823 protein-coding genes, 9 tRNA genes, 1 pseudogene and 7 riboswitches (1 of these 840 only partly in view) are annotated in these 918,573 nt (G+C 67.7%); of the genes and pseudogenes, 477 read left to right on the top strand and 356 right to left on the bottom strand.

Going from position 1 to position 918,573, the window contains the following annotated elements; all coding sequences use genetic code 11:
* Window positions 1-113: 113 nt before the first annotated feature.
* From mctP to ACZ50J_RS05310, 3 genes are all read right to left on the bottom strand, one after another.
* A complete protein-coding gene (gene mctP / locus ACZ50J_RS05300; protein WP_464300226.1) occupies window positions 114-1,832 on the bottom strand; it encodes a monocarboxylate uptake permease MctP in 1,719 nt (572 codons plus the stop codon).
* A 2-nt stretch (window positions 1,833-1,834) separates the two neighbouring features.
* On the bottom strand, window positions 1,835-2,107 hold the full coding sequence (locus tag ACZ50J_RS05305; RefSeq protein WP_464300227.1) for a DUF3311 domain-containing protein: 273 nt from the start codon (window positions 2,105-2,107) through the stop codon (window positions 1,835-1,837).
* A gap of 221 nt (window positions 2,108-2,328) precedes the next feature.
* Window positions 2,329-2,649, bottom strand: coding sequence for a putative quinol monooxygenase (locus tag ACZ50J_RS05310; RefSeq protein WP_464301315.1), 321 nt, complete (start codon window positions 2,647-2,649; stop codon window positions 2,329-2,331).
* A gap of 187 nt (window positions 2,650-2,836) precedes the next feature.
* Between ACZ50J_RS05310 and ACZ50J_RS05315 the strand changes: the two genes are divergently transcribed.
* The 4 genes from ACZ50J_RS05315 to ACZ50J_RS05330 all read left to right on the top strand — a co-directional run bounded on the left by ACZ50J_RS05315 (window position 2,837) and on the right by ACZ50J_RS05330 (window position 8,752).
* Complete coding sequence (locus ACZ50J_RS05315) at window positions 2,837-3,622, top strand: IclR family transcriptional regulator (RefSeq protein WP_464300228.1); 786 nt, start codon at window positions 2,837-2,839, stop codon at window positions 3,620-3,622.
* Between the two features lie 139 nt (window positions 3,623-3,761).
* On the top strand, window positions 3,762-4,259 hold the full coding sequence (locus ACZ50J_RS05320) for a hypothetical protein (protein ID WP_464300229.1): 498 nt from the start codon (window positions 3,762-3,764) through the stop codon (window positions 4,257-4,259).
* A 7-nt stretch (window positions 4,260-4,266) separates the two neighbouring features.
* Entirely contained in the window at window positions 4,267-5,847 is a 1,581-nt protein-coding gene (locus ACZ50J_RS05325) for a GMC family oxidoreductase (RefSeq protein ID WP_464300230.1), read from the top strand.
* A gap of 130 nt (window positions 5,848-5,977) precedes the next feature.
* Window positions 5,978-8,752, top strand: a complete 2,775-nt coding sequence (locus tag ACZ50J_RS05330) for an FAD-binding and (Fe-S)-binding domain-containing protein (protein WP_464301316.1) — start codon at window positions 5,978-5,980, stop codon at window positions 8,750-8,752.
* Between the two features lie 370 nt (window positions 8,753-9,122).
* Here ACZ50J_RS05330 and ACZ50J_RS05335 read toward each other — a convergent pair whose 3' ends face one another.
* Window positions 9,123-9,593 carry a DUF2231 domain-containing protein gene (locus ACZ50J_RS05335; RefSeq protein ID WP_464300231.1) on the bottom strand — a complete coding sequence of 157 codons (471 nt, stop codon included), beginning with the start codon at window positions 9,591-9,593 and terminating at the stop codon, window positions 9,123-9,125.
* An 80-nt stretch (window positions 9,594-9,673) separates the two neighbouring features.
* On the opposite strand from ACZ50J_RS05335, the gene ACZ50J_RS05340 reads away from it, so the two are divergent.
* From ACZ50J_RS05340 to ACZ50J_RS05350, 3 genes are all read left to right on the top strand, one after another.
* Window positions 9,674-10,183, top strand: coding sequence for a sigma-70 family RNA polymerase sigma factor (locus tag ACZ50J_RS05340; protein WP_464300232.1), 510 nt, complete (start codon window positions 9,674-9,676; stop codon window positions 10,181-10,183).
* Complete coding sequence (locus ACZ50J_RS05345) at window positions 10,180-10,863, top strand: anti-sigma factor family protein (protein ID WP_464300233.1); 684 nt, start codon at window positions 10,180-10,182, stop codon at window positions 10,861-10,863. Before ACZ50J_RS05340 ends, ACZ50J_RS05345 begins: the two co-directional genes overlap by 4 nt.
* Window positions 10,864-10,924: 61 nt before the next feature.
* Window positions 10,925-11,485 (top strand): COG4315 family predicted lipoprotein, encoded by a 561-nt coding sequence (locus tag ACZ50J_RS05350; RefSeq protein ID WP_464300234.1) that lies wholly within the window; start codon window positions 10,925-10,927, stop codon window positions 11,483-11,485.
* A 224-nt stretch (window positions 11,486-11,709) separates the two neighbouring features.
* On the opposite strand, the gene sodN is transcribed toward ACZ50J_RS05350, so the two are convergent.
* The 7 genes from sodN to ACZ50J_RS05385 form a co-directional block, all read right to left on the bottom strand.
* Window positions 11,710-12,114, bottom strand: a complete 405-nt coding sequence (gene sodN, locus ACZ50J_RS05355; protein ID WP_464300235.1) for a superoxide dismutase, Ni — start codon at window positions 12,112-12,114, stop codon at window positions 11,710-11,712.
* Between the two features lie 193 nt (window positions 12,115-12,307).
* Window positions 12,308-12,736: a VOC family protein gene (locus ACZ50J_RS05360; protein ID WP_464300236.1), complete on the bottom strand. Its 429-nt coding sequence runs from the start codon at window positions 12,734-12,736 to the stop codon at window positions 12,308-12,310.
* Window positions 12,737-12,827: 91 nt separating this feature from the next.
* On the bottom strand, window positions 12,828-13,130 hold the full coding sequence (locus ACZ50J_RS05365) for a S24 family peptidase (RefSeq protein ID WP_464300237.1): 303 nt from the start codon (window positions 13,128-13,130) through the stop codon (window positions 12,828-12,830).
* Window positions 13,127-13,960: an amino acid ABC transporter ATP-binding protein gene (locus tag ACZ50J_RS05370; protein ID WP_464300238.1), complete on the bottom strand. Its 834-nt coding sequence runs from the start codon at window positions 13,958-13,960 to the stop codon at window positions 13,127-13,129. The genes ACZ50J_RS05365 and ACZ50J_RS05370 overlap by 4 nt, the downstream gene beginning before the upstream one ends.
* Window positions 13,957-14,910, bottom strand: coding sequence for an amino acid ABC transporter permease (locus tag ACZ50J_RS05375; RefSeq protein ID WP_464300239.1), 954 nt, complete (start codon window positions 14,908-14,910; stop codon window positions 13,957-13,959). The genes ACZ50J_RS05370 and ACZ50J_RS05375 overlap by 4 nt, the downstream gene beginning before the upstream one ends.
* Entirely contained in the window at window positions 14,903-15,811 is a 909-nt protein-coding gene (locus ACZ50J_RS05380; protein ID WP_464300240.1) for an ABC transporter substrate-binding protein, read from the bottom strand. Before ACZ50J_RS05380 ends, ACZ50J_RS05375 begins: the two co-directional genes overlap by 8 nt.
* 139 nt (window positions 15,812-15,950) lie before the next feature.
* Window positions 15,951-16,943 carry a response regulator transcription factor gene (locus ACZ50J_RS05385; protein WP_464300241.1) on the bottom strand — a complete coding sequence of 331 codons (993 nt, stop codon included), beginning with the start codon at window positions 16,941-16,943 and terminating at the stop codon, window positions 15,951-15,953.
* A gap of 316 nt (window positions 16,944-17,259) precedes the next feature.
* Between ACZ50J_RS05385 and ACZ50J_RS05390 the strand changes: the two genes are divergently transcribed.
* Entirely contained in the window at window positions 17,260-18,201 is a 942-nt protein-coding gene (locus tag ACZ50J_RS05390; RefSeq protein ID WP_464300242.1) for a peptidoglycan-binding domain-containing protein, read from the top strand.
* Window positions 18,202-18,270: 69 nt separating this feature from the next.
* Window positions 18,271-19,383 carry a peptidoglycan-binding domain-containing protein gene (locus ACZ50J_RS05395; RefSeq protein WP_464300243.1) on the top strand — a complete coding sequence of 371 codons (1,113 nt, stop codon included), beginning with the start codon at window positions 18,271-18,273 and terminating at the stop codon, window positions 19,381-19,383.
* A gap of 62 nt (window positions 19,384-19,445) precedes the next feature.
* Here ACZ50J_RS05395 and ACZ50J_RS05400 read toward each other — a convergent pair whose 3' ends face one another.
* Both ACZ50J_RS05400 and ACZ50J_RS05405 read right to left on the bottom strand, forming a co-directional pair.
* A complete protein-coding gene (locus ACZ50J_RS05400) occupies window positions 19,446-20,942 on the bottom strand; it encodes a signal peptidase I (protein ID WP_464300244.1) in 1,497 nt (498 codons plus the stop codon).
* An 88-nt stretch (window positions 20,943-21,030) separates the two neighbouring features.
* Window positions 21,031-21,639, bottom strand: a complete 609-nt coding sequence (locus ACZ50J_RS05405) for a hypothetical protein (protein ID WP_464300245.1) — start codon at window positions 21,637-21,639, stop codon at window positions 21,031-21,033.
* A 240-nt stretch (window positions 21,640-21,879) separates the two neighbouring features.
* Between ACZ50J_RS05405 and ACZ50J_RS05410 the strand changes: the two genes are divergently transcribed.
* A complete protein-coding gene (locus ACZ50J_RS05410; RefSeq protein ID WP_464300246.1) occupies window positions 21,880-22,326 on the top strand; it encodes a MarR family winged helix-turn-helix transcriptional regulator in 447 nt (148 codons plus the stop codon).
* Between the two features lie 6 nt (window positions 22,327-22,332).
* Here the strand turns inward: ACZ50J_RS05410 and ACZ50J_RS05415 are convergent, their stop codons facing one another.
* Together ACZ50J_RS05415 and rfbA are read right to left on the bottom strand one after the other, a co-directional pair.
* Complete coding sequence (locus ACZ50J_RS05415; protein WP_464300247.1) at window positions 22,333-22,929, bottom strand: dTDP-4-dehydrorhamnose 3,5-epimerase family protein; 597 nt, start codon at window positions 22,927-22,929, stop codon at window positions 22,333-22,335.
* Window positions 22,929-23,801: a glucose-1-phosphate thymidylyltransferase RfbA gene (gene rfbA, locus ACZ50J_RS05420; protein WP_464300248.1), complete on the bottom strand. Its 873-nt coding sequence runs from the start codon at window positions 23,799-23,801 to the stop codon at window positions 22,929-22,931. The genes ACZ50J_RS05415 and rfbA overlap by 1 nt, the downstream gene beginning before the upstream one ends.
* Window positions 23,802-23,949: 148 nt before the next feature.
* Here rfbA and ACZ50J_RS05425 point away from each other — a divergent pair, with 148 nt between their 5' ends.
* The 6 genes from ACZ50J_RS05425 to ACZ50J_RS05450 are packed head-to-tail and all read left to right on the top strand — an operon-like array spanning window position 23,950 to window position 29,679.
* Window positions 23,950-24,795 carry a hypothetical protein gene (locus ACZ50J_RS05425; RefSeq protein ID WP_464300249.1) on the top strand — a complete coding sequence of 282 codons (846 nt, stop codon included), beginning with the start codon at window positions 23,950-23,952 and terminating at the stop codon, window positions 24,793-24,795.
* Between the two features lie 19 nt (window positions 24,796-24,814).
* A complete protein-coding gene (locus ACZ50J_RS05430; RefSeq protein WP_464300250.1) occupies window positions 24,815-26,377 on the top strand; it encodes an acyl-CoA ligase (AMP-forming), exosortase A system-associated in 1,563 nt (520 codons plus the stop codon).
* The gene (locus tag ACZ50J_RS05435) at window positions 26,374-27,657 is read left to right on the top strand and encodes a pyridoxal-dependent decarboxylase, exosortase A system-associated (protein WP_464300251.1); all 1,284 of its coding nucleotides are present in this window, start codon (window positions 26,374-26,376) and stop codon (window positions 27,655-27,657) included. The genes ACZ50J_RS05430 and ACZ50J_RS05435 overlap by 4 nt, the downstream gene beginning before the upstream one ends.
* Complete coding sequence (locus tag ACZ50J_RS05440) at window positions 27,650-27,913, top strand: acyl carrier protein (RefSeq protein WP_464300252.1); 264 nt, start codon at window positions 27,650-27,652, stop codon at window positions 27,911-27,913. Before ACZ50J_RS05435 ends, ACZ50J_RS05440 begins: the two co-directional genes overlap by 8 nt.
* A gap of 12 nt (window positions 27,914-27,925) precedes the next feature.
* On the top strand, window positions 27,926-28,804 hold the full coding sequence (locus ACZ50J_RS05445) for a hypothetical protein (protein ID WP_464300253.1): 879 nt from the start codon (window positions 27,926-27,928) through the stop codon (window positions 28,802-28,804).
* Complete coding sequence (locus ACZ50J_RS05450) at window positions 28,801-29,679, top strand: hypothetical protein (RefSeq protein WP_464300254.1); 879 nt, start codon at window positions 28,801-28,803, stop codon at window positions 29,677-29,679. The genes ACZ50J_RS05445 and ACZ50J_RS05450 overlap by 4 nt, the downstream gene beginning before the upstream one ends.
* Before the next feature lie 37 nt (window positions 29,680-29,716).
* Here ACZ50J_RS05450 and ACZ50J_RS05455 read toward each other — a convergent pair whose 3' ends face one another.
* Window positions 29,717-30,823, bottom strand: a complete 1,107-nt coding sequence (locus tag ACZ50J_RS05455) for an NAD(P)/FAD-dependent oxidoreductase (RefSeq protein ID WP_464300255.1) — start codon at window positions 30,821-30,823, stop codon at window positions 29,717-29,719.
* 255 nt (window positions 30,824-31,078) lie between these two features.
* On the opposite strand from ACZ50J_RS05455, the gene ACZ50J_RS05460 reads away from it, so the two are divergent.
* The 4 genes from ACZ50J_RS05460 to ACZ50J_RS05475 are packed head-to-tail and all read left to right on the top strand — an operon-like array spanning window position 31,079 to window position 35,146.
* The gene (locus ACZ50J_RS05460) at window positions 31,079-32,398 is read left to right on the top strand and encodes a nucleotide sugar dehydrogenase (RefSeq protein WP_464300256.1); all 1,320 of its coding nucleotides are present in this window, start codon (window positions 31,079-31,081) and stop codon (window positions 32,396-32,398) included.
* The gene (locus ACZ50J_RS05465) at window positions 32,395-33,606 is read left to right on the top strand and encodes a glycosyltransferase family 4 protein (protein WP_464300257.1); all 1,212 of its coding nucleotides are present in this window, start codon (window positions 32,395-32,397) and stop codon (window positions 33,604-33,606) included. Before ACZ50J_RS05460 ends, ACZ50J_RS05465 begins: the two co-directional genes overlap by 4 nt.
* Window positions 33,603-34,460: a glycosyltransferase family 2 protein gene (locus tag ACZ50J_RS05470; RefSeq protein WP_464300258.1), complete on the top strand. Its 858-nt coding sequence runs from the start codon at window positions 33,603-33,605 to the stop codon at window positions 34,458-34,460. The genes ACZ50J_RS05465 and ACZ50J_RS05470 overlap by 4 nt, the downstream gene beginning before the upstream one ends.
* Window positions 34,457-35,146 carry a polysaccharide deacetylase family protein gene (locus ACZ50J_RS05475; RefSeq protein WP_464300259.1) on the top strand — a complete coding sequence of 230 codons (690 nt, stop codon included), beginning with the start codon at window positions 34,457-34,459 and terminating at the stop codon, window positions 35,144-35,146. The genes ACZ50J_RS05470 and ACZ50J_RS05475 overlap by 4 nt, the downstream gene beginning before the upstream one ends.
* Window positions 35,147-35,163: 17 nt before the next feature.
* Here ACZ50J_RS05475 and ACZ50J_RS05480 read toward each other — a convergent pair whose 3' ends face one another.
* The gene (locus tag ACZ50J_RS05480; RefSeq protein WP_464300260.1) at window positions 35,164-35,814 is read right to left on the bottom strand and encodes a flavin reductase family protein; all 651 of its coding nucleotides are present in this window, start codon (window positions 35,812-35,814) and stop codon (window positions 35,164-35,166) included.
* 41 nt (window positions 35,815-35,855) lie between these two features.
* On the opposite strand from ACZ50J_RS05480, the gene ACZ50J_RS05485 reads away from it, so the two are divergent.
* A complete protein-coding gene (locus ACZ50J_RS05485; protein WP_464300261.1) occupies window positions 35,856-37,106 on the top strand; it encodes a heparan-alpha-glucosaminide N-acetyltransferase domain-containing protein in 1,251 nt (416 codons plus the stop codon).
* On the opposite strand, the gene ACZ50J_RS05490 is transcribed toward ACZ50J_RS05485, so the two are convergent.
* Window positions 37,091-38,119 (bottom strand): endonuclease/exonuclease/phosphatase family protein, encoded by a 1,029-nt coding sequence (locus ACZ50J_RS05490; protein WP_464300262.1) that lies wholly within the window; start codon window positions 38,117-38,119, stop codon window positions 37,091-37,093. The genes ACZ50J_RS05485 and ACZ50J_RS05490 overlap by 16 nt on opposite strands.
* Window positions 38,120-38,370: 251 nt before the next feature.
* Between ACZ50J_RS05490 and ACZ50J_RS05495 the strand changes: the two genes are divergently transcribed.
* A complete protein-coding gene (locus ACZ50J_RS05495) occupies window positions 38,371-39,903 on the top strand; it encodes an oligosaccharide flippase family protein (protein WP_464300263.1) in 1,533 nt (510 codons plus the stop codon).
* Here ACZ50J_RS05495 and ACZ50J_RS05500 read toward each other — a convergent pair.
* Together ACZ50J_RS05500 and ACZ50J_RS05505 are read right to left on the bottom strand one after the other, a co-directional pair.
* Window positions 39,900-41,657 carry a hypothetical protein gene (locus ACZ50J_RS05500; protein ID WP_464300264.1) on the bottom strand — a complete coding sequence of 586 codons (1,758 nt, stop codon included), beginning with the start codon at window positions 41,655-41,657 and terminating at the stop codon, window positions 39,900-39,902. The genes ACZ50J_RS05495 and ACZ50J_RS05500 overlap by 4 nt on opposite strands.
* A 107-nt stretch (window positions 41,658-41,764) precedes the next feature.
* A complete protein-coding gene (locus tag ACZ50J_RS05505; protein WP_464300265.1) occupies window positions 41,765-42,292 on the bottom strand; it encodes a hypothetical protein in 528 nt (175 codons plus the stop codon).
* Between the two features lie 247 nt (window positions 42,293-42,539).
* Between ACZ50J_RS05505 and ACZ50J_RS05510 the strand changes: the two genes are divergently transcribed.
* The 4 genes from ACZ50J_RS05510 to ACZ50J_RS05525 are packed head-to-tail and all read left to right on the top strand — an operon-like array spanning window position 42,540 to window position 46,750.
* Window positions 42,540-43,367 (top strand): hypothetical protein, encoded by an 828-nt coding sequence (locus tag ACZ50J_RS05510; protein ID WP_464300266.1) that lies wholly within the window; start codon window positions 42,540-42,542, stop codon window positions 43,365-43,367.
* 21 nt (window positions 43,368-43,388) lie between these two features.
* The gene (locus tag ACZ50J_RS05515) at window positions 43,389-44,744 is read left to right on the top strand and encodes an O-antigen ligase family protein (RefSeq protein ID WP_464300267.1); all 1,356 of its coding nucleotides are present in this window, start codon (window positions 43,389-43,391) and stop codon (window positions 44,742-44,744) included.
* Window positions 44,737-45,801: a glycosyltransferase family 2 protein gene (locus ACZ50J_RS05520; RefSeq protein ID WP_464300268.1), complete on the top strand. Its 1,065-nt coding sequence runs from the start codon at window positions 44,737-44,739 to the stop codon at window positions 45,799-45,801. The genes ACZ50J_RS05515 and ACZ50J_RS05520 overlap by 8 nt, the downstream gene beginning before the upstream one ends.
* Window position 45,802: 1 nt before the next feature.
* Window positions 45,803-46,750, top strand: a complete 948-nt coding sequence (locus ACZ50J_RS05525; RefSeq protein ID WP_464300269.1) for a DUF6492 family protein — start codon at window positions 45,803-45,805, stop codon at window positions 46,748-46,750.
* Between the two features lie 19 nt (window positions 46,751-46,769).
* On the opposite strand, the gene ACZ50J_RS05530 is transcribed toward ACZ50J_RS05525, so the two are convergent.
* Genes ACZ50J_RS05530 through ACZ50J_RS05565 form a run of 8 tightly spaced genes read right to left on the bottom strand, consistent with a single transcriptional unit; the run spans window position 46,770 to window position 57,237 of the window.
* Window positions 46,770-49,337, bottom strand: a complete 2,568-nt coding sequence (locus tag ACZ50J_RS05530; RefSeq protein ID WP_464300270.1) for a methyltransferase domain-containing protein — start codon at window positions 49,335-49,337, stop codon at window positions 46,770-46,772.
* Window positions 49,334-51,790 (bottom strand): glycosyl hydrolase 2 galactose-binding domain-containing protein, encoded by a 2,457-nt coding sequence (locus ACZ50J_RS05535; protein ID WP_464300271.1) that lies wholly within the window; start codon window positions 51,788-51,790, stop codon window positions 49,334-49,336. The genes ACZ50J_RS05530 and ACZ50J_RS05535 overlap by 4 nt, the downstream gene beginning before the upstream one ends.
* Window positions 51,787-52,809, bottom strand: coding sequence for a DUF1839 family protein (locus tag ACZ50J_RS05540; protein ID WP_464300272.1), 1,023 nt, complete (start codon window positions 52,807-52,809; stop codon window positions 51,787-51,789). The genes ACZ50J_RS05535 and ACZ50J_RS05540 overlap by 4 nt, the downstream gene beginning before the upstream one ends.
* Window positions 52,806-53,741, bottom strand: coding sequence for an amino acid--[acyl-carrier-protein] ligase (locus ACZ50J_RS05545; RefSeq protein WP_464300273.1), 936 nt, complete (start codon window positions 53,739-53,741; stop codon window positions 52,806-52,808). The genes ACZ50J_RS05540 and ACZ50J_RS05545 overlap by 4 nt, the downstream gene beginning before the upstream one ends.
* 5 nt (window positions 53,742-53,746) lie before the next feature.
* Window positions 53,747-54,928 carry an acyl-CoA dehydrogenase family protein gene (locus tag ACZ50J_RS05550; RefSeq protein ID WP_464300274.1) on the bottom strand — a complete coding sequence of 394 codons (1,182 nt, stop codon included), beginning with the start codon at window positions 54,926-54,928 and terminating at the stop codon, window positions 53,747-53,749.
* 14 nt (window positions 54,929-54,942) lie between these two features.
* Window positions 54,943-55,197 (bottom strand): acyl carrier protein, encoded by a 255-nt coding sequence (locus ACZ50J_RS05555; protein WP_464300275.1) that lies wholly within the window; start codon window positions 55,195-55,197, stop codon window positions 54,943-54,945.
* Window positions 55,198-55,207: 10 nt separating this feature from the next.
* On the bottom strand, window positions 55,208-55,699 hold the full coding sequence (locus ACZ50J_RS05560; RefSeq protein ID WP_464300276.1) for a holo-ACP synthase: 492 nt from the start codon (window positions 55,697-55,699) through the stop codon (window positions 55,208-55,210).
* Window positions 55,699-57,237, bottom strand: a complete 1,539-nt coding sequence (locus ACZ50J_RS05565) for a sugar transferase (RefSeq protein WP_464300277.1) — start codon at window positions 57,235-57,237, stop codon at window positions 55,699-55,701. Before ACZ50J_RS05565 ends, ACZ50J_RS05560 begins: the two co-directional genes overlap by 1 nt.
* A 486-nt stretch (window positions 57,238-57,723) precedes the next feature.
* Here ACZ50J_RS05565 and ACZ50J_RS05570 point away from each other — a divergent pair, with 486 nt between their 5' ends.
* A complete protein-coding gene (locus ACZ50J_RS05570) occupies window positions 57,724-58,749 on the top strand; it encodes a hypothetical protein (RefSeq protein ID WP_464300278.1) in 1,026 nt (341 codons plus the stop codon).
* The gene (locus tag ACZ50J_RS05575) at window positions 58,746-60,293 is read left to right on the top strand and encodes a hypothetical protein (protein WP_464300279.1); all 1,548 of its coding nucleotides are present in this window, start codon (window positions 58,746-58,748) and stop codon (window positions 60,291-60,293) included. Before ACZ50J_RS05570 ends, ACZ50J_RS05575 begins: the two co-directional genes overlap by 4 nt.
* 50 nt (window positions 60,294-60,343) lie before the next feature.
* Here ACZ50J_RS05575 and ACZ50J_RS05580 read toward each other — a convergent pair whose 3' ends face one another.
* From ACZ50J_RS05580 to ACZ50J_RS05595, 4 genes are all read right to left on the bottom strand, one after another.
* Window positions 60,344-60,997, bottom strand: a complete 654-nt coding sequence (locus ACZ50J_RS05580) for an LGFP repeat-containing protein (RefSeq protein ID WP_464301317.1) — start codon at window positions 60,995-60,997, stop codon at window positions 60,344-60,346.
* The gene (locus ACZ50J_RS05585) at window positions 60,997-61,374 is read right to left on the bottom strand and encodes a hypothetical protein (protein WP_464300280.1); all 378 of its coding nucleotides are present in this window, start codon (window positions 61,372-61,374) and stop codon (window positions 60,997-60,999) included. The genes ACZ50J_RS05580 and ACZ50J_RS05585 overlap by 1 nt, the downstream gene beginning before the upstream one ends.
* Window positions 61,375-61,397: 23 nt before the next feature.
* Entirely contained in the window at window positions 61,398-62,432 is a 1,035-nt protein-coding gene (locus ACZ50J_RS05590; RefSeq protein WP_464300281.1) for an LGFP repeat-containing protein, read from the bottom strand.
* 115 nt (window positions 62,433-62,547) lie between these two features.
* On the bottom strand, window positions 62,548-63,450 hold the full coding sequence (locus ACZ50J_RS05595) for a cutinase family protein (RefSeq protein WP_464300282.1): 903 nt from the start codon (window positions 63,448-63,450) through the stop codon (window positions 62,548-62,550).
* A gap of 289 nt (window positions 63,451-63,739) precedes the next feature.
* Between ACZ50J_RS05595 and rfbB the strand changes: the two genes are divergently transcribed.
* The 9 genes from rfbB to ACZ50J_RS05640 all read left to right on the top strand — a co-directional run bounded on the left by rfbB (window position 63,740) and on the right by ACZ50J_RS05640 (window position 73,329).
* Window positions 63,740-64,741 (top strand): dTDP-glucose 4,6-dehydratase, encoded by a 1,002-nt coding sequence (gene rfbB / locus ACZ50J_RS05600; protein WP_464300283.1) that lies wholly within the window; start codon window positions 63,740-63,742, stop codon window positions 64,739-64,741.
* The gene (rfbD, locus tag ACZ50J_RS05605) at window positions 64,741-65,568 is read left to right on the top strand and encodes a dTDP-4-dehydrorhamnose reductase (RefSeq protein ID WP_464300284.1); all 828 of its coding nucleotides are present in this window, start codon (window positions 64,741-64,743) and stop codon (window positions 65,566-65,568) included. The genes rfbB and rfbD overlap by 1 nt, the downstream gene beginning before the upstream one ends.
* A gap of 11 nt (window positions 65,569-65,579) precedes the next feature.
* The gene (locus tag ACZ50J_RS05610; RefSeq protein WP_464300285.1) at window positions 65,580-66,722 is read left to right on the top strand and encodes a DUF1972 domain-containing protein; all 1,143 of its coding nucleotides are present in this window, start codon (window positions 65,580-65,582) and stop codon (window positions 66,720-66,722) included.
* Window positions 66,679-67,593, top strand: coding sequence for a glycosyltransferase (locus tag ACZ50J_RS05615; protein ID WP_464300286.1), 915 nt, complete (start codon window positions 66,679-66,681; stop codon window positions 67,591-67,593). Before ACZ50J_RS05610 ends, ACZ50J_RS05615 begins: the two co-directional genes overlap by 44 nt.
* Before the next feature lie 110 nt (window positions 67,594-67,703).
* A complete protein-coding gene (locus ACZ50J_RS05620) occupies window positions 67,704-68,642 on the top strand; it encodes a hypothetical protein (RefSeq protein WP_464300287.1) in 939 nt (312 codons plus the stop codon).
* A gap of 1 nt (window position 68,643) precedes the next feature.
* Entirely contained in the window at window positions 68,644-69,978 is a 1,335-nt protein-coding gene (locus ACZ50J_RS05625; protein WP_464300288.1) for an O-antigen ligase family protein, read from the top strand.
* Complete coding sequence (locus tag ACZ50J_RS05630; protein ID WP_464300289.1) at window positions 69,975-71,456, top strand: lipopolysaccharide biosynthesis protein; 1,482 nt, start codon at window positions 69,975-69,977, stop codon at window positions 71,454-71,456. Before ACZ50J_RS05625 ends, ACZ50J_RS05630 begins: the two co-directional genes overlap by 4 nt.
* A gap of 2 nt (window positions 71,457-71,458) precedes the next feature.
* Window positions 71,459-72,262, top strand: a complete 804-nt coding sequence (locus ACZ50J_RS05635; RefSeq protein ID WP_464300290.1) for a polysaccharide pyruvyl transferase family protein — start codon at window positions 71,459-71,461, stop codon at window positions 72,260-72,262.
* Complete coding sequence (locus ACZ50J_RS05640; protein ID WP_464300291.1) at window positions 72,235-73,329, top strand: glycosyltransferase; 1,095 nt, start codon at window positions 72,235-72,237, stop codon at window positions 73,327-73,329. The genes ACZ50J_RS05635 and ACZ50J_RS05640 overlap by 28 nt, the downstream gene beginning before the upstream one ends.
* Here the strand turns inward: ACZ50J_RS05640 and ACZ50J_RS05645 are convergent.
* From ACZ50J_RS05645 to ACZ50J_RS05655, 3 genes are read right to left on the bottom strand one after another with little or no spacing between them, the layout of a single operon-like run.
* Entirely contained in the window at window positions 73,293-73,982 is a 690-nt protein-coding gene (locus tag ACZ50J_RS05645) for a class I SAM-dependent methyltransferase (RefSeq protein WP_464300292.1), read from the bottom strand. The genes ACZ50J_RS05640 and ACZ50J_RS05645 overlap by 37 nt on opposite strands.
* 58 nt (window positions 73,983-74,040) lie before the next feature.
* On the bottom strand, window positions 74,041-74,709 hold the full coding sequence (locus ACZ50J_RS05650; protein ID WP_464300293.1) for a GDSL-type esterase/lipase family protein: 669 nt from the start codon (window positions 74,707-74,709) through the stop codon (window positions 74,041-74,043).
* 2 nt (window positions 74,710-74,711) lie between these two features.
* On the bottom strand, window positions 74,712-74,888 hold the full coding sequence (locus ACZ50J_RS05655) for a DUF6104 family protein (RefSeq protein WP_464301318.1): 177 nt from the start codon (window positions 74,886-74,888) through the stop codon (window positions 74,712-74,714).
* Window positions 74,889-75,089: 201 nt separating this feature from the next.
* Here ACZ50J_RS05655 and ACZ50J_RS05660 point away from each other — a divergent pair, with 201 nt between their 5' ends.
* The 5 genes from ACZ50J_RS05660 to ACZ50J_RS05680 all read left to right on the top strand — a co-directional run bounded on the left by ACZ50J_RS05660 (window position 75,090) and on the right by ACZ50J_RS05680 (window position 80,894).
* Entirely contained in the window at window positions 75,090-76,478 is a 1,389-nt protein-coding gene (locus ACZ50J_RS05660; protein ID WP_464300294.1) for a flavin monoamine oxidase family protein, read from the top strand.
* A 398-nt stretch (window positions 76,479-76,876) separates the two neighbouring features.
* Window positions 76,877-78,064: a polyamine ABC transporter substrate-binding protein gene (locus tag ACZ50J_RS05665; protein ID WP_464300295.1), complete on the top strand. Its 1,188-nt coding sequence runs from the start codon at window positions 76,877-76,879 to the stop codon at window positions 78,062-78,064.
* The gene (locus ACZ50J_RS05670; RefSeq protein ID WP_464300296.1) at window positions 78,045-79,178 is read left to right on the top strand and encodes an ABC transporter ATP-binding protein; all 1,134 of its coding nucleotides are present in this window, start codon (window positions 78,045-78,047) and stop codon (window positions 79,176-79,178) included. The genes ACZ50J_RS05665 and ACZ50J_RS05670 overlap by 20 nt, the downstream gene beginning before the upstream one ends.
* A complete protein-coding gene (locus tag ACZ50J_RS05675; protein ID WP_464300297.1) occupies window positions 79,178-80,023 on the top strand; it encodes an ABC transporter permease in 846 nt (281 codons plus the stop codon). Before ACZ50J_RS05670 ends, ACZ50J_RS05675 begins: the two co-directional genes overlap by 1 nt.
* Before the next feature lie 58 nt (window positions 80,024-80,081).
* Window positions 80,082-80,894, top strand: a complete 813-nt coding sequence (locus tag ACZ50J_RS05680) for an ABC transporter permease (protein WP_464300298.1) — start codon at window positions 80,082-80,084, stop codon at window positions 80,892-80,894.
* Between the two features lie 183 nt (window positions 80,895-81,077).
* On the opposite strand, the gene ACZ50J_RS05685 is transcribed toward ACZ50J_RS05680, so the two are convergent.
* The 3 genes from ACZ50J_RS05685 to ACZ50J_RS05695 all read right to left on the bottom strand — a co-directional run bounded on the left by ACZ50J_RS05685 (window position 81,078) and on the right by ACZ50J_RS05695 (window position 87,794).
* A complete protein-coding gene (locus ACZ50J_RS05685) occupies window positions 81,078-84,920 on the bottom strand; it encodes a multifunctional oxoglutarate decarboxylase/oxoglutarate dehydrogenase thiamine pyrophosphate-binding subunit/dihydrolipoyllysine-residue succinyltransferase subunit (RefSeq protein ID WP_464300299.1) in 3,843 nt (1,280 codons plus the stop codon).
* A 197-nt stretch (window positions 84,921-85,117) separates the two neighbouring features.
* Entirely contained in the window at window positions 85,118-86,425 is a 1,308-nt protein-coding gene (locus tag ACZ50J_RS05690) for a PqqD family peptide modification chaperone (protein ID WP_464300300.1), read from the bottom strand.
* Window positions 86,426-86,429: 4 nt separating this feature from the next.
* Window positions 86,430-87,794 (bottom strand): sugar transferase, encoded by a 1,365-nt coding sequence (locus ACZ50J_RS05695; protein WP_464300301.1) that lies wholly within the window; start codon window positions 87,792-87,794, stop codon window positions 86,430-86,432.
* Window positions 87,795-88,101: 307 nt separating this feature from the next.
* On the opposite strand from ACZ50J_RS05695, the gene ACZ50J_RS05700 reads away from it, so the two are divergent.
* The 7 genes from ACZ50J_RS05700 (at window position 88,102) to ACZ50J_RS05730 (ending at window position 94,580) form a co-directional block, all read left to right on the top strand.
* On the top strand, window positions 88,102-88,941 hold the full coding sequence (locus ACZ50J_RS05700) for a DUF4097 family beta strand repeat-containing protein (RefSeq protein WP_464300302.1): 840 nt from the start codon (window positions 88,102-88,104) through the stop codon (window positions 88,939-88,941).
* A 64-nt stretch (window positions 88,942-89,005) separates the two neighbouring features.
* Entirely contained in the window at window positions 89,006-89,581 is a 576-nt protein-coding gene (locus tag ACZ50J_RS05705; protein ID WP_464300303.1) for a PadR family transcriptional regulator, read from the top strand.
* Between the two features lie 112 nt (window positions 89,582-89,693).
* On the top strand, window positions 89,694-91,016 hold the full coding sequence (locus tag ACZ50J_RS05710) for a hemolysin family protein (protein WP_464301319.1): 1,323 nt from the start codon (window positions 89,694-89,696) through the stop codon (window positions 91,014-91,016).
* On the top strand, window positions 91,013-92,041 hold the full coding sequence (locus ACZ50J_RS05715; protein ID WP_464300304.1) for a hemolysin family protein: 1,029 nt from the start codon (window positions 91,013-91,015) through the stop codon (window positions 92,039-92,041). Before ACZ50J_RS05710 ends, ACZ50J_RS05715 begins: the two co-directional genes overlap by 4 nt.
* Before the next feature lie 372 nt (window positions 92,042-92,413).
* Window positions 92,414-92,827, top strand: a complete 414-nt coding sequence (locus ACZ50J_RS05720) for a VOC family protein (RefSeq protein WP_464300305.1) — start codon at window positions 92,414-92,416, stop codon at window positions 92,825-92,827.
* 33 nt (window positions 92,828-92,860) lie between these two features.
* Entirely contained in the window at window positions 92,861-94,048 is a 1,188-nt protein-coding gene (locus ACZ50J_RS05725; RefSeq protein ID WP_464300306.1) for an amidohydrolase, read from the top strand.
* A 43-nt stretch (window positions 94,049-94,091) separates the two neighbouring features.
* On the top strand, window positions 94,092-94,580 hold the full coding sequence (locus tag ACZ50J_RS05730) for a nucleoside deaminase (protein ID WP_464300307.1): 489 nt from the start codon (window positions 94,092-94,094) through the stop codon (window positions 94,578-94,580).
* Between the two features lie 3 nt (window positions 94,581-94,583).
* Here ACZ50J_RS05730 and ACZ50J_RS05735 read toward each other — a convergent pair whose 3' ends face one another.
* Genes ACZ50J_RS05735 through ACZ50J_RS05745 form a run of 3 tightly spaced genes read right to left on the bottom strand, consistent with a single transcriptional unit; the run spans window position 94,584 to window position 97,058 of the window.
* Window positions 94,584-95,246: a GntR family transcriptional regulator gene (locus tag ACZ50J_RS05735; RefSeq protein WP_464300308.1), complete on the bottom strand. Its 663-nt coding sequence runs from the start codon at window positions 95,244-95,246 to the stop codon at window positions 94,584-94,586.
* Window positions 95,247-95,274: 28 nt separating this feature from the next.
* Window positions 95,275-96,057 carry a sugar phosphate isomerase/epimerase family protein gene (locus ACZ50J_RS05740; RefSeq protein ID WP_464300309.1) on the bottom strand — a complete coding sequence of 261 codons (783 nt, stop codon included), beginning with the start codon at window positions 96,055-96,057 and terminating at the stop codon, window positions 95,275-95,277.
* 35 nt (window positions 96,058-96,092) lie between these two features.
* Window positions 96,093-97,058, bottom strand: coding sequence for an NAD(P)/FAD-dependent oxidoreductase (locus ACZ50J_RS05745; RefSeq protein WP_464300310.1), 966 nt, complete (start codon window positions 97,056-97,058; stop codon window positions 96,093-96,095).
* A 67-nt stretch (window positions 97,059-97,125) separates the two neighbouring features.
* Between ACZ50J_RS05745 and ACZ50J_RS05750 the strand changes: the two genes are divergently transcribed.
* Window positions 97,126-97,722, top strand: a complete 597-nt coding sequence (locus tag ACZ50J_RS05750; RefSeq protein WP_464300311.1) for a helix-turn-helix domain-containing protein — start codon at window positions 97,126-97,128, stop codon at window positions 97,720-97,722.
* A gap of 205 nt (window positions 97,723-97,927) precedes the next feature.
* Here ACZ50J_RS05750 and ACZ50J_RS05755 read toward each other — a convergent pair.
* Window positions 97,928-97,999: transfer RNA gene (locus tag ACZ50J_RS05755), tRNA-Arg, on the bottom strand.
* A 130-nt stretch (window positions 98,000-98,129) separates the two neighbouring features.
* Here ACZ50J_RS05755 and lysA point away from each other — a divergent pair.
* The 5 genes from lysA to rho all read left to right on the top strand — a co-directional run bounded on the left by lysA (window position 98,130) and on the right by rho (window position 105,051).
* Complete coding sequence (gene lysA / locus ACZ50J_RS05760) at window positions 98,130-99,485, top strand: diaminopimelate decarboxylase (RefSeq protein ID WP_464300312.1); 1,356 nt, start codon at window positions 98,130-98,132, stop codon at window positions 99,483-99,485.
* A gap of 8 nt (window positions 99,486-99,493) precedes the next feature.
* On the top strand, window positions 99,494-100,783 hold the full coding sequence (locus ACZ50J_RS05765; RefSeq protein ID WP_464300313.1) for a homoserine dehydrogenase: 1,290 nt from the start codon (window positions 99,494-99,496) through the stop codon (window positions 100,781-100,783).
* Window positions 100,784-100,785: 2 nt separating this feature from the next.
* Window positions 100,786-101,874, top strand: coding sequence for a threonine synthase (thrC, locus tag ACZ50J_RS05770; protein WP_464300314.1), 1,089 nt, complete (start codon window positions 100,786-100,788; stop codon window positions 101,872-101,874).
* Between the two features lie 15 nt (window positions 101,875-101,889).
* Complete coding sequence (thrB, locus tag ACZ50J_RS05775) at window positions 101,890-102,831, top strand: homoserine kinase (protein ID WP_464300315.1); 942 nt, start codon at window positions 101,890-101,892, stop codon at window positions 102,829-102,831.
* 216 nt (window positions 102,832-103,047) lie between these two features.
* The gene (gene rho, locus ACZ50J_RS05780) at window positions 103,048-105,051 is read left to right on the top strand and encodes a transcription termination factor Rho (protein WP_464300316.1); all 2,004 of its coding nucleotides are present in this window, start codon (window positions 103,048-103,050) and stop codon (window positions 105,049-105,051) included.
* Between the two features lie 190 nt (window positions 105,052-105,241).
* On the opposite strand, the gene ACZ50J_RS05785 is transcribed toward rho, so the two are convergent.
* Window positions 105,242-107,167, bottom strand: a complete 1,926-nt coding sequence (locus ACZ50J_RS05785) for an N-acetylmuramoyl-L-alanine amidase (RefSeq protein ID WP_464300317.1) — start codon at window positions 107,165-107,167, stop codon at window positions 105,242-105,244.
* 192 nt (window positions 107,168-107,359) lie between these two features.
* A complete protein-coding gene (locus tag ACZ50J_RS05790) occupies window positions 107,360-109,279 on the bottom strand; it encodes an N-acetylmuramoyl-L-alanine amidase (RefSeq protein ID WP_464300318.1) in 1,920 nt (639 codons plus the stop codon).
* 349 nt (window positions 109,280-109,628) lie between these two features.
* Between ACZ50J_RS05790 and rpmE the strand changes: the two genes are divergently transcribed.
* The 3 genes from rpmE to prmC all read left to right on the top strand — a co-directional run bounded on the left by rpmE (window position 109,629) and on the right by prmC (window position 111,958).
* On the top strand, window positions 109,629-109,844 hold the full coding sequence (gene rpmE / locus ACZ50J_RS05795) for a 50S ribosomal protein L31 (RefSeq protein ID WP_464300319.1): 216 nt from the start codon (window positions 109,629-109,631) through the stop codon (window positions 109,842-109,844).
* Between the two features lie 156 nt (window positions 109,845-110,000).
* Window positions 110,001-111,098 carry a peptide chain release factor 1 gene (prfA, locus tag ACZ50J_RS05800; RefSeq protein ID WP_464300320.1) on the top strand — a complete coding sequence of 366 codons (1,098 nt, stop codon included), beginning with the start codon at window positions 110,001-110,003 and terminating at the stop codon, window positions 111,096-111,098.
* Window positions 111,095-111,958, top strand: coding sequence for a peptide chain release factor N(5)-glutamine methyltransferase (gene prmC / locus ACZ50J_RS05805; RefSeq protein ID WP_464300321.1), 864 nt, complete (start codon window positions 111,095-111,097; stop codon window positions 111,956-111,958). Before prfA ends, prmC begins: the two co-directional genes overlap by 4 nt.
* Before the next feature lie 42 nt (window positions 111,959-112,000).
* Here prmC and ACZ50J_RS05810 read toward each other — a convergent pair whose 3' ends face one another.
* Window positions 112,001-112,561, bottom strand: coding sequence for a pentapeptide repeat-containing protein (locus ACZ50J_RS05810; RefSeq protein ID WP_464300322.1), 561 nt, complete (start codon window positions 112,559-112,561; stop codon window positions 112,001-112,003).
* A gap of 75 nt (window positions 112,562-112,636) precedes the next feature.
* On the opposite strand from ACZ50J_RS05810, the gene ACZ50J_RS05815 reads away from it, so the two are divergent.
* The 13 genes from ACZ50J_RS05815 (at window position 112,637) to atpD (ending at window position 124,328) form a co-directional block, all read left to right on the top strand.
* Entirely contained in the window at window positions 112,637-112,999 is a 363-nt protein-coding gene (locus tag ACZ50J_RS05815; RefSeq protein WP_464300323.1) for a VOC family protein, read from the top strand.
* 81 nt (window positions 113,000-113,080) lie between these two features.
* A complete protein-coding gene (locus tag ACZ50J_RS05820; RefSeq protein WP_464300324.1) occupies window positions 113,081-113,944 on the top strand; it encodes an L-threonylcarbamoyladenylate synthase in 864 nt (287 codons plus the stop codon).
* A 10-nt stretch (window positions 113,945-113,954) separates the two neighbouring features.
* Window positions 113,955-115,229, top strand: a complete 1,275-nt coding sequence (locus tag ACZ50J_RS05825) for a serine hydroxymethyltransferase (protein ID WP_464300325.1) — start codon at window positions 113,955-113,957, stop codon at window positions 115,227-115,229.
* A 183-nt stretch (window positions 115,230-115,412) separates the two neighbouring features.
* A complete protein-coding gene (locus tag ACZ50J_RS05830) occupies window positions 115,413-116,498 on the top strand; it encodes a glycosyltransferase family 4 protein (protein WP_464300326.1) in 1,086 nt (361 codons plus the stop codon).
* Window positions 116,499-116,698: 200 nt separating this feature from the next.
* Window positions 116,699-117,160 carry a hypothetical protein gene (locus ACZ50J_RS05835; protein ID WP_464300327.1) on the top strand — a complete coding sequence of 154 codons (462 nt, stop codon included), beginning with the start codon at window positions 116,699-116,701 and terminating at the stop codon, window positions 117,158-117,160.
* An 11-nt stretch (window positions 117,161-117,171) separates the two neighbouring features.
* Entirely contained in the window at window positions 117,172-117,459 is a 288-nt protein-coding gene (locus ACZ50J_RS05840) for a hypothetical protein (protein ID WP_464300328.1), read from the top strand.
* A gap of 113 nt (window positions 117,460-117,572) precedes the next feature.
* On the top strand, window positions 117,573-118,367 hold the full coding sequence (atpB, locus tag ACZ50J_RS05845) for a F0F1 ATP synthase subunit A (RefSeq protein ID WP_464300329.1): 795 nt from the start codon (window positions 117,573-117,575) through the stop codon (window positions 118,365-118,367).
* A gap of 113 nt (window positions 118,368-118,480) precedes the next feature.
* Window positions 118,481-118,690 (top strand): ATP synthase F0 subunit C, encoded by a 210-nt coding sequence (gene atpE / locus ACZ50J_RS05850; RefSeq protein ID WP_440282678.1) that lies wholly within the window; start codon window positions 118,481-118,483, stop codon window positions 118,688-118,690.
* A 49-nt stretch (window positions 118,691-118,739) separates the two neighbouring features.
* Window positions 118,740-119,336 (top strand): F0F1 ATP synthase subunit B, encoded by a 597-nt coding sequence (locus ACZ50J_RS05855; protein ID WP_464300330.1) that lies wholly within the window; start codon window positions 118,740-118,742, stop codon window positions 119,334-119,336.
* Complete coding sequence (locus ACZ50J_RS05860; protein WP_464300331.1) at window positions 119,336-120,148, top strand: F0F1 ATP synthase subunit delta; 813 nt, start codon at window positions 119,336-119,338, stop codon at window positions 120,146-120,148. The genes ACZ50J_RS05855 and ACZ50J_RS05860 overlap by 1 nt, the downstream gene beginning before the upstream one ends.
* Window positions 120,149-120,223: 75 nt before the next feature.
* Entirely contained in the window at window positions 120,224-121,861 is a 1,638-nt protein-coding gene (atpA, locus tag ACZ50J_RS05865; protein WP_464300332.1) for a F0F1 ATP synthase subunit alpha, read from the top strand.
* Between the two features lie 47 nt (window positions 121,862-121,908).
* A complete protein-coding gene (locus tag ACZ50J_RS05870; RefSeq protein WP_464300333.1) occupies window positions 121,909-122,823 on the top strand; it encodes a F0F1 ATP synthase subunit gamma in 915 nt (304 codons plus the stop codon).
* A gap of 23 nt (window positions 122,824-122,846) precedes the next feature.
* Window positions 122,847-124,328: a F0F1 ATP synthase subunit beta gene (atpD, locus tag ACZ50J_RS05875; RefSeq protein WP_464300334.1), complete on the top strand. Its 1,482-nt coding sequence runs from the start codon at window positions 122,847-122,849 to the stop codon at window positions 124,326-124,328.
* 76 nt (window positions 124,329-124,404) lie between these two features.
* Here atpD and ACZ50J_RS05880 read toward each other — a convergent pair whose 3' ends face one another.
* Window positions 124,405-125,361, bottom strand: coding sequence for a GlxA family transcriptional regulator (locus ACZ50J_RS05880; protein WP_464300335.1), 957 nt, complete (start codon window positions 125,359-125,361; stop codon window positions 124,405-124,407).
* Between the two features lie 71 nt (window positions 125,362-125,432).
* On the opposite strand from ACZ50J_RS05880, the gene ACZ50J_RS05885 reads away from it, so the two are divergent.
* From ACZ50J_RS05885 to ACZ50J_RS05895, 3 genes are read left to right on the top strand one after another with little or no spacing between them, the layout of a single operon-like run.
* The gene (locus ACZ50J_RS05885) at window positions 125,433-126,488 is read left to right on the top strand and encodes a saccharopine dehydrogenase family protein (protein WP_464300336.1); all 1,056 of its coding nucleotides are present in this window, start codon (window positions 125,433-125,435) and stop codon (window positions 126,486-126,488) included.
* A gap of 49 nt (window positions 126,489-126,537) precedes the next feature.
* The gene (locus tag ACZ50J_RS05890; RefSeq protein ID WP_464300337.1) at window positions 126,538-127,863 is read left to right on the top strand and encodes a uracil-xanthine permease family protein; all 1,326 of its coding nucleotides are present in this window, start codon (window positions 126,538-126,540) and stop codon (window positions 127,861-127,863) included.
* Between the two features lie 35 nt (window positions 127,864-127,898).
* Window positions 127,899-128,567, top strand: a complete 669-nt coding sequence (locus tag ACZ50J_RS05895; RefSeq protein WP_464300338.1) for a YdeI/OmpD-associated family protein — start codon at window positions 127,899-127,901, stop codon at window positions 128,565-128,567.
* A 3-nt stretch (window positions 128,568-128,570) separates the two neighbouring features.
* Here the strand turns inward: ACZ50J_RS05895 and ACZ50J_RS05900 are convergent, their stop codons facing one another.
* Entirely contained in the window at window positions 128,571-129,410 is an 840-nt protein-coding gene (locus ACZ50J_RS05900; RefSeq protein WP_464300339.1) for a hypothetical protein, read from the bottom strand.
* Between the two features lie 25 nt (window positions 129,411-129,435).
* The gene (locus ACZ50J_RS05905; protein WP_464300340.1) at window positions 129,436-131,670 is read right to left on the bottom strand and encodes an acyltransferase family protein; all 2,235 of its coding nucleotides are present in this window, start codon (window positions 131,668-131,670) and stop codon (window positions 129,436-129,438) included.
* A 316-nt stretch (window positions 131,671-131,986) separates the two neighbouring features.
* Here ACZ50J_RS05905 and poxB point away from each other — a divergent pair, with 316 nt between their 5' ends.
* Together poxB and asnB are read left to right on the top strand one after the other, a co-directional pair.
* On the top strand, window positions 131,987-133,711 hold the full coding sequence (gene poxB, locus ACZ50J_RS05910; RefSeq protein ID WP_464300341.1) for a ubiquinone-dependent pyruvate dehydrogenase: 1,725 nt from the start codon (window positions 131,987-131,989) through the stop codon (window positions 133,709-133,711).
* Window positions 133,712-133,801: 90 nt separating this feature from the next.
* On the top strand, window positions 133,802-136,447 hold the full coding sequence (asnB, locus tag ACZ50J_RS05915) for an asparagine synthase (glutamine-hydrolyzing) (protein ID WP_464300342.1): 2,646 nt from the start codon (window positions 133,802-133,804) through the stop codon (window positions 136,445-136,447).
* Between the two features lies 1 nt (window position 136,448).
* On the opposite strand, the gene ACZ50J_RS05920 is transcribed toward asnB, so the two are convergent.
* The gene (locus ACZ50J_RS05920) at window positions 136,449-137,225 is read right to left on the bottom strand and encodes a TerC family protein (protein ID WP_464300343.1); all 777 of its coding nucleotides are present in this window, start codon (window positions 137,223-137,225) and stop codon (window positions 136,449-136,451) included.
* 176 nt (window positions 137,226-137,401) lie between these two features.
* Here ACZ50J_RS05920 and ACZ50J_RS05925 point away from each other — a divergent pair, with 176 nt between their 5' ends.
* The gene (locus tag ACZ50J_RS05925; RefSeq protein ID WP_464300344.1) at window positions 137,402-137,671 is read left to right on the top strand and encodes a F0F1 ATP synthase subunit epsilon; all 270 of its coding nucleotides are present in this window, start codon (window positions 137,402-137,404) and stop codon (window positions 137,669-137,671) included.
* Between the two features lie 10 nt (window positions 137,672-137,681).
* The gene (locus ACZ50J_RS05930; protein WP_464300345.1) at window positions 137,682-138,110 is read left to right on the top strand and encodes a DUF2550 family protein; all 429 of its coding nucleotides are present in this window, start codon (window positions 137,682-137,684) and stop codon (window positions 138,108-138,110) included.
* A 306-nt stretch (window positions 138,111-138,416) separates the two neighbouring features.
* Here ACZ50J_RS05930 and ACZ50J_RS05935 read toward each other — a convergent pair whose 3' ends face one another.
* Window positions 138,417-139,040, bottom strand: coding sequence for a cob(I)yrinic acid a,c-diamide adenosyltransferase (locus ACZ50J_RS05935; RefSeq protein WP_464300346.1), 624 nt, complete (start codon window positions 139,038-139,040; stop codon window positions 138,417-138,419).
* A 197-nt stretch (window positions 139,041-139,237) separates the two neighbouring features.
* On the opposite strand from ACZ50J_RS05935, the gene ACZ50J_RS05940 reads away from it, so the two are divergent.
* Complete coding sequence (locus tag ACZ50J_RS05940; protein ID WP_464300347.1) at window positions 139,238-139,594, top strand: STAS domain-containing protein; 357 nt, start codon at window positions 139,238-139,240, stop codon at window positions 139,592-139,594.
* A 5-nt stretch (window positions 139,595-139,599) separates the two neighbouring features.
* Here ACZ50J_RS05940 and ACZ50J_RS05945 read toward each other — a convergent pair whose 3' ends face one another.
* Window positions 139,600-141,141, bottom strand: coding sequence for a gamma-glutamyltransferase (locus ACZ50J_RS05945; protein ID WP_464300348.1), 1,542 nt, complete (start codon window positions 141,139-141,141; stop codon window positions 139,600-139,602).
* A gap of 13 nt (window positions 141,142-141,154) precedes the next feature.
* A complete protein-coding gene (gene nucS, locus ACZ50J_RS05950) occupies window positions 141,155-141,850 on the bottom strand; it encodes an endonuclease NucS (protein ID WP_464300349.1) in 696 nt (231 codons plus the stop codon).
* 89 nt (window positions 141,851-141,939) lie between these two features.
* Between nucS and ACZ50J_RS05955 the strand changes: the two genes are divergently transcribed.
* From ACZ50J_RS05955 to ACZ50J_RS05985, 7 genes are all read left to right on the top strand, one after another.
* Complete coding sequence (locus ACZ50J_RS05955) at window positions 141,940-143,610, top strand: 3-hydroxybutyryl-CoA dehydrogenase (RefSeq protein WP_464300350.1); 1,671 nt, start codon at window positions 141,940-141,942, stop codon at window positions 143,608-143,610.
* A 13-nt stretch (window positions 143,611-143,623) separates the two neighbouring features.
* Window positions 143,624-143,938 carry a hypothetical protein gene (locus tag ACZ50J_RS05960; protein WP_464300351.1) on the top strand — a complete coding sequence of 105 codons (315 nt, stop codon included), beginning with the start codon at window positions 143,624-143,626 and terminating at the stop codon, window positions 143,936-143,938.
* Between the two features lie 127 nt (window positions 143,939-144,065).
* Complete coding sequence (locus ACZ50J_RS05965; RefSeq protein WP_464300352.1) at window positions 144,066-144,485, top strand: hypothetical protein; 420 nt, start codon at window positions 144,066-144,068, stop codon at window positions 144,483-144,485.
* A gap of 64 nt (window positions 144,486-144,549) precedes the next feature.
* Complete coding sequence (locus ACZ50J_RS05970) at window positions 144,550-145,782, top strand: acetyl-CoA C-acetyltransferase (RefSeq protein WP_464300353.1); 1,233 nt, start codon at window positions 144,550-144,552, stop codon at window positions 145,780-145,782.
* Window positions 145,783-145,910: 128 nt separating this feature from the next.
* Window positions 145,911-147,617: an NAD(P)/FAD-dependent oxidoreductase gene (locus tag ACZ50J_RS05975; protein WP_464300354.1), complete on the top strand. Its 1,707-nt coding sequence runs from the start codon at window positions 145,911-145,913 to the stop codon at window positions 147,615-147,617.
* Between the two features lie 23 nt (window positions 147,618-147,640).
* Complete coding sequence (locus ACZ50J_RS05980; protein ID WP_464300355.1) at window positions 147,641-147,949, top strand: MTH1187 family thiamine-binding protein; 309 nt, start codon at window positions 147,641-147,643, stop codon at window positions 147,947-147,949.
* Complete coding sequence (locus ACZ50J_RS05985) at window positions 147,946-148,488, top strand: GNAT family N-acetyltransferase (RefSeq protein ID WP_464300356.1); 543 nt, start codon at window positions 147,946-147,948, stop codon at window positions 148,486-148,488. The genes ACZ50J_RS05980 and ACZ50J_RS05985 overlap by 4 nt, the downstream gene beginning before the upstream one ends.
* A gap of 95 nt (window positions 148,489-148,583) precedes the next feature.
* On the opposite strand, the gene ACZ50J_RS05990 is transcribed toward ACZ50J_RS05985, so the two are convergent.
* The 3 genes from ACZ50J_RS05990 to ACZ50J_RS06000 all read right to left on the bottom strand — a co-directional run bounded on the left by ACZ50J_RS05990 (window position 148,584) and on the right by ACZ50J_RS06000 (window position 152,326).
* On the bottom strand, window positions 148,584-149,630 hold the full coding sequence (locus ACZ50J_RS05990) for a substrate-binding domain-containing protein (RefSeq protein ID WP_464300357.1): 1,047 nt from the start codon (window positions 149,628-149,630) through the stop codon (window positions 148,584-148,586).
* Between the two features lies 1 nt (window position 149,631).
* Window positions 149,632-150,666: an ABC transporter permease gene (locus tag ACZ50J_RS05995; RefSeq protein ID WP_464300358.1), complete on the bottom strand. Its 1,035-nt coding sequence runs from the start codon at window positions 150,664-150,666 to the stop codon at window positions 149,632-149,634.
* Between the two features lie 70 nt (window positions 150,667-150,736).
* Window positions 150,737-152,326 carry a sugar ABC transporter ATP-binding protein gene (locus tag ACZ50J_RS06000; RefSeq protein ID WP_464300359.1) on the bottom strand — a complete coding sequence of 530 codons (1,590 nt, stop codon included), beginning with the start codon at window positions 152,324-152,326 and terminating at the stop codon, window positions 150,737-150,739.
* Between the two features lie 219 nt (window positions 152,327-152,545).
* Here ACZ50J_RS06000 and ACZ50J_RS06005 point away from each other — a divergent pair, with 219 nt between their 5' ends.
* On the top strand, window positions 152,546-153,484 hold the full coding sequence (locus ACZ50J_RS06005; RefSeq protein WP_464300360.1) for a co-chaperone YbbN: 939 nt from the start codon (window positions 152,546-152,548) through the stop codon (window positions 153,482-153,484).
* A gap of 205 nt (window positions 153,485-153,689) precedes the next feature.
* Here the strand turns inward: ACZ50J_RS06005 and ACZ50J_RS06010 are convergent, their stop codons facing one another.
* Window positions 153,690-154,634, bottom strand: a complete 945-nt coding sequence (locus tag ACZ50J_RS06010) for an aldo/keto reductase (RefSeq protein WP_464301320.1) — start codon at window positions 154,632-154,634, stop codon at window positions 153,690-153,692.
* A gap of 85 nt (window positions 154,635-154,719) precedes the next feature.
* Here ACZ50J_RS06010 and ACZ50J_RS06015 point away from each other — a divergent pair, with 85 nt between their 5' ends.
* On the top strand, window positions 154,720-155,463 hold the full coding sequence (locus ACZ50J_RS06015) for an esterase family protein (RefSeq protein ID WP_464300361.1): 744 nt from the start codon (window positions 154,720-154,722) through the stop codon (window positions 155,461-155,463).
* Window positions 155,464-155,490: 27 nt separating this feature from the next.
* Window positions 155,491-156,729: an ATP-grasp domain-containing protein gene (locus ACZ50J_RS06020; RefSeq protein WP_464300362.1), complete on the top strand. Its 1,239-nt coding sequence runs from the start codon at window positions 155,491-155,493 to the stop codon at window positions 156,727-156,729.
* A 3-nt stretch (window positions 156,730-156,732) separates the two neighbouring features.
* On the opposite strand, the gene ACZ50J_RS06025 is transcribed toward ACZ50J_RS06020, so the two are convergent.
* Genes ACZ50J_RS06025 through pgm form a run of 3 tightly spaced genes read right to left on the bottom strand, consistent with a single transcriptional unit; the run spans window position 156,733 to window position 159,542 of the window.
* The gene (locus ACZ50J_RS06025) at window positions 156,733-157,281 is read right to left on the bottom strand and encodes a P-loop NTPase family protein (protein ID WP_464300363.1); all 549 of its coding nucleotides are present in this window, start codon (window positions 157,279-157,281) and stop codon (window positions 156,733-156,735) included.
* The gene (locus ACZ50J_RS06030) at window positions 157,278-157,898 is read right to left on the bottom strand and encodes a nucleoside/nucleotide kinase family protein (RefSeq protein ID WP_464300364.1); all 621 of its coding nucleotides are present in this window, start codon (window positions 157,896-157,898) and stop codon (window positions 157,278-157,280) included. Before ACZ50J_RS06030 ends, ACZ50J_RS06025 begins: the two co-directional genes overlap by 4 nt.
* Before the next feature lie 3 nt (window positions 157,899-157,901).
* On the bottom strand, window positions 157,902-159,542 hold the full coding sequence (pgm, locus tag ACZ50J_RS06035; RefSeq protein WP_464300365.1) for a phosphoglucomutase (alpha-D-glucose-1,6-bisphosphate-dependent): 1,641 nt from the start codon (window positions 159,540-159,542) through the stop codon (window positions 157,902-157,904).
* A 142-nt stretch (window positions 159,543-159,684) separates the two neighbouring features.
* Between pgm and ACZ50J_RS06040 the strand changes: the two genes are divergently transcribed.
* Complete coding sequence (locus tag ACZ50J_RS06040; protein ID WP_464300366.1) at window positions 159,685-161,619, top strand: S53 family peptidase; 1,935 nt, start codon at window positions 159,685-159,687, stop codon at window positions 161,617-161,619.
* A 6-nt stretch (window positions 161,620-161,625) separates the two neighbouring features.
* Here ACZ50J_RS06040 and ACZ50J_RS06045 read toward each other — a convergent pair whose 3' ends face one another.
* From ACZ50J_RS06045 to ACZ50J_RS06060, 4 genes are read right to left on the bottom strand one after another with little or no spacing between them, the layout of a single operon-like run.
* Window positions 161,626-162,135 carry a DUF2268 domain-containing putative Zn-dependent protease gene (locus ACZ50J_RS06045; RefSeq protein WP_464300367.1) on the bottom strand — a complete coding sequence of 170 codons (510 nt, stop codon included), beginning with the start codon at window positions 162,133-162,135 and terminating at the stop codon, window positions 161,626-161,628.
* Between the two features lie 11 nt (window positions 162,136-162,146).
* Entirely contained in the window at window positions 162,147-165,875 is a 3,729-nt protein-coding gene (gene glgB / locus ACZ50J_RS06050; RefSeq protein ID WP_464300368.1) for a 1,4-alpha-glucan branching protein GlgB, read from the bottom strand.
* Between the two features lie 3 nt (window positions 165,876-165,878).
* The gene (treS, locus tag ACZ50J_RS06055) at window positions 165,879-167,600 is read right to left on the bottom strand and encodes a maltose alpha-D-glucosyltransferase (RefSeq protein ID WP_464300369.1); all 1,722 of its coding nucleotides are present in this window, start codon (window positions 167,598-167,600) and stop codon (window positions 165,879-165,881) included.
* A gap of 6 nt (window positions 167,601-167,606) precedes the next feature.
* Window positions 167,607-169,592, bottom strand: a complete 1,986-nt coding sequence (locus ACZ50J_RS06060) for an alpha-1,4-glucan--maltose-1-phosphate maltosyltransferase (RefSeq protein WP_464300370.1) — start codon at window positions 169,590-169,592, stop codon at window positions 167,607-167,609.
* Window positions 169,593-169,781: 189 nt separating this feature from the next.
* Between ACZ50J_RS06060 and glgP the strand changes: the two genes are divergently transcribed.
* Window positions 169,782-172,376: an alpha-glucan family phosphorylase gene (gene glgP, locus ACZ50J_RS06065; protein WP_464300371.1), complete on the top strand. Its 2,595-nt coding sequence runs from the start codon at window positions 169,782-169,784 to the stop codon at window positions 172,374-172,376.
* Window positions 172,377-172,594: 218 nt separating this feature from the next.
* Here glgP and ACZ50J_RS06070 read toward each other — a convergent pair whose 3' ends face one another.
* Window positions 172,595-174,151 carry an FMN-binding glutamate synthase family protein gene (locus tag ACZ50J_RS06070; protein WP_464300372.1) on the bottom strand — a complete coding sequence of 519 codons (1,557 nt, stop codon included), beginning with the start codon at window positions 174,149-174,151 and terminating at the stop codon, window positions 172,595-172,597.
* 108 nt (window positions 174,152-174,259) lie between these two features.
* Between ACZ50J_RS06070 and ACZ50J_RS06075 the strand changes: the two genes are divergently transcribed.
* Together ACZ50J_RS06075 and ACZ50J_RS06080 are read left to right on the top strand one after the other, a co-directional pair.
* Window positions 174,260-174,622, top strand: coding sequence for a hypothetical protein (locus ACZ50J_RS06075; RefSeq protein ID WP_464300373.1), 363 nt, complete (start codon window positions 174,260-174,262; stop codon window positions 174,620-174,622).
* A 41-nt stretch (window positions 174,623-174,663) separates the two neighbouring features.
* Entirely contained in the window at window positions 174,664-175,053 is a 390-nt protein-coding gene (locus ACZ50J_RS06080) for a hypothetical protein (protein WP_464300374.1), read from the top strand.
* On the opposite strand, the gene ACZ50J_RS06085 is transcribed toward ACZ50J_RS06080, so the two are convergent.
* The gene (locus ACZ50J_RS06085; RefSeq protein ID WP_464300375.1) at window positions 175,044-175,649 is read right to left on the bottom strand and encodes a TetR/AcrR family transcriptional regulator; all 606 of its coding nucleotides are present in this window, start codon (window positions 175,647-175,649) and stop codon (window positions 175,044-175,046) included. The two genes, ACZ50J_RS06080 and ACZ50J_RS06085, sit on opposite strands and share 10 nt — an antisense overlap.
* Before the next feature lie 104 nt (window positions 175,650-175,753).
* Between ACZ50J_RS06085 and ACZ50J_RS06090 the strand changes: the two genes are divergently transcribed.
* The 7 genes from ACZ50J_RS06090 (at window position 175,754) to ACZ50J_RS06120 (ending at window position 184,386) form a co-directional block, all read left to right on the top strand.
* On the top strand, window positions 175,754-176,674 hold the full coding sequence (locus ACZ50J_RS06090; RefSeq protein WP_464300376.1) for a DUF3995 domain-containing protein: 921 nt from the start codon (window positions 175,754-175,756) through the stop codon (window positions 176,672-176,674).
* 94 nt (window positions 176,675-176,768) lie between these two features.
* A complete protein-coding gene (locus tag ACZ50J_RS06095; RefSeq protein WP_464300377.1) occupies window positions 176,769-177,785 on the top strand; it encodes a LacI family DNA-binding transcriptional regulator in 1,017 nt (338 codons plus the stop codon).
* A 120-nt stretch (window positions 177,786-177,905) separates the two neighbouring features.
* A complete protein-coding gene (locus tag ACZ50J_RS06100; protein WP_464300378.1) occupies window positions 177,906-179,222 on the top strand; it encodes an ABC transporter substrate-binding protein in 1,317 nt (438 codons plus the stop codon).
* A complete protein-coding gene (locus tag ACZ50J_RS06105; RefSeq protein WP_464300379.1) occupies window positions 179,222-180,211 on the top strand; it encodes a carbohydrate ABC transporter permease in 990 nt (329 codons plus the stop codon). The genes ACZ50J_RS06100 and ACZ50J_RS06105 overlap by 1 nt, the downstream gene beginning before the upstream one ends.
* Window positions 180,204-181,046, top strand: a complete 843-nt coding sequence (locus ACZ50J_RS06110) for a carbohydrate ABC transporter permease (RefSeq protein WP_464300380.1) — start codon at window positions 180,204-180,206, stop codon at window positions 181,044-181,046. Before ACZ50J_RS06105 ends, ACZ50J_RS06110 begins: the two co-directional genes overlap by 8 nt.
* A complete protein-coding gene (locus tag ACZ50J_RS06115; RefSeq protein WP_464300381.1) occupies window positions 181,043-183,016 on the top strand; it encodes a cellulase family glycosylhydrolase in 1,974 nt (657 codons plus the stop codon). The genes ACZ50J_RS06110 and ACZ50J_RS06115 overlap by 4 nt, the downstream gene beginning before the upstream one ends.
* Window positions 183,013-184,386, top strand: a complete 1,374-nt coding sequence (locus ACZ50J_RS06120; protein WP_464300382.1) for a GH1 family beta-glucosidase — start codon at window positions 183,013-183,015, stop codon at window positions 184,384-184,386. The genes ACZ50J_RS06115 and ACZ50J_RS06120 overlap by 4 nt, the downstream gene beginning before the upstream one ends.
* Before the next feature lie 50 nt (window positions 184,387-184,436).
* Here ACZ50J_RS06120 and glgX (ACZ50J_RS06125) read toward each other — a convergent pair whose 3' ends face one another.
* The gene (gene glgX, locus ACZ50J_RS06125) at window positions 184,437-186,578 is read right to left on the bottom strand and encodes a glycogen debranching protein GlgX (RefSeq protein ID WP_464300383.1); all 2,142 of its coding nucleotides are present in this window, start codon (window positions 186,576-186,578) and stop codon (window positions 184,437-184,439) included.
* 106 nt (window positions 186,579-186,684) lie between these two features.
* Between glgX (ACZ50J_RS06125) and ACZ50J_RS06130 the strand changes: the two genes are divergently transcribed.
* The 4 genes from ACZ50J_RS06130 (at window position 186,685) to ACZ50J_RS06145 (ending at window position 189,791) form a co-directional block, all read left to right on the top strand.
* Complete coding sequence (locus tag ACZ50J_RS06130; protein ID WP_464300384.1) at window positions 186,685-187,230, top strand: hypothetical protein; 546 nt, start codon at window positions 186,685-186,687, stop codon at window positions 187,228-187,230.
* A gap of 124 nt (window positions 187,231-187,354) precedes the next feature.
* Entirely contained in the window at window positions 187,355-187,723 is a 369-nt protein-coding gene (locus tag ACZ50J_RS06135) for a hypothetical protein (protein ID WP_464300385.1), read from the top strand.
* Between the two features lie 204 nt (window positions 187,724-187,927).
* The gene (locus tag ACZ50J_RS06140) at window positions 187,928-188,713 is read left to right on the top strand and encodes an electron transfer flavoprotein subunit beta/FixA family protein (RefSeq protein WP_464300386.1); all 786 of its coding nucleotides are present in this window, start codon (window positions 187,928-187,930) and stop codon (window positions 188,711-188,713) included.
* A gap of 121 nt (window positions 188,714-188,834) precedes the next feature.
* Window positions 188,835-189,791 carry an electron transfer flavoprotein subunit alpha/FixB family protein gene (locus ACZ50J_RS06145; protein WP_464300387.1) on the top strand — a complete coding sequence of 319 codons (957 nt, stop codon included), beginning with the start codon at window positions 188,835-188,837 and terminating at the stop codon, window positions 189,789-189,791.
* Between the two features lie 60 nt (window positions 189,792-189,851).
* Here the strand turns inward: ACZ50J_RS06145 and ACZ50J_RS06150 are convergent, their stop codons facing one another.
* Complete coding sequence (locus tag ACZ50J_RS06150) at window positions 189,852-190,622, bottom strand: hypothetical protein (RefSeq protein ID WP_464300388.1); 771 nt, start codon at window positions 190,620-190,622, stop codon at window positions 189,852-189,854.
* Between ACZ50J_RS06150 and ACZ50J_RS06155 the strand changes: the two genes are divergently transcribed.
* The 7 genes from ACZ50J_RS06155 to ACZ50J_RS06185 all read left to right on the top strand — a co-directional run bounded on the left by ACZ50J_RS06155 (window position 190,612) and on the right by ACZ50J_RS06185 (window position 198,268).
* Window positions 190,612-191,013, top strand: a complete 402-nt coding sequence (locus tag ACZ50J_RS06155; protein WP_464300389.1) for a hypothetical protein — start codon at window positions 190,612-190,614, stop codon at window positions 191,011-191,013. The two genes, ACZ50J_RS06150 and ACZ50J_RS06155, sit on opposite strands and share 11 nt — an antisense overlap.
* The gene (locus ACZ50J_RS06160) at window positions 191,010-192,212 is read left to right on the top strand and encodes a cysteine desulfurase family protein (protein WP_464300390.1); all 1,203 of its coding nucleotides are present in this window, start codon (window positions 191,010-191,012) and stop codon (window positions 192,210-192,212) included. Before ACZ50J_RS06155 ends, ACZ50J_RS06160 begins: the two co-directional genes overlap by 4 nt.
* Window positions 192,212-193,288: a tRNA 2-thiouridine(34) synthase MnmA gene (gene mnmA / locus ACZ50J_RS06165; protein WP_464300391.1), complete on the top strand. Its 1,077-nt coding sequence runs from the start codon at window positions 192,212-192,214 to the stop codon at window positions 193,286-193,288. Before ACZ50J_RS06160 ends, mnmA begins: the two co-directional genes overlap by 1 nt.
* 144 nt (window positions 193,289-193,432) lie before the next feature.
* On the top strand, window positions 193,433-194,383 hold the full coding sequence (locus ACZ50J_RS06170) for a septum formation family protein (protein WP_464300392.1): 951 nt from the start codon (window positions 193,433-193,435) through the stop codon (window positions 194,381-194,383).
* Between the two features lie 62 nt (window positions 194,384-194,445).
* A complete protein-coding gene (locus ACZ50J_RS06175) occupies window positions 194,446-195,444 on the top strand; it encodes a uroporphyrinogen decarboxylase/cobalamine-independent methonine synthase family protein (protein ID WP_464300393.1) in 999 nt (332 codons plus the stop codon).
* 157 nt (window positions 195,445-195,601) lie between these two features.
* The gene (gene ligA, locus ACZ50J_RS06180) at window positions 195,602-197,707 is read left to right on the top strand and encodes an NAD-dependent DNA ligase LigA (RefSeq protein WP_464300394.1); all 2,106 of its coding nucleotides are present in this window, start codon (window positions 195,602-195,604) and stop codon (window positions 197,705-197,707) included.
* A gap of 93 nt (window positions 197,708-197,800) precedes the next feature.
* The gene (locus ACZ50J_RS06185) at window positions 197,801-198,268 is read left to right on the top strand and encodes a mycothiol transferase (RefSeq protein WP_464300395.1); all 468 of its coding nucleotides are present in this window, start codon (window positions 197,801-197,803) and stop codon (window positions 198,266-198,268) included.
* Window positions 198,269-198,272: 4 nt separating this feature from the next.
* Here ACZ50J_RS06185 and ACZ50J_RS06190 read toward each other — a convergent pair whose 3' ends face one another.
* From ACZ50J_RS06190 to ACZ50J_RS06200, 3 genes are all read right to left on the bottom strand, one after another.
* Window positions 198,273-198,821: a YdeI/OmpD-associated family protein gene (locus ACZ50J_RS06190; RefSeq protein WP_464300396.1), complete on the bottom strand. Its 549-nt coding sequence runs from the start codon at window positions 198,819-198,821 to the stop codon at window positions 198,273-198,275.
* Between the two features lie 213 nt (window positions 198,822-199,034).
* Window positions 199,035-199,820, bottom strand: a complete 786-nt coding sequence (locus tag ACZ50J_RS06195; protein ID WP_464300397.1) for a class I SAM-dependent methyltransferase — start codon at window positions 199,818-199,820, stop codon at window positions 199,035-199,037.
* 3 nt (window positions 199,821-199,823) lie between these two features.
* Window positions 199,824-200,498, bottom strand: a complete 675-nt coding sequence (locus tag ACZ50J_RS06200) for a cytidylate kinase-like family protein (RefSeq protein ID WP_464300398.1) — start codon at window positions 200,496-200,498, stop codon at window positions 199,824-199,826.
* A gap of 148 nt (window positions 200,499-200,646) precedes the next feature.
* On the opposite strand from ACZ50J_RS06200, the gene gatC reads away from it, so the two are divergent.
* The 6 genes from gatC (at window position 200,647) to ilvD (ending at window position 207,783) form a co-directional block, all read left to right on the top strand.
* The gene (gene gatC, locus ACZ50J_RS06205; protein ID WP_464300399.1) at window positions 200,647-200,943 is read left to right on the top strand and encodes an Asp-tRNA(Asn)/Glu-tRNA(Gln) amidotransferase subunit GatC; all 297 of its coding nucleotides are present in this window, start codon (window positions 200,647-200,649) and stop codon (window positions 200,941-200,943) included.
* A gap of 11 nt (window positions 200,944-200,954) precedes the next feature.
* Window positions 200,955-202,472 (top strand): Asp-tRNA(Asn)/Glu-tRNA(Gln) amidotransferase subunit GatA, encoded by a 1,518-nt coding sequence (gatA, locus tag ACZ50J_RS06210; RefSeq protein WP_464300400.1) that lies wholly within the window; start codon window positions 200,955-200,957, stop codon window positions 202,470-202,472.
* Window positions 202,472-203,983 carry an Asp-tRNA(Asn)/Glu-tRNA(Gln) amidotransferase subunit GatB gene (gene gatB, locus ACZ50J_RS06215; RefSeq protein WP_464300401.1) on the top strand — a complete coding sequence of 504 codons (1,512 nt, stop codon included), beginning with the start codon at window positions 202,472-202,474 and terminating at the stop codon, window positions 203,981-203,983. Before gatA ends, gatB begins: the two co-directional genes overlap by 1 nt.
* Before the next feature lie 432 nt (window positions 203,984-204,415).
* Complete coding sequence (locus ACZ50J_RS06220) at window positions 204,416-205,345, top strand: 2-hydroxyacid dehydrogenase (RefSeq protein WP_464300402.1); 930 nt, start codon at window positions 204,416-204,418, stop codon at window positions 205,343-205,345.
* 13 nt (window positions 205,346-205,358) lie between these two features.
* Window positions 205,359-205,883 carry a SixA phosphatase family protein gene (locus tag ACZ50J_RS06225; protein WP_464300403.1) on the top strand — a complete coding sequence of 175 codons (525 nt, stop codon included), beginning with the start codon at window positions 205,359-205,361 and terminating at the stop codon, window positions 205,881-205,883.
* A gap of 46 nt (window positions 205,884-205,929) precedes the next feature.
* Window positions 205,930-207,783, top strand: coding sequence for a dihydroxy-acid dehydratase (gene ilvD, locus ACZ50J_RS06230; protein ID WP_464300404.1), 1,854 nt, complete (start codon window positions 205,930-205,932; stop codon window positions 207,781-207,783).
* 21 nt (window positions 207,784-207,804) lie between these two features.
* Here the strand turns inward: ilvD and ACZ50J_RS06235 are convergent, their stop codons facing one another.
* The gene (locus tag ACZ50J_RS06235) at window positions 207,805-208,578 is read right to left on the bottom strand and encodes an SDR family NAD(P)-dependent oxidoreductase (protein WP_464300405.1); all 774 of its coding nucleotides are present in this window, start codon (window positions 208,576-208,578) and stop codon (window positions 207,805-207,807) included.
* Between the two features lie 33 nt (window positions 208,579-208,611).
* The gene (locus ACZ50J_RS06240) at window positions 208,612-209,073 is read right to left on the bottom strand and encodes a GNAT family N-acetyltransferase (RefSeq protein WP_464300406.1); all 462 of its coding nucleotides are present in this window, start codon (window positions 209,071-209,073) and stop codon (window positions 208,612-208,614) included.
* Window positions 209,074-209,387: 314 nt separating this feature from the next.
* On the opposite strand from ACZ50J_RS06240, the gene ACZ50J_RS06245 reads away from it, so the two are divergent.
* The 9 genes from ACZ50J_RS06245 (at window position 209,388) to ACZ50J_RS06285 (ending at window position 218,420) form a co-directional block, all read left to right on the top strand.
* A complete protein-coding gene (locus tag ACZ50J_RS06245) occupies window positions 209,388-210,293 on the top strand; it encodes a transporter substrate-binding domain-containing protein (protein WP_464300407.1) in 906 nt (301 codons plus the stop codon).
* A gap of 37 nt (window positions 210,294-210,330) precedes the next feature.
* Window positions 210,331-211,086 carry an amino acid ABC transporter permease gene (locus ACZ50J_RS06250; protein WP_464300408.1) on the top strand — a complete coding sequence of 252 codons (756 nt, stop codon included), beginning with the start codon at window positions 210,331-210,333 and terminating at the stop codon, window positions 211,084-211,086.
* On the top strand, window positions 211,083-211,769 hold the full coding sequence (locus ACZ50J_RS06255) for an amino acid ABC transporter permease (RefSeq protein ID WP_464300409.1): 687 nt from the start codon (window positions 211,083-211,085) through the stop codon (window positions 211,767-211,769). Before ACZ50J_RS06250 ends, ACZ50J_RS06255 begins: the two co-directional genes overlap by 4 nt.
* A gap of 1 nt (window position 211,770) precedes the next feature.
* On the top strand, window positions 211,771-212,598 hold the full coding sequence (gene ehuA, locus ACZ50J_RS06260) for an ectoine/hydroxyectoine ABC transporter ATP-binding protein EhuA (RefSeq protein ID WP_464301321.1): 828 nt from the start codon (window positions 211,771-211,773) through the stop codon (window positions 212,596-212,598).
* Window positions 212,599-212,927: 329 nt separating this feature from the next.
* Window positions 212,928-214,766: an acetolactate synthase large subunit gene (locus ACZ50J_RS06265; RefSeq protein ID WP_464300410.1), complete on the top strand. Its 1,839-nt coding sequence runs from the start codon at window positions 212,928-212,930 to the stop codon at window positions 214,764-214,766.
* The gene (gene ilvN, locus ACZ50J_RS06270) at window positions 214,766-215,278 is read left to right on the top strand and encodes an acetolactate synthase small subunit (RefSeq protein WP_464300411.1); all 513 of its coding nucleotides are present in this window, start codon (window positions 214,766-214,768) and stop codon (window positions 215,276-215,278) included. The genes ACZ50J_RS06265 and ilvN overlap by 1 nt, the downstream gene beginning before the upstream one ends.
* Before the next feature lie 106 nt (window positions 215,279-215,384).
* A complete protein-coding gene (gene ilvC, locus ACZ50J_RS06275) occupies window positions 215,385-216,419 on the top strand; it encodes a ketol-acid reductoisomerase (protein ID WP_464300412.1) in 1,035 nt (344 codons plus the stop codon).
* Window positions 216,420-216,576: 157 nt separating this feature from the next.
* The gene (locus ACZ50J_RS06280; protein ID WP_464300413.1) at window positions 216,577-217,605 is read left to right on the top strand and encodes an ATP-binding cassette domain-containing protein; all 1,029 of its coding nucleotides are present in this window, start codon (window positions 216,577-216,579) and stop codon (window positions 217,603-217,605) included.
* Window positions 217,602-218,420: an ABC transporter permease gene (locus ACZ50J_RS06285; protein WP_464300414.1), complete on the top strand. Its 819-nt coding sequence runs from the start codon at window positions 217,602-217,604 to the stop codon at window positions 218,418-218,420. The genes ACZ50J_RS06280 and ACZ50J_RS06285 overlap by 4 nt, the downstream gene beginning before the upstream one ends.
* Here ACZ50J_RS06285 and ACZ50J_RS06290 read toward each other — a convergent pair.
* The gene (locus ACZ50J_RS06290) at window positions 218,411-221,644 is read right to left on the bottom strand and encodes a BTAD domain-containing putative transcriptional regulator (protein WP_464300415.1); all 3,234 of its coding nucleotides are present in this window, start codon (window positions 221,642-221,644) and stop codon (window positions 218,411-218,413) included. The genes ACZ50J_RS06285 and ACZ50J_RS06290 overlap by 10 nt on opposite strands.
* Before the next feature lie 568 nt (window positions 221,645-222,212).
* On the opposite strand from ACZ50J_RS06290, the gene ACZ50J_RS06295 reads away from it, so the two are divergent.
* From ACZ50J_RS06295 to ACZ50J_RS06305, 3 genes are all read left to right on the top strand, one after another.
* Window positions 222,213-223,268: a 3-isopropylmalate dehydrogenase gene (locus ACZ50J_RS06295; RefSeq protein WP_464300416.1), complete on the top strand. Its 1,056-nt coding sequence runs from the start codon at window positions 222,213-222,215 to the stop codon at window positions 223,266-223,268.
* A gap of 112 nt (window positions 223,269-223,380) precedes the next feature.
* Complete coding sequence (locus ACZ50J_RS06300; protein WP_464300417.1) at window positions 223,381-224,481, top strand: branched-chain amino acid aminotransferase; 1,101 nt, start codon at window positions 223,381-223,383, stop codon at window positions 224,479-224,481.
* 23 nt (window positions 224,482-224,504) lie between these two features.
* On the top strand, window positions 224,505-225,347 hold the full coding sequence (locus tag ACZ50J_RS06305) for an HAD family hydrolase (protein ID WP_464300418.1): 843 nt from the start codon (window positions 224,505-224,507) through the stop codon (window positions 225,345-225,347).
* Between the two features lie 13 nt (window positions 225,348-225,360).
* Here ACZ50J_RS06305 and ACZ50J_RS06310 read toward each other — a convergent pair whose 3' ends face one another.
* Entirely contained in the window at window positions 225,361-225,618 is a 258-nt protein-coding gene (locus ACZ50J_RS06310; RefSeq protein WP_464300419.1) for a hypothetical protein, read from the bottom strand.
* Between the two features lie 175 nt (window positions 225,619-225,793).
* On the opposite strand from ACZ50J_RS06310, the gene ACZ50J_RS06315 reads away from it, so the two are divergent.
* On the top strand, window positions 225,794-227,215 hold the full coding sequence (locus tag ACZ50J_RS06315) for an RNA polymerase sigma factor (RefSeq protein WP_464300420.1): 1,422 nt from the start codon (window positions 225,794-225,796) through the stop codon (window positions 227,213-227,215).
* A 328-nt stretch (window positions 227,216-227,543) separates the two neighbouring features.
* Window positions 227,544-229,145, top strand: coding sequence for a citramalate synthase (cimA, locus tag ACZ50J_RS06320; protein ID WP_464300421.1), 1,602 nt, complete (start codon window positions 227,544-227,546; stop codon window positions 229,143-229,145).
* Here cimA and ACZ50J_RS06325 read toward each other — a convergent pair.
* On the bottom strand, window positions 229,117-229,992 hold the full coding sequence (locus tag ACZ50J_RS06325; RefSeq protein WP_464300422.1) for a 3-methyladenine DNA glycosylase: 876 nt from the start codon (window positions 229,990-229,992) through the stop codon (window positions 229,117-229,119). The genes cimA and ACZ50J_RS06325 overlap by 29 nt on opposite strands.
* Window positions 229,993-230,088: 96 nt before the next feature.
* On the opposite strand from ACZ50J_RS06325, the gene ACZ50J_RS06330 reads away from it, so the two are divergent.
* The 4 genes from ACZ50J_RS06330 (at window position 230,089) to ACZ50J_RS06345 (ending at window position 233,635) form a co-directional block, all read left to right on the top strand.
* A complete protein-coding gene (locus ACZ50J_RS06330; protein ID WP_464300423.1) occupies window positions 230,089-230,964 on the top strand; it encodes an SGNH/GDSL hydrolase family protein in 876 nt (291 codons plus the stop codon).
* Window positions 230,965-231,076: 112 nt separating this feature from the next.
* On the top strand, window positions 231,077-231,859 hold the full coding sequence (locus ACZ50J_RS06335; protein ID WP_464300424.1) for a fumarylacetoacetate hydrolase family protein: 783 nt from the start codon (window positions 231,077-231,079) through the stop codon (window positions 231,857-231,859).
* 91 nt (window positions 231,860-231,950) lie between these two features.
* Window positions 231,951-232,856: a glutamate racemase gene (gene murI, locus ACZ50J_RS06340; RefSeq protein WP_464301322.1), complete on the top strand. Its 906-nt coding sequence runs from the start codon at window positions 231,951-231,953 to the stop codon at window positions 232,854-232,856.
* Window positions 232,853-233,635, top strand: coding sequence for an MBL fold metallo-hydrolase (locus ACZ50J_RS06345; protein WP_464300425.1), 783 nt, complete (start codon window positions 232,853-232,855; stop codon window positions 233,633-233,635). Before murI ends, ACZ50J_RS06345 begins: the two co-directional genes overlap by 4 nt.
* Here the strand turns inward: ACZ50J_RS06345 and ACZ50J_RS06350 are convergent.
* Genes ACZ50J_RS06350 through ACZ50J_RS06365 form a run of 4 tightly spaced genes read right to left on the bottom strand, consistent with a single transcriptional unit; the run spans window position 233,621 to window position 237,631 of the window.
* Window positions 233,621-233,977: a GatB/YqeY domain-containing protein gene (locus ACZ50J_RS06350; protein WP_464300426.1), complete on the bottom strand. Its 357-nt coding sequence runs from the start codon at window positions 233,975-233,977 to the stop codon at window positions 233,621-233,623. The two genes, ACZ50J_RS06345 and ACZ50J_RS06350, sit on opposite strands and share 15 nt — an antisense overlap.
* Window positions 233,974-235,173, bottom strand: a complete 1,200-nt coding sequence (locus ACZ50J_RS06355; RefSeq protein ID WP_464300427.1) for a TFIIB-type zinc ribbon-containing protein — start codon at window positions 235,171-235,173, stop codon at window positions 233,974-233,976. The genes ACZ50J_RS06350 and ACZ50J_RS06355 overlap by 4 nt, the downstream gene beginning before the upstream one ends.
* A 10-nt stretch (window positions 235,174-235,183) precedes the next feature.
* A complete protein-coding gene (locus tag ACZ50J_RS06360; protein ID WP_464300428.1) occupies window positions 235,184-236,359 on the bottom strand; it encodes an SPFH domain-containing protein in 1,176 nt (391 codons plus the stop codon).
* Window positions 236,360-236,368: 9 nt separating this feature from the next.
* A complete protein-coding gene (locus ACZ50J_RS06365; protein WP_464300429.1) occupies window positions 236,369-237,631 on the bottom strand; it encodes an MFS transporter in 1,263 nt (420 codons plus the stop codon).
* Between the two features lie 68 nt (window positions 237,632-237,699).
* On the opposite strand from ACZ50J_RS06365, the gene ACZ50J_RS06370 reads away from it, so the two are divergent.
* The 6 genes from ACZ50J_RS06370 (at window position 237,700) to ACZ50J_RS06395 (ending at window position 242,564) form a co-directional block, all read left to right on the top strand.
* On the top strand, window positions 237,700-238,206 hold the full coding sequence (locus ACZ50J_RS06370; RefSeq protein WP_464300430.1) for a MarR family winged helix-turn-helix transcriptional regulator: 507 nt from the start codon (window positions 237,700-237,702) through the stop codon (window positions 238,204-238,206).
* A gap of 64 nt (window positions 238,207-238,270) precedes the next feature.
* Window positions 238,271-239,026: a ribonuclease PH gene (gene rph / locus ACZ50J_RS06375; RefSeq protein WP_464300431.1), complete on the top strand. Its 756-nt coding sequence runs from the start codon at window positions 238,271-238,273 to the stop codon at window positions 239,024-239,026.
* Between the two features lies 1 nt (window position 239,027).
* Window positions 239,028-239,648 carry an RdgB/HAM1 family non-canonical purine NTP pyrophosphatase gene (gene rdgB, locus ACZ50J_RS06380; protein ID WP_464300432.1) on the top strand — a complete coding sequence of 207 codons (621 nt, stop codon included), beginning with the start codon at window positions 239,028-239,030 and terminating at the stop codon, window positions 239,646-239,648.
* Between the two features lie 32 nt (window positions 239,649-239,680).
* Window positions 239,681-241,288, top strand: coding sequence for a molybdopterin-dependent oxidoreductase (locus ACZ50J_RS06385; RefSeq protein ID WP_464300433.1), 1,608 nt, complete (start codon window positions 239,681-239,683; stop codon window positions 241,286-241,288).
* Between the two features lie 12 nt (window positions 241,289-241,300).
* A complete protein-coding gene (locus tag ACZ50J_RS06390; protein WP_464300434.1) occupies window positions 241,301-241,819 on the top strand; it encodes a GNAT family N-acetyltransferase in 519 nt (172 codons plus the stop codon).
* Between the two features lie 49 nt (window positions 241,820-241,868).
* Window positions 241,869-242,564, top strand: coding sequence for a VOC family protein (locus tag ACZ50J_RS06395; protein WP_464300435.1), 696 nt, complete (start codon window positions 241,869-241,871; stop codon window positions 242,562-242,564).
* Between the two features lie 91 nt (window positions 242,565-242,655).
* On the opposite strand, the gene ACZ50J_RS06400 is transcribed toward ACZ50J_RS06395, so the two are convergent.
* Window positions 242,656-243,138 (bottom strand): MarR family winged helix-turn-helix transcriptional regulator, encoded by a 483-nt coding sequence (locus ACZ50J_RS06400; RefSeq protein WP_464300436.1) that lies wholly within the window; start codon window positions 243,136-243,138, stop codon window positions 242,656-242,658.
* Window positions 243,139-243,160: 22 nt separating this feature from the next.
* On the opposite strand from ACZ50J_RS06400, the gene ACZ50J_RS06405 reads away from it, so the two are divergent.
* The gene (locus tag ACZ50J_RS06405; RefSeq protein WP_464300437.1) at window positions 243,161-243,532 is read left to right on the top strand and encodes a cupin domain-containing protein; all 372 of its coding nucleotides are present in this window, start codon (window positions 243,161-243,163) and stop codon (window positions 243,530-243,532) included.
* 17 nt (window positions 243,533-243,549) lie between these two features.
* Here ACZ50J_RS06405 and ACZ50J_RS06410 read toward each other — a convergent pair whose 3' ends face one another.
* The gene (locus ACZ50J_RS06410) at window positions 243,550-244,434 is read right to left on the bottom strand and encodes a GNAT family N-acetyltransferase (protein WP_464300438.1); all 885 of its coding nucleotides are present in this window, start codon (window positions 244,432-244,434) and stop codon (window positions 243,550-243,552) included.
* Between the two features lie 67 nt (window positions 244,435-244,501).
* On the opposite strand from ACZ50J_RS06410, the gene ACZ50J_RS06415 reads away from it, so the two are divergent.
* Complete coding sequence (locus ACZ50J_RS06415; RefSeq protein WP_464300439.1) at window positions 244,502-245,371, top strand: alpha/beta fold hydrolase; 870 nt, start codon at window positions 244,502-244,504, stop codon at window positions 245,369-245,371.
* A 75-nt stretch (window positions 245,372-245,446) separates the two neighbouring features.
* Here the strand turns inward: ACZ50J_RS06415 and ACZ50J_RS06420 are convergent.
* From ACZ50J_RS06420 to bcp, 4 genes are all read right to left on the bottom strand, one after another.
* A tRNA-Leu gene (locus tag ACZ50J_RS06420) sits at window positions 245,447-245,521 on the bottom strand.
* Window positions 245,522-246,208: 687 nt separating this feature from the next.
* The gene (locus ACZ50J_RS06425) at window positions 246,209-246,481 is read right to left on the bottom strand and encodes a DUF4242 domain-containing protein (protein ID WP_464300440.1); all 273 of its coding nucleotides are present in this window, start codon (window positions 246,479-246,481) and stop codon (window positions 246,209-246,211) included.
* A gap of 87 nt (window positions 246,482-246,568) precedes the next feature.
* Window positions 246,569-247,177, bottom strand: coding sequence for a class I SAM-dependent DNA methyltransferase (locus tag ACZ50J_RS06430; protein ID WP_464300441.1), 609 nt, complete (start codon window positions 247,175-247,177; stop codon window positions 246,569-246,571).
* Window positions 247,174-247,641, bottom strand: a complete 468-nt coding sequence (bcp, locus tag ACZ50J_RS06435) for a thioredoxin-dependent thiol peroxidase (RefSeq protein WP_464300442.1) — start codon at window positions 247,639-247,641, stop codon at window positions 247,174-247,176. The genes ACZ50J_RS06430 and bcp overlap by 4 nt, the downstream gene beginning before the upstream one ends.
* Before the next feature lie 185 nt (window positions 247,642-247,826).
* On the opposite strand from bcp, the gene ACZ50J_RS06440 reads away from it, so the two are divergent.
* Both ACZ50J_RS06440 and ACZ50J_RS06445 read left to right on the top strand, forming a co-directional pair.
* Window positions 247,827-248,111, top strand: a complete 285-nt coding sequence (locus ACZ50J_RS06440) for a DUF3618 domain-containing protein (RefSeq protein ID WP_382401528.1) — start codon at window positions 247,827-247,829, stop codon at window positions 248,109-248,111.
* Window positions 248,112-248,139: 28 nt separating this feature from the next.
* Window positions 248,140-248,436, top strand: coding sequence for a GroES family chaperonin (locus ACZ50J_RS06445; protein WP_464301323.1), 297 nt, complete (start codon window positions 248,140-248,142; stop codon window positions 248,434-248,436).
* A 46-nt stretch (window positions 248,437-248,482) separates the two neighbouring features.
* Here ACZ50J_RS06445 and ACZ50J_RS06450 read toward each other — a convergent pair whose 3' ends face one another.
* The 3 genes from ACZ50J_RS06450 to ACZ50J_RS06460 form a co-directional block, all read right to left on the bottom strand.
* Complete coding sequence (locus ACZ50J_RS06450; protein ID WP_464300443.1) at window positions 248,483-249,676, bottom strand: glycine C-acetyltransferase; 1,194 nt, start codon at window positions 249,674-249,676, stop codon at window positions 248,483-248,485.
* A 3-nt stretch (window positions 249,677-249,679) separates the two neighbouring features.
* The gene (tdh, locus tag ACZ50J_RS06455; RefSeq protein ID WP_464300444.1) at window positions 249,680-250,717 is read right to left on the bottom strand and encodes an L-threonine 3-dehydrogenase; all 1,038 of its coding nucleotides are present in this window, start codon (window positions 250,715-250,717) and stop codon (window positions 249,680-249,682) included.
* 93 nt (window positions 250,718-250,810) lie between these two features.
* Window positions 250,811-250,886: transfer RNA gene (locus tag ACZ50J_RS06460), tRNA-Lys, on the bottom strand.
* Between the two features lie 206 nt (window positions 250,887-251,092).
* Between ACZ50J_RS06460 and ACZ50J_RS06465 the strand changes: the two genes are divergently transcribed.
* From ACZ50J_RS06465 to ACZ50J_RS06480, 4 genes are all read left to right on the top strand, one after another.
* Window positions 251,093-252,826, top strand: a complete 1,734-nt coding sequence (locus ACZ50J_RS06465) for a YihY/virulence factor BrkB family protein (RefSeq protein WP_464300445.1) — start codon at window positions 251,093-251,095, stop codon at window positions 252,824-252,826.
* Window positions 252,827-252,961: 135 nt separating this feature from the next.
* Window positions 252,962-253,378 (top strand): BatC protein, encoded by a 417-nt coding sequence (locus ACZ50J_RS06470; RefSeq protein WP_464300446.1) that lies wholly within the window; start codon window positions 252,962-252,964, stop codon window positions 253,376-253,378.
* Entirely contained in the window at window positions 253,375-254,577 is a 1,203-nt protein-coding gene (locus ACZ50J_RS06475) for a cupin domain-containing protein (protein WP_464300447.1), read from the top strand. Before ACZ50J_RS06470 ends, ACZ50J_RS06475 begins: the two co-directional genes overlap by 4 nt.
* A complete protein-coding gene (locus tag ACZ50J_RS06480; protein ID WP_464300448.1) occupies window positions 254,574-255,485 on the top strand; it encodes a sucrase ferredoxin in 912 nt (303 codons plus the stop codon). The genes ACZ50J_RS06475 and ACZ50J_RS06480 overlap by 4 nt, the downstream gene beginning before the upstream one ends.
* A 12-nt stretch (window positions 255,486-255,497) precedes the next feature.
* On the opposite strand, the gene ACZ50J_RS06485 is transcribed toward ACZ50J_RS06480, so the two are convergent.
* On the bottom strand, window positions 255,498-256,190 hold the full coding sequence (locus ACZ50J_RS06485; protein ID WP_464300449.1) for a potassium channel family protein: 693 nt from the start codon (window positions 256,188-256,190) through the stop codon (window positions 255,498-255,500).
* A gap of 255 nt (window positions 256,191-256,445) precedes the next feature.
* Here ACZ50J_RS06485 and ACZ50J_RS06490 point away from each other — a divergent pair, with 255 nt between their 5' ends.
* Window positions 256,446-257,108, top strand: a complete 663-nt coding sequence (locus ACZ50J_RS06490) for a hypothetical protein (protein ID WP_464300450.1) — start codon at window positions 256,446-256,448, stop codon at window positions 257,106-257,108.
* Window positions 257,109-257,246: 138 nt separating this feature from the next.
* Here the strand turns inward: ACZ50J_RS06490 and ACZ50J_RS06495 are convergent.
* Window positions 257,247-257,322, bottom strand: a tRNA-His gene (locus ACZ50J_RS06495).
* A gap of 78 nt (window positions 257,323-257,400) precedes the next feature.
* Entirely contained in the window at window positions 257,401-258,018 is a 618-nt protein-coding gene (gene orn, locus ACZ50J_RS06500) for an oligoribonuclease (protein ID WP_464300451.1), read from the bottom strand.
* Between the two features lie 92 nt (window positions 258,019-258,110).
* On the opposite strand from orn, the gene ACZ50J_RS06505 reads away from it, so the two are divergent.
* From ACZ50J_RS06505 to ettA, 7 genes are all read left to right on the top strand, one after another.
* Window positions 258,111-259,265, top strand: a complete 1,155-nt coding sequence (locus ACZ50J_RS06505; RefSeq protein ID WP_464300452.1) for a PrsW family intramembrane metalloprotease — start codon at window positions 258,111-258,113, stop codon at window positions 259,263-259,265.
* Window positions 259,266-259,276: 11 nt separating this feature from the next.
* Entirely contained in the window at window positions 259,277-259,957 is a 681-nt protein-coding gene (locus ACZ50J_RS06510) for a phosphoribosyltransferase (RefSeq protein WP_464300453.1), read from the top strand.
* A gap of 29 nt (window positions 259,958-259,986) precedes the next feature.
* Window positions 259,987-260,060 (top strand) — tRNA-Arg (locus tag ACZ50J_RS06515).
* Between the two features lie 79 nt (window positions 260,061-260,139).
* On the top strand, window positions 260,140-261,885 hold the full coding sequence (locus ACZ50J_RS06520; protein WP_464300454.1) for an ABC transporter: 1,746 nt from the start codon (window positions 260,140-260,142) through the stop codon (window positions 261,883-261,885).
* On the top strand, window positions 261,882-263,501 hold the full coding sequence (locus ACZ50J_RS06525; protein WP_464300455.1) for a YfjP family GTPase: 1,620 nt from the start codon (window positions 261,882-261,884) through the stop codon (window positions 263,499-263,501). The genes ACZ50J_RS06520 and ACZ50J_RS06525 overlap by 4 nt, the downstream gene beginning before the upstream one ends.
* 148 nt (window positions 263,502-263,649) lie before the next feature.
* Window positions 263,650-264,267 (top strand): single-stranded DNA-binding protein, encoded by a 618-nt coding sequence (locus ACZ50J_RS06530; protein ID WP_464300456.1) that lies wholly within the window; start codon window positions 263,650-263,652, stop codon window positions 264,265-264,267.
* A gap of 70 nt (window positions 264,268-264,337) precedes the next feature.
* The gene (gene ettA / locus ACZ50J_RS06535; RefSeq protein WP_464300457.1) at window positions 264,338-266,020 is read left to right on the top strand and encodes an energy-dependent translational throttle protein EttA; all 1,683 of its coding nucleotides are present in this window, start codon (window positions 264,338-264,340) and stop codon (window positions 266,018-266,020) included.
* A gap of 192 nt (window positions 266,021-266,212) precedes the next feature.
* Here ettA and ACZ50J_RS06540 read toward each other — a convergent pair whose 3' ends face one another.
* The 3 genes from ACZ50J_RS06540 to ACZ50J_RS06550 all read right to left on the bottom strand — a co-directional run bounded on the left by ACZ50J_RS06540 (window position 266,213) and on the right by ACZ50J_RS06550 (window position 268,657).
* A complete protein-coding gene (locus ACZ50J_RS06540; RefSeq protein ID WP_464300458.1) occupies window positions 266,213-266,608 on the bottom strand; it encodes a VOC family protein in 396 nt (131 codons plus the stop codon).
* A 114-nt stretch (window positions 266,609-266,722) separates the two neighbouring features.
* A complete protein-coding gene (locus tag ACZ50J_RS06545) occupies window positions 266,723-267,322 on the bottom strand; it encodes a GNAT family N-acetyltransferase (RefSeq protein WP_464300459.1) in 600 nt (199 codons plus the stop codon).
* A gap of 27 nt (window positions 267,323-267,349) precedes the next feature.
* Window positions 267,350-268,657, bottom strand: coding sequence for a YncE family protein (locus tag ACZ50J_RS06550; protein WP_464300460.1), 1,308 nt, complete (start codon window positions 268,655-268,657; stop codon window positions 267,350-267,352).
* A gap of 144 nt (window positions 268,658-268,801) precedes the next feature.
* Between ACZ50J_RS06550 and ACZ50J_RS06555 the strand changes: the two genes are divergently transcribed.
* On the top strand, window positions 268,802-269,731 hold the full coding sequence (locus ACZ50J_RS06555) for an NADP-dependent oxidoreductase (RefSeq protein ID WP_464300461.1): 930 nt from the start codon (window positions 268,802-268,804) through the stop codon (window positions 269,729-269,731).
* Here the strand turns inward: ACZ50J_RS06555 and ACZ50J_RS06560 are convergent.
* Window positions 269,718-270,515 carry a class I SAM-dependent methyltransferase gene (locus ACZ50J_RS06560; protein WP_464300462.1) on the bottom strand — a complete coding sequence of 266 codons (798 nt, stop codon included), beginning with the start codon at window positions 270,513-270,515 and terminating at the stop codon, window positions 269,718-269,720. The two genes, ACZ50J_RS06555 and ACZ50J_RS06560, sit on opposite strands and share 14 nt — an antisense overlap.
* 4 nt (window positions 270,516-270,519) lie before the next feature.
* The gene (locus ACZ50J_RS06565) at window positions 270,520-271,473 is read right to left on the bottom strand and encodes an acyl-CoA thioesterase (protein ID WP_464300463.1); all 954 of its coding nucleotides are present in this window, start codon (window positions 271,471-271,473) and stop codon (window positions 270,520-270,522) included.
* Between the two features lie 37 nt (window positions 271,474-271,510).
* Here ACZ50J_RS06565 and ACZ50J_RS06570 point away from each other — a divergent pair, with 37 nt between their 5' ends.
* Both ACZ50J_RS06570 and ACZ50J_RS06575 read left to right on the top strand, forming a co-directional pair.
* A complete protein-coding gene (locus ACZ50J_RS06570; protein ID WP_464300464.1) occupies window positions 271,511-271,981 on the top strand; it encodes an acyl-CoA thioesterase in 471 nt (156 codons plus the stop codon).
* Window positions 271,978-272,610, top strand: coding sequence for a DUF8185 domain-containing protein (locus tag ACZ50J_RS06575; RefSeq protein WP_464300465.1), 633 nt, complete (start codon window positions 271,978-271,980; stop codon window positions 272,608-272,610). Before ACZ50J_RS06570 ends, ACZ50J_RS06575 begins: the two co-directional genes overlap by 4 nt.
* A gap of 65 nt (window positions 272,611-272,675) precedes the next feature.
* Here ACZ50J_RS06575 and ACZ50J_RS06580 read toward each other — a convergent pair whose 3' ends face one another.
* The 5 genes from ACZ50J_RS06580 to ACZ50J_RS06600 all read right to left on the bottom strand — a co-directional run bounded on the left by ACZ50J_RS06580 (window position 272,676) and on the right by ACZ50J_RS06600 (window position 277,378).
* On the bottom strand, window positions 272,676-274,400 hold the full coding sequence (locus ACZ50J_RS06580; protein WP_464300466.1) for a glycoside hydrolase family 13 protein: 1,725 nt from the start codon (window positions 274,398-274,400) through the stop codon (window positions 272,676-272,678).
* Window positions 274,401-274,461: 61 nt separating this feature from the next.
* Window positions 274,462-275,529, bottom strand: a complete 1,068-nt coding sequence (locus tag ACZ50J_RS06585) for a hypothetical protein (RefSeq protein WP_464300467.1) — start codon at window positions 275,527-275,529, stop codon at window positions 274,462-274,464.
* Window positions 275,526-276,035: a SigE family RNA polymerase sigma factor gene (locus tag ACZ50J_RS06590; protein ID WP_464300468.1), complete on the bottom strand. Its 510-nt coding sequence runs from the start codon at window positions 276,033-276,035 to the stop codon at window positions 275,526-275,528. Before ACZ50J_RS06590 ends, ACZ50J_RS06585 begins: the two co-directional genes overlap by 4 nt.
* Before the next feature lie 50 nt (window positions 276,036-276,085).
* Window positions 276,086-276,460: a globin gene (locus ACZ50J_RS06595; protein WP_464300469.1), complete on the bottom strand. Its 375-nt coding sequence runs from the start codon at window positions 276,458-276,460 to the stop codon at window positions 276,086-276,088.
* Window positions 276,461-276,472: 12 nt separating this feature from the next.
* Window positions 276,473-277,378 carry a mechanosensitive ion channel family protein gene (locus tag ACZ50J_RS06600; protein ID WP_464300470.1) on the bottom strand — a complete coding sequence of 302 codons (906 nt, stop codon included), beginning with the start codon at window positions 277,376-277,378 and terminating at the stop codon, window positions 276,473-276,475.
* A gap of 60 nt (window positions 277,379-277,438) precedes the next feature.
* Here ACZ50J_RS06600 and malQ point away from each other — a divergent pair, with 60 nt between their 5' ends.
* Window positions 277,439-279,565, top strand: a complete 2,127-nt coding sequence (gene malQ, locus ACZ50J_RS06605; RefSeq protein ID WP_464300471.1) for a 4-alpha-glucanotransferase — start codon at window positions 277,439-277,441, stop codon at window positions 279,563-279,565.
* Window positions 279,566-279,635: 70 nt separating this feature from the next.
* Here the strand turns inward: malQ and ACZ50J_RS06610 are convergent, their stop codons facing one another.
* A complete protein-coding gene (locus tag ACZ50J_RS06610) occupies window positions 279,636-280,235 on the bottom strand; it encodes a TetR/AcrR family transcriptional regulator (protein ID WP_464300472.1) in 600 nt (199 codons plus the stop codon).
* A gap of 38 nt (window positions 280,236-280,273) precedes the next feature.
* On the opposite strand from ACZ50J_RS06610, the gene ACZ50J_RS06615 reads away from it, so the two are divergent.
* Complete coding sequence (locus ACZ50J_RS06615; RefSeq protein ID WP_464300473.1) at window positions 280,274-280,912, top strand: nitroreductase/quinone reductase family protein; 639 nt, start codon at window positions 280,274-280,276, stop codon at window positions 280,910-280,912.
* Between the two features lie 4 nt (window positions 280,913-280,916).
* Here ACZ50J_RS06615 and pepN read toward each other — a convergent pair whose 3' ends face one another.
* Window positions 280,917-283,523 carry an aminopeptidase N gene (gene pepN, locus ACZ50J_RS06620; RefSeq protein WP_464300474.1) on the bottom strand — a complete coding sequence of 869 codons (2,607 nt, stop codon included), beginning with the start codon at window positions 283,521-283,523 and terminating at the stop codon, window positions 280,917-280,919.
* Window positions 283,524-283,665: 142 nt separating this feature from the next.
* On the opposite strand from pepN, the gene ACZ50J_RS06625 reads away from it, so the two are divergent.
* The 3 genes from ACZ50J_RS06625 to ACZ50J_RS06635 all read left to right on the top strand — a co-directional run bounded on the left by ACZ50J_RS06625 (window position 283,666) and on the right by ACZ50J_RS06635 (window position 285,967).
* Complete coding sequence (locus ACZ50J_RS06625; protein WP_464300475.1) at window positions 283,666-284,304, top strand: mycothiol-dependent nitroreductase Rv2466c family protein; 639 nt, start codon at window positions 283,666-283,668, stop codon at window positions 284,302-284,304.
* A gap of 13 nt (window positions 284,305-284,317) precedes the next feature.
* A complete protein-coding gene (locus ACZ50J_RS06630; protein WP_464300476.1) occupies window positions 284,318-284,785 on the top strand; it encodes a ribose-5-phosphate isomerase in 468 nt (155 codons plus the stop codon).
* 93 nt (window positions 284,786-284,878) lie between these two features.
* Window positions 284,879-285,967: a PP2C family protein-serine/threonine phosphatase gene (locus tag ACZ50J_RS06635; protein ID WP_464300477.1), complete on the top strand. Its 1,089-nt coding sequence runs from the start codon at window positions 284,879-284,881 to the stop codon at window positions 285,965-285,967.
* A gap of 83 nt (window positions 285,968-286,050) precedes the next feature.
* Here the strand turns inward: ACZ50J_RS06635 and ACZ50J_RS06640 are convergent, their stop codons facing one another.
* Together ACZ50J_RS06640 and ACZ50J_RS06645 are read right to left on the bottom strand one after the other, a co-directional pair.
* Window positions 286,051-286,230 carry an antitoxin gene (locus ACZ50J_RS06640; protein ID WP_464300478.1) on the bottom strand — a complete coding sequence of 60 codons (180 nt, stop codon included), beginning with the start codon at window positions 286,228-286,230 and terminating at the stop codon, window positions 286,051-286,053.
* A 365-nt stretch (window positions 286,231-286,595) separates the two neighbouring features.
* A tRNA-Gly gene (locus ACZ50J_RS06645) sits at window positions 286,596-286,666 on the bottom strand.
* 115 nt (window positions 286,667-286,781) lie between these two features.
* On the opposite strand from ACZ50J_RS06645, the gene ACZ50J_RS06650 reads away from it, so the two are divergent.
* The 5 genes from ACZ50J_RS06650 to clpX all read left to right on the top strand — a co-directional run bounded on the left by ACZ50J_RS06650 (window position 286,782) and on the right by clpX (window position 291,392).
* A tRNA-Pro gene (locus ACZ50J_RS06650) sits at window positions 286,782-286,855 on the top strand.
* Window positions 286,856-286,950: 95 nt separating this feature from the next.
* Entirely contained in the window at window positions 286,951-288,315 is a 1,365-nt protein-coding gene (gene tig / locus ACZ50J_RS06655; RefSeq protein ID WP_464300479.1) for a trigger factor, read from the top strand.
* A 238-nt stretch (window positions 288,316-288,553) separates the two neighbouring features.
* The gene (locus tag ACZ50J_RS06660; RefSeq protein WP_464301324.1) at window positions 288,554-289,141 is read left to right on the top strand and encodes an ATP-dependent Clp protease proteolytic subunit; all 588 of its coding nucleotides are present in this window, start codon (window positions 288,554-288,556) and stop codon (window positions 289,139-289,141) included.
* Entirely contained in the window at window positions 289,138-289,806 is a 669-nt protein-coding gene (locus ACZ50J_RS06665; RefSeq protein ID WP_464300480.1) for an ATP-dependent Clp protease proteolytic subunit, read from the top strand. Before ACZ50J_RS06660 ends, ACZ50J_RS06665 begins: the two co-directional genes overlap by 4 nt.
* Window positions 289,807-290,102: 296 nt before the next feature.
* Window positions 290,103-291,392 carry an ATP-dependent Clp protease ATP-binding subunit ClpX gene (clpX, locus tag ACZ50J_RS06670; protein WP_464300481.1) on the top strand — a complete coding sequence of 430 codons (1,290 nt, stop codon included), beginning with the start codon at window positions 290,103-290,105 and terminating at the stop codon, window positions 291,390-291,392.
* Window positions 291,393-291,418: 26 nt separating this feature from the next.
* Here the strand turns inward: clpX and ACZ50J_RS06675 are convergent, their stop codons facing one another.
* From ACZ50J_RS06675 to valS, 6 genes are all read right to left on the bottom strand, one after another.
* Window positions 291,419-291,976 carry a hypothetical protein gene (locus tag ACZ50J_RS06675; RefSeq protein ID WP_464300482.1) on the bottom strand — a complete coding sequence of 186 codons (558 nt, stop codon included), beginning with the start codon at window positions 291,974-291,976 and terminating at the stop codon, window positions 291,419-291,421.
* Window positions 291,973-293,283 carry a DUF58 domain-containing protein gene (locus ACZ50J_RS06680; protein WP_464300483.1) on the bottom strand — a complete coding sequence of 437 codons (1,311 nt, stop codon included), beginning with the start codon at window positions 293,281-293,283 and terminating at the stop codon, window positions 291,973-291,975. The genes ACZ50J_RS06675 and ACZ50J_RS06680 overlap by 4 nt, the downstream gene beginning before the upstream one ends.
* Window positions 293,284-293,290: 7 nt before the next feature.
* Window positions 293,291-294,271, bottom strand: a complete 981-nt coding sequence (locus ACZ50J_RS06685) for an AAA family ATPase (protein ID WP_464300484.1) — start codon at window positions 294,269-294,271, stop codon at window positions 293,291-293,293.
* A complete protein-coding gene (locus tag ACZ50J_RS06690) occupies window positions 294,268-294,810 on the bottom strand; it encodes a hypothetical protein (RefSeq protein WP_464300485.1) in 543 nt (180 codons plus the stop codon). Before ACZ50J_RS06690 ends, ACZ50J_RS06685 begins: the two co-directional genes overlap by 4 nt.
* Window positions 294,807-295,493 carry a DUF4129 domain-containing protein gene (locus ACZ50J_RS06695; RefSeq protein ID WP_464300486.1) on the bottom strand — a complete coding sequence of 229 codons (687 nt, stop codon included), beginning with the start codon at window positions 295,491-295,493 and terminating at the stop codon, window positions 294,807-294,809. The genes ACZ50J_RS06690 and ACZ50J_RS06695 overlap by 4 nt, the downstream gene beginning before the upstream one ends.
* A 184-nt stretch (window positions 295,494-295,677) precedes the next feature.
* The gene (valS, locus tag ACZ50J_RS06700; RefSeq protein WP_464300487.1) at window positions 295,678-298,320 is read right to left on the bottom strand and encodes a valine--tRNA ligase; all 2,643 of its coding nucleotides are present in this window, start codon (window positions 298,318-298,320) and stop codon (window positions 295,678-295,680) included.
* A 256-nt stretch (window positions 298,321-298,576) separates the two neighbouring features.
* On the opposite strand from valS, the gene ACZ50J_RS06705 reads away from it, so the two are divergent.
* Entirely contained in the window at window positions 298,577-299,164 is a 588-nt protein-coding gene (locus tag ACZ50J_RS06705; protein ID WP_464300488.1) for a T6SS immunity protein Tdi1 domain-containing protein, read from the top strand.
* A gap of 127 nt (window positions 299,165-299,291) precedes the next feature.
* Here ACZ50J_RS06705 and ACZ50J_RS06710 read toward each other — a convergent pair whose 3' ends face one another.
* Window positions 299,292-301,136, bottom strand: coding sequence for an NAD(P)-binding domain-containing protein (locus ACZ50J_RS06710; RefSeq protein WP_464300489.1), 1,845 nt, complete (start codon window positions 301,134-301,136; stop codon window positions 299,292-299,294).
* Between the two features lie 193 nt (window positions 301,137-301,329).
* Between ACZ50J_RS06710 and ACZ50J_RS06715 the strand changes: the two genes are divergently transcribed.
* Complete coding sequence (locus ACZ50J_RS06715) at window positions 301,330-302,505, top strand: sigma-54-dependent transcriptional regulator family protein (RefSeq protein WP_464300490.1); 1,176 nt, start codon at window positions 301,330-301,332, stop codon at window positions 302,503-302,505.
* A 29-nt stretch (window positions 302,506-302,534) separates the two neighbouring features.
* Here ACZ50J_RS06715 and ACZ50J_RS06720 read toward each other — a convergent pair whose 3' ends face one another.
* On the bottom strand, window positions 302,535-302,702 hold the full coding sequence (locus tag ACZ50J_RS06720) for a hypothetical protein (protein ID WP_464300491.1): 168 nt from the start codon (window positions 302,700-302,702) through the stop codon (window positions 302,535-302,537).
* A 210-nt stretch (window positions 302,703-302,912) separates the two neighbouring features.
* Here ACZ50J_RS06720 and ileS point away from each other — a divergent pair, with 210 nt between their 5' ends.
* The 8 genes from ileS to ACZ50J_RS06760 all read left to right on the top strand — a co-directional run bounded on the left by ileS (window position 302,913) and on the right by ACZ50J_RS06760 (window position 312,550).
* Entirely contained in the window at window positions 302,913-306,350 is a 3,438-nt protein-coding gene (gene ileS, locus ACZ50J_RS06725) for an isoleucine--tRNA ligase (RefSeq protein WP_464300492.1), read from the top strand.
* Window positions 306,351-306,352: 2 nt separating this feature from the next.
* Window positions 306,353-306,886: an N-acetyltransferase family protein gene (locus tag ACZ50J_RS06730; protein ID WP_464300493.1), complete on the top strand. Its 534-nt coding sequence runs from the start codon at window positions 306,353-306,355 to the stop codon at window positions 306,884-306,886.
* Window positions 306,879-308,270, top strand: coding sequence for a bifunctional folylpolyglutamate synthase/dihydrofolate synthase (locus ACZ50J_RS06735; protein ID WP_464300494.1), 1,392 nt, complete (start codon window positions 306,879-306,881; stop codon window positions 308,268-308,270). The genes ACZ50J_RS06730 and ACZ50J_RS06735 overlap by 8 nt, the downstream gene beginning before the upstream one ends.
* 3 nt (window positions 308,271-308,273) lie before the next feature.
* Window positions 308,274-308,666: a DUF4233 domain-containing protein gene (locus ACZ50J_RS06740; RefSeq protein WP_464300495.1), complete on the top strand. Its 393-nt coding sequence runs from the start codon at window positions 308,274-308,276 to the stop codon at window positions 308,664-308,666.
* Window positions 308,663-309,502, top strand: a complete 840-nt coding sequence (locus tag ACZ50J_RS06745) for an undecaprenyl-diphosphate phosphatase (RefSeq protein WP_464300496.1) — start codon at window positions 308,663-308,665, stop codon at window positions 309,500-309,502. The genes ACZ50J_RS06740 and ACZ50J_RS06745 overlap by 4 nt, the downstream gene beginning before the upstream one ends.
* A gap of 85 nt (window positions 309,503-309,587) precedes the next feature.
* Complete coding sequence (locus ACZ50J_RS06750) at window positions 309,588-310,646, top strand: hypothetical protein (RefSeq protein ID WP_464300497.1); 1,059 nt, start codon at window positions 309,588-309,590, stop codon at window positions 310,644-310,646.
* Window positions 310,628-311,044: a nucleoside-diphosphate kinase gene (gene ndk / locus ACZ50J_RS06755; protein ID WP_464300498.1), complete on the top strand. Its 417-nt coding sequence runs from the start codon at window positions 310,628-310,630 to the stop codon at window positions 311,042-311,044. Before ACZ50J_RS06750 ends, ndk begins: the two co-directional genes overlap by 19 nt.
* 267 nt (window positions 311,045-311,311) lie before the next feature.
* Window positions 311,312-312,550: a prenyltransferase/squalene oxidase repeat-containing protein gene (locus ACZ50J_RS06760; RefSeq protein WP_464300499.1), complete on the top strand. Its 1,239-nt coding sequence runs from the start codon at window positions 311,312-311,314 to the stop codon at window positions 312,548-312,550.
* A gap of 75 nt (window positions 312,551-312,625) precedes the next feature.
* Here the strand turns inward: ACZ50J_RS06760 and ACZ50J_RS06765 are convergent, their stop codons facing one another.
* Window positions 312,626-313,138: a MarR family winged helix-turn-helix transcriptional regulator gene (locus ACZ50J_RS06765; RefSeq protein ID WP_464300500.1), complete on the bottom strand. Its 513-nt coding sequence runs from the start codon at window positions 313,136-313,138 to the stop codon at window positions 312,626-312,628.
* A 189-nt stretch (window positions 313,139-313,327) separates the two neighbouring features.
* Here ACZ50J_RS06765 and rpsO point away from each other — a divergent pair, with 189 nt between their 5' ends.
* Together rpsO and ACZ50J_RS06775 are read left to right on the top strand one after the other, a co-directional pair.
* Window positions 313,328-313,597: a 30S ribosomal protein S15 gene (gene rpsO / locus ACZ50J_RS06770; RefSeq protein ID WP_464300501.1), complete on the top strand. Its 270-nt coding sequence runs from the start codon at window positions 313,328-313,330 to the stop codon at window positions 313,595-313,597.
* Window positions 313,598-313,782: 185 nt separating this feature from the next.
* Window positions 313,783-316,203: a polyribonucleotide nucleotidyltransferase gene (locus tag ACZ50J_RS06775; RefSeq protein ID WP_464300502.1), complete on the top strand. Its 2,421-nt coding sequence runs from the start codon at window positions 313,783-313,785 to the stop codon at window positions 316,201-316,203.
* 125 nt (window positions 316,204-316,328) lie between these two features.
* On the opposite strand, the gene ACZ50J_RS06780 is transcribed toward ACZ50J_RS06775, so the two are convergent.
* Complete coding sequence (locus ACZ50J_RS06780; protein ID WP_464300503.1) at window positions 316,329-317,690, bottom strand: DUF5956 family protein; 1,362 nt, start codon at window positions 317,688-317,690, stop codon at window positions 316,329-316,331.
* Between ACZ50J_RS06780 and ACZ50J_RS06785 the strand changes: the two genes are divergently transcribed.
* The gene (locus ACZ50J_RS06785) at window positions 317,689-317,823 is read left to right on the top strand and encodes a hypothetical protein (RefSeq protein ID WP_464300504.1); all 135 of its coding nucleotides are present in this window, start codon (window positions 317,689-317,691) and stop codon (window positions 317,821-317,823) included. The two genes, ACZ50J_RS06780 and ACZ50J_RS06785, sit on opposite strands and share 2 nt — an antisense overlap.
* 59 nt (window positions 317,824-317,882) lie before the next feature.
* On the opposite strand, the gene ACZ50J_RS06790 is transcribed toward ACZ50J_RS06785, so the two are convergent.
* The 4 genes from ACZ50J_RS06790 to ACZ50J_RS06805 are packed head-to-tail and all read right to left on the bottom strand — an operon-like array spanning window position 317,883 to window position 323,577.
* Window positions 317,883-319,583 (bottom strand): ABC transporter family substrate-binding protein, encoded by a 1,701-nt coding sequence (locus ACZ50J_RS06790; RefSeq protein ID WP_464300505.1) that lies wholly within the window; start codon window positions 319,581-319,583, stop codon window positions 317,883-317,885.
* A gap of 43 nt (window positions 319,584-319,626) precedes the next feature.
* The gene (locus ACZ50J_RS06795) at window positions 319,627-321,690 is read right to left on the bottom strand and encodes a dipeptide ABC transporter ATP-binding protein (RefSeq protein WP_464300506.1); all 2,064 of its coding nucleotides are present in this window, start codon (window positions 321,688-321,690) and stop codon (window positions 319,627-319,629) included.
* A complete protein-coding gene (locus ACZ50J_RS06800) occupies window positions 321,687-322,592 on the bottom strand; it encodes an ABC transporter permease (RefSeq protein ID WP_464300507.1) in 906 nt (301 codons plus the stop codon). The genes ACZ50J_RS06795 and ACZ50J_RS06800 overlap by 4 nt, the downstream gene beginning before the upstream one ends.
* A 1-nt stretch (window position 322,593) precedes the next feature.
* Window positions 322,594-323,577, bottom strand: coding sequence for an ABC transporter permease (locus ACZ50J_RS06805; protein ID WP_464300508.1), 984 nt, complete (start codon window positions 323,575-323,577; stop codon window positions 322,594-322,596).
* A gap of 166 nt (window positions 323,578-323,743) precedes the next feature.
* Here ACZ50J_RS06805 and ACZ50J_RS06810 point away from each other — a divergent pair, with 166 nt between their 5' ends.
* Window positions 323,744-324,760: a methyltransferase domain-containing protein gene (locus tag ACZ50J_RS06810; protein WP_464300509.1), complete on the top strand. Its 1,017-nt coding sequence runs from the start codon at window positions 323,744-323,746 to the stop codon at window positions 324,758-324,760.
* Between the two features lie 149 nt (window positions 324,761-324,909).
* Window positions 324,910-324,978 (top strand): annotated as a pseudogene (locus ACZ50J_RS06815) (hypothetical protein); the annotation flags it as partial.
* On the opposite strand, the gene ACZ50J_RS06820 reads toward ACZ50J_RS06815, so the two are convergent.
* Window positions 324,964-325,119 (bottom strand): hypothetical protein, encoded by a 156-nt coding sequence (locus tag ACZ50J_RS06820; protein WP_464300510.1) that lies wholly within the window; start codon window positions 325,117-325,119, stop codon window positions 324,964-324,966. The pseudogene ACZ50J_RS06815 and the gene ACZ50J_RS06820 sit on opposite strands and share 15 nt — an antisense overlap.
* Window positions 325,120-325,177: 58 nt before the next feature.
* On the opposite strand from ACZ50J_RS06820, the gene ACZ50J_RS06825 reads away from it, so the two are divergent.
* Both ACZ50J_RS06825 and ACZ50J_RS06830 read left to right on the top strand, forming a co-directional pair.
* Window positions 325,178-325,660 carry a DinB family protein gene (locus ACZ50J_RS06825; protein WP_464300511.1) on the top strand — a complete coding sequence of 161 codons (483 nt, stop codon included), beginning with the start codon at window positions 325,178-325,180 and terminating at the stop codon, window positions 325,658-325,660.
* A gap of 105 nt (window positions 325,661-325,765) precedes the next feature.
* Window positions 325,766-326,548 carry a class I SAM-dependent methyltransferase gene (locus ACZ50J_RS06830; protein WP_464300512.1) on the top strand — a complete coding sequence of 261 codons (783 nt, stop codon included), beginning with the start codon at window positions 325,766-325,768 and terminating at the stop codon, window positions 326,546-326,548.
* Here the strand turns inward: ACZ50J_RS06830 and ACZ50J_RS06835 are convergent.
* The 3 genes from ACZ50J_RS06835 to ACZ50J_RS06845 are packed head-to-tail and all read right to left on the bottom strand — an operon-like array spanning window position 326,527 to window position 329,572.
* Window positions 326,527-327,723 carry a lanthionine synthetase LanC family protein gene (locus tag ACZ50J_RS06835; protein WP_464300513.1) on the bottom strand — a complete coding sequence of 399 codons (1,197 nt, stop codon included), beginning with the start codon at window positions 327,721-327,723 and terminating at the stop codon, window positions 326,527-326,529. The genes ACZ50J_RS06830 and ACZ50J_RS06835 overlap by 22 nt on opposite strands.
* Window positions 327,720-328,382, bottom strand: a complete 663-nt coding sequence (locus tag ACZ50J_RS06840; RefSeq protein ID WP_464300514.1) for a response regulator — start codon at window positions 328,380-328,382, stop codon at window positions 327,720-327,722. Before ACZ50J_RS06840 ends, ACZ50J_RS06835 begins: the two co-directional genes overlap by 4 nt.
* The gene (locus ACZ50J_RS06845) at window positions 328,379-329,572 is read right to left on the bottom strand and encodes a sensor histidine kinase (RefSeq protein ID WP_464300515.1); all 1,194 of its coding nucleotides are present in this window, start codon (window positions 329,570-329,572) and stop codon (window positions 328,379-328,381) included. The genes ACZ50J_RS06840 and ACZ50J_RS06845 overlap by 4 nt, the downstream gene beginning before the upstream one ends.
* Window positions 329,573-329,683: 111 nt before the next feature.
* Here ACZ50J_RS06845 and ACZ50J_RS06850 point away from each other — a divergent pair, with 111 nt between their 5' ends.
* Together ACZ50J_RS06850 and ACZ50J_RS06855 are read left to right on the top strand one after the other, a co-directional pair.
* Window positions 329,684-330,574: an ABC transporter ATP-binding protein gene (locus ACZ50J_RS06850; protein WP_464300516.1), complete on the top strand. Its 891-nt coding sequence runs from the start codon at window positions 329,684-329,686 to the stop codon at window positions 330,572-330,574.
* Window positions 330,571-331,428, top strand: coding sequence for an ABC transporter permease (locus ACZ50J_RS06855; RefSeq protein ID WP_464300517.1), 858 nt, complete (start codon window positions 330,571-330,573; stop codon window positions 331,426-331,428). The genes ACZ50J_RS06850 and ACZ50J_RS06855 overlap by 4 nt, the downstream gene beginning before the upstream one ends.
* Before the next feature lie 5 nt (window positions 331,429-331,433).
* Here the strand turns inward: ACZ50J_RS06855 and ACZ50J_RS06860 are convergent, their stop codons facing one another.
* Together ACZ50J_RS06860 and ACZ50J_RS06865 are read right to left on the bottom strand one after the other, a co-directional pair.
* A complete protein-coding gene (locus tag ACZ50J_RS06860) occupies window positions 331,434-332,906 on the bottom strand; it encodes a gamma-aminobutyraldehyde dehydrogenase (protein WP_464300518.1) in 1,473 nt (490 codons plus the stop codon).
* Window positions 332,907-332,974: 68 nt separating this feature from the next.
* Window positions 332,975-334,315 (bottom strand): aminotransferase-like domain-containing protein, encoded by a 1,341-nt coding sequence (locus tag ACZ50J_RS06865; protein WP_464300519.1) that lies wholly within the window; start codon window positions 334,313-334,315, stop codon window positions 332,975-332,977.
* Window positions 334,316-334,375: 60 nt separating this feature from the next.
* On the opposite strand from ACZ50J_RS06865, the gene ACZ50J_RS06870 reads away from it, so the two are divergent.
* Genes ACZ50J_RS06870 through ACZ50J_RS06885 form a run of 4 tightly spaced genes read left to right on the top strand, consistent with a single transcriptional unit; the run spans window position 334,376 to window position 340,095 of the window.
* Window positions 334,376-335,866, top strand: a complete 1,491-nt coding sequence (locus tag ACZ50J_RS06870; protein ID WP_464300520.1) for a CoA-acylating methylmalonate-semialdehyde dehydrogenase — start codon at window positions 334,376-334,378, stop codon at window positions 335,864-335,866.
* The gene (locus tag ACZ50J_RS06875; RefSeq protein WP_464300521.1) at window positions 335,853-337,217 is read left to right on the top strand and encodes an aminotransferase class III-fold pyridoxal phosphate-dependent enzyme; all 1,365 of its coding nucleotides are present in this window, start codon (window positions 335,853-335,855) and stop codon (window positions 337,215-337,217) included. The genes ACZ50J_RS06870 and ACZ50J_RS06875 overlap by 14 nt, the downstream gene beginning before the upstream one ends.
* Window positions 337,217-338,596, top strand: coding sequence for an NAD(P)/FAD-dependent oxidoreductase (locus ACZ50J_RS06880; RefSeq protein WP_464300522.1), 1,380 nt, complete (start codon window positions 337,217-337,219; stop codon window positions 338,594-338,596). The genes ACZ50J_RS06875 and ACZ50J_RS06880 overlap by 1 nt, the downstream gene beginning before the upstream one ends.
* The gene (locus ACZ50J_RS06885) at window positions 338,593-340,095 is read left to right on the top strand and encodes an APC family permease (RefSeq protein ID WP_464300523.1); all 1,503 of its coding nucleotides are present in this window, start codon (window positions 338,593-338,595) and stop codon (window positions 340,093-340,095) included. Before ACZ50J_RS06880 ends, ACZ50J_RS06885 begins: the two co-directional genes overlap by 4 nt.
* Window positions 340,096-340,117: 22 nt before the next feature.
* Here the strand turns inward: ACZ50J_RS06885 and ACZ50J_RS06890 are convergent, their stop codons facing one another.
* Genes ACZ50J_RS06890 through ACZ50J_RS06900 form a run of 3 tightly spaced genes read right to left on the bottom strand, consistent with a single transcriptional unit; the run spans window position 340,118 to window position 343,601 of the window.
* Complete coding sequence (locus ACZ50J_RS06890) at window positions 340,118-340,777, bottom strand: HD domain-containing protein (protein WP_464300524.1); 660 nt, start codon at window positions 340,775-340,777, stop codon at window positions 340,118-340,120.
* A gap of 3 nt (window positions 340,778-340,780) precedes the next feature.
* Window positions 340,781-341,800, bottom strand: a complete 1,020-nt coding sequence (locus tag ACZ50J_RS06895; protein WP_464300525.1) for a cytochrome c oxidase assembly protein — start codon at window positions 341,798-341,800, stop codon at window positions 340,781-340,783.
* Window positions 341,801-341,810: 10 nt separating this feature from the next.
* Window positions 341,811-343,601 (bottom strand): MFS transporter, encoded by a 1,791-nt coding sequence (locus ACZ50J_RS06900; protein WP_464300526.1) that lies wholly within the window; start codon window positions 343,599-343,601, stop codon window positions 341,811-341,813.
* A gap of 181 nt (window positions 343,602-343,782) precedes the next feature.
* Here ACZ50J_RS06900 and dapB point away from each other — a divergent pair, with 181 nt between their 5' ends.
* From dapB to ACZ50J_RS06915, 3 genes are all read left to right on the top strand, one after another.
* On the top strand, window positions 343,783-344,532 hold the full coding sequence (gene dapB / locus ACZ50J_RS06905; protein ID WP_464300527.1) for a 4-hydroxy-tetrahydrodipicolinate reductase: 750 nt from the start codon (window positions 343,783-343,785) through the stop codon (window positions 344,530-344,532).
* Window positions 344,533-344,627: 95 nt separating this feature from the next.
* On the top strand, window positions 344,628-345,260 hold the full coding sequence (locus ACZ50J_RS06910; RefSeq protein WP_464300528.1) for a DedA family protein: 633 nt from the start codon (window positions 344,628-344,630) through the stop codon (window positions 345,258-345,260).
* Between the two features lie 12 nt (window positions 345,261-345,272).
* Entirely contained in the window at window positions 345,273-346,025 is a 753-nt protein-coding gene (locus ACZ50J_RS06915; RefSeq protein ID WP_464300529.1) for a type 1 glutamine amidotransferase, read from the top strand.
* A gap of 6 nt (window positions 346,026-346,031) precedes the next feature.
* On the opposite strand, the gene ACZ50J_RS06920 is transcribed toward ACZ50J_RS06915, so the two are convergent.
* The 4 genes from ACZ50J_RS06920 to ACZ50J_RS06935 are packed head-to-tail and all read right to left on the bottom strand — an operon-like array spanning window position 346,032 to window position 348,500.
* Window positions 346,032-346,823: a tyrosine-protein phosphatase gene (locus tag ACZ50J_RS06920; RefSeq protein WP_464300530.1), complete on the bottom strand. Its 792-nt coding sequence runs from the start codon at window positions 346,821-346,823 to the stop codon at window positions 346,032-346,034.
* Window positions 346,824-346,841: 18 nt separating this feature from the next.
* Complete coding sequence (locus ACZ50J_RS06925; RefSeq protein WP_464300531.1) at window positions 346,842-347,156, bottom strand: AzlD domain-containing protein; 315 nt, start codon at window positions 347,154-347,156, stop codon at window positions 346,842-346,844.
* A gap of 4 nt (window positions 347,157-347,160) precedes the next feature.
* Complete coding sequence (locus ACZ50J_RS06930; protein WP_464300532.1) at window positions 347,161-347,889, bottom strand: AzlC family ABC transporter permease; 729 nt, start codon at window positions 347,887-347,889, stop codon at window positions 347,161-347,163.
* Window positions 347,886-348,500 (bottom strand): N-acetyltransferase family protein, encoded by a 615-nt coding sequence (locus ACZ50J_RS06935; RefSeq protein WP_464300533.1) that lies wholly within the window; start codon window positions 348,498-348,500, stop codon window positions 347,886-347,888. Before ACZ50J_RS06935 ends, ACZ50J_RS06930 begins: the two co-directional genes overlap by 4 nt.
* Window positions 348,501-348,584: 84 nt before the next feature.
* On the opposite strand from ACZ50J_RS06935, the gene ACZ50J_RS06940 reads away from it, so the two are divergent.
* Window positions 348,585-349,394: an FAD-binding oxidoreductase gene (locus tag ACZ50J_RS06940; protein ID WP_464300534.1), complete on the top strand. Its 810-nt coding sequence runs from the start codon at window positions 348,585-348,587 to the stop codon at window positions 349,392-349,394.
* Window positions 349,395-349,411: 17 nt separating this feature from the next.
* Here ACZ50J_RS06940 and ACZ50J_RS06945 read toward each other — a convergent pair whose 3' ends face one another.
* Together ACZ50J_RS06945 and ACZ50J_RS06950 are read right to left on the bottom strand one after the other, a co-directional pair.
* A complete protein-coding gene (locus tag ACZ50J_RS06945) occupies window positions 349,412-350,362 on the bottom strand; it encodes a dihydrofolate reductase (protein WP_464300535.1) in 951 nt (316 codons plus the stop codon).
* A gap of 52 nt (window positions 350,363-350,414) precedes the next feature.
* Window positions 350,415-351,227: a thymidylate synthase gene (locus ACZ50J_RS06950; protein ID WP_464300536.1), complete on the bottom strand. Its 813-nt coding sequence runs from the start codon at window positions 351,225-351,227 to the stop codon at window positions 350,415-350,417.
* A 328-nt stretch (window positions 351,228-351,555) separates the two neighbouring features.
* On the opposite strand from ACZ50J_RS06950, the gene dapA reads away from it, so the two are divergent.
* Window positions 351,556-352,452: a 4-hydroxy-tetrahydrodipicolinate synthase gene (gene dapA / locus ACZ50J_RS06955; RefSeq protein ID WP_464300537.1), complete on the top strand. Its 897-nt coding sequence runs from the start codon at window positions 351,556-351,558 to the stop codon at window positions 352,450-352,452.
* Window positions 352,449-354,134 (top strand): ribonuclease J, encoded by a 1,686-nt coding sequence (locus tag ACZ50J_RS06960; RefSeq protein WP_464300538.1) that lies wholly within the window; start codon window positions 352,449-352,451, stop codon window positions 354,132-354,134. Before dapA ends, ACZ50J_RS06960 begins: the two co-directional genes overlap by 4 nt.
* An 81-nt stretch (window positions 354,135-354,215) precedes the next feature.
* Here the strand turns inward: ACZ50J_RS06960 and ACZ50J_RS06965 are convergent, their stop codons facing one another.
* A complete protein-coding gene (locus ACZ50J_RS06965; RefSeq protein WP_464300539.1) occupies window positions 354,216-355,217 on the bottom strand; it encodes a phosphotransferase in 1,002 nt (333 codons plus the stop codon).
* Between the two features lie 100 nt (window positions 355,218-355,317).
* Entirely contained in the window at window positions 355,318-356,040 is a 723-nt protein-coding gene (locus tag ACZ50J_RS06970) for a transglycosylase family protein (RefSeq protein WP_464300540.1), read from the bottom strand.
* 4 nt (window positions 356,041-356,044) lie between these two features.
* Window positions 356,045-356,186, bottom strand: a riboswitch (cyclic di-AMP (ydaO/yuaA leader).
* Between the two features lie 298 nt (window positions 356,187-356,484).
* On the opposite strand from ACZ50J_RS06970, the gene ACZ50J_RS06975 reads away from it, so the two are divergent.
* Window positions 356,485-357,498 carry an endonuclease/exonuclease/phosphatase family protein gene (locus ACZ50J_RS06975; RefSeq protein ID WP_464300541.1) on the top strand — a complete coding sequence of 338 codons (1,014 nt, stop codon included), beginning with the start codon at window positions 356,485-356,487 and terminating at the stop codon, window positions 357,496-357,498.
* Here ACZ50J_RS06975 and ACZ50J_RS06980 read toward each other — a convergent pair.
* Window positions 357,476-358,864, bottom strand: coding sequence for an aminotransferase class V-fold PLP-dependent enzyme (locus ACZ50J_RS06980; protein WP_464300542.1), 1,389 nt, complete (start codon window positions 358,862-358,864; stop codon window positions 357,476-357,478). The genes ACZ50J_RS06975 and ACZ50J_RS06980 overlap by 23 nt on opposite strands.
* A gap of 48 nt (window positions 358,865-358,912) precedes the next feature.
* Window positions 358,913-359,025, bottom strand: a riboswitch (SAM riboswitch).
* A 348-nt stretch (window positions 359,026-359,373) separates the two neighbouring features.
* Between ACZ50J_RS06980 and ACZ50J_RS06985 the strand changes: the two genes are divergently transcribed.
* A complete protein-coding gene (locus tag ACZ50J_RS06985; RefSeq protein ID WP_464301325.1) occupies window positions 359,374-361,911 on the top strand; it encodes an FtsK/SpoIIIE family DNA translocase in 2,538 nt (845 codons plus the stop codon).
* 79 nt (window positions 361,912-361,990) lie between these two features.
* Window positions 361,991-362,785: a hypothetical protein gene (locus ACZ50J_RS06990; RefSeq protein ID WP_464300543.1), complete on the top strand. Its 795-nt coding sequence runs from the start codon at window positions 361,991-361,993 to the stop codon at window positions 362,783-362,785.
* A gap of 10 nt (window positions 362,786-362,795) precedes the next feature.
* Here ACZ50J_RS06990 and ACZ50J_RS06995 read toward each other — a convergent pair whose 3' ends face one another.
* Genes ACZ50J_RS06995 through kdpF form a run of 6 tightly spaced genes read right to left on the bottom strand, consistent with a single transcriptional unit; the run spans window position 362,796 to window position 370,417 of the window.
* The gene (locus tag ACZ50J_RS06995; RefSeq protein WP_464300544.1) at window positions 362,796-363,473 is read right to left on the bottom strand and encodes a response regulator; all 678 of its coding nucleotides are present in this window, start codon (window positions 363,471-363,473) and stop codon (window positions 362,796-362,798) included.
* The gene (locus ACZ50J_RS07000; protein WP_464300545.1) at window positions 363,470-365,980 is read right to left on the bottom strand and encodes an ATP-binding protein; all 2,511 of its coding nucleotides are present in this window, start codon (window positions 365,978-365,980) and stop codon (window positions 363,470-363,472) included. The genes ACZ50J_RS06995 and ACZ50J_RS07000 overlap by 4 nt, the downstream gene beginning before the upstream one ends.
* A gap of 44 nt (window positions 365,981-366,024) precedes the next feature.
* Window positions 366,025-366,618 (bottom strand): potassium-transporting ATPase subunit KdpC, encoded by a 594-nt coding sequence (gene kdpC / locus ACZ50J_RS07005; protein ID WP_464300546.1) that lies wholly within the window; start codon window positions 366,616-366,618, stop codon window positions 366,025-366,027.
* Window positions 366,619-366,624: 6 nt separating this feature from the next.
* The gene (gene kdpB / locus ACZ50J_RS07010) at window positions 366,625-368,631 is read right to left on the bottom strand and encodes a potassium-transporting ATPase subunit KdpB (RefSeq protein ID WP_464300547.1); all 2,007 of its coding nucleotides are present in this window, start codon (window positions 368,629-368,631) and stop codon (window positions 366,625-366,627) included.
* Between the two features lie 53 nt (window positions 368,632-368,684).
* Window positions 368,685-370,331 (bottom strand): potassium-transporting ATPase subunit KdpA, encoded by a 1,647-nt coding sequence (gene kdpA, locus ACZ50J_RS07015; RefSeq protein WP_464300548.1) that lies wholly within the window; start codon window positions 370,329-370,331, stop codon window positions 368,685-368,687.
* Window positions 370,331-370,417, bottom strand: a complete 87-nt coding sequence (kdpF, locus tag ACZ50J_RS07020; protein ID WP_382404858.1) for a K(+)-transporting ATPase subunit F — start codon at window positions 370,415-370,417, stop codon at window positions 370,331-370,333. The genes kdpA and kdpF overlap by 1 nt, the downstream gene beginning before the upstream one ends.
* 385 nt (window positions 370,418-370,802) lie before the next feature.
* On the opposite strand from kdpF, the gene ACZ50J_RS07025 reads away from it, so the two are divergent.
* Window positions 370,803-371,783 carry a hypothetical protein gene (locus tag ACZ50J_RS07025; RefSeq protein WP_464300549.1) on the top strand — a complete coding sequence of 327 codons (981 nt, stop codon included), beginning with the start codon at window positions 370,803-370,805 and terminating at the stop codon, window positions 371,781-371,783.
* Window positions 371,784-372,023: 240 nt separating this feature from the next.
* Here ACZ50J_RS07025 and ACZ50J_RS07030 read toward each other — a convergent pair whose 3' ends face one another.
* A complete protein-coding gene (locus ACZ50J_RS07030) occupies window positions 372,024-373,223 on the bottom strand; it encodes a dipeptidase (RefSeq protein WP_464300550.1) in 1,200 nt (399 codons plus the stop codon).
* Between the two features lie 99 nt (window positions 373,224-373,322).
* Between ACZ50J_RS07030 and rimO the strand changes: the two genes are divergently transcribed.
* The 4 genes from rimO (at window position 373,323) to ACZ50J_RS07050 (ending at window position 376,513) form a co-directional block, all read left to right on the top strand.
* Window positions 373,323-374,783, top strand: coding sequence for a 30S ribosomal protein S12 methylthiotransferase RimO (rimO, locus tag ACZ50J_RS07035; RefSeq protein WP_464300551.1), 1,461 nt, complete (start codon window positions 373,323-373,325; stop codon window positions 374,781-374,783).
* Window positions 374,780-375,598, top strand: a complete 819-nt coding sequence (gene pgsA, locus ACZ50J_RS07040; protein ID WP_464300552.1) for a CDP-diacylglycerol--glycerol-3-phosphate 3-phosphatidyltransferase — start codon at window positions 374,780-374,782, stop codon at window positions 375,596-375,598. The genes rimO and pgsA overlap by 4 nt, the downstream gene beginning before the upstream one ends.
* 4 nt (window positions 375,599-375,602) lie before the next feature.
* On the top strand, window positions 375,603-376,112 hold the full coding sequence (locus ACZ50J_RS07045; protein ID WP_464300553.1) for a CinA family protein: 510 nt from the start codon (window positions 375,603-375,605) through the stop codon (window positions 376,110-376,112).
* A gap of 101 nt (window positions 376,113-376,213) precedes the next feature.
* The gene (locus ACZ50J_RS07050; RefSeq protein ID WP_464300554.1) at window positions 376,214-376,513 is read left to right on the top strand and encodes a helix-turn-helix domain-containing protein; all 300 of its coding nucleotides are present in this window, start codon (window positions 376,214-376,216) and stop codon (window positions 376,511-376,513) included.
* A gap of 1 nt (window position 376,514) precedes the next feature.
* On the opposite strand, the gene ACZ50J_RS07055 is transcribed toward ACZ50J_RS07050, so the two are convergent.
* Window positions 376,515-377,288, bottom strand: a complete 774-nt coding sequence (locus tag ACZ50J_RS07055; RefSeq protein WP_464300555.1) for a DNA-formamidopyrimidine glycosylase family protein — start codon at window positions 377,286-377,288, stop codon at window positions 376,515-376,517.
* 76 nt (window positions 377,289-377,364) lie between these two features.
* On the opposite strand from ACZ50J_RS07055, the gene ACZ50J_RS07060 reads away from it, so the two are divergent.
* The 4 genes from ACZ50J_RS07060 (at window position 377,365) to ACZ50J_RS07075 (ending at window position 381,183) form a co-directional block, all read left to right on the top strand.
* Window positions 377,365-378,504, top strand: coding sequence for a sensor histidine kinase (locus ACZ50J_RS07060; protein WP_464300556.1), 1,140 nt, complete (start codon window positions 377,365-377,367; stop codon window positions 378,502-378,504).
* The gene (locus ACZ50J_RS07065; protein ID WP_464300557.1) at window positions 378,501-379,199 is read left to right on the top strand and encodes a response regulator; all 699 of its coding nucleotides are present in this window, start codon (window positions 378,501-378,503) and stop codon (window positions 379,197-379,199) included. Before ACZ50J_RS07060 ends, ACZ50J_RS07065 begins: the two co-directional genes overlap by 4 nt.
* A 140-nt stretch (window positions 379,200-379,339) precedes the next feature.
* A complete protein-coding gene (locus ACZ50J_RS07070) occupies window positions 379,340-380,278 on the top strand; it encodes an ABC transporter ATP-binding protein (protein WP_464300558.1) in 939 nt (312 codons plus the stop codon).
* A complete protein-coding gene (locus tag ACZ50J_RS07075; RefSeq protein ID WP_464300559.1) occupies window positions 380,275-381,183 on the top strand; it encodes a hypothetical protein in 909 nt (302 codons plus the stop codon). Before ACZ50J_RS07070 ends, ACZ50J_RS07075 begins: the two co-directional genes overlap by 4 nt.
* A gap of 1 nt (window position 381,184) precedes the next feature.
* On the opposite strand, the gene ACZ50J_RS07080 is transcribed toward ACZ50J_RS07075, so the two are convergent.
* The 4 genes from ACZ50J_RS07080 to ACZ50J_RS07095 form a co-directional block, all read right to left on the bottom strand.
* On the bottom strand, window positions 381,185-385,873 hold the full coding sequence (locus ACZ50J_RS07080) for an ATP-dependent helicase (protein ID WP_464300560.1): 4,689 nt from the start codon (window positions 385,871-385,873) through the stop codon (window positions 381,185-381,187).
* A gap of 494 nt (window positions 385,874-386,367) precedes the next feature.
* Window positions 386,368-386,973 carry a carboxymuconolactone decarboxylase family protein gene (locus ACZ50J_RS07085; RefSeq protein ID WP_464300561.1) on the bottom strand — a complete coding sequence of 202 codons (606 nt, stop codon included), beginning with the start codon at window positions 386,971-386,973 and terminating at the stop codon, window positions 386,368-386,370.
* On the bottom strand, window positions 386,970-387,833 hold the full coding sequence (locus tag ACZ50J_RS07090; RefSeq protein WP_464300562.1) for an SDR family NAD(P)-dependent oxidoreductase: 864 nt from the start codon (window positions 387,831-387,833) through the stop codon (window positions 386,970-386,972). The genes ACZ50J_RS07085 and ACZ50J_RS07090 overlap by 4 nt, the downstream gene beginning before the upstream one ends.
* Window positions 387,834-387,989: 156 nt before the next feature.
* Window positions 387,990-388,946 (bottom strand): nitrilase-related carbon-nitrogen hydrolase, encoded by a 957-nt coding sequence (locus ACZ50J_RS07095; RefSeq protein WP_464300563.1) that lies wholly within the window; start codon window positions 388,944-388,946, stop codon window positions 387,990-387,992.
* 49 nt (window positions 388,947-388,995) lie between these two features.
* Between ACZ50J_RS07095 and ACZ50J_RS07100 the strand changes: the two genes are divergently transcribed.
* The gene (locus ACZ50J_RS07100; protein ID WP_464300564.1) at window positions 388,996-389,229 is read left to right on the top strand and encodes a DUF3046 domain-containing protein; all 234 of its coding nucleotides are present in this window, start codon (window positions 388,996-388,998) and stop codon (window positions 389,227-389,229) included.
* Window positions 389,230-389,350: 121 nt separating this feature from the next.
* Here ACZ50J_RS07100 and ACZ50J_RS07105 read toward each other — a convergent pair whose 3' ends face one another.
* From ACZ50J_RS07105 to ACZ50J_RS07120, 4 genes are all read right to left on the bottom strand, one after another.
* Window positions 389,351-390,895: an AbgT family transporter gene (locus ACZ50J_RS07105; RefSeq protein WP_464300565.1), complete on the bottom strand. Its 1,545-nt coding sequence runs from the start codon at window positions 390,893-390,895 to the stop codon at window positions 389,351-389,353.
* Window positions 390,892-391,881 carry a CE1 family esterase gene (locus ACZ50J_RS07110; protein WP_464300566.1) on the bottom strand — a complete coding sequence of 330 codons (990 nt, stop codon included), beginning with the start codon at window positions 391,879-391,881 and terminating at the stop codon, window positions 390,892-390,894. The genes ACZ50J_RS07105 and ACZ50J_RS07110 overlap by 4 nt, the downstream gene beginning before the upstream one ends.
* 93 nt (window positions 391,882-391,974) lie before the next feature.
* On the bottom strand, window positions 391,975-392,742 hold the full coding sequence (locus ACZ50J_RS07115; protein WP_464300567.1) for a creatininase family protein: 768 nt from the start codon (window positions 392,740-392,742) through the stop codon (window positions 391,975-391,977).
* On the bottom strand, window positions 392,739-393,410 hold the full coding sequence (locus ACZ50J_RS07120; protein ID WP_464300568.1) for a FadR/GntR family transcriptional regulator: 672 nt from the start codon (window positions 393,408-393,410) through the stop codon (window positions 392,739-392,741). Before ACZ50J_RS07120 ends, ACZ50J_RS07115 begins: the two co-directional genes overlap by 4 nt.
* 153 nt (window positions 393,411-393,563) lie before the next feature.
* On the opposite strand from ACZ50J_RS07120, the gene ACZ50J_RS07125 reads away from it, so the two are divergent.
* From ACZ50J_RS07125 to miaB, 10 genes are all read left to right on the top strand, one after another.
* Window positions 393,564-394,361, top strand: a complete 798-nt coding sequence (locus tag ACZ50J_RS07125; RefSeq protein WP_464300569.1) for an AraC family transcriptional regulator — start codon at window positions 393,564-393,566, stop codon at window positions 394,359-394,361.
* A 52-nt stretch (window positions 394,362-394,413) separates the two neighbouring features.
* Window positions 394,414-394,857, top strand: a complete 444-nt coding sequence (locus tag ACZ50J_RS07130; RefSeq protein ID WP_464300570.1) for a DUF2000 family protein — start codon at window positions 394,414-394,416, stop codon at window positions 394,855-394,857.
* Window positions 394,858-395,107: 250 nt separating this feature from the next.
* Window positions 395,108-396,181 (top strand): recombinase RecA, encoded by a 1,074-nt coding sequence (recA, locus tag ACZ50J_RS07135; RefSeq protein WP_464301326.1) that lies wholly within the window; start codon window positions 395,108-395,110, stop codon window positions 396,179-396,181.
* A 130-nt stretch (window positions 396,182-396,311) separates the two neighbouring features.
* Window positions 396,312-397,028, top strand: coding sequence for a regulatory protein RecX (locus ACZ50J_RS07140; protein WP_464300571.1), 717 nt, complete (start codon window positions 396,312-396,314; stop codon window positions 397,026-397,028).
* Between the two features lie 52 nt (window positions 397,029-397,080).
* A complete protein-coding gene (locus ACZ50J_RS07145) occupies window positions 397,081-397,635 on the top strand; it encodes a helix-turn-helix domain-containing protein (RefSeq protein WP_464300572.1) in 555 nt (184 codons plus the stop codon).
* 4 nt (window positions 397,636-397,639) lie between these two features.
* Window positions 397,640-398,245: a LysE family translocator gene (locus tag ACZ50J_RS07150; RefSeq protein WP_464300573.1), complete on the top strand. Its 606-nt coding sequence runs from the start codon at window positions 397,640-397,642 to the stop codon at window positions 398,243-398,245.
* A gap of 22 nt (window positions 398,246-398,267) precedes the next feature.
* Window positions 398,268-399,635, top strand: a complete 1,368-nt coding sequence (locus tag ACZ50J_RS07155; RefSeq protein WP_464300574.1) for an FAD-binding oxidoreductase — start codon at window positions 398,268-398,270, stop codon at window positions 399,633-399,635.
* Between the two features lie 76 nt (window positions 399,636-399,711).
* On the top strand, window positions 399,712-400,311 hold the full coding sequence (locus ACZ50J_RS07160) for a hypothetical protein (protein ID WP_464300575.1): 600 nt from the start codon (window positions 399,712-399,714) through the stop codon (window positions 400,309-400,311).
* Entirely contained in the window at window positions 400,275-400,871 is a 597-nt protein-coding gene (locus tag ACZ50J_RS07165) for a hypothetical protein (RefSeq protein WP_464300576.1), read from the top strand. Before ACZ50J_RS07160 ends, ACZ50J_RS07165 begins: the two co-directional genes overlap by 37 nt.
* A 56-nt stretch (window positions 400,872-400,927) precedes the next feature.
* Window positions 400,928-402,457 carry a tRNA (N6-isopentenyl adenosine(37)-C2)-methylthiotransferase MiaB gene (gene miaB, locus ACZ50J_RS07170; protein WP_464300577.1) on the top strand — a complete coding sequence of 510 codons (1,530 nt, stop codon included), beginning with the start codon at window positions 400,928-400,930 and terminating at the stop codon, window positions 402,455-402,457.
* Window positions 402,458-402,549: 92 nt separating this feature from the next.
* Here miaB and ACZ50J_RS07175 read toward each other — a convergent pair whose 3' ends face one another.
* Window positions 402,550-403,419, bottom strand: coding sequence for a LysR family transcriptional regulator (locus ACZ50J_RS07175; protein WP_464300578.1), 870 nt, complete (start codon window positions 403,417-403,419; stop codon window positions 402,550-402,552).
* 83 nt (window positions 403,420-403,502) lie between these two features.
* On the opposite strand from ACZ50J_RS07175, the gene ACZ50J_RS07180 reads away from it, so the two are divergent.
* Together ACZ50J_RS07180 and trpS are read left to right on the top strand one after the other, a co-directional pair.
* Window positions 403,503-404,894, top strand: coding sequence for an MFS transporter (locus tag ACZ50J_RS07180; protein WP_464300579.1), 1,392 nt, complete (start codon window positions 403,503-403,505; stop codon window positions 404,892-404,894).
* Entirely contained in the window at window positions 404,891-405,985 is a 1,095-nt protein-coding gene (gene trpS / locus ACZ50J_RS07185) for a tryptophan--tRNA ligase (RefSeq protein ID WP_464300580.1), read from the top strand. Before ACZ50J_RS07180 ends, trpS begins: the two co-directional genes overlap by 4 nt.
* Before the next feature lie 30 nt (window positions 405,986-406,015).
* On the opposite strand, the gene ACZ50J_RS07190 is transcribed toward trpS, so the two are convergent.
* A complete protein-coding gene (locus ACZ50J_RS07190) occupies window positions 406,016-406,504 on the bottom strand; it encodes a hypothetical protein (RefSeq protein WP_464300581.1) in 489 nt (162 codons plus the stop codon).
* Between the two features lie 96 nt (window positions 406,505-406,600).
* Between ACZ50J_RS07190 and ACZ50J_RS07195 the strand changes: the two genes are divergently transcribed.
* Together ACZ50J_RS07195 and ACZ50J_RS07200 are read left to right on the top strand one after the other, a co-directional pair.
* Entirely contained in the window at window positions 406,601-406,855 is a 255-nt protein-coding gene (locus ACZ50J_RS07195; protein WP_464300582.1) for a type II toxin-antitoxin system Phd/YefM family antitoxin, read from the top strand.
* Window positions 406,852-407,277, top strand: a complete 426-nt coding sequence (locus ACZ50J_RS07200) for a type II toxin-antitoxin system VapC family toxin (protein WP_464300583.1) — start codon at window positions 406,852-406,854, stop codon at window positions 407,275-407,277. Before ACZ50J_RS07195 ends, ACZ50J_RS07200 begins: the two co-directional genes overlap by 4 nt.
* A gap of 87 nt (window positions 407,278-407,364) precedes the next feature.
* Here the strand turns inward: ACZ50J_RS07200 and ACZ50J_RS07205 are convergent, their stop codons facing one another.
* From ACZ50J_RS07205 to ACZ50J_RS07230, 6 genes are all read right to left on the bottom strand, one after another.
* On the bottom strand, window positions 407,365-408,534 hold the full coding sequence (locus tag ACZ50J_RS07205; protein WP_464300584.1) for an RtcB family protein: 1,170 nt from the start codon (window positions 408,532-408,534) through the stop codon (window positions 407,365-407,367).
* Between the two features lie 73 nt (window positions 408,535-408,607).
* Window positions 408,608-409,420 carry a class I SAM-dependent methyltransferase gene (locus ACZ50J_RS07210; RefSeq protein ID WP_464300585.1) on the bottom strand — a complete coding sequence of 271 codons (813 nt, stop codon included), beginning with the start codon at window positions 409,418-409,420 and terminating at the stop codon, window positions 408,608-408,610.
* Window positions 409,421-409,472: 52 nt separating this feature from the next.
* Window positions 409,473-409,760 (bottom strand): hypothetical protein, encoded by a 288-nt coding sequence (locus ACZ50J_RS07215; RefSeq protein ID WP_464300586.1) that lies wholly within the window; start codon window positions 409,758-409,760, stop codon window positions 409,473-409,475.
* A 172-nt stretch (window positions 409,761-409,932) separates the two neighbouring features.
* On the bottom strand, window positions 409,933-411,954 hold the full coding sequence (locus ACZ50J_RS07220) for a S53 family peptidase (protein WP_464300587.1): 2,022 nt from the start codon (window positions 411,952-411,954) through the stop codon (window positions 409,933-409,935).
* Window positions 411,955-412,131: 177 nt separating this feature from the next.
* On the bottom strand, window positions 412,132-412,260 hold the full coding sequence (locus ACZ50J_RS07225; RefSeq protein WP_464300588.1) for a hypothetical protein: 129 nt from the start codon (window positions 412,258-412,260) through the stop codon (window positions 412,132-412,134).
* A 38-nt stretch (window positions 412,261-412,298) separates the two neighbouring features.
* Window positions 412,299-413,243: an acyltransferase domain-containing protein gene (locus ACZ50J_RS07230; RefSeq protein ID WP_464300589.1), complete on the bottom strand. Its 945-nt coding sequence runs from the start codon at window positions 413,241-413,243 to the stop codon at window positions 412,299-412,301.
* A gap of 39 nt (window positions 413,244-413,282) precedes the next feature.
* Between ACZ50J_RS07230 and miaA the strand changes: the two genes are divergently transcribed.
* Both miaA and dapF read left to right on the top strand, forming a co-directional pair.
* Complete coding sequence (miaA, locus tag ACZ50J_RS07235) at window positions 413,283-414,212, top strand: tRNA (adenosine(37)-N6)-dimethylallyltransferase MiaA (protein ID WP_464300590.1); 930 nt, start codon at window positions 413,283-413,285, stop codon at window positions 414,210-414,212.
* A 43-nt stretch (window positions 414,213-414,255) separates the two neighbouring features.
* The gene (dapF, locus tag ACZ50J_RS07240; protein ID WP_464300591.1) at window positions 414,256-415,119 is read left to right on the top strand and encodes a diaminopimelate epimerase; all 864 of its coding nucleotides are present in this window, start codon (window positions 414,256-414,258) and stop codon (window positions 415,117-415,119) included.
* Window positions 415,120-415,125: 6 nt separating this feature from the next.
* Here dapF and ACZ50J_RS07245 read toward each other — a convergent pair whose 3' ends face one another.
* The gene (locus tag ACZ50J_RS07245) at window positions 415,126-415,761 is read right to left on the bottom strand and encodes a class I SAM-dependent methyltransferase (RefSeq protein WP_464300592.1); all 636 of its coding nucleotides are present in this window, start codon (window positions 415,759-415,761) and stop codon (window positions 415,126-415,128) included.
* A gap of 147 nt (window positions 415,762-415,908) precedes the next feature.
* Here ACZ50J_RS07245 and hflX point away from each other — a divergent pair, with 147 nt between their 5' ends.
* The 3 genes from hflX to ACZ50J_RS07260 all read left to right on the top strand — a co-directional run bounded on the left by hflX (window position 415,909) and on the right by ACZ50J_RS07260 (window position 422,589).
* Entirely contained in the window at window positions 415,909-417,387 is a 1,479-nt protein-coding gene (hflX, locus tag ACZ50J_RS07250) for a GTPase HflX (RefSeq protein ID WP_464300593.1), read from the top strand.
* A gap of 110 nt (window positions 417,388-417,497) precedes the next feature.
* Window positions 417,498-420,209, top strand: coding sequence for an MGH1-like glycoside hydrolase domain-containing protein (locus tag ACZ50J_RS07255; RefSeq protein ID WP_464300594.1), 2,712 nt, complete (start codon window positions 417,498-417,500; stop codon window positions 420,207-420,209).
* Window positions 420,210-420,324: 115 nt separating this feature from the next.
* Entirely contained in the window at window positions 420,325-422,589 is a 2,265-nt protein-coding gene (locus tag ACZ50J_RS07260; protein WP_464300595.1) for an ATP-dependent DNA helicase, read from the top strand.
* Between the two features lies 1 nt (window position 422,590).
* Here the strand turns inward: ACZ50J_RS07260 and ACZ50J_RS07265 are convergent, their stop codons facing one another.
* The gene (locus ACZ50J_RS07265) at window positions 422,591-423,673 is read right to left on the bottom strand and encodes an ABC transporter substrate-binding protein (protein WP_464300596.1); all 1,083 of its coding nucleotides are present in this window, start codon (window positions 423,671-423,673) and stop codon (window positions 422,591-422,593) included.
* A gap of 177 nt (window positions 423,674-423,850) precedes the next feature.
* Between ACZ50J_RS07265 and ACZ50J_RS07270 the strand changes: the two genes are divergently transcribed.
* From ACZ50J_RS07270 to ACZ50J_RS07280, 3 genes are read left to right on the top strand one after another with little or no spacing between them, the layout of a single operon-like run.
* Window positions 423,851-424,915 (top strand): FecCD family ABC transporter permease, encoded by a 1,065-nt coding sequence (locus ACZ50J_RS07270; protein WP_464300597.1) that lies wholly within the window; start codon window positions 423,851-423,853, stop codon window positions 424,913-424,915.
* A complete protein-coding gene (locus tag ACZ50J_RS07275; RefSeq protein WP_464300598.1) occupies window positions 424,912-425,997 on the top strand; it encodes a FecCD family ABC transporter permease in 1,086 nt (361 codons plus the stop codon). The genes ACZ50J_RS07270 and ACZ50J_RS07275 overlap by 4 nt, the downstream gene beginning before the upstream one ends.
* Window positions 425,994-426,845 (top strand): ABC transporter ATP-binding protein, encoded by an 852-nt coding sequence (locus ACZ50J_RS07280; protein WP_464300599.1) that lies wholly within the window; start codon window positions 425,994-425,996, stop codon window positions 426,843-426,845. The genes ACZ50J_RS07275 and ACZ50J_RS07280 overlap by 4 nt, the downstream gene beginning before the upstream one ends.
* Before the next feature lie 63 nt (window positions 426,846-426,908).
* On the opposite strand, the gene purU is transcribed toward ACZ50J_RS07280, so the two are convergent.
* On the bottom strand, window positions 426,909-427,751 hold the full coding sequence (purU, locus tag ACZ50J_RS07285; RefSeq protein ID WP_464300600.1) for a formyltetrahydrofolate deformylase: 843 nt from the start codon (window positions 427,749-427,751) through the stop codon (window positions 426,909-426,911).
* A 77-nt stretch (window positions 427,752-427,828) separates the two neighbouring features.
* Here purU and holA point away from each other — a divergent pair, with 77 nt between their 5' ends.
* The 6 genes from holA to ACZ50J_RS07315 all read left to right on the top strand — a co-directional run bounded on the left by holA (window position 427,829) and on the right by ACZ50J_RS07315 (window position 436,984).
* Window positions 427,829-428,785, top strand: a complete 957-nt coding sequence (gene holA, locus ACZ50J_RS07290; protein WP_464300601.1) for a DNA polymerase III subunit delta — start codon at window positions 427,829-427,831, stop codon at window positions 428,783-428,785.
* Window positions 428,786-429,017: 232 nt separating this feature from the next.
* Complete coding sequence (gene rpsT, locus ACZ50J_RS07295; protein WP_464300602.1) at window positions 429,018-429,284, top strand: 30S ribosomal protein S20; 267 nt, start codon at window positions 429,018-429,020, stop codon at window positions 429,282-429,284.
* A gap of 280 nt (window positions 429,285-429,564) precedes the next feature.
* On the top strand, window positions 429,565-432,438 hold the full coding sequence (leuS, locus tag ACZ50J_RS07300) for a leucine--tRNA ligase (RefSeq protein ID WP_464300603.1): 2,874 nt from the start codon (window positions 429,565-429,567) through the stop codon (window positions 432,436-432,438).
* 4 nt (window positions 432,439-432,442) lie between these two features.
* The gene (locus tag ACZ50J_RS07305; protein WP_464300604.1) at window positions 432,443-433,339 is read left to right on the top strand and encodes a DegV family protein; all 897 of its coding nucleotides are present in this window, start codon (window positions 432,443-432,445) and stop codon (window positions 433,337-433,339) included.
* 207 nt (window positions 433,340-433,546) lie between these two features.
* A complete protein-coding gene (locus tag ACZ50J_RS07310; RefSeq protein WP_464300605.1) occupies window positions 433,547-434,524 on the top strand; it encodes a ComEA family DNA-binding protein in 978 nt (325 codons plus the stop codon).
* 6 nt (window positions 434,525-434,530) lie between these two features.
* On the top strand, window positions 434,531-436,984 hold the full coding sequence (locus tag ACZ50J_RS07315; protein WP_464300606.1) for a ComEC/Rec2 family competence protein: 2,454 nt from the start codon (window positions 434,531-434,533) through the stop codon (window positions 436,982-436,984).
* Window positions 436,985-437,015: 31 nt separating this feature from the next.
* Here the strand turns inward: ACZ50J_RS07315 and ACZ50J_RS07320 are convergent, their stop codons facing one another.
* Entirely contained in the window at window positions 437,016-437,936 is a 921-nt protein-coding gene (locus tag ACZ50J_RS07320) for a LysR family transcriptional regulator (RefSeq protein WP_464300607.1), read from the bottom strand.
* 143 nt (window positions 437,937-438,079) lie between these two features.
* Between ACZ50J_RS07320 and ACZ50J_RS07325 the strand changes: the two genes are divergently transcribed.
* Window positions 438,080-438,934, top strand: a complete 855-nt coding sequence (locus tag ACZ50J_RS07325; RefSeq protein ID WP_464300608.1) for an NAD-dependent protein deacetylase — start codon at window positions 438,080-438,082, stop codon at window positions 438,932-438,934.
* Here the strand turns inward: ACZ50J_RS07325 and lexA are convergent, their stop codons facing one another.
* On the bottom strand, window positions 438,935-439,651 hold the full coding sequence (lexA, locus tag ACZ50J_RS07330) for a transcriptional repressor LexA (protein ID WP_464300609.1): 717 nt from the start codon (window positions 439,649-439,651) through the stop codon (window positions 438,935-438,937).
* 284 nt (window positions 439,652-439,935) lie between these two features.
* Between lexA and ACZ50J_RS07335 the strand changes: the two genes are divergently transcribed.
* From ACZ50J_RS07335 to ACZ50J_RS07350, 4 genes are all read left to right on the top strand, one after another.
* Entirely contained in the window at window positions 439,936-440,337 is a 402-nt protein-coding gene (locus ACZ50J_RS07335; protein WP_464300610.1) for a LysM peptidoglycan-binding domain-containing protein, read from the top strand.
* 271 nt (window positions 440,338-440,608) lie between these two features.
* Complete coding sequence (gene nrdR / locus ACZ50J_RS07340; RefSeq protein ID WP_464301327.1) at window positions 440,609-441,097, top strand: transcriptional regulator NrdR; 489 nt, start codon at window positions 440,609-440,611, stop codon at window positions 441,095-441,097.
* A 117-nt stretch (window positions 441,098-441,214) separates the two neighbouring features.
* A complete protein-coding gene (locus tag ACZ50J_RS07345; RefSeq protein ID WP_464300611.1) occupies window positions 441,215-444,142 on the top strand; it encodes a vitamin B12-dependent ribonucleotide reductase in 2,928 nt (975 codons plus the stop codon).
* A 190-nt stretch (window positions 444,143-444,332) separates the two neighbouring features.
* Window positions 444,333-445,385 carry a LacI family DNA-binding transcriptional regulator gene (locus ACZ50J_RS07350; protein WP_464300612.1) on the top strand — a complete coding sequence of 351 codons (1,053 nt, stop codon included), beginning with the start codon at window positions 444,333-444,335 and terminating at the stop codon, window positions 445,383-445,385.
* A 9-nt stretch (window positions 445,386-445,394) separates the two neighbouring features.
* Here ACZ50J_RS07350 and ACZ50J_RS07355 read toward each other — a convergent pair whose 3' ends face one another.
* From ACZ50J_RS07355 to ACZ50J_RS07365, 3 genes are read right to left on the bottom strand one after another with little or no spacing between them, the layout of a single operon-like run.
* Window positions 445,395-446,291: a carbohydrate ABC transporter permease gene (locus ACZ50J_RS07355; protein WP_464300613.1), complete on the bottom strand. Its 897-nt coding sequence runs from the start codon at window positions 446,289-446,291 to the stop codon at window positions 445,395-445,397.
* The gene (locus ACZ50J_RS07360) at window positions 446,281-447,207 is read right to left on the bottom strand and encodes a carbohydrate ABC transporter permease (protein ID WP_464300614.1); all 927 of its coding nucleotides are present in this window, start codon (window positions 447,205-447,207) and stop codon (window positions 446,281-446,283) included. Before ACZ50J_RS07360 ends, ACZ50J_RS07355 begins: the two co-directional genes overlap by 11 nt.
* The gene (locus tag ACZ50J_RS07365) at window positions 447,204-448,550 is read right to left on the bottom strand and encodes an ABC transporter substrate-binding protein (RefSeq protein WP_464300615.1); all 1,347 of its coding nucleotides are present in this window, start codon (window positions 448,548-448,550) and stop codon (window positions 447,204-447,206) included. Before ACZ50J_RS07365 ends, ACZ50J_RS07360 begins: the two co-directional genes overlap by 4 nt.
* 219 nt (window positions 448,551-448,769) lie before the next feature.
* On the opposite strand from ACZ50J_RS07365, the gene ACZ50J_RS07370 reads away from it, so the two are divergent.
* From ACZ50J_RS07370 to serA, 11 genes are all read left to right on the top strand, one after another.
* On the top strand, window positions 448,770-450,098 hold the full coding sequence (locus ACZ50J_RS07370) for an ABC transporter substrate-binding protein (RefSeq protein WP_464300616.1): 1,329 nt from the start codon (window positions 448,770-448,772) through the stop codon (window positions 450,096-450,098).
* Window positions 450,095-451,009, top strand: a complete 915-nt coding sequence (locus tag ACZ50J_RS07375; RefSeq protein WP_464300617.1) for a carbohydrate ABC transporter permease — start codon at window positions 450,095-450,097, stop codon at window positions 451,007-451,009. The genes ACZ50J_RS07370 and ACZ50J_RS07375 overlap by 4 nt, the downstream gene beginning before the upstream one ends.
* Entirely contained in the window at window positions 451,006-451,896 is an 891-nt protein-coding gene (locus ACZ50J_RS07380) for a carbohydrate ABC transporter permease (RefSeq protein WP_464300618.1), read from the top strand. Before ACZ50J_RS07375 ends, ACZ50J_RS07380 begins: the two co-directional genes overlap by 4 nt.
* Window positions 451,893-452,606: a hypothetical protein gene (locus ACZ50J_RS07385; protein ID WP_464300619.1), complete on the top strand. Its 714-nt coding sequence runs from the start codon at window positions 451,893-451,895 to the stop codon at window positions 452,604-452,606. Before ACZ50J_RS07380 ends, ACZ50J_RS07385 begins: the two co-directional genes overlap by 4 nt.
* Complete coding sequence (locus ACZ50J_RS07390; protein WP_464300620.1) at window positions 452,603-453,694, top strand: glycoside hydrolase family 172 protein; 1,092 nt, start codon at window positions 452,603-452,605, stop codon at window positions 453,692-453,694. The genes ACZ50J_RS07385 and ACZ50J_RS07390 overlap by 4 nt, the downstream gene beginning before the upstream one ends.
* Window positions 453,691-454,857 (top strand): DUF4185 domain-containing protein, encoded by a 1,167-nt coding sequence (locus ACZ50J_RS07395; RefSeq protein ID WP_464300621.1) that lies wholly within the window; start codon window positions 453,691-453,693, stop codon window positions 454,855-454,857. The genes ACZ50J_RS07390 and ACZ50J_RS07395 overlap by 4 nt, the downstream gene beginning before the upstream one ends.
* Complete coding sequence (locus ACZ50J_RS07400; RefSeq protein ID WP_464300622.1) at window positions 454,854-457,313, top strand: GH116 family glycosyl-hydrolase; 2,460 nt, start codon at window positions 454,854-454,856, stop codon at window positions 457,311-457,313. The genes ACZ50J_RS07395 and ACZ50J_RS07400 overlap by 4 nt, the downstream gene beginning before the upstream one ends.
* A complete protein-coding gene (locus ACZ50J_RS07405; RefSeq protein WP_464300623.1) occupies window positions 457,306-458,826 on the top strand; it encodes an FGGY-family carbohydrate kinase in 1,521 nt (506 codons plus the stop codon). The genes ACZ50J_RS07400 and ACZ50J_RS07405 overlap by 8 nt, the downstream gene beginning before the upstream one ends.
* The gene (locus ACZ50J_RS07410) at window positions 458,813-460,447 is read left to right on the top strand and encodes a fucose isomerase (protein WP_464300624.1); all 1,635 of its coding nucleotides are present in this window, start codon (window positions 458,813-458,815) and stop codon (window positions 460,445-460,447) included. Before ACZ50J_RS07405 ends, ACZ50J_RS07410 begins: the two co-directional genes overlap by 14 nt.
* Window positions 460,448-460,626: 179 nt before the next feature.
* The gene (locus ACZ50J_RS07415) at window positions 460,627-461,409 is read left to right on the top strand and encodes a polysaccharide deacetylase family protein (protein ID WP_464300625.1); all 783 of its coding nucleotides are present in this window, start codon (window positions 460,627-460,629) and stop codon (window positions 461,407-461,409) included.
* Window positions 461,410-461,521: 112 nt separating this feature from the next.
* The gene (gene serA / locus ACZ50J_RS07420; protein ID WP_464300626.1) at window positions 461,522-462,718 is read left to right on the top strand and encodes a phosphoglycerate dehydrogenase; all 1,197 of its coding nucleotides are present in this window, start codon (window positions 461,522-461,524) and stop codon (window positions 462,716-462,718) included.
* Here the strand turns inward: serA and ACZ50J_RS07425 are convergent.
* Window positions 462,698-463,873: a MalY/PatB family protein gene (locus ACZ50J_RS07425; protein ID WP_464300627.1), complete on the bottom strand. Its 1,176-nt coding sequence runs from the start codon at window positions 463,871-463,873 to the stop codon at window positions 462,698-462,700. The genes serA and ACZ50J_RS07425 overlap by 21 nt on opposite strands.
* Window positions 463,863-464,504 (bottom strand): DUF6891 domain-containing protein, encoded by a 642-nt coding sequence (locus ACZ50J_RS07430; protein ID WP_464300628.1) that lies wholly within the window; start codon window positions 464,502-464,504, stop codon window positions 463,863-463,865. The genes ACZ50J_RS07425 and ACZ50J_RS07430 overlap by 11 nt, the downstream gene beginning before the upstream one ends.
* 133 nt (window positions 464,505-464,637) lie before the next feature.
* Here ACZ50J_RS07430 and ACZ50J_RS07435 point away from each other — a divergent pair, with 133 nt between their 5' ends.
* The 6 genes from ACZ50J_RS07435 (at window position 464,638) to ACZ50J_RS07460 (ending at window position 473,539) form a co-directional block, all read left to right on the top strand.
* On the top strand, window positions 464,638-467,736 hold the full coding sequence (locus ACZ50J_RS07435; RefSeq protein ID WP_464300629.1) for an McrB family protein: 3,099 nt from the start codon (window positions 464,638-464,640) through the stop codon (window positions 467,734-467,736).
* Between the two features lie 7 nt (window positions 467,737-467,743).
* Window positions 467,744-468,946, top strand: a complete 1,203-nt coding sequence (locus ACZ50J_RS07440; RefSeq protein ID WP_464300630.1) for an McrC family protein — start codon at window positions 467,744-467,746, stop codon at window positions 468,944-468,946.
* 37 nt (window positions 468,947-468,983) lie between these two features.
* Window positions 468,984-469,520, top strand: a complete 537-nt coding sequence (locus ACZ50J_RS07445; protein ID WP_464300631.1) for a hypothetical protein — start codon at window positions 468,984-468,986, stop codon at window positions 469,518-469,520.
* A gap of 62 nt (window positions 469,521-469,582) precedes the next feature.
* A complete protein-coding gene (locus ACZ50J_RS07450; RefSeq protein ID WP_464300632.1) occupies window positions 469,583-470,326 on the top strand; it encodes a DUF4352 domain-containing protein in 744 nt (247 codons plus the stop codon).
* On the top strand, window positions 470,314-471,573 hold the full coding sequence (locus ACZ50J_RS07455; RefSeq protein WP_464300633.1) for a DUF445 domain-containing protein: 1,260 nt from the start codon (window positions 470,314-470,316) through the stop codon (window positions 471,571-471,573). Before ACZ50J_RS07450 ends, ACZ50J_RS07455 begins: the two co-directional genes overlap by 13 nt.
* 283 nt (window positions 471,574-471,856) lie before the next feature.
* Complete coding sequence (locus ACZ50J_RS07460) at window positions 471,857-473,539, top strand: class I SAM-dependent methyltransferase (protein WP_464300634.1); 1,683 nt, start codon at window positions 471,857-471,859, stop codon at window positions 473,537-473,539.
* A gap of 83 nt (window positions 473,540-473,622) precedes the next feature.
* On the opposite strand, the gene ACZ50J_RS07465 is transcribed toward ACZ50J_RS07460, so the two are convergent.
* The 3 genes from ACZ50J_RS07465 to ACZ50J_RS07475 form a co-directional block, all read right to left on the bottom strand.
* Window positions 473,623-474,117 (bottom strand): discoidin domain-containing protein, encoded by a 495-nt coding sequence (locus tag ACZ50J_RS07465; protein ID WP_464300635.1) that lies wholly within the window; start codon window positions 474,115-474,117, stop codon window positions 473,623-473,625.
* Window positions 474,118-474,333: 216 nt separating this feature from the next.
* Window positions 474,334-475,770: an HNH endonuclease signature motif containing protein gene (locus tag ACZ50J_RS07470; RefSeq protein ID WP_464300636.1), complete on the bottom strand. Its 1,437-nt coding sequence runs from the start codon at window positions 475,768-475,770 to the stop codon at window positions 474,334-474,336.
* A gap of 8 nt (window positions 475,771-475,778) precedes the next feature.
* The gene (locus tag ACZ50J_RS07475) at window positions 475,779-476,297 is read right to left on the bottom strand and encodes a DoxX family protein (protein ID WP_464300637.1); all 519 of its coding nucleotides are present in this window, start codon (window positions 476,295-476,297) and stop codon (window positions 475,779-475,781) included.
* 96 nt (window positions 476,298-476,393) lie between these two features.
* Between ACZ50J_RS07475 and ACZ50J_RS07480 the strand changes: the two genes are divergently transcribed.
* Entirely contained in the window at window positions 476,394-476,993 is a 600-nt protein-coding gene (locus tag ACZ50J_RS07480) for a TetR/AcrR family transcriptional regulator (protein WP_464300638.1), read from the top strand.
* Window positions 476,986-477,477, top strand: coding sequence for an N-acetyltransferase family protein (locus tag ACZ50J_RS07485; RefSeq protein WP_464300639.1), 492 nt, complete (start codon window positions 476,986-476,988; stop codon window positions 477,475-477,477). Before ACZ50J_RS07480 ends, ACZ50J_RS07485 begins: the two co-directional genes overlap by 8 nt.
* Here the strand turns inward: ACZ50J_RS07485 and ACZ50J_RS07490 are convergent.
* Genes ACZ50J_RS07490 through ACZ50J_RS07500 form a run of 3 tightly spaced genes read right to left on the bottom strand, consistent with a single transcriptional unit; the run spans window position 477,428 to window position 478,968 of the window.
* On the bottom strand, window positions 477,428-478,198 hold the full coding sequence (locus ACZ50J_RS07490; protein ID WP_464300640.1) for a hypothetical protein: 771 nt from the start codon (window positions 478,196-478,198) through the stop codon (window positions 477,428-477,430). The two genes, ACZ50J_RS07485 and ACZ50J_RS07490, sit on opposite strands and share 50 nt — an antisense overlap.
* Entirely contained in the window at window positions 478,195-478,359 is a 165-nt protein-coding gene (locus ACZ50J_RS07495) for a ribbon-helix-helix domain-containing protein (RefSeq protein ID WP_464300641.1), read from the bottom strand. The genes ACZ50J_RS07490 and ACZ50J_RS07495 overlap by 4 nt, the downstream gene beginning before the upstream one ends.
* Before the next feature lie 60 nt (window positions 478,360-478,419).
* Window positions 478,420-478,968, bottom strand: coding sequence for an N-acetyltransferase family protein (locus tag ACZ50J_RS07500; RefSeq protein ID WP_464300642.1), 549 nt, complete (start codon window positions 478,966-478,968; stop codon window positions 478,420-478,422).
* A 128-nt stretch (window positions 478,969-479,096) separates the two neighbouring features.
* Window positions 479,097-479,215: riboswitch (SAM riboswitch) on the top strand.
* A gap of 76 nt (window positions 479,216-479,291) precedes the next feature.
* Here ACZ50J_RS07500 and ACZ50J_RS07505 point away from each other — a divergent pair.
* The 4 genes from ACZ50J_RS07505 (at window position 479,292) to ACZ50J_RS07520 (ending at window position 486,762) form a co-directional block, all read left to right on the top strand.
* Window positions 479,292-480,614, top strand: a complete 1,323-nt coding sequence (locus ACZ50J_RS07505; protein WP_464300643.1) for a bifunctional o-acetylhomoserine/o-acetylserine sulfhydrylase — start codon at window positions 479,292-479,294, stop codon at window positions 480,612-480,614.
* Between the two features lie 273 nt (window positions 480,615-480,887).
* On the top strand, window positions 480,888-481,745 hold the full coding sequence (locus tag ACZ50J_RS07510; protein WP_464300644.1) for a serine protein kinase RIO: 858 nt from the start codon (window positions 480,888-480,890) through the stop codon (window positions 481,743-481,745).
* A gap of 70 nt (window positions 481,746-481,815) precedes the next feature.
* A complete protein-coding gene (gene hrpA, locus ACZ50J_RS07515; protein WP_464300645.1) occupies window positions 481,816-485,730 on the top strand; it encodes an ATP-dependent RNA helicase HrpA in 3,915 nt (1,304 codons plus the stop codon).
* A gap of 75 nt (window positions 485,731-485,805) precedes the next feature.
* On the top strand, window positions 485,806-486,762 hold the full coding sequence (locus tag ACZ50J_RS07520) for a PAC2 family protein (protein WP_464300646.1): 957 nt from the start codon (window positions 485,806-485,808) through the stop codon (window positions 486,760-486,762).
* A gap of 51 nt (window positions 486,763-486,813) precedes the next feature.
* Here the strand turns inward: ACZ50J_RS07520 and ACZ50J_RS07525 are convergent, their stop codons facing one another.
* The 5 genes from ACZ50J_RS07525 to ACZ50J_RS07545 all read right to left on the bottom strand — a co-directional run bounded on the left by ACZ50J_RS07525 (window position 486,814) and on the right by ACZ50J_RS07545 (window position 495,329).
* Window positions 486,814-488,490 (bottom strand): DNA polymerase, encoded by a 1,677-nt coding sequence (locus tag ACZ50J_RS07525; RefSeq protein ID WP_464300647.1) that lies wholly within the window; start codon window positions 488,488-488,490, stop codon window positions 486,814-486,816.
* Between the two features lie 71 nt (window positions 488,491-488,561).
* A complete protein-coding gene (locus tag ACZ50J_RS07530) occupies window positions 488,562-492,173 on the bottom strand; it encodes a TIM-barrel domain-containing protein (RefSeq protein ID WP_464300648.1) in 3,612 nt (1,203 codons plus the stop codon).
* Window positions 492,174-492,320: 147 nt separating this feature from the next.
* Window positions 492,321-493,955: a hypothetical protein gene (locus tag ACZ50J_RS07535; protein WP_464300649.1), complete on the bottom strand. Its 1,635-nt coding sequence runs from the start codon at window positions 493,953-493,955 to the stop codon at window positions 492,321-492,323.
* 55 nt (window positions 493,956-494,010) lie between these two features.
* Window positions 494,011-494,442 (bottom strand): SufE family protein, encoded by a 432-nt coding sequence (locus tag ACZ50J_RS07540; RefSeq protein ID WP_464300650.1) that lies wholly within the window; start codon window positions 494,440-494,442, stop codon window positions 494,011-494,013.
* Window positions 494,439-495,329, bottom strand: coding sequence for a sulfurtransferase (locus ACZ50J_RS07545; protein WP_464300651.1), 891 nt, complete (start codon window positions 495,327-495,329; stop codon window positions 494,439-494,441). Before ACZ50J_RS07545 ends, ACZ50J_RS07540 begins: the two co-directional genes overlap by 4 nt.
* A 74-nt stretch (window positions 495,330-495,403) precedes the next feature.
* Here ACZ50J_RS07545 and ACZ50J_RS07550 point away from each other — a divergent pair, with 74 nt between their 5' ends.
* The 6 genes from ACZ50J_RS07550 to ACZ50J_RS07575 all read left to right on the top strand — a co-directional run bounded on the left by ACZ50J_RS07550 (window position 495,404) and on the right by ACZ50J_RS07575 (window position 501,313).
* Complete coding sequence (locus ACZ50J_RS07550) at window positions 495,404-496,099, top strand: EcsC family protein (protein ID WP_464300652.1); 696 nt, start codon at window positions 495,404-495,406, stop codon at window positions 496,097-496,099.
* A 2-nt stretch (window positions 496,100-496,101) separates the two neighbouring features.
* Window positions 496,102-496,470, top strand: coding sequence for a YkvA family protein (locus ACZ50J_RS07555; protein ID WP_464300653.1), 369 nt, complete (start codon window positions 496,102-496,104; stop codon window positions 496,468-496,470).
* Window positions 496,471-496,559: 89 nt separating this feature from the next.
* A complete protein-coding gene (locus ACZ50J_RS07560) occupies window positions 496,560-497,606 on the top strand; it encodes a DUF4192 domain-containing protein (RefSeq protein ID WP_464300654.1) in 1,047 nt (348 codons plus the stop codon).
* A gap of 95 nt (window positions 497,607-497,701) precedes the next feature.
* A riboswitch (SAM riboswitch) is annotated at window positions 497,702-497,861 on the top strand.
* Window positions 497,862-497,896: 35 nt separating this feature from the next.
* A complete protein-coding gene (gene metX / locus ACZ50J_RS07565; protein ID WP_464300655.1) occupies window positions 497,897-499,063 on the top strand; it encodes a homoserine O-acetyltransferase MetX in 1,167 nt (388 codons plus the stop codon).
* A gap of 90 nt (window positions 499,064-499,153) precedes the next feature.
* The gene (locus ACZ50J_RS07570) at window positions 499,154-499,534 is read left to right on the top strand and encodes a universal stress protein (RefSeq protein ID WP_464300656.1); all 381 of its coding nucleotides are present in this window, start codon (window positions 499,154-499,156) and stop codon (window positions 499,532-499,534) included.
* Window positions 499,535-499,825: 291 nt separating this feature from the next.
* Window positions 499,826-501,313 carry an RNA polymerase sigma factor gene (locus ACZ50J_RS07575; RefSeq protein WP_464301328.1) on the top strand — a complete coding sequence of 496 codons (1,488 nt, stop codon included), beginning with the start codon at window positions 499,826-499,828 and terminating at the stop codon, window positions 501,311-501,313.
* A 187-nt stretch (window positions 501,314-501,500) separates the two neighbouring features.
* Here the strand turns inward: ACZ50J_RS07575 and ACZ50J_RS07580 are convergent, their stop codons facing one another.
* Genes ACZ50J_RS07580 through ACZ50J_RS07590 form a run of 3 tightly spaced genes read right to left on the bottom strand, consistent with a single transcriptional unit; the run spans window position 501,501 to window position 506,079 of the window.
* Window positions 501,501-503,801: a transglutaminase TgpA family protein gene (locus ACZ50J_RS07580; RefSeq protein ID WP_464300657.1), complete on the bottom strand. Its 2,301-nt coding sequence runs from the start codon at window positions 503,799-503,801 to the stop codon at window positions 501,501-501,503.
* Window positions 503,798-505,066: a DUF58 domain-containing protein gene (locus ACZ50J_RS07585; RefSeq protein WP_464300658.1), complete on the bottom strand. Its 1,269-nt coding sequence runs from the start codon at window positions 505,064-505,066 to the stop codon at window positions 503,798-503,800. Before ACZ50J_RS07585 ends, ACZ50J_RS07580 begins: the two co-directional genes overlap by 4 nt.
* Entirely contained in the window at window positions 505,066-506,079 is a 1,014-nt protein-coding gene (locus tag ACZ50J_RS07590; RefSeq protein ID WP_464300659.1) for an AAA family ATPase, read from the bottom strand. Before ACZ50J_RS07590 ends, ACZ50J_RS07585 begins: the two co-directional genes overlap by 1 nt.
* 385 nt (window positions 506,080-506,464) lie before the next feature.
* Between ACZ50J_RS07590 and mraZ the strand changes: the two genes are divergently transcribed.
* From mraZ to murC, 10 genes are all read left to right on the top strand, one after another.
* On the top strand, window positions 506,465-506,899 hold the full coding sequence (gene mraZ, locus ACZ50J_RS07595; protein ID WP_464300660.1) for a division/cell wall cluster transcriptional repressor MraZ: 435 nt from the start codon (window positions 506,465-506,467) through the stop codon (window positions 506,897-506,899).
* A 163-nt stretch (window positions 506,900-507,062) separates the two neighbouring features.
* Entirely contained in the window at window positions 507,063-508,091 is a 1,029-nt protein-coding gene (gene rsmH, locus ACZ50J_RS07600) for a 16S rRNA (cytosine(1402)-N(4))-methyltransferase RsmH (RefSeq protein ID WP_464300661.1), read from the top strand.
* The gene (ftsL, locus tag ACZ50J_RS07605) at window positions 508,088-508,795 is read left to right on the top strand and encodes a cell division protein FtsL (protein WP_464300662.1); all 708 of its coding nucleotides are present in this window, start codon (window positions 508,088-508,090) and stop codon (window positions 508,793-508,795) included. Before rsmH ends, ftsL begins: the two co-directional genes overlap by 4 nt.
* A 21-nt stretch (window positions 508,796-508,816) precedes the next feature.
* Window positions 508,817-510,865 carry a peptidoglycan D,D-transpeptidase FtsI family protein gene (locus ACZ50J_RS07610; RefSeq protein WP_464300663.1) on the top strand — a complete coding sequence of 683 codons (2,049 nt, stop codon included), beginning with the start codon at window positions 508,817-508,819 and terminating at the stop codon, window positions 510,863-510,865.
* Between the two features lie 6 nt (window positions 510,866-510,871).
* Window positions 510,872-512,281 (top strand): UDP-N-acetylmuramoyl-tripeptide--D-alanyl-D-alanine ligase, encoded by a 1,410-nt coding sequence (locus ACZ50J_RS07615; protein WP_464300664.1) that lies wholly within the window; start codon window positions 510,872-510,874, stop codon window positions 512,279-512,281.
* A gap of 63 nt (window positions 512,282-512,344) precedes the next feature.
* A complete protein-coding gene (gene mraY, locus ACZ50J_RS07620; protein WP_464300665.1) occupies window positions 512,345-513,424 on the top strand; it encodes a phospho-N-acetylmuramoyl-pentapeptide-transferase in 1,080 nt (359 codons plus the stop codon).
* Window positions 513,417-514,895, top strand: coding sequence for a UDP-N-acetylmuramoyl-L-alanine--D-glutamate ligase (gene murD / locus ACZ50J_RS07625; RefSeq protein WP_464300666.1), 1,479 nt, complete (start codon window positions 513,417-513,419; stop codon window positions 514,893-514,895). Before mraY ends, murD begins: the two co-directional genes overlap by 8 nt.
* Complete coding sequence (gene ftsW / locus ACZ50J_RS07630; protein WP_464300667.1) at window positions 514,892-516,133, top strand: putative lipid II flippase FtsW; 1,242 nt, start codon at window positions 514,892-514,894, stop codon at window positions 516,131-516,133. Before murD ends, ftsW begins: the two co-directional genes overlap by 4 nt.
* 126 nt (window positions 516,134-516,259) lie before the next feature.
* Complete coding sequence (murG, locus tag ACZ50J_RS07635; RefSeq protein ID WP_464300668.1) at window positions 516,260-517,372, top strand: undecaprenyldiphospho-muramoylpentapeptide beta-N-acetylglucosaminyltransferase; 1,113 nt, start codon at window positions 516,260-516,262, stop codon at window positions 517,370-517,372.
* 125 nt (window positions 517,373-517,497) lie between these two features.
* Window positions 517,498-518,943: a UDP-N-acetylmuramate--L-alanine ligase gene (gene murC, locus ACZ50J_RS07640; RefSeq protein WP_464300669.1), complete on the top strand. Its 1,446-nt coding sequence runs from the start codon at window positions 517,498-517,500 to the stop codon at window positions 518,941-518,943.
* A 75-nt stretch (window positions 518,944-519,018) separates the two neighbouring features.
* Here the strand turns inward: murC and ACZ50J_RS07645 are convergent, their stop codons facing one another.
* The gene (locus tag ACZ50J_RS07645) at window positions 519,019-519,663 is read right to left on the bottom strand and encodes a helix-turn-helix domain-containing protein (RefSeq protein ID WP_464300670.1); all 645 of its coding nucleotides are present in this window, start codon (window positions 519,661-519,663) and stop codon (window positions 519,019-519,021) included.
* 58 nt (window positions 519,664-519,721) lie between these two features.
* On the opposite strand from ACZ50J_RS07645, the gene ACZ50J_RS07650 reads away from it, so the two are divergent.
* From ACZ50J_RS07650 to ACZ50J_RS07660, 3 genes are all read left to right on the top strand, one after another.
* On the top strand, window positions 519,722-520,318 hold the full coding sequence (locus ACZ50J_RS07650; protein WP_464300671.1) for a LuxR C-terminal-related transcriptional regulator: 597 nt from the start codon (window positions 519,722-519,724) through the stop codon (window positions 520,316-520,318).
* 209 nt (window positions 520,319-520,527) lie between these two features.
* A complete protein-coding gene (locus ACZ50J_RS07655; protein WP_464300672.1) occupies window positions 520,528-521,142 on the top strand; it encodes a hypothetical protein in 615 nt (204 codons plus the stop codon).
* 211 nt (window positions 521,143-521,353) lie between these two features.
* Entirely contained in the window at window positions 521,354-521,845 is a 492-nt protein-coding gene (locus ACZ50J_RS07660) for a hypothetical protein (protein WP_464300673.1), read from the top strand.
* Between the two features lie 78 nt (window positions 521,846-521,923).
* On the opposite strand, the gene ACZ50J_RS07665 is transcribed toward ACZ50J_RS07660, so the two are convergent.
* Window positions 521,924-522,928 (bottom strand): TlpA family protein disulfide reductase, encoded by a 1,005-nt coding sequence (locus ACZ50J_RS07665; RefSeq protein WP_464300674.1) that lies wholly within the window; start codon window positions 522,926-522,928, stop codon window positions 521,924-521,926.
* Window positions 522,929-523,261: 333 nt separating this feature from the next.
* Here ACZ50J_RS07665 and ftsZ point away from each other — a divergent pair, with 333 nt between their 5' ends.
* The 9 genes from ftsZ to ACZ50J_RS07710 all read left to right on the top strand — a co-directional run bounded on the left by ftsZ (window position 523,262) and on the right by ACZ50J_RS07710 (window position 531,315).
* Entirely contained in the window at window positions 523,262-524,608 is a 1,347-nt protein-coding gene (gene ftsZ / locus ACZ50J_RS07670) for a cell division protein FtsZ (RefSeq protein WP_464300675.1), read from the top strand.
* Between the two features lie 91 nt (window positions 524,609-524,699).
* Window positions 524,700-525,437: a peptidoglycan editing factor PgeF gene (gene pgeF / locus ACZ50J_RS07675; protein WP_464301329.1), complete on the top strand. Its 738-nt coding sequence runs from the start codon at window positions 524,700-524,702 to the stop codon at window positions 525,435-525,437.
* Window positions 525,434-526,153, top strand: a complete 720-nt coding sequence (locus tag ACZ50J_RS07680; RefSeq protein WP_464300676.1) for a YggS family pyridoxal phosphate-dependent enzyme — start codon at window positions 525,434-525,436, stop codon at window positions 526,151-526,153. Before pgeF ends, ACZ50J_RS07680 begins: the two co-directional genes overlap by 4 nt.
* 65 nt (window positions 526,154-526,218) lie before the next feature.
* The gene (locus tag ACZ50J_RS07685) at window positions 526,219-526,722 is read left to right on the top strand and encodes a cell division protein SepF (protein WP_464300677.1); all 504 of its coding nucleotides are present in this window, start codon (window positions 526,219-526,221) and stop codon (window positions 526,720-526,722) included.
* A 257-nt stretch (window positions 526,723-526,979) separates the two neighbouring features.
* A complete protein-coding gene (locus ACZ50J_RS07690) occupies window positions 526,980-527,258 on the top strand; it encodes a YggT family protein (RefSeq protein ID WP_325547945.1) in 279 nt (92 codons plus the stop codon).
* Between the two features lie 91 nt (window positions 527,259-527,349).
* On the top strand, window positions 527,350-528,543 hold the full coding sequence (locus ACZ50J_RS07695) for a DivIVA domain-containing protein (RefSeq protein ID WP_464300678.1): 1,194 nt from the start codon (window positions 527,350-527,352) through the stop codon (window positions 528,541-528,543).
* A gap of 294 nt (window positions 528,544-528,837) precedes the next feature.
* A complete protein-coding gene (locus ACZ50J_RS07700) occupies window positions 528,838-529,818 on the top strand; it encodes a TraR/DksA family transcriptional regulator (RefSeq protein WP_464300679.1) in 981 nt (326 codons plus the stop codon).
* On the top strand, window positions 529,782-530,390 hold the full coding sequence (lspA, locus tag ACZ50J_RS07705) for a signal peptidase II (RefSeq protein ID WP_464300680.1): 609 nt from the start codon (window positions 529,782-529,784) through the stop codon (window positions 530,388-530,390). Before ACZ50J_RS07700 ends, lspA begins: the two co-directional genes overlap by 37 nt.
* Window positions 530,383-531,315: an RluA family pseudouridine synthase gene (locus ACZ50J_RS07710; protein ID WP_464300681.1), complete on the top strand. Its 933-nt coding sequence runs from the start codon at window positions 530,383-530,385 to the stop codon at window positions 531,313-531,315. Before lspA ends, ACZ50J_RS07710 begins: the two co-directional genes overlap by 8 nt.
* A gap of 209 nt (window positions 531,316-531,524) precedes the next feature.
* Here ACZ50J_RS07710 and ACZ50J_RS07715 read toward each other — a convergent pair whose 3' ends face one another.
* Complete coding sequence (locus ACZ50J_RS07715) at window positions 531,525-532,172, bottom strand: hypothetical protein (RefSeq protein ID WP_464300682.1); 648 nt, start codon at window positions 532,170-532,172, stop codon at window positions 531,525-531,527.
* Window positions 532,173-532,459: 287 nt separating this feature from the next.
* Between ACZ50J_RS07715 and dnaE the strand changes: the two genes are divergently transcribed.
* The 5 genes from dnaE to ACZ50J_RS07740 all read left to right on the top strand — a co-directional run bounded on the left by dnaE (window position 532,460) and on the right by ACZ50J_RS07740 (window position 541,472).
* On the top strand, window positions 532,460-536,026 hold the full coding sequence (gene dnaE / locus ACZ50J_RS07720) for a DNA polymerase III subunit alpha (RefSeq protein ID WP_464300683.1): 3,567 nt from the start codon (window positions 532,460-532,462) through the stop codon (window positions 536,024-536,026).
* 92 nt (window positions 536,027-536,118) lie between these two features.
* Window positions 536,119-537,441, top strand: a complete 1,323-nt coding sequence (locus ACZ50J_RS07725; RefSeq protein ID WP_464300684.1) for an ABC transporter substrate-binding protein — start codon at window positions 536,119-536,121, stop codon at window positions 537,439-537,441.
* Window positions 537,434-538,393 (top strand): carbohydrate ABC transporter permease, encoded by a 960-nt coding sequence (locus ACZ50J_RS07730; RefSeq protein WP_464300685.1) that lies wholly within the window; start codon window positions 537,434-537,436, stop codon window positions 538,391-538,393. Before ACZ50J_RS07725 ends, ACZ50J_RS07730 begins: the two co-directional genes overlap by 8 nt.
* The gene (locus ACZ50J_RS07735) at window positions 538,390-539,223 is read left to right on the top strand and encodes a carbohydrate ABC transporter permease (RefSeq protein WP_464300686.1); all 834 of its coding nucleotides are present in this window, start codon (window positions 538,390-538,392) and stop codon (window positions 539,221-539,223) included. Before ACZ50J_RS07730 ends, ACZ50J_RS07735 begins: the two co-directional genes overlap by 4 nt.
* Before the next feature lie 125 nt (window positions 539,224-539,348).
* Window positions 539,349-541,472, top strand: a complete 2,124-nt coding sequence (locus tag ACZ50J_RS07740; protein WP_464300687.1) for a S9 family peptidase — start codon at window positions 539,349-539,351, stop codon at window positions 541,470-541,472.
* Between the two features lie 175 nt (window positions 541,473-541,647).
* Here ACZ50J_RS07740 and ACZ50J_RS07745 read toward each other — a convergent pair whose 3' ends face one another.
* From ACZ50J_RS07745 to ACZ50J_RS07770, 6 genes are all read right to left on the bottom strand, one after another.
* Window positions 541,648-542,478, bottom strand: coding sequence for a universal stress protein (locus ACZ50J_RS07745; protein WP_464300688.1), 831 nt, complete (start codon window positions 542,476-542,478; stop codon window positions 541,648-541,650).
* A gap of 174 nt (window positions 542,479-542,652) precedes the next feature.
* Window positions 542,653-543,066: an HIT family protein gene (locus tag ACZ50J_RS07750; protein WP_464300689.1), complete on the bottom strand. Its 414-nt coding sequence runs from the start codon at window positions 543,064-543,066 to the stop codon at window positions 542,653-542,655.
* A gap of 14 nt (window positions 543,067-543,080) precedes the next feature.
* On the bottom strand, window positions 543,081-543,545 hold the full coding sequence (locus ACZ50J_RS07755; RefSeq protein WP_464300690.1) for an SRPBCC family protein: 465 nt from the start codon (window positions 543,543-543,545) through the stop codon (window positions 543,081-543,083).
* A gap of 54 nt (window positions 543,546-543,599) precedes the next feature.
* Window positions 543,600-543,872: a DUF4031 domain-containing protein gene (locus tag ACZ50J_RS07760; RefSeq protein ID WP_464300691.1), complete on the bottom strand. Its 273-nt coding sequence runs from the start codon at window positions 543,870-543,872 to the stop codon at window positions 543,600-543,602.
* Window positions 543,869-544,189, bottom strand: a complete 321-nt coding sequence (locus ACZ50J_RS07765) for a hypothetical protein (RefSeq protein WP_464300692.1) — start codon at window positions 544,187-544,189, stop codon at window positions 543,869-543,871. Before ACZ50J_RS07765 ends, ACZ50J_RS07760 begins: the two co-directional genes overlap by 4 nt.
* The gene (locus tag ACZ50J_RS07770) at window positions 544,186-544,401 is read right to left on the bottom strand and encodes a hypothetical protein (RefSeq protein ID WP_464300693.1); all 216 of its coding nucleotides are present in this window, start codon (window positions 544,399-544,401) and stop codon (window positions 544,186-544,188) included. Before ACZ50J_RS07770 ends, ACZ50J_RS07765 begins: the two co-directional genes overlap by 4 nt.
* A gap of 56 nt (window positions 544,402-544,457) precedes the next feature.
* Here ACZ50J_RS07770 and ACZ50J_RS07775 point away from each other — a divergent pair, with 56 nt between their 5' ends.
* From ACZ50J_RS07775 to ACZ50J_RS07800, 6 genes are all read left to right on the top strand, one after another.
* The gene (locus ACZ50J_RS07775) at window positions 544,458-544,940 is read left to right on the top strand and encodes a MarR family winged helix-turn-helix transcriptional regulator (RefSeq protein WP_464300694.1); all 483 of its coding nucleotides are present in this window, start codon (window positions 544,458-544,460) and stop codon (window positions 544,938-544,940) included.
* Between the two features lie 102 nt (window positions 544,941-545,042).
* Window positions 545,043-547,826 (top strand): phosphoenolpyruvate carboxylase, encoded by a 2,784-nt coding sequence (ppc, locus tag ACZ50J_RS07780; protein ID WP_464300695.1) that lies wholly within the window; start codon window positions 545,043-545,045, stop codon window positions 547,824-547,826.
* 640 nt (window positions 547,827-548,466) lie between these two features.
* A complete protein-coding gene (locus ACZ50J_RS07785; protein ID WP_464300696.1) occupies window positions 548,467-549,108 on the top strand; it encodes an ABC transporter permease in 642 nt (213 codons plus the stop codon).
* The gene (locus ACZ50J_RS07790; RefSeq protein ID WP_464300697.1) at window positions 549,108-550,373 is read left to right on the top strand and encodes an ABC transporter ATP-binding protein; all 1,266 of its coding nucleotides are present in this window, start codon (window positions 549,108-549,110) and stop codon (window positions 550,371-550,373) included. Before ACZ50J_RS07785 ends, ACZ50J_RS07790 begins: the two co-directional genes overlap by 1 nt.
* Window positions 550,370-551,182: an ABC transporter permease gene (locus tag ACZ50J_RS07795; RefSeq protein WP_464300698.1), complete on the top strand. Its 813-nt coding sequence runs from the start codon at window positions 550,370-550,372 to the stop codon at window positions 551,180-551,182. Before ACZ50J_RS07790 ends, ACZ50J_RS07795 begins: the two co-directional genes overlap by 4 nt.
* The gene (locus tag ACZ50J_RS07800) at window positions 551,182-552,198 is read left to right on the top strand and encodes a glycine betaine ABC transporter substrate-binding protein (protein WP_464300699.1); all 1,017 of its coding nucleotides are present in this window, start codon (window positions 551,182-551,184) and stop codon (window positions 552,196-552,198) included. Before ACZ50J_RS07795 ends, ACZ50J_RS07800 begins: the two co-directional genes overlap by 1 nt.
* 259 nt (window positions 552,199-552,457) lie before the next feature.
* Here ACZ50J_RS07800 and ACZ50J_RS07805 read toward each other — a convergent pair whose 3' ends face one another.
* From ACZ50J_RS07805 to drmD, 8 genes are all read right to left on the bottom strand, one after another.
* The gene (locus tag ACZ50J_RS07805) at window positions 552,458-553,828 is read right to left on the bottom strand and encodes a glutamate decarboxylase (protein WP_464300700.1); all 1,371 of its coding nucleotides are present in this window, start codon (window positions 553,826-553,828) and stop codon (window positions 552,458-552,460) included.
* Between the two features lie 189 nt (window positions 553,829-554,017).
* On the bottom strand, window positions 554,018-554,167 hold the full coding sequence (locus ACZ50J_RS07810; RefSeq protein WP_464300701.1) for a YccF domain-containing protein: 150 nt from the start codon (window positions 554,165-554,167) through the stop codon (window positions 554,018-554,020).
* Between the two features lie 116 nt (window positions 554,168-554,283).
* Window positions 554,284-555,486 (bottom strand): Shedu anti-phage system protein SduA domain-containing protein, encoded by a 1,203-nt coding sequence (locus ACZ50J_RS07815; protein WP_464300702.1) that lies wholly within the window; start codon window positions 555,484-555,486, stop codon window positions 554,284-554,286.
* A 55-nt stretch (window positions 555,487-555,541) separates the two neighbouring features.
* Window positions 555,542-556,261: a DISARM system phospholipase D-like protein DrmC gene (gene drmC / locus ACZ50J_RS07820; RefSeq protein ID WP_464300703.1), complete on the bottom strand. Its 720-nt coding sequence runs from the start codon at window positions 556,259-556,261 to the stop codon at window positions 555,542-555,544.
* A gap of 10 nt (window positions 556,262-556,271) precedes the next feature.
* Window positions 556,272-558,320: a DrmB family protein gene (gene drmB, locus ACZ50J_RS07825; protein WP_464300704.1), complete on the bottom strand. Its 2,049-nt coding sequence runs from the start codon at window positions 558,318-558,320 to the stop codon at window positions 556,272-556,274.
* Between the two features lie 5 nt (window positions 558,321-558,325).
* Window positions 558,326-562,081, bottom strand: a complete 3,756-nt coding sequence (gene drmA / locus ACZ50J_RS07830; RefSeq protein ID WP_464300705.1) for a DISARM system helicase DrmA — start codon at window positions 562,079-562,081, stop codon at window positions 558,326-558,328.
* Window positions 562,078-566,136, bottom strand: a complete 4,059-nt coding sequence (locus ACZ50J_RS07835; RefSeq protein ID WP_464300706.1) for an Eco57I restriction-modification methylase domain-containing protein — start codon at window positions 566,134-566,136, stop codon at window positions 562,078-562,080. Before ACZ50J_RS07835 ends, drmA begins: the two co-directional genes overlap by 4 nt.
* A complete protein-coding gene (drmD, locus tag ACZ50J_RS07840; RefSeq protein ID WP_464300707.1) occupies window positions 566,133-569,312 on the bottom strand; it encodes a DISARM system SNF2-like helicase DrmD in 3,180 nt (1,059 codons plus the stop codon). The genes ACZ50J_RS07835 and drmD overlap by 4 nt, the downstream gene beginning before the upstream one ends.
* Before the next feature lie 145 nt (window positions 569,313-569,457).
* Between drmD and ACZ50J_RS07845 the strand changes: the two genes are divergently transcribed.
* Together ACZ50J_RS07845 and ACZ50J_RS07850 are read left to right on the top strand one after the other, a co-directional pair.
* On the top strand, window positions 569,458-570,555 hold the full coding sequence (locus ACZ50J_RS07845) for an ImmA/IrrE family metallo-endopeptidase (protein ID WP_464300708.1): 1,098 nt from the start codon (window positions 569,458-569,460) through the stop codon (window positions 570,553-570,555).
* Window positions 570,556-570,558: 3 nt separating this feature from the next.
* Entirely contained in the window at window positions 570,559-571,089 is a 531-nt protein-coding gene (locus ACZ50J_RS07850; protein ID WP_464300709.1) for a hypothetical protein, read from the top strand.
* 5 nt (window positions 571,090-571,094) lie between these two features.
* On the opposite strand, the gene ACZ50J_RS07855 is transcribed toward ACZ50J_RS07850, so the two are convergent.
* The 6 genes from ACZ50J_RS07855 to ACZ50J_RS07880 all read right to left on the bottom strand — a co-directional run bounded on the left by ACZ50J_RS07855 (window position 571,095) and on the right by ACZ50J_RS07880 (window position 578,390).
* Window positions 571,095-572,069 (bottom strand): GTP pyrophosphokinase, encoded by a 975-nt coding sequence (locus ACZ50J_RS07855; RefSeq protein ID WP_464300710.1) that lies wholly within the window; start codon window positions 572,067-572,069, stop codon window positions 571,095-571,097.
* A 296-nt stretch (window positions 572,070-572,365) separates the two neighbouring features.
* Complete coding sequence (locus ACZ50J_RS07860) at window positions 572,366-574,015, bottom strand: carboxylesterase/lipase family protein (protein WP_464300711.1); 1,650 nt, start codon at window positions 574,013-574,015, stop codon at window positions 572,366-572,368.
* Between the two features lie 323 nt (window positions 574,016-574,338).
* Window positions 574,339-574,740 (bottom strand): VOC family protein, encoded by a 402-nt coding sequence (locus ACZ50J_RS07865; protein WP_464300712.1) that lies wholly within the window; start codon window positions 574,738-574,740, stop codon window positions 574,339-574,341.
* Between the two features lie 369 nt (window positions 574,741-575,109).
* Window positions 575,110-576,591: an aminopeptidase P family protein gene (locus ACZ50J_RS07870; RefSeq protein ID WP_464300713.1), complete on the bottom strand. Its 1,482-nt coding sequence runs from the start codon at window positions 576,589-576,591 to the stop codon at window positions 575,110-575,112.
* A gap of 31 nt (window positions 576,592-576,622) precedes the next feature.
* A complete protein-coding gene (locus ACZ50J_RS07875) occupies window positions 576,623-577,252 on the bottom strand; it encodes a maleylpyruvate isomerase N-terminal domain-containing protein (protein WP_464300714.1) in 630 nt (209 codons plus the stop codon).
* Window positions 577,253-577,292: 40 nt separating this feature from the next.
* The gene (locus ACZ50J_RS07880; protein WP_464300715.1) at window positions 577,293-578,390 is read right to left on the bottom strand and encodes a zinc-binding dehydrogenase; all 1,098 of its coding nucleotides are present in this window, start codon (window positions 578,388-578,390) and stop codon (window positions 577,293-577,295) included.
* A 70-nt stretch (window positions 578,391-578,460) separates the two neighbouring features.
* Between ACZ50J_RS07880 and ACZ50J_RS07885 the strand changes: the two genes are divergently transcribed.
* The 3 genes from ACZ50J_RS07885 to ACZ50J_RS07895 all read left to right on the top strand — a co-directional run bounded on the left by ACZ50J_RS07885 (window position 578,461) and on the right by ACZ50J_RS07895 (window position 582,029).
* On the top strand, window positions 578,461-579,768 hold the full coding sequence (locus ACZ50J_RS07885) for a sensor histidine kinase (RefSeq protein WP_464300716.1): 1,308 nt from the start codon (window positions 578,461-578,463) through the stop codon (window positions 579,766-579,768).
* Window positions 579,765-580,418, top strand: coding sequence for a response regulator (locus tag ACZ50J_RS07890; protein ID WP_464300717.1), 654 nt, complete (start codon window positions 579,765-579,767; stop codon window positions 580,416-580,418). The genes ACZ50J_RS07885 and ACZ50J_RS07890 overlap by 4 nt, the downstream gene beginning before the upstream one ends.
* Before the next feature lie 186 nt (window positions 580,419-580,604).
* Window positions 580,605-582,029 (top strand): amino acid permease, encoded by a 1,425-nt coding sequence (locus ACZ50J_RS07895; protein WP_464300718.1) that lies wholly within the window; start codon window positions 580,605-580,607, stop codon window positions 582,027-582,029.
* 24 nt (window positions 582,030-582,053) lie between these two features.
* Here ACZ50J_RS07895 and ACZ50J_RS07900 read toward each other — a convergent pair whose 3' ends face one another.
* From ACZ50J_RS07900 to ACZ50J_RS07920, 5 genes are all read right to left on the bottom strand, one after another.
* Window positions 582,054-582,866 (bottom strand): alpha/beta fold hydrolase, encoded by an 813-nt coding sequence (locus tag ACZ50J_RS07900; RefSeq protein ID WP_464300719.1) that lies wholly within the window; start codon window positions 582,864-582,866, stop codon window positions 582,054-582,056.
* A gap of 37 nt (window positions 582,867-582,903) precedes the next feature.
* Window positions 582,904-583,383 carry a DUF6328 family protein gene (locus tag ACZ50J_RS07905; RefSeq protein WP_464300720.1) on the bottom strand — a complete coding sequence of 160 codons (480 nt, stop codon included), beginning with the start codon at window positions 583,381-583,383 and terminating at the stop codon, window positions 582,904-582,906.
* Window positions 583,384-583,413: 30 nt separating this feature from the next.
* On the bottom strand, window positions 583,414-583,848 hold the full coding sequence (locus ACZ50J_RS07910; RefSeq protein WP_464300721.1) for an SRPBCC family protein: 435 nt from the start codon (window positions 583,846-583,848) through the stop codon (window positions 583,414-583,416).
* A gap of 2 nt (window positions 583,849-583,850) precedes the next feature.
* Window positions 583,851-584,180 (bottom strand): ArsR/SmtB family transcription factor, encoded by a 330-nt coding sequence (locus ACZ50J_RS07915; protein ID WP_464300722.1) that lies wholly within the window; start codon window positions 584,178-584,180, stop codon window positions 583,851-583,853.
* Window positions 584,181-584,241: 61 nt separating this feature from the next.
* The gene (locus tag ACZ50J_RS07920; protein ID WP_464300723.1) at window positions 584,242-584,850 is read right to left on the bottom strand and encodes a TetR/AcrR family transcriptional regulator; all 609 of its coding nucleotides are present in this window, start codon (window positions 584,848-584,850) and stop codon (window positions 584,242-584,244) included.
* 72 nt (window positions 584,851-584,922) lie between these two features.
* On the opposite strand from ACZ50J_RS07920, the gene ACZ50J_RS07925 reads away from it, so the two are divergent.
* The 5 genes from ACZ50J_RS07925 to ACZ50J_RS07945 all read left to right on the top strand — a co-directional run bounded on the left by ACZ50J_RS07925 (window position 584,923) and on the right by ACZ50J_RS07945 (window position 590,473).
* Complete coding sequence (locus ACZ50J_RS07925) at window positions 584,923-585,600, top strand: alpha/beta fold hydrolase (protein WP_464300724.1); 678 nt, start codon at window positions 584,923-584,925, stop codon at window positions 585,598-585,600.
* 116 nt (window positions 585,601-585,716) lie between these two features.
* Complete coding sequence (locus ACZ50J_RS07930; protein ID WP_464300725.1) at window positions 585,717-586,112, top strand: hypothetical protein; 396 nt, start codon at window positions 585,717-585,719, stop codon at window positions 586,110-586,112.
* Window positions 586,113-587,078, top strand: coding sequence for an HNH endonuclease (locus tag ACZ50J_RS07935; RefSeq protein WP_464300726.1), 966 nt, complete (start codon window positions 586,113-586,115; stop codon window positions 587,076-587,078).
* Between the two features lie 42 nt (window positions 587,079-587,120).
* Complete coding sequence (locus ACZ50J_RS07940) at window positions 587,121-587,918, top strand: HNH endonuclease family protein (protein WP_464300727.1); 798 nt, start codon at window positions 587,121-587,123, stop codon at window positions 587,916-587,918.
* Window positions 587,919-588,109: 191 nt separating this feature from the next.
* Window positions 588,110-590,473 carry a xanthine dehydrogenase family protein molybdopterin-binding subunit gene (locus tag ACZ50J_RS07945; RefSeq protein ID WP_464300728.1) on the top strand — a complete coding sequence of 788 codons (2,364 nt, stop codon included), beginning with the start codon at window positions 588,110-588,112 and terminating at the stop codon, window positions 590,471-590,473.
* A gap of 103 nt (window positions 590,474-590,576) precedes the next feature.
* Here the strand turns inward: ACZ50J_RS07945 and ACZ50J_RS07950 are convergent, their stop codons facing one another.
* Both ACZ50J_RS07950 and ACZ50J_RS07955 read right to left on the bottom strand, forming a co-directional pair.
* Window positions 590,577-590,987 (bottom strand): hypothetical protein, encoded by a 411-nt coding sequence (locus tag ACZ50J_RS07950; protein WP_464300729.1) that lies wholly within the window; start codon window positions 590,985-590,987, stop codon window positions 590,577-590,579.
* A 43-nt stretch (window positions 590,988-591,030) separates the two neighbouring features.
* Window positions 591,031-592,605 carry an HD domain-containing phosphohydrolase gene (locus tag ACZ50J_RS07955; RefSeq protein WP_464300730.1) on the bottom strand — a complete coding sequence of 525 codons (1,575 nt, stop codon included), beginning with the start codon at window positions 592,603-592,605 and terminating at the stop codon, window positions 591,031-591,033.
* A gap of 86 nt (window positions 592,606-592,691) precedes the next feature.
* Between ACZ50J_RS07955 and ACZ50J_RS07960 the strand changes: the two genes are divergently transcribed.
* The 3 genes from ACZ50J_RS07960 (at window position 592,692) to ACZ50J_RS07970 (ending at window position 595,101) form a co-directional block, all read left to right on the top strand.
* A complete protein-coding gene (locus tag ACZ50J_RS07960; protein WP_464300731.1) occupies window positions 592,692-593,393 on the top strand; it encodes a dienelactone hydrolase family protein in 702 nt (233 codons plus the stop codon).
* A complete protein-coding gene (locus ACZ50J_RS07965) occupies window positions 593,390-593,746 on the top strand; it encodes a hypothetical protein (RefSeq protein ID WP_464300732.1) in 357 nt (118 codons plus the stop codon). The genes ACZ50J_RS07960 and ACZ50J_RS07965 overlap by 4 nt, the downstream gene beginning before the upstream one ends.
* 158 nt (window positions 593,747-593,904) lie before the next feature.
* On the top strand, window positions 593,905-595,101 hold the full coding sequence (locus ACZ50J_RS07970) for a L,D-transpeptidase (protein WP_464300733.1): 1,197 nt from the start codon (window positions 593,905-593,907) through the stop codon (window positions 595,099-595,101).
* Window positions 595,102-595,123: 22 nt separating this feature from the next.
* Here ACZ50J_RS07970 and ACZ50J_RS07975 read toward each other — a convergent pair whose 3' ends face one another.
* From ACZ50J_RS07975 to ACZ50J_RS07985, 3 genes are all read right to left on the bottom strand, one after another.
* On the bottom strand, window positions 595,124-596,029 hold the full coding sequence (locus ACZ50J_RS07975) for a DUF4262 domain-containing protein (RefSeq protein ID WP_464300734.1): 906 nt from the start codon (window positions 596,027-596,029) through the stop codon (window positions 595,124-595,126).
* Window positions 596,030-596,112: 83 nt separating this feature from the next.
* Window positions 596,113-596,844 (bottom strand): MBL fold metallo-hydrolase, encoded by a 732-nt coding sequence (locus ACZ50J_RS07980; RefSeq protein ID WP_464300735.1) that lies wholly within the window; start codon window positions 596,842-596,844, stop codon window positions 596,113-596,115.
* Window positions 596,845-596,921: 77 nt separating this feature from the next.
* Window positions 596,922-600,020, bottom strand: coding sequence for an alpha-N-acetylglucosaminidase TIM-barrel domain-containing protein (locus ACZ50J_RS07985; RefSeq protein WP_464300736.1), 3,099 nt, complete (start codon window positions 600,018-600,020; stop codon window positions 596,922-596,924).
* Window positions 600,021-600,199: 179 nt separating this feature from the next.
* Between ACZ50J_RS07985 and ACZ50J_RS07990 the strand changes: the two genes are divergently transcribed.
* Entirely contained in the window at window positions 600,200-601,474 is a 1,275-nt protein-coding gene (locus tag ACZ50J_RS07990) for an ROK family transcriptional regulator (RefSeq protein WP_464300737.1), read from the top strand.
* Window positions 601,475-601,683: 209 nt separating this feature from the next.
* Here ACZ50J_RS07990 and glnA read toward each other — a convergent pair whose 3' ends face one another.
* Window positions 601,684-603,108: a type I glutamate--ammonia ligase gene (gene glnA, locus ACZ50J_RS07995; protein ID WP_464300738.1), complete on the bottom strand. Its 1,425-nt coding sequence runs from the start codon at window positions 603,106-603,108 to the stop codon at window positions 601,684-601,686.
* 284 nt (window positions 603,109-603,392) lie between these two features.
* Between glnA and ACZ50J_RS08000 the strand changes: the two genes are divergently transcribed.
* Window positions 603,393-603,842, top strand: a complete 450-nt coding sequence (locus ACZ50J_RS08000) for an RDD family protein (RefSeq protein WP_464300739.1) — start codon at window positions 603,393-603,395, stop codon at window positions 603,840-603,842.
* Between the two features lie 33 nt (window positions 603,843-603,875).
* On the opposite strand, the gene ACZ50J_RS08005 is transcribed toward ACZ50J_RS08000, so the two are convergent.
* The 5 genes from ACZ50J_RS08005 to ACZ50J_RS08025 all read right to left on the bottom strand — a co-directional run bounded on the left by ACZ50J_RS08005 (window position 603,876) and on the right by ACZ50J_RS08025 (window position 608,123).
* Window positions 603,876-604,637: a DUF4191 domain-containing protein gene (locus tag ACZ50J_RS08005; RefSeq protein WP_464300740.1), complete on the bottom strand. Its 762-nt coding sequence runs from the start codon at window positions 604,635-604,637 to the stop codon at window positions 603,876-603,878.
* Between the two features lie 54 nt (window positions 604,638-604,691).
* The gene (gene lipA, locus ACZ50J_RS08010) at window positions 604,692-605,714 is read right to left on the bottom strand and encodes a lipoyl synthase (RefSeq protein WP_464300741.1); all 1,023 of its coding nucleotides are present in this window, start codon (window positions 605,712-605,714) and stop codon (window positions 604,692-604,694) included.
* 146 nt (window positions 605,715-605,860) lie between these two features.
* Window positions 605,861-606,463, bottom strand: a complete 603-nt coding sequence (locus ACZ50J_RS08015) for a flavin reductase family protein (protein ID WP_464300742.1) — start codon at window positions 606,461-606,463, stop codon at window positions 605,861-605,863.
* A gap of 278 nt (window positions 606,464-606,741) precedes the next feature.
* Window positions 606,742-607,653, bottom strand: coding sequence for a slipin family protein (locus ACZ50J_RS08020; RefSeq protein WP_464300743.1), 912 nt, complete (start codon window positions 607,651-607,653; stop codon window positions 606,742-606,744).
* Entirely contained in the window at window positions 607,626-608,123 is a 498-nt protein-coding gene (locus ACZ50J_RS08025) for an NfeD family protein (RefSeq protein WP_464300744.1), read from the bottom strand. The genes ACZ50J_RS08020 and ACZ50J_RS08025 overlap by 28 nt, the downstream gene beginning before the upstream one ends.
* 142 nt (window positions 608,124-608,265) lie before the next feature.
* On the opposite strand from ACZ50J_RS08025, the gene map reads away from it, so the two are divergent.
* From map to ACZ50J_RS08055, 6 genes are all read left to right on the top strand, one after another.
* Window positions 608,266-609,045 carry a type I methionyl aminopeptidase gene (map, locus tag ACZ50J_RS08030; protein ID WP_464300745.1) on the top strand — a complete coding sequence of 260 codons (780 nt, stop codon included), beginning with the start codon at window positions 608,266-608,268 and terminating at the stop codon, window positions 609,043-609,045.
* On the top strand, window positions 609,042-609,605 hold the full coding sequence (locus ACZ50J_RS08035; RefSeq protein ID WP_464300746.1) for a GNAT family N-acetyltransferase: 564 nt from the start codon (window positions 609,042-609,044) through the stop codon (window positions 609,603-609,605). The genes map and ACZ50J_RS08035 overlap by 4 nt, the downstream gene beginning before the upstream one ends.
* Before the next feature lie 200 nt (window positions 609,606-609,805).
* Window positions 609,806-613,453: a chromosome segregation protein SMC gene (gene smc, locus ACZ50J_RS08040; RefSeq protein ID WP_464300747.1), complete on the top strand. Its 3,648-nt coding sequence runs from the start codon at window positions 609,806-609,808 to the stop codon at window positions 613,451-613,453.
* 91 nt (window positions 613,454-613,544) lie between these two features.
* The gene (locus ACZ50J_RS08045) at window positions 613,545-614,684 is read left to right on the top strand and encodes an LLM class flavin-dependent oxidoreductase (RefSeq protein WP_464300748.1); all 1,140 of its coding nucleotides are present in this window, start codon (window positions 613,545-613,547) and stop codon (window positions 614,682-614,684) included.
* Window positions 614,685-614,761: 77 nt separating this feature from the next.
* Entirely contained in the window at window positions 614,762-615,403 is a 642-nt protein-coding gene (locus ACZ50J_RS08050; RefSeq protein ID WP_464300749.1) for a CE1759 family FMN reductase, read from the top strand.
* 22 nt (window positions 615,404-615,425) lie between these two features.
* Window positions 615,426-615,872: a DUF2752 domain-containing protein gene (locus ACZ50J_RS08055; RefSeq protein WP_464300750.1), complete on the top strand. Its 447-nt coding sequence runs from the start codon at window positions 615,426-615,428 to the stop codon at window positions 615,870-615,872.
* Between the two features lie 58 nt (window positions 615,873-615,930).
* Here the strand turns inward: ACZ50J_RS08055 and ACZ50J_RS08060 are convergent, their stop codons facing one another.
* A complete protein-coding gene (locus ACZ50J_RS08060) occupies window positions 615,931-616,386 on the bottom strand; it encodes a hypothetical protein (protein WP_464300751.1) in 456 nt (151 codons plus the stop codon).
* 234 nt (window positions 616,387-616,620) lie between these two features.
* On the opposite strand from ACZ50J_RS08060, the gene ACZ50J_RS08065 reads away from it, so the two are divergent.
* Complete coding sequence (locus ACZ50J_RS08065) at window positions 616,621-616,803, top strand: hypothetical protein (protein WP_464300752.1); 183 nt, start codon at window positions 616,621-616,623, stop codon at window positions 616,801-616,803.
* Window positions 616,804-616,893: 90 nt separating this feature from the next.
* The gene (ftsY, locus tag ACZ50J_RS08070) at window positions 616,894-618,273 is read left to right on the top strand and encodes a signal recognition particle-docking protein FtsY (protein WP_464300753.1); all 1,380 of its coding nucleotides are present in this window, start codon (window positions 616,894-616,896) and stop codon (window positions 618,271-618,273) included.
* Between the two features lie 96 nt (window positions 618,274-618,369).
* On the opposite strand, the gene ACZ50J_RS08075 is transcribed toward ftsY, so the two are convergent.
* Window positions 618,370-619,299: an oxygenase MpaB family protein gene (locus tag ACZ50J_RS08075; RefSeq protein WP_464300754.1), complete on the bottom strand. Its 930-nt coding sequence runs from the start codon at window positions 619,297-619,299 to the stop codon at window positions 618,370-618,372.
* A gap of 217 nt (window positions 619,300-619,516) precedes the next feature.
* On the opposite strand from ACZ50J_RS08075, the gene ACZ50J_RS08080 reads away from it, so the two are divergent.
* The 4 genes from ACZ50J_RS08080 to ffh all read left to right on the top strand — a co-directional run bounded on the left by ACZ50J_RS08080 (window position 619,517) and on the right by ffh (window position 625,486).
* A complete protein-coding gene (locus tag ACZ50J_RS08080) occupies window positions 619,517-620,911 on the top strand; it encodes an ammonium transporter (RefSeq protein ID WP_464300755.1) in 1,395 nt (464 codons plus the stop codon).
* Entirely contained in the window at window positions 620,908-621,246 is a 339-nt protein-coding gene (locus ACZ50J_RS08085; protein WP_464300756.1) for a P-II family nitrogen regulator, read from the top strand. Before ACZ50J_RS08080 ends, ACZ50J_RS08085 begins: the two co-directional genes overlap by 4 nt.
* A gap of 143 nt (window positions 621,247-621,389) precedes the next feature.
* Window positions 621,390-623,750, top strand: coding sequence for a [protein-PII] uridylyltransferase (locus tag ACZ50J_RS08090; RefSeq protein WP_464300757.1), 2,361 nt, complete (start codon window positions 621,390-621,392; stop codon window positions 623,748-623,750).
* 119 nt (window positions 623,751-623,869) lie between these two features.
* Window positions 623,870-625,486, top strand: coding sequence for a signal recognition particle protein (ffh, locus tag ACZ50J_RS08095; protein ID WP_464300758.1), 1,617 nt, complete (start codon window positions 623,870-623,872; stop codon window positions 625,484-625,486).
* Between the two features lie 89 nt (window positions 625,487-625,575).
* Here the strand turns inward: ffh and ACZ50J_RS08100 are convergent, their stop codons facing one another.
* Genes ACZ50J_RS08100 through ACZ50J_RS08110 form a run of 3 tightly spaced genes read right to left on the bottom strand, consistent with a single transcriptional unit; the run spans window position 625,576 to window position 630,048 of the window.
* Window positions 625,576-627,069 (bottom strand): sigma factor-like helix-turn-helix DNA-binding protein, encoded by a 1,494-nt coding sequence (locus ACZ50J_RS08100; protein ID WP_464300759.1) that lies wholly within the window; start codon window positions 627,067-627,069, stop codon window positions 625,576-625,578.
* Between the two features lie 37 nt (window positions 627,070-627,106).
* Entirely contained in the window at window positions 627,107-628,567 is a 1,461-nt protein-coding gene (locus tag ACZ50J_RS08105; protein WP_464300760.1) for an RNA polymerase sigma factor, read from the bottom strand.
* A gap of 38 nt (window positions 628,568-628,605) precedes the next feature.
* Complete coding sequence (locus tag ACZ50J_RS08110; RefSeq protein ID WP_464300761.1) at window positions 628,606-630,048, bottom strand: sigma factor-like helix-turn-helix DNA-binding protein; 1,443 nt, start codon at window positions 630,046-630,048, stop codon at window positions 628,606-628,608.
* A gap of 114 nt (window positions 630,049-630,162) precedes the next feature.
* Between ACZ50J_RS08110 and ACZ50J_RS08115 the strand changes: the two genes are divergently transcribed.
* The 6 genes from ACZ50J_RS08115 (at window position 630,163) to ACZ50J_RS08140 (ending at window position 636,756) form a co-directional block, all read left to right on the top strand.
* Complete coding sequence (locus ACZ50J_RS08115) at window positions 630,163-630,438, top strand: ArsR/SmtB family transcription factor (protein WP_464300762.1); 276 nt, start codon at window positions 630,163-630,165, stop codon at window positions 630,436-630,438.
* 170 nt (window positions 630,439-630,608) lie between these two features.
* Window positions 630,609-631,796 (top strand): hypothetical protein, encoded by a 1,188-nt coding sequence (locus ACZ50J_RS08120; protein WP_464300763.1) that lies wholly within the window; start codon window positions 630,609-630,611, stop codon window positions 631,794-631,796.
* Window positions 631,797-631,821: 25 nt separating this feature from the next.
* Complete coding sequence (locus ACZ50J_RS08125) at window positions 631,822-633,144, top strand: SpoIID/LytB domain-containing protein (protein ID WP_464300764.1); 1,323 nt, start codon at window positions 631,822-631,824, stop codon at window positions 633,142-633,144.
* Window positions 633,145-633,354: 210 nt separating this feature from the next.
* Window positions 633,355-634,377: an NlpC/P60 family protein gene (locus ACZ50J_RS08130; RefSeq protein ID WP_464300765.1), complete on the top strand. Its 1,023-nt coding sequence runs from the start codon at window positions 633,355-633,357 to the stop codon at window positions 634,375-634,377.
* Window positions 634,378-634,451: 74 nt separating this feature from the next.
* Entirely contained in the window at window positions 634,452-635,537 is a 1,086-nt protein-coding gene (locus ACZ50J_RS08135; protein ID WP_464301330.1) for an amidohydrolase family protein, read from the top strand.
* Window positions 635,538-635,586: 49 nt separating this feature from the next.
* Window positions 635,587-636,756, top strand: a complete 1,170-nt coding sequence (locus tag ACZ50J_RS08140) for a GNAT family N-acetyltransferase (RefSeq protein ID WP_464300766.1) — start codon at window positions 635,587-635,589, stop codon at window positions 636,754-636,756.
* Here the strand turns inward: ACZ50J_RS08140 and ACZ50J_RS08145 are convergent.
* Complete coding sequence (locus tag ACZ50J_RS08145; RefSeq protein WP_464300767.1) at window positions 636,753-637,787, bottom strand: agmatine deiminase family protein; 1,035 nt, start codon at window positions 637,785-637,787, stop codon at window positions 636,753-636,755. The genes ACZ50J_RS08140 and ACZ50J_RS08145 overlap by 4 nt on opposite strands.
* A gap of 136 nt (window positions 637,788-637,923) precedes the next feature.
* Here ACZ50J_RS08145 and ACZ50J_RS08150 point away from each other — a divergent pair, with 136 nt between their 5' ends.
* From ACZ50J_RS08150 to ACZ50J_RS08160, 3 genes are all read left to right on the top strand, one after another.
* A complete protein-coding gene (locus ACZ50J_RS08150) occupies window positions 637,924-639,441 on the top strand; it encodes an MFS transporter (RefSeq protein WP_464300768.1) in 1,518 nt (505 codons plus the stop codon).
* Window positions 639,428-640,072, top strand: a complete 645-nt coding sequence (locus ACZ50J_RS08155; protein WP_464300769.1) for a TetR/AcrR family transcriptional regulator — start codon at window positions 639,428-639,430, stop codon at window positions 640,070-640,072. The genes ACZ50J_RS08150 and ACZ50J_RS08155 overlap by 14 nt, the downstream gene beginning before the upstream one ends.
* Before the next feature lie 112 nt (window positions 640,073-640,184).
* Window positions 640,185-641,855, top strand: a complete 1,671-nt coding sequence (locus ACZ50J_RS08160) for a cation:proton antiporter (RefSeq protein WP_464300770.1) — start codon at window positions 640,185-640,187, stop codon at window positions 641,853-641,855.
* Window positions 641,856-641,902: 47 nt separating this feature from the next.
* Here the strand turns inward: ACZ50J_RS08160 and aceB are convergent, their stop codons facing one another.
* The gene (gene aceB / locus ACZ50J_RS08165; RefSeq protein ID WP_464300771.1) at window positions 641,903-643,597 is read right to left on the bottom strand and encodes a malate synthase A; all 1,695 of its coding nucleotides are present in this window, start codon (window positions 643,595-643,597) and stop codon (window positions 641,903-641,905) included.
* 192 nt (window positions 643,598-643,789) lie between these two features.
* Complete coding sequence (gene aceA, locus ACZ50J_RS08170) at window positions 643,790-645,082, bottom strand: isocitrate lyase (protein ID WP_464300772.1); 1,293 nt, start codon at window positions 645,080-645,082, stop codon at window positions 643,790-643,792.
* Between the two features lie 178 nt (window positions 645,083-645,260).
* On the opposite strand from aceA, the gene ACZ50J_RS08175 reads away from it, so the two are divergent.
* A complete protein-coding gene (locus ACZ50J_RS08175; RefSeq protein ID WP_464300773.1) occupies window positions 645,261-646,778 on the top strand; it encodes a helix-turn-helix domain-containing protein in 1,518 nt (505 codons plus the stop codon).
* Between the two features lie 36 nt (window positions 646,779-646,814).
* Here ACZ50J_RS08175 and ACZ50J_RS08180 read toward each other — a convergent pair whose 3' ends face one another.
* The 4 genes from ACZ50J_RS08180 to ACZ50J_RS08195 form a co-directional block, all read right to left on the bottom strand.
* A complete protein-coding gene (locus ACZ50J_RS08180) occupies window positions 646,815-650,336 on the bottom strand; it encodes an ATP-binding cassette domain-containing protein (protein ID WP_464300774.1) in 3,522 nt (1,173 codons plus the stop codon).
* Window positions 650,337-650,523: 187 nt separating this feature from the next.
* Complete coding sequence (locus tag ACZ50J_RS08185; RefSeq protein ID WP_464300775.1) at window positions 650,524-651,465, bottom strand: glycine betaine ABC transporter substrate-binding protein; 942 nt, start codon at window positions 651,463-651,465, stop codon at window positions 650,524-650,526.
* A 57-nt stretch (window positions 651,466-651,522) separates the two neighbouring features.
* Complete coding sequence (locus tag ACZ50J_RS08190; RefSeq protein ID WP_464300776.1) at window positions 651,523-652,440, bottom strand: ABC transporter permease; 918 nt, start codon at window positions 652,438-652,440, stop codon at window positions 651,523-651,525.
* Window positions 652,437-653,735: a quaternary amine ABC transporter ATP-binding protein gene (locus ACZ50J_RS08195; protein ID WP_464300777.1), complete on the bottom strand. Its 1,299-nt coding sequence runs from the start codon at window positions 653,733-653,735 to the stop codon at window positions 652,437-652,439. Before ACZ50J_RS08195 ends, ACZ50J_RS08190 begins: the two co-directional genes overlap by 4 nt.
* Window positions 653,736-654,114: 379 nt before the next feature.
* Between ACZ50J_RS08195 and ACZ50J_RS08200 the strand changes: the two genes are divergently transcribed.
* From ACZ50J_RS08200 to ACZ50J_RS08215, 4 genes are all read left to right on the top strand, one after another.
* Window positions 654,115-655,290 carry a serpin family protein gene (locus tag ACZ50J_RS08200; RefSeq protein WP_464300778.1) on the top strand — a complete coding sequence of 392 codons (1,176 nt, stop codon included), beginning with the start codon at window positions 654,115-654,117 and terminating at the stop codon, window positions 655,288-655,290.
* 122 nt (window positions 655,291-655,412) lie between these two features.
* Window positions 655,413-656,150: a 30S ribosomal protein S16 gene (gene rpsP / locus ACZ50J_RS08205; RefSeq protein ID WP_464300779.1), complete on the top strand. Its 738-nt coding sequence runs from the start codon at window positions 655,413-655,415 to the stop codon at window positions 656,148-656,150.
* 4 nt (window positions 656,151-656,154) lie between these two features.
* Window positions 656,155-656,391 carry an RNA-binding protein gene (locus ACZ50J_RS08210; protein WP_325549904.1) on the top strand — a complete coding sequence of 79 codons (237 nt, stop codon included), beginning with the start codon at window positions 656,155-656,157 and terminating at the stop codon, window positions 656,389-656,391.
* A 170-nt stretch (window positions 656,392-656,561) separates the two neighbouring features.
* On the top strand, window positions 656,562-657,353 hold the full coding sequence (locus ACZ50J_RS08215; protein ID WP_464300780.1) for a DeoR/GlpR family DNA-binding transcription regulator: 792 nt from the start codon (window positions 656,562-656,564) through the stop codon (window positions 657,351-657,353).
* Window positions 657,354-657,395: 42 nt separating this feature from the next.
* Here the strand turns inward: ACZ50J_RS08215 and ACZ50J_RS08220 are convergent, their stop codons facing one another.
* From ACZ50J_RS08220 to ACZ50J_RS08235, 4 genes are all read right to left on the bottom strand, one after another.
* On the bottom strand, window positions 657,396-658,232 hold the full coding sequence (locus ACZ50J_RS08220) for a class II fructose-bisphosphate aldolase (RefSeq protein ID WP_464300781.1): 837 nt from the start codon (window positions 658,230-658,232) through the stop codon (window positions 657,396-657,398).
* A gap of 108 nt (window positions 658,233-658,340) precedes the next feature.
* Window positions 658,341-659,270 carry a 1-phosphofructokinase family hexose kinase gene (locus ACZ50J_RS08225; RefSeq protein WP_464300782.1) on the bottom strand — a complete coding sequence of 310 codons (930 nt, stop codon included), beginning with the start codon at window positions 659,268-659,270 and terminating at the stop codon, window positions 658,341-658,343.
* Entirely contained in the window at window positions 659,267-660,190 is a 924-nt protein-coding gene (locus ACZ50J_RS08230; RefSeq protein ID WP_464300783.1) for an ROK family protein, read from the bottom strand. Before ACZ50J_RS08230 ends, ACZ50J_RS08225 begins: the two co-directional genes overlap by 4 nt.
* Entirely contained in the window at window positions 660,187-661,071 is an 885-nt protein-coding gene (locus ACZ50J_RS08235; RefSeq protein ID WP_464300784.1) for an SIS domain-containing protein, read from the bottom strand. Before ACZ50J_RS08235 ends, ACZ50J_RS08230 begins: the two co-directional genes overlap by 4 nt.
* 177 nt (window positions 661,072-661,248) lie before the next feature.
* On the opposite strand from ACZ50J_RS08235, the gene nagA reads away from it, so the two are divergent.
* The 3 genes from nagA to trmD are packed head-to-tail and all read left to right on the top strand — an operon-like array spanning window position 661,249 to window position 664,063.
* Window positions 661,249-662,364 (top strand): N-acetylglucosamine-6-phosphate deacetylase, encoded by a 1,116-nt coding sequence (nagA, locus tag ACZ50J_RS08240; protein ID WP_464300785.1) that lies wholly within the window; start codon window positions 661,249-661,251, stop codon window positions 662,362-662,364.
* 5 nt (window positions 662,365-662,369) lie between these two features.
* Entirely contained in the window at window positions 662,370-662,882 is a 513-nt protein-coding gene (gene rimM, locus ACZ50J_RS08245; protein WP_464300786.1) for a ribosome maturation factor RimM, read from the top strand.
* 2 nt (window positions 662,883-662,884) lie between these two features.
* Window positions 662,885-664,063, top strand: coding sequence for a tRNA (guanosine(37)-N1)-methyltransferase TrmD (gene trmD / locus ACZ50J_RS08250; RefSeq protein WP_464300787.1), 1,179 nt, complete (start codon window positions 662,885-662,887; stop codon window positions 664,061-664,063).
* An 8-nt stretch (window positions 664,064-664,071) separates the two neighbouring features.
* On the opposite strand, the gene ACZ50J_RS08255 is transcribed toward trmD, so the two are convergent.
* The gene (locus tag ACZ50J_RS08255; protein WP_464300788.1) at window positions 664,072-665,973 is read right to left on the bottom strand and encodes a DUF5107 domain-containing protein; all 1,902 of its coding nucleotides are present in this window, start codon (window positions 665,971-665,973) and stop codon (window positions 664,072-664,074) included.
* A gap of 211 nt (window positions 665,974-666,184) precedes the next feature.
* On the opposite strand from ACZ50J_RS08255, the gene ngcE reads away from it, so the two are divergent.
* From ngcE to ACZ50J_RS08325, 14 genes are all read left to right on the top strand, one after another.
* Window positions 666,185-667,612: an N-acetylglucosamine/diacetylchitobiose ABC transporter substrate-binding protein gene (gene ngcE / locus ACZ50J_RS08260; RefSeq protein ID WP_464300789.1), complete on the top strand. Its 1,428-nt coding sequence runs from the start codon at window positions 666,185-666,187 to the stop codon at window positions 667,610-667,612.
* Window positions 667,609-668,595, top strand: a complete 987-nt coding sequence (locus ACZ50J_RS08265; protein ID WP_464300790.1) for a carbohydrate ABC transporter permease — start codon at window positions 667,609-667,611, stop codon at window positions 668,593-668,595. Before ngcE ends, ACZ50J_RS08265 begins: the two co-directional genes overlap by 4 nt.
* A 14-nt stretch (window positions 668,596-668,609) precedes the next feature.
* Window positions 668,610-669,536 carry a carbohydrate ABC transporter permease gene (locus ACZ50J_RS08270; protein ID WP_464301331.1) on the top strand — a complete coding sequence of 309 codons (927 nt, stop codon included), beginning with the start codon at window positions 668,610-668,612 and terminating at the stop codon, window positions 669,534-669,536.
* A gap of 200 nt (window positions 669,537-669,736) precedes the next feature.
* Window positions 669,737-670,099, top strand: coding sequence for a 50S ribosomal protein L19 (gene rplS, locus ACZ50J_RS08275; protein ID WP_464300791.1), 363 nt, complete (start codon window positions 669,737-669,739; stop codon window positions 670,097-670,099).
* A gap of 17 nt (window positions 670,100-670,116) precedes the next feature.
* Window positions 670,117-670,800: a signal peptidase I gene (gene lepB, locus ACZ50J_RS08280; RefSeq protein WP_464300792.1), complete on the top strand. Its 684-nt coding sequence runs from the start codon at window positions 670,117-670,119 to the stop codon at window positions 670,798-670,800.
* A complete protein-coding gene (gene lepB / locus ACZ50J_RS08285; RefSeq protein WP_464300793.1) occupies window positions 670,797-671,708 on the top strand; it encodes a signal peptidase I in 912 nt (303 codons plus the stop codon). Before lepB (ACZ50J_RS08280) ends, lepB (ACZ50J_RS08285) begins: the two co-directional genes overlap by 4 nt.
* A gap of 138 nt (window positions 671,709-671,846) precedes the next feature.
* Entirely contained in the window at window positions 671,847-672,689 is an 843-nt protein-coding gene (gene lepB / locus ACZ50J_RS08290; protein WP_464300794.1) for a signal peptidase I, read from the top strand.
* Window positions 672,686-673,492 (top strand): ribonuclease HII, encoded by an 807-nt coding sequence (locus tag ACZ50J_RS08295; protein WP_464300795.1) that lies wholly within the window; start codon window positions 672,686-672,688, stop codon window positions 673,490-673,492. The genes lepB (ACZ50J_RS08290) and ACZ50J_RS08295 overlap by 4 nt, the downstream gene beginning before the upstream one ends.
* Window positions 673,489-673,794, top strand: coding sequence for a DUF2469 domain-containing protein (locus tag ACZ50J_RS08300; protein ID WP_464300796.1), 306 nt, complete (start codon window positions 673,489-673,491; stop codon window positions 673,792-673,794). The genes ACZ50J_RS08295 and ACZ50J_RS08300 overlap by 4 nt, the downstream gene beginning before the upstream one ends.
* A gap of 127 nt (window positions 673,795-673,921) precedes the next feature.
* On the top strand, window positions 673,922-674,335 hold the full coding sequence (locus ACZ50J_RS08305) for a YraN family protein (RefSeq protein ID WP_464300797.1): 414 nt from the start codon (window positions 673,922-673,924) through the stop codon (window positions 674,333-674,335).
* Complete coding sequence (locus ACZ50J_RS08310) at window positions 674,332-675,864, top strand: YifB family Mg chelatase-like AAA ATPase (protein ID WP_464300798.1); 1,533 nt, start codon at window positions 674,332-674,334, stop codon at window positions 675,862-675,864. Before ACZ50J_RS08305 ends, ACZ50J_RS08310 begins: the two co-directional genes overlap by 4 nt.
* Before the next feature lie 34 nt (window positions 675,865-675,898).
* Entirely contained in the window at window positions 675,899-677,047 is a 1,149-nt protein-coding gene (dprA, locus tag ACZ50J_RS08315) for a DNA-processing protein DprA (protein WP_464300799.1), read from the top strand.
* Between the two features lie 75 nt (window positions 677,048-677,122).
* Window positions 677,123-678,046: a tyrosine recombinase XerC gene (locus ACZ50J_RS08320; RefSeq protein ID WP_464300800.1), complete on the top strand. Its 924-nt coding sequence runs from the start codon at window positions 677,123-677,125 to the stop codon at window positions 678,044-678,046.
* A 116-nt stretch (window positions 678,047-678,162) separates the two neighbouring features.
* Window positions 678,163-679,032: a DUF3152 domain-containing protein gene (locus ACZ50J_RS08325; RefSeq protein WP_464300801.1), complete on the top strand. Its 870-nt coding sequence runs from the start codon at window positions 678,163-678,165 to the stop codon at window positions 679,030-679,032.
* A 47-nt stretch (window positions 679,033-679,079) separates the two neighbouring features.
* Here the strand turns inward: ACZ50J_RS08325 and ACZ50J_RS08330 are convergent, their stop codons facing one another.
* Window positions 679,080-679,574, bottom strand: coding sequence for a M23 family metallopeptidase (locus ACZ50J_RS08330; protein WP_464300802.1), 495 nt, complete (start codon window positions 679,572-679,574; stop codon window positions 679,080-679,082).
* 87 nt (window positions 679,575-679,661) lie between these two features.
* Window positions 679,662-680,852, bottom strand: a complete 1,191-nt coding sequence (locus ACZ50J_RS08335) for a pyridoxal phosphate-dependent aminotransferase (protein ID WP_464300803.1) — start codon at window positions 680,850-680,852, stop codon at window positions 679,662-679,664.
* A 289-nt stretch (window positions 680,853-681,141) separates the two neighbouring features.
* On the opposite strand from ACZ50J_RS08335, the gene rpsB reads away from it, so the two are divergent.
* Both rpsB and tsf read left to right on the top strand, forming a co-directional pair.
* Window positions 681,142-682,008 (top strand): 30S ribosomal protein S2, encoded by an 867-nt coding sequence (gene rpsB / locus ACZ50J_RS08340; protein WP_464300804.1) that lies wholly within the window; start codon window positions 681,142-681,144, stop codon window positions 682,006-682,008.
* A gap of 128 nt (window positions 682,009-682,136) precedes the next feature.
* Window positions 682,137-682,964, top strand: coding sequence for a translation elongation factor Ts (gene tsf / locus ACZ50J_RS08345; protein ID WP_464300805.1), 828 nt, complete (start codon window positions 682,137-682,139; stop codon window positions 682,962-682,964).
* Window positions 682,965-683,097: 133 nt separating this feature from the next.
* Here tsf and ACZ50J_RS08350 read toward each other — a convergent pair whose 3' ends face one another.
* The gene (locus tag ACZ50J_RS08350; protein ID WP_464300806.1) at window positions 683,098-684,309 is read right to left on the bottom strand and encodes a glycoside hydrolase 5 family protein; all 1,212 of its coding nucleotides are present in this window, start codon (window positions 684,307-684,309) and stop codon (window positions 683,098-683,100) included.
* Between the two features lie 35 nt (window positions 684,310-684,344).
* Window positions 684,345-685,841, bottom strand: a complete 1,497-nt coding sequence (locus ACZ50J_RS08355; protein WP_464300807.1) for a hypothetical protein — start codon at window positions 685,839-685,841, stop codon at window positions 684,345-684,347.
* 129 nt (window positions 685,842-685,970) lie between these two features.
* On the opposite strand from ACZ50J_RS08355, the gene ACZ50J_RS08360 reads away from it, so the two are divergent.
* From ACZ50J_RS08360 to acs, 6 genes are all read left to right on the top strand, one after another.
* Entirely contained in the window at window positions 685,971-687,167 is a 1,197-nt protein-coding gene (locus ACZ50J_RS08360) for a sensor histidine kinase (RefSeq protein WP_464300808.1), read from the top strand.
* Between the two features lie 10 nt (window positions 687,168-687,177).
* Window positions 687,178-687,921: a LytR/AlgR family response regulator transcription factor gene (locus ACZ50J_RS08365; protein ID WP_464300809.1), complete on the top strand. Its 744-nt coding sequence runs from the start codon at window positions 687,178-687,180 to the stop codon at window positions 687,919-687,921.
* Window positions 687,918-688,292: a hypothetical protein gene (locus tag ACZ50J_RS08370; protein ID WP_464300810.1), complete on the top strand. Its 375-nt coding sequence runs from the start codon at window positions 687,918-687,920 to the stop codon at window positions 688,290-688,292. Before ACZ50J_RS08365 ends, ACZ50J_RS08370 begins: the two co-directional genes overlap by 4 nt.
* Entirely contained in the window at window positions 688,289-689,848 is a 1,560-nt protein-coding gene (locus tag ACZ50J_RS08375; RefSeq protein ID WP_464300811.1) for a sodium/solute symporter, read from the top strand. Before ACZ50J_RS08370 ends, ACZ50J_RS08375 begins: the two co-directional genes overlap by 4 nt.
* A gap of 128 nt (window positions 689,849-689,976) precedes the next feature.
* Window positions 689,977-690,579 carry an acetate uptake transporter gene (locus ACZ50J_RS08380; protein ID WP_464300812.1) on the top strand — a complete coding sequence of 201 codons (603 nt, stop codon included), beginning with the start codon at window positions 689,977-689,979 and terminating at the stop codon, window positions 690,577-690,579.
* A gap of 141 nt (window positions 690,580-690,720) precedes the next feature.
* Window positions 690,721-692,700: an acetate--CoA ligase gene (acs, locus tag ACZ50J_RS08385; protein WP_464300813.1), complete on the top strand. Its 1,980-nt coding sequence runs from the start codon at window positions 690,721-690,723 to the stop codon at window positions 692,698-692,700.
* A gap of 54 nt (window positions 692,701-692,754) precedes the next feature.
* Here the strand turns inward: acs and ACZ50J_RS08390 are convergent, their stop codons facing one another.
* Entirely contained in the window at window positions 692,755-695,766 is a 3,012-nt protein-coding gene (locus tag ACZ50J_RS08390; protein WP_464300814.1) for an alpha-mannosidase, read from the bottom strand.
* Between the two features lie 237 nt (window positions 695,767-696,003).
* Between ACZ50J_RS08390 and pyrH the strand changes: the two genes are divergently transcribed.
* The 5 genes from pyrH (at window position 696,004) to ACZ50J_RS08415 (ending at window position 700,318) form a co-directional block, all read left to right on the top strand.
* Window positions 696,004-696,735 carry a UMP kinase gene (gene pyrH, locus ACZ50J_RS08395; RefSeq protein ID WP_464300815.1) on the top strand — a complete coding sequence of 244 codons (732 nt, stop codon included), beginning with the start codon at window positions 696,004-696,006 and terminating at the stop codon, window positions 696,733-696,735.
* A 78-nt stretch (window positions 696,736-696,813) separates the two neighbouring features.
* The gene (gene frr, locus ACZ50J_RS08400) at window positions 696,814-697,380 is read left to right on the top strand and encodes a ribosome recycling factor (protein ID WP_464300816.1); all 567 of its coding nucleotides are present in this window, start codon (window positions 696,814-696,816) and stop codon (window positions 697,378-697,380) included.
* Window positions 697,381-697,402: 22 nt separating this feature from the next.
* Window positions 697,403-698,302 (top strand): phosphatidate cytidylyltransferase, encoded by a 900-nt coding sequence (locus ACZ50J_RS08405; protein WP_464300817.1) that lies wholly within the window; start codon window positions 697,403-697,405, stop codon window positions 698,300-698,302.
* 1 nt (window position 698,303) lies between these two features.
* Window positions 698,304-699,467: a dual-specificity RNA methyltransferase RlmN gene (gene rlmN, locus ACZ50J_RS08410; protein WP_464300818.1), complete on the top strand. Its 1,164-nt coding sequence runs from the start codon at window positions 698,304-698,306 to the stop codon at window positions 699,465-699,467.
* A gap of 17 nt (window positions 699,468-699,484) precedes the next feature.
* Window positions 699,485-700,318, top strand: coding sequence for a phosphatase PAP2 family protein (locus tag ACZ50J_RS08415; protein ID WP_464300819.1), 834 nt, complete (start codon window positions 699,485-699,487; stop codon window positions 700,316-700,318).
* Here the strand turns inward: ACZ50J_RS08415 and ACZ50J_RS08420 are convergent.
* Together ACZ50J_RS08420 and ACZ50J_RS08425 are read right to left on the bottom strand one after the other, a co-directional pair.
* Window positions 700,305-701,312 carry a helix-turn-helix transcriptional regulator gene (locus tag ACZ50J_RS08420; RefSeq protein WP_464300820.1) on the bottom strand — a complete coding sequence of 336 codons (1,008 nt, stop codon included), beginning with the start codon at window positions 701,310-701,312 and terminating at the stop codon, window positions 700,305-700,307. The two genes, ACZ50J_RS08415 and ACZ50J_RS08420, sit on opposite strands and share 14 nt — an antisense overlap.
* Complete coding sequence (locus ACZ50J_RS08425; RefSeq protein WP_464300821.1) at window positions 701,309-702,460, bottom strand: LOG family protein; 1,152 nt, start codon at window positions 702,458-702,460, stop codon at window positions 701,309-701,311. The genes ACZ50J_RS08420 and ACZ50J_RS08425 overlap by 4 nt, the downstream gene beginning before the upstream one ends.
* A gap of 169 nt (window positions 702,461-702,629) precedes the next feature.
* On the opposite strand from ACZ50J_RS08425, the gene ACZ50J_RS08430 reads away from it, so the two are divergent.
* The 3 genes from ACZ50J_RS08430 to ACZ50J_RS08440 all read left to right on the top strand — a co-directional run bounded on the left by ACZ50J_RS08430 (window position 702,630) and on the right by ACZ50J_RS08440 (window position 705,467).
* A complete protein-coding gene (locus tag ACZ50J_RS08430; protein ID WP_464300822.1) occupies window positions 702,630-703,100 on the top strand; it encodes a hypothetical protein in 471 nt (156 codons plus the stop codon).
* Between the two features lie 544 nt (window positions 703,101-703,644).
* Window positions 703,645-704,805 carry an AAA family ATPase gene (locus ACZ50J_RS08435; RefSeq protein WP_464300823.1) on the top strand — a complete coding sequence of 387 codons (1,161 nt, stop codon included), beginning with the start codon at window positions 703,645-703,647 and terminating at the stop codon, window positions 704,803-704,805.
* Window positions 704,806-704,834: 29 nt separating this feature from the next.
* Window positions 704,835-705,467, top strand: coding sequence for an SIMPL domain-containing protein (locus ACZ50J_RS08440; protein ID WP_464300824.1), 633 nt, complete (start codon window positions 704,835-704,837; stop codon window positions 705,465-705,467).
* Between the two features lies 1 nt (window position 705,468).
* On the opposite strand, the gene ACZ50J_RS08445 is transcribed toward ACZ50J_RS08440, so the two are convergent.
* A complete protein-coding gene (locus ACZ50J_RS08445; RefSeq protein WP_464300825.1) occupies window positions 705,469-706,101 on the bottom strand; it encodes a histidine phosphatase family protein in 633 nt (210 codons plus the stop codon).
* A gap of 137 nt (window positions 706,102-706,238) precedes the next feature.
* Here ACZ50J_RS08445 and ACZ50J_RS08450 point away from each other — a divergent pair, with 137 nt between their 5' ends.
* Window positions 706,239-706,973: an alpha/beta fold hydrolase gene (locus ACZ50J_RS08450; RefSeq protein WP_464300826.1), complete on the top strand. Its 735-nt coding sequence runs from the start codon at window positions 706,239-706,241 to the stop codon at window positions 706,971-706,973.
* Here ACZ50J_RS08450 and ACZ50J_RS08455 read toward each other — a convergent pair.
* The 5 genes from ACZ50J_RS08455 to ACZ50J_RS08475 form a co-directional block, all read right to left on the bottom strand.
* Complete coding sequence (locus ACZ50J_RS08455; RefSeq protein WP_464300827.1) at window positions 706,955-708,049, bottom strand: winged helix DNA-binding domain-containing protein; 1,095 nt, start codon at window positions 708,047-708,049, stop codon at window positions 706,955-706,957. The genes ACZ50J_RS08450 and ACZ50J_RS08455 overlap by 19 nt on opposite strands.
* A 52-nt stretch (window positions 708,050-708,101) precedes the next feature.
* Window positions 708,102-709,337, bottom strand: coding sequence for a saccharopine dehydrogenase family protein (locus ACZ50J_RS08460; protein WP_464300828.1), 1,236 nt, complete (start codon window positions 709,335-709,337; stop codon window positions 708,102-708,104).
* Window positions 709,338-709,371: 34 nt separating this feature from the next.
* Entirely contained in the window at window positions 709,372-710,211 is an 840-nt protein-coding gene (locus ACZ50J_RS08465) for a hypothetical protein (RefSeq protein WP_464300829.1), read from the bottom strand.
* A gap of 132 nt (window positions 710,212-710,343) precedes the next feature.
* Window positions 710,344-711,768, bottom strand: a complete 1,425-nt coding sequence (locus tag ACZ50J_RS08470; RefSeq protein WP_464300830.1) for an aspartate aminotransferase family protein — start codon at window positions 711,766-711,768, stop codon at window positions 710,344-710,346.
* Window positions 711,765-712,241 (bottom strand): Lrp/AsnC family transcriptional regulator, encoded by a 477-nt coding sequence (locus ACZ50J_RS08475; protein WP_464300831.1) that lies wholly within the window; start codon window positions 712,239-712,241, stop codon window positions 711,765-711,767. Before ACZ50J_RS08475 ends, ACZ50J_RS08470 begins: the two co-directional genes overlap by 4 nt.
* 88 nt (window positions 712,242-712,329) lie before the next feature.
* Between ACZ50J_RS08475 and ACZ50J_RS08480 the strand changes: the two genes are divergently transcribed.
* Complete coding sequence (locus ACZ50J_RS08480) at window positions 712,330-713,703, top strand: L-serine ammonia-lyase (protein ID WP_464300832.1); 1,374 nt, start codon at window positions 712,330-712,332, stop codon at window positions 713,701-713,703.
* Between the two features lie 189 nt (window positions 713,704-713,892).
* Window positions 713,893-715,341: a gamma-aminobutyraldehyde dehydrogenase gene (locus tag ACZ50J_RS08485; RefSeq protein ID WP_464300833.1), complete on the top strand. Its 1,449-nt coding sequence runs from the start codon at window positions 713,893-713,895 to the stop codon at window positions 715,339-715,341.
* A 194-nt stretch (window positions 715,342-715,535) separates the two neighbouring features.
* Here ACZ50J_RS08485 and ACZ50J_RS08490 read toward each other — a convergent pair whose 3' ends face one another.
* From ACZ50J_RS08490 to ACZ50J_RS08505, 4 genes are read right to left on the bottom strand one after another with little or no spacing between them, the layout of a single operon-like run.
* Complete coding sequence (locus ACZ50J_RS08490) at window positions 715,536-716,567, bottom strand: C40 family peptidase (RefSeq protein ID WP_464300834.1); 1,032 nt, start codon at window positions 716,565-716,567, stop codon at window positions 715,536-715,538.
* A gap of 51 nt (window positions 716,568-716,618) precedes the next feature.
* Window positions 716,619-716,996 (bottom strand): fluoride efflux transporter CrcB, encoded by a 378-nt coding sequence (crcB, locus tag ACZ50J_RS08495; RefSeq protein WP_464300835.1) that lies wholly within the window; start codon window positions 716,994-716,996, stop codon window positions 716,619-716,621.
* Complete coding sequence (locus ACZ50J_RS08500) at window positions 716,993-717,436, bottom strand: fluoride efflux transporter FluC (protein ID WP_464300836.1); 444 nt, start codon at window positions 717,434-717,436, stop codon at window positions 716,993-716,995. The genes crcB and ACZ50J_RS08500 overlap by 4 nt, the downstream gene beginning before the upstream one ends.
* Window positions 717,427-717,969 carry a universal stress protein gene (locus ACZ50J_RS08505; RefSeq protein ID WP_464300837.1) on the bottom strand — a complete coding sequence of 181 codons (543 nt, stop codon included), beginning with the start codon at window positions 717,967-717,969 and terminating at the stop codon, window positions 717,427-717,429. The genes ACZ50J_RS08500 and ACZ50J_RS08505 overlap by 10 nt, the downstream gene beginning before the upstream one ends.
* Before the next feature lie 50 nt (window positions 717,970-718,019).
* Window positions 718,020-718,092, bottom strand: a riboswitch (Fluoride riboswitch).
* Window positions 718,093-718,177: 85 nt separating this feature from the next.
* Here ACZ50J_RS08505 and lipB point away from each other — a divergent pair.
* From lipB to ACZ50J_RS08520, 3 genes are all read left to right on the top strand, one after another.
* Complete coding sequence (lipB, locus tag ACZ50J_RS08510) at window positions 718,178-718,813, top strand: lipoyl(octanoyl) transferase LipB (protein ID WP_464300838.1); 636 nt, start codon at window positions 718,178-718,180, stop codon at window positions 718,811-718,813.
* A 76-nt stretch (window positions 718,814-718,889) separates the two neighbouring features.
* Complete coding sequence (locus tag ACZ50J_RS08515; protein ID WP_464300839.1) at window positions 718,890-721,259, top strand: GNAT family N-acetyltransferase; 2,370 nt, start codon at window positions 718,890-718,892, stop codon at window positions 721,257-721,259.
* Between the two features lie 79 nt (window positions 721,260-721,338).
* On the top strand, window positions 721,339-722,499 hold the full coding sequence (locus ACZ50J_RS08520) for a citrate/2-methylcitrate synthase (RefSeq protein WP_464300840.1): 1,161 nt from the start codon (window positions 721,339-721,341) through the stop codon (window positions 722,497-722,499).
* On the opposite strand, the gene ACZ50J_RS08525 is transcribed toward ACZ50J_RS08520, so the two are convergent.
* Window positions 722,457-723,620 (bottom strand): citrate synthase, encoded by a 1,164-nt coding sequence (locus ACZ50J_RS08525; RefSeq protein WP_464300841.1) that lies wholly within the window; start codon window positions 723,618-723,620, stop codon window positions 722,457-722,459. The two genes, ACZ50J_RS08520 and ACZ50J_RS08525, sit on opposite strands and share 43 nt — an antisense overlap.
* Window positions 723,621-723,679: 59 nt before the next feature.
* Window positions 723,680-724,261, bottom strand: a complete 582-nt coding sequence (locus tag ACZ50J_RS08530) for a PPOX class F420-dependent oxidoreductase (protein ID WP_464300842.1) — start codon at window positions 724,259-724,261, stop codon at window positions 723,680-723,682.
* Window positions 724,262-724,283: 22 nt separating this feature from the next.
* Here ACZ50J_RS08530 and ACZ50J_RS08535 point away from each other — a divergent pair, with 22 nt between their 5' ends.
* Entirely contained in the window at window positions 724,284-725,864 is a 1,581-nt protein-coding gene (locus ACZ50J_RS08535; RefSeq protein WP_464300843.1) for a serine/threonine-protein kinase, read from the top strand.
* A gap of 19 nt (window positions 725,865-725,883) precedes the next feature.
* Entirely contained in the window at window positions 725,884-726,939 is a 1,056-nt protein-coding gene (locus ACZ50J_RS08540) for an acetamidase/formamidase family protein (RefSeq protein WP_464300844.1), read from the top strand.
* 8 nt (window positions 726,940-726,947) lie between these two features.
* Here the strand turns inward: ACZ50J_RS08540 and ACZ50J_RS08545 are convergent, their stop codons facing one another.
* The 3 genes from ACZ50J_RS08545 to lpdA all read right to left on the bottom strand — a co-directional run bounded on the left by ACZ50J_RS08545 (window position 726,948) and on the right by lpdA (window position 731,288).
* Window positions 726,948-727,847, bottom strand: a complete 900-nt coding sequence (locus ACZ50J_RS08545) for a TIGR01777 family oxidoreductase (RefSeq protein ID WP_464300845.1) — start codon at window positions 727,845-727,847, stop codon at window positions 726,948-726,950.
* A 138-nt stretch (window positions 727,848-727,985) separates the two neighbouring features.
* Window positions 727,986-729,770, bottom strand: a complete 1,785-nt coding sequence (gene sucB, locus ACZ50J_RS08550; RefSeq protein ID WP_464300846.1) for a 2-oxoglutarate dehydrogenase, E2 component, dihydrolipoamide succinyltransferase — start codon at window positions 729,768-729,770, stop codon at window positions 727,986-727,988.
* 135 nt (window positions 729,771-729,905) lie between these two features.
* Entirely contained in the window at window positions 729,906-731,288 is a 1,383-nt protein-coding gene (lpdA, locus tag ACZ50J_RS08555) for a dihydrolipoyl dehydrogenase (RefSeq protein ID WP_464300847.1), read from the bottom strand.
* Between the two features lie 214 nt (window positions 731,289-731,502).
* On the opposite strand from lpdA, the gene ACZ50J_RS08560 reads away from it, so the two are divergent.
* On the top strand, window positions 731,503-731,682 hold the full coding sequence (locus tag ACZ50J_RS08560) for a DUF5302 domain-containing protein (protein ID WP_325550863.1): 180 nt from the start codon (window positions 731,503-731,505) through the stop codon (window positions 731,680-731,682).
* A 78-nt stretch (window positions 731,683-731,760) separates the two neighbouring features.
* Here ACZ50J_RS08560 and ACZ50J_RS08565 read toward each other — a convergent pair whose 3' ends face one another.
* Window positions 731,761-733,263 carry a leucyl aminopeptidase gene (locus tag ACZ50J_RS08565; protein WP_464300848.1) on the bottom strand — a complete coding sequence of 501 codons (1,503 nt, stop codon included), beginning with the start codon at window positions 733,261-733,263 and terminating at the stop codon, window positions 731,761-731,763.
* Between the two features lie 178 nt (window positions 733,264-733,441).
* Here ACZ50J_RS08565 and gcvT point away from each other — a divergent pair, with 178 nt between their 5' ends.
* Window positions 733,442-734,545, top strand: a complete 1,104-nt coding sequence (gcvT, locus tag ACZ50J_RS08570; protein WP_464300849.1) for a glycine cleavage system aminomethyltransferase GcvT — start codon at window positions 733,442-733,444, stop codon at window positions 734,543-734,545.
* Window positions 734,546-734,599: 54 nt separating this feature from the next.
* On the opposite strand, the gene ACZ50J_RS08575 is transcribed toward gcvT, so the two are convergent.
* From ACZ50J_RS08575 to ACZ50J_RS08585, 3 genes are all read right to left on the bottom strand, one after another.
* Window positions 734,600-735,166, bottom strand: a complete 567-nt coding sequence (locus ACZ50J_RS08575; protein WP_464300850.1) for a DUF937 domain-containing protein — start codon at window positions 735,164-735,166, stop codon at window positions 734,600-734,602.
* A 97-nt stretch (window positions 735,167-735,263) separates the two neighbouring features.
* Window positions 735,264-735,935 (bottom strand): response regulator, encoded by a 672-nt coding sequence (locus tag ACZ50J_RS08580; protein WP_464300851.1) that lies wholly within the window; start codon window positions 735,933-735,935, stop codon window positions 735,264-735,266.
* On the bottom strand, window positions 735,922-737,118 hold the full coding sequence (locus ACZ50J_RS08585; protein ID WP_464300852.1) for a sensor histidine kinase: 1,197 nt from the start codon (window positions 737,116-737,118) through the stop codon (window positions 735,922-735,924). The genes ACZ50J_RS08580 and ACZ50J_RS08585 overlap by 14 nt, the downstream gene beginning before the upstream one ends.
* A 133-nt stretch (window positions 737,119-737,251) precedes the next feature.
* On the opposite strand from ACZ50J_RS08585, the gene ACZ50J_RS08590 reads away from it, so the two are divergent.
* The 3 genes from ACZ50J_RS08590 to ACZ50J_RS08600 all read left to right on the top strand — a co-directional run bounded on the left by ACZ50J_RS08590 (window position 737,252) and on the right by ACZ50J_RS08600 (window position 739,346).
* Window positions 737,252-738,151, top strand: coding sequence for an ABC transporter ATP-binding protein (locus ACZ50J_RS08590; RefSeq protein ID WP_464300853.1), 900 nt, complete (start codon window positions 737,252-737,254; stop codon window positions 738,149-738,151).
* Window positions 738,148-738,957 (top strand): ABC transporter permease, encoded by an 810-nt coding sequence (locus tag ACZ50J_RS08595; protein ID WP_464300854.1) that lies wholly within the window; start codon window positions 738,148-738,150, stop codon window positions 738,955-738,957. The genes ACZ50J_RS08590 and ACZ50J_RS08595 overlap by 4 nt, the downstream gene beginning before the upstream one ends.
* Before the next feature lie 173 nt (window positions 738,958-739,130).
* Window positions 739,131-739,346, top strand: coding sequence for a hypothetical protein (locus ACZ50J_RS08600; protein WP_464300855.1), 216 nt, complete (start codon window positions 739,131-739,133; stop codon window positions 739,344-739,346).
* A gap of 42 nt (window positions 739,347-739,388) precedes the next feature.
* Here the strand turns inward: ACZ50J_RS08600 and ACZ50J_RS08605 are convergent, their stop codons facing one another.
* A complete protein-coding gene (locus ACZ50J_RS08605) occupies window positions 739,389-739,994 on the bottom strand; it encodes a DUF3043 domain-containing protein (RefSeq protein WP_464300856.1) in 606 nt (201 codons plus the stop codon).
* Between the two features lie 65 nt (window positions 739,995-740,059).
* On the opposite strand from ACZ50J_RS08605, the gene ACZ50J_RS08610 reads away from it, so the two are divergent.
* Genes ACZ50J_RS08610 through ACZ50J_RS08620 form a run of 3 tightly spaced genes read left to right on the top strand, consistent with a single transcriptional unit; the run spans window position 740,060 to window position 743,391 of the window.
* Window positions 740,060-741,433: a M20/M25/M40 family metallo-hydrolase gene (locus ACZ50J_RS08610; RefSeq protein ID WP_464300857.1), complete on the top strand. Its 1,374-nt coding sequence runs from the start codon at window positions 740,060-740,062 to the stop codon at window positions 741,431-741,433.
* Entirely contained in the window at window positions 741,430-742,308 is an 879-nt protein-coding gene (locus ACZ50J_RS08615) for a nucleotidyltransferase domain-containing protein (protein WP_464300858.1), read from the top strand. Before ACZ50J_RS08610 ends, ACZ50J_RS08615 begins: the two co-directional genes overlap by 4 nt.
* Before the next feature lie 48 nt (window positions 742,309-742,356).
* Window positions 742,357-743,391 carry a glutathione S-transferase family protein gene (locus tag ACZ50J_RS08620; protein WP_464300859.1) on the top strand — a complete coding sequence of 345 codons (1,035 nt, stop codon included), beginning with the start codon at window positions 742,357-742,359 and terminating at the stop codon, window positions 743,389-743,391.
* Here the strand turns inward: ACZ50J_RS08620 and ACZ50J_RS08625 are convergent.
* Entirely contained in the window at window positions 743,376-744,449 is a 1,074-nt protein-coding gene (locus ACZ50J_RS08625) for a DUF2330 domain-containing protein (RefSeq protein WP_464300860.1), read from the bottom strand. The genes ACZ50J_RS08620 and ACZ50J_RS08625 overlap by 16 nt on opposite strands.
* A gap of 74 nt (window positions 744,450-744,523) precedes the next feature.
* Here ACZ50J_RS08625 and ACZ50J_RS08630 point away from each other — a divergent pair, with 74 nt between their 5' ends.
* The 5 genes from ACZ50J_RS08630 (at window position 744,524) to erpA (ending at window position 748,212) form a co-directional block, all read left to right on the top strand.
* Complete coding sequence (locus tag ACZ50J_RS08630; RefSeq protein WP_464300861.1) at window positions 744,524-745,486, top strand: nucleoside hydrolase; 963 nt, start codon at window positions 744,524-744,526, stop codon at window positions 745,484-745,486.
* 48 nt (window positions 745,487-745,534) lie between these two features.
* Window positions 745,535-746,236 (top strand): M50 family metallopeptidase, encoded by a 702-nt coding sequence (locus tag ACZ50J_RS08635; protein ID WP_464300862.1) that lies wholly within the window; start codon window positions 745,535-745,537, stop codon window positions 746,234-746,236.
* Window positions 746,237-746,306: 70 nt separating this feature from the next.
* Window positions 746,307-746,654 (top strand): hypothetical protein, encoded by a 348-nt coding sequence (locus ACZ50J_RS08640; RefSeq protein ID WP_464300863.1) that lies wholly within the window; start codon window positions 746,307-746,309, stop codon window positions 746,652-746,654.
* 62 nt (window positions 746,655-746,716) lie between these two features.
* Window positions 746,717-747,751 (top strand): glycerate kinase, encoded by a 1,035-nt coding sequence (locus ACZ50J_RS08645; protein ID WP_464300864.1) that lies wholly within the window; start codon window positions 746,717-746,719, stop codon window positions 747,749-747,751.
* 98 nt (window positions 747,752-747,849) lie between these two features.
* Window positions 747,850-748,212, top strand: a complete 363-nt coding sequence (gene erpA / locus ACZ50J_RS08650; protein ID WP_325550838.1) for an iron-sulfur cluster insertion protein ErpA — start codon at window positions 747,850-747,852, stop codon at window positions 748,210-748,212.
* 309 nt (window positions 748,213-748,521) lie between these two features.
* Here the strand turns inward: erpA and ACZ50J_RS08655 are convergent, their stop codons facing one another.
* The gene (locus tag ACZ50J_RS08655; RefSeq protein WP_464300865.1) at window positions 748,522-749,832 is read right to left on the bottom strand and encodes a M20/M25/M40 family metallo-hydrolase; all 1,311 of its coding nucleotides are present in this window, start codon (window positions 749,830-749,832) and stop codon (window positions 748,522-748,524) included.
* 103 nt (window positions 749,833-749,935) lie between these two features.
* Here ACZ50J_RS08655 and ACZ50J_RS08660 point away from each other — a divergent pair, with 103 nt between their 5' ends.
* The 5 genes from ACZ50J_RS08660 to ACZ50J_RS08680 all read left to right on the top strand — a co-directional run bounded on the left by ACZ50J_RS08660 (window position 749,936) and on the right by ACZ50J_RS08680 (window position 755,007).
* The gene (locus tag ACZ50J_RS08660; protein WP_464300866.1) at window positions 749,936-750,922 is read left to right on the top strand and encodes a carbohydrate kinase family protein; all 987 of its coding nucleotides are present in this window, start codon (window positions 749,936-749,938) and stop codon (window positions 750,920-750,922) included.
* 24 nt (window positions 750,923-750,946) lie between these two features.
* Window positions 750,947-751,705, top strand: a complete 759-nt coding sequence (gene aat, locus ACZ50J_RS08665; RefSeq protein WP_464300867.1) for a leucyl/phenylalanyl-tRNA--protein transferase — start codon at window positions 750,947-750,949, stop codon at window positions 751,703-751,705.
* 175 nt (window positions 751,706-751,880) lie between these two features.
* The gene (ctaC, locus tag ACZ50J_RS08670; protein WP_464300868.1) at window positions 751,881-752,822 is read left to right on the top strand and encodes an aa3-type cytochrome oxidase subunit II; all 942 of its coding nucleotides are present in this window, start codon (window positions 751,881-751,883) and stop codon (window positions 752,820-752,822) included.
* Complete coding sequence (gene ctaD, locus ACZ50J_RS08675; protein ID WP_464300869.1) at window positions 752,822-754,597, top strand: aa3-type cytochrome oxidase subunit I; 1,776 nt, start codon at window positions 752,822-752,824, stop codon at window positions 754,595-754,597. The genes ctaC and ctaD overlap by 1 nt, the downstream gene beginning before the upstream one ends.
* A gap of 8 nt (window positions 754,598-754,605) precedes the next feature.
* On the top strand, window positions 754,606-755,007 hold the full coding sequence (locus ACZ50J_RS08680) for a cytochrome c oxidase subunit 4 (protein WP_464300870.1): 402 nt from the start codon (window positions 754,606-754,608) through the stop codon (window positions 755,005-755,007).
* 93 nt (window positions 755,008-755,100) lie between these two features.
* Here the strand turns inward: ACZ50J_RS08680 and ACZ50J_RS08685 are convergent, their stop codons facing one another.
* The 4 genes from ACZ50J_RS08685 to ACZ50J_RS08700 form a co-directional block, all read right to left on the bottom strand.
* Window positions 755,101-755,499: a nuclear transport factor 2 family protein gene (locus ACZ50J_RS08685; protein WP_464300871.1), complete on the bottom strand. Its 399-nt coding sequence runs from the start codon at window positions 755,497-755,499 to the stop codon at window positions 755,101-755,103.
* An 88-nt stretch (window positions 755,500-755,587) separates the two neighbouring features.
* A complete protein-coding gene (locus ACZ50J_RS08690; protein ID WP_464300872.1) occupies window positions 755,588-755,893 on the bottom strand; it encodes a hypothetical protein in 306 nt (101 codons plus the stop codon).
* Window positions 755,894-755,980: 87 nt separating this feature from the next.
* Complete coding sequence (locus ACZ50J_RS08695) at window positions 755,981-756,766, bottom strand: DUF899 domain-containing protein (RefSeq protein WP_464300873.1); 786 nt, start codon at window positions 756,764-756,766, stop codon at window positions 755,981-755,983.
* Between the two features lie 158 nt (window positions 756,767-756,924).
* Window positions 756,925-757,665 carry an META domain-containing protein gene (locus ACZ50J_RS08700; protein WP_464300874.1) on the bottom strand — a complete coding sequence of 247 codons (741 nt, stop codon included), beginning with the start codon at window positions 757,663-757,665 and terminating at the stop codon, window positions 756,925-756,927.
* 521 nt (window positions 757,666-758,186) lie between these two features.
* Here ACZ50J_RS08700 and ACZ50J_RS08705 point away from each other — a divergent pair.
* Window positions 758,187-759,605, top strand: coding sequence for a S53 family peptidase (locus ACZ50J_RS08705; protein ID WP_464300875.1), 1,419 nt, complete (start codon window positions 758,187-758,189; stop codon window positions 759,603-759,605).
* Window positions 759,606-759,754: 149 nt separating this feature from the next.
* On the opposite strand, the gene ACZ50J_RS08710 is transcribed toward ACZ50J_RS08705, so the two are convergent.
* The 5 genes from ACZ50J_RS08710 to ctaE form a co-directional block, all read right to left on the bottom strand.
* The gene (locus ACZ50J_RS08710) at window positions 759,755-760,102 is read right to left on the bottom strand and encodes a metallopeptidase family protein (RefSeq protein WP_464300876.1); all 348 of its coding nucleotides are present in this window, start codon (window positions 760,100-760,102) and stop codon (window positions 759,755-759,757) included.
* Window positions 760,103-760,262: 160 nt separating this feature from the next.
* Complete coding sequence (gene qcrB, locus ACZ50J_RS08715) at window positions 760,263-762,065, bottom strand: cytochrome bc1 complex cytochrome b subunit (RefSeq protein ID WP_464300877.1); 1,803 nt, start codon at window positions 762,063-762,065, stop codon at window positions 760,263-760,265.
* Window positions 762,065-763,165, bottom strand: a complete 1,101-nt coding sequence (gene qcrA / locus ACZ50J_RS08720) for a cytochrome bc1 complex Rieske iron-sulfur subunit (protein WP_464300878.1) — start codon at window positions 763,163-763,165, stop codon at window positions 762,065-762,067. The genes qcrB and qcrA overlap by 1 nt, the downstream gene beginning before the upstream one ends.
* Before the next feature lie 53 nt (window positions 763,166-763,218).
* On the bottom strand, window positions 763,219-763,998 hold the full coding sequence (qcrC, locus tag ACZ50J_RS08725) for a cytochrome bc1 complex diheme cytochrome c subunit (RefSeq protein ID WP_464300879.1): 780 nt from the start codon (window positions 763,996-763,998) through the stop codon (window positions 763,219-763,221).
* Window positions 763,999-764,053: 55 nt separating this feature from the next.
* Window positions 764,054-764,716, bottom strand: a complete 663-nt coding sequence (ctaE, locus tag ACZ50J_RS08730) for an aa3-type cytochrome oxidase subunit III (protein WP_464300880.1) — start codon at window positions 764,714-764,716, stop codon at window positions 764,054-764,056.
* Window positions 764,717-764,977: 261 nt separating this feature from the next.
* Here ctaE and ACZ50J_RS08735 point away from each other — a divergent pair, with 261 nt between their 5' ends.
* Both ACZ50J_RS08735 and trpD read left to right on the top strand, forming a co-directional pair.
* Window positions 764,978-765,418 (top strand): response regulator transcription factor, encoded by a 441-nt coding sequence (locus tag ACZ50J_RS08735; RefSeq protein WP_464300881.1) that lies wholly within the window; start codon window positions 764,978-764,980, stop codon window positions 765,416-765,418.
* A 14-nt stretch (window positions 765,419-765,432) separates the two neighbouring features.
* The gene (gene trpD / locus ACZ50J_RS08740) at window positions 765,433-766,500 is read left to right on the top strand and encodes an anthranilate phosphoribosyltransferase (RefSeq protein WP_464300882.1); all 1,068 of its coding nucleotides are present in this window, start codon (window positions 765,433-765,435) and stop codon (window positions 766,498-766,500) included.
* Between the two features lie 9 nt (window positions 766,501-766,509).
* On the opposite strand, the gene ACZ50J_RS08745 is transcribed toward trpD, so the two are convergent.
* The 3 genes from ACZ50J_RS08745 to ACZ50J_RS08755 form a co-directional block, all read right to left on the bottom strand.
* Entirely contained in the window at window positions 766,510-766,791 is a 282-nt protein-coding gene (locus tag ACZ50J_RS08745; RefSeq protein WP_464300883.1) for an Lrp/AsnC family transcriptional regulator, read from the bottom strand.
* A 54-nt stretch (window positions 766,792-766,845) separates the two neighbouring features.
* Complete coding sequence (locus ACZ50J_RS08750) at window positions 766,846-768,627, bottom strand: DEDD exonuclease domain-containing protein (protein WP_464300884.1); 1,782 nt, start codon at window positions 768,625-768,627, stop codon at window positions 766,846-766,848.
* 149 nt (window positions 768,628-768,776) lie between these two features.
* Complete coding sequence (locus tag ACZ50J_RS08755; RefSeq protein WP_464300885.1) at window positions 768,777-769,373, bottom strand: LysE/ArgO family amino acid transporter; 597 nt, start codon at window positions 769,371-769,373, stop codon at window positions 768,777-768,779.
* Between the two features lie 73 nt (window positions 769,374-769,446).
* On the opposite strand from ACZ50J_RS08755, the gene ACZ50J_RS08760 reads away from it, so the two are divergent.
* Genes ACZ50J_RS08760 through ACZ50J_RS08795 form a run of 8 tightly spaced genes read left to right on the top strand, consistent with a single transcriptional unit; the run spans window position 769,447 to window position 775,222 of the window.
* On the top strand, window positions 769,447-770,346 hold the full coding sequence (locus ACZ50J_RS08760) for a LysR family transcriptional regulator ArgP (RefSeq protein ID WP_464300886.1): 900 nt from the start codon (window positions 769,447-769,449) through the stop codon (window positions 770,344-770,346).
* Window positions 770,347-770,376: 30 nt separating this feature from the next.
* Window positions 770,377-770,595 (top strand): hypothetical protein, encoded by a 219-nt coding sequence (locus ACZ50J_RS08765; protein ID WP_464300887.1) that lies wholly within the window; start codon window positions 770,377-770,379, stop codon window positions 770,593-770,595.
* Window positions 770,592-771,473 (top strand): hypothetical protein, encoded by an 882-nt coding sequence (locus ACZ50J_RS08770; RefSeq protein ID WP_464300888.1) that lies wholly within the window; start codon window positions 770,592-770,594, stop codon window positions 771,471-771,473. Before ACZ50J_RS08765 ends, ACZ50J_RS08770 begins: the two co-directional genes overlap by 4 nt.
* Window positions 771,474-771,521: 48 nt before the next feature.
* Window positions 771,522-771,965: an SRPBCC family protein gene (locus tag ACZ50J_RS08775; protein WP_464300889.1), complete on the top strand. Its 444-nt coding sequence runs from the start codon at window positions 771,522-771,524 to the stop codon at window positions 771,963-771,965.
* Complete coding sequence (locus tag ACZ50J_RS08780; RefSeq protein ID WP_464300890.1) at window positions 771,965-772,936, top strand: hypothetical protein; 972 nt, start codon at window positions 771,965-771,967, stop codon at window positions 772,934-772,936. The genes ACZ50J_RS08775 and ACZ50J_RS08780 overlap by 1 nt, the downstream gene beginning before the upstream one ends.
* A gap of 1 nt (window position 772,937) precedes the next feature.
* A complete protein-coding gene (locus ACZ50J_RS08785) occupies window positions 772,938-773,444 on the top strand; it encodes a hypothetical protein (protein ID WP_464300891.1) in 507 nt (168 codons plus the stop codon).
* 57 nt (window positions 773,445-773,501) lie between these two features.
* Window positions 773,502-774,509 carry an ROK family glucokinase gene (locus tag ACZ50J_RS08790; protein ID WP_464300892.1) on the top strand — a complete coding sequence of 336 codons (1,008 nt, stop codon included), beginning with the start codon at window positions 773,502-773,504 and terminating at the stop codon, window positions 774,507-774,509.
* Window positions 774,506-775,222 carry an endonuclease/exonuclease/phosphatase family protein gene (locus ACZ50J_RS08795; protein WP_464300893.1) on the top strand — a complete coding sequence of 239 codons (717 nt, stop codon included), beginning with the start codon at window positions 774,506-774,508 and terminating at the stop codon, window positions 775,220-775,222. Before ACZ50J_RS08790 ends, ACZ50J_RS08795 begins: the two co-directional genes overlap by 4 nt.
* Window positions 775,223-775,243: 21 nt before the next feature.
* Here ACZ50J_RS08795 and ACZ50J_RS08800 read toward each other — a convergent pair whose 3' ends face one another.
* Complete coding sequence (locus tag ACZ50J_RS08800; RefSeq protein ID WP_464300894.1) at window positions 775,244-775,813, bottom strand: hypothetical protein; 570 nt, start codon at window positions 775,811-775,813, stop codon at window positions 775,244-775,246.
* Between the two features lie 10 nt (window positions 775,814-775,823).
* A complete protein-coding gene (locus tag ACZ50J_RS08805) occupies window positions 775,824-776,576 on the bottom strand; it encodes an alpha/beta hydrolase (protein ID WP_464300895.1) in 753 nt (250 codons plus the stop codon).
* 162 nt (window positions 776,577-776,738) lie between these two features.
* Between ACZ50J_RS08805 and ACZ50J_RS08810 the strand changes: the two genes are divergently transcribed.
* Complete coding sequence (locus ACZ50J_RS08810; protein WP_464300896.1) at window positions 776,739-777,611, top strand: lysophospholipid acyltransferase family protein; 873 nt, start codon at window positions 776,739-776,741, stop codon at window positions 777,609-777,611.
* Window positions 777,612-777,659: 48 nt separating this feature from the next.
* Window positions 777,660-779,048 (top strand): class II 3-deoxy-7-phosphoheptulonate synthase, encoded by a 1,389-nt coding sequence (locus ACZ50J_RS08815; RefSeq protein ID WP_464300897.1) that lies wholly within the window; start codon window positions 777,660-777,662, stop codon window positions 779,046-779,048.
* A gap of 67 nt (window positions 779,049-779,115) precedes the next feature.
* Here ACZ50J_RS08815 and ACZ50J_RS08820 read toward each other — a convergent pair whose 3' ends face one another.
* The 3 genes from ACZ50J_RS08820 to ACZ50J_RS08830 all read right to left on the bottom strand — a co-directional run bounded on the left by ACZ50J_RS08820 (window position 779,116) and on the right by ACZ50J_RS08830 (window position 784,378).
* Window positions 779,116-781,521, bottom strand: a complete 2,406-nt coding sequence (locus ACZ50J_RS08820) for an FUSC family protein (protein WP_464300898.1) — start codon at window positions 781,519-781,521, stop codon at window positions 779,116-779,118.
* A gap of 96 nt (window positions 781,522-781,617) precedes the next feature.
* Entirely contained in the window at window positions 781,618-783,483 is a 1,866-nt protein-coding gene (gene pknB, locus ACZ50J_RS08825) for a Stk1 family PASTA domain-containing Ser/Thr kinase (RefSeq protein WP_464300899.1), read from the bottom strand.
* A 58-nt stretch (window positions 783,484-783,541) separates the two neighbouring features.
* On the bottom strand, window positions 783,542-784,378 hold the full coding sequence (locus tag ACZ50J_RS08830) for a lytic transglycosylase domain-containing protein (protein WP_464300900.1): 837 nt from the start codon (window positions 784,376-784,378) through the stop codon (window positions 783,542-783,544).
* A gap of 238 nt (window positions 784,379-784,616) precedes the next feature.
* Between ACZ50J_RS08830 and ACZ50J_RS08835 the strand changes: the two genes are divergently transcribed.
* The 3 genes from ACZ50J_RS08835 to ACZ50J_RS08845 are packed head-to-tail and all read left to right on the top strand — an operon-like array spanning window position 784,617 to window position 785,668.
* The gene (locus ACZ50J_RS08835) at window positions 784,617-784,988 is read left to right on the top strand and encodes an Rv2175c family DNA-binding protein (protein ID WP_464300901.1); all 372 of its coding nucleotides are present in this window, start codon (window positions 784,617-784,619) and stop codon (window positions 784,986-784,988) included.
* A 24-nt stretch (window positions 784,989-785,012) separates the two neighbouring features.
* Entirely contained in the window at window positions 785,013-785,333 is a 321-nt protein-coding gene (locus ACZ50J_RS08840) for a lycopene cyclase domain-containing protein (protein ID WP_464300902.1), read from the top strand.
* Window positions 785,330-785,668: a lycopene cyclase domain-containing protein gene (locus ACZ50J_RS08845; RefSeq protein ID WP_464300903.1), complete on the top strand. Its 339-nt coding sequence runs from the start codon at window positions 785,330-785,332 to the stop codon at window positions 785,666-785,668. The genes ACZ50J_RS08840 and ACZ50J_RS08845 overlap by 4 nt, the downstream gene beginning before the upstream one ends.
* On the opposite strand, the gene ACZ50J_RS08850 is transcribed toward ACZ50J_RS08845, so the two are convergent.
* The 3 genes from ACZ50J_RS08850 to ACZ50J_RS08860 are packed head-to-tail and all read right to left on the bottom strand — an operon-like array spanning window position 785,610 to window position 789,065.
* Entirely contained in the window at window positions 785,610-786,506 is an 897-nt protein-coding gene (locus ACZ50J_RS08850; RefSeq protein ID WP_464300904.1) for a phytoene/squalene synthase family protein, read from the bottom strand. The two genes, ACZ50J_RS08845 and ACZ50J_RS08850, sit on opposite strands and share 59 nt — an antisense overlap.
* Entirely contained in the window at window positions 786,499-787,989 is a 1,491-nt protein-coding gene (locus ACZ50J_RS08855) for a phytoene desaturase family protein (RefSeq protein ID WP_464300905.1), read from the bottom strand. The genes ACZ50J_RS08850 and ACZ50J_RS08855 overlap by 8 nt, the downstream gene beginning before the upstream one ends.
* The gene (locus tag ACZ50J_RS08860; RefSeq protein ID WP_464300906.1) at window positions 787,986-789,065 is read right to left on the bottom strand and encodes a polyprenyl synthetase family protein; all 1,080 of its coding nucleotides are present in this window, start codon (window positions 789,063-789,065) and stop codon (window positions 787,986-787,988) included. Before ACZ50J_RS08860 ends, ACZ50J_RS08855 begins: the two co-directional genes overlap by 4 nt.
* A 67-nt stretch (window positions 789,066-789,132) precedes the next feature.
* On the opposite strand from ACZ50J_RS08860, the gene ACZ50J_RS08865 reads away from it, so the two are divergent.
* The 3 genes from ACZ50J_RS08865 to ACZ50J_RS08875 all read left to right on the top strand — a co-directional run bounded on the left by ACZ50J_RS08865 (window position 789,133) and on the right by ACZ50J_RS08875 (window position 791,241).
* A complete protein-coding gene (locus ACZ50J_RS08865; protein WP_464300907.1) occupies window positions 789,133-790,050 on the top strand; it encodes a methylenetetrahydrofolate reductase in 918 nt (305 codons plus the stop codon).
* 89 nt (window positions 790,051-790,139) lie between these two features.
* A complete protein-coding gene (locus ACZ50J_RS08870) occupies window positions 790,140-790,583 on the top strand; it encodes an SAV_6107 family HEPN domain-containing protein (RefSeq protein WP_464300908.1) in 444 nt (147 codons plus the stop codon).
* A gap of 262 nt (window positions 790,584-790,845) precedes the next feature.
* On the top strand, window positions 790,846-791,241 hold the full coding sequence (locus ACZ50J_RS08875; protein ID WP_464300909.1) for a DUF3040 domain-containing protein: 396 nt from the start codon (window positions 790,846-790,848) through the stop codon (window positions 791,239-791,241).
* Between the two features lie 16 nt (window positions 791,242-791,257).
* Here the strand turns inward: ACZ50J_RS08875 and ACZ50J_RS08880 are convergent, their stop codons facing one another.
* The 3 genes from ACZ50J_RS08880 to ACZ50J_RS08890 all read right to left on the bottom strand — a co-directional run bounded on the left by ACZ50J_RS08880 (window position 791,258) and on the right by ACZ50J_RS08890 (window position 793,511).
* Window positions 791,258-791,737 carry a DUF456 domain-containing protein gene (locus tag ACZ50J_RS08880; RefSeq protein WP_464300910.1) on the bottom strand — a complete coding sequence of 160 codons (480 nt, stop codon included), beginning with the start codon at window positions 791,735-791,737 and terminating at the stop codon, window positions 791,258-791,260.
* Window positions 791,738-791,814: 77 nt separating this feature from the next.
* Complete coding sequence (locus tag ACZ50J_RS08885; protein ID WP_464300911.1) at window positions 791,815-792,033, bottom strand: DUF7455 domain-containing protein; 219 nt, start codon at window positions 792,031-792,033, stop codon at window positions 791,815-791,817.
* Between the two features lie 215 nt (window positions 792,034-792,248).
* On the bottom strand, window positions 792,249-793,511 hold the full coding sequence (locus tag ACZ50J_RS08890) for an MFS transporter (protein ID WP_464300912.1): 1,263 nt from the start codon (window positions 793,509-793,511) through the stop codon (window positions 792,249-792,251).
* 230 nt (window positions 793,512-793,741) lie between these two features.
* Between ACZ50J_RS08890 and ACZ50J_RS08895 the strand changes: the two genes are divergently transcribed.
* The gene (locus ACZ50J_RS08895) at window positions 793,742-795,865 is read left to right on the top strand and encodes a DNA gyrase/topoisomerase IV subunit B (protein WP_464300913.1); all 2,124 of its coding nucleotides are present in this window, start codon (window positions 793,742-793,744) and stop codon (window positions 795,863-795,865) included.
* Window positions 795,866-795,897: 32 nt separating this feature from the next.
* On the opposite strand, the gene ACZ50J_RS08900 is transcribed toward ACZ50J_RS08895, so the two are convergent.
* A complete protein-coding gene (locus ACZ50J_RS08900; protein WP_464300914.1) occupies window positions 795,898-797,052 on the bottom strand; it encodes a zinc-dependent alcohol dehydrogenase in 1,155 nt (384 codons plus the stop codon).
* Between the two features lie 70 nt (window positions 797,053-797,122).
* Between ACZ50J_RS08900 and ACZ50J_RS08905 the strand changes: the two genes are divergently transcribed.
* A complete protein-coding gene (locus tag ACZ50J_RS08905) occupies window positions 797,123-798,400 on the top strand; it encodes a hydroxyacid-oxoacid transhydrogenase (protein ID WP_464300915.1) in 1,278 nt (425 codons plus the stop codon).
* A 33-nt stretch (window positions 798,401-798,433) separates the two neighbouring features.
* Window positions 798,434-798,832, top strand: coding sequence for an MmcQ/YjbR family DNA-binding protein (locus tag ACZ50J_RS08910; RefSeq protein WP_464300916.1), 399 nt, complete (start codon window positions 798,434-798,436; stop codon window positions 798,830-798,832).
* Window positions 798,833-798,882: 50 nt separating this feature from the next.
* Here the strand turns inward: ACZ50J_RS08910 and guaD are convergent, their stop codons facing one another.
* The 10 genes from guaD to ACZ50J_RS08960 form a co-directional block, all read right to left on the bottom strand.
* Entirely contained in the window at window positions 798,883-800,175 is a 1,293-nt protein-coding gene (gene guaD / locus ACZ50J_RS08915; protein WP_464300917.1) for a guanine deaminase, read from the bottom strand.
* Window positions 800,172-800,990, bottom strand: coding sequence for a xanthine dehydrogenase accessory protein XdhC (gene xdhC / locus ACZ50J_RS08920; protein WP_464301332.1), 819 nt, complete (start codon window positions 800,988-800,990; stop codon window positions 800,172-800,174). Before xdhC ends, guaD begins: the two co-directional genes overlap by 4 nt.
* Window position 800,991: 1 nt before the next feature.
* The gene (xdhB, locus tag ACZ50J_RS08925; protein WP_464300918.1) at window positions 800,992-803,508 is read right to left on the bottom strand and encodes a xanthine dehydrogenase molybdopterin binding subunit; all 2,517 of its coding nucleotides are present in this window, start codon (window positions 803,506-803,508) and stop codon (window positions 800,992-800,994) included.
* Window positions 803,505-804,989, bottom strand: coding sequence for a xanthine dehydrogenase small subunit (locus ACZ50J_RS08930; RefSeq protein ID WP_464300919.1), 1,485 nt, complete (start codon window positions 804,987-804,989; stop codon window positions 803,505-803,507). Before ACZ50J_RS08930 ends, xdhB begins: the two co-directional genes overlap by 4 nt.
* Window positions 804,990-805,183: 194 nt before the next feature.
* On the bottom strand, window positions 805,184-806,557 hold the full coding sequence (locus ACZ50J_RS08935; RefSeq protein WP_464300920.1) for an 8-oxoguanine deaminase: 1,374 nt from the start codon (window positions 806,555-806,557) through the stop codon (window positions 805,184-805,186).
* On the bottom strand, window positions 806,554-808,539 hold the full coding sequence (uraD, locus tag ACZ50J_RS08940) for a 2-oxo-4-hydroxy-4-carboxy-5-ureidoimidazoline decarboxylase (RefSeq protein ID WP_464300921.1): 1,986 nt from the start codon (window positions 808,537-808,539) through the stop codon (window positions 806,554-806,556). The genes ACZ50J_RS08935 and uraD overlap by 4 nt, the downstream gene beginning before the upstream one ends.
* 290 nt (window positions 808,540-808,829) lie before the next feature.
* Window positions 808,830-809,210: a helix-turn-helix domain-containing protein gene (locus tag ACZ50J_RS08945; RefSeq protein ID WP_464300922.1), complete on the bottom strand. Its 381-nt coding sequence runs from the start codon at window positions 809,208-809,210 to the stop codon at window positions 808,830-808,832.
* Window positions 809,203-809,481 (bottom strand): thiamine-binding protein, encoded by a 279-nt coding sequence (locus ACZ50J_RS08950; protein ID WP_464300923.1) that lies wholly within the window; start codon window positions 809,479-809,481, stop codon window positions 809,203-809,205. Before ACZ50J_RS08950 ends, ACZ50J_RS08945 begins: the two co-directional genes overlap by 8 nt.
* 3 nt (window positions 809,482-809,484) lie before the next feature.
* Window positions 809,485-810,114, bottom strand: a complete 630-nt coding sequence (locus ACZ50J_RS08955) for a DJ-1/PfpI family protein (RefSeq protein WP_464300924.1) — start codon at window positions 810,112-810,114, stop codon at window positions 809,485-809,487.
* Window positions 810,111-810,692, bottom strand: coding sequence for an HhH-GPD-type base excision DNA repair protein (locus tag ACZ50J_RS08960; protein WP_464300925.1), 582 nt, complete (start codon window positions 810,690-810,692; stop codon window positions 810,111-810,113). The genes ACZ50J_RS08955 and ACZ50J_RS08960 overlap by 4 nt, the downstream gene beginning before the upstream one ends.
* A 72-nt stretch (window positions 810,693-810,764) precedes the next feature.
* Here ACZ50J_RS08960 and ACZ50J_RS08965 point away from each other — a divergent pair, with 72 nt between their 5' ends.
* The 3 genes from ACZ50J_RS08965 to ACZ50J_RS08975 all read left to right on the top strand — a co-directional run bounded on the left by ACZ50J_RS08965 (window position 810,765) and on the right by ACZ50J_RS08975 (window position 812,980).
* A complete protein-coding gene (locus ACZ50J_RS08965; protein WP_464300926.1) occupies window positions 810,765-811,328 on the top strand; it encodes a DinB family protein in 564 nt (187 codons plus the stop codon).
* Window positions 811,325-811,816, top strand: coding sequence for an N-acetyltransferase family protein (locus tag ACZ50J_RS08970; protein ID WP_464300927.1), 492 nt, complete (start codon window positions 811,325-811,327; stop codon window positions 811,814-811,816). The genes ACZ50J_RS08965 and ACZ50J_RS08970 overlap by 4 nt, the downstream gene beginning before the upstream one ends.
* A gap of 96 nt (window positions 811,817-811,912) precedes the next feature.
* Entirely contained in the window at window positions 811,913-812,980 is a 1,068-nt protein-coding gene (locus tag ACZ50J_RS08975; protein ID WP_464300928.1) for a class I SAM-dependent methyltransferase, read from the top strand.
* Between the two features lie 15 nt (window positions 812,981-812,995).
* On the opposite strand, the gene ACZ50J_RS08980 is transcribed toward ACZ50J_RS08975, so the two are convergent.
* Entirely contained in the window at window positions 812,996-813,949 is a 954-nt protein-coding gene (locus ACZ50J_RS08980; RefSeq protein WP_464300929.1) for a sucrase ferredoxin, read from the bottom strand.
* Window positions 813,950-814,034: 85 nt separating this feature from the next.
* Window positions 814,035-815,291 (bottom strand): MFS transporter, encoded by a 1,257-nt coding sequence (locus ACZ50J_RS08985; protein WP_464300930.1) that lies wholly within the window; start codon window positions 815,289-815,291, stop codon window positions 814,035-814,037.
* A gap of 127 nt (window positions 815,292-815,418) precedes the next feature.
* On the opposite strand from ACZ50J_RS08985, the gene ACZ50J_RS08990 reads away from it, so the two are divergent.
* Window positions 815,419-816,291, top strand: coding sequence for a LysR family transcriptional regulator (locus tag ACZ50J_RS08990; RefSeq protein WP_464300931.1), 873 nt, complete (start codon window positions 815,419-815,421; stop codon window positions 816,289-816,291).
* Between the two features lie 43 nt (window positions 816,292-816,334).
* Here the strand turns inward: ACZ50J_RS08990 and ACZ50J_RS08995 are convergent, their stop codons facing one another.
* Both ACZ50J_RS08995 and ACZ50J_RS09000 read right to left on the bottom strand, forming a co-directional pair.
* On the bottom strand, window positions 816,335-818,797 hold the full coding sequence (locus ACZ50J_RS08995) for a DNA gyrase/topoisomerase IV subunit A (RefSeq protein ID WP_464300932.1): 2,463 nt from the start codon (window positions 818,795-818,797) through the stop codon (window positions 816,335-816,337).
* 319 nt (window positions 818,798-819,116) lie between these two features.
* Complete coding sequence (locus ACZ50J_RS09000; RefSeq protein WP_464300933.1) at window positions 819,117-819,923, bottom strand: LLM class F420-dependent oxidoreductase; 807 nt, start codon at window positions 819,921-819,923, stop codon at window positions 819,117-819,119.
* Between ACZ50J_RS09000 and ACZ50J_RS09005 the strand changes: the two genes are divergently transcribed.
* Window positions 819,922-821,025, top strand: a complete 1,104-nt coding sequence (locus ACZ50J_RS09005; protein ID WP_464300934.1) for an alpha-hydroxy acid oxidase — start codon at window positions 819,922-819,924, stop codon at window positions 821,023-821,025. The genes ACZ50J_RS09000 and ACZ50J_RS09005 overlap by 2 nt on opposite strands.
* Window positions 821,026-821,027: 2 nt before the next feature.
* Here ACZ50J_RS09005 and ACZ50J_RS09010 read toward each other — a convergent pair whose 3' ends face one another.
* Complete coding sequence (locus ACZ50J_RS09010) at window positions 821,028-821,639, bottom strand: nitroreductase family protein (protein ID WP_464300935.1); 612 nt, start codon at window positions 821,637-821,639, stop codon at window positions 821,028-821,030.
* Between the two features lie 187 nt (window positions 821,640-821,826).
* On the opposite strand from ACZ50J_RS09010, the gene ACZ50J_RS09015 reads away from it, so the two are divergent.
* From ACZ50J_RS09015 to ACZ50J_RS09045, 7 genes are all read left to right on the top strand, one after another.
* Window positions 821,827-822,333, top strand: a complete 507-nt coding sequence (locus ACZ50J_RS09015) for an RNA polymerase sigma factor (protein ID WP_464300936.1) — start codon at window positions 821,827-821,829, stop codon at window positions 822,331-822,333.
* A complete protein-coding gene (locus tag ACZ50J_RS09020) occupies window positions 822,330-823,841 on the top strand; it encodes a hypothetical protein (protein ID WP_464300937.1) in 1,512 nt (503 codons plus the stop codon). The genes ACZ50J_RS09015 and ACZ50J_RS09020 overlap by 4 nt, the downstream gene beginning before the upstream one ends.
* Window positions 823,842-823,866: 25 nt before the next feature.
* Window positions 823,867-826,566 (top strand): bifunctional acetate--CoA ligase family protein/GNAT family N-acetyltransferase, encoded by a 2,700-nt coding sequence (locus ACZ50J_RS09025; protein WP_464300938.1) that lies wholly within the window; start codon window positions 823,867-823,869, stop codon window positions 826,564-826,566.
* 86 nt (window positions 826,567-826,652) lie between these two features.
* Entirely contained in the window at window positions 826,653-827,261 is a 609-nt protein-coding gene (locus ACZ50J_RS09030; RefSeq protein ID WP_464300939.1) for a DUF5998 family protein, read from the top strand.
* Between the two features lie 7 nt (window positions 827,262-827,268).
* On the top strand, window positions 827,269-828,420 hold the full coding sequence (locus ACZ50J_RS09035) for an alkaline phosphatase family protein (RefSeq protein WP_464300940.1): 1,152 nt from the start codon (window positions 827,269-827,271) through the stop codon (window positions 828,418-828,420).
* Window positions 828,421-828,456: 36 nt separating this feature from the next.
* Window positions 828,457-829,161 (top strand): thymidine kinase, encoded by a 705-nt coding sequence (locus tag ACZ50J_RS09040; protein ID WP_464300941.1) that lies wholly within the window; start codon window positions 828,457-828,459, stop codon window positions 829,159-829,161.
* Window positions 829,162-829,198: 37 nt separating this feature from the next.
* Window positions 829,199-831,151 (top strand): MFS transporter, encoded by a 1,953-nt coding sequence (locus ACZ50J_RS09045; protein ID WP_464300942.1) that lies wholly within the window; start codon window positions 829,199-829,201, stop codon window positions 831,149-831,151.
* A gap of 15 nt (window positions 831,152-831,166) precedes the next feature.
* On the opposite strand, the gene sepH is transcribed toward ACZ50J_RS09045, so the two are convergent.
* Window positions 831,167-832,636 carry a septation protein SepH gene (gene sepH / locus ACZ50J_RS09050; RefSeq protein ID WP_464300943.1) on the bottom strand — a complete coding sequence of 490 codons (1,470 nt, stop codon included), beginning with the start codon at window positions 832,634-832,636 and terminating at the stop codon, window positions 831,167-831,169.
* A 214-nt stretch (window positions 832,637-832,850) separates the two neighbouring features.
* Here sepH and ACZ50J_RS09055 point away from each other — a divergent pair, with 214 nt between their 5' ends.
* The 6 genes from ACZ50J_RS09055 (at window position 832,851) to ACZ50J_RS09080 (ending at window position 837,393) form a co-directional block, all read left to right on the top strand.
* On the top strand, window positions 832,851-834,071 hold the full coding sequence (locus ACZ50J_RS09055) for a ferrochelatase (RefSeq protein WP_464300944.1): 1,221 nt from the start codon (window positions 832,851-832,853) through the stop codon (window positions 834,069-834,071).
* Window positions 834,071-834,913, top strand: a complete 843-nt coding sequence (locus ACZ50J_RS09060; protein WP_464300945.1) for an inositol monophosphatase family protein — start codon at window positions 834,071-834,073, stop codon at window positions 834,911-834,913. Before ACZ50J_RS09055 ends, ACZ50J_RS09060 begins: the two co-directional genes overlap by 1 nt.
* A gap of 185 nt (window positions 834,914-835,098) precedes the next feature.
* Window positions 835,099-835,398, top strand: a complete 300-nt coding sequence (locus ACZ50J_RS09065; RefSeq protein ID WP_464300946.1) for a DUF4193 domain-containing protein — start codon at window positions 835,099-835,101, stop codon at window positions 835,396-835,398.
* Between the two features lie 3 nt (window positions 835,399-835,401).
* Complete coding sequence (gene dut / locus ACZ50J_RS09070; RefSeq protein ID WP_464300947.1) at window positions 835,402-835,854, top strand: dUTP diphosphatase; 453 nt, start codon at window positions 835,402-835,404, stop codon at window positions 835,852-835,854.
* Between the two features lie 65 nt (window positions 835,855-835,919).
* Window positions 835,920-836,807, top strand: coding sequence for a DUF3710 domain-containing protein (locus ACZ50J_RS09075; RefSeq protein WP_464300948.1), 888 nt, complete (start codon window positions 835,920-835,922; stop codon window positions 836,805-836,807).
* Between the two features lie 214 nt (window positions 836,808-837,021).
* Complete coding sequence (locus tag ACZ50J_RS09080; protein ID WP_464300949.1) at window positions 837,022-837,393, top strand: OB-fold nucleic acid binding domain-containing protein; 372 nt, start codon at window positions 837,022-837,024, stop codon at window positions 837,391-837,393.
* 185 nt (window positions 837,394-837,578) lie between these two features.
* Here the strand turns inward: ACZ50J_RS09080 and ACZ50J_RS09085 are convergent, their stop codons facing one another.
* Both ACZ50J_RS09085 and ACZ50J_RS09090 read right to left on the bottom strand, forming a co-directional pair.
* Window positions 837,579-838,277 carry a potassium channel family protein gene (locus ACZ50J_RS09085; protein WP_464300950.1) on the bottom strand — a complete coding sequence of 233 codons (699 nt, stop codon included), beginning with the start codon at window positions 838,275-838,277 and terminating at the stop codon, window positions 837,579-837,581.
* A 37-nt stretch (window positions 838,278-838,314) separates the two neighbouring features.
* Window positions 838,315-838,977 (bottom strand): potassium channel family protein, encoded by a 663-nt coding sequence (locus ACZ50J_RS09090; protein WP_464300951.1) that lies wholly within the window; start codon window positions 838,975-838,977, stop codon window positions 838,315-838,317.
* A 131-nt stretch (window positions 838,978-839,108) separates the two neighbouring features.
* Between ACZ50J_RS09090 and ACZ50J_RS09095 the strand changes: the two genes are divergently transcribed.
* Genes ACZ50J_RS09095 through ACZ50J_RS09115 form a run of 5 tightly spaced genes read left to right on the top strand, consistent with a single transcriptional unit; the run spans window position 839,109 to window position 844,692 of the window.
* Complete coding sequence (locus ACZ50J_RS09095) at window positions 839,109-841,112, top strand: APC family permease (protein ID WP_464300952.1); 2,004 nt, start codon at window positions 839,109-839,111, stop codon at window positions 841,110-841,112.
* A 10-nt stretch (window positions 841,113-841,122) separates the two neighbouring features.
* The gene (locus tag ACZ50J_RS09100; protein WP_464300953.1) at window positions 841,123-842,442 is read left to right on the top strand and encodes a class I SAM-dependent RNA methyltransferase; all 1,320 of its coding nucleotides are present in this window, start codon (window positions 841,123-841,125) and stop codon (window positions 842,440-842,442) included.
* A gap of 27 nt (window positions 842,443-842,469) precedes the next feature.
* A complete protein-coding gene (locus ACZ50J_RS09105) occupies window positions 842,470-843,225 on the top strand; it encodes a GNAT family N-acetyltransferase (protein WP_464300954.1) in 756 nt (251 codons plus the stop codon).
* A 42-nt stretch (window positions 843,226-843,267) separates the two neighbouring features.
* Window positions 843,268-843,807 carry a TIGR03086 family metal-binding protein gene (locus tag ACZ50J_RS09110; protein ID WP_464300955.1) on the top strand — a complete coding sequence of 180 codons (540 nt, stop codon included), beginning with the start codon at window positions 843,268-843,270 and terminating at the stop codon, window positions 843,805-843,807.
* A gap of 39 nt (window positions 843,808-843,846) precedes the next feature.
* A complete protein-coding gene (locus ACZ50J_RS09115; RefSeq protein WP_464300956.1) occupies window positions 843,847-844,692 on the top strand; it encodes an LLM class flavin-dependent oxidoreductase in 846 nt (281 codons plus the stop codon).
* On the opposite strand, the gene ACZ50J_RS09120 is transcribed toward ACZ50J_RS09115, so the two are convergent.
* Window positions 844,668-846,002, bottom strand: coding sequence for a hypothetical protein (locus ACZ50J_RS09120; RefSeq protein ID WP_464300957.1), 1,335 nt, complete (start codon window positions 846,000-846,002; stop codon window positions 844,668-844,670). The two genes, ACZ50J_RS09115 and ACZ50J_RS09120, sit on opposite strands and share 25 nt — an antisense overlap.
* A gap of 251 nt (window positions 846,003-846,253) precedes the next feature.
* Here ACZ50J_RS09120 and acnA point away from each other — a divergent pair, with 251 nt between their 5' ends.
* Window positions 846,254-848,932, top strand: a complete 2,679-nt coding sequence (gene acnA, locus ACZ50J_RS09125; protein WP_464300958.1) for an aconitate hydratase AcnA — start codon at window positions 846,254-846,256, stop codon at window positions 848,930-848,932.
* Window positions 848,933-849,199: 267 nt separating this feature from the next.
* Window positions 849,200-850,552: a peptidase C39 family protein gene (locus tag ACZ50J_RS09130; RefSeq protein WP_464300959.1), complete on the top strand. Its 1,353-nt coding sequence runs from the start codon at window positions 849,200-849,202 to the stop codon at window positions 850,550-850,552.
* 87 nt (window positions 850,553-850,639) lie between these two features.
* Here ACZ50J_RS09130 and ACZ50J_RS09135 read toward each other — a convergent pair whose 3' ends face one another.
* From ACZ50J_RS09135 to ACZ50J_RS09145, 3 genes are all read right to left on the bottom strand, one after another.
* Window positions 850,640-851,326 carry an energy-coupling factor transporter transmembrane component T family protein gene (locus tag ACZ50J_RS09135; protein ID WP_464300960.1) on the bottom strand — a complete coding sequence of 229 codons (687 nt, stop codon included), beginning with the start codon at window positions 851,324-851,326 and terminating at the stop codon, window positions 850,640-850,642.
* A gap of 8 nt (window positions 851,327-851,334) precedes the next feature.
* A complete protein-coding gene (locus ACZ50J_RS09140; protein ID WP_464300961.1) occupies window positions 851,335-852,759 on the bottom strand; it encodes an ABC transporter ATP-binding protein in 1,425 nt (474 codons plus the stop codon).
* Window positions 852,756-853,385, bottom strand: a complete 630-nt coding sequence (locus ACZ50J_RS09145) for an ECF transporter S component (RefSeq protein WP_464300962.1) — start codon at window positions 853,383-853,385, stop codon at window positions 852,756-852,758. The genes ACZ50J_RS09140 and ACZ50J_RS09145 overlap by 4 nt, the downstream gene beginning before the upstream one ends.
* Window positions 853,376-853,479: riboswitch (TPP riboswitch) on the bottom strand. (Overlaps the previous gene by 10 nt.)
* 132 nt (window positions 853,480-853,611) lie before the next feature.
* On the opposite strand from ACZ50J_RS09145, the gene dxs reads away from it, so the two are divergent.
* On the top strand, window positions 853,612-855,489 hold the full coding sequence (gene dxs / locus ACZ50J_RS09150) for a 1-deoxy-D-xylulose-5-phosphate synthase (RefSeq protein ID WP_464300963.1): 1,878 nt from the start codon (window positions 853,612-853,614) through the stop codon (window positions 855,487-855,489).
* Window positions 855,490-855,526: 37 nt separating this feature from the next.
* The gene (locus tag ACZ50J_RS09155; RefSeq protein WP_464300964.1) at window positions 855,527-856,519 is read left to right on the top strand and encodes a phosphotransferase; all 993 of its coding nucleotides are present in this window, start codon (window positions 855,527-855,529) and stop codon (window positions 856,517-856,519) included.
* Here the strand turns inward: ACZ50J_RS09155 and ACZ50J_RS09160 are convergent.
* The gene (locus ACZ50J_RS09160; RefSeq protein WP_464300965.1) at window positions 856,476-857,537 is read right to left on the bottom strand and encodes an FUSC family protein; all 1,062 of its coding nucleotides are present in this window, start codon (window positions 857,535-857,537) and stop codon (window positions 856,476-856,478) included. The genes ACZ50J_RS09155 and ACZ50J_RS09160 overlap by 44 nt on opposite strands.
* 124 nt (window positions 857,538-857,661) lie before the next feature.
* On the opposite strand from ACZ50J_RS09160, the gene ACZ50J_RS09165 reads away from it, so the two are divergent.
* Entirely contained in the window at window positions 857,662-858,234 is a 573-nt protein-coding gene (locus ACZ50J_RS09165) for a hypothetical protein (protein ID WP_464300966.1), read from the top strand.
* Between the two features lie 194 nt (window positions 858,235-858,428).
* Window positions 858,429-859,946: a DEAD/DEAH box helicase gene (locus tag ACZ50J_RS09170; RefSeq protein WP_464300967.1), complete on the top strand. Its 1,518-nt coding sequence runs from the start codon at window positions 858,429-858,431 to the stop codon at window positions 859,944-859,946.
* Between the two features lie 62 nt (window positions 859,947-860,008).
* On the opposite strand, the gene ACZ50J_RS09175 is transcribed toward ACZ50J_RS09170, so the two are convergent.
* From ACZ50J_RS09175 to ACZ50J_RS09200, 6 genes are all read right to left on the bottom strand, one after another.
* Complete coding sequence (locus ACZ50J_RS09175; RefSeq protein WP_464300968.1) at window positions 860,009-860,794, bottom strand: glycerophosphodiester phosphodiesterase; 786 nt, start codon at window positions 860,792-860,794, stop codon at window positions 860,009-860,011.
* Window positions 860,795-860,899: 105 nt separating this feature from the next.
* Window positions 860,900-862,432, bottom strand: coding sequence for a helix-turn-helix domain-containing protein (locus ACZ50J_RS09180; RefSeq protein ID WP_464300969.1), 1,533 nt, complete (start codon window positions 862,430-862,432; stop codon window positions 860,900-860,902).
* 156 nt (window positions 862,433-862,588) lie between these two features.
* Complete coding sequence (locus ACZ50J_RS09185) at window positions 862,589-864,700, bottom strand: 3-hydroxyacyl-CoA dehydrogenase NAD-binding domain-containing protein (RefSeq protein ID WP_464300970.1); 2,112 nt, start codon at window positions 864,698-864,700, stop codon at window positions 862,589-862,591.
* A complete protein-coding gene (locus ACZ50J_RS09190; protein WP_464300971.1) occupies window positions 864,700-865,938 on the bottom strand; it encodes a thiolase family protein in 1,239 nt (412 codons plus the stop codon). Before ACZ50J_RS09190 ends, ACZ50J_RS09185 begins: the two co-directional genes overlap by 1 nt.
* A gap of 54 nt (window positions 865,939-865,992) precedes the next feature.
* Window positions 865,993-867,279 carry an HRDC domain-containing protein gene (locus tag ACZ50J_RS09195; RefSeq protein WP_464300972.1) on the bottom strand — a complete coding sequence of 429 codons (1,287 nt, stop codon included), beginning with the start codon at window positions 867,277-867,279 and terminating at the stop codon, window positions 865,993-865,995.
* The gene (locus ACZ50J_RS09200; RefSeq protein WP_464300973.1) at window positions 867,276-867,863 is read right to left on the bottom strand and encodes a DUF3000 domain-containing protein; all 588 of its coding nucleotides are present in this window, start codon (window positions 867,861-867,863) and stop codon (window positions 867,276-867,278) included. Before ACZ50J_RS09200 ends, ACZ50J_RS09195 begins: the two co-directional genes overlap by 4 nt.
* 93 nt (window positions 867,864-867,956) lie before the next feature.
* Here ACZ50J_RS09200 and ACZ50J_RS09205 point away from each other — a divergent pair, with 93 nt between their 5' ends.
* On the top strand, window positions 867,957-868,796 hold the full coding sequence (locus tag ACZ50J_RS09205) for an EamA family transporter (RefSeq protein WP_464300974.1): 840 nt from the start codon (window positions 867,957-867,959) through the stop codon (window positions 868,794-868,796).
* 78 nt (window positions 868,797-868,874) lie between these two features.
* The gene (hemE, locus tag ACZ50J_RS09210; RefSeq protein ID WP_464301333.1) at window positions 868,875-869,927 is read left to right on the top strand and encodes a uroporphyrinogen decarboxylase; all 1,053 of its coding nucleotides are present in this window, start codon (window positions 868,875-868,877) and stop codon (window positions 869,925-869,927) included.
* Here the strand turns inward: hemE and yczE are convergent.
* Complete coding sequence (yczE, locus tag ACZ50J_RS09215; RefSeq protein ID WP_464300975.1) at window positions 869,842-870,591, bottom strand: membrane protein YczE; 750 nt, start codon at window positions 870,589-870,591, stop codon at window positions 869,842-869,844. The genes hemE and yczE overlap by 86 nt on opposite strands.
* A gap of 97 nt (window positions 870,592-870,688) precedes the next feature.
* On the opposite strand from yczE, the gene yczR reads away from it, so the two are divergent.
* The 5 genes from yczR (at window position 870,689) to hemQ (ending at window position 875,497) form a co-directional block, all read left to right on the top strand.
* Window positions 870,689-872,110, top strand: a complete 1,422-nt coding sequence (yczR, locus tag ACZ50J_RS09220) for a MocR-like transcription factor YczR (protein WP_464300976.1) — start codon at window positions 870,689-870,691, stop codon at window positions 872,108-872,110.
* A gap of 87 nt (window positions 872,111-872,197) precedes the next feature.
* A complete protein-coding gene (locus tag ACZ50J_RS09225; RefSeq protein ID WP_464300977.1) occupies window positions 872,198-872,806 on the top strand; it encodes a C39 family peptidase in 609 nt (202 codons plus the stop codon).
* Window positions 872,807-872,854: 48 nt separating this feature from the next.
* Complete coding sequence (locus tag ACZ50J_RS09230) at window positions 872,855-873,316, top strand: VOC family protein (protein ID WP_464300978.1); 462 nt, start codon at window positions 872,855-872,857, stop codon at window positions 873,314-873,316.
* Between the two features lie 65 nt (window positions 873,317-873,381).
* Window positions 873,382-874,764: a protoporphyrinogen oxidase gene (gene hemG, locus ACZ50J_RS09235; RefSeq protein WP_464300979.1), complete on the top strand. Its 1,383-nt coding sequence runs from the start codon at window positions 873,382-873,384 to the stop codon at window positions 874,762-874,764.
* Window positions 874,765-874,786: 22 nt separating this feature from the next.
* Complete coding sequence (gene hemQ, locus ACZ50J_RS09240) at window positions 874,787-875,497, top strand: hydrogen peroxide-dependent heme synthase (RefSeq protein WP_464300980.1); 711 nt, start codon at window positions 874,787-874,789, stop codon at window positions 875,495-875,497.
* 220 nt (window positions 875,498-875,717) lie between these two features.
* Here hemQ and ACZ50J_RS09245 read toward each other — a convergent pair whose 3' ends face one another.
* The 3 genes from ACZ50J_RS09245 to ACZ50J_RS09255 all read right to left on the bottom strand — a co-directional run bounded on the left by ACZ50J_RS09245 (window position 875,718) and on the right by ACZ50J_RS09255 (window position 880,233).
* On the bottom strand, window positions 875,718-877,151 hold the full coding sequence (locus tag ACZ50J_RS09245; protein ID WP_464300981.1) for an amino acid permease: 1,434 nt from the start codon (window positions 877,149-877,151) through the stop codon (window positions 875,718-875,720).
* 87 nt (window positions 877,152-877,238) lie between these two features.
* Window positions 877,239-877,664 carry a peptide-methionine (R)-S-oxide reductase MsrB gene (msrB, locus tag ACZ50J_RS09250; RefSeq protein WP_464300982.1) on the bottom strand — a complete coding sequence of 142 codons (426 nt, stop codon included), beginning with the start codon at window positions 877,662-877,664 and terminating at the stop codon, window positions 877,239-877,241.
* Between the two features lie 166 nt (window positions 877,665-877,830).
* Window positions 877,831-880,233: a lamin tail domain-containing protein gene (locus ACZ50J_RS09255; RefSeq protein WP_464300983.1), complete on the bottom strand. Its 2,403-nt coding sequence runs from the start codon at window positions 880,231-880,233 to the stop codon at window positions 877,831-877,833.
* Window positions 880,234-880,422: 189 nt separating this feature from the next.
* Here ACZ50J_RS09255 and ACZ50J_RS09260 point away from each other — a divergent pair, with 189 nt between their 5' ends.
* Together ACZ50J_RS09260 and ACZ50J_RS09265 are read left to right on the top strand one after the other, a co-directional pair.
* Complete coding sequence (locus ACZ50J_RS09260; protein WP_464300984.1) at window positions 880,423-880,917, top strand: YxiG-like protein; 495 nt, start codon at window positions 880,423-880,425, stop codon at window positions 880,915-880,917.
* A gap of 9 nt (window positions 880,918-880,926) precedes the next feature.
* Entirely contained in the window at window positions 880,927-882,003 is a 1,077-nt protein-coding gene (locus tag ACZ50J_RS09265; protein WP_464300985.1) for a DNA polymerase domain-containing protein, read from the top strand.
* On the opposite strand, the gene sfnG is transcribed toward ACZ50J_RS09265, so the two are convergent.
* The 3 genes from sfnG to ACZ50J_RS09280 form a co-directional block, all read right to left on the bottom strand.
* On the bottom strand, window positions 882,004-883,083 hold the full coding sequence (gene sfnG / locus ACZ50J_RS09270; protein WP_464300986.1) for a dimethylsulfone monooxygenase SfnG: 1,080 nt from the start codon (window positions 883,081-883,083) through the stop codon (window positions 882,004-882,006).
* Window positions 883,080-883,589, bottom strand: a complete 510-nt coding sequence (locus tag ACZ50J_RS09275) for a flavin reductase family protein (RefSeq protein WP_464300987.1) — start codon at window positions 883,587-883,589, stop codon at window positions 883,080-883,082. Before ACZ50J_RS09275 ends, sfnG begins: the two co-directional genes overlap by 4 nt.
* 6 nt (window positions 883,590-883,595) lie before the next feature.
* A riboswitch (SAM riboswitch) is annotated at window positions 883,596-883,685 on the bottom strand.
* 66 nt (window positions 883,686-883,751) lie between these two features.
* On the bottom strand, window positions 883,752-884,813 hold the full coding sequence (locus ACZ50J_RS09280) for an ATP-dependent DNA ligase (RefSeq protein WP_464300988.1): 1,062 nt from the start codon (window positions 884,811-884,813) through the stop codon (window positions 883,752-883,754).
* Between the two features lie 36 nt (window positions 884,814-884,849).
* Here ACZ50J_RS09280 and ACZ50J_RS09285 point away from each other — a divergent pair, with 36 nt between their 5' ends.
* Entirely contained in the window at window positions 884,850-886,001 is a 1,152-nt protein-coding gene (locus ACZ50J_RS09285) for an alpha/beta hydrolase family protein (RefSeq protein ID WP_464300989.1), read from the top strand.
* Window positions 886,002-886,071: 70 nt separating this feature from the next.
* Window positions 886,072-886,956: a polyphosphate kinase 2 family protein gene (locus ACZ50J_RS09290; protein WP_464300990.1), complete on the top strand. Its 885-nt coding sequence runs from the start codon at window positions 886,072-886,074 to the stop codon at window positions 886,954-886,956.
* Window positions 886,957-886,977: 21 nt separating this feature from the next.
* On the opposite strand, the gene glgX (ACZ50J_RS09295) is transcribed toward ACZ50J_RS09290, so the two are convergent.
* Window positions 886,978-889,095, bottom strand: coding sequence for a glycogen debranching protein GlgX (glgX, locus tag ACZ50J_RS09295; protein WP_464300991.1), 2,118 nt, complete (start codon window positions 889,093-889,095; stop codon window positions 886,978-886,980).
* Window positions 889,096-889,231: 136 nt separating this feature from the next.
* Between glgX (ACZ50J_RS09295) and ACZ50J_RS09300 the strand changes: the two genes are divergently transcribed.
* From ACZ50J_RS09300 to ACZ50J_RS09335, 8 genes are all read left to right on the top strand, one after another.
* A complete protein-coding gene (locus ACZ50J_RS09300) occupies window positions 889,232-890,290 on the top strand; it encodes a YihY/virulence factor BrkB family protein (RefSeq protein ID WP_464300992.1) in 1,059 nt (352 codons plus the stop codon).
* Window positions 890,291-890,332: 42 nt separating this feature from the next.
* Window positions 890,333-890,405, top strand: a tRNA-Gly gene (locus tag ACZ50J_RS09305).
* Window positions 890,406-890,456: 51 nt separating this feature from the next.
* A tRNA-Cys gene (locus tag ACZ50J_RS09310) sits at window positions 890,457-890,527 on the top strand.
* A gap of 106 nt (window positions 890,528-890,633) precedes the next feature.
* Window positions 890,634-891,752 carry a tyrosine-type recombinase/integrase gene (locus tag ACZ50J_RS09315; RefSeq protein ID WP_464300993.1) on the top strand — a complete coding sequence of 373 codons (1,119 nt, stop codon included), beginning with the start codon at window positions 890,634-890,636 and terminating at the stop codon, window positions 891,750-891,752.
* A 31-nt stretch (window positions 891,753-891,783) separates the two neighbouring features.
* Complete coding sequence (locus ACZ50J_RS09320; protein WP_464300994.1) at window positions 891,784-892,254, top strand: hypothetical protein; 471 nt, start codon at window positions 891,784-891,786, stop codon at window positions 892,252-892,254.
* Between the two features lie 371 nt (window positions 892,255-892,625).
* On the top strand, window positions 892,626-894,233 hold the full coding sequence (locus tag ACZ50J_RS09325; protein ID WP_464300995.1) for a TROVE domain-containing protein: 1,608 nt from the start codon (window positions 892,626-892,628) through the stop codon (window positions 894,231-894,233).
* The gene (locus ACZ50J_RS09330) at window positions 894,223-894,438 is read left to right on the top strand and encodes a hypothetical protein (RefSeq protein ID WP_464300996.1); all 216 of its coding nucleotides are present in this window, start codon (window positions 894,223-894,225) and stop codon (window positions 894,436-894,438) included. Before ACZ50J_RS09325 ends, ACZ50J_RS09330 begins: the two co-directional genes overlap by 11 nt.
* Entirely contained in the window at window positions 894,435-894,809 is a 375-nt protein-coding gene (locus ACZ50J_RS09335) for a DUF6221 family protein (protein ID WP_464300997.1), read from the top strand. Before ACZ50J_RS09330 ends, ACZ50J_RS09335 begins: the two co-directional genes overlap by 4 nt.
* 182 nt (window positions 894,810-894,991) lie before the next feature.
* On the opposite strand, the gene ACZ50J_RS09340 is transcribed toward ACZ50J_RS09335, so the two are convergent.
* The 25 genes from ACZ50J_RS09340 to ACZ50J_RS09460 all read right to left on the bottom strand — a co-directional run.
* Complete coding sequence (locus tag ACZ50J_RS09340; protein ID WP_464300998.1) at window positions 894,992-895,276, bottom strand: hypothetical protein; 285 nt, start codon at window positions 895,274-895,276, stop codon at window positions 894,992-894,994.
* Window positions 895,277-895,357: 81 nt separating this feature from the next.
* On the bottom strand, window positions 895,358-895,627 hold the full coding sequence (locus ACZ50J_RS09345; protein ID WP_464300999.1) for a holin: 270 nt from the start codon (window positions 895,625-895,627) through the stop codon (window positions 895,358-895,360).
* Window positions 895,624-896,727 (bottom strand): peptidoglycan-binding protein, encoded by a 1,104-nt coding sequence (locus ACZ50J_RS09350; RefSeq protein WP_464301000.1) that lies wholly within the window; start codon window positions 896,725-896,727, stop codon window positions 895,624-895,626. The genes ACZ50J_RS09345 and ACZ50J_RS09350 overlap by 4 nt, the downstream gene beginning before the upstream one ends.
* Window positions 896,728-896,794: 67 nt before the next feature.
* The gene (locus tag ACZ50J_RS09355; RefSeq protein WP_464301001.1) at window positions 896,795-897,847 is read right to left on the bottom strand and encodes a hypothetical protein; all 1,053 of its coding nucleotides are present in this window, start codon (window positions 897,845-897,847) and stop codon (window positions 896,795-896,797) included.
* Window positions 897,837-898,103, bottom strand: coding sequence for a hypothetical protein (locus ACZ50J_RS09360; RefSeq protein WP_464301002.1), 267 nt, complete (start codon window positions 898,101-898,103; stop codon window positions 897,837-897,839). The genes ACZ50J_RS09355 and ACZ50J_RS09360 overlap by 11 nt, the downstream gene beginning before the upstream one ends.
* A gap of 4 nt (window positions 898,104-898,107) precedes the next feature.
* Window positions 898,108-898,530 (bottom strand): hypothetical protein, encoded by a 423-nt coding sequence (locus ACZ50J_RS09365; protein ID WP_464301003.1) that lies wholly within the window; start codon window positions 898,528-898,530, stop codon window positions 898,108-898,110.
* 2 nt (window positions 898,531-898,532) lie between these two features.
* Complete coding sequence (locus ACZ50J_RS09370) at window positions 898,533-898,799, bottom strand: hypothetical protein (protein ID WP_464301004.1); 267 nt, start codon at window positions 898,797-898,799, stop codon at window positions 898,533-898,535.
* 10 nt (window positions 898,800-898,809) lie between these two features.
* Window positions 898,810-902,340 carry a carbohydrate binding domain-containing protein gene (locus ACZ50J_RS09375; protein WP_464301005.1) on the bottom strand — a complete coding sequence of 1,177 codons (3,531 nt, stop codon included), beginning with the start codon at window positions 902,338-902,340 and terminating at the stop codon, window positions 898,810-898,812.
* Window positions 902,333-903,508: a hypothetical protein gene (locus tag ACZ50J_RS09380; RefSeq protein WP_464301006.1), complete on the bottom strand. Its 1,176-nt coding sequence runs from the start codon at window positions 903,506-903,508 to the stop codon at window positions 902,333-902,335. Before ACZ50J_RS09380 ends, ACZ50J_RS09375 begins: the two co-directional genes overlap by 8 nt.
* Entirely contained in the window at window positions 903,508-904,482 is a 975-nt protein-coding gene (locus ACZ50J_RS09385; protein ID WP_464301007.1) for a hypothetical protein, read from the bottom strand. Before ACZ50J_RS09385 ends, ACZ50J_RS09380 begins: the two co-directional genes overlap by 1 nt.
* 68 nt (window positions 904,483-904,550) lie before the next feature.
* Window positions 904,551-905,465 (bottom strand): hypothetical protein, encoded by a 915-nt coding sequence (locus ACZ50J_RS09390; protein WP_464301008.1) that lies wholly within the window; start codon window positions 905,463-905,465, stop codon window positions 904,551-904,553.
* Window positions 905,462-910,822, bottom strand: a complete 5,361-nt coding sequence (locus ACZ50J_RS09395; protein ID WP_464301009.1) for an NlpC/P60 family protein — start codon at window positions 910,820-910,822, stop codon at window positions 905,462-905,464. Before ACZ50J_RS09395 ends, ACZ50J_RS09390 begins: the two co-directional genes overlap by 4 nt.
* Window positions 910,823-910,839: 17 nt before the next feature.
* Entirely contained in the window at window positions 910,840-911,382 is a 543-nt protein-coding gene (locus ACZ50J_RS09400) for a hypothetical protein (protein ID WP_464301010.1), read from the bottom strand.
* Complete coding sequence (locus ACZ50J_RS09405) at window positions 911,379-911,699, bottom strand: hypothetical protein (protein ID WP_464301011.1); 321 nt, start codon at window positions 911,697-911,699, stop codon at window positions 911,379-911,381. The genes ACZ50J_RS09400 and ACZ50J_RS09405 overlap by 4 nt, the downstream gene beginning before the upstream one ends.
* Before the next feature lie 103 nt (window positions 911,700-911,802).
* On the bottom strand, window positions 911,803-912,567 hold the full coding sequence (locus tag ACZ50J_RS09410) for a phage tail tube protein (RefSeq protein WP_464301012.1): 765 nt from the start codon (window positions 912,565-912,567) through the stop codon (window positions 911,803-911,805).
* Window positions 912,568-912,657: 90 nt separating this feature from the next.
* The gene (locus ACZ50J_RS09415) at window positions 912,658-913,077 is read right to left on the bottom strand and encodes a hypothetical protein (RefSeq protein WP_464301013.1); all 420 of its coding nucleotides are present in this window, start codon (window positions 913,075-913,077) and stop codon (window positions 912,658-912,660) included.
* A complete protein-coding gene (locus tag ACZ50J_RS09420) occupies window positions 913,070-913,396 on the bottom strand; it encodes a hypothetical protein (RefSeq protein WP_464301014.1) in 327 nt (108 codons plus the stop codon). The genes ACZ50J_RS09415 and ACZ50J_RS09420 overlap by 8 nt, the downstream gene beginning before the upstream one ends.
* Window positions 913,396-913,737, bottom strand: a complete 342-nt coding sequence (locus ACZ50J_RS09425; RefSeq protein ID WP_464301015.1) for a hypothetical protein — start codon at window positions 913,735-913,737, stop codon at window positions 913,396-913,398. The genes ACZ50J_RS09420 and ACZ50J_RS09425 overlap by 1 nt, the downstream gene beginning before the upstream one ends.
* Entirely contained in the window at window positions 913,737-914,195 is a 459-nt protein-coding gene (locus ACZ50J_RS09430; RefSeq protein ID WP_464301016.1) for a hypothetical protein, read from the bottom strand. Before ACZ50J_RS09430 ends, ACZ50J_RS09425 begins: the two co-directional genes overlap by 1 nt.
* Before the next feature lie 20 nt (window positions 914,196-914,215).
* Window positions 914,216-914,698 carry a hypothetical protein gene (locus ACZ50J_RS09435; protein WP_464301017.1) on the bottom strand — a complete coding sequence of 161 codons (483 nt, stop codon included), beginning with the start codon at window positions 914,696-914,698 and terminating at the stop codon, window positions 914,216-914,218.
* A 3-nt stretch (window positions 914,699-914,701) separates the two neighbouring features.
* Window positions 914,702-915,757, bottom strand: coding sequence for a major capsid protein (locus ACZ50J_RS09440; protein WP_464301018.1), 1,056 nt, complete (start codon window positions 915,755-915,757; stop codon window positions 914,702-914,704).
* Between the two features lie 17 nt (window positions 915,758-915,774).
* On the bottom strand, window positions 915,775-916,152 hold the full coding sequence (locus ACZ50J_RS09445; protein WP_464301019.1) for a hypothetical protein: 378 nt from the start codon (window positions 916,150-916,152) through the stop codon (window positions 915,775-915,777).
* Window positions 916,153-916,197: 45 nt separating this feature from the next.
* Entirely contained in the window at window positions 916,198-916,932 is a 735-nt protein-coding gene (locus ACZ50J_RS09450; RefSeq protein ID WP_464301020.1) for a hypothetical protein, read from the bottom strand.
* Between the two features lie 57 nt (window positions 916,933-916,989).
* Window positions 916,990-917,910, bottom strand: a complete 921-nt coding sequence (locus ACZ50J_RS09455) for a VG15 protein (protein ID WP_464301021.1) — start codon at window positions 917,908-917,910, stop codon at window positions 916,990-916,992.
* A protein-coding gene (locus ACZ50J_RS09460; protein WP_464301022.1) for a hypothetical protein crosses the window boundary here: on the bottom strand, window positions 917,879-918,573 show its 3' portion. Its footprint extends 679 nt past the window's final position; 695 of the gene's 1,374 nt are visible here — the last part of the coding sequence; its start codon lies off the right edge, out of view; it ends in the stop codon at window positions 917,879-917,881. Before ACZ50J_RS09460 ends, ACZ50J_RS09455 begins: the two co-directional genes overlap by 32 nt.

Consider the following 918,573-nt stretch of genomic DNA (forward strand, 5'->3'; position numbering starts at 1 on the left):
TTCCCCACGAACCTTCGTGGGAGCGCAGCCGGCCCGCCATACGACGAACGCCGACGGCGTGAACGGATCGCCAGGATCCACTCACGCCGTCGGCGCTTCTCGGTGCGTGACCGTCAGGCAGGGTCCGGCTTGGCCCTGCCTACGGTGTCGCTGGTTGCCAGGTCGGTCGGGTCGTAGTCCGCATCCACCCGCGGATCGCCCGATTCGACGAAGTAGTCCGCGACGGCCGTCTCGTCCCGTCCGGCGGGCACCTTCAGCGCCCGCAGGATGAGCGTCAGCACGACGGCGATGACGACATTGAGGATCACCGCGGTGAAGCCGATGTAGCCGAGCTCACCGATGACCGGGATCTTCGAGTTCGACCCACCGAAGTGGTGCGTGGCCGGACTCGCGACGTCATACGCCTTCCAGGTGCCGTAGACCATCGCGACTGCCCAACCGACGAGCAGCGCCCACTTGTGCAGCCACCGGGTGTAGAGACCGATGACGATCGCCGGGAACGTCTGCAGGATCCAGATGCCACCGAGCAACTGCAGGTTGATGGCGTTCTGCTTGTCCATCGCGAGCACGAAGACCAACGCGAAGATCTTCACGACCAGCGACGCGAGCTTGGAGACCTTGGCCTCCTCCTGCACCGTGGCGTTGGGACGGATCCACTCCTTGTAGATGTTCCGGGTGAAGGTGTTCGCCGCTGCGATGGACATGATCGCTGCTGGCACGAGGGCGCCGATCGCTATGGCTGCGAACGCAACTCCCGCGAACCAGCTCGGGAACTGGTCCTCGAACAGCTGCGGCACGACGAGCTGGGGGTTCGGCTTGCCGTTGAGCCCGATCGGCTTGGTGCCGGCCGCGATCGCCACCCAACCCAGCAGGGCGAGTAGCGCCAGCACGAACGAGTACGCCGGCAGGATCGAGGCGTTCTTGCGAATCGTGTTGCGGCTCTTGGAGGACAGCACGGCTGTGATCGAGTGCGGGTACATGAACAGTGCCATCGCCGACCCGAATGCCAGTGTCACGTAAGCCCATTGGGCCTTCGGGCCGACCAGGTCGGCGAACGGTGCGCTCGGCGGGTTCGTCGCCGGGGGCTTCACCTCGGTCTTGGCGTGGGCGGCACTGAAGATGTGGTCCCATCCGCCGATCTTGCTCGGCAGGTAGATCACCGCGACGATGATCACCAGGTAGATCAGGATGTCCTTGACGAACGCGATGATTGCCGGCGCGCGCAAGCCACTGGTGTAGGTGTATGCCGCCAGGACGACGAACGCCACGAACAACGGGGCGTCGTTGGCGAACCAGTTGCCCTTGCCGCCGACGCCGGCGACCTCGAGGACGGCCTGAATACCGACCAACTGCAACGCGATGTAGGGCAGCGTCGCGACGAATCCGGTGATCGACATGGCGAGCGACAGCTCGCGCGAGCCGTACCGGCCGCGGATGAAGTCGCCCGCCGTGACGTAGCCGTGACGGTGACTGACCGACCACAGGCGCGACATGAAGAAGAAGATCATCGGGTAGACGATGATCGTGTAGGGGACCGCGAAGAAGCCGCCGACGGCTCCTGCGCTGAACATCGCCGCCGGCACGGCGACGAACGTGTATGCCGTGTAGAGGTCACCGCCCAGCAGGAACCAGGTGATCCAGGTGCCGAAGCTGCGGCCGCCCAGCCCCCATTCGTCGAGGGACTCCATCGACGACGCCTTGCGCCAGCGCGCGGCCATGAAGCCCATGACGGTGACGATGAGGAAGACGACGATCAGGACGGTGAGCGCGACACCGTTGACCCCACCGCCGGGATGCGACGGATTTGCTGTGGTCGGAAGGAGATTCGTCATACTCACTCACCACCCTTCTCGGCAGCCTCGAACGGCACGTGCGGCCGTGCCTTCTTGACGAGCACGTAGGCGATCGAGGTGCACAGGGCGCAGAAGAAGACGAGCGCCATCTGGTACCAGATGAAGAATGGGAACGAGCCGAGGTGCGGGCTGTACTTGGAGTACCAGCCGACCGGCACGAGCGCCAGCATGGGCAGGAGGAGGACGAGGCCGGCCAGGACCTGCAGACGGCGGTCGGCCGGTGGAGCTTTGTCGGGGTGCTTGTGTTGTGTCATCCAGTGCAACCTCGGAGTCGGGGTGACGTTGCTAACCGGAAAAAGCTACCGCCGAGACCACTGTTGCGGGTGGGATTTGCCCGATCCATACCCGGCCGCACCCGACGAGAGACGAAGGGTGCACACCGAGGTGGCAGACGAGAGACGAAGGGTGCACACCGAGGTGGCCGAGGAGTTTGCGAGGGACGAGCAAACGTCTCGACGTCCCGCTCGGGCCGTGCTCAGTCGATCTTGAACTCGCCGAGCTCGTCCCAGTGGTCGCCCTCCATCTGCACGTTGCGCACCCGCGGGGTCTCCTGGACGTACTGCGGCAATTCGCGTTGCGCGGTCTTGAAGTGCTCCGACGTCACATGCGCCTCGGCGGCGTCATCCTTGAACGCTTCGATCAGCACGTACTCGTTCGGGTCCTCAATACTGCGTGACCAGTCGAAGAACAGGTTGCCCGGCTCGGCGCGCGTGGCATCGGTGAACGACTTCGACAGCTCGATCCATCCCTCGGCGTACTCCGGCTTCACTTTCCACTTCACGCAGATGAAGATCATCTCGGTCTCCTCGCAGGCTCGGGTTCGTATGGCGTGCTCCATGGCACCGCGTCGCGCGGTGCCGCACGCGGCCCACTGTGGCATGGCAAGCACGGTGACGGGGAGGGCGCTTCTCACAGCGTGACAACCGCTGCGGACCGCGCGGATCACTCGGCGCGAGCGACACCCGGCGACGTACAGTCGAAGGATGAGTCTGGTCGACGAGGGCGCTCCCGCCCGCGGCGGCTCGGTCCGTCGGACACTGCAGATCCTCGAGCTGGTCGCTGCCCGCGGTGGCGCCACCGCGAAGGAGATCGCGGACGCGACGGAGCTGCCGTTGCCGACGGTCTACCGGTTGCTGCGTGAGTTGCTCGACTCCGAATACCTGGTGCACATCCGCACCGAGAAGCGTTTCGAACTCGGCTACAAGTTGCACGAACTGGCCCTCAGCCTGCACCAGCAGATCGGCGTGCCGCGCGCGGTCGGCAGCGAGATCGCGGCCCTGCACCATCGGATGGGTACGGCGGCGTACTTCGCGATCCACCGTGGCTCGCAGATCGTCGTCGTGCACACCGTGGACTCGCCGAGCGCGCCGCGGTTGAAGCCGATCGGTTTCGGGTTCCACGAGGCGGCCCACGCCACCGCGCTCGGCAAGATCCTGCTCGCCGACATGGACGACGAGCAGCGCGAGAGACACCTCGATCCGGAGCCGATGCCACGTTTCGGGCCCGGCACGCTGACGACCCGCGCCGAGCTCTGGCAGCAACTCGCCGACGTCGCCGACCGCGGAATCGCTTGGGAGGTGGAGGAATTCCAGGCCGGCGCCATGTGCTGCGCGGCTGCGGTGCGTAGCGGCTCCGGGCGGGTCGTCGGGTCGGTCGCGGTCTCCGGGCCGAAGGAGCGCATCGCGCGCCGGCGTGACGAGATCGAGCACGAGCTGCGGTGTTCGGCATCCGCCGTGAGCCGGTACTACCGGTCCGGCCGCACCTCCTGACCCGTCGGTCGAGTGCCGGAGGAGCGGAGCGGGGGAGGTGTATCGAGACCACGGGTGGTCTTATCGCCTCGCGAGAACGATGCTTGGGGACGCCTTCGCGGGGTATCTACTGTGAGCGCCATCACACTTGGAGGTGGCGATGGCAACGCAGCCGAACATCGACGAGACCGCGCTGGACGCGACGGACCGCACCAATCTGGTCAAACTGCTGCGTACGGCATACCCGCACGCGCAGTTCCCCGACGGTCCGTACGAACGGACGGCCGACAAGATCCTTGAGCAGGTGCACGAATCCGTCTGGCATTGCACGCTGTTGAGCAACGGTTTGCGAAGTCTGGATCTCGCTGCCGGCGGATCCTTCAGTGAGCTCGAGGACCCGGCCGCAGCGGGCGTCCTGGCGAAGATCGCCGACGCGGAGTTCTTCCGCTTCATCCGCGGTGTCGCCGTACCGATCCTGTATGACGACCACGAGGCGTGGGCGGCGCTCGGCTACGAGGGTGAGTCGTTCTCCCAGGGCGGGTACCTGAACCGTGGTTTCGACGACCTCGACTGGTTGCCCGACCCGCGCATCGAGGAGTACGACTCGCCCGGCGAATTCGTCGAAGTGGCAGATCATGACCAGTTGAAGGAAGCGTGAGTCAGTCATGAGCGAGCGCAGTGGATTTCAAGTCGCGCATGACGAGGGCGCCGTTGTCATCGTCGGGTCCGGCGCCGGCGGCGGCACACTGGCGTACGAGCTCACGGCACGGGGCATCCCGTGCGTGGTGCTGGAGGCGGGTCCGTTCCTGAAGCCCGATGACTACGAGAACGACGAATGGGCCGCCTTCAATCAGATGGCCTGGCTGGACAAGCGGACGACGTCCGGATCGTGGCGCGTGGCAACGGACTTCGCGAATCTGCCGGCGTGGATCGTCAAGGCGGTCGGCGGCTCCACGACGCACTGGTCGGGCGCGACGCCACGCTTCAAGGACTACGAGTTCAAGATCAAGAGCTACTACGGCGGGGTGCAGGGCGCGAACCTGCTCGACTGGCCCATCACGCTCGCCGAGTTGGCGCCGTACTACGACGCGGCGGAGCAGGCGATGGGTTCGACGCACCGGCACGGCCGCCCGCCGCTCCCGGCGAACAACAACTACAAGGTGTTCGCCAACGGAGCAGAGTCCGTCGGCTACAAGTTCTACGCGACCGGTCCGTACGCCACCAACGCCGAGCCGTATGACGGCCGCCCCGCCTCGATCCAGGACGGTTTCAACTTCCAGGGCGACAAGAACACCTCGAAGTGGTCGACGGCCGTCCGCGAGATCCCGCGTGCACTCGCCACCGGCAAGCTGGACCTGCGCACCGAGAGTCATGCCGTGCAGATCACCCACGACACCGCGGGCCGTGCCAACGGTGTCCTCTACCTCGACAAGGATGGGAACCTGCACCGGCAGAACGCGAAAGTCGTGTGTGTGGCAGGCAATTCGATCGAGACACCTCGACTGCTGTTGATGAGCGCGTCCTCGCTGCACCCTGACGGCCTGGCGAACTCGTCCGGGCAGGTGGGGCGCAACTACCTGCGGCATACGACGGGTTCGGTCTATGCCAAGTTCGACAAGCCGGTGCGGATGTACCGCGGCGAGACGATGGCCGGGATTATCGCGGACGAGGCGCGCCTCGACACCTCGCGCGGATTCGCCGGCGGCTACTACTTGGAGACGTTGTCGCTGGGACCGGCGTTCATGGGCGCCTTCGTCGAACCCGGTGGATGGGGCGCGGACTTCACCGCGCTGATCGACAACTACGCCAACACCGCGGGCATGTGGATCGTCGGCGAGGATCTGCCGCAGGAGAGCAACCGCGTCACGCTCAACACGGCCGAGCAGGACCAGTGGGGTCTGCCCGTGCCCAACGTGCACTTCGACGATCACCCCAACGATGTGGCGATGCGCGAACACGCATACTCCCGAGGGGATCTCGTCTACGAGGCTGTCGGCGCACAGAGCACGCACCACACTCCGCCATACCCTTCGACGCACAACCTGGGGACCTGTCGGATGAGTGCCCGGCCCGAGGACGGCGTGGTGGACGCGCACGGGCAGGCGCACGATGTGCCCGGCTTGTTCGTCTCGGACGGATCGCAGATGACCAGTGGCGCAGCCGCCAACCCGACCCTGACCATTGTCGCCCTGGCCATCCGACAGGCGGAGTTCATCGCCGATCAGCTCGCCAAGGGTGCAATCTAGAGGCGTGGATCGATTGCCGAGGAGAACAGAGCAAACACTGAGGCGGCCGAGGAGCGGTGAGGGACGAGCCGCGTCTCGAGGTCCCGAACCCGATTCGGGGTCAAGTGTCAATGAGGCCAACGCTTCCCGTCTGCGGGTCCAACTCGCCTCCGAGGGCATCGAGGTCCTCGATCGCGCCCTCGATCTGCGCGCGCGGGCACACGACGCCTCGCACTATCTGCTCGTCCCGTCGGCGGTCGCCGTGCCACGTGATACCGGTCAGGTGGCCGAGGTGATGCGGGCGTGCACCCGGCTCGGCATACCGATGACGTTCCGCAGTGGCGGGACCTCGTTGTCCGGGCAGGCGGTGACCGACCAGGTGCTCGTCGACACCCGGGCCGGGTTCACCGGAGTCGAGGTGCTCGACAACGGTGAGCGGGTGCGCGTGCAGCCGGGGGTCACCGTCCGCGCGGTGAACGCGCGCCTGGCGCGCCACGGCCGGCGCCTCGGCCCCGATCCGGCGAGCGAGGTCGCCTGCACGATCGGTGGCGTCGTCGCGGACAACTCGTCGGGAATGCAGTGCGGGACCGAGTTCAACTCGTACCGGACCATCGAGTCGATGGTCCTCGTGTTGCCGTCCGGGACCGTCGTGGACACCTCTCAGGCCGATGCGGATCAGCTCCTGCGTGATCGGGAACCTGAGTTGTATCAAGGACTTTCAGGTCTGCGCGACCGGGTGCGGGGGAACCCGGCATCGGTCACGACCATCGAACGGCTCTTCGCCATCAAGAACACCATGGGGTACGGCGTTAACGCCTTCCTTGACCACGATGAGCCGGTCGAGATCCTCAGCCATCTGCTGGTCGGCAGCGAGGGGACACTGGGTTTCGTCGCGTCCGTGGTGTTCCGGACGCTTCCGGTACTGCCGAAGGCCGCGACCGGGCTGCTCGTCTTCGACGATCTGGTGACCGCGTCCGCAAGCGTCGACCAGATCGTGGCCGCCGGTGCCGTGACGGGTGAGCTGCTGGACGTCCAGTCGTTGCGAGTGGCGCAGGCGGATCCGAAGTGTCCGCGGGAGATCGCCGGTCTCGAGCTGCGCGACCAGGCGGCGATCCTGGTCGAGTTGCAGGCGGTCGACGACGACGAGTTGGCAGCGTTACGAACGCAATCCGAACCTGCGCTGAACGACCTTCCCCTGCAGTTGCCGGTCCGTATGACGACCGACAGAGTGGCCCGAGCTGCACTGTGGACGACCCGCAAGGGGCTCTTCAGTGCGGTGGCGGGCGCCCGCCCCACCGGCACGAACGCATTGCTCGAGGACGTCGCCGTTCCGGTCCCGCGACTCGGCGAGCTGTGCACGCACCTGACGGAACTCTTCGCCGCGCATTCGTATGACGACTCGGTGGTCTTCGGCCACGCACGCGACGGCAACCTGCACTTCCTGTTGGTCGAGGAGTTCGGTGACGTGGCCAAGCTGGATCGGTACGACCGCTTCACCACCGACCTCGTCGACCTGGTGCTGGGCCTCGGCGGGACCCTGAAGGCGGAGCACGGCACCGGCAGGATCATGGCTCCGTTCGTCGAAAGACAATACGGCACAGAGCTTTACGCGGTCATGCGAGAGGTGAAGCGCCTGGCTGACCCGCACGGTGTGCTCAACCCGGGTGCCCTGCTGACCGATGACCCCAAGGCGCACCTGAAGGACCTGAAGACTGCGCCACCCGTTGAGGACGAGGTCGATCGATGCGTCGAGTGTGGCTATTGCGAGCCCGTCTGCCCGTCCCGGTCGGTCACCCTCACGCCACGCCAGCGGATCGTGCTGCGGAGGGAGCTGGAGCAGGCCCGCAGGGCTGGTGACGACGAACTGGTGCGGGAGTTGTCCGCCGACTACGAGTACGACGGTGTGCAGACCTGCGCCGCCGACGGGATGTGCGGCACCGTCTGCCCCGTGCACATCGATACCGGTGACCTGGTGCGAAGACTGCGTGCGAGCGGCACCTCGCGGTGGGAGGACCGCGCGTGGACGACTGCGGCGAAGCACTGGTCGGCTGTGACGCGTGCGGGGTCCACGGCCCTGAGCACCGCTCACGCCATACCTGCGACGTTGCCGGAGGCGTTGACCCGTGGAGCACGGGTGGTCGCGGGTGACGATCGGGTGCCGCTCTACAGCGGTGATCTCCCGGCCGGTGGTCACAGGCGCCCTCAGGTCGCCGGCGAGAGTCCGGAGGCGGTCCTTTTCCCGGCGTGCATCGGGGCCATGTTCGGTGCCGCATCGGGTGCGGGTGCGGCTGCCGCGTTGGTCGAATTGTGCCGCTCCGCAGGCGTTTCGGTGCGGACTCCGGAGGGCGTCGACGGGTTGTGCTGCGGAACGCCGTGGTCGTCCAAGGGCTACGTCGCCGGTCATGCGGAGATGCGGCAGCGGGCGTTGACCGCATTGGTCGACGCGACGGACGGCGGCAGGTTGCCTGTTGTCGTCGACGCGAGTTCCTGCGCCGAAGGGCTGATCAAGCTGCTCAAGGATGCGACGCCGACGATCACCGTTGTCGACGCACTCGACTTCGTTGCCACCACGGTGCTGCCGGGGCTTTCGGTGCAGTCACGTCTGTCCCGGCTGGTCGTGCACCCCACCTGCGCGACGACTGTGCTCGGCTCGACCCCGTCGTTGGTGCGGCTGGCCGAAGCCGTCGCCGCCGAGGTTGTCGTCCCGACCGACTGGGGTTGCTGCGCCTTCGCCGGCGACCGGGGTCTGCTGCACCCGGAACTCACCGCGTCCGCAACCACTCCCGAGGCGGCGCAGATCGCCGCGATGCCGGATGTGCCTGGCACTGAATATGTTTCGGCCAACCGCACCTGCGAGCTGGGTATGACGAGAGCCACCGGTCACCCGTACCGACACATCCTCGAAGTCCTCGCCGACCACACCTAGACGCCGAGCGGGCCCGTGGTGGCCGAGGAGCTGGTGAGGCACGAGCCAGCGTCTCGAGGTCCGGCGCCTGTGGTGGCCGAGGAGTGGAGGAGCGCAGCGGGGGAACGTCTCGAGGTCGCGTGGCTGCCTTTCGAGACGCTCGTTCGTTCCCCTTCGAGACGCCCGCTCGTTCCTCACGGGCTCCTCAGGGCGCAAGCTCACGGGCTCCTCAGGGCGCAAGCTCACGGGCTCCTCAGGGCGCAAGTTCACGGGCTCCTCAGGGCGCAAGCTCACGGGCTCCTCAGGGCGCAGCTCACGGGCTCCTCAGGGCGCAGCTCACGGGCTCCTCAGGGCGCAGCTCACAAGCTCATCAAGGAGCTCGCGTGGTGGCTTATCGCCAGGTGGCTTTGGCTCCTGCGTCGCCTGCTCGTATGACGGCAACGGCCAGGCCGAGGGACACGACGACGGCGACGGCCGGTATGACGAACCGCAGCCACCGCTGCTGCCCGGCGGCTATCCGATCGTCGTACCTGCGCCATACCCAGTTACCGAGCGCCACGACGGTGAGCGCGATGCTCCAGGGCAGGATCTGTCCGGCGAGTTGCTCGTGCCGGCGCAACAGCGGATTGTTCGCGGTGCCGCCGAGCTGGTCGGCCAGCGCGTGGCCTGCCGCGACCGTGACCGGCACGAGCGCGGTGCCGACTGCCGCCAGCAAGGTCGGCACGATCCCCAGTCGGGCTCGCGCTGCAGGCCACACAGCGTGGAGGATGGTGCAGAGAGCAGCAAGCGGCAACAGAACGACGACGGCGTGCACGAGCAGCGGGTGTGCGGGCAGGCCGTTGACCTCATAAGCGGTGTGCATGCCGGTGACACGATGCAGAAGCGGGAAGAGTTCGATTGAACCCTTTCCGGCTCGATCTCGTGTCTTGGTCGGAGGTGGTGATGGTCACGGACCCGGACGTGCTCGACCAATTGCATCGAGATCACGCAAATGCGTTGTGGGCGTATGCCGTTCGGCTGACCGGCGACCGCGCGTTCGCACAGGACGTGGTGCAGGAGACGATGCTGCGTGCCTGGCGCGAAGGCATCACCGATGACTCCGAGACCAGCGCGACGTCGGCCAGAGCATGGCTGTTCACCGTCGCCCGACGCCTGGTGATCGACGAGGCCAGATCGGCCCGACATCGTCGCGAGGTGGCCACCGAGGTGTTGCCCGAGGAACGCGCCGGAGATCAGGTCGATGCCGTCTTCGACGCCGCGATGATCGTCGACGCGCTGGCGTCGCTGAGCGCGCAGCACCGGGAGGTCGTGGTGCGCGCCTACTACGGTCGGGCGACGGTGGCGGAGATAGCCGAGGATCTCGGCGTCCCACCGGGGACGATCAAGTCGCGCATGCATTACGGGATGCGCGCGTTGCGACTGGCACTGCAGGAGAGAGGGGTGACGAGATGACCGACAGGCACGACGAGTTCGCGGAATGGGACGCGGCATACGTGCTGGGTGCGCTGTCGCCCGGCGAGCGTGCGGCATACGAGCAGCACCTGGCGGACTGCCCGGACTGTTCGGACGCGGTGGGTGCGCTCGCCGTCATACCCGGACTCCTCGGGAAGGTGCCTGCCGAGGACGTCCCCGGCGAGATCGCCGAGCCGCCACCCGCCGACCTGCTCGCCCGGACCCGTTCCGTGGCGCAGGGCGAGGTGGTCAGCATCAGGCGGCGTAGGCGTCGGTGGACGGGTTTCATTGCGGCAGTGGCCGCTTCGGCCGTTCTCGTCGTCGGCGGAGCCGTGTGGGTGCAGCAACGCGATACGAGCCAGCCGGGTGTCACGGTCGCCATGCAGCAGGCGCGCACGAACCCGCTGAGCGCGACGCTGAAACTGCACGACAAGGCCTGGGGGACCGAGGTGTCCATGACGTGCACCTATGCCGATTCGAGCGAGTGGGGCAGCCAGTCCGTCTACGGGCTGTATGTCGTTGACGATGCCGGGCACGCGACCTCGATCTCGACCTGGTCGGCGAAGCCGGGCACGACGGCGAAACTGACCGCGGCCACCGCAGTGCCGCGTGCGAAGATCGCCCACCTGCAGGTCCGCACCGCCACCGGCACGGTTTTGCTGACCGCGAACCCGGATTGAACCGTCTGCCAACCGATTTCGTGTCATACGCACACGACCGAAATCGAGAAAGGCAGAGATGATGCGTTCGACACGAGGCCTGGCAGCGGTCGGCGCCGCCGCGCTGATGGCCACCCTGGCGGCATGCGGATCCAGTGGATCGTCAGGCAGTTCGGCGCCTGCCTCGTCCGCTGGTGGCGCCACGCCGGCAGCGGCCGGGGCGTCGTCCGGCAAGACGACCTTGAGCATCGCCACGACGAGCCTCGGATCCGTGGTGGCCGGCCCGGACGGCCGCACCGTCTACATGTTCGCGAAGGACACCAACGGATCCGGCAAGAGCACGTGCACCGGACCGTGCCTTGCCGCCTGGCCACCCGTCACGGCGACCGGAACCCCGAAGACCTCGGGCATCACCGGCAAGGTCGCCACGATCACCACGGCCGACGGCAAGAAGCAGGTCACACTCGGTGGTTGGCCGCTCTACTACTTCGCGGGTGACAAGGCGGCCGGTGACGTGAGCGGGCAAGGAGTCAACGGGTTCGGTGGCCTGTGGTGGGCCCTGTCCGCCAGCGGCAAGGAGGTCAAACAGTCCGCCGCGAGCACCAGCGCCGGTGGCGGCGGCAAGGGCGGCTACTCCTACTGACGCACTCAAGGTGGCCGAGGAGGTCGTGAGGTACGAGCGACCGCCTCGAGGCGCGCCGCCTTTCGAGACGCTTGCTCGTCCCCCTTCGTGACGCTCGCTCGTCCCTCGCGGCTCCTCAGGGCGAAGCTCACGGGCTCCTCAAGGACCTTCGTGGGGCACACGCCATACGAAAGGCGCCGGACCCCAACGGGATCCGGCGCCTTCTTCATGCGTATGACGGAACGTCAGGCCTTCTTGGTCTCCCAGAAGATCTTGGCGATCTCGTCGATCTTGGCGAGCAGCTCGTCCGCGGTCTTGACGTCCCACGAAGCCTTGGTGCCACCGGCGCCGGCGAGCTTCGTCGCCTCGTTGACCAGCTGGTGCAGCTGCGGGTACTTCTCGAAGTGCGGCGGCTTGAAGTAGTCGGTCCACAGCACCCACAGGTGGTGCTTGACCAGCTCGGAGCGCTGCTCCTTGATGATCGCCGCACGGATCTTGAAGTCGATGTCGTCGGCGTGTTCGGCCGTCTTCTCGATGATGGCCTTGACCGACTCGGCCTCGATCCGCGCCTGAGCGGGGTCGTAGACGCCACACGGCAGATCGCAGTGAGCGCTGACCTCGATCGTGCGGGCGAAGATTCGGCGAAGCATGTGTTGTCCTTCCGTCGGGTGCATCGGACGTATGACGGGAGCCTGTCACCTCAAGCGGGCTTGAAGTCAACGGAGGTTCGCCGCGCGGCGTGACCTCGACTCCTCACCACGAACCTACTCGGGGCGCCACCGAGGTCTGAACCCCCCTGAGTCAGATGCGAACACGTCGCATATGGGCTCGTGCTCCTCGGCGTCAGCCCGCCTCGGACACGTCGGGGACGACAATCTTGCCGATCTCGCCGGGGTTCCAGCAGATTTCCCAGCGGAAACCGTCCGGGTCGGCGAAGTAGCCGGAGTAGCCACCCCAGACGCGATCCTGCGCGGCGGTCACCTCGGCGCCGGCGGCGGCCGCGTCGGCCAGCACCGAGTCGACGGTGGCGCGATCGACGGTGTTGTGCGCCAACGTCAGCGGAGGTATGCCGGAAGACGGCCGTCCACCGACCTCCTCGGCGAATGCATTGACCTGCCAGAGCGACAGCACCAGGTGCTCGGCGATCTGGATCATGATCACCTCTTCGCCGTCCTCGAACGCCGGCTGCCAGCCGAGCCCGTCGACGTAGAAGGCGCGGGTCCGCGAGAGATCGGCAACGGCGAGGGTGATGAAACTGACTCTGGCTTCCATGCGGCTCAGTCAAGCAGTGCACACCGACGGTCACTGGGCGGAGCGGGACCTCGAGACGGTCGCTCGTCCCTCATGACCTCCTCGGCCACCGCTACGTGCGACGCGGCCACCTCAGCAGCACCACGCCGAGCACGTCGGGCGTGGGGATCTCACCCACCCGCCACGAATCGACGCCTTCGGTCGGGTTGTCGCGCTCCACCCACCAGGCGTCCCCGACGGCGCGCGTGATCCGCTTGACCGCGATCGGTCGCGGACCGTCCGGCCCGTCGGGCAGCCGTATGACGTGCGCCCGGCCGATGCGGGGGCGCACGCCATACAGGACCAGCAGGCGGTCGCCGTCGACGTAGGTCGGCTCCATCGACCGACCTCGCACGATGACGAATCCGACTCTCACTCCGCTGGTTTCACCAGATCCGCAGCAGCAGCGGCATGCTGCTCCTGCTCGGCGATGATGCGGCGCAGGAACGCCTTGGTCCGCTCGTGCTGCGGGTTGCGGATGACCTCGGAGGGCACGCCCTCCTCGACCACCACGCCACCGTCCATGAAGACCACCCGGTCAGCGACGTCCCGTGCGAACGCGATCTCGTGCGTGACGACGATCATCGTCATACCGTCGTCGGCGAGCTCACGCATGACCGCGAGCACCTCACCGACCAGCTCCGGGTCGAGCGCGGACGTCGGTTCGTCGAAGAGCATCAGCTTCGGCTTCATCGCCAGCGCTCGGGCGATGGCGACCCGCTGCTGCTGCCCGCCGGACAGCTGCGCCGGGTAGTGGTCGGCCCGCTCGCTGAGCCCGACCCGCTCCAGGAGTTCGCGTGCCTCGGAGCGGGCTTGCGACTTGGCGACGCCCCCGACATGGACCGGACCCTCGATGACGTTCTCGAGTGCGGTCTTGTGCGGGAAGAGGTTGAACCGCTGGAAGACCATGCCGATCTGCCGCCGCTGCCGGGCGATCTGCTTGTCCGGCAGACGATGCAGCTTGTCGCCGTTCTCGCGCAGCCCGAGCAACTCGCCGTCGACAGACAGCCGACCGCCGTTGAACACCTCGAGCTGGTTGATGCACCGCAGGAAGGTCGTCTTGCCGGAGCCGGACGGCCCGAGCAGGCACACGACCTCGCCCTCGGAGACGGTCATGTCGATGCCCTTGAGCACGTCGACGCCGTGGAAGTTCTTGTGCAGGTTGACCGCTTCGACGAGCGGGCTCTGCGACCGGGTGTCGTTCACATTCCACCTCCGCCGCCGCGCAGGGACAGCATTCGGGACCGGAAGGTCTGCTTCGAGGCGCCGGTCCGACCGCCGAAGCCGCGGCCGAAGTAGCGCTCGAGCATGGTCTGGCCGATCATCAGGATCGAGCAGACGATGAGGTACCAGATGACCGCCGCCACGAGTGCGGGCATCACCAGATACGTAGAGTTCGCAACGGCATTCGCCTGGAAGAACAACTCGGTCGTGACCGGCACGGCCGACAGCAGCGAGGTGTCCTTGACCATCGCGATGGTCTCGTTACCGGTCGGCGGGACGATCACCCGCATGGCCTGCGGCAGGATGATCCGCCGCATCGCCTTGCCGCGGCTCATGCCGATGGCGCTGGCCGCTTCGTGCTGGCCGGTGTCGACCGACAGCAGCCCGGCGCGCGCGATCTCGGCCATGTATGCCGCCTCGGACAACCCCAGACCCAGCACACCGACGAGGATGCCGTTGCTGACCGACTTCACGTCCAGCGTGTAGAAGTGCACGTCGAGGAACGGCAGTCCGAAGTCCAGCTTCGGGTAGAGGTAGAGCACGCCGACACCGAGCACGACCAGCAGCACATACCGAGGCACGGCCCGGAAGAACCAGGTGAAGACGAAGGCGACGAAGCGCAGCACCGGGTTCGTCGACAGTCGCATGACGGCGAGGATGATGCCGAGCACGATGCCCAGGACCATGGCGCCGAGCGTGCAGATGATCGTGCCCTTGACCAGGCCCTCCAGCACCGGGCGGTATTCCATGACCCGCCAGACGAAGTGCCAGTCCCACTTGGAGTTGGTCACGAACGAGTTGATCATCATCGCGGCGAGGATCAGGATGACGACGACGCCGACCCACTGCCACGGGTGACGGACGGGGCTGGCCTCGATCTTGCCGGGCCGGTGGCCGGCGACGGGCTTCTCGGGTGCGGTCACGTCAGCCATTGGGCACCGCCGGGTTCGCCGCGAACATCTGCACCGCTCCACTCTGCTGGCCCCACTTGGCCAGGATCTTCTCGTAACTGCCGTTGCCGGCCATCTGCGCGAACGCCTGCGCGATCGCGGTGCCCAGCTTGTCCTTGCCCTTCGGCAGCACCACGCCGTATGGCGCAGAACCGGTGATCTTGCCGACCGCCTGCAACTTGTCGCCGGTCTTCTTCACGGCATACAGGGCGACGGGGGAGTCGGCGGCCATCGCGTCGACCTTCCCCGCGAGCAGGTCGGTGGTGACCTTGGACTGCAGGTCCTCCACGACGGCCTTGATGTGCTTGCTCTTGCACTCGCCCTTGTTCAGCGCCTTGATCTCGTCGGCCTGCGTGGTGCCGGTCTGCACGCCCACTGAATACCCGCACGGCTTGGCGGAATTCACGTTCTTGGGGTTGCCCTTGCGGACGACCCACTGGGTGCCGGCGGAGAAGTAGCTGACCATCGTGACCTGCTTGAGCCGGTCGGTGGTGATGGTGAAGGAGGAGATGCCGACGTCATACTTGCCGCCGGCGATGCCGGGCAGGATGTTGTCGAACTTCGCGTTCTGGAACTTCGCCTTGAGCCCGAGGCACTGCAGCGCCCCGCGCATCAGCTCGATGTCCATGCCCACGAGGGTCTGGCCGTCCGCGGCGAGGAATTCGTTCGGCTCGTACGAACCGTCGGACGCCACGGTGAGCGTCGTACCCGGCTTCACGTCCGGTGGGAGCGCGTCCTTGAGGCCACCGGAGGAGCAACCGGTGGTGGCGGTCTGTTGCTCGCTCGAGCCGAGGCCGAGCGATGTTGCGCCGCACCCTGCGAGGAGTGAGGCGACCAGCCCGCCGGCGAGCACCATCGGCCCGCCGCGTGACCATGCCGACATGGGAGTCCTTTCGTGGGGTCGCGAGTGCCCGAGCACCCTACGAGTGGTTCATCTTTGCAGCGCTGCCGGAGGTGTCGTAAGTCACCTCGTGTCGAAAGATGTCTCGCATACGAGATGTATGGCGAGTGGCCGCCTCGTGTCAGGAGCCGGTCGAACTCGGCGACCGCAGGTCGGACTTGGGACCGAGCACCCAGGTCAGCTCGGCGCGCTGGTGGATGCCGAGCTTGCGGAGGATGTTGCGGACGTGCGCCTTGACGGTGGCCTCGGAGATCATCAGCCGCCGGGCGAGAGCGGCATTGGTCATCGACTCGGTCGCGATCAGCTCCGCGATCTCGCGCTCGCGGCTGGTGAGCGCCGCGCTCTGGGCCGGGTCGGGCTGTTCATCGGGTGACCTGGCGACCATGACGGCCAGTTCGGCGCTCGTTCGTCGGCAGGCGTTGCCTGCGTCGTCCAGACCCTCGCGCAGTGCGTCGGTATCGAGCGACGGCAACTGATTTCGTAGATCGCGGATGATCTGGGTGATTTCCTCGAGTCGCTCCGTGGCAGCCAGGAAGAGATCGACGGTGGTGACCGCTCGGCTGCTGTCCAGCTCGGGGTGATCCTGGTAGAGGCGCTCGCGCGGGATCGGTTCCGATCCGATGTCGAGCCAGACCGCGAGCGCGGTGGCCAGCCATTCGAAGGCGACGATGAACTGATCGTCGAAGACGTCGGGCTCCATCGACTGGGCGTTCAGCATGCCGATGACGCGCTCGTCGCTGTCGAACATCGGGACGGCGACGATGTCCCGGCTCGGTGTGCCGTCGCCCAGGGGGACGGCCCGGCGACACAGGCGCCCGTCGTCCTGTGCGAACCGGTAGGGACGCGCGGACGACCTGATCCAGTGCGAGAGGCCGTGCTGGCCGAACTCCGAGGTGTCCGCGCCGAGTTCCTCGTCATCGCTGACGATGTAGGGCATCACCAGCGTGCTGGGGCCGCGATAGATCCCGACGTAGAAGGTGTTGATCGGCGCGAGGGCTGCGGCAGCGCGGCGTACCACCGCACACATCTCGTGTATGTCGCCAGGAGCGACCGACCGGAAGCGTCGATCGGCAAGCCGCAGCACAGCCGTCAGGTCCATCTCTTCGCGCTGCATGTCTCCCCATCGGCACGGTCGTCTCGGGCGGCATATCCGGCAGTTCAGTACGGCCGAGGCTAGCGCGACGACGGCCCCGGAGGGGATGAAGGACTACGCCCCGTGCCCGCCCAAGATCCGCCGAAGACGTACGTCGCAGCTGCGTTGAGCGTCAGTAGCGTCGATTTCACAAGCCCCGCAAGGGAATTCGCGATCCAACCGGCGACAGGAGACGTCCATGAACACCACTCGACCAGCGCCTTCCGCGCTCCGGCAGACCCGTAGATCCGGGCTCGTCAGGCTCGCTGCCGGCGTCGCATTCGTCGCGACCGCATCGATGGCCGCGGCCGGGAGCGCCACCGCGGCGTCCGCCCACGACGACACGACCCAGAACCTCCCGCTGACCGCGATGAGTGCCTCGCAACTGGCCGCCGAGGCCTGCGTGCTGCCGGGTGTTCAGGACGACTCGGTGCTGCGTACCCTCAAATCCGTCGCCGACGCCCACAAGGTCAGCTCGAAGGTGCGTCTGGCGCTCTTCGAGACCGCCTGGGTCGAGTCGCACGCCAACAGCCTGCCGTGCGGGCACTCCGACTCCCAGGGTGTCTTCCAGCAGCGGCCCAGCCAGGGCTGGGGCAGCTCCAGCCAGGTGCAGGATCCGACCTACGCCGTCTCCCGCTTCCTCTACGGCATCAAGGGACGCAGCGGTGCGGTGAGCGTCGCAGCCGCGCACCCGTCGTGGAGCGCCGGCACGATCGCGCAGGCCGTCCAGGGATCCAAGTACGGATACCGCTACGACCAGCAGGCTGCGAAGGCCAATGCGCTGATCAGCCGCTCGAACGGCATCGCGAGCGGCGCCGTCGCTGCGGGGCGCTACCAGCTTCCGGTCGTGCAGTACGGCGAGCGGAACAACCGGGTCTGGGCCATCCAATACCTGCTCAAGGCGCGCGGCATCAATGTCGCGCTCGACGGATCGTTCGGTCCCGGCGCGGTATCGGCGGTCCGCACCTTCCAGAGCCACAGCGGGCTCTCCGCCGACGGGTATGTCGGGCCGAACACCTGGGCCAAGCTGATCCTCCCGCTCAGCCCCGGCGCCAAGAGCAATGCAGTGATCGCGCTGCAGCGGGAACTGCGGGTGCACGGCTACAACGTCGCGACCGACGGTTCCTACGGTCCCGGCACCACCGCTGCGGTCCAGACCTTCCGCAAGGGGCACCACCTGCCGGCCGCTTCGACGGTCGACGCCTCGGTCTGGAACACCCTCGTCAGCATCAAGCGCTGACCACGCTCCACCTCATCGTTCCGTCCTTCAATTTCTCGCACACTCATCGAAACCCCTTAGGAGACAGTCATGTCCACTCGTCGTACCCTCATCTCCGCAGTTGCGGTCAGCGCCGCGGTCACCATGCTCGGCTCCGCGGCGGCCACCGCCGCCCCGATGCACTCCGGCGTCTCGACCCAGGCGGCCGCCGCGACCGCAGTCGCGCCGCGTCCCCTGTACGTCAGCAAGGACTCCGCCTACTCGAACATCGTGTCGCTGCAGTACCTGCTGAACGCCTACTCGATCAAGACCGCGGTCGACGGTTCCTACGGGCCGGCCACCGTCGCCGCCGTCAAGTCGTTCCAGAGCAAGCACGGGCTGGGCGCGGACGGGTCCGCCGGGCCGGCCACCATGAAGGCGATGGTGGGTGGCAGCAACACGGCGGTGCGCCAGGGCTGGTCGAACGCCAACACCACCAAGGCAGTTGAACGTCAGCTGGTGAAGCTGGGCTACCAGGTCGCGGTCGACGGCTCGTTCAGCGCGACGGATGCAACCGACGTGAAGTACCAGCAGGCGAAGTACAAGCTTCCGGTCACGGGTGTGGTCGACTACACGACCTGGACCTACCTGTTCAATCCGCCGGCCGCTCCGGGGACCGGCGTGCGCAAGGGTCCGGTTGTGCTCGTCGCCCAGAGCGGCACCGGTCTCAGCACCTGGGCCTCCGACTGCGGTCCGTCGTCGTTCGTGGCGATGGAGCTGCGCCTCGGTCGCAAGCCCGCGAACTGGACCGACGTCGCGCACCGGGCAGCCGCGATCAGCTATGCGCGGAAGACCGCACTGCGTATGACGAACCCGAGTAAGGGCACCTCACAGATCGGCGGCGTCGCGGGTGTGACAGCCGGTTTCCACCGCATCGGCGAGTCCCGCGCCACGACGGCCAGCTGGTCCACCGGTGCATCGGCGGTCCGATCGGGTGGCGTGGCCATGTTCGTCGGGAGCCTGAAGGTCGCGGCGGCGTGGAACGGCCGCGCCGTCAGCCACGACGTCGGGCACTGGATCACCGTCGTGGACTACAGCGCGAGCAAGGGCTACCTCGCTTTGGACCCGAGCAGCCAGAACAACAAGCCGGTCTGGATCAGCGGCACCCAGCTGACCAAGTTCAGCTCCAGCTCGCTCGGATCGGGCGCGGTCTACGTCAAGTGACGACCTGAGTACCTCGAACGGCCCCGGATCCACGGATCCGGGGCCGTTCGTGTGCCTCGAGATCAGCGGCCGGCGTAGTGGTTCTTGATCTGACCGACGGCGAGCGCACTGGTGAAGATGGCGGCACCCTGCAGCGAGCCGGAGAAGTGCGACCCCAACGGTGCGTCCGGCCACGTGGTGAGCGGGGTGTCGCCGAAGCGCCAATAGCCCGAGAAGTCCTGGGCCCCCTTGAGATCGGGGTTGGCGGCGACCTGCACCCCGTCGACATACAGGGTGAGTCCGCCGGAGGCGGAGAGTGTGACGTCGGCGAGGTGCCAGGCGCCGTCGTTGTAGGCGGCCGTCGACGTGATGGTCTGGTTCGTGCTTCCCGGGTGCACGCCGGCGACGAGCCGACCCGCGGAAGTCATGTAGAGGTGCCGGTCGTAGCTGCCCGCGACGCCGGTCGCCGTGCTGGCGAAGCCGATCAGCGAACCGCCGAGGACCGAGGTCGTCTTGAACCAGATCTCCTGCGTGTAGGCCTGCGGACCGGTGATCGGACCGGGGGCCGATGCCGCACCGCCGATGCCGTTGAGGGTGACGCCGGTGGCGTTGTCGCCGGCGCACGGTCCGGTCGTGCCGTAGGACACACCGGCACCGAGCCCCGTGTAATAGGTGCCGGTGCGCCCGTTGCCGGATGTGTCGGCGACCGTGCTGCCGGACTTCTCACTGAACGGGTAGTAGAGGTACGGCTTGTCGGAGAGAACGGCCGCCGAGCAGCTGAAGTAGCCCGCCGTCCAGGACGAGGTGGCGTTCGCGCTCTTCGCCATGAAGGCGGTGGCCGCCTGCGCAGGTGCGTTGGTCGCCACGGTGGTGGCGGTCAATGCCGCGGTCGTCAGCATGACGATGGTCCGGCGCCGCGGGCGACGCCGCCGACGGCGCGGTGTCGGGCCGGATCCGGATGCAGATGAACCCGATTCGTCGTCCGGCGGACCATCCGTGCCGCGGCGACCGATCGCGCCCAGCGCGATCAGGGCGACGGCGATCGTGGTCGGCAGCAGCGGTGCGAGTTGATGGGTACGCAGCCAGTATGCCGGCGCACCGATGAACGGAACACGCAAGGACCCGACGCCGTGAACAGCGTTGCGGCGCACCGGTGTCGAGTCGTCGGCGCGATTTGCATCGCCGCGGAGGATCAGCTCGCCATCGTTCGTCACCTTCGCGAGTCGGTGCAGCCGCAGCCGTCCCTGATGGTCCGGGTCGTCGACGAGGACGACCTGGCCCGGCCGAACGGCACTGCCGGCGATCGGTCGCGACGCGACGACATCGCCGGGTCGCAGCGCCGGTTCCATCGAGCCGCTCATGACGACGGTCACGTGCCAGCTCAGCGCGGCGGGCAGGACGGCCCACAGCGCCATACTCGCGATCATCACGAGCAGGCCGCGACAGGCGGCCGTGACGATGAGCGAGACCCATCCCGGAGCGGGCGGCGTCGCGGGAGCGCCGGTCGCGCTCGACGCGCCGGGGGCTGCCTCGTCAAGGATGTCGTCGACTGGAGCGCTGGGCCGGGTGAGCGTTGTCATGGGCCTCTCGCAGGATCGTGGACGGATGAGTGTCGGGTGTCGACCTGCCGGCGGCAATCAGCTGAAAACGATTGCCGCCGGCAGGATTTCAGGAGTTCTGTGCTTCCCAGGTGAGGCCGATCGACGCGGTGCCACCCTGCGAGGTGTTCGGCGTGGCCGAGTCCAGCGTGTAGGTGATCTGGTAGACGCGGGTGTCGGATGCGCTGCCCGTCGGCGCCCAGTCACCGGCACCGGAGGCGTAGTCGACCTTGGTGCTGCCGAAAGCGTCGAGCTTGCCGCTGTAGACGGTCGAGCCGGTCGCGAGCGCGGTGAAACCGGTGCACGATCCGAACCCGCCGCCCGTGCCCTGGGTGACCGTGAGGTTGATGTAGCTCGACAGGCTCTTGGTGGTGCTCGGGTTGGTGCCGTAGAGCTTCACGGCCGACGGCAGCGAGCCGGTCGAGGTCACCGCGATGCACTTCGTGCCGGTCGACCCCGGCTTCAGCCCCGTGGCGTTGAACATCGCGGTGTTGCTGTCGTCGTCGGACAGGCTGACGGTGCCCGCGCTCCAGTTGCTGCTCGGGTTGGTGGTCTGTGCCGAGAACGCCGAGTAGGACGCGTGCCACACGATGGCGGCGGAGCCGGCCAGGCCGGCGATGATCGCGCCGGCGGTCAGCAGGCGGGCGTTGCGGCGGCGGGAGGAGGTGGAAGCGGACATGGGTGATCGCCTTTCGGGCCAATGGAAGAAGTAGCTCTCGCAGGCCGGTCGCCTGCTTCGATGAGTCGTCCGGGGCGAGGCCTCGCACACTCCGCCGTTCCTCGTCTGCGGAGCAGACTCGGTCCGGCGTCAGGTAGTAAAGTAAAGGCAAACTGTTCGACTGTCAAACAGTACGTGCATCACACAGTATGAATGTCGTAATATTGAAACGTGAACCACAACCACCTTGGGAGTCCGACCATGCCGTCGAAGGATCAACGAGCCGCGCACCTACGTCGGCTCGTGCTGGCCGCTGAGCACTTCCGGCAGGTGGTCGCCCAGCAGTTCGGCATCGGTATGACGGAGGCGGCCGCCCTGAGCCATCTGCGGCTGCATGGCTCGCTCAGCGCTCGCGAGCTCGCCGAGCTCACCGGACTGACCCCGTCGACCGTGACTGCGCTGCTCGGACGCCTCGAGGCAGCGAAACTCGCTGAGCGCCAACCACATCCGACGGATCGTCGACAGATCGTGGTCACGCTGACGAAGAGCGGCGAAGCCCACCTGCATCGTTCGGAGCAGTGGATGGCCGAGGTGCTGGATCGAGTGGACACGGTCGAGGCGGCGGAGATCGACCGGGTGCTGGCCGGCCTCAGCGCGGCGTTCGACGCGCAGTCGCGGAGCATCCAGGACGCCACCGACCGGACGTGACGGCGCTCAGGTCAGTGACGCGGCATACCGCAGGCACTCGTCATACGACGGCAGCAGGCCCTGGTCCCGTGCCTCGGCGAGTGACGGTGCGGCGGTGTCCTTGGGGGACAGGATCGGCTCGAGTCCGTCGGGGAACTCCAGCGCGAGGTCGGGGTCGAGCGGGTTGATGCCGTGCTCGCGTTCGGGGTTGTAGGACGTCGAGCAGAGGTAGACCGCGGTCGAATTGTCCTCGCGGGACACGAGGCAGTGCCCGAGACCTTCGGAAAGGTAGACGGCCCTGCGGTTCTCGGTGTCGAGGTCGACGCTGCGCCATTGCCCGAAGGTCGGTGATCCGACCCGGATGTCGACGACGTAGTCGACGAACGAGCCACTCACGGCCGTCACGTACTTGGCCTGACTCGGCGGAACATCCGCGTAGTGCACGCCACGGACGGCACCCTGGCACGACACCGAGATGTTCGTCTGTATGACGTCGAGGCGATGACCGATGTGCTCGGCCAGCTTGTCGCCCCGGAAGCCCTCCATGAAAACCCCACGGTCGTCAGGGAATTGGCGGGGAGTCACGACGAAGGCGCCCGGAATGTCCAGCGGTTCGAAGTCCATCAGCGGCCGTCCTCCAGAAGTCGGGAGAGGTAGGTGCCGTACCCGCTCTTGGCGAGTTCGTCGGCATGCCTGGCGAGTCCGTCGTCGTCGAGCCAACCGGCCCGCCAGGCGATCTCCTCGACGCAGCCGATCTTCTGGTCCTGGCGGTCCTCGATGACCTGCACGAAATGGGCCGCATCCATCAGCCCCTCGAACGTGCCGGTATCGAACCACGCGGTGCCGCGTGGCAGGACGGTCACGGTGAGGTCGCCGCGTTGCAGGTAGGCGTCGTTGACGCCGGTGATCTCCAGCTCGCCGCGTGCGCTCGGGCGTAGTGCGCGGGCGATCTCGACCACGTCGTTGTCGTAGAAGTAGAGACCCGGGACGGCGAAGCGAGACTTCGGGTGTTCCGGTTTCTCCTCGATGGAGAGCACGGTGCCGTCCCCGTCGAACTCCACGACGCCGTATGCCGCGGGATTGGTCACGTGATGCGCGAAAATGTGTCCGCCGGAAAGGGATTCGGTCGATCTGCGCAGCGCGGTGCCCAGGCCGGAGCCGTAGAAGATGTTATCGCCGAGCACCAGTGCGACGGTGTCGTCGCCGATGAAGTCGGCACCGATGAGGAAGGCCTGGGCCAATCCGTCGGGGGAGGGCTGCACGGCATACGTGATGGTGATGCCCCATTGGCTGCCATCACCGAGCAGTCGCACGAACTGTTCCATGTCGTGCGGCGTGGTGATCACCAGGACTTCCCGGATGCCCGACATGAGCAACGTCGACAACGGGTAGTAGATCATCGGCTTGTCGTAGACCGGCATGAGTTGCTTGCTGATGCCGCGGGTGATCGGGTGCAGTCGCGTGCCCGATCCGCCGGCGAGAATGATCCCCTTCACCGTGCCGACCTTAGCGGTGCGGAGATCTGCAATAACACCGGAATCGACGTGGCCGCGTGGCGGCGGCCGCTAGCCTGACGTGCGAGACAGATCGACGGCCCGTGGCGCCACTGACAGGGCATCGTCGGATGGGTGGGGGTGGATCATCGTGGCCCTCGTGTCACCGGTGACGACGGACGACCTCCAGGAGGTCGGGGAGTTTCTGCACGATCAGCTCAATGCGCGTGTCCCTGCTGCCAGTTGGGCGAATTCGGTCCAGGTGCCGTGGCCGGTCGCGCAGCCGAATTATGGGTTCAAGCTGACCGACGAGAACTCGAACATCGTCGGCGTCCTGCTCGCGTTCTACTCCGAACGCACCATCGGGGGACGTGTCGAGAAGTTCTGCAACCTCGGCGCGTGGTGTGTGCTGCCCGCGTATCGGCTGGGCAGTGTGCGAATGCTGCGAACGGCCCTCGCGCAACCCGGATTCACCTTCACGGACCTCTCTCCGAGTGGTGCCGTGGTGCCGCTCAATGAGCGACTCGGATTCGACCGGCTCCCGACGACTGTGCAGCTCGTCCCGTGCCTGCCGCTGCCGGCGTTGCGAACCGAAGCCGTCGACGACCCGGACGAGATCGACCGCCTGCTCACGGGCGACGACCTGCGGATCTATCGGGATCATCGACGGGCATCGGCCGCTCACCATGTGGTGCTGCGCCGCGCGGGCCACCAGTGTTACGTCATCTACCGGCGCGATCGACGCCGGAACGTCCCGGCCTTCGTCTCGGTCCTGTACGTCAGCGACGCGGCCGAGTTCCGCAAGAGCCTGATCGCCTTCGGGGCGTACGTGGTGCGCCGCCGTCAGGCCGCGGCGTTGCTGTTGGAGGAACGCACCGTCGGACGGGTCTTTTTTGCACGCCGACTTCAAGGGCGGCCAAAAATGTTCAAGAGCGCGACTATTCGCGCAGAGCATGTCGACAATCTTTACAGCGAACTCACATGCGTTGCGTGGTGATCGACAAGGGGTGAACTGCATGGCCAGGGCATTGCACGAACTCGTACGAGACCGAGCTGAGCGTGCGCCCACGGCGCCCGCGGTGTCGGATCGTGCAGGAACCACAACGTATGCCGGACTCTGGGACCTGGTCCGACAGTGTGCGGGAGTGCTTACCGAGCGCGGTGTCCAGCGCGGGGACCGGGTTGCGGTCTTCCTCGACAAGCGTGTCGAGAACGTCGTCGCCATGGTGGCCGCCTCGGCCATGGGGGCGATGTTCGTCCCGGTCAATCCGATCCTGAAACCGCGACAGGTCCGGTACATCCTCGACGACAGCTCCGCCCTGTGCATGGTCACCACATCCGACCGCTTCACGGCGCTCCGTGCCGAGGGCGCGGTGGAGGGTGTCGACTTGGTCGTGCTGGTGGACGACGGTGCGGTGGGAGAGGTCCCCGCGACGATCACGCTGGTCCGCTGGTACGAAATCGTCTCCAGCCCCGCAACCGATCCTGGCTATCGGCCGGTGGACAGCGATCTCGGGGCGATCCTCTACACCTCCGGCAGCACCGGGATGCCCAAGGGCGTCGTGCTCAGCCATCGCAATCTCATCGTGGGCGCCGAGAGTGTCAGTGAATACCTGGAGAACACCGCGGAGGACGTGATCCTGGCCGCGCTGCCGCTCAGCTTCGACGCCGGGTTGAGCCAGGTCACCACGGCACTGCAGGTCGGTGCTCATGTCGTGCTGGTCAACTATCTGCTCCCGCGCGACGTCGTACGACTGTGTGCCGAGTTCCATGTGACGGGCCTGACCTGCGTGCCACCGTTGTGGATCCAGCTCGCCGCGGTGCCGTGGCCGCCAGAAGCGTCCGAATCACTCCGGTACTTCGCCAACACGGGTGGTCGTATGCCGCGATCCACTCTGGACCGGCTCCGCGTAATCTTCCCTGCCGCCCGCCCATTCCTCATGTACGGGCTGACCGAGGCATTTCGCTCCACGTATCTGGACCCGGATCAGGTCGACCATCGTCCCGACTCGATCGGCAAGGCGATCCCCAATGCAGAGGTATTGGTGGTCAGACCCGACGGATCCTGTTGCGAGGCAGGCGAACCCGGTGAGTTGGTCCATCGGGGACCCTTGGTCGCGCAAGGTTACTGGAAGGACCCCGATCGAACGAGGGAACGTTTTCGTCCGGCACCCAGTGGGGGATCGGGTGTCGCGCCCGGGGAACTCGCCGTCTGGTCGGGTGACACGGTCATGCGTGACGAGGACGGCTTCCTCTACTTCGTCGGTCGGCAGGACGAGATGATCAAGACCTCGGGTTACCGGGTCAGTCCGACCGAGGTGGAAGAGGCCGCATACGACACCGGCCTGGTGCGTGATGCGGTCGTCTTCGGAGTGCCGGACGACGTCATCGGCGAGCAGATCGTGTTGGTCACAGCGGTGGCGGACGCCGGTTGCACCGGGGATGACGTGGTGGCTGCTCTTCGAGGGCGGCTTCCGCGGTTCATGGTGCCGCGCCGGGTGGTGGTGCTGGACGACCTGCCACGGTCTCCGAACGGGAAATTCGACCGTAACGCCCTGCGCACACTGGTGACGGTATGACTCAGCCCACGCTGTCGATGCACAGCACCATCGAACGGTTCAACGTCGAGCACGGGGAGCTCGTCATCGGCGGAGTTCCGTTGCAGCAGTTGGCGGCTCGGGTCGGCTCGACGCCGTTCTTCGCCTACGATCGCGCGGCGATCTCCGAACGCATCGACCTGCTGCATCGCCTGCTGCGCGGCTCGGTAGGTGTTTCCTACGCTGTCAAAGCGAACCCGATGCCGGCCCTCGTGCAGCATGTTGCGGACCAGGTCGAGCATCTGGACGTTGCATCCGCCGGCGAGCTGAAGACAGCGCTCGACACCGGAACGCCCGCGTCGTCCATCAGTTTCGCGGGCCCAGGCAAGCGGACTGCCGAGTTGCGGCAAGCCGTTGCGGCGGGGATCACCGTGGAGATCGAGTCGACGTCGGAGGCCGAACGGCTGGTCCGCGTCGGTGCAGAGCTGGGCATCCGCCCACGACTGGCCGTGCGGGTCAATCCCGATTTCGCCGTCCGCGGTTCCGGCATGCGGATGGGTGGGGGCCCCCAACAGTTCGGGATGGATGCCGAGCTGGTGCCCGAATTCCTCGAGACACTCGTTGCGTACGACGTCGACTTCGTCGGCTTCCACGTCTTCTCCGGCTCCCAGAACCTGCACCCGCAGATCTTGATGGAAGCGCAGGACCGGACGGTCGATCTCGTGCTGCGCCTCGCGGACAGTGCGCCCGCTCCGGTTCGGCAGGTGAATCTCGGCGGTGGTTTCGGGATCCCGTACCACGAGCGGGACGTCCCGTTGGACGTGGAAATCGTCTGCGAGCACCTCCGCACCCTTGCGGACGAACGACTGGCGACTGCACTTCCGGACGCGGTGTTCTCGTTGGAGCTGGGTCGCTTCCTCGTCGGCGAGGCGGGTGTGTACGTCACACAGGTGGTCGACCGCAAAGTGTCCCGTGGCAAGACCTATCTCGTCGTCGACGGCGGGTTGCATCACCAGCTCGCAGCGACCGGCAACCTGGGTGCCGCCATTCGACGCAACTATCCGTCGGTGATCGGCAACAGGCTCGATGCACCGGGCGCGGAGACCATCCCGGTCGCCGTGGTCGGGTGCCTGTGCACACCGATCGACGTCCTCGGTGACAACGTCGAGGTTCCCGCGTCGACGAGCGTGGGCGACCTCGTCGTCCTCTTCCAAGCCGGCGCCTACGGTCGCACGGCGAGCCCGGTCGATTTTCTCGGACACCCATCACCGGTCGAGGTCCTCGTCGGACCTCATTACAGAAAGGAACAGCCTCGTGACTGACACCCTTGTCGAGGTGAAGGACGTGCTCGTCGATGCGCTCGGGATCCAGGACCGGGCCGCCACCCTCACGGCGGAAACACCCCTGTTGGACAGTCTTCCCGAACTCGATTCGATGGCCGTCGTGGAGTTGTTGGTACGACTGGAAGATCGTTTCGCCATTCGCATCGATGACAGTGCCGTGGGCACTGAAGTGTTCGGAACGCTGGGCACTCTGACGCAGTTCGTCGAGACCGAACGCACCCGGCCGGACGCGTAGAAGCGGGTTGCGATGTCCTCGAGCAAACGGACCGTCACTGTTCGCCCGATCGGGACCGCTGACCTGCCGCAGGTCAGCGCGTTCCTGGCCCGCAACTTCCCGCCCAACAGCCCGGCGGAGGACTGGGTCGCGGCGTGGGAAGAGGTCAACGGTCGGCCCTGCGCCGACGCGCCGAACCACGGTATGGCGCTATGGGCGGGCCGGGAGGTCGTGGGTGCCTACACCGCTATCTACTCGAGTCGGCTGATCGAGGAGAGGCCGGAGCGCTTTTGCAATCTCGCCGTGTGGTGCGTCGCACCGGCATACCGATCCGGGAGTGTTCGGATGCTCCATGCCTTGCTCGCACAGGACGGCTATCACTTCACGGACCTGTCGCCGACGCCTGCCGTGCAACGGCTGAACCTCCGACTGGGGTTCCGCTATCTGGACCCCAGCAGCCACGTCATGGTGAATCTTCCGTGGCCGACATTGCCCGGACGGCTGCGCGTGAGCTCCGACCCGGAGGAGATCGCGCACGTGCTGACGGATGAGCCCTTGCGCAATTACCGCGACCACGCGAACTGCCGATGGGCACGGCACGCCGTCATCGTCAAGGGTGACTCAGCGTGCTACGTGCAGTGGCGATTCGAGAGCCGCAAGCGATTGCGCTGTTTCGCGGCGATTCAGCATGTGAGCGATCCGCGCCTGTTCCGCGCAGGGGCACGCAGCCTGTCACGCCATCTGGCGCTCCACCACAACGCACTCTTCACGGTGGTCGATAACCACGTGGCCGGCGGGAGCATCAGTCCGTCGGTGCCGATCGCGGGTCCTCCGCGCAGGATGTTCAAGAGCGCCACGCTGCGACCGCGCCAGATCGACTACCTCTACTCCGAGATCACCGCGGCACCATGACTCATTTCGCTGTGGCTCCCGAACTGAGCGTGCGACCGATCCGCACCGAGGACCTTCCCGGAGTCGCCCGGTTCCTCGCGTCCAACATGCCGTCGGCGACGCCGGTGGATGAATGGGTGGACGCCTGGCAGGCGGCGAACAACCTGCCGTCGTCCGGTGCCCCCAACCACGGGATGATGTTGCTGGCGGGCGACGAGATCGTCGGGGAGTACGCCGCGATCTATTCAACCCGGTTGATCGCAGGCCGGCGTGAACGCTTCTGCAACTTGGCGGTCTGGTGCGTGCTGCCTGAATACCGTGTCGGCAGTTGGCGTTTGGTACGGGCGCTGCTCTCTCAGCCGGGCTACCACTTCACGGACCTGAACCCCTCTGACGTCGTACAGAAACTCAATCTTCGGCTGGGGTTCTCCTACCTCGAGGCGCGGCACCAGATCGGGGTGAACCTGCCGGGCCGACGGCACGGGGTGATGGTGAGTTCGGATCCCGATGTCATCGCCGGCTCGCTCACCGGGGAGGCAGCCACGGCATACCGCGATCACGCGCATTCGAAATGGGCACGGCACGCCGTGGTGGTGCGGGGGCGCGAGTCGTGCTACGTCCAGTGGCGGGTGGCCCGTATCGCCGGCCGTGACCTACTGGCCGAGATCCAGTACGTCAGCGACCCGGAGCTGTTCCGGGCCACCTCTCGGCAGGTGTCCAACCATCTGCTGCGCAGCCACCGGATGCCGTTCATCGTTGTGGAAGAACGGGTTTCGGGCGGTCGGGTCGGTGTGACCTGGTCGCGTCCGCGACCCGCTCAGAAGATGTTCAAGAGCAGCACCCTCGAAGCGGGCGACATCGATTATCTCTACTCGGAAGTGACCGCTCAGCCCTGATGCCGGATCGGTGCACGGTCGCCGATCGGGTTCGCGGTCACGAGTTCGAGCCGTCCGCGGTCGGGGTTGCCAGTGCCCGTTCCCGCAGACGAGGACTCTTGGCCAGCGCGCGGGTCGCGATGCCCCCGCCCCACCGCGCCTGCATGACCCGAGCCGCCCGCATGCAGCGGCGGTAATGCCCGTCGAATCGCTCCCGGAAGAGCGCCTCGAACTTCTGCACGGTCCTCGACGGCTGGAAGTCCGCCGTCGCTGAGTCGAGCGCGACGACATCTGCGAGCAGGACGCCGGCCGACAGGCCGTAGAAGATCCCCTCGCCGGTCAGCGGGTTGGCCATCGCTCCGGCATCGCCCAGCAGGACCGCAGGCAGGTGCGGGTCGGTCAGTCGCTGACGGCTCACAGCGGTCGGCACCTGCTGTGAGCGCACCTGCGTCGGTGCGGTGATCTCGTATCCGCGCTCCACCAGATCCTGGTGGTACGCATCGAGAACGGTCGGTATCAGAGCCCGGCGTCGTCGTAGGCCGGGAATGGAGATGAAGACGCCCACATTCACCGTGTCGCCGTCGAGAGGCACCACCCAGCCATGGCCGGGCCGTGCGGCGTCACACCAATCGAGTGGGAGACAGGGAGCGGGGCCCTCGCCCGTGTGGCGTGCATAGCCACGTATCGCAAGGTGTGTCTTCGACTTCTCCGGGTGCGGGATCCCCATTGCCTTGCGAACCGTGGAGTATGCACCGTCAGCACCCACCACGAGGTCGAATTCTCTTGTGTACGAGGTAGCTTCACTGAGGCCACGTAAACTCGCGACCAGTGCTCCGGAAGGTCGGTCGGCGAACCCGCTGAACTCGGTGCCCGTGCGGATTTCGACCTCGGCGGCGGCCGCTGCGTCGAGCAACCTAGCATCCAACGTTGCCCGGGTGAGGGAGCCCGACGGTGAGATGTCGAGATCACCCGTCATACCCAGGCCGTCGAGGATGCGCAAGGAATCGGGGCCGAGCAGATCGGCGCACGGCTTGTCGCGAGGAAAGCCCGACCTGTCGATGAGTGCGACCTCGGCGGTCGGCATCCCGTGCCGGAGCGCCACAGCCGTAGCCGACCCGACGGGGCCCGCGCCCACGACGAGCACACGCAACGGTGAGGTGCCCACAGCACGGACGCTAGCGCATCGACGCGATCTGTGGCCGGAGGTTCCGACCAGTAGGGGCGGCTTTCTGACCGCTGCCTGCGCACGTCCAGCAGGACTTATTTCAGCGTTTCTGCGGGCTACTTCCAGGTCGGAAATAACTCGTTGGCGTTTCGGCGAATCTTGATACTTTCCAGTCACTTTCCGCGACATCCGAGTAGCTGGAGCACTCAATGGTTGCGGGTCCTTACCCGTCGAATCGCCGCTGGGGGCAGCACAATGAAGATCGCCGTTTTCGGTCTGGGGTATGTCGGGGCGGTGACGGCCGCCGGGCTGGCCGCACGTGGGCACACGGTCGTCGGGGTCGATGTGGACCCGTTCAAGGTCGACCTGATCGGGCTGGGCGAAAGTCCCGTCGTCGAGCCGGGAATCGACGAACTGATGCGCGACGGCGCCGCTTCGGGGCGGCTGCGGGCGACCGTGGATCCGCGCGAAGCGCTCGACGGAGCAGACGTTTCGCTGCTCTGCGTGGGTACTCCGTCGACCGCACACGGCGCGACCGACCTCACCTACATCGGTCGTGCCGTTCAGGACATCCGGGAAGCCATGGATGTGGTGTCGCCGCCGGCTTCCGGGCACCACAGTGTCGTCGTCCGCAGCACGGTGCCGCCGGGGACGGTCCACACGATCGTCGGTCCCGTTTTCGCGGCCGATCTGCCCGTCGGCTGGCGAGTCGGAACGGCCATGTGCCCCGAGTTCCTGCGCGAGGGCGCCGGGGTCGCGGACTTCTTCGAACCGCCATTCGTCGTGGTCGGCTCCACCGACCCCGAGACGCAGCAGGCGATGGCCGCGGTCTTCGCGTTCCTGGGGCAGGAGATACATCAGGTCGGCGTCGAGACGGCGGAGGCTCTCAAGTACGCCTGCAACGCCTTTCACGCGACGAAGGTCACCTTCGCCAATGAGATGGGCCGGGTCTTCCGACCGTTCGGTGTCGACTCCCGGGAGGTCATGAGCATCTTCTGCGAGGACACCAAGCTCAACATTGCCCCCACCTACCTGCAGCCCGGGTTCGCGTTCGGCGGTTCGTGCCTGCCCAAGGACCTGCGCTCGTTGCAGCACATGGCTCGGGTCAACGGCGTCGACGCACCACAACTGCTCGGCACCACGACGAGCAACGAGGTCTCGGTCCGAGATGTGGTCGATCGGGTCCTGGCAGCCGGCGGACGGACCGTCGCGCTCCTGGGCCTGAGTTTCAAGTCGGACACCGACGACCTACGTGAGAGCCCGAACGTCGAGTTGGCGGAGCGGTTGATCGGCAAGGGTTTCGACGTGCGCATCTTCGACCCGATCCTCAATCCGGAGCAGCTGGTGGGTGCCAACCGCGAGCACATCATGGCTCGGCTGCCGCACCTAGATCGGCTGCTGACCGGCTCCCCGCAGCAGGCCCTCGCGGGCGCCGACGTGGCCCTGGTCACGTCGAGCAGTGTGCCGGTCGTCGAGGCGTTGCAGGAGTGCCGGCCGCCGATGCTGATCGACCTCAGCGGGCGACTCGGCAGCGATGTCGAGCATGCGGTCGGGTACGAAGGGGTCGGCTGGTGAGCGACCCCGGCGCCCCGCGTGTGCTCATCATCGTCCAGAACCTGCCGGTGCCGTTCGACCGGCGAGTCTGGTTGGAGAGCCTCGCGCTGAGGGACGCCGGGTATGAGGTGACCGTGGTGTGCCCGCAGGGACACGGAACCTCTGCGTCCCAGGTGATCGAGGGCATCAGAGTTCTCGGCTACCGCCCGTACGCCCCGGGCGGCAGTGCGCTGAGTTATGTCGCGGAGTATGCGTATTCGTTCGCAGCGACCGCGTACAAGGTGGCCCGCGCGCGTCTCGGTGGACGGTTCGACGTCCTGCAGGCATGCAACCCGCCGGAGATATTCTGGCCGCTTGCTCGCGCCCTGCGTCTGACGGACGGGACGAGATTCGTCTTCGATCATCACGACCTGTCCCCGGAGCTGTACCGGTCGCGGTTCCCGGACGGCTCGGGGATGCCGTTACGCGGGCTGTTGGCGCTCGAACGGGCGACGTTTCGCGCCGCCGACAGGGTCACGTCCACCAACGAGTCGTATGCCGAGGTCGCGCGCACCCGTGGCGGAAAGCGTGCCGGCGAGGTCACCGTCGTGCGCACCGGCCCAGACACCGGTCGGCTGAAACCCGTTGAACCACAACCTGACCGACGTCGCGGCCGTCCTCACCTGGTCGCCTACATCGGAGTGATGGGCCCGCAGGACGGAGTCGATCTTGCGCTGCGAGCTGCGGATCGTGTGGTGCACCAGTTCGGGCGAGAGGACATCTCGTTCACTCTGATCGGGAGCGGCGACTCCTGGGCGGATCTGGTGTCACTGCGGGACGCGTTGGGTCTGCAGGACTATGTCGAGATGCCGGGGCGGCTGCCGGACGAGGACGTGATCGAGGTGTTGTCGACGGCAGACCTCGGCCTATCCCCGGATCCGAAGAACCCACTCAATGACGTGTCCACGATGAACAAGACGATGGAGTACATGGCGTTCGGCATGCCGGTCCTCGCCTTCGATCTGCGCGAGACCCGGGTGTCGGCCGGTGATGCGGCGCGGTATGTCCCGGCGAACGATGTGGACCTGTATGCCAAGGAGCTGGTGGGACTGCTCGATGACCCGGCCGCTCGTCGAGCCATGGGCAGGTCCGGCCGCCGACGGGTCGAGGACGAACTCGCCTGGCCGTATCAGCGGGACGCCTACGTCGCGGTGTTCGATGACCTGATTGCGGTTGGCCGCGGGCGATGACCACCGTCCTCATCGCCGCGCACAACGAGGGGGCCGTGATCGGTCGAACCCTCGATGGGCTCCTCGCGGGCGGCGCCGCCGAGCCACTCCAGGTCGTCGTCGCCGCGAACGGCTGCACCGACGACACGGTGGCGGTCGCGCGACAGCGACGGGTGGAGGTGGTCGAGGTCGCGGATGCCGGCAAGACACCGGCGTTGAACGCAGCCGAGCGTCGCGCCACCGGCTACCCACGGGTCTATCTGGACGCGGACATCCAGCTGGACAAGGAGGCGATCGAGCGCCTGTCCGACTCGCTCCGGACGGCGGAAGCCGTCCCGGGGTCGACCGCACTCGCGGCGGTCCCGGCACGAACGGTCGACGCGTCCGCGAGTTCTCGACCGGTCCGGATGTACTACCGCGTCCACGCACGCCACCCGTCATACGCGACAGGGCTTTTCGGCCGGGGGGCTGTCGCCGTCTCCGAGGCCGGGCGCGCCCGATTCACCGAGTTTCCCGACGTGATATCGGACGACCTCTTCCTCGACTCGCTGTTTGACGAATCGGAGACCCTGCACCTGGAGGACGTCGTCAGCGTTGTGGTCGCCGTGCCTTGCCTGCGTTCGCTGCTGCGGCGGTTGGCGCGTGTCCGGCGAGGCAACGCGCAATTGCGGGCGGCGGATCCGGTCGGTCGGGTCCGTCGGGCGGAAGGGCTGCGTTGGCTCGTCGCGTCCGTGCGCACTGAACCGAGCCTCGCGCCGGCGGCGGTGGTGTACGTGGGGGTCACGGTGATCGCCGAAGCAATGGCTCGTCGCGGCGGAAGTGGTTGGGGTTCGGAGCGGTTCCGGCCCGCGACCGGGACGGTGGGTGCGTCATGAGTATCGGTGCCGCGGTGTCGCCACGGCTGCGGTTGAACGTGTGCTTCCACGGGGTCGGCCGGCCGCGTCGCAAACTCGAACCCGGCGAAAGTCGTTACTGGATCAGTGAATACGAGTTCCTACGGCTGCTGGACGAGTTTGCTGAAGACAGCAGCAGGGTCTCGCTCAGCATCGATGACGGCAACTCCTCCGATGTGGAGATCGTGTTGCCCGCGCTCCTCGAAAGAGGCCTGACAGCAACCTTCTTCGTGGTCGTCGGGAGGCTGGACGAGGCTGGGAGCCTCAGCAGGTCGGACGCGAGAGACCTCGTCAGGTCGGGTATGACGCTCGGCAACCACGGCTGGACACATCTCCCGTGGACCGGCTTCGGCGAGGGGGATCTCGTCCGGGAGGTGTTCGAAGCCCGGGCGGTGCTCAGCGTGCTCAGCGGTGATGCCATTCGCACTGCGGCGCTGCCGCTCGGGCGCTACAACCGTGATGTACTCCGTGCCGTGCGCTCGGCGGGCTACACGACTCTGTTCACCAGTGACCGGCGACCGACGACTGCGGACTCGTGGCTGCAGGCGCGTTTCAGCGTGCACGAGGGCGTCACCCCTGAGTCGTTGGACACCGTGGTGCGCGATGCGAATCGTCTGCCGCACCGCGTGTGCTCGGCGATGAACGAGCTCCGCAAGAGCTGGATCTGAGACAGATGCCGACCAGGTCAGAGCAGCCAGCGATACCGACCGCGATGGAACAACAGGGGGTGCTTACCGGGCCCGACCTGAGCGAGCGACTGCACGTGGCCGATCACGATGTCGTGATCACCCGCCGGGTGCACCGCAGTCGTGAGACATTCCAGCTGGGCCACCGAACTGGACAGCAGGGCAACGCCGGTCTCCGGCCCACGGTCGAAGCGCACCTCTGCCAGCTGTCCCGCGGAGTCGCGGCCCGGGGTCGCGAATTGGGTTGACAGCTCATGAGATCCAGCATCCAGGATGCTGACACCCCAACGGCCGGACGTGACGATCGCTTCGTGGAAACGAGCGGTCTTGGCAATGCACACGAGCACCAGCGGTGGGTCCAGCGACACCGACGTCACGGAGTTGGCGGTCATGGCGACATCGTTGTCGTCCGAGAATGTCGTGATCACACAGACACCGGTTGCCAGGCAGCCCATCGCATCACGCAGCGAACGTGGGGTGACCGCCTCGGTGAGTCGAGAGGGCTGCGCGGAGGTCGCGTCGACCGCTGTCGACGCGAACCGCAGGGCGACTGTCGCGGCATCGACGTAACTGGGCGAACTGTCGTCCGTGAACTCGTCCGGCGACGGTGCGTCGGACTGCCATCCTTCGGTGACCGGTGGCCGTGCCATGTACCGAAGTCTAGGCGTCCGCTCGCCGACGGGGGCGATCCTTGAACCGGATTCCGAGTGACACCTCGCGCCGGGCAGCGACGGCCCGATCACCGATCCTCTCGAGCCGCGCCACCGTCCGCCGTGCGCGCTTCGTCGGGATCGACGTTGCGCGCTGCCTGGCGCTGATCGGCATGATGACGGCGCACATCGTGCCCAAGACGGTCGGTGGACGTGTCCCGTGGGCGCAGCGCGTGACAACCGGCAACTCGGCCGCGTTGTTCGCCGTGCTTGCCGGCGTCTCGCTCGCTCTGATGACCGGGGGCTCGACGCCGCACGTCGGGCGTCGACGGTTCACCGATTCGACGGCGATCGTCGTTCGAGCTTCGCTGATCCTGGTGATTGGCATGCTCCTGGAGCAACTGCACCCCGCGGGCATCGCGGTGATCCTGCCCTATTACGGAGTGCTCTTCGTCCTGGCACTGCCGTTCATCTGGCTGCGACCCACCACGTTGCTCATCATCGGCGCGGTGTGGATGTGTGTGTCTCCCGTTGTGTCGCAGGCATTTCGGCTGTTCGATCCGACATCGGTCTCCGGCGGATTCAGCGGGCTGGGGCCTCTCGGGATCCTGCTGCGGCTGGTGATCACCGGCGAGTACCCGGCGTTCACCTGGGTGAGTTACCTGTGTTGCGGACTCGCCGTAGGACGCCTGGATCTGCATCGCAAGGACACAGCGGTCCGTGTGCTGGGTGGCGGTGCTCTGCTGGCCGTGACCGCGAGCCTCGTGTCGGCGAGTCTGACTTCGCTTCCCGGAGTCCACGAGCGGCTGCTGCACTCCTGGCCGGGATCGGGGGCATCGTCCTGGGGCGCGCTGCAGCCGCAGCTGCAAGTGGGGTTGGAAGGCGTCACGCCGACCGGAAGCTGGTGGTGGCTCGCGGTCAACGCACCACACTCCGGATCCGCGACCGACCTTGCGTTCACCAGCGGAACGGCGCTCGCAGTGATCGGATTGGCTCTACTCGTCACTCGGGTTGCGACCCGTTGGTGGCGCGTGATCTTCGGAGCGGGCGCCATGACGCTCACCCTCTACAGCGTGCACCTTGTCATGGTGCTGCCGCAGACGTGGCCCGACCATGGCCGGCGCAGGTTGCTCCCCGAGGTGGCGGTGGTCGTCGTCATCGGGATGGTGTTCGCGCTCCTGCGGTGGCGTGGCCCGCTCGAATCCATCGTCGCGGTTGCGTCGAAAACCGTTGCCGGATGGGTTGATCGGGTCGTCCGACGTTCCCGGACCGCAGCTCAACCACCGCGGTGAGCGACTCCGACCAGAACGCCGCGGTGGTCGGCGCCGGGGACGTGCACCGTCGTCGCACTCGATGCCGCGACGGTCCCGGACAGGAGGACGTGATCGATCGTCACGAGTCGGGGGACAGGGATGCCGAAGTGGTGCACTGTCGACGAGTCCGGCCACGTCGGTTGGAACCCGCCACGCCGCTGGGTGATCGCGTCCGTGTAGCCCAGGTCGAGCACCTCCCGGAACGGGACGTTGTCGGTCGTCGCATTGAAGTCCCCGGCGACGATCGTGGGGCGGGTCCGCGGTTGCGGCACCGCACTGCTGAGGAAGGCGTGCAGTGCGCGGTAGTCGGGGCGCCATCGGACGGTGTATGGCGGCTGTGGATGGACGGCGACCAGATCGACATCTCCGAGCATCGGCGTGTGCAGGCGCACGAGGTCCGCATGCGACGAGTGCGGTCCACTACCGACCGAATCGATGCGGTAGCGGCTGAAGATGACCGAAGAGATGGTCTGATCCGGCCGGGTGCCAATGGAATTCGGCAACATCTGCGGAATGTCGGTGGCCAGTAGTTGACTCACCCGCCGACTGTCGAGGTCGGTCAGCACCAGAACGTCCACCTTCTCGTCCCGGACGAGCTCTGCGAGGCGGGTCGGGTCGCCGTACTCGAAGTTCTGGCTGAGCACGACCAGTGAGCGGCCCGATGTGGTCGGCCGGCTTCCGACATACAAGGGGGCGAGCCACCACAGGTGCAGCGCAAGCAGGAGACCGCTCGTCACGGCGAGTGCTGCGGCGACGGGCCGGCGCGTTCGTTGGACGAGCACCAGGATCACACCGACGAGCAGCGCGCCGAGCGCGAACGGGGTCCCCAGTGGGGTGAAGGCCGCCCACTCGACGAGGCGCGGCCTCGACACGTCGATCCAGTGCAGCGGTGTCAGCAGGGCGGCCGCCAGCAGGCCGGCGCCGGTGAGCGTCCAGAGCACAGCGCACACCCACCACCGGGGATTCCGGAGGTTGTCGGTGGCGATCCGCATTCTTCGATGATGGTCGACCCGCCCCGGGCATGCCGAATAGTTGCTCGGGGCGGCGGAGCACGCCGAAAAGGCCGGAATTCGCAGTATGACGGTCGGGAATTGCTCGTTGATCCGCGGCACGAAATAACCGGTGTCGGCTTCGGCGGGACGCCTATAGTTCCAACCGCTGGGGCGAGGCGTGACATGCGAATCCCACCCACCCTCTCGGGATCCACCTGAGAATTCGCGTCCATGGTTGTGGAGGAGGCGACGTGCCCGATTCGCTTGCCGGCAGGGTGACGCGGGCAGCTCTGTGGAGCGGCATCAACACCGTGGCGATGCGTCTGGCCGGCGTCGTGATCACGATGGTCATGTTGCGGATCGTGACACCGGCGGAGTTCGGTAACTACGCGGTCGCGCTCGCCGTATTCACCGTCGTGAGCTCGTTCTCCGAACTCGGCCTCACGGCTTGTATGGCGCAGGCCGACATGGATCCGGCCGAGGTCGGGCCGACGGTGTCGTTCCTCTCGATCGTCATCGGCCTCGGACTCGCGGCGGTCATGCTCGTCGCGGCTCCGGGCTTGGCGGCGCTGCTGGGCGCACCCGACAGTGCGAACGCGCTGCGGATCCTTGCGCTCTGCATCGCGATGGTCGGGCTCTTCACGATTCCGTGCGGCCTGTTGGCGCGCGAGTTCCGGCAGGACGCGATGTTCTTCGGTGCCGCGGCGGCATTCATACCCGGCAACGTGTTGATGCTCCTCCTCGCGCTGAACGGTCCGGGTGACATCGCGTTCGCGTGGTCGCGGGTCTTCGGTCAGTTGGTGACCGGGTGCGTGCTGCTGTGGTTCGCCCGGAAGTTCTATCGGCCGCGGTTCGACAGGCAACAGGCACGTCGGGTGCTGCGGTTCGGACTACCCATCGCGGGCGCAAATCTCGTCGGGTTCATGTTGATCAACGCCGACTTCCTGTTCGTCAGCAAGGTGTTGGGTCCGGTCCGGCTCGGCATCTACACCCTTGCCTTCAATGTCAGTTCGTGGGCGACCGCGATGCTCAGCTCGATGGTCGTCAACGTCGCCATGCCGATGTTCAGCCATGCCAAGAGCGATCCGGACCGCCTCGGGCGAGCGCTGCGTGGTTCGTTGAGTCTGATCTGTCTCGCGGCGTTCCCGATGTCCGGATTCACGTTGGTGCTGTCCGGCGAGATCGTCGACACCCTCTACGGCCATCGGTGGAGCAGCGCGGCCCCGGTGATCGTCGTGCTCGGCGTCTACGGCAGCCTCCTGGTCGGCTCCTTGTTGCTCGGCAGCCTGCTGGTCGGTGCCGGTCGGCCGAGCCGCAATCTGGTCGTGCAGGTCGTCTGGCTCGTCGTACTGGTTCCAGCGATGTTCGTCGGGGTCGAGTTGGACGGGATGCGTGGCGCGGCGTGGGCACACGTCGCCGTCATCGTCCTCGTCGTCCTGCCGACCTACTTCGTACTGGCCCGCCGACTCGTCGAGCACCTGGCCCGGACCCTGCTCGTCTCGACCATGCCGGCGTTCGCGCTCACCATCGTCAGCGCGTCGGCGGCCTGGGCCGCGAAGCAGGCGTCGGACGTGACAGTGCTCCGGCTCGCCATCGGACTTCTCGTCGGTTCAGTCGTCTACCTGGGTTTCGGATTGCCGATCATGGGGCGCTATCTCCCCGGTCGTGTGATGCGCCTGCTGGGCCGGGTGCGGCTGGACTCCTGGGCTCGCTACCCGCTCTACGATCGCCTGCGGCGGCAGCCGGAGGTCCTGGTCCAGGACCAACCGGCCTCCCGGCTCTAGGCCGCCGGGGCGAGCGCGACCATCGTGGCGAGCAGTGCTGTTGTCGATGGATCGGCGGCACCGCCCGCGACGAGCGCGTCGAGCCACTGCTCGTCGAAGACCTGTGCCTCACGGACGGGGTCGAGCACTTCGGGATGGCGTCGCCAATGCTGGGTGACCAGGGCGGTGAGCGCGTGGCCGCCGGCAGGCGGGCGGCGGTCATGGCGCAGTCGCTGCACGATCTTGCGCCGCGCCTTGTGCGCCATCGGAACCGCGTTGGACAGGCGCTGGAGGGTGCCCGGTGCAGCGTATGCCGCCGGCGCCTGCCGTCCCTCCAAGGGGATGTCGGCCAGGTCCGGATCCAGCCGGCACACCAGGCGCGCGAGGAACCGGGCATGCGCCTTGTCCGTGGGCGCCAAGGAGTTCGCGATTGCGATGAAACGCGGGTCGAGCATCGGATTCACCGTTGCCCTGCCCAGGCACACCGCGCTGTCGGTGACACCTGCCCACCGCTGCATCCGCTCGTAGAGGTAGAGCCGGTCGGTCGCATCCGGCCACGCCATACCGGAGTCGACGAGCACCCGATGGATCTCGGATCGGGCGAATCTCTTGGCCCACGAACCGAATTCGTCGTTGAGGGCTGCCGGGGACACCGAGTCGTTGGCGAACATCCGCCAGCCGGTCAACGCTCGGGTCAGCGGTCGCGAGACCGGATAGTCGACAACAGGTCCGACGTAATAGAAGCCCCGCGCCACCTCGCCGCCGAGCCCGGAGATCCGGTTGCCCTGGGGGAAGGTCGATTCCACCGTCAGCAGGGCGGCGTGGGCCACGGGGTCCGCCATACCGTTCAGATCCCGGGCGGCAGCCATGACCAGGTCATGCGCCGCGGCGCCATCCATGTCGCCCAGCCGGGTCAAGCCGCGCACGAGATGCCGCATCCCGTAGCGCTCCGCGAGGTGGGCGGCGATGCGGGCGTCCTCAGATCCCGGGCCGCTCGCCAGGGTCAGGACCCGTACTCCACGCCGACGGTCCGGTGGGATCGCGGCGAGCAGGATGCGGGAGTCCAGGCCGCCGGTCAGCTGGAGTATGGCGTCCGGGTGGTCGTCGAGATAGTCGACCACGTAGTCACGCAACAGGGTCGACGCCTCGGCGACCGCCTGGTCCAATCGCACTCGACCGGGGCGCTCCTCGGCCGGGTAGCGGTCCGTCATCGACGTTCCCCGCGACAGGGTGACGCGTTCGTATTGCCGCAATTTCGTGATTCCCTCGAAGAGGGTCCGATTGCCGAGCTGCCAACCGAGCATCGCCTGGACGGCGAGGGCGTTCCGGTCGAGACGACCTGCGCCGAGGTGGGCCAGGGCGAGGGTCGACGTGGAGACCGCACTCCAACGCTCGCCGGTTCGGTGATAGATGTGCCGGTAGCCGAGCGCATCGGTCACCGCACGGGCACCGTCCTTCGCAATGTGCACCGCAGCGAACGGAGGCATGAGTTCCGCGAGCGAGTGGGAGCCGGCCCTGCTGTCCGCCAGATCGATGTCGCCCGGCGGGACGTCGGCTCGCGGGCCTCGTGCCAGCCCGCTGACGACGACCGGCGACCCGATGGGCGATGCGGTCGCCAGACGACCCCACGTCGCAACAGTGACGTCGTCGCGTCGCGCAACGGTCGGTGCTGAGATGCCTGCGGCACGAAGTGCGAGGGTGAGGTCGGGCGGGTCCGCTCGATCGGCGGAGGACAGGACGAGGATGCCGCCGCCGTAACGCTCCACGTCGATCATGCGGCGAGTATGGCGCCGGACAGCCGTCCACGCGGTGATTGTGCAGTCGGCGCTGAACGGCGCAATACCAATGGGGTCCAGCGATTTTCGCGCGGTGGGGCCGTGGTTCAGAGCGGGCCGGCACGTCCCCTGAGTATCTGGGTCAACGCCGCGATGCACAGCGCGGACACCAACAACATGCCGGCCAGCGCACGCATCCGACTGCCGGAGACGAAGTAGACCGGTGGAGGACCGGAGCTGACCAGAACCTTCACCCGCTGGCTCGCGGCGACGTGTTGGGCGTCCTCGCGGGCCGTCACATTCGCCCGGATCTGCGTGACGAGGTTGTCGATCTTGGCGGAGACCGCTTCCGCGGTGGGGCCGGTGGCCTGGACCTGCATGCCGGCTTCGCTGAAGGAGTACGACCACTGGCCGCCGACATTGGGTTGGATCACGGAGGATCCGTCATACACGCCGCTGTCCAACAAGGTCACATCTCCCGACACCGCCTGCGGCGGCGTGTGCAGACCGGTGACGGCTCGCACGGTGACGCCGGCCAGGTCGATGAGGCTGTGGCGGGAGCCGGAGGCGAGCGGGTTGATCGCCTTGGTGAACGGGTCCCGAGCGTCCTGCGGATTCGGCGATGCGAACGTCACTTGGATGGTTCCCTGGTAGGCGCCGTGAATGCGGAAAGCCCACAACCAGCCACCTGTCAGGCCGATGATGACGAGGACCGACAAAGCGCGTTTGCCTAGCAAGCTGACCCGGTTATTGGGGGGTTCTTTTCGCTGGGGCGGTGTCACGGAGAAAACCTGCCTTACGCCGAAGTGGCGATTAACGTAACAGCAGGTCGACAGCGGACCGCGCTTAATTTCGGGAACGTTCGAACGGAGGGGGATCTCGTTGAAGGTAGATCTCGCAGGGGCCATACGCCGGCGGTGGTACGTCCTTCTCCTCGGTCTGCTGATCACCCCGGTGCTCTGCTTCGGCGCCTTCCACGCCGTCGGCGCCAAGTACGAAGCGAAGGCGATGCTGTTGTTGTTGCCTCCCGGAGCGACTGTTCCGAAGGCGGGCAACCCGTACCTGAATCTCGGCAGCATGCAGCCGGTCGTCGGTGTCCTGTCGGATTCCATGCTGAGTCAGCAGACGGCCCAGGCCGTACGCGACGTCAGTCCCACGGCGAGCTACACGGTGACGCCCGATCCGACGACAAGCGGAGCGGTGCTGATCATCGACGTCAAGGACACGACCGCGCCGGGAGCAGCCAAGGTCATGAAACTGCTGGCGACCATGGCGCCTCAGCAACTCCGTCAACTGCAGGCGGATGCCAACACCCCCTCACACGGACAGATCACCACCGACCTGGTGGCACAGGACACCAAGCCGGTGGCCAGTCACAAGAGTCAGCAGCGAGCCGGCCTCCTGGTCGGGGCCATGGGCGTCGCACTGACGGTCCTGGGCGCGGCATTCGTCGACGGCTTCGCCGTGCGTCGGGAGCAGCGGCGGGCCGCCCGCCCCAGCAGCACACGAGCCGGCGAAGTCGAGGCGAACCCGCCCTCGGCCGGGCGGCGCACCAACGCAGAGGCGCAGGTGGTCGACTCCGTCCCGGTAGTGGACGAACCGGACATGACGCGCAGCGTGATCGACGCCGAGCCTTTTGCGATGGACGAAGCGAACGACGAATCCGCTTCGAGGGCGGTCGACATGCCATATCTCAGCAGTCGCTCCTGACTCCTGGCGTCCGGAGCGAACATGACGGATTTGCAGGTTGACGAGGAGACCCGCCATGCGGCGGTGGCCGCGGAGCCTCCGGAGGAGGCTCGGACGAGCTGGCGGATCCGGCGTTTCGACGCCTCGGCGGTGCTCTCCCTCTACGTGTGGTTGTTCGCATTCATCCCGTCGGTCCTGGTCTTCGCGCCACTCGGAGCGGCCGGCACCCCGGCCCAGATGCTGGGCATCCTGCTCTTCCTGTGGTGGTCGGCCGAGCGGCTGAGACGCGGTGATCGTGCCCATCACACCGGCGCGGCAATCAGATTCGCACTCACCGTTTATGCGCTGGCGATGGTCGTCAGCTACGTGGCCGCCGCCACGCGGCCGATCGCACCATTGGAGATCAACGGTTCCGACCGGTCACTGATCAGTCTGACCGCGTGGAGCGGGGTGCTCCTGATCGGTATCGACGGTGTCGCGAGCCGCGACCGACTCGATCGGCTCGTCCATCGCATCGCGGTGGCCGGTGGCGCGGTGGGTGCTCTCGGCCTGATCCAATTCGTCACCAAGCGGCAGTGGATCGATCTGATCCAGATCCCGGGCCTGAGTTTCAACTCGGACCTCGAGTCGGTCAGCCGCAGCGGGTTCGACCGCCCGGCCGGCACCGCAACACATCCCATCGAGTTCGGCGTCATCATCGCGATGTGCCTGCCGATCGCGATCCACGACGCCATGCACGGGCGGCCGGGGCGCTCTGTCCTGCGTCGCTGGTGGCCCGTGGCAACCCTGGCGATGGCCTGTCCGGTGAGCATCTCCCGCACCACGATCATGTGCCTCGTCCTTTCGTTGCCGATCGTCGTCGCGGCGTGGCCGCGAGCCAGAAGGCGCGTGATGTATCTGGTGACGCTCGGGGTTCTCGGGGTCTTCTACGAGCTCGTTCCCGGGATGCTCGGCACGCTCGCGGGCATGTTCACCGGCATCAGCACCGACGGCAGCGCGAAGTCACGGACGGACAGTTACGCCTACGCGTTCGAGTTCATCGGTCGCTGGCCCGTCTTCGGTCGTGGCTACGGAACGTTCCTGCCGCAGTACCGGATCTTGGACAACATGGTGCTGGGCGTCCTCATCGGTGGCGGCATCGTCGGTCTCCTGGCGACCGCCTGGTTCGCGCGGTCCGCGATCGTCACCGGCCTGCGCGTCATCCGGCGATCGCGGCGCGGCACCTGGTCGGACTCACTGGCGAGATCCCTTGTCGCAGCTGTCATTTCGGCGTTCGCGAGTTTCGCGACCTTCGACACCATGGGTTTCCCCATGGTGCCTTGCCTGCTGTTCCTCGTGGTCGGACTACTGGGCGCGTTGGCACGCGTACATGCGACGGAGAATGACGATCGTGCGTGACACGGTGGATGAGGTCATGTCGGAACGCGGGCCCGCGAAGGTCGCGATCGTCTGTGTGACCCACAACAGTGCCGACCTCATCGCGGGCTTCCTCTGCCGAGCCCTGGACGGTCAGGTCGAAGGCACCCACCGGATAGTGGTGGTGGACAGCGGTTCGACCGACGACACCCCGGCGGTGGCCAGCGCGGTCTCACCCGCCGTCGACGTCTGCGTCATGGCGAGGAACTGCGGATACGCGGCCGGGATCAACGTCGGCATCGACCACGTGCGACGGACCGGAGGGGCGGCCGCATTCGTCGTCGCCAATCCCGATGTCCTGCTCGGGGCGGACGCCGTACAACCGTTGCTGGAAGCGCTGGCGCTGGACGATGTCGGGGTGAGTTGCCCGATGATCGTCGATCAGCGCGGTGATCGGGACGACTCGCTCAGTCGGCTGCCCAACGTCTGGACCGGCTTCGTCAGCGCGATGATCGGGGCTCGCCTGACGGCCGCGCTCGGGTTGCCGGTGGAGGTGTTGCGTGACGAACGGGACTACCGGCACGCGCACCCCGTCGGATGGGCGTGTGGTGGTCTGCTGGCGATCTCGGCCGAATGCATCGATCGGGTCGGGCTCTGGAACGAGGCCTACTTCATGTACGAGGAGGAGGTTGATTACTGCGAGCGGTTGTCGAGGCACGGACTCCTCATCTGGTACACGCCGGGCGCCGTGGTCGTGCGCGCCGTCTCCAGCGACGCGAACGCACCCTGGCGGCACGCGCTGTCGCAGATCAACCGAGTGCGCCGGGAGAGCATGAGCGGTCGTGGGTCGCTGCGCAGAGCGCAGTTCGTGATCGAGAACATCCTGCGGGTGCGGCGTGCTCGGTCGCGGGCGGCGCTGTGGGCGGTCCTCAGCAACGCGACGCCACAGCAGGTCATGAACCGGTACCGCCCCGGATCAGACATCGCGGTCGGCCCGGCCGTACCCGCGGCGCCCGCCCCGTATGGCGTACTGGCCGGAGCCGCCGTGCGGCACGGCGACGCGGCTGCACCGCTCGACGTGTCTGTCGGTGGAGGGTGACATGCGCGAACACACCGGATCGCCGGAGCCGGCGCTCGCGATCGTCACGCCGACCTACTCCGTGGACTACGACGTCTTCACCCGGCTACGCCGATCCGTGCAGCGCTTCGCTCCCGCGGACACGGTGCACTACTTGATCGTTCCGGAGGAGGACCTGCCACTGTTCTCGAGGTTCGCCGGGCCGAGCTGTGTGGTGTGGTCCGCGCGTGAACTACTCACGCCCTCGATCCGGTTGACCCCGTGGCTGTCCCGGCTCAGCGATCGTCTGCCCAGGGTGCCCGCCTCCGCCCGGGTCGTGGCGATGGAGCCGCGGCATCCGGTCCCACCGATCCGCGGCTGGATCCTGCAGCAGGTGTTGAAACTCGCGGCAGCCGATCGCATGTCCGCACGTACCGTCCTGGTGGCGGACTCCGATGTGGAGCTGATCCGACCGCTGCGACCTGAGGCGTTCCACCGCAACGGGCACATGTCCTTGTACCGGCGGGACGACGCGGTGACCGAAGCGCTGCCGGACCATGTCCGGTGGCACCGGGCCGCCCGCGCCCTCCTGGGCCTGCCGGCGGGCGCACCGCCGTACCACGACTACATCAGCGCGTTCATCGCGCTCGACACGGACGTCGTCCGCAGGTTGCGTGCCCATCTGGAGGCGGTCCACGGCATCTCCTGGCAGCGCGTCATGGCACGACAACTGAACTTCTCGGAATGGACGCTGTATGGCGTGTTCGCCGACGAGGTACTGGGCTGGCGTGACGACCGACAGCTGCACAGTGCGACGTCCCTGTGTCACGAGTACTGGGGCACCACGCCGATGCGTGCCGAAGAGGTCGTCGACTTCGCGGACGGTCGCCGTGCCGAAGACATCGCCATGATGATCTCGGCGAAGTCGCGTACCGCCATGTCGGTCCGCACCGCAGCCTCGGAGCTACTGGTACCGTCGGCGCTGAACTAGACGCAGAGGACCCCGCGGATCAGGCCCGGCGGGTCGGTGTCGGGACCGATCCCGGTGCACGGTCGTCGGATCCGAGCCTGGTGATGACGTAGAACCAGGCCGAGGATGCAGCGGTGTCGGTGGTGTCGACCGGCGCACCGTATTGGTCGACCAGGGCGGTTGACCCGAAGCCGTGCGCCCGCACCTCCTCCCGCGCCGCCGCGGTGGTGATGTAGTGGACGACGAGGGACCAGTCATGTGTCGGCATGGTGTCGATCGCCCAATCGCCATGGTCTTCAAAGAGATTCGCGTGGCGTCGAACATTCTGGAAGCCGGCCAGATGCGAGCGCGGTTGCAAACCTGCGCGAGCCACGAACCTCCCGACACGGTATGGCGAAGGGAGCTTTCCCGGCGCGTGGATCGGCCCCGGGTGCGCACCGTAGAACGGGCCCGAGCGGTTCAGGGTCGAGTAGACGAGGATCCCGTCCGGGCGCAGGACCCGCGCGAACTCGGCAAGCGCACGGGACCGCCGCTCGTGGTCGAGTGAGTCGATCCCGGCGTTGCTGAAGAAGACGAAGTCGACGGAGTCGCTCTCGATGTCCAGCGCGCAGGCGTCGCCGACTCTGATGTCTGCCCACGGGCAGTTCTGCCGGGCGGTGTCGACCATGGCCGGCGTGTAGTCGATCCCGGTGTAGTCGCCGCTGAGCAGACCGACCAGCCAACTGGTTCGTCCGGCGCCGACACCGACATCGAGGATGCGGGCACCCCGGACCTGATCGGCGACCTGCCGGATCGCGATGCGCTCGCCGGCGTCGTTCCAGTTGAAGTGGGTCCGGTAGGTGGACGCGCTCTGTGTCCACACCGGACTGTTCCCGTCGACGGATGTCGGCTCCGGTGTCGTGGTGTGCGTCGGACGTTCGCTCATGCTGTGCTCCTCGACTGGACCGCGCTCGCTCGGAAAACGGTCGTGCAGGTCCCGTTGGATGTAGGTGACCACGGCCTGTTGGCCGTTCTGTGTCATGAGCGGGTGGTCGATCCGCGCATCGATCGGAAGCTCGAACATCCCGCGGCGCCGCCAGCGCCAGGCGAACAGACCCGACCAGAAGGCGGATTCCCGGAAGTGGCGTCCGTCGTCCGGGCTCATGAGGAGCACGACGGCGGTGTCACGGCGGACCAGACCGTGAACGGCCGACAGGGGTGCGTTCCGGACGGAGACCTGACGGTAGAGCCGCCACGCGATGCCCCTTCGGCGCACTGCGGAGGCTGACGAGTGGCCCGGTCGAGGCAGGAAGGCTCGCCCGACCGGCCGGGCGACCTGCCGCTCGGCGCTGTGGAGGCGTTGGCCGCGACTCGTGTCGTGAATGGTGAGTATGACGTTGATCGGATAGACGACGGCAACGGAGACCCGCATCGCTGCTTCCAACGCGCTGTACGCCCCGGAACATAGCGATATCAACGCTATTCGTTCATTGTCGAACAGGGGATCGGACAGCGCATCCGGTAGGTCGTCGAGCCATTCCGGGCAGTAGAGCTCCCCGAAGGTCTGACCGGGTGACGTCGGACTGTCACCGGTGCCGGACTGGCTGAGCCGCACGCACCGGAAGCCGTCCGCGGCGAGGGAGCGGCACGTGTCGACCCAACGGCGGCCCGGACCGGTCTGTCGGTCGTTGGCGACATTGACGAACACGACCGTTGCGGACCGAGTGCGTGTGGTCGGTTCGGTGCAGATGCCGAAGAGTCCCGCGCGGCCGAGTCGGACGGCGGTCTCGATGACCGTTTCCCCTCCCGACTGCGGCAGGTCCAGAGCGGCGGACGGGATCTTGAGCGTTTCCGTGCTCCTCCGGTCGGCGTGCTGGACGATCCAGTCGACGACCTGGGCCACGGCTCCGTCGGGCACGGTGTTCTTGTCCATCGGGACATCGAGCATCTCCGACATCCCGGTGCAGGTCGCCCAGTGCACGGAGTCCGACGGCGGTAGACGCCGGCGCAAACCCCGCGGTGGGGGGCGGTCGTCCCGATTGAGGACCATCACCCGGTCGGCGTGGACGTCACCCTCCAGCGTCACCGGGTCGAGTCGGTGCAGCGCAGTCACCGTCCGGGGTGTGTAGCGATATCCGGGTGTCTCCACGGAGCCGTCACCGGACTCGCCGGGGCTCGGACTGCGAGCCAGGCCCTCGCGAAGCATGCTCTTCCCGCTGCAGCTGTCCCAGAGCACGAGCGTGTCCAGATCCAGCGCGCTACGGGTTGTCGACGTCGCGAGAAGTGTTGCCCCGATGCGCATTCCGAGTCCGCCGACGCGTGGCACGCCGGTCGCGCGGAGCGCGTCATACGCATCCGTGATGCTGGTCAGCCAGGCGTCGACCCGATCGGGATCCGACCAGAGACCTGTGGAGTCGCCCGTCCCGTGGTAGTCGAACCGGAGCGAGGCGATGCCCTGCTGGGCAAGACCCCATGCCGTGCGCCGGAGGGTCTCGTGCGCGTTGTGTTCCTCCTCGCCGATCGGCGAGCAGAGGAGCACCCCGTAATCGGAACAGCCGGAGTCCGGCGCGCAGAACCAGCCGAACAACGCGCGGCCGGTCGGCCCGAACCAGGTCGGTGTGTCGATCACATCGCCACCGCGATCCGGGTCGAGTGCGACGCGTTGAGCGCGGTCACATCGCCGCGAGGTGGCCCGGGAAGGGCGTCGGGCAGTCTGCGCAGTCGCACCGAGCGAGCCGTGCCCGGCAGCAGATGGAACCAGTTGTCGGTAGCCTGCCAGCCATCGATGGACACTTGCACCCACTGTGCGAATCGCGCGGCGGACACGTCCAGCACCCAGCCCTCGGGAGACTCCTGACGGGCGGTGGCCTCCAGCCCGAGGTGGGCGTCCATCGGTCGAATCCGAGCACCGGCAAGGAAATTCGCCTGCGACACCTCGGTTCCGTCGGGTGAGACAAGGGTGACGCTGACGACGTCGTATGCCGGAGGGCCGAACCGGTGCACGTAACTGATGTCGCGGAAGTCGCCGAGTGCGGTTGCCAGGTCGACGGTCGTGCCGGGTGGCGGTGCATGCACCGGAACGGTCGTCGAGTCGCTGATCTGCTCGCCGTCGTGGACCAGGTCGATTCGGAGCACCCCGTCCCAGGCGAGCGGGCCGTCGTTCGCGATGTGTATGCCGAGCCCGTTGACGCCCTCGTCGGTGATCATGACGGCGACCGGCTGCATGAGGCGTCGCATGACGTACCACGGTGCCTTGGGCCGTCCGTGGCCGTCGATGATCCCGATCCCGCCGCCGAACCCCACGTCGTGGCCCTCGAAGACGATCGCGCCCGCACAGGTCGAGTCGGGGCGCCGCCACTCGGAGAGGACGTCGTCGAAGACAGTGGCGACCGTGGCTCTGGCGATGGCGGCGGCGCGCACGGCGTCGGTCCGTCTCAGCTCGATGGGGTCGAGGCCGAAAAGGTGCCGCGTGTACCACTCGCGGATGTCCTCCAGGTCCCAGGACGACTGAGCATCCCTGTGGATCAACGATTTCCACGCGGGGTGGTGTCCGAGTCGGCGTAGCGCAAGGTCGTTGTCGGTGCTGTCCTCGGGCTCGGCCGGGCACGCCATACAGAGGCATTCGGAGGCGAAGCGGACCGCGGCACGGCGAACGTCGGTCGTAGGTCGCAGATAGGCGCCGACGCCGTAGTAATGGGACGGTCCCGAGCTCACCATGCTGGGCAGCGGACTCTCTCCGGGGGTGCTGCGCACGTAGGGGGTTCCGGGGACGAGCTCGTCGATCAGTTGGGGGATGAGGTCTGCGGCCACCGGGGCGACCCATTTGTCCGGTGCGACGCCGAGGTAGGCCGCCTGCTCCTCGGCATCGCTGCTGCCGCAGAGCACCGCCAGGCTCGGCCGCCCGCCGAATGCCCTGAGCAGTTGGTCCACCTCTGTGCGGAGATCGGCTGCGAATTCCTGGTCGTCGGGCGCGTCGAAGAACGCGAGCATGCAGTCCTGCCAGATGAGCAGGCCGAGTTCGTCGCACAGGTCGAGGAAGTCCGTGCTCGGGTAGACGCCCGTGCCGCTCACCCGCACCAGGTTGTGCCCGCCTTCACGCAGTGTCTCGAGGCGGTGCCGGAGATTGACGTCCTGCAAGGACACGGGGTCGGTCGGTGACCAGCACACGCCACGCGCGAAGATCGGAATCTCGTTGACCAGCAAGGTGAATGCGCCATCGGTGCGGTCCACCGTGATCGTCCGGAAGCCGACCCGACCCATCGGGATCTCCGCGTCACCGGAGGCGATGGTGACGTCATACAGCGGCTGCGGGCCGTGGGTGTGGGGCCACCAGCGCTCCACGTGCGGGACGCGGACCTGACCTGTGACGGTCACGAAGCCGTCGCGTTCGACGACCTCGCACTCCGCGGTCGCGCCGCCGACCCGGAGCCGAACCGGACCCGTGACGAGGCCGCTGGTCAGGTCCGCCGTGAGCTGCACGGTTCCCGCTCCGTCCGCCGTGCAGGTTGCCCGCAGCAGAGTTGTCCGCGCCGTGGCGGTGTCCGATCGGCGCAGGGTGATCGGGCGCCACGGTCCGACCGGGGCGGGCGACTGGACGCCTCCGACCTGACGGCCGAGCAAGGTGGTGCGGATCCAGCGCAGGTTCTGATGCACCAGGTCGGGGCTCTTCCAGCGTGGCCTGGCGCGGCGTCGGGCCAGGATGGGCTGCAGGGATCGGCAGTGCACCAACAGGGTGTGAGGGCCTTCGTCGAGTTCGATCTCGACGTCGTGGCTGACGAACATGTTGCTGCTGTCGAGGACCGGTTCCTGGTCGATCCGCACCTGTGCGTATGTCGCGAGTCCGTCGCTCCTCAGGGTGTGCCTTCCCGGCCCGCGAACCGTGAATTCGCAACGCCACCACCAGTCTTCGGCGTCGTAGTTGCGGACCAGGGCCGAGGGATCGTTCTTCTGCTGCAGCGCTTGCGCTGCCGTCCCGGGGACCGGGGCAGGGATCCAGCCCGACTCCGGGGCGACCGTCGAGCCGACCGTCCCGGAAGCGCACTCCCAGGAAACGTCGGCGAGGAGATCGGCCCCGCCGTTCACAACCCGACCAATGCAGCGGTCGCGGTGCGCGCCCGCGCCCACTCGTGTGCCATCTGCTGCATGGTGGGGCGCAGGTCGATCGGCCGGCCGCGCGCTGCGCGTGCCAACGCGAACTGCAATGCCTTCGCCTGCTCGGCCAGCGATGTCCACGGCTCGGCCGCCTCGCGCGCACCGTGCGGGCCGTCATGGTCCGCGAGCCACACCAGGAACGACGCCGCGGTCTCCGCGCAGGCGCCGCACTGGCGCACGGTCCCGAACGCCCAGGCGTGGAACGCCTCGGCTGGTTGCTCACGCACCCAGTCCAGGTCGGTGGTCATTCGCTCGGCCAATCGCGTCACGGGGTTGTCGTCCGGTGCGTCGGCGATGTGCTCGGCGAGCAACTGCGTCGCGAGGGAGGTGGCCTGCTCACCGGACAGCCGGTGCAGCCGTTCGAGCCGGATTATCTCGGTGTATGGCGGCAGGCCGGCCTCCTCGGCGTGCACGCCTCGATGGAAGACCCCGTCGAAGTCGTCGCCGTGCAACTCGAAGTAGCCCGCATTGTGGAAGTACCCGAGGAACCGGCCGGCGACGTCGACGGCGTTGGGGACGATCGTCGACTTCACGTGTTGGAGCTGGTAGGAGACACCCCCGGTGTCCGGCAGGTGGAAGGAGTCGACCTCCACGGTCATCAGCCTGCCCAGCGACAGTTGCTCGACGATGTGCTCCAGGACACCTCGCCACGGATTCATCTCGTGGACGTCGATGCCATAGGCGCGACGCAGGTCGGCCTCGGGATACTTGAAGAAGGTCCACTGGTCGCCCTCGAAGTCCCCGCTCACGGCGAAGGCGCCGGCGATCATCGGGTCCAGCTCCAGGGAGTGCAGCACCTCCAGCCAGACGTCGACGTAACAGTTGGTCTCGGTCCAGATCCGCTCCGTGGAGTGCAGCGGGTGCGTCCGATAGTTCTCCGCCCGGAGCGGGAGGAGTCGCGTGATCGACTGTCGTGCGACGGTCGCGGACGGCCAGCTGTGGATGGTCATAAGCCGAGCCGCATGCGTACCGGGCTCGGCCAGCTCTTCGGGTCGAGTCCGTGAGTCTTCAGCAGTGCGAGGGTGATTCGCTCCATTCCGAAACCGATGCATGCCGAGTGTGCGGTCTCGCCGTTCGCGGTGCGGATGGCGAAGGGCCCACCGAAATGGTCGATGTGGTAATTGCCGGAGGCGATGGCAGTGGGGAACTCCTCCGACGTGATCGGGCAGACGATCTCGTATTTCAACGTGGTCTCCCGCTGGTTCGCGGCGAGCATCCGGCCCGCGCGGCCGAAGAAGGGGTCATTGGCCACGACCTTCGTGACCGGGAGCCCCAGCCCGCCGAGGATGCCCAGGGCGCGCGTCAACCATCCGTCGCGATGTGCGAGGCACCGGTCCGGTTCGCCGACCGCCACGAACTCGTGCTGGCGGAAGACCTGCATCCGTGCGGGGTCGACGCTGGGTTCATGACGGAAGCAGAAACCCTGCACCTCCATCTGTCGTCCGCCCGGGGGCAGCGTGCCGGTCAGGCTCGGGTACAGCGGGTGACAGGCGGCGGAGCAGAGCATGACCTCGGCCGGTGTGAGGTACTGCGTCCAGTCGGCACCCGTCTCGAGCGCGTTCAGGAGGGCCGCGTGCTGGCGGTCGTCGCCGACGAAGGTGTCGACCGAACCGGTCAGGTCGGGGAAGGACCGCAGGTAATCGCTGCGAATGAACACATCGCGGGGGAGTACCGGCGGGAAGTACAGCAGCGGCTCGTAACGTCCGCCCCCCGCGTCGGACACTCGACGTTCGAGCCCGCGCACGATCGACTCGAACACTGCCGAACGTTGGTACAACCCGTCCACCGATGTCGCGACCAGCACACCGGCGTCGATCAGCTCTGCACGGAACTCGTGTTGGGCCGCCACGTGGTCGGGAACGGCGATTGCTTGCTCGACCATCATCCTCAACCCCGTGACACGAGCAGCAGTTGGGCGTTGTTGGCGTTGATGCGGTCGTTGTTGACCATCAGTTGTGCACCATACGCGTCCCGCAGGAGTCGCCCGAGCGTGAACGGGCTCTTGTTGGCGTAGCCGGCCATGCCGCAGATGAGCATTGCCCGCTGGACCACGTCGACGACGAGCGTCGACGCCGAGACCTTCAACGAGTTCATGTTGATCGCGAACCCGATCGACGTCGTCTGGGACTGGTCGTCCGAGATGGCGGTGTAGCGATCCCGGGCTGCGATCACCAGATCCTGGAACTGTTGCAGGACGGTCGTCAGCTCGGCCAGACGCAGGGCACTCGGCGGTGTCACGTCCGGGTTCTTGTGTGCTGCGGCTTGGACGAACCGGCGAGCCTTGTCGCTCGCCGCGCTCGCGATCCCGAACCAGAGCGAGGACCACAGGATGTGCGAGACGGGAAGCATGGTCTGGGACGAGATGTCGCCGTACGGCACCGGCAGGACATCCTCCCGATCGCCGGACACCGACAACACGAATCCGAGGCTGCAGGTGCCGCGGAAACCGAGCGCATCCCAACCGGATTTCGGCTCCAGCGTGAAGTTTTCGCGGCGGCACAGGACGAGGACCTGATCGTTCGGCGGGCTGTTGGGAGTCCGCCGCGCGGTCGCGAGTATGGCGTCGGCGTGGGCGCCGTACGAAATGACGGGCGCTTGCTTGGTCAGCGTGAACCGTGACCCGTCGGTCTCCACGGCGCAACTGCTGTTGCGGACGTTGCCGCCGATGCCGACCTCGGTCGTGGCCGATGCGAGCAGGAGACCCTCGGCCGCGACGCGGCGGGTGAAGTCCCGCAGGGCAGGGTTGTCGCCATGACGCACCAGACACGCCACCTGGATCTGATGCATTGCGTAGACCATCGCCGCTGAGGAGCAGCCCTTCGCCAGCTCGGTGACCGAGCGCGCAACATCCTCCAGCGACCAGCCCAGACCTCCGTCCTCGACGGGGATGAGCGCGGCGAGCATGCCGGCGTCGCGCAGGGCGCCGATCGCTTCGGTGGGGAATCGTGATTCCTCGTCCACGGATTGCGCCGCCGGCGCAGCGACCTGCTCGGCGATGCCGATGGCGAGCTCGGCCGGTGACCGCGTGAGCGTCGGGCTGACGGGACCGGTTTCAACGATGCTGGACATGCGATCCTCCACTGTCACGCAGGCAATTGGGATGAATCGGCGAGCTCGCGCAGCGCCGATTCGATGGACTCGATGGACTCGAACGTGCTCTTGCGCAACATCGAATCCGGGAACTCGACGTCGAACGCGTCCTCCAGGCCGAGCATCACGTTCACGCTCGCGTGCGAGGTGAGACCTGCTCGGTAGAGATCGTCGGCGCGAGTGATCGTCGCCACCGGATGGGGCAGCCGACCGTAGGCCTCCAGGACCGCCCTGATTTGCTCTTCCATTCCCTTGTCCTTATCTCGTCAGCGACTCGGAAGTCATTGGTTGTCTGGTCCTCCCCAGCCCGACCACCGTGGCGACGGCGACCGCTCCGTCGTGCGCCAGCGACACTTCGAGGTCGAGCAGGCCGTTCTCCTCCGCCAGCTGGCGGGCGGCTCGGGTCAGTGAGATCTGCACCCACCCTCCGGGCATGCGCACGACCTCCATGTCGCGCCATTCCGGGATGATGTTGAGTGGTCGCAGCGCTTTCAACGTCGCTTCCTTCGCGCAGAAGCGAGCGGTCAATCCGGGTGCCAGTTGGTCGGGTTCGGCGTCATAGCCGCCGCAGGACTCGACCTCCTGTGCCGTGAAGACACGATCGAGATAGCGCCGGCCGTGACGGTGGATCGAGTCGGTGACCGATGAGATGAACTGGACGTCGGTGCCGACTCTGAGCACGAAGGCGGTGGCACCCGCGGCCTGACCGAAGTCATCTGCCGGCGGTCCGGGGTTGGCGATCGGATCCATCAGTACGCGCCCTCCGGCCTGACGACGGCGCGGGCTGTGCGCCACAGGATCTGCAGATCCAGCAGCACGGACCAGTTGTCGACATACGTGAGATCGAGACGGACGGAGTCCTCCCAGGACAGGTCACTACGGCCGCTGACCTGCCAGAGGCCGGTGAGTCCGGGCCTCACGTGCAACCGACGGATGGCGTCCCGCTCGTACTCGTCCACTTCGCTCCGCAGCGGCGGGCGCGGACCGACCAGCGACATCTCTCCGCGCAGCACGTTCAGCAGTTGCGGCAGCTCGTCGAGCGAGTACTTCCGCAGGAACCGGCCAACCCGCGTGACCCTGGGATCGTCGTGGCACTTGAACAGTCGGCCGTTGCCATCGTCGCGTTCCGCCCGGACCACGGCGAGCAGGTCCTCGGCGTTCGGGACCATCGAGCGGAACTTCAGCATCTCGAAGGGTTCGCCGTTCGCGCCGACGCGCTCCTGCCGGAAGAGGGCGGGGCCTCGCGAGTCGACCCGTATGGCGAGGGTGATGACGACGAGGACGGGGAGTGTGGCGATCAGCAGCAGCGCCGATGCGACCCGATCGAACACCGCCTTGTATCTGGCCTTCAGGCCGTGGATACCCGGCCGCTCGACCTGGAGCAGTGGCAGTCCTGCCGCCGGACGAATGGAGAGCCTGGGGCCGACGACGTCGAGCAGCCCCGGAGACATCATCAACTGGACCGAGTGCTCTTCCAGGAGCCACGACAGGCGACGCGTCGCACTCGGGTCCATGCCGGACGGCGAGGTCACGATGACGATGTCCGGTCGGATCCGCGCGACCGCCTCCATGACCCGTTCGACAGGGTCGGATGCGGGATGTCTCTCCAGCACGCAGCGTGCCGAGGGAGCGAGGCCGTGTGCGGGATCTCGATCCAGCTCGGCGACGAGGTGCTCGATCGCGTCGTGTGGTCCGACCACGAGTGTCCGACTGACCGCCTCGCCGGCAAGTCTCCGGCGGTAGAGCCGCCGGCGCTGGTGATGGCGGAGCAGGAGCGAAGCCATCGGTAGGACGGTGAAGAAGAACAGCACGGCGTAACGCGACAGGAGCGGTCGGCCGCTGTAGGTGGCGTACGACAGCAGACCGGTGAAGGCGAGGAGCCGGACGGACGCCGACACGATGGCCCGGAACTCCTCGGTGCCGGTCGCCAGATGCCGGCGATCGTAACCGCGAGCCCACGCGATCATCAGGGGCCAGACGAGCGGAGCGATCACCGTCGTGCCGATGTAGACGAGGGGGACCGGACGATTGCCCTGCGGCGAGATACCTGCCACGCGGGTGGCGACCACGGCGACGAACAGCGCTGCTGCAGCGTCGGTCAGAACGGCCCGATTCCGATATGTGACAACCCAATTCGTGAAAGAGCCGTCGGCTGTTCGTTCGCTCACCGCGGTGGGGACCTCGACGGCCAGAGCGTCACCGATATCGACGGGCACTGCATTGATCGGAACGACGTTCGGGAGTTCCACGCGTTGCAACGGCATCGCTGTCGCAGGTTCGCTGGTCACTGTGTCTCCTTCCCCGTCGCGGGCCGCCCCGATGCACCACACCCGTCACTGGGACGGTAGGGACGCCCGGAGGAGGGCGCCGACGAATTGCAGTTCCGCGGAAGGCACGGAATAAGTCGTCGTCGTGGGCCGGGTGCTGGGACGAGGGGCGCGGGCAGCGTGATGGACCCGCCGGAGGACCGACTTGCAGGCGGGACGGATGTCCGCAAAACGCAGGCGTTGCAGCATATGTGAGTGATTCTCTTAGCTCGGCAACGCGGGAAAAAGAGTAAAGACTTGGTCAAGTCTTGTTCTAGAAACCGTAAAGGAGTACGTTGCTGACACGCAGTTGGTAGAAGTCGAAGAAGCCAGGTCGCGCCCCTCGGGACCGACCTCTCATATGACCGCAACGCCCCCGTAGTGAAGCGTTGCTGTCTGCTTGTCCGCCCCCTCCTTTTGGGCTTGCGGCGTTATCTCATCTCGCCAGCACAGCCGCCAGGGGAATCGATGTCATCAATCGTCAATCAGCCACATTCGTTCGGGGAGGAAGACGGGTCCGTCGGTGCCGAAGTGCGCCGATCGGTTCTCGTCACGGGCGCCGCGGGCGCCTCGGGAAGGTCATTGGCCGAGCAGTTGATCGCTCGCGGCCTGCACGTGCACTGCACCGACCATCGGTCGATGGATGTGCCGGCCGCGGAGTGCCATCTGATGCCGCCGCCGACCGATCCAGGCTTCCTTCCGTCGCTCGCGCGACTGGTGCGGACCGAAGGCATCGGCCTCGTCATACCCGCGAACAGCGCTGCGCTCTTTGCGATTTCGCTGGGACGAGAGGCGTTCGGAGAGAATGTCGAGGTCGTCATGCCGAGGCCCGGTCCGACGGCCACGGCACATGATCGTCTGCTGACCGCCTGGGGCCTGTGGTCGCACGGCATCGCCGTGCCGGACTTCGGAGTCCCCAGCGACTTCGTCGGTGCGGCCGCCCGGCCCTCGTTCCTACGCGGCCCGGTCATCATCCGGCCCCGCTGGGTCGACAGCGAGCACGCGACCGTCCTGGTCGACAAGCCGGCCGAAGTCGACTGGGCCGCCCTGGGCGATGACCTGTTGGTGCAGGAGTTCGTTCCCGGCACGGCATACAAGGCAGTGACCTACCGGCCGACGTCCGGCCGAGGACGACTGACGACCGTGCTGGAGGAGACCATCGTCGACGACGGCGGCGAACTCGCCACGGCATGTGCCGTCGGGACGAGCACCGTGCCCGAGGTCGAGCGCGTCGCCCAGGCTGCCGTTCGTGCGCTCGGTCTGACCGGTCCGGTGGAGGTCTCGCTGCGGGTCAGCGCGGGCGCGCCGCCGACGGTGCTCGACGTGCGGGCCTGCTTCGGTCCGCACAGCCAGCTGGTGCCCGAGCTGCTCGACGCGGTCCTGCGCGACCATCCAGAACGAGCACCCGGAGAAACGCCCCAACAACGTTCCAGCACAACGACTTTCGGCGGTTCGCGAACAGGTCGTGCCATCCCGATGGGAGCACTGCGATGAGCTGGGTGCCCGGGCGAGGTCGACCCGTCGTGATGCCGGAGGACAACACACCGCTGCGGGGTCGGACGATCGACGCGCGGGCCCGCATTGCCTGGCTGCTGCGGTTGAGCCGGTTGGCCTTCGCGCCCGGTCCGGCCGGTCGGTTCGTCGAACTGCTGCGGGCACAGGGTTGCGCTCTGGGGCCGAGCACCCTGTGCCGCTACGAGACCGGCGTCGAGGCCGTCCCGAAGTCCGTCGTGCGGGCTTATGAGAAGGCGCTCGCGCTGCCGGCAGGGAGCCTGCTCGGAGTGTGCCTCGGTATCGACCGCGCCTTCGGGCCGGCGTTGGCGGCCGAAGGGCCGCAGAGCGTGTCGCGGGCCGCATTGAGCGACGCACTCGGGGAGTGGGAGGACCGGATGGCGGTCGGCTCGATGGCCGGCACCGACTGGATCCACCTGGCCGACGGGATCACCCGACCGAATGGTCCGGTGCTGCCGCCGTCGATGCTGCACGACTGGGTGGCGCAATTGGTCTCCGAGACGATGCGGGCAGTGCGTCACGCCTACACCACGCGAGCCCATGCGCTGGATCGGCTGCTCGCGGATCGAGCCGCGGGTCGCGTCGTACTCGACGCGGTGGCGCAGGCTGTCGCGGAACCAGGTGCCCAGTCCGTGGAGAAGGTGCTCCCCGTGCTCGGCAACAGTCGCGATCCGGAAGTGCTGCGCTGGCTGGTGGAGCACTTCGATCACTCCGACGGGCAGCAGATGTGGGGCGCGGCATACGGGCTGCTCGCGCAGATCTGCAATGGCCGGATGCCGGCACCGATGATGCCATTGATCGTGCAGTCGGTCCTGAACGCGGCGGCTGACGGCCCAGGCCGCGGTGGCCCGGCTTTCCATGTGGCTCAGCGCATTTCGGCCGATCTGACACAGGATGTGGTGAAGCGTCTCGGTGTCTATCCGGCACCCTCCGCGGCCGGTGCCCGGGTGCAGAGCCCCACCGCGTTGAGCAACTATCGGGCAGCTGCGCTTCAGGCATCGGGCCTGGACGACCCGATGCTCGACCGGTTGCTGCGCGAGGCGCTGTCGCCGGACTTCCTCGAGCGCAGACACCACTCCTCGACACTGCTCGGCGTCAGTCCGTACCGCGGCGTCATCGTCGACGTCGCCGTCGAACAGGTGCGTGCGCCGTCGGGTCCGTATGCCGCCGAAGCCGCCGGCCACGCACTCGGCTACCTCGCGGTTCCCGAGCAGCGGGATCAGTTGGTCGAACTGCTGGAGACGGTGCCGGGGTCACGCGCCGACATACTCGTGGCGCTCGCGCGGGTCGGCGGGGTCCCTGCACACATCGACCTCACGGCACTGGCGGCCGATCCGGCGCTTGCGCCGACGGTCGTCTACGCGGCAGGCATGAGCAATCATCCTGATCTGGGACACTTCGCGGTCAGCCCACAGCTGGCCGGAACCGAAGTACAGCGCAACGCGATCTGGTGGCAACGGTCGGGGGCGGCTGTGTACGACGTGCCGGTCGGTGTGCCGAGCGATTGCCTTTCCCTGGCGGGTTGAGCGGCCCTCGCCACCCGCCGCAGATCGCGGCGCCTCCTTCTCGAACGGGGTCAGGTGTTTTCGATCGCTGTTCCACCCGCGGGGGTCCAGTGGATGGTGGCCTTCTCGAAGCGTTGTTTGCGGCCGGCGCCGTCGGGTTCTTCATCCGCGAGGGGATAGCCGAGCACCGCTTCGCGGCCCTTGGTTTCGAAGGTTTTGAGGATCTCGCCGTGTACGAGGTGTGCACTGGTGGTCTGTGACCACAGGGCGAGGGCTCCTTCGAAGTACTGGTAGCGGCCCTTGGTGCCGGCGGGTGAGGCGGCGGCGTCGGCCTCGTCCATGGTGGGGAATCCCCAGGCCTTCTCGGAGCCGGTCGACCGGAACTCGGTGTGGATCAGTCCGTGCACCATGAACGGTGTTTTCGATCCTGCCTTCCAGATGATCATGCCGTTGCGGAAGTCGCGGAAGCGACCGGATCCTGCGGGGTAGGTGCTGAATTCGTCGTTCGCCGGCGCGCCCATGATGTTCTGGTTGTCGCCTTGGAGCCACTTGGTGTTGATCAGGCCGTATGGCTTGAGAATGTCGACGCCTTTCCAGCGGACCGGGTGATAGGTCGCCTGCAACTCTCCACGGGAGTGGTTGTAGATCCGCTCGCCGCTTCCGGTGTGTTCCAGGGCTTGGAAGACGTTGCGGTCGGCATCGTTGATCCAGTGGCTGAAGATCATCACGTGTCCGGCTGCTCCGGGGTTGGGGTTGTTGATGGCGTCCCCGGGTTGCAGGTCGTTCCAGGCGATTTTGAATGCGCCGTGTGATTCCATCTCGGATGTTCCGTAGCCGGGGTGGGTGCGCCCCAGGCGTAAGCGGCGAAGCCGGAGCAGTCCTGGCGGTAGCCGTCGGTGTAACCGGGCGGGTCGGAGTTGTAGGGCAGGTTCAAGCTGATGCGGTGCCGGGCGCGATCGAGGACGTCTTGGCGTCCGATGGCTCCGAAGGCGTGTGCCGCGGGTGTCGGCAAGGCGACGGTGGCCGTGGCCGCGGTGACCGGGATCGCGATGGCCCCGGTGAGCAGGGTGCGGCGGGAGACGTGTGGTGTCTGTCGTGTCATGGTTCGAATCTCCTTGCGGTCGTTCACTTCTTGGTGATGACCGCGCCGCCGGCCGCGGTCCAGTCGATGGTTGCGTTCTGAAATTGCTGGATGCGGCCACCGTGGCCGTCGTCTGTTTCGTCGCCGGTTGGGTAGCCCAGGGTTGCTTCCCGGCCGCCGTTCTCGAAGGCCTTGAGGATTTCGCCGTGGATGATGTGTGTTCCGGTGGGCTGGGACCACAGGAACAGTGCGTTCTGGAAGTACTGGTATCGCCCGGTGGTGCCGTCGGGGGAGGAGTGGGCGGCCATTTCGTCCATGGTCGGGAACCCCCAGGCGGTTTCGGAGTTGGTGGCCCAGAACTTGGTGAGGATGTCGCCGTGGATCCAGAACGCGCCGGTGCCGGGCGACCACAGGATGATGCCGTTCTTGAAGAGTTGGAAGCGCCCGCCGTTCTTGGCGGCTTCTTCGGCGCGCACCAGCGGACCGACTTCGCCGCCTGCGCCGCCGAGTGCGGCGTACTTCGCGCCGATGACGCCATAGGGCTGCATCGCCTGGTTCATCAGGTTGCGGGCGGTTCCTTCGGCTTGGCCGTATCGGCCGCGGTATTCGGCGGCGGGGTTCTCTACGTCGGCAGCGAGCAGGCCGGCATCTGAATACCTGTTGATGCCAAGGTTGTTCGCCGTGTTGATCCACCAGTCGGTGGAGAACTGAATGTTCATGCGTTGCTGCACCGTGCCGTGCATGGCGCGCAGTTGGAAGACCCCGACGGAGTCCTCACCGCCGCAGCCCAGATTGTTCATGTGTGACTCGACCCAGCCGGACTCGAAGATGGCGAGCTTTGCCACGGGTGGCAGGTTGCGAGCCTGCGCGATCTCGTAGACCTTGCGGGTGACGTTCAGGTCCGCGTTCGCCGGCAGCGCACAGGCCAGGGAGGCCCGCAGGGTCGAACTCATGGCGGACAGGGGCACATGCGCGTCGAGGCGGGTGTCGCGCTGGGCGAATGCTGCCGGTGCGATACCCATCACAGCGGTGATGGTGGCGGCTGCCAGGGCGGTGCGGTTGAGGGTGTTTCGGGGCATGGCGACCTTCCTCGGGTTGTGAGGGTTGGTGGACTGCCGGTGCCGAGGGTGCGGCACCGGCAGTCGGGGGTCTAGTGACGGCGCGAGAGCCCGATTGGGCAGTCGCGACGAGGATTCAGAGCTGGATGCCGGCGCCCTCTGCCCAGACCACCAGCATGTGGATCAGGGAGTCGCCCGGCAGGCCGAAGGAGTTGAGCACCTTTGCCCAGTCGAGGGCGTCCGCGGCCTGGGACAGGCCGTTGATGACCCCCTGGTAGATCGGGTTCGGGTTGAGCAACTGGTTCGGTGTCGGTGACGGGAATGCCGGAGCGCCCCAGTTGACCGGCGTCGTCGGGCTCCACATCTGATTGGTGCCGTCGGCGTACGCCGCGGGATTGACCCACGCGGGCCCGTATTGCACGTGCGATCCGGGGAAGCGGGTGCCCTGGTTGACGGCGGCGACGGCGTTGGAGATGGGGTTGGCCAGGTTGCAGATCGGGTCGTCCTGCCGGCACAGTTCGGAGTACTTGACGTCCTTGAAGTCTCGCGGTCCGGTCATGTGCATTCCTGGCAGATCCGGCAGCACCGACATGATGCCGCCGGCCGGGCCCTCGACACCGGTGCTGCTCACCGCACGTCGGGGGTCGGCGATCAGGATCGCGTTCAGCTGGTTGTGCGGCACGGTCGTCTTGCCCGCGAGGCTCGCGGCGACGTTGCCGGCGATCAGTGCGCCGAAGGAGTACCCGGTGAGGGTGATATGAGCGTTCGGGCATGCCTTGTGGAAATCGACGACCTGCTGTTCCAGCGCCGGACCGGCGACACGTTGTGTCGTGTCCAGGTCGTGCGGCTCACCGACAGGAAAGATGCCGTCGTCGTAGTAGAAGTTCACCCGGTGCGCACCGGCAGGCACGACAGTGTTCTTCCAGGTGTTCCCGGTCGTGCCGTTGAGATGCCCGTCCACCAGGAAATAGACGTTGCTGCAGTCGGTTGCAGACGCTGACGGCGCAGCCGTGACTGCCCCCGCCGCGAGCCCCGTCACTGAGACAGCGACGGCAGCGGCTCCAGTAATCGTTTTCTTGAAGTGGTGCATGCGAGTCCCCTTGTGAGTTCCCTTGATGTTGTGGGCAGTTCGGCGATCACCCGATCGGGTGCGGCCATCAGCCCTGCAGCGCGATTCGCCGCTGATCTGAAGATAGCGACGAGACAAGGAAACATCAGCACGCAACTGGCAAACGTTTAGTAAAGAATTTTCAGGGAATCCACGAAAACCCGGGTCGGTGCTCCGATCGATGCCGCGTGTGATCCTGGCGAGCCGATAGCATTCGCGCGTGGGAGTACTCATCACCGGCGGTGCCGGCTTCATCGGCAGCAACTTCGTACACCTGACGGCTGCGACGCGACCCGACGTGCAGCTGATGGTGTTGGACTCCTTCACCTACGCCGGCGACCGTGCCTCGCTGGCGGGGCTCGAGGACCGGGTCCGGATCGTCGAGGGTGACGTCGCCGACGCCGAACTCGTCGACGAACTGGTCGCGGACGCCGACGCGGTGGTGCACTTCGCCGCGGAGTCGCACAACGATAACTCGCTCAACGACCCGTCGCCCTTCGTGCGGACGAACCTGATCGGCACCTACACGCTGCTCGAGGCGGTGCGCCGGCACGACGTGCGCTACCACCACATCTCCACCGACGAGGTGTATGGCGACCTCGAGCTGGACGATCCGGCGCGGTTCACCGAGGCCACGCCATACAACCCGAGCAGTCCGTATTCGTCGACGAAGGCCGGCAGCGATCTGTTGGTCCGGGCGTGGGTGCGTTCCTTCGGGGTGCGCGCGACGATCAGCAACTGCTCCAACAACTACGGCCCGCGCCAGCACGTGGAGAAGTTCATCCCGCGGCAGATCACCAACATCATCGACGGCGTCCGCCCAAAGCTGTATGGCGACGGGCTCAACGTCCGGGACTGGATCCATGTCGACGACCACAACCGTGCGGTGTGGACGATCCTGGAGCGCGGCGAGCTCGGCCAGACATATCTGATCGGCGCGGACGGCGAACGCAGCAACAAGGACGTCGTCGAGCAGATCCTGGTCGGGATGGGCAAGGACGCGGACGACTACGACCACGTGACCGACCGCGCCGGCCATGACCGGCGATATGCGATCGACTCGACGAAGTTGCGCCGCGAGCTGGGCTGGCGGCCGGAGTTCGGCACCTTCGAGGATGGGCTTGCCGCGACCATCGACTGGTATCGCGACAACGAGTCCTGGTGGCGCCCGCAGAAGGCGGCCGCCGAGGCTCGTTATGCGGGGCAGTCGGTGATCAACTGATGCGTTGGCTGGTCACCGGTGGCAACGGCATGTTCGGCACCGACCTGGTCCAGCTGCTGCGGCGGCGCGGCGAGGAGGTCGTCGCGGCGGGGTCCGCGGACTGCGACATACGCTCCCTCGCCGCGGTGCGGGAGACGATGCAGGGCTTCGACGTGGTGGTCAATGCCGCCGCCTGGACTGCCGTCGACGACGCGGAAACTCATGAGGCAGAGGCGTTTTCGATCAATGCGACCGGCGTTCGCAACGTCGCACTCGTTGCTGCCGAGACCGGCACGCGAATGGTGCACATCTCCACGGACTACGTTTTCGACGGCACCGCGACGACGCCATACGAGTCGGACCACCCGCAGAACCCGCAGTCGGCATACGGCCGGACGAAGGCTGCGGGGGAGTGGGCGATCCGGGCCACGAACCCGGACACACTGATCGTGCGCACCGCCTGGCTGTATGGCGAGCACGGCCCGAACTTCGTCAAGACGATGCTGCGCCTGGCCGGGGAGCGCGAGACACTGAAGGTGGTCGACGACCAGATCGGGCAGCCCACCTGGACCCGTGATCTGGCGACGTACGTCATGGACCTGATTGCGGCCGGCGCACCGGGCGGCTACTTCCACGGGACGTCGTCGGGCACCACCAGTTGGTTCGGGTTCGCGCAGGAGATCTTCCGGCTCGCGGGGCTCGATCCGGCGCGTGTCGAACCGTGCACTTCGGCGGATTTCCCGCGCCCCGCGCCTCGTCCCGCTTACAGTGTCCTCGGTCGGTCGGGGAAGGAGCCGATGCCGCAATGGTCGGCGTCGTTGCAGGGAATGGTGGATCTCGAGAGTTGAAGTCGCAGGCTGTGAATGATTCGCCGCGGGTCGCCATCATCGGCACTCGCGGTTTTCCGAGCTATTACGGCGGTTTTGAGACGCTGGTCCGCTATCTGACGCCCTATCTTGCGGAGCGCGGCTGGGACGTCGACGTCTACAGCCGGCCCGGTCAGGTCGCCGACGAGAAGGTCCCGGTCGGTGTGACGCAGCGTTTCACGCGCGGCGTGGAGTCGAAGTCGGCCAGCACGTTGTCCTACGGTCTGACCGCGTGCACCGACGCAGCGCGCCGCAAGCCGGATGTCGCGCTGATCATGAATGTCGCCAACGGCTATTTCCTACCGGTGCTGAAGGCACGTGGCATTCCTGTCGTGCTCAACGTGGACGGCCTGGAGTGGGAGCGCGAGAAGTGGAGCACACCGGCGAAGCGGGTCTTCCGCACAGGTGCAACCCTGACGGCGAAGTTCGCCGACACGCTGATCGCGGACTCGGTCGAGATCGGCCGGCACTGGAAGGACAACTTCGGCCGCGAAAGCACCTTCATCCCGTATGGCGGCACGGTGCCGGACGAGCGGGACACCCACCTCGTGGAGGAACGCCTCGGTCTGTCGGCCGGCAGCTATGTCCTCGCGGTGGCCCGTTTCGTGCCCGAGAACACCATGCAGGAGTTCTTCGACGCGGTCCGGCTGATGGATCCCGCGACGCCGGTCGTGGTGGTGGGCAGTGCTCCGGCCGGTGACCCGATCCAGGAGTCGGCCGAAGCACTCGCGAAGGACCGTCCGAACGTTCGCCTGCTCGGGCATGTCAGCGACGACGAGTTCCTGCATGCACTGTGGTCCAACGCCGGCGTCTACTTCCACGGCCACAGTGTCGGCGGCACCAACCCCGCACTCGTCCAGGCGATGGCCTGCGGAGCGCCGGTCGTCGCCCGGGACACCGTCTTCAACCGTGAAGTCCTCTGCGACAGTGGCGAATTCGCGGCACCGACCGCCGCCGCCATCGCGCAGCGCATTGCCACAGTGCTGCACGACGAGGACCGTCGCACTGGTCTTTCCCGGGCCGCACGCGCCCGTGGCGAGTCGGACTACTCCTGGGACGATGTCCTGAACTTGTACGAAGAGCGGCTGCGCAATGCGGTCGGGCTCGCGGCACCGGTTAGCTTGCCGCATGGCTGAACTCTCCGTCGGCTGTGTGATGGTCACACACAACGGTGCGCGGTACCTCGGAGAGCAGCTGGATTCAATGATCAACCAAACCCGGCCACTGGACGAGGTGGTCCTTGTCGACGACCACTCGACGGACGAATCGGTCGAGATGGTCGCGTCCGCGTTGACGGACACGGCTGCGTTGCGAATCGTGGGTGCTCCCACCCTTCCGCGCCACGCGGGTCTCTACACCAGGATCGCTCAGAACTTCGCGGCGGGCATGGCGGCGGCGGGCACCGACATCGTGATTCTGGCCGACCAGGACGATGTCTGGCTGTCGCATCGGGCCGCAGCTCACCATGCATGGTTTGAGGCGAAGCCGAAGTGCGCAATGGTCGCCGCAGATGGTTCGTTGATCGATGCGCAGTCCCGACCGACCGGCGCGACCTTGCGGGACGAGTACCCGGTTCCTGAGGCCTGGGCGACCTTGGCGCACGCTGAGCGGATGCGGTACGCGCTCGCTCACCCAATCGCCACGGGTGCGGCGTCAGCGGTGATGCCGGACCGGATTCTGGGTGGAGGTTCGGTGCCGCAGGGCTGGCTGCATGACAGGTGGTACTCGTTGTCGGCGGTCGCGAACGATCAGATGGGTGTCGATCCGTCCGTTCTCGTGAAATATCGGACGCACGGACGACAGGTCGTGGGTATGTCGGGCGCGGCCGATTCTTCCTCGCCACTGCGCCGATCTCGCCGACGCCTGACCCAACCGCTGTTGGCAATGAAGAAGTTCGTCGATCTCAGCGGCCTCGCGATGGACAGCGAGTTGGGGTACCGGTCGTCGTACATGTTCCCTCGGTCACTCGGCGCTGCCTTGGCCCGCGGAGAGTCTGGCGAGCAATGAATCGAAGCGCACACATGAATCTCGCCGGTAACCAAGGCGTCCCAGTAAGTCGAGTGATCGAGGGAGTTGCCTGGTCGGTGCCACCTAACGCGGCACGCCACACGCGTCCCGTGCAACTCGTCAACCAACTCAGCCGGATGGGTTTGATCAGCGAGAAGACCGTATTCGTCCACGCAGGTCGAGCACCTTCTGCCGGTACCCACCAGATTCGTGCACGCGCGCCCTGGTATCCGACCGTCCCGCGATCCGACGGAGCATGGGCGGTCCTTTCTCCGGTCTTCCGCGGCGTCAGAGATGCCGTTTGGCGTGACTACTACGACGACTGGTCGATCGCGCCGGACATCAATCCGCTACATCGAGCGATCGCAAGTGCGACCTACCGCACGATGAGCCGGGTGGGGCAAGAAGCCTCCACCACCATCACGGTCAACACTTCGTACATGGCCCGCAAGCTCGGGCTTGCTGATAGCCACATCATCCCGAACGGAGTTGACCCCAGTCTCGCCGACGTCCCGATCGCAGGCGACTCCCTTCAGCGGCTCGTCGTGCTCGGGACCTTCATGGACGGTCGCACGGACTGGGACATGCTGCGCAACTTCGTGCTTTCCGGTCGCTGGCGTGAGGTCCTGATCGGGGCACCCGGCACAAGCGCAGCGATGCTGGACATCCTGAAGCAAGCCGAGCGGCGTACGGACGTGAGTTTGAGGGTCGTTGACTGGTTGCCAGTGTCCGACCTAGGACACGTCGCGGGGTCGAGGACCGTATGCCTGATACCGCATCTCGTCAACGACTACACGTTGAGCCAGGACCTCATGAAGGCCTACCAGTTCGCGGCATTGGGCCTACCGACAATCGTGCCCACTGCGCTGATTCCGCCCGGCCTCGGGGCGGCTCCGTTGGTGGGCTTTGTTCCTGACCAGACCGTGACTGACCTCAAGATTCCGCCGCTTCTCGCTGTACCGGACCGCGTGGCGTTCTGCAGGACGAATTCCTGGGCCGTGCGCGCGCAGGGTGTCGCTGATCTCATGGCCGCGAATATTGGACTCTGATATGACAAAACTAGTCGCAGTACTGGCCATTTGCATCGTTGCGCCCCTCGTGCTCGGTCGCGTGAAGGGTGCGATATTCAACATTTCCGTGTTTGCGTTCCTGTTCCCGCGAACTCTTCATGAACTCAATTCGGTTCCGCTAGGAACGTTCGGCGATCTGAGCACTCCGAATTTGACGATAACCTCCTATACGATCGCAGTCGCCGTTGCGTTGATCGGTATATTCACCGCACCGCCGGAGCACAGGACATCGCGGCTTCCGCGCGCGTTCTGGGCCGTCATCATCGGATCATTCGCACTACTTTTTTATGTGTGGGCACCGGATAGTGAATCATGGTCAGGAATGATCGCGGTGCTGACGGGTATTGGGGCCTGGGCCGCTGGTTCCTTCGTCGGGCGCGAGTTGTTCGACGACGTAGACATCACCCGGTTCACCGCGAAACTCTTCTCGCTGATCTTGATGATCGAACTAGCCGTTGAGGTGTTGGAATATCGCCGAATCCATCTCCCGGAGCAACTGACCAGTACGGGCCGCGTGACGACAGCTGACGCTGGGCGCGTTTTCGGTACGATCGGGCACCCTGCAAACCTGAGCAAGATTGCCTTCATGATGGTCGTCGTCCTGCTCGTACTGGCGTTGAGTTCGGACAGAATTACACGAAAATACGCCTATATCGGTGTCACGCTTGCGATCCCGGTCGTCGGAATGACGGTCAGTCGTGCAAATACTGTCGCGCTCGTCAGTCTCCTCGTGTTCTGGGCGTTCTTCGCCTCTCGCGGGATACCCAGCACTCTGCGCACGATCATCGTCATCGGGGTCGGCGTGGGCCTTGGTGTGTTCTTTCAACAGTTCGACAGTCGAATCGCCGAAGACCCCAACGGTGGTGCGCGACCGGAGTTGCTATCGGCCGGTATTGAGCAGTTGTGGCGGTCGCCGTACACCGGAACGGGTCCGAACAGGTACATCGACGTCGTGTCGAAATTCTCGGCCGATACGGCCCTCGGCTATCCCGTGCACAACGTATTCCTCTTCACCGCATGCTCCATCGGGATCCCGTTGGCGATACTCATGTTCATACCGCACGTTCAATTGATTGTCAGAAGCATGCGGGCACGGAAGCAGGACCCGGCCGCGCTTGTTGTTTTGATGGCCGCGCCAGGAATGCTCGTGATCTTGTTGACCGGCTGGGCGATGATGTCAATGTTCCTGCTGGTGACGTGGTTCTTCGTCGCTGGAGCCTTTTTTGCGCGGATCAGCGGTCAGTCGTCGCTTTCCGATGATCGTACGGTCGAAGGTGAAACCTCACACGTCCGTGTGACACAGAGGTCGTTGTGACCCAGGAGTCGGATCAGGCAACAAGCCACCGAGTCGGCGGTGGTGTCGCAGTCCGCGGAGCATCGCTGACGCTCGCAGGGCAGTGGACGAAGTTCATGCTCCAAGCCGCGTCGATGATCGTCCTGGCGCGGATACTGTCCCCGGTAGATTTCGGGCTCTACTCACTGGCCTTTGTCTTCGTGGGGGCGGCCCAGCTCTTGTCGGACTTCGGATTTTCGTCTGCCACGATTCAGGCTCCTCGCATCAGCCGTCAACAACAAACCAACCTGTTCTGGCTGAACACTTCGGTCAGCCTGATCATTGCAGTCTTGGTCATCGTGTCTCGCCGGCAAGTTTCAGACTTCTTCAACGCGCCGAAGCTGTCCGCGATACTTGCGGCTATCGCTGTCGTTTTCGTGGTGCAAGCGATGACCGCTCAATTCTCAGCGAGCGCGTCCCGTAGCTTGAAGTTCGCCCAACTCGCAGTCGCCGACGTCCTGAGTCAGGTGGTCGGGGTATCAACTGCGATCATTGCCGCCGTGCTGGGCGCCGGCGTCTGGGCCCTTGTCGCACAGCAGGCAGCCGCAGCGGCCGTCGTGCTCGTCGTCCTCGTACGCGCGAGTGAGTGGTCGCCGGGGCTGCCCCGCCGGGCGCCCATGAGATCACTGGTCGTTTTTGGTGGCAATACCTTCGGTGTGCAGTTGCTGAGTTTCGTGAGCTCAAACGTTGATTCACTCTTTGTCGGCCGGGTGCTTGGCCCGATTCCGCTCGGCGTCTATGACAAGGGCTTCCAGTTCCTCAAGATGCCGGTACAGCAGATCGCTACCCCGTTGACTCGAGTGGCGTTGCCGGTGTTGTCCAGGATGCAGGGGCGGCCACGGCGCTTTTCCAGGGCGGTCCGGACGGCTCAGTTGTGCCTGGCGTATTCGCTCGGAGGAGTGTTCGCAGTCGCCGGCGGTTTGGCGCACGCCCTACTACCGATGCTCCTCGGACCAGGCTGGTCGGAGTCCGCATCAGTGTTCCAGGTGTTGGCGATCGGTGGCGTGTTTCAGGCTCTGGGTTACGTCTACTACTGGACCTTCATGGCGCTGGGGATGACGGGGATCCAGTTGCGCTACTCGATCGTCACGAGAGCGATTCTGGTCGTGCTCATTGCGGTCGCCGTATCACACGGGATCGTTGCGGTCTCCTGGGCCGTAACCGTCAGCTTCATCCTCAACTGGGTGGTCCTCACCTGCCTGCCGATGCGTCGAGCAGGGATCAAGGCCGCCGACCTCGTCCTCGGCGTTGCCCGACCGATGGTGCTGGCGATAAGTGCGTTCGCTCTGACATGGGAGGTCCAACGGCTGATGACATCGCACGGCATCCCGAACGCTGCGACCGTGGTGGCAGGGCTTGGTCTTGGCGTGATCGCGTACGGCATAGTGCTCTTTGCCGTGCCTGGTTTCGTCGACGACCGTCACGTTGTCATTGATGTTGTTCGCAAGATACGGAAGTAGCAATGGTCGAGGTTGTCCACTGGAATCCCCGTTCGAGGGTTATCCGGGGCCATGAGTTCGGAAGGCGACGCAACAATTTCGGCGACCTGCTCGGTCCGGTCATCGTCGATGCGATATGTCGCAGCCGGGGGTTAGAGCCTCGCTCGCGTGATGACCGGCGCCTGCTCTGTGTCGGTTCGGTGCTCCACTTCGCGCACGACGGCGACACAGTGTGGGGTTCAGGAGTCAACGGGAAGATCGGCGCCGGCGAGTACTCGTTCGACAGGCTGGACCTGAGAGCAGTACGCGGACCTCGCACGCGCGATTGGCTCCTGGCTCGGGGCCTTGCCGCTCCAGAGGTCTATGGGGACCCAGCGCTGCTGCTTCCGATCCTGTTTCCGCAGTTGAGAGCTACCGAGAAGCATCGTGAGCTCGCAATAGTTCCGAACCTGCACGACGCATGGAAGTTTCGCAGTCACGCGGACTTCGTGAATCCCCAGTGGAATTGGCGCCGCGTAGTACGTGAGATCACGGGCGCTGAGATCGTCGTGGGCTCGTCTCTGCATGGATATGTCATTGGACAAGCATTCGGAATTCCTGCGGCGCTCATGACCTCGGACTCCGAGCACCCCTTCAAATACCTCGACTATGTCGAGGGCACTGGTGGATCAGTGGTGCAGCCGGAGGCATCGCTGGCGGCCGCGATCAACTCCGCGCGGGCCGTTGCGCGACGTCGCGAGGATCCATTGGCCGCGTGGAATGCGCAGAGCCTTCTCAAGGCGTTTCCGGAGGATCTGTGGTGTCAACCGGTATCGGAGGCCCGGTGATGCGGCGCCCGGTTGTGATGATGTCCTTCACTCTCGATGGCGCAGGCCAGATGAATCCCTACGTCCGGCAACTCGTCAGTGGGTTGACGTCGGCTGCTGACGTTGAGGGCTTTTCGTGGCGGCGCCTGCTCATCGGACGCATCGATGTGCTTCACGTGCATTGGCCAGAACAGCTGATGCGGGGAAGCTCGTGTCTCGTCAGGGCCGTGAAGGCGGCACTCCTGAGCGCGTTCTTAATCTCCCATCGTTGGCGGGGGATCCGTATTGTCCGCACCGTCCACAACTCGACGCCACACGAACCAGCGGACGCGATGGAGCGTTGGATGTCACGCTGGCTCGACCGCTCCACAAGTGAGCGCATCTACCTCCACGATGGTGTGGAGACCAGCAGCCGAGACCGAGTGATTCTGCATGGCCACTACCGCGACTACTACGACCAGTTCCGTTCCGATCCAGCGACCGTTCGAGGGCGACTGCTGTTCTTCGGGCTCATTCGCAGCTACAAAGGCGTGGATCAGCTTCTGTCGGCTTTCGAGACGGCACGGCAGGGTCATGCCCTCGAGGGCATCAGCCTCCGACTCGCCGGGCATGGCGTAGATCCGGCACTTGTGTCCAGGATCGAGGCTGCCGTCGAAGCTCGTTCAGATGTCTCCGCGCAGATCGAGCTTCTGTCTGACGCAGCGCTGGTCAAGGAGATCGAGCAATCGGAGGTCGTTGTCCTCCCGTACCTCCGAATGGAGAATTCTGGTGCCCTCCTCGCGGCACTTTCCTTGGCTCGACCCGTCGTAGTTCCTGACAGCCCGATGACCCGCCAGGTTGAGGACGAGGTCGGACCAGGCTGGGTCTTTCGGTACCGACCTCCGCTGACCGCGGCTTCACTCACGACCGTCGTCGATGCAGCGCGTGAACAGCGGCCTCGCCAGAGTCCGAATTTGTCGGCCCGCGAGTGGCCCGATGCACTCGCTGCGCACTGGGAGGCCTACGGCTTCGGCCCTGAATTCAAGCTAGCCGAGTCGATGCGAAACAGTGATCAGACCACGAGCGGTTCGGTCGGCGGCCGCAACTGAAGAACCTCTCGACGGTGTGCATCTAGGTAGTCGTATGTGAGCTCGTCGTATTTCTTCAACGTCTCGGCCGTCGGCCATGGCGCCGACGGATTGAGGTTGCTGATCACACCGACACCCTGATCGGCGTCGATGGTGACGAAGTCGAGATCGGGGCGTTCTGCCTGAATATAGGCACCGATCTTCCAGACGTCGCCATTCCAGGCCTGTCCCTGAATGAAAACATCCTGCAGTTCGCGGGTCTTCGGGTTCATGTCGTCCAGCAGAATCACTGCCCCCGGAGCCGAATAGCGCTCGATGTTGAGGACGTCCCGCAGCGCCTGCTCGAACCAGTGCAGGCCGTCGACAAGGCCGACGTCGATGGGGTTGTCCTTGAGGACCCGGTCAGCGTCCTCGGCGAAGAACTCGTCCGAAGGCTTGTTGAAGAACTGCTCGCCATCGCGGAGCCTCGTCATGGACTTGTGCTGGTACGGATCAATGCCGATCTTCTTCGCCGCGGTCACCGCTCGGAAGCTGTCGCCGTCTCGTACGCCGATCTCGAGATAGACCGGATCACTGCGTGATTCAAGGACCTGCTGGGTGTAGGTCTCCTTGCAATCTTGCGGCTTCAATCGACGGCGCGCACGGCGCTTCAGTCGAGCGATCATCGGATCCATGGGAGGAGGATACGTGCCGCTACGCGCTTGTTGGAGCGAGACGCGGTCAAACGCGAACTTACGCGTCGAGCTGCAGCCAGCTCTGCCAGCCGGCGTGCAGAACGAGCCACGCGATGAGGCCGTAGCCGGCCTGGCCGGGGTGCATGCCGTCACCGGACGCCAGGTCCGCGTGCCACTGGTCGTGGCCGAGCAGCGGGCGGAAGCAGTCGACATACGTGACGCCGCGGCGTGAGCAGACGTCGGCCTGTGCGTCGACGAGGGTCTGCAGCCGGTCGTTGGTCTCGGCGTCGATCGTCGGGGAGGGGCCCACGACATACGAGGAGATCGCGGAGGACGAGGCGTCGTCCAGGATGTTCGCGAGGTTGAGCCGCGAGCGTGCGGTCGTCAGACCCTGCGCGATGTCATTGAGGCCGACACTGACCACCAGGCGACGTTCGTTGGCCTTCTCCCACCGCGGCTCGCACTCGCTCTGCCAGCGGGCGAGCACGTCGGTCGAGCTCTGGCCCCGTATGCCGAGGTTGTAACTGGCGAGGTCGATGCCCGAATGCGGGGTGCGGGCCACGACACGGGAAACCCAGCCGAGAGCCTTCGGGTCGCCCAAGCCTGCGACGAAAGAGTCGCCCACGAAGCACAAGCCGACCTTGCGGTCGCCTTCGGTGACGTGAAAGCGAGCAGTGGGACTGAACTCGGGTTCGCTGCCGTCGTGGTGGTTTGTCACGTGGGACATTCTCACTCATCCTCGTCGTCGAGGCGGGCAAGCCACGTCGCGAGTCGCTCCACAGGGGTTTCGAATTCGGGGTTCAGATCGACGAATGTGCGCATTTGATCGGCCAGCCAGCCGAGGCTGACCTCCTCATCGCCGCGTCGCTGGGCGAGTTCTTCGATGCCACGGTCCGTGAAGTACACGCTTGAGAATGTATAACCGCGGTGGGGAGGTTTCGAGACGCGGCTCGTTCCTCGCCGCTCCTCAACCATCTTGCCTTCGTGGTCTCGATACGGGGCTCGTTCCTCGCCCTACTCGACCGACTCGCGTTCGTCGCCGCTCCTCAACCACCTCTGTCGTCGGGCATGATGAGCGCGCCGCTGGTTGCTGTCGGGAGGGTCGCGATGTCCGAGACACCTGTTTCTGCTGACGTTGTCGTCGTCGGCGCCGGCTTGTCCGGTCTGTATGCCGCACGTGAAGTGCTTCGTGCCGGGCTGGAGCCGATCGTGCTGGAGGCCGATGACCGGGTCGGCGGGCGGATCCTCACCCAGCAGGTCGCGCCGGGTGTCGACGTCGAGATCGGGGCGCAGTGGATCGGCGACACCCACCACCGGATGCGTGCGTTGGCGGCGGAACTCGGGGTCGACACGTTCGCGCAGTTCGAGGAGGGCGAGGCGACCTACGAGCTGCTCGGTGCGCCGGTGCAGCGGGAGAACGACTTCCACGGCATGCACGCCACCGAGCTGACCGCGCTCGATCAGGCTCTCGCCGAGCTGGACCGGCTCTCCCAGCAGGTCCCGCTCGACGCACCGTGGGATGCCGAGCACGCCGCCGAATGGGACGCGATCACCGCCGCACAGTGGCTGGCCGCACAGCAGCTGCCACCGGTCGCCGAGCGGCTGCTCGAGATCTGCACGGTCGGCATCCTCGCGGTCCCCATGGCCGAGGTGTCGCTGCTCGACATGCTCTACAACCTGCAGACCTGCGGCGTCGGAGCGCAACTGTTCGCCGAGTCCGAGGGCGGCGCGCAGACGACCCGCTTCGTCGGTGGCAGCAGCCGGATCCCGCAGGCGCTCGCCGACCAGTTGGGGGAGCGGGTGAGGCTCGGGCAGCCGGTCATGCTCATCGAGCACACGCCCGAGTCGGTGACGGTCCACTGCCGCGGGGGACTGGTCGTCCGCGCCCGACGCGTGATCGTCGCGCTCGCACCGACGCTCGGCGCGCGCATCATGTACGACCCGCCGCTGCCCGGCGTCCGCGACCAACTCACCCAGCGGATGCCGCAGGCCTCCGCCATGAAGGCGTTTCTCACGTATGACGAACCCTTCTGGCGCGCGAACGGGCTGAGCGGACAACTTATTTCGGACCTCGGACCGTCGCGTATGTCGAACGACACGAGTCCGGCCGACGCGTCATACGGGCAGTTGCTGCTCTTCCTGGAGGGCGAGCAGGCACGTACCTTCGGGCGGTGGCCGGAGGCCGAGCGTCGCGCGGCGCTGATCGCGGAAGCGGTGCGGCACTTCGGCCCGCGAGCGGCCGAGCCGACGCACTATGTCGACGGCGAGTGGTCCGACCGGCAATGGACCCGTGGGTGTTACAACGCGAACATGGGGCCGCTGGTGTGGACCAACTTCGGGCGCGCGCTGACCCCGCCCATCGGGCCGATCCATTGGGCGTCGACCGAGACCGCCACGCACTGGAGCGGTTACATGGAGGGCGCGGTCGATGCCGCCGACCGGGCGGCCGGTGAAGTGATCAGGCGACTCGAGCTGGTCGAGCGTCGTCCTGAGTAGCCGCGAGGCACGAGCGGCGGATCGAAGGGTAGGCAATCAAAGCTGGTCGAGTGCCGGAGGAGCGAAGCGGGGGAGGTGTATCGAGACCCGCGGGGTTTCGAGACGCGGCTCGGCCAGCGCCTCGCCGCTCCTCAACCACCTTGGAGGGGCGGGGTTTCGAGACGCGGCTCGGCCAGCGCCTCGCTGCTCCTCAACCACCTTGGAGGGGCGGGGTTTCGACACGGGCTCGTTCCTCGCCCTACTCAACCCGCAGTAGGTGCGAATTCCGCGGCTGAAAAATGGCGCCATTCCGGGCCGTGTCCATGGTTTGATCACGAAGGCAACGAAATCCGTGACTTGGTTGTCGGCGGCAGGTGGCCATGCCAGGATTCTTCGGATCCTCCTCGGAAGGGCATCCCTTGACCAGATCCTCCGGTGCGTCGCGTTCTGTCGACCGACGCTCTGTCCTCAAATGGGGTGCTGCCGGTGCCTTCGGGCTCGGCAGCGTCGCCGTATTGCCGGCCTTCGGCACGCCCAGTCTCAAGCAGAGCCCGTCGTCGTGCCGGGTGCGCGACCGGTCCTCGGACAAGCGGCTCTACGTCTCCAACTGGCCGCTCTACATCGACCAGCCGGAGAAGGGCTCGAAGACCAAGACCACGATGCAGGACTTCGAGGCCCAGACCGGCATCAGGGTGACCTACACCGAGGACATCAACGACAACGACGAGTTCTTCGCCAAGGTCAAGAACCAGCTCGGTGGTTGTCAGAGCACCGGCCGTGACCTGATGGTCCTCACCGGCTGGATGGCCGCCCGGATGATCGACCTCGGCTGGATCCAGCCGCTCGACGCGGCGAAGGTGCCCAACCTGCACAAGAACCTGCTCGACCAGTACCGCAACGTCGACTTCGACCCGACGCGCAAGTACTCCGCGCCATGGCAGGGCGGCCTGGCCGGCATCGCCTACAACAAGAAGGTGCTGCCCAAGGGCGTGCACAACGTCACCGACCTGCTGACCCGCAGCGACCTGAACGGGCGGATCTCGGTGCTCATCGAGATGCCGGACACGATGGGTCTGGTGCTGCTGTCCGACGGTGCCGACCCGTCGAAGTTCACCGACGCCGAGTGGCAGCGCGCGATCGAGAAACTGCGAAAGTCCCGGGAGAGCGGTCAGATTCGCGCCTTCACCGGCAACGACTACATCAACGACCTGTCGGCCGGGAACCTCAAGGCGTCCATCGCGTGGTCCGGTGACATCGCCGCGTCGGGTGACAAGAACCTCGTCTTCGTGACGCCCGAGGAGGGCGCCATGATCTGGTCCGACAACATGCTGGTCCCGAACATGGCGCAGCACGAGATGAACGCCGAGGAGTGGATCAACTACTACTACGAGCCGGAAGTCGCCGCGCGCCTGGCGGCATACAACAACTACATCTGCCCGGTGAAGGGTGCGCAGGAGGCGATGGCGAAGGTCGACAAGTCACTCGTCGACAACCAACTGATCTTCCCCTCCGAGAAGACGCTGAAACAGACCCACTCCTTCATGACCCTGCCCGAATACAAAGAGCGCGACTACAAGGGAGACTTCAATGACGTCCAAGGCGGATGAGGGTGGCAGGGACCTGCGAATCTCGCAGCTGACAAAGGAATTCGCCACTTTCACCGCCGTGAAGTCGCTCGACCTGGTCGTGCCGCAGGGTTCCTTCTTCGCGCTGCTCGGCCCGTCCGGCTGCGGCAAGACCACGACGTTGCGGATGGTGGCCGGCCTCGAGCGGCCGACCTCGGGCACCATCCACCTCGGCGATCTCGACATCACCTACGACAAGCCCTACCGGCGACCGGTCAACACCGTCTTCCAGAGTTATGCGCTCTTCCCGCACCTCACCATCGCCGACAACGTCGCGTTCGGACTGCGGCGACGTGGCAAGAAGGAAGTGAAGTCGGCCGTCGACCAGATGCTCGAGCTGGTCGAGCTGCAGCCACAGGCGAAGAAGAAACCGGCCCAGCTCTCCGGTGGTCAGCAGCAGCGCGTGGCGCTCGCCCGTGCGCTGATCAACCGCCCCGAGGTGCTCCTGCTCGACGAACCGCTCGGAGCACTGGACCTGAAACTGCGTCGCGCAATGCAGTTGGAACTCAAGCGGATTCAGACCGAGGTCGGTCTCACCTTCGTGCACGTCACCCACGATCAGGAGGAGGCCATGACCATGGCCGACACCATCGCGGTGATGAATGGCGGAGTCATCGAGCAGATGGGCGCACCCAGCGAGCTCTACGAGAATCCGAAGACCACGTTCGTCGCGAACTTCCTCGGTCAGTCCAACCTGATCGCCACCACGATCCACGGTCACGAGGGTGAGTTCGTGGTCGGTGACATGCACGGCACCAAGGTGTCGGTGCCGGTCGATCGTGCGCACAGCGACTCGGGGGAGGGCTGGCTCGGCATACGCCCGGAGAAGGTGCTGGTCGCACCCGAGGGCGAAACCATCGACGCACCCGGCAACTCGCTCAGCGGTGGCGTGATCACCGACGCCAGCTTCATCGGCGTCAGTACGCAGTACCAAGTGCGTATGCCGTGGGGCCAGGAGCTGATGGCGTTCGAGCAGAACACCGGCGCTCGCGGCGTCCTGCCGACCGGCACCAAGGTCTCGGTGTCGTGGCGCCCGGAGTACGCGTTCCTGCTCGACGCCAGCCAGGACGTCAACGCCGGCATCCAGGACGACTGATGAAACGCAAGTACACCGGTTACCTGCTGCTGGCCCCGGCAGCCCTCTGGCTGGGGTTGTTCTTCGTCATACCGTTCTATTCGCTGGTCGCCGCGAGCCTCTTCAACCCCAAGGGTTCGATCAACACCGGCTACCACATGACGTGGCACGTGCAGAACTTCCCGCACGTCATCGACAAGTACTGGCCGTTCATCCTGCGCTCGCTGGTGTATGGCGTCATCGCGACCCTGCTGTGCCTGCTGATGGGCTACGTGCTGGCCTATGCGATCGCGTTCAAGGCCGGCAGGTGGCGCAACCTGCTGCTGGTGCTGGTCGCCGCGCCGTTCTTCACCAGCTTCCTGGTGCGGACCTTGTCCTGGAAGCTGATCCTGGGTGACGACTCGGTCATCGTGAACTCGCTGAAGACCGTCCACGTGCTCGGCCACGACGGGCACCTGCTGGCCACGCCGGTCGCGGTCATCGCGGGCCTCACCTACAACTTCCTGCCGTTCATGGTGCTGCCGCTCTACGCCAGCCTGGAGAAGATGGACCCGCGGCTCATCGAGGCAGCCGGAGACCTGTATTCCACTCCGGCCAAAGCGTTTTGGAAGGTCACCTTCCCGCTGTCACTGCCCGGTGTCGTGTCCGGGACGCTGATGACGTTCATCCCCGCGACCGGTGACTACATCAACGCGCAGCTGCTCGGCAGTCCGAACCAGCGGATGGTCGGCAACGTCATACAAGACCTCTTCACCACCAGCAACGACTACGCCGCTGCCGGTGCGCTGTCGGTCGTGTTGATGGTGATCATCCTGGTGATGGTGATGATCTGGATCCGTAAGAGCGGCACGGAGGACCTGGTATGAACCACCCCACGAAGTTCTCCGCTCCTTCGTCGCTCCGATACTTCGCGGGGGCCCCGGAATGAGAACCCTGCGCCGTTTCGTTGCCGACAAGTTCGCGCTGGTCATCGGTCTGCTGGTGCTGGCCTACATGCTGCTGCCGATCGCCGTCGTCATCCTGATGAGCTTCAACGACAGCAGCAAGAACCGCAATCTGTATTCGTTCCAACGCTTCACGACGAACAACTGGACCAACATCTGCGCGCCGCAGGGGATGTGCTCGTCGCTGAAGACCAGCCTGTGGATCGGCGTCGTCGCCACCTTGATCTCCGTCGCGATCGGCACGATGGCCGCGTTCGCGCTGGTGCGGCACAAGTTCGCCGGTCGGTCGTTGGCCAACATCGTGATCTTCCTGCCGATGGCGTCGCCGGAGATCGTGATGGGTTCGTCGCTGCTGGCGCTCTTCGTGTCGCTGCACCAGAGCGCTCACCTCGGCGGGATCACCATCCTGATCGCGCACGTCATGTTCTGTCTGTCGTTCGTCATCGTCACCGTCAAGGCGCGTCTCGGCGGCATGAACGAGGATCTCGAGAGTGCGGCCATGGACCTGTATGCCAATGAACGGCAAGCCTTTTGGCGGGTCACCTTCCCGCTGGTCCTGCCCGGCATCCTCGCGGCGTCGCTGCTGAGTTTCTCGTTGTCGTTCGACGACTTCATCATCACCAACCTGAACGCCGGCCAGACCACGACATTCCCGATGTTCGTCTGGGGCTCGGCGCAGCGCGGAGTTCCCATGCAGGTCAACGTGATCGGCACGATCATGTTCCTGCTGGCGGTGGTCCTGGTGTTGCTGGGTGACGTGTTCAGCCGGCGGTCCAAGCGCGTCAAGGCCTGACCGGCATACTCCCACGTGCCAGTAAGTCCCGACCGTTGGGAGTTGTTGCCGAGTCCACTCCGGCCGGACTGATAACGCAAGACAGAAGGGCCGCACACCGGGTGGTGTGCGGCCCCCTTGGTTTCGATACGCGACTTCCCCCGCTTCGCTCCGCCAGTCGCTACTCGACCAGCGGGGTGAGGATCAGCGGTCGAAGGCCTGCTTCATCAGCTGGTCACGCTGCTCGTCGTGGCGCTTGTGCGAGCCGGTGGCCGGGGCTGCCGCTGCCGGACGGGAGACCAGCCGCATCGGGCGGGACTCGCCGAGCGGAGCGAGCAGCTCGGGCAGGTTGAGTGCCATGAAGGGCCAGGCGCCCTGGTTCTTCGGCTCGTCCTGCACCCAGACGATCTCGGCGTGCGGGTACTTGCGCAGCTCCTCGGCGATCTCCTTGGCCGGGATCGGCGCGAGCTGCTCGACGCGGACGATCGCGGTCTGCGTGTCGCCGCGCTTCGCGCGCTCGGCCTCCAGGTCGTAGACCACACGCGACGACGCCAACAGCACGCGCGTCACGTCCTCCGGCTTCGGCGACTCGTGGTCGGACATCACCGGACGGAAGCGACCGTTGGTGAAGTCCTCCGTGTTGGAGGTCGCGGCCTTCAGGCGTAGCAGCTGCTTCGGGGTGAAGACGATCAGCGGCTTGCGCGGGCGAGCCGCCGCCTGACGACGCAGCAGGTGGAAGTATGACGCCGGCGTCGACGGGTAGGCGATCGTCATGTTGTCCTCGGCGAACATCTGCAGGAAGCGCTCGATGCGTGCGGAGGAGTGGTCGGCGCCCTGGCCCTCGAAACCGTGCGGCAGCAGCAGCACGACCGAGGAACGCTGGGTCCACTTCTGCTCCGAGGAGCTGATGAACTCGTCGATGATGGTCTGGGCGCCGTCGACGAAGTCGCCGAACTGCGCCTCCCACAACACGAGGGCGTCCGGGCGCTCGACGGAGTAGCCGTATTCGAAGCCGAGCGCGGCATACTCACTGAGCAGCGAGTCGTAGACCCAGAACCACGCCTGGTCCTGCGAGAGGTAGCGCAGCGGCGTCCACTCGTTGCCGTTGGTGTGGTCGATCAGCACCGAGTGACGCTGCACGAAGGTGCCGCGTCGGCTGTCCTGACCGGCGAGACGCACCGGGGTGCCCTCCATCAGCAGCGAACCGAACGCGAGCATCTCGCCCATCGCCCAGTCGATGCCGCCGCTGGTGGTCATGTCCGCGCGGCGCTGCATCAGCTTGGCCAGCTTCGGGTGGACGGTGAAGCCGTCCGGCGGGCTCGCCCAGGTCTTGCCGATGGTCAGCAACTCGTCGCTGCTGATCGCGGTGTCGAAGACACTGCCGTCGGCGCGGGTGTCGTCCTCCTCCTGTGCGGACGGGCGCTCCAGGCCACCGTGGCCCTCGGCGTCGGTGCCGACCGAGCTGTCGGCGGCCGGGGCCGAGGACTCGCTCTTGGCGGCCTTGGTCTCGGTGAAGACTCGCTCGAGCTGCTTCTGGTAGTCCTTCAGCGCGCCCTCGGCCTCCTCCGGCGTGATGTCGCCACGGCCGATCAAGGCCTCGGTGTAGAGCTTGCGGACACTGCGCTTGGACTCGATGAGCTTGTACATCATCGGCTGGGTCATCGACGGGTCGTCGCCCTCGTTGTGACCACGGCGGCGGTAGCAGACCATGTCGATGACGACGTCGCGGTTGAACTTCTGCCGGTATTCGAACGCCAGCTCCGCGACGCCGACACACGCCTCGGGGTCGTCACCGTTGACGTGGAAGATCGGCGCCTGGATCATCCGGGCGACGTCCGTGCTGTATGTCGAACTGCGGCTCTGCGACGGTGCGGTCGTGAAGCCCACCTGGTTGTTGACCACGATGTGGATCGTGCCGCCCGTGCGGTAGCCGCGCAGCTGCGACAGGTTGAGCGTCTCGGCGACGATGCCCTGACCGGCGAACGCCGCGTCACCGTGCATCAGGATCGGCAGCACCGTGAAGTCGGCGCCGGCCAGGTTGATGCGGTCCTGCTTGGCGCGGGCGATGCCCTCCAGCACCGGGTTGACCGCCTCGAGGTGCGAGGGGTTGGCCGCCAGGTAGACGCTGGTGCTGTTGCCGGCGTCGGAGGTGAACGTGCCCTCGGTGCCGAGGTGGTACTTCACGTCGCCCGAACCCTGCACCGACTTCGGTGACTGCTGGTCCTCGAATTCGCGGAAGATCTGCCCGTAGGACTTGCCGGCGATGTTGGCCAGCACGTTGAGGCGGCCGCGGTGCGGCATACCGATGCAGACCTCGTCCATCTTGCTGTCGGCGGCCTCGGAGATGATCCGGTCGAGCATCGCGATGACCGACTCGCCACCCTCGAGTGAGAAGCGCTTCTGGCCGACGAACTTGGTCTGCAGGAAGGTCTCGAAGGCCTCCGCGGCGTTCAGGCGGCGCAGGATGCGCAGCTGCTCGGCGCTGGACTGCTTCTCGTAGCCCTTCTCGACCTTGCTCTGCACCCAGGCCCGCTGCTCGGGATCCTGGATGTGCATGTACTCGATGCCGATCGAGCGGCAGTAGGCGTCCCGCAGGATGCCGAGGATCTCGCGCAGCTTCAGGAACGGCTTGCCGCCGAACCCACCGGTCGGGAAGGTGCGGTCGAGGTCCCACAGGGTGAGGCCGTGCGTGGTGACGTCGAGGTCGGTGTGCCGACGCTGCTTGTACTCCAGTGGGTCCGTGTCGGCCATCAGGTGGCCGCGCACGCGGTAGGAGTGGATGAGCTCCTGGACGCGGGCGACCTTGTTGATGTCGTCGTCGTGTCCGGCGTCGATGTCCTGGACCCAGCGGATCGGCTCGTAGGGGATCTTCAACGACTGGAAGATCTCGTCGTAGAAGCCGTCGCCGCCGAGCAGCAGCTGGTGGACCACGCGCAGGAACTCACCCGACACAGCGCCCTGGATGACGCGGTGGTCGTAGGTGGAGGTCAGCGTGATGATCTTGCTGACCGCGTTGTCGTTGAGCGTGTCCTTGCTGGCTCCCTGCCACTCCGCGGGGTATTCCAGCGCGCCGACGCCGATGATCGCGCCCGCGCCCTTCATCAGGCGGGGGATCGAGTGCACGGTGCCGATGCCGCCCGGGTTGGTCAGGCTGATCGTGGTGCCGGCGTAGTCGTCGATCGTCAGCTTGTTGCCGCGCGCCTTGCGGACCATTTCCTCGTATGACGCCCAGAACTGCGCGAAGTCCATCTCCTCGGCGCCCTTGATGCTGGGCACGACGAGGGTGCGCGAGCCGTCGTCCTTCTGCAGGTCGATGGCCAGGCCGAAGCCGACGTGACCCGGCTTGACCAGGGTCGGCTTGCCCTTCTCGTCCTCGCCGAGGGCGTAGTTCATCTCCGGGATGAGCTTCAGTGCGCGGATGATCGCGTAGCCGATCAGGTGGGTGAAGCTGACCTTGCCGCCGCGGCTGCGGGACAGGTGGTTGTTGATGACGATCCGGTTGTCGATCAGCAGCTTCGCCGGGACGGCGCGCACGCTGGTCGCGGTCGGGACCTCGAGGCTGGCCTCCATGTTGGTGACGATGCGCGCGGCAACGCCCTTCAACGGAACGGTCTGGTCCTCGGCAGGGTCGACGTCCGGGACCTTCGGGGTCGCCGCGTCACGCGCGATGACCTTGGCGTTCTTCAGCTCCCAGTCGCGGGGGTTGGGCCGCGGTGCGTCCTTCGGCTTCTGCCGCGCCGCGCCCTTGGGCGGCTCGACGGTGCTGGTGCTGCTCGCGGCGTCCGGGGTCGTGCCGTCGGCAGTCGTGCTCGTGTCCTGAGCCGGTGCCTTCGCAGCTGCCGCGTCGCTCGTCCCCGACGTCGTCGTGGCTGACTGCTGGCCGTTGCCGGACTGCGTGCCCGGCGTCCTCGGCTGATAGTCCGCGAAGAAGCTCCACCACGCCTTGTCGACGGAGTTCTTGTCTTCTTTGTACTGCTCGTAGAGTTCGTCAACGAGCCATTCATTGGGTCCGAATGTCGCGAGCGGGTCAGGCGACTGGGATGACACGCGAATGCGCCTCTTTCATCAAAGGTCGGCACAGCCGTGCTGAGGGTCGGCTGTGCGGTTCTGGTGCATGACGACGGGGATCGCCATACAGGGCCAGCCTAACGCTCACGCAGTTGGAAGCCACAGCAGGTCAGCGGCGTGTGCTATAGCCGGATTCCGCGACATACGCGGCGTGTCGACAGGTCGGCCGAGCGGGCTCACGCTGCGAGCAGGGCGCCGCAGTCGACGAGTTGCGCCAAGAAGACTTCGACGTCGTCACGCAGCTCTCCCGGCGACATCTCCCAACGTGCTGCGGCCGCGTCGGCGAGCTCGTCCACCGACGTGCCGGACTCCTGGATAAGGGTCCACAGGACGGCGGCCGTACCTTTCAACGCCAGCACTCGCGAGGTGCCGGACGCCAGGGGGAGCACGAACAGTGTCTCGTGATCGTCGGCCCATTCGGCGGCGTGCCGGGCGATCGCTGCGGTGGTTGCATCCTCGGTGGAGCGAGCATCAGCGCGGCCGGGTCGATCGGCTCGGGTCGGCTGGGGCAGCGGCGAGGACGGGCCCGTCAGGGGGTCGACAGCCTGCGCTCCGGCGGATTCGGGCGCGTCAAGGGCCCGGCGTGCCCGAGCCACCTGTCGCAGCGCGTGGGGCGTCAGCCGCGCGGCCCGGTGCAGCCGCTGCCCGTGAGCACGGATCAGGCGCCATACACTCCCGACGCTCTCCGGGTGGTCGGCATGCATGTCCTCGCGCGACGGAACCGCCGCTCGGAAGAGGATCCGGAAGCGCTCGGAACCTCGCGCGCGCAATGCGTGGACCAGCCAGCTCTCGGTGCGGCTCGGACCGGTCTTCAGCTTCCAGAGTGCGTACTCCGCCGAAGGCCGAGTCGGAACGTCGACTCGTTCGCCGAGCTCCCGAAAGAAGTCCTGGGTCGGCTCCGCGGAAGCCGTGTCGGCGATGAGCTGCCGCACCATGGACCGCTCGTGCGGAGTCAACTGCCCCGTGTATGTCGCACGTGCGGCGCTGATTTGCTGGACGTTGCGGGCCAGGTCGGGTGAGCGCAGGCCGTGCAGCAGCAGGATGAGGAACTGGCCGCTACGGTCCGGGGTCTGCACGGCCGTGCCGGCGAGGACATGCTCCTCACGGTGCTTCCAGAGCGCGTCGAAGTTCGTCGTCGGCTCGGCGAGCATGCCTGGGAACGTCGTGTGCAGGTCGATGTCGCACGGCCACTGATCGTGGATGAAAGTGATTGAGTGCGTGGTGAACTCGCGGGCCGCGGTGGAGACCGGTCGCAGGCGCCACCCGCGGGAACGAAGCCCGGCCGCCATGGCTCCCTGATCGGCCGGCCGACACATGACGTCGACATCGCCGGAAACGTGCCCGGCCGGTCGCAGGCCTTGCAGACTTGCGGCGGGTCCCTTCAGGAACAGGACGGGGACGCCGACCTCGTCCGCGACTGCCTGGCACAACGCCGTGGCCAGGTTGACGCCCTGCCGCATCGGCATACGTTCGGTGTCCGACATCGGTTCAGTGCGCTCCGTCCCGTTGCGCAACCGCCTTGACGGTTCTGACAAGAATGGCCAGGTCGCCCACGACCGACCAGTTCTCGACGTAGTAGAGGTCCTTCTGCACGCTCTGCTCCCAGGTGAGGTTCGAACGACCACCGACCTGCCACGGCCCGGTGACTCCCGGTTTCACGTTGAGGCGACGGTGCACGTGCTTCTCGTAACGGCTGACTTCCTCGGGCAGCGGTGGGCGAGGTCCGACCAGTGACATGTGTCCGAACAGCACGTCGAACAACTGTGGCAGCTCGTCCAGGGAATAGGTCCGGATGAATCTGCCGACCCGGGTGATGCGCGGATCCTTCTTCATCTTGAAGAGGACACCCGTGGGGTCGTCGGGCACGAGCTCGTCACGCAGTTTCTCGGCATTGACGACCATGGAGCGGAACTTCGTCATCCGGAACGTGCGTCCGTTGACGCCGACTCGTACCTGCCGGAAGAGGACCGGGCCACGGTCCTCCAGGTAGACGCCGGCGGCGATGACGGCGAGCACCGGCGAGAAGACCACCAGCGCTCCGGCGCTGAGCGCGATGTCGAGGGCACGCTTGACCGCAAATTTCCGCCCGGAGTATGTCGGGGACTCGACGCTCATGAGGGGCAGGCCCTCGATCGGGCGGCGGTGGATGCGGGGGCCGGCGACATCGGTCATGTGGCTGGTGAGCGCCAATCGGATGCCGGTGCCTTCGAGTTGCCAACCGATCTGCCGGAGCTCGTTCGGTGAGATAGCGCTCTGACCGGCGACGATCAGGCAGTCGACCGTTCCGTCCAGCGTCCCGACGTCGTCGATCGCGCCGAGGTTGTCGACTTCGGTCCCGTCGGACAGCACGAAGGGTCCGGGTTCGGTACCGATGACGGAGACCGCCGTCACTCGGTATCCCGCAGCCGGACTGCGCGCGATGATCGAGGCGGTGCGCCGGATCTCCGGTGGTGTGCCCATGATCAACGTCTGATCGCAGTACTCGCCCGCGACCCGGTGCTGAATGATCCAGCGGCGGACCAGCGCCCGCTCGGCCAACAGCAGCATGAGTCCCAGCGGGAACGCGATCGCGAGGTATCCGCGGGCGAGATCGAGCTTGGTGAGCAGCGCGATGATCGCGATGGTTCCGAAGACCCAGAAGGTTGCGCGCGCGACCCTACGGAATTCGTCGTCACCGACTCCGAAGAGTTCCTCACGGTAGGACTGCATCGCGTGCAACCCCGCGACCCAGGCGATGGCGAGCAGCACCGAGAACGTGGTGTAGCCGAAGGCCTCCGAACCGCCGCCCACGCGGGCATCGGCGTTCTCGCCGAAGCGCAGCGCGACGGCGAGGGAGATGGCGACGGCGATCATGGCGAAGTCGAGGATGGCTACGAGTCGCTGTAGGCGTCGACGCTGGGTGCGCGCTCGGGCATGGGTGGTGTTGAGCGGAGTCGGGCGACCGACATGATCCGAACTCGCTGAGTTAGCGACCTGCACCGACACCTCCCGCGTGCTGTGGCAGTCCGCTGTACGAACTGCCGTCCTCCCACGCCGGATGTTATCGGGTCGTTCAGGACAGGATGTAGCGAATGTGGGGGATTGCCCCAACGTTGTAAATTGCGACATATCGTGTTTTCATAGACGCGATATGTCGTGATTGTCGAAGAGGAGTATCGACGTGGCGCAGCAATGGGAGATCGACGGACCGAAGGTGCTCGACATCGGTGGCGAGGGCGAGCGCGTCGACCGGTTGACCGTGGCCCTCGTCGGCGGGCACATCGACGTCGTGACACACGACTCGCCGACCGCGCAGGTGGAGGTCCAGGAGGTCGTGGGTCCGCCGCTCAAGGTCACCTGGAACGGCCACAAGCTGGAGATCAGCCACGTCAAACACAGCGGCGGCAACCTGTGGGAGGCGCTGAAGGGCTTCGGCGGGTCGATGCAGATCAAGGCGCGCGTCTCGGTCGCCATACCGAACGACGCTCGGACCGACATCAACACGGTGAGCGCCGGGACGGTGGTGAGCGGCATACACGCTCGGACCTCGCTCAACACGGTCAGCGGCGACGTGACGGCCGACGACATCGACGGTCGGATGGAAATCAACGGTGTGTCAGGCACTTTCGAGGGGCACCAATTGCGTGGGCGGCTGGAGGCGAACACCGTCTCGGGCAGCATCACCGTGCACGACAGCTTCCTGGACCCGATCGAACTCAACGGTGTTTCCGGTGACATCACGCTCGATCTGACCAACAACAGCACGCGGGTCGAGTCCAACACCGTCTCCGGTGACGTGACCGTGCGCGTGCCGAGCGGCGGTGGCTACCGCGTGAACGTCTCGACGATGAGCGGTGCCGCGATCGTCGACGGGGTGAAGCTCGGTGGGAAGTGGCATCGCGGCGGAGAGGCGCGGGACGGCGACGAGTCGTTGCGGCTGGAGGCGTCGTCGGTGTCGGGCGACGTGGTCGTCCTCCGAGCCGCGCAGGGGGGTCCCGACCTCACCAAGGATCTGTCATGAGTGAGCGAAGCGAAGGAACGACGACGCAGTCGAATGGCGACGCCCGAGGAACGAGGGGGTCGGTATGAGTCCGGTTTTCGCGCACGGGCAGTTGCGCTTGTACTTGCTGTCGTTGCTGAACGAGGGGCCGCGGCACGGTTACGAGATCATGCGCGATCTCGAGCAGCGCTTCAACGGGCTCTACACGCCGAGTGCCGGCACCGTCTATCCACGCCTCGCCAAGCTCGAGGAGGAGGGGCTGGTCAGTCGCAGTGACGACGGGCGGAAGGTGACCTACACGATCACCGATGCCGGACGTGCCGAGGTGAGCGCACGCGAGTCCGACCTGGGCGACCTGCAGGACGATCTCGACAGATCGGTGAGCCAACTTGCCGAGGCGGTCCGCTCCCGGGTCAAGGGCGACGCGGCGGACCTCCGCGCCGAGTTGAAGGCTGCCGCCCAGGAGGCCCGGCGGGCCGCCAGGCCGGCAACGGGCACGGCGACCGGCGCTCGTAACACCAGCGATTTCGAGGTCGCGATCAACGAACTGCGGCAGAGCGCACGCAAATTGGTGCGCTCGCGGCATACGACCGAGATGGTGCGCACCGAAGCGTTGCGGATCGTGCACGAGGCGCAACGTCAGATCGATCTCCTGAAGTAGCCGACGAAGGTGGTCGAGTAGCGGCGAGGGACGAGCCGCGTATCGAGACCCTCCGGCGCCACCCGCGGATACGGGCAATTCGCCGTACGCATGAAAGTATGTGCGCGACATGTTGCTGGAATGGCTCCTCATCCTCGCCGGGGTCGTGCTGACCGTCGGCACCGCCCTTTTCGTTGCCGCGGAATTCAGCCTGGTCGCGCTCGACCGCCCGACGGTGCAGCGTGCCGTCGACGACGGCGACAGTCGGGCGGGTGTCGTGCTGGCGTCGCTGCGGCGGTTGTCGACCCAACTCTCCGCGGCCCAGGTCGGCATCACCATCACCACGCTGGTGCTCGGTTATCTGGTCGAGCCGTCGCTCGGCTCGTTGCTGGAAGGTCCGCTCGAGTCCATCGGCATCTCGGGGACCGCCGCCGCGGCGATCGCCACCGTGCTCGCGCTGGTGATCGCGTCGCTCTTCTCGATGATTTTCGGTGAGTTGATCCCGCAGTTCCTCGGCATCTCCGCGCCGCTGGGCGTCGCGAAGATCGTCGCCGGGCCGGTGCGGATCTTCGCGACGGTGACGAAGCCGTTGATCGTCATACTCAACGGGTCGGCGAACGCCGTCCTGCGCAGGTTCGGCATCGAGCCGCAGGAGGAGTTGAGCGCGGCGCGCACACCGCAGGAGCTGTCCTCGATGGTGCGTCGTTCGGCGGAGGCCGGCACGCTCGAGGAGGGGACCGCGCGACTGCTCACCCGGTCGCTCAACTTCGGTGAGCGGACCGCCTCCGACGTCATGAGTCCGCGCGTTCGCTGCGTGTATGTCGAACGCGACGCCACCGCGACCGACGTCGTGGATCTGGCTCGTAACACTGGACATTCGCGGTTCCCGGTCATCGGCAACGACTGGGACGACGTGGTCGGAGTCGTCCACGTCAAGAAGGCCATCGCGGTGCCGCAGGACCGTCGTGACGACGTGCCGGTGACCGCGTTGATGATCAAACCGGTGCTCGTCCCGGAGACGATGCTGCTCGACCCACTGCTGCTGTTGTTGCGCGCCGGTGGATTCCAGCTGGCGATCGTGGTTGACGAGTACGGCGGCACCTCCGGCGTCGTCACACTCGAGGACGTCATCGAGGAGATCGTCGGCGAGGTCAGCGACGAGCACGACCCGCGGGTGGACGTGAGTCGCCTTCTCCCGGACGGCAGTTGGACGGTTCCGGGCCTCTGGCGGCCGGACGAGGTGCACGACCGCATCGGCGCGACGATTCCGGAGGGTGCCTACTACGAGACCGTCGGCGGCTTCGTCATGGCGAGGGTGGGCCGGGTGCCGCAGGTCGGTGACGAGGTCACGCTCGACGGGTGGTCACTGCGGGTGGTCGCCATGGACGGCCGGCGCGTCGACCGGGTGCGGATCGCCCCCGTCATACCCGAAGAGACGGAGGGGGAGAGCGGATGAACCTCCTGCTGTCGTTGATCTTCCTGCTGGGCAACGCGTTCTTCGTCGGTGCCGAGTTCGCGGTGATGGCCGCGCGGCGCTCGCAACTGGAGCCGCTGGCGGCCACGGGCTCCAAGCGCGCGAAGCTGAGTCTCGAGGCGTTGGAGAACGTTTCGTCGTTGTTGGCCTGTGCACAGCTGGGCATCACGGTGTGCTCGGTGCTGTTGGGTGCGGTCGCCGAGGACGCGCTGCACCACCTGATCGAGCCGATCTTCACCGGCATCGGAGCGCCGCACGGTATGGCGACGGTGGTGGCGCTGTTGCTGGCGCTGCTCATCGTGGCCTACCTGCACGTCGTGCTCGGTGAGATGGTCCCGAAGAACCTCGCCATCGCCGGCCCGGACCGGGCGGCGTTGCTGCTGGCGCCGGCCCTGCTGTGGGTCACGCGGGTGCTGCGGCCGATCATCCGGGCGCTCGAGGCGATCGCCAAGTGGGCGGTTCGTCGTCTCGGCGTCGAGCCGAAAGACGAAGCGACATCAGCCTTTTCGGCCGAAGAGGTCGAGCTCATCGTGGCCGAATCACAGCGTGAGGGCCTGTTGCCGGAGGAGCAGTCGGCGCGGGTGCAGGGTGCGCTGGAATTCACCGATCGAGTTGCCGCGGACGTCGCGGTGCCGGTCGACGAGCTGGTCACCGTGAACGTCGGCGCCACTCCCGAGGAGATCGAGCGACTCGTCGCCAAGCACGGCTTCTCGCGGTATCCCGTCCTCGATCGTCGCGGTGTCATCGCCGGCTACGTGCACCTCAAGGACGTCCTCTACGCGACCGACGAGGCCTATGCCGAGCCGGTGCCGCCACGACGCATCCGGCCGCTGGCGACCGTGTCACCGACCGACGAGGTCGACGACATGGTCGTCACCATGCAGCGCAGCGGCGCGCATCTCGCCCGAGTCGTGGACAGTGCTGCGACCAAGGTGCTCGGCGTGGTCTTCCTTGAGGACGTGCTCGAGGAACTCGTCGGTGAGGTCGACGACGCCACCCAGCGGTAGCCACCCGAAGCCGGTCAAGTAGCGGGTGACTCGAAACCGCGTGCTCCTTTCGAGACGCTTGCTCGTGCCTCACAAGCTCCTCAAGGAGCTGTGATTGAGGTGGTTGAGGAGCGGAGGAGCGCAGCGGGGGAGCGTCTCGAAACCGCGTGCTTCCTTCGAGACGCTTGCTCGTGCCTCACAAGCTCCTCAAGGAGCTGTGATTGAGGTGGTTGAGGAGCGGAGGAGCGCAGCGGGGGAGCGTCTCGAAACCGCGTGCTCCCTTCGAGACGCTTGTTCGTGCCTCACAAGCTCCTCAAGGAGTTGCTTTCGGGACCCTTGCTCGCGCCCCGGCCGTACTAGCGTGACGAGGGACTTCCGATCGAGGAGAAGCCCATGTCGGCATACCCCGTCCTGCTGCACACGGCGATCGATGCCCGGGACTGCCGGGCGCTCGCCGAGTTCTACCGGCAACTGCTCGGGCTGCACTATCGGGCCGGGGAGGAGCCGCCGACCGACGGGACGCCCGACGATGCCGACTGGCTTGTGCTGCTCGATGACGCGGAACAGCGGGTGCTGACCGTGCAGCAGAAGCGCGACACGACCCCGCCGACCTGGCCGGCCGAGGACGTGCCGATGCAGATGCACATGGATTTCCGGGTGCCCACGGTCGCCGAACTGGAGCGCCATCGGGCTCGCGCTCTCGAGCTGGGTGCCACCGTTCTGCACGACCGGTCGGCCGACGGCGGCGAGCCGCTCTACGTGCTCGCCGATCCGGCAGGCCATCCGTTCTGCCTGCTGGTGCAGTGATCAGCTTCTTTAGTTTTGGTATACCATTTATGAATGGTTGACTCGAGACTGACGAACATCCGCCCCTGGGGTGGGCCAGCTGTCGACGTGGCTATCACCAACGGACGGGTTGCCGACATACAGCCGACCGGCGCCGGTACGGATTCCTCGGCAACGATCGACGGACGCGGATTACTCGCATTGCCAGGCTTCGTCAATGCGCACGCGCATGTCGACAAGAGTTGGTGGGGCAAGCCCTGGGTGTCGTATGGCGGAAGCCCGACCACGGTCGGGCGCATCGCGCACGAGCGCGCAGAACGCGACCGCTATGGGATACCGAGCACCGACGGAGTGCTCGCCGTGCTGCGCGAGTTTCTGCGCCACGGCACGACTGCGACCCGCACGCACGTTGACGTCGACCTCGGTGTCGGCCTGCGTGGCATCGAGCACGTGCGCGAGGCCGCGGAGCAGCTCGGCGGTGCTGTGGACGTCGAGATCGTCGCCTTTCCGCAGGACGGAGTGGTGCGGCGGCCGGGGGTCATGGACCTGCTGGACCGGGCAGCGGCTGCCGGAGCGACCAGCATCGGCGGACTGGATCCGGCCGGCATCGACCGTGATCCGGTCGAGCAGCTCGACGGTCTCTTCGAGATCGCCGAGCGCCGCGGGGTCGGTCTCGACATCCACCTGCACGATCGTGGCGAACTGGGCGCGTTCCAGTACGAGTTGATCATCGATCGCACGGTGCGCGCCGGGCTGCAGGGCAAGGTCACGGTGTCCCATGGGTTCGCACTCGGTCAGCTGGCGGCTGCTCGCCAGGACGAGATCGTCGACGCGCTCGGCGATGCGGGCATCTCGTGGGCGACCGTCGCACCGCCCGGATCCGCGCCACTGCCGTGGCGGCGGATGCTGGATCGCGGTGTCGGCATCGGACTCGGCACCGACGGCATCCGTGACCTGTGGTCACCGTTCGGGGACGGTGACCTGCTGAAGGTCGCGCTCGGATTCGCCCGATTGCACGGATTGCACACCGACGAAGAGCTCTGTCTCGCAGTGGAATTGGCGACCTCGAAGGCTGCGCCATACGTCCATCGGGAGGTGCACGACCTCGTCGTCGGCGCGCGTGCCGACTTCGTCCTGCTGGACGCGGAGAACGTGCCGGACGCGCTGGTTTGCGGCCCGCGCCGCGAGCTCGTCATCGCCGGTGGTCGCGTGGTGAGCCGTGCCGGAGAGGTCCTCGTCTGAGCGGTTCGACCACGCAACAACTATCGAACAAGGAGTATTACCAATGGATTTCGCCCAGCGCACGATCGACCTCGCCCGACGCAACGTCGAGGAGGGCGGTCGCCCGTTCGCGACCGTCATCGTCCGCGACGGTGAGGTGCTCGCGGAGAGCCCGAACCTCGTTGCGCAGACGCACGACCCGACGGCCCACGCCGAGATCATCGCGATCCGCGAGGCGTGCACCAAGCTCGGAACCGAGCACCTCACCGACGCGACGATCTACGTCCTCGCGCACCCGTGCCCGATGTGCCTGGGCTCGTTGTACTACTGCTCGCCGGCCGAGGTCGTCTTCCTCACCACGCGGGACGACTATGCGCCGTACTACGTGGACGACCGCAAGTACTTCGAGCTCGGGACGTTCTACGAGCAGATCGCCACCCCGTGGCAGGAGCGTCGCCTGCCGATGCGCTTCGACGAGCGAGCCGACGCCGTGAACGTCTACCGGCAGTGGCAGCAGCGCGCGGCCGAACAGGATCCAGCCCAGGCCGTATGACGCTCACGGGCGACGCGCTGCGGCCGCCCCGTCGTCGCTCCGGCCGACCAAATTTTGTGTGTTCGCAAGGTGATTCGTGGCCAGCTCGCTGACTCGTTCGACGTCACGCCGGGCGATTGCGTCATACAGCGCCTCGTGCTCGCGGGCGATGTGGAGGAGGTCGTCGTGCTGCGCCATGAGCCAGCGCATCCGACTGCGGATCACCTGCATCCATTCGCGCAGCAGCAGATTGCCGCTCAGCTCGGTGGCCACCTCGTGGAAGTCGGCGGCGGCCCGGCGGGCGGCGACCGGATCGCCGGCCTCGGCCGCCGCCAGCTCCGCATCGACCGTTGCGCGCAACCGGGCGAGTTCTTCGCGGGTGTGCCGCTGTGCCACCAGTCGGAGGGTGAGCACCTCGACCGCTGATCGCACCTCGTTGAGGTCGGCGATGTCGCTGGGGGTGAACTCCCGCACGATCGCCCAGGTCCGCGGACGGAGCGTGACCAGACCCTCGGCCTCCAGCGCCTTCAGGGCGTCGCGGACCGGCACCCGGCTCACCGCCAACGCCTCGGCGATGTCGCGCTCCACGAGCCTGCTGCCCGGTGCGCGCGCGCCGTCGAGGATCTCGTCGCGTAGGCGACGGACCACTCTGGCGGACTCGGGCTCGCTCCCGCTCGTTGCACTCATCCCGGCATCTTCGCACTGGCTCCCGGGCTCAGAGCCAGGACCGCAGCGTGCCGGCCTCGCGCGGGAGCAGCGCCGGATCGTCGTCCGGCACGAACTCCAGCAGCAGGTCGAGCGGCGGTGCGCTCTTGCGCAACAGGGTGATCACGTCCTGCCAGAGGTCCGCGCGGTCGGCGAGCGGCAGGCGGTCGGCGAACGGCCACCAGGAGAAGACGTGCACCCCGCAGACTCGATCCACCAGCCGCCGCAAACCGTCGACGGCGACGGTGGCGGGCTCGTCGAGCGGCGGCTGCCAGTAGGTCGCTAGGTTGTCGTGGCCGACCTCGTCCAGCAGTTGCAGCGTCGAATCGACGGTGTCGGTCAGCGTCAGCCGGTGGAACTCCAGCCCGATCCGTATGCCGTTGTCGGCGCCCACCTGTGCGGCGTGCCGAAGGTCCTCGATGATCCGAAGTCGTTGCGGCGCAGCACATTCCGCGGAGCCGACCGAGCCAGCCCACACCCGGATCCGCGGAGCACCGAGTCGGGTGGCGGCGGTGACCAGCTCCTCGATCGGCGGGGACGCCTCACGATCACCGGCCCGCCAGTAGCTGCCGTAGGAGCTGACCTCGAGGCCCGCGTCCGCAGTGCGCGCACGGACCGCGTCGAGCGCCTTGGCGTCATCGGCGGGCGCGTGTATGTCGGAACCCCACTCGATCCGGCGCAGTCCGGCGGCCGCCGTGGCGGCGACCAGCTGCGCCTGTGACAGCTGTCGGAAGGTCACTGAGCAGATGCCGGTGCGGTCAATCCAGGCGGGCGACGAGGACTCCTCTGGCATGACCACAGGCTAGGCCCGCGGGTGCCGTTGTCGGGTCAGCCGGCCTTCGCTCGGTCGGCAACCGCGTCCGCGGCCTCCTCCATTGCCAGATCAGCATTGATCTGGGCGCCGGCCATCGCGCCGGCCGCTGCCGCGGCGCCGACCTGCGCCGACAGGTCGGTGATGTTCCCGGCTGCCCAGACACCCGGTGCCTCGGTGCGCCCGGCCGGATCTGTGACCAGGTAGGAGCCCATGCCCGAGGGGTGTTCGGTGAGCGTCAGTCCGAGTGCGGAGAGCAGCTCGGCTCCCCGCGCCGCCATGTGGCTGCCGACGGTGACGACCTCACAGACGACGATGGTGCCGTCGGCCAACTCGACACCGGTGATGGCGTCATCGGTGGTGACCACCGACTGCACCCGCCCCTCGGCGATGCGCACACCCCGTGCTGCGAGCTGCGCGAGTTGCTCCGCCGAGAAGTCGATCCCGTTGCGCAGCAACACGACTCGATCCGACAGCTGACGCCAGAGCAGAGTGGTGTGGAACGCCATCGGACCCGTCGCAAGGACCGCGATCGCGCGATCGCGGACCTCCCAGCCGTGGCAGTAGGGGCAGTGGACCAGGTCCCGTCCCCAACGTTCGGCCAACCCGTCGACGTCGGGGAGCTCGTCGACCAAGCCCGTGGCGAGCAGGACCCGACGTGCGCGGGTCGCACGACCGTCGGTGAGCGTCAGCGCGAATCCGGCGTCGTCGCGGGTGATTTCGGCGACTTCCCCGGCGATGACATTGCCGCCATAGCGAGCAACATCTGCGGTGCCTCGGCGCAGATATTCGGCGGGCGGCATGCCGTCATACCCGAGGAGGCCGTGGATGCCGTCCGCCGGTGCGTTGCGGGGAGCGCCGGCGTCGATCACCACGACGGACCGCCGGGAGCGGCCGAGCATGAGCGCCCCGCTCAGGCCGGCGGCGCCGCCGCCGATGACCGCCACGTCGTAGTCGGTGTCGAGTGCGTCTGTTGTCGTCATACGGCCAGGATGGGATCAACGCCTCCGAAACGGCAAACTTTGTTGCTGTTATGGCAAACTACCAGGTATGGCGACAAAGGATCTGGAAGCTGCACTGACCGCTGTCGGCCCACGGCTGCGCCAATTGCGTGAGCAGCGCGGGCTCACCCTGACCGAGGTCGCGCTCGCAACCGACGTCGCGGTGAGCACACTGTCGCGCCTCGAGTCCGGCGGGCGTCGTCCGACGCTGGAACTGCTGCTGCCGCTGGCCGAGACCTATCGGGTGACCCTCGACGAACTCGTCGATGCGCCGCCGACCGGTGATCCGCGCGTGAACCTGCGGCCGGTGAGCGCCCACGGAATGACGATGGTCCCGCTCAGCAGTCGACCCGGCGGGATCCAGGCGTACAAGTTCGTCATACCGGGCCGGCGCCGCCGCCAGGAGCCGACTCTGAAGACGCATGAGGGCTACGACTGGGTCTACGTGCTGACCGGCAACCTGCGGCTGGTGCTGGCCGACCACGACCTGGTGCTGAAGCCGGGAGAGGCGGCGGAGTTCGACACCCGCACGCCGCACTGGTTCGGCGCCGCCGACGAGCATCCCGTGGAGTTCCTCAGCCTCTTTGGCAAGCAGGGGGAGAAGGCGCACGTGCGAGCCCGGCCGCGCGCAGCGTCCGGCAGTTAGTGCGGTGCCCCCGTCGGCGCCTCGTCCGACCTCGTTCCTCGGTCGTCCGAGGCGCCTGTTGCTTCTCCCGGGGGCACAAAAGAGTCGCAGCAAGCTGCGGTGCCCCCGTCGGCGTCTCGTGCGACCTCGTTCCTCGGTCGTCCGAGGCGCCTGTTACTTCTCCCGGGGGCACAAAAAAAGTCGCAGCAAGCTGCGACGATTTTTGTGCCCCCGGCAGGATTCGAACCTGCGCTCCCGCCTCCGGAGGGCGGTGCTCTATCCCCTGAGCTACGGGGGCGTGCGGCGAACCGCGTGGGCAAGATTATCAGTCATCGAGGGGTGCTCTCGACACGGTCGCATCCGGGCGTGGTGTTCAGCCGCCGGACGAGGCCGTATGGCGCAGCCCGCCCCGCCGTATCGTGTCGCCCGTGACTTCCGCGAATCGACTCGATGCTCACATCTGGCCGTCCGGTCTCGCCGAGACCACGGACGGCGGTCTCGCGTTGCACGGCACGACGTTGACGGAGCTGGCGGCGACGTACGGCACTCCGGCATACCTCGTCGACGTGCCGGATCTGCTCACCCGGGCACGCGACTTCCGGGACGAGTTCCGCGCGGCGTTCGAGGCCATCGGGTCCACCTGCGACGTGTTCTACGCGGGGAAGGCGTTCCTCTGCTCGGCACTGGTCCGGCTGCTCGACACCGAGGGCCTGAACCTCGACGTCTGCACCAGCGGGGAGTTGGCGGTGGCGGCGAAGGCCGGGTTCCCCGGAGCGCGCACCGGCATGCACGGCAACAACAAGTCGGTGGCCGAGATCGACGCCGCGGTCGACTACGGCGTCGGCCGGATCATCGTCGACTCGCTGGAGGAGATCGAGCGCGTCGTGGCAGCGGCCCGTCGCAAGGGTGTGCGCGTCAGCATCATGTTGCGCGTGAAGACCGGCGTCGAGGCGCACACGCACGAGTTCATCGCGACCGCGCACGAGGACCAGAAGTTCGGCTTCTCGCTGTCCGGCGGTCAAGCGGCGGAGGCCGCCGCGGAGGTGCTGCGGCACCCCGAGGAGTTGCACCTGCTCGGCTTCCACTCGCACATCGGCTCGCAGATCTTCGACTCCGAGGGCTTCCGGGCCGCTGCGGAGCGATTGATCGCCATGCAGCTGGAGGTCGCCCGGGATCACGGGGTGGTGCTGCCCGAGCTCGACCTGGGCGGCGGCTTCGGCATCGCGTACGTGCCCGAGGACGAGCCACTGTCGCCGCGGGAGATGGCGACCCAGCTCGCCGCCATCGTGCGATCGGCGTGCGAGACCGCGCAGACCCCGGTGCCGCGGGTCTCCATCGAGCCCGGCCGCGCGATCGTCGGTCCGGCCGGTATCACCCTCTACGAGGTGGGCACGGTCAAACCGGTGCAGGCGACGGACGACCTCACACGCACTTACATCTCGGTCGACGGTGGCATGAGCGACAACCCGCGTCCGGCCCTGTACGAAGCGGATTACGTTGCCACGCTTGCCAATCGGCACAGCGACGAACCGACGACACAGGCGCGCGTCGTGGGCAAACACTGCGAGTCGGGCGACATCGTGGTGCGGAACCAGCAGCTGCCCGGCGACATACGACCGGGGGATCTGCTCGCGGTCGGTGCGACCGGCGCATACTGTCGGGCGTTGTCCAGCCAGTACAACCACGTCACGCGGCCCCCGGTGCTGGCCGTCACGCCGGACGGCGTCCGCACCTGGTTGCGCCGCGAGACCATTGACGACCTGTTGGCCCTCGAAGGGGAGTGAAGATCCGTATGGCACAGCCATTGAAGGTTGCGCTGCTCGGTTGCGGAGTGGTCGGCAGTGCCGTCGCCCGGCAGCTGACCGATGACGCGGCCGACCTGGCCGCGCGCGTGGGCGCACCGCTCGAGCTGATCGGCGTCGCCGTCCGCGACGCGGACAAGCCGCGCCCTGAATCCGGTGTTCCCGCAGAGCTTTTCACCACCGACGCCGCATCACTGGTGACCAACGCCGACCTGGTGGTCGAGCTGATGGGCGGCCTCGAGCCGGCACGCTCGTTGCTACTGCGCGCCATCGAGCACGGCGCCGCGGTCATCACCGCCAACAAGGCGTTGCTCGGTGCCGACGGCCCCCGCTTGTATGCCGCAGCCGATGCGCGCAATGTGGACCTGTCCTTCGAGGCGTCGGTGGCCGGCGCCATACCGCTGTTGCGGCCGTTGCGGGAATCCCTCGCGGGTGACGACGTGCATCGGGTGATGGGCATCGTCAACGGCACGACCAACTACATCCTCGACAAGATGGATCGCACCGGCGCCGCCCTCCCGGACGTCCTGGCCGAGGCACAGGAGCTGGGGTATGCCGAGGCCGACCCCACCGCCGACGTCGAGGGACACGACGCGCAGGCCAAGGCCGCGATCCTCGCCTCCCTCGCGTTCCACACCCGGGTCTCCAGCGACGACGTCCACTGCGAAGGCATCATGGGCATCACCGACGCCGACATCCGCGACGCGCGCAAGATCGGTTGTGTCGTCAAGCTTCTCGCGATCTGCGAGCGGACGCCGGACGGTGTCAGTGCCCGAGTGCATCCCACCCTGGTCCCGCGTTCGCACCCGCTCGCCAGCGTGCACGACGCGTTCAACGCAGTCTTCCTGGAGACCGCGCTCGCCGGTGAGCTGATGTTCTACGGGCAGGGCGCAGGTGCCAAACCGACGGCGTCGGCCGTGCTCGGCGATCTCGTGCAGGCGGGCCGGCACCGGGTGGTGGGCGGTCACGGGCCGCGCGAGTCGGCATACGCCGAACTCCCGGTGCTGCCGATCTCCCGGACCCGGACGAGCTACTTCATCCGGTTGGACGTGCTGGACCGGCCGGGCGTGCTCGCGCGGGTCGCCAATGTCTTTGGCGCGCATGATGTTTCGATCGAGAGCATGCGTCAGGGCGTACGCCGGTCGGAAGACGGCCTGGCGATCCTGCAGCTCGTCACCAACCAGGCGACCGACGACTCGTTGGTCGCCACCGTCGATGAACTTCGCAAGCTCGATGATGTGCACGAGGTCAGCTCTGTGCTCCGTGTGGAAGGAATGTAACTGTGGCCAACCAGTGGCGAGGCGTTATCCGTGAGTATGCCGACCGGCTGCCGATGTTGGCGGGCGCTCCGGTCGTCACGCTGGGGGAAGGCGGCACGCCGCTGATCCACGCCGAGTGGCTGAGCAAGCACGTCGGCGCGGACGTGCACGTGAAGTTCGAGGGCCTCAACCCGACCGGGTCGTTCAAGGACCGCGGTATGACGGCGGCGATCTCGGCGGCGGCGAAAGCCGGTGCGAAGGCTGTCATCTGCGCATCGACCGGTAACACATCGGCATCGGCAGCGGCATACGCGACCAAGGCCGGTATGACGTGCGGCGTGCTCGTGCCGGAGGGGAAGATCGCGATGGGCAAGCTCGCCCAGGCAATCGCGCACGGGGCTCAGCTACTCCAGGTGGACGGCAACTTCGACGACTGCCTGACCCTGGCCCGCAAGCTGGCCGAGGCCTATCCGGTGGAGCTGGTCAACTCGGTCAACCCGGCACGCATCGAGGGACAGAAGACCGCAGCGTTCGAGGTCATCGACGTCCTCGGTGACGCCCCGGACATCCACTGCCTCCCGGTCGGCAACGCCGGCAACATCACGGCCTACTGGAAGGGTTACCGCGAATCCGCTGCATTGGCAGTCGGATCCGACGGTGCAGCGACCAAGACTCCGAAGATGTGGGGCTTCCAGGCTGCGGGTGCGGCGCCGATTGTCAAGGGTCACCCGGTCGACGAGCCGGACACCATCGCGACGGCGATCCGGATCGGCAACCCGGCGTCCTGGGAGCAGGCCATCGCGGCGCGGGACGAGTCCGGCGGGTTGATCGACGCCGTCACCGACGAGCAGATCCTGCGGGCGCATCACCTGATCTCCAGCAAGGAGGGGATCTTCGTCGAGCCCGGTTCGGCGGCGAGCATCGCCGGGCTGTTGATGATGCACGAGCGCGGCGAGATCCCTGCCGGTGCGACGATCGCCTGCACCGTGACGGGTCACGGCCTGAAGGATCCGCAGTGGGCGCTGCAGGGTGCCGACGGGCAGCAGGTGCAGCCGACGAAGGTTCCGGTGGACGCGGTCACCGCGGCGCGCGCACTCGGACTGGAAAGCTGACCGGAGCCGGATCTGATGGATTCAGAACAGTTTTCGGTCGGTACCTCCGTCACTGTCGAGGTGCCGGCGAGTAGCGCGAACCTCGGTCCCGGCTTCGACTCGGTGGGGCTCGCGCTCGGAATCACCGACACGGTTCAGGCGACCGTGGCTGCAGAGGGACTGCAGATCACCGTGGACGGACACAGCGCCGACACGGTGCCGACCGACGAGTCGCACCTGATCTGGCGCTCCGCGCTGACGATGTGGCAGCGACTCGGCATCGAGCCGCCACCTGGCCTGATCCTGCGCTGCCGCAACGGGATTCCGCACTCGCGCGGTCTTGGTTCGTCGGCCGCCGCGATCGTCGCCGGTATGGCGCTGGCACTCGCGCTGGTCCGCGACCGCATCGACGGGCCGGCATCCCTCGCGATGCTCAGCGACGTCGCGAGTGATCTCGAGGGGCACCCGGACAACGCGTCGGCCAGTGTCTACGGCGGACTGACCGTCTCGTGGGCCGACGACGAAGGGAACGGCTGGCGGACCGTGCGGCCACGGCTGCACCCGAACGTGAACGTGGCCCTGCTGCTCCCCGAGGCCACGCTGTCGACCGACTCGGCACGGGCCGCACTGGGTGACACGGTGTCGATGTCGGCCGCCGCCTCGACGGTGGGACGGGCCGCCCTGCTCGTGCACGCGCTGACCGAGGAGCCCGAGTTGTTGCTGCCGGCGACCCGCGACTGGCTGCACCAGGAGCCCCGCAGGGCGTCATACGAACAGAGCATGGAGGTCGTCGACCGGTTGCGGGCGCGTGGCCTCGCCGCGTCGATCTCCGGAGCCGGGCCGGCCGTGTTGGTCCTCTCCGCAGGCGAATTCGCGATCGATGCCGGTGACCTGCCCGAGGGGTGGCAGGTGCTGTGGCCGGGAATTGCCATGACCGGTGTGCGAGTCGTTTCGCATTCCGGCCCCTCGACGGTGTAAGTTTGGCCATACATCGACGGCTCAAGCCGTCCGCGTGACAGTTCTGTCCCGGATGTCGATGTCTCACCGCAACTGTTACTCACCGAGATTCTCGGTAGCGCGCAATGCCGGTGATGAGTGTTACTTCGCTGAAGTGAAGGCGGAAGTGACAGCAACCATTTTTTGCATACCCCACACCGGCCTCAGCGCCGGACGAACGAGGGGGAAGGAACCTTCGTGACCGACACCACCGAACTCTCCGCGTCGACTTCGGCGCCCGCTTCGAGCTCTCGGGGAAACCTGAGCACGATGAAGCTGGACGAGCTCAAGCAGCTCGCGGTGACCATGGGCATCAGCGGCACCTCCAAGATGCGCAAGAGCGATGTCCTCTCGGCTATCCGTGAGCGCGGCGGCGAGAACAAGCCCGCCGCCGGCGGCTCGCAGCCCGCACAGTCCGCGCCGCGTCGTTCGCGTCGTGCGACCGCCGCCCCGGCGACGCCCGCCGAGGGCGAGCGCTCCGACGCAGCACCGGCCGCAGCCCCTGCCGCCGACGCGCCGGCCGGCGCCGACAAGAACTCCACTGACAAGAGCGTCGAGGCCAAGGCCGACAAGCAGGCCGACAAGCAGCCTGAGCAGCGGTCCGACAAGTCCGCGGACAAGGGCGGCGACACGTCCGCCGACCGCGCCGAGGGCGGCAACGACCGCAACAACGACGGCGACCGTGGCAACCGCAACAACGACCGCAACGCTGACCGCAACACTGACCGCAACAACGACGGCGATCGTCAGGGCGGCAACAACCGCCAAGGCAACCGCAACGAGCGGAACAACGACCGCAACGACCGCAACGACGGTGACCGCGGCAACCGCAACAACGACGGCAACCGTCAGGGCGGCGGCGGCAACAACAACCGTCAGGGTGGCCGCCAGGGCAACAACAACGACCGGAACAACGACCGGAACAACGACCGCTGGAACGACGACGACGGCAACGGCCGTGGCCGCCGTCGCCAGCGTGGTCGTGACCGCAAGCGCGGTCGCGGTCGCGGCGACGACTTCGGCGATGTCGACACGCAGGTGCGCGAGGACGACGTCCTGGTGCCCGTCGCAGGCATCGTCGACGTGCTCGACAACTACGCCTTCGTCCGGACCAGCGGTTACCTGCCGGGCCCGAACGACGTCTACGTGCCGATGGGCATGGTCAAGAAGAACGGCATGCGCAAGGGTGACGCGGTCACCGGCGCGATCCGTGCCCTGCGCGAGGGCGAGCAGCTGCCGACCCGGCAGAAGTTCAACGCCCTGGTGCGCCTGGACACCGTCAACGGTATGACGCCCGAGCAGGCCAAGGAGCGCGTCGAGTTCGGCAAGCTCACCCCGCTCTACCCGCAGGAGCGGCTGCGTCTCGAGGACGACCCGAAGCACCTCACGAACCGCGTCATCGACCTCGTCGCACCGATCGGGAAGGGCCAGCGTGGCCTGATCGTCGCACCGGCGAAGTCCGGTAAGACGATGGTCATGCAGGCGATCGCCAACGCGATCACGGCTAACAACCCCGAGTGCCACCTGATGGTCGTGCTCGTCGACGAGCGTCCCGAGGAAGTCACCGACTTCCAGCGCTCGGTCAAGGGTGAGGTCATCTCCTCGACGTTCGACCGCCCCGCCACCGACCACACCGAGGTCGCCGAGCTCGCCATCGCGCGTGCCAAGCGACTGGTGGAGCTCGGCAAGGACGTCGTGGTGCTGCTGGACGGCATCACCCGTCTGGGTCGCGCCTACAACCTGGCCGCGCCGGCCTCCGGCCGCATCATGTCCGGTGGTGTCGACTCGGCAGCGCTCTACCCGCCGAAGAAGTTCTTCGGTGCCGCCCGCAACATCGAGAACGGTGGCTCGCTGACCATCCTGGCGACCGCGCTGATCGAGTCCGGCTCGCGCATGGACGAGGTCATCTTCGAGGAGTTCAAGGGCACCGGTAACTGGGAGCTGCGCCTGTCGCGCCAGCTCGCCGAGCGCCGCATTTACCCGGCCGTCGACGTCAACCAGAGCAGCACCCGCCGCGAGGAGATCCTGCTCGGCAACGACGAGCTGAAGATCATGTGGAAGCTGCGTCGAGTGCTCGCCGCGCTCGACTCGCAGCAGGGCATCGAGCTGCTGCTGGACCGGTTGCGGAAGACCCCGTCCAACACGGAGTTCCTGATGCAGGTGCAGCAGACCAGCTCCATCAAGCTCGACGACGAGGACTGAACCTTTTCCTCGACCCCTCGGGCCACCGAGGCGTGTGTCACTGCACGACGGAGAGCGCCCCGCGAGCACTGCTCGCGGGGCGCTCTCGTCATACACCTGATGCCGAATGACGGCTTCTTCGCCGAGTGACGGCCCAAGAGGACCGTCACTCGCCGAGAGAGCCGTCACTCGGGATGGGGAGGGGGCGGCGTCAGGTCAGCTCGACGTCGTCCGCCTGGACGTACATGACGCGGTGCCCGAAGTAGACCAGGTAGTACTTGTTCTCACCGACGATGTCGATGTGGTCGTCGGGTGTGGTGATGTCGTAGTACCAGGCCTTGTAGTAGTCGGTCGGGACGTCCTGGTCCGCGATGACGTACTCCTGGTCCGCGCCCCACACATAGCTGAACGGCGCGACACCCTGGTCCCACGACGGGTCGGGGTATGCCGACGACTCCGGGTAGGCACGGCCGTAGACCTGAATGTCTTTGCCCTGCTTCGGTTTTGCCTTCACACCCTTCTTCACCAGCCGCGCCGTCGGCGCCTTCGCCGGGTTGTGGAACCACGCCTTCTGGCCGAGGTACCAGATGGCGGTCCAGTCGCCATACACGCCCGCTACGACGAAGTCCGTGCCCGCGGCCGCGCGTGCGCCGACGTCGTCGGGCTTCGTGGTCGACGCCGAGCCGCTCGGGTGCAGGCCGATGTCCTTGACGAGCGGGGCGCCTTCGTCGGGTTGGACGTGCAGCGCGACGAAGTTGGTCGCCGGTTGCGGGCCGTCGACCACGCAGATCGGCGGGTTGTTCGTGTCGCAGCCGGTGACGACCTGCTCGTTGCCGTCGAAGCCGGGCAGGATGCGGATGACGTCGCCGACGGCGAGCTTCTTCTTGATCCGGGTTCCCTTGTCGAGCGGAGCATTCAGCAGCTCGAAGTAGTGCTCCCAGTCCCAGAACGGGCCCGGGTCCCAGTGCATCGACGGGATGCCCGCGGTCGTCGTGGCCGGGACTTGGTCGTGGCCGATGATGTGCGCCCGGTCGACCGGGATCTTGTACTCGTCGCACAGGTAGCGGATCAGCCGGGCCGACTTGCGGTACATCGGCTCGGAGAACCAGGTCGGGCCCGACACGGCGAAGCCCTCGTGCTCGACGCCGATCGAGTGGGCGTTGACGTACCAGTTGCCGGCGTGCCAGCCGACGTCCTCGGCCTGCAGGTGCTGGGCGATGAGGCCGTCACTGGAGCGGACCGAGTAGTTCCAGGCGAGGTAGGTCGGGTCCTGCACCAGCTTGAGGCTGCCGGCGTAGTAGCCCTCCATGTCGTGGATGACGATGGTGTTGAGCGCGGGGGACGCAGGCCGGCGGGCCAGGTCGTGGTTGCCGTAGTTGCCCGGATCGGCGCTGAGTTGTTCGTATGGCGCCGGCACCCAGTCGACCGGCAGGCCCTTCGGAGCATCGATCGGGTATGGCGCGGGCTTGGCCTTCGCCGCCGCGGTCTCGACCCGTTTGGTGACGACCGCGCGCTGGGCGGTGACGCTGCCGACCTTGCCGGCCTTCAGCTCCAAGCGCACGCCCGACGCCTGCTTCGCGACGCCGGACCGAAGGTCGGCGATGACGTCGTCGGCGAAGCTGCGCTGGGTCGATGCGGTGGTGAATCCGCTACTCGCAGCGATCGATTCGTACCAGGTGGCCGGGTCGGTGTTGGCGCCCACGGCGTGGCCGAGGGTCTTCTGTGAGCCGGCGAGGATCGCGGCGGCGCCCATGATGTTGGCGGCGGTGTCGGTGCGCAGCGTGTCCTTGGAGAGGCCGGTCAAGGTGGCAGCCGTGCCGAGGGTGTCGATGACACCGGCGGTGCCGGCGCCCTTGCCGACAGCCGCGTCGCGCTGTGCCTGTGCGGCGGCTCCGTCGATGAGGTGCATCGGGCCGTAGCCGAGGCTGGTGCTGGGGCGGCCCGCATGGTCCTCCCAGCGGGTCTGGCCGTAAGAGACGGCGGCCAGCACGGCGGCCGGCACGCCATACTTCGCGGACGCGGCGGCGAACTGATCGTGCTGCTCCACTGCGAGAGCCGGGGCAGCGGTGGCCGTGGCGGCGACCGGGACCGCCAGCGCGGCAACGAGGAAGTTGCGTCGGGACAAGGGACGATTCATCGTGACTCCGGATCATCAAAGGGCGGTCGCCCAGCGAGAGAGCTGACTCTTTCACCTTGCCACTCCGGAGCATGTAAATGGTTTTCGGAGAGTGACGACTTCCCGAAATGCCGAATGACGGCTTCTTCGCCGAGTGACGGCCCAAGAGGACCGTCACTCGGCGAGAGAGCCGTCATTCGGGATGGAGCGGCGTCAGGACAATTCGACGTCGTCGGCCATGACGTACATGACCCGGTGGCCGAAGTAGACCAGGTAGTACTTCGTCGTCCCGACGATGTCGATGTGGTCGTTCGGTGTGGTGATGTCGAACGTCTTGGCCTTGTAGTAGTCGGTCGGGACGTTCTGGTCCGCGATGACGTACTCCTGGCCGGCCGCCCACGTGTAGCTGAACGGCGAGATCGCCTGCACGTCGGCGGGATCGGAGTATGCCGAAGCCTCCGGGTAGGCGCGGCCGTAGACCTTGATGTCCGTGTCCTGCTTGGGCTTGGCCTTCACGCCCTTCTTGAGCAGGCGGGCCGTCGGGGCCTTCGCCGGGTTGTGGAACCAGCTCTTCTGGCCGAGGTACCAGATGGCCGTCCAGTCGCCATACACGCCCGCCACGACGAAATCGGTGCCGGCCGCGGCGCGGGCGCCGACGTCCATCGGCTTCGTGGTCGAGGCCGACCCGTCCGGGTGCAGCCCGACGTCCTTGACCAGCGGAGCGCCTTCGTCGGGCTGGACGTGCAGGGTGACGAAGTTGGTCGCCGGTTGCGGACCGTCGACCACGCAGATCGGCGGGTTGTTGTCGTCGCAGCCGGTGACAGTCTGCTCGTTGCCGTCGAAGCCGGGCAGGATCCGGATGATGTCGCCGACCGCGAGCTTCTTCTTGACCCGCGTGCCCTTGTCGAGCGGTGCGTTCAGCAGCTCGAAGTAGTGCTCCCAGTCCCAGAACGGGCCCGGGTCCCAGTGCATCGACGGGATGCCCGAGGTGGTGGTCGCGGGCACCTGGTCGTGCCCGATGATGTGGGCGCGGTCGACCGGGATCTTGTACTCGTCGCACAGATACCGGATCAGCCGGGCCGACTTGCGGTACATGACCTCGGTGAACCAGGTCGGGCCGGCAACGGCATAGCCCTCGTGCTCGACACCGATCGAGTGCATGTTGACGTACCAGTTGCCCGCGTGCCAGCCGACGTCGGCCGCCTCCAGGTGCTGGGCCATCTGACCGTCGCTGGAGCGGACCGAGTAGTTCCACGCCAGGTAGGTCGGGTCGCTGTTCAGTTGCAGCGCCTCGTCGTACGGGCACTCCATGTCGTGGATGACGATGGTGTTGAGGGTGGGGGAGACGGGCCGGCGGGCCAGGTCGTGGTTGCCGTAGTCACCCGGGTCCTCGCCGAGCTTCTCGTACGGCGCCGGGCTCCAGTCGACCGCGAGGCCCTTCGGCGCATCGATCGGGTATGGCGCAGGCTTCGCCTTCGCCGCCGCTGCGTCGACGCGCTTGGTGAGCACGGCGCGCTGGGCGGTGACGCTGCCCACTTTGGTGGCCTTGAGGTTCAACTGCACACCGGAGGCCTTGCGGGTGACACCCGACCGGAGGTCGGTGACGACGTCGTCGGCGAAGCCGCGTTGGCTCGACGCGGTCGTGAAACCGCTTGTCGTTGCTACGGCTTCGTACCAGGTGGCGGGGTCGGTGTGCACGCCCACCGCATGGCCGAGCTTCTGCTGAGCGGCGGCGATGACTGCGGCAGCGCCCATGATGTTCACCGCGGTGTCGGTGCGCAGCGTGTCCTTGGAGAAGCCGGTCAGGGCTGCGGCGTTGCCGAGCGTGTCGACGACGTGCGCGGCGCCCTTGCCGGCCGCGGCGTCACGTTGCGCCTGCGCGGCTGCACCGTCGATCAGGTGCATCGGGCCGTAGCCGAGGCTGGTGCTGGGACGGCCCGCGTGGTCCTCCCAGCGGGTCTGGCCGTAGGAGACCGCCGCCAGGATTGCGGCGGGGACGCCATACTTCGTCGACGCCGCGGTGAACTGATCGTGATCCTCCACGGCCAGGGCCGGGGCGGACGTGGCGGCAGCTGCCACCGGAACTGCAAGAGCTGCAACAAGGAAGTTGCGCCGTGATACAGGACGACTCATCGTGACTCCGTGATCATCAGGGGACAGTCGGCCCAGGGGAGAGCTGACTCTTTCACCTTGGCATGGCATAGGACGTAAATGGTTTTCCGCGACTGTCAGGTTTCCCTTGTCTCGAATGACGGCTTCTTCGGCGAGTGACGGCGGGATCGGACCGTCGTTCGCCGAGGGAGCCGTCATTCGGCACAAGGGGGCGGGGCGGGGGCACAGGGAGGGGTGCGGAATAAGTCGGGAACGGTTCTCGTTTGGACTGTTGGTCTGCCAGCTGGCAGAATCTTCGGTTGGCTCCCCGGTTCACGCTTGCGCACTCAGCGTCTGCGACCCGGTGGGCATGACATCCCTAGGAGATCCCATGAAGAAGGACATTCACCCGTCCTACGGTGAGACGGTGGTCACCTGCACCTGCGGTGCCACCTTCACCACCCGCAGCACTGCCCCGTCCGGTGCGATCGCCGCCGACGTGTGCTCGCAGTGCCACCCCTTCTACACCGGCAAGCAGAAGATTCTGGACACCGGTGGCCGCGTCGCCCGCTTCCAGGAGCGCTACGGCAAGAAGGCTGCCAAGTAGCTGAGTCGAGGATTCGTTCCTCACCATCGACTCTGCTGCCTGAGTCATTTGGCCGTCCTTCGGCCGGACCGTTTTCCGCACCGCCGGTCCTGACCCACGTGGTCGGGGCCGGCGGTTTGCTTTGCCCAGCATGTCCCCTCCGCCGGAAGGCATCCCATGATCGAGTCAGCAGCCGCCGTCGCGGACGAATACGCGGACCTGGAGCGCCAGTTGGCCGACCCCGCGGTGCACGCCGACCCCAAGGCGCTGCGCCGGCTCAATAAGAGGTATGCCGCGCTGGCGCCGACCGTCGCGGCATACCGGGCGTGGACCACGGCACGTGAGGACCTGGCGGCGGCGCGCGAGCTCGCCGCCGAGGACGAGGCGTTCGCGGAGGAGATCCCCGCGCTCGAGGAGACGGTCACCGAGACGGAGGCCAAGCTGCGCAAGCTGCTGCTGCCGCGCGACGAGGACGACGACCGCGACGTCATACTCGAGGTCAAGGCCGGCGCTGGCGGCGCCGAATCAGCTTTGTTCGCAGCCGATCTGGTCCGCATGTACCTCCGGTATGCCGAGCACGCCGGCTGGCGTGCCGAGATCACCGACGGCACCGAGTCGGACCTGGGTGGCTACACCGACGTCCGGGTGACGATCCGTGCGAAGGGACAGCCGGAGCCCGGCCAGGCCCCGTGGGCGAAGCTGAAGTACGAGGGTGGTGTGCATCGCGTGCAGCGCGTGCCGGTCACCGAGAGCCAGGGGCGCATCCACACGTCCGCAGCCGGCGTGATGGTGATGCCGGACCTCGACGAGGGGGACGACGACGAGATCGAGTTCGGGCCGAACGACCTGAAGATCGACGTCTACCGGTCGTCCGGCCCCGGCGGTCAGTCGGTCAACACCACCGACTCGGCGGTCCGCATCACCCATCTGCCGACCGGGCTCGTCGTCTCCTGTCAGAACGAGAAGTCGCAGCTGCAGAACAAGGAAGCTGCGATGCGCGTGCTCAAGGCGCGACTGCGGCAGCAGGCTCAGGAGGCCAAGGAGGCTGAGGCGTCCGCGGCCCGGCGCTCGCAGGTGCGCACCGTCGACCGTAGTGAGCGGATCCGCACCTACAACTTCCCGGAGAACCGCATCGCGGACCACCGCACGGGCTACAAGGCGTACAACCTCGACACCGTGCTCAACGGTGACCTCGACGCGTTGATCCAGTCCGCGATCGACACCGACGAGGCCGCGAAAATGGCTGCGGTCGCTGAAGGTTCACCTTCCGCATGAGCGCGATCCGCCCGCTGCTCGCGTCGGCCACCGAGCGGCTCGCAGCCGCCGGCGTGCCGAGCGCCGCGACGGACGCGACCTTGTTGTTGGCGCACGCGTGGGGGCTGTCCGTCGGAGAGCTTCAGCGTCGGCAATTGCTCGGCGCCGAGCCATCGGCCGATGTCGTCGACCGCTTCGACGGCTTGGTCGGTGAGCGGGCGGCACGGATCCCACTCCAGCACCTCACCGGCACAGCGCCGTTCCGCAGCATCGAATTGCAGGTCGGGCCAGGGGTTTTCGTCCCGCGACCGGAGACCGAGCTGCTGGTCGACCTGGTGCTCGCCGAGCTGCGCGATCGTCCGGAGGCCCAGGTCGTCGATCTGTGCACCGGGTCCGGCGCGATCGCGCTCGCGATCAAGCACGAAGCGCCCACGGCATCGGTCACGGCCGTCGAACTCGACCCGATGGCGCACGCCTGGGCGGCCCGCAATGCGCAGTCGCTGGGCCTCGACGTGGACGTGCTGCACGGCCCTGCGGAGTCGGCATTGCCGGGCAGCGAAGGGACGCTGGACGTGGTCGTGAGCAACCCGCCATACATTCCGGTCGGGATGGTGCCGATCGACCCGGAGGTCCGTGACCACGACCCCGAAGTCGCCCTGTATGGCGGCAGCGAGGACGGCTTGCGCATTCCGCTCGCCGTTGCGCGACGAGCGCATCAACTGATGCGTCCGGGCGGGTTGCTGGTGATGGAACACGCTGACAGTCAAGGGGATTCGCTGCCGGCCGCACTCGTTCGCGACGGTTGGACCGGCGTCGCAGACCATCGCGATCTGGCGGACCGGCCGCGCGCGGTCACCGCCCGCAAAACGCGGGTCGAGTAGTCGCGAGGGACGAGCGACGTATCGAGACCCGCCGAGCCGAGCTCAGCCGACGATCGTCACGCCGGCAAGCTCGACCACGATCGCCTGCGCCTGCTCCGCGGTGATGATCGCGCCCTTGAGCGCGCGCAACCGATCCATGTCGCACGGGCCCAGCGCTGCGCCCCTCAGGTCGGCCCCTTCGAGCTTTGCGTCATACAGATCCGCGTGGGTGAGGTCGCAGCCGTCGAGCACCGACGCGCGCAGGTCGACACCGCGCAACACCGCCTCGGTGAACCGGCACCCGGTCAGGTCCGTGTGCGAGATCACCGCGCCGATCAAGTTGGCGGCAAAGAGGTTCGACCGCTTGATCGTGAAGCCCAGACCGCGGGTGTGGGGCAGCGCGGCGCCCATCAGCCGGCAACCCTCGAAGCTCGCCCCGCCGAGTGAGGCACCGTCCAACCGCACGTTGTCCAAGACACAGTCGGTGAAGGTGACCTCGGTCAGATCGACGTCCCGCAGGTCGGAACCGCGCAGGTCGCACCGCAGCAGTGACACCGCGTCCGTGGCCGTTGCCAGCAAGGCCGGCAGCTCCTTGTCGACATACGTCTCGTCGATCAGCTCCATGCCCGGGAGTCTGGCAGCCACCGCCGACGGCGCTCGATCAGTCACGTTGTCGGTGGGTGTCGGTAGCGTCCAGCCATGGCTATCGCACGCACTCCCAATCTGGTGATCGACTGTCCCGACCCCGGACAGCTCGCGACGTTCTACGGCAAGCTGCTCGACTTCGAGGTCAAGGTCGACGACGACGGCAGCTGGGCAGAGATCCGCACCGACACCTGGCCGCCGATCAGCTTCCAGCGCGTCGACGACTTCCAGGCGCCGCAGTGGCCCGGGCAGGAGCATCCGCAGCAAATGCACCTCGACGTCGTGGTCGACGACCTCGACGCAGCGGAGGGGCCGACCATCGAGCTGGGCGCCACCAAATGTGCGGAGCAGCCGGGCACCTCGTTCCGGGTCTTCCTCGACCCCGCCGGACATCCGTTCTGCCTCTGCAACTGCTGAGGTTGACGGGGGCGTGATGCCGCGGTCGCTCGCACTGTGACCTGGTCAACTCTCGTCGAGCTCGTCTGACAGACTTGCCGGGTGAGCCCAGTCTTCGATTGCATCGTCCCGGAGTCCCGCGACGAGGGCGTCAGCACCGCGGCCGAGGCGATCTTTCGCGGCGAATGCGTGGTCCTGCCGACCGACACCGTCTATGGCATCGCGGCCGACGCCTTCAACCCGACCGCCGTCGGACAATTGCTGGAGGCCAAGGGTCGCGGTCGCGACATGCCGCCGCCGGTGCTGATCCCGTCCCGGCAGACCGTCGACGGACTTGCGATGTCGGTGCCGTCATACGCCGGACGGCTGATGGATGCCTTCTGGCCCGGTGGCCTCACGCTCGTCTTCCGTGCCCAGCAGTCGCTCGCCTGGGATCTCGGCGACACCAATGGCACGGTCGCCCTGCGTATGCCGGACGACGAGATCGCCATCGCTCTGCTGGAGAGCACCGGACCGCTCGCGGTCAGCTCCGCCAACCGCACCGGCAAACCGTCCGCGACGACGGTGACCGAGGCAGGCTTCATGCTGGGTCATTTCGTCGACATCTACCTCGACGGAGGCGTCCGCGGCGCGGACACCTCCTCGACGATCCTGGACTGCACGAAGGCCGACCCGGTGGTCCTGCGCGAGGGCACGATCACCAACGAGGAGCTGCAGAAGGTCCTCGGTGACGTCGAGTTGATCACCGGTCGGGCGATCAACTCGCCGATCCCGGAACCGGTCGAGCCGGAGCAGGCTGCCGAGGATGCACCCGTCGACCTGACCAAGCCCGGTGACGACACCGTTGCGCCAATTGCCCCTGCCGACAGTGAGATCCACTCCTCTGCCGATGTGCCTGAAGCGCCGCCGACCTTGGGCGGGCAGTGGCATGAGACTCCCACCGATGACAACAGCGACGACGAATAAGGTGTCCGACATGACCACCCCCTTCTACGGTTCTGATTTCGACGCGCTCCAGCAGTTCGACCCGGACATCGCCGGCGTTCTGGTCTCCGAGCTCGACCGCATCCGCGATGGACTGCAGCTGATCGCCAGCGAGAACATGTCGAGTCCCGCGGTCATCACCGCGCTCGGCTCGACGCTGACCAACAAGTACGCCGAGGGCTACCCGGGTCGCCGCTACTACGGCGGCTGCTCCGAGGTCGACAAGGCCGAGACGCTCGCGATCGAGCGGTGCAAGGCGCTCTTCGACGCCGATCACGCCAATGTGCAGCCGCACTCGGGCGCCAGCGCCAACCAAGCGGTCTACGGCGCGTTCCTGAAGCCGGGCGAGACGATCCTGTCGATGTCCTTGCCGATGGGCGGTCACCTCACGCACGGCACCAAGGTCAGCTTCTCCGGCAAGTGGTTCAACGCCGTCAACTACGGCGTCGACAAGGAGACCGAGGACATCGACTACGCCGAGGTCGAGCGGCTCGCCAAGGAACACCGGCCGAAGGTCATCCTGGCCGGCGGCTCCGCCATCCCGCGGCTGATCGACTTCGAATTCTTCCGCAAGCTCGCCGACGAGATCGGCGCGATCTTCTGGGTCGACGCCGCGCACTTCATCGGCCTGGTCGCCGGCAAGGCGATCCCCAGCCCGGTCCCGTATGCCGACGTCGTCTCCTTCACCACGCACAAGGTGCTGCGCGGCCCGCGTGCCGGCGCCATCGTCTGCAAGGAGGAGCACGCCAAGGCGATCGACAAGGCGGTCTTCCCGATGATGCAGGGCGGCCCGCAGATGCACTCCATCGCTGCCAAGGCGGTCAACTTCAAGGAGTGCGCGACGCCGGAGTATGCCGCCTACGCCAAGCAGGTCATCGCCAACGCGCAGCAGCTGGCGACCTCGCTGGGGGAGCACGGCATCCGCCCGACGACCGGCGGCACGGACACCCACCTGTCGCTGCACGATCTGCAGGGCATCGGTGTCACCGGCGCCGACGCCGAGAAGCGAGCCGATGCCGCAGGCATCGTGCTGAACAAGAACGCCATCCCCTTCGACCCGGCCAAGCCGAACATCGCGTCCGGCATCCGCGTCGGTTCGCCGTGCGTCACGACACAGGGCATGGGCACCGAGGAGATGAAGCTGATCGCGGACCTGATCCACACCGCCATCACCGAAGGCGACGGCGACCCCGAGCACGCCGCGGCCAAGGCTGTGCGTGGTCAGGTTTCGGAGCTGGTCGAGCGTTTCCCGGCGTACCCTCGCTGAGTCGGCGGGTCTCGATACGAGCTCGCCTAGCGGCTCGCCCTACTCGACCCGCAAGTTGCCCGACGATCACCAGAAGGATTCTGTCCCGCTGTGAAGTTCAATCAACACAGGTGCAGGAGGTTCGGGCTCGGTTGGCATTGCAGCGAGTTCGCGAGCTGCTGTGCCGGCGGAGCATGAGCCTCTGTGCGTGAATATCTGCTCATCGCGATCGTCGCAGCGGCGATCACCTTCATCACGACTCCCGGCATACGCTGGGCAGCCGTCCGTTGGAATGCCGTCACGCCCGTGCGCGGGCGTGACGTGCACACGGTCCCGATCCCGCGGTTGGGCGGTGTCGCGCTCCTGTTGGGATTCGCGGCGGCGATCCTGGTCGCCAAGCAACTGCCGTACCTCGGCAGCAAGATCGACTACTCGTCCGTCCTGTGGGTTCTGGCCGCGGCCGCGATCGCGACGTTGCTCGGTGCGATCGACGACCTGCGGGAGCTCGATCCGCTGACCAAGGTCGCGGGCACGATCGTCGCTGCGCTCGTCATGTCGATGCTCGGCGGAGTGCACCTCTATTTCCTGCCGATCCTCGGTACGGCAACCTACTTCCCGCAGTGGGTGCTGTTCGGGCTCACAGTCATCGTCGTCATCGCGACCACTCAGGCCGTCAACTTCGCCGACGGCCTGGACGGGCTGGCTGCGGGTACGACGGCGATCGCGGCCGCGACGTTCTTCATCTGGAGTTATGCGACGCGGCAGAACTACGACAACGACGTCTTCACCCTGGCGTCGTTCATCTCGGCCGCCGTCGTGGGCTGTTGCCTCGGCTTCCTGCCACACAACTTCCACCCGGCCAAGCTCTTCATGGGCGACGCCGGGTCCTTACTGCTGGGTCTGCTGCTGTCCGCGTCGCTCATCTCCTTCACCGGCAACTTCGACCCCGCCGGGGATCAGGGGCAGACGTCATCCGTCGCGATCCTGCTGCCGATCGCACTGCCCGTGCTCGTGCTGGCCCTGCCAGTGCTCGACGTGCTGCTGGCCTTCGTCCGCCGCGGCGGAAAGTTCTGGCACCCCGACAAGAAACACCTGCACCACCGGCTGATGCGGATGGGGCATCCGCACCGCCAGGCCGTGCTGCTGCTCTACCTGTGGTCGGCGTCGGTCGCCGGGGGAGTGCTGCTGTTCAACTTCCTGTCCACCCCGCTGGCCGCGTCCGTGCTCATCGGACTCATCGCCCTCTGCCTCGCGCTGACCGTCGGCCTGCCCCGCCTCGCGCGACGCTGAGCGGACCTCAGGGGTCCGGACGTGATCTCGATGGGCGCCTCATCCCTCGGCGCTACTCGATCAGCGCCCGCGGATTTCCCTCGGATACGGAGCTTGTGATAACTTTCACAAGCAGGAAGACGAGGTGACACCAAGCCTCGAATGCCTCCAGTGAGACGCCCCATCGACGCCCACGACTCAGGCAGATTGGCAGAGAGCCCATGACGGACTCCCGACCGGAAGTGACGCCGGCACCGCCGGTTCTTCCGTTCGCGACGATGTTGCGAGCGGGCATCGTCGTCAACGCGGTCTGTCTGCCGGTGTTGACCATCATCTTCTGGATCGCGAACGGCCCGAAGGGCGGCGGCAGTGCCGCCATCGGCGTGCTCGTCGCCTTGGTCTTCTTCGCCGGTGGCCTCGCGGTCCTGCAGCGCGTCCCGAGCGACAACACGATGCTCCTGTTGGCGACCGCACTGGCGGTCTACCTTGGACAGGTCATCTTCCTCGGCATCATCATCCTGGCTCTCTCCGAGCGGGACTGGATCGATGGTTGGGCGTTCGGTCTGTCCGTCCTCGTGACGGCGCTCGCCTGGCAGGTGGCTCAGGTCGTCGCTTATGTGCGTGCCCCGAAGCCGGTCTATTCGGACCTGCCGAGCACTACCGTCGGAGGGAGCAACCCGTGACTGGAGGCCGTATGTCGCAACAGCCCGGCGCCCACGACGCGCCTCGTTCGACCAAGCCCGGTGGAATCGTCAGCACCTTCCTGGCCAGCTCTGCCGACTGGAAGACCGAGCGTCCCGGGATGACCGAGTCCGTCGGGGTGAGTGCCCTGAGTTACCTGCTGAGCGGACCGGTACTATTTGCCTTGATCGGCTTCGGATTGGACCGGTTGCTGCACACCGGCTTCCTGGTCCTGATCGGCCTCCTCGCGGGGATGGCCCTGTCGATCTACCTGATCTGGTTTCGGTACGGTGCGGAATGACAGCCATTTTTCAGCTGCCGCCGCCTGTCGGTGCCGGGCGGCATACGTCGCCCAGTGAACCCAGCATCAGACCAGAATTCCTGACCAACCTGAAAGAAGACTGAGGAGCGCCTGTGAGCTTCAGCCCACTTGCTGCGGTGAAGACGGAATCGTTCGAGCCGCCGAACCCGCAGGAGTTCTACCAGCGGTTCTTCGGCCACGGTGACTGGTCGTTCACGCGACCGATGGCGCTCTTCCTGATCGTCGGCGTGGTCGTCTGCACCTACCTGGTGATGACGACCCGCAAGGCTGCCATCGTCCCCGGCCGGGGTCAGTGGCTCACCGAGCAGATCTACGCGCCGATCCGCAACGGCATCGCGCAGGACATCATCGGCACCAAGGAATTCCTCAAGTACGTGCCGTTGCTCTTCGCGGTCTTCTGCACCCTGTTGCTGAGCAACCTGATGAGCGTCATTCCGTTCTTCCAGTTCCCGCCCACCGGCCGGGTCGGGTTCCCGATCGCATTGACGCTGTTCGTCTACGTCACCTACCAGGTGATCGCGTTCAAGCGGAAGGGCGTCATCGGCTACCTCAAGGGACTCGTGCCGCCGGGTCTGCCCGCTTGGATCCGACCGATGATCCTGGTGCTCGAGGTCATCACCTACTTCGTCACCCGCCCGGTCACGCTGGCCCTGCGACTCTTCGGCAACATGTTCGCCGGCCACATGCTGCTGCTGCTCTTCATCACCGGTGGCGAGTTCATGATCGTCCACCAGAGCGGCTTCCAGTACAAGATCTTCGGTGCCGGGTCGTTCGTCATGGCCGCTGTGATGACCGTCTTCGAGATCCTGATCGAGTTCCTGCAGGCCTACATCTTCACCCTCCTGGCTGCGACCTACATCGCCGATTCGATCTCCACGGAGCACTGAGCGCGACCGCACCGTGCCCATAGATTTACAACCGAATACGCAACAACCACAGAACTCCCGGTCGGTTGTGCCGACCGGAGCAATGAAAGACAAACTCAGAAAGAGAGACCATCGTGTCAGGCAACATTGCGATTCTCGGCTACGGCCTCTCCGCCATCGGCCCCGGTGTCGGTATCGGTCTGATCTTCGCCGCCTACATCAACGGCGTTGCTCGCCAGCCCGAGGCGCGCGGCATGCTGCAGTCGATCGCCATCCTCGGCTTCGCGCTCGCAGAGGCGCTGGCCATCTTCGGTCTGGTCCTCGCGTTCGTCTTCAAGTCGTAAGCGCGACACCACACCGATCGTCACCAGCACCGTCTCGTAGGAGAAAGTCATGCACAGTGTCGCCCTAGCAGGGCTCGCTGCTTCCAGCGACTCCAAGGTCGCCGAGAGGTACCCGATCCTCCCTCAGCTGTCTGAGCTGATCTTCGGGCTCATCATCTTCGCGCTGATCCTGTTCGTCGTCTGGAAGAAGGTCGTCCCCAACCTGGAGAAGGCCTACCAGGAGCGGACAGCGGCCATCGAGGGCGGCATGGAGCAGGCTGCCGAGGTCCAGAAGCAGGCCGAGGAAGCCAAGTCCCAGTACGAGGCTCAGCTCGCCGACGCTCGCGCCGAGGCCGCCAGCATCCGTGAGGACGCCCGCTCGCAGGGCGCCCAGATCATCGCCGAGATGCGGGGCCAGGCCAACGCCGAGTCCGAGCGGATCATCGAGAGCGCGCACAAGCAGACCGAGGCCGAACGTCAGCAGGCCCAGGTCGAGCTGCGCAGCCACGTCGGTCGCCTGTCGACCGATCTGGCCGGCAAGATCGTCGGCGAGTCGCTCGAGGACGAGACGCGTCAGCGCGGCATCGTCGAGCGATTCCTGGCGGACCTGGAGTCCGGGGACGTCAAGCCGGAGAAGGTCGGCACGACGCCGAACGAGGGTGCCTGATGCAGGGCGCTTCGCGTAGTTCGCTGCTGACTGTCCGACAGGAACTCAACACCCTGCTCGGCTCCGGCACGGACGCCACCTCGCTCGGTGACGAGCTGTTTGCGGTCTCGGGCGTGCTCGGGTCCAGTGCATCGCTGCGGCGCGCACTGACCGACCCGACCGCCGAGCAGTCCGCGAAGACGGCGCTCGTCGACCGGCTCTTCGCCGGCAAGGTCAGCGACGCAGTGCAGCAGGTGCTGCGCAACGCCGTCGGCCAGCGCTGGACCGACGAGCGGGATCTCGGCGACGCGCTGGAGCAGCTCGGCGTGGAATCCACGCTGACCGCGGCGGAGCGTTCGGGTCGTCTCGACAACGTCGAGGACGAGCTGTTCCGCTTCGAGCGGACGATCGCCGGTGACGCCGGACTGCGGGATGCGCTCGGTGACCGTCGACGCTCCGGCAGCGACAAGGCCGACCTGGTCGGCAAGCTGCTGGACGGCAAGTCGGCGCCGGAGACGGCCCGGCTGGCACGCCAGGCGGCCGCCAACCCCGGTGGTCGTCGGGTCGAGCGAGTGTTCGAGTCGTATGTCGCAGTCGCCGCGCAGTTGCGCGACCGGCTCGCGGCGACCGTCACGTCGGCCGTCGACCTCGACGAGGCCGACCGGTCCCGACTGGGTCAGGCGCTGGCTCGTGTCTACGGCCGTCCCGTCCAGCTCAACGTCATCGTCGACCGGACCATCGTCGGAGGCCTGCGGGTGCAGGTCGGCGACGAGGTCATCGACGGCACCATCGCAACCCGACTGGAGGAGGCCCGCCGCACCATGGCGGGCTGACCTCGACCCACCTTCCGGCATACCGACGCTGGAGCAAGACCTACGGGCCGTCGGCCCCACAAGAGGAGAGACGAAATGACGGAGCTTTCGATCCGTCCGGACGAGATCCGGGAAGCACTGGACGGTTACGTCCGGTCGTACGAGCCGGGTGCCGCCAGCCGTGAGGAAGTCGGCACCGTCGTGGACGCCGCAGACGGCATCGCGCACGTCGAGGGCCTGCCCTCGGCCATGACCAACGAACTGCTGGAGTTCGAGGACGGCACCCTCGGCATCGCCATGAACCTCGACGTGCACGACATCGGTGTCGTCGTCCTGGGTGAGTTCGGTGGCATCGAAGAAGGCCAGCAGGTCAAGCGCACCGGCGAGGTGCTCTCGGTGCCGGTCGGCGACGCCTTCCTCGGCCGCGTGGTGGACCCGCTCGGCAACCCGGTCGACGGCCTCGGCGACATCAAGGCCGAGACCCGTCGCGAGCTGGAGCTGCAGGCGCCCAACGTCGTCTCCCGTAAGTCGGTCTTCGAGCCGATGGCGACCGGTATCAAGGCCATCGACGCGATGACCCCGATCGGCCGTGGCCAGCGTCAGCTGATCATCGGCGACCGCAAGACCGGCAAGACGACGATCGCGACCGACACGATCATCAACCAGAAGGCCAACTGGGAGTCCGGCGACCCGAACAAGCAGGTGCGCTGCATCTACGTCGCGGTCGGCCAGAAGAACTCCACCGTTGCCGAGGTCCGCGCCACCCTCGAGGAGGCCGGCGCTCTGGACTACACCACCATCGTCAACGCGTCCGCGGGTGAGGCTGCCGGCTTCAAGTACCTCGCGCCGTTCACCGGCTCGGCCATCGGCCAGCACTGGATGTATGACGGCAAGCACGTCCTGATCATCTTCGACGACCTGACCAAGCAGGCCGAGGCCTACCGCGCCATGTCGCTGCTGCTGCGTCGTCCGCCGGGCCGCGAGGCATACCCGGGTGACGTCTTCTACCTGCACAGCCGGTTGCTCGAGCGTTGCGCGAAGCTGTCCGACGAGCTCGGTGGCGGCTCGATGACCGGTCTGCCGATCATCGAGACCAAGGCCGGCGACGTCTCGGCATACATCCCGACCAACGTCATCTCGATCACCGACGGTCAGATCTACCTGCAGGCGGACCTGTTCAACGCCAACCAGCGCCCGGCGGTCGACGTCGGTGTGTCGGTGTCGCGTGTCGGTGGTGCGGCCATGACCAAGGCGATGAAGGCCGTCACCGGTTCGATCAAGGTCGACCTGGCCCAGTACCGCGAGATGCAGGCGTTCGCGATGTTCGCATCCGACCTGGACGCCGCGTCCCGTCACCAGCTGGCACGTGGTGACCGTCTGATGTCGCTGTTCAAGCAGCCGCAGAACAGCCCGTACTCGCTGTCCGCGCAGGTCGCCTCGATCTGGGCCGGTACCACCGGTCAGCTCGACGACATCGACGTCTCCGACATCGGCCGTTTCGAGGGCGAGTTCCTCGACCTGCTGCGCCGTGAGCACAAGGGCACCCTCGACGCCATCGACGAGTCGACCAAGCTCGACGACGACGGCAAGAAGGTCTTCGAAGAGGCGATCAAGAAGCTGAAGTCGCAGTTCCAGGCCGGTCCGGACCACGGTGGCGAAGGCGCCGAGTCGCACGACGAGATCGCGCAGGACCAGATCGACCAGGCGAAGATCGTCAAGCAGCAGCAGGGCTGATCTCGTACCAGGACTGAACTCCACTTTTCGAACAGGAAGGGGACAACATGGGCGCGCAGATGCGGATCTACCGCCAGCGCATCCGGTCTGTCCAGGCCACCAAGAAGATCACGCGCGCGATGGAACTCATCGCGGCTTCGCGTGTGGTCAAGGCGCGCCGGCGGGTCGAGCAGTCGACGCCATACGCGCTTGCGCTGACCCGTGCGTGCTCCGCCGTGGCGACGCACAGCAACACCGACCACGCCCTGACGACCGAGCGGGACCAGCCCAAGCGCGCCGCGGTGCTCATCTGCACCAGCGACCGCGGACTGGCCGGCGCCTACTCGGTCAACGCCATCAAGAAGTCGGCCGAGCTGGTCGAGCGGCTGCGTGGCGAGGGCAAGGAGGTCGTCCCCTACCTGGTCGGACGGAAAGCGGTCAGCTACTACAAGTTCCGTCGTCGCGAGTTCGAGCAGGAGTGGACCGGTTTCACCGACAGCCCCGAGTTCGAGGTTGCCAAGGAGATCGGTGACGTCCTGACCGAGCAGTTCGTCGACGGCAGCGCCGAAGGGGGCGTGGACGAGGTCCACATCGTCTACACCCGCTTCATCAGCATGGTGACGCAGGAGCCGCAGGTCGTGCGGTTGCTGCCGCTGGAGGTCGTCGAGGGCGACGTCGACACCGACGGTGACGGCGTGCCGGACGACGGCCCGATGCCGCTGTACGAGTTCGAGCCGAGCGCGGACGACGTGCTCGACGCGCTGCTGCCGAAGTACGTCAACGCACGGATCTACAACGCGTTGTTGCAGTCGGCCTCGTCCGAGCTCGCCGCCCGCCAGCGGGCGATGAAGTCGGCGACGGACAACGCCGAGGAGCTCATCAAGACCTACACCCGCCTCGCCAACCAGGCGCGGCAGGCCGAGATCACCCAAGAGATCAGCGAGATCGTTGGCGGCGCCAGCGCTCTGGCGGATGCCTCCTGAGACGCCACCAGAAAGAGATAGCAATGAGTGAGACCAACGTTCTCGACACGAAGGCGGAGGAGACCGCGCCGGGCGCCGTGGGGCGCGTGGCACGGGTCACCGGTCCGGTCATCGACGTCGAGTTCCCCACCGACGGCATGCCCGATCTGTTCAACCTGCTGACCCTCGAGGTCGACCTCACCGCCGAGGGCGGTGAGAACGAGGGCAAGAAGCAGATCAAGCTCGAGGTCGAGCAGCACATCGGCGACAACATGGTGCGCGCGATCTCGCTGAACCCGACCGACGGTGTCGTCCGCGGCCAGGCTGTGCAGGACACCGGCGGCCCGATCTCGGTGCCGGTCGGCGACGGCACGCTCGGCAAGGTCTTCAACGCGACCGGTGAGTGCCTGAACCTCGAGGAGGGCCAGAAGCTCGAGGTCAACGAGCGTTGGGGCATCCACCGCAAGGCGCCCGCCTTCGACCAGCTGGAGTCCAAGACCCAGATGTTCGAGACCGGCATCAAGGTCATCGACCTGCTGACGCCGTACGTGCAGGGTGGGAAGATCGGCCTGTTCGGTGGTGCCGGTGTCGGCAAGACCGTCCTCATCCAGGAAATGATCGCCCGTGTGGCACGCGACCACGGTGGTGTGTCGGTGTTCGCCGGTGTCGGTGAGCGCACCCGTGAGGGCAACGACCTGATGGTCGAGATGGAGGAGGCCGGCGTCCTCGGTCAGACCGCCCTCGTCTTCGGTCAGATGGACGAGCCGCCGGGCACGCGTCTGCGCGTCGCCCTGTCGGCGCTGACCATGGCGGAGTACTTCCGCGATGTGCAGAACCAGGACGTGTTGCTCTTCATCGACAACATCTTCCGCTTCACCCAGGCCGGTTCCGAGGTCTCCACGCTGCTCGGTCGTATGCCGAGCGCGGTGGGTTACCAGCCGACGCTGGCCGACGAGATGGGTGAGCTGCAGGAGCGGATCACCTCGACCCGCGGGCACTCGATCACCTCGATGCAGGCGATCTACGTGCCGGCGGACGACTACACCGACCCGGCCCCGGCGACGACGTTCGCGCACCTGGACGCCACGACCGAGCTCTCGCGTGACATCGCCTCGAAGGGTATTTACCCGGCGGTGGACCCGTTGACCTCGACCTCGCGCATCCTCGACCCGCGCTACGTCACCCAGGAGCACTACGACACCGCGGTCCGCGTGAAGCAGATCCTGCAGCGCAACAAGGAGCTGCAGGACATCATCGCGATCCTCGGTATCGACGAGCTCTCCGAAGAGGACAAGATCCTCGTCAACCGCGCCCGCCGCATCGAGCGCTTCCTGTCGCAGAACACCTACGTTGCCAAGCAGTTCACCGGCATCGAGGGTTCGACCGTGCCGCTGGCCGACACGATCGAGGCGTTCAACAAGATCGCCGACGGCGACTACGACCAGACGCCGGAGCAGGCGTTCTTCATGTGCGGTGGCCTCGACGACGTCGAGAAGAAGGCCGCCGAGCTGGCGAAGGACAACTGAGCAGCCCACTCGGTCTCCGCTTCACCTGAGAACCCCCGGATCGCATTGCGGTCCGGGGGTTCTCGCCTGCCTGGCGTCATACGTCCAGGGGCACGGCCCCGGTATGGCGCTCGGCGCGCGGAGCGGCGAACGATGTGCGATAGGCGGTCGGGGTGACTCCGAGCGCGCGCGTGAAGTGGCGCCGCATGACGGCCGCGTTGGACAGCCCGCAGCGTGCCGCGATCTGTTCCATGCTCGCGTTGCTGGTCTCCAGCAGCTCCTGCGCACGCGTCACGCGCTGCCGGTGCAGCCATTCGAGCGGTGTCGCCTGCAGCTCGGTCTGCATGCGCCGCGTCAGTTGCCGGGAGCTCAGCCCGGCGCGCCGGGCGAGGTCCGTGACGGACAGCTCCTCCCCGAGGTGCTCGCGCGCCCAGTGCAGGGTCGGAGCCAGCCCCGCGCTCTCCGCCGGCAACTTCGGCGGGGCGATGAACTGGGCCTGCCCGCCGGGTCGCACCGACGGTACGACCAGTCGCTTGGCGGCCCGATTCGCCTCTGCGGCACCGAAATCGGTGCGGATCAGGTGCAGGCAGAGGTCGAGCGCGGCGGTCTTGCCGGCTGAGGTGAACAGCTCGCCGTCCTCGGTGAACAGCACGTCCGCCCGGACCCGGACCGCCGGGAAACGCAGGGCGAGCGCGTCGGCGTGCATCCAGTGGGTCGTTGCCGTGCGACCGTTCAGTAGGCCGGCGGCCGCGAGGACGAACGATCCCGTGCACAGGCTGGCGATGCGCGCTCCGTTGCGATGGGCATCGCCGAGGGCGGTCACCAGGCGGTCGTCGGGCTCGCCCTCCAGGTCCTCGGTCGAGGGCACGACGACCGTGTCCGCATCGGTGAGTGCGTCATACGACGTCGTCGGCTTGCCGGCCAGCCACGGGTGTGGTGCCCCGTCGGCGGTGGCGACCACGAAGTCGTAGCGGCTGCTGTCGAGGACCTCGGCGGCGATCGCCACCTCGTAGAGCATGGCCGTGTCGTGCATGACCAGAGCGAGTCGGTGCATGTCCGAAAACATATGACACATGTCGTTCACGCCACTCGTCGCCGGGCGGCGCGGCGACCAGGCTGGTGGACATGACGAAACAGAGCACACCCCAGGTCCTGGTCCACGGCGCGTCGGGGCACACCGGACGGTTCGTGATCGCCGAACTCCTGCAGCGCGGGGTCCGCCCCGTCCTCGCCGGCCGGAATGCCGACCGCCTGCACGCCGCCGCCCGCGAGGTCGGGGAGGCGGCGGCCGAACTCCCGTGCCGCACCGTCGATCTCGCGGACGCGGCGTCGCTGGCCGAGGCACTCGCCGACATCGACGTGGTGGTCAACTGCGCCGGGCCGTTCCTCGACACCGCGCTGCCGCTCGCGACCGCCGCGGTGGCAGCCGGGGCGCACTACGTCGACGTCACCGCCGAGCAACCCGCGGTGCAGGCGTTGTATGACGCCCTCGACGCACCCGCCAAGGCGGCGGGGGTGAGCGTCATACCGGCGCTGGCGTTCTACGGCGGACTCGCCGACCTGCTCGTCACCGACGCGATCGGGGGCGGCGAAGCACGGGGTGCAGAGGTCACCGTCGCGATCGGGCTCGACCACTGGTGGCCGACGGCCGGGACTCGGCGGACAGGGGAGCGGAACACCGCGACCCGCCAGGTGATCCGCGACGGCCGGCTGGTGCCGTTGGCGGCCGATGCCGAAGCGACCCGCTGGGACTTCGCGGACGTGCTGGGCGACCAAGCTGTCGTCGAGGTGCCGTTCTCCGAGGTCATCACGATCCATCGGCACCTGCCGGTCGACCGGTTGACGTCCTACCTGACGGCCGCGCCGCTGGCCGAGATCCGCGACCCGGAGACGGCCGCGCCGACCTCGATCGACGAAAGTGGCCGATCCGCACAGCGATTCGTGGTCGAAGCCGTCGTGCGTACCGCGACCGGCGAGCGCAGGTCGGCGGTCAGCGGCCGTGACATCTACGCGATCACCGCGCCGATCGTCGTCGAGGGAGTCGCGCGCCTGCTGGACGGTCGGCACCACGGCGCCGGTGCGCTCGCCCCGGGCAGCGCGTTCGACGCCGCCGACATGCTGGGCGCGCTCGCCGCGCATCCGGCCGGGGTGACGCGTGCTGCGGACGCGGTCCTGAACTGACGGTGGTCGTGGGGCCGGGTCGCCGTACGACGCCATAGGATCGCTTCCTGTGAACCTGCTGCCCTCATGGACCCTGCACGGTGACGGAAGATCGGTGTCCGCGGGGGAGGTGGTCGCTCCGGACGAACGCCTGACCTGGCCGCGCACTGCGGGCATCGGGTTGCAGCACATCGTGGCGATGTTCGGCGCGACCTTCCTGGTGCCGCTGCTCACCGGTTTCCCGCCGTCGACGACGCTCTTCTTCTCCGGCGTCGGCACGGTGATCTTCCTCCTGCTGACGGCGGGCCGGGTGCCGAGCTACCTCGGCTCGTCGTTCGCGTTCATCGCGCCGATCGCGGCCGCCAAGGCCGACCACGGTATGGCGGGAGCGCTCGGCGGCATCGTGCTCACCGGTCTTGCGCTGGCCGTCATCGGCCTCAGCGTGCAGCTCGCGGGGGCCGGCTGGATCCGCGCACTGCTGCCGCCGCTGGTGACCGGCGCGATCGTGGCGCTGATCGGACTCAACCTCGCCGGCGCCGCCAAGGACAACTACGTCAAGGCGCCCTGGACGGCGACCGTCACCGTCGCGGTGATCTGCCTGGTGACGGTGCTGGGCAGGGGCATCGTCGGCCGCCTGGCGATCCTCGGCGGTGTGGTCGCGGGCTACCTCACGGCGTGTGCGCGTGGCGAGGTCGACTTCGGCGCGGTCGGCGACGCCGCGTGGATCGGCTTGCCCACGTTCCACGGCCCGCACTTCGACCTCGGCGTCGTGGCGCTGTTCGTGCCGGTCGTGCTGGTGCTGGTCGCCGAGAACATCGGCCATGTGAAGTCGGTGGCTCAGATGACCGCTCGGGATCTCGACGACGTGTCCGGCCGGGCACTGATCGCCGACGGGATCTCGACGGCGCTCGCCGGTGCGGGCGGCGGGTCGGGCACCACGACATACGCCGAGAACATCGGGGTGATGGCGGCGACCAAGGTCTATTCGACGGCTGCCTACTGGTTCGCCGCGGGCGGTGCGCTGGTGCTGAGCTTCTGCCCGAAGTTCGGCCAGGCGATCGCGACGATCCCGGTCGGCGTGCTCGGCGGTGCGGGCGTGGTGCTCTACGGGATGATCGGGCTGCTCGGCGCCCGCATCTGGATCGAGGCGCGCATCGACTTCAGCAACGCGATCAACCTGATACCGGCCGCGATCGGCTTGATCGTCGGCATCGCCGACTTCACCTGGACGATCGGTGACGTTCAGCTCGCAGGCATCGCACTGGGCACCATGGCCGTCCTGGTCGCCTACCACCTGATGCGCGCGATCAACCGGGTGAGTCGTGTGCTGCCTGACCCGGTGACCCCGGCTCCGACCGTCGAACTGGACGGCGCCGGCGTCGACCTCGCGAAGTAGCCGCGGTGTCACCGCGACCTGGCAGGCTGAGTGGTATGCCGCAGCAGTCGACACCCGGACGCATGGGTGGCACCCCGGAGCGCCCGGCGAGGTTCTTCGCCGATGCCGCGGAGTTCGGCGCCTGGCTCGCCGCGCACCACGACAGCGCGACCGAGCTGTGGATGGGGCTGGCCAAGAAGCACGTCGCCGGCCGCGGCCTTACCTGGGCCGATGCGGTGCCAGAAGCGCTGTGCTGGGGATGGATCGACTCGCAGGTGCAGCGCATCGACGACGACACCGTGCGGCAGCGCTGGACCCCGCGTAAGCGCACCAGCCACTGGAGCAAGGTCAACCTGGAGCTGGTCGAGCAGTTGCGGTCCGCCGGCCGGATGCAACCGGCCGGGCTCGCCGCATGGGAGGCCCGGCGGCGGGAGGCGGCGCCATACACCCACGAGCAGAAGGGGCCCCTCGAGCTACCACCGGCGTATGCCGCACAGCTCGCCGCGTCACTTGCGGCCACGGCCTTCTGGGAGGCGGCGACGACGACCTACCGGCGGGTGTGCGTCAACTGGGTGCTGACCGCGAAGCAGGAGACCACCCGCGATCGACGGATGGCGCAGCTCGTCGAGGACAGCGCGGCCGGTCGCCTCATCCCGAGCCAGCGGTATGGCGACATCCCGCGCTGGGTCGAGCGGGCGGCCGCGGCCGCACGTGACGCGGGCTGATCCTCACGACGCCCGGTCCGGCCGCTCGAGTTCGGCGCGTCCGGCGAGGGTGAGGCAGCCGCCGAGCGTGGCGACGAAGCCGAGCACTGCGACCGCTGCGAAGCCGGACCGGATGCCGTCGCCGAGGAAGGCCAGCCCGATGCCGGCCGGTATGACGGTCTCCGTCGCAAAGGTGATCGCCGCGACGCTGGTGGTCCGGCCACGGTCCAGCGCGAACCCGTAGGCGACCAGCGCAACGGCGCCGGCGAGGATCAGGGCCCACAACTGCGGCTGAAAAATGGTGTGCCACAACGGATTCGACGCGTCGAAGATCCTGGCCACGATCCCCGTCAGGCCGAAACCGAGACCGCTCGCGCTCGCCAGCACCAGGGAGGAGCGGCGTCGGTCGCGGTCCAGCAGGCCGGCGGCGAACACGAGCGAGACCAGTCCGGCACCGGCGAGCAGCCACCACCCGCCCAACGTGCCGACGTGCCGCGCAGGGCCCTCGTGAGCGCCGGCCGCCAGTAGGACCAGCCCGACGCCGATGACGACGAGGGCACCCACTTCACGCCGGGACAGCCGGACACCGAGCAGCACCACCGCCAGCAGGGCGGTGATGCCGACCGACGACGCGAGCATCGATTCGACGAGGAAGAGCGGCAGCGACTGCAGCGCGGCCAGGCTGGCGAGGAACCCGCCGCCGTCCAGCGCAAGACCCACGGCATACAGCCAACCGGCCCGGCCACGGGCCCACCACGACGCGTCTCGGGGAACCGCCGCCATCCGCTGCACGCCGACGGCCTGCAGCACGGTGGCTGCGCCATACGCGATGGCTGCGAGGACCGCTCCCACCAACGCCAGCATGTCGTGATGGTGTCACGGCGGCGTGTCAGAGCGAGGCGAAGTCGATCTGCTGGGCGAGCACCGGCTGCAGTCGTTCTGCGTAGGTCGTCGTCAGGTGATGGTCGTCCCGGTAGACGATCGTGCCGTCGACGACGATCGGGCAGACGTCGTCGTGGCACTCCCACGGCATCATGTCGATGTAATCGGCGCCGCTCTGCCGCGCGTTGCCCCTCCACACGGCGTCCCGTGCCCGGGTCACGTCATCGGGCGCCTTGGCGCAGGTGCTCAGGTTCGCGCTGCGTGAGCTGAGGCAGTTGCCCGCGTCCTTCGGCAACCGGGACTGGTCGGAGATGACATCGATCTCGTCGGTGAGCCCGGCCAGGCTGCGCAGGGTGCGCTTGGATCCCTCGTCGAACAGCTTCGTGCCCTCCTTGTCGGAGACCACCTTCCCGGTGTCCGGGTCGAGCAGGGGAGTGTCCAGCAACCCGCTGAGGATGACCAGCTTCGGCTTCAGCTGTTTGATCTGTTGCAACGCCCACTCCCGATAGGGCTTGCATTGGGGGTAGGCCTTGCCCTTGTAACGCTGGTAGACGTCGGCCGGCATACAGCTCGCCTTGGTCAGCGGGACCAGCTTCACGTGATGCTTCTTCGCGAGGACGCTCAACGGACGAAGCCACTGCGCCGCGTGCGAATCTCCCCAGATGACAACGGTTGTCGAAGATTTGGTGTCGCCCTGCGGACAGATCTTGTGCTTGATCTTCTCGCGGGTGCCCGCCCAGCAGGCATCGCTCGGCTCGGTCCGGTCGTCCGACAGGTGCAGCAGACTCGGCACCAGTTTCGCGGGCAGTGCGTGACCTCCTTGCGCCTTGTCGCTGGCGGAGACCACCTGCTTCTTCAGCGACGTGGCGGCGGAGGGTTTGGTGGCCTTCTGCTGGGCCACCTTCTGCGCTGCCGCGGCCGTCGTCGACGACTGCGCCATGGTGGATTGATAGATGACGGCGGCGGGCGCGAGCACCATCGCCAGCGCCGCCGGCCACAGTGCCAGGGAGCGCACGGTCGCATGTGTCCCACGGCGCTTGGTCCGCCGGAACGGCGTCTCGACCCAGCGGTAGCAGAGCCAGGACAGCGCGATGGTCAGGGCGATGAGGACGAGCTTGTGTCGGATGCGCAGGTGCCCCCCGGCATACGCCGTGGTGAGCACGAGGACCGGCCAGTGCACGAGGTAGACCGAGTAGGAGATGTCGCCGATGAAGCGCATCGGCCGCAGGCCGAGCACCATCGTCGCGCCGTAGCGTGGCCCGTCGACACCGCCGGCCAGGATCAGCGCGGCACCGAGCACCGGGACCAGGGCTGCGGATCCGGGGAACGGCGTCGCCGGTGTGTAGACGATCGCGGCGAACAGCACCGCGGCCAGCCCGAACCACGACATGACCGCCTTAGCGGCGTCGGGCAGTCGACCGATGCGGTGCGCGGTCAGGGCGAGCAGCGAACCGAGTCCGAGCTCCCAGCCGCGGGTGAAGGTCGAGAAGTATGCCGAGTGCGGTGCAGCACTCGTGTCGTGGACCGACCACGCGAGCGAGAGCAGGCTGAGCAACCCGATCAGCACGCCCGCCCGACGCAGCGCCTGCGTGCGGCCCAGAGCCATCCGGTTGCGGGTCGCACGCGGACCGGCACCCGACCCGCGCGTGCGGCGCCGTCCGGGCAACAACATCAGGGCGATGAGAACCGGCCACAGCAGGTAGAACTGTTCCTCGACCGCCAGGGACCAGAAGTGCTGGACCGGGGTCTCGAAGGTGGCCGCTGCGAAGTAGTCGGTGCCGCCCTGGGCGAAGTGCAGGTTCGCGGCGAAGAACGCCGCCCACTTCACGTCGGTGGCGACCTTGCTCAGGTCGCCGTCGGTATAGACCAGCGTCGACGCGAGCAGCGTCAGCAGCAGGGTGAGGGACGCCGCCGGCAGGATCCGCCGGGCCCGCTTGGCGTAGAAGCCGGAGAACGACACCCGCCCGGTGGAGCGGACCTCGCGGGCGAGCAAACCGGTGATCAGGAAGCCGGACACGACGAAGAAGACGTCCACGCCGATGTAACCGCCGGCGAGGATGTGCTTGATCTCGGCGTGGCTGGCGACCACCAGGAGCACGGCGATCGCGCGCATCCCCTGGATGTCCGGGCGCTGCCCGTGGTCCTTCGGCTGCTGTGCAGATCGTGCGGCGCTGTGAGAGCCGTGCGCCGGACCACGTCTGTGGTCAGTGGCGCCCGTCTTGGAAGGGAGCACTGTGGCCACCCGGTCACCCTTTGCTCAGATCGACGACATTGCCATGGCCGGTGTCAATGGCCAGGTGGTCACGATTTCATAACGGCCGGGTGGATTGCCAGCCAACGGGCGGCGTGCGCGTCGCGTCTGTGACCGATGATGCCGCTCGGATCGTTGCAATCGGGCGGAACGGCACGATGAATCTGTGAGTTCGACAAATCCGTGTCGGTGCGGCGTTGCGGACACAATGGGGCGGGCCAGTTGATTCCGAACGAGCACAGTGAGCTTGGGATGCGTCGGCATGGCGGCAGCTTGCTGACGCTCTTGCCGACGCAGAATAAGCCTCATGTCGACGATTGCGGATTCGATCATCCGAACCCTCAAGGCCAGCGGCGTCCGCCGACTGTATGGCGTGCCCGGGGACTCGCTCAACGGGCTGACCGAGGCGTTGCGGCGGGACGGCGACCTGCAATGGGCGCACGTGCGCAACGAGGAGGTGGGTGCCTTCGCGGCCGGCGCCGAAGCGCAGCTGACCGGTGAACTGGCGGTCTGCGTCGGCAGCTGCGGGCCGGGCAACGTCCACCTCATCAACGGGCTGTATGACGCCGGGCGCAGCCACGCCCCGGTCCTCGCGATCGCGGCGCAGATCCCGCGCGAGGAGATCGGCAGCGGCTACTTCCAGGAGACGCATCCGACGCAGATCTTCAACGAGTGCAGCGTCTACGCGGAGCTGGTCTCGTGCGCGGAGCAGTTCCCGGTGGTGTTCCAGCAGGCGCTGCAGGCCGCGATCACCCGTCGCGGTGTCGCGGTCATCGTCGTTCCGGGCGAGATCTTCATGGCGGAGTGGTCCGGCAAGGACGTGCTGCCGGTCCGCACCAGCACGTCCGCGGTGGTGCCGGGGGAGCAGGAGCTGGCCGCCGCGGCCGACGTGATCGGCAAGGCGCAGCGGCCCGCCATACTCGCCGGTGCCGGGTGTGCGGGGGCGCACGACGAGCTGGTCGCGTTCGCGCAGGCGATCAAGGCGCCGGTCGTGCATTCGTTGCGCGGCAAGGAGTGGCTGGAGTGGGACAACCCGCTCGACGTCGGCCTGACCGGACTGATCGGCTACGACTCCGGCTACCGGGCGATGGAGCACTGCGACGCGCTGATCATGGCCGGCACCGACTTCCCCTATCGGCCGTTCCTGCCCGACGACGTGCCCGTCGTCCAGATCGACATGCGTGGCGAGCGCATCGGTCGGCGGGTCCAGGTGTCGCATCCCCTGGTCGGCACGGTCCGAGACACGTTGCCGTTGCTGCAATCCCGCATCACGCCCAAGACCGACGGCAGCTTCGCCGACACGATCGTGAAGCACCACCGCAAGCGTCGTGCCAAGCTCGACGAGCTCGCCGAGCCGGGCAAGCCGAACGAAACGCCGCTGCACCCGCAGTTCGTCACCGCGACGATCGACAGGCTCGCCACCGACGATGCCGTCTTCACCTGCGATGTCGGCACGCCGACCGTGTGGGCCGCGCGCTACCTGCGGATGAACGGCAAGCGGCGGCTGCTCGGCTCCTTCAACCACGGCTCGATGGCCAACGCCCTCGCCCAGGCGATCGGCGCATCGGCGACGTACCCGCAGCGGCAGGTGATCGCGCTCGCCGGCGACGGCGGGTTGGCGATGCTGCTCGGCGACCTGCTCACCCTGCGGCAGCTGAAACTGCCGGTGAAGGTGATGGTCTACAACAACAGTGCGCTCAGTTTCGTGGAGCTGGAGATGAAGCAGGCTGGCCTGATCAACTTCGGCACCGGGCTGGACAACCCGGACTTCGCCGGCATCGCCGAGGCGATCGGCATGCGCGGGCTGCGGGCCGAGCGGACCTCGGACGTCGAGGCCACCGTCAAGGAGGCGCTCGCGTATGACGGGCCGGCGCTGGTCGATCTGCGCGTCGCCCGGCAGGAGCTGTCGTTGCCGCCGAAGATCACCCTGGCGCAGGTCAAGGGCTTCACGCTCTACGCGACCCGCACGGTGCTGTCCGGCCGCGGCAGCGAGATCGTCGAGCTGGCACGCACCAACCTCGGGCAACTCTGACCGAGCGTGCCCTGAGGAGCCGTGAGGGACGAGCGGCGTCTCGAAGGGTCGATTGGGTCGGCACCGCTCCGGACAAATAAGCTGGCCCGCATGTGTGGAATCGTCGGGTACTTCGGCCCAGGTGGCAACGCAGCGCTGTTGCAGAAGATGAACGAATGCCAGGCGCACCGCGGCCCCGACGGCGAGGGCACGTTCACCGACGGGCCGACCGGCCTCGGCCACCGTCGCCTGTCGATCATCGACGTGGCGCACGGCCAGCAGCCGATGACCACCCCCGACGGCCGCTACACGATCGTCTACAACGGTGAGGTCTACAACTACCTCCCGCTGCGCGAGGAGCTGAAGGGGCTCAGCCACGAATTCACGACCGACTCCGACACCGAGGTCGTGCTCGCGGCGTTCGCCCAGTGGGGCAACGACGCGTTCGACCGGTTCAACGGCATGTGGGGCCTGGCGATCTGGGACGCGCAGGAGCAGCGCCTCACCCTCAGCCGCGACCACTTCGGCATCAAGCCGGTCTACCTCGCGCAGGTCGGCGACACCCTGCTGTTCTCCTCGGAGATCAAGTCGATCCTCGCGTCCGGCCTCTACGACCGGAAGGTCAACGACCGAACCCTGTTCCGCTACCTGCGTTTCCGCATCCACGAGGACGGCCGCGAGACCTTCTTCGATGGCATCGAGCGACTCGAGCCGGGCGAAGCTCTGACCATCGACGCGAGCGGAACGAAGCGCGCGCCATACACCCGACTGCGCGAGGAGCTGGCCGAGCTCGCCACGGAGCAGCGCCCGTATGACGAGGCGGCCGCGGCCGACTACAAGGCGCGGCTGATCGAGGCCATCCGCCTGCGTCTGCAGTCCGAGGTCCCGGTCGGCACCTCGCTGTCCGGCGGACTCGACTCCAGCGCGGTCGCGGTCATCATCAACCAGCTGCTCAACACCGGCGACGAGACGACGACCGAGTCGGTCGGCGCCCAGCAGAACACCTTCTCCGCGGTCTTCCCGGGATCGTTGAACGACGAGGAGAAGTACGTCGACGCGGTGCTCGACACCTGCCGCGGACACGTGGCCGCGCACAAGATCAAGCCGACGGCCGACGAGTTCAAGGCCGACATGCGCGACTTCATCCGCACTCAGGAGGAGCCGCTGATCTCTTCCGGCCCCTACGCCCAGTACCAGGTGATGCGGGAAGCGACCCAGCACGTGACGGTGCTGCTCGACGGCCAGGGTGCCGACGAGATGATGGCCGGTTACATCCCCTACTACTTCGTCTACCTGCGCCAGCTGAAGGCGCAGGGCGCGAAGCTCGCGGCTGCCGAGCTGTCCAAGAGCCTCGACGTCATCTACCGACTCGGTCGCTTCAAGTTGCAGGCGAAACTCAAGGGCCGCAAGGGAATTCCGATGACCCAGCTGCTCGCCGACGACTTCGTGTCGGCGCACAGCGGTGAGACCTACTCGGTCGAGGGCAGCAACCTCAAGAAGCGACTCATCGAGGACCTGTTCGTCGGCTCGCTGCCGTCGCTGCTGCGCTACGAGGACAAGAACACCATGCGCTTCTCGCTCGAGGGACGCGTGCCGTTCCTCGACAAGGAGGTCGTGAAGTTCATCTTCAGCCTGTCCGACGAGGCGATCATCAAGGGCGGCTGGAACAAGCGCGTGCTGCGCGACGCCACCCGCGGCCTGCTGCCGGACATGATCAACCGCCGACGCAACAAGATCGGCTTCACCACCCCGCAGGGTGAGTGGTTCATGCGGCTGAAGAACCACTTCTACAACATCTTCCTCTCCGAGTCGTTCGCGAACCGGCCCTACTTCGACCAGGCCGAGGTGCTGCACGCCTTCGAGGGCTGGATCAAGGGCACCAACGACGTCGACTCGATGGTCTTCTGGCGGATGCTCAACGTCGAGATCTGGTTGCAGGAGTTCTTCGACGAGAAGCGTCCCGAGGACGACAAGCCCGCGCGGATCAAGACCGACCTGGAGCCCAACGAGGGCAAGCAGCTCGACCTGGTCACAGCCTCCGGCGAGACCGTCCGGCGCTACCCGTTGCGGACCGAGCTGTTCAGCCGCGACGACGATCTCGACTCCCGCGTGCTCGCGCAGATCGACCGGTTCTTCGAGACGCTCGACGCGGACTCCGAGCATGCCGCTCAGCTGGCCGGAAAGCGTTGGTACTACTTCATTTCCGAGAAGATCGTCGCGATCACGCAGGGGCGGTCCTACTTCATCTGGGACATCAATGTCGGGCGCCCGGCGCGCGTCCTGTCCAAGTACGTCACCCGCACGCCCGCCGGCATCGGCCTGGGTTCGCCGTTCACCATGCAGTTGGCCATCCAGGAAGCCGGTCTGCCACGCGTGCTCTACGCAAGCGCCGGCGGAGCCGCCGGCAAGCTGCTCGGCAAGCGCGGCATGTTCTACGACCTGGTCGGTGGCGACATCCGGGCGATCGACGGTCCGACGGAATACTCGGCATACCCCTCGAACGTCTCGGCGAAGCTCGCACCCAAGGACCCCGACGACGTTGCCGCCCGGCTCACGGCCGCGATCCGCGAGCGGGTGCCGGCGGCATACAAGGACACCTTCGGGGGCACGATCGTCATGGACGCCAACGACATCGGCCGCAACGTGCTCGGTTCCGACGTCCCGGGGCCGTGGACGCGTTTCGAGGAGATGTTCGCCGACAACCCGCTGGGTCAGGGCGGCGAGCAGACCCCGATGGCGATCGTCGTCGAGCGCTGAGTCAGTCGACGGGTGCGGACTCGCGTTCCACCTGACCGGCCGCGGACCGGCGCTCGGCCTGCCGCTTGCGGTAGGTGAGGTTCAACGCCTCGACGGCCATCGCGAAGGCGATCGGGCCGTAGATCACCGGCTTGTCGATGTGTACGTCGAAGCCCTCGGCGATCAGCGTCGAGCCGATCAGCACCAGGAAGCTGAGCGCCAGCATCTTCACCGTGGGGTGACGGTTGACGAACGCGCTGATCCGGCCGGCGAAGACCATCATCAGTCCGATCGACAGGGTGACCGCGGCGATCATGATCCCGAGCTGGTCGACCATGCCGACCGCGGTGATGACCGAGTCGAGCGAGAACACCGCGTCGAGCAGCAGGATCTGCACGATGACCCGGGCGAAGGTGGCGGTCGCGCCGACCGGCTGATCGCCGGGCTCCTCGCCGGCGCCCTCGAGCTTCTCGTGGATCTCGGTGACCGCCTTGTAGACCAGGAAGAGACCACCGGCCAGCAGGATCAGGTCGCGGCCGGACAGGTGGAACGCGTCGGCGTCGCCGAGCGCGACGATCGTGGCGGTCAGGCCGATGATCCAGGATGCGACCGCCAGCAGCACGATGCGCATCAGCAGCGCGAGGGCGAGGCCGACGGTGCGTGCGCGGGCACGCTGCCGTTCCGGCAACCGGCCGGTCAGGATCGAGATGAAGACCACATTGTCGATGCCGAGCACGAGCTCGAGGGCGAACAAGGTCAGGAATGCGACCCACAGGTCGGGGCTGGTCAGAAAGGCCATGGGGTCTGTTCAACGCCGCTCGCCCCGGACTGGTTCCGGGTCGGCGGGTCGATCGGACAGGTCGATCCCAGGGATCGTGCACCGAGCACCCATGGGCGCCCGGTAAGCTTGGGTGCAGGATCCACCCGTCCTGTCCGGTGGATTCTTCGCCGTACATCTCAAGGAGCTGACTCCCCGTGAGCCTGCAGGTAGAAATCGTCGCCCCGGACCGCATCGTGTGGTCGGGTGACGCACGCCAGCTGTCCGCCCGCACCGTCGAGGGCGAGATCGGCATTCTGCCCGGTCACGAGCCGATGCTCGCGGTGCTCGGCAACGGTGACGTCCTGGTCGACCCGATCGACGGGCAGCGCGAGACGGTGACCATCGACGGCGGCTTCATGTCGGTCGACAACGACAAGGTCACGCTCGTCGCCGAGCGCGTCGACGCCGCCGGCCTCGGGGCCTGAAGGAGCACGAATGATCGCGACGATCGACTGGGCGGCAGTCGGTCTCGCGTGTCTTCTCCTGCTGGTCGTGCTCGGGCTGGCAGCCCTGGTGATCCGCCGTCGGCTGATCGCGCGCGGTGAGCCGCTCGCCATGGTGGCGGTCCGGCGCGGCGACGGCTGGAAGCTGTCCATGACCCGCTTCAGCACCGACAGCGTGCAACTGTTCGCGGTGATGGGCGTCGGCGTTCGGCCCCGTTCGGTATGGCCCCGCGGCGAGCTGCAGCTCGGCGCGCCCACCCCGCTCACCCGCAACAAGCCGATCGCGATCATCGATCCGGTGCAGGTCGAGTGCGCGATCGGCGCGGAGACGTTCTTGATCGCCATCGCACCGGGCGACTACACGGCGTTGCGTTCCTGGTCGGAGTCCGCGCCACCGGGCCTCAACGCCAACGTCGCCTAGCCCTTCCCCGACTGACGTATTTGGTACCGAGTGACGGCACGTCGTATTTCAGTTTGCCGTCGAACTCGCCCTTGAGTCCTGGCCAGCCGAAGTCGGACCAACCGAAGCATCCGCCGTCGTCGACCAGTTGAACTTGCAGTTGTGGCTGGGGTAATACCAGCTCGTAGATGCGCGCGGCTGAGTGACTCACCGGGCGACTCCGATCGCTGTCCACAGGCCTCCCGTCGACTGACGCATTTGGTGCCGACTGACGCCTGTGCAAGTGCGTCAGTCGGCGAGAACTGCGTCAGTCGGCGGTATGCCGGGCTACTGCTGGCGTTCCTCGCGGCCGCCGCCGGGCTGCCACAGCACATCACCGCCGGGCAGGTTCGCGACGCGGGCAGCCAGGAAGAGCAGGTCGGAGAGCCGGTTCAGGTACTGCGCGGTGAGCGGGTTGACCCCACCGGTGCCCTTCTCGCTGCCCGCGGCTGCCTCGGTGTCGCCATACGTCTCGATGGCCAGCCACGCGGCGCGCTCGGCGCGACGAGCGACCGTGCGGGCGACGTGCAGGTGCGCGGCGCCGATGCTGCCGCCGGGCAGGATGAACGAGCGCAGCGTCTCCACCTCGTCGTTCAGGCGGTCGCAATCGGACTCCAGGTCGTCGATCCACGGTTGCTTGACGCGCAGCGGCGGGAACTCGGGGTCGGCGGCCAGCGGCGTGCACAGGTCCGCGCCCACGTCGAAGAGTTCGTTCTGGACGCGGTGCAACATCGTGACCAGGTCGTCCCGCAGGCCGCCCGCGGCGATGGCCACGCCGATGACGCTGTTCGTCTCGTCGGTCTCGGCATACGCCGTCAGTCGCGGATCGTTCTTGCTGGTCCGGCTGAAGTCGCCGAGGGCGGTGGTGCCGGCGTCGCCGGTGCGCGTGTAGATGCGGCTCAGAATGACCATGGGGTCCATTCTGCGCCGACCGGGGAATCGACCGGCCGCCGCCATACCGTCGCGAGCCGAGCGGGCTCGTTTACTGAAACGTGACCTCGGGCTCGGCAACGAATTCGCTTTTCCGTGCGTCAATACTGTCGTAAGCAGCAAACTGCGTGCTGCTCACAAGGACGTTCAGACACCCTGACGGGGAAGGTGGCGGAACGATGACGCGGTTCGGAAACAATGAGGCACGGATCGACGTGCTCCGCTTGGGGGCGGAGTTGTCGGTGACCGGCGAGCTCAATGTGCACACGGTCGCCGACGTGCGCCAGGCACTCGGGCGGGCGATCGACGACGGTTTCGGTGATCTGGTCGTCCATCTCGGCGAGGCCGAGATCGGTGACGCGACCGGGCTCGGTGTCATCGTCGGCGCCCATCACCGCGCGCAGCGCGCGGGCCGTCGTCTCGTGCTGGCCGACGCGTCGATGCGCCTGGAGCGGCTGATGCGGGCGACCGGCCTGCATCGCATCATCCCGTTGTCCGTGCAGCGCCTGCCGCAGCCGGTCATCCTGCCTGCCTGAACCGGTCAGCTCACGGCGGTGGCGGCGGCCCGTCGCGGGTCTCCTGCTGCGCCGAGTTCGCCGGCGTCGGTGCCGTACGCCGCACCCACACCACCGAAATACATGTCCAGCGCGCCGTGTGGCACGGCCGTCGCTCCGATCTGCTCGATCGCGGCTGCCGTCGCATCATCCGGCTCGTAGTGAACCCGTGGACCGTCGGCCCCCAACTCGACGTGCAGTCGCGGTGCGTCGATCGAGGCCTGCAGGTCCTCACCGCCGAGGGCGTGGCGACCGATGACCTGGGTCAGCGCGGTGGTGATGCGGTCAGCCCCCGGCGTGCCGATGGCGAGCGTCATACCGGCCGAGCTGTGCGCGGTCACCGGCGACATGTTGGACGCGAGCCGGGTGCCGGGTGGCAGGGCGTGCAAGCCGAGGCGATTGAGCTCCGGCTCGCCGAGGCAGTTGTTGAGCACCAGCCCGGTGCCCGGGACGGTCACGCCTGACGAGTACCCCGCGGATGTCGTGATGGCACAAGCGTTTCCGTCGCTGTCCACGACCGAGACGTGTGCGGTGTCCTTGCTCGTCGGCATCGACTCGAGGCCGGTCGTCTCGAGGGCGAGCAGCAACTCGGCGCCGGCAGTGCGCAGGTCGGTCGCGCGATCCAGATGCTCGGCTCGGTAGCCGAGGACCATCGACTGGATCTCGATCAGCTCCGACGGACCCATGCCGCGGTCGGCGACCAGGCGCAGCATCGCGGTCAGGACAGGGCCGCCGATCGACGGCGGCGGATTGAGCGCGACGTCCCAGTCGCCGACGATGGCGCGGGAGGCCGGCCGGCATACGGGCCGGTATGTCGCCAGGTCCTCGCGGCCGAGCAGCCCACCCTGCTCCGTGACGTGGTCGGCGATCGCGACGCCGAGGTCACCGGTGTAGAGCTCTGAAACTCCTTGCTGTGCAACGGTTTCGAACGTGTTCGCGAGGGCGGAGTTGACCATCCGGGTGCCAGGTCCGGCTGGTTCGTCGCCGTCGAAATGCTGTGCCCTGGTCTCCTCGTCGAAGGACCAGAGGTGCCGGCCGGTCAGCTGCAGGTAGTGCCCGGCGGCCGGGCCGAGCACGAAACCCTCGCGGGCGGCGGAGATGGCCGGTGCCAGGATGTCGCGCCAGCTCGCCCGCCCGAACATCTCGTGTGCCATCTCGTATGCCGCGAAAGAGCCTGGTGTCGCTGCCGATCCGGCGCCGGCATTGATGGTGATGCCACCGCCATACTCCAGATGTATGGCGCGCAGCCCCGACCCGAAACGGTCCGGTCCGGCGGACCGACCCGGCATCTCGCAGTTGCCGTCGATGACCTGCGGCTCCCCACCGGCCGGCCACACGTTGACGAAGGCGCCGCCCAGGGCGCTCACGATGCCCGGCTCCGTGACGTACGTGACGGCATGTGCGGCGATGGCTGCGTCCACTGCGGTGCCGCCGAGAGCGATCACGTCCATACCGGCCTGCGCGGCCAGGGCGTTCGGTGCGGCGATGGCGGCGCGCGTCATGCTCGAGGGTGCGGAAGAGTCGGACATGACCGCCATTCTCTTAGAACAAGCGCGAGTCTGCGTCGTCCATGCCCTTGAGGGCTTCGTAATCCAAGGTGACGCAACGGATCCCACGATCCTCGGCGAGCACCTTGGCCTGTGGCTTGATCTGCTGCGCTGCGAACACACCGCTCACCGGCGCCAGGTGGGGGTCGCGGTTGAGCAGCTCCAGATAGCGGGTCAGTTGCTCGACGCCGTCGATGTCGCCGCGGCGCTTGAGCTCGACGGCGACGGTGGATCCGTCCGCGTCACGGCACATGATGTCGACCGGCCCGATCGCGGTCATGTACTCCCGGCGGATCAGCGTGTAGCCGTCGCCGAGCGTGGTGATGTTCTCGGCCAGTAGGGCCTGCAGCTGGGCCTCGACACCGTCCTTGATCAACCCGGGATCGACGCCGAGGTCGTGGCTGGAATCATGCAGCAACTCGTGGATGCGCACGTGCAGCCGATCCTCGGACTTCGCGTGCTGGACGGACCAGACGAGTTGCACGCCTTCCTCGGCCTCGTCCTCGGTTGGATCGATCTGCGCCATCGAACACGGCGGCGACATCCAGTTCAACGGCTTGTAGGAGCCGCCGTCACTGTGGATCAGCACCGAGCCGTCGGCCTTCACCATCAGCAGTCGGGTCGCCAAGGGCAGGTGGGCGGTCAGTCGGCCGACGTAGTCGACGCTGCACCGGGCAATCACAACACGCACGGCGACCCAGCGTAGTCATACCGCCGGCGTCCGTCCCACGGCGTGGGGACCGGTGCCGGGGGAGCGCGCTCGGCTGAGACACTGAGCGCATGGTTCCTGTCATCTCAAAGGTTGCGGTCATCGGTCTGGGCACGATGGGTGCCGGCATCGTCGAGGTCTTCGCCAAGGCGGGCCTGCCGGTCTACGCCGTGGACGGCAGCGCCGAACTCGCCGAGCGTGGACGCGGATTCGTCACGAAGTCGCTCGACCGTGCCGTCAGCAAGGGAAAGCTGTCCGAAGCCGATCGCGATGCGACGCTGCAGCGGATCAGCTTCACCGCCGAGTTGTCCGACCTCAGTGACGCCGACCTGGTGATCGAGGCAGTCCCGGAACGCATGGAGATCAAGCACTCCATCTTCACCGCCCTCGACGACATCGTCCGTCCCGAGGCGATCCTCGCCTCCAACACCTCCAGCCTCTCGCTCACCGAGATCGCGGCCGGCACGCGCCACCCGGAGCGGGTGGTCGGCATGCACTTCTTCAACCCGGCGCCCGTCCTGCAGTTGGTCGAGGTGATCAAGACCGTCCTGCTCGACGAGGACATCGCCACCGCCATACGCGATCTGGCGCTGCAACTGGGCAAGAAGCCGGTCGTCGTCGGCGATCGCGCCGGGTTCGTCGCGAACGCGCTGCTGATTCCCTACCTGGCGCGCGCCATTGCGCTCTACCAGACCGGCAAGGTGAGCCGGACCGACCTCGACAACGCGTGCAAGGTCGGCATCGGACTGCCCATGGGCCCCCTCACGCTCTCGGACCTCGTCGGTCTCGACGTCGTGCACGAGGTCTGCGAGGTCATGTATGCCGCGACGAAGCGCGCGTCCGACGCGTCGCCGTCGTTGCTGCGCCAGCTGGTGCTGGCGGGTCGCCTCGGTCGCAAGACCGGCCAGGGCTTCTACGACTACTCCGCCGACGCGGGCACCGAGGCGGACGCCGGGACCGACGCGATGGCGGTTTCCGCCGCGGTCGTCGGAAAGGGCGACCTGGCAACGCAATTGGCCGAGTCCTTCGCCAAGGCAGGGGTGAAGGTCACCACGATCGACGACCCCGAGGCAGACGTTGCCGACCTCGCCGGCTGCCCAGTGGTCGTCCTGGCGGGCGGAGCAGAGGCCGACTGCGCCACCTGCAACGCCGGCGAGTGCGAGATCGAGGAGGGCGCCGACTCCACCGAGTGCGGGTGCTGCGGCGGCGCCGCACCGGGCAACTGGTTCTCCGACGTCGCGGAGGTGCTCGACGCGCGGACGGTCGTGCTGGCCGCCGACGAGGCGAGTGAGTTCGCGGTGGCCGGCGTGCTCGACGACGACGTCGCGGTGCTCCCGCTGCGGGTGCACCAGGAGACCAAGCACGGTCAGGTCGCCGAGTTCGGTGTCCCGCTCGGGACCACCGACGAGCAGGCCGCGCTGGTTCGGTCGACGCTGACCGCCGCCGGTTTCGTGCCGGTCGCGGGCCCGGCGCGGCCAGGCCTGGTCGTCGACGCGCTGCTCTTCGGGCACCTGAACGACGCAGTCGCGATGGTCGACGCCGGATACGCCACACCGCAGGACGTCGACACCGCCATGACGGCCGGATGCGGTTACCCGAGAGGGCTTTTCGCCATACTCGACGACCTCGGCGCGGATGTCGTCGTGGAGGGCCTGGTCGAGCAGGGCGCGATCGATCCGACCGTCGTTCCGAGTCCGCTGCTCGTCGAGCACGCCATACGCGACCTGCCCTTCCTGGGCTGACACCGGCTGGGTCATGCCACGCCGCAACCGTCGTCAGGGTCGCCGGCCGGGTCCGCCCGACCGGCGGCCGGACGTGTCGCGGCTGCTCGAGACCGGCATCCGCACCGAGTCGTATGGCGGCAGGTCCTACCGGGTCCGGCCGGTGCGCGGCAATACGGCCGGGCGGAGTTACGTGTGTCCCGGCTGCCAGCAGTCGCTCGCATCGTCGCTGGACCACGTCGTGGTCTGGCCGGACGACGGGCTGGGCGACGTGACCGACCGACGGCACTGGCACACCGGCTGCTGGTCAGCGCGGGATCGGCGGCCGCCGCGCGGTTCGTGGCACTGAAGGTTGAACGAATCGCCTTTATTGCGAGATGAATTCGGCGCTGGAACAAGCGCCGTTGGGCGCTGCTTCGGACACCCGTCGGACCTAATCTCCCCTCATCCGTCCAGTGATGCCAGGGGAGTTACCGATGAGTTCGCAATCCGGCCAACGAGTGTCCCGTCGTACCGTCGCCAAGGGAGCGGCATGGGCCCTTCCGGTCGTCGCGTTCGCGGAGGCGGCGCCCGCGGCCAGCGCGTCGACCGTGAACCAGGTGTGCTCCGTGACAGTGGTCGGGGCGGGCGTGAAGCAGACGCGGGGTAAGAACGTCACCATCTCGTTCTCCGTGCAGAACTCCGGGTCCGTCGTAGAGAACGTCTCCTTCGCCTCGATCGTCGGGCCGGCGAACGTGACCTGGTCCGGGCCAACTCCGTCGAGTTGGCCCGCAGGCCCTGGGCAGTCCAGCCAGGACGTGCAGTTGAGTCGTGGCAACAATGCGAGCGGCGTCGCGACGGTCACGCTCCAGGTCTGTGGTCACAGCGTGCCGGTGAACGTCTCGATCGGCAATTGAGCGGGTTCTTCCATCCAGGACCGCTGCGGACGGCCCGCAGGACACCGATACTAGAGTGATCTGCATGACTTCGTCTGCAGCAAACACCGCCGTCATCGTCGCCGGCGCACGCACTCCGATGGGCAAATTGCAGGGCTCGCTGTCCGGGCTCTCCGGCGCCGACCTGGGCGGATTCGCCATCAAGGGCGCCCTGGAGAAGGCCGGCGTCGCCGGCGACCAGGTCGACTACGTGATCATGGGCCAGGTGCTCACCGCCGGGGCCGGGCAGATGCCCGCCCGTCAGGCGGCCGTGAAGGCCGGCATCCCGATGGATGTCCCGTCGCTGACCATCAACAAGGTGTGCCTGTCCGGGCTGGACGCGATCGCACTCGCCGGCCAACTGATCCGCGCCGGCGAGTTCGAGGTTGCCGTCGCGGGCGGCCAGGAGTCGATGAGCCAGGCCCCGCACCTGCTGCCCGGCAGCCGCGGCGGCTTCAAGTACGGCGACGTCACGATGCGCGACCACATGGCGTACGACGGACTCTGGGACGCCTTCACCGATCAAGCCATGGGCCTGCTCACCGAGCAGCAGAACACCGGCGACAAGGCCGTCACCCGCGAGGAGCAGGACGCGTTCGGCGCACGTAGCCATCAGCTGGCGGCTCGTGCATGGAAGGACGGAATCTTCGACGACGAGGTCGTCAGCGTGCCGATCCCGCAGCGCAAGGGTGACCCGATCGACTTCAGGAGCGACGAGGGCATTCGTCCGGAGACGACCACCGAGAGCCTGTCCGGTCTGCGTCCCGCGTTTGCCAAGGACGGCACCATCACGGCCGGTTCGAGCTCGCCCATCTCCGACGGTGCGGCCGCGGTCGTGGTGATGAGCAAGGCCAAGGCGGAGGAGCTCGGCCTCGAATGGCTGGCCGAGATCGGCGCCCACGGCGTCGTCGCGGGGCCCGACTCCGGGCTGCAGTCGCAGCCGGCCAACGCCATCAACGCCGCCTGTGCCAAGGAAGGCATCGCGGCGACCGACCTCAACCTGGTCGAGATCAACGAGGCGTTCGCTGCCGTCGGCATCGTGTCGACGCGCGAGCTCGGCATCGACCCCGAGATCGTCAACGTCAACGGTGGCGCGATCGCGATGGGTCACCCGATCGGTATGTCGGGTGCGCGTCTCGTGCTGCACCTGGCGCTGGAGCTGAAGCGTCGCGGCGGCGGTGTGGGCGCGGCGAGCCTCTGCGGTGGCGGCGGTCAGGGTGACGCCCTGATCGTGCGCGTGCCGCAGCGGGTGGAGCTCGACTCGCAAGCCCGGGGCTGACGCTCCCGAAGTTTTTCTGACTACGGTCGTCATCTTCTCGCCCGAATCTGCATTTCTGGGCGAGAAGGTGACGACCGTAGCGTTTTTCTGGGCGGAGCAGGACGGGCCGCCCGGCATACACTCGCCGGGTGAAGCCCCTTCAGCCTGCCATCGTCCTGGTCGGGGACGGCCACGCCGAGCAACTGCAGCACGAGTTCCAGCGCTATGCCACCGACTACCGCATCGAGTTCGCACGCGGCCTGGGCCCGGCCATGGCGCTGGTCCAGTCGCTGATCGCCCAGCACATCGAAATCGCTTTGTTCGTGGTCGAATTCAGCCAGCCTGATGCGCCGGGCCTGGTGACGGTCGACTGTTTGCACGCGGTCAGTGCGGTCACCAAACGCGCGCTGGTCTATGGCGGCCAGGAGTTCCGCGTCAACCGCGAGACACTGCGTGAAGCGCAGGTCGACGGCCGGATCGAGGCGGGGCTCGCCATACCTCGTGGCGAGCGGGACGAGGAGTTCCACACCGCGATCACCGAGCTGTTGTCCGACTGGGGCTGGAGTGCGAGCAAGCCGGTCTTCGAAGCGGTGCAGCTGATCGCACCGCCCGGCAACGCCGACGCCGGGCGGTTGCGCGACTTCCTGGACCGGCTCGGCATACCGACCCGCAACTACACGCCGGATTCGCCGGTCGCGCAACAACTGCTGGAGGACTTCGACTGGCCGGACGGCGAACCGGCGTACCCCGTGCTGTCGTCCCCGTTGACCGAGACGGTCGTGCAACCGACGATCGCCGACATCGGCCGCCGCTTCTACGCGTTCGAGGACTTCGAGGAGGACGACGTCTTCGATCTGGCGGTGATCGGAGCAGGCCCGGCCGGCCTCGCGGCCGCGGTGTATGGCGCCTCGGAAGGCCTCTCGACCGTGGTCTTCGACTCCGACGCGATCGGCGGCCAGGCGGGCACCAGCTCGATGATCCGCAACTATCTGGGCTTCCCACGCGGCATCTCCGGCATGCGACTGGCACAACGGGCACGCGCCCAGGCGGCGCGGTTCGGCGCGAAGCTCTACTCCGCGCGGCCGGTCGTGGGCATGGACCTGGCCGAAGAAGCCGGCGGTGTGCACACGCTGCGGCTGGAGGACCGGGTCGTCCGCGCGCGGTCGTTGATCGTGGCGGCGGGCGTCGCCTACCGGCGGATCGGTGTGGAGAACATCGAGAAGTTCGTCGGCCTCGGCGTGCACTACGGCGCGGCCACCAGCTCCGCCCGGGAGTGCGTCGGCAAGGACGTGGTGGTCGTCGGTGGCGGCAACTCGGCCGGGCAGGCGGCCGTGCACCTGTCGCGCTTCGCCCGATCCGTGAAGATCGTGATCCGGCGCCCGGATCTGTCCGAGACCATGTCGGACTACCTGATCCGGGAGATCGATATCAATCCGCGGATCGGTGTGAAGCCCAACTGCGAAGTGGTCGACGCCGGGGGAACGAACCGGTTGGAGTGGCTCACGCTGCGCAACAACCAGACCGGGGCGGAGCTGCAGAAGCCGGTCGGCGGGTTGTTCCTGCTGCTCGGTGCGGACCCGTGCTGTGACTGGCTGCCGGCCGAAGTCGCCCAGGATCCCAAGGGATTCATCCTCACCGGGCGCGACGTGCCCAAGGAGACGTGGGTCGACGACTGCCCGCCGGAGCCGCTCGGGACGACCGTGCCGGGCGTCTTCGCCGCCGGCGACATCCGGTTCGGTTCGATGAAGCGCGTCGCCTCGGCGAGTGGTGAGGGCGCTGCCGCCATACCGTCGGTGCACGCGTATCTCGCCTCGCTCACCCCTGCGGGCGAAGCGGTGGACCCGGCGCTCGGCTGAGACCCGTGGCATAGCCTGGCGGCATGCTCTTCGCCTTCTCCATCGCACCCGGAACCACCGACGATCCCGACGGCTCGGTCAGTGAGGCGGTCGCCGAGGCAGTGCGCGTCGTGCGCGCGTCCGGCCTGCCGAACGAAACGACGTCGATGTTCACCACCATCGAAGGTGACTGGGACGAGTGCATGGCTGTCGTGAAGGCGGCCTGCGAGGCGGTCGCCGCGAAGAGCCCACGCGTCAGCCTGGTGCTCAAGGCCGACATGCGCGCCGGCTTCACCGGGCAGCTCACCGAGAAGGTCGACCGCGTCGAGGCGCGCCTGAAAACTCAGCAATGACCGGCGAGTTCAGCGTCGAGCCGATGGCCGACGCGGATGCTCGCGAGCTCGCAGCTCTGCACATGCAGGTATGGCGGGACACGTATGCCGGGATGCTGTCCCAGGACTATCTGGACAGCATGCAGCTCGAGCCGCGAATCGCACACTGGCGCAGGCGAATTGGCGTCGCCAGTGCGCGCGAGAACGACGCCGGCGGCATCGTCGACGATGTCCTCTTCCGGTCACGACTGGCGCGGCACCTGCCGAGCCGTCGCATCGTGGGGTTCTGCATGGTCGGTGCCGCGCGGGATGACGACGCACCTCTTCAGCAGGAACTCGGGGCGCTGAACGTGCTGCGCGACTTCCACGGCACCGGTGTCGCCCGCCAGCTCGTCGACGCCACCCTCGGGGACCGTCCGGCATACCTCTGGGTTGTCGACGAGAACCTGCGCGCACAGGCCTTCTACACCAAGATCGGCTTCGCGCCGGACGGTGGCCGGAAGCGCGATGACGAGCTGGCCTGCGACGAACTGCGGATGCTGCGCGCCCGCGCCGAGTGACGAACGCGCGAGACGACGACCAGTTCGCTGGCGACGTTCGGCAAGCTTGCGAGCCCAAAGTCGCCGGCGGGCTGCGAGGAGCCGAGTCAGACAATTCAGCGGTAGAGCAACGGCTTGATCTTGGCGCTGTCCATGTTGGTCTTGTCGTACCAGTAGTAGCCGGTGTCGATCTGCTTCGGCACCGGTTTGCAGTGCAGTGCCTTGATGGCCGCAGCCACCGTCTTCTCGCCGATGGCGATCGGGTTCTGCGTGATGGCACCCGCTTCGAGGCCGGAACGGATGGCGTCCAATTGCGCTCCGCCGGAGTCGAATCCGACGATGACGACCTTCTTGTTGCCGCTCTCCTTGGCGCCTTGGACGACGCCGCCGGCGGATCCCTCGTTCGACCCGTAGATGCCGGCCAGGTTCGGGTGAGCGGCCAGCAACGACTTGGCGATGTTGGCCGACTTCGAGACGTCGCCGCCGCCGTACTGCGGGGTGAGGAGCTTGACCTTCGGCGCGTGCTTCTTCATCCACTCCACGAACCCGTCACGGCGCTCGATGCCCGAAACACTCGTCTGGTCGTGCACGACGAGAGCGACGGTGCCCTTGTAGTGGATGCGTTCGGCCATGTTCTTGGCAGCAGCCCCGGCTGCAGCCTTGTTGTCGGTGGCAGCAGTCGTCAGCGGGACGGGGGAGTCCACACCGGAGTCGAAGGCGATGACCGGTGTCTTGTCCTGCTGCAACTGCGTCATGATCGGTGCGGATGCCTTGGAGTCCAGAGCCGCGAAACCGAGAGCGTCCGGCTTCTTGGTGAGCGCGGTCTTCAGCATGTTGATCTGGTCCTGGACATCCGACTCCGTCGCCGGGCCGTTGAAGGTGATCTTGGCGCCCTCCTTGGCTGCTTCCTGCTTCGCCCCCTTGTAGACGGCCTGCCAGTACTGCTGCTGAAAACCCTTGGAAATAATGGCGATGTAGGGCTTCTTGCCGGATTTGATCGGAGTGCAGCCCGCCTGCACACCGTGAGACGCGGCGGCCGAGCCGGTGATGTCGTCCTTGTAGTCGCTGGCGCGCATGCATCCGGCGGCCGACATCGCGAGCAGTGCGGCACCGGCGGCGGCGATGGGCCAGGTATGACGCCGGGCAGTGTTTCGTGCAGTCACTTCAGACCACCTCCGCGCTGCGCTTGCGCAGCATGTCGACGTAGACGGCGGCCAGGATCACGATGCCGAGGATGACGTACTGCCACTCCTGCGGGACGCCCATGATCTGTAGACCGTTGTTGAGCACTCCGATGATGAGGGCACCGATCACCGAGCCGACGATGGTGCCCTTGCCACCGGCCAGCGAGGTGCCGCCGATCACGACGGCCGCGATGGCCTGCAACTCCAGACCACCGCCCGCAGTCGGGCTGGCTCCGATGCGCGCCGATGACAGGATGCCGGCGCAGGCGGTGAAGATGCCGGCGACGCCGTAGATGAGCAGCTTCCACTTGCGCACGTTGATGCCCGACAACGCGGTGGCCTCCTCGTTGCTGCCGATGGAGACGGCATACCGACCGAAGATCGTGCGGTTCAACAGCACCCAGGCGATGACCGCCAGACCGAGGAAGATGAGCACCGCGTTGGGGAACTTCGGGATCAGCTCACCACCGGACAGGTCCGCGTAGGGCGGAAACTGTGTGTTGGTGTAGATCGTGGCGCCGTTGTCGCTGATCACCAGCGGCAGCCCCTGACAGACCAGCATCATCGCCAGTGTCGCGATGAAGGGCGGCATGCCGAGGATGGAGACGTTGAATCCGTTGACCAGGCCGATCACCAGCCCGACCAGCAAGGTCATCAGCAGACCCAGTCCGAGCGGCAGGTTCCAGGTGATCAGGAAGGTCCCGGCCGTCATACCCGTCAGGGCGATGCCCCAACCGATGGACAGGTCGATGCCGCCGGTGACGATGACGAATGTCGTACCGAGCGCCAGGACGCCGATCAGCACCGACGACAACAGGACGTTGTTCACCAAGTTGTCGTAGGTGAAGAAGTTGTCACCGGCGATCGCGAAGAAGATCGTGATGATCACCAGTCCGGCGAACGCCGCCAGTTGCTGCAACCGCATCCGAAGTTGCGGACTCATCCCGCGTGCTGCGGGCGGCGTCTCCTCGGGTGGCTTCTTGTCCAGCAGGGCGCTGGCAGTGTCGCTCGGCATGCTGTGCTCCTCGGTGCGAACGTCTGGTTCGAAAGCTGTATGACGTCAGGGGTTTCGTGCTTGCCGCCGGTCAGGCGCTCGCGGACTGCGCGGTGGCGAGCTGCATGACCGACTCCGGGGTCGCGTCCTGCGCCGTCAGCTCGCCGGTGATCCGTCCAGCTGCCATCACTACGACGCGGTGGCTCAACCGCAGAACCTCCGGCAGCTCGGAAGAGATGACCACGATCGCCTTGCCCTCGGCCGCGAGGCGGCCGATCAGCCCGTAGATCTCCTCCTTGGCGCCGACGTCGATCCCGCGCGTCGGCTCGTCGAAGATCAGCACATCGCAGTCCTTGAGCAACCACTTGGCGATGACGACCTTCTGTTGGTTGCCGCCGGAGAGGTTGCCGACGATCGAACGCACCGACGGTGTCTTGATCCGGAGTTCGTCCACCAACCGGCGTGCGTCCGCGGCTGCCGGGCGATCGTTGACGAACCCGCCGCGGGAGAACTTCGTGCCGACGGACGGCAAGGCGATGTTCTGTGCGACGGTCTGTTGGAGAAGGAGGCCGAGACTTTTGCGGTCCTCCGACAGATAGCCGATGCCTGCTGCACCGGCCTGAGCGGGGTTGCGCGGGGAGACGTCGGTGCCGTTGACGGCGATCTCGCCGGCCGTGCGGCGGTCCGCGCCGACGACTGCTCGTGCGACCTCGGTGCGCCCAGCGCCCATCAGCCCGGCGAAGCCGACGATCTCGCCGGATCGCACCTCGAAATTGATGTCCCGCAACAGTTTCGGAGTGGCTACGCCGCGGACCTGCAGCACCACCGGTGCATCGGCAGCCGGGATGTCCGCCCGAGCATGCTCCACCGGCTCACGCTCACGGCCGACCATCAGCGAGATCACCTCGCGCATGGTGGTCGCGGTGGCATCGAGCGTTCGGATGAACCTGCCGTCGCGGATCACGGTGATCCGCTCGGAGATCGCCTTCAACTCGTCCATCTTGTGCGAGATGTAGATGACGCCGGTCTCGTTGGTCACGAAACGTCGGATCAATTGATGCAGGGTGTCGACTTCGGCGTCGTTCAACGCAGCCGTCGGCTCGTCCATGATGAGAACCTTGGCGTCCAGAGAGAGCGCCTTGGCGATCTCCACCATCTGCTGCCCGGCCACCGAGAGCCGTCCGACCGGTGTGTTCGGCCGCAGCGGCAGTTGCAGTCGCTCCAGGAGTTCGGCGGCACGACGTTCTAGGACGTGCGGCCGCAGCAGGAATCGACCTTGTGGCTGCTCCCTCCCGATGAAGATGTTCTGCGCGACCGTCAGGTCCGGCATCAGATTGAATTCCTGGAAGATGATGCCGATCCCGGCTTGCTGGGCCTCCCTCGGGTTGGCGAATTTCGTTGGTACACCGTTCAATCTCAACTCTCCGACATCCGGCTGATAGACGCCGGAGAGGACTTTCATCAGCGTCGACTTGCCTGCGCCGTTCTCGCCGACGAGGGAAAGTACTTCGCCTCGACGTAGATCGAGGTGCATGTCGTCCAGTGCGCGCACACCGGGGAAGGTCTTGCTGATCCCGGACATGGCGAGGAGTTCGCCCGATCCCACGAAGTCCTTCGCTCCTTCGTCGCCTCGGTACTTCTTCGCGGGGACCCCGTCACGTGGGGCATCCTGCGTGCTCATCGAACCTCCGGCGGATGTCGGCCCGCGCAAGCCGGTCAGGGTTGGATCGTGCGAGTCGGTTGGTGTGATGCGGGTCTCATGCTAATCATGAACATCGGATCATTGGGCGTTCGAAGCTCGCCAGTTCACAGTGTGAGAAATCGTTTTCCAGCTGCGCGGGCGGCGCAGCGTCGCGAGGGTGACCGAACCGCGCGCGCGGCCAGGCGCAACAATGGACGGATGACCGATCAGCCCATCACTCCGGCATCGCTGCGCGGTGCCGTCGACCTGTCCTCTCTGGCGCGGCCGGCTGCCGCCTCGACAGTCCCCGGCGCCGGATCCGCCGGTGCCAACGACAACTTGGTGATTGCGGTCGATGACGCCAGCTTCGGCGACGCGATGCAGACCTCGGCCCGTGTGCCGGTCATCGTTGCGCTCTGGTCGGGCAGCCGACCGGACAGCAAGAAGCACATCGACGTGCTCGCCCAGCAGGTCCGGTCCTATGCGGGACGCCTCCAGTTGGCCACCGTCGACATCGACGTGTCCCTGCAGATCCGCCAGGCGCTGCAGGTGCAGCAGGTGCCGATGGTGCTCGCCATCCTCTCCGGCCAGCCCGTGCCCTTGTATGTCGGTGATCAGCCGGCCGACGCCATCCGCGACGTGCTGGACAAGGTGCTCGAGGCCGCCGCCGCGAACGGGGTGACCGGACGTCTCGAGGCTGCCGGCGACACCGACGGCGACACCGACGAGGTCGCGGAGCCCGAACCTCCGGAGACGCATCAGCGGGCGTTCGACGCGATCGAGCAGGGTGACTACGCGGCGGCCACCGCGGCATACGAGCAGGCGCTCAAGGACAATCCCGCCGACGACGAGGCGCGCCTCGGCCTCGGCCAGGTGGGCCTGCTGGAGCGCACCTCCGGCGCCGACCTCAACGCCGCTCGGGAAGCAGCCGCGGCCGCGCCGACCGACGTCGAGAAGCAGACGCTCGTCGCCGACCTCGATGTCCTCGGCGGCCATGTCGAGGACGCCTTCGCCCGGCTGATCGACCTGGTCAAGGCGACCAGCGGCGACGAGCGCAACGCCGCCCGCGAGCACCTGGTCAAGCTGTTCGATGTCGTCGGTCCCACCGACGACCGCGTCAAGAAGGCCCGCACCGGCCTGATGTCCGCGTTGTACTGAGTTCTTTCGCGCGGCTCCTCGCAGGGGACGTGGCTACACCGCTCGCACGCTCGCGGCGGATCCACGTCCCCTGGTCGTCGCCCCGCGGCTCTTTCGGGCGGCTCTTCGCACGGCGGCCTGCAGCCGCCGCTCGCCTCCTTCTGCCGAATGACGGCTTCTTCGGCGAGTGACGGTCCTATCCGGCCGTCACTCGGTGAGGAAGCCGTCAGTCGCGATCGGCGGTGATCTCGTCGAGGACCGCGAGGTCGTCCGGAGTCGGATCCCAGCGCAGCGCAGCGGCATTCGTGCGCACCTGATCGCCGGAGGTGGCTCCGGAGATGACGGACGACACGGCCGGCTGCGCGGCCAGACCCGCGATGGCGACGTCGAGCACGCTCAGGTCGCGGTCGGCGGCATACGATTCGAGGGCCTCGATCCGGTCCCAGTCGGCGTTCTCGAGCCACGGTGCCGGGCCGGAGGTCGCACGTGAGCCGGCGGGCGGCTGCTGGCCGCGGTGGTACTTGCCGGTGAGCAGGCCGTACTCGAGCGGGAAGTACGGCAGCACGCCGAGACCGAACGTCTCGGCGGCGGGCACGACCTCGTCCTCGATGGTGCGGTCCAGCAGTGAATAGCGGTTCTGCACCGAGACGAACCGTTCGAACCCTGCGGTACGCGCGGTCCAGTCGGCGTCGGCGATCTGCCAGCCGGCGAAGTTCGAGCAGCCGAGGTAGCCGATCGTTCCTTCGCGCACGAGATCGCTGAGCGCACTGAGGGTTTCGTCGATCGGCGTGATGTCGTCCGGGCGGTGCAACTGGTAGAGATCGATGTGGTCGGTCTGCAACCGACGCAGTGAACCCTCGACAGCGCGGCGGATGTAGCGGCGCGCTCCGCGCACACCGTGGTCGGCTCCGTTGAGTCCGCCGGTGTCCATGCCGAACTTCGTCGCGAGCACGAACTCGTCGCGGCGCCCCTTGAGCGCGCCGCCGAGGAGCTCCTCGCTGGCTCCACCGCCATAGATGTCTGCGGTGTCGAGCAGGGTGACACCGACGTCCTGCGCACCATCGAGTATGTCGCTCACGCCGGCGGCATCCACCCGCCGGCCGAAAGCGTTGCAGCCGATGCCGACCGCGCTGACCATGAGTCCGGAGTCGCCCAACGGGCGGTAGGTCATATCCACGGTCCCGACGATACGACCACCCGGAAACCGATCGGCCGAAACCTCTTGCGTAACGCGCAGGGTGCGTCAGGATGAGCGGATGGGTGAACGCGTCGAGCTGCCGGTGCCCGGGACGGACCTGTCGCTGGGCGTCATCCGTCATGGCCACTGGGGTCGGCCGGTGCTGGTGTTCCCGAGCGAGGCAGGGCGTGCCGAGGACTTCGCGAGCAACGGCATGGTCGATGCCGTGCAGAGCCTGGTCGACGCCGGACGGGTCTCGTTCTTCTGTGTCGATTCCGCGGACCGCTGGACCTGGTCCGACAACGATGCGACCACCGAGGAGCGCGCGACCCGCCATCACAGCTACACCCGCTGGTTGGAGAGCGCCGTCCTGCCCTGGATCGCGGAGCAGGTCGGCGGTGAACGCCCCCTGATCACGCTCGGTGTGTCGATGGGCGCCTACCACGCGGTGAACTTCACCCTCACCCATGCTCACCAGGCACCGCTCGCGTTCGGTATGTCGGGAAGCTACGACGTGACCTCCTGGCACGGGCACGGCGCGCACGGTGATGCCACCTATTTCGCCAACCCGATGGCGTATGTCGCGGGCATGCACGGCGAGCACCTGGAGTGGTTGCGCAAGACTGCCAGCGTGCTGCTCGTGGTGGGGGAGGGTCCGTTCGAGGTGTCCCCGACACAAGCCCTGCCATCGACGCGGGCGTTCGCAGAACTGTTGTCCGAGAAGGAAATTCCCAATCAGCTGGACGTGTGGGGACACGACAGCGCACATGACTGGCCGTGGTGGCAGAAGCAAATGGCGCATCACCTGCCACGGTTCTGCTGAGGATCGGCAAGTGGAAGGGAGCGCACGATGAGCGAACACCTGATCGGCCTGCTGCTGGGCGCCGAGGAGGACTGGCCACGCGCCTTCGAGGAGTTGATGCGCAGAGTCGGCCCGGTGACGGCGCTGGACGGGTCACGGCACGACATACGCACCGAACGTATGACCATCGAGCCGTTCAACCTGCGTGACAAACCACGCACCGATCTGGTGATCGACCGGCTGGCGCACTGGTACTACCACCCGCGTGAATGGCTGAAGAAGGCCGCGCTGATGGACGACGTCTACCTGCTCAACTCGCCGTTCACCTTCCAGTCGATGGAGAAGCACTCGGCATACTGCGCGCTGATGCGGCTCGGAATGAATGTCCCCGAGACGGTCCTCGTGCCCTACAAGAATCCGATCGACAACGTCCGGTGGGCCTACACCTCGGAGAAGTACAACCGATCGTTCGACCTCGACTCGGTCGCTGCCGAACTCGGCTACCCGATGTTCATGAAGCCGTTCGACGGTGGCGCCTGGCGTGGTGTCTCGATGATCCAGAACGAGGCCGACCTGCGACGCAGCTACGACGAGTCCGGCGAGATGCTGATGCACCTGCAACGGGCGGTCGACGGCTTCGAGGTCTTCGCCCGGGCGCTCACCATCGGGCCGGAGACGATGGTGATGAAGTTCCGGCCCGAGCAGCCGATGCATGATCGCTACGAGGTCGCCTACGACTTCCTGACACCGCAGATCGGTGCCGAGACGACGACGATCGCGCAGACCGTCAACGCGTTCTTCCGCTGGGAGTTCAACAGCTGCGAGATGCTGGTCAAGGACGGCGTCGTCTATCCGATCGACTACGCGAACGCCTGCCCGGACGTGGCGATCACCTCACTGCACTACTACTTCCCCTGGGCGATCAAGTCGTTGCTCAAGTGGTCCATCTTCTGTGTCGTCACCGGACGCAAGGGACACACCCAGGTGGACACCGGTCCGTGGTTCGAAGTTGCCGATCGGGACGACGACTATCAAGCGAAACTCGGTGCCTACCAACGGCTTTCGGACAAGTACTTCGAGACGGAGCGCTACCGCGAGTTCGTCGACTCGGCCCTGGCCGACGTCGACGAGATGGTCCTCGACTGGGTGCTGTCCGACGACTTCGACCGGTTGCTGGTCGAAACCGTGAAGTCGACCTACCCCGAGCAGGAGCACGAGCGCTTCCTCGCCCACTTCCGTGGCCTGACCGGCCTGTGGGCCAAGGACGAGGAGAAGATCCTCGGCTGAGGGTCAAAGGTCGCCGAGTAGCGGAGGAGCGGAGCGGGGGAGCCCATCGAGCTGCCGTTCGATGTGTGAAAGCAGCTGAGACTGAGGGAGGCTCGCGTCCAGCACGGTCTCCTCGGGTATGCCGAGCAGATCATCGTCGTTCCACCACGACCGCATGTCCTCGCTGGTCCACTCGGCTGCGTCCGCACTCGCCGTATGGCGGGCCACCGTCTCGTCGAAGCCGACCTGCAAGTAGTAGACATGGTTGGTGCCGCGGTGGTCCACGAGGAGCTGGCGGATCATGTCGCCATACTTCACCGACCACAGGATCCCTTCCAGCACAACGTCTTTCCCGTGGTCGAGGCAGAACCGTACATTCACGTCGATCAGTTCGACGGCTGCCGTGAGTTCGAGCTTGTCACGTTCCTTGAGGATGATCCGCCGGATGTGGTCCTGGCCGACGACGGACATCGGCCGCCGCCTCAGGGCCATCGACAGCGTCGACTTGCCGGCGCGGGAGTTGCCGCGCAGCACGACGAGTCGGCTGTCGGCCGATCCCACCGGGCCGTTCATGGCGCAGCCGATGACGAGTCCTCGTCGAACTCGCGGGTGTCCACCAACGCCGCATCTGCGTGCTCGAGGATCCGCGAGACCGTCTGTGCCACCGACAGATCGGTGTTGTCGATCCACAGCCCGACCCGCCGGGACCCGTGTTCGACCGACTCGACGAGACTTTCGACGGTGAACCCGTCTCGGTAGGCATTCGTGCCGCGGGCACGTTCGCGACCGCGGATGGCGTCCGCCGTCGGATGCAGCATCACGAAGTGGATCGGCTCGGGCGCGGCGATCATCAGGAAGTCGTCGAGGAACGTGCCGAAGATGTTGTCGGCGACGACCGCGTCGAACCCCGCCGACCGGTAGACGTCGGCAACGGTGAGGGCACCGGCATACCGCAGGAAGAGCTGCTCGATCGCCTCGATCCGCGGTGGCTCGGTCATCAATTCCTTGCCGGACACCACGAAGTTCCCGATCGCGTCGCCGTCGACGAACACGGCTCGGGGCAGCGCGTCAGCGAGAGCTGCACCGACCGTTGATTTGCCGGCGGCCTGCGCCCCTGAGATCACGAACAGGCGACCGAGCTTGGTGGCTGTCGCGGGCCTGACGACGTGGCCGCGCACCGCAGGAACCACGACTCAACTCCCCAGCGCCGCCGACACGATCTCCTTGGCCTCGGCCTGGACCTGCGCGAGATGGTCGGCGCCCTGGAACGACTCGGCATAGATCTTGTAGACGTCCTCGGTGCCGGACGGGCGGGCCGCGAACCACGCATCCTCGCTCGTGACCTTGAGCCCGCCGACCGGGGCGTCGTTGCCCGGCGCGCGCGTCAGCTTGGCGGTGATCGGCCGGCCCGCGAGCGACGTGGACGCCACGTCGTCGGGGGACAGGGCGGCCAGCTTGGCCTTCTGCTCCCGGGTGGCGGCTGCGTCGATCCGTGCGTACGCCGGATCACCGTGAGCGGCAACGAGTTCCGCGTAGTGCTCACTCGGGGACTTGTCAGTCCGGGCCAGGATCTCGGAGGCGAGCAACGCCAGCGCGATGCCGTCCTTGTCGGTGGTCCACGCCGTGCCGTCCTTGCGCAGGAACGATGCACCGGCGGACTCCTCGCCGCCGAAACCCACACTGCCGTCGAGCAACCCGGGAACGAACCACTTGAACCCAACCGGGACCTCCCACAGGTGTGCACCCAGGCCGGTGACGACGCGGTCGATCATCGAGGAGGAGACCAGCGTCTTGCCGACCCGGTCGGACGACCAGCCGGGTCGCGCGCCGCCGTACAGGTACTGAATGGCGACCGCCAGGTAATGGTTCGGGTTCATCAGTCCGCCGTCCGGGGTGACGATGCCGTGCCGGTCGGAGTCGGCGTCGTTCCCCGTCGCGATGTCGTAGTCAGCGCGCTTGTCGATGAGCGATGCCATGGCGTACGGCGAGGAGCAGTCCATCCGGATCTTCTCGTCCCAGTCCAACGTCATGAAGCGCCAGGTGGGGTCGACCAGCGGGTTGACCACGGTCAGGTCGAGTCCGAAACGATCCGCGATGGCGGCCCAGTAGGCGACGGATGCGCCGCCCAGCGGGTCGGCCCCGATGCGTACCCCGGCCGATCTGATCGCGTCCAGGTCGATCAGGTTCGAGAGGTCCTCCACGTAGGTGGCCATGAAGTCGTACGACCCGACGGTCGAGCGGGCCCGTCCGAACGGCACCCGCTGCACACCCTCGAGGCCGGCGCGCAGGTAGTCGTTGGCGGTCGCCGCGATCACCTTCGTCGCGTCGCTGTCGGCCGGACCGCCGTGCGGCGGGTTGTACTTGAAGCCGCCGTCGGCGGGCGGGTTGTGCGACGGCGTCACGACGATGCCATCGGCGAGGCCTGAGCCGGTCGTCCGGCCGGAGTTCGCACGCAGGATCGCGTGCGAGACCGCCGGCGTGGGGGTGTAACCGTCGCCACTGTCGACGAGCACCTGCACGTCGTTGGCCACCAGCACCTCGAGAGCCGAGGCCCACGCCGGTTCGGACAGTGCGTGCGTGTCCCGGCCGATGAACAGCGGCCCGTCATACCCCTGGGACCGGCGGTAGTCGACGATCGCCTGGGTGGTGGCCAGGATGTGAGCTTCGTTGAACGCCGCCCGGAGCGAGGATCCTCGATGGCCCGAAGTGCCGAAAACCACCTGCTGGTCGATGTTTTCGGGATCCGGCTCGATCTCGTAATAGCTCGTGACCAGGTGCGGTATGTCGACCAGGTCACTCGCGGCAGCAGGTTGTCCGGCTCGACTTTCACTCATTTCACCAGCCTGCCACGACGGGCCGGATAGTGACAGAACGGCCCGCCGGAGGAGAGCCTGACAACTGGATGGTCACCATCGCCCCACGGGCGTGCCGAACTCAGTAATTTCGAGATCACACACACTTGGGAAGGGACCCTATATGCGTACTCAGCTCGCCCTGCTCGGCGCCGTCACCCTGGCAGCCGGTGCGATCGGCGGCCCGGCCTTCGCGGCCGGCACACCCAACCACGACCGTAAGGTCGTGGCACACAGCGTCCAGTCCCCGGGGAAATCCCTCGGAGCGACCTCGTCGACCACCACCGAACACTTCATCGTCACGTTCAAGCTGCGTGATCAGGCCGGAGCCGAGGCTTTCGTCAAGGCCGTCTCGGACCCGACGAGTGCACAGCACGGGAAGTTCATCACCCCGGCCCAGTTCACCAACCGTTTCGCCGCGTCCAAGGCCGATGTCGACAAGGCCATCGCCTGGTTGCACAGCCAGGGGCTCAAGACCGGCGCGGTCTCCAAGACCCGCAGCTACGTCCCGGTGTCCGGTTCCACGGCCGCGATCAACAAGGCCTTCGGCACCCAGATGCACAAGTACTCCACGAACGGCCGCACCTTCTCCGCGCCGGCCACCACCGTGACGATGCCCGCCAGCATCGCCGGTGCCGTCGGCGGCGTGGTCGGACTCGACCACTCCCGCATCCTGCACACCACGAACGTCCGCACCAACGAGGCGACCGCACAGCAGAAGTCGGCGCGTACGTTGTCCTCGATCGGTGCCAAGCCGAACGCACAGTCCGGCGCGAGTGACGCCTGCTCGTCCTACTACGGGCAGTACCACCTGCCGAACATCGTGAAGGCGGCCCAGCCGCTGAAGGGTGTGCAGCCGGGCAGCCTGTGCGGCTACACGCCGCAGCAGATGCGGGCGGCTCGCGGGATGACGGCCAAGAACACCGGCAAGGGTATGACGGTCGGAATCACGTTGTGGTGCAACGACCCTCGTATCGAGGCCGACACCAACACCTGGGCCAAGAGCGTCGGATTCCAGACGCTGAAGAAGAACCAGTTGAAGGTTATCGAGCCGGACGGCGGGTTCAACCCGCTCTACTGCGACGACGAGGGCTCCGGTGGGGTCAACGGCGAGCAGGCGCTGGACGTGCAGTCGATCCACGGTGCTGCGCCGGACGCCAAGATCGTCTACTCGGCGGCTGCCGCGCCGTTCGACGACGACCTGCTCACCTCCATGCACAAGATCGTCGACGACAACCTGGTCGACTCCTTCACGAACTCGTGGGGTGGCGGTGAGGTGAACGACCCGGCCACGAACGACGCCTACTCGGCGATGTTCATGCAGGCGGCCGCGCAGGGCATCTCGGTCCTGTTCTCGTCGGGCGACTACGGCGACAACACCGACGGCGACAAGCAGTCGACGCCGCCGTCCCCGGACTACCCGGCTGCCAACCCGTGGGTCACCACGGTCGGCGGTACCTCGCTGGCGACCGGCAATGCCAAGGGCTCGAAGGTGAGCTTCGAGCAGGCGTGGAACACGTCGTACAACCTCCAGCAGGACGACGCGTGGAGTGGTTGGCAGTACCGCTACGGCGGTGGTGGCGGCGTGAGCCAGTACCACGAGGAGCCCTACTACCAGCAGGGCGTCGTGCCTACCCGGTTCACCGGTGTCGACGCACACCGCGCCTACCCGGACCTCGCCGGCGCCGGTGACCCCTACACGGGTTACCTGATCGGCTACCACGACGGCGACGCCGGCAACAACTTCTCGCTGGAGAAGATCGGTGGCACGAGCTGGTCGTCGCCGTGGACCGCGGGCACGGTTGCGCTCGTCGGCAAGCGCGTCGGGTTCCTGAACCCGGCGATCTACGGCAAGGGCCACGCCGGCCTGACCGACGTCAAGGGCAACGTCATGAACCACGGCTTCGAGTACAAGACCTCGGGCACGTTGGCCAGCGTCGGCATCAACTCCCAGCAGGTGCAGGACCAGACCCTGGTCTCGGACAAGGGCTACGACAACCTGACCGGTTTCGGAGTGCCGAGCTCGACGAAGGCGTTCGTCAGCGCTCTGAAGAAGTAGTTCCGTTCAGCAGGAACTGACGTGAGGCGCCTCCCGGATTCCGGGAGGCGCCTCCTTCGTGTGCGATGGTCCCTCCGGTGCCGGCCGCCCTCCGACGGGCTGCGGTGCGGTTTGTCGCACTCGCGGCATCACCGGGTAAGACCAGCCTCGACCGCTTCTGTCACCGTGGCCGCGGGCGAGCCCCTCGGTGACGATCCGCTCCCGAAGGCTGGTGCCGCAGCCGGGTCCGCGTGCCCGCATGACATGGTGGAACTCGTGCACCAGCGTCGTCCGGACGCTCTCTGCTGTCGGCGCGCTGGCCGAATCAACAGCCAGGACAACGGAATACGGGCTGTAATTGAAACCGCCGCACCCCCAACCGGGAATCGTCAGCCACGGCGCGTGGATCGCGAAGACGTCGACCGTGGTCAGTCCCAACACGTCGCCGACGAGTTCGGTGGCTTCGTCGAAGCCTGCTTGCATCGCCGCAAGGTCGTGGTCGGCGAACTGAGCCGAGGCCCGATGCAGATGAAGCATCGCAGGGGCCGTCACACGGACTCCGGCGTGCTGCTCTCCACCGATTCCTCAGCCTCCGACGACTCCGGCGTGAACCAGACCGCGGACAACGGTGGGACCGTCACGACCGCAGAGCACGGCTGATCGTTGTACGGAGTGTCCGTCGCGTCCACGCCGCCGAGGTTGCCCCGGTTGGAGCCGCCATACCGCTCCGCATCGGTGTTGAGCATCTCCCGCCAGCGACCGGGGCGCGGCAGACCGATCCGCACGTCACGAGCTTCGGCGCCGCTGTAGTTGAGCACTGCCGCGACGACGTCGCCGTCCTGGCCCGGAGTGTCGAATCGCAGGTAGGAGAAGAGATTCGCGTCGGCGGCGTTCGCCTCGATCCAGCGGAACCCCTGCGGATCGTGGTCCAGTTTCCACAGGGCCGGATGCTCGGCATAGATCCGGTTCAGGTCGGACACGAGGTGGGCGACACCCAGGTGCGCCGGCTGGTCGAGCAGCCACCAGTCCAGACTGCGCCCGTCCGCCCACTCGGACTCCTGCCCGAACTCGCACCCCATGAACAGCAACTGCTTCCCGGGGTGGCTCCACATGTCCGCAAGGAGGGTACGGACGCCGGCCAGCTGCTCCCACCGGTCACCGGGCATCTTGCGCAGCAGCGAGCCCTTGCCGTGCACGACCTCGTCGTGACTGATGGGCAGCACGAACTGCTCGTCCCACGCGTAGACCAGCGAGAACGTCATCTCGTTGTGGTGGAATTTGCGGTAAATGGGTTGCTGCGCAACGTAATCGAGCGTGTCGTGCATCCACCCCATGTTCCATTTGAAGCCGAACCCGAGGCCGTTCTGGTCGGTCGGCTTGGTCACGCCGGGCCACGAGGTGGACTCCTCGGCGATCATGACCGTCCCGGGCTGTCGGCGGTATGCAGTGGCGTTGGTCTCCTGCAACAACTGCATCGCCTCGAGGTTCTCGCGGCCGCCGTTCTTGTTCGGCAGCCACTCACCCTCGTTGCGGGAGTAGTCCAGGTAGAGCATCGACGCGACGCCGTCGACGCGCAGCCCGTCGGCATGGAACTCCTGCAACCAGTAGACGGCGTTGGCGACGAGGAAGTTGCGCACCTGCGGCCGGCCGAAATCGAAGATGTACGAACCCCATTCGGGGTGCCAGCCCCGTCGCGGGTCCGGGTGCTCGTAGAGCGGCGTGCCGTCGAACCGGGCCAACGCCCACTCGTCGGTCGCGAAGTGTCCGGGCACCCAGTCGAGGATGACGCCCACGCCTGCCTGATGCAGCCGGTCGACCAGGAACCGGAAGTCGTCCGGGTCACCGAGCCGTGAGTTCGGAGCGTAGTAGCCGGTGACGTGATAGCCCCAGGACGGCGGATAGGGGTGTTCCATGACCGGCATGAACTCCACATGGGTGAAGCCGAGTTCGGTGACGTACGAGACGAGTTCGTCGGCGAGGTCGCGCCACGACTTGCCCTGTCGCCAGGACATCGGATGCACTTCGTAGATGCTCATCGGGCGCTCGTGCGCGGCGGACGCCGCGCGCTGCTCGAGCCAGGCGGCATCTCCCCACTCATAGGTCGAGGCGGTGACCACGGACGCGGTCGCCGGCGCTGTCTCCGCGAACCTGGCGAGCGGGTCGGCCTTCTCCCGCCAGATGCCATCCGGACCGAGAATGTCGAACTTGTAACGGTTTCCGACACCGACGCCCGGCACGAAGAGTTCCCAGACGCCGCCGCTGAGGCGGCGCATCGGGTGACCCTGTCCGTTCCAGGTGTTGAAGTCGCCGACCAGTCGCACACCACGGGCATTGGGTGCCCAGACCGCGAAGGAGGTGCCGTCGACCGCACCTTGCGGGCTGTCGTAGTGATGCAGGTGTGCGCCGAGCACCGTCCAGAGCTGCTCGTGGCGGCCCTCGGCGATCAGGTGCAGGTCGATCTCGCCGAGCGTGGGCAGGAAGCGGTAGGGGTCGTCGGTCACGTGCTCGACGCCGTCGTCATACGTCGTCACGACCCGGTAATCGGGCACCTCGTCGGTCGGCAGAGACCCGCTCCACAGCCCCTCGTGGTCATGGTGCAGGTCGGCACGCGTACCGTCCGGTAGCTGCACCTGGACGGTGCTCGCGAGCGGCCGGAAAACCCTTACCAACGCTCCGGATTCGCTGACGTGCGGTCCCAGCAGCCGGTGCGGATCGCCGTACCGGCCGACCAGCAGCTCGTGGGCGACCTCCGTCGGGATGGCAGTAGTCGGCTGTGTCACGTCCTCGCCTCCCGGCTCGACTGCATTCGTGTCCTCGCCTGGGTCGTGGCTCATGACGTCACCTTTCGTGGTGGGCAGCAGTCGCCGGATCGCGCTGAGTGGGATGTCGAGCCACGCCGGCCGGTTGCGGACTTCGTAGACGACCTCGTAGCTCGCCTTGTCGACCTCGAACAGCTCGATCAGTCGTCGGTATGACGCGAGGTCGACACCGCTCTGCGCGGCGTAGCCGTCCAGGTATGCCGAGCGGGCCTGTGCAGCCCAGTCGCGTCGGTCCACAGCGGCATCGCGGTGCTCGATCGAGCCTGCCGCGTAATCGAAGGACCGCAGCATGCCGGCGATGTCCCGCAACGGCACGTCGGCCTCGTTGCGCTCGTCGAGAGTCCGCAACGGTTCGCCCTCGAAGTCGAGCAGAACCCAACCGCGCTCCGGGACGTCGAGCGCCTGCCCGAGGTGCAGATCGCCGTGGATACGTTGCAGCGCAGGCCAATTCGCGTCATGAGCGTTGTCCACGAGGGAGTCGAACCCGGCCTGACGGTCCTGCAGCTCCGGCACGGCTTCGGTGGCTTCGGTGAACCGGCGCCGGATCGCGGCGAGCTGCCGGGTGACCGACTCGGCGGTGCTGGACCCGACCGGCAACGCCTCGGCCAGTTGGCGATGAACCTCGGCCGTCGCGGCGCCCAGCGCATAGGCGGATGCAGCGAACGGTTCGTCGTCGGCGGCGGACTGCAACGCAACCCGCCACGCGTCCTGCACACCCGGGAAGAACTCCTGCGCGAAGGCCAGGTCACCCTGGGCACGCTCGTCGCCGTCCGGTGTCGGCCAGTCGCCGCGCAGCGATGCGACCATCTGCGGCACGCGTTCGCTGCCGACGTCGCTCAGCGCGGTCTGCAGCGTCACGTCCGGGTTGTCGCCGGGGTGAATCACCCTGAAGATCTTGATGATCAACGGTTCCTCGTCGTCCGAGTCGACGATGATCGAGGTGTTGGACTGCTCGCCGGACAACACCCGAGCGGTGCGGATCCGCGGCACGGCGGCATGCCGGAAACCGCTGCCCCGCACGGTGATCGGCGAGTCCCTGCGTCCGGTGACGGCACCGGACGGGTCGTGCAGCACCAGCTCGGCCTCCCGGCCACCGGTGACCATGGTGCGCAGGAGGGTCGCCACGAACACCGGGTCGTGACAACCGTCGTAGACCCACCGATGTCCGAGGGCTGCGTGCTCCATCTCGCCGATGAGGGCAGCCTCGGCCCCGGGCAACGGAGCACCCCGGTAGGTCATCGGGATCTGATAGACCACCGGCGCCGACCCCGAGTCGTCCACCACGACGTTGACCTCGACGCCGACCTCACCGGCCGGGTCGTCGAAGCGATAGCTGCCGAGCATCCGCAACTCGGCCGCCGAGCCCTTGCCGACATACCACCGACGGTCACCGATCCAGCTGCTGATGAGCTCCAGCTTGGTCGGCGTGAGCGCCGCTCCGGCGTGGATGATCGCCATCCGTCAGTCTCCTGTCGGGTGCTGCAGGGAGAGCCAGAAGAAGTCGCGCGAGCCCAGGGTCAGCGTCGTGGTGCCGTCGTCGCCGACCGAGGTGAAGTGCGCACCGCCGAACAGGTCCCGCAGGCGGGCGCCGGCGAACTGCTCGGGCAGCCGCACCGTGACCGACTGGGGACGACTGGACAGGTTGTTGACGCACAACACCGAACGGGTCTCGATCTCGTCGTCCGGATCGTCCTCGTCGTGGACGGTGCGGGTGAAGGACAGGATGGCGTCGTTGTCCGACTCGACGGTCGTGTAGTCGCCGAGCCCGAAGACCGGGAACTGCTTTCGAATGGCGAGCATTTCGCGCACCCAGTGCAACAGGGAGGAGGTGGACTCCATCTGGGCTTCGACATTCACATTGTTGTAGTGATAGACGAGGCTCGAGATGACCGGCAGGTAGAGCTTGCCGGGATCCGCGGTCGAGAATCCGGCGTTCCGGTCCGGGCTCCACTGCATCGGCGTGCGGACCGCGTCACGATCGGCCAGCCAGATGTTGTCGCCCATGCCGATCTCGTCGCCGTAGTAGAGGCAGGGCGATCCGGGCATGGACAGCAGCAACGCGTGGATCAGCTCGGTCTCGGCACGGGAGTTGTCCAGCAGCGTCGCCAGGCGCCGGCGGATGCCGACGTTGGCACGCATGCGCGGGTCGGGGGAGTACCAGCCGTACATCGCGGCGCGTTCGTCCGGGGTGACCATCTCGAGCGTCAGCTCGTCGTGGTTGCGCAGGAACGTGCCCCACTGTGCACCGCGCGGAATGGTCGGCGTCTCCGCCATGACCTCGTTGATGCGCGTCGCCTTCTCGTCCCGCAGCGCGTAGTAGAGCCGCGGCATGATCGGGAAGTGGAAGCACATGTGGCACTCGGGGTCGTCCTCGGTGCCGAAGTAGTCCACGACCTCGTCGGGCATCTGGTTGGCCTCGGCCAGCAGCATCCGACCGGGGTACTCCTCGTCGACCATCGCACGCAGTTTGGCGATGAATTCGTGTGTCCTCGGGTGGTTCTCGCCGTTGTGCCCCTCCTCGATGTAGAGGTATGGGATCGCGTCGAGACGGAAACCGTCGATGCCCAGGTCCATCCAGAAGCGCACGATGTCGAAGATCTCGTCGTGCACCGATTCGTTCTCGAAGTTGAGATCGGGCTGGTGCGAGAAGAAGCGGTGCCAGAAGAACTCGCGGCGGACCGGATCGAACGACCAGTTCGACACCTCGGTGTCGACGAAGATGATGCGCGCGTCGGAGTACTTCTCGTCCGTGTCGGACCACATGTAGTAGTCGCCGTACGGGCCGTCGGGGTCCGAGCGGGACGCCTGGAACCACGGGTGCTGATCGCTGGTGTGGTTGATCACCAGGTCCGTCACGATGCGTATGCCGCGAGCGTGTGCTTGTGAGACGAGCTCGGTGAACTCCGGCAGCGTCCCGAACTCCGGCAGCACCGCCTTGTAGTCGGCGATGTCGTAGCCGCCGTCACGCAACGGTGAAGCGTAGAACGGCGGGATCCACAAGCAGTCCACGCCGAGCCACTGCAGGTAGTCCAGCCGGTTGATCAGCCCCGTGAAGTCCCCGGAGCCGTTGCCGGTCGAGTCGCCGAAGGCGCGCACCAGCACTTCGTAGAAGACCGCCTTGCGGAACCACTGCGGGTCGTGCCGCAGACCGGGCTGCGGGAGGTTGAAACCTGTCGGTGCCACGATTTTCTAGAACCTCCTGAGGTGAACGATGTGCAGTGGCTCGGTGTCCGGGCCGAGCCGGACGTAGTTGTCGGCGCCCCACTCCCAGCTCGCGTCCGACAGCAGGTCGTGCGCGACGAAGCGGTCACCCGGTGTCAGCCCGAGTGCGCCCATGTCGAGCCGGAGCGTCGATTGCCGAGTGGTGTGCGGGTCGGTGTTCGCGACCACGATGACGACATCGTCGCCGTGCTTCTTGGAGTAGGCGATCATCTGCTCGTCGTCGACGTGGTGGAAGGTGATGTTCCGCAACCACTGCAGCGCGGGGTGCTGGCGACGAATCTCGTTGATACGCGTGAGGAACGGCGCCAGTGACTGTCCCTCGCGGTCGCCGCCCGCCTGGTAGCGGGACCACTCGCGGTCCTTGTACTGGTACTTCTCGTTGTCGATCTGCTCCTCGGCGCCGGGACGCGCGACGTGCTCGATCAGCTCGTACCCGGCGTAGATGCCGTAGGTGGGCGACAGCGTCGCGGCCAATGCGGCGCGCAGCTTCCAGGCCGTCGGCCCGCCGTACTGCATGTAGGGCGTGAGGATGTCGTGCGTCGTCGGCCAGAAACTCGGTCGCATGTATGGCGCCGACTCCTGCGCGAGCTCCTCGACATACTCCCGGAGCTCGGCCGCCTCGTTCCGCCACGCGTAGTAGGTGTAGCTCTGCTGGAAGCCGACCTTCGCCAGCGTCGCCATCATCGCCGGACGGGTGAACGCCTCGGCGAGCCAGATGATGTCCGGATGCTCGCGCGCGACGTCCGCGATCAGCCACTGCCAGAACTCCACCGGCTTGGTGTGCGGATTGTCGACCCGGAAGATCGTGACGCCGTGGTCGATCCACACCTGGACGACGCGCCGGACCTCGGCGTAGATGCCCTCGTGGTCGTTGTCGAAGTTGACGGGGTAGATGTCCTGGTATTTCTTCGGCGGGTTCTCGGCATACGCGATGGAACCGTCGGCCCGCGTGGTGAACCACTCCGGGTGCTCGGCGACCCACGGGTGGTCGGGGGAGCACTGCAGTGCCAGGTCGAGCGCCACCTCGAGGTTCTGCCGACGTGCGGCCTTGACGAAGGCGTCGAAGTCCTCGAACGTGCCCAGGTCGGGGTGGATCGCGTCGTGGCCGCCGTCCTCGTTGCCGATCGCGTAGGGCGACCCGGGGTCTTCGGGACCTGCCGTCAGCGTGTTGTTCGGGCCTTTGCGGTTGGTCCGTCCGATCGGATGGACCGGAGTCAGATAGACCACGTCGAAGCCCATCCCCGCGATGGCCGGCAGCCGTTCGGCCGCGGTCCGCAGCGTGCCGGAGGTCCAGGTGCCGGTCGTGGTGTCGAATCTCGCGCCCTCGCTGCGCGGGAAGATCTCGTACCACGCCCCGGTGAGCGCGCGATCCCGCTCGACCCACCAGCTGTATGACGTGCTGGGGCTCACCCAGTCGCGCAGCGGTCCGGCAGCCATCACGCGCTGGACCTCCGGCGCGGTTCCCGCCGAGATGCGCGCGCCCGGTTCCAGCTCGGTGTCGCGCAATCCGGTGACGGCCGCGGCGAGGACCTTTCGTCCGGCGGCGTCGTGCCGCACCTCGTGCATCGCGCGCTCCAGCAGGCGAGCGCCCTCCTCGAGCATGACCTCGGTGTCCACCTCGGCTGCGATCTTGATCACGGCGTCGTGGACCCAGGTGGCGTACGGGTCGGACCAGCCCTCGACACAGTAGGACCACACTCCGGGACGATCGGCGCTCACCTCGCAGCGCCAGGCATCCAGCCCGGGATTGGTGCAGGTCATCGGGACGTAATGGGTCACGCCGTCCGGGTCGGTGAGCGCCGCGGTGGCATTGACCGCGTCGTGGCCCTCCCGGAACACGGTCGCAGTGATCGGAAATGATTCTCCGACAACGGATTTGGTGGCGAAGGCGCCATCACCGACTGCGGGTCGGACATCGACGACGGGGATCCGTCCGACGGGTCTGAGCGGCATGTTCGGCGCGGTCGTGCCCCGTGCAGGGGCGGGCCGTGTCGGAGCAGTCTGCTGCTGATCAGTCACCTGGGCGACGCTACAAGATCCGAGGCGGTCGCGGACAGCTGTCGGGCACGGCACGGCATACCGACCGGGCAGCCGCCGAAGTTCGAGTTCACCTGCGGCCCGTGCCCGCCTACGATCGGTGCGGTGAGAGCCATTCGCCGTTTCAATGTCCGTACCGCGCTGCCCCAGGGGCTGGCCCCGTTGTCGGACCTCGCGACCAACCTGCGCTGGTCGTGGCACCGCCGTACCCGTGACCTCTTCCGGGACATGGACCCTGCCGTCTGGGAGCGCGTCCATGGCGATCCGGTGGCGCTGCTGGCCGGCCTGTCACCCCAGCGCCTGGACGAGCTCGCCGCGGACCCCGGCTTCGTCGGTCGCGTGCACGCCGCCGCGGACGGCCTGTCGACATACCTGACCGCGCCCTCCTGGTACGACGACTTCAGCCGCGAGGAGAACGGTGCTGCGTCGATCGCCTACTTCAGTGCCGAGTTCGGCATCACGCACGTCCTGCCGCAGTACTCCGGCGGCCTCGGCATCCTGGCCGGTGACCATCTGAAGTCGGCCAGCGACCTCGGCGTGCCGATCGTCGGTGTCGGCCTCTTCTACAAGGAGGGCTACTTCAACCAGCAGCTCTCCGCCGACGGCTGGCAGTTGGAGAGCTATCCGCTGCTCGACCCGGACGGACTGCCCCTGACATTGCTGCGGGAGGCCGACGGGACACCCTTGGCCATCTCGCTCGCGCTCCCGGAGGGTCGAACGCTGCATGCGCGGGTATGGCGGGCGCAGGTCGGCCGGGTGCCGCTGCTGTTGCTCGACTCCGACGTGGAGGCCAACGACCCGTCTGCACGCGAGCTCACCGCCCGGCTGTATGGCGGCGGCGGGGACCAGCGACTGCAGCAGGAGATGCTGCTCGGCATCGGCGGGGTCCGCGCCCTGCGCGCCTGGAGCCGACTGACCGACGCTGCGGCGCCGGAGGTCTACCACTGCAACGAGGGCCACGCCGGCTTCCTGTCGGTGGAGCGGATCAGCGAGCTGGTGACCGGTCACGGACTCGACTTCGAGCAGGCCCGCCGCGCAGTGCGGGCGAGCAACGTCTTCACCACGCACACCCCGGTGCCGGCCGGCATCGACCGTTTCGACGCGGACCTCGTGCGCGCCCACTTCAGCGGCTCCGCGCAGATCCCGGGTGTGTCCCCGGAGCAGATCCTGCCGCTCGGCGCCGAGGACTACGAGGGCGGCCAGTCCGGCATCTTCAACATGGCCGTGATGGGCCTGCGGATGGCGCAGCGCGCCAACGGCGTGTCCGAGCTGCACGGCGCCGTCAGCCGGTCGATGTTCGACCAGCTGTGGCCCGGCTTCGATGACGACGAGGTGCCGATCACCAGCATCACCAACGGTGTTCACGCCCCGACCTGGATGGACCCGCGCGTCATCGACCTCGGTCGCAAGCACGTGGGAGAGGTCGACGTGCGCGAGGCGATCGGCTGGGAGCGCGTCGGACAGATCCCACGACCCGCCCTCTGGGCGGTCAAGCGCGAGCTGCGCAACCAGCTCGTGCTGGACGTGCGGGAACGGGTGCGGGAGTCCGCCCAGTTCCGCGGCGCGAGTGACGCCGAGCTCGGCTGGGTGGAGAACCTGCTCGACCCGGACGTGCTGACCATCGGCTTCGCCCGGCGGGTGCCGACATACAAGCGACTGACGCTGATGCTGCGCGACCCGGAGCGGCTCGCCAACCTGTTGCTGGACCCGGAGCGGCCGGTGCAGTTGGTCATCGCCGGCAAGTCGCACCCCGCCGATGAGACCGGCAAGCGGCTCATCCAGGAGATGGTGCAGTTCACCGACGACCCGAAGCTGCGGCACCGGATCGTCTTCCTGCCCAACTACGACATGCAGATGGCGCAGTCCCTGATGCCGGGTGTGGACGTCTGGCTGAACAACCCGCTGCGGCCCTACGAGGCGTCCGGCACCTCCGGGATGAAGGCTGCCCTGAACGGCGGCCTGAACCTGTCCATCCTCGACGGTTGGTGGGACGAGTGGTTCGACGGCAGTAACGGTTGGGCGATCCCATCGGCCGACCCGTCCCGCGACACCACGAGTTCCACGATGGACCCGGAGCGTCGTGACGACCTGGAGGCCGCCGCGCTCTACGACCTGATCGAGAGCCAGGTCGCCGCCCGGTTCTACGACCGTGACACCGACGGCGTCCCGCAGCGCTGGCTGGAGATGGTCGAGCACACCCTGGCCGTGCTCGGCCCGAAGGTGCTCGCCACCCGGATGGTCCGCGACTACACGACCAAGCTCTACACCCCGGCGGCGATCGCCGGACGCGCCGCCACCGGCGACGACTTCGGGCTCGCGAAAGACCTTGCGGCATACAGCATCCGGGCGCGGGACGCGTTCGCCCAGGTGCGGATCGAGCACGTGGAGGCCGATGGCGTCACCGACATCCCGGCACTCGGCGAACGCCTCACGGTGCGTGCGTATGTCGCACTCGGCGGGCTTCGCCCGGACGAGGTCTCGGTGCAGGTGGTGCATGGTCGCGCGACCGACACCGACGACCTGCAGGACGTCGCGATGACCGAGATCCAGCCCGTCGAGGATCTCGGCAACGGCAGCGCCCGGTTCGAGGGCAGCGTGACACTGGACCGGACCGGATCGTTCGGCTACAGCGTGCGCGTGCTGCCGCGGCACCCCGGCCTGGCGAACATCGCCGAGCTCGGTCTGGTCGTCAACGCCTGAGCGGTTCGACGCCCCGGTCCTGCAGGGAGTGCGCAGGCTGCTGCCGCACCACGTGCAGGCTTGGGGCTCGGCTTCTGGCTGTACGCCGGTTAGGACCAGCAGATAGTGCGCCCCGCCGCACTCTGCGACGGCCCGGGGCTGCGTTGCTGACGTTCCGATGTCTCGGACCAGCAGATAGTGCGCCCGCCGCACTTTGTGACGGCCCGGGGCTGCGTGGGTCAGACAGGCCGCGTCTCACCCGCACGGTAGGTCGAGACCTGCGGAGCGAACGCCTCGGCGCTCGCGGCCTGCCAGTCCCGCCGCCAGCTCTCCGGAGCACCGCCGAGCAGTTCGCCCGGCTGCAGCCAGGTGAACAGCTCCGCGTAGCTGCGACTCTCGTTCGGGGAGATGTTGAGACGGAGCATGTGCGGACTCAGTTCGTGCGGCTCCCGGACGCCCAGCGTCGCCATGATCTGCGCGGCCTGGTCGACCGTCGCGCGGTGGTAGCGATGCACTCGCTCGCTCTTGTCCGGCACGTCGAGCGCCCGGGCGCGTCGCGGGTTCTGCGTCGCCACCCCGACCGGGCACTTGCCGGTGTGGCACGACTGGGCCTGGATGCAGCCGACCGCCATCATCATCGCCCGCGCGGCATTGGTGTAGTCGGCGCCCTGGATGAGCCGCTTGACGATGTCGGCGCCGCCGGCGATCTTGCCGGCCGCGCCGATCTTGATGGTGTCTCGCAACCCGGTGCCGACCAGGGCGTTGTGCACGACCATCAGGCCGTGGGTGAGCGGCATACCGAGGTGGTCCTCGTACTCCAACGGGGCCGCTCCGGTGCCACCCTCGGACCCGTCGACGATGATGAAGTCCGGTGCCGTGCCGACTTCACGGATCGCCTTGCAGATGGCCAGGATGTCCATCCGCGAGCCGACGCACAGTTTGAAACCGGCGGGCTTCCCGCCGCTGAGTTCGCGCATCCTCGCGATGAATTCGATCAGCTCGATCGGTGTCGAGAAGACCTTGTGCCGCGCCGGGCTGACGCACTTCTCACCTTCGGGGACACCGCGGAACCGCGCGATCTCCGCCGTGACCTTGGCAGCGGGAAGGACCCCGCCGATGCCCGGCTTCGCGCCCTGGCTCAGCTTGAGCGAGACACACTTGACCCGGTCGTCGGCCGCCTTGTCGCGGAACGCCTCCGGGTCGAAATCGCCGTCCTCGGTCCGGGCCCCGAAGTAGCCGGAGCCGATCTCCCAGACCAGATCGCCACCGTGCTCCAGGTGGTATGGCGTCAGGCCGCCCTCTCCGGTGTCGTGCGCGAACCCACCCAACCGGGCGCCCTTGTTGAGCGCCCGGATCGCGTTGGCGGACAAGGCACCGAAGCTCATCGCGGAGACGTTCAGCAGCGACATGTCGTAGGGCTTGCTGCAGTCCGGTCCACCGATCCGCACCCGCGGTGGAGCCTCGGGCTTCTCGAGCGGTGCGGTGGAGTGGACCAACGATTCGTACCCCGCGCGATCGACGTCCCGCTCGGTGCCGAACGGCTGCTCTGCCATCGTCCCCTTGGCGCGCTGGTAGATGACCGACCGGGTGTCGCGGTCGTAGGGGCGGCCGTCCCAGTTGCGCTCGATGAAGTACTGCTGCAGTTCCGGGCGGATCTCCTCGAGCAGGTAGCGCAGGTGGCCGACCACCGGGTAGTTGCGAAGTACCGAATGCTTGCGCTGCACCAGGTCCCGCACCGCCAGACCTGCGAGGGATCCGGCCGTTGCCAGAGCCGTTGCTCGCTGCCATCGCGCCATTCGTCTGCTCCTCGTCCTCGTCGATGCTCGGGGCGACCGCCGGGCCCGGTCATCGTGCTGGCCGCGGCTGCGTACCTGCTGAGCATGCCGGGTCCGTACGATGTGCGGGTGCTCTTGCCCCTCACCATCGTGCTTATCGCACTGCTTGCGGTCCTGGCCATCGATGCGGCATACCTGACGGCGCGTGGCAAGCCGGTCGACAACCCGATGTTCTTCCTGGCGTGTGCCGCGGAAGTGGCGGTCATCGCTCAACTCGTGGTCGGGATCGCCCGCATCGGCGACGCGGACTCGCACATGTCGAAGGGGCTGTTCATCGCCTATCTGGCGGGCCTGGTCTGTGTGCTCCCGGTGGCCGGCTTCTGGGGGATCGCCGAGCGTGAATCACGTTGGGGGACAGGCGTGCTCCTCGTAGCGACGCTGGGCCTGCTGGTCATGGTCGCTCGTCTCCTGCAGTTGTGGAACGGCCAGTGAGCGCCGGTTCGAGGACCGCGATCAACAGCGGCCCGGGACGCATGCTAGTCGCCGTCTACGGTCTGCTCGGGCTGGCGGCGACGGGTCGGTCGATCATGCAGATCGCTCAGACGTGGCCGGATCAGCACCTGCCCTACTGGCTGTCGGCGGTCGCTGCGGTCGTCTACCTCGTGGCGACGGTCGCGCTGGCGCGCGGTGACCGGGCGAGTGCCCGGGTCGCCCTGGGAACCATCAGTTTCGAGCTGTTCGGAGTGATCGCGGTCGGCATCTGGTCGTATGCCGACAAGGCGGCCTTCGTCGCGGCCGGCAGCGCCGGTGACACGACGGTGTGGTCGAAGTTCGGTCAGGGTTACGGCTACGTGCCGTTGCTCCTGCCGATCCTCGGTCTCTGGTGGCTGCGGCACAACCGGTCACGAGAAGCTCAGGCCTGAGGGCCGCCGATCGTCAGGATCGCTCGCGTCGAGACCCGGACGGCGTCCTCCAACCAGGTCGGTATGACGGTCGCTGCGTCACGGCGTCCGAGGTAGGGCCGGACCAGGCCGTACGGACTCTGCTGACACGCGGTGCGCACGATCTGCAGGCGGTGTTTCGTCGCGCGTCCGTAGAAGCGGGTCGTCAGCTGCGCCATCACCTGGAACACGTCGTCGTTCAGGTGCTCCACGGTGTCCCGCAACGGCTCCGGGGCCGAGGAGCGCAGCGCGGACTGGCGGTAGAGCGTCAGGACGTTCGCCTCCGCCGGATTGTCGCGGCAGAACCTCGGTACGTGTGTTGCTGCGGACTCGAGCGCGACGGCTGCGTCCGCGACTGAACGGAGCGCGAGCAGGTCGTGCTGAAACCGGCGAATTCCTCTGATCCACAGGCGGATCAGGAGTTCCTCGCGTGAGCCGAATCGGTGGTAGATCGATCCGACCGGTGCTCCGGCCGCTTCGGCGATCTGGCCGATGGTCGCGGCCGGCCCGTGGCGGAAGACACTCTCCCGAGCAGCGTCGAGCAGATCGTCGTCGGTGAACTTCGCAGGTCTTGCCACGGAGCGACCCTAGCGCGTAGTTTGCGAATATGAAATCTAGAATCAGCATTCTAAAAAAGCCAACCCCAGGCATCACGCCCTGGGCGCGACGGGACGGCGACTGGGTGATTGACGAGCACCGCCGGCGGATCGCCGGCGGGGTTCCGCCCGACCTGCTGGACGACCTCGTGGATCCGGCCGCCCGGTTGTGGCCGGTCGACGTCTGGCCGCCCCTCATGTTGAGCGACGGGCTGAGCGTCGGATCCTCCGGTGGCCATGGCCCGATCCGTTATCGCGTGATCGACTCCGATGACCGGAGGGTGCGATTCTGGTTCGAGGGGGATCGCGAGGGTTGGCACGAGTTCCGGATCGAGGGGCAGGACCTCGTGCACGAAGCACGCCTGCACCGGCCGTCAGCGGTCGATCGGCACTTCGTCGTGCACCTGCACGATGCTCTCATCGAGCAACTGCTGGACGACGCCGAGTATGGCGGCGCGGCATTCCCGACTCGCAGGTGGCCGACGGGCAGCCGATGGCGGTACCTCGCGGCCGCTACTGGTCGCCCCGACGCGACCGGCTCCCGCCGGATCACGCGCCGACTCCTCGCCGCCTGCCTGGGCGCCGTCGGGATACTGCATCTGGCGTGGGCGGCGGGCAGCAGCTTCCCGGCGCGGACGCGGGCGGACCTGGCCCGATCGGTCATCGGGTCGACGCGCGGCGCGGCCGGGTTGCCCTCGGCCGGGCCCACCCTGGTCATCGGGGGAATGCTCTCCGGGCTTGCCGGAGTCGTTGCGGTGAAAGCGGATTCGCCTCCGGTGCGAGCAGCGTTCGGTTCAGCGTCGCGCTATCCCCGGGCCGTTCTGCGGCTGGCGGAGATGGGGTTCGCGGCACGCGGTGTCGCCGGTTACGCCGTGTCGACAGCTGCACGGCATCCTCGTTATCGAGTGCTGAACGCCGTTGGCTATTCGCCGCTGTGCCTGCTTCTTGCGGCGGGACTGCACGCGCTCCTGTCGGAGCAGCGCGGCGCGGCAGTCGAGTCGCATTAACCTTGGCGACAATGGATGGCGCCCGCGACGGCGAAAGGGCGTCTGACGGGAGTAAGTAAACTGCCCGACAATTCGCCGATACAGGGAGGGATCGATGGCTGCCAAGGCGACGATGGCCGACATCGCGAAGCAGTTGGGCATCTCGCGGGCGGCCGTGTCCTACGCTCTCAACGCGCAGCCCGGCGTTGCGGCCGACACCCGCGAGGCTGTGCTCCAGTTGGCGACCGAGCTGGGCTGGCATCCGAGCGCGAGCGCACGCGCGTTGATGGGTTCGGACATCAAGGTCATCGGCCTGGCGTTGTCCCGGCCGACCGAGACGTTCGCCGTCGACTCCTTCTTCTTCGAGTTCCTTGCAGGCGTGGAAAGCGTTCTGGTGGAACGTGGTTGGAGTCTTCTGCTGCGAGTCATCGGTGATCTTCCGGAGGTCGAGATAGAGACCTATCGGCGGTGGTGGGGCGAGGGTCGCATCGACGGCGTGATCCTGGTCGACGAGCGTCACCACGACGAGCGGCTCGCCGCGGTCGAGGAGATCGGCCTGCCCGCGGTGCTCTGTGGTGGCCCACGCAAGGACATCGAGTTGCCCTGCGTCTGGACCGATCAGGCCGGTGATGCTGCACTCATCGTGGAGCACCTCGCCGCGCTCGGCCATCGACGCATCGCCCACGTGAGCGGACCGCGGGCCTTCGTGCATGAGAGGGGCCGGCAGCGCGGGGTACGCACTGCGGCATCACGGCACGGCATATCGGTGACCAGCATCGAAGGCAGCTATGCGCCGGCGGACGCTCGCGCCGCGGTCGACCGATTGGTCGCGGAGGCGGACCCGCCGACCGCATTCATCTTCAGCAACGACCACATGTCAGTTGCCGGGCTACAGCAACTGCGTGCGCTGGGCAGGTCTGTGCCGAACGACGTTTCCGTTGTCAGCTGGGACGATTCACCGCTTACCCAGGCCGTTGAGCCCCAACTGACGGCGCTCTTCCGAGACAACCAGGCCTACGGCAGGCAGGCTGCGAGCACCTTGCTCGACCTGGTCGCCGGCCAGCACCCGTCACTGGTCGCGGTCGCTCGCTCGCAGCTGCGCGAGCGGGCGAGCTCGGGCCCGATCGGCTAGGCGAGGCACTATCCGGAGGTGGTAACGATCCGATAACGGGCCTATTCACTTACACGAGTAAGTGATCTGATGTGACCTGCGCGACAGGGCGTCGTGCGTCGCTTGCCCGGAGGGTTCATCGTGAAAAGACATCTCATTCCAGCGCTGACGATCGTGGCGATGGTCGCCGGCACGGCTGCGTGTGGTGGCAGTTCCGGATCCGGGTCCTCCGGTGGCAGTGGCGGGAGCTCGGGGAAGACGTTGACCTATTGGGCCAGCAACCAGGGTGCTTCGATCGACGTCGACAAGAAGGTCCTCGGACCCGAGTTGAAGAAATTCGAGAAGCAGACCGGGATCAAGGTCGACCTCCAGGTCATCGGCTGGCCGGATCTGCTGAACAAGATCCTCGCCGCGACGTCAAGCGGTAAGGGACCCGACGTGCTGAACATCGGCAACACCTGGGCGCCGTCTCTGCAGGCGACCGGAGCGTTCCTGCCCTTCGACTCCAGCTCGCTCGATGCGATCGGCGGCAAGTCGAAGTTCGTGCCCGCATCCTTCGCGACGGGCGGTGCGAAAGGCAAGGACCCGACCTCCGTGCCGCTCTACTCCCTGGTCTACGGGCTCTACTACAACAAGAAGATGTTCGCCGATGCCGGACTGAAACCGCCGACCACCTGGGAGGAGCTGCAGACCGACGCCAAGAAGCTGACCGACCCGGGCAAGGGGACCTACGGCATGGCGATGGAGGGCGGCAGCTACACCGAGAGCGTGCACTTCGCCTTCATCTTCGGCCAGCAGCAGAGTGCCGACCCCTTCGACTCCAGCGGCAAGGCGAACTTCACCTCGCCCGGCATGGTTGCCGGCGTGAAGCAGTACGTCGACCTGATGAGCAACAAGGTCGTCAACCCCAGCAGCGTGCAGTACAAGAACGGTCCGGAGGCGCCCGGCGACTTCGCCAAGGGCAAGGCCGCGATGCTGATGAGCCAGAACAACGCGGACAACACGCTCGTGGCCGACGGGATGAAGACCAGCGACTACGGCGTCGTCGCCATACCGGCACCGACCGGCAAGAAGGACACCGCAAGCTTCGTCGCCGGCATCAACATGTCGATCTTCAAGAACACCAAGAACAAGGACGCTGCGCTCAAGTTCGTGAAGTTCATGACCAGCCCGGCCGAGCAGAAGATCCTGGACGTGCCGTTCGCGGCGCTGCCGGTGAACGCGGGGGCGACGCCCAACTTCACCAAGAACGCCGATGAGGCCAAGACCTTCCAGAACATCCTGGCGACGAAGGCCGTTCCGCTGCCGCTCGTGGCCAACGAGTCGCAGTTCGAGACCAATGTCGGCAACGCCGTCAACCAGTTGATCGCCCAGGCCGCGACCGGCAAGTCTCCGTCTGACAGCGACATCAAGGCAGCGTTGCAGCAGGCTCAGGACAAGATGGCCTCCGCCGGCTGATGGCGCTACCCACTGTGAAGAAGCGGACCGACGAGCGGCGCACCGCCCGTCGGTCCGCTCCGTCCGAACCCACGCGAACCGGCAGAGGCGGACGCTCCCACCGGTTCACTCCGTACCTGCTGATCGCTCCCGCGATCGTCCTGGAACTGCTGATCCATCTGGTCCCGATGCTCGTCGGGGTGTGGATGTCGTTCGTCGGGCTGACGCAGTCGTACATCGCCAACTGGTCGACCGCGCCGTGGAAGGGGCTGTCGGGCTACCAGGTGGCGTTGGACTTCTCGTCGCCGATCGGCAACAGCTTCCTGCACTCCTTCGAGGTCACCTGCCTCTACACCGTTCTGGTGGTTGGGCTTTCGTGGTCCTTCGGTATGGCGGCGGCGCTGGTCCTGCACCGCAACTTCCGTGGTCGCGGCTTCTTCCGCACGCTGTTCCTGGTGCCCTACGCGATGCCGATCTACACCGGCATCATGACGTGGAGCTTCATGTTGCAGCGGGACAACGGCCTGGTGAACCACGTGCTGAAGTCCCTCGGCCTCACCAACGGCGACAGCTTCTGGCTCATCGGCAGCAACGCGTTCTGGTCGATGGTGGTCGTCGCGGTATGGCGGTCCTGGCCGTTCGCGTTCCTGATGTTGCTCGCGGGACTGCAGAACATTCCCGACGACGTGTATGACGCGGCCGCTGTCGACGGCGCGGGCATCTGGAAGCAGATTCGATACATCACCCTGCCGGGCCTGCGGCCGGTCAATCTGGTGATGGTGCTGATGCTGTTCCTGTGGACCTTCAACGACTTCAACACGCCGTTCGTGCTGTTCGGGGCCCAGCCGCCGAAGTCGGCCGACACCATCTCCGTACACATCTACGGGGCCTCGTTCGTGAACTGGGACTTCGGCTTCGGGTCCGCGATGTCGGTCCTGCTGCTGCTGTTCCTGTTGGTGGTCACGGGGGCCTATCTGCTCGTCTTCAACCGGAGGTCGCGTCGTGCGTGAACCGTTGTCGTTCAAGGTGTTCCGCGTTGTCGTGCTGACGTTTCTGAGCGTCTTCGTGCTGGTGCCCATGTGGGTGCTCTTCACCAGCTCGGTCAAACCGCTCGGAGATGTGCAGGGCAAGTTCGAGTGGTGGCCGAGTCACGTGACCTTCCAGCCGTTCAAGGACATCTGGAGCACCGTCCCGCTCGGGAAGTACTTCCTCAACAGCCTCATCGTCTGCTCCATCTCGATGGTGCTGAGCGTCGTCGTAGCGATCTTCGCCGGCTACGCCGTCTCGCGATGGACCTTCCGCGGACGCAGCGTCTTCACCACGACGATCCTGTCGACCCAGATGTTCCCCGGCATCCTGTTCCTGCTCCCGTTGTTCCTCATCTTCGTCAACATCGACCGGGTGCTCGGATTCACCCTGCTCTACCAGACCCGGGTCGGCCTGATCGTCACCTATCTGACCTTCTCGCTGCCGTTCGCGATCTGGATGCTGGCAGGCTATTTCGACGGCATACCAAGGGAATTGGACGAAGCAGCTCGGGTCGACGGCGCATCGACCGTGGGCACGTTGTTCCGGGTGGTGCTACCCGCAGCCCGCCCGGGCGTGATCGCGGTGGCGGTCTACTCGTTCATGACGTCGTGGGGTGAAATCCTCTTCGCGTCGCAGATGACGAGCACGTCGACCCAGACGTTGTCGATCGGCTTGCAGAGCTACTCCACGCAGATCAACGTCTACTGGAATCAGGTCATGGCGGCGTCCCTGGTCGTGAGCGTTCCGGTTGTCCTGGTCTTCCTGTTGCTGCAGCGCTACCTGGTGGCCGGCCTGACTGCTGGAGCAGTGAAATGAGCGCTGGTGTCGAACGCCCGATGCGGTTCGTGCGAACCCCGGAAGGCGAGCAGGTCTGGTTCGGCTGCAACTTCTGGTCCCGCGCCGGTGGGCCGTTCATGTGGCAGTCGTATGACGAGGAGGTCGTGCGCTCCGAGCTGGTCATGATGCGCGGCGCAGGTCTCGACGTGACGCGCTCGTTCCTCTTCTGGCCGCACGCGATGCCCGAGCCGGGTCGTCTCGACGACGAGGTGATGAACCGGTTCGAGCGATTCCTCGATCTGCACGTCGAGCTCGGAATGCGAACCATCCCAACGTTCCTCGTCGGTCACATGTCGGGGGAGAACTGGGATCCGGAATGGCGCGACGGTCGTGATCTCTACACCGACACGTGGATGGTCGCGCAGCAGTCGAGCTACCTGACCCAGGTCGCTGCACGCTTCGCCGCGCATCCGGCGATCGTCGGCTGGCTGGTGTCCAACGAGATGCCGATCTACGGCGGTCCCGCAGCGCAGCCGGACGTCACCGCCTGGGCTCAGTTGATGGTCACCGCGATTCGTGCCGGTGACCCGGACAAGCCGGTCTCGATCGGCGACGGTGCGTGGGGACGGGAGGTCACCGGCACGGACAACGGCTTCAGCGTCCGGGAGCTGGCAGCGATCACCCAGTTCGTCGGGCCGCACGTCTACCCGATGGGGGACGACGTCATCCGGCAGCACCTGCGTGCGGCCTTCGTGTGCGAGCTTGCCGCGGTGGCCCACTTACCGGTCGTGCTCGAGGAGTTCGGGGTGAGCTCCGACTTCGCCTCCGACGAGCACGCCGCGCAGTACTACCGGCAGGTGCTGCACACGACGTTGCTCGCCGGTGCAACCGGCTGGTTGGCCTGGAACAACACGGATTTCGACAACCTCCCCGAACAGGACCCCTATCGGCACCACCCCTTCGAGCTGCACTTCGGCCTGACCCGCGCCGACGGTTCGGCCAAGCCGCAGTTGCACGAGATCACCGCGTTCCGCCAGCTGGTGAACCGGCTGGACCTGCCACGGTGCGAGCGATGGCCGGCGCAGCTCGCGCTGCTCGTCCCGGCATACCTCGACGGTCCGGAGCACTGGACCTTCGCGGAGAGCGAGCGCACCCACATCACCGACGCACTCGAGCAGTCCTACGTCGCCTGTCGCGAAGCCGGCCTCGGCCCGGCGTTCGTGCGGGAGCCGGAGCCGGTGCCCGACGCGGCACGCCTGGTCATCGTGCCTTCGGTGAAGGCGCTCACCGTGCCGACCTGGAAACGCCTGGGGGAGCACGCCGCCGCAGGCCGAACCATCTACGTTTCCTACGGATTGGGCGATTCGCCGATCCAACGAGGGCCGTGGTGGACGGACCTGGAATCGATTTTCGGGGTGCGGCACGGCCTGCGTTACGGCATGGTCGAGCCGGTGCTGGACGACGTCGTCGAGGTCACCTTCCGCGTCGACTTCGGCCGGATCGCGGCCAGCGACACGTTGCACTTCCGAGCGGTCGGCTCGCCGGGAGGTCGCAGCATCCTGCCCGTCGAAGCGATCGACGCCGAGGTCGTCGCCGTCGACCAGCACGGCCGACCGGTGCTCACCCGCCGGTCTCACGGTGCCGGGCAGGCCGTGTTGTCCACGTTGCCGCTGGAGTACTTCGCAGCGCGCGCGCCTCGTGTCAACCCCGAGGACACCTGGCGGCTGTATGACGCACTGGCCGACGAAGCAGGCGTCGAACGATCGGTGCGGGTCGATGATCCGCGGATCCTGGTCGACGGCCTCAGTCATCGGGACGGACGCGAATTCGCCTGGCTGATCAACGCATCCGCCGAGGCCGTCGACCTCGAGCTGTATGGCGTCGACCGGTTGTCGCCATACGAGATCGCCGTCGTCCAGCTGTCGGGGGAGTCGCCGCCCGCTGCCGGCGCGAGCACCGCAGGCTACCGTCAGACCCAACGCATCACGCCCAAAGGAGAAACACCGTGACCGTCCAGTTTCCTGCCGATTTCGTCTTCGGCGCCGCGACTGCGTCGTACCAGATCGAGGGCGCAGTGGCCGAGGACGGCCGGACGCCTTCCATCTGGGACACCTACAGTCACATGCCCGGCAAGGTCTACCAGGGACAGACCGGCGATGTGGCGTGTGACCACTACCACCGGTACGGCGAGGACATCGCGCTGATGAAGCAACTGGGGCTGGACAGCTACCGCTTCTCGCTCGCCTGGCCGCGGATCAAGCCCGACGACGGGCCGGTCAACGCAGCCGGGCTGGCGTTCTACGACAAGCTGGTCGACGAGTTGCTCGCCGCCGGTATCGATCCCGCTGTCACGCTCTACCACTGGGACCTGCCGCAGGCGCTGGAGGACAAGGGCGGTTGGCGTGTCCGTGACACCGCCGAGCGTTTCGCCGAGTTCTCCGCGGTCGCCGCCGAACATCTCGGCGATCGCGTCACGAAGTGGATCACCCTCAACGAGCCGTTCTGCTCCTCGATCCTCGGGTATGCCGACGGCGTGCATGCTCCGGGCGCGCAGGAGGGTGAGGGCGCGCTCCAGGCCGCCCACCACCTGCTGCTCGGGCACGGTCTCGCCGCGCAGCGGATCCGGTCCGTCGCGCCGAACGCGCAGGTCGGCATCACGCTCAATCTCGGCTCGGTGCAACAGGTTTCGAACGAGCCGGCCGACGTCGAAGCCGCCCGCCGTTGCCTGCTGATCAGCAACCTGATCTTCACCGACCCCTTGCTGGCCGGGAAGTACCCCGAGCTGGGCAAGGAGGTGTGGGCGCCGATCACGGACTTCTCCTGGATCGGCGACGACGACCTCGCGACGATCGCGCAGCCGCTGGACTTCCTCGGGGTCAACTTCTACTTCCCGAGCCGCCCGAAGGCCGTCGCGCACAACGAGCCCGATCCCGGGAAGCGCGTCGCGTCCGACCTCGGCTTCGAATCACTGGTTCACGACGGGGAGTACCTCACCGAGATGGGCTGGCCGGTCGACGCGAGTGCATTCACCGACCTGCTCACCTGGTTGCGTGACACGTATGGCGAGGCGTTGCCCCCGATCTACATCACCGAGAACGGCATCGCCTGCCCGGACGTCGTCGGTGACGACGGTCGAGTCGACGACCAGGACCGGATCCGTTACGTGGCAGACCACCTGAAGGCGGTCAGTGCGGCGATGGACAGCGGCGTCGACGTGCGCGGCTACTACGTCTGGTCGCTCATGGACAACTTCGAGTGGGCACGGGGTTACGACCCGCGCTTCGGCCTCGTCCACGTCGACTACGAGACCCTGCAGCGCACGCCGAAGGCCAGCTTCGACTGGTACCGCGGCGTGATCGCCGGCCACGAGGTCGAGTAACGCTGCGGGTCGAGTGCCCGGGGGAGCGCAGCGGCGCTGCGTATCGAGACCTACGCACCCAGGAGTATGGCGAAAGACCCTGCGCTGACAGGGAGTTCGTCACCCACCGGGATCGAGGTGCTGGGCAACTCGTCGGGACGGTCGTAGCGGCTGTCCCAGACGAGTTCCCAGGTCCCGACGCCCGCTTGCTCGGGGACCCGCACGGCAGTGTCGTGTGAGCGTCCGTTGAGGACCACCAGGATCCGATCGTCGCCGACGTCGGCCCCGTCGAAGACCACCTGCAGGATGCGGGTTCCGCCGTCGTTCCACTGGTCCGCGGTCATGATGGATCCGTCGCCGCCATGCCAGTGCAACGCGGCCAGGGCGTCGCCGTCGATCGGGTCGCCCGGGAAGAAGGTGCGATTGCGCAGCACCGGATGCGCGGCGCGGAATTCCGCCAGGAACGTCGTGGTGTCGATCAGATCCCACTGCCACTGCGCGAGCTTCCAGTCGTACCAACTGATCTCGTTGTCCTGGCAGTAGGCGTTGTTGTTCCCCTGCTGCGTGCGCCCGAACTCGTCCCCGCCGAGCAGCATCGGCACCCCGGCCGAGACGAAGGTCGTGGCGAGCAGGTTGCGGATGGCTCGGCGGCGGCTCGCGGCGATGTCGTCGCCCGCCCCTTCGTGGCCCTCGACCCCGAAGTTCCACGAGCGGTTGTCGTCGCTGCCGTCCCGGTTGTCCTCGCCGTTGGCCAGGTTGTGCTTCTCGTCATACGCGGTGAGGTCGGCCGCCGTGAAGCCGTCGTGCGTGCTGACGATGTTGATCGAGGCGAGCGGTGATCGGGCGGCGAACAGGTCCTTCGAGCCGGCGATGCGCGTGCCGAGATCGCTGACCCCGTGCCCGGGCCGGCCGTCCTGATCGGCGGCCAGGTCCGTCAGCCAGAAGTTGCGGACGGTGTAGCGGTACCGGTCGTTCCAATCGGCGAACGGTGCGGGGAACTGGCCGGTGCGCCAGCCGTGCGAGCCGAGGTCCCAGGGTTCGGCGATGAGCTTGACCCGGGACAGCACCGGGTCGGTGCGCAGCGCCACCAGGAACGGGTGGTCCGGGTGGAACGCGTCGTCCAGGCCACGAGCGAGAGCCGGAGCGAGGTCGAAGCGGAAGCCGTCCACCCGCATCTCGGCCGCCCAATAGCGCAGCGAATCCAGCACCAGGCGAACGGTTTCCGGATGTCGCATGTCGAGGGTGTTGCCGCAACCGGTCACGTCGACGTCGTTGCCGCGCTCGTCCAGTCGGTAGTACGTCTGCGAGGAGAGCCCGCGCCAGGAGAGGGTGGCGCCGCTTCCACTGCCCTGCTCGCAGGTGTGGTTGTAGACGACGTCGAGGATGACCTCGATGCCGGCCGCGTGCAGCAGCTTGACCATGCCCTTGAACTCGTGGATGACCTCTTGCGGCGAGGTCGCCGAGGCGTATGCCGCGTGCGGCGCGAAGAAGCCGAGGGTGTTGTAGCCCCAGTAGTTCGTTAGGCCGCGCTGCACCAGTTGCGGCTCGGAGGTGAATGCGTGCACCGGAAGCAGCTCGACGGTCGTGACGCCGAGTCGGGTGAGGTGCGCGATGGTCGCCGGGTGGGCCACGCCCGCATACGTGCCGCGCAGGTGTTCCGGCACCTCGGGCAGCTGCCGGGTCAGCCCACGAACGTGCGTCTCGTAGAGCACGGTGCGATCCCACGGAATGTGCGGCGGTCTGTCGTCGCCCCAGTCGAAGCCGTTTCCGACCACCACGCTGCGCGCCGTGTATGGCGCACTGTCCCGGTCGTCGCGCACATCCGGGTCTCCCGAGAGGTCCTCTCCGACACGGTGCCCGAAAACCTCGGGACGCCAGTCGATCTCGCCGACCACGCCACGGGCATAGGGATCGAGCAGCAGCTTCGCCGGGTTGTAGCGGTGGCCGTGGGTGGGATCCCAGTCGCCGTGCGCGCGGAAGCCGTAGCGCTGGCCGACGCCGATGCCCTGCACGTGTCCGGCCCACACACCGTGCGCGTGCTCGCTGAGCGGGACCCGTCGCTCGCCGCCGGCGTCGTCGAAGAGGCACACCTCGACCGCGGTCGCGCTCCCGGCATACACGCTGAATTCGACGCCGGTCCCGTCGGCGGTGGCACCGAGCCGAGGCGGCGCATCGGGGGAGGTGCGGACGGTTGCTGTCAGCGATTCGGACACCCGGGGAGCCTAGGGCACCAGCAGTCCACGACCCGGGACGAGACAGCCGCGACGACCGCCACCCGGGCGCGACCGCGGCGCCGCAGGGTGAAGTAGCGTGGGTCACATGACAGATCCGACTTCTTTGCCCAACTTCGCCCCGCCCGCCTCGGCACCGTCCGCCCCGGCCGGCGATGGCCAGCTGCAGCAGCGCGTCACGGACGCACTGCAGGAGGAGGGCTTCCGCCCCGAGCTCGATGCCGACGGTGACGTCAGCTACAAGGTCGAGGGCCAGCAGCTCTTCGTGCGCTGCGTCGACGGTGAGCCCGCGATGATGCGCATCTTCGGCCAGTGGCAGATCACCGATGACCTTCCGCAGGACATCACCAAGCAGCTTCTCGCCGCCAACGACGTCTCGCTCAGCCTGAACATCGTCAAGACCGGCCTCGCCAACGGCAACCTCATCGTCACCGGTGAGCACCTGGTCTCGCCGGCCGACGACGTCAAGTCGCTCGTCCAGTCGACCACCCAGATGGTGCTCACCGCGGTGCAGCTGTGGCACCAGGCGGTCACCAGCGACGGTCCGCACGCCGCCAACTCCGCCGAGCCGCCGGCGGTCGCGCAGGCGATGGCCAATGCCGCACAGGCCGACGCCGAAGGGCAGCAGCAGTAGGAAACCGCAATACCAGTAGGACCATTCACACCCACCGGGGCCGGTGGTGGCGCTAATGTCGGCGTCACCACCGGCCCCGGTGGCATCCGGCCAGAGACCAGCAGAACGGAGCGACCGACCGACCATGAGTACCGATCACATGCCAGTGAGTCCGGGCAGCGAAGCGGCCGAACGCAGCCGGCTGGTGGCGATCACCGTCGCCCTCGTCGGTCTGGTCGGGATGTTCATCGCGCTGCTGGGCTGGACCGGTATGGCGAAGGACGCGGACAGCACGGTGGGTGCACCGCCGTGGCTCGTCTTCGTGGTCGGCGCGGTGATCACCGTCGGCGCCGCGGTCTTCGATCTGGCGGCCGGTTCGCGCTCCGACGTGTATGTCGTGGCCCCCGGCCAGCAGTTGACGACCGCTCAGTTCGTCCTCAACAAGCTGGCGCCGTGGATCATCGTCGCGCTCACCGCCATCGGCATGATCGTCATCTGGTTGCAGCACCGCTGACCCGCCGGCGCGGACTGCGCCGGCGGCCCGTCCCGAACAGGGGCGCTGGCGTCCCGTTGTTACTCACGGGTAGCATGCTGCGGGTAATCGGGTGCAACCACCTCGGCATACGATCGCCGCAGGTTCGGGCGCTGGTCGCGTCCCGCCCGTGAACGCTGACTGACGTCAGACACTCGTACCCTGATGGAAGAGGACGATAGACGCATGAACATCGTGGTCTGTGTCAAGTACGTGCCGGATGCGCAAGCCGACCGCACGTTCAATGAGGACAACACGACGGATCGTTCGAATGTGGATGGTTTGTTGTCGGAGCTCGACGAGTACGCGGTCGAAGCGGCTCTGAAGCTCGTCGAGGAAAGCGACGGCGAGGTGACGGTCGTGACCGTCGGCCCGGACGGCGCCGCCGACGCCATCAAGAAGGCGTTGCAGATGGGTGCACACAAGGGTGTGCACGTGCTGGACGACGCGATCCACGGTTCGGACGCACCGGCGACCTCGCTCGTGCTCGCCGAGGCGGTCAAGAAGGCCGCCGACGGCAACCCCGAGCTGGTGCTGATGGGTCTGGCATCGACGGACGGCACGATGAGCGTGGTGCCGGCGATGCTGGCCGAGCGACTAGGCCTGCCGCAGGTCACGCAGCTGTCGACCCTGGAGATCGCCGATGGTGTGGTCAAGGGTCGTCGCGACAGCGACACCGCGTCGGACTCGTTCGAGGCGCCGCTGCCCGCGGTCGTGTCGGTGACCGACCAGATCAACGAGCCGCGCTACCCCTCGTTCAAGGGGATCATGGCGGCCAAGAAGAAGCCCGTCGAGACGTGGTCGCTGGCCGACCTCGGGGTCGACGCCGGCCAGGTCGGTCTGGACAACGCCGGCACGAAGGTCACCTCGTTCACCGCGCGCCCGCCGCGCGAGCAGGGCGAGATCGTCACGGACGAGGGCGACGGCGGCACCAAGCTCGCCGAGTTCCTCGCCAAGGCCAAACTCATTTGAGCCGTCTCTGGCTCCTGACTGACATTTGGGCGCAGGTATGACGATGCCGGACGGACGAGCCTGCGAGTCCGTGCGGGGAAGGAGTGCCTGCCAATGACATTCTTTTGCAAGGAGATTCATCATGGCTGAAGTCCTCGTCCTCGTCGATCACACCGACGGACAGGTCAAGAAGAACACCGCCGAGCTGCTGACGCTGGCGCGTGCGCTCGGTGAGCCGTCGGCCGTCTTCATCGGTGGCAGCGTCGAGGCCGCGCGTCCGCGCCTGGCGCAGTTCGGCGCCGCCAAGGTCTACGTGGTGGACAACCCGGACGTGACCGGCACCGTCGCGGCCCCGCTCGCCGAGGCGCTTGCTGCCGTGGCGGAGCAGGCGTCGCCGACGGCGATCCTGCTGCCGACCAGCGGTGTCAACAAGGAAGCCGGCGCGCGCCTGGCGGTCAAGACCGGTGGCGGTCTGATCACCGACGCGACCAACGTGCAGGCCGGCGACGGCGGCGTGGCGACCACCCAGTCGGCGTTCGCGTCCAACTACACGGTCGAGTCGATCGTGACGGCGACGCCCGCGATCGTGACGGTCAAGGCCAACGCGACCGCCCCGGCGGCCGCACAGGCCGGCGCGACAGTTGTCCCGGTCGACGTCACCGTGTCCGACGTGGCCAAGGCCGCGAAGATCACCGCCACCGAGGCGAAGGCGAAGTCGGGCCGTCCCGAGCTGACCGAGGCCCAGATCGTGGTCTCCGGTGGCCGTGGCACGTCCGGCGACTTCTCGCCGGTCGAGGCGTTCGCCGACACCCTGGGTGCCGCGGTCGGCGCCTCGCGTGCGGCGGTCGACGCCGGCTGGTACCCGCACTCCAACCAGGTCGGTCAGACCGGTAAGCAGGTCTCGCCGCAGTTGTATGTCGCGTGCGGCATCTCCGGTGCGATCCAGCACCGAGCGGGCATGCAGACGTCCAAGACGATCGTGGCGATCAACAAGGACGAGGAAGCCCCGATCTTCGAGCTGGTCGACTTCGGTGTCGTCGGTGATCTGTTCACCGTGCTGCCGCAGGCCAACGAGGCCGTGCAGGCGGCCAAGAACTGACGCACGTCATACCAGCGAAACGGCTCGGCATCCCCGCGAGGGATGCCGGGCCGTTCTGTGTCAGGACTTCAGCGGCTTCAGGGTCAGCTTCGAGTCCGACCAGGTCGACTGCACCGTGCTGCCACCTGGCTTGGTCAGCTGGACCAGCCGAAGACCGTGTATGGCGCCACCCTTGGGTGCCCAGAACACGACCGTGTAGTCCTTGGACTGCCCCTTCTTGACCAGGGCACTGGTGAGGGTCTCGCCCTGGCTGCTCAGGTCGGAGCTGCGACACAGCCGCCCGGAGCCGTCGACCAGAGCGAACGACCGACGGTCGATGAACGCGTCGGCGCCCTCGGCGGAGATGTGCAGCCGGACGTCGATCGCGTCCACGTCATTGGGCTGGGTCGACCCCGGCGTGAACGCCCGACGCTTCGGCGTGCTCGCGCGGATCGATGACGAGGCGACGTCGTCGCCGTGGCTGATCGACGATCCGAAGGAGGCCTTGCGGCCGCTGCCGGAGAACTTCGCCTTGTCGCCGTCGCAGCCGTTCGACACCTGTGTCGGCGACGGTGCGGCCGCGCCGTCCCGCCAGGCCAACGTGGCCGCCGACGCGTCGACCACCGGCAGATAGCGGACGCTGAGGTGGGAGAGCGTCGTCGACGACGGCACGAGGAACGCGACCGAGCCGGCGCCCGCGTGTGATTCGTCGACGGTCAGCGCGACGAACCCACTGCTGAGCGGGTTGATCGACGGTTGCTTGCAACTGCGACCCGCGGTGTCCACGAGCACGAACTGGGAGTGGTCGACGGCGAATGTGCCGTTTGTCCGGACGGCGGCCTTGATCGGCACCTGGACCAGGCGGTACCCCGATCGCCCGGACGGGACTGAACTGATCCTCGGCTCACCGGCGCTGACCTGCAGCGCCGAGGACGACCCGGTGGGGGAGTCGGTCCCGAAGGGCACCGTCGTGCCCGACACGTGCGGGGCGGACGTGGAGGAGCAGACGGTCGGGGCCGCGGACTTCGACGCGGCCGAACTCGCCGCCGACGCACCGCCGCTGCCGGAGCTGCACCCCGCCAGTGTCACTGCGGCCGCACAGGCCGCCGCCGTCAACAGCGGGCGCGGTCGGGGCAGGAGCCTGGGTGCGAGAGGTGACACGCGCCATAGTGTCGCAAATCCGCCCGACGGCACCCACGGCCGGACGGGCGTCCCGCACAGCGCGCGTACCCTTGACGGGTGACGTTCACGGCATATCTCGACCACGCAGCAACGACCCCGACCCGGCCCGAGGTCGTCACAGCCATCGCCGAACAACTCGCCACCGGCGGCAACGCCTCGTCGTTGCACACCGTCGGCCGAGCGGCACGCAAGGTCGTCGAGGAGTCCCGTGAGGAGCTGGCCAGGGCGCTCGGCTGCGGCCCGTCCGAGGTCGTCTTCACCTCCGGCGGCACCGAGTCCGACAACCTGGCGATCAAGGGCACCTGGTGGCAGCGGCGCGCGGAGGACTCGCGTCGCAACCGCTTGCTGATCGGTGCGACCGAGCACCACGCGGTCCTCGACGCGGTAGAACACCTGGTGAATGTCGAAGGCGCCGTCGTCGACTGGATCGAGGTCGACGCCGCGGGTCGCAGCAACCCGGAGCAGGTGCGCGAGTTGATCGAGCGTGATCCGGAGTCGGTCGCGCTGGTCTCGCTGATGTGGGCCAACAACGAGGTCGGCACGGTGCAGCCCGTCGCCGAGGTGGCGGCGGTGGCGCACGAGTACGCCATACCGATGCACACCGACGCGGTCCAGGCGGTCGGCCAGGTGCCGGTCGACTTCACCGCTTCCGGCGTCGACCTGCTGACGGCGAGTGCGCACAAGTTCGGTGGGCCGCAGGGGGTCGGCGTCCTGATCGCTCGCCGCGACGCGACGCTGATGCCGCTCACCCACGGTGGCGGCCAGGAGCGTCAGTTGCGCAGTGGCACGCTCAACACCGCAGGCATCAGGGGTATGGCGCTGGCGGCGACCCTCGCCACCGAGCAGCTCCCGCTGGAGCAGGAGAAGCTGGCTGCGTTGCGGGACAAGCTGATTCGCGGGGCGCTCGACCTGGGACTGGACATCGAGGTGACCGGTGCGCACGAGGTCGGCGACGTGACGGCACGACTCGCGGGCAACGCCCACCTGCGGGTGCCCGGTTGCGACGGCGACTCGCTGCTCTATCTGCTGGACGCCGCCGGCATCGAGTGCTCGACCGGTTCTGCCTGTCAGGCAGGTGTGCCGCAACCGAGCCATGTGCTGTTGGCCATGGGCATCAGCGAGGACGACGCGCGTGGCGCGCTGCGACTCACGCTGGGGCACACCTCGACCGACGCGGACGTCGCGGCGTTCCTGGCGGCGCTGCCGGCTGCTGTCGACCGCGCCCGCCGGGCACGGTCCGCGAGCAGGGGTGGTCGCTGATGCGTGTCGTCGCAGCGATGAGTGGCGGCGTCGACTCGGCGGTCGCCGCCGCCCGGATGGTGGACGCGGGCCATGAGGTCGTCGGAGTGCACCTCGCGCTGTCCCAGTCCGCAGCAACCCTGCGGGAATCCGCGCGCGGCTGTTGCACCATCGAGGACGCCGGCGACGCCCGCCGCGTCGCGGACAAGGTCGGCATACCGTTCTATGTCTGGGACATGGCGCAGCGGTTCAAGGAGGACGTGGTCGAGGACTTCGTCGCCGAATACACCGCCGGCCGCACGCCCAACCCGTGCCTGCGCTGCAACGAGCGCATCAAGTTCGCGGCGCTGCTGGACAAGGCGCTCGCGCTCGGATTCGACGCGGTGGCCACCGGCCACTACGCCCAGATCGTCGACGGCCCGCACGGCCGCGAGCTGCACCGGGCGGTCGACATGGCCAAGGACCAGTCCTACGTGCTCGGTGTCCTGGACGCCGACCAGCTGGCCCGCTCGTTCTTCCCGCTCGGTGACACCACCAAACCGCAGATCCGGGAGGAAGCCGCGGCACGTGGCTTCTCGGTCGCCAAGAAGCCGGACAGCCACGACATCTGCTTCATCGCGGACGGCGACACCAAGGGCTGGTTGACCCGGCGCCTCGGCGAGCAGCCCGGTGACATCGTCGACACCGACGGGGAGGTCGTCGGTCAGCACCAGGGTGCGTTCGCGTACACGGTCGGTCAGCGCCGCGGTCTCGGGCTCAAGGTCCCGCGCGAGGACGGCGCCAAGCGCTACGTGGTCGACGTACAACCGCGGTCCAACACCGTCGTCGTCGGGACCGAGGATCTGCTCGGCATCGACGTCGTCGTGGGGCAGCATGCCCGTTGGTGCGGCGACGCCCCGACCGGCGAGCTCGCCGTGGGTGCCCAATTGCGTGCGCACGGTGAGGAATTCGCCGGTCGTGCGATTGCCGACGGAGACAAGGTGACGGTGCGGCTGGACACACGCGCACGCGGCGTGGCGCCCGGCCAGTCGGTCGTTCTGTATGACGGGACGCGGGTCGTCGGGTCCGCGACCATCACCGGCACCGACCGGGCCTGACCCGCACGGTGGAAGCCCGGTCGGGCGACCCCCGCGGAGGTCGTCCGAGGCAACCGATCGTCGCTGCGGCACGTCAGGTGTAGGAAGCAACGACAGCACCGGCTATCGTTGCCGCCGATCAGAGGGAACAACGAGGGATCTCGCATGGCTATGACCGACCACCGTACGACCCGACCACTGCTGGCCGTCGCCGCGATCGGCAGCCTGTGCCTCGGCCTCACCGCGTGCGGGGGAAGCAGCGGCTCCATCTCGGTGAGCCCGCCGTCGCAGGCGGCGACCGGCTCGTCGGCGGCGCCCACGTCCGACGCGAGCTCGCCCTCGACGAGTTCCTCGGCTCCGACGTCCTCCGAGGCGACCCCGAGCACGAGCGACAGCACCGCCGCGGCAGGCGACTTCAAGGTCGGCCAGTGCATCGGCGACACGATCGACTGGGCCACCGCGCCGTGCGATCAGCCGCACAAGATGGAGATCATGGCGGTCGTCAAGACGTCCAAGGACGCGGACGACATCATCAAGCGCGGCCGACTGCGCACCTGGACCTGCAACAACCAGCTCGCGGGCTACCTGGGCAGCCCGAGCGCGGGATTCTCCCGGATCCTCGCGCAGCCGGTGCCCGCCGCCTCCGACCCGAAGGCGAACCAGCAGATCGTCTGCGCGGCCGCCTCGGTGAAGCCGGACGACTCCGGGTACGAGGAGATCTCGTACCAGCTGAAGAACCGCATCAAGAAGGTCGGCTACATCCCGTACCGGATCTGCACCAGCGACCGGCCGAGCAAGACCGACTCCCCGAAGATCGTGCCCTGCACCGAACCGCACAAGGCGGAGACCATCGGCGGATACGTGATCGGCAAGGCAGACGGCAAGCCGCCGACATCGAAGGTCGTGGACAAGCTGGCGCTCAGCAAGTGCGTGCCATTGGCGAAGTCCTACCTCGGCGGCACTCGCGGTGATGTGATCGCCGCGGCGAACAGCACCGGTTCGTCGGGCTGGAAGCAGGGCACGACGATGACCGCGTGTTTCGTCGAGGCGACGAGTGGCACCTTCACCAAGCCGCTGAAGGGCATGAAGAACAAGCCGCTGTCCGCATACAAGTGACCCCGGGTGCTGGGCGGCAGACCGTTCCGAAGTACCCGGTCCATGCTGTTGAAGGGTGATCCGTGAGCAGCGTGCTGGCGAGTGGGGTCGGGTCACTGCCCGGCTCGGACGTGCTGGGAGCGGCGCGCGCCGTTCGGGAACTGTACGGCGACGGCGGCCTGCCGTATCTGGTCGAACTGCCGGGACGCGGTCCCGGCGCCGATCTGATCGGTCGGACGGCGGCACAACTGATCGGCCTCGCCGTCGACCTGCAGCCCGCCGGATGGCGTCTCACCGACGGCTCGGGACGTGACGCGTCGCGCGCCCGCGCTTTTCTGCGGCAGGACCTCGACGTGCTCGCCGAGGTGTATGACGGCTACGCCGGCCCGCTGAAGCTGCAGTCCTGCGGCCCGTGGACGCTCGCGGCGACCCTGGCGTTACCGCGCGGCGAACGGGTGGTCAGCGACTCCGGTGCGACCCGTGACATCGTGCAGTCACTCGCGGACACGGTTGCCGACCAGATCGCCCAGGTGCGGCGGTTGGTGCCGGCCGCCGACGTGACCGTGCAGTGGGACGAGCCCGCGCTGCCTGCGGTGCTGGCCGGCCGACTGCCGACAGTCTCCGGATTCGGCAGATTGCGTGCCGTCGATGGCAACCTCGTGCGGGACGGCCTGATCCGCGTGACGGAAACCGTTGCGGGACAGGTTGGTTCGCAGGTGTTGCATTGCTGTGCGCCCGACGTCCCGGTGCCGTTGGTGCGACAGGTGGACGGTCTCGAGCTCGCTCTCGGCACATCCCTCGTGCGCACTGCGCAGTGGGACGGCATCGCCGAATTGGTCGAGTCGGGCCGCCGTTTCTGGGCCGGTCTCGTGCCGACGGATTCGACCGCTCGACACCCGCGCGAGCACGTGGATCCGTTCGTGGAGCAGTGGCATCGGGTCGGTCTCGAGCAGGCGCTGCTCGAGCGGATCGTGGTCACCCCTGCCTGCGGGCTGGCAGGTCTGTCGCCGGCCGCTGCCTCCCGGGTCGGCCGGCTCACCGTCGACGCGGCTCGCATGCTGTCCGACGCCGCGGTCGAGTAGCGCGAGGCTGTGCCCTGAGGAGCCCGTGAGGGACGAGCGGGCGTCTCGAAGGGGGCGAGCGCGTTACCCCACGTTGATCGAGTAGCGCGAGGGACGAGCGCGTATCGAGATCCGGTGCCTGGCCGCACTGTCCCCGCCATACGGCAGGATTGGGCGGGTGAGCGAAACGGACGGCATACCGGCAGACGTGCGACACGAGTGGACCGAGCTCGCCGAGGAAGCCCGGGGCCACCAGTTCGCCTACCACGTGCGGGACGCGCCGACGATCAGCGACGGCGAGTACGACCAGCTGATGAAGCGGCTCAATGCGATCGAGGACGACTACCCGGCGCTGCGCAGCCCGGACAGTCCGACCCAGCAGGTCGGCGGGGCGATCTTCAACACCGACTTCACCGCGGTCCAGCACGCCGAGCGGATGCTCAGTCTGGACAACGTCTTCAGCGCCGACGAGCTGGCGACCTGGATCGCGCGAGTGGAACGCGAGGTGGGCGATCAGCCGCTGCACTTCCTGTGCGAGCTGAAGATCGACGGTCTCGCGATCAACCTCACCTACGAGAACGGCCGACTGGTGCGCGGCGTCACCCGCGGTGACGGCACCACCGGGGAGGACGTCACCTCCAATGTCCGCACGGTGGAAGGCATCCCGCACCGACTGTCCGGCGACAACATCCCCGAGCTGGTGGAGATCCGCGGCGAGATCTTCATGGGTATGTCGGACTTCGAGCAGCTCAACGCGGCGCTCGTCGAGTCCGGCAAGCCGCCGTTCGCGAACCCGCGCAACACCGCTGCCGGATCGTTGCGGCAGAAGAACCCGCGCGTGACCGCGAGCCGCGCGCTGCGGATGCTGGTGCACGGCATCGGCGCTCGACGCGGCTTCGACATCCAGCGCCAGTCGCAGGCCTACGACCTGCTGCGCGAGTGGGGTCTGCCGGTCTCGACGCACTACAAGGTCGTCGACTCTGCCGCCAAGGTTCAGAAGTATGTCGAGTGGGCCGGCGCCAACCGGCACTCCGTCGAGCACGAGCTCGACGGTGTCGTGGTCAAGGTCGACGAGGTCCCGGTGCAGCGCGCACTGGGCTCGACCTCGCGTGCCCCGCGCTGGGCGATCGCCTACAAGTACCCGCCGGAGGAGGTCAACACCAAGCTCCTGGACATCGAGGTCAACGTCGGCCGGACCGGTCGGGTCACACCGTTCGCCGTGATGGAGCCGGTCGTGGTCGCCGGGTCGACGGTCGCGAATGCCACGCTGCACAACGCCTTCGAGGTCAAGCGCAAGGGTGTGCTGATCGGCGACACCGTGGTGCTGCGCAAGGCCGGTGACGTCATACCCGAGATCCTGGGGCCGGTCGTCGACCTGCGTGACGGGAGCGAGCGCGAGTTCGAGATGCCGACGCACTGCCCGTCGTGCGGCACCGAGCTGGCCTACGAGAAGGACGGCGACAAGGACATTCGGTGTCCCAACTCGCGCACCTGCCCGTCGCAGCTGCGCGAGCGGCTCTTCAGCCTCGCCGGGCGCAGCGCCTTCGACATCGACGCGCTCGGCTGGGAGGGCGCGATCGCCCTGCTCGAGTCGGACGTGCTCACCGACGAGTCGACGCTGTTCCGGCTCACCCGTGAGCAGCTCGTCCAAGTGCCGCTCTACACCCGCGCCGCCAAGAAGACAGACTCCGAGGACGACATAGTCGACGGAAAGGTCTTGTCCGCCAACGGTGTTCGGCTGCTCGACAATCTCTCGACGGCGAAGGAGCAGCCGCTCTGGCGAGTGATCGTGGGGCTGTCGATCCGGCACGTCGGTCCGACGGCAGCACGGGCACTGGCGACCGAGTTCGGCTCGATCGACGCCATCCGTGCCGCGAGTGTCGAGGAACTGGCCGCGGCCGACGGGGTCGGAGGCGTCATCGCACAGGCGGTCATCGACTGGTTCGAGGTCGACTGGCACCGACAGATCGTGGACCGCTGGACCGAGGACGGCGTGCGGATGGCCGACGAGCGTGACGACTCGATCGCGCAGACCCTGGCCGGCCTCACCATCGTCGTGACCGGGTCGCTCGAGCGGTTCAGCCGCGACTCGGCGAAGGAAGCGATCATCGCTCGCGGCGGCAAGGCGGCCGGCTCGGTCTCCAAGAAGACGTCGTATGTCGTGCTCGGCGCGAATGCCGGTTCCAAGGCCGACAAGGCCGAGCAACTCGGCGTCCCGACTCTGGACGAACAAGGCTTCGAGGAGTTGCTCGAGAACGGCCCGCCACCTTCGCGGGTCGAGTAGGCCACCCAAGCGGGTCGAGTGCCGGGGGAGCGAAGCGGAGGAGGTGTATCGAGACCAATCCTGCGAGCTTCCAACAACCACAAGGAGTTTCAGATGAGCGAAGCAGTCCCGCTGGATGTCGTGCTGATCCACGTCGACCGCGCCCTGGACGGTATGACGGCAACCCTGCGCGAGCTGGGCGACGACCTGGTCAACGCCGAGACCGGTCTGCCGGGAGGCAACACGGCATACCAGATCGTCCGGCACTGCTGCGGCGTCCTGGAGTTCTGGGGCGGCCAGGTGCTGGCCGACCGGCCGATCACCCGCGACCGGCTGGCCGAGTTCAGGTCGTCCGGCACGGTCGAGGAACTGGTGGAGATCGTCGAGCGGCAGCGGGTGGCGTTCCGGTCCGACCTGGCCGGCTTCGACGGCACCGCCGTACCGCGCGGGCAGATGAACGACCGGAGCATGGATCCCGACGAATCGCGCACGCAGGGCGGCGTCCTGATGCACACCTACGAGGAGCTCGCCCAGCATCGCGGGCACCTCGACATCACCGCGGACATCGTCCGCGCGCGCTGAGCCGCTACTGCGGTTCGACGAGCTTGCCGCTCTTGGCGACCTCCGGGTCGGTGCACGACGAGAGGTCGAAGCAGCACGGGCGCCGCTTGCCGGACCGCAGTTTCGAGATGCCGACCTCGACGCGGCGGTCGCGGGTCACCGGGTTCTTGGTCGAGTTGATCCAGCGCACCCATTCCCACCGCGCCATCGGCGTGATGTCCTGCCACGTCTCGCTCAGGTCGTCCGCATCGGCGAGGGCGGCCGAGAAGTCCTCGGGGACCTCGGGTTCCGGCCATTTCTTGGTCGGCTCGATAGTGAGCTGCACCGTGGTGCCGGCGTCCAGCTCGAGCTGACTGCGCAGCCCGTCGTCGATCGCGATCCAGTGGCCGCGCCGACCGTCGGGTTCGATCACCGTCGGGTATGGCGCCTCGTCGACCGTCACCGTCGCGGCGATCTGTCCTCGTGAGGGCAGCTCGGCACTCGCCTCGGCCGGTAGTCGGACGATCATCCGGTCGCCGATGAGTTCGGTTTCTGCGGTGCAGCTGACAGTCCTGGGGTCGGCCTCGGTCGCCATACAGCGAGAGTAGAGGTTCTGGCGTTTCGGCCCGCGGGATAGTGCGCCTCGTCTCCTCGCACTTTCTGCAGGTCCCGGGGTGGGATCCAGAGCCGCCAGTGCTCCGGCCCGCTAGATGGTGCGCCCCACCGCACTTTCTGCAGGACCAGGGCACCGCGCAGCACACAGCGCACTATCTGCAGGACCAGGGCGCCGCGAACGACGGGAAGTGACTCAGCCCGGCTTGTGTGCCAGCACCAGGAGCGCGTCGTTCTCGATGTGTACGCCGTCCGGCCCGACGAGGGCAGCAAGTTCGGCGCGCACCTGAGCACGAGTGGTCTCGTCGAGGACGAGGTAGCGCGAATACGTGAAGAGCAGTTCGAGCCACGCATCGCCGGTGAGGCGCACATCCTCCTGGAAGGTCCGGCGCACGACGGTGAACCCGACCTCCTGCAGCAGATTGTCGACCGACTCTTCACGACGCTCTGACGGCCGGGCGCTGGGCACCGAGGCCAGGTGGCGTTCGTCGACCTCGGAGATGCGTTCCCTCGGCGGGTCGATCTCGGTGAAGCGGTTCCAGCAGAGCGCCAGTACCCCACCCGGGCGCAACAGGTCCCAGGCCTTCCGTGCCGCACCGGCGGGCTCGACCCAGTGGAACGACTGCGCGAACAGAACGACGTCGAAACTGCGATCGACCGGGTCCCAGGCCTCGAACGTTCCGACCTCGACGCTGAGCCCGCTCGCCTCCGCGACCCGTGCCATCGCCGGATCGGGTTCGACAGCAAGCACGTTCGCGCCGGCAGCACGCAGTTGCCGGGCGGCGATGCCGGTGCCGGAGCCGACGTCCAGCACGTCCACGGAACCGTCGCGCCCGACCGGGGCGCCCACGACTGCGTCGATCAGAGCAGATGGGTATGTCGGGCGGTGTTCGTCATACGCGGCAGCGACCGAGCCGAACGACTCGGCACGGGACCGGTCACGATGCAGTTGCTCGTCGCTTCGAGATCCGTCGGTGGGCACCGGTCAGTCCGCGTCGGGACTGTAGACCGGCGCCTCGCCGGATTCACCTCCGCCGGAGGCGAATGCGCGGTAGGCGTCGACGATCATCGTCACGCACTGGTCGAGTTCGAGCAGCGGTGTGTTGAGCTGCAGGTGGTAGAGCGTGGGGTCGTCGATGTCCCGGCCGTAGAGATGCTGCACGTACTTCGCGCGCGCTGTGTCGACCTCCTGCAGACTCTTCGCGGCGGCCTCGGGGGAGACCCGGCCCTCGCCGAACTTCTCCGCCGCCTTGATCCGCTCCTCCGGGCTGCCGTAGAGCCGGATCCGCAGCACGTCCGTGCGGTCCTGCAGCGCAACGGCTCCGCCGCGGCCGAGGATGACGGCGCCGTCGTCCAGCGACTCGCACATGATCTTGTTCGCCTCGGCCCGGAACTCCTCGGCTGCGGCACCGTCCGCTGCCGCGATCGCGGACCCGCCGCTGATGGTGTCGGCCAGCGGTGCCAGGTTGCGGAAGAACCGGTCGGCGAAACTCAGCTTGCGCTCGCCCTCCTGTGCCTCCTCCAGGGAGATCTGCAGTTCGCCCGCGACGCGTGCGCTGATCGCACGGTCCAGCATCTGGTAGCCGAGTCGTTCTGCGACGCGCGGGGCGACGACCCCACCGCCTGCGCCATACGCGGACGAAATGGTGATGCCTGGCATGACAGCCTCCTGGCGATCGAAAGTGGAGAAACTTCGGTCTGCTATCAAGTTGTATCACTCGACCGTTCCGGTCTGTCCGATGAACGTATCGGCGATCACAGGTACGCCGGGCGATATGCGCCGAGTGGCGCGAAATAGACTGGTGCGCATGTCTGACCTGTCCCGCGACGAGGTAGCCCACGTCGCCATGCTCGCCCGCATACAACTGACCGATGACGAGCTCGATCGGCTGGCCGGCCAGCTGGACCAGATCGTCGGGTTCGTGGCCACCGTCGGGGAGATCGCGACCGATGACATCCCGCCGATGTCGCACCCGCTGCCGCTGGAGAACGTCGCGCGGCCGGACGAGGTGCGCCCCGGGCTCACCCCGGAGCAGGCGCTCGCCGGAGCACCGCACGCACAGGCCGAGCGATTCGCCGTGCCCCGCATCCTGGACGAGGACTGAGAGTCGAGACGATGACTGACTACACCCGGCTCACGGCTGCCGAGATCGCCGACGCATTGTCCAGTGGCGCCACCACCTCGGTGGAGGTCACCCAGCAGCACCTCGACCGCATCGCAGCGGTCGACGGTGACATCCACGCGTTCCTGCAGGTCGATGCCGAGGGCGCGCTCGCCGCGGCGAAGGCCGTGGACGAGGCGCGTGCGGCCGGCGAGAAGCTCGGCCCGCTCGCCGGCGTGCCGATCGCCGTCAAGGACATCGTGGCGACGGAGGGTCTGGAGACGACCGCCGGCAGCAAGATGCTGCAGGGCTGGATCCCGCCGTACGACGCCACTATCGTCACCAAGTTGCGCGCCGCCGGTATGCCGATCCTCGGCAAGACCAACATGGACGAGTTCGCCATGGGCAGCTCGACCGAGCACTCGGCATACGGTCCGACCCGCAACCCCTGGGATCTGGAGCGCACACCGGGCGGCTCCGGTGGTGGCTCCTCGGCCGCGGTCGCGGCCTTCGAGGCGCCGCTCGCGATCGGCACCGACACCGGCGGCTCGATCCGCCAGCCCGCATCGGTCACCGGCACGGTCGGCACCAAGCCGACGTATGGCGGTGTCTCCCGCTACGGCCTCATCGCGCTCGCCAGCTCCCTCGACCAGGCGGGTCCCTGCACCCGTTCGGTGCTCGACGCGGCCCTGCTGCACGAGGTCATCGGCGGACATGACGTCATGGATTCCACGTCCATCGATGCACCGGTGCCGCCGGTGGTCGAGGCCGCACGTCGGGCCGACGTGTCGGGCATGAAGATCGGTGTCATCAAAGGCATTTCGGGTGAAGGGTTCCAGCCCGGCGTCAAGCAGCTCTTCGACGAGTCGGTGCAGCTGCTGGTCGACCGCGGCGCGGACGTCGTGGAGGTCGAGTGCCCGAGCTTCGAGAAGGGCCTGGCGGCCTACTACCTGATCATGCCGAGTGAGGCGAGTTCCAACCTGGCGCGCTTCGACGCCATGCGTTACGGCCTGCGAGTCGGCCCGGAGGGCGTCGACAGCCCGAGCGCCGAGCAGGTCATGGCGGCCACTCGTGAGGCAGGTTTCGGCGATGAGGTGAAGCGTCGCGTCATCCTCGGCACCTATGCGCTGTCGTCGGGTTACTACGACGCCTACTACGGCACCGCGCAGAAGGTTCGCACGCTGATCGCCCGCGACTTCGCCGCGGCATACGAGAAGGTCGACGTGCTCGTGACGCCGACGGCGCCGACAACGGCGTTCAAACTCGGCGAGAAGCTCGACGACCCGATGGCCATGTACCTCAACGACGTGGCCACCATTCCGGCGAACCTCGCTGGTGTTCCTGGCATTTCGATCCCCAACGGCCTTGCCGCCGAGGACGGTCTGCCCAGCGGTTTCCAGATCCTCGCGCCGGCCACCAAGGATGAGCGGCTCTACCGCGTCGCTGCAGCTCTGGAGGCGGCGCTGCACGAGAAGTGGGGTGCCCCGATCCTGGCGCAAGCCCCCGCACTGACAGCAAAGGCGGCCAACTGATGACCGACGCAGTCGTCGATTACGACGAGGCTCTGGCGAAGTACGACCCGGTGATGGGCTTCGAGGTCCACGTCGAGCTCAACACCGCGACCAAGATGTTCTGCGCCTGCGCGACGGAATTCGGCGCCGAGCCGAACTCCCAGGTGTGCCCGGTGTGCCTCGGCCTGCCGGGCGCAATGCCGGTCGTCAACGCCAAGGCCGTCGAGTCCGCCATCCGGCTCGGTCTCGCGCTGGACTGCAACATCGCGTCCTGGTGCCGCTTCGCCCGGAAGAACTACTTCTATCCGGACATGCCGAAGAACTTCCAGACCAGCCAGTACGACGAGCCGATCTGCTTCGACGGACACCTCGACATCGAGATCCCGGCTGCCTCGGGCAAGGGCACCGAGACCTTCCGCGTGGAGATCGAGCGCGCCCACATGGAGGAGGACACCGGCAAATCGCTCCACGTCGGTGGCGCCACCGGTCGCATCCAGGGCGCCGAATACTCCCTCGTCGACTTCAACCGGGCCGGCATCCCGCTCATCGAGATCGTCACCAAGCCGATCGAGGGCGCGGGCGAGCGTGCGCCGGAGATCGCCCGGGCGTATGTCGCCGCGCTGCGCGACCTGGTCAAGGCACTCGGCATCAGTGACGTGAAGATGGAGCAGGGCTCCGTGCGCTGCGACGCCAACGTCTCGTTGCGGCTGAAGGGCGCGGAGAAGCTCGGCACCCGCACCGAGACCAAGAACGTCAACTCGCTCCGCTCCATCGAGCGCGCGGTCCGTTACGAGATCAGCCGTCAGGCCGCGATCCTCGATGAGGGCGGCTCGATCACCCAGGAGACCCGGCACTGGCACGAGGACACCGGCGTCACCACGTCCGGACGCCCGAAGTCCGACGCCGACGACTACCGCTACTTCCCCGAGCCCGACCTGGTGCCCGTCGCACCGTCCGCCGAACTCGTCGAGGAACTGCGCGGCACGTTGCCGGAGCCGCCCGCCCAGCGTCGCAAGCGGCTCCAATCCGACTGGGGTTACAGCGATCTGGAGATGCGCGACGTCATCAATGCCGGCGCGATTGACCTGATCGACGAGTCCGTAGCAGCCGGAGCCACCCCTGCCGGGGCGCGCAAGTGGTGGACCGGCGAGCTCGCTCGCCGCGCCAACGCCGAGGGCAAGTCGGTCGAGGACTTCAACGTCACCCCGGCGTATGTCGCCGAGCTCGACGGCCTGGTCAAGGGCGGCCGCCTGAACGACTCGATGGCCCGCCAGGTCCTCGAGGGCGTCATTGCCGGCGACGGCGCACCGACCGAAGTCGCCGATGCCCGTGGGCTCGAGCTTGTCCAGGACGACGGTGCCCTGGAAGCCGCCGTCGACAAGGTCATCGCAGCGAACGAGCCCATCGCTGCCAAGGTTCGCGAGGGCAAGCTCAACGCCGCCGGCGCACTGATCGGCCAGGTCATGAAGGAGCTCAAGGGCCAGGCCGACGCCGCCAAGGCGCGCGAGCTGATCCTCGCCAAGCTGACCTGATCCGGCGCTCCTTGAGGAGCTCGCGAGGTACGAGCGAGCGTCTCGAAAGGGGCGTCTGCGGCGCATTCGAGGTCACCGAACTGAGGTGGCCGAGGAGCCGGAGGAGCGCAGCGGGGGAGGCGTCTCGAGGTCCCGAGTTCGTCGCTCACCCTGGTATGGCGTCGGCTACGCCGCCGTGCCGGTCTCACTCCGTTCTCTCCGCTAGCGCTCCGTTCACTGCATAGGCCCGTCCCGACGACGCAGCCGACGCCTTGGCTCTCACCTCGGTGCCTGCATACGTATTCGTCTGTAATCGGCTGAGGAGCGTTCGGTCGTCACCTTGGTGGCAGGGGTCATGTCGTCTGTGTTCGGGCGATTTGGTCTCGATCGTTGCGTCGTCGTTCGGGCTACCCGCGATCTTTCGACGGTCATGTCCGGATTAGGTTCTGAGGCATGGTGGTCGTGTCGGTGCCGGAGGAACAATGGGTCGCTGCGCTCGCGGATGTCGAGGGCGTGGAGGCGGTGTGCTGGGACATGAAGGACGCCCCGCCGCGGGATGACATCGAGCTCGTGGTGCCGCCGTACATGGGCAACGCGAAGCGGCTGGCCAGGCTGGCGGAGTTGCCACAGTTGCGGGCGGTTCAACTGGTGACGGCCGGTTTCGAGCACGCGGTGCCCTATCTCCCGGCGGGGGTTGATCTCGCCAACGGGCGGGGCATCCATGACACGTCGACGGCGGAGCTCGCTGTCGGGCTGGCGATTGCGGCGCAGCGCGGCATACCCGAGTCGGTCCGGGCGCAAGGCACGGGCGAATGGTTGCGGCTGGCGGGGCAGCCGTCGCTCGCCGACCGGCACGCGCTGATCATCGGCTACGGATCGATCGGGGTGGCGATCGCGAAACGCCTACTGCCGATGGAGGTTTCGGTCACCGCGGTGGCGTCCAGGGGTCGCGGGGGAGATGACCTAGTAGATCGGATCCATGGGATCGACGAGTTGCCGACGTTGCTGCCGGAGCACGACGTCGTGTTCCTGATCCTTCCCCTCACCGACGCCACACATCATCTGGTGGACGCCGAATTCTTGGCCCGTATGCCGCGAAACTCGTTGCTGGTCAACGTCGCTCGTGGTGGCATCGTCGATACCGATGCGCTCGTCGAGGCGTGCGCCGCCGGGCAGGTGCGGGCGGCCGTGGATGTCACGGATCCGGAGCCGCTGCCGCCCGATCATCCGCTGTGGCGCACTCCCGGGGTGCTCATCACCCCACATGTCGGGGGCGCGACGACCGCCTTCGAGCCGCGTGCACTGCGGCTCCTGCGCACAGAACTCGCACAGTTCGCTGCGGGCGCGCCGTTGAGCAATGTCGTCGCCACCGGCTCGAGGTGAAATGCTGGATCACATGACCTCAGCCACCCGTCAGCTGATCCTCGTCAGGCACGCCAAGGCCGCCGATCCGGGCGCCCAGATCGACCACGACCGTGCCCTCACGGATCGTGGGCACGCCGACGCGAAGGCACTCGGCGAATGGTTCAAGGAACACCGGCTGCGCCCCGACCTGGTGCTCTGCTCGACCTCGGTCCGAACCCGCGAGACCTGGGCGGACGTCGTCGCCAGCAGCGGCCTCGGCGCGCTCGTCGCCAATGACCAGCGCATCTACAACGCTTCGGTGGACCGTCTCATCGACGTCATCGAGGACGAGGGTCCGCCATCCCGTTCGATCGCGCTCGTCGGTCACGCCCCCGGCGTACCCGGTCTTGCGGCGACCCTCACCGAGGGCGTCGAGCCGGACCCGGACGCCCCTTCTCTCGACGACGGTTGGCCGACGTGCACCGCGGCGGTCCTGGAGATCAGTGTCCCCTGGAAGGACCTCGCGCCGGGGACCGGTCGACTGATCTCACTGCACACCGCCCGCGCGTCCGAGTGATGGGACTGCTGTCCCAATCCGTGGACAGCAGTCGTAGTCTGGAGCCATGCCAGCTCTGAGGTCTCGGACAACCACCGTCGGTCGTGCCGCATCGGGCGCTCGTTCGCTCTGGCGCGCGACCGGGATGACCGACGACGATTTCGGCAAGCCGATCGTCGCGATCGCGAATTCCTACACCCAGTTCGTTCCGGGTCACGTGCACCTGAAGAACATGGGGGAGATCGTCGGCGAAGGCGTGCGCGCCGCGGGCGGGGTACCGCGCGAGTTCCACACCATCGCCGTGGATGACGGCATCGCCATGGGCCACGGCGGCATGCTCTACTCGCTGCCCAGCCGCGAGATCATCGCCGACTCCGTCGAATACATGGTCAACGCGCACACCGCCGACGCACTCGTGTGCATCTCCAACTGCGACAAGATCACCCCGGGCATGTTGAACGCCGCGATGCGGCTCAACATCCCGACGGTCTTCGTGTCGGGCGGCCCGATGGAAGCCGGCAAGACGGTCTCGGTCAACGGTGTCGTGCATCCGTCGTCGGACCTGATCACCTCGATCTCCGCGTCCGCCGACGAGAAGGTCGACGAGGAAGCACTCGCCGCGATCGAGAACTCCGCCTGCCCGACGTGTGGCAGCTGCTCCGGCATGTTCACCGCCAACTCGATGAACTGCCTGACCGAGGCGCTCGGCCTGGCGCTGCCGGGCAACGGCTCGACCCTGGCGACTCACGCGTTCCGGCGCCGGTTGTTCGAGCGGGCCGGCTCGGTCGTGGTCGACCTGGCGAAGCGGTATTACCACGACGACGATCACTCGGTCCTGCCGCGCAACATCGCGACGTCGGCAGCCTTCCGCAACGCGATGGCGCTGGACGTCGCGATGGGCGGATCGACCAACACCGTCCTGCACATCCTTGCCGCCGCCCAGGAGGGCGAGGTCAAGGACTTCGACCTGGCCACCATCGACGAGATCAGCCGCGCCGTGCCCTGCCTGTCGAAGGTCGCGCCCAACTCGTTCTTTCACATGGAGGACGTGCACCGTGCGGGCGGCATACCGGCCATCCTCGGTGAGTTGCGCCGCGCCGGTCTGCTGCAGACCGACGTCACCTCGGTGCACTCGCCGTCGCTCGAGCAGTGGCTGGACGACTGGGACGTGCGGTCCGGCAAGGCCACCGACGAGGCGGTCGAGCTCTTCCACGCGGCGCCCGGCGGCGTGCGCACGGTCGAGCCCTTCTCGACCGACAACGTCTGGTCCGAGCTCGACACCGACGCCGAGAACGGCTGCATCCACGACAAGGAGCACGCCTACACCGCCGAGGGCGGCCTGGCGATCCTGCGCGGCAACCTCGCGGTCGACGGCGCCGTCATCAAGACGGCCGGCGTGGAGGAGGAACTCTGGCACTTCGAGGGTCCGGCGCGGGTCGTCGAGTCCCAGGAGGAGGCCGTCAACGTCATCCTGAACAAGATCATCCAGCCGGGTGAGGTCCTGGTCGTACGTTACGAAGGTCCGGCGGGCGGCCCCGGAATGCAGGAGATGCTGCACCCGACGGCGTTCATGAAGGGCACCGGGATGGGCAAGAAGTGCGCCCTGGTCACCGACGGTCGCTTCTCCGGCGGATCCAGCGGTCTGTGCATCGGCCACGTCTCGCCCGAAGCCGCAGGCGGCGGCGCGATCGGCCTGGCGCAGGACGGCGACATGATCCTGATCGACGTCCCCAAGCGGATCCTGTCCCTGCAGGTCGACGACGAGGAGTTGCAACGTCGCCGGGAGCAGATGCAGGCATCCGACCAGCCGTGGCAGCCCAAGAACCGCGAGCGCGCGGTGAGCAAGGCGCTCTGGGCGTATGCCGCGATGGCGACCTCGGCCGACCGTGGCGCCGTGCGCGAGCTGCCGACGCGCGGCTGAACGCCCGAGCTCGGACCGGAGTCACCGCGTGCCGGTGATGCCCCCGTCCACGGGGATGTCGGCGCCGTTGATGTAACCGGCGTCGTCGCCGACGAGGAAGCCGACCACTGCCGCGATCTCTTCGGCGCGGCCGAGGCGACCCTGCGGGTTGGGTGCGTAATCAGCGACGAGTGACGCCTCGACCTCGGACCACGGCAGGCCTGCTGCTTCTGGCCGGCTCCGGAACATCTGCTGCATCGCCGGCGTGAGTATGACGCCCGGGCTGACCATGTTGACGGTCACGCCAGGCGCAACGGCGGTGCGTGCGAGGCTGATCGTCGCGTTGGCGAGTGCGGCCTTGGCCGCTGAGTATTCGATCATCGTGGGGATCGGCGTCCGGGTCGCCCGGGTGCCGATGAACACCACCCGGCCGAACCCCCGTCGACGCATCGGCGCCAGGCTGGCCGAGGCCAGCTGGACGGCCGATACGACGTTCGTTCGGTATGCCGACTCCCAATCTGCAGCAGTAGCAGTGTCGTACGTGTGCTCGGCATACGGTCCCGCGCAGTGGACCAGGACGTCGAACTCCTCACGCGCGATGACGACGGCCAGCGCGCTCACCTCATCCGGCTTCGCGACGTCGCCATGGACCGCGTGGACGCCGGCACCCAGCCTGGCGGCCGCCGCGACTGCGGAGTCGTCCGTCCGCCCGTGCACCGTGACGGCCATGCCCTGCTCGAGCAGGTTCTGCGCGACGGCATACCCGATGCCGGAGGTGCTGGCGGTGATCAACGCTCGACGGGTCCGGTCAACCATGACTCGACCGTATGACGTGGGTGCGACGCCCGGTCAGAGCTCGAGCTTCATCATCCGATCGGTGGTCACGAATCCGAGCGACTCGTAGAGGTTGATCGCCACCGAGTTGCCGCCGAAGACGTGCAGTGCGAGCGTGCTGTAGCCGTTGTCGCGGGACCATCGCGCAGCCTCCTGCATGATTGCCCGGCCGTAGCCGTTGCCCCGTGCGGCTGCCTCGACCTGGATGTCGTAGATGAACGCGACGTCCGTGCTCTCGCCGCGCGGTGCCATCCACAGCCGGCCCACTCGGCTGCCCGCGTCGTCGGTGGCGATGAACACCGCGTGACCCGGTGCCAGCCGTCCACCGGGGAAGAGTTGCTCGGCTTCTCTGGACGCTTCGGCATGAGCCTGCTCGAGAGGTATGCCGCCGTTGTTGTGCTTGTCCTCGGCATACTCGCGCATGGTCGTCGAGATGTAGTCGGGGAGTTCGTCGTCGGTGATCGCTCGTACACGCATTTCAGGACCTTAACGCGTGTGGTGGATGTGACGTGTGACACAGATTCGGCGGCCAGCGACGGGCAACGTCTCAAACTGATAACGAAGACTTCCGGGCAAAACGCACCGCATGCGACTATCGTCGACATGTCGACAATGTGTCGTCGTGGCTGGTCAGAGCGGGTTTTTGTGCTTGCTTGGACCGTCCTTGACCGGCGCATGACGTGCACCAAACCTGTGATTGAGATGTGTCGAACGGCGACATAGCCTCCAGAGGACCGATTCCCCGGAGGTGCGTTCGGCGTGGCTCCCCGTGTGTCGAAAGGCCCAGAAACATGAGACTGCGTACACGACGTGCGACCGCCGCCGCTGCTGTTCTGACAGCGGGAGCCCTTGCCCTCTCGGGGTGTGGTGGGTCGAGTGGAGGCGGCGGCAAAGGCGGTGCGAGCGTCGCGTCGCTGAAGAAGGCCGGCAAGGTCGTCGTCGGCATCAACGGCGAGAACCCGTACAGCTTCATCGGCAAGGACGGAAAGCCGGACGGCGCGACCATCGCGCTGGACAAGGCCGTCTACAAGAAGCTCGGCATCAACACCGTCGAGGCCAAGAAGGTCGAGTGGGATGCGCTGATCCCCGGTCTGACGGCCGGCCAGTACGACGAGGTCAGTGCCGGTATGTCGATCCTGCCGGAGCGCTGCAAGAAGGCGGCCTTCAGCTACCCGGAGATCACCTACGAGACGGCCTTCCTGGTTCCCAAGGGCAACCCGAAGAAGCTGCACACCATGCAGGACCTCAAGGCCAAGAAGGTCAACCTGGTCACCGAGAACGGCGCCATCGAGCAGGGCTACGCCAAGACGATGGGCATCCAGACGCAGACGGTCGGCTCGCCCGAGGAGGGTCTGCAAGCGGTCGAGAACGGCCAGGCCGACGTCTTCGCGCTGACCGCCATCTCGCTGCGCACCCTCGTCAAGACGCAGAAGGCGCAGAGCAAGGTCGAGGTCACCAAGGCGTTCACCGCGACCGTGGACGGCAAGCTGCAGATCGGCGCGGGCGCGGCGGTCTTCCGCAAGGGCGACACCGAATTGCTGAAGGCATACAACAAGGAACTCAAGAAGATCATCGACGACCCGAAGCAGTTCAACGCGATCGTCGGGAAGTACGGCTTCACCGAGGCCGAGCGTCCGAAGGGCCAGACCACCGACACCAAGTACCTGTGCTCCGGCAAGTTGCCGGACGCCAAGTAAGTGATCGGACGATCGAGAGGCGCTGACCGTGCCTGAGATGTCGTCCATCGCGCCCACGGGCGTCGTCAGCACTTTGCAGGACAACTGGTCGGACCTGCTCGACGGGCTGCGCGTGACACTCGAGTTGTCCGTCTTCGGTGGGGCGGTGGCGTTCGTCGTCGCCGTCCTACTGGGGCTGGCGTCCATCTCGAGGTTCGTCGTGCTGCGCGGAGTCACCCGCGTGATCGTGGAGTTCTTCCGTGGCACCTCGCTCGTGGTGCAGCTCTTCTTCTTCGCCTATGTCACCCCGCAATTGTTCGGCTGGGGCTCGCACCTGCTGCTCTTCGGCATCCTGGCCCTCGGGCTCAACTACGGCGCATACGGCTCCGAGGTGGTGCGCGGTTCACTGAACGCCGTACCGCCGGGGCAGTGGGAGACGACCACGGCGCTGTCCATGTCGTGGTTCACCAAGGTCCGCCGGGTCATCTGGCCGCAGGCATGGGCGCTGATGCTGCCCGGCTTGAACAACCTGATGGTGATGCTCGTGAAGGGCACGGCGATCGCCTACTTCATCGGGCTGCTCGACCTCACCTACGTCAGTGACGAGTTGCGGAAGGGCGGCGCCGACATGTGGACGGTCTACGGGATCGCCTTCGTCATCTACTACTTCGTCGCGCTGGCGTTCTCGGGCTTCCTGCGGGTGCTCGAACGCCGTGCCCAGCGTCGTCTCGGGATGACGGACACGCGACGCAATCTGAAGGTCGATCGTGCCGTCGCCCTGGCCCCGGCAGGCGGGGGAGGTGCGGGCGTATGACGTGGGATTGGAACATCGCACAGGAAGCCTTCCCGGATCTGCTGAAGGCGTTCCTCCAGGTCACGCTGGTGGTCACGGTCGTCGCGTCGATGCTGTCGGCGATCCTCGGATTGGTCTGGGCCATCGCATTGCGCGAGCTGCCAAGTCTGCTCAGCAAGGCGCTGGGCTTCCTGCTCGGCGTCATACGGATGACGCCGTTGCCGTTGCAGTTGCTGATCGTGACCTATGGGATCGTGACGCCGCGAGGCTGGCTGGCGCATCTGGACGGGCCGGACCAACTGCGGCACCGGCTGATGATCGTCGGCATCGTGGTCTTCGCGGTCCATTACTCGACCTACATGGCCGAGTCCTACCGGGCGGGCATCGAATCACTGCCGAAGGGGCAATGGGAGGCGGCGACCGCCCTGTCCCTGCCGCAGAGCCGGACCTGGCGGGCCGTTGTCATCCCGCAAGCGCTGCGGGCAACCCTGCCGTCGCTCGGCAACTGGACGATCGCGATGTTCAAGGACACGCCATACCTGCTGGCGATCAGCGTCGCGGAGATGGTGTCCGAGGCCAAGCGCATCGGTGGCGAGAACTTCAGCTACATCGAGGCTTTCACGATCGCCGGTCTGATCTTCCTCGTGGCGAGCTACCCGACATCCGTCCTCATGCGCCGAATGGAGAAGAAACTTGCCTACTGAGATGACCGACGGCGCCGCCTCGCCGGACCTGTCGAAGCACCGGGTCGGACCGACCGCCGGCGGCGCACCTCGAATCTCCTTCGAGGACGTGTCGAAGCAGTTCGGGAAGAACGTCGTCCTCAACGACCTGAACTTCAACGTCGCCAAGGGCGAACGTGTGACGCTCATCGGCCCCAGCGGATCCGGCAAGACCACGATCCTGCGGTTGCTCATGACGCTCGAGGAGCTGAGCGGCGGGTTCATCTACGTCGACGGCGACCCGCTGACGCATACCAAGAACGAGGCGGGTAAGCGAATCGCCATGAAGCCCAAGGAGGTTGCCCGGATCCGCAAGCGGATCGGGATGGTCTTCCAGCAGTTCAACCTCTTTCCGAACATGTCGGTGATCGAGAACATCGTCGAGGCGCCGATCCACGTGCTCGGTCAGTCCAAGGACGAGGCGCGGGAGAAGGCCAAGAGGCTGCTCGACCAGGTCGGGCTCGCCGACAAGGCGGAGGAGCACCCGACGCGCTTGTCCGGTGGTCAGCAGCAGCGCGTCGCCATCGCTCGCGCACTGGCGATGGAGCCGGAGATCCTGTTGCTCGACGAGGTCACCTCTGCGCTGGACCCCGAGTTGGTCGGTGACGTGCTCGGCGTGCTGCGCGACATCGCCGACACCACCGACATCACCATGCTGTTGGTGACGCATGAGATGCAGTTCGCTCGCGATGTGTCACACCGCGTGATGATGTTCGACGCCGGACACATCATCGAGGAGTCCACGCCGGACGCGATGTTCTCGAACCCGCAGCACGAACGCACCAAGAAGTTCCTGCAGGCGATCCTCTGAGTCTTTTGCAGGTACTTCCCTCCGAATGGACTCGCAGGCTCGTCCACTCGGCATCGTCGTACCTGCGATCCCGACACCCGTTCAAGCTGCCCCGAGACCCGGTCCCGGGGCGGTGGTGTTTTAGGTCACGACCACATTCTGAGATCGCTATCTCAGAATGTTGACGGTCATCGGCCGTCGCACGACACTGGAGCGGTGGCACGAATTCTCGTACTTCCAAGGCGCGCAAGCTGATTCATTCGGCTAGCGCGCTGACCCTCACTGCCCGGAATCCGGGATGAGGGTTTTTTTATGCGCGAGCGTGCTTCCGAAGAGTTAAGGACGACAAGGTGACAACGCAGAGCCCGATCCCCACTCCAGCAGAAGTGGCACCCGCGGCGAAACCGCCGACGGTTCCCGAGGAGGTGACCGGTGCGCAGAGTCTGGTGCTCGCGCTCGAGGCCGCCGGGGTAGAAGTCGTCTTCGGGCTGCCGGGTGGAGCGATCCTGCCGGCATACGACCCGCTGCTGGACTCGACCAAGCTGCGCCACATCCTCGTCCGGCACGAGCAGGGCGCGGGGCATGCGGCCGAGGGCTACGCATCGGCGACCGGACGGGTCGGCGTCTGTATGGCGACCAGCGGCCCCGGCGCGACCAACCTTGTCACCGCGATTGCCGACGCCTACATGGACTCGGTTCCGATGGTCGCGATCACCGGGCAGGTCAGCTCCAAGACGATCGGCACGGACGCCTTCCAGGAAGCCGACATCCGCGGCATCACGATGCCGATCACCAAGCACAGCTACCTGGTCACCGAGCCGGGCGACATCGCAACGGCGGTGAAGGAGGCCTTCCACATCGCCTCCACCGGCCGTCCGGGACCTGTCCTGGTCGACGTCACGAAGGACGCGATGGTCGGCACCACGGTCTTCGAGTGGCCGACCGACATCGACCTGCCCGGCTACCGGCCGGTGACCCGGCCGCACCACAAGCAGATCCGGGCCGCCGCGAAACTGATCCGGGAGGCCAAGCGACCGGTCTTCTACCTGGGCGGCGGCATCGTGCGCTCCGGTGCGGCCGAGGAGTTGCGTGAGCTGGTCGAGCTCAGCGGCATACCGCTGGTCACGACGCTGATGGCGCGTGGTGTCGTGCCGGACAGCCACCCCCTGCATCTCGGCATGCCCGGTATGCACGGCTCGGTCGCCGCCGTGACGGCGCTGCAGAAGGCCGACCTGCTGATCGCCATCGGCACCCGTTTCGACGACCGGGTGACCGGTCACCTGCCGTCATTCGCCCCGGGCGCCAAGGTGATCCACGCCGACATCGACCCGGCCGAGATCTCCAAGAACCGCGTCGCGGACGTCCCGATCGTCGGTGACGCCAAGGAGGTCATCCAGGACCTCACCGGTGCCCTCCGTGCGGAGAGCGAGGCCGGCCGAGCCCTCGATTTCGCCTCGTGGCAGCAGCGCACGCGCGGCTGGGCCGAGACCTACCCCTTGGGCTACAGCCCTGCCGACAATGCGACGGCGATCCCGCCGCAGTACGTCATCGAGCGGATCGGCGCGCTCACCGGGCCCGATGCGGTGTATGCCGCCGGGGTCGGACAGCACCAGATGTGGGCTGCGCAGTTCGTGCACTACGAGCGCCCGAACTCCTGGCTCAACTCCGGCGGCCTGGGCACCATGGGCTACTCGGTGCCCGCGGCGATGGGCGCGAAGGTCGGCGAACCCGACCGGGTCGTCTGGGCAATCGACGGCGACGGCTGTTTCCAGATGACCAATCAGGAACTGGCCACCTGCATGATCAACAAGATCCCGATCAAGGTCGCGATCATCAACAACTCCAGCCTCGGCATGGTGCGGCAGTGGCAGACGCTCTTCTACAACGAGCGTTACTCCAACACGGACCTGCACACCGCTGTCGGCTCGCGCATCCCCGACTTCGTCAAGCTCGCCGAGGCCTACGGATGCGTCGGCCTGCGGTGCGAGAAGACCGAGGACGTCGACGCGACGATCGCAAAAGCGTTGGAGATCAACGATGTTCCGGTGGTCATCGACTTCGTCGTCGAACGCGATGCGATGGTGTGGCCGATGGTCCCGGCCGGAGTGAGCAATGACCTGGTCACGACGGCGCGGGCCATGACGCCCGTGTGGGATCGCGACGACGACGCAGCGGAGGGGACGCACTGATGGCACGCCATACCTTGTCGGTGCTGGTCGAGGACAAGCCCGGTGTGCTGGCACGCATCTCGGGCCTGATCTCGCGGCGCGGCTTCAACATCGACTCGCTCGCGGTGGGACCCACCGAGAACGACGAAGTCTCCCGGATGACGATCGTCGTCGACGTCGACGAGACGGCGCTCGAGCAGGTGACCAAGCAGCTCAACAAGCTCATCGAGGTGCTCAAGGTCGTCGAGCTGGACGAATCCGCCTCTGTTCAGCGCGAACTCGTCCTGATCAAGGTTCGCTGCGACGCCGCGACCCGGGCGGAGATCGTGCAGATCACGCAGATGTTCCGCTGCAACGTGGTCGACGTCGGCCTCGACGCCGTCGTCATCGAGGCGACCGGCACGCCCGGCAAGCTCGAGGCCCTGCTCGAGGTCCTCGATCCGTATGGCGTGCGGGAGATCGTGCAGTCCGGGCTCGTCGGAGTCGGACGGGGTGGCAAGTCCATCACCGACCGAGGGCGCCGCAGTGCTTAGAGAGCCTTGAGGAACTCGCGAGGGAACGAGCGAGTGTCTCGAAAGGTACCTTGCACCAATTCGTTTATCTACCAATCAATTTCAGATATCAACCAAGGAGACTCCAGTGGCCGAAATGTTCTATGACGACGATGCCGACCTGTCGGTGATCCAGGGCCGCAAGGTCGCCGTCATCGGCTACGGCAGCCAGGGCCACGCGCACGCACTCAACCTGCGCGACTCGGGCGCCGACGTCCGGATCGGCCTGCGCGACGGCTCGAAGTCGAAGGAGAAGGCCGAGAACGAAGGGCTGCGCGTGCTGCCTGTCGCCGAGGCCGTCAAGGAGGCCGACGTCGTCGTCATCCTGGCGCCCGACCAGGTCCAGCGGACCCTCTACACCGAGGAGATCGAGCCGAACCTGAACCCCGGTGCCGCACTGGTCTTCGGGCACGGCTTCAACATCCGCTACGACTACATCAAGCCGAAGGCGGACGCCGACGTGCTGATGGTCGCCCCGAAGGGTCCGGGACACATCGTCCGTCGTGAGTATGTCGACGGTCGCGGCGTCCCGGTCGTGCTCGCGGTCGAGCAGGACGCCTCGGGCACCGCCTGGGACCTCGCAAAGTCCTACGCCAAGGGCATCGGCGGCCTGCGCGCCGGCGGCATCAAGACGACCTTCACCGAGGAGACCGAGACCGACCTCTTCGGCGAACAGTCGGTGCTGTGCGGTGGCGCGTCGCAGCTGGTGCAGTACGGCTTCGAGGTGCTGACCGAGGCCGGTTACCAGCCCGAGGTCGCCTACTTCGAGTGCCTGCACGAGCTCAAGCTCATCGTCGACCTGATGGTCGAGGGCGGCATCGCCAAGCAGCGTTGGTCGATCTCGGACACCGCGGAGTTCGGTGACTACGTCTCCGGCCCGCGCGTCATCGACCCGCACGTGAAGGAGAACATGAAGGCCGTGCTGGCCGACATCCAGGACGGGTCGTTCGCCAAGCGCTTCATCGACGATCAGGACGCCGGTGCACCGGAGTTCAAGGCGTTCCGCGAGAAGGGTGCGCAGCACCCGATCGAGACCACCGGCAAGAAGCTGCGTGGCCTGATGAGCTGGCTGAAGGACAGCGACACCGACACCGACTACGTCGAGGGCAGCGCCGCACGCTGACCCCGACCGGGAAGTCCATCGCGAATGACGGCTTCCTCGGCGACTGACGGTCCAATTGGGCCGTCACTCGGCGAGGAAGCCGTCATTCGGCATTTGTATGGCGTGCGTGAAACCGGGCTGAAACCGGCCGGAATCCGGGACGCGGGACGGTGGTCCCATGACAACGACCACGAACGAACTCGCCGTCGAGGCAACCGGTCTGGTGAAGACCTTCGGCACCGTCCGGGCCGTCGACGGCATCGATCTGCTGGTGCGCCCGGGGGAGGTCTTCGGCGTCCTGGGGCCCAACGGCGCCGGCAAGACGACAACATTGAGCATGCTGGCGACCCTGCTGCGCATCGACGGTGGCTCGGCGCGGATCTTCGGCCTGGATGTGCACCATGAACCGCACAAGGTCCGACAGCTGATCGGGCTGACCGGTCAGTACGCGTCGGTCGACGAACGGCTCACCGCGCGTGAGAATCTCGTGCTCTTCGCCCGCATTCACGGCCAGTCGCGCGAGCGTGCCCGGCGGACCGCCGGCGACCTGTTGGACCGATTCGGCCTGACCGATGCCGGGGACCGGCTGCTGGAGAAGTTCTCCGGCGGGATGCGTCGCCGGCTGGATCTCGCCGCGAGCCTCATTTCGTCCCCGCCACTGATCTTCCTCGACGAGCCGACGACCGGGCTCGACCCGCGCACGCGCGGTCAGATGTGGGACACCATCCGCGATCTGGTCCGGCAGGGTTCGACGATCCTGCTCACCACGCAGTACCTCGACGAGGCCGATCAGCTCGCCGACCGGATCGCCGTGATCGACAAGGGCCGCAAGGTCGCTGAGGGCACCTCGGGGGAGCTCAAGGCGTCGGTCGGCCGGTCGACACTGGCGGTCCGGCTGGCGGACCCGGACGACATGGATGCGGCCGCCCGCGCGGTGGCCACGGTCCTGGGCCGCACGGCCAGCCGCACGCCCGAGGCGGCTCGGCTGACGGTGCCCATGGAGCGCGCCGACGACGCTGCCGAGGTATTGATCGCCCTGCGGCACGCGGACATCAGCGTGCACGAGGTCAAGGTAGAGGAACCGACCCTCGACGAGGTATTCCTCGCCCTGACGGGCGCACCCGCCACGGACGACGCCGCTGCCGACGACCCCGCCGCAGAAGCGGAACGCCATGAGCACCTCGACCAGATGGAGGTCAGCCGATGACCACACTCACCACCCCGGACACCGTCCAGCTGCCGGAGTTGCACTCACGGGTCAGCCCGGCGGAGACCCTGCACCAGGTGCTGCTGATGGCCGGCCGGGCGCTGCAGAAGATGCGCCGGAACCCGGAGCAGTTCTTCGACGTGACGATCCAACCCCTTTTGTTCACACCGATGTTCGGCTACATCTTCGGTGGCGCGGTGGCCGGTGGAGTCTCCAAGTATCTGCCCATGCTGATCCCCGGGATCCTCGTCCAGACCGCGCTCACGACCTGTATGGCGACCGGCGTGACACTGCGCGAGGACATGGAGAAGGGTGTCTTCAACCGCTTCAAGTCATTGCCGATGTCCCGCTTCGCGCCGCTCGCCGGCCCGGCGGTCGCCGACACGATCCGCTACACGATCGCCACGGTGCTGACCTTCGGGGTCGGCATCGCGATGGGCTACCGGCCCGGTGGTGGTGTCCTCGGCGTCCTCGGCGCGGGACTGCTGGTGATCTTCGCGGCCTGGTCACTGTCCTGGGTGTTCACCTTCCTCGGCACGATCATGAAGTCGGCGCAGGGTCTGCAGGGCATCTCGATGATGGTGCTCTTCCCGCTGACGTTCCTGTCCAACGCCTACGTGCCGGCGTCGACCCTGCCGGACTGGTTGCAGACCTTCGTGAAGTTCAACCCGGTCTCGCACGTCGTCTCGGCGTTGCGCTCGCTGGCGAACGACGGCACCGTGACGAGTGAGGTCGGTTGGGCGTTGCTCGCCTGTGGCGCGGTCGTCGCGATCTTCGTGCCGCTCGCCGTTCGCGGCTATCGCCGTCAGCTCTGAGCCGAGGGCAGACCCTCGAGCCAGGCGGACAGTTGCTTGAGCAGCTCGTCCCGGCCCGCGCCGGCATACATCTTCTGACCGGAGGTGTATGCCGGCGCATCGGTCTGTATGGCGAGCTCCTCGGCCCGGCGTAGCGACATCGCCGGTGGCGTGCGTGATGCACCGAGGGCGTTGGACAACGCGACACCCTGTGCGGCGTGGGCGGATCCGGCCGCGTCGGTGGCGGTCGCAGCCAGCGCGTAGCTGAGTCCGAGCACCGCACAGCCGCACACCGGCAGGTCCACCCGGACGACCAATGACGTGGGGCTGGCGATGTAGGTGGCAGCATCCGCCAATGAGTCGGCCAGCTGGTCCGCGAGACCGGGCACCTGGTCCAGCCGGCCGTGCACGGTGTGCGCGATGAGGCTGCCGACCCGTGCGATCGTCACCCAGGGTGTCGTGGTGTCCTCACCGATGAACGGGGCCAGGTGCGAACGGGATTCGGCGTGTTCGACGGCGGCCCGGTAGCGACGCAGACCGGTCTCGATCTGGCCGTGCGCGAGCTCGAGTTCGGCGCGGATGGTCAGGCCCGTCGTGCCCTCGCCGAAGGCGTCGTCGGCCGCGTCCACGCCTGCGACCTGCAGCTGGCGGCCGGCGCCGAGCAGGTCGCCCCGATGCAGATGCAGGGTGGCGAGCATCCACCGCATCGAGGTGATGTCACCCTGCGCGCCGAACCGTTCCAGCACTGGCAGGATGCGCTCCGCGGTCGACTCTGCCTCGGCGTATTCGCCGACGGCAGAGGCGAGTTCGGCGACCCTGGACTGGTTGACCAGGCTGCCCCAGAGGGTCTGGCGCAAGGCATCCTCGCGCACGGCACGTCGGGCGATCTGCAACGCCTCCGTGACGCGGCCGTCGTTCTCCAGCACGTGCGACGCGAGCAGCATCGCGGTGACCCGAAGCATCGGGTCGGCCGACTCGGCCAGGGTGAGCGCACGGTCGGCGTCGAGGATGCGGCTGCCCCGCGCCACCCGGCCGCCGTTCTCGGCGGTGATCAGGCGGCCGAGCGCTTCGACGATCCCCGGGGTGCTCGCCGTCGGGAGGCGCTGGAGCAGCACCAGCGCACGCAGCCCCGTCGGGTTCGCGACGATGTTGAGGTTGACGGCGCCGAGCACGATCGCCTGCCGGGTGATCTCCAGATCCTGCGGCTCCGGCGTGTAATGGCTGATCACCCGGATCGCGTCAGCCGCCGGTCCGAAGACCTGCTCGTGGCGCGACTGGACAGACCACAGCGCACCGAGCACACCGAAGATCGCAGCGCTCGAGACCGGATCCTCGAACTCGATGGCGTTGCGCAGGGTCGCGGTGAGGTTGTCCTCCTCGGCAAGCAGGTAACGCAATGCGTCGTCCGGTTCCGGGCCGAAGAGAACCGGACCGTGCACTCGACTGACCCCGGCGGCCCACCGTGTCACGGCGCGGCCGGCTTCCTCGGTGCGGCCGGCACTCGCGAGCCGCTCGGCGCCGAACTCGCGCACGGTCTCCAGCATCCGGAAGCGGGGCCGCCCGCCGCGATCCGACCTGCGGAGCAGGGACTGGTCGACGAGGTGCTCGACAATGTCGACCGGGTCGACCGGGTTGACGTCGTGCTGTGTCGTGCCGGGACCGGTCGCCGCGAGCACCTCACCCGCAGCCTCCAGATCGAAACCGTCGGCGAAGACGGACAGGATGGCGAGAGCCTCCTGCTCGGGCGCACCGAGCAGTTGCCAACTCCAGTCGATGACCGCCTGCAGGGTGCGGTGTCGGTCGGGTGCGTCGCGGGCGCCGCGGTTCAGCAGCGCGAACCGATCGCCGAGGCGCTGCTCGATCTGTTGCACGGACAGCACGTTGGTGCGCGCAGCGGCGAGTTCGAGTGCCAGGGGGAGTCCGTCGAGGCGGGCGCACAGGCGTCTCACGACATCGTCCGGCAACTCGATGTCCGGTCGTACGGCGCGGGCCCGTTGGGTGAAAAGCTCGACGGCAGTGTCGGGTTCGAGCTCGGCCAGGGGATAGGTCGTCTCCGAGGACAGCCCGAGCGGCGCGCGCGTCGTGGTGAGGATGCGCAGGTCCGGCAGCAGCGCGACCAGGGAACGCACCAGGGCGACTGCGCCGTCGAGGACGTGTTCGCAGTTGTCCAGCACCAACAGCGCCGACCCGCCGGACAGGCTGCGTGCGATGGCCGTCGTGAGGTCGGTCGGGGCCTCGGTCGTGCGACCGGCCCTGGTGCTCACGCCGGTGACTCCGAGCGCGGACGCAACCTCCGTCGCAACGTCCGCGGAGTCGGTGACACCGGCTAGGCCGACGAACTGCACGGTTCGTTGCAACGACCGGCGACTGACCGCGTGGGCCAGCCGGGTCTTGCCCAGTCCGCCCGGTCCGAGGATCGAGGTCACCCGGGACGTGGTGGTCAGCGCGGTGACGGCCTCGACGTCGTGGTCCCTGCCGAGCAGCGGATTGGGGTCGTGCTCGACCCCGGTGCGGACCTGCGGACGGTCGCTCTCGAGAAGCTCCTGGTGGACGGCCTGGAGGGCCGGGCCCGGATCGGTGCCGAGTTTGTCGCGCAGCGAACGACGGTGTCGCTCATACCGATCCAGTGCGGCCGAGCGTGATCCGGTGGCAGCTTCCGCTCGCAACAGCGCAGCAAGCACCGTCTCGTCGGCCGGTCCGTCGTGGACGCACGCGGCGAGTGCCTCCTTCGCCTCGGTATGGCGGCCGAGGGCGGCCAGGGCGAGGCCTCGCTCGCGACGCAACGTGGTCAGCAGGGAGAGCGTGTCCAGCCGGACCTGCTGCACCGGGTCGTCCGGGTCCGGGTCGCCGGCGGTCGCGGCCGGCCACAGGGCGATGCCGGCTTCGGCGTGCTGCAGTGCGCCCTCCGGGTCGCCATCACGAGCAGCACGTTGGGCGGCGACGGTGCGCAGTCGGACGCTCGTGGCATCCACGTCCTCCTCGGGCAGGGTGAGCCGATAGCCGACCGGGGTGCTGGCGATGAGCTCATGACCCAGTGCCGAGCGCGCTCGCGAGACGAGAACCTGCAGGGCCTTGTTCGGATGCTCGGGTCGCTGTCTCGGCCACAACTCGTCGATCAGCCGGGAGGTGCTGACGCCGGCGCGCAGGTCGGCGGCGAGGGAGAGGACGAGGCGGCCGATCGCGGCACTTGTCACCGGTTTGCCGTCCAGCGAGATCTCGGGCAGCACGATCAGCCGGATACTCACCCCGTGAGCCTAGTCGGCGACACGTCGCGGACCCCCATCGACGACATCCACATCGTGAGATTTGGGTATCGGGAAGCGGACACGGCGGCGTACCTTGGCCACATGAAGCGGGGCCTCATCCTCATCGGCTGCCGCGGCGGGTTCTGAGTCAGCTCCTCGTCGCGGAGACCCCGCGCTGCGCTGACACCCACCACTTTCGAAATTTCGCCGGCCCGGTCCCACACGGGGGAGCGTCGCGGTCGGCTCGTCACTTGAAGGACCGCATCATGACCGAAGAACAACTGGACGCCCGTCGCGCTCTGCAGGAGTCGATGGACCTGCGCGACTGAGTCTTCTCGCGGACGTCTCTGCCGTGATCTCGCCGGGTGCGAGAGCGGCTCTCGAACGCGTGGGAATCGTTGTCCGCCAATGAGACCCGCGTAGCGCATCGTGTTCAGCGCTCGATGCATTCTCCCACCAGGGCCCCGGCTGTGAACGCAGCCGGGGCCCTGGTTCGTTGCCATCCGGCACCTGTCCGACATACAAGATCCTGATATCGAATGACGAGACGTCCGCCTACCCTGAAGGTATGACGACAGCTCCCACGCAGAACATCAATCTGGCCGTGATCGGCGGCGACGGCATCGGTCCGGAAGTCGTCGCGGAAGGGCTCAAGGTTCTCGACGCGGTGTCCGCGGTGAAGGTCGAGCGCACCGAATACGACCTCGGCGCCCAGCGGTGGCACGCAACGGGCGAAACTCTCCCGGACGGCGTTCTGGAGGAACTGCGCGGGCACGACGCGATCCTGCTCGGCGCCATCGGTGACCCGTCCGTGCCCAGTGGGGTGCTGGAGCGAAACCTGTTGCTGCGCTTGCGGTTCGAGCTGGACCACTACATCAACCTGCGCCCGTCCAAGCTCTTCTCCGGCACGGCGTCCCCGCTGGACGTCGACCGTGTCGCGCCGGACGGCATCGACTTCGTCGTGGTGCGCGAGGGCACCGAAGGGCCCTACACCGGCAATGGTGGTGCGCTGCGCGTCGGGACCCCGCAGGAGCTGGCCACCGAGGTGAGCGTCAACACCCGCTTCGGCGCGGAACGCGCTGTCCGTGATGCCTTCGCCCGCGCACAGGCTCGGGAACGCAAGAAGCTGACCCTCGTTCACAAGCACAACGTGCTGACCCATGCCGGACACCTGTGGCGCCGCACGGTCGAGGAGGTCGGCGTCGAATTCCCCGACGTACACATCGATTACGCGCACGTCGATGCCGCGACGATCTATCTCGCGACCGACCCCGGTCGGTTCGACGTCATCGTGACGGACAACCTGTTCGGCGACATCATCACCGACCTGGCCGCAGCCGTCACCGGCGGCATCGGCCTGGCCGCGTCGGGAAACATCAATCCCGATCGCACCGCACCGAGCATGTTCGAGCCGGTGCACGGCTCGGCACCCGACATCGCCGGCAAGGGGATCGCCGACCCGACGGCCGCGATCCTGTCCGTCGGCCTGCTGCTCGCCCACCTGGGTCACGACGCCGCCGCCACCCGGATCCAGGACGCGGTCGCCGCCGATCTGGCCGAGCGCGGCAGCACCCAGCGGTCCACGGCCGACATCGGAGACGCGATCGCAGCCCGCCTGGGCTGACCTCTCGGACCGTGTGGCCCACGTCACCGACCGCCGCGAGGCGGTCGGGGTCGTGGGCCTACGCTGTTCCTTGGAAGTCCAACTAAGAAGAGATCCACCACCGGAGGAAGTCATGGCCCTGGAGTTCGCGGTCACCGAGCGGACCGACCGTGTGAGCGAGACCGACCGTGCGAAGGTCCTGGCAGACCCGGGCTTCGGCAACCACTTCACCGACCACATGGTGCAGATCGAGTGGTCCACCGAGGACGGCTGGCACGACGCGCGCGTCACGCCGTACGGGCCCTTCCAGCTCGACCCGGCGGCTGCCGTCCTGCACTACGCGCAGGAGATCTTCGAGGGGATGAAGGCCTACCACCATGCAGACGGTTCCGTGTGGACCTTCCGCCCGGAGGCCAACGCCGCCCGATTCGCCCGCAGCGCAACGCGTTTGGCGCTTCCGGTGCTTCCGGAGGAGGACTTCGTCCAGTCACTGAAGGAGATCGTCTCGATCGACCGGGCCTGGGTGCCCGAGCCCGAGGAGGGCGGCGAGTCCTCGCTCTACCTGCGCCCGTTCATGTTCGCGTCGGAGGCGTTCCTCGGCGTGCGCCCCGCGAAGAAGGTCACCTACGCGGTGATCGCGTCACCGGCCGGCGCCTACTTCGGTGGTGGCGGCGTGCAGCCGGTCAACCTGTGGATCTCGACCGACTACGCGCGTGCCGGCGACGGTGGCACCGGCGCCGCCAAGTGCGGAGGCAACTACGCCTCCTCGCTCGCCGGGCAGCTGGAGGGCATCGCTGCGGGCTGCGACCAGGCCGTCTTCCTGGACTCCTCGACACACACCTACATCGAGGAACTCGGCGGCATGAACCTCTTCCTGGTCTACAAGGACGGACGCATCGTGACGCCCGAGCTGACCGGGTCGATCCTCGAGGGAGTCACCCGCAACTCCATCCTCGAACTCGCCAAGGACCTCGGGTTGTCGCCCGAGGAGCGCCGCGTCCCGATCCAGGAGTGGAAGGACGCCGCGAACAGCGGTGAGCTCGCGGAGGTCTTCGCCTGCGGTACCGCCGCCGTGGTGACGCCGGTCGGCGAACTGCGGTGGGAGGGCGGATCCTGCGACCACCGCCGCGACGGTCACGTCGACGAGATCGCCGGGAAGATCCGCTCGACCCTGCTGGACATCCAGTACGGCCGGATCGAGGACACCCACGGCTGGCTCACGCAGCTTGCCTGATCCGACGAAGGCCTCCGATCCCGTTGCCGGAGACTGAGATTCGTCCACGACTCGTCGCGAGTGACCTGGACGGCACGCTGTTGCGTCCGGATGCGACGGTGTCGCCGCGCACCGCGGCGGCCTGGCACCGACTCGCCGATCTCGGCATCGAGTCGGTCGTCGTCACCGCCCGGCCGCCGCGTTGGCTGCATACCCTCGAGGCGGTCGTGGGCGATCACGGCGTCGCGATCTGCGCCAACGGCGCCTTCGTGTATGACGTGCACCGCAAGACCGTTCGTCAGGCACACGGCATCGACCACGACCGGGTGCACGAGATCGCCGCGATCCTGCGCGAGCGCTTCCCGGGCATCGGTTTCATGGCGGAGCTCGCGACCGGAGTGCACATCGAGCCGAACTATCCCGGTGCCGCCGGCGAATGGCTGCCCGGCGACGCCGACGAGTGGATCCCGGACGGCGCCGTCCACGCCCCGATCGAGGAGCTCGCGGCGGACGCTGTCGTCGGCAAGCTGCTGGCACGCCGAGAATTGCTGGACGACGACCGCTTCGTGCAGGCGGTCGCCGAGACGCTGGGGGAGCGGGCCGTCGTCGCCCAGTCGCACCACGGCGGTCCGGCCGAGATCTCCGCGGCAGGCGTCACCAAGGCCAGTGGCCTGCAGCACTGGTGCGACCACCTCGGCATCGACGCCGCCGACGTCTGGGCGTTCGGGGACATGCCGAACGACCTGCCGATGCTGCGCTGGGCCGGCACGTCATACGCGATGGCGAACGCCCACCCGGACGTGCTCGCCATCGCCGATCAGACCTGCGCCGGGAACGCCGACGACGGCGTCGCCCGGGTGCTGGAGACTCTCGGGCGGCGGCCGTAGCCGCCGGTTGCCGTCAGAGGTGCACGAGCGACGGCGCGCTCGTGGCGCGACGGGCACAGCGGGGCCGGGTCTCGACCCACTCGTCGTACAGGACCCGGGCGTTGTCGGCGCCGCCACCGGAGTTGAGTCGGCTGATTGCGTTCTGCAGCCACCCGATGTACCGGTCGAGATCGTCCGGGCGACCCGGGGTCGAGAGGAGGGCGCGGCTGAGCTCTCGCTGCAGTTGGCCGGGAAGCCGTGCTGCGATCTTGTCCGAGCTGAGCTGGTCCATCAGCAATCTCCTTCTGCGCTGTAGATCTGTCAGCGAAGAAGACACCCGAGGCGCGGAAGTATGACGCGAGCCGTTCCGACAGCCCACCGGCGACATCGGCTGTGCAAGAATCTGGCGCTGCCGACCCGTGGAGAGAACCCCGAATGAATCCTGGCGCCCGGAAGAAGAGCCGCCGATGACTGCTTGGGCCGAGGCCGACGACGCCGATCTGCTGGCCCTCGTTCGTGATGGCCATCAGGACGCGATGGCCGAGCTCTGGTCACGGCACTACCCGGCGACCCTCACCGCAGCACGCCGGATCAGTCGACAGCCCCAGGACGCCGAGGAGTTCGCCTCCGAGGCGTTCTCGGGGATGTTGCACGCGATCAGCAACGAGGGCGGTCCGTCGGTGTCCGTGCGGGGCTACCTGCTCACGGCGGTCCGGAACCAGGCGGCCAACCGGGCCCGGCGCGCGTCGGCGCAGGACGTCCTCACAGACGAGCTCGCCGAGTTCGAGGATCCGGACCTGCTCGGCCGGGACCCGGTCGCCCATCACGCCGAGCTCGGCCTGGTCCGGCAGGCGTTCGCCACCCTGCCGCCTCGCTGGCAGATGGTTCTGTGGCGCACGGCCGTGGACCATGAGAAGAACACCGTCATCGCCGAGGACCTGGGCAGGTCGCCGAACGCCGTCGCGGCACTGGCGAAGCGGGCCCGCCAGGGCTTCCGGATCGCCTATCTGCGCGCTCACGAGTCCACGCACGGCATCGCGGCCGAATGTGCGCCGTACGCCCCGCGGCTGGTGGAGTTGCTGCCCGGCTCGGACACCGTCGCGACCGCAGCCACCCGCGAGCACGTCTCGGACTGCCCGAGGTGCGCTCGACGACTGGCCGACCTGCGGATCGTCGACGCCGACCTCGGCGCCACGCTGTTGCCTGCCCTGTTGACCCTCGGACCGGGCATCGCCTGGGCCGGAGCCGCGCACGCAACACACGCCGTTGGTGGGGTGGCCGCGCTGAAATGGGGTGGCGCATCCGCGAAGACCAGGACACTCACGCTCGCCGGCACCGCCGCCGGTGTGCTCGTCGCCGTCTCCGCGGCGGCGTTCGCGCTGACCCACTCGGGCTCCGCCGGCACCCACGAGGCGCTCGCGCCCGCCAGTTCCCGACAGGCTGCGGCTCCCGGAGTTGCCGGCACGCAGTCGATGGACTCGGCGCCCGGTTCGTCCAGCACGGCGACCGGTGCGACGACGCGGACACGGTCGACCACGGACGCGTCGGAGAGCAGTTCGTCGTGGGCGGTCACCCTCTCGGCCGTGTCGTCGGGACCGAACACGACCGCGGCCGGCACCCGGTCGACAGCGCGGGCGGGAACGTCGGCCTCGGCGAGCACGTCGGCCGGCCGACGCGGAACCGCAACCTCGACAGTGCCGCCCAGCTCGACCACCTCCCGCACCGTGCCTCCGTCACCGACGCCCTCCTCGACGTCTTCCGCGACGCGGAAACCGACACGACGACCGTCGCCGCCCGGGCCGCCGACCCGCACACCGCCGCTGCCCTCGCCGACCTCGACGAAGCCGCCGATCTGCCTGCCGCTGCTGTGCTGGCCGTGGGGCGGCTGAGTCCCACCATCCTTCTCGTATGACGAGACGCGGGTGTCACACCGTGGACCAGAGATGGCACCCTGTGTTCGTGGCACTTTTGCTGGCCGCGGTCACCACCGCATCGGTCATTATCAGCTAGCGCGTCGGACCCGGTCCGACGCGCAACCTCCCGTTACCCCGGGAGGTTTTTTCGTGTCCGGGCCACCCACACCCGACGCGAGCGAAGGACCGGCCCGACGCGGCCACTCCGAAGGGCACTGCACAGTCACCCCAACGAACTTCTCCCCGCTGCGCTCCTCCGATACTTCGCGAGGACCCGACCGACCAGCCTCGAAAGGCTCACGCCATGAGCGAGTTCCACGTCAGCGATTTCCACGTTTACGACACGACCCTGCGGGACGGCGCGCAGCAAGAGGGTCTGAACCTGTCCGTGACGGACAAACTGGCGATCGCGGGCTACCTGGACGAACTCGGCGTGGGATTCATCGAGGGCGGCTGGCCCGGCGCGAACCCCAAGGACACCGAGTTCTTCGAGCGCGCTCGCACCGAGCTGCACCTGCAGCACGCCACACTCGCGGCGTTCGGCTCCACGCGCAGGGCGAACGCGGTCGCCGCGGACGACCCGCAGGTCCGCGCACTGCTCGATGCGCAGACCGAAGTGGTGACGCTGGTCGCGAAGTCGCACTCGCGGCACGTCACCGAAGCCCTGCACACCACGCTCGAAGAGAATCTCGCGATGATCGAGGACACGGTGAGTTTCCTGACGCGAGAAGGGCGTTCGGTCTTCCTGGACGCTGAGCATTTCTTCGACGGTTATCGCTCGGACCCGGCATACGCCCTGGAGGTCGTGCACACGGCTGCCGCGGCGGGCGCCGAGGTGATCGCGTTGTGCGACACCAACGGCGGCATGTTGCCCCCGCAGGTGACCGACGTCGTCGGCGAGGTCCTCACCCGCACACAGGCACGGCTCGGTATCCACTGCCACAACGACACCGGCTGTGCGGTCGCCAACTCGCTGGCTGCGGTGGAGGCCGGGGCGATGCACGTGCAGGGCACGATCAACGGGTATGGCGAGCGGACCGGCAACGCCGACCTGGTGACCGTCGTGAGCAACCTGCAGCTCAAGTTGGGTCGACCGGTCGTGGCACCGGAGCGCCTGAGCCGCGCGCTGCACCTGAGCCACGCGATCAGCGAGGTCACCAATGTCGTTCCCTACGGTCGCCAGCCGTATGTCGGGGCGAGTGCGTTCGCGCACAAGGCCGGCCTGCACGCATCGGCGCTGAAGGTGGACCCGGACCTCTATCAGCACACCGACCCCGCCCTGGTCGGCAACTCGATGCGCACCCTCGTGTCCGACATGGCCGGCCGCGCCAGCATCGAGTTGAAGGCCAAGGAACTCGGCTACGACCTCACCCACGACCCGGACCTCGCCGCGCGCACCGTGAAGCGGGTCAAGGACCTGGAGCAGGAGGGGTGGACATTCGATGCGGCCGACGCGACGTTCGAGTTGCTGTTGCGAGAGGAGGTCACGGGGGAGACCTTGCAGTACTTCGACACCGAGACCTGGCGGGTCATCGTGGACTCCGCTTCCGACCGTGACCCGTCGCTGTCGGAGGCGACGGTCAAGCTGTCAGCGGCCGGCCGGCGCGTGGTCGCCACCGGCGAGGGAAACGGTCCGGTCAACGCCCTGGACCATGCGCTGCGCGAGGCGCTCGCGGACGCCTACCCGGAGCTCGCGGCGTTCGAGCTGATCGACTTCCGGGTGCGCATCCTGGACGCCTCGCACGGGACGGATGCCACGACGCGCGTGCTCATCGAGACCAGCGACGAGAACGGCAGTTGGCAGACGATCGGTGTCGCCCCGAACATCGTGCACGCCAGCTGGGTCGCGCTCGTTGACTCGTTCACCTACGGGCTGCTCAAGCGGGGCGTGCAGCCGAGGACGTGAGGATCTGGTCGCACACGGCAATCAGCCGCGCACGAAGCTCCTGCCCGCGAACCGCGAATTCCTTTTGTCGGCGGACGTATTCGGCTTTGCCCTCCGATGTTTCGATGCGCACGGGCTGATAGCCCAGCTCGGACAGGTCGTATGGCGAAGCCTCCATGTCGAGCACCCGCACGTCGCGGGCAAGCTCGAAGCAGTCGAGCACCAGGTCGCTCGGGACCGCCGGTGACAGCTTGTAGGCCCACTTGTAGAGGTCCATCCCGGCGTGCAGGCAGCCCGGCTGTTCCATCGCGACCTGCTGCTCGCGGGTGGGCTGCATCGTGTTGCGTGGTCGGGCCTCGTCGGTGAAGAACCGGAACGCGTCGTAGTGCGAACACCGCACCGTATGGCGCTCCACCACCTCGTCGGTGCCGGCGTTGCCCAGTCGCAGCGGCCAGTCCTCGTGCCGGACGTCGCCGCTGCGGTAGACCATGGCCCACTCGTGCAGGCCGAAACAGCCGAGCGTCGGGGGCCGGTCCGACGTCGCCGCGAGCAACGAGCGGATGAAACGGGCTGTCGTTCCTCGCTTTTCGAGGAACGACTCGACATCCACCTCCGCCGCGCCATCGACCGACCGGTAGAACGGCCGGCCGACGTGCTCGGCGGCGTCCTCGAGGAGTACGCCGATGCCGGGATGCCAGCGGCGCAGCAGTGCCGGGCGGTGTGAGTAATAGGTGAAGAGGAAGTCCTCGACCGGATGCTTCGCGCCACCCTTGCGGCGCTGCCGATGGGACGCGGTCAGGGTGTCGACCCGGCGCTCGTGCGCTGCGGCGAGCGGCGCCCAGACGGCATACGGCAAACGGGTGGACATCGGCCAGAGTCTACTTTCGCGAAGTCGTGTGGGCTGCGTCACTTCCGTCGTTAGAGTGAGTTCGCTCAGCTTCAGGACGTCAGAAGGAGCGCACTCATGCGCCGTCAGCTCTCCGTTGTCGCAGCCGCTGCGATCGCCGCCGCCACGGTGTCGCTCCCGATGACCGCCGCGCACGCGACGGCACCGAAGTCCGCGGTGCAGGCGGCCGCGAGCACCGGCCCTCAGTGGTACCTCGCGCTCGGCGACTCACTCGCCGCCGGCTACCAGCCGGACAAGGGCGACAACAAGACCGGCGGTTACGTCGGTGGTGCCCTGCAGATGCTGAAGCTGCAGAACCCGAATGTCACGCTCACCAACCTCGGCTGCTCGGGGGAGGACACCAAGACGTTCACCAACGGCACGAAGTGCGACGGCGGTGACCCGGCGAAGAGCCAGCTGGCCCGCGCGGTCAGCTTCCTGAAGGCGCACGCCAAGACGCAGGGCGTGGTCACGTTCGACCTCGGGGCCAACGACATCGACGGCTGCGTGCCCGGCGGCGCCATCGACTTCGCCTGCCTCACCAAGGGACTCGCCGACGTCAAGACCAACCTGCCGACGATCCTGCAGCAGCTGCACGCGGCGGCGCCGAACGCCAAGATCATCGTGCTCAACTACTACAACCCGTTCCTCGCCGAATACCTGCTCGGTGCGAAGGGCCAGGCGATCGCCAAGGCGTCGGAGACGCTCGCAACGGCCTTCAACGGTGAGATCGCCGACGCCGCGAAGACGATCAATGCACCGGTCGTGGACATCGCCAAGGCGTTCCTGAGCAATGCGGACACCCCGATGGTCACGACGTCGTACGGCTCGCTGCCCACGAACGTCGCGCGCATCTGCACCTGGACGTGGATGTGCAGCAAGCAGAACATCCACCCCAACGACGCCGGCTACACCCTGATGTGGTGGACCCTGGCGCCATATCTCAAGCCCTGAGCGATACCCGAACGACACGATCGACTGTGCCGTCGGAGTCGGGGTCCCCGCGAAGTATTCGGGGGAGCGCAGCGGAGGAGAAACTTCGTGGGGTGACTTATAGGGTGGCGGGGTGCGCATCGCGAGATACACCACTGGTGAGGACCCCACATTCGGACTGGTCGACGGAGCCGGCGAGAAGATCGCAGAGATCTCCGGTGACCCGCTCTACACCAAGATCCAGCTGACCGGCGTCACGACGACGGTCGACGAGGTGCGGCTGTTGTCGCCGGTGATCCCGCGGTCCAAGGTGATCGGCATCGGCCGCAACTACGCCGAGCACGCCGCCGAGATGGGCAATGACGTGCCGCAGCAGCCGCTGATGTTCCTGATTCCCAACACCGCCGTCGCCGGCCCGGGCGACCCGGTCGTGATGCCCCCGCAGTCCGAACGCGTCGACTACGAGGGCGAACTCGCGGTCGTCATCGGCCGCATGTGCAAGGACATCGAGCCGGACGAGGCGCGGTCGGTGATCTTCGGCTACACCTGCGCCAACGACGTCACGGCGCGTGATCTGCAGAAGTCGGACGGCCAGTGGTCCCGTGCCAAGGGCTTCGACACGTTCTGCCCGCTCGGGCCCTGGATCGAGACCGACCTGGACCCGACCGAACAGCACGTGGTCACCCGGCTCGACGGCGAGACGGTGCAGGACGGATCGACTGTCGACATGATCTTCGACGTCGCGACGCTGGTGTCCCACGCGTCGAAGGCGTTCACGCTGCTGCCCGGCGACGTCATCCTCACCGGCACTCCCGAGGGCGTCGGACCGGTGCAGCCCGGCCAGCGGGTCGCCGTCGAGATCGGTGACATCGGCGTGCTCGAGAACCCGTTCGTCAGGCACGGCAACGACGACTGAATCACCCGCGCAGATGTGACCAGTTCGACGCGCATACAGGTCGTAGCAAGGTCCGGGACACTTTAGGCTGGAAAGCGTGTCCGATACGCCGATTCGTTCCTCATCGTCGGCCAGACCTGTCCTCGAAGGGGCGTCCTCCGGCCGCGATGCACCGATCGGAATCTTCGACAGCGGGTATGGCGGTCTGACCGTCGCCCGCGCGGTGCTGGACCAATTGCCGCACGAGTCCATCGCCTACCTCGGTGACACGGCACGCGCCCCCTACGGTCCGCGCCCGATAGGCGAGGTGCGGGCGCTCGCCCTGGAGTGCCTGGACCGGCTCGTGGATCACGGCGTCAAGGCGCTGGTCATCGCGTGCAACACCGCCTCCGCCGCCGTGCTGCACGACGCGCGTGAGCGGTATGACGTCCCGCTCGTCGAGGTCATCCGACCGGCTGTGCGACGCGCCGTACGCGCTACGACCAACGGTCGCGTCGGTGTCATCTCGACCAAGGGCACGCACCAGTCCCGCGCCTATCCGGATGCGTTCGCGGCCGCGCCCGACCTGCACGTGATGAGCGTCCCGTGCCCCCGGTTCGTGGAGTTCGTCGAGGCCGGCGCGACCGGTGGCCCGGAGCTGCTGGAGTGTGCCCGCACCTACCTCGAACCGTTGAAGCAGGACGACGTCGACACACTCGTGCTCGGCTGCACGCACTACCCGTTGCTCACCGGTGTCATCTCCTACGTGATGGGCGACGGTGTCACCCTGGTGTCGTCCGCGGAGGAGACCGCCAAGGACCTCTACCGCGTGCTGGCCGACGCGGAGTTGCTGCGTGCCGACGGTGACACGATGCCCGGACACTCGTTCACCACGACTGGTGACCCGGACGAATTCCGAAGGCTCGCAAAGCGATTCCTGGGTCTGGGGCCGGAATTCGATCACGTTTTCTCCGGGAACATCCGGCATGGACGTGACGCACGACCAAGCCTCGGCGTGCAGGAGAGGGAAGTCTCGTGAAGCTGACCATCGTGGGCTGTTCCGGCTCATTCGCGGGACCCGAGTCGCCCGCCTCGTCATACCTGGTGCAGGCCGAGCACGAAGGTCGCACCTGGAACCTCGTGCTCGACCTGGGCAACGGCGCACTCGGCAGTCTCCAGCGGTTCATCGACCCACTCGACGTCGACGCCATCGTGCTGTCGCACCTGCACCCGGACCACTGCGCCGACCTGTCCGGCCTGCACGTCGTCCTGCGCTACCACCCGGTCAAGCCGCAGTCGGTTACCGTGCCGGTCTGGGGACCGCCCGGCACAGCACGGCGCATCGCCCGTGCGGCCGGTGTCACCGACGACGAGGCGAACGACCCGTCGCAGTTGGAGCCGGAGTTCGACTTCCGCGAGCTCGCCGACGAGGCATCGTTCACCGTCGGGCCGTTCACGATCACGGCCTACCGCGTCAACCACCCGGTGGAGGCGTTCGGGCTGCGGGTCGAGGCGGCGGGCAAGGTCCTCGCCTACACCGGCGACACCGACAGCACACCGGCGCTCACCCCGTTGCTCACCGGTGCCGATCTGGCGCTCGCCGACTCGGCGTTCTGCGACGAGCGGGACGACGCCGAGGGCATCCACCTGTCCGGCCGACGCGCGGCCGATGCCGCGGTGGCGGCCGGGGGAGTGCAGCGGCTGATGCTCACCCACATCCCGGCGTGGAACGACCGAGACGTGTGCCGCAAACAGGCCGCCGAGGTGTGGCCCGGGGACGTCGAGCTCGCCGAGCCGTTCGCGTCATACGACGTCTGAGGCGTATGCCGCGATGACCGCGGCCTCCGCGCGGAGCTTCTGCGCCCACTCCGGCGCGGTCTCGGCGCATTCGATCGCCGCGGACTCGCGCTCGTCGACCTCCTGCTGCAACACGTCGCGCACGTCGGCGTCGGTCAGCTCGCGCCGGGCGGTCTCGGTGGCACCGACCCCGACAGCTGCCGCCTCGATGGCGCCGGCACGCGCGGTAGTCGGGACCGCCTCGGCGTTGTCGATCGCGCCCAACGCGGACCGCAGCGCGCGCACCTTCGGCATGTCCCGATCGCGCATCGCCGGTGTCAGGTCACGGCGCATGCGATCACGGATCGTCGCTGTGTGATTCATCGGGTCAACTTAACGACCGCCACCACGATCGCGACAACGATTATCGTCAGCAGGACGGCGAAGGCGATCTTGACCTTGCTCCACGGCCGACGGCCCTGCACCTCGCCGGTCACGCCGTTGATGAAGACCTGGAAGGGTCTGCCCTCGAAGGTCACCGTCATCAGCCAGACCGGCAGCAGCAACTGGGCGAAGGTGAGGGTGTTGTAGGAGGTGCGGACCTGGTCGATGCGCTGTTCGTCGCCGCCGATGTCACGGTGGATGGTGGACCGGATCTGCTGGTCCATCTGCCCACGGGCGCCACGCTCGAAACGCTGTGCGGCGTCCTCGTCATACGTGCGGCTCAGGTGGCCCGCGACGTACTGCGGCGAGTAGGGCTGCGCGGCCGGGATCGGCCACGGCTCGAGTTCGACGACCTTCTGGTGATCCAGGCCGGTGTTGGCCGGCTCGAGGACGTCCTGGAACGTGTTGCCCACCCGACCGGACGTCGGCCACCACCGGGTGCGGGTCTCGGTATGCCGATTGTCGCCGTCGCCGACCACCACGGTGTAGTGATCGCCGCGTTGCCCGGTGTAATCGGTGACCGTCTGTGCGTCATACGTGAAGTAGCTCAGGTAGATGCTGGTGAACGAGCCGAGCTCGCGGTAGGTCTTGAACTCCCGCGGTGCGAACCAGCGGCTGTTGATCCACTCGATGATCCTGGCGTGTGCCGCGTCCTGGTCGACCCGGAAGGGCAGCACACCGTCGATCGGCAGACGTTCCGGCGCCTGTTGCAGGTCGTTGCGCTGGATCGGTGTCGCGCAGTACGGACACTTGGTGGCGGTGAGTGTGCCTTCGAAAGACGTTCTGCCACCACAGTTCTGGCAGACGACCTCACGCGTGAGGGACTGCGCGCCACCGTGCTCGCTCGCCGCGATGCGCTGGGCGAGCCGGTGCATCGACTGCTGCAGGTCGCGTTTGGCGACGGTGCCCTGTGGTGCCGTCAGCGGCTGGTGGTGCCCGCACGCCGGGCACGCCAGCTGATCGTGGCCCGGGTCGTAGACGAGGTTCGCCCCACACTGCGGGCAGGGGTAGGTGCGGGTCTGCTCGCTGACCTGGAGTTGGGCCGGGTCCGGCAGGGCGCCCGGGTCCGGCAGCCGTGCCGGCTGCGGCAACGGCGGTGGGGTCGGAAGAGGTGGCGGTTGTTGTTCGTCGGTCATGGGTATGACGTCACTCGGCCGGCGGGACCGGCGGAGCGGGCGGGGCCGACGGAGTGGCCGGCGGTGCGGCGTTCGGCAGCGGAGGCGGCGTCGGCGCGAACAGCGCGGACAGCTCCGGGACCACCGAGGCCGGTGACCACTGCGGCATACCGGCGGCCCAGACCAGCGAATCGGGCGTGAGCCGGCCGGAGGTGCGCAGTTGGTCGAGGGTGAACGGACCCTGCTGCTGACCGTCGACCGCGACATAGAAGGTCCTGCCGCCGGGCATCGGTGGTGGGCCGCCGGCGGGTTGGCCGCCCAGCGAGCCGGCGGCCTGACCGGCCATCTGCGCACCCATCGCGGCACCCATGCCGGCGGCCATCATGTCGCCCATCGTGCCGCCGACGGGGTTGCCCGCCGCGGTGACCATCGCCTCGGCGGCCATCGCCTGCTGGTAGCGCTGCATGTCGCCGACGTTGTTCGCCCAGCCGGACGCCTCGACACCCTTGGCGACACCGCGCGTCATGGCGCTGGTGATCTCGTCGGGCAGCGAGATGTTCATCGTGATCGAGTCGATGCCCAGGCCGTACTCGTCGTCCACCCGCTCGGCGACGAACTGCCGCAGCTTGTCCGAGAGTTCCACCTGCTTGCCCTGCAGGTCGATGACGCCGAGCTTGGTCTCCATGACCAGGTCGGAGAACGCGAGGGTGATGACGCGGCGCAACAGCTCACCGATCTCGTCGATCTGCACGCTGCTGTCGGTGCCGATGACCTCGCGCAGGAAGATCGCCGGGTCGACGACGCGGACGACGCAGAGGCCGTTGGCGCGCAACTGCACCATCTTGAAGTCGGGGTCGCGGACGGTCACGGGATTGGCTGTGCCCCAACGGAAGTCGGTCACCGGCCGAGTGTTGATGAAGTAGACCTCGCTGCGGAACGGGCTGTTGAAGCCGTGCTGCCAGCCCTGCAGCGTCGCCATGATCGGCAGGTTCTCGGTGGTGAGTTCGTACATGCCCGGGCCGAAGCGGTCGGCCAGTTTGCCGGTGTGCACGAAGACCGCTTCCTGGCCCTCGCGGACGATCAGCTTCGCGCCGTTCTTGATCTCGTTGTTGTAGCGCGGGAAGCGCCACGCCAGCGCCGAGTGGGAGTCGTCGATCCACTCGATGATGTCGACGAGTTCGCCCCTGAGCTTGTCCATGAGTCCCATTCGCCCAGCTTAGGTATGGCGGGCATCGAGCGCAGCGAGGGCGCCGGGATCCGTCGCCGCCGGAGCCTCCGTGCGCTGCAGATCCCGGCTACTGCGCCAGGCCAGCGGTGCCAGGGCACAACAGGCGAGGACGGCGGCGCAGCCGAGCAACACCGGTTTGATCCCGAAGCCGGCGGCGAGCGGCCCGGCCAGGGCATTCCCCAGCGGCATGCCGACGAACGATACGAGGGAGTCCCACGAGCTGACGCGCGCCAGTAGGTGGTGCGGCACGCCGTCCTGGACTGCGGTCTCCCACATCACGCTGAAGAACATCAGCCCGGCATACCCGATGAGGCCGGTGACGATGACGGTATCCAGCCGCCCCGGCCAGACGTACCCGGCCGCCCAGAGCGGCATCAATGCACAGGTGAGCCAGCCGATCCGCAACGGGTGCTTCGGGCTGGCCCGGAAGGCGATCGCGCTGCCGATCAGACCGCCCGCCCCCTCGGCAGCTGCGATGAAACCGAAGGCGTGCGGTCCGCCGAGATCGCGAAGCGCGATGACCTGCACGAGAACCAGCAGTACGCCGTTCGCGACGTGGTAGACGCCCGCGGCCATCACGCCGACGAACAACCAGTCCCGCTCGCGCATCGCTCGCCAGCCGGCCCGCAGATCGGCGCCGAAGCCATTGCCGCTGTCAGCTCGTATGACGGTCGAACGGACGCGCCATACAGTTGCGCATGACACGAGGAACGTCGCCGCATTGATGTAGAAACCCGTTGGTGCACCTGCGAATCCGACGATCACACCGGCCAATGCCGGTCCGGCGATCGCGCTCGCGCCCTGCAGCACGCTCAACACGGCGTTCGCCCTTTGCCTATCGGCGGTCGGCACGAGGGTCGGCTTCAGTGACTGCATGGCCGGTTGGAAGAACGCGGCAGCCGCACCGGACACTGCGATGAACGGCACGAGTGTGGCGAATGACGCATGGCCGGTCGCGAAGGCCAGGCCGATGCCGACGGCGAGGGCCGCGCGCACCATGTCGGACCAGATCATCACGGTGCGCGGGGCCAGGCGGTCGCTCCACACGCCGCCGGCGAGCGAGAATACGGTGCGGCTGACCATGAGAACGGCCATCAGGGCACCGAGCTCGGCGACTGAGCCACCGTGCAACAGGATGCCGACGGACAGCGCGATCGGCTGGAAGGCGCTGCCGAACCACGACAGGCCCTGCCCCGTCGCGACCAGCCGGAAGTCGATGGGCAGCTGATGGCCCCTGCGTCGCGATGTCACGGATCGACAATAATTTGGCAACGAACAGTTAGTCAACAAACAATTTGCTGGCGTACTAATCTGGTGGAATGACCAAGGACCAGGATTCGGTGGACCTGCACGTCGCCCGATGGGCGGCGTTATGGGACGGCAACCCGGCGTTCGACGGCGAGGTGGAAGGTGCCATCAGCCGCCTGCAGTTCATCCTGCGAGTCCGCAACCGGCGGGATGCGGCTGCCTTCCTCGGTGAGGAGGACTTCACCCGAGAAGACTTCAACACGCTCCACGCACTGATGGTGCAGCCGCATCCGACCGAGGCGACACCCACTCAACTCGCCGAGGCGGTTGGTGTGACGAAGGCGTCGATGACCGGCCGGCTGGACCGGCTGGAGGGCGCCGCCCTGATCACCCGCGAGACGGACAACACCAATCGGCGGCGAGTGCTGGTCCGCCCGACCCGTGCCGGGCGAGACTCCTGGGACAAGTACGTCCACGAGGGCATGCGCCGGGAACAGGAAGTCCTGGGCGCCCTGACGGACAAAGAGCTCGTGCAACTGAACGCGTTGCTGCGCAAGGTTGTTCGCGAGCTCGAATAACACGCCACGCCATACCGGGCGGTCCGCGCGTTGTCCGCATCGAGCGCCTCCTACCCTTGCAGGCATGACTGATGACGTGACCCGACACGACGGCCGTGCCACCGACCAACTGCGCGAGGTGCGCATCACCCGCAACTGGCTGGACCACGCCGAGGGCAGTGTGCTGGTGGAGTTCGGCAAGACCCGGGTCCTGGTGGCCGCGTCGTTCACCCCGGGCGTCCCGCGCTGGCTGGCCGGGCAGCGCACCGGCTGGGTGACGGCGGAGTACGAGATGCTGCCGCGCTCGACCAACACGCGCTCCAGCCGGGAGTCCCGCAAGGGCAAGGTCGGCGGCCGCACGCACGAGATCTCCCGGCTGATCGGCCGTTCGCTGCGCGCGGTCATCGACACCAAGGCGCTCGGCGAGAACACCATCGTGCTCGACTGTGACGTGCTGCAGGCCGACGGCGGCACCCGGACGGCGTCCATCACCGGCGCGTATGTCGCCCTCGTCGACGCCATCGCCGATGCGCGCGCTCGCGGCCTCATCGCGGCCAAGGCACAGCCGCTGACCGGCTCGATCGCGGCGATCAGCGTCGGCATCGTGGACGGCACCCCGGTGCTCGACCTGGACTATCCGGAGGACTCCACGGCCGAGACCGACATGAACGTCGTGATGACCGGAGCCGGTGGTTTCGTCGAGATTCAGGGCACCGCCGAGGGCAAGCCGTTCGACCGCGCCGAACTGGACTCGTTGCTCGCCCTCGCGGAGAAGGGGATCACCGACCTCACCGCGCTGCAGCAGGCTGCCCTCGACGCCCCTGCGCGGGAGCGCGCCTGACATGGCCGGTGGAGACCGCCAGCTGGTTCTTGCCACCCGCAACGAGGGGAAGCTGCGCGAGTTCCGGCAGCTCGTCGCCGAGGTGCCGGAACTCACCGGCATCGAGGTCGTCTCCGTCGGGTCGTTCCCCGGGCTGGAGGACGTCGTCGAGACCGGAGTGACCTTCCTGGAGAACTCCTCGCTCAAAGCGCACGAGGTCGCTCAGGCCACGGGCTTGCCTGCAATCGCTGATGATTCGGGTCTCGCAGTCGACATCCTCGGTGGCTGCCCGGGTGTGTTCTCGGCCCGCTGGGCCGGCACCCACGGAGCCGACCAGGCGAACATCGACCTGTTGTTGGCGCAGACCGGCGACGTTCCGGCCGAACGACTCACCGCGCATTTCGTCTGCTGCGTGGTGCTCGCACTGCCCGACGGCACGCAGCGCTCGCGGGTCGGGCAGTTGCACGGCGTGATCAGTCGGGATCAGCGGGGCGACAACGGGTTCGGCTACGACCCGATCTTCGAGCTGCCCGACGGGCGATCACTCGCCGAGCTCGGTGCCGAGGAGAAGAACGCCATCTCGCACCGCGGCAACGCGCTGCGTGCACTGCGGCAGGACATTACGGAGTTGTTAGGACAGTAAGGGCGTTCAGTCTGCGGTGGGACGATGAGGACGTGCTCAACGATCACGTCGACCCTCCCGTCGACACGCCGCAGGACGCGCCCTCGGAGCCGGCCGAGAGCCGGCGGCCGGCCACCGGATGGCTCGCGGCCGCCGGCGGGTTGGCTGCCGGCGTGGTCACGATCGGCTGCGCGGAATTCCTGGCGGGAGTGTTCCTCCGGGAGGGCTGGAGCGACGGCACACCGTCCCCTGTCCTCGCCGTCGGTGGCGCCTTCATCGACAGGACGCCGCCCTGGCTGAAGACGTTCGCGGTCGACAACTTCGGCACGAACGACAAGCACGTGTTGCTCGGTGGCATCGCGGTCGTGCTGGTGCTGCTCAGCCTGCTGATCGGCTGGCTGATGCGACGGTTCTTCACTGCCGCGCTGGTTCTCTTCGTGTTGCTCATCGCGGTCGCGGCCGCGGCGGTCACCTCTCGTCCGCACGCCGGCGCGGTGGATCTCGGCCCGCTGGTGATCGGCGCGGTCGCGGGGCTGGTCACCCTGCACCTCTGGCGGGACCACGTGGTCCTCGCCGAGACCGATGGTGCAGGCTTCGCGACCACCCGTCGGTCGATCCTCATCGGCGGGGGAGCCGCCGTCGGCGCGGCACTGCTCGGCGTGCTGGGACGCGCGTGGAGCGAGAGTGCCCGTGCGGTGCAGGCGGCGCGGAACGCGTTCGTCCTGCCACACGTGGCCCGGCCCGTCACGGTGCCGGACGGCGCATCGGTCGGTGTGCCGGGGGTGACGCCATACATCTCGTCGAACGGTGACTTCTACCGGATCGACACCGCACTCGTCGTTCCGCAGGTCGACCCCGCGTCGTGGCGGCTGCGGGTGACCGGGATGGTCGACCACGAGATCGAAATTGACTGGGACACCTTGCTTTCCAAGAAGATGCAAGAGGCGATGATCACGCTGATGTGCGTCTCGAACGAGGTCGGCGGGCACCTCAACGGCAACGCGATCTGGACCGGCTGGCCCGTTCGCGAGCTGCTCGCGCAGGCGGGTGTGCAGTCCGGGGCCGACATGGTGCTGTCCCGCAGTGTCGACGGCTTCACGGCCGGCACGCCACTGAGCGCGATGACCGACGACCGGAACGCCCTCATCGCCGTCGCGATGAACGGTGAGGCGCTGCCGGCCGAACACGGCTTCCCGGTGCGCCTGGTGGTGCCCGGCCTCTACGGCTACGTGTCGGCAACCAAATGGCTGACCGAGCTGAAACTGACGACCTACGAGAAGGACGCCGGCTACTGGACGCCGCGTGGCTGGTCGCCGATGGGCCCGGTCAAGACCGCGTCGCGCATCGACGTGCCGCGCAGTGGCGCCAAGGTCGACGCGGGGATGGTCGCGGTCGCCGGTGTCGCCTGGCGGCAGCACGTGGGGATCGCCAAGGTGCAGGTCCGGGTGGACAACGGCGCGTGGCACGACGCTCAACTCGGTGCCGGGGCCAACGACGACGTATGGCGCCAATGGGTTTTCGAGTGGGACGCGAAGCCCGGCCACCACAGCCTCACCGTCCGAGCCGTGGACAAGAAGGGTCAGGTGCAGGTCGCCGCGTCGGCGCCGCCCGCGCCGAACGGATCGACCGGATATCACTCGATATCGGTGACGGTCCGGTGAGACGATGCGGCGGTGCCTGAACTCACCGACCGCGCCGACCTTCCTACCCCGATCCTGATCCGTCCCGCGACGTGCGCCGACCGGCCGCTGCTGGAGCGGTTGTGGCTCCTCTTCCGGCACGACATGTCCGCCGTGACGCCGACCTTGCCGAACCCCGACGGCTCGTTCCGCAGCGAACGTCTGGAGGCCGCGCTCAGCGAATCCGGTTGGCAGGCTTGGCTGTTGATGCTGGGTGACCGGCCGGGCGGCTTCGCGATCGTGCGTGGTCTCGACCAACCGGTACGTGTGCTCAACAGCTTCTTCGTCGTCGCGGGCGCCCGTGGGCACCGGCTCGGTTTCGACTTCGCCCGTGCCGTTCTGCAGGAACATCCGGGGCGATGGGACATCGCCTACCAGGACCGCAATGCGGTGGCCGTCGGGCTGTGGCCGGCGGTGGCGGGAAGTCTCGATGCGTCATACACCGTGGAGCGCCGGGCGGTCCCCGGGATGGCCGATGCACCGCCGGACGTGTGGGCGTCGCTGACCGTCTGACGCCGAAAACCGTTGGCGGCAGAGGACAGCCGGTCGCTAGCGTGCCGGTATGGCAGTGGAATTCACCGCGGTGACCTTCGACGTCAGCGATCCGCAGACGGTCGCGAGGTTCTGGGGTCGATTGCTCGACCGCAGACCGAGGTTGGACGGCACCGGCATCCTGCTCCCGGGCGACGAGACCCAGGTGGGGCTGCGGTTCGATCGGCCCGCTTCCGACGAGGCCGGCCAGGACTACCTGCATCTGCACGTGACCAGTGACGGTGCCGGGAGCCAGGACACGGTGGTCGAACGCGCCCTCGAGCTCGGTGGGAGTCATACGGATGTCGGTCAGCGTCCCGACGAGGATCACGTGGTGCTGGCCGATCCGGGCGGCGCCGCGTTCTGCGTCATACCGCCCGGGAACAACTTCCTGGCCGGCTGCGGTTTTCTCGGTGAGGTCAGTTGCGACGGCAGCCGGGAGGTCGGCGTCTTCTGGCGGGACGCGCTCGGCTGGGAGCTGGTGTGGGTCGAGGACGGCGAGACTGCCGTCCAGGCGCCGGACGGAGGCACCAAGGTCTCCTGGGGCGGTCCGCCGGTCGAACCGAAGACCGCACGGATGCGTCAGCGCTTCGTGCTGTCGGTGGCCGATCCCTCGGCCGAGGCCGAGCGGTTGGCGGGGCTGGGCGCGACGGTGCTCGGCACGGGTGACGACGAGATCGAGCTTGCGGACCCGGACGGGCACGAGTTCTCGATCCGGCGCCGCTGATCGCCACCGAAGGGTCAACGGATGTCGTGAGATGGCCCTCTTGCGGCATCCGTTGACCTTTCGGTGAGCGGTTGTGGGCTCGGTGGTCGGACTATCCGGACCACGCGGCGAGATCGAAACGCCCGAGAGGCAGGTCGAGTTCGTGCAGCGTGCCACCGAGGTGATCGATCGCCTCCGTGCCGACCCGGTCTCGCCACGCTCCGACTGCGCGGTCGAAGGCGGTCGTGGACAACGCCAGGAACTCGTGTCCGCGCTTCGTCGGGCGCAGGATCCGGCGCCGTGCGTCGGCGGAGTCGTCCGTCCGCTCGACGTAGCCCTCGCGCTCGAGAGAGGCGATCGTCTTCGCGGCCGCCTGTTTGGTGACGCCCAGCCTGCCGGCCACCTCGGTGTTTGTTGCACCGTCACCGATCGCCTGGAGCGCGAAGCCGTGCGCCGGACGTGCGCCCGGATGCCCCTGTTCGGCGAGATGGCGATGTGTCTCGTCGACCAGGTCCCGGAACCCGGCAAGTAGTAGGAGCGCGAGGTGCCAGCCGGGCACTTGATAGTCAACCGGGTTGTCTATATCGTCAACCATGTTGTCTATCTTAGGAGAAGTCATGCAGATCGTGCGCGCCGCGAGTCGGCGGACAACCACGACGCCGAACGCCACGATGACGACCTTGGCGTCGCCGACTCTGGGCGATGCGCAGTCCAGCATCTGGCTGGTCGAGATGCCGCCCGATCGGGAAGGGCCCGAGCACGCCTTTGCGGGTGAGATCCTCTGGTCGATCACCTCGGGATCCGGCATCGTGCGAGTCGGCGGCGCGGACCAGACGCTCGCCATGGGCGATACGGCGGTCCTGCCCGCTGGTGAGATGCGTCAGTTCATCGCTGGCGCAGCGGGATTCACTGCTGTGGCGACGGTACGGGAGGGTGAGGTCATCCGTGGGGATGGCCAGACTGCCGGCATACCGCCGTGGGTCGCCTGATCTGTCGGCGTGCGCGGTCAGCCGCGCAGGACGTCGGTGAAGTGGTCGACGGTCGGGACCGGGTCGTAGAAGTGGTGCAAAGCCGCCCGCCAGAGTTGGTAGTCGGCCGACTCGCGGAAACCGACGGTGTGGTCGGTGAGCTGTTCCCACTGCACCTGCAGCAGGTACTCGCTGGGTCGCTCGATGCATCGCGTCAGGCGTAGGTCGCGAAAACCCTTCTGCCGACTGATGATCGGTATGGCGCCGGCGAACGCGCGCTCGAATTCGTCCTCCCGCCCGGGTCGCACCGGCAGCACCACCGACTCGAGGACCGGTGTCGCGTCGCGCACATCGTCACTCCGGGCCGTCATCAGGAAGGCATCCTCCGGGTCGCCATCGACCTGTCGCGCCGATCGGCGTCGGCCGGTGACCCGGAAGCCGGCCTTCTCGTAGGCGCGCCGTGCTCGCGTATTGCCGATGAACACCTCGAGTTCGACCTGCTCGATGCCCACCGAGAACGCATGTTCCACGATCAGGCGGGTCGCTTCGGACCCCAGCCCGCGGTCACGCCCGCCGGGGCCGATGATCGTCCGGAAGTTGCAGCAACCGGTCCCCGGATCGAACTCGTTGAGCACGACTTCACCGACGCATTCGCCGGAGGTTCGGTCGATGACGGCCAGGTCCAGGCGTTCGGTCTGCGCGTGTCGGCTCAGGTACCACTCACGCAGCCGGTCGTCGACCGCCGCCGGTGCCGCAGCCGTCTCCAACGTGTCCGTGTCGAGGTCGTATTCGGTCCACCGAGTCACCTCCGGGTCATGGATCGCGGACGCCATCCGCGGGAGGTCTGCCGCACCGAAGGGGCGGAGCAGAACTCGCTCGCCGGTCAGGGTGGGCTTGTCACGCAGGGCATCAGGGGAGGTCACGACACCGGACTGTACGGGTCCGCCGATTCCGGCTCGACCGGTTTCCGTTCCATGGCACGCTGGCGGCATGACTTCGCTCTCGCTGCCTGACGGACGGGCACTCGACATACAGGTGAACGGCCCCGAGGACGGCGCCGTCCTGATCTTCCATCACGGCACCCCGGGGTCACTGCTCCCGCGGCGGGTCATGGTCGAGCAAGCCGCCGAGCGTGGCATTCGCCTGGTCACGTATTCCCGTGCAGGGTATGGCGATTCGGGCCGAAAAGCGGGCCGAACCGTGTCCGACATCGGCGCTGACGTGGCCGCGATCCTGGACCACCTGGGCGCCGAGAAGGCGATGACGGCCGGCTGGTCGGGCGGTGGTCCGCACGCGCTGGCGACCGGCGCGCTGCTGCCGGACCGGATCACCGGAGTGCTGAGCATCGCGGGCGTTGCGCCGTACGACGCGGAAGGGATCGACTTCCTCGCCGGGATGGGCGAGGGCAACATCGAGGAGTTCGGTGCCGCACTGGACGGTGAGTCCGTGCTACGTCCTCTGCTCGACGGTTTGCGCGATGAACTCAAGAACGCCACACCCGAGGCGATCCTCGGTGAGCTCGGCACCCTGCTCCCGGACATCGACCGCAAGCAGATCACCGACGAGTCCGGTGAGGAGATGGCGGCGAATTTTCGTGAAGCGCTGAAGCACGGCGTCGACGGCTGGACGGACGACGATCTGGCGTTCACCGTGCCGTGGGGCTTCAACCTCGGTGCGATCCGTGTTCCGACGTTCGTGTGGCAGGGCAGCGCCGACCTGATGGTGCCGTTCGCTCACGGTCAGTGGCTCGCGGCGAACGTTCCCGGCGCGACGGCACACCTGCTGGACGGCGAAGGTCACCTGTCGGTCGGTGTCGGTGCGATGCCGCAGATGCTCGACGAGCTCCGCGCGACCTACTGACACGCGGCGGCCGAAGGACGCGCCAACGAACACAGGCACTTGAGGCGGGGATGAGGGACGAATCCTCGCGTGAAGTGCGGCCGATGAGATTCGAACTCACACTGTCGGGTACCTAAAACCCGTGCCTCCTGCCAGTTGGGCTACGGCCGCTCGATCGTGGAGTCTAGGACGTGGCCCGCAGTGGGTGTCGTCCGGCTCCACCGGCGCACGGAGAATGTCGGGCACTGTGAATGACAATTGGGACAAAGCAGTCGGAGGTTCTCCGCGAGTTGTTGTTCAGGTCGCCATCGATATGGTCGACCTGAAGTACCAAAGGCGCGCCGTTCCACACCGGGTCCTGTCCACACAACTCGCAGGCATCGGCACGACCGAGGAGGAGCAGGGCGGCTTTGAGGCGCATGCCGTGCACTCGTGGCGAGCCTGACGGCCGCCGGGTGAGAAGCTCGCGTGGATCTGCGCGCGGTGTGCGCTCGTAGTGGCGTTTCCGACGGGTGAAGTGCGAGGTATCGACTCCGTGCCGAACCAACATCTTGCTGATATGTGCTTGGGTACCGCCGGCTTGTTGCAATCCGAGGTTTCGGAGTACGTCCGCGACGGAGTCAGCGTTGCGAGCCGCCTCAGTGAGAACTTGCTTGGTGTACCTCAGTCTTGGCATGTGCCGACGCTAGAAGCAGCCACCGACAAGGTCGTCGATCGAGATCTCTCGCCGTCAGGAAGCCGACGCCCGGTGTTGTCGAGAGTGCTCGCGCTCGGACATACGAGGCGCGAAGGATCCCCACGAAGAACGAGTCCTTGTCCTCGGCTCCAGCCGCCGGCCGGCGCAGCGGGCGGGTCCCGTCACTCACCCGTGACGGGATCGATGACGGAAGCGACCTCGTAGATGTTGTTGCAGGGGAAGTCGCCGCGCCGCGCGTGCTCGCGAAGCAGGTCTTCGTTCGCGGCGTTGTAGACGCAGAACAGCCGGTCACCGGTGACATAGCTGTGGACCCACTGGATGTCCGGGCCCATGCCGGACAGCACCTCGACGGATTTGGCGGAGAGCCCGTGCAATTGCTCCGGGCTCAGGTTCCCGGCGCCGGGAACCTCGCGTTCGATCACATATTTCGGCATGGCTGCTCCCAATCCTCCGACGGCCGGGATGGTCGTGACATCCCATCGTCCACGCGGCGGAACCCGCTCCACAAGGATTGTGCAGGTTCAGACGGAACGGAGGATCCCCACGAAGAATGAGTCGTCGCCCGGCTCGGGTCGCAGGTCGTATGTCGCGAACCGCGACTCGAGCTGCCAGCCGGCGGCCTCGGCGTCGGCGATGAACTCGTCGGCCGGGTAGCTGCGCCGGCCCTCGCCGCCGTCCTGGTGGAAGCCGACGACCAGTCGGCCCTCGGGCGTCACGACGGTGCGCAGCGCTGCGAGGACCGGGCGTTCGGAGTCCTCGGCGAGGAACGTCATGACGTTGCCGACGCACACGATCAGGTCGTATGACGTCGGAAACTCCTGCGCGGCAAGGGAGTCGGGGCTCACGTCCTCCAGGCGGACCTGGGCGACGGGAAGCGCCGGATAGGTCCGGCCCGCCTGCGCCAGGAGCTCGGCGTCGAGGTCGACGCCATACGCGTCATGCCCGGCCGCCTCCAGTGCTGCGGCGATCCGGCCCATGCCACAACCGGCGTCGAGCACGGTGCCGGAGCGGGGGAGAAGCGTGTCGGCGAGGCGAGCCTCGCCGGTGATGTCGACGCCGTCCTTCAGCAACTGGGCGAAGCGGGCGCCGTAACCGTGGTGGCCCTGCTCCCAGCGGGACAAGCTGTTCATACGAGCTTCAGCGCCTTGGACAGGGACGCGACGTGGCCGGTCGCCTTGACGTTGTAGCGAGCCAGCTCGACCGTGCCGTCGGGAGCCACGACGATGGTGGACCGGATCACCCCGACGACCGTCTTGCCGTAGAGCTTCTTCTCGCCATACGCGCCGTAGGTTTCGAGCACCTCCTTGTCGGTGTCGGCGAGCAGCGGGTAGGTGAGCGACTCCTTGGCCACGAACTTGGCCAGCTTCTCCGGCTTGTCGGGGGAGATGCCGATGACCTCGTAGCCGGCGTCCTGCAGCGTCGCCAGCGAGTCGCGGAAGTCGCACGCCTCCTTGGTGCAGCCCGGCGTCATCGCGGCGGGGTAGAAGAAGATCACCAAGTGCTTGCCGGCGAAGTCGGTGAGGGAGACCTGCTCCCCGGTGTCCGAGGTGAGCGTGAACGCCGGTGCCTTGTCGCCGATCTCGAGCCGAGCCATCGTGATCCTCCTGGAAGTCTTTTCAAGGACAAGCCCACGCGGTGGGTGGTTGTTCCCGCTGCGAGCCCGAAGTTTATTCGGGGGAGCGGGACGGGACCCGCGGGCGCTACTGCGTTATCGTCTCAGGCGAGCCAGACATACGCGGCGCCACCCGTGTTGAGAGAACTTCGAGTCGAGGAGACACCATGGCTGACAAGGCCCCCGCGAAACCCGCCACCCGTTCCGCCAAGGACATCGAGGCTGATCTGGCGGCGACGCGCGAGCGCCTGGCCGGGACGATCGACGAACTGGCGTTCCGTGCGCAGCCCAAGGAGCTCGCCAAGCGTCAGGTCGAGGACGTCAAGCTCAAGGTCGGCGGCATCACCCACACCCCGGACGGCGAGCTCAACACCCAGAAGCTCGCCATCGGGCTCGGCGGTGTCGCCGTGGTCCTGCTGACGCTGGGACTCCTGCGTCGCGCACGTGGCTGACTCCGCCTCGGGCAGTCTGCCCATCAAGATGCTGCACGACCGGGTGCTGGTGTCCGCCGACAGTGAGAACGGCGAACGCAAGTCCGGCGGTGGCATCGTCATACCGGCCACGGCTTCGGTCGGTAAACGCCTCGCCTGGGCCGAGGTCGTCGCCGTGGGTGCGCACGTGCGGCAGGTGAAGATCGGCGACCGGGTGCTCTTCGATCCCGAGGAGCGCGCCGAGGTCGAACTCCAGAGCCGCACCTACCTGTTGCTGCGCGAGCGTGATCTGCACGCCGTCGCCGCGCAACGGGTCGAGACCGGGAACACCGGGCTGTATCTCTGAGGTCTCGATAGGGACTCGCCCAGCGGCTCGCCCTACTCGACGAACGTCAGCCGAGTACTTCGGTCCGGGCCTCCTCGAACGCCTTCACGCAGGCGCGGACGTCGTCCTCGCTGTGCGCGGCCGACAGTTGCACGCGGATGCGGGCCTTGCCCTGCGGCACGACCGGGTAGGAGAACGCGATCACGTAGACGCCGCGCCGCAGCATCGCGTCGGCGATCTGGGCCGCCTGACGCGCGCCGTCAGGGCCCTCGAACATGACCGGGGTGATCGGGTGGCTGCCGGGCAGGACCTCGAAGCCGGCCTCGGTCATCAGCGTCCGGAAGAGCACCGTGTTGGCGACCAGCTTCTCCCGTTGCTCACGTGAATTGCCGGCGATCTCAAGGGCTTTCATCGACCCTGCGACGACCGAAGGTGCGACGGCGTTCGAGAAGAGGTAGGGACGCGACCGCTGGCGCAGCAGGTCCACGATCTCCTGGTGCGCGGCGACATACCCACCGGATGCCCCGCCGAGTGCCTTGCCGAGCGTGCCGGTGACGATGTCGACACGGTCCATCGTGCCGGTGTATTCGGGCGTGCCGCGGCCGCCCTCGCCGACGAAGCCGATCGCGTGCGAGTCGTCGACCATCACCAGGGCGCCGAATACCTCTGCCAGATCACAGATCTCGGCGAGCGGTGCGTAGTAGCCGTCCATCGAGAAGACGCCGTCGGTGACGACCACCGTATGGCGCGCCCCGGCCGTCTTGGCGGCTTCCAGTTGAGCGCGCAGATCCGTCATGTCGGCGTTCTGGTAGCGGAAGCGCTTCGCCTTCGACAGTCGGATGCCGTCGATCAGCGACGCGTGATTGAGCGCGTCCGAGATGATCGCGTCGTCCGCACCGAAGAGCACCTCGAAGATGCCGCCGTTCGCGTCGAAACAGGAGGAGTAGAGGATCGAGTCGTCGGTGCCGACGAAGTCGGCGATCTTGCGCTCCAAGTCGCGGTGCTGGGTCTGCGTACCGCAGATGAAGCGCACGCTCGCCATACCGAATCCCCACTCGTCCAACGCGTTCCGCGCTGCGGCGACGACGTCGGGATGGTCGGCCAGGCCCAGGTAGTTGTTGGCGCAGAAGTTCAGCGCCTCGGAGCCACCGGTCCGCACCTTCGCCGACTGCGGTGACGAGAGCTCGCGCTCGTGCTTGGTGAGGCCGGCGTCGTCGATCTCCTGCAGCGTCGCGACGAGCGCGTCCTTGTTGGCGTACATGCCCTAGCTCCAATCCATGACGACTTTGCCGCACTCGCCAGACCGGGCGGCGTTGAACGCGTCCTGCCACTGCTCGGCGGGGAAGCGGTGGGTGATGACCGAGTGCACGGCGTTCGCCAGCGCGGGGGACGACTGCAGCATCGCGCTCATGGCGTACCAGGTGTCGTACATCTCGCGGCCGTAGATGCCCTTGATCGTGAGCATGTGGGTGATGACCCGACCCCAGTCGATGGCGAACGCGTCGCCCGGCAGGCCGAGCATGGCGATCCGGCCGCCGTGGTTCATGTTGTCGATGAGTTCGCTGACGGCGGAAGGGTTTCCGGACATCTCGAGCGCGATGTCGAATCCCTCACGCATGCCGAGGTCGGCCTGCGCGTCGGCGATGCGCTCGCGGCTGACGTTGACGACCCGGTCGGCGCCGGCCTCCTTGGCCAGCTGCAGCCGGTAATCGCTGACGTCGGTCACCACGACATACCGGGCACCGACGTGCTTGGCGATGGCCGCGCCCATGACGCCGATCGGGCCGGCACCGGTCACGAGCACGTCCTCGCCGGCGATGGGGAAGGACAGCGCCGTGTGGGTCGCGTTGCCGAACGGGTCGAAGACCGCGCCGACATCGGGGTCCATGTCGTCCGGCTGCACCCACACATTGGAGGCGGGTATGACGACGAAGTCGGCGAACGCGCCATTGCGGTTCACACCGACGGAGCTGGTCCGGATGCACAGATGCCGTCGGCCGGCCCGGCAGTTGCGGCATTCACCGCAGACGACGTGGCCCTCCCCGGAGACACGTTGGCCGACCTGGACGCTCGTGACGCCCGGTCCGATCTCGACGACTTCGCCGAAGAATTCGTGGCCGATGATGAGCGGTGGTTCGACCGTGGCCGCAGCCCAGTCGTCCCATCCCTCCAGGTGCAGGTCGGTGCCACACAGGCCCGCCCGCAACACCTTGATCTTGACCTCGCCCGGCCCAGCGGTCGGCTCGGGGGCATCGATCAGCTCCAAGCCCGGCTGGGCACCTGTCTTCGCCAGTGCACGCACGGCGAACAGTCTGCTACGTGATGCCGCTCAACGGGAGAGCGGGGTCGCGCCGCACAACGAAAAGCTCCGGACCGCAATGCGATCCGGAGCCTTTGGTGCGCCATCAGGGACTCGAACCCCGAACCCGCTGATTAAGAGTCAGCTGCTCTGCCAATTGAGCTAATGGCGCTCGTTCAACGCCTGAGAAAGATAGCAGGACCGACCGGCGAAAACGAAATCGAGGACCGCGGTCGGACGCCCGAGGGGATCGCCGGCTGGTGCGAACGGGGTCGCCCCGACCGCAACATCGACCACGTCCGCACCAGAACTTCTTCTTCGACTGCAGTAAGTTTCGGGTCGAGCCCATCGTTGACCCCGACCGAAGGACACCCTCCGATGTCGCTGCTGCTGTTGGACGAGGAAGAGATCGAACGTCCGAAGTACACGCCGGACACCACTGCGAAGGCCGATTGGAAGGTCGCGCTGAAACGGGCGGTCGGGAAGTTCGGCTCCGACGGATGCACCGACCTGGCCGCCGCGCTCACCTACCGATCGATGCAGGCGCTGTTTCCCGGCCTCATCGCGGTGCTGTCCCTGCTGAACCTCTTCGGCAATGGCAAGCAGACCGCGAAGGACGTCATCAACAAGTTGGCCGAAGTGGTCGGCAAAGACCCCAATGACAAGTCCTTGGACACGATCAAGCACTTCATCGAGAACGTCACCACGCAGGGCGGTGGCGGCATCGCCTTCGTCGTCGGTGTCCTGCTCGCGCTGAACTCCGCCTCCGGGTACGTCGCGGCCTTCAGCAAGGCGACCAACCGGATGTACGACATCCGGGAGGGCCGCTCGACCATCAAGCTGAAGGCCTCCCTCTTCGTGGTCACCGCGATCGAGGTGGTGCTGATGCTCGTGGTGATCTTCGCCATCGTGACCACCGGGTCCGTGGCCAAGCAGCTCGGCGACGCCGTCGGGCTCGGCAGCACTGCGGTCACCGTCTGGGACTGGGCGAAGTGGCCGTTCGTCATCTTCATCGTCGTACTGATCATCGGGATGCTCTATTGGGCGGCCCCGAACGTGCAGAAGACCAAGAAGGACATCTTCACCTGGGGCGCGCTGATCGGCCTGGTCGTCTGGCTGCTGGCATCGGCGGCGCTTGCGGTCTACATCACGTTGAGCCACGGCGCGAGCTACCAGAAGACCTACGGCATCTTCGCCAACGCGATCATCTTCCTGCTGTGGTTGTGGATCACCAACCTGGCGGTGCTCTTCGGTGCCGAGGTCGACGCAGAGCTCTTGCGCACCCGCCAGCTGAAGTCCGGGTTGCCGGCCGAGGAGCTGATCCTGCTGCCGCCGAAGGACGACGCCACGTTCGAGAAGCAGGATCTGAAGGCGGCCAAGGAGTATGACGCCGCGCACGAGCTGCGGCTGACCGCCATGCGCGAGGCCGCGGATGACCCGAACGTGTTCGGGCAGGCGCGGATCGCCGCCGGGCGTGCCGCCCAGGTTGCGGGTGATGCGAGCACGGCGTCCCGATCGGGTAAGAAGACTGGTCTGGTCGGACCGCGTGACGCGACAGCGCCGCGCGCCGCAGTGGACACCGACACAGAGATAGGTGCGATAGCCGTGGGTGCAGAGGAGAGAGCGGTCATCGAGGAGTCGCGGTTGCAGCGACGCGACTCGTGGCTGTTGAAGGCGCAGAAGGCACGTGTTGTACGTGACCGGCTGGACCGGCAGCGAGCCAAGCAGGAGAAGAAGGCCAAGCAGCGCGAGGCTGAGGCCGCTCGCGAGGTCAAGATCGCCGCGTCCTACGTGACACGTCAAGATCGCTGGGATTCGGTCGACGAGGTGCGCGCTCAGTTCGAGCCCGCGGACACTGCCGAGCGGGAGCAGGTTCGCGCCGAGCGGCGGGCCCGACGTGCGGCATACGACGCGGATCAGGCAGAGAAGCAGGCCAAGGCGCAGGCCGAAGCGGCGCAGCGACCATCGCAGCCACAGGACACGCCGGAGCCGAAGCACCGCGAGTCCAAGGGATCTCCGGCGCCCGCTGCGCTGCGCGACGAGATCGAGCAGGAGCAACTGTCTCGACGCGAGGAGTGGTTCGCCGCGCACCCGAAGCGGTCCGCTCGCTGATATTGCCCGTCGCCATCCCTTTTGGCGCTGAACTCGGTGGGGTAGACAGGTACTAGCGGCGCCGCGCGGTGCCGCCGGCGGCCACGGTCGCCAGCCCACGGCCCCGCGCGGGCCACGAGATTCGCAGGAGGACGCATGACTGATTCCACGCAGGACTCGTTCGGCCAGGAGGGCCCCGCTGACGGCGGTGCTTCGGGTACGCCGGGTGTGCAGGACGGCGGTGCCGACGGTGGCGCAGGTCAGGAAGGTCCCGCCGATGGCGGTGCTTCGGGTACGCCGGGTGTGCAGGACGGCGGTGCCGACGGCGGCGCAGGCCAGGAAGGTCCCGCCGATGGCGGTGCTTCGGGTATGCCGGGTGTGCAGGACGGCGGTGCCGACGGCGGCGCAGGCCAGGAAGGTCCCGCTGACGGCGGTGCCTCGGGCTCCCCGGGTGTGCAGGACGGCGGTGCCGACGGCGGCGCAGGCCAGGAGGGCCCCGCTGATGGCGGTGCTTCGGGTACGCCGGGTGTGCAGGACGGCGGTGCCGACGGTGGCGCAGGCTTCAACAATTGAGCGCACCGAACGCTGAACATGACGGCCCCGGCACCGACTTCGGTGTCGGGGCCGCTCAGGCGCGGTTGCTCCGTGTCCCGCCCGAGGAATTCGCCGAGAACCATTGGGCCCGTAAGGCGTTGCTCAGCCGGGGCGTGAGCGACTTCACCGATCTCTTCTCCGCGGCAGCGGCCGACGAGCTGCTCTCCCGTCGCGGATTACGCGCACCCTTCCTGCGTATGGCGAAGGAGGGCGCGACCTTGCCCGATCGCAGCTTCACCGCGCCCGCCGGAGTCGGCGCGACCGTCCCCGACCAGCTCGACGACACCGCGATCTGGCGGCAGTTCGCCGACGGGGCGACGATCGTGCTGCAGGCGCTGCAGCGCACCTGGGCGCCGATCGGTGAATTCACCTCGCAACTGGCGACCGAGCTCGGCCACCCGGTGCAGGCCAACGCCTACATCACCCCGCGCCAGAACCGCGGGTTCGACGACCACTACGACGTGCACGACGTCTTCGTCCTGCAGATCGCCGGCAGCAAGCGCTGGGTGATCCACGAGCCGGTGCACGACGCGCCGCTGCGCGATCAGCCGTGGACCGACCGTCGGGCAGCGGTCGCCGACGCGGCACGCCGCGACCCGGTGATCGACACCGTGCTGCGGCCGGGGGACTGCCTCTACCTGCCACGCGGCTGGTTGCACGCCGCGCAGGCACAGGACGAGCTGTCGATCCACCTCACCCTGGGGGTGCACGTCTGGACCCGCTACGCGGTGGCCGAGCAACTCGTCCAGGACGCACTCGCCCGGTTGCGTGACGACCCCGAGGCGAGGCAGTCGCTGCCGGTCGGGGTCGACGGACCGCAGGACGTCGTCGACAGCGTGCGCAAGCAACTGCTCGACGTCCTGCACGAGGCCGACCCGGCACCGGCGTTCCACCGGGCCCGCAACGGACAGACCCGTCCCGGACCGCTCGGTCCGCTCGCCCAGCAGGCCGCGGTCGATGCACTGGACGACGACGCGATCGTCCGGCTCCGGGAGGGCCTGGCGCCACGCTGGTCAGGACACCGGCTGCACACCCGGGTCGGTTGGCTCGACTTCGAGTCCGACGAGCTGCCCGCCATACAGGGGCTGCTGGACGGGCCGCGGTCCGCCGGGGAGTTGGGCGTCGCGCTGGCCGCACGCTTGCTGCGCGCGGGCGTCGCGGTGCCCGCGCGGTCGTGACCCGGGAGACCCCGTTCCGGTGCGCCGCGGCGGCGCTCGCTCGCGGAGACCGCCAGGCCGGCACGGCGGCACGGGCACACGGCTGGGTGCTGATCGAGCATCCGGGGCCGTGGCCGTTCGGCGGTTTCGCCGAACTCGACATCGCGCCCGAGGTGCAGCACGCCGTCCGGCACGCCGCCCAGGCGGCGGGCATGCGAATCCTGTTGATCCGCCGGCACGGTCGGCAGTCGTCCGGTCGCGCGGCCCGCTGGGGTGTCCTGCGGTATGACGCGAACGGCGACCACCTCCAGGAATGGGGCACATGGTCCGAGGACGCCGACCTCACGCAGCTCGCGGCGGCCGTCGAACGACCGGGAGCAACCGGACTGCCTCCCGTTCATCTGGTCTGCACGCATGGCGTGCACGACGCGTGCTGCGCGATCCGCGGCCGGCCCGTCGCGAAGGCCCTGACCGAGGAGTGGCCGGACGAGACATGGGAGTGCAGCCACGTCGGCGGTGACCGTTACGCGGCCAACGTGCTGGTCGCTCCGGACGGCGTCTACTTCGGGGAAGTGACGCCGGACCAGGCGGTCGAAGCCGTGGCATTGCTGCGTCGCGGCCTCGTGGCGGCCGATCACCTGCGCGGATACACCGACCTCGCGGCACCGGAGCAGTTCGCCGTCGCCGAGGTGCTGCGCCGCTTCGGCCCGGCCGGGCGGCACGCCATACGGGTGCGGTCGGCGACGCGCACCGACGACCGATGGACCGTGCGGGTCGAGTGCGCTCCACCGCTGCCCGAACGACTGGAGGTCGTGCTGCGGTTCTGGGCCGAGCCGGCCGCCCGACTGACCTGCCTGGCACCCGCGCCGACCCGAGCGCTCGCCTACGAGACGATCAGCGTGACAGCGTCGCCGAGTTCGGACCACTGAGTCGAGCGGCGCCTAGGATCGCGAATTTGCCTGCTGGCGCTCCAGTTTCGCAATGTCGCGGCGTAGTGTGCGGATCTCCGCGAGCAGGATGTCATCGTCGCGCTTGACCTGCTCGGTGATCCACGACGCCAGGGTGGCGGTGACCGTACCAAGCAAGGCGATCCCCGAGATCATCAGCGCCGCGCCGATGAACCGGCCCTCCGTGGTCACCGGGAAGTGATCGCCGTACCCGACCGTGGTCATCGTGGAGATCGTCCACCAGGACGAGTCGCCGAAGGTGTGGATGTTGCTGCCGGGAGCGTTGCGTTCGACGTCGAGGCAGGTGAGGGATGCGGTGAAACCGACGAGCACGGACGCACTGACGATGTATGCCGCCACTCGGCCGCGCAGCGACGCCACCGTCATCCGGTTGAGCACGCGCAACATCGGCACGACGCGCAGCAACCGCAGCGGACGCAGCATCGGCAGGATGATCGCCGCGAAGTCGAGCAGGTGGCGGATCACCCACTTGCGCTTGTTGTTCGACTTGCGGAACTCCACCACGTAGTCGACCGTGAACAGCGCCCACGTGCCCCAGACGACGACATTGCAGGCACGGCGTTCTGCCGGGCTGAGCTGCGTGTCGAGGATCGAGACCGCGTAGGCGGCGAGGAACACCACCGCCGCGAGGATGAGGGTGATCTCCCACCGGGTCCTGGAGCGCATGAGGCCATCGTGTGGGGGAACGCTGGACGTCCTCTCCCCGAAACCCGGTAGTTGCCTGGGGGGCGGCTGGCCCGCAGGGCCATCCAACACGGGCTCTGAGTGACTGGTGACAGGCGGAGAGTGACGGACATTACAGCTGTAGTTGGACAAGCGTCCGGCTTTTGCTGTTACTTTGCAGTAACTTTACTTCTACTTTACGCAATCCGCGTGGACACGCGGAAGCGTCCGCTGCAGTACAAGGGGAATCAGATACCGATGAGCAACTCCGTCATGCCCTCACGCCGGACCGTCGCCAAGTCCGCCGCGTGGTCCGTTCCAGTCATCGCGGTGGGTGTTGCCGCACCCGCCGCGTCCGCGTCCACCACGGCAACGCCGCCCGGACTGCAGGGATGGGTCACGGTGAGCGAGAGTTGCTCCACCGCCACCGGAATGCAGCTGACGATCGACGGCACCGGTTCCTACCCGGACCGAGGCCTGTGGATCTTCAACACGACGAAGGCGACGACGATCGCGGGAGCCTCGATCACCTTCTACTTCGCGTCCGACATGAAGCTCCAATGGTCTTACGCCTCCGGCGGGTCCAGTCAGTGGACGCTGCCCGCGAGGGACTCGGCCGCACCGCCAATTTCCGGCATGACCGCGTACACCACTCGTTACACAGGTGCGTTCGCGTTCGTTCCGGGCAAGCCTTCGTACAGTTACGCGGTCGGTCAGCCGAAGTTTCAGTCCACCCCGTTGTCCTACGGCTACTGTCGCTCGGCGATCAAGGCCTACGCGCGCCGATCGGTGGCGGTCAACGGTGAGCCGATCGCGTTCCAGCGCGGACCGATCAGCTTGTTGCCCACGAGGTCCGCACCCCGGTCGGCTTCTCGCGCCGCGAACGAGGCCGCCGCGACAGAGGTCACCGCTCAGATCTGAGGGGCCGCACGCGAAGCGCCCCACCCGATCCGCGGACCGGGTGGGGCGCTTCCATCTGCCATGCCGTTATCCGGTCCGTGGTGCACACAGTGGCCGAACGACAAGGATCCCGACCCGGATACGGGTCGGGATCCTTTCTGGGGTGAGTGACGGGACTTGAACCCGCGACATTCGCGACCACAACGCGACGCTCTACCAGCTGAGCTACACCCACCATGACCGCTCCCGAACGGAAGCAGCGCGGACTATCGTACCTGCTCCAAAGGGGTGGTCGTGACCACCCCTTCCCGTGTCAGTTCGCGGCGCTGTACTTCGCCGCGATCTTCTTCGCGGAGTCGCTGTCCGGGCCGGGTTGCGGCACGAACACGGCCTCCCGGTAGTAACGCAGCTCGTCGATGGAATCACGGATGTCGGCGAGCGCGCGGTGGCCGCCGTTCTTCGGCGGGGCGTTGAAATAGGCGCGGGGGTACCACCGGCGCGACAGCTCCTTCACCGACGACACGTCGATGATCCGGTAGTGCAGATGGGCCTCCAACTGGGGCATGTCCCGGGCGAGGAAGCCGCGGTCGGTGCTGACCGTGTTGCCGCCGAGCGGCCACTTGCCCTCCTCGGGCGCGAACTCCCGGATGTAGTCCAGCACCTGCTGCTGCGCCTCGTCCATGGTCACGCCGGCCGCGAGCTCCTCGAGCAGGCCGCTCTTGGTGTGCATGGTGCGGACGAAGTCGTTCATCTGGTCGATCGCCGCCTGCGGCGGCTTGATGAGGACGTCCACGCCGTCGCCGAGCTGGTTCAGCTCGAAGTCGGTGACCAACGCCGCGACCTCGATCAGTGCGTCGTCGGTCAGGCTCAATCCGGTCATCTCGCAGTCGATCCAGACGATCCGGTCGGTGCGTGCCTTGTCTTCGCTCACCGGATCACTCTAAGGACCCCGACGGTGCGGCGGTGGATCGGTGGGTGCGGTGCAGTGAGGGGTCGCTCGGGGAGACGTCATACAGTGCCCGGATGCTGCCGCCCCCACGCCCTGATCGGCGTCCTGCGCTGCGTCGGTGGTTGACCGTTGCGCTGGTCGCGATCCTGTTCGTCCTGGGCGGCCTCGGGATGCTGGTGATCATCGACGACCAGTCCGGTGTCGTGGCCACCGGACTCGGCCTCGTGCTGTCCCTGGTCGTCCTCGGCGTCGTGGTGCCGGTCTTCCTCTGGTTGGACCGGTTCGAACGGGAGCCGACCGGGATGCTGGCGTTCGCGCTGTTGTGGGGCGCGTGCGTCGCCACCTTCAGTGCCGCCGCACTCAACAACCTCGGATCGGTGCTCATCGATCCGATGCTGGGCACGCACCCGTCCGCCGCGACGTGGGTCGCGCCGGTGGTCGAGGAGTCGATGAAGGGCCTCGGGCCCTTGCTGCTGTTGATCTTTCGGCGCCGGGAGATTGACGGCGTCCTGGACGGCATGGTGTATGCCGGGCTGAGCGCAGCCGGCTTCGCCGCGGTCGAGGACGTGGTCTATCTGGCCTCCGGTTATGCCCATTCGGGGGAGCAGGGCCTGCTCAGCACCTTCCTCGTGCGGGTGGTGATGTCGCCGTTCGCGCATCCCATGTTCACGGTCTGCACCGGGATCGGGATCGGCATCGCGGCCACCACACGACACCGCGAGGCCCGTTTCCTGGCGCCGTTCGCCGGCTGGTGCTGCGCGGTCGCGTTGCACGGGATCTGGAACCTCGGTGCGCTGCTGCCGCAGCACGGCTGGCTCGTCTTCTACCTGCTGTTGCAGCTGCCCCTCTTCGTCGCGTTCGTGACCCTGATCGTGCTCGCCCGCAAGCACGAGGCGAGGCTGATCTCGCGCGAGCTCGGGGAGTATGTCGATGCGGGCCGGCTGTCGCCGCCCGAGGTCGTGATGCTGTCCTCCATCAAGGAGCGGCGTTACGCGATGGCGTGGGCGGGGCATCACGGTGGCACCGAAGCGCAGGACGAGATGCGCGAATTGCAGGACGCCGCAAGCGAATTGGCAATGGTTCGGGCGCGGATCGATCGCGGCGACCGGAGTGCGCCCGTGCTCGAGGCCGAGGACCATCTGTTGGAGATCGTGGCGCTGTTACGGGTGCGCTTCCTCGACTCGGCGCTCTACCGTTATTACGACGACCGGGGGATGACGACCCGGTAGAGGGAGTGGCCATGGCCGGCCGGAGGCAGCTGCCGTATGCCGATCGCGCCGCGGCCGGGACCGCGCTCGCTGCGGACCTGACGGAGTATGCCGACCGCGACGACGTGGTGCTCGGTCTGGCCCGTGGCGGGGTGCCGGTGGCCGCCGTGGTCGCCGCGCGGTTGGCGGTGAGGCTCGATGTGCTGGTGGTCCGCAAACTGGGTCTGCCGCGACAACCCGAGGTCGCGATGGGTGCAGTGGCCGAGGCCGCGGGCAGCCTGGAGATCGTGCGCAACCCGGACGTCCTGCGGCGGGCGCGGGTGACCGATGCGGAGTTCGACCGGGTCCTGGCCGGCGAAGTGGCGGAGCTGCGCAGCAGGGAGGACCTCTATCGCGGCAGTGGGCCCGCAGTGCCGTTGCAGGATCGCGTCGTTCTCGTCGTCGACGACGGTCTGGCGACCGGAGCGACGATGCGGGTCGCGGTGCACGCCATACGAATTCAGCGGCCGGCCCGGATCGTGGCCGTGGCGCCGATCGGCCCGCCGGACGTGTGCGCCGCGCTGCGGGAGGTGGCCGACGACGTCGTCTGCCCCTGGCAACCACCGGACTTCTCGGCCGTCGGCGCGGCATACCGCGTGTTCGGTCAGACCTCGCACGACGAGGTGCGGCAGCTGTTGCGGGCGCCATACCCGTCCGATCGACCCGAGAGCTGACCGTGTGGTCCGGTAATCTGCGAGTCCTTGCCCCCGTAGCTCAGCTGGATAGAGCAAGAGCCTTCTAATCTCTAGGTCGTAGGTTCGAGTCCTACCGGGGGTGCTCACGAAATGGCGGTCGCAGCGACTCTCCGGCTCGCCGACGGCGGGCCAAGTTGAGTCCGGGCCGTCACCACGAAATGATGTGCGACGTGTCGGATGACGTCGAGGGAGCGCGACTGCTGGCCGCATTGCAATCTCTGCGCCGCAGTGTTGATGTTTCGGCATACCCGTTGGAGCTGCAGGACGCCGGGCACGCACGACGTGCGCGCGGCGAACTGCTTGCGCAACTGGACGACTACATCCTGCCGCGGGCGGCGTCGCTGGATGCTCCGCTGCTCGCGGTGGTCGGCGGGTCGACCGGCGCGGGCAAGTCGACATTGGTCAACTCGCTGGTCGGGGAGGCCGTCACCAAGAGCGGTGTGCTGCGGCCGACGACGCGCGCCTCGACCCTGATCCACAACCCGGCTGACGAGAAGTGGTTCACCGGCACGCGAGTGCTGCCCGGCCTGGCCCGGCTCACCGGCGCCGAGCCCGAGACCGGCGACCCGAGCACGCTGCGACTGGTCGCCGGCGACGTGCCGCAGGGGCTCGCGCTGCTCGACGCTCCCGACATCGACTCGGTCGTCTCGGCCAACCGCGACCTCGCCCGGCAGCTGCTGTCGGCCGCCGACCTCTGGATCTTCGTCACGACGGCGATGCGGTATGCCGACGCGGTGCCGTGGAACCTCCTGCAGCAGGCGATCGAACGCGGCACCTCCGTGGCCGTCGTGCTCGATCGGGTGCCACTGGACGCGATGGAGGAAGTGCGGGCCGACTTCGCGACCATGCTGATGGAGCAGGGACTCGGTCAGTCTCCTGTCTTCGCCATCGCGGAGTCGAAGCTCGGACCGGACGGGCTGCTGCCCGGTGTCGAGGTGGCCCGCATCAACGGCTGGCTGGCCTCGCTCGCCGCGGATCAACAGGCTCGCAGCATCGTCATCCGCCGCACGCTGCAAGGCGCCCTCGACTCGCTCGGCGGACGTGCCTCGGAGCTGGAAATTGCTCTGCAGCAACAGGATTCAGCTCGCGGTGATCTGCAGAAGGTCGCCACCGATGCGTATGCCGCCGCACTCGCCGGCGTGGCCGACGGCATGCAGGACGGGACGCTGCTGCGCGGTGAGGTGCTGGCCCGCTGGCAGGAATTCGTCGGCACCGGCGAGGTCTTCCGGCAACTGGAGGCCGGTGTCAGTCGGATGCGGGACCGCATCAGTACCGCGCTGCGTGCCCGCACCCGCCGGCCGGCGGACGACCTCGGTGCCGCGCTGCAGACCGGTGTCGCTGCCCTTCTCCAGGCACACGGCGAGACGGCGACCATCACGGTGGCGCGGCAGTGGCGCCATACACCCGGGGGAGCGGAGTTGGTCGCTGCGCACCCCGAACTCTCTTCTGTTTCCGACGAGTTCGTCGCGCAAACCGAGAAGTTGGTCCGTGCGTGGCAGGACGACGTGCTTGCCATGGTGCGCGAGGAAGCCGGCGGCAAGCGCACGACCGCGCGCTTCCTGGCGTTCGGGGTCAATGGCATCTCGGTGTTGCTGATGCTGGTGGTCTTCTCCGCGACCGCCGGCCTGACGGGTGCCGAGGTGGGCATCGCCGGTGGTTCGGCCATCCTGGCGCAACGACTGCTCGAGGCCGTCTTCGGCGATCAGGCCGTGCGCACCCTGGCGGCCAAGGCACGGACCCGGCTGTTGACCCGCACCGAGGAGCTGTATGACGCACAACGCACCCGCTTCGACACCGTGCTGACCGAGACGGCCGGCAACGGTTCCTCGGCCGAGGCGCTCCGGGCGGCGATCGGCGAGGTGCGGGCGGCGCAGGGCAGCACGACGAAGCACGGGTCGAAGCGATGACGGAACAGAAGGTCAGCTGGTCGGACGTGACCGCACGCGCCGACTCCCTCGGCGACGCGTTGCGCACCGGCGGGGAGCACCTGCCCACCGACGCGGTCACACACGCGCAGCAGGTCCTGCGCAAGGTTCCGAAGCGGCAGGGGATTGTCGGCGGACGAACCGTCGTCGTACTTGCCGGCGCAACTGGCAGCGGCAAATCCAGTCTGTTCAATGCGCTGGTGGCAGAACCGGTTTCACGGATCGGTGCGCGGCGTCCGACGACCTCGGTGCCGACGGCGGCGATCTGGGGTGACGAGCCCAGCAGCGACCTGCTCGACTGGCTCGGCGTCGGCACCCGTCACCAGGTGCCGCGCAACGCCCGCCGTGCGGAGGCGCTGGACGGCCTCGTCCTGTTGGACCTGCCCGACTTCGACTCGCGGGTCGCGCAACACCGGGCGGAGGCCGACCGGGTCATCGAACTCGCCGACGTCTTCATCTGGGTCACCGACCCGCAGAAGTATGCCGACGCGGTGCTGCACGACGACTACGTGAAGCAACTGGCCGGTCACGACGCGGTCTCCCTCGTCGTGCTCAACCAGATCGACCGGCTCGATCGGGCTCAGATCTCCGAGTGTGTCGAAGATCTGCACCGGCTGCTGGACGCCGACGGGCTGTCCGACGTGCCGATCCTGCCGACCTCGGCGGTGCGTGGGTACGGCGTCGACGACCTCGCCGGCACGATCGGGACGGTCGTGCAGGAACGCAACGCCGCCGAGCAGCGACTGCTGGCCGACGTGCGTGGTGCGGCGCGCACCCTGCGCGCGGGTGTGGCACCGTCCGAGGTCGAGTTGGCCGGCCAGGACGACTCTGAACTCACCGATGCGCTGTGCCGTGCGGCCGGCGTTCCGGCCGTCGTCGACGCCGTGCGGCGCGACTATCGGCGGCAGGCAGAGCACCTCACCGGCTGGCCGTTCACACGGTGGGTGCACCGGCTGCGGCCGGAGCCGTTGCGCCGGCTGCGGCTGGACGAGGCGCACACGATGAATCGATCCGGCGCCAAGCTCGCGCTGGGTCGTTCGTCCCTGCCACCGGCCGGGCCGGCAGCTCGGGCGGCGGTCGACGTGGCCACCCACAAACTCGGTCGGCGCGCGGCGGAAGGTCTGCCGGCGTCCTGGGCGGAGGCCGCGCAGCGTGCCGCGACACCGGGTGACGAGCATCTGCACGACAAGCTCGACCAGGCGGTCATCGGCACCGACCTGCACGACAAGCGCCCTGCGTGGTGGTCGGTCGCGTCCGCGTTCCAATGGGTCTTCGCGGCCGTCGCCCTGGTGGGTCTGGTGTGGCTGGCGCTGCTGGTCGCGTTGGGCTTCGCCCACGTCGATGCTTCGTCGCCGAAGTGGATCGGTCTGCCGATTCCGTTGCTGATGTTGGTGTTCGGTCTCCTTGCGGGGGTGCTGCTCGCTCTGGTCTCGCGTTGGGCGGCGGCGCGTGGTGCGGAGCGGCGTGCCGAACAGGTGCATGCGCGGTTGCGTTCCTCGATCGCCACGGTCGGCATCGAACAGATCGTCAATCCGGTGGCGCGGGTGCTGCAGGCACACCGTGACACCCGCGAAGCGCTGGCTGCGGCTGCTCGCTGAGTCCCGTCCACATCCCGGCTCCGATGGCGGCCCCGTCCACAGCGGCGTGCCGACACCCTCGCGGGCTGTCGACGTCGGCCCCAGCCTGAAGGTCCACGTCGATGCACGCGGAGGGCGGGCGTCGAGCAGATCAGGCAAGGGGTTCGACATGAACGAGACATACGTGACCGTCTGCGGCAATCTGACGGCCGATCCGGAACGGATCACCAGCGACAAGGGCGACTTCACCACCTTCCGGGTGGCAGTCAACGAGTTTCATCACGACCAGGTGAGCGGCGGGTATGTCGACGGGCGGAGCTCGTTCTACAAGGTCGTCGCGTTTCGCGCTGTCGGCGCCAACGCACACAAGTCGTTGTCGAAGGGCGAGCCGGTGCTGATCCACGGCAAGTTGCGCATCAACCAGTGGCAGGGGCCGAACGGGGAGACGCGCTCCGCACCGGAGATCGAAGCGGTCAACGTCGGCCCGGACCTGCGGTTCGGCATCGCCGCCTTCCAGCGCGTCTCCGGTCAGGGGCAGCGCAGGGGAGCAGCGTTGCCGAGTTGGCGACAGGCCGGCGCGAGCACCCCGGCCGATCCGTGGGCGGGCAGTTCGACCGATCCCGCCGGGACGGCGTCGGCTGCGTCCGCAGCCGAGCAGACCGGCGAGCTGCCCGATCAGCTGCCCGATCAGCTGCCGGATCAGCTTTCGGACGAGTCGACGAGCGCGTTGACCAGCGAAGAGGTCGCGCGCGTGTCCGGGCCGTTGGTCGAGCAACAGGCCAGCTGACCGGCGCCCGCGAGGCCGAAACAGCGACACGATTTCGGCGGCACGGCGTCGCCCCGATAGCCTTCTCCGCATGCCCGAGTTCATCTACACCATGACCAAGGCGCGCAAGGCTGTCGGGGACAAGCTGATCCTCGATGACGTCAGCATGTCCTTCTACCCAGGCGCCAAGATCGGCGTCGTGGGCCCCAACGGCGCCGGTAAGTCCACGATCCTGAAGATCATGGCCGGCCTCGACCAGCCGTCCAACGGCGAGGCCCGCCTGTCGCCCGGTTACAGCGTCGGCATCCTGCTGCAGGAGCCGCCGCTGAACGAGGAGAAGGACGTTCGTGGCAACGTCGAAGAGGGCCTCGGGCAGATCAAGGCCGACCTCGACCGCTTCAACGCGATCTCCGAGGAGATGTCCCAGCCGGACGCCGACTTCGACGCGCTGATGGCCGAGATGGGCAAGCTGCAGGAGAAGATCGATGCCGCCGACGCATGGGACCTCGACTCCCAGCTGGAGCAGGCGATGGACGCGCTGCAGTGCCCGCCCGGCGACGCCGACGTCACGGTGCTGTCCGGTGGTGAGCGCCGACGTGTCGCGCTGTGCAAGCTGCTGCTGTCCAAGCCGGACCTGCTGCTGCTCGACGAGCCGACCAACCACCTCGATGCCGAGTCGGTCAACTGGCTCGAGCAGCACCTGGCGGCGTACCCGGGCGCCGTGCTCGCCGTGACGCACGATCGCTACTTCCTCGACCACGTTGCAGGCTGGATCTGTGAGGTCGACCGCGGCCGGCTCTACCCCTACGAGGGCAACTACTCCACCTACCTTCAGAAGAAGGAGGAGCGCCTGCAGGTCCAAGGCAAGAAGGACGCCAAGCTCGCGAAGCGACTGCGGTCCGAACTGGAGTGGGTGCGGTCCAACGCCAAGGCCCGCCAGACCAAGAGCAAGTCGCGTCTGGCGCGCTACGAGGAGATGGCGGCGGAGGCCGACCGGACCCGCAAGCTGGACTTCGAGGAGATCCAGATCCCGCCGGGCCCGCGCCTGGGTGCTCAGGTCATCGAGGTCAAGGACCTCACGAAGGGCTTCGGCGACCGCGTCCTCATCGACGGGCTGTCGTTCACGCTTCCGCGCAACGGCATCGTCGGCGTCATCGGCCCGAACGGCGTCGGCAAGACCACGCTGTTCAAGACGATCGTCGGTTTCGAGGAGCCGGACTCCGGTTCGGTCAAGGTGGGCGACACGGTCGACATCTCGTATGTCGACCAGGGCCGTGGCGGCATCGACTCGGAGAAGACGCTCTGGGAGGTCGTGTCCGACGGGCTCGACTACATCCAGGTCGGCAAGGTCGAAATCCCCTCGCGCGCATACGTTTCGCAGTTCGGCTTCAAAGGCCCGGACCAGCAGAAGAAGGCGGGTGTGCTTTCCGGTGGTGAGCGCAACCGACTGAACCTCGCCCTGACGCTGAAGCAGGGCGGCAACCTGCTGCTGCTCGACGAGCCGACCAACGACCTCGACGTCGAGACGCTCGGCTCGCTCGAGAACGCGCTGCTCGACTTCCCGGGCTGCGCCGTGGTCATCAGCCACGACCGGTGGTTCCTGGACCGGGTCGCGACCCACATCCTGGCCTACGAGGGCACGGACGAGGACCCGGCCAACTGGTACTGGTTCGAAGGCAACTTCGCGTCCTACGAGGAGAACAAGGTGGAGCGGCTCGGCGTGGAAGCGGCCCGTCCGCACCGCGTCACCCACCGTCGCCTGACCCGCGACTGACGCTCCGCTGTTACACGACGAAGGGCCGGATCCACTCGTGGACCCGGCCTTTCGCCGTTGCCGGCGTCGCCGCTCGTGCGACCACCGCGCGCCAACGTCGGGCGATCCAGTTCGCCGAGAGGACAGCAGTTGCGATGAGCGGTGAGCTTTCGCAGCAACAACTGTCCTCTCGACGGGAAAAAGGGCTGTGACTCAGGCGTTCTCGCGAGCCACCAGCTCGGCGTCCGACAGCAGCACGCAGAACTCGTTGCCCTCTGGGTCGGCGAGCACGGCCCAGCCGCGGTCGGGCTGGCGCAGGTCGTTGACCATGGTCGCGCCGAGTCCGAGGATGCGGTCGACCTCCTCGTCGCGGGTCAGGTCGGTGGAGCGCAGGCAGAAATGCACCCGGTTCTTGATCGTCTTGGGCTCAGGCACCTTGAGGAACAACAGGAACGTGTTGTTCGGCCCGATCAGGCCGGCCTCCTCGTCACCCGGTCGCGAAGGGTCGTCCTCCTCGAGGTGGTAGTCGCCGAGCACCTGGCTCCACCACATCATCTGGGCGTAGGGGTCGGCGGCGTCGAAGCAGAAATTCGCGGCTCGTGAAGTCATGCGTCACATCGTGACGGCTGCCCCCGACAGGGGCAACGGGATAACGCCGCTCGTTCCGGGGTCTTCGCGACGTATCGGACCGGCGAAGGCGCGGAGAGCTTCGTGGCGTGGATCTCAGCGACGACGCAGGCGGTGCTGCAGGTTGGTCTTGACCATCGGCCAGGTCCGGGCGAGGACGCTGTACTGCGCGGTGTCGCGGACGACGCCCTGCGCGTCGATCGAGTCGGCCCGCAGGAGGCCCTCGAGCTCGGCGCCGAGGCGTTCGATGGCGGCGCGGGACTGCAGGTTCATCTTGTGCGTGCGGAAGCGCACCGCCTCCACCCGCCATTCCTCGAAGGCGTGCGTCATCAGCAGCAGCTTGCTCTCGGCGTTCGTGCCGGTGCCGTGCACCGACTCACGGTTCCAGGTCGAGCCGATCTCCAGCCGCGGCACCGACGGGACGATGTCCATGAAGGTCGTCATACCGATGACGACGTTGTCCGCGACCCGCACGGCCGTGAACGGCTGCATCGTGCCCTGCTCCTGCAGGGCGAGGCGGCGGTCGATCTCGGCGCGCATGTCCTCCGGTCGCGGCACGGTGGTGTACCACCGATCCCACAGTTCACCGTCGGACGCGGCTTCGACGAGCCCGTCGTGCTGATCATGGCTCAGCGGCTCCAGCCGGACCAGGCGTCCGGTGAGAGTGGTCGGCGTGAGCGGGAGCGGGATCGTCATACGTCGATCTCAGCACACGCCCCGATGTCACTCCGCGGTGGCGGTCGCCGTCGGATCGGACGACGGTGCGTAGCCGCCCGACGCCGTCGATCCGGTCGCACGTTTCCTGTCGTCGAAGACGAGCATGCTGCCGCCGTAGCAGGCGACCCACACCTGGTGCGTCGCGTCGTCGTAGGTGATCCCGATCGGCGACGGATCGGTCGGCACGTGCTGGACCACCTTCATGTCCGAGGTGCTGATCTTGCTCGCGGATTTGCCGAAGTAGTTGACGACATACAACGCGGTGCCGTCCCGCGAGATGGTCATGCTGCGTGGTTCCGGTCCCGAAACCACTTGGGAGACAACCTTGTCCGTGCTCGTAGAGATCTTGTAGACGCGGTTGGTGCCGCTGGCGGCGAGGTAGAGCGACTTGCTGTCGGGGGACAGAACGAGATGCCGTGGGCGGTTGACGTCCATGATCACGTGGTGTTCGCCGGTGTCCAGATCGACCCGGAAGACCTTGTTGCCGTACATCGCCGCGACGTATGCCGTCTTGTTGTCCGGCATGATCACGATGCCGCGAGGCTGCGCCGCGAGCTTGATCACCTTGGTCTGTTTCGCGCTCGCGCGGTCGATGATGCTGATGGTGAAGTCACACCAGTTGCTGATCACGACTTTGCGCTGATCCGGTGTGATCGCAACGTACTTCGGCACCGCGCCGACCTCGATGGCTTGGTCCCAGGTCTTCTTCGCGACGTTGTAGCGGTAGACGAATCCGTTGTCGAAGCCGCTCTTCGGCGAGCACTCGTCGGTCGCGAAACCCTTGAATCCCGGGCCGGACATCACGTAGTTGGAGACGTAGGCGTACTTCGCGTCCTTGGTCCACGCGGCCTCGACCGGACCACCCTTTGCGACGCCCTGATGCTCCGGGAAACCGAACTTTGACAGGTCGATCGAGTCCGGGACCCGTTGGAGCAGTTGGTGCGTCCTGCTGTCGTAGATGGTGATCGAGTGGCTGTAGATCATGTTGTTGGCGAGCACCAGGCCCTGTCCGCTCGCGTCGACCGACTTCGGTGTGATGCCCCCGGTGAAGCGGTCGATCCGGCGCAAGCGGGTGTCCGCCGACAGAGCGTCCTGCCGCACCTCGGGCTGCGCCGTCGAGGCATCGGTGGCCTGCCCTGTCGCGGAGGAGAACTGAGTCGTGTCCACTGCTTGTGCCGGGCCGGGGTCGACGACCTGCCAGAGTGCGACCACCGAGGTGACGAGCGCGGCGACGACCAGCGCGACGACGGCGAGTGCGACACGTCGGCGGCGTACGTAGACCTGCTCCTGACGCCAGTGGGTTCGCTCGCCCATGAAAGGAGGGTATGGCGAGCAGACTGCGAACCCGCGGATATCCGGGGTCGGCGAGCCGCCCCGGAGGCGATGTTCCGTCGTGGAGAGCCGGTTCTAGACTGGATTCCGGCTCGACCAGAGTCGTTCCCGATCCGAGAGTCCGCGATGCGAGCAGCAAGCTATTCGTCCTATTCGCAAGACAATTCGAGCCTGACGGTCGGTGAGTTGCCGGACCCGAAGGTCGCACCCGGGGCAGTGCTCATCGAGGTGAAGGCTGCCGGCGTGAACCCGGTGGACTGGAAGGTCATGGCCGGCTACCTGGACGGTCTGATGGACGCGGTCTTCCCGGTGATCCCGGGCTGGGACGTCGCAGGCATCGTGCGGGCAGTGGGCCCGGACACGCCCGAGTTCGCCGTGGGCGACGAGGTCTACGCCTACGCGCGCAAGGAATCGGTGCACGGGGGTACCTTCGCCGAGCTGGTCGCGGTGCCGGCCGGAGCAGTCGCGCACAAGCCGGCCTCGCTCGACTTCGAGCAGGCCGGTGGCCTGCCGCTGGCCGGTCTGACCGCGCTGCGCGCGCTGACGGCCACCGACATGTTACCGGACGGCGCCGGCAGGACGGTGCTGATCCATGGTGCGGCCGGCGGGGTGGGTAGCGCCGCCGTACAGATCGCCGTCGCGGCCGGTGCGCGTGTCATCGGGACCGCGTCGGACCGGAATCACGACTACCTGCGCGAGCTGGGCGCCGAGCCGGTGACGTATGGCGACGGGCTCGTCGACCGGGTCCGCGGACTTGCACCGAACGGTGTCGACGCGGTGGTCGACTTCGTCGGCGACGTCGAGGATGTCACTCTGGCGGTCCTCGCGGAGGGTGCCAAGCACGCATCGATCGCGGATGCCTCGGTGACGGCGAACGGCGGCGACTATCTGTGGGTCCGACCGGACCACGACGGCCTGGTCACCCTCGCGAAGCTCGCCGATGCAGGGAAGCTGACCGTCGAGATCGCCCGGACGTTCGGCCTCGACGGAGTCGGTGCGGCCTTCGATCTCAGTCGCGAGGGGCACACTCGCGGCAAGGTGGTCATCGTTCCCTGAGGACTCCGGTCATGGCCGGTTTGATCGCCTTGAGCCAGAAGCGTTTTCGCGTTGCCCGGAAGGGGCCGCCGGCCGCCGGACCGCTGTCGTGCAGTTGGAGCAGCTCGTCGGCATACCGAGCGACGGTGAAGTCCTCCGGGACGTCCCACGGCACCAGCTGCACGTAGGCGACCAACGCCGCGATGTCGGCGAAGGCGTAGTGCCCGACCGTCTCTGCACCGTCGACGACATCGAGTCCGGCGTCGCCCAGCTCCTGCCGGAAGCGTCGGTAGTAGACGTGTGGGGCGCTCGGTGGCATGCCGAACGCCGTTCGTACCTCACCGAATTCGTCACCGCCGACCTGCTGGGTGAGGAAGACGCCGCCGGGTGACAGGGTGCGCCATACCTCCGCCGCGTCGTAGGCCTCATGGCGATTGAGGACCAGGTCGAAGCTGTCGTCGGCGAACGGCAGGTGGCTGCCCGTCTCGTCCGGGTCGGCGCCCACCACGCCAATGTTGTATGGCGCCAGGCGATTTCGCGCGACACCGATGTTGGGGAGCCAGCCTTCCGAAGCGACCGTGCGACCCGGGAGCAGGTCCGCGAAGCGGGACAGGAACTCTCCGCCGCCGGTGCCCATGTCGAGCACGCGGGTGGCGGAGGACAGCGCGGCACGCCATACAGCGGCGAGATCCCAGGGCTCCGGCGACTCCGACATCCGGCCCTCGAAGGCACTGAAGTCCCAGCCGTCGGGCTGGGCGCGTTCCTCGGCGGCCCACGCCTCGATCAGGTCCCGCTGGTCAACCATCGTGCTACTCCTTGACGCGCACCATGCCCTCTTGCGCGACGGAACAGATCAGCTTGCCGTCCAGGGCGAAGATCTTGCCGAGGCCCAGACCACGACCACCCGAGGCGGACGGCGACTCCTGCTCGTAGAGGACCCAGTCGTCGATGCGGCCCGGCCGGTGGAACCACATGGCGTGGTCGAGGCTCGCGGGGCGCAGCCGCCGATCGGCCCAGACCAGGCCATGCCGGCGCAGCACCGACTCCAGCAGCGAGTAGTCCGACGCGTAGGCGAGGACGGCCGCGTGCAGCAGCGGATCGTCGGGCAGCGCCGAGACGGCCTTCATCCAGACGTTCTGGTGTGCGGCGTGCTGTCGCCCGGGCACCAGGTAGAGGGCGCCCTCGACCGTGCGGACGTCGAGCGCGCGCCGCTTCCAGTGGTCGACGGCGGGGTGGTCGATGCCCTCGAGTTCCTCGGCCGTCGTGCGCACCCGGTCCGGGTCGGGCACCGACGGCATCGCCGCCTGGTGGTCCAGGCCGTCGGCGGGTTCCTGGAAGGACAACGTCCCGGAGAGCAGGGTCTTGCCGTACTGCATCGCGTAGACCCGGCGGACCGAGAAGGAATTGCCGTCGCGCAGGTTCTCGACGCCGAACTCAATCGGGTGCTGCGAGTCGCCCGGCCGGATGAAGTAGGCGTGCAACGAATGGATCGGACGGGTGGCGAAACCGGCGCTCGCCACGGTGCGCCCGGCGGCGATCACGCTCTGTGCCAGCACCTGCCCGCCGAAGGCACGGCCGTGCGGCGTTTCCTGGCTGCGCCCGGAGAAGAGCTGCAGGGTGCGCTCGCTGAGGTCCATCTCCGGTGCACCGTCCGGCGCGGTGATGACCGAATTGGAGCGCGCTTCGCCCACGGAGCGCAGGTCGAGCACGTCGAGCAGGTCGTCGACGGGTGGCAACGGGGTGGTCGAATCGTCGGAGGTCACCCGGTGAGCGTAACGATCGACCTGGGACCATGACGGCATGCCTGCCCGCCCCCGCCCCTATTACGTCGACGTTCCGTTGCGCTGGTCCGACATGGACGCCCTCGGCCATGTCAACAACGTGCAGTTCCTCCGCCTGCTGGAGGAGGCACGCGTGATCGCGTTCGCGCAGTGGTTCGAGTCGGTCGAGACCGGTCCCGACGGCCGGCCGCCGCTGCTGATCGCTCGCGCGGAGATCGACTACCTGCGCCAACTGCACTGGCGCAAGGAACCCATCGTGGTCGCGATCTGGGTGTCCCAGCTGGCCGGCGCATCGTTCGACACGAGTTACGAGGTGCGTTCCTCGCGGGAGCGGGATGCCGAGGTGTATGCCGTGGGCGAGACGACCCAGGTCGTCTTCGACATGGCGACGCAGCGACCGGTGCGCATCGCCGCCGAGCACCGGCCGCTGCTCGAGGCACATGTCGGTCCGCCGGTGCAGATGAAGCGCCGGCCCAAGGGGCACGCGTGATCCTGCACCTCGCCGACGCCGAGACGCGTGCCGATCTCGTGACGTATGTCGGCCGTGCGCGGCAGCTGGACTCCGACGGTGCGGTCCGGTTGCAAGCTGTGGGTGGGGTGCTCGCGGTCTGGGTCGGCGTCCTCGGCGGGCAGGGTCTGACCGGCGCCGGTACCACTCTCGGGCTGCGGACCGTCCCGCTGGCGCAGCCGGCGCAGCTGGACGTCGTGGTGCCGCTGGCGGGGCTCAGCGATCGCTTCGCCCGCGCGGGCAACGACACGGAGTTGCCGGTGCCACCCACCGAGGTGCGCGCCGGGTGGGCCTCGGTGTCGCCACCGCAGGGTGGCTGGGTACCGGTTGGCGAGATCGCCGCTCAGACTCTGAAAGACGCTGCCGCACAAGGGATTGCCGAGATCACAGCCGGTGCACCGGAGGGCTCCGGAGCTGCCGCGGTCGACGGTTTGCGCCGTCGGGTGTGGGGCCGGTCGATCGCCACCTCCGGTGGCATCGACGGACTGCCGGCTGCGGTCGCCTTCGCGTCATACACGCTGGGCTTCTTGGTCGGCGACACCGCGCAGGTGTATGCCGCCGGCCGCTGGCACCGGCTCACCACGCCGGCGGGTCACGTGTTGGTGCGTTAGGTCTCGATACGGCCTCGCCTGGCGGCTCGCCCTACCCTTCGATACGCCCGCTCGTCCCTCGCGGGCTACTCAGGACGTCGCTCGACCCGCATTGTCAGCCAGACGGCCGTGTCCGTCGGGACCTCGAGACGCTCGTTCCTCGCTCCTCGGCCACCGAGTGCGGGGGAGCTGGCGACGAGAACCTCACTGCCCGCAGGCAATTCGAAGGGGCTGTCGCCGAGGTTGAGGATCACCCGCACCGTGGTGTCAACGCTGCTGATGTCGTATGCGACCACATCCGGGCCGAGGTCGAGCTGGGTCGCCGAGCCCTCGCCGAGACCCAGCTCCCGGCGCAGCCGCAGCAGCTCGCGGTAGAGCTCCAGCGTGGAGCCGGCGACACCGTCCTGCTGGTCGACGGCCAGATCGCCATACGACTCGGGCTGCGGGAGCCAAGTGTCGTCACTCGGTCCGAATCCGTAGGACGGAGAGTCCTTTTCCCACGGCATCGGGATCCGGCAGCCGTCGCGGCCCGCCTCCTTGTGCCCCGTGCGCGCGTAGGTCGGGTCCTGCCGTACCTCGTCCGGCAGCGTGGTGTGCTCCGGGAGTCCGAGTTCTTCGCCGTAGTAGACGTAGGCCCCACCTGGCAGCGCCAGCATCAAGGTGGTGGCGGCGCGTGCCCGGCGCAGTCCCAGTGCGGCGTCCGGCTGCGGGTCGGTCGCGAAGATGCCGTTCGGGCGCGGCTTCCCGACCGGCAGCGCGAGCCGGGTCGCGTGCCGCACGACGTCATGGTTGGACAGCACCCAGGTGGTGGGGGCACCGACCTCGTCGTTCGCGGCATAGGAACGGGCGATCGCGTCGGTCAGGTCCTTCGCCCGCCAGGGGGTGACCAGGAAGTCGAAGTTGAAGGCCTGCTGGAACTCGTCGTCGCGCACATAGCGCGCCGCGCGTTCGGCCGGCTCGACCCATGCCTCGGCGCACATCGCACGCTGACCGGGGTAGGAGTCGAGGATCTTGCGCCACGCCCGGTAGATCTCGTGCACACCGTCCTGGTCCCACATCGGGGGCGGTGTCTGATCCTCGGTCATGTCGAGCATGTTCATCGGGCCGCTCCAGTCGGGCAGGCCGGTGGCCTTGACCAGTCCGTGCGCGACGTCCACCCGGAAGCCGTCCACGCCGCGATCCAGCCAGAAGCGCAGGATGTCCTCGAACTCGCTTCGTACGACAGGGTTTTCCCAGTCGAGGTCGGGCTGCTTGCGGTCGAAGAGGTGCAGGTACCACTGGCCCGGCGTCCCGTCCGGCTCGGCCACCCGGGTCCACGCGGCGCCACCGAAGACGCTCTGCCAGTTGTTCGGCGGCAGCTCGCCGTCGGCGCCCGTCCCGTCGCGGAAGATGTAGCGCGCGCGTTCGGGGGAGCCCGGTGCCGCGGCGAGTGCGGCTCGGAACCAGGCGTGCTCGTCGGAGGTGTGGTTCGGCACGAGGTCGACGATGACCCGCAGGTCGTTGTCGTGCGCGACTCGGATCAGCTCGTCGGCATCCGGCAGCGCGCCGAAGAGCCGGTCCACGTTGCGGTAGTCGGCGACGTCGTACCCGGCATCGGCCTGGGGTGAGGTGTAGAAGGGCGACAGCCAGACCGCGCCGACCCCGAGCGACCGCAGGTAGGGGAGTCGGGCGGTGATGCCCGGCAGGTCACCGATGCCGTTGCCGTCGGCGTCCGCCCAGGAGCGCGGGTAGATCTGGTAGATCACCGCGCTGCGCCACCACTCGCCGTCGGGGTGGGCTGCGTGCACAAGGGTGTCAGTCGAGCGGGTCACCCGATCCAGTGTGCCGATTCGGTATGGCGAATGCACATCCTGCGCGTCCGCGGCCTGGCCGCTATTTCTTGTTCCAAGCGAGCATTGCCTTCCACGGACCGGTCGTTCCTACGGCGCGGATCGTAATCGTGGCCGAGCTGCCCGGCTTCGGGCCGGCAAGACTGGCGTCTCCCGTGGCCCCATTCCCGCTGTCCGGCCAGTAGTCGAACCAAGTGCCACGGACTTCGGGATCCCGGCCAGGCGGCAACCATGCGTACGGCCCGCCCATGCTGGCTGGGAGTCCTGAGTAGTCGAGCCGTTGGACCTTTCCATTGACCAGGACCTGGAAACGTCCGGTGCTGCTCGGCGCGACCATGAAGGTAGCGCCACGGGCCATCGACGCCGGCACATGGACGGTCTTACTGGTGGGCGTATCGCCGGTCCCTGAGAAGTGCGCGTCGTGCTCTCCATCCTGGGACGGGCTCAGCGACTGCGGCTTCGGGTTGAGCGTCCGTGTCTTCATCGGGTAGTCATCCCAAGCAATCTGGGTGTAGATGGCGATCGGCGCCCTTGAGATTGCTGGGGTCGCGTCGGTGACAATCCATGCCTTGTGGTTCTCGCCGGACTTGGCGGGTCCCAGGAGGGAACCGCCGGAGCCGCACGACGCGAACAGGTTGCCCGTTCCGCGAAGTTGTATATCGATGTAATCGGCGGTGTTGTTATCTCCGCCCTTACCGAGGATCGCCGAACTGTCGCACACGACGTACACAGTCGATCCGACCTTCGGCAGGTTGACGCTCACCGCATTCGTGGCCGGTGACGCGTTGTTGGGGTCAGCGACCTTCCGCACTGGCACTTCGACGATGTCGGTGAGTTTCAACCCGCGCGTGTACGCCGCGTAGTGCGTGTGGAACTTCTTGTTCAACTGCGCCGGCGTCAACGCCTTGTCGTGCCCGATCGACTGCACGCCGATCACGGCCACGATGGCCATGACGGCCGCTGCGACGCCGGCGATGACTGCGGTGCGAACCCGCTTGCCGTGCTCGCGCTTGCGATGCGCCCCTGCCAATAGGCGGGCCGGATCGGGGTGGGGGATTTCCTCGGCATACGTGTGGAGAGCGTCGCGCAACTCGTCTGTCGTATAGGTCATGACTGCCTCCCGGCCTGATCCGAGATGTCGGTGCTGACGCGCAGGGCGGCGAGGGCTCGCGACGCGTGGGATTTCACCGTGCCCGGGCTGATGCCCAGGGCCTCGGCGATGTCGGCTTCGGAGTAGTCGTGGAAATAGCGCAGCACGACGACCGCCCGTTGTTTCGGTGGCAGCTCGGCGAGAGCGCGCACGATGTCCGCGCGTGCGGCGACGGTGGCGCTGCTGTCGGGCTGATGTTGTTCCGGCAGTTCGCCGGTCGGTACCTCGCCGCGCCACTTGCGGCGCCAACCACGGGCGAACTCGTGCACGATGATCTTGCGTACGTATGCCTCGGGCTGCTCGGTGTGCTCCCACTTCGGCCACGCCTTCGCCAGCGCGGTCTGCACCAGATCCTCGGCCGCCGCGTGGTCGTGGGTCAGCAGCATGGCCGTCCGCACGAGTGACGGCCCCCGAGCCGTCACGAACTCGGTGAAGCCTGGCGGCTCCCGTCGGATTCCCCTGATCATGTTCTGTCAGAGCAGGTGAAGGGGCGAGTCGGTTGTCACGACACCGAGACTCACTCCTCCCAGCGGTTCACCATCGAGTAGGCGGCGCGGGTCAGGTAGTCGCGCAGCATCGCGTCGTGCGTGGCGTCGAGTCCGAGCGTGTCGACGGCGTTCATCATGTGCAGCAGCCAGCGGTCGCGCTGGTCGGGGGTGACGGCATACGGGACGTGGCGCATCCGCAGCCGCGGGTGGCCGCGCTGTTCGCTGTATGTCGTGGGCCCGCCCCAGTACTGCTCGAGGAAGAGCCGCAGTCGGTCCTCGGCCGGGCCGAGGTCCTCCTTGGGATACAGCGCGCGCAGCGGTTCGTCCTTGGCCACGCCGAGATAGAACTCGTGCACCAGTCGCTGGAAGGTCTCGTGCCCGCCGACCTCGTCGTAAAAACTCACCGGCCGATCCTCTCAGGTCCCGATCGTGGGCCCGTATGGCGGCAGCTGTGGCCCGCGGATCCCGGCCTCGTCGAAGGCCATCTTGGCGCGCTCGCGGATCTCCCGTGCCACGCCGTACTGCTCGTTCGGCACGCAGGTGGCGATGATCCGTAGCGTGACAGCGCCGTTGGCCATGGATTCGACGCCGGCGACGACCGGCTCCTCCAACAGCTTCTCCTTCCAAGGAGATTCGTCGTCGACCTCGGCGGCGACCCGGCGCAGTACCTGCAACGCCTTCTCGGTGGGCTGGTCGATGCCGATCGGGATGTCGACGAAGGTGGTCGCGTAGCCCTGCGACTTGTTGCCGATGCGCAGAATCTCGCCGTTGCGGACATACCAGACGACTCCCTGTGCATCCCGCAGGCGCGTGACGCGCAGGGTCACCTCCTCGACCGTGCCGATGGCCTCACCGGTGTCGATGACGTCACCCACGCCGTACTGGTCCTCCATGATCATGAAGATGCCGGACAGGAAGTCCTTCACCAGGCTCTGTGCACCGAAGCCGAGTGCGACACCACCCACCCCGGCGGAGGCGAGCAGCGGCGCCAGGGGGACACCGAGCCGCGCCATCACGGTCAGCGCGGTGATCCCGAAGATGAGGATCGTGGCGACCGAACGCAGGATCGACCCCATCGTCGCCGCACGCTGCTGACGTCGTTGCGAGTCCAGACCCGTGGCCTGCCGCAACGCTCGCCCGGCCCGGCTCGAGCGCTCCGGCGTCTGGCGGTTCTCCATCGCGCGCACCGCGCGATCGATGGCGCGGACGACGAGCCAGCGCAGCACGATGGCGCCGATGATGATGCAGAGGATCATCAACGGCGCGCCCACGGCCCAGTCAACGGTCGACTGTTTGTCGGTGGCAGCAAATCGCAGTGGCATGGGCCCATCATTACGGCCTGCCGCCATGGTCTGGCAAACCGCCTCTGACAGACTGCTCCCATGCCCGAAGCCCCCTCCGAAGCACTCGCTCGTCTCGCCCGCGCTCACGGCGTCGCGACCGAATACTGGGACTGGCGTGGCAAACACGTCACCGTCGGCGCCGACACCATCCGTGCCGTGCTGGCCGCGATCGACGTCGACGCCACGGATGACGCCGCGGCCGAGCAGTCGCTCGCCGACAAGGAACTCGAGCCGTGGCGCCGCGTCCTGCCGCCGGTCATCGTCATGCGGGAGAGCTGGACGCCGTGGGTGCCGGTCCACGTGCCCGACGGTGATTCGGTTGAGGCACGAATCACATTGGAAGACGGCACGATTCGCGATCTGCAGCCGATCGATCGGCCTGCTGAGACGCGGGAGATCGACGGGTTGCCGACCAGCGAGGTGACCGTCGAGCTGCCGGGTGACCTGCCGCTCGGCTACCACCAGCTGCACGTCACGTATGGCGCCGGGAGCGACGCCGCGTCCACGATCATCGTCACCCCGGAGCGGCTGGAGCTGCCCGAGGCGTTGGCGCACGACCGCGCGTGGGGTCTGACCGCGCAGCTCTACTCGGTGCGCTCCGAGCGCTCGTGGGGCCTCGGCGATGTCGCCGATCTGGCCGAGCTCGGGACCTGGGCAGTGCGGCAGGGTGCCGACTTCGTCCTGGTCAATCCGATCCATGCGGCCGAGCCGGTTGCCCCGATGGAGCCCTCGCCATACCTGCCGACGACGCGGCGCTTCGTCAACCCGCTCTACATCCGCGTCGAGGAGGTCGCCGAGCTCGGCTATCTGTCCGCGGCCCAGCACCAGCTCGTCGAGTGGCACAGCGACGACGCACGCCGACTCAACGCGCTGGAACACCTGGACCGCGACGGCAGTTGGCAGTCGAAACAGGCCGCGCTGCGGATGATCTTCCGCACCGAGAGCACCCACCGCCGGCGTCGCGACCTCGAGAGCTTCATCGAGCGCGAGGGTCAGCCACTCATCGACTTCGCCACCTGGTGTGCGATCGCCGCCGACCGGGGGACCGAGTGGCCGAGTTGGCCGGCCGAGCTGCACGATCCGCGCAGCGAAGCGGTCGCCAAGGAGCGCGACCGGCTGTCCGAGGACGTCGACTTCTACTGCTGGATGCAGTGGGTCGTGCAGTCGCAGTTCGTCGACGCGCAGCGCGAATTGCGTTCTGCCGGAATGTCGCTCGGCGTCATACACGACCTTGCCGTCGGCGTGCACGCACGGGGAGCCGACTCCTGGGCGCTCGGTGACGTCCTTGCGAAGGGCATCGAGGTCGGCGCTCCGCCGGACGACTACAACCAGCTCGGACAGGGCTGGAGTCAGCCGCCGTGGCGGCCGGATCGACTCGCGGAGACCGGCTACCAGGCCTATCGCGACCTGCTGCGCACCAGCCTGCGTATGGCGGGCGGCCTGCGTGTCGACCACATCCTCGGGCTGTTCCGGCTGTGGTGGGTGCCGGAGGGCAAGAAGCCGCTCGAGGGGACCTACGTGCGCTACGACCACGAGGCGATGGTCGGGATCCTCGCACTGGAAGCACACCGCGCGGGGGCGGTTGTCATCGGCGAAGACCTTGGTACCACTGAGGATTGGGTCCGCGACTATCTGTCCGACCGCGGCGTGCTCGGCACGTCGGTGCTGTGGTTCGAGCGCACCGACGACGGCAAGCCGCGTCCGCCGGAGACCTACCGCAGTCTCGCCCTCGCCAGCGTCACCACTCACGACCTGCCGCCGACGGCGGGCTACCTGCAGGGCGAGCACATCAACGTGCGCCACGAGTTGGGGCTGTTGACCCGCCCGTTGCAGGAGGAGCAAGAGGTGGACCGGGAGCAGCGTGACGCGGTGCTGGACGAGCTGCGCTCACGAGGGCTGCTGCGCGCCGGCACATCGGTCGACGACCAGGTCGACGCGCTGCACAAATTTCTGACCTGGTCGCCCAGCAAGTTGCTCGGTGTCTCGGTCAACGATCTCGCCGGCGACGTCCGCACCATCAACCAGCCGGGCACCGACGAGGAGTACCCCAACTGGCGGCTGCCGATGAGCGGGCCGGACCGGAAGCCGACCACGCTGGACGACCTGATGGTGTCCCGCCGCGCAAAGCGGTTGATCCGTGCGGTGACCCGTCGCGGCGACCGCTGAGCGACCTCCGGTTCGACAGCGTCAGCGGCGAGTAACTGGCGACAGTAGCGAGTTTGTCGGCAGCAGCGGGCTATTCGTCCAGCGCGTGCTGGAGGTAGGTGTCCAGCAGCGCGCCCAGCCGCCTCGCGTCGGGCTGCTGCCCGCGTGTCACCGCGTCGAACGTGAGGCCGTCGGTGACGGCGAGCAGGAGTTCCGCCTCCTTGCGGGCCACGGCCGTCGTGATGGTCATATCGGACCGCTCGGCCGCGGCCCGGAACGCCTCGGCGAGTTCGGCGCTCACCCGATCGAGGGTGCGGCGTTGGATCTCGGCGAGGTCCGGCGACGTCGCCGCGCGGGCCGCGAACGCGACATACACCTTCGCCTCGTGCAGACGCGGCTCGTCCAGGGGGAGTAACTCGCGCAGGATGGCCGCGAGGTTGCGGCGTATGTCGGTGCCGAGCTGGACCTCGGAGATGCGCCGCTCGGTCACGTCCACGACGTGCCGGAACGCAGCGGCGAGCATCTCGTCCTTGCTGCGGAAGTGATGTTGGACAGCGCCGATCGAGACTCCTGCGGCGGACGCGACCTCGCGCACCGTCGCCGCGTCGAGTCCCTCTGTCGCGATGATCGAGCACACCGTCTCCATCAGATGGGTAGCGGCAGGGGACGACGCTCTTGACGAATCGCTCATGCTGTCTACCATACAAACGTATGGAACAATACAAGCGTATGGTTCGACGAGTAAGCGCGATGGGGATCGCCTCGGTCGTGTTGTTGGCCATCCAGCTCGCTCAGGTGCGGCTCGGCTGGAGCGGTACGACGACGGCGTGGGTCTACGCGGTCGTGCTGCCGGTGAATCTTGCTCTCACCCTTGCGTTTCCGGGCGGCAAGGCTGCGGTGGTGCGATTCGCCCAGCGATGGATCGTCAATCCGCCGGTACGCCTGCTGCTGCATCTCGGCGTGATGCCGTTGGGTTATGCCCTGCTGGAGACGACCGGACGTCGGTCCGGCAAAGCACGCCGGACGCCCGTCGGCAACGGGAGACAGGGTGGCACCTTCTGGATCGTCGCGGAGCACGGCAGGCGTGCCGGTTATGTGCAAAACATCGTGCGCGATCCGCAGGTCCGGATCCGGATGCGGGTCGGCCTGCGGTTCCGGTGGGTCGACGGTGTTGCCACGCTGCGGCCCGATCTGGATCCGGTCGCCGTGCAGCGGCGGCTGTCGGCGTGGCACCCGCTGCGCGCGTTCAACGCCATACAGGTACAGGTCCTGGGGAGCGAATTGCTGGTGGTGCGTGTCGATCTCGGTGAGCGACAGAGCGGCGGCGCGCCGCAGAATGCGACGCGCCGCCGTGTACCGGCCTCCTGACGACTCAGGCGTCGTAGCCCTGTGCCGTCAGCGAGACGCGCACGATGTCGCGGTTCTCGGCGACGAGACGCACCAGCCCGGCGGGCGCGTCCTGGTTGGCCTCGAGCCATGCCTCGGTCGCGTCGATCAGCTCTTGGCTGGCCAGCGCGATCGGGTACATGAGCTTCACGATGCCCGCAGCCATCGCGTAGGTCCGCGAGTCCCAGACGTCGCGGAGTGCGGCGTGATAGCGCTCGACATACGGTTCGAGCAGCGCGGTGTCGTGCACGCGGCCGAAGCCGAGAGCGACCGCACGACCCGTTTCGTTCGGCAACGTGTCGGAGTCGATCAGGTCCTTCCAGGCCTTCTCCTTGGCCTCGGCGGTCGGGTATGTCGCCCGCGCGCCGGCAGCCCGTGCGATGCCGGTCGCGGTGTTGTCCGCAGCGAGCTGCTCGTCGATCTCCGCGTCGGTCGCTGCGCCGGCCGCGGCCAGCGACGTCAACAGCGTCCAACGCATATCCGTGTCGAGCGGCAGGCCGGCGAGAACCGTTGTGCCACTGAGTAATCCGCGCAGGTAGGCGACGTCGTCCGCGTGATGTGCGAACCGGGCGAACGCCTGGGTGTACTGCAACTGAGCGTCGCTGCCCGGCTCGGCGCCGGCCATCAGGGCGCGGAACGCCTTCGTCACGTGGTCGGCGGTCTCGGCACGCTGCTCCGGACGCAGGAACGATGTCGTGTTGCCGACGGCCCCCGAGGTCAGGAACGCCGTCGTCGCACCCGTCACCTGCGACAACAGCCCCATGCGGAGGTTCGAGTCCGTCTCGGCCGGCAGCGCGTCCAGCGCGTAGCGGATGTACTTGCGGGGGTCGAGCTCCCCGTCGCGGGTCATGTCCCACAGGGCGCCGAAAACGACTGCGCGAGTGAGGGAGTCGGCGATTCCGGAAGGGTTCGCCAACACCGTCTCCAGGGAGCGTGCGTCGAGTCGCACCTTGGCGTAGGTGAGGTCCTGGTCGTTGACCAGCAACAGGTCCGGCATCGGCTTGCCGACCAGCTTCGGGACGTCGGTCAGCTCGCCGTCGACGTCGACCTCGATCGATTCCTGCACGGTCAGCGAGCCGCCCGACAGGTGGTAGCTGCCGATCGCGAGCCGGTGCGGGCGCAGCGTCGGGTAGGCGGCCGGCGCGGTCTGCTCGATCTGCAGCTTGGTGATCACACCGGCGTCGTCCACCTCGACCACCGGGCGCAGGATGTTGGCGCCCGAGGTCTTCAGCCACAGCTCGCGCCAGTTTGACAGGTCGCGGCCCGACGTCGCCTCCAGCTCGCCGAGCAGGTCGTCGAAGGTCGTGTTGCCCCATTTGAACTTCGCGAAGTACGAACGCAATCCGGCCACGAAGGGCTCGATGCCGACATACGCGACCAATTGCTTGAGGACTGACGCGCCCTTGGCATAGGTGATGCCGTCGAAGTTCGCCTCGACGTCCTCGAGGTGGCGCATGTTGGCGTAGACGGGGTGCGTCGACGACAGTTGGTCCTGGCGGTAGGCCCAGGTCTTCTCCGAGCTGGAGAAGGTGGTCCAGGCGGTGTCCCACTCGGTGACCTCCGCCTGGCACCAGGTGGATGCCCACTCGGCGAAGGACTCGTTCAGCCACAGGTCGTCCCACCACTGCATGGTGACCAGGTCGCCGAACCACATGTGCGCCAGCTCGTGCAGCACGGTCAGCGCGCGACGCTCGATGAGGGCCTCGGACACCTGGGTGCGGAAGACGTAGGTCTCGGTGATGGTGACGCAGCCGGCGTTCTCCATGGCGCCGGCGTTGTACTCCGGGGTGAAGATCTGGTCGTACTTCGCGAACGGGTACGGCTCGCCGAACTGCTCCTCGAAGAATGCGAAGCCCTTCTTGGTGACCGCGAAAAGGTTGTCGGCGTCGAGGTATTCGCGCAACGACTTGCGGCAGTAGACCGCGAGCGGCACCGTGCGACCGGTTGCCTGCACCTCGTCGCGCACCACGTCGTACGGGCCGGCCACCAGGGCGGTGACGTATGACGAAAGGCGCGGCGTCGGCTCGAAGTGCCACGTCGCGGCGGGCTCGGTGGTGCCGGTGGGTCCGGTGTAGGTCTGCTCGGCAGTCTCCGGCTCGGGCGTCGGCTGGTTGGAGATCAGCTCCCAGCGGGCCGGCGCGGTGACGGTGAAGGCGAAGGTCGCCTTCAGATCCGGCTGCTCGAAGACCGCGAAGACGCGGCGGCTGTCGGCGACCTCGAACTGCGTGTAGAGGTAGACCTCGTTGTCGCTCGGGTCGACGAAACGGTGCAGCCCTTCGCCGGTGTTCATGTAGACACCGGTCGCGACGACGGTGAGGTCGTTGGACTCGGCCAAGGTCGGAAGAGCGATCCGCGCGCCATCGAAAGCCGTTGCCGGGTCGATGGATTCGCCATTCAGGGTGATCGACTCGACCGATGGTCCGAGGAAGTCGATGAACGTCGGTGCGGTGTCGGTCGCGGTGAAACGCACGCGGGATGTGGTGCGGAAGGTCTCGGGACCGGTGGTCAGGTCCAGGGCCACGTCATACGACTCGACGCTGAGTGAGGCGGCGCGACGCTGCGCTTCCTCACGGGTGAGGTTGGTGTTGGGCACTGCAAAGGCTCCGTCATCGAGGTGGGATGGGATGCCGTCATCCTCGCACGGGGCGCCGGTCAGCCGGAGGCTGAACCAATCGACTCAGGTCACGGCGGCGGGGGCGAGGAACGGGCCTTCGTCGCAGTGGCAGGATTGAGGCGTGACAACAGACGAGCGGCAGTCCGCAGAAATGTTCTTCGATCCGCTGTGCCCTTGGGCCTGGATGACGTCCCGATGGTTGATCGAGGTCGAGAAGGTCCGCCCGATCGACGTGACCTGGAGCGTGATGAGCCTGTCGGTGCTCAACGAGGGTCGCGACGACCTTCCGGAGAGCTACCGGGAGCTCCTCGACCGCGGTTGGGGGCCGGTGCGCGTGGTCATCGCCGCCGCGCGCGAGCACGGTGACGAATACAAGAAGAAGCTGTATGACGCCATCGGCACCCGCCTGCACCCGGGCGGCATGGGCGGGACGGACGAGGGTCAGCGCACGGCCGTCGCAGAGTCGCTCGCCGAGGTCGGTCTGCCGGCCGAGTTGATCGGCTACTACGACAACGTCCCCGGTGACGAGATCGACAAGCTGCTGCGCATGTCGCACGAGCGCGGCATCGGGCTGGTCGGCGAGGATGTCGGCACCCCGGTCGTGTCGATCGGCGACGTGGCGTTCTTCGGCCCGGTGGTCACGCCGGCTCCGAAGGGCGAGGCAGCGGGCAAGCTCTGGGACGGTTGCCTGCTGGTCGCCGGCACCCCGGGTTTCTACGAGATCAAGCGGACCCGCACCAAGGGTCCCGACTTCAGCTGAGGAGACACACACGATGCGGGTACACATCGGCGGCGACCACGCGGCATACGAACTGCAGCGGGCGCTGGTGACCTGGCTCGCCGAGGAAGGCCACGACGTGGTCGATCACGGCGCCACGGAGTATGACGAACTCGACGACTACCCGGTGTTCGTGCTGCGCGCCGCGGAGGCGGTCGCGGCCGAGCCCGATTCGCTCGGCGTCGTGCTGGGCGGATCCGGCAACGGTGAGCAGATGGCGGCCAACAAGGTCAAGGGCGTTCGCGCCGCGCTGTGCTACAACACCGAGCTGGCACAGCTGGCCCGACAGCACAACAACGCACAGATCATCTCCATCGGTGGCCGGTTCAACACCGTCGAGGAGTCCAAGGAGATGGTGCGGGTCTTCCTGGAGACGCCCTTCTCCGGAGTGGAACGTCACCAGCGCCGAATCGACATGGTCGGCGAGTACGAGAAGAGCGGTCAGCTGCCTCCCGAGGAGTGAGCGCGCACCCTATCTCATGGATTTGGCATGGGATGGGTAAGAAGTCAGTAAATTCTGTCGATCCTGTCCTCAGCGGCGGGTCAGGATTCCGACATGGCCATCGATCTCTCGCTTGCACCGCGGCGGCTCGCCCGCCCGTCGGCGGCGACTGTTCGACCCGGATCCGGCAGCGCCACAGGTGCACTCGTGTGCCTGGTGCTGTTGGTCGGGCTGGTCACTGTGGCGTGGCCGCGGGACGTGACCTTCGCCTTCTTCATCCCGCTCGCGGTCGCCGCACGCATGGTGCTGTCGACCCGACGGACGATGTGGGTGTTCGCCGCGATCGGCGTCGTCTACCTGATGAGTGCGCTCGACAGCGGAGGCTCCGAAGCGTTCGCGCTCGGGCTCGTGCTGGCCGCGACGATGGCCGTTGTGTCGGTGGTGGATCGGCGTCATACGCGGGCCGGCGTCACGACCGCGGTCGGCGGTTCGATGCTGATGGACCTGCGGGAGCGGCTACGGGTCCAGGGGCAGTTGCCCATCCTGCCTGCCGGCTGGAATGTCGAGTCGAGTGTGCAGCCGGCGTATGGCGATTCCTTCTCGGGCGACTTCGTCGTGGGCAATTGCCCGACGCGGGACCGGTTCGACCTGGCGCTGGTCGACGTCTCGGGCAAGGGCTGCACCGCCGGGACCCGTTCGCTGCTGCTGGGTGGCGCGTTCGCGGGTCTGCTCGGTGCGATGGAGCCGGACCGGTTCCTCCCCGCGGCCAACGACTACCTCATGCGGCAGGGCTGGTCGGAGGGTTTCGCGACGGCCGTGCACGCCTCTGTGGACCTGGCCACCGGCGAATACACCATCGGCTCGGCCGGGCATCCGCCGGCCATGCACTTCCGCGCCGGCTCGGGCCGGTTCGCACGGATCGACGGGGCTTCGGGCATCGCCCTCGGCATACTCGACCGGCAGTCGGCCGACGACTTCACCCGGGTGAGCGGGCGCCTCGAGCGCGGAGACGCGTTGTTGTTCTTCACCGACGGTGTCATCGAGCAGCCGGGCGTCGACCTGATGCAGGGCGTGGACCGGATGCTCGGTCATGCGGATCGGGCGTTGTCGGTCGGTGCGCGTGGTGCTGCGACCCGGATCTGCACGATGGGCAGCGGGGGACTGGCCGACGACCGCGCCGTTGTGGTGATCTGGCGCGAGTGAGCTGAACGTGCGGGGCCGTCCCGGCCACGACACAGCGAAGGGCCCGGGTGTGCACCCGGGCCCTTCGCGTTGAGTTCGGCGGTTCAGAGGTCGCCGAGCTTGTCCTTGGCCGTGTCTCCGGCGTTGTCGATCTGGTCGGAGAACTTGCCGCCGGTCTTGTCGTCGACGACGTCACCCGCCTTGTCGACACCGTCCTCGATCTTGTCCTGGTTGTCACCGGCGAGGTCGGAAATCTTGTCCTTGGCGCTGTCGAACAGACCCATTGGAATATCTCCTTCTGTTCGCCGTCGACCCCACGTCAACGGCTGGTCCTTGCACCCTCGCACATTTGGCGCAGCAGAGTCGAGACCCGTACGACCAATTTCTACCCACGAGTAGGTAAGCCCGAAAAGAACACCGATGTAGTCACGATGCGGGTCGCTCGATCATGGAAAAGGCGTGCAACGGCGGCGCGAGCGCTGGTAAGTCTGACGAAAGGGTGCCGACGGTCCACAGGGTGAAGCGACGATGCCGGCAGGGCGAGCGCCAGCGAGTCCTGCCGGAGGAGGAGCGGAGCCAAAAGGAGTCAGGCGACCGAACAGATGAACGGCCCGTGGCGACAAGCGCCACGGGCCGTTCATCGTGAGGGAGCGGGCGACGAGAATCGAACTCGCGTAATCAGTTTGGAAGACTGAGGCTCTACCATTGAGCTACGCCCGCGTGGTGGATGCGACCGCCGATGTGCGGCCCTGCTCACCGAGGCGTTAGCCTACTGCCCGCCCTCGTGCACGCCAAAACCGGCATGCGCGGCGGTGAAGTTGATGGAGCACAGGCACGGGGTATGGCGCAGCTTGGTAGCGCGTCCGCTTTGGGAGCGGAAGGCCGCCGGTTCGAATCCGGCTACCCCGACAGCTAGCATGACGTGTTAGTGCGGTGTACGACATCGCAGCAATGACGGGCTCCCAGTCCGGAGCCGTACCACCACCATTTTTGGAGTCCCTGCAGTGAAGAGTGCCGTCGAGAAGTTGGGTCCGACCCGCGTGAAGCTTTCCGTGGAGGTTCCCTACGAGGAACTGAAGCCGAGCGTCGACGAGGCCTACCAGGCCATCGGCTCGCAGATTCAGGTGCCGGGCTTCCGCAAGGGCAAGGTGCCGGCTCGGATCATCGACCAGCGCATCGGCCGTCCGGCGGTGCTGCAGGAGGCGATCAACGAGGCGCTGCCGACGTTCTACAGCCAGGCACTGGCCGAGAACGACCTGCGTCCGATGGGTCAGCCGGAGGTCGAGGTCACCGAGGTGCCGGTCGATGACCAGCAGCCGCTGAAGTTCGACGCCGAGCTGGACACGGCGCCGGAGTTCGACCTGCCGGACTTCTCGCAGATCACCGTCGAGGTCGACCCGCTGAAGGTGTCGGACGAGGACGTCGACAAGGAGTTCGACGCGTTGCGTGAGCGTTTTGGCACGCTGGCCGGCGTCGAGCGCGCGGCCGCTGACGGCGACTCGGTCACCATCGACCTGAAGGCGACCATCGGCGACGAGGAGATCGACGACGTCTCCGGCATCAACTACCTGATCGGTTCGGGCAACATGCTCATCGGCCTGGACGAGGCCTTGACCGGGCTGTCGGCCGGCGAGACCAAGACCTTCACCGCGCCGTTGGCCGGTGGCGACCACGAGGGTGAGGACGCCGACGTCACGGTGACGGTGCAGGCCGTCAAGGAGCGTCAGCTGCCCGAACTCGACGACGACTTCGCCCAGATGGCCTCCGAGCACGACACGCTCGAGGAGATGCGCGCCGAGGTCACCGAGCAGGTCGAGAAGGGCAAGCGTTTCGAGCAGGGGGTGCAGGCGCGTGACAAGGCGCTGGACCACCTGCTGGAGACCCTGGACCTGCCGCTGCCGGAGAAGATCATCGAGGACGAGGTGCACCAGCACCTGGAGAACGAGGACCGCCTCGAGGACGACGAGCACCGCGCGGAGGTCGACGAGTCGACCCGCAAGTCGCTCAAGACCCAGCTGATCCTGGACAAGCTCGTCGAGCGCGACGAGGTGCAGGTCTCCCAGGAAGAGCTGATCGAGTACATCGTCATGTCTGCGCAGCAGTACGGCATGGACCCCAACCAGTTCGCGCAGGTGCTGGACCAGCAGGGCCAGGTCCCCGCGATCATGAGTGAGGTCGCCCGCCGCAAGGCGCTCGCCTCCGTGCTCGACGAGATCAAGGTCGTCGACACCGACGGCAACGAGGTCGACCTCAGCGAGCTCGATGACGAGGACGAGGACGTCGAGGGCGCGACCGACGAGGCCGGCGCCGACGACACCGCCGACGAGTCGAAGGACGACGCCGAGTCGAAGGACGACGCGACCGTCTGAGCAGGCTCCCGGCATACCTCGCAGGTATGACGACACCACGAAACCCCTTCCGCGCCATCGGGCGAGGGAGGGGTTTCGTCGTCCGTCGGGCGGACTTGCGAGCCGACAATTCCGCCGTGGGCGAACAACGTCGGAACCGGGGACTTAGTCGGGGGGTGCGGGCGTTAGGGTCCAGTGAGATGACACATCATCACCAACGAACGATGGAGACGCGGTGAGCAACGCACAGGAGGTGTCCATGGCCACCGAAGGACAGATGGGCCTGGACGATCAGATTTACAACCGGCTGCTCAAGGAACGAATCATCTTCCTCGGCTCCGACGTCCGCGACGACAACGCCAACGCGATCTGCGCGCAGATGTTGCTTCTCGCGGCCGAGGATGCCGAGAAGGACATCTGGCTCTACATCAACAGCCCCGGCGGTTCGATCTCGGCCGGCATGGCGATCTTTGACACCATGAACTGGATCCCCAACGACGTCGCCACCGTCGCCATGGGTATGGCGGCCAGCATGGGCCAGTTCCTGCTGTCGGCCGGCACGCGTGGCAAGCGTTACGCGACGCCGCACGCGCGGGTGATGATGCACCAGCCGTCCGGCGGTATCGGCGGCACGGCCTCGGACATCAAGATCCAGGCCGAGCAGATGGTCTTCATCAAGAAGCAGATGGCCGAGCTGATCGCCGAGCACACCGGTCAGAGCGTCGAGCAGATCGAGAAGGACTCCGACCGCGACCGCTGGTTCTCGGCACAGGAGGCCCTCGAGTACGGCTTCGTCGACCACGTCTTCGAGAGCTCGACCGACGCACCGGGTCGGAGCAACTCATGAGCAACAGCTTTGGAGGACACATGAACTCGCCGTATGCCGGGCTGCAGGCCCCGCAGCCGAGCAGCCGCTACATCCTGCCGCAGTTCGAGGAGCGCACCTCCTACGGCATGAAGCGGTCGGACCCCTACAACAAGCTCTTCGAGGACCGCATCATCTTCCTCGGGGTGCAGGTCGACGACGCGTCCGCGGACGACATCATCGCGCAGCTGATCGTGCTGGAGAGCCAGGACCCGGACCGGGACATCCTGATGTACATCAACTCCCCGGGTGGTTCGTTCACGGCGTTGACCGCGATCTACGACACCATGCAGTACATCCAGCCCGACGTGCAGACGTTCGTCATCGGCCAGGCGGCGTCCGCCGCCGCGGTGCTGTTGGGCGCGGGCTCCCCGGGCAAGCGGTTCGCACTGCCCAATGCACGCATCCTGATCCACCAGCCCGCGATGGAGGGCACCGGCGGCACGGCCTCCGACCTGGAGATCACCGCCAACGAGGTGTTCCGCATGCGCGAGTGGCTGGAGGCAACCTGGGCCAAGCACACCGGCCGCACGCCGGAGCAGGTCAAGCAGGACATCGAGCGGGACAAGATCCTGACGGCCGAGGAGGCCAAAGAGTACGGCCTGATCGACCAGGTGCTGAGCAGCCGTAAGGCCTCGGCCCAGTAACAGAGCCATCCCGAGTGACGGCTTCCTCGGCGACCGACGGTCTGTTCCGGCCGTCACTCGCCGAGGAAGCCGTCACTCGGCGTTTGCAGCCGCGGTCGCGCACTGCGGCCGAAGGGCGCGCATTCCGCTGTCAGCGGACAGGCGTGACTTGACGCGCAACACCGGGTTTCAATGGAACCTGCGACGGTCCACGCAAGGTAGCGTCGGCCCGACGAAGTGATCGACACCCGCGACGCCGGGTGGCAGCACGACCGACCGGCACGACATACGCAGCACGGCATACGACTGGAGGGCACGTGGCACGCATCGGAGAAGGCGGCGACCTGCTGAAGTGCTCTTTCTGCGGTAAGAGCCAGAAGCAGGTCAAGAAGCTCATCGCCGGACCAGGTGTCTACATCTGCGACGAGTGCATCGACCTGTGCAACGAGATCATCGAGGAGGAGCTCGCCGAGACCTCCGAGCTCGGCCTGGAGCAGCTGCCGAAGCCGCGCGAGATCTTCGACTTCCTCGAGCAGTACGTCATCGGCCAGACCGACGCCAAGCGCGCGTTGTCCGTCGCCGTCTACAACCACTACAAGCGCATCCAGGCGGCCGACCAGCCCGCGGCGACCAAGAAGGACGGCCCGCCGGTCGAGATCTCCAAGTCCAACATCCTGCTGATCGGCCCGACCGGCTGCGGCAAGACCTACTTGGCGCAGACGCTGGCCCGGATGCTCAACGTGCCGTTCGCGATCGCCGACGCAACCGCCCTCACCGAGGCGGGGTATGTCGGCGAGGATGTCGAGAACATCCTGCTGAAGCTGATCCAGGCCGCCGACTTCGACGTCAAGAAGGCCGAGACCGGCATTATCTACATCGACGAGATCGACAAGGTCGCCCGCAAGAGCGAGAACCCGTCGATCACCCGCGACGTCTCCGGTGAGGGTGTGCAGCAGGCGCTGCTGAAGATCCTCGAGGGCACCACCGCGAGCGTCCCGCCGCAGGGTGGTCGCAAGCACCCGCACCAGGAGTTCATCCAGATCGACACGACCAACGTGTTGTTCATCGTGGGCGGCGCGTTCGCCGGTCTGGAGAAGATCATCGAGGGCCGCACCGGGCGGCAGGGGCTGGGCTTCGGCTCCGACCTGAAGACCGCCAAGGACCCGATGACCGGCTTCTCCGACGTGCTGCCGGAGGACCTGATGAAGTTCGGGTTGATCCCGGAGTTCATCGGCCGCCTGCCGGTCATCACCTCGGTCGAGCCGCTGGACCGCGAGGGTCTGGTCTCGATCCTGACCGAGCCGCGCAACGCCCTGGTCAAGCAGTACGAGAAGATGTTCGACATCGACAACGTCGAGCTGGAGTTCACCAAGGACGCCGTCGAGGCCGTCGCCGAGCAGGCGATGCTGCGCGGCACCGGTGCCCGCGGACTGCGCGCGATCCTCGAAGAGGTGCTGCTGCCGGTCATGTTCGACGTCCCGAGTGACGACGACATCGCCCGCGTGGTGATCACGCGCGAAGTCGTCCTCGACAACGTCAATCCGACGATCGTCCGCCGCGAGGCGCCACCGGCCCGAAAGCGCACGCAGCGCAAGGAATCCGCCTGATACGAGCGTAGGAACGCCCGGCCCGGTCACCGACCGGAGTCGGGCGTTTCCGTGTCCGGGTCGTCGGTCAGCCGGATGACCACCAGGACTGCGACGACGAGTGCGATCAGGACACCGGCCACGCCATACGGGATGAGCTGGTCGTTCGTCGGCTCGATCAACAGGGCGAGTACGGCGACCGCGGTCGTCGCCGTACCGACGAGGACGGTGCGGGGGACCCAGAGGGCGAGCACGGCCCGGGGGATGGGCGCCTGGTCGGGACCGCTGGCGGTCAGCGCCACCGCCACGTGCGCGATCAGCAGCAGCCAGGCGGCGGGCACGACCCACCACGACCCGTCGGCCATCCCGCTGGTGACCCATTGCACGAGCATCGCGCAGAGCAGGATCAGCCCGGCGAAACTCTCACTGTTGCCGAGTACGACCGAGCAGGCGACCAACGTCGCGAGCAGGCCCCACCACGTCATACTCGCGGCGAGGTCGGTGATCAGCAGCACCAGGATGGCCGCCGCGAGCGCCGTGGCCAGGGCGACCATCCGGTCGCGGTGCAACTGGACGATGCGGTCCATGCTGGGGAACAGGTTCATCGGCGCACCATCCGCGGTTGTGGCCGGGCGGACAGCCGTTCCAGCACCGGGTCGAGGCTTCCCGGTCCACGCCACGGGGTGACCGGCACCCCGTGCTGCTCGATCGCGTGTATCTCGCGTGCGCGCTCCAACAGCCGCAGGCGTACGGCGAGTGCCATGACCGGATCGTCCATCGGCAGGTCTCCGGGGAAGCAGTCGACGACCAGCACGGTCACGCCGCGCTGCGCGAGCTTGGCGGCCAGGGTCAACGGCATCGGGGAGAGCAACGGGCTGACGAGCAGCAGCACGCCACCGGGTTGCAGTCGGGTGTGAACAGCGGCCGCGCGGAACCCGGCCCCGGCACCGCGTTCGATCCGGCCGAGGCAGTCGATGATCCGGCGGCGATGCAGCGCGCCCATGCCGATCGGCACCCGGACGTCGTGCATGCCTCCGACGACCTCGATACCGACGCGGTCGCCGCGGCCGAGGAAATGTGTCGCCAGACCGGCCGACGCCCGCACGCCGAGGTCGAGGGAACTGGCGGTGTCGTCCTCCGGGTCCCCGGTGCCGTAGTCCGTCGATGCGTCCAGCACGACGAGAACCTCGGTGTCCTGTTCGGCGAACGACGTGCGTACATGCAGCGTGCCGGTGCGGGCCGAGACCGGCCAGTGGATCCGTCGCAACCGGTCGCCGGCCTGGAAGTGCCGGATGTCGGCGAACTCCGTGCCCTCGGCGCGGGTGTTGCTGCGGTTGACGCCGATCAGCCCCTGCGGATGGGGTAGTGCCCTCCTGCTGTCGAATGCCGCGGTGTCCGGCAGCGTCGTCATCTCGATGCCCGGCAGTCGTGCCGCGCCGTAGCGGAAACCGCCCCATGAACCGTAGAGCGCGACCCGGGTGCCGAGGATCTGGCGGGTGCCCCATCGGTCCGGTCGCCACCGCAGGGTGCGCAGGGCGTGTCCGTCCTCGAGCGTGCCGGCGATGGCGCCCGAGTCCGGCGTCATCGTGAGCATGCGCCGGTCGGCGACGAACAGCGCGAACTGCTCCGCCTCTTCGGCACCGTCGATGCGCACCGTCCAGGCCTGGGTGCTGCCCTCGACCGGTGATCTGGTCGAGGCCGTCCCGGTGATGTCGGGTATGGCGCCGGGGCGGGTCGCGAGTGTCCACACGGTCACGATCAGCAACGGCGTGCCGAGCACCAGCAGGTCCGGTCGGCCGAAGCCGACGGCGGCACCGATGAGGACCACCGCCAGCATCGCTGCCCGCAGGAATGCCGGCGTGACCTGCCAGCTGATGGCCTCGTCCGCGACGCGGGTGGTGCGGCTCTCCATGTGTCGCTCAGGCCTTTGCCGTCGTCGGCGCCGGCACGTTGTCGAGCAGGCCGCGGACGACGGTGGACGCGGTCACGCCACTCATCCACAACTCCGGCTTGATGGTGACCCGGTGGATCAGCACCGCCTGAGCGACGGTCTTAATGTCCTCGGGAGTCACGTAGTCCCGGCCGCGCACGACCGCGAGCGCCCGGCCGACCAGCAGCAGCGCGAGGGAACCTCGCGGGGAGGCACCGATCAGCACCTGTGCGTGATCGCGCGTCGCTGCGGCGAGGCGGACGCAGTAGTCGATCACCGAGTCCTCGACGACGAGCTGCTCGATCGCCGCCTGCATTCCGAGCAGCCCGGCGGCGTCGGTGACCGGTTCGAGGGTGATGTCCTCGTGCCGGCGCTGCATGCGGCGCCGGAGCACGTCGGTCTCTTCGTCCCCGGTCGGGTAACCGAAGCTGACTCGGGTCAGGAACCGATCCAGCTGTGCCTCGGGGAGTGGGTAAGTACCTTCGTATTCAACGGGATTCGCGGTCGCGATGACGTGGAACGGATGCGGCAGGCGGAAAGTCTCGCCCTCGACCGTGACCTGGCGTTCCTGCATCGCCTCCAGCAGTGCGGCCTGGGTCTTCGGCGGCGTGCGGTTGATCTCGTCGGCGAGCAACAGCCCGGTGAAGAGCGGACCCCTGCGGAAATCGAAAGTGGCGGTGCGCTGGTCGAAGATGAACGAGCCGGTGAGGTCGGCCGGCAGCAGGTCCGGGGTGAACTGGGCGCGGGCGAAGTCCAGCCCGAGCGTCTGTGCCAGGGATCGGGCGGCGAGTGTCTTCCCCAGCCCGGGATTGTCCTCCAGCAGCACGTGGCCGCCGGCAAGGACTGTCGCCAGGACCAGCTCCAGCGCGGCGCGTTTCCCGACGACGGCCGTGCCGACGCGGTCGAGGATCTGCTCGGCGCGTGCGGTCGTCTCGGCGATGGACGGTATGGCGGTGGATTGCTCGGTCACAGTGCCTCGATGCGGTTGATGATGTCGGTCAGGTTTCGATGTGTCACGAGTGGTGGTGGATCAGCCAGTAAGTAGTCGGCCAGGTGCGGGTCGGCGCCGGCGATCAGCGCATCGTCGTCCGGCACGCGCCCCATGCCGCTGGTGGTGGCGCTGTGCTGGAGCCGGTCGATCGTGATGTCGCGCAGAATGCCCTGCACGCTGCCCGCACTCGCGTTCGGCTCACCGTCGGCCTTCTGCACCGCCGCGTCGTCGATCAGCCGACGCAGGTAGCTGATCCGGGAGTCGGCACTGGTGCGCAGCCGCCGGCCGATCGGATCGCCGGCCCAGTCGGTCGGTTCCCAGGCGGCGCGGCGGTCGGTCGCCCACCAGCAGACCGCGAAGAGAGCGCCGAGCGCCGCGAGGATCCCCACCGGTTGTGGGTGCATCTGCAGCCAGCCGGTGAGCGCCCACACGACGACCCAGCAGATCAGCAGGGTGGCGGCCCGTCGCGGCCAGCTGCGCGGCCGTTCCGGGTCGAGACGAGGGGCGGGGCGCGTCATACCTGCGCCTTGGCGGTCGCGAGCAGTGACCGGTACAGCACGGACAACGCTTCCTGCGCGGCTGCCCGGTCCGGTTCGGTCGACGGATGCGCGGAGAAGCGGGCCTCCCGATAGAGCGCGCCGAGCGTTCGCAACGCGCGCCGGTCCACGTCGAGCGCGTCCAGCACCCGGATGGTGAGTTCGGCGGAGGTCTCACTGGGCCGTCGTGCGACGCCGACCTGTGCGACCGCCTGCTCCAGGTCGACCCAACAGGCGACGATGGCGTTCGACGGCGTGCCCTCCAGGATGAGGGACTGCTGGCGCCCGGCGGCCTCGGTGACTGCGTCGAGTACGGCGTCGTCCACCTCGGGCGGCGGCCCGTCGTGCTGGACCCGGCGCCGGTGTCGCCAGCGGCGGATGACGGATCGTACGACGGCAACCGTCACCCAGAGGACGACCAACAACAGGGCACCGATGATGGCGAACAGGATGATGTTGCCGAGCACCTGGTAGAGGCCGCTCGGTCGGTCACCCGAGGAGTTGGTGGGAGCCGAGCTGGAGGACGGTCGCTGCACCAGTGCGGTGAGTTTGGCGTGCCGGATGTGCAGGTTCGGATCCCGGTCGGGACTCTGCAGGATCGGCGTGCGCGACGCCGTCGTGACGACGATGAGCGCCATGAGAGCAAGCACGGTTCCTGCTGCCACGAGCAGTAACCGGCGATCCGCCGCCCCCCGCGGCGATCTGTCCACCCCAGATTCCACCGGTCCAACCTACGGCGCCGGATGCGTTCGCACGTCGCAACGCGATTCTTTCGTTACGAGCGACTGGCTACTGTCGTCGGTTAGTCGCCCGGAAATCCCGTGGTGGGCGAGTAACCGACGACAGTCGTCACTTCTTCCGCGGGGGCGGCGGAACCAGCTGCGCGTCGCGGATCTGCAGCGCGTCGGCGTCGGCGTAGTCCAGCGCGCCGGTGAGCTTGCCCGCTGCCCGCAGGTCGCCCTCGGACGCCCGCAGCAGCTCCTGCGCGTCGGTCGGGGCAGCGAGTGTCACCGAGGTCACCTCTGCGCGCATGCCGAGCTTGGCATCGGACTTCGCCTTGCGTATGCCGGCGAGGGCGTCACCGACCACCTGCAGTGCCGCCGGATTGCCGGTCGACGGACCGCACTCGTCGACCGTCGGCCACGACGCGCGGTGCACGGTTTCCTCGTGCCACCACGACCAGACCTCCTCGGTCGAGTAGGGCAGGAACGGTGCGAACAAACGCAATTGGACGTCCAGCGCGATGCGTAGCGTGGCGCGTGCGCTCGCGGCTGCGGCGTCGCCCTGGCTGCCGTAGGCGCGGTCCTTGATCAGCTCGATGTAGTCGTCGCAGAAGGTCCAGAAGAACGCCTCGGTCAGCTCCAGGCTGCGGGTGTAGTCCCACGACTCGAAGTGCTTCGTCGCCTGGTCCACCAGGGTGTGCAGTCCGGCGAGCAGGGCCAGGTCGAGCGGGTCAGTGACCGCCTCGGCCAGGTCTCCGTCGACCTCGCCCATGCCGAGCGCGAACTTGCTCGCGTTGAGCAGCTTCATCGCCAGGCGACGGCCGACCTTCATCTGGCTCTCGTCGTATGCCGCGTCCATGCCGAGGCGTCCCGAGGCGGCCCAGTACCGGACCGCGTCGGCGGAGTGCTGGGTCAGCACGTCCTCCGGAGTGACCGCGTTGCCCTTGGACTTGGACATCTTCTTGCGGTCCGGGTCCAGGATCCAGCCGTTGATCGCGGCGTCGGTCCACGGGACGGTGTCGTGCTCGAAGTGGCTGCGCACGACGGTCGCGAAGAGCCAGGTGCGGATGATGTCGTGGCCCTGGGGGCGCATGTCCATCGGGAAGATCTTGGCGAACAGCTCGTCGTCGTTGCGGCCACCCGCGTTGCTCGTCACGGGCCAGCCGGACACGATCTGCGGGGACAGCGACGAGGTGGCCCAAGTGTCCATGATGTCGGGGTCGCCGACGAATCCGCCGGGCACGCCTCGCTGTTCGGCTGTGTAGCCCGGCGGCACATCGGTCGCGGGGTCGATCGGCAACGAGTCCGCGGCAGCCGGGATCGGGTGCTCGTGGTCCGGCTCGCCATCGGCGTCGAGGGGGTACCAGACGGGGAACGGCACGCCGAAGAACCTCTGCCGGCTGATCAGCCAGTCACCGTTGAGCCCGTCGACCCAGTTGGCGTAGCGACTGCGCATGAACGCCGGGTGGAAGCCGATCTGCTCGCCGCGGGCGACCAGGGCCTTGCGCAGGTCCGCGTCGCGACCGCCGTTGGTGAGGTACCACTGGCGGCTGGTCACGATCTCCAGCGGCTTGTCGCCCTTCTCGAAGAAGTTCGCCTTGCGCTGGGTGGGCTTCGGCTCACCGTCCAGGTCGCCGGACTCGCGCAGTGCGTCGACGATCGCGACGCGGGCTGAGTGCACCGTCTTGGTGGCCATGCTCTCGGCATACAACGTCTCGCCCGGGCCGCCGGCGACCCACGCGGGGGTCTCGCCCTGCAGTCGGCCGTTGCGGGTGATGATCGAGCGGGTCGGCAGCTGCAGCTCGCGCCACCAGATCACGTCGGTCAGGTCACCGAAGGTGCAGCACATCGCGATGCCGGCGCCCTTGTCCGCCTCGGCGAGGCGATGGGCGACCACCGGGATCTCGACGCCGAAGAGCGGTGAGGTAACTGTGGATCCGAAGAGTGCCTGGTAGCGCTCGTCGTCCGGGTGTGCGATCAGGGCGACGCACGCGGGAATCAGCTCAGGGCGCGTCGTCTCGATGCAGACCTTCTCGTCGCCGTGGTGGAAGGCGACGCGGTGGAAGGCGCCCGGGTAGTCCCGCGCCTCCAGCTCGGCCTGCGCGACGGCGGACTGGAACGTCACGTCCCACAGGCCCGGCGCCTCGGCCTGGTAGGCCTCGCCCCGCTCCAGGTTGTGCAGGAACGCCTCCTGGGCGACCGCGCGCGAACGGTCGTCGATCGTCCGGTAGGTCTGCGCCCAGTCGACGGAGACACCGAGCCGGCGGAAGAGCGACTCGAAGGCCTTCTCGTCCTCGGTCGTCAGCTCGTCGCACAGCGGGATGAAGTTGGCGCGGCTGATCGGCACCTGGTCGGCCGCCTTGACCGACTTGCCCTCGGCGCCCTGCAGCGGCGGCGTGAAGTCCGGGTCGTATGCCGCCGAGTGGTCACCGCGCACGCCGTAGTAGTTCTGCACACGGCGTTCGGTCGGCAGGCCGTTGTCGTCCCAGCCGAGCGGGTAGAACACTTCCTTGCCCCGCATCCGCTGGTAGCGCGCGACCACGTCGGTGTGGGTGTAACCGAAGACGTGACCCACGTGCAGGCTGCCGCTCGCGGTCGGCGGCGGCGTGTCGATCGAGAACACCTGGTCGCGGGGGAGCGACAGGGCGCGCTCGCGGTCGAACCTGTAGGTGTCCTGCTCCCGCCATACAGCCGCCCACTTGTCCTCCAGGCCGTCGACGGTCGGCTTGTCGGGGATCCGGGGGGCATTCTGCTCGGCGGCGTCAGTCATACCGCACATGATCCCATCCCCCCGAGCGCGGCGACGAATCGGTTTCGCCGTGGGCCGACCACCCATCTCTGCCGAATGACGGCTTCCTCGCCGAGTGACGGCGCGATCAGACCGTCAGTCGGCGAGGAAGCCGTCACTCGCGACGTTTTGAGGGCGGCGTGAGGCACGGCACGGTGGGGCAATACCGGGAGTTGGCGCGGCCGGGCGCTAACGTCGGGTTACAAATCAGCAACACCGGATCACTGGGGAGTGAGTAATGCCCGACACCACGACGGTGCAGCCGTTCATCGACACCTTCCCGCCGGACGCCGGCACGCGTGTCCCGGACGCCGACTTCATCACGTATGGCGAGGGCCAGCTGCCATCGGCGCTGATCGAGCTCTGGCGGACCCACGGCCTCGGTTGGTACGGCGGTGGTCGTGTCGCCCTCGTCGACCCGGGCACCTGGATGCCGGTCCTGCAGACGTGGTTCGGGTCCGGCGTGACGAGCGTGCCGTTCGCGGTCACGAGTTTCGGGCACGTCTACCACTACGACCGGGCGGACGGCCGGGACCGCATCCAGTGCCTGGACCCGCACTTCCAGCACAACGCGATCGTGTCCGAGGACGGCGTGGCGTTCTTCACCGAGCACCTGACCGGATCGTCGTCGCACCTGGCCGACCTGCGCGATCTGCACAAGGCCGCGCGGGACGCACAGGGTGAGCTCGGCGCGGACGAGGTCTACTACTTCGACCCGATCCTCGCGCTCGGCGGGCAGGTCAACCTGGACAACCTGCAGAAGGGCAACGGTCCCGAGCACGTCGCCGACATACATCGGCAGATCGCGGCGCGTCAGCCGCACTGAAGCCACGGCGACACCTGGAGTCGACGCCAGGGGCGAGTAACCGACGACTGTCGTCGGTTACTCGCCCCTACTCGCTGGTATCGGCGAGTAACCGACGACAGTAGCGATAGGTGCTCGCGGGAAGCCGTCACGAGAGGTGATGGACCTTTTGCAGCCCGTACACCGGTGTCGGGATGCCCTCGAAACGCGCCTTGAGTTGCAGCGCCAGATAGAGCGAGTAGTGCCGTGACTGGTGCAGATTGCCGCCGTGGAACCACAGCGCCTCCTGCTGCGTGGGTTTCCACATGTTGCGCTGCTCGCCCTCCCATGGGCCGGGGTCCTTCGTGGTGTCCGAGCCGAGGCCCCACACCTTGCCGACCTTGTCGGCGGTCTCCTGATCGATGATGTCGGCGACCCAGCCGTTCATCGAGCCATAGCCGGTGGCGTAGACGACCAGGTCGGCGGGCAGCTCGGTGCCGTCCTCGAGCACCACCGACTCCTTGGTCAGGTGATCGACATTGCCGTGCGCGAGCTTCACCTTGCCGTCACAGACGAGCTCGGCGGCGCCCACATCGATGTAGTAGCCGGACCCGCGGCGCAGGTACTTCATGAACAGACCAGAACCGTCGTCGCCCCAATCATGTTGGAAGCCAACCTTTTCCAGGCGGTCGTAGAAGTCCTTGTCACGCTCGGCCATCTGCTCGTAGAGCGGGATCTGGAATTCGTGCATGATCCGGTAGGGGAGCGACGCGAAGATCATGTCGGCCTTGTCGGTGGTCACACCCGAGGCGACGGCTCGCTCGGAGTAGAGGTCGCCGAGGCCGATGTCCATCAGTGACGCGGACTTCACGATGTGGGTCGACGAGCGCTGCACCATCGTCACGTCCGCGTCGTGCTCCCACAGCGCACCACAGATGTCGTGCGCGGAGTTGTTGGAGCCGATGACCACGACCTTCTTGCCGGTGTAGGCCTCCGGCCCGGGGTGCTGGCTGGAGTGCTGCTGCTCGCCCGCGAAGACGTCCATTCCTTCGAACGACGGCAGATTCGGCTTGCCCGACATACCTGTCGCGAAAACGAGCTGCTTCGGCTCCAGGACGATCTGCTCGCCGTCCTTGTCCACGACCACGCGCCAGGTCTCGGTGTCCGCGTCGTAGGTCGCGGACCTGACGGACGAACGCGACCAGTAGGGCACGTCCATGACCCGCGTGTACATCTCCAGCCAGTCGCCGATCTTGTCCTTCGGCGCGAAAACGGGCCAGTTGGAAGGGAATTGCAGATAGGGCAGGTGGTCGTACCAGACCGGGTCGTGCAGGCAAAGGCTCTTGTAACGGCCGCGCCACTGGTCCCCGGGGCGGTCGTGCTTGTCGATCACGACGTGGGGGACCTTCAACTGCCGGAGCCGCGCGCCGAGTGCGATGCCGCCCTGGCCGCCGCCGATGACCACGACATACGGCTGTGCGGTGCGGCCGAGCGAGGACTCCTCGTCCTGCTTCTTCTCCAGCCAGGACTTCCTGCCCCGTGCCAGCTCGTGCTCGACTCCCTTCGGTCGGCGGTCGCCCTGGTCCTCCTCGTGGCCCTTCAGTTCCCGCAGGCTGGTCAGCAGCGTCCAGCCGCGGGTCTCGCCGTCCTCCTCCTTCAGCCGTAGGTGGCCCTTGGCGCGCCCCGTTGTGGTCTCGAAGGTGATCCAACACTCGATCACGCCGTTGGCTTCGGCCGGCTCCTCGCTGAGTGCCCAGTCGGACGGGTCGGTCGTGTCCAACGTGTGCTGCAGCAGGTCCCGTATGCCGCTCGGCCCCTCGACGGTGCGGATGTTCCAGGTGAAGGACACCAGGTCGCGCCAGAAGCTCTGGGTCGCGAAGAGTCCGGCCGCCGCTTCGACATCCCGGGCTCGCAGTGCGGCGTCGAAGTCGGCGAGCCACTTCTCGGCGCGCTGTCGAGGGGTGGCCGTGGTGCTGTCGGTGCTGGCGGCCCGCGGATCCAAGGTCTGGGTCATCGCGTGTCCTTTCTCTCGCGGATGTGACCCACAGCACACTCCGTGACTACGCTGATGGGAAGCGTTGCACGGCGTTGCAACGTCCGTCCGCGCGTCGTCGGGAGGAGTTGCCCTGGTGGCCGATGACAACGCGATCTCGCCGCAAGCTCACGCGAAGACTGATTCCTCATCTGTGCGTGATGCGGTAATGCCCATGGCCGTCCTTCGGCCGGGCACCGACCTGGCGCGGTATGCGCGCGAACTGGTCCGCATGCACGAAGCGGTCATCGGCGGCGGCCGTACCACCCTGCAGCCACGGCCCCTGGTGTCGCGCTCCTGGCAACGCGTGCTCGGCTTCGGTCTGGTTCCCGACCGCCCCGGCGCCCGGGATCCCTTGTCGGCCGAGCGGCTCGAGCAATTGCGCGGCGAGTCGCCCCTGCGACTGGTGATCGACGAGTTGGCCAGAGTGATCTCGAGCGTCGCGGACGCGTCGCACTTCCTGATGGTGGTCACCAACGGTGACGGAGTCATCCTCTGGCGCAGAGGGGATGCCCGAGTACGACGGCAGGCCGACGAGTTGGGCTTCAGCGAGGGTGCTCGGTGGACCGAGGGGGATGTGGGCACCAACGCGATCGGCACGGCGCTGCAGGAGGCGAGTCCGGTCCAGCTCTTCTCCGGTGAGCACTTCGAGCAGGCCCAACACCCCTGGTACTGCACGGCGTTCCCGATCCACGACCCGCGATCCGGCGAGTTGCTCGGGATCGTCGACATCAGTGGACCGGCGCTCACCCTGCACCCCGCCATCAGCGCATTGGTCGAGACGGCGGTGTTGCTGGCCGAGTCGCTGTTGCGCCGACATCACGAAGCGGCGCTGGAACGCCTCCGCGTCGCCGCCGAGCCGCTGGTGTCGGCGACCGGTGGACCTGCGCTCGTGGTGGACGACGCCGGATGGGTTGCGCACAGCGCGGGGGTTTCGACGCGTGATCGCATCGCGGCGCCACGGCCGGATCGGCCGCTGGCAGTCCCGGGTCTCGGCCTCTGCCTGCCCGAACGGCTGGACATCGGCTGGCTGGTCCGACCCGCAGCCGCCGAACGCCGGATCACCGCGCACCTCGAGCTCGGCAGCAGGCCGGTCGTGGAGATCCGGGCGGACGCCGAGCCATGGCGGGTGGCCGTGTCGCGCCGGCACGCGCAGATCCTGCAAGGGCTGGCGGCGGCGGGACGAGTGGGCCTGACGCCATACGCCCTGAGTGTGCAGCTGTTCGGCGACGGCGACCACACCGTTGCCGCCCGCGCGGAGGTGTCCCGGCTGCGGCGCACGCTCGGTGCCATTGTGGACGGCAGCCCCTACCGGATCGCCGACGGGGTACAGCTCACCGTCGGTGAATGACCTCGATGCGCTCGTCCGTTCCTCACGACCTACTCGGGGCGCCGCTCGGCCGGCTTGGAGCGTGCGTCCGTCGCCACGCGGACCGCGGGCATCACATGATCGGCGTATGACGCCAACGTGCGCTCCTTGGGCGCAATCGAGTTGGTGAGCGGTCGGCGGGCCGAATAGACTGGGCGCAACAGCGTTCGAGCCGTCATCAGCGGCGAGCTTCCGGAAGAACGGCGCGATCACTCCAACGACACGCGCCCAGTAGAACCGGACGGGACGAGCCCGTGACAGCTCACGCATGAGCGGTCGTATGACGAGCCCTTCGCCATACGACAAGCGAGGTGGTACCGCGGTGTCGGCCCGACCGGGCAGGCGTCGTCCTCGACAGGACGAACGACCGCGAGAGAGACACCGAGCCCATGACCTACCCGAAGGTCGATCTGACCGCTGCGCAACCGGACGACGCCAACTCCGTCGCTTCCTCCGCGGACTTCCCGGCCATCGAGCAGGCGGTGCGGAAGTACTGGGCAGCCGACGACACGTTCCGGGCGTCCGTCGAGCAGCGTGACGCGGGCAAGAACGGCGCCAACGAGTTCGTGTTCTACGACGGTCCGCCGTTCGCCAACGGCCTGCCGCACTACGGCCACCTGCTGACCGGCTACGTCAAGGACCTCATCCCGCGCTACCAGACGATGCGCGGCAAGCGGGTCGAGCGACGCTTCGGCTGGGACACCCACGGGTTGCCCGCCGAGCTCGAGGCGATGAAGCAGCTCGGGTTGAAGACCAAGGACGAGATCCTCGAGATGGGCGTCGACAAGTTCAACGACGCCGCCCGCGCATCGGTGCTGCGCTACACCGACGAATGGCGCGAGTATGTCGAGCGGATGGGCCGCTGGGTCGACTTCGACAACGACTACAAGACGCTCAACCCCGACTACATGGAGTCGGTCATCTGGGCGTTCAAGCAACTGTTCGACAAGGGTCTGATCTACGAGGGCTTCCGCGTGCTGCCCTACTGCTGGAACGACGAGACACCGCTGTCCAACCATGAGCTGCGGATGGACGACGACGTCTACCAGATGCGGCAGGACCCTGCCGTCACCGTCGGATTCCGTTGCACCAGCAGCAAACTCGAGGTCTTGAAGGACGCGCTGTTCCTGGTGTGGACGACCACGCCGTGGACCCTGCCGTCCAACCTCGCGATCATGGTCGGGCCGGACATCGAGTACGTCGTCGTCGAGACCGACGTGCCGACCGGCACCGCACAGCGCTACGTCATCGCGCACTCCCGGCTGGCGGCATACGCCAAGGAACTCTTCGGGGACGCCAAGGCCGATCCGGAGCCGTATGTCGTCGCTCGGCTGACCGGTGCCGACCTGCTGGAGTCGGTCTACGCGCCGCCGTTCACCTACTTCGCCGACCACGAGAACGCCTTCCGTGTCGTGCCGGCCGACTTCGTCACGACCACGGACGGCACTGGGCTGGTCCACAGTGCCGGCGCGTTCGGCGAGGACGACATGATCGTCACCGAGCGGGAGGGCATCAAGCCGGTCATGCCGGTCGGTGCGGACGGGCGCTTCACGCATCCGGTCGCGGAGTACGAAGGCATGCAGGTCTTCGACGCCAACCCGCACATCATCGACGACCTCAAGGCGGCGACCAACGCGGGTCGAGTAGCGGAGGAGCGAAGCGGGGGAGCGTATCGAGATCAGTGTCTCGATACGGACTCGCCCAGCGGCTCGTCCTACTCGACCCGCAGCAGCGTCACACCGGGGACCGTGCTGCTTCGTCGCGAGACGTACGAGCACTCCTACCCGCACTGCTGGCGCTGCCGGAACCCGTTGATCTACAAGGGTGTCAGCTCCTGGTTCGTCAGCGTGACGGAGTTCAAGGACCGCATGCTCGCGCACAACCAGGAGATCAACTGGGTGCCGGGCAACGTCAAGGACGGGCAGTTCGGCAAGTGGCTCGCCAACGCCCGCGACTGGTCGATCACCCGCAACCGTTTCTGGGGCAGCCCGGTGCCGGTGTGGAAGTCGGACAACCCCGAGTTCCCGCGCATCGACGTCTACGGCTCGTTCGAGGAGTTGGAGCGAGATTTCGGCGTGCAGGTCGACGACCTGCACCGCCCCGGCATCGACCAGCTGACGCGGCCGAATCCCGATGACCCGTCAGGGAAGTCGACGATGCGCCGGGTCGAGGACGTGCTGGACGTGTGGTTCGACTCCGGGTCGATGCCCTACGGCCAGGTGCACTACCCGTTCGAGAACGCCGAGTGGTTCGAGCACCACTTCCCGGCCGACTTCATCGTGGAGTACATCGGTCAGACGCGCGGCTGGTTCTACATGCTGCACATCCTGTCGACCGCGCTCTTCGACAAGCCGGCGTTCAAGAACGTCATCTGCCACGGCATCGTGCTCGGCAGTGACGGCCAGAAGATGTCGAAGTCGCTGCGCAACTACCCGGACGTCTCCGAGGTCTTCGACCGCGACGGTGCCGACGCGATGCGCTGGTTCCTGATGAGCAGCCCGATCCTGCGCGGCGGCAACCTGATCGTCACCGAGCAGGGCATCCGGGACGGTGTGCGGCAGGTGCTGCTGCCGCTGTGGAGCAGCTGGTACTTCTTCAGCCTCTACGCGAACGCGGCTGAGGCGACGCTTCGTTCCTCATCGTCGGCTCAGCCTGAGTCTGATTCAAAATCGGGTGCAGAAGGCCATTGGTCGACCGAGTCCACCAATGTGATGGACCGCTACGTGCTGGCCAAGACGCGCGAACTGGTCGAGACGGTCCGGATGACCCTCGACGAGCTCAACGTCGCCGGTGCGTGCGACGCCGTGCAGTCGTTCCTCGACGTGCTCACCAACTGGTACATCCGCCGGTCCCGGGAACGGTTCTGGGCGCAGGGCGGTGTCGGTGCCGACAGCCAGGCCGCCTTCGACACGCTCTACACCGTGCTCGAGACCGTATGCCGCGTCGCGGCGCCGCTGCTGCCCTTCACGACCGAGCAGGTATGGCGTGGGCTGACCGGTGGTCGCTCGGTGCACCTGACCGACTGGCCGGACGCGACCGACCTGCCGGCCGACGAGCCGCTGGTGACCGCGATGGACCGCGCTCGTGCGGTCTGCTCCACGACGCTGTCGGTCCGCAAGGCGCAGCAGCTGCGCGTGCGGTTGCCCCTGGCGACGCTGACCGTGGTGGTCGACGGCGCGGCGTCGCTGGCCGACTTCAGCGCGCTCATCGCCGACGAGGTCAACGTCCGCGAGGTGCGGTTGGTGGACCTGGCCGACGCCAGCGAGGCCGACTTCGGCATCGAGCAGAAGCTCACCGTCAACGCGCGGGCGGCCGGACCGCGGCTGGGCAAGGACGTACAGCGCGCGATCAAGGGCAGCAAGTCCGGCGACTGGTCGGTGGCCGCGGACGGCACCGTCACCAGCGGTGGATTGGCTTTGCAGGAGGGCGAATTCACCCTCGAGTCGGTAGTCAACGACCAGGCGAAGGCAGGGCAGGTCCCGGCGATGCTGCCGGGCGGCGGCTTCGTCGTGCTGGACACCGAGGTCACCGAGGAGTTGCGCGTCGAGGGGCTGGCCCGCGACATCATCCGTGCGGTGCAGCAGGCCCGGCGCGATGCCGGCCTGGACGTCAGCGACCGGATCAGCCTTGGTGTCACCGGCGACGACGATGCCTGGCAGGCGACGGTCACCCACCAACAGCTGATCATGCGTGAGACGCTGGCTGTGCAGTTCGGTTCCGCGGGTGCGGGACACGCCCTGCCGGACGCCACCGACGCGGACCTCGGCGGTGGCAAGCACGTGTCGATCTCGGTGAAGCGCGTCGAGTCGGCGACAGAGGGGAAGTAGCGATGAAGGTGGCAAGCGGTGTACTGCTGCGTGCAGCGACCGGTGACGACCTGCAAGGTGTGATCGAGGTCGGCCAGCAGACCTGGCCGGCCACCTACGGTCCGATCGCGGGCAAGGACTACGTCGCGATGGGCCTGGCGAAATGGTGGACCGCTGACGCGACGATCCCCGCCATACGCGCCGGTCGAGTCACCGTCGCCGAGTACGACGGCGAGATCGTCGGTATGACGTCGGTCGGTCCGCTGGACGGCCACCTCGCACTGTGGAAGCTCTACGTGCTGCCGGAGTTCCACAGCGCCGGCATCGGCGGCATGCTGATGCGCGCCGCCATCGCGAAGGCCAAGGCCGACGGGTATGACGAGATGGTGCTGTCCTACCTGGACGGCAACGACGGTGCCCGTGGCTTCTACGAGCACTACGGCTTCACCGAGACCGGCCGCGAGAGCACCGGCGGCGGCGTCCCCGACTCGGTGTGGCTCCACCTGCCCCTCGGGGAGGCATCCGTCGAGACGGTGTTGGATGGTCCACATGCCTAGTGGTCGACCCGACGCCGCGCAGCGTGAAGCCGAGCGCAACCTGGCCGTTCGCAAGCGATTGCGCGAGGTCGAGGAGGCCATCCTGGCGCGGACGCCCGAGTCCAGCCCGGAGCCGTCCCTGGAGCGGGTGCGCCGCATCATGGAACTCCTCGGCGACCCGCAGCGGTCGTTCCCGGTGGTGCACCTGACCGGCACCAACGGCAAGACGACGACCACGCGCGCCGTCGAGCGGATACTGCGCGAGACCGGCCTGTCGACCGGTCGCTTCACCTCGCCCCACCTGCACAACATTCGCGAGCGAATCTCGTTGAACGGCAAGCCGATCGACGCCGAGCGGTTCATCGCGACATACGACGACGTGCTGCCGTACGTCGAGCTGATCGACAACGAGGCACGTGCCGCGGACGAGCCGACGACGACCTATTTCGAGATCCTCGTCGTCATCGCCTACGCCGCCTTCGCCGACGCTCCGGTCGACGTCGCGATCGTCGAGGTCGGACTCGGTGGGGAGTGGGACGCGACCAACGTCGCCGACGGCGACGTCGCGGTGATCACCCCGGTGTCGCTCGACCACACCCGACTGCTCGGCTCGACCGTCGAGGAGATCACCCTGGAGAAGCGCGGCATCATCAAGCCGGGCTCCATCACCGTGGTGGGCACTCAGGAACCCTCGGTCGACGAACTCATCGCCGAACGCGTGGCCGAGGTCGAGGGCACCGCGAAGCGCGAGACCGTCGACTTCGAGGTGCTCGAGCGTGACCAGGCCGTCGGCGGCCAGCAACTGACGGTGCAGGGTCTCGCGGCGCTCTACCCGGACCTCTACCTCCCGCTGTTCGGCGAGCACCAGGCGCACAACGTGGTCACCGCGATCGCCGCCGCCGAGGCATTCCTCGGGGGAGGAGAACGCGCCCTCGACATCGACGTGCTGCGTGCGGCGCTCGCCGACCTGGACTCGCCGGGCCGGTTGGAGATCGTTCGGCGCTCGCCGACGGTGCTCGTCGACGCGGCACACAACGCCGCGGGCATACGTGCGCTGCGCGACGCGATCAACGACTCCTTCACCTTCGCCAAACTGGTGGGTGTCCTCGCGATCTTCGCCGACAAGGACGCCGAGGACATGCTCTCGACGCTCGAGCCGGTGCTGGATCACGTTGTCGTGACACGGAATTCGTCGCACCGCAGCATGCCTGCGGAACAGCTGGGTGCGCTGGCGGCCGAGATCTTCGGCGAGGACCGCGTCGATGTCGTCCCCGGCATGGCCGATGCGATCGACCGCGCCGCCGAGCTCGCCGATGAGGGCGGTGTCGCCGGCGGCGTGCTCGCCACCGGCTCGATCCAGACCGCTGCGGACGTCCGCGCGCTGCTCGGCGTGACCGAGGCATAGGTCGTGCTCGGAAACATCCTCGTCCACGGTGTGGGGGAGAAGATGACCCGCCGCTTCGCCGGCATGGTGGTCGGATCGCAGACCCTGGTGGTTTTCCTCGGCGCGCTCGTCGCGTGGGCGATCGCCAAGTCGCAGCACAACGCCGCCCACACGTCATACCTCGTCGTCGGGCTGGTGCTGGCGGTGCTGTGCGTGGTCGCGGCCGGCACTTTGCGTCGTCCCTGGGGTGTCACCCTCGGCTGGGCCGTGCAATGTGCAACGCTGCTGGCCGGATTCGTGCTGCCGATGATGTTCGTCGTCGGCCTGATGTTCCTGGCGTTGTGGGTCACCGCACTCGTCCAGGGACGCAAGATGGACGCCTTGACCGCCAGTCACGAGGAGACTTCCGCGCAATGACCTGGATCGAAGCGATCGTTCTGGGGATCGTGCAGGGACTGACCGAGTTCCTGCCGATCTCCTCGTCCGCGCACCAACTCATCGTGGGCCGTCTCTTCTGGGACAACGATGGCGGCGGATCGGCCTTCACGGCGGTCAACCAGTTGGGCACCGAGACGGCGGTCATCGTCTACTTCTGGCGCGACATCGTCCGCATCATCAAACAGTGGGCGCTGTCGGTCGCCGGGAAGGTCCCCAGGTCCGACCCGGATGCCCGGATGGGCTGGCTGGTCATCGTCGGCACCATCCCGATCGGCATCCTCGGCCTGGTGCTGAAGAGTTTCATCGAGGGACCGCTGCGCAACCTCTGGGTCACCGCGAGCATGCTGCTGGTCTTCGCGATCGTCATCGCCGTGGCCGATGCGACCGTCGACCACGACCCGGACGCCGAGCACCGCAAGACCCTGGACGATCTCGACGTCAAGGACGGCATCCGGTTCGGGCTGTGGCAGGCGCTCGCCCTGATCCCCGGCGTATCGCGTTCCGGTGGAACGATTTCCGGCGGTCTGTTCATGGGCTACACCCGCAGCGCCGCCGCACGCTACTCGTTCCTGCTCGCCATACCAGCCGTGGTCATCTCGGGCCTCTTCGAGTTGAAGGACCTGCACGGCAGCGACGGTGACGGGTGGGGGCAGATCATCGTCGCGACCGTTCTCGCCTTCGCCGTCGGGTATGCCGTGGTGGCATGGTTCATGCGCTACATCTCGCACCACAACTTCCGGCCGTTCGTCTACTACCGGATCGCGCTGGCGGTCTTCGTCTTCGGGCTGCTCGTGCTCGGCAAGGTCGCTGCGTAGGACCTACCCGAATCCCCCGGAGAGGGGAGGCGATCCGCTCCGGTGGGGGACGCAGGTCAGTGCCCTTCGCAACCAGCATGGGCGCATGACGTTCTTCATTCACCGGGGCGAACCGACGCCCCTGCAGGTGGGCACTGCGACACGCATCCTGCGGGCAGTAGCCATCGTCGCCTGTGGTCCCTATCTTGCGATCAAGGTTGCCTGGGTGTCCGGAAGCCACATCGGTATCCCTGCCGGCAGCAGTCTCCTGGACCACCGCACAGCGATGATTCTCGGCAACCTCGCAAGCGTCCTGCTCGACTCGGCAGTGGTGATGCTCGCGCTGCTGCTCACCCAACAGTGGGGTCGCCGCGTGTCGGCCTGGCTCCTCATCGTCCCGGTCTGGGTCGCCACCGGTTTACTCAGCCCGATCGTGCTCGGTTATCCGCTGCAACTCGTGGCCCGGTTGTTCGGCGGTGGTTCGGCGCCGACGAGCGGCGGCTCCACCCGTCCGTTCCTGGACGAGTGGGTGTTCACAGCGGTCTACACCGGATTCATCGTGCAGGCGCTCGCACTCGGTGCGCTCTTCGTCAGCTACGCCCGCTCGCGGTGGGGCCATCTGTGGCGAGGTCTGCTCTCGGCAACCGCCGGACAAGGGGCGACCGGCCACGCGCAACGCGCCACTGCGGTGGCGGCCGCTGCAGCATTGCTCGCACCGTTCGCGCTCCACGTGGCGTGGGCCTCCGGTGCGACGATCGGACTCACCTCCAGCAGGGTCGCCGACCGGACGAGTGACTTCTACGCACTCGAGGCTGCCTACGCCGTGCTCGCCATGCTCGCCATCGTGGGGCTGCTGATGATCGCGTTCCCCGGATCCTCGCGGCTGCCGTTGCAGTTGCCGCTCTCACTGGCCTTCATCGGCCCGGCGGCGCTCGCGTGCTGGGGCGCCTACCTGATGCTCAGCGGCCTGGGGAACGCCGATGCTTCGAAGTCTCTCAGCGAGCTGACGGACCTCGCATACTCGTTGCAGATCGTTGCCGGAGCGTTGGTCTTCGCGATGGGGACCTACTTCTTCGCCGAACGTGCCGCACGGGCCGGCCATGCCCCGCGTCGTGCCGCCGACCGCCATCCGATTGAATGTGCGTCATGGAACGCACCCTCGTGATCGTCAAGCCCGATGGATTCGCCCGCGGCCTCACCGGTGAGGTCCTGCGCCGGATCGAGGCGAAGGGCTACGTCCTCGACACATTGCAGATCATGACCCCCGACCGAGAGCGGCTCGCGCAGCACTACGCCGAGCACGAGGGCAAGCCCTTCTACCAGCCGCTGGTCGACTTCATGGCGAGCGGACCCGCGACCTTCGCGATCGTCACGGGCGAGCGCGTCATCGAGGGATTCCGCTCCCTCGCCGGCGCGACCGACCCGACCGCCGCCGCCCCCGGCAGCATCCGGGGCGACCTCGGTCGTGACTGGGGACTGGCCGTGCAGCAGAACATCGTCCACGGCTCCGACTCGCCCGAGTCCGCCGAGCGCGAGATCGGCATCTGGTTCCCAACAGCCTGAGACTCATTCCTCGTCTCCGGCCGTTGGTCCACTGATCCGGAGTGCGTGAGGTCGAAGGGCCGGCCAGCCGGTAGGCTCCGCACCGGACGCAAACAGCAGGGAAAGCCGGTGCGATTCCGGCGCTGACCCGCAACCGTGTGCCGACCGGGTGTCACCCGGGTTCGGCGAGCCGGACCACCTGCGCGTCCGCGGACGATCTCGTCGCGGCCCCGCGAGACCTTCCGAGAACACTTCCGCGGGCCGCGTGACTTCGTGGAAGGCAGAAACATGACCACCTCTCTTCGCGCGCGTGCGGGTCTCACGGGCGCACTGGCCCTGGCCGTCGTCGGCCTGTACGGCGTTGCCGCGGCTCCGGCCCACGCCGCCACCCCCGACGGTTCGACCGCGGCGCACTTCCTCACCGCGGAGATGGCTGCCAGTGGTGACCACTTCGTGTCCAGCGGATACCCGGACTACGGCCTGACGATCGACGCCGTTCTCGGACTCGACGCGGCGCAGACCGGACAGACCGGTGCGAAGGCCGCTGCGGCATACGTCACCAAGAACGCCGAGGCCTACAACACTGGTGGCGACTCGGCGGAGTTGTATGCCGGATCCACTGCCAAGCTGCTGGTCCTCGCCCAGGCACAGGGCCTGCCGACCGACGGCTACCTGGCACAGCTGAAGTCGCTGGAACAGTCCAGCGGTCAGTTCCAGGACAAGTCGCAGTACGGCGACTACTCCAACACCATCGGCCAGTCGCTGGGCATCATCGGCCTGACCCGCGCCGGCAAGCCGGATGCGACCGCGGTCGACTTCCTGGTCAAGCAACAGTGCAACGACGGCGGGTTCCGGATGACCTTCAGCGGAACCTGCACCGGTGACACCGACGCGACGTCCCTCGCCGTGCAGGCGCTGAGCGCGGCGGGCGGCCACGATGCCGAGATCGCCAAGGCCGTCTCCTTCATCGCCGGCCAGCAGCAGTCCAATGGCGGTGTCGTCGAGCCGGCCGCGCAGGCCGCACCGAACACCAACAGCACCGGCCTCGCCGCCGTCGCCTTCACCATCGCGGGCAAGACCGCCGAGGCGGCCAAGGCGAAGACCTTCGTGCAGAGCCTGCAGTTCGGCTGCACGCTGCCGACCGCACTGCGGGGCGGCATCGCCTACGACCAGAAGTCCTTCGACACCATCATCGCCGAGGGCAGCAAGGCGACGGTGAGCGACAAGGAGCACCGCTCGACCGCACAGGCGGTGCTCGCGTTCAACCCGCAGCCCTATCTGAAGATCAGCGCCGGCGGCGCCGCGACGGCACCCGCGCTGTCGTGCACGACGTCCACCCCGAGCTCGTCGGCAACGAGCACCGGCACTCCGACCGCCACCTCGACGACCACCGGCCCGGCGATCATCACCGACGGGTCCGAGTCCGGCGGTGGCAACACCGGCGTGCTCGTCGCCGGTGCGGCCGTCATCGGCGGTGCGGCCCTCGCCGGATCCGGACTGCGTCGCCGGTTGCGTTCGCAGCGCTGAGCCGGCGCGCCATACAAGAAGGAAGCCCGCGTCCGTGGACGCGGGCTTCCTTTGTTCCCAGTCTTGTTCGAGGTCCTATTCGAGGTCGTCGTCGAGTCCGGCGATGGCGAGCTCGAGCAGCTGGGCGAGCTTGTCGCGCTGACCGGCCGGCACATGCGACAGCACGTCCGACTCGACCATGTCGGACTCGCGGATGACCTGGCGGAACATCTCCCACCCGTCGCGGGTCAGGTGGACCAGGATCCGGGTGCGGTTCTCCGGATCGGGCTCGCGCTCGATGAGTCCGCGCTCGGCCATCCGATCCAGGCGGTGCGTCATCGACGACGGTGCGACGGCTGCGGTGTCGGCCAACTGCGACGGGGTCGAGATGTGGTTGTCCGCCTCCGCCGCCAGATGCCGGATGACGGCCCATTCGCCGGGGGAGAGGTCGAGTTCGGAGAGGTTCTGGGCGTACCACTGCGACAGCCGCCGATGCAGGCCGTGCACGGCGGTCACGACGCGTTGCACCTGCTCGTTGCCGCCGGCCTCGACATACGCCGCGACCTCGGCCTCGTAGCGGCTCCGCTCCGACTTCCCCGGTCTATCCATGATGGACAATTAGAACGTATGGCGACGGCTCGTCGCGCACGGCAGCGGACCCGGCCACTTCGATTAGGGGCGCACCCGCTGATCCTGATAACCTTGCACCGCCGTGAAACCGGCCGCGGACCAAGAGCGCCCTGGTGGACATGCCCAGGAGCACCGCGCAATCAAGACACGAACGGAGATCGCCCACTCATGCCGCTGGACACCGCCACCAAGGCGCAGATCATGACCGACTACGCGACCAAAGAGGGCGACACCGGTTCGCCCGAGGTTCAGATCGCGATGCTCACGCAGCGCATCACCGACCTGACCGAGCACGCCCGTCAGCACCCGCACGACCACCACAGCCGCCGTGGGCTGCTGCTCCTGGTCGGCAAGCGCAAGCGCATGCTGCGTTACCTCGAGACCGTCGACATCGAGCGCTACCGTGCGCTGATCAAGCGACTGGGTCTGCGTCGCTGACCAATCACACTTACGACCGCAAGGCGGCTACCACCGGTAGCCGCCTTGTTGGCGTAGGCGGGTGCTGCCCGCCGGCCCTACCTGAATGAGGCCGACCCGCGGCATACACCCCGTATTGAAAGAACATGAAGAAGAGCACCACGCACAACGACGATGCGTGGTCCGTAGAAGAACAGGAGGGCCCAATGGAGGGTCCAGAGATCACTTTCGCCGAAGCCGTCATCGACAACGGCAAGTTCGGCACCCGCACGGTTCGTTTCGAAACCGGGCGGCTGGCCAAGCAGGCAGCCGGTGCGGTCGTCGCCTACCTGGACGACGAGACGACGCTGCTGTCGACCACGGCCGCGGGCAAGCAGCCCAAGGACCATTTCGACTTCTTCCCGCTCACCGTGGACGTCGAGGAGCGGATGTATGCCGCGGGCAAGATCCCGGGCAGTTTCTTCCGTCGTGAGGGTCGCCCGTCGACCGACGCGATCCTCACCTGCCGGCTGATCGACCGACCGCTGCGGCCGGGCTTCGTCAAGGGCCTGCGCAACGAGGTCCAGGTCGTCATCACCGTCCTCGCGCAGAACCCCGACCACCAGTACGACGTGCTGGCGATCAACGGTGCCTCGGCATCGACGCAGATCTCCGGTCTGCCGTTCTCCGGTCCGATCGGCGCCACCCGCGTGTCGCTGATCGACGGCCAGTGGGTCGCGTTCCCGAACTTCTCCGACCTGGAGAACTCCGTCTTCGACATGGTCGTCGCCGGCCGTGTCGTCGGTGACGACGTCGCGATCATGATGGTCGAGGCCGAGTCCAACGAGTCGACCTGGGACCTGGTCAAGAACCAGGGCAAGCAGGCGCCGACCGAGGAGATCGTCGCGCAGGGCCTGGAGGCCGCGAAGTCCTTCATCCGCGTGCTCTGCGAGGCGCAGGACAAGCTGGCCAAGGAAGCGGCCAAGCCGGTCCAGGAGTTCCCGCTGTTCCTCGACTACGAGGACGACACCTTCGGCGTCGTCGAGTCCGCCTCGACCGAGAAGCTGCGCGGTCTGCTGTCCATTGCGGACAAGCAGGACCGTGAGTCGCAGCTGGACGCCTACAAGGAGGAGCTCAAGGCCGAGCTCGCCGGTGAGGGCAAGCCGTTCGAGGGCCGCGAGAAGGAGATCTCCGCGGCATACCGCTCGGTGCAGAAGCAGCTCGTCCGCGAGCGCATCCTGCGCGAGAAGGTGCGCATCGACGGTCGTGGCCTCGCGGACATCCGCGCGCTGTCGGCCGAGGTCGAGGTGCTGCCGCGGGTGCACGGTTCGGCGCTGTTCGAGCGCGGCGAGACCCAGATCATGGGTGTCACCACGCTGAACATGCTGCGCATGGAGCAGCAGCTGGACACGTTGTCGCCGGTGTCGCGCAAGCGCTACATGCACAACTACAACTTCCCGCCGTACTCCACCGGTGAGACCGGTCGCGTCGGTTCGCCGAAGCGTCGCGAGATCGGTCACGGCGCGCTCGCCGAGCGTGCGCTGATGCCGGTGCTTCCGACGCGTGAGGAGTTCCCCTACGCGATCCGTCAGGTCTCCGAGGCGCTGAGCTCCAACGGCTCGACCTCGATGGGTTCGGTGTGCGCATCGACCCTCGCCCTGCTGAACGCCGGTGTGCCGCTGCGCGCGCCGGTCGCGGGCATCGCGATGGGTCTGGTGTCGGCCGAGGTCGACGGGAAGACCGAGTACGCCGCGATGACCGACATCCTCGGTGCCGAGGACGCCTTCGGCGACATGGACTTCAAGGTTGCCGGTACCCGTGAGTTCGTCACGGCCATCCAGCTGGACACCAAGCTCGACGGCATCCCCGCCGACGTGCTGGCCGGTGCGCTGACCCAGGCACGCGACGCGCGCCTGCACATCCTGGACGTGATGCACGAGGCGATCGACGCTCCCGACGAGATGTCGCCGTTCGCCCCGCGCGTCATCGCGGTGAAGATCCCGGTCGACAAGATCGGTGAGGTCATCGGCCCGAAGGGCAAGATGATCAACCAGATCCAGGAGGACACCGGCGCCGACCTGTCCATCGAGGACGACGGCACCGTCTACATCGGTGCCACCGACGGCCCGTCCGCCGAGGCTGCGCGCGCCGCGGTCAACGCGATCGCCAACCCGCAGATGCCCGAGGTGGGCGAGCGCTTCCTGGGGACCGTCGTGAAGACGACGACCTTCGGTGCGTTCGTGTCGCTGCTCCCGGGCAAGGACGGCCTGCTGCACATCTCCGAGGTGCGCAAGCTGGTCGGCGGCAAGCGGATCGACGCCGTCGAGGACGTGCTGAAGATCGGTCAGAAGGTGCAGGTCGAGCTCAAGGAGATCGACCCGCGCGGCAAGTTGTCGTTGGCCGTCGTCGAGGAGGCCGGCGATGCCGCCGCCTCGGACGACGCTCCTTCCGCCGACGCTCCGGCTGCCGCGGACGCCCCGGCGGAGGACGCTGCGTCCGACTCTTCGGCCGACGCGTCGTCCGACTCCGAGTCGTCGGACCGCGAGCCGCGCAAGCGCAACCGCCGTCGTGGCGGTCGCGGTCGCGGCAAGGACAGCGCCGACAGCAACGAGGGTTCGGCTGACGCCGAGCCTGTCGCACAGGACTGATCCACCGGCGTAAGCCAACGACAACGGCCCGGTCACACTTCGGTGTGACCGGGCCGTTGCGGTTCCTCAGGCTCGCGTTCGGCGTACGCAACCTTCGACGGTCGAGGCTTGGGTACGGGCAAACCTCAGTCGCTGTTGATCCATGGGTGCCGGTCCCCGCGGGCGCGGCGCGCTCCGCGGCCGCGTGTCCCGGGTGGATCCGGCACTTCGCCCCATGGCCCGCTCGTGATGTCGCCGTCCCCGGTCGCACCGATGGCGAAGTATTCGCGGCCCTCGATCAGTCGGGGCGGTATCGGCGGACCTTCATCGCCGAGGCTCACGTCGCCGGGGGACTGCCCAGCCGCGCGCCACAACCGCGCGTTGGATGGACTGAGGCCGGCGGAGCTCCAGGCCGCGGCGTCCGAAGCGTTGAAGCCGTAATAGATCCAGTCGGCCTTGCGATCCGCTGCACGCCCGGCGTCGTCGAAGGAGCGTGCTTCCTCGATGGTGAGATCCGGATCTGCGCGCAGCAACTCGTACGTCTCGGCAGGCGTGAATCCTTCGTCACGCCAGTGGATTGCGGTTGCCAGCCCGGCATACTCCAGACGCTCTGCGGCATGCAGGTCGAAGCCCGCGTCGAGCCAGGCGCGCAGCTCGATCGGATTGCGGTCGAGATAGCGCTGCGCATCCGCCGGTGGCGCGTCCGGCAAACCGGCCGCACGCCAGGAAGTGACGAATTCGATTGCGGTTTCGTCGAGTTCGCCGAGTTCGGTCGCCCACAGCCGAAGGGTGCGTTCATCGACGCCGGTCCGGTCGAGCGCCGCGTTCCATTCTTCTGGCGCCATACCGAGTTCGACTGCGGCAGAGACGGATTCGGCGCTGCGCGCGCCGGCGGCATACTCCCGCAGCAATCGGCGCGCACGCGGGGTACACGCTGCCCGGACCTGGTCCGCGGTCCAGGTGAGCACCTCCCGGGCTGCCCGGTAGACGTTGCCGATCTCATCCGGACCGGAGTCGGACGGCACCCGCGAATAGATCACGTCGAGAACCACGGTGACTGGAATGCTCGGCCACGGTGAGCGCAGCAGCCAGATCCGTCTCGGTGGTGGCTCCGGCAGGTCAGAGTGGCGTGCCCAGCCGCCGATCTCCTGATCGCGCCAATCTGCCTCACCTGACGGAGGTAGGAAGACCGCGGCATAGCCGTCGGAGCTCATGCCCATCTCCACCTGAGGCAGCCGGTCCGGAACCCAGGCGCGGAACTCCGCCGGCCAGGCGGCAGGCACCAGGTAGTAGAGCGGCGCACCGTCCAGAACGTGCCAGCCGTCCCGCACCAGCTCCTGAACTTCGGGCAGTTCGCCGGGGCTCGGGAAGTCACCGGCATGCCGTCCGGTGGCGCGCAGCGGTTCGCCGGTCTGCGCCACCTCGGCCAGTCTCGCCAGCCGTGGTGGCAACGGCGGAGGTGGACCGGTCAGCGCGGAGGGTTCGTCGGCGCCCCAAGGGTCGGTCATGCGCACAGTCTGGAGGAAAGGAACGACGGCCCGGACCGGTATGACGAAAGTGGTCAACCGGTCCGGGCCGTCGCAGTGTCTCTCGATGTATGGCGCCGCCATACCGACGAATGACGGCTCTCTCGCCGACTGACGGCCGTATCGGACCGTAAGTCGGCGAAGAAGCCGTCACTCGGCAAGGAGCAGCCGCGACTACTTCACGTAGCCGACGGTCTCCGGCAGGGGGCTGTCGAAGATGGTGGCTCCGACATTCGCCAGGCCCTTCTTCACGCCGTAGATCGACGGACCGCTGAAGAGCGGCAGCGACCCGTACAACTTGAACGCGTCCTGCTCGACCTTGTTCGCCTGCTTCGCCTGCGCGGCCGGGTCGGCGATGTCGTCGACCGCGGCGATCTCCTTGTCCAGCGCGGCGCTGCCGACCTTGGTGATGTTGTTCTCGTCGGTCGTCGAGTAGAAGCCGGCAAGGCTCTTGGCACCGAACGGGTCCAGCGAGCGGTTGCCGGAGATGATCAAGTCGAACTTGCCGCCGGTGATGGTGCTGAGCCACTGCGCGTCGGAGATGGTCTTGATGGTGACCTTGATCCCGGCCTTCTTCAGGGACGCCTGGATCGACGAGGCCTGTGCCTTCTGGATCGGCTCGGCACTGTAGAGGATGTAGGTCAGGTTCAGGGTCTTGCCGCCCTTGGCGAAGTAGCCGTCCGATCCCTTCTTCCAACCGTCCGCGGTCAGTGTCTTCTGCGCCTGGTCCGCACCGGGCTTGAGGACCTTGCCCAGGTTGTCCTGGTACTCCTTCTGGAACGAGTAGAAGATCTGCGACCCGGGCAACGGCTCGGTGTAGTTCAGACCCTGGAAGTTGATCTTGGCGATCTGGGCCCGGTCGACTCCCTCGAAGACCGCCTTGCGGACCTGCAGGTCCTTCAGCTCCGGCGACTTGCCGTTGAGGAAGAGCGAGTAGACGAACGGGCTGCCGCCCTGGCGGATCTCGGTGCCGGGAACGCCCTTGATCTGGTGCAGGGTGTCCGCGTCACCGGTCGCGACGTAGTCCACCTGTCCGTTGCGGAACGAGTTGACCGCGGCCTGGCTGTTGGGCAGGTCGAGGTAGATCCGCTTGTCCAGGCGGCCCGGCTCGCCCCACCACTTCGGGTTGCGCTTGAAGACGACCTTCTTGGAGTTGGGGTTGTACGACTCGACGGTGTACGGCCCGGCGCCCCACTCGGGGTGCATCTTGTTCGCGTATGCCGTGTTGAAGTTCTGGACGGTCGCCGCCTTCGGATTGACGAAGGTGCTGAACAGCGCCGGCCACGCGGCATACGCCTTGCGGAACGTGATGACGGCCTGCTTGCTGTCCTTGCCCTGCGTGACCGAGGTGATCTGGTCGTAACCGGCGGTGGTGCCGACCTGGTACTTCTTGTTGCTGCCGTTGTTGACCTTCCAGCTCTGCTCGATGGAATGCCAGTCGATCGGCGTGCCGTCGTTGTACTTCGCCTTCGGGTTGATGGTGATCGTCACGACCTGGTGGCCGCCGGTGACCTTCGAGGTGGCCGACGTGTAGTAGTCGTGGTTGATCCGGACCTGACCGGTCGGGGAGTAGGTGATGGCGTCCGGGTTGTACCAGGACCAGAGACGCTGCCCGGTCAGCGACGTGTTGACGTTGCCCCACATGCCCTGGGTGTCGTCGCCGTCGAAGGAGCCGTTGCTGGTGAACGTCCCGCCCGACTTCAGCTTGCTGTAGGGCTGGGCGTTGTAATCGGCCACGGAACTGGCCTTCTTGGCAGTCGAGCCGTTGGAGCCGGAGGTGTTCGATCCGCCGCCGGAGCTGCTCGAGGAGCAGGCGGCCAGGCTCAACAGTGATATCGAGACGGCGGACACGATCAGAGGACGAGTGGGACGCATGGTGCTTTCTCCTGGATGAGTGATTGCTGACGTGCGGTGAATCTCAAACAGTGGTGAGGCCGTGGCAGGCGACGCGGTGGTCCGGGGACTCGTCCCCGGGGTCGAGTTCGGGATCGAGCTCGGGCGTCACCTCGCGGCATTTCGCCTGTACGGCGTCGGGCAACTCTCGATAGAGCGGACATCGGGACACGAAGACGCAACCTCGCGTGACCGACTCCGCGCTCGGGATCTCGCCGCGCAGCGGCACATGCTCACGGGAACGTTCCGCGACCGGGTCCGGCAGCGGTATGGCGGACAGCAGTGCCTTCGTGTAGGGGTGCCGAGGGTTGGCGAACAACACCTCGGTGGGTGCGGACTCGACGATGGTGCCGAGGTACATCACCGCGACGTCGTCGCTGACATGTCGTATGACGGACAGGTCGTGCGCGACGAGCAGATAGGCCAGGCCGAGCTCTCGCTGCAGCCGGATCAGCAGGTTGAGGATGCTTGCCTGCACCGAGGTGTCGAGTGCCGAGACCGGCTCGTCGAGCACCACGATCTCCGGCTGGGTGGCCAGAGCCCGAGCGATGCCGATCCGCTGGCGCTGACCGCCGGAGAACTCGCTGGGGAAGCGATCGACCGCGTTGGAGTCGAGGCCGACCAATCGGAGCAATTCGTAGACCCTGGAACGTATTTCGGCCTTGTCGGCACCCACCGCCTGCAACGGCTCGGCCAGCAGGTCGTAGACCGGGAGCCGCGGGTCCAAGGCGCCGGTGGGGTCCTGCATGACGATCTGCACAGAACGGCGCAACGCGGTGCGGTCCTGGCGGGAGAGGTCGGTGTCGATGGTTCGACCGAGCACGGAGACCCGCCCGGCCTGCGGCGGGGTCAGCCGCATCACCTCGAGCAGGGTGGTGGTCTTGCCGCTGCCCGACTCACCCACGAGCCCGAGGGTGCGCCCGGCGCGCACGGCGAGGTCGACACCGCGCACGGCCGGCCGGTCACCGACGTGGCGTCGGAGGAAGGCGCCACGCGTGATGGGGAAGCTCTTGTGCAGCCCGCTCACCTCGAGGACGGGCTCGTCGTCGGTCTCGGCGCGCTTCGCGAGGGTGACGTCGCCGGCCGCGAACAGTGTGGTCGCATCGAGGGCGCGGTCGGCCAGTTCGCTCGACCGCACGCAGGCGGCCAGATGGTCCGAATCGCCGACCGCAACCAGCGGTGGCTCGTCGGAGCGGCACCGGTCCTGCACCGCCGGGCAGCGCGGTGCGAACGGGCAGCCGGACGGCAGGTCGGACAGGTTCGGTGGTTCGCCCTCGATCGACGGAAGCATCGAACCGGGACGTGCCGTCGCGGGTTGTGCCTGGAGCAGTCCGATCGAGTACGGCATCCGCGGCTCGGCGAAAAGCGTTTCAACCGGGGCGTTCTCGACGATCCTGCCGGCATACATGACGGCGACCCGGTCGGCCTGTCCGGCGACCACGCCGAGGTCGTGCGACACGAGCAGCAGTGCTGCACCCGTCTCGTCCTGCGCCCGAGCGAGGACCTCGAGCACCTGAGCCTGCACCGTCACGTCGAGAGCGGTCGTGGGCTCGTCGGCGATGATGACGTCGGGGTCGTTCGCGATGGCGATGGCGATCACCACCCGCTGGCGCATGCCGCCGGAGAGCTCGTGCGGGAAGGACGCCATCCGCTTGACGGGGTCGGGTATGCCCACCAGGTCGAGCAGTTCGATCGCGCGGCGTTGCGCGGCCGGTTTGCTGATGCGTTGATGGACGCGCAACGCATCGGTGAGTTGCCGACCGATCGACAGGATCGGAGTGAGCGCCGAGAGCGGGTCCTGGAACACCATGCCGATGCGCCGGCCGCGGTAGTCGGACATCGCAGTGTCGCCGAGATCGAGCAGGTTCGCGCCGCCGAGCTCGACCTTGCCGGAGACCTGGGCGTTGCCGGGCAACAGACCGATGATGGCGCTCGCCGTGGCGGACTTGCCGGAGCCGGACTCCCCGACGAGGGCGAGCGTCTGGCCGGCGTGCAGGTCCAGGTCGATGCCGCGGACGGCGTGGACGACTCCCGCCTCGGCCGTGAAGTCGACGTGCAGGTCGCGAACGCTGAGGACGGTGTCGATCATCGGAGGCTTCCTGGGCGCGAGGAGGGGTCGACGGCGTCGCGCAGGCCGTCGCCGACGAGGGTGAGGGAGACCGTCAGCAGCACCAGGACCAGCGACGGGAAGCCGATGATCCAGGGCGCCGTCGTGATGGTCGACGTGCCGTCGGAGAGCAGCGAGCCGAGCGAGACATCGGGTGCCTTGATACCGAATCCGAGGAAGGACAAAGCAGTTTCGCTGAGCACCGTGCCGACGACGCCGAGGGTCAGGTTCAGGACCAGGATGGCGCCGAGGTTGGGGATGATGTGGCGCAGCACGATCGTCAGCGGCTTGACCCCCATGAATTCCGCCACGTGCACGTAGTCACGCTCGCGCAGCGACGCCGACATCGACCAGATGACGCGTGCGTTGAGCATCCAGCCGAACGCCGTGAGGACGATGATCAGGACCCGCCAGTCGCCGGCCGCGTGGTTGGAGATCAGCGCCAGGATGAGGAACGACGGGACGACCAACAGGAAGTGGATCACTGCCAGCGCCACCCGCTCGAAGATGCCGCCGAGGTATGCCGCGAGCGAACCGATCAGTGCGGAGATGATCAGGGTGAGCACGGACACCGCCACGGAGATGGTCAGCGATCGCTGCAGCCCGTGCACGACCTGCGCATAGACGTCCCCACCGCCGACGGTCGTCCCGAAGTAGTGGCTGCCGCCCGGTTTCGCGGAGAGCGCGGTGAAGTCGGAAGAGGTGTAGGAGTACTTCGTCGTCATACCGCCGAAGAGGGTGAAGAGCACCAGCAGCAGGAAGATGACGGATCCGACGACGGCGGCCTTGTTCCGGGCGAAGCGACGCGCGTAGAGGCGGCGACGGCCGAGGCGACGAGGATCGGGTTCGAGGACTGCAAGGTCGAGGGCCGGCTCGGTCGTCATCTCAGCTCATCCTCACGCGCGGGTCGAGCAGGACGGTCGCGATGTCGGCGAGGACCGCGCCGATGGCGGTCATCACCGCCCCGAACGCGGCGACCGCGACGACTCCGTTGACGTCGTTCCGGGTGATGGTCAGCGTGAAGTACTCGCCCATGCCGTGCCAGCCGAAGATGCTCTCGGTGATGATCGCGCCGGTGAAGACCGAGGGCACCGTGAAAGCCACGGTGGTCGCCGTCGGGATGAGCGACGCGCGCAGGGCGTGCCGGCGTACGGCCTGTGCACGGGTGAGGCCGGTCGCACGAGCGGTCCGGACGAAATCGGCGTTGATGTTGTCGAGCAGCAGCGAACGTTGCGTGAGGTGATAGGTCACGTATCCGAGCAAGGTCAGTGAGATCGTCGGCAGCACAAGGTGATTCAACCGATCGAGAATGCTCGGGAAGACCCCGGACACATCGGGTGAGCTGCTGTCGGAGACATAGAAGAGCCGGTGTCCGACGTGCTGGTTGATCCAGACGGCGCCGTAGACCAGAGCAAGGGCGGCCACGACCGTCGGGATGTTCAGCAGCACGATGGAGACGCCCTGGCTCAGCCGGTCGGTGACGCGGTACTGCCGGGAGGCGGTGTAGACACCGAGTGCGACGCCGATCAGCACGGAGAGGAGCGTGCCGCCGAGCACCAGTTGGCCGCTGATCAGGACGCGGTAACCGACGTCGGAGTTGACCGACCCGCCGGTGGGGGACTGGCCCCAGTCGAAGTGGGTGACCACCGATGAGGCCCAGTGCCACCATCGCGAGGTGACCGGGTCCCGTGGATCCAGGTGATAGGCGGCAAGTGCCTGGTCGATGTGGGCACGCGTCGGCATGGGGCGCACCTGCGCGTAATTCGCGCGCGGGTCGAGGAAGAAGCTTGCGAGGAAGTAGGTGACGTTCGTCGCGACGACGATCATCACCAGCCAGCCCAGCAATCGCTTGGCGATGAAGCGGATCAAGGGTGCGAGCTCCTCGGTGGGCGTTCTACGATCGGCAGTGGGCAGTCCGCACGGCCGGTCCATGCATAACTGTTGGTTACGTCCCCTGTCTTGCCCATAACGTTAGCGGATATGTCATCGCTGTGGTCGAAAGGACACCGGACAACTGCTCGGTAGGCTCCTCGGTATGGCGAACCCGATGTTGCTGACCTGCCCCGTGGGTCTGGAGGACCTGGTCCGTGGTGATCTCCGGGACCGGGACAACGTGGCGTCAAACCTCCTCTCTCCCGGGATGATTCGGCTGGAGTCGCCCGTTGCGCGGGAGAATCTGCCGGCCATGGTGGATCGGGTTGCGATGTCGCTCGACCTCGCTACGGAATTCACGATCGACCGGCTGATCGATCAGCTGCGCGGAACCGACTGGCGTTCCTGTGGTTTGGGCGAGGGGAAGGACCTCGCCTTCCGGGTGCACCTGCCCGGGCCGGTTGAGCGCGCTCGTCGCGAAGCGCTCGTGGGGCGGTTGGTCAGCGAGCTGGGCTGGCGTAACGAACCTTCGGATTGGACCGTCAACATTGATGTTTCGGCCGATTCGGTCGCGAGCGGCGTCGCGCGCGTGGAGCTCGGGCCATGGGCGTGGGCCGCTCGGTTCGGCGGCTTCGAGCGGCTGCCCGCAACCACGCCCGGACCGGTCGCCGCGGGGCTGTTGCGACTGGCCAAACTGCGTGACGGGGAGACGCTGCTCGACGTCTGCGGCGGCGTCGGAACGGCTCCCGTCCTGGACGGTCTGCTACGTCCGGGCAGAGGCATCAGCATCGACAACGATGCGGCGTCCATCGCCGCTGCCCGGCGCAACGTGGACTCCCACGACCTGGGTGACCGGGTCGAAGTGCTCGACGCGGACGCGACCGATCTGCCACTCGCGGACGGCAGCGTCGACCGGGTGGTGAGTGACCTGCCGTTCGGCAAGCGCATCGGCAGCAACGAACTCAACCGGACGCTCTACCCGGCGATCCTGCGCGAGTTGGAACGCGTGCTGACCTCGGACGGACGGTGCGTGCTGTTGACCGATGACAAGCGGGTGCTCACCGAATCCGTCGCCCGCGCGCGGGGTTTGAAGATCGCAGGGGAGCGCGTCATCCGCTACAACGGGGTCACGCCCACGGCATACATCGTGCGGCGGAGCCGCCGTCCGAAGAGGCGCTGAAAGCGTCCGATCTCGGCAACGGCCGACATACCGCCGCTGAAGTTCGGCACACTCGAAGAGAAACGGCTCACCTCAACGAGCGACGGAGCAAGGCGAACGAGAGGTATGGCGATGAGGGATCGACACGGCATCGATCGGGTGATCACCCGATGAAACGGCTGAGCGACACCGACCTGCGCGGCGCGGAGATCGTCGACGTCGACCTACGCGAGGCGTGGCTCCGGGAACCGGACTTCGGGAACGCCCATGTCCGGGGAGCCGACCTGACGAACGCCGAGGTCGACGGCGAGATCGACGGTCTGGTCATCAACGGCGTCGAGGTCGCCGACCTGATCGAGGCAGAGCTCGACCGCCGGCATCCCGAGCGAGTCGTGCTGCGAGCGGGCACCGCCGACGAATTCCGCTCCGGCTGGCGGGTTGGAGACGACGTGGCAACGGACGCTCGACGAGGTAGCGACTCTGCCGGCCGAGACGACCGACACCTCGGTGCACGGGGAGTGGTCGCTGGCGCAGACCCTGCGGCACCTGGTCTTCGCGACGGACGTGTGGCTGAACGATGCGATTCTGCGGCGGGATCGTCCGTACCATCGGCTCGGCCATCCCTTCTCGGGATGGCGCGATCGCGCACCCGAGGCGGGCATCGATCTGGATGCGCAGGCCGACTTCTCGGACGTGCTGCAGATGCGTTCCGAACGCCAGGCCCAGGTGCGGGACTACCTCGCCTCGGTGACGGACGACGAGCTGACGGCTTCCGCCGGTGAACCGTTCTTCACCGCCCACGCCTTCCCGGTGCGGCAATGCCTCTGGATCATCGCCAACGAGGAATGGCACCATCACCGCTACGCCCGACGGGACCTCGATGTGCTGACGAAGGGCAGCGACGGCGACACATCGGGCTAGTCGCGGAAGGGTCGTCGACCGGTGCCGTCCTGCGGTCGGAGACCTCGGTCACGAACTCCACCACCGGCTGGTTCGTTCAAGGGGTTGAGCGATCGAGGAGGTCGTATGCCGCAACCGTCTGCCGGACGAGCCGACACGTTCCTGCTGCCGGAGGTGGCGCACGCCTATCGAGCCCGGCCGCCATACCCGCCGGAAGTGATCGACCGGCTCGTCGACCTCGCGGGTGAGGGTCGGGTGCTCGATCTCGGTGCCGGTGACGGGTCGATAGCGCGACGCATGGTCGATCGCGTGTCCTTCGTGGTGGCCGTCGAACGCTCGGCTCCGATGATCGAGGTCGGCCGCACGCTGCCCGGCGGCGCAGCCGTCACCTGGCAGTGCGAGGCGGCCGAAACCTTCTCTGCGGCAGGGCCGTTCGATCTTGCAGTGGCCGGCGAGGCGATGCACTGGTTCGACCTGCCAGCGGTGATCGAGCGACTACGCACCGTGCTGTGCCCGGGTGCGCCGCTCGCTCTGCTGGATCGGACGGCGCGGCACGCACGACTGGCCGAGGTCATCGACGTGATCAAGCGCTTCTCACGAGCCGCCGATCACGACCCCGCATACGACGTGAGCAAGGACCTGGTCGCACGTGGCAGTTGGCAGCAGGTGGGCGAATACGTGCCGGCAACGCGATCCTTCCGGCAGACCGCGGATGACTACCTCGCGTCCCTGCGATCGACGTCCAGCCTGGCCCGTGCGCTGATGACCGATGCGGAGAACGCCGCATTCGACACGGCCATCCTCGACGCCGTCCGACCGATCACCGACTCGGAGGGCGCGCTGACCTTGGACGTGACGGCCCGTCTCGTATGGGGCAGCCTCACTGCTCACTCTGCTGAAAACGTTTGAGCAGCAGCCTGATCCGGCCACTGTATGGCGTAACCCGCACCCGCTTCGCGCCGCAGTCGCACATAACGCAGCAGCTCACGCAGGATGCCCGCATTGCCCATCGCCCACCCCGGTAGTGGTTGGAGTTCCGGCGGGTCGGTCCGGTGCTCGTGGTTGGACCAGCGCGCTCCGTCGTCATCGACGGTCGCGCGGGCCAGGAGATCTCCGACGAGCACGTTCGCAAAGCCGAGGTCGTCACCGCGTTCGACGACGCGATCGCACGCGGTGGCGAGAACCCCGGCGGTGCCGCAGCAGTGGCCGTTGTTGTCCCAGAACCCTGGTCGCACCCGATGCGGCAGGCCCGACTCGGTGACCGTCGTCCAGCAGCGGTCTTGCAGCTCGACCCATCGCTCGTGCCCGGTGAGGTGTGCCAGGAGTCGGAAGAGCTGCGCGTCACCCGCCGGGCCGTTGCACCAGCCATAGCTGAAGCGCTCGATGATGTCCGGACGATGCGGCGGATCCGAGTGAGGGACAAGGAAATCCGTCGGCCCAGCGGTGTTGCGGGAGATGAGGTCCTCGGCGGCCAGAACCGCCAGATCGACCAGGTCCGGTCGATCGGCGGCGGCTCCGACCGACGCCAATGCGCACGCGATGCCGAGCGTGCCGTGCGCCATGTGATGCGAACGCGGTGGTGTCGGTCGCACCGCCCAATTGACGCCGTGAGCCGTGCGATCCGCGGTCCCGACATACGGCTGCACCGCCTGTATGGCGAGATCGAGATCTCCCGCGTGCAGCGCGCCGAGTCCGATGCCTGCGTTGCCCATCAGCAGTTCGAACATCGGATTCCAGCGTTGACCGTCGAAGGTCTCCCGGATCCGGGTCAGCGCGTCCCGCGCTGCGGCGTCCCGGCCGAGCTGATGGAGGCAGTACGCCATACCGGCCAGCCCGAAGTGGAGCGAAGCGTTGTCCGCCGTCGCGACCCCGGCAGCGAGTCGGTCGAGTCCGCGCTCGATCGTTGCGTCGTACCGGTGATCGTCGAAGTGGACGCGGGCTTCGTGCAACGCGAGCACGATGCCCGGAATCCCGTGGTAGAGCGACAGATCCGGCGACGGTGCGAGCAGGAGCCAATCCGCTGCAGCGCGCGCCAACTCCTCCACTTCGTCGATGTCGGGCGCCGAAGTCGCCACCGTGCTCACACCAGGTCCAGTTCCAGTGCCCGCAACACCGCCCGGGTGCGGTCGCGCACGCCGAGCTTGGCCAGCACGGTGGACACGTGGTTCTTCACCGTGCCGGGGGCGAGATGCATCGCCGACGCGATCTCCTTGTTGGAGAACCCACCGACCAGCATCCGCAGCACCTCCCGCTCGCGGGTGGTGAGCTCGATGTGCACCGGCAGGTCGTTGGGTTCGGCGGCGGTTTCGGGCGCACTCAGGCGGTCCAGCAACCGCTGCGTGACCGACGACGAGACCATCGTCCCGCCGGACGCGACCGTCTCGACGGCCGCGACCAGGTCGTCGAGGGAGACGTCCTTGAGCAGGTAGCCGCGGGCGCCCGCGCGCAGCGCCTGCAGCACCTGGTCGTCGTCCTGGAAGGTCGTCAGCACCAGGCAGGGTGGTGGATCGGTGCGCTCGGCCAGCTCGTGCAGCACGGCGATGCCGTCCAGCACCGGCATCCGCAGATCCAGGAGTATGACGTCAGGCCGATCGATGTCGAGTATTTCCAATGCCTTTCGGCCATCTGCTGCCGCCCCGATCACGTCGATCCGCCCGCTCAGGCGCAGCAGCCCGACGATGCCGTCACGCACGATCGTCTGGTCGTCCACGACGAGCACGCGGATCGGATCTGCTGCCGTCATACCTGCTCCTGCATCCGGTGGCGACGGGCATCGTCGTCGGTGCCCAGTGGCGCCGACGCTTGTACGACGAAGCCCCCTTGCGGGGAGCCGCGCCATACGACCGATCCACCGAGGGCCGCGAAACGCTCTCGCATGCCTCGCAATCCGTTGCCCTCGACCGCTGTGGCAGCGCCATCTCCATTGTCCCGCACGACGACGGACAATGTGTCGTCGGCTTCCTCCAGCACGACCCAGGCCCGGGTCGCTGATCCGTGCCGCGCGGCGTTGGTGAGTGATTCCTGCACGAGCCGCACGGTCGCGTGCCGGAGCTCCGCGGGCATCGTGTCGAGTATGTCGGCGTCGGTGACCTCGATCTGCATCCCGGGCCAGGCCGCACCCAACGTCGCGAGCGAATTCGCCGCAACCGGAACGCTGTCGCGCAATTCGCTGACGACGCTTCGGACTTGCGCGAGCAAGTCCTTGCCGGTCCGCTGCGCGCTGTCCAGATACGGCTGCGCCTCGTCCGGCGGCAGGTGCCGCGCCGTCTCGAGGGTGAGGGTGAGCCCGGCCAGCTGATGGCCGACGACGTCGTGCAGCTCACGGGCGATACGCAGGCGTTCCTCGGTCGCGCTGCGCTCACGCAGTTGTGCCTGCGCCTCGCGCAGAGCCAGATTCGCCCGTTCCGCCTCTTGCCGGGCGTGTTCGGAGGCTTCCCGCTCCCGCTGCACGATCGCGGTCTGCTCGACGCCGACCAGCACGAACGCGGTGACGACCAGGGTGAGCACGGCGTACCAGGTGCAGGCCAGCAGCGATGCCTGGCTGTTGACGACGGCCAGCAGCGCCGTGCTCGCCGGGAGCAGTACCAGGATGGTGGCGACCGAGACGCGCAGCGGGACGAAGCTGGCCCAGACAGCCGTGGTCACGGCCAGCAGCATGATGCTGAAGCCGTAGGTCGACCCGAGCGCGGCGCCCAGGTAGGAGGCGACCACGAACGTGCCGACCAGCAGGTAGGTCCGGCGATCACGAGGGAACCGGATCGGCGTGCCGGCGACCAGCGTGAAGATGACGATGATCAGGCCGACACACACCCAGTAGACGATCCGGAACGGCAGCGGCAGGTCCGGCAGCCCGCCGAGGAAGAGCGGGGCCACCGTGAAGATCGCGATGGCGATGCAGCCATTGACGAATTGCAGACGTTCGACGGGTCGCACATCACGACCTTAGAGCGCGGGCGTATGCCGACAGACGTGCCGAAGGTCATGGCCCGCGGTCGTGCCGGATGACACTGCCGGCGGCACACCGGATCCGGCACCGTCGATGCCATGGACGAAATCGCCCGATTCACCGGGGTCACCCGCTCCTTCCGCGGCACGCTCGCCGTCGACTCCGTCGACCTGACGCTGCGGCCGGGGGAGATCGTCGCCCTGCTCGGTCCGAACGGTGCCGGGAAATCGACGCTGCTCGACATGTTGCTGGGTCTGCGCGACCCGAGCTCCGGCACGGTCAGCGCGTTCGGTATGCCGCCGACCGCCCGCCGTGCCCGTGCCCGGATGGGCGCGATGCTGCAGGACACCACCGGGCCGGTGGGGTTGACCGTCGCGGAGACCGTGCGACTGACCCAGCAGCTGTATCCCGTGAGTACCCCGCTGGCCGAGTTGCTCGCCCTGGTCGAGCTCGCCGACAAGGCGGACCGGCGGGTCGGCGAGCTGTCCGGTGGTGAGCGGCAACGACTGTCGCTCGCGCTCGCCCTGACCGGCAACCCCGAGTTGCTCGTGCTCGACGAGCCGACCGCGGCGATGGACGTGGCGGGCCGCCGCCGGCTGCTCGAGACCATCCGCGACCTGGCCGCGCAGAACCGCTCCATCGTGCTCGCCACCCATGACCTGCGAGAGGCGCAGGCGGTCGCCGACCGGGTTGTCGTGCTGCACCACGGCCGCAAGATCGCCGACGCACCGACGAAGGACGTCGTGCATCGGGTCGGCGTCAGCACGGTGCAGTTCACGACCGGGGCGGCGCTGGTGTGGCTCGCGAACAACCCCGGCGTCAGGCAGGTTTCGACCTTGCCGGACGGCCGGTACGAGTTGCTCGTGGCGGACGTCGAGGCCCTGTTGCGCGCGATGTTCGCGGCTGGACATCACGCCACCGATCTCACCGTCGCGGACGCCGACCTGGAGTCCGCGTTCGTCGCACTCACCCAGGAGGACGCAGCATGAGCACCCCACACGCGGCTGACGTTCGAGCGAACGGACGGCACACCATCGCGACCCCCGCGCGTATGCCGCTCGGCTTCTCGGCCGCTTTCGCGATCTTCCGGGCCGAGTGGCGCGGTGGCTGGCGCAGCGGCTGGTTCATCGCCCTGGTGACCATGCCGATGCTGCTCTTCGTGCTCTTCGGAACGACGTTGCACGGCGACCTCGACGGCGGTCTCGCGGTGGCCGCGATGCTGATGGCGTCGTTCACCTGCTTCGGCGTCGTCAACCTGTCGATCTTCGCCGTCGGCGTCGCGGCCGCCGAGCAACGCGGGATGGGCTGGATCCGCAGGCTGCGCGCGTCCGCCATGCCGTTGTGGTCGTTCTTCGGCGGCAAGGTGTTGCTCGGACTTGCAGCTGCCACAACGGTTCTGGCCGGCAATGCGGCCATTGCAGCCGCGGTCGGAGCAGGTGTGCCGATCACGCATCTGTTGCGCCTGTGGGTCGTCATACTCTTCGGCACCGTGTGCCTGGCGCCGTTCGGTTTCGCGCTCGCCTACTGGGTCCGTCCCGGCGCCGCGGGCGTGATCGGCAACCTGATCTTCCTTCCGCTGTCCTACACGTCGGGCTTCATGACGCCGGTCGACGCGCTGCCCGGGCCGATCGCCGCGCTCTCGGCATACCTGCCGACGTCGCACTGGGGCAACCTCGCCTGGGGTGCGATCGCCACTCCCGGAGAGGCTGCCGACTTCGGAGTCCGCACGCCGGGGCGTCCGCTGCTCGACATCGGCGTGGTCCTCGCCTGGGCGGTGGCGGCATCCCTGGTCGCGGCGGCCGGCTGGCGACGGGACCGCAGCCGCGACCGCATCCGCGGGTGAGCAACTCAGGGCGTGGGATTGGCGAAAATCGTCCGGTGCCAGGCCTTTTCAGCGTCACCGGTGATGTCCTGCATGACGTGTTTGACATTGGTGTACTCCTCGAACGAGTACGTGCTCATGTCCTTGCCGTAACCCGATTGCTTATAGCCGCCGTGCGGCATCTCGCTGATGATCGGGATGTGGTCGTTGATCCAGACCGCCCCCGCGCGGATCTCGCGCGACGCCCGACCTGCTCGGAACACGTCACGGGTCCATGCCGACGCGGCAAGGCCGAAATCGATGTCATTGGCCAGCTTCAAGCCCTCGTCGTCGCCGTCGAACGGCAGTGCCACCAGCACCGGCCCGAAGACCTCGCGCTGCACAATCTCGGAGTCCTGGGCGGCGCCGGTGATGAGCGTCGGTTCGTAGTAGAAGCCGGGGCCATCGACCGCCCGGCCACCACACGCGACCTTCGCGCCCGCGTCGACTGCGCGCGACACCATGCCCGCGACGTGGTCGCGCTGCTTGGCGCTGATCAGCGGGCCCAGGTCGGTGTCCGCGTCGAGAGTGGGGCCGAGCCGCACGGAGCTCATCAGTTCCGCGACACCCGCGACAAAGGCGTCATACAACGGGCGCTGAATGTATGCCCGCGTTGCCGCGGTGCAGTCTTGCCCGGTGTTGATGAGAGCACCCGCCACTGCACCTTGTATGGCGGCGGCCAGATCGGCGTCGTCGAACACCACGAAGGGCGCCTTGCCGCCGAGCTCCAAATGCGTGCGCTTCGCACTTGCGGCGGCGACCGTCGCGACGTGACGGCCGACGGGGGTCGACCCGGTGAACGACACCATCGAGACGCCCGGATGGCCGACCAGTGGTGTGCCGACGGCCTCACCGGTGCCGGTCAGCACATTGATGACACCCGCGGGAATTCCTGCGGCCGTTGCTGTTTCGGCGAACGTGAGGCTTGTGAGCGGCGTCAGCTCGGACGGTTTCAGCACGATCGTGTTACCCGCCGCGACAGCAGGCAGGATTTTCCAGGCAGCCATTTGCAGGGGATAGTTCCACGGCGCAATCGAGCCGACCACGCCGATGGGCTCGCGGCGAATGCTGCTGGTGTGCACACCGTCATACTCCCCGGATGCGAGGCCGTGCAGCTGTCGGGCGGCGCCGGCGAAGAACGCCACATTGTCGATGCTGCCCGGTATGTCGAACTCGCGGCACAGCCGGATCGGCTTGCCGGCCTGGCGCGACTCCTCCACCGCCAGGTCCTCGGCGCGCTCGCGCAGCAGTGCCGCCCACATGGTCATCGCGTCGGACCGTTCGGCGGGCGTCGCGCGCGACCATTCCTCGAAGGCGGCGCTCGCAGCGTGCACCGCTGCGTCGGCCTCCTGCGGACCGGCGAGGTCGAGCTCGGCGAGCTGCTCCTCGGTCGACGGATCGATGAGTGGCATCGTGCCCGCCGAACCGGCGACGCGCTTGCCACTGATGAATTGGTACATGTGATCTCCGTTGTGACTGGGTGGATTCGATGCAAGTCTGCACCTCCTGGAGCGGCCGCTGCCGACGCTCAGCGGCTTATCAATCCCCCTGCGCGGGCCGCGGCGACGAGTGCGGCCGCGACATCGTCCAGATGCTCGGCGAGCAGGCTGACCGTCACGCGGATGTGCGGTGGGTCCGCACGGGTCGACTCGACCCGGAACGGTGATCCTGGTGCGGCGCCAATGTTTCCGGCGGCCAGGCTCTGCAGTGCGGCCACCTCGTCGAGCACCGGAACCCAGATGTTGATGCCATCATCGCCTGCGACATGCACGCCCTCGGTGGCGAGTCGCTCGATGATCGTGCGACGGCGTTCGGCATAGAGTTGCTTGGCGGTGGTGACCTGTCGATGACTCGCCGGGTCGGTGAGCAATTCGAGCAGCAGCCGTTGCAAGAGTCGGCTGGTCCATCCCTGGCCGAGCTGGCGGCGTCGTTCGATGGGTGCGATCAGCGCACCTGCGCCGCCGATGGCGGCCAGTCGAAGATCCGGCCCGTACGCCTTGGAGAAACCCCGGATGTGCAACACCCGATCGGGCAGGTGCGCACCGATGCTGGCGAGCTCGGTCGTGGCGATGCCATCCAGCGAATCATCTTCCAGGACGACGGCATTCGACGGCTTGAGCACCTTTGCCAGCTCCTGGGCGCGAGCCGCTGTGACGGTGACTCCGGTGGGGTTCTGCCCGCGCGGTTGCAGCATGAAAACGCTCGCGCCTGCGTCGAGCGCGGCAACGAGGGAGGCAGGCTGCGGGCCTTGCTCGTCGAGATCGACCGGTATCGGCTGCATCCCGGCGTCATCGAGGAGGTCCAGCATCGGCGGGAACGCGGGGTTCTCGATCGCGACGCGAGTGCCGTAACCGCCGCATTGCCGCAATGCGGCCGACATCGCGTCGGTCGCTCCGTCCAGGATGGTCAGCCGCTCGGCCGCGAACGGCCAGCTGCCCAGGACGCGCTCGGCGAGTTCGGGGACCACCGGGTCGTCGAGGTAGCTGTGTGTCGACGCGTCGCCCAGCGCGCTCAGCGCCCGGTCCAGCGACGGCAGCAGGGTCGGGTCGGGCACACCGGTCGAGAGGTCCAGGCCGAAGCGCACCGGGCTGCCGACGGCACGCCGGTAACGGCCGCCGTCGATGCCGCCGCGGCTCTCCGCGACGAACGACCCGCGCCGACCGTCGGTGCGAATCGTGCCGGCACGGCGCAGGGCTGCCCAGGCCGCGCTGACAGTCGTGGGGGAGAGCTGCAGGCCGTCGGCGACGGTCCGGATCGGTGGCAATTTCGTTCCGGCAGAGAGAGATCCGGCGGCAACGGCACGCCCGACTGCTTCGGCGAGACCACGCGCGGACGGTTCGGTGAGCTCCGCGGCGAGGACATCGATCATGTTTGTGACATTACATAAAAATGATTGTGTCGGCAATGCATGTCACGTACCGTTCGTGAGATGGAGCACATTCAGCACTGGATCGACGGCAGGCTCACCTCAGGCGAGTCGAGCGCGACCTCTCCCGTCTTCAACCCGGCCACCGGTCATCAGTCGGCTGAGGTCTGCTTGGCGACGGCTACTGATGTCGACAGGGCGGTCGACTCTGCACGTGCTGCTGCGACGGCGTGGCGACGGACCTCCCTGGCGACGCGCAGCAAGGTGCTGTTCGCCTTTCGGCAGCTGCTGGTCGAGCACACCGATGAGCTGGCGGCGCTGATAACTGCCGAGCACGGCAAGGTGCTTCCCGACGCGGCCGGCGAGATCGCGCGCGGGCTGGAGAACGTTGAATACGCCTGCGGCATACCGAATTTGCTGAAGGGCGACTTCACCGAGCAGGCCTCTAGCGGCGTCGACGTCTACTCGATCAAGCAACCGGTCGGAGTCGTTGCCGGCATCACGCCGTTCAACTTCCCGGTGATGGTCCCGCTGTGGATGTGCGCCGGCTCGATCGCTTGCGGGAATGCATTCATCCTCAAGCCCAGCGAGAAGGACCCGTCCGCGTCGCTGTTGCTGGCCAGGCTGTGGCAGGAAGCCGGGCTGCCGGACGGTGTATTCACCGTGTTGCAGGGCGACAAGATCGCCGTCGACGGGCTGCTGCAGCACGATGACGTCGACGCGGTGAGCTTCGTCGGCTCCACACCCATCGCGCAGTACATCTACGAGACCGGGACCCGGGCCGGCAAGCGAGTGCAGGCACTCGGCGGCGCGAAGAACCACATGATGGTCCTGCCCGACGCTGATCTGGATGTCGCGGCGGATGCGGCGGTTTCGGCAGCGTACGGTGCTGCGGGCGAACGCTGTATGGCGGTCTCGGTCGTCGTCGCCGTCGGCGCGGTTGCCGACCCGCTGATCGATGCGATCAAGGACCGGCTGCCCTCGCTGCGCATCGGACCGGGTGATCAGGAGGGCTCCGAGATGGGCCCGCTGATCACCGCGGAGCACCGCGACAAGGTCATCGACTACATCGATCGCGGCGAACAAGCCGGCGCCAAGGTCGTAGTCGACGGCCGCACAGGTCGCAGCGACAGCGGCTTCTTCCTCGGCTGCACGTTGTTGGACGATGTGTCACCGGAGAACGTCGCGTACACCGACGAGATCTTCGGTCCGGTCCTCGCAGTCGTCCGCGTTCCGTCGTATGACGATGGTCTCGACCTCATCAATAGTCACCGATTCGCGAACGGAACAGCGATTTTCACGCGTGACGGGGGAGCGGTGCGGCAATTCCAGTTCGACGTGCAGGTCGGCATGATCGGCGTCAACGTGCCTATCCCGGTGCCCGTCGGCTACTACTCGTTCGGCGGCTGGAAGGCATCGCTCTTCGGCGACACACACATGTACGGGCCGGAGGGGATCAACTTCAACACGCGACGCAAGGTCGTGACGAGTCGCTGGCCGGACCCGGGCACGTCGCGGATCGACCTCGGCTTCCCGACCAATGGAGAGCACTGAGATGGGCGAGCGGGACAAGGCGGCACAGGTCGTCACCGACGATCGCAACCACGTCTTCCACTCCTGGAGCGCTCAAGCGCACGTCAACGCGCTGCCTGTCGCGGGCGGATCTGGCTCGTACTTCTGGGATTACGACGGAAACCACTATCTGGACTTCTCCTCGCAGTTGGTCAACCTGAACATCGGGCACGGCCATCCGAAGGTCGTCGCCGCCATACAGGAGCAGGCCGGGCGCCTGGCGACCATCGCACCCGCCATGGGCAGCGACGTGCGCGGCGAAGCCGCCCGATTGATCTCGGAACGTGCGCCGGGCGGACTCGATCGAGTGTTCTTCACCAACGGCGGCGCCGACGCCAACGAGCACGCCATACGTATGGCGAGATTGCAGACCGGCCGGCCGACGATCCTGTCGGCATACCGCAGCTATCACGGTGCAACGGGCGGCGCGATCGCGCTGACCGGCGACCCGCGACGCTGGGAGAACACCCCGACCGGGCAGTCGGTGGCGCACTTCTTCGGGCCCTACGCCTACCGCTCGGCCTTCCACAGCGACAGCGTCGAGCAGGAGTGTGAGCGGGCGCTCGCCCACCTGAGGGACGTGGTGCAGCTGCAGGGCTCGAGCACGATCGCCGCGATCATCCAGGAGCCGGTCGTCGGCACCAACGGGATCCTCGTCGCGCCGCCCGGCTACCTCGCCGGAGTCCGCGAATTGTGCGATGAGTACGGCATTTTACTCATCGCGGACGAGGTCATGGCCGGCTTCGGGCGCTGTGGTGAATGGTTCGCCATCGACCACTGGGACGTTGTGCCGGACTTGATCACCTTTGCCAAGGGCGTCAACTCCGGGTATGTCCCACTGGGCGGCGTGATCCTCGGGCCCGCGACCTACGAACGTTTCGCGGAGCGGCCCTACCCGGGAGGTATGACCTACTCCGGCCACCCGCTGGCGTGCGCGGCGGCCGTCGCCTCGATCAAGGCGTTCGAGGAGGAAGGGATCCTCGAGCACGTCCGCAAGCTCGGTGAAACCGTCGTAGAGCCGCGGCTGGCAGCGTTGCAGGCTAAACACCCCAGCGTTGGCGACGTGCGCGGACTCGGGATGTTCTGGGCCATCGAACTGGTCAAGGACAAGGAAACCCGTGAGCCACTGGTGCCGTTCAACGCGGCCGGCGCGGACGCGGCGCCGATGAATTCCTTTGCAGCAGAGTGCAAGAAGCACGGTCTGTGGCCGTTCGTGAACATGAACCGCACCCACGTTGTGCCGCCCTGCACCATTAGCGAGGATGAGCTGCGCACCGGACTCGACATCATCGACGCGGCACTGGATGTTGCCGACGAACAGGCGCGTGCATAATGGTGAACACCATTGACGATCGCCTCGGCGCCGCCAAGCGTATGCCGTTCTGGCTCGATACTGCCGACCGGCCGGAGCCGAGGTCGCCCCTCGCGCAAGACAGTTCGTGCGATCTGGCGATTGTGGGCGGTGGTTTCAGCGGACTCTGGACAGCCGTGCTCGCCAAGGAAGCCGAGCCGGACAGAGACGTCGTGCTGCTGGAAGGTGGCCGCCTCGCGTGGGCGGCTACGGGTCGCAACGGCGGGTTCTGCGCGGCGAGCCTGACCCACGGCCGGGACAACGGGCTCTCGCGGTTCGGTGAGCAGGCGCAGGACGAGCTGGACCGGCTCGGAATGCAGAACCTCGACGAGATTGAGCAAACCGTCGAAAAGTACGGCATTGATTGTGAATTCGAACGAACCGGTGAGGTGGACGTTGCCACCGAGCCCTACCAATTGGCCGATCACGTGGCCGAGCCCGGTTCGCGCGTGCTGGACCGGGACGCCATACGGGCCGAGCTGAATTCACCGACCTTTCTCGGCGGCGTGTGGGACGAGCGCGGTGTCGCGATGCTCAACCCGGCGAAGCTCGCGTGGGGTCTGGCCGAGCTCGCGGAGCGGCTCGGCGTGCGCATCGTCGAGCAGACGCCGGTCCGCGAGCTGGTCAAGCACGACCACGACATCGAGCTTCGCACCGATCATGGATCCGTGCACGCGGCGCGAGTTGCGTTGGGCACTAATGTGTTTCCGGCTCTGCTGCGTCGCTTGCGGTTCCACACAGTGCCGGTCTACGACCACGTGCTGATGACCGATCCGCTCACCGACGAGCAACTCGCGTCGATCGGTTGGCAGCACCGGCAAGGCTTCGGTGACAGCGGTAATCAGTTCCACTACTACCGATTGAGTGCCGACAATCGAATCCTCTGGGGTGGCTATGACGCGGTCTATCACTACGGCCGCCAGATCAAGCACGAGTATGACGACCGACCAGCGACGTTTCGGAAGCTGGCCGAGCACTTCGACACGACCTTCCCGCAGCTGGCCGGCATCGGGTTCAGCCACCGGTGGGGCGGTGCGATCGACACGTGCACCCGGTTCTGCGCCTTCTTCGGTAGCGCGTATGACGCCCGCGTTGCCTACGCGCTCGGCTACACCGGCCTCGGTGTTGGTGCCACACGTTTCGGCGCACAGGTAATGCTCGATCTGCTCGACGGACGTGAGACCGAACGCACTCGCACACCGCTCGTGCAAAATCGACCGCTGCCGTTTCCGCCCGAACCGTTGGCATTCATCGGGATTGAGGCAACTCGATGGTCCCTGGCACGTGCCGACGAGAAGGAGGGGCGGCGGAACCTGTGGTTGCGCGGTCTCGACCGCGTCGGTCTTGGATTTGATTCATGACCGAGCTGCACGAGGAGCGTTCCGTCACGACCGGGGCTGTCCTGCGCGCCAAGATGGGCACGCTGCCACTGGTCGGGATCATCTACTTCAGCGTGTCGGGCGGCCCGTTCGGCCTCGAGGAAGCGGTCGGCTCATCGGGTGCTGGTATGGCGCTGTTGATGCTCGTCGTCGTACCAGTGGTCTTCGCCATACCGTGTGCGCTGATGTCCGCCGAGCTCGGGACTGCCATGCCTATCGACGGCGGCTACTACTACTGGGTGAAGGCGGCATTCGGGCGCTTCCCGGCCTTCGTGCAAGGCGCGTGGTCCTGGCTCAACACCTTCCTGGACACCGCGCTGTACCCGATAGTGTTTGCCGACTACCTCGCTCAATGGGTGCCGTTCTTCGAGCGCGGTGACCATGTCGCGTTCAGCTTGGGGGGCGGCGATCTGTCGTTCGACGCGCATTGGCTGCTCGCGATCGCGTTCATGATTCCGTTGGCCTGGTTGAACATTCGCGGGTCCCGAGTGGTTGGCGACACGTCGCTGATGATGATGGTGCTCGTGCTTGCGCCATTCGTCATCACTTCGGTGCTCGGCCTGTGGCGGCTGTTGGACGGTGAATCCGAGACGATTGCAAAGTCATTCACGCTTCCAGACCAAACGGTGTTCAGCTCGTTCGGCGCCGCGCTCGCGGTTGTGATCTGGAACTACATCGGCTGGGAGAGTCCGAGTACCGTCCTAGCAGAGGTCGATTCGCCGCGTCGTACCTATCCGAAAGCGCTGTTGATCTCCATTCCGCTGATCACCATCAGCTACGTGCTGCCGATGATCGGCGCGCTCGGCAGCGGGCTGCACCACGGAGACATGTCGGCTTGGGACGACGGCGACTTCGCCAACGCCGCGAACTTGCTGGCCGGGCCGTGGCTGAAGCTGTTGGTCACCATCGCGGCCGTGATCGCCCAGGTGGGACTCTTTTCATCGCTGCTGATGTCAGGCTCGCGGGTGCCGAAAGTGCTCGCCGGTGACGGCTACCTGCCGCGGTGGGTTGCGCGCGATCACGAGCGCCATGGCACCCCGGCAGCGGCAATCCTGCTCAGCTGTGTGGTTTTCGCGGTCTTCTGCGCGCTCAACTTCGAGGCCCTTGTCGACGCTGACGTCATCACGAACCTCGCAGCGATCCTGATGGAGTTCGGGGCCTTCCTGATGTTGCGTCGCAAGTTCCCGGCGATGCGACGCCCGTACCGCGTGCCCGGCGGCTGGCTGGTTGCGTGGCTGCTCCCGCTCGGGCCGTTGGTCTTCACCATGTGGCTCGGCGCGAGCGCGTTCAACGATGAGCCTGCGGCGTTCTGGATCGGGCTGATCATCCTCGCGCTGGGAGTGGTGCTCTATCCGCTCGCCCGTCGGGCGTGGGGCGGTCAGTCGCGGGGCGCTGTCGAGGTCGAAGGCATCGATTTCGGCGTCGGCATCGACCCGGTCGCCGTGCTCCACGACGCGTCCTCGATCGTCGAAACCCGTTGATTCGTATGGCGATGCGCGCCGACTAGCTACCGAGTCGATGGAGCTCGCGCCGCACATTGGCGCGGGCTCGACCGCTCCACGCTCTCCTGGCGTATGGCGAACGGTAGACCTCCGGCCGGTCGGCGAGTGCGGCGAGGATGTCGCCACGACCCGTCGCGTATGCCGCGTCCGGCACGTGCGCGTACTCGGCGCGAACCTGCGCGCAGTATTCGTCGAACCGTGCATCCGGGGCGGCCAGAATCGCCAGATCCGCATCGGTGAAGACGTCGGCGAGCGCACCCGGAAGTCCGGTGCCGTGGTCGATCGTCAGCAGGATCAGCACCTCGACGACTTGTATGTCGGATGCGTTGACCTGCAACGACGCCAACAGGTTTCGAGCCAGCTCAGCGCTCGCGCGCTCGCTGTCGCCGGTCGGTGCGTGCACGTCATACACCGCGTCGTGCAGCCAGGCGGCGATCCGCGCGAGGCATGTCTCGCGCTCGCCGAGTCCACTGGACGACCCGAGTTCGTCGATGGCGGAAAGCATCTCCGCCAGATGCTGGTCGGTGTGATAGCTGCGGTGCGGCTCGCGCCAGCGAGCCAGCAGGTCTGCTCCTCCGCGACGCGCGGTCGCGCGGTCGACCGCAGGGGCGAGCCGCGCCAGGTTGCTGGTCCAGGCATCGAGCAACTCCGTGTCGGACATGCCTCAATCGTCGCGGTTGCCGAATCGGTCCGCCAGCCGGGGATCGGACAGCCACCAGGGTCGGTCCGCCTCGGGCTCGGACGCCGGATCATCGGCGGACGATGCGACGCCACGCGCCGGATGGGCTCGACCATGCGACGCACGAGCCAGCTCGGCGCGGTCCAACTCGGCGTCGGTCGCCCGGGCTTCGGCGGCGTCACTGCGCAGCCACTCGATGAAGACCGCCGCCAGCATGGGCACGCCGATACTCTCCGCCACGGCGAGCAGCGCACCGCCGGCATACTTCTGGTCCAGTGTGTGGCTCAGCCCGCCGCGGAGTGAATCCGCCGCGTGCGAGAACCCCGGAAAGTGGGGCAGCAGAATCGAATTCGCGGTCATCACCAGGATGCCGGGCAACGCGTCCGCGACGCCGTCGAGGAACGCCAGGAACGTGCGCACCGGGGGAGTCGCCCACTCCGGCAGCAGCCCGTCGGCGAGGGTCGGCAGCACGAAGAGCAGCCCGACGATCAGCAACTGCAGGATCAGCACTGTGCCGAGCCACTGCGAACGGACCGCGTGGTCGCCATACGGCGTGAAGAAGATCGCCATGATGCCGGCGATGTCCAGCAGGAAACTGACCAGTGGGAAGGTCAGCGAACGGACGAGCCGTGATCGCACCGCGCGCTCGACCCGGCTGCCGTCCGGGCCGAGGGCAGCAGTCAGCAGCCGCAACGGATCACCCAGCGCCAGACCCATCGGCGTCACCGTGCCGATCACCGCGACCTGCGCGGCGAACATCCACAGCAACGTCCCGCGGTAGACGCCGACGGCGCCGCAGGTGACGTAGAGCAGGCTGCCCACCCCGAGCACGAGGTATGACGCAACGCGCCACCACGGCCAGTGGACCCCACGCCGCCGCGCGGCGAGCAGCATCCAGCCGTAGCCGCCCAGCAGCAGCACCGCGAGCAGCACGCCCGCAACGTCGAATCGCCAGGCGGTCCACCAGCTCGATACGTCGAAGGGCTCCGAGGCCAGACCGGTCACCTGGGAATTGTCACCGACCAACCACAACGTCAGCTGAGGACGCGGGCTGCTCGGGCTGCTCCGACTGCTCGGCGAGATCGTCGTGGACGTACTTGCTGCCGCGCAGCAGGCTGGCGATGGCCGCGACGACCATCATCGCCGCAGCCGCCGTGAAGACCACGATGAGACCGTCGTGGAACGGCCCGGACAGCAGGTGCGGGAAGAACTCCTTGCCGGTCAAGGTCGAGGCGTTCGACGCGGGGATCTTGTCCAGCGTCCCGGTCGGGCCGAGCAGGCTCTCGATCGGGTTGTAGCCGAGGAACGCCGCGAACATCGATCCCACCGGCGGCAACCCGGCGACCTGGTCGGCGACCGACGCAGGCACGTGCTGGGCGAGCAGTCCGGAACGCATCGCGTTCGGCAGGTTCTGGGCGAGGCCGGCGATCATCAGCGAGAAGAAGATGCCGATCGACAGCGAGGTGCCGGAGTTGAAGAACGTCGCACGCATGCCGGACGCCGCACCGCGCTGATGCGCGGGCACCGAATTCATGATCGCGGTGGTGTTCGGGGCGGAGAACATGCCCGAGCCGATGCCATTGAGGAAGAGCAGCGTGGCGAAGATCCAGTAGTTGAAATTCACCGGTATCAGCAGGAATCCGACGAACGTTGCAGCGGTGATCAGCAGCCCGCCACTGGCGAACGCCCGCGCGCCGAACCGGTCGGAGAGGAACCCGCTCACCGGGCCGGCGATCAGGAAGCCGATGGTCAGCGGCAGCAGGAAGATGCCCGCCCACAACGGCGTGGACTCGTAGCGGTAGCCGTGCAGCGGCAGCCAGATGCCCTGCAGCCAGATGATCAGCATGAACTGCATGCCGCCACGGCCGACGGAGGCCAGCAGACCCGCGAAGTTGCCGGCACTGAACGCCTTGATCTTGAAGAGGCTCATCGAGAACATCGGGTCGGCGACCTTGGTCTCGATGATGCAGAACGCCGCCAGCACCAGGGCACCGCCGATGAGTCCGGCCAGCACCCACGGGTTGGTCCAGCCCATGGTGTGGCCGCCGTACGGCTGGATGCCGTAGGTGATCGCGACCAGGATGGCGGTCACGCCGACCGCGAAGGTGATGTTGCCCGGTATGTCGAGGCGGCCGCGGCGTTTGGTGCCCAGCTCGTGCAGCGACTTGTAGGCCCAGACCGTGCCGAGCAGGCCGATCGGCACGCTCACCCAGAAGATCGCGCGCCAGTGCCACTCGGAGAGCACGCCGCCGATGATCAGCCCCAGGAACGAGCCGGCGATGGCCGCGACCTGGTTGATGCCGAGCGCCATACCGCGTTGGGTGGAGGGGAAGGCGTCGGTGAGGATCGCGGTCGAGTTGGCCATCAGCATGGCGCCGCCGACGCCCTGCAGGATGCGGCCGACGATGATCCACATCGCGCCGTTGCCGCCGTCGAGCGGGTCGAGCGACAACAGCACCGAGGCGACGGTGAACACCACGAAGCCGAGGTTGTACATCTTGACCCGCCCGAACATGTCGCCCAGCCGTCCCAGCGCGACGACGAGGACCGCAGACACCACGAGGTAGCCCATCAGGGTCCACAGCAGGTAGCTGATGTTGCCGGCGCCCAGCGGGTCCAGGTGTATGCCACGGAAGATCGCGGGGAGCGAGATGATCACGATCGAGGAGTTGATGGTCGCCATCAGGACGCCGAGGGTCGTGTTGGACAACGCGACCCATTTGTAGCGGGGATGGTCTGCCTCGAAGCGGCGTCGTGGGCCGCGGGTTCGTTGCGTGCCTTGGTCGGGGGTGGGGGCTTCGGTCACTGGAGGTGCGGGCTTTCCGTCGTGTGTGTCGGTTCGGATCGGGCGATTTCGTCGACATCTCCGGCGAAATCGTTAGCCGAGGTAACTAACAACATAGCAGCGTTATGCAAGAGCTCCCTGGGCGTGATCGTTGCGTGGACGGATCCCGGACCCCGGCCGGCGCGGCGTCTACCCTGGCCGCGTGACCACATCGCTCGCTGTCGCTGTCATCGGAGCCGCCGGACGGATGGGGACGGCCGCGTGCGCCGCCGTCGACGATGCCCCGGATCTCACCCTCGTCGGCCGGTACGACGCAGGGGACGACCTCGGCGACCTGGGTGGCGCCCAGGTCGCGGTCGACTTCACCGTCCCGGACTCGTCCCCGGCCAACGTGGCCCACTGCGTGGAGCGCGGGGTGCATGCCGTGGTGGGCACCACCGGGTGGACCCCGGAGCGGATCGGGGCGCTGAAAGCGAAGCTGGCAGAACATGATTCGGTCGGGGTCCTGATCGCCCCCAACTTCGCGATCGGCGCACTGTTGATGATGTCGTTCGCCCAGCAGGCTGCGAGGTTCTACGAGTCGGTCGAGATCGTCGAGACCCACCACCCGGCCAAGGTCGACGCGCCCTCGGGGACGGCGGCACGCACCGCGGAGCTGATCGCGGCCGCGCGCGCCGATGCCGGACTCGGGCCGGTCCCCGACGCAACCATCAGCGACCCGGACGGTGCTCGCGGCGCCGCCGTCGCCGGCATCCACGTGCACGCTCAGCGGCTGCGCGGCCGGGTCGCCCACCAGGAGGTCTCGTTCGGTGGCGAGGGTGAGGCCCTGACGATCCGGCACGACTCCTTCGACCGAGTCAGCTTCATGCCCGGCGTACTCGCCGGGATACGGGCGGTGCCCGAACATCCCGGCCTCACCGTCGGACTGGAGCACTTCCTCGGATTGGCGTGAGCGCGTCGACCGGCGTTCACCGCGACGTTCGCCGGCTCACCTAACCTCTCGGGTCCCGGCTCGTCCGAGCCGCCGGGGACAGGAGTGCGTGGCGGGTGGATGTGCTGTCGTTCGTCGAGGCCCTGATGGATTCCTGGGCGATCTACCCGGTGCTGTTCGGGCTGTCCTTCGTCGACGCGCTCGTCCCGGTGTTCCCCAGTGAGGCCCCGATCATCATGGCCGGTGTCTACGCCGCGTCCACCGGCGAGCCGATCGCGGCGCTGGTGGTCCTGGTGGCTGCGGCGGGCGCCTGCCTCGGTGACCATCTCACGTACTCGATCGGCCGGCGATTCGCCCACCGCGTCGCCCGCATCGGCACGGAGACGCGTCGCGGCCGGGCACTCGACGTCACTCGACGGCTCATCCGTCGACGGGGGCCGACGGCGCTGTTGGTCGGGCGGTTCATCCCGTGGGGACGCATCGCGGTCAACCTGCTGATGGGAGCCGGCGGCACTCCGTTGCGGCACTACACGCCGTATGACGTGGCGGGCGTGCTGCTCTGGGCGACATACAGCCTCGGCCTCGGCTACATCGGCGGTGCCACGTTCGAACACAACGCGCTCGCCGGCATCCTGTTCGGTCTCGGCATCGCGATGGCGTTCACCGCGCTGATCGAGGGAACCCGGTGGCTGGTGGCGCGCCGCCGGGCGAGACCGACGGTGCGGGACACGGCTGATCGCGCAGCGTGATTGGCTGGTGACATGGCCACCCCGACGACACCGCACGCGATCCGACTGACCGTCATCCGCAACGATCCGGACAGCGGACCTGGCCGACTGCTCGACTGGAGTCTCGCAGCAGGTGTCCCGCTCGATCTCGTGAAGGCTGACGAAGGTGACCAGATCCCCTCTGCGGCAACGGATCTGGACGCTTTGATCATGCTCGGCGGCGGCTTCCTGCCCGATGCCGACCGCGAGCATCCGTGGCTGGCGGCCGAGCGAGCCCTCGCCCGGGACTGTCTCGACCGCGGTGTGCCGGTGCTCGGCATCTGCCTGGGTGCTCAGCTGCTGGCCCATGTCGGCGGCGGACGTGTCGAGGGAGACTTCGGTATGCCGGAGAAGGGTGTCACCGAACTCACGCCGCAGCCCGCTGCCGCGGACGACGCTCTCTTCCAAGCATTTTCGACTCGCACGGTCGGCATCGAGAGCCACCGTGACCAGATCACGCAGCTGCCGGACGGGGCCCACCTGCTCATGTCGAGCGAGCGCTGCCGCAACCAGGCGTTCCGGCTCGGCGACACCGCATGGGCGACGCAGTGGCATCCCGAGTCCAGCGCGGCCCGGGTCGCCAACTGGAGTGACGCCAAGATCTCCGAACTCGGTTTCAGCCCCGACGAGGTCAAGCGGGTCGCACAGGAGCACGACGGACAGCTGGAGTCGACGTGGCAGGCGTTCTTCGAGCGTTTCCTGGCCGTGGTCGCGGAGACCGCGGCCAGCCGCGTCCCGTTGAGGTGACCCGCCTCAGGCGGTGAGCTTGTCCCGCAGCGCGGTGATCCGGTCGTCCGACCAGCCGATCGATCCCAGCCACCCGGCGACCGACCCATGGTCGGCGTCGATCGCCTCGAGCACCCGGGTGATCGTCTCGGGTCGGGAGTGGTGTGCCGTCATCGGGACGTCGCGCAGATTGTCGGCGTAGCCGGGCAAGCGCTCCAGCCGGCGCACGATCCGTTCCGTGCGTTCGGTGCTGGCGACGTAGTCGGCGACGATCTCCTCGCGCGGCACACCGGCGACGGACAGCGCCATCGCGACGACCGTGCCCGTCCGGTCCTTGCCCGCCGCGCAGTGCACCACGGTCGCCCCGCTGCTGGTGGCGATGACGTCCAATGCAGCGGCGACCGAGTCGGGGCGCCGGGCGAGATAGCCCAGGTAGTGACTGGCGCGCGGGTTGTCGTGCAGCTTGGGCTGCTCGGTGTCGTGCCAGGGGAGCACCAGGGCGTCGCGCGTGTCGATGTCCTGGTCGTCGGGAAACAGCGAATGGTGGTGGTGCACAACGGTTTCGACCTCGCGCAACGGTCCCGGTCCGGTGATCCGCAACTCGACGTCACTGCGCAGGTCGACCACATCGGTGACGCCGTGCTCCTCGACGAGCGCGCGAATGTCCTGCGCCGTGAGGTCCTGCAGATTGTCCGAGCGCAGCAACCGGTCGGGTTGCACCGTGCGGCCGCCGACGGCGGGCAGACCGCCCACGTCACGCATGTTCGCGACACCGTCGAGGTCGATCCAGCGGGGCTGCGCAGAAGACTCGCTCGTCACGTCGTCCACAGTACGTCGTCAGCCGATGCCGACTGCGCGCAGCACTGCGGCCGTGGCAGCGGCGGCGACGACCACGGCGAGGAACGGCGCGCGCAGCAGCAGACAGATCATCGCGACCGCCAGTCCTGCAGCGCGCGCATCCACGGTGAGTGACCCACTGCTCGCGGTGAAGGTCTGGACGGCGATGAGTGCCGCCAACAGCGCGACCGGCAGGTAGTGCATGATCCGGTCGGTGAGCGGATGGTCGAGCACCGACTGCGGCACGACATACCCGGCGAACTTGGTGGCGAAGGAGATCACGCTCGCCAGCAGCACGGTGGTCCAGAGGTTCATCGTCTTAGATCTCTTCCGCTGACGTCACCGAACGGTCCGGCAGGAATCCGGCGACGACAGCGGCCAGGGCCGCGATCAGCACGGGTATGCCGGACGCGGTGTACGGCGCGACCGCGAGCGCGATGAGCCCGGCCGCCACCGCCACGAACTGGGCCCTGCGGGTCCGCAGGCGTGACCAGACCAGCGCACAGAAGGCTGCCGGTGCTGCGGCGTCCAGGCCGTAACGGGCGGGGTCGCCCATCGCATTGCCCAGGGCCGCGCCGACCGCGGACATGGCACCCCACAGCACGAAGACCGACAGGCCGGTCCACCAGAAGCCGATCCGGGCCAGGGTGCGGTTCGGCTGGGTGATCGTGACGGCGGTGGACTCGTCGATCGTGAGGTGGGCGGCCGCAGCCCGTCGCCACCCGGTCACCTGCAGCAGCTTGCTCACCTGGAGGCCGTAGAAGCCATTGCGCAGCCCGAGCAGGGTGGAAGTGCCGACGGCACTGGCGCCGGAGCCGCCTGCTCCGATCACGCCGACCAGGGCGAACTGTGAACCGCCGCTGAAGAGCAACAACGACAGGGCGACCGCCTGCCAGAAGCTGAGTCCGGCCGCGACCGCCAGCGCGCCGTAACTGATGCCGTACGCGCCGGTGGCCATACCCACCCAGATGCCTTTGCGGGCAACGCTTTTCGACGCGTCATCCGCTGGAGGTGCTCCGTCGGGCTCGACCGCGGAGGAGTCGCTCATGAGGTGGCGGGGTCATCCGGGTCGGTCAGCGAAGCCGTCAGCCGGACCTCGCGCGCGGTCCGGCCGTCGGCGGCGATGACCCGGTCGCGCCAGGCGCCATCCGGCTGCAGGCCGGCGGCCGTCACGAAGGCCCGGACGTCCTCGGCGTCGGCGAGCACCCACATCGTCACGTCGTCGAAGTCCCCGGCGCGCAGGGTGTCGACGGCGGCGTTCAACAGTCGCGAACCATTGCCGGTGCCGCGGCGCTGCGGGGTGACCCCGAAGGTGAAGATCTCGCCGATCCGGCGCTGCCGCTCGGCCGAGTCGTTCGTGTCGGTCGATGCGGTGTCGTCAGCGGCGGCCCCGGCGTCGTCCGCCGGCCCGATCGCCGCAAAACCGACGACCGTCTCGCCCTCGGTGGCGACGAGGAGGCGGTGCAGCGGGGTCGGCGGGTTGCGCAGCGACTGCCGCCAGGCCGGTTCGAAGGCCGCGGGGGTGAACGCGTCCCGGACCTCGGCGTCGACCAGTGGGCCGTAGGCGTCCCGCCATACGGCGGCCTGCACGTGCGCGACGGCGGGGACGTCGTTCGGGCGCGCGGTACGGACCCCGGCGTCACTGGTGGGGGAGTTCATCCGGTCAGTTTTTCATCCCGGCGGCGGCATCCCGCAGTGGGTGCTCGCGCGGCGACCGCGGCGATCTGAGAGGCTTCCCTCGTTGTGAGCCTGTTGAAGTCCGCCGGAGTGCGCCACCGCCGCCCGCAGTTCCATCCGCTGACCGTCGCCGACATCCAGCGGCTGACCGAGCGGGCCGTCGCGATCACCTTCGACATACCGGACGAGCTGCGCGAGACCTTCCGCTTCCAGCCGGGCCAGCACCTGACACTGCGGGCGGAGATCGACGGGGCGGACGTGCGCCGCTCCTACTCCATCTGTATGTCGCGTGCCCAGGCCGCCGAGACCCATCAGCTGCGGATCGCCTCGAACGAGGTCGACGGTGGCGCCATGTCGGTGTGGCTCAACCGGGTGGTGCAGGTCGGCGACCGGATCGCCGTGCTCGCACCGCTGGGCGACTTCGTGTGCCCAACCGAGGACACCGAGCGGGAGCTGGTCGCTGTCGCGGCCGGGTCCGGTATCACCCCGGTCATCTCGCTCGTCCGCACTGTGCTCGAGGACGAGCCCGGCTCCCAGGTCACGCTGATCTTCGGCAACCGGACGCCCGCGAGCACGATGTTCCGGGACGAACTGGAGCAGTTGGCCGACACGTTCCCCACCCGGTTCGACCTCATCGAGGTGTTCTCCCGCGACACGTCCGAGCGGGATCCGTTGCTCACCGGCCGGATCGACGGCCCCATGGTGCGGCAGATCCTGCGCCGTGCCGGCGTGGCGATCCCCGAGGTCGACCACTGGTTCCTGTGCGGACCGACCGGCATGGTCAACGACGTGCGAGCCGCCGTCGTCGCGGATGGTGCCGACCCGGCAACCGTGCACCACGAGGAGTTCTTCCAGGATCCGGTGCCGATCGACTGATCAGGGGTCGCCCGCGCTCAGTCGAAAAGCGTTGTGGCGGAGTCGGTTTCGTAGAATGCGCGCACCAGGGGGCGGTGAGCGGGGATGATCGGCAACCGGGATGCCTCGTCGCGCGTGAACCACGCCGACTCGGTGACCTCGTCCGAGACGCCGGCCGTGCCGTCGACGACATGGGCGCGGAAGCACACCCCGAAGATCGCCCGTCGCCGACCGTCCCGATGGACGATCACGACGTCCGGGTTGCTGTATGCCGACAACACCGAGTCGACGGCCACCTGCAGACCGGTCTCCTCGCGAGCCTCCCGAACCGCCGCCTCGGACCAGGTCTCGCCGATCTCCGCGCCGCCACCGGGCAGACACCACAGACCGTTGTCCTCGCGTCGGGTGAGCAGCAACCGGTCGCCGTCGCCGATGGCACAACTCGCGCCGACCTTGATCTCGGTCGCGCCGGCGTCCGCCGACGCGGCGATGCGTGGACCGACATCGACCTGGGTCCGCGGCGTGCGGCGCTCGTAGGTCAGCACCGTCCAGCCGTCGTGCGGCTCACGGGACGCCTCGCGCCATACGGGGGAATCGGTGAGGGGCCAACCGGGGAACACCGTGTCACCCTCGGGCTCCAAGGGGATCTCGGACAGCACCATCCGGTCGGCGTAGGGCGCGAAGAGCTCCCAGACCTGGCCACCGCCGGTCACGAAGAAGTCGTCGTCGCCGACCAGGAAGAGCGCCTCGTCGACCGAGTGCGCCACCTCGACGCCGTCGGCCGACCACTCCGGATCGCGGGTCAGCACGATGTGCCGGCGCCCGGGCAGCAGACCGTGCGACTCGAACGTTCGCCGGCCCATCACCATCGGGTGGCCCATCGTCGCGGCCTTGAAGGCCTTCTGCTCGCCGGGCACCCGCCACGGCATCTGCCCGTCGCGCCCGACGACGCCGTTGCGGGCGACCGCCGCGATGAAGCTGATGGTCATCCTCTCGTCGCCTCCCTCGTCCCTCGGGCGGCGACGTTCACCTGGTGCTGCGTCATACGGCGATCGGCGCCTTGATCGTGGGTGCGGCGACGTAGTCCTCAAGCGAGATGTCCGGCAGGTCGAACGCGTCGATCTCGCGGATCTCGGGGTTGAGCCGCAGCGTCGGCAGCGGGCCGGGCTGACGGGTCAGCTGCAGCCGGGCCTGGTCCAGGTGGTTGAGGTAGAGGTGCGCGTCGCCGATGGTGTGCACGAACTCGCCGGGCACCAGGTCGGTGACCTGCGCGACCATGGCGGTCAGCAGGGCGTAGGACGCGATGTTGAACGGCACGCCCAGGAAGATGTCGGCGGACCGCTGATAGAGCTGGCAGGACAGGGACCGGCGGCCGTCCGGCGTCTCGGCTCCCACGTAGAACTGGAACATCGTGTGGCAGGGCGGCAGCGCCATGTCGTCGACATCGGCGACGTTCCAGGCGGAGACGATGTGCCGGCGCGAGTCCGGATTGGTGCGCAGGCCGTCGATCAGTCGCGCGATCTGGTCGATCGTGCCGCCGTCCGGCGTCGGCCAGGACCGCCACTGGTGGCCGTAGATCGGACCCAGCTCGCCGTCGGCGTCGGCCCACTCGTCCCAGATGGAGATCTTTCGGTCGTGCAGCCACTGCACGTTGGTGTCGCCGCGCAGGAACCACAGCAGCTCACCGATGATCGAGCGCAGGTGCAGCTTCTTGGTGGTCAGCGCGGGGAAGCCGGCGGTCAGGTCGAAGCGCATCTGATGCCCGAAGACCGACAGCGTGCCGGTGCCCGTGCGGTCGTCCTTGCGAGTGCCTTCGGCGATGACCCGATCGAGGAGGTCCAGGTACTGCTTCACGGCTCCAGACGCTATCAGCGCGCACCGACGGAGCACCGGCAACCGCGGCCGCAACGGCACCGTGCGGCGCCGGTCGGACCGGCGCCCGGCGTACGTCCCGACGTACCCGGTGAATGCTCGTCATTCGAATGTGACCTAGATCACATTCGAATGTTGTAACGCTTTCAACTGACCCCCGATGTAACCGTTGATCGCGTCGTCACCCGGACCCCCGAGCGGGTGACGACGCGATCAGTCATTTCACCGGCCCTGTCCGACCCGTCGCCCGCGTTGCCCGGCACGCGGAAGGGGTCCGCGCGTGACCCGGCCGCGCCGATAGCCTGTGGGTATGACGCAGTCCTCCGCCAATCCCTTCGGCACGATGATCACCGCGATGGTGACACCCATGCACGACGACGGCTCGCTCGACCTGGACGGCGCGCAGAAGCTCGCCGCTCGTCTGGTCGACGAGGGGAATGACGGGATCCTCGTCAACGGCACGACCGGCGAGTCGGCGACCACCACCGACCAGGAGAACATCGATGTCGTGCGTGCTGTCGCCGAAGCCGTCGGCGACCGCGCGATCGTGATGGCGGGCGTGGGCACCAACGACACCGCGCACTCCGTGGCAGCAGCGCGCAACCTCGCCGGCGCCGGCGCGCGTGCCGCCCTGATCGTCACGCCCTACTACAACAAGCCGCCGCAGGCCGGTGTGCTCGAGCACTACCGCACCGTCGCCGGCGCGACGGATCTGCCGGCGATGGCCTACGACATACCCGGCCGGACCGGAACCGCCCTCGCGCCCGACACCATCCGCGCGCTCGCCGAGGTGCCGAACATCAAGGCCCTCAAGGACGCCAAGGGCGACCTTGCCAGCAGCGCACCGCTGATGGTGGAGACCGGGCTGCTCTGGTACTCCGGCGACGACGCGCTCAACCTGCCCTTCCTGGCGCTCGGCGCCACCGGCCTGGTGAGCACCGTCGGCAACGTCGCCAGCGGCCGCCTCGTCGCGTTGCTGCGTGCCGTCGTCGCAGGCGACCTGCCCGCTGCGCGTGCGATCAACCACGAGCTCGGCCCGGTGATCAACGCCGTCATGAACGTCACCCAGGGCACCATCCAGGCCAAGGCCGCACTGCGCCTCATGGGCGTGATCGACTCCGACTTCTGCCGGCTCCCATTGGTGCCGGCACCCGAAGAACACCGCGCGATCCTGCGCGATGCACTGTCAACACAAGGACTGATGTGAGCCATCCCCATCCCGAACTCGAAGAGCCCCCGGCACTACCCAAGGGCGGTGTGCGGGTAGTCCCGCTGGGCGGGCTCGGTGAGGTCGGCCGCAACATGACGGTCGTGGAGTATGACGGGAGGCTGCTCGTCGTCGACTGCGGCGTGCTCTTCCCCGAGGACCACCCCGGCGTCGACCTGATCCTCCCGGATTTCGAATACATCAAGGACCGCCTCGAGGACATCGAGGCGATCGTCCTCACCCACGGGCACGAGGACCACATCGGCGCCGTGCCCTATCTGCTGCGTCTCAAGCCGGACATCCCGCTGGTCGGTTCCACGCTGACCCTCGCGCTGGTCGAGGCCAAGCTCAAGGAACACCGGATCAAGCCCTACACCCTCGCGGTGAAGGAGGGCGGCAACGAGCAGCTCGGCGCCTTCGACTGCGACTTCATCGCCGTCAACCACTCCATCCCCGACGCACTCGCGGTCTTCGTCAAGACGCCCGGCGGCAACCTGCTGATCACCGGTGACTTCAAGATGGACCAGTTGCCGCTCGACGGTCGGATCACCGACCTGCGGGCGTTCGCCAAGGCGGGGGAGGAGGGCGTCGACCTCTTCCTCACCGACTCCACCAACGCCGAGGTCCCCGGCTTCACCACACCGGAGCGCAACATCGCGCCGGCCGTCGAGCGGGTCTTCCAGCAGGCCGAGCGGCGAATCATCGTCGCGTGCTTCTCCTCGCACGTGCACCGCGTGCAGCAGGTGCTGGACGCCGCAGCGCTGCACCGCCGCAAGGTCGCCTTCGTCGGCCGGTCGATGGTGCGCAACATGGGCATCGCGGCCGACCTGGGGTACCTGCACGTGCCCGAGGGTGTGCTGGTCGACCTGAAGAAGATCGACAAGTTCGCCGACAACCAGATCGTGCTGGTGTCGACCGGTTCGCAGGGCGAGCCGATGGCCGCGCTCTCCCGGATGGCGAACGGTGACCACAACACCATCGACATCGGTCCGGGCGACACCGTGCTGATGGCGTCGTCGCTGATCCCGGGCAATGAGAACGCCGTCTATCGGGTCATCAACGGCCTGATGCGACGCGGTGCGAGCGTCATACACAAGGGGAACGCGCTGGTGCACGTCTCCGGCCACGCCAGCGCCGGCGAACTGCTCTACTGCTACAACATCGTCAAGCCCCGCAACGTCATGCCGATCCACGGCGAATGGCGTCACCTGGTTGCCAACGGCGACCTCGCCATCGCGACCGGGGTGCCCGCCAACCGGGTGCTGCTCGCCGAGGACGGCGTCGTCGTCGACCTGGTCGACGGGCGCGCCTCGATCGTCGGCGCGGTCCCGTGCGGCTATGTGTATGTCGACGGCTCCCTCGTCGGCACGACCGACGAGACGATGCTCAAGGACCGTCGCATCCTGCGCGACGAGGGCTTCGTGACGATCATCGTGGTGCGCGACGCCGACACCGGCAAGATCGTCTCCGGCCCGGAGATCCAGACCCGTGGCTTCGCCGAGGACGACGACGTCTTCGACAAGGTGCGGCCCAAGCTGGACGAGGCGCTGGAGCAGGCCCGTGAGAAGGGCATCAGCGACACCTACCAGCTGCAGCAGGTCATCCGGCGGGCGGTCGGTGGGTTCGTCGGCGGCAAGCTGCGCCGCCGCCCGATGATCATCCCCATCGTCATTGACGCGTGACCACGGCGAACACCTCGCTACTGTCGCCACTTTCTCGCTCGAATCGGCCGTTTCCGGCGACAAAGTGGCGACAGTAGGGATTTAGTCGCGCTGGGTTGTGGCGGTTCGGAAGTCCAACTCGGCCGCGGCGGCGTCGGCCCAACCGGTCGGGTCGTCGCCGTCGGGGATCATCGCCAGCGAGAACCACAGGACGAGCGTGTCCCACCAGGCCGCCTCGACGGTGGAGAGTCGGCATACCGACTGATAGCCGTCCAGAAAGGCGGCGCGGACCTCGGGCGGGATCGGACCCCAGTCGTGGAACTTGGTGCCCAGCAGCACCGCCGATCGGGCCAGATCAACGATGCGGTGGTCGCAGCAGGCCTCCTCGAAGTCCAGGACGGCGGTCACGTTCTTCCCGGCGACGAGGACGTTCGCCGCGCGGAAGTCGCCGTGCACGAGCTGACTCGGAAGCGGATCCGCGGGTGCATCGGCCAGCCGTTGCCGCAGGGCGTCCACCACGTCCTGGGGTGCTCGCGGGTGATCCGACGCGAGCCAGTCGCTGATCCGGGCGCCCGGCGTCGCTGCAGGTGGCACGAGCTTCGTGAGCCGCTCGACCTCGGGGTATGACGACAGGGCGTCGTGCAACCGGGCGAGCACGACGCCGGCGGCACGCACCTGGTCCGGCGACGTGACGTCCAGCAGTTCTCCGTGGATGTGCCGCTGCAGGCTCAGCGACACACCGTCGACCTCCACCTGACGTCGCCCGTCGAGAACCGGCAGTGGCGCCGACACGGGCAGCCCGCGCGCATCGAGCCATGCGGTCAGCTCCGCGAGTGCGGAGAGGCGGTCGAACCGATGCGCTGCGATCGACCACTTGGCGAGCAGCAGCCCTTCCGTTGTCCGGAGCCACACCAAGGCGTTCTTGAAACTCATGACGATGCGCTCGCATTCGCCGACCCCCACACCCCAGTGCTGCTCAACAGTGCGGGAGACCCAATCGGTCGCCGTCGCGGCGTCGGCGAAGCCGAATCGCTCCGACAATGCCGTGGCCGGATCGTCCGGCTCCCACAACATCGTGACCACCGGGGCGCCTGGGATCGTCATACCGACAACCCCACCACATGGCGGAAGCCCCGCCCCACCGAATCGGTGGAACGGGGCTTCCCGGTTGTCAACGCCGGGTCGGCGCTGACGGACGATCAGCTCAGGCCGGCAGGTTCAGGTGCTGGCCGACGAAGATCAGGTTGGCGTCGTTCACGGTGCCCTTGTTGGCCGCGAACAGTGCCTGCCAGCCGCCCTTGACCTGGTAGGTCTCGGCCAGCTTGCTCAGGGTGTCACCGGACTTGACGGTGAGGGTCTTGCCCGAGAGGGCGACCTTCGGCGCGGTGTAGACCTTCTTGGGCGCCGAGTAGGTCGGACGCTGCGAGGAGCGCGACGTCTGCGGGGCCGAGTAGGTCTTCTTGGGGGCCGTGTAGGTCTTCTTCGGCGCGGTGTAGGTCTTCTTGGGGGCCGTGTAGGTCTTCTTCGGCGCCGGGGTCGGGTTGACCACCGGGGCGCCGCCGCCACGGGTCAGGCCCGCACGCACGGAGCAGACCGGCCAGGCGCCGGGACCCTGCGAAGCCAGAACCTTCTCGGCGATCGCGATCTGAGCGGACTTGGACGCCAAGTTGGCGTCGGACGCGTAGGCGCCACCGCCGTAGGCGATCCAGGTCGAGTGGGTGAACTGCAGACCACCGTGGAAACCGTTGCCGGTGTTGATGGCCCAGTTGCCACCGCTCTCGCACGCGGCGACGCGGTCCCAGGTGGAAACCGAGGCGGCGTGGGCGTTGCCGGCAGTGGCGACGCCTGCGGCGGCGAGGGCCGCAGCGGCGGCAACCCCGATGCCGACGGCGCGGGTCGTGGTCTGAGTCTTCTTGCTGAGGTTCATTGATTCCTCTCCTGACGTGCGCATACGGGGTTAGCTGTCGGGTCGGGCTGTCAGGTGCCCGGCAAGCCGTTTTTGGCCTGCTCTCACCCCAAGGCCGCTCTCGCGACCGAAATGGGTTCCCCATCCTCGTTGTGCCTCCGGGACCGTCCCAGATGTACGCGGCCGCCCAACGAGGTTGTGCGCGGCGAGCCGCAGGCAGTATCGAGATCGAGCCGGGTTGCGCGAACTCGGGCGATGGATCGGACCTCCGGCCAGGGGGACGAAGTTTGAACCACCGATCGTCGAAGGTACGTGGTCCCGACACGTTTTCCAAGTCGAACCGTGACCATTTCGTGACTTTTTTTGAAAGTGTTGCCGGAGTCACACGAAAAAGTGTTGCTTGCGTCACATCAGCCCCGCTGATGCCGCTACATCACGCGCACGCGCGTGCGCGAGAATCACGAGGTGCCCGAACCTCCTCGCGATCCACGATTCCGGTGGCGCGCCGAGGCCCGGTCCGTGCCCTGGTGGATTCTGGCGGCTCTGCTTGTCATCGTCGCCCTGGGCGTGTGCGCGCGGTGGCTCGACGCGACCTGGCTGGTGCCCGTCATACAGGCGTTCTTCCCGGTGTTCGGCGTGTCGGCGTTCGTCCTGCTGATGGCGGTGGCGGCGCTGCGGTACCGCTGGCTGGCGGTCGGCGCGCTCGTCGTCGCCATACCTCCCGCTGCGTTTGGTATGACGGCGCTGCGCAGCGACACCGTGGCTGCCGGGCCACACGACGAGATCGTGATGACGCTCAATCTGCAGTACGGCGGGGCCGATCCGGTGCAGGTCGTCGCCGCGGCGCGTGCACGGAACGTCGACACGCTGGTGCTCCAGGAGTGCACGCCGCAGGAGTTGGCGGCGTTGCGGAAGCACGGGCTCGATGCGGTGCTGCCGCAGCAGGCCGGCCGCGCCCGACCGGGGCTGCGCGGCACCGTGGTGCGCAGCAAGCACCACCTGACACTCCTGGCGGAGCACCGTGCGGGGATCTTCGCGAGCAGTCCCGACATACGCGTCCGGACCGCGGTGGGCGACTACCGGCTGCGAGCCGTGCACACGCCGGCGCCGCTGCCGGACATCGTCTCGGACTGGCGGACCGCGCTGCGATCACTCGCGCACTGGCGCGACGGACTGCCGGTGGGCCGGCCGTTGGTGATGGCCGGGGACTTCAACGCGTCGCCGTCGATGCCCGCGTTCCGCGATCTCGCCGACGGACTCACCGACAGCAGCCGGGCGACCGGCGCGGGCTGGACCCGAACCTGGCCGCACGACGCGTGGCTGCCGCCCTTCGTGCAACTGGACCACGTGTTGACCCGTGGCTTCGGTGTCGTGGCTGACGGCACCGTCGACATCGCCGGCACAGATCACCGCGGCTACTGGGCGCGATTGCGCCTGGAACCGGTCACCAACTCGATCACCAGGGGAGCGGCTCACTGAGGTCGCGCGGATCCGCCGGTGCCGACCAGCCCTCGTCGGTGTGCACGTAGGACAGGGCCGGGCCGTGCTCGACCAGGCGGCGTACCGCGGCGACCAGCCGGTCGACGTGCTCACCGTTCGTGGCCAGCCCGAGACTCGCCCGTATGGCGCACGCGCCCTCACCGACGACGGCGTCGCACAAGAGATGGGCGCAGAACCGGCCGTCGCGCACCGCGATGGCCTCCTCGTCGGCCAGCACCTGCGAGACCAGGGACGGGTCGTAGTCCTCGACGGTGAACGTCACGACGCCGACGTTCGGTCGCTCGCCGAGCACCTCGATGACGCGAACTCCGTCGATCGCGGCGAGTCCGGCACGGAGCCGACCATGTAGTTGCGCCTCGTGCGCAACGATCGTCGCGCGGTTCGCCTCCAACGTGGCGCAGGCGGCGGCGATCGCGACGGCTCCGACGGCGTTCGGCGTGCCGCCCTCGTGGCGGGCCGGACCCGTCTGCCATTGCGTCTGGTCGTGCGACACGCGCGCCGTCGCACCGCCGGCCGGGAGGTACGGGTCGGCGGCATCGAGCCAGTCGCTGCGGCCGGCGAGCACGCCCGCGCCATACGGGGCATAGAGCTTGTGGCCGGAGAAGGCGACCCAGTCGACCCCGAGCTCGTCGAGGTCGATTCGCACGTGCGGTGCGTACTGTGCTGCGTCGAGAACGGTGCGGGCGCCGAACTCCCTTGCCACTGCGACGAGTTCGGCGATCGGCCAGATCTCACCGGTTACGTTGCAGGCGCCGGTGAGCACCACGAGTCGCTCGCCCACGGGAGACTGCTCGAGCGCTTCGCGCAGCAGTTGTATGGCGTGCTGCGTGCCCGACGGAACGGGCAGGCGGGTGGTGCGGTCCTGCTCCCACGGCAGCAGCGCGGCGTGGTGCGCCGACTCCCAGGCGAAGACCCGGGTGTCCTGCGGCAGACAGTGCGCGAGCAGTCGCAACGCGTCGGTGGTGTTGCGAGTGAAGACGACCTCGTCGCCGGAGCGGGCCCCGACGAAGGCGGCGACCTGAGCGCGTGCCGCCTCGAACCAGCCGGTGGTGACCCGGCTCGCGTAGCCGGCGCCGCGGTGCACCGAGCCGTAGCGGCGCTGCACCTGCTCGGCTGCCTCGGCGACGGCGACCAACGCCGGTGTCGTCGCGCCGTGATCGAAGTTGGCGTAGTCGGTGACCGTGCGATGGACCGTCGGCACGCCGAGGTCGGCAGAGACGGTGGTGGGCAGGCCGTTCGCGGTGGCGCGGCTGGAGCGGGTGCCCACGGCGGGCACACCCAACTGCCGACCGGCCTCGTGCTGTGCGGTGGTGTCCTGCTCGGGGTCGATGCTGATGATGCTCAACGGCTGCTCCTTGGCCGATCAGGGATCGACGAGGGCAGTTGCAGAGCCGATCCGCGCTTGCCGACGTGTTGTCACGTCGGCCCGGTCGTCACCCGGAGCACCCCACCGCGGTGGAGGGTTGCCGCTCAGCTAGCCGGGGCTTGACGCTGAGACTCATGACCTGGCATCAAATGTAGCGGTCGGCCCCGCGGCGGCGTCAAACCCGTCCCGCGGAGTGGGAACGGGTGACGCGCCTCCGACGCTGCGCGCGGCGTGTTTCCCATGGGGCTGGTGGGGTTGTCGCGTACGGTGTTTTCGTGGCTACCCGTCCGTCCTCGTCGACAACGACCGCGCGCGCGACCCGGAGCAAATCCGGGTCCAGCGCGGCCGGCTCGCGCTCCCGTCCCGCGTCGGGACGCACCTCGACCCGCCCGCCCGCCAAGAAGGCGACCGGGGCGAAGGCCCGATCCGGTGGCAAGCCGGCCGGGGGCGGACTGCCGTTCCCGCTGCGCGCGGCACGCGGCACCTGGATGGGTGTTGCGCACGTCGCCGGGGGAGCCGCACGCCGGGTGGGTCACTCCGCTCGCGATCTCGAGCCGGAACTCCGTCGCGACGGTCTCGGCTTCGCGCTGATCGCGGCGGCCATCGTCGTCGCCGCGCGCGAGTGGTGGGGTCTGACCGGTATGGCGGGCGACGTCATACACGCGATCGTGGCGGGCACCTTCGGTCTCGGCGCGCTCGTGCTCCCACTGGTCCTGGTGCTGATCGGTGTGCACCTGATGCGTTCGCCGCGCGGCGACCAGGGCACCAACCGGGTGATGGTCGGACTCGCACTGTTCGCGATCGCCGTCTGCGGTGTCACGAGCATTGCCAAGGACATCCCGCAGCCGAGCGAGACCGACGCGCTGCGCGGCGCCGGCGGCATCATCGGCTTCCTCGCCAGCAGCCCGTTGGTGGCCGCCGTGCACACGGCGGGCGGCATGGCGCTGCTGCTCATCCTGGGCGTCTTCAGCATCCTGGTCATGACCGCGACGCCGGTGACGATGATCCCGGAGCGCCTCGCGATGCTGCGTGCCCGGCTCTTCGAGCACCACGGCCCGTATGTCGATGACGACGAGGCCGTCGATGCCGTCGCGCAGGACCTGCACGGCGACCAGATCGACGGCGGCAAGCGCAAGCGCCGCCGCAAGGCCAAGGGCGACGAGAACAACGTCGGACTGGACGGCGACGAGCCGTTCGAGCAGGCCGCCACCGTCGCGCCGCGGCGGACCAAGGGTGGCCGGGTCCTGCGGCCCGGCGAGAAGGACCCCGGCCAGGACGTCTACGACGTCGACGGCGCGGACCCGGCATCGCGGGAGCCGAAGAAGACAACGCCCGCCGCGGACACGCAGGCCGTGCCGCTGCCCGGCACCACCGGCAACCCGCCGGAGTCGATCAGCACGACGCCCGCCCTGCAGGCTCCGCCGACGACCCCGCTGCCGCAACGCGTCGAGCAACTCCAGTTGGCCGGCGACGTCACCTACACACTGCCCGGCAACGACCTTCTCAAGCCCGGCACCCCGCCCAAGTCACGCTCGGCCGCCAACGACCGGGTGGTCGAGGCGCTGACCGACACGATGACCTCGTTCGGTGTCGATGCGCAGGTCACCGGGTTCAGCCGTGGCCCGACCGTCACGCGCTACGAGGTCGAGCTCGGCCAGGGCACCAAGGTCGAGCGGGTCACCGCCCTGTCGAAGAACATCGCGTATGCCGTGGCCTCGGCCGACGTGCGCATCCTGTCGCCGATCCCGGGCAAGTCCGCGATCGGTATCGAGATCCCCAACACCGACCGCGAGAAGGTCAGCCTCGGCGACGTGCTGCGCAGCGGCGCGGCACGGGGCAACGAGCACCCGATGGTGATGGGCGTCGGCAAGGACGTCGAGGGCGGCTACGTGATCGCCAACCTCGCCAAGATGCCGCACCTGCTGGTCGCGGGTGCGACCGGCGCCGGTAAGTCGTCGTTCGTGAACTCGATGATCACCTCGATCATGATGCGGTCCACGCCGGACGAGGTCCGGATGGTGCTGGTCGACCCCAAGCGGGTGGAACTCACGGCATACGAAGGCATCCCGCACCTGATCACGCCGATCATCACCAACCCGAAGAAGGCCGCCGAGGCGCTGCAGTGGGTCGTCCGCGAGATGGACACGCGGTATGACGACCTGGCGGCGTTCGGCTACAAGCACATCGACGACTTCAACAAGGCGGTGCGCGCCGGGAAGGTGTCGCCGCCGCCTGGGTCGGAGCGGGTCATGCAGACCTACCCCTACCTGCTGGTGATCGTCGACGAGCTCGCCGACCTGATGATGGTGGCGCCGCGCGACGTCGAGGAATCCATCGTGCGCATCACCCAGCTGGCGCGTGCTGCCGGCATCCACCTGGTCCTGGCGACGCAGCGCCCGTCGGTCGACGTCGTGACCGGCCTGATCAAGGCCAACGTGCCGTCGCGTATGGCGTTCGCCACCTCCTCGCTCGCGGACTCCCGCGTCGTGCTCGACCAGCCGGGTGCGGAGAAGCTGATCGGGCAGGGCGACGCGCTCTTCCTGCCGATGGGCGCCTCCAAGCCGATGCGCGTGCAGGGCGCCTGGGTGACCGAAACCGAAGTGCAGGAAGTGGTTTCGCACGTCAAAGAGCAGCTGAAGCCGATCTACCGCGACGACGTGGCCGTGACCGCGCCGAAGAAGGAGATCGACGAGGACATCGGCGACGACCTCGACCTGCTGCTGCAGGCCGCCGAGCTCGTCGTCAACAGCCAGTTCGGCTCGACATCGATGCTGCAGCGGAAGCTGCGTGTCGGCTTCGCCAAGGCCGGCCGGCTGATGGACCTGATGGAGAGCCGCGGCATCGTCGGGCCGTCGGAGGGTTCGAAGGCACGCGACGTGCTGGTCAAGCCGGACGAGTTGCCGACGACGTTGGCGCTGTTGCGCGGCGAGGACCCGCCGGCTGCCGAGCAGCCGTATGACGCTGCGGCGGAAGGCGATTCGGACGGCAGCGAGGACGCGTGGCAACTCACCGACCGGAGGGAATGACACTCGCTCCGTGCGGACTGCTGAATCTGCCCGGGACTCAGCGGTATTCGGCCAGAACCGACAGTGTGGAGGGCGCACCATGACCGACGACAACGATCGCACCCAGGAGATCCGCCGCGACGGGGACGACCGGCGTCGGCCCGCGGGACAAGGGGATTCGGCGTCGGCTCGACCGGCCGAACCAACACCCCGCCGTGACGACACCGCGGTGTTCAACCGCCCGCCGCAGAACGCGGCGGCGGGGGAGTCGGCATACCGACCGGCGCCCGGACCGGCACCGCAGCAGGGTGGCTACCCGCCGCCCGGTGGCGGGTACCGACCGGCGGGTCCCGCGCAGGCGCCCGGGTATGGCGCGCCGATGTTGCCGATGGACCGAGGGTCCGGTGGATTCCCGGCCGCGATCATCGGGGCGGTCGTCGCCACCCTCGTCGCGGTGGCGACATCGTTCGGCGCCTACCAGATCCTCAAGAACCACTCGAGCATCGATTCGCGGAAGCTGCCGGGCTTCCTCACCTACCGGATGGACATGCTGCCGTGGCCGTCCGGACGGGGCGGTGACCTGACGACGGCGTTCGCCGTGGGCGTGGTGATCGTGCTGGTCGTCACCGTGCTGCTGACGATGGCCGCGACCATGTCGACCCGAGCGGGCACCGGTGGGTTCGCGGTGTTCCTCGCGGCCTGGATGGCGTCGGTCATCGCCGGTGGGGTCGCGCGTCCGGTGGCCGGTGCGATCGCCCGACAGGGTTCCTACCCGAGCGGCCTGTGGCAGGACGACCTCAACGTCGGTGTGCTGTGGGGCGTGCTCTTCGGCTGGATCGCGGCGCTGGTGCTGGTCATCGTGCACGCCATGCGGCGCAAGCCGGTCCAGCGCTGAGCCGCCCGCGTCATACGACGAAGCGGTAGCCCTGCCCGGGGTCGGTCAGCAGGTAGCGCGGCCTGGTGGGTTCGGGCTCCAACTTGCGGCGCAGCCCTGCGACATACACGCGCAGGTAGTGGGTGTCCTTCTCGTAGCCGGGGCCCCATACTTCGCGCAGCAGCTCCGCCTGGCTGACCAGGTGCCCGGGCCGAATCGCCAATGTCTCCAACAGATGCCACTCGGTCGGCGTGAGCTTGACCGCCGTGTCGCCGCGCACCGCGACGCGTTCGCCGAAGTCGAGCGAGAAGTCGGCCGTGTGCAGCGGTGCGGCATGCGGTGTGCCGGCGGAGCGTCGTCGGATGGCGGCGCGCACCCGCGCGAGCAGCTCGTCCATGCCGAACGGTTTGGTGACGTAGTCGTCGGCGCCCTCGTCGAGCGCTTCCACCTTGTCGTCGGAGTCGTGCCGCGCGGACAGCACGATGATCGGCAGGTCACTGGTGCGGCGCACCCGGCGGATGACCTCCACCCCGTCCAGATCGGGCAGCCCCAGATCCAGGACGACGACATCGGGCGCGTCCTCGGCGATGCTCTGCAGGGCGGTGCGGCCGTCGAAGGCATGGACGACCTCGTAGTCGCGGGCCCGCAGATTGATGCCGAGGGTCCGGACCAGCGCGGGTTCGTCGTCGACGACCAGCACCTTCGTCATGGGGTGACTCCTTCCGCGCCGGCGACCGGCAGCCGGACACACATCGTGAGGCCGCCGCCGGGGGTGTCCTCGGCATCCAGTGTGCCGTCCATCGCCTCGGTCAGGCCCTTCGACACCGCCAGCCCGAGACCGACGCCGTTGCCGCGAGGGCTGTCGCCATACCGCTGGAACGGCGCGAAGATGCCGGTGCGTTCCGACTCGGGGACGCCGGGGCCGCGGTCGACCACCCGGAGTTCGACCCGATCGCCGAGGCGTTCGCCGGTGAGCACGACCTCCTGCCGTCCCGGTGAGTAGCGCAAGGCGTTCTCCAACAGGTTGGCCAGCACGCGCTCGGCGAGTCCCGGGTCGGCCAGACAGCTGAGCTCGGGGTCCGGCAACCAGATGTGCACCCGCTCGGGTGCGCTGAGCGTGTGCAGGGTGATCGCGAAGAGGTCGGCGACCAGGACGTCGTCGGTGCGTGCGGTGATGCTGCCGGACTGTATCCGGGACATGTCGAGCAGGTTCTCGATCAGCCCGTCGAGCCGATCCGTCGCATCCTCAACGGTTTCCAGCAGCTCTCCTTGATCCGCCGCGGACAGCTGTATGTCGGTGCTGCGCAGGCTCGAGACACCGGCCTTGATGGCGGAGAGGGGAGTGCGCAGGTCGTGCGAGACCGCCGCCAGCAGGGCTGCGCGTGACCGGTTGTCCTTCGCGAGGCCGGCAGCGGCGGCGGCCTGGCGGGCGAGCTCGTTGCGGTGCAGGATGGCGGCGGCGACGCTCGCGTAGGCCTCCATCAGACGCTGCTCCCCGGGGTCGACGACGTCTCCGGCGAGCACCAGTTGGTGCTCGTTGTCGATCGTGACCCGGCTCAGCCGCGCGTCGAGGTCGGCCAACCCGACGGTGCCGCTGACGACGAGCGGTCGGCCGGGTACGCCGGTGTGGGTGGTCTGCACGACGGCTGCGCCGGGTGTGCCGAAGATGTCGCGCGCCTGCTCGAGCAGCTCCGGCAGCGGGTCCTTGACGGCGAGCAGGGAGTGGGTCAGCTCGGCGAGAATGCGCGAGTCGTATTCGGCCGCAACGGATTCCGCAGTACGACGAACCGCCAGGTGGACGACCGACGCGACCGACGCGGCAACCACCACGAAGACGACGAGGGCAGCGACGTTCTGCGGCTGGTTGATGGTGAAGGCACCGGTCGGTGGTGCGAAGAACCAGTTGAGCGACAGGCTGGCGAGCAGTGCCGTCGCCAGACCCGGCCACAGGCCGCCGACGATCGCCGTGGCGACCGTGAACGCCAGGTAGAGCAGAACCTCCAGGGGGAGCGCGTGCCACTGCTGGGTGGCGTTGAGCCCCGCCGTCAGAGCGGCGAGACCGATGGTGGCCAGCAGCCAGCCGGCGATCTGACGGCGTCGGCCCACACCCGCCCAGCGGATCGCCGGGCGTCGCCCACCGTGCGCGAACTCGTGGGTGACCATCAGCACGTCGATGTCGCCGGACCCGTCGACGACCGTGTCGCCGACGCCCCGGCCGACCACCCGCTGCCATCGGGTGCGTCGGGATGCGCCGATGACGATCTGCGACGCGTTCACGCCCCGGGCGAACTCCAGGATGGCCTCGCCGACGTCGGGTCCGGTGACGGTGTGCATCGTGCCGCCGAGCTCGGCCACCAATTGCCTTGTCGCAGCTGCAGATTCGGGACGCACGTCGCGGAGTCCGGTGTCGGGAACGACCTGCACGGCGTGCAACTCGCCGCCGGCACCACGGCCGGCGATGCGGGCACCGCGACGCAGCAGCGCCTCCTGCTCGGGTCCTCCGGTGAGCGCCACCACGATGCGTTCCCGCACCGGCCAGGTCGAGGCGATGTCGTGATCGCCGCGGTAGCGGACGAGCGCCTCGTCGACCCGGTCCGCCGTCCAGAGCAGCGCGAGTTCGCGCAGCGCGGACAGGTTGCCGGCGCGGAAGTAGTTCGCCAGCGCCGCGTCGACCCGCTCGGCGGGATAGACGTGCCCGTGCGCGAGCCGGCGACGCAGCGCCTCCGGTGTCATGTCGACGAGCTCGATCTGATCGGCCGCGCGGATCACCGCGTCCGGCACGGTCTCCTGCTGGCGGATGCCGGTGATCTGCTGGACGGCGTCGTTCAGCGACTCGATGTGTTGGACGTTGACCGTGGACAGCACCTCGATGCCGGCGTCGAGCAACCGGTCGATGTCCTCCCAGCGGTGGTGGTGCGGGCTGGTCACCTGCTGGTGCGCCAGCTCGTCGACGAGCACCACATCCGGTCGGCGTCGCAACACCGCGTCGACGTCGAGTTCGTGCAGGGTCGTGCCACCGTGCTGGATCTCCTGTTGAGGGACCATCTCCAGCCCGGCGAGTTGCTCGGTGGTGTAGTGGCGGTCGTGCGTCTCGACGATGCCGACCACGACGTCGGTGCCGCGCTGCTGCCGCCGGTGGGCCTCCTGCAGCATCTTGACGGTCTTGCCCACACCGGGAGCTGCGCCGAGGTAGATGCGGAGGCGGCCACGCGTCATACGACGATTGTGCCCCGGTGGGTCGTTTCCGTTGGTGCGGTGGTTCATCGCGCGTCGCCACCCGAGGCGGCCGTGCGCTGGAGCGCGAGGTTGAGCTGCAGCACGTTGACCTTGGGCTCACCGAGGAATCCGGCGTCGCGTCCGGTCGTGGCCGCCTCGACGAGCCGGTCGACACGGGCGACGGACAGGCCACGCGCCTTCGCCACCGCGGGCGCCTGCAGCCGTGCGTATGCCGGGGAGATGTCGGGGTCGAGGCCACTCGCACTCATGGTGAGTGCATCAGGGGGCGGGGTGCCGCCGAGCCCGGCCAGCGCCTTCTCGCGGGCGGCCACCGCGGCCTTCTGCCGGGGATCGGTGGCGGCCAGGTTGGATCCGGCACTGGCGTTGCCGGAGTAGTCCGTGGCCGACGCCCGGCCGTGGAACCACGTCGGACCGCTGAATCGCTGACCGATCAGCGAGGAGCCGACGACCCTGCCGTTGTCGCGGACCAGCGACCCGGTCGCCTGGTCATGGAAGGCGACGCGTCCGACTCCCCAGACCGCGGCCGGGTAGAGGACGCCGAGCAGGACGGTGAGGACGAGGAAGATACGGATCGCGGCGAGCGTCTGCCGGCCGATCATGAGTGAACTGGAAGCCATCAGGGGTCACATCCCGGGGAGGAACTGGACGAGCAGGTCGATGAGTTTGATCCCGACGAACGGTGCGATGACGCCACCGACGCCGTAGATCAGGATGTTGCGGGCAAGGAGCTGGTCGGCGCGCAACGGCCGATAGCGAACACCCTTGAGCGACAACGGGATCAGCGCGACGATGATGAGCGCGTTGAAGATGACCGCGGACAGGATCGCGGAGTTCGACGAGTGCAGCTGCATGATGTTCAGGTCGGACAGCCCCGGGTAGGTCGTCACGAACATCGCCGGGATGATCGCGAAGTACTTCGCCAGGTCGTTGGCGATCGAGAACGTCGTGAGCGCGCCGCGGGTGATCAACAACTGCTTGCCGATCGCGACGATGTCGATGAGTTTGGTCGGGTCCGAGTCGAGGTCGACCATGTTGCCCGCTTCCTTGGCCGCGGATGTGCCGGTGTTCATCGCGACACCGACGTCGGCCTGGGCGAGCGCGGGGGCGTCGTTGGTGCCGTCCCCGGTCATGGCGACCAGGCGGCCGCCCTCCTGCTCTGCGCGGATCAGCCGCATCTTGTCCTCGGGCGTCGCCTCGGCGAGGAAGTCGTCGACGCCTGCCTCCTCGGCAATCGCCTTGGCGGTCAACGGATTGTCGCCGGTGATCATCACCGTGCGGATTCCCATGCGGCGCAACTCGGCGAAGCGTTCCGCCATACCCGGCTTGATCACGTCCTTCAGCTGTATGACGCCGACGGCGTCCATGACACCGTCCGCGCGTCCGACCGAGACGACCAGGGGAGTGCCGCCGGACGCCGAGATGGCATCGGCGACACGGGACGCTTCGTCGGCCCCGGAACCGCCCGACGCCCGAACCGCACGGCATACCGACGCAGCGGCGCCCTTGCGCAGCGCGCTGCCGTCCGGCAGGTCGAGACCGCTCATCCGGGTCTGTGCGGTGAACGGGACGTCGATGGCGCCGTCCGGTGTATTCGCCGTCGTCCCAAGGCGTTCCGCGGTCCAGGTGACGATCGATCGACCCTCCGGGGTCTCGTCCGCCAGTGAGGACAGCTGGGCGACGCGTAGCACGTCGGCCAGATCGTGCCCCTCCAACGCGATGACGTCCGCCGCCTGTCGGTTGCCGAGGGTGATGGTGCCAGTCTTGTCCAACAACAGAGTGGAGACGTCGCCGGCGGCCTCGACGGCACGGCCGGACATCGCCAGCACGTTGCGCTGCACCAACCGGTCCATGCCGGCGATCCCGATCGCGGAGAGCAGCGCTCCGATCGTCGTCGGGATGAGGCAGACGAGCAGCGCGACGAGGACGAGCACGCTCGGCCGGTGCCCGGCCCAGCCGGCGAACGGCGGAATCGTGCTGACGGCCAACAGGAAGATGATCGTGAGCACGGTCAGCAGGATGCCGAGGGCGATCTCGTTCGGGGTCTTCTGTCGCTCCGCTCCCTCGACGAGCGCGATCATCCGATCGATGAACGTCTCACCCGGCTTCGCGGTGATCTGGACGATGATCCGGTCGGAGAGCACCGTCGTGCCTCCGGTGACAGCACACCGGTCGCCACCGGCCTCGCGGACGACGGGTGCCGACTCGCCGGTGATCGCCGATTCGTCAACGGTGGCAATGCCTTCCACCACATCGCCGTCGCCGGGGATCACCTGACCGGCTTCGACCACCACCCGGTCGCCCAGGCGCAGCTCAGCGGCCGGAACGGTCTGCTCGCCGTCGCCCGTCAACCGTCGCGCCGTGGCCGTGGCACGGGTTCGCCGCAAGGTGTCGGCCTGGGCCTTGCCGCGCCCTTCGGCTACCGACTCGGCGAGGTTGGCGAAGAGGATGGTCGCCCACAGCCAGATAGCGATGAGCCACGAGAACCACGAGGGGTGCGCGCACGCCAGCACCGTGGTCAGCACTGCGCTGACCCAGACCACGAAGAGCACCGGCTGCCGGAAGAGGTGCCGCGGATCGATCTTTGCGAGCGCCCCGGGCAGAGCGGCTGAACTCTGTTGCCAGAGAGACATTTTCGATGAATGCTCCGGTTCGGAGGTTTGTCGAGGGGCAAGTGTTGGGGTCGTCATGACAGCGCTTCCGCGAGAGGTCCGAGGGCGAGCACGGGCAGGAAGGTGAGACCGGTGACGAGCAGCGCCACGCCGGTCATCAAGCCCGCGAAGAGGGGAGTGTGGGTCGGCATGGTGCCGTCCGTCGCCGGGCGCCGATGCTGTGCGGCGAACGCGCCGGCCAACGCGAGGATCGCGACGATCGGCAGGAACCGGCCGAGCAGCATGCACGCGCCCAACGTCAGGTTCAGGTAGGGCTGGTCGGCGCTCAGACCACCGAACGCGGAGCCGTTGTTGTTCGACGCGGACGCATAGGCATAGAGGATCTCGGTCAGTCCGTGCGGTCCCGTGGCGAGTATGGCGCCCTTGGCGCTGTGCACGAGCAGTGCTGCTCCGGTGCCCAGCAGGACGAGAGCGGGTGTCGTGATCGAGTAGAGCGCGGCATACGTTATTTCCTTGCGCCCCACTTGTTTTCCGAGGATCTCCGGGGTCCGGCCGACCATCAGCCCGGCGATGAAGACGGCGAGGATCGCGACGACCAGAGCGCCGTACAGACCGGAGCCGACACCGCCCGGCGTGATCTCACCGAGCAGCATGTTCGTGAGTGCGCCGCCGCCACCGATCGGGCTGAACGACTCGTGCCACGAGTTCACCGCGCCGGTCGAGGTGGCGGTGGTCGAGTTGGCGAACAGCGACGACGCCCAGACGCCGAAGCGGACCTCCTTGCCCTCCATGGCACCGGTCGGGGCGGTGGCGGCAGCCTGCTCCGCCCAGGTGATCACCACCAGCATCGCGGTCCAGAGGAACGCCATGAAGCCGAGCACGGCATACCCCTGGCGCTTGTCGCCGACCAACCGGCCGTAGGTGCGTGGCAGCGAGAAGGGGATGACCAGGATGAGGAAGACCTCGAACAGGTTGGTGAAACCGTTGGGGTTCTCGAAGGGGTGCGCGGAGTTGGCGTTGAAGTAGCCGCCGCCGTTCGTGCCCAGTTCCTTGATCGCCTCTTGGCTTGCCACCAAACCGGATTCGATGGTCTGGTGCCCGCCGGCGATAGTGTCGACGACGTGCGGTGCAGTCAGGTCCTGGATGACTCCACCGGCCAGCAGCACGACCGCGCCGAGGCAGGCGAGCGGCAGCAGGATGCGGATCGTGGCGCGGGTCAGGTCGACCCAGAAGTTGCCGATGACGCCGGTCCGGTGCGCGACGAGCCCGCGGACGAGTGCGATCGCGACCGCGAGACCGACGGCGGCGGAGACGAAGTTCTGCACCGTCAGGCCGACCGCCTGCAGCAGTGCGCTCGCGCCGGACTCACCGGCGTAGCTCTGCCAGTTGGTGTTGGTGACGAAGGAGATCGCCGTGTTGATGGAGGTGTGCCAGTCCATGGTGGCGCCACGGTCGAGCGGTAGATGCCCCTGCGAGGTGCACAATGCCCACAGCGCGACGATGCTGACGCCGGAGAAGGCGAGCACCGACACGGCATACCGCGACCAGCGTTGCTGCGACTTGGGATTCACCCCGCTCAGCCGGTAGAACGCTCGCTCGATCGCGAGGTCGCGGTCGCTGGTGAAGACACGCGCGATGTAGTCGCCCAGCGGCACGTGAACCGCCGCCAGCGCCGCCACCAGCACGGCGATGGTCAGCAGCCCGCTCGCTTGTTCGCTCATCAGAACTTGTCCGGGCGGATCAGGGCGTAGACGAGGTACGCCAGGAGCGCGAATGCGATGACACCCGCGACGAGATATTCGGTCATGCCTCCCAGCGTTCGCCGCGGAGATGGCCGAATCCGCCGCGTTGATGCTGCCTTTGCGCGTCTTGACGCGTTCTTAACGGGTGCCGTCGGGCCAGCGTCATTGCAGTTGCCGGGTTTCGGCCCTGCCGAGAGTGCGGGAAGTTGGCGCTCTTTCTGCAGGGCGGTGGCGCGCCCTGCTGAGAGTGCGGCGGGACGCACCTTCTAGCGGCCCGAGGCGCGCGCGTGTCGACGATCCGGCCGCGGCCCTGCTGATAGTGCGGCGGCGCCCGGCGCACTCTCTGCAGGCCACCGACATCCCACCCACATCCCGGTCCAGGGCGACCGCTGTCCACAGGTGTCGGATGTCGCCTTGTCGGATTCGCAGTGTTCTCCCCAGAGTCGGCACATGAGTGAGCAACCCATCGCGACTCGACACATCGTCGTCGGACGACCGGATCTGCACGGCACGGACCGGCGTGCAATCGCGGTCGACCTCGCCGCTGAACACGGCGGAGTGGTGCATCGATTGGCGCTGGCGGAGCACGGGATCGACCGGTTCGGCATACGCAATGAGGTCATCGCGGGCCGCTGGTTCAAGGTCGGCCGACATACGGTCGCGATCGGCACGCCTGAGCTCAATGAGGTTGCGCAACGGTGGCGCGCAGTGTGGGAGAGCGGTTCGGGAGCACGGCTCGACGGAGTGAGTGCGCTGCAAGCCGTCGGTATGACGGGGTTCAGCTCGGCGGTGATCGACGTGACCCTGCCGAAGACGAGTCACACCCATCAGGTCGAGCGCGTTCGACTGCACCTTCCGCGGGAGCCGGCTCCGGTCGTCGGTGCCGGCATCAGACGGGTCGCTCCGGAGATCGCGACGGTTCACGCAGCCCAGTGGGCCGTGTCCGACCGGCAGGCGGCGTTGCTGATCTGCCTACCGATGCAGCAACGGCTCACGACTGCGGCACGGTTACAGATGGCATGGCGGGCCATGTTTCGGTCGCCGCGACGACGCTTCCTCAACACGGTCATCGGCGATGTCACGGACGGCGCGCATTCCCTGGGCGAACTCGACTTCGCCCGTATGGCGCGTCAGATCGGTCTACCGTCACCAACGCGTCAGGCGCTGCGGGAAGGACCGGCCGGACGGGTCTATCTGGATGTGTCGTGGGATGACGTCGGCCTGGTGGTCGAGATCGACGGCGGGCATCACGCCCTCGCGCTCAACCCGATCGACGACGCCCTACGGCAGAACGATCGGGTTGCAACGGGGGAACGCGTGCTGCGCGTCCCCGTGCTCGGCCTGCGCCTGGTGCCGGAGAAGTTCATGCAGCAAGCGCGCCATACCTATGACGTGTTGCGAGCCGAAGCGAGCCGGCCGGGCCGACGGTGAGCCGGGCGACGGTGAGCCGGGGCTGCAGAAGGTGCGGCCGCGTCAGCGCACTCTCTGCAGGGCCGGGGTGGTGGTGCCGCCGGCTCCGGATTCCGGGCCGCCAGAAAGTGCGGTCGGGCGCACCATGTGCAGGACCGAGGCGCCGCTGGTGTGCACGAGTGATCCCGGACCTGCAGAAAGGGCGGTGGGGCGCACTTTCTACCGGACCGAAACGACGCCATGCGGGATCAACTGTCCAGCTCAGCCGTCGAGCTCCTCGATGGTGGCGACGCTCGGGCCACGGGTCTGCTGCAGATCACGCGCGACCGACTCGGCGTCGCGCAACACACGCAGCACGTTCCCGCCGGCGACCTTGGCGAGGTCCTCGTCGGACCAGCCGAGGTCGGCGAGCGCCGCGAAGACCTTCGGGTATGACGTGACGTCGTCCATGCCCTCCGGCAGGACCGTCACGCCGTCGTAGTCGCCGCCGACGCCGATGTGGTCGATGCCGGCGACCTCGCGGATGTGTACGAAGTGCGCCACGACGTCGTCCAGCGTGGCGACGGGCTGCGGGTGACGCTTGGCCCAGTCGTCGGAGAACTTCTGGAACGCCGCCACGTCCGTCGGGGCGACACCGGCATCACGTGCGGCGTCACCGGCATCCTTGCGCCACTGCGCGCAGGCGGGGGACACGAACGCCGGCACGAACGTCGACATGATCACGCCGTTCTTGTCGCGCAGCGTCTCCAGGACGTCGTCGGGAGCGTTGCGCGGGGAGTCACACACCGCGCGGGCGGAGGAATGGCTGAAGATGACCGGCGACTCCGAGACCGCGAGCGCAGCGCGCATGGTGTCGGCCGACACGTGCGACAGGTCGACCAGCATGCCGATGCGGTTCATCTCGCGCACCACCTCGACACCGAACCGGGAGAGCCCGTCGTGCACCGGCTCGTCGGTCGCCGAGTCGGCCCAGGGGTTGTTGTCGTTGTGCGTCAGGGTCATGTAGCGCACGCCCAGCACGTAGAGCATCCGCAGCGTCGCGAGCGAACTGTCGATCGACTGGCCGCCCTCGGCGCCGAGCAGGGACGCGACGCGTCCGGACGCGAAGACCGACTCGACTTCGTCGGCGGTGCGTGCCAGGCCGAACGTCTCGGGCCACCGGCCGATCATCTGGTGCACCGCGTCGATCTGCTCCAGGGTCTGGGTGACGGCCTCACTGCCGGGCTGGTTCGACGGGACGTAGACCGACCAGAACTGTCCGCCGAGGCAGCCCGTTCGCAACCGGTCGATGTCGGTGTGCGTCCGGTCGGCGGTGCCGGCCGCCAGGTCCAGCTTGTCGAAGTCGTACCGCACCAGATCACGTGCCGCCCACGGGAGATCGTTGTGACCGTCGATCAGCGGATGCTTCGCCAGCAGGTCACGGACTCGGTCGAGGGACGTGGAGGTGTCGGTGTTCGCCATACCTGCCATCACATCACGACGAATCCCACAAAGTACGCGGACTCCGGGAAGCGTCACGGGTGACCGAAGCACCGCCCGGCGTCCCATACAGTTGGAGACATGGAATCCCGCAGCGTCGCTCTGGTCACTTTGGGCTGCGCCCGGAACGAGGTCGACTCCGAGGAACTCGCCGGCCGGCTCGCCGGCGAGGGCTGGACACTCGTCGACGACGCGGCCGAGGCCGACGTCGCGGTCATCAACACCTGCGGGTTCGTCGAGCAGGCCAAGAAGGACTCCATCGACGCCCTGCTCGAGGCCAACGACCTCAAGGACCATGGCCGCACCCAGGCCGTCGTCGCCGTCGGCTGCCTCGCCGAGCGGTATGGCGCACAGCTCGCCGACCAGTTGCCCGAGGCCGACGCGGTGCTCGGATTCGACTCGTATGTCGACATGTCCAGCCACCTGCGCGCCGTGCTCGACGGCCATGCGCCGGCGTCGCACACGCCGTCGGACCGACGCAAGCTGCTGCCGATCAGTCCGGTCGACCGGCAGGGCAAGGATGTGGCCACCCCCGGGCACGGCGACATGCAGCGTCCCGGCGACGTGGAGGTCGTCTCGCCCGCCTCGTCACCGCGGGTCATCCGGGCCCGGCTCGACGGGCGGCCCTGGGCGCCGCTGAAGATCGCGTCGGGTTGCGACCGGCGCTGCGCGTTCTGCGCGATCCCGTCGTTCCGCGGCGCGTTCGTGTCCCGCCGCCCGTCCGACGTGCTCGCCGAAGCCCGGTGGCTCGGGCAGCACGACGTGCGCGAGGTGTTCCTGGTCTCGGAGAACTCCACGTCATACGGCAAGGACCTGGGCGACCTGCGACTGCTCGACACCATGCTGCCGGAACTCGTTGCCGTTGAAGGGATTTCGCGCGTTCGAGTGTCCTACCTGCAGCCCGCCGAGATCCGCCCTGACCTGCTCGACGTGATGACCTCGACGCCGGGCGTGGCGCCGTACTTCGACATCTCCTTCCAGCACGCCAGTGGCCCGCTGTTGCGCCGGATGCGCCGCTTCGGTGACCGCGAGTCGTTCCTGCAGTTGCTGCAGGAGGTACGCCGCCGCGCGCCGCAGGCCGGCATCCGCAGCAACGTCATCGTCGGCTTCCCCGGCGAGACGGACTACGACCTCGAGGAGCTGGAAAGCTTCCTGACCGAGGCACAGCTCGATGTCGTCGGTGTCTTCGGTTACTCCGACGAGGACGGCACCGAGGCCGAGACGTATGACGGGAAGCTGCCCGAGCACGAGGTGGCGGACCGGCTCGCGCACTTCCGGACCCTCACCGAGCAGCTGAACGAGCAGAGCGCCGCCGACCGGATCGGCCAGACCGTCGAGGTGCTGGTGGAGTCCGACGGGCTCGCCGAGGGCGATGACGGCGAGGTGCGCGGCCGCGCCGGACAGCAGGGGCCGGACGTCGACGGCGAGACGATCCTCGCCGTTGCGCCCGGCACCGTCAGCGTCGGCGACATCGTCACGGCGACCGTCACCAGCACCCTGGGCATCGACCTCATCGCGCAGCCCGCGGAGTCCACTCGGTGAGCGCCGCCGAACGCCGCGACGGCCGGCCGAGCGCCCGGGACGAGTCCGCACGCGTCGAGGGCAAACGACCGACCGCACGCGAGGAGCTCGAACGCCGTCGGGCGCAGACCCGTGAGGAGATCGAGCGGCGCCGCGCGGAGTTCGAGCGGCGCCGGGCCGCCGGCGAGCCGATCATCGCGCCGCCGATGCCCGACCCGGCCTCCGCACCGAGCACCGGCGTGAGCAACTGGAACATCGCCAACGCACTCACGATGTTCCGCATCGTGCTGGTGCCGGTGTTCGGCTGGTTGCTGCTGATGCACGGCGGCGACGACACCGGCTACCGACTCGGCGCGGTCGGCGTCTTCGCGCTGGCCTCGATCACCGATCGCATCGACGGAGACCTGGCCAGGTCCCGCAACCTGGTGACCGACTTCGGCAAGATGATGGACCCGATCGCCGACAAGGCGCTCATGGGTATGGCGCTGATCGGCCTGTCGGTCATCGACCGGCTGCCGTGGTGGGTGACGGCAGTCATCCTGATCCGCGAGGTCGGCATCACGGTGCTGCGCCTGTTGGTGATCCGGCACGGCGTGCTCCCGGCCAGCCGTGGCGGCAAGCTCAAGACGTTCCTGCAGGCCATCGCCATCGGCCTCTTCCTGCTGCCCATCGACGGCTGGTTCGACGTCGTGGCGTGGATCGTCATGATCGCCGCGCTCGCGGTGACCGTCGCGACCGGCGTCGACTACATCTTCCGGGCGATCAAACTGCGACAGAACAGCGAACGCTCCCGGGCTCGTCGCGCACGCCGGGCCGCCCGCGGTGGCCGGGCCTGACGTCATGGACGATACGAGGCTGATCGCGGACCTGCGGCGCAAGGGCGACACCGTCGCGGTCGCGGAATCACTCACCGGCGGCCTGGTGTGCGCGGCGCTGACCGCAGTGCCCGGTGCCAGTGCGGTGGTTCGTGGGTCCGTCACGTCATACGCGACGGATGTGAAGGCGAGCGTGCTCGGCGTCGACGCGCACCTGTTGCGATCCGGCGGCGCGGTGCAGGCCGAGGTCGCCCGGCAGATGGCGCACGGGGTACGACGACTGCTCGGCGCGACCCACGGCATCGCGACCACCGGGGTCGCGGGACCCGACCCGCAGGACGACGTGCCGGTGGGTCGCGTGTTCATCGCTGTCGGCTGGGACGACGCGCCGGGGGTGCCGATGGACGACGTGCGGATGCTCGACCTGACCGGCGATCGCGCGGCCATCCGTGACCAGACGGTGACTGCGGTGCTGGAGCTGCTCGCGGCGTCCATCGCGGGTGGCGGGGAAGACCGAGGCCCGGTCCGTGGTTGAGGGCAGTGGAGGCGGTTGTCCGACTCCGCACCGGGCAACCGTCCGTGCAGGGCGTTAAGCTTGGGTTGTCAGAGCAACCGTCGAGGTCACTGGGAGGCGTCATGATTCTGCTCCGTCGCGAGCTCGGTGACGTGCTGCGCAGTGTCCGTCGCGAGCAGGGCAGGACCCTGCGCGAGGTCGCTCAGGACGCGCAGTTGTCGCTCGGCTACCTCTCCGAGATCGAGCGTGGTGAGAAGGAAGCATCCTCCGAGTTGCTCGCCGCCGTGTGCGATGCGCTCGGTGTCCCGATGTCCGAGGCGCTGCTGAGCGTCTCCCAACGGCTCGCCGCCGCGGAGGGCCTGGCTGCGCCGGTGCCGCTGCCGGTGCCCGACCCGTCCGCGGTCGTCTCGTCCGCCGCGTGAGTCACCCGCCGGTCTGACAACCGGCACAGAAGCCGAGTGTGCGCTGCGTCGGCGGCTCACCGATCGGTCCGGTCCGCAGCAATCGCCCGCATCTAGGGCACGGCTGACCCGCTCGCCCGTATGCCGCATGCGGCACCTCCGCCGGGTGCCGCACCACTGCTGCGTTGAGCAACCGGTGGGCCGTGACCAGCACCGCACCGAGCGCCGGGGCCGACAGGTCCTCGACAGTGGTCCACGGACTGACGCGCTCGTGGAAGAGCGTCTCGGTGGTCCAGATGGTGCCGAGCCCGGCGAGATTGCGCTGATCGAGCAGTGCGGCACCGATGGCCCGTTGCGGTTGCCGCCGCAGCAGCGCGGCCGCGGTGTCCGCATCCCAGTCGTCGCCCAGCAGATCCGGGCCGAGGTGACCGACGACCTGGTGCTCATCACGGGTTGCGATCAGGTCGACCATACCCAGCGAGTCCCCGATCGCGGTCCACTCCGATGTTGCGAGCAGCACCCGAATGCTGTTGCGGCGCACGGATTTCGGGGTCATCTGCCGGGTGGGCCGCACTCGCCAGCTGCCGTCCATCCGCAGGTGCGTGTGCACCGTCATACCGGAGTCGAGGCGGTGCAGCAGGTGCTTGCCGCGACTGACGACCTCGAGTGTCGTCATACCGTGCAACGACCGGTCGGCGAGGCTCGGCCAGCGCAGCTCACAGCCGACCAGCGGCTCGCCGCGCAATGCGTCGTCCAGCCGGTTCGCCGCCCGACGAACGGCATCACCCTCGGGCACGGAAGGACCTCATACCTCGCATCATCTCAACACTGGTATGACGAGCGCGCCACCGCTGCTCCGTACGCTGGCGTGCATGATCGACACCACCCCACCCGTCGCCGCACCCTGGTGGCAGCGGCACCTGCTCGATGTGCTCGCGGCGTTCGGCGCGCTGGCGATCATCGGCTCGGCGAGCCACCTGGACGTGCACGGCTCGGAGCGGGCGATCGACGGGTTGGCCGTCGCGCTCGGTCTCGTCGGGATGGCGGCGGTCGTCGCCCGCCGGCTCTCAGTGCTGGTGAGCCTGCTGGTGCCCTGCGCCGCACTCGTCGCCTATCTGCTGCTGCACTACCCGAACGGACCCGCCTACTTCCTGCTGCCGCTGGGGGTCTTCTGCTACAGCTTCCACGCGCGGCGCGAACTTGCTCACCGACTGGTGCCGGTCGTCGTCGTGGTCGTCGCCGTCTGTGCGTATGTCGGCGGCGGCCAGGACACCGCGGTGCGCGTCACGATCGTGCTCAGTTGGGGCATCGCCGCGGCGATCCTCGCGGAGTGGCTGCGGACGCGTGCCGACCGGACCCTCGAGCGTCGAAAAGCGTTGCAGCAGCAGCAGAAACGCGCGGCCGTCGAGCAGCAACTGGAGTTGGCCCGCGACCTGCACGACAGCGTCGCTCACGCGCTGACGGCGATCACCGTGCAGACGGCGCTTGCCGAACGGCTCGCGAAGGATCACCCCGAGCAGGCGGCGGAAGCAGCGCGCGCCGCACGGATCGCGGGCCGTGACGCACTCGCGGACCTGAACTCGATCGTCGGATCCCTGCGTGAGCCCGGTGCTGCACCGACCCGGCCACAGCCCGGTGTGGACGAGATCGACGCGCTGGTGACGCGTGCCCGCGACGCCGGACTGCACATCGAGGTCGACCGCGACCTCCCGGTCGATCTGCCCGAGGCCGTGCAGGGCGCGGCATACCGGGTGGTGCAGGAGGGCCTGACGAACGCGGTTCGTTACGCACCCGGAGCGCGTGTCCGGCTGGTGATGCGCAACGACCGCAACGCGTTCCGCGTCTCGTTGACCGACGACGGACCGGCTGCGGGCGCTACCGTGCAATCGGCGGGCGGTGGCCACGGCCTGGTCGGTATGGCGGAGCGGGTGCGTGCCACCGATGGCGTGCTGCGTCATGGCCCGAACCCGTCCGGTGGCTACTTCGTCGAAGCACGTTGGGAGACAGCATGATCCGGGTTGTCGTGGCCGATGACCAGGCATTGGTGCGACGTGGGTTCGCCGCGTTGATCGGCCTCGAGCCCGACATCGACGTGGTGGCCGAGGTGACGACGGGCCGGGAGGCGGTCGCTGCGGCACACGAGCTGCGCCCGGACGTGTTGTTGATGGACATCCGGATGCCTGACATGGACGGGCTCGAGGCGACCCGGCAGATCACCGCCGATGAAGTGCTGAGCGGCGTGCACGTGGTGATGCTGACGACCTTCGACCTGGACGAATACGTCTTCCAGGCCTTGCGATTCGGCGCCAGCGGGTTCCTCGTGAAGCACACCGATCCGGACGAGCTGATCCGTGCGGTGCGCGTCGTTGCCGGTGGAGAGGCCCTGTTGTCGCCGACCGTCACCAGGCGCCTGATCGCCCGGTTCGCCTCTGCGGACGCCGGCGCCGACGACGGCCCGGCCCGTGGTGCGGCGTCGACGTCGCCGCTCGCCGAGTTGTTGACCGAACGCGAACGTGAGGTCGTCGGCCTGGTGGGGCAGGGGCTGTCCAACGACGAGATCGCCGGACAGTGGTTCGTCAGTCAGGCGACGGTGCGCACGCACGTCAGTCGCGCGATGACCAAGCTGCATGCGCGCGATCGCGCCCAGCTCGTCGTCATCGCCTACCAGCACGGGCTGGCCGAGCCGCCCGCCCCGGATGTCTCCTGAGGGACACGAGAGACGTCGATGTGAGAGTCGGGGTCCCCGCGACGTATCGGAAGAATGTGTGGGGTGACTCAACATCTGACGTAGGGCGATCTCCACGCTGACGCGATGTGCGCTAGCCGGTCGGGCGACATCGTGGAGGCATGAACACAGAGACAGAGCGTGAGGTCGTGGCGGTAACGGGCCTCACCAAACGATACGGAAGCCGCACCGTCGTCGACGGCGTCGATCTGCACCTGACCGCCGGTTCGATCACCGGCCTCATCGGCCCGAACGGGGCCGGTAAGACCACCATCATGTCCATGCTGCTCGGCCTGGTTCGACCCAGCGCCGGACGAGGAACCGTGCTCGGGCACGACCTGGCCCGGCCGGCCGACTACCTGCCGCAGGTGGGCGCGTTGATCGAAGGCCCTGCGTTCTTCGGCAACCTGTCCGGGCGGGGCAATCTGGAGTACTTCGCGCGGCTCGGCGGGCATGACCTGTCCGGCATCCCTGCGGTGTTGGAACTCGTGGGTTTGCAAGGGCGCGAAGGGGATTCGTTCTCGTCATACTCCTTGGGCATGAAGCAGCGACTCGGCATCGGTGCCGCGCTGCTGAGCGATCCGCAACTCGTGATCCTGGACGAGCCGACCAACGGGGTCGACCCGGCGGGCATGCGCGACATCCGGGCGATGGTCCGGCGCATCGCCGCCGACGGCCGGACGGTGCTGATCTCCTCGCACCTGCTGGCCGAGCTGGAGCACATTTGCGATCGGGTGATCGTGCTCGACCAGGGTGGCCTGCGCTACTCAGGTCCGTTGGACGAGCTGCCCGCATCGCGCGCGGAGGTGATCGTGCTGCGCAGTGCCGATCAGGCGGAGGACGACGAGTTGCACCGCATGCTGAGCGCCCAGGGCTGCACGGTCGAACGGCGCGCGGACGGCTTCGCCGTCGACGTCGGCCGGGAGGAACCGGCGCAGCTGGCCGCGAAGCTCAACCGCAGCGCGGCCGAACAGGGCATCCGCCTGGTCGAACTGCACCACCAGAAGCAATCACTCGAGGACCGGGTGCTCGACCTGGTCGGAACAGGGAGCAGGTCATGAACAACACCACAGGGAGTTCGACGCTCACCCGTCCCTCCGACACGTCACCCGGAACTCGCACGAACGCGCACACCGAGGTCGAGATGCTCAGCACGAACTCCACCGCTCGCACGAAGCGCGCGCCGGCCATGGCGCGAGCGTTCGTGGCGGAGTGGATTCGGTTGTCCAGCAAGCGGATCTGGCTGATCTCGGTGGCAGCCACCGTCGTCTACTCGGCGATCCTCACTGTCGTCATGATCAACACGGCGCCGGAACGGTCGCGGGCCGGCCTCAGCATCCAGTCGTTGGGTGAGTCCGGTGGCGGCACCCTGGCGGTGCGAACCGCGGCCTCGTTCACCTCGGTGCTGATCCTCGCCGTGTTCGTCGGGATGAGCGCCGGATCGTTCGCGCGCGGCACCTGGCGGGCCTCGTTGTTGCAGCAGCCGCGACGACTGACCCTCGCTGTCGGCACCTTCGCCGCACGGATCGCGATCAGTGCCGTCATCGTCGCCGTGCTGTTCGTGGCCGGTCTGATCACGGCATACATCGTGGCGCCCGGGCAAGGCATCGACACCGGGTCCTGGCTCGATGCCAGCTCGCTCGGAACGGCGGCCGACGACTACCTGCGGGTGCTGCTCTTCGTGGTCGGCTGGGCACTGCTCGGCACGCTGATCGGCATACTCACCAGGTCGGTGGCGGTGGGTCTCGGCATCGGGATCCTGTGGGCCGGACCGATCGAGAACATCCTCGGTGACAATCTCTCGCTGGGTTCGCACTGGTTCCCCGGGCTGTTGCTGCGGTACGTCGTCGCACCCGAGACCGCGACGGTCACCGGCACCACGTTGGTGCTCCGCCTCGCCCTGTATGCCGTGATCGGTGTGCTGGCGGTGGGAGTGATCCTGCGCCGCCGCGACGTCTCCAGCTAGCTCAGCGGCGGATGCGCAGTCCCTTCGGGGTCACGTGAAAGCCGTTGTCCGTCAAAGAATTCGCCAACAAGTGCTCCGAACCCAACGCGGGCTTGCCGTCGATGCTCTCGACGGTGAGCCCGCGCAGGCGTGGTGCACCGCGGGCATCGGGCGGGAGCACGACGGTGCGGGCCAGCGCTGCTGCGGCGGAGCCCAACGCAGTGGGATCCTCGGTGTAGGTCAACACCTTGCGACCGCCTCGCTCCACGAAGAGCGTCAATGCTCCCGCGACGAGCACGACCATCGCACCGGCCCGTCGGCTCGGTCGGTGATCGGGGCCGTGACCCTCGCGATCGGGCCAGGGGAGAGCGGCGCCGAACGGGTTGGCGGGGTCGGCGGCCGCCAGCACGCGCGCGGTCTCCGGCTGCGGGGGCGCGACGTCCCACGGGTTGCGTGGCGCGGCGGTGGGCCGGCCGGCAGCTCGCAGCCGATCGACCGCACCCGAGCTGCCGAACTGCGCGGCTCCGAGCCCCTCGATGAAGTAGCCGCGCCGTACGCGGCCGGTCTCCTCCGCGGCGGCGAGCACGCGGTAGACCGTGGCGAAGCCGCCTGTCACGGACTCGGCCTGCACAGCGCCGCGAGTGACAATGCCGTGCCGGTCGAGAAGAACCTCCGCCAGTGCCAAAGCCCTTGCGGTTTGGTCGGTTTCGAGCGGTGGCAACAATGACCAACGACCGGAGACGGTCGGCGGGGCAGAGCGCTGTGCCGACGTCGGGCGGCTCAGCCCGCTGCGAGACCCGCGCAGACCCGCACCGATGCGACCGTGCCGGCTCTGCCGCGGTCCCTGGGCGCGAGCCTTGTGCGCGGTCCGGCCGCCTGCGAGCAGCGCACGCAGTGGCGCGAAGGTGTCTCCACTGACCCGCCCCGACCAGATCAGGTCCCAGAGGTAGGCCTGCAGGTCGCTGTCCGAACTGCGTGCGTCGGTCGCGTTGACGTTGTCGGCGAGGGTCCGGAAGAAGAACGACCCGCCGCCGTCGAGCGCGTCGAGCATCGCCCGGTGGGCCGGCGTGAGATCGACGGTGTCGTCGGGCGCCGCGAGCGTCAAAGGCGCACTGTCGGCAAGATGCAGGGACACCCAGCCGTCGTCACCCGGCAGGGCGGCATGCCCCTGCCAGACGACCTCGCCACTGGACACCAGCTCGTCCAGCATCCCCGGGTGGTATGACGCCACGCGCTCCGGCAGGATCAGCGTCTCCAGCGCGCTGGCGGGCACCCGTGCCCCGCACAACTGCTCGATCGCGCGCAGCAGTCCGTCGGTGCCGCGCAGGTCGCCGCCCACACCCTGCCAGGCCGGCAGGAACGCAGCCAGGTCTTCGGCCGGGACCGGCTCCACCTCGGCGCGCAGCGATGCCAGGGACCGCCGCTTGATGGTGCGCAGCACTTCCGGGTCGGCGAAGTCGACGCCGTGCGCGCCGCCGCCGAGTTCGGTCGGTCGCAGCTCGCCCTCGACCAGGCGGCCGGCCGACACCAATCGGCGCAACGTGTCGTGTGCGACAGCGCGACCGATGCCGAGCGCGGCGGCCGGCTCGGTCTCCGGGAACGGCGCGTGGGTGCGTGCGTAACGTGCCATCAACTCACCCAGGGGATCGTCCGTCGGCTCGAGGAAGACGGCCGGGATGCCCGCCGGCAACGCCAGGCCGAGTGCGTCCCGCAGCCGGGCGGCATCCTCGATCGCCGCGTAGCCGACGGAGTCGGACCACCGCACCTCGATCAGCCGGCGTGCCGCCACGAGGTCGCGCAGCCATCCCGCGACCTCCCCACGCGACTCCTTGCGGGTGCGCTGCTCGATCTGCTCCCGGGTGAGCACGCCGAGCACCCGCACCAGATCAGCCACGTCCTCCGCATCGCGCGAGTGGCGTTCGGGAACGAGGCGTTGCAGCTGCTGCTCGACCTCCGAAACCACTTGGGAATCCAGCAGATCGCGCAGCGAGGCTCCCTCTCCGGAGCCGAGCAGGTCGGCCAGCAGGGACGGGTCGAGCGCGAGGGCGGCGGCGCGCCGCTCGGCCAGTGGGGAGTCGCCCTCGTAGAGGAACTGTGCGACGTAACCGAACAGCAGGCTGGTCGCGAACGGCGAAGGACTCTCGGTGTCGACCTGCACGACACGGATCCGGCGAGCCGTGATGTCGCGCATCAACTGCACCAGGCCGGGCACGTCGAAGACGTCCTGCACGCATTCGCGCACTGCTTCGAGCACGATCGGGAACGACGGGAAGCGGGAGGCCACCTCGAGCAGCTGTGCGGAGCGCTGGCGCTGCTGCCACAGTGCCTGGCGGCGCCCCGGGTTGCGACGCGGCAGCAGGAGCGCACGCGCCGCACATTCGCGGAATCGTGCTGCGAACAAAGCAGATCCGCCGATCTCCTCGGTCACCAGATCAGCGACCTCGTCCGGATCCTGCACGATCAGGTCGACGAGTTGGGCTGCCGCGGTGGCGTCGGTGTCCGGATCGGCGTCGGGCAGGCGCAGCACGATGCCGTCATCGCCGTGCATCGCCTGCACCTCGACGCCGAAGCGTTCGCGCATCCGCGCCGCGAGCGCGAGCGCCCAAGGGGCGTGGACCGGGGCGCCATACGGGGAATGCACGACGACCCGCCAGTCGCCCAGCTCGTCGCGGAACCGCTCGACGACGATCGCCTTGTCGTGCGGCACCTGCCCGGTCGACTCCTGCTGCTCGCGCAGGTAGGCGAAGAGGTTGTCGGCCGCCCACTCGTCGAGACCGGTCTCCTTGACCCGCGCGCGTGCCGACTCGTCGGGCAGCGCGATCAGCTCACGGACGAATTGCCCGACGGCAGAGCCGAGTTCGAGGGGTCGGCCCGGCGAGTCGCCCTTCCAGAACGGCAGCTTGCCGGGTTGCCCAGGAGCCGGAGTGACCCGCACCTGATCGTGCGTGATGTCCTCGATACGCCAGCTCGTCGTGCCGAGGGTGAAGACGTCGCCGACCCGGGACTCGTAGACCATCTCCTCGTCGAGCTCGCCGACCCGGCGGCCAGGACCCTCACCGGCCGCGAGGAACACGCCGTACAGACCACGATCGGGGATCGTGCCGCCACTGGTGACGGCGAGCCGCTGGGCACCACGCCGACCGCTCAGCGTGCCGGTGATGCGGTCCCACACGATGCGCGGCCGCAACTCGGCGAAGTCGTCGGACGGGTAGCGACCGGCCAGCATGTCGAGCACCGACTCCAGGATGCTGCGCGGCAGGCTCGCGAACGACGCGGTCCGGTGCGTGAGCTGCTCGAGATCGTCGACCGACCAGTCGTCCAACGCGCACATCGCGACGATCTGCTGTGCCAGCACGTCGACCGGATTGCTCGGCACCGCAAGGGATTCGATCATCCCGGCCTTCATCCGGTCGACCACGACACAGGTCTGCACCAGGTCGCCGCGGAACTTCGGGAAGAGCACTCCGCGACTGACCGCACCCACCTGGTGGCCGGCACGGCCGACCCGCTGGAGGCCGCTGGCCACGCTCGGTGGGGACTCCACCTGTATGACGAGATCGACCAACCCCATGTCGATGCCCAGCTCCAAGGAGCTGGTCGCGACGACGGCCGGCAACCTGCCGGACTTCAGGGCGTCCTCGATCTCGCCGCGCTGCTCCTTGCTGACCGAGCCATGGTGCGCGCGCGCGAGCACCCCGGGCGCTCCGCCGCTCTGGCCGGCCTGCGCCATCACCTGAGCGGGCGCCCTGGACGGCGCGGGAGCATCCTCGGGCACGTCATTGCGCTCGGCCCAGATCTCGTTCAGCCGGGCGGTCAGCCGTTCCGCCAGCCGTCGCGAATTGGCGAAGACGATCGTCGACCGGTGCTGCGCGATCAGGTCGACGATGCGTTCCTCGACGTGTGGCCAGATCGAGGCGCGCTCGACCGGGTCGGCGGATGGTCCGGCGGGGTCGTCCGTTGTCCGGCCCAGCTCGGTCAGATCGGCCACCGGGACGACGACCTCGAGGTCCCAGGACTTCTCCGCGGGCGGCTGCACCGTCGTCACCGGTCGGCCGCCGGCCAGATAACGCCCGACCTCCTCGACCGGACGCACGGTCGCGGACAGCCCGATGCGCTGCGCGGGCTTTGGCAGTATGGCGTCCAGCCGCTCCAGCGACAGCGCCAGATGCGCACCGCGCTTCGTCCCCGCAACGGCATGCACCTCGTCGATGATCACCGTCTCGACACCGGACAGGGCCTCGCGAGCCGCTGACGTCAGCAACAGGAACAGCGACTCCGGCGTCGTGATCAGGATGTCCGTCGGGCGTCGCGAGAACGCGCGTCGCTCGTTGGCCGGGGTGTCGCCGGACCGCACCGACACCGACACGTCGGGCTGCGGCAGGCCAAGTCGATCCGCCGCATGCTGGATACCGACCAGCGGCGACCGCAGGTTGCGCTCCACGTCGACCGCGAGTGCCTTCATCGGTGACACATAGAGGACCCGGCACCGTTTGAGGACTTCGTCGGGCGCCGGTGTTGCCGCCATCCGGTCGATCGCCCACAGGAACGCCGACAGCGTCTTGCCCGACCCGGTCGGCGCCACCACCAGCGTGTGATCGCCGTTGCTGATCGCGTCCCACGCGCCGGCCTGCGCGGGTGTGGGCGCGCTGAACGAACCCTCGAACCACGCGCGCGTGGCAGGGGAGAAGCGATCCAGAACCTTGTCGGTCATTGCCTGCCTAGCTTCGCATCAGCCGCCGACATGCGGACCAAGCTGGTCGAGTGGCGGTGAGGAACGAGCCGCGTAAACCCAAGCTGGTCGAGTGGCGGTGAGGAACGAGCCGCGTAAACCCAAGCTGGTCGAGTAGCGGTGAGGAACGAGCGGCCCAGTCAAGCTCCTTGAGGAGCTTGTGAGGGACGAGCAAGCGTCTCGAAAGGCGCTGCGCGTCAGCGTTCGGTCACCTGAGCGGCGCCGGATGCGCCGTTTCGAAGCTCCTTGAGGAGCTCGTGAGGGACGAACGAGCGTCTCGAAACGACCCGTGCTCCGATTTTCGTTCGGTCACCTGGGCGGCGCCGGACGCGCCGCCGCCCCGGTCTCACTCCGTTCGCTGCGCTAACGCTCCGCTCACTGCATAGGCCCGGATCGACGACACGACCGACGCCGTTGGTGGTGAGGTCATCCTGTTGGCCCGCCGCGTGAGTCTGCGACTCGCTTCGGTCTGTTCGTCACCTCGGCTGGTCGGGTTTGATCCGCATGGTGTGCAGCGCCGTGGCGAGCATGCGGTAATGGCCTGCCAGCAAAAGGAATTCGACGCAGCCGCGGTCGTCCAGATGGCCGTGCAGCCGCTGCCAGGTCGGGTCGGACAGGTCGTCGTCCGCGATGAGTTCGTCGGTCGCCGCGATGAGGGCCTGCTGCCGGTCGCTGAAGTATGACGCCTCGGGCGTCGCGCTGAGCAGCTGCTCGATCTGTTCTGCGGTGACGCCGGCTCGTTGCGCGATGTGCCGGTGGTGCGCGACCTCGTAGTCACTGCCGCGCAGCCGAGCGACTCGGAGGATGACCAGTTCGCTGTCGGCCCGTGGGAGTGAACCGAACGGCATCAGGGTTCCGGCGAACGCGAGCCACCCCCAGAAGGTCCGCCGACCGCGTCCGAGCACGGTGAAGATCGCCGGCGGCGCGGTCCGGGTGACCCGTCCAGCAAGGTGTGCGAAACCGGACGCCAGCGGGCCGTTGGTGCGCCACGTCCCAGGTCGGACTCGGGCTGAAGCGGGTCGAGTAGGCCGGGGGAGCGAAGCGGAGGAGGACGTATCGAGACCTTGCAAGCTGTCCGTCATACGTTGTCCTCGATCCGCGAATTCGGTTGTGCGGTGGTGAAATCCGTCCGCTCGTCACGCGCCAGCTCCAGTGCGCGCTGCAGATCGGGCATTGATTTCAGCTCGGCCACCCGCTGCGCGATCATCCGTGCGGGCAACAGCGGTGCGATCCACCACGGCGCCCAGATGAAGCGCGACCTGCGACTGATTCCGCGTTCCAGGGCATTGATCGCGACGGAAAGTGGTGTGACGACGGTGACCGACTTTCGGCCGCCGAGCAATGTCGACCCGGCCCGGGTGCTGAAACCACGGCTGGTCATGTCGGTGTCCAACTCGGCGTAGTAGGCAACACCGACGCGTGCACCGGTGCCGTGCAACTCCCAGCGCAGCGTGTTGCCGATCGCCTCGACCGCCGCCTTCGACGCCGAGTAGGCACCCATCAGGGGCGCGTGGACAGCAGCGGCAAGTGACGACGTCGCCAGTGCATAACCGCCCGGGTGCGCGATGTGTGGAGCAGCTGCGCGCAGCGTGTAGTAGGTGCCGAGGGTGTTGACCGCGAGCGTGCGTTCCATGACCTCCGGTTCACCGCCGACGATCGGAAGTTGTTTGGCGATACCGGCATTCGCGATCACGATGTCCAGGCCGCCGAGCTCGTCGACCAGTTCCCGGACGACCGTGTCGACCTGTTCACGGTTCGCGACGTCGAGCTCGCGCCACGGACCACCGATCTCCGACGCCACCTTCTCGAGCAACTCCGGCTCGAGGCCGGCAACGGCAACCCGTGCTCCACGCTCGGCGAGTCTTCGCGCCAGCGCGGCGCCGATGCCGCGGGCGCCGCCGGTGATGAGGACTCGCTGGTGTTGCAGTCGATCGTTACCCATGACCGACAAACCTACGTGTCGGTAGCTTCCGCGGCCAGGGTGTGAGCAAATGAGAATTCAGGTGGCGACGAACGACCTACAGTCGTTGGTTACTCGCTCATCCGACTCTCAGGCGGCGAGGAAGTGACGACAGTAGCGAGGTGGTGGCAGCGCGCGTCAGACCTCGCGCTGGTGCTCGGGCTTCACCGGGTCGGCGAGGGCGGCGTACGTGTCGGGGCGGCGCGTTGCGAGGAACGGGAACAGGTCGAGCCAGTCCTTGCGCTGCGCGAGGTCGAGGTCGGCGACGAGTACGGCGGTGGTGTTGCGCGGCGCCTGCGTGAGGACCCGTCCGTAGGGGTCGACGATGAAGCTCGAGCCGTAGAAGGTGATCAGCCCCTCGGTGCCGCAGCGGTTGGGGACCACGATGAACAACCCGTTGGCGATGGCGTGTCCGGTGATCGTCGCCTGCCAGAGCGGTTGCGTGTCGAAGTCGGGGTGATCCGGCTCGGAGCCGATCGCGGTCGGGTAGGCCAGCAGGTCCGCACCACCGAGGGCGTAGGACCGGGCGACCTCGGGGAACCACTCGTCCCAGCAGGTCGGCAGACCGACCTTGACGTCCAGATCCGCAACGGGCACAACGGGATACGCGTCGTCCGGCGGACCGGGACGGAAGTACTTGTCCTCGTAGTAGCCGGCGGTCACCGGGATGTGCGTCTTGCGGGTGCGCGCGATCAGCTCACCGTTCGGCGCCACGAGGACTGCCGAGTTGAAGCCGAGGCCGTCGCCCTGGTCGTTCTTCTCGTAGAGCGACGCGTGCACATGGACGCCGAAGTCGCGGGCCGCCTCGCGCGCAAAGGTCACGGTCGGTCCGTTGTCGAGATCCTCCGCGATGTCCGAGGGCGTGCCGGTCGGCAGCGTGTCCGCGGGGTAGCGGGACAGCGTCAGCTCCGGCAGGAAGACCACCTTCGCGCCGGCCTTCGCCGCCTGCTCGATGCCGTCACGCAACGTCGCGATCAGGTCGTCGCGGTTCTCCAACCACTCATGCTGGACGAGGGCGACCCGCAGCGGCTGCCGATCCGGTTGCTCCACACGGGCCGGTGACGACGGGATCTGCTGCGCGACGATGAGCTCCATGTGCAGAGCGTGACACATGCCATCCGGCCGCTCCACCTACCCTGGAGAAGTGAAGCATTCGGAGTACAGGCGGCTGATGACCGACGAGTTCGGATCGGCCTACGCGGCGGTCCTCGGCAACAGCCATGTGCTGCAGGTCCTGGGCAATCGCACCCCCGACCAGGCGCTCGAGGCGGGCGTCAAGCCGCGCGAGGTCTGGGAGGCGATCTGCGTCGATCTGCAGATCCCGCCGGAGCGCCGGCTCGGCCGCGACATACCCATCAAGGAACGCCGCGACATCTGAGCCGCCGCGCCCGCCACCGCCGAGACCGCCTTGCCGAATGACGGCTTCCTCGGCGAGTGACGGCCTGATCAGACCGTCAGTCGGCGAAGAAGCCGTCACTCGGGATGGTGGTGGGCTGGGCTCAGCGGACCGGTGCACCGGGCCCGAGCGGTATGCCGAGCCCCCACCAGATGAAGAAGAGCACCGTCCAGGTGACGGTCATCGCGACCGCCAGCGGCAACGTGTATGACGCGAGCGTCCCGATCCCGGCCTTCTTGCGATAGCGCTGCAGGAAGCCGAGCGCCATCACGAAGTACGGACTCATCGGGGTGATCGCGGTGGACCCGGAGTCGGCGATCCGGAAGAGCGCCTGCGTCGTCTCCGGCGGCACGGACAGCAGCATCAGCGTCGGCACCAGGACCGGCGCCGCGATCGACCACATCGCCGAACCGCTGGTCACCAGCACGTTCACGATGCTGAGCAGGGCGAGCACCATCAGGAAGATGATCGGTGCGGGCACATTGGCCTGGTCGAGGATGTCGGCGGACTTCACCGACATCACGTCGCCGAGGTGCGTCCAGTCGAAGTACGCCAGGAACTGGGCGATCGCGAAGAACAGCACCAGCACCGGTGCCATCTGCTTGATCCCCTCGGCCATCAACCGCGGGGTGTCGCCGACGCCCTTGAGTGCCCCGGTGCGCAACCCGTAGACCATGCCGGTCGCGCCGAAGAGGATGGCGATCACGAAGGCGATCCCGTCAAGGAACGGCGATTCGGCGATGCTGCCGTGCTCGCCGCGCAACGGCGACCCCGAAGGTATGACGACGGCCGCGACCACGACCAGCAGACCGAGCAGGGTCAGGCAGGCGGCACGGACGGCGGAGCGCTCGCGGTCCGACAGGTGCAGGTCGCCGATGTCCTCCAGGTCGATGTCGGGATCCGGGTCGAGGTCCGGCCGCTTGGCCAGCACCCACCGGGTCACCAGCGTGATGACCGTGGCGAGCAGTAGTGACGACGCGATGTTGAAGTACCAATTGCTGACCGCCGAGACGGTCACGTCCTTGTCGATCAGTCGTGCGGCGGAGGTGGTGATGCCGGCGAAGATCGTGTCGTTCGGCGTGGGGATCGGGCTCGCGTCATACCCCGACGCGATCGAGGTGTAGGCGACCACGATGCCGAGGATCGGCGACCGGCCGACGGCACGAAAGGCCAAGCCGCCCAACGGAACCAGGATGATGTATGCCGCGGCGGACGCCACGTGCGAGACGGTCCCGAGGAACGCGACGGCGAATACCACCGCGGACGCCGGCACCCGAGAGACGCCGACCTTCATGACCGCGGCGAGGAAGCCGGTGCGTTCGGCGACGGCGACGCCCATGATCACCACGACGATCGTCGCCATCGGCGGGAACGTCGCGAAGTTGTCGATCGCGGTGGACATGGCCATCGCCAGCCCGTCGCCGCTGAAGAGGTTCCGCACCGCGACCGTCTTGTGGTCGCTCGGCGAGACGACACTGACGTCGAAACCGGCGAGCACCGCACTGAGGACGCCGAGGATCAGCGCGAGGATCCAGAACAACCAGAACGGATTCGGCAGTGCGTTGCCGGCCTTCTCGACCACGCCCATGGCGCGGATGATCCGTGGCAGGCGTTCCTGTTCCTCGGGTTTCGTCGTAGTGGTGGTCATGAGGTTCCCTCCGGCGTGGCCAGGCGGTGCTTGCTGAAGAAGCGCCAGATCACGTCCTGCGCCCTGATGGTGTGCGTGACGTGCCCGCCGCCGGAGTAGGTGTTCGTGCCGGGCCAGACGTGACCTCCGCCGGTGACGGCGACGTGTTCGACGGCAGTGCCGGACGCGCAGTGTTTCCAGTCGAGAACGGTGACGTCGGTGCCGATGCGGCGGGTCGACGGATCGGTGTCGCACTTGTCCCGTGCGGCCCACTCCGCGACATACGAGCGTATGGCGGGCAGCTCGCGGTCCGGGTCTCCGGCATACGGGATCGTGGTGTCCCCGGTGCCGTGAAGATCAAGCAGCGCAGCGGGTTTCGCGTTCTCGCAACCCTCGGTCGCCTGCGGATAGAACGCGCCGGAGTTGGGTGCGAACGCGGCGAAGCGGTCCGCCATACGGCAGGCGAGCAGGTTCACGAAACCGGCGCCGTTGGACTTGCCGGTGGCGTAGGTGCGGGTCCGATCGACGCAGTAATCGGACTGCAGTTGGTCGAGCAGGTCGGACGTGAATTGCACGTCGTCGACACCGGGCGGCGCGTAGGGAGCGCCCTGCCACGCCTGGCGGTATCCGGACCCGGTCCCGATCTCGCCGTTCGGGTAGGCGACGACAGCCGGCAACGAGGAGAGCCCGGAGAACCCCTCCACTTCGGTGCCGGTGCTACCGCGGCCGTGATAGGCGATGATCAGCGGCCAATTGCGGTGCTGCGCATAGCCTTTCGGCAGATGCAGGATGTAGGTGCGGGTGTCTCCACCGCTGGTGATCTCGTACTTCGCACTTGCACCGGACTCCTGGTCCGTCGCCTTGGTGCAGGCCTGGTGAGCCGACCGGGTCGCGGCCGCTGGAGATGCTGTCGGGGACAGGCTCCGTGCGACGGCGGGTGCGGTCACCGTGCCGGTGGCGAGCAAGCCGGCGGTGAGGACAGCTGCGCGCTGCCGAGTCTTCTTCATGGTCGGTTCCTTTCGGCCGGGTCGAGCGGTTCGGGGCGTGCTCGACCCACCGGGCGGCTCGGGGGAGGCGTCCGGTCGTGACGGGGGTGAGGGTCAGGCGGAGCGCCACTCCTGGAGGTATTCGACGAGTGCCGCGGTGACGGCGTCGACGATCGCGCGGCCCTGGTCGGCCGTCGCGGTCGTGGGATCACCCAGCACGCCATTCGCGCTGAGCTGGTCGTACCGGCGTGCGAGCGCCGGTGCGGTGCGTCGCGCGACGCGCGACAAGGGGTCCAACTGGTCCAGGGCGGTCGTGCCCGGGGTCAGTCGGTCGGTGTGCACCAGATGCGGTGCGACATGCAGCATCTGTGCGGTCTCCGACTCGCCGCAGTGTCCGGTCACCTCGGTGCGATTCATTGTCGCGGTGACGGGCCCGACGAGGGAAGCTATTGCGGTCCAAGCGAATTCGATGTCCGGGCGATCATGCAGGAGGTCCTGCGCGAGTGCGCCCAACGTGGCGTTGTTGCCCGCGTGCCCGGTGATCACCAGGATGCGTCGCCAGCCGTGGTGGACGAGCGAATCGACATACTCGCGGGCAACGGTGAGGAAGGTCGACGGCCGGAGGGTGACGGTGCCGGCGAAGCCGAGATGGTGTGGTGAGACACCGACCGGCAGGCTCGGCCCGATGACGACCCGGCCGCGCAGTGCGGCGGCGACCCGATCGGCCATGTCCTCGGCGCGGATCAGATCGGTGGCCATCGGCATCGCCGGGCCGTGCTGCTCGAAGGCACCTGCCGGCAGGATCACGACGTCGCCTCGAGCGACGGACGCGGCGGCGTCCTCCGTCGTGAGCTCGCCCAGCCGGTATGACGTGCTACTCATGCGTGGTCCTCCACTGCCGTCGCGAGCACATCGCGGATCGACTGCAGGTGGGAAGCGGTGAGTTCGGCTGCTCGGTCGGCGTCGCCGGCCCGGATCGCGTCCAGGATCTGCAGGTGCTCGGCGTGGTCGCGCTCGCGGTCGTCATACCGATGGCGGATCTGGACCTGCTCGCGAGAACGTAGGTGCAACAAGGCTTCCAGCGTCTCGGCGACCAGTCGGTTGCCGGTCGCGGCGGCGACGGCGACGTGGAAGTGCAGGGCCGGACGCTCGTCGCCGCGCTGCGGGGTGAGCGCGTTGGTCAGCGCCGCTTCGAGCAGCTCGAGGTCGGCATCGGTGCGACTGCGGGCGGCCTCGGCCGCGATGGCCGGTTCGAGCAGCAGTCGAGTGGCGATCAGTTCCTCGATCGAGTCGCGGCCGGCGTGCTGGTTGACGACCATGCGTCGTTCGAAGCCGGCACCGACATACGTCCCCGAGCCGTGGCGGAACTGCACGACATCCGTGGCCTCGAGGCGACGCAGTGCCTCGCGGACGGTGGGCGTGGTCACCTCGAACCGCTGGGCGAGTGCCCGCGACGACTCGAGGGCGTCGCCCGGGCGCAGGCCGCCCTCGACGATGAGGTCGACGATCTCGTCGGCGAGGCGGCTGGTCAGTGAAGTCTGTGCGGTCACGAGAAGTGACTAGATCACTTGATGACCTGATGTGTCAAGGGTCACACTCTTATCGCGAATGACGGCTCCCTCGGCGAATGACGGCGGGATTGGGCCGTCACTCGGCGAGGAAGCCGTCATTCGGCAGGGGTGGGACGCCGATAGGTTGAGGTCGTGGCGAACCCCGACCGCGTCCGCGCGTGGGATCCCGGTGTGGCCGGGATCCGCGAGGTGCTGCACGCGTCCTGGGCCGACCACAGCTATCCCGCGCACACGCACGACGCATGGACCGTGCTGATCGTCGACGACGGGTTCATCGGGTATGACGTCGACCGCCACCGGGATCGTGCCGACGCCGGGATCGGCGTGACGCTGCTGCCGCCGCACGTCGCGCACGACGGGCATCCGCTGACCTCCCGCGGGTTCCGCAAGCGGGTGGTCTACCTCGAGGGATCGGTTCTGCCCGAGCATCTCATCGGTCGGTGCGTCGATGCACCGCTTGTGCCGGATTCGTCGCTGCGCCAAGCGGTTTCGCAATTGGATGCCGCATTGTCATCCGGCGACAAGCTCGCCGCGGAGTCACATCTGGCGCTCGTCTCCGATGCCTTGCGGTGGCACCTGAGCGGCCGGCCCGACGCCGGTCGCACGGACCTCACGCGGCGCGCGATGGTGGCTGGGCGTGCTCGCGACATCCTCGACGCGGACCCGGTCGGCGCCCCGTCGGTGGAGGCGCTGGCGGCGCAGCTGGGCGTGAGCGCGGCATACCTGATCCGGGCCTTCACGGGGGAGTTCGCCATACCGCCGCACCGGTATGTCACCGGTCGCCGGCTGGACCTGGCGCGCCGGCGACTGCTCGACGGCGAGCCCGCCGCATCGGTCGCGGTCGCCAGCGGCTTCTACGACCAGGCGCACTTCCACCGGCACTTCCGGCGATTGTTGCGGACGACGCCCGGCGGCTATCGGGCCCACTGACGGGGTCAGTTTCGTACAAGACGGGTGGTTCCACGGGCCGCACGATGGCGACATGAGTCCCGAGAACGACACCGACCTGCTGGCCCCGCCCTTCGCGACCAAGGTCGCCATTCTGCTGCGCGACGACCTCGCCGCCTGGCAACGGATGAACGTCACGGCATTCCTCGCCTCGGGGATCGCCGCCGCGCATCCGGAGCTGGTGGGGGAGCCGTACCGCGACGCCGACGGCGGCAGCTATGTGCCGCTGCTCGGTATGCCGGTGCTCGTCTTCGAGGGCGGGATCCGGGAGCTCGCGAACGCCCGCGCCCGCGCAGTGAGCCGTGGCCTGCGCCCGGCGATCTACACCGAGGAGATGTTCAAGACCGGGTATGACGCCGCGAATCGCGCCGCCACCGAAGGCGTGCCGGCGGAGGAGTTGAACCTCGTCGGGATCGCGGTGCACGGCCCGAAGAACGGGGTCGACAAGATCCTCAAGGGCGCGCACCTGCACCCGTGAACGGACGACACGCCACGCCGCAAACCTTCGTACGGATGTTCGGGAAGCTGGGCTAGGCTCATCCACAAGTCCTCGAACGACGACCCGTTGTCCACAGTGCATGGACGACACACCTCGGGTTGTCGGTGCGGGGATCTAGCGTCTGACACGTTCCACGGCTCGACCTGCACTGGCGGGCTGCGGACGGTCGCCGGTGGACGCGACCCATCCACGAACTCTTGAAGGAGTGCCGCACATGGCAGCAAAAGCGATGGCAGCAAAGACGGCGCCGAACGCCGGAGACAGCAAGCTCAAGACGCTGGACACCGTCCTGTCCCAGATCGAGAAGGCACACGGCAAGGGCGCGGTCATGCGCCTGGGCGACGACGTCCGGCCGCCGATCGACGTGATCCCGACCGGTGCGATCGCGCTCGATGTCGCACTCGGCATCGGTGGACTGCCGCGCGGTCGCGTGGTCGAGGTCTACGGTCCGGAGTCGTCCGGTAAGACCACGGTCGCCCTGCACGCCGTCGCCAACGCGCAGCGCAACGGCGGCATCGCGGCCTTCATCGACGCCGAGCACGCGCTCGACCCCGAATACGCCCGGAAGCTCGGTGTCGACACCGACGCGCTCCTGGTCAGCCAGCCCGACACCGGTGAGCAGGCGCTGGAGATCGCCGACATGCTGATCCGGTCCGGTTCGCTCGACATCATCGTCGTCGACTCCGTCGCCGCACTCGTCCCGCGCGCCGAGATCGAGGGCGAGATGGGTGACAGCCACGTCGGTCTGCAGGCCCGCCTGATGTCGCAGGCGCTGCGCAAGATCACCGGTGCGCTCAACAACACCGGGACCACTGCGATCTTCATCAACCAGTTGCGCGAGAAGATCGGTGTCATGTTCGGCTCGCCCGAGACGACCACCGGCGGTAAGGCACTGAAGTTCTACGCCTCGGTCCGGCTGGACGTGCGGCGCATCGAGACGCTGAAGGACGGCACCGACGCGGTCGGCAACCGCACCCGCGTCAAGGTGGTCAAGAACAAGGTCTCCCCGCCGTTCAAGCAGGCGGAGTTCGACATCCTCTACGGCCAGGGCATCTCCCGCGAGGGCGGCCTGATCGACATGGGCGTCGAGCAGGGGTTCGTCCGCAAGGCCGGCGCCTGGTACACCTACGAGGGCGACCAGCTCGGTCAGGGCAAGGAGAACGCGCGTGGCTTCCTGCGCGACAACCCCGATCTGGCCGACGAGCTGGAGAAGAAGATCAAGGAGAAGCTGGGTGTCGGCCCGCGGGTCGACAAGCCCGCCGACGAGGCGGACGCACCGGTCGTCGCAGCGGTCGACTTCTGATCCTCATCTCGGCCGTCGATCGGGCGGTCGGCGGCCGAGATGTTCTCCCGTATGCCGGTTCCCGAAGCGAGGCGTCATGTGCGCGGTTCCGGCGCCACGACGTGAAGTGTCTCGGAGGCGATGAATCTCCATGAATCCCTTTGACAGTGCACCGGATTCGCTGCCGGACTTCGTCGACCCGGCGGAAGTCATCGTCGGACCGTGGGCCGGCTCCCGTGTCCGGGGCGCACCGTCCGACGAGTCCAGCAATGAGCGCGCCGACACGCCGCACGGCCGGGGTGGTCGGGCGACGACCGGCCGCCGACGCAGTGCGCGGCAGGCCCGCAACGATCGCGAGCCGCCGGCGGACGCGCGCGGTCTCGACGCCGACCCGTATGACGTGGCGCGCACCATCGTGCTGCGCCAGCTCGCGGCCGCACCACGCAGCCGCAAGCAGTTGGCCGACAAGCTGCGCGAGCGCGACTGCGCCGACGACGTCGCGGCCACCGTCCTGGACCGACTGGAGGAGGTCGGGCTGATCGACGACGCGGCCTATGCGGCAACCGTGATCGAGTCCCAGCAGAGTCGGCGTGCCATGGGTCGCCGGGCGATCGGCCAGGAACTGCGTCGGAAGGGGATCGCGTCCGAGATCATCGACGAACAGCTCGACACGATCAATGACGACGACGAGCGCGAGCGTGCCGAGGCCCTGGTTGCCAAGAAGCTGCGCTCCATGCATGGTCTCGACGCCACGGTCCAAGCCCGACGTCTCGCGGGAATGCTTGCCCGCAAAGGATATTCGTCGTCCGTTGCGTGGTCCGTCATTCGCGAGGCGATCGCTGACGCACCAGAGCACCAGCCGGACTGACCGATCCACGGACGGCTATTGCAATGAACCATGCGTTCGTTATAGTGAACGCATGGCCTCCTCGACCTCCAGCATCGCCGCGTCCGCCGGCACGCAGATCCGGCTTCGCCGCGAGCAGCGCGGTATGTCAGCGGCGGAGCTCGCCCGGCGGGCCGGGTTGTCGAAGGCGACCCTGTCCGGGCTCGAGTCCGGGCGGTCGAACCCGACGATCGACACCCTCGACGCGGTGGCGGTGGCTCTGGGCATACCGCTGACCGACCTGCTCGTTCCGGCCGCCACCACACAACCCGAAGTGATCCCGGCGACGGCCGCCGCAGATGTCCCGCAGCAGGAGATGCTGCGTCGGGTGAGTGGGGGCCACCAGGTCGAGATCTGGCGACTGCGGCTGCCGGCACACACGACCTACGACGGGGTGCCACATGCCCCCGGCACGCTCGAGCACATCATGGTCGCTTCGGGCCGGGTTGCTGCGGGGCCGAGCGACGATCTCGTCGCACTCGGGCCGGGCGATCTACTGGCGTTCCCCGGGTCGGCGCCACACACCTACCGAACCACCACCGAACCCGTCGACGCCACCGTCGTCATGACCTCCCCAGTGATCGGCTGATCTCATGTTCGCAGTGCTTCCGCTCCTCCTCGCCTGGCTCGTCGCGGTCGTGAGTCCGGGACCGGATTTCCTTGCCGTGCTTCGCACTTCGGCCGCTCAGGGCCGATCCGCCGGGATGCGCGTCGGGCTCGGGGTGGTCTGCGGCATCGCCTGCTGGGCGACGCTCGCCATGTGCGGGCTGAGTGCCCTCCTGGCGCGCTACGAACACCTCTACCTGGTGGTGCGCACCGTCGGCGCGGTGCTGTTGATCACGTACGGTATCCACGTGCTGTGGGCGGCACGCAAGGCAGCCCCCGCGGCCCTCGAGTCCGGACCGGTCAGCAACGGAAAGCATTGGCGCCTGGGGGTTTTCACCAACCTGGCGAACCCGAAGGCGCTGGTCTTCTTCGGTGCACTCTTCGCCACCTTGATGCCCCGGCATGAGGGAGCGGCACTGCGCGTGGGCGTGCTCGTGGTCATGCTGACGATGGCGATCGGCTGGTTCGCCGCGGTCAGTTGGTGCGCCGGATCTCGGCCGGTCGTCACGGCATACCGACGGCTGCAACGCAGCATCGATCGGGTGGCGGGTGGCCTGTTCACCGCGATCGGCATCACGCTCGTGCCGCGCTGAACGACCGCACTAGCGTGGGTGCATGCCCGCGATCGACGAACTCCGCGCCGCGCTCGACAGCTCGCGCGTGCTCACCGACCAGGACCTGATCGGGTCGTACCTGCACGACGAGGCCGAGTGGGCGCCATACAGTGCACCGCTCGCGGTGGTGCGCGCGACGAGCACGGACGACGTGCAGCGGACCGTCCGGTGGGCGCTGCAGCACGACGTTCCCCTGGTGCCGCGGGGGGCCGGCACCGGTCTGTCCGGCGGCGCCAACTCCACCGACGGCTGCGTGGTGGTCAGCCTGGCGAAGATGGATGCCGTCCTCGAGGTCAACCCGCTGGAGCGGATCGCGGTCGTCCAACCGGGAGTGGTCAATGACGAACTGCGCAGAATCGTTGCGGAACAAGGGCTTTGGTATCCGCCGGACCCCGCCAGCTCGCCCTGGTCGACCATCGGCGGCAACGTCGCGACCAACGCCGGCGGCGTGTGCTGCGTGAAGTACGGCGTCACCCGCGACTACGTGATCGGCCTGGAGGTGGTGACCGGCGCCGGTGCGGTCGTGCGACTCGGACGGCGGACCGCGAAAGGTGTCGCCGGCCTCGACCTGGCCGGCCTCTTCGTCGGATCCGAGGGCACGCTCGGCATCGTCACCGAGATCACCGTGAAGCTGCGGCCGCTGCCCGATCCCGGACGGACCGTGCTCGGCTACTTCGACAGCATCGTCGACGCGGGCGTCGCGGTCCGCGAGGTGGCGGCACGCGGACTGACGCCGTCGGCGTTGGAGATCGTCGACCGGATCTGCCTGGAGGCGGTCGACGAGATGACGGGCATGGGGCTTGCGGCCGAGGCGAACGTCGTGTTGATCGGCAAGCTGGACGAACCCGGGGAGGCCGGTATGGCGGCCGGCAAGGAGATGGTCGCAGCCTTCGAGGCAGGCGGGGCGACCTTCGTGGCGGAGACGGCGGACGCCGAGGAAGCTGACGCGATGATGGCCGCTCGGCGGCTGGCCTACCCCGCCATGGAGCGCAAGGGGCCGTTGCTGACCGAGGACATCGTGGTCGCCAAGGAACACGTCCCGGAGATGCTGCGCCGGATCGAGCAGATCTCGGCGGAGGTGGGCATCACCATCGCGAGTGTCGCGCACGCCGGCGACGGCAACCTGCACCCCCTGATGGTCGCCGGTCGCGACGACGAGGACGAGCGTGAGCGTGCGCAGGCGGCCTTCGATCGGATCATCGACGAGTGCCTGAGACTCGGCGGCACCGTCACCGGCGAGCACGGTGTGGGACTGCTCAAGATGCCAGGTGCGGCGCGTGAGCTCGGCCCCGAGGTCATGGCCATGCAACGCGCCGTCAAGGCCGCGCTGGACCCGCACGGCATCTTCAACCCGGGCAAGGTGTTCTGACAGCACTCGGACGCGCTCCGCGAACTACCCTGTGGACAAAGGTTTTCGGGCCGCCCGCCCGGCTAGTTTGAGCGTCATGAGTCAACCGCAGGGGAGCATCCCGCCGCACATGCCGCGGCAATTCGGCCCACCGCCTCAGCAGCAGTTCGGGCCACCGCCATGGCAGCAGCACCCGGGCGCCATACCGCCGCAGCACTGGCAATCCGGCCCGCCCATCGATGCGCCGCGACGTCCTGTGTCGCTGCGACCGGAGGTCGGCGGCTGGTGGATCGGCTCGGCGGTGTTGGCGTTCCTCGGAGCGGGTTGGGCCCTGTTGACGCTGGGTTCCATCATCGCCATCGCCGGGTTCATCGGCGTCTTCGTCGGAGCGCAGGGCGGCGGGGAAGGTCTGCGACAGATATCGGATGACCTCGTCCAGACCACGAACTGGTCCTTCTATCTCTTCCTGGGCATCCAGTTCGTGTCGATAGTCGTCGGCTTCTGGGGCGGACGGAACTGCCTGCGGGGCAAGACATCCGGCGTCCTGATGACCATGAGCCTGGGGGTCCTGGGGTTGGCAGAATCCCTCTGGCTGGGGCTGCGCGACACGCCCGTCACCGGCGTGGCGTTGGGAGCGATCGCGGCTGTCGCCATGGTGGTATGCCCCGTTCTCGCGGTACGGCGGCCGTCGACATGAACCAGCTGCCGTCATACCCGCCGCCGGCGCAGTGGGAGCAGTCCGAGATCCCGAAGCCGCCGGGCCGGCGGTGGTGGATCGCGACCGCCGTCTGCCACCTGCTGAACGCGGTCGTCTTCGCCTTCGCGGTCTGGGCGTGCGTCCATTGGGTCAACCGGTCACAGACGCAGGAGTACTACGACACACACCGTGGAGCCGACCCCGACGGCATGATGTTCGTCGAGTTGTTTGCGATGCTCGTGTGTCTTGTCGCCGCCTGTGCAGTGGCCTACGCGATCGTCGGTGCGGCCGTCACGGTGGGGAAGTACCAGGCTGGACCGCACATGCTGTGGATCGCGTTCCTGCCCACCGCGATCGCAGGAGCGCTCGCCATCGGGGAGGTGGTCGGCGACAACGGCGCGCTGCGGAATGCACTGGTTTCCGGCCTGCTGATCCTCGTCACGGCGGACCTGGGCATCGGCACGATGGCATCCACCATGCGGCAACGCCCGAAGCGGCAGCGACCGGTCGGGCCGCCCCGCCCCGCGCCATACACGGGAGGTTCGCCCTACCTGCGCTGACCCTGGTCGGCGGCGATTCCGGGCGTGTCGGGCGGACACCGTACCCTTGACGGGTCATGACTGGTGATCTGAAGACCTACGAAGTGCGCACCCACGGGTGCCAGATGAACGTCCACGACTCCGAGCGGATCGCCGGTCTGCTGGAGACCGCGGGGTATGTCGACCGGGCCGGACTGGCCTTCGGCGACCGGCCGGAGCAGCCGGACGTGGTGGTCTTCAACACCTGCGCCGTGCGGGAGAACGCCGCCGGCAAGCTCTACGGGCAGCTCGGCCAACTGCGCCCCGCCAAGGACGCGAATCCGGGCATGCAGATCGCGGTCGGTGGCTGCCTCGCCCAGAAGGATCAGGGCGACATCGTCAAGCGGGCGCCGTGGGTCGACGTCGTCTTCGGCACCCACAACGTCGGTTCGCTGCCGGTGCTGCTGGAGCGTGCGCGGCACAACGCCGAGGCGCAGGTCGAGATCAAGGAGTCGCTGGAGACCTTCCCGTCGACGCTGCCGACCCGGCGTGATTCGGCATACAGCGGCTGGGTGTCCATCTCGGTCGGCTGCAACAACACCTGCACGTTCTGCATCGTCCCGTCGCTGCGAGGCAAGGAGAAGGACCGCCGCCCGGGCGACGTGCTCGCCGAGATCCGTGCGCTCGTCGAGCAAGGTGTCGTCGAGGTGACGCTGCTCGGCCAGAACGTCAACACTTACGGCGTCGAGTTCGGTGACCGGCTCGCGTTCGGCAAGTTGCTGCGTGCCTGCGGCGAGATCGACGGCCTGGAGCGGGTGCGCTTCACCTCGCCGCACCCGGCCGCTTTCACCGATGACGTGATCGATGCGATGGCGGAGACGCACAATGTCATGCCGTCGCTGCACATGCCGCTGCAGTCCGGATCCGACCGGGTGCTGAAGGCGATGCGCCGGTCCTACCGCTCGACCAAGTTCCTCGGCATCCTCGACCGGGTCCGGGAGCGGATGCCGGATGCGGCGATCACCACCGACATCATCGTGGGTTTCCCGGGGGAGACCGAGGAGGACTTCGCCGAGACGTTGCGCGTCACTCGCGAGGCACGCTTCTCGTCGGCGTTCACCTTCCAGTACTCCATCCGGCCCGGCACCCCGGCCGCCGACCTGCCCGACCAGCTCCCGAAAGCCGTTGTGCAGGAACGCTTCGACCGGCTCATCGAGCTCCAGGAGGAGGTCTCGTGGGCGGGCAACAAGGAGCTCGAGGGCAAGACCGTCGAGGTTCTGGTCTCCCCGGGTGAGGGTCGCAAGGACGCCGAGACGCACCGTATGTCGGGCCGCGCTCGCGACAACCGGCTGGTGCACTTCGCGGTGCCAGAGGGCGTCGACCGGCCGCGTCCGGGCGACCTGGTCACCGTCGGTGTCACGTACGGCGCCCCGCATCACCTGGTCGCCGACTCCGGTGCCGAGGGCGGCACCTGGGAGGTTCGCCGTACCCGCGGCGGCGACGCCTGGGAGGCCCTGCAGGATCAGGCCACCGGCGGCGGTACCCGTAAGCCCGCCGTCGCGCTCGGTATGCCGGGCATCGGCACGCCGATCGCCGCGCCCGTCGCGGACGGCTGCGGAACCTGCTGATCGAGCGGTGTCCTGAGTGGCCCGCGAGGCACGAGCGGGGTCTATCGAAGGGTAGCCCGTGAGGTACGAGCGGGCGTATCGAGATCTGACGCTTACCGCGATGTCGCGAGTGCGCGCACCTGACGGGCCGGCTCGGACAGCGCTGCACCACGTGCCCAGATCAGCCCGACCTCACGGGCCGCGTCGATACCGGTGACCTGAAGCGCCGTGACGCCCGGCGGTAGGTGCCGGTCGGGGGACTCCGGTAGCAGTGCGACGCCGATGCCGGCCGCGACCAATCCGGCGACCGTGTCCAGCTCCTGGCACTCCACGGTGATGCGCGGCTCGAAACCCGTTGCAGCACAGGCCTCGTCGAGCAGCTGACGCATCCCGAACCCACGTGCCATGGCGGCGAAATCGCGGTCCCGAAGCTCGCCGAAGGCGACTGTCTGACGTCGAGCGAGCGGGTCGCCCGCCGGCACCGCCAGGTGCACGCGCTGCTGCAGTAGCCGGCGCCAGCTCACCGGAGCGTCGAGCGGGCGCGGCGACACGATGCCGAGGTCGATGTCGCCCGCGACGACCTTGGCGGTGATGGCCTCCGCGGCGTCCTGCACCAGCTCGAACCGCAGCCCGGGGTCGGACTCGCGGGACCGTTGGATCAGCTCGGGCACCAGCCAGGTGCCGAACGAATGCAGGAACCCCAGGCGCACCACGCGCGGTCCGCGGGAGCGTAGTTCGCGCACCGCCCGCTCACCTGCTGCGAGTTCACCGTGTGCCCGCCGGAGGTGCTCGGCATACAGGCGGCCGGCGTCGTTGAGGTGCAACCGCTTGCCGTGCCGGTCGAACAGGGTTGTGCCGAGCTGCCGTTCGAGGCGCGCAAGTCGCCGGGACAGGGTCGGCTGCGGGATGTGCAGCCGGGCGGAAGCAGCGGTGACATTCTCCTCGTCGGCGAGTACGACGAACCACCAGACGGCATCACGCATACCGACAGCATATGCATCTGCGTCATGAATAAGTGCCAAGAGAATCATTTCCGTATGACGTCGGATCCCGCCACGATGGATCGGTGAGTTCGTCCACCGCCCGGTCCACCGCGAACGCCGCGCCGCCCGTTGGCTACCGGCGCGGTGATGCCGGATACCGGCGAATCACCGCCGCCCTGTTCGCCGCGGGTATGACCACCTTCGTGGCGATGTACTGCGCCCAGGCGGTGCTGCCGTCGCTGGCCACCGACTTCTCGGTGTCACCGGCGGTCTCGGCGCTCAGCGTCTCGGCCACCACCGGACTCCTGGCCGTTGCGATCATCCCCGCGAGTGCGCTGTCCGAACGGTTCGGTCGAACCCGCGTGATGGTCGGCTCCGCGCTCGCGTCCGCGGTCATCGGCCTGGTGCTGCCCTGGTCACCGTCCATGGCGGTGTTGGTCGCATTGCGAGGGCTGCAGGGCATCGCGCTCGCAGGTGTCCCGGCGACCGCGATGGCCTACCTCGCCGAAGAGGTCGACCGCCGAGACCTCGGCGCCGCCATGGGCCGCTACATAGCCGGCACGACCATCGGTGGCCTGGCCGGGCGCCTCGTCGCGTCGTTCACCCTGGACCTGGGCACCTGGCGGTGGGCGCTCGAAGTGGCCGCTGTCGTGGCGCTGGGCTTCACCGCCGTCTTCGTTCGCCTGGCGCCCGCGTCACGGCATTTCCATCCGCAGCCCGTGGGGCTGCGGACCACCTCCGACGCGCTCGTCGAGCACCTGCGCACACCGGCACTGCTCGGTCTCTTCGCGACCGCACTGTTGTTGATGGGCGGATTCGTCTCGCTCTACAACATGCTCGGATTTCGTTTGTCCGCAACGCCGTTCAACCTCTCCGACGCAGTCGTCGGATCGATCTTCCTGATGTATCTGTCCGGGACCGTCTCCTCCGCGATCGCCGGCCGGTTGGCCGACCGGTTCGGCAGGGCACGGACGCTGGTGGCGGCAGAGGTGGTGATGGCACTCGGACTGGCGCTGACCCTTCCCGTGTCGTTGCCCGTGGTGCTCCTCGGGGTGCTGCTCTTCACGGCAGGATTCTTCGCCGCGCACGCGACCGCCAGTGGTTGGGTCGGCCTGCTCGCCCGGCAGCATCGCGCGGAGGCCAGCTCGCTCTATCTGTTCGCCTATTACCTCGGCAGCTCGGTGATCGGCGCGTGCGCGGGGATCGCCTTCAGCGCGGCGGCTGGACCACCGTGGTCTGCTACGTGGGAGTGTTCATCGCGGCCGCCCTGCTGGTCGCCGTGGAAGTGGCGCGCCGGGCCGCCCGGACGGCGCGCTAGACTTCTCGCATGCAGATCGTCAGCACCTCCTGGTGGTCGCCTTCTCCGGCGGCCCGCTGACGTAACCCATTTCCTGTCACCAGCCGCCCGGTCGGGCGGCTTTTTTCGTATGGCGCCTCCCACCGGGCAACGACCCGTAAGGAGCACATCACGATGACCCTGGACGACACCGAACTGCACAGCGATGCGTCATACGCCGCGAGCCGCGCACGCAGCGACACCATCCATGCGCTGATCGATCAACCGGACGCCCGTGGACGCGAGAAGCTGCGCGTGCTGACCGGCGACCGGCCGACCGGCCCGCTGCACATCGGACACCTCTTCGCGACGCTGAGGTCGCGAGTCGCCATACAGGAGAAGGGGATCGATACCTTCATCCTGGTTGCGGACTATCAGGTGATCACGGACCGCGACAGCATCGGCGACGTGCGGGCGGCGACCTTCGGGCAACTGGCCGACTACCTCGCCTCCGGGATCGACCCGGCCCGGTCGACGATCTTCGCGCACTCGGCGGTCCCGGAGATCGGCCAGCTGATGTTGTCGTTCCTCTCGCTGGTGACCGACTCCGAACTGCGGCGCAACCCGACCGTCAAGGACGAACTCGCCGCCACCGACGGCCGTCCGCTGTCCGGACTGCTACTGACCTATCCGGTGCACCAGGCGGCGGACATCCTGGGGGTCCACGGCACGGTCGTCCCGGTGGGACGCGACCAGCTGCCACACGTCGAGCAGACCCGCGCGATCGCCCGCCGGTTCAACGCGCGGTATGCCGACGGCGAGGAGTACTTCCGCGCCCCCGACGCGCTGCTGACCGAGTTGCCCGTCGTGCCCGGACTGGACGGACGCAAGATGTCGACCAGTCGCGGCAACGGCATCTCGCTCGGTATGACGGCGGACGAGACCGCCACCCGGATCCGCAAGGCCCGCACCGATTCCGAACGCCGGATCACCTTCGATCCGGACGCCCGTCCCGAGGTCGCCAGCATGCTGCGGATCGCGTCGCTCTTCACCGGCGAGCGGCCGGAGCAGATCGCCGACCGCATCGGCGACGGGGGTGCGGCCGCCCTGAAGTCGGAGCTCACCACCGTCGTCAATGACGGTCTGGCCGTGCATCGTGCGCGTCGGGCCGAGTTCGCCGCGGACCCGACATACCTGGAACACGTGCTGCGAGAAGGCAATACGCGAGCACGTGAGGTCGCCACGCGCACGCTGGATGACGTCCAGGATCGCCTCGGCCTGCGCTACTGACCCGCGCGCCATCGGGCGTCATTCGGGATCTCAGAAGCCGGCGCTCTGTACGGTGCTCCGGATCTGCTCCTCGATGAGGGTCTTGCCATGTGGGTCCGTCTCATGGTCCCTGTCCTCGAAGAGCAGGACCAGTTCTTGATCGAGTACGTCCTGCGAGGTCCATTCCGGGAGCCGTTCGAAGAACCATCCTTGGAACACGGCGGGACTGAGCAGCTTGCACGCAAACAAGTAGAGGACGTGTCGGTAGGCATCGTCACTGTTCCCGTTCGTCAGGACACCTTGCTCGGAGAGCATCGTGGTGATGGTCGGCTGGTGGTCCCAGAAGGACGAAGCCTGCGTCAAACAGGCAGCCTCAACCGTCGCGGGAGTGTCTCTGCCCTCAGCGACCAGCTCTGCGGCCAGCAAGCTGACGTCGCGCATATTCGGCACACGGCCACCGTCTCGTTCAGTGACCAGGACCTGCAGGGCGAGGAGTCGAAGTTTCGTCTCCAGCACCTCGTCTCCACTGTCGCGCGCCATGGGGACAGAGTGCACCATCGGACGGGGCGCGAATCTGGACAGCACTCCTCGGTGTGGCGATAATTGGCAATATAGAAGACGCCACAAGGAGGGATCATGAACATCGGCATCCGCGAGTTGCGCGATGGACTGAGTCGTCATTTGGCATCGGTGCGGGATGGTCGGACGATCACCGTGACGGATCATGGGCGGCCGGTGGCCAGGATCATCCCTGCCGGTTCGCCGACCAAGCTCGAGCAGTTGGTTGCCGAGGGCAAGGTCACGCCCGCCTCGAGTCGCAGGACGAAGCGACCTGAACCCGTCGAAATTGCTGGGACTGTCAGCGATCTCGTGAGTCAACAGCGCCGTTGATCCTCTACCTCGACACGTCAGCCCTGGTGCCGTTGCTCGTCGCAGAGCCGACGTCGCAGGCTTGCGGGGAGCTGTGGGACAGTGCGGACGACGTCACAACCACCCGGTTGGCGTTCGTTGAGGCGGCCGCGGCAATCGCAGCCGCCGAGCGACTCGGCCGAGTCACGAAATCGCAACAAGCCGACAGCACGGAGATCCTGCGCGAACTGTGGACTGCGGTTGCGGTTGTCGAGCTGCGGGAAGAACTCATGCTCGATGCGGCAGCGATGGCACAGCGGCACCGACTTCGTGGCTACGACGCGGTGCACTGCGCGGCAGCGGTCGCCGCCAACGATGAACTACTCGTTGCTGCATCCGGTGATCAACAACTTCTGGCGGCGTGGCGTGGAGAAGGACTCGCGGTCCGCGACACCAACGCGTGACGGGCCGATGCCCGCGCGCGAGAGTGCAGCAGCGGTCGATTGCGAGTCACCACAACGACCACTACTGCACTCTCGGCGCCGCGGACGTCAGTCGCCCTTGACGTTGACGATCTGCCGCAGCGTGTGCCGGACCTCGACGAGGTCTGCTGCGTCCTGCATGACCACGTCGATGTCCTTGTAGGCCTGCGGGATCTCGTCCAGGAACGCCGAGGTGTCCCTGTACTCGATGCCGTCCATCGCCGTCCGCAGTTGCTCGACCGTGAACGCCTTCCGCGCGGCGGACCGGGAGTAGGCCCTACCGGCACCGTGCGGCGAGGAGTTCAGCGCCACCGGGTTGCCCTTGCCCACCACGACGTATGACGCAGTGCCCATCGACCCGGGGATCAGACCCGGCCGGCCTGCCTCGGCGTTGATGGCGCCCTTCCGGGACAGCCACACGTTCTTGCCGAAGTGCCGCTCCTGCTCGGTGTAGTTGTGATGGCAGTTGATCCGCTCCTGCTCCACGACCGGCTCACCGATCCAGTGCGACACATCGTGCACGACCCGATCCATCATCTCCTCCCGGTTGAGCAGGGCGAAGTGCTGCGCCCACCGCAGCTCCCGCAGGTAGGCGTCGAACTCCGCCGTACCCTCGACCAGGTAGGCAAGATCCTTGTGCGGCAGCGGGATCCACCACTTCGCACACTGCTCCCGCGCGACCTTGATGTGCCGCTGCGCGATCCGGTTGCCGACACCCCGCGACCCGGAGTGCAGGAACAGCCAGACCCGGTCCTGCTCGTCCAGGCTCACCTCGATGAAGTGGTTGCCCGAGCCGAGCGAACCCAGCTGCACGTCCCACTTCTTGGCGTATGCCGCCGGGTCGAACCCGGCGTCCTGAGCCATGCTCGTGAGCTCGTCCAGCCGAATCCGCGTGTGCTCCCTGGTGATCCGGTGGTTGTAGCCGCCGGCCGACAGCGGGATGGACCGCTCGATGCTGTGCCGTATGACGGACCGGTCCGACGGCAGGTCAGCGGCGGAGAACTGTGTCCGGACCGCGATCATCCCGCAGCCGATGTCGACACCGACCGCCGCCGGGATGATGGCGTGCAGGGTCGGAATGACCGAGCCCACGGTGGCACCGAGCCCGAGGTGGGCATCCGGCATCAGCGCGAGGTGGGGGTGGATGAACGGCATCGTCGCGGTGAGCTCCGCCTGCTCCCGAGTGTTGTCCTCGAGCAGCGACGCCCAGTTGAACAGCCGGTCGTTGATCTTCTGCATGATGAATTCCTTTGCGAGTAATAAAAATACGGCGTCGGTCAAGGACCGACGCCGTACAGAAGGACGGTGTCGGTCAGGTCTTGACCGCCTGCAGGGTGTAGCTGGCGGCGAGGCGCTCCGGTCGGTCGGTGAGTCGCCATTCGCCGCGTTCGTCGACGGACATCAGGCCGGGCAGTGCACACCACGGCACGCTGTCGTGCTCGACCAGACCGGTCACCTGCAAGCCGTGGTGCAGCAGTCCGCTGACGATCTCGCCGAGCCCGTGATTCCAGTCGATCGTGGTCTTCGCGGTGATTTCATGGTCGGTGGCCACATAGGTCCCGCCCTCGGTCCACGTATTGCCCTCGGGTTGCTCGAAATACGAGTACTCGGGTTCTAGGCCGTCGACCTCGAACGTCCACAACATCGGGTGTCCCTCACGGATGAACAAGCGGCCGCCCGGTCGCAACAAGGTCGAGACGACCTCCGCCCATCGATCGGCCGACGGCAACCAGCACAGCGCGCCGATGCCGGTGTAGATCAGATCGAAGGTGCGGTCGCCCAACGCCTGCGGCGCGGAGTAGACGTCCGACTCGACGTAGTCGATCGGCGCTCCGGCGCGTTCGGCGATGTCACGTGCCTGTGCCAGGGACGCGGGGGACAGGTCGAGACCGGTCACCTTCGCGCCGAGGCGGTGCAGGGACAGCGTGTCGGTGCCGATGTGGCACTGCAGGTGCAGCGTCTCGAGTCCACGGATCTCGCCGAGCCGCTCCTCGTCGAATGCGACGACACCGCTCAATCGCCGTGTGCCGTCGATGAGTTCGGACACGGCGTAGTCCGGGCTCGCAGCGTGTGCGGCGGCCCGGTCGTCCCAGTTGGCTCGGTTGAGCGCGAGGTAGTCAGTCACCGGTCAAGGGTGCGGGACGACGGCGCGACAAGCAACCGAATTCGGCACCGCCTCAGGCGGGCCGGGAGGCTCCGACCAGTCGCTCGTATGCCGTGACGCATGCGTCGCAGGCACAGCACGTCGTCGCGTGCATCGACCCAGGGTTCCGGACGGCCCCGGGGGCGAGCAACGCCTCCGGTCGCCATCGGGGGAACGAGAACGTCTGCAGCAGAACAGGTTCGGGGGACGGGTCACACTCGCCGGCCCGGCAACAGCGGCACGAGGTGTAGCCGCCGTTGGCGGCGGAGTGCCAGGACTGCTGGTGCCCACAGCCGCGGCAGACGTGGATCAGAACGCTCATGTGGCCGTCGGTCCGTGCTGCGCTGGGTTCGTCATACGACCGAGCCTGCAGGTTCGACCTGGTTGAAGGTCAACCCAAACATTCGCCGGGCAGCCCGTGGGCCACCCGGCGAATGCCGTTCAGGTTGTTGCGGTCTCGATACGGTCTCGCCCAGCGGCTCGACCGGCTTTGGCTACCGGTGCCGCAGCTGCGAGATCACCGCACCGAAGTCGGGCGTCCCGAGACCGGTCGCAGGGTTGTAGCGCGACCCCTTCGTGCCCGTGTAGTAGAGGTTGTCGTTGCTGGTGCCGCTCGTGCTGAGCGGGTTCAGTGGGGAGTTGTGACCGGCGGCGAGCCGGTAGAGCACCGGGTTCACGAACCCGACCCGATGACCGAGTGCCTGGTCCATGACCGCGGCGCTGCCGTTCAGCTGCGGAGCGACGTAGCTCGTGCCGCCCCAGCCGCCCTGCAACTCGTTGCCGGCGCCCGCGCTCGGCTCGTAGAGCAGGTAGCCGGTGTACGGGTCGGCGTCAGCGGACACGTCGGGCTCGGCGCGGCCCGAGCTGCTGCCCGAGGTCACCGCCGGGTCCGCGGCGAAGCTCCAGTTCGTCGGTTCGTTGATGCCGTCGACCTGCTGGTAGTCGGTCGGCGTCAGGTAGGGGACCGCCGAGTAGTTGCGAACCAGACCGCGCTGGTAGGACGGCGTGGGCTCGAGTTGGCTGTAGCCGCCGCCACCGCCGCCGATCTCCTGCACGGCCTCGGCCGCCTCGGTCGTGTTGTGCAGCGTGGCCAGCGGGGACCACAGGTAGTCCCAGCCCCAGGCGCGCTCGTCGGTGACTGACACCGCGGCCGACTTGCCCGTGGTGCTGCTGGTCAGTGTTGCGGACCAGGGCAGCGTCGTACCGCCCGCCGACGTGATGTAGGGGCTGTCTGCGGGTGCGTCGACCGACAGGTCGGTCGTGCCGAGGTCGTTGCTCGCGTCATACGCGCCCTCGTCGCCGGAGGAGGCGAAGACGGACTGGCCCTGCACCGCCATCTCGAGGAACGCCTCGTCGAATGCCGCCTGGTACTGCGGGGTTTCGACGCCGGAGGCGACGGACGCCTTGATGATCGTCTCGGACTCGCCCCAGCTGGCCGACACGGAGTCGGCGGTGTTCTGGGTGGCGGCGGAGAAGAACGCGTCCGCGAAGCCGTTGTCGGTGTTCGGCGCCTGGTAGACCGTGACGTTCGCACCGGGCGCGACACCGCCGGACTGCTCGACGTCGAGGTCCGTCTCGCCGGTGCCCGCCTCGTCGCTCGGGGCGCCCGGGCCGCCGTCGATGTTCTGCACGGTGACGGTGCGGCCGGTGTTCGGCAGGTGCATGACGTTGGACCAGAAGTACTCCGGTGCACCCTCGTCGAGAGCGGCGAGCGTCACGATGCCGATGGTGCGTCCCTTGCCGGTGTTGCCGGCCTGCTCGGTCTTGGTCAGGCCGTAGCGCTGCACATAGTCGGTGGGCGTGTTGCACGCGCCGGGCAGACCGGTGAGCGCGGTGCAGTCGACGCTGCTGCTGCCCGCGGACTTCGCGTGGACGGCGGAGTTGACGTGCTTCGCGTCGGAGGAGAACGGACCGTAGTTGGACAGGCCGAGCACCGCGAGGACGCTGTCGGCCACGTGGCGTGGCAATTTCGGCTGTTGGGCGGTGCCGTGCACGGTCTGCGCAGGGATCCGGCCGAGGCCGTCACGGCCGTGCTGTGCCGGCACCTTGTAGTTCTTCTGCTGCACCGCCAGCGCCTTGTCGAACTGTCCGGCGGTGCCGGAGGCGGCAATGTCGACGTGGTCGGCATACACCGTCGTCGTGATGCCGAACGACGCCAAGTAGCTGGTGATCTCGTGGATCGTGCGGTCGCTCTGGCCGTACTTCCGCGCGAACTGGGACACGCTCAACTGGTGACTCACGCCGTGCTCGACCTGTGCCTCGAGCGCGCCCTTGGACTGCTCCTTCAGCACGAACGACACCTGCTCCGGGGTGCTCGGGTCGGTGTCGCCGAAAGCCTTCGCACCCGGTATGGCGGTGACGTTCGTTCCCGCGGCGACCGGGACCGCGCTGTTGTTGCTGGTGCTCGCGGTCGCGTGCGCCGCGCCGGTGCCGAGACTTGCGGCGAAGGCGAGGGCCAGCACGCCTGCTCCGGCGACTGCGGTCGCCGTGCGTGCGGAAGAACGGGATCTGGGCATGTGGATGCTCCTCGGGGATGCTCACGACGACGTCGGATGGGACGTCGGGCTGAACGTAGGACCGAGAGCTCGAAGGTGCGCGGCGATGAGCCGCTATTCACACCGAACTGGCGGCGAACTGGTGGCAAGTTCCCATGCGCGATCGCCCCACGCGCCGGCCGAGGAGTGCTAGCGGCGTCAGTCCTCGGACTGCTCGTCGTACGGCTCGTTCGCGTCGTCGCGACCGGGCAGCAGCGGCATGCCCTCCTCGGTCGCGGTTTCCTCTTCCTCGCGGTCGTAGGCCTCGGGTCCGTGATCGGTACTCATACATCCAGCTTCGCGCACTCAGCCGCAGGACGGAACCGTCAGGGTAGTTTCAGCCATCCGGAGCGCTGGTGCAGGTGACGGCCGGCCCGCCAGTGGTCCAGCACCGCCCGCTCGAGCCGGGTGGTCGCCGTGAGTTCTGCCGGGTCGGCCTCGGGGCGGCGGAAGACGAAGTTGCGCACCGACCAGTCACCGTCGTTCGGTGCGCCGATCGGACGCCAGCGGGCGCAGAAGCGGGCGATGTTGCTGTCCGGAACCAACTCGAGAAGCTGCTCGTCGAGCAACCAACTGGTGCACCGCGCGACCGAGACCGGCGGGAGGTCGGGGAAGTGCCGGGCCAGAAACGGCCCGACCCGTCGCAGCGAGGCGTCCACCTCTGCGGGGCGCAACGGACCACTGTCCGGGATGTGTATGCCGGCGACGACCGATCCGGTCACGACCGGGACTCCCGCAGCGCGCAGCTCGGCGGCGGGCACGTCCAGCCTCTCGAGGTTGGCCTGCAACCGGCCGAAGTCGAAGATCAACCCGCGCAGGTGCAGCGAGAACCAGTTCTGCACATGCAGGCCGGTGTGCCCGAAGGTCTGTTGGAAGATCCGCAGATGGCGTCCGAGGTCGGCGAGGATCGCGCGGGACGCGGCGTCCGGGATCGCGCGAGTTCGATGGAATGCCAAGGTGTCCGGCAGGGCAGCGGCGAATGCGACCGGGTAGAGGAAGCGGGCCTCGACCGGCTCGTCGGGATCCTGCGGGTCGAAGACGGCCGGCAGGTGTGCCTGCTGCGCGGTGAGCAGGCGGCCCATCCCGCCGCGCAGGGCGACGACGACGTCGGCGACGCGGGCGAGGGCGGTCGGATCGCCGGCGATCCGACCCGCCGCGGTGGCGAAATCCGCACGGTCCGGCTGTTGTACCGCGAAGTAGTCGAACGCTCGGTGCAAGGCGGCGCCGGAGATGCGGGAGCGGAGCTGATCGACGGACGGGGGCGAAGTCACCGGGTCATCGTAGAAGGCGCGTTTGCGACACTGAGGGGTATGACGACCCCGCACCCGATCGTCGCCGTCGTCGGACCGACCGCCACCGGAAAGTCCGACCTCGGCGTCGCGCTCGCGCATGCGCTCGACGGGGAGATCATCAACGCGGACGCATCGCAGCTCTACCGGGGCATGGACATCGGCACGGCCAAACTCACCGCTGCCGAGCGGGAAGGAGTGCCCCACCACATGCTGGACGTCCTGGAGGTGCGCGACGAAGCGAGCGTTGCGTCATACCAACGGGATGCGCGGGTGGCGATCGACGAGGTCCGGGCGCGCGGGAGGGTGCCGATCCTGGTGGGTGGCAGCGGCCTCTACGTGCGTGCCGTGCTCGACGACCTGCAGATCCCACCGACCGACGCCGCGACCAGGGCGCGGTGGGAGGCCCGCCTCGATCGAGAGGGCGCGCCCGCTCTGCACGCGGAGTTGGCCGCTGCGGATCCGGCGGCCGCCGAGCAGATCCACCCGTCGAACGGGCGGCGGGTCGTGCGCGCGCTCGAGGTGATGGAGCTGACCGGTGAGCCGTTCAGCGCCAGCATGCCCAAACGCGAATTCCGTTCTCCTGCGGTGATGCTCGGGTTGCGGATCGATCGCGCCGAGCTCTACCGACGGATCGGGGTGCGTGTCGAGCGGATGTGGCGCGACGGTCTGCTGGACGAGGTGCGCGCGCTGGATCGGATTGGTTTGCGCGAGGGCCGGACCGCCAGCCGGGCGATCGGCTACGCCCAGGCCCTGCAGCAATTGCACGGGGCGCTGACGGAAGAGCAAGCGAAGGACGAAACAGCAAGCCTGACAAGGAAGTTCGCGCGCAGGCAGCACTCCTGGTTCGGTCCGGAACCGCGCATCCACTGGCTCCCGTATGACGCGCCGGACCTGGCGCAACGTGCACGGCAGGCGCTGCGCGAGGCACGTGACGGGTCCACGGCCTGACACCGGGATGACGAGTGGGTGCTCGATGACCTTGAATGGCGGTATGACCTCGATCAGTTTCGCCAAGGGCCACGGCACGAAGAACGACTTCGTGCTGGTGCCCGCGCTGGACGGCACTCCGATGCTCAGCGCGGAGGAGACGGCGTTCCTGGCCGATCGGCGCGCCGGGGTCGGTGGCGACGGCGTCATCCGGGTCGTGCCGATCAAGCACGCACCGGTCGAGATTCGCGAAGCCGCAGGCGCCGCGGAGTGGTTCATGGACTACCGCAACCAGGATGGCTCCATCGGTGAGATGTGCGGCAACGGCACGCGCGTCTTCGCGCGCTACCTGGTCGACAACGGACTGGTCGCCGGCCCGGACTTCGACATCGCCACCCGCGCCGGCACCAAGCGGATGACCAGCACCCCGGACGGCTTCCAGGTCGACCTGGGCGTATGGCGCCTGGCGCGCGAGCCCGAGGCGGACGAGCGCGGGTCGGACAGCGTGGTGCAGGCCGTGGGCGCGCCCGACCCGTTGCCGGCGTTGAGCATCGACATGGGCAACCCGCACACAGTTGTCGCGCTGCCGCCCGAATTCGACCTGTTGACACTGGATCTCACGCACCAGCCACGAGTCGACCCGCAGCCGGAGAACGGCACCAACGTCGAGTTCGTGCGCGCGGTGGGCCCGGGCCACATCGCGATGCGGGTGCACGAGCGGGGTGTCGGTGAGACGCAGAGCTGCGGCACCGGCGCTGCGGCCGCCGCCATCGCGACCTGGTGGTGGGCCGGTCGACCTGCCGACCAGCTCGACTGGCGGGTCGATGTCCCGGGAGGCCGGCTCGGCATACACATCGACGGTGAGCGTGTCCTGCTGTCCGGGCCGGCCGAGATCGTCGCCGGCGGAACGGTCCGGTTACCGCACTGACGGCCGTCAGTCGGTGCTGCGCGGTCGTACCCGCAGGATCCGGAAGCCCCTGACGCTGGTGAAGCGCTCGGTCGGGAAGCCCTGCTCGGTCAACCAGCGCTGCAGCGAGTCCGAACCGAGATTGCGTTGCACGACGAGGTACGCGACTCCGTCCGGCGTGAGTCGGGGCAGCCAGGCCAGCAGCAGCTCGTGCAGCACGGACTTGCCGACCCGGATCGGTGGGTTCGACCAGATGAGGTCGAAGTGCAGGTCGGCCGGCACCTCGTCCGCGCGACCGGCGCGCACATTCGACAGGTCCAGCGATGCCGCGTTGCCGCGGGCCAGGTCCAGCGCCCGTTCGTTGACATCGACACCCCACACGTGGGCCTCCGGCGAGCGCAGGCCGAGAGTGAGCGCGATCGGCCCCCACCCGCAGCCCAGATCCAGGAACGTGCCGGACGCCGGCGGCTCCGGCGCATGCTGCAACAGGACCGAGGTGCCCTGGTCGATCCGCTCGGACGAGAAGACCCCACGGGCCACTTGCACGGAGCGGGTGCGGCCGGCCAGCGGGACGTGGATGGTCCGCCGCTCGTCGGCGCTGGCGGGAGTCGCCGAGAAGTAGTGATCGTGCTCGGCGGCGTCTGACCCGGATGTGTCGCTCACCGCCCAGAGGGTAGTCGCCGCACACGTCATACTTGGAGGTCAGACCGCACGGCGCGCAATAAACCATTCGCGTACGGCGTTGATATTTGCGACCGTGAAGCTCCGAACAGGGGATGTATGACAGAACGCAACACCGATGGAGGCGCGATGACTGCTCGCTCACATGTGCTCGATGGTCGCGCCGAGGCTCTTGCCGAGGAGACCGACGTCGACGCCAGGTATGACGCCGACGGCTTCCTCGTCGAGGAGTCGTACGGGTCCTTCGACGGGGACCAGTTCGACCGCGAGGAGCGCGCTGCGCTCCGCCGCGTCGCCGGACTGTCCACCGAACTCGAGGACGTCACCGAGGTCGAATACCGCCAGCTGCGGCTGGAGCGCGTCGTGCTGGCCGGTGTCTGGGGCGAAGGCACCGCGCAGGACGCCGAGCACTCGCTGCGCGAGCTGTCGGCGCTCGCCGAGACCGCCGGCTCGACGGTCCTGGCAGGAGTCCTGCAGCGCCGGATGAAGCCGGACCCGGGCACCTGGATGGGTTCCGGCAAGGCGGCGCAGCTGCGCGACATCGTCATCGAGGAGGGTGCTGACACGGTCATCGCCGACACCGAGCTGACGCCCAGCCAGCGACGTGGTCTGGAGGACGTGGTCAAGGTCAAGGTCATCGACCGGACCGCACTGATCCTGGACATCTTCGCCCAGCACGCCAAGTCCAAGGAGGGCAAGGCGCAGGTCGAGCTGGCCCAGTTGCAGTACCTCCTGCCGCGCCTGCGTGGTTGGGGTGAGTCGATGTCCCGTCAGGCCGGTGGTCAGGCCGCCGGCGGTCAGGGCATGGGGTCGCGTGGTCCCGGTGAGACCAAGATCGAGCTGGACCGCCGCCGGATCAACACCCGCATCGCCAAGCTGCGCCGGGAGTTGAAGGGCATGAAGACGATGCGCGAGACCAAACGTGGCTCGCGCCGCGCCGGGCACGTGCCGTCGGTCGCGATCGCCGGTTACACCAACGCCGGCAAGTCCTCGATCCTCAACCGCCTGACCGGTGCCGGTGTGCTGGTCCAGAACCAGCTGTTCGCGACGCTGGACCCGACGGTCCGGCGCGCCGAGACCGCGGACGGCCGCCTCTACACGCTGGTCGACACCGTCGGCTTCGTGCGCGAGTTGCCGCACCAGTTGGTCGAGGCGTTCCGGTCCACACTGGAAGAGGTCGCCGATGCCGATCTCGTGCTGCACATCGTCGACGGGTCGCACCCCGACCCGGAGTCGCAGATCACCGCGGTCCGTTCGGTGCTCGCCGACGTGGGCGCCCACGACGTCAAGGAGGTCGTGGTCGTCAACAAGGCGGACATCGCCGACCCGGAGGTCGTCGACCGGATCCTGCGCGCCGAGAAGCACGCGTTCGCCGTCAGTGCCCGCACCGGCGTCGGATTCGACGAGCTCGCCGCGCTGGTCGCTCGTGAGCTGCCGCGCCCGGAGATCCGGATGGAGTTGCTGCTGCCCTACAACCGCGGTGACCTGCTGTCCCGGATCCACGACGACGGCGAAGTGCTGTCCAGCGAGCACACCGGCGACGGCACGCACCTGCACGCGAAGGTGACGCCGACGCTGCAGGCCGAACTCGCGGACTTCTCCGTATAACTCACCCCACGAAGTTTCTCCCCCGCTTCGCTCCTCCGAATACTTCGCGGGGACCCCGAGTCCGCGCAGCGTTCTGACCGTATTCATGTATAGCTGGCACGATCGGTGACGTGACGTCACCAGCAGCCGGCTCTGAACACGACCGCATCGCAGCCTCACCCGGAGCGGACGACCCCTGGCGACTCTGGGGCCCGTACGTCTCGGCCCGCCAGTGGGGCACGGTGCGCGAGGACTACTCCGCAGACGGAAACGCCTGGGACTACTTGCCTTTCGACCAGGCGCACCGACGTGCCTACCGCTGGGGTGAGGACGGTATGGCGGCGGTCTGCGACCGCTTCGGCTTCCTCAACCTGGGCATCGCACTCTGGAACGGCCAGGACGACCGGCTCAAGGAACGCTTCTTCGGCCTCACCAATGCACAGGGCAACCACGGCGAGGACGTCAAGGAGGTCTGGTGGCCGACGGATGCCACCCCGACGCACTCCTACGCGACCTGGCTCTACCGCTACCCGCAGGCCGCCTTCCCGTATGCCGAGCTGGTCGCCGCGAATGCCGCACGCACCCGGCAGGATCCGGAGTTCGAACTGACCGACACCGGCGTCCTGGCCGACGACCGGTTCTTCGACGTCACGGTCACCCACGCGAAGGCGAGTCCGACCGATCTGCTGATGCAGGTCGACGTCACCAACCACGGCCCGGAGACGAGCGACCTGCACCTGATCCCGCAGGCGTGGTTCCGCAACACCTGGGCCCACGGCCGCGACGATCGCACCCCGTCGATGACGCTGACCGACGGCTCGGTCCGCCTGCAGCACGCGTGGCTGGGCAGTTACGTCCTGGAGGCCGACGACAGCTCTCGGTCTCGATACGCCTCCGCTGGCGCTCCGGCTACTCGACCAGCGAGTCCGCGAATCATCTTCTGCGACAACGAGACCGACGATGCTGGGCTGTGGGGAGCGGTCGCTCGCACCGACTGCCCGACGAACGGTCTGGACCGAGCCGTCGTGCACGGTGACGAGTCCGCCATACGCGCCGATCACGGCACGAAGGTCGGCTTCTGGTGGCGCCTGGAAGGTATGGCGCCGGGGGAGACCCGCACTGTGCGCCTGCGGCTGCGAGCGGTCGCGGCGGGCACGGACCGCCGGCCCGCGTATGTCGACACCACCTCGCTCGGTGGCTTCGCCGACTTCGAGCAGATCACGGAAGCCCGGGCGACCGAGGCGGACCAGTTCTACCGGCGCGTCATACCCGCGACGGCGAGTGCGCAGGACGCGCTGATCGCGCGGCGCGCGTTCGCCGGGTTGCTGTGGGGCAAGCAGCTTTACCGCTACGCGATCGGCGAGTGGCTCGAGGGAGATCCGGCCGGTCCGCCCCCGCCACCGGAACGCCGCGCGGCCGGCGGTCGCAACATCGGCTGGTCGCACCTCGATCTGGCCGACGTGATCTCCATGCCTGACGAGTGGGAGTACCCCTGGTTCGCCTCCTGGGACCTGGCATTCCACACCGTCCCGCTGGCGCTGATCGACCCGGCGTTCGCCAAGGACCAGATCGAGCTGATGGTCCGGGAGTGGGCGCAGCACCCGAACGGTCAGCTGCCGGCCTACGAGTGGAACTTCAACGACGTCAATCCGCCCGTGCACGCATGGGCAGCCTGGCAGGTCTATTCCCTTGCGGGAGATGAGGATCGGGAGTTCCTCACCCGGGTCTTCAGCAAGCTGCTGATGAACTTCTCCTGGTGGGTCAACCGCAAGGACGCCGATGACTCCTACCTCTTCGAGGGCGGCTTCCTCGGCATGGACAACATCGGACCGTTCGACCGGTCCAAGCCGCTGCCGGACGGCATGCGCCTCGAGCAGTCGGACGCGACCAGTTGGATGGCCTTCTACTCACTGTCCATGCTGCGGATCGGTGTCGAGCTCGCTCGGCTGGATCGCAGTTGGAGCGCCTCGGTCCGCACCTTCTTCGAGTACTTCCTCCGGCTCGCGCGCGCCATGGACGATTTCGGCAGCACCGGCATCTCCCTGTGGGACGGGGCCGACGGCTTCTACTACGACGCCCTGGTGCGTCCCGACGGTAGTTCGGAACGACTCCCGGTGCGCTCGCTCGTGGGCCTGTTGCCTTTGGTCGCAGTCGAATCCGTGCATCCGGTCATCGCCCGCCAACTGCCCGACCTGCTCAGCGAGGTGCACTGGCTGGAGCGCCGGGACACCGGGCTGGCCGACGTGCTGGCACATCACGAACACCACGACGACACTCGGATCACCATGTCGCTGGTGCCACCGGAGCGGCGCGAGGACCTCTTCGCGCGGCTCTTCGCCGAGGACGAGTTCCTGTCGCCGCACGGCATACGCTCGCTCTCCGCGGCATACCGCACGCCGTTGACCGTGGACGTGGACGGCGCCGACTTCACCGTGGGTTACACACCTGCAGAGTCGGATTCGGCTCTCTTCGGCGGCAATTCGAACTGGCGTGGCCCCGTGTGGTTCCCGATCAACTTCCTGCTCGTCGATGCCCTCGCGACGTATGCCGAGGCCTATCCCGAGCTCCTCGTGGAGCACCCGACCGGCTCCGGACAACTGCGCGGCCTCGACGAGATCACCGCCGACCTGATGGACCGACTGGTCACGTTGTTCCGCCCCGGCCAGGACGGCCGGCGGCCGGGCACCCCGAGGTGGTATCCCAGCGGGGACCTCTGGGACGCACATCCGACGTTCAGCGAGTACTTCCACGGCGACGACGGCTCCGGATTGGGCGCGACACACCAGACCGGCTGGACCGCCCTGGTCGCCTACTTCATCTGCCGCGGCTCCGCGCCGAGCTGATCGATCGCGTTCCCAACCTTCGACGGTCGAAGTTTGTGCGCGGGTATGTCGCTCGGAAGTGCGGCCGGCCTGTGGACGGTGCGCGGGCCGGGACACAACGGCATACCCTGTGGGAATGCCTGCCGATCTCGACGCCCTGATGCACGCTGCCGTCGGAGGGGTCGGTGGCACCGATCGCCCGGGGCAGCAGCAGATGGCGCGAGCCGTCGACCAGGCCGCACGCGACGGTTCGCACCTGCTGGTCCAGGCGGGCACCGGCACCGGCAAGTCGCTGGCCTATCTGGTGCCCGCCATCCGGCACGCCGTCGAGACCGGTCAGCCCGCCATCGTGGCCACGGCGACACTGGCGCTGCAGGCGCAGATCGTCGACCGCGACCTGCCCCGGATCGCCGAAGCGCTCGCGCCGGTGCTGGGGCGGCGACCGACCTACGGGCTGGTCAAGGGACGCCGAAACTACTTGTGCCTGCACAAGATCGAGGGCGGCTATCCCGACGAGGAGGACGCCCTGCTCGACGTCGGCGAGGTCGACAGGGCGGCCGGCCGGATCGGTGAGGAAGTGGTCCGGCTGCGCGAATGGGCGCAGGAGACCGACTCCGGTGAGCGCGACGAGCTCGTGCCGGGCGTGAGCGAACGCGCGTGGCGGCAGGTGTCCGTGTCGGCCGAGGAGTGCCTCGGCGCCAAATGCCCGATGGTGCAGCAGTGCTTCGTCGAACGGTCCCGTGCCGCCGCCAAGGACGTCGACGTGGTCGTGACCAACCACAGCTTCATGGCGATCGACTCCTTCGAGGGGCGGCAGATGCTGCCCGAGCACGACCTGCTCGTCGTCGACGAGGCACACGAGCTCGTCGACCGGGTCACCTCGACCATCACCGACGAGATCACCGGCGGCATGATCGCGACGGCCGCCCGTCGCTGCGGCCGGATGGCGGACGCCTCGACCATGCGCGAGGCAGGGGAGTTGCTGCAGGAGCTGTTGAACGGCGTGCAGGAAGGCCGCCTGCTCGGCATACCCGACAACCTGGCGCTGGCGCTGACCCGGGTGCGTGACGCCGCCCGGTCGGTGCAGAGCGAGCTCAAGCCCGCGTCGCCCGCCGACAACGACGCATCCCGGCAGGTCGCCCGCGCAGCGGTCGACGAGATCTTCGACAACTGCGACCGCATCCTCGAAGGACGCGAGCTCGACGTGGTGTGGGTGTCGCAGGACCAACGGCGCGGAGCCATCCTGCGCGTGGCGCCGATGAGCGTCGCAATGTTGTTGCGCGACAAGGTGTTCGGCGATCGGACGGTCATCATGACGTCCGCGACGCTCGAGCTCGGCGGCTCCTTCGACTCGGTCGCCGGCACCCTCGGCCTGCGCGGTGAGGGCGGCCCGCGCTGGACCGGCCTGGACGTCGGTTCGCCGTTCGACTATCCACGGCAGGCCATCGCGTATGTCGCCTCGCAACTTCCGCCGCCCGGCAGGGACGGTATGTCGACGCAGGCGATGGACGAGATCGAGACGCTCGTGCAGGCCGCCGGCGGTCGCACGCTCGGCCTGTTCTCCTCCACCCGCGCCGCCCGCGCCGCGGCGGAGGAGATGCGTACTCGGTTCGGTGACGACATACCCGTGCTGTGTCAGGGAGACGACCAGATCCGCACTCTGGTCAAGCAATTCGCCGCCGAACCACGAACCTGCCTGTTCGGCACGATGACGTTGTGGCAGGGCGTCGACGTGCCCGGTCCGTCCTGTCAGCTGGTGATCATCGACCGCATCCCGTTCCCACGACCGGACGACCCGCTGGCGTCGGCACGCTCCCAGGAGATCGCCCGCCGAGGCGGCAACGGCTTCATGTCGGTGTCCGCCACACACGCGGCACTGCGCCTCGCGCAGGGTGCGGGGCGGTTGGTGCGCAGCAGCGCCGACCGGGGAGTCGTCGCGTTCCTCGACACGCGCATGGTCACCGCGCGGTACGCCGGATTCCTGCAGAAGTCGCTGCCACCGTTCTGGCCGACCAGTGACCGCGCGCTGGTGCTGAAGGCGCTCAAACGACTCGACGAGACCGCCGTCGACGGCCCGGCCGTCGCCGACGACGGTGAGGCCGAGCGCGCCGCCCTCGAGGCCGAGGAGGCGAATGTCGATGTCGCGCACGACGTGCCGACCGAGCTCGCGCCGCAGCCGGACACCGAAGCTGCACCACTGGTCGTTGATGACGTGCCCGCGGCCGCCGACGAGACGCCGGCTGCCGACGAGACGCCGGCCGCCGACGGCTGGAGCGCCGAGGACGACGAGGAGTTGCGTGACGGCGTCGACCTTGGACTGGGCCCGGAGGAGCTCGCCGAACACCTCGACCGGTCGCTGACGGACGTGCGAAACCGACTGGTGCAGTTGAGGATCGGCTGACTCACTCGTTGATGATGCGCACCTTCGTCGTCTTCTTCCCGTCGACGGCCGCCGCGAGCTGCGGGACGTAGCGCTTGAGCACCCACGGGATCGACAACGGCGTCACCATGCTGAATGCCGACGAGTAGGTGCTGACCTTCTTGGTGTCGCCGATCGAACTGGGGACGTAGATGGTGCGGCCCTCCTTGTAGGCCTTCGTCTGCTCGTAGAGTCCGCCGAGCTTGGACTTCACGTTCGCCGGGCTGTCCAGCCAGACCACGACGTCGAAGTCGATCTCCTTGGTCCGCTCGGCACTGATCGAACCGCCGAACGTCTTGCCGCCGATGTTCTTGAACTTCGCCGGGAAGGTGAAGCCGAGCGCATGCTGGATCTGCGAGCGGATGTCCGACGGACCGTAGATGTAGGCGCCTTCGTACGGCGTCGCGACGATCGCGGTCTTACCCACGAACTGCGGGTGCGCCTTCTTCGCGGCGGCAAGGTCGCCCTTGACGCTCGTGACCAGGGCCACACCCTCGTCGTGCTTGCCGAGCGCGTCGGCGATGAGCTGGGCCGTCTTGTCCCACGGGGTGCCCCAATCGACATACCCCTTCGGTGCGGCGATGGTCGGAGCGAGTTGGCTCAGCTTGGTGTAGTCGGACTGTTTCAGGTCGGAGTAGATCGCCAGGATCAGGTCGGGCCGGAGCGCGGCGATCTCCTCGATGTTGATCTTCTTGCTGTCCAACACCTTCGGCAGCGGGGCGTCACCCAGCTTGTCCTTGGCCCACGGGTAGATCTCACCCTTGGCAGCTCCCAGCCACGAGGTCACACCGACCGGCACGACGCCGAGCGCGAGCACGGAGTCCTGCTCGAGGAGTCCGACGCACACGACGCGTTGGGGCTCGGATTTGATCGTGGTCGACCCGTACTTGTGCTGCACCGTGACGGGGAAGGCCTTTCCGTCAGCGGCGCCGGAAGTGGATCCGGCGGCACCCGACGCGGAACCATTCGAGGAGCCACCCGAGGAGCTGCTGCCGCACGCCGCGAGCAGCGTGCCCAGGCCCAGAGCGGAGCTGCCGGCGAGGACGAGACGACGAGACGGTTGCATGGTTCTCCTGGCGATGATGTGATGAGAAGGTTGGTAAGGCTTACCTACCTAAACATGAAGTGCGGCCCGGTCTCCAGTCGAGACCCCCGAGTTCGACGTATCTGTTTGGTAAGGCTAACCTTCCCGCTGAAGCACCTGTGACCGGACCGGCCACAGACCGCCACCGACGGAGCACCCGTGACAATCCTGGACAAGGAACGACCGGCGAATATGCCTGTTGCTCAAGGCAATTCGATGAAAGCGTCGGACGGTCGCACTGGATCATGGCTGGTCGTCGGTGTGCTGACCGCCGGGGTCGTCGGGTGCGGCGTGCTCAGCCTGATGATCGGAAACGTCGGCATCGGCCCGGGGCGGGCCCTCCATGTGCTCTTCGACCCGGACAACTCGCAGGCGTCGGCCATCATCCACAACCTGCGGCTGCCACGGACCCTCCTGCTGCTCGTCGTCGGTCTGGCATTGGGTGTTTCCGGGGCCCTGATGCAGGGGCAGTCACGCAACCCGCTGGCCGATCCGGGCCTGCTCGGCATCTCCGAGGGAGCGTCGCTGGCCGTCGTGCTCGCGATCTTCTGGCTGCACATCGGGTCGCCGGCGGCATACACCTGGTTCGCGCTGCTGGGTGCCGGTCTGACCGCCTGGCTGGTGTTCGCGATCAGCGCCATACGTGGTGGACCGTCGCCCCTCACGCTCGTCCTCGCGGGCGCTGCGGTGAGTGCGCTCGCGTCGGCGATCATCACCTCGATCGTCACCTCGAACGTCTCGACGCTGGACCAGTACCGCTTCTGGGTCGTCGGTTCCGCAAGCGGTCGCGGGCTCGAGATCGTCTGGCAGGTGGTGCCGTTCATCGGACTCGGCCTGGTGCTGGCGGTCATCTGCACGCCGGCGATCAACCTGCTGCAACTCGGTGACGATGCTGCCCGTGCGCTCGGCGTACGACCCGGGCTGCACAAGTTCCTCGGCATCTGCGCGGTCATGCTGCTCACGGGCGGCGCCGTCGCCGCGTGCGGACCGATCGGGTTCCTCGGCCTCGTCGCGCCCCACGTGGCCCGCTTCTGCTGTGGACCGGACTACCGCTGGGTGGTGCCGTATGCCGGCCTGATCGGCGCGATCGTGCTCACTCTCGCCGACATCCTCGGCCGGGTGATGGCCGGCGGTGCCGAGGTGCAGGTCGGCATCGTGATGGCCCTGGTCGGCGGCCCGGCGTTCGTGCTGCTGGTCCGCCGCGCCCGGCTGGTTCAGCTGTGAGTGCCGCAACGACCGACGCCCGGTCCGGCCTCCGGCCGGCGGTGCGGGTCGGACCCACGTCCTGGCGGCTGCATCCACGCGCGACCGTGTGTGCTGCCGTCGCCGCGGTGGCCACAGCGGTGTTGCTCGTGGTCAATCTGTCGTACGGCGACCTGAAGATCCCGTTCGTCGACGTCGTGCGCGCACTGCTCGGCGACTCGTCAGGGGTCAACTCGTTCATCGTCCGCGACGTCCGGTTGCCAGAGGCCGCCGTGGCGCTCCTCGCCGGTCTGGCGCTCGGCCTGTCCGGTGCGCTCATCCAGACGATCGCGCGCAACCCGCTCGCCAGTCCGGACGTCATCGGTGTCAACGCCGGTGCGGCAGCCGGTGCGGTGGGTTACATCGTGCTCTTCGCTGCAGCGGATTCCAGTGCTCCTGCAGGGGTTTCGGCCGATTTCGCGCTGCCGCTCGCCGCCTTCTGCGGCGCCCTGCTCGCCACCGGACTGCTGTATGCCGCCGCGTGGCGTGGCGGACTGGACGGTCGCCGACTGGTGCTGGTCGGCATCGGGATCGCCGCGGCGCTGACCGCGTGCACCTCATGGCTGCTGGTCTCGGCCCGTCTGCAGACCGCCGCGTCGGCGCAGGTGTGGTTGTCCGGTTCGCTGACCGGTACGACGGGCAGCAACGTGACCTGGCTGCTCATCGCCATCGTTCTGGTGGCGCCGGTCGCGCTGTGGCAGGGAAGCACCCTCAACATCGTCGAACTCGGTGACGACACCGCGCGCGCTCTCGGCATACGCACCACCCGCGCGCAAGCCGTCGCCCTGTTGTGTGCGGTGCTGCTGGCCGCGGCGGCGGTGTCCGCGGTCGGCCCGATCGGCTTCGTGGCGTTCGTGTGCCCGCAGATCGCCCGACGACTGGCCGGCACCTCCCGGCCGCCGCTGCTCACCTCGGCGCTCGCCGGCGCCGTCCTGGTCCAGGGAGCCGACGTCATCACCCGGCTGTGGCTGACCGGTCTGGCCGCCGGTGTCGTGACCTCCCTGGTCGGTGCCCCGTACTTCATCTATCTGTTGATCCGCAAGCAAAGGCAGGCTTCCGCATGACACAGACATCCACCGCTGTCCTGGAGCCCGCAGCCGTCGAGCCGGACGCGCGTCTGGTGGCCCACGGCATCACCGTCGGGTATGGCGCCGACCCCGTCGTCCACGACGTGTCCTTGCCGATCCCGGACGGCAAGGTGACCACGATCATCGGGCCGAACGGTTGCGGCAAATCAACTCTGCTGCGGACACTTTCGCGCCTGCTCACGCCGAGCAGCGGGCAGGTGACGCTCGACGGCAGCCCGATCGGCTCACCATCGGCCCGGCAACTGGCGCGGACGCTGGCGTTGCTGCCGCAGAGCCCGATCGCACCCGAGGGTCTCCTGGTCCGCGACCTGGTCGGCCGGGGGCGGCACCCGCACCAGCGGTGGTTCCAGCAGTGGTCGCACGGCGACGAGGACATCGTCACCGATGCGATGCGCTGGACCGGCATCCTCGACCTCGCCGACCGTCCCGTCGACGCGCTGTCCGGTGGGCAGCGGCAACGGGTGTGGATCGCCATGACGCTGGCTCAGCACACCGATCTGGTGCTGCTCGACGAGCCCACGACGTACCTGGACCTGGCACACCAGGTGGACGTGCTCGACCTCGTGTGCCGCCTCAACCGCGAACGCGGCGCCACGGTCGCCATGGTGCTGCACGACCTCAACCTCGCCGTGCGGTTCAGCGACCACCTCGTCGTCATGCACCGCGGACGCGTTGTGGCCCAAGGGAATCCGGTGCAGGTGATGAGTGCCGAACTGCTGCGGGAGGTCTTCGGCCTCGAGGCCGACATGGTCGCCGACCCGCGGACCGGCATACCGATGGTGGTCCCACGAGGACAGAAGGGCCCTGCGGACATCGCGGAGTGAGGATGGTCGGGGTCCCCGCGAAGCATCGGGGGAGCGCAGCGGCGGAGAACTTCGTGGGGTGAACTAGCGAAGAACGACCGTGCTGGCACCGTTGGGAAAGACCCGGTGCTCGGCATGCCAGGTGACGGCGCGGGCGAGCACCTGCGCCTCGACGTCCCGGCCGGCGACGACCATGTCCGCGGGGGAGTAGGAGTGGTCGATCCGCGCGACGTCCTGCTCGATGATCGGGCCCTCGTCCAGGTCGGGGGTCACGTAGTGCGCCGTCGCGCCGATCAGCTTCACGCCGCGCTCGTGCGCCTGGTGATAGGGCCGCGCGCCGCGGAAGCTGGGCAGGAACGAGTGGTGGATGTTGATCGCCCGGCCGGCCAGGCGCTCGCAGAGTTCCGGCGAGAGCACCTGCATGTAGCGCGCGAGGATCACCAGGTCCGCACCGGTCTCGTCGATCAGCTCGACCAGCCGTGCCTCGGACACCTGCTTGTCGGGCAGCGTCGGCACGTGATGGAACGGTATGTCGTGGCTCGACACGAGCTTCTGGAACTTCAAGTGGTTGGAGCCGACCGCGACGATGTCGATCGGCAACGATCCGACCTGCTGGCGGTAGAGCAGGTCGTTGAGGCAATGGCCGAGCTTGGACACCAGCACCAGCGCCCTGGTAGGCCGCTGTGCCGGGAAGAGGCCCCACGTCATACCGAACCGGTCGGCGACCGGAGCGAGCGCGGTGCGCAGCACGTTCTCGTCGACCTCGCCGTGGACGCGGGCGCGGATGAAGAACTGCCCGGTCAGTGCATCGCCGAACTGCTGGCATTCGTCGATGTTGGCGTCATACCGGACGAACTCGGCACTGATCGCCGCGATGATGCCCGGGCCGTCCGGGCACGACGCGGTGAAGACGAAGGACTGGCTCATGCGCGAACTGTAGAGCCGTCCGGGCACCGGGCGCCTCCGCGGTCCGGGTGTCGGCATCAGGTGGCAGAGTTGGGCGTATGACGGACGTCCCGCCGCTGGTGCTCATCACCGGACCCGAGCAGATCCTGGCCGAGCGCGCGGCCACCAGCACGATCGCGCTGGTGCGGGAGAGCGATCCGCAGGCCGAGCTGGTGCGCATCGACGCCGCGAGCTACGAGCGCGGTGACCTGCACCTGCACACCAGCCCGAGTCTGTTCGGGGACAGCAAGATCGTGCTGGTGCGTGACCTCGACGAGGCCCGCGAGGAGTTGATCGCCGATGTGGTCGAGGTCGCGTCGGGCGGATCGCCCGACGCGACGCTGATCGTCGCGCACAAGGGCGGCGTGCGCGGTAAGAAGGCGTTGGACGCGCTGAAGAAGAACGGCGCCCGGATCATCGAGGCGCCGGCGATCAAGAGCGACCGGGACAAGTCCGCGTTCGTCACCAACGAGTTCCGCACCGCCGGCCGCAAGGTCGCGCCGGACGCGGTGCGCGCATTGCTCGAAGCCGTCGGCAAGGACCTGCGGGAGCTGGCGTCGGCGTGCAAGCAGTTGGCCGACGACACCGAGGGCATGGTCACGGCCGAAGTGGTGCAGCGCTATTACGGCGGCAAGGTCGAGGCCACCGGTTTCCGGGTCGCGGATGCCGCGATCAGCGGCAACCTTCCCGAAGCATTGCGGCTGGCCCGCCACGCGCTCGCTTCCGGCCTCGACCCGGTGCCGATCGTCGCCGTGCTGGCCAGCCAGTTGCGTCAGATCGCCCGGGTCGCCACGGCGGGTCGCGGACCGTCCGGCGCGCTCGCCAAACAACTCGGTATGGCGCCCTGGCAGGTCGACCGGGCCCGCCGCGACGCCAAGGGCTGGGACGGCGCCCGGTTGGGCAGCGCCATACAGGCGGTCGCGGCGGCGGACTTCGACGTCAAGGGTGGCGGTCGCGATCCGGTCTACGCCCTCGAGCGCGCGATCATGACGATCGCCACCGCCCGCAATGCCTGAACACTCATGCTGATCGAGTGCCGTGAGGAACGAGCGGCGTATCGAGATCTCGATTTGGGCGGAATGCCGCGGCGCTGGTAGCTTTGGCTCTTGCGTGCGCGCTCTGGTCGTGCGCGTATGCGAGCAGTAAACGACGTGTCTACATCGCCCGGGTGTCCCCACGCCCCATCCGTTGGCGCGTCTGTCAACCCTCATTGACAACAACATCGTTTCGACCAAGGAAGTACTACACGTGGCAAACATCAAGTCGCAGATGAAGCGGATCAAGACCAACGCGATCCGCACTGAGCGCAACCGGGCCTACAAGTCGGAGCTCCGTACCTGGATCCGGCACACCCGCGCGGCCGTCGAGGCCGGCGACAAGGCCAAGGCCACCGAGATGCTCGCGACCGCGTCCAAGAAGCTGGACAAGGCCGTCAGCAAGGGTGTCATCCACAAGAACCAGGCCGCCAACAAGAAGTCGGCGCTGGCCAAGGCAGTCAACTCGCTCGACGCCTGATCGGCTCGAACGACACCAGGTCCGGCGTCGCCCCTGTCACGGGGTGACGCCGGGCCTTTGTCGTACCCGGGCGCCGGATTCGGTCGGCGCGGGAACGAACTGCGCTGTGCGGTAATCTGTGGCCATGCGGCAGTTGCTTCTTCTTAGCCGGCCGCGTCGACGCTGAGCGGACCTCGACGCGGCTGACCCCTCCTTGCGACGAGGGGTCTTTTCATGGGTTTCGACAACTCAGGGCGAGTCCGACGCGCACGCCACAGCTTTGAACTTGAAGGACGGACTAATGAACGACGAGCAGCCCGCACACCGTTACACCCCGGCGCTGGCCAACCGGATCGAGCGCTCCTGGCAGGATCGCTGGGAGGAGCAGGGCACCTTCGAGGCGCCGAATCCCGCCGGCCCCTGGGGTGATCCGGACGCGGTCGGCGACCGGCCCAAGTTCATGGTGCAGGACATGTTCCCGTACCCCAGCGGTGACGGCCTGCACGTCGGCCACCCGCTGCCGTTCATCGCGACGGACGTCTACGCGCGCTATCAGCGAATGACCGGCAAGAACGTCCTCTACACGCAGGGATTCGACGCCTTCGGCCTGCCGGCCGAGCAGTTCGCGGTCAAGACCGGGCAGCACCCACGCAAGACGACCGAGGACAACATCGCCAACTTCACCCGGCAGGTCCGCATGCTGGGTCTGTCGCACGACCCGCGCCGCAAGATCGCGACGATCGATCCGGGCTTCTACAAGTGGACCCAGTGGATCTTCACCAAGATCTACAACGCCTGGTATGACGAGCGGGTCGGCAAGGCCCGCCCGGTCGAGGAGCTGGTTGCGGCATACGAGTCGGGGGAGGTCCCTACCCCGGACGGTCGCGCCTGGACCGACCTGTCCGATCACGAGCGCCGCGACGCCATCGACGCACGCCGGTTGGCCTACAAGAAGGAAGTGCCGGTCAACTGGGCACCCGGGCTCGGCACGGTCGTTGCGAACGAAGAGGTCACGAGCGAGGGTCTGACCGAGCGCGGCGACATGCCGGTCTTCCAGCGCAACCTGTCGCAGTGGATGATGCGCATCACCGCGTATGCCGACCGGCTGGCCGACGACCTCGACCGCGTCGACTGGACCGAGTCGATCAAGGTCATGCAGCGCAACTGGATCGGCCGCTCGCACGGCGCCGTGATCGAATTCGCCGTCGACGGCGTCGACGAGCGCATCGAGGTCTTCACGACTCGGCCGGACACCATCTTCGGCGCCACCTTCATGGTGCTCGCGCCGGAGCACCCGCTGGTCGATGTGCTCACTCCGGCGTCGTGGCCGGAAGGCACCCAGGCCGCCTGGACCGGCGGTGCGGACATCCCGTCGGAGGCCGTTGCGGCATACCGGCTGGCGACCTCGCGGAAGTCCGAACTCGAGCGCCAGACGGAGGACGCCAAGGCGAAGACCGGTGTCTTCACCGGAGCGTTCGCCACGAATCCTGTGTCGGGTCAACGTGTTCCGGTGTTCATCGCCGATTACGTGCTGATGGGTTACGGGACCGGCGCCGTCATGGCGGTGCCCGCCGAGGACCCGCGTGACTGGGACTTCGCCAAGAAGTACGACCTGCCCTACGTGCGCACTGTGCAGCCCACGGAGGGGCACGACGAGGACCGGCCCTTCACCGGGCACGGCTCGATGATCAACTCCGCCAACGAGCGAGTTTCGTTGAACGGCAAGGAGACCGACGAGGCGAAGCAGATCGTCATCGACTTCCTGGAGAGCCAGGGAGTCGGTCGTGGCACGGTCACCTACAAGCTGCGCGACTGGTTGTTCAGCCGCCAGCGGTACTGGGGTGAGCCCTTCCCGATCGTCTATGACGAGGAGGGGGCCGCGCACGTCCTGCCGGAGTCGATGCTGCCGGTCGAGCTGCCGGATGTCGCGGACTATTCACCCAAGACCTACGAGCCCGACGATGCCGAGTCCAACCCGGAGTCACCGCTGGGACGCGCGACCGAGTGGGTCGACGTCGAGCTCGACCTGGGCGACGGTCCGAAGAAGTACCGCCGCGAGACCGACACCATGCCCAACTGGGCCGGATCCTGTTGGTACGAGCTGCGATACACCGACCCCGCCAACACCGAACGCTTCGTCGATCCCGCGGTCGAGGAGTACTGGATGGGTCCCGGTCGGGGTGCCGGTGAGGGCATCGCCGGCGACCCCGGCGGCGTGGACCTGTATGTCGGTGGCCCCGAGCACGCCGTGCTGCACCTGCTCTACGCACGGTTCTGGCACAAGGTGCTGTTCGACCTGGGTGAGGTCAGTTCCGAGGAGCCTTTCCGTCGGCTGTTCATCCACGGTTACGTGCAGGCCTACGCCTTCCGCGACGGTCGCGGACAACCGGTTCCGGCTGCCGAGGTCGTCGAGCACGGCGAGGGCAAGGACCTGACCTTCACCTGGAACGACGCGCCGGTCAGCCGGGAGTACGGCAAGATGGGCAAGTCCCTGAAGAACGTCGTCACCCCCGACGAGATGTCGGCCGAGTACGGCGCGGACACCTTCCGCGTCTTCGAAATGTCGATGGGCCCGCTGGACATCTCGCGGCCCTGGGACACTCGTGCCGTCGTCGGGTCGCAGCGTTTCCTGCAGCGCCTGTGGCGCAACGTCATCGACGAGGAGTCCGGCGAGCTGCGGGTGAGCGACGCGGAGGCACCGGCGGACCTGAAGCGCGTGCTGGCGAAGACGATCGACGGTGTTGCCAAGGACTACGAGTCGCTGCAGTTCAACACGGCGATCGCCAAGTTGATCGAGCTGAACAACGCGCTGACCAAGGTCGCCGCGGAGACGCCGGCTCCGCGCGCTGTGGTCGAGCCGCTGGTGCTCATGACGGCGCCGGTGGCGCCGCACATCGCCGAGGAACTGTGGTCCCGGCTGGGCCATGAGTCGTCGCTGGCGCACGAGGACTTCCCAGCCGCCGAGGAGTCGCTGCTGGTCGACGAGACGGTGACCTGCGTCGTGCAGGTGCAGGGCAAGGTCCGGGATCGACTGGAGGTGGCTCCGGACATCTCCGACGCCGACCTGGAGGCGTTGGCCCGAGCGAGCGAGAAGATCGCAGCGGCCGTGGGGGACAAGCAGATTCGCAAGGTGATCGTGCGCGCTCCCAAGCTGGTCAATCTCGTGGTCGGTTGATTCCGTGAGCGTGGCGGTGGTGACCGACTCGACGGCATACCTGCCGGCGGGGTTGGCCGCTGCCAACGGCATCTCGGTCGTACCGATGCGGCTCGCCATCGGTGGCGTCTCGTATGACGAAGGACGCGGCGTCACGCCGGAGGAGGTCGCGCAGGCGTTGCGCGACTTCGTCCCGGTGTCGACCTCGCGCCCCTCGCCGGCAGTCTTCAGCCAGCTGTATGCCGCGCTCGCGGACGCCGGACACGAGGCGATCGTGTCGGTGCACGTCTCCTCGCAGATGTCGGCGACGCTGTCCTCGGCGCAACTCGCCGCCCGTGACGCTCCGATCCCGGTCACCGTGATCGACAGCGAAACCATCGGGATGGCAATGGGTTTCGGGGTTGTTGCCGCAGCGGAGGCAGCCGCGTCCGGAGCTGATGCAGCGACGGTCGCCGACACGGCTCGGCGCCATACAGAGGCGTCGTCGAGTGTCTTCTACGTCGACACCCTCGAACACCTGCGTCGTGGCGGACGCATCGGTCGTGCGTCGGCGTTGATGGGTTCGGCACTGTCCATCAAACCGCTGCTCACGGTGCGCGATGGTCACATCGAACCGTTGGAGCGGGTGCGCACCACCAGCAAGGCACTCGCCCGGCTCACCCAGCACGCGGTCGACGCGGTGGACGCGCTCGAACAGCGCGACGACATCGACGGCGTCGACGTCGCGGTGCACCACCTGGATTCGCGCGATCGTGCCGAGACGCTCATCGAGCAGCTCGCCGGTGAGTTGCCCCGGGCACGGCGCATGCTGCTGGTGGAGCTCGGTGCGGTCGTGGGAGCGCACGTCGGACCCGGCACGCTGGCGGTCGTGGTGACCCCGCGGCTGACCGGTCGCAAACGCATCGTGGGATCGTCCGACTGACGAATCCGGGCTGGTCCCGAATCCGCTGTCCACATCCCTCGGGTTGACCGGAGTTGTCCACAGGCCAAGTGCTCGTCGCAGCGCGAACTGTGTTGTGCTGCCTAGTGTTCCACGCATGGACGTTGACTCAGGACAAACACGGCGAGTGCACGCCGCGGGGCCGTGTGAGCTACTTGCTGCCGCGGCTGTCGCTGCGGAGTGAGCCCGATGGGACGGTCACGTGGGGAGGAAGGCACGCCCGATCGGTTGGCGGCGGTGCTCGAGGAGCTGGAAGCGGTCCGTCGCGCACCGGGCTGGGTGCCGTCGGAGGACACCGTCATCGACGAGCCGCGTTCGAAGGTCGCCGATCTGCCGCGGCGGGTTGCGGCGACACGTCGGGCGGAGCGCGTCGAGCAGTCGGGACGAGCCGGTCGGCACGCAGCCGGACCGGCCAGTGAGGAGCTGCGCCCACGCGAACCACTGCTGCGGCCGCCGGAGCCGCTCGTCGGTGCCCAGGTCGCTCCGAGCCGGCTGGCGGTCATCGGCGCACTGATCCTGGTGACGGCCGCGGCGTTGGTGTTCGGTGGTCGCGTGCTGTGGGCCCGGGCGGCCGCGGAGCCACACCCGATCGGCTCTGCGGGGAGCGCGTCGTCGACGCAGTCGGCCACCGCGTCGGCAGCGTCAGGTCCGTCGGCGCGCCAAGGCTTCCGGTCGACCGCGACGCCGTCGAGCACGGCGCCGACGACGCTGGTGGTGCAGGTCGTCGGGCAGGTGCGCAAGCCGGGTGTGGTGCACGTCAAGAGCGGTTCGCGAGTCGAGGATGCCGTCTCGGCGGCGGGTGGAGCGCTGCCCGGCGCGGACCTGTCGGCGATCAATCTGGCGCGCGTCGTCGTCGACGGTGAGCAGATCCAGGTGCCCAAGCCCGGACAACAACCGACACCGCCGCCGGCGGGCGGGGTCGGGGGCGGTGGTTCGGCCGCTGCCGGTGCGCCGGCCGGGAGCAGCACGGCGAGCGTCGTGAACCTCAACACCGCCGACGAGGCGGCCCTCGAGGCGCTGCCCGGTGTCGGGCCGGTGATGGCTCAGCGGATCCTGCAATGGCGCGCGGACAACGGCCGGTTCAGCACCGTGGACGAACTGGGCGAAGTGAGTGGCATCGGGGACAAGACCCTGGCCCAGTTGCTCCCGCTGGTCACCGTCGGCTGAGCACCTGTGCGGCTCATTCGGACCGCGGCGACCGCGGTGATCCGACCCGTGATGGAGCGATTGCGAGGAACGCCGCAGCGTTTCCCGGGTCGACCTAGTTCGCTCGACCTGCGGCTGTTCACCGCCGCGGCCGTCGCCTGGCCGACCACCCTGGTGATGCTCCGACAACCCGTGCTCCTCACGATCTCGCTCGCCGTCGGTGCCGCGGTCGTCGCGACGGCCATCGTGCTGCGGCGTCAGCGGTCCGGAAGCACAGGGCGTCGTCGTCGGGTGCTCGAGACAGTGGCGCTCGCGGCAACGGCCGTGGCACTGGTGTGTGCTGCCACTGCCGGCCACGTGATGACCCGACAGGCCGGCACCGTCGGTCGACTCGCCGCCAAGCGGGCCATCGTGCACGTCGAAGCGGTGGTGACGTCCGATCCCCGTCCGGTGGGAGCGGGTCTGAACGGTCACCAGAGTCTGGTGATCGCGAAACTCTCGGTCCGCCAGATCGAGGGCCGTGGCATGCGGAGCACTCCGGACACCCCGGTGCTCGTGCTCGGCGACGAGCGCTGGCTGGCAGTGCACTGGCACGAGCGTGTTGCGCTCGACGGGCGCCTCCAGATCGCGGAGCCCGGTGACGACGTCGAAGCGGTGTTGACGGCGCGCGGTCCACCGCGCGTCATCGGCGGAGCCGGCCCACTCCTCGAAGCGGTCGAGGCGGTCCGGCGCGACACCCGGGCTGCGACGGACGGGTTGCCCACCGACCCGCGGGGACTCGTTCCGGCGCTGGTGATGGGCGACACGTCGCGACTGCCGGCTCAGCTCAACGACGACATGCGCGCGACGGGTATGACGCACCTCAACGCGGTCTCCGGCTCGAACGTCACGATGGTGCTGTTGGCGACGATGTGGGTCGCGGGATGGCTGCGCCTCAGGGGCCGGTGGCGGTTGGTCGTCGCGGCGCTGGCGCTCGGCCTGTTCGTGCTGCTCTGCCGGCCGGAGCCGTCGGTGATCCGGGCCGCCGTGATGGGTGTCGTCGGACTCGTCGGCATGTCGATGTCACGCCGCGCCGCCGGACCTCCCGTTCTCGCGGCTGCGGTGCTCCTGCTGCTCGTGATCGACCCGTGGCTGGCCGCGTCCTACGGCTTCGCGCTGTCGACGTTGGCCACTGCCGGTCTGCTGTTCTTCGCTCGTCCGTGGGCGGACCGGATCGCGCGGTTCCTCCCGCGGCGGCTGGCTCCGATGGCGGAGGCGATCGCCATACCGATGGCCGCGCAGGCGATGTGCGCGCCGGTCATCGTGTTGTTGCAGGGCTCGGTCAGCCTCATCGGCATACCGGCGAACGTGCTGGCTGCGCCCCTCGTCGCACCGGCGACGATGTGCGGCGTCATCACCGTGTTGGTCGCCCCGGTGAGCGTCGACCTCGCGCGGTTGCCGGCGTGGTTGGCTGCACTGCCGACACAGGGCATCGCGTGGATCGCGCACACCTGCGCGCGGGTGCCACTCGGCACCCTTCCATGGCCGGACGGGACAACCGGCGCGCTGCTGTTGGCCGGGCTGACACTGCTGCTGTTGGTCACCGGGGTGCACCTGTTGCGCGTCCTGTGGCTACGCCCATATCTGGCCGGCGCCGCGGCCGTCCTGGCCGCCGCCGCGTGGGCGCCCACGCCGATCACCGGATGGCCGCCGCCGGGCTGGGTCTATGTCGCGTGCGATGTCGGGCAGGGCGACGGCGGCGTGCTCCAGACCGCGCCGGGACACGCACTCGTCGTCGACACCGGTCCGGAGCCGGCTGCGATGGACCGCTGCCTCGATGCGCTGCAGGTTCGCGTCGTCGATGCCGTCGTGCTGACGCACTTCCATGCGGATCACGTGGGCGGGCTCAGCGCCGTCTTCGACGGCCGTCAGGTCAACGCTCTCTACGTGACGCCTGTGGAATCGACCGGCGCCTCGGGCGCCGGTGACGAACCCAGTGAGGAGCCCTTGGTCAAGACGCTCGCCGCACAGCACGGCCTCGGGCTGCAGACACTGGTGACAGGTGACGTGCTCGATGTCGGTGCGGTCCACGCGCTGGTGCTCGGGCCGACGCGGCTGATCCGAGCAGGGTCCGTCCAGAACAACGCGAGCATCGTGCTGGACGTTCGCTCGCACGGCGTGCGGCTGCTGATGACCGGCGACATCGAGAAGGAGGCCGCGGCATCGGTGCTTGCCCAACTGCGGCAGGTGACGGACGCGCCACCGGTCGACGTGCTGAAGGTGCCGCACCACGGTTCGGCGAACCAGGACCCGGATCTCGAGCACACCGTGCACGCTCCGATCGCGGTGATCAGCGTGGGTGCGGACAACGACTACGGGCATCCCGCGCCGCGGACTCTCGATCTCCTGGCGCAGAGCGATTCGACGGTGCTGCGCACGGATCGGGGCGGGGATATCGCGATCGTCGCGCACGAGGGCGGACCGTTGGTCGCCCGGCCGTGAAGAGGCGCTACTGCGCCGGAGGGTGCGCGGCTCAGGAACAGACGTTCTTGGCGCGTGCGGCCTCGCACAACGCCTCGAGGGTGGCCGAGACCGCGGGCACACGCTGCAGGTCGGGGGTGGTGACGGCATACACCGCGCGCCGGGAGGCAGGGTCCATCGGCACGGTCACGACGCCGGGGTTGCTCGCCGAGCGGCGGATCAGATCGGGGATGAGGGCGACGCCCAGCCCTTCGGCGACCAGGCCGAGGACCGCCACGTAGTCCTCGGTCTCGAACGCGACGTCGGGGTTGAAACCGGCGCGATCCGCGAGGGACAGCAGGTGACCGCGACATCGCGGACAGCCGGCGATCCACGGCTCGCTCGCCAGGTCGGCGAGCTTGACCTTCTTCGACTTCGCCTTCGGGTGGTCCAGCGGGAGCGCCAACCGCACCTCGTCATCAAGGAGCTTGCGGGTGACGAACGAGTCGATGTCCTCCTCGCCGCGCGCGAGATCGGTGCCCTCGTAGGCGAACGCGACCGCCACGTCGCACTCACCCGAGCGCAGCGCGGCGAGTGATTCCGGCGGCTCGGCCTCGGTGAAGCTGACCTGCACGTCGGGAAAGCGCTTCTTGACCAGCGCCAGTGCGCGGGGCACCAGGGTCGATGACGACGAGGGGAAGGCCATCAGGCGCACTCGTCCTGCTCGCAGGCCGGCGATCGCGGCGACCTCGGACTCGGCCGCGTCGAGCGCGGCGAGCACCGGGTTGGCGTGCCGGGCCAGGACCTGCCCGGCCTCGGTGAGACGTACGCTGCGACCCAGGCGCTCGACGAGGACCGTGCCGGTGCGGTCCTCGAGTCGCCGAACCATCTGCGAGATGGCCGGCTGGGAGTAGCCCAACGAGCTCGCCGCAGCCGTGAAACTGCCGTGATCACTGATGGCTTTGATGACCCTGAGTCCAGCTGCGTCGATCATCCTCCGATAATAACATTTCGTTATTATTGATGACTACTTGTTCGATATCGCTAATCAACATTTCGGCGGCAATCCAGCACCGCCGTGTCGGGTCCGAGGGCAGGACCGTTCCGACTCGTTGCGTGTGAGACCTTGACGGTGTGGTGACTACGGATCCGGCGGCGCTGACCGACCTGGTGAGTCGTGGGGGAGTCCTCGCCCTGACGGGTGCCGGGCTCTCGACCGAATCCGGAATCCCCGACTACCGCGGAGCGGACGGTCGGCGCCGGTTCCACCCGATGACGGCGCAGCAGTTGTTGGCCGATCCCGCAGCGCGCCAACGGTATTGGGCCCGTTCGTATGTCGGCTGGCCGCGCTTCGCTGCCGCCCGACCCAACTCCGGGCATACGGCGGTCGCCGCATTGCAGCAGGCCGGGTTGATCGGCCCGATCATCACTCAGAACGTCGACGGCCTGCATCAGGCCGCCGGTGCCGACCGGGTGGCCGAACTACACGGCAGCCTGACCCACGTCGTGTGCATGCAGTGCGGCGAGCACTATGCACGCTCGATGGTCGACGAATGGCTCCAGCTGGCCAACCCCGACTTCGACCGGTCTGCCGACGGACCGCTGCGGCCGGACGGCGATGTGGCGATCGCCGAATCCCTGATCAGCGAGTTCCGGGTGGTGCACTGCATCATCTGCGGTTCCGACCGGTTGAAGCCGGACGTGGTGATGTTCGGGGAGTCCGTGCCGAAGGAACTCGTCGCGCAGTGCTTCACCCGGGTGGAGGCCGCTCGCGCGATCCTCGTTCTCGGATCCTCGCTCGCGGTCATGTCCGGCTACCGCTTCGTCCGTCGCGCCGTACGGGAAGGGATCCCGGTCGCGGTGATCACTCACGGATGGACGCGTGCGACCGACGAGGAGGTATCGGTGCGCATCGACGCGCCACTCGGAGCAACCCTGACGGCGCTGGTGGAGACGCTCGGCGGAGTGCAGCGGGGAGACGTCGCGGGGTGATCAGACGCGGCGCAGCACGGCGGTGACCTTGCCGAGGATCGTCGCGTCGTCACCGTCGATCGGGTCGTAGGCGTCGTTGTGCGGCAGCAGCCAGACCTTGCCGCGTGCCCGCTTGAACGTCTTCACGGTCGCCTCGTTGTCCAGCATGGCCGCGACGATGTCGCCGTTGGTCGCCGTCGGCTGCTGGCGGACTACGACCCAGTCGCCGTCGCAGATGGCGGCATCGACCATCGAGTCGCCGACCACCTTGAGCAGGAAGAGGTCGCCCTCGCCGACGATCTGCTTCGGCAGCGGGAACACGTCCTCGACCACCTGCTCGGCCAGAATCGGGCCTCCGGCGGCGATGCGCCCGACGACCGGAATGTATGACGCCTCCGGCCGTTCGTCACCCAATCCGGTCTCGTCGACGCTGGACTCCGACGCGCCGCGCACGCTCGAGCCACCGCGGTAACCACGGGTGTCGGTGGCGTCCGGATCGATGACCTCCATGGCGCGCGGACGGTTGGGGTCACGCCGCAGATAACCCTTGCGCTCCAGCATCGTCAGCTGGTGCGCCACAGAGCTCGGACTGGTCAGGCCGACGGCATCCCCGATCTCCCGCAAGCTCGGTGGATAACCGCGCCGATCAACGGAATTGCGGATCACCTGCAGCACTTTCCGCTGCCTGGTGGTGAGGCTCTCACCGGCGCGGTCGGGAAGTTCGTGCACCTGTGCCATCGCTGTCATCTCCTCGTCGGCGAACGGTTCGCTCGAAGCGGCCGGCGAGCGTGCTGCGCGGACCGGAATCCGAACGGTTGTCGGTGGTCGGTGCTTGCCTTGGCTTCGTGAAAACAGCGTATGGGTTTCGGACACAGTTTCCAAACATCTGTACGACGCGTGTCTCGACGACATCGAACGTTCGTGCTATACATCCGACAGGTGTGCGATCGCACGCGTGTTCGGATGGCGCTGGTCGTCCGGGCGGTGTGCACCGGTTCGCGACGGAGATTCAGGAGGAAGAGATGAGTGCAGTTGCGCAGTGGGACGGGGCGGTTCGGCCGGGGCAGGCCCGCAGGCACCTGCGGGCGGTTCCGACAGGGCCGTCGGCACACGGTGGTGGGTCGGGCGTCGGGGTGCGGGTCGAGCCGACCGGGCTGCGACTGACGGCTCGCGGTCGCCGGCTGCTCGGCATTGTGGTCGCCGTCGTGTTGGTGATCGGGGGAGGAGCAGCGGCGCGCGCGTGGGCCGCGACCCCGGGTGACGCGGGCCGCTCGGTGACGGTCCGTCAGGGCGAGACCCTGTCGGGGGTCGCCCACCGCGCCTACCCGTCGATGCCCATCTCGAACGCCGTGACGAAGGTTGCGCTGGCCAACGATCTCAACGGGCTCCAGGTCGTCGCCGGGCAGCAGTTGAAGCTGCCCTGATCGACGCTCCGACACGCGGTGTTCCGGGCTGCTGACCAGCGGTTTTCCAGGTGCGGACGACGGGTCTTGCGATTGGGCGGGGATCGGCCTAACATCCCTATATCTAGTAGTTACACGGATGGGATTCGTCCACATCTAGTCCACATGCAGAGCCCGGTCGTCCCCAACTCGTCCACCACTTACCCACAACTTCGTCCACAGGTGACGACGTTCCGGGTCGGTGGCAGAGGACGCGGGGTCGGACGCCGGATCGAGCGGAGAGGAGTCGTTCGTGCATTGCCCGTTCTGCCGTCACGACGACAGTCGCGTCGTCGACAGCCGCACGAGTGAGGACGGCACCTGCATCAAGCGACGCAGGCAGTGCCCGAGTTGCGGTAAGCGCTTCTCGACCATGGAGACCGCCAGCCTCACCGTGGTGAAACGGTCCGGTGCCAGCGAGCCCTTCAGCCGGCAGAAGGTGTTGCTGGGCGTGCGCAAGGCATGCCAGGGCCGGCCGGTGAGCGAGGACGATCTCGCACTGCTCGCACAGGAGGTCGAGGAGTCGATCCGTGCACAGGGCGCGGCGGAGATCGACGCCCACGACGTCGGACTCGCGATCCTGGGTCCGCTGCGCAACCTCGACGAGGTCGCCTATCTCCGATTCGCCTCGGTCTACCAAGCCTTCAACGACCTCGAGGACTTCGAGTCCGCGATCGCCCTGTTGCGCGCCGAGCGGCCCGCGACGGGTGTCGAGCCGGATCGCCGTCCCGCCGACGACTGAGTCGTCCACCCGCAGCACACACAACCGTCACAGCACACATCTCGCAGCACATCGCACAACATCGCACAACATCTCCGCAGCACCGTCGAACCACCTGAGGTGGAAAGGAAGTTGGACATGACCGACACTGCAGACGCCGGCCCCAAGTCGAAGCGCGGCAACCGCGCGGGCAAGGGGTTGACCGTCGAGCGAATCTTCACAACCCCCGGCGTGCACCCGTATGACGAGGTCACCTGGGAGCGTCGCGACGTCGTCCAGCAGAACTGGAAGACCGGCGAGACGATCTTCGAGCAGCGCGGTGTCGAGTTCCCCGACAGCTGGTCGCTGAACGCCTCCACCATCGTCACCACCAAGTACTTCCGCGGAGCAGTCGGTACCCCCGCCCGGGAAAGCAGCCTCAAGCAGCTCATCGACCGCGTCGTGCTGACCTACGTGCGCGCCGGCAAGGAGCACGGTTACTTCGCGACCGACGAGGACGCCGAGATCTTCGAGCACGAGCTGACCTGGTCGCTGCTGCACCAGGTGTTCAGCTTCAACTCGCCGGTGTGGTTCAACGTGGGCACCAAGTCCCCGCAACAGGTTTCGGCCTGCTTCATCCTTTCCGTCGACGACTCGATGGACTCCATCCTCAACTGGTACAAGGAAGAGGGTTTCATCTTCAAGGGCGGCTCGGGTGCCGGCCTGAACCTCTCCCGGATCCGTTCCTCCAAGGAGCTGCTGTCGTCCGGTGGCACCGCCTCCGGCCCGGTCTCGTTCATGCGCGGCGCCGACGCGTCCGCGGGCACCATCAAGTCCGGTGGGGCGACCCGCCGCGCCGCGAAGATGGTCGTCCTGGACGTCGACCACCCCGACATCGAGGAGTTCGTCGAGACCAAGGCGCGCGAAGAGGACAAGATCCGTGCGCTGCGCGACGCCGGGTTCGACATGGACCTCGGTGGCAAGGACATCACCTCGGTCCAGTACCAGAACGCCAACAACTCGGTGCGAGTCACCGACGAGTTCATGCGCGCCGTCGAGGACGGCACGTCGTTCGGCCTGCGGGCACGCCACTCCGGTGAGGTCATCGAAGAGGTCGACGCACGAACCCTCTTCGACAAGATCAACAAGGCGGCGTGGGAGTGCGCCGACCCGGGTCTGCAGTACGACGACACGATCAACGACTGGCACACCAACCCCGAGAGCGGCCGCATCACCGCGTCGAACCCGTGCTCGGAGTACATGTCGCTGGACAACAGCTCGTGCAACCTGGCGAGCCTCAACCTGCTGAAGTTCCTGCGCGAGGACGACACGTTCGACGCGGCGACCTTCCAGAAGGTCGCCGAGCTCGTCATCACCGCGATGGACATCTCGATCTGCTTCGCCGACTTCCCGACGGAGTCGATCGGTCAGACGACGCGCGACTACCGCCAGCTCGGCATCGGCTACGCCAACCTCGGCGCGCTGCTCATGGCCACGGGTCACGGCTACGACTCCGAGGGCGGCCGTTCGCTGGCCGCTGCGATCACCTCGCTGCTCACGGGTGCTTCGTACAAGCGCTCCGCCGAGCTCGCCGGGATCGTCGGTCCCTACAACGGTTACGCCCGCAACGCCGAGGCGCACCAGCGGGTCATGCGCAAGCACCAAGCGGCCAACGACGCCGTCCGGACGCTGGACGCGATGGACTCCGAGGTGCACCGTTACGCGACGAAGGCCTGGGCCGACGTCATCGAGATCGGTGCCGAGAACGGCTACCGCAACGCCCAGGCGTCGGTGCTCGCACCGACCGGCACCATCGGCTTCATGATGGACTGCGACACGACCGGCATCGAGCCGGACTTCTCGCTGGTCAAGTTCAAGAAGCTGGTCGGCGGCGGTTCGATGCAGATCGTCAACCAGACCATTCCGCGCGCGCTGAAGAAGCTCGGCTACCAGAACGAGCAGATCGAGGCGATCGTCGAGCACATCGCCGAGAACGGTCACGTGATCGACGCGCCGGGTCTGAAGCCCGAGCACTACGAGGTCTTCGACTGCGCCATGGGCGAGCGGGCGATCGCTCCGATGGGCCACGTGCGGATGATGGCGGCCACCCAGCCGTTCCTGTCCGGCGCGATCTCCAAGACGGTCAACCTGCCGGAGTCCGCGACGGTCGAGGACATCGCCGAGGTGCACCTCGAGGGCTGGAAGCTCGGCCTGAAGGCGCTGGCGGTCTACCGCGACAACTGCAAGGTCGGACAGCCGCTGTCGGATGGCAAGAAGTCCGCGAAGCCGGAGGTCTCCGAGGCCGAGCCGGAGAAGGTCGTCGAGTACCGCCCGGTCCGCCGTCGGCTGCCGAAGCGTCGCAAGAGCGAGACGACGTCGTTCGCCGTGGCCGGAGCAGAGGGCTACCTGACCGCGGGCACCTACGAGGACGGCAAGCTGGGCGAGCTGTTCCTGAAGCTCGGCAAGCAGGGCTCGACGCTCGCCGGGATGATGGATGCCTTCTCGATCGCCATCTCGGTCGGCCTCCAGTACGGCGTGCCGCTCGAGACGTATGTCGAGAAGTTCACCAACCTGCGCTTCGACCCGGCCGGTATGACGGATGACCCGGACGTTCGGATGGCGCAGTCGATCATGGACTACGTGTTCCGCCGCCTGGCGCTGGACCACCTCGACTTCGAGACTCGCTCGTTCATGGGCATCCACACCGCGGAGGAGCGCGCCCGACAGCTCGAAACCGGTTCCTACGCACCGGAACCCACCGATGACGACGTCTCCGACGAGCTGGAGTCCTACTCCCAGTCGGTCGGCGCCACGACACGTCGCGAGGACGAGGCCGACACCGCATCCGGAGCAGCGACCGACACCCCGTCGGCCGGCAACACCGCGGAGTCGGACGTCCAGTCCGGCTCGGGTGCTGCCGACACCCGGGCGGTGTCCGGTGAGATCCACTCGTCGGCCGAGCTGATGGAGCGCTTCCAGGGCAAGGCTGCCGACGCACCGATGTGCATGACCTGCGGGACCAAGATGCGCCCCGCCGGCTCCTGCTACGTCTGCGAGGGCTGCGGCTCGACCAGCGGTTGCAGCTGAGACGCGGACTCGTTCCTCGTCCCCGTCTCTGCTGCCTGGACCATCGGCGCAGCCTTCGGCTGCAGCAGGACACGCGGACTCGTTCGTCGGGAAGTGAACCCGCCCCATGGCATACGCCGTGGGGCGGGTTCTCGCATTTCGCGGCGACGCGTTTCGGGGAATCGATTTCTCGGAGTAGTCTCCGGTCCGGGTGAGCAGCGCGTCGGGACTCGACCCGACCGTTACAGGAGGAGGAATCGCCATCGTCACCATCAAGGACGTTGCAGCGCATGCTGGTGTCTCGGTGGCGACGGTCTCGCGGGCGCTGAACAACCAGCAGACCGTCGATGTCGAGTTGGCCGACCGCGTGCGCGCTGCGGCGTCGGAGCTCGGTTACCGCCGTAACGGCCTGGCGCGCAGCCTGCGGCTGCAGCGCGCCGATGTGTGGGCACTGATCATCTCCGACATCGCCAACCCGTTCTTCACCGCGATCGCGCGTGGCGTCGAGGACGTGGCGCAGCGACAGGGCTTCTCGGTGGTGCTGTGCAACACCGACGAGGACCCGGCCAAGGAAGCCAGGTATCTCGAGGTCGCCGAGCAGGAACAGGTCAGCGGGGTGATCATGTCCCCGAACGAGATCGGTAGCGACATCTCGCAGCTCACCCGACTCGGAGTGCCGGTGGTGACGGTGGACCGGCCGCTGCGTGAACGCGTCGATTCCGTCCTCGTCCGCTCCGCAGCCGGCGCGCAGGAAGCGACCGAGCACCTGATCGATGCGGGCTGGCGCAGGCCCGCCTGCATCACCGGACCGGAGACCGCCCAGACGGCGATCCAGCGACTCGAGGGCTATCGGCGCGCGCTGGTCGAACGCAAGCGCCGTCCGGCGGCGAGCCTGGTTCGCCACGCCGACTACCGAGCTGACAGGGCGGCCGAAGCGACCGCCGAACTCCTCGACGGCCGCAACCCGCCCGATTCCTTCTTCGTCGCCAACTCCGAGATGGCTCTGGGCGTGTTGCAGACGTTGCGGACCCGTGGGCTGACGGTGGGGGAGGACGTCGGTCTCGTGGCCTTCGACAACGCCCCCTGGACTGCATTCACCGATCGTCCTCTGTCGGTGGTCGCCCAGCCGGCATACGAAATGGGTGTGCTGGCAGGCGAATTGCTGCTCGAGCGCGTCGGCGTTCCGCTTGCCGACCAGCCGGCGCCGCGGGTGCGCCGGCTGCGGACCGAGCTGATCGTGCGCGGTAGCTCGCTGCGACCGTGAGCGCAGCGGCTACTTCAGGCCGGTGCTCTTCATCGACTCGACCAGCCAGCGCTGCCCGAGCAGGAACACGATGATCGTCGGCAACACCGCGATCAGCGAACCGGCCAGCACGTAGTTGTATGCCGACGCGTACTGCCCCTGCAGGCTCGCCATTCCAGTCTGCACGACGTTGAGGTCCGGGTCCGAGGTGATCACCAGCGGCCAGAGAAAAGCGTTCCAGTTGGCCAGGAAGAACAACACCGACAGTGAGGTGAGGGCCGGCCGCGAGAGTGGCAACACCACGTGCCAGAACAGCCGTGGATAACCGCACCCGTCGAGTGCCGCGGCGTCCTCCAACTCGCTGGGGAAGTTCAGGTAGTACTGCCGCAGCAGGAAGATCCCGAACGCATTGAAGATCATCGGGACGATCAGGCCGGCGAAGTTGTCCAGCAGCCCGAGCGTCTTGGCGATCAGGAAGAGCGGCACCAGGATCACCGGCAGCGATACCAGCATGGTCGACACCATCGCGCCCAGCACCAGGCTGTTGCCGCGAAAACGCAATCGTGCCAACGCATATGCGGCCATCGAGTGGAAGAGCAGCGCTGCTGCCGTCACCACGATCGACACGATCGCGCTGTTCATCAGATAGCGGGGGAAGGAGACCTCGGTGAGGACGTAGTGCAGGTTGTCCCAGGTCCAGTGCGTCGGCAGGCCGGAGGAGAACGACTCCCCGGCCGGTTTGAACGCCGTCAGCAGCAGCCAGAGGACCGGGAAGAACGTCACCAGCGCGATCACCCACGCGACGACTGCACGGACCGCGGTGCCGCTCGGTCGCCGACGTGTCGGCCGGGCGGGCGCGCCGCCGGACCGTGCGACGGACGGGTCGGACAGGTGTGTGGTGGGGTCGGTTGTCAGGTCAGCGGGCATGGAAGCGGCCTCCTCCGGTCGCCTTGAACAGCAGGCCGGTCACGACGACCAGGAAGGCCACGAGCATCACGGTGATCGCGGCGGCGTACCCGAAATGTCCGAAGCTGAAGGCCTGTTGGTAGATGTAGAACACGACGGTGGACGTCTGGTTGTCCGGGCCGCCCTTGGTCAGGACGTAGACCAGGTCGAAAGCCTGTAGGCCGGTGACCGATGCGACGAGCGACGTGATGAGCACGAAGAAGCTGGTCGGTCCGAGCAGCGGCCACACGACGTGCCGGAAGCGCTGCCACGGCCCGGCACCGTCGACCCGGGCGGCGTCCAGGTGCTCACCCTCGATGTCGTTCAGGCCGGCGAGGAAGAGCAGCATCTGGTAGCCCATCGAATACCAGACACTGATGAAGACGTATGTCGCCAGCGCCCATTTCGGATCGCCGAGAAATGACACGTTGCCGAGTCCGAAGGGTCGTGCCACGTGCGTGAGGACTCCCTGCTTGTCGACCAGCAGGAACTGCCAGAGCAGACCGATGACGACCAGACTCAGGGCGTTGGGCAGGAAGAACAACGTCCGCACGGCGGCGACCCCGGGGAACTTGTTCCAGACGAGCAGCGCCAGCCCGAGGCCGGCGACGAAGGACAGCGGCACGAAGAGCACGACATACTTCACCGTCACCCAGATCGCACGGTGCAGCATCGGATCAGACAGCATGCGATGGAAGTTGTCCAGGCCGATCCAGCGGTAGTTGCCGAAGCCGTCGACGTCATACAACGACAACGCGAGCGCGAAGACCATTGGCAGCGCTACGAATACGAGCAGACCGATGGCGTCCGGTGCAAGGAACAGCCAGGCGGCTCGCGTCTCTCGTCGCCGGCGGCTGGTGGCCGGTGTTGCTGGCAGCGTTTCGTCTGGTGTTGTCACAGGATGGAGCCACCTCGATAGGTCAGCAGGAAGTTGTCGATGACGTCGGACGCCTCACGCGCGGCCTGCTTCGGGTTCTTGCCGCTCAGTTGGGTGCCCTGTATGGCGTCCGAGATCGCCTTGTAGACCTCGGGTGGATAGCGCGGCTCGGAGCGGAGCGTCGGCGCGATCTGCGTGGCGAACGCCTTGAGCACGCCGGAGGTGAACGCCCCGTGTGCCTCGGCGGCTGCGCGCACGCTCTTGCGCGGTGGCAGATTGGTCTTCGCCACGGTGTTCCAGGTGCGAGCTCGATCGATCCCCGCACGGTCGGTGCTGGCGAGGGCCCACGTGACGAACTTCGCGGCAGCGTCGGGATTCTTGCCCTTCGCGTTGACAGCGAACGCCCAGCCACCGCCGTCGGTGACGTGCTTGCCGCCGTCGGGGATCGGCAGCGGAAACATGCCGTAATCGAACTTTGGAGCCTGCAGCTTCAGGTCTGCCACTGCCCAGATGCCGGACTGCTGCATCGCGCAATAGCCTGCTGCCAGGTTCGACGGGGTGTCGCCCGAGCCGCCACCGAGAGCGGCCTTGGGTGCAAGGTGTCGGCGCTGCATCTCCTGCCAGAAGCCGAGTGCGTTGCGTGCGGCGGCGGAATCGAAGACGCTCTTGCCGTCTGTGACCGCACCGCCACCGCCCTGCCAGAGGAACGGGTACCAGACGAAGTTCTGGTAGTAGCCGGGCAAGGTCTCGAACAGCGCCCCGAAACGATTGCTGGTGGTGAGTTTGCTGGCCAGCGAGAGAAACTGGTCCCAGGTCTTCGGCAGGTCGCCCTCGGCCACGTGTGCCTTCTCGAACGCCCTTTTGTCGTAGTAGATGACGAGCGGTTCGATCTCCATCGGCAGGGCATAGACGCGGCCGCCCACGGTCCGCGTGTCCAGCGCGCCCGGAACGTAGTCCGCGCGCACACCGGGTGCCAGGTAGGGCGTGAGGTCCAGTAGGGCGCCGCCGTTCTGGTAACGCAGGAAGTCACCCGGGCTCAGCAGGAAGATGTCGGGTCCGGATCCCGCCGAGAACGCGGTCTGCAACGTATTGCCGTTGACGTAGGCCGCGTTGGCGATGAAACGAGGTCGCACTTTGACGTCATGGTCCCGATTCCACTCGTCCGTGACCGCCTTGAACCAGTCGCTGGTCGGCGACGTGGTGGGGCTGGGACCGTAGAAGTTCCAGAACGAGAGCTCGTTCCCGTCGTTGCTGCCACAGCCGCTGAGCAGCGCAGCCGCGCCCGTGGCGGCCGCAGAGGCCAGCACCAGTCGGCGGCTGGGACGAGCGGTGGTGCGGTCGGGTGGTGGGACCGGATTCGCCATCGTGTGGAACAACCTCAGTTGGTGATCGGAGGTGGTCAGGGGCAGTGGAGCAGATTCTCCGAGAAAACGATTTCTGACCATACGGATCGACGGAGACCGGGTCAAGGGGTCAATGTGAGCCAAGTCACCCAAAACCCTTGACGACGCGCTCCGGCCTGCTAGATTTCTGGGCAGCTGAGAAAACGTTTTCTCGCGGTTGGAGCTACCTACGGAGATGCCATGACCCACAACACGCCCGTGTCGTCGAGCCGTCCGAGCCGGCGGTCGGTGCTGCAGGTTCTCGGAGCAGGTGCGGCACTGCCCGCGCTGTCCTCGCTCGCTGCGTGCGGTGGGTCCAGCGGTGGCCCCGACACCGCCGGGAAGGGGGAGTTGTCTCTCGTCTACCTCGGCGATGCCACCCAGCAGAAGGCCTTTCAACAGCTCTTCGATGCCTTCAACAAGGCGCACCCGGACATCAAGATCAAGGCGAACGGCATCGCGGCGAAGGACTGGGGATCCTTCGCCAATACCGTCTCGACCCAGATCGCCGGCGGCAAGATCCCCGACATCGTGGACGTCGCCACGGAGGGCCAACAACTCTTCTCCTCCAAGGGCCTGCTGGAGCCGCTGGACTCCTACATCGCGAAGGACAAGAAGGTGACCGACGCCTTCTACGCGGGGATCGATCCACACCTCAAGGAGTGGACGACGAAGTACGGCTCGCCGGACGGCAAGACCTATTTCATCCCCGGCGGCTACAACACCGTGGTGATGTACTGCAACACCGAGGTGTTCAGCAAAGCGGGCGTGGACCTGCCAGCGCCGGACTGGAGCTGGGACGAGTTCGAGACGGCCGCCAAGCAGATCAAGGAGAAGACCGGCGCCTACATGCTCGGCATCGGCTACGGCTTCCCGTTCGTCGACATCATGCCCTGGTTACTCACCAACGGGGCATCCACGATGGACGCCGACTGGAAGACGGCGACCTTCGCCTCGCCCGAGGCCATCGAAGCGGCGACCTTCGTCAAGAAGCTGCTCGACGCCGGGTACTCGCCCAAACCGGGCGGCGCTTTCGATGCGCCCTCGGCATTCGCCAAGGGCAAGTTGGCAACCCTCGGTGGCGGTCGCTGGCCGACGCTCGACATTCGCCGGCTGAAGATGGTCGACAAGACGCAGATCGTCAACTGGCCGAAGAAGAAGCAGAACGGCTCCCCGGTCGGCTGGGACGGCTGGCCGATCCTCAAGGCGTCCAAGAAGAAGGACATGGCCTGGACCTTCCTCACATGGCTGATGAGCAAGGAAGCCGGTGAGTTCTACGCCAGCATCGGTGGCACCAATGTGCCGGCGCTGACGTCGGTCGCGCAGAGTGCGGTCTTCGCCAAGGACGCGCCGAAGGGCTCGACGTTACTGTCCAAGGCGGTCACGTATGGCGCCCCGATTCCCAGCCCCGCCAAGGGAGCCGAGGTCCAGACGGCCGTCACGACGGGTTGGCAGGCGGCGATCACCGGGACATCATCGGTCGAAGCGGCACTGAAGAAGGCGAACACCCAGATCCAGGGTCTCCTGTGACCACGGCCCCCGGTGAGCGTGTTGCGACGGCGGGGGCTGGGCATCGCAGCTGGGTCGGCGTTGCCTTCGTCAGCCCCGCGGCGTTGCTGTTCGTCGTCTTCATCCTGGGGCCGTTCGTGGCGGCGATCATTCTGTCGTTCTACAGCTGGGACATGCTGACCCCGTCGAAGTTCAACGGCGTGGGCAACTTCACTCAGATGTTCAGTGACTCGACGCTCTACAAGGCGCTCGCCAACACCTTCGTCTTCTCGATCGCGTCGGTCATCACCCACCTGATCGGTGGCTTCCTGTTGGCGCTCGGCGTGAACAGGCTTGCGAGCAGGGCGCTTTCCTACTTCGTGCGCACGTCGTTGTTCTTTCCGTTCGTGATCTCCTGGGCGGCGGTGGCCCTGCTGTGGAAGTACGTGCTCGACCCGACGTTCGGCATCGTGACGTACTACCTCAGCGAGATCGGGGTCACCTCGCCGGACTGGTTCACCGATCCGCACTGGGCGCTGCCGGCGATCATCGCCATCGACTGGTGGCACACGATCGGCTTCACCTTCATCATCATGCTGGCCGGCCTGCAGACCGTGCCGACCGAACTCATCGAGGCCGCACGGTCCGACGGGTGCAACGGCTGGCAGGTGCTGTGGAATGTCACCATCCCGCTGATGTCTCCGACGATCTTCTTCGCCGGAGTGATCACCTTCATCGGTGCGTTCCAGATCTTCGACCCCGTGCAGATCATCACGCCGAACGGCGGTCCGGACAACTCGACCCTGACGATCGTGATGTACCTCTACCAGAAGGGTTTTCAGTCGTTCCAGGTCGGATACGCCTCGGCGGTGTCACTCCTGGTCTTCGTCATCATGGCGGCGGTCACCGCGCTGCAGTTCTGGGCGAGCAAGAAGTGGGTGTACGAGTCATGAGCGTTGACCTCGCCAAGGTCACTCCGGGTCCGGCACCGACGAAGGTCGCTGTGCCCCGACGCCGACGCCGCTTCTCCGCCGGTCAGGTGCTGCTCGGCGTGGTGCTGGCCGTGCTCGGCGTGATCATGCTCGCGCCCCTGGTCTGGTTGCTGGTGCAGAGCTTCACCGAGGAGGGTGCTGCCTTCGGCATCCCACCGGGTTGGCTGCCCAAACCGTTCACCATCGAGAACTTCAAGGACATCGACGGGTTGATCCCGTTCTGGCGGATGGCGTTGAACAGTCTCATCGTCTCGGTGATCTCCACCGCGGGCTCGCTGCTGGTGAGTGTCCTTGCGGCATACGCGTTCTCACGCCTGCCGTTCCGTGGTCGGGACCGGCTGTTCGCGTTGATGCTCGCGGCACTCATGGTCCCGGTGCAGATGACGATCATCCCCGTCTTCATCCTGATGCGGAACCTGCACCTGATCGACACGCTGCAGGCGTTGTGGCTACCGGCGCTGATCAACGTCTTCTCGATCTTCTTCTTCCGGCAGTACTTCAACACCATCCCGAAGGAGTTGGACGAGGCGGCCCGGATCGACGGCGCGAGCCATCTGTGGATCCTCTTCCGGCTGATCGTGCCGCTGAGCGGTCCGGCGCTGGCCGCGATGGCGATCCTGACGTTCGAGGCATCGTGGAACAACTACTTCGGCCCGCTGATCTTCCTGTCCAGTCACGACAAGATGACGCTGCCGATCGGGCTGGTCACTCTGCAGGCAGGGCAAGGCGGTTCGTCGGTCGTGGTCTTCGCGGCGATCACCGCCGTGGTGGTGCCGGTCCTGGTGGTCTTCCTGATCTTCCAGCGCGCCTTCGTGGCGAGCATCGCATCGGCGGGGATCCGCGGATGAGCCTCGTCGCCACCCAGCGGATCCTGGTGCGCCGTTCGGTGCGTGGCCTGTGGCCGCATCTGCCGCTGTTGATGGCGGGCAGCGTCGCGGTCTGCCTGAGCGCGTGCGTCGCGGCGCTGGTAGCTCCCGGCGCCACACCGCTGTCCGTGCTTCTGCTGGCTGTCCTCGTCACGCCTGCGGCGACGGCGATCGGTGCGGTGGCGAATGCCGTTGTCGGACAAGACGATGCCGGCCTCGCGGACTGGCGACTCGGCTGGGCTGCGGGAGTCCGGCACGGAATTGCGGCGGTGATCCCGGTCGCGATCGCGGGAGCCCTGTTCGTCGTCGCTGTCGAGGTATGGCGACGCAGCGGCCAGCCGCTGCTACTGGCTTCCATCGGCGTTTCCGGAGCTGTGACGGCGTGTCTCGTGCCGGTGACCGCGGCGATGGTCCAGCTGACCACGGGCGTGCCCGCAGCCGACCGGCGCACCCAGTGGCGGATGGCGGCCGGCTTCGTGGCCCGTTGGCCGGTGCGCTTCCTTGCGGCGCCCGTGCTGCTCGGCTTCGGGGCATGGCTCGCCATCCAAGTGAGTGCATCCGTGTTGCTGCTGGTGCCGGCGCCGGTCGCGCTGGTCAGCGCGGCCGCATTCTGGACGAGCGCGGTCGAGACCGGCCTGCTCTCGATCGACGAAACCACCGAGAACGACGTCCTGGAAAGGGAATCCGCATGACTTTCGACCTCGCCCGGCTGCGCGACGTGCAGACGTGGTCGATCTCGCCCGAGAACTTCGACGGACGCAAGGGCGGTGGTGGCCGCGCGACCGGAGGGACCGGTGCGGCGTGTGCCGCGGAGCTCGGCGTCGGGTGGAAGATCTCACCCAGCGTCGACGTCGGAGGCCGCGAGACGTTCGACATGGCTGCCATCGACGAGCCGGCGACGATCACCCACATCTGGCTGACCACGCACCGGGACAACTGGCGCAGTCTGGTGCTGCGTGCCTACTGGGACGGGTCGGACGAGCCGGCGATCGAGGTACCGCTCGGCGACTTCTTCGCCAGCGGCTGGGGACAGTACGCACAGGTCTCTTCGAGCATGATCGCCGCCAATCCGAACGGCGGATTCAACAGTTACTGGCCGATGCCGTTCGCGAAATCGGCACGCCTGACCGTCGAGAACCTCTCGCCCGACACCGCGACGATCTACTACCAGGTCACCTACGAGACAGGCCGTGACCAACGCGACTCCGGATATCTGCACGCCCAGTTCAACCGGTCGAACCCGTTGGCACACAAGGAGACCCACCCGATAGTCACGAACGTGCAGGGCCACGGTCACTACGTCGGCACCTACCTCGCGTGGGGCGTCAACAGCCCGGGCTGGTGGGGCGAGGGTGAGATCAAGTTCTACCTGGACGGGGACGCCGGTCAGGATGGCGGCTTCCCGACCATCTGCGGCACCGGGACCGAGGACTACTTCGGCGGCGCCTGGAACTTCGACGTGCCGGGCAACGGCTACACGGCATACACGACGCCGTATCTGGGTATGCCGCAGGTGATCGCACCCGACGGTCTCTACCGTTCGCAGCAGCGCTTCGGCATGTATCGCTGGCACGTGCCGGACCCGATCCACTTTGCCGAGGACCTGACGGTGGACATCCAGGCACTGGGCTGGCGACCGCATCACCTCTACCGGCCGCTGACCGATGACATCGCGTCCACCGCGCTGTTCTATCTGGACCGGCCCGTGACCAACCGGCCCGACTTCCCGTCGGTCGAAGCCCTGGAGATCAGCGGAGAACCGATGGAGCCCATGCGATGAGTGAGCGATCGATTGGGCGGATGCATCTGGACGGACGTCGAATGCGTGCAGCCGCAGCGGTACTCACCGCGATCGTGTCTTGCTCGGCCTGCGTCGGAGCATCCTCGCGTGCCCAAGCGAGCCCGCACGGCACGAGCAGCGGAACGGCTCTGCGGATCGACGTCGCCGACGCGCCGACGGTGAAGGCCGGCGCGGACGGTGACCTCTGGCCGAACTGCTGGGCCGCCGATGGGCAGGTGTACGCCGCCTACGGAGATGGCAAGGGCTTCGGCGGGTCGGGCACCGACATCGGTGTCACGCGGATCTCGGGAACCCCGAAGACCGGTCTGCAGGGCACCAACCTCGCCCAGGGCGACGACCTCGGTCAGGTCTGGTCCGGCACCGGATACACCCGCAAACCAACGGGTATGGCGTGCGTCGGCACCAAGAAGTACCTCGCAGTGGAGGATCTGTCGAGCGACTTCAACCAGGCGCCGGCCGCGACCATCGCGTCGTCGACCGACGGTGTGCACTGGTCGTGGGACAGGAAGAAGCCGATGTTCTCCGGCGGTGTCTTCACGACCGTCATGTTCCTCGACTACGGCAAGGCATACCGCGATGCGCGGGGCGGCTACGTCTACGCCTACGGACTGGACGGGAACTGGCGCGACTCCTACAGCGACGTCGTGCCCGACCCGACAGAGCTCTTCCTCGCCCGGGTACCGCGCTCGCAGGTGCAGGATCGGTCGAAGTGGGAGTTCTACCAGGGGATTTCGCACGGACGGCCAACCTGGACCAGGCAGATCGGCAAGAAGAAGCCCGTGCTGACCGACACCCGACGAAGTCCGCTCGGGAACTCGGTGATCAGCCAGGGCGGCATCGTCTACGTGCCGGCGCAGCACCGGTACATCTACACGTCCTGGACCGAGAACACCTTCGAGTTCTACGCGGCGAACCAACCTTGGGGGCCGTGGAAGCACACCAACTCCGTTGATTTCGGGGCATATCCGTGGACGACGAAGAAGTTCGGCGGGTACGGCCTGTCGCTCCCGTCGAAGTTCATCGCCAAGGACGGCAAGTCCGCCTGGCTGCAGTCGAACGTCTGCCCTTGCGCGCCGGCCGGCATGTCGGATTATGACTTCTCCCTGCGCACCGTGCAGATCGTGGGTGACGCACACCGATGAAGCTTTCGCAGTGGCCGGTGGCCCGCCGGTATGACGGCCCGCGGCGCGAGCGGATCGCATTGCCCGTGGGCGGGATCGGCACCGGCACGATCAGCCTCGGCGGACGCGGACAGCTGCGCGACTGGGAGTTGTTCAACCGTCCCGCCAAGGACCACAACCCCGGCGCATTCCTCGTGCTGCGCACCGAGAGCGGCGGAAAGGTCGTCCAACGCGCTCTCGAATCATCCTTGTTGCCAGGGGAACTGGCGGGCTCATGGGGGAGTGGTGTGCCGCTCAGTGGCTTGCCGCGGTTCGCCGAAGGCACGTTCGAGGCGGCATACCCCTTCGGGCAGGTGCACCTGACCGACCCGGGCGTGCCGCTCGAGGCAAGCGTCGGTGCGATGAACCCCCTCGTTCCGGGTGACGCGGACGCCAGCGGCCTACCACTCGCACTGCTTCGGGTGTCGCTGCACAACCCGGGACCGGAACCCGTGGAAGCATCGGTGTGCCTCAGCGTCCCGAACGTGGTTGGCCATCTGCCGGGGGAACAGTTGCCCGGCGGCAATGTGTTCACCGCCGAGTCTCTCGACGGCGCAACGATGCTCGTCGGCCGCAGCGAGAAGGTCGCCGAGGACTCCGAAGCATGGGGGAGTCTCGCGCTGGCCACCGTTGGCGGTGGAGCCTCGAGCCTGCGCACGAACTGGGCACAGCGCTCGTGGGGCGACTCGTTGCTGGAGTTCTGGGATGACCTCGAAGCCGATGGACAGCTGAGCGAGCCCGCGGACCCTGCGCGACTCCCCACCGGATCGTTGGTCCAGGCGACGACCGTGCGGCCGGGCGAAGTCGTCGAGTTGACGTTCGCGATCGCCTGGCACTTCCCGAACCGGCGTGCGTGGACACACGCCTTCGCCCCGGCGCCGCGCTTCGGTTACGGCGACGCGATCGTCGGGAACCACTACGCGACCCGGTATGCCGATGCGGGCGACGTCCTGCGCCGGGAGCTGCCCGGGCTGGCCGAACTCGAGGACAGGACAACGGAATTCGTCGAAACGATTCTTGAGTCGGACCTCCCGGATCCGGTGTCCGACGCCGTACTGTCCACGTTGTCGGTGCTGAAGTCCACGACGTGTTTCCGGATCGCCGATGGAACCTTCCTCGCATGGGAGGGCAGCAACGACGACCACGGCAGCTGTCATGGCAGCTGCACCCACGTGTGGAACTACCAGTACGCCTTGGAAGCGCTCTTCCCGGATCTCGCGTGGGACATGCGAGACGTCGAGTTCGTGCACAGCATGGACGAGCGCGGCATGATGAGCTTCCGCGCCGGGTTACCCCTGGAGACCGAAGGCACCGGTTGGCGGGTTGCGGCGGCGGACGGACAGATGGGTGCGCTGGTCCGGCTGCACCGGACCTGGTTGCTGACCGGCGACACCGAACACCTGCGACGCCTGTGGCCGGCGGCACGGTCGGCGCTCGAGTTCGCCTGGGTGCCGAACGGCTGGGACGCGGACCGCGACGGCCTGATGGAGGGCTGCCAGCACAACACGATGGACGTCGAGTACTACGGGCCGAACGGCGTCGGACAGTCCTGGTACCTCGCTGCGCTCGGGGCGATGGCGGAGCTTGCCGACGTCGTCGGCGATAGCGAATTCGCCTCTCAATGTCGCGAATTGCGGGATCGGGGCGCCGCAGCCACCGACACCAAGCTGTTCAACGGCGATTTCTACGAGCATCATGTCCTGCCACCCGGCGATGACTCGCACATCGCCGAGGGCCTACGCATCCGTCATACGGGAGACAACCCGGACATGGGATCCGACGACCTCGTCGACCCCGACCTGCAGCTGGGCCCGGGACTCGCCGGCGATCAACTGGCCGGCGTGACGATGGCGATCGCCGGTGACGTCGAGCACGGCCTCGCGGCCGACAACGTGCGTCGCGCGCTGCTCGGCATCTGGGAGCACAACCACCGTGACGGCTTCGTCGGGCACTTCAACCACCTGCGAACGTTCGCCTCGGCGCACGAGCGCGGGTTGCTCAATTGCACCTATCCACGCGGCAGACGGCCGGAACGCCCCTCGCCGTACAGCAACGAGGTGTGGACCGGCATCGAATACACCGCAGCCACCGGCCTGGCGCAACTCGGCGAGCACGAGATCGCCACGCAGATCGTGCGGGACGTACGGGACCGGTATGACGGCTCGGCACGCAATCCCTTCAACGAGGTCGAGTGCGGCAACCACTACGTGCGTTCGATGGCGGCGTTCGGCCTGGTCGCCGCCTGGCCGCGGATGACGATCGATGTGGTTCAGGGCCGCATCGTCACCGACCGGGTGCCGGGGCGCTGGCCGGTCGTCGCCGGCGTGCGACTCGGCATGCTGACCATCGGCGCGGACTCCGCGAGCTACACACCGCTGCGCGGCGACAACCTGTCGGTCACGGTCCGAGAGACATCTGGGAGGGGAAGCGATGAGTGAAGTGTTCCTCGGTGTCGACATCGGTACCTCGAGCACGAAGGGTGTCCTCGTCGACGGCTCCGGCGACGTCGTCGCGCAGGCGACACGCGAGCACGGCGTCGACCGTCCTGCCGTCGGCCACGTCGAAATGGACGGCCGCATCTGGTGGGACGAATTCCGTTCGTTGGCAAGGGAACTGGTTGACGGGACGAGGCACGATGTCGTGGCCGTCGGGGTCAGTGGCATGGGCCCGTGCGTGCTGCTGACCGACGAGCGGGACGAGCCGGTGCGGCCGGCCATCCTCTACGGCGTCGACACTCGAGCGCAGGCCCAACAGGACGCGTGCGATCGCCGGTGCGGCGCGCAGGAGATTCTGCGCCGGTGCGGTTCGGCGATGTCGAGCCAGGCGGCCGGGACCAAGATCGCCTGGGTGGCCGAGAACGAGCCGGACACCTATGCGCGTGCGCGGCGGTTCTTCATGCCCTCCTCGTGGTTGGTGCGCAAACTCACCGGTGAATACGTCCTCGATCATCACTCGGCGAGCCAGTGCACCCCGATGTATGACGTGCAGGCGCAGGAGTGGCTGCAGCCGTGGGCCGGCGACGTTGCGCCGGGCATCATGCTGCCCCCGTTGCACTGGGCCGACGAGACGGCGGGCAACATCACAGCTGCGGCAGCCGCCGAAACCGGCTTGCCACAAGGGATTCCGGTCATCACCGGCACCATCGACGCGTGGTCGGAGGCGATCAGCGTCGGCGCGCACAACACCGGTGACCTGATGCTGATGTACGGCACGACGATGTTCCTGATCAACACCGTCGCCGAGCCGGTGCGTGTCCCTGCTTTGTGGGGGCCGGTCGGCGCCCTGCGCGGCACGTTCAGTCTGGCCGGCGGCATGGCGACGTCCGGCGCCATCACCGGTTGGCTGCGCGATCTCTACGGCGGCGTCGATTACGCGTCGCTCGTCCGGGAGGCTGCCGACGTACCCGCCGGGTCCGACGGCCTGCTGATGCTTCCCTACTTCGCCGGTGAACGGACCCCGATCATGGATCCGTCCGCCCGTGGTGTCATCGCCGGACTCACGCTGTCCCATGGCAGACCACATATCTACCGAGCTGCCTTGGAAGCCACGGCTTTCGGCGTCCGACACAACATCGAGACGATGCTCGAAGCCGGCGCTTCAGTGCAACGAGTTGTCGCCGTTGGCGGCGGCGTCACCAGCCGCCTCTGGCCACAGATCGTCACCGACGTCACCGGGGTCGACCAGGTGATCCCGCACCGCACGGTGGGTGCGTCATACGGCGCGGCATACCTGGCGGCCACCCAGGTGGCGGACGCCGACATCAACGACTGGAACCCGTCGCGCGCGGTGTGCCGGCCGATCCCCGGACACAGGGCGCTCTACGACGATCGCTACGTCCTCTACCGGCAGCTCTACGAGAGCACCCGCGACATCATGCACGTGCTCGCGGAACAGCCCCAGATGCACACGAAACCCACTCACGCAGAAGGAGATTCGAATGACGATGTATGACGTGCCGGTCGCACGAGCCGAGGCGACCGCAGCGGAGCGTGAGGTGTGGACGGTGGCCAGTGGCGATCTGCGCCCGGCCGCGAACGAGACCTGCTGGTCCGTGCAGCAGACGCTGGAGAAGGACCTCGGCGCGGCGGTGGAGGCGCTGGGCTGGTCGGTGCACCGCGGACACCCGTATGACGAGGCCAAGCAGCACGGTTTCATCGACAGCCAACGGGCCGGCATCGAGGTCTTCAAGCAGATCCCACCCGATGCGCCACTCATCGTGGTGGAAGCGGTCTGGCAATACAGCCACCACGTGCTCGCCGGTCTGCGCAGCCATCGCGGCCCGATCCTGGTGGTGGCCAACTGGGTCGGCGACTTCCCGGGGCTCGTCGGACTCCTCGGGTTGACCGCCAGCATGACCAAGGCGGGCATCGCGTATTCGGCGTTGTGGAGCAAGGACTTCACCGACGACTGGGCCCGTGACGGGCTGCGCACCTGGCTGGCGACCGGACGACTGGAGCACGACCAGAGCCACGTCCATGACCTGGGCGCTCAGCCGGACAGTCCCGAGCGCGAGCTCGGTGTCGCACTCGCGCAACAACTGCGAGCCGACAAGGCGATCGCGGGCGTCTTCGACGAGGGCTGCATGGGCATGTACAACGCGATCTTCGACGACGAGTTGATCAACCCGCTCGGCATCTACAAGGAGCGGCTGTCCCAGAGCGCACTGGTGGCGGAGATGCAGAAGGTCACCGACGACGAGGCCGAGGCCGTGCACCAGTGGCTGGTGGATCACGGCATGACCTTCCACATCGGCACCGACGAGCCCACCGAGCTGACCAAGGCGCAGCTGATCAGTCAGTACAAGATGTACATCGCGGCGTTGCGCATGTCGGACGACTTCGGCCTCGACGCGGTCGGCATCCAGTACCAACAGGGTCTGAAGGACACCGTTCCCGCCAGCGATCTGGCGGAGGGGTTGCTCAACAACGTGGAGCGCCCACCGGCATACAGCCGCGACGGCTCCCGGGAGCTGTATGCCGGGAAGGCGCTCCCGCACTTCAACGAGGTCGACTGGGGGGTTGCGGTGGATTCCCTTGCCACCAACCGCATTTGGACGGCGATGGGTCTGGATCCGGCGACGACCCTGCACGACATCCGCTGGGGTGAGGAGTATGACGGGCAGTTCGTCTGGGTGATGGAGATCTCCGGATCGGTGCCGGCCTCGCACCAGGGTGGCTACGACAAGTCCTACTCCAAGCGGCAGAACCCGATGTTCTTCCCGTTGGGCGGTGGGACGCTCGCCGGCGTGTCCAAGCCCGGTGAGGTCGTCTGGTCGCGGGTGTTCATCATGGACGGGGAACTGCATGCCGACCTCGGCCGGCTGACCGCGGTCGAGCTGCCGGAGGAGGAGACCCAACGCCGGCTCGACGCCACGAACCCGGAGTGGCCGATCATGCACGCGGTGCTGCACGGAGTGAGCCGCGATCAGTTCATGGCACGGCACAAGGCCAACCACCTGTGTGTCGCCTACGGACCCGACGCCGACGCCGCAGACCGCGCACTGGCCACCAAGGCCGCGATGTTCGCCGAACTCGGCATCCACGTGCACCTCATCGGTGACGCGACGGTCTGAGCACCCGCTGCTCGACGTACGCCTGGCCCGGTGGTGACGCAAGTCACTGTCGTGCCAGGCGTATTCGTCGTTTCGCAACGGTTCGGTCACGGCACCAACCAGGGCGACCGCGGCGGCGTCCACCCGGGCACATCCACGCTGCGACCGCAGCGTGGACAGACACTCGGGGGAGTCACATCATGCGCACGGTGTTCACCGGCCTGGCAGCCGCAGCCACGATCGTCTCGGCGGCGGTCCTCACCGCAACGATGCACGGGAGTGCCGTGGTCCGACCGGCGGTGCATGCCTCACCGGTGGCGGCAGTGGCAACGACCCGGTCGGCGGCGAGCGCGCCGTCTTCGGCAGTGCCGAAGCCGAGGCGCTCCGTCGGACGGACGGCACCGGCCGCACCGGTCGAGCGCTCACCGGTACGAGGCGCGAAGGTCATCTTCCTGACGTTCGACGACGGTCCCGACCCGGTGTGGACACCACAGATCCTGCGGGTGCTGACCGACAACGGTGCGACCGCGACGTTCTTCGACATCGGCCAGAACGCCGTCGGGCGCGCTGCATTGATCCGGCAGATCCGTGCCCAGGGATCCCACGTCGGCAACCACACCTGGAACCACCCGTCGTTGCCGACGCTGACCGATGCCGCCATCACCCAGCAGTTGGACGACACCGACCGGGTGCAGGGGAGAGCACGATGCGTTCGCCCGCCGTACGGTGCGACGGACAACAGGGTCGACGCCCTCATCCGGGCTCGTGGGCAGCGGGTGGAACTGTGGAACGTCGACACCCGCGACTGGGCACGGCCGGGTGTACCCGCCATCGAGCACCAATTGCTCACCGCCCGCGCCGGATCCACGGTCCTGATGCACACCGGCGGAGGAGATCGGTCACAGACGGTCGCGGCGCTGCGCGCCGCATTGCCGAAGCTGCGGGCAGCGGGCTATGTGCTGCAGGGGATCCCGGGCTGCTGAGCCGGCGCGGGCAGTTCCTCGAGGGCGACGGACCCGTCCGGCATACGGATGTGGCGCCCGAATACCGGACGCGCTGTGAAGCCCGCCGGGTCACGATGGGAGACTGCGCCCTGTGAAGGCGCTGCTCCTGGAAAGCATCCACCCGTTCGCCGAGTCGATCCTGCGCGAAGCGGGATTCGAGGTCGAGACCCGTACCGGGGCCCTCGACGAGCCCGAGCTGATCGACGCCCTGCAGGGCGTCGACCTGGTGGGCATCCGATCCAAGACCGAGATCACGTCGGCCGTGCTGGAGAAGGCGACCGGCCTCACCGCGATCGGTGCCTTCTGCATCGGCACCAACCAGATCGCGCTGGACGAGGCGGCCGCCCGTGGCATCGCGACGTTCAACGCGCCGTTCTCCAACACCCGCAGCGTCGTCGAGCTGGCGATCGGCGAGATCATCGCGATGGCCCGCCGGCTGACCGAGAAGGACGGGTCGCTGCACAAGGGTGTGTGGGACAAGAACGCCAAGGGCTCGCACGAGATCCGCGGCCGCAAGCTCGGCATCGTCGGCTACGGCAACATCGGCTCGCAGCTGTCGGTCGTCGCCGAGATGCTCGGCCTGCAGGTCTTCTTCTACGACACCGACGACAAGCTCGCCATGGGCAACGCGCACCGCTGCGACAGCCTCGACGAGTTGCTGGAGACCGCCGAGGTCATCACGCTGCACGTCGACGGCCGCTCGGGCAACGCCGGATTCTTCGGTGCCGAGCAGTTCGCCAAGATGCGTGAGCGGTCGCTCTTCCTCAACCTGTCCCGCGGCTTCGTCGTGGACTACGACGCACTGCGCGAGAACCTCCTGTCCGGCCACATCGCCGGCGCGGCCGTGGACGTCTTCCCGACCGAGCCGAAGTCCCGCGGCGAGGCGTTCAGTTCACCGCTGCAGGGCATCCCGAACGTCATCCTCACCCCGCACGTCGGTGGTTCGACGGAAGAGGCGCAGGAGGACATCGGCCGGTTCGTCGCGAGCAAGCTGCGGGACTACGTCGACCGCGGCACGACGACCCTGAGCGTCAACCTGCCCTCGCTCACGATGGAGGAGCGCCCGGGCGGTCGCCGCATCACCCACCTGCACCGCAACACCCCCGGCGTGCTCGCCAAGGTCAACAGCATCCTGGCCGACCACGGCGTCAACATCGAGGGCCAGTTGCTCAACACGCGCGGTGAGAACGGCTACGTCGTCACGGACGTCGCGCAGTTGCCGGACGCCGCGGTCGCGGACCTGCGCGCCATGCCGGAGACGATCCAGCTACGCGTCATCGGAGGTTAGCGTCACCAACCGGTCGGCGATCTCACCGATCACCGCGTGCGACGTCGCCAGCGTGAGGCGTAGGAATCCCGCTGTGCCGCAAGCGGTTCCGTTCGTGCCGAGCACGCCGGTCCGTTCCGCCACCGCCGCCGGGTCGACAGCGGTGTTCCGCAGGTCCAGCCAATGGATGTATGTCGCAGCGGGAGGCGTGTAGCCGATCGACGGCGCCTGCGCCATACGCTCGGCGAACAGGTCGCGGCCGCGCTGCAGGTGGTCCACGATCGCATCCAGGTGCGTCACACCCTCCGACCCGTATGCCGCCGTTGCGGCGACCGCACCCAGCGGTGACGTGCCGTGCCGGACGACCTCGGGCGACGCGTTCCAGCGGCGCCGATGTTCCTCGGACGTCATGATCAGCTGGGCGCAGGCGAGGCCGGGCAGGTTCCAGCCCTTCGATGCGGAGACCGCGGTGACCGTGTGTGCCGCAGTGCGCGCGTCCACGGACGCGTAGGGCACGTGCCGCGTGCCCGGATAGACCAGGGGAGAGTGGATCTCGTCGGCGAACACGGTCGAGCCGGTGGCCTCGACCACGTCGGCGATCGCCAGCAGTTCCGCCCGCGACGCGACCTGTCCGGTCGGGTTGTGCGGGTTGATCAGGACGAGGAGTCCGCCGTCGCCCAACGCGGCGGCGAGCCGCTCGGGGTCGATCACGAATCGGCCGTCGACCAGGTCCATCGGCAGGATGCGCAGCTCGTGTCCGACGGCGGTGGGGAGCTCCAGGAACGGCATGTATGCCGGCGTCGGCAACACCACGGGCGTGCCCGGTTCGACCAGCCGGCCGAGGGTGAAGGCGAGAGCGCCGAGCACGTCGGGGAGGAGTTCGACCTGCTCCGGGTCGACCTGCCAGCCGAACCGGCGCTGCTGGAACGACGCACACGCGGCTGCCGTGGCTCGCGCGACGGGAGTGGGCAGATAGCCGGTCAGCCCGGACCCGATGGCGTCGGCGAGAGCGTGCCGGATCGCGGGGGCGAGTGGGAGATCCGACTCGGCGACGAACGCGCCGAGCTGGTCGCCGCTGGTGACCGACCACTTGACCGACCCTCGCGAGCGCAGCTGGTCGACGTCGACGTCGGCCATGGCGCTGTCGATGTCCACCTGCCCGGGATCAGACCGCATGATCGGTCTCGTCGATGAACGGCACGGCGTAGCCACCGATGATCTGGATCCGTTGTTCCTCGGTGCCGTTCCAGTCGACCTGCAGGTCGTGGCGGGTGAACGCCTCGACGATGCGCCGGCCGATCTGCACCGCGCCCTCGCCGGATTCGCGGAACACGCCGAAGGCGACATACAGCTCCTGATCGAAGATCATCCGCTCCACGTCGGCCGTGGTGCTGAAGCAGTAGCCGTCGATCGAATGCCCTTCCTGCGCCATCGTGTTCGCGGCGTTCGAGACGGCAGTGAGTGACTGCATCACGTCGCTGCCCTCGCCGAAGCCGAAGACGATGCCCTCCGCGGTGAGCTCCTCGAGCGCGGTGATCAGGCCGAGTGCGGTCTGGCTGGGGAAGGGCACCTGGGTGTTGTGGTCCTGGATCAGCCAGTCGACGAGCTCGGGCACCGACTCCTGCGTGATGTCGGCGTCGCGCAGTGCGCCGTCGCCGATCATCTCCCACCGCAACCGGTCCTCCAGCTCGTCCCGGCTGTCCGTGCCGATGCAGATCCGCAGCACCAGACGGCCGATCACAGTGTCCTGATCGGGCGCGAAAGCGCCGGTGAAATTGACGTCGGAGCGGAGGGGCTGCACGGGCACGAACCCCATGGTGCCAAACTTGGACGGTCGGCCGGGTCGGTTTCGCGCTGCCCGCCGAGCGAGATCGGTCATCCCGTAATCTGGACTTTCGGTCTCTCCTCCTTCCCCACCGATTTTCGGAGCTTCAACCACCGTGGCCCTCGCCGACATCACCCGAGAAGATGTGCTCGCAGCACTGCAGGAATGGCAATCCCAAGGACGGGAGTCGTTCCTCGCGGCATACGGGTTCGAACCCGATATCGAGCACGTCCTGCACTTCGACGGGGTGGTGTATGACGCTTCCGCCGTGGCCGCTGCCGCACACGGCTTCGCGCGCGCGGACTTCGGACCTCTGACGCCGGTGTCGTTGCCCGAGGCGGAGGAGATCGGTGCCCATCTGGTGGGGCTCGGATTCGAGGTGAAGCGCGCCCAGCGCTCGGCCACCCTCAGCCCCGGCCGACAGCGCGACCTGCGGCGCTGGAAGGCGACCTACGAGCTGATCAAGGTCGCCGCGAACAACGATCCTGCCGCGCAGAGCCTGTGGCATCAGGTGGATTCGCTGCGCGACGAGCGGGTGGCGGAGGCACGCGAACTCATCCGGACGCTCGCCGTCGGACGTGACCTGCACGCGTTCGTCGAAGGCTTCGCCGTCTGGTCCCGCCGCCCCGGCCCCTTCGCGCAGCACGCCTCGAGCCTGCCCACCTGGCTCGGCCAATTGCGCAGCACCGCAGGCGGTTACGAGCGCGACCTGGCCGACCTGCTGGTCGAGACCACTCAGACTCCGCGCGACGATGAGGAAGCCGCGGCTCGCATCCGAGCTCTCGAGGAATACACCGAGAACAAGCTTGACGCGTCCCGCGTGCCGACCGTGCTGTCGATCTTCTGGGCGACCGATGCACGCACGGAATGGCCCACGTTGTGGCCGGGCGGCTCCGATCCGTTCCAGACGCTGGGCTGGATGGGCCGGCACCTGAGCCACTCCGAGCGCTACCTGGCGTTCGCCGACCTGTGCCGCAGCTTCGAGCCCGACGACCCGAGTGTCGCCGAACGGCTGGTCGGCTATCTCGGCAGCAAGCAGTCCTTCGTCGGTCTCGGCAGCTCGCTGCCGGACATCTGCGAGGAGGCGGCCGACCTGATCGCGGACTTCAAGCCCGGTCTCGGCTATGCATCGGCCGACGCGGACGCACGCGCCGCGGGTCTTGCCCTGCAGCTGCGCGGGGTCGCCACGCTGACCGTCCGCTCGCTGCACGAGCCGCTGCGGCAGGCCACCGGCCTGCGGCTGCAGGAGACCAACCTGCAGACGCGGACCGGCCAGTCCAAGGACGCGCCGTACCGCGTGGACTCGCACGCGACCTGGGCACTGCCCGGTGGTACCGGCGCGCCCGGATTCCGGCTGTGGATCACCCGTTCGGGTGTCGCGGTCGGCCTGCACTCCGGTTGGGACGGCCCCGGTTCGGGTGCCCGCCACGAGGAGATCGGCAACGCCGTTCAGGAGCACCTGCCCGAGGGCATGCGTTTCTTCCACCTGCGCACCACCAGCAGCCCGGACCGTGTCGAACCGGTGGAACGCGAGTACCCCGGCGGCGAGGTCTATGTCGGCCGCTGGTGGCCGCACCCGGAGCCGCTCGGTCGCGCCGACTTCGCCGACGAGATCGTCGACACCGTGCGACGGCTGGCTCCGCTGGTCGAGGTCATGTCGGGCAAGGAACCGACTCCGACCGGGCCGGTCGACCTGGAGCTGCTCGCCCAGCTCGAGCGGTTCGTCGCCGAGCGCCCCTACCCGGGTGACCGGGACAACTGGCACCAGGAACAGCGTCGCGCGCTGGCCCAGGCACTCGAACCCAGCGGACTCGACGCCTTCGACATGGCGGCCTTCCGCCGGTTGCTCAGCGGCCGCGCCTACGGCCACCCGGGCACCCACTCGGTGCTGCAGGCCAGTCTGGCCACGATGGACGCCGCGGGACTGGACGCGTTCGCCCGGGCGCTCAAGGAACTGCTGTGGGGCGACGGTGACGACGTGGCCCGGATCGAACACATCCTGGGGGAGGGTATGCCGGCCCCCGGGCTGGGTGAAGCCGTCGTCATGAAGCTGATGGCGATCGCCCACCCCGGCCGTTACCTGCCGATCCACGCGCTGGGCGGAGCGGACGGCAAGATCGCCGTGGCGCGCGCCGTCGGCGTCCAGTTGCCGAAGATCGACAGCCCGAACCGCGCCCGCCTGCACGTCGTGATCAACGACCGGCTGCGCGCCCGCCTCGAGCCACTGCTGCCCCGGGACCCTTGGGGGCAGGTGCAATTCGCGCTCTGGCTGCTGCACAAGAGCGAGTCTGTCGCCGACCCCGAGCGTGACCTGATCGCCGAGGCTGCCGCCGAGCTGCTGGTCGACGAGGACTTCCTGCGCGAGGTCCACGGACTGCTGGAGGACAAGAAGCAGCTGATCTTCTACGGGCCGCCCGGCACAGGTAAGACCTACCTCGCGCAGCGCCTGGCCGCCGCCCTGCAACCCGACTCGACGAAGCGGCAGGTCGTGCAGTTCCACCCGTCGACGTCGTACGAGGACTTCTTCGAGGGTTTCCGGCCGCGGCTGGGCGCCGACGGGCAGATGGTCTACGAGCTGCGCAAGGGACCGCTGGCGATGCTCGCGGAGGCCGCCGAGGCCGATCCGACCACTCCGCACATCATGCTCATCGACGAGATCAACCGCGCCAACCTGCCGCGCGTCTTCGGTGAGCTGCTCTACCTGCTCGAATACCGGTCGCACTCGGTCATGACGTCATACCGGCCGGACGAGGGCTTCGAGCTGCCGCCGAACCTCTACTTCATCGGCACCATGAACACCGCCGACCGATCGATCGCGCTGGTCGACGCGGCGTTGCGGCGCCGGTTCCACTTCGTGCCGTTCATGCCGCACGAGGGCCCGATGGAGGGTCTGCTGCGACGCTGGCTGGAGGCACACAACGGACCGGTGTGGGTCGCCGGGATCGTCGACCGGGTGAACGACGAGCTGCGTCGCGCGCTGCGCGGGCCGCACCTGCAGATCGGGCACAGCCACTTCATGTCCGATGGTCTGAATGATGCTGCGCTGCAACGGATTTGGACCTACAGCATCTATCCGTTCATCGAGGACCAGTTCTACGGGCGCGAGGACGTGCTGAAGACCTTCACCTGGCAGAGTGTGCTGGAACGGCACGGCCCCGGAGCGCGTGCCGCGGCCGGTGAGGAGCCGCCGCCCGCCGCGACGACCATCGGATGAGCGTCCGATGAACGACGTCGTCCTCCGCGAGCACGGTGAGAGCGCGCCCATGCGCCTCGCCCCGACGGCGCGGGCCGCGTTGCTGGAGGCGGCGAGCGACAAGATCACCGTCGTCGCGACGGCCGACCCCGAACGCGTCATCCTGCGTACCGGCTCGTGGGTCGGCGCGCTCGCCGTTCCCGGCTGCACGATCCGCGTCCAGCCACGTGCTCCGATGGAGAACCTCTTCACGATGTTCTCCGCGGGCCTCCCGTCGGACGCGTGGGGGAGTGACACCGTCGGCTGGTCCGGCGACAGCGAACTCGTCGACGGGGTGGCGGCCTTCCTGCTGCGCGCCATCGACACCGCGACCCGTCGTGGCCTGTTGCACGGCTACGTCACGCTGGAGGAGGACACCAGCACCATCCGCGGCCGGTTGCTCGTCGACCAGCTCGCGACCCGGCCGTGGGCTGCCTCCACGCCGCCGTGCCGGTATGACGAATTCACCCCGGACATCGCCGAGAACCGGATGCTGTTGTGCGCCGTTCGCCAGGTGCTGACCTGGCCGGACCTGCCGCCACTGGTCCGTCGCGACGGGCTGCGGTTGATCCAGCGTTTCGAGGGGGTCGAGGTCACCAGCCCCGACCAGCACCGCGACGACCTGCCGATCACCCGGCTGAACGAGCATTACGCCCCAGCGCTGGACCTGGCTCGAAAAGCGTTGGACGGCATCACGATTCGCCATCTGGAAGGATCGCAGACCGCGCACGCGTTCATGGTCGACATGGACGACCTGTTCCGCCGGTGGATCACCGCCGAGATGAGCAACCGGCTCTGGCCGGACATCTCGCTCGAGGAGCGCCCGCAATACGCGCTCGACGTCCAGGAGCAGTGGCACTTCACACCGGACCTGCTGCTGCGGCGCGACCAACGGCCGGTGCTCGTCGGCAACGTCGCCTACCACCTGGCGGCCGACCGTCGGGACGGCTCGGACTTCTACCCGTTGCTGGCCTACGCCTCCGCACTCGGGCTCGAGGCGGGTCTGCTGATCTACGCCCACGCCGATCAGGCCCCGGCCCCGGAGGTCGTCGTGCGCAGCATCGGCACCCGGCTGCTGTGCGTCCCGCTGCGGCTCAACGTGCCGCCCGCCCGACTGGCCGGCTCACTGGACACGCTCGCCGAACTCGTGCGCGTCGTGTCGTACCCGCGGCACGTGGCGTTCTCGAACTGAAGCACGGCGCCGTCGGCGGCGCAGGCATACTGGGGCGGTGATCGCCAAACTCTTCCTGGTGGTGCTGGTCATCATCATCGGCTCGTTCCTCTGGTACTTCGTCAAGGGGAAGGTGTCGACCGCGCACCAGCAGGTGCGGGACCGCGCGATCGAGGGCAACTTCGGCCGGGCGCTCGCGGCCGGCCCGGCGACCAAACACCTGTCGATGATGGGCCGCACCCTGACACTCGGCGCGGATCCGACCCGGGCCGGTGAACTCATCGCCCACGTCGCGTCGTCCGACGACCGCGTCACCGACGTGCATTCCGAACCGGGGGCGATCGTCATCCAGATCGACGGGTCCTACCCCCGGGCCCGGGCGCAGTTGATGCCCGACCGCACCGTGATCGGCGTCGAGGCGATGAGCTGGGAGATGGGCTTTCCGCAGGGAGCGGCCGTGTGGGACCGGATCGCGACCGCGATCAGCCAGGCCGCGACCCACCAAGGGATACCCGTCGGCGAGGGCAGCCGGGAGTTCGTCAAGGATGAAGGGACGTCCGGTCGGCCGGAGGTATGGACGGTTCGCGTAGCCTGAGCCCACTCGTGGTCTCGTCACAGGGGGGCCGAAAGCATCTTCGAGAAAGGGTTCGACGAACTATGACCACCACTGCTCTCCGCAGGATCGCTTTCGGGACGGTGCCCGCCATACTCGTGGCCGGAGCCCTCGCGGGCTGCAACGACAGCGCGCCCACCGTGCAGGCGCCGGCGTCGACGGCGAACGCCGCCACGGACACCGGTGTGCCGACCGCGGCGTCGACCGGCCAGAGCACCGACGAGCCGGTGCCGACCGACACCGGAGTCCCCACCGTCTCCGCTGCGCCGTCCTCGTCAGCGACGACCGGGGATCCCGCCAAGGTGTGCAACGACACCGACACCTTCCTGACGCCCGGCGCGGTGGCGCCCAGCACCAAGAAGGCCAAGTGGGGCAAGCCGCTGGACCTGACCCAGAAGTATGGCGGCACCGTGAGCATCACCCCGCAGCTCCCCACGGTGAAGAAACCGTCCGGGGACGACATCTTCGGCCCGCAGAAGGGCCAGGTCAGCCTGCTGATCAAGGTGACCGTGAAGTACAAGTCCGGTGATCAGAGCAGCATCGCCGGCATCTACTTCACGCTGCGTGACACCAACAAGAACGTCTGCAACTACGCCTCGCTGAGCCAGGCGGTCCCGAAGCAGGAACAGTTCGACGACGGTGACGTCAGCAAGACGACCAAGAGCTACAGCGGCACGCTGGTCTACGAGGTGCCGGCCAACCAGGACTACAAGAAGTACACGCTGCTCTACCGGGCCGACGACTTCGACAACAAGACCACTGACGCGCCGGTCGCGTGGACCGACTGAGTCCAGCGCCCGCGCTCAGCCCCGCTGACCTCGAACGCCGCAGCCGGCTGCGGCGGATGCGGCTGGTGGCGACATCCCTGCTCGTCCTCGCGGCGATCATCTTCGTCGCCACACACGGGCATCACGGAGCGTGGGGTTATGTGAACGCCGCCGCGGAGGCGGCGATGGTCGGTGCGGTCGCCGACTGGTTCGCGGTCACGGCGCTGTTCCGTCATCCGCTCGGCCTGAAGGTGCCGCACACGGCGATCATCCCGGAGCGCAAGGACAGCATCGGGCACAGCCTCGAGGACTTCGTCACCGACAACTTCCTCACCGCCGAGAACGTTCAGCAACGCCTGGCCACCGCGCAGGTGCCGATGCGGGTCGGCCGCTGGCTGTCCGACCCGGCCAATGCCCGCCGGGTCGTCACCGAGTCGGCCCCCGCGCTCGCGAAGGGCCTCGACTCGATCAGTGATGCGGAGGTCGGCGACTTCCTCGGCCGGGTCCTGCTGCCGCGCCTCGCGCGCGAGCCGGTGTCACCGCTGCTCGGCAGCCTGCTCGAAGGCATCGTCAACGACGACTCGCACCGCCAGGTGGTCGACCTGGTCGTGCGCGAACTGCACGACTGGGTGCGCGACAACGAGACGACCGTGACCTCCCTCATCGGGAGTCGTGCGCCCTGGTGGTCACCGCGCTGGCTGGACGACACCGTCGCCGGACGACTGCACGTGGAGCTCGTGCGGTGGCTGGCCGACATACGCGACACACCGGACCATCAGGTACGCCGCGCCGTCGACGACCTGCTCGCCAAGCTCGCCGACAACCTGCAGAACGACCCGGCGACGATGGAGCGGACCGAGCAACTCAAGGTCCGCGTGCTGTCCCACCCGTCCGTCGGCGACTCCCTCGTCGGCATGTGGCAATCGGTGAAGCGGGTCGTGGTCGAGTCGCTGGAGGACCCGGAGAGCGACCTGCGCGAGCGACTCGTGCGCGCCCTGACCGACCTGGGCGGCCGGATCGTCACCGACGACAACCTGCGTGCCTCGCTCGATCGTCGTCTCGGGGAGATCTCCGGACACGTCGTGACGACATACGGCCACGAGATCTCGACGGTCATCTCGCAGACGATCGAACGCTGGGACGGCGACGAGGCCTCGAAGCGGATCGAGCTGCACGTCGGCCGGGATCTGCAGTTCATCCGGATCAACGGAACGGTGGTCGGCGGACTCGTCGGCCTGCTCATCTACTCGCTGGCGCAGCTGCTCTGAGGGTGCCTTCGCAACCGATGCGAAGAGAGTCGCCACTTTGGGCGTGTTCACCTGCTGTTTGCGGTTATGTTGTCTGGACTTTGCCGTAGACAATCGCAGGGCGCGACCACGCTTTGCCATGAGAGGTGGCTGCCGGATGGCCTCGTTGCGACGACGCGTCATTGACCGGATCCCGGAAGGGTCGCGAACCAGGCTGCTGGGAGCGCGACAAGCCGTGCGTGAGCTCCGTGGTCAGGTCACCCGACCTGCACACGGCGCGCCGGTCGTCGGGATGGTCGAGCGTATGACGGAGACCCAGATCTCGGGCTGGGTGATGGTGCCGGTCAAGACCCCGCCGCTGCCGGTCACGTTGCATCTGGGTTCGATCACGCTCTCGACCACCTATCCGACCGCCGAGGGGGCACTCTCCGCGATGGTCGTGACCAAGGAGGACCAGGGTCCGCCGACCGCCGAGGACGCCGCGACGCACAAGCGCGTGGTCGGCGCCGGGGTGACCGCGGGCCGTTCGGACGGCCGCCGCAACGTGCGGACCGGCTACGAGGCGCGCGCGTTCACCTTCCAGGTCAGGGAGATCTGGCCGTACCTGAGCTCGGGCGATCGGGTGACGGTGAAGTTCGACGGCCAGCCGGTGCCGATCGCCGGCCACGGGCTCTACCTGCGCGCTCCGCGGAACGGCACGTCGAACCTCAAGACGTTGCAGCAGCGGCTCGATCAGGGCTACATCCTGACGCAGACCGGCCGAGTGATCTTGTCGAAGCGGCTGGATCAGGAGTGGCAGCAGCGGGTTTCCGGCATCTACACGAAGGTGCGCGAGGTTGTCGCCGCCGAGTTCGGACACGACGTGTTCGTCGTCTACGGCACACTGCTCGGGTCGGTGCGCGAGGGCGGCTACATCGGTCACGATGCCGACTTCGACTCGGCGTTCATCTCCGAGTTCCGCACCGGGCCGGAGGCCGCCGACGAGCTCGTGCGGATCGCGCTCGCCCTGCTGCAGGCGGGTCTGGAGGTCGACATGCGGCAGCGGGTGCTGCACGTGCACGATCCGGAGGACCGCAAGTTCCGCATCGATCTCTTCCATCTCTACTTCGACCCCGAGGGGCGACTGCGTTTCCCCTGGGGTGTGGCCGGATCGGGCACCTACACCACGGCGGACTACCAGGGCACCGAGTTCGTGGACTTCCCCGGCGGGAAGGTGCTGCGGCCGAAGAACCCCGAGCCACTCGTCGCGCACATCTACGGGGACGACTGGCGCCTGCCCAAACCGGGCTTCCACTGGTCGCACGCGCGCACCGACGTTGCCGACGACGGCGTCCTGACCATCCCGCAGCGGGACCGCGTCTACTGGTCGAATTTCTATGCGCGCCATACGAATGCGGTCGGTTCGACCTTCTTCGACGAGGTCAGCAAGCTGGAGAACCTGCCCGAGGCGGTCATCGACATCGGCTGCGGCGACGGCCGGGACTCCTGCGCCTTCGCCCAGGTCGGCCGGCACGTCACGGGCATCGACCAGTCCGGTGTCGCCGTCGAGGGTGCCACCGCCCGCGCCGAGCAGCTCGGGGTGTCCGACCGCGCCACCTTCGAAGTCTGCGACGTGTCGGACTCCGAGGCCCTGGAGAAGGCGCTGCGTCAGTTCCGGGAGCAGCACGACGGCGCCGCGTTGTTCTACCTGCGCTTCTTCCTGCACTCGATCAGGGCCGAGGTGCAGGAGAACCTCCTGTCGCACATCCGGTCCGTCGCCCGTGAGGGCGACCTCTTCGCGGCGGAGTTCCGCACCGACGAGGACGAGAAGCTGAAGAAGACCTTCGGCAACCACTACCGGCGCTTCCAGAACGCCGCGGAGTTCCGCACGTCGCTGGAAGAGCGGTTCGGCTTCGACGTGGTCACCGACCAGGAGTCGGATGGGCTTTCCCCGTATGGCGACGAGGACCCGATCCTCTACCGAGTGGTCGCTCGCTTCAGCGGATAGCCGGTCACACCTGCTGCACACCGTCGGCGCCGATCACCGCTCGGGTGATCGGCGCCGACGTGTCGTTCCTGGCAGGTGGGCGGTCAGGCCGCGTCGACCGTGAGCTCGGCGATCGTGGTCCACGGCTTGCCGTTCTGCTCGCTCAGCGCCTGCACCATGAGGTAGCGCGCGGTGACGGGCTTCGGGAACGCAGCGAACTTCGGCTGGAAGCCCGACGGCAGTGTGCCCGTGGCCACCGGCCTACCCCAGGCGGTCACGTCGTGCGAGAGCGCGACGTCCGGGTCGTCGGTCGCGTAGACGGCATACTTCGCGATCTGGCCGTTGACGGCTCCGGGGTTGGTGCCCTGTCGCGGCAGGAGGTGTATGCCGCAGACGGAGCGACGTGATCCGAGGTCGACCGCGATCTCGTGGGGCAGCGGGACGTCGCCGGCCGACCAGCCCGTGCCCCAGAAGGTCGAGGCGTCGCCGTCGATCGCGTAGCGGCCGGGCGAATCGTCGCCACTGGTCTCCTCACTGTCCACCCAGAGCAACGACTTCGGGCTCTCCGGCTCGGCCGTGCACGACGTCGAGCCGGCCATCGGAGTGACCCGGGTGTAGCTCGAACCCCGCTGGTGCCAGGTGACGTTCGCTCGACAAAGCTGCTCCGGCGGCCTTCGCGGCTGGTGCCGCCGGCGAACTCGGGTCGACGCGGCCGTCACTTGTGGTGCGGTCGAGCACTGCCTGCCCCCAGTCGTCACCGTGAGGGTATGACGCCAATCTCCTTGAGTCGGCAGGGAATTCATCCGTCGGGGATGTCAACCGTCGGGAAGTTCAGTCGCCGGTCGCTCGTCGAACCGGACGAGTGCGAGGTGCAGGGTCTCGTTGGTCGGGCCGGCGTAGGGCGCCCAGTCTGGCGCCGCGCCACTGCCACCCACGGCCGGCCGATAGGGGCGGAACTCGGAACGCAATCGAGTGCCGTCCCGTGCCGTGAACACGACGCCCGCCGGACTGCTGGGGTCACCGACCATGACGAATGCACCCCGGTGATGTTCGTCGTGGTGGAAGGGACAGAGCATGACCATCCGATCGGCATCGGTACGTCCGCCGTCGATCCAGTGGTCGAGGTGGTGGCATTCGAGATGATGTCTCGCCAGGCACCCGGGGAACCGGCAGCCGCGGTCGCGGTCCTCGAGTAATCGCCGGGTCCGGTCGGGGACGATGCGCTGGGCTCGACCCACATTGACCGGCTTGCACTCGGTCTCCCAGATCGGCTGGAGGACCCCGTCACAGAGGACGCGATCGAGCAGTGCGGGAGGGACTGCGGAGCCCTTGGTGAGCCAGCCGTGGCCCTGCGTGTCCAGGTGCAGATAGACGCGGTAGCGGCCGGCCCGGGAGTGGCCGAGTGGCGCGCCGTCGTCGAGCGAACGCTGCGCCATCAGACTCATGGCCTCGCCGAAGGACGCTCCGTGGTGGGTCTTCGCGGCCGTGCCCGCGTTGTCGCCACAGGGGGAGTCGGATGTCGTGGTGTGCAGACGGAAGAGCGTGTCCTTTGCTTCGAGCAGGGCCTGCTCGACCAGGGCGCCGAGGTCGGCCGGCGCGTCATACGACAGCCTGAATCGGCCCTCGACATATCGCATGTCGAGTGTTGGCGGCGCTGTCACCGGATCGAATGCGCCGGGCGCTCGCTGCTGCGCCGCGTCCGAGGCGATGTCCACGAGGTCATCGTCGTCGGCGTCGGTGCCGTGCAGGACGACGCTCCCGGCTTCTTCCGCTGCGTCGGTGTTCGCCGCGTCGTCGAGCTGGAAGTCGTAGCGGCACAACGCTCTTCGCAGCTGGGTCACCGTTGTGTATGACGCGAACTCGGCCACGTCCGCGTCATACGCAGCGGGGGTGTGTTTGGCGACGACGGCGGCCTGACCGAGGCTGAGCCGGCCGCTGTCGAGCAGGGTCTGCATGGCCGGCAGGTCGGTCGATCGCTCGGCGATGCGGACGATGTCGTGGGCCGATGACCAGGTCAGTCCGGCGTATGCCGTGAGCCAGTGCTCCGGAGACTTCAGGCCCGCACCACACCACAACTCGTCGGCCAGCACCCGGCGCACCAAGGCCACGAGACGGGCGTGACCATCATTCAGTTGTGCTGCCAGGGCGGCCAACTCGTCACGCGCGGCGGACATCGCGAGGTCCGACACGGACGTGGCCCAACCGCGGCCGACGGCTGCCGCACCGGGACTCGTCTCGCGTGCTTCGATCATGTGTTCAGTCAACCACGGGGCACCGACAAGGGGTCGCGAGCTGGCGTCGCCAGGGCCGGGGGCACTGCGCGATCGCGCCGGAAGTCGTGCAGTTGCGCCACCAGCACGATCAGCACCGCGGCGAGGAACACCAGCTGCAGCACGGTTCGCGGTAGCAGGGTGTCGTCCCAGCGGAGGTCGGTGCCGGTGAGGGCGTGGTGGACGTTCGCCGGGAACATCGCGATCAGCAGCAAGGCCAGGCCGCCGGCCGCCCAGTGCCGCAGAGGCAGCACGAACAATGCCAGGGCCCCCGCGATCTCCAGGACACCGGTGAGCGTGACCAGGGCGCCCGGAGCCGGCAAAGCGGGCGGCACCATCTCGATGAGTTCCGCGCGCATGCCGACGAAGTGCGATGTGCCGGTGGCGAGGAACATCACCGTGACGCCGCCGCGCACCGCGACCGGCCAAGGGCGCCACGACGGCACCCATACCCGGCCGATCAGCGACACGACGAGTGTGGTGGCGAGCAGGAAGGTCAACGGTTCCATGGCCGGCTCCAGACGTATGGCGAAACTTGTCAGTGAAAAGATAAAGTCGTTCGCGTAATCTTGTCAATGCATAGATGGAGTCGATAGGTTGTCGGCGTGCCTTATCACCACGGCGATCTGCGCCGAACGTTGCTGGCCGTGGCGGCCGACGCCATCGCCGAGACCGGCGTCGCGAACCTGAGCTTGCGCGCGCTCGCGAAACGTGCGGGTGTGTCGAATGCCGCCCCGACCCACCACTTCGGTGACAAGGCCGGCCTGCTGACCGCGCTGGCGACCGAAGGGTTCGATCTGCTCGCCGGCGAACTCGCCACCGACGACGGTGGGGGAGGCCGCTCGCAGACCGGGGATCAGGGCGACGCCCCGAGCCTGGCCGACATGGGCGTCGCCTACGTGCGTTTCGCCCTGCAGCACCCGTCGCATTTCGCGGTGATGTTCGAGCCGAGCCTCCATCACCCGGAAGATGCAGACCTGCTCGCGGCGCAGGCTCGCGCGGAGGCCGCCCTGGCGGCGGGCGTCGCGGGCGCCGTACGTGCGGACGATGGTGAGCCGGACGACGCAGCGCGAATCGCCGCGTGGGCATTGGTGCACGGCTACGCGACGCTCGTTCTCAGTGGTGCGGTCGAGGTGCCCGATCCGGTCGCAACGGCGCGCGAAGTGACCGGCTACTTGGCAATCAGTCGAGTTCCTCGTGTCTGACGGCACACTCGTCATACGACCGATGGCGCCGGGCGATCGGGACGAGGTCCTCGCTCTTGCCGACCGACTGGCGCTCGGCGTTGCTTCGTGGCGAGCGTCCGACTCCGTGTTGCGAGCGGTGCGTTCGTGGGTCGTTGGAGACCTCGAGACGGTGGGCGAGGATCTGATGGTGTTTGTCGCCGCAGACGCCACGCAGGTCGTCGGCTTCGTGTCGATCGGCGAGAATGTGCACTGGACCGGTGAGCTCGACGCGTACATCGGTGAGCTCGTGGTGCGAGAGGGTCACGAAAAGCAAGGCGTCGGAACGCGATTGGTCCGGCGGGCAGAGCTGTGGGCGGCAGAGCGCGGGTTGCGACGCATCCGCTTGTCGACGGGCGCCGCGAATGCCGCCGCCCTCCATCTGTATGACGCCCTCGGCTATCAGCGCGAGGACGTCACGCTGAGCAAGCGTGTACCTGGATCTCCTGACCGTCGACGTCCGTGATCGTGGCGAAGTCACCGAACTCGGACTCGTTCAGGGTCGCCTGCGCACCGGCGGTCGTCGCGCGCTCGACGATCTCGGGCAGTGGAGTCGTCGTCTCGAACGTCAGTTGTATGGCGAAAGGGCCTGGCACGATGGGAAGTTCGTCGGTGTAGACGTGATGGAGTCCGACGGCGCCGCCCGGGTCGGGCAGGGTGAGTTGGGTGAAGTCGGGCCCGGCCACGCCGACCACGGCGAAACCGAGCGCCTCCAGCAGTCGCCGGTCGGACGCCTGGTCGTCGACGAAGCGGATGGGTGTGACGCGCAGGTCGCCCGCGTCCGGCCCGGGCTCGACGCCGGTGCTGGTGTAGCCGTAGAGATCCTCGGAGCGACCGTTGATGGTGAGCTCGTCCTCGCCGGACGTGATGGTGAGCGCGCGGCCGTAGGCCTCGTCGTAGACCATTGACTCCTCCAGATGGCCGGCGCTCCCGAAGCCGCTCGCGGTGAGTCGTCGCGCGAGGTCCTCCAGGGCGTCCGTCTCGAAAGCCAGGCAGGTCTGTCCCTGGCGCGCGCCACTGGTCGCGCCCGATGCCGAGTGCAGGGCGACCGATCCGGTGCGGCCGGCGAGCACGACCCAACCGCCCTTGTCGCTCGTGATGCTGACCGCCAGGCCGAGTGCGACCAGCAGTCGGCTCATCGCCTCGACGTTGTCGGTGAAGCGGATCGGTTGCACGGTCAGGCTCATCGGGTGGCTCCTTCGGCCAGGTAGTCGCGCAACGCCCGCTCGACGAGTGCGGACAGGCTGAGGCTGTCGTCGATGGCGCGATGCTTGACCTCGCGGATCAGGTCCGCCGGCAGGTAGACGTTGAACTGCGTCTTCGGTTCCGGCTGGGAGGTTGCTGGCATGCTAGCAACCTAGGTCGAATGGCATCGCAGGTCAACACCGCCGCATCGTTCGTATGACGGTCAGCGCCGCAGGTCGAGCACCTGGAAGACCTTGTCGAATCGACGGTCAGGGTCCGGTGCGACGAAACCCGGCAGACGGCCGTACTCGGTGAACCCTTCGGACAGGTAGAGTCCTTCGGCGCGGGTGTTGTCGCCGCGGAAGTCGATGGTGAGTTGCTCGCAGCCTGCCTCCCGTGCGGTGCGGATCAACTCGCGCAGCAACGCGCGGCCGATGCCGAGGCCGGCGAATTCGGTTGCTACTGCGAGGCGTTCGAGGTCGGCGTTGGCGCGCAGGGTGGGGCGTGCGTAGCGTCGCCAGTAGCCGAATCCGGCGATATGTCTGCCGTGAGTGTCTGTCTCGCGACTGCGCGCCACCAGGACGCGGGCGTTCGCCGGGCCCGCTGCGACGAGCGAGCGCAACAGGTCGCCCACCTCCTGCTCTGGGGGCGGCCTCGTCCAGCCGAGCGCGGCGTCGCCGCGGACCAGTGTGTCGAGCAGGGCCGTGATCGCGCTCAGGTCGTCCGCGTCGATGCTCGCGAGTGTTTCGATCGTGGCCGGCACGTGCGTCATGGCGCCATTCTGTCCCTCCCAGGGCGTCGGCTCGGCGCGCGCGGCTCACGCCATACATAACATTCTGAGGCGTCCAAAGGTAGAGACGGTTATGTATCGACACCTGGACCGCGCTAGCATCGCGACCAGGTCATGAGTGTCAGCGTCACAGCCCCGGCTCGCTGACCGGCAACCCTCCTCTCGCGGTGGGGTGCCCCGGGTGAGGACCGGGCCACCGGTGCAGATCGCCGAGTGGCAAGCGCGGGCATCACGAACGTGGGTCCGCCGCCGAGGGCGGTGCCATCCGTTCTCGGCGATAGTCGAGCACGGAAGGTCATCTCAGCATGAGCGACGACACCCCCAACTGGTCCTTCGAGACGCGGCAGATCCACGCCGGGCAGACCGCCGACCCGGCGACCGGTGCGCTGGCGTTGCCGATCTACCAGACCACGTCCTATCAGTTCAACGACACCGATCACGCCGCAAACCTGTTCGGGCTCAAGGAATTCGGGAACATCTACACCCGACTGATGAACCCGACGACCGACGTCGTCGAGAAGCGCATCGCCGACCTGGAAGGCGGCGTCGGCGCCCTGCTCGTCGCCTCCGGGCAGGCGGCGGAGACGTTGACGTTCCTCAACATCGCCGAGGCCGGCGACCACATCGTCGCCAGCCCGAGCCTGTATGGCGGCACGTTCAACCTGCTGAAGCACACGCTGCCCAAGCTCGGCATCCAGACCACCTTCGTCGAGGACACCAGCGACCCGGCCAGCTGGGAGGCCGCGATCCGGCCGAACACCAAGCTGGTGTTCGCCGAGACCATCGCCAACCCCAAGCAGGAGATCCTCGACATCGCGACGGTCGCGGGCATCGCGCACAACCACGGCGTCCCGCTCGTCGTCGACAACACCGTCGCAACGCCGTACGTGCTGCGCCCGATCGAGCACGGCGCAGACATCGTCATCCACTCGGCGACCAAATACCTTGGCGGACACGGCACTTCGATCGCCGGCGTCATCGTGGACAGCGGCAACTTCGACTTCGGCAAGGAGCCGGAGAAGTTCCCCGGTTTCAACACGCCGGAAGAGGCCTACCACGGTCTGGTCTACGCACGGGATCTCGGTGTGGGCAGTGAGCTCGGCGCCAACCTTGCCTTCATCCTGAAGGCTCGGGTGCAGTTGCTGCGCGACCTCGGCTCGGCCGTGTCGCCGTTCAACGCCTTCCTCATCGCACAGGGTCTGGAGACCCTCAGCCTGCGGATCGAGCGGCACATCTCCAACGCTCGCAAGGTCGCCGAGTGGCTCACGCAGCAGGAGCAGGTCGAGTCGGTGGTCTGGGCCTCCTTGCCGGACAGCCCTTACAATGCGCTCGCCCAGAAGTACACGCCGCTGGGCTCCGGTGCGGTGCTGTCCTTCGAGATCAAGGGCGGCATCGAGGCCGGCAAGAAGTTCGTCGAGGCGCTCACCCTGCACTCGCACGTCGCCAACATCGGCGACGTCCGCTCGCTGGCGATCCACCCCGCCTCGACCACGCACTCGCAGGGTCCCGACGAGGACCGCCTGGCTGCCGGTGTGACGCCGGGTCTGGTGCGACTGTCGGTGGGCATCGAGCACGTCGACGACATCATCGCCGACCTCGAGCAGGGCTTCACCGCGGCGAAGGGCTGATCACAAGAAGTCACGAAAAGGGCCCGGCCGGCATACGTTCTCGTATGTCGGCCGGGCCTTTTCGTGACCATGTGTTGGTCTCGATACATGCTCGTTCCTCGCCCTGCTCGACCCGCCTGGAATGAAAATCGGTTGACCCTCGAACGTGTCGACCGGGAAGGTTGGCGCACACGCACCGACGACATACGTCGTCCCGAGGGAAGGAGTCAGTGATGGCAGAAGGACAGGGCGCCATGCCCACTTCCGGACTTCTTCTCGATCGGAGCACCACGTATGACGCAACACCCGGAGGCAGCAGCCTCCTTCGCTGACACCCGTTTCGCCTTCGACTACCAACAGATCGGTGAGCTCGACCCCGACCAGCGCTGGTCGACCTGGGGGAGCTGCCAACCGCTGAGCCGGGGACCGCAACCCTGGCCGGACTGGATCATCACCGACGACGCCGCGGTCGACACCGAGCTCGGCATCCTCAAGACCGGCAAGGAAGCCGACGTCTTCCTGCTCGAGCGTTCCGCCCCATTGGACGATCGCTCGGTCGTGCTCGCGGCCAAGCGCTATCGGGACTCGGCACATCGCACGTTCCACCGCAACACCGACTACACGGACGGTCGCAAGCTGCCCAAGAAGGGCGGCCGCGAGGCCCGTGCCATGGCCAAGAGCACGACGTTCGGCAAGTCCGTTGCGGCGGGTATGTGGGCGTGGGCCGAGTGGGAGTCGCTGGTGCGCTTCCACCAGGCGGGGCTGCCCGTGCCGTATCCCGTCCAGATCGACGGCACCGAGATCCTGATGGAGCTCGTCCTGGGTGCGGACGGGTCGCCGGCACCGCGCCTGGCTGCCACCCGGCCGGACCGGAAGCTGTTGGAATCATTGTGGTCCCAGCTGACCGACGCGATCGGTGGACTCGCGTCATTGGGCTGCGTCCATGGCGACCTGTCGGCATACAACCTGCTGGTGTCGGGGGAGCGGTTGGTGATGATCGACCTGCCACAGACCGTCGACCTCTTCGCCAACCCGCACGGCATGGAGATGCTGCAGCGGGACTGCACCAACGTCGCCACTTGGTTCCGGGCACGAGGCCTGGAGGTCGACGGCGAGGAACTCTTCGGCGAGGTGGTGGCGCGCGCCGTCTAGCGCCGGGGGTCACCGGGTGAAATGCGTGCGACGTATGCCGCGGACGTTTGCGACAATGAGCACGATCACCATGACTTCACCTGACTCCTCCGCGCCCTCGAGCCGCCGGTCCCGTGGCCGTGGCGGGCGCGGCGCCAGTGGGGGGCGGCGTCGCGGCAACGGTCGCCCGCCGCGCGAGACTCGCGAATCACCCGAGCAGCGGGCTGCACGGCACGAGCACCGGCGCGCCCTCGTCCCCGCGATCAGCTACCCCGAGCAACTGCCGGTCAGTGCGGCCAAGGACGAGATCGCGGCCGCCATACGCGACCATCAGGTGGTCGTCATCGCCGGTGAGACCGGGTCGGGCAAGACAACCCAGCTGCCGAAGATCTGCCTCGAGCTGGGACGTGGGCTCGACGGACTGATCGGGCACACCCAGCCACGACGCATCGCTGCCCGATCGGTGGCCGAGCGAGTGGCCGAGGAACTGCACGTCACGCTCGGCGAAACGGTCGGCTATCAAATGCGATTCGCCGATCACACGAGCAAGGACTCGCTGATCAAGGTGATGACCGACGGCGTGCTGCTGTCGGAGTTGCAGCGGGACCGCGACCTGCGCCGCTACGACACACTCATCATCGACGAGGCGCACGAGCGGTCGCTGAACATCGACTTCATCCTCGGCTACTTGCGCCAACTGCTGCCGCGACGCCCCGACCTGAAGGTGATCATCACCTCGGCGACCATCGACCCGCAGCGGTTCGCCGACCACTTCACCATCGACGGGCAGCCGCCGGTGCCGGTCATCGAGGTGTCCGGGCGCACGTATCCGGTGGAGATGCGCTACCGCCCGCTGGTCCGGATGGAGGGTGAGCAGGAGGTCGATGTCGATCAGGTCACCGGCATCACCGACGCAGTCACCGAGCTGTGGACCGAGGCGCGGGGCGATGGCGGACCGCAGGATGTGTTGGTGTTCTGCTCCGGGGAGCGGGAGATCCGTGACGCAGCCGACGCGCTGACGGCGCTGGACCTGCCGGCGACCGAGGTGCTGCCGCTGTTCGCGCGGTTGTCCGCAGCGGAGCAGCACCGTGTCTTCAAGAGGTCCGGCAAACGGCGGATCGTGTTGGCCACCAACGTCGCCGAGACGTCGCTGACCGTCCCCGGCATCCGGTACGTCGTGGACACCGGCACCGCCCGCATCTCCCGCTACAGCCAGCGCACCAAGGTGCAGCGGCTGCCGATCGAGCCGATCTCCAAGGCGTCCGCCCGGCAGCGGTCCGGCCGGTGCGGACGTGTCGCCGACGGTGTGTGCATCCGGCTCTACTCGGAGGAGGATTTCGACGCGCGCCCGGACTTCACCGAGCCGGAGATCCTGCGCACCAACCTCGCCTCGGTCATCCTGCAGATGACCTCGCTCGGTCTGGGCGACGTCGCGCGCTTCCCGTTCCTCGAGCCGCCGGACTCCCGCCAGGTGACCGATGGTGTGCGGTTGCTGGAGGAACTCGGCGCCATCGAGGCGCGAGGCACACAGCAGCGTCGCCGCCTGACGCCATACGGCCGGACCATCGCGGCCCTGCCGATCGACCCACGGCTGGCGCGCATGCTGATCGCGGCGGCTGAGAACGGCTCACTGCGCGAGGTGTTGATCATCGTCGCCGCGCTGTCGATCCAGGATCCACGCGAGCGACCGGCGGACGCACAGGCACAGGCCGATCAGTCGCATGCGCGGTTCAAGCACGAGACCAGTGACTTCCTCAGTCTGCTCAACCTGTGGAACTACCTGAAAGAACAGCGGAACACGTTGTCCAGCAGCGCTTTCCGGCGCATGTGCAAGCGGGAGTACCTGCACTATCTGCGCATCCGGGAATGGCAGGACCTGCACGCACAACTCAAGCGCGTCGCGAAGCAGCACAACCTAACCCCGAGCGACAACCCGGCGGGAGAGGATGCCGTGCACCAGGCGTTGCTGGCCGGTCTGCTGTCGCACATCGGCCTGCGTGATCCCGACAAGCGCGACTACCAGGGCGCTCGCGGTGCGCGCTTCTCGATCCAGCCGGGCTCCACCCTGTTCCGCAGGCAACCCGACTACGTCATGTCGGCTGAACTCGTCGAAACCACCCGCCTGTGGGCGCGCACCAACGCACGGATCGACCCGGCCTGGGCCGAGCGGCTCGCCATACACCTGGTGAAACGGCAATACGCAGAACCACATTGGTCGCGCAAGCGTGGCAGTGTGATGGCCGCCGAGCGCGTCACCCTGTATGGCGTCACCCTCGTCGCAGGCCGGCAGGTGTCCTACGCGAGCGTCGACCCCGAGCTGTGTCGTGAGCTCTTCATCCGGAACGCATTGGTGGAGGGCGACTGGGAGACCCGCCACCGGTTCTTCAAGGACAACCGGCAGCTGGTCGCGCGCATCGCCGACCTGGAGGCACGTGCCCGGCGCCGCGACCTGCTGGTCGGCGACGACGAACTCTTCGACTTCTACGACGCCCGGATCCCCGAAAGCGTCGTGTCGGCAACGCATTTCGACACCTGGTGGAAGACCGAGCAGCGCACGAACCCGAAGCTGCTCACCCTCACCGAGGACGTCCTGCTGCGCGACGACGCGGACGCGGTCGACGCGACGGACTACCCGAAGACGTGGCGACAGGGTGATCTCAAGCTGCGACTGACCTACCAGTTCGAGCCGGGTTCCGACGCCGACGGCGTGACGGTGCACCTACCGATCGAACAACTCAACCAGGTCGTCGACGAGGGCTTCGACTGGCTGGTGCCTGGTGTGCGCGAGGAGCTGGTGACCGCGCTGATTCGCGCACTGCCCAAGGCGATTCGTCGCAACTTCGTGCCGGCGCCCGACCACGCCCGGGCTGTGTTGCCGGCGCTCGACCCGGAAGCGGGCCCGATCACCGACGAGCTCGGCGTCGCGCTGCGTGCGCGGACCGGCGTCGCCATACCGCCGCAGGACTGGGACTGGTCGCGCGTGCCGGACCACCTGCGGATCACCTTTCGGGTGGAGGACACCCGCGGCCGCAAGCTCGACGAGGGCAAGGACCTGGCCGCGTTGCAGGAGAAGCTGGCCGGCAAGGTTCGTGGTGCGGTGTCGAAGGCTGCCGCCGATATCGAACGCACCGGGCTGACCACCTGGGACCTCGGCGAACTGCCGGCCACTTACGAGCAGCGCAGCGGCCGGCGTACCGTGCAGGGGTTCCCGTCGCTGGTCGACCACGGCGACAGCGTCGCGCTCGAGGTCCTGCCCACCGCCTCCGAGCAGGCCCACGCGACGCATCTCGGTATTCGCCGGTTGGTGCTGCTCGGCGTCGACGTGCCGTGGAAGCGGATCGAGAGCCTCTTCACCATGCGCCAGCGGCTGGCGCTCGGGAACAACCCGCACGGCAGCACCCGCGCGCTGATGGACGACGTGCTCGCCGCCGCGGTCGACGACATCATCACCCGGGATCTGCCCGCGGGCACTGTCCGGGACAAGGGGCAGTTCGACGAGGCGCTGCGCGTCGTGCGCCAGCAGATCGCGCCACGCGTCGTGTCGGTCGTCGAAGACCTGGCGCCCGCGCTCGACCACGCCCGCGAGGTCCGGCTGGCGCTGGACGCGATGACCCAGCCGTCGGTCGCCCAGCTCCGGGCCGAGTTGGAGCAGCAACTCGCCGCTCTGGTGCACCCGGGGTTCGTGGCCGAGACCGGTGCGGGCCGGCTGCGGGACCTGGACCGCTACCTGCGCGGCATGCTCGAACGGATCGCCAAGGCGCCCTCGGACCTCGAACGCGACCGGCAACGGGCCGAGGACGTCGCCGTGGTCGAGGCCGAACGTCGGAAGCTGCTCGCGAACCTGCCGCAGGCCCGCCATACCGATCCTGACGTCGTGGACCTGCGCTGGCAGCTCGAGGAGCTGCGGGTGAGCCTGTTCGCGCAGCGGCTGGGGACCGCTCGACCGGTTTCACCCAAGCGCATCTACCAGGCCATGGACGCAGTCGAGGATGCCGCCGGGAAGTGACCTCGGCCGCGCAGGGAATCCTGCAGCAGCCCGTGGCGTTCCCCCTTGTGAAGCCATCAACTCCAGGAGTATGTCGTGCAAGACCCGCGTGAGCTCTACCAGCTCGAGACCGACACCCACGCCAGTGCGCTGGGCGCGCACACCATGGTCGTGTCGCTCGGCGGACTCATCGACGCCGGCAACACCCAGCAACTGCTGACGGCCCACCTGCTCGGCACGCTCGAGCACACCGTCGTCGCTTCGTTCGACGTCGACCAGTTGATCGACTACCGCGGTCGCCGCCCGGTGATGACCTTCGACCGCGATCGGTTCACCGAATACGCCGACCCGTCGTTGCTGCTCTACCGGATGCTCGACGCCGAGGGCACGCCGTTCTACCTGCTGGCCGGCCCGGAGCCGGACTATCAGTGGGAGCGGATGATCGAGGCCATCCGGCAGCTGATCCGCCGCCTCGGCGTGCAGCTCGTGGTCAGCGCGCAGGGCATCCCGATGGGTGTGCCGCACACCCGCCCGGTCGGTATGACGCGCTTCGCGAGCAAGGCCTCGTTGATCCCCGAGAACGAAGCCCTCTTCGGGTCCGTCCAGGTGCCCGGTTCACTGGACAGCCTGATGCACCTCCGGCTCGGTGAATCCGGTGTCGACACAGTCGGTTTCGCCATACATGTGCCGCACTATCTGGCGCAGATGGACTTCGGCGACGCTGCCGTCGAGGCGCTCAATGCGATCACCGGGCTGACCGGCCTGGACATCCCCGTGCACGAGTTGTCCGCGCTGGCCGGCCTGCACCGTGCCGAGATCACCAAGCAGGTCAACGAGAACGAAGAGGTCGGCGACGTGGTCCACGGCCTCGAGGAGCAGTACGACGCCTTCACCGAGGGCTTGCGGCGACAGAACCTGCTGGCCACCGAGATGGCCGAACTGCCCAGCGCCGACGAGATCGGCGCCGAGCTGGAGAAGTTCCTGCGCGAGGAGGAGCCGGACGAGGCCGACGACCACGGCAAGGGGTCGGACGGCCCGGACTTCCTCAGATAAGCGGGTTGAGTAGCGGGGGAGCGCAGCGGCGGAGCGTATCGAAACCGCTTGCTAGTCCTTGGCCTCCGACCAGCGGTGTATGACGCGGGTGTCGGCGACGAACCGCACCGGCGCACCGCCGGACCAGCGTCGGGCGGCGGCTTGGAGTGCGTCGTCGACCGCCTGCGCCGCGGCCTGGGCATGCGCACTCGGCGCATGCACCAGCAGTTCGTCGTGCAGGCACAATACGATCCGCCCGCCCAGCGGTCGCAGCGCGTCGCGCACGGTCAACGCCCAGGCCTTGAAGAACTCCGCCGCCGCGCCCTGGACCACCGCATTGCGGGTGAAGCGGCCGACCGCCCGACGCCCCGCCTGGTCGCCGGCCTCCCGGCCGCGCACGAAGCGGCCGCCGTACGTCAGCACCGGATCGCCGCGCTCGCCGCGATCGGCGGCCTCGCGCAGGTACGCCAGCGCTCGCGGGTAGGTGCGTTCCATCCGGGCGAGCGCGTCCGCGGCTGGGCCCGAGGTCTGGCCGTACATCGCCGCCAGGACGGCGATCTTCGCCGCCGGGCGGTCAAGTCGCAGTTGGGCCGCCACCGTCGCGTAGAGGTCATCGTCGGCGGTCGCCGTCGCGAAGTCCGGATCAGCGGAAACCACTGCGAGCACACGGGGTTCGACCTGGCCGAGGTCGGCCCGCACCAGCACGTGGTCCGGCGCGGCGGCGATGCCGGGCCGCAGGGGAGTGGGCAGGCTGTGCAGCCCCGCCCCGGCCGTCATCCGTCCTGCCCCACCATCACAGGCCGTCCACGTGCCACGCAGCCGGTCGTCCGGGCCCACGAAGCGGTCCAGCCACGACCAGCCGTAGGTGGTCGCGATGCGTTCCGCCTTGCGCCAGTCCAGCACTGCGTCCACGACGGGGTGCATGTCGCGGTAGGGCTCGAGATGCCAGGCTCGGGTGTCCTCGACGCGAACACCCAATGATTGCAGCAGCTCTCGCACATGCAGCGGATTTCGCAGGTCGGTCGTGCCACGACCTGGAACATGGCGCAGCACCAACTCGTCACGGGTCGCCCGGATGCGCGCGGCGTGCGCCTCGTCACGTGGCCGGGGGCCGGCGATGGCCTCGATCAGCTCCTCCAGGACGGCGCGATCGACCGGCAGACCCTGCTCGCCGAGCTCCACGCACAACAGCGCAGCACCCGACTCGCTGGCTGCGGTGCTGACCGCGTGCGGCCGCTCGGCGAGCAGCTCCTGCTGTCGGCGGGCTACCGACAGCGCCAGCCGAGCGAGATCGGTCAGATGATCGGCACGCCAATCCGGCTGGGAACACACCGGATTGAGATAGCCGTCGGCTCGCACTGCCGCATCGTCATCGCTCACCACGTCGAAGAGATCGCCCATGACCGGGGCTGGCCGCCCGGCCGGATCGAGCCCGGCGGCGACCGCCCAGACATCCTCCGCGTCCGTGGTGTAGCCCCCGACCAGCAGTCGGTGCGTCTCGGTCAGATCCCAGCAGCGACGCACCATCAGGCCGGCTCGTACGAGCGGAGTGGCGCCCTCGGCAGCGGACCACCAGACCCAACGCGGCGGGTCGGTGGGATCGGCCTCCTCGGCCGAGCGGACGAACCGGATCAGGTCCGCGACCGAGCCGTCGACGGGCACCGAATCGTCGGTGACGCACACAGCGCGATCGCCCTGCACCGCAACGGCATACAGCGAACCCCGCATCGGCGTCGCCTCCTTCGCCATACCCGCCCGGAACCATCATTGCGGCGAGCCCTGACAGGGCCCGCCGCAATGATTCTGCTGGATGTGCCGGATCAGTTTGCCGTCGCGGTCCAGCGCTGGCCGGTCACCCCCTTGTCGGCCGACTGCGTGACGCCGCCGTCCGCGCCCGCTGTGAGCACCAGCCCACTGTTCTTGTTCTTCAGCACCAGGTTCGAGCCGTCCTTGCTGACGGACCACCGCTGATTGTCGGTGCCGGTGCAGGTGTACTGGCCCACGGCCTGCCCATCGGTCGTCGAGCTGTAGGGCACGTCGATGCACTCACCGGTGCCGGCGTTCTTGACCTGATAGCTGCCGTCCTCCGCGTTCCGGGTGACCACCCACTTCTGGGTGGCGTCCGAACTCGGATCCGTCATCTGCAACAGGCCCAGGTCACCGGTCCCTGCGGTCAGCGCCTTGCCGCCACTGCTGAAGGAGTACTGCCCCTCGGCCAGCGGCGGCGGCACGACCTCCTGCGTGCCGACTGAGACGTCGAAGACGTGGAACGCCGAGTTCGACGGAAGCGTCACTGCCACAACCTCTTTCGCCGGGTCGATCGCCAAGGTTGCGGTGTAGACGCGGTATTCGGTCGTCGGGTATGCCGGGCCGCTCGCGGTGTTCTTGCCGAGTGTGCGGAGGGCCACCTTGGCGCCGTAGCTGTTCTGGGCCAGGCAACACCAGTTCGGCATACCGACGGTTCCGGAGGAGGTCGTTCCGTCGGCGTAGTAGACGGTCGCCGCCCCACCGGCCGCGCTGCTGGTGCCGGTGCCGAGGAAGGCGAGCGCGTTGCCCTTGCCGGACACCGAGATCGTCTGTCCCTGACCGGCGACGTTGTCCTTCGTGCCCGGAGCGACGTCCGGCCAGCTGAAGTCGAAGCCGTTCGCGGAGATCTTCGCCCCGGGCGTTGCTCCCTGCGCCGCCAGTTTCTCGGCCAGGAAGCTCGACCCGCCGCCGTCGATGTTGCCCGGTGCAGGATCGCCGGACGACGTGATCCCGACGTTGTCGTATGCGGCAGCGACGTCCGCGTAGGCGACGGTCGTCGTCGCCCGATCGGTGACGGTGAGCGACGTGGAATGCGCGCGGTATGTCGTCTGCGCGGCCAGGTCGACCGAGCCGGGCTTCGCGTCCGCCGGCGGGGTCAGCGTGTACTTCGCGGTGAACTTCGCACCGGTAGGCAGGCTGTGCTTCGTCGTCGGGCCATCGGCATCCAGGGTCCATCCGGCGGGCGCAGTGACGCTGGTGGCTGTCACGTCCACGGGCTTGCCGGTCTCGTTGCTGAACGTCGCCGACACCGAACGCCCTTCGCCCGCAACGGAGATCGCGGCGGGAGTCAGATCGAGGCCGACGTTGCGGTCGGCGGGATGCGACCCGCCGACCGCACCGGCGCCGGTGATCCGGACGGTGGCAGAGGTGGCGGTCGACAACGATGCCGTCTTGACGTGGGTCGTGCCGGTCGCGCCATCGTAGAACCACCCGGAGTCGGCGGCGTCGAGCGCCTTCACCGAATCCTTCTCGGACAGAGCGGCTTTCCCGACCTTGACGGTGCCGGGGTTCGCGTCCGTGTGCACCGTCATCCGGTAGTGACGGGTGGTGGGCTTGCCGTCATACGATCCAGACAGCGCGCCGATGCTCACCTCGACCGGTCCGCGTCCGGTGACCGGAGCCGTGACGCCGAACCGTTGGCTCGCGGACGCGCCCTTCAGCGCCGCCTGGCTACGGCCGTCGTCCTCGTAGGTGGTGAACGACGAGTTGCCGCTGGGATAGACGTCCAGGTCGAGCTGGCCCGCCTTCTTGCCGGCCGCCCAGTCGGTGGTGCCCTTCGGGAACTGCGGTACGACGGCGCCGGCCTTGACGAAGAGCGGCAGGGTGTCCAGCGGCGCCTTGTAGCCGTTGATCGTCTGCCCGCCCTGGTAGACGCGGCCGGTCCAGTAGTCGACCCACTCGCCCTTCGGCAGGTAGATCCCGTCCCGGACGTTCGTGTCGGAGTAGACCGGCGCGACGAGGAAGTCGTCGCCGGCGAGGAACTCGTACTTCGCCTTGTCGCCCCACGTGTTCGGGTCGTCCGGGTAGTCCAGGTAGAGCGGCCGCGTCGGTCCGACGCCGTTCTTCGTCGCGCCCATCGTGTAGGAGTAGAAGTACGGCAGCAGCTGCTCGTGCAGCATCAGGTACTTGCGGTTGATGGACGTGTACGGCTCGCCATACGTCCAGGGCTGCTTGTCGTTGTTGGCCCAGCCGCTCATGGCGTAGGTCATCGGCAGCATCATCTTCCACTGCAGGTCGCGCACGTAGGTCTTCGCGCTGCCGCCGAAGATGCCGTCGATGTCGCCGGTGGTCACCGGCTGGCCGGACATGGTGGAGCCGGCGTACGTCGGGATCTGCCACTTGATGTAGTCCCAGGAGCCAGACTGGTCGCCGGACCACATCGCGCCGCAGCGCTGGGTGCCCGCCCAGCCCTCGATGGTCAGCACGGTCGCGCGGTCGGAGGAGTTGTCCTGTATGCCGTCGCGGGCCTTCTCGCAGGCGCTCAATCCGAAGCGATAGCCGGGACCGACCCAGGCGACGTCCGTCTTGCGGACCCGGACCCCGGCGGCCACTTCGGACTGCTGGTCGGTCAGGTCGCTCTGCGTCCACAGCCCGAGTTCCGAACCGTGGTCATGGAGCATGTCGCCGGTCTGCGGCAGGTTCTCGTAGCCGCAGCCGTAGCCGTCGTTGACCAGCATCCAGCCGAGCGGGAGGTTGTTCTGGCGGTAGCCGTCGGCGATGGCAGTTGCGCCCGGAAGTGTATGGCGCTCACCGCGATTCGCGTTGTGCAGGTAGCAGTCGGCGTCGCCCGGCTCGAGGGCGTACATCGGCAGCGCCAACGGGCGACCGGTCAGCTGGGTGTAGTCGTTGATGACGGACTTGGCGTTGCCGACGAAGTAGTAGGCGTCGAAGCGCTGTTCCTTGTGCGTGGTCGTGACCGAGCCGGCGGTGTCGGTGCTGCCGAAGTCGTAGGAGCCGCTGGCGAAGGTGTCGCGCAGTACGCCGTACCCGTTGCTGGAGATGTAGAACGGCACCGAGTTCGGCTGGCCGCCCTCGTCCCAACCGTCCTTGGAGATCGACAGCTTCGTGCCGCGGTGGCTGAAGCTGCCGTTCTGCATCCCGCCGCCGAAGTACTGCTCGGTCGCACCCTCGGCCAGGTGCTGCGTGGTGCCGTCGGTGTTCCAGGACAGGGGAGCGGTCTCCTGCCACAGGACCGTGCCGTCCCTACGCGCCATGGTGAGGGTCGCGGGGGACTTGGTGATCGTCAGGGTCGCTGCAGACGTCGAAATGACGTATGCCGCCCCGGTCTCCTTCACCGTGGACGGTGCGCCCGGGTAGTCGGTCTTCACCACGATGTTCGCGTCCGGTGCGGACGGGTCGCTGGGTGCGGTGTTGGCCGGATCGGTGAAGGTGCCGTCGGGCGCGGCCTCGATGCGGAGCAACCCGGCGGTCTCGGCGGTCACCCGCAGCTTCGCCGCGCCGGCGCTGAACGTGTAGGCGTCGCCGTGGTGCTGCACCGACGTGATGTCACCGAGGTGGCCGGCGGACGCGGCGGACGCGGACGGCGTCAGGGCCGCGAGGCCGACCAGGGCGAGCACAACGGTCGTCACCGCGGCCGGCAATCGCGAGAAGCGATGCTTAATCATGATTGTTACTCCCTTAATCGATCACCAACGAGCGTTCAGGCGACCATAGGGGAATTTGCCGGTCGGCAGTGGGTTTCCGGCCGCGGACATGCGAAAAGCCCCGCACCGGCGTCGGTGCGGGGCTTTCGCGCGAGGAGTTCGCGGCGGTCAGTGCTGGTCGCCCGAGTCCTTCCCGGAGTTCTTCTCGGCGTCCTCGGCCGCATCCGCCGAGCCCTCCGGCTGCTGCAGCACCCAGGGGTTGCGCTCACCCTGCTGCTGGTCGGCCTGCTGGTCCGGGTTCACCGCGGGGACCGCGGTCGTCGCCTGGTCGTGGATGTCCCCGCCGGACGACTGGTCACCGGACGGGCGCTCGCCGGTCGAGAACGGCAGTCCCGAGATCGCCTGCGTCGGCTCGTCGGACCGGTCACCGCTGCCGTAGGTCGGCCGGTCGCCGCCCTGCGCCGGCTGCGAGCCGTGCTGGGGGCCGCTCTGGTACCCGGGCTGCTCGTAAGCCGGCGTCGAGGCCTGACCGTAGGACAACCGGTTGACGTCGTCGCTCGACACCGTCTCGGTCGCGGCCTCGGAGCTGTCCTGGCCGGCTCCGTATGAGGGCTGCGTGGACGACTGCTGCTGGGACGGCTGCTCGGCCGATCCGGCCTGGTGCGAACCCGAGCGCTCGGCGCCGCCCTGGTTCACGTCGTCGGACGAAACCCCTTGCGTGGGAGCGCTGTTGAAGTCCTGTGAGCGCTGCTGGTCGCCATACGGGGAGGCATGCCGGCCCTGCGACTGGTCGCCCTGGCCGTAGGGCGACTGGCCCTGCTGGGGCTGCTGGCCGTACGGCGACTGACCCTGCGACTGGGACTGCTGCTGGCCGTAACCCTGCTGACCGTACGGCGACTGGCTCTGGCCACCCTGCTGCGGCTGGCCGTAGGGCGACTGACCCTGCGACTGGGCCTGCTGCTGGCCGTAACCCTGCTGGCCATAGAGGGACTGCTGACCCTGCTGTCCGCCCTGCTGACCGTAGGGCGACTGGCCCTGCTGGGGCTGCTGGCCGTAGGGCGACTGAGCCTGCTGCTGGCCGTAACCCTGCTGGCCCTGCTGCTGGTAGCCCTGTGCCTGGTAACCCTGCTGCGGCGTCGCCGGCTGGCCGTGCGACGGGGTGTTCTGGTGACCCTGCTGGCCGTAACCGCCCTGCTGCTGGCCCTGCTGTCCGTAGCCCTGGTAGCCGCCCTGCTGCTGGCCATAACCCTGCTGGCCATAGCCCTGCTGCCCGTAACCCTGCTGCCCGAAGCCCTGCTGCCCGAAGCCCTGCTGGCCGCTGGTGTCGGTGCCGGTCGCGCCGCCCTTCTTCCGGCCGAGCAGGAAGAGCACGATCGCGCCGATGATGCCGAGCACCAACAGGATGGTGCCGAGGATGATGCCGAGGGTGTGGAAACCACCGCTGATCTTGTCGGCGCGATCACCGGCATACAGGGTGCCCTTGTTGCCGGAGCAGGTGACCGCTCCCTTGTCCTGCGAGCTGCGGGCGATCTCGTAGTACTTGGTGCCGTCGGCACTGACCGAGAAATCCTTGGTCGGGCGGCCCATCGTCTCCGAGCCGACCTTGCAGGTGGTGGCCGTACGGTCGGCCGACTCGGGGCTGTAGACCGAGAAGCCACCGCTCATCGACAGGTTGCTGCCGCTGCTGAACTGCGTGAGCTTCACGGTGGATCCGCTGAGCAGGCCGATGATCAACAGGACGAGGCCGATGACCGCGACGACCGCGGGCACGGCCAGTAGTTTCTTGTTCCCCAGAGCATTCATGTGGCGCAACCTAACGCATGTCGATTTCAGTGTTATGGGCGCTCGCTCCGGCGGGTCAGTCCGCCAGCAATGCCCGGGTCTGCCGTTTGATCCTAGAGAGCATTGCGACCATTCCGCGCATACGCAACGGGGAAACGGCTTCGGCGAGTCCGAATCGGAACGGCACGTCGTCCGGAACGTCGAGGACCGCCTCAGCCGGCTGGCCGTCCAGACCGGTGTGCAGGATGCCCGCGAAACCGCGCGTGGTGGGTGCCTCGCGGGGCGCGTCGAAGAAGAGATGTATGGCGCCGTCGGTCAGCTCGACCGCCAGGAACAGCGGCGACTGGCACTCGTGGACCTGCTCCAGCTTGTCGGGCTGATCGGCATACCGGGCCGGCAATTCGGGCAGTTCGTCGCTCAGCTCGAGCAGCAACTGCAATCGATCCTTGGCGCCGACGGCTTCGAAGTCCTCGATCAGCTCGGCCAGTGGCGCGGGCAGTTCATTCATCGAGTCGGCTCGCCCTGCTCGACGGGCACGCGCACCGAGTTGCCCCACTCGGTCCACGACCCGTCGTAGTTGCGGACGTTGTCGAAGCCCAGCAGGTGGGTCAACACGAACCAGGTGTGCGACGAACGCTCCCCGATCCGGCAGTAGACGACCACGTCCTCGCCGGCGTCGAGTCCCTGCTGGCCGAGGTAGAGGTCCTCGAGGTCGGTGCGGGTCTTGAACCGGCCGTCGTCCTGCGCCGCCTTGGCCCACGGCACCGAGCGCGCGCCGGGGATGTGTCCACCGCGCATCGCGCCCTCCTGCGGGTAGTCGGGCATGTGCAGCAGCTCGCCACTGAACTCGCCGGGGGAGCGCACGTCGACCAGTGCCTTGCCCAGGTGGGCGAGCACGTCGTCCCGGTAGGCGCGCACCGGCGCGTCGTTGCGCTCGATCACCGGGTAGTCCGCCGCCTGCGCGGTCGGCACGTCGCGGGTCAGCGGGCGGTCCTCGGCGATCCACGCGGCACGGCCGCCGTCGAGCAGCCGGACGTCCTCGTGCCCGAAGAGCGTCATCACCCAGAGGGCGTATGCCGCCCACCAGTTCGACTTGTCGCCGTAGATCACGACGGTCGTGTCGCGACCGATGCCACGTTCGGACATCACCTTGGCGAAGCCGGTCCCGTCGACGAAGTCACGGGTCACCGGGTCGTTGAGATCGGTGTGCCAATCGAGTTTGAAGCTGCCCGGGATGTGGCCGGTGTCGTAGAGCAGGACGTCCTCGTCGGACTCCAGGACCACCAGGTCCGGGTGGTCGCCGGCGAGCTGGTCGGCCAGCCAGCCGGTCGTGACGAGACGCTCGGGGTGGGCGAAGTCAGCGAAGTCGGGGCTGGGGTCGGTGGGGAATGCCATAACGCCACGTTACGCGCTCCGGTATGGCGCGCCGACAGTGCGTATGGCGGGTGAGCGGCTGGCAGGATGGGCGCATGTTCGACAGGAAGAAGAAGAGCGCGAAGCCGGTCCCGCTCGACAAGGGCCCGCTCGGCAGCACCGCCCTGACCCTCTCGCAGCGACTCATGTCGGTCGGCATCGACGGCAAGGCCGGATTCGACAGCGCGCGCGACGTCGCGGAGGCCGCCCTGCGCGACTACCCGGCGGATCCGGAACGCGCGATCGACCACATCGTCAGTCACCACCGCAAGCTCGCGGCCAGCGCCGGATTCGTCACCAGCCTGGGCGGATTCGTCACCATGACGGTCGCGCTGCCGGTCAACCTGGTCGGCTTCTACCTGCTGAACACGCGGATGGTCGCGGCCATCGCACACGTGCGCGGTTACGACCTGACCGATCAGGGCACGCGCACCGCCATACTCCTGACGCTGGTGGGCGGCGACGCCGACGATCTGCTGAAGAAGGCCGGCGTCGTCAGCACCGGCCGGCTGGCGAACCTGGCCGCGAATCAACTTCCGCCGCCCGCCGTCATGGTCGTCAACAAGGCGGTCGGCTTCCGGCTGGTCGGGCAGCTCGGCGACAAGTTGCTCACCAAGCTCGGCAAGGGCATCCCGGTCGCCGGCGGCGTGATCGGGGCCGGCCTCGACGCGTTCCTGCTCAGCCGGATCGCCAAGGGAGCCAAGAAGGAGTTCCCGCCGACGGGCCGCGCGCTGCGCGCCGGACAGCGCTGAGCATGGCGCACCTGCCCAACCTGCGCTGGTCGGCGATGCGTCGGGTCTCGCAGGCGCTGCAGGACGCGAGCGGGCCGGGCGGCCCCGCCGTCGCAGTGCGCCTCGCGTGCCTGCCGCGTATGACGAAGGCGGTGGCGCGTGGTGAATACACCGGGGTGAGCGCCGGTCACCTCGGGCTGCTGGCAGCGGCCGCCGCGTATGTCGTCTCGCCGGTCGATCTGCTTCCGGAGGCGCTGGTCGGCGTGGTCGGACTGGCCGACGACGCGGTCGTGCTGGCCTGGCTGGCCACGACGCTGGCCCAGGACACGGACCGGTTCCTCGAGTGGGAGAAGCGCCGCGGCGCCACGATCAAGGGCGAACGCCTGTCCTGATCCACAACCCCACCCGGCCGGTCCCGTTCTCCACACCCGGCTCCCGAGCGGGTATGCCGAGCTCTGCTCGTCGGCGCACGCTGCGACGCATGACATCCTCCGTGCGCGACATCGGCGAGATCATCGCTCTCCTGCCCTACCAACTCGGCTTCGTGCCGGCCGACTCACTCGCGCTGGTCGGCCTGCGAGGCGGGCAACTGGCGGTGACCGCGCGACTGGACCGACCCCCTACCTGCGAGGTCGTCGACGCCGCCCGCCAGATGGCGGCCGGCGTAGCGCGTGCGGAGCCGGACGAGCTGATCGTCCTGTGTTACGGCGGCTACACCCAGGGCGACCGCGACTTCGTTGACGTACTGCGGTGGGAGTTGGACGGTTTCGGCGTCGGGGTCCCGCACGTCGCCAGCGTGCACGGTGTGCAGTGGCGGGCGGAGCAGTGCACCTGCGGTGGCTGCCCGGACGAACTGACCGAGATCCCCGCGGCATCGACCGTGGCGCCGGTCGCCGAGCACGTGCTGCGCGGTGTCGTGCCCGCCCCCAACCGCGACGAGCTGCGTCACCGGTTCGACCTGCGACATCCGCTGGTGGCACAGGCCGTCGGGGCGAGGTTGTCCGAGCGACACACCCGGTGCGTGGTCGCCGACGGATCGGATGGCGAAGGCGCCGAGGCGTTGCAGCGTCTCCTGTGCGAGCACGGGACCGTGGTGCCTCGCCTGCCGATCGGTGTGCTGGCCGCGGCGACCGCTGCCGTCGCCCGGGTCACCGTGCGGGACCTCGTGCTGGCCTGGCTGATGCCGGACTTCCTGTCGGCGGAGCAGGTGCTGCCCGACGAGCTCGAGGAGCGGTACGACCTCGGACCGCCACCCCTGTGGGCCCGCGGCGAGGGGACCTTCGATGATCCGGTCTCGGACGTCGCAGCACGGCTCGAGGCGTGGGTCGGCTGCATACCCGAAGCCCACAGCGTGCCCGTGCTGATGCTCATCGCGGGCATCCACTGGCGGGCCGGCAGCGGTGTGCTGGCGATGCTCGCCGTGGAGCGCGCGCTCGACATCGAGCCGGACTGTCGACTGGCGCAACTCTTCGCGGCGGCACTGCGCGGCGGACTGCGGCCGCACACCGGCCAGCAGCGCCCGGCCTGAGTGGGGGCAGCCAGGTGCTCCGACGTCCACGCGCCGGCGCTCCGCAGAGTGGACGGCAACTTTTTGTGGGCGACCGTTTTTGCTACCGTCGGACCTGTCATGAGTCCCAGCGTCCGCTGGCGGTGACCGCCTTGGCGGCGGGCACACCCACAGCGGACACAGCCCCGGCTGGCTGGGCGGCAACCCTCCACCGCGGTGGGGTGCCCCGGGTGAGGACAAGGTCGACCCGCGCACGCCGGTCGGCAAGCGCGGGGCCGGCGAGCCCCAGGGGCACGCAAGGAGTGGGCCGGATGACCGCCATACCCGTCACGGGACCGACGACGCAGTGGTGCGCGCCGCCACCGGGCACCAATCCCGCTGCGCGTGCCATCCGCCTGACCGACGTACGGCTGGAGAACGGCGACCACCTGCCGGAGGTCGTCGTCACCTTCCAGACGTGGGGCCGGCTGTCCCCGAACGCCGACAACGCCGTCCTCGTCGAGCACGCACTCACCGGCGACTCCCACGTCGACGGGGAGGCCGGTCCCGGCCAGCCGACCGCCGGCTGGTGGCCCGACCTCATCGGCCCCGGCCGTCCGCTGGACACCGACCACCTGTACGTCGTGGCGATCAATGTGCTGGGCGGCTGCCGCGGCACCACCGGTCCGGGCTCGCCGGCGCCGGACGGCCGGGCGTGGGGCTCGCGCTTCCCACGCACGACCATCCGCGACCAGGTCGCCGTCGAGGCCGCGGTTGCCGACGCCCTCGGGATCGACGCGTGGTTCCTCGTGCTCGGCGGATCCATGGGCGGGATGCGGGCGATCGAGTGGGCCGCCGGGCTTCCCGAGCGCACGCGCGCCGCGCTCGTCATCGCCAGCGCGGCTCAGGCGACCGGCGACCAGATCGCGTGGGGGCAGGCACAGACCCTCGCCATCACCTCGGACCCCGGGTATGCCGGGGGCGACTACTACGGCACCGGCGACATACCCAGCGCGGGGCTGGGCATCGCACGCCGGATCGCGCACGCCACCTATCGCAGCGCGGACGAGCTCAACACCCGGTTCGGCACCCGGCCGCAGGGCGACGAGAACCCGCTCGACGACGGACGTTTCGCGGTCGAGAGCTACCTGGACCACCAGGCCGGCAAGCTCGTCGCACGCTTCGACGCAGGGTCCTACGTGCAGCTCACCGCGGCGATGGCGACTCACGACGTGACGCGCGGACGCGGCAGCCTGACCGACGTGCTCGGCGCGTATGCCGGGCTGCTGCGCGTGGCCGCCGTCGACTCCGACCGATTGTTCCCGGTCGCCCTGTCCGAGCAGATCGTGGCCGCGCACGGCCGTGGCCGAGTGCGCCTCATGCGGTCGCAACACGGTCACGACGGTTTCCTGATCGAGACCGACCAAATCGCCGCGATCGTCTCGGAGACGGTCGCCGACGCCCGCCGACACCGACTGGAGGTTGCGGTCGCCGGATGAGGTGACCGTGGTCACGCGACCGACCGCCCAACGGCGGCCCCGGTCCGGTAGCGTCGGCGGTACGTCCGAGGCGGAAGAGGTGAGCGCGCAGTGGCTGTCGTGGTGGGGTACGTGCCGACCAAGGAGGGAGCGGCCGCGTTGCGACGAGCCGCCGCCGAAGCCGCAGTGCGGCAGACCCCGTTGATCGTGCTCGACTCCGCGCACAGCGACGGACAGGACCAGACTCCGGACGCCCGCGCGCAGTTGGCGGAGCTGGCTGACCAGGAGGTCAGCTACGAGGTGCGCACCCTGGGCCCGAGCGAGGACGCCACCGACGAACTGCTGCGCATTGCCGAGGACGAGTCGGCGGACCTGCTGGTGATCGGGTTGCGCCGACGCTCGCCGGTCGGAAAGCTGATCCTGGGATCAAATGCCCAGCGGATCCTGCTCGACGCTGCCTGCCCGGTGCTCGCGGTGAAACCGACAGAATGACTTCTTCGGTCCCGAAGTCGTTCCACCGCAACGGTTCTCGCCGCCGATGGGGCGGCCGTGGACCTGCCGAACAGGGGCCGATGGAATGTTCTGCGCCCGGAATCGTTTTATAATGGTGTGGAAGCGCTCGTGAGCGGGCCGGACCAGCCCGGGAAAACGGTCGCTTCGAAACCCCAACCTCGGTCAGCCGTCATCCCCGGACGGCAACGTAGTGGTGTCCGTGCACCGCGGGCCGACAGTTTCGGAAGGTAGTTGGTGGACCCAGTGTCGAAGACCCCCGGAGCGCCGGCATTGCCGGCGGAGTTCGCGCATCCGGCCCTGCAGCAGTTGATCGCAGCGGGCCAGGCGAACGGCTCGATCGACAGCTCACAGCTCAAGAATGCCCTGGAAGCCAGCGAGATCGCGCCCAACCGGATGAAGACCGTGTTGCGCGCCCTGGACGAGCACGGCATCGCCGTCACGCTCGACTCCGAGCATGCGGCCCGCGCGGTTGCGACGACCACGACCCGTCGCAGCACCAGCCAGAAGACCGCTGCGAAGAAGACGACCGCCAAGAAGGCCGCCGCCGACGAGGCGAAGCCGGCCAAGAAGGCTGCTGCCAAGAAGACCACCGCCAAGCCCGCCGCCGACGAGATCGACGTCGAGGACGAGGCGCAGCCGGCCAAGAAGGCGGCAGCGAAGAAGACCACTGCCAGGAAGGCCGCCGGACGTCGCAAGGCCGGCGAGGTCATCCTCGAGCCCACCGCGGAGGACGCGAAGGACGTCGAGGAGCAGGTCAAGCAGGAGGATAAGACCAGCGCCTCCGGCGCGTTCGTCATCCGCCAGGACGACGAGGACGACGCTCCCGCCCAGCAGGTCGTCACCGCCGGTGCGACCGCCGACCCGGTCAAGGACTACCTGAAGCAGATCGGCAAGGTCGCCCTGCTGAACGCCGAGCAGGAGGTCGAGCTCGCCAAGCGCATCGAGGCCGGCCTGTTCGCCGAGGAGCAGCTGAACTCCGGCGGCAAGATCGAGATGAAGCTCAAGCGCGAGCTGTGGTGGATCGCGCAGGACGGCAAGAAGGCGAAGAACCACCTGCTGGAGGCCAACCTGCGTCTGGTGGTCTCGCTGGCCAAGCGCTACACCGGCCGCGGCATGCTCTTCCTCGACCTGATCCAGGAGGGCAACCTCGGTCTGATCCGTGCGGTCGAGAAGTTCGACTACACCAAGGGTTACAAGTTCTCGACCTACGCCACCTGGTGGATCCGTCAGGCGATCACCCGGGCGATGGCCGACCAGGCCCGCACCATCCGCATCCCGGTGCACATGGTCGAGGTCATCAACAAGCTGGCCCGCGTGCAGCGCCAGATGCTGCAGGACCTGGGCCGCGAACCCACGCCGGAGGAGCTCGCCAAGGAGCTCGACATGACCCCGGAGAAGGTCGTCGAGGTCCAGAAGTACGGTCGCGAGCCGATCTCCCTGCACACCCCGCTCGGCGAGGACGGCGACAGCGAGTTCGGTGACCTCATCGAGGACTCCGAGGCCGTGGTGCCCGCCGACGCGGTCAGCTTCACGCTGCTGCAGGAGCAGCTGCACTCGGTCCTCGACACCCTCTCCGAGCGCGAGGCCGGCGTCGTCTCGATGCGCTTCGGCCTGACCGACGGCCAGCCGAAGACGCTCGACGAGATCGGCAAGGTCTACGGCGTCACCCGCGAGCGGATCCGCCAGATCGAGTCCAAGACCATGAGCAAGCTGCGGCACCCGTCGCGCTCGCAGGTCCTGCGCGACTACCTCGACTGATCCTTTTGCTGAGTCCTCTGCTGCGACTCCTCGCAGCACATGGAAAGAGCCCCGGCGAACATGTTCGCCGGGGCTCTTTCCATGTGCTGGTCGTCGTCTCAGCTCGCCGTTGGCTGGTCGTTCGGTCCGGGTGTTCTGGGCTGTTGCGTCTCTAGGCCGTCGGTCGGGTTGTCGGGACGGATCGCCCCTACCGCCGCCGACGGATGCCCAGAATGCGCGCCGGCCACTCGACGACACGGCCGACACCCCGGCGGAACACCGCGCGACCGGAGGCGGGCAGCACCGCGGACGCGAACCGCTGCGGCCACGACTGCTGACGCCGTACGCCGTCGATGACCTCACGTGCCTGCGGGTCGATCGATGTCGCCGCGGTGCCCGGCGCGGCATACCGCTCCTGTTCCAACGTCCGCAGCATGCTGTGCAACGCGTCCAGCCCGGACGGGGGCAGCGCGGCGCGTGATCGGTAGTAGCGCTCGGTCGCGCGCGGTGACGACTCGGCATCCGGCGGCGGTATGCCGAGATCACCGAGCCGCGTCTGCAGCACCTGCCACTGCGCCTCGACCGGTCGGTGCTCGCGCAGCCGGGCACTGATCGACTCCCGGTGCCGTCGTGCGAGCAGCGGCAGCACCAGTGCGCCGAGCAGGCCGATCACCAGCACCACGAGCAGCACCAGCAGGTTCCCGGTCCAGTCCGTATGACGGGTGCCGGTCGTCGGCTTGGGGGCCGTCGACGCGGTCGGTGTCGGGGTGGCCGAGGGTGCGGCCGACGACGACTGCGGCGTGGAGGACTGCGCGGAGGGGGCGTGACCCGCCCCGCCGGGTCCGGTGGTGGCCGTCGTGTAGGTCGGCGCCGCGCCGCTGCGGCTGCCCGGTGTCGGCTCGAACCTGGTCCAACCCATGCCGCGCAGGTAGAGCTCCGGCCAGGCGTGCGCGTTGGACTGCACGACCGAGTAGGTGTCGTTGGCAGCGGGCGTTCCGGGCAGGAAGCCCAGCGCCATCCGGGCCGGTATGCCGTCCGCGCGGGCCAGCATGATCATCGCCGTGGCGAACTGCGTGCAGTAGCCCTTCTTGGTCACCAGGAAGTTGGACAGCGGGTCCAGTTTCCGACCGTTCACGGTCTGCGTCGGCGCCAGCTTCAGCGAGTAGGTGAACGATCCGGAGCGCAGGTAGTCCTGGATGCGCACGGCCTCGTCGAACGCGTCGTCACCGCCGATGCTCGTCGCCAGGGCGCGCACCCGGGAGGCGGACGGCCGGTCCACCCGCAGCTCGTCGGCGAACCGCTGCGTGTCGGTCGGCCCGGCCCGATACGAATCGGGCTGGGGGATCGAGTAGTCCAGCTCGTAGGACTTCACGGACTTGGTGACGTAGGGCTGCTGCGTGGTCGGCGAGTAGCCCCACTGCGACTGTCCGAAGTCGCCGGACTCGATCGGGAACGGCACCGGCACATTGGGTGCGGACATCGTGTTGTCGCTGACCTGCATGTGCTCGACATAACCGTCCGCGGCCCTGCTGGCGCCGTCCGCCGGCGGCAACGGCTTGCCGTTCGGGCTGATGACCAGCCCGGTCGCCTTGGGGAAGTCCCGCCATTCACCGTCCGCGTAGGTGCCGCCCGCAGTGACGCGCAGCGGTGGAGGAGACAGGTCCGTCGTCTTGAAGGTGAGCACCGGTGTGCCGTCGGTGTCGCGCAGGTCCTTGGCCAGGTTGACGGTCGTCGTGAACGCGACGACTCCCTCACCGCCGCCGTTGCCGCCCCGGCCGAGACCCTTGGCGAAGTAGTGCGGCCCCGGGCTCGGCAACAGCACCGGCACGATCAGCGCGAGCAGGATGGTGGCGATGCCGAGCGTGCGCGCCGCTGACGCGAGACCCACCAGTCCCAGTTGATCCTCGTGCAGCGACGGGGTCAGCGCCCTTGCCCGGACCGACGACCAGCTGCGGACCAGGATGCCGCTGCCGTGCGCGAGCATCGTCAACCACGCGGCGGCCAGCAGGATGAAGAAGATCGGGTTGAGCGCCGTACCGGTGTTGGACGTCGACAGCATGTAGATGACCATCATCGGCACACCGGCCAGCGCCGGCTGGCGACTGGTCACCGACAGGAAGTCGACGGCGATCGCGAGCCCGGGGACGATCAGCTCGAGCATCATCTGCAGGCCCGGGGTCACGGCCGCCGGTGCGGACGACTGCCGGACGGTGTCGTTGGCCTCCCGCACCAGATCATGTATGGCGGAGGCGAACGTCGAGTCCAGGTGATCGTGCAGGTTCAGCAGCGCCACGACCACGAGCAGCGCCGCCACCTGGGCGAGCAGGATGCCGGCGGCGGGGGACCGGGTGGTGCGCATCGCGGCGCCGACGGCCCCGGTGAACGCGCACAACAGGATCAGCGACGACAGCCACGACCCGCCCTGCAGCAGGGTGGTCAACGGCCAGATCGCCACGACGGAGCCGAGCAGCGCCAGCGCGGTCTCACTGAGCCTTGCCCGCGCGATCACAGCGACCCCACTTGGACGAGTGCCTTGTTGGTCACGACGGTCCAGGCCTGCAGGACGGACACCTTCGGATCGACGATCACGACCCGCCACCCCGCCGCGGCCAACTGGTCACGCACCCGCACCGCGGCCTCGCTGGGCTCGCCGGTGGGGTTGTGCTCGAAGGCTGCGCTGTCGAGCACGAATCCCAGCGCAGCAGCGCCGGGCTGGCGCAGGCCGGCGAGTTCGGAGCCGCGGTCGTCGTCGCCCGCGGCGACCACGGCGGCGACGAGCCGGCCCGCCGTGGATCGTTCCTGGCCCGCCGACAGCACGCGAGTGAACTCCTGGTCGGTGCCCAGCTCGGCGGACGCGAGGTCCTCCACCATCTCCGGGGTCGAGCGCTCGATGAGGTCGATATTGGTGGCGTTCAACGCTTCTCGCGTGACCAGTTGTGTGCGGTAACCCAGCTCGTCCAGTCGCACCAGGACCGAGGCGACCGCGCTGACCGCCCATTCGAAGGAACTCGCGGCGCCGGTGCCGCCGTGTGCCGAGTCCCGGGAGTCCAGCAGCACCAGCGCCGACCGGCGAGCCGGACGGTCCTCCTGGCGCACCATCAGCTCGCCGCGGTGCGCGGTCGCCGGCCAGTGCACCTTCCGCAGGTCGTCGCCGTCGTGGTATGAGCGGATGCTGACGTCCTCCTCACCGTGCAGGGCGACCATCTGCGGTGTCTCGCCGTCGTTGCCGACGCCGGACCCGGGCGGGTGGGAGGCACCCAGCGGGACCACCCGCGGCAGCACCAGCAGCTCGTCGGTGCGTTCCAGCGAACGCGTCACGAAGGTCAGCCCGAAGGGGTCGCGCTGGGTCAGCGTGACCGGGCCCAGCGTGTAGCGCCCGCGCAGGTGACTGCGCACGACATACGTCACCTCGCGGGTGGCGCCCGGCTCGAGCCTGGCGACCACGAACCGCGGCCGGTCGCCGAGCACGTAGTCGATGCGTTCCTCGGCCAGGTAGAGCCGACTGGACCGGCGGTCGACGTTGGTGAAGGTCACCCGCACCTCCGCGCGCTCATCCGGTATGGCGGTCGGTGGTGTCACGACCCGCTGCACCTCGATGTGCGGCGCGGTCCGGCGCGCGAAGACCAGCGCGAGCAGGGCGAGCACGACGAGCAGCACACCGACACGCACGATGTCCTCGAACCCGAGCACGATGCCCGCGGCGCCGAGCACGATGCCGGCCGTGAGGAAGCCCCGGCCCAGGCCGGTGAAGGTATGCCGCCGCGATCCGGCCATCAGCGGGCGCCGGTGGGAACCGCCACGCGTCGCACGATCTCGGTCAGCACGCCACCGACCCCGCGATGCAGGTGCTGGTTGTCGCTGGCCAGGATCACGCGGTGCGCGAGCACCGGTCCGACGAGTCGCTGCACGTCCTCGGGTATGACGTGGTCGCGTCCGGACAGCGCCGCGACGGCTCGCGCGGCGCGCAGCAGCTGCAGCGAGGCGCGCGGTGAGGCGCCCAAGCGCAACGCGTTGCTGTCCCGTGTGGCGCCGGCGATGTCGACGATGTACTGCCGCAGCGCCGGGCTGGCGTGGACCTGGGTGACGCGGCGCGCCATACGTTGGACGGTGGCGCCGTCGGCGACCGGCGTCAGTCGGTCCAGTGGTGACGTCCCGCCGTGTACGTCGAGCATCTCCAGTTCGGCGGTCGCCGTCGGGTAACCCATCGAGATGCGTGCCATGAAGCGGTCCCGCTGTGCTTCCGGCAGCGGGTAGGTGCCCTCCATCTCGATGGGGTTCTGGGTCGCCATAACCATGAACGGCTCGCGCAGTTGGTAGGTGTCGCCGTCGACCGTGACCTGACCCTCCTCCATGCACTCCAGCAGCGCCGACTGCGTCTTGGGCGAGGCGCGGTTGATCTCGTCGCCGACCACGATGTTGGCGAAGATCGCCCCGCGGCGGAACTCGAAGGTGCGGCTGTCCTGGTTGAAGACGCTGACGCCGGTCACGTCACTGGGCAGCAGGTCCGGGGTGAACTGGATGCGGCGCATCGGGGAGTCGATCGATCGTGCGAGTGCCTTGGCCAGCATCGTCTTGCCGGTGCCGGGCACGTCCTCGAGCAACAGATGGCCGCCGGCGAGCAGCACGACCACCGCCGTCTCGATGACGTCCGACTTGCCCTCGATGACCGATGAGACGGCGCGGTGTATGTCGTTCGCCAGGTGCTGGACGTCGTCGATCGAAGCAGGCGGGTCAACAGTGGCTCCGGTCCCCGGTGCGACGGAGTCCGTATGAGTTGTGGCGGGCATGTCTCGATCCTGCCTGATGGGCGGCCACCGGTCACCTCATTCAGCGAACGACCGGACCCAAATGTGACCGGGCGGCACCGTGCGAGTGAGTGCCTGCCGGCTACCCCCACTCTTCCCCACCTCGTCCCCGGCGTCGCGGTCCGGCCACTCCGCTGGGCGCCACATCCCCGTCATGGCGCGGTTCGACCCGCACCCGGCCGGGTGGTTCAGACGCTGTTGGGGTTCGGATCCGCGTTTTCCTCCCCACCTCGCCCCACCGGCTCTGACCTGCGGAAACAGTGATCTTCGGGCGACATCCGGCACAAGGTGGGGCGACAGGTGGGGGGAAGTGGAGTAGAGTGGGGGACGTTGGTGGGCACGCGGCAGAAAGAGGGAGGTGCGGTCGATGTTTCTCGGCACGCACACCCCTCGCCTGGACGAGAAGGGGCGTCTGGCACTGCCCGCCAAGTTCCGCGACAAGCTCGCCGGGGGACTGGTCATCACGCGGGGACAGGAGCACTGCCTCTACGTCTTCGCGATGGCCGACTTCGAGCAGCTCACCGCGCAGATGAGCAGCACCCCGGTCACCAACCGCGCGGTCCGCAACTTCCAGCGCGTGCTGCTGTCGGCGGCATCGGACGAGATCCCCGACAAGCAGGGCCGGGTGACCATCCCCGCGGTGCTGCGCGAGTACGCCGGGCTCTCCAAGGAGTGCACGGTCATCGGCACCGGCAATCGGGTCGAGGTGTGGGACACCGCGGCCTGGAACGACTTCCTCGCGGCAACCGAGGACGACTTCGCCGACCAGGGCGAGGAGGTGATTCCTGGCGGGCTGTTCTGATTCTCGGCCTCCATCCGCTTCTCGGGCGGGCGATTCCGGCGCACCTTCCCCGGTGCCGGACTCACCGATCCGAACGTTCGAGCGGCTGGGGACCAAGGCTCAGAAAAGTCCGCCGGGCATCACTGCGATGAACGACAGCACGACACGAACGACCGCAGACCAGATGACGACCACGCAGAGGGAGACGGGCGTGACCGCACGGGGCGCAGCCGAACGGCATACGCCGGTGCTCGCCGCCCGGATCACGAAACTGCTCGCGCCCGCACTCGATCACGCCGGCGCCGTGTTCCTCGACGGCACACTCGGCATGGGCGGGCACAGCGAGGCGATCCTGCAGGCGTGCCCCGAGGCGACGGTCTACGGCGTCGACCGCGACACCGACGCGCTCCGCCTGGCGGGGGAGCGGCTCGCGGCATACGGGGATCGGTTCCGGCCGGTCCACTCCGTGTATGACGAGGCCGTCGACGCGCTCGCCGAACTCGGCGTGACGTCCGTCGACGGCGCGCTCTTCGACCTCGGGGTCTCCTCGCTGCAACTGGACGAGACCGACCGGGGGTTCGCCTACAGCGTCGACGCCCCGCTGGACATGCGCATGGACCAGACCCGTGGGCAGACCGCCGCCGACGTCCTCAACACCTACTCCGCGGCCGACCTCGAACACATCCTGCGCGTGTATGGCGAGGAGCGTTTCGCCCGCAAGATCGCCGGGGCGATCGTGCGCGAGCGCGACCAGCGGCCGTTCACCGACTCGGCCCGACTCGTGGAGTTGCTGCGGCGGGTCATCCCGGCCGCGTCGCAGCGGACCAGTGGCCATCCGGGCAAGCGCACCTTCCAGGCGTTGCGCATCGAGGTCAACGGCGAACTCGCGTCCTGGGAGGCCGCGCTGCCGGCCGCGATCGACGCACTCGCGGTGGGCGGCCGGATCGCGGTGCTGTCGTACCACTCGCTGGAGGACCGGATCACCAAGCGCGCCCTCACCGCGGGTGCCACGAGCACCGCACCGCCGGACCTGCCGGTCGAACTCCCCGAGCACGCGCCGTACCTGAAGTTGCTCACCCGCGGCGGTGAACAACCGACCGACCAGGAAATTGCCGACAACCCGCGCGCGGCGTCCGCACGATTGCGCGCTGCCGAACGTATCCTCCCCACTAACCGTGGGGTCCAATCAAGGACGAAGGGACTCCGTCGATGAGCCAGCTGACTGCGCTCCCACGGCCTGCCACGAGGGCCGCCCGAACGGCACAGCCTGCCCGCCGTACCACCTCGAGCACTCCGCGACTGCGTGTCGTCGAGACCCAGGAGGCGGCAGAACACACCGGTGTCGGCTTCGTCCTGTTGTGCGTCCTGCTCCTGGTCGGCGGTCTGCTGTCCCTGCTTCTGCTCAACACCAACCGGGCGCAGGAGTCCTTCGCGATCGACAAGCTGCAGGCGAAGTCGGCTGCGCTCACCGACGAACAGCAGCAGCTGTCCGGTGAGATCGACGCGCAGTCCGCTCCTCAGCAGCTGGCCCTGCGCGCGCAGCAGATGGGCCTGAAGCCGGCGAGCAAGGTCCGTTACGTCCGCAAGGCGGATGGCAAGGTGCTCGGCGTGGCGAAGCGGTCCGCCAAGGACTCCGCGATTACGGTGGGCACGCTGCCGTCGACACCCGCTTCGCGGGCCGCGGGCACGGCCGTCAGCGCAGCCTCCTCGGGCCTGCTGGTGACCGAGCCCCCGACCTTGAAGGTGGAGAAGGCGAAGCCGGAGAAGACCACCAAGACACCCGCCAAGACGTCCGGGACCGCCACGTCCAAGACGCCCGCCAAGGACGCGAAGAAGCCCGCCAAGAACTCGTCGACACAGTCCGGCAAGACCCCGACCGCGGGCCAGTCCACGACCGCAGCACAGCCCAAGCAGTAGCCGATCATCGCGAGGTAGACAGTGACATCGTCCCGACGCCCCGGAGCACGGTCCGCGCGCTCCAGCAGTTCGGCTCGGGCGTCCGGCGGCAAGGCTCGTGGCGCCGGGTCCGGTTCCACCTCGGGTCACCGGGACGCCCCGTCGGCGCGAACCTCGACCCATCGTCCGAACCGGGCACGGGCCGAGCAGCACACTCCGCGCAAGCGTCCCGCTCCGGCGCAGACCCAGCGGGCGGCCGCTCCGCCACCGGCGGCACCGCGCCGTCCGGTCGCGCTCGGCGTCGGACACCCGCGGCGGCGCGCGCGCATCCTGATGGTCGCGACGCTGATCGTCTTCAGCCTCTTCACGGCGCAACTGCTGCGCATCCAGGGACTCGACGCGAAGGCCGTCTCCGAGAAGGCGCTGAAATCGCGCTTGCGTACCACCCCGCTTCCCGCCCTGCGCGGCTCGATCGTCGACTCCAACGGCGTCGTGCTCGCCTCGAGCGTGGACCGGGTCAACGTCACGGACGACCCGACGGCGACCCAGACCTACAAGAAGCGGGTCAAGGGTGAGGTCGTCACGGTCGGTCTGGCGGGTGCGGCGATCGACATCGCCGACGCCATCGGGGTCGAGCCGCAGCCCATCCTGACCGCGATGCAGGAGGCGTTGAAGAAGAACTCCCGGTTCACCTACCTCAGCAAGAACATCACACCGCGCCAGTGGAAGCGGATCGCCGCGCTCGGCATACCGGGGGTGCTGCCGGAGACCAGCACCCAGCGCGACTACCCGCAGGGCACCTCGGTGGCGCCGCTGATCGGCTGGGTCGACGGCAGCGGCAAGGGCGGCGGCGGTGTCGAGCAGATGCAGCAGAAGGAGCTCAACGGCACCCCCGGAGAGCACGTCTACGAGACCGCACCGGACGGCACGGTCATTGCGACCGGCGACAACAAGGACACCCCGGCGCAGGACGGCAAGAACGTCCAGCTGACGATCGACAACGACCTGCAGTGGTACTCCCAGAACGCCATCGCCGCGGCCGTGAAGAGCTCCGGATCGCTCTCCGGCGAGGTGGTCATCATGGACACCCAGCAGAACCTCAAGGCGGTCGCGAGCTACCCGAGCTTCGACAACAACAATGTCGCCGCCGCCTCGTCCGACGAGCTGCAGTCGGCGCCGTTCAACCAGGCGTACGAGCCGGGTTCGACCAGCAAGGTCATCACCATGGCGGCGTTGCTGGACAAGCACAAGGCGACGCCGACCACGCACGTGACCGTGCCGCCGACGCTGACCCGGGCCGGCACGACCTTCCACGACGCGGAGACGCACGGCACCGAGCAGCTGACCCTGTCGGGCGTGCTGTCCCAGTCGTCCAACATCGGCACGATGCTCGCCGGTAGCCGGTTGCCGAAGGGCACGCTCTACAACTACATGCGTGCGTTCGGCCTGGGGCAGACCTCCGGCCTCGGCTACCCGGGTGAGTCCCAGGGTGTGCTCTCGCCATACAAGAACTGGAGTGCCACGCAGCGCTTCACGGTCATGTTCGGCCAGGGCCTGGCGAGCACGGCGGTGCAGGAGGCGTCGGTCTTCGCGACGGTCGCCAACGGTGGCGTCAAGGAGCCGGTCAAGCTGATCAAGGGCATCGGCACGAACACCGCCGACGGCACCGACTACACCGCGCCGCAGGACACCCGCAAGGCCAAGCGCGTCGTCACCAAGTCGACGGCAGCGCAGCTGACCAAGATGATGGAGGGCGTGATCTCCACGACCGGCACCGCGAAGGCCGCCGGGGTGCAGGGATTCTCCATCGCCGGCAAGACCGGCACCGCGGACCGCTACGACCCGAAGCTGGGCCGCTACAACGGGGTGACCGCGTCGTTCATCGGGTTCGCGCCGGCCAACAACCCGCGCTACATCGTCGCCGTCACCCTGCAGCACCCGACGAGGGGCAGCACCTTCGGTGGTGACGTCGCCGGCCCGGTGTTCTCCAAGATCATGAGCTACGCGTTGCAGAAGGCGGGCGTCGCACCGACCGGCAAGCAGGCGTCTCCCTACCCGCTCACCTTCACTGCGAGCAGTCGCAAACCCTGAGAAGACATGATCGCGTTCACACTCGAAAACATCGCCACGGTCACCGACGGCACGCTGCACGGTGTCGACCGGACGGTCGACGGACCCGTCGTCACCGATTCGCGGGAGGCCGCGCCCGGCAGCCTGTATGTCGCCCGCGTCGGCGAGCACGCCGACGGCCATGACTTCGCCCCGTCCGCCGTTGCGGCCGGAGCCGTCGGAGTCCTGGGCTCACGAGCCCTGCCCGGCATACCCACCGTCGTGGTCGCGGACGTGCAACAGGCCTTCGCCGCGCTGGCCCGCGCCGTCGTCGACAGGGCGCCGCAGTTGCGGATCGTCGGCATCACCGGCAGCTCCGGCAAGACCTCGACCAAGGACCTGCTGGCCCAGGTGCTCGCACCGGTGGGGGAGACCGTCGCGCCGGTCGGCTCCTACAACTCCGAGGTCGGCGTGCCGCTGACCGTGTGCCGGGTGACGTCCGACACCCGCTTCCTGGTGGCCGAGATGGGCGCCACCAACATCGGCAACATCACCTACCTGACGCGGATCGCCCCGCCGTCGATCGGCATCGTGCTCAACGTCGGGACGGCACACGTCGGCGAGTTCGGCTCGGTCGAGGCGATCGCGCAGACCAAGGGCGAACTCGTCGAGGCGTTGCCCACCTCCGGACTCGCGGTGCTCAACGCCGACGACCCGCGGGTCCTCGCCATGACCAGCCGCAGCGTGGCCAGGGTGGTCACCGTCGGCCGCGGCGAGGACGCCCAGGTCCGCGCGATCGACGTGGCGCTGGACGAGCAGGACCGGCCGTCGTTCACGATCATCGGCCTGGACGGCGTCGACGCGCTGCCGGTGCAGCTCGGGCTGCACGGTGAGCACCAGATCGGCAATGCGCTGGCGGTGGCCGTCGCCGCGCGCGAACTCGGTGTCCTCCCCGAGCAGATCGCCGGCGGACTCGCGGGCGCCCGACCGGTCAGCCGCTGGCGGATGGAAGTGCATCAACTGGACCGGGACATCACCCTGGTCAACGACGCCTACAACGCCAACCCGGACTCGATGCGGGCCGCCCTCGCCGCGCTGCAGCGGATGGGCCAGGGCCGACGCACGATCGCCGTCCTCGGGGAGATGCGCGAGCTGGGCGATCTGAGCGAGCAGGCGCATCACGACATGGGCGCGGCCGCAGGAGAGTTCGGTGTCGATCACGTCGTGGTCGTCGGTGCGGGTGCGGAGCCGATCGCTGCCGCCGCGCAAGCGGCCGGGGTCGCCGTCGAACGTGCCGCAGATGTCGAGGCGGCGCACCGGGTCGTGATGCGACTCCTGGCGCCGGGAGACGTCATACTTCTCAAGTCCAGTCGTGACTCCGGTCTGCGTTACCTCGGGGACCGGATCACTGTCGAGCAAGGTGGGTTTCTTCAAGAAGATGGATCGACGCATGCGTAGGCCCGATGTGCCGAAACCGCCTCTCCGGACCGGGTTCCGCGAGTCGAGCCGAAGGACTCTCCGGTGAAGCTCGTCCTGATCGGAGCGCTCGTCGCGCTCATCGTCGGTCTGGTCGGCACCCGGGTCTTCATCGACTTCGTGGTCCGCAAGGGATACGGCCAGTTCGTCCGTGACGACGGCCCGACCAGCCACCACACCAAGCGCGGCACCCCGACCATGGGCGGTGCCGTCATCATCGCCGGCTCCGTCGCGGGCTACGTCCTGGCCCACCTGCTCACCTGGGACGCTCCCACCGCGTCGGGTCTGCTCGTCATGTTCCTGATGGTCGGCCTGGGTCTGGTCGGGTTCCTGGACGACTGGATCAAGATCTCCCGGCAGCGCTCCCTCGGGCTGCGGTCTGCCGAGAAGCTCATCGGCCAGACACTCATCGCCGTGATCTTCGCCGTGCTGGCAACGAAGTTCTCCCGCGACGGCATCACGCCGGCGAGCTATCACATCTCGTTCGTGCGGGACACGTGGTTCAACCTGGCCGCCGGCGGTACCGCCATCGGCGTCGTGCTGTTCGTGATCTGGGCCAACGTGATGATCGCCGGCACCAGCAACGGGGTGAACCTCACCGACGGTCTCGACGGTCTGGCGACCGGAGCCTGCGTGATGGTCTTCGGTGCCTACACGCTGATCAGCGTCTGGCAGTTCAACCAGAACTGCCAGTTCGTCACCTCGTCCAAGTGCTACAACGTGCGCGACCCACTCGACCTCGCCGTCGTCGCCGCGTGTGTCATGGGTGCCTGCTTCGGCTTCCTGTGGTGGAACGCCTCGCCGGCCAAGATCTTCATGGGTGACACCGGTTCGCTCGCCCTGGGCGGTGCTCTTGCCGGGCTGGCGATCACCACCCGGACCGAGCTGCTCGTGGTCATCATCGGCGGACTCTTCGTCATCGAGACGCTGTCGGTGATCCTGCAGGTCGGGTCGTTCAAGCTGCGGCACAAGCGGATCTTCCGGATCGCGCCGGTCCATCACCACTTCGAGATGCTCGGCTGGAACGAAGTCACCGTGACGATCCGCTTCTGGATCATCTGCGGGCTCTGCGTCGCCGGTGGGCTCGGCCTGTTCTACGCCGAGTGGGTCGTCGGCGGTGTCTGAGCCGGACAGCAACCGGTCCGCGAAGCGCCTGGACGACCTGACCCATCGCGACGCCGACTGGGCCGGCCTGCGGGTCGTGGTCGTCGGGCTCGGTCTGTCCGGGTTCGCCGCCGCCGATGCGCTGATGCAGCGCGACGCCGCCGTGACGGTGGTCAGTCGCGACCGCAACGAGACGATGGTCAAGCGGGCCCAGATCCTCGAGGTGTTCGGCGTCACCGTGCTCTTCGGTGACGAGGTGCCGCCGGCTCCGCCGGAAGGCACCGAGCTGGTGGTGACGTCCCCGGGTGTGCCGCCGCACAACCCGTTCCTGGTCGCCGCCGCCGAGGCCGGCATCCCGATCTGGGGCGAGGTCGAACTCGCCTGGCGGATGCGGCCGGCCGAAGGTGCCGCACCGTGGCTGACCCTCACCGGCACCAACGGCAAGACCACGGCCGTGACCATGCTGGAGTCGATCCTGCAGGCCGCCGGGTTGCGCGCGGTCGCCGCCGGCAACGTCGGCACGCCGATCCTGGAAGCAGTGCTGCACCCGGAGCCGTTCGAGGTGCTCGCGGTTGAGCTGTCCAGCTTCCAGATCCATTGGTCGCAGAGCCTGTCGCCATACGCGTCGTGCCTGCTGAACGTCGCTCCGGACCACATCGACTGGCACGGTTCGTATGACGAGTACCGACGCGTCAAGGGGAGGGTCTTCGAGCGGACCCAGGTGGCCGCGGTCTACAACGTGCAGGACCCGACCACCGAGCAGCTGCTGATGGACGCAGATGTCGTGGAGGGTTGTCGCGCCATCGGATTCACCACGGGCACCCCGGCGATCTCGATGGTCGGGGTCGTCGACGACGTGCTCGCCGACCGGGCATTCATCGAGGACCGGCGCAACAGCGCTGCCGAGCTCGCGACGATCGACGACCTGACGATCGACGGGGTGCCGCCGGCACCGCACTACATCGCGGACGCCCTGGCCGCGGCCGCCCTCGCGCGCTCCTACGGAGTCACGCCCGCCGCGGTGCAGGCCGGCCTGCGCGCCTACCGTCCGCAACCGCACCGGGTGCAGAGCGTCGGCCGGGTCGACGACGTGATCTACATCGACGACTCGAAGGCCACCAACACCGACGCCGCGCTGGCCTCGGTGACCGCCTACGAACACCTCGTCTGGATCGCCGGGGGCCTGCTCAAGGGCGCCGACGTCGACGGGCTCGTGCAGGCCGCGGCACCGCGACTGCGTGGCGTGGTGCTGCTGGGCCGGGACCGCGAGCGGCTGGCGGAGGCATTGCGCCGACACGCGCCGGATGTCCCGGTCGTCGACGTCGCCAGCACCGAGACTGGGGCCATGGTTGAGGTCGTCCGCGCCGCGCAGTCGCTCGCCCGACCCGGTGACGTGGTGCTGCTGGCGCCGGCCGCCGCTTCGATGGACATGTTCGACAACTACGGCGCCCGTGGGGACGCGTTCGCCGCAGCCGTCCAGGGTCTGTCATGAGTTCGACGAGTTCGACCGAGTCCGGTTTCGACCTCTCCCGCTTCCAGCCCAAGAGCCTGATGCGTCGGCTCGAGTCGCCGGTCGCTCCCTATTACCTGCTGCTCGGTTCGACCGGCATGCTGCTGCTCTTCGGCCTCGTCATGGTGTTGTCCGCGTCGAGTGTCACGTCATACCAGGCGAGCGGTTCGTCATACACCGTCTTCAAGAACCAGGCGATGTATGCCGCCATCGGCGTCGTCGCCGCCGTCATCGCCAGCCGCGTGCCGGTGCGAGTGTGGAAGTGGCTCGCGCTGCCGGCGTTCGCCGGTGCGGTGCTGCTGCAGATGGCGGTGTTCTCGCCGATCGGCCGCACCGTGCAGGGCAACCGGAACTGGATCGGCTTCGGCAGCTTCACCGTGCAGCCCTCCGAGGCCGGCAAGATCGCGATCATCCTGGTCGCCGCCATGGTCCTGACCCGCAAGCGCAAGGTGCTCGGCGAGTGGCGGCACGTGGTCATCCCGCTCTTCCCGATGGCGCTGTTGCTGCTCGGGCTCGTGCTGCTCGGTCACGACCTCGGCACCACGATGGTGCTCGCGTCGATCGTCGGGGCGGTGCTCTTCGTGGCCGGTGTCCGGATGCGGTTGTTCGCGATCGTCGGCGGGTTCGCAGCCGTGGTCGCCGCCGGATTCGTGGCGACCAACAGCAACCGCACCGGCCGGTTGGACGTCTGGCTCGGCACCTGCCTCAACGCCGACACCCCGGGTTGCTACCAGAAGCTGCACGGCCTCTACGCGATGGCCGACGGCGGCTGGTGGGGAGTCGGTCTCGGTGCCAGCCGGGAGAAGTGGTCCTGGCTGCCGGAGGCGCACAACGACTTCATCTTCGCGGTCATCGGCGAGGAGCTCGGCCTGCCGGGCACCCTGGCCGTCGTCGCCCTGTATGTCGCTCTCGGCTACGCCTGCTACCGGCTCATCGTGACGAGCACGGACTTCTTCGTCCGATTGGCGACCGCGGGCATCATGACCTGGATCCTCGTCCAGGCGATGATCAACATCGGTTCGGTGACCGGCCTGCTGCCGATCATCGGTGTCCCGTTGCCGTTGGTCTCCTCCGGTGGATCCGCCCTGGTGACAACGCTGCTCGCGCTCGGCATCCTGATCTCGTTCGCCCGCAACGAACCGACCTGCAAGGCCGCCCTCGAGGCGCGACCGAGCGCGGTCAAGCGCACGCTGGCCGTGTTGCCGCTCGCGCGTCGGTAGTCTCGCTCGCGGGCCCGGGGCCGCCCCACCGTCCACAACTGGCTACTGTCGTCAGTTACTCGCCCGACGGCCCGCGAAACGGCGAGTAACTCGCAACTGTCGTCACTTATCCAGGTCACGAGGATCATGAGTCAGCCTTCACCCCGTTTGAAGTCCGTCCTGCTCGCCGGCGGCGGCACCGCCGGCCACATCTCGCCGCTGCTGGCGACCGCGGATGCGCTGCGCCGGCGCCACCCGGACGTGCGCATCACCGTGCTCGGTTCGTATGGCGGCCTCGAGGAGACGCTGGTCCCCGCTCGTGGCTACGACCTGCGGCTGATCGACAAGGTCGCGTTCCCGCGCCGCCCCAATGCCGACGCGGTGCGTTTCCCGGTGAAGTTTCGCGCCGCGCGCAAGGCCGCCGCACAGATCGCCCAGGAGGTCGACGCCGACGTCGTGGTCGGCTTCGGTGGCTATGTCAGTCCGCCGGCCTTCCTGGCCGCCCGCAAGCTCGGGTTGCCGATCGTGGTGCACGACGGCAATGCCCTCGCCGGCCTGGCCACCAAGCTCGGCTCGCGCTTCAGCAAGCACGTCGCCACGGCGTTCTCGGTCACCAAACTGCCGAACGCCCAGGTGGTCGGTATGCCGCTGCGTCGCGAGATCACCACGCTCGACCGGGCCGCACTGCGACCGGAGGCGTTGGACACCTTCGGCCTGCGCGGCGACCGTCCGACCGTGCTGGTCACCGGCGGATCGAGCGGTGCCGTGCGCGTCAACGAGCCGGTCGCTGCTGCGGCTGCAGCCTTCCGCGACGCCGGTGTCCAGGTGCTGCACGTCACCGGCAAGGGCAAGGAGGTGACCGTGCCGGCGGCCGGTCCGAACGACCCCGCCTACGTCGTCCTCCCGTATGCCGACCGCATGGACCTGGCGTACGCGGCCGCCGACCTCGTCGTCACCCGATCCGGCGGCAACATGGTGTGTGAGACCTCGACGATCGGCCTGCCCGCGGTCTTCGTGCCGCTCCCGGTGGGCAACGGCGAGCAGCGACTCAACGCCACCGACGTCGTCGACGCCGGCGGAGCCCTGCTGGTCGACAATGACGACTTCACCACCGATTACCTTCAGCGGCAAGTGATTCCGCTGGTCCAGGACGAGGAGCGGTTGGCCCGCATGTCCGATGCCGCTCGCGCCCAGGGACACGGTGACGCCGATGAGCGACTGGTCGACATGATCGAAGAGGCCGTCACCCAAGGTGGTTGAGGAGCGGGGGAGCGAAGCGGAGGAGCGTCTCGAAATGCGGAGCACCTTGAGGAGTTCGTGAGGGACGAGCGAGCGTCTCGAAAGGCTCCGCCAGCACTAAGGATTTCGATGCAAGGACAGGTGACATGACCGATCACGCACCCGATGGCGTCAACCGCCGTTTCGATTTCGCCGCGCCGCTGCCCGCCCTGGCCGACATCCGGGCGGCTCACCTGATCGCGATCGGCGGCTCGGGTATGTCGGGCGTCGCCCGCCTGTTGCTCGATGCCGGCGTCGCGGTGAGCGGGTCGGATCGCGCCGACAGCCCGGTGCTGGACGAACTACGGGCGGCGGGGGCCGAGGTCCGTGTCGGACAGACCGCCGAGAACGCTGCGCTGATCCCCGACGGGGCGGTCGTCGTGGTGTCGTCGGCGATCGCGGAGGACAACCCGGAGCTCGCCGCGTCGCGTGCACGCGGCTTGCGGGTGCTGCACCGGGCACAGGCGTTGGGTGTGCTGATGGCCGGGCGAGCGGCACTCGCCGTCGCCGGCGCCAACGGCAAGACGACGACCAGCGCCATGGCCATCGTGGCGCTGCGGCACGTGGGTGCTGACCCCTCGTTCGCGATGGGCGCCCCGATTGCCGGCATCGGCGCCAATTCCGGTGTCGGTCAAGGAGATTCGTTCGTCGTCGAGGCTGACGAGAGCGACGGTTCGTTCGTCGTCTATCACCCCCAGGTCGCGATCGTGACCAGCGTTCGTGACGACCACCTGGATTTCTACGGGACGTCCGAGCGACTGCAGCAGGCGTATGCCGACTTCGCCGACACCGTTCGCGACGACGGTCTGCTCGTGGCGTGTGCGGACGACCCGGGTGCCGCGGCGCTGGCCGCACGGCACCGACAGCTGGGGCGACGCGTCGTCACCTACGGTCGGACCGCCGATGCCGACCTGCGACTGGCCGACGAGTCGGGGTCCGGATTCGATGGGAGCGCAACGCTTCTCCCGGCATCCGGTGGAAGCGTGCCGCTGCGACTGAAGGTCCCCGGCGCGCACAACCTGCAGAATGCGGCAGGCGTCGCCCTCGCGATGGCCGAGGGGTTCGGCATACCGCTGCAGGAGGCCGTGGCCGGGCTGGGCGAGTTCGCCGGATCCGCGCGCCGTCTCGAGCCGCGCGGCGAGGCCGCGGGAGTCCGCGTCATCGACGACTACGCGCACAACCCCGACAAGCTTGACGCGGCCGTCCGCGCCGGCCTCGGCCTCCGCGACGGCGGCCGGTTGCTCACGGTGTTCCAGCCCCACCTCTACTCACGGACGCAGCACGCCGCCGCCGGACTCGCCGCGGCCCTGTCGCAGAGCGATGTTGTCGTCGTGCTGGACGTGTACGCGGCCCGCGAGCAGCCCGTCCCGGGAGTGACGGGTGCGCTGATCGCCGATCAGGTCACGAACGCCGAGGTTTCGTACGCGCCGTCGCTCGACGACGCTCTGCGGGCCGTGCTGGACCGGGTCCGGCCGGGCGACCTGGTCATCACCGCCGGCGCCGGCGACATCACCACGTTGGGCCCGCGGATCCTGGCGGCCCTGACTCCCTGACACAACCACGGCGGTTGAGGAGGGGGAGGCGCAACGAAGGCGGGAGCGGGGGAGCGTCTCGAAACCCCGCACTCTTCACCACCGGGCGAGCGCCGCCCAGCGGTCCATGTCGACCATATAGCCGTCCCGCACGAGGGCCTGCTGCAGGCGTGCCCGGGAGCCGACGTCGATGCCGGCATGCTCGTATTTGCGGCGACCGGCCCGCAGATGGCTGCGTGCCGTGTCGATGCTGATGCCGAGGCTGCGCGCGAGGGCCTTCGCGGTCGGTGCTCGCCGGCTGGTGTATGCCGCCATGATCTGCAGTTCACGGTCGGTGAAATGCGGCTCGCCGGTCCGCTGCTCCGGTCGCGACACCCGGTCCGCCTCCACAACGGCCGCGATCTGTGCCGCGATCTCCCCCGTCGGGGTGTCCGGTGTGATCCACTGCTGACAGCCTTCGCGCTCGGCACGGGCACGTAACCGGTCGTCCGACTCGCCGATCACGATGGCGCTGCTGCCGACGTCGTACAACGCCCGGACCTTCAGCGACAGGGGGACGTGATCGTCCAGGTACGCGTCGATGACGACCACTGCGGCGGAGAAGTCCCACCGGGTGATGAATTGAATCCAGGAGTAGCCACAGTGTTTGACCGGTCGTCCGGCCGCCAGCAAAAAATCCTCGATTGCGTGTGCGACTATCGGGCTGCTGTGCACGATGTAGGTGCTGCTTCGAGGCGCCATGCCGCCCAGTTTCCCCGACCATGAGGAGATCAAGGTGACAAATCCCGAAACTCCTTCGGTGGGAGACGAACTCTCGACACCGATGCGCCGGGTCGACGTCATCAGCCCCTTCGCGCTGCACCGCGAGGCGCTGGCGGACACCTTGCGGAAGTCGGGTGCCTTCGCCCTCGTGGGAGAGCACGCTGCCGCGGAGAGCGGCCGGGACCACGACGTCACCGTGGTCGATCTCCCGGCGCTGGGTATGGCGGCGGTGCGCACGATCGTCCGGGAGCGTCCGACGGTTGCCTGGGGCGGTTACCTGCACACCGGCACGGTCGCGGAGCTGGTCCAGGCGGGGCTGCGTGGCTACGTGTCCGTCATCGGCGCGCAGCGTGACCTGGTGGTCGCCGCCGTGCGCGTCGCATCCGGCGACCTGTCGCTACCGGAACTCGCCGCGTCCCCGGTGCGGCTGACGCCCGCCGAACAGCGCGTATGCCGGGCCTACCTCGTCGAGCACGCCGATGCGCCGCGAGCGCAGGTCGCGGCGCAGCTCGGGATCAGCGAACGCACCCTCAAGGTGCACCTTGCGAACGTCCGCGCCAAGGTCGACAGCACCGCCGCCAATCGGGTCGAGCTTGCTCGCCAGCTGCACGCCAGGGGCATGCTCGCGGGCTGACCGCCCGTGTAAAGAATTCTTCTGTTCACGCACATGGACGTGCGTTCATACCGGCGAGTAGTCCCTTGTGACTATACCGAACCTTTACTGAGTAAAGAGTTAGTAAAGTCCGGATCGACGACCGAAAGCGCGGGGATTTTACGGCTGACCAGCCGCCGGATTCGGTTGTCACAGTCCGTCATTTTCATGACCAGCAAGGGGAATTCGCTGTGAGCACCGAGAAGAAGACGATCGACCGCCGGACCATCGCGAAGGGTGCGGCCTGGACGCTGCCCGTCGTCGCGACGGCTGCTGCGGCACCGGCCGCGTCCGCAAGCACCACGCCGACCTGCACCCAGTGCGCGACGCCGACGCTCAATGTGGCGACCGCCTCCGCCTCGCGCATCCGGGGTCACGCCGGCGACCTGACCATCCCGGCTGGTGCGTTCGTCGCGAATCTCGCCGGCTGCACCGGGCTCTTCAATGCCTCGGTCCTGACGGCGAACTCCGCGACCTTGACGATGAGGCACGCCGACGGTTCGACGAAGTCGTACACCACCACAAGCGGTCTGTCGGTCGGCGTGAGCGCAACGATCGCGACTGCCCTTGTCGGCGCGGCGCTGACCTTCCCTGGCGTCGAGTTTCCGAGCGGCACTTTGGTGACCCCGGGCGCCCGGCCGGTGTCGGTGTCGTTCGACGTCGTCATCCTGCTGCGGATTCTCGGTCAGGAACTGCAGTGCCCGCAGACGATCACCTTCAACTTCAGCCTGTCGGTGGGCGGCTACTCGGTCAATGGTGGCGCCGGCAACGGCTCGGCGAGCTGGCTCCTGGCGGGGCTGCTCTGACGCTCCGGTGACGTGATCGAGAACCGCCGATGGCTGGGAGGTCATCGGCGGTTTTCGACGTCCCGGGAGGTATTTCTGTGGATTTATCTAGTCCTTTCTGATTAGGCCACACGAGTGAGGCCGCACGCGGCTCTACTGTCCTCCTGTAGAGGGGCATCGCAGCGTTTCGAGCGGCCCCTGGGTCCTCGTCGAAACGTGAAAGGCATCCCAGATGACAAGTCAGCAGAAGGTCTCCCGCCGCACCATTGCCAAGGGCGCCGCGTGGTCGGTTCCCGTCGTCGCCGTTGCCGCGGCCGCGCCGGCCGCTTCGGCCAGCACGACGACCGACGTCGGCGCCTACCACATCGACGGCACGTGTGGCGTGCTCGGTGTGCTCGGTCCGGGCTTCACGCTGACTGCCGGCAGCGCGCCGCTGCCCGCGGGCACGGTCATCAACATCAACGGAGGCGGCATCGCCAACATCGGCGTGTTCTCGGTGACCGGCGGCACTGCTTCCGTCGCTGTCTTGAGCCCGACAAGCCGCTCGATCACGCTGACGGCACCGCTGGCCGCCGGTGCCCAGATGGCGTTCCGGACCACGCTGTCCATCTCTGTCGCCTTCACCCTGAACGCGGCGACGGTGCTGCCCGCCGGTTACACCGCGACTGGTGCGAAGCCGGCCGGCTCGGTCACCGCGACGCTCGTGCTCTGCAGCGGCGCCTGAGCGCAGCTTGCTGGGCAGAAAGGACGCGGACCACACGGTCCGCGTCCTTTCTTGTGTGCCCGGGGTCGCTCGTCCGCCCTACAACGGTTCCGCCTGCTCCGTAGGAAGGTCCTCGGGCGCCACGGTGTCGACCGCCATCGCGATGGCCGCCTCGCGCCAGTCGGCACGTAGTACCGCGTCCTGGATGGGGGCGTGCCCCGTGACCGGGTCTCGGCCGAGTGGGTGGTCGGCATCCACGATCGCCATACCGGGGGTGCCGGTGATCTCGAAATGTCTGGCGACCTCAACGGGGACGTACCACGCGTGCGGTGCCAAGGGCGCGAACTTCTCCTGCGCCGCGAACTGCTCGGGCGTGCCGATGAACGCGGGTTGTAGGTCGTAGCCGTCCTTCAGCAGGTGCGGCCACCACCGGAAGTCGTCGACCAGTGCATGGCAGGCGCTGCAGTGTGGAGCGAAGAAGACCAGGAACGTCGGCGGGTCCTGGAATTCGGCGATCGGCATCTCGTTGCCGTCGGCATCCTGGACGCAGAGTGTGCGAATCAGCTTCGCTCTGCGACGGTTCGCGGCGACCGAGCGCCATACGACCAGGCCACCGGCCGCTGCGAGGGCGACCACGGCAGGGATCGCGTAACACCAGCCGGCGAGTCGATCGGCGACGACCGACGCGGGGGAGCGGTGCGCGGCGAGCGCAGCGACCGCCAGCAGCACGAGCACGGCGTTGCGCACGATGGTGCGGGTGCCGACCGTGTCGTCGCCGAGCCCGCCGAAACAGTTGCACGACACCGGCACCGGTCGACGGCTCACCCGTACGACCACCACGAGGAAGCCGACGAAGAGCGCCAGGATCCCGGCGGTCGCGATCGACTGCCACGGCCCCGGCAGGAGTATGGCGCTCATGCCGAGGGCCAGCTCGATCAAGGGGAAGGCCCGCGCGGACCGCTGGTCCTGCCAGGTCCAGGTGGGAAGTCCGAATTGTGAGAGCGTCACCTGGAAGGATTTCGCGGTGCCGAGTTTCAGGACGCCGCTCGTGACGAGCACGGCTCCGACGATCCAGGTGAGAAGTGCGCCGATCGAGTCGATCATCGTCGGGTCCCCGCTGTGTTCACGCCTCGAATCCTAATGAGCGGAACGCGGATGCGCGGCCGACTCGGCGGACAGCGGAAGGCGCGCGGCCGCCATACCCTTCACCGTCAACTTCAGGTCGATACTCGCCGCACGCGTGGCAGGCCGCGTAGCATGCCGCAGATGCTGCTTGTGTGAGACGCCGGTCGACCCGCCACGGTGTGTCGATTAGGGCAGCGCCGCCATCAACGTCATCATCATGGTGACTGTGCGGCAGCCGCGTTCCGGCGTGGAGCACGCAGTCGGCATACTTGCTTTGCTTCACATCGTCTAACGCTGGAAAGGCCGTTCCTCGTGGCAACTCCGCAGAACTACTTGGCCGTCATCAAGGTCGTCGGCATCGGCGGCGGTGGCGTCAACGCAATCAATCGGATGATCGAGGTCGGTCTGAAGGGTGTCGAGTTCATCGCCATCAACACCGACGCGCAGGCCCTCCTGATGTGTGACGCTGACGTCAAGCTTGAGGTCGGTCGCGACCTGACCCGGGGTCTCGGCGCGGGCGCCGACCCGGAGGTCGGCAAGAAGGCGGCCGAGGATCACGCCGAGGACATCGAAGAGGTGCTCAAGGGCGCCGACATGGTCTTCGTCACCGCCGGCGAGGGCGGCGGCACGGGCACCGGCGGTGCGCCGGTCGTGGCCAAGATCGCCAAGAGCCTGGGTGCCCTGACCATCGGTGTCGTCACCCGTCCGTTCACCTTCGAGGGTCGCCGCCGCGCCAACCAGGCCGACCTGGGCATCAACGCGCTGCGCGAAGAGGTCGACACCCTCATCGTCATCCCCAACGACCGACTGCTGTCGATCAGCGACCGCAACGTCTCGATGCTGGACGCGTTCCACAGCGCCGACCAGGTGCTGCTGTCCGGTGTCCAGGGCATCACCGACCTGATCACCACCCCGGGTCTGATCAACCTCGACTTCGCCGACGTGAAGTCGGTCATGCAGGGCGCCGGTTCCGCACTGATGGGGATCGGTTCGGCCCGCGGCGAGGACCGCGCGGTGCAGGCCGCCGAGTTCGCGATCTCGTCCCCGCTGCTCGAGGCGAGCATCGACGGTGCGCAGGGCGTCCTGCTGTCGGTCCAGGGTGGCAGCGACCTCGGTCTGTTCGAGATCAACGAGGCCGCCCGTCTGGTCCAGGAGGCGGCGCACCCCGAGGCAAACATCATCTTCGGTGCGGTCATCGACGACGCCCTTGGCGACGAGGTGCGTGTCACGGTCATCGCGGCCGGCTTCGAGGGTGGCGCTCCCAACAAGCGCACCGACGAGCGCGCGCTCGGTCAGATCCAGGGCGCTCCGGCTCCGCGGCAGCAGCAGTCCCCGGCAACCGCCGCCGGCGCCGTGCCGCAGCAGAAGCCGCAGCCGGCCGCTCAGCAGCAGGGTGCGCCGCAGCAGCAGGGCGCGCCCCAGGGTGGCCAGCCCCAGGGTCAACCGCCGCAGGGTGGCCAGCCGCAGGGTGGTCAACAGGGTCAGCCGCAACAGGGCGGTCAGCAGCCTCAGCAGGGCGACAGCGGCCAGCAGCAGGAGGAGGCCGCGCAACCGGCCGCCAACCCGGGTGCGGTCAAGCAGACCCCGAGCAACCGCCCGCCGCGTGAGGTCAGCTTCGACGACGGCCAGGACCTCGACGTCCCCGACTTCCTGAAGTAATCCCCACGAAGTTTCTCCCCGCTTCGCTCCTCCGAATACTTCGCGGGGGCCCCAACCACGGTTACCGCATTTCGATCAGTGAGAGGTGACGATGTGGTGGTGGCGTGACCGACTGACCGGACCCGACGGTCGTACCGTCGACGTCGGCTTCACCGACATCGCAGGCGGTGTCAGCACGGCCGCTCCGATCGCGTCTCTCAATCTGGGTGGCAGGGTCGGTGACGACCCGTCGCACGTCGCGCGCAACCGTGCCGCGGTCGCAGCCGCGGTCGACGTGACGCCGGACGACCTGGTCTTCATGCACCAGACGCACAGCGACCGGGTCGTCTCGATCGACGACGGCAACCACGACCCGGAGGGTGACGGCATTGTCACGTCCGCGTCCGGTGTCGGACTCGCAGTGCTGGTCGCCGACTGCACGCCGGTCCTGCTCGCCGACCCGGGCGCCGGCGTCATCGCCGCCGTGCACGCCGGACGCCCCGGCATGATGGCACGCATCGTAGACCGCGCACTCGATCGGATGAGCGAGTGTGGAGCGACGAATCCCGTTGCTATCATTGGCCCTTCGGTCTGTGGGCGCTGCTACGAGGTCCCACTCGAAATGCGTGAGGAGGCGGCCGCGATCACTCCGGAAAGCCGCACCGTCAGCTGGACGGGAACGCCCGCGATCGACGTCGCCGGTGGTGTCGTCGCCCAGCTGCACGCGCGGGGGGTCGACACGACCTGGGTTCCCGGGTGCACCCGGGAGTCCGATCGACTGTTCTCCTACCGACGTGACCATCGGGCCGGCCGGTTCGCCGGAGTCATCGTCCAGCGAGACCCCGCATGAGCCCGATGTATGACGTCCTCCGTCGCGACGAGCTCGCCGCGAGTCTGGCGGCTGTCAACGCCCGGATAGACCGGGCGTGCACCGCCGCCGGCCGCAAGCGGGACGACGTCACGCTGATCGCGGTCACGAAGTTCTTCCCGGCGTCCGATGTGGAGCACCTGGCCGCGCTCGGGGTGACCGACGTGGGGGAGAACCGCGACCAGGAGGCCGGCGCGAAGGTCGACGAACTGCCCGGCGAGGTCCGCAGCGGTCTCAGCGTGCACTTCATCGGGCAACTCCAGTCCAACAAGGCCGGTCACGTCGTCCGCTACGCGGACGTCGTCCAGTCGGTCGACCGGGCCAAGATCGCGCGTGCCCTCGACAAGGCTGCGATCGCCGAGGACCGCACCCTCGACGTGCTCGTTCAGGTAGACCTGTCCGAAGCTTCCGGTCGCGGCGGGGTCGAACCGGCACATGCCGCGGCGCTCGCCGAGGCGATCGCCGAGTGCGCGTCGCTCCGGTTGCGCGGCGTCATGGCGGTGGCCCCGTTGGACGCCGATCCGGCCGAGGCGTTCGCACGACTCGCGAACGTGGCGGGCGTCATACGGGCCGATCATCCGGACGCGACGTGGTTGTCCGCAGGCATGAGCGGGGACCTCGAACAGGCCGTTGCCGCGGGTGCGACACACCTGCGTGTCGGCAGCGCAATCCTCGGATCTCGGCCCACTCCCCGGTAGCGTCGTCCGCGACCGACGAAACGCCTCAGAGGCTGGCCCCTTGTGGTGAGAAGGAGTGCACATTCATGGCTGGGAAGCTGCGCGCGACGATGGAATATCTCGGCTTGGCCGAGGCCGACCCGCACTACCGTGACGACGAATACGCCGGTGACTGGTCCGAGGAATATGACGAGGCGCAGGACAGCGGGTACCCCGCTGAGGAGACCCACCGCGAGCCGGCGCCGGTCACCCAGTTGCACACCTCGCCGGTCGCCCCGGCACCGCATCGGCAGGAGGCCGGCGACATGAGCCGCATCAACACGATCCACCCGCGCACCTACAACGAGGCCAAGGAGATCGGCGAGAGCTTCCGCAGCGGCGTCCCGGTCATCATGAACCTCTCGGACATGGACGACACCGACGCCAAGCGTCTGGTCGACTTCGCGGCCGGCCTGGTCTTCGGCCTGCACGGCACGATCGAGCGCGTCACCAGCAAGGTCTTCCTGCTCTCCCCGCACGGCATCGAGGTCGCCACGAGCGGGCCCGAGGCGGCCCGTCCCAGCGGCCGCGGCCTGTTCAACCAGAGCTGATCGACGCGCCGACGGCATACGCTCACGGGCTGGTGGTCGGTCCCGGCTCTCGTATGCCGTTGATATCGAACAAGCACAGGAGACGTGGGATGCGATCGGGTTGCAGGGAGCTTGCGACCGCAACCGGCGTCGCAGACCGCGCAGCCACGAAGTTGAATGCGAACAAGCACGGGAGACGTGGGATGCGATCGGGTTGCAGGGAGCTTGCGACCGCAACCGGCGTCGCAGACCGCGCAGCCATGCCGCACAATTGACTCATGTCAGCCGTGCTCACCGTGGTCTCGCTGCTGCTCTACGTCTTCTTCATCCTGTTGCTGGGGCGGCTGGTGTTGGACTGGGTGCAGGTCTTCGCCCGAAGTTGGCGCCCGCGCGGGCCAGTGCTCGTCGTCGCCGAAACCATTTACAGCACAACGGATCCGCCGTTGAAGGCGTTGCGCAAGGTCGTCCCGCCGTTGCGACTCGGGCAGGTTCGCCTGGACCTGGCGTTCCTCATCCTGATCCTGGCTGTCTCTTTGCTGCTCAGTATCATAAAGTGAGCACGATATTTATCCGATTGTTGCGGCGAGCGCCGCGTGTCCACCTGGACACGCATGCTTTCCGTCCCGAAGTACTAACTGAGGTGCACACATGGCGTTGACGCCAGAAGACGTGGTCAAGAAGGAGTTCACCAAGCCCAAGGGCTTCGGTCGTAGCGGTTACGACGAGATCCAGGTGGACGACTTCCTCGACGAGATCGTGGTCGAGCTGCGTCGGCTGAACGCTGAGAACGAGGACGTAACGTCCAAGCTCGAGGACTGCCGTCGTTCCAAGGGCGTTCCGGGCCGCAGCGAAGCCGATGCAGGTCAGGGTTCCTCCCCGGCCGCCGCCGTGCCGGCGCTCACGCCGGTCAACCGTCGCAATGACGACGCGGACCAGACCCAGGTGGTGCCCAGCGCCAAGGACGCCGAGGCCGCCAAGGCTGCCAAGGTCGAGCTGGAGAAGACCCAGGGTGAGCTGAAGTCCAGCCAGGGTGAGTTGAAGTCGACCCAGGCCAACCTCAAGTCCGCCAAGGACGAGTTGACCCGTACCAAGGCCGAGCTCGACCAGGTCCAGAACGCTCTCGCCGCCGCCAAGAAGGAGCACGCGCAGCTGCAGGAGCAGCACCAGGCGCGGCTCGCCGAGCAGCAGGCTGCGGCGGCCAAGTCCGCCGACAACCAGCAGGCAGCGCCCAAGCCGGGTGAGCTGAAGCCGGCCGACGCTCGCGCCACCAACGCGGATGTCGCCGCGATCGCGTCGACCGAGGGCGCCGCCGGTGTCATCGCGCTGGCGCAGCGGTTGCACGACGAGCACGTCCACGAGGGTGAGTCCAAGCGCGACCGTCTCATCAGCGATGCGCAGGCGCACCACGACAAGGTCGTCGGCGAGGCCAACGCACAGCGCGATCGTTTGGTCACCGAGGCGCAGGCGCACCACGACAAGGTCGTCGGCGAGGCCAACGCCAAGCGCGACGAGCTCATCGGTTCGGCGCACATCAAGCACGACGAGCTGATCAGCGCCGCGCAGAGCCGTCACGACGAGCTGTTGTCGACCGGCCAGAGCAAGCACGACGAGCTGGTCCGCACCGGCACCGAGAAGTCGGAGAAGATGGTGCGCGAGGCCGAGGACCGCAAGAACCGCATCCTGGGTGAGCTCAACTCCGAGCGCGAGAAGGTCAGCGGTCACATCGACCAGCTGCGGTCCTTCGAGGGCGACTACCGCACCAAGCTGCGCGGCTACATCGAGGACCACCTCACGCAGCTGGACCACACGGCGGTCGAGGAGAAGCCGAAGACCAAGAGCTGACCTTCAGCTCCGTGGTCTGACACGCCATACCACGAGCCGTCGGGCGCGGGTGCCATCCGTTACAGTGAGGCTCCCGTGTCCGGCGGCTTCGTCGTCGGACACCGCCTTCGTTCGGTGGTCAGACCTACGCGAAGGCGCCGGCGTTCGTGCTGCGGTCCTCGCAGCCGTGGAACTCCGGCGCCAAATTCGTTGTATGTCGGCTGTGTGTCGCTTATTCTGCCCGCAGTCACATCGGGGGCAGAGGCCCGGCGCATCCATCGGGTGAACCGGTCTGCTGCGACAGGAAGGTATGCGATGCCAGCCAAGAAGACGGCCTCTGGCTCGTCCAGCACTGCGTCCTCCACTCGGAGTCGCTCGCGCGTCACCACTGCACTCCGCAAGGCCACGGGTGTCGTCGCGAAGGCAGCCGGGCGCAGTGAGTCGCCTTCCCGGCCGGCCGCCAAGAAGTCCGCCGCCAAGAAGACAGCCACCCCGAAGTCCGCTGCCAAGAAGTCCGCCGTCAAGAAGGCAGCGACGAAGAAGGCCGTCACGAAGAAGGCCGCCGCCACCAAGACCGCTGCAGCGCGGAAGGTGACCCAGGCGAAGAAGGCCGCGGCGAAGAAGGCTCCCGCCACGAAGGTGGCCAAGAAGGCGACGGCGAAGAAGGCCGCCGTGAAGGCGACGCCCACCGCCACGAACACGAAGACCACCGGCAGCAAGAAGACCACCGGCACCAAGAAGGCCGCCGCTCCCGCTCAGCGGGCAGCGACACCGAAGACCCGGGTTGCCAAGAAGTCGGCAACTCCGAGCACGACCCGGAAGACGACCGCAGCTGCCGCGAAAGCGGCACCGACAAAGAAGGCCGCCACGAACACCACCACTGCCAACAAGTCCGCGACACCTCGCAACCTGAAGGTCCGCGACGACGAATCCCCTTGGACTCCAAAAGAACTCGCTGCCGTGCGCGCCGAGCTGGAGGGCGACGTCGAGCGCCTGACGGCCGAGCTCAACGGCTTCGAGAACGACATTGCCGGTCTGATCAAGGACAGCGGCGACGGTGCCGGTGACGACCAGGCCGACGCTGGTGCCAAGACCTTCGAGCGCGAGCACGAGTACTCCCTCGCGCAGAACTCCCGGGACCTGCTGGAACAATCGGTGCATGCGCTCGAACGCATCGACGACGGCACCTACGGAGTTTGTGAAAATTGTGGCAACGCGATCGGCAAGCTGCGGCTGCAGGCATTCCCCCGGGCGACGCTGTGCCTGAGCTGCAAGGCCAAGCAGGAGCGGCGCTGACCTCCGAGGAGCCCACCGACCAGCAGGACCCTGCACCGACGACACCGCAGCGCCCTTCCGCTCAGCTGATCGCGCTGCTGGTGGGCGTTGCCGTCATCGGTTACGGCCTCGACCAGGCCACCAAGGCCTGGGCGTCGTCCGCGCTGGAGCCGGACCAGCCGAAGCAGCTCATCGGCACCCTGTTGCAGTTGCGACTGACCCACAACCCGGGTGCGGCGTTCTCGATCGCCACCAATGCCACCTGGGTGCTCACCATCATCGCCGCTGCAGTGATCGTGGCCACGATCTTCTTCGCGCGCCGGTTGCGCAGCCAGCCCTGGGCGTGTGCCCTCGGCCTGCTGATCGGCGGAGCGTTGGGCAACCTGACCGACCGGTTCGTGCGGGCCCCCGGCGGCGGCAAGGGTCACGTGGTCGACTTCCTGGAGCTGCCGCACTGGCCCATCTTCAACGTCGCCGACTGCTGTGTGGTCAGCGCCGCGTGTCTCATCGCCCTCCTGGCGTTCCTCGGGATCGGCATCGACGGCCGGCGCGCTGCCGCCACCCCTGCGAAGGGCGACGCAACGGATGACTGAGGTCAAGGCGCTCGGCATACCCGACGGACTCGAGGGTGAGCGGGTGGACGCCGCGATCGCCCGGGTGCTCGGCTTCTCGCGCACTCAGGCGGCCCAGCTCGCCGCCGACGGCGAGGTGACGCTCGACGGCAAGGTCGTCGGCAAGTCCGACCGGGTCAGTGCCGGCCAATGGCTCGAGGTGCGTATGCCGGATCGCGTCGGCCCGCGGGTCGCCGAGGTCAAGCCGCAGCTCGTCGAGGGCCTGCGGATCGTGCACGACGACACCGAGATCGTCGTCGTCGACAAGCCGGCCGGTGTCGCGGCGCACCCCAGCGTCGGCTGGGACGGTCCGGACGTGGTCAGCGGACTGGCCGCTGCCGGTTATCGCATCTCCACCTCGGGAGCGGCCGAGCGCCAGGGCATCGTGCAGCGTCTCGACGTCGGCACGAGCGGTCTGATGGTCGTGGCCAAGAGCGAGCGTGCCTACACGGTGCTCAAACAGGCGTTCCGGGACCGCACGGTCGACAAGACCTACCACGCACTCGTGCAGGGTCTACCCGACCCGGTGGTGGGCACCATCGAGGCGCCGATCGGCCGACACCCCGGGCATGACTACAAGTTCGCGGTGATGCAGGCCGGGCGCGCGAGCGTCACGCACTACGAGCTGCTCGAGGCATTCCGGTCGATGAGCCTGCTGACGATCCACCTGGAGACCGGGCGCACCCACCAGATCCGCGTGCACTTCGCGGCCCTGCATCGACCGCTGGTCGGCGACCCGCTCTACGGCTCGGACCCGACGGTGGCCAAGCGGCTCGGGCTGACCCGGCAGTGGTTGCACGCGACCGAACTCGGCTTCACCCATCCCGGTTCGGGGGAGTGGGTCACCTTCGAGAGCCCGTACCCGGCAGACCTCGAGCACGCCCTGGAGATCGCCCGGGCGCACTGACGCACGAGGGGTCTGAGGTTCGAGCGCCTGACGTTCGAGCGGCCAGCCGGGTTGGGCGCGGTCCCGTGCATAACCGGCGACGGTCACTGGTTGGGCGGCTGAATCGGCGGGATCTCGTGCATAACCGGCGACAGTCGCCATGTGCAGTGTCCCAACGTATGACGCCCCGCTCGTGCGCCGGGCGGGGCGTCATACGGACGTGGCGTTGATCAGCCGGTCACTCCGAGAGTGGTTGTGGCGGGTGACGGCGTCGGGGGCTCGTTGGTTGGCTGGTTGGTCGGCTCATTGGTCGGCTCGGCCGTCGGCTGCTTCGAGGCGCCGGAACTGCACACTGTCGAGTAGCCGGCGAGACCCTTACCGCCCAGTTCGAAGCTCTTGCCGATGGGCGCTGCGTACTTCTGCGGCCCTAGCTCCGTGTTGAGCCAGGCATGGGTCACCGAGGCCGGCCAGGACACCGTGGTGCTGCGAGTCTGTCCTGGTCGCATCCAGCCCAGGTCCGAACTCACATACGTTTGCAGACCGTTCGGCGCGGCTCCGCCGAGGCTCTGCAGATTGTCGATGCGTACCGACGTCGAGTAGCGCTCGTCCTTGAGGACGGTGATGGTGACGATCGACGTCTGTCGGTGCTGGGCCTGGTCGGTCGCAGTGCACGTGCCGGGCGCGATGTGCACGATCAACTGGTCCTCGATCGGCGCCGCAGTACTCGGCGCGGCCACTGACGAGCTGGCGGCCGCTGTGGTGCTGCCCCCGGCTGCGGACGGTGCCGCATTGCTCGCCGTACTGGCGGCGATCGCACCGGAGGCGGTGACCGCTCCGACGATGCCGGCGACGACGAAGTGGTTGGTTGCGAACTTCATGCTTCCCCCTTGCAATGGCGTGCGTGGTGCACGCAGCGTGTTGTTGCCTTGCATAGGAAGGGACGTGGGGGACCGGTGTCGGTTGGGCCTCGTGGCGGACTTCGGCCTAGGTCCTAGGCAACCCCTCACCCGACGCTGGTCCTTGGGCTGAGCTCGTTCGGGAGGGTCTTAGGACTCCCGGATGCGCGGGCATGATGTCGAGGACGCGCGCCATACCACCAGACACATCCGTCACAGATCCGCGTGCCATGACGGACCTGTCCGACCCCGGATCTAGACTCATCGCGATGTCCGATCCCGCCGCCTCCGCAGACTTCGTGCACCTGCATGTGCACACCGAATACTCGATGCTCGACGGCGCCGCAAACGTCGGGCGGATGTTCGAGGAGGTGGAACGTCTCGGCATGCCGGCGATCGCGATGAGCGACCACGGCAACATGTTCGGTGCCTACGAATTCTTCGGCGCCGCAAAGGATTCCCCGGTCAAACCGATCATCGGCATAGAGGCCTATGTCGCTCCGAGCACGCGGCATTCGCGCAAGCAGGAGTTCTGGGCACCGGGCGGCAAGCGCGACGCCAACGTCGACGGTGAGGGCGGCAAGGACGTCTCCGGCGGCGGTCGCTACACGCACATGACGATGTGGGCCAAGGACGCCCCGGGTCTGCGCAACCTCTTCAAGCTCAGCTCGCTGGCCAGCTTCGAGGGCTACTACATGAAGCCCCGGATGGACCGTGAGCTGTTGGCCGAGCACGCCCAGGGCATCGTCGCGACGACCGGGTGCCCGTCCGGCGAGGTGCAGACCCGGTTGCGGCTCGGACAGTTCGACGAGGCCGTCGCGGCGGCGGCGGCATACCAGGACATCTTCGGCAAGGACAACTACTTCCTGGAGCTGATGGACCACGGTCTCGACATCGAGCGTTCCGTGCGATCCGGGCTGCTGGACATCGCCAAGAAGCTCGACATCCCGCTGCTGGCGACCAACGACAGCCACTACGTCACCGAGGGTGAGGCCGACAGTCACGACGACCTGCTGTGCATCGGCGTCGGCAAGAACAAGGACGACCCGGGCCGGTTCAAGTTCAACGGCACCGGCTACTACCTGAAGTCCGCCGACGAGATGCGGCAGCTGTTCCGCGAGCTGCCCGAGGCGTGCGACAACACCCTGCGGGTCGCCGAGATGATCGGCGACTACAACGAGGTCTTCGAGTATGTCGACCGGATGCCGCAGTTCCCGGACGTGCCGGAGGGGCAGACCCAGGCGTCGTTCCTGCGTGAGCAGATCCAGCTCGGCCTGAAGGAGCGCTACGGCGACAACCCGAGCCAGGAAGTGCTCGACCGGATCGAGACCGAGATGAAGGTCATCGAGCCGATGGGCTTCTCGTCGTACTTCCTCGTGGTGGCCGACATCTGCCGCTACGCCCGCGACAACGGCGTGCCCGTCGGGCCAGGTCGTGGTTCGGCGACCGGTTCGATGGTCGCCTACCTGACCCGCATCACCGAGCTCGACCCGCTGGAGCACCAGCTGCTGTTCGAGCGGTTCCTCAACCCCGAGCGCATCAACCCGCCGGATGTCGACCTCGACTTCGACGACCGCCAGCGCGACAAGATGGTGCACTACGTCACCGAGAAGTACGGCTCGGCATACACCGCACAGGTCAACACCTTCTCCACCATCAAGGCGAAGGCCGCGATCAAGGACGCCAACCGCATCCTGGGCTTCCCGTTCAGTCTCGGTGACCAGATCTCCAAGGCGATGCCGCCGGACGTGCAGGGCAAGGGTGTCCCGCTGGCCGCGACGTATGACGAGAAGCACCCGCGCTACTCCGAGGGCGTCGACTTCCGCGCGATGATCCAGGCCCAGCCCGAGGTCAAGAAGGTCTTCGACACCGCGCGCGGTCTGGAGGGCAAGATCCGCGGCACCGGTGTGCACGCGGCCGCGGTCATCCTGTCGTCGGCACCGCTGCTCGACCTGATCCCGATGCACCGCCGGGACAAGGACGGCACGATCATCACCGGTTTCTCGTACCCGCAGTGCGAGGACATGGGCCTGATCAAGATGGACTTCCTGGGGTTGCGCAACCTCGGCATCATCGACCACGCCCTCAAGAACATCGAGTCCAACCGCGGCGAGACCATCACCACCGAGGGCATCCCGCTGGACGACGAGAAGACCTACAAGCTGCTCGCCAGCGGTGACACGCTCGGTGTCTTCCAGCTCGACGGTGGCGCCATGCGCAGCCTGCTGCGGCTGATGGTGCCGACCCGATTCGAGGACATCGCCGCCGTCCTGGCGCTCTACCGGCCGGGACCGATGGCCGCCAACGCGCACGTCAACTACGCCGAGCGCAAGAACGGCCGGCAGGAGATCACCCCGATCCACCCGGAGCTGAAGGAAGCGCTGGACCCGATCCTCGGCACGACCTACCACCTGCTGGTCTACCAGGAGCAGATCATGGCCATCGCCCGCGAGCTCGCGGGTTACACCCTCGGCGGTGCGGATCTGCTGCGCCGGGCCATGGGTAAGAAGAAGCCCGAGGTGCTGGCCAAGGAGTGGGACAACTTCTCCGCCGGCATGATCAAGAACGGCTTCTCGCCCGAGGCGACCCAGGCGCTGTGGGACGTCATGCTGCCGTTCTCCGGTTACGCATTCAACAAGTCGCACACCGCCGGTTACGGACTGGTGAGCTACTGGACGGCATACCTCAAGGCCAACTACCCGGCCGAGTACGCCGCCGCGCTGCTCACCTCGGTGAGTGACACCAAGGACAAGATGGCCATCTATCTGGCCGACACGCGCAAGCTCGGCATCCAGGTGCTGCCGCCGTCGGTCAACGAGTCGTCGCACGACTTCACCGCGGTCGGTGAGGACATCCGCTTCGGCCTCGGTGCGGTCCGCAACGTCGGTGGCAACGTCGTCGACGCGACGGTCCGGGCGCGCGAGACGAAGGGCAAGTTCTCCTCGTTCGAGGACTTCCTGCGCAAGGGCGGCACCGCCGTCTGCAACAAGCGCACCGTCGAATCCCTTGTGAAGGCAGGCGCTTTCGACGATCTCGGGCACACCCGGCAAGGCCTGGTCGCCATCCACGAGACCTATGTCGACTCGCTCGCCGACGAGGCGAAGAAGAGCGAGCAGGGTCAGGAGAGCCTGTTCGCCGGGTTCGGCGACGAGGAGGGCGTGAGCCTGGCGGCGCTGCCGCCGATCCCGGAGATGGAGTGGGACAAGCAGACGAAGCTGGCGTTCGAGCGGGACATGCTCGGGCTCTATGTCTCCGACCATCCGTTGTTCGGCATCGAGCACGTGCTCTCGCAGCACGCGGACGTCTCGATCGCCAAGCTGCACGGTGACGACACCCCGAAGGAAGGCTCGATGATCACCATCGCAGGCCTGATCACCGGGCTGCAGCTGAAGCGCAACAAGCGCGGTGAGCTGTGGGCGATCGCGACGGTCGAGGACCTCGAGGGCAGCGTCGAGGTGCTGTTCTTCGCCAAGACCTACATGACCGTCTCGACGATGCTCAGCCCGGACACGGTGTGCGTCATCAAGGGTCGGGTGATGGAGCGTGACGACACGATCTCGTTGAACGCGCAGGAGCTGACGATCCCGGAGCTGAAGGGCGACGTGCGCGGCCCGGTCGTGCTGACCCTGCCGCTCGTGCGGGCCAACAACGGTCTGGCGCACCGGCTCAAGGGCGTCCTCGGTGAGCACCCCGGCGCAACCGAGGTGCACCTGAAGCTCACCCAGCCGGGTCGGTCGGTCACCGTGCGACTCGAGGACGGCCTGCGGGTCACCGCCTCGCCGGCGCTGTTCGGCGACCTCAAGGCGCTGCTCGGCCCGGCCTGCCTCGTCGGGTAACCCCAAGAGCTGGTCGAGTGGCGCGAGGCACGAGCGCTGTATCGAGACCTCAATCCGGCCGGAATGCCCTTCGGAACGATATGTTTTCGATCATGAAGCGTTATTCGACCTCGGCCACCAACTCGGCTATGCCATCGCGGCGTCACCTGCTGACCGCCGGTGGCGGCGTCCTCGTCGCGGGCGCGCTCGCGGCGTGCGGCGGCAACACCGGCCGGTCCTCCGGAGGTTCGGGCGGCAGCGGTGGCTCGAGCGGTGGTGGCGGCGGGGGTGCGATCTCGCAGTGGTACCACCAGTACGGCGAGCAGGGCACCGAGCAGGCGGTGAAGAAGTATGCCGCGGCATACAAGAAGGCCAAGGTCAACGTCCAGTGGATCCCGGGCAACTACGACCAGAAGTCGGCGGCGGCGCTGCTGACGACATCGGGACCGGACGTCTTCGAGTACGGCAACGGCCCGACGATCGACATGATCACCGGCAAGCAGGTGGTCGACCTCACGGACGTCTACGGTGATGCCAAGCACGACTTCACCAAGTCCTTGCTGGATCGGATGACGTGGCAGGGCAAGATCTACGGCGTCCCGCAGGTCGTCGACATGCAGTTGTTCGTCTACCGCAAGTCGATGCTGCAGAAGGCCGGTGTGCAACCACCGAAGACGCTCGACGAGCTGATCGCGGCGGCGAAGAAGCTCACCACCGGCAAGGTGAAGGGTCTCTTCCTCGGCAACGACGGTGGCGCCGGCATCCTGGCCGGTCCGGTGCTGTGGAGCAGCGGTCATGACTACCTGACCTCGGACAACAAGCCAGACTTCGCCAATGCCGACGTGGCAGGCGCGCTCACCAAATTCCACCAGCTCTTCACCTCCGGGAACCTGCTGCTCGGCGCACCCACGGACTGGTCCGACCCGGGCGCAATCTCCAGCGGTCTCACCGCGATTCAGTGGACCGGCCTGTGGAACTTCCCGATGCTCAAGGACAAGCTGGGCGACGACTTCGGGGTGCTGCCGTTCCCGGCGATCGGATCGACCGGCAAGCCGTCGGTGCCGGTCGGTGCCTATGCGTCCTGCGTGAGCGCCAAGGCCAAGGACGTCGATGCGGCCAAGGCCTTCGTCAAGTGGCTCTGGGTCGATCAGACCGCCGACCAGCTCGACTTCGCCCAGAGCTACGGCTTCCACGTGCCGGCGCGGGCCAGCCTGATCGCCAAGGCCACCAAGCTGCAGTCGGGTGAGGCGAAGACCGCAGCCGGTTACCTGAAGACCTACGGTCATCCGCAGACGCCGCTGCTCTGGTCGCCGAAGTCCGCGACCGCGATGACCGACGCTGTCGACAAGATCGTGCGCTCGGGCGCCGACGCGACCTCGGCGCTGGCCGGGGTGGCGAAGACGGTGAGCGCGGAGTTGAAGCGGATCGGTGGCTGAGCAGGCCGTCGAGCCCGCCGCGTCGTCGCAGGCACGACCGGCCAGCCCCCGACGCAAGTGGACCGACAGCCCGCATTTGTGGTTCTGGATCTTCGTCGGGCCGTTCGTCGCCGGGCTGCTGATCTTCGTCGTCATACCCATCCTGTGGAGCGTGTGGCTGAGCTTCTACGACGCTCGAAACACCGTGACCCCAACGCATTTCGTTGGGTTCGATAACTATCGGCGGATGCTGGGCGACTCCAGTTTCCGATCCAGCCTGGTCACATTCCTGCTCTTCGCCGTGTTCATCGTGCCGACGACGTTCGTGTTGTCGCTCGGGCTGGCGGTGCTGGTCAACGGCGTCCGGCGGGGCAAGGCGTTCTTCCGGTCGGTCTTCTTCCTGCCGACGGCCTGCAGTTATGTCGTCGCGGCGATGATCTGGCGGCACTCGCTCTTCGGCGGCACGGCCGCAGGGATGGTCAACACGGTGCTGGGCTGGCTCGGCGGCGCCCCGATCGCCTGGCTGTCCGTCGTGCACCCACCGTGGTACTGGCTGGTGTTGGTCAGCGTCCGGCTCTGGTTGCAGATCGGCTTCTTCATGGTGCTCTTCCTCGCCGCGCTGCAACGGGTGCCGCAACAGCTCTACGAGGCGGCGGCGCTCGACGGGGCAACCGGCTGGAAGGCGTTCCGGTACATCACGCTGCCGCAGTTGCGGGCGACCTCGACCGCGGTGCTGATGTTGTTGCTGGTCAACGCCTTTCAGGCGTTCGACGAGTTCTACAACGTGCTGTCGACGACGGGCGGCTATCCGCCATACGCCCGGCCGCCGTTGGTCTACCTCTTCAACGTGGCGCTCGGCAACGGGCAGGACTTCGGTGACGGCAGCGCCGGTGCCGTCATACTCACGCTGATCATCGCGATCTTCGCGCTGCTGCAGGGCCGGCTCACCGGCATCGGGAGGCGGGAGGCATGAAAGCGGCGTTGAGTGTGCGCGCAGCCCGGTACCTTGTGCTGTCGGTCGCGGCACTGATCTTCCTGGTGCCGTTCTATCTGCTGTTGCGCGGTGCGCTGTCCACGGAGCAGCAGCTGGTCGGGATCGACCACTGGACGTGGTTTCCGACGCACCCGCAATGGTCGAATTTTGCTGACACGTTCGACAATTCGACGGTTCCGCTGGCGCGGAGCATGGTCAACTCGCTGGCGATCGCGGTCACCCAGACGGTGCTCGTGCTGGTCATCTCGGGTATGGCGGGCTACGGCCTCGCGCGTTCGACGGTGCGCTACGCCAACGCGGTCTTCTACCTGATCGTGGCGACGTTGTTGATCCCGGCGGCGGTGACGTTCGTGCCGTCCTTCGTGATGGTGTCGTCGCTCGGCTGGGTGTCGACGTTGCGCGGGCTGATCATCCCCGGGCTCTTCCAGTCGCTGGCGACCTTCCTCTTCCGGCAGTACTTCCTCGGCTTTCCGAAGGAGCTGGAGGAGGCGGCCCGGATCGACGGCGCCGGCCCGATGCGCACCTTCCTGGCGATCGTGGTGCCCAATTCGTGGGGGTTCACCGCTGCGATCGCGACCATCACCTTCATCGGCAGCTGGAACTCGTTCCTCTGGCCGTTGGTGATCGGCCAGGACCAGTCGGCGTGGACCGTGCAGGTCTCCCTGTCGACATACATCACGGCGCAATCGGTCGACCTGTCCGGCATGTTCACCGCCGCGCTCGTCTCGATGGTGCCGCTGCTGGTGATGTTCCTCTTCCTGCAGCGCTGGATCGTCGCCGGAGTGGAACAAACGGGTATCAACGAGTAGCTGCTGGCCGCTCCAACCTTCGACGGTCGAGGGTTACCGCACAGGAATGGGCCGTGGGGCGTACCTAACCTTCGACGGTCGAGGGTTACGGCACTCGCGAACCTGTCCACTCGTACGCTGGGCGGGTGACTTCTCCGCAGCCGCCACGCGCCCGACGCGAACCCACGACGCGCACCTTCCACGGCGACACGTTCACCGACGATTACGAGTGGCTGCGCGACAAGGAGTCACCGGAGGTGATCGCGCACCTGGAGGCGGAGAACTCCTACACGACGGCGGTCACCGATCACCTGAAACCGTTGGCGGACACCATTTTCGGCGAGATCAAGTCGCACACGCAGGAGACCGACCTGTCGGTGCCGGTGCGGATGGGCGGCTGGTGGTACTTCTCACGCACCGTCGAGGGCGAGCAGTATGCCGTGCACGTGCGGGTGCCGTATGTCGCCGGAGCCGAGCGGCCGGATCCGCGGCCGGGGGAGTCGCTGCCTGACGAACAGGTGCTGCTGGACGGCAACGCGGAGGCTGCCGGCCACGACTTCTTCGAACTGTCCGACCTCGCCGTGAGTCACGACGGGAGCCGTGTCGCGATCGGCCTGGACGTGACCGGTGACGAGATCTACGACCTGACCGTGCGCGACGCGGCCACCGCCGAGGTCCTCGATGACAGCGTCCGCCGCATCGGCAACGGCATCGTCTGGTCCCGCGACGGCCGGCATCTGTTCTACACGCGGCGTGACGACGCCTGGCGCGCTCACGAGGTATGGCGGCACGAACTCGGCACGTCCGCCGAGCAGGACCACTTGATCATCCGCGAGGACGACGAGCAGTTCTCGCTGATGATCGGGGAGTCCCGTGACGAGCGCTGGTTGATCGTGATGATCGGGTCCAGTACGACGACCGAGGCGCACCTGCTGGACCTCGCTGAGCCGACCGGTGCGTTGCAGGTCGTGCAGCCCCGTGTCACCGGCCTGGACTACGACGTCGAGGTGGACGGCGACCGGATCCTGGTGGTGCACAACACTTCTCGCGTCGACTTCGACCTCGCCCAGGCACCGCTCGCGACACCCGGACGCGAGCACTGGGTGCCGGTGATGACCGGTGGCGACGGTGACCGCATCCTCGGTGTCGACGCGTTCGCCGACTTCGTGGTCGTGTCGATGCGCCACGACGGGCTCCGCACGCTGCGACTGTTGCCCAAAGGCGACGACGGCACGCTGGGGGAGCCTCGCGCCATACCCGTGGAGCCGCAGTTGCACACGCTCGCGCTGGGCAACAACCCCGAATATGACACTGCCACAGTGCAATTGGTGCTGGTCTCCTGGCTCACGCCGGACGGCGTCTTCGACTACTCACCGGGCAGCGGGGAGTTGACACTGCTCAAGGCGCGCGAGGTCCCCGGCTACCAGCCGGAGCTGTATGTCGAGGAGCGTCTCTGGGTCACCGCCGAGGACGGTGCGCGCATTCCGGCATCGCTGGTGCGGCGCCGCGACGTCGCGGCCGACGGCAGCAATCCGGGTTACGTCTACGGCTACGGCTCCTATGAGATGTCGTTCGACCCCTATTTCTCGGCCGCGCGGTTGTCGCTGCTCGATCGCGGTGTCGTCTACGTCGTGGCGCACATTCGGGGCGGCGGCGAGCTGGGTCGCACGTGGTACGACGAGGGCAAGCTGCTGGCCAAGCGCAACACGTTCACGGACTTCGTCGCGGTCTCCCGCGCGCTGATCGAGCGCGGCTGGGTGGACCCGGATCGCCTTGTCGCAGAAGGTGGTTCGGCCGGTGGGCTGCTGATGGGAGCCGTCGCCAACCTCGCACCCGAGTTGTATGCCGCGGTGCACGCCGACGTGCCGTTCGTCGACGCGCTGACGACCATCCTCGACCCCACCCTCCCGCTGACCGCCGGTGAGTGGGAGGAGTGGGGCAACCCGATCGAGGACCCGGAGGTGTACGCCTACATGAAGTCGTACACGCCGTACGAGAACATCCGGCCGGGCCGCTACCCGGCGATCCTCGCGACCACGAGCCTGCACGACACCCGGGTGTTCTACGTGGAGCCGGCCAAGTGGGTGCAGCAGTTGCGCGAAACGGTCGACGCCGACCCGGAGCGCCCGATCCTGCTGAAGACCGAGATCGCCGCAGGGCACGGCGGCCGCAGCGGACGCTACGACGGTTGGGAGCAGGTGGCCTTCGGGTTCGCGTTCCTGCTGGACCAGCTCGACGCCACGAAGCTGGGCGAGCGTCGTCCTGAGTAGTTCGCGAGGGACGAGCGAACGTATCGAAGGGTAGCGACGAAGGAGCGTATCGAGACCTTGCAGGGTCTCGATACGGCCTCGCCCAGCGGCTCGTCCTACTCGACCAGCTTCGGGGGCAGGGTCTCGATACGGCCCCCCGCCCAGCGGCTCGCCCTAGTCGGCCGGCGTGGTCGGCTCAGTGCATCACCAGGACCGGTGAGGTGGCGTGCGACAACAGGTCGACGGCGACGCGACCGAGGGTGAGGCCCTCGAACCCACCCACGCCGCGGGCACCGATGACGACCAGGTCGCTGCGGTGCGACTCGTCGACGAGGGCGCGCGTCGGGTTGCCGTCGGCGATCTCGGTGCGCACCTTCACGGTCGGGTGCAGCTTCTGCTGGCCGGCGACCGACTGTTCGATCGCCTCACGGCAGGCCGCCGTGTAGGACTTCCAGTCGGCGGTGCCGAGGTTCGGGTCCTTGGCGTCCTGTGGCTGCCATGCGTGCAGGACGTGCAGGTCGGCCCCGGTGCGCTCGGCCTCCCCGAACGCCCAGGCGAGTCCCTTGCGGCTGAGGTCCGAGCGGTCGACGCCGACGGTGATGCGACCGTATGCCGCGGTGTCCGGCTCCTTGCGGATCACCGCGACCGGACACTTGGCGTGCGCCGCGACCTGATGGGCGGTCTCACCGAGTGAGGAGATGTGCAGCATGCTGTCCCCGTGCGAGCCGAGCACGACGAGCTGAGCGTGAGTGCTGGCCCGCACTAGCGCGGCGGCGGGGTAGCCGTCCGGATGCGACGTCGTGACGTCAATCCGCACATCCTTCAGGTGAACTCGGTTACGGCCACGGGTGAGGACGCGCTCGCCGGCGGCATACAACCGCTCGGGCTCGGCGCCCATGTTGAAGACGAGATCGGGCCTGTCGTGACTGAACCCGTGGACGAGATGGATGGGTGAGTGCGTCGATTTGGCGTAGTCGGCCGCCCAGTCCAGAGCGGCGAGCGAGGACGTCGAAGTGTCGATCCCCACGACGACACTTCCGGGTTGCACTGAGCCTTCCATGGTTGACCTCCGAGTCGAACCTTGGCGGCGGTAGCCGTGGAGGCGGCCGTCGTCGCGGGGCGCGCCCCCGCCTCCTCCAAGTTAAGCACCAACCTTGTGCAAACGCTGGTAACGATCTGCGCCCGCGAAGACGTAGCGGCGTCAGTCGGTCAGTGCCTCGCGCAGCCGCTGCGCGTAGTCGACCTGCTCGCCCTCGGCATACCGGACACGTGGCCAGAAGAAGCCGCGCAGCCCGTCACCCTTGGTGCGCGGGACGACGTGGCAGTGCAGGTGTGCGACGCTCTGCGACACCGTGTTGTTCATCGCCACGAAGGTGCCCTGCGCACCGAGCGCCGTGGGTATGGCGCCGGCGATGCGGCGTACTTCGCGGAAGAACGGTTCGACGAGCGGGTCCGGCAGGTCGGGGAGTGTCACCACGTGCTGCGTCGGTATGACGAGCACGTGCCCCTTGAAGACGGGTCGGTTGTCCAGGAACGCGACTGTGTGCTCGGTGCGCGCGACCTGGTGCGCCGTCGCTGCACCGGTCGCGATGGCGCAGAAGATGCAGTCAGCCATGTGGATCTCGTTGCCTACGATGCGGATTCGACTGAGTTGCGAATACCCTGCAGGGTCTGCCGCATGCCGGTGGTCAGCTCCTTCTCGAAGTTGACCTCCCCGCCGAGGAACCGGTCGATCAGCACCCGTGACGCCTTGCTGACTCCGGCGGAGACGTCACGACGCTCGACGAGCCGGGTGCGCGTGTTGTCGTCCAGGGACTCCAGATCGAAGCTCCACGTGGCGTGGTTCTCCTTCATCTCCCAGGCGATCCGCTTGCCCGGCTCGAAGGACACGATCCGGCTGCGGGTCGCCCAGAAGCGCACGCCGAGTCGGTTGAAGTTGATCATCGGACTGCCGAGTTGCAGCGGGCCGCCACGAACGATGACCTTCTTGGTCTGCGGGCTCCACTGCGGCATCCGGGTCAGGTCGGAAGCGACGGCCCACACCCGCATCGGGTCGGCGTTGATCTCGATGGAGACCTCGAGGTTCTCAGACATGCGAATCCTTGCTGCTGCGAGGGTGTTTCAGCGAACCTACCAAGTGGTCAGGTCTCAGCGTGCACGTCGGTCGCGCTCCGGCACCCGCAGACCGCTGGCGATCAGCCGCCGGATGAGTGTGGATCCACTGACCTCGGCAGCGCCTGCGGCCACTGCGTCGGCGTAGCGGTCCTCCGGCAAGTCGTAGTGATCGTGGTCGAAGAGACGCTGCGGTATGCCGAGAGTGCTTGCGAATGCGTGCAGTTCGTCATACGAGGAGTCGCTCACGACGTGCGACCAGAGTCGGCCGTGTGCCGGCCAGGTCGGCGGGTCGATGAGCACCGTCACGCGCGCAGGACCTGCGTGAAACTGAGTCCTGAGCCGTTGCTCGCGCCATGTGCGGCGACGAACCGCCAGTCCTCACCGGACGCGGTGTCGACCTCGCGCTGCGTCATGCCGAGGACGGACGAGCGGCCGCGATAGCGGAAGAACGCGCGCACTCCGTGCGGGCCGGGCGGCACGGTGACGGTGACCGGCTTGCGCCAGCGGGCGACGTGGTCGTCGCCGTCGATCTGCACGACCGGCCGGGCGAACGCTCGCAGGAACCAGCCATTGACCCAGTGCGGCACGACGGTCACGGTGATGGCGGCTTCTGCGGAATTCACCCGTCGAGGTTACCCACTGCCGCCCGCACACGGGCGAGACGCTCGCGACGCATCAGCTCGCGTGGGTCGTGGTCGAGCGGGCGCTGGCCCGGCCCGCCCCAGGCGAGCAGCGTGTAGTGCAGCCGCCAGAAGAAGCGGTATCCGACGCTGAGACCCGTCTTGTCCTTCGGGATCTTGGTGGGTCGTGGGCGGGGGCGTGTGGTCGCGGTCATGTAATAGATGGTACGCCAATCATTGGTGTACCAATAATTGGTAGGCTGGCGGTCCTATGGATGACGTCGACGACCCGCTCGCCCTGGAGAATCAGGTCTGTTACGCCCTCGCGCTCGCCGCCCGCGGGGTCATCGGTGCCTACCGGGAGGTGCTGGCACCGCTGCAGCTCACGCACCCGCAATACCTGGTCATGCTTGCCCTGTGGGAGAGCGAACCGCAGTCCAATCGCGAGCTGGCACAGGCGCTTCGGCTGGATCCCGGGACGCTGTCGCCGCTGCTGAAGCGGCTCGAGGCGACGGGCTACATCTCCAAGAGCCGCGACGACGCGGACGCGCGCAACCTCGCCGTCCGCCTCACGTCGGCGGGCCGGGCGTTGCGCGAGCGGGCGATCAACGTGCCGTCGATCATGATCCGTCGGCTCGGTCTGCAGCAGGCCGATCTGCCGGGGCTGAACCGCACGCTGCACGACCTGATCGACGCCTCCGGACAGGCGAAGGAGATGACGCCGGCGGAACGCAAGGCGCTGGCCGACGAATAGCGAGCCGTATGCCGGCAGCTGTCCTGGCCGGCTGATGCGAGTTTGCTCACGTCGCGAGACGAACGCCCACATGATGGGCTTCCAGGCACCATGCTTGGGGCCATGTTCGATCACATGCTGGCCTTCGACGTCACCGAGCAGGGACGCGCTGCCTCCGAACCGCTGCGCGAGGACATCCGACTGCTCGGCGGGATCCTCGGGGAGGTGATCCGCGACCAGGAGGGTGCGGATGTCCTCGAACTGGTGGAAGAGGCCCGCACGCGTGCTTTCGCGGTGCGCCGGCACGAGGAGCATCGCGACCGGTTCGCGGCGATCTTCGACGAGCTGCCCACTCAGCAGGCGATGAAGGTCGTGCGTGCGTTCAGCCTGTTCGCCCTGTTGGCCAACCTGGCCGAGGACCTGCACCGCGAGCGGCGTCGGGCGATGCACGTCGAGGCGGGGGAGCCGCCGCAGGACGGTTCGCTGGCCGCGACGTTCACCAAGCTCGACGAAGCCGCGCTGGACGATGTCACCGTCCGGGAGGCGCTCGGCGGAGCAACGGTCGTCCCGGTGATCACCGCGCACCCGACCGAGACGCGCCGGCGCACGGTCTTCCAGACGCAGTCGCGCATCAAGGACGTCATGCGCCGGCGCAACCAGGGCAACCAGACTCCGGCGCAGCTCGCGGAGGGTGAGCGGGTCATCCGACTGCAGATCCTGACGCTCTGGCAGACAGCGCTGGTCCGCCTGCAACGGGTCGCCATCACCGACGAGATCGAGGTCGGGCTGCGGTGGTTCGAGGAGTCGCTCTTCGAGGTGATGCCGCAACTGAACGCACGTGTCCGCGAGGAGCTCGCTGCTCGCTACCCGTCGGCCTGCGTCGCGAAAGAGCCTGTGCTGCGGGCGGGTTCGTGGATCGGTGGTGACCGGGACGGCAACCCGAACGTGAACGCCGACGTCGTCGCCACCGCCAGCTCGCGTGCGTCGCAGACGGCGATCCAGCACTACCTGCGCGAGTTGCAGGTGTTGGAGGATCAGCTTTCGTTCTCCATCCGGATGACGCACACGTCCCGGGCCCTGTTGGAGCTCGCGGCACTCAACTCCACCGACGACCGGGCGGACGAGCCGTTCCGCCAGGTGATCGCGTGGATCCGTGGCCGGTTGTCCGCGACGCACACCGAGTTCTTCCACGACTGGTTCGAGGCCGCGGTGGAGGTGGCGGGGGCTGCGCCATACAAGAGTGCGGAGGACTTGTCCGCCGATCTGGACGTGGTGGATGCCGCGCTGCGGGAAGGTTCAGGCGGGCTGATCGCCGACGACAAACTGCTCCAACTGCGTGAAGCGGTGCGGACTTTCGGCTTCCACCTCTACGGGCTGGACCTGCGGCAGAACTCCGACGTGCACGAGCAGACGATCGCAGAGGTCTTCGCCTGGGCCGGTGTGCACCCTGACTACCTGTCGCTCGATGAGGACGCGCGCGTCGAGCTGCTGACGGCGGAACTGGCCAACCGGCGACCGTTGATCGGTGCCGGGGCGGAGTTCTCCGATCAGACGACCAAGGAACTCGCGATCACGGCTGCAGCGGCGCACGCCGTGCGGACGTTCGGTCCGGACGCGGTGCCCAATCACGTCATCAGCATGTGCACGTCGGTGTCCGACATGCTCGAGACCGCGGTGCTGTTGAAGGAGGCCGGGTTGCTCGACCCGGGCACCGGCGGCGCGGGTGCGACGTGTTCGGTGAACATCGTGCCGCTCTTCGAAACCATTGAGGATCTTCAGGTTTCGGCGACAACGATGCGCGCCGTGCTGGACGTGCCTGTCTACCGGCAACTGGTGGACAGCAAGGGTGGCCTGCAGGAGGTGATGCTCGGCTACAGCGACTCGAACAAGGACGGCGGCTACATGGCGGCCAACTGGGCGCTGTATCGCGCAGAGCTCGACCTGGTCGAGGTCGCACAGGAGACCGGCATCCGACTGCGGCTCTTCCACGGTCGCGGCGGCACTGTCGGTCGCGGTGGCGGCCCGAGCTATGAGGCGATCCTCGCGCAGCCGCCGGGTGCGGTGCGTGGCTCGCTGCGGCTGACCGAGCAGGGCGAGATCATCGCCGCGAAGTATGCCGAGCCGCCGCTCGCGACCCGCAACCTGGAGACGTTGCTGGCGGCAACCCTCGAGGCGTCCCTGTTGGACGTCGAAGGCCTGGGTGACGACACGGCAGCGGCGTATGCCGCACTGGATGAGATCGCTTCTCTCGCAAGGGAGTCGTATGCCGATCTGGTGCACCGCACGGACGGCTTCGTCGAGTACTTCACCACGTCGACGCCGGTGGCAGAGATCGGTGCGATGAACATCGGGTCGCGCCCGGCGTCTCGCAAGCAGACCAAGGAGATCAGTGACCTGCGGGCGATCCCGTGGGTGATGTCCTGGTCGCTGTCGCGGGTGATGCTGCCGGGTTGGTACGGCACCGGTAGTGCCCTGGAGAAGTGGGTGGGTGAAGACGAGTCGCGGCTCGCCGCGCTGCGTGGCTACTACGAGCGCTGGCCGTTCTTCCAGACGGTGATGTCGAACCTCGCGCAGGTGATGGCGAAGTCGGATCTCGGGATCGCGGAACGCTATTCACGGCTCGTCGAGGACGAAGCGTTGCGGGAGCGGGTGTTCTCCAAGATCGTCGACGAGCACCAGCGGACGCTGCAGATGTTCGCCCGGGTCACGGGCCACGAGGATCTGCTGTGGGACAACGCGGCCCTGAAGCGCTCGGTCTTCAACCGGTTCCCGTACCTCGAGCCGCTCAATCACCTCCAGGTGGAGCTGCTGCGTCGTTACCGCAGCGGCGATGACGACCCGCAGGTCCAGCGCGGCATCCTGCTCACCATGAACGGCCTCGCGACGGCCTTGCGCAACTCCGGCTGATCAAGGACGCTGATCGAGTGCCGCCCTGAGCTCCCTGAGGAGCCCGTGAGGTACGAGCGGGCGTCTCGAAGGGCAAGCTGATCGAGTAGCGGCCGAGGGACGAGGTCGCGTATCGAGATCCGCGTGCCTCGCCGGCTCCCTGACGAGCCGGCGAGGCATGATGCCAGTGTTGTGAACGCATCCTGAGGGGCCGATGAGAAGCGTCGCGGGGCGTCGGGAAACCCGCGGGCCCTTGAGACGTTCGCTCGTCCCTCGCGAACTCCTCAACGACTTCCTCCCCGGAGTTGGTTGAGGAGCGGAGGAGCGAAGCGGGGGAGCGTCTCGAAACCGCGCCGAGCACCGAATCCGACGCGCCGAGTGTCGATCAGCAGTGAGAGTTGTTCTGTTCCAAAACATTTCGAAATAGAACGTCTGAAACCGGTTGGTAGACAACCGATTCCGTCGGTAGACATCCCGACTTCGACGATTGTGGGGCACGCTCGACGCTGAAAATGACTCGCGCGAAACAGATTTGCTGTTTGGCGCTGGCGGAGCGTTGTGCTTGAGTGTTGGTGAAGAGCGCATGACGTCGTGTCGTGGCCGCTGTTCGCAATGCCGTCGCAGCACACACCTCGTCGATTGCTTCACCGGGAGGCACACAGTGTGGGACTTCCTCTCCGATCGCCGCGAGCAATTCCTGATCAATGCGTGGAATCACGCCTATCTGGTGATTCTGGCGGTCATCTTCGCGACGATCATCGCGGTCGCACTTGCGGTGGTCGTGACGCGTATGCCGAAACTCGAACCGGTCGCCAATGCGCTGAGCGCCATCGGGTTGACGATCCCGTCACTCGCGCTGATCGGCCTGTTGCTGCCGTTGTTCAAGCTCGGCGCCACAACAGCCCTGGTCGCAGTGACGTTCTATGCCGTGCTGCCGATCCTGCGCAACGCGGTCGTCGGGCTGCAAGGAGTGGATCCAACCCTGGTCGAGTCGGCGCGCGGCATGGGGATGAGTGAACCGATGACGCTGCTGCGGATCCGACTGCCACTGGCGTGGCCGGTGATCTTGTCCGGCATCCGGGTCTCCCTGCAGATGTGCATGGGCATCGCGGCGATTGCGGCATACGTCCTCGGCCCCGGCCTCGGCGGCTGGATCTTCCAGGGGCTCGCCCAGGTCGGCGGCAAGAACGCCCTCAACTACGCGCTGTCCGCGACCATCGGGATCGTGGTCCTGGCGCTCGTCCTCGATGCATTGCTGCTCCTTCTCGGGCGGCTCACCACCTCAAAGGGAGTGCGGGTCTGATGACAGCTGTGGAGTCCACCACCACCGATGGCAAGGCTGCGGTCAGCGGCGCGGAGATCCGCCTCGACGGCGTCACCAAGGTCTACCGCGGACAGAAGGCGCCGGCCGTCGACAACATCAGCCTGACCATCCCGGCCGGCGAAATCGCAATGTTCGTAGGGCCATCTGGCTGCGGCAAGACGACGACGCTGAAGATGATCAACCGGCTGATCGAACCGACCTCGGGCACGATCAGCATCGGCGGCGAGGACATTCGCGGCAAGAAGGTCGACGAGCTGCGCCGGACGATCGGCTACGTCATACAGGGCGGCAGTCTCTTCCCGCACATGTCGGTCGCTAAGAACATCGCCATCGTGCCGAAGCTGCTCGGCTGGGACTCCACGCGGATCAAGGAGCGGGTCGACGAGTTGCTCGACCTGGTCGGCCTCGACCCGGCGAAGTACCGCAGTCGCTATCCGCGGGAGTTGTCCGGCGGTCAGCAGCAGCGGATCGGGGTGGCGCGCGGACTCGCCGCCGACCCGCCCGTGATCCTGATGGACGAGCCGTTCGGGGCCGTCGATCCGATCACCCGGCAGCGGCTGCAGGACGAGCTGCTCTCGATCCAGCGCGAGCTGCGCAAGACGATCGTCTGCGTCACGCACGACATCGACGAGGCGATCAAGATGGGCGACCGCGTGCTGATCCTGCAGGAGGGCGCGCACATCGCGCAGTACGACACCCCCGAGGTGGTGCTGAGCAGCCCGGCGAACGAGTTTGCACAGGACTTCGTCGGCGCCGGGTCCGCTCTGAAACGCTTGAGCCTGGCGCGGATTGCCGACCTCGACCTGCGCAGCCCGACGACGGCGACGATCGGCGAGAAGACGGCCGACGTGCAGCAACGGGCGCAGGCGAACGGTGACCGGTCGGTCATCGTGCTCGACAGTCGCAACCGACCCCTGGGGTGGCCGTGGCTGCGGCAGCTCAAGGGCCCGACGATCGTCGAGCCGAACGAGGACCTGGTCAACCTCGACTCGCGGGCGACGCTCAACGATGCTCTCGACACCATGCTGGTCAGTGGTCACGGTGGCGCGGTCGTGACGGGTGACCGTGATTCCTACCTCGGGGTCATCGACTTCAAGACGGTCACCGACTTCATCGAAGCGATGCAGCGCGAGGCGGAAGCCGAAACCAGCGGCACCGCAACGTCATTCGGCTCCGAACATCCGGCCGAGCGCATCTCGATCGCCCCGTCTGACGAGGAGCTCGAACGCGGGAGCGCACAGTGAGCGTCGACATCGATCCCGGGGCCGGCCAGCAGTTGACGGCCTTGGAGGAGACCGGCAAGAAGCGAAGCCACAAGCTGAGCGGGGGCACTGCGATCGAGCTGTTCGGCATACCTGTGCTGGTGATCGTCGGTTTCCTGCTCTACGTGTGGTGGCGGCAGACCGCGTCGCTCGACTCGATCGAGACGAGCTCGCTCGCCTGGGCCGACGTACGGCTGCAGATCTGGCAGCACGTCAAACTCACCATCGTCGCCTCGCTGATCGTTGTCGCCATCGCGGTTCCGTTGGGCACGCTGCTCACCCGGCCCGGGGTGAAGTTGCTGGCCCCGATCGTGGTCGGCATCGCGAACGCCGGTCAGGCGGCGCCGTCGATCGGGCTGATCGTGCTGCTCTTCATGTGGCTGTCCAGCTGGTCCGGCTTCTGGGTCGCCATCGCGGCGCTCACCCTGTATGGCGTGCTGCCGGTGCTGCGCAACACGATCACCGGTCTGCAGGGCGTGGACCCGACCTTGGTGGAAGCCGGTCGTGGCGTTGGCCTTTCGGGTCCGGCCGTGTTGTTCCGGATCGAGCTGCCGCTCGCACTGCCGGTGATCATGGCCGGCATCCGCACCTCGTTGGTGCTCGTGGTCGGCACGGCGGCGCTGGCGACGTTCGTCAACGCCGGCGGCCTCGGTGGTGTGATCACGGCCGGCATCACGCTGTACCGCTACCCGGTGATGGTGGCCGGTGCCGTGCTGATCGCATTGCTCGCACTGCTCGTGGAGTGGTTCGGCCGGGTGCTCGAGTTGCTGGTTCGTCCGAAGGGACTCTGATGCGAATCTCCTTGCGCCATACAACTTCCCGGGCGCGGTCCCGCCGAGTGCTCGCCGTCGCCGCGGGTGCCACGGCTGTTGCGTTCACGACGACCGGCTGCCTCGGTCTCGGCACCGCGGGTGGCTATGTGCCGTCGGCGAAGTTGGCCGGCGCACTCGCCGACACCAAGTCATTGGACGGCGCATCGCTCTCGATCGGGTCGAAGAACTTCACCGAGAACATCCTGCTGGGCAAGATGGCGATCATCCTGCTGAAGTCGGCCGGAGCGGATGTCACGGACCTGACCAACATCCCGGGTTCGGCGTCCGCGCGGCAGGCGATGCTCAACGGGCAGATCGACGGCATGTGGGAATACACCGGCACGGGGTGGATCACCTACCTCGGCCACGAGAAGCCAATTCCCAATGAGCGCAAGCAATATGTCGCGGTGCGTGACGAGGACAAGAAGAAGAACAACCTCGACTGGCTCCCGCCGGCGCCGATGAACAACACCTATAGCTTCGCCGTCACGCAGAAGGTCAAACAGAAGTTCCACATCACCAAGTTGTCGCAGTTGGCCAAGGTGCCGAAGTCGGAACGCACCTTCTGCGTCGAGTCCGAGCTGATCAACCGGCCGGACGGGCTGAAGGGCATGCTCGAGAAGTATGACGTGCCGCTCGGCAGCGGTGTGCCGCGCAGCAACCTGCGGACGTACCAGACCGGTGCGATCTATGACGCGACCGCGCACGGCAAGTGCAACTTCGGTGAGGTCTTCACCACCGACGGTCGCATCGTCGCGCTGCACCTGACCGCGCTGCAGGACGACCGGAACTTCTTCCCGAAGTACAACGTGTCCATGGTGCTCAAGGACAAGACCCTCAAGAAGTACCCGCAACTCGCGAATCTCTTTGCGCCCGTGAGCAAGAAGCTCACCAACCCGGTGCTGCTGAAGCTCAATGCTGCCGTCGACGTCGACGGCAAGGAACCCGCCGACGTCGCCTTCGACTGGCTGAAAAAGGAAGGCTTCGTGAAGTAGCCACCCACGCGGGTTGAGTAGCACGGGGGAGCGCGTATCGAAACCGGGTGCTCAAGCTGATCGAGTAGTCGCGAGGTACGAGGACCACGTCGATCGAGTAGTCGTGAGGCACGAGCGACGTATCGAGATCAAGGTCCCTGAGGAGCCGGGGCACGAGCACCACGCTGATCGAGTAGTCGTGAGGTACGAGCGACGTATCGAGATCACGAGCCCTGAGGAGCCGGGGGAGCGCAGCGGAGGAGGTGTCTCGAAGGGTCCCTCAGTGATGAAACCCCTGCGGCCCACTGATCGACTGATCGGCGTGCGTCTCCTTCTCGAGTGTCTGCACGGCGGCAGTGAGATCGCGCACGAGCCAGTCCGCAAGATCGGTGGTGAGCCCGTTGCGGCATACGACGCGCAGAACAGCGAGGTCGGCGCGGTCGTTCGGCATCGTGTATGCCGGGACCTGCCAACCGCGCTCACGCAGTCCGCGGGAGACGGCGAAGACGTCCCAGCCCTGGACCTCGTCGGTGGTGGTGAAGGTGACGACCGGCAATTCGTTGCCACGACTGAGCATTCGGAATTGCGACATCGCCTCGATCTGTTCGGCGAGGCGTCCGGCGACGTCGCGGGTGGCCTGTTGCACGGCGCGATAGCCGTCGAAGCCGAGGCGGGTGAACATGAAGTACTGCCCCACGACCTCCATGCCGGGGCGGGAGAAGTTGAGCGCGAAGGTGGGCATGTCGCCGCCGAGGTAGTTGACGTGGAAGACGAGGTCGGCAGGTAGCGCGTCCTGGTTGCGCCAGATCGCCCAGCCGACGCCGGGGTAGACGAGGCCGTACTTGTGGCCGGAGGTGTTGATGGAGGCGACCCGGGGGAGTCGGAAGTCCCACTGCAGGTCGGGGTCGAGGAAGGGCGCGATGAATCCGCCGGATGCCGCGTCGACGTGGATGGGCACATCGGGTCCGCCGGAGGCGGCGAGTTTGTCCAGAGCGGAAGCGATTTCGGCTACTGGCTCGTAGCTGCCGTCCATCGTCGAGCCGAGGATGGCGACCACACCGATGGTGTTCTCGTCGACATACTTCAGCGCACTCTCGGCATCCAGGTGCAACCGGTCGCCCTCGAGTGGGACGAGTCGCGGCTCGACCTCGAAGTAGCGGCAGAACTTGTCCCAGCAGATCTGGGCATTCGCGCCGAGCACAAGGTTGGGCCGACGGGTGAGGTCGTCGCCGACCTTCGCCCGCCAGCGGTGCTTGAGGGCGAGGCCGCCGAGCATGCACGCCTCACTGGAGCCGACGGTGGAGCAACCGGTCGGATCGGCCGGGTCGTCCGCGTGCCAGAGGTCGGCAAGGATCTTGACGCAACGCTGCTCGATGTCGGCGGTCTGCGGGTATTCGTCCTTGTCGACCATGTTCTTGTCCATGCATTGCGCCATCAGTGCTTTCGCCTGCGGCTCCATGCTGGTCGTCACGAACGTGGCCAGGTTGAGGCGGGCGCTGCCGTCGAGCTCGAGGTCGGCGCGAATCGCTTCGTATGCCGCGTTCGCCGGCAACGGCTTGGCGCCGAGCCTGTCGCGGGGCAGCACGTCCCAGCCGCCCATCACCAGGTCGTCACGCAGTTCTTCGAGGCGTGCATCGTTGTCAGCGGTCATCTGTCCACTATGACCCTGGTCGCTTGCCCGCGGCTGAACGTCAGGTGTGCATCGGCGCATCGAGATCAAGCCCTGATCGAGTGCCGGAGAGTCCCCACGCTGATCGAGTGCCGGGGGAGCGAAGCGGAGGAGGTGTATCGAGATCAGGGTCCCCAAGAAGGAACAAGCGTGCCTCTCGAAGGGCCGGCGTCAGCGCCGCGGAGCCCCACCCACAACCACCGCCCCGTCAGCCGGAACAATCTGAGAACCCAACGGCAGCAACGAGATCGGCACCATCTTGAAGCTCGCAATGCCCAGCGGTATGCCGATGATCGTGATGCACATCGCGACGCCGGTCACGATGTGTGCCCGATCGCGAGCCAGCTGCCTGCGAAGACGAACCCACGACGCTTCCGATCGCCGAAGCAGCGTCGGCGCGCTGCCCGTTCGAACGGCCGAGGTTGGGCAGGCGCGAATCACGGGAGCCAGTCATTGGCGACAAGGGCCGTCGCGGCTCCCTCTTCATAGACGGCAAGCGGAAATGCGTCATTGGCAAGCTCTTGGGCTTGACGCAGGATCCAGTCCCAGCTCTGAATCTGAATGTGCCCTTGATCGCGCACGCGGCTACGCTGTCGGTCGTGCACTATGGCGGGATCTGCTCGGCCGATGATGACGAGGCCCGGGACTCTGTTAGTCAGGCCATGGAGGCCAAGTTCTTGCTGGGCATACATAACGTTCGTTGATAGCCAGTCTCGCCATGACTCGACCTGATCGACCGCATGCCGGACTGCGCTTGTCAGTGACTCATTCTTATTGTGCAGATGGTGTTTTGACGCTTCAATTTCCACCAGCAGCCATTGCGGGCCGACACTGTTTATACCTAATATAAGAAAATCTGGGCGGTATTCTGATCCCAGGGCCTTTTGGGGAATCACGTAGGTGCCATTGTTTCCGACAACGATGCCTGCGAGGAGCTGCGGGTGTCGTTCGATCAGCTTCTGGAGGGGACCCTCACTGCCATCTCCTCCATCGAGCAGGTCTTCGAGTTCGCGAACAGCAGATAGTTCAGGGCGGAGTGAACTGAGTCGGTACTGCCGGATTTTGTCCAGGAGTGGCGAGTCGGGAGCGTAATCCGTCTTCTCGTTTCTCATCCGGTTCAGAATTGTCGCTTCGTGTGCGGCGTATTCTCTGGATAGTCCGCGCCGTGCGATCATCTCCAGGTTGTCCGGCCAAGCACTCTTGCCCCGGCCTCCTCTCATATGGACCCGGCCATTGGTTCCGATGCTTGAGATAATCATCGCTTCTGAACTGGCGCCGATGAGGCGCACAACATCTCCATCTTGCGGTCGGAGGGCGCGCAGTCCGCGCAGGCGCTTCTCGATATAGCGCGATTCGATCCAGGCAGAAACAACATCTGCGGAGGTGCGACTCGCGACGGGGGCTGGGTCGATCGCTAGCTTTGTCTCGATTTCGCGGAGCGCCGCGAAGTTTGGTTCGCGATGATCCGCAGTGGACATGAGCGCCGGCGACAGCTCCGCTCTGAGAATCGCGGCGGCGACAAGCGACGGGACGCTCGGCAAGTAAACTCCGAGTGCGGTAGCGACTTCAAGCTGCTTCGTCGTCGGGCTCGCAAGCAGGTTTTCAAGCGAGGCGGAGACTTCCTCCCAAGTTCGGTGCATCACTAATCAAACCTTTCGCCTATGAGGAGAACATGGGTTGAATTCCAAGAACTGGTTACGGATACAGTCGCTCATAGACATGGTCTTCGAGTTCACGCATCTGCCGCTCGACGGATTGCGTGAGGCGCGGGTTTTCGATCCGCAGGCCCAACTCGACATTGAACAACTCGGCGCTCTTGGAGAAGTTCGCACTGGTCACGACAAGGAATTGATGATCGACCGCGATGAACTTTGCGTGGTTACGCACCCGTTTGCTGTCCACAATTGCGGTTCGGAAGACAATGGCACCGCTCAGCTCGTGCGCGATCTGCGCAGTTGTCGGCTTCCAGGACTCGCGCTTCTTGTCGGCCGCGTCGGTGTCGACATAGACGCGTACTCCCACCTCTGGCCGAGATGCCAGGTCTGCCAACGACTTCCACAGCACCGACGATCGCTGGAAGTTGTATGTCGAGCAGATCACCGACTCGCGAGCGGACCGCACGAAGTGCTCAATCGATGCTGTCAGTCCGCCGGATCGGACGAGGTTCGCCGGGGCGGTCCATACCGGCATGATGGACGTTTGGTGAGCATGCGCTCCTTCCACTGATCGCAAAACCGCAACGGTTTCAACGCGATTCGCGACGCCGAGACCCGCATCCGCGAGAAGCCGCACGACGTCCGCGCGCCGGGTCGAGCCAACGACACCCATAGCCTGCGTCGCCGTCCCACCGCAGTCGAGGCGGTCGGCAAGCTGCTTGGCCTCCTGCGCGGTGAGGTATGCCGCGAGCGTCCGCACCGCCGACGGGTCAACCGCCATCGTGCACACCGCGGAAGAACGCCAGGGCCGGATCGGACCCGGGCAGCTCGACGACGAAGCGCCGGTCCAGGAAGCGATTCGCTCGCTCACACGAGGTCTCGGACGCCATCGCGCAGCAGTGGCAGGCAGCACCGTGCAGGAAGTCCTCCGGTTGTTTGGGCAGCCGGCGGGCACAAATCGGGTCCGACGAGCAGCGGGTCGCCCGATAGAGCGAGTCCCGCACGATGCGAAACAACTCATCGGGATCACTCAATCGGACCAGCCCGCCGAGGGTGCCGTCGCTGTCGGACGCGGTCGTGCAGATCAGCACCCCCGCCGCCGCAGGGCGCTCGCCTTCAGCCTTCCAGGCGTAGATGCGCTCGCTGAGACTGGCCGCGCCATACCCGGAGGACATCGCCATCGTCCTGATCAACAAGTGAGCGAAGGTGTGCATCAGCCAATAGCGCGGTGGCGGCAGCCGGTCATCTGGATCGACGTCGGCAGCGGTAGAGGAGAAGCGGTTGGTGAAATTGCGCCGATGCGCTTCGCGGTGCGCGGCGAAGACCGGGTCGTGCTCGACGACCGTCTCCCATGCGGCGACGGCGTCCTCGTCGAGCTGGATGAAGACTCCTTCGCCCCGGTCTTCAGTGGCAGCAACCCATTTCGGCGCCCTCGCGCTCAGTCGCACCAGCCGGGTTGACACGTCGTTGACCCGGCTCATCTCGTCTATGCGGGAGAAGCCGACGAGTGCGTTCACCTTGCGGAGCCGATCGACGGCAAGCACGCGCTGGATGCCGGATGGCATCTGGTCGGACACACGCCGTGGCGACAGGGTGAGCCCGCTCGAGACGTCTTCGTGGAAGTCGGATGCTGGCTCGATCAGCAGATATCGCCACTCCGGCACCAGCAGATCCACCGGAGACCAGGCCGCCTTTCGCTCGGCGTGCTCCTCCTCGCTTTCTTCCACCGGCTGGCCAGCGAGCTTCATGAGCTCGACGAGTTCGGCATCGGTGAGGTCGTCGGAGCCAGGGATCTTTTCCTGCAACGCAATCCGGGCAAGCTGCGGCGGAGCACCCAAGTAGACCGCGAGGTTCTCACCGAGCGCCACCCGTATGGCGTCAGCCAGGTCCCGCTGCCGCTCGGCCGGATTGAGCCGTGGCATGTCGATGATCGATTGCAGCGCGGGGAACCACAGATTCGAGGCGCCGATGAGCAGCAGCCGAGTCTCCTGGTTGCAGCCACCAGGCTCGAAACCTTCGAGATGCGGATGCCGGCCCCGACAGAGCGGCAGCTTGAGACGGCCCACTTCGCCTTGTGCCTCGTTCATCGCCCGAGACGCGTCACACGACATGCATTTGATGATCGCGCTGGCGCCTGCACCACCGGCTCGGTCGATCATCTTCAGTCGCGGGACCTCGACCTTCGGGCAGGTCCCACCCTGATGGACCCACCAGTCGTAGGGGAATTCGTCCAGATGGCCGTCCTCGCAGGCGAGCAGATATCGGGCGGCCACCGCCGTCCGGCGCAGTGCCTTCTTCTGCTTCTTCGCCCCAGGGCGCGGGTCGCCGTAGCACTCCTTGTGCTCGAACTCGGCTTCGTCCGGCCGGAACATCCGCGTGTTGGTGTAGCTGAACGACCCGATCGGCGCGAGCATGTTGCACCCGGTGCAGCGCATCCACTGCGGGAAGACCATGGCAGGCACCCCGAGGTCGGCGCCTTCCCGTGAGTATGTCGAGACCTTCTCCTCCCACGGGAAGTTGCGCAATTCGTCGACTTGCCGGCCAAGCAAGGTGCGCACCGAATCCAGCAGTCGCGGGGCATGGACTGGCCTGTGGAAGGGACGGCGTGCCCACACCCGATCCCATGCGTCGTAGCCGAGTGGCATCACCGTGAAGTGGGGCAGATCCATAACGGATCCCGGCCCGTAGGTATACAGCAGCGACGACGGACGGCTGGAGCCGACCTTCGCGAAGTTCTTGAGGGTGCCGTCGGCCTCCGCAGCTTCGGACTCGCCGAGCGGGTCGGCCAGCCGGTGTCCTTGGATGAGTTCGCTTGTCATGGTGACTACCCCCGCCCCTTCCAAGTAGGTGCACTGACCGGCTCGTCATAGATGAGGTATTCCTCTTTCGGACTCACCAGGATGTTGATCTCGGGCTGCACCTCACGCATTGAGTTCGCGACCACAAAGGGTGCACCGTCCGCTGCGCTGCGTCGTGACCGGACGCTCTCTGCGCTGCGGATCAGTGGCTCCCACGTCCCGCTCTTGGAGTTGAACGCCCGCTCGTAGGAGAGATTTGCCTTGCCCAGCAACGAAGTTCGCCGCTTCTCCCAGAGCCCGAGTCGTGAGGCGAGCCGTTCACTGGCGTGCTCGGCGGCACCGACCGACGAGTCGCCCGCGAGCCGGATCCGTTCCACCAGCCGATCGATCAGCTCTTCCAGGAAAGCCCGCTGGTCCTTGACGCGTCCGGCCTGTCTCTCCGGCGAGAGTCCGTCGGTGCGTAGCGGTGCCGCGAGCACACGTGCGGCGCTGACGAGCAAGCCGTCGAGCCCGCGCTCCATGGACGTCACCGAGAAGGGTGTGACCGACAGCGGCTCGACTTGCGCATAGAACGTCTCGTGGTAGTGCCGGAACGATTCGTAGTGCGCGAGGTCACGTGGCCGCGCCCAGTTGCCAATGGTGACAACGAGTCCAGGTCGATCGGCATCGCGGCCGACCCGCGATGACGCTTGGATGTATTCGGCCGTGCTTTTCGGTTGACCCACCATCAGCATCAGGCCGAGCCGGCTCACGTCGACGCCGACCTGCAACATCGACGTCGCCAGCACGGCGTCGAATGGCCGCACCGGTCGGCGAGGGATGGCGTCACTGTGCTCCGCCTTGAGCGCCGCATAGCCGACTGCTGTGTCGTAGCGGGCGTCGAAGCGCACCTTCAGGCCGGCAAGATTGGCGCGTATGTCGTCGCTCGACTTGCGACCAGTCAGCTCTGCTCGATGCAGGCCGTCGGGGCTGCGGCCGTAGCGGCGGGTCAGGTTGGTGCCCGGGAGTCCCTTGGCCAGCGCGTTCTGCACGTCGTCGTGCAGGTAACGCGTCATGCCGGCCAGTTCACGCGTCGAGTTGAAGTAGCCGACAAGCGTCATGTATGGATCCGCAGCATTCCCAGCGCGTTCCAGCAACTCCTGGGCGCCGGCCATCAGCACTTCGGCGACCCGGATCTCCGCGCGAGTGAGGCGCACCCCGGTGGTGCTCACACCGACGTATCGACGGCCCGGAGACTTCGGGCTGATCGGCTCCTCCTTGGCGAAGAAGCTGTTGGCGACGTCGAGCGCGGGCGGCGGGAACATCGTGACCCCACGCCCGTAGAGGCCGCGCACCTGATCCTGGGCGTTGCGCACGGTCGCGGACGAGGCCACGATCAGCGGTCGCACCCGCTCGCCGGAGGCATCTCGCCAGGTGCACAGCACATCGATGGCGACCTCGAAAAGGCCCACCGTCGTGCCCAGTGCCCCGGTGATCAGGTGCAACTCGTCTTGGATGATCAGGTCCGGCGGTCGCAGCCGTGCGACCGGACGCCGTGCTGCTGCGGTATACCCACCCCGGGCCGGATGCTTGCTGCCGTCCTGGATGTCACAGTGCGGGTAGTCCGGATGCACATACCCGTGCCGGTCGCACCGCTGCGAGACGTAGCCGAAGAGCGACGCCGCCTCGCCCTCGCGCGCGAGCCGGGCGAACTTGTCGACGGTGGCGATGATGAACGCCGGCGCCAGTCGATAGATCTCCTCATCGACGGTCAGCATCGGCAAGCCGTCCTTGATCTGCGCGCCTTCGGAGAAGGGGCAGTCGCCGAGCTCGTCGCTGCACCGGATCCGCACTCGGCGCTCGGTGTCGTCGATCCGGATCGATGCTGGATTGATCTTGGTGCCACACCACGGGCAGCGCTCGACCTGCAGCAAGGTCAGCCGGTGGCCGCCACCCTTGCGGCTGTTGAATTTCTCCAGCTCGCGATTCGCTTCGTCGACCCGCTTGGGTGACACGTTGGTGCCCACCCAGAGGCCGATCCGGAAGGGCTCGGTACCCCACACCTCCGGGTGCTGGGCACGTTGCAGCTCGGCCGCGCACACGAGCGCAGAGGCCCGCTCGAACTGCTGAGAGGTCAGCAACCGCAGCGTGTAGCGCATCAGCACGGCAACCCCGGACCCGCCGTCGAGCGGGCCGTCCGGTGTCTCGACGACACCCTGCAGCCGGCGGATCGCGAAGGTGAAGGCCGCGAGTCCGAGGTATGCCTCGGTCTTGCCACCACCGGTCGGGAAGAAGAGCAGCTCGACGTTGGCGGCGTCGCTGGACCGCCGCGCGGTCGCTGGGTCGCAGAGCGCCTGCAGCTGCATGAGCACGAAGGCGAGCTGGAAAGTGCGCCACGAGTGCGGGGGTGGCTTCGCCGGGTCGTCCCGTTGCTGGTCTTCGATCTGCCGGACCGCCGCGGCCAGGCTGAGCTCGGGATGCTCGGCCCGCAGGTCCGCGACTTGGGTGTGCACGCGCTGGTCAGCCATCACCGTGTTCATGAAGTGGAAGCACTGCAACGCGGTTTGGTCGCCGACCAGGAAGCTGAGCCCGTCTTCCAACTGCTTGCAGACCTGCTGCGCTTCATCGACCAGCTCGAGGCCGTCGGCGCGCAGGTGCTCGGGCAACTCCTTGGCGTCGGTCTGCCGTCTGCCGAGCCATTCACTGTATGCCGCCACGATCGGCCGCAGCCCCTGCTCTATCTCGTCGGCGCTCGCGGTTGCGAGCACCCGCATGTCGAGCTCGGCGCCCTCGACTTCTACGGCTCGCACTTGCGGGATCTCGGTCTGCGGCAGCCAAGTGGTGCGCACTTGGGTCGCCCGCCGGGCACCAGGCGCGACCGTCCACTCCGCGGAACACGTTCTGCCAATGGCAAACTCGAGCCGATCTTGATATTGCAGGCGCAGCCGTCGAACTTCCGGATCGGGCTCCCACCGGGTGTCGGTGCGCGCGTCGACGACAGGAAGGAAGGCAGCCGTGCCGTCGGCCTCCACGTAGAGCTGGGTCTGGAAGAGCCAGGCGTTGACCGGGATCTTGCGCGGGGTGATCAGGTCGTTGCACAACGCGAGCTCGACGATGCGACGGTTGTCATCGAGGGAGGTGTCGACGCGCAGCAGCACGTCGCCTTGCAGCGGGTAGGCCTTGGTGTCACCCGGTGCCAGGTCAGTGGAGCGAATGGTGACCCGGTGACTGACCGGAGTGCGGGCAAACGCCCGGATCTCGCGACCCGTGGCGGTGACTTCACCGGTGCGGGTGCCGTTGTATTCACCCCACTCGACGATGACGGTGAACTCGTCGAGGTCGGCGGGCACCTGGAAGCGCAACCCCATCGAGGCCGGGATCATGAGGCCGCGCTTGACGCCTTCGTCGTCGCGGTCGCCGCCGGTGTCCTCGTCGGCATCGATGGCGCTGTCGTCGCCGGAAACCTGTGGCACGCCACGGCTTTCGCGTGCGTCCAGGTCGTCGCCCAGCTCGGCTGCGCCGGCATCCTCGTTTTCGGCGCGGCCATCGCTGGTCTCGGAGCTGATGGGTTCCTTCGAGTCTTCCAGCTTCATCGGCGCGATGCGGCCGAGCAGATAGCGGGAGTCCGGCGGCACCGAGATCACTTCGGTGTCGCCATCGCTCGGCCCGAGCAACTCGCGGCGCAGGATGTCGGTGAGGTTCTCGCGCACGGCGGAGGACGTGCCGTCGAGCGGAGTCGTCAGCTCGTAGGGCGCGCGTCCTCGTGCGAGCCCGGTGGGCGCTGATCCATTGCTGTTGCTCATGATTCATCCCCTGACTCGTCATCGTCTGCGGCCGCTAGTTCACCGTTCTGCAGCGCCGCGCGGCGGTGGTTCTCTTCCAGCAGCCGGTCCAGGATCTCCACCCGCGCGGTGGGGGAGACAGTCCAGCGGCGCATTTGCCGGTAGGTGTGGAAGCCGTGCTCGAGCGGCACGTCGTCCCAGCCGTAGGCCGCCATCACTGCCTCGTCCAGGCCGACGTGGATTTCCCGGATTCGGGCCACGTCCTTGTCGCTCGCATCGGTGATGTCCGGGTCGTTGACCAGGTTGTATAGCTTGGTGAGGCCTAGCTCGCGGCGCAGCATGATCTCGCGCCGCTCGTGATCGATGCGCTTGCCCCAGTCCGCCAAGGTGGCCATGCCAGGTGGACGGGGAAATGTGAGGAATCCGTCGCTTGGCGAGTAGTTCACGCTCGTCCCGAGCGAGGAGCCGTTCCTGGTGGCCCACATTTGGTGCATATTTGACGACAGTACCGATTGCACTGCGTACGAATCGGTCGCGAACACGCCGAGCTTATGACTAAATACCTGCGCGGAATTTACCCGCATTGGCATGACCGCATTGCTTACGAGGGCGATGACGAGCACCTCGTCGAGGTTGGCGATTGCTTTCCGGAGCGCCGGCCGAGCCCTCCAAAAGAGCCACCAGGGTGCTTCGCGGACGGCTTTCGACTTTTTCTGACGTTCTGGTCGAACGGTTGCCATCGCTCGCGCCCATGGGCGGGGGAATCTTTGGGCATCAGCCTCGGTGCGCGCTCCGAAGTCAATTACCCACCGCGATGGGGAGCAGTCGGCTCGCGAGTTGAGGTCTTCGCCATTTAGGTACGGAACAAGCACCTCCGAGTTGCGTGGGTCCTCGTCGATCCACTGAGTGGCCTCTTCGTCGTCGAGGATGAATCCCATCCCGAGGACTACGCAGCCCTGGAAAGCAATGTCGGCGTTCTCTATGAGGCGGCCGGGTTTGCCACCGACTCGTCCCTGCGGCTCGAGCAACGTCGAAATAGCGTGCACCGCAACATCATCAGCATGCCGCGGGACTTCCTCAGTGACTCGTCCGCGGGTGCCCCAGACAGCGGCGTACTCCAGGTTGGCGCTTTCGGCCGGCCAAGGTCTGCTCTGGATGGATCGCGTGATGGTGAGTCCGACCTCAACCAGCTGATCGAGTCCAACCTCGCGGGTGTCGCCTTGCGCGACGGTGCTGGTAGCGATCAGCCCGAGAGTCCCGCTCGGGGTGAGCAGGCCGCGCGCTCGCAGCAAGAAGTAGGCGACCAGGTCGGCGTTGCCCTTGGCGCCGTTGGCGATGATGTTGACGAACCAGTCGCGGACGTTGGGACCCATCGCGCCGCTCAGCTTCTTTCCGCCCAGGAAGGGTGGGTTGCCGATGACGGCGTCGAAACCGCCGCGTTGCATGACATCCGGCACGGCGAGCGGCCAGTGCAGTGGCTTCCACCTGTCGTAGTCCGTGGGCACCGTGGGTGTCAGGCCGGACTCGATGATGCTGTCCAGCATGGCCGGGTCGCCGTCGTCGCCGGAGGGATAGGCCTTGCCGGCGGCGACGCGCAGGTCTTCGTAGGCCTCGTTCAGCTTCTTGCCTGGCTTGCCGTGCTGCCGGAGGCCGGCGGCAATGACGCCGTCGGCCACGCGTCGCGCCTCTGCCAGCTCGCGGTCGTTGCGCGCCAGGGTGTTGTCCTTCGCCTTCGCGGAGCGATAGGGGTCGGTGTTGCTGACCTCGTCGGCGATTTCGCGCCGCCTCCGGCGCACTCGCTCGACGACGCGCGCGAGGTCCAGACGTTCGGCGAAGCCGGCGCCGCTAGCTGCGAAGAGTCCTTCGTCCGGTGCGGCGGCCGGGTCGATGTGCATGCGCTCGATCTGATCGAGGTCCATCACCCCGAGCAGCGAATTGCCGTGCAGCACCTTGTCATTGACGAACGAGAAGGGCAGATTGCGGTCTAGCGAGACCAGCCACAGCGACAGCTTGCACATCTCCACGGCCATGGCGTTGATGTCCGCGCCATACAGGCACTTGGCGACGACGGTCCGGATCGCATGGATCTCAGTCTCTTGCGGGGAGCCGTGGCGCTCACCGTCACGGTGCCAGGCCTCGATCAGCTTCTTCGCGAGGTATCGCGCTGCGGCGACCAGGAACGCACCGGACCCGCAGGCAATGTCGGCGACCCGCAGGTCGAGGATATCTTCCCAGGGGATCGGGACCCACTTGTCGCGGTCCGGCTCCTGGTGGGGGCCTGGGTTAAAGACCAGCGGCTCCAGGGCATGCTCGACGACCTCCTCGGCCAGCGACCTCGGTGTGTAGTGCGCGCCGGCATTCCGGCGGGATGGCGTCTCGGTGACCAGCAGCCCGCCTGGTTGCATGACCACCGGCAGGCCCTGCAGGTCGCGGCGGATCGCGCCGATCCACGGGCGCAGCCGATCACGCAGACCGGCATCCGGGGTCACGGCCAGCAAGGCTCGCTCGGCATCCTCGACCTCGTCGCGCGACCGCAAACTCTTGGTGAGTGAGGCAACCGTCGGTGGTTTGCTGCTCGGCTGATTTTCCTTGACCCAGGCCAGGATCCGGCTCGCCAGCTTCCCATCGTCGGCCGAGTCGGCGGCAAACCCCTCCAAGGTGGCCAGCGCGATCTCCGGCTCTTCGCCGTCCTTGCCGATCAGGCCGACGAAGGCCTCTTTGACGTAGCGGCAGGTGTAGCCGAGTAGACCCTCGTAGATGTAGCCGATCTGCTCGACGTCGACGTCGCGGAACGAGATGCGCCGGGCCTCCTGGCCGCGGGGCTGGGCGATCTGCACGGCGCGCAGCACCTGCAGCATCACTCGGTCGTTCACGGTCAGCGCGAGGGTGCCGCGCTCGGTGGTGGCGGTCAGGAACGGGAAGCGCTCGGGTGCGAAGAGCGATCCGCCATACGACGGCAGCCGCATGTCCTCGAAGGTCGCGCCGTCATAGAGCGCCTGCGAGGTGGCGAGCAGGCGATGCCAGATGAGCGAAGTGCTCGCCATCGACTCCTCGCCCTCGTCGCGCGCGCGGCCGTCCAGCTTGTCGAGTGCGCCGGCCAGGCCATAGCCGGCCTCGAAGAGGTCGCCCTGTGGGAGCAATCCGCGCTCCTGCGCGAAGAGCAAGAAGACAACGCGCATCAGCACGGTCACCGCGGCGTCATAGATGACCTCACCGTCATCGGGCAGCGTCTGCTCGTCGCCGCTGAGGGCGGTCTCACCGAAGGCGCTGATGAGCAGCTCGACGGCGCGCCGCACCTGGACGCCCAGCGCCTCGGTGATCTGCTCGGCAGCCAGCACCGACTCCGCGAAAAGCTGTGGCAGGCGGTCGTTTTCGTCACCGCCAACGAGGCGACGACGCGAGAGCAACGCGGCGAAGGCGTCGCGGGTCTCTGGCTCCTCGATCCAGGTCTGCGAGTCGACAATGCCGGAGGCGGTCATCGTGTCGGCGGCGGAGCTGACGATCGCCCACCACCGGCCATCCGTGACGACGCCCAGCGTCGTGGGACAACCCGGCGCGCGCAGCATGGCGTCCATCCGGTCGATCGCGCTTGCTGACCAGCCATCGTCGAGCATCGATCGCAACGAGTCGACCGGATCGATGACCCAGACGAGAGCGGCGACGGTGTCATCGCGCACCACCGCGCCGGTGGGGGAGAGGCTCACTCGCCGGTCGGTGGGGGAGTGGACGGTCGTGGTCTCGATCACGGCCGGCACCTCGGCAGCCGTGCGGAGCAGGTCGCCCCAGCCGAAGATCTCGCGTCCCACGGTCTCGACCCACCGGTCGCGGGCGGGTGTGAAACGTTCGACCGCGCGGTCGCTATCGCGCCGACGGTCTCGGTCCCAGGCGTCCCAGGCCCGGTCGAAGTCGGGTTTGGCAGCCGCCAGAGTCGCTCGGCGATCGCCCGCGAGGGGCGGAATGCCTTGCGGCCACACTCTCTTCAATGCCGGCACCGCGATGAACGGTCCATCGGTGTCGACCAGGTCGAGCCACTGCTGGTGCTTCTCCGCGACGGTGGGCGGACGGTTCGTAGTCATCGTGCCTCACCCGCCCAAGCCTCGGCGTCGGCCGGAGTGACGGCGAAGACCAGCGCGGCGGTCGACACGAATGGCCGCACGTCGTCATACCGCGCACGCAACGACTCGACCTCGCGAGCTTCTTCGTCGGCCAGCGACGCGAGGCGCTGCTCCATGGCCGCGATGTCGCGCTGCCGCTGGCGCTGCTGGTCGTCCGGCAGCAGCATGGCGTCCTGCTCCTCCTGCGCGCGGCGCACCATGGCAAGCGAGTCCTGCAGATTGCGCCGGAAGGCGGCGAAGATGCGTTCGGCCCGCTCGATATCGTCGTCGCGCCTGGTCTCGAGACTCGCTGCCACTGATGTCTGCTGGCGCTCCGCCCGGCGCTCGACGGCGGCCTGGAGCCGGCCTCGCAATCGCGAGTCGTTGGCTTCCCACTCGCGGCGGACGTGCGATCGGATCGCTTCGGGGGCGAGCTTCAGGTCCGGCGAGTCGAGGGCGTGGTCGAGGATAGCGTGTGCCTTGGCTTCGGCCAGATCGTGGCCCTTGAAGCGAACGCCGGTGATGAAGACCTCCTCGTGCAGCCGGAGGCCGCCACGACCGACGAGCACCAGCCGGGCGACGGCCGCGACACAGGAGTCGGCGAGCTCCGGGACGACGACCGTCGTCACCCGGTGCACCTGGGAGTCCGACCCCCACAGCGAGCCGCGCAGGATGCGTGCCGACTTCTGCATCAGCGGGTGTCCGAGATGGACATAGACGAGGTCGCTGCGGCCGCGAGCGTCGTTCTGGTCGAAGGTGATCGGCCTGAATTGTCCAGGTGCGAGCCGGGTGTCGAGACCGCGCAGCGCGGACTGCCACAGCTTGCCCAACGCCGGCACCTGATAGACCGGGGAGTCAGCGCGCTCGTCGCCTTCCTCGCGCAGCAACGGCTGCGCCGACAACGCCAATGCGGTGTCGATGACCCGACGCGCGTTGAAGGGTGTCAGGTGCATCTGGTCCTTGGTCGCGACGAAGTTGTCGCGCAGCCTGGTGAGTTGCTGGTTGAGCTCGCGGCTTGCCGCGGTCGCTTGGTTGAGCTCGCTCTCCTCGGCCTCGTTGCGCGGGCGCGGTCGGCGCCTTGGCGTGTTCGGCAGGAACCGCGCCTGAATATCGTCGTCCACGATGGCGTTCGCCGACCCCAGGTCGCGGGTGGTCTGGCCGTGCTTCTCGGCGATCGCCTTGAGGAACTCGAGATCGGCGGCATACAAGCTCGCCTGGTTGTCCGGCGCGAAGTAGTAGACCGTGGGCGTCTCCCGCTGGCCGTAGCGATCGATGCGGCCAATGCGCTGCTCCAGGCGGGAGGGGTCGAAGGGCACGTCGAAGTTGACCAGCAGATGGCAGTGGTCCTGCAGGTCGATGCCCTCACCGGCGGCATCGGTCGCAAGCAGCACTCGGATCGGGTCGCTGACGGGGTGCTCGGCGAAGCGGGCCCTGATGATTTCGCGTTCCTCGGTCGGGGTCGAGCCCTGGATGACTTCGAGCACGTCGCCATACCCATGGCTGCTGAGCACACGGCTGATCCACGCGAGGGTGTCGGCGTATTCGGTGAATATGACCACACGGTTGTGGTTCCACTGACCGTCCGGGCGGCAGGTGGCGTCGAGGTAGGTGATCAGGCGGTCGAGGCGTGAATTCGGCTTGTATTCATAGCCATTGCCCCACTCGACAAGGCGCTGGATCTCCGCACGGGATGCACTGGACAGCGCATCGGGCGTCTTGCTCTGGCGGAGCGCGACGAACTCGGGCTGCTCGAAAAGGCCCTCCTCCTCGTCGCTCTGGTCGCGGCCTAGCACTTCGACGTAGGCGTCATCCTCGAACTCGTAGTCCGCACCGCTCCCGGTGGCGTCTAGGTAGCCGGACAGCGTGCGGGCGAATGCCCACGGGCTGGACAGGAACCGCTTCTTCAGCAGAAGACCGACGATATCCAGGGATCGTGACCCCCGCTTGGCGACGGCTGAGTTGGCGAGCAGCTCCGCGAGTTTGTCGAACTCTTCCTCTTCGTCCTGGGCCGGCGTGAACGGCAGACTGCGGATCTCACGCGGCAGGAAGTCCTTGTCCGTGATAGCTGTCTTCAGGCGCCGAACGGTGACGTCCCGCAGAGCGCCGGAGTCGATGGTCGCACCACGGCTGAACCGCCGGTTATCGATCATCTCCAGCAGCGCGGTGAACGACTCGGTGTAGCCGTTGTGGGGAGTGGCCGACAGGAAGAGCCGGTGCTCGCAGCGCTCGGCAAGGGCGCGCGTCGCGATGGTGCGCTGGCTGTCGAGGGCATACCCGCGACCGCCACCGAGCGCGCTCGGGCTGGACGGCGCGACGTGATGGGCCTCGTCGACGACCAGGATGTCGAATGCGTATTGCCGGGCAGAGTTTGTCTTGCCGACATCTGCGAGCACGCCCCGCAACAGACGCTGGGCGCGGACGCCGGGCAGCCATGCCATACTCACGATGACCCGGGGGAAGAGGAGCAAGGGGTTCGCAGCCAAGCCGTGCGAGCGCCGGACCTGGCTCAGCAGCTCGCTATTGACGATCACGAACTCCAGGCCGAACTTCTCGCGCATCTCGTCCTGCCACTTCAGCGCGAGGCTCGGCGGGCAGACAATGATCACGCGACGCGCGCGATGTCGCAGCAACAGCTCCTCGATCACCAGCCCGGCCTCGATGGTCTTGCCGAGACCGACGTCGTCGGCGAGCAAGAGATTCGTGCGCGGGGACTCGAGAGCGCGACGCAGCGGCTCGAGCTGGTAGGGCTCGACGTTCGCGCCGCTGCGGAACGGCGCCTGGTATGCCGAGGGGTCGGCAGACGTGACCGCGCCCCAGCGGACGGCATCGATGAACGCACCGAGCACGTTGGGGTCATCGAAACCATCGTCGGAGATCGCCGTCGGCAGGCCTTGGTCGGGCAGGACGGTCTGGCCGACTTCGAGCTCCCACACGACCGATAGTTCTTCGCCGAGGCGGTCTTCTTGGAGAGACTGCAGGCTGACCTCGTGCTGCTCGCCGGCGCGGCCTTCATCCGCCGGGCTGCGCGAAATGCCTTGTGTGCGAACGTCGGAGACCGCCCAGGTCGCGCCGCGCACCTCGACAATCTGGCCCGGCTCAGGTAGCTCTGGAACGCCGCGACGTCGCTGGTCTGTGGCAGTGTGAACGACGCTGTTCATAACGCGAACTACCTCCCCTGGGGCTGACGATGCAATCAAATCACTTGGGCCACGCGGTCTGGCACCTACTGCCTGGCCGATGCGTGCCGGAGATCACTATGACGCAAAATTGCGATAATCGCAACTCGATGTCAAGATCAATCGTATGAACAGCACGCAGACCATGAACGACCGAGTGCGCGACGTCATCACTGGTTCAGGGATGCAGCAAGGCGCATTCGCCCAGTCGATCGGGCTCGACGCATCGAAGCTGTCGAAGTCACTCGCCGGCAGCAGGCGATTCTCGTCACTGGACCTAGCTCGCATCGCGGACGTCGGCAAGGTAACTGTCGACTGGCTGTTGACCGGTGAGGAGCTCGCCATCGCGACGGCGGCTCGTCGAGCCGCAGGCTCATCAAGTGGCGATGCTATGGCGCGAGCGATGCGGTTGACCGAGTTGCGTGGAGTGGCTGCCGACCTTGGCCGCCCTCTTCCCGACAGTCCGGCGATTGCTGTCGGCACCCAGCGGTCGACTCGAAGCGCTGGTCTGCGACTCGCCGACGAGGCTCTCCGGTTGGTCGGTGACCCACAGCTGGTCTTGAGCGAGGAACTGCCGGACCTCCTGGAGTCACGTTTCGCCGTCGACGTCGCAATCGTGGACCTGGGAGGCGGATTCGACGGCCTTGCAGTCCAAACACCGCAGTCGCGGCTCGTGCTGGCTGCGCCGACGTCGGTGCCGGCTCGCCAGCGATTCACGCTTGCGCACGAGCTAGGTCATCTGTTGGCCGGACACGATCAGGATGTCCACCTGGACAAAGACATCTTCGCGCCAGTTGGCGCTGATGCCACGGAAGTGCAGGCCAACGCATTTGCCGCGAGTTTCCTCATGCCGGAGGTTCTACTGCGTGCTCGAGTGAAACGTGGTTTTGATGACCGCCAGTTCGCAGAACTGGCAATGGATTTTGAAGTATCGCCGCGAGCGCTCGCCATACGGCTGACGCAGTTGAAGCTGATCGACAAGATGGCGGAGGCGGCGTTCGGTGCGTTGAGTGGACGTCGTGCAGCGCAGCTCACCGGCCGCGAGGAAGGGCTCCAGCGATCCATAGTGACGAGCACGACACCGCGGCCTTCGCGGAGGCTTGCGAGCGATCTGTTTGCGGCATACGAGGGCGGTTTGACGACCCTGCGTCCGGTCGCGGCCGTGCTCGGTGTCGATCCGGTGAAGCTGCGCGATGACCTTGAAGCGGAGAGGCAGGGGAACTGACGAGTGGCCTCGGCGGTATTCCCGGACAACACGGTGCTTATCAACTTCGCGTGCATTGACGAGCTCGGACTTCTTGAGGGTTGGTTGCGCGGTCGCGGACGGTGGACTGCAGCAGTCCACTTCGAGGCGACTCGGTCAGCGAGCTATTACCCACCACTGAACGCTGCGATAGCGGGAAGCTGGCTCGGTGAGCCCATCGAGGTCCCCGACGAAGGTCAAGTGGATCGCATCAGGCGGAACGTCTTCGGCGGCACGGCGGCTGAGCCGCTCAGGCATCTCGGGGAGGCCGAAACATGTCACCTGCTGATGACGGACTCGCAGTGGCACGAGGCGTGGTGGGTGAGCGATGACCGCGACGCGCTCGAATATGCGCGTCGGCAGAGCATTCTCACGCGCGAGACTCGCGACATCGTGGCCGAGCTTGTTGCGGATGGCGACCTGTCGGCGATATCCGGGTTCGACTTGTTGCGCCGGATGGCCGCTGAGGGTCGAGGACTTCGACTCCCTAGCGGCCCGGGCGACCTGCTGAGCTGAACTGCTCAGACCTTGCCTTGCTCGTCGGCGTTGGCGTCGATGAGTTTCGTTGGAGCGTAGTAGAGTCCGCGATCGTCCTCCTCGACGATAACGTTCAGCAGATCATCCACCTCTACGTAATCGTTCACGTTGATCATGTTCTTCTCGCCTACCAGCTCGCGGACGTCACGGGCGCGGATCAGGCCCTGCTGCCCGGCCCCGTCGACAGCAAGGGCGTACGTCTCGCAGGTCTTTCGGACGCGGACTTCAACGGTCTCGTCATGGGCGTCGTTCTCATCGGTCGAGGTCTCCGGCACGGCGCCGGCTGCAAGGTCCTTCTCGGCGGAATCGAGATCCCGGGCAAGGTCGTCAGCGAGCGCGTCCACCCCGGCGAGCAACGAGGCCATGGCTCGGGCGACGGATGTGTGAAACGCCTGGGGCTTGCGCGCCGTCCCCGGTTTGTACATGTCCTCATGGGTCAGCTCGCCCCACGCATCCTGAAGGAGAGTCTTGATCTGCACCTCGACGAGGACCGAGTCCTCACCTCGCACCGGAACCTCCAGAACGACGTGACACGCGCGATATCCGGACTCCTTCGGATCGACCTGATAGTCGTCCTGGTCACTGACCGCAAGATCCTCAAGTCGCTCCTCATCCCGGAGCGCATCAAAAATGATGCGCTGGTCGCGTGTCGATTTGCAGATCACCTTGACACCGACAAGGTCGGTCAGTGCGTCCTCAACGTCCGATACCGACGAGATGACCTGCGGCTTCTTGGCACCCTTGCGACGGAGTTTGTCCAGTGCGCGCCTTCGATCCTTGATGCGCGAGCCGCCGACGGCCAGCCGTGTCTTATCGTGCTCGCCTGCTAAGAGGTCATCGCACTGCGTCCCGAGCCAGTTGACGATGTCGGTCTCTGCAGACTTCCAGGCGCGCTCGCGTTGTTCATACGCGCGTTCCACCAAGATTGAAATGTCGTCGTGCTTCCCTGATGCGGCCATGCCACTCACCCCGTGTCCCTTGTGAACCGCTCGCAACATGCGTATCACGTCCGGAGGTATGGATGGTCCCTCTGGCGCGACGGACCGCGAATGCGCGGGTGATGAGTCACTGAGATCTGTGGCGGGCAAGCTCTGGGAGACCGAAGTTGAACCTTCGTCGAGACCGTCCCCGTTTGCCTCCTATGCGCTTGCGGCGTTGCGGCGGCGATCTCGACGCGGCCTCCTGCCTCGCCCCTTCTTCGCCGCCGCGAGAGGCGCCTTCCCGGCTTGCATCCGAGAAGGCGCCCCTCGTGAGGTCAGTACTTCGTGACCTTGTTCCAGAACGAGCAGTTGTGTTGTGCCGCAACGACATTGCTCGGGGTGGTGATGCTGGTGTCGCCGGGCTGCATGAACATCACCGGGTGCTGGCGAGTGCTGTAGCGCGGCCAGGACGGCGTGTGCGGGGACGTCGGGTTGCCGGTGTGCGCGAGGTGCGTCCACTGCAGGACCAGCTGGTGTTGCAGAGCAGCCTGGTTGGCGTCCAGCTTGGTCGTGTCGAAGTGCACCAGCGTGTTCGAGCCGCTGTGCTGGCCACCGAGTACGTCGGTCGTGTCCTCACCGGCAGGGTTGTCGGCATCGGCATTCAGGTCGGCCCAGACCGGCATGTACTTCGACGTCTTACCGGCCACCTGCAGCATCGGGCAGACCGAGGCCGAGTCGGCCATGATCGTCCGGTACGCCGTGTATGGCGACGCGAATCGGCTGATCGGGTAAAGGCTTTCGACCGTCGTCGCCAGTTTGCCGAACTGCTCCTTCACCAACGTGCGGTACTGCGCCGGTGTCTCGGCGACGACCAGGTGCGAGCCGAACGCGTTGGAGTAGACCCCACCGTTGAACTCGTCCCGCGCGACGTCGGTGATCAGATTGACCTTGTTGGACTGCCCGGTCGTCAGCGCCTTCACCGGTGACATGGTCAGCGTCGTGCCGTTGACGATCGGCCCGATGGTGCCGCCGCCGGTCGGGTCACCGACCTGCCCGCCCTCGGCGATCAGCTTCGCCGCCGGGATCTTGCGCAGGCACGCCGCCACGTTCTTCGCGTCGCCGCAGCCGACCTTGTCGGCATACTTCGCACCCGCCTGCTGCGCCTGCTTCTCGGTGAACAGCGTGGACTTGCAGTCGGCGGTCGACCACACGATGTTGTTCTGATAGTTGTAGAAACCGCTCACGCTGACGGCGTTCTGGAAGAGACCCTTCGCGGTCGGCGAGGCGACCTGCGCGCAGGTGCTCGCGCCACCGGCGGACTCGCCGAATACGGTGACATTGCTGGGATCCCCGCCGAACTGGGTGATGTTCTTCTTCACCCAACGCAGCCCGGCCTGCTGGTCCTGCAGCCCGTAGTCACCGGAGTGCGCACCGAGCGACTTGTCCGCCAGGAAGCCCAGGACACCGAGCCGGTAGTTCACATAGACATAGACGACCTTGCCGCCGTTGACGAGGTTCTCGCCCTGGTCGGTGCGGGCCTCACCGAGGAAGCCGCCGCCGTGGAACTCGTACATCACCGGCAGCTTCTCGCCCGGCTTCGTGCCGGCCGGGATCTGCACCTTGACGTTCAGGCAGTCCTCGCTGGTGTTCTCGTTGGTGAAGACGTTCGTGCAGCCGACGGGCTCGGTGGTCGCCTGCTTGACGCCGGTCCACGCCTTAGCCGGCTGTGGCGACTTCCAGCGCAACTTGCCGACCGGGGGAGCGGCATACGGGATGCTGCCGTATGTCGTCACCGAACCGCTCGTCAGGCCGCAGACCTTGCCCTTCGCGGTTGTGACCGTGGTGCCGGCGGAGCAGGCGGGCGCTGCGGCGCTGGTGTGTGTCGTCGCGGCATACGCGCTGCCGGCGAGCGTGAGCGCCAGGGCCAGGCTGCCAGCGGCAACCGAGGCGGTGACGGGGGAGGTGAAACGCGATCCAGAGTGCATCGAAACTCTCATTCCGCGCGGCTCCACGATTTGGTCTCGATATGCGGCTCGTCCCTCACCGCTACTCGACCCGCATGGGTCGCGAATTCCGTTGCGGCAGGCGTCGATTCGGCCGGGTCGTGGACCCGCGCACTAGTTGTTCGAATCGGGTCGGCGCTCCGTGAACGGCGCCGGCTCTGGGGGTGCATTCATAGAACACCTACGCGAGCGGCTACTGCACGGTAGGCCGAGCTGTGGTCGGTTTTGTCGGCAAGCGGTCGGTATGGCGCGCCGAATGGACTGCTGACCCGGCACCTCAAGCGCGGTCGCGGTAGCGGCGATGCCTATGCGTCGTCGGTGCGCTCGATATAGACCAGCCCATTGCCGTCGAGGTCGTCGAAGTGGAACATCGGCGGCATATCGCCCATGTGCAGCACCTTCTTGTTGTGCAGCTTCGCGCCGGCGCCGCGCAGGACACGGTGCGCGGTCTCCGCGTCGTCGGTCGTCATCCGCACGGCCAGCGGTATGTCGCTGCCCTTCGGCAACAGGACCAGCCCGATGGCGGAACCGGGTGGCGCAACCTCGATCATCCGCGCGCCCGGCCACGGCTCGCGGTCACCGCGCACCTCGAAGCCGAGCACGTCGACATAGAAGTCGCGCGCCCGGTCGAGGTCGGCCACGGCGAGCGAGAAGCTCACCAGGCCGGTGGTGCGGGCTGCCGATGGGGTGGTTGTCTCGTCGGACATGGTGGCTCCTCGAAGTGTGGGTGGTGCCCAGCCAACTCCGTCGGGCGCTCGGGCACAACGGGCGTGGTCTCGATACGCGCTTCCTCCGCTTCGCTCCCCTTCGAGACGTCCGTTCGTCCCTCGCGGACTCCTCAGGGCGCGGCTCCAGCGCTACTCGACCGACGTTCGGGGGTCTCGATACGCGCTTCCCCCGCTTCGCTCCCCTTCGAGACGTCCGCTCGTCCCCTTCGAGACGTCCGCTCGTCCCCCTTCGAGACGTCCGCTCGTCCCTCACGGACTCCTCAGGGCGCAGCGCACGGACTCCTCAGGGCGCAGCTCACGGACTCCTCAGGGCGCAGCTCACGGACTCCTCAGGGCGCAGCGCCAGCGCTACTTGACCGGCTTCCTCGGCTCGCGGGGGCCGGCGGCGCGCTGGTCGGCCAACCAGCGCTCGACGTCGTCGGCGCGGGTCGGCAGGTGCGCCGACAGCAGCCGGTAGCCGTCCGCGGTCACGACCAGGTCGTCCTCGATGCGCACGCCGATGCCGCGCAGCTCGGCCGGGACCAGCTCGTCGTGCGGCTGGAAATAGAGACCGGGTTCCATGGTCAGCGCGTAGTTCTCGCCGAGATTGCCGTCGGCATACGCCTTCGCGCTCGCACGCCCGCAGTCGTGCACGTCGAGCCCGAGCATGTGCCCGAAGCCGTGCAGTGTCCAGCGCCGGTAGGACATCGTCGCCGGGTTCATCGCCTCGTCGACGCTGCCCGGCAGCACGCCGAGATCGTGCAGGCCCTCGGCGAGCACTCGCATGCACGCCTCGCGGATGTCGTCGTACGCCGCCCCCGGCCGCACCAGTGCCAGGCCGGCATCGCGGGAGGTGTGCACGATCTCGTAGACCTCCCGCTGGACCGGGCTGAACTCGCCGGACACCGGCAGCACCCGGGTCACGTCCGCGGTGTAGCCCGTCGGTCCTTCGACGCCCATGTCCATCAGCAGCACGCCGCCCGGCTCCACCAGGCCCTCGTTGCGCGACCAGTGCAGCACGGTCGACCGCGGGCCGCCGCCGACCACGCTGGCGTAGCCAATTCCGTTGCCCTCCACTCGTGCTCGCCATCCGAAGACGCCTTCGAGCACCCGCTCGGGCACCGCGCGGTCGTCCGGCAGGCGCCGTGCGACGTCCTCGAACCCGCGCACCGTCGCGTCCACCGCGTGCTGCAACTGCGCGATCTCCCAGTCGTCCTTCGGCAGCCGCAGCTCGGAGAGCACCTGCGCCAGCCGCCGGTCCGCGTCCGTGTTGCTGCCCGCTTCGTCTCCACGCGGCAGCAGGGTGGTGTCGATCGTCTCGTCATACCCGCGCAGCACGCGGCGCACCCCACCGCTCGAACGCCTCACCGCGACCGGCAGCTCCGACAACGGACGCGTCTCGATGCCGAACAGCGCGGACTTCTCGGCGAGCGACCAGCCGCGGCCGTGCCAGATCTCGCCGTATGTCCGGTCCAGGTATGACGCCCCCGACGTGGCGTCATACCGCGGCCGTGCGTGCAACACCGCGTCGTGACCGGTCGCGGTCGGGTGCATGACCAACACCGAGTCCGGGTCCTCATCGCCGGCCAACCAGAGGAAGTCGCTGCCGCCACGGAACGCATAGGGCGAGCCGTAGGTGCGGTGCTGGATGCCGCCGGTCGGGATCACCAGCAGGTCGCCGGGGAACGCCTGGGACAGCCGTGCCCGACGTTCCGCGAGCAGAACGGCCTGCGGGGCGGGGGACAGGTCGACCGAGTCGTCCCGCCAGTGCGAGGTCAGGAAGTCCACGAACCCGTCCGGCATCGCCGGGTCGTGGCCACCGGCGGATTCGTCGCGTGCGTCGTTCAACATCGTTGCTCCTCAAGAAGATTCGGGTAGGCGCTCAGAAGGCGCTGATGGTGGCCGGCATACGCTCGCGACGGGTCAGTGCGCTGGTGACCGCGGCTTGGCCGCGTCGCTCGGCGGACAGTCGCACGAGCAGATGCGCCACCGGGTGGAAGAAGGCGGGCGGGAAGTCCGGCGTCGGGACGTCGATGCTGCGCGCGAGATCGTCAGTGTGCGTGACGATCTCGACGGCGCGGGTCAACAGGAAGTCCGACCGGTGCAGGCTCCAGCCCTGCCAGGGGATGGTCACGATGTAGTGGGCCGCGCCGCGCTCGAGAAGATTCGCGACGGCGTCCAGCGCCGACCGGGACCGCTCCCGCATGGCAACCGGACCCGCCGCCGCCTCCGCCTCGTCGGTCGACCGGTCCTGGGACGGGTCGTCCAGATCCGAGGCCGTCACCCAGGCCGCTCGCCGGTAGTGCTCGTCCGCCTCCGGGATCGGCTGCCCGGTCGCCGGTGTCGTCAGGATCTCCTCGGCCCGCACGAACTGGCGCCCGAGGTGACAGGCCAGCATCCCGACCGTCATCCGCTCCAGCACCGACGGCTCCTCCCACCGATCGCTGACCGTGTCGCGTTCCAGCAGGTCGAGGGCGATGCGGCCACCGGCCACGAACACCTCGTCGAACATCGTTTCTCCTCAGTGATTTTCGGTCGATTGTCCGGTCATCTCACAACCTCGGGTCGAGCGCGTGCTTGCCGTGCGTCATACCGTCGCCGAGGCGGCACAGCACCTCGGGGCCGTCGGCCAGGGCGTGCACCTGCGGCCGGCCGGGTGGGTAGACCCCAGCCTTGCGCAGAACCTGCAGTTCGTCGATCAGCTCGGCATACAACTGCGGGACGGAGACCGCGAGCCGGCCGATGTGCAGCCCCTTGAGCTGGACCGGATGATGGAAGACCAGGTCGTCGGTCGTCACGCTCGCCATACCGGAGGCGGCGCCGAAGACCACGACCCGGCCGACGATGGGCTTGGCGACCCGCAGACTCACGTCCAGCGTTGCGCGACCTACGGATTCGAGGACGACATCGACTCCGTCACCGGCGATCTCCCGGATGCGCCGCTCGAGGTCGGGCCCCCTGCTGTCCAGGACCGCGTGGGCGCCGAGGTCGCGCAACACGTCGTGCTTGATCGGCGACGCGGCCGCGATGACCGTCGCTCCGTAATGCCGCGCCAGCCGCACCGCTGCCTGTCCGACGCCGCCGGCGGCCGCATGGACCAGCACCACATCGCCGGCGCCCACCTGCCCGAGGGGCCACACGGCAGCCAGGGCGGTTGCCCAATTCAGCACCATGCCAAGGGATTCCGCACTCGACCAGCCATCCGGTATGACGAGAGCCTCCGCCGCCGACACAGTCGCGAACTCGGCAAAAGCCCCCGGAGCGGACCCGAGCACCGAGGTGCCGACCGGCAACGGTGCGTCGATGCCCGGCCCGACCGCGATGATCTCACCGGCCACTTCGAAGCCTGCGACATACGGGGCGTGGGGGCCACCGTGATAGCTGCCGTGGGTCTGCATCACGTCGGCGAAGTTCAGGCCGGCCGCGGTGACCCGGATCAGGTACTCGCCGGGTCCCGCCGTCGGTCGCGGCCGGTCCTCGACGAGCGTCAGTTGCGCCGGCCCGCCGCGTCCGGTCTGCAACAGGGCGCGCATCACGGCGGTGCGGGTCTCCGTCTTCACTGTCACGGTCTTCGGTGTCACGGTCTCTCCGGCAACTGGGGGACGCGCCGACGGCCGGCGCAGCACCAGAGTCGCGTCGGTGGGTGCCATCGCGCGTCCACCTACGGGGTGGGACTCGTCATCCCGCAGGCGTATTCGCCGCGCCTCTAGACTCAAGCGGGTGCGCACGGGACTCCGGACACGCGCGGCGACCTACGCCGCCGATCGTCGGCGCATGCTCGCGGACGGCGCGCTCGCGATCTTGCTCGCCGCGCTCCTGCTGCCGGCGACCGTCGACATGATCTGGGACGGCGGCTGGTCGCTCGGCCTGCGGGTGTCGGCTCTGTGCGCTGTGCTGATCGGACAGCTCGCGGTCGCGACGCGACGACTATTCCCGTGCACGTCCCTCGGTGTCGGGGGCGCGGCCGCCCTGCTGGTGGGTATGGCGCCCGACCTGCACACGACGACCCGCGCCGGTACGTTCTCGGCGATCTTCCTGCCCAGCGCGCTCGTCGTACCGGTGTTGCTCTACACCGTGGCCGCGTGGTGCGCGCCCCGCATCTCCTGGCTCGCGTTCGGCGCCTCGGGCATCGGCGCGCTCGCGATGATCGCACGGCTCTGGGGCGCGGACTATCTGACCGTCGCACTCCCCGGGATCGCGTCGACCGACCACCCGATGCACAGTTGGCCGCTCTTCCTCGTGCTGGCCGTCGGGGTGACGCTCCTTGCACCCTGGCTGCTGGGCCGCTATCGCCGGCTCCGCCTGCTGTATGTCGCAGAGCTGGAGGACCGGGCACGCCGTGACGAAGCGGACCGGGCCGCCGCTGCACGACGTGCCGCGCAGGAGGAACGGCAACGGATCGCCCGGGAGATGCACGACGTCGTGTCCCACTCACTCGCCGTGATGGTGAACCAGGCCGAAGGCGGCCGGCTGGTGTCCGAGCGTGACCCGCAGCGTGCCGTGCGAACTCTGGACACGATCGCGGGTGTGGGGCGAGATGCCATGGCGGACATGCGCGGGCTGCTCAATGTGCTGCACGAGAGCAAGCCGGCGGAGGTGCAATCGGGCGAATCACGTGTTCCTGCACCGCAACCCACGCTCGCGGTGTTGCCGGAGTTGCTCGCGCAGGTCCGTCGGACCGGCCTCGCCGTGACGCTGGAGGAGCGAGGCACCCGGCAGCGGCTGTGCGCGACCGCCGACCTCGCGGCGTACCGCGTGGTGCAGGAGGCGCTGACCAACGTGCTCAAGCACGCCGGGCCGGGAGCCGATGCGACGGTGACGCTGGCGTGGGATCCGAGTGCCCTGGAGATCACCGTCGCGAACGCGCTCGTCGCCGATGTCGCGCGGGCCGCAGGCTCCGGGCCGGGGCGTGGCCTGACAGGCATGGACGACCGCGTTCGCGCGCTGGGCGGTGCGACCCGAATTGCCACAGATGAGAGTGAGTTTCGTGTGACCGCAACGCTTCCCACCGAGGTCGGCGCGCCGTGACGATCCGGGTCTTTCTTGCCGACGACCAGGACCTGGTCCGGGACGGCCTGGACATGATCGTGTCCGCGCAGGACGACATGGCGGTGGTCGGCCAGGCAGCGGACGGCGCCGCCGCCGTCGAGGGTGTGCGTCGCAACGTCCCCGACGTCGTCGTGATGGACGTGCGTATGCCGGTGCTCGACGGGATCAGTGCGGCTCGCCGGATCCTGTCCTATCCGGACGCGCCGCAGGTGGTAATGCTCACGTCATACGACGTGGAGGCGGTGGCGTTCGACGCGCTGCGTGAGGGAGTCAGCGGGTTCCTGCTCAAGGACGCGCGCGGTGAGGAGCTGGTGCACGCCATACGCAGTGTGCACCGGGGTGGCGTGGTGATCGCGCCGGCGCTTGCCCGAGTGCTGTTGGAACGAGTGGAACTCCCCGGCCCGCAACGAGTTCCGGCCGCCCTGGCCACCCTGACCGAGCGCGAACGCGAGATCGTGCGCGAGGTTGCGACGGGCGCGTCCAACGCACAGATCGCCGATCGCCTCGTCGTGTCCGAGGCGACCGTCAAGACGCACGTCGGGCGGATTCTGGCCAAGCTGCGGCTGCGGGACCGGGTCCAGGTCGTCGTGCTCGCCTACGAGAGTGGTCTGGTTCGACCCGGTCAGTAACTGCCGCCGCAATGCGAGATGGGTGGACTCGATCGCCCCGCGTGGGGTGGTGGCTGTGCGACATTCGAGTGTCGAAAACTTGGTGGCCGTGGGGGCCTCGAGGAGGTCGTGCCTGACCCTTCGAGACGCTCACTCGTCCCTCGTGAGCTCCTCAGGGAGCAGGTGTAGAAGGAGCCGAAAAGCACTGTGATTGAAGCAAACACGCCGGCTGAACACAGCCCGAAGAAGCTGCGACCACGACACATCACGATGATCACGCTCGGCGGGATCATCGGTTCGAGCCTGTTCGTCGGCTCGGCCAACATCGTGCACGAGGTCGGTCCGGCCGCCGTGATCTCCTATCTGGTGGGCGGCCTGTTGGTCTATCTCGCGATGCTGATGCTCGGCGAGATGGCTGCGGCCCGGCCCGAGGTCGGGTCGTTCATGGAGTACGCGCGGGTCGGGATGGGGGACTGGGCGGCATACCTCGTCGGCTGGCTCTACTGGTACTTCTGGGTCGGGGTGCTCGCCTATGAGGCGGTCGTCGGCGGTGGCACGCTGCACGGCTGGTTCGACTGGCTGCCGTCGTGGGTCGGGTCGTTGCTGCTGCTCGCGGTCTTCGTGGTGAGCAATCTGATCTCGGTCCGGTCCTTCGGAGAGGCGGAGTTCTGGCTGGCCAGCATCAAGGTCGTCGCCATCGTGGTCTTCCTCGTCGTCGGCACGCTCTTTGTGCTCGGGCTGTGGCCGGACGGTCACTTTGCGGTCCAAAACCTCTGGCAGCACGGCGGATTCGCGCCGAAGGGCTTTGGCGCCATACTGACCGGTGTTGCGCTGGTGATCTTCTCCTACTTCGGCACCGAGATCGCCGTCATGGCGTCCGCCGAATCCGAGGACCCGGCGAAGGGCGTCAAGCTGGCGACCGTCACCGTCATCTGGCGAGTGCTGCTCTTCTTCGTCGGGTCGATCCTGATCATCACCATCGCGATCCCGTGGGACGCGTTGCCCGAGGCGACGGGAGTCTCGAACGCACCGTTCACCGTGCTCTTCAAGATGTTCAACATCCCGGCCGCCTCCCGCATCATGGAGCTGGTCATCTTCTCGGCCGTGCTGTCGGTGCTGAACTCCGGGCTCTATTCAGCCTCGCGGATGTTCGCTGCTCTCGCCGACAAGGGACTCGCGCCGAAGGCGGTCAGCTACAAGGCACGCAACGGCGTGCCGGTCGTCGCGGTCTTCGCGTCGACGATCGGCGGAGTCGTCGCGGCGCTGGTGAACTTCATCGCTCCCGACTCCGGCATCTTCGACTTCATCATGAACTCCGCGGGTCTGGTCGCGCTGTTCGTCTATGTCTTCATCGCGCTGACGCAGCTACGGCTGCGGCAGAAGATGTCGCCGGAGGAGGCGGCCGGGCTCCAGGTGCGGGTCCGCTTCTTCCCGTGGCTCAACGTGCTGCTCGTCGCGGGTGTGCTCGCGGTGGTCGTCATCATGCTGACCACGGACGACGGCCGCACCCAGGTGTGGACCAGCCTGGTCGCGACGGGTGTGCTGGTGGTCTTCTGGCCGGTCGTGCGACGCAAGCTGCAGCGGATGCGGGCGAGCGAGCAGCCGGAGCGGGAGTTCGCCACCGAGTCGTGACCCTTCGAGACGCTCACTCGTTCCTCATGAGCTCCTCAGGGAGCTCGTGTCCGCAACCGCCTGTGCCCGCGCGATCCAGTCGGCCAGCAGTGCGGTGACAATCTCCGGGCGCTCGTGCAGCATGGCGTGCCCGGCGCCGTCGACCACGGCGAGGGTTGACCGCGGGTAGACATCCAGCAGCCGCACCGCGTCGTCGAAACCGACTGTGATGTCGTGCAATCCAGCTGCAACGAGGGTCGGCCGCGAGAACGTGTGCCTGCCCATGTCGATCGGCCAGTCGGTGAAGATCTCGGTCAGCGCCGGGTAGTCGACCAGGCCCATGCCCGGTGCTGCGTAGTCCCGGAAGCGGCGGGCCGTCTCCGGGGTGCGCACGACGAAGTAGTCGTCGAAACTGCCGTGCTGGTCCGGCTCCAATTCGTCGTATGCCGCCTCGTCCTGGACGACGACCTCCGGCGGCGGCACCCGCCCGGTGGTCTCGGCCAGCGGGCACATGAGCGCCAATCCGTGCAGCAGCTCCGGTCGCTGTGCGGCGACGCCGCGGGCGAGGTAGGCGCCATACGAATGACCGAGCAGGAGCGCCGGCTCCTCGGCCAGTTGCTCGATGAACCCGGCCAGCAGTGCCACGACGTCGTTGTTGCTCCGCAGGCCGGTCGCCGTGCTGTGGCCCATCGCCGGCAGGTCGGGGTAGATCCGGCGGCAACCGCTGTCCGCGAGCATCGGTTCCAGCGCGGCCTCGAGTTCGCGGTGGTCCACACCGACGCCGTGCAGCGCGATGAGCGGCACGCCCGTCCCGTGCTCGACGTAGTGGACCAGGACGTCGTTGATCCGGAGCTCCATCACTTCACGCTACTCGGCGAGCAGCCGGACCGGGCCGTCAACGCTGAGGCGTCGGTGCCGACCGGTGCAGGCGGAGCGGAAGGACCACCCAGAGGACCACGAAGACGATCGCCACGGCGGCCGCGACAACGGCCCCTGCGAGTTGCCCTGCGACGACGCCAAATACGAACAGGACGGTGAGCACGATCGTCAGGGCGAGCACTGCGAGTCCGGCCTTGGCAAGTCGATCACCGAACGCCACGACGACATCCTTCTCGTGATGCCGGAACAGCCACCGATGTGCGCTGACGGGCGCCACGAGCAGGATCACCGCGACGACGGCACACGACACGGCCGCCAAGTATTGACCGGTCTGCCAACCACTCAGCCGTGAAAAGCGTTGCTGGAAGGGCAGAGTCAGCAGGAACCCGGCGAGGACCTGTATGCCGGTCTGGGTGACCCGCAGCTCCTGCAGCAGATCGTTCCAGTTGCGATCAGCGCGCTCCGCCGGTGTCTCGTCGCGCTCCACGTTGTCCATGCGTCACGGTATCGCGCAGGACCGCGTGATTCACCGGTCGAACTCGGCCGCCAGGGTGTCGAGTTGCTGCGCGGTGCCCTGCTCACGCCATTCGGGCTGTTCCTGGCCCGGCAGGTAGATGCCGTGCTCCGTCACGACGACGCGGGTGCCGTCGTCCTCGGCGTGGAACTCGACGCTGGTCGTCGAGACCGTCGACAAGCGGTCCTCGGTGTGCAGGGTCGACGTGGTCAGGATGCGCTCGTCCTGGACGATGTCGGCATACCGCGCCCGATAGATCAGCGGCCGACCTTGCGGGTCAGGTGCGGTGATCGTCTCCGTGCCACCGACGACGAAATCCATTGTGTGCTCTGCGCCTTGGGCCATCCACCGGCGTCGTGCCTCCGGGGTCGCCCAGGCCGCGAAGACGCGGTCGACGGGAGCGGGGAAGTGGCGCTCGAGAGTGAACGTCGAGTGTGTGACATCCATGATCAGTGTCCTTTCAGATAGTCGTCCAACTGATCCAATTGCCGTTCCCAATCGGTGCGTTGCCGGCTGAGCCACTGCTCCGCGGCGCGCAGGGCCGTCGGCTCGACGCGGCAGCTGCGGACTCGGCCCACCTTCTCGGTGGTGATGACGCCGGCGGCTTCGAGCACCTGCAGGTGCTGCATGACAGCCGGCAGGGACATCGCCAGTGGCTCGGCGAGCGTCTTCACGGCCGCCGGGCCGTGGACCAGGCGCTGCACGATGGCCCGCCGGGTCGGGTCGGCGATCGCGTGGAAGACCTGACCCAGGTCGTCCGGCTCCTGTTGGTTAGGCATGTTCTTAACCATTGCACGGGAGGTCCCAGATGGTCAAGAGGTCACTTAACTGTTGATTGACTCAGTCGGCCGTTCGCCAAGCGTCGAGCTGGGCAAGCATGAGGCGCTCCGCGCGGCGCGCCGCTGTTTTGTCTGCGAGCAACTGGATCTCCTGATTCGCAGACATGGCAATCCCGTTCAGGGTCGTCACCAGATCGTCGGCCTTGCGCCGTCGCTCCAATTGACCCGCCGTCTGGGCGGTGACGATCTGCGTGCGCAGAAAGTCGCGCCACAGGATCACGAGCTCGCTCACGGCATCCCGCAGGACGCCGGGTCGGCCGTCGAGTTCGGTCGATGCGGCCGTGACGAAGCAACCGCCCGGGAACGTGCCGTTGCCGAGGTAGCGGCACCAGGCGCGCACGCACGCGCGCAATCGGGGGAGTCCGGCTTCCTGCTTCAACCCGGGTTGTATGACGGCCGCCACGAAGGTCTCCTTCGCACGGGCGATCACGGCGAGCTGCAGTTGCTCCTGGGAGCCGAACGGCCCGACGATCCCGGCCTTGCTCATGCCGAGCGTGGCGGCGAGGTCGCCGATGCTGACGCTGCGTATGCCGTCGACCGAGGTGCGCTGGACGCCGGCGTCGACGATTCGCTCGCGGGTGCGCAGTGCTTCCTCGGCAGACTTTCGCATGCGGCCATCTTAGTGGACGAGCGTCTGGTAATTTGGCGAACGACCGTTTGCATAACTGTCAGGGGTGACGCGATGAGTGACGGAAGGGACCTGGTCCTGGTCCATGGTGCATGGCATGGCGCGTGGGCGTGGGACCCGGTGGCGCCGCTCCTCGCGGCAGCCGGACACCGGCCGACAGCACCGGAATTGCCATCGTGTGGCCCGGGTGGCGCGCCCGCGACGCTGGAAGACCATGCGGCGGTGGTCGCGGATGCGATCAACGCAGCCCGTGACGGGGTCGTCGTGATCGGACACAGCTACGCCGGGCTCGTCATACAGCAGGCGTTCGCGCGCGGTGTCGAACGACGTATCCAGCACATCGTCCATGTCGATGCCTGGCTCGGGGCCGAGGGTGACTGTCTGCTCGATCTTGCGCCTCCCGCGTTCGCGCAGGTCTGGCGCGAACAACAGTCCGGCGGCTGGTTGCCGGCGCCCACTCCGCAGCAACTCGGTGTCACCGACCCCGATCAGATCGACTGGCTGGCGCCGCGGCTGATCCCGCAACCGTGGCCGACGTTCACCGATCCGTTGTGTGGGATGCCCGATCGTCATACCGATGCTTCGGCGATCGTGATGGAGCCCGGCAATGGAGTTCCGTTTCGGGAGTTCGCGGTTGGTTATGACCTGCCGGTGACCAGCATGGCCAGTGGGCACGACGTGTTGCTGACTCATCCGAACGAGCTGGCGCAGTTGCTGCTCGAGAGCTTCTGATGCCGGCTGTAGTGGCGCGGTTGTCCACATCCCCCTGGTGATGGTGAGGGGATGTGGATAGCGTTGATACGCCAAAAGTGTTGTGGGACAAGCGGTTTCGTGACATAATCGAACACATGAACGAGATCGAGTTGGGGAGTGGTGGACCCGCTGCAGGCGTGATGGACGCATCCGCGGTCCGTGCGTTCCACGACCGACTCGACGAGACGATCGACACCCGGGATCCGTGGCAAGAGCTGCGCGCGCTCGACGAGTTGCGCAACGCGATCAGCGCGCGGGAGGCGCGACTGGTGGTGGCTGCCGAAGAGATGCAGACGCGGCGGGACGTCCCACGACGGATCGAGTCGAGCGAGACGAGGCGACTGACGGGGGCGCGGGTCGGCCTCGCGCGGCGGTGCTCACTGCAGAAGGGCTCGGCGTTCGCCACGGTGGCGCACGCGCTGGTCGAGGACATGCCGTGCACCCTGGCTGCATTGGCGGCCGGGGTGCTGAGCGAGGCCGACGCCGCGTGAATGGTCCGTGAGCTGTCCGGTCTACCGAGCGCCGACCGTTCCGCGGTGGACCGGGCGACCGCGCCGTTGCTGGGGACTGTTTCCGTCGAATCCTTGGTGCGGGCCGTCCGTGAGCAGGTTTACCTGAGGGATCCGGAGGCTGTCCGGGAGCGCCGCCTGGCAGCGGAGTCCGAACGTCGGGTGAGTGTGCGGCCGGCGCCGGATTGCATGGCCTACCTGACCGCGCTCCTTCCGGTCCGGGACGCGGTGGCGTGTCAGGCCGCGCTGTCCAGTGTCGCCGCGGAGTCGGACGCTCCGCGAGGTCAGACGATGGCCGACGCGCTGGTCGAGCGGGTCACCGGACGTGCCCGCGCGCAGAGCAACCTCGGGGTGTGTGTCGATCTGCTGATGCCATGGGACACGCTGACCGGCGAAACGCCGGCACATCTGTCGGGCTACGGGCCCGTGCCGGCCGATGTGGCTCGTGAGTGGATGGGCGAAGGAGACCCGACCGGCCCGCGGATCCGCCGATTGTTCACCCAACCCGGCACCGGCGACATTGTCGGCATGGATTCGCGTGCTCGTCGCTATCCCGGCCTGCTCGCGACGCTGATCCACTTCCGGGACCAGATCTGTCGGACACCGTGGTGTGGCGCGCCCATTCGCCATACCGACCACATTCGGGGGTATGCCGACGGCGGTGAGACCACCGAGCGCAACGGGCAGGGACTGCGCGAGCGATGCAACTACGTGAAGGAGCATCCGGACTACGAGGTCACCGGTGATGCGAGCGAAACCGTCACCAGGACAGCCGGATTCACGGCATACAGTCATCCGCCTGCACCACCAGGTATGCCGCCGCACCACCAGGTATGCCGCCGCCCACCCGTTCCTATCCCGAGCGCACCCTCATGGACATCGTCTGGAGGCACTCGGTGGGTAGCCGCGAGTGACCCGGTGTCCTCGTCATCGGAGGTCCTGAGATAGGACTGTCCGGTGGGGTCACGGCGACGGGCATGGAGAGTTGCGATGACCGCTGCGCTTTGCGCGCCGTTGCTGGCCGGATGTATGTCGACCGCCGGCACCGCGAGCAGCTCGGCGCCGACCGTCACGAGGACGGTCACCGTCACCCGAACCGTGACTCCGACGTCGACGGTCCACCCGAGCGAATCATCACGCGCACCAACGACGTCGAGCTCCGCAGCGCCGTCCTCGTCGGCGCCCTCCTTGTCAGCGCCCGCGAAGGCCGTCGTCACGCGCACCCTGGCGCTGCTCGGCACGCTGCCGGTCAAGGGCCGCGCCCCGAAGACCGGGTACGACCGTCGGGACAAGTTCGGGGTGTCCTGGACCGACGACGTCACAACACAGTTCGGGCACAACGGCTGCGACACCCGCAACGACATCCTGCGGCGCGACCTGCGCGACATCACGCTGAAACCGAACACCCACGGCTGTGTCGTGCTCACCGGGGTGCTCGACGATCCCTACACACGCGAGCGGATCAGCTTCCACCGCGGAGTGGGCACGAGCAACGCCATTCAGATCGACCACGTGGTCGCGTTGTCGGACGCCTGGCAGAAGGGCGCGCAGCAACTGAGCGCCGAGCGGCGGCAGAATCTCGCCAACGACCCGCGCAACCTCCTCGCGGTCAGCGGACGGGCCAACATGCAGAAGCAGGACGGCGACGCCGCGACGTGGCTGCCGAAGAACAAGGCGTTCCGCTGCACCTACGTGAGCAAACAGGTCGCGGTGAAGAGCGCCTACCACCTGTGGGTCACCAAGGCCGAGAAGGACGCCATCGACAGAGTGCTGTCGACCTGTGGGTGACGCGACGCTGATCGAGTAGCGACGAAGGAGCGTATCGAGATCGAATGCCGGTGGGGCGACCCTTCGAGACGCCCGCTCGTCCCTCGCGGGCTCCTCAGGGATCTTGCTCAAGGCCCGCTCGTCCCTCGCGGGCTCCTCAGGGATCTTGCTTGACCCCCGCGGGAGGGGTCGGCAGGCGTAGCGTCGGTCGCATGGCAGGTTCAATTCTCGGAACACGCGTTCGCCGGGTCGAGGACGCGGCACTGGTCACCGGTGATTCGACCTTCGTCGGCAACCTCGATCTGGACGGTCTGCTGTATGCCGCGTTCGTCCGATCTCCGTTGGCGCACGGTCATATTCGCGACATCGACACCACCGAAGCCGCTGCCGGGCCGGGTGTCGTCGGGGTATACACCGCCGCTGACCTGTCGCTCGCCCCGCACCACGGGCTGATGGTTCTCAACGCCAAGGTGCCCCGACCACCGCTGGCAGTGGACCGGGTGCGGTTCGTCGGCGAACCTGTCGCAGTGGTTGTGGCGGAGTCCCGAGCGGCGGCCGCCGACGCGGTCGAACTGGTCGATGTCGACTACGACCCGCTGCCCGCCGTCGCGGACCCCGTGGACGCCCTCGCGTCCGATGCCGAGCTGCAGTTCCCGGAGCTCGGCACCAATCTCGTCGCGGGCAATCGGTCTGCGGTCACTGAGGATCCGTTGGCCGGTGCCGACACCGTCGTCCGTGCGCGGATGGTGAACCAGCGCGTCGCGGTGATGCCCATGGAGGGCAACGCAATTGCCGTCGAACCGAGCGGCGACGGGGACCACGATCTCGTCATACACGTCTCGACACAGATGCCGCACGGCTTCCAGGCCATGGTCGCCGAGGAGTTCGGCATACCGAAGGAGACGGTCCGGGTCATCGCGCCACACGTGGGTGGCGGGTTCGGTGGCAAGGCCGGCATGATCGCCGAGCACACCGCCGTGATCGGCGCCGCGCGCAGACTCGGTCGTCCGGTGGCCTGGGTCGAGACACGCTCGGAGAACCTGCAGGGGATGCACGGCCGCGGCCAGGTCGGTTACTACGAGCTCGGGCTCCGCAACGGCGGCAAGATCGTCGGTCTGCGGGCGCGGGTGATCGGTGACGCGGGCTCGTGGGCCGGCTTCGGCGGCGCTCTGCCGATCCACATGACCGCGCTCATGGTGCCCGGCGTGTATGACGTCCCCGTCATCGCTTATGACGCAGCCACCGCCGTCACCAACACCGCACCGATGGGCGCCTTCCGCGGCGCCGGACGTCCCGAGGCCGCCGCGCACATCGAGCGGATGATGGACATCGCCGCCGACGAGCTCGACATCGATCCGGTCGAGCTGCGCAGACGAAACTTCCTGGACCCCAACGGTTTTCCGGTGACGACGCCGATGGGTGCGACATACGACTCGGGAGACTACGACCTGCCGCTACGTGAGGCGTTGCGGCTTGCCGACTACGACAAGCTCCGCGAGGAGCAGGCCACCCGTCGCGCGAGCGGCGATCCTGTCCAGTTGGGCATCGGGGTGAGTGTCTACGTCGAGGTGACCGCGCCCGGTGGCGGCTCGGAGTTCGGCTCCGTGACGGTGCACGATGACGGCAGAGCGACGGTGTCGTCCGGCACCTCCGCGCACGGGCAGGGGCACGCGACCGCGTTCTCGATGTTGGTGTCCGACGCGCTCGGCATACCGATGGACAAGATCACCTACGTCCAGTCCGACACCGCGGTCGTGCCGCGCGGCGGTGGCACCGGCGGATCACGTTCGTTGCAACTGGGCGGCAGCGCCGTGCAGTCCGCCGCGACCACCGTGTTGGACCAGGCCCGCCGGTTCGCCGCGTCACGGCTCGAGGCTGCCGTCGAAGACATCGTGCTCACCGACGAGGGTGCCTTCGGGGTCGCCGGCGTGCCCGGGGGAGCCACAGTCAGCTGGGCCGAAGTCGCCACTGCCGCAAAGGAATCGGGTGAGGAGCTGGCCGCAGGCGTCGATGTCAACCAGAAGGGCTCGACCTTCCCCTTCGGCGCGCACGTGTCCGTCGTGGAGGTCGATACCGAGACCGGGCACGTCCGACCGGTGCGGCACATAGCGGTCGACGACTGTGGTCGGGTGCTGAATCCGCTGTTGGTCGAGGGCCAGCAGCATGGTGGGCTGGCGCAGGGCATCGCGCAGGCGCTCTACGAAGAGGTCGTGTTCGACGCGGACGGGCAGCCGCTGACGACGACACTCGTCGACTACGCGATGCCGAGCTCCGCCGATCTGCTCGACTTCGAGACCGCCTCCACGATGACGCCGACTCCACTGAACGCCCTGGGAGCCAAGGGAATTGGCGAGTCAGCGACGATCGGTTCCACGCCCGCCGTGCAGAACGCAGTGGTCGATGCGGTCAGTCATCTCGGGGTGCGGCACATCGACCTGCCGTGCACGCCACAACGGGTATGGCGTGCCGTGCAGGCGGCCCGGTCCGGCACGTTGCCGGACCTCTGGCGTGAACCGCCGGACGTCTTCGCCGACCTGCCGGTCAGTGGCGGCGTTGACAACGCAGCAGGGATCTGAGGGCCCGGTCGCGGATCGAGTAGCGACGAAGGAGCGTATCGAGATCCAGGGTCTCGATACGCGGCTCGTACCTCACCGCTACTCGACCAGCTTCCGGGCTCGCCTATTCGACCCGCATTTGCTGGAAGCCGCTGCACACGAGGTCGATCGTCTCGATGTGGTCGCGGCCGGTCGTGAAGAGGTGCTGCTCGGCGACCCGGGCCTGCTCGGGTGATCCGGGCGGGTTGAGCCGGATCCGCCAACGCAGGTAGCGCTTCGCGCCGACCGCTCCGGCGGACGCCTCGACCAGGGCGAAATCGTCGGTCCCGCCGAACCAGTTCTCGAACTGGGTGGCGATCCTGGCAGCGCCGTCGAGCTCGAGCAGTCCGGACGGCAGCAGCGCACGCAGGTGCACGTTGTCGTCGAGGCAGTCCTCGAACTCCCGGAAGTCACGGCAGCTGATCGCATGAACCAGTCGACCGTTGACGGGCGGCTCTGTGGTGGTTGTGTTCTCGGTTCTGGTGTTGGTGCTCATGCCTCTGTTGTATGCCGCGCCGGCGCCCGTCACATCGGAAGAACTACCGATCTTCCGGTGGTGCGGTCTGCCAGTCCTGTTCGGCGCTGACCAGGCCGTGCCGCAGCGCGAACATCGACGCCGCGCCACGCGAGGTCGTGCCGGTCTTGGCATAGATGTGCTCGAGGTGCGAGGTCACCGTCCTCGGACTGACGGTCAAGCGGCGCGCAATCTCCTTCGTGCTCATCCCGCGCACCAGGAGGACGAGCACGTCGACCTCACGCCCGGTGAGCGATGCCACCTGCGGGATCCGCCGCGGCACGCGGTGGCCGGCTGCTTGCAGGACAGCATCGACCGCTGCGGCATCGAGTCGTCCTGCCCGGACCTCAGCGTGCAAGGCGTCCGTGCAGTCTGCCGGGGGTACTGCCGGCCGTCCGGGCCGTGCTTCGACCAGATCCTGGTAGAAGTCGGCTGCGGCGAGCACTCGCGCCGAACCGTCCAGTGCGGTCGCGGTGAGTCCGCGAGGATAGCCACTGCCGTCCAACCGCTCGTGTGTCATCGCGGCAAGCCGACCGATGCGGGCGAGTGTGGGTTGCCGGGCCAATACGCGCTCGGTGAGGTAGGGGACAGCGCGAACTCGCTCCCGCTCCGCCGTCGACCATGGCTCCGGCTTGTTCCAGACCGAGGACGAAACCCCGATCGAGCCGATCCGGTGCACGAGGCCCGCACGCATGACGAGGTCGGCGTCCTCGATGCCACTCGCATCGGCAGCACGGTGGGCCAGCATGCCGACGGCACGCGAATGGCCCAGGTACCAGGGCGATTTCAGGTCGGCGTAGTCCGCGAACGTCTCCAGCGTGGGCGTCAGCTCCTCCTCGGCCAGTGGCCGGTCCAGTGCGGCACAGCCGGCGATGACGGCTCCCCACGCGTCAAGGTCGGCCAACCCGCGCAGGACGTCCTCGACGTGCTCGACACACAGATCGACCAGGGACGGATCGAACTCCCGCCCCCGGCCCGCCCGCAACATCGCCACCACAGATCCAACGTCTCCCGAATGAGCGAAAACCTCTGTGTCATCGGCGATCTGGACGATGCGGATGGCTTGCTCCAGTTCGTCGCCGCCGACATCACCGGGCACGCCCTTGCCGTCCCACCGCTCGAACGCCTGAGCCAGGGAGCGGCGCACCGACGCGGGCATCCCGAGGCGGTCGGCGATGTCGCCAGTGGTCTGACAGTGGGTCACGAAGGTGCCGAGGGCGTCGCGGAAGCCACTGGTGAGGAAGCGGGCGGTGACCGCCATACGTTGGCCCGGTCCGCGACCCGCACCGATGTGCGCGAGCATGAACGGCATCATCGTCCACGGCCGGCGATCGACGCCGTAGCTGTCGGCGCGCAGCTGCCGGTCATCGCCGAACCACGTTGCCAATTCATGGGAGTCGGCCACGCAGCCGATCCACGCCATCAGCGACACGTAGAACGTGTCGGCTCGCACGTCGTCGTCGAAACCGGCCAGCTCAGCCAGTCGTGCAGCGATTACCGTCTGCCGCAGCACGTGTGCCTCCGGCAGGCCAAGACCGAGGTCGGTCGCCAGGGACAACGACGCCAGCACCTCGGCGAGCCGCACCGGCTCCTGCTGCATCTTCGGAGCGTACGCCGAGTTCCGAGGTCTCGATACGCGGCTCGTGCCTCGCCGCTACTCGACCGGCGTGGTGACAGACTGCTGGGATGAGCGAGCAGATCGACATACCGACCGACGACGGCCAGATGCCCGCGTGGCGATTCCTGCCCGAGTCGGGGTCAGGTCCGGGGCTGGTGCTCTTCCAGGAGATCTTCGGCGTCTCCGACTACATCAAGGCGCGGGCGGCCGACCTCGCGGGGCTCGGGTATGTCGTGATCGTGCCCGAAATCTATTGGCGGCTGGACGATTCCGAGATTGACGAGACGCGTGACGACATGTTGCAGCGAGCGATGTCGTTGATGGGCCAGGTCGACTGGGCGAAGGCGGTGGAGGACGGCGTGACGGCTGTCGCGGCCACCCGTGCGGACGAACACGTCGACGGTCGAGTCGGGGTCTTCGGCTTCTGCTTCGGCGGTGGGCTGGCGTTCAACGTCGCTGCCGCGACCGAGGTCGAGGTGCTGGTGAGCTACTACGGATCGGCGTTGCCGAATCTGCTCGACCTCGCGGGTGACGTGACGGCACCGGGACTGCATCACTTCGGGGAGTCGGACGACTACATCCCGATGGAGGTGGTGGAGCGGATCCGGTCAGCGGTCGCCCGCGACAGCGTGCGGTTCGAGACGTATGCCGGCGCCGGGCACGCCTTCGACAACCCGCACCCGATGTTCCACCATCCCGAGGCATCGGCTGCGGCATGGCGGAACACCGTGGACTTCCTGGCGACATACTTCCCGGTGGTGGCGCCATGACGTCACGGTGGTCGATCGCGTCCCGCAACTCCGTCCTGAGCATCGGTTCGACGGAGTCGTTCTGCTCGATCGGTTCGGTCGGGTCGGCCTTCTCGGTCGGGTCCGTCGCGTCGTTCGCGTCGCTGGGTTCTCTCGGGTCCGCGATGGCGATGTTCTCGACCGGTTCCTACCAGAGCAACACCGCGGTGTTGTCCGCGCAGTCGGATCGTTCGATCCTGTCGTGGCGGTCCGGCGGATCGGTGCGGGCGTCATACACCGACCACGAGGGCGGGCGCGTCATCCCGTTGGCCGTCACGATCGTTGCGGGCGCGGCGGTCGCAGCTTTGTGGTGGAAGGTCGGCGCCCGGGCGTGAACATTCTGTGAACGTATGACGTTTCGGTTTCGGTTGCCTGTGAGCGGCGCGTCCGTTTTGTCGGTGCGGGGAGGGTGCGTCTTACCCTGAGGCCTGCACATTTGTGGGGGTTCCGTGAGGGGTATGACGTGTCGGATGGATTGACGCGACGTGTCGCGATGAGCGGCGCGCTGGCAACGGCTGTGCTGGCCGGTGCCATCGCCTGCGGAGACGGGCAGAAGAGCGCCGGTCGACCGGCGAGTGGTCGGACGACCTCGAAGGGTCACGGTTCGCCCTCCAGCACGGCGGCGCCGACGCCGGCCAAGGTCACCGCAACAGGCATGGTCAGTGGGAGCGTGCCGTTCGGTGCGCCCGTCACGCTGACCGCGTCGGCGCGACTGCGGTCGTTGACGGTGCAGGACGACGCCGGCAAGCCGGTGGAGGGCAAGCTCGGTTCCGGCGGCACGAGCTGGGTCAGCACCGGTGTGATCGGGCCGAAGGAGTCCTGGTCATGGACGGCGATCACCTCCGCGGGCGCGACCAGCCACGGCACGGTCGCGTCGACCGCGGCCACCCAGACGGCCCGGGCGACGGCGAACATCGGAGTCGATGTGACGGTCGGCGTCGCCGCACCGATCGTGGTCAATTTCAGCGCGAACGTGACCGACAAGGCCGCGGTCGAGAAGCACCTGCAAGTGCTGATCCGACCGGCCGGGTCGAAGGGTCCCTGGAAGCCGGCCGTCGGGTCGTGGGCGTGGCTGCCCGACAACGCGCCGAACTCGACGGCGCATTTCCGGACCAAGAAGTACTGGCCGGCATACACCGAGGTCCATGTCATCCTGCCGCTGGCACACCTGGACTGGGGTGGTGGCATCACCGGGGTGCAGGACCTGGATTGGACCTTCAACATCGGACGCTCGCAGGTCGTCATCGCCGATGCGCGCAAGCACAACATCGTGATCTACCGCGACGGCGCGAAGGTGGCGACCTACCCCGCGTCATACGGGCTGAACTCGGACCCGATCCGCAACACCCGCACCGGCATCAACGTGGTGATGGGCAAGCAGGAAACGGTGGAGATGAAGTCGAAGCTGTTCCATTACGACGAGATCGAACACTGGGCCGTGCGGTTCAACAACAACGGCCAGTTCATCCACGCCAACCCGGATACCGTTGCGCAGCAAGGGAAGACGAACGTCTCGCACGGCTGCATCAACCTGTCGACGGCAAACGGCAAGGCCTACTACAAGACGGCGATCTACGGCGATCCGGTCGACGTCCGCGGCACCAAGGTGAAGCTCGCCGACGAGCGCACCGAGTTCTACGACTGGGCTCTGTCGTGGAAGCAGTGGACCGCCCTGTCGGCGCTGCACTGACGTCACTCGGACCTTTGACGGCTCAAGGGGAGAGCGCGGCTGTCCCCCATGCCGAGTCGGGACCAGGGCGCCATGCCTCGGTGTCGAGCCCGAGGTTGCCGAGCCGACGAAGACTCGGCGCTGCGCGGAGCAGATGAGCCAGATGCACCAGTCGTATGTCGTCGGACTCGTGGCCCGTCGCGCCGCAGTGGATGGTCCAGTCCTCGCCGCGGATCTCATCCGATTGTCGAGCCGCCCAGAGGACGACCCTGCCTTCGTCGATGACGTGCGTGCAGGAGAAGACACGCTGTTCCGGCGGGACCGGGAAGTCCCAGGCGGGATCGACGGCCAGACCGCCGGTGTGCTGAATCGGCACACGCCATTGGCGCGGTTGGAGTTCGTCGAGTATGGCGGGTGCCCCCGGCTGCCACGCGAAGATGCCGCTCCGGTCGGGCCAGACGATCGCCAGGGCGTCCGGTGTGCGACGGTGGAACCAGCCGGACCAGGTCACTGCGTCCCTGCGGGCGACATCGGTGATTTCCTCGACCGCCACCGGCACTCCCGCGAGGACATCCTCCAGCGCATCTCCAGGACGCAGTCGAAGACCGCCCATGACTCGCCCGGCGATCTCATTGAGCGCGTGATGCATGAGACCGGGATCGAGACCGGACATCAGTAGCTCGGGGTGCCCTGCCCGATGCCTGAGGCCGATCGTGTAGGCGAACGCCGGCTTGGTGTCGGGGTCGTCGGGCCCGTCCCAGCCGAGGTGGTCGGGATGGGTGCACTCGGCGTCATCGGCCACCAGGATGACTTGCCAGCCGTGTTCGAGAACGGTGTCGATGACGCGACGGTCCTGCACGTCGTAGGACCTCTCGGGCCGACAGATGTGGCAGTCGCAACCTGGGGTTGCCGGGAGCGGCCCCATCCAGTGCTCGCGGTTGACTGACATTGCTTCCTCCTCGATCCGGGGTCCCTTTGTACCGGAGACGAAGCAGGGGGCGGAGATGCTTGTCCACAGGTGGGGCGGACAGGTCAGGCGCGGGCTTCGTCCACCGCGGTTCGGATCGAGCCGCGCCATACCAGACCGTGCCCGGGCAGGACGGTGTCGACGTCCAAGTCGGTCAGTGCGTCCAGACCGGAGTCCACCTCGTCCGGTGCGTGGCTGAAGAAGGCCGGCAGCGGCTGTGGTCCGGAGCGGCTCAGAATGGGGTGGCCGGTGATGAGCGCATCGCCGGTGACGACGACGCCGGCCTCGGGGATCACGTACGCCGTGTGGCCGGACGTGTGACCCGGGCAGGGGACAGCCCGTGGCGCGCCGGGGAGATCGACTGCCGAATCTGCTTGCAACGGAATGGTTTCCGGCAAGACAACCTTGCTCTGTGCACCTGCTCGGGCGATCGTGAGCGCCCACCTGGCAACTCGTGGGCGCCAACAACGTGAGACGACGTCCCACCTGCTGGCCTGCTCGTGGCGTTGGCCGGTGAGCATCGGCAGCTCGCGTTCACCGGCGTATGTCGGGACAGCTCGCCGCTGCAGCAGTGCCGGAAGGGCGCCGATGTGGTCGATGTGTGCATGCGTGATCAGCACCCCGCGAATGTCCTCGATCCGATGGCCGAGCTCCTCCACGGACGCGACCACGCCGTCGAGATCCTTCGGATAGCCGCCGTCGATCAAGGTGAGGTCCTGGCCGTCTCGGACAATGACCCAGTTGGAGGCGATGCCCTCCACGAGGAACACGTCGGACGTGACTTGATGCGTCTTCATGACAGCCATCCTCTCGCTCTCGCGAAGACGCGAATGCCCCGGATCACAACGTGATCCGGGGCATTCGGCAGAGCAGGTCAGTGCGTGCCGGTCCCTCCCGTCTGTGCCGAGGAGTACAGCGCCGCGACCTGGTCCGGCGTGAGGCTGTTGGCGAAGATGCTCAGCTCGTCGATCAGCCCGGTGTAGACGTCCTTGCCGGCATTGCTCTGCGTGCTGCCGATGGCGGCCCGACTGAGCGGGAAGCTCGCCGGCACCGTGCCGACGACCTTGCCGTTGGCGTAGATCGTGATCTGGCGCCCGTCGTTCACGTACGTCAGATACGTCCACGTGTTCAGCGGTGCGACGTAGTCGATCGCGTAGTCCTTCACATAGAACGCGGTCGCGCCGACAGCGCCACCGGTGACGTTCTGCTGGATCTTCAGTGAGCTGTTGCCCTGCACCCGGTCACCGTTGATCAGGTTCGCGCTGTGGGACATGGCGCTCGGGTTGACCCAGGCGCCGACGGCCCACGGTCCCGACAGGTTCGTCGCCGAGGTGTTCACCGGAGCGACCGAGCCGTCGAATTTCGCTGCCTGACCGGACTTTCCGGCGGCGAGCGTCGTCGTTCCGGTCAGGGTGCCGTCGAAATGATCACGACCATTGTCGGTGACCACTCCGTTCGTCGCCGAGTCGAAGGTCCAGTTGTCCGCGAGCGTCGGGTCCTTCCCGACGGTCACGGTCACCGTTGCCGGATTGGAGGTGCGGCCCTGCGCATCCGTTTGTATGGCGGACAGAGTGTGCGATCCATCGGCCAGTGCCGGCGACGGCGCACACGACCAATTGCCATTGGTTGCAACGGTGGTCGTGCAGACCGCGGACGCGCCGTCGGTGACGGAGACCTTTGCCCCGGCGGTGCCGGTGCCGGCGACGCTGTCGGGTGATTCAGGCAGTGACGACCCGTTGATCGGCGTGGTGATCTTCGGCTGCGCGATCGCTTTGACCCCGAGCAATCGGGTGAGCAGTTGCGCGTAGACGACGGTGTTGCCGTGCGGTCCGGTGGGGTAGTGGTGCGTCGAGGAGGCGAACTTGTCACCGAACGCGAGCCAGTCGATCTTCGCCGGGGTGGAGTTGTTCTGCAGGGCGGTGCGCAGCGAGTCGAAGTACTTCTGCCAACCCGGCTGGTAGTAGTCCTGGATCATCCCCGACGTCAGGTGTGCCGCGTAGTTCAGCAGCCCACCGTTGCCGGCCGACGGACCTCGGTTGCTGAACCAGATCGACCACAGGTCGAGGAGATTCGTCCGGTATGCCGCCGACTCGGTGCCGTCATGACCTGCCTTCTCCGCGTCGGCAACATACGTTCCGATCATGAAGTCCGGCACGGATCCGAGCGTCTTGTCGTCGAGCCACATCGCGCCCAGCCAGGTCCGGGTCAACCGGTCGAAGGTTGTCAGGTCCTTGGCGTTGTATGCCGCGCTGATCTCCGGCAAGCGGTCGTTCGCCCAGTTCGAGAGAACCTGGTTCGCTACGTCCGCCACGTCATAGTCGTATGCCGCGGGCTGGGCCACGGACTTCGCCGCCTCCGTGAGCAACGGCAGCGCCGTCGCGAAGGTCTCGGTGTCGTAGTTCTCCGAGATCCCGGCGGTCAACGAGGGAGTCTTGCCGAGCGGAGACTCCTTCTTGCAGCAGGTGATCGGCCGGGTGTATGTCGTGGCGATGGCCGACCATGCCGCGTCGGCCCGGTCGGTGCCGTAACGCCCCTGGGCATACTGACTGAACCACTTGCTGAGGTCGAACGCCTTTGAGTGCCAGGGGAGTTCGGCGAACAACTCGAACGCAGCAGGATCGTTGATTCCTTCGGGTGCGAACGAGATGCCTGTCATGTTGCTTCCGGCCTTGGCTGCCTCGCTGTAGTAGCGGTCGATCCAGACCTGGCCGTTCGCTCCCATCGCCGTCTGGCCGCCACCGAACGGGATCGTGCCGAACAGCCACGGCGTGTCCGGCCAGTCCGTGTCGCGGCTCGGCATGGTGCTGCCGGTGTCCGTCGTACCGTCCGAGATGAGCAGGTGCGAGCGTTGATCCGGCGTCAGGCCGGCGAGTTGTTCCTTCGTGGGGTTCGCCTGCCAGCCGAGCTGCATCCAGGTGGCCCCGGGCTCGCTTGTCTGCAGCGAGGTCATGATCGCGTTGGCAGCCTTGCCGGGGTCGATACCGCCGAGCTTGCCACCTTCCTGCAACGGGTTCATCCGGTACATGGCGCTGCTGCCGACCAGCTTGTCGGCATGCCGGTAGTAGGACGCGGCGACCTTGGGGAAGAGCGGGTCCGTCGGGTCGAGCCAGGCCGGTCGCTGCGTGCCGTTCCAGGTTCCCTGCGGAACGACGTGCGGCGGATTTCCATTGCTGGCAGTCGAATTCACGGTTGCGAAGTCGGTGGGCACCGTTCCGAAGTAGCCGGGCAGCACCGGTGTGATGCCCAGTTCCTTGCAGCGCTTGAGGATCTTGCGACCGAGCGCGGCGCGGTCGTCCAACAGTCTCTGGGAGATCGGCGCGGTGTCGTTGGAGAGGTTCTGCATGACCCACCACGGCTGGGTCGCCGGGAGCGGGATCCACGCCTTTGCCTGGTCCGCCGTGTAACCGAAGTCCTGCAGCATCTCCTCATACACCGCGTCACTGCCGGGCAGGACGTAGACCTCGTTGATGCCGTGCAGGGCATACATGTCGAGCATGTTCTGCCACTTGGACCAGCTCATGTAGGGGTTGGTGTAGCCGTCCTGGGTGTCGTTGCCCTCGTAGCGGTCCTTCGCGCTCGACGAGTGCGTGATCGGGCTTTTCGGCGCCGGCATCAGGCGCGGGACGTTCGGGGTGAAGTTCCCCATGTTGACCGCTGCGTGGACGACATACTTCAGGTACCAGCCGGTGCCGGTCGTGGCGGCGGACAGACTCGATGCGCGGATCGCGACATGACCGGGGGAGCCGGAGATGGTGAAGGTCTCCGGGCCGGCGGCGTCCCGAACGTCGAAGCAGATCTGTCGGGCGGCGGGCGCACCGATGGTTCGTTTGAGTACGGCGGTCAGCGCTCGATCGCCCGGACTCGATCGGTCACAGCCACCGCCCGGGGCGGCATCCGCCCGTGTCGTGGGCAGACCGACCGCCGCAGCGATCAGACACACGACGGCCATCAGCACCAGACTGACTCGTTTCATCCGAGCTTTCCCTTCCTCGCGACACGCCACGCGACGAGGATGCGGTGGGTGTCTCTGGACGGCCGTCGGGGCGCCAGAGGAGCGGCGCGGCGGCCGATGGAGTTGAACCGGCGGTTTAGTAACGTAAAGTTCGTAACTATCTTGCTCCAGAAGTGGGCAGTGAAGGTGGGAACGGCACGATGAAATCTGTACCGGCCGGTAGCGGCCCACACGTCCTGCGCCGGATGAATGCGGCGTCGGTGCTGAGTGCGCTGCGGGCCGGCGGACCGTCGCGGATCGCGGATCTGATGGAGCTCACCGATCTGTCGCGCCCAGCGGTGACGCGGGCGGTCGAATCGCTGCGCGGCGATGGTTGGGTCGCCGACGTCGATCCCACGGTCGAGCCCGACCCCACGACGGACGTTGCCGGTCGACAGAACCGGCTCGGGCGGCCGGCTGCGCTGCTCCGGTTCCGCGCCGAGGCCGGTCATGTGCTGGGCGTCGACGTGGGGCCGCACAAGATCGTCGCGATGGTCGCGGATCTGTCCGGCGACGTCGTGGCCGAACACCGGGCCGACACTCGCGGCCTCGACGGCCGAGCGGTGCTGGACGCGATCGTGTCGGTGACGGCGCAAGCATCTGCGGACGTGCCGGAGACCTCACTGCTCGCAGCAGCGGTGGGTTCGCCCGGACTCATCGATCCCGGCACCGGCGCCGTGACGCTCGCGCCCAGCATCCCCGGCTGGGACCGGATCCCGATCGCCTCGGCGTTGCGGGACCGGCTGGCCTGTCCGGTCACGGTTCACAACGACGTCAACCTCGCCGTGCTCGGCGAGCGGTGGCGCGGCGATGCCGCCTCGGTCGACAACCTGGTCTTCCTGCAGTGGGGGGCACGCGTCGGCACGGGCATCATGATCAACGGCAAACTGCACATCGGTGCGGCAGGTGCCGCCGGTGAGCTCGGCTTCCTGGACCTCGCCTCGACGGTCAGCGGACCCGCCGATCCTTCTGCGCGAGAAGGCGATTCGAGCACGACCACGATGGGGCCGTTCGAGCGGCAGGTCGGCGCGGCGGCCGTCATCGACCTGGCGATCGCCGAGGCTGCACGCAGCGACGACGCGGAGCTGCTGGCCCTGATGCGAACTGCGCAGGCGGACGACGACGCGGCCGTCCTCTTCGACGCAGCGCGCGCCGGCAACAAACTCGCCGAGCAGATCATCGACACGATCTGTGCGCGTATGGCGGGAGGCCTGGCCGCGCTGCAGCTCATCCTCGACCCGGATCTGATCGTGGTCGGCGGCGGGCTGTCCCGAGCGGGTGAGCCGTTGCTCTCCGCGGTCGAGACACACCTGCGCACACGCACGCTCGCGCCGCCGAGGCTCGCGCTGTCGTCCCTCGGCGACACCGCCGTCGTCCTCGGTGCGGTCCGCAGTGCGCTCAGCGAGGTCGACGAGTGGGTGCTCGGCATCTCGTGACCACTCGGAGCAGTGCACACGAAATGCCCCGGATCACAACGTGATCCGGGGCATTCGGTCCGTGGTCTCGATACGCCCTCGCCTAGCGGCTCGGGTTACCCTTCGATACGACCGCTCGTCCCTCGCGGTCTACTCAGGACGGCGCTCGACCAGCTGGTTGCCTGGTCTCGATACGGGCTCGTTCCTCGCCCTACTCGACCAGCTCGAGCTCAGATGTCGTAGTACAGCTCGAACTCGTGCGGGTGCGGGCGGAAGCGCAGCGGGTCGACCTCGTTGGTGCGCTTGTAGTCGATCCACGTCTCGATGAGGTCCTCGGTGAAGACGCCGCCCTCGGTGAGGAAGTCGTGGTCGGCCTCGAGCGCGTCGAGGACGGCCGGCAGCGAGTCGGGGACCTGCTGGATGTTGGCGTGCTCCTCCGGGGGCAGCTCGTAGAGGTCCTTGTCCACCGGCTCCGGCGGCTCGATGCGGTTCTTGATGCCGTCCAGGCCGGCCATCAGCTGCGCCGCGAAGGACAGGTACGGGTTCGCCGACGGGTCCGGGATGCGGAACTCGATGCGCTTGGCCTTCGGCGAGGTGCCGGCGATCGGGATGCGGATGCAGGCCGAGCGGTTGCGGGCCGAGTAGACCAGGTTGACCGGAGCCTCGTAGCCCGGGACCAGGCGGTGGTAGGAGTTCACCGTCGGGTTGGTGAAGGCCAGCAGCGACGGTGCGTGCTTCAGCAGGCCACCGACATACCAGCGGGCCAGGTCGGACAGGCCGCCATACCCCTTCTCGTCGTAGAAGAGCGGCTCGCCGTCCTTCCAGAGCGACTGGTGGGTGTGCATGCCCGACCCGTTGTCACCGAACAGCGGCTTCGGCATGAAGGTCGCGGTCTTGCCGGCTTCGAAACAGGTGTTCTTGACGACGTACTTGAACTTCATCACGTCGTCGCCGGACTGCAGCAGCGTGCCGAAGGTGTAGTTGATCTCCTGCTGGCCGGCGGTGCCGACCTCGTGGTGGGCGCGTTCGACGTTCAGGCCGACCTTGCCGAGCTGGGAGCTGATGTCGTCACGCAGGTCGGAGAAGTGGTCGACCGGTGCGACCGGGAAGTAGCCACCCTTGTAGCGCGGCTTGTAGCCGAGGTTGCCACCCTCCTCTTCGCGGCCGGTGTTCCAGGCACCCTCCACCGAGTCGATGTAGTAATAGCCGGCGTTGGCCTTCGTCTCGAAGCGGATGTCGTCGAAGATGTAGAACTCCGCCTCGGCGCCGAAGTAGGCGGTGTCGGCGATGCCGGTCGATTTCAGGTAGGCCTCGGCCTTGGCGGCGATGTTGCGCGGATCGCGCGAGTAGGGCTCACCGGTGAACGGGTCGACGATCGAGAAGTTCAGGATCAGCGTCTTGTGCTTGCGGTACGGGTCGAGGTAGGCGCTGGTCGGGTCGGCGATGAGCTTCATGTCCGACTCGTGGATCGCCTGGAAGCCGCGGATCGACGAACCGTCGAACATCGCGCCCTCCTTGAGCGCCTCTTCGTCGAGGCTGGCCGCGGGGACGTTGAAGTGCTGCATCACCCCGGGAAGGTCACAGAACCGGACGTCGACGAACTCGACGTCTTCATCCTTGATGAACTTCAAGACCTCATCGGCCGTGGTGAACATGGATCCTCCATCGATGTGAACTCTCGCGACGGCTCCAGCGCCGTGCGCCGATATGACCTTACGGGGTCGGGGTTTCTCGACCATGACCCATATGTTTCGGCTGTGTTACGCCGGATTTGGTATGACGGAAGGCCTCGCGTCCCGAGAACTGTTGCGGGAGTGGGGGATTGGCCGCATCCGCGACGGCGCGCCCGGCGGGCGCCATACGGCCGAAAATTGTGGTCCATGCCACAGCCCGGTGCACACCAGATGAGACTGCGGGCCGCCGTCTAGGCTGGACCGTCGTGACGCCCCCGAAATCGACGAGTGACCAACCCCCGCAGGACCCGGCCGGAGCCCACGCCGGCGCCGGTCTCGGGTTGCCCGCCACGGGGCCGGGTTCGATGGCCCGGCTCCTGCCGCGCATCATCGCCGTCGTCATCGACTGGCTGGTGTGTTCGGTGATCGCCGCCGGCTTCCTCGGCTACAGCTTCAACGGCAGCGGCAACAGTTGGGCGCCGCTCGCGGTCTTCTTCGTCGAGAACGTCCTACTGGTGGGCACCCTCGGTTCGACGCTCGGTCATCGCATCATGGGGTTGCACGTAGGCAAGGTGTCCGGCGCGCCGGCCGGTCCGCTCGCAGCTTTGATCCGCAGCGCGCTGCTGTGCATCTTCGTGCCCGCCGTGATCTGGGACAAGGACGGCCGCGGGCTGCACGACCGCTTCGCGGGCACGGTGCTCCGCCGAGCCCGCTGACCTCATCGCTGGTCGAGGAGCGGTGAGGAAGACCTACCGGCCGCGCATCGCCTTGCGGTCCATGCGCGGCGCGTTGCGCGGGTCGACGCCCTTGGGGATCGGCGGCTTGCTGGCGCCGAGGGCGCGCAGTCGCTTGGTGACGGCCTGGACCTCGCCGTCGGTCAGCTTCTTGTCCAGGCCCTTGATCGTCTTGGCCAGGTCGCCGAGCTTGACGGTGTCCTCACCGGCGCCGACACGCAGCACGTGGACGGGCACCTCCGGACCGGCGACGCGGGCGACCCGCTTGCGCTCGGACTCCAGCAGCTTGCGTGCCGAGCCGCTCGGGCCCTCACCGATCAGAACGACGCCGGGCTTGCCGATCGCGCGAAACACCATGGCAGCGTTGGAGAGTTCGGACATCTTGCGGGCCCGACCGGCCTCCGCGGCGACCGGCTCCTGCTCGTAGACCCAGCCGCGCTTCAACCCCTGCAAGGCGGCACCGGTGGCGCCGGCCTGACCCTCGAGCGAGCCGTATGCCGCACGCTCGGCCAGCCGGCCGAACACGATGACGGTGGCGAGCAGGCCGAAGATCGCACCGAGGATGCCGGTGTAGATCCAACTGCTCCAGATGAAGTGCAGCAGGACCATGAAGACCAGCAGCGTGACGACGAACGTCAGTGCCATCCACAGCGGGATCCTCGGGTTCTGCTTGACCGAGACCTGGTAGAGCGTCTTGAACTGCGACAGCCGCCCGGGGTTGTCCGGGTCCTTGGGCTTACGGGAGAAACGAGACTTCTTCTCGGGCTGCGTCGACATGCTTTCCAGGATATGTCAGGCGTGGTCACGCGGCGAAGTGCGGAGTCGACTCCGTCAGGCGGTGGCGTTCTCCCGCTCCATGAGCGCGGCAGCCTCCTGACGCGCGGGCGACGACGACGCCTGCGCCAGGTGGGTCAGGTGCTCGGGGAGTTCGCGGCCGAGCTTGGCCATCGCACCGGCATACAGCTTCCCGGCGCGGTACGACGAACGCACCAGCGGACCGGCCATCACGCCGAGGAAACCCATCTCCGTCGCGACGTCGGACCAGTGCACGAACTCCTGCGGCTTCACCCAGCGGTCGATCGGGTGATGCTTGGGGGAGGGTCGCAGGTACTGGGTGATGGTGAGGATGTCGCAGCCTGCCTCGTGCAGGTCGCGGATCGCCTGCTCGACCTCGTGGTCCTCCTCGCCCATGCCGAGGATCAGGTTGGACTTGGTGATCAGCCCGGCCTCCTTGGCCATGGTGAGCACCTGCAACGACTTGTCGTAGGTGAACGCCGGACGGATCCGCTTGAAGATGCGCGGCACCGTCTCCAGGTTGTGCGCGAAGACCTCGGGCCCGGCTTCGAAGACCTGGCCGACGAGCTCGGGCTTGGCACCGAAGTCGGGCGGCAGGATCTCCACACCGGTGTTGGGGTTGAGTGCGTGGATCTGGCGGATCGTCTCGGCATACAGGCCGGCGGCGCCGTCCGGCTGGTCGTCACGGGCGACACCGGTGACCGTGCAGTAGCGCAGGTTCATCTCGCGGATCGACTCCGCGACACGGCGCGGCTCGTCCAGGTCCAGCTCGGTCGGGCGGCCGGTGGCGATGTCGCAGAAGTCGCAGCGGCGGGTGCACACGTCGCCACCGATGAGGAACGTCGCCTCGCGGTCCTCCCAACACTCGAAGATGTTGGGACAGCTGGCTTCCTGACAGACCGTGTGCAGACCCTCGCTCTTCACCAGCTGGTGCAGGCCGGTGTATGCCGGGCCCATCTTCGCGGTGGTCCGGATCCAGCTGGGCTTGCGCTCGATCGGTGTCTCGGCGTTGCGCGCCTCGACGCGCAGCATCTTGCGGCCCTCAGGTGCAACAGTCACAGGAACCAGGCTACGTCCCGGGGCCGCCATGATCTCGCCGGGCCGGTTACTGGCGGGTCTCGATACGCGGCTCGTCCCTCACCGCCACCCTTCGGTACGCGCTCGTCCCTCGCTGCTACTCAGGACGCCGCTCGACCAGCATGGGGTCACTCCGGGCGGCGCAGGTCCAGCCGGGTGTCGGCGGTGATGCCGAAGTAGGTGGTCGGACCGCCCGCGCGAAGCAACGGATCCGCGGCAAGGGTGTCGAATACGCCGTCCTCGACGAGCCGCTCGTCGATGTGTATGCCGACCACCTCGCCGACCACGAACCAGCTGCCGACAGCGGCGCCCTGCGCCGACTGCAGCGGGACGACCTGCGTGACCCGGCACTCGAAGTTGACCGGTGATGCGGCGACACGCGGTGCGTTGATCTCGGTGGATGGTGCGGCCTCGAGACCGGCCGCCTCGAACTCGTCCACGTCGTGAGTGGTGGAGGTCGCGTTCATCTGCTCGGCCAGCTCGCGTGTGACCAGGTTCCAGGTGAATTCCCTTGTCGCGTCACAGTTTGCGACGCTGCCCTTCCAGCCGTTGCTGGAGAACCCGATCAGCGGCGGCCGATAGTGAAGTGCGTTGAAGAAGCTGTATGGCGCCAGGTTGCGCCGGCCTTCCGCGTCGACGGTTCCGATCCAGCCGATCGGTCGCGGCGCGACGATCGAGTTGAACGGATCGTGGGCGAGGCGGTGGCCTTCGGCTGGACGGTAGAAATGCATTACGCCATACAACTACGCGCCGTTCGCCATACATTCAGCGCGTGGGGAGACGCGAGTGGACGTGGCCGCGCATCGTCGATGCCGTCGTTGCGTCGGTGATCGCCGTTCCGCTCACCATCTACTTCTGGCTGATGACGCTGATCCAGATGGAGTACCCGGGCGACCATGTCGTGAACTGCGATCCGTCATCGCCGCAACCCGGCGATCCGTGGGTATGCGAGGGCGATCGCCTGACGATGTACCACTGGGCCGGCTGGGGAGCGTTCGTGATCTGGCTGCTAGTCGTCTGGGGCGGCATGGCTCTTGCCGTCCGCCGCGGCTGGTGGCTCATCGTCTGGCCGGTGCTCGGCATCGGACTGATCGTGGCCGTCCTGGTCCTCGAGTTTCGCGCCGCCGACTGGAGCACCCCGTCCTGACGGCTGTGTCGACACGGCGGCGGAGCCAACCTGCTCGAGCAACGGTTTCAGGTCCACCGGCAGCGGTATGACGACGGACGACTTGCTGTTGCTGCCAACTTCCAGCAGCGTCTGCAGGTAGCGCAACTGCAGCGCGGTCGGGTTGCGGCTCATCACGTCGGCGGCGTCGGCCAGCTGCGCCGATGCCTGGAACTCGCCCTCCGCGTTGATCACCTTGGCGCGGCGCTCGCGCTCCGCCTCGGCCTGCCGGGCGATGGCTCGTTGCATGCTGCCCGGGATCTCCACGTCCTTGATCTCGACGACAGACACCTTCACACCCCACGGTTCGGTCTGTTGGTCGATGACCTTCTGCAGGTCCTCGTTGAGCCGTTCGCGTTCGGACAACAGGGTGTCGAGTTCGGCCTTGCCGAGCACGGCGCGCAACGAGGTCTGCGCGATCTGGGTCGTGGCGGCCAGGAAGTTCTCGACGGCGACGATCGCGTGGTTGGCGTCCATGACCCGGAAGTAGGCGACGGCGGTGACCCGGACCGGCACGTTGTCGCGGGTGATCACGTCCTGTGCCGGCACGTTGAGGGTCACCGTGCGCAGGTCCACGCGCACCATGCGGTCGACCACCGGGATCAACAGGGTCAGGCCGGGCTCCTTGAGGTTCACCAGCCGGCCGAGCCGGAAGACCACTCCGCGTTCGTACTCCCGCAGGATCCGGACCGACGAGCCGAGCAGGGCGATGAGGACGACGCCGAGGATCACAACGAGAGTGATGAGGGCTTCCATATCGGCTTCACCTCCCAGGCGTGCGGCCGGCGGACCGACACGAACAGCCCGTCGAGCTCGGTGATGACGACGGTGTCGCCCGGTTCGGGCAGGGGGTCCTCCCAGCCGTATGCCGGCTCGGCACTCCACAGAGCACCGTCGATCGTGACCCGACCCTCGCGCCCGGTCCAGGAACTGACGACGGCCTTCCGGCCGATCAGCGCACCGGGGCCGGTTCGGATCTCCTGGCTGCCCGCGACGATCACCTCGCGCGCCACCATCAGCAGGACGACGAGGCCGGCGACGGCCAACAGGGCCGCGATCGGGATCGTCACCCACAACGGTGCACCGGTGGCCGCGAGGATCAATCCGACGCCGGTCGCGGTGGATGCGGTCCCGGCGATGCCGAGGACGCCTGCCGTGGTGAGGTGCGCTTCGAGGACCAGAACTCCCAGCCCCACGAGGACGAGTACGACTCCGAGCAGAACCATCGTGATCACCTCACGGGCCGGCCCGAAGGTTGCCGCGTGGAGCAGGTGGACCAGCAGGTTCGGCAGCCTCGTCCGTTCCCACCTCCAGGATATCCCTCGTCTCGATGCGGCAGGTGGTCGCTGCACGGCATACGGTGTCCTGGTGATCGAACTCAAGACCCCCGCCGAGATCGAGGCCATGCGGCCGGCCGGGCGCTTCGTCGCCTCCGTGCTGACTGCCCTGCGCGACGCCGCGGATGTCGGCGTCAACCTGCTCGAGCTGGATGCGTTGGCGCACAAGATGATTCGCGACGCGGGCGCCGAGTCCTGCTACATCGATTACCACCCGAGCTTCGGTGCGATGCCGTTCGGCAAGGTGCTGTGTGCCAGCGTCAATGACGCGGTGCTGCACGGTCTGCCGCACGACTACACGCTGCAGGACGGCGACCTGCTGTCGGTCGACTTCGCCGCGAGCGTCGACGGCTGGGTGTCCGACTCGGCACTGTCGGTCGTCGTCGGCACCCCGGACCCGGAGGACCTGCGAATCATCAAGGCGACCGAGGACGCGCTCGCCGCCGCGATCGAGGTGGCCCGGTCCGGCAACAAGCTGGGCGACATCTCCGCCACGATCGGCGACGTGGCCCGGGCCGCGGGCTACACGGTCAACACGCAGTTCGGCGGGCACGGCGTCGGCCGCACCATGCACGGCGACCCGCATGTCGCCAACGACGGTCGCGCCGGCCGGGGCATGAAGCTGCGTCCCGGTCTGGTGATCGCGATCGAGCCGTGGTTCATGCGCGACACCGACGAGATCTACACCGATCCCGACGGCTGGACGCTGCGCTCGGCCGACGGCTCCCGTGGCGCGCACTCCGAGCACACCATCGCCATCACCGACGGCGACCCGATCGTCTTCACCGACCGCGCAACCCTTGCCGAATGACGGCTTCCTCGCCGAGTGACGGCGCGATCGGACCGTCAGTTGCCGAAGAAGCCGTCACTCGCGATGAAGGGGTGGCTGGGTTGTCGCTCGGCCCGTTGCCCGGGGTGCCCGGCATCCGCGTTGCCGAAGCGACCGCCGCACAGGTGCCCGCCGTCGTGGAGCTGCTCGCGAACGACATCCTCGGTCGGGACCGTGAGTCCGGCGCGACCGACGTGTATGACGAGGCGTTCGCCTCGATCGATGCCGACCCGACCGAACACCTGCTCGTCCTGCTGGACGAGCAGGACGCGGTCGTCGGAACGCTGCAACTCGGCTTCGTCAGGAGCCTGTCCCGTGGCGGTGCACTGCGTGCCCAGATCGAGGCGGTGCGGGTGTCGGAGTCGCTGCGCGGACAGGGCGTCGGCCGGGCGCTCTTCGAGTTCGTGATCGAGCGGGCCCGCCGGGAGGGTGCCGTGCTGGTGCAGTTGACGAGTGACCTGCAGCGCGACGGCGCCATACGTTTCTATGAGTCGCTGGGATTCGTGCACAGCCACGCAGGTCTCAAGCTCGCCCTGACCTGAGCAGACCTGACCTGAGCCTGAGTCGTACCGAAGGCGCCCCTGGGGAGGGTTGGGTACGGGTTTGCGGGGGTGTGCGTGCCCGGGGTTCCCCTGGGGAGGGTTTGGTACGCCACAGCCCCGTCGTTGCGCGGGTCCCGGCGGAGCGCCAAGTAGAGTGGCCGCGATCGCCATACCAGCGCCGCAGAGGAGCCCGCCCGCTCGTGTACGTCAAGAGCCTGACCCTGAAGGGCTTCAAGTCCTTCGCCTCGGCGACCTCGATGAAGCTCGAGCCGGGCATCACCTGCATCGTCGGGCCGAACGGCTCCGGCAAATCCAACGTCGTCGACGCGCTCGCCTGGGTGATGGGGGAGCAGGGCGCCAAGAGCCTGCGCGGCGGCAAGATGGAGGACGTCATCTTCGCCGGCACGGCGGGGCGTGCCGCCCTCGGTCGCGCCGAGGTCACGCTGACGATCGACAACTCCGACGGTGCGCTGCCGATCGACTACACCGAGGTGACGATCAGCCGCACGATGTTCAAGGGCGGCGGCTCCGAATACGCCATCAACGGCACGTCCTGCCGGCTGCTGGACATCCAGGAACTGCTGTCGGACTCCGGCATCGGCCGCGAGATGCACGTCATCGTCGGGCAGGGACAACTCGACGCGGTGCTGCGCGCGACGCCCGAGGAGCGACGCGGCTTCATCGAGGAGGCCGCCGGCGTCCTGAAGCACCGCAAGCGCAAGGAACGCGCGCTCCGCAAGCTCGACGCGATGGAGGCCAACCTCTCGCGCGTCACCGACCTCACCACCGAGATCCGCCGGCAGCTCGGGCCGCTCGGCCGACAGGCGGAGACGGCACGCAAGGCGGCGACGATCCAGGCCGACGTGCGCGATGCCCGGCTGCGCCTGCTGGCCGACGACCTGGCCCAGCTGACGAGCAACCTCGAGCAGGAGGTCGCCGACGAGACCGCACTGCTGGAACGACAGAAGGCGGTCGAGAAGTCGCTGGCGGCAGCGAAGGCGCGGCTGGAGCGGCTCGAGCACGAGGCCGCGCAGATCTCGCCGGCGCTGACCAAGGCCCAGGAACAGTGGTTCGGTCTCTCCTCCCTCAAGGAACGGATCGAGGCGACCGCGACCCTCGCCGCCGAGCGGGTGCGGCTGCTGTCCGAGGACGACCAGCACGAGGAGTCCCGGTCCGGTCGCAGCCCGGAACAGTTGCAGCAGCAGGCCGCGAAGGTCCGTGACGAGCACGACGAGCTGCAGCAGCAGATCGCGCAGGCGAAGGTCGCGCTGGAGCAAGCCACCGAGCGGCGCGCGAACCTCGAGCAGGCGCACCAGGCCGAGCAACAGCGGCTGACCAAGCTCGCACGGGCCGCCGCCGACCGGCGCGAAGGACTCGCCAAGCTCGAGGGCCAGGTCGGCGCTCGCCGCAGCCGGTCCGAGGCACGCGAGTCCGAGCTCGGCCGACTCACCGCGAGTATGGCGGAGGTCGTCGAGCGCTCGACGCGCGCGGAGAAGGAGTTCGCCGCTCTCGAAGCGACCATCGCCCAGGACGAGGCCGGCGAGGAGGACCTCGACACGGCATACGAGGAAGCGCAGGGGAAGCTCGACAAGGTCAAGGAGGAGTTCGAGGCCGCCCGTGAGGAGGAGCGCACCGCCGAGCGGGAGCGCACCGGGCAGCAGGCCCGCCTCGAGGCACTCGAGCTCAGCCTGCGCCGCAAGGACGGCGCCGCCCACCTGCTGGGTGCGGAAGGTGCGAGTGGACTGCGCGGTTCCGTCTCCGAGCTGGTCTCCGTCGAGACGGGTCACGAGGCGGCCATCGCGGCGGCGCTCGGCTGGGCAGCCGACGCCGTCGTCGCCGACTCGTTCGACCAGGCTGCGGACGCGGTGCAGACGCTGCGGACCGACGACGCGGGTCGTGCGGGCATGCTCTTCCGTGGTGCGGCATCGGAGTCAACCGACGGCTGGCCGACCCTGCCGAGCGGTGCCCGCTGGGCCCGTGAGGTCATCGGCGCGCCGGCCGACATACAGCCGACGGTGGAGGCGTTGCTCGACCGCGTCGCTCTCGTCGACTCTGTCGATGTCGCGAAAACCGTTGCCGCTCTTGGCGATCGGATCACTGCCGTCACTCCCGACGGCGACGTGTATGCCGCAGGCCATATCCGTGGTGGCTCGGCTGGTGCGCCCAGTCTGCTCGAGATCCAGTCCGCGGTGGACGAGACCCGCGAGCGAGTGGAGCAGGCGACGCACCGTCGCGAGAAGGCACAGTTCGCCGCCGAGCAGGCCCGCGCCAAGGCGGTCGAACTCAGCGCCGATGTCGACGCCGCACTGGAGCGACTCAACGAGTCCGACGCCCGCATGTCCGCCGTCGCGGAACAGCTCAGCCAGCTGGGTCAGGTGATGCGTGGCGCCAAAGGAGAGCGCGAACGCCTCCAGTTGCAGCACGCCGAGGCCGAGAAGCAGTTGGCGGCCGGCCGGGAGGAACTCGCCGAGCTGGAGCAACGGCTGTCGGCCGCACTCGAGGAGCCGTCCGAGGAAGAACCGACCACCGACGAGCGCGATCGGCTGGCCGCCGAGGCTGCTGCCTCCCGCACCGCCGAGACCGAGCAGCGGCTGGCACTGCGCACCCGCGAGGAGCGGGCGAGGTCACTTGCCGATCGTGCGAAATCCCTTGAGTCCGCTGCGCGTTCGGAGATCGAAGCACGAGAGCGGGCACGCGCTCGCCGCGAACGTCGCGCCCGTGACGCGCGTGTCGCTGCCGCGGTGCAGACCGGTGCCGGTCACGCCGTCGGTGTCGTGGCCCAACTGCTCGAGGTCGCCGCCGAGCGCCGTACCGCCGCCGACCGGATCAAGGGCGAGCTCGACAGGGCACTCAAGGAGGAACGCGCCCGGGTCAGTGCCGTCGGCGACGAGCTGCGCGAGCTGACCGACAGCGTGCACCGCGACGAGGTGGCCCGCGCTCAGCAGCGGCTGCGCATCGAGACGCTGCAGACGAAGGCGGTCGAGGAGCACGGCATCGATCCCGAGGTGCTGGTCGAGGAGTTCGGCCCGCACCAGCTCATCCCGCACGTGCCCGGACCCGACGACGACCCGGACAACCTGCCCGAACCGATCGCGTTCGTGCGCGACGTGCAGGAGAAACGACTGCGGTCCGCCGAGCGCAAGCTCAGCCAGCTGGGTCGGGTGAATCCGCTTGCGCTGGAAGAGTTTGCGGCGCTGGAGGAGCGGCACAAGTTCCTGACCGAGCAGCTGGAGGACCTGCGCAAGTCCAAGGACGACCTGCTCGACATCGTCGCCGAGGTGGACAAGCGGGTGGAGCAGGCGTTCACCGACGCGTTCGAGGACACCGCCCGTGAGTTCGAGGGTGTCTTCAGCCGGCTCTTCCCGGGCGGCGAGGGACGCATCACGCTGACCGACCCGAGCAACATGCTGACCACCGGCATCGAGGTCGAGGCGCGTCCGCCGGGCAAGAAGATCAAGCGACTGTCGCTGCTCTCCGGTGGCGAGCGGTCGCTGGTCGCCGTCGCGTTGTTGGTCGCGATCTTCAAGGCCCGGCCGAGCCCGTTCTACATCATGGACGAGGTCGAGGCCGCGCTCGACGACGCCAACCTGGGTCGCCTGATCACCCTCTTCGAGGAACTGCGCGACTCCAGCCAGCTGATCGTCATCACCCACCAGAAGCGCACCATGGAGGTCGCCGATGCACTGTATGGCGTCAGCATGCGCGGCGACGGCGTGACCACGGTCGTGTCGCAGCGAATCAAGGACGTGCTGCCCGGTGGCGGCGTCCAGGTGGAGACCACGCACAGCGTGACCGAGGGCAAGACGGTGGCCGATTCCGGCATACCGGCGTTGTCGTCGATGAGCTGACCCGCACCGGCGGAATAGATAGCCCGAGGTTGCCGTTGTGACGACCAGATAGTTAAAATTTGAGATACCTCGAGATCAGGGAGTGAGTCACATGCAGTTCGGCGTCTTTACCATCGGTGACGTCACCACGGACCCGACGACCGGTCGCACCCCGACCGAGGCGGAGCGCGTGCAATCCGCGGTCGCCATCGCCACGAAGGCCGAGGAGGTCGGCCTGGACGTGTTCGCGACGGGGGAGCACCACAACCCGCCGTTCGTCGCGCCGGCCAATCCGCCGATCCTGCTCAGCAACATCGCCGCGCGGACGACCGACCTGCAGTTGTCCACGGCGACGACGCTGATCACGACCAACGACCCGGTCCGGCTCGCCGAGGACTACGCGTTCCTGCAGCACATGGCGGGCGGTCGGGTCGACCTGATGCTCGGCCGCGGCAACACCGGGCCGGTCTACCCGTGGTTCGGCAAGGACATCCGCAAGGGCATCCCGCTCGCGGTCGAGAACTACCACCTGCTGCGCCGACTCTGGCGGGAGAAGGCCGTCGACTGGGAGGGCGAGTTCCGCACCCCGCTGCACGGTTACACGCTGGCGCCCGCGCCGCTGGACGACGTGCCACCGTTCGTCTGGCACGGCTCGATCCGCAGCCCGGAGATCGCCGAGCAGGCCGCGTTCTACGGCGATGGCTTCTTCCACAACCACATCTTCTGGAACAAGGAGCACACCGCCGCCATGGTGAAGCTCTACCGGCAGCGCTTCGAGCACTACGGCCACGGCGCCGCGGACCAGGCGATCGTCGGACTCGGCGGTCAGGTCTTCATGGCCGACACCGAAGCGGAGGCGAAGCGGATCTTCCGGCCCTACTTCGACAACGCGCCGGTCTACGGGCACGGTCCGTCGCTGGAGAGCTTCACCCGCGACACCCCGCTGACCGTCGGCACGCCCGAGCAGGTCATCGAGCGCACGCTCGGATTCGCCGACTACGTCGGTGACTACCAGCGCCAGCTCTTCCTCGTCGACCATGCCGGTCTCCCGCTGGACGTCGTGCTCGAGCAGATCGAGATCCTCGGCAAGGAGGTTGTTCCGGTGCTGCGCCGCGAGTTCGAGGCGCGTCGTGCGTCGCACGTGCCGAGCAACCCGCCCACCCACACGTCGCTCGTGGCCGAAGGGCCGGACTCACCGCACCGCAAGGTGATCAGCGCGACGGCGGGTCTGGAGCAGGAGGTCTCGGCATGAGAGACACCCCACGAAGTTCTCCCCCGCTGCGCTCCTCCGATACTTCGCGGGGACCCCGAAAGGGGCGTCGACTCGTCGTGCTCAGCGCCGGTCTCAGTCAGCCCAGCAGCACCCGGCTGCTGGCCGACCAGATCGCCGGCGCGGTCGATGCCGAAGTCAGTGGTCGGGGCGAGGGAATCGACATACAGACCTATGAATTGCGTGAATACGCAGTCGATCTCGCGACGATGATGGCCACGGCCGGTATGCCGACGGCGCGCCTCGACGAGCTGCGGCGTGCCGTGTCGGCCGCCGACGGACTCGTCGTCGTGACGCCCGTGTTCGCGGCGAGCTACAGCGGTGTCTTCAAGATGTTCTTCGACGCCCTCGACGCCGACGCGCTGAACGGTATGCCGGTGATCATCGCGGCGACCGCGGGCACGCCGCGGCACTCACTGATGCTCGACCACGCGTTGCGACCCCTGTTGACCTACCTGCGGGCCGTCGTGATGCCGACCGGTGTGTTCGCAGCGACCGAGGACTTCGGCGGCGGAGCGGCGGGTCGTGACCTGGCCGGTCGCGCCGCGCGCGCCGCTGCCGAGCTGGCCGCGCACCTGGTCTCGACGGGTGGTGACGCCGTCGCCGGATTCACCCCGACCAGGTCCGGTCGGGACTCCGGTGTCGACGTGCCTGCGGAGGTCACCCCGTTCATGAAACTGCTCGGCGGGCAGGCCCGATGACGGCGTGGCCTAATCTGGGGGAGTGACCACCACCCAGCTCGGCCCGGCCGAGGCCACCGACGTCCCGTTCGCGCAGCGCGTGCGGGAACCGGTGTTGATGGCGGTCGGCGGGGCAACTGCGTTGGTGTTGTTACATTTTCGCGATCCGCACCAGTCGGGCTCGTGGGGGTTCTGCCCGTTCCTGCAGATCACCGGGCACCCGTGCCCGCTATGCGGCGGCTTGCGCGCGATGAACGACCTCACCCGGGGTCACGTGGGTGACGCACTCACCAGCAACGCCGCCGCGGTGTTCATCCTGATCGCTGGTGCAGCGCTGATCGTTCGCTGGTTCGTCCGCCGTGCCCGAGGCGAGGCCGGTGCGGTGCTGCTGACCACGCCGAAGGTCGCCACCACGATCTTCGCGGTGGCGATGGTGATCTTCACCGTCTACCGCTGGACCCCGTGGGGGCACTGGCTCTACGAGACCTGACACACCACGAAAGGCCCGATCACCGTAACGGTGACCGGGCCTTTCGACGTGTATGGCGTCAGGACGCCAAGCGGATGATCACACCGACCACCGAGATCACGGTGCCGATGATGCCGCAGATGAAACCTGCCTGCACCTTGCCGCGGCCGCCCAGTGCACCGCCGGACGAGTCGATCTGGGTCAGTGCCTGGCGGCCCATGATGATCGCCGGGATGCCGGTGAACAGACCACAACACGGGATCGCCAGGATGCCGAGGATCATGATCAAGGTCGCCCGCTGATGCTCCTGCGGCACCGGTGCGCCGTAGGGGTTGCCCCCCTGCTGCGGTGCGCCGTACTGCGGCGAACCGTAAGGCTGGGCGCCGTACTGTCCGCCCTGCTGCGGCTCGCCGTACTGCGGGGAGCCGTATTGTCCACCCTGCTGCGGCTCGCCGTACTGCGGATTGCCGGAGCCGTCCTTCGGCTGTTCGCCATAGCCGCCCGGCTGGTTGGGGTCGTTCGGATAGTTGGTCACAGCTGATCCTTCTGTCGGGGTGCGTCGGTTGAGGGTAACCAAGGGTGCCCGTGCAATGCATCCCTCGGGTGCACGGAAACACGGGTGAGACGCAGTGAGGTGGTGCATCGCTCCACAGACCGAGCGTGACTTTGTCGGGAGTTCACCCGTCGGATGGCGTGAATTGAACAAATTTCCCCGTCATACCAAGGGTTTTGACTTGGTAATCACAGACTCAGGCTGGACAATTGACCCATGGTGTGGCTGATCTTGGCGTTGGTTATCGGTGTTGCGCTCGCGGGGACCGTGATCGGTCTCGTCGCGGTGCCGGCTCGACGGGAGGGGCGTGAGCTGCTCACCGAGCGGGCCGAGGAGATGGTCAGCTCGGTGACCGAGCGACGTCGCGGCAAGGTCGGTGCCGACTCCGACACGGAGTGACACGCCGGACGATCGCGTCCGTTGTGCGGTTGTGCACGTTCCCGGGTGACACCACGCCCGGTCCGCTGAACCATTTGGGATGATGTCGCCGTGGACTCGCTCTGGGAAATCCTTGTCATCATCACGGTCGTCGTCCTTGCCGGCCTCGGGCTGCTCGTCGGCTACCTGCGAGGTGGCGGCAGGAAGTCGGCGCCCGAGGTAGCGCCTCCGCCGCCCGCCCGCGAGGCGAAGACGCGCACGGCCAACACCTACAAGGCCGGCAGCACGGCGACGTTCGACACCAGTAAGGGTGGGGCGCCCAAACCTCCGGCCCAACCCGCGCCGAAGGACTCGACTGCCGGCCCGGCAACGGGCGGCCCGGTCGACACCGGCACCGCGGCGAGTGCGCCGACCGCTGAGCCGAGCACCAAGCCGAGCACCGAGGACGCTCAGCCGACGACAGCGTGGCAGGCGCAGCCTGCCGTGCCTGCCACGGACGCACCGGCCGACACGGCTGACGTCGTCGAGTCGGCTCCCATTGAAGCTGAACCCGAGGTCGAGCGGCCCGCCTCCGCGCGCGGCCGGATGACTCGACTGCGTTCGCGGCTCGCCAGCTCCAACAACGCCCTGGGCAAGGGACTGCTCACGGCGCTCTCCGGCGACAAGCTGGACGACGCCGTCTGGGAGGACGTGGAGGACACGCTGCTCGGCGCGGACCTCGGCGTGGACGCCACCACCGAGATCGTCGACGGCTTGAAACGTCGAGTGCAGGTTGAAGGTACGCCGTCCACGGACCAGCTGGAGGCCTGGCTGCACGCTGAGTTGCTCGCGCAGGTCAACCCCGACATGGACCGTCGGATCGCCGGTAGCCGGGTCGGTGACCGCCCGGCCGTGATCATGGTCGTCGGCGTCAACGGCACCGGGAAGACGACCACCATCGGCAAGCTCGCGCGCGTCTTGGTCGCCGAGGACAAGGACATCGTGCTCGGCGCCGCCGACACCTTCCGCGCGGCCGCCGCCGACCAGCTCGAGACGTGGGGAGCCCGGGTCGGCGTGCCGACCGTGCGTTCCGACAAGGAAGGCGCTGACCCGGCAGCCGTCGCCTTCGACGCCGTCAAGGCCGGGCGCGACAACGAGGTCGACGTCGTGCTCATCGACACCGCCGGCCGCCTGCACAACAAGGTCGGCCTGATGGACGAGCTGGCCAAGGTCAAGCGCGTCGTCGAGAAGCAGAGCCCGATCGACGAATGCCTGCTGGTGCTGGACGCCACGACCGGTCAGAACGGCATGCGCCAGGCCGAGGTCTTCGCCCAGGCCGCCGACATCACCGGCGTGGTGCTGACGAAGCTGGACGGCACCGCCAAGGGCGGCATCGTCGTCCTCGTGCAGCGTGAGCTGGGCGTGCCGGTCAAGCTGGTCGGCCTCGGTGAGGGCGCCGACGACCTGGCACCGTTCGACCCCGAGGCCTTCGTCAACGCCGTTCTCGATTGAGTCGACCCGAGCCGATTGACGGCTTCTTCGGCGAGTGACGGTCCGTTTGGGCCGTCACTCGCCGAAGAAGCCGTCATTCGGGATAGTTGGGCGGAGTCAGGTGCGGCGGGCGGCGGCGTCGGCCGCCTGGTTGACCCGGCGGTCGGCCTGGACCTGCGGGTCCGACAGCATCCAGCGCACACCGGCGGCCCCCGCGTTGCCGGCGCCGCGCAGCAGCGCCGCGCCTCCCGGCGGAGTGCGGATGCCGAGCATCCGTCGCGCGTAGGGCGGCAGCGTCCCGATCGCACCGGCGACCAGGCTCAGGTAGCCCGGCCGCGCCGACGCCGTCAGCGGCGGCTCCCAGAGGATGAAGCGCAGTGCCGCACGCGCGGCCGGGGTGCTCCGCAGCTCCGGTCGGTATGACGCAAGGGCCTCCCGCAGACCCGCGACCGTCGTCGGAGCGTCGTCGAAGCCGAGTCGCGAGGAGACCGAACCGATCTGGGCGACATACGTGTCCGCCTCCGGGTCGCTGACGGTGCCGCCGCCGAATGCCCGGTAACAGGTCAGGAAGCTGTCGGCCTCGGCCGCGTGCACCCACGCCAGCAGTCGCGGGTCGTCGGCTCGATAGTCCACGCCCTCGAACGTCCCGTGCACCCGGCGGTGAATGCCGCGCACCTTCGCCAGCAGTCGCTCCGCGTCCGGGATGGTGCCGAAGGTCGTCGTCGAGATGAAGTTGCTGGTCTGTTGCAGCCGGCCCCACGGGTCGTCCCGGTAGCTCGAGTGCTGATCCACCCCTGCCATCGCGAGCGGGTGCAACGACTGCAACAGCAGCGCCCGGATCCCCGCGACGAACATCGAGGCGTCCAGGTGCACCCGCCAGATCGGGTCCTCCGGGGTGAACCAGCGCTCGCCGGTCTTGCCCCAGATCCCGTCGGCCCGGCGGGTCGCGTCCTCGCCGGCCACCCGTTCGCGCAGCTGCACCGCAGCCTTGTGGCGCACCGCGTCGTGGACGCGGCGCACCGGTCCGGGGAGCACCAGTGACGTCATACAGCCAGTATGCGCGGGGTCTCGACCCTTCGAGACGTCCGCTCGTACCCCTTCGAGACGTCCGCTCGTACCTCACGGACTCCTCAGGGCGCAGCTCACAGACTCCTCAGGGAGCAACGACCTGCGAAATCTGCCGGTAACGCGCCCGTCGATACGCAACACGGCTGTAACAAAAGCGGTGTTCTGACCGAAACGCCGCGTTGGCAAGGTCTTTCGCATGACCTCGTTGATTCACGGAATGTCGGCCGCAGCGCCGCCGACACTCGACACCGGCAACACGGCCTGGATGCTGATCTCGGCGTCCCTCGTCCTCTTCATGACCATCCCCGGGCTCGCACTGTTCTACGGCGGCCTCGGCCGGTCACGCGGAGTGCTCAACATGATGATGATGTCCTTCGGGGCGCTCGGCGTCGTCGGCATCATCTACGTGCTCTGGGGCTACTCGATGTCGTTCGGGACCCACGACCACCTCGGCTTCTTCGCCAGTCCGTTCGAGTTCTTCGGGTTGTCAGGCATGTTGCCGGGTGAGCCGGGCAGCACGGTGCTGCAGGCGGGCGGCATTCCGGTCTTGGTCTTCGCCGGATTCCAGTTCACCTTCGCGGCGATCACCGTGGCGCTGATCAGCGGCGCCATCGCGGACCGGGCGAAGTTCTCCACCTGGCTGGTCTTCTCCGGCCTGTGGGTGACGCTGGTCTACTTCCCGCTGGCACACATGGTCTGGGGCGGCGGGCTGCTGTCCGGTTCGGCGGACGGCATTGCCGCCAAGCTCTTCGGCACGGTCGACGGTATGGCGAAGATCGCGCCCATCGACTTCGCCGGGGGCACCGTCGTCCACATCAACGCCGGTATGGCGGGGCTCGTGCTTGCGTTGTTCCTCGGCAAGCGGGCCGGCTTCGGCAAGTCCCCGATGCGTCCGCACAACGTGCCGCTGGTGATGCTCGGCTCGGGCATCCTGTGGTTCGGCTGGTACGGCTTCAACTCCGGATCCGCTTTGGGCGCAAACGAATCCGCGGCCCTGGTCTGGGTCAACACGACCGTCGCCACATGTGCCGCGATGCTCGGCTGGCTGCTCCTGGAGAAGCTGCGCGACGGACATGCAACCTCCGTCGGTGCCGCTTCCGGCATCGTCGCCGGACTGGTCGCCATCACCCCCGCCTGCGGCAACGTCACGCCGCTCGGTGCGATCGGAGTCGGGGTCGTCGCCGGGGTGGCGTCGGCATACGCGATCGGCCTGAAGTTCAAGCTCGGCTTCGACGACTCGCTCGACGTCGTCGGTGTGCACCTCGTCTCCGGACTCTGGGGCACCCTGTCGCTCGGCATCTTCGCCCGCGGCACCGGCCTCGCGTATGGCGAATGGCGCCAGCTCGTGGTGCAATTCGCGATCGTCGTGGTCGCCTTGACCTACACGGCGATCGTCACCACGGTGATCGCGTTCGCGCTGCGGGCGACCATGGGCTGGCGGATCAGCGAGGAGGACGAGGCCGAGGGCATCGACCAGGCCGAGCACGCCGAGACGGCATACGACTTCGGCAGCATCTTCGCGGCAAGCCGCATCGGGCACCGGCCGGCGCGGCAGGAAGCCGACAACAGCAAGGAAGAGGTGAAGGCATGAAACTCATCACCGCGATCATCAAGCCGTTCCGGCTCGACGACATCAAGGAAGCGCTGGAGTCCTACGGCATCACCGGTATGACGGTCAGCGAGGTCAGTGGCTACGGGCGCCAGCGCGGACACAGCGAGGTCTACCGCGGCGCCGAGTATGCCGTGGACTTCGTGCCCAAGATCCGCCTCGAGGTCGTCGTCGAGGATCTCGACGCCGGCAGTGTCGTGGACGTCATCGTCAAGACCGCACAGACCGGACGCATCGGTGACGGCAAGGTCTGGGTGCTGCCGATCGACGACATCGTCCGCGTTCGGACGGGTGAACACGGCGAAGCGGCGCTGTAACCCTTGCTCGACTCCTCGCAGGTCGGCGCCGGCTCCCGCTCGTGAACTCGCGGCGCGCCGGCGCCGACCTGGTCGTCGTCTCGTCGGCGTCCTCTCGTCGCCAGGAACGTGATCTCGCCACTCGTCAGAAGGGGCTCCACACCATGAGCATCGACCAGGAACGGTTGGACCTGGCCGGGACACGTGAGTTCGCGATCCCTGGTGAGGGCACGCGGCGGCGCGCCCGGCTGGCGGCATACAACAGGCAGTTGCTGGCCGACCTGTGGCAGGAGGCGACGAGCGCGACGCCGGTGCCGGGCAGCGGCGTCGCGCTCGCCATCGTCGGCGGGATCGCCCGCTCGGACAGCGGCCCGCTGTCCGACTTCGACCTGGTGCTGCTGCACGACGGCCGCAGCCTGACCGATGCGGCGATCGGCGAACTCGCCGACAAACTCTGGTATCCGTTGTGGGACAGGGGTGTTCGGCTGGACCACAGCCTCCGTACGCCGAAGGAATGCCGCGCCGTCGCGTCCGACGACCTGACCGCCGCCGTCGGCCTGCTCGACATCGAACTGGCCGCCGGCGACCCGTTGCTGGTCGCCCAGGTGCGGCAGAGCATCGCGCACGACTGGCGGTCGAACGCCCGCAAGCGGCTCCCGGAGGTCCTGGCGTCACTGCGCACCCGGCACGAACGACACGGGGACCTGACGCACGAGCTGGAGCCGGACCTGAAGGAGGCCGCCGGCGGGTTGCGGGACATGACGGTGCTGCGGTCGCTCGCGTCCAGTTGGCTGGCCGATCGACCGCACGGCGGTGTCGACGCGGCATACGACCGGCTGCTCGACGTGCGGGACGCGCTGCACCTGGTGACCGGGCGGGGTCGCGACCGGCTCACCCGTCAGGACCAGGACGCCGTCGCGGCCCTGCTCGGCGAGCCGGACGCGGATGCGCTGCTCACGTCGGTGGTGCAGGCGGGTCGCACCATCTCGTATGCGCTCGACGGGACCGCACGGCGCGCCGGTCAGTCGCAACGCGCGCGCACGCTGCGGACCGGCCCACGACGCCCCGTGCTGCATCCGCTCGGTCACGGGCTCTACCTGCACGACGGTGAGGTGGTGCTCGGTGCGCGGGAGATGGGTCGCCGCGGACCATTGATGGTGCTGCGCGCTGCGACAGCATCTGCGCGGTCGGAGTCACCGCTCGGTCCGAGCACCGTTCTCAACCTCACCCAGCCGCTGCCGTTGCTGGCCGAGCCGTGGCCGGAGGAGGTGCGAGATGCATTCGTCGACCTGCTGGCGACCGGCGGCGGCCTCACCCAGGTGTGGGAAACGCTCGACCTGACCGGCGTGGTGGGGGCGTGGTTGCCCGAATGGGCGCCGGTGCGCAGCCGGCCACAGCGCAGCCCGGTCCACCGGCACACCGTCGACCGGCACCTCATCGAGACGGTGGTGCGCGCCGGAGCGATGCGCGATCGGGTGCAGCGGCCGGACCTGTTGCTGATCGCCGCGCTGCTGCACGACATCGGCAAGATCGCCGGCGTCCACGACCATGCAACCGAGGGTGCGCCGGTCGCCGGAAACGTCGCCCGCCGGATGGGTTTCGCGGCGGACGACGTCGAGATCATCGAATTGCTGGTGCGCGAACACCTGACCGTCGTGGATCTCGCCACCCGTCGTGACCCGGACGACCCGCGGACCGTCGCCGTCCTGGTGGCGGCCGTCGAGGAACGCCTCGACATCCTCGAGTTGTTGGTGGCGCTCACCGAGGCCGACGCGCTCGCCGCCGGGCCCAAGGCCTGGACGTCCTGGCGTGCCGAGCTGGTGCACCGGCTGGCGCAGCACGCGCGGGCCGCGCTCGAGGGACGGTCCCCACACTCGCCCGAAGCGACGGAGCCGATTCCGTACGACATTCGCGCTCACGTTCTCGCCGGCGCGGCATACATCGCCGTCATACCGACGGCATCCGGGGCGACCATCGAGATCGCCGACCGCGACCGGCCGGGCCTGTTCGCCGCGTGCGCACACCTGTTGGCGTCCTTCGGTATGACGGTGCGCTCCGCGCGTGTCCGGACCACCGACGGCATCGCGCACAACACCTGGCGGGTCGAGGCGCCGCTGGCTGACCTGCCCACCGAGGACGAACTCGCCCGCGGGCTGCACGAGGGCCGACGCCCACGACACCGCCCGGCGCGCGGGCTGGTGGCGGGTGCCGCACCATCCCGTGCGACCGTCGTGCCCGGTGCCTCGGAGGACGCGCTCGTCATCGAGGTGCGGGCTCTGGACCGGCCCGGGCTGCTGGGTGATCTGGGGGAGACGTTCGGGGCGGAGGGGTTCGCCATCCGATCGGCGCACGTGGCGACGTATGCCGGTCAGGCGGTCGACACCTTCTACCTGACGACGGCCGCGACCGGCGGCGTCGCTCCGCCGGAAGTGGCCCGGCTGGTCGGCGCTCTGATCGACGCGTGTGACGGTGCACCGCCCCGCGCGGGCGCTCCGGCCGAAGGACGGGCCAAGGGTATGGGTTGACGACGCGAGGATGAGAAACGAATCCTGGCGTCAGCGCTCCGGCCGAAGGACGGGCCAAGGGTATGGGTTGACGACGCGAGGATGAGGAACGAATCCTCACGTCAGTTAACCTTGCTGGCGTGTTCAACAGCCTGTCCGACCGCCTGACGTCGACCTTCAAGAACCTCCGGGGCAAGGGTCGTCTCTCCGAGTCCGATATCAACTCGACCATCCGCGACATCCGGCTCGCTCTGATCGATGCCGACGTCGCGACCCCGGTGGTGCGCGAGTTCACCGGCCGCATCCGCGAGCGGGCGCTCGGCGCCGAGGTGAGCGCTGCGCTCAACCCCGGTCAGCAGGTCGTCAAGATCGTCAACGAGGAGCTCATCGAGGTCCTCGGCGGCAAGACCCGCGAGTTGCAACTGGCCAAGCGGCCGCCGACCGTCATCATGCTGGCGGGTCTGCAGGGATCCGGTAAGACCACGTTCGCCGGCAAGCTGGCCCGGCACCTGCGCGACAAGGGTCATTTCCCGGTTCTGGTCGCCGCCGACCTGCAGCGCCCGAACGCCGTCAAGCAGCTCGAGGTCGTCGCCGAGCGCGCCGGCGTGCCGTGCTTCGCATCCGAACGGGGCAACGAGGGCGGCCACGACACTGCGGGCATTGACGCCGCGACCACCGAGGGCACCCAGTCGTATGGCGACCCGGTGTGGGTCGCCCAGGCCGGCGTCGGACAGGCCAAGGTTCGTCAGTACGACGTCGTGATCGTCGACACCGCGGGCCGGCTCGCGGTCGACGAGAACCTCATGCAGCAGGCTGCCGACATACGTGAGGCGATCCAGCCGGACGAGGTCCTGTTCGTCATCGACGCGATGATCGGTCAGGCGGCGATCGAGACCGCACTGGCGTTCCAGCAGGGCGTCGACTTCACCGGTGTCGTGCTCTCCAAGCTGGACGGTGACGCCCGCGGTGGTGCGGCGCTGTCGGTCGCGTCGGTGACCGGCCGGCCGATCATGTATTCCTCGGTCGGTGAGCAGACCAAGGACATCGAGGTCTTCCACCCCGACCGGATGGCGTCGCGCATTCTGGACATGGGCGACATCCTCACGCTGATCGAGCAGGCCGAGAAGGCCTTCGACCGCGACCAGGCCGCCGCGATGGCGCGCAAGTTCATGGACGAGGAGGACTTCACCTTCGAGGACTTCCTGCAGCAGATGCAGGCCATCAAGAAGATGGGCAACCTGAAGGCGCTGATGGGGATGATGCCCGGTATGGCGGGCATGAAGGACCAGCTCAACGCGCTCGACGAGAAGGAGTTCGACCGGGTCGAGGCGATGGTCCGCTCGATGACGCCGTTCGAGCGCACGCATCCCAAGCAGATCAACGGTTCCCGTCGCGCCCGCATCGCGGGCGGTGCGGGCACGACAGTGTCCGAGGTCAACCAGCTGCTCGAGCGGTTCGGCCAGGCGCAGAAGATGATGCGCCAGATGCGTCGCGGCGGTGGCATGCCCGGTATGCCGGGGATGCCCGGTGCCGGCGGCGGCAAGCGCGCCAAACAGGTCAGCAAGAAGAAGAAGGGCAAGAGCGGCAACCCCGCCAAGCGCGCCCAGCAGGAGCAGGCCGCGGCCAGCAAGGCGAGCGAGGCCCGCGACAAGGCGATGGGCAACGCGTTCGGTCAGCAGGAGGAGCCGGACTACTCGAACCTGAAGTTGCCCAAGGGTTTTGAGAAGTTCCTCGGCCCGGGGGCCGACAAGGACTGAGCCGCAGCAGACCTTCTCGCGGCATGAAGTCCCTACCGTTGGGACTTGTTCACGCCGAGCCGGGCTTGGTGCGTATGCCGGGACTGCCGCTATCCGTTCGCGCCGTCGTCCACGGCGCTGGCGTCGAACTTGTAGCGGTCGGCGACGAACTGCAGGGTCCACGGGCCGTGCGCGTCCTCGACCGTGATCTCGACCGGAATCGTCCGTGCGTTCTCGGACTGCGCCCCGACGACGTTGAAGGCGATCTGCGGTATGCGGTGATCGACCAGAGAACACTCGGTGCTCCTCGGGAGGGTCCCGTACGTCACGGTGCGGTGGCTGCCGCAACTTGTCAGCGGCCCGCGGTGGTCCACCCGTAGCCGGTAACGACCGGTGGTGGTCGGGGAGAGCAGCCCGACGACGTTGAGATTGGTGGCCACGGTTCCTGGTGGTACGTCCAGCGTGCCCCGGAACGTCCCATTGGGCCGACCGGCTGGGCCGCGCATCGTGAGTACTGTGCCCTTGGTCTGCGGTACCAATGTCCTTCCGGTGGTGGATGTCACCTCTCGCTGGCCATCGAGAGTGAGGTTCCTCTGCACGTCGAAATGTCCTGTGGCGACCGGGTATTCGCTGAGCGGCACTTGTTGGTAGACCGCGACCGGCCAGCTATGTCTGCTGAAGTCATTTACGGACACGAGAGTCTTGCCGGAGACCAGTGCCAGAGGCGTCTGAGGCTGTTGAGCGCTGCATCCGTCACGACCGAAGGAGTAGGTGCCAGGGTTGAGGTCGCTCGAAACCGCCATCCCAATTCCTTTGGCCAGGCCCGTGCACCCAATGGTCACCGCCGACCCGGAACGGACCGAGAATTCATCGGCCGGCCCGGGGACTACCTCGCGTATGTCCACCAGCTTGTAGCCCTGGGTATAGGCCAGGAAATGCGTCCCGTGTGCATGGTTGAGACCGTTGGGGGTCTTCAACCAGTCGTCGTGCCAACGCTGGGTGATGACGACGGTGCCGACCGTCACCGCGACGACCAGGAACGCGGCGACATACGTCCACCACGGACGGCGGGGTGGTGGCGGCACGGCGTGCACGTCCGCCAACGTGGTGCTGGCGCTCGGCGAGGTCGCGAGATCGCCGAAATCCTCCAGCAGAGAGCGCAATTCGCCGGACTGTGGAGTGGTGCCGGGTAGTTCGTCATACGGCACGGACCCGAGCGCCTCGGTCGTGGCCCGCGAGGTGAGGCGCAGGGCCCGTGCGGTCTCGCGTTCGTCATACCCGTCGACGACGTGCAGCACGAGGGCCGCACGCTGGCGTGGGGAGAGGCGCGCGAGCGGCCGGAACTGCGCCGCGAGCTGGGAGCTGTCGCTGTCCTGGGTAGGTGTGGTGTCCCGGGCGCAGATCATGGCCATCCGTTGTCGTGCGGTGGATCCGGCCTGCGCGAGCTCGATGCGTTCTCGGCGCAGGGCGGCGAGCACGGTGAGGACCAGTTCCTCGGCCGGCTGTTGCGCGGCCGTGAGCTGATAGGCGTCGTGGTGCAGGTCCTGGGTGCGGGCCGCGATGAACTCCTCGAGTTCGTCGTCCTGCCGGTCGCGCCCGTGCATAGCGATCAGCGTATGCCGCGGGGGCGACTTCCCGGGCTCAGTCGGTCGATCCGGGGTCGATCCAGTAGCTGTCGACCACGAACTGCAGGGTCCATGGTCCGCGGGCGTGCTCGACGGTGATCGTCACCGGGCGCCAGCCCTGGTCCGGCGCGATGTCCAGCAGATACGTCACTTGCGGCACCCGTCGGTCCAGCAACGAGCACTCTGCGGGAGGAATCTTCCGGCGGGGGACAACGGCCCCGGGTTCGTCGCACGAGGTCGGGGGCGGCGTCTGCGCGACCTGCACCCGGAACGTGCCCGTCGTGGTCGGGGAGAGGAGGCCGACGGCATGGAGCATCGGCGCATTCACCGGGTCGTCGAAGTGCGGCAACCGAAGCCTGCCCGTGAACGTGCCGTTCGGGTGAGCGGCCGTGCCGTGCAGCGTCAACACCGTGCGTTTGCCCGCACCGGGTGGCGTCTTGTTGCCGGCAGCCTGGGCACGTACCGCAGTGAGCGTGAGATCGTGCTCAACGTCGAAATTGCTTGTGGCGACCGGATATTCGCTGAGTGGGATCCTCCGGTAGACCGCGATCGGGTAATCGTGTCGGTTGCCACCGAGAACCATCGCGGAGGCTCGACCGGTGACCTCGGTCAGTCGCGCGTGAGTTGCGGACGTGGGGCATGAGTCACCCTCCTCGCCGTCCGACGCCGCGCTCTGCACGGACAGCCGCACCGTCGACTCCACGACACCGCAGGGGAGTGCGACCGCCCCGGCCGGGCCGGTGGTGACGTTCTGTGCGATGCCCGGGACCATGTCGCGGATGTCGACCAACTTGTAGCCCTGGGCGTATGTCGGGAAGTGCGTACCGTGCGCATGATTGAGGCCGTCGGGTGTCCTCAGCCAGTCCTTGTGCCATCCCTGCGCGACGACGATGGATGTCGCACTGAGAGCCAGCACCAGGAACGCGGCCGCGAACGTCCACCACGGCCGCTGCGGGCCGGACGGCGCCGTGTGGACGTCCTCGATCGTCGTGGCTGGGTGCGGCACATGGGCAAGATCGCCGAAATCCTCCAACAGCGAACGCAATTCGCCGGGACGGTCGGGCAACTCGGGGTAGGGGATCGAGTGCAGTGTCTCGCTCGTCGCACGCGGTGACAGCTGCAGGGTGCGAGCGATCGCCTTGTCGTCATACCCGGCGACGGTCTGCAGGACGAGGGCCGCGCGCTGTCGTGGCGACAACCGGCCGACGACTCGGAATCGTTCCGGCACGCGTCGATCCCCGCCGGTCCCGGTCGGTATGGCGTCCCGTGCAGCGAGCCGCACCATCCGCAGGTGTGCGGCGGCGCCCGCTCGCGACAGGTCGAAGCGCTCGCGTCCCAGCTCGGTGAGCACGGCGACCACGAGCCGTTCCGCGGACTCCTGGTCCGCGGTCAGCTGGTAGGCGCCGCGATGCAACTCCTGTGTCCGCGCGCCGATGAATGCCCTGAGTGCCGCGTCCTGTTCGTGATGCCCCCGCATGTCGGACAGGGTATGTCGTCGGATGTCCCGATCTGTCGCTATTCGCTCGGTCGATAGCGCTCATAGCGGATCTGGAACGTCCAGGGTCCGAGCGCGTCCCGTACCTGGACCTTCACTCGGGCCGGTCGTTCGTCCGCAATCCCACCCTCGCCGGAATCCGATTCGAAGAGCAGCGGAATCTGGGGGACGTATCGGTCATGGAGACGACACCAGCCGTCGTTTGTGGCATTGGAGGACCCGCCGAGAGTGCAGTCGGTCGCCGGGATGCCATCGATCTCGACCTTGAACTGCCCTGTGGTGGTCGGCGAGAGCAGGCCGCTCAGGAACGAGCGGGTGTTCTTGGCCGGTGGTGGAATCGTGACCTTGCCCATGAAGGTTCCGTTCGTTCCGTGCATAGTGAGCGTCCGTCCGGACCGCACCGGTGGGCTGCCGAAGTTGAGCCTGGCGTTGCGGTCAAGCTTTATGTCGTGCTCGACCGTGAAGTGGTCCTTCGCGACCGGATAGCGATTCCACGGGACCGGTTTGTACCGCGCAACGTCGATGGCGCGCGGTGCTGCCTTCGGGACGAGGAGGGACGCACCGGTGTCGGGTTCGAGGAGGAAATACCGCTCGGCGGTCTGTTTCGCGCACGGGTAGGGCTCCGATCCATCGGTGCCCCTGATGTGCGGCCATTCCGACTGGTTCTGCAGCGAGAGATGATCGCAGCCCAGCGCGATCGCTTCGCCGTCGGGGGTGGTGAGTTTCCGCGTGGCACCGACCGGAACACGCTGCACCCCAACGAGTTTGAAACCTTGGACGTAGGCGTGGAAGTGCGTGCCGTGCGTGGCGTTGATGCCTTCTGGCGACCGCGACCAGCGGTCGTGGTGCACCTGGGAGGCGATCGGTGCGGCGGCGCCGACGACGACCACCGCAGCAGCCGCGATATATCGCCAGGATGCGCGTCGCTGCGGAGGCGCGGTGCGCTGCGCGGCAGCCATGGTGGTCGCCGTGTCCGGCCAGGTGGCGCGCTCGGCGAAGTCGGCCAGTGCGCTGCGGCACTCCTCGCTGTCGATCGGTAGCCCGAGCGTCTTCCCGGCCGCGGAGGCCGCTTCGCGGACCGCGTTGGTGGAGATGCCGAGTTCCGTTGCCGCGCCGCGCTCGTCGAGGTGGTCGAGGCTGCGCAACATCAGCACGGCACGCTCGCGCGGCGACATACCGGCAATAGCTGCGCGTAGTTCATCGGACGGCGACGATGGCTCGTTGCCGACCGGGTCGCTCGGTTCGGTGGCCGCCGCGGCGAGTCGCGCCATGTACCGGCGAGCGGCATTTCCCGCCTGGCCCAGGGGAGTTCGGTCGCGACGCAGCCGGTCGACGGCGGCTGCGACGAGCCGTTCGGCACGATCCTGATCGGCAGTGAGCAGGTATGCCGCGCGATGCAGCTCCGCGGTCCGTGCCGACACGAAGTCCGCCAGTTCGTCGTTGTTCCCCCGCTGCCCCCGCATGCTGCGCAGTATGCCGCACCGGCGGAGGGGCGGGCGCCCTTTGCGGCGGACTCGGAACCGCCCCTGTGCCCGGTCACGTCGCACCACAGTTGACGTGACGGAGGGAACACCCCGGTGAGTTCGCAGTTCGAGGCGGCTGCCTCGCAATCCCCGACCGGCCTCGGCCGGTTGATCGGTGAATCGCGCCTTGCCGTGCTGCAGGCCAGTCGTCGACCGCGTACGACGTCCGAGCTTGCCGATGAGTGCTTCATGTCGACGCCGAGCGCAAGTCGCCATGCCGCCGTCCTCCGGGACGCGGGTCTGATCATGTCGACCCGGCGCGGTCAGGCCGTCGTCCACGTCGTCACGCAGCTGGGCAATCTGTTGCTGTGTGGCTTCGTCGGGCAGTGACCCGGCTGAGGACCCCGCAATCGACCCCGGCCGGCGCCGCGAAGCGCTCGGACGCGGCGCGCCGGTGAGCGGTTCCCGATTGCATTTCATTGCAAGGGTCGCACCGAACGGCTGAATTCACAGTCCTACTGACAGCCCGGCACAAGGCCGGACCGGACAGGAGGAACATCGTGAAAACCACAGTGGCACTGGGGATCGCAGCGGTCACGGCCGCAGGGTGCGCGATCGCGGTTCCAGCCAGCGGAGCCTTCGCCGGAGGGTTCAGCGGTACCGGCGTGCACCTCACGTCGGTACGGACGGCGGCGTCGAAGGTGAACGGGACGATCAGCCGCAGCGAGGTCGTGTCGCGTGCGGGCTATTGGCTGAAGACCCAGCCGCCGTACAGCGAGAGCGCGTATGCACCCGGACCGGACGGCAAGGAATATCGACAGGACTGCTCCGGATCGGTGTCCATGGCGTGGCATCTCGATCAGTCCTACGTGACGTGGGATTTCAACCCGCACTCGCGCCAGTTCAAGGGCTTCGATCACGAAATAGCCTGGAAGGACTTGCAACCCGGCGATGCGCTGGTCCGCGACGACAGCCAGTACGACCACATGGCGCTCTTCGTCGGCTGGGCGAACAAAGCGCACACCGAGCCGATCGTGATCGAGCAGTACGACTACGGCCACTCGCAGACCCGGCGACCGTGGAATTCGTCATACGCCCACCAGTTCACCCCGATCCGGTACAACCGGATCGCCGGATCCGCCGGTGATCCGCCCCCTCCGCCCACGAACGGCGGCGGGAAGTACTACGAGAACGTCTGGACCCAGGCGCCGTCCTACCGGCAGGCGTCCACCGCGTCGCGGGCCGGGCACCTCAACAAGGGCCGGAACTACGTCTACTGCCAGGCGAAGGGTGCGGAGGTCCGCGCTGCGGGCTATCAGAACTACTGGTGGCTGCGGACGGACGACGACTCGGGGAACCGGAACGTCTGGGTGAACGCGGTCTACATCTCGTCGGGCGCGAACGACGGTCGGATCCCGGGGGTGCCCGACTGTGCCGCCGCGAAGCCCACCCCGAAGCCGAAACCGAAGCCGAAGCCGTCGCCGACGAAGAAGGTCTACAAGAACGTGTGGTCGACGGCGGGTTCCTACACCTCGCCGGCGGGGAGCCGGCGCGTCGGCGTGCTGCACACGGGCCGTAACTACTTCTACTGCCAGGCCAAGGGTTCGGAGGTCTCGGTCGACGGCTACCGCAACCACTGGTGGTTGAAGACGGATGACGACTCGGGCCACCGCAATGTGTGGGTGAGTGCCGTTCGCGTCAGTGGTGGCGTCAACGACGGCACCATCCCCGGCGTACCGGTCTGTTGAGCCGGATCACAAGGGAGGAAATGTCATGAAGGGGAAGAAGACGCTGGCGCTGCCGGCGATCGTGGCCGGCGCCGCCGGCCTGTGTCTCGGCGGGCCGACGGCGGCGCACGCCGCGGGCTTCGGCGGACCGCATGCCGGAGGCGTGCACGGCAACATCACCGGCACACGGGACAGCCACGGCGGTCACAGTGTCCGGGTCGGCGCCGACGGAAGCGTGCGGTTGTCGCCGAATTCGGTGCTGGCCAAGACTGCGTCCAGCGGCTGTGGTGGGCACTATTCGGATACTGCACTGCCCTCGACGATCAGAGTGCTGCGTGGCTCGGGGCGGGTCGACGTGGTGCCGTTCGAGGACTACGTGAAGAACGTGTTGCCCAACGAGTGGATCACCAGTTGGAGTCCTGCGTCCTTGCAGGCCGGGGCGATGGCGGTGAAGTCGTTCGGGTGGTACTGGACGAATCACTCCGCGAACCGGATCTCGGCGGGCGGGCAGTGCTACGACGTCACCGACAGCACCAGCTCCCAGGTTTACCGCCCGGGTAGCGCGACCGCGTCGACGAACGCTGCGGTGGATGCCACCTGGACATCGCGGATGACCCGAGGCGGTGCGGTGCTGCAGGCGCACTACTGCAGCACGACGACCGCCTGCGGTGCTTGGGTGGACGGCGATTGGATGTCGCAGTACGGGTCGCAGGATCTCGCGCGACAGGGACAGAACTTCGTCGCCATCCTGCGGCACTACTACTCCGGTGTGACGATCGACGGCGCGGGACACGGTCCCACTCCGCCGCCGTCGGGCGGCGGGAAGTACTACGAGCAGGTCTGGACCCAGGCGCCGTCCTACCGGCAGGCATCGACCGCATCGCGGGCCGGGCACCTCAACAAGGGCCGGAACTACGTCTACTGCCAGGCGAAGGGTGCGGAGCTGAATGCCGAGGGATACCACAACAATTGGTGGTTGAAGACCGACGACGACTCGGGCAACCGGAATGTCTGGGTCAACGCGGTCTACTTCGCCACCGGCTCCAACGACGGTCAGATCCCGGGTGTCCCGGTGTGTGCCGGTTCGGCACCGAAGCCGTCGCCGACGAAGAAGGTCTACAAGAACGTGTGGTCGACGGCGGGTTCCTACACCTCGCCGGCGGGGAGCCGGCGCGTCGGCGTGCTGCACACGGGCCGTAACTACTTCTACTGCCAGGCCAAGGGTTCGGAGGTCTCGGTCGACGGCTACCGCAACCGCTGGTGGTTGAAGACGGATGACGACTCGGGGCACCGCAATGTGTGGGTGAGTGCGGTACGGGTCAGTGGCGGTGTCAACGACGGATCGATCCCCGGCGTACCCACCTGCTGACGACCTGCGGGGGCGGGGCCCGGTGGCGCACGGTGCCGCCGGGCCCTGTCCCGTTCGCGCATTCGGACTCGCAGAGGGAACCAACCGTTGGTGCGGATGCGTCGATACGGAGACCTCGCAGTTGAGTGGCCCGGCTCCCGAGCCATGCCGACGACTGTCGATGGTCGTCCGTGAATTCCATTGGGCAGCAAACCAATTCAGGGGACAGACGTGAAGAATCCGGTGAGCATCATCGCCGCGGGAGTGTTCGTGGCGGGGACAGCGGTCGCGGGCGTGGGCCTCGTCCAGCAACCGGCACACGCCGCGAGCAACTGCCGTGCGTATGCCGCGACGACCCCCGCCGCGAACCGGGCCATCACGGCCGCTTGCCGCGAGGTCGCCAAAGGCACGCCGTACTCCTGGGCAGGCGGTCACGCGGCGGTACCCGGCCCGTCGACGGGCGTCGTCCATGACGGGAAGGACGGACACTTCGACGATCGCAACCGGGTCGGCCTGGACTGCTCGGGGTTGGTGCGCTGGGCCTGGTTCCAAGCAACGGGAACGGATTTCGGAGCCGGTGGCACGCAGGTCATGCCCGCCGAACTCACCTCGCACGGTTTCGTGCGGACCGGTGAGAACCTTCCGACTCGACCCGGAGACATCATCGTCTACCCGGGCCACACCGCCATCTATCTCGGGGCCGGCCTGGTCGTGCAGGCAGCCAACCAGGACGCGGGCCTGAACGTGGCCGGGTTGTCCAGTGAGCCGGCCGTCGTCACGGGGGTCTTCCGGTATGTCGGCGCCGCAGTCCCGCAACCGGCGAAGCCCCGCCCGTCCCGGCCGCGCACGCCCGCACCGAAGCCAACTCCGAAGGCAACTCCGAAGAAGACGCCGAAACCGGCGACTAAGCGGTCGGCGCCGAAACCGACGCCACGCTCGGTGCCGAAGCCGACGCACCACCAGGCGAAGCCGAAGCAACCGACCAGGAAGGCGCCGGATCCGACCGTCCGGACCGTGCGCGCAGACGCGCCGACCTACCTCGTGCCGGTCGCCTGGCACGACGTCGGGATCCTGCATCGGGGAAAGCGACACTTCAGCTGCCAGGTGTTGAGCGTCGGTCACTCCTACGGCGGGAAGCACAGCAATTGGTGGCTCAAGACCAATGACTCGTCCGGGAATCACAACGTCTGGGTGAACGCGACCTATCTGAGCGGATCCGGCGACGACCGGGTTCCCGGCATACCCACCTGCTGACACCGTCGTCCGGCACACGCCCGGCCGGTGCGCCCGCTCGGCGGGATGGTGCGGCTAGGGTCGGACGTATGGCGATCGACTCACCCGTCCTGCACGTGACCGGCCGCATCCTGGTCGGCGCCGAGGATGTCCGTGACGAGCTGTGGGTGGTCGACGGGCGTATCAGTTGGTCCGCGCCGCAGGGTGCCGAAAACGTCCAATCCGTGCAGGGTTTCGTCCTGCCCGGCCTGGTCGACGCGCACTGCCACGTCGGACTCGAAGCACACGGCGGCGTCGACAAGGACACGACCGAACAGCACGCGCTGCGCGAGCGGGAAGCAGGGGCACTGCTGCTGCGCGACGCCGGCTCGCCGGTCGACACCCATTGGATCGACGATCGGGAGGATCTGCCGCGGATCATCCGCGCCGGTCGGCACATCGCTCGCACGAAGCGGTACATCCGCAACTTCGCGCACGAGATCGAGCCTGCGGACCTCGTCGCCTACGTGCGGCAGGAAGCCCGCCGCGGCGACGGCTGGGTGAAACTCGTCGGTGACTGGATCGACCGTGATCGGGGCGACCTGTCGCCGTGCTGGCCACGAGAGGCACTCAAGGCTGCCATCGACGCCGCGCACGAGGAGGGAGCGCGGGTGACGGCCCACTGTTTCGGTGAGGAGTCACTGCTCGACTTCGCCGACGCCGGCACCGACTGCATCGAGCACGCCACGGGTCTGTTGCCCGAATCGATCGATCTCTTTGCCCGACAACAGATTTCGATCGTTCCGACATTGGTGAACATCGAGAACTTCCCGAAGTTCGCCGAAGCGGGAGAAGCCAAGTTCCCGTCCTACGGCGCGCACATGCGGGACCTCTACGCGCGCCGGTTCGACACGATCGCCGCCGCGCACGAGGCGGGTGTGCCGATCTGGGTCGGCACGGATGCCGGGGGCCAGTTGCCGCACGGCCTCGCCGCGGCCGAAGTGGCCGAGCTGACCCGTGCCGGCATGACCAATGTCGAAGCCATCAGCGCAGCAACGTGGGGTGCGCGGGAGTGGCTGGGCCGACCCGGCCTCGACGAGGGGGAGAGCGCCGACTTCGTTGTCTACCAGTCCGATCCACGAGAAGACGTGGGTGTGCTGGCGGATCCGCAGCACATCGTCCTGCGCGGCCGGCAGGTGTGAGCGCACTCGTGCCCGACCCACGCTCCGGCGGTGCTGGCAGGATGGACACGTGAGCTGGCGCCTTCCACCCTTGCGGTCCTCCGGTCGACGCGTCTGGGTGCACACGGTGCGGCGCGAGGACGTTCCGTCATACCGGTCGGCGGTGCATCAGTCCGCGGCCCGGATCGGAGTCTGGAACCCCGTCAACCCCGACGACATCAGCTGGCACCTGGATCGGCAGAGCGAGGAACACCGCACCTTCCTCATCCACGCCACCGACCCCGAGGGCAGCCATGGCATCGTCGGGAAGGTCAACGTCACCAACGTCGTTCGCGGCCGGTTCCAGAGCGGCGTTCTCGGGTATGACGCCTACGACCCGTATGTCGGACGGGGGCTCTTCGCCGACGGACTCCGGCAGATCATCAATCTGGCGTTCACCGGTGCGCCGCAGGGCATGGGGTTGCATCGGCTCGAGGCGAACGTCCGGCCCGGTAACGCGACATCCGCGGGTCTGTTGCGGTCGCTCGGCTTTCGGCGCGAAGGGCTCGTGCGCGACATGCTGTGGTTGCCCGGTGCCGACGGCGCGGCGTGGCGCGATCACATCATGCATGCCGTGACTCGGGACGAGTGGCCCGCCCCGGCATACGCCCCGGATCGCATTGCGCGAATAGCCCTGTTGGTCAATGGAATTCCCGGTTCCGGAAAGTCCACGTTGGCGCCGCGACTCGCCGCCGAACTCGGATTGCCGCTCTTCTCGAAGGACATGATCAAGGAGACGATCTTCGAGCACGCAGCACCTCAGGCGCAGCACGCGCTGCAGGGGACCGGTGGACACGGCTCGCCGCTCGGAGCGGGATCCTCCGAGCTGTTGTGGCAGCTGCTGGGCGCATCGCCGGTCGGCGGTGTCGTCGAGAATGTCTGGTGGCGGCCGAACCACGATCAGGTGGTCGACGGGCTGCGGCGGGCCGGATTCGACCCACGCACCGTCGCGCACGTCTGGTGCGATGTGCCCACCTCGACCGCCCGCCGCCGGCACGAGGAACGAGTCCGCGCCGGCCGGCGGCATGCGGTGCACGGTGCCACCGCCGAGGTCCAGCAGGACCTCGACTGGGAGTGGATCGACCGCCACTCCGCGGCGTTCGACTTCGGCTGCCGGATCGACGTGGACACCTCGAAGCCGGTCGACGCGCGCACCGTCACCCGTGCAGCGCTGACTGCTCGGGCGGCCTTCGCGACCTAGATCTGCGCGATGTTCTGTGCGGTGGGTTGCTGCTGCGTGATGCAGTGGATGCCGCCGCCGCGCGCGAAGAGCGGTCGCGCGTCGACCGTCACGACCCGACGGCCGGGGTAGGCATCAGCCAGTGCGGCAGCGGCTTCCTCGTCGTGCGCGTCGCCGAACGAGCACGCGATCACTCCGCCATTGACCACCAGGTGGTTGAGGTAGCTGTAGTCGACCGGCCCCTCGTCGTCCTGTATGACGGCCGGTGCCGGCACCTTGCGGATGTCCCACGGCCGGCCGGCGGCATCCGTCGTCTCCTGCAAGGTGCTTTCGATCTGTTGCATCACAGCGTGATCCGGGTGATCGGGGTTCCGTTGGTCGTGCAACAACAGCACGCCGGGGGATGGGATGGCGGCGACGATGTCGACGTGCCCGCGGGTGCCGAAGCGTTGCGAATCGCGAGTGAGACCGCGCGGCAGCCAGACCGCGTGGGTAGCGCCGATCGTGCGCGCCAGCTCTGCTTCGATGTCCGCCTTGGTCGCCCCCGGGTTCCGGCCAGGATCGAGCTGAACGGTCTCGGTCACCAGCACGGTGCCCTCGCCATCAACGTGAAAACCGCCGCCCTCATTGACGATTGACGACTCGATACGTCGCACACCTGCCTGCTCCAGCACGTATGACGCAACCTTTGCGTCGTTGTCCCATGTCGCCCAGTCCTGCGCACCCCAGCCGTTGAAGGTCCAGTCCACGCCCGCGAGGGCGGTGCCGTCATAGACGAAGGTCGGTCCGATGTCGCGCATCCAGGCGTCGTCGAGCGGCGTGTGCACCACCTCGACATCCGCCGACAGGTAGCGACGTGCGACCTCGGCGTCGGCAGGGTCCACGACCATGGTGACCGGTTCGAACTCCAACGCGGCGTGGGCGACTGCAGCCCAGGTGGAGCGCGCCTCGTCGGCCTCTGCCGGAGTGTCTCCGAGCGTGTAGCCCTGGGACGGGAACGCCATCCAGATGCGCTCCTGCGGGGCGGTCTCACTCGGCATGCGGTGCGTCATGACCCCAGATTCCCACATCACGACCCGGCGCGGAGCGCGGTGTCTCGAAGCGGCCGGCTTGCCAATCGATGACACAGACTGCAAACTGATAGAGACATTCAAAAAGAAGTAACTACCATAAAGGAAGGCGATCGGTATGACCGAAGTCCGCCGCTGGATCGCCGTCGCGGCGATCGCACTGACCACCCTGGTGGTCGGACTCGACACGATGGTGCTCAACGTCGCCCTGCCGACACTCGCGGGCGACTTGCATGCGGATATCGCTGCGCTGCAATGGGTTACGAGTGGTTATACGCTCTCGTTGGCGGTCTTCATGCTGCCGCTGGGTGCATTCGGTGATCGGATCGGCAGGCGGCGGGTGCTGATCGGCTCTCTCGTGGTGTTCGGGGCCGCGTCACTCGCGTGCGCCTACGCCCAATCACCCGGCCAACTGATCGCGGCCCGGGTCGCACTCGGCATCGGAGCGGCCTCGCTGCTCACGCTGACGCTGGCGGTGATCACCGTGATGTTCCCGGACAAGTCGGAGCAGCGACGCGCGATCGGCATCAACATGGCCGGTGTGGCATTGGGCATGCCGCTGGGTCCGCTGCTCGGTGGCTGGTTGCTCGACCACTTCTGGTGGGGATCGGTGTTCCTGATCAACGTCCCTGTCGTCGTGATCGCGATCGTCGCTCTGCTGTTGTTCGTGCCCGAGTCCCGCAGTGCCTCGGCGCGGCCGATCCACCTCCCGAGTGTGCTGCTGTCCAGCGCCGGACTGGCCTCTCTCACCTACGGATTCATCGAGCTCGGGCAACGTGGATGGGGTGACGTGCAGTCGTGGACCTTCGCCGTTGCCGGTGCGCTCGTGCTTGCCGCGTTCCTCGCCTGGCAGCGGCACCTGACGAACCCGCTGATCGACGTCGGCCTCTTCAAGGTCGCGGGATTCAGTATGGGAGCGACCTACGCGGTGCTGCTCAACTTCGTGATGTTCGGCGTCTTCTTCAGCCTGCCGCAGTACTTCCAGGCAGTTCGCGGGACGGATGCGCTGGGCAGCGGGCTGCGGTTGCTGCCGATGGTCGTCGGCATCATGCTCGCGACCCGGCTCAACGAACCACTGCTGCGACGCATCGGTGTGCGCGGGGTGCTGATCACCGGATTCGTGGTGATCCTGGCGGCGACCGGCCTTGCCGTGACCACGGGCGTCGACACGCCATACGCGCTGATCGCCGGGTGGATGACTATTCTCGGAATCGGCATGGGCGTCGTCATGTTCACGACCATCGGCTGGGCTGCGGGCACGCTCGATCCCGAGCGGGCCGGCGCGGGCACCGCGCTGCTCTCCGCGCTGCGGCAAGTTGGCGGCACCCTCGGCATCGCCGTGCTCGGCACGGTGCAGGCAAGTCGCTATCACCAGAGCCTGGGCCGCTACGACCACGATCCGATGCGGGACAGCGTGACGACCGGAGTGGCTGTCGCACGGCACGATGGGAATCCCGCGATGTTGCACGTCGTACGCCATGCCTTCGTCGACAGCATGGACCTGCTGCTGTGGTGCACCGGCGGGCTCGTGCTGGTCGCGCTGGGCAGTGTGTTCTTGGCGCGCAACGTCTTTCACGAGCGTCAGAACCAGACGGAGAACGCCGATGGGCCACAATTGGTCCATGCCGCCCGTTGATGCGTCCACGCCCGGCCTTCGCGAGCGCAAGAAGGCGCGGACTCGCCAGACGCTGCGCGAAGAGGCGTTCCGGCTGATCCGTGAGCAGGGTTACGCCCAGACCACCGTCGAGCAGATCGCGGCAGCCGCCGACGTGTCGCCGAGCACCTTCTTCCGTTACTTCCCGAGCAAGGAAGCGCTCGTGATCGCGGACGACATCGATCCGGTGATCATCGAGCTCTTCCGAGCGCAGCCGGAGGATGCGACCGTGTTCGACGCACTACGTGCTGCGGTCACCGGTGTGGCGTCGTCAATGACCAAGGAGCAGTGGAGCTTCGAGCAGGAACGCTCGGCGCTGCTGACCACGGAGCCCCAACTGCATGGGGCGATGCGTCAGGAGACACAGCGCAGCGTCGACCTGATCGCCGGCCTCGTCGCCGAGCGCTGTCACCTCGACGTCGCCGATCTACGGGTCCGAGCCCTCGCAGGCGCACTGGTCGGCGGCTACCAGGCGCTACGGGAGCCCCCGAACGTCGTGGTGGAGGACTTCGACCTGATCGGCTTCCTGGGCGCTGGTATGCCGCTCGACGGTCCAGCCGTGTTGCCGAAGTCCCGGCAGAAGCGGGGACCTCGCAGTCGCCGTACAGATTGAAGCCGCGGGCCATGAGCGAGCGCAGTGAGCGATCGATGGTTCGGTCGAAGAACACGACCCGAGGAACGAGGGGATCGCCCTGAGCTTCACCCTCATCGCAATTCTCGGTGTGTTGAGCATCGTTGTCGTCACATCATTTTCGAAGCGACTGGGCCTCGCCGCACCGCTGGCGCTGGTCGTGGTGGGCATCGTCCTCAGCTACTTGCCCGGCACACCGGACATCGCATTGGACCCGGAGCTCGTGCTCGCCGGTGTGCTGCCGCCCTTGCTCTACTCGTCGGCGGTCAGCATGCCGAGCCAGGACTTCCGGCGGAACCTGAAGGCGATCAGCGGGCTCGCGGTCGTCCTGGTCGTGTTGACGACACTCGGTGCCGGGGCGTTGTTCCACGAGGTCCTGCCCGGCATCGAGTGGCCGGCGGCCTTCGCGTTGGGTGCGGTGATCAGCCCGACCGATGCGGTTGCGGCGACCTCGATCGGCAAGAAGCTCGGTCTGCCGCCGCGTGTCGTGACGATGCTCGAGGGGGAGGGCCTGGTCAACGACGCGTCGTCGCTGGTGTTGTTGCGCTCGGCCGTCGCGGCCATCAGCAGCTCGATCTCCCTCTGGGGAGTGGCGGGCAACTTCGTGCGGTCCGTGGTGATCGCCATCGTCATCGGGGTCGTCGTTGGTCTGGTGATGGTGCGGGTTCGCGCCCGGCTGCACGATCCGGTCCTCGGCACCGCGGTCTCGTTCGTCGTGCCGTTCATCTCGTTCCTGCCCGCCGAGGAGTTGCACGCCTCCGGCGTGCTTGCGGTCGTGGTGACCGGATTGGTCGTCGGCCGCGAGGGCCCGCGGGTGATTGCCGCACGCGACCGGTGGGTCGAATCGATGAACTGGCGGACCATCGCCTTCCTGATGGAGAGCGGCATCTTCCTGTTGATGGGTCTGGACCTGAAGCCGTTGACGGACGGAGTGCAGAACGACGGACAGAGTGTATGGCGGGCCGTACTCATCGGGCTCCTGGCAGCCGTCGCGGTCTCGGTGCTGCGCTTGCTCTTCGTCGTTCCGCTGGTCGGCCTGCTGAAGCAGGATCAGCGCAATGCGGCGCAGGTGCGGCCGAAACTCGACCAATGGCAGGACCATCCGAGGTTCGAACGCCTCGACGAGATGTCCGACCGGCGACGCGAGCGCATCACCGAGCGGGTCCACCGGATGACCGCCGACCTCGATTTCAAGCTGAACGAACAAGTCGGCTGGCGCAGCGGGGTCGTCCTGGGCTGGGCCGGGATGCGCGGGGCCATCACCGTCGCTGCGGCGCTCACGATCCCCTTGGGGACGGCGCGTCGGTCCGAATTGGTACTGATCGCCTATCTCGTCGCCGCGTTCACGTTGCTCGCGCAGGGGCTGACACTGCCGGCCGTCATACGGGCGGTGAAGGTGACCGACAACTCCGTCGAGCGACTGCGTCAGGAACAGCGCGACCTCGTCGACGACCTGTATGGCGCCGGCCTGGCCGAGATCGACCGCCTGGTTCCGACGCTGCACGACGAGAAGGAGCAGGAGATCCTCGCGCGTGTCCGCGACGATCTGCTGAACGAGCGGGACGTGTTGGGTGAGCGGGCCGACCTCGATGCGCGTGACGAGCGCGAGGAGTATTGCCGGCTGCGGCTGGAAGTCGTTGCGGCACAACGCGTTGCGCTGAGTACTTGGGAGGATCGGGGCACCTTCGGCTCGCAGGCGATCAGCGGTGCCGTGCGCATGCTGGACCGCGACGAGGTGCGGCTCACCGGCTTCGACGACAACTGACCCCCACCCCGCAGACGGCGGGAGTGGGGGTCAGTCGATGGTCGGGATCAGGCAGCCGGCTCGGCCGAACCGTCCTGCGCCGGCGCGACCTGCTCGGACTGGCGCAGGTCTTCCCGAGTGTTGGGCGTCATTCGCAACGCCTGCTCGGTCAGGTAGCGCACGTAGGCGTAGTTGGTGAAGAAGCCGGGCAGATAGTCGCTCAGCGCGGTCACCGTCAGCACCTCACGCGCCGCCTCGAAGCGGTCGGCCGACTCCTTGTCGAGGCCGCGCGTGAGCTTGGCCATCTCCTCGTCGATCACCCGGTCCAGCAGCTCGCGCGTCACGTGCGGGCCTTCGGCCAGCTGCGACTCGTGATGCAGCCACTGCCACAGCTGAGCACGCGAGATCTCAACGGTTGCAGCGTCTTCCATCAGATTGTCGATTGCGACCGCGCCCTTGCCACCGACCCAGGCGGCGAGGTAGCGCAGGGCCACCGAGACGTTGGTACGCACACCGTTCAGGCTGATCGTCTGCTGCACACCGTCGAGCGACACGAGGTCACGCGCGTTGACGGTGACGGCCTGACGCAGCGAACGCTGGTCGGTGCGATCGCCGAGCACGTGCCGGTATGCCGCCAGGCAGGTCTCGACGACCGCCGGGTGCGCCACCCAGGAACCGTCGAAGCCGTCGGTCGCCTCGCGCTGCTTCTCGGCGCTGACCTGCGCCAGTGCGCGGTGCTGTGCCTCCGAGTCCTGACCGGTCGGGTTCACCGCCGCCGGTGCACCGATGGCGTAGGCCCACCGCTTGTGGCAGGTCGCGACCAGCAACTGGGTGAAGGCGCGCAGGAACGGCGTCGTCATGGTGATCTTGTCCCGGTCCGGCAGCACGAACTCGTCACCGCGGTGGGAGAAGGTGCGCACGTAACTGAAGATGTAATCCCAGCGACCCGCGTTCAATCCGCTGCAGTGCGAACGCAGTTCGTAGAGGATCTCGTCCATCTCGAATGCCGCCGGCAGCGTCTCGATGAGCACCGTCGCACGGATCGTGCCCTGCGGTATGCCGAGCTCGCGCTGGGCGAGCACGAAGACGTCATTCCACAGCCGTGCCTCGAGGTGTGACTCGACCTTCGGCAGGTAGAAGTACGGACCGGCGCCGTTCTCGATCAACTGCTTGGCGTTGTGGAAGAAGTACAGACCGAAGTCGAAGAGCGACGCGGAGATCGGTCGGCCGTCGATCGTGATGTGCTTCTCGCAGAGGTGCCAGCCGCGCGGTCGCATGATGATGGTCGGACCGTCGCCGTCGGTGGTCAGCGTGACGCCGTCGGACGACTCGTAGCTCAGGTCGCCCCGGATGGCGTCATACAGGGTGATCTGGCCGTCGATGATGTTCTGCCAGGACGGAGCGACACCGTCCTCGAGGTCGGCCAGCCAGGTCGACGCGCCGGAGTTCATCGCATGTGCAGCGGTCTTGCGGGTGGCCGGTGCCACGAGTTCACAGCGGCGGTCGGAGAGTCCGGGAGCGGGCGCCGCGACCTTCCAGGTCGGGTCGGCCCGGATCGACGCCGTCTCGGGCAGGAAGTCCAGATTGGCGCCCGCGGTGATCTCCTTGGACCGGGCGCGCCGGTCTGCGAGGAGTTCGGCGCGGCGGCCGGCGAAGGCGCCGTCGAGCGTGGCTACGAAGGCAAGAGCTTCCGGGGTCACAATCTGGTCGAAGCGTGGGTGCTTGGTGCCGTGCACCACTGGAGTGCCGTGCGTGTCACACATGACAGGTGTCCTTTCCGGGTTGCGAATTGCCTTGGTGTTGCTGGTGGTTCGATGCGCGGCGAGATCCGGGGATCTCGAACTTGCTGAGTTTGGGTTTACCCGGGCCTGCGCAGCCGGAGCCAGGTGACTGCGCAGACCCGGGTAAGTGGGTGGTGATCGACGCTCAGGCCGATCGAGTGAAGCAGCGGGTGATCAGAACTGTGCTGCCTCGGTGGAGCCCTTGAGCGCGGTGGTGGCGCTGTCCGGGTTCAGGGCGGTGGAGACCAGGTCGAAGTAGCCGGTGCCGACCTCGCGCTGGTGCTTGGTCGCGGTGTAACCGCGCTCCTCGCTGGCGAACTCCTTCTCCTGCAGCTCGACATACGCCTTCATCTGCTCGCGGGCGTAGCCGTGGGCGAGGTCGAACATCGAGTAGTTGAGGGCGTGGAAGCCGGCGAGGGTGATGAACTGGAACTTGAAGCCCATCGCACCCAGCTCGCGCTGGAACTTGGCGATCGTCTCGTCGTCCAGGTGCTTCTTCCAGTTGAAGGACGGGCTGCAGTTGTAGGCCAGCATCTGGTCCGGGAAGTCCTTCTTGACGGCCTCGGCGAACTGCTTGGCCAGCTCGAGGTCCGGGGTGCCGGTCTCCATCCAGATCAGGTCCGCGTACTCCGCGTAGGCCTTCGCACGGGAGATGCAGGGCTCGATGCCGTTGCGGACCTTGTAGAAGCCCTCCGCGGTGCGCTCACCGGTCAGGAACTCGCGGTCGCGCTCGTCGACGTCGGTTGTCAGCAGCGTGGCCGCCTCGGCGTCGGTCCGGGCGATGATGACCGACGGGGTGCCGGAGACGTCGGCGGCCAGGCGGGCGGCGTTCAGGGTGCGCACGTGCTGCTGGGTCGGGATCAGCACCTTGCCACCGAGGTGGCCGCACTTCTTCTCCGAGGCCAGCTGGTCCTCCCAGTGCACACCCGAGGCGCCCGAGGCGATCATGTTCTTCATCAGCTCGAAGGCGTTGAGCGGACCACCGAAGCCGGCCTCCGCATCGGCGACGATCGGCACGATCCACTCGTCGACCGTCTTGATGCCCTCGGAGAACTCGATCTGGTCGGCGCGGAGCAACGCGTTGTTGATGCGGCGCACGACGGCCGGCACGGAGTTGGCCGGGTAGAGCGACTGGTCGGGGTAGGTCTGGCCGGCGAGGTTCGCGTCACCGGCGACCTGCCACCCGGACAGGTAGATGGCCTTGAGGCCAGCCTTGACCTGCTGGACGGCCTGGTTTCCGGTCAGCGCGCCGAGCGCGTTGACGTAGTCCTCGGTGTGCAGCTTGTCCCACAGCTGCTCGGCGCCGCGCTTGGCGAGGGTGAACTCCTCCTGGACCGAGCCGCGCAGCTTGATGACGTCGCCTGCGGTGTAGTCGCGCTTGACGCCGGCCCAGCGGGGGTTGCTGTGCCAGTCGTTCTGCAGGGCGGTCTCCTGCTCGGTGGTGCTGGGCTGCTGCTCGGTGCTCATAGCTCCTGCGGTCCTTTCACAAATGCGGTGCGTTCGATGAACCCAACTCTGCGGTAACCACCAGCCCGATCAACAGCAGGTTTCAGATAAAAAAACGCGAAATTTGCGATAGCGTCGGCCCATGGCCCGAGTTTCACCGACCCAGTCCCGCGGCAAGAGTGTCAAAAACCAGTCTTCTGTGACCCCCGCCACACAAAAATCCGACCCCGGCCGACTGACCAGTCCCGAGGCGAAGACGACCGTCAAGGAAACGAAGAACGCACCCGACGCCCTCACCATCGGCCGCCGCGTGCGCCACGTCCGCCAAGAGGCCGGACGCACGCTCGGTGATGTCGCCGAGGCCGTCGGTATGTCGACCTCCGCGCTGTCGTTGATCGAGAACGGCAAGCGGGAGCCGCGGCTCTCGGTCGTGTCGGCGCTGGCCGCCGAGCTGGACACGCCGCTGGCCGACCTGTTGTCGACCGCGCCGCCAAGTCGCCGGGCCGCGCTCGAGATCCGGCTGGAGCGGGCGCAGCGGTTGCCGTCATACGAGTCGCTGGGGCTGCCGCGGGTGAAGGTCAGCCCGCGGCTGCCGACCGAGGCGTTGGAGGCGCTGGTCGGGATGCACGAGGCGATGGCCTCCGCACGCGCCGACAGTGCGGCGACCCCCGAGCACGCGCGCCGCGCCAACGCGCAGCTGCGTGAGCGGATGCGGGCCGCCGACAACTACTTCGGCGACATCGAGGAGGAAGCGGGCAAGCTGCTCGCTGCGATCCACCACCCCGGTGGCCCGATCAGCCGCGCCGCGGTCGACCGGATCGCCGCGCACCTCGGCTACAAACTGGTGCACACGTCCGACCTGCCCGGGTCGACACGCACGGTGACCGACCTGCACAACCACCGCATCTATCTGCCGCAACCCGAAGCAGGACAACATGATTCGCGTTCGCTGGCGTTGCACGCAGTGGGGCATCTGATCCTCGGGCACCAGCCCCCGGCCGACTACGCCGAGTTCCTGTCGCAGCGAGTCGAGATCAACTACTTCGCCGCCGCGCTGTTGATGCCGGAGGGGGAGACCGTCGACTTCCTGCAGCGCGCCAAGGCCGAGAAGGACATCGCGATCGAGGACCTGCGGGATGCCTACGCGGTGTCCTACGAGACTGCGGCACATCGCTTCACCAATCTGGCGACGCGTCATCTCGGGCTGCCGGTGCACTTCATGCGGATCAGCCAGGACGGCGTGGTCTACAAGGCGTACGAGAACGACGGCGTCCGTTTCCCGACCGACCCGTCGGGTGCCATCGAGGGGCAGCGCGTATGCCGCTCCTGGACCGCCCGCCGGGTGTTCGAGCAACCCGACCTGTCGCAGGCCTACCAGGCATACACCGACACCCGGTCGGGCACGTACTGGTGCACGGCGGTGATCGACCGCACGCGCGACGGGCTCTTCGCGGTCAACGTGGGCGTGCCCTACCAGCACGTCAAGTGGATGCGTGGGCGTGAGACGACCGAGCGTGCCGTGTCCCGCTGCCCGGACCCGAGTTGTTGCAACCAGCCGCCGGAAGGACTCGCCGAGCGCTGGTCCGGTCAGGCCTGGCCGTCGGCGCGGGTGCACTCGCACCTGCTCGCCGCCATGCCGCCCGGCGTGTTCCCGGGCGTCGACGACACCGAGGTCTATCGCTTCCTGGAGCGGCACGCGTCCGCCGCGAGCAAGTGACGACTGTCGTCAGTTTGTCGCCCGAAACTGCACGGATCAGCCGGCGAGGTGGTCCCAGCGGTCGCGCAGCTCCGTCCATGGCCCGATGTCGGTGACCTCACCGTCGACGAGCACGACGACCCGGTCGGCCTGGGCGAGCGCGGCCCGCTTGGAGGTCGCGCCGATCACGGTGGTGTGCCGTTCGCGCAGCGCCGCCCACAGCTCGATCTCGGTGCTGGCATCCAGTGCACTGGACACGTCGTCGGCGAGGAGCAGCTCGCTCTCGGTGGCGAGAGCGCGAGCCAGGGCGAGCCGCTGCACCTGACCGCCGGACAGTCGGACGCCGCGATGGCCGATGACCGAGTCGGCGCCGCCGGCAGCCTCCACGTCGGGCGTGAGGCGGGCGGTCGCGACGGGCTCGTCGAACGGACGGTCGTGACCCAGTTGCACGTTGTCGGCGAACGTGCCGGACAGCACCCGCGGGACCTGCGCGACGTGGGCGACCTGCGCCGGCCGCAGGAACGCCTGCGCGTCGGCGACCTCCTCGTGGTTCCACTGCAGTGACCCGCTGTGCGACAGCAAACCCGCCAGCGAGCTGAGCAGGCTGGACTTGCCCGAGCCGATCTGGCCGAGCAGCAGGACGAACTCGCCACGCTCCACCGACAGATCGACGCCGCTGACGCCGATGGTCCCGTCGTCGTGTATGGCGGAGAAGTCTCGAACGGTCAGCTCCCGCAACGGGTTTCGCTCGACCTTCGCAGGAGCGGGCGCGGTGCCCTCGAGCAGGTTGATGCCCGGTGCCAGGTCGACCAGGTCCACGCCACCGGCGAACCGGCTGGTGGCCTTCTGCCACGCGCGTGCACCCGGAGCCTCGGTCACGACGGACCCGGCGACACGACCGAACCAGTCGAAACCACTGACCGCGTTGGCGACCAGGATCGCCGTGGCCAGTCCCCAGACGTTCTTGAAGTAGGCCGCCCACGCGACCACCACACCGACCTGCACCAGGATGATCGGCACGCCGTCGAGAACCGCGCGGACCCGGTGCTCGGAGATGGCAGCGTCGACCCGGCCGCCATCAACTTCCTGCAGGTGGCGGTGCACCTCGGGGGTGCGAGCAGCCAGCTTGACGGTGCGCGCGGACTCCAAGGCCGAGACCAGGGCGCGACCGAAGTTGGCGCGGGACGCGGATGCCTTGGCAGCGGATCGACCGGCGATCGGTCGGCCGCCGGCGGATGCGACTGCTGCGCCGACCATCACGCCGAGCAGCACGAGTCCGGCCAGGACCGTGCCGCCGATGAAGGCGGTGACGACCGCGATGAGCAGACCGTTGATGAAGTCGACCCACCGGTCGGCATACATCGCGAACCGGTCGGAGTCGAGCGCGCGACCCATGACCTCGCCCGGAGGTGTCTTGGCCAGCCGGTGGCCACGGGTCTGCCCGATCAGCACCGCCATCCGGGTGCGCAGTAGCACCTCGATCCACCACCGCGGGTAGCGGCGGATGGCCTCGGAGAGCATCAGCGGTCCGGCGAGGAGGCACACGACGAGCAGGACGCCCAGCGTGGTCGGGGTGTGACCGTCCTTGAGGTCCTGGACGGCGTTGCCCCAGACCAGACCGGTGACGGCACCGAGGGATCCGAGTAGTGCCGAGCCGAGGAACAGCCCGATGGCCACCGCGCCCCACCGCGGGGTGATCCGGAGCGCGTGGGCGACACCGCGTGCCAGCGACGGGCCGTGACCCGGGTCGTCGAGATCCGGCGGCGGACCGGTGCGGCGGCGTCCGCCGACCTGGTGCACCGCAGCGTCGTGCTCGGCCTGTTGCTCCTCGATCTCGTGCGCTGCGGAGGCCTCCAGCAGTGACCGGAACGGGCCCTCGGCGATCGCGAGCTCCTGGCGGGGGCCGCTCTGCACGAGGCGGCCGCGATCGAGCACCGCGACCTGGTCGGCGCGGGCGATCGTGCTCAGCCGGTGTGCGACCAGCACGCCGGTGCGGCCGGCGAGCAGGTGCTCAGCCGCGGATACGACGCGACGCTCGGTCAACGGGTCCATCCGGGCCGTCGCTTCGTCGAGGACGACGACCCGCACATCGCGGACCAGCAGCCGGGCGAACGCGACCAGCTGCTCCTCGCCCGCGGACAGTGAGGTGCCGCTCGCGCCGAGCATCGTGTCGAGGCCGTCGGGCAGTCCGTCGACCCAGTCGGTCAGGCCGAGCCGGTCGACCGCGTCGACGATGGTCGCGCGCGGGATGTCCGCGAAGAGCGCGATGTTCTCGGCGAGTGTGCCGACCAGCAGCTCGGTGCGCTGGGTGACGACGCCGACCGCGGAACGCAACTGCGTCAGGTCGAGCGTCGTCACGTCGGCATCGCCCAGGAAGACCATGCCGCGGGGCGGCTCGACCGCGCGGGACAGTAGTGAGGCCAGGGTGGACTTGCCGGAACCCGTGCGTCCGACGAGCGCGACCGTGTGTCCGGCGGGGACGTGCAGAGAAAGGTCTTGCAGCGCGAAAGTGCCCTCGTCGTAACTGAATTCGAGGTTCTCGAGGCGTATGTCGAGAGGCGTCTTGGGGAGGGACGCACCGCCGGTCGGCTCGGGCTCGACCGACAGCATCTGGCGCAGGCGGATCAGTGCACCGATGCCGGTCTGCAGGTCCGGCAGGTGCCGAGCCGTCATGTCGATCTGGCCGACGAACGTGGTGGTGACGAGGAACAGGGTCACGACGGAGGCGACCGACATGCCGCCACCGGAGACGAGTGCGATGCCGACGAGGCCGACCGCGGCCAGCAGTCCGTGCAGCAGGACACTGGCGCGCAGTGTCAAGAGCCATTCGAGGTCGAGCACCCGGCGGAACCGCTCATGGATGGTCGCGGACAGTCGCGCGAGCCGGGCGACGGCGAACGGCTGGCCCAGACTGGTGCGCAGGTCGTCCGCACCGGCGATGCCCTCCTCGAGTGCGGCGGCATGGTCGGTCCAGGCGATCTCCTCCTGGACCTTGCGACGCGCCAACTCGCCGAGCTTCGGCTTGATCACCAGGAACGTCACGCTGGCGATCGCGGGGAACGCGATCCAGGCCGGCCACCAGGTGAAACCGGCGATCAGCCACATCGGGACCAGTGCGACGAGGGTCTGCAGCAGGCGCCATACCTGCTGGCGGAGCAGCGTGCCGACCTCGTGGGTGTCGTCGTCGACGCGGTCGAGAACCTCGCCGACCGCCTGCTCCGACAACGCCGAAAGTGGTTGGTGCAGAGCGGCATCCAGCAGATCGCCACGTAGCGCGCCTTCGGCGCGGTCGATGATCGAGGCCCAGAAGAACCTGCCGATCGTGTCGAGCACCGCACCACCGACGACGCACGCGGCGAGCAGGGTCACCAGGGTGCTGGTCGGGTGCGCGGCCAGCCGACCGGCGACGACGGTGCCCATCGTCTGGGCGACGGTGCCCACGGCGAGCACCGTGAGCGTCAGTGTCGTGGGTATGCCGGCGAGCCGCCGCCAGCCGAGCTGACGACGGTGATCCTGTGGGGGAGTGGTCGACGGCTGGGTGACGGTGCCGTCGGCGGCACGAGAGGCGGTGGTGGTCATCGTTGCTCAACGCTACGCGGATGCACCGACAATCGCATTTTCATTTTCAGGGGGTCGACAGGCCCTTCGAGACGCCCGCTCGTTCCTCACGGGCTCCTCAGGGATCTCACCTCAAGAGATATGACGAAGGGCGCGAAACCGACTATTGGACAGTCGGTTTCGCGCCCTCGACGGAGTTCCGGCGGGTTCAGCCCTTCAGCTGATCCAGGGACGTGATGTCCATGTACTTCGGCACTGCGATGGTCAGCGGTGCCTTGTCGTACCACGTGGTGATGTCCGTCAGGTCCTTGCCGTACTTCGCCCAATAGGTCTTGTGCGTCGCCGGCAACCAACCGTCCAGGAAGAGGTCGATGTCGCCCTTGTCCAGGCCGACGTAGACCGGTCCGGCGTCGGAGATCTGCTGGATCTTGACCGTGTAGCCCTTGGCCTCGAGGATCTGCTGCCACATGTGCGTGGTCGCGACGTCCTCGTCCCAGTTGATGTATCCGATGGTGATGTTCTTCTTGCCGGGCTTGGCGGTGACGCCCTGGGAGAGCTTGTCGACGAAGCTCTTGTTGCTCTTGATCCAGGCCGTTGCGCCGTCCGCGGGCTTGCCCTTGTGCTTCTGCATCGCTTCGTTCTCCAGCGGCGCGAGCGTGGCATCGGTCATGTGGAAGTTCTTCAGCATCGCGTAGACCTCGGGGAAGTCAGCCTTGAAGTTCTTCGTGCCGATCGCGTGAATGCCGTCCGGCCTGCCCATCGCACCCTTCGGGTCCTTCAGGTCGCGCAGCGGGAACGCGCTGTATGCCCAGTGCGGCCGCCACAGCGTGACGATGATCGGCTTCTTCGCGTCGACGGCCTTCTTGAGGGCGGCGAGCATGGCGGGGGTGGTGGAGGTCTGCAGCGTCCAGTCGGAGAGGCCGTACTCCTTGAGCATGTTCTTGGTGGCGATCGTCAGGCCGGCACCCGGCTCGATGCCGATGATCTTGTGACCGACGTCCTTGCCGACGTCGGAACCGCCGCTCTTGCCGGAGTCGCCGCTGTCGCCGGAGCCGCCTCCCGACGATGCCGCGGTGCCACAGGCGCTGAGCAGCCCCCCGGCACCCAGTGCGGTCAGGCCGGCAAGGACGTTTCGTCGTGTCTGTTCCATCAGTTCCGTTCCTCTTCTCTCCTGAGTCTCTACAGCGTTGTGTTCAGTGCGTTGTGTTCAGTGCGTCATACCGGCGCCGAACATCGTGGCGGCGGCGCGACCTCGGCTGCGGATTCGCTCGACCTCCGAGCGCAGCCCGAGTTGGGGCTTGGTCAGGCCATCGGTCACTCGGTCGAGGTACATCGCGAGAATCACCACCGACACACCCGCTTCGACGCCGAGGCCGACGTCCAGTTGCGAAAGCCCCTGGAAGATCCCTGCGCCGAGACCCGGCGCGCCGACCGCCGCCGCGATCACGACCATCGAGAGCGAGAGCATGATGATCTGGTTGATGCCGGCCATGATGCTGGGCAGTGCGAGTGGCATCTGAATCTCGCGCAGCACCTCGCGCGGGGTGGCGCCGAATGCCTGTCCGGCCTCGACCATCTCGTCGTCGACCTGCCGGATGCCGAGCTCGGTGAGTCGTACACCCGGGGGCATTGCGAAGACGACAGTCGCCAGCACCGCGTTGGCGGCGCCCAGGCCCATCAGGAAGAGGCCGGGGAGCACATAGACGTATGGCGGCAGCGTCTGCATGAAGTCGAGGATCGGCCGCACGACGGTGGACGTTCGCTTCGACCGGGCGGCCCAGATGCCCACCGGAATCGCGATGGCGATGGCGATGATGCTGCCGACCAACACCTGGCTGAGCGTCTGCACCATCGGCTCGAACTGGTCGAGCCCGTCGATCAACAGGAATCCGACGGCCGACAGGATGGATGCCTTCCAGCCGCGGGTCAGCCACGCGATGAGCGCGGCCGCGATGATGATCGCGATGACCGGGACGTCCTTGGTCAGCAGGTCGGTGATCCAGTCGACCGGGTGGTTGATCACCGAGGCCAGGCCGTCGAAGAACGGTTGCCAGTGGTCGGTCAACCAGTCGACGACGTCGTTCGCCCACGACCCGAGGTGGATGCGTGGCATCACCGTGCTCATCGGTCTTCTCCCATGGTCGTCTTGGTCAGCAGGTCGGTGGCGCTGTTGCCCGAGTGCACTTCCTCACCCGCGGAAGGTGCTGGTACGTCATCGATTTCGACCACCCGGGTCGTCTCGTGACTGTCCACCTGGCCCAACGCAGCCAGCAGCGTCACGCGCGGTATGACGCCGCGCAGCTTGTTGTCGGCATCGACGACCGGGAGCGGCAGTCGCACGTTCGCGGCCGGGGTGAACAGGTGCGCGGCCTGCTCGTCGACGGAGACGGCGGTCTCGATGGGTTCGACGAGCGACTCGATCGTCGGCAGCTCGCGGTTCGCGGCGACCGTCTCCTCCATGACATAGCCCTGCAGGGTGCGGTCCCGGCTGACGACATACAGACCGGCCTGCTGGTGCTCGCGCATCATCTTGTGTGCGGCCTTCGGCCCGTTGCCCAGACCGAGCGTCGCGACGGGTGGCTCCATGATCGAACCGGCGGTCAGCACCCGGGTGCGGTCCACGTCGGCAATGAACTGCGCGACATAGTCGTTCGCGGGGTCGGTCAGGATTTCCTCGGCGGTGCCGATCTGCACGATGCGGCCGTTGCGCATCATCGCGATCCGGTCACCGATCCGCATGGCCTCGTTGAGGTCGTGGGTGATGAAGACGATGGTCTTGCCGAGCTTCTGCTGCAGCTCGATCAGCTGGTCCTGCATATCGCGACGGATCAGCGGGTCGAGCGCGCTGAACGCCTCGTCCATCAGCATGATGTCGGTCTCGGCAGCGAGCGCGCGGGCCAGACCGACACGCTGCTGCATGCCGCCGGACAGCTCGCCCGGCTTGTGGTCGGCCCAGCCGTCCAGACCGACCATGCTGAGCGCCTCGCGCGCCTTCTTGTTGCGCTCGGACTCCTTGAGGCCCTTGATCTTCAGGCCGTATGCCGCGTTCTGCAACACGGTCCGGTGCGGGAAGAGCGCGAAATGCTGGAAGACCATGCTGATGTGCTCACTGCGGGTCTTGCGCAGTTGGGCACCGCTCATGGTGCTGATGTCCTCGCCGTGGATCAGGACCTTCCCGGAGGTGGCCGGGTGCAGGCCGTTGAGCATCCGGATCAGCGTGGACTTGCCCGAGCCGGACAGGCCCATGACGACGAAGATCTCGCCTTCCCGGACGTCGAAGGAGGCGTCGATGACGGCGGGTGTCACGTCATACTTCTCGCGAAGTTCGGCAGGGTCGGCGCCTTCTTCGAGTCGCTTCACCACCTCGTCCGGCCGTCGACCGAAAACTTTGTACAGGTGTTGCGCCTGAAGCACCGACACGCCGATATTCCTCCTGCTGAGACAGCGGTATCCGGCCGGGGGACAACACGACCGGTGCCTCCACCGGAACATAAATCGGACACATATCCAAATCGACGAGACGATTGTTATCGGGCGGTTACGAACGGAAAAGTGCCTGCAGGCAACCTCTCGGCGCGGGTGTGCGTCTTCATGACAGATCGGCTCGGACACGACAAGCAACGACTCTCAAGGGGAACTGATGAATCGTCGGCAGGCTCTTCAATCGCTCGCTCTGGTGTCTCTGGGCACCGCATTGGCGGGCTGTTCGTCCAGCTCAGGGGCCGCGCCCTCGCCGTCCGGGAAAACGTCTGGTGGCTCTGGTGATTCGACGGGTACGGCAACGCCGGACAGCAATGGCGTGCTGGCCGTCAGCGCCGCCCGGATGACACCCGGTCCGAACGCTCGCGCCGGCGCCGACCTGACCGGGTTCGGCGTACGAGTGCTGCTCAAGACCACCACGATCGGGGAGACCGACAACGGCTCGATCAGCCCGTACTCCATCTACGCGGCGCTCGCCATGACCGACGCCGGCGCGCGCGGCGCCAGCCAGCGACAGCTCGCCACGGTGCTCGGGGGAGACCAGCAGCGTCAGGCCGGGAACATCACGGCGATCGACGCCGCGGTGGCGAAGGCGATCAAGGCCAGTGGCACGAACAAGGACTCCGCATCCGTGGTGCAGGCCGCGAACTCGCTGTGGCCGGACAAGGACCTGGCGGTGCACAAGGACTACCTGCACGCGCTGGCGACCGGCTACGACGCCCAGCTGCACGTCGTCGACTACAAGGGTGACGCGGCCGGCGCGCTGCGCCAGATCAACGGGTGGGTCAGCGAGCGCACCCACGGTCTGATCCCGACCCTGCTCACCGCCAAGGATGTGACGCCGCGCAGCCTGCTGGAGTTGGTCAACGCCCTCTACCTGAAGGCGTCGTGGCAGGAGCAGTTCGGCACACCGAGCGCTCCGCGTGCGTTCACCACCGCGACCGACACGACGGTCCAGGTGCCCTACATGAAGGCCGAGTCCCGCACCCCCGTGGCGGCCGGCAGCAACTGGCAGAGCGTCACGATCCCGTATGTCGGGGGCGGTCTCGCGATGACGATCGTCCTGCCGGCGAAGGGCGCGTTCGGCGCCGTGCGCAAGCAGTTGGCGACCGTGTTGCCGAAGGCCGTCAAGGGGACCGCCGACGGCAAGGTCACGCTGACCATGCCGCCGTTCTCGATCGACACCCGCAGCCAGTTGGTCCCCGCGCTGGAGGCGCTGGGCGTTCGCGACCTCTTCGGAGCGGGTGCCGATCTGTCCGGCATCGCCGGCAAGCCGGGCGACATCAAGGTCAGCTCGGTCACCCATCAGTCGATCGTGAAGGTCGACCAGCACGGCACCGAGGCCGCGGCCGCGACGGGCGTCGGCATGGAGCCGGGCGCCGCGCCGTCGCAGCTGCCCAAGACGCTCGACGTGGACCGCGCGTTCTTCTTCGCCATACATGACACGCAGACCGGTGCGCCGCTCTTCCTCGGCCAGGTGGCAGATCCTTCCTGAGCCGGTTCGGCCCGATTGGGCAGGGGGCCCGCACTCTGGCAGAATGACGGGCGTACCCGTGCGCCCGTCGGCCCTCTCACCGGTGGTGTCGCACGCCTACCCCCGAGCAACGGCTCCCCGGTGTGTTCCCCACCCCGGTCTCGCCGCTGCTCTTCATCATGAAGGAGACCACTCAAGTGGCCGTCAAGATTCGTTTGAAGCGCTTCGGCGCCATCCGCAACGCTCAGTACCGCATCGTCGTCATGGACTCGCGCACCAAGCGCGACGGCCGTGCGATCGAGGAGATCGGTCTCTACCACCCCAAGGAAGAGCCGAGCTTCATCAAGGTGGACTCCGAGCGTGCACAGTACTGGCTCGGTGTCGGCGCGCAGCCGACCGAGCAGGTTGCCGCGATCCTCAAGGTGACCGGTGACTGGCAGAAGTTCAAGGGCGAGCCGGGCGCCGAGGGCACCCTGCGCGTCGCCGAGCCGAAGGCGTCCAAGAAGGACCTCTACGAGGCTGCCCTGGCAGCTGCGCAGAACGCCGCCGACGACTCGGGCAAGGGGTCGGCGACGACCTCCCGCAAGAAGGCCGAGCCGAAGGCAGGCGACGCCAAGGCTGCAGAGCCGAAGGCCGAGGAGGCCACCGCGCCGGCAGCGATCGTCGACGGCGGTTACGGCGCCGACTCCGCGGCACCGCTCGAGGACGGCGCTTCGCCGGACCCGAAGGTGTTCACGGTCAAGGGCAACAAGGACTCGATGAAGTTCCACACCACCGACTCCCGGTGGTACGAGTCCACGGTTGCCGAGGTGTGGTTCAAGACGGCCGAGGCCGCTGAGGCTGCCGGCTTCGCCGCGCCGGGTGCCAAGTCCGAGGACTGAGCCCGTGCTGGAGGAAGCTCTCGAGCACTTGGTCAAGGCCATCGTCGACAACGACGAGGACGTCACCGTGCGTCACTCGAACGGTCGACGCGGCGAGCTGCTGGAAGTCCGGGTCCACCCGGACGACCTCGGCCGAGTGATCGGCCGGTCCGGCCGCACCGCTTCGGCGTTGCGCGAGGTCGTCAAGGCCCTTGCCGGTGGCAAGAACATCCGAGTGGACATCGTCGACACCGACCGGTGAGATAGCCACTCGTTCGAAGGGGTATGGCGTGAGCAGTCGCTCGCGGCATACCCCTTCGGCATACCTGCGGCGAGTTTGCGGGAAATGCGTGCAGGTGACTCGACAACTGCAGATTTTTGACGCAAACTTCGGTTTCAGGAGCACCAATCATCACATGACTGGAGTGGGTAGTGCGTAAGCACGAGCGGTTCAACGCGATCTTGGAACGCATCGCCCAGGACGGCTCCATCGACGTGGAGCAACTGGTCAGCGACTTCGGGATCTCGCCGGCGACGGCGCGGCGCGACCTGGACGATCTGGCCGACCAGCAGTTGATCTCGCGCACCCGCGGGGGAGCAGTGGCCGGGTCGGTGAGTTACGACCTGCCACTGCGCTACAAGAACGCGCGGCAGTCGGACCAGAAGCGCCGCATCGCCGATTACGCGGCGAACCTGATCGAGCCGCAGTCGGTGGTGGGCTTCAACGGCGGCACCACGACGACCGAGGTGGCGCGCAGCCTGTCGTCGCGGGCGGATCTCGCCGAAGGTGAGGCGGGCGCCCTGCATTCGGTCACGGTGGTGACCAATGCGCTCAACATCGCCAGTGATCTGGCTGTCCGGCGGCAGCTCAAGGTCGTCGTGATCGGTGGGGTCATCAGGCCCCAATCCTTCGAATTGGTAGGGCATTTCGCGCGTCCGGTGATCGAGTCCATGACCATCGATCTGCTCTTCATCGGTGTCGACGCCGTCTCGGCGAAGTATGGCGCCGCGACGCGCCACGACGACGAGGGCGAGATCAACCAGGCGATGACCGGACGCTCCCAGCGCGTGGTCGTCGTTGCGGACAGCAGCAAGCTGGGCAAGCGGGCGTTCTGCACGATCTGCCCACCGGCCCAGATCGACATGTTGCTGACCGACGACGGTGCCGATCCGGTCGTCGTCAAGGAGTTCGAGGCGGCCGGCATCGAGGTCGTGCAGGTCTAGACACCCGACTCCCGTCGGCCGTCGTCGCATCGACCCGGCCGATCAGATCAGGCGCAACAGCCGTTCGACCTCTGCCGTCATGGCCGCGCGTCCGGCTCCCAGGTAGGGCCGCGGGTCGACCTTCTCCGAAGCCGCCATCGTCTCGCGCACCGCTTCGGTGAAGGCGATGTTGAGGGCGGTGCCGACGTTGATCTTGACCATCCCGGCGGCGACCGCGGCCTGCAACTGAGCGTCCGGCACCCCGGAGGATCCGTGCAACACCAGGGGCGTGCCCGTCGCATCGCGGAGCGCACCGATCAGCTCGTGGTCGAGGGTCGCGGACTTGTCGGTCATCGCGTGGCTGCTTCCCACGGCCACCGCGAGAGCGTCGACACCGGTGGTGGCGACATACTCCTTGGCTTCGGTGGGGTCGGTCCGGACCCCGGCAGCGTGCGCGCTCGCCGGTGCGTCGGGTTTGCCTCCGACATAACCGAGTTCGGCCTCGACGAAAAGCCCCGCATCGTGCGCGCGACGGGTGACGTCCGCGGTCGATGCGACGTTCTGCTCGTAGGGGAGTGCGCCGGCATCGAACATCACCGAACTCGCGCCGAGCTCTGCCGCCCGCAGCGCGAGCGAGGCGTCCGTGATGTGGTCGAGGTGTATGGCGAGCGGCACCTCCGCGGCCTGCGCGACGGCGACCGTCGCGGCCATGATCGGCCGCGGGTCCCGGTGGAAGTCGAGCGAGTTGTGGCTCAACTGCAGGATGCACGGTCGCCCGGCCGCGGTCGCCCCGGCCGCGATGGCTTCGGCGTGCTCGAGCGTCACGACGTTGAACGCGAAGACGCAGGAGCGCGAATCACGCGCAGCGGCAACGAGATCGGCAGTGCTGGAGATCGTCATGTCACAAGCCTCGCAGAGTGTCGGATGACGAACCCGGGGTCCCCACGAAGTATTCGGGGGAGCGCAGCGGAGGAGAAACTTCGTGGGGTGGAGCGGTGGCGGTGAGTGTCACGGTTGGATCTCCTCGATCGTGGTGCGGTCCTCGTGTTCGTCGGCGACCCGCAGGTCGAGCACACCGGCGGTCGGCGTCGCGACGGCCGCAGCGGCCCAAGCGGACGCGCGGCGCAGCCGGGCGGGCCAGTCGAGGCCGTCCGCGGTGGACGCGGCAAGGCCGGCGGTGAAAGCGTCGCCGGCGCCGGTCGGGTTGCCACGGACCGCTGCGGCGGGGTGTACGACATACCGGCCGGACGACGTGACGGCCACGACGCCCTCTGCCCCGCGGGTGATGACCACGTCACCTGCACCGTGCGCGCGGAGCGTGGTGGCGGCGTTCACGACGCCCGGCAGCGAGTCGGTCGGCACACCGGTCGTCGTCGCGGCTTCGTGGTCGTTGATCTTGACGATGTCGGGGCCGGCCGGCAGCGCGGCGGCGAGGGCCGGCCCCTCGCAGTCGAGGATCACCGGGACGGCGGCGCCGCGACAGAGCGCTACGAGTTGGCCGTAGGAGTCGTCCGGCACACCGCCGGGCAGACTGCCGGAGATCGTCACGACGTCCGCATCCTGCAGGGAGGCGGCGAATGCCGTTTTAAATGCGGGCCATTCGGCTTCGGTGACGATCGGTCCCGGTTCGTTCAGAACGGTGGCCTCATCCTCGGCCACCACGGTCACCGTCTGCCGCGTCGAGTCGGCGACGGGGCACAGCCCATGCGCGATCCCTGCAGCGTCCAGACCTGCGATCAACTCGGCGCCGACGCTGCCGCCGACGAGTCCCGTGACCCGGGACGGGATCTGCTGCTGCGTGAGCACAGCGGCGACATTGACGCCCTTGCCGCCCGGGCGGCGCCGAACGGTTCGGACCCGGTGCGACGCGCCCGGCCGTAGCGCGGAGACCGTGTAGGTGACGTCGACCGCGGGGTTCAGGCATACCGCCACGATCACGGCGTGGCTCCGGCTGCCTCACGGGCCAGGATGCCGGCCCCCAGCAGTCCGGCGCGCCCGCCGAGCGGTGACGCGACCAGTGCCGGCGCACGACGCCACGGCATACCGGATTCGAATGCGGCGCGGGTCGGTGTGATGAGTGCGTCGCCGGCCTGGGACAGCCCTCCGGCGAGAACCACACGCGCCGGGTCGGTGATCAACGCGCCCGCGACCAGGCCGCGTGCCAGGGTCGCGGTCACCACCTGCCAGACGGCGGCTGCGTCCGGATCGTCGTCGAGGCGAGCGACGATCTCGGAGCTCTCGAGCGAACGGCCGGAGCGCTCGGCATACAGGCGCGCGACGCCGCGTGCGGAGGCGAACATCTCCAAACAGCCGAATGCACCACAACGGCAACGCGTTTCGAGATCACCGACCGGGATGTGCCCGATCTCCCCGGGTATGGCGGCGGCGCCGCGCACCACCCGGTCACCCGAGATCACCACGGCAGCGATGCCGGTGCCCAGCACCACGATCAGTGCGTCCGACACGCCCTGGGCCGCACCCATCGTCGCCTCGGCGAGGCCGGCGGCCTGCACGTCGTGGCCGATGGCGGTCGGCAGGTCGACGGCGTCCCTGATGATGTCGCGCAGCGGCACGTCGTGCCAGCCGATGTTGCTCGCGTATCGAGCGATGCCCGCCACGGTGTCGACGACTCCCGGCACGACCAGTCCGACGGCCCGTACGGGGGTGTCGGCGGAAACGGCAGCTGCGACGCGGTCGACGACGAGCTCCCGGATGGCGCTCACGACCGCGTCGGGGCCATGGTCGAACGGGGTCGGCACGGCGCGCCGCAGCGTCTCCGTGCCGGCCGTGTCCAGCACGGCAGCCTTGATCGAGGTCCCGCCGACGTCGACGGCGAGGACCAGATCGCGATCACTCAAGACAACACCACGGAGCGCGTCAGCGCACGAGGCTCATCGGGGTTCTTGCCGGACGCCTCGGCAAGCGCGACGGCAACCCGCTGTGCCGTCGTCAGCGCGGCCATGGCGTCCGTGTCGCTCTGCACGAATCGTGCTCCGGTGGCGGCGACCTGGTCGGCCAAGCCCTCTGGCGCCTCGCCGAAAACCCATACGACAGAGCGCTCGTCGACGATGCTGATCGGCCCGTGACGGAACTCCATCGCCGGGTAGGACTCTGTCCAGGTCTGCGACGCCTCACGCAACTTCAGGGCTGCCTCGTTGGCGAGACCGACGGTCCAGCCGTCGCCGAGGAAGCTGAACTGCGTCGCGCGGACCAGCTCGTCGGCCAGGGGCGCGGCGAGCTCGGTCTCGGCGTCTTTGATGGCCGCGGTCAGGTCCTCGCCGAGGGCCGCACGCCACCAGGCGAGCACGCTCGTGGCGAAGCGCGTCTGCACAACCGACTTCTCGTCGGCGAAGCCGAGCAGCACGTGATGGGTCGCCAGGGGCACGACCGGGTGGTCGACCTCCGTGGTGACGACGGTCGAGCGCTGGTCCGGACCGAGCCGGCGCAGCAGATCGATGACCTCACTCGTCGTCCCGGACCGGGTGATGGCAACGACGCGGTCGTACTTCCGGTCGACCGGGAACTGGGACGCGGCGAAGGCATCGGTCTCGCCCTGACCCGCCTCCTCGCGGAGCACCGCTGCCGACTGCGCCATGAACCAGGACGTGCCGCAACCGACGATCGCGACCCGCTCACCGGCAGCAGGCATCGCCTCGGCGGACTCGGGAGTCGCGGCAACCTCGGCGGCGCGGCGCCATACCTCGGGTTGGCTGGTGATCTCTGCGGCGACGTGCGACACGGTCGGACTCCTTCACGGTGGGTACGAATCGTCGATCGTGTCGACGGATGACGGTTTGTGCGCGATAGACGTAAGTTTAACGCATCTTCATTCAAGACTTGCTGCACTCGGTGCAAGTTGCACCGGGTCGGCACGCTGGCCGAATGCCGTCGCGGGTCGTGGTGTTCGATGGACCGCATGGCAGAGGTAGCGCTGAGCGACGCGCGGGTGGTCACCCCGGACGGAATCATCGACGGAGGTCTCCGCATCGAGGAGGGCAGGATCACGGCGGTGGGCGCGGAACTCACCGGTGGTGAGTCCCTGTCCGGCGCACTGGTCGTGCCCGGTTTCGTCGACATCCACGTGCACGGCGGTGGCGGTCACGACATGAGCGCGTCACCAGCCGATCTGGCCGGCGCGGTCCGATTCCACCGCGGACACGGAACGACGACGTCGCTGGTCTCCCTGGTCACCGCACCGGTCGACGCGCTCTGCCAGCAGCTGAGCTGGGCGGCGGATCTGGCCGATGTCGGTGAGATCGCCGGTGCGCACCTGGAGGGGCCGTTCCTCTCGCACGTGCGATGCGGCGCACAGAACCCCGACCATCTGCTCGAGCCGGACCTCGCCGCGTTCGGCCGGATGGTGGAGGCCGCGCGTGGTCACCTGCGGGTGATCACCGTCGCACCGGAACTCCCGGGCGCGCTCGAGCTCATCGATGCAGCCGTGGCGGCCGGGGTCGTGGCGGCAGTCGGCCACACCGACGCGTCATACGAGCAGGCGCGTGCGGCCTTCGATCACGGCGCGACGCTCGCGACCCACCTGTTCAACGGCATGCGGCCCATCCACCACCGCGAGCCCGGGCCGGTGCTGGCCAGCCTGGACGCGGGTGTGGCCTGCGAGACGATCAACGACGGCATCCATCTGCATCCGGCGGTCCTGCGTGAGGTGCTGGCGCGCGGCAACGACCGGCTGGTGCTCATCACCGATGCCATCGATGCGACCGGTGTCGGCGACGGCGAATACGTGCTCGGTGGTCAGCGGGTGTGGGTGCGTGACGGCGCGGCGCGGCTGGAGAACGGCTCGCTCGCGGGGAGTTCGCTGACGATGGACAGCGCATTCGCACGGGCCGTCCGCAACGGTGTCGAGCTCGCCGAGGCGTCGGTGGCCGCGTCGGCGAACCCGGCACGCGTGATCGGTCTCGACGACCGCGGCGACCTCGCCCCGGGCAAGCGGGCCGACCTGCTGGTGCTGGACGCGGACCTCGCGGTGCAGCGGGTCATGCGAGCGGGTGCGTGGACGGACGCCCCACAATGACGGACATGAACGACGTCCTCATCGCACGGATCGGCAAGCCGCACGGTCTCAAGGGAGAGGTGACCGTGCGCCTGCACACGGACGCACCCGACGAGCGGTTCGTCATCGGAGCCGTCTTCCACACCGATCCGGCCGCCAAGGGTCCGCTGACGCTGCGAACGCACCGCATCCACAACGGGATTCACCTGCTCTCTTTCGAGGAGGCCGCGGACCGAACGGCCGCGGAAGGCCTGCGCGGCACGCAGCTGCTGGGGGCCGCACAGGACAACGACGACGAGGACGCCTGGTATGCCGAGGACCTGATCGGGCTGACCGTCGTCGATCCGAAGGGTGTCGAGCTGGGCACGGTGGTGGAGTTGCACGACCGACCGGTGCAGGACCTGCTCGAGGTGCGACTGGTGGGCGGCCGGACGGGCTTCGTCCCCTTCGTGGAACAGATCGTCCCGGAGGTCGACGTCGACGCCGGTCGGATCGTCGTGGACGCTCCTCCTGGCCTGCTCGACCTGTCGGAGGCGTGAGCATGCGCATCGACGTCGTCACGATCTTCCCCGATTACCTTGCACCGCTTGACCTTTCGCTGATCGGCAAGGCGCGCCGCGACGGGCGGATCGACCTTCGGGTGCACGACCTGCGCGACTTCACCCACGACCGGCACCGCACCGTCGACGACACGCCGTATGGCGGCGGCGCGGGCATGGTCATGAAGCCCGAACCATGGGGAGAGGCGCTGGCGCATGTCGTGCAGGACGCCGGAACGCGCCCGGTGCTGATCATCCCGGGACCCGGAGGTGAACGCTTCGATCAGTCGATCGCGCGCGACCTCGCCGAGCGGGACCACCTCGTCTTCGCCTGCGGACGCTACGAAGGCATCGACGAGCGCGTCTATGAACGCGCGGCCGCCGACTACGACGTGCGGGTGTTGTCCTTGGGCGACTACGTCCTCAACGGCGGAGAGGTCGCCACGCTGGCGATGACCGAGGCGATCGCCCGGCTGATCCCCGGAGTCATCGGCAACGCGCAGTCCTTGGTGGAGGAGTCGCACGAGGACGGTCTACTGGAATACCCCGTCTACACCAAACCCGAGCACTGGCAGGACCTTTCGGTGCCCGACGTGTTGCTTTCCGGTGACCACGGCCGGATCGCGGCCTGGCGCCACGAGCAGCGGTTGGAGCGCACCGCGGCACGACGACCGGATCTGTTGCGCCCGGCGGCGGCCGCCGGCGCCGAGGATCTGCAGATCACCGTTGCGACCCCGGCGGATGTCGGCGAGCTGCTGACACTGACGCATGCGTGTTGGCTGCGCGAGGGGATCGTCAACCAGTCGCTGAACATCCCCGCCCAACACGAGACGGCGGAGTCGCTGACCGCATCGCTGCGCGAGTGGACCACGTATGTCGCCAGGGTCGACGGTCGGATGGTGGCCTCCGTGCGCGCCCGTATCGACACCGCAGGCGGGCGTGGCGACACCGAGTGGGACATCGGTCGGCTGATGGTCGCCCCCGACCTGCGCGGGCGCGGATTCGGTCGCCACCTGCTGGAGTTCATCCAGCAGGTGGCGCCGGAGGCCGTCACGTCATACACGCTGTTCACGGGGGTCAACAGTGAGGACAACCAGCGGATGTACCGCAAGGCGGGCTTCCGGATCGCGCGGCGTGAGGTTCCGGAGGGCGCGGTCGCGCTGGTGAAGCGCCGTCGCTGACCGCCCGCTCAGTCGCCGGTCATGCTGAAGTCCAGCTGCGCCGGGACCGGGCGGTCCGGGCACACCTGACGCCACAGGTCGCCGATCGCCCGATCGCCCTCCGCGAGATCGGGCACCTCGAGATCGGAGAGCAGCTCGGCGGCCTCAGCATCCCGGCCGAGGTCGCGCAGTGCCCGGGCACGCAAGAGACGGGTGCGTCCGTGGTCGCGGAGCTCCGGGTTCGCGGCATCGACGGCCTGCAACGCATCCGCTGCTCGACCGGCCGACAGCAACAGCGTCACGTGCTCGGTCAGCAGCCCACGGATCGCGGGATCGAGGTCACGCGCGCGCCGGTAGTGCAGCGCCGCCTCGTCCACATCGTCGGTGAGCACGGCCAGCCCGCGCAGTGCGACGGCGGTCTCCCGGTCCTCGATGCTCTCGCGGTAGTGCTCGCGTGCGGACTCCGTCGCACCGGCCAGATGGTCGACGACGCCGAGCGCGTAGGAGCGCCACCAGCCGGCTGCCGACCGCTGGATGACCCGCTGCCAGCGTTTCGAGATCAACGGAAGCAGCGGCCCGTCGATCGGCTCGCCGGCCAGCAGAGCTGCCGCGAGCCGACTGTCGTCGTCGACCTCTGGGAAGGTCAGGCCGTCCGGTGCCGCCTGCTGCCGGAGCGCGAGTTCGGCCTGGCCCCAACCGGATCCGTCGGAGAGCGCTTCCTGCGGCATACGGGTCGCGTAGTCGGTGAGCCAGCGACGGTGCCATTCCTCGAGGTCCGCGATCGGCACGGCCGACTGCACCGCATCGGCAGCGGCCTGCGCCGCCGCACCGAACGCACCGGCCGCGGCGGCCGGATCCAGCGACGCCGGGCCGAACGCCTCGGTCCAGGAGCGCTGCGACGAGCCGTCGATCAGGTCGTGCTCGAGTTGTGTGGCACAGACGCCCGCCTGGATCTCGGCATACGACTGGTCGTCGACCAGCCAACGTTGCCACCGGCGCCCACCCGGCGCGTGGCCCCAGAGGAAGAGCTTGCGGCCGTGCAGTTCGGCCGTGGCGGTCTGACAGAAGCCGGTGCCGTCGGCCTCCACGGAGGTGATCGAGCGCCCGGACTGCTCGGCGACGTCGAAGAAGTAGTCGGCCGACGCGCTCGACGCCGCCGGGTAGCTGATGTCGATCGTGTCCTCCGGGCGGGGGACCGGCACCAGGTCGAGCGACCCCGAGTAGCTGGTGCGCCATGCCTGCGTGGCCGGAGTGAGCACGCGCGTCGCCTCGGTCTCGGGGACGGCGATGTTGGTCCAGTAGTAGAGCGGCTTGGCCTCGGCGTCCGGGTTGATCACCCGGGTCGACACCAGCAGGCGGTCACCCGCCAACGTGAGGTCGAGGCTCAGGATCAGGTCACGGGTGCGCTCCCACTCCCACAGCCGCAGCGCCTGGCCGGTCGGTGCATCCACGATCGCCGCGTGCATCGGCCGGCAGGTGGTGGTCGCGTGCCCGGTGGAGCCCAGGTTCCATTCGATGCCGCCCGCGAACCACGCGTCGGTCAGTGCGAAACCGGCGAACCGCAGCCGCTCCGGGACCAGCAGCAGCTCGCGATCGGCCCGCAGGTCCCGCAGCGACCACACCCGCCCGCCCAGGGTCGGCAGCACGGTCGCGCGCAGGATCCCGTTGTCCAGCGTGATCGACGGCAGCTCCAGCGGATGGTCGCCGCGGTCGTAGTCGCTCTGCACGCCATACGGCAGGGGAGTGTGCAGGCGGCCGCGGGCGACACGTTCGCGCATCCCGTCGGGTGCGTCGGCGGCGAGCGACGTCGTGGTCATCGCCCGCACCGGGCGGTATGCCGGCAGCGGACTGGTCGGTCCCAAAAATGCGCCGGACACGGCGAGGCGGGTGGCCCGCACTCGGGTGGTTGCGGCAGAGTCGGTGTAATGCATCAGGCCTCGCGTGGTCGCGGTGACGAAGTGGTGGACAAGCGGTGAAGCAGGGGTTGGGGTGCCGTTGCCGATCTGTGATCGTTTATGAGCCGAAACCGGCACATACTGGCAAAACTAATCATATTGTTGCGGGCGTACAGTCACCGGCCTTTCGGAGGTCGGACCCATCCCCGGCTGTGCCTTGGCTAGTTCAACTGGAGGTAACGCGGCCATGACTCACATCGACTCAACGGTCAAACGCCGGACGGTCATGCGCACTGCGCTGGCGGCCGGGATCGCCTTGCCGGTCGGGGGCGCACTCGCGTCCTGTGCCGGTGGCGGTAGCAGCGGCACAGGCAGCGGTGGTGGCAAGAAGTCGGCGACGGGCAAGACGTCCGCCGACAACCCGTTCGGTATGGCGGCCAACAGCAAGGTCGATGCCGTGATCTTCAACGGCGGTTACGGCACGGACTACGTGACGTTCGCCGGCAAGGTCGTCGAGAAGAAGCACCCCGGCAGCACCGTCAAGGTGTCCCCGTCGACGCAGATCGCGCAGCAGTTGCAGCCGCGCTTCGTCAGCGGCAACCCGCCGGACCTGATCGACGACTCGGGTGCCAACAGCATCGGCCTCAACACCATCGCCGACAAGCTCGAGGACCTGAGCTCGGTGCTCGACGCGAACAACTTCGAGGGCACGAAGATCTCCGACACCCTTTACCCGGGCGTCAAGGAACGTGGCCTCGTGGGCGACAAGATGGTCGCCCTCAACTACGCCATGACCGTCTACGGGCTCTGGTACTCCGGCAGCCTCTTCGAGGCCAACGGCTGGACCGCGCCCAAGACCTGGGACGACCTGCTCGACCTCGGTGGCAAGGCGAAGGCGAAGAAGAAGTACCTCTTCGTGTGGGGCAAGGAAGCCTCGACCTACTACCGCACTCTGGTGATCGACTCCGCGGTCAAGGAGGGCGGCGACGAGGTGCGCCTCGCGCTGGAGAACCTCAAGCCGAAGTGCTGGTCCCTCCCGGCGATCCAGGGTGTCCTGGCCAAGCTGGAGGAGATCGTCAAGAAGGGCTACATGAAGCCGGGCGGTGCGGGTACTCAGTTCACCGCCGCGCAGGCTCAGTGGAGCAACGACGAGTCGGGGATCCTCTATCCGTCGGGGTCGTGGATCGAGAACGAAATGAAGTCCCAGACCAAGAAGGGCTTCAAGATGCTGGGCATCCCGGAGCCGACGCTGACCAGCTCGAGCAAGATGCCGTTCGAGGCGCTCAACGCGGCACCGGGCGAGCCGTTCGTCGTTCCCAGCCAGGGCAAGAACGTCGCCGGCGGCAAGGAAGTGCTGCGCGCGATGCTCTCCAAGGAGGCCGCGACCAACTTCGCCAAGACGAAGCTGGCACCGACCATCGTGAAGGGCACCGTGCCGGCGAGCGGCTTCGGCTCGACCGCGCTCCAGTCGCAGATCAAGATGCTCGACGCGGCCGGCGACAAGGTCTTCAACATCCGCTTCGTCGACCTCTACGGCATGAACCCGGACCAGCTGAACCCGTGGAACAGCTTCCTGTCCGGTCAGCTGGATGCCAAGGGCCTGACCAAGGCGATGCAGCAGGTCACCGACAAGGTCGCCAATGACTCGTCGGTGAAGAAGGTCAAGATCTCGTGACCGGAGTTCCGGTCGCAGCGCCTGCCACCACCCCCAAGCGGGGTGGTGGCAGGCGCACGCAGCCGTCGCGCATCGGTTTCCTGCTGGTCACCATCGGCCTGCCGCTGGTCATCTACATCGGTTTGGTGATCTGGCCGTTCATCCAGGCGATCTATTACTCGTTGACCGACTGGGGCGGCTTCTCCAGCTCGATGAACTTCATCGGCCTGGACAACTACACGTACATCTTCGGCGACGACATCTTCCGGCAGGCGCTGCGCAACAACATCATCCTGGCGATCATCGTGCCGTTGCTGACGGTGATCCTCAGCTTCCTGCTCGCGACGATGGTCACCGTCGGTGGTTCCAACACCGGTGCGGTGCGCGGCCTCAAGGGCTCGAACGTCTACCGCATCGTCTCGTTCTTCCCCTACACGATCCCGGCGATCGTCATCGGTGTGATCTGGGCGCAGATCTACGACCCGTCCAAGGGCATGCTCAACGGTGTCCTCACCAAGCTGCCCTTCGGCATCGGTGGACACTTCGAGTCGTTCGCCTGGCTCGGCGAAGTGAAGTCGGCAATGCCGGCGTCGATCTTCGTGATCATCTGGGGCTTCGTCGGCTTCTACATGGTGCTGTTCGTCGCTGCCATCAAGGGCATTCCTGCCGAGCTGTACGACGCGGCCCGTATCGACGGGGCCGGGCGGCTGCGGACCATGTGGTCCGTCACCCTGCCGATGGTGCGCGAAACCGTGCAGACGGCATACGTCTATCTCGGCGTGGTGGCACTGGATGCCTTCGTCTACATGGCCGCGCTGAATCCGACCGGCGGTCCGAGTAACTCGACATACACAATTTCCCAGGACCTCTACAAGACCGCGTTCACCGAGGGACACTTCGGCCGCGCCAGCGCCATGGGTGTCGTGCTGGCCGTGCTGACCCTCGCGTTCTCGGCGATCGTCTTCGGAGTCAACCGGCTGATCGCCAAGCGGGAGGGCGCGTGAGTTCGCAACTTGACCTGAGTAAGCCTCAGGAACGACCGGAAGAAACCGCCAGGTCCGTTCCGCCGGGCACGCCGCCGGTGCCGCAACGGGCGCACCAGCGCGAACCGGGTGAACGCGGCATCCTGATCGGCTCACACATCGTGCTGATCTTCTGGTCGCTGATCGTCATTCTTCCGCTGCTGTGGACGTTCTTCTCCTCGTCCCGCTCGACGAGCGAGATCTTCGCCGGGCCGTGGAAGATGCCTCAGCACTTCTGGCACAACCTGAGCGCCAATTACTCGTCGGCGTGGAACGACTCCGGGCTGGGACGCGACCTGCTCAATACGGTCATCGTGGTGAGCATCGCGCTGGTGCTGGTCATGGCGCTGGGCTCGATGTGCGCCTATTCGTTGGCTCGCTTCCCGTTCCGGGGCAGCCGTTTCGTCTACTACTTGATCCTGGCCGGCAACACGTTCCCGATCTTCCTGGCGATCGTGCCGCTGTTTTTCGTGCTGAAGAACATCGGGCTGCTCAACACCTTCCCCGGGTTGATCCTGACGTATGTCGCGTTCGCCTTCCCGTTCACGGTGTTCTTCCTCTACCCGTTCTTCCGGGCGTTGCCGGCGGAGATCGCGGAGGCCGCCGAACTCGACGGTGCCGGTGACTGGCGCACCTTCCTGCAGGTGATGCTGCCGATGGCCAGGCCGGGTATCGCGGCGGTGGCGATCTTCAACTTCCTCGGGCTGTGGAACCAGTTCCTGTTGCCGGTGGCGTTGAACACGAACGAGAAGAACTATGTGCTGTCCCAGGGGATGTACAACTTCGTCTCCTCGGCCGGTTACGAGGTCAACTACGGAGCATTGTTCGCCGGTGTCGTCATCACGGTCGTGCCGGTCCTCGTCGCCTACATCATCTTCCAGCGGCAGCTGCAGGGATCGCTGTCCCAGGGCACGATGAAGTAGTGGAGGCAGGGTCGCCCGATTTCCTGGTGCGGCCCTCCATCTGGCAGAATTACGAGAGCGCCTGACCGAACCCGGCCCCCGCCGCAGGGGGAGTGCGACGGTGGTTCACCACCCGAGCATGTGGCTACACATTCGGCGGCGCACCCGATCATGTTGATTACCCGGGTACGACCTGCGGCGTCCCGAGAAGGAAGCACGTCATGCACAAGTTCGATGAGCTCGACGCCGCGCAGCTGCGCACCGACATCCCCGAGTTCCGCGCCGGTGACACCCTGAAGGTGCACGTGAAGGTCGTCGAAGGCACGCGCTCGCGTGTCCAGGTCTTCCAGGGCGTCGTCATCCGTCGTCACGGTGGCGGCATCGGTGAGACCTTCACCGTCCGCAAGGTCAGCTTCGGCTGCGGTGTCGAGCGCACCTTCCCGGTGCACACCCCGGTCATCGAGAAGATCGAGGTTGCGACCCGCGGTGACGTGCGTCGCGCCAAGCTCTACTACCTGCGCGACCTGCGCGGTAAGGCTGCCAAGATCAAGGAGAAGCGCGAGACCCCGGCCAAGCAGGCCTGAGCTCACTCTTCGTTTGTATGACCGAAGGCGTGGAGTCCTCTACGGAGGACCCCACGCCTTCGGCGTCCCCGGAGGCCGGTGAGCGCGTCCGGTGGTCGCGTGGCCGCCGCACCCTCGTCGGCGTGCTCGCCGTCCTCGCGGTGCTCGTCCTGATCCACGGCCTGCTGCTGGAAACATTCACGGTCCCGTCGAGGTCGATGCAGCCGACCCTCTGGCAGGGGGACCGGATCATGGTCGGCAAGCTGCACGCACACGACGTGCACCGCGGCGAGGTCGTCGTCTTCGACGGCACGGACGTCTTCGCCCATCCCGGCGACACACCACCGACCGGTGTCGCCGGATTCCTGCGTTCGGTGGGCGACGCGCTCGGCATACACCCGGGTGAGGTGCTGTACGTCAAACGCATCATCGGGGTGCCCGGTGACACCGTCGCCGTCGGTCATGACGGTAAGTTGCGCATCAACGGCAACGTGCAGAAGGAGCCCTACGTGCCACGCGGTATGACGGCCAGCACGGTGCCTTTCACGGTGCGCGTCCCGGCCGGACACGTCTTCGTCATGGGGGACAACCGGGTCGCGTCCGACGATTCGCGATCCCACCTCGGCGACCCCGGTGGCGGGATGGTCCCGGTCGACGACATCGTCGGGAACGTGATGCTGCGGTACTGGCCCCTAGGTTCGTGGGGGAGACTCGCTTCGTGAGCGATCATCGATATCGGCTTCCGTCCGGCACGACGTCGGACCGGGCCGACCGCGGCGTCCGTGCAGGCGCCGCCGACCGCTCGTCATACCGGCCGGCGCCGGACGCCATCCGGCTGCCCCGTGTGCCGCAACGGACCACTCCGGATGACACGGCGATCCTGGTACGACGGGGGGATCCTGCGCGGTCCCGCAGCAGTGACCGTTCGGTGCGCGGGCAGCAGCCGGGCACGGAACGCAGCGGCAGCCGCGTCACCACGTTGCTGCGTGAGCTGGCGATCGTCGTGGTGGTCGCACTGGTGCTCTCGTTGGGCATCAAAACGTTTGTGGCACAGTCGTTCTGGATTCCGTCGGACTCGATGGAGAACACCCTTGTCCCGGGCGATCGGGTGGTCGTTTCGAAGTTCACCCCCGGCCCGCTGGCGCTGCAGCGCGGTGACGTCGTGGTCTTCCACGACCCCGGGAACTGGCTCGACCTGCCGTCCACGAAACGTTCAGGGGTGAGTGGTGCACTGGTCTCCAGCTTGCAGTTCCTCGGGCTCTACCCGTCGGGCGACGACGACCTCATCAAACGGGTCATCGGTCTGCCCGGTGACCACGTGAAGTGCTGTAACACGCGGGGACAGCTGACGGTCAACGGAGTAGGCCTCTCGGAGCCCTATATTTACCCGGGCGGCGGCACCGAACAGAAGAAGTTCTCGGTGACCGTCCCGCCCGGCCGAGTGTGGGTCATGGGGGACAACAGAGGTGACTCCGCCGACTCACGCTTCCACGATGACGGCAGTGGTCGCACCGGTTCGGTGCCCGAGTCCGACATCATCGGCCGGGCAGTCATGATTGTCTGGCCGGTGGACCGGATGAGCTGGCTCAGCAACTACTCCTCGACATTCGACAAGGTGCCCAAACCATGAGCGAGCGCAGCGAGCGACTCGGCAGACGCAGGACGAATGGCTGGACCCGACGTAGGAGGGTGCGGCCATGAGCGAGCGCAGCGAGCGACTCGGCAGACGCAGGACGAATGGCTGGACCCGACGTAGGAGGGTGCGGCCATGAGTCACGATCGGGACGAGGCCACGGCCGGTCCACAATCCGCCGAGCCGAAAGCGGCCGACGGCGACGCGACCAGCAGTGGTCCGACCGGTGGCGACGGTGTCGCCACCGGCGCCTCCGATGACCGCGCCCTGCCGCCAGGCGCCATACCCGAGGACGAGAGGGCGCCCCGCGCCAAGTCGCGGTGGGCGTTCGCCCGTGAGCTGACCGTGATCGTCGTGATCGCGCTCGTGCTGAGCTTCCTGGTCAAGACCTTCCTCGCGCAGCCGTTCTACATCCCGTCGGAGTCGATGGAGAGCACGCTGGATGTCGGCGACCGCATCATCGTCAGCAAGTTCACGCCGCAGCACTCGCCGCTGCACCGGGGCGACGTGATCGTGTTCGAGGATCCGAAGACGTGGGGTTCGCAGCCGAGTCACCCCTCGGCGCTCAAGCGCATCGTCACCGACAGCCTGGTGTTCGTCGGTGTGCTGCCCGGCGGCGGGGACCACGTCGTGAAGCGCATCATCGGCCTGCCCGGCGACAAGGTCGTGTGCTGCACGAAGTCGGGGAAGCTCACCGTCAACGGGGTGGCGATCACCGAGCCGTACATCAACAAGGGCAGCGTGCCGAGCTCCATGCCGTTCAGCATCACGGTGCCGAAGGACAAGGTGTGGGTCATGGGTGACAACCGCAACGACTCGGCGGACTCACGGCTGCACGACGGCACCAGCGGCGGCAAGCTCGGTTCGGTGCCCATGTCGGACATCACCGGCCAGGTCGTCGCGATCGCATGGCCGATCAGCCGGATCCACTCGCTCAAGGACTACAGCAGCGTGTTCGCGAAGGTCCCCAATCCGTGACGGTCCGTACCTCACGTCGCGCCGCCCCGCCCCGCAGCAGCAAACCGAGCCTGCGGGTCGAGCGGTCGTTGCAACGTGAGGGCTACCGGCTGATCGCCGGGATGGACGAGGTCGGCCGCGGTGCACTCGCCGGGCCGGTCTCCGTGGGTGTGGTCGTCATCGACGAGCAGACCCGCACGGTTCCACAGGGAGTCAAGGACTCGAAGCTGTTGTCGCCGATGGCGCGGGAACGCATGGTGCCCGCAGTTCGTCGCTGGGCCACCGACCACGCCGTCGGCCACGCCTCCGCACAGGAGATCGACGACGTCGGGATCATGGCCGCGCTCCGGCTGGCAGGCACCCGGGCGCTCGCGACGCTGCGCGTCATACCGGACCTGGTGGTGCTGGACGGCAACCATGACTGGCTGACCGATCCGGAGCGGGACGGTCTGTTGGCTCTGCTCGACGATGACTCCGAAGGGCGTCCACCCACGCCGCCGGTGACCACGATGATCAAGGCGGACATGAAGTGCTCGTCCGTCGCGGCCGCCTCGGTGCTGGCCAAGGTCGAACGCGACACCATGCTGGTGGAGTTCCACGAGGACTTCCCGCACTACAACTGGGCGGGCAACAAGGGCTACTCCGCGCCCGACCACCTGGCCGCGTTGGAGGCGTACGGGCCCTGCGAGTTGCATCGCCGGTCCTGGCGCCGATGCAATGGCGAGGTCCCGGTGCCGGGGCAGCAGCTGGCAGGTAGCGTGGACGATGTGACATCGGAGAAGGAGCCGGTGCTGCAGATGAGCGAGCGGAGCGAGCGACAGTGAGCGCTGAAGACCTGGAGAAGTTCGAGACCGAGCAGGAACTCTCCCTCTATCGCGAATACCGAGACGTGGTGGGCCTGTTCACCCATGTGGTGGAGACCGAGCGGCGCTTCTACCTGTGCAACGACGTCGACCTGCAGGTGCGCGGTGAGGGCGCCGGTGTCTACTTCGACCTGCGGATGAACGACGCATGGGTGTGGGACGTCTACCGCACCGCGCGGTTCGTCAAGAACGTCCGCGTGATCACCTTCAAGGACGTGAACGTCGAGGAACTGCCGCCGCGGGAGATCGAACTCCCGGAGTGAGCGGCGCGGCCGTTGCCCGCTGCGTCGTACACATCCCCTCCGGTCCGGCCGTTCGTCCACAGCCGATCGGATCCGACTGGTTCCCCGGCACGGTCGATCCCAGGCTGGGTGTCGGAGGTGATGCCCGATGGCAACGACGCACGAGACCGGTGGTCCACCGCCGGTGTCCCGAAGACCGCCCGATCGGCGAGAGTTGGGGCGCCGGGGCGAGGAAGAGGCGGCGCGCTACCTGCAGTTGCAGGGCCTGACCGTCATCGATCGCAACTGGCGATGTCGCGACGGTGAGATCGACATCGTCGCACTCGACGACATCGGCGATTGCCTCATCATCGTCGAGGTCAAGACCCGGACCAGTGAGCGGTTCGGACGGCCTGTCGAGGCCGTGACACCTGTGAAGGCACGCCGGTTGCGGGTCTTGGCGGCTCGCTGGCTCGCGGATCATCCGATCGCGACCCCGCACGTGCGGGTCGACGTGATCGGTGTCCTGTGCCGGTCGGGTGCGATGGTCGAGATCGAGCACATCAAGGGGGTGCTCGGATGACCCTGGGCCGGACGCGCAGCGTCGCCGTCACGGGCATCCACGGACGGGTGGTCGACGTGGAGGCCGACGTGTCCTCGGGGCTGCCGTGGTTCGGTGTCAGCGGTATGCCGGACACGTCGTGCCGCCAGTCCCCGGACCGGATCCGGGCCGCAGCGACCAATTGCGGGCTGGAGCTGCCCAAGCAACGGATCACCGTCAACCTGTCACCGGCCTCCCTGCCGAAGCAGGGTTCGGGTTTCGACCTGGCGATCGCCGTCGCGGTGCTCGTCGCCGGCGGGACGATCAAGCCACATGTGGTCGACTCCGTGGTCCACCTCGGTGAGCTGGGTCTGGACGGGTCGGTCCGCGCCATACACGGTGTGCTGCCGGCGGTGCTCGCGGCCGTGCGCGACGGCGCCCGGCAGGTGGTGGTGCCGGTCGCCAACGCGGCCGAGGCGAGTCTCGTCCCGGACGTCGACGTGGTGCCGGTGCACGACCTGGGTGCGCTGGTGCGCCGCTACACCTGCCTCGCCCGTGGTCGGCCGCTGCCCGACCCGCCGGCGGTCCCGACACATGCCGTCAACGCCTCTGTGGTGCCTGACCTGTCCGACATCGTCGGGCAGGACGAGGCTCGATATGCGCTCGAGGTGGCTGCCGCAGGTGGGCACCACCTGGCGATGGTCGGTCCGCCCGGGGCCGGGAAGACGATGATCGCCGAACGACTTCCGGGCCTGTTGCCGCCGTTGACCCGGGAGCAGGCACTGGAGGTGACCGCGATCCATTCGGTCCTGGGTGCATTGCCGGACCATGTGCTGATCGAGCAACCGCCGTTCGTTGCCCCGCACCACGGTGCGTCGATGCCGGCCGTGGTCGGAGGCGGTTCGGGACGTGTCCGGCCCGGCGCCGTGTCACGTGCTCATCGAGGCGTCATGTTCCTGGACGAGTGCCCGGAGTTCCGTCGCGACGTGCTCGACGCATTGCGGCAGCCCTTGGAGTCCGGGGTGGTGCACGTGGCACGCGCGGACCATGTGGTGACGTTCCCCGCCAGCTTCCAGCTGGTGCTCGCTGCCAACCCCTGCCCGTGCGGACAGAACTACGGCAAGGGTTCCAAGTGCACCTGCGCACCGCAGCGACGCCGCGACTACCTCGGGCGAATGTCGGGGCCGTTGCTGGACCGGGTCGACGTCCACCTGGCCATGCTGCCGGTGACCCGGGCGGCACTGGCCGGGCCGCGAGGGGAGAGCAGCGCTCAGGTCGCCGAGCGCGTGCTGGCGGCGCGCCGTCGACAGGCGGACCGCTGGCGGCAGCTGGGCCGCAGCCGGAACAGCGAGGTGCCCGGCTCGATCCTGCGGTCGGGCACGTGGCGACTATCCGCCGAGGTGACCCGTGGACTGGACCGTGCGATGGAGAGCGGAGCGCTGACGCTGCGGGGTTACGACCGGTGTCTGCGCGTCGCCTGGACCATCGCGGACCTGGACGGTGCGCCCCGACCGGAGTTCCGGCAGGTGGAGGAGGCCCGCGGGCTGCGATCGAGTGGAGCGGCGGCATGAGGCAGCGCGACGACCGATGGAGGAGGCCGCGGCCATGACGCTCGACACGGCGTCGCAGGTTCGGCTCGAGGAGCTGCGCGGCAGCAGGGAGGGCCGCCTCGCGGTGCGGCTCGCGCTCGCCGCGACGGTCGAGCCGGCGGACAAGACGATGACACCGCGACTGCGCGGCCTGGACCCGTTCACGGCGTGGGAGATGGTGCGGAACGACGCCGACGGGAAGTTCACCAGGGCTGCGGCACGAGTGAAAACACTGCGCCTGGAGTCCTTGGTGGCTCGGACCCAGGAGCTGGGGGCGCGCATCGTCATACCCGGCGATGACGAATGGCCTTGCGGCGTGGACGATTTGGAGTCGCCGCCATACTGCCTGTGGGTGGTCGGGCAGGGATCGCTTGCTGCGGCGTGCGAGCGCAGTGTCTCGATGGTCGGCGCGCGGGCAGCGACTCCGTACGGCAGTCAGGTGGCGAGTGAGCTGGCCTACGGTCTGGCTCAGCGCGGCTTCACGATCGTCTCCGGTGCAGCACACGGCATCGACACTGCGGGTCACCGAGGGGCGCTCGCGGCGGGCGGATGCACCGTCGCCGCCATGGCTTGTGGCATCGACATCGCCTACCCGATCGCCAACACCGGCCTGCTGCAGCAGATCGAGCAGTCCGGGCTGATCGTCACCGAGTTGCCGCCGGGGTCGGCGCCACAGAAGCAACGCTTCCTGTCTCGCAACCGGCTGATCGCCGCGATGACACCCGGCACGGTCGTCGTCGAAGCGGGGCTGCGCAGCGGGTCGCGGTCGACAGCGACAGCGGCCTCCCGGCTGGGACGACTGCTTGCCGCAGTGCCCGGGCCCGTCACCAGCCCGGCGAGCGCCGGCCCGCACCAGCTCATCCGGGACTGCGGGGCCGTCCTGGTCTCGGACGTCGACGACTGTGCCGAACTGTTCGGCGCCATCGGCGGGGACCTCGCGGACCCCAAGCGTGCGGAAGCGACGGTCGAAGACCGGCTGGACGATGCGGACCGGCGTCTGCTGGATGCCATGCCGGTGGTGCGGGGGACCTCGGTGGAACGGCTGGCGGTGAGCGCCGGTCTCGCTCCTCGGGAGGTGACCCGTGGGCTCGCCACGCTGCACGCCGCCGGTCTGGTCGAGCGGATCGAGAGCGGCTGGCGACGCAGGAGGGACGAACCTGGGTGATCGGACGCGGACGACTGCCGATCGGCGTGTTGGTGACACCGCCCGATCGATGCAGGTCGGTAATCTGTGAACGTCGTGACACAGGACAGCGCGCTCACCGATCAGCCGGTCGTGGCCGGTTATGAGAGACACCTACGCTCGGAACGTGGTCGGTCCCCGCACACCGTGCGCGGTTACCTCGCCGACCTGCACGACCTGGCAACTCACCTGCACACCTCCGGCGTCGATTCCTGGAGCGACGTGACACTGGCGGACCTGCGGTCCTGGCTGGCCGACCTCGATGCTGCCGGGGCCAGCCGGGCAACGGTGGCCCGCCGGTCCGCTGCGGCGCGTGGGTTCTTCGGTTGGGCCTTCCGCACCGGTGCCATTGCTCGCAACCCGGCCTCCCGACTCGTCGCGCCCAAGCGCGTCAAGACGTTGCCGGACGTCCTGCGGCAGGACCAGGCGACTGCCCTGCTGGATTTGGCGGCGGTTGCTGCCGATGACGCGGACCCGGTGCACCTGCGGGACCGCGCGATGCTGGAACTGTTGTATGCCAGCGGGATTCGAGTCGCGGAGTTGGTCGGGCTCGATGTCGACGACCTGGACCGGCGCGACCTGGTCGTGCGCGTCGTCGGTAAGGGCGACAAGGAGCGCACGGTGCCGTTCGGCCGCCCTGCCGCGGTGGCACTCGACGCCTGGCTGGAGTCCGGACGGTCCCGCCTGGTCGTCGCGGGGTCGGGGCCGGCGCTGTTCCTCGGCGCCCGCGGCAAGCGGGTCGACCCGCGCGTGGTGCGTGAGGTCGTGCATCGGCTGCTGCGGGAGACACCGGGCGCGCCCGACCTCGGCCCGCACGGCTTGCGACACAGCGCAGCGACGCACCTGGTCGAGGGTGGGGCGGACATCCGGCTCGTCCAGGAGTTGCTCGGGCACGCGAGCCTGGCGACCACCCAGGTCTACACACATGTTTCCGTCGAGCGATTGCGACGGTCCTTCACCCAGGCGCATCCGCGTGCCTGAGCAGCGGGAGTCCATCGGCCCGCAACGCACTCGACGTGACGTGCGCGAGGGGTGTGGGGACGCACCGACCGAGCCCGCCGCGTAGACCCCGGCATGCGATGCGGTCTACTTCCGTCATGCAGGGATCGCACCCACCGCGCTCGGTCCGCCTGGTTCGGACGATCGTCGTCGCTGTCATCGCGGTCACCTTGATCAGCGCACTGTCGGGTTACCTGCTGCACGGCCGAGGACAGTCGGCGGGTGCGAACTCGGCCGGGACGCCCGGAGCAACGTCGACCGTCGCGCAGACACGCACGGCGAGCCCGACGGCCACCAGCACGACGGCCGCGCGATCGACGGCATCGAGCACCGCGTCCTCGAGGCCGTCGGCGACCGGAACGAGCGCCGCCAAGCGGTCGGCGCCGAGTACGCCGATCGTGGTGCCGGCCAAGGGCAACGGACACTTCGGCCCGGTGCTGGTTCCGCAGACCACGACCGCCAAAACCGGACGGGTCGTGACCTATCGGCTCAACATCGAGGGCGGCATGCACGCCGACACCACGACGATCGCGAGCACGCTCGGTGCTGCACTGTTGGACCGCCGCGGCTGGCAGGGCGTCGACCACGTGAAGTTCGTGCAGGTCACGCCGGCGCAACTGACGAAGGGCCGCAAGGCCCAGATGACGATCAGCCTTGCCAGCCCGCACCAGGTCGACGCCTTGTGCGCGCCGTTGCCGACCCACGGCGGCACCTCCTGCGCCACCGGCCAACACGTCATCCTCAACTACAAGTTGTGGGCCCGCGGAGTCTCCTACTTCAAGGGACAGCTCGCGCTCTACCGCGAATACATGGTCAACCACGAGGTCGGCCACGCTCTCGGGCACGGCCACGAGTACTGCTCCCGGCGCGGCGCCTACGCACCGGTGATGCAGCAGCAGACGCTCGGCCTGGACGGCTGCAAACCGTGGGCGTGGCCCCAACGCCCCGACTCCCACGGGAAGGCCTGAGTGTCCGGGATCCGGCACCAGCGCCCGACGAAAAGCCGATGCAGGACTCAGCCGAGCGGTAGCAAACGGACCCGCCGTTCCTGCACGAGCGTCAACGGATCGCGGTACGCGTCCTTGCCCACCAACAGTCCCCAGTGCAGGCACGGTGTCGCCCCACAATGGCCGCCGGCTGCCAGCGATCCGATCCGGTCCCCGCGCTGCTCGACGGTGCCTTCGGGGTCACGGTCGTCGACCGGCTCGTAGGTGGTACGCCGCCCGTCGGCGTGCTGTATGGCGACAACCCCGCGACCGGCGATCACCCCCGAGAACGACACCCTCCCGGCACCCGCCGCCAGCACCGGTTGACCCGTCCGTCCCTGCAGATCGACTCCTCGATGCCCCGCCGCCCAGGGTTGCGGCGGAGCATCGAAGGGATGCACGACAGGCGGCTGCGGGTGGAGGGGCCAGCCGTAGTGATCCACCGGTGCCGGCTCGCCCGGCCCGCTCAGGGCCGTCAACACGGCGCCGACGAACGCCACCACGCCCTGCCAGCCTGTCGTCATACGACGAGCATGCGGCGTTCGTGCGGATGCCGCGACGGCCGCACCCCGTGGCTGTGGACGAGCGGGGTCCGCACACGGAGATGTGGACTACCGCGTCGTGGGAGGGCCCGACCGCAGCGTCGCCAGTCGCGTCGCGGCCTCGGTCAGCACAGCGGGCTTCTTGCAGAACGCGAAGCGCACCAGGGTCCGCGCCGCGTCCTTGTCGTCACAGAAGACGGACACCGGCACGCCGACCACCCCGCACAGCTCCGGCATCCGCCAGCAGAAGTCGACCGCATCGGTCGCCCCGAGTGCCGCGACGTCGGCGATCGCGAAGTAGGTGCCTTGCGGGCTGCTCACCGGCAGGCCGGCCGCGCGCAGGCCGTCGGTGAGGATGTCCCGGCCCTGCTGCATCGTGTCGGCCAACCCGGTGAAGACGCCGTCCGGCAGTCCGAGACCGTGCGCGATGCCCGCCTGGAAGGGAGCCCCGGCGGCATACGTCACGAACTGCTTCACCGTGGCGCAGGCCGTGACCAGGTCGGCCGGCCCGCTCAACCAGCCGATCTTCCACCCCGTCGTCGCGAACGTCTTGCCGCCGGAACTGATCGTCAGGGTCCGCTCGAACATCCCCGGCAACGTCGCCATCGGTACGTGCCGCGCGCCGTCGAAGGTCAGGTGCTCGTAGACCTCGTCGGTCACCACGATCGCGTCGTGCTGCTGGGCCAGCTCCGCGATCAGCTCCAACTCGGCGGGGGAGAAGACTTTCCCGGTGGGGTTGTGCGGCGTGTTCAGCAGGACGAGTCGGGTCCGCGGAGAGAACGCCGCCCGCAACGACCCCTCGTCGATCGCGAAGTCCGGGAAGCGCAGCACGCTCGTCCGTCGTACCGCACCGGCCAGCGCGATCGTCGCGGCATACGAGTCGTAGTAGGGCTCGAAGGTGACGACCTCGTCGCCGGGTTCGCACAGCGCGAGGACGGCACAGGCGATCGCCTCAGTCGCCCCGACCGTCACCAGCACCTGCTCCTGCGGGTCGATCGTCAGGTCGTAGAAGCGCCGCTGGTGGTCGGCGATCGCCGCGCGCAACTCCGGTATGCCGCGGGCGGGCGGGTACTGATTGCGTCCGCCGCCGATGGCGTCCTGCGCCGCGGTCAGCACCGCCGCGGGTCCGTCGGTGTCCGGGAACCCCTGACCCAGATTGATCGCGCCGGTCCGGGTGGCCAGCGCCGACATCTCACCGAAGATGGTGGCGCCGAATCCGTGCATGCGATCGATCAGGGGCTGGCGGTCCGGCGTGGTCATGTCCTCGATGGTAATGACGGGCTGCCGTCGATCGGCCGCCGATTCGCGGCATGGCGCGGTTGTCCCGTATCCTGGAGTCACGACTCGTGTACGCCGTCCGTAAGGTCTCGTCCGCGGGTCGAATTCGCGCGTCTCATACCGGAGTTCGTATGCCGGGATGGGTCCGCCAGTCCGATCGGTTCATCCGTTGAGCCGCCCGGTCCGGATCCATCGGGGCGCCAGGTTTGCGTTGCGTCATACCGACGACAGCGCGAAGACAACTGGAAACCCAATCAGAAAGGACTTCGGCATGGCCGTCGTCACGACCCGCCAGCTCCTCGAGAGCGGCGTCCACTTCGGGCACCAGACCCGTCGCTGGAACCCCAAGATGAAGCGCTTCATCCTCACCGAGCGCAACGGCATCTACATCATCGACCTCCAGCAGTCGCTGACCTACATCAACGACGCGTTCGAGTTCATCAAGCAGACCGTCGCCCACGGCGGCACCATCCTCTTCGTCGGCACCAAGAAGCAGGCGCAGGAGTCGATCCAGGAGCAGGCCACCCGCGTCGGCATGCCCTACGTCAACCACCGTTGGCTCGGTGGCATGCTCACCAACTTCAACACCGTGAGCAAGCGTCTGGCCCGCCTCAAGGAGCTCGAGGAAGTCGACTACGACGACGTCGCCGGCTCCGGTCGCACCAAGAAGGAACTTCTCGTCATGAAGCGCGAGAAGGACAAGCTGGAGCGCAGCCTGGGCGGTATCCGCGACATGGCCAAGGTGCCCTCGGCCGTCTGGGTCGTCGACACCAAGAAGGAGCACCTCGCAGTCACCGAGGCGCGCAAGCTGAACATCCCGGTCATCGCGATCCTGGACACCAACTGCGACCCCGACGAGGTCGACTACAAGATCCCGGGCAACGACGACGCGATCCGCTCCGTCACCCTGCTGACCCGCGTGGTCGCCGACGGTGTCGCCGAGGGCCTCATCGCCCGCTCCGGTGGCGGATCCGACGCCGCCGAGGCGTCCGAGCCGATGGCCGAGTGGGAGCGCGAGCTGCTCGCGTCCGAGGACGGTGCCGCCACCGCGGAGACCGCCACCGAGGCGCCCGCCGCCGAGGCCACCGAGGCCCCGGCCGCTGCCGAGACCCCGGCCGCCGAGACCACCGAGTCCTGATCCGCTGCTGCTCCGGTGGGTCGTGGTGCACACGGCCCACCGGAGCACGGCTGTGTATGGCGCGAGCCGCGTCATACCCACCGATTTTCTGAACCTTTCCGTAGTTCGCGAAGGAGCGAAGCAGACACATGGCCAACTACACCGCTGCTGACATCAAGGCGCTGCGCGAGCAGACCGGTGCCGGCATGCTCGACGTCAAGAAGGCTCTCGACGAGGCCGACGGCGACAAGGCCAAGGCGACCGAGATCCTGCGGGTCAAGGGCCTCAAGGGCGTCACCAAGCGCGAGGGTCGCACGACCGCCAACGGTCTGGTCACCGCGCACGTCGACGCCGGCGTCGGCACCCTGCTGGAGATCAACTGCGAGACCGACTTCGTCGCCAAGGGCGAGAAGTTTGTCGAGCTGGCCGACAAGGTGCTGGCCCAGGCCGTGGCCAGCAAGGCCGCGGACGCGCAGGCGCTGCTCGCCTCCACCGTCGACGGTGGCACCGTGCAGGACCTGATCGACCAAGCCGGTGCGACCATCGGCGAGAAGATCGAGGTTCGTCGCGTCGGTCGTCTCGAGGGCGAGAACGTCGTCTCCTACCTGCACAAGACCAGCCCCGACCTGCCCGCGCAGATCGGTGTGCTCGTGGCCAGCACCGGCGGCGACGCCGCCGTGGCGCGTGACATCGCGATGCACATCGCGGCGTTCAGCCCGACCGTGTTGACCCGCGACGAGGTCGACGCCGAGACCGTCGAGAACGAGCGTCGCGTCGCCGAGGCGACCGCCAAGGAGGAGGGCAAGCCGGAGGCTGCCCTGCCGAAGATCATCGAGGGCCGCGTCAACGGTTACTTCAAGGAGAACGTCCTGCTCGAGCAGCCGTTCGCCAAGGACACCAAGAAGACCGTGGCCAAGGTCGCCGAGGAGGCCGGTGCCGAGGTTTCCGGTTTCCTGCGCTTCAAGGTCGGCATCTGAGCAACCCGCTTCACCGTTTCACCCGACAGGTCCCGGCAGCACACGCTGCCGGGACCTGTCGTTTGCTGTCTGTGCCCGGCCCGGTCTGTGCCGAATGACGGCTTCCTCGCCGACTGACGGTCCGATCTCGCCGTCACTCGGCGAGGAAGCCGTCACTCGCGACGAGGGGCGTGATCAGGGGCGGCGTGAAGCCGCCGTCGGACTGCGTGCCCCTCGTGACCCACGCCCGGTGGAAGTCGCTGCCGGGCGCGACGAGGGCGCGCGCAGCCGGGTCGGCGACGATGTCCGCCGGCAGCGAGATCGACTGTGCTTGCTGCGGTTCGGTCGATCGAGCCGACTCGACAGCGTCGCGCAATGCGTGTGCGACCGGCTTGGCAGCATGGTCGACGGTGAAGAGCCCGAGGTCGTACTCCCGCTCAGGGAAGTCGACGAGGTGCCGGTCGATGTCGTGCGAACACCACCAGGTGATCCCGGTCAGTGTCGGAACGCCGCACACCGCCTCGACGGTATGGCGGACGAACTCCGCGGCTGCGTCGATCGGTACGTCCGGCAGGGGAGCGCCGACCTCCTGCAGCCACACCGGCCGATCCGCGGGACCACACGCACCCGCCAGCCGGGCCAGGTAGGCCGCATGCGACGTGGTGGCCGGGCCGAGCGGACCGTCGAGGCGCGACGTCCCGTTGAACACCCACGAGTGCACCGACGACACGTCGCCCAGCGTCGTGACGTCCTCGGCCGAGAACGGATGCTCCGGAGCGTAGAAGGCGTCGTCGAAGAGCGAATACACGGCCAGCTGGTCGCCCCGCGCGTTCTCCCGGATGGCGCCCAGCAGATCCTGCGCCCACTCGCGCGAGGCGGCCAGGGTGGTGTCATTGGCCGGCCACAGGTTGTTGACCTCGTTGCCGACTGTGAATGCGAACACGTTCGGTTCCGGAGCCAGCGCACGCACGAGTTCCTCGACATACCAACGCAATCCGGCACGGACGTCGACATCGGTGAAGACGCTGCGCTGGTGCCAGGTCAGCACCCACGACGGCAGGAAGTCGAAGCTGGACAGGTGCCCCTGCAGCAGGTCGACGCAGACGTCGAGCCCGCGCTCCGCGCCCAGCTGTATGACGGTCCGCACGTCCTCCACGGCCCGGGGACGCAGCACGGAACGGTTCGGCTGGAGCCATGGCCAGACCGGGAAGATCCGCACGTGATCCATCCCGAGCGACGCGATGTCATCGAGGTCGCGCGCGACCGCGTCCCGGTCCAGATCGAGCCAGCTGTGGAACCAGCCCTGCGACGGAACGTAGTTGGCGCCGAAACGCAATCGCCGGGACGCAGCGCGCTGATCTTCCACGGCCACGACCCTAACGGCCGTGCCCGCACCCGGACTCAGTGGACGATCGCGCCGAAACGGGCGCCGGGATCCGGATGCAGCGGTCCGACATACCCCCACGGTGTGTAGGTCATGCCGTAGCCGTTCTCACCCGGCACGCCGGCGATGAGCTTGGCCGTCCCCGAGACGGACCAGCCCATCTGGTCACCGGTCTCCGGTGTGCCGGTGACCGATCCGGAACCCTCCACCCACGACTTGTTGCTGGCGGCCCCGACCTGGTTCACGCCGCCGGCGTCGCGCACCGAGCCCACGTCCTCGCCGGGGACACCGACGAGACGCAGGGGTGCCCCGTCCGGGCCGGATTGCTGGTCGGAGACCGAGAAGCCGAACTGGTCGCCGGCCTCCGGTGCGCCGCCCACGCCGCCGGACCCCTGCTGGAAGCCGCGGAACGTCCCGATCGCGCCGGTCGCCGCGTTGGTCCGGAAGGACATCGCCATACCGGCGTTCGCGACCGTGCCGATGTCCTCGTCGGGGACCCCGACGAGCGTCTCCACCGTCTGGTTCGCGTTGTTCAGGACCACGGTGCTCACCGAGGACCCGAACCGGTCGTTCTCCTCGACCGCTCCCGGGACACCGGCCGTCGACTGGGTGAGCAGCCGCGGTGCCGCGATCCCGGTCGCGCGGCGGACGAAGGTGAGGACGGCACCGGCACCGGGCCGCCCGTCAATCGCCTGACCCGGAGCGCCGGCCGCGACGACGCCACCGGCCGTGGACAACGACGCGCCCAGTGCGCCGCCGTTGGTCGGCTGCCCCGGTATGCCGGTGGTGAGGAGCGTTGTCACGGAGCCGTCCGCGTGGGCGTCAGCGGTGTCGTGGATCGTGAGTTCGGTGACCGAGCCGGCGCCGGTGGCGTAACCGACGTTCTGGCCGGGCGCCCCGACATACAGAGGGAGTGCGGAGTCGGACCCGGGCACCAGCGGCTGGGCCGCCAGCGCTGCCCCGAAGTGGCCGCCGGTCTGCGGCGTGCCGGGCACACCGTTCTGGCCCTGGACGTACCGCGCGCGCAACGCCATCTTCGTGCCGTTCCACCGGTAGAGGTAGACGGCGCCCGCTTCGGCATGCCCGTTCACCGTCTCGCGCGGTGCACCGACGGCCAGCTGGGTGCAGAAGGTCGTGTCGCTGTCCGCTTCGTTGGACGAGACCGATGCGAGTGCACCGCCGAAGCCGATCGCGCCGGCCGGCGCGGTGATCGCCTGGTGTTGATGCTGGCCCTCGTGGGTGATCCGGAGCTGGACCTCTCCGTGATCGGCCGACAATGGTGCACCGATCGCCAGGTCGGCGGTGCCGTCCTGGTCGAAGTCCCAACTGGGCAGGTCGCCGCACCCGGGACTCGCGGCGGCTCGCGGCGGATGCGCGAGGCCGCCCACGGCGAGACCTCCGGTGGCGAGTGCGAATGCACCCAGCAGCGCGGCTGCACGCCGCAGCGAACGGTGGGTGCGGTGGTAGGTCTGCGGGTGGGTATGGCGGGACGGTGTGACCGGGCGACCAGACATTTCGGACTCCTCCTCAGCGTGACGACTGTGTTCTGTCCGTGTGCTGCACGACGTCCGACGTCGCGAAGTTCTCATCCTTTCAGCCGGGACGCCGGGCGTGGGGCCCGCGCGTGCTCTAGCGTGTCGGCGATGAGCAGTCTGGCCGTCGCGGTGGTGATCGCGGTGATCCTGGTGCTTCCGGTCGCGGCCCTGTGGTGGTGGGCGCACACCCGCCGGGGGATGGGCAGTGAGGCGGATCGGGCGACACTGCGCACCCTGCACGAGGCAAACCGGGCCGCGCGTCCGTTGCGTGAGGGACTGACCGAGTCCGCGGCCGAACGGGCTGTCCGCTCGTTGCGGCCGTTGCTCACCGCCCCCGCCGTCGCGCTCAGCAACGGGCACACGGTGCTGGGCTGGGACGGGCCCGGCGAAGCGCATCGCGACGACGTACTGACCGCCACGACCGCGGTGCTGGCCGACGGGCGGGCCCGGGTCGATCGGGTCGGCTGTGCGGACCCGGGATGCCGGCTGCGCGACGTGATCAGCGTGCCGCTGATCGTGGACGGCTCCGTCGTCGGGACCCTGCATGCGCTGGTCGCAGTCGCGGGCGCGCCCGTCATACGAGCGACGCACGAGGTCGCCGACTGGGTCAGCGGCCAGCTCGAGCTGGCCGAGGTCGACCGGCGCCGCTCCGGGCTCGCCGAGGCCGAACTACGCGCACTGCGGGCGCAGATCTCACCGCATTTCATCTACAACGCGCTCACGACGATCGCCGCCTTCGTGCGCACCGACCCGGACCGGGCTCGGGAGCTGCTGCTGGAATTCGCCGATTTCACCCGGTACTCGTTCCGCCGCCGGGGCGAGTACACCGCGCTCGCGGACGAGCTGCAGTCCATCGAGCAGTACCTCACGCTGGAGCGAGCCCGCTTCGGGGAGCGGCTGCGTGTCACCCTGCGGGTCGCGCCCGACTGCCTGACCGTGATGGTGCCGTACCTGTCGCTGCAACCCGTGGTGGAGAACGCCGTCCGGCACGGTCTCGAACCGAAGTCCGGGCCCGGAGAGGTGATCGTCGAAGCGCTCGCCGACGGTGCCGATGTGCGAATCACGGTGGAGGACAACGGTGTCGGCGAAGACCCTCAGCGCATCCAGGAGGCCCTGGACGGTGTCGCCCAGGCCGCGTCGATCGGGTTGTCCAATGTCGACATGCGGCTGCGGGCTACCTTCGGTGAGCACTACGGCCTGGTGGTGGAAACGGCTCCCGGAGCCGGGACCAAGGTGTTGATGCGGGTGCCACGGTTCGCCGCCCGCGCGCATCCGAACGACGGGGTCGCCCAGTACGGGGCGTGAATAAACTTCGATGGTGGATGAGACGTCTTCGGAGCACCTTCGGGTGCTCGTGGTCGATGACGAACCGCCGGCGCGCGGCGAATTGGCCTACATGATCGAGCAACTCGAGCCGGTCGCCTCGGTGCTGGCGGTCGGTTCGGGGGTCGAGGCATTGCGCGCTCTGGAGACCCACCCGATCGATGCGGTGTTCCTCGACATCGCGATGCCGGGGCTGAGCGGGCTCGACCTGGCGCGGGTCCTCGCGCGTTTCGAACGTCCTCCGGCAGTCGTCTTCGTGACCGCTCACGATGCGCACGCCGTCGAGGCGTTCGAGCTCGATGCGGTCGACTACCTGCTCAAGCCGGCTCGACCGGCTCGGGTGCAGGAGGCCGTGCGGCGGGTGCTCGCTCACGATGCACCGGTCGTGTCGCAGGGCGAGGATCCCACCATCCCGGTCGAGCTCGGTGGGATCACCCGGTTCGTACGGCGCTCCGAGGTGCACTTCGTGGAAGCACACGGTGACTACGTCCGGCTGCACACCGGCGACGCTGCGCATCTGGTGCGGCTGTCGCTCGGCACGCTCGAGCGGGACTGGGCGAACGCCGGGTTCCTGCGGATCCACCGCAGCCATCTGGTGGCGATCAAGCACATCACCGAGCTGCGGCAGCACGACCAGCGCACCGTGGTCGTCGTCGACGGCCGCGAGCTCGAAGTCAGCCGGCGGCGTAGTCGCGAGTTGAAGGATGTCCTGCTGCGCGGCCAGGACCAGCCGTGAGCGAGCCGGTCGAGCGCGTCCGGGTGCAGCGGCGGCGCAACGCGGCACCCGATGTCGTCGCCATGAGCCAGGAGATCGACGCGCAGTCGATGCTCGGCGAGGCTCTCCTACGGTCGCTGATGCGCGCCCAGTTGCGGTTGGCCGCGGTCGTGCTCGTGCTGCTCGCGGCCACGCTCGGCTCCCTGCCGCTGATCTTCGATGTGGTGCCCGGCATACGTCGGGTGCAGTTGCTCGGCATACCCCTGCCGTGGCTGTTGCTCGGTGTGCTCGTCTACCCGGTGCTGCTCGGGCTCGGCTGGTTCTACGTGCGGTATGCCGAGCGCAACGAGGTCGGTTTCATGCGGTTGCTGGGACGTCCGGGGGAGCGATGATCCCGGCAGTCGGCCTCACGGCGGTCCTCACGGTCTCGCTGCTCACGCTCGGCATCGGCGTCTTCGGTGTCCGCGTGTCACGCACGACGAGCGACTTCTATGTCGCGTCCCGCAGCGTCGGACCAGTGGTCAACGCATCCGCCATCGGCGGCGAATACCTCTCTGCCGCTTCATTTCTGGGCGCTGCAGGGCTGATCCTGGCGCACGGTGCGGACGCTCTCTGGTACCCCGTCGGTTGGACCGCCGGCTACCTGGTGCTGCTCGTGCTCGTCGCGGCGCCGCTGCGCCGGTCCGGTGCCTACACATTGTCCGACTTCGCCGAGTTGCGGCTGGAGTCCCAGGCGGCCCGGAAGGTGTCCAGCGTCGTCGTCGCGCTGATCGGGGTGCTCTATCTGCTGCCGCAGTTCCAGGGCGCCGGGATCACGCTGCGCACGCTCGTCGGCGCGCCGACCTGGACCGGCTCGGTGCTGGTTGCCGCGGTCGTGCTGGTCATCGTGCTGTCCGGCGGCATGCGGTCGATCACCGTGACCCAGGCGTTCCAGTACTGGCTCAAACTCACGGCCCTGATCATCCCGGCGGCGGTGCTGCTGGTGCATTGGCACCGAGCAGGCGGTGCGTCGCCGAGTCGGCTGCACGTGTCCGACTGGGTCGAGCCGATGCAGGGGAAGTACGCGACGTACCTGGTCTATTCGCTGATGCTGGCAACCTTCCTCGGCACCATGGGCCTGCCGCACGTCGTCGCCCGGTTCTACACCAACATCGACGGTCGCGCGGCCCGGCGGACGACCCTCGGCGTGCTCGGACTGCTCAGCGCGTTCTACCTGATCCCGACCGTGTATGGCGTGCTCGGCCGCATCTACAGCTTCCACCTGATCGCCGACGGACGCACCGACGCGGTCGTCCTGGTGTTGCCCACCGACGTGTTCCATGGATTCGGCGCGGATCTGCTCACCGGCCTGCTCGGAGCGGGTGCGTTCGCGGCGTTCCTCTCCACGTCGTCGGGTCTGGCGGTCTCGGTCGCCGGCGTGCTCAGCCAGGACATGCTGCGTGGGCGAGCGGACTCGGTGCGCAGCTTCCGCCTCGCAACCGCACTCGTCGTCTCGCTCACGCTGGTGCTGCTGGTGGTGTCCAGCGGTGTTCCGGTGGCGCGTGCCGTCGAGCTGGCCTTCGCCGTCGCGGCGTCGACGTTCTGCCCGTTGCTGCTGCTCGGCATCTGGTGGCGCGGACTCACCGCACCCGGTGCCATCGCCGGTCTCGTGATCGGCGGCGGCACCTGCACCTCCGCCGTGGTCGCGGCGCTCGCCGGTTACCACGCGCCCGGCCTCGCCGGTCCGTTGCTCGCGCAGCCGGCCGCCTGGACGATGCCGCTCAGCCTCGGCGTGATGATCGTCGTGTCGCTGGCCACGGCGTCCCGTCGGCCGCCCGGCGTCATGCGCACGATGGTGCGCCTGCACACGCCGGAGCACCTCGATGTCGACCGCGGCACGTTCGACCCGGAGGGGACGACGGGTGCCGTTCAGCCCGGCGAACCGACCGTTCGTCGCACCGGTCGCTGACGCCCGGCGACCGTGTGACTCCGCTCACATCATCGGCTCCGGAACGGGGCACGTGGGAGACCTGAGGCGAACAAGCTTGAGGCAGACGGCACCTGCCGTTCTGACCTCACGACGTCAGGAGTCCTTCCATGTCAGAGACGACCACCCGCCCGGCGCCCGGCTCGCACATCGCCGATCCCGCCGCGCTGGGCCTCGGCGCGTTCGCGCTCACCACCTTCGTGTTGAGCATGGTCAATTCGGGCATCGTCCCGGCGAAGGTCGAGCCCGTGGTCTTCGGGCTCGCGTTCGCGTATGGCGGCGGCGCACAGCTCGTCGCCGGCATCTGGGAGTTCGTCAAGGGCAACGTGTTCGGCGCCACCGCCTTCTGCTCGTTCGGTGCGTTCTGGTTGTCCTTCTGGTACCTCACCGGCCACACCGACCTGAGCGGTGCCGGCGCGGACCTGCACAAGGGACTCGGGGTCTACCTGCTGGCGTGGGGCATCTTCACGCTGTACATGACCGTCGCGGCGGTGCGCGTCAGCGGTGCAGTGCTGTTGGTCTTCGTGCTGTTGACCATCACGTTCTTCCTGCTCGCCTTCGGCGAGTTCGGCAGTGACGAGGCCGGTCACGGGCTGACCGCGGTCGGCGGATACGTCGGACTGCTGACGGCGATCGCCGCCTGGTACGCCTCGTTCGCGACAGTCGTGAACTTCACCTTCAAGCGCACCCTGATGCCGACCTTCCCGCGCTGAGCGGGACCGCACGACCGAAAGATGGATGCCCGGGCGGAAATCAGCCGCCCGGGCAGCATTCACGTCCGGCGAGTGATTGGGTAGTAGCGCGCACGCGCACTCGATCGAGGCCGACCGACACCACACCACAAGGAGACAACGATGGCGCAAGAGGGCCAGAGCCAGAACATTGATGCACTCATGGCGGAGTCGCGCACCTACCCGCCGGAGCCGGCCTTCACCGCGCAGGCGAACGCCGGGGAGGGCTTCTACGACCAGGATTCGGACGCCTTCTGGGAGAAGGAGGGACGCGAGCGGCTCAGCTGGTTCACCGACTTCACCACGCTCAAGGAGTGGGACCGCCCCTACGCGAAGTGGTACCTCGGCGGCAAGCTCAACGCCTGCTACAACTGCGTCGACCGGCACGTGGAGAACGGCCAAGGGGACAAGGTCGCCTACTACTGGGAGGGTGAGCCGGCCGACGATCGCCTGACGATCACCTACGCGGACCTGCAGCAGCGAGTGGTGAAGGCTGCCAACGGTTTCAAGAGCCTGGGCATCGGCAAGGGCACCAAGGTCGCGGTCTACATGGGCATGATCCCCGAGGCCCCGGTGACGCTGTTGGCGCTGGCCCGCCTCGGTGCGCCGTTCACCTTCGTCTTCGGCGGGTTCTCCGCGAGCGCTCTCGGCTCGCGGATGGTCGAGATGGAGTGCGAATACCTCATCACCCAGGACGCGGCGAACCGTCGCGGCACGGCCGGCCCGCTGAAGCCGACCGCTGACGAGGCGATGGACATGGCTCCCTCGGTCAAGACGTCGATCACGGTGCGTCGCACGGGCACCGAGGTGCAGATGAAGGACGGCCGCGACAAGTGGTGGCACGACGTCGTCGACTCGCAGAGCGACGACCCGCAGTCCTGCCCGTGCGAGCCGATGGACTCCGAGGACCTGTTCTTCCTGATGTTCTCGTCGGGCACGACCGGCCGGCCGAAGGGCATTCTGCACACCACCGCCGGTTACCTGGCGGGCGTATCCACCACGCACAACTACGTTTTCGACATCAAGCCGGAGACCATCTACTGGTGCGCGGCCGACATCGGCTGGATCACCGGCCACAGTTACATCGTGTTCGGGCCGCTGATCAATGGCACGACGAGCGTCATGTACGAAGGCACGCCCGACTTCCCGGACAAGGCGCGTTGGTGGGAGATCATCGAGCGCTACAAGGTCAGCGTCCTCTACACCGCGCCGACCACGATCCGGACCCACATGAAGTGGGGGACCGAGGCACTGCAGAAGCACGACCTGTCGTCGCTGAAGGTGCTCGGGTCGGTCGGTGAGCCGATCAACCCCGAGGCGTGGATCTGGTACCGCGACAACGTCGGTGGCGGCAAGACTCCCGTGGTCGACACCTGGTGGCAGACCGAGACCGGGATGATCATGGTGACCCCGCTGCCCGGACTCACCACGTTGAAGCCGGGATCCGCCACGCACCCGTTCGTCGGTGTGAAGGCGGCCGTGTATGACGAGGCCGGCAAGGAGATCCCGGCCGGCCAGGGTGCCGGCTACATGGTGGTCAAGGAGCCGTGGCCGGCGATGTTCCGTGGTCTGCTGAACGACGACGAGCGTTTCAAGGAGACCTACTGGAGCCAGTTCTCCGACGCCTACCTGGCCGGTGACGGTGCGCGCGTCGACGACGACGGCGACTTCTGGATGATGGGCCGTATCGACGACGTCATGAACGTCTCGGGACACCGCCTGTCGACGATCGAGATCGAGTCGGCGCTGGTCAGCCACCCCGACGTGGCGCAGGCCGCGGTGGTCAGCCGGTCCGACGAGACCACCGGCCAGGCGATTGTCGCCTACGTGACGCTGCGCGACGGCGCGGAGGGCTCGACCGAGAAACTCGCCGAGTTGCGCAACCACGTCGGCACGGAGATCGGACCGATCGCCAAGCCCGCCAACATCGTCTTCGCGGACTCGCTGCCGATGACCCGCTCCGGGAAGATCATGCGACGGCTGCTCAAGGACGTCGCCGAGAACCGCGCGCTCGGTGACACCACGACGTTGGCCGACCCGTCCGTGGTCAACGAGATCAAGCAGCGGGCCGACTCCGAGAAGGACTCCGACAAGGAGGGCTGAGGCAGCGGCTCGACGATGAACGGGTGGCCGGCGCAACGCCGGCCACCCGTTCTGCTATCGCTGGAAGCGCACTGTGACAAGCTGAAAAGGCCTGAGACGTAAGGTGATCGAGTCATCGTCCACGGCGAGGCCGTCGGGCGCCATACGATCCTCGAGCAGATCCACCTGGGTGACCCCACGGACGGCGAAGCTCGGCTCCAGGGTGGCGACGGTTCGTGCACCGAGGGGTTCGTAGAGACGCACGATGACATCACCGGATCCGTCCTCCGCGAGCTTGATCGCCTCGACGACCGCGGGCCCACCGTTCACTCGCAGCAGTGGGTCGATCGGACCACCGGTGATCCGGCGCTCGGGCAGGTTGATGCGGTAGCCGGCCGACACCGCGTCCGTGACCTCGGGTGCGACGACCAGTGCGTAGTGGCGCTCGTGCCGGCCCTGGTCGGTCTGCGGGTCCGGGAAGCGCGGTGCCCGCAGCAGCGACAACCGGATCGTCGAGAACGTACCGCCCCGTGTGGCCTCGTGTCGGACGACCTCGTGCCCGTAGGTCGCCGAATTCACCACGGCCACACCGAATCCCGGCTCCGCAACGTGCACGAAACGATGCGCACACACCTCGAAGCGGGCGGCGTCCCAGCTGGTGTTGGTGTGGGTCGGCCGGCGCAGGTGACCGAACTGGGTCTCGTATGCCGCATCCGTCGCGTGCACGTCTACCGGCAGGGCGACCTTCAGGACCGTTTCCCGCTCGTGCCAGTCGACGTCGACGCTGCAGTCCACCTGCCGCGCACCGGGCCGCAGCGTCATCGTCTGTATGGCGCTGGACCCGCCGAAGTCGCGCCGCACGGTGACGACCGCGGCTCCGTCGTCCCGGACCTCGACCCGCAGCTCCGTCACCGCGTCGAGGTCGCGAACGGTGTTGCGGTAGAACTCGTCCAGGTCCCAGGCGTCCCACTTGTTCGGGAAGTCCTGATGCAGTTGCAGCAGGTTGCCCCGCTGGCCGGCCGGTATGACGTCCCGACCACTGGCCAGGTCGACCATCGAACGGACCAGGCCCTGCGCGTCCACAGCTACCCGGAGCACGTCACTGGTCAGCACCACGCCGTCGGCGCCGTGCTCCACGGCAACGGCGGCAGCTGCTGCGGGAACCGGCGCACCACCCAGCGCAGGCACGCCGCCGTCGGCGAACGGCGTTGCGTTCACTGCGGTCTCGGTGTCCTCGGACCCTGCGAGCAGGGCCAGCCGGTCCCGGACCAGCCCGTCCAGCTCGGCCTCGACGGCCGCGTAGTTCTCCGCCGCCTCCCGGTGCACCCACGCGATCGAGCTGCCCGGCAGGATGTCGTGGAACTGTTGCAGCAGAACGACTTTCCACAGTCGGGTCAGTTGCTCGGCCGGATAGTCGGCCACTCCCCGGACGGTCGCCGTCGTCGCCCACAGTTCGGCCTCCCGCAGGAGGTGCTCGCACCGCCGGTTGCCCTCCTTTGTCCGGGCCTGGCTGGTGTAGGTGCCGCGGTGCATCTCGAGGTAGAGCTCGCCCACCCAGACCGGTGCGTTCGGATAATCCGCCTCCGCCGCTGCGAAGAAGTCCGCCGGCGTCTCGATGGCGACCCGGGGCGAGCCGGCCAGATCCTCGGTACGTGCGGCGCGTTGCACCATCTCGCGGGTGGGTCCGCCGCCGCCGTCGCCGTACCCGAACGGCACGAGGGAGCGATTGGTTGCCCCCTTGTCGCGGAAATTGCTTGCGGCGTGGGCGAGTTCGCGCCCGGTCAGCTCGGCGGTGTAGGTGTCGACCGGTGGGAAGTGGGTGAAGACCCGGGTGCCGTCGATGCCCTCCCATCGGAAGGTGTGGTGCGGGAAGACGTTCTGCTGGTTCCAGCTGATCTTCTGGGTCAGGAAGTGCGTGCAGCCGGCCTGCCGGACGATCTGTGGCAGGGCGGCGGAGTAGCCGAACGAGTCCGGCAACCACACCTCGCGACAGGTGACACCGAACTTCTCGCGGAAGTAACCCTGGCCGAGGAGGAACTGCCGGGCCATCGCCTCGCCACCGACCATGTTGGTGTCGGACTCGACCCACATGCCGCCGGTCGGCACGAACCGCCCGTCGGCGACGTGCTTCCGCAGTCGCGCGAAGACCTCCGGCCGGTGCTCCTCCAGCCACTCGTACTGCTGTGCGCTGGACATCGTGTAGATCAGCTCGGGGTGCTCGTCGAGCAGGTGGGTGACGTTCGCCACCGTCCGCGCGACCTTGCGCACGGTCTCCCGCACCGGCCACAGCCACGCCGAGTCGATGTGCGCATGCCCGACGGCGCTGATCCGGTGCGCGGTGTCGGCGCTGCGCCGCGCGAGCAGCCCCGCCAGTTCGCTGCGGGCGGCGCCGGCCGTCCCGGACACATCGGCGAGATCGAGCCGGTCCAGAGCGCGTTCCATGCCCAGTTGCAGCTCCGTGCGCCAGCCATCCTCGGCCGGCAGTTCACGCATCAGTCCGTCGAGCACGTCGAGGTCGGCCGCCAGTTCCCACAGTTCCGTGTCGCGCACGCAGATCTCGGCGCGCGTGAGCCGGTAGAGCGGTTGGTCGCCGGCTGTCGCCTTGTCACCGAGATCGGTCGGCAGGAACGGATGCGGTTGCAGCAGCAACGGATTCGCAGCCGCCTCGACATACAGGTCGACATCGGTGCCGGATTCGACGGGTATCCAGCCGTTCATCGGGTTGAGCCCCTTCACCACGCTGCCGTCCGGTCGGTAGACCAGTCCCTCGGCCTGGAAACCGGGGGAGTGCGGTGACCAGCCGAGGTCGACGACGACCTCGTGCGGTCCGCGGTCGTCGGCCTCCGGCACGCTCCCCGTCAGGTGGAACCATGTGGTGCCCCAGGCAGGACCCCACGGATCACCCACGGCACCCCGCTCGTATGGCGCGCCGATCGCGTCGGCCGGAGGCACCGGCTCGCCGCGGCCGCCGCCGACGTGCCGGACCTCCACCTGCAGCGGCGCGACCCGGCGATGCACGACCGGTCGGATCCGTTCGGTCAGGACACGGGTGATGCGATCCTCGATCAGCCGGCGACGGTCGTGCACGATGCGGAACTCCCGGGTGTGGTGACGATGGTTCCTGCCAACGTAGTTCACGCCCGACAGCCCTGAGCGGGAGCGCATTCGACGACTCCCGCGGACCCACGGATGCGTGCCGACAGTGCTTCGTGTGGCAGGATCTACCGACCGCTACAAATGCCGCGCCCGGGTCCCGCACACGGTGTGCATTTGCGTGTGTCGCCCGACGAACACTGATTCCAGCATGTACCGGAGGCTGCGCCGATGACCGACCTGTCCGTCCACTCCGAAGCCCCGCAGCGGGTCCTGCTCAAGCTTTCCGGGGAAGTCTTCGGTGGCGGCAAGATCGGCCTCGACCCCGACGTCGTACGCGGTGTCGCCGAGCAGATCGCCGAGGCCGCCAACAACGGCGTGCAGATCGCGATCGTCGTCGGCGGAGGCAACTTCTTCCGCGGCGCCGAGTTGCAGCAGCGCGGCATGGACCGCACCCGCGCCGACTACATGGGCATGCTCGGCACCGTCATGAACTGCCTGGCACTGCAGGACTTCCTGGAGAAGGAAGAGGTCGACACCCGCGTGCAGACGGCGATCACCATGGGTCAGGTCGCCGAGCCCTACATCCCGCGGCGCGCCATGCGGCACCTGGAGAAGGGCCGCGTCGTCATCTTCGGCGCCGGCGCCGGTATGCCGTTCTTCTCCACCGACACCGTGAGTGCCCAGCGCGCCCTGGAGATCCGGTGCGACATGGTGCTGATCGCCAAGAACGGCGTGGACGGGGTCTACACGGCCGACCCGAAGGTCGACCCGACGGCCACCAAGCTCGACGCCGTCACCTTCTCCGAGGCGCTCGCCAAGAACCTGCGGATCGTGGACGCGGCGGCGTTCAGTCTCTGCATGGACAACGACCTGCCGATGCGCGTGTTCGGCATGCAGGGCCCGGGCAACATCACCCGCGCGCTGCAGGGTGAGAAGATCGGCACACTGGTGAGTGCCTGACGCTCACCGAGCCCCCCGCTACGCACGCATAGACTCACGCGAGACACCCCAACCCAGCGCAGAAGAAGGTCAGCAACCATGGACGGCAGCATCGACGACACCCTGCTCGAGGCCGAGGAGAAGATGGAGAAGGCGATCGAGGTCGCCAAGGAGGACTTCTCCGCCATCCGCACCGGTCGCGCCAGTGCAGCGATGTTCAACAAGCTGACGGTCGACTACTACGGCGCACCGACGCCGCTGCAGCAGCTGGCCTCCTTCCAGACGCCCGAAGCCCGCACCGTGCTCATCGCGCCGTTCGACAAGGGCGCGATGGCCGCGATCGAGAAGACGCTGCGGGACAGCGACCTGGGCGTCAACCCCAGCAACGACGGCAACGTCATCCGCATCATCCTGCCGGCGCTCACCGAGGAACGCCGTCGCGACTACATCAAGCTCGCCCGCACCAAGGGTGAGGACGCCAAGGTCTCGATCCGCAACGTGCGCCGCAAGGCCAAGGAGGACATCGACCGCGCGGTGAAGGACGGCGACATCGGCGAGGACGAGGGCGCCCGGCACGAGAAGGAGCTGGAGTCGACCACCAAGAAGCACGTGGACGTCGTCGACGAGCTGCTCAAGGGCAAGGAGGCCGAGCTCCTCGAGGTCTGAGGTCAGCTCGCAACCGTCAGAGATGTCTGAGCCCCACTCGCGACGGGCAGCCCGGCAAGCACGCACGGAACCCACTCCGGCGTCCGCTGCCCCGGCTGCCCACAACCCGACCCCGCGCGCCGGCCGCAACCTCTACGCGGCGATCGGGGTCGGTGTCCTGCTCGGGTTGATCGTGGTGCTCAGCCTGTTCGTCAAGAAGGAACTCTTCGTCGCGGTGGCGATGGCCGCGGCCGTCATCGGCTGCATCGAGATGCTCCGTGCGATGGCGCACGGGAACCTGCACCCTCCGGTGATCCCGACGCTCGCCGCGGCGGCGGCGCTGCCGCTGGTGGCCTATGTCTGGGGTGCTCCCGCGCTGGCCTTCGGCGTCGTCGTCGCCGTGCTGCTGATCGTCGTATGGCGCTCGCTCGGCAACGCCGACGGCATGCTGACCGACATCGCCGGGGGAGCACTGACGACGCTCTACGTGCCCGCCCTCGTCGGCTTCGCGATGCTGCTGCTCGCGGAGGACGACGGGCCGGGGCGCATCGTCGTGTTCATCCTGGTGACCATCTGCAGCGACATCGGCGGCTACATCGTCGGCGTCATCGCCGGCAAGCACCCGATGGCGCCCAGCGTCTCGCCGAAGAAGTCCTGGGAGGGCTTCGCCGGCTCGGTGACCGGATGCGTGCTCGCCGGCAGCCTCGGCGTCGCGCTGGTGCTCGACGGCCGCTGGTGGGTCGGCGCGTTACTGGGAGCGCTTGCCGTGGTGGCGGCCACCGTCGGTGACCTGTGCGAGTCGATGATCAAGCGCGATCTCGGCATCAAGGACATGAGCAACCTGATCCCCGGCCACGGCGGACTGATGGACCGGCTGGACTCCCTGCTGGTCGTCGTACCCGTCGCATGGGCCGTCCTGACCCCATTGGTGGCGGTGCACTGACATGACTGATCTACCCACTCCCTCGACGAAGAAGCCGGTCCCCGGACAGCTGACGTTCGCCGCACCGCGGCGCGGGAAGCCGCCGCAGCACTTGGCCGACTTCGACGAAGCCGGCCGCAAGGAAGCCGTGGAAGCGTTGGGACACAAGGGGTTCCGCGCCAAGCAGCTGTCGACCCACTACTTCGAGCACTTCGTCGACGACCCGGCGGAGATGACCGACCTGCCCGCTGCCGGCCGCGCCGAGTTGGTCGACGCGATGCTGCCCAAGCTGCTGACCTCGGTGCGCACGCTGAACGCCGACGACGGCCGCACCGTCAAGCAGGTATGGCGACTGTTCGACGGCGCGCTGGTCGAGTCCGTGCTGATGCGTTACCCGGGCCGGGTGACGATGTGCATCTCCAGCCAGGCCGGCTGCGGCATGAACTGTCCGTTCTGCGCCACCGGGCAGGAAGGCCTGACCCGCAACCTGACGACCGCCGAGATCGTCGAGCAGGTCGTCGCCGGTGCGCGGATGCTGCGTGCGGGTGCGGTCGCCGGTGGCGATGACGAGTCGCGGGAGGAGCCGCTGCGCGTCTCCAACGTCGTTTTCATGGGCATGGGCGAGGCGCTGGCCAATTACCGGCAGGCCATCAACGCCATACATCGGCTTGTCGACCCCGCACCGGCCGGTCTGGGCATGTCGGCACGCCACGTGACGATGTCGACCGTCGGGCTCGTTCCGGCCATCGACAAGTTGGCCGCCGAAGGCATCCCCGTCACTCTGGCTCTCTCGCTGCATGCACCGGACGACGAGCTGCGCAACGAGCTCGTCCCGATCAACACGCGCTGGACCGTCGACGAGGCGCTCGATGCGGCATACCGCTACTACGAGACGACCGGGCGGCGCGTGTCCATCGAATACGCGTTGATCAAGGACATGAACGACCAGGCGTGGCGGGCCGACCTGCTGGGGGAGAAGCTGCGCGCTCGCGGCAAGGGCTGGGTGCACGTCAACCCGATCCCGCTCAATCCGACTCCCGGATCCAAGTGGACCGCGTCCCGCAAGGGCGTCGAGCAGCAGTTCGTCGAGCGGCTGCGCGCCCACGGCATACCCACGACCATCCGGGACACCCGCGGGTCGGACATCGACGGTGCGTGCGGCCAGCTCGCCGCCTCGACCGCCTGACGGAGCCCGTCGAGCCGATGCCCAATCTGATGTTGAACTGGCGCCAGGCGCTGGGCGTCGGCCTGGTCCTGGTGGCGCTCTGGCCGGTGCTGCGGCGCCGGCGACCGGGTCTCGCCACCTTCTGCCGGGAGGGCGCGATCATCGCGTTCCTCTTCGCTTTCTGGCAGATCCTGCAGCAGGTGACCTCCAGTGACGGCGGCGACGCGATCGGGCGCGCGCACTGGATCGAGCGGGTGCAGTCGGCGCTGTTCTTCCCGAACGAACGCAGCGTGCAGAACCTCATCCTCGGGCACGAGACGATCGTCAAGCTGGCCAACCTGTTCTACGCGAGCATGCACTTCACCGGCATGGGGATCTTCCTGCTGTGGCTGTTCTTCCGGCACCGCGAGAGCTATCCCGCGGTGCGAACCACACTGGCGCTCAGCACCCTCGGGTGCTTCTTCGTGCAGTTCCTGGCGGTCGCCCCGCCCCGCCTGCTGCCCGGGTATGTCGACACGGCCGAGTTCTACGGCCAGTCGGTCTACAACGCCGGCTTCTCGGTCGACAACTTCGGTGCGATGCCGTCGGTGCACGTCCTGTTCGCGGCTGTCGTCGGTTGGTACTCCTGGCGGGTCAGCACCTCCCACTGGCGGTGGATCGGCCCGCTGCACTTCGTGGTGACCGTGTTCGTCGTCGTGGCGACCGCGAACCACTGGTGGCTGGACGGAGTCGTCGCGATCGCGATCCTGGTCGGAGCCGCATGGTTGCGCCGTGGGGTGCTGGCGCTGGTCGGCCGTCTACGGGCGGCGCGGACGTCGTCGCAGCCGCCGCCGAACGGCGTCGAACCCAAGGTGCCGGTTACGGCTCCTTGACCTGCCCGGTGGGATGGACCGATCCGATGATGTAGGGGATCGCGGATCGCTGCGAGATGCCCAGCTTGCGCAACACATTGCCGACGTGGACCTTGACGGTCTTCTCGGAGATGAACAACCGGGTGGCCAGCTGCCGGTTCGACAGACCGTCGACCGCGATGAGCATCGCGATCTCCAGCTCGCGGGTGGTCAGCCCGGCCGAATTGTTCTTCGGCCCGGCGTCTTCGACGCGGGCACTGCCGATCGCGTCGGCCAGCCGCCGGTGCAACCGCTCACCGGACGTCGTCGCCTCCTCGAGCAACTTCCGGGCATCGGCGTGGTCGGCGTCGTCGGGCAGCTCGATCGAGTGCAGCGCCAGGCGCAACCGTTCGAGTTCGTTGTTCAGGGTGCGCAGCATCTCGGTCTCGTCGCGAGGGCGGGTGCTGTCCAGCTCGGGGTAGAGCTCGTAGAGACCGAGGTCGTCGGCGAAGCTGCGGTCCTGGGTCATCTCCCAGACCAGCGCCCGCCCGAGCCAGTCCATCGCACGCACGGTCTCGTCGTCGAACGTGTCCGGTTCGGAGTTCTCGACGCACATCATCCCGATGACCTCCGCGGACTCGGGGTTGCGCAGCGGCACGACGAGGACGTCGTGGATCGGGCGACCGGAGCTCCAGCCCATCCGGGCACGCCGCCCGTCGTCCTGCTTGTAGCGGTAGGGCTGACCGGTCGACCGGATGTACTCGGACAGGCCGTTCGGGCCGAACTGTTGCACGTCCGCGGTCAGGAACTGTTTGTTGTCGACGCAGTAGGGGATCGACAGCGTCGTCGGCCCGATGTAGTGACCGACGTAGAAGGTGTCGACCTGGGTCAGCGCGCACATCGCCGCGCGGCACGCGGCATACCGGGTCATCATGTCGCCGCGGTCGCAGAACCGCAGCCGTCGGTCGGCCGCTCGCAGTACGGACACGGCGAACGGCGAGAAGCTGTCGGCCGAGCGTGCGTTGGCATCGGTCACAGTGCCTTGCCGCCTTCCGTCGGTCGGTGCAGATGTTCCTGTGTGGACGCTATGTCCGCAATTGTGCGACAAGCGGCCTCGGCGTCGTTCACCAGGTGTATGGCGCCGGCCATCGCGCGGTCGGCGGCGAGCGCCTGCAGGACGTCCCAGACCGGGACCTCGTGACGCCAGTGTCGTTCCCCGACGAGCACCAGAGGCGGCAGGTGGGCGCGCCCCGGATCAGCGTAATAGAGCGCGGTGGCCACCTGGAAGATCTCCTGCACGGTGCCCGCGGCGCCCGGCAACACGATGATCCCGCCGTTGCAGACGCGCAGCAGGACGTCCTCCCGCAGTGCGTTGGAGAAGAACTTCGCCATCCGGTTGCCGAACGCGTTCGGTGGCTCGTGTCCGTAGAACCACGTCGGTATGCCGACGCTGCGCGGCGCGCCGGTGTCCGACGTGACCTGATCGCGCACCTCGAACGCGACCCGTGCCCACGCGGTGATGTCCGGCCGGAACGACGGCACCCGGGCCAGGTTCGCGATGGCCGGGTCGAGCAGGACCTCGTCCGTGCACAGTGCACCGAGGTTCGCGGCCTCCATCGCACCGGGGCCACCACCGGTCGCGACCACCAACCCCATCGTCGCGAGGGTGTGTCCGAGGCGGGCAGCCTCGGCGTAGTCGGTCGAGCCGCGCTCGACCGCGTGCCCGCCCATCACACCGACCAGCGTTCTGCCATCGACGAATTCGTTCAGGGCGTCACCGATGCTGTCGTCGTGTATGGCGCGCAGCAGCGACGAGTAGACGTCCTGTTCGGAGTCCGGGTCGAGGGACCAGCGGTATGCGCGGGCGTCGGGTGTTGCGTCATACCCCCGCTCGCGCAGCCCGGCATACAGTTCGCGCGGCCGGTACAGATGCGACCGCCAGGCGTCGAAGGGGACGCCCGGGTCCGCCGGGAACACCAGTGCGCCGTGCAGTCGCAGGTGCCGATGCAGCGTGTCGCTCATCCGCCCGCCGAGGACGACGACGCCGGTGAAGTCGTCGATCCGCAGCAGGTCGCCCTCGACGTCGGTCAGGTCGAGATCCTGCAGCCGCAGGTCGCGCACCGACGAGCCTTCGGCGAGCAATCGCCGTAGTTTTGCTAGGGATTCGACCTCGGTGGTGGACACCCTGACGATTCAACCCGATGGTTTCGACCGTCGAGGTCACGATCCGATCACGGGCCGTCAGAGGGGGCAACCGGCTGCAAGGATGGGACGTCTTCCACACCGTCGGGCGCGGCTGCGTTCGACACCACTCGGGGATCGCGACTTTCGTCGCGGAAAGGAAGGAAGCCACATGAAGCGCACCACGGTCACCGTCACCATCGGAGCACTTCTCATCGCCGGATCGGCGCTCGCTGCACCCACACGGGCGGCGGCACTCGAACCCGGCCATCACGCTCCGTCGGTAACGGTTCCTGCCGTCCACCATGCGGCCTCGTTGTCCGCCCATCGGTCCGCCCAGCGGTCGACGCACCAGACGGCAGCCACCGACACGCAGCAGGTCGCCACGGCGATCCGGCACAGCAGCCTGCTCGGCGCCGTCAAGCCGAGCAATGTGTCCGTCAGTGAGGTGACGTTCACCGGTGATCACGCCTGGGCATCAGCGCTCGCGACACCCAAGAACGGCCAGACCGACCCGGCGCAGGTGCTGCTGCAGAAGTCCGGCGACAGCTGGACGGTCCGAGACCTCGGCACCGCCGGCATCGGCTGCGGCATCGCCCCGCAGACCGTCCGCAGCACGCTCGGCCTGCACGGACCCTGCTGATCAGAGGTTTCGTACCTCAATCTCTGATCAGCCTGAGCCTTTGGGCTCGACTCCTCCCGATCCGGGACAAGCGACGCTCGCAAGCTCACGTCGGTTGTCCCGGATCGATCGTCATCTCACCGTGTGTCACGCCACCGGGGTTTCGTCGTCTTCGCGGCCGTCCGCTCGTCGTGCAGTTGAGTTGTCGTGGGCTGGCACCACCGCCGGCTTGTCGGTCGGTCCGGTGATCGTCGCGCGTTGGTTCGGTCCTGCAGATGGTGCGATGGTCGTCCGCACTATCTGCAGGCCGGCGGCGAGAGAGGTCTCGCCAGCGAGATAAGGACCAGCAAGAGGTGCGCCATACCGCACGTTCTGCTGGTCGCAATTGCGGAATGTGTGTCGGGGGCGCCTCGGTCCTGCCGATCGTGCCGTGGTCGTCCGCACCATCTGCGGGTCCCCGACAAAGCAGAGGTGGCCGAGGAGCCGGGGGAGCGCAGCGGAGGAGGCGTCTCGAGGTCCCGTTGGTCCGTCCGTGACTGTCACCGGCACGAACTAGTTTCACTGCATGATCACCACCCTGGCCGTGAGCGGCTACCGGTCGTTGCGCGACGTCGTGGTGCCACTCAGCCCACTGACCGCGGTCACCGGCGGCAACGGCAGCGGCAAGTCGTCGCTCTACCGCGCACTGCGGCTGCTCGCCCAGTGCGGCGAGGGGCAGGTCGTCGGTTCGCTGGCCAGGGAAGGCGGTCTGCAGTCGGCACTGTGGGCGGGGCCGGAGTCGCTTGCCGGTGCACGTCGTGGCGCGCCCGTCGAGGGCACCGTCCGCAAGGGTCCGATCAGCCTCCAAATGGGTTACGCCAGTGACGATTTCGGTTATCTCGTCGATCTCGGCCTACCTCAGCCGACCGGCCTGCCCACCGCCTTCCAACGGGACCCGCAGCTCAAGCGCGAGCTGATCTTCAGCGGCCCGGTCATGCGGCCCGCGACGGTCACCGTGCGTCGACGGCGCGGCTCGGTGCAGGTGCGCGACGGGCGTCGTTGGTCGGACGTCACCGACGGGCTGGCGCCATACCGGAGCGTGCTGGGGGAGTATGCCGACCGGCACGTCGCACCGGAGGTCTTCGCGGTGCGTTCGGCGATCCGTGCCTGGCGGTTCTACGACGGCTTCCGCGTCGACGCGGAAGCGCCCGCGCGTCGGCCGCAGGTCGGCACCCGTGCACCCGTCCTGTCCGGGGACGGATCGGACCTTGCGGCCGCGGTGCAGACGATCCTGGAGAGCGGTTTCGGCGACCTGGAGCGCACCATCGCCGACGCGTTCGACGGAGCCGTCCCGCAGGTGCTGATCGCCGATGGCATGTTCGACGTCGCAATCGCCCAGCCAGGCATGCTGCGCCCGTTGCGAGCGGCGGAGCTGTCCGACGGCACGCTGCGCTACCTGCTGCTGGCGACCGCCCTGCTCACGGTCGAGCCACCGCCGTTGATGGTGCTGAACGAGCCGGAGACCTCCCTGCACCCGTCCTTGATCCCGCCGCTGGCCCGGCTGATCCGGCAGGCGGCACAGCGGTCGCAGCTCGTCGTCGTGTCGCACTCGCGCCCACTGCTCGAGGCACTGCGTGGCGACGACGACCTGCTCGGCGAGGTGGTGCTCGCCAAGGACCTGGGCGAGACGGTGGTCGAGGGGCAGGGTCTGTTGACGAGGCCGTCGTGGGAGTGGGGTTCGCGCTGAGGTGCCCTCGGTGATGCAGACTGGCAGACATGGCTGACGAACAGACCGGAGTCACGGTGACCGGAGTCGGAACCGTGCGTGTGCCGACGACCGAGGCAACGGTGCGACTGCTGCTGCAGAGCCGACAACCGCAGCCCGGCGAGGCGCTGCGCGCAGCGGGCGCCGCCGTCACCACGGCTTTCGAGGTCCTGCGGACGATCGGCATACCGGAGACCGACGTGCGCACCGAATCGGTCACGGTGTCGCCGAACAAGATCTGGTCCGAGGACACCGAACACATCCAGGGGTATGACGCACAGCAGGCCGTCCGGGTGCGCGTCGCCGACCTGACGTTGCTCGACCGGTTGCTGGGGGATTTGGTCGACGCATGCGGCACCGCCCTGCAGGTCGACGATGTCTCGTTGTCCGGCGAAGCCACCGAGAGCGCCCTCGCCGAGGCCCGCCAGGAGGCCGTGGAGCACGCCCATGCCAAGGCGACCGACTTCGCGCGGCTGACCGGCCGGGCACTCGGCAGCGCGGAATCCATCGTCGAGCTCGGCGGTGTGTTCCGGCCACCGCCGCCGCGTGGTCGGGCCATGCTGGCCGGTGTGGCGCCGATGCCGGTCGCACAGGGAGAGGACACCTCGACGGTGACCGTCCAAATCCATTGGAGCTTCAAGTAATTCAGCTCGTCTCGGAAGCCCTGTCGGTGTCAGGATCGGCGCCGAGCCAGCGGACGCAGCGCCATACGGTGCCGGCGGAGTCGCGCGTCAGCTCGATCACACCGGTGTTCGGGATCGGACGCGAAGCGACGAAGCGCCGGTCGAGGTTCACGCATCGGCTGCCCGTCCAGGTCCGGAGCGCTGCCCCGTGGCTGACGACCGCGATGGTCCCGTCCGCGTCGTCGGTGGCCCGGGCGATCGCGTCGTCGAACCGGTCGAGGAATTCGACACCGTCCGGCCCGCCCGGGACCCGGCTGGTCCGGCGTCCGTCGACCCAGTCGAGCATGACCGAGTGGTACGTGTCCCGGGCGACGTCGTCATTGCGTGACTCGAGGTCGCCGGCTTCGATCTCGGCCAGCCCGGGAAGGACCGCTGAGCTCAGCCCGTCGCGGTCCAGGAACGGCTGAATCGTCTGCCCGGTGCGCAGCAGGGGCGATCGGAACACGGCCGTGATCCCCTCAGGTGCAAGACGTTCGGCCAACTCTTCGGCCTGCCGGCGCCCGATCTCTGTCAGGGCCGGGCCGGGTATGGCGGTCTCCAACCGGCGATCCACGTTGGTCGGTACTTCGGCGTGACGGATCAGCAGCAGGCGCACGACGCCACGCTATCGGGCTGTCGGGCGGTGAGATGTGCGGAGTTGTGGTTCCGGCGCCCGCAGAACCGCAACTACGCACCGCTCGGCGATGTGCGGCACGCGGGGGACTTCGCCGTTGGCGTGGGAAGCTGAGTTGCATGAGACAGCACCGGATCTCAGCTCGCGACGGCGTCACCCTGCATGCCGCCTCCACCGGGCGCGGTCGGCACATCGTCGTGCTGTCGGGCGGGCCCGGATGTGTGCACTACCTGGCCGAGGAACGATTGGCACCGCGTGGCTTCACCGTCTGGTATCCCGATCCGCGCGGGGTCGGACACTCCGGTGGCGGAGGTCATGACATGGCGACCGCGATCGCCGATCTCGAGGACATCCGCGAATCGCTGGGGATCGACAGCTGGCTCGTACTAGGTCACTCGTGGGGTTCCGACCTCGCAGTCCGTTACGCCCTCGTGCACCCGGAACGAGTCATCGGGATCGTCGGCGTTGCCGGTCGGGGTGTGCAATACGACCGCTACTGGTCAGCGGCCTACGAACGGCTGCAGCACACCGAGGACGTCTTCGAGATCGACTTCGTGCCAGAGGTGCACGAGACGCTCAAGGCATCGTTCCGCGAGTGGGTCCATGAGGCGAGTCTCTTTCGAACGCTGGCTGACTCGCCCGTGCCCATGCACTTCATCGCTGCGGCCGATGACATTCGGCCGAACTGGCCATTACGGCAGCTCGCCGAACTCGTCCCGGCTGCGAACTTCAGTCAGATTCCCGGGGCGGTGCACAACTTCTGGAGCACCGCCCCGGACGTCTGGGTCGAGACGGTGACCCGGGCCTGTGCCGAGCTCGCCGGGACTTCCGTCGATCAGGGCGCGAAGGGGTAGCGCCGGGTCAGACCGGGTAGTGCCTGCCGAGCACGGCTGGACAACTCACCGTCGAGGGCTGAAACGTCCACGCCCACATCGCCTTTGGTCGGCTTGCGACGCCAGGTGGCCACTGCCGCCCCGCCGTCCACCAACACAGCCTTGAACATGCCGTTGCCGCCGGGCACCACCTGTTGCAGGTGCTCCTTGGCCAGTGTCGGTGTCCGGTCGGCATACCCGAGCAGGATCTCGTCGAAGGCAGGCGTCAGTAGCGGCCGGAGCGTCGCCGACTGATGCTCCTCCCAGGACGCGATCACCTCCGGCGCGACGAAATACGAGGTGTCGTCGACGACCAGCTCGACGAGATCCGCGCGGACCTCGTCCCACACCGGGGCGAGATCGCGCTGGAGCAGGCCGCTCCACCATCGGAAGTCCGCGATCGTTGCCGGACCGTGTGACCGGAAGTAGCGACGTGCCCAATCCGCAACGTTTGCAGCACGATCCACGGCCTTTGAGGCACGAATCCATTCGCCGAAGAGGACGAACTTCTGCTGGGTTCCGGCCATCGGGCCGAGTACGAGTTGGCCCTGTAGGCACAGCGTCGAGAGCAGGTGTGCGCCCCGCTGGCCGTCGACGTCGATGCCACTGTTGCGCCATACCTCGAAGAGACCGGCGCGGTGCAGTCCGTTGCCGCGCAGGTGCGGCTCGGCGGCCGCCAGTGCCTGATCCACGTCACGGTGCGTGATCTCGAGTTCTTCGTGGCGGCGCCGGACTGAACGCAGGGTCGGCTCGCCGTTCAGGGCCAGCATCCAGCGCAGGTCCTCCGCAGCTACCAGGTGCAACGTGCCGCGCATCGGCCAGGAGCGCACGATGTCACCCGCGTTCAGTGCGGCCTCGACGTCGCTGGCCGCGCAGCCGGCCCGCAGCGCCACCGCGGACCGGCCGGAGCGGAAATCCTGTGCCTGCAGGCACGTCATGTACCGCACAGTCTCCGCCGGACCGTATGTCGTTGCGGGGGAGAGGCGTTGGGCGATCAGCCGCATCCGGCCGACATACCGACGCGCTCGAGGAGTTCGGACGACGATGCGCTCGCTCATGCCTGAACGGTATGCCGTTCCGCGGACAGAACCGGTCCGCAACGCTGCCCGGTCAGACCGAGGCTGCCTCGATCCGGAAGTCCTGCGCTCGCAGCCGCTCGACGAGGACGTTGCCCAGCGCAGTGGCCGGCGTGAGCACGCCACCGTTCAGGCCTTCGGGGAGCGGGCACTCGTCACGCGACACGGCGAGACTGAGCGCGCTCTCGCCGAGCATCACCGCTGTCGCCTTGTAGCCCGGATCTCCTTGTGCCGCAACGACACTCTGGTATGACGCGCCCGTCGTCGTGGTGGTCCGCAGGGTCGCGGTGAAGTATCCGGAGTTGCGGGCCTTCTCGTCCGGACCTTCACCGGGGGACGGCAGTGCTCGGTTGACCACGGGCCGCAGGAACGGCGCGGACAGGGCGGCGAAACCGAGGCCGAGACCACCGGCGACACCGTATGCCGCCAGCCGGCCCTGCCAACCGCGGCCGGTCCGCTGGACCTCGCGATAGCGGAACGACGTGCCGTAGCCGTGCCCCGTCAGGGCGTTGCTGCGTCGCACGATGCGGGTGTTGTACGTCGCCATCACGAAGGGCCCGGTCCACGCGCCGATATCGTCCGCGTACCGCACCGCCGCGCTGTCGCGCCATTCCCCGCTCGGCTCGGTGCTGCGGTCGGGCGTCAACGCGAACTTGTCCGTGGCGACCTTGCGCTTGCTCTTGTCCGAGCGGATCTCGTCGAGCTGCGTCATGGCCGAGGCGATGGTGCCGCCGCTGAAACCGCCCTTCATCGCCATGTAGAGCGTCGTGTCCCCGAGGTCTCCCGCACCGTCGGCATGGACCTTCTCGGACAGCACGAAAGCGCCGAGATCCGATGGCACCGAATCGAATCCGCACGAGTGCACGATGCGGGCACCGGTGCTGTTCGCGAGCTCCTGGAAACGATCGATCGAGTTCCGTACGAAGAGCACCTCACCGGTCAGATCGACGTAGTCGGTTCCCGCGGTGGCACACGCCTCGACCAGGGGCAGGCCGTACTTCGCGTACGGGCCGACGGTGCTGATGATCACGCGCGCGCTCTCCGCGAGTGCTTGCAGGGACGCCTTGTCCGACGAGTCCGCGATGACCAGCGACCAGTCGGCGGCGGCACCGGGCAGCTCGGCGCGGATCGCCTCCAATTTCGCGCGGGTACGCCCGGCCAACGCGACGCTCACGCCGTCAGGAGTATGGCGGGCGAGGTACTCGGCGGTCAGCTTGCCGACGAAGCCGGTCGCGCCGAAGAGGACGATGTCGTGCTCACGGTTACCCATGGGTACGACTGTAGAGCCATGCTCGTCGGCGAGGTCACGCGAGCGGCAGTCCGCTCTCGCCGATCCGCGTGGCCCGGTCGTGCAGCTCGATCAGCTGTGCCTCGAGGGGGCCGGGTGCGGGACCGAAGCTGCCCGCCGGCCGGCAGGTGGCGTAACCCGTTGTCGCGGCCTGGTATTCGCTGAGCCACCGGGCTGCAGCGGCGCTCTCGTCCGCTGACCTCGGAGGCCAGCTGTGCTTGGGCGCCCGCAGTCCGCAGCGCCACGGTTTCGGGCTCAGCCGGGCGCGGCAGGTGTTGTACTTCCGGCACAGGTGCACATAGATCCGGTCGGTGCCGAGCTGCTCGAACAGGGCCACCGCCTCCGGCGACCTCGGCTCGAGTCGCGCCCCGGTCACGATGACCCGGAAGCCACCGAACGTCTCATAGGCCCGGACGCCGAGAGTCGGATGAGCCGCCGCGAAATCCTGGATGACGCGCAACGCCTGCGCCTTCGGACCGTCGTCCGCCGTGGCGCCCTTCCGGCGACCGAACAGCTTCCGGAACGAGCTGGGGACCGCGCCGACCCGTGCGACATCCACGTCGGCGATCAGCAGTCGGTCGGTGCCGAGGACGTCCGCGCCATACCGATTCCGCGATACGACGGCAGCCAGGTCGCCATCGGCGTCGACGACCTCGTGGAGAGTCTCCTCGCGCGGTGGCGCCCACCCGTAGGACCCGCGCTTGTCGCGCGGGAGTCCGGCACGAATTGCCTTGAGACTGTGGGCAAGTCGTTCGTGGGCGACGTTCAGCGCGTCGTCCGCGGACTGGGTCGACCAGCCCCATGCGCTGACCAGACCGGCCTGGGCACTGCGCCAGTAGGTGGGTAGTCGCTCCATGGTGGTGCAGCCTATGACGCCATACGCACACAATTGCCGAGTGACGGCTTCTTCGGCGAGCGACGGTCGGATGGGACCGTCACTCGCTGAGGAAGCCGTCACTCGGCGCAGTGTGAGCGGCGGGTGGCCGGATCAGAGCATCGACCACGCCTCGGTGAGCACACCGCGCAGCTTCTGCTCGATCTCGTCGAACTCGGTCTGCCCGATGATCAGCGGCGGGGCGAGCTGCACGACCGGGTCGCCGCGGTCGTCGGCGCGGCAGTAGAGACCCGAGTCGTAGAGCGCCTTGGACAGGAAGCCGCGCAGCATGCGCTCGGCCTCGTCGTCGTTGAACGTCTCGCGGGTCTCCTTGTCCTTGACCAGCTCGATGCCGTAGAAGTAGCCGTCACCGCGGACGTCGCCGACGATCGGCAGGTCGTTCAGCTTCTCCAGCGTGCTGCGGAACTTCGGGGCGTTCTCGTGCACGTGCTGGACCAGGCCCTCCTTCTCGAAGACGTCGAGGTTGGCCATCGCGACCGCGGCGGACACCGGGTGCCCGCCGAAGGTGTAGCCGTGCGGGAAGCTCGTCGTGCCGTGCTTGAACGGCTCGAAGAGCCGGTCGCTGGCGATCATCGCGCCGATGGGGGAGTAGCCCGACGTCATACCCTTCGCGCAGGTGATGATGTCCGGGGTGTAGCCGTAGTCCTTGCACGCGAAGATCTCGCCGATCCGGCCGAACGCGCAGATGGTCTCGTCCGAGACCAGCAGCACGTCGTACTCGTCACAGATCTCGCGGACCCGCTCGAAGTAGCCGGGCGGCGGCGGGAAGCAGCCGCCGGCGTTCTGCACCGGCTCGAGGAAGACGGCGGCGACGGTGTCGGGGCCCTCGAACTCGATCGCCTCGGCGATGCGGTCGGCGGCCCAGCGACCGAAGGCCTTCGGGTCGTCGCGCAGCTCCGGCTGGGCGCGGTAGATGTTGGTGTTGGGCACCTTGAAGGCACCGGGCACCAGCGGCTCGAACATCTCCTTGAGCGGCGGCAGGCCGGTGATCGACAGGGCACCCTGCGGCGTGCCGTGGTAGGCGACCGCGCGGCTGATCACCTTGTGCTTGCCCGGCTTGCCGGTCAGTTTGAAGTAGTGCTTGGCGAGCTTCCACGCGGACTCGACGGCCTCGCCACCACCGGTGGTGAAGAAGACGCGGTTGAGGTCACCCGGTGCGTATGACGCGAGCCGCTCGGCCAGGTCGATGGCCGGACGGTGCGCGTAGGACCAGATCGGGAAGAAGGCCAGCTCCTTGGCCTGGGCGGCGGCCGCCTCGGCCAGCTCGGTGCGGCCGTGGCCGACCTGCACGGTGAACAAGCCGGACAGTCCGTCGAGGTACTTGCGTCCGTGGTCGTCCCAGATGTACGCGCCGTCGCCCTTGACGATGGTCGGTATGGCGGCGCCGAGGCCACCCTGCTCGGTGGGTTCGTAGACCGACTGCCGGGTGAAGTGACCCCACAGGTGGTCACGGGCAGCCTCGCTGCGTGGCGTGCCCGCAGGAGTCAGGTCGTTGGATTCCGTTGTGGGAGTTGTCATCTCGTTCCCCAGTCGTATCGTTGTTTGGCGAGTTTCAGGTAGACGAAGGTCTCGGTCTCGGTGACACCGTCGATGGTGCGGATCTGCGCGGTGAGCAGGTCGAGCAGGTGCTCGTCGTCGACGCAGACGACCTCGACGAGCAGGTCGAACCTGCCGGCGGTCAGCACGACGTAGGCGACCTCGGGCAGCTCGCTCAGGGCCCGCTGCACCGGCTGCATGTCGCCTCGCACGGTCACGCCGATCATCGCCTGGCGATCGAACCCGACCTGCGCGGGATCGGTCACGGCGACGATCTGCAGCACGTCGGAGTCGAGCAGGCGCTGGACGCGCTGGCGCACTGCCGCCTCGGACAGGCCGATCTCGCGGGCGATCGCCGAGTAGGCCACCCGGCCGTCGGTCTGCAGCCGGGAGATGATCGCCTTGGAGACGTCGTCCAGCGTGGCACCCGTCACACTGCGATTAGTCTCGGACACGTCAGCATTTTGACACGGGTTTCGTAGTAGTTCAAGTATTTTCCTACGAATTCCGTCGCAGGTTGCGCGGCATGGCTATGCTTTACCCATGGCGTTGAGCGCATTTGATCTGTATTCCGTGGGGATCGGACCGTCCTCGTCCCACACCGTCGGACCGATGCGCGCCGCGAAGACCTTCGTCGACGGCCTGGTGGCGGACGGGCGGTTGGACTCGGTATGCCGGGTGCGGTCGCAGCTGTTCGGGTCGCTCGGCGCGACCGGGCACGGCCACGGCTCGGACAAGGCCGTCGTCCTCGGCCTCGAGGGTGCGGACCCGGAGACCGTCGACACCGCCACCACCGATGCCCGGATCGAGGACGCACGCACTCGCCATACGTTGTCGTTGAACGGAACTCGGCAGATCGACTGGGACCCCGACGCCGACCTGGTCATGCACCGTCGCAAGTCACTGCCGGCACATCCCAACGGCATGCAGTTCGACGCGTATGACGCGCAGGGCGAGGTCATCTCGTCGCACGTCTACTACTCCGTCGGCGGCGGATTCGTGGTCAACGAAGAGGCCGCCGGAGCCGACCGCGTCGTCCTCGATGACACCCGGGTGGAGCTGCCGTTCACGACCGGCGCCGAGTTGCTTGCCGCCTGCGAACGCGAGGGCTGCTCGGTCTCGGAGTTGATGATGCGCAACGAGCTCGCGTGGCGATCCGCCGACGAGGTCCGCAGCGGCCTGCTGCACCTCTGGTCCGTCATGCGCGACTGCGTGCAGGCCGGCATCGGCCACGAGGGCATCCTGCCCGGCGGGCTGCGGGTGCCGCGCCGCGCGCCGGAGTTGCATCGCGAACTGACCAAGGGCGCGCTGCGCGACGACCCGCTGCGCGTCATGGACTGGGTCAACCTCTATGCGCTGGCGGTCAACGAGGAGAACGCATCCGGCGGCCGGATCGTCACTGCGCCGACCAACGGCGCGGCCGGCATCATCCCGGCGGTGCTGCACTACTACGTCAACTTCGTGCCGGACGCGGACGAAGACGGTGTCGTCCGATTCCTGTTGGCAGCAGCCGCAATCGGGATCCTCTTCAAGGAGAACGCCTCGATCTCCGGTGCCGAGGTCGGCTGTCAGGGTGAGGTCGGATCGGCCTGCGCGATGGCAGCGGGAGGGCTCGCCGAGGTCATGGGCGGCACGCCGGCTCGGGTCGAGAATGCCGCCGAGATCGGCATCGAGCACAACCTCGGGTTGACCTGTGACCCGGTCGGCGGTCTGGTGCAGATCCCGTGCATCGAACGCAACGCGATCGCGAGCGTGAAGGCGATCAACGCCGCGCGCCTCGCGGTCAACGGCACCGGCGTGCACACGGTGAGTCTGGACAAGGCGATCAAGACCATGCGCGACACCGGGCGCGACATGTCGATCAAATACAAGGAAACCGCCCGTGGCGGCCTGGCCGTGAATGTGATCGAGTGCTGACAGGGACGCGAGGATCGCAGCGACGAAGGAGCGAGGACCGGAGCGTGCCGTGGAAGCACGACAGACAGCATCGAGTGCTGACAACACAGAAGCTGGTCGAGTAGGGCGAGCCGCTAGGCGAGTCCGTATCGAGACCCAAGCGCAAAACTCAAGATCCCAGTGCTGACAACACACACAAAGGAGTGTCGTATGACTGACAGCCCGCGCGAGCTGCGCAACTTCATCGGTGGCGAGTATGTCGCTGCCGAGACAGACCGGACGATCGACATCGTCAACCCCTCGACCGCGAAAGTCGTTGCCAAGTCGCCTGTTTCGACGCAGGCGGACGTCGATGCGGCATATACGGCGGCGAGCAAGGGATTCGCCGAGTGGGGTCAGGTGACCCCGGGCGAGCGGCAGCAGGCGCTGCTGAAGTTCGCCGACGCGATCGAGGCGCGGGCGGAGGACTTCATCACGCTCGAGGGTGAGAACACCGGTAAGCCGCACGCTCTGACAGCGAGCGAGGAAGTGCCGGTCATGGTCGACCAGCTGCGCTTCTTCGCCGGTGCGGCCCGGATGCTGGAGGGCAAGGCGGCCGGCGAGTACATGGCCGGTCACACCTCCTTCATCCGTCGTGAGCCGATCGGCGTCGTCGGGCAGGTGACCCCGTGGAACTATCCGATGATGATGGCGATGTGGAAGATCGCCCCGGCGCTGGCCGCCGGCAACGCGGTCGTGCTCAAGCCGAGCGACACCACTCCGGAGACCACGCTGCTGATGGCGGAGCTGGCGTCGGAGTTCCTGCCGACCGGCACGTTCAACGTGATCACGGGTGACCGCGAGACCGGCCGGATGCTGGTGGAGCACCCGACGCCGCAGCTGGTCGCGATCACCGGCTCCATCCGCGCAGGCATCCAGGTCGCCGACTCGGCGGCCAAGGACCTCAAGCGGGTTCACCTCGAGCTCGGCGGCAAGGCACCGGTCATCGTCTTCGACGACGCCGACATCGAGGCGGCGATCGAGGGCATCGGCACCGCCGGCTACTTCAACGCCGGCCAGGACTGCACCGCCGCCACCCGAGTGCTCGCTGCACCCGGCATCCACGACGACTTCGTCGCCGCGCTCGCCGAATTCGCCAAGAACAATGCTGTGCTCGGTATGCCGGACAACGACGACGCGCTGCTCGGTCCGGTCAACAACGCCAACCAGCTGAAGCACGTCACCGGCTTCCTGGACCGGTTGCCCGACAACGCGAACATCGCTGCCGGCGGCCACCGCGCGAGCGGCTTCGGCGACGGGTTCTTCATCGAGCCGACGGTCGTCTCCGGGTTGGAGCAGACCGACGAGGCCATCCAGAACGAGATCTTCGGACCGGTCATCACCGTCCAGCGGTTCACCGACGAGCAGGCCGCGATCGGCTGGGCGAACGACGTGCCCTACGGTCTGGCGTCCTCGGTCTGGACCAAGGACTTCGGGCGCGCGATGCGGGTCTCCAAGGCGCTCGACTTCGGCTGTGTCTGGATCAACACGCACATTCCGCTCGTCGCCGAGATGCCGCACGGCGGCTTCAAGCACAGCGGCTACGGCAAGGACCTGTCGCTCTACGGCTTCGAGGACTACACGCGCGTGAAGCACGTGATGGCCAACATCGAGAGCTGACAGCGTCGCGAGGATCGCAGCGACGGAGGAGCGAGGACCGCAGTGGCGCGCGGAAGCTCGACCGTGAAGATAGAGATCTGACCCGACACTCTCCGCCGAGAGGACACGAGAACAGGCGCGCAATCGTCCGGTTCTCGTGTCCTCTCAGTATGTTTCGTGTCCCCTCGGCACTGGTTGGCGCCGGTGGGTGAGAGTCACAGGAAGCGCCGGGACCCGGCGTACTGATCGGCGTAACGCTGCTCGCCGACCCGCACGATCTCGAGTCGGCTGACAACTCCTGGCGTGTTGTTGGGGGCGTCCGCCTCCCAACCGTCGCCGAGGTAGATCCCCACGTGGTGGATGTACCCGCTGGCGTAGGCGTAGAAGATCAGGTCGCCCGGCTGCATGGCGTCCTCGGGCACCGGGCGCCCGGCGGCGAACTGATCGCCGGCATCGCGCGGAATGGTGATGCCGTGCACGTCATACACGGTGTGTGTGAAGCCCGAGCAGTCGAAGCCCCAGGCGGACGTTCCTGCCCAGACGTAAGGGAGTCCGGCGAAATGCCGTGCAGTGCTTGCCAGGTCGGCAGGTGTCGGCCGGGGAATGTCCGACGGGGAGGTGTAGACCTGCGCGTCGTCGCCCGAGATCCAGGCAGCGCCCCGGTCGGGTGTGAAGACTTTGATCGAGTGGCCGTTCCGCCCGAGCATCGGCAACCTGGTGTCGATCGACAGGCTCATCGAGTGGTGCTTCCGTGCCGGATCGGCATACAAGCCGGTGGTTTTCGCAGTCACCAGCGCGAACGGTCGACCGGTCTTGCCGGCGAAGGCCGGGTTCGTGGTGAGCTGGGCGGCCGTCATCCAACCCGGATATCCCTGGTCGTTGCGCGGGGTCGGTTGCCCGGCGACGGCAACGTGCACCCAGTCGCCGGACCGCTCCAGGACCGTGACGCGCTGGCCGTAGAGCGCTTGCGTCTCCAGTTTGCCCACCAGCCACAGTCGTTGCGCGACCGTCTGATCGTCGGTCCAGCGGCGCGGGTCCACCGGGTTGCCGACGGCCGGTGCGTCGATCGGACGGTCCAGGCCCGGCTCGGTCCACAGCGTGGCCACGGCGACGTCGACGTAGGCGATCTGCGGGGGAGCCGGCTCTGCGGCGGGTGCCGCGTCGGCCGGGCCGGCGGCCACACCCGCGAGGGCGAGCAGACAAACGGCGAGTATGGCGAGAACGGTGGAGCGTCCGTGACTACCCATCGTAAATGTTTACCAGCCCCTACTACAGATCGGCAAGGGTTCACAAGGTCATCAGGCGCAGGCCGTGCCGATCCCCAGGCCGACGAAGGCCGCGAGTAGCGAAATCGCAGCAGTGGCAACGGCATACCGGCTGCTCTCGGCCTTCCCGGTGGTCAACCACAGCCGGGTCGTCTCGACGGACGCCGTGCTGAACGTCGTGAAGCCCCCGCAGAAACCGGTGCCGAGCGCCGCCTTCGCGGTGGGCGACAGCCAGCCGGCGTGGTGCGTTGCCGCGCCGGTGAGGATGCCGAGCACGAATGAGCCGAGCACGTTGATCACGAACGTTCCGACCGGGAACGATCCGCGGACCCGACGCCGGACTTCGGCGTCCACGACGAACCGCGCGACGGCGCCGACGCCGCCGCAGAGCGCAATCAGTAACGTTGTCATGCGTTTTCACCGCCACGCGGTGTGATCGGTCGCGCCGCCCGGATGCCGGCCCATGCGGCGAGTGCGCCGAGCACGACGGAGCCGGCGACGTATCCGACCGCCAGCAGCCACGGGAGTTTCGTGGTCTCCACCATGAAGGTGCTGTATGTCGTGAAGCCGCCGAGGACCCCGGTGCCGAGGCCGAGTCGGGCGAGCCGCCGGCGGCCGACGTCCTCGCCGGTCCGCACCAGTGCCTCGAGCAGGAAGGCGAGCACGAAAGCGCCGATCACGTTGATTGCGAACGTGATCCACGGCCACGAGTGTGGCGGGCGGGAGAACGCGTCCTCCAGCAGGGAGCGTATGCCGGTCCCGCACGCGCCGCCGACGAAGACGGTGCCAAGGAGGAGCGGGTTGCGATGGGCGTGGCGGGTGGTGGTCTGGCGGGTCGACGTCAGTGCCACGGCATACCGTCCGACCAGTCGACGACCTGGATGGGCACCACGATCACCGGGCGGTGCTGATGGTGGGCCAGTCGCACCGAGACCGACTCCCCGAGGAACTCCCGCATCGGATGCTTGCCGAGGCGCGTGCCGACCACGAAACCGGCAGCGTCCACCGCACGGGCGAGATGCGTCAGGGCGCGGTCGGGGCGGCCGGCGAGGTAGTGGAAGTGCCACGGGACCCCGTCGTCGCCGAGCACGTCCCGCAGTTGTTCGGTGAGGTTCTCGGCGGTGACCTGCCACTGCTCGTCGGCATCGTCGGGGTCGATCGGCGCGTGGCGCACGCTGCCGTCCGGATGTTCCTCGACGACGTACCGGGAGCGGTCCGCGAAACCGAAGTGCACCGCCGGCGCACCGACCGCGCGCGCCAGGTTCACTGCTGTCAGGGCGACCAATGGTGGCTGTCCGGGTATGACGCCGACCACGATCGGGTGCGCGTGGAAATCGACGAGGCGATCTGGACTCGGCTGTGGTGGCTGCTGCGGTGCAGTCATCTTCGGCCCTCCGGGTGACGACGGGCAGCACGACCTACCCGTCGAGAATCGACGTGGTAGGAACCATCAGCTCTGTTGCGGTTCGGGCGCTCGGCCCGGGCGGGATCCATCGCCCGCGGTCAGGATAGGCGATCGGGGCCGGTATCGACTACTACGTGGTAACCCCTGCGCCCGATTCGCCGGTCCCGGCGCGGCGTAGCGTGGCGGCATGCGCATCGAACACGTCGGCTTCGACCCGGACTTCGTCGACTACCAGACCGCGTGGGATCTCCAGCGTCAGGTGCACGCTCGCGTGGTCGCCGGTGAGCAGGAGGACACCACCCTGCTGCTGGAGCACGCGCGGGTCTACACCGCCGGCAAGCGCACCGAGCCGCACGAGCGCCCGTTCGACGGAACCCCCGTCATCGACGTCGATCGTGGCGGCAAGATCACCTGGCATGGTCCCGGTCAGCTCACCGGCTATCCCATCGTCCGGCTGCCCGACCCGGTCGACGTGGTCGGACACGTGCGTCGCCTCGAGCAACTGATGATCGATGTGTGCGCCGACCTCGGACTGGAGACCATCCGCGTCGAGGGGCGTAGTGGTGTGTGGCTCCCGGCGGAAGGCGTCAAGCCCGAACGCAAGCTCGGCCAGATCGGCATCCGGGTCAGTCGCGACGTCACGATGCACGGTTTCGCGCTCAACTGCGACTGCGATCTCTCCTGGGCGAATGTCATTGTGCCGTGCGGCATCCCGGACGCCGGCATCACGTCGCTGACGGAAGAGCTCAGCCGCGACGTGAGCGTCGCGGAGGTCCTGCCGTTCATCGAGAAGCGCCTGCCGGACATTCTGGCCACTCGCTGATCGCGTCGCCCGGGCGTGCGCGTGCGCACGCCGTATGCTGTGGTGCGCCCAGACTCACCCCACGAAAGCCAGATTTGTGACCCTGACCGTTCGTGCCTGCACCGCTTCCGAATTCCTCGACACGGTCCACCGGGCCGGTAGGACCGTCCCCGTCGAGCAATCCCCTGAATGGGCGCAATACGACTCCGTGCTGCCCGGCCGGGAGCACTGGCGGTACCTGGTCGTGAACGACGGCGACACGCCGATGGCCGCGCTCAGCCTGACGTCCTTCGCCGGACGGTTCCTCGAGCAGTTGTGGGCCAAGCACGGGCCGATCTGGCTGGACGACGACCGCAGCGCCGTGCGCGAGCGCGAGTTGCGTGATGCCCTGGCGTCATACATCCGAGCGGAGCGGCCGAACGCCGCGGTGCTGCGGCTGCACACCGTCCACCCCGGCGCGGATCTGACCGACCCGCTGATCGCGATCTTCTACGACCGCACGATCGTCCTGGACCTGACCAAGGACGAGGACCAGCTGCTGTCCGAGATGTCGCAGAGCGGTCGGCGCAACATCCGCAAGGCGATGAAGAACGAGGACCTCGTCTTCACCGACGACACGGCGATCAGTGAGCAGGAGTTCACCGACGTCATCTATCCGATCTTCGAGGAGACCGGTCGACGTGGCGATTTCGTGCTGCGACCGCCGGCCTTCTACTACGAGATGCTGCGGCAGCTCGGACCCGAGGTGTGCCGGCTCTACACCGTGCGGCACCACGGCAAGGTCGTCTCCTGGGCGCTCGTCACCGTGTATGACGGCGAGGTCGACTACTACTTCGCAGCGTCGTCCTCGGAGGCGCGCAAGCTGCTCGCGGCATACCTGATGGCGTGGGGCACGATGCGTGCGACCAAGGCCGAGGGTGCGACCTTCTTCGACTTCCTGGGTTGCGGTTCGGACCGTTCGCCTTACCTGGACACGCTCAACGAATTCAAGTTGGCGTTCGCCAAGAAGGGCATGATCGACGCCCCCGGCCCGTGGGATCTCGTGCTCCGGCCGAACGTCCTGCGTGCCTATCACGCACAGCGCAAGGCGATCGCCGGTGTCGGCCGTGCCAAACAGACCGCGCGAGCGATCGTCGGGGGAGTGCCTCGGTCGAAGTCCGATGCGGTCGACCTGGCCGACACCGCAGCCAGCAAGCTCGCCGGCGCCGTGACCCGCGCGCCGCAGCCGCCGACGACGGCGCCGAAGGTGTTGCCGGTCGTGCTCGACTTCACGCTGTCCGGCTACGCGCTGGCGCGTGCCTTCCACGAGCGCTACGGCCTGACCAGTGTCGCGGTCGTGCCGTTCACCACGGGTGCCATCGCGGACTCCTCGATCATCCCCGAGGTGCGCGAGGTCGGCCCCGACAGCGTGCACAATTACGACCTGATCCTGCGCGAGATCCGCAAGCTTGCGACCGAAAACCCTGAGCTGACAATCATTCCGCTCACCAACCACGACGGCATCGTGCAGGCGCTGTCCGCAAAGCGGGCCACCCTGGGCAAGAACGTCGTCGTGCCGCACGAGTCGCCCGAGATGTTGCGACGGGTCTCGAACAAGCAGGACTTCAACGAGCTGTGTGCAGCCGCCGGCGTGCCGACACCGCGCACAGCGGTGCTTGACTTCGCGGGGGGTCGCCCCGGCGCCGACGACCTCGATCTGCCCTGGCCGCTGATCGTCAAGCCTGCCGACTCGGGTCACTTCGCGGCCCTGCGTATGCCGGGCAAGAAGAAGCTCTACCAGGTCGCCGATCGACGTCAATTGGACGAGCTGCTCGACCAGCTGCAGGCCGCGGGCTATGACGGACAGCTCCTTGCGCAGGAGTTCATCCCCGGCACCGACCTGCTCTCGATCACGCTCTACCGGGCACACGACGGCCGCATCACCCTGGCGCGTGCGTCCGAGGTGTTGATGCAGGACCCACGCCCGGCATACCTCGGGATCCCGGACGTGCAGGTCGTGGCGCCGATGGCGGACGCGATCGAGCTCGGCTCGCGCGTCCTGGCCGAGGCCGACTACCACGGCTTCGCCAACCTGGATGCGATCCGCGACCCGCGCGACGGCAAGGTCGTCTTCTTCGAGATCAACCCGCGCTACGGCCGCAACTGTTACTACGCGACCGCGTCAGGAGCGAACATCGCTGAGCAGGTGGTCGCGGATCTGATCGACGAAAAGCCTGTGGTTGCAGCCGATCTCGAGGGAGAGCTGCTCTACACCACCTTGCCGGTGAAGTTCGTCGAGCAGAAGGTCGGCAGGTCAGCGGCACAACGTGTGCGTGACATCGCAGCTGCCGGTCGGGTCGCCGACCCGCTGCTGTATGCCGGTGAGCGCAACCCGAAGCACCGCGCCTACGCCAAGCTCGCAGCGCTGCATCACCGGAAGGCATACCAGGGGCAGTCCATCACGCTCAACGTCGAGGACGTCTCCTGACCGGAACGCCCGGCCGACCGGCCCAATGTCGACACGATCAACATTGACCGTGGCCGGACCGTGAACGGACGCTGGCACCATGAGCAGCTCAACGACGACAGCACCCATGGTGGCTCCGCCCGGCCTTGCCGGCGTGATCGTCGCCGACACGACGATCGGTGACGTTCGTGGCGGCGAAGGCTTCTTCCACTATCGGCAGTACGACGCGACGCAACTGGCCAGGCAGCGCTCGTTCGAAGAGGTCTGGCATCTGCTGATCCGCGGATTCCTGCCGGACACAACACAATTGGCGGACTGGCGCGAACTCATCGCGGATGCTGCAAGCGTCCCGGAGCAGCTGGCCGTCCCGCTGCTCGAAGTCATGCGTGCATCGGCGGGGACCGAGCCGCTGGTGACGTTGCGGACCGCCCTCTCGGCATACGGCTCGCTGGTGGAGGACCACCCACTGTGGGACAGCGACGAGTCCGCCAAGGAGACCGCCGCCATACGGAGCGCGGCGGTGGTGCCGTGGCTGGTGAGTGCGGCGAACGCACTCGCTCGCGGGCAGGAGCCGCGACGATCACGACCCGACTTCGGCCACGTCGGCAACTACCTGTGGCTGGTGACCGGGACCGAGCCGTCGACCGAGCACGTCGCGGCGCTGACGAGATACCTGATCCTGACCATCGACCATGGCTTCAACAACTCGACGTTCACCGCTCGCACGGTGGCATCGACCGGCGCCGACCTCACGGCATGCCTGGTGGCCGGCATCGGCTCGTTGTCCGGACCGCTGCACGGCGGAGCGCCCAGCCGCGCGCTCGACGCGCTCGACGAGATCGGCACCGCGGAGCGCGCCGCGCCATGGGCGCGCGAGCAACTGGCGGTGGGGAATCGGGTCATGGGCTTCGGCCACGCGGTCTACCGGGGGATCGATCCGCGCTCAGAACTGTTGAAGGAGACGGCAGTCGGGCTCGGCGGTCCGACGGCCGAGCTCGCGGTGCGTGTCGAGGACGAGGTGGTGCGCGTGCTGTCGGAGGCGAAACCGGACCGGGTGCTGCGGGCGAACGTCGAGTACTACGCAGGCGTGGTCATGCAGGCCTGCGGCATACCTCGGGAGATGTTCACGCCGACGTTCGCGTGCAGCCGGGTCGTCGGCTGGACGGCCCACGTGCTGGAGCAGAGTCGCGATCGCAAGATCGTGCGTCCGTCCTCGCGTTACACCGGGCCGGAGGTCGAGCGCGGACCCTCACCGGTGTAGCTCGCACGCGGCCGGAACCGCAACGGATGGCCCTGCTCCTCGATGCCGTGCGCGACGAACCCGGCCAGCCGGGCGACGGTGAAGATCACCTCGCCGGTATGACGGGGCAGTCCGCAGGACAGGCTGAGCGCGGCCAACCCGAGGTCCACATTCGGCGCGAGGCCGGACCGGCGGCGCGTCTGCAGGGTGAGGTCGTCCACGGCTGTCGCGGTCCGATCGTCAAGCAACGCAACGCGATCGAGGAGGACTGTCGCTCGTGGGTCGGTGTCGGCATACACGGAATGACCGAAGCCGGGGATGGGCTCCGCAGCCGTCCCCGGCCGGCCGTCGATGGCGTCGCGGAGCGCGTCGTAGGCCGCCGCCGAGGCACTGCCGTGTCGGGCGCCACCGAGTGCTGCGACGCCGGCCGTCAGCACGGCGTAGGGGTCTGCGGCCGTGCTCGCGGCCGCACGTGCTGCGAGTGTGGACGTCGCGAGCTCGTGATCGGCGAGCAGACCGAGCGCGATGTCGACCTCCGTCGCCACCTGCGCGCGAGTGCTGTCGGTGGCGACGCCGGCGACGACGAGCTGGGCGACCCGGCCGGTGGTGCGCGCGCCGTTGGCCGCGGCCAGTGCACTACTCGCCGCGCGTATCGCGCGACGCCCGGCTTGGCGAAAATGCCCGGGGGAGAGGGACTCTCGTGCTGTGTCGGTCACCGCGGCCTGGCCGATCGCCCACAGGATCACGTCGCGATGAGTCAGCGCTCGCGACGGCCCCGCAAGGCGGATGTCCGGCCACTCGGCTTCGTCATTCGTGCCGTCCCAGACGATCTCCGCAACCGCTTCGAACGGCTCGGTCGTCGCGAGCTCGGCGACGTCGAGGCCGCGGTAGAGCAGCACACCCGACGGCTCGATGCGGGTGACCGCCGAGTCGATGGTGAGCTCGAAGTGCCCGCGACGAGGGCGCTGTCGCGCATCGGCCATCTGCGCGATATCGGCGCGGTGGAAGACGGTGCCGTCGTGCCGGCTGCGTGCTGGGTCAGCGGGGCGGAGCACACCACGGCTGACATACGAATAGATCGTGGTGACACGGACGCCCAGCAGGTCGGCGGCCTGTGCCGTCGTGATCAGCTCGCGGTCCATGGAGTCACGGTAGCGAGCAACTTTCCCTGCGCTCCGGCCGACGTCAATCCTGGCGGCCGTCAGTCCTGGTCGAGCACCGCGCCATACAAGCGCGTGACATGGAGGCGGATGACGACCCGCCGTTCTTCGACCATGCTGACGAAGAACGCGTTCTTGTCCGCCGGTCGCATCTGCTCGGGCAGCATCTCCCAGATTTCATGGCCGACCGCGTCTCCTGCCTCACGACTGATGTCAGACACTTCTGCAGTACCCTCGGCGACCGCGAAGGACCAGACGTCCGGCCCCGGGACGTGCAGCGCCGCGTGCGGGTCATGTCGAACATGCTTCACCTTGATCCGATCGGCGGTGGTGAAGAACCGCACAGTCCTTTCTGCCGGATCCCACCCGTAGATCATGGTCGTCAGGTGCGGCGAACCGTTGCGCTTGACCGTCGCGAGAGTGCCGAACGTATTGCCGCTCAGCAGGTCCGACAACGCTTCGTCGGAGAGCTTGCGTGGGGGTGGTCCGGATGCCATACCTGTCCGAACGGTGTTGTCCGGTTGCGATATTCCCTGCGCCGTGCGGCATTCGACTCGTGCGCGGTATGGCGACTGGGTCACCGATCGCTCGGAGCCTGTGGACAACTTCTGCGGCGAGGACATCGATCGTGTCACCGTGCTGTGCGTGGACACAGGACCGGAGGACTCGCCGCGTCGCCCCGAGCTGCCGGGGTATGACGTGCTCGATCTGCTTGGACGCGGCGCGACCGGCGCGGTCTGGGCGGTGCGCGACTCCGACGGGGTCCGCCTGGCGGCGAAGATCGTCGACGCCGACCTCGAACAGCTCGACTACGAGCTGAGCGTGCTGGAGTCGCTCCGGCACGATCACGTCGTGCGTCTGCAGGAGGTCGTCGCGGATCTGTCGACGGACCCCGTGGGCACGGCGCTGGTCATGCAACTTGCGGAGGGTGGTTCGCTCGCCGACACGCTCGCGCGGCGTGGTGTGCTGACTCCGGGGGAGTTGGTGACGGTGCTCTGTCCGGTCGCCCGGGCGTTGCACGACCTGCACGGCATGGGCCTGGTGCACGGAGATCTCAGCCCGGGCAACGTGTTGTTGACCGCCGACGGCAGGCCGCTGATCGCCGACCTCGGTATGTCGCGGCTGGCCGGACATACCGGAGACGAGGTCTGGGCGACCGAATCATGGGCGGCACCAGAGGTCTTGGCGGGTGGCGGCCCGGTCCCGGCGTCGGACGTCTACTCGCTGGGAGCGATCGCCTGGCGTGCGCTGACCGGTGTCGCTCCGGAGCCGGCGGCACTGCGGCCCGACCTCGCGGAGCTGGCACCGGAGATCACCGACGAGTTGCGTGATCTGGTGAATGCCGCTCTGGCGCATACTGATTCGGCGCGGCCGCTGCCGGGGGAGTTCGCCATCGCGCTGTGGCAGTGCGCCACTCCCGAACCGGCACCGGTCCAGGGGTCGCCGGCTCGTCGCGCGGCCGCCGCGGAACCGCCCGGTAATGAGGCGGACGCCCTCACCCGCCGGATCCGCGCGCAGGCGGCGTCCGACGGCCGCCATCGTGCTGCCGAGCCTGCCGACTCCGGCAAGCGGGTGTCGACGCGAGCACGGTGGATGCTGGCGGGTGCCGCGGTGGTCGGCGGTGCTCTCGCGCTCGGTGTCACCGGCTTCGGCTCCGGTGCGTCCACCGATCCGGCGCAGGCCGCCGAGCACAGTGGGTCGCGGACTCCGAGCAGTCCGGGTGGGTCGACAGGATCGGCGCCTTCGACGTCCACGTCGCCCTCGAAGCGATCGAAGACATCGAAGACACCGAAACCGACGACCGGGACATCGACGAAGGCCACTCGGCCGACGCAGGAACTCGGAGCTCACCCGGTGCACGTCGTGCAACACCTCGCAGCAGCGCGCGCCGCAGCATGGACGAGCGGCGACCGCGACCGACTCGAGGCCGCCGAGCTGGCCGGGTCCCCGGCATACCGACAAGACAGCAAGGACCTGCACACCGCGGCCGCCGGGAAGGTCCGCTACGACGGCCTGCAGTTCACGGTCCGCTCCGCACAGGTCCAGCAGGGCACCGGCGACATCGTCCACGTCACCGCCGTGATCGACCGCTCCGCGTATGACGTCGTGACCGCCGCAGGGCAACGCAGTGTGCCCGCGGCAGCGGGTCAGCGGACGGACCTGTCGGTGCAGTGGACCGAATCCGGTTGGCGAGTGGTGGATTGGGCTGAAGCGACCGCCGACTGACTGATCCGGCATACAGTCGATGTCGAGCACGATCACCGCATCGGCACGTCTGGAGGCACACATGCAGGTCGTCCGTCACGAGGTCGACAAGGATGCAGACCCGGAGGGGCTCGTCTACACCTTCGGCGGTGCGGAAGCCGTTGCGACCATCCGTCCCGGGACGGTCGTGTCCACCTGGACGGCCGACTGCTACGGCGGCCGGGTCCGCAGCGAGAGCGACATGGCGTCGCAGGTCATGGACACTCGCTTCATCAACCCCCAGACCGGGCCCTTCCACGTCGAGGGCGCCGAGCCGGGCGACACGATCGCGGTGCACTTCTGCTCGATCACACCTAGTGTCGATTTCGGTGTCTCCACCACGATCCCGCTCTTCGGGGCGCTGACCGCGACCCCCTACACGGCGCTGTTGCATGATCCGCTGCCGGAGCGCACCTGGATCTACGATCTGGACGTCGCAGCCCGACTGGTGCGTTACAACGCGTTGGACTCCGACCTCACCATCGACCTGCCGATGGAGCCGATGCACGGCACCGTCGGGGTCGCACCGCCGTTGGGTGAGGTACGTTCCGCGCTCACCCCGGGGTCGTGGGGCGGCAATATGGACACGCCTGAAATGCGAGCTGGCACAACGTGTTACCTCGGGGTCAACGTGCCCGGAGCGTTGCTCAGCCTCGGCGACGGCCACGCCCGCCAGGGTGAGGGCGAGACGTGTGGGGTCGCCGTCGAGACGGCGATGGACACGACGTTCGCGGTCGAGCTGATCAAGGGCGTCCCGACACCGTGGCCGCGCCTCGAGGACGACACACACATCATGTCCACCGGTTCGACACGGCCGTTGGAGGACGCCTTCCGGATCAGCCACGCCGACCTGGTCCACTGGATCTCGGGAGGCCTCGGGTTGTCGCCGATGGACGCCTACCAGCTGGTCTCGCAGACGGCGCTCACTCCTGTCGCGAACGTCTGCGACGAGAACTACACCGTCGTCGGCAAGGTTGCGAAGTCACACCTGCCGGGCTTCACCGCGTATGCCGGAGTGCACGACCGGTTGCGCGCCATCGCTGCGTCGATCGGCTGAGCTACCGATCAGGAGAGCCCTGCGGCATACCGCATGGCATCGTCGATGTCCGTGTGAGTCCAGTCGAAACCACTGTCCTGCAAGGCCGTTGGCGCCATACGAGTGCTGGCGAGGACGTCACCGGCGAGTTCGCCGAGGACCACCTTCAGTGCTGGTGATGGTGCGGGCAGGAACGACGGTCGGTGCAGCGCACGACCGAGCGCGTGCATGGCGTCGCGCTGCCGCACCGCCGACGCCACCGGCACCGCGAGGTTGACCGGTCCGGTGATCTCGGCGTGGTCGAGGAGATGGACGAGGGCGCGCACCTCGTCGACCAGCGAGATCCACGACCACCATTGGCGGCCGTTCCCCAACGGCCCGGCGAGTCCGAGCTTGGCCAGCGGCAGCACGCGGTCCATCAGCCCGCCGTCAGGGGACAGCACCAACCCGGTGCGAGCGAATGCGACCGGCAGGCCGGCCGCCGACGCCGGCGTGGTGGCCGCCTCCCACGCCTGGACCAGATCCACCAGGAAGCCGGTGCCCGGCGCCGACTCCTCGTCGACGGTCTCCTCGCCGCGGTCGCCGTAGTAGCCCATCGCCGAACCGTTCACCAACCGCACCGGCTCGCCGAGCCGGACGAGCGCGTCGACGATCGTGCTGGTGCTGTCGACCCGCGAGTCCACCAGGGTGCGTTTGTATGCCGCAGTCCACCGTTTGTCGCCGATGCCGGCGCCGGCGAGATTCACGACCGCCGAAACGCCCTGCAGCGCAGCAGGATCCAGCTCACCGCCGGCCGGATCCCACGAGACTTCATCCGCGGTCGAAGCAGCACGGCGTACCAGCCGGATCACCTCGTCACCGCGCTGTGTCAAGGCATCGCGCAGTGCCGTGCCGATCAATCCCGATGATCCTGCGATGGCGATGCGCATGAGCTGCTCCTGACGATCGACGGATTCTCCGGTGCGGTTGCCCGGACCTACAAAAATGACCCGAGTGGTCACCTACGTGCAAGTAGACCGCGTCTACCAGTCGGTAAGTGACCACTCGGGTCGGTTGCTGTTGCGAAGTCAGACCTCGAAAGCACCCTCTTCGAGGCGTTCCTTCATCGCGACCAGGAAGCGGGCGGCGTCCGCACCGTCCACGATCCGGTGGTCGTAGGACAGGGCCAGGTAGACCATCGACCGGATCGCGATCGTCTCGCCGCCGTCGGCATCGGTGACGACGACGGGCCGCTTGACGACCGTGCCGGTTCCGAGGATTCCGACCTGCGGCTGATTGATGATCGGGGTGTCGAAGAGCGCGCCACGGCTGCCGGTGTTGGTCAGCGTGAAGGTACCGCCGCCCAACTCGTCCGGCGTCACCTTGTTGGTGCGGGTGCGCTCGGCCAGGTCCGCGATCTTGCGGGACAGCCCGGCGATGTTCAGGTCACCCGCGTCGCGAATGACCGGCACCATCAGGCCACGATCGGTGTCGACGGCGATGCCGAGGTTCTCCTGCGGGTGGTAGACGATCGAGTCGCCCTCGACACTGGCGTTCACCTGCGGGTAGGCCTTCAGCGCCTCCACCGCGGCCAGCGCGAAGAACGGCATGAAGCTGAGCTTGACGCCCTCGCGCTGCTCGAACGCCGCCTTGCTGCGTGCCCGGAGGCGAGCAACCTTGGTCACGTCGACCTCGACCACCGTGGTCAGTTGCGCCGACACCTGCAGCGACTCGACCATGCGCGACGCGATGAGCTTGCGCATACGGGTCATCTTCTCGGTGGTGCCGCGCTTGGCCGAAATCTCCGGCACCGCAGTCGGTTTCGCCGAACCCGAAGCTGCCGGCGCAGGCGCTGCGGCGGGTGCCGCTGCTGCGGGCTTCGGCTCGGCCGGCTTCGCCGCGTCGAGCACGTCCTGCTTGCGGATGCGGCCGCCGACGCCGGTCCCGGTGACCGTCGCCAGGTCGACGCCGTTCTCGGCGGCGAGCTTGCGCACCAGCGGTGTGACGTAGGACGCCGGCTCGCGGTCGCCGGAACCACCGGACGCCGCAGGTGCTGCTGCAGGTGTTGCGGCCGGTGCGGGTGCAGCCGCCGGAGCCGGAGCAGCCGGCGCCGGGGCGGGAGCCGGAGCAGCAGGCGCCGCCTGCGCGGCGGGCTCGGGCTGGGCCGGAGCCTCTTCCTTCGCGGGAGCGGCGGGCTGCTCGGCGGGCTTCTCGGCAGCGGGTGCCGAACCGCCGGACGACTCGCCGCCGACGACGGCCAGGTCGGCGCCGACCGGAACGGTCTCGTCCTCCTGCACCAGGATCTTGGTCAGCTTCCCGGCCACCGGAGACGGCACCTCGGTGTCGACCTTGTCGGTGGAGACCTCGAGCAGCGGCTCGTCGACCTCGACGTCGTCGCCCTCGGCCTTCAGCCAGCGGGTGATGGTGCCCTCGGTGACGGACTCGCCGAGTGCGGGCATGGTGATCTTCTCGCCGCCGGTGACCTCGCCTCCGGAGGCCGCGGGCGCATCGTTGGACGCAGGCTGCGCGGCGGGCTCCGGGGTTGCCTCGGCAGCCGGTGCCTCTGCGGCGGGCGCGGGCTCCTGCGCCGGCGCGGCCGTGGCCTGGTCGCCGGAGCCGGAGTCCTTCGCCGGGGCGCCGTCACCGATCACCGCGAGGTCCGCGCCGACAGGGACGGTCTCGTCCTCCTCGACCAGCACCTCTTGCAGTGTGCCGGCGACGGGGGAGGGGATCTCGGTGTCGACCTTGTCGGTCGAGACCTCGAGCAGCGGCTCGTCGACCGCGACCTCCTCGCCGACCTCCTTGAGCCATCGAGTCACGGTGCCCTCTGTCACCGACTCGCCGAGTGCGGGCATTGTCACGCGTTCAGACATGGGCTCAAGTCTCCTAGATCTTGGGGCTGGTGTGCAGTGACGCTCATTCTGCGTTGGCGGTGCGAGTCGCAAGCTCCCTGCAACGCCGACGCATCCTGAGCCTCCTGTGCTTGTTCAGATTTAACTGCAGTTTTCTCACGCATGGGCGTGCAGAGGTTTGCCGGCGAGGGCCAGGTGGGCCTCGCCGAGTGCTTCGTTCTGGGTCGGGTGCGCGTGGATCATCGAGGCGACATCGTCGGGCAGGGCCTCCCAACCGACGATGAGCTGTGCCTCGCCGACCTGCTCACCCATCCGCGCACCGATCATGTGGACGCCGACGACCGCGCCGGTGTCGCCGGCGCGGACGACCTTGACGAAGCCCTGGGTCCGCAGGATCTGGCTCTTGCCGTTGCTGCCCAGGTTGGCCTCGTAACTCGTGGTCGCATCTCCGTGCTTCTCGCGCGCGGCGGCTTCGGTGAGACCGACCGATGCGATCTCCGGATCGCAGTAAGTGACGCGCGGTATGCCGCTCTCCTCGATCGGCGTGGGCTCCTTGCCGGCGATGTCCTCCGCCACGAAGATGCCCTGCGCGAATCCGCGGTGTGCCAGCTGCAGGCCGGGCACGATGTCGCCGACGGCGTAGACACCGGGCACGCCGGTCCGGCAGCGCTCGTCGGTGCTGACGAAGCCCCGGTCGAGAGTGATGCCGGCCTCGGCATACCCGAGATCGTCGGTGACCGGTCCGCGGCCGACAGCGACCAGCAGCAGGTCGGCGGTGAGCGTGTCGCCGGACTCCAGCGTCACCGTCACCTCATCACCCTGCTGCGTGGCGGAGGTGAGCTTGGCTCCGGTGACGGCCTTGATCTTGCGCTTCTTGAAAGCACGCTCCAGCTGCTTGGAGATCGCCTCGTCCTCGGCCGCGACGAGCCGGGGGAGCGCCTCCACGATGGTCACATCGGAGCCGAAAGAGTTGAAGACAGAGGCGAATTCGACGCCGATGACGCCGCCGCCGAGGACGATGACACGCGGCGGGACGTGGTCGAGACCGAGTGCCTGGTCGCTGGTCATGATGCGACCGCCGATCTCGACGTTCGGCAGAGTCTTGGCGTAGGAGCCGGTGGCCAGCACGACGTTCTTGCCGGTCAGCACCCGGTCGCCGACCGTGACGGTGTTCGGGGAGCTGAGTCGCCCGGTGCCCTCGACGTAGGTGATGTCGTGCGACTTCACCAGTCCTTGCAGCCCCTTGTGGAGCCGGCCGATGACGCTGTCCTTGTAGGCGTGCACTCCGGCCATGTCGACGGACTCGAACGTCGTGTTGACCCCGAACTTCGACCCCTCGCGTGCACTGTCGGCGACTTCGGCCGCGTGCAGCAGTGCCTTCGTCGGGATGCAGCCGCGGTGCAGGCAGGTGCCCCCGACCTTGTCCTTCTCGACCAGCGCGACGCGCAGTCCGAGTTCGGCGGCGCGGAAGGCGCAGGCGTATCCGCCGCTACCGCCACCGAGGATCACCAGGTCGAAGTTGTCGGCGGGTGCCGTCATACTCGGAACGCTCCCTTGCGTCTCGCGATGAATGTCGGTGACACCCAAGCGGAAGCGAAGGCGTCCTCGCCATTTTGGCACTTGCCGACTCGTCACCCGGCAGCGGTATGTCGAGAGAGTCGCGACGACCCGATTATCCGGTGGCGACCGGTCGCCCCACGTGCCAGAGTGGTGCCTTCGAGCCGTGCTGCATCAACTGCGAGGAGGCCTTTCCATGACCGACAAGCAAGGACCGAGCGACGAGGTCAAGCGCAAGTTCCGCGAGGCGCTGGACAAGAAGCACGCGCACGGCGGCACCGACGTCTCGGACAAGTCGGCGCACACGAAGGTCAACGGCGCACACGACGCCGAGACCAGTGGCGCACAGCAGATGTTCCGACGCAAGTCCGGATGATCGAAAACCCGCACCAACAAAGGGAACCCCGCACCGATCGGTGCGGGGTTCCCTTTGTGTAGTGGACTGTCTCGGCGGTCAGCCGCGACTGCGGGCGAGCTGCACCAGAGTGCGCACGCCGTAGCCCGAAGCGCCCTTGCCGACATACCCGTACGCGTCGTCCGTGGAGTATGCCGGGCCGGCGATGTCCAGGTGCGCCCACGGCAGCTGCTTGCCGTCCGCGTCGTCGCCGACGAAGTCCTGCAGGAACAGCGAGGCGACGATCATGCCGCCCTGGCGCGCACCGGTGTGCTTGGTGTCGGCGACGAGCGAGGTCATACCCGAGCGCAGGTGCTGCAGCAGCGGAATCGGCCACAGGTCCTCGCCGGTCGTGCCGGCCGCCGCGACGATCTCGTCACGCACGGTGTCGTCGTTGCCGAGCACAGCAGCCGTCCGGGTGCCGAGCGAGAGCACGGCGGCACCGGTCAGCGTCGCGACGTCGATGAGCAGGTCCGGCTCCTGGCGGGACGCGAGCGCGAGACCGTCGGCCATCACCAGGCGGCCCTCGGCATCGGTGTTGATGATCTCGACCGTGCGACCGTTGGGCATCGTCACCACGTCGCCCGGACGCTGGGCGTCGGAACCGGTGAGGTTCTCCGCGAGGCACAGGTAGGTCGTGACGGCGACGGGCAGGCCGAGCTCCGCGATCGCGGCGGTGGCGGCAGCGACGGCGGCGGCGCCGGCCATGTCGCACTTCATCGTGACCATGCCCTCGGCCGGCTTGATGCACAGACCGCCGGAGTCGAACGTGATGCCCTTGCCGACGAACGCGAGGTGCGACTTCGCCCGAGCCGGTTCGTAGCTGAGCACGACCATCCGCGGGGGACGAGCCGAACCGCGGCCGACACCGATCAGACCGCCGCACGACTCCTTGGCCAGCGCTTTCTCGTCGAGCACCTTCACCTTCACCTTGGTGCCGGCGAAGTGTTCCTTCACCGACGCCGCGAACGACTCGGGGTAGAGGTCCAGCGGGGGAGTGTTGACCAGGTCCTGCGCCCAGGCTCGGTGGGTGGCGACGACCTGCGCCTGCTGCACACCGACCTTGACGTCCTTGTCCTTGGCGAGCGACGTCAGCACGGTGATCTTCGAGATCTGTTTCGTGGCACCGCCCGTCGACTTGTATGACGTGAAGGTGTACGACCCGAAGAGGGCACCCTCGGCGGTGGCGACGACCTGCGCCGCGCTGGAGGAGGGGAAGGCCACCGCGACGGTGGCGGCCTTGCCGGAGACCGCGCGCACGGCGGCACCGGCCGCGCGGCGGAGCGCTTCGGTGTCGTCATCGGACGGCGCACCGGTCAGGCCGGAGCCCGTCACCACGACCGTGCCGCTGACGCCCGGGACACCGGCCAGTCGGGTGATCTCGTCGGCCGTGCCGGTCGCGGAGAGCGCCAGCAGCTGGGCGTCGATGTGCTCGCGGGCCTCCGGAGCCAACGCGGGTGTCGCGGCGACCTGAGCGTGCTCGCCGTCCTGGACAGCGAGCACGACGAGCGCGTCGCTCTTGTTCTTGGCGACCAGCTGGTCGGCAACGTTCAAGCTCGGCACAACTACTTCTTCTCCTTGTGCGGGTGACCCTGGGCGCGGAGATCGTCCGCGCTACTCGAGGGTTGGACTCCGGCGACGATACGCCCTCAGCCGCGCGCTAGCGTGCGCGTATGAGCGAGCGCAGCGAGCGTCTGAGTAATCAAGTCGACGGCGGCACCCGACGAAGGAGGGGACCGGCATGACCGAGGAGCAGAAGACATCCCCCTTGCACGAACGCCACGTAGCACTCGGTGCGAAGCTGGCGGATTTCGGCGGCTGGCAGATGCCGATCGAATACCCCGGCGGCGGCGTGCTGCGCGAGCACACCGCGGTGCGTGAGGGGGTCGGCATCTTCGACGTGTCGCACCTCGGCAAGGCGCTGGTGCGCGGCGAGGGCGCAGCGGACTTCGTCAACAGCTGCTTCACCAACGACCTGCGCAAGGTCGCGCCGCCGAAGGCGCAGTACACCATGTGCCTCGACGACGAGACCGCCGGAGTCGTCGACGACCTGATCCAGTACCTCCGCTCCGACGACGAGGTCTTCCTGGTTCCCAACGCTGCGAACACGGCCGAGGTCGTCCGCCGCATGCAGGAGAAGGCGCCGGCCGGGCTCGAAATCACCGACCAGCACAGCGAATACGGCATCATCGCCGTCCAGGGCCCGAAGGCCCCTGAGGTCGTCGCATCGCTCGGGCTGCCCACCGACCTGGATTACATGTCGTTCGGTGTCGCGCAGTGGGAGGGCCACGAGGTGATCGTGCTGCGGTCCGGTTACACCGGCGAGAAGGGCTTCGAACTCGTCCCGCGCTGGGACGACACCCCGGCGCTGTGGGACGCGCTGGTCGAGGCGATGCAGCCGTATGACGGACTTCCGTGCGGCCTCGGCGCGCGCGACACGTTGCGCACCGAGATGGGTTATCCGCTGCACGGCAACGAACTGTCCATGGACATCACCCCGAACATGGCGCGCGCCGGCTGGGCGGTCGGTCGGAACAAGGATGCGTTCTGGGGCAAGGAGGCGCTCGCGGCGCAGAAGGAGGCCGGCGGTTACCGACTGACCTGGGGACTGAAGGCCACCGGTCGGGGGATCCCGCGAGCGCACTGCGAGGTGAAGAACGTCGAGGGCGCCGTCATCGGCGAGGTCACCTCCGGCACCATGTCGCCGACGTTGAAGGTCGGCATCGCGATCGCGTTGATGGACCGCGGCACCAAGGAGGGCGACGAGGTCGTCATCGACGTGCGCGGTCGGGAGTTGCCGGCGGTCGTCGTGAAGCCGCCGTTCGTGCAGACCGAGGTCGACTGAGCAGGTCGACAGGACGCCGGCCGGGTCGATCACGACCCGGCCGGCGTTCGTGCGTCAGCTCTTGCGGCCACCGCCGAGCAGGCCGCCGAGGATGTCGCCCAGGCCACCGGGCAGTCCGGTGCTGCCGCCCTGCGCCCCGCCACCCAGCATGCCGCCGAGGATGTCGCCCAGTCCGCCACCACTCGAACCCGTAGGTCCACCGCTCGGTTGGGTGCCGGCGGTGGTCGAGCCGCCGCCCGCCCCGCCGCCGAGCACCTTCCGTGCGAGGTACTGCAGCACGATCGGCGCGAGGATCGGCAGCAACTTCTTCATCAGGTCGCTCCCGCCGCCGAGTCCGCCGAGCTGGGAAACGACCTGGGGTTCACTGCTGCCGAAGATGTGACTGACGATCTGGTCGGCCTCCTGGCTGGGCACAGTCGCCGGATCGCGGTCCTGATGCTGGCCCAGCGCCTCGGTCAGGGATGCCGCCCCGCCGGGGTCGGCGGCGTTGGCCTGCAACCCGCCGAGCAGAGCCGGCACCGCCTGCTGGACAGCCGTCTGCACCTGTGCCGGATCGGCGCCGACCTGCCCGGCGATCTGATCGATCGGCAACTGTGCGATGAGATCCTCTGCAGCACCCATGAGTCGTCCTTCGTGGTCGGAGCACCGTGGCCCGGCGACGGTGCCGGATAGCTGCAGCGTAGCCGCGGCCGGGACCGCTGTCGCCGCTCCGAATCCCTCACTCGATCCCGGCGTCGTGCACCAGGATGGCGACCTGCACGCGGTTGTCCGCGTCGAGTTTGGTCAGCACCCGCGACACGTGCGCCTTCACGGTCGGGACGCTCATGTAGAGCTGTCGCGCGATGTCGGCGTTCGACAGACCACGGCCCACCAGCTCGGCCACCTCGAGCTCCCGCTGGGTCAGCACGGACAGCCGGTCACGTGCCGCGGCATACCCGTTCGGCGGCGCCTCGGTGACTTTGTCGACCAGTTGCCGCGTCACGCTCGGCGACAGGATCGGGTCGCCGGTGACGACGGATCGGACGGCGTCGACGAGCCGCTCGGGCGGGGTGTCCTTCAACAGGAAGCCGCTCGCCCCGGCACGCAGGGCCTGCACGATCAGGTCGTCCGAGTCGAAGGTGGTCAGCACGATCACGTGCGGTGGATCGTCTTGGGCGACAACGGTTCTCGTCGCCTCAATGCCGTCCGTTCCCGGCATCCGGATGTCCATGAGTATGACGTCGGGGCGCTGCGCCCGCGCCGCCCGAACCCCTGCGGCGCCGTCCGCCGGATCATCCGGCAACACCTCGATGTCCGGTGCGCCGCGCAGGATCAACCGCAACCCGGCGCGGACGAGGGCGTCGTCATCGACCAGCAGGACCCGGATCGGCGATGCGTCAGGAGTCGTCACGGGGCCACGGTAGTCGGGCTCGTACGACGAAGTCGCCGGCGCGGTCACGACCCGAGGTGAGCTCGCCACCGACGAGTTCGGCGCGCTCGGTCGCGCCGACCAGTCCCAGGCCGGAGTCCGGCAGCTCACCGGATCCCGGCACCGCGGCCGGGATCCGGTTGCGCATGGTCAGCCGCAGGTCGTCCTCGTCGTGGGTCAGCACGATCGACATCGGTTCGCCGGCTGCGTGCTTGCGCCGGTTCGTCAGGCCCTCCTGCACGATGCGGTACGCATTGCGGGACGCCAGCTCGGTGAGCCCGGTCAGCTCGTCCGGAACGGTGAGTTCGACCGGCCCGTCGGTGGATTCGAGGGTCGCGACGAGTTCCGGAAGATCGCTCAGGGTCGGTTGTGGCGCATCCGGCCGTGGTGGGGATGCCGTCGGATCCCGCAGCACGCCGAGGACCTCCCGCAACTCGGTGAGGGCGGCGTGTGCGTTGTCCCGGATGATCGCCGTCGACTCGTGCAGCTCGTCCTGCGACAGATCCGTCCGGTAGGCCAGGGCACCGGAATGCATTGCCACCACGGAGATTCGGTGGGCGAGCACGTCGTGCATCTCACGGGCGATGCGGGCTCGCTCGGCGACCCTGGCCTGCTCGACACGCAGGTGTTGCCGGTCCTCGGCGACGGCGAGCTGGGTGCGCAGATTCGAGACCAGCTGCCGGCGGGCACCGATCGCCCAGCCGATCGCCACGCACAACGCGACGGCGAGAACGCCGATCACCGTGTCGGTGACCCACTCCCCGAAACCATTGTTCGCGTCCGAGTGGAAGAAGAGTTGGAAGACGTAGCCCGCGACGAGCGCCTCGGCGCAGCACAGCAGCGTCGGCCGCCAGCGTCGATGGGTCGCGAGCGACACCAACGCGATGCAGGAGGCGGCCGAGGCGATCACCGAGAACGCCGACAGCGCGGTCAGCAGGGCGCAGATCCCGAACGGCCACCGGCGTCGCCGGAGCAGGAGGGCGAGCGCTGCGACCCCGATCGTCACATCGGCGGCGATCCAGGTACCCGGGTCGTGGTAGCCGCGCGCACCGTCACCGATCTGGGCGGCCAGCAACAGCCCACCGAGTGTGACGGCGACCAGCTCACGCCATACCTCACCCCAGATGTGGCGTCGACGGCTGATGCCGGGCAGAGCGAGTGTCACGCTCGCCAGCGTATGACGTCATCGGTCGACCGCAGGAGAGCCCGGAGTCTCGCGAACGCCATACCAAAGTAGGAGGTCGATTCCGCCCTGCGGCCGATGTGCGACGACCGTGCGCCACGACATCGTGGTGGTCATGATCGAAGTCGAGAACCTCACCCGCCGCTACGGCTCGTACGTCGCGGTCGACGACGTGTCGTTCCAGGTCCGACCTGGAACCGTCACCGGATTCCTCGGACCCAACGGTGCCGGGAAGTCGACCTGCATGCGGATGATCTGTGGGCTCACCCCACCGAGCAGTGGCGTCGCCACCGTCCTCGGCAAGCCGTATGCCGCACTGGGCAACCCGGGCCGCCAGGTGGGCGTCCTGCTCGATGCCGCCGCTCAGCACAACGGGCGCACCGGCCGCGAGATCCTGACGCTCGGGGCGATCATGATGGGCCTGGACCGCAGCCGCGTCGACGAGATGCTGGAGCTGGTCGGCCTGACCCCGTCGGAGTCGCGTCGCCGCCTGCGCAACTACTCGTTGGGTATGCGCCAGCGGTTGGGCATCGCACACGCGCTGCTGGGTGACCCGCGGGTGCTGATCCTGGACGAGCCGGCGAACGGGCTCGATCCCGCCGGTATCCGGTGGATGCGCAGCCTGCTGCGCGGGTTCGCCGACGAGGGCGGCACCGTGCTGCTCTCCTCCCACCTGTTGCACGAGATCGAGGTCGTGGCCGACGAACTCGTGGTGATCGGCCGCGGCAAGATCGTCGCCAACGGCTCGAAGGCGGAGCTGATGTCGGCCGCCGGCACCACCGTCCGCAGCGACGACGACGCACGTCTGGCAACCGCCTTGGAGGTCGGCGGTTTCCAGGCGTCGCCGCTGAACGGTGGCGGCATACACACCGACGCCGCGCCCCGAGCCGTCGGTCAGCTCGCGCTGCAGCAGCAGGTGGTTCTCATCGAGCTGCGCGAGGCCGGCTCCGCCGGGCTGGAGGAGATGTTCCTGCAGCTCACCGCCGACGACGCCCGTGAAGGAGTGGCCGCATGAGCACCAGCACACGCACCCAGGAGCAGGACGTTCAGATGCCATCACGACTGGACGGCGCCGAGTCGGGCATACCGTTCTCACGGCTGGTGTCGCTCGAACTGCGCAAGCTGACCGACACCCGTGCCGGCCGCGTGCTGGTGTTGGTGGTCGCCGGTCTGGTCGTGGCGATCGGCCTGATCGGGGTCTTCAGCGGGAGTCCCGGCGAGGACAAGGACCTGACCGATTTCCTGGGGCTGGCCTCGTTGCCGCTGCAGATGGTGCTGCCGCTGCTCGGGGTACTCGCGGTGACCTCCGAGTGGTCGCAGCGGACCGGCCTGGTGACCTTCACCCTGGAGCCCCGACGGGCTCGGGTCGCGTACGCCAAGTGGGCGGCCGCGCTCACGCTCGGTGTCGCCGGGGTGGTGCTCGCGCTGGTCAGCTCGGTGGCGTTCACCGGCTTGGCCGGTGCCCTGCGCGGTGGTGACCAGTCGTGGAGCCTGGGCTGGCAGGTCATGCTCGGTGTCGTCGTCGGTCAGCTGCTCTACATGTCGATCGGTGTCGCCTTCGGCATGCTCATCCAGAACACCCCTGGAGCGATCGTTGCCTTCCTGATCCTGCCGTCGCTCTGGTCCATCCTGGGCAGCTTCTCCTGGTCGGAGTCAGTGGCCAAGTGGGCCGACACCAACCGCACGCTGTCACCGCTGTATGACGGGTCGATGCACGGTGACGACTGGCCGAAGCTGGTCGTGTCGCTCATGATCTGGCTGGCCCTGCCGATGGCGGTCGGCATCTGGCGGATGACCCACAGTGAGGTCAAGTCCGCCTGACCCACGAACGGGTCCGCTGCGCTCATCGGGGGAGCGCAGCGGACCTTTCGGCATGTCCGGTTCGTGGCATGTCCGGTTCGTGGCATGTCCGGTTCGTGGCATGTTCGGTTCGCGGCATGCTCGATTCGCGCAGTCGGGGCGAGCTGTCGCCGCCGGCAATTAGGGTTTGGGCCATGAACGATGGCTGGCACTGGACCTACGAGGACGCACGCGGATCCGCCATGAGCGGGGTGCAGTTGATGACCGGTCGGTTCCCGACACAGGGTGATGCCGAGAGCTGGCTCGGTGAGCAATGGCGGTCGCTCTTCGCCGCGGGTGTCGCTGCGGTCACGTTGCATCACGACGACAGGACGGTCTACGGCCCGATGCTGCTCTCGGACGGGAGCTGACCGCGCGTCATCGACCCCGTCGGGGGTGGACCCGGGCGGCGGTCAGATCTTGTCGCCGCGCTTGACCCGCGGACCGGGCCGGCGGCCGGCGCGCAGCTGGAACGCACGCATGACGGCGTACGACGCGGTGCCGCGCGGCGGCTCGGTGTGGAAGCGCTCGCGGATCTGTGCCTTGATCTTGCGCACCATCAGAATGGCGTCGATGACGCCGAGCAGCACGACCAGCCAGACCAGGAAGAACGCCGACATCTGCAGCGTGCGGTTCGGCAGGACCGTCAGCACGAGGACGATCAGCATCAGCGGCAGCAGGATCTCGCCGAAGTTGCGTCGGGAGTCGACGTAGTCGCGGATGAAACCCTTGACCGGACCCTTGTCGCGCGGTGGCAACGCCTTCTCGTCTCCGCGGGCGAACGCCTCGCGCTGCTCGACGCGCTGCTTGCGCGCCTCGTCGCGGGACTCGCGCTTCGCGGCCTTGCGGTCGACCGGCACGAGCGGCTTGCGTCGGGCGGCCTCGCTCTCCTTGCGGGTGGGAGTCGGCCGGCCCTTCTTGGGGGTCTGTCCAGTAGCCGACACCTCCGCGGTGGACTCAGGAGTCAACTCTGCAGCGGACGTTTCGGATTCTGTCAGGGTCTTGTTGCGGCCGAACACAGCGACAAGTGTACGTGGCCGACGTCGGACGTGATGACCACCACATGAGCCGCTAGCGTGGCAGCGTGACCGAGAACCCCACAACGAACCCCACCCCGCCGAACCACGCCGACCTGAGCGCCACCGTGCGGGATCTGATGCCTGCGGTCCGCGCCGATCTCGAAGCATTGACGCGGATCCCGAGCGTGTCACTCGACTCGTTCGACCAATCGCACGTCGACCGGAGCGCCGAGGCCGTGGCGCAGTTGTTGCGTGACGAAGGGCTGGACGTCGAGATCGTGCGCGAGGGTGGGCGTCCCGCGGTGATCGGCCGGCTGGCCGCGCCGGAGGGCGCACCGACCATCACGCTCTACGCCCACCACGATGTGCAGCCGCCCGGCGACGACAAGGACTGGGACACGCTGCCCTTCGAGCCGACCGAGCGGGACGGACGCCTCTACGGCCGCGGCGCGGCGGACGACAAGGCCGGCGTGATGGCGCACGTCGCGGCGCTGCGCGCCCACAACGGCCGCCCGCCGTGTGGCGTCAACGTCTTCGTCGAGGGTGAAGAAGAAGTCGGATCCGATTCACTGGCAACGATTCTGGAGCGGCACGGCGACAAGCTCGCCGCCGACGCGATCGTGCTCGCCGACTCCTCCAACTGGAAGATCGGTGTCCCCGCGCTGACCACCTCGCTGCGCGGCATGATCCGGGTCGTCGTCTCGGTGCGCACGCTCGACCACAGCGTGCATTCGGGCATGTATGGCGGACCGGTCCCCGACGCGCTGACCGCGCTGGTGCGGCTGCTCGCGTCGTTGCACGACGAGAAGGGTGACGTCGCGGTCGCCGGTCTGGTCAGTGGCGACGCCGCCGATCTGGACTTCGACGAGGCGCGGTTGCGTGAGGAGAGCGGTCTGCTGGCCGGCGTGCAGGTGATGGGCACCGGCCCGTTCCTGTCGCAGCTGTGGACCCGCCCGTCGATCACCACCATCGGCATCGACGCACCTGCCGTCGACGTCGCTTCCAACACCCTGGTGGCGAGTGCACGCGCGAAGGTGTCGATGCGCATCGCGCCGTCGGAGGACCCGCGCGCGGCATACGACCTGCTGCGCAAGCACCTTGCCGACAACGCCCCCTGGGGTGCGCAGGTCGAGGTGACCCTCGACGACGAGGGTGCCGGCTTCGACGCGGACGCCGACGGCCCGATCTACACCGCAGCACGCTCGTCGTTCGCCGAGGCATGGGACGGCACCGACCCGGTCGACATCGGCGTCGGCGGCTCCATCCCGTTCGTGGCCGCCTTCGCCGAGAAGTTCCCCGACGCGGCCATCCTGGTCACCGGCGTGGAGGACCCGGACACCCGCGCGCACGGTGCCAACGAGAGTCTGCACCTGGGCGAGTTCGAACGCGTCTGCCTCGCCGAGGCTCTCCTGCTGGCAAAGCTGCCCGACGCGAAATGACGGGAAGCGGGTCGAGTAGCCGGGGGAGCGCAGCGGAGGAGGCGTATCGAGACCTCATCGCGCCGCTGCCTCCGGGGTATGCCGGCCTGCTCGACCGCATCGTCGATGCCGTGTCGGCCGACTCGCGGGTGGTCGCGCTGTGGCTCAGCGGTTCGCTGGGTCGCGGCGTGGCCGACGCGGGCAGCGACCTCGACCTGATCGTCACCGTCGAGGATGACTCGCACGACGCGTTCGTCTCGGCGGGCGCTGCGACGTGGGCATTTCTCGAGCCGGCCATTACCTATGAGATGCCTGGTCTGGCAGGCAGTTTCGCGTTGACGACAGCCGACGGACTACGAGTCGATGTCGTGCTCGAGCAGGCCGTCGACATCGCTCGCACGCCGTACCGTCATCGGGTGCCGGTGTTGGACCGGCGTGCCGACCGCGTCGCGGTGCCCGCCGCTGACGGATCGTCGGAGGGACCCGACGGCGCGCGGATGGAGTCGATCGCGCTGGAGTTCGCGCGACAGCTGGCGATCTTCCCCGACGCGGTGGTCGCGCGGCAGGACTGGCTGCTCGGGCAGGAGGCGGTGCACAACTACCGACAGTTCCTCTATCAGCTGTATGTCGAATCGAACCGGCCATTGCCACCGATGGGTGTGAAGCAGTGGTCGGCGAAACTGACTGCGGATCAACGGGATCGGCTGACATCGCTGCGTGTGCCGACTGCGGATGAGGAGTCGGTGGCCGACGCGATGCGGCAGGTGCAGCGGGTGATCCGGAGTGAGGGCCGAACGATGGTGGAGTCGGCGGGCGGCAGTTGGCCGGAGGCCGCTGTGCAAGCGGGCTTGGCACGCTGGGCGGCACGCGGCCTCGACGCAGGGATGGCACCCTGAGGAGCAGGTGAGGGACGAGCCTGCGTCTCGAAGGGTAGCGTCGCATCCATGGCAAAAGGCAGCTACGTCGAACCGTCATACGAGCGCGACACGCGGTACATCAATGACCGCATCACGAAGGATGGAGCGGACGGGTGGCCGGTCGAACCCGGTCGCTATCGGCTCGTCGCAGCACGTGCTTGCCCCTGGGCGAGCCGCGCGATCATGGTGCGGCGGTTGCTCGGCCTCGAGGACGTCATCTCGCTCGGGTTGTGCGGTCCGACGCACGACTCCGACAGTTGGACCTTCGACCTCGACGAGGGTGGTCTCGACCCCGTGCTGGGCATTCCCCGGCTGAAGGACGCCTACGAGAAGCGCTTCCCCGACTACCCGCGCGGCATCACCGTGCCGGCCATCGTCGACGTGCCGACCGGTGAGGTTGTGACCAACGAATTCGCCCAGATGACACTGGATTTCGCCACCGAGTGGACCGAGTTCCAGCGCGACGGCGCTCCGGACCTGTGGCCCGTCGCACTGCGTGACGAGATGGCACCGGTGATGAAGCGCATCTACACCGAGGTCAACAACGGCGTCTATCGGTGCGGCTTCGCCGGCACCCAGGAGGCGTATGGCGCGGCATACGACCGGCTGTTCACCGCCCTCGACTGGCTGGAGGCGCGGCTGGCCGACCGGCGTTACCTGATGGGGGAGCACATCACCTGTGCGGACGTCCGACTGTTCACGACGCTGGTGCGGTTCGATCCGGTCTATCACGGGCACTTCAAGTGCAATCGGCAGAAGCTGGACGAATTCCCGGTGCTGTGGGCGTATGCCCGAGATCTGTTCCAGACACCGGGTTTCGGTGACACCGTCGACTTCTCTCAGATCAAGCACCACTACTACGAGGTGCATCGCGACGTGAACCCCACCGGCATCGTCCCGCTCGGTCCAGACCTGGCCAACTGGATGGACCCGCACGATCGTGCCTCGCTGGGCGGGTCACCGTTCGGCGAGGGGACCGCACCCGGTGAGATCGCCCCGGCCGAGCGAGTGCCGCAGGCCAACAACCCGGCGGTCGGTGCCGACGGTCAGCTCGCACGCTGACGCCGCACCAGCAGGACCACACCCGCCGCGAGACCCCCGACGACGAGCACCAGCAGCACCGCGACATCGATGGGCACGAAGTACTCGTCGGTGTAGTCGTAGGAGACCACGGGAGTGTCGTGTGCAGCAGCGGCGAAGCTGAAGTCGCTGCGCACCTGGGTGGTCGGCTCGTCGAGCGTCTGGGTGATTTCCGTCAACCAGGGCTGGCCGGCGCTCAGCGCCTTCAAGTCCGCGGACGTCACCAGCGAGGGCCGCACGCGGGCGGCATACTCCGTGCTCAGCTGGCCTTGGGTGGCAGTCGGGTCGGTTCGCCTGACGCGGTGGTCGGCGAGCACGTAGGTCGTGACGTGCTGGGTCTCCTTCGCGCCACGCGACATCCGCATCGGATAGACCAGCCGGTCACTGGCGAAGTTGAGACGGACCGGGGGTAGATCGCCGTTCAGGGACTTACCTTCCGCGGTCAACGTCATGGCCGTGAAGGCCCAGCTCTGCTTGAGGTATGGCGTCACCAGTGACTCGAACTCCGGCGACATCACGAAGCCGCGCTTGGCCAGCCACGAGTGCAGGTCACCGGCGTCGTTCGCAGTGAGGCTCACCGCTTGTAGTGGTCCCAGATCGACCGTGCCGAGCACGTGGACACCGCCGGGTGCCTTTGCGCCTGCGGCATTGCCCGTCGAATCATCGTGGTCGCCACCGAAGATCACCGGCGGGCCGAAGAAGTGGTGGCGGACCTTCTGTCTCGGCGCGGTCTGTCGGTCGAGGTCGGTGAAGACATCGCGGTCGGCCAGTGACGGAGTGGCAGGCGCCGGAGTCGGGACGAGTAGCCCGGCACGTGCAGCATCCGATCGAGCCGACAGTGACATCACGATGGTCTCCCGGCCGGCGTGCTGAGTGATCAACGCGGTCTCGCCGGTGACCGTGGTCGATCGACCGGGCTGGTTGACGACGCCGCCGCAGGCGCAGGCCATCGCCGGTGGGGACACGACCAGCAGAGCCATCGCTGCCAGGACCGCAACCAACGCGAGTTGCGCGACTCTACGAGACCACGACCGGCTCATCGAAGTGCCCTTCCTCGGATCATGAGGCTCCGATGGTTCGTTGCGGACACGGGTTCCAGCGATACCGTCGACCCGTGCAGAAGATACCGGTCATCATGGACGTCGACACCGGTGTCGACGATGCGTGCGCACTGCTCCTGGCAGCGCTTCATCCCGCCCTCCACCTGCGGGCAGTCACCTGCGTCAGCGGCAACACCGATGTCGACCAGGTCACCCGAAACACGTTGGGTGTGCTGGAGATTGCCGGTCGCGAGGACGTTCCTGTTGCTCGTGGCGCCCAGCGCCCGCTCATCGAGCGGCCGATGCACGCGCGGCACGTGCACGGCGAGGACGGGATGGGTGACCTGGGGTGGGTGCACACGACCCGCGAGCCGGATCCGCGTCACGCCGTGGAGCTGTTGCGGGAGACGCTGGAGACCTCCACCGAGCAGGTCACGCTGGTGCCGACGGCACCGATGACGAACATCGCACTCCTCGCGCGCATCTACCCGGAGGCGTTGCGATCGGTGGGCCGGATCCTCTTCATGGGCGGAGCGGCCAGACGTGGCAACGCAACGGCGTCGGCCGAGTTCAACGTCTTCCACGACGCGGAGGCGACCGCGATCGTGCTCGACGCCGCCGCCGAGCGCGGCATACCGGTGACGATGTACGGACTCGACGTCTTCTACGAGCCGACCGTGAGCCGCGCCCGAGCGCGGCAACTGATCGCCTCGGGGGCGGGTCCGGCTGCCCGCCTCGCCGGCGAACTCATCGAATTCCAGTGTGAACGCTTCGAGTCCGAGCAGGCGACGATCGGTGACGCCGGTGCCGTCTGCGCCGTCATCGACCCGGCCGGCATCGGCACGACGTCCTTGCCGGTGCGCGTAGAACTCGCCGGCACCTGGTCGCGCGGTCGAACGATCGTGGACGTTCGGGACTGGTCCGGTGACCTGGCGCATGACCCGCACGGCCGAGCGGACGCGATGGTGGATGTCGCGCTCGCCATCGACGGAGGCCGGTACGCCGATCTCTGGCTGGACACCGTCGCCCGTGGGTGAGGCGCACCGGCATGGAACCGAACATCGTGTCCGGGCGTTGCGGCCGGTGTGAGTGACTGGTGGGAGCGGGTGACCGCGTCGACGCCGGCACCCGACGTCCGTGTCACGGTGCTGCTGGCGGCCATCGCCGTCACGTGCGTCGTCTGGGCTCCCGTATGGCGCGTGACACGGCACCTCGTGACCGTGGTGCACGAAGGTGCCCACGGAGTCACGGCGCTCGCGGTGGGCCGTCGCCTGTCCGGCATACGGCTGCACTCGGACAGTTCGGGACTCACCGTCTCCCGTGGTCGGCCGACGGGTGTCGGCATGGTCCTGACCCTGCTCGCCGGGTATGTCGGGCCGTCCGTCCTCGGTCTGCTGCTCGCGGTCGGTGTCCATGGTGGACATGCCATTGCCGCTCTCTGGCTGTTGCTCATCGCACTTGCCTTGCTGTTGCTGCAGATCCGCAACCTGTACGGGCTGTGGGTCGTCCTGGTCAGCGGTGTGGCGCTCTTCGCCGTGACCTGGTGGCTCGACCGGACGGCACAGACCGGGGTGGCGCAACTGATCGCCTGGTTCCTCCTGCTTGCCGGACCGTGGTCCTTGCTCGATCTGCAGCGCAGCCGGCATGCCGGAGTCGCACGGCACTCCGACCCCGATCAACTTGCTCGCATCACCCGCGTGCCCGGCACCGTGTGGTGGTCGCTGATGGTTCTGGTGTCGCTCGGCTGCCTGGCAGGGGGAACGCGTTTGCTCCTGCTGGGCGTCTGAGGAGAAGTCCGCAACTGCACCACGCAGCTGTGCGCATCCACCGCCGCCGAGTCCTTGTGAGGGTAGACGCATGAAAACGTCCCGCTCCGTCGAACTGTCCGACCCGACCGAGTCCTTCGGGCTCGAGCTGCGATTGCTGGCAACTCTGTGCGCCTGGGGTGCGTGGGTCTTCGCGATGATCTTCTCCCTCAGCGTGCTCGGCGACGGCGCGGTCGCCCAGGACTTCGAGAGCGGCGGTCACACCAGGACCACCGGCGCGGCCACCGTCGTCATACCCGTTCTCTATCTGGCGGCGCTCGGGCTCGGTCTGGTTTCGGTGACCAAGGCGACGCACGGTCGCATTGCCGCGTTCGTTGCCCTACTCGTCGTCGGAACGCTTTCGGCGCCGGTGGCCATTTTCGCGATGGCGTTGGCCTGAGGCCGTGAGGGTGGCGCAACGCCCATCGAACAGAATGGTGCCGTGACGGAGAGTGAGTCGGCGTGCGCGTTCTGATCTGTAGCGACCAGTGGGGCGAGGTCCCGGCCGCCGACATCACCGCCGCGATCGGCCAGGGTTGGCGGGCCCGTCAGCCCGACGCTGACGTGGTCACCGTGCCGTTCTCGTCCGGTGGGACCGGATTCGTCGACGCGTTGTCGCACTCCCTTCCCGTGAATCCGTCGGGGGCGCAGGGCGATTCGATGTTGCAGCATGACGACTGCGTCTATCTCGACGGCGCGGCGTTGACCGCAGATGGCGACTCCGCAGAGCTCGGGTCCGCCCTCGCGTCGGCGGTCGCCGACGGCGTACGACGCATCGTGGTCGGTGTCGGCGACGCTGCCGGGGTCGACGGCGGCGCGGGTCTGCTCCGTGCGTTGGGGGGCAGCGACGATCTCGCGGTAGCCCTGCCGCGCGCGACCGAGGTCACCCGTTCCGTGGAGCTCGTCGCGGCATACCAGGAGGACATCGCACTGCTCGGCCTGCAGGGCGCCTCCGCGGCCGCCGTCGAGACGCTCGGCTGGAGCAGACAACATGCTCAGGACAACGAGGCACGGATCGGGGAGTTCGCCGACCGGGTACGACGCGTCCTGCCGCCGCGCACGGACCTGCTGACCGGGAAGGTGCACCGGTTGGACCGGGACCCCGGCAGCGGAGCCGGCGGGGGAGTCGGCTTCGCCCTCGGAGTCCTCGGAGCGCGCCTCGTGCCCGGTGCCGACTTCTTCGCCACGGCCGTCGGGCTCGAGGAGTATGTCGCGGGAGCCGACCTCGTCATCGCCGCGACGCAGACTTTCGACTGGCGCAGTCTCGCGGACGACACCGTCGCGACGGTCGTGCGAGCGGCCGCAGCCGCTGCCACGCCGGCGATCGTGCTCGCCGAGCAGGTCGAAGTAGGGCGACGGGAAACCATGTCTCTGGGCGCCGCTGCGGCCTACGCACTCGTCGATCCGCGCAGCGTGCGACGAGCGACCGACCCCGACAAATGCGCGGCACTGGAACGGTTGGCACGCCGAGTGGCGGGGACCTGGTCGGCGACCTGAGGAAGAGGTCGTACGCTGGAAGGGAACAAGAACGGCAAGGACTGTGTTGCAGCCCCTGAACACCGCCCGTTCGACCGCAACGAGAAGGACTTGATGCAATGAGCGTCGACACCAACGCTTCCTCGACCACCGAGACCCACAACGTCGCCGTCACCGACGTCGCCGCCTCCAAGGTCAAGAGCCTGCTCGAACAAGAAGGCCGCGACGACCTGCGACTGCGCGTCGGCGTTCAGCCCGGCGGTTGCTCCGGCCTCATCTACCAGCTCTACTTCGACGAGCGCACGCTCGACGGTGACCTGGTCCGTGACTTCGACGGTGTCGAGGTCGTCGTCGACCGGATGAGCGCCCCCTACCTGGACGGCGCCACGATCGACTTCGCCGACACCATCGAGAAGCAGGGCTTCACCATCGACAACCCCAACGCCGGCAGCTCCTGCGCCTGCGGTGACAGCTTCAGCTGAACCTTCTGCTGCGACTCCTCGCGGCATACGAAGGGGCCTTCGACGAACGAGTTCGTCGAAGGCCCCTTCGTATGCCGGTCGTCGTCTCCGCGGCCGTCCGCTTGTCGTTCGGGCTGGGTTGGTCGTGGCTGTTGCCAGGCCGTGGGTGGTCGTTCGGGCGCGCTGTTCTGGGCTGTCGCCGAGCCCCAGCTCGTTGTTCACTCGGCTCTTCGGGGCTGTCGCCAGGCCGTGGCCCGTCGTTCGGTCGCTTTGTCTCTGGCTGTCACCCGAGATCTGTCGATCGGTCGCCTTGATCCGGCCGAGTGGTCATCACAATGCCTGCAGGAGCGCGCGGTACCAGCGGATCCCTTCGAGGTACGAGTCGACGCCGAGATGTTCGTCGACGTTGTGCAGACTCTGCCGCTGTGCCTCGTTCATCCGGAACGGGTTGAAGCGGTAGCAGTTGTGCCACACCTGCTGGAAGTGCCGGGCGTCGGTGGCAGCCATCACGACATACGGGACGGGCACCACGTCCGGCATGACGTCACGAGTCGTGGTCTCCAGCAGCTTGAATGCGTCGCCCAGATCGGCGACCGGGCTCGGGTCGTAGGAGTTGTGCACGATCACCTCGATGTCGTCACCGACCAGGCTTCGCACGCGCTCCACCGCCTCGTCCGCGGTCTCGGTGACCGCGACCCGCATGTTGACACCGGCGCTCGCCGTGGAGGCCAGCACGTTGTTGGCCGGAGCGCCGCGTAGCTCGGTGATCGCGTAGGTCGTCCGGGTCATCGCGGCGGTCGTCGGTCCCATGCGGGCGAACACCTTCGCCAGTGGTCTGCGCAGCGTTCCGGCGCGACCCACGACCGTCCCCAGCGGTCCACTGACATGCGGGGCGAGACGCTGCAGCATCTCCAAGGTCGGCTCCGGCAGCTGAGCCGGCGCCGGGTGCTTCTCCAGCGCCAGGATCGCCCGGGCAAGCTTCGCGGGAGCGCTGTTCCTGGGCGGCATCGACGCGTGACCGCCCTCCGCCCGCGCGACGAGTTCCAGCTCGACGACGCCCTTCTCCGTCAGGCCGATGACCGCGAGCGGCGCCCACGCTCCGGGGAACGCGCCGCTGACCGCCATACCGCCCTCGTCGAGGACGAGCCACGGGTCGACACCACGGTCCCGCAGCGCCGCGACGGCCGCGGTCGCCGTGACACCGTGCACCTCCTCGTCGGCGCCGAACGACAGCCAGACGTCCTGCGCCGGCGAGAAGTCCTCGGCGAGCAGCTCCTCGACGGCAGCGCAGATCGCGACCAGCGACCCCTTGCAGTCGAGGGTGCCGCGCCCCCAGATCACGCCGTCCACGACCTGCCCGTCGTATGCCGGGTGCTTCCAGTCGTCGCGTGGATTCACCGGTACGACGTCCTGGTGAGCCATCAACACGATGGGCCGGTCCGCCGCGGCTTCTCCGTTGCCCTTCCAGCGCAGCAGCAGCGCGTGATCGGGCAGCTCGACCTGCTCGCACGCCTGGAACAGCAGTGGGAAGTGGGATCGCAGGTCCGCGTGCAGACCCTCGAACTCCGCATCGTCACGATCTGCGCCGGCCACCGTGCGGCGTCGGACGGCGGCCTGCAGTGCGGCAACGGCGTCGGTCATGAGGCGGAGTCTAGGGACCTGCGTGCCGCCGCGTCGGACCAGTTGTCGGGACGCACCGGCGGCGGGTCACCGGTGACCGGAGCGCTGTCATAGGTTGGTCCCCATGAAGATTGCCGTGACCGGATCCATCGCCACCGATCACCTGATGACGTTCCAGGGACGGTTCGCCGACTCGCTCGTCGTCGAACAACTCGACAAGCTGTCGTTGTCGTTCCTTGCCGAGGATCTGCAGATCCGGCGCGGGGGAGTGGCGGCCAACATCTGCTTCGGTATGGCGAACCTCGGACTGCACCCGCTCCTCGTCGACGCGGTCGGTGAGGACTTCGCGGACTACCGGTCCTGGCTGGAGCGGCACGGGGTCGACTGCGAGTCGGTCTACGTCTCCGAGACCAAGCACACCGCGCGGTTCGTCTGCACCACCGACGACGACATGGCCCAGATCGCGACCTTCTACGCCGGCGCGATGAGCGAGGCGCGGGAGATCGAGCTCGAGCCGGTCGCCCGCCGGGTCGGTGGCCTCGACATGGTGATGGTCGGCCCGTCCGACCCGGAGGGCATGCGCCGGCACACCGTGGAGTGCCGGCAGCGCGGCATACCGTTCATCGCGGACCCGAGCCAGCAGCTCGCCTTCGCCGACGGGCCGTTCATCCGCGACCTGATCAGCGGCGCCGACTACCTCTTCACCAACGAGTACGAAGCCCACATGACCGAGCAGAAGACGGGCTGGTCGGCCGACGAGATCCTGGAACAGGTCGGCACCCGCGTCATCACCAAGGGCAAGGACGGTGCCGTCATCCTGCGCCGCGGCGAGGAACCCATCGAGGTGCCCGTCGCCCGCGAGGTGCGACGCCTCGACCCGACCGGCGTCGGCGACGCCTTCCGTGCCGGATTCCTCGCCGGGCTGACCTGGGAGCTGGATCTGCGTACCTGCGCCGAGGTCGGCTCGATGCTGGCGACCTACGTGCTGGAGACGGTCGGCACCCAGGAGTACATCCTGCGCAAGGACGACTTCCTGGCCCGCCTCGGTGAGTCCTACGGCGACAAGACCGCCGCCACCGTCGAACCACTGCTGAGCTGCCCGCGCGGCTGAGCCACCGGACCGAGGAAGCCCGCCGTGCCCGTGGAGCCCGCCCCGAGCCGGTGGAACCTCGACGAGCAGCAGCAGGACGACGTCACGCAGGACCTCATCGCGGTCGGCGCCGACCTGCAACCCGGCACGCTGCTGGCGGCATACCGCGCCGGCATGTTCCCGATGGGCATCGGTGACGACGGCCGTCGGCCGATCGGCTGGTGGTCGCCGGTGCGCCGCGGGGTCCTGCTGCCCGGCGACTTCCACGTGTCGCGGTCGCTACGTCGGACCAGGCACCGCTTCCACGTCACGTACAACACCGCGTTCGAGGCGGTCGTCGACGGTTGTGCCGACCGGACCCGGCCGGGTCGGTGGATCACGCCCGAGGTCAGGGCGGCATACGAGCAACTGCACCGGCTGGGCTGGGCGCACTCCGTCGAGGCATGGGACGCCGAGGGCCGGCTCGCCGGCGGACTGTATGGCGTGTGCACCGGTGGCCTCTTCGCGGCGGAGTCGATGTTCCACCGGGTGACCGACGCCGGGAAGGTCGCCGTCTGGGGGCTGACCGAGCTCGTCTTCGGGGACGGTGACGGCCGGCGGTTGATCGACGTGCAGTGGCAGACGGAGCACCTGGCGACCCTTGGGGTGCGCGAGGTCCCGCGGCGCGACTACCTGCGTCGGGTCCGGCTCGCCGCCGGGGCGCCGTTGCCGCCGTGCTGGGACGACGACCCACAGGACGACTCACACGACGATCTGCTGGGGGAGCCACAGGACGATCCGGGCCCCGATCCGGCCGTCGGTTGACGGTTCGACGAACCCGGAACCGGCCACGCCGGGGGAGTCGGCACCAGCCCCTGCTGGCGCGCTGCGCGGCCTCGGGCACGTTTTCGTCGAGTTGGGCGTTGTGCCAGTCGAATTGATGCCTTGAACAGGCCTGCCCTGACGTCGACTTCGAATACGCCTGGGATAGAGTCTGCCTGTGCCCGGATCTGACAAACCCCTCGTGGAATCCGCGCGCCGTTCCCAGTCCCCTGGGCGACGGCGGCGCAGCAAGGTCGCCTTCGGAGGTCTGATCGCCGTCAGCGCAATGTTGCTGACCGGCTGCACTCCCGTGGAGAAGCGCGGTTACCTACCCAAGGGCGTCACCAGCCTCAGTAAGCAGATCACCGACTTCTGGGTGGCCAGCTGGGTCTGGGCGCTCGTCGTCGGTGTGATCACGTGGGCGATGATCGTCTACTGCATGATCCGATTCCGGCGGAAGAAGACCGACGTCGGTCTCCCGCCGCAGCTGGCCTACAACGTCCCGATCGAGATCCTCTTCACGGTCGTGCCGATCTTCATGGTCGCGGTCTTCTTCGGCAAGACCGTCGAGCTCGAGAACAAGATGCTCGACACCAGCCAGAAGCCGGACCTGACGGTCAACGTCGTCGGCAAGCAGTGGTCCTGGGACTTCAACTACGTCGACTCCAAGGTCTATGACGCCGGTGTCCAGGCCGACATGAGCGCGCCGAACCCGGAGAGCACCATCCCGACCCTCTACCTGCCGGTCAACAAGAAGGTCGAGTTCGTCCTCACCTCGCGCGACGTCATCCACTCGTTCTGGGTGATCCAGTTCCTGCAGAAGATGGACATGATCCCCGGCAAGGTCAACAGGTTCGACGTCACGCCGACCGAGATCGGCACCTACCAGGGCAAGTGCGCCGAGCTCTGCGGCGCCTACCACTCCCAGATGCTCTTCAACGTCAAGGTCGTCAGCCAGGCCAACTACCAGAAGAAGATGCAGCAGCTGCGCAACAAGGGCAACGTCGGCTTCCTGTCCAACGCACTCGTTCGCGAAACCTCGACGATCGAGGCCAAGGACCAGCAGTACCTGCCCGCTGGCGTCAAAAGCTCTGACATCGTCACCGAAGGAGCGAAGTAATGGCCAGCATCGCCACCCCACGCGTCGGGGACTCGGGCGACACCGGTGACTCGCGCTCGGCGGTTCGGGTTCGCACCCGCCATCCCGGGCGGACGTTCGTCAAGTGGATCACCGCGACGGACCACAAGGTCATCGGCAACCTCTACTTCATCACCTCGTTCGCGTTCTTCCTCGTCGGTGGTGTGCTCGCGCTGATGATCCGCGCCGAGCTCGTCTCACCCGGCCTGCAGATCGTCGACAACCCGGAGCAGTTCAACCAGCTGTTCACGATGCACGGCACGATCATGCTGTTGCTCTTCGCGACGCCGCTGTTCGCCGGTTTCGCCAATGCGATCATGCCGCTGCAGATCGGTTCGCCCGACGTGGCGTTCCCGCGGCTCAACATGTTCGCCTACTGGCTCTACCTCTTCGGTGGTCTGATCGCCAGCGCCGGTTTCATCACCCCGCAGGGTGCGGCGGCATTCGGCTGGTTCGCCTATGCGCCGCTGTCCAACGCGACATACAGCCCGGGCGTCGGCGGCAACCTGTGGGTCTTCGGACTCGCGCTCGCCGGTTTCGGCACCATCCTCGGCTCGGTCAACTTCATCACCACCATCGTGTGCATGCGCGCACCCGGTATGACGATGTTCCGGATGCCGATCTTCACCTGGGGTGTCCTGATCACCTCGATCCTGGTGCTCGTGGTCTTCCCGGTGCTCGCGGCCGCGCTGTTCGGGCTCGGTGCCGACCGCATCATGGGTGCGCACGTCTTCGACCCGCAGACCGCCGGCGCAATGCTCTGGGAGCACATGTTCTGGTTCTTCGGGCACCCGGAGGTCTACATCATCGCGTTGCCGTTCTTCGGCATCATCTCCGAGATCCTGCCGGTCTTCTCGCGGAAGCCGATCTTCGGTTACAAGACCCTGGTCTTCGCGACCATCTCGATCGCGGCCCTGTCGGTCAGCGTCTGGGCGCACCACATGTACGCCACCGGCCAGGTGCTGCTGCCGTTCTTCGCGATCATGACCATGCTCATCGCGGTCCCGACCGGCGTGAAGTTCGTCAACTGGGTCGGCACGATGTATGGCGGCTCGCTGACCTTCGAGACGCCCATGCTCTGGGCGATCGGCTTCCTGGTGACGTTCCTCTTCGGTGGTCTGACCGGCATCATCCTGGCCAGCCCCGCACTGGACTTCAACCTCACCGACTCCTACTTCGTGGTGGCGCACTTCCACTACGTGGTGTTCGGCACCGTGGTGTTCGCGATGTTCGCCGGCTGGTACTTCTGGTGGCCGAAGCTGACCGGCCGGATGCTGGACGAGAAGCTCGGCAAGCTGCACTTCTGGCTGCTGTTCATCGGCTTCCACACCACCTTCCTCATCCAGCACTGGCTGGGCGTGAAGGGTATGCCGCGTCGCTACGCCGACTACCTGCCGGCGGACGACTTCCAGTGGATGAACGACATCTCGTCCGTGGGCGCCTTCATCCTCGGTATCTCGATGCTGCCGTTCATCTACAACGTCTGGAAGACCTGGCGCACCGCGCCGATGGTCGAGGTCGACGACCCGTGGGGCTACGGCGGTTCGCTGGAGTGGGCCACGTCGTGCCCGCCCCCGCGGCACAACTTCGACTCGATCCCGCGGATCCGTTCCGAGCGGCCGGCCTTCGACCTGCACCACCCGGAGGCTGCGTCCTGGACGGTCACGGCGTCCGAGGACACCCTCGCGCAGTTGGCGGGTCCGGCGGATCGTGGCGATCAGGCATTCATGGGCGACCAGCCCGGAAAGGGTGAGTGAGGCTCGCCATGAAGGTCGAATACAAGCTGTTCGCGATCCTGGTCGTGTTCATGGCGATCATGGGCACCATCTACGGCATCTTCACGCACTGGGAGGAGCCGGTCGGTGCGGTCGGACTCTACCTGTCCGCGGGTCTGTGCGCCCTGATCGCCGGCTTCCTGTGGTGGACCGGTCGCAAGATCGACCTGCGACCGGACGACGACCCGCTCGGTGAGCAGAGTGACGTCGAAGGTGACTACGGCTTCTTCAGCCCGCACTCCTGGTGGCCGCTGTTCCTCGGTGGCGCCTGCGCGCTGATCGCGCTCGGCCTCGCGGTCGGCTGGTGGCTGGTCATGCTGGCCTTCCCGCTCGTCGCGCTGGCAGCCGTCGGCTGGGTCTTCGAGTACTTCCACGGAGAGCACTCCATCTGAGTCATCCCGAAGCGGCCCGCCATACGCATCGCGTATGGCGGGCCGCTTTCGCGTTGTCGGTTCCTCATGGGGCCCGGCCAACGATCAGTACCGCTAACCGAGCGGGGTCCGGCGCAGCGTCACGGTTCGATGGCTGATGCTCCAACCGCTGACCTGTCTCGTGAGGATGTCGTCGTAGACGACGCTGCGGACTGTCCCAGTAGCGCTCACACCGAGCACCTTGGATCGGACGCGCGCCGTGTCTTCATCGATCTGGGTGATCACGATGTTGGTGACATGGTGGCCGACAGGGTTCGCATCGCCCAGCTTGAGCAAGTACTCGCGGAGCGCGGTCCGCCCGTTCACGGTGCCGAACCCGAAGTCGGTCACGTCGTAGACCACGTCCGACGTGAACAGCTCACCGGCCCGGTCCAGTTCCCCGGAGTCGAGCAGGTGGGCATGCAGGTTGATGAGGTCAGTGATCTCGTTTCTGTCTTGCTGTGCGAGTTCCATGACTCCTCCGTGCTCGTCACCAATACATGGGTGCGCCGATCGGCTGATCCCGCCGCGGCAACGCTGAAGAGACTGTTGTCTTGCGGAGTTAGGGCGCGATCGGAGGCAGGTCTCGTTTGATGAGGCGTAGTTGTCGGCTCGGGATGATTGCTGGCAGGTACGAGTAACCACCCTCTGACGACTCGACCAATTCGCGCGCGTCGACGCCGCTGACTTCCCAGACATCGACGGAGCCTCCCGTGTTGTTCATTCGCACAAACCACTCGACGCCGGATTCGTCATCGACGAGGAAGGAGCCAGGTTCTTCGGGTTGCGTACTTCCCGCAATGCCGGGCGCGGCGCCCATCCGGCGCCAGTCGAGACCGTGCCTACTGATCGACTCGCGGTTGCGCACCGAGGAGACGTGAAAGTGTGTGACCACTATCCAAGGGTATGCATCGACAGTCCGATGCAGTTCGACACTGCTGACATCGGCTGCCGTTCATTCGTACTCGTCGGGCAAGCGTAGGCCGGGGCCGCCGACTTGACGTCCGAGCGGCACCGCGCGGCCCTCCGGTTGTTCACCGTCTTCTTGCCGGCCCAGTGCGGTCAGGTCGAGGTAGGGGTAGCCGTTGTGGAATTCCTCGATGCCCCGCCCGAACGTCGAGTACGTGAGAAACACATCGTCATCAACCCGCAGAAACGCGCTGAGGCCCGGCAGTTCGGTGCCGTTCATATCGGAAGTCCAGGGACCCCCGGTCCAGGGTGTTCCGTGAACGGCAAGTTCCTCCTGATCACGGAAATGAAGCAGCACTGGCGCCACCCGATCGTCGAGGGTGGCGTGGAAGTCGTAGTTGAAGTCGCTGCCGAACGATGAGTACCACGGGAAAGTCCATCCCATGCGTTGCCGGTATGCGTCGATCTTCTCGAAGGGGGCGCGCGACACCGCCACCAGATTGGTATTGCGGGCCCGCAGCTGTCGCGGATTGCCGATCTGATCGGCTGCAGAAGAACAACTCGGGCAACCGGCCGACCATTCGGGGCCGAACATGAAGTGGTGCATCACGAGCTGCTCACGGTCGTCGAACAGTTCGAGCAGCGAGGTCTCGCCCGTTGGCCCGCGGAAGCGGTAATCCTTCTCGACTCGCATCATCGGCAGCCTGCGGCGCTCAACCGCCAGTTCGTCGCGTCGTCGGGTAAGTTCCTTTTCCTTCCTCAGTAAGTCCTTGCGTGCAGCAAGCCACTGAGCTGCAGAGACAATCTCTGGCACATTGCGTGTCCGACCCATCTCTTCGTTCCTCCCACCACGTCGTTCGCAGACACCAAGCACAGTAGGCGGAACCACCGACGCGTCGCCCCGATCGCGGATCGCCATCGAGACGGGTTCGTGCGCTAGCGGCGAACGAGCGAACCCTGCGTGCCGTGAGTTGGCTCGATGGACGATCCCTACCCAGTCGCCGTGCTGTCCTCGTTGGCAGCAACGAATACCAGCCCCGTGTCGCTTGCCCCTGTCACGATCAGCTGGCGAGCGGTGATTTGGTCGTGGAAGTCCTCGGTGAGCACCGACATGTCGGTCGGCTCCGCAGTGGCCGATTCTGAGTCGGTCGGGCTGCTGGCGACGTCGCCTCGAACCTGCACCGTGTCGGTCGTGACCGTCACCGCACCGTTGTAGTCTTTGCGACCGTCACAGAAATGGATTCGACCCTCCGCAATCAACAGGATGGCGGACAGGTCTTCCGGCACGGGTGACCATGCGCAGGTTGGTCCGGTCCCGATGATGACACTGTCCAGTGTCCAGGTGGTGCTCTCCAGGGGCCGGTCCGGGTCAGCAGTCACGCGGTCGACGAATTGCAGTCTCTCTTCCCGGCCCGCCAGTGTGAGTGTGTCACCGTCTAGGGCGGCGTCCAGGCCCGACTGAAGCAAGGTCGCGAACCACGCGTCCTGGTCCATGAGTGGCTGGTCGCAGGCCATTTCGGTAGCCCCCAAGTGGCTGACCGACAGCCGGGGACCGTCCCAGCGCACCGGGCCGGACATGAGATTGCAGCCTGCGGAGACGTGTAATTGGCCGTCGGTGCCGAACCTGATCTCGATGGTGGTCTCGCGCACCAGGTCGCGACCGGTCACCTCTTCGGACAAGAAGGTGCGTCCCCGAAGCTGATCAGCCAGTGAGCCATCGGCGGACAGCATCCGTGCACCGCTCGCGGTTCTCAGGTGCAGCGGTCCCCAGGTCCCATCGTCGTTGAACAACAAGCCCATCGCCTGTGCGAGACGTCGCCGACGCGATCCCTGCGGCATTCGCATCCTCATGAACCGAGCATCTCAGGTCGACGGCTCGGTCGACCACGCGCTGACCCCGTAGCTGATCGTCCGTCGGTGTGGTGCAGACGTTGTGACGGCTGTGGCGCCGGCTCCACGGACAGGTTTGAGGCTGAGCACGATGCCACTCGATCGCACGCGCAGGTGGTGGCGCTGTTACGCGCAGTCGCTTCGATACGTGCGAGGGATCCTGCAATATCGGCGGTTTGTCTTGCCCAGGACGCGCGTTCTGCGGTACGCCTGTGCGTGCCCTTTGCTGATCGTGTGAACCTCGGTCTGCAGGGTGCGGGCTCGGCGTTCTCGTGGCGCCGCAGCCCGGTTGATTTACGCGCCGCAATGGTTGCGGCTGCGTCAGTGAGTGGTCTGCTGGGCCGCTCGCGAAGGGGGAAGTCATGAAACGACGTTTGATGGCCACGATGGCGGCGGCTTCGGTAGCGGCAGTGGGGCTGGTGGCCGGGCCGGCGTCCGCAGCCGCGCCCGGGTCGGGCGGGCCGGGATCGGACGGGCCGAGCACATCACAGGCGCAGTCGCTGCGTACCGCGTTGCGGAACGGGACCCTGGTGCGCACCGCGGGGAAGACGAACGTGTGCGCCGCACATCGGCTGCGATGCCAAGCCGAGATGCTGACGATGTCGAAACGGTCGAACCTGCCGATCAGGCAGTCGAGGGCCTCCACGATCGGGCCGATGACTGTGGCGCCACCCATCGGCTATGGCGCCAAGGAACTGCAGACGGCGTACGGGCTCACCTCGGCGTCCTCGAGAACCGGGACGATCGTGGTGATCGGAGCCGGCGCGTACCCCACGTTGGAATCCGATCTGGCGATCTACCGATCGGCATACCACCTGCCGTCCTGCACCAAGGCCAACGGGTGCTTCAAGCAGGTCAACTACCGGGGTGGGGCGCCATACAAACCCGCCACGGGCGACGACAACCAGTTCGGTGAGGAACAGATCGCGGTCGAGACCGCGCTCGATGTGGACATGGCCTCGGCCGCGTGCCCGAAGTGCCACATCATCTCGATGCAGGTGCCGCTGCAAGACGGGTTCTACGGCACCACGAAGCAAACCCACAACGCGATTCTGCACTTCGCCACCGGCGTAGCCACGGCCAAGAAACTGGGGGCGGCCGCGGTCAGCATCAGCTACGGCTACCCAACCGACTCCTACTCGGACAAGGGGACCGTCGCGGCATTGATGAACCAACCGGGGATGGCGGTCGTGTCCTCCTCCGGTGACGACGGCTTCCTGGCCGACGAGGGCCAATGGCCGCAAAGTCTGCGCACCGTCACGTCGGCGGGTGGGACCTCGCTGTATGTCGACAAGACGACCAAGCGTGGCTACCGGGAAGTGGCCTGGAACGGCGCAGGCAGCGGCTGCACCCAGGACCTCAAGGCGGCAGTGGGACAACCGTCCAGCGTCAGCAAGGTCTGTGGCGGCCACCGGGCGGCGAGCGATATCTCCGCGGTTGCCGACCCCTACAGTGGGGTCGCGGTCTACGACAGTTACGCGCCATTCAGCGGGATGCCCTACGGCTTCATCGTGGTCGGCGGCACCAGCGCCTCGTCACCGTTCCTCGCCGGCCTCTACGCTCGCGCGCCACGGAACAGGGCCGTCGTCGGACCCAACACCGTGTATGCCGCATCGGCTTCGGCATTCCACGACGTGACCATCGGCACGAACGCCGGCGTCGGACTGTGCCGTGCGCTGGGCTACCGCAACAACCTGTGCGACTCCGCCAAGGGCTGGGACGGACCGACCGGCCTCGGCACCCCGGCCGGACTCAAACCCTTCACCGCTGCCACGCGCTGACGCACAGAGCAATCGACCGCAGAGCCGCAGCTGGGACATCGACATCCCAGCTGCGGCTCTGGCGTACCCCCGGACCTGCAGAGGATCGAACTCACCGGCGACGAGTGTCATGTCCGCGCCCGGTCGGACCCGGGCCGGCAGGGGAGAGGCTAGCCCCAGCCGAGTTCGTGCAGTCGCTCGTCACTGATGCCGAAGTGATGGCCGATCTCGTGCAGCACGGTCACCCGGATCTGGTGCAGCAGCTGGTCACGCGTGTGGCAGTAGCGGGTGAGGGGCCCACGGTAGATGTAGATCCGGTCCGGCAGGTTGCCGATCCCGTAACTCGAGTCCCGCTGGGTGAGGGGCACTCCGACATACAGACCGAGCAGGCCGGGGGCGCTGCCGGGCTCGGGTTCGTCCTCGACCGTGATGGCCACGTTGTCCAACCGGTCGAGAAGTTCCTGCGGAATCGTGTCGAAGGCGTCGGCTGCCGCGTTCTCGAACTCTTCGCGACTCATGGCGATGGCCATCCACTGGCTCCGATCGGTGGGGGAGCCAACAGCCTACGAGCAGTTCTGGATATGCCGAGAAGCCCACCCGCACGGCATGTGCGAGTGGGCCTCTCGATGTGGCGTGAGCCGTCCCGGGGGAGGGCTGCCTGTTGTCGTTCGGGTCCGGTCAGTCCTGCTTGTCGTGCGGCGTGGGGTGACCGTAGGCGTGCGCCGCCCCGATCTCCTCCGCACCACCGTGCATGTGACCGGACTCCGCCTCGTCCGGGTGCGACTCGATCTCCTCGGCGGCATGGCCGTCGTGGTGCGCCGACGCCAACTCCATCGGGGTGACGGGTTCGACCCGGTCCTTGAAGTAGTAGTGCGACAGGCGCGCACGCATCCGGTCCTTGCGGGCACCCTTGCGGTGTACGCCGTTGCTGTCGGTCTCGGACGTCAGCTCCACCGGAGCGGGGGAGTCGTAGGCGACCAACGGCCACCGGTCGAACTCGTTGAGCTCCTCGTGCGCCTCGAAGAAGCGACCCTTGTTGGTCCGCACCAGGCGACCGCTCTCGCGGCCGTGCAGCACCAGGTCGCGGTCCGCACGCTGCAACGACAGGCACATCCGCTTGACCACCCAGAAGACGATGATCGGCATGATGATCAGCCCGATCTGGAACGAGCGGGTGATGTCGTTGATCGACAGGTTGAACTTGATCGCGATGATGTCGTTGCCACACGCCGCGAAGAGGATGCCGTAGAAGGTGATCGCCGCCATACCGAGACCGGTACGGGTCGGGCGGTTGCGCGGGCGGTCGAGGATGTGGTGCTCCTCGTTGTCGCCGGTGACCCACTTCTCGATGAACGGGTAGAGGCCCATGATGGTCCACAGGATCGGGATCATCAGGATCGCGCCGATCATGATGTTGAAGCTCCACGTCTTCCCGAAGAGGTTGAACTCCAGGAAGCCGGGCAACAGTCGGAGCGCACCGTCGGCGAAGCCCATGTACCAGTCCGGTTGCGAGCCGGCGGTGATCATCGTGGGTTCGTACGGGCCGTACATCCAGATCGGGTTGATCGAGACCAGCCCGGCGATCAGCGTGGTGACGCCGAAGACGATGAAGAAGAAGCCACCGGCCTTGGCTGCGTAGACCGGCATCATCGGGAAGCCGACGACGTTCTTGTTGGTCCGGCCGGGCCCGGGGTACTGGGTGTGCTTGTGCACCATCACCAGGATGATGTGAGCAGTGAACAGGCCGACCAGGATTGCCGGCAGCAGCAACACGTGGATCGTGAAGAACCGCGGAATGATGTCGTGCCCCGGGAACCCGCCGCCGAAGAGGATGTAGCTCATGTAGGTGCCGATCACCGGGATCGACAGGATGAAGCCCTGCATGGCGCGGATACCGGTGCCGGAGAGCAGGTCGTCCGGCAGTGAGTAGCCGAGGAAGCCCTCGACCATGGCGAGCATCGCGAGCAGCAGACCGATGATCCAGTTGATCTCACGCGGCTTGCGGAACGCGCCGGTGAAGAACACGCGGAACATGTGCAGGGCGATCGACACCACGAAGATCAGCGCGGACCAGTGGTGGATCTGCCGGATCAGCAGACCGCCCTTGACGTCCATCGAGATGTTCACCGTCGAGGCGAACGCCTCACTCATCTGCATGCCCTTGAGCGGCACGTAGGAGCCGTTGTATGTCGTCTCGCCCATGCTCGGGACGAACCAGAAGGTCAGGAAGGTACCGCTGATCAGCAGGATGACCAGCGAGTACATCGCGATCTCACCCAGCATGAACGACCAGTGGTCCGGGAAGACCTTCTTCATCAGGTAGCGCACGCCCTTGGCGGCGCCGGTGCGCTCGTCGACCCAGTTGGCGACGGCGCCGACCGGACCTCCGCCGGCTGCGGCGGGGGCTTCCTTCTTGTCGTCCGCGCGCAGCGCGTCAGCTGTGCTGCGGGCCGTTGTGTGCTCGCTTGCCTGCTCGCTCATCAGCCACGCTCCCAGAAGCTCGGTCCGACCGGCTCGTCGAAGCCGTGCGGTGCATACAGGTATCCATTGTCGTCAACGGAGATCTTCAGCTGCGGCAGCGGACGTTTCGCCGGGCCGAAGATGACCTTGCAGTCGTCGGTGACGTCGAAGGTCGACTGGTGGCACGGGCACAGCAGGTGGTGCGTCGTCTGCTCGTACAGGCCGACCGAGCACCCGACGTGGGTGCAGATCTTGGAGAACGCCACGACGCCGCCCTGGCCCCAGTCGCGTTCGCGGCTGCTCTTGATGAGGTTCTCCTGCAACGAGATCAGGATGACTGCCGCCTTGACCTTCTCGTTGCTCGGGTTCTCGGTGTCGTTGATGCCCTCGGGCAGGACGTGGAAGACCGAACCGAGGGTGACGTCCGACAGGCGGATCGCCGTGCCGTCGGGGTCGCGCACCAGGCGGCGGGGGCGGGTCACGGGCTTGCCGTTCTTCATCTCCGGCTTGCCGTCGGCACCGATGACCGGAACCTGGGTGTCCCAGAGCGTGGTACGCAGATCCTCGACGTCGTTCTTGAACGGACCGAGGCCACCGACCAGCTGCAGGCCGAGCGGCACCGCGAAGAGGCCGAGCGCGCCACCCAGGCTGTACTTGATCAGCGGACGGCGGTTGATCTGCGAGGACTCCGCACCATCCGACATGACCTCGACGAAACCGGCGCGGGACTCGTCGTCGGACCGCAGCGTATGGCGCTCCTCGACGACCTCCTCGTCGGACATGAGCGTCTTGGCCCAGTGGACCGCGCCGAGACCGATGCCGAGCAGTGACACCGCCAGCGTCACACCCAGGGCGACGTGCAGCGCGTGCACCTTGCCGAGGATGGGGAGGGTGACGTTGTCGTCCTTGCCGATGACGGCGTAGGCGACGACGAACAGCACCGTCGCGAGCATCGACAGACCGAACAGCGAGGCGACCTGCCGCTCGCTGCGGCGTGCCGCGGCCTCGTCGTGGTCACCCTGGCGGTGAACGTGTGCCGGCAGCCCGGGGTTCTCGAACACCTCGGGGTGGGCGTGGTCGCCACGGGTCGCGACCGCGTGGCCGGACTCGTCATGGCTCACGGTCGTCTCCTTGTGGTTCGTGTGGGAGATCGAAGTTTCATTGTCGTCACTCATCACGCGGCCTTCTTACCGAGCCAGACGGCGATCAGGATCAGCAGACCGATGCCGATGGTCCAGGCGAACAGACCCTCCGGCACCGGGCCGAGGTTGCCCATGCTCCAGCCGCCGGGGCTGGACTCGGCCTTGACGTTCTGCAGGAAGGAGATGATGTCCTTCTTGTCCTGGGGGGTCAGGTTGGAGTTGTTGAAGACCGGCATCGACTGCGGGCCGGTCAGCATCGCTTCGTAGATGTGCTTGCCGGACACGTCCATGAGGTTCGGCGCGAACTTGCCACGGGTCAGGGCACCGCCGGAACCGGCGAAGTTGTGGCACATGGCGCAGTTGACGCGGAACAGCTCGCCACCCTTGGCGATGTCACCGCCGCCACTGGTCAGGCTCGAACTGGGCACCGACGGACCCTCGCCGAGGGAAGCGACGTATGCCGAGAGCTGGGAGGTCTCCTTGGCGTCGAACTGCGGGGTGCCGCGCTCGGCCTGGACACCGGGATTCGCCAGCGGCATACGGCCGGTGCCGACCTGGAAGTCGACGGCAGCTGCGCCGACGCCCACGAGCGACGGGCCACCGTCGCCGCCGGCACCGTTCAGGCCGTGGCAGCTGGCGCAGTTGGACAAGAAGAGCTTGTGACCGGCCGATGCGGCCTGCGTGCTGCTGCTGGCAGCGTCAGCGTTCTTGGGCGCGAGTGCGGCGTAGAGGCCACCGGTGATGATGAGGCCGAGAAGCAACACGATCGCTATCGCTGCCGGGTGCCGGCGGCGGGCAACGAGTGAACTCACGAAGTCGTCCTGTCGTCGTTGGAGGGATGGGTGGGCCAGAACGGTGCGTCGCCGGTCACTGGAGGAGGTAGATCGTGGCGAACAGTGCGATCCAGACGACGTCGACGAAGTGCCAGTAGTAGGACACGACGATCGCGCCGGTGACTTGGTGGTGGGTGAACTTCTTCGCGGTGAAGGTGCGTCCGATGATCATCAGGAACGCCATCAGACCGCCGGTCACGTGCAACGCGTGGAACCCGGTGGTCATGTAGAACATCGAGCCGTAGGCGTCGGAGTCGAGCGAGATGCCCTCGCCGAACATGTTGGAGTACTCCAGCACCTGACCGGACACGAAGATCGCGCCGAAGATGAAGGCCAGGACGTACCACTCGCGCATGCCCCACGAGCCGAGCTGCCACAGCTTGCCGTCACGCGATGCCTTGCCGGCCTCGGCCTTGAAGACACCGAACTGGCACCAGATCGAGGAGATCACCAGGATCACGGTGTTGCCGAAGGCAAATCCGACCTCGAGGTGACTGGTGCGCTCGTCCCACAGCGGGCCGGCGACCGAGCGAATCGTGAAGTACATCGCGAAGAGACCCGCGAAGAACATCAACTCGCTGGCCAGCCACACCATGGTGCCGACTGCCGTCAGGTTGGGTCGACTGACAGGGCCGTGTCCTGCCGGGATCCGGGAATCGCTCGTATGAGCCGTCGTTGCGGTCGCCACGTCCGCCATTATGGCCCCATCGGCGCGCGCGTGCGCGAGCGACCCCCCGAGGCGTTTGCCGTGTCGGCGTCGCTCGTTGCAACGCCGCGGCAGCGAACGGCCCGCGTGCCCGGGGTGAACCGGCTTCGGCGCGAGTTCCTTTCGGTGCCAGTGGTTCTGCTCGCATCGCGGCGACGGAGGGGGAGCGGTTCCGTCATACGGCTGATCTCGTGGTGATGAACGGACGGCTGCTGTCGATCGTGCCCGGCCCGACCAGTAGCATTCGGGGTTATGAGCTCATCCTCCGCAGTGGTCCCGGCAGGGGGCGTCACGGGTGCCGTGCACCAGTTGAGCGTCCTGCTCTACAGCGACGACATCGCGACCCGCGACGCCGTACGTCTCGGCGTCGGTCGCCGTCCGGCCAAGGACATCGAGATCACCAGCTGGCGGGAGTGCGCGACGCCCGCTGCGGTCGTCGAGGCCGTCGACAAGGAGAAGTACGACCTGCTCATCCTGGACGGCGAGGCGGCGAAGCTCGGCGGGCTCGGCCTCTGCCGGCAGCTGAAGAACGAAGTCTTCGACTGTCCGCCGGTGCTCGTACTCACCGGTCGACCCTCCGACGGCTGGCTCGCGGTGTGGTCGCAGTGTGACGCTGCCGTTCCGCACCCGATCGACCCGCTCACGATCGGGTCGGCCATCGCCGATCTGATGCGTCGCGGGGCCGCTTCCTGAGCGATCGCGGCGAGATGGCAGCGGAGACGACCTGGCCCGTCCTGCTCAACACGTTGCTCGACGGCGGCGACCTGACCGCGTCGCAGACCGGGTGGGCGATGGACCGGATCATGTCCGGCGAGGCCACGGGATCGCAGATCGCCGGTTTCCTGGTGGCGCTGCGGGCCAAGGGCGAGACCGTCGGCGAACTCCGCGGACTGGCCGACGAGATGATCCGGCACGCCGTGCCGATCCAGGTGCCCGGCACGATCCTGGACATCGTCGGGACCGGTGGCGACGGTGCGCACACGGTCAACATCTCCACGATGTCGGCGATCGTCTGCGCCGGCGCCGGGGTGACCCTGGTGAAGCACGGCAATCGCGCGGCGTCCTCGAAGTCCGGTGCGGCCGACGTCCTGGAGGCGCTGGGCATCAGGCTGGACCTGACTGCGGAGCAGGTCGCGGCCGTCGCGCAGGACGCCGGCATCACATTCTGCTTCGCACAGACCTTCCACCCGTCGTTCCGGTTCACGGCGCCGACGCGGAGCGAGCTCGGGATCCGCACGGCGTTCAACGTCCTGGGTCCGCTGACCAACCCGGCCGCGCCGCAGTTCGCGTCCATCGGCGTGGCGGACCCGACGATCCTGCCGCTGATGGCCGGCGTCTTCGCCGAGCGTGGCCGCAATGCCGCGATCTCGCGGGGCGATGACGGTCTGGACGAGGTCACCGTGACCACGACGTCGACGGTGCACTGGGTCGCCGACGGCGAGGTCAGCACCCACACCCTGGACCCGCGCGCTCACGGCATACCGCTCGTCGGCATCGAGGCGCTGCGCGGAGGCGATGCGACGCACAACGCGGCGATCGCCCGGGACCTGTTCTCCGGCGCGCCGGGTGCGGTGCGTGACGCCGTGGTGCTGAATGCCGGACTCGCGCTCGCCGTCGTGGCCGGCGGCGACGCCCCCGGCCGGTTCGGTGCGTATGACGACCTGGACGCCGCTCTCGAGGCCGGGATCGGCCGCGCGCGGCAGGCGATCGACTCCGGCGCGGCCACCGCGGTCGTCGACAGGTGGGCCGCAGCGACCGAAGCAGCGCGTCGCTAGTCGTCCGCGCTAGTCGTCCAGCCCGATGGCGAACGCCGCGCCGAGATCCTTGCTGGAGTAGGTGCGGAACGCGATGTGCGTCTGTGAATCGCGCACGCCCTCGACCTTGTTGAGGCGGTCGGCGATGACGTCGGCGAAGTCCTCGTGCTGGGAGACCTTCGCGACCGCGATCAGGTCGACGTCCCCGGTCACGCTGTAGACCTCGGCGATGCCGTCGATCTCCGAAATCTCCTGTGCCACCTCAGGAATGCGGTGCACATCGGCCTTGATCATCACGATCGCAGAAATCATGACGTCAGCCTAGCCATGCGGCGACGGCACCGCTGCCGTGCCGGCGTCCACGGGTCAGATCGCCCGGAGGCCGCTGTCGGACCCGGTCCGCGCAGGCCGGCGACGCAGCACCGTCGAGTCGTCGAACCCGACGACGTCGCCGCGGTCGCTCATGGCGTCGTCGAGGTACTCCTGTGCGCCGACGGCCCCACCGACCGGACAGACCCAGACCCCGTCGATGTCGACGATGCGGACACCGGGCTGCTCCATCCAGCGCAGGATCTTCTCGGTCTCCTCGTGCGTGGCGGCCGGGACGGGGGCCTCGGGCTGCTCGACCTGCTCGGCGCTCTCGCGCAATGCGGCGATGTAGCCGCGCGGGTCGGAGCGCGGTGGGCAGACGGTCGCGCCGGCGAACCGGCCGTAACGAACACAGGTGAACTCCCAGCCACCCGCCGGTGTGCGCGCTGCGGCGATGACTTCGGCGCTGGTGGCGAGCGGCGTCATACGTTGGGTGCGTGCCGCGGCGCGGACCAGTGCGAGCATCCGGTCACGGACCACCGCCGCGTCCTCGTAACGTTCGTCGGCCGCCAGGGTCCGCAACCGGTCACCCAGCGCGCCGATCACCTGGTGGCCGTCGCCGTCCAGCGCGCGCGCCACGCGGCCGGCGATCTCGGCGTAGTCGTCGGGGGACTGCCGCCCGTCGCACGGTGCCCCGCACCGCCCCATCTCGGCGAGCACGCAGGCGGATCCGGTGCCCTTGCGGGACAGCCGGCTGGTGCACTGACGCAGCGGCACCACCTCGTGCACCGCGGCGACCGCTTGCTCGGCGACCGACCGTGACGTGAACGGACCGGCGTAGGTCGCGCCGTCGTCGCGCACGGTCCGGACGATGGACAGCCGCGGGAACACCTCGGCCGTCAGCTTGAGCCACATCGCCCGCTCCGGGTGACGCGACCGGCGGTTGTAGCGCGGCTTGTGCTCGGCGATCAACCGCAGCTCCCGGACCTGGGCTTCGAGCGTCGTGTGGCACACGATCGGTGTCACCGATGTCGCCAGCCGGACCATCTCGGCCATCCGGGTGCGTTGCTCGCTGGCGGTGAAGTAGTTGCGCACCCGGCGTTTGATGTCGATCGATGTGCCGATGTAGAGCGGCTCGCCGTGCTCGTCCTTGAAGATGTAGACGCCGGGCGCCGACGGCAGGGAGTCGGCGAGGAATCGCTTGCGGCGCTGATCGGGAGTGACCCGGGAGGTGTAGGACTGCAGCTCCTCGAGGGTGTGGACACCAAGGTTGCCGACCCGCTCGATCAAGCCGTGCAGGACGTCGACGGTCGCCTGCGCGTCGTGCAGGGCCCGGTGATCGGGCGTGACCCGGGTGCTGAAGACGCGGGCCAGGGAGGAGAGCTTGTGGTTGGGGGACTCGTCCCGAGTCACCAGCTGGCGCGCGAGATGAACCGTGTCGAGCACCGTGTTGCCCGGCCAATCCAGCTGCAGCCGCTCGCAATTGACCTTCAGGAAGGTGATGTCGAAACGCGCATTGTGCGCGACCAGCACTGCGTCGCCGATGAATTCGAGGAAGGCCGGCATCGCCGAGCCGATGTGCGGGGCGCCGGCGACCATCGGATTGGTGATGCCGGTCAGCACCGAGATGAACGCCGGGATCGGCTCACCCGGATTGACCAGCGTCTGGAACTCGCCGAGTTGCCGGCCGCCGCGCACCTTGACCGCACCGATCTCGGTGATCTGGCATTCGGTCGCGCTGCCACCGGTCGTCTCCAGGTCGAGCACGACGAAGGTGACGTCGGAGAGCGGCGTGCCCAGGTCGTCGAACGTCGACTGGATCGCCGCGGGCGCGGTCATGAGACGCCACCCGAGCACGTTCGGTCGACCGCGAGCTCGCTGCCACCGCAACGGGTCTCGGGCCACCGGGTCGGTGCTGGCTGAGGTTCCATGTGACGAACGTATGCGGCAGGTGTGACAAGCGTGCCCGGGACGCGCCGGGCCGGCCGCTACTCCAGGACGAGCAGTGCGGCGACGGTCAGCATGGTGAGGCCGACGAGTACGTCGAGCACTCGCCAGGTTGCGGGGCGGCTCATCCAGCGTGCGGCGTAGCGGGCGCCATACCCGATGAGGGTGAACCAGATGATGCTGCCGAAACAGGCACCCACCGCGAACCACCAGCGGCCCGTCGTGCCGTGCTGGTTGGCGATGTTGCCCAGCATCAGCACGGTGTCCAGGTAGACGTGCGGGTTGAGGAAGGTGATCGTCAGCGCTACGACCGCCACGGAGCCGCGCGCTGCGGGTGCGCCGGTGCCGAGTGCGGCGGGCCGTCGTGCCGCCAGCAATGAGCGGATCCCGAACCACACGAGGTATGCCGCGCCGAGCCAGCGACATACGGTCAGCACGGTGGGATGGCTCTGGACGACGGCGCCGACGCCGGCGACACCCGCGGTGATCAACAGGACGTCGCCGGCGATGCAGATGAGGACGACCGTGCCGATGTGTTCGCGGGACAGTCCCTGGCGCAGCACGAAGGCGTTCTGTGCCCCGATGGCGATGATGAGGGAGAGGCCGGTGAGTAGGCCGGTGAAGAGTGCACTGAGCATGACGGGGCCAAACCTACGGTGGCAACGAGCTTCAGAGAAGCGAATGTTTTTGATGAACCATTAGCATCGCTTCATGCAGGACGAGCAGCTCCGCACACTGGTCGCGGTCGCAGAGGAGGGCACCTTCGAGGCCGCCGCCCGGCGACTCTCCATCACGCCGTCGGCCGTCAGCCAGCGGATCCGTGCATTGGAGCTGTCCGTGGGAGCGGTTGTGGTGCAACGTAGTTCGCCCGTCAAGCCGACGGGGGCGGGCCAGGTGCTGTTGCGTCTGGGCAGGCAGCGGATGGCGCTCGAGGACGAAGCACTCGCGCAACTCGGGCTGCGAGCCGGCGGCGTCAACGACCTCGCGGTCGCGGTGAACGCGGACTCGCTCGCCACGTGGTTCGACGACGTGCTCCGGACGGCCGCGGGATGGCAGGACGTCGCGCTGCGTCTGCGGGTCGAGGACCAGGCACACAGCAGCTCCATGCTGCGGTCGGGCGCAGTGGTCGCCGCGATCACCTCGGATCCCGGTGCGGTGCAAGGGTGTTCCGTCATACAGCTGGGGACCATGCGGTATCTGCCGTTGTGCGCTCCGCAGCTGCGCGACCGACATCGTCGCGGTCGGTCGGTCGACCTGACCACGATGCCGATGGTGCGGTTCAACGAACGGGACGACCTGCAGGACGAGTTGTTGCGAGCCCGCGACGTTCGCGCGACCGGCGCGTTGCACGAGGTCCCGTCCTCGGAGTCCTTCGCATCCGCGGTGTCGGCCGGACTCGGCTGGGGGATGGTCCCGGTTGCGCAGGCACGGCGGTGGATCAAGGAGGGGACACTGGTGAAGGTCGTGCCCGACCATGTCGCCGACGTGCCGTTGTACTGGCAGGCATGGCGACTGCGGACCGAGGCACTGGAGCGACTCTCCGATGCGGTGGTCCGTGCTGCGCACGGGGTCCTGTCACACGTCCGCCCTAGCGTTCGAGGCGAAGGTTGATCCATCGACCACGAACGAAGAGGTGATGACATGCGGATCGATTGCGATACCTGCCCCGTGCGCAACCGGCAGTGCGCCGAGTGCATGGTGACGGCGCTGCTGCAACTGGCACCGCTCGAGCAGCGCCTGGACAGCGACGAGCGACGAGCGGTCGACACCCTCGCGTCCGCCGGACTGATCTCTGCGCAGGAAGCGGTGGCGGCCACCGCGCGGATCGAGCCCTGGAAGCCATTACGGTCGACCGGGTGAGCAGGACGGCCCCGCAGACGATCACCCGCCGTATGGCGTGCGTCGTCGGCTGGGTGCTGACCGTCGGCCTGCTCGCCGGCTGCTCGTCGGACCGCCCACCGACCGCGCGGGCGTCCTCGTCCGGAACACGATCGGCCGGCACAACACACACCGTTCGTGCCGGACAGGTGACGGTGTCCGGCGCCTCGCCCGAAGCGCGTTTGCGACAGGTCGCACGCGACGCACGATCCGCCGTTGACCGGGTCCGTGCTGTATGGGGGAGCGCGGTGCTGACCGGTCCGGTGCGCATCGATGTGCCGGTCGACGCGGCCGGCTTCCGAGCGCACGGCGGCTCGGTGGAAGAAGGCGCACAGATCGCCGCGACAACGACTCCTGCGGGTGTGGTCGTGCTCGCCCCGACGCTGTTCACCCAGGTCACCGACGAAGGCGTTCTTGTCGTGCTGACCCACGAACTCACCCACGTCGCCCTTCATCAGGCCGGCGACCGGCATCTCGCTCGCTGGGTCGTCGAGGGCTCGGCGGAGTTCACCGCCTACCGGCCGACCGATCTTCGGTTGCCTCGACTCACACCCCAGCTCGCAGCCGCTGTGCGCGCAGGCCACCCACCCGCGGGTCCGCCGTCCGACGCGCGGTCCCGGACCGCGCCGCAGGCGGCATACCAGGAGGCCTACGCGTGGTGCGCCTTCCTGGTCGATCGTTTCGGCCTCCACCGGTTCACCCGGTTCGTGCGGTCGGCCCGCACCGGCGGAGACGCCGAGTTCGCAGCCGCTTTCGGTCAGTCGGCCGTCGCGTTGCGGAGGCCCTTCCAGCAGTTCCTGCACGCCCAGGTGACCCCGAACGACACCACGAACACCACCCCGGGCGGCGCACACAGCTGATTCGTCACGCGCCGACCGCCGCCCTGCACCGGCAGGTAGGCTCCCCGCATGGCTGACAGCACGAAGTCCTCCGTCTCGATCAACGCCGCACCCGCCGAGGTCCTCGACGTGATTGCCGACTTCGACGGCTACCCGGAGTGGACCGGCCAGATCAAGAAGGCGGAGGTCCTCAGCGAGGACGAGCAGGGCTGGCCGCTCGAGGTCCAGCTCACGCTCGACGCCGGTGTCATCAAGGACACCTACGTCCTCGCCTACACCTGGGACGTCGCCGAGGACGGCACCGGGGTCGTCTCCTGGAACCTCGTCAAGTCCAGCATCCTGAAGGCATTGGACGGCGTCTACCGGCTCACCGGTGACGGTGACACCACCAACGTCACCTACGAACTCAGCGTCGACCTGAGCATTCCGGTCATCGGCATGATCCGTCGCAAGGCGGAGAAGACCATCATCGACACCGCCTTGAAGGGCTTGAAGAAGCGCGTCGAGGGCTGATGACGCCGAGGGTTCTGCTGGTCGCGGGACCGGGTGGGGCCGGAGCGTCGACCACGGCTGCACACATCGCGGACCGGCACGCCGCTGCTGGACGGTCCGTCACGGTGCTGGACGACGACCCGTATGACGGAGCGTCCGCGCGGTGCCGTCATACATCGGTGCTGCGGCGCAGTGAGCAGGACCGAAGCGGTGACGGTGCCCGGCAGGTGCTCGAAGCACTCGGCGGTTCTCCCGACGTGCTCGACCCGTTGCGGGACACGGCGACGGCCGCAGCGCTGCGACTGCTGTGGTCCATCCCGCTGGACCGGCCCACGGACCACCTGGTCGTCATCGATGCCGGAGCGTCCGCGCCCGAGATGGCGCGCATCGCCCGAACCCTGCCGGGGACCCTGATGCGGCTGTCGCGACTGGGCACCGGCTGGTTGCGCACGAGCCGACCACTGCTCGCTGCGATCGGTGGACGACGATCCGCGCCGGCCTTGCTGGAGCAACTGCAGTCGGCAGCGCAGCGGGCTCGCGGCATCCGGAATGCGATGTGTGGCGCGTCCGGCGGCGCGTTGGTCGTCGGTGGAGAGCCGGGAAAGACTGCGCGGGTCGGTATCGGCATCGCGCTCAGTGGCGTGCGCGTGCGTGGCGTCATCGGCCTGGCCGAGGACGACAGCGCCGTGTTGCCCGGTGTCCCACGACTCGCCCAGGACAACCTCGAGGGCGAGCTGGACCGCGACGAGGAAGCGCCGTTGCGGATCCAGCCGGACGAAGGATCCGGCTACCACATGCGAATGCCGTTGCCGCTCAGTGACTTTCGGGAGCTCAAGCTGCACTGGGCGGGTCACAGCCTCACTCTGAAGGCGTGCGGACACCGGTCGATGCTCGAGTTGCCGTCGGCCCTGCAACGGTGCCACCCGTCGGGTGCTCGGCTGCGGGACGGCATGCTTGACGTTGCATTCCGCCCGAACCGAGCAGGAGCCTGACGTGACACCCGACGAGCCTTCCGATCCCGAGAACCCGACATCGGGCGCTTCCGACGTCGCCGAGGAAGCCATGCGATTGGCCGAGGCGTTCGCGGTGTGGGCACAGAACGGCAAGCTGGCGGCCGACGCGGCCACCCAGGGCACTTCGTCGGACGACGCAGAGTCACCGGGCGCGGCAACCGACTCGAAGACCACCTCCGGGCCCGGCGCCGAACCCGCCGCGCCGAAGCCCGCTGCCACCCCGCCGAGCTGCGATTGCGCACACGGCGCAGCCGTCGAGACGGTCTGCCGCATGTGCCCCGTCTGCCGTATGGCGGGGCTGGTGCAGGCCGTGCAGCCGGACCTGCTCGACCGATTGGCCGACCTGTTGGGCCTGGTCGCCGGAGGGCTGCACTCTGCCGCGGAACAGCGGAGGACCTCCGATACGGGAAGCGGCAGCACCGGGAACCCGGTGCCACCGGAGGCTGACGGTGGCATGGATGTGCCGGTCACCGGCGATGACGACTGACACAACGATCGACACGATGACCGACACGGGATCGGAACGAGCAAGGGAGTTGGCACAGTGACGGATCCACACGGCTCACTCGCGATCGGGATCGACATCGGCGGCACCAAGGTCGCCGGCGGTCTGGTGGACGCGTCGGGCACCGTGATCGACCAAGTCCGACGGAACACACCGCACCGCACCACCGAACCGAAGGTCGTCGAGGACCTCATTGTCGAGGTCGTGGAGGACCTGCGGGCGCGCACGACCAGTGAGGTCGTGGCGATCGGCATCGGCGCGGCGGGATTCGTCGCCGCGGACCGGGCGACCGTGGTCTTCGCGCCGCACCTGTCCTGGCGGCACGAGCCGTTGCGGGAAGCGCTGCTGCAGCGGCTGGACAAGCCGGTCTTCGTCGACAACGACGCGAACGCCGCGTGCTGGGCCGAGTACCGCTTCGGCAACGTGCAGGGCGAATCCCACGTCGTCATGGTCAATCTCGGCACCGGGATCGGCGGCGCGATCGTCGTGGACGGCCGGATCCAGCGCGGTCGGTTCGGCATCGCCGGGGAGTTCGGACATATGCAGGTCATGCCCGGTGGGCATCGCTGCGAATGCGGCAACCGTGGCTGTTGGGAGCAGTACGCCAGTGGCAATGCGCTGGTGCGAGAGGCACGTTCGCTCGTTCTCGCCGGCTCACCACTGGCCCACGACCTCGCGGCGAGCGTGGGTGGCGACCCGCGTGAACTGACCGGTCCGATGGTGACCGAGGCTGCACGCGCCGGCGACCCCACGGCCGCCGAACTGCTGGCCGAGATCGGCACCTGGCTGGGCACCGGCCTGGCCAACCTGGCGAACGCGTTCGACCCCGGCGCCTTCGTGATCGGCGGCGGGGTGAGTGCTGCCGGGAGCATGCTGCTCGACCCGGCACGCGACTCGTTCCGCAGGCATCTCGCCGGGCGTGGGTACCGCCCCGAGGCCCGCATCGTGCAGGCTGCGCTCGGCAACGAGTCCGGTTTCGTGGGAGCGGCGGACCTGGCCCGCACCGCGGTCATCGCAGCGACCGGCGCGGAGGAGGCAGCGGGATGAGTGCTGCTCCGTCCGGTCGCACCCGAGGCACTCACGTGATCCGGGTGGCGTCATACAACGTGCGGGCGCTGAAGGACGGCCGCTCGGACCTGGTCGAGGTGATCCGTGCCATCGCGCCGGACGTCCTGTTGCTGCAGGAGGTTCCGCGGCATCCGGTGTCCGGTCACCGCATTGCGACCTTCGCCGACGACGTCGGCCTGACCTGGTTCGGGGGCAGGCGATTCCGGATGAGCACCACATTGATGACCAGCCTGCGGCTGGACGTGCTCGCCGCGTGTCACGGGCCGTTGCCGGTTCGGCGGTTCGACGAGCCACGTGGCTTCGGTATGGCGACCGTCCGGTTGCCGGGGCATCGACCATTGGTGGCGGCGAGCGCGCACCTGTCGCTGCGCGGTGCCGACCGACTGCCCGAGGCGAAGGCGCTGCTCGGTGCGGCGGCGGCCCAGGGGCATCCGGTCGTACTCGGCGGCGACCTCAACGAGGAACCCACCGGCAGGACGTGGCGCTACTTCGCCGATGAGCTGCGGGAGGTGTCCGCAGACGGCCCGACATACTCGGCGCAACAACCGCACAAACGCATCGACGGCATCTTCGCTTCGGCCGAGTTGTCAGCAGTCACACCGGAATTGGGCCTCGATCCGGCGCAACTGGCCGCAGCGACCGACCATCTGCCGATCGTGGTGGACCTGGACGTCAGCAGCCTCGCCGGCTGATGCACCAACGTCGCGGGTGGCTCAGAGCACCGCCCCGTCGTCGTCATCGTCGAGGTCGTCACGGTTCTTCGGTGACCGCATGAACAGTTGCACGACGCCCGCGACGAACAACGCGCAGGCGAGCACCCACCACAGGGATTGGGCGTAGCGGTCGAAGAAGAACAGGTAGAGCAGCCAGGCCGGACCGCCTATCAGGCAACCCGCCATGGTCCAGAAGCCCATGTCGTCACCGCTCGGCAACGGCCGCGGCGGCGCGGGCACGAAGGTGTCCGCCTCGTCGTCGTCCAGCAGCGACGCGGAGCCGCTCGGCGGCATACGCCATTGCGTGGGCAGGTCTGCCAGTGGCGACGGCGCGGCTGCCTCGGGCGACTCGGTCTGCGGGGTCGGTTCGTCGACCGGGTCCGCCGCATCCGGCGAGTCCTCGGCCGGAGCTCCGTCGGCGCGACCGTCGAGCGGATGGTTCTTGGAGGGTTCGATCGGCGCCGGGGTGTCGGGTACGACGAACGAGGGGTCCAGGTTCCAGATGATGTCGGCAAACCGGCGATCGATGTCGGTCTGCTCGTCCGGTTCCTCGCGGCCTCCGGGAGTCATGGCGCCTCGTTCACGCCCGCTCGGTGACCCGCTGGATGAACTGCATGGTTTCATCCTCGATCAGCGCGGCATCGTTGTCGAGGGTCGCGACGTGATAGCTGTCGGTCAGCAGGATCTCGGTCTTGTCCGTGCTGGACACGCGGGCCAGCAACAGTGCCGAACACTCCGGCGGCACGACGTGGTCGTCGGGTGAGTGCAGCAGCAGAACCGGCTGTGTCACCTGCGGCAGATCGCGGGTGACCTGCGCCCACATCTCCCGCTGGGACTGCAATGCGCGCAACGGAGTTCGGTCGTAGGCCACCTCGTGGGCGCCGGGTTTCTTGATGTCGTTGGCGATCGACGCGATCGACGGCACGACGTGCTGCAACGCCGGCAACGCCTTGAGCCGGACGTCCTTCATCGTGTAGGCCGGGTTGATCAGCACCAGACCCCGTATGGCGTGCGGGTGACTCTGCGCCGCCAGCGTCGCGAGGGTGCCGCCCATCGACAGGCCGACGACGACGATGCGGTCACAGCGCTGCCGCAGTTCGTCATACGCGGCGTCGATCTCCGACCACCAGTCGGTCCAGCGGGTGGTGTTGAGGTCCTTCCACGTCGTCCCGTGGCCGGGCAGCCGGGGCAGGCGCACCGTGTATCCCGCATCGGCGCATCGCTGCGCGATGGGCAACATGCTCTGCGGGGTCCCGGTGAAGCCGTGACAGACGAGCACGCCGACGTCCGAACCGTCATGGGCAAAGGGCTCGGCGCCGGGCATTACGTCCATCGTGGTTCCTTCGCTCAACGTGTACGAGGTGGTGCTGCGGGCAACATCCTTTCACCTCGGGCATCGCGTATGACGCCTGCCGTATCCTGCACCCGAAGCCGGTGACCTTCATCGGGTTACGGGTGCGAGCGGTCGGAACCAGCCCGGTGCGAAGGAGACGCAGTGTTCTATTGGTTGCTGAAGTGGGTGCTGCTGGGCCCCCTGCTCAAGGGTGTCTTCCGCCCGACGGTCGAGGGTGCCCAGAACGTCCCCGAGCGCGGGCCGGTCATCCTGGCCAGCAACCACCTGTCGATCGCCGACTGGCTCTTCATGCCGCTCGTGATTCCGCGTCGGGTGACGTTCGTCGCCAAGGCCGAATACTTCAACACCCCGGGCATCAAGGGCCGCCTGCAGAAGGCGTTCTTCTCCGGTGCCGGACAGGTTCCGATCGACCGGAGCAGTGGCTCGGCCGCCGCCGGGGCGCTCGCGACCGGCCTGCGCATCCTGCGCGATGGTGACATCTTCGGTATCTATCCGGAGGGGACCCGCTCGCCCGACGGCCGGCTCTTCAAGGGCAAGACCGGCATCGCTCGCATCGCGCTGGAGTCCGGCGCCCCGGTCATCCCCGTCGGTGTCATCGGCACCGACGTCATCGCACCCCAGGGCAAGCTGTTCGGCCGGATCGTGCGTCCGCACGTGCGTTTCGGTGAGCCGATCGACTTCTCCCGTTACGAGGGCATGGAGGACGATCGCTTCGTGCTGCGGTCCATCACCGACGAGGTGATGTACGAGATCATGCTGCTCACCGGTCAGGAGTATGTCGACGTCTACGCCGCCTCCCTGAAGAAGGGCGGGATCACCAAGAAGGCGAAGGAGATCGGTGGCGGTGCCGCGGCGCTGGCGACACAGGCCAAGGACCGGCTCCAACACCACAAGGACGACAAGGCCGAGGACAAGACCGACGACGAGCCGACGTCCGGCGCGAAGACGGCTGTCAGGGACGACCTCACAGCCGACGTCACGGTCGACACCACCGCCGAGGACAAGTTCCAGTAGGCAATACCGGGCGCGGCGCACCCATGCGGCGCCCGTACCCTTGGGCGGGTGAGCACGACGACCCCTGATGCATTTCCCACCCCCCGACTGCTGACCGAGCAGGTCGAATGGCCGGACCTGCCGGCGCTCCAGCAGCCGCAGTGGCCGGACTCTGACGAGGTATATCGCGTCCGTGCCGAGCTCGCCGCCGCACCGCCGCTCGTCTTTGCCGGCGAGTGTGATGTGCTGCGCTCGCGACTCGCTGCCGCCGCAGTCGGCGACGCGTTCGTCCTGCAGGGTGGCGACTGTGCGGAGCGCTTCTCCGAGGCGACCGCGGACAACATCCGGGACCGGGTCAAGACCATCCTGCAGATGGCGGCCGTCCTGACGTATGGCGCCAGCACTCCCGTGGTCAAGATCGGCCGGCTCGCGGGGCAGTACGCCAAGCCGCGCAGCAAGGACACCGAGACCCGGGGCGACGAGACGTTGCCGGCCTTCCGCGGCGACATCATCAACGACTTCGAGTTCAACGCGGCGTCGCGGACCCCGGACCCGCAGCGGCTGTTGCGTGCGTACCACACGGCGTCATCGACGCTGAACCTCGTACGCGCTTTCACCACAGGCGGATTCGCCGATCTGCGGCAGGTGCACGAGTGGAACCGCGGCTTCATCGCGAACGCCGCCTACTCGCGTTACGAGTCGATCGCCCGGGAGATCGACCGTGCGATGAAGTTCATGCTGGCGTGTGGTGTCGACTTCGACTCGACACCTCTCTCCGGCGTCGAGTTCTTCGCCAGCCACGAGGCGCTGCTGCTGGACTACGAGCAGCCGCTGACCCGGATCGACTCCCGCACCGGCAACCCCTACGCGGTCTCCGGTCACTTCCTGTGGGTGGGCGAGCGCACCCGTCAGCTGGATCACGCCCACGTCGATTTTGCGGCGCGCATCCACAACCCGATCGGTGTGAAGCTCGGCCCGACGGCCGACCCGGACGAGGTCGTGTCGTTGATCGAGCGGCTCGACCCGCGGCACGAGCCGGGCCGGCTGACGTTCATCACCCGGATGGGCGCGGGCAACGTTCGCGACAAGCTGCCGGAGATCGTTCGCCGCGTCACCGAGACCGGCGCGAAGGCCGTGTGGATCTGCGACCCGATGCACGGCAACACGTTCGAGTCCTCGACCGGTTACAAGACCCGTGAGTTCGACGACATCATCGAAGAGGTCCGCGGCTTCTTCGAGGTGCACCGCGAGCTCGGCACGGTGCCCGGTGGGCTGCACGTGGAGCTGACCGGCAATGACGTGACCGAGTGCCTGGGCGGCAGCGAGAAGATCCTCGACGCCGACCTGGAGAAGCGTTACGAGACGGCCTGCGACCCGCGCCTGAACCACCAGCAGAGTCTGGAGCTGGCATTCCTGGTCGCCGAGATGCTGTCGCAGCGGGACCACACCCAGCACTGACCATCGCGAATGACGGCTTCTTCGTCGAGTGACGGTCGAATCCGACCGTCACTCGACGAAGAAGCCGTCATTCGCCGTTGGAGGCGGTGGCTGCGTCGGCGACGGTGTCGAGTGCACGCACCTGCAGGTCGGCGGCGGCGGCGAAGGCCGCCATCGACTCGTCGAGCAACTGTGCGTCGCGCAGCAACATCTGTGCGGGCGTGATCAGGTCGGCGTCGGCGCGGCGCGTGGCGATGGTGTCGAAGAGCGACGCCGACCGGGTGTAGACGTAGTCACGCGCCCGCCGGTCCTCGGTGAGCCCTTCGGCGATGGCGCGGATCGAGCCGATCAGGTGGTTGCGGGCATCCTCGAGCGCTGTGACGTCCTCGCTGATGTCGGCGCCCGTCCAGTCGGTCGTGGACACCTGGATCCGGCTGCTCTCCTTCAGCAACATGCGGGCGCGGTGCACCGACGCATCGGCTGACGCCCGCAGTGTGCGATGTATGTCGCTGCCGGGACCCGGCAGGCCGCGCAACGGCTTCAGCGAAGCGACCAGTGTTTGGTGTGCGGCGTCGAGATCTCTTGCAGCAGAACGTACTTCGGAGTTGCCGCAGTCGCCTGTCGCTCTGCGCAGTGCGCTGTCGGCGACCGCTGCGACGGCATTGACGTGGTCGCGCGCTGCGACGCGAACAACCTGCCACGAGCGGATGGGCAGCACCACGATCACGGTCGCGATCGCGACCGCCGCGCCGATGGCGGTCTCCTCCAGGCGCAGCCGCAGCAACGCATCGGAGTACTCGCCGAGCTGGACGTACATCTGCGAGACCATCACCGTGATCCCGATGACCATGAAGGCGTAACTGATCCGCATCAGGTAGATGCCGAGACCGATCGCGACGAGCACGGTCAGCACGGCGAGATCGGTGTGGTGGCCGATCGCATGCGCGAGGAACGAGCCGACGAAGACCCCGATCAGTGTGCCGACGACGCGCAGCAGTCCCTTGCGCACCTGTTCGCCGGCGTTGTTGGCGCCCATGAAGGTGACGAAGGCGGCGATGACCGCCCAGTAGAACCGGCGCTCGGACAGGATGCTGCCGGCGACGATCGCGCCGGTGACCGCGACCCCGAGCTGTATGGCGACTCGCACGTTCGGTGCCAGCCGGATCCGGTCGATCGCACGCGGGCCGAGTTCCTGCGAGGCGTTCGCGCTGACCATGATCGAGCCGGGGAGCCAACCGGCCATGAGCTGCACCGGCGAGGTGAACTCGGTGTCCTCCGGCGTTTCCTCGGCGCCGAGGTGGCGCGGGTCGAACGACCGCTCGGCGATGTCTGCCCAGTCGAGCACGCTGGTCGCGAACCGGTGCAGGATCACCCGCCGGTTGCGTTCCTCGTCCCCGGCCGGCGGTCGGGATGCATGCTCGCGCAACTGGTCGAGCATCCGCGTTGCGGAGTGTCGCGCGGTCTGTGGATCGTGGTGTCCGACCGCCATCAACGACGTCCGCACCAGGGCGCGGTTCCCACGGCTGAGTCCGGATCGTCCGAGCGTGCCGGCGAATCGGGCCATGTTGCTGAGTGCCTGCTCGGCGTCGAACACCACCTGGTGCAGGCGGCGGGGCGACATACCGTCGGGCAGAGCCCCGGGGGCGCTGAGTGCCGCGTCGATCATCAGTGCGGTTTCGTTGAGGTTCACCGTACGGCGGCGCAGTCGCGCGACAGCGCGGCGCTCGGTGGGGTCGTCGACGACGTCGAGGGCGCTGTCGACGAGCGCGCGTGCCCGACTGGCGAAGGTGCGACGTACCCGACGCAGCGTGCGACGCCGGCTGGGGTGGAAGAGCACGAGTTGCGCCACCGCGGCGACGACAGCGCCGACGCAGACCTCGGGCGCGAGCCATCGGAGGGTCGAGAACGGGACCTGGGCACCCAGGAAGAAGCCCATGAAGTGCCCCATGAAGAGCAATTGGCCGCCGAGGAAGCCCCACGGGCCGAAGCGTCGCAGGTAGGCGCCGCCGGCCAGGATCACCGCGAGCAGGGTGAGTGCCACGGGTCGGTGGTCGGCGGTCGACAGGCCGATGGCCAGTCCGGCGATCATCGGGACGGGCATCAGCAGGATGGTGAGGTACAGCCGACCCACTGTCGGCACCATGGGAGCGGCGAAGGTCGCCATCAGGCAGATCATCGCGCCGACCATCATGCTCATCACCAGCATGGCGTGGTTGCCCACGGCCACCTTGGGCGCGAGCGCGGCGGGCACACCGGTCAGCGGCTGTTGGAGGGCTCCGGTCAGCTGCACGAACAGTCGCTCGGCGAGCAGCGCGGCGGCGATGCTCACCACGACCTGCACGGCCATCTGCAGTCGGTTCAGGCCGGGATCGGACGCCAGGAACCGGTCCGCCCATTCGAAACGAGGCGGTCGGGTCGTGCCGGTGGGGTGGGGCGACCGGCGACGCCGGGGAACGTCCGCGGTGTCCAGCGGGTGTGAGACCGTCCCCGTCATTTCGGGCGTGCGGAGCAATGGTCGGCTATCACTTAGGCATCCTATCGGATGAAGCCTCCGCTTATCGAATGGGTCGGCCGCTACGACCGGGCCGGCTCAGACCACGTCGATGGTGATGGTGCTGCCCTTGGGTGCCTGGGTATCGGCCTTGACCGACTGCCCCTGCACCTGGAAGAGGACCGGCACGAGCAACGGGTAGCTGGTCTTGACCTGGAAACCGAGGCCCTCGAGCTTGGCCTTGGCAGCTCCGGAGCTCATCCCGATCACCTTCGGAACGGTCACCATCACCGGTCCCTTGGAGACGACCAACCGGATCTCGTCGCCACGGTGACCGGTGCCGTTCGGCGGGTCCTGGCTGATGATGTCGCCGGCAGGCACCGTGTCGCTGTGCTGCGCTGCACCGAACGAGACGGTGAACCCGGCGTCGGTGAGCGTCTGCTTCGCGTCCGCCTTGGGGCGGCCCGTGACATCGGTGATGTCGATGGGCTGCTTGCCCTTGCTGATGACCAGGTCGACGGCGGTCCGGGGCTTCTGCGCGCTGCCGCCGTCCGGGGAGGCGCGCACCACCTTGCCGTTCGCGATCTTCTCGTCATACGCGCGGGTGACCTTGCCGATCCGCAGGTGTGCGTCAGTGATGGCGGTACGTGCGGCGGATTCGGTCCGGCCGACGACCGACGGAACGGTGTAGCGCTCGGCGCCCTTGGACACGGTCAGCGTCACGGTGGAGTTCTTCCGGGTGTCCTTGCCGGCTCCCGGGGTCGCCGACACGACCACTCCGCGAGCGACCTTCTCCGAGAAGACCTGCGTGACCTTCGCGTGCAGTCCCGCGTGTTGTATGGCGTCGACCGCGCGGCCCTGTTTCTGGCCGGCAACGGCCGGCACCGCGACCTTGCCCAGTGGTCCCGCGGTGAACGCCCAGGCACCGAGTCCGCCCGCGATCAGCAGGACCACCACGAGGATCCCGGCGACCCAGGGCCAGCGCCGGCGACCCACCCGACCGGTCGGCGGCGGGCCGCCTCGATCGATCTGCTGGGTGGAATCGGCAGCCAGTGGGCCGGTCCGGTGGTCATCGGCGGCGACCGACGACTGGATGCGCGGTGGCTGGTCGAGAGCGGCCGCGCCGAGCCGGTCACGGGTCAGGTGCAGCTCGTGCAGCAGCTCGCCCGCGTTCGCCGGACGGTCGTCGGGGTTCTTCGCCGTCGATCGCAGGACCAGCTCGTCGACCGCCGGCGGCACCGTCGGCACCGCATCGGACGGGCGCGGCATCGTGCCGTGGACATGCTGGTACGCGACGTTGATGGGGGAGTCACCGGGGAACGCCTTCTCGCCGGTCAGCATCTCGAAGAGCAGCAGACCCGTCGCGTAGACGTCGCTGCGCTCGTCCGCCCGGCCACTCTCGACCTGCTCCGGCGACAGGTAGGCGGCGGTGCCCAGCAGCACGTCGCTGTCACCGGTGACGGTGTCCGTGGTGACTGCACGGGCCAGGCCGAAGTCCGCGACCTTCACACCGTGCGCGCCGATGAGGACGTTCTCCGGTTTCACGTCGCGGTGGACCAGTCCCGCCTGGTGCGCCGCGTCGAGCGCGCGCACGATGCCCTCGGTGTAGTCCAGCGCCTGCCGGACCGGGAGCGGCGCATCGCGGCGGATCAGCTGACGCAGCGTCTGTCCGCGGACCAGCTCCATCGCGAGGAACACGAAGTCGTCGTCGGATCCTTGGTCGGTCACCGCGACGACATTGGGATGCGTCAGCCGGGCCGCCGAACGGGCCTCGCGCCGGAAACGCCGGACGAACTCCTCGTCGCGCGCGAGATCGGGTCGCATGATCTTGAGCGCGACCTCACGGTCCAGTCGCTCGTCGAGCGCGACGTAGACCGATCCCATGCCGCCGTCGGCGAGGTGCTCGCGGAGGACGTATCGCTCGTCGATCCGGCGTCCGACGAGTGATGGGGCGGATACTGACACGCTCAAAGTGTACGAACCTCGTGCTCGTGCGCCGGTCAGGTGGACTGGCGCGCCTCCCTCAGAGACGTTCCATGAGGGCCTTGACGTTCCGTACGTAGTGCGTGGTTTCGGCATACGGCCCGTGCTTCTTCACGCCGGCGAGGCCCTGGTAGTAGCCGCCGATCGCCTGATCCAGGCTCGTGGAGTTGCTCGTCAGATAGCGCAGGATCGCGACGCCGGCGGTGATGTTGTCCTCGGTATCGGTCAGGTCCAGGTTGCGGCCGACCATCGCCGACGCCCATTCACCGGACTGCGGCAGGACCTGCATCGTGCCTATGGCGTTCGCCGGTGAGACCACGCGCTGGTTCCAGCCGGACTCCTGCCAACTGACACCGAGAGCGAGTCGCGGGTTGACGCCATACCTGCGCGCGGTGCGTTCGATCATCGCCCGGGTCTGGGTGCGGCTCGGCACGGCCCGCTTGGCGATCGCCTCGCGGCTCGCCCTGACCTTCGCGGACGCACCGGTGGCGCGCGGCGGGGCCTTCCTGGTGGCCGCCTTCTTCGGTGCCTTCCTGGGCGTCGCGGACTTGTGCGGCGCAGCGTGTCCCGGAATCCGCAGCACCGATCCGCTGAGTACGCGGTTCGGGTCGGCGATGCCGTTGGCCTTGATCAGCGCTGTCAGCGAGACGCCGTGACGTGCGGCGATCCTCGTCAGGTTGTCACCCCGTTGCACGCGGTATGGCGTGGCGATGCGCGTCGCGGTCTTGGCGATGGCGGTGCTGCGCCGGGGCTGCAGTTTCGGGGTCTTCGATCGCGCCGGTTTCGCGTGCTGGGACGTCTTCCGGGCGTGGCCGTCGGCCTGCGCGTGAATCGCGTGCACGGCTGCCGGGGGCGCGCCGGTGGTGAGTGGTGGCATGGGTCTCCTTAGCCGGGGACGGACGTTTCGGGGACGTCCAGCTGTGGCAGTTGGGACAGATGTGACTCGTCGTCAAACTAGCGGCTCGTCGAGGCGAGGTGGCCGACCTGCAGCCCGCAGGCGTGTCGAAACACCGCACGCGCCCCACGAAGTTCTCCTGCTCCGTTCCTCCGACACTTGGCGGGGACCCCGATCCGTGTTCCGGGTGTTCCCGGGGAGTTCTCTAGACTCTGTGCTCGTGACTGATGCGACGAGCGACCTGGAGACACTGGTCGGAGACTGGCTCTCGATCCCCGAATTCGGCGATGCGCTGGGCATCACCCAGCGGCAGGCCCGTCGTCTGGTCGACGACAAGGTGGTGCTCTCGCACCGCGTCGGCCCCAACAACGCGCTCTGTGTGCCGGCCGCGTTCATCGAGGAGGATCACCTGCTGACCGCCCTCGAAGGCACGATCACCGTCCTGCTGGACGCACGGTTGTCCCCGGACGAGGCGCTCGAGTGGTTGTTCACGACGGATCCGACCCTGCCGGTCGACGGGTCGCCGATCACGATGCTGCAGGCACACCGCAAGGCCGAAGTGCGCAAGCGCGCCTCCGAACTCGCCTTCTGATCCGATGATCATCCAGCCGGTCCGGTGAGACATCTGGCGTATGCCGCGGTGCTGCTCGTCTGCTTGGCCGCGACGGTGCCGTTGGTCCCCGCCTTCCGGCTGGTCCGGATCTGCCGGCTACGAGTACTTCTCGCCGCGATCGCTTGCGCTGCAACGCCATTCGTCATCTGGGACCTGTGGGCGACACACGAGGGACAGTGGCACTTCGACAGTGCGCAGGTGCTCGGCGTTCGTCTCCTCGGCCTGCCGCTCGAGGAGTGGGCCTTCTTCATCGTCATACCGTTCGCCGGGATCGCCAGTTACGAAGCGGTCGGTGCGTTGCTGGATCGGCGGCGCAGCGAATGAGCTACACGGTGCTTGCGCTCATCGCCGTACCCGTCGCACTGCTGGTCGATCTGGTGATCGTGCGCACGCGGGTGGTCCTGACAGCACAGTGGTGGATCGCCTATGCGATCACGCTCGTAGGTCAGCTCGCGGTCAACGGCTGGCTGACCGGCCGCCGCATCGTCACGTATGACGGATCGGCCATCCTCGGCTCGAATCACGAGCGTTTCGTGGGGGATTGGCGAATCTGTTACGCGCCGGTCGAGGACCTCGGCTTCGGCTTCGCACTGATCCTGCTCACCCTCGTGTCCTGGCACTGGTGGAACTCCAGGGGTGCCCGCCCGCCAGCGCAGTAGCAACGACAGCGGCACGTCGCGCGGGCGGAACGATCACCCGGTCGCGGCACACCTCGAAGTCGCGCCGTTCGATCTCGCGCAGGATCTCGCCATAGAGCGCGAACGCCGCTCGCAGGCACGGCCGGACGACCGGGTCGACCTCGGCCAGCCCGGGCTCTGCGGCGTCATACAGCGTGCGGGCGCGAGCGATCTCCCGCTGCACCAGTCGTCGCAGCGGAGTGCTGCTGGTTCCGGTCGCGACACACGTGCCGAGGTCCTCCTCGGTGCAGCCGACTGCGCGAAGATCCTGCAACGGCAGGTAGATCCGGCCGCGCTGCCAGTCCTCGGCGATGTCCCGGATGAAGTTGGTGAGTTGGAACGCCTCGCCGAGCGCGGCCGCATGCGGCAGTCCCGCAGGACCGCTGCCGAGGATCGGGGCGGTCATCTCGCCGATGGCGGCGGCGCTGCCGCGCATGTATCCGCACAGGTCGTCCCAGGTGGCGTAGCGCGTCGTGGTGAGATCGCGGCGCATCGACGCGAAGAACTCCCCGAACAGTTGCTTAGGTATGCCGTAGGTCCGGACCGTATGACGCAACGCTCGCAACACCGGATCACTGATCTCCGAATCGCCGCGCACTGCCTCTGCCACCGCGATCTCCCACTGCGACAAGGACATTGCCGGGTCGGCACCGACCGCCGGAGCGTCGACCAGATCGTCGCTGCGCCGTGCCACGGCATACAGGGCCCAGACGTGCGGACGGCGGCGCGGTGGCAACAGGCTCGTGGCGCGATAGAAGGACCGGCCGTGTGCGGCGTTGATGGCCCGGCATGTCCGGTACGCGGCGCCGAGGTCAGCCATGGGTGCTGCTGCGCTTCGGGCCGTCGCCGGCAAGGACCCGCTCCGCGGCCAGCCGACCGCTGATCAGCACCATCGGCACGCCGACACCGGGTGTCGTCCCGGACCCGGCCAGCGCCAGGCGTGGTGCGATCAGGTTGGGCTGACGGAACGGACCGCTCTGGCGGAACGTGTGAGCACTGGAGAACGGTGTGCCCCAAGGCATTCCGCGCTGCTCCCAGTCCTGCGGGGTGATGAGGTGTTCCGCGACGAGTTCGTCGACCGGGTAACCGGCAGCGGTCAGGTGCCGCACCATGTGGTCCCGATAGCCGCCGCGCAGTCGCGACCAGTCGAGGTCACGACCGGTGCCGTGACGAGCCGGTGCGGGGAAGAGCGCGTAGAGGACGTCTGCCCCGACCGGAGCGAGCGTGGGATCCGTCCGGGTGGGCACCGACACCAGGAAGCTGGGATCGCGCATCGGCCGACCCGTGGTGATGTCGTCCATTGCACCGCGCAACGACGTCCCGAAGTGCAGGTGGTGATGTCCCATACCCGGCAGGCCGTCCGGGACCCCCGCGGCGAGCAGCACGCAGCTCGGCGCCGGTGTCGTGTCCGGTCGAAAGAGCAGCGGATCGGCCAACAGCGTTGCGGCGCGGTCGGGTTCGCAGGTCAACACGACCGCGTCGGCACGATGGACCGACGACGCGGCGTCGACGCGGTAACCGCCGTCGACGGTTCGGACGGCTTCCACCGGTTCGTCGAAACGGAATTCGACGTCGTGTGCCCGCGCGACGTCGACCAGGGCCTGCACGATCGCATGCATCCCTCCGACGGGGTAGGTCACGCCGTGCACCAGATCCATCGCGCTGACGACGGCGAACATGCCACGCGCCCGGTGCGGCGGCACTCCGACATACAGGGCCTGGAAGCTGAACGCCTGGCGCAGCCGTTCGTCATGGAAGAACGACGCGATCAACCGGTCCAACCGGCCGAATCCGCGCAGCGCGGCGAGTCGTGGCAGAGCAGGTCGGAGGAGTGAATGAACACCGTCCAGGTTGCGATCGATGAAGTGGGGGAGCTCGACGTCGTACAGGCGCTGGACGTGGCGGACGAACCGGTCATAGCCTGCGGCGTCGCGGTCGCCGGCCAGGTCTCGTATGGCGTCGCGCATCCGCTCGGGGTCGGTGTGCATGGACAGGCTGCTGCCGTCGGCGAAGTGTGCGATGTATGCCGGGTCCAGGTCGACGAGTGTCAGGTGATCGTCGAGGGATTCACCCACCGCAGCGAAAGCCCTCGCCAATTGGGCTGTTTCGGTCAGTACCGTCGGCCCGAGATCGAGGCGGTAGCCGTCGACGGCGACGTCCGGACAGCGTCCGCCGGCGGTCGGCTCCGCCTCGAGAACGGTGACCTCGACTCCGGCCCCGCGCAGATGCAACGCTGCCGAGAGTCCGGCGAGTCCGGCGCCGACCACGACCGCCTTCCGCGGCCGGCCGCCGCCCGGACTCACGACGAGCGTGCCGTGGAGATGTCGATCAGGTCGAGCAGTGCGGCCCGGCCCTCGTCCGTGAGCTGCGCGGTGTCCAGGGCGGTGCGGGCAGCGTCAGCCTGCGCGGAGATCAGCTTCTCCGTCTGGTCCACGGCACCGGTCCGGACGCATTGCTCGCGAAGCCAGGCGACGTCCTCGGCGGCGATGTGCGGATCGCCGAAAACGGCCCGGAATCGTTGCAGATCAGCGGAATTCATGCCCTGCAGTGCGTACGCGATGAGCACCGTGCGCTTGCCCTCCCGCAGGTCGTCGCCGGCCGGCTTGCCGGTCTGCTCCGGGTCGCCGAAGACACCCAGCAGGTCGTCACGCAGTTGGAACGCCTCGCCGAGCGCGAGTCCGTAATCGGACAACGCCGACAACGTGGTGGGGTCGGTGCCGGCGCAGGTCGCGCCGATCAGCACGGGGTGCTCGATCGTGTATTTCGCGCTCTTGAACCGAATCACCTTGCGAGCCCGGCTGATTCGTTCCTCGGTCGGAACGTCGTCCCAGGTCTGCGCGGCTTCGATGACGTCGAGGTACTGCCCACCCATCAACTGGGTGCGCATGGTGTCCATCGTGCGGCGCCCGCGGGCCAGTTCCTCGGCGGGAAGTCCGCTGGTCGAGTAGATCTCGTCGGTCCAGTTGAGGCAGAGGTCTCCGGCCAGGATCGCTCCGGCCTCGCCGAAACGCCCGGGGTCACCGGCAAGCCCTCGATCGCGGTGCGCATCGGCCAGCCGGCGGTGTGCCGACGGCATACCCCGGCGAACGTCGGAGTCGTCCATGACGTCGTCATGCAACAGGGCGGCCGCCTGGAACACCTCCAGGGACATGGCGGCTCGCACCAGGGCGACGCTGTCCCGGCCGCCGACGGCTCGGTAGCCGTAGTAGAAGAAGCCCGCACGCAGCCGCTTGCCGCCGCTGAGCAGCGTGAAGACGGCCTCGAGCAGGTCGGCCATGTCCGGACCGAGCGGTGCCAGGATCGCTGCCTGGGTCCGGCGCTCCTCATCGAGCGCCTGCTGGACGCGGGCTCGCAGGTCGGCGAGGTCGACGGTGGGCAAGTGGATGTCCTTCCGAATCGTGATCGAGTTGAGCGTAGTCGCCGCGCCGGTCCGTAAGCTGAGCGGCATGACGAAGGGCATCGACCAGCGCACCGACAAGTCCGCGCGTCCGATCCCCGAGTTGCTCGCGGAGGACGGTCCGAGTTTCAGTTTCGAGTTCATGCCGCCCCGGAGCGAGCGCGCCGAAGCCGTGCTCTGGAACTCCGTTCGCCGACTCGAGCAGCTGCATCCGACCTTCGTCTCCGTGACGTATGGCGCCGGCGGCTCCACTCGTGACCGGACCGTCCGCATCACGGGGCGGATCGAGCAGGAGACCACGTTGCGCACCATGGCGCACCTCACGTGCGTCGGGTCATCGGTCGCCGAACTGCGGCGCGTGGTGGGGGAGTACGCCGCTGTCGGCATCGCCAACATCCTGGCGCTGCGCGGTGACCCACCGGGTGGACCGGCCGCGCCCTGGGCCGCCCATCCCGAAGGGCTGGACCACGCGGACAAGCTCGTCTCGCTGGTGCGTTCGCTCGGCGACTTCACGGTCGGTGTCGCGGCGTTCCCCGACAAGCACCCGGAGTCGGCGTCACTGGTCGAGGAAGCCGACACGCTGGTCCGCAAGGCCGATGCGGGGGCAGCCTTCGCAATCACCCAGATGGTCACCGATGTCGACGCCTACTTGCGGTTGCGCGACATGGTGGATGCGCGTGGGTGCACCATGCCCGTCATACCGGGGCTCCTGCCGGTGACGGCGGTCGGGCAGCTGCAGCGCCTCACCGAGCTCAACGGGCAGCCGCTGGCGCCCGATGTCGTCGCCCGGATCGAGGCTGCCGGCGACGACCTGGCCGCGGTACGACGCGAAGGCGTCGCGATCTGCACCGAGCATTCGGAGCGGTTGCTGCGCGAGGGCGCGCCGGGTCTGCACTTCATGACGATGAACAAGTCGACCGCGACGCTCGAGGTCTTCGCCAACCTGCGGCAGATCAGTCTGGTCTGAGGCGCCGGCCGGTCACCCCTTGTCGGTGGCCCCGGTTAGCCTCGCCGGTATCGAACAAAAGTTCGATGATCCGTTCGCGAGGAGGCCGCATGCGCTCACCCGTTCACCCCACGTCCCCGACGCCGGTCGCCGGCACCGTGTTGGACCTGGTCGACCGCACGCGCGTCGGGTTGCTGCAGGCGTGTCACGCCGAGTCCGCCGACGAACGCTACCGGCTCGCGCATCTCGCGGCCCTGCGGGCGGCTGCCGCGGTGCTGGCCGCCGATGCGCGCCGTGCCCCCGGCTCCCGCCCGCGCAATGTGTGGGCCGTGCTGCCGGCGGTCGCTCCCGAGTTGTCCGAGTGGGCACAGTTCTTCGAAGGCAGCGCGCGCCGACGTAGTGCGCTGGATCGTGGTGCGGTCACGGTCTCGACGCGGGACGCCGACGACCTGGTGCGCCAGGTGGAGATCTTCCTGGAGTTGGTGCTGGCGCACCTGGGGCTGCCGATGGGGGAGTCGTTCACCGCGTGCATCGCTCCGACCGGAGGCGGGTGACAGCCGGTTTTCGTTCGCAACTCCTGCACCGAGAGCGGCCGGACTTGTTTAGGCTGACGCCAAGACAACGGATCCGATGTGCTGATCTGTCCGTCCGGGGCTGCGGCCCACCTGGTGCGAACGACCGTCTGCGGTCCTCGGGCCGGTGGGCACCTACCGCTAGGTAGCGCGGCGATCTATCCTGGAGGGAGAGATCAGTCGGGGATCAACCGGCGGGATCGGTCGCCGCGTGGTGACGGCCGAAAGACATTGGGAGGTCAACGTGCCACTGTCAGAGCACGAGCAGCGTCTGCTTGACCAGATGGAGCAGGCGCTCAAGGTGGAGGACCCCAAGTTTGCGTCGCACATGGTCGCTCATCCTGGCCGCAGTCGACTCCGGCGACGCATCGCCATCGGCGTGTGCGGTGTCATCGTGGGACTGGCCCTCGTCATCGTCGGTATGACGATTGCGCAGATCTGGCTCGGCGTCGTCGGTTTCGCCGTGATGGTGGCGGCCGGCGCCTACGCCTTCAAGCCCGGGCATCAACGTGACTTCGGCACGGTCCAGGACGACGGATCGGTCGCCGCGGCACACCCTCGACGGCAGACCCGCACCAATGGCAGTTTCATGCAGCGTCTCGAGGAGCGTTGGGATCGCCGACGCGGCGAAGGCTGGTAAGCCCCGCTCGACATCCTCAGGTCAGCAGCACTCCGGCGACCCAGATCCACGACACCAACACCGCAGCGGCCAACTCGATGCCGATGCCGGTGAGCACTGCTCGTACGGCGGCCTTCGTCGCCGCCCACGCTCGCTGAGCGTTGCGCAGGCGTACCTGCTCGGCCACGAAAACACCCACCGGGAAGCCAACGAACATCCCGACGTACGGGATGACGAAGAAGCCGATGACAGCGCCGGCCAGACCGGCCACCTTGGCGAAACCTGGCACCCCCGCGGCCTTGAGCCGGTGATTCGGCACCAGGAACTGCACCACCCAGCCGATCGCAGCGACCGCCACACAGCAGCCGAAGATCGCCCATGACGTGCCGGTGTCGACCTCCCACGCCCACAGCAGGACGCCGGCCAGGCACAACAACAGCCCGGGCAGCACCGGAACGATCAGCCCGAGGATCCCGAGCGTGATCATCACTCCGGCCACGACGGTCACTGCGTCCACGGCATGAACCTACTGCCCGGACAGACGAAGACGGCGCACCATGCGGTGCGCCGTCTTCGGTGAGTAGCGGGTGGGAATCACACTTCGATCGTGGACTCGTGCAGCCGATCGGTCTCGTCGATCACTTCGTCGGCGATCTCGCGCAGCTTGTCCAGGTGCTCGCGGCCGTGGTGAGCGCAGAAGAGCAGATCCTGGTCGGAGCTGAGGCGAGCACGGATGAAGGCCTGGGCGCCGCAGCGGTCGCAGCGATCGGATGCGGTCAAGGTGGGGGCAACTGCTGTAGTCACGGTAATCATCCTCTCGTTGCGGGTCCTCCCGGTCACCCGGGGGTTTCCGTCGTCGAAGTAGTCAACAGTCAATCACGCGAAGGGATTCCCGTCGAAACATATCCCGGGCGTGTGTCATGCTTCACACTTTTGTGACCTTGGCGACGTTGTCTCCTCGGCAACGTTCGCCACCAGTCGGACGATCGGCGGGCCGGCTGAGTTCCGGGTGACGAACGACGGCGGGGTCAGGCAGGCACCTCGGCCGTGTCGTCGTCCTGGGCATGCTCGGCGAGGTAGCGCTCGGCGCTGCGCGCCGCCGGCCGGATGGCGATCGCCGATCCGATGACGATCACCGCGATGAGCAGCCAGCCGTACGGTCCCCAGTTCATCGCCCAGAAGGTGTATGCCGCAGGCGCCCAGACCGTCCCCATGGTGAGTCCGAGCTGGGCCACTCCCTGATATTCGCCGCGCCGCTTCGGGTCGGACAGCTCGGCCTGCAGGCCCCATTGACCCGCCGACTGGAACAGCTCGGTGCCGGTCACCGTCACGTGGCCGAGCCAGATCAGGGCGATGGTGAGCCAGCCGACGGTGTCGTGGGTGACGGCCACGACGACACAGGACAGCACGAAGCAGGCGGCGCCGCGGCGCTCGGCTCGCAGCGAGCTCGGAGTGTCGTCGACGCCGCGTGCGGCGGCCACCTGCAACAGCACGGCCATCAGGGTGTTCGTGCCGAAGAGCCAGGCGAGCAGGACGCGCGGCGCATCGGTGCGTTCGACCAGCCAGAGCGGGATGACCGTGTTCAGCAGCACCGAGTGCGTGCTGAGCACTCCGTCGAAGACGCTGGTCAGCAGGAACCCGCGGTTCCGCAGTGCGCCGCGGGGTTCGGCCACCTTCGGTGTGCTCGCGTCGCCGGTGGTGTGCGGAGCGACGTGCGGCAGCCGGGTCACCCACGCGGTGTTGATCAGCAGAACTGCTGCGGTCAGCAGCGGCACGGCCCGCACGAAGGTGTCGTTGTCGGCCGCGAGGGCCAGGCCACTGGCGAGAGCGCCGAGCGTGTAGCCGACGTTCCGCGATGCGCGCATGTATGCCAGCGACCGGACTCGGTCTGCCCGGGGGAAGACGTCGAAGCGGTAGGCGTTTCGCCCCGACCGCATCCAGGTCTGTACGAGTGACAGGGCGACGATCACTGCGACATACCCGAGGAAGTCGCCGATGAGCAGCCATGCACCGAAGAGCAGTGCCTCGCAGAACGCGCCGATGATCCAGGTACGACGGGTGCCGACGGTGTCGGCGAACCGGCCCAGCGGGACCGCGGTGAGGAAGGTCGCGATGCCGGCGATCGTCAGGCCGAGACCGACCTGGGCGGCGCTCAGGCCGACGATCTGGGTGAAGTACACCGCGGAGCCGGTGAGAAAGGCTCCCTCGCCGAAGGCGGACAGCACCGACTGGTAGGACATGGCCCGGATGAGCGGGTCGTCGGACAGGATGCGGCGCAGCAGCGATCTCATGAATTCCTTGACTTGAAGTATCTTGATATCAAGATAGCTAACTCGGTGCGAGGTTGTCCTGTCAATCGAATATTCGCTCCGCTCGACGGGCGCGATCGACCGACGAGGCGGGGCTGCCGGTCGTGGCCCGCACCGTGCGCCTGCGTGGCTTCGTCAGTGGCGGGGGTTAATCTCGGGCGAGCAAGACCGCTCGGACGCCGGGCGGCAGACCAGCCAGGAGAGCACCACTCGTGACCGCCAGCCCGTCCACCACGTCCAAGAGCGAATACACCGCACGGCACCTGCAGGTGCTCGAGGGGCTCGAGGCCGTTCGCAAGCGACCCGGCATGTACATCGGCTCCACCGACGGCCGCGGCCTCATGCACTGTGTCTGGGAGATCATCGACAACGCCGTGGACGAGGCGCTCGCTGATCGCGGCAGTCATGTGCTGGTCACGCTGTATGCCGATGGCTCGGTCGCCGTCGCCGACCGTGGTGCCGGCATACCCGTCGACATCGAGCCGCGCACCGGACTGTCCGGCGTCGAGGTGGTGTTCACCAAGCTGCACGCCGGCGGCAAGTTCGGCGGCGGTTCGTATGCCGCGTCGGGTGGCCTGCACGGGGTCGGTGCGTCGGTGGTCAACGCGGTCTCGAGTCGACTCGACGTTGAGGTGGATCGTGGCGGCAAGACCTACGCGATGAGTTTCCGCCGGGGCGAGCCCGGTGTCTTCAAGGACCCGAAGTCGGGGCCGAGTCCGGACTCGGAGTTCGAGCCGTTCACCGCCGGCAGCGAGTTGCGGGTCGTCGGCAAGGTGAAGCGCGGGGTCACCGGCACCCGCATCCGCTACTGGGCCGACCCGCAGATCTTCCTGCGTGACGCCAAGTTCGACTACGAGCGGCTGATCGGGCGCGCCCGGCAGACCTCGTTCCTGGTGCCGGGTCTGGAGATCGTGGTGCGCGACGAGCGTGGTGTCCCGGACACGCCCGGCGCGGACGGCCCGGTCGAGGAGAAGTTCCTGCACGAGGGCGGCATCTCCGAGTTCACCGAGTTCTTGGCGCCCGATCCGGCAGTGACCGACATCTGGCGGCTGCAGGGCGAGGCGACCTTCGCCGAGACCGTGCCGGTGCTCGACGCGCAGGGTCACATGTCGCCGACGGAGGTCGAGCGCAACTGCGGTGTCGACATCGCGCTGCGGTGGGGCACCGGGTACGACCAGCGGATGCGGTCCTTCGTCAACGTGATCGACACCCCGAAGGGCGGCACTCACGTCGCCGGTTTCGAGCAAGCTCTGCTGAAGGTCTTCCGCAAGCAGTTGGAGACCAACGCACGGCGGTTGAAGGTCGGCAACGACAAGGTCGAGAAGGACGACATTCTCGCGGGGATGACGGCGGTGATCACCGTCCGGCTCGCGGAGCCGCAGTTCGAGGGGCAGACCAAGGAGATCCTCGGGACGTCCGCGGTCCGACAGATCGTCAGCAAGATCGTCGAACGCGAGCTGACCGCGTTGCTCACGGCGAGCAAGCGCGACCTGAAGACCCAGTCCACCCAGCTGCAGGAGAAGGTCGTCGCCGAGATGAAGGCGCGCATCCACGCGCGCGTTCAGAAGGAGACGCTGCGTCGCAAGAGCGCACTCGAGTCCTCCTCACTGCCAGGCAAATTGAAGGACTGCCGGTCCAACGACAACGAGCGCAGCGAGTTGTTCATCGTCGAGGGTGACAGCGCACTCGGCACCGGTATGGCGGCCCGCAACTCCGAGTTCCAGGCTCTGCTGCCGATCCGCGGCAAGATCCTCAACGTGCAGAAGGCGTCCGTGGGCGACATGCTCAAGAACGCCGAGTGTGCCGCGATCATCCAGGTCGTCGGAGCCGGTTCGGGCCGCACCTTCGATCTGGACATGGCGCGCTACGGCAAGGTGATCCTGATGACGGACGCCGACGTCGACGGGGCGCACATCCGCACGCTGCTGCTGACACTCTTCTTCCGCTACATGCGTCCGCTGGTCGAGGCCGGTCGTGTCTTCGCGGCCGTCCCTCCGTTGCACCGGATCGAGACGACGGCGCAGGGTCGGTCCAAGGGCGAGGTCGTCTACACCTACTCCGAGCAGCAGATGCGCCAGGTCATCGGGCAGTTCCAGAAGAAGGGCCGCACGGTCAAGCAGCCCCAGCGCTACAAGGGTCTGGGCGAGATGGACGCCTCGCAGTTGGCGGAGACGACGATGGACCCACGCCACCGCACCCTGCGTCGGGTGACGCTCAAGGATGCCGAGAATTCCGAGCGCGTCTTCGAGTTGCTGATGGGCAGTGATGTCGCCCCGCGCAAGGACTTCATCGTGGACTCGGCACGCGAGCTCGACCGGGAGCGCATCGACGCCTGAGTTTCCTTGCGGGACAGCGTTTTCGACCGGTGTCAGTCGGTCACATCGAGCGGCTCGCGGTGCAGCACGAGCTTGGTGGTGTGTGCGGCATACCCTTCGGGGGCGTCCTGCCACGGCAGCAGAGTGCTGGTGACTCGCTCGGCGGGAAAGTCGGTGCGGGCGACGAAGTCGAGCAGTTCGGGCAGTCGCGGGCGCGCGTTGGAGACGCCCACTCGCAGCGTGGCGCTGGTCGCGTACATGTCCATCACCGGCACTTTGGTGCCGATGCCGACGTAGTAGCCGACCGCCGTGCACACCCCACCCGGGCCGAGCGCGCGCAGTGAGTCACGTAATCCCTGCTCGGTCGATGATGCTTCGACCGCGACGTCGTAGCGTTCGCTGATCGCCGGCAGCACGGAGGTCCAGCGCTTGCGGCGTACTTCGTGGACAGTGGCCCCGAGGCTCTCGGCGACGGCCAGGCGCTCCGGGTCATCGTCGATGTAGTCCACGCGGGCCGCGCCGAGGGTGCCGGCAAGCCCTGCGGCATACAGGCCGATGCTGCGCGCACCGCCACCGATGACGAGCACGGACGCGTCATCGGGTGCGTCAGCCAGCGGTGGGGCCACCGCGCGCCAGGCGTCACTCAGGTTGTCGCTCGCCGCGGCAACCCGCAACGGGTCCAGGCCGTCCGGCAGCTTGACCAGCATGTGCTCGGCATACGGCACCAGCATCGAGTCGGTGACGACGCCGCCCCATGGGCCGCACGAGGGTCCGAAACCGTATGCCGCCAGGGCCTTCCCGGGACTGTGCACTCGTGTCGTGGAGCACTTGGCGGTGATGCCGCGACGACATTCGCGGCACGTGCCGCAGGAGATCGACCACGGAACGACAACGGTGTCGCCGACGTGCAGGTGTCGCACGTCGTCGCCGACCGCGGTGACCGGGGCGATGCATTCGTGGCCCACCCCGAAGGGGCCTTTGAAGGGCACGGCGCCGGTGATGTCCGCGATCACCGGGTCGATCAGGTGCAGCTTCAGCCCTGCCTGCATCGGTCGCGACACGGGATGGTGCAACGGGAGAACGTCCCCGTCGCAGCGGCTCGCGACGAAGGGACGCACAAGAGCATCGGTGGCCGTCTCCAGTTGCGGGTCGGGGTGATCGCGCCACTCCAACCGCCCTTGTCGGACGAAGGTGAGCTCGCGGGTCATCCGGTCTCCTGCCGTTTGCAGCGATGGTGATTACTGTGGCACGTACTGTCGACCCGAAAGGCGGACAACCGTGGAGTCTGTCGAGACCATCTTCACCTGGGGTGCCCCGCCCCTGAAGTTCGGCACTGGCGCAAGTGACGAAATCGGTTACGACCTCTCGCAATACGGCGTGTCACGGGTGCTGGTGATCACCGATCCCGGGGTCGCGGGGACTGGCGTGGCGCACCGCATTGCCGACGCCTTGGCCCGGTACGACATTGTCGCCGAGGTCTTCGACGGCGTCCACGTCGAGCCGACGGACGACTCGATGAACAAGGCGATCGAGTACGCCGCGGCGCAGGGACCGTGGGACGGCTTCGTCGCCGTCGGCGGCGGCTCCTCGATCGACACCGCGAAGGCCGTCAACCTGCTGACGACGTTCCCCGGCGAGCTCGGCGACTATCTCAACGCGCCCATCGGTCGCGCGCAGGTGCCGCCGGGGGAGTTGAAGCCGCTCATCGCGGTGCCGACCACCGCCGGGACCGGCTCGGAGAGCACGGCCATGTGTGTGCTCGATGTGCTGTCGATGCGAGTGAAGACCGGCATCAGTCACTGGCGCCTGCGGCCGACGATGGCGGTCGTCGATCCGGCGCTCACCATGACCCTGCCTCCCGCGGTCACCGCTGCTGCGGGCATGGACATCGTGTGCCATGCGGCCGAATCGTTCACGGCCAAGCCGTTTTCGTTATACCCGAAGAAGCGGCCGGAGGAACGTGTCACCTACTGCGGGTCCAACCCGGTGTCCGATCTCTGGTGCGAACGGGCGCTCACCCTGCTCGCCGGTGCGTTCCGGCGGGCGGTCGCCCAGGGCGCGGAGGATGAGCAGGCGCGCGTCGACATGATGCAGGCGGCGACCTTCGCCGGCATGGGCTTCGGCAATGCGGGCGTGCACATCCCGCACGCGAACGCCTACCCGATCGCGGGGCAGGTCAAGGGTTTTCGGCCCGACGGTTACCCAGGCGACGAGGCGTTGGTGCCACACGGGATGGCGGTGTCGCTGACCGCGCCGGAGGCCTTCCGGTTCTCCTTCGATGCAGCGCCTGAACGACACCTGCGCGTGGCAGCTCTGCTGGGACCGGACGTGCCGGAGCAGTCGGACCCGCGCGAGCAGTTGCCCGCGGTGCTCACCGGACTGATGCGGGACATCGGCATACCGAACGGCATTGGTGCTGTTGGGTTCTCGGAGTCCGATGTGCCCGACCTGGTGCCCGGGGTGATGAAACAGCAGCGGTTGCTCTCGACCTGCCCGAAGGAGCCGACGGAGGGCGACATCGCGGGCATCCTGACCCGGTCGGTCCAGAACTGGTGACCCGACCGCGGTATACGCGTAGAGTCGTCGGGTATGGCGACCTGGGACGACGTCCGGCGGATCGTCGGCGAGCTGCCCGAGGTGGAGAGCCGGCCGGCGTGGGGCAACACCATGTGGCGGGTCAAGGACAAGGGCTTCGTCTGGGAGCGTCCGCTCGGCGCGAAGGACCGTGCCGCTCTCGGCGACGCTGCGCCCGACGGCGAGATCCTCGCGTTCCGGGTGCCCGACGAAGGTGTGAAACAGGCTTTCATCGCTGACGATCCGAGCGTCTACTTCACGATCCCGCACTTCGACGGCTACCCGGCCGTGCTCGTCCGGCTGGACGAGATCAGCGTCGCCGAACTGGCCGAGGTCATCACGGAGGCATGGCTGAACCGCGCACCCAAGAGGCTGGCGGCGGCATACCTCGAGGAACACCCGATCGACGGCTGACTGTGCGTGCGTAACCTTCGACGGTCGAGGTTTGGGTACGGCGGGGTGGGCTAGTGAATGTCGTGCTTGACCAGCTCGCCGTCGATCCACACCCGGGTGATGTCCGCGGGCGTGCCCATCGCGAAGATCTTGGCGAGGGCGTCCTCCGCGGACTGCGCGTGTCGAATGCCCACGCCGAGCGGTGAATCTGCCTCTGGCGCAACGAATACCGCGTCGAAGCGCTTACCGACGTCGAGGTCCCCGATGTGGTCCCGCAACCCGAGCGCATCGGCGCCGGCCGCCGTGATCAGGTGCAACAAGTGGGTCGGCGTGAGCGGAACACCCCGCGAACCGAGCAGGCTCTGCAGAAAGTAGGCCTGCAGCCCCTCCTTGAAGAGCGAGAAGCCGGTGCCGCCACCGACGTCGGTGCCCATGGCGACGCGCACTCCGTGCTGCAGGTGCTCGGCCATCGGGAACATGCCGCTGCCGAGCGAGGCGTTGCTCGTCGGGCAGTGCGCGACCGCGGCGCGACCCGCGGCGAGCACGTCCAACTCGGCGTCGGTGGGGTGCACGTTGTGCGCGAGGATCGTGCGGGCATCGAGCAGGCCGTGATCCTGATAGGTCCCGACATAGCTCGATCCGTCGAAAAGCCTTGCCACCTCTGCGACCTCGGTGACGTTCTCGTTGACGTGCGAGGTGCACCAGGCACCGTCGATGTCCTTGTATGCCGCGCCGCACGCCTCGAGCAGGTCCGCGCTGCACGAGTAGGAGAACCGCGGGGTCACGGCATACCGGAGGCGCTCGTGGTCCTGCCAGCGCGCCGCGAGGGCGACCGACTCGTCATACGCCCGCTCGGGGGTGGTGAGCAGGTCCTCGCGCAACAATCGATCGGACACGACGAGGCCCGAGGTCATCCGCATGCCGCTGCGCTCGGCACTCCGGAACAATGCGTCCACCGCAGTCGCGAAGTGTGAGCCGAAGACCAACGCGGAGGTCGTGCCCGCTTGCGTCATGCCATGCACGAACTCGTCGGCGACCTGCGCGGCGTAATCGGCGTCGCGCAGTCGGGCCTCCTCGGGCAGTGCGGAGTGCTCGAGCCAGTCCAGCAGCGGCCGCCCGAGCCCGCCGATCGCCCGGATCTGCGGGTAGTGCACATGGGTGTCGACGAATCCGGGGAGCAGGACACCGTCGCGCAGCTCGACGACTTGGTCGTCGGGTGCGGTCGCGCGGACGTCCTGGTAGCTGCCTCGAGCGGTGATGACCCCGTCCGTGACGACCAGGGCGGTGTCGGAGTCGGCACGCAACGCCCCGCCGGCGAACGGATCGACCGGGGTGTCGAGCACCGTGGCGCGGTAGATGGTCATCGGGTCACCGCCTGGGTCGACACGTCGGCGAATCGGCGGACGAGGTCCGCGGCCACACTGAGAGCGATCGTGGCGGGCGCCTTGCCCGGCAGGTCGGGAAGGCCGATCGGGGTGGTGATGCGGGCCAGCGCCGCGTCGTCGTGGCCTTCCTCGGTGAGCCTGCGCCGGAAGCGCGCCCACTTGGCGGCCGAGCCGATCAGGCCGATGCTGCCGAGGTGCCCACAGCGCAGTGCGGAGTCACAGATCGCGATGTCCTCGGCGTGGTCGTGGGTCATCACGAGGACATGGCTGCCGGCCGGCACCTCGCCCAGCACGACCTCGGGAACCGGCGCCGGGTGCGGTATGACGGATGCGATCGCGTCGTCCAGCACGGCAAGGCGTTCGGGGGACAGATGCGCCGGCCTTGAGTCGACGAGGTGCAACTCCACCTCGTGGCGACTCAGGATCCGAGCGAGCTCGAGGCCGACGTGTCCCACTCCGAAGATCGCGATCGAGGGGCGAATCGGCAATGGTTCCAGCAGGACTCGTACCTCACCGCCGCAGCACTGCACACCGTGTTGAGCAGGTGCCTTGTCACTCAGTGCGACAGCCAACTCCTGCGGTGCGCGGTCGTCCGTTTCGAGCAGCACGCGTGCCCGGAAGACGGCTGTCTCCTCGAGGTTCCCGCCGCCGATGGTGTCGAAGACATCGTCGGACGTGACGACCATCTTGGCGCCGGCTGCGCGCGGCGCGTGGCCGCGCACATCGACGAGGGTGACCAGAACCGCTGCGCGACGCTGCTTCCGGAGCAGGCCGATTGCGTCATACCAGTTCACGTCATACTCCTGTCCTCGCGATTCGTCCCTCATCGTTCGGACGGGAGCTGATTTCTTTCGCCGTCCTCTGGTCGGACGGTGACGGCACGCCGTACTGGCCGCGCTCGGAGTTGGGTCGCATGGGTCTCGCTTCGGGCCCGGGCTGAGCCGGCACCCGGCCGGGGAATCCTTCGGCGACGTGGCCGTTCGAGTGGGCAGCCCGAGCCTGCTCGAGTGCCCAGAAGACGGCCTCGGGCGTGGCGGGGGACGCCAGATCGACACTCGTGCCAGCCGGTCCGAACGCAGCCGCTGCCTGACGAAGTGCTTCGCGGACCGAGAAGGCGAGCATCAGCGGTGGCTCGCCGACTGCCTTCGAGCCGTAGATCGCGCCCTCTTCGTGGGCCTTGTCCAGCAGGCTGACGTTGAACTCTTCGGGCATCTCGGAGAAGCTCGGCAGCTTGTAGGTGCTGGCGGCCTGAGTCGATAGACGGCCGCGGGTCGGGCCGTCACGGTCGTCCCAGCGCAGGTCCTCCAGGGTCAGCCAGCCCGCGCCCTGGACGAAGCCGCCCTCGATCTGGCCGATGTCGATCAGCGGTGACAGCGAGTCGCCGACGTCATGGACGATGTCAACGCGCCGAGTGCGATAAGCGCCGGTGAAGCCGTCGACCTCGACCTCGGTGGCCGCGACGCCATACGCGAAGTACTTGAAGGGCGTCCCGTGCATCGTTGTGGAGTTCCAGTGCAGGCCCTCGGTGCGGTAGAAGCCGGATGCGGAGAGCTGAACCCGTTGGAAATAGGCGATATTGACCAGTTCTTCCCACGTCATCTGCTCGTCGGAGCCGAGGCCGATGACCTTGCCCTGCTCGAAACGCACATCGTGAGCAGGTACGCCGAGCCGGCCCGATGCCACGACCATCAACCGCTCGCGGATCTGGTCGCAGGCGTTCTTGACGGCGCCGCCGTTGAGGTCGGCACCCGAACTCGCAGCAGTGGCAGAGGTGTTGGGGACCTTGTCGGTCCGCGTCGGGGCGAGCCGGACCGTGGACAACGGCACGCCGAGGGTCGTCGCCGCGACCTGCATCATCTTGGTGTGCAGTCCCTGGCCCATTTCGGTGCCGCCGTGGTTGATCAACACGGAGCCGTCCTTGTAGACGAGGACGAGCGCACCACCCTGGTTGAAGGCGGTCAGGTTGAACGAGATGCCGAACTTCACCGGAGTGAGCGCCAGGCCACGCTTGGTGTCCGCGTGCTCGGCGTTGAACGTCGCGATCTCGGTCTGACGCTGTTCGATGTCGGCAGACGAAAGCACCTGGGACCAGGCGCTTTCCAGCCGATCCGGGTGCCGGACCGGCATACCGTACGGCGTCTCCTGGCCCTCGGTGTAGAAGTTGCGTCGGCGCAACTCCGCGGGGTCGATGCCCAGCAGGGGGGCGCAACGCCCGAGGATGTCCTCCAGCACGAGCATGCCCTGCGGGCCGCCGAAACCACGGAAAGCCGTCTGGGACGTCTTGTGCGTCTTCGCGATGCGGCCGTGGACGCGGACGTCCGGGATCCAGTAGGCGTTGTCGATGTGGCAGAGGGCACGAGCGAGCACCGGCTCGGAGAGATCCAGGCTCCATCCGCCGTCCGCGGTGAGGGTCGCGTCGAGCGCCTCCAGGTAACCGTCAGCGGAGAAGCCGACTCGCCACTGCGCGTGGAAACCGTGCCGCTTGCCGGACATCGTGATGTCCTGGGTCCGGTTGAGTCGCAGCCGCACCGGGCGTCCGGTGAGAGTGGCTCCCAGCGCCGCGATGGCCGCGAAGCCGTGTGGTTGCATCTCCTTGCCGCCGAATCCGCCGCCCATCCGCAGGCATTGGACGGTGACGGCATGCGCCGGCACGCCGAGCACGTGCGACACGATGTCCTGGGTCTCGCTGGGGTGCTGGGTGCTCGACTGGATGAAGATCTGACCGTTCTCGTCGACCTGAGCGAGTGAGCAGTGGGTCTCCAGGTAGAAGTGCTCCTGCCCGGCGAACTCGAACGTACCGGTGTAGACGTGCTCGGCCCGGGCGAAGCCGTCGTCGATGTCGCCACGTGCGACCGTGGGCTGCGCTCCTTGGAAGCTCTTCGCCTCGATGGCTTCCGTGACGCGCACGAGGGACGGCAGTGGCTCGTAGTCGACCTCGACGGCTGCCGCCCCCAGTCGGGCGGCCTCGAGCGACTCACCGAGCACCCAGGCGACGGCGTGACCGGCGAACATGACTTCGTCGGGGAAGAGTGGCTCGTCATGCTTGACCCCGGCATCGTTCACGCCCGGAACGTCGGCACCGGTGAGGACCCGCACGACTCCCGGGACCGAGAGCGCCGGCGCGGCGTCCAAGCGGGTCACCCGGGCATGCGCGTGCTCGCCGCGGACCGGGTAGGCGTGCAGGACGTCCTTGGTACGGCCCACGAGGTCGTCGGTGTAGAGCGCCGTACCGGTGACGTGCAGCGTCGCCGCCTCGTGCGGCATCGGCTCTCCGACAACGGGTTTGGTGGGGCGTTCGGAGAGAGTGCTCACGCTACGTGTCCTTCCTGCGCGGCGTGCTCGGCAAAGAGCTTGCGTAGCGAGGTTCCGAGCATCGCCCGGCGATACTTGCTGCTGGCGCGGTGGTCGTCCATCGGAGTGCCTTCCTGCTGGAGCACGGCTGCCGCCGCACGGACGGTCTCGGCGGTCCAGGGCTTGCCCTCGAGCGCCGCTTCGACGGCCGTCGCGCGCAGCGGAGTGGCCGCGACGCCGCCGAGTCCGATGCGTGCCTTGCGCACGACGCCGCCGTCGACGTCGATCGAGTAGCCGATCGCGACGCTGGAGATGTCGTCGAAGCGACGCTTGGCGATCTTGTGGAACGCCGTGATCCCGGACAGCGGCAAGGGGATTCGCACGGCCTGGATGAGCTCGCCGGGAGTGCGGACGGTCTGCCGGTAGCCGGTGAAGTAGTCGGCGAGCGGCACGACCCTGCTCCCCGAGACTCCGGTGAGCACGAGGTCGGCCTCGAGGGCGAGCAGCGCCGGGGGAGTGTCACCGATGGGCGAGCCGGTGCCCAGGTTGCCGCCGATGGTCGCTCCGTTGCGGATCAACCGAGAGGCGAACTGCGGAAAAAGCCTTGCGAGCAACGGAATTCGGCCATCGAGCCGGCGTTCGATCTCGCTGAGGGTGAGTGCGGCGCCGATCTCGATGTACGCGTCGGTCGTCTCGAGTCCGCGCAGCTCGGCGAGCCGATCCAGCCCGACCACCAGGTCGGCGCGGGTGGACTTGATGTTGACGTCGACGCCCCAGTCGGTGCTGCCGGCGACGGGGATCGCCTCGGGGTGTTCGGCGAGCAGGGCCAGTGCGTCGGCGAGCGACGCGGGGCGCACGAAGCGCCGCCCGTTGGTCTCGTATGACGTCGCCGGTGCCGTGGGCGCAGGTTCGGTGCACCGCGCGCCGAGCGGGTCGTCCTCAGGAACGTCGCCGAGCGCGTATGCCGCATCCCGGATCGGCCGGTAACCGGTGCACCGGCAGAGGTTGCCCGACAGCGAGTGCAGGTCGAAGCCGTTCGCCCCGTGCTCGGAGTCGGCCTCGTTGGTGTCGGTCTGCTCATCGACATGGTCGTCGGAGTTCGTCGCCGATCGCTCCGGCCGGTAGTACTCGGCCGCCATACTGCAGATGAATCCTGGGGTGCAGTAGCCGCACTGGGAGCCGCCACGGACCGCCATCTCCTGTTGGACGGGGTGCAGAGCGTCCGGGCTGCCGAGGCCCTCGGCGGTGATGATCTCCTGGCCCGCGAAGGCAGCCGCCGGGGGCAGGCAGGCGTTGACCGCGGTCCAGCGGGTGCCACCGTCGTCGTCGGGTCGCGCGACGAGCACCGAGCAGGCGCCGCACTCGCCTTCGGCGCAACCCTCCTTCGCGCCGGTCAAACCTTGGGAACGCAGCCAGTCCAACAGATTGGTGTGGGTGGCATCGGTGAATTCACGTGGTTGCCCGTTGACGGTCACGTCCAGTGCTGTGGCAGCTTCAGTCATCAGCGACTCCTTTCGAGCCGGGAGCGAAGGATCCCGGTCAGGTGGTCGCATGGTTCGCGTGGCACGTGCCGCGCGACGATCGGAGAGTCCGACCGGTTATCCATGCAGAACGACCGGACCCTTGGGCTCCTTCAACTGTACGGCTCAACAATTTGTTGAACAAGGATTTCGGGTGGATTCGGCGTGGGGAGCGTTCAGCAAGCGGCCATGGCTCCACCAACCCGGATCGATGCCTCGACGGCGCCGGCCGCCAGGGCCGTCTCGTCGACGCGGGTGAGCCGGCCGTGGCGAACGATCGGTCGCCCGGCCACCATGGCGAGGTCGAGAGGCGGTGGCGTGCCGAGCACGAGACCGGCGACCGGGTCGGCGATGCCCGCGTGTGCCAGCGTGTCCATCCGCCAGAGGCACAGGTCGGCCTGCTTGCCCGGCTCGATCGAGCCGATCTGGTCGTCCCAGCCGAGGAGTCGGGCACCGCCGATCGTCGCGGCTTCGAGCGCCTGCCGGACACCGAGCGCGGTCGGGCCGCCGAGGGCGCGAGCGAAGAGCAGCGCGTGCCGTGCCTCCTCCAGGAGTGAGCCCGCCTCGTTGGATGCCGCACCGTCGACGCCGAGCCCGACTGGGGCGCCGGCGTCCAGCAGGTCGCGGGTCCGACATACCCCGGCACCGAGGCGTGCGTTGGACGACGGACAGTGCGCGACGCCGGTGCCGGTCCTGGCGAGCATCTGAATTGCGTTGTCGTCGAAGTGGATTCCGTGCGCGAACCACACGTCGGGCCCGAGCCAGCCGATCGACTCCATGTAGTCGATCGGACTCTGTCCGAAGCGATCACGGCAGAAATCCTCCTCGTCGAGGGTCTCGGCGAGGTGCGTGTGCAGCCGCACGCCGCGGTCGCGGGCCAGACCGGCGGCCTCACGCAACAGGTCCGTGGTCACCGAGAAGGGCGAGCACGGCGCGACTCCGACCCGCACCAACGCGTCGGCTGACGAGTCGTGGTGTGCGTCGATTGCCTCGGCCGTGGCAGCCAGGATCTCGTCGATCGACTCCACGACGTGGTCCGGCGGCAGCCCGCCGTCGCTCCGGCCGAGATCCATGGAGCCGCGGGTGGCGAAGAATCGAACGCCGATGTCGCCGGCCGCGGAGATCTCGGCACCGAGCACGTCACCGCCGTGTCGTGGGAAGACGTAGTGATGGTCCATCACCGTGGTGCATCCGGAGAGCGCGAGCTGACCGATGCCCGCCGCCGCGGCCTGACCGACGACCCGCTCGTCGATGTTTCCCCATACCGGGTAGAGCGCGGTCAACCACTCGAAAAGTGTTGCGTCCACGGCATACCCGCGAGTCGCCCACTGATAGAGGTGGTGGTGGGTGTTGACCAGGCCGGGTGTGAGCACGCAGCCGGATCCGTCGATGAGGTCGATGGACTCACCGGTCGGCGCGTACCGTCCCGGTCCCACCGACCGGATCCGCGTGCCCTCGATGACCACGTGGCCGACCTGGTGCTCGCGACGCTCGGCATCGACGGTGAGGACCGTGCAACCGTCGACGACGGTGACCGGCGAGGGGCTCATGACGTGGTACCCACTCGGCTGCGCGCGGAGGTCAGCGGTTCGGCGTCGGCGACCAGGTCGTCGAACCGGTGCCCGGCAATCTTGGCGCTCTCCAGCAGTGCGGTCACCAGTTCCTGCTGCCGGGAGTTGTCCAGTCGGGAGCGACCGAGCTCCATCAGTTGCTCGACCGAGCTCGTCTCCCGGACACAGGTCACCAGAGGGAAGCCGAACTTCTCGCGGTATGCCGCTGTCAGCGTCGACAGCTCCTCCCGCTCGTCGTCCCGCAGCTGGCTGAGCATGATGGCCGCGCGGTCCCGGGTGGATGCCGCACCGATCTCGCCGGCGGCGACGTCGATGCTGCCCAGGTCCGGGTAGCTCGCGATCAGGGCTCGCTGCTTGTCGTCCGACGCGGAGAACAGCGCTTCCTGGAACGAGGCCCGCAGGTCGCGGGTGTCGGTGAACGGCCGCTGCTCGTAGGCGTCCTCGCTGATCCACGAGTTGCCCTGGAAGAGCGGTTCGAACGTGGCGACGAACTCCGCCTTGGACATCGCGTTGACCTGCGCCAGTCCGATGACCGATCCGGTGGGGGTGGTGGCGACACCGGCGCCGCGGCTGCTGCCGACGTGGAAGAAGAGCATGTAGAGCGCGAACGCGGCGATGGAGCCGATGGTGATGCCCGAGCCGAGGAACACCTGGTAGTCCTTGGGCAGCAGGGTCGCGACGCCCGGCTCCGCGGTCACCAGCATGGCCAGGCCGAGCGAGGTCGCCACGATGATGCCGTTGCGGTGGTCGTTGAAGTCGACCTTCCCGAGCGTCTGGATGCCCACCACGGCGACGGTGGCGAACATGGCCAGCCCGGCGCCGCCGAGGACGCTCGAGGGTATGCCGGCGACGATCGCACCGGCCTTGGGCAGCAGTCCGAGAATGATCATGAAGACGGCGGCGGTGGCCACGACATACCGACTCTTGATCTTGGTCAGCCGCACGAGGCCGACGTTCTCCGCGAAGCAGGTGTACGGGAAGGAGTTGAAGACTCCGCCGATGACGGTGGCCAGGCCGTCTGCGCGCAGGGCTCGCGCGACGTCGTCCCCGTCGACGCGCTTCCCGACGATCTCGCCGGTCGCGAAGACGTCGCCGCAGGTCTCCACCATGGTGACGAGCATGACCAGCACCATCGAAATGATCGCTGCCAGAGCGAATTTCGGCATACCGAAGTGGAACGGTGTCGTGACGCCGACCCAGCTGGAGGTGCTCACCGAGTCGAAGTGCGCCTCGCCGGAGAACCACGCGACCAGGGTGCCGAGCGCCAGACCGAGCAGCACGGCGATGGTCTGGATGAAGCCGCGGAAGATGCGTTGGATCGCGACGATGACGACGACGGTGCCGAGTGCGAGCGCGAGCGTCTTCCAGCCGCCGGCCGCCAGGTGGTAGTTGCCGGAGGCGTCCTGGCTCAGGACCGAGGCGCTGTAGGAGTGGGTCTTGGGATCCCAGCGCAGCAACGCATCACCCGCTGCCACGGGCAGCAACGAGAATCCGATGACGGTGATGACGGAACCGGTGACGACCGGTGGGAAGAAGCGCACGATCTTGCCGAAGTACGGCGCGAGCAGGAACGTGACCACGCCGGAGACGAGGACTGCGCCGTAGATGGTGAGCAGACCGTTGACGCCACCGCCGGCGTTGACACCGATGATGATCATCGGTGAGACGGCCGTGAAGGTGACGCCCTGCAGCAGCGGCAGCCGGACCCCGACCTTCCAGAAGCCGATGGCCTGCAGCAGGGAGGCGATCCCGCAGGTGAACAGATCGGCGTTGATGAGGTGGATCAGCTGGTCGGACGTCAGCCCGATGGCACCCGCCAACAGGATCGGCACGATGACCGCGCCGGCGTAGAACGCCAGGACGTGCTGGATTCCGTAGACCGCGAGTTGCTGCGGGGGCAGCACCTCGTCGACGGGATGTTTCGCCTGCGGGCGCGCCTTTTCGGCAGTGGCAGCGGACATTGTGAGCGGTCCTTCCAGGGGTCGGTGGACATCAATGATGTGGTGGCAGAGGCACTTTCGCACTGTGCGGGGCCTGGTCACAGAGTTTCCGCTGGTCACGCGAGGCGCTGTGGGTGATCACAGGGCCCTGGTCGCGACGGGTGGGGCAGGTGGTGCCTCGGCCATCGTGGATTCGCTTATACGGAAGGAAGATTTCGAGATATGGAATTGATTCGCGGGGACGAGCGTATGTCGTGGGTCACACCCGAGTCAACGGATTGTTGAATTTTGTCGGCCGAACTGGTGAAGAGTCAGCCGCCGGCGCGAACGCGGTTCAGGTAGTTGTAGATGGTGAAGCGGGACATCCCCATGGCTTCTGCGACCGTCTCGGCGGATCGGCGCATCTCGAACGCACCGCGTTCCTCGAGGAGCCGAACCGCGTGCTGCTTCTGCGCTCGAGGAAGCTCGGCCAGCTGTCCGCCGAGTTCGGCCTCGACCGTCTGGATCAACCGTGCCAAACCATCGGACAAGTCGTGGTCGTCGACGACCCGCACGTGGATCGTGTTGTCGCCCAGCGTGATCGGGATGTCTTCGGCCCGGGGAGCACCGTGCACGACCACGGCACCGACACGGCGGAGCAGGGGCTGAAGGGCAGTGGCGAGTTCGTTCGCGGCGGGGGAAGGGTCAGGCATCGGTGCGCTCGACCTGCACGCTCACGCGGGTGGCTCCGGCGGCCAGGGCAGCACGTGCGGCATCACGGATGGCGGCGGTGACGACGTCGGCATCGCCGTGGACGGCCGTGCCGAGCGGGCCGAGATCCGGCTCCAGCCCGCCGGCCAGCAACGCATCGGCCGCCGCACGGACGTGACCGGGAAGTTCGCCCTCGCCCTGGAAGGGCTCGGTCGTCACCTCTGCCCGAACCTTCATGTCGGCCACGATAGCCATCACCTCTCGGTCGGTCATCGATCAGTCCTCGCCCGTGGCTGCGGTGAGGCCGTGGATCGCCGCGAACGGGTCCCATGCGCTGTCCGGGTGCACCTCCAGCTCGGCGAGCACCGTCGCCTCACGCGCAGCCTCGGCGCCGGACAGGTCGGCGATGAGGGCCGCGGTCATGTCCATCCCCGCTGCGACACCGGAGGACGTCCAGCGGTCCCGGTCCTGGACCCACCGCGCGGTCGGCACCCAGTCCACCGTCGTGCCGAAGGAGGATGCCCAGCCGAAGGACAGCTTGTTGCTCGTCGCCCGATAGGACTCCAACAAACCTGCGGCAGCGAGGACTCCGGAGCCCGTGCAGACGGAGGTGACGATGTTCGCAGCTCTACCGGTGTCGCGCAGCCAGTCCAGGAACGCCCGGTCATCGACCAGACGCCGAGTGCCGATGCCGCCGGGTACCAGCAGGATGTCGGGCTCGCGCAGTTCGTCATACGCCTGCTCGGCGACGACCTGCCCGCCCTGCGAGCTCGACACCGGACCGGGCCGAGGGCCGTAGTAGCCGACAGTGAAACCCGGTGTCAGGAAAAGGAGTTCGACCGGACCGAAGACATCGAGCAACTCGAATCCGTCGAACAGGATGACGGCCACACGGCGGTCGGTCACTGCGCGGCTGCCCTCGCCTTCGCGGCGGCCTTGGCGCTCTTCTTGAACTCGCGGACCTTCTGCAGGGAGGTCTCGTCGACGACGTCCGCGACCGAGCGGAACGAACCGACCTCGGCATACGGGCCGATCGCCTCTCGCCACCCGTCGGGGGTGATGCCGAGCTGCTTGCCGAGCAGCGCCGCGAAGATGCGGGCCTTCTGGTCGCCGTACCCCGGCAGTGCCTTCAATCGCTTGAGCAACTCGGCTGATGAGTCGGTGGTCGTCCAGATGCGTGAGGCGTCGCCGTCGTAGTCGTCGAGCACGACCTGCGCCAGCTGCTGGACGCGGCCGGCCATCGAACGCGCATAGCGATGGATGGCAGGTGTGGTGGAGCACAGGTCGGCGAACTTCTCCGGGTCCTGCGCCGCGATCTTGCCGGGGTCGAGCGTGCCGAACTTGTCGACGATCTTCGCCGGCCCGCGGAACGCGTGCTCCATGCCGTACTGCTGGTCCAATAGCATGCCGATCAGCAGTGCGAAGGGATCGGTGGAGAGAAGCTGGTCCGCGGTTTCGTCCTGTGCTATCCGGATGCTCGCCATACCTGCAGCCTAGAACGAGTCGACGGTGAAACTCGATGGCGCGGTGTCTGCAGTTCCTCCTAGCGTTGCGGCATGACTGCAGCCGCCAGCGCGACGCCCGAACCGGATCCGGCAACTCGGGTCGATCCGCCCCCGCACGCGAACGAGCCGGACACCCTGCTCGGTTTCCTGCGCTACCACCGGGACACGTTCCGTTGGAAGACCGGTGGGCTGACGAGGGAGCAGCTGGGCAGGACACTCGCGCCCTCCGACATGACGCTCGGCGGGATGATCAAGCACCTCGCGCTCGTCGAGGTGTGGTGGTTCCATCAGGTGCTCGGCGGTGGTGACGAGCCGGAGCCGTGGTCGGCGGTGGACTGGGACGACGACCCCGACTGGGACTGGCACAGTGCCGCCTCGGACGACCCGGGTGCGCTGGCCGACCTCTACGAGGAGTCGGTCGGGATCGCCGACGCAGGCATCGCACAGGCGCTCGCCGCCGACGGGTTCGACACGTTGTCGGTGAAGCCGGACAGCCACTCCGGGCAACCGTTCACCCTGCGGTGGATCGTGACGCACATGATCGAGGAGTACGCCCGGCACAACGGGCACGCGGATCTGATCCGTCAGTCCATCGATGGAATGATTGGCGAATGACGACTATTCGCAAGGCAACTGACGCGGACTGGTCGCAGATCTGGCCCATCGTGCAGGAGGTTGCACGGGCGGGGGAGACCTATGCGTTGGTGCCCGATCTGCCGGAGGCCGACGCCCGCTCGATGTGGATGGAACCGCCGCCCGGTCGCGTCGTCGTTGCCGTCGACGATGACGGGACGGTGCTCGGCAGCGCCAAGATGGGACCCAACCGACCGGGGCCGGGGTCGCACGTCGGGACGGCGAGTTTCATGGTGTCGTCGGCAGCGCGCGGGCGTGGCATCGGGCGATTGCTGGGTGCGTATGTCGTGCACTGGTTGCGCGAGGCGGGCTACCACTCGATCCAGTTCAACGCCGTCGTCGACAGGAACTCGGCCGCTGTCGCGTTGTGGAAGTCGTTGGGATTCACGGTGATCGGCACCGTGCCCGAGACCTTCCGGCTGCCGAGCGGCGAACTCGCCGGGCTGCATGTCATGTATCTGAAGCTGTGAAGTAGACCTCGGGCAGCACACGCTCAGCGTCGTGCTGTTGGCACCGCACTCGTCCGGGTGTTGACTGGAAGGTCTCGTCCTACTTCGGAGGCAGCCATGGACACTGCAGCGTCCGACCTGGCCGACCGACTGGTCGACTCCGCTGTCGGGTTCATGGACCTGCTCGGGGTGGCCATCGGTGACCGTCTCGGCTTCTATCGCGCGCTCGCAGCGTCCCCGGGTCTCACTTCGGCCGAGTTGGCTCGTCACACAAGGACGCACGAACGGTACGTCCGAGAATGGGCCGAGCACCAAGCGGTCACCGGGCTGCTCACCGCGACTGAGGGCGCGACCCCGAAGGAGCGCCGGTATCGGCCGGCCGCGGGAGTCGCCGAAGTACTCACCGATGCGGACAGCCTGGTCTATCTGGCACCGCTGGCGCGACAGTTGGCCGCCGCCGCGGTGATGCTCCCGGCCGTGGCAGACGCATACGTCAGCGGCGGTGGCGTTCCCTGGGCGTCCTACGGGCGTGACATGCGCGAGTCGGAAGGGGACCTGAACCGACCGGCCTTCCTGCAACTACTGGCGGATGACTGGCTGGCCGCGTTGCCCGACGTGCAGCGACGGCTTGCGCAGGGCAATGCCAGAGTCGCTGATGTGGGATGTGGGGCCGGCTGGTCGTCGATCGCGATCGCGCGCAGCTACCCGTGCGAGGTGGACGCGTTCGAAGTCGACCACGAATCGGTTGTGCTGGCACGCGGGCACGTGTCGGATGCTGGGATGGAGAGCCGAGTGTCGGTGTGGGAGAAAGATATCGGTGAGGTGGTCGTGACCACGCCATACGCGTTGGTGACGGCGTTCGAATGCCTGCACGACATGCCACATCCGGTTGCCGCGCTGCGGGCGATGCGGAGACTGGCGGCGCCCGACGGGACTGTCCTGATCGCCGATATGAAGGTGGCTGATCGGTTCGGCGCACCTGGCGACGACGTCGAGCGGATGATGTACGGCTTCAGCATCCTCATCTGCCTTCCGGACAGCATGTCGGCGGAAGACAGCGCGGCGACCGGGACGGTCATGCGAGAGAGCACGCTGCGCGCTTACGCCGAGGAAGCGGGCTTCGCCGTCGTCGACGTTCTGGACGTGGAGCACGACATGTGGCGGTTCTACCGGCTCATGTCGTAGCGGGACTGCGACGGGTCAAGCGTTTTCGAGCGACGCACGCCATACGGAGCTCGGGACCGGCGCCTTGGCGCAGGACGCCTTGAGCTCCGGACCGTCCTCGCTGGTGACGTGCACCGACCAGGTGCGGCCGTCGGAGTGGGTGACTTCGCACTCCCAGGACCCGTCCGTTGCGCGTGTTTCGGTGGCCGACAATGCGGTCAGCGACATCTCCGAGATCTGTTGTCGCACAAAAGATTCGGCGACCTGCACCGGCGCCCGGAAACAACTGCGTCCGCGGTCATGGTGGGGTGTCGCCAGCTCAGCGGGCACCTCGTGCCGGCGCTCAGCGGTGAGTGCGACCTCGGCGAGTCGCGGCGTGAGGCGCGCGTACGTCTGACCGGAGGGGAGAGCGATGCCGGTGGGCGCCAGCCGGTGACCACCGGTGTGCGAGCACTCCCAGACCTGCCCCGGGTGTGTGGCGGCCAACCCGAGCGCGATCGGCCGACCGCGGACGGCACAACACACGTCGCGTTTGCCGTTGGTGCAGATCAGCAGCGCCGGTTCGCGGGTCTCCTCCAACTCCGGGAGGCGTTCGGTCGCAGCGTCCGGGTCGTCCTGGAGGAGCAGCTCCCACGGCAGGGACAGCAGTTGTGCCGGATCGTCGATCTCGCCGGTGAGCAGCCACGGATCGCGGTCGAGGCAGCCCGCGACGAGCACGCGATGTGCTCCTCGGTGCGGCTCGTCCGCGTGCGGGCCGGGACGACGGATCAGCAGCAACCGTCCGCCGTGGTCAGCACAGGCGCGTTCGAGTGCTCGGCCGATCTCCGGATCGAGGTGCGACTGGGTGATGGCGCTGTGACCCCACGGGCCGTTCTGCTCCAGACACACCCAGAACCTCGCGTAGGACGCGGTGCCCCACGCCGGCAACGCGGCGTCATCCCATTGCACGGAGCAGGCCGTCGGCGGCTGCGGGTCGGCATGCGTGGTCATCGCGGATCCCGTCTGCTGTCGAGTGAGTCTTCGCAGCCAGGTTACGGATCTGCCCGTCGCCGCCCGCTGCCGGGTGCTCGCGGTGTCATGCCGTGCGGCAGCGCTCACGGCCGGCTTCCTCCGGAGGCTGCACGTGGCGGAACTGGTGCAGGAGGCCCAGGTCGTAGAACACCCGGAGTGCGCCCCCGATGACCAGGGGCCAGCCGAACGTCGAGTGCGCGAGCAGCCAACCGGCGAGGATCGGCGGTATGGCGGAGGCGAGGCTTCGCGGCACATTGGTGATGCTCGCTGCCGCCGGTCTCTCGGCCGGTGAGACGATGGCCATGACGTAGGAGGTGCGTGCCGGAACATCCATCTGCGACAACGCCGAGCGAGCGAGCAGCGCAGCAATTGCCAATGGTGCGGTTGGCATGAAGGCGGCCAGGATCAGGAAGCCGTTCGCGGGCAGGTGGGTGAAGACCATGGTGCGGATCAGCCCGATACGACGGGCGAGTCGCGCCGCGACGAGTGCTGAGAATGCCGAGAGGACTCCGGCCCAGAAGAAGGTCGCGCCGGTCAGAGCGAGCGACAGATCGAAGCGTTCCTGCAGCCACAGGACGACGATGGCGGTGATGGTGAAGCCGCCGCCGAAGGCATCGAGGCTGAACAGTGCGGCCAGGCGATAGACGATCGGACGCGACTGTCCCAACGCGCCATACGTATTGCCTGCGGCCTCGATCGCAGGGCTCAGCCGCGCGTATCGCATGAACACGACGACACCTAGCACCGCGTAACCCAGGAAGACCGACCGCTGTGATGTCGTTGCCGAAGCCCCGAGCAGCCCACCGAGCCAGGCCGGCGCGCCCGCACACAACGAACCAACTGCGGCCACCAAGGTCCCGATCATCGCGTAGCGGGTGAACACGGCGGTGCGCGTCGAGTCGCGCGTGGTGCCGGGTAGGAGCGCCTGTTCCATCGACAGGAACACGCTGACGTCCCCCGTCGACGGGTTCAGCGTCCCGACGAACGCGATCAGCAACAGCGGCCAGAAGCCCGAGCACGCGGCGAAGCCGAGTCCGGTGGCGATCATCGACAGGGACGCCCACCGCAGGAGTCGGCGTCGCCCGATGCGATGTCCGTGCACTCCGACCAGCAACGTCGCCACCGCCGAGCCCAGGAGCGTCGTCGCGAGCACGACTCCGACCTCGGTGCTGGACAGACCCCACGAGGCCAGGTACGTCGCCAACACGACACTGATCAGGCCGTCACCGAACGCCCGCACGGCCCGCGTCTCGAGCAGGACCGTCGCATCCCGAGTTGCCGGGAGCGCAGCGATCGTCAGTGGGTAGCGCAGCCCGATCATTCGTCAGCCCGCACCGATGACCCACGCCGCGTGGGGGACGCGATCCACAGCTGCACAGGGAGATCGTCGCAACCGGCCGGCCACAGCAGAAGCCGCGAACTGACTGCAGCAGTTCTACGATTTGCCTATGGCGATGAGTTTGAACGACCTGTCGTTGTTCCTCGCGGTGGCCGAGCACGGAAGCCTCAGCAAGGCGGCTGCGGCCTCCCACCAGGCCCAGCCTTCCGTCAGCGCCCGGATCACGGGGATGGAGCGCGCGTTGAGCGTTCGACTCTTCGAGCGCACCACCCGTGGCGTTGTCCTCACTCCTGCCGGCGAGGCGTTCGTGCCCTACGCGCGAAATTGCCTGGAAGCCGCCAACGAGGGGCGGCTTGCCGCGCAGGCCTCAGCGCAGAACAGGCGACTGGTGGTCCTCGCCCCTGCTTCGATCGCCGACGGGGTCTTCCCGGGTCTGGTGGCTGCGCTGGCCGACCACCCCTGTCAGGTCATCTGTCGTACCGCGCACAGCCACGAGATCACGCGTCAGCTCCTCGACGGGGTCGCCCACGTCGGTCTCGTGACCACCGACAGGGTGCCGGAGGGACTCACTCTCAGCTCGTTCAGCACCTCACCGATCGTCTGGGTCGCGGCCCCCGGCCATCCGATCTTCGACGATGGCGCGACCCGACTGGAGGACCTCGCCGAACAGCACCTCGCCGTACACACGTGGGGCGCCGAGACGGAGCGGCTCGCCTCGATGCTCGACCGTGCTCGCGTTCCACGCTCCCACGTCAATTGGGTCTCCCCGGCCTCCATCGCCGCGACGCTGGCGCGTGACCACGGCTACATCGCAGCGCTCGCCGACGATCAGGTCAGGACCTCGATCGCCGACGGATCACTCCGGAAGATCTCCTGGGCAGACCTTCCGGCCTGGACCGCCACCGTGAACATCGCCTATCCGGCCCACGCCGAGACGGACCCGCTGATCCGGGTCATCCGGAGGGTTCCCGGCGCTGCGTGAGGCCCCGGGTGACGCGCCGCACCTGATCTCGCGGCGGCCGGTCCTACTCCGTGGCCGCGCCAGGGAATGCCCCACCGATCGCAGCGATCTGACCGGCCGGTGGCACGCCACTGCCGTCCCGTTTGCCATCGGCGGCGGGCAACTCGACCGCTGCACCGGTCGGACTCGCAGCACGCGCCGGAGCCGTGCCGGCCCACGCGATGACCAGCTCGTCCTCGCCACGCACGAACCGCTGGCAGCGCACGCCGCCGGTCGCGCGTCCCTTGGTCGGGTATTCGTCATACGGCGTGACCTTGACCGACTTGGGACCGGTGCCGGGCAGGGCATCCGAGGACCCGGCACCGGTGACCACGACCGCCGGTGCTGAGGTGTCGACGATGCCGAACCACAGGACGCGCGCTCCTGCTCCGAGCTTGACGCCTGCCACGCCACCACCCGAACGGCCTTGCGGCCGAACCAGATTCGCGCTGTAGCGCAACAGGTGCGCATCCGAGGTCACGAAGACCAGGTCTTCTTCGCCGGTGCGGACCTCAACGGCGCCGACGACCTTGTCACCATCCTTGAGGGCTATCACCTCGAAGGAGTCCTTGCTCGGGTAGTCGGGGTTGACCCGCTTGACGACACCGTTCGCGGTGCCGACCGCCAGGCCGTTGACGCCCTCGCCGAGCGGGGCGAGGGCGAGCGGCTGCTCGCCCTTGGCCAGGTCGATGTATGCCGCGAGCGGCGCGCCACCCGCGAGCACCGGCGCGTCGTTGGTCGGCGGCAGTGCCGGCAGGTCGATCGCGTTGAGGCGGACCATCCGACCGGCCGAGGTGACGACGCCGAAGTCGCCGCGGGCGGTGGTCAGCACCCGTGAGGTGACGACGTCGTGCTTGCGGCGCGATCCCTCGCTGGACAGCGGACTGTCGTCGGTGGTGCGCGCCAGCAGACCGCTCGACGACAAGAGCACCCAGCACGGGTCGTCGGTCACTTCGAGCGGGGCAGCGGTCGCCGCCGTCTTGACGGTGTTGCCTTCCAGCAGCACCGTGCGACGTGGCGTGCCGTGGGTCTTCACGACTGCCGCAAGTTCGTCGGAAACCGTTTTACGCAAAAGCTTTTCGTCATCCAGGATCGCCTGAAGGGACGTGATGAGCTCGCGCAGCTCGGCCTGCTCCTTCTCGAGCTCGAGCTTGCTGAACTTGGTCAGCCGGCGCAGCTGCAGCTCGAGGATGTATTCCGCCTGCGGCTCGGAGAGGTCGAAGACCTGCATCAGGCGCCCGCGCGCCTCACCGGCGTTGTCCGAGGAGCGGATGACCTGGATGACCTCGTCGATGTCCAGGATCGCGATGAGCAATCCGTCGACCAGGTGCAGTCGGTCGGTGGCCTTCTTCAGTCGGAACGCCGTGCGTCGACGCACCACGTCGATGCGGAAGTCGACATACACGGTGAGCAGTTCCTTCAGGCCCAGCGTGCGCGGCTGCCCGTCGACGAGCGCCACGTTGTTGATGCCGAAGGATTCCTCCATCGGCGTGTGCTTGTAGAGCGACTCCAGGACAGCGTCAGGGTTGAAACCGTTCTTGACGTCGATGACCAGCCGCATGCCCTTCATGTCGGACAGGTCGTTGACGTCGGCGATGCCCTGCAGCTTCTTGGCCTGGACCAGGTCCTTCATCCGCTCGATGACCTTCTCCGCGCCGACCATGTAGGGCAGCTCGGTGACCACGATGGATTTCCTTCGTGGCGTGAGGTTTTCGATCGTTGCGGTAGCACGGGTCCGGAAGGATCCGCGCCCGGTGAGGTAGGCGTCCCGGATGCCGTCGAGGCCGACTATGCGTCCACCACACGGCAGGTCCGGGCCGGGAACGAACTTCATCAGGTCGTCGAGAGAGCAGTCCGGGTGGGTGATCAGGTGGCGTGCGGCGGCAACGACCTCGCCCAGGTTGTGCGGAGCCATATTGGTCGCCATACCGACCGCGATGCCGCTGGCGCCGTTGACGAGCAGGTTCGGGAAGGCCGCCGGCAGAACGTCCGGCTGTTGCTCGCTCTCGTCGTAGTTGGGGACGTAGTCGACGGTGTCCTCGTTGAGCGACCTGGTCAGCTCCAGCGCCGCGCCGGCGAGACGGACCTCGGTGTAACGCGACGCAGCAGGGCCGTTGTCGAGGGACCCGAAGTTGCCGTGGCCGTCGACCAGCGGCAGCCGCATGGTGAAGTCCTGCGCCTGGCGCACGATGGCGTCGTAGATCGCGGTGTCACCGTGCGGGTGGTACTTACCCATGACCTCGCCGACGACACGCGAGGACTTCACGTGGTTGCGGTCCGGGTAGAGCCGCATCTCGTCCATCGCGTAGAGGATGCGGCGCTGCACCGGCTTCAGGCCGTCGCGCGCGTCCGGGATGGCGCGGGAGTAGATGACCGAGTAGGCGTACTCGAGGTACGCCGCCTGCATCTCCTCGTCGACGTCGATGTCGACGATGTTCTGCTGCGCATCGTCGATGTAGTCGGTCTCGTCGCGTTTCTTGCGCGCCATTACTGCCCTTCAGGTGTCCTGCTCGATCTCGCGGTCCGGCGCCGATCATCTTCTCTCACAGCGCGGCTGCGGCGTGGACCGACACCCTGATTGGATCGCGGTATGACGCACGACGTCGGACGGTCGGGTCCGAATTACCGACGCGCAGACCTCGTCTCGGAGGCCCGGTCTCGACACGCGACGGTCGAGCGCCATATCGCCATGCCGTTCGCGGAACTGGCCGATTTCGTGATGGCTTTCGGGCTCCAGCGCGCCGTATGGCGGGACGTCCGGGCCTCGTGCGGAAGGGCCGACTGCCCGCTGATGTATCGGCCGCTCGTCAGGCGTTGATGCGGTCCCGCCAGGCGACCCACTGCTGCAGGGTCGAGTAGTCGAAGTCCGGGCCGGCGACCGGCACGGTGAACAGACGGGCGCCGAGATCCAGCAGGGGCTCCCCCTCGACCTCCGGCGCCCCCGGGAGACCACCGTCACGGCCGCGGCCACCGACGCCGACCGACACCTCGATCTCGTCGATCGACCGGCCGATCGCGTCGCAGTGACCGCGGAGCACCTCCAGCTTGTGGGCGAGGACGTCGGCGTCGGCGAAGGTGTGCCAGATGTCGGCGTGCTGCGCCACCAGGCGCAGCGTCTTCTTTTCGCCGCCACCGCCGATCAGGACCGGCATCGGGCCGACCGGTGTGGGGTTCAGCGCGGCGAGTCGGGACTCGATGCGCGGCAGGGCTGACGCGAGGTCATCGAGCCGGCGGCCGGCGGTCTGGAAGTCGAATCCATACTGCTCGTAGTCCTTTTCGAACCAACCTGAGCCGATCCCCAGGACGAGGCGACCGTTCGAGATGTGGTCGACGGTACGTGCCATGTCGGCGAGCAGATCGGGGTTGCGGTAGCTGTTGCAGGTCACCAGCGCACCCAGCTGGATGTGTGAGGTCTGCTCGGCCCACGCGGCGAGCATCGTCCAGCACTCGAAGTGCTGACCCTCCGGATCACCGGTGAGCGGGTAGAAGTGATCCCAGTTGAACGCCACGTCGACGCCGAGGTCTTCGGCGCGGCGCACCGCATCCCGGATCCGGTCGTACGACGCATGTTGCGGCTGGATCTGGACGGCGATGCGCACCGGGCGTGAGGTCATGTCCGCAACACTAGGTGAACAGACCACCGCGCCCGAGGAGGGAACGTCCGTGCACGAAGAGCTCGAACAACTGCGCGACCGCGCCGAACGGATCGTGCCGCCGGACTCCTGGAGCTATCTCAACCGCGGCTCCGGTGATCAGCGCACGGTCGACGAGGCGCACGACGCCTGGGACCGGTACCGGCTCCGGCCGCGTGTACTGCGTGACGTCTCCCGGGTGACGACCGACCTCGAGCTCTTCGGCCGGTGGCGAACGCCGGTCGGTATCGCCCCCACCGCTTTTCACGCCCTGCTGCACCCGGAGGGCGAGGTTGCGACCGCCGCGGGCGCTGCGGCCGCCGGCGCCCCGATGGTCGTCTCCAGCCGGGCCACCCGCCGCATCGAGGACGTCGCCGCGGCGATCGGCGGGGCCTGGTGGTTCCAGGTCTACCTGATGCGCGAGCGCGCGATCACCGAGGCACTGATCCGACGCGCGGCGGCCGCCGGCGCCACCGCGATGGTGCTGACGGCGGACACGCCATACGTCGGGCACCGTGCGCGCAGCGCCGTGTTGAGCCGCCCGTTGCCGCTGACCGACGAGCAGGCGCTGACGAACATGGGCGACCACCTGCCGCCCGACGTCACCGACGTCTGGGAATTGATCGACCAGCGAGCCGATCTGTCCCTCGACGACATCGCCTGGGTGGCCGACGCGTCCGACCTGCCGGTGATCGTCAAGGGTGTGCTGCGGGCGGACGATGCCATCGCCTGTGTCGATGCCGGGGCGTCCGGCGTCTGGGTCAGCAATCACGGTGGACGTCAGTTGGACCGCGCTGTCCCGACCGCGGCAGCGTTGCCGGAAGTCGTTGCGGCAGTGAGTGATTCGGTGCCGGTTGTTGTTGATGGGGGAGTGCGCGACGGTTTCGATGCCCTGACCGCACTCGCGCTCGGTGCCCGTGCGGTGATGCTGGGCCGTCCGGTCATGTGGGCGCTCGCCGCGGGAGGCGGTGACGCCGTGGCGACGGCACTGACGGAGCTGACTGCCGAACTCCGGCACGCGATGGGACTCGCCGGCGCGGCCGGGCTCGCGGAGCTGGACCCGTCGATGGTGACCGCACGCTGACCTCAGGGGGTCGCGCCGCCGAACCGGCCGTAGTGCGTGACCTCACCGAAGTCGCGGCGTCGCACGGCCTTCGTGCTGCCGGACGGCTTCGTCTCGGCCGGGTGGCCGATGGCGACCACGCCGACGATCCCACGATCGGCCGGTATGGCGAACGCCTCGCGCACCGCATCGAGGCGCTCGACCGGAACCCCGAAGAACAGCGCGCCGAGGTCCTCGTCGACCGCGCCGAGCAGCATCAGCAGTGCCGCCATACCGGTGTCGACGTCCCAGTACGGCACCGGCCAGTGTTCCTCCGACTGGTCCTGCCAGGGCTTGTCGTCACGGGCGTAGCGCCGCAAGTAGGCGTTCTTGTCCGAGCAGCACAGGATCAGCACGGGCGCGGCGCTGACGCCCCGCAGCCACGAATCCGGTATGCCGTCGTCCGTCGTCGCCGACCAGAACGCCCCGCGTTCGTCGCCGCGCAGCACGACGAAGTCGAATCCCTGGCTGAACCCCGCGCTCGGGGCGCGCACCGCGAGCTCGAGCAGCCGCAGGACCGTCTCCGGGGGAACGTCCTGGTCGGGATCGAACCGGCGGACCATCCGGCGTCGCAGCACCGCGTCACGCAACTCCATGGTTCAGAGACTAGGCAATTCGGCACGTTACGATTTCCGCTGGCCGGGAATGATTTCCGGCCGGACAACAACGCACACGTGGCGGACAACCAACCGTGCGGGCCGTTGCGGCGTCTGCACGGGTATGACGGCGACGATCATCGGTCAGCACGCTGCTGTCCGTCTCCCACGGGAAAGGTGGCGATGGGTGGCTTCGGGGGAAGCAGCCGTCGAACAGGCCGTCCGCGAGGTGTATGACGCACACTTCGGACGACTTGTCGGTTGGACCACGCAGTTGATCGGTGACCGCGACCTGGCACATGACGTCGCCACGGAGGCGTTCGTCAAGCTGATGACGCATTGGCACTCGGTGCAGGATCCGCGGGCCTGGCTCTACACGGCGGCCGCCAATCAGGTGCGGGACCACTGGCGCAAGCGTGGCCGGGAGGCGTCGGCATACGAGAAGTTCATGGGCGGCAACGCCCGGGCGGTCGACGTCGCCGAACCCGGACTGGACACGGCGACCCGGCTGACGGTGCGCGATGCCGTCGAATCGCTACCCGAGCGCTTCCGGCTCGTGGTCCTGTTGCACTATTTCGCCGATCTGTCGGTCGCGCAGGTCGCCCTGCAGACGGGCAAGGGCGAGGGCACGATCAAGCGCGACCTGCACGACGCACGCAAGTTGCTGGCACAACGGTTGGAGGTGACCCGATGAGCGACGAGACCGGAGACCTGAACCCGAACGGCGGTGACGCGCGGAACGACCGACTGCGCGACGAGCCGCACGGGGAGCCGTCCGCCGCGCGCGACGAGGTGGCGGACTTCTTCACGGCTGCGCGGGCTCAGGTGCGTGACGAGCGGTCGACCGATCTCGACTGGCAGCGCATCGTCAGTGGCGCCCGGCGCTCCAGCCGGCGGCGCAACCGGCTGGCGCTGATGTCCAGTGCCGCCGTCGCGATCATCGCGATCTTCGCCATCTTCCTGTGGCAGCAGCAGGGCGTCGGAGGCGGTGTGCAGCAGGGCGAGGCCGTCGTCGGCGCGACGGACCAGGCGCAGACCGGCGAGCCGACGACCACGCCGTCCTCCGTGTCGTCCCAGCAGGCCCCGACCAAGGTGCCCCCCAGTTTCCACACCTGGTCGGTCAGCAATGCCGGGCAGAGCACGCTCTATGCCCTGGGCCAGCAGGACTGTGGCGGCGACATCTGCCCGGTGCTGCTCAAGTCCGGCACCAACGGCGGCTCCTGGACCGCGGTGCACAAGTTCACCGGCACCGATGTGTCCGCGGCGAGCGGGAACGAGATCCCCCAGATCCAGCCGCAGCGGGCCATCAGCCAGGCCCGGTTCGCGACGCCGAGTGTCGGATACGTCTTCGGCGGCGACCTGTGGGTCACCCGTGACAGCGGGGCCAGCTTCACCAAGATGAGCCACCCCGGTGACACGGTGCTGGACGTCGAGATCAACCAGGGCGAGGCCGTCCTGCTCAGCGCCGACAACTGCGCACAGGGCGAGTGCAACGGGCCGATCCACGTGACCCGCTTCGATCCGGCCAAGGACGCCGTTTCGGGGTCCGAGGTGCAGATGACGCCGAGCACCCCGGTCCGGGCCGGCACCGTCGCCGTGCAACAGGGCCAGGTCTTCGTCCAGTTGACCGCCTCGGACGCCTCGAAGACGATCGCACCGATGCGGCTGGACGGCACGAAGCTCACTGCGCTCAGCGCACCGGCGTCCGTCTGCGGCGGTACGGCCCTGCAGTCGGTCACGCCGGCCACCAACGGCAAGCCGACGCTCTTCGCCATCTGCGACCCGAAGGCGTCGGGCACCAGCGACACGACATACACGATCGTGAGCAGTGACACCGACGGGAAGTCCTGGCGGAGCGTTTCGTCCGGCGCCCTGACGCTGCCGCGGCTCGGCCAGGTGTGGCTCGCGGCCGCCGACCCCAACCACCTGGTCGCGTCCGCGGGCGGTCCGCGGAGCATCACCGGCGTTCCCGCGCAGACCGGCAGCGGCAGCCTGATGGTCTCGACCAACGGCGGAACCGGTTTCGGTGCCGCGATCACGACACCGAAGGGCACCAAGCTCCCGAAGAGCGGCTTCGACTGGACGGCCAGTGCCGGCGGGCCCATCTTCTACGCCGTGCCGCGGACGACGGCCGGGTTCTGGATGACGACCAAGTTCGGCGGCCCCTGGTTGCTGGTCGACCCGCGTCACTCGGGGGCGTGAGGCCCGGACCTGGCATGCTCGGGTCATGAACTCGACCGACGACATGTCCGCGGGCGAGCTGCCGCCGGGCTACCCACGGGATTGGGAAGCCGATGTCGTGCTGCGGGACGGATCGGTCGCCCAGGTGCGCCCCATCCGGCCGGACGACGTGGAGCTGCTCAAGGAGTTCCACGACCGACAGTCCGACGAGTCGATCTACCTGCGTTTCTTCGCCCCGCTGAAGCATCTGTCGGACCGTGAGGCGACCAGGTTCGCCAATGTCGACTACGTCCAGCGGGTCGCGCTCATCGTCGAGGCGGGCGGCCGGATGGTCGGGGTCGCCCGCTACGACCGACTCACCGGACCGGACGGTCCCCGGGCCGAGGTCGCCTTCAACATCGCCGACGACTTCCAGGGTCGCGGTGTCGGCTCGGTGCTGCTGGAGCACCTGGCCGAGATCGGCGCGGAGGCGGGCGTCGAGGAGTTCGTCGCGGATGTCCTGCCGCAGAACCACAAGATGATGTCGGTGTTCACCGATGCCGGCTTCGCCGTGCAACGACGCTTCGACGACGGCGTCATCGCGCTGTCCTTCCGGATCGAGCCGACCGAGCAGTCACAGGCCGTGCGCGCTGCCCGTGAGCAGCGTGCCGAGGCCCGCAGCATGCGTTCGTTGCTGGCGCCCTCGTCGATCGCCGTCGTCGGCGTCGGCGCCGCACCGACCGGGGTCGGCCGAGGTGTCTTCGACCACCTGCAGGCCGGCGGCTTCACCGGTGCCCTGTATGCCGTCAACCGCAATGTCCATCACGAGATCCGTGACGTGACAGTGCATCCCAGCGTCGACGCGTTGCCCGGACCGGCCGAGCTGGTCGTCATCGCGGTGCCCGCCGCCGAGGTGATGCAGGTGGTGCACGACTGCGCCGAGCATGGGGTGAAGGCGCTCGTGGTGATCTCCGCCGGGTTCGCCGAGGCCGGACCGGAGGGTGCGCGGCTGCAGGACGAACTCGTCCGCACCGCGCGCCGGCACGGCATGCGCGTGGCCGGTCCCAACTCCTTCGGGCTGATCAACACCCGCGACGACGTCCGGATGAACGCCACCCTCGCCCCCGAGATGCCGGGCAACGGCAGTTTCGGCCTCTTCGCGCAGAGCGGTGCGCTCGGCATCGCGGTCCTCGATTTCGCCGATCGCCGCGGACTCGGGCTGACCGACTTCGTCTCGACCGGCAACCGCGCCGATGTCTCGGGCAACGACGTCATGCAGGGCTGGATGGACGATCCGCGCACCGAGGCGGTCGGGCTCTACCTGGAGTCGATGGGCAACCCGCGCAAGTTCTCGAGAATCGCGCGCCGACTGTCGCTGCAGAAACCGGTCATCGTGGTGAAGTCCGGTGTCTCCTCGTATGGCGTGCCACCCGGCCACCGGGTCCGCCCCACCCACACCTCGCCGGATGCGTTCAAGTCGATGCTGCGGCAGGCGGGCGTCATACGCGTGGAGAACCTGCACCAGATGTTCGATGTCGCGCAGTTGGTGGTCAACCAGCCGATCCCTCGGGGTCCGCACGTGGCGATCGTCGGCAACTCCGACGCACTCGGCGCGCTGGCGGCGGACAACGCGGTCAGTTGGGGCCTGCAGATCACCCACGGCCCGGTCAACCTGCCGGCCGACTGCACGCCGGCGCAACTGGAAGCGGCGCTCGAGGCGGCATTCGCAGACCCCGATGTCGACAGTGTCGTCACCGCGCTGATGCAGCCCCTCATCATCGAGGGCATCAGCCTGGCCGCGACGCTCGCCACCGTGTCCGCGCGGCACGAGAAGCCTTGCTTGACAACGTTTCTCGGCATCAGCGGCGTCAGTGACGCGCTGTCCGCGCCCGACCCGCAGACCCAGGTCGAGCGATTCGTGCCCGCCTACACGGTGCCGGAGGACGGTGTCCGAGCGCTCGCGGCAGCCACCCGGTACGGCGAGTGGCGCGCGACCGACCGGGGCGCGCCGGTGCTCCCGGACGGCATCGACCGTGCCGCTGCCGAGCGGCTGGTCGACCGGGTCCTGGAAGCCTCGCCCGACGGTCGGCAGCTGACGCCCGCGGAGGTGCACGAGCTGCTCGCGGCATACGGCGTCGAGGTGTGGCCGCACACCCCCGTGCGATCCGCCGAGGACGCGGTGCGGGTCGCGGACCAGCTGGGCTATCCGGTCGTGGTCAAGTCGGTGTCACCGCTGGTCCGCACCCAGCCGGTCACCGCGGTCCGGGTCGACCTCACGACCGCGGAGGCGGTGCGGGACGCCTACCTGACTCTCGACGAGCGGCTGGCACCTCTGCACGCCAATCGCCTTGTCGTGCAACGTATGGCGGTCCCCGGCATACCTTGCGTCGTGACGACGGGGGAGGACCCGCTGTTCGGACCGGTGGTGCGGTTCAGTCTCGCCGGAGCGCCCACGGAGGTGATGGGCGACGTCGCCTATCGCATCCCGCCACTGACCGAGGTGGACGTGCGCGACCTGATCAACTCGGTCCGGGCCGCACCGCTGTTGCACGGTCGTGGCGGCGGGCTCGCGGTCGACCAGGCGGCGTTGGAGGACGTCATCGCACGGATCTCGGTGCTGGCCGAGCACCTGCCGGATGTCGCGTCCCTGGAACTCAATCCGGTCAACACCCATGGCGGCGGCCTGGAGGTGCTCGGCGCCGAGGTGACGGTCGCGCCGCCCGTGCTGCGCACCGACTCCGGACGCCGGTCCCTGCCCAAGACCTGACAGCCGGGTTCGTCGTTCGGCCACCGGTCGTCGCCGATGCTCAAGCCGTCCTTCGACCGGATGGCGGACCTGCGACAATGACGGCTATGTCTTCGTCCAGTAAGCAGATCACCGCGTCGGCGTTGCCGGCCGTGCTCCTCGCCGACATCGAGCAGGCGGGCTATTTCCCGTTGCTGGTGGCGGACGTGGTGGCCGCCGCGGTGGGCACCGAGAGCGTCACGTCGCATTTGGTGCACGCGGAGACGACGATCGACAACGAGACGGTTCGACGCCACGTCACGGTCTTCGTCCTCACCGGCAGCCGGCTGATCCTGGCGCACGCCGACGACCACGCGCCCACGCCGGACTCGCCGGTGCAGCACCTCGGGATGGTCGCGACGGCCACCAGCGAAACCGTGCCACTGTCCTGCGTCCGCGGGGTGATGCTCGCCCGGGTCGTACCCGACCCCGAGAAGTATGTCGAGGGCTCCTTCGGTCGCGAGGTCACGCTGACGATCTCCTGGGGTGCGGTGTCCCGCGTCGACCTGCTGCCGGCCAACTGTGCCGACCCGACCTGCGACGCGGACCACGGCTACGAGGGCACCATCACCGGCGACGACGTAACCGTCCGCGTGAGCGCTGACGCCGACGGCGATGCCAATCTGCAGCAGGCACAGGCATTTTCGACGGCCTTGTCGGCCGCCATCGGTCGGTGACCCGCCGGTGAGCTGGGGGACACCCCCGTCATACGACGGCGGAGGCCTGGCCGGTGTGTTGCCTCGTGTCGTCGGATCCCTGGGCGGTCCGGACCTGCACCCGGCGGCGACCGCAGCACCGCTTCCGGAGGCGAAGCGTGCCGTCGTCGTGCTCGCCGACGGGCTGGGCGCCGATCTGCTGCGGCGCCGTTCGGGACATGCGCCGTTCCTGCGTATGGCGGCGGCCGGTCAGGACCCCGCCATACCGGGTGTGTTGACGGCGGGCTTTCCGTCCACGACGGCGACCAGCATGGGCACCTTCGGCACCGGCCTGCCTCCGGGCACGCACGGGCTGGCGGGGTACCAGGTGCGGGCACCGGGCACCGACCGGCTCTTCAACGAACTGGACTGGATCGACGGCCCGGATCCCAAGCAATGGCAGCCGCATCCGACGGTCTTCGAGCAGACGGTTGCTGCCGGCGTGCCCGTGACGATGGTCGGTCCGGCGAAGTTCGACGGCTCGGGCCTGACGACATCTGCGTTGCGCGGTGCCCGGTTCGCCGGCGCCCGCGACCTGCCGTCCGCGGTCGACGCCGCGGTCAAGGCCGCGCGCGCCACCCCGCGCGCGCTGGTCTATCTCTACTGGGGCGACGTGGACCGCACTGGTCACCAGCACGGGTGCGAGTCGTGGCAGTGGGGCGAGGCGGTCGAACTGCTCGACGGCGAATTGCGGCGGCTGCGCGCCCGACTACCGGACGACACGTCGCTCACCGTCACCGCCGACCACGGCATGGTCGACGTGCCGGACGCCGCCAAGACCGACATCGCGCGCGACCGCGAACTGCGTGCCGGCGTCGAGTTGGTCGGCGGGGAACCGCGCGGCCTGCAGCTCTACTGCCGACCCGGCGCCGCCGACGACGTGGCGGCGACCTGGACGGCGCGAGTCGGTGCCGACGGATGGGTGATGACCCGTGACGAAGCAGTGACCGCAGGCCTTTTCGGTCCGGTGACGCCGGAGGTGTTGCCGCGGTTCGGTGATGTGATCGTCGCGGTGCAGGCGCCGATCGGGTTCGTCGACACGCGCGTGATGAACCCGCGGATCGTCAGCCTGATCGGGCAGCATGGCTCGCTGACCGATGCCGAACTGCAGGTCCCGTTCATCCATCTCCCGGCACGGTGAGTGACCGACCCGAGGCGCCTCGTAGGGTGTCCGTTCGTGGCTGAACTCGTCTTCTTCTCCGGCACGATGGACTGCGGCAAGTCCACGCTCGCCCTCCAGATGGACCACAACCACCGGGCCCGCGGCCGCCGCGGTCTGGTCTTCAGCAAGCTGGACCGGGCCGGTTCCGCGGTGCTGTCCTCCCGATTGGGGTTGTCGCACGAGGCGATCGAGGTCGAGGACTCGCTCGACTTCTGGGAGATCGTCGTCGAACAGGCGACCGGTGGCCGGGTCATCGACTACCTGATCTGTGACGAGGCGCAGTTCTACACGCCGCTGCAGGTGGAGCAGCTCGCCCGACTGGTCGACGAGATGAACATCGACGTCTTCACCTTCGGCATCACCGCCGACTTCCGCGCCCAGCTGTTCCCCGGCTCGCGGCGGCTGATCGAGCTCGCCGACCGCACCCAGGTCCCGCAGGTCGAGGCCCTGTGCTGGTGCGGCAAGCGCGCCACCCACAACGCCCGGGTCGTCGACGGCGACATGGTGGTCGAGGGTGAGCAGGTCGTGGTCGGTGACACCGCGCAGGGCAGCCCGGCCGTCGTGGAGTACGAAGTCCTCTGCCGCCGGCACTACATGCGCCGTATGACGTCCCACGCCGCCCGTACCCAGTCCGTGTCCGCCCAGGTGCTGCCGTTCGATCTCGACCTCTGCCCACTGCCGGGCTCGCAGGCGGATTCAGCGAGCCGCGAGACCCGATGACGTCCCATCCGGCAGGGCCACTTGGCATGATGGGTACATGACACGTGACGGGCGCTCCGGCAGGCAACGCCGGCGCGACGAACGTGACCGGGCTTTCACCGAACCCGTCCAGCAGTCGTCGCGCACGCGGCCGATGCCGCCGGGCCGACGAACGCCTCCCGGTGTGTCCCCGAACGACCCCTGGGCCGGACGGGCGCCCGGGCGGCCCGGGCCTGCCGCGGCACCGCGAGCGGACCGGACCCAGGAGCAGGCGCCATACCGTCCGGATGCCGCGAGCGGTCCGGCTGACGCGCGTCCGGACGACGTCGCCGACGCCCAGCACGGCGGCCGGGAGACGGCGCTGGCCGCCGGCCGCGGAGTCGTCCGCGGCGCGGGAGCGATGGCACGACTCACCGCACTCGCCAGCAAGAAGACGGTGTATGCCGCCCGCAAGGCCAGCGAGGCACAGGGTGCGGGCGAGAGCGGGCTCGCGCGGCTGATCCAGGTCCATGCGTTCAGTTCTGCGGGCGATGCCGCACTGACCATCGGCCTGGCCGGGACGGTGTTCTTCTCGGTCTCCTCGGCACAGGCCAAGGGTCAGGTGCTGTTCTTCCTCTGCTTCACCATGCTCCCGTTCGCTGTCCTGGCACCCCTGATCGGTCCACTGCTGGACCGCTTCAGCCACGGCCGCCGGTGGGCGATCGGCTTCACCCTCGCCATCCGCGCCTTCCTGTGCTGGGTGCTCGCCGGGGCGATCGCCGACGACTCGTTCTGGCTCTTCCCGCTGGCCATGGGAGTGCTCATCGCCTCGAAGGCCTATCTGGTGACCCGTTCGGCGGCCACCCCGCGCCTGTTGCCCGATCAGCTCACGCTCGTCAAGGCGAACGGACGGATGTCCCTGGCCGGTGTCGTCGGTGCCGGTATGGCGGGCGCGCTGGCCGGTGGCGCCGCCAAGCTGGGCGGCGGCGAATGGGCCATGCGCGTGGGTGCGTTGCTCTTCGCGATCGGCACGGTGCTGGCGATCCTGCTGCCGCCACGGGTGGATTCGAGCGTCGGCGAGAAGCCGGCGCCGTCCGGGCTGACCACGGGCAAGGCGACCGGACGCGGGATCGGTCCGGCCGTCGTCACGGCGTTGCGCGCCAACACCGGCCTGCGCTGGCTGTCCGGCTTCCTGACGATCTTTCTCGCGTTCCTGGTGCGCAGCCACCCGTTCCCCGGTTGGGGCGGCAAGGAAACGTTGCTGCTGGCTCTCGTGCTCGGTGCCGCCGGTGCCGGCAACTCGGTCGGCACGGTCGCCGGTGCGGCACTGAAGATCGCGTCACCGAAGACGATCGTCCTCGCGACGCTCATCGCCGATGCGGTGATGGTGGTGATCGCGGCAGCCCACTTCACGGTGTGGACCGCGACCGCGGTCGGCTTCGTGGCCGGCACGAGTCAGCAGCTCGGCAAGCTCGCCCTGGACTCGCAGATCCAGGACACCGTGCCGGAGCACATGCGCACCAGCGTCTTCGGGCGCTCCGAGACGTTGCTGCAGCTGTCGTGGGTCATCGGCGGCATCATCGCGGTCGCCATCCCGACGGACGCCACACTCGGCATGATCATCGCCGCCGTCGTCCTGGTGGCGTGGGCGAGCGTCGTACTCATCTGGACCAGTGGGCGTTCGTTGCCGGTGCCGGGCCGGGTCCGTGAGGCCGTCCCGCGTCCCCGTCGTCCCGGCGACCATCCGAGCGGCCGGCCGGCCGGTCCGCCGGGACCGCGGCAGGACACCGAGCCGGTGCCGTACGACACCCCCGGGCCGTATGACGACCAGCCGACATACCCCTACGACCCGCGCGGTGAGGGCCGGACGCGTCCGGTTGCGGCGCCCCCGCCGCAGCGACCGGGTGACGATCGACCGGATGATCAGGCGGAGACGATCAGCGTGCGCCGCAGTGCGGTGTCCCGGCACCGGCCGGACGAACCCGGCGACGACGACGGTCGACGCCAGCCGCGTCCCGGCGGCTGGCGGTAGCTCCGACCGTCGGGGTCAGTCCCGCCCGGGGCGGCGCCCGAACATGATGTCGTCCCAGCTGGGGACGCTCGGTCGACCCTTGCGTGCCGAACTCGGCCGGTCGGGCACCTCTGTGCGGTCATCGCGCGAAACGGCTTGGGGCCGTGGCGGATCCGCCTTCTTCGTTTCGGTGTTCTTGTCCGATGTGACCGGTGCGTCGTGGTCCTCGGGCTCGGCGTCGGAATCGGGCTGCGTTCCGGCCGCGGCGTCGTGCGTGGTGACGTCGGACTCGTCGTCGGAGCCGGCGGGCTCGACCTGCTCGGTCGTGGATCCGCCATCGCTCCCGGTCCCGGCGTCCTCGTCCGGGGGCAGATCCGCGAAGAGGTCAGCGGTGCCGGTGACCGGGTCGTGACCGAGATCCTCGACGGACGGCTTGGCCTCCGCGTGCTGCTGCTTCGCAGGGGTCGCGTCGTCCGCGTCGGCGAGTTCCTCCTCGCGAGGATGCGATCCGAGCGGGGGCGCCTCGCCGCTGGTGTCCAATTGCTCGCGCGGAGCGGCGTCCTCGGGGAAGTCCTGCTGAGCCGCGGCACGACCCTTGCGACGGCGGTTCTTGGACCGCTCACGCATCGCGGCGACCAGGTCGACGGGTCGCTCGCCGCTCTCAGCGGAGTCCCTGCCCGGGCCCTTGTCGGGGTTCTTGCCGGAGTCCTTGGCCGAGTCCTTACCTGAGTCCTTGCCGGCGGATCCGGGCGATGACTTCGCTCGAGTCGTCCTCGCCGCGGGTGCGGGCTGCTGGGGCATTGCGGTCGCGGAGGTCCGCCCGCCGCGTACCCGGCGCACCTGGGTGCCGCGCGCGGCGTTCAGGCCGCCCTCGGCCTCCACGTCATAGACGGACGCATCCCGGCCGGTCGAGAGCGGACCGGGGGAGTTCTCGTCCTCGCCCAGCCAGCGAGCCTCGTCGTCGGTCGGTTCGAGGGTGCGGCTGCGTACGTCGAAGTGCCAGGTGGCGCGTCGTGGCCGACCGCCGGCGGGAAAGCTGCACAGGACGGTCCAGTCGCCGACGCGCCCTCGCCAGGAGTCCCAGATCACGGCGTCCGGGTCGACGCCACGGCCGTCCAACCGGCGTTCGGCGCGTTCGCCGAAGGTCGTCTCGGCGCGGCCGCCGGCGCCGCTGCCGACCGGGATCGCGCGAGCAAGCCCGGCGATGTGGTCGCGCTCGGCGCGGATCGGCCCCTCGTAACGACGAACCTTCTCGGCGGTCCAGCCGGCTCGTTCGGCGACATCGGCGACGGACACCCCGGCACGCAACAACGCCTGCACGTCGCGCGGCCGGAGTTCCTCGGGGACCGGCACGTCGTCGACATCGGCTGACGGGGTCGGCACGGCGCGGCGCACGGTCGACCGCAGGGCGTCGTCGATGGGCACCGTGAAACGGTCCTCGCCGTCTTCGGTAAGTAGCAGGTGCTCGCCGTCGTCGTGGACGCCGACCAGTCGCAACTCCCGCATGTGCGTCTCTCCCAGGTAGCCGGTGGTGCACCGAGTCCAGCTCGGATCCGTCGGCAGCTGCAGCGCCGCTGCAATCAGCCGCAGCCAACCATGCCACGACGCGCCGTGTCGACCCCGCAGGGCGCGCCGGAGGGCGGCCGGTTGGGCGTCGTACGCTGGCTTCTGCCGACCATTCCGGGGCGGCCTCTTCACGTCTCTCGCCAGGAGCGCATCCATGTCCTCGCCGATCGCGGAGCCCCCAGAGCCGACCGCGCGACCCGACCGGCCCCAGGCCCCCGCCGAGCCGCTGCCCGTCACCGAAGAATCGCCACAGCCGGCCGGTGAGCCGGCCGCCGAGTCGCTGGCGCTCGAGCCGTATGACGCAGTGCTGGTCCTGTCCTTCGGTGGACCCGAGGGCGAGGACGAGGTCATGCCGTTCCTGCGCCGGGTGACCGGTGGGCGCGGCATACCGGACGAGCGGCTGGCGGAGGTCGCCGAGCACTACTACGCACGCGGCGGCCGCAGTCCGATCAACGGGCAGACCCGTGCCCTGCAGCAGGCCATCCGTGCCGAGCTGCGGCGGCGCGGTTTCTCCACGCCGGTGCTGGTCGCCAACCGCAACAGCGAACCGTTCCTGCCGGATGTGCTGCGTGGTGCGCAGGACTCCGGCGCCGAGCGGTTGCTGGTGGTCACGACGAGCGCCTACTCGTCATACAGCTCGTGCCGGCAGTACCGCGAGGACATCGCCGAGGCACTGGAGCAGCTCGCCGACGAGGGCCGCAGCCTGCAGGTCGACAAGATCCGCCAGTACGCCACACATCCGAGCTTCGCCCGGGTCAATGCCCGACTGGTCACCGACGCGGTCCGCGCCAGCGGCCAGGACGACGACGACAAACTGCGGGTCGTCTTCGTGACGCATTCGATCCCGACCGCCATGGACGACACGTCCGGGCCGGGTGACGGGGAGGGCAACCTCTACGAGCACCAGCACGACGAGATCGCGCACGTCATCCTCGACGAGGCGGGCATCACCTTGGACCGCGACCTGCGCGGTGCGCTCGTCTTCTGCTCCCGCTCGGGTAGACCCGAGCAGCCCTGGCTCGAACCGGACGTCAACGACCACCTGCGGCAGCTCGCCGGCAGCGGCATCACGGACGTGGTGGTCGCACCGATCGGTTTCGTCTCCGACCACATGGAGGTCGTGCACGACCTGGACACGGAGGCCGCCGAGACCGCGGCGGAGGTCGGCCTGCGGATGACGCGGGTCCCGACCGTCGGCACCGACGCCGAGTTCGTCATGGGTCTGGTCGACCTGGTCGAGGAACGCGCCGCCGAAGCACGCGGCGAACGGGTCGACGCCCTCGCCTGGCCCGGTGAGGCGATGCCGTCGGTCTGCGCGGCCGGTTGCTGTCCCAACCTACGGCTGGCCAAACCGGCCGCCTGCGGACGGGACTGATGACGATGACCGCGGGGGAGCCGCAGCTGTCGGCCGACGAGATCGCCGACCTGGAGACCATCGCGTGCACGATCGCGCGCGAGGCCGGAGACCTGATCGTCGACGAGCGACCCGAGCACCTCGGCGTGGCCGCCACCAAGAGCACCGAGACCGACGTGGTCACGGTCATGGACAAGCGCAGCGAGGAACTGCTGCGCACCCGGCTCGAGGCCGCCCGACCCGATGACGGGCTGCTGGGCGAGGAGGGTGCGTCGCGGCCCTCGGAGACCGGCATCACCTGGGTCGTCGACCCGATCGACGGCACCGTCAACTACCTCTACGGGCTGCCGGCGTATGCCGTGTCCGTCGCGGCCTGTGTCGGCGACGTGCACACGCCCGGTGCGTGGCGTCCGGTCGCCGGTGCGGTGCTCAACCCCGTCACGGATGAGCTGTTCCATGCCGGGCTCGGCCGTGGGGCGTTCCTGGACTTCGCCGGTCGCTCGTCCGCCATGCACGTGACGGCGCAGGGCGACCTGGCACTGAGTCTGGTGGCGACCGGGTTCGGGTACGACGTCGACAAGCGCAAGCGGCAGGCGGCGCTCGCTGCCGAGGTGATCGGGCGGGTGCGGGACATCCGGAGGGCGGGTAGTGCTGCGCTCGACCTCTGTTCGGTGGCCGCCGGTCGGCTGGACGGTTACTACGAGGCGGGCCTGAACCCCTGGGACCTCGCGGCCGGCTGGCTCATCGCGACCGAGGCAGGTGGCGTCGTCCAGGGTCGTCAGGGCGGTGCGCCGACCGCCGATCTGGTCGTCGCCGGCGGCGCCGAACAGGTGGCGCAACTGGCCCCGCTGGTCGACCGCTGAGGCTCGATCTCGAGCCGGATTTCCGCCTCGTCCGGACCCCGCGTGCGCGCGCGGTCCGCTGATGGGGCAAAATCCCCGCGGTCCGGGCACAAAACGCGAGCGTCCAGCGTTATTGCGGCCGAAGACCAAGAAAACTTCCGCCCCGCGGTGCAGACAGGGGCGATGACGAGAGGGAAAGGCACGCGATGGCAACAGATTACGACGCTCCACGAAAGAACGACGACGACCTCGAGAACGACTCGATCGAGGAGTTGAAGGCACGCCGCAACGACAAGAGCACGTCCAACGTCGACGTCGACGAGACCGAGCAGGCCGAAGGCTTCGAGCTGCCCGGTGCCGACCTGTCGGGCGAGGAGCTCTCGGTCCAGGTGATTCCGCGTCAGAACGACGAGTTCACCTGCTCCAAGTGCTTCCTGGTGCACCACCGCAGCCAGCTGGCGAAGGAAGTCGGCGGACTGCCGGTCTGCACCGAGTGCGCGGCCTGACACATGCAACAACTGCGGGTGGCGGTGCGGCAGCTCGACCCCGAGCTGCCGCTGCCGTCATACGCGCGACCGGGTGACGCCGGCGCGGACCTGCACGCGCGCGAGGATGTGACGATCGCTCCGGGCGAACGCGCAATGATCGCAACGGGAGTCGCGATCGCGCTGCCGGAGGGGTATGCCGCGTTCGTGCACCCGCGGTCGGGCCTCGCTGCTCGTCACGGCATCACCACACTGAATGGTCCCGGCACGGTGGACGCCGGTTACCGCGGCGAGATCAAGGTCAACCTGATCAATCACGATCCGCGCGAGCCGTTCACGGTCCGCCGCGGGGACCGGATCGCCCAACTGGTCGTCCAGGAAGTGGTCGGCGTGCAATGGGCACCGGTCGATTCGCTTCCCGACTCGGTCAGGGGCGACACTGGACATGGGGACAGCGGCGGCTTCGGCGGCCACTGACCATCAACACTGACCACCGAACACTCACAACCGACACCGACAACCACCTAAGGGGCGCGAGCGCAGTGGCAATCTTCCGGCGCAAGGCCAAGGACATGCAGGCCGACGCGGCCGACGCAGCGACCGAGGCCGAGCAGGACACCGACCTCGATCAGGTCGCGGAGTCGGACACTGACGACGCCGACACCGGCTCGGACGACGCCGCTGTCGAGGAGGCCGACGGCGCCGACGAGGCCGAGGACTCGGACGTCGACTCCGCCCGGCTGCCACGCCCTTACGAACTGGACCGGTCGACCGGTCCGTTCGACCGCTCCGAGGTCAAGGACCTGGACGGGCACCTCGATTTCGGTGCGGTGGCGATCGTGCCGATCGCCGGCATGGAGCTGCGGCTCGACGTCGACGACGCTGGCCAGGAGATCACCGGCATCACCGCCGTCGTGGAGGACGCAGCGTGCCAGGTGCAGGCTTTCGCAGCGCCCAAGAGCAAGGGCGTCTGGGACGACATCCGTGACGAGATCGCCGACAACCTGCTGGGTGGCGGTGGCACCGCCGAGGAGAAGCTCGGGCCGCTCGGCATCGAGCTGCACACCCGGATGCCCACGCAGGGCCCGGACGGTCGCACCACTTACGCCCCGGCGCGTTTCGTCGGTGTCGACGGTCCGCGCTGGTTCCTGCGCGCCGTGCTCTCCGGCAACGCCGCGATCGACGAGGCCACCGGCGACCAGCTGGTGGAGTTCCTGCGTCATACGGTCGTGACCCGCGGTGGCGAGCCGCGCGCCCCGCGCGAGATGCTGCCGCTGCAGATCCCGCAGGACGTGCAGGCGCAGGCTGATGCCGAGGCCGCCGCGGAGCAGGACCCGAACGCCAAACCGGACCAGACCGGCGACCGGTCGGACACTGCGGACGACTTCAAGCCGTTCGAGCGCGGCCCGGAGATCACCGAGGTCCGTTGACATGAGCGAGCGCAGCGAGCGGCCCATCGAACCCCGGACAAATGACGACGCTCGACGCACGAGGGAGTCGGCATGAGCGAGCGCAGCGAGCGGTCTATCGAACCCCGGACAAATGACGACGCTCGACGCACGAGGGAGTCGGCATGAGCGAGCGCAGCGAGCGGCTCATTGGACTCCGGGCGAATGACGACGCCCGAGGCACGAGGGAGTCGGCATGAGTTGGAAGACGTCCCTGGGCAAGGTCACTGACCGGTTGACGAAGTCGGACGACCTGCTGGAGAGCGACGACCTGCAGGCCTCGACCCGCAAGATGGGTGCGACGCCGATCTGCGATGCGGCCGACCGTTCGATCGCCTGCTGCTGCGGCACTGTGCGCAGCGTGAGCCTGCGTCCGCGGGCCGACTCGGTGCCGGCCATGGTCGTCGACCTGGACGACGGCAGCCGCACGATGAACCTCGTCTGGCTCGGCCGGCGCAAGATAGCCGGCATCGACCCGGGCACCTACCTGAAGGTGACCGGGCGCGTCACCTACATCAAGGGGACGCCGACGATCTTCAACCCGTCGTACGAGATCAAGTCGCGCTGAGCCTCCGGCTCAGGTTCCGGCACCGAAGTGCCTACTGTCGCCAGTTGGTCGCCCGAAATGCGCTGGTATCGCGAGAAAGTGACGACAGTAGCGACCCTGTTGCCTGAACCGGCGCGAGCGGGCGAGAAAGTGACGACAGTAGCGAGATAATTGGCGCTGCTGTCACCGCACGCGCTGGCCGAAACTCAGTCGCCGGCGGGGGAGTGCGTCCGGATCTGATCGGCCGGGCGACCGGTGAGCACCGCGCCGAGCGATTGCTCGGCCTCGGGCGTCGCGAGCAGCAAGAGCTCGTCGAGACCTTCGATGGCGTCGTACTGGTCCGGAGCCATCGGCACGTTGTCGCGGATGATGCCGACGAGCACACAGTCCGGCGGCAGCTGCAGCTGACCGACCGCGACACCGACGTTGGGGCTGTCGGCGGGCACGGTGATCTCGACCATCGTGGCCTTGCCCTGCTGGAACTGGAACAAGCGGACCAGGTCGCCGACGCTGACGGCCTCCTCGACGAGCGCGGTCATCAGGCGCGGCGTCGAGACCGCGACATCGACGCCCCAGGCCTCGTCGAACATCCACTCGTTCTTCGGGTTGTTCACGCGAGCGACGGTGCGGTTGATGCCGAACTCGGTCTTGGCCAGCAGTGAGACCACGAGGTTGACCTTGTCGTCGCCGGTCGCGCAGACGACGACCTCGCAGGTCTCCAGATTGGCCTCCCGGAGGGTGGACATCTCACACGCGTCGGCCAGCAGCCAGGACGCCTCGGGGACAGCGCTGGAGCGGTCCTCGTCGGCATACTTGTCGATGATCAGCACTTGGTGGTGACGCAGGATCAACTCGCGGGCGATGGAACGCCCCACGCTTCCGGCCCCGACGACAACAACTCGCATCTGATGAATCTCCTTGGGATTACAGCTGTTTCGTGGGTCAGTCGACCGGTTTGACGGACTTGAGGGTGTCTTCGATCTGCTGCACGCGGTCGGCCGGGAGGCTCAGCTGCAGCAGATCGCCCTCCTGGAAGACGGCATCCGCGTCGGGCACCAGGCCGTCGCCGAGTCGGGTCAGATAGGCGACCCGCGAGCCGGTCGCCTCCTCGATGCGCCGCAACGGCGTGCCGACCCACGACGGATGCGGCGGGACCTCGGCGATCATCACCTTGCCGCTGGCGTCCGTGTGCAACGGCAGCGCACCCAGCGGCAGGATCTTGCGCACGATCTGGTCACTGGTCCAGCGCACGGTCGCAACGGTCGGTATGCCGAGCCGCTCGTAGACCTCCGCACGGCCCGGGTCGTAGATGCGCGCGACGACGTTCTGCACACCGAAGGTCTCGCGGGCCACGCGCGCCGCCAGGATGTTGGAGTTGTCACCGCTGCTGACGGCGGCGAACGCGTCGGCTTTCTTGATGCCGGACCGCAGCAGCGTGTCGCGGTCGAATCCGATGCCCGGGACGCGCAAGCCCTCGAAGCTGGGCCCGAGACGACGGAACGCCGCTTCGTCGCGGTCGATCACTGCGACCTCGTGCCCGTGCTTCTCCAAACTCAGCGCCAGCATGGAGCCGACACGACCACAACCCATGATCACGAAGTACACGGAGGGAACGCTACCCGAGCGCGCGGACGGAGCCGTCATACGGCCCACGCGGCGGATGTGAGCAAACTCGCCGGTGCCCAGCAGGTGGCGAATGTCCGGTTGCGGCGCGATGCGTCATACACTCACGCGTTGTGTCTGGGACCGGTCGCGCACTGAAGCGCCTCGTCGTCGGTCGCGCGATGCGCAGCGACAAACTCGGCGAAACTCTGCTGCCGAAGAAGCTCGCATTGCCGATCTTCGCAAGTGATGCGTTGTCGTCGGTGGCCTACGCGCCCGACGAGATCCTGCTGACCCTGGGGCTGGCCGGCGGTTCGTTCGCCTTCACCCACTCGTGGCAGATCACCCTCGGCGTCGTCTGCGTCATGGCCGTGGTCGTCGCGTCCTACCGACAGAACGTGCACGCCTACCCGTCCGGTGGCGGTGACTACGAGGTCGCGACGACGAACCTCGGGCCGAAGGCCGGGTTGACCGTCGCATCGGCATTGTTGGTGGATTACACACTCACCGTCGCGGTGTCGATCTCGTCCGGTGTCCAGAACGCCGCGTCCGCGCTACCGGCGATCCACGGTCACGAGGTGATCGTGGCGGTCTTCCTGATCGTCGCGCTGACCGCGATGAACCTGCGCGGTGTGCGCGAGTCGGGCAGCTTCTTCGCCATACCCGTCTATCTGTTCATGATCGGCGTCATCGGGCTGGCGATCGTGGGCACCGCCCGCAAGCTGCTCGGCGACCTGCCGATGTCCGAGAGCGCGAAGTTCACCCTGGCGCCGCAGCCGCACATGGACACGCTCGGCCAGGTCGCCCTGATCTTCCTGCTGTTGCGGGCCTTCTCCAGCGGTTGCGCGGCACTGACCGGTGTCGAGGCCATCTCCAACGGCGTGCCCGCGTTCCAGAAGCCGAAGAGCAAGAACGCCGGCACCACGCTGTTGCTGATGGGGACCATCTCGGTCGTCATGCTGGTGTCGATCGTGACGCTGGCCAACTGGACCGGCATACACATCCAGGACCCGGACCACCCGGGCAACCTGCTGCTGGACGGAAAGCCGGTCACCCATTACAACGAGGACACCGTGCTCGGCCAGCTGTCGCACGCGGTCTTCCACGGCTTCCCGCCCGGAATCGTCTTCCTGGCCATCGTGACCGGTGTCATCCTCGTGCTGGCCGCCAACACCGCCTTCAACGGATTCCCGGTGCTGGCCTCGATCCTCGCCCGCGACGGGTGGCTGCCCCGGCAGCTGCACACCCGCGGCGACCGGCTGGCCTACTCCAACGGCATCCTGATCCTCGCCGGCATGGCCATGCTGCTGGTCATCGTGTATGACGCAGAACCGACCCGCCTCATCCAGCTCTACATCGTCGGCGTGTTCGTCTCGTTCACCACCAGCCAGATCGGCATGATCCGGCACTGGAACCGCAACCTGAAGGCGGAGAATCCGCCGACCGCACCGGCCCGGATGAAGCGAGCGCGGGTCATCAACGCGGTCGGTGCAGCGATGTCCGGGACCGTCCTCGTCGTCGTGCTGCTGACGAAGTTCACCCATGGTGCGGGGTACGCAGTGGCCGCGATGGTCGTGCTGTTCGCGCTGATGGTCCAGATCCGGCGCCATTACACCCGGGTCAGCGAGGAGCTGCGGCTCGCGGAGTCCGCCGACGACCAGTTGCTGCCGTCCCGCGTCCACGCGATCGTGCTGGTCTCCAAGCTGCACAAGCCGGCCATGCGGGCGCTCGCCTACGCCCGCGCCACGCGGCCGTCGGTGCTCGAGGCGGTCACAGTCGACGTCGACCCCGAGGACACGCGTGCTCTGCAGGAGGAATGGGAGCGGCGCGAGATTCCGGTGACGCTGAAGACCATCTCCTCGCCATACCGGGAGATCACCCGCCCGATCATCAAGTACGTCAAGACGATTCGCCGGGACAGCCCCCGCGACGTGGTGATGGTCTACATCCCGGAGTATGTCGTCGGCCGGTGGTACGAACAGCTGCTGCACAACCAGTCTGCACTGCGACTGAAGTCGCGGCTGCTCTTCACTCCGGGCGTGATGGTCGCCAGCGTGCCGTGGCAGCTGCGGTCCAGCCAGGGCCACGAGCAGGACTACGACGGACCGCGACCGGGCTCGGTCCGGCGCGGACGATGAGGGAACGGCGATGAGCAAGGGCAAGCGGCCGGCGGCCACGCGGCGCGGCAATCAGCGACGCGGTGACCAGCGGCGAGGCGACCAGCGACGACGCACGGCCGCTCAGGGCGACTCGCTCGTCGGCACCGAGGTCGAGGTGGAGGTCGGCGACGTGGCTCACGGCGGACACTGCGTCGCGCGGCACGATGGCCGGGTCGTCTTCCTCCGGCACGCGTTGCCCGGTGAGCGCGTCGTGGCCCGCATCACCGACGGGGGCACGGCGTCGCGCTTCCTGCGCGCGGACGCCGTGCGCGTGCTGGACGCCTCACCGGAGCGTCGTGAGGCGCCGTGCCGTTTCGCCGGACCGGGTGGTTGCGGCGGCTGCGACTGGCAGCACACGTCCGCGGCGTTCGGCCGGGAGCTGAAGACCCGCGTCGTGCGTGAGCAGTTGCGCCGGCTCGCCGGGATCGACTGGGACGGCGTGGTCGAGCCGGTCCCGGGCGACCAGGAGGGCCTGCGCTGGCGGACCCGCGTGGAGTTCTCCGTGTCGCCGGATCGCCGGCTCGGACTGCGCAAGCACCGCTCCCACGACGTCGTGGCGGTCGACGACTGCCTGATCGCGGTGCCCGAGATCGCGGCCACCGGGCTGCTCGAGGAACCCGTCGAACCGCATGTCACGGGAGTCGACGTCGCCGTCGCGTCCGACCGTGAGGTCGTGGCCGTCGATCTGCCGGTGCGCGACTCCGGCGTCCCGAACGTGGTCGAGCAGGTCGCCCCGAACGGCGTTGCGGCACGAGGCTTCCGGGTGTCTTCCCGCGGCTTCTGGCAGGTGCACCCGGGCGCGGCGGCAACCTTCGTCACAGCGGCCCTGGAAGGCTTGCAGCCGCGGCCGGGGGAGCGCGCGCTGGACCTGTATGCCGGCGTCGGTGTGTTCACCGCGTTCCTCGCGGACGCGGTCGGGCCCACGGGTCGCGTCCTGGGTCTCGAGGGCGACTCACGGGCAGTGCGCGATGCCGGACCGAACCTCACCGGTGTGGGGCATGCCTCTCTGCAGCGTGCCGACATCGGCCGGGACGGCTGGCAGGCGGCGATGGACGAGACGCTCGAATCCGTCGATCTGGTCGTGCTGGACCCGCCGCGGTCCGGCGCCGGCCGTGCCGTGATCGGCGACGTCCTGGCGCGCAGGCCGCGTCGGGCGGCATACATCGCCTGTGACCCGGCCGCGCTGGCGCGTGACCTGTCGTATGCCGCGGACGCCGGCTACCGCGTCGTGTCGGTGCGGGCGTTCGACGCCTTCCCGATGACCCATCACATCGAGTGCGTGGCGATCCTGGAACCCGCAGCGGACTGACATCGGAGGCCCGACGATGATGTCGGTATGACGATCTGTGAGAACGCCGGTGGGTCGGTCGGTCCGATGGACTCGGCGAGCGCGCTGGACAACCCGGTCTGGTCCTCGGCCGGGGGACCGTTGGCCGAGAGTTTCCTTCGTCGTGGCGCAGCCGTCGTGCTCGATCGTGAGGTGTCCCCGTTCGTCGGTCTGCCGACGTCACCGACTTCGAAGGACTGGTCCGACCTGGCGGTGCTGCTCGGTGCCGGGGGTAGTGGACTTTTCGCTGCTGACCTGCTCGACGCGCCGGCCGGGTGGACACCGATCGCTCAGGTGCCCGGTGTGCAACTGGTCGCCGAGACCCTGCGGACGGCACCGGAGCCGGAGGCGGTGCCGCTCGGACCGGACGACGTTCCCGAGATGCTCGACCTGGTCGCACGCACCGAACCCGGGCCCTTCCTGCCGCGCACGATCGAGCTCGGCAGCTATCTCGGCATCCGCATCGACGGCGCACTCGCCGCGATGGCCGGCGAGCGCCTGCGTCCGCCGGGCTGGACCGAGATCAGTGCGGTGTGCACGGACGAGCGGTTTCGCGGCCTGGGCCTGGCGACCCGGCTGATCCGAGCGGTCGCCCACGGGATCGAGCAGCGTGGCGAACTCCCGATGCTGCACACGGGTGCCGGCAACGCGTTGGCCATCGCGTTGTACGAACGCCTCGGTTTCCGACTCCGCCGCAAGCTGTATTTTCAGAGTTTCCAAGCTCCTTCGGCGCTCAACGACGACGCGGGCGCGGTCGCTGGCTAGATTGATCTGCGAGAGATTCCTGCGACCCGCGAGGTGACCCTGATGTTCGATCTGGAACCGGGAACGACCACCATGAGCCGGCTGGTGTCGGGAGTCCAGGACGAGCACCTCGCCCTGCGGACACCCTGCAGCGACTGGACGGTGGCGGACCTGCTCGCACACGTGCACCAGTTCACCAGCGTGTTCACGACGAACGCCGCGAAGGCGGCTGCGGACCCTCCGCAGTCACTGGTCGACGACTGGCGCACCGCGATCCCGACTGCGCTCGGGCAGTTGGCGTCGGCGTGGCAGGACGAATCCGCTTGGCAGGGAAAGACGTCCGCCGGTGGCGTCGAGATGGACGCCGCCGACAACGCGCTGGTGGCGATGGAGGAGTTGACGGTCCACGGGTGGGACCTCGCCCGGGCCACCGGCCAGCAGGCATCCGCGACGGACGACCAGCTGGACCGGGTCGACTCGTTCTTCGAGCTCTTCGGCGGTGCACCCTTCGGGCCGCCCACCGAGCCGCCCGCCGATGCGGACAGACTGGCGCGGACGATCGCCCGCACCGGGCGTGATCCGCAGTGGCGATCTCAACACTGAGCGGATGCGCCCTGCGTCATACCGGCAGAAGCTGGCTGTATGACGACACAACTTCCGAACATCGACGTCATCGCCAACCCGCAACCCGACCCGCAGGCGTGGCGCACCCTGCCGCGCGAGCTCGAGGCGGACGGCTTCCACGGGGTGGTCTGCCCGGACAACCCGTGGTCGGCCGACCCGTTCCAGCTGATGGCCATCGCCGCGTCGGTGACCACGTCCTTGCACGTCGGAACGCACGTCCTCGCGGCGCCGTTGCGCGAACCCACCGAGGTCGCTGACCAGACCCGATCGCTTGCGACCCTGAGCGGTGGCCGCTTCGGACTCGGACTCGGCACCGGCCTGCCGATGATCCATGAGTTCGCGCAGCGCGCCGGACGTCCGGCGATGGATGGCCGCGCGTCCCGTGACTGGGTGACGACAGCGGCCCGGCAGGTCCGGGCCGCAGACCTGCCGGGCCAGGTCCCGATTACGGTGGCCGCGGGCGGGCCCAGAGCCTTGGCCGTTGCCGCCGAAACGGCCGATGAAGTGGCGCTTGCGCTCCGTCCGACGGCCACGACGGAGGACGTGGCCGGCATGGTGCAGTCCGCGAATCGCCTTGCACAGCAACACGATCGACGGATCACCTTCGTCGTCAACCCGATCGGTGTCGGCGACCTTCTCGTGGGCTTCCACGGCAATGGCCAGTCCGCTGCAGACCTGCGCGCGAGCGGCGCGTTCGCGCTGCTGCCCGAGCGCGCGGATGACGTCGCAGCGATGCTCGCTTCGTGGCGGGCCGACCTCGGTATCAGTCGGATCGTGGTTTCCGAGGACCTGCGCGAGGAACTGGCGGCGGTGCTGCGTGCTGCCTTACGCGCGGCACGTCAGTCCCGAGGCGGCGCCACCTGATGGAACCAGTGCAACGTGTCGGTCACCCCGGCGACCGCCGAGCCGAGATGCCGCGAACCGGCATAGTCCGGCGTGCCCAGCTCGTCGGTGCGCACGGCGGTCCCGTGCTGCCGTAGCGACGTCATACAGGCCGCGGTGTTCGCGTTGACCGCCTGCTCGTCGTTCTTCGCGTAGTCGAGACGCACGGACGTCGAGAGTCGCGCGGCACACACCGCGTCCGCAGTTCGCAGTCCCCGGGCCAGTCCTCCCGTCGGGTGTTGCAGCTGCTGGAAACCCTTGGCAGTCAACAGTTTCTGCAGACTGCTCGGGAGCGCCCTCATCATGTCCTGGCCCGGAACCTCACTGTTGAAGAGCGTCTCGACGCGATCGGCGTACGGCTGCCGGAAGAGTTCGGCGGGGGAGCGGTAGACGCCGTACACCCGGTCGTATGACGTCAGCAGGTAACTGACGTAGGGCACCGCGACCTGGGGCGGGATCGACCCGTTGAGCAGGGCGGGGAGTTCGGTCGAGCGGAATGCATAGGCGCCGCTGACCGGTGCCACCGCGCGTACTCGGAAGCTCGGGTCGGCACCGTCCTGGAGGCTGCGTGCCAGGGCCAGCGCGGCCGACGCGCCCTGTGAGAAACCGGTCGCCAGCACGTCGGAGCCGGTCCGGGTCGCCAGGCCGGCCGTGTAAGCGCGAGCGGCTCGCAACAGGTCGAGGGACGCGGCGCTCTCCGACGGTGCGTCGAACCAGGGTTGTGGGCCCGGCCCCACGCCGAGACCGAGGTAGTCGGGCGCCACCGCGGCGTACCCGGCGGACGCGTAGGCGACCGCCGGCGCCGAGGTGAATCCGTCCTCGGGGAGGGACGACGGGGCATCGCCGCGGTAGCTGGTGGTGCCGTGCGCGAACGAGACGGTTGTCAGCGTGCCGGTCGGCCCGACCGGTAGCGCCAGCAGTCCGCTCGCGGTCGTCGGCCGGCCGTGCGGATCGACCGTGCGGTAGACCACCCGCAGGAGCCGCACTCCGTGACGGACGCCCGCGGCACTGAACTCCGCGTGCTTCAGGTACTTCCGGGTGCCGCTCTCGCTGAGTGTCCGCAACGGCTCGACCCAGAGCGGTGTGCCCCGTGCGGTGCTCGGCGTCGCGGCGGTCTCGGTCTGCTGCCGTGCGGCCGGTGCTGCACGGCTGGGTCCACTGCTCCCGAGAGCGGCAGCGCTCCCGGCGATCAGCAGTATGGCGGTGCCGTACCGAAGACACCGGCGGAGTCGGGCCGGGCGGCCACGCAGCGGCGTCGTGTCCGGGCGTGGTGGTGAGGTGCGCTTGTTCATGCTCTCGACGCTAGGAACGACGGCCGGCGAGCGCAGTGGGCCTGCCACCACTTCCGCGGTGGAGGTAGGCCGCTGATCTGTCCGGCGGCCGCCCTCGAAGGTGCGATCGGTGGCAGGATCGAGGTCGTGGTCAACGGCCTCCGGGAGTTAGGCAGACCTTCGCTGAATCCGCACCGGCCGCTGTGATTAACTTATCTTGACGTCAAGATAAAGCCGTCCGCTAGTGCCAGAGACGAAGGAGTCGGCAGCGCATGAGCACCAATAGTTTCGGAGCCAAGGACACGCTCGCAGTGGGCGAGAAGTCCTATGAGATCTACCGCTTGGACAAGGTCGAGGGCAGCACGAACCTGCCGTTCAGCCTGAAGGTCCTGCTCGAGTGCCTGCTGCGCACCGAGGACGGCGCCAACATCACCCAGGATCACATCAACGGCGTCGGTCAGTGGGATGAGAACGCGAACCCCAGCACCGAGATCCAGTTCACGCCGGCGCGCGTGATCATGCAGGACTTCACCGGTGTGCCGTGTGTGGTCGACCTGGCCACCATGCGCGAGGCCGTCAGCGCCCTCGGCGGTGACGCCAAGAAGATCAACCCGCTGGCTCCGGCCGAGATGGTCATCGACCACTCCGTCATCATCGACGTCGCCGGTCGTCCGGACGCCTTCGAGAAGAACGTCGAGATCGAGTACGGCCGCAACCGCGAGCGCTACCAGTTCCTGCGCTGGGGCCAGACCGCGTTCGACGACTTCAAGGTCGTTCCCCCGGGCACCGGCATCGTCCACCAGGTCAACATCGAGCACCTGGCCCGTGGCGTCATGACGCGGGAGAACGCCGAGGGCGCCGTGCAGGCCTACCCGGACAGCTGTGTCGGCACCGACAGCCACACCACCATGGTCAACGGCCTGGGTGTGCTCGGCTGGGGCGTCGGTGGCATCGAGGCCGAGGCCGCGATGCTCGGACAGCCGGTTTCGATGCTCATCCCGCGCGTGGTCGGCTTCAAGTTGACCGGCGAGATCCCTTCGGGCGCAACGGCAACCGACGTCGTGCTGACGATCACCCAGATGCTCCGCGAGCACGGTGTGGTCGGCAAGTTCGTCGAGTTCTACGGCGAGGGTGTGGCCTCCGTGCCGCTCGCCAACCGCGCCACGATCGGCAACATGAGCCCCGAGTTCGGCTCCACCTGCGCGATCTTCCCGGTCGACGACGTCACCCTGGACTACCTGCGTCTCACCGGCCGCCCGGACGACCAGGTGGCGCTCGTCGAGGCCTACGCCAAGGAGCAGGGTCTCTGGCACGACCCGAGCGTCGAGCCGCGCTTCTCCGAGCGCCTCGAGCTCGACCTGTCCACGGTCGTGCCGTCGATCGCCGGTCCGAAGCGCCCGCAGGACCGCATCGTCGTGTCCGACGCCAAGCAGCAGTTCGACCTGGACGTCAAGAACTACGGCGTCGAGGGCAGCCTGCGCGAAGCCGAGGTCAAGCCCGCCGAAGGCGCGGCATACGGCCTGAAGGACGGCGCGGTCGTGATCGCCTCGATCACCAGCTGCACCAACACCTCCAACCCGTCGGTGATGATGGCCGCCGCGCTGCTCGCCAAGAACGCCGTCGAGAAGGGCCTCACGGTGCCGCCGTGGGTCAAGACCTCCATGGCACCGGGTTCGCAGGTCGTCACCGGCTACTACGACAAGGCCGGCATGTGGCCCTACCTGGAGAAGCTCGGCTTCTACCTGGTCGGCTACGGCTGCACCACCTGCATCGGCAACTCGGGTCCGTTGGCCGACGAGATCTCGGCGGCGGTGCAGGAGAACGACCTCACGGTCGTGTCGGTGCTCTCGGGCAACCGCAACTTCGAGGGCCGCATCAACCCCGACGTGAAGATGAACTACCTGGCATCGCCGCCGCTGGTCATCGCCTACGCGCTCGCGGGCACGATGAACTTCGACTTCGACTCCGACCCGCTCGGTCAGGACCAGCAGGGCAACGACGTCTTCCTGAAGGACATCTGGCCCAACCCGGCCGACGTCGAGTCGACGATCGCCTCGTCGATGGACCGCGACATGTTCATCAAGGACTACGCCGACGTGTTCGCCGGTGACGAGCGCTGGCAGTCGCTGCCGACGCCCGAGGGCGACATCTTCGAGTGGGACGCCGAGTCGACCTACGTGCGCAAGCCCCCGTACTTCGAAGGTATGGCGAAGGACCCGTCGCCGGTCGAGGACATCGCGGGCGCGCGGGTGCTCGCCAAGCTGGGCGACTCGGTCACGACCGACCACATCAGCCCGGCAGGTTCGATCAAGGGCGACAGCCCGGCGGGCAAGTACCTGTCCGAGCACGGCATCGAGCGCAAGGACTTCAACTCCTACGGCTCGCGTCGTGGCAACCACGAGGTCATGGTGCGCGGCACCTTCGCCAACATCCGGCTGCGCAACCAGCTGCTGGACGACGTCGAGGGTGGCTTCACCCGCGACTTCACCGCGGGCGGCGAGCAGGCTGCGATCTTCGACGCCGCGCAGAACTACGAGAAGGCCGGCATCCCGCTGGTCGTGCTCGCCGGCAAGGAGTACGGCACCGGCAGCTCGCGTGACTGGGCCGCCAAGGGCACCATGCTGCTCGGCGTCCGGGCCGTCATCGCCGAGTCGTTCGAGCGGATCCACCGCTCCAACCTGATCGGCATGGGCGTCCTGCCGCTGCAGTACCCCGAAGGCCAGAACATCGAGTCGCTCGGCCTGTCCGGCACCGAGACGTTCGACATCACGGGTGTCACCGCGCTCAACGAGGGCAAGGGCATTCCGAAGACGGTCCACGTCACCGCGGCCAAGGAGGACGGCACAAAGGTGGAGTTCGACGCGGTCGTCCGCATCGACACACCCGGTGAGGCCGACTACTACCGCAACGGCGGCATCCTGCAGTACGTGCTGCGGTCCCTCGTGGGCTGAGTCGTCTGCTCCGACTCCTCGCAGCACAACGGGATGCCCCCGCCGAACACGTTCGGCGGGGGCATCCCGTTGTGCTGGTCGTGCCGTCGGCTCGTCGTTCGGCTGGGTCGTCGTCGGCTGTCCGGTGGCCCGGCGCTTCGTTCGGCCGGGTCGTCGTCGGCTGTGGCCGGGTTCGTGCGGAAAGAATTTGCACCCGAGCGACAACTGCGAGCTTCCTTTACGCAAGACTGGACTGATCGTCCCCCGACGGCCCAAGGAGTCTGGATCATGTCCGATCGTTCCGCGCTGCTCCCCACAGTGCACCTGCCCTCTGCCACACGCCGGCAGGTGGTTCTCGGCAGTATGGCGGCCGGAGGTGCGTTGCTGTTCGGCGCGCCGGTCGCGTCCGCGGCGACTCGCACCGCGGCCGCCGCTACATCGGATCGGCACATCCGCTACCACCGGTTCACCGGCGCCCGGGCGTGGGCGCACGGTCACGGTGCCGGAGTGCACGCGGACGAGCACGGGCTGCGGATCTCCCGGCCGTCCGGGACTCGCGAATTCGCTGATCCCACAGTCGAAAACGCGCCCACGAAGCTGTATGACGTCAGCACCTGGACCTCGCCCTGGCGGGCCAACGGCTTCGGCCTGACCGAGCTGATCAGCTCGTGGAACGCCGACACCCCGAACGGCACCTGGGTCGAGATCAATGTGCGCGGGCACGCCGACGACGGCACGCTGACCGACTGGTTCGTGCTGGGCCGCTGGTGCAGCAACGACCCCGACCAGGGTGGCGCCATACAACGGCAGTCGCTGGACGGTCAGGACACCGACTACGCCACGGTGTGGACCGACACCTTCCACATGCTGAACGACCACACGCTCACCGACTTCCAGCTGCGGATCCAACTACTGCGTCCCAACGGCACGCGGTTGACACCCACCGTGCGATTCCTCGGTGCGGTCGCGTCCGCGCTGCCGGACGATCCCACCGTCCCCGGCAGCACCTTCACCCTCGGTCGCGAGCACATCCTGGACGTGCCGACCTTCTCGCAGGAGAAGCACGCCGGCCAATACCCGCAGTGGGACAACGGGGGAGAGGCGTGGTGCTCACCGACGTCTTCCTCGATGGTGCTGGCGTACTGGAAGAAGGGCCCGAGCGCGGCCGAGCTCTCCTGGGTGGACCCGGCATACGAGGACCCGCAGGTCGACTTCGCGGCACGCAACACCTTCGACTACGTCTACGACGGTTGCGGCAACTGGCCGTTCAACACGGCATACACGGGCAGTCGCGGACTGGAGGGTTTCGTGACCCGGCTGCGCAGCCTGGCCGAGGCGGAGCCGTTCATCGCCGCCGGCATGCCGGTGATCACCTCGGTCTCCTTCAAGAGCTCTGAGCTGGACGGTGCGGGCTACTCCACCAACGGTCACCTGATGGTGCTGGTCGGCTTCACCGCCGACGGCGACCCGGTGATGAACGACCCGGCCTCACACCTGATCAAGGACAACAACGAGGTGCGGGTCACCTACAAGCGCGAGCAGTTCGAGAACGTCTGGGTCCCGCACAGCGGCGGCACGGTTTACATCAACCACCCTGCGAAGCTGCGGCTCCCGCGCGCCCCGCACGAAGCCAACTGGTGACCCCTCATCCCGAGTGACGGCTTCTTCGGCGAGTGACGGTCCGAAGGCGCCGTCACTCGCCGAGAGAGCCGTCACTCGTGGCCGGTCTCAGGCGAGGCGGAGGGCGACCGGCAGGAGGATCGTCACCACCACAGCCACGGCGACGACGCCGGTGTCGCATCGCCGCCAGGGTGACTCCTGCGCCCAGCTGCGCCGGTGCGCCGTGGCGAAGCCACGAGCGTCCATCGCCAGTGAGAGCTGAGTGGCTCCGCGCATGGCCGACACCAGCAAGCCGAAGGTGAGCGGGCCGGTCGCGGCCACCCGTGCGAGCGGACTGCGGCTCGGCCCGAAGCCGCGGATGCGACGGGTGTGCTGGAGTTGTTCGAACGTGTCGCCCAGTCGGTCGAAGCGGGTCAGCGATGCGGTGAACGCACCGACGAATCGTGCCGGCAGCCTGAGGTTCTGGGCCAACGCGTCGCCGAATCGCATCGGGTCGATGAATGCCGCGACGATCGCACCGGGCAGCGCGAGCACCAGGATGCGGCCGGCGGCCGTCGTGGCGAGCGACGGGTCGTGCCCACCGAGCAGCCACGAGGACCACCAGAGCGAGATCGCCGCGAAGCCGACCGCAACCAGACGCCATCGCAGCGGACGCCAGGCCGGGACGACGAGGACCGCCAGCACGGCATACACGGCGACGATCACGAGTGCCGTCGTCGGCCGGTCGACGAGGAAGGACCCGATCACGGCGGTGAATCCGAACGCCAGCAGGGCGAGCGGATTTGCCTGTGTCATCACGTGTTTCATCCGACAGCCTGCCCGTTCTTCAGCTGTATGACGGTGTCCGACAGCTCCACCAGCGCATGATCGTGCGTGGCGGTGGCGACGGTCGCACCGGCGTGACGCGCGGCGAGCGCCCATCCCGTCACGGCAGCCCAGGTGTGTCGGTCCTGCCCGACGGTCGGCTCATCCAGCAGTACCACCGACGGACGGTGCGCGAGCGCGGCCAGCACAGCCAGCCGTCGCTGTTCCCCACCGGAGAGCTGGAACGGGTTGGCACCCGCCAGATGGTCCAGGCGCATCAGCCCCAACAGGCCGTCGACGTCGACCGACCGACCGAGTCGGGTTGCGGTGCAAGCGATTTCGTCGCGCACGGTCGTTCGGAGGAAGCCGTGCTCGGGATTCTGCGGGACGAAACCGGCGGCCGCGGCGAGCTGCCGGGAACGGCGATGCACGAACGGCGGTTCGGCTCCGGTGATGGTCCCGGCGGATGGCCGCAGCATGCCGGCGAAGGCCGCGAGCAGGGTCGACTTGCCCGCGCCCGACGGGCCGACCAGGGCAGTCAGTCGAGCGGCCTGCAGGTCGGTCGTCACGCCGTCGAGCGCCCGGTGGGTCACCCTGCCCTGCAGCGATCGGACGGTCAGGTCGATGTGCAACGCCTCGGTGTGCAAGGCAGGCCCCGGGCGGTCGGGAGTCACCCAACCCGGAGCGACCGCGACCGGCGTCGGGTCCGGTGCGCCCGGCATCCACACACCCGCGTCCAGCATCTGCTGCGTGTGGTCGGTGACGAAGCGCGACGGGGTGGTGTCGGCGACCACCTGTCCGTGGTCGAGCACCATGACCCGATCGCACTGCGGGAGCCACGGCCCGATCCGGTGCTCGACGACGACCGTGGTCGCACCGGTCGCGCGCGCCACGTCCAGGACGCATCGCCGCACCTGGTCCGCGGTCTCGTCGTCGAGCATCGACGTCGGTTCGTCCAACAGCAACAGCCCGGGTCGGATGGCGAGCACGCCGGCCAGCGCGAGACGCTGCAGCTCGCCGCCGGACAGTGCCGTGGTCTGCCGGTTCACGTCATACGGCAGACCCACCCGGGTGAGACCGTCATGGACCCGGCGCCAGATCTCGTCGCGGGGGAGTGCGAGGTTCTCCGGGCCGAAGGCGACCTCACGGCCGATGGTCGCCGCCACCAGCGAGTCCGCCGGGTTCTGCAACAGCATCCCGGAGGGGGCGTCGACCTCGACCGTGCCGGACTGGTCGCCGGGGACGGCCTCGCCCAGTAGACCCGCCAATGCCCGCAGCAGCGTCGATTTGCCGGCGCCGCTGCCGCCGGCCAACAGGACGATCTGGCCGGGGGAGAAACTGAGGTCTAGACCGCTGATGACCTCTTCGCGACGCCCCAACGGACGCCAGCCGAAGCCGCGGAAGGAGGCGTGTGCCCCGCTCACACCGCGTTGCGGGCGTGATGCTCACGTCCCGCGCCGAACGCGTCGAGCACGCCGGTGGCGGCCAGCGCACGGACCAGGATCCAGCCGACGACGCCGGCGAGGATCGCTCCGGAGAGCATGGTGCAGCCGAGGTAGGCCAGCTTGTAGTTCCAGGTCCACGCCGAGTAGTAGCTGTGCCACTCGTAGAAGATCTCGAACGCTCCGGCCATCGCTCCGCCGAGCGCCGCGATGACGACACCGAAACGCTTGTAGAGGACCAGCGCGAGTACGACCTCGACGCCGAGGCCCTGCAGCAGACCGGACATCAGGGTGCTGGCGCCCCACTGGTTGCCCACGAGCATCTCAACGGCGGCGGCGATGAATTCGGTGGCAAGAGCGGCACCGGGTTTGCGCACGACCAGGCCGCCGAGGACGCCGCCGAGCAGCCACGGCCCGGCGAGCAGCCCGAGTACCGGTGGAGCCGTGAAGAGTCCGAGGGTGCTGATTCCCAGCCATGCCTTCGACCACGCCCAGAAGACGACACCGGACGCGACACCGAGCGTGGCGACGGTGACCAGGTCGATGGTGCGATAGGCGAGCAGTGCGGTGATCGCGGACCGTTCGCCGGGCGCGCTGACAGTAGCCATTGATGACTCCCTTCGCCGGTGCTAACCGGAGCAGGTTCAAGGGTCTGCGGGCGAGCCGCACTCTCAGCGCCGAAGCGCTCCCCTGTCGGTGGATGTATCCGTCCACGGTACCAGCGGCATCGTGGTGCAACCGACGGGCCGGGTGAGGCGTCCTGACAGGGTGCGAGTGCACCGACGCGTAGACTCGATCGACGCGTAATCCGAAGGAACGAAAGGCGCGAACGACGTGGGACTGCTCGACACGATCTCCTCACCCGAGGACCTGCGGCGGCTTCCCGCGGAACGCCTGGACGATCTCGCGGCGGAGATCCGCGAGTTCCTGGTCGACTCGGTCTCGCGCACCGGAGGCCACCTCGGACCCAATCTGGGTGTCGTGGAGCTCACCATCGCCATCCACCGCGTCTTCGAGTCGCCTTCGGACTCCATTGTTTTCGACACCGGGCACCAGTCCTACGTGCACAAGCTGCTGACCGGGCGGCACGACTTCTCGAAGCTGAAGAAGCAGGGCGGGTTGTCCGGGTACCCGTCGCGTGCGGAGTCCGAGCACGACATCGTCGAGAGCTCGCACGCGTCGTCCTCCCTGTCCTGGGCAGAAGGCATCGCCAAGGCGCGGGTGCTCAGCGGTGAGCCGCACCGCCATACCGTCGCGGTGATCGGGGACGGGGCACTCACCGGCGGTATGTCGTGGGAGGCCATCAACAACATCGCGGTCGAGCGTGACCTGCCGCTCGTCATCGTCGTCAACGACAACGAGCGCAGCTACGCGCCGACTATCGGCGGTCTCGCCGATCACCTCGCGGCGTTGCGGACCACGCGGAAGTACGAGCAGATGCTCGACTGGGGCAAGACGACGCTCAAGGGTGTGCCGAAGGTCGGTGGCCTCGCCTACGAGACGCTGCACGGCGTCAAACGCGGGATCAAGGACATCGTCTACCCGCAGCAGGGCATGTTCGAGGACCTCGGCATCAAGTATGTCGGGCCGGTCGACGGGCACGACGAGGCCGCGATCGAGCAGGCGTTGCGCCGCGCGCGGGCCTTCGGTGCTCCGTGCATCGTCCACGTGATCACCGAGAAGGGGCGCGGCTACCAGCCGGCCCTGGACGACAAGGCCGATCACATGCACGGCATCGGCAAGATCAACCCGGAGACCGGGCTGCCCTTCGAGGTGGCCGGTCGCATCTGGACCGACGAGTTCAGCGACGAGATGGTGCGTCTGGGCGCCGAGCGACCGGACCTGGTCGCGATCACGGCGGCGATGATGATCCCGGTCGGGCTCGACAAGTTCGCCGAGGTCTATCCGCAGCGCGTCATCGATGTCGGCATCGCCGAACAGCACGCAGTCACCATGGCCTCGGGCCTGGCGTACGGCGGTATGCATCCGGTCGTCGCGGTCTACGCGACCTTCCTCAACCGGGCGTTCGACCAGATGCTGATGGACGCCGGATTGCACCACGCCGGAGTCACTTTCGTGCTCGACCGGGCCGGCATCACCGGCTCCGACGGGGCATCGCACAACGGCATGTGGGACATGTCGATCTGCTCGATCGTCCCGGGGCTGCGGCTCGCGGCGCCGCGTGACGGCGAGCAGGTCAAGGCCCAGCTGCGCGAGGCCGTCGAGGTCGCCGACGCGCCGACGGTGATCCGTTTCCCGAAGGGTGACGTCGCCGAACCACTGACGGCGGTGCGCACCGACGGTGCACTGGACGTGTTGCACGACGCGACCGATCCCCAGGTGCTGATCGTCGGTGTGGGCGCGATGTGCCCGACCGCGTTGCAGGTCGCGGAAAAGCTTGAGGCACAAGGACATTCGGCACTAGTGGTCGACCCCCGATGGGTGCTGCCGGTGTCCGAGGATGTCATTTGCCTCGCCCGCACGGTGCAGCACGTCGTGGTGATCGAGGACAACCTGGTGACGTCCGGTGTCGGTGTCGCGACGGCACACGCCCTCGGCGCGGCGGACGTCTCCGCCCGGGTCCACTCGTTCGGCATACCGAAGGAGTACCTCGAGCACGCCTCTCGCGGGCAGGTGCTCGAGGCGATCGGCCTGACACCCGATGTCATCGGCACGCAGCTGATTGCGCGCCTGTCCGCGCACGACAGCTGATCGAGTAGCGACGAAGGAGCGTATCGAGATCCCGCCGGTGCCCAATTCCCAACTCTGGCAGAGCGACTCCTGGCGGCAGGAGGCGACGCGCTGGATCGACGAATCGCTCGAACGCCGGGGCCTCACCCGGGTGCCGGTGACGCCACGACAGCCGCGTGTCCGCGCGTGGTCGACCCAGCTGGTCGTCGACACCTCCGCCGGCCGCGCCTGGTTCAAGGCGTGCTCGCCGAGCACCTCGCCGGAACCTGCCATCTACCGGCTGCTCACCCGCGTCGCACCGGACCGATTGCCGGAGACATGGGCGTCGGACGATGAGCGCGGCTGGCTGTTGATGCCCGATCACGGACCGCAGCTGCGCGCGGTCGCCGACGCGGACAGCATCGTCGGACTCTGGTCGGGCGTGCTGCGCCGGTATGCCCGGCTGCAGCGCGCGTCGACCGAGGTCGTTGACGATCTCGTGGCTGCCGGCGTGCCGCGGTGGCAACCGCAGGACCTGGTGAGTCACTGGCTCGCGGGCAGGGGTGCCGACTCGCCGGCAACGGAGCAACCGTTGCGCGAGGCCGCGGCGCACCTGATCGACTCCGACCTGCCGGACGCGATCCAGCACAACGACCTGCACGCCGGCAACGTCTTCTGCGCGGACGGCTCGGCAGCGGCCATACACGACTCGCGGTTCTTCGACTGGGGCGACGCGTATGTCGGAAACCCGTTGTGTTCGTTGCTGATCGCGCTGGCCGGCCCGTCATACCACTTCGGGTTGCCGGTCGACCACGAGCGCGATGCGCGACTGATGCGGTCCTACGCGTCGGCCTGGGCCGACCGGGTGCCGAGCGCTCGATTGATCGAGCTGCTGCCCGACGCGTTGCTCATCGCGAACCTCGCCCGGATCCGCGCGAACGAACGTGCGCTACTGCATGCCACCGAGGCCGAGCGTGCCGAATGGACGCCGAAGATCATTGACCCGGTTGTCGAGCAGATTCACACAGCTACCGGTGTCCCGATGCCGGCGAACGAAGTGGTCGCCGACTGAGCAATCGCGGCCACGGGACGAGCATGGCCAGCGCGATGACCGCACCCAGTGCGGTCTCCAGGGCGCGGTCCGCCAGCACCGATCCGATCGGCCGTTCGGCCGACAGCTGACCCATGAGCAGAGCCAACGGCGTGATGGCGAGCAGGGCGATCGCGTAGTTGCGACCGACCAGCAACTCGGCTGCCATCTGCAGGATCATGATGAGCAGGACCGTCATGATCGGCGACGGGTGCGTCTCGAGCAGCGGCCATGCCACCAGCACGCCGGCCAACGTGCCGACCACACGGTGTATGCCGCGCACGATCTGAGTCTGCCGACGTGGCCCGGTCAACGTCGCGACGACCGCGACCATCGCCCACGACGGATGGGAGCCGCCCAGACTTGTCGAAATGCTGCCGGCCACCAGGATGCCGATCAGTAGTCGTAGCAGCGTGATTCGCTGAACAGGGTCACGCAGGGTGCCATTCAGGTCGGCGCCGGGAACGACGGCCCGCGGGCGCTGCCTGGGTTCGCGCAGCGCGCCGATGCGACCGACCAACATGGCGAATGCCGCGCTGCACGCGGCAACAGCAGCGGCGATCGGAACCAGTCTCGGCTGGCCAGGGATCGATGCGGAGACCGTGATCCCGAAGACCAGGAAGATGGAGCCGGGAGGGTGCCAGCGAAACGCCGAGGAGACGACCTGCCCGGTGATGGCCACCAGCGCCGCGCCGGGAACCGTCCACCAGGCACGACCAGGCAGCAAGGCGATGGTCGCGCCGAGCACCACGGACAGGGTGAGGAACAGACCGGCCATGGCCTGCATGCCGGTTCGCTCGGCGTACCCGCTGCGCCGACCGTAGAGCGAGGTGAAGGCGCCGAACGCGGCATACGCGGCCCAATCGGTGCGATCGATCAAGACCAGCATCAGCAGCGGTATGGCGACCGAAATGCCCGCGCGCGCCGCGACGCGATGAGCGCCCGCATGCGGTCCGAAGACGAATGCGGTGCGGATCGGGCTCGTCGCAGCATCATTCATCGGTGCTTCAAGTTTATCGCTGTGTGAGCGTGTTCCTCCCCATCCTGATTGTCGTGCTGCTCACACGGATCGCTTGCGCGGGTCACCGACGACCGATATCCAGGTGGGTATGGGAGCACACGACATGGCAACACACGGACTCGTGACCGAGGCATGGCCACCGGGAACGAAACCGGCCGGCCGGGTCGCGAAGCGGGTGATCGTTCTGCCGGGTGGCGCCTATCCGATCGACGCGCCGCTGCTGTTCTGGACGGGCATCGGACTCGTGGAGGACGGATGGTTCGTCCAGGTGGTGCGCTGGCAGCGGCCGCCGACCGAGTTGGTGGAGGGAGCTCTCGAACTCGCGCTGCGCGAGGCGCCGGCTGCCGACCAGACCCTCGTCGTGGCCAAGTCGCTTGGCACGTATGCCGCGCCGGCGGCGGCCGAGCTCGGCCTGCCCGCTGTGTGGTTGACGCCGGTTCTGTCGGACGAGGCTGTGGCGCAGGCTCTTTCGGCATACCCGGCTCCGCAATTGGTTGTCGGTGGCTCGGCCGACTCCTTGTGGCCGCCTGACGTGCCCCGGCCGTCCGGCGAGGTGATGTATGTCGACGGCGCCGACCACGCGATGCACCGTGGGGGAGTACGCGAGAGCAACCGGGTTCACATGGACGTCGTCGATCGAGTGCGTGAGTTCGCGAAGTCCCTCGATCGGCGGTAGTGAGATCTGCGTCACGAGTCTGCTTGGAAAGGCTGCCGATTCGTCAAGACCACGGGTGACCCGATAACCTGTGGGCATCTGCTCGTCACAGTTCTCGCCACGAGTTGATCCGCATGTCGAGCACGCTCCATGCGCAGCCCCTGATCTCAGGAACCGGCTGGTCAGGCGAGGCAACCGAAGAGAACGTAGCTTTTGTGACCTCATCGTTCGATGCCCTCGGCGTGCCCGCACGCCTCGTTGAAATCCTTGCCGCACAGGACATTTCGACGCCCACCCCGATCCAAGCGGCAACCCTGCCGGACTCGCTGGCCGGTCGTGACGTCCTCGGCCGTGGCCGCACCGGTAGTGGCAAGACGTATGCCTTCGCGCTGCCGCTCGTCGCCCGACTGCAGGAGAAGCGGACCAAGCGGCTTCCGGGCCGGCCCCGCGCGTTGATCCTGGCCCCGACTCGTGAGCTGGTCACGCAGATCCAGGACTCGCTCCAACCCCTCGCCGATGCGGCACAGTTGACCACCCTCACCGTCTTCGGCGGCGTCGGCCAGAACCCGCAGGTGCGCGGATTGCGTTCCGGTGTGGACATTGTCATCGCCTGCCCTGGTCGGCTCGAGGACCTGATCAGCCAGGGACACTGCTCCCTCGCGTCGGTCGAGATCACTGTGCTGGACGAGGCCGACCACATGGCCGACCTCGGCTTCCTGCCCGGCGTTCGTCGACTGCTGAAGCAGACTCCGACGTCCGGCCAGCGGCTGCTGTTCTCGGCCACTCTCGACAAGGCGATCGACGTCCTGGTCCGCGAGTTCCTGCGCAAGCCGGTGACGCACGAGGCGGATTCGGCCCAGTCGCCGGTCGCCAAGATGAGCCATCACGTGCTGCACATCTCCAGCCGCGAGCTGCGTGTCCCCGTGCTCGCCGACCTCGCATCAGCTCCTGGCCGCACGGTCGTCTTCACCCGCACGAAGTACGGCGCCAAGGCACTGGCCCGCCAGCTGAACAAGCGCGGTGTGCCGTCGGTCGACCTGCACGGCAACCTCGGCCAGAACGCCCGGACGCGCAATCTCGCTGCGTTCCACTCCGGAGCGGCGAACACGCTCGTCGCCACCGATGTCGCGGCTCGGGGCATCCACGTCGACGACGTCGCACTCGTGGTGCACGCCGATCCGCCGGCCGAGCACAAGGCCTACTTGCACCGCTCCGGTCGTACGGCGCGCGCCGGCGCCGAGGGCACGGTCATCACGCTGATGACCGATGACCAGCGCAACGACGTACGCGGCCTGACCAAGGCGGCCGGCATCAAACCGACGACGACCCGGGTCGCCGACACCGACCATCCCGTGTTGCGCGAACTCGCCCCGGGTGAGCGCGTGTTCGTCGACGGCGGGTATGTCGCCGCACCAACCGGCCAGCAGACCACCAAGACGGGTGGCAGCCGCAACGGCCAGGGGAGCGCCGGCAAGCAGGGCAATGGCAAGCCGAGCAACGGTCAGCGGTCCGGCCGCAATCGCGGCATTGGAAACGGCACTGGCGCCGGCACCGGAAACGGTGCTGGCAACGGTCGTCGCCGGAACAAGAACCGTGCCGACAGTCGGGGCGCGGCGAACGGCTCGGGTAAGGCGTCCGGCGGCGGCCAGCGTCGCTCCGGTGGTGCCGGCGGCTCGGGACGCCCGAACGGCGGCGGGCACTCCGCAGCGGCCTTCAGCTCCGGACGTCGCTGACCCTGCCGTTCACAACCGGCGACGGTCGCCGGTTGGGGTGTTCGGACCCCGAGCCGGCCGCGTCAGCCGACCCACTGACCGCGCGCGAGCAACACCTCGCGCAGCGTGTCGGCGCGGTCGGTCATGATCCCGTCGACTCCGAGATCCAACAGATCGTGCATCTGTGTGGCGTCGTCGATGGTCCAGACGTGCACCTGCACACCAGCACGGTGTGCCCGGCGCAGTGACGCTTCCGTGACGACTCGGATCAGGCCTGCTGCGCGGGGCACCTGGAGGCAGTCGACGGCGCGAAGTGCGTTCTGACCCAACGGAGTTCGTGTCCACGACGGGATCGGGCCGCCCATCACGAAGCGACTGATCACCGACTTTCCGCCCGAGGTGGCGACCGGTCGGGACAGGCCGCGCAGTACGGCCCGCCGGCGCGTGTCCGAGAACGAGGCCACGCACACCCGATCGTGGGCGCGGTGGCGCTCGATGGTCGCCACCAGCGGTTCGACCGCCGCGGCGGTCTTGCAGTCGATGTTCACCCGCAGCAGCGGCCACGACTCGAGCACTGCGTCGAGGGTCGGGATCTCCTCGGTCCCGGCGATCTTCGCCGCACGCACGACGTTCCAGGGCAACCGACCGACCACACCGCTTCCGTCGGTGACCCGGTCCAGCCGGTCGTCATGGAATGCGATGAGCGTGCCGTCGGAGGTGGCGTGCACGTCGGTCTCGACATACCGGAAGCCGAGGTCGACGGCGGCGGCGAACGCCGCGAGGGAGTTCTCCGGTGCGTTCCGGCCGGTGAAGCCGCGATGTGCCATCGCGATGATGCCGGGATGGTCGAAGAATGCGGTGCGTGCCACCCCTGAAGTCTAGGCAGACGCACCCCACACAACGTGAGACGCGTTGGTATGAAGGGCAATTCGCCCGCCATACCAACGCGTCTGTGCGTCGGCCGCAGTGCTGGCTCAGATGTCGCGGAACGTCTGGATGTCGGCGCCGAGCTTGTTGAGCCGGGTGTCGAGCTCCTCGTAGCCACGGTCGATCACGTAGATGTTGCGCAGCACCGAGACGCCGGGAGCCGCCAGCATCGCCAGCAGTATGACGACGGCCGGTCGCAGCGCCGGCGGCGACATGACCTCGGCCGCACGCCAGCGCGTGTTGCCCTCGATCATCACCCGGTGCGGGTCCATCAGGTGCACCTTGGCGCCCAGCGAGTTGAGCTCGGTCAGGTAGATCGCGCGGTTCTCGTAGACCCAGTCGTGCAGCGTGGTGGTGCCCTGGGCGTACGCCGCGATGACCGCGAAGAACGGCAGGTTGTCGATGTTGAGACCCGGGAACGGCATCGGGTGGATCTTGTCCTTGGGCGCCGTCAGCGGACCGGGCTTGGTGGTGATGTCCACCAGTCGGGTCTTGCCGTTGGCCGAGGTGTATTCCTCGCCCTCGATCTCGTACTTCATGCCCATGCCCTCGAGCAGGGTCAGCTCGATCTCCATGAACTCGATCGGCACCCGCCGGATGGTGATCTCCGACTCGGTGACGACGGCGGCCGCGACCAGGGTCATTGCCTCGATCGGGTCCTCGGACGGATGGTACTCGACGTCCTGGTTGATCTCCTGGACGCCACGCACCCGCAGCGTGGTGGTGCCGACGCCGTCGATCTGCACGCCGAACTTCTGCAGCATGAAGCAGAGGTCCTGGACCATGTAGTTGGGGCTGGCGTTGTGGATGACGGTCTCACCTTCGTGCAGCGCCGCTGCGAACAAGGCGTTCTCGGTGACCGTGTCACCACGCTCGGTGAGGATGATCGGCTTCGTCGGGTGCACCGACGGGTCGACCTTTGCGTGGTAGTAGCCGTGCGACGCGACCACGTCGAGGCCGAACGCGCGCAGCGCGAACAGGTGCGGCTCCACCGTGCGGGAGCCGAGGTCGCAACCACCGGCGTTGGGCAGCTGGAACTCGTCGAACTGGTGCAGCAGCGGGCCGAGGAACATCAGGATGGTGCGGGTCCGGCGCGCGGCCGTCTCGTCCATCGCGCCGAGGTCGAACTGCGCGGGCGGGACGATCTCGAGGTCGCTGCTGTCGGGCAACCAGCGGGTCTTGACGCCGATCGAGGTCAGCACCTCGGTGATGCGGTTGACCTCCTCGATGCGTGCGAGGTTGCGCAGCGTGGTCTTGCCCTTGTTGAGCAGGGCCGCGCACAGGCAGGCGACGGCTGCGTTCTTGGAGGTACGGACCTCGATCTCGCCGGACAGCTTGCGGCCGCCCTTGATGCGCAGGTTGAGGGGAGTGGAGGAGGCGACGGCCACGACTTCGGTGTCGAGGGCCTCACTGATGCGGGCCAGGGTCTCCAGACTGAGGTTCTGCTTGCCCTGTTCGATGCGCGCGACCGCACTCTGCGATGTCTGCAACGCCTCGGCGAGCTCGTTCTGGGTGAGCTTCTTGTGCCGACGCGCGTCGCGGATGAGCGTGCCGACGCGGGAGAGGTAGTCATCGGTCATGCGGCGAGTGTAGCTCACATATGAGATGGAAACAGGCTCTGCGACACGCGATGCGCGTCACAGAGCCTGTTTCGGTGCCGAAATCGTTACCCGGTGGTATTTCCGGGGTCCCGATACGCGGCGCGTACCTCGCCGCTCTCGACCAGCATCAGTTGTTCAGTTGCCGATCACCGAGGCGACACCCGGAGCGAGGAACCGCTTGCCGGTGACCTTCTCGCTGATCCCGGTCCGGTCCAGCAGCGGGGTGACGCCGCCGTTCCAGAACGGGAAGCCGGCGCCGGTGATCATCGCCAGGTCGATGTCCTCGGGCGCCTGCACGACGCCCTCGTCCAGCATCCGGCGAACCTCGTCGGCGAGCGACTCCAGCGCGCGCTCACGAACCTGCTCGGCCGTCAGCACCACGGGGGAACCGGGCGCCTCGAAGAGTTCGAGCACCTTCGGGTCGATGGCACCGTCGCTGCCGTAGAAGCTCGGGATCTTCGCCTCGACGACCTTGGCCAGGTTGGGGGAGACGTAGAACCGGTCCGGGAACGCCTTGGTCAGCGTCTCGCTGTTGTGCAGCGCGATCGCCGGGCCGACCAGGCTGATCAGCATGAACGGCGGCATCGGGGTGAGCCCCGCGAAAGCCTGCTCCACGACCTCGACCGGCGTGCCCTCGTCGACGATCCGACCCGCGTCGCCCATGAAGCGACCGAGCAGCCGGTTGACGACGAACGACGGTGAGTTCTTGACCAGGATGCTGGTCTTGCCCAGACCCCGCGAGGTGGCGAACGCCGTTGCGAGAGCAGCGTCGTCGGTCTTGTCGCCGCGGATGATCTCCAGCAGCGGCATGACGGCGACCGGGTTGAAGAAGTGGAAGCCCACGACCCGCTCCGGGTGCTGCAGCTCCGACGCCATCTCGGTGATGTCCAGCGAGGACGTGTTCGTGGCGAGCACACACTCGGGTGACACGACGGCCTCGACCTCGGCGAAGACCTTCTTCTTGACCGACATCTCCTCGAAGACTGCCTCGATCACGAAGTCGGCGTCGGCGAAGCCGTCCTTGCTGGTCGACCCGGTGACGAGCGCCTTCAGCCGGTTCGCGCCATCGCCGCTCAGGCGGCCCTTCGCGAGCAGCTTGTCGATCTCGCCGTGGGTGTAGGCGACACCCTTGTCCACGCGCTCCTGGTCGAGGTCGGTGAGGATCACCGGCACCTTCAGCTTGCGCGCGAACAACAGCGCCATCTGACTGGCCATCAGGCCGGCACCGACGACGCCCACCTTGGTGACCTTGCGGGCCAGCGACTTGTCCGGAGCGCCGGCGGGGCGCTTGGCCCGCTTCTGCACCAGGTTGAATGCGTAGAGACCGGCGCGCAGTTCGTCGCTCATGATCAGGTCGGTCAGTGCCTGGTTCTCCGCCTCGAAGGCGTCCTCCCGGCTCGCCGTACGCGCTGCACGCATCAGCTCGATCGCCTTGTATGGCGCGGGCGATGCCTTGCCGGTCTTGGCGTCGGCCTCGGCCTGAGCCTTGTCCAGCGGACCGTTCCAGGCCTCTTCCGAGGTGTCGACCGGCTCGCGCTCGACCTTCTCCTCACCGGTGATGACGCGCGCGGCGAAGGCCAGCGAGTCCTCCAGGAAGGTGACCGGCTGCAGCAGGCGGTCGGCGAGACCCAGCTCGAAGGCGTTCTTGCCCTTGATCATCCGGTTCTGCGAGAGCGGGTTCTTGATGACCAGCTGGGCGGCCTTCTCGGTGCCGATGAGGTTCGGGACCAGGTAGGTGCCGCCCCACCCGGGGACGAGTCCGAGGAAGCACTCCGGCAGCGCGTAGGCCGGCACGTCGGAGGAGATGGTGCGGTAGTCGGCATAGAGCGCGACCTCGACACCGCCGCCCATCGACGCGCCGTTGATGAACGCGAAGGTGGGCACGGACAGCTGCGAGATCTTGTCGAACGCAGCGTGGCCGTCACGGGCGATCTGCAGCGCCTGCTCCCGGTCGGTGATGGTCGGGATGCCGGTGATGTCGGCGCCGACGGCGAAGATGAACGGCTTGCCGGTGATGCCGGCACCGACGATCTCGCCCTTGGTGGCGCGCTCGGCCAGCGTGTCCAGCGCGCTGCTCAGCTCGGCGAGTCCGCCCGGGCCGAAGGAGTTCGGCTTGGTGTGGTCGAACCCGTTGTCCAGCGTGATGAGCGCGAAAGTGCCTGCGCCGCCTGGCAATTGGATGTCCTGGACGTGCGCGTGGGTGACGACCTCGTCACGAGCGGGTGCCTGCTGTGTGGTGTCGGTCATCACGCGGCTCCTTCCGAGTCAGCGCCGCTGACACTGCTGACGTAGTCCTTGTGGTGCGGGTTCTCCCAGATGACCGCGCCACCCATGCCGATGCCGATGCACATGGCGGTGAGGCCGTAGCGGACCTCCGGGTGCTCGGCGAACTGGCGGGACAGCTGGGTCATCAGGCGTACGCCGGAGGAAGCGAGCGGGTGGCCGGTCGCGATCGCGCCGCCGTACTCGTTCACGCGCGGGTCGTCGTCGGCGATGCCGAAGTGGTCCAGGAAGGACAGGACCTGCACCGCGAACGCCTCGTTGAGCTCGAAGAGGCCGATGTCGCTGATGTCCAGACCGGCGTGGTCGAGGGCCTTCTCGGTCGCGGGGACCGGGCCGATGCCCATGACCTCGGGCTCCACACCGACGAAGGCGTAGTTGACCAGACGCATGCCGATCGGCAGGCCGAGCTCGGTCGCCGCGCGCTCGGAGGCGAGCAGGCAGGCGGTCGCACCGTCGTTCAGGCCCGCAGCGTTGCCCGCAGTGACGTTGCCGTGCGGACGGAACGGGGTCTTCAGCTGGGCGAGGTCCTCGACCGTCGTACCGGGCCGTGGCGGCTCGTCGACGGTGGCCAGGCCCCAGCCCTTCTCGTCGTGCCGGGTCGCGACCGGCACGAGGTCGGGCTGGATCTTGTTCTCGGCATACGCCTTGGCCAGCTTGTTCTGACTGCCGACGGCGAACGCGTCGCAGCGCTGCTTGGTGATCTTCGGGAAGCGGTCGTGCAGGTTCTCGGCGGTCTCGCCCATGACGAGCGCCGAGGGGTCGACCAGCTTCTCGGAGATGATCCGCGGGTTGGGGTCGACGCCCTCGCCCATGGGGTGGCGGCCCATGTGCTCGACGCCGCCGGCGATGGCGATGTCGTAGGAGCCGAACGCGATGCTCGACGCGGTGTTGGTCACCGCCGTCATGGCGCCCGCGCACATGCGGTCGATGGAGTAGCCCGGCGTGGTCTTGGGCAGTCCGGCCAGCAGGCCGGCCACGCGACCGAGGGTCAGGCCCTGGTCGCCGATCTGGGTGGTTGCCGCGAGGGCGACCTCTTCGACCTTCGCAGGGTCGAGGTCGGGCTGGCGACGGAGAAGTTCACGAATGCATTTGATGACCAGGTCGTCGGCGCGGGTCTGGGCGTACATGCCCTTTTCCCCGGCCTTGCCGAACGGCGTACGGACACCATCGACGAAGACGACCTCAGAGAGCGTGCGGGGCACGGTGCCTCCCGAGAGACTGGAACGAGTTGACGTAGTCGACTCTAACCCGGTTTGTTACTCGCCAGTAGCAGGGGGTTCGTCCGGTGCCGCGAGGATGTATGGCGTGACCAGGTCGATCTGCCACGGACGCGCGCCGAGATCACTCAATCGAGTGCGAATTCCGTTGTCGTCCAACGGTTTCGGGGGAGTCCACAGCACGCGGCGCAGCGTGTCCGGCGTGATGAGGTTCTCGATCGGGAGCTGGCGCTGCTCGGCGAATTCGGCGAGCCGGGCGCGCACGAAGGACAGCCGCGCGGCGGCCTCGGGGTTGCGATCGGACCAGGTGCGCTGCGGTGGCGGAGCGTCGTTGCGAACCGTCGCCGGTGGGAGTTCGGCGTCATTCATGGCGGCGACCCGGGCAATGGCGTCCAGCCACCGGGCGGCATACCGGGTGGCGCCGCGGCCGGCGAGTCGCGTTCGGCTGCGGGATGCACCGGGCAGGCTCGACCCGATCTTCTGCAGGGCCTCGGTGGTGCGGGGTCCGACGTTGGCGAGCTCCACGATCATCGCGTCGGGCAGGATCCGGCCGGGCGCGGTGTCCCGCTCCTGCGCGATCGCGTCGCGGGTGAGCCAGAGTTCGCGCACGCGGGCGATCGCACGCTTGTCCCGGATCCGGTGCATGCCGGAGGTACGCCGCCACGGCTCACCGCGTTGCGGCGGACCGGTGAACGAGGTGAGCGCCGTGAAATCCTGCAGTGCCCAGTCCAGTTTGTCCTGCTGCTCCAGGTCGTCGCGCAGTCTGTTGCGGACCTCGACGAGCACCTCGACATCGAGTGCCGCATAGGTGAGCCACGGCTCCGGCAGCGGCCGGGTGGACCAGTCGACCGCCGAATGCTCCTTGGCCAGGCTGATCCCGAGATAGTGCTCGATCACCGCGGCCAGGCCGACCCGGGGCAGCCCCGCCAGGCGCGAGCCGAGCTCGGTGTCGAACAGCGCGTGCGGACGCATCCCGACCTCGGCCAGGCACGGCAGGTCCTGGGTGGCGGCGTGCAGCACCCACTCGGCGTCGCCGATCGCCTCCTGCATCGGGGAAAGGTCGGGCAGTGCGATGGGGTCGATCAGGAAGGTGCCCGCACCCTCACGGCGCAGTTGGACGAGATAGGCCCGGTTGCCGTAGCGATAACCCGCGGCGCGCTCGGCGTCGATCGCCACCGGACCGTCCGCGGCGGCCACCGCCTCGGCGGCACGTTGCAGCTCCCGTTCGTCGACGATGACGTCGGGCACGCCGTCAGCCGGCGCGGCAAGTACCGGGTAGGCCGGTGCTTCCGCGGTGTCGTCGGAGGCGTTGTCGTTCTCAGTCATCGCCGCTGACCGGGAAGCGCGACGACGCCCTCGGGTAGCGGTGGGAGGCCGGCGACGGTCGACAAGAGGTTGGTCCAGGCGGCCAAGTGGGTGCCGAGGTCGAGGCCGACGGGGGTCCAGGACGCCCGGATCTCGATCTCGACGCTGCCGCCGTCCTCGGCGAGCGAGCCGAATCCTTCGGACAGGACACGGGTGACCGTGCCCGCCTCCGCGCGGAACTCGGCGCCGGACTCACGCAGGGAGTCGACCAGCCAGCTCCAGCCGACCTGTCCCAGCAGTGGGTCGGCGCCGGTCTCGGCCTCCAACTCGGCGCGGGCGTAGCTGACCAGACGCCACGAACCTTCCCACGGCTCAGGGAAATCGGGGTCGTGGAGCACGACGAGGCGGCCGGTGGCCAGCTCCGTCTGGTCGGTGTCGATGGTGCTGTGCACATCGGCCGTCATCGCCAGTGAGTAGGGGGCGATGCGCCCCGGTGCCGGCACTTCGGTCAGGCTGATCTCCGGTCGCAACCGCACGCTCTGCAGGTCGCGAACCGCCGCCTGGAAGTCCAGTGCCGCTGTCCCGCCGAAGTCTTGGTTTCCCACAACAGCGAGCCTAAGTCGTACAAGCCTTCGATTGCTGGATCTCGGGGCGGCGGGTCGTCGGTGGACTCGGGGCCGACGCAGAATAAGGAATCTATGAGTGCGTTGCTTGCGATCCTGTCCAGCGTCGTCTGGGGGACGGCCGACTTCGGCGGCGGCATCTTCAGCAAGCGGATCGCCGCCATCCGGGTCGTCGCGCTGTCGCAGGTCGGAGCCCTGCTGGCCATGTCCGTGGCGTTCGGCGTGCAGCTCGTCGTGTCCGGCGCACCCGCCGGGACGACCTGGTGCTGGGGCGCCGTGGCCGGCCTGGCCAATGGCCTCGCGCTGTGTTGCCTGTATGCCGGACTGTCCACCGGGACCATGGGCGTCGTGTCGCCGATCGCGTCACTCGGCGCGGTCGTCCCGGTGACCGTCGGCCTGTTGACCGGGGACACGCTGAGCATCGTCACGGGTGTCGGGCTGGTCCTGGCGACGGCCGGCGCGGTGCTCGCGGCCGGCCCCGAGTTCCGCGGCGGTGTCTCCCGGCTGCCGGTCCTGCTGGCTGTGTGCGCGGCGCTCGGGTTCGGCGGGTCGCTCTACTTCCTGCATACGGCTGCGGGCGGCGGCGTCATACCTGCGCTGTGGGTGATGCGTGCCGTCAGCGTGCTCGAACTCGCGCTCATCTGGCGGTTCTGGCCGGGCGTCGCGAACGGTGGCCGGTCACGGCTGCGTGATCTGCCGCTGCTGTTCCTCATCGGATGCGGGGACCTGGCCGCCAACGCCCTCTTCGGGCTGGCGTCCCGCGACGGCGAGGTCAGCCTGGTCAGCGTGCTCGCCTCCCTGTATCCGATCGCCACGTTGCTGCTCGCGCGGTTCGTGCTGCACGAACGGATGCGGGCGATCCAAGCGGCCGGTGTGGCCGCCGCTCTCGTCGGCGTCGTCCTCGTGGTCACATAACCGGGGTCCCCGCCCGCGAACCATCTGCGCAATAGCGCAGCGGGGGAGCGGAACGTCGCGGGGCGTCGTGATGCGAAGATCGTGCCCGTGACTGACCTCGCTTCCGACCCGCGCGACAGCGCCCTCGTCCGCGCAGCCCGCGGCCTGCCCACGACACACACCCCGGTGTGGTTCATGCGCCAGGCCGGTCGGTCCCTGCCCGAGTACAAACAGGTGCGCGCCGACGTGCCGATGCTGCAGGCGTGCCGCACCCCGGAACTGGTCTGCGAGATCACCATGCAGCCGGTGCGGCGACACGGCGTCGACGCCGCGATCTTCTTCAGCGACATCGTGGTGCCGTTGGCAGCTGCCGGCATCGACGTCGACATCCAGCCGGGGGTCGGACCGGTCATCGCCCATCCGGTGCGCACCGCAGCGGACGTCGAGGCGCTGCCGGAGCTGGCCCCCGACCAGATCGAGGACATCGCGCAGTCCGTGCGGTTGCTGCTCGCCGAACTCGGCAGCACCCCGCTGATCGGCTTCGCCGGTGCCCCGTTCACGCTCGCGAGCTACCTCGTGGAGGGTGGGCCGTCCAGGAACCACGAGCACACCAAGGCGCTCATGTATGGCGCGCCGGACGTCTGGAATGCGTTGTGCGCCAAGCTCGCTCGCATCTCCGGCACGTTCCTGCGAGTGCAGGCCGAGGCCGGCGCGAGCGCCATACAACTCTTCGACTCGTGGGTGGGAGCGCTCTCGCTCGCCGACTACCGGCGATTCGTGCTGCCGCACTCGACGGCAGCGCTCGCCGCGGTCGCCGGTCTCGACGTGCCGCGCATCCACTTCGGTGTCGGTACCGGCGAATTGCTGGCCGCGATGGGGGCGGCCGGCGCGGATGTCGTCGGTGTCGACTACCGGGTGCCCCTGGACGAGGCAGCACGGCGGGTCGGGCCGTCATACAGCCTGCAGGGCAACCTGGACCCGGCGCTGCTGTTTGCGCCGTGGGAGCCGCTGGAGGCCAAGGTGCACGAGATCCTGGCGGCCGGCAAGGCTGCCCGTGGTCACATCTTCAACCTCGGGCACGGAGTGTTGCCGAGCACGGATCCTGGTGTGCTGACACGGGTTGTGGAGCTGGTTCACTCGGCGTCGTCCTGACCGGCTGGTCCAGCGGGACGACCAGGAAGCGCAGGAAGAACTGCACCAGCGGTCCGATCGCCACCGCGTAGAGCACGGTCCCGATGCCGACGACGCCGCCGAGCAGCCAGCCGACGGCGAGCACGGTCAGCTCGAGCGTGGTGCGCACCAGTCGAAGGCTCAGCCCGGTGCGCAGGTGGAGACCGGTCATCAGGCCGTCCCGCGGCCCGGGGCCGAGCTGGCTGCCGATATAGAGCGCGCCGCCGATTGCGTTGATGACCAACGCGATCGGCAACATCACGATGCGCAGTGGTAGCGCGTGCGCAGTCGGTATGACGGCGAGCGAGATGTTGGTGGCGACACCGATCCAGATCGCATTGGCGATGGTGCCGAACCCCGGCCACTGGCGCAACGGGATCCACAGCAGCAGCACCGGGATGCTGACCAGGATGACGGTCGTGCCGAGGTCGAGATCCAGCCGCTGAGCCACGCCGTAGTGGAAGACGTCCCACGGGTCGAGGCCCAGACCGGCGCGCACGAAGAGCGCCATCGCGAGACCGTAGAGGCTCAGTCCGACGAAGAGGCGGACCAGTCTGCTCGGCAGTCGCCCGGCACGGAGTTGCTCTCGGGGCGTGAGGGAGGCGAGAGTCGGTGTCACCCCTCCAGCATGCGGTCTGAATGGCATTGCGAAAAAGAGCCACTTCGACACGAGTGGCGTTTTCCGACGCCAGTGAAGGCCAGTTGGCCTTGTTAGAAGAGGCCACTCGGGCGAGGATGGCGGCATGGAGAGTCGTGTGTCCGCCCGCCGCCTGGCGGTGTTGCTCGGTCCGCGTGCCGGTGGCACCGCGGCATACAGCTGGTTGGCGGACGGCATCCGTCAGCTCGTCGCCGACGGGCGGCTGCTGCACGGCACGCGGCTGCCGAGCGAGCGCGAGCTGCTCAACCAGTTGGGCGTCAGCCGGACCACCGTCACCAGGGCGTATGGCGTGCTGCGCGAGCGTGGCTACGCGTCGGCCGTGCGCGGATCGGGCACCATCGTCCAGGTCCCCGGCGGACCCGTGGCCGGTGGCGGTGAACCGCTCGAGCTGTCCTCATTGCAGCCGAGTGGTGCCGAGGTCATCGACCTGACCTGCGCTGCGCCCGCGGCGACGCCCGGGCTGAACCGCGCCTACGCGGCGGCGGTCGAGCGGATGCCGTCGTTCATCGCGGCGGCCGGCTACTTCCCGCTGGGGGTCCCGGAGCTGCGCGAGGCACTGGCGGGGCGGTTCACCGAGCGCGGGGTGGCGACGGATCCGGATCAGATCATCGTGACGACCGGCGCGCTCGCCGGACTTGCTGCAGTATTCCGCGCCGGTCTGCGTCGCGGGGATCCGGTGGTGGTCGAGAGCCCTACCTATCCGAACTCGGTGCGGGCGCTCGAGCACGCCGGCGCCCGGGTGGTCGGTGCACCGCTGGTGACCGACGGCGTCGATGACGTGGCGGGCGTCATACGGCGGTCGAACGCGCGAATGGCGTTGGCAATGCCCGACTTCCACAATCCGACGGGGCTCGTCTGGTCGGAGGAGGAGCGGGCACACGTGGCGCGGAAGTGGCGGTCCACCGGGGTCACCGGAGTCGTCGACGAGACGATGTCCGACATCTGGCTCGACCGGCCGGTCGACGCCCGTCCGATGGCGGCGCATGCCCCGGGGTGCGTGACCGTGGGCAGTGCGTCCAAGACCTTCTGGGGCGGCTTGCGGATCGGCTGGATCCGCGCACCCCACGCGCTGGTCGGTGCGATCGCGCGGGCGCGATTGTCGATGGACCTCGGTGCGCCGGTGCTCGAGCAACTGGTGGTCGCTCAACTGCTGCGGGCCCAGGGCGCCCTGAGCGACGAGTCGCGCGAACGCATCTACGGCTCCCGCCACGTGATGCTCGGTCTGGCCGAGAGATGTCCCGGGTGGCGAGTCGATGTACCGGCGGGCGGGTTGAGCCTGTGGTGGCATCTGCCGGCCGAGAGCTCGACCGCATTGGTGGCCGCAGCCGAACGACGCGGGGTGCTGCTCGCGCCGGGGTCGCTCTTCGCGGTCGACGGCCGCGGACTGGAGCGCTGGATCCGCACGCCCTACGCACTGGACGAGGTCACCCTGCAGCGCGCGGTCGAGGCGATTGGAGCGGCGTGGGCGGACGTCGCCGAACCGCTCGCACCGGCTGCCCGTGCCTGAGTCATTTTGCCGTAAAGAATTCACCAAGATTCTTTTCGAATGACGGATGTTTCCACGATGCTGGCGGCACACGGAAGGAGTGCAGCCATGCACCAGACGTCGATCGACCGGCGGACCCTGCTGAAGGGCGCCGTCGCCGGGGCCGGCCTCGCCGCCGTTGGCGGCGCCGTCGCACCGAGTGCGAATGCAGCGAATTGGAAGGTTCTGCCCTTCACCTACCAGGCACAGCAGACCGGCTACTGGTGTGGCCCGACAGCGACGGCGATTGCGTTGTCCTGCCGTGGCGTGACCGTCAGCCAGCAGCAGATGGCGAACGAACTCGGCACCACCACCAACGGCACCGACTGGATCGGCCAGGTCACCGCGGTGCTCGACAACCATGTGGGCTGGTACGAGACCAAGGAGATGCCGAACGATCCGCCGACCCAGGCACAGAAGGACCTGCTGTGGCAGGACATCACCTTCAACGTGGACCGCGGCTACGCACTCGTCGCCAATATCGTCGCGCCGGCGAACAATCATCCGCCGGGCTACCCGAACTACACGATCTACCACTACTTCACCGTCGTCGGATACAACCCCGACACCATGCAGGCATACATCGCGGACCCGGCGAATTTCGGTGGTAACTCCCAGTATTGGCTGACGTTCGAGCAGTTGGCATCGCTCATCCCGCCGAAGGGATACTCGGCCTGACGCGGTCTGCGGACCGATCCTGTCCGGTCAGCGTGCCAGGTTGGTGCCATGACCACTGACTTCCAAGTGACGTTCGATGCGACCGATCCGATGGCGTTGTCGATCTTCTGGCGCGATGCGCTCGGCTACGTCCATCCGGGACCACCTGGTGTGGAGCTTGCCGACGGGCAGGACCCACTCGAGGCGTGGGACCGGTTCCTCGCCGAATCCGGCGTTCCCGAGGAGCGGCGCAACGAGGCGTCCGCGCTCGTCGATCCGGACGGGACCCGACCGCGCATCTTCTTCCAGCGGGTGCCCGAGGCCAAGAGTGCCAAGAACCGGCTGCATCTGGACGTGCGAGCGGCGCCGGGGCTGGAGGGCGACGAGCGGATGACCGCTCTGGAGGCCGAGTGCGTCCGGCTCGTCGCCCTCGGTGCCCGACGACTGCGGCGCTTCGAACCGCAACCGCCGATGTCACTCGGTTTCATCGTCATGGCGGACCCGGAGGGCAACGAATTCTGCTTGGACTGAGCAGATTTCGGCCGGCTGCAGGACGCTGCTGCAGCGCTCGGGAGACCTGGTGAGAAGGTGTGAGTATGGCTCGCATCGTCATCGTCGGCGCAGGAATCAGCGGGCTGACCGCTGCCTTCGAAGCTTCCGCGTCCCCGCACGAGGTGGTTGTCCTCGAGGGTTCCCCGCAGATCGGTGGCAAGCTCCGCCTCGCGACCATCGCCGGACACCAGGTCGACGTCGGTGCCGAGTCGATGCTGGCACGCCGGCCGGAGGCGCTCGATCTGCTCGCCGACCTCGATGTCGATCCGGTGCATCCGGCATCGGTCGGTGCGTCGATCTGGACGCTGGACGCGCTGCGCCCGATGCCGAAAGGCACGCTGCTCGGGGTGCCGGCGGATGCCGCGGCCCTGGAACCGCTGTTGACCGCCGCCGAGGTGGAGCGCGTGCGCGCCGAGCGCATCGTGCGAGTGTCCGGTGACGTACCGGTCGGCGAGCTCGTCGAGTCGGCGCTCGGACCCGCCGTCGTCGATCGCCTCGTCGAACCGCTGCTCGGCGGTGTGTATGCCGGGCACGCCCGAGCTCTGTCCGCTGCGGTGGCCGCGCCCGCACTGCTCGCTGCCGCCCAGCACGGACGAGCGCTGACCGACGCGGCTCGCGCGGCGACGGCGGGCAGCAGCACTCCCACGCAATCGAAGCCGGTGTTTGCCGGTGTCCGCGGTGGCATCGGTTCGCTGCCCAAGCACCTGGTGCGGCTGCTGCTGGACAGGGGTGTCACGGTGCGCACCGGGGCCACCGTCCGGGACATCGAGCGGACGGCGCACGGTTGGCAGGTGACGGTGGGGGAGACCCGCTCACCGGAGCGCATCGACGCCGATGCGCTCATCCTGGCCACCCCCGCACGGGCCACGTCCCGCCTGCTGGCGTCCGTCGCGAGCGACGCCTCGGCCGCTCTCGCCGAGGTCGACTACGCATCGATGGCAATCGTGACCTACGCGTTCCGTAATGCCGAATCCGCCGTGTTCGCAGGCAGTTCCGGCTTCTTGGTTCCGCCCGTGGATGGTCGCCGGGTCAAGGCGTCGACCTTCAGCTCCAGCAAGTGGCCGTGGCTGGCCGACGAGGCCTCGGACATCACCTTCGCCCGCGTCTCGATCGGTCGGCACGGTGAGGAGGCCGACCTGCAGAAGAGCGATGCCGAACTCGCGGCGGCCGGCATGTCGGACCTGCGCGTCGCCCTGGGTGACGACATGCCACGACCGGTCGCAGCGCACGTGCAGCGCTGGGGCGGGGCGCTGCCGCAGTACGCCGTCGGGCATCTCGACCTGATCGCGGGCGTGCGGTCCGATCTCGACGGACTGCCGGGACTCGAAGTGGCCGGCGCGGCATACGAGGGAGTCGGCATACCGGCATGTATCGGCACCGGCCGCAAGGCAGCCGGAGCGGTGCTCACCCACCTCACCGGTCGCTAAGCGGCGGGGAGACAATGGTCGTATGAGTGACGAACGGTTGCGACCCGGTGCCAAGGCGATCAACGAGATCAACGACACCATCCGCTACACGATGTACTCCTCGTTCAAGGCGAGTCGTGCCCTGCCGCACAACCGCGACGAGGCGATCGCGGACGTGGAGCGCTTCTTCAAGGAGCTCGAGTCGCAGGACGTCATCGTGCGTGGCACCTACGACGTCGGCGGCCTGCGAGCCGACGCCGACCTGATGATCTGGTGGCACAGTGCCGACATCGAGCCGCTGCAGGACGCCTACTACCGCTTCCAGACGACCGAGCTCGGCCGCAGCTTCGACCCGGTGTGGTCCAGCGTCGCGGTGCACCGCCCGGCGGAGTTCAACAAGTCGCACGTGCCGGACTTCCTGGTCGACCCGGAGCCCAAGAAGTACGTCTGTGTCTATCCGTTCGTGCGCTCGTACGAGTGGTACCTGCTGCCGGACGCCGAGCGCCGCACCATGCTCAAGGACCATGGCCTCGCGGCACGGGACTACCCGGACGTGCGTGCCAACACGGTGCCGGCGTTCGCGCTCGGCGACTACGAGTGGATCCTGGCCTTCGAGGCGAACGAGTTGCATCGGATCGTCGATCTGATGCGTGACCTGCGCGCCACCGAGGCACGCCGGCACACACGTGTCGAGATCCCGTTCTTCACCGGCCCGCTCACCCCGATCGGCGACATCGCCCGCCGCCTGCGGTAAGTCCCTCCATCGCGAGTGACGGCTTCCTCGGCGAGCGACGGCGAGATCTGACCGTCACTCGGCGAAGAAGCCGTCAATCGGTGATCGGGGGCAGCGGCGCATCGGCCGGCTGAACGACAAGCGGACTGCCGACGCAGCGACGACCAGGGCACGGAGCCCCGGGGAAGGAACGAAGTGACGCCCCGGGCTCCGTGCCGTGCGAGGAGCGAAGTCAGAAAACTCAGCCGTCGTTGGTCTGGACGGCTTCGCCCTGGCCGACCTTGCTGTGCTTGTAGCCGTATGCCGCGTAGACGATCGCGCCGAGGACGAACCAGACCGCGAAGCGGATCCAGGTGGCTTCCTGCAGCTTGGTCACGAGCCAGATCGAGAACGCGATGCCGATGATCGGGGTGACCGGCATGAACGGTGTCTTGAAGGTTCGGGGCAGTTCCGGGGATCGGTAGCGCAGGACGATCACCGCGGCGGACACGACGATGAAGGCCAGCAGGATGCCGATGTTGGTGAGCTCGGCCGCATCACCGATTTGCACGAAGCCGGCGATGGCAGCTGCGACAACACCGATGATCCAGGTCGGGCGGTAGGGCGACTGGTGCTTGTTGGTCTTGGCGAACCACTCGGGGAGCAGTCCGTCGCGGCTGATCGCGAACCAGACACGGGAGGCGCCGAGGGTGAAGGAGTAGAGCACGGTGATGATGCCGACGATCGCGCCGACCGCGACGATCTTCGCGAAGAAGGTCAGCCCCTCACCGTTGAACGCCTCGGCGAATGCCGCACTCGGAGCAAGGTGTCGGTAGTCGACCATGCCGGTCAGCACGGTGGCGGCCAGCAGGTAGAGCACCATCGCGATGGCCAACGACAGGATGATCGCCTTGGGCAGGTTGCGCTCGGCGTCCTTGGCTTCCTCGGCCGCGGTGCTCATCGCGTCATACCCGAAGACCGCGAAGAAGACCGTCGCCGCACCGGTGGCGACACCGGACCAGCCGAACGGCATGTAGGGCGTGAGGTTGTCGGACTTCACATAGAACACGCCGACCACAATGACCGCGAGGACGATGGCGATCTTGACGAACACCAGCCAGGTCTCGATCTTCGCGCTGGTCTTCATACCGAGGTTGAGCAACCAGGCGACACCGAGGCAGAGCAGCACGGCGAACAGGTCGACGTGGTGCCCGTGGCCGGTGCCGGGAGCGCCCAACATCCAGGCAGGCAGATGGATGCCGATCGCGGAGAGCAGGAAGCTGAAGTACTGCGAGACACCGATCGCGACCACCGCGACGATGGCGGTGTATTCCAGCAACAGGTCCCAGCCGATGAACCAGCCGACCGCCTCGCCCAGCACGGCATACCCATAGGTGTATGCCGAGCCGGCTCGCGGGATCAGGCCACCGAACTCGGCATAGGAGAGCGCAGCACACGCGCTCGCGATGCCGGCGATGATGAACGACAGCGACACGGCCGGTCCGGCGTCGTCCTTGGCGACGGTTCCGGCGAGCGCGAAGATGCCGGCGCCGATGATCGCGCCGAGGCCGATGGCGGTCAGCTGCCACAGGCCGACCGTGCGCTCGAGGGTGCTGTCCTTCTCGGCGGCCTCGATGGGTTTGCGTCGAAAGATCCCGGTTGTCTTCGGGATCGCGGTCGGTCGGTCCGTCGCCATGGCTCTCCTCCTGTGCGGAACCGGCCAAGCGTGGCACCGGATCCGGTCACTGTCGAGGAGGCGCGGCGACGGACCCGGGGTTACCGGTCAGTCGGCGTCGCTGCCGGGCGCGAGCTTCAAGGACACCGAGTTGATGCAGTAACGCTGGTCGGTCGGGGTGGGGTAGCCCTCGCCCTCGAAGACGTGCCCGAGGTGGGATCCGCAACTGGCGCAACGGACTTCGGTGCGCGTCATACCCATGGAGGTGTCGGTGATCAACTCCACGTTGTCGTCCGCCGACGGTGCGTAGAACGACGGCCAGCCGCAGTGGCTGTGGAATTTCGTGGTGCTGCGGAAGAGTTCCTCACCGCACGCCCGACACGAGTAGACGCCCTCGGTCTCGGTGTCGGTGTATTCGCCGGTGAAGGGTCGCTCGGTGCCCGCCTGACGGAGGACGGCGTATTCGGCCGGTGACAGCTCGGCGCGCCACTCCTCGTCGCTCTTGGTCACCTTGTATGTCGACTGGTCGCTCACGAGGGTCGTCCTTTCGGTCACGGAGAGGTTCCGTCATACCGCACAACAACGCGGCCTCTCGGGACGTTCCCGACCCAAGCTGATCGAGTAGCGACCGAGGAACGAGGGAGCGTATCGAGATCGGTGATCTCGATACGCTCCTTCGTCGCTACTCGATCCGCAGAGGTCAGTGGACCTGCAGCTTCACGATCTGCGGGTCGTGGTCGGAGTCCTGGTCGTAGAACTGGGAATTGGTGTGCACGACCTGGTAGTCGTACTTCTTCGCCAGCGCCGGGCTGACCAGCAGCTGGTCGAGGACCTGGCTGTTGCCCTGGTAGTCGTAGCTGTAGCGCTGGTTCGCCGGCAACGTGTCGATCAGGTCGGTCATCTTCGTCTTGCCGGAGCCCTTGACGATGTTGGCCGTCTCGCTGAAATTGAAGTCGTTCAGGTCGCCGAGGACGATCACGTTGGCCTGCTTGTTCGCCTTCAGCAGGTCGTCCACGAAGCCGCGCACGGCGGTCGCCTGCGCGTGCCGCTGGACCTCCGAGGAACGCTCCGGCTGCTGGTAACGACCCATCAGACCGTCGTCGCCGCCCTTGGACGCGAAGTGGTTCGCGACTACGAAGAGCGGCTTGCCCCACCAGAGGAACTCACCGACGAGCGGCTTGCGCGAGTCGTCCCATGCGCTGTTCGTCGGGTCGATGCGGCCCGGCGAGTAGTTGATCGACGCCCACGGGCCCTTGCCGGTGACCGCGACCGAATTGGTCGAGGTGCCACCGGGCTTCGACACGAACGTCATACCGCGGTCGCTGCGGTAGAGGAACACCGAGCGGATGTTGCCGCCGGGCTGTCCGCCGTCCTTGTCGTTGACCGGGTTGATCCATTCCGCCTTGTATGACGGGCCGCCCGCGGCCTTGATGGCCGCGATCAACTTGTCGGTCGTCTGCGTGGAGTCGACGGTGCCGTCGTCCGTGGCGCCAGAGTTGTCCTGGATCTCTTCGATCGCAAGGACATCCGGCGATGCGAGGTTCGTCGTGATCTGCCCGGCGAGCCGGTCGAACTTCGTCTGCGGGTCGGACGGGGCGAGGTTCTCCACGTTGAACGTCGCCACCGCTGCCTGCTGTTTCTTCGGCGCGGTGGTGACATCCCGCTTGGTGCCGCCGTTCTGACGCCGACCGGCCTGCGTGGCCATCAGGTAGTAGTTGCCGAAGTTGTAGTCGAGCACGCCGGCGGTGACGCCGCGGTAGGTGTCGCCGGTGTTCGCCGGTGCGATGGATCCCTTGGGCAGCAACGCATCGGACAGGATCAGCCGCATCGCGTTGGGGGTGTCGTAGTCGCGGTAGAGCACGCCGCCGTCGGGCGTCCAGGTGACGTCCTTGGTGTTCGCGGGGACGATCGGGGTCTCGCCGTACGCCGTCGCGGTGGGGCCGACGACCTTGGCGTCGGTCTCCTGGATCCGCATGCCCTCCATCGACTCCCAGAAGTCGAGTGCGTTCGTCGCCGGGTCGAGCGTCAGCCCGGCCGTCTCGACGTTGCCGGGGTCACCCTGCTCGACGACCTGCGCGGGCGGGACGTGGCCCTTCGAGCCGATCTCGATCGGTGCCGGCAGCGCATTGCCGGAGCTGTCGACCTGGATGTTCGGGCTGCCGAGCTCGGTGGTCGTCAGGTTGCCGTTGCTCACTCCGCCGGGGCGGTACTCGCTGACCTTTCCGGCGACCGTGACGTCGTCGCCGACCTTCACCATTCCCGCACCGCCGAAGACGTAGAGGCCCTCGCTGGTGCGTGGGTCGTCATCCGGCGTCGTCGACTGGATCCAGAAGCCCGCACTGCCGTTGAGCGCCGTCACGACACCCTTGACGTCCTTGACCTGCTGTCCGACGAGTGGGGACTGGAAGCTGGTGCCCTGGATCTGTTCGATCGTCGAGGAGGTGCCGGTCGGAGGCGGCGGCGTGTTGCCGTCGGTGCCGCAGACGCCTGCCGGTGCTGTCGAGTTGAGCGGGTTCGGGTCGGCCGACACGAAGTCCTTGGCGTTGCTGTCGGTGTCCACACAGCCCTTGGTCCGGCTGTCCGCGGTGGTATTCAACATCCCGGGGGCGTTCGAGCCCTCGACATACGAGGAGGTGACGGCGCCGTACCCGATCGTGTCGACGGTCGCACCCGCGTTCTTCAACACCACGCTTCCGGACGTGCCGGACATGTTGAGGGAGCCCGTGGCGTCCGGCGTGGGAAGCGCCGGGGCCGAGCCGGATCCGGCGGCCTCCTGGACGAGGAAGTGCCCACCCGGGGCGACGGACCCGGACAACGAGGTGGTGCCGCCACTGCTGCCGGCGGCGGAGTAATAGGTGAGCGTCCAACCGCTGAGGTCGATGGCCGCCGAGCCGCCGTTGTAGAGCTCGATGTAGTCGTTCTTCAGTGGTGCTCCGCTGTTACCGCCCCCGCCGTAGACGGCGGAGATGACCACCGAGTTCGAGGCGGCGTGTGCCGGGGCGGCCGGCAGGCAGGTGGAGCCGCCGACGGCGAGTGCCGCCGAGGCCAGCAGCGTGACGAGGCGCACGCGAGTGACGCGTGGTCGCATGGAGGAACGTGGCATGGAAACCTTCCAGGGGGATGTGCTGAGCGGCGTGATCGCGCCGCGTGTTCTACGGACTGTAGGACCCGGCGCGACCCTCGGGGGCGTTCAGCGGTGACGACCTGCTGAACAGGTGGCCAAATGTCCGAAAAACCCGCTGTGGCCGGTGTCCTACGCTCGTCGGATTCAGGATCCGACGAAGAGGCCCCCGTGACAGTTCACCAGACACCGCAGTCCATCGCCGCCGCCCTCGAGGAGGTCTTCGACATGGGAGTGCAGTTCCATGGATTCACCCGCTACCTGCGTGATTACGACGTCGTCCTGGAGGCCACGGCGGACCCGCGCGCCGGTATACCGACGCAGTACCTTCGCTACCGGTTTCGCCATTGTGTGCACGCAGCGGTCACGACCAGCGTCGGCTGGGACGTATGGCGACGTTCGCTGGACGACCGGCTGCTTGACGACCGCAGCAGTGCCGACCTGGACGGCTACGTGTGGGGAGTGGAGTGGCAGGAGAACTATCCCGGAATGAAACTCGTCCACGAGTCGCCCGCGGCGTCCGAGTGGAGTGAGCGCATCGGTATACCCATGTTCGAGATGCACGCGGAACTCAACGCCCACGAGATCCGCCTCGTGTTCTCCGGCCTGGAGGTTCGTGAGCTGGAGTCCGGTTGGACGCCCTACAGCGTGGGTGACGCACCGTAGATTGAACCCATGGCCAAGACTCCCGCCGCCCTTGTCCTGGTAGGGGATCGCGAGGTGCGCGTCTCCAGCCCCGACCGGGTGATCTACGAAGCCACCGACCGGACTCCGGAGATCAGCAAACAGCAGGTGTGCGAGTTCTTCGCAACGGTCGGTGACGCGCTGATGCGTGCGGTGGGGCAGCGGCCGACGGCGATGGAGCGCTGGCCGAGCGGCTACCGCGAGGGCATGCGCCTGTCCACGGGGTATGGCGACGACGGTGACGGCTTCTACCAGAAGCGACTCCCGCGTGGCGCTCCGGAATATGTCGAGACGGTCGGCGTGACGTTCCCCAGCGGGCGCACGGCACAGGAGCTGTGCCCGACCGAGCCGGCAGCGCTGGTGTGGGCTGCGCACATGGGCACGCTCACCTTCCACCCATGGCCGGTGCGGCGCCCGGACGTGGATCACCCGGACGAATTGCGGATCGATCTCGACCCGCAGCCGGGCACGACCTTCGCCGACACTCTGCGGGTGGCCGGTGTCGCACGCGAGCTGCTCGAGGAACTCGGGATGCGCGGATATCCCAAGACCAGCGGAAACCGCGGCATACACATTTACCTACGCATTCAGCCGAAGTGGACCTTCGAGGAATTGCGCCACGCCGCAATCGGATTCGGCCGTGAGCTGGAACGCCGAGACGACGGCGTCACCACCAGCTGGTGGAAGGAGGAGCGCGGCGAACGCATCTTCGTCGACTTCAACCAGAACAACCGTGACCGCACCATCGCCAGCGCCTGGAGCCTGCGCGCCAGGCCCGGCGCACCGGTCAGCACACCGATGACCTGGAGCCAACTTGCCGAGGTCTCCGACCCACGGGATTTCAACCTGGTGACCGTCCCCGACTTCCTGGCCGACGGCGACGCCTGGGCGGACATGGACGACACCGCGCACTCGCTCGAGCCGTTGCTGCACCTGTGGGAGACGCTGCCCGGTGGCGAACTGAACTTCCCGCCCGACTATCCGAAGATGCCCGGTGAGCCGCCCCGCGTGCAGCCCAGTAAGAAGGTCGCCGAGCACTGGGACGCCGACGGCAACCGCGTGGAGTGATTACGCCGACTTGCGTTCTGCTTCCTTGGCTTCCAGTTCGCGCACCAGCGGGATGACCTGGGTGCCGAACCGCTCGATGTCCTCACGCACGTGCAGGAAGCCGGCGAGGATCAGATCGACGCCGACCTTCTTGTAGTCGACGATGCGCTGTGCGACCTGCTCGGGCGTGCCGATGAGTCCGGTCTTGAAGCCGTCGTTGTACTGCACCAGATCCTTGAAATCCGAGCCGGCCCACATGCCCTTGCCGTCCCGCGTGGCGGAGCCGGCGGTCTGCACGGCCTCCCCGAAGTCACGGACCTTGTCCTCGTCGGCGTTGTCGATGATCTCCTGGACGACGCGGCGGGCCTCTTCCTCGGTGTCGCGCACGACCACGAAGCCGTTCAGTCCGAAGCCGGGTCGCCGGCCGTGCTCACGCCCGTAGGACTCGACTTCCTCGACCTGCTCGGCGATCGCGTCGAGGGAGCCGCCGTTCATGAAGTACCAGTCGGACAGTCGCCCGCCCATCTTCCGTGCGCTCGTGGAGTTGCCGCCCTGGAAGACCTCCGGGGGAGTGCCGGGCTGCGGGCGGAATGTCAGGTCGCGCGTCCGGTAGAAGTCGCCGCGGTAGGTGAACTCGTCCGTGGTCCACGCACCCTTCAGCACCTCGATGAACTCCTCGGAGCGACGGTAGCGCTCCTCGTGATCGAGCCAGAGCTCACCGAGATTGGTGAATTCCTTCTTGAACCAGCCGGACACCACGTTCAGTGCGAAACGGTCATTGCTCCAATCCTGTGCCGTTGCAGCAAGTTTCGCGAGCACGGCTGGCTGCCAGAAGCCGGGGTGCACGGCGGCGATCACCTTCAGCCGCTGCGTGTGTGCCAGCAGCAACTGAGAGAACGACGTCGACTCGTGTTGCGCGTCGGCGCCATACGAAGCGAGGTAGCGGACCTGGGTCAGCGCGTAGGCGAAGCCGAAGCGCTCGGCCGCCTGCGCGGCATCGATGTTGTATGCCGGGCTGTGGTCCGTGCGTTGCGGCACCTTGCTCACCACCAGACCGCCCGACACGTTCGGGACCCAGTACGCAAACTTCAGTTCGGTCATGCCGACTCCTCCTGGAGAACGAGAGTAGGTGTGGGGTTCAGAGTGCGGTAGGAGCCCTGATGATGAACCAGCGGATCGCCTTGTCCTTGTTGCTGATTCGTCACGCGGGCGGTCACCAGGAGGCTGTCGCCGGCATCGACCGTCGCCGCGATGTCGGCGGTCAGACGCGCGCTGAACTCGGTCAGCGACGGCAGGCCGTCCTCGTGCCAGTGCCAGTCGCCGAGGAATCGTGACGTGCGATCACCGGCGAAACGCCGCGCGATGTCGTCCTGGTGGGACGCCAGCAGGTGCAGTGACACCCGCCCGGTCGCCTCGATCGCCGACCGACTCGACGATGACTTGCTCAGATTGAACGACACCAACGGTGGTGCGACGGAGACGGAAACAACTGAGATTGCGGTGAATCCGACCGGCCGACCGCCGTCGGCGGCACAGATCACCCACGTGCTCGATACCGCTTCGCGGAATGCGACCCGCAGGTCGGGGTCGGCAGAATGCCCGGTCATCATGCGCCTCCATCGTTTCTGGCGTGAGCACCTGCCCCGCGGGGGTGGTTGCTGCGGCGTCGTCGAGCCAGATCTCTCGGCCGCTCTGGATGGGTATAACGTGACGTTACCGTAACCATCACACAACGAAGCAACGCGGGTCCGCGCAGTGAGACGTCCGAGTCAGTCGGTGGTGGTCAGCACATCGTTCAGGTCGTAGGCAGGGGCGCGATCGACCTGGGACATCAGGCACGACTCCGGATCCCGGTCCGGTCGCCACCGCAGGAAGCCCACACCGTGCCGAAAGCGCTGTCCCTCCAACTGATCGAACTTCACCTCGACCACCCGCTCCGGTCGCAGCCGCACGAAGGAAACGTCCTTGTTGCCGCTGAACCGGGACCGGTCCGTCTCACCGCGCACCGCGTCACCCTCGTCGTCGCGGACCACCAGCGGCGCGAGTTCGTCGATCAACTCCACCCGCCGCGTGGCCGTGAAAGACACGATGCCGCCGACATTGCGCAGGTTGCCGTGGTCGTCATACAGGCCGAGCAACAGGGAGCCGACTCCGTTGCCGCTCTTGTGGATCCGGTAACCGAGCAGCACTGCGTCGGCGGTCCGTGAATGCTTGATCTTGAGCATGCTGCGCTTACCCGGCTGGTATGGCGACAGCTTCGCCTTAGCGACCACGCCGTCGAGGCCGGCACCCTCGAAACGGTTGAACCAGTCCTGCGCGACCTCCGGATCATCGGTGACCCGTGTCAGGTGGAACGGTGTCCCGACCGAACTCAACGCCGCTTCGAGTGCCGCTCGCCGCTGCGCGAATCCTTGATCGAGCAGCGACTCACCGTCGACGACGAGTGCGTCGAAGAAGATGATCTCCGCCGGTGTCTCCTCGGCGAGCTTGCGGACGCGTGACTCCGCAGGATGAATGCGTTGACTCAGCGCTTCGAAATTGAGCCGTGCCGAACCCTTTTCGCCGGCACGCACCACGACCTCACCGTCCAGCGCGCACTTGTCCGGCAATTGTGCGCGGACCGCCTCCACCAGCTCCGGGAAGTACCGCGTGAGCGGCTTGGAGCCGCGCGAGGCCAACTCGACGTCATCGCCGTCCTTCAACACGATGCACCGGAAGCCGTCCCATTTCGGCTCGTAGAGCATGCCGCCGTCGACGCTGTCCGCAGCCGGAACGGAAGCGGTCGCCTTGGCAAGCATGGGGGTGATCGGGAGCTCGAGCGGCAGGTCCATCCGGCCATTGTGCCTCCCACCTGCGACGATGGAGCAGTGACGAAGGATGTGCTTCGCCGGGCGATCGCGCCGGCCGCGGGTGTGACAACCGGTGTGAGTGCTGCCGTCGGCGGCGGGACGATCGGCGTGTCCACCTACTTCGTGCGGCAGGTCCTCAAGCCGGTGCTGCCGATCGACGACGTTCCGGTGTACGAGGTCGGCCCGGATCACGTGGTGGTCGCCGCCACGGAGGAGTCCCTGGCGCCCGGCCGATATGGCATGTGGCAGAACGAATTCCGGACGCACATACGCCTCGGAGACGTCCTGGACACCAATGCGGGTCGAGTCACGCGTGCACTGGACGGGGTCGACTTCGGTGCGCTGGAGCCCGGCAGGGCCCGATTCAACGGGTATTACTTCTGCGGCCCGCCGGCGACGTCGCTCCCGGTGCCGCTGCAGGACGTCGAGATCGACGCACCCGCCGGTCCGATGCCGGCCTGGCTCGACCGGGTGCCGGGGAGCGACCGGTGGGCGGTCCTGGTCCATGGTCGTGGCGCGCAGCGCGGCGAAGCCCTGCGTGCGGTGCCGATCCTGCACGAGCTGGGCATCAGCAGCGTCATACCGACCTATCGCAACGACATCGGTGCGCCGTCGTCGCCCGATCGGCGCTATCACCTCGGGCTGACCGAGTGGGCCGACATCGAGGCAGCCGTGCTGTATGCCGCCTCGCACGGCGCCCGCGAGATCCAACTCTTCGGCTGGTCGATGGGCGCCGCGGTCGTGTTGCAGCTCATGGATCGGTCCTGGTTGTCCGAGCTCGTCAGCCGGATCGTGCTCGACTCGCCGGTGGTCAGTTGGCAGCCGGTCCTCGACTTCCACGCGGGGGCGAACCGACTGCCCAAACTGATCTCCCGCATCGGCGGGGGGCTGCTGCGTGGTCCACTGCGACGACAGATGGCCGGACTCGACGAGCCGGTCGACCTGCGACTGACCGACTGGATCCGGCGGGCGGACGAGCTCATGGTCCCGATGCTCGTGATCCATTCCGCCGTCGACGAATTCGTGCCGTATGCGCCGGCGGCGGCGCTGGCGGCGGCGCGTCCGGACCTGGTGCAACTGGAGACGTGGGACGTGGCGCGACACTGCCGCGCATGGAACGTCGACCCCGATCGCTGGGAGCGGTTGGTCGCCGCGTTCTGCGCGGTGTGAACCCTCGGGACGTCGCCCGGCCGGGGCTCGATCTCATCGACGTGATCTGCCGGACGTGCGACGATGTGGCATGGCCAAGAAGAAGTCGAAAAAGTCGAAGAAGGACACCAAGGCAGCCTCGGCCCGGTCGATGAGCGACGCATTGCGGGTCACCTCCGGATTCCGGCTCGCGGACCTGGATCCCGCTGCAAAAACTGGCTTCTCGGGCAAGAAGAAGGACGCCGAGAAGGTCGTCGCCTCGATGCGCGACGAGATCGACGACCTGCAGGAACGGCTCTACGCCGGTGGCCGGGACGGCGACGGACCGGCGATCCTGCTGGTGGTGCAGGGCATGGACACCGCCGGCAAGGGCGGCATCATGCGGCACGTCGTCGGCAGCGTCGATCCCCAGGGTGTGCAGTTGCACGCCTTCAAGGCGCCGAACGCGGAGGAGCGACGGCATCCGTTCCTCTGGCGGATCCGTCGTGCGCTGCCCGCGCCCGGATACATCGGGGTCTTCGACCGGTCCCACTACGAGGACGTGCTCATCGTCCGCGTCCACGACCTCGTCGCGCCGTCGACGTGGGGACGGCGGTACGCACAGATCAACAAGTTCGAGCGCTCGGCCAACGAGAACGGGATCCACCTGATCAAGGTGATGTTGCACGTCTCCGAGGACGAGCAGAAGGCGCGGCTCGCCGAACGACTCGACCGCCCGGACAAGTACTGGAAGTTCAACCCCGGCGACATTGACGAGCGTGAGTTCTGGGATGCCTACCAGGAGGCCTACCAGGCCGTGCTCGACAGGACGTCGACCGACGAAAACCCTTGGTATGTCGTGCCGGCCGACCGCAAGTGGTACGCCCGCCTCGCAGTACAACAGCTGCTGCTGGACAAGCTGCGCGAGCTCGACCTCGGCTGGCCGGACGCCGAATTCGACGTGGCCGAGCAGAAGAAGCGCCTGGCAGCGACCTGACCACTGCTGGGCGGTTGGCGCTCAGTCGGTCAGCGGTGCACGCAGCACCAGCATCGACCGGCTGGGCACCTCGATCGCGCTGCCCGCCTCGTAGGCCTGTCCATCCGATGCCGCTGTAGCCGCCGTGTTGAGAGCGACCTGCCAGCTGCCGTCATACAGGTCGGCCGGGACGGTGAACTCGACCGGCTCGTAGTGTCCGTTGAAGAGCAGCAGGAAGTGGTCGTCGAGGACCTCTCGGCCACGCTCGTCCGGGGCGCTGATCGCCTGACCGTTCAGGAACACCATGAGCGTTCGGGCATAGCCGTTGCGCCAGTCGAGTTCGTTCATCTCGGCGCCGCTGGGGGAGTACCAGCCGATGTCGCCCTGATCGCTCGCGCCGCCGTGGTGGGCATCGCCGTCGAAGAACCGGCGGCGCCGGAAGGTCGGGTGGTCGGCGCGCAGCGCGATGACGCTGCGCGTGAAGTCGAGCAGTGACTGCTCGGCGTCGTCCAATTCCCAATCCAGCCAGGCGATCTCGTTGTCCTGGCAGTAAACATTGTTGTTGCCGCTCTGGGTGCGTCCCACTTCGTCGCCGTGCGACAACATCGGAACGCCCTGGCTGAGCAACAGGGTCGCGATGAAGTTCCGCTGCTGTCGCAGCCGCAACTCGTTGATCCCGGCGTCGTCGGTCGGGCCTTCGACCCCGCAGTTCCAGGAGCGGTTGTGGCTCTCGCCGTCGTTGTTGTCCTCGCCGTTCGCCTCGTTGTGCTTGTCGTTGTACGACACGAGGTCGCGCAGGGTGAAGCCGTCGTGGGCCGTGACGAAGTTGACGGACGCGATCGGCCGGCGACCGGAATGTGCATAGAGGTCGCTGGATCCGCTGAGGCGAGAAGCGAACTCACCGAGAGCAGACGCCTCGCCCCGCCAGAAATCACGCACCGAGTCGCGGTACTTGCCGTTCCATTCGGTCCACAACGGTGGGAAGTTGCCCACCTGGTAGCCGCCGTCGCCGAGGTCCCACGGCTCGGCGATCAGCTTCACCTGCGAGATCACCGGGTCCTGCTGGATGATGTCGAAGAAGGCCGACAGCTTGTCGACCTCGTGGAACTGCCGCGCCAGCGTCGCGGCCAGGTCGAAGCGGAAGCCGTCGACGTGCATCTCCTCGACCCAGTAGCGCAGCGAGTCCATGATCAGCTGCAGCACGTGCGGGCTGCGCATCAACAGGCTGTTCCCGGTGCCGGTCGTGTCGTAGTAGTGGGACTTGTCGTCGTCGACCAGCCGGTAGTACGCGGTGTTGTCGATCCCGCGGAAGGCGATGGTCGGGCCGAGCTCGCTGCCCTCCGCCGTGTGGTTGTAGACGACATCGAGGATCACCTCGATGTCGGCCTCGTGCAGCGCCCGCACCATGGCCTTGAACTCGGTGACCTGCTGCCCGTCGGTCCCTGACCCGGCGTACTCGTTGTGCGGGGCGAGGAAGCCGATGGTGTTGTAACCCCAGTAGTTCCGCAGGCCCTTGTCGATCAGGCTGCTGTCCTGCACGAACTGGTGCACCGGCAGCAACTCGACCGCCGTCACGCCGAGGCTGGTGAGGTGATCGATGATCGCCGGGTGGCCGAGCGCGGCATACGTGCCGCGGATCTCCTCGGGGACGTCCGGGTGGGTCATCGTCAGGCCCTTGACGTGCGTCTCGTAGATGACGCTCTCGTGGTACTCGTGGCGCGGCGGCCGGTCGTGGCCCCAGTCGAAGAACGGGTTGACGACCACCGAGAGCATGGTGTGGCCCAGCGAGTCGTCCTCGTTGTACGCGTCCGGGTCCTCGAAGCGGTAGCTGAAGAGCGACTCGTCACCGTCGAGCTGCCCGTCGAACGCCTTGGCGTAGGGATCCAGCAGCAGCTTGGCCGGGTTGCACCGCTGGCCTTCGGCAGGATTGTGCGGACCGTGCACGCGGTAGCCGTACCGCTGTCCGTCCTGTATGCCGGGCAGGTACCCGTGCCACACATGTCCGTCGACCTCGCCGAGCGGAACCCGTGTCTCCTCACCGGTCTCGCTGACCAGGCAGAGCTCGACACCGTCCGCGATCTCGGAGAAGAGGGCGAAGTTGACGCCGGCGCCGTCATACGTCGCGCCGAGGGGGTAGGGCTTGCCCGGCCAAATTTCCATAAAGGGCATTGTGGTCCACGGGATTCCGGTCCGACGCAGCTACCTTGGGTCAAGTGATCGGTGAGACCGTACGGCGTGGGACGTGCCGATGGGTGTGAAGGCCACTCTTCGACGCGAACTGTCCCGGGTGCCAGGCATGTTGGCCCTGGCGCGACTCGCTGCAGGGACCTTCCGGGTGTGCATGAAGCATCGGGTCACCGGCCTGGCGGCCGAGGCGGGCTTCTTCGCGTTGTTGTCGCTGCCGCCGCTGATCTTCGGACTGCTGGGCGCCGTGGGCTATCTCGGACACTGGCTCGGGCCGGACATCGTCGGACAGGTCACCGCGAACATCGAGCACTACGCGTCGGGTTTCCTGACCGAGCAGAGCCTGCGCGACGTGATCATGCCCACCGTCAACTCGGCGCTGAGCGCCGGACGACCGGACGTGGTGTCGGTGGGCTTCCTGCTCTCCCTGTGGTCCGGTTCGCGGGCGCTCAACGTGATGCTCGACACCGTCTCGATCATGTACGACCACGGCGGGCACCGCGGGATCGTGAAGGCCCGGCTACTCAGCCTGTCGCTCTACTTCGCCGGTCTGGTGTTCGGAGCGATCGTCGTCCCGCTGATCGTCATCGGACCCGATCTGTTGAGCTCGTGGCTGCCGCCCGGTCTGCGCTTCCTGATGGTCTTCTACTGGCCCCTCGTCGGCGGCCTGACCATCCTCACGCTGGCCACCTTCTTCCACATCGCGACGCCCGGTCGCCTGCCCTGGCTGCGGCACCTGCCCGGGGGCGTGCTGACACTCGCCATCTGGGTGATCGCCTCGATGATGCTGCGCTGGTTCCTCGGCCGGTCGGTCGGTGACCACAGCGCGAGCATCTACGGACCGCTCGCTGCGGCCATCGTGGTGATGACCTGGCTGTACTTCCTCGGCATCGCCGTCCTGATCGGCGCAGCGCTGAATTCGGCGTCCGTGCGGCTCTGGCAGGCGCCGGAACGCACGCCGGTCCGCGAGCGTGCGATCGAGTGGCTCGGCGACGGTGTGACCAAGCTCCGGGAGCAGGCCGTCGAGCCCGAAACGGGCAAGCTGAAGCTGCCGGTGAACCGGCTCGACCTGGTCGAACGACGACGGGCTCGCGCCATACCTGCTCCGGAGGCGGGGGACGACGCCACGACGGAGCCGCCCCGTTTGGATTCCCGTCGCGCAATCGGCTAATGTTTCGGCGCGTGCACGACGCGGTTTCGCGTCGGGTAGCAGGCGGACATAGCTCAGTTGGTAGAGCGCAACCTTGCCAAGGTTGAGGTCGCCGGTTCGAGCCCGGTTGTCCGCTCTGGTACATGTTCCCCGGGCCTCTTCGGAGGCTCGGGGATCATGACCACGCGGTGGAGTGGCCGAGAGGCGAGGCAACGGCCTGCAAAGCCGTCTACACGGGTTCAAATCCCGTCTCCACCTCCGCTCTGACCTGCATGTTTACCCGGTTCGATCCCCACTAGGGGACAACCAGGGGATACTGGGCAGGTCAGCCCCGCGGAGCGGACGGGGGTAGGAGGTCCGCCAGATGGCGAGTATCGAAGCGAAAGTCAGTCGCGGACGGCCAGTGTGGAAGGTCGTCGTCTGGCACGAGAAGAAGCGCATCAGCCGCACATTCACGGTCGAGCAGGACGCCATCGACTGGCGAAAGCTCGCCGAGGTCAGCCTGACCATGGCGCTCGCCGAGCTCGAAGAAGCCGCCAAGGGCGTCCGAACCGTCCCCGAGCAGGTCGCCCACCACATCGACCACCTCACCGGTGTCACCCAGGGGACACGGTCGGCATACCGGAAGCTCGCGAAGAACCGCATCGACGACTGGTTCGCGCACATCAGCATCACCGCGCTCGACCGCGACACCGTCTCCGCATGGGTCAACGACCTCGAGGAGTCCGGGCTGTCGCCGAAGTCGATCCGCAACGTCCACGCGCTGCTGTCGGCGTCACTCGCGTCCGCGGTCCGATCCGATCTCCTGCCTGGCAACGTCGCGAAGGGTGTGCGCCTGCCACGAGCAGCCAGCCAGACGCGCGCCTGCTTCCTGACCCGCGAGCAATTCGCGATCGCATACAACGCCGTCTCCGAGCGATACCGACCGCTCGTGCTCCTGCTGGTCGGAACCGGTATGCGCTTCGGCGAGGCGACCGCTCTGCAGGCCGGAGACATCAACCTCGACGCCCACGAGATCCTCATCCGCCGAGCGTGGAAGCACGGGGAGAAATCCGGCCGGGTCATCGGCTTGCCGAAGACGTCGAAGTCGCTGCGCACGGTCGCAGCGCCGACGCAGGTGATCGACGAACTTCGCGCGCTCGTCAAGGGAAAGGCCATGACCGACCTGGTCTTCACCACCACGTACGGCGGCCCGATCCGTTCGAGCGTGTGGGCAGGGATCTGGAAGCCGGCCGCAGACGCCGTCGAGAAGGCGGCCGGGATCCGTCCTCGCACTCACGATCTGCGGCATACCTTCGCGTCGTGGGCGATCCAGTCGGGGATTCCGCTGCCGGTGTTGCAGCGTCAGCTGGGTCACGAGTCGATCACGACGACCGTGGACACCTACGGGCATCTGGCACGCTCAGACTTCGATGCTCTCGCCGCGTCGACCGCCACGTTCCTGCCTGCGCCTGCAAGGGAGCTCGCCGGTCCGGCCGAGTGACGCGTCACCGACACCAGGGGAAGGAACCATCATGCGCCACGCTCTCGCCGTCGCGTGCCTCGCGGCCACCGCGCTCGGGCTTGTCGGCTGTTCGTCATCGGGGTCGTCGAGCGGCAGCTCGGGCTCCGATAAGCCGACGACGTTCACAACAGGTGACCCAGCGGCTGCAGCACCGTCTGAGGCATCGAGTGCCACCGACGGCATCGGCAGCACACGTGCAGACGGCGTGAAGTGGGCCGTCTCGTATCTGGACTCCCACTGCGAGACCTCTGCGAAGTGCGGTCAGGCGTCGTTGCACGCCCAATCGCAGTTGGAGAAGAAGTACGGGAAGAAGGCTGGCGGGGACATCTTCGAGGAGGCTCTTCCGAAGGTGTCGATGAACTCGAAGCTGAATCTAGTTGGGGCAATGCAAGATGCCAGCGACGCGTTGGCAGAGTGTGAAAAGAAGCACCCGGACGTGATGTCGAAGGCCTACAACGACTGCGTCGACAAGATCCCGTGACGCCGATTCGCCTCTCCCCGTTGATGTTTCACGGTTTCACGGCCTCGATTTATTTGGTGGTGTCGTGTTGCTGTAACGCGTTACAGTCGTTACTCCAACTGAACAGCAGGAAGTCGAGGCGGGCCGGAGACGGTCGGTTACCACTGTTAATGGAGATGTTGTCGGTTCGAGTCCGGCCGCCGTGCGCGAGCACGGTGTAGCTCAACTGGCAGAGCACTTACCCCGGCGGTCATCACACGACCGCCTCGACCTTCTACTGCCACCGCACGAGGGTGGCGGGCCGGAGACAGTCGGTTACCTTCTTGCGGATAGATCCCGGTTGTCACACAACACGCCCGCCACCCTCGTGCTCGTTCATGAAGGGGACAACCATGTCCGACATCCTCACCAGCTTCGGCACCCGACGCACTCCGCAGTCACGCAAGGCCGACCCTCGCCAGGTCACCAACTCGGCAGGCGGCCACGTCTTCCAGATCACCGACGAACAGCGCGTACGTCGGTTCCTCACTCTCGGCTCCGACGGCGGCACCTACTACGTCGGCCCTTCCGACCTGACCCGCGACAACGCCGAGGCGGTCGTGCGTATGGCGGAGAACGACCACCGGACCCTCGTCGACGCCATCGTCGACGTCTCCACCCGCGGTGCGGCACCGCGACAGAACCCGGCACTGTTCGCCCTCGCGATCGCCGCAGCGACCGGCGGAGCCGACGAGCGCAGCTACGCACTGTCAGCCCTGTCGAAGGTCGCCCGCACCGGCACCCACCTCTTCCTGTTCGCGAAGTACGTCGAGCAGTTCCGTGGCTGGGGCCGCAGCCTGCGCGGATCCGTCGCCGACTGGTACGTCACCAAGGACCCGGGCTCAGTCGCCTACCAGGCAGTGAAGTACCGGCAGCGCGAAGGATGGTCGCACCGTGACGTGCTTCGCCTGTCGCACCCGGTGACCGCTGACCCGGAGACCCGGGCGGTCTTCGACTGGATCGTCGGCGGCTCGGTCGGGGATCACACACCTGCGCTGATCGGAGGGTTCCTCGCGGCCCAGGAGGACGGCGCCGACGTTCCGGCACTTGTGCGCGAGCACGGCCTGTCGTGGGAGATGCTCCCGGACGCCGCGCTCGGTGAGCGTGCGACGTGGGATGCGCTGCTCGACACCGGTATCCCTCAGACCGCGCTCATGCGGCAGCTGCCGCGGCTCACCAAGCTCGGCATGCTGACCGGCCGCGGGTCGCGCGTCGACGAGGTCGCCGCACGTCTGCAGGACGCTGAGCGGCTCCGGAAGGCGCGCGTGCACCCGGTCAACGTGCTCGTCGCCCAACGCACCTACGCGTCCGGGCAGTCCGCCCGCGGCGAGTCGTCCTGGACCCCGACGCGGAAGATCGTCGACGCACTGGACGCCGCGTTCTACAACGCGTTCGGCGCGGTCCGGCCGGCCGGGAAGCGGACCCTGCTCGCGCTCGACGTGTCCGGTTCGATGACCTCACCGATCAGCAACATGCCACTGACCTGCCGTGAGGCATCGGCGGCCCTGGCGCTCGTGACAATGGCGACCGAGCCTGACTGTGAAGTGGTCGGTTTCACTCGTGCCGGTCGCGGCGGCTGGGATTGGCGGGCAAACCCTGGGCTGACCCCGCTGTCCATCAGCCCGCGGCAGCGGCTCGACGACGCGATCCGCACTATCAGCGATCTGCCCTTCGGGGGCACCGACTGCGCGCTGCCGATGACGTGGGCTGCCAAGCAAGGCGAGGAGTTCGACTCGTTCGTCATCTTCACAGACAACGAGACCTGGGCGGGAGACGTCCACCCGCACCAGGCCATCCGGTCCTACCGGGAGAAGACTGGCATCCCGGCCACGGTCGCGGTCGTCGGTATGACGGCGACGGACTTCTCGATCGCGGACCCGTCCGACCCGGGCATGCTCGACATTGCCGGGTTCGACTCGGCTGTCCCGAACCTGCTGGCGGACTTCGCTCGTGGTTTCTGACGCTCGCGCCCAGCAAGCCCGGGAGCATCACCGGGCGGCGCTGTCTGCACTGGACAGTGCCGCCCGGCACCGCGAGCAACGCGACGAGCTCGTGCGGCAGCTACGGCGCGACGACCCGGCACGATGGACATACCCCGCGCTGGCGAAAGCTGTCGGGTGCTCGCCAGAGCTGATCGCGGTCATCGTGAAGAAGGAGCAGCCGTGACGATCACCGAGTTCCTGCTGGCCCGCATCGCCGAAGAGGACGCATTGGCACGCGCCGCAGACGGGTCTCGCTGGCGCGGCGAGGACAAGGGCATCACGTTCGACGTCTACAGCGACAAGTTCGACGACGGCGAAGCGATGGCGAGGCTGGAAGCCGACACCCGTGCCAACCAGGATCACATCATCAACTGGTCACCCCCGCGCGTGCTGGCCGAGTGTGCAGCCAAGCGGACCATCGTGGAGGACTTCCGAGACCTTCCGCCGATACCCGAAAGTGTTGGGCAAATGGAGGCGGGCGAATGGGTATGCCGAGAGCTCGCCGCCGTGTACGCCGATCACGAAGACTTCGACCAGAGTTGGCTCGTGACCTGAACCAGCTGTCTGTGGTCGCGGTCAGACTCGCTGGATGACAACAGACGAGATCATCGCCTACCAGGCCGCCGTACGCGTAGTCGCATCCGCTGCAGCAGAGAAGGTGCGCCGACATAGGGGAACCCCGCGGGAGATCGCGGAGGAGTACAACCGCATCGAAGTGTTCTGCGGGCGACCGGAACCTAGAATTCGCCGAGCGTCTTGACCTGCTTCTTGAGCTCGACGATCTCGTCGAGAGCGTCACGAAGTGCAGCACCGAGCGCGAGCGTCACATCCGTCAGAGCGCCGACGGCGTCGGGGACTTTGATACTGATGGCGACGTCCGGGACCTCTTCGCCGCGCTCTACTGCACCGGAGATGTCTTGTCGCTTCGATTCATCGATGCCCATCCTGGTCATGAGTTTGTCGAGCGCGTCAGTGACTTGGGTTCGTGTGTTATCGATATCGACCATGAGGTACTGAAGCACAGGACTCGGTTTGAACGCACGAAGGCGCCCCACCTGGCCACGGCCAGGTGGGGCGCCTTCGTTGCGCGGTGACGTGTTAGGTCACAGCGGTGGTGCAGGGGTGACCTTCGGTGCGTCGACTGCCTCGTTGGCGACCGACGGGCCGGGGTCGCTGCCGACACCGGACGATGCGATCGATGTCAGGACGGACAGGATGCCCGCGCCGATGCTGACAGAGCCGACGGTCGCCCAGTCGACGTGCACGACGTCGATCGCGCCGGCGCCGAGGGTGGCGACCGCGGTCTGTGCGACGGTCTTGACGGCGCGTTTGCCGGCTGCCTGCCAGAACGCCTTGCTGGTGATGCTGCTCATATCTTGAGTCCGTTCTTCCTGAGGGCAGCCCATGTCTTCGGGCCGATGACACCGTCAGCGGTCAGGCCGGACCGCTTCTGGAATTCCTTGACGACCGCGACGGTGCCGTCGCCGAACCTGCCGTCCGCACCACCGGAGGTCTTGATGGGGACGGCGTATGCGGAGAACTGCTTCAGCAAGAACCCCTGCACCGTCTTTACCTGGGCGCCGGTGGAGCCCTTCTTGAGCGTCGGCAACGGTGCGGGCTTCGGCGGGGTCGCCGTGCCGAGCTTCTTGACGACGGCCGCCGCTGTCTTCGGGCCGAGGTCGCCGTCGACTTCCGAACCGGTCATGCCTGCCCACTTCTGCAGGGCACGGATGGTGTCGGGTCCGATGACCCCGTCGACGTGGACGCCGAGGAACTTCTGAGTGGCGTTCAGGGTGTTGATGCCGACGATGCCGTCGGCGGTGGTGCCGATCTTCTTCTGCCACAGCTTCATCTGCGCGGCGGTGAACCAGTGCGCGAGGTCGGCGGTGTAGTCCACGACGACGGGGGCGCCGCCGGTGAGGAGCTTGGAGCCGATCGCGCGGCAGACGTTCCACCGGTTGGTGCGGTCGGCGAGCCCGTTGGTGCCGCCATTGACGGCGAGGGTCGCGCCGCGGATGTCACCACGGTCGGCGTAACTGTTCATGTTGCGGGCGACGGTCCAGTACCAAACGGGGCCGAGCCATACGTATTGAGCCAGGCTCAGCTGGGTCGGGTTGTCCACGAAGTACGTCGCGGTCGGCACGTACCCCTTGGAGTGCGCCCACTTCGACAGGCTGGTGTAGTTGGTGCGGCCGGTGATCTGGATCGGCCCGCGGCCCTTGAACCGCACGCCGTCGCCGGGGTGGGTGTTGCCGAGATCCTTGCGGCCCTCGTACTCGGCGCCCGATGCGAGTTCTTCCATCCATTGCAGGCCGCCGGATTCGGTGCCGACCTGGGCGCAGAACATCGCGGCCCGGTTGACGGTGGTGCAGTTGGCGCGCTGCAGCGCCTGGGTGATGCCAGGTGCCAACGCGTTGTATCGGCTGAGGCTGAGGCGCCCCAGCATGGCGCGGGAGAGTGTTGCTCCATCCATGGTGATTCCTTTCGTGGCATGCGAAAGCCCCGGCCGGATCGGCTCGGGGCTGGTGGTGCGTGACGGGTTACGGGGCGGTCGACGTCGGGTCGGGTGACGTCGGCGGGTCTGTAGGCGGCGTGGTCGCCTTGGTGCAGGCGGCGTCTGACTTGATGTCGTCGCCGTTGGAGAGTTCGAACACGAGGACTCCGTCGGTGCAGGACGAGCCGGTGATGGTCGGTGCGTTCTTCCCGTCGCTGCCGTCTTTCCCGGGCGGGCCGGTCACGGACTGGCCCGGGTCACCTTTCGGACCGGCAGGCCCAGTCACGGAGTCGCCCTTCGGGCCAGGGGGGAGCTGACCTGCGTCGGTCACGTTGCCGTTCGAGAGGGTGACGAGCAGATGGTACGAGGCAGACACGCTGACTCCGACGACGCTGACACCCGGATCACCGTTCTTGCCGTCACTGCCGGCGGGACCGACGACTTTGCCGGCGTCAGTGGTCTTGCCGTCTGTGTAGGTGACGATCAGGTGCCCGGCGGCGTTCGGGAGTGCGGAGACGATCCCGACGCCGTTCGTACCGGCCTTGCCGGTGGCGTCCTTGCCGGGTTGGCCCGCCTCGCCGGTCTTGCCAGTGGTCGCCTTTCCCGCAGGCCCTGTCGATCCCGACTTGCCAACGACCGTGCCGAGGTTCGCCGACGTGCCGTCGTTGTACGACACGACGAGCGACTGGTTGACGATCGCGACCGACGACACACGCCGCGGCGGCTTCGACGTCTTCGCGGCCGGTGTCGACTTCACAGCGTTCGCCTGCTGGCAGACGCCGAGCTTCGTCAACGCATCATGGGCCGACCCTGAGGCTTTGCACGCCGCCTGGACCTGCGACGCGAGATCGTTCGCCTGCTTCGCCGCGGCCGTCGCAGTCGACTGCGCCGCCTGCGCTTGCGCCTGGTTGTGGTCGGCGGAGTCGGCGGCGCGTTGCCCGATCCAACCCGACAGGGCGATCGCGATCACGGCGAACGCGACGGTCGCGAGGAACCATTTCAGCGGTATGCCGTGCGACTCTTCGTCGTGGTCCTCGGGTGCACCTGCTGCGATCCGGTCGGGGACTTCCGCGGGATCGATGTCGTCGTCAGGCTTCATCGTCGTCTTCGTCCTCTTCATCGGTGCGGATCAGGCGCCGGAGCCGCGCCGGGTATACGGGCAGGGTGACGCCGTTCTCGGAGGCGTGCATGCGTGCCCGGTGCGCCCATCCGGCGAACAATTCGAGGCCCTCACGGGTGCGACGGAGTTCGCGGCGTGTGGTGCGAGCACGTTTGTTGAGGTATGACGCGACGGTGCCGATACCTGCGGCGACTGCGACCAAAGCGGATGCGACAACTCCGGGGTCAAGTTCCACACGCCTAGTCCTCCGGGTTGTCGTCCCAGACGGCTGCAGCCCAGAAGGCGACGCCGGCGAGGATGAGGGTCAGTGTTGGTCCGAGCAGGCTGACGGGTGGCTGCCGTGTGGCGGCCCAGACGAACGTCATCCCGCCCCAAGCGAGATACACCCCGGCGGACAGGTGGCAGGCCTGGTCCGACCAGCGCTTCGGGCCGATGCCAGTGACAGAGGCGACGATCCCGGCAGCCGCGATGATGTGCAGCGGCACCCACAGAGGCGCCCCGTCGGCGAGTGCGAGGAACCCGTCGAGGTGGTGCCGGCCGCCGGTCACGTATGGCGCGGTCCGTCCGATCAGGGCGAGGACGACGATCGCGGCGTGCCCGACAGCGAGCAGGACCGCGAGCTCGGGCAGGTGCGGGTGCCCGCGCCGACGAACGTCAACCATGATCAGGCCTGCGTGCTGGTGCCGGCGGGAAGCGCCGCGTCAACCGCGGCGTGCAACGGTGCCAGGTCGGTGCTTTCGCCTCCGAGCTGCCGGAAGTAGACGTAGTTCTTGGCGGCCTGGGTGATGGTGTCGGGAGCCATCTCGATGTTGTTCCGGCGGTTGTATTCGTCTGACATTGCTTGGAAATACGTCTTGAAGTCATCCGTCGGCATCCCCTGGGGATTCGGGTAGTCGTTCGGGATGGTCTGGAGCTGCTGGGTATCGGGCATCAGGGTCTCCTTAGACGGTGCGGGTGTAGGTGACGCGGATCTGCGCGCGTTGGGCAGCAGGAGCGCCAGAACCTCCGGCAACGATGTGGGTGTTCGGGAGGAGCCAGTCGGGGGTGGCCAGGATGAGCCCGGTGTTGCTGACTGAGACATACGTGTTCGGCACGGTGAACCACGCGCTCGACCCACGGGGGATGTCCGGCGCGGTGGTGTAGGCCTTGGAGCTGGCCGGTGGGCTGGCCAAGGTCGACGGGAGCACCTTCGCGTTCAGCGGTCGGACCTTCGCCTGGCCCTTCGCTTCCTCGGTGTAGGTCAGGGTCAGCTTGACCTCGACCTTCTCGATCGTCGCCCCGTTCAACGCGACCGGGATTGTCTTGGCCTCGGACCCAGTTCCGTTGCCGTTGAAGACCATTGCCGCCCAGTAGGTGTGGGTGTGGCCGGTGTCGGAACCCTGACGCATGTTGACGGAACCGTCCGATGCGTATGCCGATCCGTCGTCTCGGTAGGTCTTCGACCCAGTGACGGTCCACGTCGTGACGAACCGCTGAACGCTGCCGGCGCCGGGATCGGCAGCGTTCATCATGGTCAGAGCTGGGCCTTTGTCCTCGACCGTCATGACCCAGTCGGTCGGACCATATGTCGTCGGCGTCACGGACACACCTGTGTCGGTGAAGATCCCAACCAAGAACTTGACGCGAGTCGGGGTTCCGGCAGGGGTCAAAAGTCCGCGAGCCACAATGAGCCCCGAGACACCCGTAGCGCGCGCAGTGAACGCTCGTCCGGAACAGTCGGCGAGCAACGGTGAAGTACTGGTCGACGGAGTCGCGGGCTCCGTACCGTCGAATGTGAACGTCCACCAGACGCGCACCGACCACACGAGCTCGGTCGCGCTGGAGCCGGTCGGCTTGGACGGGAGAACACGCACCGGCATCGACAGTTCATACGTCCGGTTCGGGGAAAGTGTCACGTTGACCTGCCCGAGAGCGCCGGTGGTCTGGTTGACCGCAGCACCAATCGCGGACACGCTCCGGAAGCTGAACATGCGGTCCTCAACGCCCCGAGGGAACTGGTCGAGGATGCCCGGCGGCAGGGCCGGGATGTATTCCACAGCAACGGAATTGCCGCCGATCGTGGTGGCCTTATATCCGTAGTCCGTTGTCGCCGGTGTGTTCTCCGAGAAGAAGTCCGTCGGTGCGCTACCGACCTCGAGCTGGACGTCATCGACGTAGATCGTCTGCCCACCCGTCGTGGGAGCGTAGAACGCCGGGAAGTTCGAGCCGGTCGCGTTCACGACGGGGGACGTCGACATCACACGCTGCCACTGATCCCTCTTGGTCCAGTCCGGAGCGACAGGAGTCATCGTCACGTTGGAGCCACCGAGATACATGATGTTGCCGTAGCTCGTCGTCGCGGATGGGATGTAGACCCAAGCAGACATCGTGATCGAGTCGCCGGTCGCCACACCCATCGGACCCTGCTGAACCGTCCAGTAGACCCGGTTGTCACTCACCGGTGTTGACGGTTGTGTGATCTTCAGGGACTTCGTCCCGGAATGTGCCTGCGTCGTCACGGTCGAGCAAAGAGCGGCGTTCAACGTGGGAGTGCCGATCGACCCGTCCTCGAAGTCCCGGACCGGCGACCAGTTGATCCGCTGCGCCTGGTCGCTGTCGGCCCCGTCTTCGATCAGGGTGCCGACCAGGGCGTTGCCTGCGATCTGCATGTCCTGATCGGATTGGACGAGCGAGGCCGCGACGGTACCCGTCCCGTCCATCGACGCGACGGTGTTCCCGTCCTCGTCCTTCACACCGACGATGTCCGCCTCGCCAGGGACCCCCAGCTGGACGTTGACGTACTCGTCGCCCGAGGACCCGGTTGCGTAGGTGCGGATGCCGTCGCCGAGCACCGCGTTCCCGACCGTCATCACCTTGCCGGTGGCCTCGTCGAAGTTGACGTTGTTGGCGTCGACCTTGACGAACGTGCCGACCGCTGCCGCGATGCTTGCTGCGTCGATCTGATCTGCCGTGACCTGGTGCGCCGCAAAGATATTGGCGAACATCTTGTCCACGACGGCCGTGGCGAAGTTGCTTGTCCCGGTAACGGTGAGCTGCGACACGTCGAGCTTGATGATCGCGCCGACGGCGGCCGTCACGTCCTGGATCACGAGCTTGTCGGCGACGATGGTGCCGGGTATGACGCGCGCCCCGTCTACCGGCCCGGTCATCGCTGCCGAAGTGCGGTACTCCTGCGAGGTCGAAGCGCTCGCGGTTCCCGTCCAGCGGTGCAGCTCCGCGTCGCCTGTCGAGTTGGTCCCGGCAGGAGAGTCGCCATCGAAGAACGATCCGACGGTCGATCCGAGCTCGTACATCGGGGCAAACACATCCGCGTAGGTGGCTGTCGTGACCGCCCCGGTCCCGCTCGTGAAGTGGAACTGGATGCGGACATCGACGGCACCTGTGGGCACCGTGAACGTCTGGCTGATCCTGCGCCAGTCGGCAGCTGCTGCCCAGACGGGGAGCTGCGTCGGGGTGGAGAACGGCGTCGTACCAACCACAGCGTTCGACGCGTTCCGGAACTCTGAGGCGATCAGTGCCTTGATTGCGGTCCCAGAACGGACCCACGCCGAGACCGTATATGTAGCTCCAGCAGTGACTTTCGCCGTTCCCTGCTGGTTCCAGTAGATGTCTCCGTGGCTCTGCGCTGCCGTCCCGTTGTTCCACGGCGTAGTCGGGACCGAGGTCCAGCTACGTCGCAGCGCCTTGCCCGATGTCGGGCCGCCGACCGGATACTGCGTCGGGGCCTGGAGGACGACGGTACCGGCGCCACCAGACGGGGACAGAACTGCCCACGGGGCGAGGGTCGTTCGGCCCGGATTCGGGAGCAGGTTCGTTCGATCGACGATCTCGCCCTGCGCGAGCAGGGCTTTCGCAGCGTCCAGTTCCGCCTGGGCATCGTCAATGCGCTGCTGGGCGGTGGCCAGGTCGTCTTGGAGCTCGTCGAGGATCTCCGGGTCGACTGCCGCGGTCACCTCGACCTCGACGGCCTCTGTCGGTTCCTCGGAGACTTTGCCCGACTGCGCGCGAGCGGTCAGCTTCACCCACAAGTGGCCGGCAGCCGCCGAGAAGGTGAGTGTTGCCCCGGCCGCGGTTTCGATTGTCCCGACCCGGGTCGCAGACATCGGCAGTGAGTCGACGACGAAGTCCGGGCCGTCAGTGCTCGCATGGACCTCGACACGTGCGAAGTCCATCGGCGCGACTGCGTCGTCGACCCAGGTGCCGTCCCATGCAGCGGTGGCGCCCAATTGCCCGCCGACACACGTAAATCCGCCCGGCGTCGGCGGCGGCGGGCCAGCGAACGTGACGGCTGTGTGGGTCCCGTCATGCTGGGCGCCGAAGCGCGACACCAGGTTGCCGTCAGCGTCGTTCTCGTCGATCGCGCCGTCCTCGATGGACGAGTTCGACAGCTGTGACAGGTTCTGTGCCTTCGCGAGCTTGTTGGACTCCGCGAGCTCGCGCATCAAGGTGCGCATCGCCAACCGATCAGCCATTACTCAACCGCCCCGCCCTCGTAGCCGACAGTTGCGCGTCATCGCCGTCGTCCGGGTCCAGCTCGTAGCCGAGGATCCGGACCTTCATGTTCAAGTCGCCAGCCCAGCCGATGCCGGACCCGCGGACGGTGATGGTGTCGCCGAGCCCCCACGCGCCCAGCTGTGCATTTGGATGGTTCCGGATCGTCAGGTCCGTGAGGTCCTGGTCGCCCTGGTAAGCCAGCGCGATCTGGTGGGCACGCAGCTTCGCCTTCTGTGCCGTATCTGCGGTCTTGACGGAGAACGCCATCGGCCGGTGTAGTCGACCCGTCGCGGTCGTCGGCCACGAGGCGCGGACCATCTTTCGGCCCTGCCCGGATCCGAGCACCACGATCTCGTCGGCGTAGAAGTCGCCGTCGACGTTGATCGTCGGCACCTCCCTGACGTTCTCGCCGACGACGAACCGCAGGTCGTCGCGGCGTCGTCCCGATCCCGGGTAGTTGACGTGCAGCACGTGGCGGATGTCGATCGGATCGCCCGGATTCGAGTCCTTGGTAGGTGCAGCGCCCTGCAGGATGTGCTCTTCCCAGTAGTCCATCTGGCCGTCAGCGACCAGGTCGTCCCACTTCGCTCCGAGGTCCTCGGTGTCCCAGTCGTTCATGGTCCACGGGCCGTCTTCGCTGTCCGATGAAGCCTTCGTGCCGAGACGGACTGGAGTGGCCAGCGGGTCGATGTCGAGCTCGAGGCCGATGTTCGAGCCCTTCACACCTTGGACGTAGTCCCACAGGTCCCGCACCATGATGCTCGGGTCGGCGTCGATGAAAGACCGTTGCAGTCCCTCGGGGAAATACTTGTCGATGTAGCCGACGAACCCGATGCAGGTGACCTCGACCTGCGGGTCGCCGAGCGGCGCGGTCTTGACGATCCCGCCGCCGCGGATCTGCCCGTCCAGCACTCCGTAGACGCACGTCGAGAAGGGCAGGAAGATCGTCTCTTCACCTGTTACCGCGACGTTCGGGTTCTTCAACCGTGCGACCTCGACACCAACCGTGCCGGTCAGCGAATTGCGCCCAGACAGAACATTGTTGATCCGCGTCGACGACAACGGAAGATCCGGCTCGAGGAGCGTCTCGGTGCCATCCCCGTGAAGGGTCGTGGCGAAGAAGCTCCACCCCTGGTCGTTGGGCATCAGGTGTAGCTCGGGTCCGGGACTTCTTCGAACATGATCTGGTAGACCATCCCGGTCAGCGAGTCCATCGTCGCGCCGACTCCGGTGACCTTCCGGCCCATCGCCGCGAACGCCACCTGGGACTGGCCGCGCAGCTCGGCCGGGATGGCGACGTAGTCGGCGACTTCTGCACCGACACGGTGCTTCGCAGTCGAAGCCTCACCGGCGTACGAGAACTCCTGGGTCTTGTTCGCGAAGTGGCCGCCGCCTGCGTCGGCGCCCCACTCCACCCAGAGGCGTCCGGTTGACGCGGCAGAGTCGAGCAGCAGTGAACTCCACCGGACTGCGATGCTCGCCCGGGTCGCCCACGATGGGATGTCGAGGCGTTGCAGGCCGCCCGCGTTCGGGAATCGCTCGCCGGCGGTCGTGGTGTTGGTGAGGGTCTCGGTATCACCTGCGGTCAGGGCGTTGGTGATCTGATGGAACTCGGTGCGCGGGTTCGCCATGTTGCGCTTGTCGGTGATCATCGCGTTCGTGATCGCGGCCGTGTTCGCAGGCACATACACCGTTGCGAGCAGAATGTAGGGGTCGATCAGGTCGACGAGGTTCGCGGCGAATACCACGTCGATCAGCCAGTAGTTCTCGTCCAACGGGTCCGACGGCTCGGATCCGTTGTTGAAGTTCCAATCGTTGATACGGCAGATGACCGCCCAGTTCGCATCCGAGGCTCGGCCACCCGGGATCTGGACCTGCTTCGTCGCCGCGTTGTTCACGCCATAGGACTCGGTCTTACCGGCCGTCCCGTAGGTCGACGCGATCACTGCACCACCAGGTGCGACGTTCACAGCACCGCCAGGCGTGGTCAGCGCGGTCACCTTCAGGTCCGTCTGCGTCGTGATGCCGGATGCACCCTTCGTGGCATTCCACAGGACGCGACGTGCCGACGCTGCGTCAGCGCGACCGCCTTCGACTGCCCAGGCAACGGTTTCAGCCATGAGTGAATCTCCTTCGGGCGCAACAAAAAACGCCCACGAGGGACGCAAAGGGACGGTGGATGTGACAGTTAGGCGGGGAGCGTGTCCAGCCAGCTGACGACCGCGTATCCCGTGTTCGACGGGTCGGTCGCCGAGAACGTGAGGAACTGGTGACCCGGCGCCAGCCGGGCATTCAGCCGCGACGCGCTGGAGAGCGTGCCGGCCTGCGAAACACCGTTCTTCGTGATCGTGTTCGCCGCGGTGTCGATCGTGAGCGTGTCGTGCTGCGTCAGGGTCGTCGACGTGCCGATCTGCCACCCGTCGCCGGACAGGTTGATCTTCGACATCGACCCCGTGACAGGGCCGTGGACGACGACCTTGAACGGGGCCGGCCGGAAACCACCGACCGTCACGTCACCGACACGCGCCTGCGACGAACGGCGGAACTCGATCGGCCACGTCAGGTCCGGCGCCCACACGACACCGCCGTCCGACGCAGGGGCGATCAGGTTCAGCTGCAGCGTCCGCGTCGACGCATCTTCCGGTTCGATGTACTGCTCCGGGAAAGCGACCTTGAACGTGCACGCCACCATCTGCAGCTTCGGGTTGAAGATGTCCGGCGCGACGAGCCCGAACTTTCGTGGGCGTCCCAGGTAGCGGTATGTCGTGCCGTTCCACCGGTAGCGGAGCATGGACAGGGCACCCGGGGTCGACCGGACGTCGTCGGCGCGCCACGCCTGCATGATCCGTGAGATGACCGACCACACGTCCAGGCCGTCGCGGACGCCGAGGGTGAAGCTGATCTCCGGCCCGGTGAAGTAGTCGCGGCCCATGAGTGAGCCGTCAGCCTGGGGGAGGTCGATGTCTTGCACTCGTGCCTCGGACGAACCGAAGTCCATTCCGCCGCCTGCCTTCACCACGGCTGCCGTGCCTTCGCCGAACAAGAACCCGTCGTTGCCTTCAGCGTCGGTCAGTTCCCACTGCTGCTCACCCAACCGGATCATGCGTACACCCCGTACTTTCCGTTCTGGGTGCGGCGGTACTCGAACAACATCTCCGTCGCGAGTTCCTTCGGAGTCGCGCCCTGGGTGCCGTACTGGTTGACCGTGAAGTTCGTGCCGCCACTGCGGGCGATCAGCGCGTCCTTCGTTTCGCGCGCGTTCAGGACCTGCTCTCCGCCACGGAAGCGTCGAAGCTGCGGCGACAGCACGAGCTCCGCGCCGTCCTCGGCGACAGGGTGCAGACCCGCCGTTGCGTTCGTTGTGCCGCCGGCGTAACCGTGGCCGTGACCGATGACCTGCAACATCTCCGAGCCCGGGTAGCGATGCTTCGCGTAATTCATTGCAGCGAGCGCGTTGTCGAGCCCGTCGAGGATGTTGCTGTGACCCGGGAACATGTACTGCCGGAACGTCGGCGGGATCACCTGCAGCAGACCCCGGGCGAGGTTTCCCGACAGGGTGTTGACGTCTGTGTAGCCGTGCTGGACCGCCAGAGGGTTGCCACCGGACTCGGTCTGCACCTGCCGCAACCAGGCGTTGCGGTATGCCGCGGTCACGGGCAGGTGGTTCATCGACAGGGCTTGGTTGATCGTCTCCGCCCACCGCGCCACCGAGCCGCCGCCGGAACCCGTCCCGCTGTCTCCGCCACCGAAGCCGAACGAGAAGAGGTCTTCGGCCTTCTGCACACCGGTCGAAATGGCATGAGACGCAAGCTCTTTCGCCAAGCGGGGGAGGACTGTGATGCCGAGCGGGTACTGGAAACGGTCGCTGAACCCCTTCAACGGCTCCGTGAGCTTGTCCTTCAACCCGTTGAAGATCGCGCCACCGACGCCGCTGACCGCGCCGAGGCCCTTCTTCGCAGCCGCAGCGATCGCGTTGCCGAGCTCGCCCATGATCCCGGCCTCGTTGGAGGCGTTCGCGGTCGCGAACAGTGCCGGCCGTTGCGCGCCCCCAGCGAAGCCAGTCATCGGCTTCGGGCCACGGATGCCCATCTTCGGGTTCATCGCCTCGACGATCTGCCCGTTGCCGATGTACATCTGCACGTGCGGGATATGCCCGCCCGGGTCGACCGTGGGGAACACCAGGTCGCCGGGGAACAGGTTGCTGCGGCTGGGGGAGACGATGCCCTCGTGGTGCTGGGCCTGCGCCAGGTGCGTCAGATGCACTCCGGCGCCGTGCAGCCACGCCTGCTGGGTTAGACCGGAGCAGTCGAACGCGTCCGGCCCGGCCGCGCCCCACACGTAGGGCTTGCCGACCTGCGCGAGCGCATAGCCGACCGTCTTGACGATCTCCTCGACGCCCCCACCGGACGCGTGCCGCGGGAGGCTACCGGTCCGGTTGATGTACTCGAGCGCTCCCGGGTGGGACTTCCGCATCCGGGCGGCTGCCGGCTCGCGGATGATCTCCTCGTTCGGGTTCACCCAGGCGGTCGGGACACCGGCATACGAGACCCCGAGGACGTTGTCCGCTGACGACCCGCGCCACGGACCCTGGATGGTGGTGCCGCCGCCGGCATACCGCGGGAGAACCGCATGCCCGCTGCCATGCCCGACAGGCCCACCAGAGGCGAGCTTGCTCAACTGCGGAAGCTCGAAGTGGACCAGCTTGCCGATCTTGTTGAACTGCTTCACGAACCAGTTGAAGACACCGATGATGCCGTTGATCGGCTTCTTGATCTTGTCCTCGATCGGGTCCCAGATCCGGCCGATCGCATCGACGGCGGAGCTGAATACATGCTGCAGTCCGGTGGCGCCGAGGATCTTCGAAATGGCGGACTTCGCCGCATCGACCGGGTGGCTGATGACGTAGCCGATGCCGTCCCACGCGCGAGACCAAGATCCCTTGACCCAGTCCTTGGCCGCGTTGAACGTCGACCGCAACCCGGTAGCACCGAGGATCTTGGAGATCGCAGCCTTGGCGGCGTCGACCGGGTGCGTCACGACGTAGGTGATGCCGTCCCACGCCTTCGACCAGGTCCGCTTCGCCCAGTCACCGAACGCCCCGAAGATGCCCCGCATGCCCTTCACACCGAGGAGTCCCTGGACCGTGGTGTAGGCGCGCTTGATCGGGTCGACGATGTAGGCGTTGACATAGGACCACGCGGTCTTGAAGGTTGAGCCGATCCACTTCGCTGCCGAGCCGAAGACCTTGATCAGCGCCTGCATTCCCTTCATTTGCAGCGTGATTCCCTTCGCGACGAGCGCGAACGGTGCGAGCAGGATCAGGAACGCGGCCTTCCACACCCCGGACGGGACGTGAGCGAGGAGCGCGAAGAGTCCCTTCACAGCGACGATCAGGTTGTCGTTGATCGCGGTGAACATCTCCGAGAAGATCGGGCCGACGATCTTCCATGCGCTGGAGAAGCCCTTGGACATGTTCGAGCCCAGGGTGTTGATGTTCTTGCGGAGGTCGGCGCTGCTGTCGTACAGCTTCTTGAACCAGTTCACCGCGAGCGCGATCCCAGCAACTACGGCGATGACCGCTGCAGCCGTGCCACCTGTGAGGGCAAAGATGATTGCCGCGACGCCGCCCGCGATCAGCAGCAGCTGTGTGGGGTTCAGCTTCGACAGTCCGTCGAACAGGGCGAGCAGCCCGTCGACGGTAACTTCCCCGAGCGGGGCGAGCCCGGCAAGCAGCTTGCCGAAGACGACCGCCATCTTTCCGAGCAGGTCGAAGACCTTCGGCCCGACCCGGTTGACGTAGTCCAGGAAACCCTGAAAACCCTTGTCCTTGCTGGCGTTCTGACCCCAGTTGCCGAAGGAGTCCCACATCTTCCCGAAGTAGCCAAGGAAGTTTGTAGCGGTCGGTCCGAGGGCTTCGAAGATGCCCATCATGCCCTTGGCGAACCCGCCGAACATGTCGCCGACCTTCGTCAGCCAGGGACCGAGGTTGTCGGCGAGGAAGTTCGCGAACTTCTGACCGGCCGGGCCACCGAGGAACTCGCCGGCCTTCGCGGAGAGGTCACCCATGGCGGTACCGACACCGGCGACGGCGCGCTTCACCGGAGCCCACAGTGGGGCCATCGCCTTCAGGCCCTTCTCGAGCCCGGGCAGGAAGGTGTCCTGCGCGATGTTCGACAGCTCCTGGAAGCCGTTCTTCCAGGACATGATGAAGTCGAGGAACGAGCGGCCAGCCGGGGTCAGCTTCGCCATCGCGTCGGCGACCTTGTTGGCCGATGCTGACCCGGCATTACCTGACTGCTGGTACGCCTGCTGCAGTGACCGTTGGGCGTTGGCGACGCCCGACTGTGCCTGCGCGATCTGGAACGCGCCCTGCCGTGCCTGCGACTGCTGCGCGCGCTCCGCGTCGGCGACGCTGCGCTGAGCAGCCTTGACCCGGTTCGCGCCATCGACACGCGCCTGAGCGACCTTGGCCTCGGCGTCCGCGACCTTCCGCGCGCCGTCACTCTGCGCCTGCGTGACCCTCGCCTGCGCGTCGACGATCGCCTTCTGCGCCTGCGCCACCCGATCTTGGGCTTGCGCGACCTGCTGGGCGCCACGGACCTGGGTCTTGGTGACGTTCTCCTGCGCGGTCAGCAACGCCTTCTGCTGATCGATGACCTTCTGGTTCGCGTCCTGCTCGGCCTTCTTCGCCTTCTTGACGACGTCCGAACCGTCGACTCCGGCCTTCTTCGCCTTCGCGTTCTGGTCGGCGGCTTCCTTCGCGGTCTGCGCCTGCTCCTTGAGGCTCTGCTGGGCTTCCTGCAGCGCGAGCTTCGCCTGCTCTCGCTCCGCGGCAGACGCACCCGGGTCGTTCATGACGCGGGCGAGGTTCGCCTTTGCGTCCTCGACCTGGAGTTGAGCCTGCTTCTGCGCGAGCGCAGCGTCGTCGGCCTTGTTCTGCAGGTCCTCCAGCTGCTTGGCAGCCTCCTGCCGGGCCTTCGTGAGGCCCTCCTGGGTGGTCTTCGCCGCGTCCTGGGCCGACTTCAGGTTCCGCTCGGCCGTCGCGACAGCAGCGACCGCATTGGCGTTGGCATCTGCAGCAGACTGGCGCGCGTCGACGAGCGACTGCTCCGCGGACTTCTCCTGCTGGACCGCGGCAACGACAGCGTCTTTCGCGGCCTGTACCTGCCGGGCGGCCTGCTGCCGGGCCTGGGTGACCGCCTCCTCGGCCGCGGCGATGCTTTGCGCAGCTGCCTGCTCCGCTTCTTTCTCCGACTCCTTGGCCGTCTGCACCCGCTCCGCAGCGGACCGAGCCTGATCCGCGACGTTCGCGCGTGTGTTCGCCAGAGACCGCTCGGACGACTCCACCTGGGCGTTGGCGTTCTGGATCGCGTTCGCCCGCGCCTGAGCGGAGGCAGCTTCACCGCTCCCACCGCCGCCGCTCGACTTCGCACCGTTCAACGCCTGGTAGGCCTGAATCACCGGCGCGAGGGCCAGCACGGCAACACCCAGCGCGGCCCCGATGCCGGCCAGCGCTGCACCGGCCGCTGCGGCAGCACCAACGAGAGCTGCACCGAGCGCGACAGCCAGCCCGCTGGCGCCCGTCATGGCCGCCATGAAGAGGGGCGAAAGCTCGCCGAGCTTCGCGCCAAGACCAAGGAAGTCACCATCCGCGGCCTGCGCAGCCGCACCGACACTGGCGAGCTTGGCCGCCGCGCCACCTGTGTCCGCGTCGACGTTGATCGTCGGCGACTCTGCCGCGAGCACCTCTGCTTCGATGCCGACCGCGGTCAGCGCCGCCGACGCAGCCGCGGTGTCGGCGTCCACACGGACCGTTGGGTGCTCAGCGTCGACCGCTTCGGCCTCGATGCCGACCGCGGCAAGCGCGTCGATCGCCTGTTGCGTTTGCGCCTCGACCTCGATGCGGGCGTTCTTCGCTGCAACCTTGTCGACTTGCGCGGTGAACCGTTCCAGGTCGGCGACTGCACGGTCGGCGTCGACCTGGACCGAGATGTCCGGGTGGGACTGGCCCAGTGCGGTGAGCTGCGCCTTGATGTCGTCGATCTCGGCGCGGGCAGTGTCGGCGTCGATGTCGACGCCAATCTCCTTGTTGGAGAGCGCCTCCATGCGGATCTGCAGGTTCGAGAGTGCAAGATCAGCAGAGGAGGAGTCCGCGTCGATCTTGACCTTCGGCATGTCGGCGAGGGCGGCCTTCAGCGATGCCTTCAGTGACGCACCGAATGTCTTGCCTGTCCGGGTGCCCTGCTCGCGCGCCGGCGCCTCCGTCGGCGCGTTACGCACCCCGTCACGCAATGAATCCTGAATGGAGCGCTGGATCTGCTGGCCGACGATCTGGCCGATCTGCTCGCCGAGCTTCTCCGCCGGCGGCGACAGCTGTCGCTCCGCCTCACGATCCCACCCCGACGCGTCGGGAACGAGCTTGACTCCGACGGAGCCGACTGTGATGTCGTCGTCAGCCATGTCGCCCCCTCAGGTATTCAGTTCGTGTCGTTGTCCCAACCGGTGGGTTTCAAGTGGCGGGAACGGGTTTCGCCGGTCCCTACGTGGCCGCGGCGTGCGCGGACCTGCGCCAACAGCTCGCGGCGTTCGTCGAGCGAGATGACGTGCTGGCCATTGGCTGGCTGCTGGTCGATGGGCTGTTCCGGCTCGACGACCTTCGACCGGGGAACGTCGTAGGGCGGGACGAACTCCTCGCCCTCCTTGCGGTTCTGCAGCAGCCGGTACAGGTCGTTGCGCAAGCCCTGTAGCTGGTAGTTCTCCAACGACCAGTTCGAGCCAGTGAAGTCCTGCCCCTGGTCTTCTTCGTCGCCTGGCTTCGGTGCAGGGCGGGGGATGTTGTCGCGCACCCAGGTCTTCCAGGCGGACTCCATCGGCAGGAACCGCATCAACAACCACAGCTTGCGGTGCGTCAGCCCTCCATGCCGATGGAGTTCGCTCAGATCAACCGACGGGTGCCAACGGGCGAGGTCGGCCTCGATCTCTTCCGACGCGACGTCAAGGAAGTGATCGAGGCTGCTCATTCCCCCCGGTCAGCGCCGAAGTAGCGGTAGGTGTCAGCGACCAAGGCGCCCGTCTCTTCCAGGGTGGGGTCAACGTCCACGAACACCTGGTAGTCGTCGGGGTGCATGACCTTCTGGGCGAACCCGAGGATGTCGCCCCTGTTGACCTGCGCCATCGTGGAGGCCCGCCAAGTCTTCGGATTCGACACCCGGACGGTATGTCCGCCCACTTCTGCGGCGAACCACTTGCCGGCCGACTCCTCAGCCTTGCGGCGCTGCGCGGCCGTCAACGGCTTGTTCCGGTCCGTGGGTCGCTTCGCTCCTGCTGGTGTTGCCATTGCGCACACTCTCCTTCACTGATTGCGCACACGAATCGTGAGTGCCCCGAAGGGCTTCCGCCCCTGGCCGTGTGCGCGGAACCAGGGGCGGAAGTTGGGTGGCTCAGGAGACCTGAGTCCAGGTGACGGCGTTGTCGACGACCGTGTTGCCGATGCCCGGGTTGACCGGCGCTTCGGCATCGGAGACGCCGGCGACGGTGCACTTCAGCACCCCGCCGGAGTTGCTCACCTGGTCGTTGACGGCGTAGGTGTGCTCGGCCTGCCATGCGGCCGGCGTGGACCCGCCTTCGGTGGCGAGTCCCGACACGACGTAGAACTCGTAGAGGGACACACCGTTGGCGTCCGGGTAGAGGGTGAGAGTGACCGCCCGGTCGAAGACCTGACCCATCTGCAGGTTCTGGTCGCCGGGGTCGGTGTTCGAGACGTTCGGCGCGACGAACCGCAGGGGGTCGCCGAACTGGCTGAACGCGTCGAAGACCGCGACGTACCGGATGTCCTCGGGCATCTTCGTCTGGACCGAGAACGAACCGTCCGGGGCGACCGCGACACCGTCGAGTTCGAGTCCCTTGTAGACCGCGACCGAGATGGGGTTGGTCTCCTGGAAGGTGACGTCGACGGTCTGGGTCTGGTCGGTGTACAGCACGCCCTGCGGCTGCAGCGAACCGAACGACTTGATCGGAGTCGACGAGGTGTTGGTCTTGATGTCGATGCCCTTGGGGTCGCAGTTACCTGCGTCCTTGAAGGCGTTGGTCAGCGACGTGGTGGCGTCTTCCGGGAGGGTGGTCCCTTCCGGGGCGAACCAGGCCAAGGACAGACCTGCAGGTCCGCCCGCCTTGGTGCCCGCCAGGATGTTCTTGGCGTTGGACATGATTGAGCCCCTTCCGGGCAATCGGGAAATGGAGGAGCGCACACGAAAATCCCCGGACCGCAACGCAATTCGGGAAACTTGGGGGAGTGGTTACTGCTGGGCGCCTACGGTGATGCCGTAGGAAGCGATGAACCGGGTGACCTGCTCGTCGTCCCATGCGGCCGCCCTGGGCGCGGCGTAGGTCTTGGTGAGCATCACCCGGCCGATGCCGTCGGTGAAGTTGTTCAGATCGAACTCGATGAGCGAATCCAGCTCGTTCGCAATGGTTTCCGCGTCGTCATACTTACTGGCGAGCGTCTCGAAGCGCGCTCGGGCGCGGTCGATTCCGAGAGCTCGGGGGCCGCCGGTTCGGGTGACGCGGACGAACGGGAGCAGGTTCTTGTAACCCGCAGGCAGGTCTGTCGAGATCGACCGGCCACTGACAGGCACGGACAGACGCTCGACAACGGTCGGGAACCACGCGATGAGCAGGTTCGGCACCGACGCGTAAGAGACGACGAGGTCACTCATCGAGCACACCCAGCGCGTTCGTCAGAGTGTTGTGCGCCGGCGTGCGCGACGTTCCGGTCTCGATCGACAGCCCCGCCTCGTCGTCCGAGTAGACGTGCCCGACGACGCCGGTGTGCGTCGTGCCCGCGCCCTGGACGTCGTCCTCGATGACCTCGGCGTGGAACGAATCGCGCCAGTGCTCGGTCGTCTTCGGGTCGTAGGGCGCAGTTGCCACAGCCTCGGCCTTCACCTTGTCGGCGAAGGCCTGCATGGGGGCTTCGAGGATCTCGCGCGACGCGAGCATGCGCGCGATGCCGTGACGGTCAGCCTTGTAGACCATCAGTCCACCGCCTTCAGCACCACATGGATACCCGGAGCGGTGCCTGTCATGGGCGACTTCCACGGCCACGGATCGCCCTTCACGTTGAAGGTCTTGTCGAATCCGGGCACCTTGACCTGCGAGACGTTCGACAGGTCAGTCTCATTCGGCGCCAGGCCGTCAAGGATGTCGGTGGTGATGTCCTGGGCGTTGGTGTCTTCGTCGGTCGACTGCGGCCACAGCACCCAGCCCGGCGACGGAGTCTCCACGTCGTCGTAGATCGGCCGGTTTCCCTTGTCGTAGCCGACGATCTGGTTCTTCGCGATCACCGTCACCGTGGTGGTGAACTGCAGCCCGAGCATCAGCGCACACCGGGCATGGAGGGGCGAACCGGGATGGAGCGCATCCGGCCGCGTCGCGTCGCGATACCCAGCGCGATGAGGTCCGCATCGGTGACAACGATCTCGCCGACCGGGGTTGAGTCCTGCCCGTTCGAGAACGAGCTGGTCGTCGACCTTGAGTAGGGGCCGACGGTCTCTTGGTCGGTGACCGACGAGGCACCGGATGGGTTGGTGACTGCCCGCTTGACCATCGTCGCGACGACGTTCGCGACGAGATCCGGGTCCAGGGCGCCCTGGACGCCCGGTGTCGTCTGCCAGAGCGCGATCCGCGCGTCGACGGACGGCACACGGTTCCGCAGCCGCGACGACGCGACCTTGATCAGCGACTTCAGGTTGTCGTCGCTGATGTCGGGGCGTTGGGAAGGCGGCAGCATCTGCAGCAGCAACTGCACGTCCGCCGGGGTTGCCAGTGGTTCCACTGCCGCCGCCTTCCCTTCGCTCACTTCGCGTCGGCGCCGGCGGCGGGCTTGCGCCCGCGTCGGCCCTGCGCTGCCGGTGCTGCGTCGTCAGTCGACTCCGGCTCGGGGGCGGTGTCGGAGTCGCCTTCCGGCTGCTCCGACTCGGACTCCTCCGGCTCCTGCTCGTCGTCAGTCGACTCCGGCTCGGGGGCGGTGTCGGAGTCGCCTTCCGGCTGCTCCGACTCGGACTCCTCCGGCTCCTGCTCGTCGTCAGTCGACTCCGGCTCGGGGGCGGTGTCGGAGTCGCCTTCCGGCTGCTCCGACTCGGACTCCTCCGGCTCCTGCTCGTCGTCAGTCGACTCCGGCTCGGGAGCCGGATCCTCGTCGGACTCGCTGGACCCTTCGATGGCGTCACGGTTGGTGATCGCCTTCAGCGCCCATGCGGGCAGGTCGTCACCGGGCGCGAACGTCACACGGCGGCCGTCGGGGTTCGCCACGGTGGTGGCGTACTTTGCGGTAGCCATGGCTCAGTCCTCCGGCGCGTCGATGACCGCGTTCGCGATCATCAGCCGACGCGGCTGCTCGATGACCGGCATACCGACGGCGTCGATGAAGGTGAACTTCCGGTAGGGCGGACCCACCTTCTCCACCACGCCGACGATCCCGGGAGCGTCCGAGAAGGTCAGCTCCGACAGGTTGGAGTCGACGAGCTCGAGAGCCGTCGCGCTCACACCCCAAGCGGTGTAACCGATGGGCTGCCCGGCCGGCGGCAGGAGGCGAACCTTGGTGGCGTCCAGGATGTCCTTGACGGTGCCGTCGACGTCGACCTTGCTGTCGTAGACCATGGCGATCGGGGGGAGGTTGAAGCTGGCCATCACCTGGTCCAGCGTGGAACGGCTCACCAGGCCCGGGGCGCCCGCGAGCGACGCAGCCAGGGACCGGATCTCCTTGTTCCGCAGCAGAGCCATGACCGTGTCGTTCGACATGACCATGCCGCCGGGGCGGAAGCCGTTGACCTTGACGTAGGCCTTGACCCACGTGGTGAGGTCCTCCACCGGGGTGGAGTTCTCGGTGTCGGACCACTTCACGGATGGCGCGACGAGGTTGGTGGCCGGGACGCCGAAGTCGGCCTCCAGGTAGAGGCCGTCCTCACCGGCCAGCGTGAACTTGCCGTCGTCGAGGACGTCACCGCGGGCCTGCTCCATCCGGTTGCGGATCTCGCCGACGCCGTTCTGGCCGTCGTTGTAAACCGCGTCCGTCAGGGCCGTCAGGTTCGTTCCACCGAACTGCTGGAACTGTCGCTGCAGCCGCTCGTACTCGCCCTCGTTGAACGAGGTCGACAGCGGCGGCAGCTTCACCCGACGGGTGGAGCCGGAGTCGCGGTCCGAGACGTGCAGACGTCCGTCGTACGCGCGGAACCGGGCGGTCCGGTTTGTGCGGGTGATCTCCAGGAGGTCGACCTCGTTGGAGTTGACCAGCCGGTCCGGGAGGATCTGCGAGAGCGCGTGATCCGCCGGGGTCGGGATCTCGCGAACGAACGTGGTCAGAGCATCCGGGGTGACCGGGGCATCAAAGACGATCATCGTTGTTGCCTTTCGCCTCAGTCGCTGAAGTGGATCAGCGGGAAGTCAGCTCGCGCGGTTGCGTCGAGCGGTTGCGGGAGCTTGGCCGCGTACACGAAGCCGTGGATGAACGCGCCGGTCGCGACCTTGCTGCCGCCCTTGGCGTTCACGGACGCGAAGGTGAGCGCGTGCTCGGTCTTCGTGGCGTCGTACGGGCCCCACGTGCCGGCCGCGACCTTGGAGACGGCCGTACCGGACGGGATGTAACCCTTCGGGTAGTGGGTGGCCGCGGTGAAGAGGGAGATGTCCAGGGTGATGGTCGGGTTGGCGCCCGGCTCGGTCCCGTGAGGGCCAGCCAGCCAGTCCCGCTTCTCGACCTGGTAGTCACCCGTGTTGACGACACTGATGTCGGTCATGGTGAATCCTTTCGGTGAGATGTGCCGAGCCGGAGACGTCCGGTCTCAGCTGCTGCGGTTGGCGAAGGCGTCAGGGAAACGCTTGCGCGCCTCCTGCTGCCCGATCTCCTTCTGGGACACCGGGTTCTGTTCGCCTCTGCCTTGACCCATGTCGGGCCATTTGCCCCCTGCCATGCCGGCCTGGCGCTTCACGTGACTCGCGATCTTTGCCTCGTCGAGCACGCCGTCTTCGCCCTTGAAGGCGTCGAAGTTGGTGGTGGCGACGATCTCGTTGATCTCGTCGTCCTTGGTGATGCCGTTGGCTCGGAGACCGAACCGCAGCATCGAGGTGGCCGTGTCGCGGAAGCTGGAGTCCCGTGCCTCGGTACGTCCGGCCTCACGCGCCTCGCGCAATGCCTTCTCGTTCTCGGTCTCGTTCGCCTGGCGCAGTTGGTCCCGCTCGGCAACGAGCGCGTCGTAGTCCTTACGTGACACTGAGGACTTGGCTCGCTGCTCCCAGCGCCGCGACTGCGTCTTGTGGTACGCCGCCTGCTGTTCGGCGGTCATCTTCTCCAGTGGCGTGTTCTCCGGATAGCCGTTGTTCTCGGCGGCCGGGTCGGCAGGCGGGTTCTGCCCGCCGCCACCGTCCCCGCCGGCGTCGCCAGATCCCTGGCCGCCGTTGTCGCCGCCGGCCGCCGGATCGTCGGCATCCATGCAGGCGCCGCCGAAGTGCAGCCGGTGGAACGCGATCAGCTGAGCCGGAGTGAGACCGCCAGGGCCTCGGAGATCCTGTTCGGGCATTGCACTGTCTCCCATGTCGGGTTGATGCTCAGCGGGTGCCATGTCGGCACCCACCGGCTACGCCGCCGATGTGCGACGAAGTTTGTTGAGCTGCGCGCGGAGCTTGGTCAGGCGCTCGGCCTCCGAGCCGGTCGCGCCCTTCTCCTCAAGTCGGCGAATCGACGCTTCAAGATTGCGGATTCGCTTGTCCAGCCGTTCCTGCTTCGCGTCCGTGCGCTTCTTGATCGACGGGTCGTTCTGCGGCAGCCGCTGCTTCGCGTCGCCGCCAACAACACGCTCGAGCTTCCCGTTGACCGGCTGAAATCGAAGCTTCTTCGCTTCCCGGCCGCTCGTGCCGCCCATCGCCTCGTACAGGTCGCCGAGCTCCAAGTTGTTCAGCGCATCGCCCGGGTCGCTCGTGGCGGTCACCTCGGTGACCGTGCACTTGCACCCGTCGTGGATCTTCTTGAGGTCACCGCGCGTGTAGAGCTTCGTGGAGGCAATCAGGCACAGCCCGCAGACGCCGCCCTCGGACAGTTCCGGGTGCGGAACCCTCCGGTATCCGGTGACGGCCGCGTTCTTCGCACCGTGCTCGCCGATCGCGTCCGACGAACTCTGAGTGAGAGCGTCACTCACAGCGGTCACGACGTCGGCTGGGAGCGAGGTCACCGACTGGTCCCGCATCACCTGGTCGACGAGGTCTTGGACGACAGCATCGTCGACGCCAGCGTCCGGAGTCCCTTGTACCGCAGTGCCATTCAGCTGGTTGAGGTACGACCACGCGAGCCTCGCCGAAGACTGCTGACCCTGCGTCAGCGTCTCGGTGACCATCTCGCGCGCCCGATCCTCTTGGATCGCCCCGTTGCTGAGCAGCCGCAGGATGGCCATGATCGCGTCAATGACGCCCTGCAACAGTCGCGCGAGCGCCGCCTGATGCAGATCGATGATCCGCGCAGTGCGGCCCGTGTTACTGCTGCTGGCTGGGTTGCGTCGAGCCATTGCCCGAACCGCCCGAAAGGATGAAGTCGTTCAACCGCTCCTGCTGCAGCTGCGGAAGCTCCGACGGGCGAACCTGCATGACGTCCGTGGCGATCCGCTCGAACGGCCACACACCGTTCAGCTGCGAGACAGCCTGTGCGCGCTCCGTCAGCGAGTACCGCACGACCGGCGCCCAGATCGTCTGGATCTTGTGCACCGGCGCACGCTTCTCGTCGCCGAGCACCTGGAACGCAAGCGACAACGCCCGCGCGATGCCGTTGTCAGCGCGACGCATCCGGTCCTGCACCCGGAACAGGTGCTTGTCCTCGACGATCTGCGAGCCCTTCGCGGACTGATTCGCACCATCGGGCACAGCGTCGCTCAGCGGCGTGCCAGTGACGGCGCACAGGTGCTTCACGTCGTCGAGAACGATCTGCCGCAACGGGCCAAGGTCGGACGCCTGCGACTCCCACAGCTTCACACCGGGCGGCAGGTCCCAGATCCGGTCCGGGCCGGACGTGAAGTCCTCCGGGTCGAACTCGAGCTCGTTGTCCTCGCCGTCGATGTCCTCGCCATACACCTTGGGGTCCTTCTCCAAGGCGCGCTGGCGGTGAGCCTGCAGCTTCGTCAGCACGATCCGCGTGAACATCGAGTCGTTGATCCGTGTCAGCGCGTCCAGGTGCC

Source organism: Flexivirga sp. G2, from assembly GCF_055397625.1.

Coding starts and splice junctions, on each gene's coding strand:
- mctP (WP_464300226.1), bottom strand. CDS start 1,832: ATGACGAATCTCCTTCCGACCACAGCAAATCCGTCGCATCCCGGCGGT.
- ACZ50J_RS05305 (WP_464300227.1), bottom strand. CDS start 2,107: ATGACACAACACAAGCACCCCGACAAAGCTCCACCGGCCGACCGCCGT.
- ACZ50J_RS05310 (WP_464301315.1), bottom strand. CDS start 2,649: ATGATCTTCATCTGCGTGAAGTGGAAAGTGAAGCCGGAGTACGCCGAG.
- ACZ50J_RS05315 (WP_464300228.1), top strand. CDS start 2,837: ATGAGTCTGGTCGACGAGGGCGCTCCCGCCCGCGGCGGCTCGGTCCGT.
- ACZ50J_RS05320 (WP_464300229.1), top strand. CDS start 3,762: ATGGCAACGCAGCCGAACATCGACGAGACCGCGCTGGACGCGACGGAC.
- ACZ50J_RS05325 (WP_464300230.1), top strand. CDS start 4,267: ATGAGCGAGCGCAGTGGATTTCAAGTCGCGCATGACGAGGGCGCCGTT.
- ACZ50J_RS05335 (WP_464300231.1), bottom strand. CDS start 9,593: ATGCACACCGCTTATGAGGTCAACGGCCTGCCCGCACACCCGCTGCTC.
- ACZ50J_RS05340 (WP_464300232.1), top strand. CDS start 9,674: ATGGTCACGGACCCGGACGTGCTCGACCAATTGCATCGAGATCACGCA.
- ACZ50J_RS05345 (WP_464300233.1), top strand. CDS start 10,180: ATGACCGACAGGCACGACGAGTTCGCGGAATGGGACGCGGCATACGTG.
- ACZ50J_RS05350 (WP_464300234.1), top strand. CDS start 10,925: ATGCGTTCGACACGAGGCCTGGCAGCGGTCGGCGCCGCCGCGCTGATG.
- sodN (WP_464300235.1), bottom strand. CDS start 12,114: ATGCTTCGCCGAATCTTCGCCCGCACGATCGAGGTCAGCGCTCACTGC.
- ACZ50J_RS05360 (WP_464300236.1), bottom strand. CDS start 12,736: ATGGAAGCCAGAGTCAGTTTCATCACCCTCGCCGTTGCCGATCTCTCG.
- ACZ50J_RS05375 (WP_464300239.1), bottom strand. CDS start 14,910: ATGGCTGACGTGACCGCACCCGAGAAGCCCGTCGCCGGCCACCGGCCC.
- ACZ50J_RS05380 (WP_464300240.1), bottom strand. CDS start 15,811: ATGTCGGCATGGTCACGCGGCGGGCCGATGGTGCTCGCCGGCGGGCTG.
- ACZ50J_RS05385 (WP_464300241.1), bottom strand. CDS start 16,943: ATGCAGCGCGAAGAGATGGACCTGACGGCTGTGCTGCGGCTTGCCGAT.
- ACZ50J_RS05390 (WP_464300242.1), top strand. CDS start 17,260: ATGGCCGCGGCCGGGAGCGCCACCGCGGCGTCCGCCCACGACGACACG.
- ACZ50J_RS05395 (WP_464300243.1), top strand. CDS start 18,271: ATGTCCACTCGTCGTACCCTCATCTCCGCAGTTGCGGTCAGCGCCGCG.
- ACZ50J_RS05400 (WP_464300244.1), bottom strand. CDS start 20,942: ATGACAACGCTCACCCGGCCCAGCGCTCCAGTCGACGACATCCTTGAC.
- ACZ50J_RS05405 (WP_464300245.1), bottom strand. CDS start 21,639: ATGTCCGCTTCCACCTCCTCCCGCCGCCGCAACGCCCGCCTGCTGACC.
- ACZ50J_RS05410 (WP_464300246.1), top strand. CDS start 21,880: ATGCCGTCGAAGGATCAACGAGCCGCGCACCTACGTCGGCTCGTGCTG.
- ACZ50J_RS05415 (WP_464300247.1), bottom strand. CDS start 22,929: ATGGACTTCGAACCGCTGGACATTCCGGGCGCCTTCGTCGTGACTCCC.
- ACZ50J_RS05430 (WP_464300250.1), top strand. CDS start 24,815: ATGGCCAGGGCATTGCACGAACTCGTACGAGACCGAGCTGAGCGTGCG.
- ACZ50J_RS05435 (WP_464300251.1), top strand. CDS start 26,374: ATGACTCAGCCCACGCTGTCGATGCACAGCACCATCGAACGGTTCAAC.
- ACZ50J_RS05445 (WP_464300253.1), top strand. CDS start 27,926: ATGTCCTCGAGCAAACGGACCGTCACTGTTCGCCCGATCGGGACCGCT.
- ACZ50J_RS05450 (WP_464300254.1), top strand. CDS start 28,801: ATGACTCATTTCGCTGTGGCTCCCGAACTGAGCGTGCGACCGATCCGC.
- ACZ50J_RS05460 (WP_464300256.1), top strand. CDS start 31,079: ATGAAGATCGCCGTTTTCGGTCTGGGGTATGTCGGGGCGGTGACGGCC.
- ACZ50J_RS05470 (WP_464300258.1), top strand. CDS start 33,603: ATGACCACCGTCCTCATCGCCGCGCACAACGAGGGGGCCGTGATCGGT.
- ACZ50J_RS05475 (WP_464300259.1), top strand. CDS start 34,457: ATGAGTATCGGTGCCGCGGTGTCGCCACGGCTGCGGTTGAACGTGTGC.
- ACZ50J_RS05480 (WP_464300260.1), bottom strand. CDS start 35,814: ATGGCACGGCCACCGGTCACCGAAGGATGGCAGTCCGACGCACCGTCG.
- ACZ50J_RS05490 (WP_464300262.1), bottom strand. CDS start 38,119: ATGCGGATCGCCACCGACAACCTCCGGAATCCCCGGTGGTGGGTGTGC.
- ACZ50J_RS05500 (WP_464300264.1), bottom strand. CDS start 41,657: ATGATCGACGTGGAGCGTTACGGCGGCGGCATCCTCGTCCTGTCCTCC.
- ACZ50J_RS05515 (WP_464300267.1), top strand. CDS start 43,389: ATGACGGATTTGCAGGTTGACGAGGAGACCCGCCATGCGGCGGTGGCC.
- ACZ50J_RS05525 (WP_464300269.1), top strand. CDS start 45,803: ATGCGCGAACACACCGGATCGCCGGAGCCGGCGCTCGCGATCGTCACG.
- ACZ50J_RS05540 (WP_464300272.1), bottom strand. CDS start 52,809: ATGACCATCCACAGCTGGCCGTCCGCGACCGTCGCACGACAGTCGATC.
- ACZ50J_RS05545 (WP_464300273.1), bottom strand. CDS start 53,741: ATGGTCGAGCAAGCAATCGCCGTTCCCGACCACGTGGCGGCCCAACAC.
- ACZ50J_RS05550 (WP_464300274.1), bottom strand. CDS start 54,928: ATGTCCAGCATCGTTGAAACCGGTCCCGTCAGCCCGACGCTCACGCGG.
- ACZ50J_RS05555 (WP_464300275.1), bottom strand. CDS start 55,197: ATGGAAGAGCAAATCAGGGCGGTCCTGGAGGCCTACGGTCGGCTGCCC.
- ACZ50J_RS05560 (WP_464300276.1), bottom strand. CDS start 55,699: ATGGATCCGATCGCCAACCCCGGACCGCCGGCAGATGACTTCGGTCAG.
- ACZ50J_RS05570 (WP_464300278.1), top strand. CDS start 57,724: ATGTCATCAATCGTCAATCAGCCACATTCGTTCGGGGAGGAAGACGGG.
- ACZ50J_RS05575 (WP_464300279.1), top strand. CDS start 58,746: ATGAGCTGGGTGCCCGGGCGAGGTCGACCCGTCGTGATGCCGGAGGAC.
- ACZ50J_RS05580 (WP_464301317.1), bottom strand. CDS start 60,997: ATGATCTTCAGCCACTGGATCAACGATGCCGACCGCAACGTCTTCCAA.
- ACZ50J_RS05585 (WP_464300280.1), bottom strand. CDS start 61,374: ATGACACGACAGACACCACACGTCTCCCGCCGCACCCTGCTCACCGGG.
- ACZ50J_RS05590 (WP_464300281.1), bottom strand. CDS start 62,432: ATGCCCCGAAACACCCTCAACCGCACCGCCCTGGCAGCCGCCACCATC.
- rfbD (WP_464300284.1), top strand. CDS start 64,741: ATGCGTTGGCTGGTCACCGGTGGCAACGGCATGTTCGGCACCGACCTG.
- ACZ50J_RS05615 (WP_464300286.1), top strand. CDS start 66,679: ATGCGGTCGGGCTCGCGGCACCGGTTAGCTTGCCGCATGGCTGAACTC.
- ACZ50J_RS05625 (WP_464300288.1), top strand. CDS start 68,644: ATGACAAAACTAGTCGCAGTACTGGCCATTTGCATCGTTGCGCCCCTC.
- ACZ50J_RS05635 (WP_464300290.1), top strand. CDS start 71,459: ATGGTCGAGGTTGTCCACTGGAATCCCCGTTCGAGGGTTATCCGGGGC.
- ACZ50J_RS05645 (WP_464300292.1), bottom strand. CDS start 73,982: ATGGATCCGATGATCGCTCGACTGAAGCGCCGTGCGCGCCGTCGATTG.
- ACZ50J_RS05650 (WP_464300293.1), bottom strand. CDS start 74,709: ATGTCCCACGTGACAAACCACCACGACGGCAGCGAACCCGAGTTCAGT.
- ACZ50J_RS05660 (WP_464300294.1), top strand. CDS start 75,090: ATGTCCGAGACACCTGTTTCTGCTGACGTTGTCGTCGTCGGCGCCGGC.
- ACZ50J_RS05670 (WP_464300296.1), top strand. CDS start 78,045: ATGACGTCCAAGGCGGATGAGGGTGGCAGGGACCTGCGAATCTCGCAG.
- ACZ50J_RS05675 (WP_464300297.1), top strand. CDS start 79,178: ATGAAACGCAAGTACACCGGTTACCTGCTGCTGGCCCCGGCAGCCCTC.
- ACZ50J_RS05680 (WP_464300298.1), top strand. CDS start 80,082: ATGAGAACCCTGCGCCGTTTCGTTGCCGACAAGTTCGCGCTGGTCATC.
- ACZ50J_RS05690 (WP_464300300.1), bottom strand. CDS start 86,425: ATGTCGGACACCGAACGTATGCCGATGCGGCAGGGCGTCAACCTGGCC.
- ACZ50J_RS05695 (WP_464300301.1), bottom strand. CDS start 87,794: ATGATCGCCGTCGCCATCTCCCTCGCCGTCGCGCTGCGCTTCGGCGAG.
- ACZ50J_RS05705 (WP_464300303.1), top strand. CDS start 89,006: ATGAGTCCGGTTTTCGCGCACGGGCAGTTGCGCTTGTACTTGCTGTCG.
- ACZ50J_RS05715 (WP_464300304.1), top strand. CDS start 91,013: ATGAACCTCCTGCTGTCGTTGATCTTCCTGCTGGGCAACGCGTTCTTC.
- ACZ50J_RS05720 (WP_464300305.1), top strand. CDS start 92,414: ATGTCGGCATACCCCGTCCTGCTGCACACGGCGATCGATGCCCGGGAC.
- ACZ50J_RS05725 (WP_464300306.1), top strand. CDS start 92,861: ATGGTTGACTCGAGACTGACGAACATCCGCCCCTGGGGTGGGCCAGCT.
- ACZ50J_RS05730 (WP_464300307.1), top strand. CDS start 94,092: ATGGATTTCGCCCAGCGCACGATCGACCTCGCCCGACGCAACGTCGAG.
- ACZ50J_RS05735 (WP_464300308.1), bottom strand. CDS start 95,246: ATGAGTGCAACGAGCGGGAGCGAGCCCGAGTCCGCCAGAGTGGTCCGT.
- ACZ50J_RS05740 (WP_464300309.1), bottom strand. CDS start 96,057: ATGCCAGAGGAGTCCTCGTCGCCCGCCTGGATTGACCGCACCGGCATC.
- ACZ50J_RS05745 (WP_464300310.1), bottom strand. CDS start 97,058: ATGACGACAACAGACGCACTCGACACCGACTACGACGTGGCGGTCATC.
- ACZ50J_RS05750 (WP_464300311.1), top strand. CDS start 97,126: ATGGCGACAAAGGATCTGGAAGCTGCACTGACCGCTGTCGGCCCACGG.
- ACZ50J_RS05765 (WP_464300313.1), top strand. CDS start 99,494: ATGGCACAGCCATTGAAGGTTGCGCTGCTCGGTTGCGGAGTGGTCGGC.
- thrB (WP_464300315.1), top strand. CDS start 101,890: ATGGATTCAGAACAGTTTTCGGTCGGTACCTCCGTCACTGTCGAGGTG.
- ACZ50J_RS05785 (WP_464300317.1), bottom strand. CDS start 107,167: ATGAATCGTCCCTTGTCCCGACGCAACTTCCTCGTTGCCGCGCTGGCG.
- ACZ50J_RS05790 (WP_464300318.1), bottom strand. CDS start 109,279: ATGAGTCGTCCTGTATCACGGCGCAACTTCCTTGTTGCAGCTCTTGCA.
- rpmE (WP_464300319.1), top strand. CDS start 109,629: ATGAAGAAGGACATTCACCCGTCCTACGGTGAGACGGTGGTCACCTGC.
- prfA (WP_464300320.1), top strand. CDS start 110,001: ATGATCGAGTCAGCAGCCGCCGTCGCGGACGAATACGCGGACCTGGAG.
- prmC (WP_464300321.1), top strand. CDS start 111,095: ATGAGCGCGATCCGCCCGCTGCTCGCGTCGGCCACCGAGCGGCTCGCA.
- ACZ50J_RS05810 (WP_464300322.1), bottom strand. CDS start 112,561: ATGGAGCTGATCGACGAGACGTATGTCGACAAGGAGCTGCCGGCCTTG.
- ACZ50J_RS05815 (WP_464300323.1), top strand. CDS start 112,637: ATGGCTATCGCACGCACTCCCAATCTGGTGATCGACTGTCCCGACCCC.
- ACZ50J_RS05825 (WP_464300325.1), top strand. CDS start 113,955: ATGACCACCCCCTTCTACGGTTCTGATTTCGACGCGCTCCAGCAGTTC.
- ACZ50J_RS05835 (WP_464300327.1), top strand. CDS start 116,699: ATGACGGACTCCCGACCGGAAGTGACGCCGGCACCGCCGGTTCTTCCG.
- ACZ50J_RS05840 (WP_464300328.1), top strand. CDS start 117,172: ATGTCGCAACAGCCCGGCGCCCACGACGCGCCTCGTTCGACCAAGCCC.
- ACZ50J_RS05855 (WP_464300330.1), top strand. CDS start 118,740: ATGCACAGTGTCGCCCTAGCAGGGCTCGCTGCTTCCAGCGACTCCAAG.
- ACZ50J_RS05860 (WP_464300331.1), top strand. CDS start 119,336: ATGCAGGGCGCTTCGCGTAGTTCGCTGCTGACTGTCCGACAGGAACTC.
- atpA (WP_464300332.1), top strand. CDS start 120,224: ATGACGGAGCTTTCGATCCGTCCGGACGAGATCCGGGAAGCACTGGAC.
- ACZ50J_RS05870 (WP_464300333.1), top strand. CDS start 121,909: ATGGGCGCGCAGATGCGGATCTACCGCCAGCGCATCCGGTCTGTCCAG.
- atpD (WP_464300334.1), top strand. CDS start 122,847: ATGAGTGAGACCAACGTTCTCGACACGAAGGCGGAGGAGACCGCGCCG.
- ACZ50J_RS05880 (WP_464300335.1), bottom strand. CDS start 125,361: ATGCACCGACTCGCTCTGGTCATGCACGACACGGCCATGCTCTACGAG.
- ACZ50J_RS05885 (WP_464300336.1), top strand. CDS start 125,433: ATGACGAAACAGAGCACACCCCAGGTCCTGGTCCACGGCGCGTCGGGG.
- ACZ50J_RS05895 (WP_464300338.1), top strand. CDS start 127,899: ATGCCGCAGCAGTCGACACCCGGACGCATGGGTGGCACCCCGGAGCGC.
- ACZ50J_RS05900 (WP_464300339.1), bottom strand. CDS start 129,410: ATGCTGGCGTTGGTGGGAGCGGTCCTCGCAGCCATCGCGTATGGCGCA.
- poxB (WP_464300341.1), top strand. CDS start 131,987: ATGTCGACGATTGCGGATTCGATCATCCGAACCCTCAAGGCCAGCGGC.
- asnB (WP_464300342.1), top strand. CDS start 133,802: ATGTGTGGAATCGTCGGGTACTTCGGCCCAGGTGGCAACGCAGCGCTG.
- ACZ50J_RS05920 (WP_464300343.1), bottom strand. CDS start 137,225: ATGGCCTTTCTGACCAGCCCCGACCTGTGGGTCGCATTCCTGACCTTG.
- ACZ50J_RS05930 (WP_464300345.1), top strand. CDS start 137,682: ATGATCGCGACGATCGACTGGGCGGCAGTCGGTCTCGCGTGTCTTCTC.
- ACZ50J_RS05935 (WP_464300346.1), bottom strand. CDS start 139,040: ATGGTCATTCTGAGCCGCATCTACACGCGCACCGGCGACGCCGGCACC.
- ACZ50J_RS05940 (WP_464300347.1), top strand. CDS start 139,238: ATGACGCGGTTCGGAAACAATGAGGCACGGATCGACGTGCTCCGCTTG.
- ACZ50J_RS05945 (WP_464300348.1), bottom strand. CDS start 141,141: ATGTCCGACTCTTCCGCACCCTCGAGCATGACGCGCGCCGCCATCGCC.
- ACZ50J_RS05955 (WP_464300350.1), top strand. CDS start 141,940: ATGGTTCCTGTCATCTCAAAGGTTGCGGTCATCGGTCTGGGCACGATG.
- ACZ50J_RS05960 (WP_464300351.1), top strand. CDS start 143,624: ATGCCACGCCGCAACCGTCGTCAGGGTCGCCGGCCGGGTCCGCCCGAC.
- ACZ50J_RS05965 (WP_464300352.1), top strand. CDS start 144,066: ATGAGTTCGCAATCCGGCCAACGAGTGTCCCGTCGTACCGTCGCCAAG.
- ACZ50J_RS05970 (WP_464300353.1), top strand. CDS start 144,550: ATGACTTCGTCTGCAGCAAACACCGCCGTCATCGTCGCCGGCGCACGC.
- ACZ50J_RS05980 (WP_464300355.1), top strand. CDS start 147,641: ATGCTCTTCGCCTTCTCCATCGCACCCGGAACCACCGACGATCCCGAC.
- ACZ50J_RS05985 (WP_464300356.1), top strand. CDS start 147,946: ATGACCGGCGAGTTCAGCGTCGAGCCGATGGCCGACGCGGATGCTCGC.
- ACZ50J_RS05995 (WP_464300358.1), bottom strand. CDS start 150,666: ATGCCGAGCGACACTGCCAGCGCCCTGCTGGACAAGAAGCCACCCGAG.
- ACZ50J_RS06000 (WP_464300359.1), bottom strand. CDS start 152,326: ATGAGCACGCAGGATGCCCCACGTGACGGGGTCCCCGCGAAGAAGTAC.
- ACZ50J_RS06005 (WP_464300360.1), top strand. CDS start 152,546: ATGACCGATCAGCCCATCACTCCGGCATCGCTGCGCGGTGCCGTCGAC.
- ACZ50J_RS06010 (WP_464301320.1), bottom strand. CDS start 154,634: ATGACCTACCGCCCGTTGGGCGACTCCGGACTCATGGTCAGCGCGGTC.
- ACZ50J_RS06015 (WP_464300361.1), top strand. CDS start 154,720: ATGGGTGAACGCGTCGAGCTGCCGGTGCCCGGGACGGACCTGTCGCTG.
- ACZ50J_RS06020 (WP_464300362.1), top strand. CDS start 155,491: ATGAGCGAACACCTGATCGGCCTGCTGCTGGGCGCCGAGGAGGACTGG.
- ACZ50J_RS06025 (WP_464300363.1), bottom strand. CDS start 157,281: ATGAACGGCCCGGTGGGATCGGCCGACAGCCGACTCGTCGTGCTGCGC.
- pgm (WP_464300365.1), bottom strand. CDS start 159,542: ATGAGTGAAAGTCGAGCCGGACAACCTGCTGCCGCGAGTGACCTGGTC.
- ACZ50J_RS06040 (WP_464300366.1), top strand. CDS start 159,685: ATGCGTACTCAGCTCGCCCTGCTCGGCGCCGTCACCCTGGCAGCCGGT.
- ACZ50J_RS06045 (WP_464300367.1), bottom strand. CDS start 162,135: ATGCTTCATCTGCATCGGGCCTCGGCTCAGTTCGCCGACCACGACCTT.
- glgB (WP_464300368.1), bottom strand. CDS start 165,875: ATGGCGATCATCCACGCCGGAGCGGCGCTCACGCCGACCAAGCTGGAG.
- ACZ50J_RS06060 (WP_464300370.1), bottom strand. CDS start 169,592: ATGCCGCTCAGACCCGTCGGACGGATCCCCGTCGTCGATGTCCGACCC.
- ACZ50J_RS06070 (WP_464300372.1), bottom strand. CDS start 174,151: ATGGCGCGATGGCAGCGAGCAACGGCTCTGGCAACGGCCGGATCCCTC.
- ACZ50J_RS06080 (WP_464300374.1), top strand. CDS start 174,664: ATGCTAGTCGCCGTCTACGGTCTGCTCGGGCTGGCGGCGACGGGTCGG.
- ACZ50J_RS06095 (WP_464300377.1), top strand. CDS start 176,769: ATGGCTGCCAAGGCGACGATGGCCGACATCGCGAAGCAGTTGGGCATC.
- ACZ50J_RS06105 (WP_464300379.1), top strand. CDS start 179,222: ATGGCGCTACCCACTGTGAAGAAGCGGACCGACGAGCGGCGCACCGCC.
- ACZ50J_RS06115 (WP_464300381.1), top strand. CDS start 181,043: ATGAGCGCTGGTGTCGAACGCCCGATGCGGTTCGTGCGAACCCCGGAA.
- ACZ50J_RS06130 (WP_464300384.1), top strand. CDS start 186,685: ATGACAGATCCGACTTCTTTGCCCAACTTCGCCCCGCCCGCCTCGGCA.
- ACZ50J_RS06135 (WP_464300385.1), top strand. CDS start 187,355: ATGAGTACCGATCACATGCCAGTGAGTCCGGGCAGCGAAGCGGCCGAA.
- ACZ50J_RS06140 (WP_464300386.1), top strand. CDS start 187,928: ATGAACATCGTGGTCTGTGTCAAGTACGTGCCGGATGCGCAAGCCGAC.
- ACZ50J_RS06145 (WP_464300387.1), top strand. CDS start 188,835: ATGGCTGAAGTCCTCGTCCTCGTCGATCACACCGACGGACAGGTCAAG.
- mnmA (WP_464300391.1), top strand. CDS start 192,212: ATGCGTGTCGTCGCAGCGATGAGTGGCGGCGTCGACTCGGCGGTCGCC.
- ACZ50J_RS06170 (WP_464300392.1), top strand. CDS start 193,433: ATGGCTATGACCGACCACCGTACGACCCGACCACTGCTGGCCGTCGCC.
- ACZ50J_RS06185 (WP_464300395.1), top strand. CDS start 197,801: ATGAGCGAAGCAGTCCCGCTGGATGTCGTGCTGATCCACGTCGACCGC.
- ACZ50J_RS06190 (WP_464300396.1), bottom strand. CDS start 198,821: ATGGCGACCGAGGCCGACCCCAGGACTGTCAGCTGCACCGCAGAAACC.
- ACZ50J_RS06200 (WP_464300398.1), bottom strand. CDS start 200,498: ATGCCAGGCATCACCATTTCGTCCGCGTATGGCGCAGGCGGTGGGGTC.
- gatC (WP_464300399.1), top strand. CDS start 200,647: ATGTCTGACCTGTCCCGCGACGAGGTAGCCCACGTCGCCATGCTCGCC.
- gatA (WP_464300400.1), top strand. CDS start 200,955: ATGACTGACTACACCCGGCTCACGGCTGCCGAGATCGCCGACGCATTG.
- gatB (WP_464300401.1), top strand. CDS start 202,472: ATGACCGACGCAGTCGTCGATTACGACGAGGCTCTGGCGAAGTACGAC.
- ACZ50J_RS06220 (WP_464300402.1), top strand. CDS start 204,416: ATGGTGGTCGTGTCGGTGCCGGAGGAACAATGGGTCGCTGCGCTCGCG.
- ACZ50J_RS06225 (WP_464300403.1), top strand. CDS start 205,359: ATGACCTCAGCCACCCGTCAGCTGATCCTCGTCAGGCACGCCAAGGCC.
- ilvD (WP_464300404.1), top strand. CDS start 205,930: ATGCCAGCTCTGAGGTCTCGGACAACCACCGTCGGTCGTGCCGCATCG.
- ACZ50J_RS06235 (WP_464300405.1), bottom strand. CDS start 208,578: ATGGTTGACCGGACCCGTCGAGCGTTGATCACCGCCAGCACCTCCGGC.
- ACZ50J_RS06240 (WP_464300406.1), bottom strand. CDS start 209,073: ATGCGTGTACGAGCGATCACCGACGACGAACTCCCCGACTACATCTCG.
- ACZ50J_RS06245 (WP_464300407.1), top strand. CDS start 209,388: ATGAGACTGCGTACACGACGTGCGACCGCCGCCGCTGCTGTTCTGACA.
- ACZ50J_RS06250 (WP_464300408.1), top strand. CDS start 210,331: ATGTCGTCCATCGCGCCCACGGGCGTCGTCAGCACTTTGCAGGACAAC.
- ACZ50J_RS06255 (WP_464300409.1), top strand. CDS start 211,083: ATGACGTGGGATTGGAACATCGCACAGGAAGCCTTCCCGGATCTGCTG.
- ehuA (WP_464301321.1), top strand. CDS start 211,771: ATGACCGACGGCGCCGCCTCGCCGGACCTGTCGAAGCACCGGGTCGGA.
- ilvN (WP_464300411.1), top strand. CDS start 214,766: ATGGCACGCCATACCTTGTCGGTGCTGGTCGAGGACAAGCCCGGTGTG.
- ACZ50J_RS06280 (WP_464300413.1), top strand. CDS start 216,577: ATGACAACGACCACGAACGAACTCGCCGTCGAGGCAACCGGTCTGGTG.
- ACZ50J_RS06285 (WP_464300414.1), top strand. CDS start 217,602: ATGACCACACTCACCACCCCGGACACCGTCCAGCTGCCGGAGTTGCAC.
- ACZ50J_RS06295 (WP_464300416.1), top strand. CDS start 222,213: ATGACGACAGCTCCCACGCAGAACATCAATCTGGCCGTGATCGGCGGC.
- ACZ50J_RS06300 (WP_464300417.1), top strand. CDS start 223,381: ATGGCCCTGGAGTTCGCGGTCACCGAGCGGACCGACCGTGTGAGCGAG.
- ACZ50J_RS06310 (WP_464300419.1), bottom strand. CDS start 225,618: ATGGACCAGCTCAGCTCGGACAAGATCGCAGCACGGCTTCCCGGCCAA.
- ACZ50J_RS06315 (WP_464300420.1), top strand. CDS start 225,794: ATGACTGCTTGGGCCGAGGCCGACGACGCCGATCTGCTGGCCCTCGTT.
- cimA (WP_464300421.1), top strand. CDS start 227,544: ATGAGCGAGTTCCACGTCAGCGATTTCCACGTTTACGACACGACCCTG.
- ACZ50J_RS06325 (WP_464300422.1), bottom strand. CDS start 229,992: ATGTCCACCCGTTTGCCGTATGCCGTCTGGGCGCCGCTCGCCGCAGCG.
- ACZ50J_RS06330 (WP_464300423.1), top strand. CDS start 230,089: ATGCGCCGTCAGCTCTCCGTTGTCGCAGCCGCTGCGATCGCCGCCGCC.
- ACZ50J_RS06350 (WP_464300426.1), bottom strand. CDS start 233,977: ATGAATCACACAGCGACGATCCGTGATCGCATGCGCCGTGACCTGACA.
- ACZ50J_RS06355 (WP_464300427.1), bottom strand. CDS start 235,173: ATGACCGACGAACAACAACCGCCACCTCTTCCGACCCCACCGCCGTTG.
- ACZ50J_RS06360 (WP_464300428.1), bottom strand. CDS start 236,359: ATGGGACTCATGGACAAGCTCAGGGGCGAACTCGTCGACATCATCGAG.
- ACZ50J_RS06370 (WP_464300430.1), top strand. CDS start 237,700: ATGACCAAGGACCAGGATTCGGTGGACCTGCACGTCGCCCGATGGGCG.
- rph (WP_464300431.1), top strand. CDS start 238,271: ATGACTGATGACGTGACCCGACACGACGGCCGTGCCACCGACCAACTG.
- rdgB (WP_464300432.1), top strand. CDS start 239,028: ATGGCCGGTGGAGACCGCCAGCTGGTTCTTGCCACCCGCAACGAGGGG.
- ACZ50J_RS06395 (WP_464300435.1), top strand. CDS start 241,869: ATGGCAGTGGAATTCACCGCGGTGACCTTCGACGTCAGCGATCCGCAG.
- ACZ50J_RS06400 (WP_464300436.1), bottom strand. CDS start 243,138: ATGGTTGACGATATAGACAACCCGGTTGACTATCAAGTGCCCGGCTGG.
- ACZ50J_RS06405 (WP_464300437.1), top strand. CDS start 243,161: ATGCAGATCGTGCGCGCCGCGAGTCGGCGGACAACCACGACGCCGAAC.
- ACZ50J_RS06415 (WP_464300439.1), top strand. CDS start 244,502: ATGACTTCGCTCTCGCTGCCTGACGGACGGGCACTCGACATACAGGTG.
- ACZ50J_RS06425 (WP_464300440.1), bottom strand. CDS start 246,481: ATGCCGAAATATGTGATCGAACGCGAGGTTCCCGGCGCCGGGAACCTG.
- ACZ50J_RS06430 (WP_464300441.1), bottom strand. CDS start 247,177: ATGAACAGCTTGTCCCGCTGGGAGCAGGGCCACCACGGTTACGGCGCC.
- bcp (WP_464300442.1), bottom strand. CDS start 247,641: ATGGCTCGGCTCGAGATCGGCGACAAGGCACCGGCGTTCACGCTCACC.
- ACZ50J_RS06440 (WP_382401528.1), top strand. CDS start 247,827: ATGGCTGACAAGGCCCCCGCGAAACCCGCCACCCGTTCCGCCAAGGAC.
- ACZ50J_RS06445 (WP_464301323.1), top strand. CDS start 248,140: ATGCTGCACGACCGGGTGCTGGTGTCCGCCGACAGTGAGAACGGCGAA.
- ACZ50J_RS06450 (WP_464300443.1), bottom strand. CDS start 249,676: ATGTACGCCAACAAGGACGCGCTCGTCGCGACGCTGCAGGAGATCGAC.
- ACZ50J_RS06465 (WP_464300445.1), top strand. CDS start 251,093: ATGTCGCTGCTGCTGTTGGACGAGGAAGAGATCGAACGTCCGAAGTAC.
- ACZ50J_RS06470 (WP_464300446.1), top strand. CDS start 252,962: ATGACTGATTCCACGCAGGACTCGTTCGGCCAGGAGGGCCCCGCTGAC.
- ACZ50J_RS06485 (WP_464300449.1), bottom strand. CDS start 256,190: ATGCGCTCCAGGACCCGGTGGGAGATCACCCTCATCCTCGCGGCGGTG.
- ACZ50J_RS06490 (WP_464300450.1), top strand. CDS start 256,446: ATGAGCAACTCCGTCATGCCCTCACGCCGGACCGTCGCCAAGTCCGCC.
- ACZ50J_RS06505 (WP_464300452.1), top strand. CDS start 258,111: ATGCTGCCGCCCCCACGCCCTGATCGGCGTCCTGCGCTGCGTCGGTGG.
- ACZ50J_RS06510 (WP_464300453.1), top strand. CDS start 259,277: ATGGCCGGCCGGAGGCAGCTGCCGTATGCCGATCGCGCCGCGGCCGGG.
- ACZ50J_RS06520 (WP_464300454.1), top strand. CDS start 260,140: ATGTGCGACGTGTCGGATGACGTCGAGGGAGCGCGACTGCTGGCCGCA.
- ACZ50J_RS06525 (WP_464300455.1), top strand. CDS start 261,882: ATGACGGAACAGAAGGTCAGCTGGTCGGACGTGACCGCACGCGCCGAC.
- ACZ50J_RS06530 (WP_464300456.1), top strand. CDS start 263,650: ATGAACGAGACATACGTGACCGTCTGCGGCAATCTGACGGCCGATCCG.
- ettA (WP_464300457.1), top strand. CDS start 264,338: ATGCCCGAGTTCATCTACACCATGACCAAGGCGCGCAAGGCTGTCGGG.
- ACZ50J_RS06540 (WP_464300458.1), bottom strand. CDS start 266,608: ATGACTTCACGAGCCGCGAATTTCTGCTTCGACGCCGCCGACCCCTAC.
- ACZ50J_RS06545 (WP_464300459.1), bottom strand. CDS start 267,322: ATGACGATCCCGCTCCCGCTCACGCCGACCACTCTCACCGGACGCCTG.
- ACZ50J_RS06550 (WP_464300460.1), bottom strand. CDS start 268,657: ATGGGCGAGCGAACCCACTGGCGTCAGGAGCAGGTCTACGTACGCCGC.
- ACZ50J_RS06555 (WP_464300461.1), top strand. CDS start 268,802: ATGCGAGCAGCAAGCTATTCGTCCTATTCGCAAGACAATTCGAGCCTG.
- ACZ50J_RS06560 (WP_464300462.1), bottom strand. CDS start 270,515: ATGGTTGACCAGCGGGACCTGATCGAGGCGTGGGCCGCCGAGGAACGC.
- ACZ50J_RS06570 (WP_464300464.1), top strand. CDS start 271,511: ATGCCTGCCCGCCCCCGCCCCTATTACGTCGACGTTCCGTTGCGCTGG.
- ACZ50J_RS06585 (WP_464300467.1), bottom strand. CDS start 275,529: ATGACCTATACGACAGACGAGTTGCGCGACGCTCTCCACACGTATGCC.
- ACZ50J_RS06590 (WP_464300468.1), bottom strand. CDS start 276,035: ATGATCAGGGGAATCCGACGGGAGCCGCCAGGCTTCACCGAGTTCGTG.
- ACZ50J_RS06600 (WP_464300470.1), bottom strand. CDS start 277,378: ATGCCACTGCGATTTGCTGCCACCGACAAACAGTCGACCGTTGACTGG.
- malQ (WP_464300471.1), top strand. CDS start 277,439: ATGCCCGAAGCCCCCTCCGAAGCACTCGCTCGTCTCGCCCGCGCTCAC.
- ACZ50J_RS06610 (WP_464300472.1), bottom strand. CDS start 280,235: ATGAGCGATTCGTCAAGAGCGTCGTCCCCTGCCGCTACCCATCTGATG.
- ACZ50J_RS06615 (WP_464300473.1), top strand. CDS start 280,274: ATGGTTCGACGAGTAAGCGCGATGGGGATCGCCTCGGTCGTGTTGTTG.
- ACZ50J_RS06630 (WP_464300476.1), top strand. CDS start 284,318: ATGCGGGTACACATCGGCGGCGACCACGCGGCATACGAACTGCAGCGG.
- ACZ50J_RS06635 (WP_464300477.1), top strand. CDS start 284,879: ATGGCCATCGATCTCTCGCTTGCACCGCGGCGGCTCGCCCGCCCGTCG.
- ACZ50J_RS06640 (WP_464300478.1), bottom strand. CDS start 286,230: ATGGGTCTGTTCGACAGCGCCAAGGACAAGATTTCCGACCTCGCCGGT.
- ACZ50J_RS06660 (WP_464301324.1), top strand. CDS start 288,554: ATGGCCACCGAAGGACAGATGGGCCTGGACGATCAGATTTACAACCGG.
- ACZ50J_RS06665 (WP_464300480.1), top strand. CDS start 289,138: ATGAGCAACAGCTTTGGAGGACACATGAACTCGCCGTATGCCGGGCTG.
- ACZ50J_RS06675 (WP_464300482.1), bottom strand. CDS start 291,976: ATGAACCTGTTCCCCAGCATGGACCGCATCGTCCAGTTGCACCGCGAC.
- ACZ50J_RS06680 (WP_464300483.1), bottom strand. CDS start 293,283: ATGGAGAGCCGCACCACCCGCGTCGCGGACGAGGCCATCAGCTGGCAG.
- ACZ50J_RS06690 (WP_464300485.1), bottom strand. CDS start 294,810: ATGACGCGCCCCGCCCCTCGTCTCGACCCGGAACGGCCGCGCAGCTGG.
- valS (WP_464300487.1), bottom strand. CDS start 298,320: ATGACTGACGCCGCCGAGCAGAATGCCCCCCGGATCCCCGACAAGCCG.
- ACZ50J_RS06705 (WP_464300488.1), top strand. CDS start 298,577: ATGCCCGACACCACGACGGTGCAGCCGTTCATCGACACCTTCCCGCCG.
- ACZ50J_RS06710 (WP_464300489.1), bottom strand. CDS start 301,136: ATGACCCAGACCTTGGATCCGCGGGCCGCCAGCACCGACAGCACCACG.
- ACZ50J_RS06715 (WP_464300490.1), top strand. CDS start 301,330: ATGGCCGTCCTTCGGCCGGGCACCGACCTGGCGCGGTATGCGCGCGAA.
- ACZ50J_RS06720 (WP_464300491.1), bottom strand. CDS start 302,702: ATGACGGCTCGAACGCTGTTGCGCCCAGTCTATTCGGCCCGCCGACCG.
- ileS (WP_464300492.1), top strand. CDS start 302,913: ATGACCTACCCGAAGGTCGATCTGACCGCTGCGCAACCGGACGACGCC.
- ACZ50J_RS06730 (WP_464300493.1), top strand. CDS start 306,353: ATGAAGGTGGCAAGCGGTGTACTGCTGCGTGCAGCGACCGGTGACGAC.
- ACZ50J_RS06735 (WP_464300494.1), top strand. CDS start 306,879: ATGCCTAGTGGTCGACCCGACGCCGCGCAGCGTGAAGCCGAGCGCAAC.
- ACZ50J_RS06745 (WP_464300496.1), top strand. CDS start 308,663: ATGACCTGGATCGAAGCGATCGTTCTGGGGATCGTGCAGGGACTGACC.
- ACZ50J_RS06750 (WP_464300497.1), top strand. CDS start 309,588: ATGACGTTCTTCATTCACCGGGGCGAACCGACGCCCCTGCAGGTGGGC.
- ndk (WP_464300498.1), top strand. CDS start 310,628: ATGGAACGCACCCTCGTGATCGTCAAGCCCGATGGATTCGCCCGCGGC.
- ACZ50J_RS06760 (WP_464300499.1), top strand. CDS start 311,312: ATGACCACCTCTCTTCGCGCGCGTGCGGGTCTCACGGGCGCACTGGCC.
- ACZ50J_RS06765 (WP_464300500.1), bottom strand. CDS start 313,138: ATGGATAGACCGGGGAAGTCGGAGCGGAGCCGCTACGAGGCCGAGGTC.
- rpsO (WP_464300501.1), top strand. CDS start 313,328: ATGCCGCTGGACACCGCCACCAAGGCGCAGATCATGACCGACTACGCG.
- ACZ50J_RS06775 (WP_464300502.1), top strand. CDS start 313,783: ATGGAGGGTCCAGAGATCACTTTCGCCGAAGCCGTCATCGACAACGGC.
- ACZ50J_RS06785 (WP_464300504.1), top strand. CDS start 317,689: ATGCGCACAGTCTGGAGGAAAGGAACGACGGCCCGGACCGGTATGACG.
- ACZ50J_RS06780 (WP_464300503.1), bottom strand. CDS start 317,690: ATGACCGACCCTTGGGGCGCCGACGAACCCTCCGCGCTGACCGGTCCA.
- ACZ50J_RS06790 (WP_464300505.1), bottom strand. CDS start 319,583: ATGCGTCCCACTCGTCCTCTGATCGTGTCCGCCGTCTCGATATCACTG.
- ACZ50J_RS06795 (WP_464300506.1), bottom strand. CDS start 321,690: ATGATCGACACCGTCCTCAGCGTTCGCGACCTGCACGTCGACTTCACG.
- ACZ50J_RS06800 (WP_464300507.1), bottom strand. CDS start 322,592: ATGACGACCGAGCCGGCCCTCGACCTTGCAGTCCTCGAACCCGATCCT.
- ACZ50J_RS06810 (WP_464300509.1), top strand. CDS start 323,744: ATGGCGAACCCGATGTTGCTGACCTGCCCCGTGGGTCTGGAGGACCTG.
- ACZ50J_RS06820 (WP_464300510.1), bottom strand. CDS start 325,119: ATGCCGGCGGTCGAGCTCTGCCTCGATCAGGTCGGCGACCTCGACGCC.
- ACZ50J_RS06830 (WP_464300512.1), top strand. CDS start 325,766: ATGCCGCAACCGTCTGCCGGACGAGCCGACACGTTCCTGCTGCCGGAG.
- ACZ50J_RS06840 (WP_464300514.1), bottom strand. CDS start 328,382: ATGACGGCAGCAGATCCGATCCGCGTGCTCGTCGTGGACGACCAGACG.
- ACZ50J_RS06850 (WP_464300516.1), top strand. CDS start 329,684: ATGGACGAAATCGCCCGATTCACCGGGGTCACCCGCTCCTTCCGCGGC.
- ACZ50J_RS06855 (WP_464300517.1), top strand. CDS start 330,571: ATGAGCACCCCACACGCGGCTGACGTTCGAGCGAACGGACGGCACACC.
- ACZ50J_RS06860 (WP_464300518.1), bottom strand. CDS start 332,906: ATGTACCAATTCATCAGTGGCAAGCGCGTCGCCGGTTCGGCGGGCACG.
- ACZ50J_RS06865 (WP_464300519.1), bottom strand. CDS start 334,315: ATGATCGATGTCCTCGCCGCGGAGCTCACCGAACCGTCCGCGCGTGGT.
- ACZ50J_RS06870 (WP_464300520.1), top strand. CDS start 334,376: ATGGAGCACATTCAGCACTGGATCGACGGCAGGCTCACCTCAGGCGAG.
- ACZ50J_RS06875 (WP_464300521.1), top strand. CDS start 335,853: ATGGAGAGCACTGAGATGGGCGAGCGGGACAAGGCGGCACAGGTCGTC.
- ACZ50J_RS06880 (WP_464300522.1), top strand. CDS start 337,217: ATGGTGAACACCATTGACGATCGCCTCGGCGCCGCCAAGCGTATGCCG.
- ACZ50J_RS06885 (WP_464300523.1), top strand. CDS start 338,593: ATGACCGAGCTGCACGAGGAGCGTTCCGTCACGACCGGGGCTGTCCTG.
- ACZ50J_RS06890 (WP_464300524.1), bottom strand. CDS start 340,777: ATGTCCGACACGGAGTTGCTCGATGCCTGGACCAGCAACCTGGCGCGG.
- ACZ50J_RS06915 (WP_464300529.1), top strand. CDS start 345,273: ATGGCCACCCCGACGACACCGCACGCGATCCGACTGACCGTCATCCGC.
- ACZ50J_RS06925 (WP_464300531.1), bottom strand. CDS start 347,156: ATGAACCTCTGGACCACCGTGCTGCTGGCGAGCGTGATCTCCTTCGCC.
- ACZ50J_RS06930 (WP_464300532.1), bottom strand. CDS start 347,889: ATGAGCGACTCCTCCGCGGTCGAGCCCGACGGAGCACCTCCAGCGGAT.
- ACZ50J_RS06935 (WP_464300533.1), bottom strand. CDS start 348,500: ATGAACTCCCCCACCAGTGACGCCGGGGTCCGTACCGCGCGCCCGAAC.
- ACZ50J_RS06945 (WP_464300535.1), bottom strand. CDS start 350,362: ATGACCATCAGCTTCATCGCGGCGGTCGCCCGCAACGGCGTCGTCGGG.
- dapA (WP_464300537.1), top strand. CDS start 351,556: ATGACGCAGTCCTCCGCCAATCCCTTCGGCACGATGATCACCGCGATG.
- ACZ50J_RS06965 (WP_464300539.1), bottom strand. CDS start 355,217: ATGACGATCCCAGGCGCCCCGGTGGTCACGATGTTGTGGGAGCCGGAC.
- ACZ50J_RS06970 (WP_464300540.1), bottom strand. CDS start 356,040: ATGAACCTCAGCAAGAAGACTCAGACCACGACCCGCGCCGTCGGCATC.
- ACZ50J_RS06985 (WP_464301325.1), top strand. CDS start 359,374: ATGGGTGTTGCGCACGTCGCCGGGGGAGCCGCACGCCGGGTGGGTCAC.
- ACZ50J_RS06990 (WP_464300543.1), top strand. CDS start 361,991: ATGACCGACGACAACGATCGCACCCAGGAGATCCGCCGCGACGGGGAC.
- ACZ50J_RS06995 (WP_464300544.1), bottom strand. CDS start 363,473: ATGACGAAGGTGCTGGTCGTCGACGACGAACCCGCGCTGGTCCGGACC.
- ACZ50J_RS07000 (WP_464300545.1), bottom strand. CDS start 365,980: ATGACGCGTGGCCGCCTCCGCATCTACCTCGGCGCAGCTCCCGGTGTG.
- kdpC (WP_464300546.1), bottom strand. CDS start 366,618: ATGGCTTCCAGTTCACTCATGATCGGCCGGCAGACGCTCGCCGCGATC.
- kdpB (WP_464300547.1), bottom strand. CDS start 368,631: ATGTCTCTCTGGCAACAGAGTTCAGCCGCTCTGCCCGGGGCGCTCGCA.
- kdpA (WP_464300548.1), bottom strand. CDS start 370,331: ATGAGCGAACAAGCGAGCGGGCTGCTGACCATCGCCGTGCTGGTGGCG.
- kdpF (WP_382404858.1), bottom strand. CDS start 370,417: ATGACCGAATATCTCGTCGCGGGTGTCATCGCATTCGCGCTCCTGGCG.
- ACZ50J_RS07025 (WP_464300549.1), top strand. CDS start 370,803: ATGAGTGAGCAACCCATCGCGACTCGACACATCGTCGTCGGACGACCG.
- ACZ50J_RS07030 (WP_464300550.1), bottom strand. CDS start 373,223: ATGGCGAACACCGACACCTCCACGTCCCTCGACCGAGTCCGTGACCTG.
- rimO (WP_464300551.1), top strand. CDS start 373,323: ATGGAATCCCGCAGCGTCGCTCTGGTCACTTTGGGCTGCGCCCGGAAC.
- ACZ50J_RS07045 (WP_464300553.1), top strand. CDS start 375,603: ATGGACGATACGAGGCTGATCGCGGACCTGCGGCGCAAGGGCGACACC.
- ACZ50J_RS07050 (WP_464300554.1), top strand. CDS start 376,214: ATGATTCTGCTCCGTCGCGAGCTCGGTGACGTGCTGCGCAGTGTCCGT.
- ACZ50J_RS07060 (WP_464300556.1), top strand. CDS start 377,365: ATGATCGACACCACCCCACCCGTCGCCGCACCCTGGTGGCAGCGGCAC.
- ACZ50J_RS07065 (WP_464300557.1), top strand. CDS start 378,501: ATGATCCGGGTTGTCGTGGCCGATGACCAGGCATTGGTGCGACGTGGG.
- ACZ50J_RS07070 (WP_464300558.1), top strand. CDS start 379,340: ATGAACACAGAGACAGAGCGTGAGGTCGTGGCGGTAACGGGCCTCACC.
- ACZ50J_RS07075 (WP_464300559.1), top strand. CDS start 380,275: ATGAACAACACCACAGGGAGTTCGACGCTCACCCGTCCCTCCGACACG.
- ACZ50J_RS07080 (WP_464300560.1), bottom strand. CDS start 385,873: ATGACCGACAAGGTTCTGGATCGCTTCTCCCCTGCCACGCGCGCGTGG.
- ACZ50J_RS07085 (WP_464300561.1), bottom strand. CDS start 386,973: ATGACGGACAGCTTGCAAGGTCTCGATACGTCCTCCTCCGCTTCGCTC.
- ACZ50J_RS07090 (WP_464300562.1), bottom strand. CDS start 387,833: ATGGGTAACGATCGACTGCAACACCAGCGAGTCCTCATCACCGGCGGC.
- ACZ50J_RS07095 (WP_464300563.1), bottom strand. CDS start 388,946: ATGGAGCTCATCGTCGCGCAGCAGATCCCGTCGTCACCGGCCCGTGTG.
- ACZ50J_RS07105 (WP_464300565.1), bottom strand. CDS start 390,895: ATGACCACCACTACGACGAAACCCGAGGAACAGGAACGCCTGCCACGG.
- ACZ50J_RS07110 (WP_464300566.1), bottom strand. CDS start 391,881: ATGAAGAAGACTCGGCAGCGCGCAGCTGTCCTCACCGCCGGCTTGCTC.
- ACZ50J_RS07115 (WP_464300567.1), bottom strand. CDS start 392,742: ATGAGTAGCACGTCATACCGGCTGGGCGAGCTCACGACGGAGGACGCC.
- ACZ50J_RS07130 (WP_464300570.1), top strand. CDS start 394,414: ATGAGTCCCGAGAACGACACCGACCTGCTGGCCCCGCCCTTCGCGACC.
- recA (WP_464301326.1), top strand. CDS start 395,108: ATGGCAGCAAAGACGGCGCCGAACGCCGGAGACAGCAAGCTCAAGACG.
- ACZ50J_RS07140 (WP_464300571.1), top strand. CDS start 396,312: ATGAATCCCTTTGACAGTGCACCGGATTCGCTGCCGGACTTCGTCGAC.
- ACZ50J_RS07145 (WP_464300572.1), top strand. CDS start 397,081: ATGGCCTCCTCGACCTCCAGCATCGCCGCGTCCGCCGGCACGCAGATC.
- ACZ50J_RS07150 (WP_464300573.1), top strand. CDS start 397,640: ATGTTCGCAGTGCTTCCGCTCCTCCTCGCCTGGCTCGTCGCGGTCGTG.
- ACZ50J_RS07155 (WP_464300574.1), top strand. CDS start 398,268: ATGCCCGCGATCGACGAACTCCGCGCCGCGCTCGACAGCTCGCGCGTG.
- ACZ50J_RS07160 (WP_464300575.1), top strand. CDS start 399,712: ATGAGTCAACCGCAGGGGAGCATCCCGCCGCACATGCCGCGGCAATTC.
- ACZ50J_RS07165 (WP_464300576.1), top strand. CDS start 400,275: ATGCCCCGTTCTCGCGGTACGGCGGCCGTCGACATGAACCAGCTGCCG.
- miaB (WP_464300577.1), top strand. CDS start 400,928: ATGACTGGTGATCTGAAGACCTACGAAGTGCGCACCCACGGGTGCCAG.
- ACZ50J_RS07175 (WP_464300578.1), bottom strand. CDS start 403,419: ATGCGTGATGCCGTCTGGTGGTTCGTCGTACTCGCCGACGAGGAGAAT.
- trpS (WP_464300580.1), top strand. CDS start 404,891: ATGACCCTGGACGACACCGAACTGCACAGCGATGCGTCATACGCCGCG.
- ACZ50J_RS07190 (WP_464300581.1), bottom strand. CDS start 406,504: ATGGCGCGCGACAGTGGAGACGAGGTGCTGGAGACGAAACTTCGACTC.
- ACZ50J_RS07195 (WP_464300582.1), top strand. CDS start 406,601: ATGAACATCGGCATCCGCGAGTTGCGCGATGGACTGAGTCGTCATTTG.
- ACZ50J_RS07205 (WP_464300584.1), bottom strand. CDS start 408,534: ATGCAGAAGATCAACGACCGGCTGTTCAACTGGGCGTCGCTGCTCGAG.
- ACZ50J_RS07215 (WP_464300586.1), bottom strand. CDS start 409,760: ATGAGCGTTCTGATCCACGTCTGCCGCGGCTGTGGGCACCAGCAGTCC.
- ACZ50J_RS07220 (WP_464300587.1), bottom strand. CDS start 411,954: ATGCCCAGATCCCGTTCTTCCGCACGCACGGCGACCGCAGTCGCCGGA.
- ACZ50J_RS07225 (WP_464300588.1), bottom strand. CDS start 412,260: ATGAGTACCGATCACGGACCCGAGGCCTACGACCGCGAGGAAGAGGAA.
- miaA (WP_464300590.1), top strand. CDS start 413,283: ATGACGACCCCGCACCCGATCGTCGCCGTCGTCGGACCGACCGCCACC.
- dapF (WP_464300591.1), top strand. CDS start 414,256: ATGACCTCGATCAGTTTCGCCAAGGGCCACGGCACGAAGAACGACTTC.
- hflX (WP_464300593.1), top strand. CDS start 415,909: ATGACTGCTCGCTCACATGTGCTCGATGGTCGCGCCGAGGCTCTTGCC.
- ACZ50J_RS07260 (WP_464300595.1), top strand. CDS start 420,325: ATGCCTGCCGATCTCGACGCCCTGATGCACGCTGCCGTCGGAGGGGTC.
- ACZ50J_RS07265 (WP_464300596.1), bottom strand. CDS start 423,673: ATGCAACCGTCTCGTCGTCTCGTCCTCGCCGGCAGCTCCGCTCTGGGC.
- ACZ50J_RS07280 (WP_464300599.1), top strand. CDS start 425,994: ATGACACAGACATCCACCGCTGTCCTGGAGCCCGCAGCCGTCGAGCCG.
- purU (WP_464300600.1), bottom strand. CDS start 427,751: ATGAGCCAGTCCTTCGTCTTCACCGCGTCGTGCCCGGACGGCCCGGGC.
- holA (WP_464300601.1), top strand. CDS start 427,829: ATGACGGACGTCCCGCCGCTGGTGCTCATCACCGGACCCGAGCAGATC.
- leuS (WP_464300603.1), top strand. CDS start 429,565: ATGAACGACGAGCAGCCCGCACACCGTTACACCCCGGCGCTGGCCAAC.
- ACZ50J_RS07310 (WP_464300605.1), top strand. CDS start 433,547: ATGGGACGGTCACGTGGGGAGGAAGGCACGCCCGATCGGTTGGCGGCG.
- ACZ50J_RS07320 (WP_464300607.1), bottom strand. CDS start 437,936: ATGATCGACGCAGCTGGACTCAGGGTCATCAAAGCCATCAGTGATCAC.
- lexA (WP_464300609.1), bottom strand. CDS start 439,651: ATGGCACAGGTGCACGAACTTCCCGACCGCGCCGGTGAGAGCCTCACC.
- ACZ50J_RS07335 (WP_464300610.1), top strand. CDS start 439,936: ATGAGTGCAGTTGCGCAGTGGGACGGGGCGGTTCGGCCGGGGCAGGCC.
- ACZ50J_RS07345 (WP_464300611.1), top strand. CDS start 441,215: ATGACCGACACTGCAGACGCCGGCCCCAAGTCGAAGCGCGGCAACCGC.
- ACZ50J_RS07355 (WP_464300613.1), bottom strand. CDS start 446,291: ATGCCCGCTGACCTGACAACCGACCCCACCACACACCTGTCCGACCCG.
- ACZ50J_RS07365 (WP_464300615.1), bottom strand. CDS start 448,550: ATGGCGAATCCGGTCCCACCACCCGACCGCACCACCGCTCGTCCCAGC.
- ACZ50J_RS07370 (WP_464300616.1), top strand. CDS start 448,770: ATGACCCACAACACGCCCGTGTCGTCGAGCCGTCCGAGCCGGCGGTCG.
- ACZ50J_RS07380 (WP_464300618.1), top strand. CDS start 451,006: ATGAGCGTTGACCTCGCCAAGGTCACTCCGGGTCCGGCACCGACGAAG.
- ACZ50J_RS07385 (WP_464300619.1), top strand. CDS start 451,893: ATGAGCCTCGTCGCCACCCAGCGGATCCTGGTGCGCCGTTCGGTGCGT.
- ACZ50J_RS07390 (WP_464300620.1), top strand. CDS start 452,603: ATGACTTTCGACCTCGCCCGGCTGCGCGACGTGCAGACGTGGTCGATC.
- ACZ50J_RS07395 (WP_464300621.1), top strand. CDS start 453,691: ATGAGTGAGCGATCGATTGGGCGGATGCATCTGGACGGACGTCGAATG.
- ACZ50J_RS07400 (WP_464300622.1), top strand. CDS start 454,854: ATGAAGCTTTCGCAGTGGCCGGTGGCCCGCCGGTATGACGGCCCGCGG.
- ACZ50J_RS07405 (WP_464300623.1), top strand. CDS start 457,306: ATGAGTGAAGTGTTCCTCGGTGTCGACATCGGTACCTCGAGCACGAAG.
- ACZ50J_RS07410 (WP_464300624.1), top strand. CDS start 458,813: ATGACGATGTATGACGTGCCGGTCGCACGAGCCGAGGCGACCGCAGCG.
- ACZ50J_RS07415 (WP_464300625.1), top strand. CDS start 460,627: ATGCGCACGGTGTTCACCGGCCTGGCAGCCGCAGCCACGATCGTCTCG.
- ACZ50J_RS07425 (WP_464300627.1), bottom strand. CDS start 463,873: ATGCGGTCTGATCCCGGGCAGGTGGACATCGACAGCGCCATGGCCGAC.
- ACZ50J_RS07440 (WP_464300630.1), top strand. CDS start 467,744: ATGAACGACGTCGTCCTCCGCGAGCACGGTGAGAGCGCGCCCATGCGC.
- ACZ50J_RS07450 (WP_464300632.1), top strand. CDS start 469,583: ATGACCACCACTGCTCTCCGCAGGATCGCTTTCGGGACGGTGCCCGCC.
- ACZ50J_RS07460 (WP_464300634.1), top strand. CDS start 471,857: ATGACGGAGACCCAGATCTCGGGCTGGGTGATGGTGCCGGTCAAGACC.
- ACZ50J_RS07465 (WP_464300635.1), bottom strand. CDS start 474,117: ATGGCCGGCTCGACGTCGTGCACGGCCGAGCCGGAGAGCCCGAAGTCG.
- ACZ50J_RS07470 (WP_464300636.1), bottom strand. CDS start 475,770: ATGATCGAAGCACGCGAGACGAGTCCCGGTGCGGCAGCCGTCGGCCGC.
- ACZ50J_RS07475 (WP_464300637.1), bottom strand. CDS start 476,297: ATGGAACCGTTGACCTTCCTGCTCGCCACCACACTCGTCGTGTCGCTG.
- ACZ50J_RS07490 (WP_464300640.1), bottom strand. CDS start 478,198: ATGAGCCTGACCGTGCAACCGATCCGCTTCACCGACAACGTCGAGGCG.
- ACZ50J_RS07495 (WP_464300641.1), bottom strand. CDS start 478,359: ATGCCAGCAACCTCCCAGCCGGAACCGAAGACGCAGTTCAACGTCTAC.
- ACZ50J_RS07500 (WP_464300642.1), bottom strand. CDS start 478,968: ATGACGCACGTGCCGGCCACGATCGAAACACTCGCGAGCATCGACGCG.
- ACZ50J_RS07505 (WP_464300643.1), top strand. CDS start 479,292: ATGAGCGACGACACCCCCAACTGGTCCTTCGAGACGCGGCAGATCCAC.
- ACZ50J_RS07510 (WP_464300644.1), top strand. CDS start 480,888: ATGACGCAACACCCGGAGGCAGCAGCCTCCTTCGCTGACACCCGTTTC.
- hrpA (WP_464300645.1), top strand. CDS start 481,816: ATGACTTCACCTGACTCCTCCGCGCCCTCGAGCCGCCGGTCCCGTGGC.
- ACZ50J_RS07525 (WP_464300647.1), bottom strand. CDS start 488,490: ATGGCGAAGGAGGCGACGCCGATGCGGGGTTCGCTGTATGCCGTTGCG.
- ACZ50J_RS07530 (WP_464300648.1), bottom strand. CDS start 492,173: ATGATTAAGCATCGCTTCTCGCGATTGCCGGCCGCGGTGACGACCGTT.
- ACZ50J_RS07535 (WP_464300649.1), bottom strand. CDS start 493,955: ATGAATGCTCTGGGGAACAAGAAACTACTGGCCGTGCCCGCGGTCGTC.
- ACZ50J_RS07540 (WP_464300650.1), bottom strand. CDS start 494,442: ATGAATGAACTGCCCGCGCCACTGGCCGAGCTGATCGAGGACTTCGAA.
- ACZ50J_RS07545 (WP_464300651.1), bottom strand. CDS start 495,329: ATGGCATTCCCCACCGACCCCAGCCCCGACTTCGCTGACTTCGCCCAC.
- ACZ50J_RS07550 (WP_464300652.1), top strand. CDS start 495,404: ATGTTCGACAGGAAGAAGAAGAGCGCGAAGCCGGTCCCGCTCGACAAG.
- ACZ50J_RS07555 (WP_464300653.1), top strand. CDS start 496,102: ATGGCGCACCTGCCCAACCTGCGCTGGTCGGCGATGCGTCGGGTCTCG.
- ACZ50J_RS07560 (WP_464300654.1), top strand. CDS start 496,560: ATGACATCCTCCGTGCGCGACATCGGCGAGATCATCGCTCTCCTGCCC.
- metX (WP_464300655.1), top strand. CDS start 497,897: ATGACCGCCATACCCGTCACGGGACCGACGACGCAGTGGTGCGCGCCG.
- ACZ50J_RS07585 (WP_464300658.1), bottom strand. CDS start 505,066: ATGGCCGGATCGCGGCGGCATACCTTCACCGGCCTGGGCCGGGGCTTC.
- ACZ50J_RS07590 (WP_464300659.1), bottom strand. CDS start 506,079: ATGCCCGCCACAACTCATACGGACTCCGTCGCACCGGGGACCGGAGCC.
- mraZ (WP_464300660.1), top strand. CDS start 506,465: ATGTTTCTCGGCACGCACACCCCTCGCCTGGACGAGAAGGGGCGTCTG.
- rsmH (WP_464300661.1), top strand. CDS start 507,063: ATGACGACCACGCAGAGGGAGACGGGCGTGACCGCACGGGGCGCAGCC.
- ftsL (WP_464300662.1), top strand. CDS start 508,088: ATGAGCCAGCTGACTGCGCTCCCACGGCCTGCCACGAGGGCCGCCCGA.
- ACZ50J_RS07615 (WP_464300664.1), top strand. CDS start 510,872: ATGATCGCGTTCACACTCGAAAACATCGCCACGGTCACCGACGGCACG.
- ftsW (WP_464300667.1), top strand. CDS start 514,892: ATGAGTTCGACGAGTTCGACCGAGTCCGGTTTCGACCTCTCCCGCTTC.
- murG (WP_464300668.1), top strand. CDS start 516,260: ATGAGTCAGCCTTCACCCCGTTTGAAGTCCGTCCTGCTCGCCGGCGGC.
- murC (WP_464300669.1), top strand. CDS start 517,498: ATGACCGATCACGCACCCGATGGCGTCAACCGCCGTTTCGATTTCGCC.
- ACZ50J_RS07645 (WP_464300670.1), bottom strand. CDS start 519,663: ATGGCGCCTCGAAGCAGCACCTACATCGTGCACAGCAGCCCGATAGTC.
- ACZ50J_RS07660 (WP_464300673.1), top strand. CDS start 521,354: ATGACAAGTCAGCAGAAGGTCTCCCGCCGCACCATTGCCAAGGGCGCC.
- ACZ50J_RS07665 (WP_464300674.1), bottom strand. CDS start 522,928: ATGATCGACTCGATCGGCGCACTTCTCACCTGGATCGTCGGAGCCGTG.
- pgeF (WP_464301329.1), top strand. CDS start 524,700: ATGTGGTGGTGGCGTGACCGACTGACCGGACCCGACGGTCGTACCGTC.
- ACZ50J_RS07680 (WP_464300676.1), top strand. CDS start 525,434: ATGAGCCCGATGTATGACGTCCTCCGTCGCGACGAGCTCGCCGCGAGT.
- ACZ50J_RS07685 (WP_464300677.1), top strand. CDS start 526,219: ATGGCTGGGAAGCTGCGCGCGACGATGGAATATCTCGGCTTGGCCGAG.
- ACZ50J_RS07690 (WP_325547945.1), top strand. CDS start 526,980: ATGTCAGCCGTGCTCACCGTGGTCTCGCTGCTGCTCTACGTCTTCTTC.
- ACZ50J_RS07695 (WP_464300678.1), top strand. CDS start 527,350: ATGGCGTTGACGCCAGAAGACGTGGTCAAGAAGGAGTTCACCAAGCCC.
- ACZ50J_RS07700 (WP_464300679.1), top strand. CDS start 528,838: ATGCCAGCCAAGAAGACGGCCTCTGGCTCGTCCAGCACTGCGTCCTCC.
- ACZ50J_RS07710 (WP_464300681.1), top strand. CDS start 530,383: ATGACTGAGGTCAAGGCGCTCGGCATACCCGACGGACTCGAGGGTGAG.
- ACZ50J_RS07715 (WP_464300682.1), bottom strand. CDS start 532,172: ATGAAGTTCGCAACCAACCACTTCGTCGTCGCCGGCATCGTCGGAGCG.
- dnaE (WP_464300683.1), top strand. CDS start 532,460: ATGTCCGATCCCGCCGCCTCCGCAGACTTCGTGCACCTGCATGTGCAC.
- ACZ50J_RS07725 (WP_464300684.1), top strand. CDS start 536,119: ATGAAGCGTTATTCGACCTCGGCCACCAACTCGGCTATGCCATCGCGG.
- ACZ50J_RS07735 (WP_464300686.1), top strand. CDS start 538,390: ATGAAAGCGGCGTTGAGTGTGCGCGCAGCCCGGTACCTTGTGCTGTCG.
- ACZ50J_RS07750 (WP_464300689.1), bottom strand. CDS start 543,066: ATGGCTGACTGCATCTTCTGCGCCATCGCGACCGGTGCAGCGACGGCG.
- ACZ50J_RS07755 (WP_464300690.1), bottom strand. CDS start 543,545: ATGTCTGAGAACCTCGAGGTCTCCATCGAGATCAACGCCGACCCGATG.
- ACZ50J_RS07770 (WP_464300693.1), bottom strand. CDS start 544,401: ATGACCGCGACCACACGCCCCCGCCCACGACCCACCAAGATCCCGAAG.
- ACZ50J_RS07775 (WP_464300694.1), top strand. CDS start 544,458: ATGGATGACGTCGACGACCCGCTCGCCCTGGAGAATCAGGTCTGTTAC.
- ppc (WP_464300695.1), top strand. CDS start 545,043: ATGTTCGATCACATGCTGGCCTTCGACGTCACCGAGCAGGGACGCGCT.
- ACZ50J_RS07790 (WP_464300697.1), top strand. CDS start 549,108: ATGACAGCTGTGGAGTCCACCACCACCGATGGCAAGGCTGCGGTCAGC.
- ACZ50J_RS07800 (WP_464300699.1), top strand. CDS start 551,182: ATGCGAATCTCCTTGCGCCATACAACTTCCCGGGCGCGGTCCCGCCGA.
- ACZ50J_RS07805 (WP_464300700.1), bottom strand. CDS start 553,828: ATGACCGCTGACAACGATGCACGCCTCGAAGAACTGCGTGACGACCTG.
- ACZ50J_RS07815 (WP_464300702.1), bottom strand. CDS start 555,486: ATGCACCGAACTTGGGAGGAAGTCTCCGCCTCGCTTGAAAACCTGCTT.
- drmB (WP_464300704.1), bottom strand. CDS start 558,320: ATGACAAGCGAACTCATCCAAGGACACCGGCTGGCCGACCCGCTCGGC.
- drmA (WP_464300705.1), bottom strand. CDS start 562,081: ATGAGCAACAGCAATGGATCAGCGCCCACCGGGCTCGCACGAGGACGC.
- ACZ50J_RS07835 (WP_464300706.1), bottom strand. CDS start 566,136: ATGACTACGAACCGTCCGCCCACCGTCGCGGAGAAGCACCAGCAGTGG.
- drmD (WP_464300707.1), bottom strand. CDS start 569,312: ATGAACAGCGTCGTTCACACTGCCACAGACCAGCGACGTCGCGGCGTT.
- ACZ50J_RS07845 (WP_464300708.1), top strand. CDS start 569,458: ATGAACAGCACGCAGACCATGAACGACCGAGTGCGCGACGTCATCACT.
- ACZ50J_RS07855 (WP_464300710.1), bottom strand. CDS start 572,069: ATGGCCGCATCAGGGAAGCACGACGACATTTCAATCTTGGTGGAACGC.
- ACZ50J_RS07860 (WP_464300711.1), bottom strand. CDS start 574,015: ATGCACTCTGGATCGCGTTTCACCTCCCCCGTCACCGCCTCGGTTGCC.
- ACZ50J_RS07865 (WP_464300712.1), bottom strand. CDS start 574,740: ATGTCCGACGAGACAACCACCCCATCGGCAGCCCGCACCACCGGCCTG.
- ACZ50J_RS07870 (WP_464300713.1), bottom strand. CDS start 576,591: ATGTTGAACGACGCACGCGACGAATCCGCCGGTGGCCACGACCCGGCG.
- ACZ50J_RS07875 (WP_464300714.1), bottom strand. CDS start 577,252: ATGTTCGACGAGGTGTTCGTGGCCGGTGGCCGCATCGCCCTCGACCTG.
- ACZ50J_RS07880 (WP_464300715.1), bottom strand. CDS start 578,390: ATGGCACCCACCGACGCGACTCTGGTGCTGCGCCGGCCGTCGGCGCGT.
- ACZ50J_RS07900 (WP_464300719.1), bottom strand. CDS start 582,866: ATGGAGCTCCGGATCAACGACGTCCTGGTCCACTACGTCGAGCACGGG.
- ACZ50J_RS07905 (WP_464300720.1), bottom strand. CDS start 583,383: ATGGACAACGTGGAGCGCGACGAGACACCGGCGGAGCGCGCTGATCGC.
- ACZ50J_RS07910 (WP_464300721.1), bottom strand. CDS start 583,848: ATGGATGTCACACACTCGACGTTCACTCTCGAGCGCCACTTCCCCGCT.
- ACZ50J_RS07915 (WP_464300722.1), bottom strand. CDS start 584,180: ATGCCTAACCAACAGGAGCCGGACGACCTGGGTCAGGTCTTCCACGCG.
- ACZ50J_RS07920 (WP_464300723.1), bottom strand. CDS start 584,850: ATGCGAAAGTCTGCCGAGGAAGCACTGCGCACCCGCGAGCGAATCGTC.
- ACZ50J_RS07925 (WP_464300724.1), top strand. CDS start 584,923: ATGAGTGACGGAAGGGACCTGGTCCTGGTCCATGGTGCATGGCATGGC.
- ACZ50J_RS07930 (WP_464300725.1), top strand. CDS start 585,717: ATGAACGAGATCGAGTTGGGGAGTGGTGGACCCGCTGCAGGCGTGATG.
- ACZ50J_RS07935 (WP_464300726.1), top strand. CDS start 586,113: ATGGTCCGTGAGCTGTCCGGTCTACCGAGCGCCGACCGTTCCGCGGTG.
- ACZ50J_RS07940 (WP_464300727.1), top strand. CDS start 587,121: ATGACCGCTGCGCTTTGCGCGCCGTTGCTGGCCGGATGTATGTCGACC.
- ACZ50J_RS07945 (WP_464300728.1), top strand. CDS start 588,110: ATGGCAGGTTCAATTCTCGGAACACGCGTTCGCCGGGTCGAGGACGCG.
- ACZ50J_RS07950 (WP_464300729.1), bottom strand. CDS start 590,987: ATGAGCACCAACACCAGAACCGAGAACACAACCACCACAGAGCCGCCC.
- ACZ50J_RS07955 (WP_464300730.1), bottom strand. CDS start 592,605: ATGCAGCAGGAGCCGGTGCGGCTCGCCGAGGTGCTGGCGTCGTTGTCC.
- ACZ50J_RS07960 (WP_464300731.1), top strand. CDS start 592,692: ATGAGCGAGCAGATCGACATACCGACCGACGACGGCCAGATGCCCGCG.
- ACZ50J_RS07965 (WP_464300732.1), top strand. CDS start 593,390: ATGACGTCACGGTGGTCGATCGCGTCCCGCAACTCCGTCCTGAGCATC.
- ACZ50J_RS07970 (WP_464300733.1), top strand. CDS start 593,905: ATGAGCGGCGCGCTGGCAACGGCTGTGCTGGCCGGTGCCATCGCCTGC.
- ACZ50J_RS07975 (WP_464300734.1), bottom strand. CDS start 596,029: ATGTCAGTCAACCGCGAGCACTGGATGGGGCCGCTCCCGGCAACCCCA.
- ACZ50J_RS07980 (WP_464300735.1), bottom strand. CDS start 596,844: ATGAAGACGCATCAAGTCACGTCCGACGTGTTCCTCGTGGAGGGCATC.
- ACZ50J_RS07985 (WP_464300736.1), bottom strand. CDS start 600,020: ATGAAACGAGTCAGTCTGGTGCTGATGGCCGTCGTGTGTCTGATCGCT.
- ACZ50J_RS07990 (WP_464300737.1), top strand. CDS start 600,200: ATGAAATCTGTACCGGCCGGTAGCGGCCCACACGTCCTGCGCCGGATG.
- glnA (WP_464300738.1), bottom strand. CDS start 603,108: ATGTTCACCACGGCCGATGAGGTCTTGAAGTTCATCAAGGATGAAGAC.
- ACZ50J_RS08005 (WP_464300740.1), bottom strand. CDS start 604,637: ATGTCGACGCAGCCCGAGAAGAAGTCTCGTTTCTCCCGTAAGCCCAAG.
- ACZ50J_RS08015 (WP_464300742.1), bottom strand. CDS start 606,463: ATGCATTTCTACCGTCCAGCCGAAGGCCACCGCCTCGCCCACGATCCG.
- ACZ50J_RS08020 (WP_464300743.1), bottom strand. CDS start 607,653: ATGGAAGCCCTCATCACTCTCGTTGTGATCCTCGGCGTCGTCCTCATC.
- ACZ50J_RS08025 (WP_464300744.1), bottom strand. CDS start 608,123: ATGGTTCTGCTCGGAGTCGTACTCGTCCTCGTGGGGCTGGGAGTTCTG.
- ACZ50J_RS08035 (WP_464300746.1), top strand. CDS start 609,042: ATGACGGCTTCCTCGCCGAGTGACGGCGCGATCGGACCGTCAGTTGCC.
- ACZ50J_RS08045 (WP_464300748.1), top strand. CDS start 613,545: ATGCAGTTCGGCGTCTTTACCATCGGTGACGTCACCACGGACCCGACG.
- ACZ50J_RS08065 (WP_464300752.1), top strand. CDS start 616,621: ATGGTGTGGCTGATCTTGGCGTTGGTTATCGGTGTTGCGCTCGCGGGG.
- ACZ50J_RS08075 (WP_464300754.1), bottom strand. CDS start 619,299: ATGACGTCACTGGTGCTCCCCGGACCGGTGCGCCGCGTCCACGACGCG.
- ACZ50J_RS08080 (WP_464300755.1), top strand. CDS start 619,517: ATGACCTCGTTGATTCACGGAATGTCGGCCGCAGCGCCGCCGACACTC.
- ACZ50J_RS08085 (WP_464300756.1), top strand. CDS start 620,908: ATGAAACTCATCACCGCGATCATCAAGCCGTTCCGGCTCGACGACATC.
- ACZ50J_RS08090 (WP_464300757.1), top strand. CDS start 621,390: ATGAGCATCGACCAGGAACGGTTGGACCTGGCCGGGACACGTGAGTTC.
- ACZ50J_RS08100 (WP_464300759.1), bottom strand. CDS start 627,069: ATGCACGGGCGCGACCGGCAGGACGACGAACTCGAGGAGTTCATCGCG.
- ACZ50J_RS08105 (WP_464300760.1), bottom strand. CDS start 628,567: ATGCGGGGGCATCACGAACAGGACGCGGCACTCAGGGCATTCATCGGC.
- ACZ50J_RS08110 (WP_464300761.1), bottom strand. CDS start 630,048: ATGCGGGGGCAGCGGGGGAACAACGACGAACTGGCGGACTTCGTGTCG.
- ACZ50J_RS08125 (WP_464300764.1), top strand. CDS start 631,822: ATGAAGGGGAAGAAGACGCTGGCGCTGCCGGCGATCGTGGCCGGCGCC.
- ACZ50J_RS08145 (WP_464300767.1), bottom strand. CDS start 637,787: ATGACGCACCGCATGCCGAGTGAGACCGCCCCGCAGGAGCGCATCTGG.
- ACZ50J_RS08150 (WP_464300768.1), top strand. CDS start 637,924: ATGACCGAAGTCCGCCGCTGGATCGCCGTCGCGGCGATCGCACTGACC.
- ACZ50J_RS08155 (WP_464300769.1), top strand. CDS start 639,428: ATGCCGCCCGTTGATGCGTCCACGCCCGGCCTTCGCGAGCGCAAGAAG.
- aceB (WP_464300771.1), bottom strand. CDS start 643,597: ATGTGTGACACGCACGGCACTCCAGTGGTGCACGGCACCAAGCACCCA.
- aceA (WP_464300772.1), bottom strand. CDS start 645,082: ATGAGCACCGAGCAGCAGCCCAGCACCACCGAGCAGGAGACCGCCCTG.
- ACZ50J_RS08180 (WP_464300774.1), bottom strand. CDS start 650,336: ATGACCACCACCGCCTCTCGTGCCGCCGACGGCACCGTCACCCAGCCG.
- ACZ50J_RS08185 (WP_464300775.1), bottom strand. CDS start 651,465: ATGGAACAGACACGACGAAACGTCCTTGCCGGCCTGACCGCACTGGGT.
- ACZ50J_RS08190 (WP_464300776.1), bottom strand. CDS start 652,440: ATGAGCACGGTGATGCCACGCATCCACCTCGGGTCGTGGGCGAACGAC.
- ACZ50J_RS08220 (WP_464300781.1), bottom strand. CDS start 658,232: ATGACGATCTCCAGCACTGCCGATCTCGTTGCCGCTGCGCGTGATTCG.
- nagA (WP_464300785.1), top strand. CDS start 661,249: ATGGCAGAGGTAGCGCTGAGCGACGCGCGGGTGGTCACCCCGGACGGA.
- rimM (WP_464300786.1), top strand. CDS start 662,370: ATGAACGACGTCCTCATCGCACGGATCGGCAAGCCGCACGGTCTCAAG.
- trmD (WP_464300787.1), top strand. CDS start 662,885: ATGCGCATCGACGTCGTCACGATCTTCCCCGATTACCTTGCACCGCTT.
- ACZ50J_RS08255 (WP_464300788.1), bottom strand. CDS start 665,973: ATGCATTACACCGACTCTGCCGCAACCACCCGAGTGCGGGCCACCCGC.
- ngcE (WP_464300789.1), top strand. CDS start 666,185: ATGACTCACATCGACTCAACGGTCAAACGCCGGACGGTCATGCGCACT.
- rplS (WP_464300791.1), top strand. CDS start 669,737: ATGCACAAGTTCGATGAGCTCGACGCCGCGCAGCTGCGCACCGACATC.
- lepB (WP_464300792.1), top strand. CDS start 670,117: ATGACCGAAGGCGTGGAGTCCTCTACGGAGGACCCCACGCCTTCGGCG.
- lepB (WP_464300794.1), top strand. CDS start 671,847: ATGAGTCACGATCGGGACGAGGCCACGGCCGGTCCACAATCCGCCGAG.
- ACZ50J_RS08305 (WP_464300797.1), top strand. CDS start 673,922: ATGGCAACGACGCACGAGACCGGTGGTCCACCGCCGGTGTCCCGAAGA.
- ACZ50J_RS08310 (WP_464300798.1), top strand. CDS start 674,332: ATGACCCTGGGCCGGACGCGCAGCGTCGCCGTCACGGGCATCCACGGA.
- dprA (WP_464300799.1), top strand. CDS start 675,899: ATGACGCTCGACACGGCGTCGCAGGTTCGGCTCGAGGAGCTGCGCGGC.
- ACZ50J_RS08325 (WP_464300801.1), top strand. CDS start 678,163: ATGCAGGGATCGCACCCACCGCGCTCGGTCCGCCTGGTTCGGACGATC.
- ACZ50J_RS08330 (WP_464300802.1), bottom strand. CDS start 679,574: ATGACGACAGGCTGGCAGGGCGTGGTGGCGTTCGTCGGCGCCGTGTTG.
- ACZ50J_RS08335 (WP_464300803.1), bottom strand. CDS start 680,852: ATGACCACGCCGGACCGCCAGCCCCTGATCGATCGCATGCACGGATTC.
- rpsB (WP_464300804.1), top strand. CDS start 681,142: ATGGCCGTCGTCACGACCCGCCAGCTCCTCGAGAGCGGCGTCCACTTC.
- tsf (WP_464300805.1), top strand. CDS start 682,137: ATGGCCAACTACACCGCTGCTGACATCAAGGCGCTGCGCGAGCAGACC.
- ACZ50J_RS08355 (WP_464300807.1), bottom strand. CDS start 685,841: ATGTCTGGTCGCCCGGTCACACCGTCCCGCCATACCCACCCGCAGACC.
- ACZ50J_RS08360 (WP_464300808.1), top strand. CDS start 685,971: ATGAGCAGTCTGGCCGTCGCGGTGGTGATCGCGGTGATCCTGGTGCTT.
- ACZ50J_RS08365 (WP_464300809.1), top strand. CDS start 687,178: ATGGTGGATGAGACGTCTTCGGAGCACCTTCGGGTGCTCGTGGTCGAT.
- ACZ50J_RS08375 (WP_464300811.1), top strand. CDS start 688,289: ATGATCCCGGCAGTCGGCCTCACGGCGGTCCTCACGGTCTCGCTGCTC.
- ACZ50J_RS08380 (WP_464300812.1), top strand. CDS start 689,977: ATGTCAGAGACGACCACCCGCCCGGCGCCCGGCTCGCACATCGCCGAT.
- acs (WP_464300813.1), top strand. CDS start 690,721: ATGGCGCAAGAGGGCCAGAGCCAGAACATTGATGCACTCATGGCGGAG.
- pyrH (WP_464300815.1), top strand. CDS start 696,004: ATGACCGACCTGTCCGTCCACTCCGAAGCCCCGCAGCGGGTCCTGCTC.
- frr (WP_464300816.1), top strand. CDS start 696,814: ATGGACGGCAGCATCGACGACACCCTGCTCGAGGCCGAGGAGAAGATG.
- ACZ50J_RS08405 (WP_464300817.1), top strand. CDS start 697,403: ATGTCTGAGCCCCACTCGCGACGGGCAGCCCGGCAAGCACGCACGGAA.
- rlmN (WP_464300818.1), top strand. CDS start 698,304: ATGACTGATCTACCCACTCCCTCGACGAAGAAGCCGGTCCCCGGACAG.
- ACZ50J_RS08415 (WP_464300819.1), top strand. CDS start 699,485: ATGCCCAATCTGATGTTGAACTGGCGCCAGGCGCTGGGCGTCGGCCTG.
- ACZ50J_RS08430 (WP_464300822.1), top strand. CDS start 702,630: ATGAAGCGCACCACGGTCACCGTCACCATCGGAGCACTTCTCATCGCC.
- ACZ50J_RS08435 (WP_464300823.1), top strand. CDS start 703,645: ATGATCACCACCCTGGCCGTGAGCGGCTACCGGTCGTTGCGCGACGTC.
- ACZ50J_RS08440 (WP_464300824.1), top strand. CDS start 704,835: ATGGCTGACGAACAGACCGGAGTCACGGTGACCGGAGTCGGAACCGTG.
- ACZ50J_RS08450 (WP_464300826.1), top strand. CDS start 706,239: ATGAGACAGCACCGGATCTCAGCTCGCGACGGCGTCACCCTGCATGCC.
- ACZ50J_RS08455 (WP_464300827.1), bottom strand. CDS start 708,049: ATGAGCGAGCGCATCGTCGTCCGAACTCCTCGAGCGCGTCGGTATGTC.
- ACZ50J_RS08460 (WP_464300828.1), bottom strand. CDS start 709,337: ATGGGTAACCGTGAGCACGACATCGTCCTCTTCGGCGCGACCGGCTTC.
- ACZ50J_RS08465 (WP_464300829.1), bottom strand. CDS start 710,211: ATGGAGCGACTACCCACCTACTGGCGCAGTGCCCAGGCCGGTCTGGTC.
- ACZ50J_RS08470 (WP_464300830.1), bottom strand. CDS start 711,768: ATGACAACTCCCACAACGGAATCCAACGACCTGACTCCTGCGGGCACG.
- ACZ50J_RS08480 (WP_464300832.1), top strand. CDS start 712,330: ATGGCGTTGAGCGCATTTGATCTGTATTCCGTGGGGATCGGACCGTCC.
- ACZ50J_RS08485 (WP_464300833.1), top strand. CDS start 713,893: ATGACTGACAGCCCGCGCGAGCTGCGCAACTTCATCGGTGGCGAGTAT.
- ACZ50J_RS08490 (WP_464300834.1), bottom strand. CDS start 716,567: ATGGGTAGTCACGGACGCTCCACCGTTCTCGCCATACTCGCCGTTTGT.
- crcB (WP_464300835.1), bottom strand. CDS start 716,996: ATGACAACGTTACTGATTGCGCTCTGCGGCGGCGTCGGCGCCGTCGCG.
- ACZ50J_RS08505 (WP_464300837.1), bottom strand. CDS start 717,969: ATGACTGCACCGCAGCAGCCACCACAGCCGAGTCCAGATCGCCTCGTC.
- lipB (WP_464300838.1), top strand. CDS start 718,178: ATGCGCATCGAACACGTCGGCTTCGACCCGGACTTCGTCGACTACCAG.
- ACZ50J_RS08520 (WP_464300840.1), top strand. CDS start 721,339: ATGAGCAGCTCAACGACGACAGCACCCATGGTGGCTCCGCCCGGCCTT.
- ACZ50J_RS08525 (WP_464300841.1), bottom strand. CDS start 723,620: ATGGACCGCGAGCTGATCACGACGGCACAGGCCGCCGACCTGCTGGGC.
- ACZ50J_RS08530 (WP_464300842.1), bottom strand. CDS start 724,261: ATGTCCTCGCCGCAGAAGTTGTCCACAGGCTCCGAGCGATCGGTGACC.
- ACZ50J_RS08540 (WP_464300844.1), top strand. CDS start 725,884: ATGTCGAGCACGATCACCGCATCGGCACGTCTGGAGGCACACATGCAG.
- ACZ50J_RS08545 (WP_464300845.1), bottom strand. CDS start 727,847: ATGCGCATCGCCATCGCAGGATCATCGGGATTGATCGGCACGGCACTG.
- sucB (WP_464300846.1), bottom strand. CDS start 729,770: ATGTCTGAACGCGTGACAATGCCCGCACTCGGCGAGTCGGTGACAGAG.
- lpdA (WP_464300847.1), bottom strand. CDS start 731,288: ATGACGGCACCCGCCGACAACTTCGACCTGGTGATCCTCGGTGGCGGT.
- ACZ50J_RS08560 (WP_325550863.1), top strand. CDS start 731,503: ATGACCGACAAGCAAGGACCGAGCGACGAGGTCAAGCGCAAGTTCCGC.
- gcvT (WP_464300849.1), top strand. CDS start 733,442: ATGACCGAGGAGCAGAAGACATCCCCCTTGCACGAACGCCACGTAGCA.
- ACZ50J_RS08575 (WP_464300850.1), bottom strand. CDS start 735,166: ATGGGTGCTGCAGAGGATCTCATCGCACAGTTGCCGATCGATCAGATC.
- ACZ50J_RS08590 (WP_464300853.1), top strand. CDS start 737,252: ATGATCGAAGTCGAGAACCTCACCCGCCGCTACGGCTCGTACGTCGCG.
- ACZ50J_RS08595 (WP_464300854.1), top strand. CDS start 738,148: ATGAGCACCAGCACACGCACCCAGGAGCAGGACGTTCAGATGCCATCA.
- ACZ50J_RS08600 (WP_464300855.1), top strand. CDS start 739,131: ATGAACGATGGCTGGCACTGGACCTACGAGGACGCACGCGGATCCGCC.
- ACZ50J_RS08615 (WP_464300858.1), top strand. CDS start 741,430: ATGACGGGAAGCGGGTCGAGTAGCCGGGGGAGCGCAGCGGAGGAGGCG.
- ACZ50J_RS08620 (WP_464300859.1), top strand. CDS start 742,357: ATGGCAAAAGGCAGCTACGTCGAACCGTCATACGAGCGCGACACGCGG.
- ACZ50J_RS08625 (WP_464300860.1), bottom strand. CDS start 744,449: ATGAGCCGGTCGTGGTCTCGTAGAGTCGCGCAACTCGCGTTGGTTGCG.
- ACZ50J_RS08640 (WP_464300863.1), top strand. CDS start 746,307: ATGAAAACGTCCCGCTCCGTCGAACTGTCCGACCCGACCGAGTCCTTC.
- erpA (WP_325550838.1), top strand. CDS start 747,850: ATGAGCGTCGACACCAACGCTTCCTCGACCACCGAGACCCACAACGTC.
- ACZ50J_RS08655 (WP_464300865.1), bottom strand. CDS start 749,832: ATGACCGACGCCGTTGCCGCACTGCAGGCCGCCGTCCGACGCCGCACG.
- ACZ50J_RS08660 (WP_464300866.1), top strand. CDS start 749,936: ATGAAGATTGCCGTGACCGGATCCATCGCCACCGATCACCTGATGACG.
- ctaD (WP_464300869.1), top strand. CDS start 752,822: ATGGCCAGCATCGCCACCCCACGCGTCGGGGACTCGGGCGACACCGGT.
- ACZ50J_RS08680 (WP_464300870.1), top strand. CDS start 754,606: ATGAAGGTCGAATACAAGCTGTTCGCGATCCTGGTCGTGTTCATGGCG.
- ACZ50J_RS08685 (WP_464300871.1), bottom strand. CDS start 755,499: ATGGAACTCGCACAGCAAGACAGAAACGAGATCACTGACCTCATCAAC.
- ACZ50J_RS08695 (WP_464300873.1), bottom strand. CDS start 756,766: ATGGGTCGGACACGCAATGTGCCAGAGATTGTCTCTGCAGCTCAGTGG.
- ACZ50J_RS08700 (WP_464300874.1), bottom strand. CDS start 757,665: ATGCTGTCCGCCGATGGCTCACTGGCTGATCAGCTTCGGGGACGCACC.
- ACZ50J_RS08705 (WP_464300875.1), top strand. CDS start 758,187: ATGAAACGACGTTTGATGGCCACGATGGCGGCGGCTTCGGTAGCGGCA.
- ACZ50J_RS08710 (WP_464300876.1), bottom strand. CDS start 760,102: ATGAGTCGCGAAGAGTTCGAGAACGCGGCAGCCGACGCCTTCGACACG.
- qcrB (WP_464300877.1), bottom strand. CDS start 762,065: ATGAGCGAGCAGGCAAGCGAGCACACAACGGCCCGCAGCACAGCTGAC.
- ctaE (WP_464300880.1), bottom strand. CDS start 764,716: ATGGCGGACGTGGCGACCGCAACGACGGCTCATACGAGCGATTCCCGG.
- ACZ50J_RS08735 (WP_464300881.1), top strand. CDS start 764,978: ATGAGCTCATCCTCCGCAGTGGTCCCGGCAGGGGGCGTCACGGGTGCC.
- trpD (WP_464300882.1), top strand. CDS start 765,433: ATGGCAGCGGAGACGACCTGGCCCGTCCTGCTCAACACGTTGCTCGAC.
- ACZ50J_RS08745 (WP_464300883.1), bottom strand. CDS start 766,791: ATGATTTCTGCGATCGTGATGATCAAGGCCGATGTGCACCGCATTCCT.
- ACZ50J_RS08750 (WP_464300884.1), bottom strand. CDS start 768,627: ATGACCGCGCCCGCGGCGATCCAGTCGACGTTCGACGACCTGGGCACG.
- ACZ50J_RS08755 (WP_464300885.1), bottom strand. CDS start 769,373: ATGCTCAGTGCACTCTTCACCGGCCTACTCACCGGCCTCTCCCTCATC.
- ACZ50J_RS08760 (WP_464300886.1), top strand. CDS start 769,447: ATGCAGGACGAGCAGCTCCGCACACTGGTCGCGGTCGCAGAGGAGGGC.
- ACZ50J_RS08765 (WP_464300887.1), top strand. CDS start 770,377: ATGCGGATCGATTGCGATACCTGCCCCGTGCGCAACCGGCAGTGCGCC.
- ACZ50J_RS08775 (WP_464300889.1), top strand. CDS start 771,522: ATGGCTGACAGCACGAAGTCCTCCGTCTCGATCAACGCCGCACCCGCC.
- ACZ50J_RS08780 (WP_464300890.1), top strand. CDS start 771,965: ATGACGCCGAGGGTTCTGCTGGTCGCGGGACCGGGTGGGGCCGGAGCG.
- ACZ50J_RS08795 (WP_464300893.1), top strand. CDS start 774,506: ATGAGTGCTGCTCCGTCCGGTCGCACCCGAGGCACTCACGTGATCCGG.
- ACZ50J_RS08800 (WP_464300894.1), bottom strand. CDS start 775,813: ATGACTCCCGGAGGCCGCGAGGAACCGGACGAGCAGACCGACATCGAT.
- ACZ50J_RS08805 (WP_464300895.1), bottom strand. CDS start 776,576: ATGGACGTAATGCCCGGCGCCGAGCCCTTTGCCCATGACGGTTCGGAC.
- ACZ50J_RS08820 (WP_464300898.1), bottom strand. CDS start 781,521: ATGACGGGGACGGTCTCACACCCGCTGGACACCGCGGACGTTCCCCGG.
- ACZ50J_RS08830 (WP_464300900.1), bottom strand. CDS start 784,378: ATGCCACCACTCACCACCGGCGCGCCCCCGGCAGCCGTGCACGCGATT.
- ACZ50J_RS08845 (WP_464300903.1), top strand. CDS start 785,330: ATGAGCTACACGGTGCTTGCGCTCATCGCCGTACCCGTCGCACTGCTG.
- ACZ50J_RS08850 (WP_464300904.1), bottom strand. CDS start 786,506: ATGGCTGACCTCGGCGCCGCGTACCGGACATGCCGGGCCATCAACGCC.
- ACZ50J_RS08865 (WP_464300907.1), top strand. CDS start 789,133: ATGACGAAGGGCATCGACCAGCGCACCGACAAGTCCGCGCGTCCGATC.
- ACZ50J_RS08870 (WP_464300908.1), top strand. CDS start 790,140: ATGCGCTCACCCGTTCACCCCACGTCCCCGACGCCGGTCGCCGGCACC.
- ACZ50J_RS08885 (WP_464300911.1), bottom strand. CDS start 792,033: ATGATTACCGTGACTACAGCAGTTGCCCCCACCTTGACCGCATCCGAT.
- ACZ50J_RS08890 (WP_464300912.1), bottom strand. CDS start 793,511: ATGAGATCGCTGCTGCGCCGCATCCTGTCCGACGACCCGCTCATCCGG.
- ACZ50J_RS08900 (WP_464300914.1), bottom strand. CDS start 797,052: ATGACCCGCGAGCTCACCTTCGTCCGACAAGGGCGGTTGGAGTGGCGC.
- ACZ50J_RS08910 (WP_464300916.1), top strand. CDS start 798,434: ATGGCGACCTGGGACGACGTCCGGCGGATCGTCGGCGAGCTGCCCGAG.
- guaD (WP_464300917.1), bottom strand. CDS start 800,175: ATGACCATCTACCGCGCCACGGTGCTCGACACCCCGGTCGATCCGTTC.
- ACZ50J_RS08930 (WP_464300919.1), bottom strand. CDS start 804,989: ATGACTGAAGCTGCCACAGCACTGGACGTGACCGTCAACGGGCAACCA.
- ACZ50J_RS08935 (WP_464300920.1), bottom strand. CDS start 806,557: ATGAGCCCCTCGCCGGTCACCGTCGTCGACGGTTGCACGGTCCTCACC.
- uraD (WP_464300921.1), bottom strand. CDS start 808,539: ATGTCCGCTGCCACTGCCGAAAAGGCGCGCCCGCAGGCGAAACATCCC.
- ACZ50J_RS08945 (WP_464300922.1), bottom strand. CDS start 809,210: ATGCCTGACCCTTCCCCCGCCGCGAACGAACTCGCCACTGCCCTTCAG.
- ACZ50J_RS08950 (WP_464300923.1), bottom strand. CDS start 809,481: ATGACCGACCGAGAGGTGATGGCTATCGTGGCCGACATGAAGGTTCGG.
- ACZ50J_RS08960 (WP_464300925.1), bottom strand. CDS start 810,692: ATGGCGAGCATCCGGATAGCACAGGACGAAACCGCGGACCAGCTTCTC.
- ACZ50J_RS08965 (WP_464300926.1), top strand. CDS start 810,765: ATGACTGCAGCCGCCAGCGCGACGCCCGAACCGGATCCGGCAACTCGG.
- ACZ50J_RS08970 (WP_464300927.1), top strand. CDS start 811,325: ATGACGACTATTCGCAAGGCAACTGACGCGGACTGGTCGCAGATCTGG.
- ACZ50J_RS08975 (WP_464300928.1), top strand. CDS start 811,913: ATGGACACTGCAGCGTCCGACCTGGCCGACCGACTGGTCGACTCCGCT.
- ACZ50J_RS08980 (WP_464300929.1), bottom strand. CDS start 813,949: ATGACCACGCATGCCGACCCGCAGCCGCCGACGGCCTGCTCCGTGCAA.
- ACZ50J_RS08985 (WP_464300930.1), bottom strand. CDS start 815,291: ATGATCGGGCTGCGCTACCCACTGACGATCGCTGCGCTCCCGGCAACT.
- ACZ50J_RS08990 (WP_464300931.1), top strand. CDS start 815,419: ATGGCGATGAGTTTGAACGACCTGTCGTTGTTCCTCGCGGTGGCCGAG.
- ACZ50J_RS08995 (WP_464300932.1), bottom strand. CDS start 818,797: ATGGCGCGCAAGAAACGCGACGAGACCGACTACATCGACGATGCGCAG.
- ACZ50J_RS09005 (WP_464300934.1), top strand. CDS start 819,922: ATGTCCGCAACACTAGGTGAACAGACCACCGCGCCCGAGGAGGGAACG.
- ACZ50J_RS09000 (WP_464300933.1), bottom strand. CDS start 819,923: ATGACCTCACGCCCGGTGCGCATCGCCGTCCAGATCCAGCCGCAACAT.
- ACZ50J_RS09010 (WP_464300935.1), bottom strand. CDS start 821,639: ATGGAGTTGCGTGACGCGGTGCTGCGACGCCGGATGGTCCGCCGGTTC.
- ACZ50J_RS09020 (WP_464300937.1), top strand. CDS start 822,330: ATGAGCGACGAGACCGGAGACCTGAACCCGAACGGCGGTGACGCGCGG.
- ACZ50J_RS09025 (WP_464300938.1), top strand. CDS start 823,867: ATGAACTCGACCGACGACATGTCCGCGGGCGAGCTGCCGCCGGGCTAC.
- ACZ50J_RS09030 (WP_464300939.1), top strand. CDS start 826,653: ATGTCTTCGTCCAGTAAGCAGATCACCGCGTCGGCGTTGCCGGCCGTG.
- ACZ50J_RS09045 (WP_464300942.1), top strand. CDS start 829,199: ATGACACGTGACGGGCGCTCCGGCAGGCAACGCCGGCGCGACGAACGT.
- sepH (WP_464300943.1), bottom strand. CDS start 832,636: ATGCGGGAGTTGCGACTGGTCGGCGTCCACGACGACGGCGAGCACCTG.
- ACZ50J_RS09055 (WP_464300944.1), top strand. CDS start 832,851: ATGTCCTCGCCGATCGCGGAGCCCCCAGAGCCGACCGCGCGACCCGAC.
- ACZ50J_RS09060 (WP_464300945.1), top strand. CDS start 834,071: ATGACGATGACCGCGGGGGAGCCGCAGCTGTCGGCCGACGAGATCGCC.
- ACZ50J_RS09065 (WP_464300946.1), top strand. CDS start 835,099: ATGGCAACAGATTACGACGCTCCACGAAAGAACGACGACGACCTCGAG.
- dut (WP_464300947.1), top strand. CDS start 835,402: ATGCAACAACTGCGGGTGGCGGTGCGGCAGCTCGACCCCGAGCTGCCG.
- ACZ50J_RS09080 (WP_464300949.1), top strand. CDS start 837,022: ATGAGTTGGAAGACGTCCCTGGGCAAGGTCACTGACCGGTTGACGAAG.
- ACZ50J_RS09085 (WP_464300950.1), bottom strand. CDS start 838,277: ATGCGAGTTGTTGTCGTCGGGGCCGGAAGCGTGGGGCGTTCCATCGCC.
- ACZ50J_RS09100 (WP_464300953.1), top strand. CDS start 841,123: ATGAGCAAGGGCAAGCGGCCGGCGGCCACGCGGCGCGGCAATCAGCGA.
- ACZ50J_RS09105 (WP_464300954.1), top strand. CDS start 842,470: ATGACGATCTGTGAGAACGCCGGTGGGTCGGTCGGTCCGATGGACTCG.
- ACZ50J_RS09110 (WP_464300955.1), top strand. CDS start 843,268: ATGTTCGATCTGGAACCGGGAACGACCACCATGAGCCGGCTGGTGTCG.
- ACZ50J_RS09115 (WP_464300956.1), top strand. CDS start 843,847: ATGACGACACAACTTCCGAACATCGACGTCATCGCCAACCCGCAACCC.
- ACZ50J_RS09120 (WP_464300957.1), bottom strand. CDS start 846,002: ATGAACAAGCGCACCTCACCACCACGCCCGGACACGACGCCGCTGCGT.
- acnA (WP_464300958.1), top strand. CDS start 846,254: ATGAGCACCAATAGTTTCGGAGCCAAGGACACGCTCGCAGTGGGCGAG.
- ACZ50J_RS09130 (WP_464300959.1), top strand. CDS start 849,200: ATGTCCGATCGTTCCGCGCTGCTCCCCACAGTGCACCTGCCCTCTGCC.
- ACZ50J_RS09135 (WP_464300960.1), bottom strand. CDS start 851,326: ATGACACAGGCAAATCCGCTCGCCCTGCTGGCGTTCGGATTCACCGCC.
- ACZ50J_RS09145 (WP_464300962.1), bottom strand. CDS start 853,385: ATGGCTACTGTCAGCGCGCCCGGCGAACGGTCCGCGATCACCGCACTG.
- ACZ50J_RS09160 (WP_464300965.1), bottom strand. CDS start 857,537: ATGAATGATGCTGCGACGAGCCCGATCCGCACCGCATTCGTCTTCGGA.
- ACZ50J_RS09165 (WP_464300966.1), top strand. CDS start 857,662: ATGGCAACACACGGACTCGTGACCGAGGCATGGCCACCGGGAACGAAA.
- ACZ50J_RS09180 (WP_464300969.1), bottom strand. CDS start 862,432: ATGACCGATGACTACCTCTCCCGCGTCGGCACGCTCATCCGCGACGCG.
- ACZ50J_RS09185 (WP_464300970.1), bottom strand. CDS start 864,700: ATGACCGACACCACACAGCAGGCACCCGCTCGTGACGAGGTCGTCACC.
- ACZ50J_RS09195 (WP_464300972.1), bottom strand. CDS start 867,279: ATGACTGAGAACGACAACGCCTCCGACGACACCGCGGAAGCACCGGCC.
- ACZ50J_RS09205 (WP_464300974.1), top strand. CDS start 867,957: ATGAGTGCGTTGCTTGCGATCCTGTCCAGCGTCGTCTGGGGGACGGCC.
- yczE (WP_464300975.1), bottom strand. CDS start 870,591: ATGCCATTCAGACCGCATGCTGGAGGGGTGACACCGACTCTCGCCTCC.
- yczR (WP_464300976.1), top strand. CDS start 870,689: ATGGAGAGTCGTGTGTCCGCCCGCCGCCTGGCGGTGTTGCTCGGTCCG.
- ACZ50J_RS09225 (WP_464300977.1), top strand. CDS start 872,198: ATGCACCAGACGTCGATCGACCGGCGGACCCTGCTGAAGGGCGCCGTC.
- ACZ50J_RS09230 (WP_464300978.1), top strand. CDS start 872,855: ATGACCACTGACTTCCAAGTGACGTTCGATGCGACCGATCCGATGGCG.
- hemG (WP_464300979.1), top strand. CDS start 873,382: ATGGCTCGCATCGTCATCGTCGGCGCAGGAATCAGCGGGCTGACCGCT.
- hemQ (WP_464300980.1), top strand. CDS start 874,787: ATGAGTGACGAACGGTTGCGACCCGGTGCCAAGGCGATCAACGAGATC.
- ACZ50J_RS09245 (WP_464300981.1), bottom strand. CDS start 877,151: ATGGCGACGGACCGACCGACCGCGATCCCGAAGACAACCGGGATCTTT.
- ACZ50J_RS09255 (WP_464300983.1), bottom strand. CDS start 880,233: ATGCCACGTTCCTCCATGCGACCACGCGTCACTCGCGTGCGCCTCGTC.
- ACZ50J_RS09265 (WP_464300985.1), top strand. CDS start 880,927: ATGGCCAAGACTCCCGCCGCCCTTGTCCTGGTAGGGGATCGCGAGGTG.
- sfnG (WP_464300986.1), bottom strand. CDS start 883,083: ATGACCGAACTGAAGTTTGCGTACTGGGTCCCGAACGTGTCGGGCGGT.
- ACZ50J_RS09275 (WP_464300987.1), bottom strand. CDS start 883,589: ATGACCGGGCATTCTGCCGACCCCGACCTGCGGGTCGCATTCCGCGAA.
- ACZ50J_RS09280 (WP_464300988.1), bottom strand. CDS start 884,813: ATGGACCTGCCGCTCGAGCTCCCGATCACCCCCATGCTTGCCAAGGCG.
- ACZ50J_RS09290 (WP_464300990.1), top strand. CDS start 886,072: ATGGCCAAGAAGAAGTCGAAAAAGTCGAAGAAGGACACCAAGGCAGCC.
- glgX (WP_464300991.1), bottom strand. CDS start 889,095: ATGGAAATTTGGCCGGGCAAGCCCTACCCCCTCGGCGCGACGTATGAC.
- ACZ50J_RS09300 (WP_464300992.1), top strand. CDS start 889,232: ATGTTGGCCCTGGCGCGACTCGCTGCAGGGACCTTCCGGGTGTGCATG.
- ACZ50J_RS09315 (WP_464300993.1), top strand. CDS start 890,634: ATGGCGAGTATCGAAGCGAAAGTCAGTCGCGGACGGCCAGTGTGGAAG.
- ACZ50J_RS09320 (WP_464300994.1), top strand. CDS start 891,784: ATGCGCCACGCTCTCGCCGTCGCGTGCCTCGCGGCCACCGCGCTCGGG.
- ACZ50J_RS09325 (WP_464300995.1), top strand. CDS start 892,626: ATGTCCGACATCCTCACCAGCTTCGGCACCCGACGCACTCCGCAGTCA.
- ACZ50J_RS09345 (WP_464300999.1), bottom strand. CDS start 895,627: ATGAGCAGCATCACCAGCAAGGCGTTCTGGCAGGCAGCCGGCAAACGC.
- ACZ50J_RS09350 (WP_464301000.1), bottom strand. CDS start 896,727: ATGGATGGAGCAACACTCTCCCGCGCCATGCTGGGGCGCCTCAGCCTC.
- ACZ50J_RS09355 (WP_464301001.1), bottom strand. CDS start 897,847: ATGAAGCCTGACGACGACATCGATCCCGCGGAAGTCCCCGACCGGATC.
- ACZ50J_RS09365 (WP_464301003.1), bottom strand. CDS start 898,530: ATGGTTGACGTTCGTCGGCGCGGGCACCCGCACCTGCCCGAGCTCGCG.
- ACZ50J_RS09370 (WP_464301004.1), bottom strand. CDS start 898,799: ATGCCCGATACCCAGCAGCTCCAGACCATCCCGAACGACTACCCGAAT.
- ACZ50J_RS09375 (WP_464301005.1), bottom strand. CDS start 902,340: ATGGCTGATCGGTTGGCGATGCGCACCTTGATGCGCGAGCTCGCGGAG.
- ACZ50J_RS09380 (WP_464301006.1), bottom strand. CDS start 903,508: ATGCCCAACGACCAGGGGTGGAGCTTCTTCGCCACGACCCTTCACGGG.
- ACZ50J_RS09385 (WP_464301007.1), bottom strand. CDS start 904,482: ATGGCTGAAACCGTTGCCTGGGCAGTCGAAGGCGGTCGCGCTGACGCA.
- ACZ50J_RS09390 (WP_464301008.1), bottom strand. CDS start 905,465: ATGATCCGGTTGGGTGAGCAGCAGTGGGAACTGACCGACGCTGAAGGC.
- ACZ50J_RS09395 (WP_464301009.1), bottom strand. CDS start 910,822: ATGGCTGACGACGACATCACAGTCGGCTCCGTCGGAGTCAAGCTCGTT.
- ACZ50J_RS09400 (WP_464301010.1), bottom strand. CDS start 911,382: ATGAGCAGCCTCGATCACTTCCTTGACGTCGCGTCGGAAGAGATCGAG.
- ACZ50J_RS09405 (WP_464301011.1), bottom strand. CDS start 911,699: ATGGCAACACCAGCAGGAGCGAAGCGACCCACGGACCGGAACAAGCCG.
- ACZ50J_RS09410 (WP_464301012.1), bottom strand. CDS start 912,567: ATGTCCAACGCCAAGAACATCCTGGCGGGCACCAAGGCGGGCGGACCT.
- ACZ50J_RS09415 (WP_464301013.1), bottom strand. CDS start 913,077: ATGAGTGACCTCGTCGTCTCTTACGCGTCGGTGCCGAACCTGCTCATC.
- ACZ50J_RS09420 (WP_464301014.1), bottom strand. CDS start 913,396: ATGGTCTACAAGGCTGACCGTCACGGCATCGCGCGCATGCTCGCGTCG.
- ACZ50J_RS09425 (WP_464301015.1), bottom strand. CDS start 913,737: ATGCTCGGGCTGCAGTTCACCACCACGGTGACGGTGATCGCGAAGAAC.
- ACZ50J_RS09435 (WP_464301017.1), bottom strand. CDS start 914,698: ATGGCTACCGCAAAGTACGCCACCACCGTGGCGAACCCCGACGGCCGC.
- ACZ50J_RS09440 (WP_464301018.1), bottom strand. CDS start 915,757: ATGATCGTCTTTGATGCCCCGGTCACCCCGGATGCTCTGACCACGTTC.
- ACZ50J_RS09445 (WP_464301019.1), bottom strand. CDS start 916,152: ATGACCGACATCAGTGTCGTCAACACGGGTGACTACCAGGTCGAGAAG.
- ACZ50J_RS09450 (WP_464301020.1), bottom strand. CDS start 916,932: ATGCCCGAACAGGATCTCCGAGGCCCTGGCGGTCTCACTCCGGCTCAG.
- ACZ50J_RS09455 (WP_464301021.1), bottom strand. CDS start 917,910: ATGGCTCGACGCAACCCAGCCAGCAGCAGTAACACGGGCCGCACTGCG.